At 37.0% G+C, this 922,746-nt stretch carries 813 protein-coding genes, 26 tRNA genes, 6 pseudogenes and 2 riboswitches (2 of these 847 running past the window's edge); of the genes and pseudogenes, 515 read left to right on the top strand and 330 right to left on the bottom strand.

Translation table 11 applies throughout. From position 1 onward, the window contains the following. Positions 1-32: the 5' portion of an SsrA-binding protein SmpB gene (gene smpB, locus H1225_RS10015; protein ID WP_069367807.1), read on the bottom strand. The gene continues 451 nt to the left of window position 1, outside the view; 32 of the gene's 483 nt are visible here — the first part of the coding sequence; its start codon is at positions 30-32; its stop codon lies off the left edge, out of view. 155 nt (positions 33-187) lie between these two features. Between smpB and H1225_RS10010 the strand changes: the two genes are divergently transcribed. Then, positions 188-622, top strand: coding sequence for an SRPBCC family protein (locus H1225_RS10010; protein ID WP_006533588.1), 435 nt, complete (start codon positions 188-190; stop codon positions 620-622). Next, positions 612-908, top strand: a complete 297-nt coding sequence (locus H1225_RS10005) for an RnfH family protein (protein WP_369961909.1) — start codon at positions 612-614, stop codon at positions 906-908. Before H1225_RS10010 ends, H1225_RS10005 begins: the two co-directional genes overlap by 11 nt. 206 nt (positions 909-1,114) lie before the next feature. Here H1225_RS10005 and bamE read toward each other — a convergent pair whose 3' ends face one another. The 3 genes from bamE to nadK form a co-directional block, all read right to left on the bottom strand. Further along, positions 1,115-1,477, bottom strand: a complete 363-nt coding sequence (gene bamE / locus H1225_RS10000) for an outer membrane protein assembly factor BamE (protein ID WP_006533585.1) — start codon at positions 1,475-1,477, stop codon at positions 1,115-1,117. 113 nt (positions 1,478-1,590) lie between these two features. Beyond that, a complete protein-coding gene (recN, locus tag H1225_RS09995; RefSeq protein WP_109399834.1) occupies positions 1,591-3,252 on the bottom strand; it encodes a DNA repair protein RecN in 1,662 nt (553 codons plus the stop codon). An 87-nt stretch (positions 3,253-3,339) separates the two neighbouring features. Next, positions 3,340-4,239 carry an NAD(+) kinase gene (nadK, locus tag H1225_RS09990; protein WP_109847741.1) on the bottom strand — a complete coding sequence of 300 codons (900 nt, stop codon included), beginning with the start codon at positions 4,237-4,239 and terminating at the stop codon, positions 3,340-3,342. 100 nt (positions 4,240-4,339) lie between these two features. Here nadK and grpE point away from each other — a divergent pair, with 100 nt between their 5' ends. Next, entirely contained in the window at positions 4,340-4,951 is a 612-nt protein-coding gene (gene grpE / locus H1225_RS09985) for a nucleotide exchange factor GrpE (protein WP_109399836.1), read from the top strand. Between the two features lie 117 nt (positions 4,952-5,068). Here the strand turns inward: grpE and ung are convergent, their stop codons facing one another. Next, positions 5,069-5,749: a uracil-DNA glycosylase gene (gene ung, locus H1225_RS09980; RefSeq protein WP_006533579.1), complete on the bottom strand. Its 681-nt coding sequence runs from the start codon at positions 5,747-5,749 to the stop codon at positions 5,069-5,071. Positions 5,750-6,084: 335 nt separating this feature from the next. Between ung and grcA the strand changes: the two genes are divergently transcribed. After that, complete coding sequence (gene grcA / locus H1225_RS09975) at positions 6,085-6,468, top strand: autonomous glycyl radical cofactor GrcA (protein WP_023581591.1); 384 nt, start codon at positions 6,085-6,087, stop codon at positions 6,466-6,468. A gap of 144 nt (positions 6,469-6,612) precedes the next feature. Here grcA and srmB read toward each other — a convergent pair whose 3' ends face one another. Next, complete coding sequence (gene srmB, locus H1225_RS09970; protein WP_219515319.1) at positions 6,613-7,977, bottom strand: ATP-dependent RNA helicase SrmB; 1,365 nt, start codon at positions 7,975-7,977, stop codon at positions 6,613-6,615. 263 nt (positions 7,978-8,240) lie between these two features. Between srmB and trmN the strand changes: the two genes are divergently transcribed. The 12 genes from trmN to acpS all read left to right on the top strand — a co-directional run bounded on the left by trmN (position 8,241) and on the right by acpS (position 18,823). Next, on the top strand, positions 8,241-8,996 hold the full coding sequence (trmN, locus tag H1225_RS09965) for a tRNA(1)(Val) (adenine(37)-N(6))-methyltransferase TrmN (RefSeq protein WP_109399838.1): 756 nt from the start codon (positions 8,241-8,243) through the stop codon (positions 8,994-8,996). A gap of 295 nt (positions 8,997-9,291) precedes the next feature. Continuing rightward, a complete protein-coding gene (gene rpoE / locus H1225_RS09960) occupies positions 9,292-9,870 on the top strand; it encodes an RNA polymerase sigma factor RpoE (protein ID WP_006533574.1) in 579 nt (192 codons plus the stop codon). A gap of 38 nt (positions 9,871-9,908) precedes the next feature. Beyond that, positions 9,909-10,535, top strand: a complete 627-nt coding sequence (rseA, locus tag H1225_RS09955; protein ID WP_202608224.1) for an anti-sigma-E factor RseA — start codon at positions 9,909-9,911, stop codon at positions 10,533-10,535. A gap of 47 nt (positions 10,536-10,582) precedes the next feature. Beyond that, positions 10,583-11,551, top strand: coding sequence for a sigma-E factor regulatory protein RseB (gene rseB / locus H1225_RS09950; protein ID WP_072063263.1), 969 nt, complete (start codon positions 10,583-10,585; stop codon positions 11,549-11,551). A gap of 12 nt (positions 11,552-11,563) precedes the next feature. Further along, positions 11,564-12,028 (top strand): SoxR-reducing system protein RseC, encoded by a 465-nt coding sequence (gene rseC, locus H1225_RS09945; RefSeq protein WP_006533571.1) that lies wholly within the window; start codon positions 11,564-11,566, stop codon positions 12,026-12,028. A gap of 301 nt (positions 12,029-12,329) precedes the next feature. Continuing rightward, positions 12,330-14,126 (top strand): translation elongation factor 4, encoded by a 1,797-nt coding sequence (lepA, locus tag H1225_RS09940; RefSeq protein ID WP_072063262.1) that lies wholly within the window; start codon positions 12,330-12,332, stop codon positions 14,124-14,126. A gap of 14 nt (positions 14,127-14,140) precedes the next feature. Then, positions 14,141-15,112 carry a signal peptidase I gene (lepB, locus tag H1225_RS09935; protein WP_006533568.1) on the top strand — a complete coding sequence of 324 codons (972 nt, stop codon included), beginning with the start codon at positions 14,141-14,143 and terminating at the stop codon, positions 15,110-15,112. 194 nt (positions 15,113-15,306) lie between these two features. After that, a complete protein-coding gene (rnc, locus tag H1225_RS09930; protein ID WP_072063260.1) occupies positions 15,307-15,987 on the top strand; it encodes a ribonuclease III in 681 nt (226 codons plus the stop codon). Further along, entirely contained in the window at positions 15,984-16,892 is a 909-nt protein-coding gene (gene era / locus H1225_RS09925) for a GTPase Era (protein ID WP_072063259.1), read from the top strand. Before rnc ends, era begins: the two co-directional genes overlap by 4 nt. A gap of 9 nt (positions 16,893-16,901) precedes the next feature. Then, the gene (gene recO / locus H1225_RS09920) at positions 16,902-17,639 is read left to right on the top strand and encodes a DNA repair protein RecO (protein WP_006533564.1); all 738 of its coding nucleotides are present in this window, start codon (positions 16,902-16,904) and stop codon (positions 17,637-17,639) included. Positions 17,640-17,711: 72 nt separating this feature from the next. Continuing rightward, the gene (gene pdxJ / locus H1225_RS09915; RefSeq protein ID WP_006533563.1) at positions 17,712-18,443 is read left to right on the top strand and encodes a pyridoxine 5'-phosphate synthase; all 732 of its coding nucleotides are present in this window, start codon (positions 17,712-17,714) and stop codon (positions 18,441-18,443) included. Next, on the top strand, positions 18,443-18,823 hold the full coding sequence (gene acpS / locus H1225_RS09910; RefSeq protein WP_072063257.1) for a holo-ACP synthase: 381 nt from the start codon (positions 18,443-18,445) through the stop codon (positions 18,821-18,823). The genes pdxJ and acpS overlap by 1 nt, the downstream gene beginning before the upstream one ends. 40 nt (positions 18,824-18,863) lie before the next feature. Here acpS and H1225_RS09905 read toward each other — a convergent pair whose 3' ends face one another. Next, positions 18,864-19,124, bottom strand: a complete 261-nt coding sequence (locus H1225_RS09905; RefSeq protein ID WP_072063256.1) for a YfhL family 4Fe-4S dicluster ferredoxin — start codon at positions 19,122-19,124, stop codon at positions 18,864-18,866. Between the two features lie 354 nt (positions 19,125-19,478). Between H1225_RS09905 and tadA the strand changes: the two genes are divergently transcribed. Continuing rightward, positions 19,479-20,009 carry a tRNA adenosine(34) deaminase TadA gene (gene tadA, locus H1225_RS09900; RefSeq protein WP_006533484.1) on the top strand — a complete coding sequence of 177 codons (531 nt, stop codon included), beginning with the start codon at positions 19,479-19,481 and terminating at the stop codon, positions 20,007-20,009. An 8-nt stretch (positions 20,010-20,017) separates the two neighbouring features. On the opposite strand, the gene H1225_RS09895 is transcribed toward tadA, so the two are convergent. The 6 genes from H1225_RS09895 to mltF all read right to left on the bottom strand — a co-directional run bounded on the left by H1225_RS09895 (position 20,018) and on the right by mltF (position 27,937). Then, on the bottom strand, positions 20,018-20,566 hold the full coding sequence (locus H1225_RS09895; RefSeq protein ID WP_109847738.1) for a fimbrial protein: 549 nt from the start codon (positions 20,564-20,566) through the stop codon (positions 20,018-20,020). Beyond that, a complete protein-coding gene (locus H1225_RS09890; RefSeq protein WP_006533482.1) occupies positions 20,566-21,639 on the bottom strand; it encodes a fimbrial protein in 1,074 nt (357 codons plus the stop codon). The genes H1225_RS09895 and H1225_RS09890 overlap by 1 nt, the downstream gene beginning before the upstream one ends. A 25-nt stretch (positions 21,640-21,664) precedes the next feature. Continuing rightward, the gene (locus H1225_RS09885; protein WP_161671453.1) at positions 21,665-22,429 is read right to left on the bottom strand and encodes a fimbrial biogenesis chaperone; all 765 of its coding nucleotides are present in this window, start codon (positions 22,427-22,429) and stop codon (positions 21,665-21,667) included. 30 nt (positions 22,430-22,459) lie between these two features. Further along, positions 22,460-24,946: a fimbria/pilus outer membrane usher protein gene (locus H1225_RS09880; RefSeq protein WP_109399844.1), complete on the bottom strand. Its 2,487-nt coding sequence runs from the start codon at positions 24,944-24,946 to the stop codon at positions 22,460-22,462. Between the two features lie 174 nt (positions 24,947-25,120). Next, the gene (locus H1225_RS09875; RefSeq protein WP_006533475.1) at positions 25,121-25,669 is read right to left on the bottom strand and encodes a fimbrial protein; all 549 of its coding nucleotides are present in this window, start codon (positions 25,667-25,669) and stop codon (positions 25,121-25,123) included. An 807-nt stretch (positions 25,670-26,476) separates the two neighbouring features. Then, a complete protein-coding gene (gene mltF / locus H1225_RS09870) occupies positions 26,477-27,937 on the bottom strand; it encodes a membrane-bound lytic murein transglycosylase MltF (RefSeq protein ID WP_006533474.1) in 1,461 nt (486 codons plus the stop codon). 264 nt (positions 27,938-28,201) lie between these two features. Between mltF and purL the strand changes: the two genes are divergently transcribed. From purL to H1225_RS09835, 7 genes are all read left to right on the top strand, one after another. Continuing rightward, entirely contained in the window at positions 28,202-32,092 is a 3,891-nt protein-coding gene (purL, locus tag H1225_RS09865; protein ID WP_239739104.1) for a phosphoribosylformylglycinamidine synthase, read from the top strand. Positions 32,093-32,783: 691 nt separating this feature from the next. Continuing rightward, positions 32,784-34,232: a sensor histidine kinase gene (locus H1225_RS09860; RefSeq protein ID WP_072063251.1), complete on the top strand. Its 1,449-nt coding sequence runs from the start codon at positions 32,784-32,786 to the stop codon at positions 34,230-34,232. Continuing rightward, positions 34,232-35,287, top strand: coding sequence for a two-component system QseEF-associated lipoprotein QseG (gene qseG / locus H1225_RS09855; RefSeq protein ID WP_237611935.1), 1,056 nt, complete (start codon positions 34,232-34,234; stop codon positions 35,285-35,287). The genes H1225_RS09860 and qseG overlap by 1 nt, the downstream gene beginning before the upstream one ends. Before the next feature lie 11 nt (positions 35,288-35,298). Then, complete coding sequence (gene glrR / locus H1225_RS09850; protein ID WP_072063249.1) at positions 35,299-36,636, top strand: two-component system response regulator GlrR; 1,338 nt, start codon at positions 35,299-35,301, stop codon at positions 36,634-36,636. 73 nt (positions 36,637-36,709) lie between these two features. Next, entirely contained in the window at positions 36,710-38,326 is a 1,617-nt protein-coding gene (locus H1225_RS09845; protein ID WP_072063248.1) for an NAD+ synthase, read from the top strand. A 15-nt stretch (positions 38,327-38,341) separates the two neighbouring features. Continuing rightward, a complete protein-coding gene (gene glnB / locus H1225_RS09840; protein ID WP_006533462.1) occupies positions 38,342-38,680 on the top strand; it encodes a nitrogen regulatory protein P-II in 339 nt (112 codons plus the stop codon). 260 nt (positions 38,681-38,940) lie between these two features. Continuing rightward, positions 38,941-39,588 carry a hypothetical protein gene (locus tag H1225_RS09835; RefSeq protein ID WP_006533461.1) on the top strand — a complete coding sequence of 216 codons (648 nt, stop codon included), beginning with the start codon at positions 38,941-38,943 and terminating at the stop codon, positions 39,586-39,588. Positions 39,589-39,680: 92 nt separating this feature from the next. On the opposite strand, the gene hmpA is transcribed toward H1225_RS09835, so the two are convergent. Beyond that, the gene (gene hmpA / locus H1225_RS09830) at positions 39,681-40,880 is read right to left on the bottom strand and encodes an NO-inducible flavohemoprotein (RefSeq protein ID WP_161671457.1); all 1,200 of its coding nucleotides are present in this window, start codon (positions 40,878-40,880) and stop codon (positions 39,681-39,683) included. Positions 40,881-41,246: 366 nt separating this feature from the next. Here hmpA and glyA point away from each other — a divergent pair, with 366 nt between their 5' ends. Continuing rightward, positions 41,247-42,500 (top strand): serine hydroxymethyltransferase, encoded by a 1,254-nt coding sequence (glyA, locus tag H1225_RS09825; protein WP_239739102.1) that lies wholly within the window; start codon positions 41,247-41,249, stop codon positions 42,498-42,500. A 90-nt stretch (positions 42,501-42,590) separates the two neighbouring features. Beyond that, a complete protein-coding gene (locus tag H1225_RS09820) occupies positions 42,591-43,745 on the top strand; it encodes a 3-phenylpropionate MFS transporter (protein WP_167426087.1) in 1,155 nt (384 codons plus the stop codon). 85 nt (positions 43,746-43,830) lie between these two features. Here the strand turns inward: H1225_RS09820 and suhB are convergent, their stop codons facing one another. Continuing rightward, positions 43,831-44,634, bottom strand: a complete 804-nt coding sequence (gene suhB / locus H1225_RS09815) for an inositol-1-monophosphatase (protein WP_006533452.1) — start codon at positions 44,632-44,634, stop codon at positions 43,831-43,833. Between the two features lie 124 nt (positions 44,635-44,758). Here suhB and trmJ point away from each other — a divergent pair, with 124 nt between their 5' ends. The 23 genes from trmJ to H1225_RS09700 all read left to right on the top strand — a co-directional run bounded on the left by trmJ (position 44,759) and on the right by H1225_RS09700 (position 71,190). Next, a complete protein-coding gene (trmJ, locus tag H1225_RS09810) occupies positions 44,759-45,487 on the top strand; it encodes a tRNA (cytosine(32)/uridine(32)-2'-O)-methyltransferase TrmJ (protein ID WP_072063244.1) in 729 nt (242 codons plus the stop codon). Positions 45,488-45,618: 131 nt separating this feature from the next. Next, positions 45,619-46,113 carry a Fe-S cluster assembly transcriptional regulator IscR gene (iscR, locus tag H1225_RS09805; protein WP_006533450.1) on the top strand — a complete coding sequence of 165 codons (495 nt, stop codon included), beginning with the start codon at positions 45,619-45,621 and terminating at the stop codon, positions 46,111-46,113. Positions 46,114-46,181: 68 nt separating this feature from the next. Beyond that, the gene (locus H1225_RS09800; protein ID WP_072063243.1) at positions 46,182-47,396 is read left to right on the top strand and encodes an IscS subfamily cysteine desulfurase; all 1,215 of its coding nucleotides are present in this window, start codon (positions 46,182-46,184) and stop codon (positions 47,394-47,396) included. 24 nt (positions 47,397-47,420) lie between these two features. After that, positions 47,421-47,807 carry a Fe-S cluster assembly scaffold IscU gene (gene iscU / locus H1225_RS09795; RefSeq protein ID WP_006533447.1) on the top strand — a complete coding sequence of 129 codons (387 nt, stop codon included), beginning with the start codon at positions 47,421-47,423 and terminating at the stop codon, positions 47,805-47,807. Positions 47,808-47,896: 89 nt separating this feature from the next. Continuing rightward, positions 47,897-48,220, top strand: a complete 324-nt coding sequence (gene iscA / locus H1225_RS09790) for an iron-sulfur cluster assembly protein IscA (protein WP_006533446.1) — start codon at positions 47,897-47,899, stop codon at positions 48,218-48,220. A gap of 48 nt (positions 48,221-48,268) precedes the next feature. Next, on the top strand, positions 48,269-48,790 hold the full coding sequence (gene hscB, locus H1225_RS09785) for a co-chaperone HscB (RefSeq protein WP_072063242.1): 522 nt from the start codon (positions 48,269-48,271) through the stop codon (positions 48,788-48,790). A gap of 11 nt (positions 48,791-48,801) precedes the next feature. Further along, the gene (gene hscA, locus H1225_RS09780; protein ID WP_006533443.1) at positions 48,802-50,652 is read left to right on the top strand and encodes a Fe-S protein assembly chaperone HscA; all 1,851 of its coding nucleotides are present in this window, start codon (positions 48,802-48,804) and stop codon (positions 50,650-50,652) included. A 2-nt stretch (positions 50,653-50,654) separates the two neighbouring features. After that, positions 50,655-50,990 (top strand): ISC system 2Fe-2S type ferredoxin, encoded by a 336-nt coding sequence (gene fdx / locus H1225_RS09775; RefSeq protein WP_006533442.1) that lies wholly within the window; start codon positions 50,655-50,657, stop codon positions 50,988-50,990. Between the two features lie 15 nt (positions 50,991-51,005). Continuing rightward, positions 51,006-51,200 carry a Fe-S cluster assembly protein IscX gene (gene iscX / locus H1225_RS09770; protein WP_006533441.1) on the top strand — a complete coding sequence of 65 codons (195 nt, stop codon included), beginning with the start codon at positions 51,006-51,008 and terminating at the stop codon, positions 51,198-51,200. A gap of 280 nt (positions 51,201-51,480) precedes the next feature. Further along, positions 51,481-52,776 (top strand): aminopeptidase PepB, encoded by a 1,296-nt coding sequence (pepB, locus tag H1225_RS09765; protein WP_072063240.1) that lies wholly within the window; start codon positions 51,481-51,483, stop codon positions 52,774-52,776. Positions 52,777-52,804: 28 nt separating this feature from the next. Continuing rightward, positions 52,805-53,230 carry an enhanced serine sensitivity protein SseB C-terminal domain-containing protein gene (locus H1225_RS09760; RefSeq protein ID WP_109847729.1) on the top strand — a complete coding sequence of 142 codons (426 nt, stop codon included), beginning with the start codon at positions 52,805-52,807 and terminating at the stop codon, positions 53,228-53,230. A 295-nt stretch (positions 53,231-53,525) separates the two neighbouring features. Further along, the gene (locus tag H1225_RS09755) at positions 53,526-58,613 is read left to right on the top strand and encodes an alpha-2-macroglobulin family protein (RefSeq protein ID WP_462938044.1); all 5,088 of its coding nucleotides are present in this window, start codon (positions 53,526-53,528) and stop codon (positions 58,611-58,613) included. Positions 58,614-58,661: 48 nt separating this feature from the next. After that, the gene (gene pbpC / locus H1225_RS09750) at positions 58,662-60,983 is read left to right on the top strand and encodes a peptidoglycan glycosyltransferase PbpC (protein WP_109847727.1); all 2,322 of its coding nucleotides are present in this window, start codon (positions 58,662-58,664) and stop codon (positions 60,981-60,983) included. 341 nt (positions 60,984-61,324) lie between these two features. Then, a complete protein-coding gene (gene ndk / locus H1225_RS09745) occupies positions 61,325-61,750 on the top strand; it encodes a nucleoside-diphosphate kinase (protein WP_006533433.1) in 426 nt (141 codons plus the stop codon). Between the two features lie 157 nt (positions 61,751-61,907). Beyond that, complete coding sequence (rlmN, locus tag H1225_RS09740; RefSeq protein ID WP_072063235.1) at positions 61,908-63,089, top strand: dual-specificity RNA methyltransferase RlmN; 1,182 nt, start codon at positions 61,908-61,910, stop codon at positions 63,087-63,089. Between the two features lie 88 nt (positions 63,090-63,177). Continuing rightward, the gene (locus H1225_RS09735) at positions 63,178-63,612 is read left to right on the top strand and encodes a hypothetical protein (RefSeq protein ID WP_006533431.1); all 435 of its coding nucleotides are present in this window, start codon (positions 63,178-63,180) and stop codon (positions 63,610-63,612) included. Between the two features lie 74 nt (positions 63,613-63,686). Further along, positions 63,687-64,658, top strand: a complete 972-nt coding sequence (gene rodZ, locus H1225_RS09730; RefSeq protein ID WP_006533430.1) for a cytoskeleton protein RodZ — start codon at positions 63,687-63,689, stop codon at positions 64,656-64,658. Between the two features lie 47 nt (positions 64,659-64,705). After that, complete coding sequence (ispG, locus tag H1225_RS09725; RefSeq protein ID WP_006533429.1) at positions 64,706-65,827, top strand: flavodoxin-dependent (E)-4-hydroxy-3-methylbut-2-enyl-diphosphate synthase; 1,122 nt, start codon at positions 64,706-64,708, stop codon at positions 65,825-65,827. A gap of 122 nt (positions 65,828-65,949) precedes the next feature. After that, positions 65,950-67,233 (top strand): histidine--tRNA ligase, encoded by a 1,284-nt coding sequence (gene hisS / locus H1225_RS09720; RefSeq protein ID WP_006533428.1) that lies wholly within the window; start codon positions 65,950-65,952, stop codon positions 67,231-67,233. A gap of 10 nt (positions 67,234-67,243) precedes the next feature. Continuing rightward, the gene (locus H1225_RS09715; RefSeq protein WP_006533427.1) at positions 67,244-67,864 is read left to right on the top strand and encodes a YfgM family protein; all 621 of its coding nucleotides are present in this window, start codon (positions 67,244-67,246) and stop codon (positions 67,862-67,864) included. Between the two features lie 14 nt (positions 67,865-67,878). Next, positions 67,879-69,051: an outer membrane protein assembly factor BamB gene (gene bamB / locus H1225_RS09710; RefSeq protein WP_006533426.1), complete on the top strand. Its 1,173-nt coding sequence runs from the start codon at positions 67,879-67,881 to the stop codon at positions 69,049-69,051. 119 nt (positions 69,052-69,170) lie between these two features. After that, entirely contained in the window at positions 69,171-70,661 is a 1,491-nt protein-coding gene (gene der / locus H1225_RS09705) for a ribosome biogenesis GTPase Der (RefSeq protein WP_082147322.1), read from the top strand. A gap of 181 nt (positions 70,662-70,842) precedes the next feature. Then, positions 70,843-71,190, top strand: a complete 348-nt coding sequence (locus H1225_RS09700) for a hypothetical protein (RefSeq protein ID WP_229096563.1) — start codon at positions 70,843-70,845, stop codon at positions 71,188-71,190. A gap of 89 nt (positions 71,191-71,279) precedes the next feature. On the opposite strand, the gene hemF is transcribed toward H1225_RS09700, so the two are convergent. After that, a complete protein-coding gene (hemF, locus tag H1225_RS09695) occupies positions 71,280-72,188 on the bottom strand; it encodes an oxygen-dependent coproporphyrinogen oxidase (RefSeq protein ID WP_006533422.1) in 909 nt (302 codons plus the stop codon). A 133-nt stretch (positions 72,189-72,321) separates the two neighbouring features. Here hemF and H1225_RS09690 point away from each other — a divergent pair, with 133 nt between their 5' ends. The 8 genes from H1225_RS09690 (at position 72,322) to cysM (ending at position 79,840) form a co-directional block, all read left to right on the top strand. Further along, positions 72,322-72,759 (top strand): GNAT family acetyltransferase, encoded by a 438-nt coding sequence (locus tag H1225_RS09690; RefSeq protein ID WP_072063231.1) that lies wholly within the window; start codon positions 72,322-72,324, stop codon positions 72,757-72,759. 334 nt (positions 72,760-73,093) lie between these two features. After that, the gene (locus H1225_RS09685; protein WP_232240026.1) at positions 73,094-73,696 is read left to right on the top strand and encodes an RpoE-regulated lipoprotein; all 603 of its coding nucleotides are present in this window, start codon (positions 73,094-73,096) and stop codon (positions 73,694-73,696) included. A 135-nt stretch (positions 73,697-73,831) separates the two neighbouring features. Further along, the gene (locus H1225_RS09680) at positions 73,832-74,728 is read left to right on the top strand and encodes a Dyp-type peroxidase (protein WP_239739101.1); all 897 of its coding nucleotides are present in this window, start codon (positions 73,832-73,834) and stop codon (positions 74,726-74,728) included. Positions 74,729-74,963: 235 nt separating this feature from the next. After that, positions 74,964-75,983: a thiosulfate ABC transporter substrate-binding protein CysP gene (gene cysP, locus H1225_RS09675; protein ID WP_239739100.1), complete on the top strand. Its 1,020-nt coding sequence runs from the start codon at positions 74,964-74,966 to the stop codon at positions 75,981-75,983. After that, positions 75,983-76,816: a sulfate/thiosulfate ABC transporter permease CysT gene (gene cysT / locus H1225_RS09670; RefSeq protein WP_006533414.1), complete on the top strand. Its 834-nt coding sequence runs from the start codon at positions 75,983-75,985 to the stop codon at positions 76,814-76,816. Before cysP ends, cysT begins: the two co-directional genes overlap by 1 nt. Beyond that, entirely contained in the window at positions 76,816-77,658 is an 843-nt protein-coding gene (gene cysW / locus H1225_RS09665; protein ID WP_006533413.1) for a sulfate/thiosulfate ABC transporter permease CysW, read from the top strand. The genes cysT and cysW overlap by 1 nt, the downstream gene beginning before the upstream one ends. Before the next feature lie 31 nt (positions 77,659-77,689). Further along, complete coding sequence (gene cysA / locus H1225_RS09660) at positions 77,690-78,778, top strand: sulfate/thiosulfate ABC transporter ATP-binding protein CysA (RefSeq protein ID WP_006533412.1); 1,089 nt, start codon at positions 77,690-77,692, stop codon at positions 78,776-78,778. Between the two features lie 177 nt (positions 78,779-78,955). Then, a complete protein-coding gene (gene cysM, locus H1225_RS09655; RefSeq protein ID WP_072063227.1) occupies positions 78,956-79,840 on the top strand; it encodes a cysteine synthase CysM in 885 nt (294 codons plus the stop codon). A 222-nt stretch (positions 79,841-80,062) separates the two neighbouring features. Here the strand turns inward: cysM and crr are convergent, their stop codons facing one another. The 4 genes from crr to cysK form a co-directional block, all read right to left on the bottom strand. Continuing rightward, entirely contained in the window at positions 80,063-80,572 is a 510-nt protein-coding gene (gene crr, locus H1225_RS09650) for a PTS glucose transporter subunit IIA (protein ID WP_006533410.1), read from the bottom strand. Between the two features lie 49 nt (positions 80,573-80,621). Next, entirely contained in the window at positions 80,622-82,349 is a 1,728-nt protein-coding gene (ptsI, locus tag H1225_RS09645) for a phosphoenolpyruvate-protein phosphotransferase PtsI (protein ID WP_072063226.1), read from the bottom strand. 137 nt (positions 82,350-82,486) lie between these two features. After that, a complete protein-coding gene (gene ptsH / locus H1225_RS09640; RefSeq protein WP_006533407.1) occupies positions 82,487-82,744 on the bottom strand; it encodes a phosphocarrier protein Hpr in 258 nt (85 codons plus the stop codon). Positions 82,745-83,073: 329 nt separating this feature from the next. Then, positions 83,074-84,027, bottom strand: coding sequence for a cysteine synthase A (gene cysK / locus H1225_RS09635; protein ID WP_161671465.1), 954 nt, complete (start codon positions 84,025-84,027; stop codon positions 83,074-83,076). Positions 84,028-84,263: 236 nt separating this feature from the next. Here cysK and H1225_RS09630 point away from each other — a divergent pair, with 236 nt between their 5' ends. Further along, positions 84,264-84,794: a hypothetical protein gene (locus H1225_RS09630; protein WP_072063224.1), complete on the top strand. Its 531-nt coding sequence runs from the start codon at positions 84,264-84,266 to the stop codon at positions 84,792-84,794. Positions 84,795-84,916: 122 nt separating this feature from the next. Here H1225_RS09630 and cysZ read toward each other — a convergent pair whose 3' ends face one another. Further along, the gene (gene cysZ, locus H1225_RS09625; RefSeq protein WP_109847720.1) at positions 84,917-85,687 is read right to left on the bottom strand and encodes a sulfate transporter CysZ; all 771 of its coding nucleotides are present in this window, start codon (positions 85,685-85,687) and stop codon (positions 84,917-84,919) included. Positions 85,688-85,910: 223 nt separating this feature from the next. Here cysZ and zipA point away from each other — a divergent pair, with 223 nt between their 5' ends. The 4 genes from zipA (at position 85,911) to H1225_RS09605 (ending at position 90,948) form a co-directional block, all read left to right on the top strand. Then, positions 85,911-86,939, top strand: coding sequence for a cell division protein ZipA (gene zipA / locus H1225_RS09620; protein ID WP_239739099.1), 1,029 nt, complete (start codon positions 85,911-85,913; stop codon positions 86,937-86,939). Positions 86,940-87,121: 182 nt separating this feature from the next. Next, positions 87,122-89,149, top strand: coding sequence for an NAD-dependent DNA ligase LigA (gene ligA, locus H1225_RS09615; RefSeq protein ID WP_115065498.1), 2,028 nt, complete (start codon positions 87,122-87,124; stop codon positions 89,147-89,149). Between the two features lie 228 nt (positions 89,150-89,377). Then, positions 89,378-90,562 carry a NupC/NupG family nucleoside CNT transporter gene (locus tag H1225_RS09610; RefSeq protein WP_006533399.1) on the top strand — a complete coding sequence of 395 codons (1,185 nt, stop codon included), beginning with the start codon at positions 89,378-89,380 and terminating at the stop codon, positions 90,560-90,562. Between the two features lie 170 nt (positions 90,563-90,732). Continuing rightward, the gene (locus H1225_RS09605) at positions 90,733-90,948 is read left to right on the top strand and encodes a DUF3820 family protein (RefSeq protein WP_072063220.1); all 216 of its coding nucleotides are present in this window, start codon (positions 90,733-90,735) and stop codon (positions 90,946-90,948) included. A gap of 2 nt (positions 90,949-90,950) precedes the next feature. Here H1225_RS09605 and H1225_RS09600 read toward each other — a convergent pair whose 3' ends face one another. Further along, a complete protein-coding gene (locus H1225_RS09600) occupies positions 90,951-91,391 on the bottom strand; it encodes a MarR family winged helix-turn-helix transcriptional regulator (protein ID WP_072063219.1) in 441 nt (146 codons plus the stop codon). Positions 91,392-91,574: 183 nt separating this feature from the next. On the opposite strand from H1225_RS09600, the gene H1225_RS09595 reads away from it, so the two are divergent. Beyond that, entirely contained in the window at positions 91,575-92,327 is a 753-nt protein-coding gene (locus H1225_RS09595) for an SDR family NAD(P)-dependent oxidoreductase (protein ID WP_072063487.1), read from the top strand. Positions 92,328-92,392: 65 nt separating this feature from the next. On the opposite strand, the gene H1225_RS09590 is transcribed toward H1225_RS09595, so the two are convergent. The 3 genes from H1225_RS09590 to gltX form a co-directional block, all read right to left on the bottom strand. After that, a tRNA-Ala gene (locus H1225_RS09590) sits at positions 92,393-92,468 on the bottom strand. Positions 92,469-92,495: 27 nt separating this feature from the next. Continuing rightward, positions 92,496-92,571 (bottom strand) — tRNA-Ala (locus H1225_RS09585). A gap of 157 nt (positions 92,572-92,728) precedes the next feature. Continuing rightward, positions 92,729-94,147, bottom strand: coding sequence for a glutamate--tRNA ligase (gene gltX, locus H1225_RS09580; protein ID WP_006533395.1), 1,419 nt, complete (start codon positions 94,145-94,147; stop codon positions 92,729-92,731). Positions 94,148-94,466: 319 nt separating this feature from the next. On the opposite strand from gltX, the gene H1225_RS09575 reads away from it, so the two are divergent. The 8 genes from H1225_RS09575 to H1225_RS09540 all read left to right on the top strand — a co-directional run bounded on the left by H1225_RS09575 (position 94,467) and on the right by H1225_RS09540 (position 97,624). Then, positions 94,467-94,542: transfer RNA gene (locus H1225_RS09575), tRNA-Val, on the top strand. A 39-nt stretch (positions 94,543-94,581) separates the two neighbouring features. Then, positions 94,582-94,657 (top strand) — tRNA-Val (locus H1225_RS09570). Positions 94,658-94,700: 43 nt separating this feature from the next. Further along, positions 94,701-94,776: transfer RNA gene (locus H1225_RS09565), tRNA-Val, on the top strand. 41 nt (positions 94,777-94,817) lie between these two features. Then, a tRNA-Lys gene (locus H1225_RS09560) sits at positions 94,818-94,893 on the top strand. 38 nt (positions 94,894-94,931) lie between these two features. Beyond that, positions 94,932-95,007: transfer RNA gene (locus tag H1225_RS09555), tRNA-Lys, on the top strand. 41 nt (positions 95,008-95,048) lie between these two features. Further along, positions 95,049-95,124: transfer RNA gene (locus tag H1225_RS09550), tRNA-Lys, on the top strand. Between the two features lie 14 nt (positions 95,125-95,138). Beyond that, positions 95,139-95,214 (top strand) — tRNA-Val (locus H1225_RS09545). A gap of 2,107 nt (positions 95,215-97,321) precedes the next feature. Then, positions 97,322-97,624 carry a helix-turn-helix domain-containing protein gene (locus H1225_RS09540; RefSeq protein WP_006533394.1) on the top strand — a complete coding sequence of 101 codons (303 nt, stop codon included), beginning with the start codon at positions 97,322-97,324 and terminating at the stop codon, positions 97,622-97,624. A gap of 959 nt (positions 97,625-98,583) precedes the next feature. On the opposite strand, the gene phsC is transcribed toward H1225_RS09540, so the two are convergent. From phsC to H1225_RS09520, 4 genes are all read right to left on the bottom strand, one after another. After that, a complete protein-coding gene (gene phsC, locus H1225_RS09535) occupies positions 98,584-99,363 on the bottom strand; it encodes a thiosulfate reductase cytochrome B subunit (RefSeq protein WP_109847170.1) in 780 nt (259 codons plus the stop codon). Further along, entirely contained in the window at positions 99,360-99,938 is a 579-nt protein-coding gene (locus H1225_RS09530) for a 4Fe-4S dicluster domain-containing protein (protein ID WP_006533391.1), read from the bottom strand. Before H1225_RS09530 ends, phsC begins: the two co-directional genes overlap by 4 nt. Before the next feature lie 14 nt (positions 99,939-99,952). Further along, positions 99,953-102,232 (bottom strand): thiosulfate reductase PhsA, encoded by a 2,280-nt coding sequence (gene phsA / locus H1225_RS09525; RefSeq protein ID WP_109847171.1) that lies wholly within the window; start codon positions 102,230-102,232, stop codon positions 99,953-99,955. Between the two features lie 874 nt (positions 102,233-103,106). Continuing rightward, a complete protein-coding gene (locus H1225_RS09520; RefSeq protein ID WP_161671467.1) occupies positions 103,107-103,910 on the bottom strand; it encodes a sulfite exporter TauE/SafE family protein in 804 nt (267 codons plus the stop codon). A gap of 104 nt (positions 103,911-104,014) precedes the next feature. Here H1225_RS09520 and H1225_RS09515 point away from each other — a divergent pair, with 104 nt between their 5' ends. The 3 genes from H1225_RS09515 to mlaA all read left to right on the top strand — a co-directional run bounded on the left by H1225_RS09515 (position 104,015) and on the right by mlaA (position 106,497). After that, positions 104,015-104,800, top strand: coding sequence for an AraC family transcriptional regulator (locus H1225_RS09515; protein ID WP_239739098.1), 786 nt, complete (start codon positions 104,015-104,017; stop codon positions 104,798-104,800). Positions 104,801-104,977: 177 nt separating this feature from the next. After that, positions 104,978-105,052: transfer RNA gene (locus tag H1225_RS09510), tRNA-Arg, on the top strand. Between the two features lie 707 nt (positions 105,053-105,759). Then, entirely contained in the window at positions 105,760-106,497 is a 738-nt protein-coding gene (mlaA, locus tag H1225_RS09505) for a phospholipid-binding lipoprotein MlaA (protein ID WP_109399872.1), read from the top strand. 85 nt (positions 106,498-106,582) lie between these two features. On the opposite strand, the gene fadL is transcribed toward mlaA, so the two are convergent. After that, complete coding sequence (fadL, locus tag H1225_RS09500) at positions 106,583-107,890, bottom strand: long-chain fatty acid transporter FadL (RefSeq protein ID WP_239739097.1); 1,308 nt, start codon at positions 107,888-107,890, stop codon at positions 106,583-106,585. Positions 107,891-108,235: 345 nt separating this feature from the next. On the opposite strand from fadL, the gene H1225_RS09495 reads away from it, so the two are divergent. The 4 genes from H1225_RS09495 (at position 108,236) to sixA (ending at position 113,088) form a co-directional block, all read left to right on the top strand. Further along, positions 108,236-108,532, top strand: a complete 297-nt coding sequence (locus H1225_RS09495; RefSeq protein WP_006533378.1) for a YfcZ/YiiS family protein — start codon at positions 108,236-108,238, stop codon at positions 108,530-108,532. Between the two features lie 235 nt (positions 108,533-108,767). Next, positions 108,768-110,072, top strand: a complete 1,305-nt coding sequence (gene fadI, locus H1225_RS09490; RefSeq protein ID WP_006533377.1) for an acetyl-CoA C-acyltransferase FadI — start codon at positions 108,768-108,770, stop codon at positions 110,070-110,072. Beyond that, on the top strand, positions 110,072-112,228 hold the full coding sequence (gene fadJ, locus H1225_RS09485; protein WP_239739096.1) for a fatty acid oxidation complex subunit alpha FadJ: 2,157 nt from the start codon (positions 110,072-110,074) through the stop codon (positions 112,226-112,228). The genes fadI and fadJ overlap by 1 nt, the downstream gene beginning before the upstream one ends. A gap of 386 nt (positions 112,229-112,614) precedes the next feature. Next, positions 112,615-113,088 (top strand): phosphohistidine phosphatase SixA, encoded by a 474-nt coding sequence (gene sixA, locus H1225_RS09480; RefSeq protein WP_006533371.1) that lies wholly within the window; start codon positions 112,615-112,617, stop codon positions 113,086-113,088. An 85-nt stretch (positions 113,089-113,173) separates the two neighbouring features. On the opposite strand, the gene smrB is transcribed toward sixA, so the two are convergent. Together smrB and H1225_RS09470 are read right to left on the bottom strand one after the other, a co-directional pair. Continuing rightward, the gene (smrB, locus tag H1225_RS09475; RefSeq protein WP_109399875.1) at positions 113,174-113,716 is read right to left on the bottom strand and encodes an endonuclease SmrB; all 543 of its coding nucleotides are present in this window, start codon (positions 113,714-113,716) and stop codon (positions 113,174-113,176) included. A gap of 151 nt (positions 113,717-113,867) precedes the next feature. After that, on the bottom strand, positions 113,868-114,422 hold the full coding sequence (locus H1225_RS09470; RefSeq protein ID WP_239739095.1) for a Dps family protein: 555 nt from the start codon (positions 114,420-114,422) through the stop codon (positions 113,868-113,870). Between the two features lie 382 nt (positions 114,423-114,804). Here H1225_RS09470 and prmB point away from each other — a divergent pair, with 382 nt between their 5' ends. The 7 genes from prmB to H1225_RS09435 all read left to right on the top strand — a co-directional run bounded on the left by prmB (position 114,805) and on the right by H1225_RS09435 (position 120,760). Further along, the gene (gene prmB / locus H1225_RS09465; protein ID WP_109847233.1) at positions 114,805-115,737 is read left to right on the top strand and encodes a 50S ribosomal protein L3 N(5)-glutamine methyltransferase; all 933 of its coding nucleotides are present in this window, start codon (positions 114,805-114,807) and stop codon (positions 115,735-115,737) included. Between the two features lie 84 nt (positions 115,738-115,821). After that, positions 115,822-116,907: a chorismate synthase gene (aroC, locus tag H1225_RS09460; protein ID WP_072063207.1), complete on the top strand. Its 1,086-nt coding sequence runs from the start codon at positions 115,822-115,824 to the stop codon at positions 116,905-116,907. 172 nt (positions 116,908-117,079) lie between these two features. Continuing rightward, positions 117,080-117,880 carry a sulfite exporter TauE/SafE family protein gene (locus H1225_RS09455; protein ID WP_072063206.1) on the top strand — a complete coding sequence of 267 codons (801 nt, stop codon included), beginning with the start codon at positions 117,080-117,082 and terminating at the stop codon, positions 117,878-117,880. Positions 117,881-117,897: 17 nt separating this feature from the next. Next, a complete protein-coding gene (locus tag H1225_RS09450) occupies positions 117,898-118,452 on the top strand; it encodes an elongation factor P hydroxylase (RefSeq protein WP_239739094.1) in 555 nt (184 codons plus the stop codon). Positions 118,453-118,605: 153 nt separating this feature from the next. Beyond that, positions 118,606-118,878: a YfcL family protein gene (locus tag H1225_RS09445; protein ID WP_006533359.1), complete on the top strand. Its 273-nt coding sequence runs from the start codon at positions 118,606-118,608 to the stop codon at positions 118,876-118,878. A 327-nt stretch (positions 118,879-119,205) separates the two neighbouring features. Next, complete coding sequence (locus tag H1225_RS09440; protein WP_006533358.1) at positions 119,206-120,102, top strand: hypothetical protein; 897 nt, start codon at positions 119,206-119,208, stop codon at positions 120,100-120,102. 109 nt (positions 120,103-120,211) lie between these two features. After that, the gene (locus tag H1225_RS09435) at positions 120,212-120,760 is read left to right on the top strand and encodes a GNAT family N-acetyltransferase (RefSeq protein ID WP_161669936.1); all 549 of its coding nucleotides are present in this window, start codon (positions 120,212-120,214) and stop codon (positions 120,758-120,760) included. Between the two features lie 95 nt (positions 120,761-120,855). On the opposite strand, the gene mnmC is transcribed toward H1225_RS09435, so the two are convergent. Then, entirely contained in the window at positions 120,856-122,904 is a 2,049-nt protein-coding gene (gene mnmC / locus H1225_RS09430; protein ID WP_109399881.1) for a bifunctional tRNA (5-methylaminomethyl-2-thiouridine)(34)-methyltransferase MnmC2/FAD-dependent 5-carboxymethylaminomethyl-2-thiouridine(34) oxidoreductase MnmC1, read from the bottom strand. 205 nt (positions 122,905-123,109) lie between these two features. Between mnmC and fabB the strand changes: the two genes are divergently transcribed. Continuing rightward, positions 123,110-124,321 (top strand): beta-ketoacyl-ACP synthase I, encoded by a 1,212-nt coding sequence (gene fabB / locus H1225_RS09425; protein WP_006533354.1) that lies wholly within the window; start codon positions 123,110-123,112, stop codon positions 124,319-124,321. Between the two features lie 561 nt (positions 124,322-124,882). Here fabB and H1225_RS09420 read toward each other — a convergent pair. Then, the gene (locus H1225_RS09420) at positions 124,883-125,803 is read right to left on the bottom strand and encodes a DMT family transporter (protein ID WP_161724912.1); all 921 of its coding nucleotides are present in this window, start codon (positions 125,801-125,803) and stop codon (positions 124,883-124,885) included. 121 nt (positions 125,804-125,924) lie between these two features. Between H1225_RS09420 and H1225_RS09415 the strand changes: the two genes are divergently transcribed. From H1225_RS09415 to H1225_RS09365, 11 genes are all read left to right on the top strand, one after another. Beyond that, positions 125,925-126,707, top strand: coding sequence for an AraC family transcriptional regulator (locus H1225_RS09415; RefSeq protein ID WP_072063200.1), 783 nt, complete (start codon positions 125,925-125,927; stop codon positions 126,705-126,707). Between the two features lie 149 nt (positions 126,708-126,856). Further along, positions 126,857-127,999 carry a 4-phosphoerythronate dehydrogenase PdxB gene (gene pdxB, locus H1225_RS09410; RefSeq protein ID WP_239739093.1) on the top strand — a complete coding sequence of 381 codons (1,143 nt, stop codon included), beginning with the start codon at positions 126,857-126,859 and terminating at the stop codon, positions 127,997-127,999. Positions 128,000-128,043: 44 nt separating this feature from the next. Continuing rightward, complete coding sequence (locus H1225_RS09405; protein ID WP_239739092.1) at positions 128,044-129,054, top strand: aspartate-semialdehyde dehydrogenase; 1,011 nt, start codon at positions 128,044-128,046, stop codon at positions 129,052-129,054. Further along, positions 129,054-129,938 (top strand): tRNA pseudouridine(38-40) synthase TruA, encoded by an 885-nt coding sequence (truA, locus tag H1225_RS09400; protein ID WP_239739091.1) that lies wholly within the window; start codon positions 129,054-129,056, stop codon positions 129,936-129,938. The genes H1225_RS09405 and truA overlap by 1 nt, the downstream gene beginning before the upstream one ends. Positions 129,939-129,962: 24 nt before the next feature. Then, positions 129,963-130,664 carry a DedA family protein gene (locus tag H1225_RS09395; protein WP_109399883.1) on the top strand — a complete coding sequence of 234 codons (702 nt, stop codon included), beginning with the start codon at positions 129,963-129,965 and terminating at the stop codon, positions 130,662-130,664. A gap of 169 nt (positions 130,665-130,833) precedes the next feature. Further along, positions 130,834-131,796 carry an acetyl-CoA carboxylase, carboxyltransferase subunit beta gene (gene accD / locus H1225_RS09390; RefSeq protein ID WP_072063195.1) on the top strand — a complete coding sequence of 321 codons (963 nt, stop codon included), beginning with the start codon at positions 130,834-130,836 and terminating at the stop codon, positions 131,794-131,796. Continuing rightward, positions 131,789-133,087 (top strand): bifunctional tetrahydrofolate synthase/dihydrofolate synthase, encoded by a 1,299-nt coding sequence (folC, locus tag H1225_RS09385; protein ID WP_239739090.1) that lies wholly within the window; start codon positions 131,789-131,791, stop codon positions 133,085-133,087. Before accD ends, folC begins: the two co-directional genes overlap by 8 nt. Next, positions 133,077-133,727, top strand: a complete 651-nt coding sequence (gene dedD / locus H1225_RS09380) for a cell division protein DedD (protein ID WP_239739089.1) — start codon at positions 133,077-133,079, stop codon at positions 133,725-133,727. The genes folC and dedD overlap by 11 nt, the downstream gene beginning before the upstream one ends. 185 nt (positions 133,728-133,912) lie before the next feature. Further along, positions 133,913-134,404, top strand: coding sequence for a colicin V production protein (gene cvpA, locus H1225_RS09375; protein WP_023581692.1), 492 nt, complete (start codon positions 133,913-133,915; stop codon positions 134,402-134,404). A gap of 30 nt (positions 134,405-134,434) precedes the next feature. Continuing rightward, a complete protein-coding gene (gene purF / locus H1225_RS09370) occupies positions 134,435-135,952 on the top strand; it encodes an amidophosphoribosyltransferase (RefSeq protein ID WP_109847238.1) in 1,518 nt (505 codons plus the stop codon). Between the two features lie 119 nt (positions 135,953-136,071). Next, a complete protein-coding gene (locus H1225_RS09365; RefSeq protein ID WP_239739088.1) occupies positions 136,072-136,653 on the top strand; it encodes a UbiX family flavin prenyltransferase in 582 nt (193 codons plus the stop codon). Between the two features lie 98 nt (positions 136,654-136,751). On the opposite strand, the gene H1225_RS09360 is transcribed toward H1225_RS09365, so the two are convergent. Together H1225_RS09360 and H1225_RS09355 are read right to left on the bottom strand one after the other, a co-directional pair. After that, positions 136,752-137,657, bottom strand: a complete 906-nt coding sequence (locus tag H1225_RS09360) for a TIGR01777 family oxidoreductase (protein ID WP_161707301.1) — start codon at positions 137,655-137,657, stop codon at positions 136,752-136,754. A gap of 66 nt (positions 137,658-137,723) precedes the next feature. Further along, positions 137,724-138,338: a glutathione binding-like protein gene (locus H1225_RS09355; protein ID WP_161769826.1), complete on the bottom strand. Its 615-nt coding sequence runs from the start codon at positions 138,336-138,338 to the stop codon at positions 137,724-137,726. Between the two features lie 197 nt (positions 138,339-138,535). On the opposite strand from H1225_RS09355, the gene yfcD reads away from it, so the two are divergent. Then, the gene (gene yfcD / locus H1225_RS09350) at positions 138,536-139,078 is read left to right on the top strand and encodes an NUDIX hydrolase YfcD (RefSeq protein ID WP_072063189.1); all 543 of its coding nucleotides are present in this window, start codon (positions 138,536-138,538) and stop codon (positions 139,076-139,078) included. On the opposite strand, the gene H1225_RS09345 is transcribed toward yfcD, so the two are convergent. Then, the gene (locus H1225_RS09345; protein WP_006533330.1) at positions 139,075-140,121 is read right to left on the bottom strand and encodes a LacI family DNA-binding transcriptional regulator; all 1,047 of its coding nucleotides are present in this window, start codon (positions 140,119-140,121) and stop codon (positions 139,075-139,077) included. The two genes, yfcD and H1225_RS09345, sit on opposite strands and share 4 nt — an antisense overlap. Positions 140,122-140,348: 227 nt before the next feature. Here H1225_RS09345 and H1225_RS09340 point away from each other — a divergent pair, with 227 nt between their 5' ends. The 4 genes from H1225_RS09340 (at position 140,349) to alr (H1225_RS09325) (ending at position 143,788) form a co-directional block, all read left to right on the top strand. After that, positions 140,349-140,792 (top strand): PTS sugar transporter subunit IIA, encoded by a 444-nt coding sequence (locus H1225_RS09340; RefSeq protein ID WP_006533329.1) that lies wholly within the window; start codon positions 140,349-140,351, stop codon positions 140,790-140,792. Positions 140,793-140,821: 29 nt separating this feature from the next. Next, positions 140,822-141,109 (top strand): PTS sugar transporter subunit IIB, encoded by a 288-nt coding sequence (locus H1225_RS09335; RefSeq protein WP_069367973.1) that lies wholly within the window; start codon positions 140,822-140,824, stop codon positions 141,107-141,109. Positions 141,110-141,119: 10 nt separating this feature from the next. Further along, complete coding sequence (locus tag H1225_RS09330; RefSeq protein ID WP_006533327.1) at positions 141,120-142,376, top strand: PTS ascorbate transporter subunit IIC; 1,257 nt, start codon at positions 141,120-141,122, stop codon at positions 142,374-142,376. Between the two features lie 188 nt (positions 142,377-142,564). Further along, the gene (alr, locus tag H1225_RS09325; protein ID WP_161671476.1) at positions 142,565-143,788 is read left to right on the top strand and encodes an alanine racemase; all 1,224 of its coding nucleotides are present in this window, start codon (positions 142,565-142,567) and stop codon (positions 143,786-143,788) included. Positions 143,789-143,858: 70 nt separating this feature from the next. Here alr (H1225_RS09325) and H1225_RS09320 read toward each other — a convergent pair whose 3' ends face one another. The 3 genes from H1225_RS09320 to ackA all read right to left on the bottom strand — a co-directional run bounded on the left by H1225_RS09320 (position 143,859) and on the right by ackA (position 147,836). Continuing rightward, positions 143,859-144,002 carry a Hok/Gef family protein gene (locus H1225_RS09320; protein WP_072063187.1) on the bottom strand — a complete coding sequence of 48 codons (144 nt, stop codon included), beginning with the start codon at positions 144,000-144,002 and terminating at the stop codon, positions 143,859-143,861. A gap of 409 nt (positions 144,003-144,411) precedes the next feature. Next, positions 144,412-146,556 carry a phosphate acetyltransferase gene (gene pta, locus H1225_RS09315; RefSeq protein ID WP_072063186.1) on the bottom strand — a complete coding sequence of 715 codons (2,145 nt, stop codon included), beginning with the start codon at positions 146,554-146,556 and terminating at the stop codon, positions 144,412-144,414. A 77-nt stretch (positions 146,557-146,633) separates the two neighbouring features. Further along, positions 146,634-147,836 (bottom strand): acetate kinase, encoded by a 1,203-nt coding sequence (gene ackA / locus H1225_RS09310; RefSeq protein ID WP_006533321.1) that lies wholly within the window; start codon positions 147,834-147,836, stop codon positions 146,634-146,636. Positions 147,837-148,228: 392 nt separating this feature from the next. On the opposite strand from ackA, the gene yfbV reads away from it, so the two are divergent. From yfbV to H1225_RS09285, 5 genes are all read left to right on the top strand, one after another. Continuing rightward, positions 148,229-148,684: a terminus macrodomain insulation protein YfbV gene (yfbV, locus tag H1225_RS09305; protein ID WP_069367978.1), complete on the top strand. Its 456-nt coding sequence runs from the start codon at positions 148,229-148,231 to the stop codon at positions 148,682-148,684. A 139-nt stretch (positions 148,685-148,823) separates the two neighbouring features. Continuing rightward, a complete protein-coding gene (locus H1225_RS09300; protein ID WP_109399923.1) occupies positions 148,824-149,318 on the top strand; it encodes a YfbU family protein in 495 nt (164 codons plus the stop codon). A 34-nt stretch (positions 149,319-149,352) separates the two neighbouring features. Further along, positions 149,353-150,015, top strand: a complete 663-nt coding sequence (locus H1225_RS09295) for a sugar phosphatase (protein ID WP_006533318.1) — start codon at positions 149,353-149,355, stop codon at positions 150,013-150,015. A gap of 109 nt (positions 150,016-150,124) precedes the next feature. Continuing rightward, on the top strand, positions 150,125-151,954 hold the full coding sequence (locus H1225_RS09290) for an SLC13 family permease (RefSeq protein WP_161671477.1): 1,830 nt from the start codon (positions 150,125-150,127) through the stop codon (positions 151,952-151,954). 183 nt (positions 151,955-152,137) lie between these two features. Continuing rightward, positions 152,138-153,004: a hypothetical protein gene (locus H1225_RS09285; RefSeq protein WP_161671478.1), complete on the top strand. Its 867-nt coding sequence runs from the start codon at positions 152,138-152,140 to the stop codon at positions 153,002-153,004. Between the two features lie 49 nt (positions 153,005-153,053). Here H1225_RS09285 and yfbR read toward each other — a convergent pair whose 3' ends face one another. Both yfbR and H1225_RS09275 read right to left on the bottom strand, forming a co-directional pair. Continuing rightward, a complete protein-coding gene (gene yfbR, locus H1225_RS09280) occupies positions 153,054-153,635 on the bottom strand; it encodes a 5'-deoxynucleotidase (RefSeq protein WP_109847243.1) in 582 nt (193 codons plus the stop codon). A 137-nt stretch (positions 153,636-153,772) separates the two neighbouring features. Then, positions 153,773-154,987 carry a pyridoxal phosphate-dependent aminotransferase gene (locus tag H1225_RS09275; protein ID WP_072063486.1) on the bottom strand — a complete coding sequence of 405 codons (1,215 nt, stop codon included), beginning with the start codon at positions 154,985-154,987 and terminating at the stop codon, positions 153,773-153,775. 859 nt (positions 154,988-155,846) lie between these two features. On the opposite strand from H1225_RS09275, the gene hexA reads away from it, so the two are divergent. The 14 genes from hexA to nuoN all read left to right on the top strand — a co-directional run bounded on the left by hexA (position 155,847) and on the right by nuoN (position 172,509). Next, positions 155,847-156,764 (top strand): transcriptional regulator HexA, encoded by a 918-nt coding sequence (gene hexA / locus H1225_RS09270; protein WP_006533310.1) that lies wholly within the window; start codon positions 155,847-155,849, stop codon positions 156,762-156,764. 796 nt (positions 156,765-157,560) lie between these two features. Beyond that, positions 157,561-158,013, top strand: coding sequence for an NADH-quinone oxidoreductase subunit A (locus tag H1225_RS09265; protein ID WP_161671479.1), 453 nt, complete (start codon positions 157,561-157,563; stop codon positions 158,011-158,013). A 17-nt stretch (positions 158,014-158,030) separates the two neighbouring features. Continuing rightward, positions 158,031-158,705 (top strand): NuoB/complex I 20 kDa subunit family protein, encoded by a 675-nt coding sequence (locus H1225_RS09260; RefSeq protein ID WP_004243697.1) that lies wholly within the window; start codon positions 158,031-158,033, stop codon positions 158,703-158,705. Positions 158,706-158,781: 76 nt separating this feature from the next. Continuing rightward, positions 158,782-160,578, top strand: a complete 1,797-nt coding sequence (nuoC, locus tag H1225_RS09255) for an NADH-quinone oxidoreductase subunit C/D (protein WP_072063179.1) — start codon at positions 158,782-158,784, stop codon at positions 160,576-160,578. Positions 160,579-160,580: 2 nt separating this feature from the next. After that, positions 160,581-161,126, top strand: a complete 546-nt coding sequence (gene nuoE / locus H1225_RS09250) for an NADH-quinone oxidoreductase subunit NuoE (protein WP_006533305.1) — start codon at positions 160,581-160,583, stop codon at positions 161,124-161,126. Then, complete coding sequence (gene nuoF, locus H1225_RS09245) at positions 161,123-162,487, top strand: NADH-quinone oxidoreductase subunit NuoF (RefSeq protein WP_072063177.1); 1,365 nt, start codon at positions 161,123-161,125, stop codon at positions 162,485-162,487. Before nuoE ends, nuoF begins: the two co-directional genes overlap by 4 nt. Positions 162,488-162,540: 53 nt before the next feature. Further along, positions 162,541-165,273, top strand: a complete 2,733-nt coding sequence (gene nuoG / locus H1225_RS09240; RefSeq protein WP_072063176.1) for an NADH-quinone oxidoreductase subunit NuoG — start codon at positions 162,541-162,543, stop codon at positions 165,271-165,273. After that, entirely contained in the window at positions 165,273-166,250 is a 978-nt protein-coding gene (gene nuoH, locus H1225_RS09235) for an NADH-quinone oxidoreductase subunit NuoH (protein ID WP_006533300.1), read from the top strand. Before nuoG ends, nuoH begins: the two co-directional genes overlap by 1 nt. Before the next feature lie 14 nt (positions 166,251-166,264). Beyond that, a complete protein-coding gene (gene nuoI, locus H1225_RS09230) occupies positions 166,265-166,807 on the top strand; it encodes an NADH-quinone oxidoreductase subunit NuoI (protein WP_006533299.1) in 543 nt (180 codons plus the stop codon). 12 nt (positions 166,808-166,819) lie between these two features. Further along, positions 166,820-167,353 carry an NADH-quinone oxidoreductase subunit J gene (gene nuoJ, locus H1225_RS09225; RefSeq protein ID WP_072063175.1) on the top strand — a complete coding sequence of 178 codons (534 nt, stop codon included), beginning with the start codon at positions 166,820-166,822 and terminating at the stop codon, positions 167,351-167,353. Beyond that, positions 167,350-167,652, top strand: a complete 303-nt coding sequence (nuoK, locus tag H1225_RS09220) for an NADH-quinone oxidoreductase subunit NuoK (protein ID WP_023581731.1) — start codon at positions 167,350-167,352, stop codon at positions 167,650-167,652. Before nuoJ ends, nuoK begins: the two co-directional genes overlap by 4 nt. Beyond that, positions 167,649-169,484: an NADH-quinone oxidoreductase subunit L gene (gene nuoL / locus H1225_RS09215; protein WP_006533297.1), complete on the top strand. Its 1,836-nt coding sequence runs from the start codon at positions 167,649-167,651 to the stop codon at positions 169,482-169,484. The genes nuoK and nuoL overlap by 4 nt, the downstream gene beginning before the upstream one ends. 19 nt (positions 169,485-169,503) lie before the next feature. After that, positions 169,504-171,033, top strand: a complete 1,530-nt coding sequence (gene nuoM, locus H1225_RS09210; protein ID WP_115065486.1) for an NADH-quinone oxidoreductase subunit M — start codon at positions 169,504-169,506, stop codon at positions 171,031-171,033. A 6-nt stretch (positions 171,034-171,039) separates the two neighbouring features. After that, positions 171,040-172,509, top strand: a complete 1,470-nt coding sequence (gene nuoN, locus H1225_RS09205; RefSeq protein WP_161729944.1) for an NADH-quinone oxidoreductase subunit NuoN — start codon at positions 171,040-171,042, stop codon at positions 172,507-172,509. A gap of 74 nt (positions 172,510-172,583) precedes the next feature. Here nuoN and H1225_RS09200 read toward each other — a convergent pair whose 3' ends face one another. Together H1225_RS09200 and H1225_RS09195 are read right to left on the bottom strand one after the other, a co-directional pair. Continuing rightward, the gene (locus H1225_RS09200) at positions 172,584-173,612 is read right to left on the bottom strand and encodes an alpha-xenorhabdolysin family binary toxin subunit B (protein WP_115065485.1); all 1,029 of its coding nucleotides are present in this window, start codon (positions 173,610-173,612) and stop codon (positions 172,584-172,586) included. Between the two features lie 15 nt (positions 173,613-173,627). Continuing rightward, positions 173,628-174,842, bottom strand: coding sequence for an alpha-xenorhabdolysin family binary toxin subunit A (locus H1225_RS09195; RefSeq protein WP_109399899.1), 1,215 nt, complete (start codon positions 174,840-174,842; stop codon positions 173,628-173,630). Positions 174,843-175,053: 211 nt separating this feature from the next. Here H1225_RS09195 and menF point away from each other — a divergent pair, with 211 nt between their 5' ends. From menF to H1225_RS09160, 7 genes are all read left to right on the top strand, one after another. Then, positions 175,054-176,385, top strand: a complete 1,332-nt coding sequence (gene menF / locus H1225_RS09190; protein WP_115065484.1) for an isochorismate synthase MenF — start codon at positions 175,054-175,056, stop codon at positions 176,383-176,385. Positions 176,386-176,729: 344 nt separating this feature from the next. Further along, positions 176,730-178,424, top strand: coding sequence for a 2-succinyl-5-enolpyruvyl-6-hydroxy-3-cyclohexene-1-carboxylic-acid synthase (gene menD, locus H1225_RS09185; protein ID WP_006533288.1), 1,695 nt, complete (start codon positions 176,730-176,732; stop codon positions 178,422-178,424). Then, a complete protein-coding gene (gene menH / locus H1225_RS09180; protein ID WP_161706521.1) occupies positions 178,399-179,166 on the top strand; it encodes a 2-succinyl-6-hydroxy-2,4-cyclohexadiene-1-carboxylate synthase in 768 nt (255 codons plus the stop codon). The genes menD and menH overlap by 26 nt, the downstream gene beginning before the upstream one ends. Before the next feature lie 12 nt (positions 179,167-179,178). Beyond that, complete coding sequence (menB, locus tag H1225_RS09175; protein ID WP_023581739.1) at positions 179,179-180,036, top strand: 1,4-dihydroxy-2-naphthoyl-CoA synthase; 858 nt, start codon at positions 179,179-179,181, stop codon at positions 180,034-180,036. Then, on the top strand, positions 180,036-181,007 hold the full coding sequence (gene menC, locus H1225_RS09170) for an o-succinylbenzoate synthase (protein ID WP_239739087.1): 972 nt from the start codon (positions 180,036-180,038) through the stop codon (positions 181,005-181,007). Before menB ends, menC begins: the two co-directional genes overlap by 1 nt. Continuing rightward, positions 180,995-182,434, top strand: coding sequence for an o-succinylbenzoate--CoA ligase (gene menE / locus H1225_RS09165; protein WP_239739086.1), 1,440 nt, complete (start codon positions 180,995-180,997; stop codon positions 182,432-182,434). The genes menC and menE overlap by 13 nt, the downstream gene beginning before the upstream one ends. 62 nt (positions 182,435-182,496) lie before the next feature. Next, entirely contained in the window at positions 182,497-183,378 is an 882-nt protein-coding gene (locus H1225_RS09160) for an AbaSI family restriction endonuclease (protein ID WP_006533282.1), read from the top strand. Positions 183,379-183,463: 85 nt separating this feature from the next. Here H1225_RS09160 and H1225_RS09155 read toward each other — a convergent pair whose 3' ends face one another. Further along, entirely contained in the window at positions 183,464-184,918 is a 1,455-nt protein-coding gene (locus H1225_RS09155) for a catalase (protein WP_109399905.1), read from the bottom strand. A 284-nt stretch (positions 184,919-185,202) separates the two neighbouring features. On the opposite strand from H1225_RS09155, the gene H1225_RS09150 reads away from it, so the two are divergent. Continuing rightward, the gene (locus tag H1225_RS09150) at positions 185,203-185,745 is read left to right on the top strand and encodes a YfaZ family outer membrane protein (protein ID WP_006533280.1); all 543 of its coding nucleotides are present in this window, start codon (positions 185,203-185,205) and stop codon (positions 185,743-185,745) included. 90 nt (positions 185,746-185,835) lie between these two features. Here H1225_RS09150 and tyrP read toward each other — a convergent pair whose 3' ends face one another. From tyrP to ubiG, 6 genes are all read right to left on the bottom strand, one after another. Beyond that, positions 185,836-187,047, bottom strand: coding sequence for a tyrosine transporter TyrP (gene tyrP, locus H1225_RS09145; RefSeq protein WP_072063162.1), 1,212 nt, complete (start codon positions 187,045-187,047; stop codon positions 185,836-185,838). Between the two features lie 181 nt (positions 187,048-187,228). Then, positions 187,229-187,462 (bottom strand): YgdI/YgdR family lipoprotein, encoded by a 234-nt coding sequence (locus tag H1225_RS09140; RefSeq protein ID WP_006533278.1) that lies wholly within the window; start codon positions 187,460-187,462, stop codon positions 187,229-187,231. 90 nt (positions 187,463-187,552) lie between these two features. Further along, the gene (gene yfaE, locus H1225_RS09135) at positions 187,553-187,831 is read right to left on the bottom strand and encodes a class I ribonucleotide reductase maintenance protein YfaE (RefSeq protein ID WP_072063161.1); all 279 of its coding nucleotides are present in this window, start codon (positions 187,829-187,831) and stop codon (positions 187,553-187,555) included. A gap of 25 nt (positions 187,832-187,856) precedes the next feature. Further along, complete coding sequence (gene nrdB / locus H1225_RS09130; protein WP_006533276.1) at positions 187,857-188,987, bottom strand: class Ia ribonucleoside-diphosphate reductase subunit beta; 1,131 nt, start codon at positions 188,985-188,987, stop codon at positions 187,857-187,859. Between the two features lie 11 nt (positions 188,988-188,998). After that, a complete protein-coding gene (gene nrdA, locus H1225_RS09125; RefSeq protein ID WP_006533275.1) occupies positions 188,999-191,290 on the bottom strand; it encodes a class 1a ribonucleoside-diphosphate reductase subunit alpha in 2,292 nt (763 codons plus the stop codon). A 349-nt stretch (positions 191,291-191,639) separates the two neighbouring features. Then, positions 191,640-192,377, bottom strand: coding sequence for a bifunctional 2-polyprenyl-6-hydroxyphenol methylase/3-demethylubiquinol 3-O-methyltransferase UbiG (gene ubiG, locus H1225_RS09120; protein WP_072063157.1), 738 nt, complete (start codon positions 192,375-192,377; stop codon positions 191,640-191,642). A gap of 172 nt (positions 192,378-192,549) precedes the next feature. On the opposite strand from ubiG, the gene gyrA reads away from it, so the two are divergent. Further along, positions 192,550-195,177 carry a DNA topoisomerase (ATP-hydrolyzing) subunit A gene (gene gyrA, locus H1225_RS09115; RefSeq protein ID WP_161729561.1) on the top strand — a complete coding sequence of 876 codons (2,628 nt, stop codon included), beginning with the start codon at positions 192,550-192,552 and terminating at the stop codon, positions 195,175-195,177. A gap of 192 nt (positions 195,178-195,369) precedes the next feature. Beyond that, the gene (gene rcsC / locus H1225_RS09110; protein ID WP_072063155.1) at positions 195,370-198,204 is read left to right on the top strand and encodes a two-component system sensor histidine kinase RcsC; all 2,835 of its coding nucleotides are present in this window, start codon (positions 195,370-195,372) and stop codon (positions 198,202-198,204) included. A 392-nt stretch (positions 198,205-198,596) separates the two neighbouring features. On the opposite strand, the gene rcsB is transcribed toward rcsC, so the two are convergent. Both rcsB and rcsD read right to left on the bottom strand, forming a co-directional pair. Then, positions 198,597-199,253, bottom strand: a complete 657-nt coding sequence (gene rcsB / locus H1225_RS09105) for a response regulator transcription factor RcsB (protein ID WP_006533269.1) — start codon at positions 199,251-199,253, stop codon at positions 198,597-198,599. A gap of 2 nt (positions 199,254-199,255) precedes the next feature. After that, positions 199,256-201,964 (bottom strand): phosphotransferase RcsD, encoded by a 2,709-nt coding sequence (gene rcsD / locus H1225_RS09100; protein ID WP_161671490.1) that lies wholly within the window; start codon positions 201,962-201,964, stop codon positions 199,256-199,258. Positions 201,965-202,160: 196 nt separating this feature from the next. Between rcsD and H1225_RS09095 the strand changes: the two genes are divergently transcribed. The 4 genes from H1225_RS09095 to H1225_RS09080 all read left to right on the top strand — a co-directional run bounded on the left by H1225_RS09095 (position 202,161) and on the right by H1225_RS09080 (position 202,778). After that, positions 202,161-202,248: transfer RNA gene (locus tag H1225_RS09095), tRNA-Ser, on the top strand. 6 nt (positions 202,249-202,254) lie between these two features. Continuing rightward, positions 202,255-202,330, top strand: a tRNA-Thr gene (locus tag H1225_RS09090). A gap of 278 nt (positions 202,331-202,608) precedes the next feature. Further along, a tRNA-Ser gene (locus tag H1225_RS09085) sits at positions 202,609-202,696 on the top strand. Positions 202,697-202,702: 6 nt separating this feature from the next. After that, a tRNA-Thr gene (locus H1225_RS09080) sits at positions 202,703-202,778 on the top strand. A gap of 127 nt (positions 202,779-202,905) precedes the next feature. Here the strand turns inward: H1225_RS09080 and H1225_RS09075 are convergent. Together H1225_RS09075 and H1225_RS09070 are read right to left on the bottom strand one after the other, a co-directional pair. Beyond that, positions 202,906-203,823: a helix-turn-helix domain-containing protein gene (locus H1225_RS09075; RefSeq protein WP_072063153.1), complete on the bottom strand. Its 918-nt coding sequence runs from the start codon at positions 203,821-203,823 to the stop codon at positions 202,906-202,908. 377 nt (positions 203,824-204,200) lie between these two features. Beyond that, complete coding sequence (locus H1225_RS09070) at positions 204,201-204,380, bottom strand: GhoT/OrtT family toxin (protein ID WP_036912664.1); 180 nt, start codon at positions 204,378-204,380, stop codon at positions 204,201-204,203. A gap of 699 nt (positions 204,381-205,079) precedes the next feature. On the opposite strand from H1225_RS09070, the gene H1225_RS09065 reads away from it, so the two are divergent. Further along, complete coding sequence (locus H1225_RS09065; protein ID WP_109847259.1) at positions 205,080-205,622, top strand: DUF924 family protein; 543 nt, start codon at positions 205,080-205,082, stop codon at positions 205,620-205,622. Between the two features lie 73 nt (positions 205,623-205,695). Here the strand turns inward: H1225_RS09065 and H1225_RS09060 are convergent, their stop codons facing one another. The 4 genes from H1225_RS09060 to H1225_RS09045 all read right to left on the bottom strand — a co-directional run bounded on the left by H1225_RS09060 (position 205,696) and on the right by H1225_RS09045 (position 211,152). Further along, entirely contained in the window at positions 205,696-206,472 is a 777-nt protein-coding gene (locus H1225_RS09060; RefSeq protein WP_239739676.1) for a dimethyl sulfoxide reductase anchor subunit family protein, read from the bottom strand. 3 nt (positions 206,473-206,475) lie between these two features. After that, entirely contained in the window at positions 206,476-207,093 is a 618-nt protein-coding gene (locus tag H1225_RS09055) for a DMSO/selenate family reductase complex B subunit (RefSeq protein ID WP_023581764.1), read from the bottom strand. A gap of 11 nt (positions 207,094-207,104) precedes the next feature. Further along, a complete protein-coding gene (locus H1225_RS09050; RefSeq protein WP_109847260.1) occupies positions 207,105-209,537 on the bottom strand; it encodes a DMSO/selenate family reductase complex A subunit in 2,433 nt (810 codons plus the stop codon). 358 nt (positions 209,538-209,895) lie between these two features. After that, positions 209,896-211,152 carry a mechanosensitive ion channel family protein gene (locus H1225_RS09045; protein ID WP_072063150.1) on the bottom strand — a complete coding sequence of 419 codons (1,257 nt, stop codon included), beginning with the start codon at positions 211,150-211,152 and terminating at the stop codon, positions 209,896-209,898. A gap of 597 nt (positions 211,153-211,749) precedes the next feature. Here H1225_RS09045 and H1225_RS09040 point away from each other — a divergent pair. Beyond that, complete coding sequence (locus H1225_RS09040) at positions 211,750-213,375, top strand: hypothetical protein (protein WP_109847261.1); 1,626 nt, start codon at positions 211,750-211,752, stop codon at positions 213,373-213,375. Between the two features lie 78 nt (positions 213,376-213,453). Here H1225_RS09040 and H1225_RS09035 read toward each other — a convergent pair whose 3' ends face one another. After that, positions 213,454-214,032 carry an HdeD family acid-resistance protein gene (locus H1225_RS09035; RefSeq protein WP_109847262.1) on the bottom strand — a complete coding sequence of 193 codons (579 nt, stop codon included), beginning with the start codon at positions 214,030-214,032 and terminating at the stop codon, positions 213,454-213,456. Positions 214,033-214,227: 195 nt separating this feature from the next. Here H1225_RS09035 and H1225_RS09030 point away from each other — a divergent pair, with 195 nt between their 5' ends. After that, positions 214,228-215,082, top strand: a complete 855-nt coding sequence (locus tag H1225_RS09030; RefSeq protein ID WP_109847263.1) for a D-amino-acid transaminase — start codon at positions 214,228-214,230, stop codon at positions 215,080-215,082. 92 nt (positions 215,083-215,174) lie between these two features. Here H1225_RS09030 and H1225_RS09025 read toward each other — a convergent pair whose 3' ends face one another. Together H1225_RS09025 and H1225_RS09020 are read right to left on the bottom strand one after the other, a co-directional pair. Beyond that, positions 215,175-216,578 carry an ATP-binding protein gene (locus H1225_RS09025; protein WP_115065478.1) on the bottom strand — a complete coding sequence of 468 codons (1,404 nt, stop codon included), beginning with the start codon at positions 216,576-216,578 and terminating at the stop codon, positions 215,175-215,177. After that, positions 216,579-217,244, bottom strand: a complete 666-nt coding sequence (locus tag H1225_RS09020) for a response regulator (protein WP_239739675.1) — start codon at positions 217,242-217,244, stop codon at positions 216,579-216,581. A 1,079-nt stretch (positions 217,245-218,323) separates the two neighbouring features. Between H1225_RS09020 and H1225_RS09015 the strand changes: the two genes are divergently transcribed. The 4 genes from H1225_RS09015 (at position 218,324) to H1225_RS09000 (ending at position 222,758) form a co-directional block, all read left to right on the top strand. Continuing rightward, positions 218,324-219,415: an NADH:flavin oxidoreductase/NADH oxidase gene (locus H1225_RS09015; protein ID WP_006533245.1), complete on the top strand. Its 1,092-nt coding sequence runs from the start codon at positions 218,324-218,326 to the stop codon at positions 219,413-219,415. Between the two features lie 255 nt (positions 219,416-219,670). Beyond that, entirely contained in the window at positions 219,671-220,300 is a 630-nt protein-coding gene (locus H1225_RS09010) for a CatB-related O-acetyltransferase (RefSeq protein ID WP_006533243.1), read from the top strand. A 387-nt stretch (positions 220,301-220,687) separates the two neighbouring features. Next, positions 220,688-222,307 carry a YadA-like family protein gene (locus H1225_RS09005; RefSeq protein WP_109847266.1) on the top strand — a complete coding sequence of 540 codons (1,620 nt, stop codon included), beginning with the start codon at positions 220,688-220,690 and terminating at the stop codon, positions 222,305-222,307. Between the two features lie 133 nt (positions 222,308-222,440). After that, the gene (locus tag H1225_RS09000) at positions 222,441-222,758 is read left to right on the top strand and encodes a hypothetical protein (RefSeq protein WP_109847267.1); all 318 of its coding nucleotides are present in this window, start codon (positions 222,441-222,443) and stop codon (positions 222,756-222,758) included. A gap of 231 nt (positions 222,759-222,989) precedes the next feature. Here the strand turns inward: H1225_RS09000 and H1225_RS08995 are convergent, their stop codons facing one another. The 7 genes from H1225_RS08995 to ttrS form a co-directional block, all read right to left on the bottom strand. Next, positions 222,990-223,400, bottom strand: coding sequence for an acyl-CoA thioesterase (locus H1225_RS08995; RefSeq protein ID WP_161724940.1), 411 nt, complete (start codon positions 223,398-223,400; stop codon positions 222,990-222,992). A gap of 104 nt (positions 223,401-223,504) precedes the next feature. Continuing rightward, on the bottom strand, positions 223,505-224,284 hold the full coding sequence (locus H1225_RS08990) for a PhzF family phenazine biosynthesis protein (protein ID WP_109847268.1): 780 nt from the start codon (positions 224,282-224,284) through the stop codon (positions 223,505-223,507). A 162-nt stretch (positions 224,285-224,446) separates the two neighbouring features. Further along, positions 224,447-225,982 carry a peptide MFS transporter gene (locus H1225_RS08985; protein WP_109847269.1) on the bottom strand — a complete coding sequence of 512 codons (1,536 nt, stop codon included), beginning with the start codon at positions 225,980-225,982 and terminating at the stop codon, positions 224,447-224,449. Between the two features lie 420 nt (positions 225,983-226,402). After that, positions 226,403-227,611, bottom strand: a complete 1,209-nt coding sequence (gene mdtG / locus H1225_RS08980) for a multidrug efflux MFS transporter MdtG (RefSeq protein WP_072063139.1) — start codon at positions 227,609-227,611, stop codon at positions 226,403-226,405. Between the two features lie 272 nt (positions 227,612-227,883). Next, positions 227,884-228,825 carry a Kdo(2)-lipid IV(A) acyltransferase gene (locus tag H1225_RS08975; protein WP_115065476.1) on the bottom strand — a complete coding sequence of 314 codons (942 nt, stop codon included), beginning with the start codon at positions 228,823-228,825 and terminating at the stop codon, positions 227,884-227,886. Positions 228,826-228,899: 74 nt separating this feature from the next. Next, complete coding sequence (gene ttrR / locus H1225_RS08970) at positions 228,900-229,502, bottom strand: tetrathionate respiration response regulator TtrR (RefSeq protein ID WP_109847271.1); 603 nt, start codon at positions 229,500-229,502, stop codon at positions 228,900-228,902. A gap of 10 nt (positions 229,503-229,512) precedes the next feature. Further along, complete coding sequence (gene ttrS, locus H1225_RS08965; RefSeq protein WP_109847272.1) at positions 229,513-231,276, bottom strand: tetrathionate respiration histidine kinase TtrS; 1,764 nt, start codon at positions 231,274-231,276, stop codon at positions 229,513-229,515. 177 nt (positions 231,277-231,453) lie between these two features. On the opposite strand from ttrS, the gene ttrB reads away from it, so the two are divergent. The 3 genes from ttrB to ttrA are packed head-to-tail and all read left to right on the top strand — an operon-like array spanning position 231,454 to position 236,295. Then, entirely contained in the window at positions 231,454-232,197 is a 744-nt protein-coding gene (gene ttrB / locus H1225_RS08960) for a tetrathionate reductase subunit TtrB (RefSeq protein WP_006533227.1), read from the top strand. Beyond that, positions 232,194-233,222, top strand: a complete 1,029-nt coding sequence (ttrC, locus tag H1225_RS08955; RefSeq protein ID WP_109847273.1) for a tetrathionate reductase subunit TtrC — start codon at positions 232,194-232,196, stop codon at positions 233,220-233,222. Before ttrB ends, ttrC begins: the two co-directional genes overlap by 4 nt. After that, a complete protein-coding gene (gene ttrA / locus H1225_RS08950; protein WP_072063133.1) occupies positions 233,215-236,295 on the top strand; it encodes a tetrathionate reductase subunit TtrA in 3,081 nt (1,026 codons plus the stop codon). The genes ttrC and ttrA overlap by 8 nt, the downstream gene beginning before the upstream one ends. A gap of 272 nt (positions 236,296-236,567) precedes the next feature. Here ttrA and H1225_RS08945 read toward each other — a convergent pair whose 3' ends face one another. From H1225_RS08945 to H1225_RS08920, 6 genes are all read right to left on the bottom strand, one after another. Then, positions 236,568-237,170, bottom strand: coding sequence for a response regulator transcription factor (locus H1225_RS08945; RefSeq protein WP_006533220.1), 603 nt, complete (start codon positions 237,168-237,170; stop codon positions 236,568-236,570). A 292-nt stretch (positions 237,171-237,462) separates the two neighbouring features. Continuing rightward, the gene (gene bssS, locus H1225_RS08940; RefSeq protein WP_072063131.1) at positions 237,463-237,717 is read right to left on the bottom strand and encodes a biofilm formation regulator BssS; all 255 of its coding nucleotides are present in this window, start codon (positions 237,715-237,717) and stop codon (positions 237,463-237,465) included. A gap of 212 nt (positions 237,718-237,929) precedes the next feature. Then, positions 237,930-238,982 carry a dihydroorotase gene (gene pyrC / locus H1225_RS08935; protein WP_109400765.1) on the bottom strand — a complete coding sequence of 351 codons (1,053 nt, stop codon included), beginning with the start codon at positions 238,980-238,982 and terminating at the stop codon, positions 237,930-237,932. Positions 238,983-239,181: 199 nt separating this feature from the next. Continuing rightward, positions 239,182-239,257 (bottom strand) — tRNA-Asn (locus tag H1225_RS08930). Between the two features lie 311 nt (positions 239,258-239,568). After that, a tRNA-Asn gene (locus tag H1225_RS08925) sits at positions 239,569-239,644 on the bottom strand. 338 nt (positions 239,645-239,982) lie between these two features. Next, positions 239,983-240,058 (bottom strand) — tRNA-Asn (locus tag H1225_RS08920). Between the two features lie 296 nt (positions 240,059-240,354). On the opposite strand from H1225_RS08920, the gene H1225_RS08915 reads away from it, so the two are divergent. After that, the gene (locus tag H1225_RS08915) at positions 240,355-241,296 is read left to right on the top strand and encodes an AraC family transcriptional regulator (RefSeq protein WP_229096607.1); all 942 of its coding nucleotides are present in this window, start codon (positions 240,355-240,357) and stop codon (positions 241,294-241,296) included. Positions 241,297-241,385: 89 nt separating this feature from the next. Continuing rightward, positions 241,386-241,979 carry an NAD(P)H-dependent oxidoreductase gene (locus H1225_RS08910; RefSeq protein ID WP_072063129.1) on the top strand — a complete coding sequence of 198 codons (594 nt, stop codon included), beginning with the start codon at positions 241,386-241,388 and terminating at the stop codon, positions 241,977-241,979. Between the two features lie 142 nt (positions 241,980-242,121). On the opposite strand, the gene H1225_RS08905 is transcribed toward H1225_RS08910, so the two are convergent. After that, positions 242,122-242,197, bottom strand: a tRNA-Asn gene (locus H1225_RS08905). 156 nt (positions 242,198-242,353) lie between these two features. Beyond that, the gene (locus H1225_RS08900) at positions 242,354-242,860 is read right to left on the bottom strand and encodes a YlaC family protein (RefSeq protein ID WP_072063128.1); all 507 of its coding nucleotides are present in this window, start codon (positions 242,858-242,860) and stop codon (positions 242,354-242,356) included. A gap of 455 nt (positions 242,861-243,315) precedes the next feature. Here H1225_RS08900 and cspE point away from each other — a divergent pair, with 455 nt between their 5' ends. The 20 genes and pseudogenes from cspE to H1225_RS08795 all read left to right on the top strand — a co-directional run bounded on the left by cspE (position 243,316) and on the right by H1225_RS08795 (position 268,641). Beyond that, the gene (cspE, locus tag H1225_RS08895; RefSeq protein ID WP_004243573.1) at positions 243,316-243,528 is read left to right on the top strand and encodes a transcription antiterminator/RNA stability regulator CspE; all 213 of its coding nucleotides are present in this window, start codon (positions 243,316-243,318) and stop codon (positions 243,526-243,528) included. A gap of 107 nt (positions 243,529-243,635) precedes the next feature. Beyond that, a complete protein-coding gene (gene dsrB / locus H1225_RS08890; protein ID WP_006533211.1) occupies positions 243,636-243,830 on the top strand; it encodes a protein DsrB in 195 nt (64 codons plus the stop codon). A 401-nt stretch (positions 243,831-244,231) separates the two neighbouring features. Beyond that, positions 244,232-244,930: an MgtC family protein gene (locus H1225_RS08885; protein ID WP_072063127.1), complete on the top strand. Its 699-nt coding sequence runs from the start codon at positions 244,232-244,234 to the stop codon at positions 244,928-244,930. Positions 244,931-248,642: 3,712 nt separating this feature from the next. Further along, on the top strand, positions 248,643-248,993 hold the full coding sequence (gene flhD / locus H1225_RS08880) for a flagellar transcriptional regulator FlhD (protein ID WP_072063484.1): 351 nt from the start codon (positions 248,643-248,645) through the stop codon (positions 248,991-248,993). A 2-nt stretch (positions 248,994-248,995) separates the two neighbouring features. Next, positions 248,996-249,577 carry a flagellar transcriptional regulator FlhC gene (gene flhC, locus H1225_RS08875; protein WP_006533207.1) on the top strand — a complete coding sequence of 194 codons (582 nt, stop codon included), beginning with the start codon at positions 248,996-248,998 and terminating at the stop codon, positions 249,575-249,577. 134 nt (positions 249,578-249,711) lie between these two features. Continuing rightward, on the top strand, positions 249,712-250,605 hold the full coding sequence (gene motA / locus H1225_RS08870) for a flagellar motor stator protein MotA (protein WP_036935706.1): 894 nt from the start codon (positions 249,712-249,714) through the stop codon (positions 250,603-250,605). A gap of 2 nt (positions 250,606-250,607) precedes the next feature. Next, entirely contained in the window at positions 250,608-251,654 is a 1,047-nt protein-coding gene (gene motB, locus H1225_RS08865; protein WP_072063126.1) for a flagellar motor protein MotB, read from the top strand. 35 nt (positions 251,655-251,689) lie between these two features. After that, a complete protein-coding gene (cheA, locus tag H1225_RS08860) occupies positions 251,690-253,867 on the top strand; it encodes a chemotaxis protein CheA (RefSeq protein ID WP_109400761.1) in 2,178 nt (725 codons plus the stop codon). Between the two features lie 21 nt (positions 253,868-253,888). Beyond that, positions 253,889-254,389: a chemotaxis protein CheW gene (gene cheW, locus H1225_RS08855; RefSeq protein WP_006533200.1), complete on the top strand. Its 501-nt coding sequence runs from the start codon at positions 253,889-253,891 to the stop codon at positions 254,387-254,389. Positions 254,390-254,772: 383 nt separating this feature from the next. Next, positions 254,773-256,479, top strand: coding sequence for a methyl-accepting chemotaxis protein (locus tag H1225_RS08850; RefSeq protein ID WP_239739674.1), 1,707 nt, complete (start codon positions 254,773-254,775; stop codon positions 256,477-256,479). 59 nt (positions 256,480-256,538) lie between these two features. After that, positions 256,539-258,185: pseudogene (locus tag H1225_RS18310) on the top strand (methyl-accepting chemotaxis protein). 6 nt (positions 258,186-258,191) lie between these two features. After that, positions 258,192-259,082, top strand: a complete 891-nt coding sequence (gene cheR / locus H1225_RS08835; protein ID WP_072063121.1) for a protein-glutamate O-methyltransferase CheR — start codon at positions 258,192-258,194, stop codon at positions 259,080-259,082. Beyond that, positions 259,075-260,127 (top strand): protein-glutamate methylesterase/protein-glutamine glutaminase, encoded by a 1,053-nt coding sequence (locus H1225_RS08830; protein WP_109847276.1) that lies wholly within the window; start codon positions 259,075-259,077, stop codon positions 260,125-260,127. The genes cheR and H1225_RS08830 overlap by 8 nt, the downstream gene beginning before the upstream one ends. 59 nt (positions 260,128-260,186) lie before the next feature. Next, positions 260,187-260,576, top strand: coding sequence for a chemotaxis response regulator CheY (cheY, locus tag H1225_RS08825; protein WP_161671115.1), 390 nt, complete (start codon positions 260,187-260,189; stop codon positions 260,574-260,576). A gap of 9 nt (positions 260,577-260,585) precedes the next feature. Further along, positions 260,586-261,242: a protein phosphatase CheZ gene (gene cheZ / locus H1225_RS08820; protein ID WP_023581808.1), complete on the top strand. Its 657-nt coding sequence runs from the start codon at positions 260,586-260,588 to the stop codon at positions 261,240-261,242. 422 nt (positions 261,243-261,664) lie between these two features. Then, positions 261,665-262,813 carry a flagellar biosynthesis protein FlhB gene (gene flhB, locus H1225_RS08815; protein WP_072063119.1) on the top strand — a complete coding sequence of 383 codons (1,149 nt, stop codon included), beginning with the start codon at positions 261,665-261,667 and terminating at the stop codon, positions 262,811-262,813. Then, entirely contained in the window at positions 262,806-264,896 is a 2,091-nt protein-coding gene (flhA, locus tag H1225_RS08810) for a flagellar biosynthesis protein FlhA (protein WP_109847277.1), read from the top strand. The genes flhB and flhA overlap by 8 nt, the downstream gene beginning before the upstream one ends. Before the next feature lie 186 nt (positions 264,897-265,082). Continuing rightward, entirely contained in the window at positions 265,083-265,865 is a 783-nt protein-coding gene (locus tag H1225_RS08805) for a two-partner secretion domain-containing protein (RefSeq protein WP_237584378.1), read from the top strand. A gap of 181 nt (positions 265,866-266,046) precedes the next feature. Next, positions 266,047-267,270 carry a two-partner secretion domain-containing protein gene (locus H1225_RS08800; protein WP_239739673.1) on the top strand — a complete coding sequence of 408 codons (1,224 nt, stop codon included), beginning with the start codon at positions 266,047-266,049 and terminating at the stop codon, positions 267,268-267,270. A 120-nt stretch (positions 267,271-267,390) separates the two neighbouring features. Continuing rightward, positions 267,391-268,641 carry a filamentous hemagglutinin N-terminal domain-containing protein gene (locus tag H1225_RS08795; RefSeq protein WP_161671117.1) on the top strand — a complete coding sequence of 417 codons (1,251 nt, stop codon included), beginning with the start codon at positions 267,391-267,393 and terminating at the stop codon, positions 268,639-268,641. Between the two features lie 188 nt (positions 268,642-268,829). Here the strand turns inward: H1225_RS08795 and H1225_RS08790 are convergent, their stop codons facing one another. From H1225_RS08790 to flgA, 3 genes are all read right to left on the bottom strand, one after another. After that, entirely contained in the window at positions 268,830-269,270 is a 441-nt protein-coding gene (locus H1225_RS08790; protein WP_161671118.1) for a flagella synthesis protein FlgN, read from the bottom strand. A 13-nt stretch (positions 269,271-269,283) separates the two neighbouring features. Then, a complete protein-coding gene (gene flgM, locus H1225_RS08785; protein WP_161671119.1) occupies positions 269,284-269,583 on the bottom strand; it encodes a flagellar biosynthesis anti-sigma factor FlgM in 300 nt (99 codons plus the stop codon). Between the two features lie 393 nt (positions 269,584-269,976). Next, entirely contained in the window at positions 269,977-270,633 is a 657-nt protein-coding gene (flgA, locus tag H1225_RS08780) for a flagellar basal body P-ring formation chaperone FlgA (RefSeq protein WP_006533175.1), read from the bottom strand. 209 nt (positions 270,634-270,842) lie between these two features. Here flgA and flgB point away from each other — a divergent pair, with 209 nt between their 5' ends. From flgB to flgL, 11 genes are all read left to right on the top strand, one after another. Then, positions 270,843-271,253, top strand: coding sequence for a flagellar basal body rod protein FlgB (flgB, locus tag H1225_RS08775; protein WP_006533174.1), 411 nt, complete (start codon positions 270,843-270,845; stop codon positions 271,251-271,253). Positions 271,254-271,263: 10 nt separating this feature from the next. Next, positions 271,264-271,668, top strand: a complete 405-nt coding sequence (flgC, locus tag H1225_RS08770) for a flagellar basal body rod protein FlgC (protein WP_006533173.1) — start codon at positions 271,264-271,266, stop codon at positions 271,666-271,668. Between the two features lie 12 nt (positions 271,669-271,680). After that, positions 271,681-272,511, top strand: a complete 831-nt coding sequence (locus tag H1225_RS08765; protein WP_115065469.1) for a flagellar hook assembly protein FlgD — start codon at positions 271,681-271,683, stop codon at positions 272,509-272,511. A 27-nt stretch (positions 272,512-272,538) separates the two neighbouring features. Beyond that, positions 272,539-273,759 (top strand): flagellar hook protein FlgE, encoded by a 1,221-nt coding sequence (gene flgE / locus H1225_RS08760; RefSeq protein ID WP_006533171.1) that lies wholly within the window; start codon positions 272,539-272,541, stop codon positions 273,757-273,759. A gap of 21 nt (positions 273,760-273,780) precedes the next feature. Next, on the top strand, positions 273,781-274,536 hold the full coding sequence (locus H1225_RS08755; RefSeq protein ID WP_109847283.1) for a flagellar basal body rod protein FlgF: 756 nt from the start codon (positions 273,781-273,783) through the stop codon (positions 274,534-274,536). 19 nt (positions 274,537-274,555) lie between these two features. Further along, entirely contained in the window at positions 274,556-275,338 is a 783-nt protein-coding gene (gene flgG / locus H1225_RS08750) for a flagellar basal-body rod protein FlgG (RefSeq protein WP_036935743.1), read from the top strand. 63 nt (positions 275,339-275,401) lie between these two features. After that, complete coding sequence (locus tag H1225_RS08745) at positions 275,402-276,145, top strand: flagellar basal body L-ring protein FlgH (RefSeq protein ID WP_006533166.1); 744 nt, start codon at positions 275,402-275,404, stop codon at positions 276,143-276,145. 14 nt (positions 276,146-276,159) lie between these two features. Then, positions 276,160-277,266, top strand: a complete 1,107-nt coding sequence (locus tag H1225_RS08740) for a flagellar basal body P-ring protein FlgI (protein ID WP_115065467.1) — start codon at positions 276,160-276,162, stop codon at positions 277,264-277,266. After that, positions 277,266-278,252: a flagellar assembly peptidoglycan hydrolase FlgJ gene (gene flgJ / locus H1225_RS08735; protein WP_109400751.1), complete on the top strand. Its 987-nt coding sequence runs from the start codon at positions 277,266-277,268 to the stop codon at positions 278,250-278,252. The genes H1225_RS08740 and flgJ overlap by 1 nt, the downstream gene beginning before the upstream one ends. Positions 278,253-278,369: 117 nt before the next feature. Then, positions 278,370-280,022: a flagellar hook-associated protein FlgK gene (gene flgK / locus H1225_RS08730; protein ID WP_109400750.1), complete on the top strand. Its 1,653-nt coding sequence runs from the start codon at positions 278,370-278,372 to the stop codon at positions 280,020-280,022. Positions 280,023-280,053: 31 nt separating this feature from the next. After that, positions 280,054-280,998 (top strand): flagellar hook-associated protein FlgL, encoded by a 945-nt coding sequence (gene flgL / locus H1225_RS08725; RefSeq protein ID WP_072063106.1) that lies wholly within the window; start codon positions 280,054-280,056, stop codon positions 280,996-280,998. Between the two features lie 67 nt (positions 280,999-281,065). Here the strand turns inward: flgL and H1225_RS18430 are convergent, their stop codons facing one another. Beyond that, complete coding sequence (locus H1225_RS18430) at positions 281,066-281,188, bottom strand: hypothetical protein (RefSeq protein WP_109847286.1); 123 nt, start codon at positions 281,186-281,188, stop codon at positions 281,066-281,068. 994 nt (positions 281,189-282,182) lie between these two features. Between H1225_RS18430 and H1225_RS08720 the strand changes: the two genes are divergently transcribed. Beyond that, positions 282,183-282,437, top strand: a complete 255-nt coding sequence (locus H1225_RS08720) for a helix-turn-helix domain-containing protein (RefSeq protein ID WP_161671122.1) — start codon at positions 282,183-282,185, stop codon at positions 282,435-282,437. A 237-nt stretch (positions 282,438-282,674) separates the two neighbouring features. Here the strand turns inward: H1225_RS08720 and fliR are convergent, their stop codons facing one another. From fliR to fliF, 13 genes are all read right to left on the bottom strand, one after another. Then, positions 282,675-283,457: a flagellar biosynthetic protein FliR gene (gene fliR, locus H1225_RS08715; RefSeq protein WP_072063103.1), complete on the bottom strand. Its 783-nt coding sequence runs from the start codon at positions 283,455-283,457 to the stop codon at positions 282,675-282,677. A gap of 5 nt (positions 283,458-283,462) precedes the next feature. Next, positions 283,463-283,732: a flagellar biosynthesis protein FliQ gene (gene fliQ / locus H1225_RS08710; RefSeq protein WP_006533156.1), complete on the bottom strand. Its 270-nt coding sequence runs from the start codon at positions 283,730-283,732 to the stop codon at positions 283,463-283,465. Positions 283,733-283,747: 15 nt separating this feature from the next. Further along, positions 283,748-284,518, bottom strand: coding sequence for a flagellar type III secretion system pore protein FliP (gene fliP / locus H1225_RS08705; protein WP_006533155.1), 771 nt, complete (start codon positions 284,516-284,518; stop codon positions 283,748-283,750). Next, positions 284,518-284,964 carry a flagellar biosynthetic protein FliO gene (gene fliO / locus H1225_RS08700; protein ID WP_006533154.1) on the bottom strand — a complete coding sequence of 149 codons (447 nt, stop codon included), beginning with the start codon at positions 284,962-284,964 and terminating at the stop codon, positions 284,518-284,520. Before fliO ends, fliP begins: the two co-directional genes overlap by 1 nt. 3 nt (positions 284,965-284,967) lie before the next feature. Then, positions 284,968-285,378, bottom strand: a complete 411-nt coding sequence (gene fliN, locus H1225_RS08695; RefSeq protein ID WP_006533153.1) for a flagellar motor switch protein FliN — start codon at positions 285,376-285,378, stop codon at positions 284,968-284,970. Further along, a complete protein-coding gene (fliM, locus tag H1225_RS08690; RefSeq protein WP_006533152.1) occupies positions 285,371-286,402 on the bottom strand; it encodes a flagellar motor switch protein FliM in 1,032 nt (343 codons plus the stop codon). The genes fliN and fliM overlap by 8 nt, the downstream gene beginning before the upstream one ends. A gap of 5 nt (positions 286,403-286,407) precedes the next feature. Then, on the bottom strand, positions 286,408-286,890 hold the full coding sequence (gene fliL / locus H1225_RS08685; RefSeq protein ID WP_006533151.1) for a flagellar basal body-associated protein FliL: 483 nt from the start codon (positions 286,888-286,890) through the stop codon (positions 286,408-286,410). Positions 286,891-287,067: 177 nt separating this feature from the next. After that, entirely contained in the window at positions 287,068-288,471 is a 1,404-nt protein-coding gene (locus H1225_RS08680) for a flagellar hook-length control protein FliK (RefSeq protein ID WP_006533150.1), read from the bottom strand. Further along, positions 288,471-288,917, bottom strand: a complete 447-nt coding sequence (gene fliJ, locus H1225_RS08675) for a flagellar export protein FliJ (RefSeq protein ID WP_006533149.1) — start codon at positions 288,915-288,917, stop codon at positions 288,471-288,473. Before fliJ ends, H1225_RS08680 begins: the two co-directional genes overlap by 1 nt. A 36-nt stretch (positions 288,918-288,953) precedes the next feature. Next, entirely contained in the window at positions 288,954-290,321 is a 1,368-nt protein-coding gene (fliI, locus tag H1225_RS08670) for a flagellar protein export ATPase FliI (RefSeq protein WP_006533148.1), read from the bottom strand. Beyond that, positions 290,321-291,040 (bottom strand): flagellar assembly protein FliH, encoded by a 720-nt coding sequence (gene fliH / locus H1225_RS08665; RefSeq protein ID WP_072063099.1) that lies wholly within the window; start codon positions 291,038-291,040, stop codon positions 290,321-290,323. The genes fliI and fliH overlap by 1 nt, the downstream gene beginning before the upstream one ends. After that, positions 291,033-292,031 (bottom strand): flagellar motor switch protein FliG, encoded by a 999-nt coding sequence (fliG, locus tag H1225_RS08660; RefSeq protein WP_006533145.1) that lies wholly within the window; start codon positions 292,029-292,031, stop codon positions 291,033-291,035. Before fliG ends, fliH begins: the two co-directional genes overlap by 8 nt. Then, on the bottom strand, positions 292,028-293,755 hold the full coding sequence (gene fliF / locus H1225_RS08655) for a flagellar basal-body MS-ring/collar protein FliF (protein WP_109847292.1): 1,728 nt from the start codon (positions 293,753-293,755) through the stop codon (positions 292,028-292,030). Before fliF ends, fliG begins: the two co-directional genes overlap by 4 nt. A 276-nt stretch (positions 293,756-294,031) precedes the next feature. On the opposite strand from fliF, the gene fliE reads away from it, so the two are divergent. The 3 genes from fliE (at position 294,032) to H1225_RS08640 (ending at position 296,571) form a co-directional block, all read left to right on the top strand. Further along, entirely contained in the window at positions 294,032-294,343 is a 312-nt protein-coding gene (fliE, locus tag H1225_RS08650) for a flagellar hook-basal body complex protein FliE (protein WP_072063097.1), read from the top strand. Positions 294,344-294,868: 525 nt separating this feature from the next. Continuing rightward, entirely contained in the window at positions 294,869-295,084 is a 216-nt protein-coding gene (locus tag H1225_RS08645) for a hypothetical protein (RefSeq protein WP_006533140.1), read from the top strand. Positions 295,085-295,437: 353 nt separating this feature from the next. After that, the gene (locus tag H1225_RS08640; protein ID WP_239739671.1) at positions 295,438-296,571 is read left to right on the top strand and encodes a hypothetical protein; all 1,134 of its coding nucleotides are present in this window, start codon (positions 295,438-295,440) and stop codon (positions 296,569-296,571) included. A 213-nt stretch (positions 296,572-296,784) separates the two neighbouring features. Here H1225_RS08640 and fliT read toward each other — a convergent pair whose 3' ends face one another. Genes fliT through fliD form a run of 3 tightly spaced genes read right to left on the bottom strand, consistent with a single transcriptional unit; the run spans position 296,785 to position 298,984 of the window. Further along, positions 296,785-297,138 carry a flagellar protein FliT gene (gene fliT, locus H1225_RS08635; protein WP_006533138.1) on the bottom strand — a complete coding sequence of 118 codons (354 nt, stop codon included), beginning with the start codon at positions 297,136-297,138 and terminating at the stop codon, positions 296,785-296,787. Between the two features lie 18 nt (positions 297,139-297,156). Then, positions 297,157-297,555 carry a flagellar export chaperone FliS gene (gene fliS, locus H1225_RS08630; RefSeq protein WP_023581844.1) on the bottom strand — a complete coding sequence of 133 codons (399 nt, stop codon included), beginning with the start codon at positions 297,553-297,555 and terminating at the stop codon, positions 297,157-297,159. Positions 297,556-297,574: 19 nt separating this feature from the next. Continuing rightward, positions 297,575-298,984 (bottom strand): flagellar filament capping protein FliD, encoded by a 1,410-nt coding sequence (gene fliD / locus H1225_RS08625; RefSeq protein ID WP_109847294.1) that lies wholly within the window; start codon positions 298,982-298,984, stop codon positions 297,575-297,577. Positions 298,985-299,371: 387 nt separating this feature from the next. On the opposite strand from fliD, the gene H1225_RS08620 reads away from it, so the two are divergent. The 6 genes from H1225_RS08620 (at position 299,372) to fliZ (ending at position 306,251) form a co-directional block, all read left to right on the top strand. Beyond that, positions 299,372-300,481 (top strand): FliC/FljB family flagellin, encoded by a 1,110-nt coding sequence (locus tag H1225_RS08620; protein ID WP_109847295.1) that lies wholly within the window; start codon positions 299,372-299,374, stop codon positions 300,479-300,481. A 316-nt stretch (positions 300,482-300,797) separates the two neighbouring features. Continuing rightward, positions 300,798-301,913 carry a FliC/FljB family flagellin gene (locus H1225_RS08615; protein ID WP_219515212.1) on the top strand — a complete coding sequence of 372 codons (1,116 nt, stop codon included), beginning with the start codon at positions 300,798-300,800 and terminating at the stop codon, positions 301,911-301,913. A gap of 160 nt (positions 301,914-302,073) precedes the next feature. Further along, on the top strand, positions 302,074-303,231 hold the full coding sequence (locus H1225_RS08610; RefSeq protein WP_219515214.1) for a FliC/FljB family flagellin: 1,158 nt from the start codon (positions 302,074-302,076) through the stop codon (positions 303,229-303,231). A 160-nt stretch (positions 303,232-303,391) separates the two neighbouring features. After that, positions 303,392-304,498, top strand: coding sequence for a FliC/FljB family flagellin (locus H1225_RS08605; RefSeq protein WP_219515216.1), 1,107 nt, complete (start codon positions 303,392-303,394; stop codon positions 304,496-304,498). Between the two features lie 441 nt (positions 304,499-304,939). Further along, positions 304,940-305,662, top strand: a complete 723-nt coding sequence (locus H1225_RS08600) for an RNA polymerase sigma factor FliA (protein ID WP_036912728.1) — start codon at positions 304,940-304,942, stop codon at positions 305,660-305,662. Positions 305,663-305,720: 58 nt separating this feature from the next. Continuing rightward, positions 305,721-306,251, top strand: coding sequence for a flagella biosynthesis regulatory protein FliZ (gene fliZ / locus H1225_RS08595; protein WP_006533125.1), 531 nt, complete (start codon positions 305,721-305,723; stop codon positions 306,249-306,251). Positions 306,252-306,471: 220 nt separating this feature from the next. Here the strand turns inward: fliZ and putA are convergent, their stop codons facing one another. Then, on the bottom strand, positions 306,472-310,434 hold the full coding sequence (gene putA / locus H1225_RS08590) for a trifunctional transcriptional regulator/proline dehydrogenase/L-glutamate gamma-semialdehyde dehydrogenase (RefSeq protein ID WP_239739669.1): 3,963 nt from the start codon (positions 310,432-310,434) through the stop codon (positions 306,472-306,474). A gap of 470 nt (positions 310,435-310,904) precedes the next feature. Between putA and putP the strand changes: the two genes are divergently transcribed. After that, complete coding sequence (gene putP / locus H1225_RS08585; RefSeq protein ID WP_161670771.1) at positions 310,905-312,389, top strand: sodium/proline symporter PutP; 1,485 nt, start codon at positions 310,905-310,907, stop codon at positions 312,387-312,389. A gap of 88 nt (positions 312,390-312,477) precedes the next feature. On the opposite strand, the gene H1225_RS08580 is transcribed toward putP, so the two are convergent. Further along, positions 312,478-313,314 (bottom strand): hypothetical protein, encoded by an 837-nt coding sequence (locus H1225_RS08580; RefSeq protein ID WP_157955966.1) that lies wholly within the window; start codon positions 313,312-313,314, stop codon positions 312,478-312,480. A 258-nt stretch (positions 313,315-313,572) separates the two neighbouring features. Between H1225_RS08580 and H1225_RS08575 the strand changes: the two genes are divergently transcribed. From H1225_RS08575 to H1225_RS08550, 6 genes are all read left to right on the top strand, one after another. After that, positions 313,573-314,019, top strand: a complete 447-nt coding sequence (locus H1225_RS08575) for a DUF6386 family protein (protein ID WP_115065456.1) — start codon at positions 313,573-313,575, stop codon at positions 314,017-314,019. Positions 314,020-314,652: 633 nt separating this feature from the next. Beyond that, positions 314,653-315,183: a fimbrial protein gene (locus H1225_RS08570; protein WP_109847301.1), complete on the top strand. Its 531-nt coding sequence runs from the start codon at positions 314,653-314,655 to the stop codon at positions 315,181-315,183. A gap of 62 nt (positions 315,184-315,245) precedes the next feature. Continuing rightward, on the top strand, positions 315,246-315,971 hold the full coding sequence (locus H1225_RS08565) for a fimbrial biogenesis chaperone (protein WP_161748345.1): 726 nt from the start codon (positions 315,246-315,248) through the stop codon (positions 315,969-315,971). Positions 315,972-315,986: 15 nt separating this feature from the next. Beyond that, positions 315,987-318,515 carry a fimbria/pilus outer membrane usher protein gene (locus tag H1225_RS08560; RefSeq protein ID WP_161671013.1) on the top strand — a complete coding sequence of 843 codons (2,529 nt, stop codon included), beginning with the start codon at positions 315,987-315,989 and terminating at the stop codon, positions 318,513-318,515. Next, positions 318,512-319,939: a fimbrial protein gene (locus H1225_RS08555; protein ID WP_239739667.1), complete on the top strand. Its 1,428-nt coding sequence runs from the start codon at positions 318,512-318,514 to the stop codon at positions 319,937-319,939. Before H1225_RS08560 ends, H1225_RS08555 begins: the two co-directional genes overlap by 4 nt. Before the next feature lie 2 nt (positions 319,940-319,941). Then, the gene (locus tag H1225_RS08550) at positions 319,942-320,631 is read left to right on the top strand and encodes a fimbrial biogenesis chaperone (RefSeq protein WP_161671014.1); all 690 of its coding nucleotides are present in this window, start codon (positions 319,942-319,944) and stop codon (positions 320,629-320,631) included. Between the two features lie 238 nt (positions 320,632-320,869). Here the strand turns inward: H1225_RS08550 and H1225_RS08545 are convergent. Continuing rightward, a tRNA-Lys gene (locus H1225_RS08545) sits at positions 320,870-320,945 on the bottom strand. 260 nt (positions 320,946-321,205) lie between these two features. On the opposite strand from H1225_RS08545, the gene cycA reads away from it, so the two are divergent. The 3 genes from cycA (at position 321,206) to H1225_RS08530 (ending at position 324,351) form a co-directional block, all read left to right on the top strand. Further along, a complete protein-coding gene (cycA, locus tag H1225_RS08540) occupies positions 321,206-322,618 on the top strand; it encodes a D-serine/D-alanine/glycine transporter (protein WP_109847306.1) in 1,413 nt (470 codons plus the stop codon). A 284-nt stretch (positions 322,619-322,902) separates the two neighbouring features. Continuing rightward, positions 322,903-323,337 carry a universal stress protein gene (locus H1225_RS08535; protein WP_072063016.1) on the top strand — a complete coding sequence of 145 codons (435 nt, stop codon included), beginning with the start codon at positions 322,903-322,905 and terminating at the stop codon, positions 323,335-323,337. 195 nt (positions 323,338-323,532) lie between these two features. After that, the gene (locus tag H1225_RS08530; protein WP_006533107.1) at positions 323,533-324,351 is read left to right on the top strand and encodes an MBL fold metallo-hydrolase; all 819 of its coding nucleotides are present in this window, start codon (positions 323,533-323,535) and stop codon (positions 324,349-324,351) included. Between the two features lie 74 nt (positions 324,352-324,425). On the opposite strand, the gene H1225_RS08525 is transcribed toward H1225_RS08530, so the two are convergent. Together H1225_RS08525 and H1225_RS08520 are read right to left on the bottom strand one after the other, a co-directional pair. After that, positions 324,426-325,010 carry a GrpB family protein gene (locus H1225_RS08525; RefSeq protein ID WP_161724464.1) on the bottom strand — a complete coding sequence of 195 codons (585 nt, stop codon included), beginning with the start codon at positions 325,008-325,010 and terminating at the stop codon, positions 324,426-324,428. Between the two features lie 252 nt (positions 325,011-325,262). Next, positions 325,263-325,709, bottom strand: a complete 447-nt coding sequence (locus H1225_RS08520) for a universal stress protein (protein ID WP_006533105.1) — start codon at positions 325,707-325,709, stop codon at positions 325,263-325,265. Between the two features lie 225 nt (positions 325,710-325,934). Between H1225_RS08520 and psiE the strand changes: the two genes are divergently transcribed. Next, positions 325,935-326,348 (top strand): phosphate-starvation-inducible protein PsiE, encoded by a 414-nt coding sequence (psiE, locus tag H1225_RS08515; protein ID WP_109395708.1) that lies wholly within the window; start codon positions 325,935-325,937, stop codon positions 326,346-326,348. Between the two features lie 146 nt (positions 326,349-326,494). Then, a complete protein-coding gene (gene rlmA / locus H1225_RS08510) occupies positions 326,495-327,310 on the top strand; it encodes a 23S rRNA (guanine(745)-N(1))-methyltransferase (protein WP_006533103.1) in 816 nt (271 codons plus the stop codon). Between the two features lie 91 nt (positions 327,311-327,401). Here rlmA and mntP read toward each other — a convergent pair whose 3' ends face one another. The 4 genes from mntP to pabB all read right to left on the bottom strand — a co-directional run bounded on the left by mntP (position 327,402) and on the right by pabB (position 332,160). Further along, the gene (mntP, locus tag H1225_RS08505) at positions 327,402-327,989 is read right to left on the bottom strand and encodes a manganese efflux pump MntP (RefSeq protein WP_006533102.1); all 588 of its coding nucleotides are present in this window, start codon (positions 327,987-327,989) and stop codon (positions 327,402-327,404) included. A gap of 84 nt (positions 327,990-328,073) precedes the next feature. Then, a riboswitch (yybP-ykoY riboswitch) is annotated at positions 328,074-328,187 on the bottom strand. Between the two features lie 491 nt (positions 328,188-328,678). Then, positions 328,679-330,040, bottom strand: coding sequence for an L-serine ammonia-lyase (locus tag H1225_RS08500; RefSeq protein WP_161724461.1), 1,362 nt, complete (start codon positions 330,038-330,040; stop codon positions 328,679-328,681). Positions 330,041-330,224: 184 nt separating this feature from the next. Next, the gene (locus H1225_RS08495) at positions 330,225-330,788 is read right to left on the bottom strand and encodes a CoA pyrophosphatase (RefSeq protein WP_006533100.1); all 564 of its coding nucleotides are present in this window, start codon (positions 330,786-330,788) and stop codon (positions 330,225-330,227) included. Beyond that, positions 330,775-332,160, bottom strand: coding sequence for an aminodeoxychorismate synthase component 1 (gene pabB, locus H1225_RS08490; protein ID WP_161669672.1), 1,386 nt, complete (start codon positions 332,158-332,160; stop codon positions 330,775-330,777). Before pabB ends, H1225_RS08495 begins: the two co-directional genes overlap by 14 nt. Before the next feature lie 121 nt (positions 332,161-332,281). On the opposite strand from pabB, the gene H1225_RS08485 reads away from it, so the two are divergent. Continuing rightward, positions 332,282-332,464, top strand: coding sequence for a YoaH family protein (locus tag H1225_RS08485; protein WP_109847309.1), 183 nt, complete (start codon positions 332,282-332,284; stop codon positions 332,462-332,464). Positions 332,465-332,560: 96 nt separating this feature from the next. After that, positions 332,561-332,950, top strand: a complete 390-nt coding sequence (gene yebF, locus H1225_RS08480; RefSeq protein ID WP_072064224.1) for a protein YebF — start codon at positions 332,561-332,563, stop codon at positions 332,948-332,950. A 100-nt stretch (positions 332,951-333,050) separates the two neighbouring features. On the opposite strand, the gene H1225_RS08475 is transcribed toward yebF, so the two are convergent. Continuing rightward, positions 333,051-333,284 (bottom strand): DNA polymerase III subunit theta, encoded by a 234-nt coding sequence (locus H1225_RS08475; RefSeq protein ID WP_006533094.1) that lies wholly within the window; start codon positions 333,282-333,284, stop codon positions 333,051-333,053. 1,330 nt (positions 333,285-334,614) lie between these two features. Here H1225_RS08475 and H1225_RS08470 point away from each other — a divergent pair. Next, positions 334,615-336,087: an alanine/glycine:cation symporter family protein gene (locus H1225_RS08470; RefSeq protein WP_109847310.1), complete on the top strand. Its 1,473-nt coding sequence runs from the start codon at positions 334,615-334,617 to the stop codon at positions 336,085-336,087. Between the two features lie 105 nt (positions 336,088-336,192). Next, positions 336,193-337,053, top strand: coding sequence for a peptidoglycan recognition protein family protein (locus tag H1225_RS08465; protein ID WP_161727832.1), 861 nt, complete (start codon positions 336,193-336,195; stop codon positions 337,051-337,053). 65 nt (positions 337,054-337,118) lie between these two features. Here H1225_RS08465 and brnQ read toward each other — a convergent pair whose 3' ends face one another. The 3 genes from brnQ to H1225_RS08450 all read right to left on the bottom strand — a co-directional run bounded on the left by brnQ (position 337,119) and on the right by H1225_RS08450 (position 340,094). Continuing rightward, the gene (gene brnQ, locus H1225_RS08460; RefSeq protein ID WP_161730121.1) at positions 337,119-338,471 is read right to left on the bottom strand and encodes a branched-chain amino acid transport system II carrier protein; all 1,353 of its coding nucleotides are present in this window, start codon (positions 338,469-338,471) and stop codon (positions 337,119-337,121) included. Positions 338,472-338,773: 302 nt separating this feature from the next. Further along, entirely contained in the window at positions 338,774-339,580 is an 807-nt protein-coding gene (gene yidA, locus H1225_RS08455) for a sugar-phosphatase (RefSeq protein WP_072064220.1), read from the bottom strand. A 127-nt stretch (positions 339,581-339,707) separates the two neighbouring features. Beyond that, positions 339,708-340,094, bottom strand: a complete 387-nt coding sequence (locus tag H1225_RS08450; protein ID WP_006533085.1) for a helix-turn-helix domain-containing protein — start codon at positions 340,092-340,094, stop codon at positions 339,708-339,710. Between the two features lie 337 nt (positions 340,095-340,431). Here H1225_RS08450 and mgrB point away from each other — a divergent pair, with 337 nt between their 5' ends. The 5 genes from mgrB (at position 340,432) to ptuB (ending at position 345,618) form a co-directional block, all read left to right on the top strand. Continuing rightward, entirely contained in the window at positions 340,432-340,608 is a 177-nt protein-coding gene (gene mgrB, locus H1225_RS08445) for a PhoP/PhoQ regulatory lipoprotein MgrB (RefSeq protein ID WP_237585292.1), read from the top strand. A gap of 153 nt (positions 340,609-340,761) precedes the next feature. Further along, positions 340,762-342,144 (top strand): amino acid permease, encoded by a 1,383-nt coding sequence (locus H1225_RS08440; protein WP_006533083.1) that lies wholly within the window; start codon positions 340,762-340,764, stop codon positions 342,142-342,144. A 255-nt stretch (positions 342,145-342,399) separates the two neighbouring features. Continuing rightward, on the top strand, positions 342,400-343,338 hold the full coding sequence (locus tag H1225_RS08435) for a retron St85 family RNA-directed DNA polymerase (protein WP_072064219.1): 939 nt from the start codon (positions 342,400-342,402) through the stop codon (positions 343,336-343,338). Between the two features lies 1 nt (position 343,339). Next, entirely contained in the window at positions 343,340-344,965 is a 1,626-nt protein-coding gene (ptuA, locus tag H1225_RS08430) for a retron Ec78 anti-phage system effector ATPase PtuA (RefSeq protein ID WP_161748121.1), read from the top strand. Between the two features lie 2 nt (positions 344,966-344,967). Beyond that, entirely contained in the window at positions 344,968-345,618 is a 651-nt protein-coding gene (gene ptuB / locus H1225_RS08425) for a retron Ec78 anti-phage system effector HNH endonuclease PtuB (RefSeq protein ID WP_072064217.1), read from the top strand. Between the two features lie 64 nt (positions 345,619-345,682). Here the strand turns inward: ptuB and pagP are convergent, their stop codons facing one another. After that, positions 345,683-346,318, bottom strand: coding sequence for a lipid IV(A) palmitoyltransferase PagP (gene pagP / locus H1225_RS08420; protein WP_006533082.1), 636 nt, complete (start codon positions 346,316-346,318; stop codon positions 345,683-345,685). A gap of 606 nt (positions 346,319-346,924) precedes the next feature. Continuing rightward, the gene (locus tag H1225_RS08415) at positions 346,925-347,569 is read right to left on the bottom strand and encodes a hypothetical protein (protein ID WP_006533081.1); all 645 of its coding nucleotides are present in this window, start codon (positions 347,567-347,569) and stop codon (positions 346,925-346,927) included. 316 nt (positions 347,570-347,885) lie between these two features. After that, positions 347,886-347,974, top strand: a riboswitch (TPP riboswitch). 51 nt (positions 347,975-348,025) lie between these two features. Here H1225_RS08415 and thiD point away from each other — a divergent pair. After that, positions 348,026-348,823 carry a bifunctional hydroxymethylpyrimidine kinase/phosphomethylpyrimidine kinase gene (gene thiD, locus H1225_RS08410; protein WP_115065451.1) on the top strand — a complete coding sequence of 266 codons (798 nt, stop codon included), beginning with the start codon at positions 348,026-348,028 and terminating at the stop codon, positions 348,821-348,823. Positions 348,824-348,874: 51 nt separating this feature from the next. Here the strand turns inward: thiD and fbaB are convergent, their stop codons facing one another. The 8 genes from fbaB to H1225_RS08370 all read right to left on the bottom strand — a co-directional run bounded on the left by fbaB (position 348,875) and on the right by H1225_RS08370 (position 362,214). Continuing rightward, a complete protein-coding gene (gene fbaB / locus H1225_RS08405; protein ID WP_006533078.1) occupies positions 348,875-349,924 on the bottom strand; it encodes a class I fructose-bisphosphate aldolase in 1,050 nt (349 codons plus the stop codon). A gap of 49 nt (positions 349,925-349,973) precedes the next feature. After that, positions 349,974-350,867 carry a lipid kinase YegS gene (gene yegS / locus H1225_RS08400; protein ID WP_072064215.1) on the bottom strand — a complete coding sequence of 298 codons (894 nt, stop codon included), beginning with the start codon at positions 350,865-350,867 and terminating at the stop codon, positions 349,974-349,976. A 296-nt stretch (positions 350,868-351,163) separates the two neighbouring features. Beyond that, a complete protein-coding gene (gene trhP, locus H1225_RS08395; protein WP_161671021.1) occupies positions 351,164-352,543 on the bottom strand; it encodes a prephenate-dependent tRNA uridine(34) hydroxylase TrhP in 1,380 nt (459 codons plus the stop codon). Between the two features lie 119 nt (positions 352,544-352,662). Next, complete coding sequence (gene baeR, locus H1225_RS08390) at positions 352,663-353,370, bottom strand: envelope stress response regulator BaeR (protein ID WP_006533073.1); 708 nt, start codon at positions 353,368-353,370, stop codon at positions 352,663-352,665. Positions 353,371-353,394: 24 nt separating this feature from the next. Further along, a complete protein-coding gene (gene baeS, locus H1225_RS08385) occupies positions 353,395-354,771 on the bottom strand; it encodes an envelope stress sensor histidine kinase BaeS (RefSeq protein WP_161724456.1) in 1,377 nt (458 codons plus the stop codon). Next, complete coding sequence (gene mdtC, locus H1225_RS08380; protein WP_161730122.1) at positions 354,768-357,851, bottom strand: multidrug efflux RND transporter permease subunit MdtC; 3,084 nt, start codon at positions 357,849-357,851, stop codon at positions 354,768-354,770. The genes baeS and mdtC overlap by 4 nt, the downstream gene beginning before the upstream one ends. Further along, positions 357,848-360,979, bottom strand: a complete 3,132-nt coding sequence (locus H1225_RS08375) for an MdtB/MuxB family multidrug efflux RND transporter permease subunit (RefSeq protein ID WP_161671022.1) — start codon at positions 360,977-360,979, stop codon at positions 357,848-357,850. Before H1225_RS08375 ends, mdtC begins: the two co-directional genes overlap by 4 nt. Further along, the gene (locus tag H1225_RS08370; RefSeq protein ID WP_161724452.1) at positions 360,979-362,214 is read right to left on the bottom strand and encodes an MdtA/MuxA family multidrug efflux RND transporter periplasmic adaptor subunit; all 1,236 of its coding nucleotides are present in this window, start codon (positions 362,212-362,214) and stop codon (positions 360,979-360,981) included. Before H1225_RS08370 ends, H1225_RS08375 begins: the two co-directional genes overlap by 1 nt. A 560-nt stretch (positions 362,215-362,774) precedes the next feature. Here H1225_RS08370 and dtpA point away from each other — a divergent pair. Then, positions 362,775-364,241 carry a dipeptide/tripeptide permease DtpA gene (gene dtpA, locus H1225_RS08365; RefSeq protein WP_006533065.1) on the top strand — a complete coding sequence of 489 codons (1,467 nt, stop codon included), beginning with the start codon at positions 362,775-362,777 and terminating at the stop codon, positions 364,239-364,241. A gap of 134 nt (positions 364,242-364,375) precedes the next feature. Here dtpA and H1225_RS08360 read toward each other — a convergent pair whose 3' ends face one another. After that, positions 364,376-365,749, bottom strand: coding sequence for an MFS transporter (locus H1225_RS08360; protein WP_109847316.1), 1,374 nt, complete (start codon positions 365,747-365,749; stop codon positions 364,376-364,378). 768 nt (positions 365,750-366,517) lie between these two features. Between H1225_RS08360 and H1225_RS08355 the strand changes: the two genes are divergently transcribed. After that, positions 366,518-366,739 (top strand): hypothetical protein, encoded by a 222-nt coding sequence (locus tag H1225_RS08355; protein WP_006533060.1) that lies wholly within the window; start codon positions 366,518-366,520, stop codon positions 366,737-366,739. Positions 366,740-366,814: 75 nt separating this feature from the next. On the opposite strand, the gene mgtE is transcribed toward H1225_RS08355, so the two are convergent. The 6 genes from mgtE to purM form a co-directional block, all read right to left on the bottom strand. Further along, a complete protein-coding gene (gene mgtE / locus H1225_RS08350; protein ID WP_006533059.1) occupies positions 366,815-368,278 on the bottom strand; it encodes a magnesium transporter in 1,464 nt (487 codons plus the stop codon). A gap of 232 nt (positions 368,279-368,510) precedes the next feature. Next, positions 368,511-370,043 (bottom strand): exopolyphosphatase, encoded by a 1,533-nt coding sequence (gene ppx / locus H1225_RS08345; protein WP_072064204.1) that lies wholly within the window; start codon positions 370,041-370,043, stop codon positions 368,511-368,513. A 4-nt stretch (positions 370,044-370,047) separates the two neighbouring features. After that, the gene (gene ppk1, locus H1225_RS08340) at positions 370,048-372,129 is read right to left on the bottom strand and encodes a polyphosphate kinase 1 (protein WP_006533055.1); all 2,082 of its coding nucleotides are present in this window, start codon (positions 372,127-372,129) and stop codon (positions 370,048-370,050) included. Positions 372,130-372,175: 46 nt separating this feature from the next. Continuing rightward, the gene (speG, locus tag H1225_RS08335) at positions 372,176-372,766 is read right to left on the bottom strand and encodes a spermidine N1-acetyltransferase (RefSeq protein ID WP_006533054.1); all 591 of its coding nucleotides are present in this window, start codon (positions 372,764-372,766) and stop codon (positions 372,176-372,178) included. A 106-nt stretch (positions 372,767-372,872) separates the two neighbouring features. Next, a complete protein-coding gene (purN, locus tag H1225_RS08330) occupies positions 372,873-373,502 on the bottom strand; it encodes a phosphoribosylglycinamide formyltransferase (protein ID WP_006533053.1) in 630 nt (209 codons plus the stop codon). Positions 373,503-373,515: 13 nt separating this feature from the next. Continuing rightward, positions 373,516-374,556, bottom strand: coding sequence for a phosphoribosylformylglycinamidine cyclo-ligase (gene purM, locus H1225_RS08325; protein WP_161669419.1), 1,041 nt, complete (start codon positions 374,554-374,556; stop codon positions 373,516-373,518). A gap of 231 nt (positions 374,557-374,787) precedes the next feature. Between purM and upp the strand changes: the two genes are divergently transcribed. The 4 genes from upp to hda all read left to right on the top strand — a co-directional run bounded on the left by upp (position 374,788) and on the right by hda (position 379,329). Continuing rightward, entirely contained in the window at positions 374,788-375,414 is a 627-nt protein-coding gene (gene upp, locus H1225_RS08320; RefSeq protein ID WP_006533051.1) for a uracil phosphoribosyltransferase, read from the top strand. A gap of 192 nt (positions 375,415-375,606) precedes the next feature. Then, on the top strand, positions 375,607-376,908 hold the full coding sequence (uraA, locus tag H1225_RS08315) for a uracil permease (RefSeq protein ID WP_072064200.1): 1,302 nt from the start codon (positions 375,607-375,609) through the stop codon (positions 376,906-376,908). A 285-nt stretch (positions 376,909-377,193) separates the two neighbouring features. Then, on the top strand, positions 377,194-378,399 hold the full coding sequence (locus tag H1225_RS08310; protein ID WP_006533049.1) for a mechanosensitive ion channel family protein: 1,206 nt from the start codon (positions 377,194-377,196) through the stop codon (positions 378,397-378,399). A gap of 222 nt (positions 378,400-378,621) precedes the next feature. After that, a complete protein-coding gene (gene hda / locus H1225_RS08305) occupies positions 378,622-379,329 on the top strand; it encodes a DnaA inactivator Hda (protein ID WP_006533048.1) in 708 nt (235 codons plus the stop codon). Positions 379,330-379,545: 216 nt separating this feature from the next. On the opposite strand, the gene H1225_RS08300 is transcribed toward hda, so the two are convergent. The 3 genes from H1225_RS08300 to bepA form a co-directional block, all read right to left on the bottom strand. Continuing rightward, on the bottom strand, positions 379,546-380,796 hold the full coding sequence (locus H1225_RS08300) for an MFS transporter (RefSeq protein WP_109847318.1): 1,251 nt from the start codon (positions 380,794-380,796) through the stop codon (positions 379,546-379,548). A 688-nt stretch (positions 380,797-381,484) separates the two neighbouring features. After that, positions 381,485-381,841, bottom strand: coding sequence for an arsenate reductase (glutaredoxin) (gene arsC, locus H1225_RS08295; protein ID WP_072064197.1), 357 nt, complete (start codon positions 381,839-381,841; stop codon positions 381,485-381,487). Positions 381,842-381,849: 8 nt separating this feature from the next. Next, positions 381,850-383,322, bottom strand: coding sequence for a beta-barrel assembly-enhancing protease (bepA, locus tag H1225_RS08290; protein WP_072064196.1), 1,473 nt, complete (start codon positions 383,320-383,322; stop codon positions 381,850-381,852). 154 nt (positions 383,323-383,476) lie between these two features. Between bepA and H1225_RS08285 the strand changes: the two genes are divergently transcribed. Continuing rightward, positions 383,477-384,553 (top strand): AI-2E family transporter, encoded by a 1,077-nt coding sequence (locus H1225_RS08285; protein WP_072064195.1) that lies wholly within the window; start codon positions 383,477-383,479, stop codon positions 384,551-384,553. Between the two features lie 74 nt (positions 384,554-384,627). Here H1225_RS08285 and bcp read toward each other — a convergent pair whose 3' ends face one another. After that, positions 384,628-385,098 carry a thioredoxin-dependent thiol peroxidase gene (gene bcp, locus H1225_RS08280; RefSeq protein WP_072064194.1) on the bottom strand — a complete coding sequence of 157 codons (471 nt, stop codon included), beginning with the start codon at positions 385,096-385,098 and terminating at the stop codon, positions 384,628-384,630. A gap of 18 nt (positions 385,099-385,116) precedes the next feature. Beyond that, the gene (locus tag H1225_RS08275) at positions 385,117-385,674 is read right to left on the bottom strand and encodes a glycine cleavage system transcriptional repressor (RefSeq protein ID WP_072064193.1); all 558 of its coding nucleotides are present in this window, start codon (positions 385,672-385,674) and stop codon (positions 385,117-385,119) included. A gap of 215 nt (positions 385,675-385,889) precedes the next feature. On the opposite strand from H1225_RS08275, the gene dapA reads away from it, so the two are divergent. The 4 genes from dapA (at position 385,890) to purC (ending at position 389,940) form a co-directional block, all read left to right on the top strand. Beyond that, positions 385,890-386,789: a 4-hydroxy-tetrahydrodipicolinate synthase gene (dapA, locus tag H1225_RS08270; protein ID WP_023581903.1), complete on the top strand. Its 900-nt coding sequence runs from the start codon at positions 385,890-385,892 to the stop codon at positions 386,787-386,789. A 16-nt stretch (positions 386,790-386,805) separates the two neighbouring features. After that, the gene (gene bamC / locus H1225_RS08265; RefSeq protein WP_109847322.1) at positions 386,806-387,852 is read left to right on the top strand and encodes an outer membrane protein assembly factor BamC; all 1,047 of its coding nucleotides are present in this window, start codon (positions 386,806-386,808) and stop codon (positions 387,850-387,852) included. Positions 387,853-388,140: 288 nt separating this feature from the next. Then, positions 388,141-388,731, top strand: a complete 591-nt coding sequence (locus H1225_RS08260; protein WP_006533036.1) for a phosphatase PAP2 family protein — start codon at positions 388,141-388,143, stop codon at positions 388,729-388,731. Positions 388,732-389,226: 495 nt separating this feature from the next. Beyond that, positions 389,227-389,940, top strand: coding sequence for a phosphoribosylaminoimidazolesuccinocarboxamide synthase (purC, locus tag H1225_RS08255; RefSeq protein ID WP_006533035.1), 714 nt, complete (start codon positions 389,227-389,229; stop codon positions 389,938-389,940). 163 nt (positions 389,941-390,103) lie between these two features. Here purC and H1225_RS08250 read toward each other — a convergent pair whose 3' ends face one another. Both H1225_RS08250 and H1225_RS08245 read right to left on the bottom strand, forming a co-directional pair. Beyond that, complete coding sequence (locus H1225_RS08250) at positions 390,104-390,715, bottom strand: glutathione S-transferase family protein (RefSeq protein ID WP_072064191.1); 612 nt, start codon at positions 390,713-390,715, stop codon at positions 390,104-390,106. Positions 390,716-390,807: 92 nt separating this feature from the next. Further along, positions 390,808-391,506 (bottom strand): helix-turn-helix transcriptional regulator, encoded by a 699-nt coding sequence (locus H1225_RS08245; RefSeq protein ID WP_006533032.1) that lies wholly within the window; start codon positions 391,504-391,506, stop codon positions 390,808-390,810. Positions 391,507-391,771: 265 nt separating this feature from the next. Between H1225_RS08245 and ypfJ the strand changes: the two genes are divergently transcribed. The 3 genes from ypfJ (at position 391,772) to H1225_RS08230 (ending at position 395,221) form a co-directional block, all read left to right on the top strand. Beyond that, positions 391,772-392,656, top strand: a complete 885-nt coding sequence (gene ypfJ, locus H1225_RS08240; RefSeq protein WP_006533031.1) for a KPN_02809 family neutral zinc metallopeptidase — start codon at positions 391,772-391,774, stop codon at positions 392,654-392,656. Between the two features lie 61 nt (positions 392,657-392,717). Then, positions 392,718-393,170 (top strand): DUF441 domain-containing protein, encoded by a 453-nt coding sequence (locus tag H1225_RS08235; RefSeq protein WP_006533030.1) that lies wholly within the window; start codon positions 392,718-392,720, stop codon positions 393,168-393,170. Between the two features lie 2 nt (positions 393,171-393,172). Further along, positions 393,173-395,221 (top strand): tRNA(Met) cytidine acetyltransferase TmcA, encoded by a 2,049-nt coding sequence (locus H1225_RS08230; protein ID WP_239739665.1) that lies wholly within the window; start codon positions 393,173-393,175, stop codon positions 395,219-395,221. On the opposite strand, the gene H1225_RS08225 is transcribed toward H1225_RS08230, so the two are convergent. Then, positions 395,184-395,393, bottom strand: coding sequence for a YpfN family protein (locus tag H1225_RS08225; RefSeq protein ID WP_036936107.1), 210 nt, complete (start codon positions 395,391-395,393; stop codon positions 395,184-395,186). The two genes, H1225_RS08230 and H1225_RS08225, sit on opposite strands and share 38 nt — an antisense overlap. Positions 395,394-395,495: 102 nt before the next feature. Between H1225_RS08225 and H1225_RS08220 the strand changes: the two genes are divergently transcribed. Then, entirely contained in the window at positions 395,496-395,879 is a 384-nt protein-coding gene (locus H1225_RS08220; RefSeq protein WP_006533028.1) for a DUF454 family protein, read from the top strand. A gap of 2 nt (positions 395,880-395,881) precedes the next feature. On the opposite strand, the gene H1225_RS08215 is transcribed toward H1225_RS08220, so the two are convergent. The 3 genes from H1225_RS08215 to H1225_RS08205 are packed head-to-tail and all read right to left on the bottom strand — an operon-like array spanning position 395,882 to position 398,054. Continuing rightward, entirely contained in the window at positions 395,882-396,550 is a 669-nt protein-coding gene (locus H1225_RS08215; protein ID WP_072064186.1) for a M15 family metallopeptidase, read from the bottom strand. Next, complete coding sequence (gene dapE, locus H1225_RS08210; RefSeq protein ID WP_006533026.1) at positions 396,547-397,677, bottom strand: succinyl-diaminopimelate desuccinylase; 1,131 nt, start codon at positions 397,675-397,677, stop codon at positions 396,547-396,549. Before dapE ends, H1225_RS08215 begins: the two co-directional genes overlap by 4 nt. 5 nt (positions 397,678-397,682) lie before the next feature. Beyond that, positions 397,683-398,054 (bottom strand): ArsC family reductase, encoded by a 372-nt coding sequence (locus tag H1225_RS08205; protein WP_072064184.1) that lies wholly within the window; start codon positions 398,052-398,054, stop codon positions 397,683-397,685. Between the two features lie 206 nt (positions 398,055-398,260). Here H1225_RS08205 and H1225_RS08200 point away from each other — a divergent pair, with 206 nt between their 5' ends. Then, on the top strand, positions 398,261-398,821 hold the full coding sequence (locus tag H1225_RS08200; protein ID WP_109847326.1) for a hypothetical protein: 561 nt from the start codon (positions 398,261-398,263) through the stop codon (positions 398,819-398,821). A gap of 79 nt (positions 398,822-398,900) precedes the next feature. On the opposite strand, the gene H1225_RS08195 is transcribed toward H1225_RS08200, so the two are convergent. Further along, on the bottom strand, positions 398,901-399,524 hold the full coding sequence (locus H1225_RS08195) for a response regulator (protein WP_069368881.1): 624 nt from the start codon (positions 399,522-399,524) through the stop codon (positions 398,901-398,903). 555 nt (positions 399,525-400,079) lie between these two features. Here H1225_RS08195 and maeB point away from each other — a divergent pair. The 5 genes from maeB to H1225_RS08170 all read left to right on the top strand — a co-directional run bounded on the left by maeB (position 400,080) and on the right by H1225_RS08170 (position 408,845). Further along, positions 400,080-402,362, top strand: a complete 2,283-nt coding sequence (maeB, locus tag H1225_RS08190) for an NADP-dependent oxaloacetate-decarboxylating malate dehydrogenase (RefSeq protein ID WP_109847327.1) — start codon at positions 400,080-400,082, stop codon at positions 402,360-402,362. A 181-nt stretch (positions 402,363-402,543) separates the two neighbouring features. Further along, on the top strand, positions 402,544-403,413 hold the full coding sequence (locus H1225_RS08185) for a ChaN family lipoprotein (RefSeq protein WP_161669416.1): 870 nt from the start codon (positions 402,544-402,546) through the stop codon (positions 403,411-403,413). A 45-nt stretch (positions 403,414-403,458) separates the two neighbouring features. After that, positions 403,459-404,241, top strand: a complete 783-nt coding sequence (locus H1225_RS08180) for an energy transducer TonB (RefSeq protein ID WP_229096582.1) — start codon at positions 403,459-403,461, stop codon at positions 404,239-404,241. A 27-nt stretch (positions 404,242-404,268) separates the two neighbouring features. Beyond that, the gene (locus H1225_RS08175; protein ID WP_161724448.1) at positions 404,269-406,437 is read left to right on the top strand and encodes a S9 family peptidase; all 2,169 of its coding nucleotides are present in this window, start codon (positions 404,269-404,271) and stop codon (positions 406,435-406,437) included. Positions 406,438-406,601: 164 nt separating this feature from the next. Next, entirely contained in the window at positions 406,602-408,845 is a 2,244-nt protein-coding gene (locus tag H1225_RS08170; protein WP_239739663.1) for a TonB-dependent receptor, read from the top strand. Positions 408,846-408,964: 119 nt separating this feature from the next. Here the strand turns inward: H1225_RS08170 and xseA are convergent, their stop codons facing one another. Continuing rightward, complete coding sequence (gene xseA / locus H1225_RS08165; RefSeq protein ID WP_006533013.1) at positions 408,965-410,347, bottom strand: exodeoxyribonuclease VII large subunit; 1,383 nt, start codon at positions 410,345-410,347, stop codon at positions 408,965-408,967. A 169-nt stretch (positions 410,348-410,516) separates the two neighbouring features. On the opposite strand from xseA, the gene guaB reads away from it, so the two are divergent. The 3 genes from guaB to H1225_RS08150 all read left to right on the top strand — a co-directional run bounded on the left by guaB (position 410,517) and on the right by H1225_RS08150 (position 415,059). Continuing rightward, positions 410,517-411,983 carry an IMP dehydrogenase gene (guaB, locus tag H1225_RS08160; RefSeq protein ID WP_072064176.1) on the top strand — a complete coding sequence of 489 codons (1,467 nt, stop codon included), beginning with the start codon at positions 410,517-410,519 and terminating at the stop codon, positions 411,981-411,983. A gap of 83 nt (positions 411,984-412,066) precedes the next feature. Further along, complete coding sequence (guaA, locus tag H1225_RS08155) at positions 412,067-413,644, top strand: glutamine-hydrolyzing GMP synthase (RefSeq protein ID WP_006533010.1); 1,578 nt, start codon at positions 412,067-412,069, stop codon at positions 413,642-413,644. A 218-nt stretch (positions 413,645-413,862) separates the two neighbouring features. After that, the gene (locus H1225_RS08150; RefSeq protein WP_239739661.1) at positions 413,863-415,059 is read left to right on the top strand and encodes a tyrosine-type recombinase/integrase; all 1,197 of its coding nucleotides are present in this window, start codon (positions 413,863-413,865) and stop codon (positions 415,057-415,059) included. A gap of 192 nt (positions 415,060-415,251) precedes the next feature. On the opposite strand, the gene H1225_RS08145 is transcribed toward H1225_RS08150, so the two are convergent. The 6 genes from H1225_RS08145 to H1225_RS08120 form a co-directional block, all read right to left on the bottom strand. Further along, the gene (locus H1225_RS08145; protein WP_198041310.1) at positions 415,252-416,271 is read right to left on the bottom strand and encodes a hypothetical protein; all 1,020 of its coding nucleotides are present in this window, start codon (positions 416,269-416,271) and stop codon (positions 415,252-415,254) included. Positions 416,272-416,779: 508 nt separating this feature from the next. Continuing rightward, positions 416,780-417,034: a helix-turn-helix transcriptional regulator gene (locus H1225_RS08140; protein ID WP_063073778.1), complete on the bottom strand. Its 255-nt coding sequence runs from the start codon at positions 417,032-417,034 to the stop codon at positions 416,780-416,782. Positions 417,035-417,078: 44 nt separating this feature from the next. Continuing rightward, positions 417,079-418,161 (bottom strand): RecT family recombinase, encoded by a 1,083-nt coding sequence (locus H1225_RS08135; RefSeq protein ID WP_239739660.1) that lies wholly within the window; start codon positions 418,159-418,161, stop codon positions 417,079-417,081. A 45-nt stretch (positions 418,162-418,206) separates the two neighbouring features. Beyond that, entirely contained in the window at positions 418,207-419,931 is a 1,725-nt protein-coding gene (locus H1225_RS08130) for a PD-(D/E)XK nuclease-like domain-containing protein (protein ID WP_239739657.1), read from the bottom strand. After that, a complete protein-coding gene (locus H1225_RS08125) occupies positions 419,918-420,079 on the bottom strand; it encodes a hypothetical protein (protein ID WP_004243375.1) in 162 nt (53 codons plus the stop codon). Before H1225_RS08125 ends, H1225_RS08130 begins: the two co-directional genes overlap by 14 nt. Before the next feature lie 248 nt (positions 420,080-420,327). Continuing rightward, positions 420,328-420,936, bottom strand: a complete 609-nt coding sequence (locus H1225_RS08120; protein ID WP_072068383.1) for a DNA-binding protein — start codon at positions 420,934-420,936, stop codon at positions 420,328-420,330. A gap of 134 nt (positions 420,937-421,070) precedes the next feature. Between H1225_RS08120 and H1225_RS08115 the strand changes: the two genes are divergently transcribed. The 24 genes from H1225_RS08115 (at position 421,071) to H1225_RS08000 (ending at position 443,544) form a co-directional block, all read left to right on the top strand. Next, entirely contained in the window at positions 421,071-421,292 is a 222-nt protein-coding gene (locus tag H1225_RS08115; RefSeq protein ID WP_231135526.1) for a hypothetical protein, read from the top strand. A gap of 141 nt (positions 421,293-421,433) precedes the next feature. Beyond that, complete coding sequence (locus H1225_RS08110) at positions 421,434-421,661, top strand: hypothetical protein (protein WP_064505758.1); 228 nt, start codon at positions 421,434-421,436, stop codon at positions 421,659-421,661. 1 nt (position 421,662) lies between these two features. Further along, positions 421,663-422,598, top strand: coding sequence for a DnaT-like ssDNA-binding domain-containing protein (locus H1225_RS08105; RefSeq protein ID WP_239739656.1), 936 nt, complete (start codon positions 421,663-421,665; stop codon positions 422,596-422,598). Then, a complete protein-coding gene (locus tag H1225_RS08100; protein WP_239739655.1) occupies positions 422,567-423,049 on the top strand; it encodes a replication protein P in 483 nt (160 codons plus the stop codon). The genes H1225_RS08105 and H1225_RS08100 overlap by 32 nt, the downstream gene beginning before the upstream one ends. A 222-nt stretch (positions 423,050-423,271) precedes the next feature. Continuing rightward, positions 423,272-423,685 (top strand): hypothetical protein, encoded by a 414-nt coding sequence (locus H1225_RS08095; RefSeq protein ID WP_239739654.1) that lies wholly within the window; start codon positions 423,272-423,274, stop codon positions 423,683-423,685. After that, positions 423,682-424,077, top strand: a complete 396-nt coding sequence (locus H1225_RS08090; protein WP_049203709.1) for a RusA family crossover junction endodeoxyribonuclease — start codon at positions 423,682-423,684, stop codon at positions 424,075-424,077. The genes H1225_RS08095 and H1225_RS08090 overlap by 4 nt, the downstream gene beginning before the upstream one ends. Positions 424,078-424,448: 371 nt before the next feature. After that, on the top strand, positions 424,449-425,273 hold the full coding sequence (locus H1225_RS08085) for a S1 family peptidase (protein WP_239739653.1): 825 nt from the start codon (positions 424,449-424,451) through the stop codon (positions 425,271-425,273). 53 nt (positions 425,274-425,326) lie between these two features. Beyond that, positions 425,327-425,902 carry a terminase small subunit gene (locus H1225_RS08080; protein ID WP_239739690.1) on the top strand — a complete coding sequence of 192 codons (576 nt, stop codon included), beginning with the start codon at positions 425,327-425,329 and terminating at the stop codon, positions 425,900-425,902. Beyond that, on the top strand, positions 425,902-427,386 hold the full coding sequence (locus H1225_RS08075) for a terminase (protein ID WP_239739652.1): 1,485 nt from the start codon (positions 425,902-425,904) through the stop codon (positions 427,384-427,386). The genes H1225_RS08080 and H1225_RS08075 overlap by 1 nt, the downstream gene beginning before the upstream one ends. A gap of 184 nt (positions 427,387-427,570) precedes the next feature. Then, positions 427,571-427,780: a hypothetical protein gene (locus tag H1225_RS08070; protein WP_020945812.1), complete on the top strand. Its 210-nt coding sequence runs from the start codon at positions 427,571-427,573 to the stop codon at positions 427,778-427,780. A 9-nt stretch (positions 427,781-427,789) separates the two neighbouring features. Continuing rightward, positions 427,790-429,454: a portal protein gene (locus tag H1225_RS08065; protein ID WP_239739649.1), complete on the top strand. Its 1,665-nt coding sequence runs from the start codon at positions 427,790-427,792 to the stop codon at positions 429,452-429,454. Beyond that, positions 429,451-429,765 (top strand): Bbp19 family protein, encoded by a 315-nt coding sequence (locus tag H1225_RS08060; protein ID WP_239739647.1) that lies wholly within the window; start codon positions 429,451-429,453, stop codon positions 429,763-429,765. The genes H1225_RS08065 and H1225_RS08060 overlap by 4 nt, the downstream gene beginning before the upstream one ends. Before the next feature lie 29 nt (positions 429,766-429,794). Then, positions 429,795-430,472 carry a peptidase gene (locus H1225_RS08055; protein WP_239739645.1) on the top strand — a complete coding sequence of 226 codons (678 nt, stop codon included), beginning with the start codon at positions 429,795-429,797 and terminating at the stop codon, positions 430,470-430,472. A gap of 15 nt (positions 430,473-430,487) precedes the next feature. Then, on the top strand, positions 430,488-431,468 hold the full coding sequence (locus tag H1225_RS08050; protein ID WP_135000030.1) for a major capsid protein: 981 nt from the start codon (positions 430,488-430,490) through the stop codon (positions 431,466-431,468). Between the two features lie 58 nt (positions 431,469-431,526). Next, positions 431,527-431,958 (top strand): Bbp16 family capsid cement protein, encoded by a 432-nt coding sequence (locus tag H1225_RS08045; RefSeq protein WP_239739644.1) that lies wholly within the window; start codon positions 431,527-431,529, stop codon positions 431,956-431,958. Between the two features lie 8 nt (positions 431,959-431,966). After that, on the top strand, positions 431,967-432,308 hold the full coding sequence (locus H1225_RS08040) for a hypothetical protein (protein WP_239739642.1): 342 nt from the start codon (positions 431,967-431,969) through the stop codon (positions 432,306-432,308). 64 nt (positions 432,309-432,372) lie between these two features. Next, complete coding sequence (gp10, locus tag H1225_RS08035) at positions 432,373-432,684, top strand: capsid staple protein (protein ID WP_004243343.1); 312 nt, start codon at positions 432,373-432,375, stop codon at positions 432,682-432,684. Further along, entirely contained in the window at positions 432,684-433,289 is a 606-nt protein-coding gene (locus tag H1225_RS08030) for a phage connector family protein (RefSeq protein WP_004243342.1), read from the top strand. The genes gp10 and H1225_RS08030 overlap by 1 nt, the downstream gene beginning before the upstream one ends. Beyond that, positions 433,289-435,751, top strand: coding sequence for a phage tail protein (locus H1225_RS08025; protein WP_239739640.1), 2,463 nt, complete (start codon positions 433,289-433,291; stop codon positions 435,749-435,751). Before H1225_RS08030 ends, H1225_RS08025 begins: the two co-directional genes overlap by 1 nt. 1 nt (position 435,752) lies before the next feature. Next, complete coding sequence (locus H1225_RS08020) at positions 435,753-436,223, top strand: hypothetical protein (protein ID WP_239739638.1); 471 nt, start codon at positions 435,753-435,755, stop codon at positions 436,221-436,223. Next, the gene (locus H1225_RS08015) at positions 436,223-436,771 is read left to right on the top strand and encodes a hypothetical protein (protein ID WP_004243338.1); all 549 of its coding nucleotides are present in this window, start codon (positions 436,223-436,225) and stop codon (positions 436,769-436,771) included. The genes H1225_RS08020 and H1225_RS08015 overlap by 1 nt, the downstream gene beginning before the upstream one ends. A 2-nt stretch (positions 436,772-436,773) precedes the next feature. Next, positions 436,774-439,857 (top strand): hypothetical protein, encoded by a 3,084-nt coding sequence (locus H1225_RS08010; RefSeq protein ID WP_239739636.1) that lies wholly within the window; start codon positions 436,774-436,776, stop codon positions 439,855-439,857. After that, positions 439,857-443,234, top strand: coding sequence for a hypothetical protein (locus tag H1225_RS08005; protein WP_239739634.1), 3,378 nt, complete (start codon positions 439,857-439,859; stop codon positions 443,232-443,234). The genes H1225_RS08010 and H1225_RS08005 overlap by 1 nt, the downstream gene beginning before the upstream one ends. A gap of 10 nt (positions 443,235-443,244) precedes the next feature. Next, on the top strand, positions 443,245-443,544 hold the full coding sequence (locus H1225_RS08000; protein WP_004243333.1) for a hypothetical protein: 300 nt from the start codon (positions 443,245-443,247) through the stop codon (positions 443,542-443,544). A 24-nt stretch (positions 443,545-443,568) separates the two neighbouring features. Here the strand turns inward: H1225_RS08000 and H1225_RS07995 are convergent, their stop codons facing one another. Next, a complete protein-coding gene (locus H1225_RS07995) occupies positions 443,569-443,820 on the bottom strand; it encodes a hypothetical protein (protein ID WP_239739632.1) in 252 nt (83 codons plus the stop codon). Positions 443,821-443,993: 173 nt separating this feature from the next. On the opposite strand from H1225_RS07995, the gene H1225_RS07990 reads away from it, so the two are divergent. Further along, on the top strand, positions 443,994-446,426 hold the full coding sequence (locus H1225_RS07990; RefSeq protein WP_239739630.1) for a tail fiber/spike domain-containing protein: 2,433 nt from the start codon (positions 443,994-443,996) through the stop codon (positions 446,424-446,426). A gap of 53 nt (positions 446,427-446,479) precedes the next feature. On the opposite strand, the gene H1225_RS07985 is transcribed toward H1225_RS07990, so the two are convergent. Beyond that, entirely contained in the window at positions 446,480-447,490 is a 1,011-nt protein-coding gene (locus H1225_RS07985) for an acyltransferase (protein ID WP_239739628.1), read from the bottom strand. A gap of 187 nt (positions 447,491-447,677) precedes the next feature. Between H1225_RS07985 and H1225_RS07980 the strand changes: the two genes are divergently transcribed. From H1225_RS07980 to H1225_RS07955, 6 genes are all read left to right on the top strand, one after another. Beyond that, the gene (locus tag H1225_RS07980) at positions 447,678-448,049 is read left to right on the top strand and encodes a putative holin (RefSeq protein ID WP_135000018.1); all 372 of its coding nucleotides are present in this window, start codon (positions 447,678-447,680) and stop codon (positions 448,047-448,049) included. Beyond that, positions 448,046-448,318 carry a phage holin family protein gene (locus H1225_RS07975; protein WP_064505776.1) on the top strand — a complete coding sequence of 91 codons (273 nt, stop codon included), beginning with the start codon at positions 448,046-448,048 and terminating at the stop codon, positions 448,316-448,318. Before H1225_RS07980 ends, H1225_RS07975 begins: the two co-directional genes overlap by 4 nt. Before the next feature lie 2 nt (positions 448,319-448,320). Further along, complete coding sequence (locus H1225_RS07970) at positions 448,321-448,665, top strand: M15 family metallopeptidase (RefSeq protein WP_196540371.1); 345 nt, start codon at positions 448,321-448,323, stop codon at positions 448,663-448,665. Then, a complete protein-coding gene (locus H1225_RS07965) occupies positions 448,665-449,159 on the top strand; it encodes a hypothetical protein (RefSeq protein ID WP_239739627.1) in 495 nt (164 codons plus the stop codon). The genes H1225_RS07970 and H1225_RS07965 overlap by 1 nt, the downstream gene beginning before the upstream one ends. Before the next feature lie 372 nt (positions 449,160-449,531). After that, complete coding sequence (locus H1225_RS07960; protein WP_161671623.1) at positions 449,532-450,311, top strand: nucleotidyltransferase domain-containing protein; 780 nt, start codon at positions 449,532-449,534, stop codon at positions 450,309-450,311. Continuing rightward, positions 450,295-451,347 carry a DNA polymerase beta superfamily protein gene (locus tag H1225_RS07955; protein WP_115065414.1) on the top strand — a complete coding sequence of 351 codons (1,053 nt, stop codon included), beginning with the start codon at positions 450,295-450,297 and terminating at the stop codon, positions 451,345-451,347. Before H1225_RS07960 ends, H1225_RS07955 begins: the two co-directional genes overlap by 17 nt. Before the next feature lie 128 nt (positions 451,348-451,475). Here H1225_RS07955 and sra read toward each other — a convergent pair whose 3' ends face one another. Further along, entirely contained in the window at positions 451,476-451,709 is a 234-nt protein-coding gene (sra, locus tag H1225_RS07950; protein ID WP_006533006.1) for a stationary-phase-induced ribosome-associated protein, read from the bottom strand. Positions 451,710-452,103: 394 nt separating this feature from the next. After that, complete coding sequence (gene cutA / locus H1225_RS07945; RefSeq protein WP_006533005.1) at positions 452,104-452,412, bottom strand: divalent-cation tolerance protein CutA; 309 nt, start codon at positions 452,410-452,412, stop codon at positions 452,104-452,106. 368 nt (positions 452,413-452,780) lie between these two features. Here cutA and H1225_RS07940 point away from each other — a divergent pair, with 368 nt between their 5' ends. The 4 genes from H1225_RS07940 to H1225_RS07925 all read left to right on the top strand — a co-directional run bounded on the left by H1225_RS07940 (position 452,781) and on the right by H1225_RS07925 (position 456,257). Further along, positions 452,781-453,764, top strand: a complete 984-nt coding sequence (locus tag H1225_RS07940; protein ID WP_072064136.1) for a sugar-binding transcriptional regulator — start codon at positions 452,781-452,783, stop codon at positions 453,762-453,764. A gap of 240 nt (positions 453,765-454,004) precedes the next feature. Continuing rightward, positions 454,005-454,760 carry a molybdate ABC transporter substrate-binding protein gene (modA, locus tag H1225_RS07935; protein WP_109400602.1) on the top strand — a complete coding sequence of 252 codons (756 nt, stop codon included), beginning with the start codon at positions 454,005-454,007 and terminating at the stop codon, positions 454,758-454,760. 100 nt (positions 454,761-454,860) lie between these two features. Further along, positions 454,861-455,637 (top strand): ABC transporter permease, encoded by a 777-nt coding sequence (locus H1225_RS07930; protein WP_072064134.1) that lies wholly within the window; start codon positions 454,861-454,863, stop codon positions 455,635-455,637. Continuing rightward, positions 455,631-456,257 (top strand): ABC transporter ATP-binding protein, encoded by a 627-nt coding sequence (locus tag H1225_RS07925; protein ID WP_239739625.1) that lies wholly within the window; start codon positions 455,631-455,633, stop codon positions 456,255-456,257. The genes H1225_RS07930 and H1225_RS07925 overlap by 7 nt, the downstream gene beginning before the upstream one ends. A gap of 20 nt (positions 456,258-456,277) precedes the next feature. Here the strand turns inward: H1225_RS07925 and H1225_RS07920 are convergent, their stop codons facing one another. The 3 genes from H1225_RS07920 to H1225_RS07910 all read right to left on the bottom strand — a co-directional run bounded on the left by H1225_RS07920 (position 456,278) and on the right by H1225_RS07910 (position 458,726). After that, positions 456,278-456,970, bottom strand: coding sequence for an XRE family transcriptional regulator (locus tag H1225_RS07920; protein WP_072064132.1), 693 nt, complete (start codon positions 456,968-456,970; stop codon positions 456,278-456,280). Between the two features lie 110 nt (positions 456,971-457,080). After that, complete coding sequence (locus H1225_RS07915; protein WP_006532995.1) at positions 457,081-457,338, bottom strand: hypothetical protein; 258 nt, start codon at positions 457,336-457,338, stop codon at positions 457,081-457,083. Positions 457,339-457,937: 599 nt separating this feature from the next. Continuing rightward, entirely contained in the window at positions 457,938-458,726 is a 789-nt protein-coding gene (locus H1225_RS07910) for a glucose 1-dehydrogenase (RefSeq protein WP_161724998.1), read from the bottom strand. 253 nt (positions 458,727-458,979) lie between these two features. Between H1225_RS07910 and H1225_RS07905 the strand changes: the two genes are divergently transcribed. Together H1225_RS07905 and H1225_RS07900 are read left to right on the top strand one after the other, a co-directional pair. Then, on the top strand, positions 458,980-459,684 hold the full coding sequence (locus H1225_RS07905) for an RNA ligase family protein (RefSeq protein ID WP_161724996.1): 705 nt from the start codon (positions 458,980-458,982) through the stop codon (positions 459,682-459,684). Then, complete coding sequence (locus H1225_RS07900) at positions 459,681-460,817, top strand: AAA family ATPase (RefSeq protein ID WP_161671620.1); 1,137 nt, start codon at positions 459,681-459,683, stop codon at positions 460,815-460,817. Before H1225_RS07905 ends, H1225_RS07900 begins: the two co-directional genes overlap by 4 nt. Before the next feature lie 126 nt (positions 460,818-460,943). On the opposite strand, the gene H1225_RS07895 is transcribed toward H1225_RS07900, so the two are convergent. After that, complete coding sequence (locus tag H1225_RS07895; RefSeq protein ID WP_115065412.1) at positions 460,944-461,435, bottom strand: DUF4822 domain-containing protein; 492 nt, start codon at positions 461,433-461,435, stop codon at positions 460,944-460,946. Between the two features lie 959 nt (positions 461,436-462,394). Between H1225_RS07895 and H1225_RS07890 the strand changes: the two genes are divergently transcribed. The 4 genes from H1225_RS07890 to H1225_RS07875 all read left to right on the top strand — a co-directional run bounded on the left by H1225_RS07890 (position 462,395) and on the right by H1225_RS07875 (position 466,507). Further along, positions 462,395-463,615 carry a PfkB family carbohydrate kinase gene (locus H1225_RS07890; RefSeq protein WP_161671619.1) on the top strand — a complete coding sequence of 407 codons (1,221 nt, stop codon included), beginning with the start codon at positions 462,395-462,397 and terminating at the stop codon, positions 463,613-463,615. 27 nt (positions 463,616-463,642) lie between these two features. Beyond that, positions 463,643-464,380: a glutamine amidotransferase gene (locus tag H1225_RS07885; protein WP_006532984.1), complete on the top strand. Its 738-nt coding sequence runs from the start codon at positions 463,643-463,645 to the stop codon at positions 464,378-464,380. Between the two features lie 128 nt (positions 464,381-464,508). Then, on the top strand, positions 464,509-465,465 hold the full coding sequence (locus tag H1225_RS07880) for a DMT family transporter (RefSeq protein WP_109400595.1): 957 nt from the start codon (positions 464,509-464,511) through the stop codon (positions 465,463-465,465). Between the two features lie 10 nt (positions 465,466-465,475). Then, positions 465,476-466,507, top strand: coding sequence for a methylphosphonate esterase (locus tag H1225_RS07875; RefSeq protein WP_006532982.1), 1,032 nt, complete (start codon positions 465,476-465,478; stop codon positions 466,505-466,507). 109 nt (positions 466,508-466,616) lie between these two features. Here the strand turns inward: H1225_RS07875 and glpX are convergent, their stop codons facing one another. Continuing rightward, positions 466,617-467,597 (bottom strand): class II fructose-bisphosphatase, encoded by a 981-nt coding sequence (glpX, locus tag H1225_RS07870; RefSeq protein WP_006532981.1) that lies wholly within the window; start codon positions 467,595-467,597, stop codon positions 466,617-466,619. Between the two features lie 206 nt (positions 467,598-467,803). On the opposite strand from glpX, the gene H1225_RS07865 reads away from it, so the two are divergent. The 10 genes from H1225_RS07865 (at position 467,804) to H1225_RS07820 (ending at position 475,455) form a co-directional block, all read left to right on the top strand. Further along, the gene (locus H1225_RS07865) at positions 467,804-470,854 is read left to right on the top strand and encodes a DUF2339 domain-containing protein (protein WP_239739623.1); all 3,051 of its coding nucleotides are present in this window, start codon (positions 467,804-467,806) and stop codon (positions 470,852-470,854) included. Between the two features lie 96 nt (positions 470,855-470,950). Beyond that, positions 470,951-471,352, top strand: a complete 402-nt coding sequence (locus tag H1225_RS07860; RefSeq protein ID WP_072064125.1) for a GFA family protein — start codon at positions 470,951-470,953, stop codon at positions 471,350-471,352. A 243-nt stretch (positions 471,353-471,595) separates the two neighbouring features. After that, the gene (locus H1225_RS07855) at positions 471,596-472,159 is read left to right on the top strand and encodes a LuxR C-terminal-related transcriptional regulator (RefSeq protein WP_237584733.1); all 564 of its coding nucleotides are present in this window, start codon (positions 471,596-471,598) and stop codon (positions 472,157-472,159) included. Then, positions 472,143-473,975, top strand: a complete 1,833-nt coding sequence (gene uvrC, locus H1225_RS07850; RefSeq protein ID WP_109400589.1) for an excinuclease ABC subunit UvrC — start codon at positions 472,143-472,145, stop codon at positions 473,973-473,975. The genes H1225_RS07855 and uvrC overlap by 17 nt, the downstream gene beginning before the upstream one ends. Positions 473,976-474,030: 55 nt before the next feature. After that, on the top strand, positions 474,031-474,579 hold the full coding sequence (gene pgsA, locus H1225_RS07845) for a CDP-diacylglycerol--glycerol-3-phosphate 3-phosphatidyltransferase (RefSeq protein WP_006532975.1): 549 nt from the start codon (positions 474,031-474,033) through the stop codon (positions 474,577-474,579). A gap of 141 nt (positions 474,580-474,720) precedes the next feature. Continuing rightward, positions 474,721-474,796 (top strand) — tRNA-Gly (locus tag H1225_RS07840). A 25-nt stretch (positions 474,797-474,821) separates the two neighbouring features. Then, positions 474,822-474,895 (top strand) — tRNA-Cys (locus H1225_RS07835). Between the two features lie 5 nt (positions 474,896-474,900). Next, positions 474,901-474,987 (top strand) — tRNA-Leu (locus H1225_RS07830). 125 nt (positions 474,988-475,112) lie between these two features. After that, positions 475,113-475,199 (top strand) — tRNA-Leu (locus H1225_RS07825). 169 nt (positions 475,200-475,368) lie between these two features. Continuing rightward, positions 475,369-475,455: transfer RNA gene (locus H1225_RS07820), tRNA-Leu, on the top strand. A gap of 119 nt (positions 475,456-475,574) precedes the next feature. Here the strand turns inward: H1225_RS07820 and H1225_RS07815 are convergent. Both H1225_RS07815 and H1225_RS07810 read right to left on the bottom strand, forming a co-directional pair. Further along, on the bottom strand, positions 475,575-476,606 hold the full coding sequence (locus H1225_RS07815) for a glycosyltransferase family 9 protein (protein WP_115065409.1): 1,032 nt from the start codon (positions 476,604-476,606) through the stop codon (positions 475,575-475,577). A gap of 274 nt (positions 476,607-476,880) precedes the next feature. Further along, positions 476,881-477,120, bottom strand: a complete 240-nt coding sequence (locus H1225_RS07810; protein ID WP_239739621.1) for a hypothetical protein — start codon at positions 477,118-477,120, stop codon at positions 476,881-476,883. Between the two features lie 375 nt (positions 477,121-477,495). On the opposite strand from H1225_RS07810, the gene H1225_RS07805 reads away from it, so the two are divergent. From H1225_RS07805 to H1225_RS07790, 4 genes are all read left to right on the top strand, one after another. After that, entirely contained in the window at positions 477,496-477,915 is a 420-nt protein-coding gene (locus tag H1225_RS07805; RefSeq protein ID WP_006532973.1) for a hypothetical protein, read from the top strand. 459 nt (positions 477,916-478,374) lie between these two features. After that, positions 478,375-479,604 (top strand): sugar transporter, encoded by a 1,230-nt coding sequence (locus H1225_RS07800; RefSeq protein WP_109847339.1) that lies wholly within the window; start codon positions 478,375-478,377, stop codon positions 479,602-479,604. A gap of 142 nt (positions 479,605-479,746) precedes the next feature. Next, positions 479,747-480,079 carry an SMR family transporter gene (locus H1225_RS07795; RefSeq protein ID WP_006532970.1) on the top strand — a complete coding sequence of 111 codons (333 nt, stop codon included), beginning with the start codon at positions 479,747-479,749 and terminating at the stop codon, positions 480,077-480,079. Positions 480,080-480,148: 69 nt separating this feature from the next. Next, a complete protein-coding gene (locus H1225_RS07790) occupies positions 480,149-480,421 on the top strand; it encodes a putative hemolysin (RefSeq protein ID WP_373273828.1) in 273 nt (90 codons plus the stop codon). Positions 480,422-480,505: 84 nt separating this feature from the next. Here the strand turns inward: H1225_RS07790 and dsbB are convergent, their stop codons facing one another. Continuing rightward, positions 480,506-481,030, bottom strand: a complete 525-nt coding sequence (gene dsbB, locus H1225_RS07785; protein WP_072064118.1) for a disulfide bond formation protein DsbB — start codon at positions 481,028-481,030, stop codon at positions 480,506-480,508. Between the two features lie 178 nt (positions 481,031-481,208). Beyond that, positions 481,209-482,753 (bottom strand): sodium/proton antiporter NhaB, encoded by a 1,545-nt coding sequence (nhaB, locus tag H1225_RS07780; RefSeq protein WP_072064117.1) that lies wholly within the window; start codon positions 482,751-482,753, stop codon positions 481,209-481,211. A 233-nt stretch (positions 482,754-482,986) separates the two neighbouring features. On the opposite strand from nhaB, the gene fadR reads away from it, so the two are divergent. From fadR to H1225_RS07755, 5 genes are all read left to right on the top strand, one after another. Beyond that, on the top strand, positions 482,987-483,706 hold the full coding sequence (gene fadR / locus H1225_RS07775) for a fatty acid metabolism transcriptional regulator FadR (protein ID WP_072064116.1): 720 nt from the start codon (positions 482,987-482,989) through the stop codon (positions 483,704-483,706). 475 nt (positions 483,707-484,181) lie between these two features. Next, positions 484,182-485,486 (top strand): D-amino acid dehydrogenase, encoded by a 1,305-nt coding sequence (locus H1225_RS07770; protein ID WP_072064115.1) that lies wholly within the window; start codon positions 484,182-484,184, stop codon positions 485,484-485,486. Between the two features lie 13 nt (positions 485,487-485,499). After that, entirely contained in the window at positions 485,500-486,612 is a 1,113-nt protein-coding gene (alr, locus tag H1225_RS07765) for an alanine racemase (RefSeq protein WP_161671616.1), read from the top strand. 49 nt (positions 486,613-486,661) lie between these two features. Next, positions 486,662-488,965 (top strand): carbamoyltransferase HypF, encoded by a 2,304-nt coding sequence (hypF, locus tag H1225_RS07760; protein WP_161671615.1) that lies wholly within the window; start codon positions 486,662-486,664, stop codon positions 488,963-488,965. A 94-nt stretch (positions 488,966-489,059) separates the two neighbouring features. Beyond that, on the top strand, positions 489,060-489,812 hold the full coding sequence (locus H1225_RS07755) for a MipA/OmpV family protein (protein WP_109400581.1): 753 nt from the start codon (positions 489,060-489,062) through the stop codon (positions 489,810-489,812). Positions 489,813-489,899: 87 nt separating this feature from the next. On the opposite strand, the gene H1225_RS07750 is transcribed toward H1225_RS07755, so the two are convergent. Both H1225_RS07750 and gapA read right to left on the bottom strand, forming a co-directional pair. Next, positions 489,900-490,784: a D-hexose-6-phosphate mutarotase gene (locus H1225_RS07750; protein ID WP_109847345.1), complete on the bottom strand. Its 885-nt coding sequence runs from the start codon at positions 490,782-490,784 to the stop codon at positions 489,900-489,902. A 113-nt stretch (positions 490,785-490,897) separates the two neighbouring features. Beyond that, entirely contained in the window at positions 490,898-491,893 is a 996-nt protein-coding gene (gene gapA, locus H1225_RS07745) for a glyceraldehyde-3-phosphate dehydrogenase (protein WP_109400579.1), read from the bottom strand. Between the two features lie 343 nt (positions 491,894-492,236). On the opposite strand from gapA, the gene msrB reads away from it, so the two are divergent. Continuing rightward, on the top strand, positions 492,237-492,674 hold the full coding sequence (gene msrB / locus H1225_RS07740; RefSeq protein ID WP_109847346.1) for a peptide-methionine (R)-S-oxide reductase MsrB: 438 nt from the start codon (positions 492,237-492,239) through the stop codon (positions 492,672-492,674). 80 nt (positions 492,675-492,754) lie between these two features. Further along, positions 492,755-493,036 (top strand): YeaC family protein, encoded by a 282-nt coding sequence (locus tag H1225_RS07735; protein WP_072064107.1) that lies wholly within the window; start codon positions 492,755-492,757, stop codon positions 493,034-493,036. A 120-nt stretch (positions 493,037-493,156) separates the two neighbouring features. Here H1225_RS07735 and pncA read toward each other — a convergent pair whose 3' ends face one another. The 3 genes from pncA to sppA form a co-directional block, all read right to left on the bottom strand. After that, a complete protein-coding gene (pncA, locus tag H1225_RS07730; RefSeq protein WP_006536409.1) occupies positions 493,157-493,801 on the bottom strand; it encodes a bifunctional nicotinamidase/pyrazinamidase in 645 nt (214 codons plus the stop codon). A 22-nt stretch (positions 493,802-493,823) separates the two neighbouring features. Then, entirely contained in the window at positions 493,824-494,846 is a 1,023-nt protein-coding gene (gene ansA, locus H1225_RS07725; RefSeq protein ID WP_072064105.1) for an asparaginase, read from the bottom strand. 244 nt (positions 494,847-495,090) lie between these two features. Continuing rightward, a complete protein-coding gene (sppA, locus tag H1225_RS07720) occupies positions 495,091-496,947 on the bottom strand; it encodes a signal peptide peptidase SppA (RefSeq protein ID WP_109847348.1) in 1,857 nt (618 codons plus the stop codon). A gap of 533 nt (positions 496,948-497,480) precedes the next feature. Between sppA and H1225_RS07715 the strand changes: the two genes are divergently transcribed. Genes H1225_RS07715 through H1225_RS07705 form a run of 3 tightly spaced genes read left to right on the top strand, consistent with a single transcriptional unit; the run spans position 497,481 to position 501,058 of the window. After that, positions 497,481-498,032 carry an NAD(P)H nitroreductase gene (locus tag H1225_RS07715; protein ID WP_006536414.1) on the top strand — a complete coding sequence of 184 codons (552 nt, stop codon included), beginning with the start codon at positions 497,481-497,483 and terminating at the stop codon, positions 498,030-498,032. Positions 498,033-498,048: 16 nt separating this feature from the next. Further along, complete coding sequence (gene selD, locus H1225_RS07710) at positions 498,049-499,092, top strand: selenide, water dikinase SelD (protein WP_109847349.1); 1,044 nt, start codon at positions 498,049-498,051, stop codon at positions 499,090-499,092. A gap of 4 nt (positions 499,093-499,096) precedes the next feature. Beyond that, complete coding sequence (locus H1225_RS07705) at positions 499,097-501,058, top strand: DNA topoisomerase III (RefSeq protein ID WP_239739618.1); 1,962 nt, start codon at positions 499,097-499,099, stop codon at positions 501,056-501,058. 66 nt (positions 501,059-501,124) lie between these two features. Here the strand turns inward: H1225_RS07705 and xthA are convergent, their stop codons facing one another. Beyond that, positions 501,125-501,931 (bottom strand): exodeoxyribonuclease III, encoded by an 807-nt coding sequence (gene xthA / locus H1225_RS07700; protein ID WP_109400572.1) that lies wholly within the window; start codon positions 501,929-501,931, stop codon positions 501,125-501,127. 436 nt (positions 501,932-502,367) lie between these two features. On the opposite strand from xthA, the gene H1225_RS07695 reads away from it, so the two are divergent. Continuing rightward, complete coding sequence (locus tag H1225_RS07695; protein WP_072064099.1) at positions 502,368-503,231, top strand: helix-turn-helix domain-containing protein; 864 nt, start codon at positions 502,368-502,370, stop codon at positions 503,229-503,231. A gap of 33 nt (positions 503,232-503,264) precedes the next feature. On the opposite strand, the gene H1225_RS07690 is transcribed toward H1225_RS07695, so the two are convergent. The 3 genes from H1225_RS07690 to H1225_RS07680 all read right to left on the bottom strand — a co-directional run bounded on the left by H1225_RS07690 (position 503,265) and on the right by H1225_RS07680 (position 504,961). Continuing rightward, positions 503,265-503,349, bottom strand: a tRNA-Tyr gene (locus tag H1225_RS07690). A 251-nt stretch (positions 503,350-503,600) separates the two neighbouring features. Next, positions 503,601-504,449 (bottom strand): formyltetrahydrofolate deformylase, encoded by an 849-nt coding sequence (gene purU / locus H1225_RS07685; protein ID WP_072064098.1) that lies wholly within the window; start codon positions 504,447-504,449, stop codon positions 503,601-503,603. Between the two features lie 38 nt (positions 504,450-504,487). After that, on the bottom strand, positions 504,488-504,961 hold the full coding sequence (locus tag H1225_RS07680) for a YchJ family protein (RefSeq protein WP_109400570.1): 474 nt from the start codon (positions 504,959-504,961) through the stop codon (positions 504,488-504,490). Positions 504,962-505,110: 149 nt separating this feature from the next. Between H1225_RS07680 and rssB the strand changes: the two genes are divergently transcribed. The 3 genes from rssB to H1225_RS07665 all read left to right on the top strand — a co-directional run bounded on the left by rssB (position 505,111) and on the right by H1225_RS07665 (position 508,493). Continuing rightward, the gene (rssB, locus tag H1225_RS07675) at positions 505,111-506,130 is read left to right on the top strand and encodes a two-component system response regulator RssB (protein ID WP_115065403.1); all 1,020 of its coding nucleotides are present in this window, start codon (positions 505,111-505,113) and stop codon (positions 506,128-506,130) included. Between the two features lie 180 nt (positions 506,131-506,310). Continuing rightward, positions 506,311-507,219 (top strand): UTP--glucose-1-phosphate uridylyltransferase GalU, encoded by a 909-nt coding sequence (gene galU, locus H1225_RS07670; protein ID WP_006536427.1) that lies wholly within the window; start codon positions 506,311-506,313, stop codon positions 507,217-507,219. Between the two features lie 266 nt (positions 507,220-507,485). Beyond that, positions 507,486-508,493: an NAD-dependent epimerase gene (locus tag H1225_RS07665; RefSeq protein WP_006536428.1), complete on the top strand. Its 1,008-nt coding sequence runs from the start codon at positions 507,486-507,488 to the stop codon at positions 508,491-508,493. A 219-nt stretch (positions 508,494-508,712) separates the two neighbouring features. Here the strand turns inward: H1225_RS07665 and hns are convergent, their stop codons facing one another. Further along, a complete protein-coding gene (gene hns, locus H1225_RS07660) occupies positions 508,713-509,117 on the bottom strand; it encodes a histone-like nucleoid-structuring protein H-NS (RefSeq protein WP_006536429.1) in 405 nt (134 codons plus the stop codon). Positions 509,118-509,625: 508 nt separating this feature from the next. On the opposite strand from hns, the gene H1225_RS07655 reads away from it, so the two are divergent. Beyond that, positions 509,626-510,222 (top strand): thymidine kinase, encoded by a 597-nt coding sequence (locus tag H1225_RS07655; protein WP_006536430.1) that lies wholly within the window; start codon positions 509,626-509,628, stop codon positions 510,220-510,222. Between the two features lie 1,223 nt (positions 510,223-511,445). Here H1225_RS07655 and adhE read toward each other — a convergent pair. Beyond that, a complete protein-coding gene (adhE, locus tag H1225_RS07650; RefSeq protein WP_072064093.1) occupies positions 511,446-514,112 on the bottom strand; it encodes a bifunctional acetaldehyde-CoA/alcohol dehydrogenase in 2,667 nt (888 codons plus the stop codon). Between the two features lie 514 nt (positions 514,113-514,626). On the opposite strand from adhE, the gene H1225_RS07645 reads away from it, so the two are divergent. After that, entirely contained in the window at positions 514,627-515,271 is a 645-nt protein-coding gene (locus H1225_RS07645; protein WP_006536434.1) for a YchE family NAAT transporter, read from the top strand. Between the two features lie 82 nt (positions 515,272-515,353). Here H1225_RS07645 and H1225_RS07640 read toward each other — a convergent pair whose 3' ends face one another. The 5 genes from H1225_RS07640 to H1225_RS07620 form a co-directional block, all read right to left on the bottom strand. After that, a complete protein-coding gene (locus tag H1225_RS07640; protein ID WP_006536435.1) occupies positions 515,354-516,067 on the bottom strand; it encodes an ABC transporter ATP-binding protein in 714 nt (237 codons plus the stop codon). Then, positions 516,057-516,893 carry an ABC transporter ATP-binding protein gene (locus H1225_RS07635; protein ID WP_006536436.1) on the bottom strand — a complete coding sequence of 279 codons (837 nt, stop codon included), beginning with the start codon at positions 516,891-516,893 and terminating at the stop codon, positions 516,057-516,059. Before H1225_RS07635 ends, H1225_RS07640 begins: the two co-directional genes overlap by 11 nt. Beyond that, complete coding sequence (locus H1225_RS07630; protein WP_072064091.1) at positions 516,886-517,716, bottom strand: ABC transporter permease; 831 nt, start codon at positions 517,714-517,716, stop codon at positions 516,886-516,888. Before H1225_RS07630 ends, H1225_RS07635 begins: the two co-directional genes overlap by 8 nt. Then, positions 517,716-518,759, bottom strand: coding sequence for an ABC transporter permease (locus tag H1225_RS07625; protein ID WP_072064090.1), 1,044 nt, complete (start codon positions 518,757-518,759; stop codon positions 517,716-517,718). The genes H1225_RS07630 and H1225_RS07625 overlap by 1 nt, the downstream gene beginning before the upstream one ends. A 77-nt stretch (positions 518,760-518,836) precedes the next feature. Continuing rightward, complete coding sequence (locus H1225_RS07620; RefSeq protein ID WP_161724990.1) at positions 518,837-520,402, bottom strand: ABC transporter substrate-binding protein; 1,566 nt, start codon at positions 520,400-520,402, stop codon at positions 518,837-518,839. Between the two features lie 752 nt (positions 520,403-521,154). On the opposite strand from H1225_RS07620, the gene H1225_RS07615 reads away from it, so the two are divergent. From H1225_RS07615 to H1225_RS07555, 13 genes are all read left to right on the top strand, one after another. After that, a complete protein-coding gene (locus H1225_RS07615) occupies positions 521,155-522,792 on the top strand; it encodes an ABC transporter substrate-binding protein (protein ID WP_239739616.1) in 1,638 nt (545 codons plus the stop codon). Between the two features lie 271 nt (positions 522,793-523,063). Next, the gene (oppA, locus tag H1225_RS07610; RefSeq protein WP_115065398.1) at positions 523,064-524,701 is read left to right on the top strand and encodes an oligopeptide ABC transporter substrate-binding protein OppA; all 1,638 of its coding nucleotides are present in this window, start codon (positions 523,064-523,066) and stop codon (positions 524,699-524,701) included. Positions 524,702-524,779: 78 nt separating this feature from the next. After that, complete coding sequence (oppB, locus tag H1225_RS07605; RefSeq protein WP_023581988.1) at positions 524,780-525,700, top strand: oligopeptide ABC transporter permease OppB; 921 nt, start codon at positions 524,780-524,782, stop codon at positions 525,698-525,700. Positions 525,701-525,718: 18 nt separating this feature from the next. Further along, positions 525,719-526,627 carry an oligopeptide ABC transporter permease OppC gene (oppC, locus tag H1225_RS07600; RefSeq protein ID WP_006536448.1) on the top strand — a complete coding sequence of 303 codons (909 nt, stop codon included), beginning with the start codon at positions 525,719-525,721 and terminating at the stop codon, positions 526,625-526,627. Between the two features lie 10 nt (positions 526,628-526,637). Continuing rightward, positions 526,638-527,624, top strand: coding sequence for an ABC transporter ATP-binding protein (gene oppD, locus H1225_RS07595; protein WP_072064085.1), 987 nt, complete (start codon positions 526,638-526,640; stop codon positions 527,622-527,624). Beyond that, entirely contained in the window at positions 527,621-528,628 is a 1,008-nt protein-coding gene (gene oppF / locus H1225_RS07590; protein WP_072064084.1) for a murein tripeptide/oligopeptide ABC transporter ATP binding protein OppF, read from the top strand. Before oppD ends, oppF begins: the two co-directional genes overlap by 4 nt. A 798-nt stretch (positions 528,629-529,426) precedes the next feature. Then, entirely contained in the window at positions 529,427-529,762 is a 336-nt protein-coding gene (locus H1225_RS07585) for a helix-turn-helix domain-containing protein (protein WP_109847354.1), read from the top strand. 265 nt (positions 529,763-530,027) lie between these two features. Continuing rightward, positions 530,028-530,588 carry a type 1 fimbrial major subunit FimA gene (gene fimA / locus H1225_RS07580; protein ID WP_072064082.1) on the top strand — a complete coding sequence of 187 codons (561 nt, stop codon included), beginning with the start codon at positions 530,028-530,030 and terminating at the stop codon, positions 530,586-530,588. Positions 530,589-530,653: 65 nt separating this feature from the next. Beyond that, positions 530,654-531,196 carry a fimbrial protein gene (locus H1225_RS07575; protein WP_109847355.1) on the top strand — a complete coding sequence of 181 codons (543 nt, stop codon included), beginning with the start codon at positions 530,654-530,656 and terminating at the stop codon, positions 531,194-531,196. Positions 531,197-531,220: 24 nt separating this feature from the next. Then, the gene (locus tag H1225_RS07570; protein WP_006536456.1) at positions 531,221-531,913 is read left to right on the top strand and encodes a fimbria/pilus periplasmic chaperone; all 693 of its coding nucleotides are present in this window, start codon (positions 531,221-531,223) and stop codon (positions 531,911-531,913) included. Positions 531,914-531,946: 33 nt separating this feature from the next. After that, positions 531,947-534,538 (top strand): fimbrial biogenesis usher protein, encoded by a 2,592-nt coding sequence (locus tag H1225_RS07565; RefSeq protein ID WP_161727872.1) that lies wholly within the window; start codon positions 531,947-531,949, stop codon positions 534,536-534,538. A gap of 18 nt (positions 534,539-534,556) precedes the next feature. Next, positions 534,557-535,552 carry a fimbrial protein gene (locus H1225_RS07560; RefSeq protein ID WP_109847357.1) on the top strand — a complete coding sequence of 332 codons (996 nt, stop codon included), beginning with the start codon at positions 534,557-534,559 and terminating at the stop codon, positions 535,550-535,552. Between the two features lie 19 nt (positions 535,553-535,571). Next, complete coding sequence (locus H1225_RS07555) at positions 535,572-536,129, top strand: fimbrial protein (RefSeq protein ID WP_006536465.1); 558 nt, start codon at positions 535,572-535,574, stop codon at positions 536,127-536,129. Between the two features lie 68 nt (positions 536,130-536,197). On the opposite strand, the gene H1225_RS07550 is transcribed toward H1225_RS07555, so the two are convergent. Together H1225_RS07550 and H1225_RS07545 are read right to left on the bottom strand one after the other, a co-directional pair. Then, positions 536,198-537,355 carry a pyridoxal phosphate-dependent aminotransferase gene (locus tag H1225_RS07550; RefSeq protein ID WP_109847358.1) on the bottom strand — a complete coding sequence of 386 codons (1,158 nt, stop codon included), beginning with the start codon at positions 537,353-537,355 and terminating at the stop codon, positions 536,198-536,200. A 222-nt stretch (positions 537,356-537,577) separates the two neighbouring features. Beyond that, the gene (locus H1225_RS07545; RefSeq protein WP_072064075.1) at positions 537,578-539,614 is read right to left on the bottom strand and encodes a choline transporter; all 2,037 of its coding nucleotides are present in this window, start codon (positions 539,612-539,614) and stop codon (positions 537,578-537,580) included. A 210-nt stretch (positions 539,615-539,824) separates the two neighbouring features. Here H1225_RS07545 and betI point away from each other — a divergent pair, with 210 nt between their 5' ends. The 8 genes from betI to H1225_RS07505 all read left to right on the top strand — a co-directional run bounded on the left by betI (position 539,825) and on the right by H1225_RS07505 (position 548,344). Next, positions 539,825-540,427: a transcriptional regulator BetI gene (gene betI / locus H1225_RS07540; RefSeq protein ID WP_006536469.1), complete on the top strand. Its 603-nt coding sequence runs from the start codon at positions 539,825-539,827 to the stop codon at positions 540,425-540,427. Positions 540,428-540,451: 24 nt separating this feature from the next. After that, positions 540,452-541,927 carry a betaine-aldehyde dehydrogenase gene (gene betB, locus H1225_RS07535; RefSeq protein ID WP_109847360.1) on the top strand — a complete coding sequence of 492 codons (1,476 nt, stop codon included), beginning with the start codon at positions 540,452-540,454 and terminating at the stop codon, positions 541,925-541,927. Positions 541,928-541,966: 39 nt separating this feature from the next. Then, positions 541,967-543,637 (top strand): choline dehydrogenase, encoded by a 1,671-nt coding sequence (gene betA, locus H1225_RS07530; RefSeq protein WP_109847361.1) that lies wholly within the window; start codon positions 541,967-541,969, stop codon positions 543,635-543,637. 373 nt (positions 543,638-544,010) lie between these two features. Continuing rightward, on the top strand, positions 544,011-545,261 hold the full coding sequence (gene codB, locus H1225_RS07525; RefSeq protein WP_072064072.1) for a cytosine permease: 1,251 nt from the start codon (positions 544,011-544,013) through the stop codon (positions 545,259-545,261). Then, positions 545,251-546,528 carry a cytosine deaminase gene (locus H1225_RS07520; RefSeq protein ID WP_006536476.1) on the top strand — a complete coding sequence of 426 codons (1,278 nt, stop codon included), beginning with the start codon at positions 545,251-545,253 and terminating at the stop codon, positions 546,526-546,528. The genes codB and H1225_RS07520 overlap by 11 nt, the downstream gene beginning before the upstream one ends. 320 nt (positions 546,529-546,848) lie before the next feature. Next, entirely contained in the window at positions 546,849-547,601 is a 753-nt protein-coding gene (locus tag H1225_RS07515) for a YaaW family protein (RefSeq protein WP_161671610.1), read from the top strand. 177 nt (positions 547,602-547,778) lie between these two features. Continuing rightward, positions 547,779-547,997, top strand: a complete 219-nt coding sequence (locus tag H1225_RS07510; RefSeq protein ID WP_036912865.1) for a hypothetical protein — start codon at positions 547,779-547,781, stop codon at positions 547,995-547,997. A gap of 2 nt (positions 547,998-547,999) precedes the next feature. Further along, a complete protein-coding gene (locus H1225_RS07505; RefSeq protein WP_006536478.1) occupies positions 548,000-548,344 on the top strand; it encodes a low molecular weight protein tyrosine phosphatase family protein in 345 nt (114 codons plus the stop codon). 107 nt (positions 548,345-548,451) lie between these two features. Here H1225_RS07505 and H1225_RS07500 read toward each other — a convergent pair whose 3' ends face one another. The 4 genes from H1225_RS07500 to H1225_RS07485 form a co-directional block, all read right to left on the bottom strand. Further along, on the bottom strand, positions 548,452-548,916 hold the full coding sequence (locus H1225_RS07500; protein ID WP_115065391.1) for an HIT family protein: 465 nt from the start codon (positions 548,914-548,916) through the stop codon (positions 548,452-548,454). Between the two features lie 212 nt (positions 548,917-549,128). Next, positions 549,129-550,106: a porphobilinogen synthase gene (hemB, locus tag H1225_RS07495; protein WP_115065390.1), complete on the bottom strand. Its 978-nt coding sequence runs from the start codon at positions 550,104-550,106 to the stop codon at positions 549,129-549,131. 306 nt (positions 550,107-550,412) lie between these two features. Continuing rightward, complete coding sequence (locus tag H1225_RS07490; RefSeq protein WP_006536483.1) at positions 550,413-550,775, bottom strand: hypothetical protein; 363 nt, start codon at positions 550,773-550,775, stop codon at positions 550,413-550,415. Between the two features lie 530 nt (positions 550,776-551,305). Further along, complete coding sequence (locus tag H1225_RS07485) at positions 551,306-551,527, bottom strand: DUF2594 family protein (protein WP_006536484.1); 222 nt, start codon at positions 551,525-551,527, stop codon at positions 551,306-551,308. Between the two features lie 274 nt (positions 551,528-551,801). Between H1225_RS07485 and H1225_RS07480 the strand changes: the two genes are divergently transcribed. The 6 genes from H1225_RS07480 to H1225_RS07455 all read left to right on the top strand — a co-directional run bounded on the left by H1225_RS07480 (position 551,802) and on the right by H1225_RS07455 (position 555,872). Continuing rightward, the gene (locus H1225_RS07480; protein WP_161724985.1) at positions 551,802-552,686 is read left to right on the top strand and encodes an NAD(P)H-hydrate dehydratase; all 885 of its coding nucleotides are present in this window, start codon (positions 551,802-551,804) and stop codon (positions 552,684-552,686) included. Between the two features lie 142 nt (positions 552,687-552,828). After that, a complete protein-coding gene (locus H1225_RS07475; RefSeq protein ID WP_006536486.1) occupies positions 552,829-553,257 on the top strand; it encodes a universal stress protein in 429 nt (142 codons plus the stop codon). Between the two features lie 118 nt (positions 553,258-553,375). Further along, positions 553,376-553,714, top strand: a complete 339-nt coding sequence (locus H1225_RS07470; protein ID WP_072064066.1) for a hypothetical protein — start codon at positions 553,376-553,378, stop codon at positions 553,712-553,714. A 66-nt stretch (positions 553,715-553,780) separates the two neighbouring features. Then, a complete protein-coding gene (locus H1225_RS07465; RefSeq protein WP_109400550.1) occupies positions 553,781-554,218 on the top strand; it encodes a universal stress protein in 438 nt (145 codons plus the stop codon). Between the two features lie 386 nt (positions 554,219-554,604). Beyond that, positions 554,605-555,408: a threonine/serine exporter family protein gene (locus H1225_RS07460; protein ID WP_161727874.1), complete on the top strand. Its 804-nt coding sequence runs from the start codon at positions 554,605-554,607 to the stop codon at positions 555,406-555,408. Then, positions 555,399-555,872 carry a threonine/serine exporter gene (locus H1225_RS07455; RefSeq protein WP_161669346.1) on the top strand — a complete coding sequence of 158 codons (474 nt, stop codon included), beginning with the start codon at positions 555,399-555,401 and terminating at the stop codon, positions 555,870-555,872. The genes H1225_RS07460 and H1225_RS07455 overlap by 10 nt, the downstream gene beginning before the upstream one ends. Positions 555,873-555,876: 4 nt before the next feature. On the opposite strand, the gene H1225_RS07450 is transcribed toward H1225_RS07455, so the two are convergent. Continuing rightward, a complete protein-coding gene (locus H1225_RS07450; RefSeq protein ID WP_069369016.1) occupies positions 555,877-556,059 on the bottom strand; it encodes a hypothetical protein in 183 nt (60 codons plus the stop codon). Between the two features lie 253 nt (positions 556,060-556,312). Between H1225_RS07450 and H1225_RS07445 the strand changes: the two genes are divergently transcribed. Then, a complete protein-coding gene (locus H1225_RS07445) occupies positions 556,313-557,290 on the top strand; it encodes an endonuclease (RefSeq protein ID WP_161724983.1) in 978 nt (325 codons plus the stop codon). A gap of 5 nt (positions 557,291-557,295) precedes the next feature. Here the strand turns inward: H1225_RS07445 and H1225_RS07440 are convergent, their stop codons facing one another. After that, positions 557,296-557,739: a methyltransferase family protein gene (locus H1225_RS07440; RefSeq protein WP_088495402.1), complete on the bottom strand. Its 444-nt coding sequence runs from the start codon at positions 557,737-557,739 to the stop codon at positions 557,296-557,298. Positions 557,740-558,090: 351 nt separating this feature from the next. On the opposite strand from H1225_RS07440, the gene phoH reads away from it, so the two are divergent. From phoH to H1225_RS07410, 6 genes are all read left to right on the top strand, one after another. Beyond that, positions 558,091-558,876 carry a phosphate starvation-inducible protein PhoH gene (gene phoH / locus H1225_RS07435; protein ID WP_006536497.1) on the top strand — a complete coding sequence of 262 codons (786 nt, stop codon included), beginning with the start codon at positions 558,091-558,093 and terminating at the stop codon, positions 558,874-558,876. A 455-nt stretch (positions 558,877-559,331) separates the two neighbouring features. Next, positions 559,332-559,922 (top strand): fimbrial protein, encoded by a 591-nt coding sequence (locus H1225_RS07430; RefSeq protein ID WP_072064062.1) that lies wholly within the window; start codon positions 559,332-559,334, stop codon positions 559,920-559,922. A 46-nt stretch (positions 559,923-559,968) separates the two neighbouring features. Continuing rightward, complete coding sequence (locus H1225_RS07425) at positions 559,969-560,661, top strand: fimbrial biogenesis chaperone (protein WP_109400546.1); 693 nt, start codon at positions 559,969-559,971, stop codon at positions 560,659-560,661. A 13-nt stretch (positions 560,662-560,674) separates the two neighbouring features. Continuing rightward, positions 560,675-563,188 carry a fimbria/pilus outer membrane usher protein gene (locus H1225_RS07420; protein WP_239739613.1) on the top strand — a complete coding sequence of 838 codons (2,514 nt, stop codon included), beginning with the start codon at positions 560,675-560,677 and terminating at the stop codon, positions 563,186-563,188. An 11-nt stretch (positions 563,189-563,199) separates the two neighbouring features. After that, positions 563,200-564,279, top strand: a complete 1,080-nt coding sequence (locus H1225_RS07415) for a fimbrial protein (RefSeq protein ID WP_109400545.1) — start codon at positions 563,200-563,202, stop codon at positions 564,277-564,279. A gap of 12 nt (positions 564,280-564,291) precedes the next feature. Beyond that, a complete protein-coding gene (locus H1225_RS07410; RefSeq protein ID WP_161724981.1) occupies positions 564,292-564,999 on the top strand; it encodes a fimbrial biogenesis chaperone in 708 nt (235 codons plus the stop codon). 86 nt (positions 565,000-565,085) lie between these two features. Here the strand turns inward: H1225_RS07410 and H1225_RS07405 are convergent, their stop codons facing one another. The 5 genes from H1225_RS07405 to H1225_RS07385 form a co-directional block, all read right to left on the bottom strand. Next, complete coding sequence (locus H1225_RS07405; RefSeq protein WP_219515697.1) at positions 565,086-565,931, bottom strand: siderophore-interacting protein; 846 nt, start codon at positions 565,929-565,931, stop codon at positions 565,086-565,088. A 386-nt stretch (positions 565,932-566,317) separates the two neighbouring features. Beyond that, the gene (locus tag H1225_RS07400) at positions 566,318-566,701 is read right to left on the bottom strand and encodes a DUF805 domain-containing protein (RefSeq protein ID WP_006536506.1); all 384 of its coding nucleotides are present in this window, start codon (positions 566,699-566,701) and stop codon (positions 566,318-566,320) included. 663 nt (positions 566,702-567,364) lie between these two features. Then, positions 567,365-567,526, bottom strand: a complete 162-nt coding sequence (locus H1225_RS07395) for a DUF2474 domain-containing protein (RefSeq protein ID WP_006536508.1) — start codon at positions 567,524-567,526, stop codon at positions 567,365-567,367. Next, positions 567,507-568,514, bottom strand: a complete 1,008-nt coding sequence (cydB, locus tag H1225_RS07390) for a cytochrome d ubiquinol oxidase subunit II (protein ID WP_109400542.1) — start codon at positions 568,512-568,514, stop codon at positions 567,507-567,509. The genes H1225_RS07395 and cydB overlap by 20 nt, the downstream gene beginning before the upstream one ends. Next, entirely contained in the window at positions 568,504-569,838 is a 1,335-nt protein-coding gene (locus H1225_RS07385; protein WP_219515695.1) for a cytochrome ubiquinol oxidase subunit I, read from the bottom strand. Before H1225_RS07385 ends, cydB begins: the two co-directional genes overlap by 11 nt. A 136-nt stretch (positions 569,839-569,974) precedes the next feature. Between H1225_RS07385 and H1225_RS07380 the strand changes: the two genes are divergently transcribed. Together H1225_RS07380 and H1225_RS07375 are read left to right on the top strand one after the other, a co-directional pair. Continuing rightward, positions 569,975-571,390 (top strand): aminotransferase-like domain-containing protein, encoded by a 1,416-nt coding sequence (locus H1225_RS07380; RefSeq protein WP_006536513.1) that lies wholly within the window; start codon positions 569,975-569,977, stop codon positions 571,388-571,390. A 114-nt stretch (positions 571,391-571,504) separates the two neighbouring features. After that, positions 571,505-572,074 carry a HutD/Ves family protein gene (locus tag H1225_RS07375; RefSeq protein ID WP_006536514.1) on the top strand — a complete coding sequence of 190 codons (570 nt, stop codon included), beginning with the start codon at positions 571,505-571,507 and terminating at the stop codon, positions 572,072-572,074. 56 nt (positions 572,075-572,130) lie between these two features. Here H1225_RS07375 and H1225_RS07370 read toward each other — a convergent pair whose 3' ends face one another. Continuing rightward, positions 572,131-572,742: a LysE family translocator gene (locus H1225_RS07370; protein ID WP_072064053.1), complete on the bottom strand. Its 612-nt coding sequence runs from the start codon at positions 572,740-572,742 to the stop codon at positions 572,131-572,133. A 161-nt stretch (positions 572,743-572,903) separates the two neighbouring features. Here H1225_RS07370 and H1225_RS07365 point away from each other — a divergent pair, with 161 nt between their 5' ends. Next, the gene (locus H1225_RS07365) at positions 572,904-573,368 is read left to right on the top strand and encodes an Lrp/AsnC family transcriptional regulator (RefSeq protein ID WP_023582027.1); all 465 of its coding nucleotides are present in this window, start codon (positions 572,904-572,906) and stop codon (positions 573,366-573,368) included. 205 nt (positions 573,369-573,573) lie between these two features. Here H1225_RS07365 and bla read toward each other — a convergent pair whose 3' ends face one another. Then, positions 573,574-574,464 (bottom strand): class A beta-lactamase, encoded by an 891-nt coding sequence (gene bla / locus H1225_RS07360; RefSeq protein WP_109847369.1) that lies wholly within the window; start codon positions 574,462-574,464, stop codon positions 573,574-573,576. A gap of 171 nt (positions 574,465-574,635) precedes the next feature. Here bla and H1225_RS07355 point away from each other — a divergent pair, with 171 nt between their 5' ends. Continuing rightward, on the top strand, positions 574,636-575,514 hold the full coding sequence (locus H1225_RS07355) for a LysR substrate-binding domain-containing protein (RefSeq protein ID WP_109847426.1): 879 nt from the start codon (positions 574,636-574,638) through the stop codon (positions 575,512-575,514). A 63-nt stretch (positions 575,515-575,577) separates the two neighbouring features. Here H1225_RS07355 and lhgO read toward each other — a convergent pair whose 3' ends face one another. From lhgO to H1225_RS07305, 10 genes and pseudogenes are all read right to left on the bottom strand, one after another. After that, entirely contained in the window at positions 575,578-576,780 is a 1,203-nt protein-coding gene (gene lhgO, locus H1225_RS07350) for an L-2-hydroxyglutarate oxidase (protein WP_109400537.1), read from the bottom strand. Positions 576,781-576,795: 15 nt separating this feature from the next. Beyond that, positions 576,796-577,509 carry a FadR/GntR family transcriptional regulator gene (locus H1225_RS07345; RefSeq protein ID WP_109400536.1) on the bottom strand — a complete coding sequence of 238 codons (714 nt, stop codon included), beginning with the start codon at positions 577,507-577,509 and terminating at the stop codon, positions 576,796-576,798. Further along, positions 577,510-579,477, bottom strand: coding sequence for a TRAP transporter permease (locus H1225_RS07340; RefSeq protein WP_072064049.1), 1,968 nt, complete (start codon positions 579,475-579,477; stop codon positions 577,510-577,512). It abuts the gene before it with no gap. Between the two features lie 12 nt (positions 579,478-579,489). Then, positions 579,490-580,524 (bottom strand): TAXI family TRAP transporter solute-binding subunit, encoded by a 1,035-nt coding sequence (locus H1225_RS07335; RefSeq protein WP_109847371.1) that lies wholly within the window; start codon positions 580,522-580,524, stop codon positions 579,490-579,492. Positions 580,525-580,913: 389 nt separating this feature from the next. Continuing rightward, positions 580,914-581,426, bottom strand: a complete 513-nt coding sequence (locus tag H1225_RS07330; RefSeq protein WP_006536526.1) for a DedA family protein — start codon at positions 581,424-581,426, stop codon at positions 580,914-580,916. 248 nt (positions 581,427-581,674) lie between these two features. Beyond that, positions 581,675-582,316: pseudogene (locus H1225_RS07325) on the bottom strand (energy-coupling factor ABC transporter ATP-binding protein); the annotation flags it as partial. Beyond that, positions 582,303-583,145: an energy-coupling factor ABC transporter ATP-binding protein gene (locus H1225_RS07320; protein ID WP_161724973.1), complete on the bottom strand. Its 843-nt coding sequence runs from the start codon at positions 583,143-583,145 to the stop codon at positions 582,303-582,305. The pseudogene H1225_RS07325 and the gene H1225_RS07320, both read right to left, overlap by 14 nt. Continuing rightward, the gene (locus tag H1225_RS07315) at positions 583,136-583,840 is read right to left on the bottom strand and encodes an energy-coupling factor transporter transmembrane component T (protein ID WP_109847374.1); all 705 of its coding nucleotides are present in this window, start codon (positions 583,838-583,840) and stop codon (positions 583,136-583,138) included. The genes H1225_RS07320 and H1225_RS07315 overlap by 10 nt, the downstream gene beginning before the upstream one ends. Before the next feature lie 2 nt (positions 583,841-583,842). Further along, positions 583,843-584,424: an ECF transporter S component gene (locus H1225_RS07310; protein ID WP_239739611.1), complete on the bottom strand. Its 582-nt coding sequence runs from the start codon at positions 584,422-584,424 to the stop codon at positions 583,843-583,845. Between the two features lie 80 nt (positions 584,425-584,504). Then, positions 584,505-584,930, bottom strand: a complete 426-nt coding sequence (locus H1225_RS07305; protein ID WP_006536534.1) for a PPC domain-containing DNA-binding protein — start codon at positions 584,928-584,930, stop codon at positions 584,505-584,507. A gap of 456 nt (positions 584,931-585,386) precedes the next feature. Here H1225_RS07305 and H1225_RS07300 point away from each other — a divergent pair, with 456 nt between their 5' ends. Next, positions 585,387-586,460 carry a hypothetical protein gene (locus tag H1225_RS07300; protein WP_109847376.1) on the top strand — a complete coding sequence of 358 codons (1,074 nt, stop codon included), beginning with the start codon at positions 585,387-585,389 and terminating at the stop codon, positions 586,458-586,460. A gap of 232 nt (positions 586,461-586,692) precedes the next feature. Here H1225_RS07300 and alsS read toward each other — a convergent pair whose 3' ends face one another. Then, complete coding sequence (gene alsS, locus H1225_RS07295) at positions 586,693-588,372, bottom strand: acetolactate synthase AlsS (RefSeq protein WP_006536537.1); 1,680 nt, start codon at positions 588,370-588,372, stop codon at positions 586,693-586,695. Between the two features lie 67 nt (positions 588,373-588,439). Then, entirely contained in the window at positions 588,440-589,267 is an 828-nt protein-coding gene (budA, locus tag H1225_RS07290) for an acetolactate decarboxylase (protein ID WP_115065387.1), read from the bottom strand. 856 nt (positions 589,268-590,123) lie between these two features. Between budA and H1225_RS18425 the strand changes: the two are divergent. From H1225_RS18425 to H1225_RS07280, 3 genes and pseudogenes are all read left to right on the top strand, one after another. Beyond that, positions 590,124-590,318, top strand: a pseudogene (locus H1225_RS18425) (IS3 family transposase); the annotation flags it as partial. Positions 590,319-590,670: 352 nt separating this feature from the next. After that, positions 590,671-592,401 (top strand): hypothetical protein, encoded by a 1,731-nt coding sequence (locus H1225_RS07285; RefSeq protein WP_109847379.1) that lies wholly within the window; start codon positions 590,671-590,673, stop codon positions 592,399-592,401. Continuing rightward, positions 592,385-594,088 carry a hypothetical protein gene (locus H1225_RS07280; protein WP_109847380.1) on the top strand — a complete coding sequence of 568 codons (1,704 nt, stop codon included), beginning with the start codon at positions 592,385-592,387 and terminating at the stop codon, positions 594,086-594,088. The genes H1225_RS07285 and H1225_RS07280 overlap by 17 nt, the downstream gene beginning before the upstream one ends. 90 nt (positions 594,089-594,178) lie before the next feature. On the opposite strand, the gene H1225_RS07275 is transcribed toward H1225_RS07280, so the two are convergent. Continuing rightward, positions 594,179-594,352 (bottom strand): hypothetical protein, encoded by a 174-nt coding sequence (locus tag H1225_RS07275; RefSeq protein WP_006536543.1) that lies wholly within the window; start codon positions 594,350-594,352, stop codon positions 594,179-594,181. A gap of 251 nt (positions 594,353-594,603) precedes the next feature. On the opposite strand from H1225_RS07275, the gene H1225_RS07270 reads away from it, so the two are divergent. The 3 genes from H1225_RS07270 to H1225_RS07260 all read left to right on the top strand — a co-directional run bounded on the left by H1225_RS07270 (position 594,604) and on the right by H1225_RS07260 (position 596,412). Beyond that, positions 594,604-595,122: a hypothetical protein gene (locus H1225_RS07270; RefSeq protein WP_109847381.1), complete on the top strand. Its 519-nt coding sequence runs from the start codon at positions 594,604-594,606 to the stop codon at positions 595,120-595,122. A gap of 366 nt (positions 595,123-595,488) precedes the next feature. Beyond that, entirely contained in the window at positions 595,489-595,980 is a 492-nt protein-coding gene (locus H1225_RS07265) for a hypothetical protein (protein ID WP_109847383.1), read from the top strand. Between the two features lie 267 nt (positions 595,981-596,247). Continuing rightward, positions 596,248-596,412, top strand: a complete 165-nt coding sequence (locus tag H1225_RS07260) for a hypothetical protein (RefSeq protein WP_006536548.1) — start codon at positions 596,248-596,250, stop codon at positions 596,410-596,412. Here the strand turns inward: H1225_RS07260 and H1225_RS07255 are convergent. The 4 genes from H1225_RS07255 to pth all read right to left on the bottom strand — a co-directional run bounded on the left by H1225_RS07255 (position 596,409) and on the right by pth (position 599,299). Beyond that, the gene (locus H1225_RS07255; RefSeq protein ID WP_006536549.1) at positions 596,409-597,026 is read right to left on the bottom strand and encodes a Fic/DOC family protein; all 618 of its coding nucleotides are present in this window, start codon (positions 597,024-597,026) and stop codon (positions 596,409-596,411) included. The two genes, H1225_RS07260 and H1225_RS07255, sit on opposite strands and share 4 nt — an antisense overlap. Before the next feature lie 142 nt (positions 597,027-597,168). Then, entirely contained in the window at positions 597,169-597,375 is a 207-nt protein-coding gene (locus H1225_RS07250) for a hypothetical protein (RefSeq protein ID WP_115065385.1), read from the bottom strand. Positions 597,376-597,439: 64 nt separating this feature from the next. Then, positions 597,440-598,531 (bottom strand): redox-regulated ATPase YchF, encoded by a 1,092-nt coding sequence (gene ychF / locus H1225_RS07245; RefSeq protein ID WP_072064039.1) that lies wholly within the window; start codon positions 598,529-598,531, stop codon positions 597,440-597,442. Positions 598,532-598,714: 183 nt separating this feature from the next. Next, positions 598,715-599,299: an aminoacyl-tRNA hydrolase gene (gene pth / locus H1225_RS07240; protein WP_109847384.1), complete on the bottom strand. Its 585-nt coding sequence runs from the start codon at positions 599,297-599,299 to the stop codon at positions 598,715-598,717. 344 nt (positions 599,300-599,643) lie between these two features. On the opposite strand from pth, the gene ychH reads away from it, so the two are divergent. Further along, entirely contained in the window at positions 599,644-599,922 is a 279-nt protein-coding gene (gene ychH, locus H1225_RS07235; RefSeq protein WP_006536555.1) for a stress-induced protein YchH, read from the top strand. Positions 599,923-600,159: 237 nt separating this feature from the next. On the opposite strand, the gene prs is transcribed toward ychH, so the two are convergent. The 3 genes from prs to lolB form a co-directional block, all read right to left on the bottom strand. Beyond that, a complete protein-coding gene (gene prs / locus H1225_RS07230) occupies positions 600,160-601,107 on the bottom strand; it encodes a ribose-phosphate diphosphokinase (protein WP_036912921.1) in 948 nt (315 codons plus the stop codon). Positions 601,108-601,194: 87 nt separating this feature from the next. Continuing rightward, positions 601,195-602,070, bottom strand: coding sequence for a 4-(cytidine 5'-diphospho)-2-C-methyl-D-erythritol kinase (ispE, locus tag H1225_RS07225; RefSeq protein ID WP_161724971.1), 876 nt, complete (start codon positions 602,068-602,070; stop codon positions 601,195-601,197). Beyond that, on the bottom strand, positions 602,067-602,705 hold the full coding sequence (gene lolB, locus H1225_RS07220; RefSeq protein ID WP_006536558.1) for a lipoprotein insertase outer membrane protein LolB: 639 nt from the start codon (positions 602,703-602,705) through the stop codon (positions 602,067-602,069). Before lolB ends, ispE begins: the two co-directional genes overlap by 4 nt. A gap of 240 nt (positions 602,706-602,945) precedes the next feature. Between lolB and hemA the strand changes: the two genes are divergently transcribed. Genes hemA through mnmL form a run of 6 tightly spaced genes read left to right on the top strand, consistent with a single transcriptional unit; the run spans position 602,946 to position 608,804 of the window. After that, complete coding sequence (gene hemA / locus H1225_RS07215; protein WP_109847385.1) at positions 602,946-604,208, top strand: glutamyl-tRNA reductase; 1,263 nt, start codon at positions 602,946-602,948, stop codon at positions 604,206-604,208. 28 nt (positions 604,209-604,236) lie between these two features. Then, complete coding sequence (prfA, locus tag H1225_RS07210) at positions 604,237-605,319, top strand: peptide chain release factor 1 (protein ID WP_072064034.1); 1,083 nt, start codon at positions 604,237-604,239, stop codon at positions 605,317-605,319. Then, entirely contained in the window at positions 605,319-606,167 is an 849-nt protein-coding gene (gene prmC / locus H1225_RS07205) for a peptide chain release factor N(5)-glutamine methyltransferase (RefSeq protein WP_239739609.1), read from the top strand. Before prfA ends, prmC begins: the two co-directional genes overlap by 1 nt. Then, positions 606,151-606,960, top strand: a complete 810-nt coding sequence (sirB1, locus tag H1225_RS07200) for an invasion regulator SirB1 (protein WP_167426104.1) — start codon at positions 606,151-606,153, stop codon at positions 606,958-606,960. The genes prmC and sirB1 overlap by 17 nt, the downstream gene beginning before the upstream one ends. A 57-nt stretch (positions 606,961-607,017) precedes the next feature. Then, the gene (kdsA, locus tag H1225_RS07195) at positions 607,018-607,872 is read left to right on the top strand and encodes a 3-deoxy-8-phosphooctulonate synthase (protein ID WP_109847386.1); all 855 of its coding nucleotides are present in this window, start codon (positions 607,018-607,020) and stop codon (positions 607,870-607,872) included. 8 nt (positions 607,873-607,880) lie between these two features. Continuing rightward, positions 607,881-608,804, top strand: coding sequence for a tRNA modification radical SAM protein MnmL/YtqA (mnmL, locus tag H1225_RS07190; protein WP_109847387.1), 924 nt, complete (start codon positions 607,881-607,883; stop codon positions 608,802-608,804). Between the two features lie 86 nt (positions 608,805-608,890). On the opposite strand, the gene dauA is transcribed toward mnmL, so the two are convergent. Together dauA and H1225_RS07180 are read right to left on the bottom strand one after the other, a co-directional pair. Continuing rightward, positions 608,891-610,591: a C4-dicarboxylic acid transporter DauA gene (gene dauA, locus H1225_RS07185; protein WP_239739607.1), complete on the bottom strand. Its 1,701-nt coding sequence runs from the start codon at positions 610,589-610,591 to the stop codon at positions 608,891-608,893. 577 nt (positions 610,592-611,168) lie between these two features. Beyond that, positions 611,169-611,256 (bottom strand) — tRNA-Ser (locus tag H1225_RS07180). A 317-nt stretch (positions 611,257-611,573) separates the two neighbouring features. Between H1225_RS07180 and ghrA the strand changes: the two genes are divergently transcribed. The 4 genes from ghrA to H1225_RS07160 all read left to right on the top strand — a co-directional run bounded on the left by ghrA (position 611,574) and on the right by H1225_RS07160 (position 617,338). Beyond that, positions 611,574-612,515, top strand: coding sequence for a glyoxylate/hydroxypyruvate reductase GhrA (ghrA, locus tag H1225_RS07175; RefSeq protein WP_109847389.1), 942 nt, complete (start codon positions 611,574-611,576; stop codon positions 612,513-612,515). A 197-nt stretch (positions 612,516-612,712) separates the two neighbouring features. Further along, a complete protein-coding gene (locus tag H1225_RS07170; protein WP_161724963.1) occupies positions 612,713-615,658 on the top strand; it encodes a hypothetical protein in 2,946 nt (981 codons plus the stop codon). A gap of 237 nt (positions 615,659-615,895) precedes the next feature. Continuing rightward, on the top strand, positions 615,896-616,504 hold the full coding sequence (locus tag H1225_RS07165; RefSeq protein WP_115065382.1) for a 2OG-Fe(II) oxygenase: 609 nt from the start codon (positions 615,896-615,898) through the stop codon (positions 616,502-616,504). Positions 616,505-616,756: 252 nt separating this feature from the next. Further along, a complete protein-coding gene (locus H1225_RS07160; protein ID WP_161671597.1) occupies positions 616,757-617,338 on the top strand; it encodes a TorD/DmsD family molecular chaperone in 582 nt (193 codons plus the stop codon). Positions 617,339-617,447: 109 nt separating this feature from the next. Here the strand turns inward: H1225_RS07160 and H1225_RS07155 are convergent, their stop codons facing one another. Together H1225_RS07155 and mdtH are read right to left on the bottom strand one after the other, a co-directional pair. Further along, positions 617,448-618,002, bottom strand: coding sequence for a lipoprotein (locus H1225_RS07155; protein WP_161671596.1), 555 nt, complete (start codon positions 618,000-618,002; stop codon positions 617,448-617,450). Positions 618,003-618,044: 42 nt separating this feature from the next. Continuing rightward, positions 618,045-619,247 (bottom strand): multidrug efflux MFS transporter MdtH, encoded by a 1,203-nt coding sequence (gene mdtH, locus H1225_RS07150; RefSeq protein ID WP_072064026.1) that lies wholly within the window; start codon positions 619,245-619,247, stop codon positions 618,045-618,047. A 197-nt stretch (positions 619,248-619,444) separates the two neighbouring features. On the opposite strand from mdtH, the gene rimJ reads away from it, so the two are divergent. From rimJ to H1225_RS07135, 3 genes are all read left to right on the top strand, one after another. Next, entirely contained in the window at positions 619,445-620,026 is a 582-nt protein-coding gene (gene rimJ, locus H1225_RS07145) for a ribosomal protein S5-alanine N-acetyltransferase (RefSeq protein WP_072064025.1), read from the top strand. 235 nt (positions 620,027-620,261) lie between these two features. Beyond that, positions 620,262-621,797: a murein biosynthesis integral membrane protein MurJ gene (murJ, locus tag H1225_RS07140; RefSeq protein WP_072064024.1), complete on the top strand. Its 1,536-nt coding sequence runs from the start codon at positions 620,262-620,264 to the stop codon at positions 621,795-621,797. Between the two features lie 1,012 nt (positions 621,798-622,809). Continuing rightward, positions 622,810-623,082 (top strand): hypothetical protein, encoded by a 273-nt coding sequence (locus tag H1225_RS07135; protein ID WP_006536582.1) that lies wholly within the window; start codon positions 622,810-622,812, stop codon positions 623,080-623,082. Between the two features lie 129 nt (positions 623,083-623,211). On the opposite strand, the gene H1225_RS07130 is transcribed toward H1225_RS07135, so the two are convergent. Together H1225_RS07130 and argS are read right to left on the bottom strand one after the other, a co-directional pair. Beyond that, a protein-coding gene (locus H1225_RS07130; protein WP_420910162.1) for an IS3 family transposase occupies positions 623,212-624,554 on the bottom strand; the annotation gives its coding sequence in 2 pieces (ribosomal slippage) (positions 623,212-624,104 and positions 624,104-624,554; 1,344 coding nt in all). A gap of 91 nt (positions 624,555-624,645) precedes the next feature. Then, positions 624,646-626,376, bottom strand: coding sequence for an arginine--tRNA ligase (gene argS / locus H1225_RS07125; RefSeq protein WP_161671503.1), 1,731 nt, complete (start codon positions 626,374-626,376; stop codon positions 624,646-624,648). Between the two features lie 172 nt (positions 626,377-626,548). Between argS and H1225_RS07120 the strand changes: the two genes are divergently transcribed. Then, positions 626,549-627,103, top strand: a complete 555-nt coding sequence (locus H1225_RS07120) for a VOC family protein (RefSeq protein WP_006536584.1) — start codon at positions 626,549-626,551, stop codon at positions 627,101-627,103. A 154-nt stretch (positions 627,104-627,257) separates the two neighbouring features. After that, positions 627,258-628,010, top strand: coding sequence for a copper homeostasis protein CutC (gene cutC / locus H1225_RS07115; RefSeq protein WP_109400513.1), 753 nt, complete (start codon positions 627,258-627,260; stop codon positions 628,008-628,010). Between the two features lie 56 nt (positions 628,011-628,066). Here cutC and H1225_RS07110 read toward each other — a convergent pair whose 3' ends face one another. The 5 genes from H1225_RS07110 to H1225_RS07090 all read right to left on the bottom strand — a co-directional run bounded on the left by H1225_RS07110 (position 628,067) and on the right by H1225_RS07090 (position 633,134). Beyond that, the gene (locus tag H1225_RS07110; protein ID WP_161671504.1) at positions 628,067-629,641 is read right to left on the bottom strand and encodes an ATP-binding cassette domain-containing protein; all 1,575 of its coding nucleotides are present in this window, start codon (positions 629,639-629,641) and stop codon (positions 628,067-628,069) included. Between the two features lie 235 nt (positions 629,642-629,876). Next, on the bottom strand, positions 629,877-630,692 hold the full coding sequence (locus H1225_RS07105; RefSeq protein WP_161727505.1) for a hypothetical protein: 816 nt from the start codon (positions 630,690-630,692) through the stop codon (positions 629,877-629,879). A 129-nt stretch (positions 630,693-630,821) separates the two neighbouring features. Next, positions 630,822-631,796 (bottom strand): tRNA 5-methoxyuridine(34)/uridine 5-oxyacetic acid(34) synthase CmoB, encoded by a 975-nt coding sequence (gene cmoB / locus H1225_RS07100; RefSeq protein ID WP_109847395.1) that lies wholly within the window; start codon positions 631,794-631,796, stop codon positions 630,822-630,824. After that, positions 631,796-632,548: a carboxy-S-adenosyl-L-methionine synthase CmoA gene (cmoA, locus tag H1225_RS07095; RefSeq protein ID WP_072064240.1), complete on the bottom strand. Its 753-nt coding sequence runs from the start codon at positions 632,546-632,548 to the stop codon at positions 631,796-631,798. The genes cmoB and cmoA overlap by 1 nt, the downstream gene beginning before the upstream one ends. 187 nt (positions 632,549-632,735) lie before the next feature. Further along, positions 632,736-633,134 (bottom strand): MAPEG family protein, encoded by a 399-nt coding sequence (locus tag H1225_RS07090; protein ID WP_006536594.1) that lies wholly within the window; start codon positions 633,132-633,134, stop codon positions 632,736-632,738. Between the two features lie 265 nt (positions 633,135-633,399). On the opposite strand from H1225_RS07090, the gene aspS reads away from it, so the two are divergent. The 6 genes from aspS (at position 633,400) to ruvB (ending at position 638,798) form a co-directional block, all read left to right on the top strand. Beyond that, positions 633,400-635,184: an aspartate--tRNA ligase gene (gene aspS / locus H1225_RS07085; RefSeq protein ID WP_072064018.1), complete on the top strand. Its 1,785-nt coding sequence runs from the start codon at positions 633,400-633,402 to the stop codon at positions 635,182-635,184. 3 nt (positions 635,185-635,187) lie between these two features. Next, entirely contained in the window at positions 635,188-635,622 is a 435-nt protein-coding gene (gene nudB / locus H1225_RS07080) for a dihydroneopterin triphosphate diphosphatase (RefSeq protein ID WP_109847396.1), read from the top strand. A 27-nt stretch (positions 635,623-635,649) separates the two neighbouring features. Then, positions 635,650-636,405, top strand: coding sequence for a YebC/PmpR family DNA-binding transcriptional regulator (locus H1225_RS07075; protein WP_006536597.1), 756 nt, complete (start codon positions 635,650-635,652; stop codon positions 636,403-636,405). A 124-nt stretch (positions 636,406-636,529) separates the two neighbouring features. Beyond that, positions 636,530-637,051, top strand: coding sequence for a crossover junction endodeoxyribonuclease RuvC (ruvC, locus tag H1225_RS07070; RefSeq protein ID WP_006536599.1), 522 nt, complete (start codon positions 636,530-636,532; stop codon positions 637,049-637,051). Positions 637,052-637,154: 103 nt separating this feature from the next. After that, on the top strand, positions 637,155-637,775 hold the full coding sequence (ruvA, locus tag H1225_RS07065) for a Holliday junction branch migration protein RuvA (protein ID WP_239739602.1): 621 nt from the start codon (positions 637,155-637,157) through the stop codon (positions 637,773-637,775). A 12-nt stretch (positions 637,776-637,787) separates the two neighbouring features. Beyond that, positions 637,788-638,798, top strand: coding sequence for a Holliday junction branch migration DNA helicase RuvB (gene ruvB / locus H1225_RS07060; protein ID WP_161723926.1), 1,011 nt, complete (start codon positions 637,788-637,790; stop codon positions 638,796-638,798). 231 nt (positions 638,799-639,029) lie between these two features. On the opposite strand, the gene znuB is transcribed toward ruvB, so the two are convergent. Together znuB and znuC are read right to left on the bottom strand one after the other, a co-directional pair. Beyond that, positions 639,030-639,815, bottom strand: coding sequence for a zinc ABC transporter permease subunit ZnuB (znuB, locus tag H1225_RS07055; protein WP_109847398.1), 786 nt, complete (start codon positions 639,813-639,815; stop codon positions 639,030-639,032). Continuing rightward, positions 639,808-640,533 (bottom strand): zinc ABC transporter ATP-binding protein ZnuC, encoded by a 726-nt coding sequence (gene znuC / locus H1225_RS07050; protein ID WP_161669354.1) that lies wholly within the window; start codon positions 640,531-640,533, stop codon positions 639,808-639,810. Before znuC ends, znuB begins: the two co-directional genes overlap by 8 nt. Before the next feature lie 74 nt (positions 640,534-640,607). Between znuC and znuA the strand changes: the two genes are divergently transcribed. From znuA to lpxM, 3 genes are all read left to right on the top strand, one after another. Further along, positions 640,608-641,552 carry a zinc ABC transporter substrate-binding protein ZnuA gene (gene znuA / locus H1225_RS07045; RefSeq protein WP_006536605.1) on the top strand — a complete coding sequence of 315 codons (945 nt, stop codon included), beginning with the start codon at positions 640,608-640,610 and terminating at the stop codon, positions 641,550-641,552. Between the two features lie 12 nt (positions 641,553-641,564). Then, entirely contained in the window at positions 641,565-642,890 is a 1,326-nt protein-coding gene (mepM, locus tag H1225_RS07040) for a murein DD-endopeptidase MepM (RefSeq protein WP_161723924.1), read from the top strand. A 105-nt stretch (positions 642,891-642,995) separates the two neighbouring features. Further along, complete coding sequence (gene lpxM / locus H1225_RS07035; RefSeq protein WP_006536607.1) at positions 642,996-643,970, top strand: lauroyl-Kdo(2)-lipid IV(A) myristoyltransferase; 975 nt, start codon at positions 642,996-642,998, stop codon at positions 643,968-643,970. Positions 643,971-644,044: 74 nt separating this feature from the next. Here the strand turns inward: lpxM and pyk are convergent, their stop codons facing one another. Then, positions 644,045-645,487 carry a pyruvate kinase gene (gene pyk, locus H1225_RS07030; protein ID WP_072064013.1) on the bottom strand — a complete coding sequence of 481 codons (1,443 nt, stop codon included), beginning with the start codon at positions 645,485-645,487 and terminating at the stop codon, positions 644,045-644,047. A gap of 231 nt (positions 645,488-645,718) precedes the next feature. Beyond that, complete coding sequence (locus H1225_RS07025) at positions 645,719-646,561, bottom strand: MurR/RpiR family transcriptional regulator (protein WP_006536609.1); 843 nt, start codon at positions 646,559-646,561, stop codon at positions 645,719-645,721. Positions 646,562-646,913: 352 nt separating this feature from the next. Here H1225_RS07025 and zwf point away from each other — a divergent pair, with 352 nt between their 5' ends. The 4 genes from zwf (at position 646,914) to H1225_RS07005 (ending at position 650,917) form a co-directional block, all read left to right on the top strand. Next, on the top strand, positions 646,914-648,389 hold the full coding sequence (gene zwf / locus H1225_RS07020) for a glucose-6-phosphate dehydrogenase (protein ID WP_109397573.1): 1,476 nt from the start codon (positions 646,914-646,916) through the stop codon (positions 648,387-648,389). 575 nt (positions 648,390-648,964) lie between these two features. Further along, positions 648,965-649,405 (top strand): multidrug/spermidine efflux SMR transporter subunit MdtJ, encoded by a 441-nt coding sequence (mdtJ, locus tag H1225_RS07015; RefSeq protein ID WP_072064011.1) that lies wholly within the window; start codon positions 648,965-648,967, stop codon positions 649,403-649,405. A 2-nt stretch (positions 649,406-649,407) separates the two neighbouring features. Next, complete coding sequence (gene mdtI, locus H1225_RS07010; protein ID WP_006536614.1) at positions 649,408-649,740, top strand: multidrug/spermidine efflux SMR transporter subunit MdtI; 333 nt, start codon at positions 649,408-649,410, stop codon at positions 649,738-649,740. Positions 649,741-650,053: 313 nt separating this feature from the next. After that, positions 650,054-650,917: an SDR family oxidoreductase gene (locus H1225_RS07005; protein ID WP_197939074.1), complete on the top strand. Its 864-nt coding sequence runs from the start codon at positions 650,054-650,056 to the stop codon at positions 650,915-650,917. Between the two features lie 34 nt (positions 650,918-650,951). Here H1225_RS07005 and H1225_RS07000 read toward each other — a convergent pair whose 3' ends face one another. After that, positions 650,952-651,296, bottom strand: a complete 345-nt coding sequence (locus H1225_RS07000; protein WP_006536617.1) for a RidA family protein — start codon at positions 651,294-651,296, stop codon at positions 650,952-650,954. Positions 651,297-651,381: 85 nt separating this feature from the next. Between H1225_RS07000 and H1225_RS06995 the strand changes: the two genes are divergently transcribed. The 5 genes from H1225_RS06995 (at position 651,382) to rnd (ending at position 658,018) form a co-directional block, all read left to right on the top strand. Then, on the top strand, positions 651,382-653,325 hold the full coding sequence (locus H1225_RS06995; RefSeq protein ID WP_161730112.1) for a DNA repair helicase YoaA: 1,944 nt from the start codon (positions 651,382-651,384) through the stop codon (positions 653,323-653,325). Positions 653,326-653,417: 92 nt separating this feature from the next. Then, positions 653,418-654,119: a tRNA (adenosine(37)-N6)-threonylcarbamoyltransferase complex dimerization subunit type 1 TsaB gene (gene tsaB, locus H1225_RS06990; RefSeq protein WP_161723920.1), complete on the top strand. Its 702-nt coding sequence runs from the start codon at positions 653,418-653,420 to the stop codon at positions 654,117-654,119. 92 nt (positions 654,120-654,211) lie between these two features. After that, positions 654,212-654,811, top strand: coding sequence for a Slp family lipoprotein (locus tag H1225_RS06985; protein WP_072064007.1), 600 nt, complete (start codon positions 654,212-654,214; stop codon positions 654,809-654,811). A gap of 301 nt (positions 654,812-655,112) precedes the next feature. Next, positions 655,113-656,801, top strand: coding sequence for a long-chain-fatty-acid--CoA ligase FadD (gene fadD, locus H1225_RS06980; protein WP_072064006.1), 1,689 nt, complete (start codon positions 655,113-655,115; stop codon positions 656,799-656,801). 98 nt (positions 656,802-656,899) lie between these two features. Next, positions 656,900-658,018, top strand: coding sequence for a ribonuclease D (gene rnd, locus H1225_RS06975; protein WP_239739600.1), 1,119 nt, complete (start codon positions 656,900-656,902; stop codon positions 658,016-658,018). Between the two features lie 368 nt (positions 658,019-658,386). Here the strand turns inward: rnd and minE are convergent, their stop codons facing one another. From minE to minC, 3 genes are read right to left on the bottom strand one after another with little or no spacing between them, the layout of a single operon-like run. Next, complete coding sequence (minE, locus tag H1225_RS06970; RefSeq protein WP_006536628.1) at positions 658,387-658,656, bottom strand: cell division topological specificity factor MinE; 270 nt, start codon at positions 658,654-658,656, stop codon at positions 658,387-658,389. A 3-nt stretch (positions 658,657-658,659) separates the two neighbouring features. Further along, positions 658,660-659,472, bottom strand: a complete 813-nt coding sequence (gene minD, locus H1225_RS06965) for a septum site-determining protein MinD (protein ID WP_006536629.1) — start codon at positions 659,470-659,472, stop codon at positions 658,660-658,662. 22 nt (positions 659,473-659,494) lie between these two features. Further along, positions 659,495-660,196 (bottom strand): septum site-determining protein MinC, encoded by a 702-nt coding sequence (minC, locus tag H1225_RS06960; protein WP_072064004.1) that lies wholly within the window; start codon positions 660,194-660,196, stop codon positions 659,495-659,497. A gap of 133 nt (positions 660,197-660,329) precedes the next feature. On the opposite strand from minC, the gene H1225_RS06955 reads away from it, so the two are divergent. Genes H1225_RS06955 through H1225_RS06940 form a run of 4 tightly spaced genes read left to right on the top strand, consistent with a single transcriptional unit; the run spans position 660,330 to position 662,958 of the window. Beyond that, positions 660,330-660,617: a YcgL domain-containing protein gene (locus H1225_RS06955; RefSeq protein WP_161671590.1), complete on the top strand. Its 288-nt coding sequence runs from the start codon at positions 660,330-660,332 to the stop codon at positions 660,615-660,617. A 24-nt stretch (positions 660,618-660,641) separates the two neighbouring features. After that, positions 660,642-661,769, top strand: a complete 1,128-nt coding sequence (locus H1225_RS06950) for a lytic murein transglycosylase (protein ID WP_161671510.1) — start codon at positions 660,642-660,644, stop codon at positions 661,767-661,769. 52 nt (positions 661,770-661,821) lie between these two features. After that, positions 661,822-662,478, top strand: coding sequence for a fumarylacetoacetate hydrolase family protein (locus tag H1225_RS06945; protein ID WP_006536634.1), 657 nt, complete (start codon positions 661,822-661,824; stop codon positions 662,476-662,478). 36 nt (positions 662,479-662,514) lie between these two features. Further along, on the top strand, positions 662,515-662,958 hold the full coding sequence (locus H1225_RS06940; protein WP_239739597.1) for a YcgN family cysteine cluster protein: 444 nt from the start codon (positions 662,515-662,517) through the stop codon (positions 662,956-662,958). 66 nt (positions 662,959-663,024) lie between these two features. Here the strand turns inward: H1225_RS06940 and fetB are convergent, their stop codons facing one another. The 4 genes from fetB to H1225_RS18305 form a co-directional block, all read right to left on the bottom strand. Continuing rightward, positions 663,025-663,798 (bottom strand): iron efflux ABC transporter permease subunit FetB, encoded by a 774-nt coding sequence (gene fetB / locus H1225_RS06935; RefSeq protein WP_072064001.1) that lies wholly within the window; start codon positions 663,796-663,798, stop codon positions 663,025-663,027. A 50-nt stretch (positions 663,799-663,848) separates the two neighbouring features. Continuing rightward, positions 663,849-664,499 (bottom strand): iron efflux ABC transporter ATP-binding subunit FetA, encoded by a 651-nt coding sequence (gene fetA, locus H1225_RS06930; protein WP_006536637.1) that lies wholly within the window; start codon positions 664,497-664,499, stop codon positions 663,849-663,851. Positions 664,500-664,643: 144 nt separating this feature from the next. Beyond that, positions 664,644-665,564: an alpha/beta hydrolase family protein gene (locus H1225_RS06925; RefSeq protein WP_161671511.1), complete on the bottom strand. Its 921-nt coding sequence runs from the start codon at positions 665,562-665,564 to the stop codon at positions 664,644-664,646. Positions 665,565-665,746: 182 nt separating this feature from the next. Next, the gene (locus H1225_RS18305; protein WP_161671512.1) at positions 665,747-666,661 is read right to left on the bottom strand and encodes a helix-turn-helix domain-containing protein; all 915 of its coding nucleotides are present in this window, start codon (positions 666,659-666,661) and stop codon (positions 665,747-665,749) included. A gap of 90 nt (positions 666,662-666,751) precedes the next feature. Here H1225_RS18305 and H1225_RS06910 point away from each other — a divergent pair, with 90 nt between their 5' ends. The 3 genes from H1225_RS06910 to H1225_RS06900 all read left to right on the top strand — a co-directional run bounded on the left by H1225_RS06910 (position 666,752) and on the right by H1225_RS06900 (position 670,035). Next, positions 666,752-667,372: a TetR family transcriptional regulator gene (locus H1225_RS06910; protein ID WP_109847403.1), complete on the top strand. Its 621-nt coding sequence runs from the start codon at positions 666,752-666,754 to the stop codon at positions 667,370-667,372. 66 nt (positions 667,373-667,438) lie between these two features. Beyond that, entirely contained in the window at positions 667,439-667,915 is a 477-nt protein-coding gene (locus tag H1225_RS06905) for an NUDIX hydrolase (protein WP_109400495.1), read from the top strand. A gap of 521 nt (positions 667,916-668,436) precedes the next feature. After that, on the top strand, positions 668,437-670,035 hold the full coding sequence (locus tag H1225_RS06900; protein ID WP_115065378.1) for a methyl-accepting chemotaxis protein: 1,599 nt from the start codon (positions 668,437-668,439) through the stop codon (positions 670,033-670,035). A gap of 87 nt (positions 670,036-670,122) precedes the next feature. Here H1225_RS06900 and H1225_RS06895 read toward each other — a convergent pair whose 3' ends face one another. Then, positions 670,123-671,121 carry a 2-hydroxyacid dehydrogenase gene (locus H1225_RS06895; protein ID WP_109847404.1) on the bottom strand — a complete coding sequence of 333 codons (999 nt, stop codon included), beginning with the start codon at positions 671,119-671,121 and terminating at the stop codon, positions 670,123-670,125. A 149-nt stretch (positions 671,122-671,270) separates the two neighbouring features. Between H1225_RS06895 and H1225_RS06890 the strand changes: the two genes are divergently transcribed. The 3 genes from H1225_RS06890 to H1225_RS06880 are packed head-to-tail and all read left to right on the top strand — an operon-like array spanning position 671,271 to position 674,453. Then, on the top strand, positions 671,271-673,907 hold the full coding sequence (locus tag H1225_RS06890; RefSeq protein ID WP_161669339.1) for a YdbH family protein: 2,637 nt from the start codon (positions 671,271-671,273) through the stop codon (positions 673,905-673,907). Further along, the gene (locus tag H1225_RS06885; RefSeq protein WP_006536650.1) at positions 673,904-674,110 is read left to right on the top strand and encodes a YnbE family lipoprotein; all 207 of its coding nucleotides are present in this window, start codon (positions 673,904-673,906) and stop codon (positions 674,108-674,110) included. Before H1225_RS06890 ends, H1225_RS06885 begins: the two co-directional genes overlap by 4 nt. Before the next feature lie 10 nt (positions 674,111-674,120). After that, positions 674,121-674,453 (top strand): YdbL family probable chaperone protein, encoded by a 333-nt coding sequence (locus H1225_RS06880; protein ID WP_109400491.1) that lies wholly within the window; start codon positions 674,121-674,123, stop codon positions 674,451-674,453. A 78-nt stretch (positions 674,454-674,531) separates the two neighbouring features. On the opposite strand, the gene H1225_RS06875 is transcribed toward H1225_RS06880, so the two are convergent. The 4 genes from H1225_RS06875 to H1225_RS06860 form a co-directional block, all read right to left on the bottom strand. Next, positions 674,532-675,113: a fimbrial protein gene (locus H1225_RS06875; protein ID WP_161671513.1), complete on the bottom strand. Its 582-nt coding sequence runs from the start codon at positions 675,111-675,113 to the stop codon at positions 674,532-674,534. Positions 675,114-675,152: 39 nt separating this feature from the next. Then, on the bottom strand, positions 675,153-677,564 hold the full coding sequence (locus H1225_RS06870) for a fimbria/pilus outer membrane usher protein (protein WP_161723918.1): 2,412 nt from the start codon (positions 677,562-677,564) through the stop codon (positions 675,153-675,155). Then, complete coding sequence (locus H1225_RS06865; RefSeq protein WP_109847407.1) at positions 677,557-678,258, bottom strand: fimbrial biogenesis chaperone; 702 nt, start codon at positions 678,256-678,258, stop codon at positions 677,557-677,559. The genes H1225_RS06870 and H1225_RS06865 overlap by 8 nt, the downstream gene beginning before the upstream one ends. A gap of 109 nt (positions 678,259-678,367) precedes the next feature. Continuing rightward, entirely contained in the window at positions 678,368-678,946 is a 579-nt protein-coding gene (locus H1225_RS06860) for a fimbrial protein (RefSeq protein WP_161706461.1), read from the bottom strand. 658 nt (positions 678,947-679,604) lie between these two features. Here H1225_RS06860 and hrpA point away from each other — a divergent pair. Further along, the gene (gene hrpA / locus H1225_RS06855) at positions 679,605-683,501 is read left to right on the top strand and encodes an ATP-dependent RNA helicase HrpA (RefSeq protein ID WP_239739595.1); all 3,897 of its coding nucleotides are present in this window, start codon (positions 679,605-679,607) and stop codon (positions 683,499-683,501) included. Between the two features lie 249 nt (positions 683,502-683,750). On the opposite strand, the gene H1225_RS06850 is transcribed toward hrpA, so the two are convergent. Further along, entirely contained in the window at positions 683,751-685,145 is a 1,395-nt protein-coding gene (locus tag H1225_RS06850) for a basic amino acid/polyamine antiporter (protein WP_109847410.1), read from the bottom strand. Positions 685,146-685,408: 263 nt separating this feature from the next. After that, positions 685,409-686,362, bottom strand: coding sequence for a DUF1471 family protein YdgH (gene ydgH, locus H1225_RS06845; RefSeq protein ID WP_006536660.1), 954 nt, complete (start codon positions 686,360-686,362; stop codon positions 685,409-685,411). Positions 686,363-686,748: 386 nt separating this feature from the next. On the opposite strand from ydgH, the gene pntA reads away from it, so the two are divergent. Both pntA and pntB read left to right on the top strand, forming a co-directional pair. After that, entirely contained in the window at positions 686,749-688,278 is a 1,530-nt protein-coding gene (gene pntA, locus H1225_RS06840; RefSeq protein ID WP_161730110.1) for a Re/Si-specific NAD(P)(+) transhydrogenase subunit alpha, read from the top strand. Between the two features lie 11 nt (positions 688,279-688,289). Beyond that, the gene (gene pntB, locus H1225_RS06835) at positions 688,290-689,678 is read left to right on the top strand and encodes a Re/Si-specific NAD(P)(+) transhydrogenase subunit beta (protein WP_006536662.1); all 1,389 of its coding nucleotides are present in this window, start codon (positions 688,290-688,292) and stop codon (positions 689,676-689,678) included. A 78-nt stretch (positions 689,679-689,756) separates the two neighbouring features. Here pntB and uspE read toward each other — a convergent pair whose 3' ends face one another. Both uspE and H1225_RS06825 read right to left on the bottom strand, forming a co-directional pair. Beyond that, positions 689,757-690,707 (bottom strand): universal stress protein UspE, encoded by a 951-nt coding sequence (gene uspE, locus H1225_RS06830; protein WP_072063983.1) that lies wholly within the window; start codon positions 690,705-690,707, stop codon positions 689,757-689,759. 141 nt (positions 690,708-690,848) lie between these two features. Beyond that, entirely contained in the window at positions 690,849-691,607 is a 759-nt protein-coding gene (locus H1225_RS06825; protein WP_036936742.1) for an FNR family transcription factor, read from the bottom strand. Between the two features lie 572 nt (positions 691,608-692,179). Here H1225_RS06825 and H1225_RS06820 point away from each other — a divergent pair. The 13 genes from H1225_RS06820 (at position 692,180) to ahpF (ending at position 707,341) form a co-directional block, all read left to right on the top strand. Continuing rightward, positions 692,180-694,570 carry a DMSO/selenate family reductase complex A subunit gene (locus H1225_RS06820; protein ID WP_161671518.1) on the top strand — a complete coding sequence of 797 codons (2,391 nt, stop codon included), beginning with the start codon at positions 692,180-692,182 and terminating at the stop codon, positions 694,568-694,570. Beyond that, entirely contained in the window at positions 694,567-695,196 is a 630-nt protein-coding gene (locus tag H1225_RS06815) for a DMSO/selenate family reductase complex B subunit (protein WP_161748365.1), read from the top strand. Before H1225_RS06820 ends, H1225_RS06815 begins: the two co-directional genes overlap by 4 nt. Further along, complete coding sequence (locus H1225_RS06810) at positions 695,193-696,065, top strand: dimethyl sulfoxide reductase anchor subunit family protein (RefSeq protein WP_239739593.1); 873 nt, start codon at positions 695,193-695,195, stop codon at positions 696,063-696,065. The genes H1225_RS06815 and H1225_RS06810 overlap by 4 nt, the downstream gene beginning before the upstream one ends. A gap of 14 nt (positions 696,066-696,079) precedes the next feature. Further along, the gene (locus H1225_RS06805; protein WP_115065373.1) at positions 696,080-696,964 is read left to right on the top strand and encodes a 4Fe-4S binding protein; all 885 of its coding nucleotides are present in this window, start codon (positions 696,080-696,082) and stop codon (positions 696,962-696,964) included. 128 nt (positions 696,965-697,092) lie between these two features. Continuing rightward, positions 697,093-698,112 carry an NAD(P)H-quinone oxidoreductase gene (locus H1225_RS06800; RefSeq protein WP_420910161.1) on the top strand — a complete coding sequence of 340 codons (1,020 nt, stop codon included), beginning with the start codon at positions 697,093-697,095 and terminating at the stop codon, positions 698,110-698,112. A gap of 515 nt (positions 698,113-698,627) precedes the next feature. Continuing rightward, the gene (locus H1225_RS06795) at positions 698,628-700,463 is read left to right on the top strand and encodes a tyrosine decarboxylase (RefSeq protein WP_109847415.1); all 1,836 of its coding nucleotides are present in this window, start codon (positions 698,628-698,630) and stop codon (positions 700,461-700,463) included. Between the two features lie 421 nt (positions 700,464-700,884). After that, positions 700,885-701,697 (top strand): PadR family transcriptional regulator, encoded by an 813-nt coding sequence (locus H1225_RS06790; protein WP_161730107.1) that lies wholly within the window; start codon positions 700,885-700,887, stop codon positions 701,695-701,697. Continuing rightward, positions 701,690-701,845, top strand: a complete 156-nt coding sequence (locus H1225_RS06785) for a hypothetical protein (protein ID WP_006536676.1) — start codon at positions 701,690-701,692, stop codon at positions 701,843-701,845. Before H1225_RS06790 ends, H1225_RS06785 begins: the two co-directional genes overlap by 8 nt. Positions 701,846-702,452: 607 nt before the next feature. Beyond that, positions 702,453-703,976, top strand: a complete 1,524-nt coding sequence (locus H1225_RS06780; protein WP_161727452.1) for a carbohydrate porin — start codon at positions 702,453-702,455, stop codon at positions 703,974-703,976. A 227-nt stretch (positions 703,977-704,203) separates the two neighbouring features. Continuing rightward, positions 704,204-704,401, top strand: coding sequence for a hypothetical protein (locus H1225_RS06775; protein ID WP_239739588.1), 198 nt, complete (start codon positions 704,204-704,206; stop codon positions 704,399-704,401). A 150-nt stretch (positions 704,402-704,551) separates the two neighbouring features. Next, positions 704,552-704,854: a hypothetical protein gene (locus H1225_RS06770; RefSeq protein ID WP_239739587.1), complete on the top strand. Its 303-nt coding sequence runs from the start codon at positions 704,552-704,554 to the stop codon at positions 704,852-704,854. 284 nt (positions 704,855-705,138) lie between these two features. Further along, positions 705,139-705,702 (top strand): alkyl hydroperoxide reductase subunit C, encoded by a 564-nt coding sequence (gene ahpC, locus H1225_RS06765; RefSeq protein WP_006536680.1) that lies wholly within the window; start codon positions 705,139-705,141, stop codon positions 705,700-705,702. Positions 705,703-705,772: 70 nt separating this feature from the next. Continuing rightward, positions 705,773-707,341, top strand: a complete 1,569-nt coding sequence (gene ahpF, locus H1225_RS06760) for an alkyl hydroperoxide reductase subunit F (RefSeq protein WP_109847417.1) — start codon at positions 705,773-705,775, stop codon at positions 707,339-707,341. 80 nt (positions 707,342-707,421) lie between these two features. On the opposite strand, the gene H1225_RS06755 is transcribed toward ahpF, so the two are convergent. Together H1225_RS06755 and catA are read right to left on the bottom strand one after the other, a co-directional pair. Beyond that, positions 707,422-708,764 (bottom strand): IS3 family transposase gene (locus H1225_RS06755; protein ID WP_239739586.1). Its coding sequence is split into 2 segments (ribosomal slippage): positions 707,422-708,288 and positions 708,291-708,764, totalling 1,341 coding nucleotides; the frame shifts between segments, so codons are not numbered across the junction. 102 nt (positions 708,765-708,866) lie between these two features. Further along, positions 708,867-709,508 carry a type A chloramphenicol O-acetyltransferase gene (catA, locus tag H1225_RS06750; protein ID WP_006536734.1) on the bottom strand — a complete coding sequence of 214 codons (642 nt, stop codon included), beginning with the start codon at positions 709,506-709,508 and terminating at the stop codon, positions 708,867-708,869. A gap of 248 nt (positions 709,509-709,756) precedes the next feature. On the opposite strand from catA, the gene H1225_RS06745 reads away from it, so the two are divergent. From H1225_RS06745 to H1225_RS06725, 5 genes are all read left to right on the top strand, one after another. Continuing rightward, positions 709,757-710,242 carry a hypothetical protein gene (locus tag H1225_RS06745; protein WP_072063973.1) on the top strand — a complete coding sequence of 162 codons (486 nt, stop codon included), beginning with the start codon at positions 709,757-709,759 and terminating at the stop codon, positions 710,240-710,242. Between the two features lie 48 nt (positions 710,243-710,290). Continuing rightward, entirely contained in the window at positions 710,291-710,776 is a 486-nt protein-coding gene (locus tag H1225_RS06740; protein ID WP_109400627.1) for a GNAT family N-acetyltransferase, read from the top strand. 192 nt (positions 710,777-710,968) lie between these two features. Next, entirely contained in the window at positions 710,969-711,877 is a 909-nt protein-coding gene (locus H1225_RS06735; RefSeq protein WP_161669306.1) for an AEC family transporter, read from the top strand. 116 nt (positions 711,878-711,993) lie between these two features. After that, positions 711,994-713,328 (top strand): hypothetical protein, encoded by a 1,335-nt coding sequence (locus H1225_RS06730; RefSeq protein WP_161748257.1) that lies wholly within the window; start codon positions 711,994-711,996, stop codon positions 713,326-713,328. 66 nt (positions 713,329-713,394) lie between these two features. Further along, positions 713,395-714,846 (top strand): AMP nucleosidase, encoded by a 1,452-nt coding sequence (locus tag H1225_RS06725; protein WP_006536740.1) that lies wholly within the window; start codon positions 713,395-713,397, stop codon positions 714,844-714,846. Between the two features lie 110 nt (positions 714,847-714,956). Here H1225_RS06725 and H1225_RS06720 read toward each other — a convergent pair whose 3' ends face one another. Both H1225_RS06720 and H1225_RS06715 read right to left on the bottom strand, forming a co-directional pair. Further along, positions 714,957-715,949 (bottom strand): tyrosine-type recombinase/integrase, encoded by a 993-nt coding sequence (locus H1225_RS06720; protein WP_239739585.1) that lies wholly within the window; start codon positions 715,947-715,949, stop codon positions 714,957-714,959. Positions 715,950-716,293: 344 nt separating this feature from the next. Next, entirely contained in the window at positions 716,294-717,328 is a 1,035-nt protein-coding gene (locus H1225_RS06715; RefSeq protein WP_115065363.1) for an isoaspartyl peptidase/L-asparaginase family protein, read from the bottom strand. An 841-nt stretch (positions 717,329-718,169) separates the two neighbouring features. Here H1225_RS06715 and H1225_RS06710 point away from each other — a divergent pair. The 5 genes from H1225_RS06710 to H1225_RS06690 all read left to right on the top strand — a co-directional run bounded on the left by H1225_RS06710 (position 718,170) and on the right by H1225_RS06690 (position 725,529). Further along, positions 718,170-719,243: an HlyD family secretion protein gene (locus H1225_RS06710; protein ID WP_072063968.1), complete on the top strand. Its 1,074-nt coding sequence runs from the start codon at positions 718,170-718,172 to the stop codon at positions 719,241-719,243. A gap of 8 nt (positions 719,244-719,251) precedes the next feature. Next, positions 719,252-722,008, top strand: a complete 2,757-nt coding sequence (gene rbbA, locus H1225_RS06705) for a ribosome-associated ATPase/putative transporter RbbA (RefSeq protein ID WP_202611966.1) — start codon at positions 719,252-719,254, stop codon at positions 722,006-722,008. Continuing rightward, complete coding sequence (locus tag H1225_RS06700) at positions 722,009-723,136, top strand: ABC transporter permease (RefSeq protein ID WP_072063967.1); 1,128 nt, start codon at positions 722,009-722,011, stop codon at positions 723,134-723,136. A 774-nt stretch (positions 723,137-723,910) separates the two neighbouring features. Then, positions 723,911-725,215: an insecticidal delta-endotoxin Cry8Ea1 family protein gene (locus tag H1225_RS06695; RefSeq protein ID WP_006536751.1), complete on the top strand. Its 1,305-nt coding sequence runs from the start codon at positions 723,911-723,913 to the stop codon at positions 725,213-725,215. A gap of 11 nt (positions 725,216-725,226) precedes the next feature. Then, a complete protein-coding gene (locus H1225_RS06690) occupies positions 725,227-725,529 on the top strand; it encodes a hypothetical protein (protein WP_006536752.1) in 303 nt (100 codons plus the stop codon). Positions 725,530-725,643: 114 nt separating this feature from the next. On the opposite strand, the gene kdpE is transcribed toward H1225_RS06690, so the two are convergent. From kdpE to H1225_RS18420, 6 genes are read right to left on the bottom strand one after another with little or no spacing between them, the layout of a single operon-like run. Continuing rightward, a complete protein-coding gene (kdpE, locus tag H1225_RS06685; protein WP_161669237.1) occupies positions 725,644-726,327 on the bottom strand; it encodes a two-component system response regulator KdpE in 684 nt (227 codons plus the stop codon). Then, positions 726,324-729,026 carry a two-component system sensor histidine kinase KdpD gene (gene kdpD, locus H1225_RS06680; RefSeq protein WP_109848485.1) on the bottom strand — a complete coding sequence of 901 codons (2,703 nt, stop codon included), beginning with the start codon at positions 729,024-729,026 and terminating at the stop codon, positions 726,324-726,326. Before kdpD ends, kdpE begins: the two co-directional genes overlap by 4 nt. Before the next feature lies 1 nt (position 729,027). Further along, on the bottom strand, positions 729,028-729,624 hold the full coding sequence (gene kdpC / locus H1225_RS06675; protein ID WP_115065359.1) for a potassium-transporting ATPase subunit KdpC: 597 nt from the start codon (positions 729,622-729,624) through the stop codon (positions 729,028-729,030). A gap of 10 nt (positions 729,625-729,634) precedes the next feature. Then, positions 729,635-731,692, bottom strand: coding sequence for a potassium-transporting ATPase subunit KdpB (gene kdpB, locus H1225_RS06670; protein WP_072063961.1), 2,058 nt, complete (start codon positions 731,690-731,692; stop codon positions 729,635-729,637). Positions 731,693-731,703: 11 nt separating this feature from the next. Further along, positions 731,704-733,407 (bottom strand): potassium-transporting ATPase subunit KdpA, encoded by a 1,704-nt coding sequence (kdpA, locus tag H1225_RS06665; protein WP_239739582.1) that lies wholly within the window; start codon positions 733,405-733,407, stop codon positions 731,704-731,706. Between the two features lie 2 nt (positions 733,408-733,409). Next, the gene (locus tag H1225_RS18420) at positions 733,410-733,493 is read right to left on the bottom strand and encodes a potassium-transporting ATPase subunit F (RefSeq protein ID WP_100158289.1); all 84 of its coding nucleotides are present in this window, start codon (positions 733,491-733,493) and stop codon (positions 733,410-733,412) included. Positions 733,494-733,720: 227 nt separating this feature from the next. Between H1225_RS18420 and H1225_RS06660 the strand changes: the two genes are divergently transcribed. After that, on the top strand, positions 733,721-734,407 hold the full coding sequence (locus H1225_RS06660; RefSeq protein ID WP_161671529.1) for an ankyrin repeat domain-containing protein: 687 nt from the start codon (positions 733,721-733,723) through the stop codon (positions 734,405-734,407). Further along, positions 734,407-734,868 carry a nucleoside deaminase gene (locus tag H1225_RS06655; protein ID WP_109848481.1) on the top strand — a complete coding sequence of 154 codons (462 nt, stop codon included), beginning with the start codon at positions 734,407-734,409 and terminating at the stop codon, positions 734,866-734,868. Before H1225_RS06660 ends, H1225_RS06655 begins: the two co-directional genes overlap by 1 nt. A gap of 86 nt (positions 734,869-734,954) precedes the next feature. On the opposite strand, the gene dmsD is transcribed toward H1225_RS06655, so the two are convergent. The 4 genes from dmsD to dmsA all read right to left on the bottom strand — a co-directional run bounded on the left by dmsD (position 734,955) and on the right by dmsA (position 739,667). After that, positions 734,955-735,566, bottom strand: a complete 612-nt coding sequence (gene dmsD, locus H1225_RS06650) for a Tat proofreading chaperone DmsD (protein ID WP_161723788.1) — start codon at positions 735,564-735,566, stop codon at positions 734,955-734,957. 174 nt (positions 735,567-735,740) lie between these two features. Further along, positions 735,741-736,598 carry a DmsC/YnfH family molybdoenzyme membrane anchor subunit gene (locus tag H1225_RS06645; RefSeq protein WP_239739580.1) on the bottom strand — a complete coding sequence of 286 codons (858 nt, stop codon included), beginning with the start codon at positions 736,596-736,598 and terminating at the stop codon, positions 735,741-735,743. Position 736,599: 1 nt separating this feature from the next. Continuing rightward, on the bottom strand, positions 736,600-737,217 hold the full coding sequence (locus H1225_RS06640) for a DMSO/selenate family reductase complex B subunit (RefSeq protein WP_023582154.1): 618 nt from the start codon (positions 737,215-737,217) through the stop codon (positions 736,600-736,602). A gap of 11 nt (positions 737,218-737,228) precedes the next feature. Further along, a complete protein-coding gene (gene dmsA, locus H1225_RS06635; RefSeq protein WP_161669239.1) occupies positions 737,229-739,667 on the bottom strand; it encodes a dimethylsulfoxide reductase subunit A in 2,439 nt (812 codons plus the stop codon). A gap of 682 nt (positions 739,668-740,349) precedes the next feature. Between dmsA and H1225_RS06630 the strand changes: the two genes are divergently transcribed. The 12 genes from H1225_RS06630 to H1225_RS06575 all read left to right on the top strand — a co-directional run bounded on the left by H1225_RS06630 (position 740,350) and on the right by H1225_RS06575 (position 752,534). After that, on the top strand, positions 740,350-741,720 hold the full coding sequence (locus H1225_RS06630; RefSeq protein WP_109400457.1) for a sucrose-specific PTS transporter subunit IIBC: 1,371 nt from the start codon (positions 740,350-740,352) through the stop codon (positions 741,718-741,720). After that, a complete protein-coding gene (locus H1225_RS06625) occupies positions 741,721-743,118 on the top strand; it encodes a sucrose-6-phosphate hydrolase (RefSeq protein WP_072063954.1) in 1,398 nt (465 codons plus the stop codon). A gap of 69 nt (positions 743,119-743,187) precedes the next feature. Continuing rightward, positions 743,188-744,201, top strand: a complete 1,014-nt coding sequence (locus H1225_RS06620) for a LacI family DNA-binding transcriptional regulator (RefSeq protein ID WP_109848480.1) — start codon at positions 743,188-743,190, stop codon at positions 744,199-744,201. Positions 744,202-744,357: 156 nt separating this feature from the next. Beyond that, a complete protein-coding gene (locus H1225_RS06615) occupies positions 744,358-745,071 on the top strand; it encodes an AzlC family ABC transporter permease (RefSeq protein WP_239739578.1) in 714 nt (237 codons plus the stop codon). Further along, positions 745,068-745,382: an AzlD domain-containing protein gene (locus tag H1225_RS06610; protein WP_115065355.1), complete on the top strand. Its 315-nt coding sequence runs from the start codon at positions 745,068-745,070 to the stop codon at positions 745,380-745,382. The genes H1225_RS06615 and H1225_RS06610 overlap by 4 nt, the downstream gene beginning before the upstream one ends. Positions 745,383-745,696: 314 nt before the next feature. Further along, on the top strand, positions 745,697-746,941 hold the full coding sequence (locus H1225_RS06605) for a PfkB family carbohydrate kinase (protein ID WP_109848479.1): 1,245 nt from the start codon (positions 745,697-745,699) through the stop codon (positions 746,939-746,941). Then, positions 746,941-747,885: a tripartite tricarboxylate transporter substrate binding protein gene (locus H1225_RS06600; RefSeq protein ID WP_198812949.1), complete on the top strand. Its 945-nt coding sequence runs from the start codon at positions 746,941-746,943 to the stop codon at positions 747,883-747,885. Before H1225_RS06605 ends, H1225_RS06600 begins: the two co-directional genes overlap by 1 nt. A gap of 31 nt (positions 747,886-747,916) precedes the next feature. Continuing rightward, on the top strand, positions 747,917-748,354 hold the full coding sequence (locus H1225_RS06595) for a tripartite tricarboxylate transporter TctB family protein (RefSeq protein ID WP_006536779.1): 438 nt from the start codon (positions 747,917-747,919) through the stop codon (positions 748,352-748,354). Between the two features lie 15 nt (positions 748,355-748,369). Then, complete coding sequence (locus tag H1225_RS06590; protein ID WP_109848477.1) at positions 748,370-749,860, top strand: tripartite tricarboxylate transporter permease; 1,491 nt, start codon at positions 748,370-748,372, stop codon at positions 749,858-749,860. Positions 749,861-750,003: 143 nt separating this feature from the next. Further along, on the top strand, positions 750,004-750,999 hold the full coding sequence (locus tag H1225_RS06585; RefSeq protein ID WP_109848476.1) for a dihydroxyacetone kinase subunit DhaK: 996 nt from the start codon (positions 750,004-750,006) through the stop codon (positions 750,997-750,999). 2 nt (positions 751,000-751,001) lie between these two features. After that, positions 751,002-751,604: a dihydroxyacetone kinase subunit L gene (locus H1225_RS06580; RefSeq protein ID WP_006536785.1), complete on the top strand. Its 603-nt coding sequence runs from the start codon at positions 751,002-751,004 to the stop codon at positions 751,602-751,604. Between the two features lie 18 nt (positions 751,605-751,622). Beyond that, positions 751,623-752,534 carry a dihydrodipicolinate synthase family protein gene (locus tag H1225_RS06575; RefSeq protein WP_109848475.1) on the top strand — a complete coding sequence of 304 codons (912 nt, stop codon included), beginning with the start codon at positions 751,623-751,625 and terminating at the stop codon, positions 752,532-752,534. A gap of 115 nt (positions 752,535-752,649) precedes the next feature. On the opposite strand, the pseudogene H1225_RS06570 reads toward H1225_RS06575, so the two are convergent. The 8 genes and pseudogenes from H1225_RS06570 to H1225_RS06535 all read right to left on the bottom strand — a co-directional run. Beyond that, a pseudogene (locus H1225_RS06570) lies at positions 752,650-752,898 on the bottom strand (pyridoxal-phosphate dependent enzyme); the annotation flags it as partial. Positions 752,899-753,011: 113 nt separating this feature from the next. After that, positions 753,012-753,764, bottom strand: a complete 753-nt coding sequence (locus H1225_RS06565) for a type III secrection system effector, WxxxE family (protein ID WP_109848474.1) — start codon at positions 753,762-753,764, stop codon at positions 753,012-753,014. Positions 753,765-754,001: 237 nt separating this feature from the next. Further along, positions 754,002-756,452, bottom strand: coding sequence for a glycogen/starch/alpha-glucan family phosphorylase (gene glgP, locus H1225_RS06560; RefSeq protein ID WP_109848473.1), 2,451 nt, complete (start codon positions 756,450-756,452; stop codon positions 754,002-754,004). Between the two features lie 44 nt (positions 756,453-756,496). Then, positions 756,497-757,930 (bottom strand): glycogen synthase GlgA, encoded by a 1,434-nt coding sequence (gene glgA / locus H1225_RS06555; protein ID WP_109848472.1) that lies wholly within the window; start codon positions 757,928-757,930, stop codon positions 756,497-756,499. Next, a complete protein-coding gene (glgC, locus tag H1225_RS06550; RefSeq protein ID WP_109848471.1) occupies positions 757,927-759,276 on the bottom strand; it encodes a glucose-1-phosphate adenylyltransferase in 1,350 nt (449 codons plus the stop codon). The genes glgA and glgC overlap by 4 nt, the downstream gene beginning before the upstream one ends. Before the next feature lie 21 nt (positions 759,277-759,297). Next, positions 759,298-761,367 (bottom strand): glycogen debranching protein GlgX, encoded by a 2,070-nt coding sequence (glgX, locus tag H1225_RS06545; protein ID WP_161738104.1) that lies wholly within the window; start codon positions 761,365-761,367, stop codon positions 759,298-759,300. A 1-nt stretch (position 761,368) separates the two neighbouring features. Then, positions 761,369-763,552, bottom strand: coding sequence for a 1,4-alpha-glucan branching protein GlgB (gene glgB / locus H1225_RS06540; RefSeq protein WP_006536798.1), 2,184 nt, complete (start codon positions 763,550-763,552; stop codon positions 761,369-761,371). A 366-nt stretch (positions 763,553-763,918) separates the two neighbouring features. Next, a complete protein-coding gene (locus H1225_RS06535) occupies positions 763,919-764,800 on the bottom strand; it encodes a LysR substrate-binding domain-containing protein (protein WP_082147359.1) in 882 nt (293 codons plus the stop codon). Positions 764,801-764,942: 142 nt separating this feature from the next. Between H1225_RS06535 and H1225_RS06530 the strand changes: the two genes are divergently transcribed. After that, positions 764,943-765,668: a sulfite exporter TauE/SafE family protein gene (locus H1225_RS06530; RefSeq protein WP_167426081.1), complete on the top strand. Its 726-nt coding sequence runs from the start codon at positions 764,943-764,945 to the stop codon at positions 765,666-765,668. A gap of 100 nt (positions 765,669-765,768) precedes the next feature. Here H1225_RS06530 and H1225_RS06525 read toward each other — a convergent pair whose 3' ends face one another. Beyond that, a complete protein-coding gene (locus tag H1225_RS06525) occupies positions 765,769-766,536 on the bottom strand; it encodes a GNAT family N-acetyltransferase (protein ID WP_072063942.1) in 768 nt (255 codons plus the stop codon). A gap of 692 nt (positions 766,537-767,228) precedes the next feature. Here H1225_RS06525 and leuE (H1225_RS06520) point away from each other — a divergent pair. The 9 genes from leuE (H1225_RS06520) to H1225_RS06480 all read left to right on the top strand — a co-directional run bounded on the left by leuE (H1225_RS06520) (position 767,229) and on the right by H1225_RS06480 (position 775,740). Then, positions 767,229-767,876, top strand: a complete 648-nt coding sequence (gene leuE, locus H1225_RS06520) for a leucine efflux protein LeuE (protein ID WP_072063941.1) — start codon at positions 767,229-767,231, stop codon at positions 767,874-767,876. Positions 767,877-768,252: 376 nt separating this feature from the next. Continuing rightward, on the top strand, positions 768,253-768,861 hold the full coding sequence (locus tag H1225_RS06515; RefSeq protein ID WP_161671535.1) for a DNA-3-methyladenine glycosylase family protein: 609 nt from the start codon (positions 768,253-768,255) through the stop codon (positions 768,859-768,861). Positions 768,862-768,939: 78 nt separating this feature from the next. Continuing rightward, positions 768,940-769,788, top strand: a complete 849-nt coding sequence (gene ada / locus H1225_RS06510) for a bifunctional DNA-binding transcriptional regulator/O6-methylguanine-DNA methyltransferase Ada (RefSeq protein WP_161671536.1) — start codon at positions 768,940-768,942, stop codon at positions 769,786-769,788. Between the two features lie 61 nt (positions 769,789-769,849). Beyond that, a complete protein-coding gene (gene yqfB, locus H1225_RS06505; RefSeq protein WP_006536811.1) occupies positions 769,850-770,170 on the top strand; it encodes a N(4)-acetylcytidine aminohydrolase in 321 nt (106 codons plus the stop codon). Positions 770,171-770,483: 313 nt separating this feature from the next. Further along, complete coding sequence (gene ddlA, locus H1225_RS06500; protein WP_006536812.1) at positions 770,484-771,584, top strand: D-alanine--D-alanine ligase; 1,101 nt, start codon at positions 770,484-770,486, stop codon at positions 771,582-771,584. A gap of 571 nt (positions 771,585-772,155) precedes the next feature. Then, positions 772,156-772,533: a lysozyme inhibitor LprI family protein gene (locus H1225_RS06495; protein WP_229096593.1), complete on the top strand. Its 378-nt coding sequence runs from the start codon at positions 772,156-772,158 to the stop codon at positions 772,531-772,533. Positions 772,534-772,737: 204 nt separating this feature from the next. Further along, positions 772,738-773,271 (top strand): carbapenem self-resistance protein CarG family protein, encoded by a 534-nt coding sequence (locus H1225_RS06490; protein WP_109848466.1) that lies wholly within the window; start codon positions 772,738-772,740, stop codon positions 773,269-773,271. A 218-nt stretch (positions 773,272-773,489) separates the two neighbouring features. Further along, on the top strand, positions 773,490-774,290 hold the full coding sequence (locus H1225_RS06485) for a MetQ/NlpA family lipoprotein (protein WP_161671537.1): 801 nt from the start codon (positions 773,490-773,492) through the stop codon (positions 774,288-774,290). 166 nt (positions 774,291-774,456) lie between these two features. After that, a complete protein-coding gene (locus H1225_RS06480) occupies positions 774,457-775,740 on the top strand; it encodes a cystathionine gamma-synthase family protein (protein WP_239739576.1) in 1,284 nt (427 codons plus the stop codon). Between the two features lie 65 nt (positions 775,741-775,805). Here H1225_RS06480 and H1225_RS06475 read toward each other — a convergent pair whose 3' ends face one another. Next, positions 775,806-776,363: a GNAT family N-acetyltransferase gene (locus H1225_RS06475; protein ID WP_161727441.1), complete on the bottom strand. Its 558-nt coding sequence runs from the start codon at positions 776,361-776,363 to the stop codon at positions 775,806-775,808. A gap of 286 nt (positions 776,364-776,649) precedes the next feature. Here H1225_RS06475 and H1225_RS06470 point away from each other — a divergent pair, with 286 nt between their 5' ends. Together H1225_RS06470 and H1225_RS06465 are read left to right on the top strand one after the other, a co-directional pair. After that, positions 776,650-777,429: a helix-turn-helix domain-containing protein gene (locus H1225_RS06470; protein ID WP_239739573.1), complete on the top strand. Its 780-nt coding sequence runs from the start codon at positions 776,650-776,652 to the stop codon at positions 777,427-777,429. A 132-nt stretch (positions 777,430-777,561) separates the two neighbouring features. Beyond that, on the top strand, positions 777,562-778,098 hold the full coding sequence (locus H1225_RS06465; protein WP_072068090.1) for a metallophosphoesterase: 537 nt from the start codon (positions 777,562-777,564) through the stop codon (positions 778,096-778,098). Positions 778,099-778,261: 163 nt separating this feature from the next. On the opposite strand, the gene ydeE is transcribed toward H1225_RS06465, so the two are convergent. Then, positions 778,262-779,449: an efflux MFS transporter YdeE gene (ydeE, locus tag H1225_RS06460; protein WP_161723799.1), complete on the bottom strand. Its 1,188-nt coding sequence runs from the start codon at positions 779,447-779,449 to the stop codon at positions 778,262-778,264. A gap of 302 nt (positions 779,450-779,751) precedes the next feature. Between ydeE and accA the strand changes: the two genes are divergently transcribed. Together accA and H1225_RS06450 are read left to right on the top strand one after the other, a co-directional pair. Continuing rightward, on the top strand, positions 779,752-780,714 hold the full coding sequence (accA, locus tag H1225_RS06455) for an acetyl-CoA carboxylase carboxyl transferase subunit alpha (protein WP_072063930.1): 963 nt from the start codon (positions 779,752-779,754) through the stop codon (positions 780,712-780,714). 78 nt (positions 780,715-780,792) lie between these two features. After that, the gene (locus H1225_RS06450; RefSeq protein ID WP_109400624.1) at positions 780,793-781,680 is read left to right on the top strand and encodes a LysR family transcriptional regulator; all 888 of its coding nucleotides are present in this window, start codon (positions 780,793-780,795) and stop codon (positions 781,678-781,680) included. Positions 781,681-781,683: 3 nt separating this feature from the next. Here the strand turns inward: H1225_RS06450 and H1225_RS06445 are convergent, their stop codons facing one another. Then, complete coding sequence (locus tag H1225_RS06445) at positions 781,684-783,186, bottom strand: MFS transporter (protein WP_161671539.1); 1,503 nt, start codon at positions 783,184-783,186, stop codon at positions 781,684-781,686. A 152-nt stretch (positions 783,187-783,338) separates the two neighbouring features. Here H1225_RS06445 and H1225_RS06440 point away from each other — a divergent pair, with 152 nt between their 5' ends. Continuing rightward, the gene (locus H1225_RS06440) at positions 783,339-783,935 is read left to right on the top strand and encodes a TetR/AcrR family transcriptional regulator (protein ID WP_161671540.1); all 597 of its coding nucleotides are present in this window, start codon (positions 783,339-783,341) and stop codon (positions 783,933-783,935) included. A gap of 169 nt (positions 783,936-784,104) precedes the next feature. Beyond that, entirely contained in the window at positions 784,105-786,159 is a 2,055-nt protein-coding gene (locus H1225_RS06435) for a hypothetical protein (protein WP_161671541.1), read from the top strand. 79 nt (positions 786,160-786,238) lie between these two features. Here the strand turns inward: H1225_RS06435 and H1225_RS06430 are convergent, their stop codons facing one another. Then, positions 786,239-787,837 carry an ABC-F family ATPase gene (locus H1225_RS06430; protein WP_239739571.1) on the bottom strand — a complete coding sequence of 533 codons (1,599 nt, stop codon included), beginning with the start codon at positions 787,835-787,837 and terminating at the stop codon, positions 786,239-786,241. Between the two features lie 447 nt (positions 787,838-788,284). Here H1225_RS06430 and H1225_RS06425 point away from each other — a divergent pair, with 447 nt between their 5' ends. After that, positions 788,285-788,740 carry a YaiI/YqxD family protein gene (locus tag H1225_RS06425; protein WP_006536837.1) on the top strand — a complete coding sequence of 152 codons (456 nt, stop codon included), beginning with the start codon at positions 788,285-788,287 and terminating at the stop codon, positions 788,738-788,740. 103 nt (positions 788,741-788,843) lie between these two features. On the opposite strand, the gene H1225_RS06420 is transcribed toward H1225_RS06425, so the two are convergent. After that, complete coding sequence (locus H1225_RS06420) at positions 788,844-790,085, bottom strand: TerD family protein (protein ID WP_161671542.1); 1,242 nt, start codon at positions 790,083-790,085, stop codon at positions 788,844-788,846. A 171-nt stretch (positions 790,086-790,256) separates the two neighbouring features. Here H1225_RS06420 and H1225_RS06415 point away from each other — a divergent pair, with 171 nt between their 5' ends. Continuing rightward, positions 790,257-791,657: an amidohydrolase gene (locus H1225_RS06415; RefSeq protein WP_109400421.1), complete on the top strand. Its 1,401-nt coding sequence runs from the start codon at positions 790,257-790,259 to the stop codon at positions 791,655-791,657. Between the two features lie 784 nt (positions 791,658-792,441). On the opposite strand, the gene mnmH is transcribed toward H1225_RS06415, so the two are convergent. Then, positions 792,442-793,527, bottom strand: a complete 1,086-nt coding sequence (gene mnmH, locus H1225_RS06410) for a tRNA 2-selenouridine(34) synthase MnmH (RefSeq protein WP_006536850.1) — start codon at positions 793,525-793,527, stop codon at positions 792,442-792,444. 362 nt (positions 793,528-793,889) lie between these two features. On the opposite strand from mnmH, the gene H1225_RS06405 reads away from it, so the two are divergent. The 4 genes from H1225_RS06405 to H1225_RS06390 are packed head-to-tail and all read left to right on the top strand — an operon-like array spanning position 793,890 to position 798,431. Next, positions 793,890-794,075, top strand: a complete 186-nt coding sequence (locus tag H1225_RS06405) for a YtcA family lipoprotein (protein ID WP_337247374.1) — start codon at positions 793,890-793,892, stop codon at positions 794,073-794,075. Positions 794,076-794,078: 3 nt separating this feature from the next. After that, positions 794,079-795,119: a multidrug transporter subunit MdtN gene (mdtN, locus tag H1225_RS06400; RefSeq protein ID WP_161723814.1), complete on the top strand. Its 1,041-nt coding sequence runs from the start codon at positions 794,079-794,081 to the stop codon at positions 795,117-795,119. Next, complete coding sequence (locus H1225_RS06395; protein ID WP_109848454.1) at positions 795,109-796,962, top strand: FUSC family protein; 1,854 nt, start codon at positions 795,109-795,111, stop codon at positions 796,960-796,962. Before mdtN ends, H1225_RS06395 begins: the two co-directional genes overlap by 11 nt. Beyond that, on the top strand, positions 796,962-798,431 hold the full coding sequence (locus H1225_RS06390; protein WP_161671545.1) for a TolC family protein: 1,470 nt from the start codon (positions 796,962-796,964) through the stop codon (positions 798,429-798,431). The genes H1225_RS06395 and H1225_RS06390 overlap by 1 nt, the downstream gene beginning before the upstream one ends. An 80-nt stretch (positions 798,432-798,511) precedes the next feature. Here H1225_RS06390 and H1225_RS06385 read toward each other — a convergent pair whose 3' ends face one another. Next, positions 798,512-799,600, bottom strand: a complete 1,089-nt coding sequence (locus H1225_RS06385) for a linear amide C-N hydrolase (RefSeq protein WP_161669293.1) — start codon at positions 799,598-799,600, stop codon at positions 798,512-798,514. Between the two features lie 105 nt (positions 799,601-799,705). Here H1225_RS06385 and H1225_RS06380 point away from each other — a divergent pair, with 105 nt between their 5' ends. The 4 genes from H1225_RS06380 (at position 799,706) to H1225_RS06365 (ending at position 803,160) form a co-directional block, all read left to right on the top strand. Then, positions 799,706-800,101, top strand: a complete 396-nt coding sequence (locus tag H1225_RS06380; RefSeq protein WP_109848452.1) for a DUF6122 family protein — start codon at positions 799,706-799,708, stop codon at positions 800,099-800,101. Between the two features lie 140 nt (positions 800,102-800,241). Beyond that, positions 800,242-801,594 (top strand): molecular chaperone, encoded by a 1,353-nt coding sequence (gene yegD, locus H1225_RS06375; protein ID WP_161769450.1) that lies wholly within the window; start codon positions 800,242-800,244, stop codon positions 801,592-801,594. Between the two features lie 112 nt (positions 801,595-801,706). After that, positions 801,707-802,732, top strand: a complete 1,026-nt coding sequence (locus H1225_RS06370) for a threonine aldolase family protein (RefSeq protein ID WP_239739569.1) — start codon at positions 801,707-801,709, stop codon at positions 802,730-802,732. A gap of 164 nt (positions 802,733-802,896) precedes the next feature. Further along, entirely contained in the window at positions 802,897-803,160 is a 264-nt protein-coding gene (locus H1225_RS06365; protein WP_072063915.1) for a YjbD family protein, read from the top strand. A gap of 75 nt (positions 803,161-803,235) precedes the next feature. Here H1225_RS06365 and xylB read toward each other — a convergent pair whose 3' ends face one another. From xylB to H1225_RS06345, 4 genes are all read right to left on the bottom strand, one after another. Further along, positions 803,236-804,690: a xylulokinase gene (gene xylB / locus H1225_RS06360; RefSeq protein ID WP_115065341.1), complete on the bottom strand. Its 1,455-nt coding sequence runs from the start codon at positions 804,688-804,690 to the stop codon at positions 803,236-803,238. 73 nt (positions 804,691-804,763) lie between these two features. Further along, positions 804,764-806,080 (bottom strand): xylose isomerase, encoded by a 1,317-nt coding sequence (xylA, locus tag H1225_RS06355; RefSeq protein WP_239739560.1) that lies wholly within the window; start codon positions 806,078-806,080, stop codon positions 804,764-804,766. Between the two features lie 10 nt (positions 806,081-806,090). Continuing rightward, positions 806,091-807,566 carry a Na+/H+ antiporter NhaC gene (nhaC, locus tag H1225_RS06350; RefSeq protein ID WP_006536869.1) on the bottom strand — a complete coding sequence of 492 codons (1,476 nt, stop codon included), beginning with the start codon at positions 807,564-807,566 and terminating at the stop codon, positions 806,091-806,093. Positions 807,567-807,572: 6 nt separating this feature from the next. Continuing rightward, positions 807,573-808,742, bottom strand: a complete 1,170-nt coding sequence (locus tag H1225_RS06345; RefSeq protein WP_161730103.1) for a MalY/PatB family protein — start codon at positions 808,740-808,742, stop codon at positions 807,573-807,575. A 188-nt stretch (positions 808,743-808,930) separates the two neighbouring features. Here H1225_RS06345 and H1225_RS06340 point away from each other — a divergent pair, with 188 nt between their 5' ends. Beyond that, on the top strand, positions 808,931-810,097 hold the full coding sequence (locus H1225_RS06340; protein ID WP_161727434.1) for a XylR family transcriptional regulator: 1,167 nt from the start codon (positions 808,931-808,933) through the stop codon (positions 810,095-810,097). Between the two features lie 40 nt (positions 810,098-810,137). On the opposite strand, the gene H1225_RS06335 is transcribed toward H1225_RS06340, so the two are convergent. The 3 genes from H1225_RS06335 to H1225_RS06325 all read right to left on the bottom strand — a co-directional run bounded on the left by H1225_RS06335 (position 810,138) and on the right by H1225_RS06325 (position 814,130). Then, positions 810,138-810,428 (bottom strand): VF530 family protein, encoded by a 291-nt coding sequence (locus tag H1225_RS06335; protein WP_161671549.1) that lies wholly within the window; start codon positions 810,426-810,428, stop codon positions 810,138-810,140. Between the two features lie 172 nt (positions 810,429-810,600). Then, on the bottom strand, positions 810,601-812,199 hold the full coding sequence (locus tag H1225_RS06330) for an MFS transporter (protein ID WP_109848447.1): 1,599 nt from the start codon (positions 812,197-812,199) through the stop codon (positions 810,601-810,603). Positions 812,200-812,261: 62 nt separating this feature from the next. Next, positions 812,262-814,130, bottom strand: coding sequence for an amidohydrolase (locus H1225_RS06325; RefSeq protein ID WP_161671550.1), 1,869 nt, complete (start codon positions 814,128-814,130; stop codon positions 812,262-812,264). Between the two features lie 701 nt (positions 814,131-814,831). On the opposite strand from H1225_RS06325, the gene H1225_RS06320 reads away from it, so the two are divergent. After that, positions 814,832-815,953: a ribosomal protein uL16 3-hydroxylase gene (locus tag H1225_RS06320; protein ID WP_161671551.1), complete on the top strand. Its 1,122-nt coding sequence runs from the start codon at positions 814,832-814,834 to the stop codon at positions 815,951-815,953. A 162-nt stretch (positions 815,954-816,115) separates the two neighbouring features. Here H1225_RS06320 and arsC (H1225_RS06315) read toward each other — a convergent pair whose 3' ends face one another. From arsC (H1225_RS06315) to H1225_RS06305, 3 genes are all read right to left on the bottom strand, one after another. Further along, positions 816,116-816,541, bottom strand: a complete 426-nt coding sequence (gene arsC / locus H1225_RS06315) for a glutaredoxin-dependent arsenate reductase (protein WP_161671552.1) — start codon at positions 816,539-816,541, stop codon at positions 816,116-816,118. A 10-nt stretch (positions 816,542-816,551) separates the two neighbouring features. Beyond that, a complete protein-coding gene (locus H1225_RS06310; RefSeq protein ID WP_072063905.1) occupies positions 816,552-817,841 on the bottom strand; it encodes an arsenic transporter in 1,290 nt (429 codons plus the stop codon). 73 nt (positions 817,842-817,914) lie between these two features. Beyond that, complete coding sequence (locus tag H1225_RS06305; protein ID WP_006536906.1) at positions 817,915-818,250, bottom strand: metalloregulator ArsR/SmtB family transcription factor; 336 nt, start codon at positions 818,248-818,250, stop codon at positions 817,915-817,917. A gap of 257 nt (positions 818,251-818,507) precedes the next feature. Between H1225_RS06305 and dhaT the strand changes: the two genes are divergently transcribed. The 5 genes from dhaT to H1225_RS06280 all read left to right on the top strand — a co-directional run bounded on the left by dhaT (position 818,508) and on the right by H1225_RS06280 (position 821,793). Next, the gene (gene dhaT / locus H1225_RS06300; RefSeq protein WP_161671553.1) at positions 818,508-819,671 is read left to right on the top strand and encodes a 1,3-propanediol dehydrogenase; all 1,164 of its coding nucleotides are present in this window, start codon (positions 818,508-818,510) and stop codon (positions 819,669-819,671) included. Positions 819,672-819,819: 148 nt separating this feature from the next. Next, positions 819,820-820,041, top strand: coding sequence for an osmotically-inducible lipoprotein OsmB (osmB, locus tag H1225_RS06295; protein WP_006536908.1), 222 nt, complete (start codon positions 819,820-819,822; stop codon positions 820,039-820,041). A 254-nt stretch (positions 820,042-820,295) separates the two neighbouring features. After that, complete coding sequence (gene ydfG / locus H1225_RS06290; protein ID WP_072063902.1) at positions 820,296-821,045, top strand: bifunctional NADP-dependent 3-hydroxy acid dehydrogenase/3-hydroxypropionate dehydrogenase YdfG; 750 nt, start codon at positions 820,296-820,298, stop codon at positions 821,043-821,045. A 139-nt stretch (positions 821,046-821,184) separates the two neighbouring features. After that, the gene (locus tag H1225_RS06285; protein ID WP_229096555.1) at positions 821,185-821,502 is read left to right on the top strand and encodes a DUF1283 family protein; all 318 of its coding nucleotides are present in this window, start codon (positions 821,185-821,187) and stop codon (positions 821,500-821,502) included. Between the two features lie 54 nt (positions 821,503-821,556). Beyond that, entirely contained in the window at positions 821,557-821,793 is a 237-nt protein-coding gene (locus H1225_RS06280) for a DUF1161 domain-containing protein (protein WP_006536912.1), read from the top strand. Between the two features lie 268 nt (positions 821,794-822,061). Here the strand turns inward: H1225_RS06280 and bioD are convergent, their stop codons facing one another. The 3 genes from bioD to H1225_RS06265 form a co-directional block, all read right to left on the bottom strand. After that, positions 822,062-822,733, bottom strand: a complete 672-nt coding sequence (gene bioD / locus H1225_RS06275) for a dethiobiotin synthase (RefSeq protein ID WP_072063901.1) — start codon at positions 822,731-822,733, stop codon at positions 822,062-822,064. 196 nt (positions 822,734-822,929) lie between these two features. After that, positions 822,930-824,141: a sugar metabolism global transcriptional regulator Mlc gene (mlc, locus tag H1225_RS06270; protein ID WP_109400398.1), complete on the bottom strand. Its 1,212-nt coding sequence runs from the start codon at positions 824,139-824,141 to the stop codon at positions 822,930-822,932. Between the two features lie 128 nt (positions 824,142-824,269). Next, on the bottom strand, positions 824,270-825,184 hold the full coding sequence (locus H1225_RS06265) for a LysR family transcriptional regulator (RefSeq protein ID WP_006536916.1): 915 nt from the start codon (positions 825,182-825,184) through the stop codon (positions 824,270-824,272). Between the two features lie 125 nt (positions 825,185-825,309). On the opposite strand from H1225_RS06265, the gene H1225_RS06260 reads away from it, so the two are divergent. From H1225_RS06260 to tus, 3 genes are all read left to right on the top strand, one after another. Further along, the gene (locus H1225_RS06260) at positions 825,310-826,593 is read left to right on the top strand and encodes an MFS transporter (protein WP_109400397.1); all 1,284 of its coding nucleotides are present in this window, start codon (positions 825,310-825,312) and stop codon (positions 826,591-826,593) included. 110 nt (positions 826,594-826,703) lie between these two features. Beyond that, positions 826,704-826,874: a hypothetical protein gene (locus H1225_RS06255; RefSeq protein ID WP_202608158.1), complete on the top strand. Its 171-nt coding sequence runs from the start codon at positions 826,704-826,706 to the stop codon at positions 826,872-826,874. Between the two features lie 176 nt (positions 826,875-827,050). Then, positions 827,051-827,980, top strand: coding sequence for a DNA replication terminus site-binding protein (tus, locus tag H1225_RS06250; RefSeq protein ID WP_161723834.1), 930 nt, complete (start codon positions 827,051-827,053; stop codon positions 827,978-827,980). An 8-nt stretch (positions 827,981-827,988) separates the two neighbouring features. Here tus and H1225_RS06245 read toward each other — a convergent pair whose 3' ends face one another. Both H1225_RS06245 and fumC read right to left on the bottom strand, forming a co-directional pair. Next, positions 827,989-828,342 (bottom strand): hypothetical protein, encoded by a 354-nt coding sequence (locus H1225_RS06245; protein ID WP_115065329.1) that lies wholly within the window; start codon positions 828,340-828,342, stop codon positions 827,989-827,991. A 75-nt stretch (positions 828,343-828,417) separates the two neighbouring features. Then, positions 828,418-829,815 (bottom strand): class II fumarate hydratase, encoded by a 1,398-nt coding sequence (gene fumC / locus H1225_RS06240; protein WP_006536921.1) that lies wholly within the window; start codon positions 829,813-829,815, stop codon positions 828,418-828,420. 580 nt (positions 829,816-830,395) lie between these two features. On the opposite strand from fumC, the gene H1225_RS06235 reads away from it, so the two are divergent. Next, positions 830,396-832,087: a YdgA family protein gene (locus H1225_RS06235; RefSeq protein WP_161748198.1), complete on the top strand. Its 1,692-nt coding sequence runs from the start codon at positions 830,396-830,398 to the stop codon at positions 832,085-832,087. Between the two features lie 92 nt (positions 832,088-832,179). Here the strand turns inward: H1225_RS06235 and H1225_RS06230 are convergent, their stop codons facing one another. Then, positions 832,180-833,148 (bottom strand): vWA domain-containing protein, encoded by a 969-nt coding sequence (locus H1225_RS06230; protein ID WP_420910160.1) that lies wholly within the window; start codon positions 833,146-833,148, stop codon positions 832,180-832,182. Positions 833,149-833,816: 668 nt separating this feature from the next. Between H1225_RS06230 and add the strand changes: the two genes are divergently transcribed. Next, positions 833,817-834,818 (top strand): adenosine deaminase, encoded by a 1,002-nt coding sequence (gene add / locus H1225_RS06225; protein ID WP_109848439.1) that lies wholly within the window; start codon positions 833,817-833,819, stop codon positions 834,816-834,818. Positions 834,819-834,956: 138 nt separating this feature from the next. Here the strand turns inward: add and H1225_RS06220 are convergent, their stop codons facing one another. Beyond that, positions 834,957-835,946 carry a bile acid:sodium symporter family protein gene (locus H1225_RS06220; RefSeq protein ID WP_109400391.1) on the bottom strand — a complete coding sequence of 330 codons (990 nt, stop codon included), beginning with the start codon at positions 835,944-835,946 and terminating at the stop codon, positions 834,957-834,959. A 22-nt stretch (positions 835,947-835,968) separates the two neighbouring features. Next, positions 835,969-837,012 (bottom strand): oxidoreductase, encoded by a 1,044-nt coding sequence (locus H1225_RS06215; RefSeq protein ID WP_109848437.1) that lies wholly within the window; start codon positions 837,010-837,012, stop codon positions 835,969-835,971. A gap of 132 nt (positions 837,013-837,144) precedes the next feature. Between H1225_RS06215 and H1225_RS06210 the strand changes: the two genes are divergently transcribed. The 10 genes from H1225_RS06210 (at position 837,145) to H1225_RS06165 (ending at position 847,080) form a co-directional block, all read left to right on the top strand. After that, positions 837,145-837,612 (top strand): DUF2569 domain-containing protein, encoded by a 468-nt coding sequence (locus tag H1225_RS06210; RefSeq protein WP_109848436.1) that lies wholly within the window; start codon positions 837,145-837,147, stop codon positions 837,610-837,612. Positions 837,613-837,706: 94 nt separating this feature from the next. Beyond that, entirely contained in the window at positions 837,707-838,288 is a 582-nt protein-coding gene (gene rsxA, locus H1225_RS06205; RefSeq protein WP_006536930.1) for an electron transport complex subunit RsxA, read from the top strand. Then, the gene (gene rsxB / locus H1225_RS06200) at positions 838,288-838,914 is read left to right on the top strand and encodes an electron transport complex subunit RsxB (RefSeq protein WP_006536931.1); all 627 of its coding nucleotides are present in this window, start codon (positions 838,288-838,290) and stop codon (positions 838,912-838,914) included. The genes rsxA and rsxB overlap by 1 nt, the downstream gene beginning before the upstream one ends. Next, positions 838,907-841,201 carry an electron transport complex subunit RsxC gene (gene rsxC, locus H1225_RS06195; RefSeq protein ID WP_239739557.1) on the top strand — a complete coding sequence of 765 codons (2,295 nt, stop codon included), beginning with the start codon at positions 838,907-838,909 and terminating at the stop codon, positions 841,199-841,201. The genes rsxB and rsxC overlap by 8 nt, the downstream gene beginning before the upstream one ends. Before the next feature lie 6 nt (positions 841,202-841,207). Beyond that, complete coding sequence (rsxD, locus tag H1225_RS06190; RefSeq protein WP_161671557.1) at positions 841,208-842,284, top strand: electron transport complex subunit RsxD; 1,077 nt, start codon at positions 841,208-841,210, stop codon at positions 842,282-842,284. Between the two features lie 17 nt (positions 842,285-842,301). Then, positions 842,302-842,928: an electron transport complex subunit RsxG gene (gene rsxG, locus H1225_RS06185; protein ID WP_239739556.1), complete on the top strand. Its 627-nt coding sequence runs from the start codon at positions 842,302-842,304 to the stop codon at positions 842,926-842,928. Position 842,929: 1 nt separating this feature from the next. Then, positions 842,930-843,634, top strand: a complete 705-nt coding sequence (locus H1225_RS06180) for an electron transport complex subunit E (protein ID WP_072063886.1) — start codon at positions 842,930-842,932, stop codon at positions 843,632-843,634. Between the two features lie 12 nt (positions 843,635-843,646). After that, positions 843,647-844,285, top strand: a complete 639-nt coding sequence (gene nth, locus H1225_RS06175; protein ID WP_006536938.1) for an endonuclease III — start codon at positions 843,647-843,649, stop codon at positions 844,283-844,285. Positions 844,286-844,399: 114 nt separating this feature from the next. Continuing rightward, entirely contained in the window at positions 844,400-846,346 is a 1,947-nt protein-coding gene (locus H1225_RS06170; RefSeq protein WP_006536939.1) for an exoribonuclease II, read from the top strand. A gap of 185 nt (positions 846,347-846,531) precedes the next feature. Beyond that, a complete protein-coding gene (locus tag H1225_RS06165; RefSeq protein WP_109400385.1) occupies positions 846,532-847,080 on the top strand; it encodes an RNA 2'-phosphotransferase in 549 nt (182 codons plus the stop codon). Between the two features lie 133 nt (positions 847,081-847,213). Here H1225_RS06165 and yciH read toward each other — a convergent pair whose 3' ends face one another. The 5 genes from yciH to pgpB all read right to left on the bottom strand — a co-directional run bounded on the left by yciH (position 847,214) and on the right by pgpB (position 850,684). Beyond that, the gene (gene yciH, locus H1225_RS06160; protein ID WP_006536941.1) at positions 847,214-847,537 is read right to left on the bottom strand and encodes a stress response translation initiation inhibitor YciH; all 324 of its coding nucleotides are present in this window, start codon (positions 847,535-847,537) and stop codon (positions 847,214-847,216) included. Next, on the bottom strand, positions 847,538-848,272 hold the full coding sequence (pyrF, locus tag H1225_RS06155) for an orotidine-5'-phosphate decarboxylase (protein WP_006536942.1): 735 nt from the start codon (positions 848,270-848,272) through the stop codon (positions 847,538-847,540). A 45-nt stretch (positions 848,273-848,317) separates the two neighbouring features. Continuing rightward, on the bottom strand, positions 848,318-849,487 hold the full coding sequence (gene lapB / locus H1225_RS06150) for a lipopolysaccharide assembly protein LapB (protein ID WP_161669294.1): 1,170 nt from the start codon (positions 849,485-849,487) through the stop codon (positions 848,318-848,320). A 12-nt stretch (positions 849,488-849,499) separates the two neighbouring features. After that, complete coding sequence (locus H1225_RS06145) at positions 849,500-849,817, bottom strand: LapA family protein (RefSeq protein ID WP_072063882.1); 318 nt, start codon at positions 849,815-849,817, stop codon at positions 849,500-849,502. Positions 849,818-849,976: 159 nt separating this feature from the next. Continuing rightward, positions 849,977-850,684: a phosphatidylglycerophosphatase B gene (gene pgpB, locus H1225_RS06140; protein ID WP_006536945.1), complete on the bottom strand. Its 708-nt coding sequence runs from the start codon at positions 850,682-850,684 to the stop codon at positions 849,977-849,979. 285 nt (positions 850,685-850,969) lie between these two features. Between pgpB and ribA the strand changes: the two genes are divergently transcribed. Then, the gene (gene ribA, locus H1225_RS06135; protein WP_109400383.1) at positions 850,970-851,569 is read left to right on the top strand and encodes a GTP cyclohydrolase II; all 600 of its coding nucleotides are present in this window, start codon (positions 850,970-850,972) and stop codon (positions 851,567-851,569) included. A 297-nt stretch (positions 851,570-851,866) separates the two neighbouring features. Here ribA and H1225_RS06130 read toward each other — a convergent pair whose 3' ends face one another. Together H1225_RS06130 and acnA are read right to left on the bottom strand one after the other, a co-directional pair. Next, a complete protein-coding gene (locus H1225_RS06130) occupies positions 851,867-853,231 on the bottom strand; it encodes an LbetaH domain-containing protein (RefSeq protein WP_109400382.1) in 1,365 nt (454 codons plus the stop codon). Between the two features lie 215 nt (positions 853,232-853,446). Continuing rightward, a complete protein-coding gene (acnA, locus tag H1225_RS06125; protein WP_161671559.1) occupies positions 853,447-856,119 on the bottom strand; it encodes an aconitate hydratase AcnA in 2,673 nt (890 codons plus the stop codon). A gap of 219 nt (positions 856,120-856,338) precedes the next feature. Between acnA and H1225_RS06120 the strand changes: the two genes are divergently transcribed. Further along, positions 856,339-857,169: a hypothetical protein gene (locus tag H1225_RS06120; RefSeq protein ID WP_109847582.1), complete on the top strand. Its 831-nt coding sequence runs from the start codon at positions 856,339-856,341 to the stop codon at positions 857,167-857,169. 61 nt (positions 857,170-857,230) lie between these two features. On the opposite strand, the gene cysB is transcribed toward H1225_RS06120, so the two are convergent. The 3 genes from cysB to topA all read right to left on the bottom strand — a co-directional run bounded on the left by cysB (position 857,231) and on the right by topA (position 861,723). Then, positions 857,231-858,205: an HTH-type transcriptional regulator CysB gene (gene cysB / locus H1225_RS06115; protein ID WP_006536954.1), complete on the bottom strand. Its 975-nt coding sequence runs from the start codon at positions 858,203-858,205 to the stop codon at positions 857,231-857,233. Between the two features lie 240 nt (positions 858,206-858,445). Then, positions 858,446-858,970: a superoxide dismutase family protein gene (gene sodC, locus H1225_RS06110; RefSeq protein WP_006536955.1), complete on the bottom strand. Its 525-nt coding sequence runs from the start codon at positions 858,968-858,970 to the stop codon at positions 858,446-858,448. A gap of 155 nt (positions 858,971-859,125) precedes the next feature. Then, positions 859,126-861,723 carry a type I DNA topoisomerase gene (topA, locus tag H1225_RS06105; protein WP_072062505.1) on the bottom strand — a complete coding sequence of 866 codons (2,598 nt, stop codon included), beginning with the start codon at positions 861,721-861,723 and terminating at the stop codon, positions 859,126-859,128. 307 nt (positions 861,724-862,030) lie between these two features. On the opposite strand from topA, the gene H1225_RS06100 reads away from it, so the two are divergent. Beyond that, a complete protein-coding gene (locus H1225_RS06100) occupies positions 862,031-862,279 on the top strand; it encodes a YciN family protein (RefSeq protein WP_006536960.1) in 249 nt (82 codons plus the stop codon). 399 nt (positions 862,280-862,678) lie between these two features. On the opposite strand, the gene sohB is transcribed toward H1225_RS06100, so the two are convergent. After that, the gene (gene sohB / locus H1225_RS06095) at positions 862,679-863,725 is read right to left on the bottom strand and encodes a protease SohB (protein WP_239739555.1); all 1,047 of its coding nucleotides are present in this window, start codon (positions 863,723-863,725) and stop codon (positions 862,679-862,681) included. Positions 863,726-863,938: 213 nt separating this feature from the next. On the opposite strand from sohB, the gene H1225_RS06090 reads away from it, so the two are divergent. Then, on the top strand, positions 863,939-864,700 hold the full coding sequence (locus H1225_RS06090; protein ID WP_239739686.1) for a YciK family oxidoreductase: 762 nt from the start codon (positions 863,939-863,941) through the stop codon (positions 864,698-864,700). A 25-nt stretch (positions 864,701-864,725) separates the two neighbouring features. Continuing rightward, complete coding sequence (cobO, locus tag H1225_RS06085; protein WP_006536964.1) at positions 864,726-865,316, top strand: cob(I)yrinic acid a,c-diamide adenosyltransferase; 591 nt, start codon at positions 864,726-864,728, stop codon at positions 865,314-865,316. 23 nt (positions 865,317-865,339) lie between these two features. Here the strand turns inward: cobO and H1225_RS06080 are convergent, their stop codons facing one another. The 4 genes from H1225_RS06080 to rnm form a co-directional block, all read right to left on the bottom strand. Further along, complete coding sequence (locus H1225_RS06080) at positions 865,340-866,290, bottom strand: hypothetical protein (RefSeq protein WP_109847584.1); 951 nt, start codon at positions 866,288-866,290, stop codon at positions 865,340-865,342. A 179-nt stretch (positions 866,291-866,469) separates the two neighbouring features. Next, the gene (rluB, locus tag H1225_RS06075; protein WP_072062509.1) at positions 866,470-867,393 is read right to left on the bottom strand and encodes a 23S rRNA pseudouridine(2605) synthase RluB; all 924 of its coding nucleotides are present in this window, start codon (positions 867,391-867,393) and stop codon (positions 866,470-866,472) included. A gap of 420 nt (positions 867,394-867,813) precedes the next feature. Continuing rightward, positions 867,814-868,434 carry an L-threonylcarbamoyladenylate synthase gene (locus tag H1225_RS06070; protein WP_072062510.1) on the bottom strand — a complete coding sequence of 207 codons (621 nt, stop codon included), beginning with the start codon at positions 868,432-868,434 and terminating at the stop codon, positions 867,814-867,816. Between the two features lie 24 nt (positions 868,435-868,458). Next, positions 868,459-869,319 carry an RNase RNM gene (gene rnm, locus H1225_RS06065; protein WP_161669296.1) on the bottom strand — a complete coding sequence of 287 codons (861 nt, stop codon included), beginning with the start codon at positions 869,317-869,319 and terminating at the stop codon, positions 868,459-868,461. A 308-nt stretch (positions 869,320-869,627) separates the two neighbouring features. Between rnm and H1225_RS06060 the strand changes: the two genes are divergently transcribed. From H1225_RS06060 to H1225_RS06030, 6 genes and pseudogenes are all read left to right on the top strand, one after another. Then, complete coding sequence (locus tag H1225_RS06060) at positions 869,628-871,205, top strand: anthranilate synthase component 1 (protein ID WP_109847586.1); 1,578 nt, start codon at positions 869,628-869,630, stop codon at positions 871,203-871,205. After that, positions 871,205-872,798 (top strand): annotated as a pseudogene (trpD, locus tag H1225_RS18470) (bifunctional anthranilate synthase glutamate amidotransferase component TrpG/anthranilate phosphoribosyltransferase TrpD). Before H1225_RS06060 ends, trpD begins: the two are co-directional and overlap by 1 nt. Before the next feature lie 4 nt (positions 872,799-872,802). Beyond that, entirely contained in the window at positions 872,803-874,149 is a 1,347-nt protein-coding gene (gene trpCF / locus H1225_RS06045; protein ID WP_006536975.1) for a bifunctional indole-3-glycerol-phosphate synthase TrpC/phosphoribosylanthranilate isomerase TrpF, read from the top strand. Between the two features lie 48 nt (positions 874,150-874,197). Continuing rightward, positions 874,198-875,388 (top strand): tryptophan synthase subunit beta, encoded by a 1,191-nt coding sequence (gene trpB, locus H1225_RS06040; protein ID WP_006536976.1) that lies wholly within the window; start codon positions 874,198-874,200, stop codon positions 875,386-875,388. Beyond that, positions 875,388-876,194, top strand: coding sequence for a tryptophan synthase subunit alpha (gene trpA / locus H1225_RS06035; protein WP_006536977.1), 807 nt, complete (start codon positions 875,388-875,390; stop codon positions 876,192-876,194). Before trpB ends, trpA begins: the two co-directional genes overlap by 1 nt. A 276-nt stretch (positions 876,195-876,470) precedes the next feature. Further along, on the top strand, positions 876,471-876,785 hold the full coding sequence (locus tag H1225_RS06030) for a BON domain-containing protein (RefSeq protein ID WP_006536978.1): 315 nt from the start codon (positions 876,471-876,473) through the stop codon (positions 876,783-876,785). 673 nt (positions 876,786-877,458) lie between these two features. Here H1225_RS06030 and ompW read toward each other — a convergent pair. Next, positions 877,459-878,094 carry an outer membrane protein OmpW gene (gene ompW / locus H1225_RS06025; RefSeq protein ID WP_006536979.1) on the bottom strand — a complete coding sequence of 212 codons (636 nt, stop codon included), beginning with the start codon at positions 878,092-878,094 and terminating at the stop codon, positions 877,459-877,461. Between the two features lie 432 nt (positions 878,095-878,526). Between ompW and H1225_RS06020 the strand changes: the two genes are divergently transcribed. After that, positions 878,527-879,300: a YciC family protein gene (locus tag H1225_RS06020; protein ID WP_109400366.1), complete on the top strand. Its 774-nt coding sequence runs from the start codon at positions 878,527-878,529 to the stop codon at positions 879,298-879,300. Positions 879,301-879,419: 119 nt separating this feature from the next. Here the strand turns inward: H1225_RS06020 and H1225_RS06015 are convergent, their stop codons facing one another. Further along, positions 879,420-881,240: a SulP family inorganic anion transporter gene (locus tag H1225_RS06015; protein WP_161748072.1), complete on the bottom strand. Its 1,821-nt coding sequence runs from the start codon at positions 881,238-881,240 to the stop codon at positions 879,420-879,422. Between the two features lie 296 nt (positions 881,241-881,536). On the opposite strand from H1225_RS06015, the pseudogene H1225_RS06010 reads away from it, so the two are divergent. Together H1225_RS06010 and yciA are read left to right on the top strand one after the other, a co-directional pair. Continuing rightward, a pseudogene (locus tag H1225_RS06010) lies at positions 881,537-882,091 on the top strand (septation protein A); the annotation flags it as partial. 292 nt (positions 882,092-882,383) lie between these two features. Further along, a complete protein-coding gene (yciA, locus tag H1225_RS06005) occupies positions 882,384-882,815 on the top strand; it encodes an acyl-CoA thioester hydrolase YciA (RefSeq protein WP_006536988.1) in 432 nt (143 codons plus the stop codon). 130 nt (positions 882,816-882,945) lie between these two features. Here the strand turns inward: yciA and tonB are convergent, their stop codons facing one another. Both tonB and H1225_RS05995 read right to left on the bottom strand, forming a co-directional pair. Further along, positions 882,946-883,665, bottom strand: a complete 720-nt coding sequence (tonB, locus tag H1225_RS06000) for a TonB system transport protein TonB (RefSeq protein WP_109847590.1) — start codon at positions 883,663-883,665, stop codon at positions 882,946-882,948. A 112-nt stretch (positions 883,666-883,777) separates the two neighbouring features. Next, entirely contained in the window at positions 883,778-883,960 is a 183-nt protein-coding gene (locus tag H1225_RS05995; RefSeq protein WP_036913581.1) for a YciY family protein, read from the bottom strand. Between the two features lie 305 nt (positions 883,961-884,265). Between H1225_RS05995 and cls the strand changes: the two genes are divergently transcribed. Next, positions 884,266-885,726 (top strand): cardiolipin synthase, encoded by a 1,461-nt coding sequence (gene cls, locus H1225_RS05990; protein ID WP_072062521.1) that lies wholly within the window; start codon positions 884,266-884,268, stop codon positions 885,724-885,726. A 109-nt stretch (positions 885,727-885,835) separates the two neighbouring features. Continuing rightward, positions 885,836-886,165 carry an HI1450 family dsDNA-mimic protein gene (locus H1225_RS05985; RefSeq protein ID WP_369961051.1) on the top strand — a complete coding sequence of 110 codons (330 nt, stop codon included), beginning with the start codon at positions 885,836-885,838 and terminating at the stop codon, positions 886,163-886,165. A gap of 108 nt (positions 886,166-886,273) precedes the next feature. Here the strand turns inward: H1225_RS05985 and H1225_RS05980 are convergent, their stop codons facing one another. The 4 genes from H1225_RS05980 to H1225_RS05965 all read right to left on the bottom strand — a co-directional run bounded on the left by H1225_RS05980 (position 886,274) and on the right by H1225_RS05965 (position 888,786). After that, a complete protein-coding gene (locus H1225_RS05980) occupies positions 886,274-886,555 on the bottom strand; it encodes a lipoprotein (RefSeq protein WP_109847592.1) in 282 nt (93 codons plus the stop codon). Positions 886,556-886,726: 171 nt separating this feature from the next. Beyond that, on the bottom strand, positions 886,727-887,182 hold the full coding sequence (locus H1225_RS05975; RefSeq protein ID WP_109847593.1) for a GNAT family N-acetyltransferase: 456 nt from the start codon (positions 887,180-887,182) through the stop codon (positions 886,727-886,729). Between the two features lie 193 nt (positions 887,183-887,375). Beyond that, on the bottom strand, positions 887,376-887,915 hold the full coding sequence (locus H1225_RS05970) for an Ail/Lom family outer membrane beta-barrel protein (RefSeq protein WP_006536994.1): 540 nt from the start codon (positions 887,913-887,915) through the stop codon (positions 887,376-887,378). A gap of 334 nt (positions 887,916-888,249) precedes the next feature. Further along, positions 888,250-888,786 (bottom strand): Ail/Lom family outer membrane beta-barrel protein, encoded by a 537-nt coding sequence (locus H1225_RS05965; protein WP_006536995.1) that lies wholly within the window; start codon positions 888,784-888,786, stop codon positions 888,250-888,252. Between the two features lie 984 nt (positions 888,787-889,770). Here H1225_RS05965 and leuE (H1225_RS05960) point away from each other — a divergent pair. Both leuE (H1225_RS05960) and ttcA read left to right on the top strand, forming a co-directional pair. After that, entirely contained in the window at positions 889,771-890,361 is a 591-nt protein-coding gene (gene leuE, locus H1225_RS05960) for a leucine efflux protein LeuE (protein ID WP_229096635.1), read from the top strand. Between the two features lie 552 nt (positions 890,362-890,913). Next, on the top strand, positions 890,914-891,837 hold the full coding sequence (gene ttcA / locus H1225_RS05955; protein WP_006536998.1) for a tRNA 2-thiocytidine(32) synthetase TtcA: 924 nt from the start codon (positions 890,914-890,916) through the stop codon (positions 891,835-891,837). A 307-nt stretch (positions 891,838-892,144) separates the two neighbouring features. Here ttcA and zntB read toward each other — a convergent pair whose 3' ends face one another. Continuing rightward, positions 892,145-893,128 carry a zinc transporter ZntB gene (zntB, locus tag H1225_RS05950; protein WP_239739554.1) on the bottom strand — a complete coding sequence of 328 codons (984 nt, stop codon included), beginning with the start codon at positions 893,126-893,128 and terminating at the stop codon, positions 892,145-892,147. Positions 893,129-893,475: 347 nt separating this feature from the next. Here zntB and H1225_RS05945 point away from each other — a divergent pair, with 347 nt between their 5' ends. Further along, positions 893,476-893,817, top strand: coding sequence for a DUF4377 domain-containing protein (locus H1225_RS05945; protein WP_072062525.1), 342 nt, complete (start codon positions 893,476-893,478; stop codon positions 893,815-893,817). Positions 893,818-894,074: 257 nt separating this feature from the next. Continuing rightward, positions 894,075-894,635 (top strand): Ail/Lom family outer membrane beta-barrel protein, encoded by a 561-nt coding sequence (locus H1225_RS05940; RefSeq protein ID WP_161723851.1) that lies wholly within the window; start codon positions 894,075-894,077, stop codon positions 894,633-894,635. A 613-nt stretch (positions 894,636-895,248) separates the two neighbouring features. On the opposite strand, the gene H1225_RS05935 is transcribed toward H1225_RS05940, so the two are convergent. Beyond that, the gene (locus H1225_RS05935; RefSeq protein WP_373273824.1) at positions 895,249-896,817 is read right to left on the bottom strand and encodes a peptide ABC transporter substrate-binding protein; all 1,569 of its coding nucleotides are present in this window, start codon (positions 896,815-896,817) and stop codon (positions 895,249-895,251) included. 274 nt (positions 896,818-897,091) lie between these two features. Here H1225_RS05935 and tpx point away from each other — a divergent pair, with 274 nt between their 5' ends. Beyond that, complete coding sequence (tpx, locus tag H1225_RS05930; protein WP_006537004.1) at positions 897,092-897,595, top strand: thiol peroxidase; 504 nt, start codon at positions 897,092-897,094, stop codon at positions 897,593-897,595. A 69-nt stretch (positions 897,596-897,664) separates the two neighbouring features. Here the strand turns inward: tpx and tyrR are convergent, their stop codons facing one another. The 8 genes from tyrR to pspA all read right to left on the bottom strand — a co-directional run bounded on the left by tyrR (position 897,665) and on the right by pspA (position 904,408). Beyond that, complete coding sequence (gene tyrR / locus H1225_RS05925; RefSeq protein WP_109847597.1) at positions 897,665-899,230, bottom strand: transcriptional regulator TyrR; 1,566 nt, start codon at positions 899,228-899,230, stop codon at positions 897,665-897,667. 153 nt (positions 899,231-899,383) lie between these two features. Next, the gene (locus tag H1225_RS05920; RefSeq protein ID WP_109847598.1) at positions 899,384-899,803 is read right to left on the bottom strand and encodes a hypothetical protein; all 420 of its coding nucleotides are present in this window, start codon (positions 899,801-899,803) and stop codon (positions 899,384-899,386) included. 524 nt (positions 899,804-900,327) lie between these two features. After that, positions 900,328-901,371, bottom strand: coding sequence for a YcjF family protein (locus H1225_RS05915; protein WP_072062531.1), 1,044 nt, complete (start codon positions 901,369-901,371; stop codon positions 900,328-900,330). Continuing rightward, positions 901,368-902,762 carry a YcjX family GTP-binding protein gene (locus H1225_RS05910; RefSeq protein ID WP_072062532.1) on the bottom strand — a complete coding sequence of 465 codons (1,395 nt, stop codon included), beginning with the start codon at positions 902,760-902,762 and terminating at the stop codon, positions 901,368-901,370. Before H1225_RS05910 ends, H1225_RS05915 begins: the two co-directional genes overlap by 4 nt. Beyond that, positions 902,743-902,997 (bottom strand): peptide permease, encoded by a 255-nt coding sequence (locus H1225_RS05905; protein WP_157955972.1) that lies wholly within the window; start codon positions 902,995-902,997, stop codon positions 902,743-902,745. Before H1225_RS05905 ends, H1225_RS05910 begins: the two co-directional genes overlap by 20 nt. A 119-nt stretch (positions 902,998-903,116) precedes the next feature. Then, entirely contained in the window at positions 903,117-903,473 is a 357-nt protein-coding gene (pspC, locus tag H1225_RS05900) for an envelope stress response membrane protein PspC (protein ID WP_109847599.1), read from the bottom strand. Further along, positions 903,473-903,703 (bottom strand): envelope stress response membrane protein PspB, encoded by a 231-nt coding sequence (gene pspB, locus H1225_RS05895; RefSeq protein ID WP_006537012.1) that lies wholly within the window; start codon positions 903,701-903,703, stop codon positions 903,473-903,475. The genes pspC and pspB overlap by 1 nt, the downstream gene beginning before the upstream one ends. Positions 903,704-903,739: 36 nt before the next feature. After that, positions 903,740-904,408 carry a phage shock protein PspA gene (gene pspA / locus H1225_RS05890; protein WP_072062534.1) on the bottom strand — a complete coding sequence of 223 codons (669 nt, stop codon included), beginning with the start codon at positions 904,406-904,408 and terminating at the stop codon, positions 903,740-903,742. 214 nt (positions 904,409-904,622) lie between these two features. On the opposite strand from pspA, the gene pspF reads away from it, so the two are divergent. The 8 genes from pspF (at position 904,623) to gstA (ending at position 913,475) form a co-directional block, all read left to right on the top strand. Continuing rightward, a complete protein-coding gene (pspF, locus tag H1225_RS05885) occupies positions 904,623-905,618 on the top strand; it encodes a phage shock protein operon transcriptional activator (protein WP_161723855.1) in 996 nt (331 codons plus the stop codon). A gap of 290 nt (positions 905,619-905,908) precedes the next feature. After that, positions 905,909-907,594: an ABC transporter substrate-binding protein SapA gene (gene sapA / locus H1225_RS05880; RefSeq protein WP_161730094.1), complete on the top strand. Its 1,686-nt coding sequence runs from the start codon at positions 905,909-905,911 to the stop codon at positions 907,592-907,594. Between the two features lie 3 nt (positions 907,595-907,597). Then, positions 907,598-908,563: a putrescine export ABC transporter permease SapB gene (gene sapB / locus H1225_RS05875; protein WP_072062537.1), complete on the top strand. Its 966-nt coding sequence runs from the start codon at positions 907,598-907,600 to the stop codon at positions 908,561-908,563. Next, on the top strand, positions 908,550-909,443 hold the full coding sequence (gene sapC / locus H1225_RS05870) for a putrescine export ABC transporter permease SapC (RefSeq protein ID WP_109847602.1): 894 nt from the start codon (positions 908,550-908,552) through the stop codon (positions 909,441-909,443). Before sapB ends, sapC begins: the two co-directional genes overlap by 14 nt. Next, a complete protein-coding gene (gene sapD, locus H1225_RS05865) occupies positions 909,443-910,444 on the top strand; it encodes a putrescine export ABC transporter ATP-binding protein SapD (protein ID WP_072062539.1) in 1,002 nt (333 codons plus the stop codon). The genes sapC and sapD overlap by 1 nt, the downstream gene beginning before the upstream one ends. Further along, the gene (sapF, locus tag H1225_RS05860; RefSeq protein WP_006537025.1) at positions 910,434-911,243 is read left to right on the top strand and encodes a putrescine export ABC transporter ATP-binding protein SapF; all 810 of its coding nucleotides are present in this window, start codon (positions 910,434-910,436) and stop codon (positions 911,241-911,243) included. The genes sapD and sapF overlap by 11 nt, the downstream gene beginning before the upstream one ends. Positions 911,244-911,450: 207 nt before the next feature. After that, positions 911,451-912,239, top strand: a complete 789-nt coding sequence (fabI, locus tag H1225_RS05855; protein ID WP_006537026.1) for an enoyl-ACP reductase FabI — start codon at positions 911,451-911,453, stop codon at positions 912,237-912,239. 624 nt (positions 912,240-912,863) lie between these two features. Next, entirely contained in the window at positions 912,864-913,475 is a 612-nt protein-coding gene (gene gstA, locus H1225_RS05850; protein ID WP_006537028.1) for a glutathione transferase GstA, read from the top strand. 90 nt (positions 913,476-913,565) lie between these two features. Here gstA and pdxY read toward each other — a convergent pair whose 3' ends face one another. From pdxY to anmK, 4 genes are all read right to left on the bottom strand, one after another. Then, positions 913,566-914,435, bottom strand: a complete 870-nt coding sequence (gene pdxY, locus H1225_RS05845) for a pyridoxal kinase PdxY (protein WP_072062540.1) — start codon at positions 914,433-914,435, stop codon at positions 913,566-913,568. 123 nt (positions 914,436-914,558) lie between these two features. Beyond that, complete coding sequence (gene tyrS / locus H1225_RS05840) at positions 914,559-915,833, bottom strand: tyrosine--tRNA ligase (protein ID WP_072062541.1); 1,275 nt, start codon at positions 915,831-915,833, stop codon at positions 914,559-914,561. A gap of 132 nt (positions 915,834-915,965) precedes the next feature. Next, positions 915,966-916,619 carry a pyridoxamine 5'-phosphate oxidase gene (gene pdxH, locus H1225_RS05835; RefSeq protein WP_072062542.1) on the bottom strand — a complete coding sequence of 218 codons (654 nt, stop codon included), beginning with the start codon at positions 916,617-916,619 and terminating at the stop codon, positions 915,966-915,968. Positions 916,620-916,662: 43 nt separating this feature from the next. Then, positions 916,663-917,775, bottom strand: coding sequence for an anhydro-N-acetylmuramic acid kinase (gene anmK, locus H1225_RS05830; protein ID WP_006537033.1), 1,113 nt, complete (start codon positions 917,773-917,775; stop codon positions 916,663-916,665). Positions 917,776-917,997: 222 nt separating this feature from the next. On the opposite strand from anmK, the gene H1225_RS05825 reads away from it, so the two are divergent. Then, positions 917,998-918,465 (top strand): outer membrane lipoprotein, encoded by a 468-nt coding sequence (locus tag H1225_RS05825; protein WP_006537034.1) that lies wholly within the window; start codon positions 917,998-918,000, stop codon positions 918,463-918,465. A gap of 303 nt (positions 918,466-918,768) precedes the next feature. On the opposite strand, the gene slyA is transcribed toward H1225_RS05825, so the two are convergent. Together slyA and H1225_RS05815 are read right to left on the bottom strand one after the other, a co-directional pair. Beyond that, positions 918,769-919,197 carry a transcriptional regulator SlyA gene (slyA, locus tag H1225_RS05820; protein WP_239739553.1) on the bottom strand — a complete coding sequence of 143 codons (429 nt, stop codon included), beginning with the start codon at positions 919,195-919,197 and terminating at the stop codon, positions 918,769-918,771. Between the two features lie 450 nt (positions 919,198-919,647). Beyond that, a complete protein-coding gene (locus H1225_RS05815; protein ID WP_072062543.1) occupies positions 919,648-919,887 on the bottom strand; it encodes a DUF1289 domain-containing protein in 240 nt (79 codons plus the stop codon). Between the two features lie 184 nt (positions 919,888-920,071). Here H1225_RS05815 and gloA point away from each other — a divergent pair, with 184 nt between their 5' ends. Both gloA and rnt read left to right on the top strand, forming a co-directional pair. After that, the gene (gene gloA, locus H1225_RS05810; protein WP_036937247.1) at positions 920,072-920,479 is read left to right on the top strand and encodes a lactoylglutathione lyase; all 408 of its coding nucleotides are present in this window, start codon (positions 920,072-920,074) and stop codon (positions 920,477-920,479) included. Between the two features lie 95 nt (positions 920,480-920,574). After that, a complete protein-coding gene (gene rnt / locus H1225_RS05805; protein WP_006537038.1) occupies positions 920,575-921,213 on the top strand; it encodes a ribonuclease T in 639 nt (212 codons plus the stop codon). Positions 921,214-921,334: 121 nt separating this feature from the next. Here rnt and H1225_RS05800 read toward each other — a convergent pair whose 3' ends face one another. Continuing rightward, a complete protein-coding gene (locus H1225_RS05800) occupies positions 921,335-921,676 on the bottom strand; it encodes a Grx4 family monothiol glutaredoxin (RefSeq protein ID WP_006537039.1) in 342 nt (113 codons plus the stop codon). Positions 921,677-922,078: 402 nt separating this feature from the next. Here H1225_RS05800 and H1225_RS05795 point away from each other — a divergent pair, with 402 nt between their 5' ends. Then, on the top strand, positions 922,079-922,746 hold the 5' portion of the coding sequence (locus tag H1225_RS05795) for a sulfite exporter TauE/SafE family protein (protein WP_161723857.1). It continues 148 nt past the right edge of the window; 668 of the gene's 816 nt are visible here — the first part of the coding sequence; it begins with the start codon at positions 922,079-922,081; its stop codon lies beyond the right edge, outside the window.

Raw genomic sequence — 922,746 nt, 5'->3', positions numbered from 1 at the left:
GAACCAGGTTTGTGTGATTTTTTCTTTGTCATAATTTCCACATTATACTGTATGAGCAATAGAAAGAAATCATTTAACTGACTGTTTTCTTTTCAATTGCATAAAACTTAAGCTATATTCCATTAGATTTTTAATTAGTCACTGTTCAATGATATGATCCACACAGTGTTGTCGTACAGGAATAACTATGCCTCAGATTAGTCGATCTGCTCTCGTCCCTTTTAGTACAGAGCAAATGTTTAAACTGGTTAATGATGTTCTTACTTATCCTGATTTTCTACCAGGATGCGTTGGAAGTAAACTGATCAAAAGCACACCAGAAGAAATGATTGCATCAATAAATGTTTCAAAAGCGGGAATTAGTAAAACATTTACTACCCATAACTTTTTAAAGACTAATGAACGTGTTGATATGCGTCTTGTTGATGGCCCCTTTCGTAAATTGACTGGGGGATGGGTGTTTACCGCACTTGATGATAATGCGTGTAAGATAGAATTTCAGCTAGACTTTGAGTTCACTAATAAATTAATTGAGTTGGCTTTTGGGCGTATTTTTAAGGATTTAACGAACAATATGGTTCAAGCATTTACTCACCGAGCGAAAGAGATTTATCGTGACTAAAATATGGGTAGAAGTAACCTATGCGTTGCCCGACAAACAGTACCTTATCCCTGTTGAACTAACATTAGGGGATACTGTTGAACAAGCTATTATTGCTTCAAATATCTTAACGATTTGTAATGATATTGATTTAACTAAGAATAAAGTGGGTATTTATAGTCGACCAGCAAAGTTAAGCGATAATGTGCGAGACGGTGATAGAGTTGAAATTTATCGACCTTTAATTGCTGATCCTAAAGAAATGCGCCGTAAGCGTGCTGAAAAAGCACGACAAAAAGCGGACTAATATTATGTTTGCCCAATAATAAAAGGGGCGTCACATACTACGTTGATAGGCCATTTGGTTACAGTCAGATACAATAAAAAGACAACACTGTTATAAAGCAATTCCTCTTTATAAAAACACACCCCAACGTCAAATTTAACGTATGGGGTGCAATTCGTTTTTGCCAATCTTATACAAAACTAAGCCTTCTTAGCACAGTAATCGTATTACGATTTTGTTTCAGGTGCTGCGAAGTTAGGCATATTGCCTTGCTTATCAATCTTAGTCAGTATGCCATTGCTATCAAAAGTCAGGGTGAGCGTCTCTTGACGTACTTTCTGATGACCAGGTTCTTCACGGAAAACATAATACCAAGTCTGGCTTCCGAAAGGATCTTTAAGCATTGGCGTACCAAGGGCAAATTGAACTTGCTGCTGTGTCATTCCTTGCTGAACTTTTGCGACTTCGGCTGGTGTTAAATAATTTCCCTGATTGATATCTGGGTGATAAACCAGTCTCTCGAACATAGAGCAACCAGAAGTCATTACGACTAAAGATAAGGCGGCAACTTTTAACAGTTTAAAACGCATGGTTATTACATTCCTTTTAGGGTCATAGTGACGATGATAATCGACAACGCAGCAATTGAAAACCTTTCACGCTCTGCCTATGACCTTAAATATCAATAAAAGTTTGTTAATCGTTATGCAGCCAACAAATCTTTCGCATTTGCTAAGGTATTTTTGGTGACTTCACTTCCTGCTAATAAACGGGCAAGCTCTTGTAATCGTTCTTTTTTCGATAATAGTTTCATTGTGGTTTCTGTCTCTTCACCATTGGTTTCTTTATTAACGAAATAGTGTTGATGACCACAACCTGCAACTTGAGGTAAGTGAGTGACACACATCACTTGAGTTGACTCACCTAATTCACGGAGCAATTTGCCCACAATCGCTGCTGTTGGACCACTGATACCCACATCGACTTCATCAAAAATAAGTGCTGGTGTATCCATTTTTTTTGCTGTGATCACTTGGATTGCGAGCGCAATGCGAGATAACTCACCACCAGAAGCCACTTTAGAAAGCGCTTGATGAGGTTGTCCTGGATTGGTGGTGACATTAAATTCAACTTTTGTGGCACCATCAATTTGCAGTGAACTGTCATCAAAATAGGTATCAACAGTAAAATAACCATGTGGCATTGATAACTGATGCATACTATTAGTAATAAGTTGACTTAACTCATTTGCATATTGTTGGCGAACTTGATGCAGTTTTTTGGCGACATCTAATGCAATTAAATGGTCAGCTTTGACTTGTTCTATTAAGGCATCACAGTCGTCATTTTGACGAAGTAAGGCATTTTTTTCTTCAATTAATTGCTGATGAAGATCATAAAGTTCTTCAGGTGCAACGCGATGTTTGCGTGACAAACTAATGTACTTAGACATACGTTTTTCGACTTCAAATAAGCGATTAGGATCCATCTCTAAGCGATCGCTATAATGACGAAGTTCATCACTCACTTCACTAATCTGAATGGTAGCCTCTTCTAGCATCTCTAATAATGAATTGAATTGACCTTCCATAGAGGTTAGTTCAGTAATTTCATGTTTAGCCACGTTGAGCATACTTAAAATATTTTGCTCTTCGTTGTCGCTTAAAATTTGCAAACTATTTTGACTTAGCGTTAAAAACTGACCGCAGTTAGAAAGACGTTTATATTCTTGATCTAATTCAGGGTATTCGCCTTGTACTGGCTGAAATTCATTGAGTTCTTTTAAGTGGTAATCAACCAGTTGCTGCCTTGCTTCTCGTTCTAAAGAGAGTTGTTGAAATGCGGCTAAATTTTGGCAACTTTGATGCCATGTTTGATAAGCCGACTTCATGTTTTTTAATAAAGTAGGTTCATGGGCATAGATATCTAGTAGTTGTTTTTGATAACGAGGCTCTAGAAGTTGCTGGTGAGCATGTTGCCCATGAATTTGGATAAGTAAGGAACCAAGCTCTCTTAATTGTGAAAGAGGTACGGAAGTACCGTTGATAAAACCACGAGAACGCCCATCAGCAGAGATAGTCCTTCTTAATAGACATTCGTTATGATTATCAAGATGATGTTCTTCAAGCCAATGTTGTGCTGATGGCGTATCAGAGAGTGAGAATCGTGCACATAAATCGGCTCTAGTTGCACCTGGGCGCACCATATTAGCATCACCACGGTTACCTAAGCATAAACCTAGAGCATCAATTGCAATAGACTTACCTGCGCCAGTTTCGCCTGTAATGGTGGTCATGCCACCTGAAAAATCGATTTCAAGTTCACGGACTATGGCAAAATGACTAATGGTTAATTGAGTCAGCATAGTGCCTCTCCTGTGTATAAAAACATATCTGTAATTACATACAGTATAAACTGGTTTTTTATACAGTAAAGTAGTGAGGCACAAAAATTAGAACATTTTTTTTGACCAACCCAATTTTGAGCTGAGTGTATTAAAATAATTATAATCAGTCGGATGAACTAAGTTGAGCTTTTGACGGCTTCTTTTAATAATAACTTCATCACCCTCTTTAATTGGTAACACTAATTGGCTATCACAACTGACTTCATAATCGATATTTGTTTGTGAGAATTTTAAGCGAATTTGGCTATCACTGCTGATAACCAAAGGCCGTGCTGATAAGGTATGTGGAAACATAGGGACAAGTGCAATAGCATCAAGATTTGGAGTTAAAATAGGCCCCCCCGCAGAAAGTGAATAGGCTGTTGATCCTGTTGGTGTTGCAATAATCAAGCCATCAGAACGTTGAGAGAAAGCAAAACGATCATCAATATAAACCTCAAACTCAATCATATGAGCCACTTTACCAGGATGAAGCACGACTTCATTGATTGCTGTACCAATGCGATTTCTTTGACCTTCTGCATAGACGCGTGCTTCAAGTAAAAAACGCTTTTCTTCACGATAGTGCCCAGCCAATACATTGGTTAATTGCTGTAAGGCATTATCAGGATCAAGGTCAGTAAGAAAGCCTAAATTACCCCGGTTAACACCAATCACTTTGATGTTATAACGAGATAAAACACGTGCAGCCCCAAGCATATTGCCATCGCCACCAACAACAATGACCAGATCGGCTGCTTTACCAACTTGAGTTAGATCACCTGTTTGTGCATTTTCTAGCTTTAGTTCTTGAGCAACTTGTGTATCAATAATAACGTCATAGCCTTGAGCCAATAGCCAATGATAGAGCATTTCATGAGTTGAAATTGCTTCGGGGTGGCGTGGATGACCAACAATGCCAATACATTTAAAGTGTTTTTCTTCCGTTACGGTATTATCTGGCATTTTTTTACCCTCGTTTTGCGCCAATTCCTTGAAACCCGTTTATTGATCCCCATAATAAACTAAATATGAAGATGAATACTAAAACTACGCGGAGATGTTCATGAGTAGTAAAGAACAAAATGTACATGAAGAGCAAGTCTCAAAAGAAAAAGAAGGAATGGGATCTGTAATGGATGAGTCTCAAGAGCAAGTAACAACTGAAGAAGCACAAGCGGACTTTAATGCTCAAGCGGAGTTAGTGGAAGCATTAGCGCGTATTGATTCTCTTGAAAAACAACTAGAGCAATCTCAAAAAACAGAGCGTGAAGCCATGGCTCGTGCTTTAGCAGAAGTTGAAAATGTGCGTCGCCGTACTCAACAGGATATTGAGAAAGCACATAAATTTGCACTTGAAAAATTTTCTAATGAGTTATTGCCGGTACTTGATAATTTAGAGCGTGCGTTATCTGCGGCTGATCATGAAAATGAATCATTAAAGCCAATGATTGAAGGGTTAGAGTTAACACTGAAGTCATTCTTAGATGCCGTTCGTAAATTTGGCATTGAAGTGGTTGAAGAAAAAAATGTGGCATTTAACCCAGAAGTTCACCAAGCGATGACTTTAATCGATAGCCCTGAGCATGAATCTAATCATGTTGTCGATGTTATGCAAAAAGGATATACCTTAAACGGTCGTTTATTGCGCCCAGCGATGGTTATCGTTTCTAAATAATATCAATAAAACATTAGTTATCACATGTGCTATTACATGTAGATAAAGTAAACCGCACAACACGAAGATTATTTAATATTCTTGTTATTGTGCGGTTTTATATTTTATAGAGTGATTTTATTCAATAGGATCAAGATGCCAATTGATTGGTGTTCGGCCTTGTTGCTGTAAAATATCATTAGCCTGTTTAAAATGACCACAGCCTAAAAAGCCTCTATGAGCAGAAAGTGGTGATGGATGAGGTGCTTTTAAAATAACGTGTTTATTTGTATCAATAAAACGGCCTTTTTTCTGAGCATGTGCGCCCCAAAGTAGGAAAATAACACCTTCTCTACGTTGATTAATCTGCTCAATAACAGCATCTGTAAATATTTCCCAACCATAATTAGCGTGAGAATGTGCTTGGCCTTTCTCTACGGTCAATACGGTATTAAGCAATAAAACGCCTTGTTTTGCCCAACTTTCTAAATAGCCATGGTTAGGGCGTTTAAAATCAGGGTATTCTTTTTCAAGCTCTTTATACATATTGACTAATGAAGGAGGGGCTGGTACGCCTGGTCGTACTGAGAAAGAGAGCCCATGAGCTTGATTGGGGCCGTGATAAGGATCTTGTCCTAAAATAACGACATTTACATTATCAAAAGGCGTAAAACGAAAAGCATTAAAAATATCTTCTTGAGGAGGATAAATAATTTTACCTGCGGCTCTTTGTTGTGCGACTTGAGACATAATTTGATGAAAGTAAGGCTTTTCTTTTTCAGCGCCTATCACATCATGCCAAGTTAATGGTGCAGTCATAACCTAAAATCCTTGTTGATATCTTATCGTGTCTAAGCTTACCGATTTCATCAGGGGAATGAAAATATTACGGACTAAAAATAAAAAATTAATTGATTCCTCAACTTTTCTTTGAAAATTTACAAAAAAAATTGCAAGTTAGCTTTTAATAATAATTGATTTAAAACAACACTTTGCGCCTTGGTAGGTAAAGTGCTTATGAATTTTATTGATATTTATCAAAGAATGGCACCATTTATACTGGTATATAAGTAGACAGAAACATTGGTTAGACCAAATACCCAAGTTCTGATATGAGATTAGAATTTGATTTTGCGCCCAAATTGGAGGTCGAAATGATTACTGGTATCCAAATTACTAAAGCTGATAACGACGATTTATTACACTCTTTCTGGTTGTTAGATGATGAAAACGGCGAAGCTCGTTGCATCTGTGCTAAAAAAGGCTTTGAAGAAGGCCAAGTGATTAACCGTAAAGAGTTAGGCAATATCGAATACCGTGAAGTACCTGTAGAATCTAAACCGGTTGTTCGTGTAGAAGGTGGTCAACACCTTAACGTTAACGTATTAAGCCGCGAAACACTGGAAGATGCTGTTAACAATCCTGAGAAATATCCGCAATTAACTATTCGTGTTTCTGGTTATGCAGTGCGTTTTAACTCACTGACCCCAGAACAACAACGTGATGTTATTACTCGTACTTTCACAGAAAGCCTGTAATTTTCACTAAAGTAATAAGTTAATAATAAGCTCGATATGAAAATATCGGGCTTTTTTTATATAAAATAAGAAGAAAGATAAAATAACAAAAAACCGTAACTATTATATAGCTACGGTTTTTTATAACATCATAAAGAATACAGATTATTCGTTATCAGTATTCGTTTCTTTTGCTGGTGCAGTAGGAGCAACGTTTTTTTCTGTATGCTTAGCAACTGCTTTGCGACGTTTACCAATATTTTTACGATCGCGAGTCCGCACTTTTTCTTTAACTGCTTTTTTCTCTTCTTCTTTTTTCGCTTTGCGTTTAGCAAGCACTTTTTTAGAAGGTTTGAATGTTGCTTTCAGGCTTGGTGCTTTGGTTTCTGGACGTAGTTCAGCAATAACACGATATTTAATGGGTTCTTGAACATAACGGCCAATTTTACCTAATAATGGGTGATCGTGAGCTTCAACTAATGAAATTGCGATACCTTTACGACCCGCACGTCCTGTACGACCAATACGATGCAAGTAAACATCGGCAGTACGAGGTAAGTCAAAGTTGAAAACGTGTGTGATGTCATCTAGATCAAGGCCACGAGAAGCAACGTCTGTGGCAACAAGCACATTCATTTTGCCTGATTCTAAACGTTTGATCGCATCGTTACGCTGTGTTTGCGCCATTTCACCTTCAAGGTAGCTACATTTAATACCTTGTTTTTCTAATGCAGTGACAAGCTCTCTTACTCGCTCTCTTTTACGAACAAAGACAATCGATTTTTTAACATCGTTTTGCTTCAGTAATGCAGCAAGTAATGCGGTTTTGTGTTCAAGATTATCAGCATGATAATAGAACTGCTGAATTTTTTTACGTTCGCGGCGAGATGGATCGGCATTTAGTTCAACCGGCTCGTTGAGGATACGCTGTGCAAAATCAATAACCGCATTACCTTCTAGTGTTGCTGAGAACAGTAATGTCTGTTTGCGCCAGCGAGTTTCGCCTGCAATAGTTTCGATATCATTAGCAAAACCCATATCTAACATGCGGTCTGCTTCATCTAAAATCAGCATTTCTACCGCACGGCAGTCAAAGTTTTCTTCTTTGATGTACTGTAATAAACGACCTGTAGTTGCAACAACGATATCTTGGTTCTCGCTAAAAACCTCAGCGTGATTCATATAAGCAACACCGCCGGTGATTGTGGCGATATCTAAATGTGTGTGCACACATAATTCTTTTGCCTGCTCGGCAACTTGCATAGCAAGTTCGCGTGTTGGCGTTAGGATAAGAATACGCGGCGGGCCTGATTTTTTACGTGGATAATCAAGCAAGTGTTGAATTGCCGGAAGTAAAAATGCCGCAGTTTTCCCTGTGCCTGTTGGCGCAGAGCCTAAAATATCACGTCCATCCATTGCTGCTGGAATAGCATCTGCTTGAATTGCAGTAGGACGTTGATATCCTTTTTCTTCTAATGCGGTCAATAAACTTTCATCAAGTTCAAGACTGGAAAATGTCGTGGCTGTCATTGTATACCTCTGTTTAGGGCGCGGATTTTGACATTATCCCCCGCTAAAAGCCAGAGGATTTACCGCTATCACATTATATATTACCGATAGACGAAGGTATTCGTTGTTTTTAGGCTTAATCTAAATAAGCGTGCATCGTATACAAATAGTTTAATGTTAAGATAGGGGTTGCAGAAGCGTTATCATACCATATATCTCTTTTTCAATGACATGAATGATAAGTAATAAAAAGAGATAGTAAGGCGAATCAATAGAGTTTATAGATGAATCAAAAGAAAGTGAAAAAAGCGGGATTACGCAAAGGTGGTTTTACATTTAAACAATTTTTTGTTGCTCATGATAAGTGTGAAATGAAAGTGGGTACAGATGGTGTTTTATTAGGGGCTTGGGCGCCTATTAATAATATAAAAAGAGCACTTGATATTGGTACTGGGAGTGGCTTAATTGCATTAATGCTAGCTCAACGAGCGAATAAAGTTGAGTGTATTGATGGCATTGAACTTGATGAAAAGGCGGCATTACAAGCTACGGAAAATGCCCAAGAGTCACAATGGCATTCACTTATTCATATCTATCATAGTGATATTCATCATTATGCAGAGCAAGCACAAAATAAGTATGATCTGATTGTTAGTAATCCTCCTTATTTTGAGCCAGCAATTGCTTGTCGTAATGATGTTCGTGAGCAAGCGCGTTATACCAAAACCTTAACGCATGAGGGATTATTGGATAGTGCGCAATTACTTATCACCGAAGATGGTTTATTCTGTGTTGTATTGCCTTATTCTATTGGCGAGCAATTTATTGAAATTGCAGAAAAAAAAGAGTGGAATGTTGTAAAACGCGTTAATATTAAAGACAGCGCAGATAAACCTTATCATCGAATTTTGTTAGCATTTCAAAGACAAAACCAAGGCTGTGTTGAATGCAGTATAGATGAACTTATTATTCGTCATAATGACGGGCACTATACCGATAAGTTCCAATCTTGGGTGACTGACTTTTATTTATATTATTAAATCTATATTTAATAATATATTATTTAGGATAATATATATTGTTGTAAGTAATTGTATATATTTAAATAATATCATTGTGTTATCGTTTTTTTATTGGCAAATTGCATTTTGGTTGGTGATCACCATGATATTTTTTTTGTGATTCATCTCTTAAAATAATGATTGAATTGAACTTCATACTATTTTTTCGCTCTAAGTCTTGTAGCTCATAAAAACGAGAAGGAATAACGAGAGTAAATATGACGGAGTCATTTAAAAATAGTGCGAAGCTTGACTTCGGGAGAGTCCATCTCTAATGAGCGAGCAGTTAACGGACCAAATGTTGGTTGAAAAGGTACAAAATGGTGACCAGAAAGCGTTTAATTTGCTGGTTATCCGCTATCAACACAAGGTAGCAAGCCTGATTTCCCGTTATGTACCACAGGGTGATGTGCCAGATGTTTCGCAAGAAGCCTTTATTAAAGCTTATCGAGCCATCGGTTCTTTCCGTGGAGATAGTGCTTTTTATACATGGCTTTATCGTATTGCAGTGAATACAGCAAAAAATTATTTGGTTGCACAGGGGCGACGTCCGCCTTCGAATGATTTAGATGCAAGTGATGTGGAAAATTTCGAATCACCAAACGCACTAAAAGAAATTTCGAACCCTGAGAATTTAATGTTGTCTGAAGAGTTACGGAGAGTGGTTTTTCACACCATAGAGTCATTACCTGAAGATTTAAGGGTTGCTATTACACTTCGGGAACTTGACGGACTAAGCTATGAAGAGATAGCAGTCATTATGGATTGCCCTGTCGGAACAGTTCGTTCACGTATTTTTAGGGCGCGAGAAGCTATTGATAATAAGGTTCAACCATTAATACAAGAGTTTTAATTGTGGGTGAACCATCATTGACTGAAGGGTACTTTTACATGCAAAAAGAAAAACTTTCTGCATTTATGGATGGCGAAGTTCTTGATAAAGAATTAATGGGTGCAATTGCTCGTGATGACTCCATGAAGGAGACATGGCAACGCTACCATTTAATTCGTGACACAATGCGTGGTGATGTAGGTGAAGTAGTCCACTTTGATATCGCAAGTCGCGTTGCGCTCGCTTTAGAGAATGAACCTGTTCGCATAAGTCCTGAACAACAACAAGAGCAGCAACCTGCGCCATCACAATGGCGTCAGCACTCTTTCTTACAAACGTTACGTCCTTGGGCAAGTCAGTTAACTCAAATCGGTGTTGCGGCTTGTGTTTCATTAGCTGTTATTGTTGGTGTTCAGCAATATAATGGAAAAAGTGGTTCTGAAGATTTCCAAGTAGATACGCCAGTATTTAATACTCAACCTATTATGGGGGCGGGTTCACCAGTAAGCCTAAATCTTCAAAACGATACTTTAGGTAAAGACCAACAAACACGTTTACAAGAGCGTAATCAACGCCTTGGATTAATGTTGCAACAGTATGAGTTAGATCGTCGTATCTATAATGCACCACAAAATGAAGCACCAGTTAGTGCTCAAGGTGAAACTCAATCTGTAGTAACACAGTAATAATAGATGTGAATGTATAAATAACGTGTGGGAATGAAACTGTCGTAATGAAAAAATCATGGTTATCCACCTTATTATTGGTGGGCAGCCTGTCAATGCCGATACAAGCCTTGGCACAACCGCAAATAGGTAGTGTCAAGGCTTTGTTGCAAAAGATGGGTCATACAAGTCAAACTTCTACCTATGAATTATCTTTTATCAATATCAATTCTCAAGGTATTGTTCCTATTCGCTATCGTCATACTCTTATTGATGGCAAACCCCTTGCACAACTAATGCAAATGGATAGTACTCGCCGTGAAATAGTTCAACGTGGTGATGAAATCAGTTACTTTGAACCAGGCTTAGATGCTTTTAGCTTAAGAAATGATCATATCGTTGATTATATCCCTTCTATCATTTACCAAGATTTCAATGAATTATCAGATTATTATAATTTTATTGATGCAGGTAGAACGCATATTGGTGATATTCCAAGCCGAGTTGTTCGAGTACTATCGAAAAATAATGACCGTTATGATTATGTCTTGTTTATTGATGAAGAGAGATATCTGCCGTTAAGAGTCGATTTATTAGATAAAAATAATGACATCATTGAACAATTTCGAGTAATCACAGTTAATGAAGGGAGTGAAGTCGAAACTGAACTTAATTCGTTACGTACCGTCAATATGCCACCTTTATTACTTGTACCAAAAGCTAAACCTCTGGTTTATAACTGGTCGGTTAGTCAATTGCCTGAGGGTTTTAAAGAGGTAAAACGTAGTCACCATCAGATTTCTGAAACCGAGTTTAGTCAGTCTATTTTATTTAGCGACGGTTTATTTGACTTCTCCATTTATGTTAATAAAAGTGGTCAACAGGTTAATTCGCCCGAACGCGATAAAATGTTGAGGTATGGTCGTAATACAATTTATACCTATGACAAAGAAGGCAATGAAATTACCTTTATTGGTCAATTACCATTTTCTACGGCACAGAAGATAGTCAACAGTGTTGTATTTACGAAAAAGTAAAAGGTATAAGTTATGGTTAAAGAGTGGGCAACAGTTATACATTGGCATGAAGGAAGAGCGTTATTACGCTATGGATCGTCTTCTGGCTGTGGTAGTTGCCAAGCTCGGGCTGCATGTGGCTCTTATTTATTAAATAAAATAGGGCCTGAGACAGTTCATCAACTCGAACTCCCCGTCGCACAACCTTTAGTCGAAGGGCAAAAAGTGGAAGTGGGTATTCCTGAAAATAATCTACTTCTTTCCGCAATGCTAGTGTATTTAACGCCACTTATTGGCTTATTTATTGTTGCAGGCATTGCGGGTCTTTGGTTTTCCAGTGAATTTGCTATTTTTTGCAGTGGACTTATGGGCGGTGTCCTTGGTTTCTTATTTGCTAAAAAAGTGGCGACCTGGTGGAGTAAAGATGAAGGTTTTGAACCTATTGTATTGCAAATAGGGCTTCCACCGAATGAACTTAGCGTTCAATTTCAAAAATAATGGGTTGATTAAACAGATGGGGCATTTGCCCCATTATTTTTGCCATGTTGCTTTTGTAATAATATCTATCTTAAATTAACGCGTTTCTATATCTGGAAATTACCCGCAAAAAATTACAAATAAATGCAAGTCTTAGCATAAATGTTTGTGTTTGATGAACGTTTCTTTGAGTATAATGTCTCTAGTGTGTAGAATGCGTCATCAATAATAACTCCTGCAATATAGAGTTTTCGCTTTGTGTCCATGAATGACTCCAAAGCCAGATTTATAGAGCAAAGCAATAGAGAAAAATAATTTCAGAATGAAAAACATACGTAACTTTTCCATTATCGCACATATTGACCACGGTAAATCGACGTTATCAGATCGAATTATTCAAATTTGTGGTGGCTTATCAGATCGTGAAATGGCTGCGCAGGTTCTTGATTCTATGGATCTTGAGCGTGAACGTGGTATTACAATCAAAGCGCAAAGCGTAACCTTGAATTACACCGCTGATGACGGTGAAGTTTATCAGCTTAACTTTATCGATACCCCAGGACACGTTGACTTCTCTTATGAAGTATCTCGTTCACTTGCTGCGTGTGAAGGCGCCTTATTGGTCGTTGATGCAGGACAAGGGGTTGAAGCGCAAACATTAGCAAACTGTTATACCGCGATGGATATGGATCTTACCGTCGTTCCAGTTTTAAATAAAATAGATTTACCAGCAGCAGAGCCTGAGCGTGTTGCTGAAGAAATTGAAGATATTGTGGGGATTGATGCTACAGATGCGGTGCGTTGTTCCGCAAAAACAGGTATAGGTGTTAAAGAAGTTATCGAACGCCTTGTGAAAGAAATTCCCGCACCTGAGGGTGATCCTGAAGCTCCATTGCAAGCACTGATTATTGACTCTTGGTTTGATAACTACCTTGGGGTTGTTTCACTGATCCGCGTTAAAAACGGTAAAGTCAGCAAGGGCGATAAAATTAAGGTAATGAGTACGGGACAGGTTTATAACATTGACCGTATTGGTATTTTTACGCCAAAACAAATCGACACTACATCATTAAATTGTGGTGAAGTCGGCTGGGTTGTTTGCGGTATTAAAGATATTTTAGGTGCGCCGGTTGGGGATACCTTAACTGCGGCACAAAAACCAGCAGATAAACCCTTACCAGGTTTTAAGAAAGTTAAGCCACAGGTTTATGCGGGGTTATTCCCAATTAGCTCTGATGACTATGAATCATTCCGCGATGCATTAGGTAAATTAAGCTTAAACGATGCGTCATTATTTTATGAGCCAGAAAGCTCATCCGCGTTAGGTTTCGGTTTCCGTTGTGGTTTCTTGGGTCTCCTTCATATGGAGATTATTCAAGAACGTTTAGAACGTGAATATGACCTTGATCTGATTACAACGGCCCCAACCGTAGTTTATGAAGTTGAAATGACTAACGGCGATATTATATCAGTGGATAGCCCATCTAAATTGCCTCCACTAAATAATATTGAAGAAATCAGAGAACCTATTGCTGAATGTCATATGTTATTACCGCAAGAATACTTAGGTAATGTAATTACTTTATGTATCGAAAAACGCGGTGTTCAAACCAATATGGTCTATCATGGTAATCAGGTTTCATTGACTTATGAAATTCCGATGGCTGAAGTGGTATTAGATTTCTTTGACCGCTTAAAATCAACATCACGCGGTTATGCTTCTTTAGACTATAACTTTATTCGTTTCCAAGGCTCTAACATGGTACGTGTAGATGTCTTGATTAATGGTGATCGCGTTGATGCTTTGGCATTGATTACACATAACGATAATGCACCTTATCGTGGGCGTGAGCTGGTGGAAAAGATGAAAGAATTTATTCCACGCCAACAGTTTGATATCGCCATCCAAGCGGCAATTGGCAACCATATTATTGCTCGTTCAACTGTTAAACAGTTACGTAAAAACGTATTAGCCAAATGTTATGGTGGTGACGTTAGCCGTAAGAAGAAACTGTTACAGAAACAGAAAGATGGTAAAAAACGTATGAAGCAGATTGGTAACGTAGAGCTACCACAAGAAGCGTTTTTAGCCATTCTTCATGTTGGTAAAGATAAATAATTTAAGGAGAAAACATGGCTAACACGTTTGCCTTGATCCTAACGCTGGCAACGCTAATAACAGGCGTTTTTTGGGGAATTGAGCGCTTTAAGCTCAAGCCAGCCCGAAAAGCAAAACTAAAGCGTCTTCAAGAGATGACGCAAGGGTCCGAGGATCAGCAAGAGTTAGCAAAATCAATTAATAAACCAAGCTGGGCAGAGACATTAGGCTCCTTATTCCCAGTTTTGATTATTGTTTTGGTTCTGCGTTCATTTGTGTATGAGCCGTTTCAAATACCTTCTCGCTCCATGATGCCAACCTTGTTAGTTGGCGATTTTATCTTGGTTGAAAAGTTTGCTTATGGATTAAAAGATCCAATTACGCAAACCACATTAATTAATACAGGGAAGCCAAAACGAGGTGATATCGCAGTATTTAAGTATCCTCGTGATCCTTCTACTGACTTTATTAAACGTGTTATAGGATTGCCAGGTGATAAAATTGTTTATGATATGATGTCGAAAAAACTTCATATCTATCCAAATTGTGATAAAGCCATTTGTAATGACGAAATATCAGTAACTTATGGTACTGCGTACCCAAGTGAATGGACGCTATTATTACAAAATGTACCAGGTGGCCAGCGTATTAATGGTATGAAATCCATTCCAATTGAGGAGCCTATTTCAACAGCAACTCAATTACGTGAAGAGGAAAGGGTAGAAACTATTGATAAAGTCTCTCACCGTATTATGACAATACCGGGTGATATGACAATGCCCGAGTTTATCCAACCAGGATTACCAGTCGGTACGTGGATTGTTCCTGAAGGTCATTACTTCATGATGGGGGATAATCGAGACGGTAGTTCAGATAGTCGCTTCTGGGGCTTTGTTCCAGAGAAAAACTTAGTCGGTAAAGCAACAACAATCTGGATGAGCTTCGAAAAAGTAGAGAATGAATGGCCAACTGGTGTTCGTCTCAGTCGTATCGGTGGCATTAAGTAACTATTGACAAAATAGCTACAGCATTCCTTTCTATCTCAGTGTAGAATATGCCACTTCTTTAATATGATTGGCTCCTGTTATTCACAGGAGCCAGTGCAAACGCAACAGTTCTGTTATCCAACCCGGTAATATCTCGTTGTCTTAAACAGATTTGTTGCGTGTGCTTCAAATTAAGTTATGGAAATTGATCGCACATGAATACTTTATTAGTAAACCAGTTACAAAAAAAACTGGGCTATACTTTTACGCAAAATGAATTATTACTACAGGCTTTAACGCATCGTAGTGCCAGCAGTAAACATAATGAACGTTTAGAATTTTTAGGTGATTCAATTCTAAGCTATGTGATTGCTAACGCACTCTATCATCGATTCCCTCGTGTTGATGAAGGGGATATGAGTCGAATGAGAGCAACGCTTGTTCGTGGAAACACGCTCGCTGAATTAGCGCGTGAATTTGAACTGGGCGAATGTCTACGTTTAGGCCCTGGGGAATTAAAAAGCGGCGGTTTTCGTCGTGAATCAATTTTAGCGGATACGGTGGAAGCTTTAATTGGTGCAATTTTCCTTGATAGTGATATTCAAAATATCGAAAAAATCATTTTAAACTGGTATGAAAATCGTTTGGCTGAAATCAGTCCAGGCGATAAGCAAAAAGATCCTAAAACTCGTTTGCAAGAATATCTGCAAGGCCGTCACTTACCATTACCTTCTTATAATGTGGTACAGGTTCGTGGTGAAGCCCATGATCAAGAGTTTACGATCCATTGTCAGATAAGCGGTATCGAACAACCTGTCAAAGGGATGGGTACGAGTCGTCGTAAAGCTGAACAGGCCGCTGCTGAACAGGCATTAATACAACTGGAGCTTGAATGAGCGAAGAACAAACCTATTGCGGATTTATTGCGATAGTCGGTCGCCCAAATGTGGGAAAATCAACACTACTGAACCAATTACTGGGGCAGAAAGTTTCTATTACATCACGTAAACCGCAAACTACGCGCCATCGTATTATGGGTATTGATACAGATGGTGCTTACCAAGCAATTTATGTGGATACACCAGGTTTGCATATTGAAGAAAAGCGAGCCATCAACAGACTAATGAACCGCGCAGCAAGCAGCTCGATTGGTGATGTTGAATTAGTTATTTTCGTTGTTGAGGGCACCAACTGGACGCCTGACGACGAAATGGTATTGAACAAATTAAAATCATTACGTTGCCCTGTTTTATTAGCAATTAATAAAGTGGATAACGTGATTGATAAAACCAAGTTACTTCCACACATTGGTTTTTTAAGCCAACAAATGGATTTTCTTGATGTCGTACCAATCAGTGCTGAAAAAGACATGAATGTCGATACGATAGCCAAAATCGTGCGTAATTGTTTACCAGAAGCTACGCATCATTTCCCAGAAGATTATATTACTGATCGCTCTCAGCGCTTTATGGCTTCAGAAATTATTCGTGAGAAATTGATGCGCTTTTTGGGTGAAGAATTACCTTATTCGGTCACTGTTGAAATTGAGCAATTTGTTACCAATGAGCGTGGTGGTTATGATATCCACGGATTAATTCTGGTTGAGCGTGAAGGCCAGAAGAAAATGGTTATTGGTAATAAAGGTGCGAAAATCAAGAAAATTGGCACTGAAGCCCGTATGGATATGGAAGACTTATTTGAAAACAAAGTTCACTTAGAACTTTGGGTGAAAGTCAAAGCTGGCTGGGCTGATGATGAGCGTGCTTTACGTAGTCTCGGCTATGTGGACGATTTAAAGTAGGTAACTAAAGTGGATGGCTGGCAACGTGCATTCGTTATCCATGCTCGACCTTACAGTGAAACAAGTTTATTACTCGATTTTTTCACTGAAAATGAAGGGCGAGTACGCATCTTGTCAAAAGGTGCGCGAGGCCGTCGTTCACCCTTAAAAGGGGCGCTACAACCTTTTACTCCTCTGCTCATTCGTTGGAGTGGGCGAGGAGAAATAAAAACACTTCGTGATGCTGAACCTATCTCTTTAGCATTACCACTGACAGGCTCTGTACTATACAGTGGCTTGTATCTTAATGAGTTATTGTCTCGGGTTTTAGAAAATGGTACGTCTTACAGTGTACTTTTTTTTGAATACCTCTCCTGCTTGCAAATTCTTGCTGCTAGCGAAACCACACCCGAAGCCGCACTAAGACGCTTTGAACTTGCGTTATTAACACAGCTTGGCTATGGCTTAGATTTTCTGCATTGTGCCGGAAGTGGAGAGCCTGTTTCCGATTCAATGACCTATCGTTATCGGGAAGAAAAAGGTTTTATTGCGAGTTTGGTGGTTGATCATAATAGTTTTACTGGATTTGAATTAAAATCCTTAGCTAGTCGAGAATTTCCTACTGTTGAAACATTAAAAGCGGCAAAAAGGTTTACTCGAATGGCATTGAAGCCTTACTTAGGCGGAAAACCATTAAAAAGTAGAGAACTTTTTAGACAATTTGCCATTAAAAAATCCCCAAAGGAAAAAGCATTGAAGGCAGAATAGTAATATTGTCTTTTTCTTCTCAATGGAATGTGTAAACTAAGGTAATGCAACGTTATTTTTCAGGAGAAGAGCATGTCTGATATTCTACTTGGTGTTAATATTGACCATATCGCCACCCTTCGTAATGCCCGAGGCACAACGTATCCCGATCCTGTTCAAGCGGCTTTTATTGCAGAACAAGCTGGTGCTGATGGTATTACTATTCATTTACGTGAAGATAGACGTCATATCACTGATCGCGATTTAATGCTGATAAGCCAAACAGTGCAGACAAGATTAAATCTGGAAATGGCAGTCACTGAAGAGATGATCGAGATAGCTTGTCAAACTCAGCCCGATTTTTGCTGTTTAGTACCTGAAAAACGCCAAGAAGTGACAACAGAAGGTGGTTTAGATGTTGTTGGCAATGAAGCAAAAGTTGCTGATGCCATTAAACGCTTATCTTTAGCAGGTATCAAAGTTTCTCTGTTTATTGATCCTGACCATGAACAAATTAATGCAGCCGACCGTGTTGGCGCGCCTTTTATTGAGATCCACACTGGTGCTTATGCTGACGCTGAAGATGAAATGGCTCAAGAAAAAGAGTTTATGCGTATACGTGATGCAGTGACTTATGCCGCATCTAAAGGCTTAAAAGTGAATGCAGGACATGGCTTGCATTACCACAATGTACAACGTATTGCTGCATTACCTGAACTTTATGAACTGAATATTGGCCATGCAATTATTGGTAGAGCCGTATTTAGTGGATTAGCACCAGCGGTTGAAGAAATGAAACGCTTAATGCGAGAAGCGCGTCGTTAATGGCTATTGTTGGCTTAGGTATGGATATCGTCGAGATATCACGCATTGAAGATATTATAGGGCGTTCTGGTGAACGCCTTGCTCGTCGCATCCTTACTGAAACGGAATGGGAAATCTATCAAACCCATAAACAGCCAATTCGCTTTTTAGCTAAGCGGTTTGCAGTAAAAGAGGCCGCGGCAAAAGCATTAGGAACAGGTATCCGTTTAGGATTGGCTTTTAATCATTTTGAAGTGCGTAATGATGAGTTAGGTAAACCCACATTGCATTTTTTAGCAGTTGCAAAAGAGATGGCAGAGAAAGCGGGGATAAACTCTGTTCACGTAACACTTGCTGATGAACAGCGTTATGCTTGTGCGACAGTTATTTTAGAAAAATAGCTCTCTTAGATTTATCACCCACAAAATCATCGATTAAGATTTAGATCTTATCTGCGTGGTGGATCAACACAAATTTTTCCCATAATTCATCTTGAGATTCAATATGAGTAGGATCAGTGATGATCGTATTGGTAATCGGACAAACCGATTGGCAAGTTGGTTTATCGTAATGTCCTACACATTCAGTGCAAAGATCAGGATTAATTTCATAAATATCATCCCCCATTGAAATAGCATCATTTGGGCACTCTGGTTCACACATATCACAGTTGATGCATTTCTTTGTAATTAGTAAAGCCATATCAGTCACTTAATATATAAATTATTAAATTTCAGTAACTTATATCTTGCACTTATATGTTACCATCTATCAGTTTTGTGTTGCTATATCCAATAAAGTAGTGCTTTATCATTCAAATAGGGATATCGCCTAAATTTTCTTGCTTAGTGAGAGATAAGCAAAGGAAGATAAGATTACCATTTCTAGGGCATTTCCTAAAGTAACATCATTCAAATGACCTATCAGATTATGTGAAGAAGAAACTAAAAGTTAATCTTCACGATATTTGTCATAAACAATTCAAGACAATCTCTTTAGTTATCAATAGAAAACAGGGTACAATATCCCGCTATATGATAATGAAGAGATATCCTTGTGAATAAAGTTAAAGATGATATTTATTGGATGCATAAAGCGATTGAGCAAGCGCACAAAGCACAAGAGATAGGCGAAATTCCGGTGGGTGCGGTATTAGTCGTTGATAATAAAATCATTGCTAAAGGGTGGAATCATTCAATTATCGATAACGATCCTACAGCACATGCAGAGATTATGGCATTACGCAAAGGTGGGAAGCATTTGCAAAATTATCGTCTCCTCGATGCTACTCTCTATATTACTCTCGAACCTTGTGTGATGTGTGCTGGCGCGATTGTACATAGCCGTGTAAAACGCGTGGTTTATGGCGCCTCAGATTTAAAAACAGGTGCAGCGGGCTCATTTATTGATATCTTACAGCATCCCGGCATGAATCATAAAGTTGAGATAACTTCAGGTGTATTAGGTGAAGAGTGTTCACAGCTTTTAAGCCAATTTTTTAAGATGAGAAGGGCTGAAAAGAAACAACTTAAAAAGCAAAATAATAGTCCTGTTTTAGCAAATACAGAGCAAGCAACAAAAGAATAGATATCTGTTTACTGATAATTAAGGGTATAGGTTGCTTGTGCTTGGAAAGGGCCTGTTAACAATGTTTGATTTTTCAGCGCAGAGGGTGATGCTTCAACATATGTCATAAAATTAAACTGAATACGTTTATTATTAAGAAGTTGAGTTGAGCTCGGTTTTTTTAATTGAATTATATTGCGTTGCATATCAGTAAATACAATTCCAATACTTTTAGGATCTTCAGATCCTGTACCAACAACAGCAAGATGATTCGACATAGTCGGATGCTCTTTCCCATCAAGTGTAATTGTGACACTTTTATAAATGTCTTGGCTGCAATTTTCTAAACTAATACTAAAAGCAACGGGTTCACTTTTTTGAAAGGTATAGAGATCTTTGGCGGATATCTGCTTAAAATCGATTACTTTATTTTCATCACCAGCAACTATGGTACAACCATGTGCAACCACAACGCCTTTAAATTCCATATCACCGCCAATCAGCTCTGTAGCAGCAAAGGCAGAAGGTGATAGTAATAATAAAAGAGAAATAGCAGATTTTATTATTGGAGTTCCCATTACATAAACTCCGCAACTAATGTGGCATGTGCTGAAAACTCGCCTTCTGTAATTTTGCTACCTGTTTTTGCAATGGGAGCCGCAGTAACTTCCCAATTACCTTTAAAATTATTCAGCTTCCCGACAGAAAAATATTGATTAGGTGGCACAATCGCTCCTGATTTGTCTCTTAAAACAATCCCCAAATTTGTCCTATCTACAGGTCCTGTGGTACCAAGATAATTAGGATTAAAACTAGCGATACCTGAGCTTCCTGTTTGAATTTTAAACATAATTCGACTGTTAGGATTAGTAAAACTACCACCTTCACATTTTATTGGAATATTGCGTGTGATCTTGTAGTTTTGGCCATTCAAATAGTCAGAAGTATTACCAACATTGCCAAAATCAAAGGTAATTGGGGAACCGTTATTAAAGATACATTTATCTTCAGTTGTGATGATCCCTGATGTAATAATCAGTTTAGATATAGGTTCGTTACCATATTCTGTCGGCTTGTTTCTGTAGCTTACCATGGCATACATTTGTGCAAGAGATTGACCATTTAAGCTTACTCCGTTAATAATCGGTTTTCTTAAACGGAAAGTAAGTTCTCCACTGCTACCTGATGCGATATGAGGTTTGGGAGAATTAGGTCTTGTACAACCTTGCAGATTATTTCTTTTGTTTTCTTTATTTTCAAAAGGGACTGTAGGGAGAGGATCTGGACCCCAAATTTCAAATTTAATACGAACATCTACGTATTCATTTAATTGATAAAAATTGCCACCAACAGGAATTAAGTCGGTTGTTGCTTTAAAGTAAGTTAATGCTCTTTTATCAATATTTGTGCTAGGGCAATGTACCGTACCATCATAGCGATCTGGCAAGGAAAATCTAACCGTCGTTGTTTCACCTGCTCGATTATTAGGGAACGTTGTGTTATCTAATGCAGCATAAAAAATATTAGGTCCGCCATTGGTTGTTACCTCCCCTTGTAGATAAGCCATAGCTGAAATTGGCATTAATGAGAAAATGCCGGTAAAAAATAGCATTACTGATTTGGAATGAATGTTTTTTTTATTTAATTGCATTTTATTCCTACCGGCGTCAAGTTAATTAATATTTTGGTTGTTGGTCTTTCGGTGCTGCTTTACAGCTATTTTGTTGGCAAACAAATTTTAATTCTGGATGCCCACCGTAATCATTTACATACATCATGTAAAATTGATTGACGTTACTCGTTTTAACTGGAATTTCCAGTGATGATTTAGGCGCAACCATTAAACCAGGAAAAGTGGTTAACTTATCGCTATCTTCACCATTCAATTTATTAGAAAGCCCAATAATTGTGATGTAGTAAGGTGTTGGGTTTTCGGCAATAAATTGATTACCTTGTTTTTTAAATACTAATTGGTCTTGCCAAATCATGCCCGGTTTTTCAGGAATAATAGCAGTTGGGCGGTAGAATAATTTAATGCGAGACTGCATTGCCATTTGCAACACATTCGCTTGTTTTGGTGCCGGAGGAATTTCACGAACATTTAAATAAAACAATGATTCTCTATCTTGTGGCAAAAGCCCAATTTCTGCTGTTTTGGTAATTCTGACAACACCTTTTTGGTCACCATCAAGACGCTGTAAGGGCGGTAACGCCACTAAAGGAGATGCGATTTTTTGTCCGTGTTCATTTTCAACCCATGATTGCGCTAAAAAAGGAATATCAGGGCTAGTATTTTTTAAGTTTACGCTTGCTGAGTTTTCGTTGCCCATAAGCACAACGCGAGTTCTATCTAATGACACGCCCGCTTGAGTCGTACCCACTATGCTGAGTGCAATTAATGAGCCACAAAAAAGCGTTTTGAGTGTGTTGAATGAGTTCATACAATTATCTCTAGTAATTCATTTTGTTCATTAAAATCCCTGACATAATAATGATTCACGTTTTAGTGGATCGTTAATTACGGCTGGAATTGTAATCGTACACTGGGTTTTACCACCCCAAATCACGTTTAATGATTCATTAAGGTTAACACCAGCGATATAAACTAAACCATCTTCCATTACCATTCCCATATTTTCACCGTTTTTATTGGTAATTTCGGCACCAAATGGTGGGTATGCTTGATCGACAGTTCGTAAGATAGCCATTAGGCGTTCACCTTGTCGAACAGGAAATTTATAGTAGCCAATCGCACCTTCAGTTAACGTTGCAGAAGTAATGGCTTTATGTGTTTCAATATCTGAATCCATTTTATCAACATCAATACGAGCATCAACATTGTTATAACTGGTTAAGTCAGTTAATACTCCAATACCAAATAGGTTGGTTGTTGTGCTTTGATTATTAAATGGCACACCTGCAACGCCATCTGTATCAACCATCATTCGAGCTGTACTCGATGTCATGCTGCTACTATGTAATGCAGCACCTTGACGAGTAGCTGTAAATCCGCCTTTTACTGTTGCACCTACAGCAACATAGTTATCTTGTTGATAGCTTGCATTGGCATTAATTTCTGCATATTGCGAGCGGTATTGATAATAACCATCAGTATTCGCTTTATTATCTGAGCTTAAACCAGCTCGGATACGCCATAGATTATTATAATTGCTATTATCAGAATAAGAGGCCATTTGGTTCACCTTTCCGTTACTGTCTTGCAAGCTATAACCAAGGCTTTTGCTACTTCCTAATGGAACTGAAATATTGAAAGAAATACTGTCATCAGTATTTCCTTTATGCTGAGTACGGAATGCTGATAAGTTAGTATTAATTTGTTCTATACCCATAATAGAAAAATTGCGACTTACCGTAACACCATATTGTTCTTGTGTATTTTTATCCCAATAGTTTTGGTGTCGATAAGATAGATAAAGTGTTGTCGATTTTTCAATATCATCAGCCCAAAAAGTTTTGTTACCTGTAATGGTATACATCTCTTTTTCATAACCATTGTTATTAATATTGTTATAACGCTCATCTATATATTGAGAGAAAGAGCGGAATGTTTTCTCTGAAAAACGGTAACCAGCAAAAGTAATCGTACTATGGTACTCATCGAATGTTTTAGCGTAGTTCAGTTTGAATGACATCCCGTTGATATTCTCATTATCATAGGTTTTGCTATAAGATTGAGTAATATCACCTGAAAGGGTACCTAAACGTCCCATATCGTGACCTAAGCCTAATGACCACGCATTGTAATCTTTAACTGTTAACAAAACTCCGCCATACAGTGACCATGTGTTGTTCATACCCCATGAAAAATCGCCTTGATAAAAAACAGGCCCCTGCATTTTATGGTTGTTGAGTGATGACTGACCGATTGATGTGTTATAGCGCACTGAACCTGGGCGAGTCATATAAGGTAGATTGGCTGTTTGTACTTGGAATTCGTTTACTTTACCGTTTTGCTCTTCAACTCTGACATTTAATTGACCTTGTACCGTATCTTGTAAATGTTTAATAGCAAAAGGGCCCGCAGGTACGGTGGTTTCATAAATTAAGCGACCATTTTGCGTTACCGTTACTTTAGCATTAGTGTTTGCGATACCATGAATTTCAGGTGCATAACCTTGCAAAGACGGGGGCAACATTCTTTCATCACTTTGTATATTGGCGCCTGTAAAACGAAAACTATCAAAAACTTGGGAGTTTAAATAAGTTTCACCAAGCGTTAATTTTGCTGCTTGGTTAGGTAATGGTTTATATGCGTAAATCTGATTCCAATCAAAACTATTGTTTGATGAGTATTCAGATGAATAATTTCCTTGATATTCAGCACGTAATCGCCATTCACCAAGGTTAATCCCTGCTTGCCCATATCCTGTCAATGAATTGTTATTATTACCTTTATTAGGACGTGTCGATGTCCCTGTTAAGGTATAGTCAACTAATAGCCCAGATACACCCGGATCCCACAATTCAGGTGGCGTCCAATCCGTATCTTCATACTTCATTAGTGAGCGAGGTATAACAATATCGAGAACACCACCATCATTTTTGATAGAGATACCCGGTAATTGACTAATATCGAAACAATCTGGTGAGATTTCTTCGATAAATTTTTGATTTTCTTCGTTAACTGTTAATTTTTTTAGAAGAGTAGGGTCAATACAAGCGATGGAGTAATTGGGTTTCACTTCAACATAATTAATGTTTTGGCGAGGGAAATCACGGCCGTTTATACGGATATCTAAGTAGTAGATACCCGGAATGATGTAATTAGAGGTTGCAAAACGAGATAAATCGACATTATCTCTGTCTTCGGCATCTAGCATATGAATGTTAAATTCCACAGAATCATCTTGCTCGGCTTTAGCGACAAACGTTAAGCACAATAGCAAAATGGCACAAATGTTTTTCCATATTGTGCTGTGAAAAAAAGAAATTAACATGAATAAACGCCTAATTATTAATAAAATAAAAACCAATTAAATAATGAATATTTATTTAATTAATTTTTATTTTATTCTTATTAAATTGAAGTGTTTTATCAAATTTAACGCAGAGGAAATCCCCTGCGTTAATGCAGTAATTTATTATTTAATTAATTAAAATAAATAAAACGATTACTGATAATCAACTTGGAAGTTGATAACGGCTTGGAATTCACCAGGAGTTACAGTAGCGTCAGCTGATTCAGCTTGAACGTAAGCAACGAATGGGATTTTAGAAACGCCATTAACTAATTGTACAGGTGTTGTTGCTGTGTTCCATTTTACTGATTTGCTGCCAGCATCCATTAAACCGATACCTGCGCCAGAAGCTGAGCCAGATACGAAAGAAGCTAAGTCTTTATTTGTTGCATTAACAACGCTTGGTGTATAGCTAACAGTAGCTGTTTTTGCTACGGTAGTATCACAGTCTTGTAATTCGATATCTTTTTTAACGTTACCTGCTTTCTGCATATTTGCTAATGCAGAAGTTGGGATTTCACTGAAGTCAACAATAACAGGGCTTGAAGAAGCGGCTAATCCACAAGCTGAATTAACAATTTCACCTTTTAATTGAATTTCGCCTTTAGTTGCGCCAATTTTTGGTGCAGGAGTTTCAGCAGTTGCAACAGAATTAATACCAAATACTAAAGCAGCAGCTAAAGCAATTTTACTCAGTTTCATTATAAATAATCCCTTGAAGATCGTGCGTATTATTACTTGTAGAAAATAATATTAATGTCGGAATATAAAAATTGATTTGCATTATATTTCGAGTTGTTTCGAATAATGACTGGTTTATATGATATCAATAAAGGTGCTCTGTTTGATATAACGTTTTGTTGATTTCCTCAATTTTCATATTTAATCTCGCCTATTCCATATTAATAGAGTTTTGTATAGGTTTATTATTTTTATTACTCTCTTTATGGGTTAAAAAGTTTATCAGGCAGATAAATTTAATAGACAATATAATTAACATTATTTTAACTTTACAAAAGGTAAGGTTCTTAACATTAGGTTAAGAAAATTAATAAAAACAATTATAGATTATCATAATATATATAATTCAATAAGTTAGATGTTAATAAAGAAGTGGTTGAGTTAATTTTTGACGAAAAAAAAGTTTTTAACAAAACAATAATCATAAAATGAATAATAACTAATGAGATAATTCCTACGTATTTAAGTTAATTTTTTCTTATATTTTACCTATTCTGATACTCTTAAAATGACTAGTTAGGTTATTTTAAATACAATTTACTCATTGGCTGAGTGTTTTTACTAATGAGTGTTACATTTTTTAACACATGAGTTTTCCCTATTTTTTGGAAAAAAAACTTGAAAAAATGTAACAATTCTTAGTATTAAGAAAATATTAATTTAGGGATTACTTTATGACAGGAAAGATTTTTCAATAGAGAAATGAAATAAATAAGCCTCTATAAAAGAGGCTATGCTGTTTAATTGGTTGTTTTTAAGTACAAAAAATTATTGATAAGCCATATCTTGAGTCAACGGTGAGCTTCCTTGTTCTTCATCATCCTCTTGATCTTTAGATAATATTTTATTTTTGCTCTCTTTGGCTTGAAGGTAACCAACAAGGCTGAGTTGATATCGTCGAATGTTTTCAACATAGCGATAAGCCTCATGCCCTCTGGCATAGCCATAAGGGAGATTTTCATAATATTTCTTTTGGCTAAGTAGAGGTAATCTTGATTTTACATCTAGCCAACTGTCAGGATCGGCATTTTGTTGCTCAGTAAGTCTTCTGGCATCAAGCATATGGCCAAATCCTATATTATATGCTGCTAATGCAAACCAAATTCTTTCATCTTCAGGGATAGAATCTGGTAAACGCGAAAGGAGATGCTTAAGATATTGCGCTCCACCTCGAACACTCTCTTCAGGATCAAGCCTATCAGTAACGCCCATACTTGATGCCGTGGGACGAGTTAACATCATTAATCCTCTCACTCCAGTTGGTGATGTAGCATGAGGGTCCCAATGTGATTCTTGCCATGCCATAGCTGCCAATAACCGCCAATCGAAAGTATCTGCATATTTTTCAAAAAGGGGCTGATAGTTTGGTAAAACAGAATCTATCGCCGTAATAAAAGAGATAGTATCGAAGTAATCAAACGAACCCACATGGCCAAAATACTTTTCTTCAAGTCTTGCTAATACATCTTCTTGAGATAATTGATTAAAGTAATCAAGCATCGCCGCATATAAGCTGTTATCTTCACTATCCGGCAAATACCATGTTAATGGTCGGCTTTCCGTGACTTCAAACCCTACGGCAACATTTGGATGAATGCGTTGTTGTACTGCAACACTGATTGAGTCTGCTAACACATAGGTTATTTTGCCTTCAGATAATGCTTCTAGCAGTTGTGAGGTCGTCTGATTATCTGATTCTTCCCATTCAAGCTCGGGATATTGCGTCTCTTTTAATGTTCGCAATAAACTTGCATGAGCAGAGCCAGCCGTGACAACAAGGCGCCCATCTAACGTATCAAAGCTACGTGGCCTTAATGTCCCTTTACGGTAAATGAGCTGTTGAGAAACTGAAAAGTAAGCAGGGCCACTGCGTGTCTTATCTAATCTCTCTTGATTATAAAGTAATCCGGCGGCGATAAAATCAGCTTTATTATTCTCCAGATCATCAAACATTTGGTTGATATTTGTCCGCATATTAACGACAAGTTTCACGCCTAAGTAGTCTGCAAAGCGTTTAACTAATTCATAATCGAAACCTACGGGGTCCTTTTTATCGTTCATCGTTATCAATGGTGAAGGTATCGTACTAATTCTTAACTCACCACGAGATAAAATCTTATTTATCTGCGCTTTTTGCCTATCTGGCCATGTAATATTCAATGCGATAATGGCCGCTGAAAAGAGCGCTATGATAACGATAACGAAATAGTTTATCCTTATATTATTCAATAGGTTGGTTCTCGTTAACGTTGTTTATTGTTGTGTGTAAAATCGTCATTTTAACATGGATAAATTTCCAGTAATCGAGCATTTTGCTTAACATATTGGCAAGACGCAACTTGATTACACCAATTAATCATTAAAACACTCTAAGTTAAATGCCGTTATTTTGTTCACGCAAACGGTTTCGTCTGGACGGTTATTCTATTATACTAGGCGAGTTTCCCCTGAATGATTGATCAGGCTAGCTGCTAAAAGAGAGAACTCAATACTATGGAAATCCTGCGTGGCTCCCCCGCTTTATCCGCGTTTCGTATTAATAAATTACTCACTCTATGTCAGGAAAATGCTCTTCCTGTACAAAGTATATACGCGGAATTTGTCCATTTCGCGAAAGTGGAAGGGCAGTTATCTGAAGATGACCAAATTAAATTACGTCAACTACTGCATTATGGGCCTTCATTAACAGAACATGAGCCTGTTGGGGAAATGCGAGTTGTTACGCCTCGCCCAGGAACAATTTCACCTTGGTCTTCTAAAGCGACAGATATTGCACATAATTGTGGTTTAGCCAAGGTTGTCCGAATTGAACGTGGTATCGCTTACTTTATTGAATGCGGTACGATGACAGACACTCAGTGGCAACAACTTTATGGTTTTATTCATGATCGAATGATGGAAACCATTTTCTTAAATTATCAAGATGTAAATGCACTTTTTGCCGAGCAAACGCCAGCACCACTAAAAACGATTGATGTTCTTGCAAGAGGCAAGGATGCACTGGTAAAAGCGAATATCGAAATGGGATTAGCGCTGGCAGATGATGAAGTTGATTACCTAGTCGATGCATTTAACCGCTTACAACGTAATCCAACTGATGTTGAGCTTTATATGTTTGCACAAGCCAACTCTGAACATTGTCGCCACAAAATATTTAATGCAGATTGGATAATTGATGGTAAAGCTCAAGATAAATCATTATTTAAAATGATTAAAAATACGTTTGAGCAAACGCCTGATTATGTCATGTCTGCTTATAAGGATAATGCTGCTGTAATGGAAGGCTCTGTGGCAGGGCGTTTTTATCCTGATGCTGAGAAAGGGCATTACCATTATCATCAAGAACCCGTACATATCTTGATGAAAGTGGAAACACATAACCACCCAACGGCGATTTCACCTTGGCCAGGGGCTGCAACAGGTTCTGGTGGTGAAATTCGAGATGAAGGTGCAACGGGGCGTGGTGCAAAACCTAAAGCGGGTCTAGTTGGATTTTCGGTTTCTAATTTACGTATTCCTGGATTTGAACAGCCTTGGGAAGAAGATTTTGGCAAACCAGAGCGAATTGTTAATGCATTAGATATTATGACCGAAGGCCCATTAGGTGGTGCAGCATTTAATAATGAGTTTGGTCGTCCGGCATTACTAGGCTATTTCAGAACTTATGAAGAACAAGTTAATAGTCACAATGGCGTTGAAATTCGCGGTTACCATAAACCAATCATGTTAGCAGGGGGAATTGGTAATATTCGTGAAGATCACGTACAAAAAGGTGAAATTACTGTTGGTGCTAAGTTGATTGTACTTGGTGGACCATCTATGAACATTGGCCTTGGTGGTGGTGCAGCTTCTTCTATGACATCAGGCCAATCTGATGCGGACTTAGATTTTGCTTCTGTTCAACGTGATAACCCAGAAATGGAACGTCGTTGTCAAGAAGTTATCGACCGTTGTTGGCAATTAGGTGACGATAACCCAATCTTATTTATTCATGACGTTGGTGCTGGTGGCCTTTCGAATGCAATGCCTGAATTAGTCAATGATGGGGGTCGTGGTGGTCGTTTTGAATTACGCGATGTTCTTAATGATGAACCGGGTATGAGCCCACTTGAGATCTGGTGTAATGAATCTCAAGAGCGTTATGTATTGGCGGTATCACCTGAAAAAATGCCTCTTTTTGATGCGTTATGCCAACGTGAGAGAGCACCTTATGCTGTAATTGGTGAAGCTACGCAAGAGCGTGAATTAGTATTAAACGATACACACTTTGATAATAAACCTATTGATATGCCATTGGACATATTATTAGGTAAAGCACCTAAAATGTTACGTGATGTGAAATCACAAAAAACAGAAGGTGTGTATCTAGATCGTAAAGATATTGATTTAAAAGATGCCATATATCGTGTTCTTCATTTACCTGCTGTTGCTGAAAAAACCTTCTTAATTACCATTGGTGACCGTTCAGTAACGGGTATGGTTGCGCGAGATCAAATGGTTGGTCCTTGGCAAATTCCTGTTGCTAACTGTGCTGTTACCACAGCAACATTAGATAGCTATTATGGTGAAGCAATGTCGATCGGTGAACGCGCGCCAATCGCACTATTAGATTTTGCTGCATCTGCACGTATGGCTGTCGGCGAAGCGTTAACAAATATGGCGGGTTGTGATGTGGAAGCGCTTAATCGTATTAAACTTTCGGCTAACTGGATGTCGGCAGCAGGCCATCCTGGTGAAGATGCGGGTTTATATGATGCAGTGAAAGCCATTGGTGGAGAGTTATGTCCAGAGTTAGGCATTACTATTCCTGTGGGCAAAGATTCAATGTCAATGAAGACGCGTTGGCAAGATAAAGATGGGAAAACCAAAGAGGTTACTTCTCCATTATCTTTAGTTATCACGGCATTTTCTCGTGTTGAAGATGTGCGTAAAACAGTGACACCTGAATTATCAACACAAGCAGGAAATCGCCTATATCTAATTGATTTGGGAAATGGGCATAACGCATTAGGTGCGACGGCACTAGCACAAGTTTATCGTCAACTCGGCCAAAAAGCGGCAGATCTTCGTAATGTTGAGCAGTTAAAACAGTTCTTTAATGTAATGCAACAATTGGTTAATGAGCGCAAATTGTTGGCCTATCACGATCGTTCTGATGGTGGATTATTTGTCACTCTTGCAGAAATGGCATTCACAGGCCATTGTGGCTTACATGTTGATATCAGTGCGTATGATGAAGATATTTTAGCTGGACTCTTTAATGAAGAGCTTGGTGGCGTGATCCAAATTAGTGCTGAACATCAAGAGGCTGTTGAAGCATTATTTGCTGAATATGGCTTATCGGATTGTTTACACTATTTAGGTCAAGCAACAGAAAATGACGCCATTATTATCCAAAGCCGTGAAACTGAAGTTTATAATGAAAAACGCAGTACCTTGCGTCTTTGGTGGGCAGAAACAACATGGCAAATGCAACGTTTACGCGATAACCCTGAGTGTGCAGATGAAGAGCATCAAGCAAAACAAGATCTCAACGATCCGGGGTTAAATGTGAATTTAACCTTTGATCCAAATGAAGATATTGCTGCACCTTATATTGCAACAGGAAGCCGTCCTCGTATTGCGGTATTAAGGGAGCAAGGCGTCAACTCTCATGTTGAAATGGCGGCTGCTTTTGACAGAGCGGGTTTTGATGCTATTGATGTTCATATGAGTGACTTACACTCCTCACGACGTTCACTTAGTGATTTTGATGTGCTGGTGGCGTGTGGTGGATTCTCTTACGGTGACGTATTAGGCGCGGGTGAAGGTTGGGCGAAGTCTATTTTATTTAACTCTCGCTTACGTGATGAATTTGCTCAATTCTTTGAACGCCAAGATACCTTATCCCTTGGGGTCTGTAATGGTTGCCAGATGATGTCAACATTATCAGAACTTATTCCGGGTGCAGATTTGTGGCCTCGTTTTGTGCGCAATCGTTCTGAGCGTTTTGAAGCACGTTTTAGTTTAGTGAAAGTGACAGAAAGTCCATCGTTATTACTGCAAGGTATGGTGGGTTCGCAAATGCCTATCGCAGTTTCTCATGGTGAAGGTTTTGCTGAATTCCGTGATGCAGAGCAATTAGCACAACTAGAAGCTCAAAATTTAGTGGGATTACGTTTTGTCGATCACTATGGTAATCCAACAGAACAATATCCATTAAACCCTAATGGCTCAGTTAAAGGGATCACTGCTGTTACGACAAAAGATGGTCGTTCAACCATTATGATGCCTCACCCAGAACGCGTGTTTAGAACAATTAGTAATTCTTGGCATCCAGATAACTGGGGCGAAGACAGCCCTTGGATGCGATTATTCCGTAATGCAAGAAAGCAATTTGATTAATCAAAAGTCATCTTGTCTTAGTGATAAACAAATAAAGCCTCTACATTGTTAGAGGCTTTATTTCATTGATAATAAAAGAATTATTTATTGTTGTGTAAAAACGACGACATTCACTATTTTATGTGTCTCCTTTTGGCGACATATATATTATTGAAATATAAGTAATTATAAAATTTAGGGTAACTCTGTCTGGATATGGAGACAGCTTGGTTGTTTTATAACTAGATAAAAAAGAGTTATACATAAAATATCAGAGGGTTGTTTTTATTTTTTGTTATTTTTCAATATATTAAACAATTACTTTGAAGGTTGGCACGCCTTGTGCATTATATAAATCAGTTGCTCATTCAACTTTTTATGTCGGTCCACAATAATGGGTGGGAACATACCACATAAGCCAGGAATGACGCCAGAGTAAGGTGCCTACCGTCCAACATCATGATACTCGTCTTCGGACCTTATCAAACACAGGGCGACACGTGGAGTGAGGCACCACCTTCATTCTCTTTTAGAGAAAAAAGAGATGAAATATTGACGAGCGGAATATCTCAATAAGATATTCCGCTCTCCCACTTCTAGAGCCTGTCGCATTTCCTCTATTGTGTTTGTTCTCTTGCCTGATTTTCCTAATGTCGGACTTTTTTCTTGTTATCAAGTCATGTAGCATCGCATTACTCTAATAGGTGTTGAGATGATTTCATTGAAAAAGTGGCGTATTTTTCCTCGTTCTTTAAGACAGCTCGTGATAATGGCATTTTGGATGGTGCTATTACCTTTACTTGTCCTTGCTTATCAAGCTTATCAAAGTCTCGATCAATTAAGTAATCAAGCAGCAATTACTAATAAAAATGCATTGGCCGATACTGAACGCAGTGAAGTTATGCGAAATTTAGCTATTGAGATGGAAGGAAACTATCGTCGTTATTGTGTTTTACGTGATAAGACTGATGATGATATGTACCAACAACGCTATCAGCAATACACCAAACTTTTCTCAACATTACAGCAAACCATAATTCCACTTTCTTCATCTAAAGAAGCCGACGTGCTTAATTCTTCACTTGAAAAGCTAAAGTCTATTCAGTGTGAAAGCAGTGAGCCTACGAAAGAGATGCAACAAGCTCTTGAGCAGTTCTCTTATGCCAATAATCGTATTGTTGTCTTAACCAAAGAGATTATTTTTAGTCGCGGTGAACAACTTCAAATGGCAATTGCTGAGAAAGGACGCTATTTCGGTTGGCAAAGCCTTATCGTTTTTGTTTTCAGCTTGATCCTCATCGCGCTATTTACTCGAATGATTATTGGTCCTGTTAAAGGGATTGAAAAGATGATCAACCGATTAGGTGAAGGTCGAACGCTTAGTAACAATTTGGATTCTTTTCAAGGACCGCGAGAACTGCGATCGTTAGCTCAACGCATTATTTGGTTAAGTGAACGATTAGCATGGCTTGAATCACAACGTCATGAGTTTTTACGTCATATTTCTCATGAGTTAAAAACGCCACTTGCTAGTATGCGGGAAGGTACTGAATTATTAGCCGATGAAGTTGCGGGTCCTTTAACGCTCGATCAAAAAGAAGTGGTTTCTATTCTTGATAATAGTAGTAAACAGTTACAGTTATTAATTGAACAACTACTTGATTATAATCGTAAACTTTCTGAGGTTCCTCAGCAAATTGAAGAGGTCGATTTAACTCATTTAGTGAATGATGTGGTATTAGCACACAGCTTACCTGCCAGAGCAAAAGAGATTAAAACGATAATTTCACTTAATCTGACAAAATGTCGAGCAGAAGCGACATTATTATCACGAGTTATCGACAATCTCTATTCGAATGCGGTGCACTATGGTGCCGAATCAGGTAATATCTGGATCTCTAGTTATCAAGTTGAACAGAAAATAGTTATTGATATAGCCAATAAAGGAACACCGATCCCTGAATCTGAACAAAAAATGATTTTTGAACCCTTTTTCCAAGGTTCTTTGCTACGTAAAGGGGCTGTCAAAGGAAGTGGTTTAGGTTTGAGTATTGCTCATGACTGTATCAAAAGAATGGAAGGTGAATTAAGTGTTGTTCCTTCTGACTATGCTGATGTCTGTTTTCGTATTGAATTACCGCTACTTTCTGAGATTAAATAATGCAAATCAGGTCACAAAAACAAGCATCTCCTCATCATGAATATAAAAAAATAAATAAGAAGATGCTTGGTATTGAATGGTTATTTATGGCCCCTGCATCAACTAGAAAAATCGCATTAAATTGGAAGCAATGTTTCTTGTTTATTATGCTTCCACTGGTTCTTTCAGGGTGTACACCAAAGTCGCTCACTAATACACTAGAGCCTGAGCAAGAAATTCCCGTTGTTAAACAAAAAACGATTGATTATCGTTGGGCTGAATGTAAAACCTTAAGCTCATTTTATGATGAAGGCATTAATAACGCACTTTATTGGTTACGTGTTATTGAATGTACAAACCGCATAATGACGACTGAAGCACAACGCCAAGCAAGCAATGTTATCATCACTGGTTGGGATGATGCATTTTATAAAAGTATTCTATTAGAACGTGCTGGAATGACGATTGCCGAACGTCGAACACAATTAGTGTTATTAGAAAGCTATAAATTACAATTTCCGAGTTCTATGCGGGTTCTATTATCGATATGGATTGAGAACCAAACACTCATTCTCTCTTTAGCTGAAGAAAAGAATCGCTATCGTCGTTTAACTACAGATACAGATAATAGAATTGATGCGCTAAGAAAAGAGAATAATGCGTTACAACATGAACTGAGTGTCACGCTGAAAAAGCTTGAGAGCCTTACCCAAATTGAACGACAGTTATCGAATAGAAAACAGAGTGGTTCTGTTGATTCGTTATCGCAAAATGAAGATTTAGCTGAGAGCGCAACTGCAACATCTGCGGAAACAGAAAAAGTGAATGCAGAGAAAACTACCACTGAAAAAACTGTTGTTGAAAAAACGACTGAAAAACCGGTTTCGACACAATCGATAACAGATAAGCCAAAGGGTGAGGAAAAACAACCTTCTGCCACAGCGGTTAAACCAGAGCCTTCAAAACCAGAGTCTACGAAAGCCGAATCAACGAAATCTGAGGCGGTAAGATCAGAACCAGTCAAAACTGATACTGACACGCAAAGCTCAAAACCGACTGAAGCAGGTTCTAAATAAGGAGAATGTGCATGGCTGGCCATAAATCAGCAAATCTTTTACTTGTCGATGACGATCCTGGGTTATTAAAGTTACTTGGCATGCGATTAACAAGTGAAGGTTTTCATATCTTCACCGCTGAAAGTGGACAAGAAGCACTAAAACTTCTCTTAAAAGAAAAAATAGATCTTGTTATTAGTGATCTCCGAATGGATGAAATGGATGGTATGGCGCTGTTTGCTGAAATACAACGCCAGCAACCAGGTATGCCTGTTATCATTCTTACCGCCCATGGCTCTATTCCTGATGCAGTGGCTGCAACGCAGCAAGGTGTATTTAGTTTTTTAACTAAACCCGTTGATAGAGATGCACTTTATAAAGCGATTGATGAAGCACTTGAGCTTGTGACTATTGTTTCAGATGAAGAGTGGTCAAAAGATATCGTGACACGTAGCCCGCAAATGCTACGTTTATTAGAGCAAGCAAAGTTAGTTGCACAATCTGATGTCAGTGTACTTATTAACGGTCAAAGTGGCACAGGTAAAGAAGTGCTTGCTCAAGCTATTCATCGTGCCAGTCCTAGAGCGAAAAAACCTTTTATTGCCATTAACTGTGGCGCCTTACCTGAGCAACTTCTAGAGTCTGAATTATTTGGCCATGCGAAAGGCGCTTTTACAGGAGCAGTGAGTAGTCGTGAAGGTCTATTTCAGGCAGCTGAAGGCGGCACATTATTTTTAGATGAAATTGGCGATATGCCAATGGCATTGCAAGTTAAGTTATTACGTGTTTTACAAGAGCGAAAAGTTCGTCCATTAGGCAGTAATCGCGATATTGATATTGATGTACGTATTCTTTCTGCAACGCATCGTGATTTACCTAAAGCGATGGAACGTAATGAATTTCGTGAAGATCTATTCTATCGTTTAAATGTGGTTAACTTACGTATACCGACATTAAGTGAGAGAGCCGAAGATATTCCCGTTCTTGCAAATCATCTACTACGTGAATCGGCTAAACGCCATAAGCCTTTTGTTCGAAGTTTTTCAACCGATGCGATGAAATGCTTAATGACAGCAAGTTGGCCGGGTAATGTGCGTCAATTGGTTAACGTTATTGAGCAATGTGTTGCGTTAACAACAGCACCTGTGATTAGTGAAGCGCTTGTCACACAGGCATTACAAGGTGAAAATACGGCACTGCCGACATTTGCAGAAGCTAGAGGACATTTTGAAATGACCTATTTGAGAAAACTTTTGCAAATGACAAAAGGCAATGTGACTCAAGCCGCGCGTATGGCTGGACGCAATCGAACAGAGTTTTATAAATTGTTATCTCGTCATGAGCTAGATGCGAATGATTTTAAGGAATAACCTTTTCAGATAACGAATATATTTTTAAACTAATTTTCCTTTTATGCGGAAGATAGCGGAGAGACTAATTTTTATGAGTCGTAAACTAAAACTCGCCATGGCTCAACTTAATTGGGTTGTTGGCGATATTGAAGGTAACTGCGAACGCATGTTATCTACCATTAAAGCACAAGAAGAGGCTGATTTGGTCATGTTCTCTGAGTTGGCTTTATGTGGTTACTCTCCTGAAGATCTGCTATTTCGTCCTGATTTCCAACAGCGTTGTGAAACACAACTTACGCGTTTAGAACAAGCAAGTAAAAAAACAGCGATTGTGGTTGGACATCCTTGGTGGCAAAACGGCAAAATTTACAACGCACTTTCATTTTTTTATAAAGGTGAATTGCAAGCGCGTTATTTCAAACAACAATTACCTAATTATGGTGTGTTTGATGAGAAGCGTTATTTCCAACAAGGAAATGAGCGCTGTGTGGTACCATTTAAGGGTTACCACTTAGGTTTATTAATATGTGAGGATATTTGGATCAATGAACCTATTGATGCATTAAAACAAGCGGGCGCTGATCTTGTTTTATCTATTAATGCATCACCTTATAACCGTGAAAAACCTCATGTACGTACACAGCTAATCAAAGAACATTGCCAAAGAACACACCTTCCCGTGATTTATCTTAACCAAATTGGTGGTCAAGATGAGTTGGTATTTGATGGTTGTTCAAAAGTATTTGATGAGCGCGGTGCTATTACCCATCGTTTAGCTGCATTTGATGAACAAACCACTATCGTTGAATTCGACGAGTTGAATATTATTCCGATGGTAGATCCTGCTCCGGAACTTTCACCTTTAGCACAAGTTTATCAAGCGTTAGTACTTGCAACGCGTGATTATGTAATTAAAAACGGCTTTAAAGGGGCAATTCTAGGCTTATCTGGTGGTATTGACTCTGGATTAACGGTTGCTATCGCAGCTGATGCCTTAGGCAAAGAGAGTGTTCAGGCCGTTATGATGCCATTCCGTTATACTTCAGAAATGAGTATTCATGACGCGAAAGAACAAGCAGATTTATTAGGTGTTGAGTTTGATACTGTTTCTATTGAACCGATGTTTGATGCTTTTATGGCTCAGCTTGCTCCTATGTTTAAAGATACTGCCGCAGATACCACAGAAGAAAATCTACAAGCACGTTGTCGTGCTGTTATTTTGATGGCAATGTCGAATAAACGCCGTCGTTTAGTGTTAACTACAAGCAATAAAAGTGAATCAGCAGTGGGATATTCTACATTGTATGGTGATATGGCGGGGGGTTTTGATGTACTAAAAGATGTCCCTAAAACGTTAGTTTTTGAGCTTTCTAAATATCGAAACACACTTTCACCCGCTATTCCTCAGCGTGTTATTGATAGACCACCATCAGCAGAACTTGCACCAGGACAAACAGACCAAGATAATTTACCTCCTTATGACATTCTGGATGCTATTCTTGAAGGCTATGTTGAGCAAGATAAATCTGTATCTGACTTAGTTGCAGCAGGATTTGATGAAGCAACCGTCCGTAAAGTGATAAAATTAGTCGATATTAATGAATATAAGCGACGTCAAGCCCCTGTCGGGCCACGTATTACAAGTCGTAATTTTGGTAAAGATCGCAGATACCCAATTACAAGCGGTTTTGGTCGCCACAACTGGTAATAGCAGGATAATACGATGAAAAAAATTGAAGCGATAATTAAGCCGTTTAAATTAGATGATGTAAGAGAAGCACTGGGTGAAGTGGGTATCACGGGAATGACCGTAACAGAAGTAAAAGGCTTTGGTCGCCAAAAAGGGCATACAGAGCTTTACCGCGGTGCCGAATACATGGTCGATTTTTTACCTAAAGTAAAGATTGAAATTGTTGTCTCTGATGAAATTGTTGAAACCTGTGTAGATACAATTATGACAACAGCACAAACAGGTAAAATTGGTGACGGTAAGATTTTTGTTTTTGATGTGAATCGTGTTATTCGTATTCGTACTGGCGAGCAAGACGAAGAGGCTATTTAATTAATTAACTTAAGCCAAATAATTTATTATTCATTTTTATTTAAGTCCGATATTTTTAATCAAGATATCGGGCTTTTTCTTTTTCTTGTACATAATTAATTTTTTAATGTTTTGCCTATAATGCTATTTATATCTTATACAAGTCTATTGATGATATAGAACAATTTATTTTACTATTTTTTGTGAATTTTAAGGCACAAAATGTTATTCAATAACTTTTAAGTAAAGTTATTATCATCAATATTAAAAATTATTAAGGTATGGGCAAAATAGTGTTTAATTATTTATTAAAGCGTCTCGCTTTATTTTTATGTGCAGCAGTATTAATCGCTATCACTACGGGATTTATTTTTCTTGATATTTTGGTTTTTGATAATGGTATTTCTGAAACGTCGGTAACTGAATTAGCCCAAGAAATTATCGTTGCTATTATTTGCTTATTCTTTTTTGTTAAAGTGTGCCAAAAAAGTGAACAACGGGGAGCATTCACGCTTATTATGGGGTTTTTCTTGTGTATTTTAATTCGTGAATTAGATGGTGTATTTGATCAGATTGCACACGGATCTTGGGTTTGGTTTGCTCTAACGGTAGCATTTGTTTCTATTGCCATTGCAATTAGAGAAGGCAAGAAAACATTAAAAGGCTTATTTCATTTTATTACTCATCCAAGCCATGGAATGTTAGTTGCTGGCCTGTTATGTATTTTATTGTTTTCTCGTTTATTTGGCATGGGAATACTTTGGCATAAATTATTAGGTGAAGATTACAACCGTGCCGTTAAAAATATGGTGGAAGAGGGAAGTGAGTTATTTGGTTATACACTCTGTTTAATTAGTGTTATTTGGTACGGTTTTTCTGCTAAAGAGCATGTAATTCCCGCAGCGATTGAAAATAAATATCGATCATAAAAAGGTAGTGAAATAACCTAAAAAAGCGCTGATAATATAATGCTACAGCGCTTTTTTATTTAATTTAAAATTGAATGTTAATGAAGGTGTTTTTACTGCAAATCTTGCGTAATAACGGCATGCGGACCAAAACATTCATAATGAAGTTTTTCGCTATTAATACCCAGTTCAATAAGCTGCTTAGCAACAGATTGCATAAAAGGTAATGGACCACAAAAATAGAATTGCATATCAGGAATAGCTAACCAATCTTCAACTTGTTTTAATATCATTAATCCTTTGAATTGATAATCTTTATTTTGCACGTCTTCAGCACGTGGCGTGCGATACCATATTGCTTGTTGATAGTGTGAAAGCTGATTGCCGACTTGATTAACTTCATCTTTAAAAGCATGAACACCGCCGTGTTCAGCCGCATGTAACCAATTAATATTTGCTTGATGAGTTGAAAGTGTGTGTAACATAGACAGCATTGGTGTTAAACCCACACCTGCTGAAATTAAGGTTACTGGCGTTGTTGGTGACACATCTAAATAGAAATCGCCCCCTGGTGCGGCGACTTGTAAAATATCCCCTTCTTGAATATGGTCATGAAGAAAATTCGATAAAATACCTTTCTCTTCGCGTTTGACTGCGATGCGGTATGTTTTATTATTTGAAGATTGAGTTAATGAATATTGACGTATTTCTTGGTTCTCAAGGCGTTCATCACGGATATAAAGACTTAAATATTGTCCAGCTTGATAAGGTGTAATATCAAGGCCGTCTTCAGGAGCTAATTCAAAGCTGGTAATGACATCACTTTGTTTTACTTTATGTTTAACTTTAAAGTTTCGTAATCCTCTCCAACCTCCATTTGTTTGTTCTTTTTGTTGATAAATTTGCTCTTCGCGTTTGATAAAGACATCTGCCAATACTTGATAAGCCGCTCCCCAAGCATCTAGCACTTCTTGTCCGGGACTAAACATCTCATCAATGGTTGCTAATAAATTTTCACCGACGATGGGATAGTGTTCAGGAAGAATGTTTAAACTAGCGTGTTTTTGTGCAATTTTTTCAACGGCAGGCAAAATGGTAGTTAAGTTTTCAATGTTCGTTGCATAAGCGCATATCGCATTAAATAAGGCTTCACGTTGTGCGCCACTGTTCTGATGACTCATGGTGAAAATATCTTTTAACTCTGGATGACGAGAAAACATTCGATCATAAAAATGGGCGGTTAATGCTGGGCCTGTTTTAGCAATGAGAGGAATTGTTGATTTAATTGACGCGATAGTTTGTGCATCTAACATAATTGCTCCTGAAAATTTTTCAGTTTATTGTGAATATTTATAAATTGTATTTTATATGCAACTTATCTCTTTTTGATTATTTTGTAAATCTCTGTTTTTATTTTTTAACAAAAAATCTCAATTCTTAGAGAATGATGCGGGGTGTTTGCAAAATAAGGCGAGATGTGCCTCAAAAAGAGGAATAAGCACAGGATAAAATGAGGTTGTTAAAAAGTAATAATGTGCTGTTTTAGTTGGATGGCAAACGATTGCGTATTTTTTCATTAGGGGCTATCTCAATGAAGAAAAAGAGTTTACACTGTATGTCATTCTTTCTCCCGTATGGGAGTTTGTCTTTAGTGAAGTTAGCTGAGTCAGGAGATGTGAATGTTAAAACGTGAAATGAATATTGCTGATTACGATCCAGAATTATGGAATGCAATGGAAGGTGAAGTGACTCGTCAAGAAGAGCACATCGAACTAATTGCTTCTGAAAACTATACCAGCCCTCGTGTTATGCAGGCGCAGGGATCTCAGCTGACAAATAAATATGCTGAAGGCTATCCGGGTAAACGTTACTACGGTGGTTGTGAGTATGTGGATGTTGTAGAGCTACTGGCTATCGATCGTGCAAAAGCATTATTTGGTGCAGATTACGCTAACGTACAGCCTCACTCAGGCTCTCAAGCAAATGCCGCTGTTTATATGGCATTATTAAAACCAGGTGATACTGTTTTAGGTATGAACTTAGCGCAAGGCGGTCACTTAACTCATGGTTCACCAGTTAACTTCTCTGGTAAACTATATAATATCGTACCTTATGGTATTGATGAATCGGGAAAAATTGATTACGAAGATATCGCTATTCAAGCTAAAAAACATCAACCAAAAATGATTATTGGTGGCTTCTCTGCCTATTCTGGTTTGGTTGATTGGGCAAAAATGCGTGAAATCGCAGATAGCATTGGTGCCTACCTGTTTGTTGATATGGCGCACGTTGCGGGTATGATTGCTGCGGGTGTTTATCCTAACCCAGTTCCTCATGCACATGTTGTTACAACAACAACGCATAAAACATTAGCAGGCCCACGTGGTGGTCTTATCCTTGCTAAAGGTGGCGATGAAGAGTTTTATAAAAAACTGAATTCTGCTGTATTCCCTGGTTCTCAAGGTGGTCCTTTAATGCATGTTATTGCAGGTAAAGCGGTTGCATTAAAAGAAGCTATGGAGCCAGAATTTAAGGTTTATCAGCAACAAGTTGCCAAAAACGCGAAAGCAATGGTAGACGTTTTCTTAGATCGCGGTTATAAAGTAGTGTCTGGCGGAACTGAAAACCACCTGTTTTTATTAGACTTAGTTGATAAAGACATTACAGGTAAAGATGCAGATGCTGCACTGGGTCGTGCAAATATCACTGTTAACAAAAACAGTGTACCAAATGATCCACGTAGCCCATTTGTAACTTCTGGTATTCGTATCGGTTCTCCAGCAATTACACGTCGTGGTTTTAAAGAAGCGGAAGCTCGTGAATTAGCCGGTTGGATGTGTGATGTCCTTGATAATATCAATGATGAAGCGAACATTGAGAAAGTGAAACAAAAAGTCTTGGATATCTGCGCTAAATTTCCAGTTTACGCATAAGTTTGTAACGATATAATAAACCCGTTGTACAAGCCCGCTTCGAGAACTTGTTCTTGGCGGGTTTTTTGCATCTTAAAAATGGGGGATTGGATGGTTATTCCATCAACATTGTGGCTTGCCTTAGATTATTTCACTTATTTCTTCTCATACGGCATCTTTTTACCTTTTTGGTCCATATGGCTAAAAGGAGAAGGTGTTGATCCTGCAATGATAGGTCTGTTATTAGGTGTAGGTTTAACCGCACGTTTTGTTGGTAGTCTAATTTTAACACCTGCGGTAAAAGATCCGTCAAAACTTATCACTGCATTAAGATTATTTGCTTTTCTCTCATTACTTTTTACTGTTGCATTTATGATGGGTAGCCATTGGGCATGGTTATTCTTTGTGATGACAGGATTTAACGTTTTCTTTTCACCTATGGTGCCTTTAGGCGATTCTCTAGCAGGAACATGGCAAAAACAGTTTCCTTTAGACTATGGAAAAATCCGCGTTTGGGGCTCAATCGCTTTTATTATTAGCTCATCACTGCTAGGTGTTTTAATTGATGTTTTTGGGCATCCCATTATTCTTTATGGGTTGATTGCCAGTACTTTTGCTCTATTCCTGACATCTATGCTTCGTCCTAAAGTTATGCCACAGGGTAAAGTGAAAAAAGCAGAACACAATAACGTCTCCTTTATAAAACTTATTTCAGATGGGCCAGTTTGGCGTTTTCTGCTATGCGTCTCTTTACTGCAAGGTGCACACGCAGCTTATTATGGTTTTAGTGCACTTTATTGGGAAAAAGCAGGTTATGACACCGCAACAATTGGTTATCTTTGGTCATTAGGTGTGGTTTCAGAAGTCATTGTTTTTATGCTGAGCCATCGTTTATTCCGTCGTTGGAGCGCAAGAAATCTACTCTTACTTTCTGCTTTTGCTGGGCTTTTACGTTGGGGATTAATGGGAAGTTTTACTGCATTACCCGCGCTTATTGTCGTTCAAGTCTTACACAGTGGTACGTTTACAGTGTGTCATTTAGCTGCTATGCGCTTTATTAGTGCTCGTCAAGAGCACGAAATTATTCGTCTGCAAGCGGTGTATTCAGCGTTAGCGATGGGAGGGAGTATTGCGATTATGACTATTGTATCTGGTTGGTTGTATGAAAAACTGCCTAACCAAGAATCGTTGATCTTCTGGTTAATGGCTGCATTAACGATCCCTGCCATGTTTATCAGACCTAAAGTACAGCCTCAAAATACCTAATTCCTTTATTTTATAAAATTAAGATCTGCAATATCCTTTGATATTGCAGATCTTTTTCTTTTATATTTTATTCGTATCAACGAAATTAACGTTTTAATGCATCTGTTAATTCGCTACGAATTTCAGCTAATAATGCTCTGACAACACGAGGGTTACCGGCAACAATATTACCTGTTTGTAAGTAGCCATGGTTACCTGTAAAGTCAGAAACGATAGCACCTGCTTCACGAGCGATTAATTCACCACCTAAGAAATCCCAAGGTTTTAAGCCAATCTCAAAGAAACCATCAACACGACCAGCGGCAACATAAGCTAAATCTAATGCTGCTGAACCTGTGCGACGGAAATCAGCACAAGGCACAAATAATTTGCCTAACATGTTTATGTAAGCGGCTGAATGTTGTTTACTTTTGAATGGGAAACCAGTCGCAAGAACTGCACCGTCTAAATCGCGAGCATTAGAGCCGCGTAGACGATAACCATTTAATTGTGCGCCTTGACCACGAACGGCTGAGAATAATTCGTTACGCATAGGATCGTAAACAACCGCAACTTCAGTACGGCCTTTAATGCGTACAGCAATAGAAACAGAAAAGTGTGGAAAACGTTTAATGAAGTTAGTGGTGCCATCAAGTGGATCAATAACCCATTGTATGTCGTGATCTTCACCGAGTAACTCGCCACTTTCTTCCGTAATAATGGTGTGTTTTGGATAAGATTTACGGATAATTTCAATGATTGCTTGTTCTGCGTCACGGTCAACATTAGTGACAAAATCATTAGTACCTTTCTGGTTAGCTTCTACAGATTCAGGATTTTCGTAATTTTTGGCGATTAAATTACCAGCCTTACGTGCGGCACGTATGGCAATATTCAGCATCGGATGCATGGTTATCTTCCACAAGATGTTAAAGAACGGGGATAAAAAACGTGCCAAAGTATAACAGACATTCGTGTTTCTGGCTACAATTGTGATAAAATAGATGGATCACAAAGCAATTAACAAGAAATCAATGTTAGAAAATATTCGCATCATCCTTGTAGAAACTTCTCATACAGGCAATATGGGCTCTACTGCTCGAGCTATGAAAACCATGGGATTAACCAATCTTTATTTTGTTAATCCAAAAGAAAAACCGGATTCACATTCTATTGCCTTATCAGCAGGCGCAAGTGATGTTATTGGCAATGCACATATTGTTAATAGTATCGATGAAGCGATTGAAGGCTGTGGGTTAGTTATAGGAACAAGTGCTCGTAGCCGTACACTTTCTTGGCCAATGCTTGCACCTCGTGAATGCGGTGAGCGCTGTGTTATGGAAGCGAAACATAAGCCTGTTGCTATTATTTTTGGTCGTGAACGTACAGGTTTAACCAATGAAGAATTACAAAAATGTGATTTTCATTTGTATGTTCCGACTAATCCAGAATATGGTTCTTTAAATTTAGCAATGGCTGTCCAGCTTGTTAGTTATGAAATTCGTATGGCAGCACTTGCCCAAGAAGAAAAACAAGAGGAAAATAGCCCATCAGAGATTGATTATCCACCCGCAGATGATATAGAACGTTTTTATGTTCATTTAGAACAGGTGCTTAATGAATCTGGCTTTATTCGTCCTAAACATCCGGGACAAGTGATGAGCCGTTTACGCCGTCTATTTACGCGTGCGCGCCCAGAAACACAAGAACTTCACATCTTGCGTGGTATTCTAACGTCAGTTGAGAAATGGGCTAAGAAATAGAGGGCTAAGTTGATTAACTTAAGTCAACTTTTGACCAAGTATAATACTTGACTAAAACACTCGGATAAATAGTTGACTAAATTACTCAGGAATGACACAATTTGATTATTGTTCACCACGGAGTATTTGTTATGAGACTGACATCAAAAGGGCGTTACGCAGTTACTGCAATGCTTGATGTTGCATTGCATTCACAGCAAGGTCCTGTCCCCCTCGCTGATATTTCAGAGCGCCAAGGGATTTCCCTTTCTTATCTTGAGCAGCTTTTCTCACGTTTGCGCAAAAATGAATTAGTTGCAAGTGTTCGTGGTCCTGGTGGCGGCTATTTATTAGGCCGTGATGCAGGGCAAATTTTTGTTGCTCAAGTTATTTCTGCGGTTGATGAATCTGTCGATGCTACTCGTTGTCAGGGTAATAAAGAAGGTTGTCAAGGTGGTGATCGTTGCCTGACTCATACTTTGTGGCGTGATTTAAGTGATCGTATAACCAGTTTCCTAAGCAGTATCAGCCTTGAAGAGTTAGTAAATAACGAAGAGGTTATGGATGTCGCCGATCGCCAAGACAATGAAAAACGCCATGCTATAAATGGTCGTTTACAAGAAACCATTGTTAATATGCGAGTTTAACGGCGATCTCTAGGTAGGCAAAAACAAAATTATTAAAGAAGATCCGTCGTCTTTGGAGTTAGTGAGCAATGAAATTACCCATTTATCTAGATTATTCAGCAACCACTCCTGTTGATCCACGAGTTGCTGAAAAAATGATGCAATGTCTGACTATTGATGGCATTTTTGGTAACCCAGCCTCTCGTTCACACCGTTTTGGTTGGCAAGCAGAAGAAGCTATCGATATTGCACGCAATCAGATTGCTGATTTAATCGGTGCAGATCCTCGTGAAATTGTGTTCACGTCAGGTGCAACGGAAGCTGATAATCTCGCACTAAAAGGTGTTGCTAACTTTTACCAGAAAAAAGGTAAGCACATCATCACTTCGAAAACCGAACATAAAGCCATTTTAGACACTTGTCGTCAACTTGAGCGTGAAGGTTTTGAAGTTACTTATTTAGCACCAAAAAGTGATGGTCTGATTGACCTGAAAGAGCTTGAAGAAGCGATGCGTGAAGACACTATTTTAGTTTCTATCATGCATGTAAATAACGAAATTGGTGTCGTTCAAGATATTGCTGCTATCGGTGAATTATGCCGTAGCAAAGGGATTATTTACCATGTAGACGCGACACAAAGCGTTGGTAAGTTACCTATTGATCTCTCTAAGTTAAAAGTTGATTTACTTTCTCTTTCTGCGCATAAAGTATACGGCCCTATGGGTATCGGTGCACTTTATGTTCGTCGTAAGCCACGCATTCGTTTAGAAGCACAAATGCATGGTGGTGGTCATGAGCGCGGTATGCGTTCAGGTACATTAGCCGTTCACCAAATTGTAGGTATGGGCGAAGCTTACCGTATTTTGAAAGAAGAAATGGCTGATGAAACTAAACGCTTAAACGAATTACGTTTACGTTTATGGAATGGCATTAAAGATATCGAAGAAGTTTATATCAACGGTTCTTTAGAACATACTGCGCCAAACATTCTTAATGTAAGTTTCAACTATGTTGAAGGCGAATCATTAATGATGGCACTGAAAGATCTTGCTGTATCTTCAGGCTCTGCCTGTACTTCAGCAAGTTTAGAACCTTCTTACGTACTGCGTGCTTTAGGTTTAACTGATGAACTTGCACACAGTTCTATTCGCTTCTCTCTGGGTCGTTTCACAACAGAAGAAGAAATAGATTATGCAATTGAACAAATCCACAGTGCAATTGGTCGCTTACGTGATCTTTCTCCACTTTGGGATATGCATAAACAAGGTGTTGATATCAACAGTATCGAATGGTCTCACCATTAATCAGACGTTTTCAGGAGTTAAATCATGGCTTATAGCGAAAAAGTAATTGATCATTATGAAAACCCTCGTAATGTGGGATCATTTGATAATAATGACCCTACTGTAGGAAGTGGTATGGTTGGCGCACCTGCTTGTGGTGACGTTATGAAACTGCAAATCAAAGTTGATGATAATGGCGTAATTGAAGATGCGCGTTTTAAAACTTATGGTTGTGGTTCAGCGATTGCATCAAGTTCACTGGTTACAGAATGGATGAAAGGCAAAACATTAGATGAAGCCGAATCTATTAAGAACACAGCAATTGCAGAAGAATTAGAATTACCACCAGTGAAAATTCACTGTTCAATTCTTGCAGAAGATGCAATAAAAGCAGCGATTGCAGACTATAAAAGCAAACGCCAAGGCAAATAATTGTCTTTTATAATAAAAAAATAAAATATTGGCGGATGCTGAAACTTTTTTTCAGTATCCGCTTTCGTTCTTTATGAGTGAGGTGTGCCATGTCAATTTCCCTTACAGAATCCGCCGCTAATCGTGTTCGCTCTTTTCTATCTAATCGTGGAAAAGGTGAAGGTTTACGTTTAGGCGTAAGAACATCCGGTTGCTCTGGAATGGCTTATGTTCTTGAATTTGCTGATGTCATCAATGACGAAGATACTGTTTTTGAAGACAAAGGTGTGAAAGTTATCGTTGATGGTAAAAGCATGGTCTATTTAGATGGAACAGAGCTTGATTTCGTCAAAGAAGGATTAAATGAAGGCTTTAAATTTAACAACCCCAATGTATCTAATGAGTGTGGTTGTGGTGAAAGCTTCACCGTGTAATTTGTGTTAAAACACGGTATTAACGTTAATTAATCCAAGAGTAGATGTATGGACTATTTCACACTATTAGGCATGCCTAATCGTTTTGATATTGATAAACAGCAACTTGCTACACGTTATCAAGATATGCAACGTCAGTATCACCCAGATCGCTTTGCTGGTAAATCTGATAAAGAACAGGCTCAGGCAATCTCGCTTGCTTCAACCATCAATCAGGCTTATCAGACCTTAAAAAATCCACTCTCAAGAGCTGAATACATACTCTCATTAAACGGTATCGATATTGCTAATGAGCAACAAACGATGCACGATACTGCTTTTTTAATAGAGCAACTCACATTACGTGAAGAGTTGGATAACATCGAACACAGTGCTGAAGCGGAAAGTTTGTTAGCCGATTTTTCTGCGCGTTTAGAAAAAATGTACGCAATACGCCATGATGAAATGGTCAAAACGCTAGATAACCAAACTTGGGATATTGCTGCAGATAATGTGAGAAAATTGCGTTTTCTTGCAAAATTAAAAGAGCAAGTAGAACAACTTGAAGAACGCTTGTTTGATGGTTTTTAAGGGAAACAGTTATGTCATTATTACAAATTAGTGAACCAGGTCAAACACCTGCACCGCACCAGCGCCGACTTGCAGCGGGTATTGATTTAGGTACGACACACTCATTAGTTGCCACTGTACGTAGTGGGCAAGCCGAAGCGCTTTCTGACAGCGAAGGTCGCTATTTATTGCCATCTGTCGTGCAGTATCAAGTTGATAATATCAACGTTGGTTGGAATGCTAAAAAAGAAGCAGAAAAAGATCCTGCTAACACGATAAGCTCAATTAAAAGAATGGTGGGTCGCTCACTAAGTGATGTGATAAGCCGTTATCCAAATCTTCCTTATCATTTCCATGAAAATGACAACGGTTTACCGTTAATTAAAACAGCGGCGGGTATTGTCGATCCTATTCAAGTCTCTTCTGACATCTTAAAAACATTAGCAGAACGTGCAACGCAATCATTAGGTGGTGAACTTGATGGTGTTGTTGTTACCGTTCCCGCTTATTTTGATGATGCTCAACGCCAAGGTACAAAAGAAGCGGCTCGCCGTGCTGGTTTGCATGTTTTACGTTTATTAAACGAACCAACAGCAGCTGCTATTGCATATGGTTTAGATTCAGGAAAAGAAGGCACTATTGTTGTTTATGACTTAGGCGGTGGTACTTTTGATATTTCTGTTTTACGTTTAACCAAGGGTGTTTTTGAAGTCTTAGCAACTGGCGGTGATACTGCATTAGGCGGTGATGATTTTGATATGATGCTGGCCGACTGGATAAGAGAACGCGCAGGTTTTGGCTATCAAAAAGATGCGATATTACAACGCCAACTGCTGGATGTAGCATCAGAAACTAAAATTGCATTAAGTGAAAATGATGTTGCTGATATCAGTATTAATGGTTGGAAAGGCGAAATTACTCGCACTGAGTTTGAATCATTAATTCAATCATTAGTAAAGCGTACATTATTATCTGTTCGCCGCGCATTAAAAGACGCGGATGTTGAAATAGATGAAGTTCTAGAAGTGGTTATGGTTGGCGGTTCAACACGTGTGCCATTAGTTCGTCAAATGGTTGGTGATTATTTTAAACGTGAGCCTTTAACCTCTATTGATCCAGATAAAGTGGTTGCCATAGGTGCTTCAATCCAAGCTGATATTTTGGTGGGTAATAAACCAGATAGCGAAATGCTATTGCTAGATGTTATTCCACTTTCTCTTGGCCTTGAAACGATGGGCGGACTAGTTGAAAAAGTGATCCCTCGCAATACCACGATCCCAGTTGCCAGAGCGCAAGAATTTACGACATTCAAAGATGGTCAAACGGCAATGAGTGTTCATGTTGTTCAAGGTGAGCGTGAATTGGTGAGCGATTGTCGTTCTCTTGCGCGTTTTACATTACGTGGTATTCCGCCGATGGCTGCAGGTGGTGCTCATATTCGTGTGACATTCCAAGTTGATGCTGATGGTTTACTTAGTGTCAGTGCAATGGAAAAATCAACGGGCGTTGAAGCCTCAGTACAAGTCAAACCCTCTTATGGTCTTAGTGATACTGAAATCGCTAAGATGATCCAATCTTCGATGGAAAATGCCCAAGAAGATTTACAAGCTCGTCGCCTAGCCGAGCAAAAAGTCGAAGCAGCACGCGTGTTAGAAAGTTTAACTGCGGCATTAGAAGAAGATGCTCATCTGCTAAATGAAGATGAGAAAAGCGCTATCGACAAAGTTGTAGATACCTTAATAGAGAGCGTTGAAGGAACAGATCCTGTTGCCATTGAAAACGCGATTAAACTACTGGATAAGCAAACTCAGGATTTTGCAGCGCGTCGAATGGATTCATCTATTCGTCAAGCGTTGGCAGGTCATTCTGTGGATGAGATATAACTATGCCTAAAATTGTATTTTTACCCCATAGCACACTGTGCCCTGAAGGTGCTGTTGTTGACGCAACAGAAGGTGAGTCTATTCTAGATGTTGCATTGCGCAACGGTATTGAGATTGAACATGCTTGTGAAATGTCTTGTGCATGTACAACTTGTCACTGTGTAGTGCGTGAAGGTTTTGATTCACTAGAAGAGAGCTCTGAGCTTGAAGACGACATGTTAGATAAAGCATGGGGTTTAGAGCCTGAAAGTCGCTTAAGTTGCCAAGCTAAAGTGACTGACGAAGATTTAGTCGTTGAAATCCCTAAATATTCGATTAACCATGCAAGAGAGCACTAATTTCAGGAGCCAAGTATGAAATGGAGTGATACACGTGAAATAGGGGAAGCATTATTTGATCTTTACCCAGACACTGACCCTAAAACGGTACGCTTTACTGATATGCATCAGTGGATTTGTGATTTAGAAGATTTTGATGATGATCCGCAGAAATCAAATGAAAAAATTCTTGAGGCTATTTTACTTGTTTGGCTTGATGAATTTGAATAATTGATAACCTCATAAATTTAAAAGACTGGCTTATTGCCGGTCTTTTTGCATTATGACCTTTCATATTTTACTTTATCAGTGTGTTAAAAATAACCATAAATAGGGAAGTCTGGAGATTTTATTGTGCGATCTTCTTTGAGGAATATCATGTAAATACGGAAGATCCCTAGATGATAATGGTGACCTCTGGGTTTTTGCAGTAAATTGATCACGCTAAACGGTAAATATCTGGTAGTCTGAATAGGTTAACTGTCACCAGTAATAATAAGTGAGATAATAAATGAATAAACAAATTATGCCTATCATGCTGTCTAATGAACCTGCAGCAGCATGTTGGGGTGATAAAGCACTAATTAGCACTAGCGAAACAGGCATGACAATCCACTTAACGGAAGAAAACCGTTTAGGCGCTATTCAGCGTGGTGGACGTAAAGTTGATAGCCAAGGTATTCGTAATGTTGCTCTTGTTGGTGAAGGTTGGGATATAGAGCGTAGCTGGGCTTTTTGGTTAGGCTTTAGAGCACCTAAAGGCGCTCGTTCTATCGAATGGCCACAATTAAGCGAAGCGGATAAACACGAATTAGAATCACGTATTCGTATCGTTGATTGGGTTAGAGACACAATTAATACACCGGCTGAAGAATTAGGCCCAGAGCAACTGGCACAGCGCACTGTTGATCTTTTCTGTGGTCTTGGTAAAGAAGATATCAGCTATAAGATCACTAAAGGCGCCGATCTGCGCGATCAAAACTATGCCGGAATTTATACTGTAGGTCGCGGTTCTTCCCGTGATCCTGTCTATTTAGCATTAGATTTTAATCCGACTCAAGATAGCAATGCCCCTGTATTTGCATGTCTAGTAGGTAAAGGTATCACCTTCGATTCAGGCGGTTATAGCATCAAACCTTCATCATCTATGAATTCAATGAAAGCAGACATGGGTGGTGCAGCAACGTTAGCGGGTGCTTTAGCATTGGCTATTACTCGTGGTTTAAATAAACGTGTGAAATTACTGCTGTGTATCGCAGATAATATGGTCAGCGGTAATGCCTTTAAGCTGGGTGATATCATTCGTTACCGTAATGGTAAATCAGTCGAAATCATGAATACAGATGCGGAAGGTCGTTTAGTGCTAGCAGATGGTTTAATTGATGCCAGCAATATTGCACCTGAGCTGATTATCGACGCCGCAACATTAACCGGTGCCGCTAAAGTTGCAGTAGGTAATGATTACCACTCTGTATTGAGCTTTGATGACAAATTAGCTGCAGAGCTACTGGCTAGCGCTGAGCAAGAAAATGAATTGTTCTGGCGTTTACCATTAGCGGATTTTCATCGTAGTCAATTACCTTCTAGTTTCGCTGATTTAAACAATATCGCAGCACCTTCTCATACTGCGGGTGCAAGTACTGCGGCTGCATTCTTATCGCACTTTGTTACTGACTACAAAAAAGGTTGGGTACATATCGATTGTTCAGCAACGTACAGAAAATCTTCTGTAGAACAATGGGCGGCAGGTGCTACGGGTTACGGTGTGCGTTCTATCGCGAATCTGTTATTAGCAAAAGCAAAATAAATAAACGTTATTCGATTTGGAGTTTGTAATGGGTGTATCTGAACAATTTGAGACACAAGAAATTGTTTCTGTTGAAGGTTCTTCTTTGAAATTAAGTGTTCTAGAATCACAACCTGAAAAATTAACAACTGCACTTAGCGAGTTTTTTGGTGAACATAAACCAATCCGCCGTGCCTTTATTGTTAATGCTCAGGAGCAAGATAATGAAGAGGAATTTTATCTTATTGGTTTAGAGATAACTGGCGAAGAAGATGAGATTGCGCAGATACTCCCACAAGCGGCTGAATCGGTTTTTGAATATTTAGAAGAAGGGCAATCCTTAGATTTTTGTTTTGTGAATAAAGATGAAAAAGGTGTAAGTCATTTTATGATCCACCATGTATCACCTTTTTATCAACGCAAGCTTGGCGGATTTTTAAGAAAAGGGATCCCGATAGTTAATCTGGATAGTTAAATCGGCCCGCTAAATTTAGGCGATATCTCATCAGATATCGCTTTTTTTTATCTTATAATAGAAAAATGATTAAATTAGTAAATTGTTTATATTTTCATATAACGCTTTGTTTTATATAGGCTTTGTTTTTAAAGTAAAAATAAAGCGATTTTGTATTGTCATTTATTTCGTTTTACACGGTAAAAAATAGCTTATCGAGTTATTTTTTTACCTTATTAGAATGAAGAAATACATATATTATCTCAGTCTGCAGAAAACATCGCATTATTCAGGGGTTGAATTAAAGGAAATGGATATGAACCAAAACCAATTTAGACAATATACAGAAAAGAGAGGCTATCGTTGGAGCTCTCTTGCTGTTGTATTGGCATCAGCATTGGCGCTTACTGGCTGTGATGATCAAGCAGATGAAAACACATCATCTGCTGATAAAACACAAAATACACAATTGACTGAGCAAAAAGATGCTGCTCAGAACACACCAAAGACAGAAACTCAAATCAGTGAAAAATCGGCAGTTACAACAAAAACAAATAACGAAACTGCATTAAAAAGCAAAGAAGTTCGTGATGAGTTAGCAATGCGCTTTGCTGGAAAAGAAGTCACTGTATTAGATGCATCAGAATTACAGCGTGATGGTGCGAGCACAATGGTTGTGACCTTCTCTGTACCGCTTGATCCTGACCAAAAGTTTGATGATGTTATTCATCTTGTTGATACCAAAAAAGGGAAATTAGAAGGTGCGTGGGAGTTATCTGATAACTTAATGGAACTGCGTTTTCGCCATTTACCACCATCAACAGAATTAAATTTAACAATTGATGAAAAAATAAAAGGTATTAATGAACGTACATTAACGACACCTTTTAGTCAGAAATTAACAACAGAAGAAATTTTTCCATCAGTTGGTTTCACCAGTAAGGGATCGTTACTGCCACTTGAAGCTGCTGAAGGTTTACCGATTATTGCGTTAAATGTGGGTCAAGTTGATGTAAATTTTTTCCGTGTTAAAGATGATCAATTAGCGCAATTCTTAACGCAATGGGAAAACCGTTCTAATATTAACTATTGGGAATCAGATGAATTTTTATCTCAAGCTGATCTGGTTTATACCGGTCGTTTTGAGTTAAACACAGAAAAAAATACCCGTGAAAACGTATTATTACCGTTAAAATCAATAGATGCCCTGAAAAAAGAAGGTGCCTATATTGCTGTAATGCAACAAGCCGGTAAATACTCTTATACGGTGCCGGCTACGGTATTCACTTTTAGTGATATCGGATTGTCGATGCACAGTTACCTTGATTCGCTAGATGTTTTCACCCAATCACTTAAAAATGGTTCTGCATTAGATAAAGTAGAAATTCGTCTGTTAGATGAAAAAGGTGGGTTGATTTCTAAAGCGCAAACAGATAGCCAAGGACATGCCACACTTGAGAAAAGTGATAAAGCGCGTTTATTAATGGCTATTCGTGATGGTCAAACTAGTATGATTGATTTGCGTAAACCTGCGCTTGATCTTTCTGAGTTTGATATCGGTGGCCCTCAAGGTTATAGCAAACAATTTTTTGCTTTCGGTCCTCGCGATCTCTATCGTCCTGGTGAAACATTAATCGTTAATGCCTTGCTACGTGACGGTGATGGTAATCCTATTAAAGAGCAACCTGTTAAAGTCGATCTGCTTAAAACTGACGGGCAAGTGTCACGTAGTTTTGTATGGCAACCTGAAAATGGACTTTACCAATTAAAATTGGTTATTCCTGAGGATGAAAATACGGGTACACGTACCCTACGTTTTGATGTAGGTGATGGTACTCCTCGTTTCTATGAGTTTCAGGTTGAAGATTTTATGCCAGAACGTATGGCATTAGAAATCACTGGTAAGAAAGGAATTATATTAAGCGGTAATGACGCTTATTTTGACATTAAAGGGCGTTATCTTTATGGCGCACCAGCTGCTGATAATCGTTTACAAGGACAAGTTTTCTTAAAAGCTTCACGTGAAGCTGTCAGTAAATTACCAGGCTATGAATTTGGTGCGGTAAAAGATGAAAACTTCAGCCGTTTACTGGATGAGTTTGAACTTAATTTAGACTCTGACGGACAAGGTGAATTAAGTGTTGATAGTGATCGCTATGCTGAACTGAAATCACCTATCAATATTATTTTACAAGCAAGCTTACTTGAAGCGGGTGGACGACCTGTTACGCGTCGTTATCAACAAGCGGTTTGGCCTGCAACTCACCTTGCTGGCATTCGTCCTGTATTCCCTAAAAAAGAAGTTTACGATTACCGTACAGACAAATATAAATCAGGTTATAGCGTTGATGAAAACTCAATGGCTGAATTTGAGATTGTCTATACAGATCAAGATGGTAAGAAACTACCCGCTAATGATCTTAAAGTGAAGTTTATCTATGAACGTCATGATTATTACTGGCGTTGGTCTAGTTCGAATGGCTGGGAATCTGGCTATAACGAAAAAGATCTACAAATGGATGAGCAGACAATCAAGATTGCTAAAGATGGCACTGCAAAAGTGGCATTCCCCGTTGAGTGGGGTTCTTATCGTATTGAGGTTGTCGATCCCAAAACAGAATTAGTCAGTAGCTTACGTTTCTGGGCTGGGTATTCTTGGATGGACAACACGGGGGGAACAGGTGCGGTAAGGCCAGACCAAGTTAAATTGAAACTGGATAAAGATGGTTATTTACCGGGTGAAAAAGTTAAGTTAAACATTGTTGCTCCTCACCCAGGTAAAGGTTATGTATTACTGGAATCAAGTAATGGACCTTTATGGTGGCAGGAAATTGATGTACCTGAAAAAGGGCTTGATGTTGAAGTGCCTATTAATAAAGAGTGGGCAAGACACGATCTCTATCTGACTTCTGTTGTTGTAAGACCGGGAGATACTTCAAAACAAGCGACAGTAAAACGTGCTGTGGGTATTTTACATTTACCATTACAGGATAAAAACCGTCGTATTGATATTTCACTTGATGCACCTGAAAAAATTCGTCCTAACCAAGATTTAAAAATCCGCATAAAAGCGAATCCAGTTGCAGGTCAACCATTACCTGAAAATATTAATGTATTGGTTTCTGCTGTTGATACTGGTGTATTGAATATCACCGAGTATAAAACCCCTGATCCTTACGATGCTTTCTTTGGTCGTAAACGTTACAGCATCGACCAATATGATGTTTACGGGCAATTAATTGAAGGGCAAGGGCGTTTAGCTAACTTGCGTTTTGGTGGGGATGGTGGTGAAGCTACTGCATTATCTCGTGGTGGTAAAAAACCATTAACGGATGTGCAAATCATTGCGCAACAATCAGCTCCTGTAAAATTAAATGCGCAAGGTGAAGGTGAAGTTTCTTTACCTATTCCTGAGTTTAATGGTGAAGTTCGTTTAATGGCGCAAGCTTGGACTGCGGATAAATTTGGTAGCCAAGAGGGTAAAGTTGTTATTGCTGCACCTTTAGTCACTCAGCTTTCATTACCTCGCTTTATGGCGGGTGGTGATAATGCTCTTTTATCGTTAGATTTAACCAATCTAACAGATGATGCGCAATCTATTACCTTAAATTATACCGCCTCAGGTTTGGTCGGATTAGGTGGTGCTGAAAGTAAAACCGTCTCGCTAACGAAAGGTGAACGTACTCAAATTCAAATCCCAGTAAAAGCGAAACATGGCTTTGGTCAAGGTGAATTCTCATTGTCTATTTATGGTATTAAAGTACCGGGTGAAGAGATTAAGCCTTATCACAATACATGGAATATTGGTGTTCGCCCTGCATTCCCAGCAGAAACGATCCATTATGCAAGTACATTGCAAGATGGTGACACTTGGCGCTTACCATCAGAAAGTTTAAGTCGCTTTAATAACTCAACGCTTGAAGGCGAACTATTACTGACAAGCCGTCCTCCGTTACAAGTGGCGCGTTATGTTAGAGAACTATTTGCTTATCCTTATGGTTGCTTAGAACAAACAGTTAGTGGGCTTTATCCTTCACTGTATTCAACAGAAAAAGAGTTGAAACAGTTGGGAATTAAAACGCAAACTGACGCTGATAGAAAAGCAGCTATTGATAAAGGTATTGCGCATCTGCTGACGATGCAAAAATCAGAAGGCGGATTCTCTTTATGGGATCAGGGGGGACGTGAAGAATATTGGTTAACCGCTTATGCGACTGATTTCTTATTCCGTGCGTCACAACAAGGTTATTCAGTTCCTGCTGATTCATTAAAACGTGCGAATGATCGCTTATTACGTTATTTACAAGATAAAAACTTAGTTAATTATGAATATGCGGTTAATCAAGATGCAGCACGTTTCTCAGCTAGGGCTTATGCTGCGTTAGTATTAGCGAATCAGCAAAAAGCACCTTTAGGTGAATTACGTCGTCTTTATCTTGAGCGTAACCAAGCTGGAAATGGCTTAGCCTTAGTTCAGTTAGGCATCGCACTAAAACTGATGGGTGATAGCAACCGCGCTGAAAGTTTAATTGCTGAAGGTGTGACAACAACGCGTAAATATAATTATGGATTAGGCGACTACGGTAGCACTATTCGTGACCAAGCATTAATTATTGCATTGTTAAGTGAAAATAACCTTGAAACACAGTCTCGTGATGCAAGTGTGATGGCACTATCTGATAATTTAACCAGTCGTGAATGGTTCTCAACCCAAGAAAGCAACTCGTTATACCTTGCCGGCCGTTTCTTCATTAATATGGCAGAACAGCCTTGGGAAGTTGCTGTTAATCGTCAAGTCCCTGCAATCAGTAGCGATCGCGCAGTTAATGAGACATTAACATCAACGCAATTACAAGAGGGTTTAGAGCTAAACAATCGTGGTGGAGCCACTATTTATTCTCGTATGAATATCGTGGGCTACCCGAAAGTTGCGCCTGCTCCTTATAGTAATGTATTAAATGTTCATCGTAGTTATTATGATTTAAAAGGAAACCGCGTTCATCCTAATCGCTTACAAAGTGGTGAAATGCTGGTGGTTAAACTGGAAGTTTCTGCTGATAGAGACGTACCTGATGCGTTAGTTGTTGATTTATTACCTGCTGGTCTTGAAATCGAAAACCAAAACTTAGCATCAAGTAGTGCAAGCTTAAGTGATAGTGCTGCAGACTTGCAGGAATTTATCGACGATATGGGACAAGCAAATATCAAACATCTCGAATATCGTGATGATCGCTTTGTTGCCGCTATCTCTGTTGATAAATATCGTCCGACAACATTGCTCTATTTAGCAAGAGCAGTAACACCGGGTAGCTATCAAGTACCACCACCACAAGTTGAATCTATGTATGTGCCTTATTGGCGTGCAATAGGATCAACAGAAACCAAGATTGACGTTGTTCCTTAAATCTTGTAGCCCTTTCTTCGGAAAGGGCTTTTTCCTTTGAGTGATTGAATGAAACTAGGATATAAACGGCTTATTGCTGTTATCATTATTTTTTTGCTAGCAACGTCGATTTTAGTCTGGATCGCAGATAAAATTTGGCCTCTCCCTGATCCCGAACCCCAAATTGCAACTATCGTTACAGCGCAAGATGGTACACCTCTTTGGCGCTTTGCCGATAAAGAGGGGGTATGGCGTTATCATGTCAAACTCGCTGATGTCTCTCCTGAATATTTAGAAGCTTTAATTACTTATGAAGATCGCTGGTTTTATCAACATCCTGGTGTTAATCCAATGTCGATATTACGAGCGGCATGGCAAGATCTAAGTTCCGGAAGAATAGTGTCGGGCGGAAGCACATTATCAATGCAAGTGGCTCGCCTTATTGATCCTCACTCCCGTACTTTAGGGGGAAAAATCAAACAACTTTGGCGTACCTTGCAATTAGAGTGGTATTACTCAAAAGATGAAATTTTGGAGATTTACCTCAATAGAGCACCCTTTGGCGGTACATTAGAAGGTATAGGTGCAGCGAGTTGGGCTTATTTAGGCAAATCACCTGCTGATTTATCCGCAGGAGAGGCGACATTGATGGCGGTATTACCACAAGCGCCAAGCCGTTTACGACCAGATAGATACCCTGAACGTGCTCAAGCAGCTAGAGATAAAGTATTAGATAGGCTGGCAGAATATCAGATATGGTCACAAGAAAAAGTTAATGAAATCAAAGAAGAGCAGGTTTTATTAGCACCAAGACAAACACCACAATTAGCGCCCTTGCTGGCTCGTCGTATGTATAACGAAAAGCGAGAGCCTGTTATTACAACAACGATTGATATTAATATTCAACGGCAACTTGAAGAGATTGCGAATCAATGGAAGTATCAATTAGCAGATAAAACATCCTTAGCCATATTGGTTGTTGATCATACGGATATGAGTGTGAAAGGGTATGTCGGTTCTGCCGATTTTAATGACAATTCGCGCTTTGGTCATGTCGATATGATTAGTGCATGGCGCTCACCAGGTTCAACATTAAAGCCATTTATTTATGCGCTAGCATTAGATGAAGGGCTTATTCATGCAGAATCACTCTTACAAGATGTTCCTCGTCGATTTGATAATTATCGTCCTGGTAATTTTGACTCTGGTTTTAATGGGGCGGTCAGTGCCAGTGAAGCACTAAGTCGCTCTTTAAATTTGCCTGCGGTGCAACTTATCGAAGTGTATGGTGCCAAGAAATTTGCAGCAAAATTGCGTCATAACCATATTGAAATGCGCTTTCCTTATGGTTCAGAGCCTAATTTAGCGCTGATCTTAGGAGGAACTGCGACACGAATGGATGAGCTTGTTTCTGCCTTTAGTGCGTTGGCAAGGCAAGGAAAAACAGCACCGTTACGTTTTAAACCGGAACAAATAATAGAAAACCGGGTGTTGATGTCACAAGGATCAGCATGGATTATTAGGCGAATATTAGCCGGAGAAGCCAGACCTCGTCCAGATAGCGCAATTTCACCTGTTGTTCCTTTGGCTTGGAAAACAGGGACAAGTTATGGTTATCGGGATGCGTGGTCTATAGGTGTAAATGCACGCTATACCATTGGCGTTTGGGTGGGCAGGCCTGATGGAACACCGGTTGCTGGGCAATTTGGCTTTGCGACAGCTGTTCCTATTATGAATCAGGTCAATAACTTATTAACAGGTTATTTCTATCAAAATAAACAAAGACCACCAACAGATTTACGTCCTAATAGTGTAACTGCGGCAACAATCTGTTGGCCAACAGGTAAGGCATTACCAAAAGAAGATAGCAATTGTAGAGTCAGTCGTCGAAGCTGGATCTTAGATAACACTATTCCGCCAACTTTATTAAATGATAGCCAAGAAGGCATTTTGGGGATCAACGAAAAAATTTGGTTAGATGATAAAGGCAAACGCACAGGGCCTAATTGCCCTAATGCAGAGCTAAAAGATATTGCTTTATGGCCGATAGCATTAGAAGCATGGTTACCTGAAAAAGAGCGTAGAGCAAAACGCCTACCACCGATTTCTGAAACTTGTCCACCAATCAAAGAGGACATTATTCCCTTGTTTATTTCGGGTATTCGTGCGGGTGATTTGCTAAGACCATTGCCCGGTGAAACTAATCTTGAAATAACCGTTTCTACGCAAGGTGGAAGTGGTATGCAATGGTGGTTTTTAAATGGTGAACAAATAGGGAAGACTGAAAATGGGGAAACGTTCTCTTATTTACTAGAGAAACGAGGTAAATACCAATTATCGGTGCTTGATTTAAGTGGTCAAACAGATATGGTTAATTTTATATTTCGTTAAACTAAAACGATGAGATAAACGAGAACTGAGTGATTTTTCACTAAAATAAGTTTTAATAAAGACAAAGAGGCTATTTATCGTGTGTCATTTCGGTTCTTTTTTATTGTTATTTTTAAGTTTGAACATGGAAAGCGTCAAAAATGTGATTAGATCGATAATTCATAACTTTTTTGCCACAGTTTTTTAAAAAAAAGGGTGTTCAATCTGTGCAATTCATTTTTATCCTCCTATAATCGAGCACTATTTTTTGCAGGGAATGCGGTTTTTGATTCGTTTTTCCATGATCTGCGATAAAAGAGATAAAAAAAGTTATCATTAATAAAATAATTTAGAGGTAAGACATGGCTATTCAGCGCACATTTTCTATTATCAAACCAAACGCAGTGAAAAAAAATGTTATCGGTGCAATTTATAACCGTTTTGAAAGTGCAGGTTTTAGCATCATTGGTGCTAAAATGTTGCATTTAACGCGTGAACAAGCTGAAGGCTTTTATGAAGAACACAAAGGCCGTCCTTTCTTTGATGGTTTAGTTGAATTTATGACTTCTGGCCCAATTATGGTTCAAGTGTTAGAAGGTGAAAATGTGATTCAGCGTCATCGTGATTTGATGGGGGCAACTAATCCAGACAACGCATTAGCGGGTACATTACGTGCTGACTACGCTGATAGCTTTACTGAAAATGCGGTACATGGTTCAGATTCAGAAGCTTCTGCTGCTCGTGAAATCGCATACTTCTTCACTGAAAACGAAGTTTGCGCGCGCTAATTTATTAGCATCTCTACGCGAAAAACAGTACAATGCGACGCCCTGTTTGATAATTAACGGGGCGTTTTTTATTATTGTTTAAATATACAAATTATATAAGTATCCCGTTAGCATCAATGCTAATGCAGGCCGCATAGTGTAACAACGAGGCAATGTCATGACCCAATCTACCACTCCAGCGCCAAGCGCTTCTGTCGCTGTTTCTAAAGAAAATACTGTGAATCAAAAAACTAAAATTAATCTGTTAGATTTAAATCGTAAACAGATGCGTGAGCTTTTTGTCTCTATGGGCGAAAAACCTTTCCGTGCTGACCAAATTATGAAGTGGATGTACCACTACTGTTATGACGATTTTGATCAAATGACAGATATCAATAAGGTGTTACGCAATAAATTAAAAGAAATTGCTGAAATTAAAGCACCTGAAGTTTCTGAAGAACAACGTTCAACAGATGGCACGATTAAATGGGCAATTAAAGTTGGCGATCAACAAGTAGAAACTGTGTATATCCCAGAAGATGATCGCGCAACATTATGTGTTTCTTCACAAGTTGGTTGTGCTTTAGAGTGTAAATTCTGTTCAACTGCACAGCAAGGTTTTAACCGTAACTTGAAAGTATCGGAAATTATTGGACAAGTTTGGCGTGCCGCTAAAATTATTGGCTCATTAAAAGAGACAGGCCGTCGTCCCATTACTAACGTTGTTATGATGGGAATGGGCGAGCCGTTGCTGAATTTAAATAATGTTATTCCAGCACTTGAAATTATGATGGATGATTTTGGTTTTGGTTTATCAAAACGTCGCGTTACTGTCTCTACATCAGGTGTTGTTCCTGCATTAGATAAATTAGCAGATGCGGTTGATGTGGCTTTAGCTATTTCATTACATGCGCCAACTGATGATATTCGTGATGAAATTGTTCCAATTAATAAGAAATATAATATTGCAATGTTTCTTGAAGGTGTTCGCCGTTATATCGCCAAATCAAATGCGAACCAAGGGCGTGTGACTGTTGAGTACGTTATGCTTGATCATATCAATGACAGCACAGAACAAGCTCACCAATTAGCAGAATGCTTAAAAGATACACCATGTAAAATTAACTTAATTCCATGGAACCCGTTCCCAGGTGCACCATATGGACGTAGTTCCAATAGTCGAATTGACCGTTTTTCTAAAGTATTAATGGAATATGGTTTTACGACGATTGTACGTAAAACGCGAGGTGATGATATTGATGCGGCTTGTGGACAATTAGCCGGCGATGTTATTGACCGTACAAAACGTACACTGAAAAAACGCCAACAAGGTGAACTAATTTCAGTAAAAGCAGTCTGATACGGTTAGGAATCTCTTTCTTTGTGAAGTGTATTACACAATTACAATGTAGAGAGAACATGGATGAATATATTTGAGGAATAAAGCGATGATAAGGATATCATCAGTAGTTATAACTATTGGCGTGATGTTATTGACATTAGGTTGCCAATCATCAGCCAATCAACAACGTGTTGCAGTGTCTACACGTTTACAATTAGGTGATGCATATTTAGCTGAAAAACAATATCAAATAGCACAATATCATTTCCAAAAAGTGTTATCGGTGATACCAAATCACCCTGATGCTAATTTAGGAATGGCATTAACATCTCAGTTATTGGGAAATTCTATTCAAGCGTTAGATTATTACAAATTAGCGATGAAGTCGAAGCCAGTAAATGTTAATGTATTAAGGCTTTATGGTAATTTCCTTTGTGAACAAAAACTATTAAACAATAATAGTGTGTCAATTGAAGATATACCGCCAGATTATTTGGTTTGTCAGCAAAGTGATCATAAAATATCAATAAATTCGCGGTGAGACGTTAAGGTACTTGGTGCTTTTGCGAGTTCATCAATGTTAAACATCCAATAGCCACAGTGCCTAGATTGCTAATGAATACTGAAAACAAAACCGAAGAAGTGAAATTAACAGCAGGTCAACTTTTACGCCAGGCACGAGAAAAAGTGGGGCTAACACAACAAACTGTTGCTGATCGACTTTGTTTGAAGTTATCAACAGTGCGCGACATTGAAACAGATTCTGTTTCTTCTGACATTGCACCAACATTTTTACGCGGATACATGCGTTCTTACGCTAAGTTAGTTGGCGTTCCTGAAAAAGAAATCCTTGGTTTTATCGACCAACAAGCTCCAGTTAAACAAATTAGAATGACAACCACACAAAATTATTCATTAGGAAAACGTCATAAAAAACGTGAAGGTTGGCTAATGAAAATCACATGGGTGATTTTGATTATTATGGTTGCTCTCGTAGGGATTTGGTGGTGGCAAGGTCATCAGGCTGATCAACAAGAATTAGTCTCTATGGCATCTCAAGACATAGGGCAAAGTAGCGCACAAGAAAACACCAACCCGATAGATTCTTCTTTAGTAACCTCAGATAATACGTCAACATCTGAAGGTGATAATTTACAAGTACCTGCTTCGTCATTAGTTGATAATCAAGCGAATAATGTCGCTACAACATCACCAACGACTGAAACTACATCACCAGCACCAACAGAAGTGAGAACGGTTCCATTACCCGTATCACCTTTAACAACATCAACAACTTCTCGGGCAGATTCAGAACAAGAATCTACCTCTTCGGAAGCCCCTGCGATTGCGAACCAATTGGTTCTTATGTTTGATGGTGAATGTTGGTTAGAAGTTCGTAATGCTCAAAATAAAGTCTTATTTAATGGTATTAAGAAAGCGGGTGATCGTTTGGAATTTGATGGTGAGCAACCTTATAAACTAAAAATAGGCGCACCTTCTGTTACTCGCATACAGTTTAATGGTGAATCTGTTGATTTAAGCCGTTTTACTGGAAAAATAGCAAAAATAACAGTACCGAGTGCTTAATCTGACTACATATTTGAGCAAGCATGGAAGCATGGGAGAATTAATCAATGCATAAAGAATCACCTATCATTCGTCGTAAATCGACACGAATTTATGTGGGTAATGTACCTATTGGCGATGGTGCTCCTATCGCAGTACAGTCGATGACGAATACACGAACGACAGACGTAGAAGCGACTGTTCGCCAGATAAAATCTCTGGAGCGTGTAGGGGTGGATATTGTTCGCGTTTCTGTACCTACAATGGATGCTGCAGAAGCATTCAAATTAATTAAGCAGCAAGTTAATGTGCCTTTAGTGGCTGATATCCATTTTGATTATCGTATCGCATTAAAAGTTGCTGAATATGGTGTTGATTGTTTGCGTATCAATCCAGGTAATATTGGTAGTGAAGAGCGTATTCGCCAAGTTGTTGACTGTGCTCGTCATAACAATATTCCGATTCGTATTGGAGTAAACGGTGGTTCACTTGAAAAAGATATTCAAGAGAAATATGGAGAACCAACACCTGAAGCGTTAGTTGAATCAGCAATGCGCCATGTTGATATTCTTGAAAGACTTAATTTTGAACAATTTAAAATTAGTGTAAAAGCTTCTGATGTTTTCCTCGCTGTTGATTCTTACCGTTTATTAGCGAAAAAAATAGATCAACCCCTGCATCTTGGGATCACCGAAGCGGGAGGGGCAAGAGCCGGATCAGTTAAATCTGCGATTGGCCTTGGGATCTTATTATCAGAAGGTATCGGTGATACATTAAGGATCTCATTGGCGGCCGATCCGGTTGAAGAAGTTAAAGTTGGTTTTGATATCTTAAAATCATTACGTATTCGCTCTCGCGGAATTAACTTTATTGCTTGCCCAACGTGTTCCCGTCAAGAATTTGATGTTATTGGAACCGTCAACGAATTAGAGCAACGTTTGGAAGATATCATCACACCTATGGATGTCTCTATTATTGGTTGTGTTGTTAATGGCCCTGGCGAAGCTGAAGTTTCAACATTAGGTGTAACTGGCGCAAAAACACGCAGCGGTTTTTATGAAGATGGTGTGAGACAAAAAGAGCGTCTTGATAACGTTAATATGATTGATCTATTAGAAGCCAAAATTCGTGCTAAAGCATCAATGCTTGATGACAATATGCGTATAAACATAAATCAATTGGACAAATAATACTCAAAAAACTGGCTCATTAATCAATGAGCCAGTTTTACTATTGATTTCACGTTGAATACTGATTGATTTCGCTTCTATAATCAGCCTAACAATCAATTAATAACTATTAGAGAAGAAAAGTGGCCCAAAAAATCCAAGCCATTCGTGGTATGAACGACTATCTACCTGCTGACACTCGTGTATGGCAGAAAATTGAAAATACGCTAAAACAAATTTTAGCAGGTTACGGCTTTAGTGAAATCAGAACACCTATCGTAGAGCATACCCCTCTATTTCAGCGAGCAATTGGTGAAGTGACCGATGTTGTTGAAAAAGAAATGTATACTTTTACCGATCGTGGTGAAGATGCCCAAAGTCTGACATTACGCCCAGAAAATACAGCAGGTTGTGTTCGTGCAGGTATCGAGCATGGTTTGCTTTATAATCAAGAACAGCGTTTATGGTATTTAGGGCCAATGTTTCGTTATGAGCGCCCTCAAAAAGGTCGTTATCGTCAATTCCATCAGTTAGGTGCAGAGGTCTTTGGCCTACAAGGCCCTGATATTGATGCAGAATTAATTATGCTGACTGCGCGTTGGTGGAAAGCGTTAGGTATTGCAGAACATGTAACATTAGAACTTAATTCTATTGGTTCACTAGAAGCGCGTGCTAAATATCGTGAAGCGTTAGTCGCTTTCTTAGAACAACATGTCGATAAGTTAGATGAAGACTGCAAACGTCGTATGTATTCTAACCCATTACGTGTTTTAGACTCAAAAAATCCAGAAATTCAGACTTTATTGAATGATGCGCCTGAACTTTTCGATTATCTTGATGACGAATCAAGAGCGCATTTTGATGGTCTTTGTGCCTTATTGGACGCTGTCGGTATTACATACCGTGTTAATCAGCGTTTAGTCCGTGGGTTAGACTATTATAACCGTACTGTCTTTGAGTGGGTAACTAGTGCATTAGGTTCACAAGGAACAGTGTGTGCCGGTGGCCGTTATGATGGCCTTGTGAAACAACTTGGTGGACATCCGACACCGGCAGTTGGTTTTGCTATGGGGATGGAGCGCATGATCTTATTAGTTCAAGCGGTTAATCCTGAATTTGTTGCAGATACTAATGTCGCTGATGTTTATCTCGCTTCATTTGGTGAAAAGAGCCAAAGTGCAGCATTAATGCTGGCTGAAGAAATTCGTGATCAATTACCAACATTACGTTTAATGACGAATCATGGTAATGGCAACTTTAAAAAGCAGTTAGGACGTGCTGATAAACAAGGCGCTAAAATTGCGCTTATTTTAGGCGAAGATGAAATTAATGCCGGCACTGTTGCAGTGAAAGATTTGCGTTCAGGGGAACAAACAATCGTTGCTCGCAATGACCTCGCTCAGCAATTGACTCTGTTATTAGGTTAAGGAGAGACTTGTGGAAGTTTATAGCACCGAAAACGAACAAGTTGATGCAATTAAACAGTTCTTTAAAAACTACGGTTTAACTATCGTTTTAGCCGCTGTTATTGGTTTTGGTGGTGTATTTGGCTGGAAATATTGGCAATCACACCAAACAAATCGACTGCAAGAAAGTGCAGGTGCTTTTGCAACAATCAGTGAGGCACTTGCTAAGCCTACGCCTGAAAATATTGCATTAGCTGAAAAATTTGTTACTGAAACCAATGATATTTATGGCGCTTTAGCTTCATTAGAATTAGCTCAAATTGCTATCGATGCTAATGATTTAGTCAGTGGTGAACGTCATCTAACTAATGCGGTGGCAAAAGTAAAAAATGACGCATTTGCAGATATGCTTAATCTTCGTTTAGCTCGCGTACAATTAGCATTAGATAAAACAGATGCTGCTTTAGTTTCTTTAGAGCAAGTGAAGGGCAAAGCATGGAATGGAATGAAAAATTATATCCGTGGTGATGTCTTAGCGAAGAAAGGCGATAATGCAGGTGCAGCAGCCGCTTATCGTAGCGCGTTAACTGATGAAAACGCGGGTGCTATTCGCTCACTGGTTGAACTTAAACTCAATAATTTATCCAATTAAAGGGATCTTCAGACATGCAACTGCGTAAAACTCTCCTGGTTGGTCTACTAGCATCTGCTTTGTTGGCAGGGTGTTCTAGTGAACAGGACAATGTGACAATGTCTCCATTGCCTGAGGTGCAAAGCCAATTTACACCTAAAGCTGTTTGGGACAAATCAGTTGGAAATGGTATTGGTAAATACTATTCTCATTTGTCACCAACATGGGATAGCGCAGTTATTTATGTCGCTGATCGCCATGGTTTAGTTAAAGCATTAGATGTAGAAACAGGTAAAGAGCTTTGGTCGCAAGATCTCTCTATTAAAACAGGTTTTCTTTCATCCAATGAGTCTGCATTACTTTCTGGTGGATTAACAGTTTCAGGCACTCGCGTTTTTGTGGGAACGGAAAAAGCGAAAGTATATGCACTGAACACAGAGGATGGCTCCATTGATTGGGAAACAGACGTTGCTGGTGAAGCCATTTCAAAACCTGTTGTTAGTGATGGTCTAGTACTTATTCATACCAGTAATGGCATGTTGCAAGGACTTGACTTATTAAGTGGTGAGATTGCTTGGACTATTAACTTAGACACTCCTTCATTATCTCTTCGTGGCGAGTCTGCACCTGCTGTCGCTTATGGCGCAGCGATTATTGGTGCGGATAATGGTCGCGTCAGTGCGGTTGTCCTTTCTCAAGGACAATTGATTTGGCAACAAAATATTTCACAAATTAAAGGCTCTACTGAAATTAGCCGATTAAATGATGTGGATATCACACCGATTATTGATGAAAATACAGTTTATGCAATGGCGTATAACGGTAATTTAGTTAGCCTTGATATGCGTTCTGGACAAATCCTTTGGAAACGCGAGCTAGGCTCAGTCAATGATATGGTGTTGTTGGGTGATAATCTTTACCTAGTTGACCAAAATGATAGAGTTTTATCTGTGCGTAAATCTGATGGTGTGACATTATGGACACAAGAAGATTTATTGCATCGTAATTTAACTGCTCCGGCTATTTTTGATGGCTATTTAGTTGTTGGTGATGCAGAAGGTTATCTCCATTGGATTGATACCAACACAGGTAAATTTATTGCACAAAACCAAGTGAATAGCTCAGGCTTATTAAGCCGCCCTCAAGCGGTACAAGATAAACTGATGATCCAAGCTCGTGACGGTAAGCTTTATCTTTATAGTCGGTAATTAATTGCTGACAAATCTATTTATTTTACGGCTCCTTTAAAGGAGCCGTTTCGTCTTTTTAGTAATTACATGTAAAATACAATCAGGTTTGTGATTGTATTTTTATGAGGCATCAAAAAATGATACCCGTTATTGCCTTAGTAGGGCGCCCTAACGTGGGTAAATCCACGTTATTTAATCGACTAACACGCACAAGAGACGCATTAGTTGCTGATTTTCCTGGCCTCACCCGTGACCGTAAATATGGTCGAGCAGAGTTAGAAGGCGAAGAATTTATTATTATTGATACCGGTGGTATTGATGGTGCTGAAGAGGGTGTTGAAACTCATATGGCATCACAATCGCTACAGGCTATTCAAGAAGCCGATATCGTACTGTTTTTAGTTGATGCTCGTGCGGGTTTGATGCCAGCAGACCAAGGTATTGCAAAACACCTTCGTGGTGTCGAGAAAAAAACGTATTTAGTTGCGAATAAAACTGACGGTATCGATATTGATACTGCATTAGCCGATTTTTACTCTTTAGGATTAGGTGAAATCTTCCCAATCGCGGCATCCCATGGCCGTGGTGTTGCTCAATTGATTGAACAAGCGTTATTACCAATTACGGGTAAAGTAGTGGAAGAAGAAGTCGAGCTGACTGAAGAAGAAGAAAATGCGGCTTATTGGGCTGCATTAGAAGCAGAACAAGAAGCGCAAGCATTAGAAGAGGAAGAAGATGACTTCGATCCTTCTACATTACCAGTAAAATTAGCGATTGTTGGTCGTCCTAACGTTGGTAAATCAACACTGACAAACCGTATGCTTGGTGAAGATCGTGTGGTTGTTTACGATATGCCGGGTACAACCCGCGACAGTATCTACATTCCTATGGAACGTGATGATAAAGATTATATCATTATCGATACTGCGGGTGTTCGTAAACGCGGTAAAGTAAAAGAAACAGTTGAAAAATTCTCTGTTATCAAAACATTACAAGCCATTGAAGACGCTAACGTTGCATTGCTGGTAATCGATGCCCGTGAAGGTATTTCAGATCAGGATCTTTCATTATTAGGTTATATCCTGAATGCAGGTCGTTCATTAGTCATTGCTGTCAATAAATGGGATGGCATGACACAAGACGATCGCGAACAAGTAAAAGCAATGCTTGATCTTAAACTAGGCTTTGTTGATTTTGCACGTGTTCACTTTATTTCTGCATTACATGGAAGTGGCGTGGGTAATCTTTTTGAATCAATTCAAGAAGCTTATGTCTGTGCAACCCGTCGTGTAGGGACTTCTATGCTCACTCGTATCATGAAGATGGCAGAAGATGATCACCAGCCACCGATTGTTCGTGGACGCCGTGTAAAAATGAAATATGCACACGCCGGTGGTTATAATCCACCTGTTGTGGTTATCCATGGTAATCAGGTAACTGATTTACCAGATAGCTATAAGCGCTATTTGATGAACTATTTCCGTCGTACTTTGCAAGTGATGGGTACGCCAATCCGTATTCAATTTAAAGAGGGTGAAAACCCTTATGCGGATAAGAAAAATAAATTAACCGTTTCTCAAATGCGTAAACGTAAACGTTTAATGTCGCACTTAAAGAAATCTAAATAAGAAATTTTATTATTTAAGTGAAAAGCCACATTTTATGTGGCTTTTTTATATCTATAATTCAATGAGTTATTTGGATGTTACTGTTGTTAGTCGCTTTTTATATTTCATAAAAAATTAATTATTTCTTTAAAAAAACGGCTAAAATGCAATTGATACTTATTCGTCTTAAAGAGCTATTACGTTGAAAAAAAAGATTATTATCACATCAGTTTTTATGCTTTCCGCTTGTGCAACACCTGAAAAATGGGAAGCAAATACCACCATACCATCTCCTTTAGATATCGCTAAAAACATGTGTATGCAAGAAGCCAATGCGCTATATCCCGCGAGATATGTAGCTTCAAGTCAGCCTTCTTTTGCTCCAATGAAAATAAATGGCAAAGATATTTCAAACTCAAGGGCAGGAACATCTTTTCCTTCAGATGTGAATGAATGGCAGCGTAGGGATTATTTTAATACCTGTATGAAAGGAGAAGGTTGGGAAAATAAAAATAAAGTCACAGGGTTACTGGCTTTTTTATTTAATTGATTTTAGACAATATTTGTCATTAAACTTCTAGTTCTACTTTAGTAAAGCCACATTTTTAATGTGGCTTTATCATCAATAAATTAAGTTTTTTACACCCACTCTTTTTGGATCAAAAAATCGCTGTATAACTTTGCTTCAGGGGTATTGGGTTCAGGGGAGTAATCATATTCAAAACGGACTAAAGGTGGCATAGACATTAAAATTGATTCAGTTCTTCCACCACTTTGTAAGCCAAATAATGTCCCTCTATCCCACACTAAATTGAATTCAACATAGCGACCACGGCGATAGAGTTGGAACTGGCGTTCTCGCTCTCCCCAATGCATTGATTTGCGCTTTTCAACAATAGGTAAATAGGCATCAAGATAACCAAGTCCAACGTGTTGGACAAACTCGAAACAGTGGTCAAAATCTGGGGTATTTAAATCATCAAAGAAAAGGCCACCCACACCACGAGGTTCATTGCGGTGTTTAATATAAAAGTAGTCATCACACCATTTTTTATAACGAGGGTAATAATCTTCACTAAAAGGTGTACAAACAGATTTAGCAACTTTATGCCAATGAATAACATCTTCTTCAAATCCATAATAAGGTGTTAAGTCAAAGCCACCACCAAACCACCACACTGGATCTTCACCTTCTTTTTCAGCAATAAAAAAACGCACATTAGCATGAGAAGTCGGAATATAAGGATTAATAGGGTGAATAACTAATGAAACTCCCATTGCTTGGAAGCGACGCCCTGCTAATTCGGGGCGATGTGCAGTGGCTGATTTCGGTAAAGTGTCGCCATAAACATGTGAAAAATTGACGCCAGCTTGTTCAAAAAGAGCGCCATTAGTTAAAACGCGAGTACGACCACCACCACCTTCTTTTCTTTCCCAAGTATCTTGCTGAAAAGTGCCTTTTTGGTCTATATTTTCAAGAGAGTGACAAATTGTATCTTGTAGTGATAAGAAAAATTCTTTAACGCGATGAATATCAGGTAAACTCATAATAACCTACAGTTTTTATCATATTTATTAAAAATAGAACTTCATATTGTCTATGTTCTCATTTTCAAGTTGATTCATAAACTAAACAAGCGATAATAAATTCAGATTTATATGACTAATAATGGGCAAAGCCATGGAAATACGTGTATTTCGCCAAGATGATTTTGAGGCAATTATTACACTTTGGGAGCGTTGCGATTTGATATCGCCCGATAACGATCCTGAAATTGATATTGAAAGAAAGTTAAACCACTCACCCGATTTATTTTTGATAGCAGAAGTGTCAGGTGAGCTTGTAGGCACTGTGATGGGAGGCTACGATGGTCATCGTGGCTCTTTATACTATTTAGCTGTTCATCCTGACTTTCGAGGAAGAGGCATTGCGAATGCATTGATCTCCCGATTAGAGAAAAAACTGATTGCGAAAGGATGCCCACAAATTACATTAGTTGTACCAGAAGAAAATGATGCAACAATTTGTATGTTTGAGAAGTTATTGTATGAAGATCAAAATCAAGAAAGCACAACTTATACTAAGCGATTAATTGTTGATCAGGATTTCGATCTTTAATTGTGTTTAAACCCCTGATATCTTTAGGGGTTGTTTCTCTTCCCTTTATACTTATCTCTTTTTCTTTGTTTCTATTCTTACGTTTATACTTCTTATTTTATACGTAAAATCTGATATTGCCTTTTCTGTGGAACAAAATGTTATGTTGATGGTCGTAACTAGGCTTTCTTTTCATGTGGTTATCTAAGATCAAATCAGTATATATTTTGTTATGCTGACTTATTGTAACTGTTTTAGCCTGATGTTTGAGGCAATACAAAGAGTAAGATAAGGTGTGCTTGATACCCTCAATATCTATTTTAATGTGTGATGAAAAAGTTTAACGGAGAAATAAATGATGCCTAAGTTTTGGTTACCCTTGTGTTTAAGCACGAGTGTTTTGCTATTAAGTGGCTGTTCATCCATGGGAGGAATGTCTTTTTCTGCACTAAATCCGATGAATTGGTTTTCAAATGATACGTTAACCGTTTCTGCTAATGGGTTAGGAAATATCACCCAATCAACAAAAATAACAGAAAGTGAAATAAAAAATGAGTTAGGTGGTAGCTTCAATTACCGTGAAGGTATGGAGATGCAAGGTAGTGATATTATTGTTGTCGTTCAAGCATTAAAAGATAATAAAGTTCAAGTGGCTTTCTATGGCAAAGAAAAAAGTACCGTTGAGAAAATAGAAGTCTTTGATGATAAGGCAATGACAGATTGGGGCACAACGATAGGTACACCATTTAAAGATATTTATAAGAAAGCATTTGGTGCGTGTAGCAAAGGTCCTAAAGATGAAAAGCAGAGAACCATTTTGTGCCAATCTGCAGAAGCTAAATCGGTAAGTTATGTCTTTAGTGGCCAATGGGATGGCCCCGACGGATTAATGCCACCTGATGAAGTTTTATCAAACTGGACATTAACGCAAATTATTTGGCTTAATAAATCGCTTTAACGCTATTCCTTATAAAACAAGGAATAGTTTATAACTAGACTGTCTGATATTTGTTAAAAGGCAAATATTCAGAAAAAAATATTCGATATAATCAACATCATTTTGGGTGTCTTGATTATTGATTAGGAAAGCAATATGTCCCATGCACAAAGTGGCATTTTAGTCTCACATAGTAAATTTGGTCTTTTTATTGAAGCAATGGTCGTGGGTGAATTAGATGCTCTGCGTGAAGGGTGTCAGAAATTCATGCAATCATTATCTGATTTACAAAAGCAATTTCCTGATGCGTCATTAGGCGCAGTTGTTGCATTTGGCTCTGATCTTTGGAAAAAATTATCAGATGAAAACAGTGCTCCTGAGCTAAAACCTTTTCGCCCATTAGGTAAAGGTTTAGCACCAGCGACACAACGTGATCTCCTTATTCACATTCAATCTATGCGCCATGATGTGAATTTCTCACTCGCTCAAGCTGCAATTACTGCTTTTGGTGATGCAATCAAAGTTGAAGAAGAAATTCATGGTTTCCGTTGGATAGAAGAGCGCGATTTAAGTGGTTTTATTGATGGTACAGAAAATCCACAAGATGATGAGCGTTATGGTGTTGCGCTAATTAATGATGGTGTTGATGCGGGTGGTAGTTATGTTTTAGTTCAACGTTATGAGCATAACCTAAAAAAATGGGCTCGTTTTAGTGAATCAGATCAAGAGAAAATGATCGGTCGTACTAAAAAAGACAGTGTTGAACTTGATGAATCAGAACGTAATGTGACATCTCACGTTTCTCGTGTTGTGATTGAAGAAAATGGTGAAGAGTTAGCGATTTTACGTCACAGCCTACCTTACGGCACTGCAAGCGGCAAACATGGTTTATATTTCTTAGCTTACTGTGGTCGTTTATATAACATTGAGCAGCAATTATTGAGCATGTTTGGTGAATTAGATGGTAAACATGACGACCTATTACGTATGAGTAAACCGGTAACAGGGAGTTATTACTTCGCACCTTCTTATGAAGTATTAAAAGCACTTTAATTATTATCTAGTGTTAAATACGTTTTATTAATGAAATGCCTGCTTTAAAGCGGGCATTTTTGTCTGAATTTTTTTCACATTAATAGTAATTGATACAAATTTAATAAATTAGCCTGAGTTTTATTCATTTTTAATAGCTTTCAGTTATATCAAATAACAAAAGCTAACTACACTGTTATAAATAAAGCCGATAAAGTAACCATTAGAATAAAACTTACAATGATGGGTACTTTTGATGAAGAAAAATACAATCAAAACTTTTGCATTACAAGCAACCGCAGTATTGTCTTTGGTTGTTAGTAGTTATGCAGGAGCCGCTCAATTACTTAATAGCTCTTATGACATTGCGCGAGAGTTATTCACACAGCTAAATAGTGATTTTAAAACGCAGTGGGATGCACAGCATCCTGATGACAAAGTGACTATCAAACAATCTCATGCGGGTTCTTCTAAGCAAGCACTTGCGATATTGCAAGGGCTACCTGCGGATGTAGTGACCTATAACCAAGTTACAGATGTGCAAATTCTGCATGATAAAGGCAAGCTTATTCCTGCGGATTGGCAACAACGTTTGCCTAACAATAGCTCACCTTATTATTCCACTATGGCGTATTTAGTTCGCAAAGGTAATCCTAAAAATATTACAACATGGGAGGATTTAACCCGCGAAGATGTCAAAGTGGTTTTCCCTAATCCCAAAACATCAGGTAATGGGCGTTATACCTATTTAGCTGCTTGGGGCGCTTTTGAAAAAGCTTATGGTAATGATGCAAAAACCCAAGAAGCAATGAAAAAGTTCCTTAAAAATGTTGAAGTGTTTGATACGGGAGGTCGTGGTGCTACAACCTCTTTTATTGAACGTGGGCTTGGGGATGTGCTGATCAGTTTTGAATCCGAAGTTAATAATATTCGCCAGCAATATGGTGAAGATGAATATCAAGTTATTGTGCCACCTGTAGATATTCTAGCTGAGTTTCCAGTCGCTTGGATTGATAAAAATGTGCAACGTAATAACACAGAAACATTGGCAAAAACTTACCTCAATTATTTATACAGCCCTAGAGCACAAGAGATCATCACGCAATTTAACTATCGCGTAAATGATAAAGCAGTCATGGCTCAAAAAGCAGCACAGTTTCCAACAACATCTTTATTTACCGTTGAAGAGATATTTGGTGATTGGAATAACGTGATGAAAACGCATTTCACAACTGATGGCATGCTTGACAAGTTATTAGTGCAAGGACGTCAATAATGTTTACCACAACCAGTAAGCGGGTATTACCGGGATTTGGATTAAGCTTAGGCGGAACACTATTTTATACCTGCTTGATCTTACTATTACCAATGAGTGCGCTGGTTGTGCAACTTTCTGATATGAGTTGGTCCCAATATTGGGCGGTGATAACACATCCTCAAATTGTGGCTGCGTATAAAGTCACACTATTAGCGGCTGCGGTTGCCAGTATTTTTAATGCTATTTTCGGTATGTTGCTTGCATGGATCATTACTCGTTACCGTTTTCCGGGTAGACGACTACTTGACGGTTTAATGGATTTACCTTTCGCTTTACCTACGGCTGTTGCTGGCTTGACGCTTGCAACTCTTTTTTCAACACAAGGCTGGTACGGTTTTGTATTGGATAAATTTGATATCAAAGTCATTAATACATGGATTGGCATCGCCGTTGCTATGGCTTTTACCAGTTTACCTTTTGTTGTAAGAACAGTTCAGCCAGTGCTTGAAGAGTTAGGCCCTGAGTATGAAGAAGCGGCTGAAACACTCGGGGCGAGTCGTTGGCAAACTTTTCGTAAGGTTGTATTACCGGAGTTATCGCCGGCGCTAATAGCGGGAACTGCGCTCTCGTTTACGCGCAGTTTAGGTGAGTTTGGCGCTGTGATTTTTATTGCTGGCAATATTGCATGGCAAACAGAAGTCGTTTCTTTGATGATTTTTATTCGATTGCAAGAATTTGATTATCCTGCGGCAAGTGCTGTGGCTTCCGTGATTTTACTTGTTTCTTTAGTCTTACTGTTTTCAATTAATGGATTACAAAGCCGATTTGGTCAACGGTTGAGGGGGCATTGATGTCAGATATTATGCAACAACGCTCTATCTATCGTCGCCAAATAGATTGGGTAAAGTGGGGATTAATTCTTACAGGCGTTGTGTTATCCATTTTATTTTTAGTTGTGCCGATTGCGTGGATCTTTATGACTGCGTTTTCAAAAGGTGTTGAAATATTTACTGAAAACTTATTAGACAGCGATATGTTACATGCTGTCTGGTTAACGGTATTAATCGCGTTAATCACGGTGCCTGTCAATATGTTGTTTGGTGTCAGTATGGCATGGCTGGTTACTCGCTTTCGTTTTCCGGGGCGACAACTATTAATGACACTCATTGATATCCCTTTTGCGGTATCGCCTGTTGTCGCTGGACTGCTTTACTTACTTTTTTACGGCAGTAATGGCTGGGCTGGTCAATGGTTATCTCAGTTTGATATTCAGCTTATGTTCTCATGGCCGGGAATGGTTTTAGTCACCGTATTTGTCACTTGTCCTTTTGTTGTTAGAGAACTGGTGCCGGTGATGATGAGTCAAGGTAGCCAAGAAGATGAAGCCGCGGTGTTATTAGGGGCGAGTGGATGGAAAATGTTTTGGCGTGTGACATTACCAAATATTCGCTGGGCATTGTTATATGGTGTGGTTTTAACCAATGCCAGAGCCATTGGTGAGTTCGGCGCTGTTTCGGTGGTATCTGGTGCTATTCGTGGTGAAACCTATTCATTGCCGTTACAAGTTGAATTGCTGCATCAAGATTACAATACTGTTGGTGCATTTACTGCAGCTGCATTACTCGCGATGATGGCAATTTTTACCTTAATGTTTAAAAGTGCTTTGCAATGGCATTTAGCCCGTCAGCAATGACATCATTATTGACACAAAGTAGAGGCAAAATATGAGTATTGAAATTAATAGTGTCACAAAATATTTTGATCGCACTGAAGTGTTGCATGATGTCACCCTTGATGTCGCTTCAGGTGAAATGGTGGCACTGTTAGGGCCTTCAGGATCAGGAAAAACAACGCTTTTACGTATTATTGCGGGATTAGAACATCAAACCCAAGGGAAAATCTGTTTTGAAGGGCAGGATGTTAGCCAATTGCATGCGAGAGATCGTAAAGTTGGCTTTGTTTTTCAGCACTATGCGCTGTTTCGCCATATGACCGTATTTGAGAATATTGCTTTTGGTTTAACAGTATTACCTCGACGAGAGCGCCCGAACAAAGAAGCTATTCATAAAAAAGTGCAGCAGTTGTTAGAGATGATCCAATTGCCTCATTTAGCGCAACGTTATCCAGCACAATTATCGGGTGGGCAAAAACAGCGGGTGGCTTTAGCTAGGGCTTTGGCTGTAGAGCCTCAAATTTTATTATTAGATGAGCCTTTTGGTGCTTTAGATGCCAAAGTAAGAACAGAATTACGCCGTTGGCTACGTGAATTGCATGAAGAGCTTAAATTTACCAGTGTCTTTGTGACTCATGATCAACAGGAAGCGATGGAAGTCGCTGATCGCATTGTGATTATGGGGAATGGTAAAATAGAGCAAGTAGGGACACCACAAGAAGTATGGCAATCACCACAAAGCCGCTTTGTTTTAGAATTTCTAGGTGATGTGAATCATCTACAAGGTGAAATTAATGGCGCTCAATTACAGATTGGGGGATATCACTTGCCATTATCGGTGACACCGCTTTATCAAGGTTCAGTCGATGTGTTTTTACGCCCTTGGGAAATAGCATTAAGTACACATGAAAATAGTGTTTGTCGATTACCGGTTAAAGTTATTGAGGTTTCACCTAAAGGACATTATTGGCAATTGATTTTACAGCCCATAGGATGGAGTAAAACGCCAATTACGGCAGTATGGAATGAGATGTCTTTAACGCCAACAAAAGGAAACACCTATTATATGGGCGGTGCTCAAGCCCGTTTATATTCGGGCGATACACCCTTAAAAACGGTATCGTTAGCTTATACTGCCTAATTTCATTATTAATCTATCGCTAATTTCACTCTTTTTTACCCATGCTTATTTCTGGCATGGGTGTTTTGGTTTCTATAAAAGCAAAGAGACTTATCGAATTGCATTAATATTATTGCGTTAATAAGTTAAATGTGATTTCTTCATTAATACAGACAAATAAATGAGCAGGGACTTATTGTGGCAGGGTTAGAACAATTTATTGGTAATACACCATTAGTAAAACTACAACGACTTACGCAAGAGGTAGACGCTGAAATCTGGGTTAAACTTGAAGGCAATAATCCTGCAGGTTCAGTTAAAGACAGAGCTGCATTATCGATGATTGAACAAGCGGAATTACGCGGTGAAATAAAACCGGGTGATACGCTGATTGAAGCAACTAGTGGTAATACGGGTATTGCCTTGGCGATGATTGCGGCGGTAAAAGGTTACCGCTTAAAATTGTTAATGCCTGAGAATATGAGTAAAGAGCGTCAAGCTTCTATGCAAGCTTATGGCGCAGAATTGATTTTAGTGAGTCGTGAAGTCGGTATGGAAGGTGCACGAGATCTTGCACAACAAATGGAACAGCAGGGCGAAGGAAAGGTATTAGATCAATTTAATAATCCAGATAACCCAAGAGCCCATTTTTTGTCAACAGGCCCCGAAATTTGGCAACAGACGCAAGGCCGTATTACACATTTTGTGTCAAGTATGGGCACAACAGGCACCATTACAGGTGTAGGTAGTTATTTAAAAACACAATCTGACCAAGTACAAATCATTGGACTTCAGCCAGAAGAAAAAAGCCAAATTCCAGGTATTCGTCGCTGGTCACCTGCTTATTTGCCGGGAATTTTTAAAAAAGAGCTGGTGGATAGTGTGATTGATATGTCTCAAACCGAAGCTGAATCAACAATGCGCCTTTTAGCAAGTCAAGAGGGTATCTTCTGTGGCGTAAGTTCTGGAGGGGCTGTTGCTGGCGCTCTGCGCGTTGCAAAAGAAAATCCAGGGGCAGTGATTGTGGCGATTGTTTGTGATAGAGGGGATCGTTATTTGTCGACGGGTGTTTACTCGTCATAATTCAAACTGCAGCGTTACTCGTCATACTTTAAGGTGTAGCGTTGTTGACTGCGTTCATTCGCACTAGGCACATACTTGTGTATGTTCCTAGCGACTTATTTACTTGTCGCCTAGCTACATCTTGAATTATTTAGAGTATTTTGGGTCTTTGGTCTTGGGGTTTTGAATATAAAAAAACCGCCACATATGGGTGGCGGTTTAAATAGAGAACATTACAGAAGATTATTTTTTAATCTGAATAATAACGGTTTCACCAACAGTAACTGGGCCTGTCATTTTGGTTAAACCTTGAATTTCATCCATATTAGAGATAACAACGGGTGTTAAAACTGATTTTGCTTTTTCTTCTAATACAGCTAAGTCAAATTCTAAAATAGTATCACCGACTTTTACTTGCTGACCTTCTTCAGCGATACGTTTAAACCCTTCACCTTTCAGTTCAACAGTGTCGATACCGAAGTGGACAAATAACTCGATACCGTTGTCAGACTCAATAGAGAAAGCATGGTTAGTCTCGAAAATTTTACCGATAGTACCATCGACTGGCGCAACAATTTTATTACCAGCAGGTTTGATAGCAATACCGTCACCTACGATTTTTTCAGCGAAAACAACATCAGGAACTTCTTCGATATTGACGATTTCACCTGAAAGTGGTGCGACAATATCAATCGTGCCACTGCCTTTCTTTTCCTCTGAAACCAGTGATTTTAATTTATCAAACAGACCCATGAATCTTCTCCTAATTATTGTAGTTGGGACCGGGCTCTGGCTAATGCGATTAGCACAGTGTCTTTTCTTTAGTAAAAGTTTCTACTAAGTCCATCAATTCTTTAGCAGTTGGCTGAGCAAGTGCTTGCTCTGCTAGTGCTTTTGCATCATCGTAATTCGCGTTACGAATCACTTTTTTGATGCGAGGAATTGAAATAGCACTCATACTAAACTCATCTAATCCCATGCCGAGAAGGAGCAATGTTGCTCGTTCATCTCCAGCAAGTTCACCACACATTCCAGTCCATTTACCTTCAGCATGTGATGCATCAATTACCTGTTTTATCAGGTTGAGTACTGCAGGTGACATTGGATTATATAGATGAGATATCAGCTCATTTCCACGGTCTACAGCCAGAGTATATTGTGTTAGATCGTTAGTCCCAATACTAAAAAAGTCAACTTCTTTTGCCATATGACGAGCCATCACTGCTGCGGCAGGGGTTTCTACCATCACACCGACTTCAATAGATTCATCAAAAGCTTTCTTTTCTTCACGAAGCTGGCTTTTTAGTATTTCAAGTTCTGCTTTCAATGCACGGATCTCTTCAACAGAGATAATCATTGGAAACATAATGCGTAGTTTACCAAAAGCAGATGCTCTTAAGATAGCACGTAATTGTGGATGAAGGATCTCTTTACGGTCAAGACAAATACGAATTGCACGCCAGCCTAAGAATGGGTTCTCTTCTTTTGGTAGGTTCATGTAAGGTAAGTCTTTATCACCACCAATATCCATAGTACGAATAATGACCGCAGGACTTCCCACTGCTTCGGCTACTGCTTTATAGGCTTGGAATTGTTCCTCTTCTGTTGGTAAAGAGTCTCTATCCATAAATAAGAATTCAGTACGATACAGACCAACACCTTCAGCACCGTTACGTTCAGCACCCGCAACATCTCGAACTGTACCAATATTAGCGCAAACTTCGACTTGATGCCCATCAAGTGTAATAGCAGGTAGGTCTTTAAGTTTTGCCAATTCTTCTTTTTCGTGCAGGTACTCGTCTTTGATTGCTTTTAATGTTTCGAGTTCCTCATCTGATGGATTAATAATGATTTTGTTATTAATCGCATCAAGAACAAGATAATCGTCTTTTTTAATGGTTTGTGTCGCATTAGATGTTCCCACGATAGCTGGAATTTCTAATGAACGAGCCATAATAGAGGTGTGAGATGTTCTACCGCCTAAATCAGTGATAAAACCTAATACGTTGTCTAAGCTTAATTGAGCAGTTTCAGATGGGGTAAGGTCTGTTGCAACTAAAATAACTTTTTCTGAAATAGCACTTAGATCGATAATTGGCATTTCTAAAATATTGCGCATCAAGCGTTTACCAATATCACGGACGTCAGCCGCACGCTCTTTTAGATATTCGTCATCTAACGCTTCTAATGCAGTTGCTTGATCTTCAATAACTGATTGAACAGCAGCTTCAGCGGTTTTTTTGTCACTTTTGATGAGAGCAACAATTTCTTGTTCTAATTCTTCATCTTCTAGCAACATGATATGACCTTCAAAGATTTCGGCTTTATCCGCACCAAGGTTTTTTTCAGCACGTTCTTTAATAATTTCTAGTTGTTGTGCAGATTTATTACGGCCGTCTTTAAAGCGTTCGATTTGATCCTCAATTTCATCACTTTGGATCTTACGTTGGCTAATAATGATAGGTTCTTCTTTGAGGAGAAGGGTCTGACCAAATGCGATACCGGGTGATGCTAAAATTCCTGAAATCATAATTTATCCTACGACTTGCTGGTGATAATCTTAAAAGAATAGGATTGCAAAATACTGTTGTTTTAAAATCATCATTGAAATTAACTCCCCTGAATAGTTTCAGGGGAATAAATACTGTGTTAATAATTAATCGCGAATTATTCTAATTCCGCCATTAATTTTACCAATGCTTCAACGGCTTGTTTTTCATCTTCGCCTTCTGCAGAGATAGTCACAACAGTACCTTGAGTTAAGCCTAACGTTTGTAATTTGAAAAGGCTCTTCGCGCTGGCAGATTTGCCGCTAGAGATAAGCGTGATATCTGAAGAGAATGTTTTGGCTTCTTTTACAAATTGTGCCGCAGGACGAGTATGTAAGCCGTTTGGTGCTGTAATAGTAACTTCTTGCTGGTACATAGGATATTTTCCTTTTATAACTCAATTGTTCACATTAAGTCAGGACTTAGTAAGTGTAGATGAATTTGTCCTGCTTTGCGTAGCAATATCAGATAATATTAAGTCGTAAAGCGTCATCTGATAAAAATAGTGTTCAGAAAGATAAAAGAGTTCGTTTTGTTATCTCGGTTATTTTCTGATTAATTTCGACCTTCGAAATAATTAATTGATTAAATACTAAACTCGAAGAAATAAATCACCTGTCTGGATGACAAACTTTGATCTCTACCACAAAAAAAGCACCATTGAGGTGCTTTTTTAATAAATATTTTACAATTGAGTGATGCGATTTAGCTGTCAGAAATATCAGCAAAAAGTGGTGTACTTAAATAACGCTCACCTGAAGAAGGCAAGATAACCACAATTTCTTTGTTTGCAAATTCGGGCTCTTTTGCAAGTTTTACGGCTGCCGCAATAGCTGCACCTGAAGAAATACCTGCGAGAATACCTTCTTTCGTCATAAGTTCACGAGCAGTATCAAAGGCTTCTTCGTTAGTGATTTGAATAACGCGATCCAGTAACGATAAATCTAGGTTTTCAGGAATAAAACCTGCTCCGATGCCTTGGATTTTATGAGGGCCTGGTTTAATTTCTTCACCAGCTAGAGCTTGAGTTATAACAGGGGAGTCTGCTGGTTCAACCGCAACCATTGTTACTGCTTTACCTTGTGTCTTTTTCAAATAGCGACCAATACCTGTAATAGTACCGCCAGTGCCGACGCCAGCAATAACAGCAGCTACTTCACCATCAGTGTCATTCCAGATTTCAGGGCCTGTGGTTTTTTCATGAATTTCAGGGTTAGCTGGATTACTAAATTGTTGTAGTAAAAGGTAACGGCCAGGATCGCTATCACGAATTTCATTGGCTTTATCGATAGCCCCTTTCATGCCTTTTGCGCCTTCAGTCAGCACTAAATTAGCCCCTAATGCTTTGAGTAATTTACGGCGCTCTACACTCATGGTATCAGGCATTGTCAGTGTTAATTTGTAGCCACGAGCTGCTGCAACATAAGCCAAAGCAATCCCAGTATTACCACTAGTAGGTTCTACAAGCTCAACACCCTCTTTAAGAATACCTTTCTTCTCTGCATCCCAAATCATGTTGGCACCGATACGGCATTTTACACTGAAGCTTGGGTTACGAGATTCCACTTTAGCCAGAATGTTACCATTTCCGAAATGCTTTAAGCGAATTAAAGGAGTGTGCCCAATAGTTTGCGAGTTGTCTTCGAAAATCTTGCTCATTTTTATCCTCGGTACATGATTTTTTATAAGGTCAGATGAAATTACCATACGCCATCAAGCTAAAGATGGAAATAAGCTTTATGAATATACTTATAACTTTTTTATCTTTTTATTCCAAAAGATTCTAATCAAGAGTCAGTGAGACAATTCACAAATTAATAAATCAAGAGATGTGCAGTATATTGATGGCTGATAATCTATTTTTAACTACATTTCTTGCAAATACAGGGGTCATAATGGAAACCATTGAAGAGTTGATTAACGCACTTGAACTCGCTGTACCAGAATTAGATGCGCAAGCTTTGCGTGAAAATTTACCCGAGTCCGATGCTCAAGAAGATGTACTTAATTGGCTATACGAATCGCTCTCTGCTCAAGGATTAATGGATTATGTGGAATGGACAGAATATTTTGGTGATATTCCTGACTTGAAATCGTTAGAACAGATTTCTTTGTCTGAATCACCTGGCGCACTGATTTTATCTCAAGTTGAAAATATTGATTGGGATGAGGTGAGTATTGATCCTTATATGTTGCCTTATGAACTACCTTATTTGGAATATATTAACTACTTTTTGACAGAAAAAGGGTTACGATTGGTTGATCTCACACCGTTTGAAAATGCTTATATTCTCTGCATTCGAGATGATGAAGAGATTATTGAAAAACTAGATGGTGCATTAAATATCTTTGAAATGGGAATTAATGAGCGTGAGCCGATGGATAGAGAAGAAACCAAAGATTATATTCGTTCATTAATTGAGTAGTCTGGCTAATAACAAAATAAGCCCAACCACGCTATTGAAAAAAGTTTAAAATAAAACCCCGCTTACAATTAAATAAAACGGGGTTTTTTGTATTTATCGAGATGTTGCTAAATTAGTTAGGCTTACCACTGCCCATCTTGCACATGCTGTTTACGATAACGATCGCACCACATTGCCGTTGCTCCACAAATTGCGACGGGCATGATGACTAAATTTAGAATAGGGATCATGGTAAAAATATTAATAACCATACCAAATTGAAGGTTATTCCATTTGTCCTGTTTGAGTGAGGATTTCATCGCTGAAAATGAAATTTTATGGTTATCAAATGGGAAGTCATTATATTGAATTGCCATCATCCAAGCACCAAAAGCAAACCATAAAATAGGGGCAACGGTTTGTCCGATAGCAGGAATAAAATAGAGCAATAACAAGACAATAGCGCGTGGTAAATAATAAGCTATTTTAATTAGCTCACGTTTTAAAATACGTGGAACATCTTTCAATATACCCGCAATACCCGTATCTGGTGGTGCAATGCCAGTTATTTGGCCTTCTAATTTCTCAGCCAATAATCCATTAAACGGAGAAGCGATAATATTGGCTAAGGTACTAAAGAAATAAGTGAACACTAATAAGATAAAAATAACGGATAATGGCCAGATTAAATAACTCAACCACTGTAACCAATCAGGCACTTTTTCCATCATCCAATTGACCATGCCACCAATTTGACCATATAACCACCAAAAGGCGCTTCCGAGAATAATAATATTGGCTAGTAATGGTAAGATAACAAAACGTTTTAGCCCTTTGCGTGTAATTAAACGCCAACCAAGAGCAAAATAATGAAATCCATTTAAATTTTTATTCGTTTCTGTCAAATTTGTCATACTTCCTATTCTCTCCAATGAGGGCAAGCTAGTATCATATAGGGAGATAATCAGCCTTACTAGTCATGAATTGTCTAAAAAATGTGCATAAGAGATTGATGTGTGTATCTTTGTGACAAGAAAATTAAGTATTGGCTTGCACTTATGAGCATTGGCAAATACTCTTAGTAAAAAGTAATATTTGCCAACGTGGCTATTAAACCTCAAGACAACAGAGATAGAAATGATGCAGCAAAATTTGCGTCTGATATTAATCGTTGTTGGTGCGATTTTAATCATAGCTTTGTTATTACACGGCTTATGGATTGGTCGAAAAGAGCGTTCTAAGCTTTTCCGTAATCGCCCAGTAAAACGTCAGAAACAGAATTATCAGTCAGATGAGAACGATGACGAACCACAATATGCTGAGGCTAGTCATCAGACATCAACTTTATCCTCTACTGAAAAGCGGGAGAGTGAGCCACCGATAAAATCGGCGCCTCTACATGAACCTGAAATTTCAGTGGTAGATAGTGATCCATTAATGTCTGAAACCCAAACAAAAGGGAACTCTCACGATACTTCATTACAGCAAGAGCCCAGCCTTGGTGTTTTTGATGTGATTGAAAAAGAGCCAGCACCTATTGTTAGAGATGAGCCAAAACCAGCTCCTGCGGTTAATGTTGCGAGTGAAATAAAATCACACGTTAATACAGAAAGCCCATCTGCAAATTTTGAGCCTTCAATTTCAGAGACAGCGGCTCATGTGACTCCTGTTGAAACTGAGGTTTCGCATCATGTTCCTGCTGAAGAGTCAATGGCAGAATCGGCTTCACAAGCGTCAGAAGCAGAGAAAGAGCTGGTTATTGTTCTAAACGTAAGTGCACATCATGGTCAAATGCTGGATGGTGAAGCGTTAATGCAAAGTATCATTCAAGCTGGATTCCAGTTTGGTGAAATGAATATTTTCCATCGTCATCTTAATCCAACAGCTGATGGGCCTGTATTGTTTAGTTTAGCGAATATGGTGAAACCGGGAACATTTAATATTGATACAATGGCGGAATTGACGACACCAGGTGTATCAATGTTTATGATGGTGCCATCTTATGGTGATGCTAACCAAAACTTTAAATTGATGTTACTTACGGCTCAACGTATAGCATCTGATGTAGGTGGTGTTGTGCTGGATGATGAACGCAAACTCTTAACGCCACAAAAAATCGAGCTTTATAAATCTAGAATTCGCAGGACGTTGGATCTAAATCAATAGCTTTATACTCGTCATACTTCAAGTTGCAGCGTTGTTGACTACGTTCATTCGCACTAGTCACATACTGATGAATGCTCCTAGCGATTCGTTTACTTGTCGCCTAGCTGCACCTCGAATTATTTAGAGTATATATCTGTAAAAATACCCCCGCTTGCGGGGGTTTTTCTTCTTTGGTGATAATCATGAATAAAAACACTCAACAAAAAATTGATAAACTTCGCGTTACTCTACGTCACCATGAATATCTCTATCATGTCATGGACGCACCTGAAATACCTGATGCTGAATACGATCGCTTAATGAATGAGCTAAAAGCATTAGAAGCTGAATATCCCGAATTAATTACCTCTGATTCGCCTACACAGCGAGTTGGTGCCTTACCTCTAACTGCATTTGAGCAAGTGAGACATGAAATTCCGATGCTCTCCTTAGATAATGCTTTTGATGAAACAAGCTATCTGGCGTTTGATAAGCGTTTACGTGATCGTTTAAAGAATAGTGAAGAGATTACTTTCTGCTGTGAATTAAAATTAGATGGATTGGCTGTCAGTTTACTTTATGAAAATGGAGTATTAGTACAAGCTGCAACGCGTGGTGATGGTACAACAGGGGAAAATATCACTGAGAATGTAAGAACGATCAAAGCCATTCCACTGCGTTTATATGGTGAAAATATTCCTACTCGTATTGAGATCCGTGGCGAAGTCTTTATGAATGAAAAAGGGTTTGAATATTTAAATGAGGAAGCTCGTCGCACAGGTGGAAAAGTTTTTGCTAACCCTCGTAATGCTGCAGCCGGCTCATTAAGACAGCTTGATCCCCGTATCACAGCAAAACGTCCATTAACCTTTTTCTGTTATGGGGTCGGGGTACTCGAAGGTGGAGAATTACCAACAAGCCACTATAAGCGCCTACAACAGTTTAAAAAATGGGGATTGCCCGTTAGTGATGCTGTTAAACTTTGCACAGGTAGCAAAGCAGTACTTGATTTTTACCACCATGTAGAAGAAATTCGCCCTAACTTAGGCTTTGATATCGATGGTGTCGTTATTAAGGTGGATGATATTGCTCTGCAAGAAGAGCTGGGTTTTGTCTCAAGAGCACCACGTTGGGCTATTGCTTATAAATTTCAAGCTCAAGAGCAAATGACGATTATCAAAGATGTCGAATTTCAAGTTGGACGTACTGGAGCAATTACCCCTGTTGCTCGTTTAGAGCCGGTACAAGTTGCTGGTGTTGTTGTGAGTAATGCTACATTACACAATGCTGATGAAATTGAACGCTTAGGGATACGCATTGGCGATACGGTGGTTATTCGTCGAGCAGGTGATGTTATTCCTCAGGTTGTTAGTGTGATCGAAGAGAAACGTCCAGCTGATGCACAAGAGATTATTTTTCCAACGCAATGCCCAATTTGCCAATCTGATATAGAGCGTATTGAAGGCGAAGCGGTAGCGCGTTGTACAGGAGGATTAATTTGTGGTGCACAACGTAAAGAAGCACTTAAGCATTTTGTTTCTCGTCGTGCGATGGATGTCGATGGTATGGGCGATAAAATTATCGACCAACTGGTTGAAAAAGAGTATGTCAAAACGCCAGCAGATCTTTTTCGTTTAGATGAAAAAATCCTATCTGGTTTAGAGCGAATGGGTGAAAAATCAGCAAAAAAATTGATCACTGCTTTAGACAAGGCTAAATCAACGACATTTGCGCGTTTTATTTATGCTCTCGGAATTAGAGAAGTCGGTGAAGCAACGGCAAGTGGATTAACCGCCCATTTTTCTACGCTTGAAGCATTACGAAATGCGGATGTTGAAGCGCTAAAATTAGTCCCTGATGTAGGCGATATCGTGGCTAAACATGTCGTTAATTTCTTCCAAGAAGAACACAATAGAACGGTTATTGATCAATTGATCAATGATGCTGGTATTACATGGCAAGCACCTATTATTGTGACTCATGAAGTGGGTGAAAATCCTTTTGCAGGTAAAACTGTCGTGTTAACTGGATCACTTTCACAGTTAACCCGTGATGAAGCAAAAGACAGATTAGTTGCATTAGGTGCAAAAGTGAGTGGAAGTGTTTCTAAAAAAACTGACATGGTGATTGCGGGTGAAGCGGCTGGCTCTAAGTTAGTGAAAGCTAATGAATTAGGGATAACTGTTATCGATGAAGATGAAATGATACGATTACTTGATCAATCGAAATAATCATTCTACTATTTAATAAATGCTACTGGAAAACCTTCCTAGTAGCATTTTTTACTTAAGCTAAATGTACATTTAATGTTCCTTAAGTAACTTTGAAAATGTGATCAACCTATCTTATTTAATAAATAGTGTGTATATGGTTTCATAGTATTGTGACAAAAATCACATCGTAATGTTACGCGTTACATAAAATGCTCTACAAGATTTATTTTTATTTTTGGAGCATGCATGTCTTCTATCATTCACTTCGTTTTAGCACTCGCCGTTATTGGCGCATTAGCATTCATTGCGAGTAACAATCGCAAAGGGATCCGTCTGCGTTATATCGTGCAGTTATTAGTTATTGAAATCGCATTAGCATGGTTTTTCCTCAACTCTGATGTTGGCGAGGGCTTTGTTCGTGGATTCGCTGGATTATTTGATCACTTATTAGGTTATGCCGCACAAGGTACTGAGTTCGTATTCGGTGGCATGATGAAAGGTGGTTTAGCATTCTTCTTCCTGAATGTTTTATGTCCAATTATCTTTATTTCTGCATTAATTGGTATTCTTCAGCATATCAAAGTATTACCTTTCGTGATCCGTATTATCGGTACAGTGCTTTCTAAAGTGAATGGTATGGGGAAACTGGAATCATTCAACGCAGTGAGCTCATTAGTTCTTGGTCAATCAGAGAACTTTATTGCTTATAAAGATGTTTTAGGCAAAATGTCTCAGCGTCGTATGTACACTATGGCTGCAACAGCAATGTCGACAGTATCAATGTCAATTGTTGGAGCATACATGACAATGTTAGATCCAAAATACGTTGTTGCTGCTCTAGTACTGAATATGTTCAGTACCTTTATCGTCCTTTCGGTGATTAACCCATATTCTGTTGAGAATGAAGAAGATATTCAAATGGGTAATCTTCATGAAGGTCAAAGCTTCTTTGAAATGTTAGGTGAATACATTCTAGCTGGTTTCAAAGTTGCGTTAATCGTAGCTGCAATGCTGATTGGGTTTATTGCCTTAATTGCTGCAGTGAATGCAATTTTCAGCATGATTTTTGGTATTAGCTTCCAAGATTGCTTAGGTTACGTTTTTTATCCATTAGCATGGGTTATTGGTGTTCCAGAGCAAGATGCATTACGTGTTGGTAGTGTTATGGCAACTAAACTAGTGTCTAACGAATTCGTTGCAATGGGTAGCTTACAAGATATTGCTGCTGAAATTTCACCGCGTTCTGTTGGTATCTTGTCTGTATTCTTAGTTTCATTTGCTAACTTCTCTTCAATCGGGATTGTGGCAGGTGCGATTAAAGGTTTAAACGAAGTACAAGGAAACGTTGTTTCTCGTTTCGGTTTGAAATTACTGTTTGGTTCTACATTAGTAAGCTTCTTATCCGCAGCTATCGCAGGTCTGTTTGTTTAATCTTGGAAGATAAAATAGATAGGTAGCATGTGAATAAAATAACAATGTAAATTGCATCACTTGTTAATCAAGTAACAGAAAATCAAGCAGTACCTTTGGGTACTGCTTTTTTTATCTTTAAATTACCCTATAATCGGAACTATTTCTTCAAGGGCAATGTGGTAGAGAACATGTTAGAGAAACAGCATCTTATTGATATAGCAAACACACAAATGCCATTTGGTAAGTACAAAGGGCGAATGTTAGTTGATTTACCTGAAGAGTATTTATTATGGTTTGCTAAGAAAGGACAGTTCCCTGAAGGAAAACTAGGGCAACTCATGGAGATGACCCTTGCAATTAAAATTGAAGGCTTAGAAGGACTATTAAAGCCCTTAAAGCGATGATGTTAATTATTATCTATACCGGATTTTTCAGGTGTTAATGCATTAATAATTTTCTGACTTAATTCAATAAATAATGTTTGTTCTCCGAGCGTTAAACATTCACTTATTTTTTCAGCATTTTGTTTTCGACCTAATGCTGCTCTTGCTAAAAAAGCGTGACCTTCATCAGTTAAATGGGTAATAAATTCACGCTTATCTTTTTCAGAACGTTTTTGTGCAATAAATCCTAATGATTTTAATCCTCGCATAAATTTCGACAAATTTTGTCTTGAAATAGCCAAAGAATCACTCAATTGAGAAGGGGTTAAGTCACCTCGTAAGCGTAATAATTCCAAAATATCATATTGACCCCACGTGACTTGCTCTGGGGTATAACGAGTTCGCTGCGCGACTAATGTACATTGTAATAATGACAATGCATTTTCTAATTCACATTTTTCCATAAATACGCCATCTCATGAATTATGTTAACTAAAGTTAATATTATCAGGTCATTCATTTTGAACAAACTTTATATTGATTAACTAAAGTTAATCAAATATTATGGTATATAGTTAACTTTGGTTAATTATTTTATGGTTGCTTGATAGAAACTGATGTTATTGATAAGAGGTAAAGTTGAAATGATGGATTATTTTAAAGGTAGAGTGATTTTAGTCACTGGTGCAAGTACTGGTGTAGGTGAAGGTATTGCACAGTTACTATTTCAACGTGGTGCGACGGTTTTCATTACAGGTAGGCATTTAGATCAAGTAATAAAAACAGCACGTTCTATTGATATAACAGGCGAGAAAGTGATTGCTTTACAGGCTGATATGACCTCATCTTCTCAAGTCGAAAAAATGATTGAGGCTGTTATGTCTCAAGCTGGAGCATTACATGGCTTGGTTAATAATGCAGGGATCACGGGGCCTCATAATACGTCTATTGTGGATTATGAGATTGAAGATTGGAAAGCAGTAATTGATACAGATATCAATGGCGTATTTTATGGCTTGAAATATGGTATACCCGCAATATTAAAAAGTGGGGGAGGGAGTATTGTGAATCTTTCTTCATCTAATGGCATCGTGGGAATTGCGGGTATTTCAGCATATACAGCAGCTAAACACGCCGTATTAGGGATCACACGTTCAGCTGCGCTTGAGTTTGCAGATAAAGGAATAAGGATCAATGCTATTGGGCCTGGGTATGTTGATACGCCAAGAATGCAAATGCTGCCCAACGAAGTTCGTGAATGGATGGCAAATACACACCCAATGAAAAGAATGGCAACTAGAGATGAAGTCGCTAAAACGGTTGCTTTTTTACTTTCAGATGAGAGCAGTTTCTCAACAGGAGCGTTTTATGCCATTGATGGCGGTTACACTGCACAGTAGAAATAAATAAAGGGAGAGTAGAAAACAAAAAATCCCGAAGATTTCTCTTCAGGATCTTAAAATTCTGGTGGAGCTAAACGGGATCGAACCGTTGACCTCTTGCATGCCATGCAAGCGCTCTCCCAACTGAGCTATAACCCCACATATTGGATTGTTCTAGAAGTATATTGGTGGAGCTAAGCGGGATCGAACCGCTGACCTCTTGCATGCCATGCAAGCGCTCTCCCAACTGAGCTATAGCCCCAACATACTGGAACGGGCTTGATAATAGGCAACAAGCACAATACTGTCAATCAGTTAATCTCACATTATTTATTGATTGCTGAAAAAGAGTACAAAAAAAAGATACATTCCCTATTTTAGGAATGTATCTTTCTTGATAAGCAAGATTAACGAGTAAATTAAGCTTGGTTTTCTCTTTCAGTAATAAAGTCTAATGCTTTATTAATACGTGCAATACTCCGTGTTTTACCAATAGCATGAACAGTAACATCTAAGCCTGGAGATTGGCCTGCACCCGTTACAGCAACACGTAATGGCATACCCACTTTACCCATACCGATTTCCAATTCATCAGCGGTATCTTGAATAGCTTGGTGAATATTTTCAGCTGTCCACTCCGTAATTGCTGATAATTTATCGCGAACAACTTCTAATGGTTGACGAGCAACTGGGCGTAAATGTTTTTTCGCAGCTGTTTCTTCAAAGTTCTCGAAATCAACATAGAAGTAATGGCAACTTTCAGCCATCTCTTTTAATGTTTTACAGCGTTCGCCTAATAATTTGATCAGTTCAACTAATGATGGGCCATTACTGGTATCAATATTTTGTTGTTTGATATGCCAATCTAAATGAACAGCGACTTTCTCAGCTGGCAGTGTATTGATGTAGTGATGGTTTAACCAAAGTAGTTTATCAGTATTAAATGCACTGGCTGATTTACTGATAGCTTCTAAAGTGAAGTGTTCAATCATTTCATCAATAGTAAAGATCTCTTGGTCACCATGAGACCAACCTAAACGTACTAAGTAGTTTAATAGTGCTTCTGGTAAATAGCCCTCATCACGATATTGCATTACGCTGACAGCGTTATAACGTTTAGATAATTTTTTACCATCATCACCTAAAATCATTGATACGTGAGCATATTCTGGTACAGGCGCACCTAATGCTTTGAGAATATTGATTTGGCGAGGTGTGTTGTTGATATGATCTTCACCACGAATAACGTGAGTGATTTCCATATCCCAGTCATCAATAACAACACAGAAGTTATAAGTTGGGGATCCATCAGTACGACGAATAATTAGATCGTCAAGCTCTTGGTTACTAAATTCAATTGGGCCACGAATTTTGTCATCAAAAATAACAGAACCTTCTTGAGGATTTAAGAAACGCACAACATGAGGCTCATCAGCGCTGTGATTATGGTTACCACCACGGCAACAACCATCGTAACGCGGTTTTTCACCTTTGGCCATTTGATCTTCGCGTAGCTGTTCTAAACGCTCTTTAGAGCAATAGCAACGGTATGCAGTACCCGCAGATAACATTTGATCAATCACTTGGTTATAGCGATCGAAGCGTTTAGTCTGATAATAAGGACCTTCATCCCAATTCAGATTTAACCAATTCATACCGTCCATGATTGCATCGATGGCTGGCTGAGTAGAACGTTCTAAGTCGGTATCTTCTATACGCAGTACAAATTCGCCCTTATTGTGACGGCTATATAACCAGGAATAAAGTGCGGTACGCGCACCACCAACATGTAGATAGCCAGTAGGACTTGGTGCAAAACGGGTTTTTATTTTACTCATTGGGATTGCCTTTGTACGTCTTACTTATATAGATAAGTAATCGTGATTATCAAAAAAACGAAATGGTTACCTCATTTTATCACTGGATGTTAATTCCTCAATGGCATTAAGCCTTTAACAGAGATAAAATTTTCAAATTGATGATTTTTTGTTTGACGAAGAGTACCCGTAGGATTATTTTGGTTAATTGCTGTATCACTTATGATGCTAAAAAAAGCATCTTGACTAAAAATAAAACGAACGATCATTTTCACAATAAAAAACTGATAAAAATCGTTGACTCATAGCGCAGTATCCCTATAATGCACCCCATCACGACGGGCGGTTAGCTCAGTTGGTAGAGCATCTCCCTTACAAGGAGGAGGTCGTTGGTTCGAGCCCAATACCGCCCACCATTATTTTCGTTGTGATAAGTTGTATGATTTAGTGTGATTGGGCGGTTAGCTCAGTTGGTAGAGCATCTCCCTTACAAGGAGGAGGTCGTTGGTTCGAGCCCAATACCGCCCACCAATTACATTAAAGCGTGGTAGTGAGAATTTAGTCATCATGAAGTGGGCGGTTAGCTCAGTTGGTAGAGCATCTCCCTTACAAGGAGGAGGTCGTTGGTTCGAGCCCAATACCGCCCACCACTTCATTCGGTTATTTCGCGCAATATCACATAATTAGGTATGGGTCGTTAGCTCAGTCGGTAGAGCAGTTGACTTTTAATCAATTGGTCGGGCGTTCGAATCGCCCACGACCCACCATTCCTAAGAATACAACATAAAGTAGTGAACATTGTGACGGGTCGTTAGCTCAGTCGGTAGAGCAGTTGACTTTTAATCAATTGGTCGGGCGTTCGAATCGCCCACGACCCACCATTCACAAAGCTACTTACAGATTTACGCAAAAATTATTAAATGGGTCGTTAGCTCAGTCGGTAGAGCAGTTGACTTTTAATCAATTGGTCGGGCGTTCGAATCGCCCACGACCCACCATTTAATAGTTCAGCGGGCGGTTAGCTCAGTTGGTAGAGCATCTCCCTTACAAGGAGGAGGTCGTTGGTTCGAGCCCAATACCGCCCACCACTTCTTTATTTCTTCGTTATACTTTCTTATTTATTTTCCTCGCATTTTTATAAAATAATCAATAAGAGTCATTTAGTTTTTGATAGCTGTGTGATGAAATCTAGTCATATTTTTTGGACATTAATTGTTGTCTCTGTGTCTGCTGTTCATGACTTTGCTCATCGTCTTATTTATAACTGTGTATCCTTACACGTGTATGCTTTCCTAGTTCCTTGTATTGAGCTCATTTCGTTATATCAAAGCAATAATTAGCTACAGCTCTTGTGCCTTTGGGCAATGCGTTTCTAAGATTTTTTTAACTTATTATTGCATTGCGCTTTCTGTGAAAAGGGGGCATAAGTCGGATTCTTTATTACACTTTTTTACATCCAGCCATGTTTTATCATTTAAATTGAAGTGCTTAAAAATAAGTCGTTCTTTTATTGTTAAGTTAATCATTTTAGAGCAGGGGCCTAACTTAATAGAAGATATGTATTTATTTTTGAACAGAGAACAAGTTTTGTTCTGAAAATATAAAAAATTACTCTAATCAAAAAGGAAGTATCTACTCCTCCTGAGCATAAATATAGGTTTTCCTAGTTTATTCATAAAATTAAACAACCTTAAATACACTGTTATAAATTATTTGAGCATTTTTTATGAGCAATATCTCTCATAAAATGAGCAAGTTAAAACATTTTAAGTCACTATTGAAAAATATTTGGTACTCCCTTTTTAAGGAAAAGTTCAGAAGATTAAAAGATAAAAATTGGGTTTTATAGTTTATCTTCTTTTCTAAAGATACGACAAAATGAGTGAATTTACTTAACGTTTAATTTAAAATAGATTGGATTTAAAATTTGATGTTTATCAATGTTTGCATAATAATGCACTGGATCATAAATGATATAAAGCAAAAATCACTTATTTTATCAGTAATTGATTTGTCCTAGAGTGGTTAATTTCATTTTTTATGAAAAATGGAGAAATTTGTGCATCTAGCAGGAATATAAATTATATAAAAATATTAATGTTTATTTTATCCTATGGATAACTCTTATACAGTGTAAGTGTGATTACTTAGGATATAAAATAATTGATTTTTATTTTTATTAACAAAATTAGATCATGCTAAAGTTGATATTTAACAGTTTATTCTTTTGTGAATTTAACTTAATGTCTATCGATTACTCTATTTTTGCAATGTACTAAATGTGCGTATTTGAGTGAAAAAGAAAGAATAATATTGTGTCGTCATAACAAGACCACTTTTTATGATAATAAGTATGCTCTTTGAATAACTTACTGATAAACAATATATTAATATTCGTTTTTTCTCTATTTTATAAAGAAGATTTTCAATCTAATTGAAACTTAAAATAAGTTATTTATTAATAAAAATTCAAAAAAATGAGTAATTAGGTCTATTCTTTATTTATTCTAGTGTAATAAAGAATTGAGGAGTATGAAATATATTTAGCTGAAAGAGTAAGTGTTTATGCTTATATAAATTAATTAACAAATGTTTAAAATGTGATTTATATCTATATTTTAGTGTAAATCTCGTAACATTATGATATTAAAATATAATATAGACTTTTTTATAAACTCATCAGATTTCATTGATTTTAATTAAGCTAGTTAATAAAAATAAAAAAATCGTTACCTTTATGAGGTTAATTTATTATTTTAAATAAATTAGTCTGACATAACTTGATTTATTTTTACACAATACCAATAATCATACTTTAAATTAATATAATTATAGATAATAATTCTAATTAATGAGTAAAATTTAAGGAAAAAAAAACGTGATTTTATAAGTAAAATATTTCAACTATATGAAAATAAAGGAAATATACCATTATCCTAAGTATTGTTTACTAGTATGAGTAAATCATTGCACCTGCACTATCTTTTTTTGACTGGTTGAAAGTGTTTAAATGCGTAGTATATTATTTACATATGATAAGTCATGTTTTGAATTGTAATATTTCTTATCTACTAAAAATAATATTTTATTAAAACAAAAAGGTGTCATCAATAATATATCTTTTTATATATTATTGCGCAGGAATACGCCATTATAAATTAGATATCAATCAAAGTGAAAAGCGAGAACAATATTATGAGTAGCAAGTATCCAGTCGCTTATGCTGTTGGACAAAAAATTAAGTCATTAAGAAAATCTCAAGGTTATACTGTATTTCAGTTAGCAAAAGAAATTGATATTAGTGAACAACAGTTATTTCGTTATGAGCGTGGTGTAAACCGTATTGATATTGATTGCTTAGTTAAAGTACTTGAAGTACTAGGTGTTAATATTGGTAGCTTCTTTGAAGAAGTAACTGGCGGAATGGCTCAAGAAACTGAGCTAAATGAACAACATATTCCAGCTCATTTCGATAGCAAGGCTCTTTCTATTTTCTAATAATATTTTTAAATTAGAAAATAACTCATTTTTGAATAGCTAAATTGAGTAAGATAATTCTTATATACAAATGTTTCTCTTTAGTTAGTTAATAATAAGAATTATCTTAGCGGATGAAATGAAGTCGCTATATGAAATAAATGCCCTTATTAGGGCATTTTATGTTTATAGAGATAAATATTTTTAATTTTTACAAAAAGAAGAATAATTTTATTGTAAATGAACTAAAATCTTCATGCTTAGAGAAATATATTATCATATTTATTAGTATGAGAAAAAATAGCTAATTGATGCTTGTTTAGAATAAGCTACTCATAAAATTACCTCTTATATTACCTACCACAATTTTACCTCCTGGTAACATTTTTGAAGCTATTAAACGTATAATTTATGTTTTTCACATCAATAAATTAAAAAATCCATTTAATATGATAAATGCAAAATATACGTATTGGTGAAAATAGGTTATCAGATCAAAAGTTAAGTATTATCATTAAATGACTGTTTTTGATAATGATAGTTAATATCATATCAGGATAGATTATTGTTGCCTTTTGATCGAGATGAAAAGGTAGTAACAATAAGTCTTTGAGCAGTTTAAGAATATGATTTAGTTGCTGGTCGGTTGAGTAGATATTAAAAGACCTGTTAGGATTATTTAGAGAGATTAATATGCTTTGCTTGTTCTGGGTATAAAACATTTATTAATCATAAAAATAGTAAGATCTCTCTGCAGTTTGACAACACTACTAACACAAGCCTTTACGATTTGTATAAATTCGGTCTTTATGTATCGCAGTAATAGATTGTCATTTAGGCATATTTTTTAGCGTTGTCATTGTGCATTAGATTGCTTCCTTGTTACAAAAAAGGTTATGAAATTCTGAATTAAGATCAAAAAATGCCCGTTTAAACGGGCATTTTAGGAAATGAAATGTAACAGAAGAAATATTGAGAAATTAATGTTCTGTTTTTTCTGCTATGGATCCATGATCTTCATGTTTCTGATGGCGATGATGACCATCGATCATGCTACGGAATGTTTGAGTAAAAGTATCACCCAGTGTACATAAATAGAAGTGTGCACAAATAAACATTAATGCCACAATACCTAAAACTAAGTGTGCTTTTAACATCCAATAGCCATAGCCAAGTACTTCTGGATATAAACATAATAATCCAGTAACAAGTAACAGTGGCACTAAACCAAACATCACACCTAAGTAAGCGAGTTGTTGAAGTGGGTTAAACTTGTTGGTTTCAGTTGCAGCGAAAGGATGTGGTTCGCCTTTCATTATACCGTAAAGATAAAAGCGAGCTTGTTTGATACAACGACCAATTAATCCGCTAAATTTTACTTTGTAATGTACACCGTTATTAGTTGTTAGATTGATAAAAATAAAACCAATCCAGAACGCGATAAGAACAAAACCACAGATCTTATGTAACAGTACCATTGATGTAACATTGCCGATAGAGAAATGCCCTAAAAAGCCACTTAATAGCAATAGGATAAATAGTAAAGCATTACCCCAGTGCCAAAAACGAATTGCTTTGGAGTATAAATAAACACGTTCTTCTTCATAATGACCAGCGTGTTTTGGTGCAAGGGCATAGCGTAGTAAACCATGAATAACTAATACTGCTATCATAGCAACGATTAATAAACCAGCTGCGATTAACCATACAGGCCAATAATCTGGCGTATAATGGAGTTCTGCTCCCCAGATACTAGTCATGCTTTATCTCCCTGATGGATTTCTTTACGACGGAATAAACTCGGTTTTCCGACATTATCTAATTGGTATTGATAAACGGATTTTTGTTTGATCCAAGCCTGAATTTCAGGTGAGTCAATGCGACCAAAAGCAAGTGCATCTGTTGGGCATACTGATACGCATGCGGGTAATTCTCCCTCAGCTAATCGAGTATCAGAACAGAAGTTACATTTGTCTGCGATATGTGTCACTGGGTTGATATAACGAACATGGTAAGGACAAGCACCAACACAGTAATCACAGCCAATACACAGCTCTTTTTTCACCTGAACGATACCATTTTCATCAATAAAAGAGGCACCAGTAGGGCAAACAGAAACACAAGGCGCATCTTCACAGTGTTGGCAAGAAACACGGAAAAATTGGTAATGTGGATGACCTGCTTCATCGTTATGAGGACCCTGTATTTGGACTTGAAGTCGGCTAAATCCTTCTGGAATGTCATTGATGACTTTACACGCAACAGTACAAGCTTGGCAGCCAATACAACGTTTCTCATCATGTAACATGACAAATTGTTTATCATTATTGTTCATCGTTATTTTTTTCCTTAAGCCCGACTAATTTTGACACCTGATGTATGCACATCAGTACCTGATACAGGGCTAATCTCATGATGTAATAAATTGCCACAGTGAACGCCTGTCGTTGTCGCAGCTGTTTTCGCGCCTGCTTTTGCACCTGATCCCATATAAACAAATACGGTGTCAGGGCGAATGCCTTCAGTAATCAGAGCATGTGCTTTTTCTTTACCGATACTGTTTTCTAGAATGATTTCATCACCATGTTTAATACCATGATTTTTAGCTGTTTCAGGGTGAAGCCAAACAGGGTTTTTCCACATTAATTCAGCTAATAATGGTACATATTGTGTTGCACCATTAGTGTGAACGGCGACTTTGCCTTGAATAAAATAAAGCTCGTCTTTTTCTTTTAATGGGAAGTTGTGGAAGCGTGGAATACCGTAGTTTTCTAAACGGCTTTCTAGTTCCTCAGAGTAGATTTCAATTAAGCCACTCGGTGATTTAAATGACAGTGATTTTTCCATCATATTATTGCCATCAACATGCTTGATAGCATCAGGATATTGCTCAACAAAGGCTTTTACATAAGAAGGCTCACGTAAAAGTAATGGGATACCATAGGACAAGTAGCCTTTTTTATGGATTTCCTTATACAGTGCTTCATCACCATTGACTTGATATAGCTGACGAACACCCATATTTTCCCATGGGAAATATTGAGCTAATCCCAGTTTTTTCCCTAATTCCATCCAAATTAACCAGCTTGGTTTTGTATCACCAATTGGCTCGACAACTTGCTGGCGTAATGCATAAGCTGGATTTAAACCTGAAACATCAGAAATCTCTTCATCACGTTCTAAATAAGTTGTTTCAGGTAATAGATAATCGGCATAAGCGGCACTTTCGCTTAAATAAACATCACAGCTAACAATTAAGTCTAATTTCTGTGCGGTTTTTTCTAGCTCAGGGCGACAACTTACTGTTTGGAATGGGTTATGGCGAGACATAATCCATGCTCTGGTTTGATATGGCACACCGTTTAATGTTGAATCAATAATAGATTGAACGATACCACCACCTTTATTGATATATTTAAATTGAGGTGCAGTAGCATCAATACGTTTTGCTGTAATTTCTGGCATTCCCTTAACGCTTGGTTTAGCGAGTTCAGGCGCAACATTAATACCCGCGAGTTTATTGTATTTTGATGCTGCTTTTTTCTGATACATGCCACCTTCACGTTCAAAGTTACCGAGCAATGCATTGAAGGTGAAGATCATTCTGCGCATATTAATTTCTTCTTTATTAAAGGTTGCGCGGTGACCAGGCATAATCAGTGCATGAGGTGCTTGGGATGCAATCTCACGAGCAATGCGAACAATATCGTTAGCTGGAACATCAGAATGAGATTGAGCCCATTCAGGGGTTGTATCTTGTAGAACTTCTTTTAATTGTGGGAAACCTACCGTAAATTTCTCAATGAAATCTTTATCGTAGAGATCTTCTTTAATTAATATATGACACATTGCCATTAGAACAGGTAAATCCCCGCCTGGGCGGATCGCGTACCACTCATCAGCTTTACTTGAAACAACAGATAAACGAGGATCAAAGCTGACTAATTTCGCACCACGTTCTTGTGCTGTCATTAACTCATGAGTTTCTGCAACTTCAATACCTTCATAAAGGTTATGACCAAAAGAGATAATATATTTTGAATTTGCGAGATCCATTTTAAGATCGCCACCCATCATAACAGATGCTGCAATGGCTTTACCTGCAGGGCATGTTGATGCGTGTGTAAACGTATTGGGGGAGCCAAATGCAGCCGCTAAATGGAAAAGATGAGATGAGAGCGATCCGGATTTTGAGGAGAAAGAGATGCTTTCTGCGCCATAGTTTTGCTTTATGGCATTCATTTTTTCGGCGATTTCGCTATAAGCTTGTTCCCAACTTATCACTTCCCATTCACCCGCGCCTCTTGGACCTTTGCGTTTCATAGGTTTGACAATACGGTTTGGGTCATTAACTAGGCTAACACCACTGCCACCTCTTGCACAAACTCGGCTACTTTGGTGTTCAGCATTTCTATTTCCTTGGATAAAAACAGTCTTGTTGTTAACAACCTGAGCTTCTATTGGACAACGATAAGAACACATTTCACACAGGCTAGGTGTTAATTTTGACTGACCCTTAAGAGAATCTACAGGATTAAATGCAAGTGCACCTGGTGGTAAACTACTTACGGTACAACCCACACATCCTATTCCCATCCCCTTAATGAAAGAACGACGACTAATACTCATATAACCTCCAGTTTCTTCTTATAGCTAAATATTATATACGGACGGTTAAATAAATATTTGAAGGTGTCTCCATTTTATTAATCCATAAGTGATGACTTAGTTGTAAATAATAAATAATAGAGAATAATAAGTTAATAAATATCACTAAATAAATTAACTAAAATAGACAAAATTAAATGATAATTATTTTCTTCTATTAAATGCTATAATAAAGTTTCGGAGAAGGAATAGAGGTTTTTTATAGATATGATAGTTATATATTGTTCTTTTAAATTCACTAACTTATGGTATTAATCTATTTTGTTAAAGTGTATTTTAAATATATTATTAATAATAATTAAGATTTGACAAAAAAACCTATCGATATATAATTTATTATATATCGAGTGTTGGTTATATTGTAATTAACTTGTTATTTAAAAATAACGATAAATAATACTTTTGATACTATTTAAATTTAGTTTTTTCATAAATTATCCTCTTATGAAAAATAGCTAACTTATTATTTTGATAATAGATATAAATAAAATAGAAAAATAAATCAGTGATGCATGGTACGAAAAAATGCTCGGTTAAATGTGATCAGGCTGATATTAAGCACGAGACAATTTATAAATTATTATTCATTATGTTTAAATATTAATTAATGATATTAATCGTTATGGAACTGTGTCGTGATTGTCAAAAAGAGATATATTTTGTTTTAAGTGTCTTAATAACATTAATGCTAAATGGAGACGTGTAGGAAAAAGATGGAGTGAAATGTTAAAGACATGGTGACTTTTTTGAACATTCAAAGCCACCATTTTATATGTAGTCATTATTGTTTTTTCGTTGTTTGTTGCCTTTGGAACTTTTATATAGAAGAAAGGATTTAAAACAGCATGACAATTAAAACAAGACTCAGTAATAGAGGATAAATTCTTGCATGCCATTTGTCGGGAATATGAGATAAAAAACGTTCAGAGATCTTCAAACCAACCCAAGTGCTACAAATCAGAATAAGTGCAGCTTTTAGCCAAATATAACCAATGAAACCAGATTCACCATTTAAAGGTGACGTAAAAGAAAGGGCAACGTAAGTGAATGTTGCTGTGAGTGCTAAAGGTAAGGTTAATACATTTGCCATTGCTGCTGATTGTGCCATTGGTGTTCCTCTACGGCGCAATAAAGGTACTGTCATCACGCTTCCACCAACTCCTAGAAAAGCAGCAATAATACCAATTACGGTACCATTAATACTTTCTTTTGCTTTGGTCACTTTTTTTGCATTGTGAGTAGGAGCCATAAAACCGGGGCGAAAGTAGCAGTCTAAAATAGTGATAAAAAGATAACCAATAAAGATCCATTTGATCCACGTACCTTCAACCGTTAAGGCGAGAAGAGCACCTAAGATCCCACCAAAAGCGATACCAATAAACAGTATGGACATGATATTCCAATCAAGCCTTTTTGCTTTATGGTGCTTAATGGTTGTGACTGTTGCAGAAAACAACATAATTAATGCAGAAGTAGCAACGGCGATTTGCATAGCATGCTCAGCAGGTAAACTGTCTATTCCCCAGAGTGTCAGAATAAGTGTATAGAGTAAGGGAACAGTGACAAAGCCGCCACCAAAGCCAAATAACCATGTTGTAATGCCTGAAATTAGACCAAAAGAAATCAGCCAAAGTGTCATTTCAAATCTCCTGTTGAGTCAGGAGATTAACGATATAGAATAAAGTGATGTCTTACCCACGTGATAATGACAACTTTATACGAATTTAGGACAATTTAAAGATTATGCGTAATCTCGATATCAATTGTGTGGATAATCTTCCTCGCGATATTTTAGCATTAGGCTCTGATTATCCTTATGACACATTTCTTGAATCCCATTATCATCGACGAGCACAATTTTTATATGCCCCTAATGGGGTAATGAAAGTTAAAACAGAAGATGGTCAATGGATTGTATTACCTTACAGTGGCGTGTGGATCCCAGCAGAAAAAGTACATCAAGTGCTAATGTTGGGGAGTAGCACTTATAGTCTCTATATTGAGCCTAATAAAATTCCTCGTCACTCAGAATATTGTGAAGTTTTACAAGTTTCACCTCTGCTTCATCAGCTATTACTTTCAGCTAATGAGCTTCCTTTACTTTATGATTTAGGTGGACGAGATAGTGCATTATTAACTTTGCTTTGTCATGAATTAGCTCAGGCAAAACCGTTACCTTATTTTACGCCATTACCACAACATGCTTTATTAGATGAATTGTGTACTGAATTTATGTCACAACCCAATATTCGCACTAGACCAGAAATGTGGGCTGAAAAATTAAATAAAAGCCCACGTACTTTTACCCGTTTTTTTCATAAAGAAACCGGTCTTTCTTTTCGAGATTGGCGTCAAAAAGCGTGTTTAATGTATGCGTTGACTGCTTTAAAAAAAGGTGATTCGGTTACTAAAGTTGCTTTAGAGCTGGGTTATGAAAATCCTAGCGCCTTTAGTGCGATGTTTAATAAAGAGATGGGGTATTCACCTAAATTATTTTTAAAACAATTGAAAGAGTATAGACATATATAAGCAAAAATATAATCATTGATTCTTATATATATTAGGTGGTTTTTAAGTTAAATTGCATTGTTCAAAAAAGAAACAAAAAAATTCCTTCCAATATCAGTGCGTTAAAACTTGATTAATAGAGAGCGAGGGAGGTAAAATGTAGGCCGTCCATAAGTTACATTTGATTTTTCTACGTACGTTCCCTTAGTTAAATGGATATAACAAGCCCCTCCTAAGGGCTAGTTACAGGTTCGATCCCTGTAGGGAACGCCATCTATTACCCATGCTATAAATCTAGACATTCTTCCTAGAGCTGTTTTTATCAGTTCACGCTATCTATTATCGTCATTATTTCACTCACTTGTTCAATAATCGATAATAAATACAGGTTTTTATATGAATATAAAGTTAATTAATAACATTTGATATTTAAAGTTTTTATTTATTACTTATTTTCTGTTGATGATGTGTAATGTTAGACCAATTGATATCTTTATCCCTCCTGAAAATTTTGATCAAGTTTAAAATCACTCAGGGTGGTATTAATCAATAAAGATGAATGGCTCTCGTGGTTTTACCTAAATCAAATAAAGACAGTGGTTGACTATATTGGAAAAAGTGATTTAGTGAAGAGTGTATTAAGTGAACATATTGCAGTTCTTCTTAACGCTGGAAATACCATTATTATAGATTTTCCTGCTAATACACCGAAGTAGCGACAATGGTTAAAATCATTAGCAGATATTGATGTATTGAAAGTAGAATATAATTACATAACATCGAATATTTTTATATTTGTCCATAATATAGGGTTAATATTTTAAATTAGCTCGATAAGATAATCACAAAAACCGAATAATCTTATAAGATCAAAACCTAATAAAAGTACCACTTATTATGCATTGACAGTATTATGTCTAGAATTTATGAATATGCGAATTATGATGTTGCTCATCATAAGATAATTAGCGGAGAACATTATGAAGTATCGCCTGTGCGGTGTTGCTCTTTCAGTTGCCTTACTTTCAGGATGTGCAAGCACCTCTAATAATGGGGAGGGGCGTTCTGACCCATTAGAAGGGTTTAACCGCCAGATGTTTGATTTTAACTACTATGTATTAGATCCCTATATTTTACGTCCAGTTGCCGTTGTTTGGCGTGATTATGTGCCACCACCAGCAAGAAATGGCTTATCTAACTTTTTAGGTAATTTAGAAGAGCCTGCAAGTATGGTGAACAGCATATTACGTGGTGATTTTGAAAAGGGTGCAAAACATTTTGGTCGATTTTGGATCAACACCGTCTTTGGTATGGGTGGTTTAATTGATGTTGCTGGTATGTCCAAAGAAACGATGGAAAAGGAAGTACCAATGCGATTTGGTAGTACGTTAGGTCATTATGGTATGGATTATGGCCCTTATGTTGTTGTACCAGGCTATGGTAGCTTTACTGTCCGTGAAGAGGGTGGTGATTGGGCTGATTTAACCTACCCTATGTTGAGCTATTTAACGTTTTGGATGTCAGCGGGTAAGTGGGCATTAGAAGGCATTGAAACACGAGCGCAATTGCTCGACTCTGATGCTATTTTACAAAACTCATCTGATCCTTATTTAATGATGCGTGAAGCCTATTTCCAAAGTAATGACTTCCAAGCGGGTACAGTAAAGGAAAACCCTAATGCGAAAGCCATTGAAGATGATTTAGATTCCATTGATTAGTGAATTATCTTTTTAGCTTGGTGAATAAATAAAAAATGGTCTTAAAAAAGACCATTTTTTATATAAAAGCGATATAGCGTAACAGTTAGAAACGGTAGTTAAAGTTCATACCGTATAACCATGCTTTACCTGATGATTCAAATTCGTAAGCAGGTAATGGTAATTCTTCAGATAATTTCTCTTTGATTGTGACTTTTTTACCGTGCATATACGCTAAGCCCACATCAACAGACATATCTTTGTTAAATGCATAAGTTGCCCCTGCACTTAACCAGAAACGATCTTGATCAGGAATGGAAATAGAGCGTTTATCCGCTGGAACTGGACTATCATCGAAAGCGATACCAGTACGGAATGTCCAGTTATCATCGTGATAATAGGTTGTTCCTAAAGCCACTCGCCATGCATCTCGGAAGCCTTCTTCTTTCTTGAAGAGTTGTTGACCATCACTCTTACGTGTGGCTCTCAATTCTTTAAATTCACTCCAGCTTGTGTAAGCAAAATTATAATGAACAGCCCATTTTGGTGCTACACGATGATAAGCAGCAAATTCCCAAATTTCAGGCAAGTTAAGATCAAGTTTGCCTTTAATGGTTCCACCTTCTGTTCCAATAATAGAATTACCGCCAGGAAGAGGGATTGTTTTTAAATCACTTTGGAACTCACCGTCTTTAAATTTCACTTTTACTTTAGAGCGATAAGTAAAACTTACACGATTGTCTTCATCAAACTCATACAGTAAGCCAGCATTCCAGCCAAAGCCCCATGCATCACCTTTAAGTTGGGCTACGCGTGCTGAAGGTGATACTGGAAGACCAATCATTCCTGGTAATTCACCAGCATGACGCGTGATTTCAGCATCAGCATAAAGGGCATTTAAGCCTAAACCGACACTAAATTGGTTATTTACTCGATAACCTGCACTTAAGTTTAAGTTCATGGTTTTTAAATCGGTTTTACCACCAATAAGGCCAGCAGTATAATCCTTTTTAAAATCAGTGGCTAAACCAAAGTTTGTTGTGCCTGATGCACCAATCGCCCATTTATCATTAATTGGTGCTACAAAGTGGATATTAGGGACTAATGCGCTTGGTGCGATATCGCCAGCGTTAGTGCTAGCGCCTGTAAGAGGTGAATTACCTTTAATATCAACACTTGGGTTAATATGGATAGCACCAACAGAGAATTCAGGGCGATCGAACATGGTAAGTGCAGCTGGGTTACGGCTACCTACGCTTGCGTCATCGGCGATAACGCCTTCTCCTGAAAATGCACGCCCTAGTGCTGAAGTAGAATATTCATTTAACTGAAAACCGGCAGCGCCTGCTTGAGAGGAGATAACACCTACCAAGGCAGCTAGTGCTGTGCGAGTAAACAGGTTTTTACGGTTCATGACCTAAACCCTCATAATTTTTTTAAGTTAGTAACTTCTGATTAGAAGCGCTGGATTTTAGGTGCGGTTGTCGTTATGACAAATCAGACCAGTTGATTAAGTATAAAGTTGATTACCGTAAATGTTGCAAGTATGTTTTACAAATATTGCCAATTAGATTCAATAATTGGGATTTGGTTAACATATTTTTCACAAGTTATTCCAATAAAGATGTTTTTGATTGTTAAACAAACAGAATAATCAATTATTTTTGTAAAATTGTAATAAAATTTGAGCTAAAGCAGTTTATTTTATTTTTTTACGATTATGATAGATAATTAACATTTCTTTCGTTGGGAGACTAAAATGGCAGACGCAATTAATCGTTGTAGTGCAGAAGAAACCGCTGCTTGCTGTTGTGTAGATGTGGGTACTATTATTGACAATAAGAATTGCACAGCGTCATATCAGCATGTCTTCGCTGATAAAGTACAAGCGCAAGCAATGTTAGATCAACTCAGTGCAAAAGCACAATCTATCGCTTCAGAGCCTTGCAAAATCAATCAACAATTTGCTGATGTTGATGGTGGTGTCCAACTTACCGCTGATTTTACATTCTCTTGTGAAGCAGAAAACTTAATCTTTCAGTTGGGATTACGCTAATCCACTGAAATAAATAGATTTAAGGCTGTTGAAATTCAACAGCCTTTTTTATATCCCTTCATCACGTTATTATCTTTTTCTATCATTATTGTTAAGTTTCAGACATTTCATCGAAATATTGAGCGCTAACTCCCACTTCTTGTAAAATAACGTTTCTGAAAAGTGAATTTTTTGTTAACACTATTATCAGGTCAGACCTCTTTGGTGCTAGGAAATCATTTTGTCAGGAGCCGTTATGAAGTCATCAACGAACAGTGCTATGAAAGATCGCATCGCTATTGTCAGCGGGCTACGCTTACCTTTTGCTAAACAAGCGACTGCGTATCGAGGAATACCTGCGGTTGAATTAGGGCGTTCAGTGGTTCAAGAATTAGTAACTCGCAATGAAATTCCTCCTGAAATTATTGATCAACTTGTTTTTGGACAAGTGGTTCAAATGCCTGAAGCACCGAATATTGCCAGAGAAATTGTGCTTGGCGCAGGATTAAGTGTAAAAACGGATGCTTATAGTGTAACAAGAGCATGTGCAACAAGCTTTCAGGCAATAGCTAATATTGCTGAAAGTATGATGGCTGGGCACGTATCTGTTGGTATTGCTGGTGGTGCAGATTCGTCTTCAGTGTTGCCTATTGGTGTGAGTAAAAAACTTGCTGATGTTTTATTAAGCCTTAATAAAGCCAAATCATTAGGTCAACGATTAAGTTATTTAAGCCAATTACGATTTCGTGATCTCCTTCCTGTAGCACCAGCCGTTGCTGAATACTCAACTGGATTACGTATGGGAGATACGGCAGAACAAATGGCAAAGACTTATCATATTTCCAGAGTTGCTCAAGATGAATTAGCGCATCGTTCTCATCAATTAGCAACTAAAGCATGGGAAATGGGAAAACTAGATAATGAGGTGATGACCGCTTTTTTCCCGCCTTACAAAGAAGGTTTCCATCAAGATAACAATATTCGTAAAAATTCCGTTCTTGATTCTTACGCCAAGTTAAAACCTGCTTTTGATCGCCGCCATGGTAGTGTCACTGCCGCAAACAGTACGCCATTAACCGATGGTGCAGCCGCTGTATTAATGATGAAAGAATCTGTTGCTAAAAGTCTTGGCTATCAACCTTTAGGTTATTTGCGCAGTTATGCTTTTACAGCGACAGATGTCTGGAAAGATATGCTATTGGGGCCATCATATGCCACACCACTGGCACTTTCTCGCGCAGGTCTTGCATTAAGTGATTTAACGTTAATTGATATGCATGAAGCTTTTGCTGCACAAACACTCAGTAATTTGACACTGTTTGGTAGTGAACGGTTTGCTAAAGAGCAACTAGGATTATCCAAGGCGATTGGAGAAGTGGATATGGATAAGTTTAATGTGCTAGGTGGTTCTATTGCTTATGGACATCCATTTGCTGCAACTGGTGCAAGAATGGTCACACAGACACTCCATGAGCTTAAACGACGAGGTGGAGGGTTTGGGTTGACCACTGCTTGCGCAGCGGGTGGATTGGGTGCAGCGATGATTTTGGAGGTGGAATAATGGAACAACAAACAACACTAGAAAAATCATCTGTTTTTCAATTCTCAGTTCGTAATGACAAAGTAGGTGTTATCACCATTGATGTTGTTGGTGAAAAAGTAAATACACTAAAAGCAGAATTTGTACAGCAGTTCCAAGATGTTTTGAAACAAGCGCAACAACATTCTGGTGTAAAAGGATTAATTATCACATCAGGTAAGGCAGATAATTTTATTGCAGGTGCGGATATCTCCATGATTGCGGGTTGTCAAACTAAAGAAGAGGCGAGTGCACTCGCAAAAGCAGGGCAAGACCTTTTTACCCAACTCGAAAATTATCCATTACCTGTTGTGGCCGCTATCAATGGCGCATGTCTTGGTGGAGGGCTTGAATTGGCCTTATCTTGTCATGGGCGAATTTGTTCTGATAATAACAAAACGCGTTTAGGGCTTCCTGAAGTGCAACTTGGATTACTGCCGGGTTCTGGCGGAACTCAACGTTTACCCCGTCTTATTGGTGTGACATCCGCGTTAGATATGATATTAACGGGTAGACAAGTTAATGCGAAAAGAGCCTTAAAATTAGGCCTTGTAAATGATGTTGTTTCACAAGATATTTTATTAGAAGTTGCTGCTAAATGGATTTTATCGGGTAAAAAAGAGCAGAGAAAGCATTCGATGATGGATCGTTTCTGGGCAAACACAACTTTAGGGAGAAATATACTGTTTGGGCAAGCTAAAAAACGCACATTAGCAAAGACAAAAGGCCACTACCCAGCAGCTGAGCGTATTCTTCATGTTATAGAACGAGGTCTTGAAAAGGATATACAAACAGGGTTTAAAGAAGAGGCTAATGCGTTTGGTGAACTCGCTATGACTCCAGTTTCATCTGCATTAAGGCATCTCTTTTTTGCTTCTACGGCACTTAAAAATGAAACAGGATCATCTGAAAAGCCAGATAATTTACACCATATCGGTATTTTAGGTGGTGGATTAATGGGGGGAGGGATTGCCTTTGTTACAGCGACAAAAGGTAATTTACCAGCAAGAATTAAAGATATCAGCGATAAGGGAATTGCTCAGGCACTCAATTATAGTTGGAAAGCGCTTTCAGCTAAAGTGAGTAAAAAAAGATTATCTGCACGCGAACGTCAGCGCCAAATGGGGCTGCTCTCTGGCTCTTTAGATTACAGTGGTTTTCATCAATCAAACATTGTTGTTGAAGCGGTTTTTGAAGATTTGGCTTTAAAACAAAAGATGGTTGCAGATATTGAAGAAGTAGGTAAAGGTAAAATTATTTTTGCTTCAAATACCTCTTCGCTTCCTATTCATAAAATTGCTGAAACAGCAAAATACCCAGAAAAAGTGATCGGACTTCACTATTTCAGTCCAGTGGAAAAAATGCCTTTGGTTGAAGTTATTCCACATGAAAGTACGGATGAAAAAACCATTGCTACAACAGTCGCTTTTGCTAAAAAACAGGGTAAAGTTGCAATAGTTGTTGGTGATAAACCTGGATTCTATGTTAACCGTATTCTGGCTCCTTATATTAGTGAAGCATTGACATGCTTAGTACAAGGAGAACCTATTGAAAATATTGATAAAGCACTTGTTCAGTTTGGTTTCCCTGTAGGGCCTATTCAGTTATTAGATGAAGTAGGTATTGATATCGGTACAAAAATAACGCCGATATTAGTAAATGCATTTGGTGAAAGATTTGCTTCTCCTCCTGCTGTGGATGCCATTATTGCTGATGATAGAAAAGGCCGTAAAAATGGACGAGGTTTTTATCTTTATGCAAAACATGCATTACCTTTCTCATTAGGTAAAAACAAAAAACAGCCTGATCCAACGATATATCGACTATTACAAATTAAGCCTAAAAAACAACACTCTTTCTCTGAAATTACAGAACGTTGTTTATTATTAATGTTAAATGAAGCAGTTCGTTGTTTAGATGAAAATATTATAAAGCAACCACGAGATGGTGATATAGGGGCTGTGTTTGGTATCGGTTTCCCTCCTTTTTTTGGTGGCCCATTCCGTTATATGGACAGTATGGGAACAACAAAGGTGGCAGAAAAGCTTAATCAACTTGCCGATAAATATGGAGAAAAATTTCGCCCTTGTGAACGTTTAGTTGAAATGGCTAAACGAAATGAACGTTTTTACGATTAATATCATTGCTTACCATTGCTTTTTCCTTTTGTGACATTTGTTTTGATTGAGGCGCTTAGGCGCCTTTTTTCTTGTGGTTTTTGCGTCAGATTAATAATTGATGAATTTTTAATGGAAAAAGAGGTCGAAAGTGTCAATGATAGCCAGATATGGCAAAATGATTATTCGAACATAAATTTAAAAACGAAGCTTTTTAAAATAAGATTCTAAAAATGATGTCAATTTGCAAACCAACAGTATGATCTTAAAAAGATCAATAATGCTATTGCAATTAGGGTATTGAAGATTTTAGATGGGGATATATTGATTTAAATTGATTTAAATTAAGTATCTTAAAAGTGTAAATACCAGTAATTACAAAAATAAAATAGGTTTAATAATTTATTATGCAAATTTTTATTATGCGCCACGGAGAAGCAGCCATTGATGCTGCCAGCGATGCACTAAGACCACTGACTGATCGTGGAAAAAATGAATCAATAAAAATGGCTGAATGGATGACAAAGCAGGGACATACTATCGATTATGTTTTAGTCAGCCCTTATTTACGTGCTCAACAGACATTGGAAGCAGTAAAAGTCGATTTAGCACTACCTAGTAAAATAGAAACTGATGATGGACTTATCCCCGGAGGAAATCCTTCACATATTGCACATTACTTACGTGCCTTGGGGGATACAGGATATAAAAATATTCTTGTTATTTCTCACTTACCTTTGGTTGGCTATGTTGTTGCTGAACTTTGTCCGGCGGTATGTGCTCCTATGTTTTCAACATCAACTATTGCTTGTGTTGATTTTGATTTATCAAAAGGTACAGGGGCGTTGTTATGGCAAGTATCACCTTCGACATTGAAATAAAATTTAAATGAATTAGCTGAGTAAGTAATTAACACCTTATTTCACCCGATAGGTGATTTAAGGGTTAATGCAATAGAGTTTTGGTTTAGCGGCGAGCAAGATCGTCGTTTTCTACTAAAACTAATAATGCAGCATCGCCTCCCCATTCTTTTGGTGCTTGATGAAAAGCAATAACATCAGGGTGTTGCGCTAACCAAAGTGGTGTTTGCTGTTTTAAAATATGTTTGCCATGCCCATGCATAATACAGGCACAATAAACATGTTCTCGTCTACATGCCGCAATCAATGCGCCAATCTCTTGTTTTGCAATTAGCTGTGTTAATCCATGTAAATCTAGAAAAAATTCAGGTGTATAATCGCCACGACGTAGTTTTTTTAATTCATAAGCATTAGCGCCTTCTCTTAAATAGCGCATTGGGCCTTCTGTTGCTAAGTTAGGTTGAAATTCATCTGAAAAATAATAAGAGGCATCAACTTGTTCTTGTTGAAGACGTTCAACAGTGTAGTGTGTCACTTTCTTACGTTTTGGTGAATGAAGTATTTTATCTTGAGGTAATTTCTTAGTGCCTTTTATCATCTCCTGAAATAACTCAATTTCAGAAGGTGGTAATGAAAATTTTTTATTCATTTTTTACGATTCTTCATAGTGTTACTGTTTTTATAAGGCAATAGTACATGAAATAGTGTCAGAGATAAAAAAGTATAGGTTATAAATTTAACATAAAAAAAGCAGGGAATTTACCCTGCCGAAATAGTCACATAGCTAGCAAATAGATGAATTAATGGCCTGAGGTTTCAGCACGTCGGCAGGCTTCAAATAAAAACCATGTACGACGTTCAGTTTCATCAATCCAATTTTCAATTAAACTTGCAGTAGATATATCATTATTTTCATCACACACCACATGCGCATTTCTTAATTCGGCTGCAAGTAATTGGTTATCTTGGCATAATTCAGCAAGCATATCTAAAGGTTCGACAAATTCTGCATTATTATCTTTAATACGTTGCATTTTTGAAATCTGACTAATAGAACGCAATGTCATACCACCAATTTTACGGACACGCTCTGCAATAGGATCAGTCATTGCAAATAATTGGTCACCTTGCTCATCTAACATTAGGTGGTAATCACGGAAATGAGGGCCACTTACGTGCCAGTGGAAATTTTTTGTTTTTAAATACAATGCAAAAACATCAGCTAAAATTGCATTCATTGCAGCACCGACCTCTTTTGTTGCTTTAGGGGTTAGGTCTGTGGGGGTTGTTAGAGAACGAGTTTGGAGTTTATGTGCATCATTAACTTCAGACTGGGTTAATTTTTTATTACTCATTCTTATCTCCTAAAAATCAAAGAAAGATTATTGAGAGAGCAACCTAATCAAGAAAATAACAAGTAGAGAATGAATATTTTTTGATGTAATTTATTTTCTGCTCAATAATTAATTTATAATTTTAAGTATGATCCCTTTTTTCATTATTTCTAGCTAAAGTCAAAAAATTAAACAAATATTCTTTGTTTTTATAGTTTGTTAATTTTTAATTTCGTTTAGTTGTTTTAATTTAGTTTATATGACTTTATTTAGATGTCCTTTTGTAGTATTGGGGGATGAGAGAATTATTTAGTAATGTTTCCTTTTTTTATTTCTTAGCGCTGATTTATCATTATCTTCATGGCAAACTACAGACTTTCTATTTCTTCAGAGGACAACCATTTTGGATATAACACTAAAAGAGGAAGCAGTTGCTGATTTAAGCACGATCCTAGATATGCTACGTTGGGCTATGAGTCAGTTTAATTCATCTGACATTTATTATGGTCATGGCACAGATAACGCATGGGATGAAGCATTGCAGCTTGTATTGCCAACTATTGCACTTCCTTTAGATATTCCAGATGTGCTGTTATCGACTAAATTAACAACTTCTGAAAAAATGGAAATCATTACACTTATTGAAAGCCGAATTGAGCAAAAGATCCCTGTTCCTTATTTAACTCATAGCGCTTGGTTCTGTGGTCACGAATTTTATGTTGATGAACGTGTTCTTATCCCTCGCTCTCCTATTGGTGAACTAATCAATAACCATTTTGATGGTTTAATTCAGCAAGAGCCAACACGTATTCTCGACTTATGCACGGGTAGTGGCTGTATTGCGATTGCTTGTGCTCATGAGTTTGAAGAGGCGGAAGTCGATGCAGTTGATATTTCTGGAGATGCACTGGAAGTAGCTGAATTTAATATCGAAAACCACGGGTTAGTGCATCGTGTTTATCCAATGCAATCAGATTTATTTAACGCTCTTGTCCCAACGCCTTACGATATTATTGTGACAAATCCTCCGTATGTTGATATCGAAGATATGGGTGATTTACCTGATGAATACCAAGTTGAACCTGAATTAGCATTAGCTTCGGGTATTGATGGCCTAGACATTACAAGACAAATTTTACTAAAAGCCCCTGAATATCTGAGTGAAAAAGGTATTTTAGTGTGTGAAGTGGGTAATAGTATGGTTCACCTTATAGAGCAATTCCCCGAGGTTCCATTTACATGGCTTGAGTTTGAAAATGGTGGAATCGGTGTCTTTATGCTGACTCGTGAACAGCTCGTCGAATATTCAGCATGTTTTTCTATTGATAAACGTTGATGTAACAGTAATGAGACGGTAGATTGTTATTTATTGAAAATAACATATTGATAACATCACACAGTAAAAGATAGGAATAAAGGGATGGCAGGAAACAGTATCGGACAATTATTCAGAGTCACAACTTTTGGTGAGTCTCATGGTATTGCATTAGGTTGCATTGTTGATGGTGTACCTCCTGGATTACCTTTAACTGAAGCCGACTTACAAGTTGATTTAGATAGACGTAGACCCGGAACATCACGTTATACCACGCAACGCCGTGAACCTGATCAAGTTCGTATTTTATCAGGTGTATTCAATGGTGTTACAACAGGAACAAGCATTGGTTTACTGATTGAAAACACGGATCAACGTTCTCAAGATTACAGTGAAATCAAAGATGTTTTTCGCCCTGGTCATGCTGATTATACCTACGAACAAAAATATGGTTTACGTGATTATCGTGGTGGTGGACGCTCTTCTGCTCGTGAGACAGCAATGCGTGTTGCCGCTGGCGCAATTGCAAAAAAATATCTAAAAGAGAAATTGGGTATCGAAGTTCGAGGTTACCTATCTCAATTAGGGCCAATTACGTGTGAGCTTGTTGATTGGTCTATTGTCGAAAGTAATCCATTTTTCTGTCCTGATCCTTCGCGTTTAGATGCGCTAGATGAATATATGCGCGCATTGAAAAAAGAGGGCAACTCGATTGGTGCAAAAGTGACTGTGGTGGCAGAAGGGGTGCCAGTAGGATTGGGTGAACCTGTTTTTGACAGACTAGATGCAGATTTAGCGCACGCATTAATGAGTATCAATGCTGTTAAAGGAATTGAAATTGGTGATGGTTTCGGTGTTGTAACATTAAAAGGCACTGAAAATAGAGATGAACTCACTAAGAATGGTTTTACCAGTAATCATGCAGGTGGCATTTTAGGTGGAATTAGCAGTGGTCAGCCAATTGTCGCTCATATTGCTTTAAAACCAACGTCTAGTATTACTATTGCAGGTAAAACGATTAATCGTGATGGTGAAGAAGTTGATATGATAACCAAAGGTCGTCACGATCCTTGTGTGGGAATACGCGCTATCCCTATTGCAGAAGCAATGATGGCAATTGTCTTACTCGATCATGCATTGCGCCAACGTGGGCAATGTGGTGACGTTGTACCTCCGCTAATGCAATGGTAATCATTCTAAGTCAATAACGAAGTCGACAAACTGTTGTAAGTTTGATGTTAGCTTTAAAGGTGTGAGCGCCTAATTTTATTATGCTCAGATCGTGTTGTTGTGGCTTTTTTAAATAAATGAGATAAACACAGCAACACGTCCTTCATTCATTCCTAATAATTCGGATAGATAAATGGATTGGCTCTTTTCAGATGGCATCTACCTTCTTCTCTTTTTGGTGGCTTTAATCGCAGGTTTTATTGATTCAATTGCTGGTGGTGGTGGATTAATCACTATTCCAGCTTTGTTATCCGCTGGGATCTCGCCTGTTCAGGCTCTTGCAACAAATAAACTGCAATCAGTAGGTGGTTCATTTTCGGCTACGCTCTACTTTATACGTCGAAAAGTGATTGATTTAAGAGCGCAGCGATTTGCCATTTTAATGACGTTTATTGGTGCTGTTTCTGGTGCCATGTTGGTACAGTTTATTAATCCAGAAATTCTTAAACAAGCACTTCCTATTCTTACCATCGCTATCGGTTTCTATTTTCTTCTTACTCCATCAATCGGTGCTCAAGACAGTAAACAACGTATTGGCTATTATACTTTTGGTGCAATATTAGGCGGCGGTGTCGGTTTTTATGATGGTATTTTTGGGCCGGGTACAGGTTCTTTTTTCGCTTTAGGTTATGTCATGTTACTTGGATATAATCTTTCAAAAGCAACAGCTCATGCTAAATTACTCAATTTCACCTCTAATTTTGGCTCTTTACTGTTTTTTATTATTGGTGGGCAGGTTATTTGGACTATTGGTTTAGTTATGCTTTGTGGGCAGTTTATTGGTGCTCGCTTAGGTGCAGGTTTAGTCTTAACAAAAGGGCAAAAATTAATAAGACCTATGTTGGTCATTATCTCCTTTTTGATGAGCATCAAACTCATTAATGACAATCATGGTGATACTATTGCACTTTGGTTCTCTGCACTTTTTAATTAGGAATAAATGGTTTTTAAATGTCAGCACATCATTATCAACAGTTAATTGATATCTTTAATCAATGTTTTAGCGAAAGTTTCCAAACCCGTTTAGTTAAAGGGGATGATGAGCCAATTTATTTGCCAGCAAATGAAGAGACACCTTATCATCAAATTATTTTTGCTCATGGTTTTTATGCCAGCGCATTACATGAAATATCGCATTGGTGTATCGCCGGAGAGGCTCGTCGGCAACAAGTTGATTATGGTTACTGGTATTCCCCAGATGGACGAGATGAAACTACTCAAAGACAGTTCGAAGTTGTAGAAATCAAACCTCAAGCATTAGATTGGTTATTCTGCCAAGCTGCTGGTTATCCTTTTAATGTTAGTTGTGACAATTTAGAAGGTAACTTTGAACCTGATCGTTATGAATTTAGAAATAAAGTGAGAGAACAAGTTCTCGCTTATTTACGAGACAAAAACACACCACCTCGTGCACAGCTATTTATTAATGCGTTACATTTGTTTTACAATACCCCAGAGCTAACGGAAGAGATGTTTCCTTATCAGGAAAATCCTTTAGTTAATTAAGGATTGCGAGAATAACTATCGCCTATCCACTGTGAAGGTTTTACCCAATAGGGTGGAGTCTGAAGTAGTAAGGTTGCTGGAACACACGTATTTATGCTTTGCTAATACAAGGTAAATATAAAAGATAGCAACATTATATATTGAGGATAAATAATGCTTTCTGAGTATGAAGCGTACTTATTAGATAAAATTGATAGCCGTGTTGAACATGCCACTGACGATGAGTTATTTGCAGGTGGGTATTTACAAGGTCATATTACACTAGCTATTGCTGAACTAGAGCAAGAAAATAACACACAGTTAGAAGCGTTAAGAGCGCGTGTAGAAGAGAGCATTCAAAAGGCGATAAAAGCAGGTGAACTTTCACCTCCAGATCAAGCGTTAGTTTTATCTACATGGCATGATTTAGTTAACTCAATTAATTAATTTGGCATGTCGATTAAGAGAACAACCGGCATAAATCGGTTGTTTTTTCTTTCTTAAAATCTCATTAAAATAATGACACTTAAGTTATATTTAGGATATTTGCTGTTGAATTAGACTGGTTTTTATACAAAAATTGATCCTCACTATTTATCAATTGTTTTTATTTGATTTTTCAAAGTCGATGTATCTCTCATTGATTAAGCATAATAGTGCTATCTTTTGTAACTCCTTGCCATTTCTGTAAAATTACTTTTAAATGTTTTTTAGGAATGTTTCTCGGGATGCAAATGATTTGCATAGAATATTTATGATAAGGATAACGATACGATGAAAAATTTCTTTAAAATAGGCCTACTGACTAGTGCTGTTTTATTTTTATCTGCTTGTGATCAATTTGATTTAGATAATAAAAAGAATAAGTTTTATTACAGTAATCCAAGCGAGAAAGTCATTAGTTTTAACGTTGATGGTAAAGAATATCAGGTTGAGCCGGGTAAAAATGGTTACATAACGCTGTCTCCAGGTGAACATAATTTAACAGATAGCGCCGGTAATAATGCTCGATTTATGGTTTATGATCATAATAACGGTGGCATATTAAATCCTGATAATTTCATGTATTACACCCTTTCTGAAGTTTATGCCGTAAAGGGAAAAACAAACCAATTTAAACCTGTTGATTACCCCGTTATTATTAATGGCTATGAATTTGAACTTCCAGTGCGTAGCACTAATGCCACATTAATTGACGGTAATGTTTTTCAGTGTACTTATGCTTTAGGTGAGCCATTTCCTAATGAGATCCGTACTCGTAATAAAAATAATGACGGTAGTATAAAAAATAAATGCTTTGATAAACCTGAATTTGTTAAATATATTTCAGCGGAATACAGTAAAGATTTAGCTCCGTTTACTCAAGAAGATGAGTATAACGATTCTGTTAACCTTGATTTAGACTATATGTTACCGACAGCAGAATTTACTGATCCTGATATTCAAGCCGATGCAGAAGAGCTAGTGTCATTATTAAATCAAATTCAAGAAAGTGATGATCCAAAGATCCATAACGCATTAAAAGATAAACTTTATAAGGCGACACTTGCTGTCTCTAGCACGTATGCTAATAGAGTGGTGAAAGACTCGGTAGAAGACAACAAGTATTACAACCATTTTATGGAAGAGAGTGGTAAATTTCAATCTTACGGTATATTACCTAAAAAGTAAGGTATTCAAAGAGTAAAAAGCTATCCAATGCAATTATAAGCCATCCAATCGGGTGGCTTTTTTAACGTATTTAATTCACTAAAGAATAAGAACATCACTGGAAATCTCTATGACAACAACACAAACCAAAATAAAAAATAACGATATTACTCTTCGCCCCACACAAATTGATGATGCAATTAAATTACCTATTATCGAGCAATCAGCAGGGCAATTATTTAGCACCTTAGAAGATTTAAGTTGGATAAGCGAAAGTGGCGTACAAAGCGTTGAAAAACATTTACTCTTTATTAACCATAAAGGGCATTGGGTAGCTGTTAATAGTGAGAATGATCCCGTCGGTTTTATTATGACGAAGCCATTACCAGAAAGTTTATTTATTCATGAACTCTCAGTGAGTCACGACTGGCAAAATAGAGGAATTGGTAAATTACTTATTCAAAAAGTAAAAGATGAAGCCAAACTACATAAGTTTGATGCTGTTACGTTGACAACATTTCGCCATGTTCCTTGGAATGCACCGTATTATCAACGTTTAGGTTTTTCTATTTTACCTGAAAACGAAATTCCTCATTCTTTGCAAGAAATCTTAGATGATGAAGTTGAAAGTGGGGGTTTTGTAAAAGAAATGCGCTGTGCAATGAAGTTTGAGGTTTAGTTTCTCTTTTGATGCGATGATGTCGGATCTCACAATGAGTGGAGTAAAAAGTAAAAATATGCGAGCTAAGCAACCAAGGTCGGCTGCTTATACCTTTATTTCACTTCAATTGATTTTCCTCGCAGTAATGCTCTTACCCAAAAACGATTAGGGTGTAAGGCATTCAACACATTATCTTCAACTGGAAAAGGTTCATCAAAAATTTGGCTTGCAAGAATTTCGGCGGATAAAGGTGCTGAACATAATCCACGAGAGCCTAATGCACTGATAATATAAAGTTGATGATAAGCAGGCGCTAAAGCGGGAGTTTGTCTTCTACGCTTAAATCTATCTAAATGCGTGTATGCTACTCGCAATTTTTCAAAATCAGGCACTTCACCTAATAACGGTAGGTGATCGCGAATAGTACAACGAATACCTATTCGCGCTTTATTTTGGCTAAAATCAACTTCTTTAACCCAAGGTGCTTTGGCTAAACACTGTATAAGATGAGCTTGGTTGTTTTCTTGCTCTTGAGTTGAGATAGCTAAATCTAAGCGATCGCGACGAAAGCTTGCCCCTACACAATGCAAATTATCTTGGTTATCAACCGGTGTAAAATAGCCATCATAACAAAGAACGGTTTTTAGCTTTGATAATGTTTTTGTTGTTGGAATATGACTAACTTGGCCTCTGACTGCGCTAATGGGTAATTTGGCACTTTGAGTAAAGTCTATAATTCTATGGCCATTTGCCAAAATAACGCAATCATGTTGTGATTGAAGATGTATCGTACTCTCTCCATCATGATGAACAACATCTAAGCACCAAGATGTATCCTGTGCACTTATTTGAGTGACTTGATGATTAAAGCGCAACGTTAAGCCTAATTTTTCAGCATATTTTAATGTATTGATTGTGAGCTCAGTCGGGGAAAGCCAGCCGGCTTGTGGATAAAACAATGCATCACAATTAATATCTATTCCGCTGATTTTATTAACTTCATCTTCATTGAGGTAACACGCTATTTGAGCAAAAGGTATGGAATTATCCATAATTCTCTGTGCTTTTTTACGAACTTTCTCGTTATAAATAACCTGAGCAACACCAGACCATTGATGTGAAAAAGGAATGCCTGCTTTACTCAGATTGTCATAAGTGCGATGAGCGAATAGAAATGCGGTTGTAAAAAATTGCTCTAGTTCATCGGATTTGCCATTGAGTAATGGATATAACACGCCTTGTCGATTGCCTGAGGCATTAGTTGCAGGTTGTTTATCTTCACAATATAAGGTGACATTGGCGCCTCTTCTTAAGCAAGAAAGTGCGATAAAGGTGCTAGCAATACCCCCGCCTATAATAGCGATATCTTGTGCTTGTGTTGCATGAGGCCGTGCATAATAAGGTAGATATTCAGGGGTGGGAGAATGAGGGAATACACCTGTCAGCATCTCTCTTTTTTGCCCAAATCCTTTGATTTTAGTTATCTCAAAACCAACACGTTGTAAACCTCGTTTGACAATCCCGGCAGCGGTAAATGTTGCAAATGTGCCGTTTTCTCTCATTGAGTCAGCCATTGATTGGAAGAGCGTTTCACTCCACATCTGTGGGTTTTTCGAAGGAGCAAAACCATCTAAGAACCATGCATCCACTTTGTTATGTAATGCTTGGCGAGTTTGCGGTAACAAGATGTTGATATCACCAAACCATAAATCCAGTGTAATTGTCCCATCAGCAAGGATAATGCGGTGGCAACCCGCAATAGCTAATGGCCATTGAGAACAAAGCGCTTGTGAATATTTTTCGAGTTCAGGCCAATGACCATGCGCAGATTGTAAGTCACTTTTTGTAAGAGGAAATTTCTCAAAACTTACATAATGAAGACGTTTTAAACAAGAGTCAGGCGATGCTTGTCTAAATTGCTCGAAAGCTTGCCATAGTGTTAAAAAATTAAGCCCAGTACCAAAACCTGTTTCTGCGATAATACATTCAGAGCGTACATGTGTACCGAAACGTGATGGAAAATGATTTCCATGTAAGAACACATGTCGAGTTTCTTCTAGACCGTCTTGGTTTGAAAAGTAAATATCGCCAAATTGCTCAGAGATAGGTGTACCAAGTTCATTCCAACTTAAAGACGCGGTATTTATCGGGCTATTATTCACGGAACTGCCTGTATTTCTCGAAAAAATTAACAGATATCTTAGCGCCGTTAGGTAGTCTGTACCAGCCTTAAAGGGAAAAGTGTTTTATCAGCCTATCTCTATTTTTGTAAAAAAGATCCTGATCGGACTTGTTCGGCGTACAACTGTACGCTAAAGTGCTACTCAGAAATCCCGCAGCTACAACTATTATTGTAAAGAGGTATGAATGAAGCGCGCAGTGATCACGGGTCTGGGTATTGTTTCGAGCATTGGTAATAACCAGAAAGAAGTGCTGGATTCTTTAAAAGAAGGTCGTTCCGGGATAACTTTCTCAGAAGAATTTAAAGAGATGGGGCTTCGTAGCCACATTTGGGGCAACGTTAAGCTTGATACTGAAGGTCTTATTGACCGTAAAATCCGCCGTTTTATGAGCGACGCATCGGTTTATGCCTATTTATCTATGCAAGAAGCGATAGCAGATTCAGGTCTGAGTGAAGACCAAGTTTCTAATATTCGTTCAGGTTTAGTCGTAGGGTCTGGTGGTGGTTCTCCACGTAATCAGGTTCAAGGTTCTGATGGCATGAGAGCAAAAGGTCTACGTGGCGTAGGTCCTTATATGGTGACTCGTGCAATGGCATCGGGTGTTTCAGCGTGTTTAGCAACACCTTTTAAAATTAAAGGTGTTAACTATTCAATCAGTTCTGCATGTTCAACATCAGCACACTGTATTGGTCATGCCGTTGAGCTTATCCAATTAGGCAAACAAGACGTTGTGTTTGCAGGTGGTGGCGAAGAGTTAAGTTGGGAAATGACCTGCGAATTTGACGCAATGGGCGCACTTTCAACCAAATATAACGACACACCAAGTAAAGCTTCCCGTACTTACGATAAAAACCGTGATGGTTTTGTTATCGCTGGTGGTGGCGGTATTGTGGTTGTTGAAGAGTTAGAGCACGCATTAGCGCGTGGCGCACATATTTATGCTGAAGTTGTGGGTTATGGTGCAACTTCCGATGGTGCAGATATGGTTGCTCCTTCAGGTGAAGGTGCTGTGCGTTGTATGCAAATGGCAATGCAAGATGTTGAGAAAGTTGATTACATCAATACCCATGGTACTTCAACGCCAGTGGGTGATTTAAAAGAGTTGGAAGCTATCACTGAAGTATTTGGTACACATACACCAGCTATTTCAGCCACTAAAGCGATGACTGGCCACTCATTAGGTGCGGCTGGTGTACATGAAGCAATTTATAGCTTATTGATGTTAGAGCACGGTTTTATTGCACCAAGCATTAATATTGAAGAATTAGACGATAAAGCACAAGGTATGAATATCATTACTCAGCCAACAGAACAGAAGTTGGAGACTGTAATGTCAAATAGCTTTGGTTTTGGTGGTACTAATGCTTCATTAGTCATGAGTAAATATAAAAATTAGTTGGTTATACTTATACTTTCTTATTAAAAAAGCAGGCTTCATTTTAATGGAGTCTGCCTTTTTATTTTAAAATCACAAGTTAAAATAAATTATTATTCTAATAAAGATACTTTTCGCATAAAAAAATATTTAAAAAAGATTATATAAATAATCTTTAAAAAGCCTTTCTAATAGTTACTTATTTTTATTATTCTAAAAAATAGATGGTTTTTTATAACTAATTGTTTTAAATGATTAAATAAAGTCAATTGTGTTTTATTTCAATCGTTTGATTTTATTGTAACTAAAATCACTAAATGTTTTGTTTTATATGAAGTTAGGTTAATAGAAAGGGCTAATAGGACAAAAAGAGCTGTAAAAAATTGATCTGGATTATTTTATTATGAATAAGTAGAAGCTATTTAATATAAAAGTTGGTAATGTTTGCTACGGATACTTGTATTACTTTATATTTTATACTTTGATTTCTTGTGTCAGTTTTATTTATTAAACCGAACATTATGAATGTGACCGGCTAAGAATTTAGCCGGCATTTTTTATTGTTGTCTTTTTGACATTGACTCACATCTCCTGATGACAATCTGCTTTTTTTTGAGCAGACTGACGTCGGAAATTTAGTGGTGTTCTAAGTTGTTGCACTAAGAGCACACCTAGTAACACAATCCCCCCACCCATTAAGTGATAACTATGCATTTCTTCACCAAGAAGTGCGATAGCAATCATTGCAGTAAATAATGGCATTAGGTTCATAAAAATAGAGGTTGTGTTTGCACCTAATTTCATCACACCTAAAATCCACAGATAAGGTGCAAGAATAGAAGCTCCGATACCTGCAAAGATAACCAATCCAATATTATCTTTTGTTAATGCAACACTTTCGGCAAGAAAGAAGTTTGGCAATAATAACAGAACACCAAATCCAATTTGCACATAAAGTGATTGCCAGTTAGGTAGTGTGATTGACCATCGTTTTGTTAATACACCATAAAGAGCGTATGACGCCGAAGCTATAAACATCATCAATTCACCATAACCCAAGCCTTGGGAAAGTAACTGAGAGGGTTCGCCACGGCTAATTAGCCAAACTAAGCCACTAATTGAAAGCACAGTGCCTAAAACAATACCTACCGTAGGTACAACACGTAAAACAAAAATACTAATAATGACGGTTAATAATGGGATAAGAGAATTTAGTATCCCCATAAATGTTGCGCTAACATAATGTGCAGCATAATAAGCCAAACTCTGGTACATCACCATTCCTAATGCACCAAGAATAAATAATTTCCACCAATATTGTTTGACGGTTTTACGATGATGCCAAACTGGCATAATCAAAAAAGGTGTCATAATTAAAAAGGCGAGAAACCAACGATAAAAAGAGATAGCCGCAGGATCGATAACAGACGCAGCTGCTTTATTTACGACGGCATTAATGGACCAGATCAGTACCGCTAAAAGCGGAAATATTGCGTTTTTCATTGTTCTCACATCTATTTTTAAACCAGGTTGCTATTGTAAGCTTGTCTGATTAGATATATATAATGAAAACCAGACAACAGATAGGCCAATAAAGACAACATGACAAGAGAACAACATAACGATGACAATTGAACAACAAAAAATGCAATGGTTATTGTCTGATCCAGATACAGTCCGATTTCGTGATGAGCAACTATTAGCTGAAACTGAGTTTGTTTATCATCAGCATGACTTTGGTCAGTTACTTTATGTGATCTCTGGTGTCATGGATTTAGAAGCCGGAGGACAGCGGTTTTTAGCACCACCAGAATTTAGTGTATGGATCCCAAAAAATATAGGGCACGCTAGTTACAATAAAAAAACACTCTCTTTTAAAGTGCTAGATATCGCGCCAAGCTGGTGTGATGGATTATTAGATAAACCTTGTTTGATCCAATTAAGTGCTATTTTTTCAACCATATTTTCCGACTTCTTTCATCGTGGTGTGTGTAAACCACAAACAGAAGAAGATTTTCGCTTAGCCCAAGTATTGATTGATCAACTTAAAGTTTCGCCAATACATCATACTTACTTACCCTCTTCTAAAGATAAATTACTTGCTCCCATACTTTCTGTATTAGAGCAGGATCCAGCGGATAATACCTCATTAGAAGAATGGGCTAAAAAACGTTATACCTCAGAAAGAACACTCTCTCGCCGTTGCCAACAAGAATTAGGTATGTCATTTAGTGAATGGCGTAAACGTCTACGCTTTTTACATGCAATTTCTTTACTAGAGCAAGGGAAAAGTGTGAATGAAATTGCATTTGATGTTGGATATAGCTCTTCATCTTCTTTTATTGCGATGTTTCAACAATTTGCTGGTACAACACCCGAACGTTTTCGTCGATTACCTAATTGTTAAGCTTTCTTTTCATTTATTTACTTAAAATCTAGGTGGATTTTACTGTCAATAATAGGCTTTGCGGTGAATAAGTGGCAAAATAGACCGCTTAATTTTATTTTTCGATTGATTGTTTACACACATAAATACCAAATCAGTGAGATAACACCGTGAAAATTCTGGTTGATGAAAATATGCCTTATGCGGAACAACTTTTCCGCCAATTAGGTGAGGTAAAAGCTGTTTCTGGGCGCCCATTACCTACTGATGAGCTTAATGATTCTGATGCCTTAATGGTGAGATCAATTACTAAAGTCAATGAATCCTTATTATCAGGCAAGCCAGTGAAATTTGTTGGAACGGCGACTGCGGGTTTCGATCATGTCGATATTTCATGGTTAGAACAGCAACAAATTGGTTTTTCATCAGCCCCAGGCTGTAATGCTATTGCGGTCGTTGAATATGTGTTTTCGGCACTGATGATGCTAGCAGAGCAAGATGGCTTCCAATTAACCGATAAAGTCGTCGGTATTGTGGGGGTGGGAAATGTAGGTGGACGGTTAGCTACACGTTTACGTGCATTGGGTGTCAATGTATTACTTTGCGATCCACCTAGAGCAGATAATGGTGATAATGAAGAATTTCATTCATTGGAAACGCTATTAGAAAAAGCGGACATTCTGACTTTCCATACACCTCTCAATAAATCAGGTCCATACAAAAGTTATCATTTAATTAATGAGAGCAACCTCGAAAAATTACCTGAAGGACGTATTTTAATTAATGCGAGTCGTGGCGAGGTTGTTGATAATCAAGCATTATTGTCTGTACTCGAGAAAGGTAAATCTTTACGTGTGGTATTAGATGTTTGGGAGCCAGAGCCTGATCTTTCTATTGAATTATTAAATAAAGTCGATATAGGTACCCCACATATTGCGGGTTATACCTTAGAAGGCAAAGCACGCGGTACAACACAAGTATTTGAGGCTTACTGTGATTTTATTGGACAGCCTCAACAAGTTGAATTATCAACCTTGTTGCCAGCACCGACTATTTCAATAATTTCAATACAAGGTGAGTTAACACAAACACTTTTAAAACAACTGATCCACCTTGTTTATGATGTGCGTCGTGATGATGCGCCATTACGAAAGGTAGCAGGTATAAAAGGGGAGTTTGATAAATTACGCAAACTTTATCCTGTACGTCGTGAATGGTCTTCACTACATGTAATTTGTGATAACCAAACCACGGCCAATACATTAAGTGCGATTGGTTTTAGTGCTACATACAAAAGTGCGACACGCAAATAAAGCACAACATTATTTTTAAAATTTATGGTATTGGAGGATATCTTATGGGAGAAGGTTGGAATATCGCAGTTGTTGGTGCAACAGGCGCTGTTGGTGAAGCGATTTTAGAACTGCTACAAGAGCGTGAATTTCCCATTGGTGAACTGACGGCAATCGCAAGTGAAGACAGTATTGGAAAATCAGTGCGTGTAAACAGTAAAAGTGTTGCTGTTCAAGGTATTTACAATATCGAATGGGCAGATATTCAATTAGCTTTTTTTGCGGCGCCAACAGAAATCAGTGCGCAATACGCACAACAAGCCGCTGATGCTGGCTGTATTGTTATTGATTGTAGTGGCATCTTTGCAATGGATTGGGATGTGCCATTGGTTGTTCCTGGTGTGAACAGTGCAATGCTAGCGGAATATCGTACGCGTAATATTGTTTCTATTGCTGATAGCATGGTGAGCCAATTATTACGTGCCATTAATCCACTAACAGAGTCTGCGGGTTTAACGCGCCTTAGTGTGACTAACTTAATGTCTGTTTCTCGTTTTGGGAAACAAGCCGTAGATGAACTCGCAGGGCAAAGTGCTCGTTTACTTAACGGTATTCCTCCTGAATTAGGCCGTTTTAATAAGCAATTGGCATTTAATATTTTACCTTTAATGGTTGATGACGAAGGTTCTATACAAGAAGAGCGTCGTATGGTTGATCAAATTCGTAAAATTTTACAAGATGAAGGCTTGCCAATTTCTGTGACTACACTGCAAGCGCCTGTTTTCTATGGTAATGCACAGTCAGTACAATTAGAAACCTCACGCCCAATGGGAAGTGATGAAGCACGTGAAACATTACAAGAAAGTGAAGATCTTAATATCAGTGATGAAAATGATTTTCCAACACAAGTCACTGATGCATCTGGTAATGTGAGTTTGAATTTAGGCTGTTTCCGTAATGATTATGGTATGCAAGAAGCTTTGCAATTTTGGTCAGTAGCAGATAACGTGCGCTTTGGCGGGGCATTAATGGCTGTTGAAGTAGCAGAGCAATTAATGCAGGAGCAGTTTTACTAATGAATGCGCAAGTGAGTGCTGAAGTGGCAGAACAGCCTTTGACTGAGTCAGCGGTTACTTCTGAAAGCACAACAATCAAAATTGCTTTAGGCGTTGAATATGATGGTAGTTGCTATTATGGCTGGCAACGCCAAAATGAAGTGCGCAGTGTACAAGAACGGCTAGAAAAAGCACTTTCACAAGTGGCTAATGAGCCTATATCTGTGTTTTGTGCGGGAAGAACTGATGCTGGCGTACATGCAACGGGACAAGTTGTCCATTTTGAAACAACTGCGCACCGCAAAGATCCCGCATGGACAATGGGAGTTAACACTCATTTACCTGCGGATATCGCTGTACGTTGGGTAAAAACAGTTGCTGATGATTTTCATGCTCGCTTTAGTGCAACGGCAAGACGTTATCGCTATGTTATTTTTAATCATCGCTATCGTCCCGCTATATTATCATCTGGAGTGACGCATTTTCATTACCCTTTAGATGCTGAGCGTATGCACCAAGCTGCGCAATGTTTACTGGGTGAAAACGATTTTACCTCTTTTAGAGCCGTTCAATGTCAATCGCGAACGCCATGGCGTAACGTTATGCATATCAATGTTTCTCGATATGGTGACTATGTTGTTGTGGACATTAAAGCGAATGCGTTTGTTCATCATATGGTGAGAAATATTGTTGGCAGCCTTTTAGAAATAGGGTGTGGCAATCAGGATATTACTTGGATGGCTGAATTATTAGCCTTAAAAGACAGAACTAAAGCCGCTGCAACAGCTAAAGCGAATGGATTGTATTTAGTTTCTGTGGATTATCCTGATCATTTTGAATTACCAAAACCTGCAATGGGCCCACTATTTTTAGCGGATAACCCTATTGAGATATCTCAATCATAAAGACACCCAGTTTTCTGAGGATTTATGGATATATTAACGCAATTTGTTGATCTGATAAAATTTCTAATTGATTTTATTTTACATATTGATGCGCATTTAGCAGAGCTTGTCGCGCAATATGGTACATGGGTCTATGCCATTTTGTTTCTAATTGTTTTTTGTGAAACAGGGCTTGTGGTAACACCTTTCTTACCTGGAGACTCCTTATTATTCGTTGCTGGCGCTTTAGCTTCATTAGAAACCAATGATGTGAATGTCCATATTATGGTTTTACTGCTACTTTGTGCTGCCATTTTAGGTGATGCAGTAAACTATTCTATAGGGCGACTTTTTGGCGAAAAGCTATTTAGTAAGCCTAATTCACGTATTTTCCGTCGTGAATATCTGGATAAGACCCATGCTTTTTATGAAAAACATGGTGGTAAGGCGATTATTTTGGCAAGATTCGTGCCGATTATCCGAACTTTTGCGCCATTCGTTGCAGGAATGGGAAAAATGTCATATCGTCATTTTGCCTTTTATAATGTTACTGGGGCAATTGCATGGGTACTGCTATTTACTTATGCGGGATACTTTTTTGGTGACTTAGATATAGTTCAAAAGAACTTAAAATTGCTAATTGTTGCCATTATTGTTATTTCTATTTTACCGGGCGTCATTGAGATCATACGCCATCGCAGAGCGAGCGCAAAAGCGAAGAAAGAAAGTGATAGCAAAGAGGTTTGAGCAGTTATCATTAGTTTTTGCCGTAGAATAGCCATAATAAAGAGATGCGCTGAAATTCAGTAAGCGGTATCATCATAAACTTTGCTAACCACACAGCCAGTGCATTGTGGTTGATACGCTCACAATAATTTTACTGGCGAAGGTCAGATTCAGACGAAAAGGTCCGTTAATGAGCTGGATTGAAAAAATTCTAAATAAAAGCACTATCACAAGTTCACGTAAAGCCAATATCCCGGAAGGGGTTTGGACTAAATGTGATAGCTGTGGACAGGTACTCTATCGCGCAGAATTAGAGCGTAATTTAGAGGTTTGTCCTAAATGTGATCACCATATGCGCATTTCAGCGCGCCGTCGCCTTGAGACTTTCCTTGATACAGGAAGCACAACAGAATTAGGTAGCGAATTAGAACCTAAAGATATTCTGAAATTCCGCGACTCTAAAAAATATAAAGACAGAATTAGCGCTGCTCAAAAACAAACGCAAGAAAAAGATGCATTAGTTGTTATGAAAGGAACGCTAAAAAAGATGCCAGTTGTTGCTGCATCCTTTGAGTTTGCGTTTATGGGTGGTTCAATGGCTTCTGTTGTAGGGGCGCGTTTTGTTCGTGCTGTTGAACAAGCACTAGAAGATAACTGCCCATTAGTTTGCTTCTCTGCAAGTGGTGGCGCTCGTATGCAAGAAGCGCTGATGTCATTAATGCAAATGGCAAAAACCAGTGCAGCATTAGCAAAAATGCAGGAACGTGGCTTACCTTATATTTCTGTCATGACTGACCCTACAATGGGGGGCGTTTCTGCAAGTCTAGCGATGTTAGGTGATATCAATGTTGCTGAACCTAAAGCACTGATTGGTTTTGCAGGTCCTCGAGTTATTGAGCAAACAGTACGTGAAAAGCTACCTGCTGGTTTCCAACGTAGTGAGTTCCTACTAGAAAAAGGGGCGATTGATATGATTATTCGCCGCCCTGAAATGCGTGATGAACTAGCTGAATTACTGGCTAAGCTGACTCAGTATGATTTAGTCGAAGATGAAGATGAAATCATTAGTGAAGAAATGATTGCTGATGAAATTGAATCTACAGATAACGAGCCAGAAATTAACATCGAAACGAATAAAAAAGAAGATGTCTAATATCATAACTGCTCCTAAAGCCACATCGCCTTTGTCGGTGTGGCTTTCTTATCTTGAACATTTACACTCCAGCGCTATTGATATGGGGTTAGAACGAGTAGGCAAGGTAGGAAAAATATTAAATGTGTTACGTCCTGCACCTAAGGTAATCACTGTCTCAGGTACAAATGGAAAAGGCACAACCTGTCATATGCTCGAATCAATCTTGATGGCATCAGGATTGAAAGTCGGCGTTTATAGTTCCCCTCATCTTGTGCGTTATACAGAACGCGTTCGTATTCAAGGCAAAGAACTTTCCGAAGGTGCTTTTTGCGAAGTTTTTGCAGAAATTGAACAAGCTAGAGGCGATATTTCGCTGACTTTTTTTGAATATGGCACTCTGGCTGCGCTGAAGCTATTTCAACAAGCGCAACTTGATGTGGTTATTCTTGAGGTAGGATTAGGTGGCCGATTAGATGCAACGAATATCGTTGATGCAGATATTGCGGCTATCACTAGTATTGCACTCGATCATACGGATTGGTTAGGTGCAGATAGAGAACATATTGGTCACGAGAAAGCCGGTATTTTCCGTGCTAATCACTACGCTGTTGTGGGTGAACCGGATATGCCTCATTCCATAGCCCAAGTTGCCAATGAAAAACACGCTAAGCTTTTCCGTCGAGGAACGGATTGGTCTTTTGCTATTGAAGGTGAGCACTGGCATTGGCGTTGTGTTGACTGTGAATTTGATGCGTTACCAATCCCTAATATTCCGCTAGCCAATGCGGCGACAGCGATGGGAGTTATTCGTTGCTTGCTCAGATCTGATGACAAAGTCAGCCAAGCAATAACAGAACAAAGTATTGTCGAAGGCATGTCCCGTGCACAATTACCGGGGCGTTTTCAGGTAATTTCGCAACATCCTCTGGTTATCTTTGATGTGGCTCATAATCCTCATGCTGCAGGATATTTAGCGGAAAAATTATCACAATTACCACAAAAATCTGATACTCAGGTGCGTATTGTTGTTGGTATGCTGGGTGATAAAGATATTGCAGGAACATTAGCGTGCTTAACACCATTAGCTGATCATTGGTATGTCGCTCCACTTAATGAGTTTCGTGGTGCTTCTGCTGAGGTGTTAGCTCAGCATCTTGATAAGCCAATGGTATTCGATAGTGTTGAAAATGCATGGCAACAAGCAATCTCTGATGCTGCTCCTAATGATATTGTTGTGGTTTGTGGCTCATTTCATACAGTCGCACATATAATGGAACTTTTGGAAAAGGAGAGTGTGGGTGGCAAGTAAATTTCAAAATCGCTTAGTCGGTGCCGTTGTATTGGTGGCAGTGGGAGTTATTTTTTTACCTGCTCTACTCGACGGCGATAAGAAATATAACGAAGACCAGTTCGCCTCTATTCCTTTAGTACCTAAACCAGGCGATGAGCAAGAAATAGAATCTATCGCCCCGATAGAGCAAACCTCTGTGCCTTCTACTCCATCAGAAGGTGCATCTGAAGGTATGCTTTCTGAAGCAGTGACTGGCGTTGAGCAACCTACCGTTACAACACCTGAATCACCCGCTGTTGTACCTGTTACACCAGTAGAACCACCACAACAACCAACGCCTACACCAGAGCCTCCAACTGTGGTGACTCCACCAGTACAACCACCAACACCGCCAGTGCAAGAAACTAAGCCACCGAAAGGCGAAGCTTGGGTTGTTCAATTAGGTGCGTTGAAAAATGCGGCGAAGGTAGAAGAAATTATTGCGAAAATGCATTTCTCAGGTTATCCAGTATATACCATACCCGCCCGCCCAGTTGCAGGACAAGTGACTCGAATTTACATTGGCCCTAGTGCATCTAAGTCAGAATTACAGGCTATTTTGCCTCATTTAAAAGAGCTTACGGGTTTACAAGGTGAGGTAAGGGCATATAAGCCTTAATTTTTTCTAAACGAGTCATCAGATGAGTAATGTAACAAAGCGTTAACTTATTGCGGCGATTATGATTTTTCATATCGCCGTAAATTATTTTGAAATTAGCGAAAATTAGCATTACGCAAACGTTTTCGTTTTCTGTTAGAATGCTTCCGTATTAATGCGGAGCATCATTATTGGATAAAGAATTTATGGTCTGGATAGATTACGCCATCATTGCCATTATTGGTTTTTCCGCATTAGTCAGCCTGATCCGTGGCTTTGTTCGTGAAGCATTGTCACTCATCACCTGGGGTTGTGGTTTCTTTGTTGCTAGTCAGTTTTATCCTTATCTTGCCGTCTATTTTACCCGGTTTGAAGATGAGCTGGTTCGTAACGGGATTGCAATAGTCACGTTATTTATTGCGACACTGATTGTCGGTGCTGTTGTGAATTATGTGATTAGCTCTCTTGTTCAACGCACAGGGTTATCAGGTACAGATCGTGTATTGGGGGTCTGTTTCGGGGCTTTAAGAGGCGTGCTGATAGTTTCAGCATTACTTTTTGTTTTAGGCGCGTTTACGCCTATGGCAGATAGCGCTGATTGGCAACGTTCTGAGCTTATTCCTCAATTCAACCATATTATTAGGTGGTTCTTTGACTACCTACAAAATGCGTCAAGTTTCGTGTCGGAGAGAATATAACCTCTCCGTCTGGCTGATGAGGATCTATTCATGTGCGGTATTGTCGGTATCGCTGGAGCTAATCCAGTAAACCAATCAATTTATGATGCGTTAACGGTGTTACAACACCGAGGTCAAGATGCAGCAGGCATTGCAACGATAGACGGTAACAATGGTTTCCGTCTTCGCAAAGCAAACGGACTGGTTAAAGATGTGTTCGAAACCCGTCATATGTTGCGTTTAAAAGGTACTATCGGGATAGGGCATGTCCGTTACCCAACAGCGGGTAGTTCTAGTGCATCAGAAGCGCAGCCTTTTTATGTGAATTCCCCTTTTGGTATTACGTTGGCGCATAATGGTAATTTAACCAATGCGCATTTATTACGTCGCCAATTATTTGAAACAGCGCGTCGCCATATCAATACCACCTCTGATTCTGAAATCCTGCTCAATGTATTGGCATATGAATTAGACCGTTTTGACCATTTCCCGCTTGAGCCTGATAATATTTTTGCAGCCGTTGCGGCAATGCATAAAAAACTCCGCGGTGCTTATGCTTGTGTTGCTTTGATTATCGGCCATGGTTTACTGGCTTTTCGTGATCCCTTTGGTATCCGTCCTTTAGTATTGGGTAAACGCACCTTAGAAGATGGTCGCCATGAATATATGGTCGCATCTGAAAGTGTTGCGCTTGATACTTTAGGTTTTGAATTCTTGCGTGATGTTGCACCGGGTGAGGCGATTTATATCACAGAGCAAGGGCAACTCTTTACTCGCCAATGTGCCGAAAATCCGCAATTAATTCCTTGTTTATTTGAGTATGTTTATTTTGCTCGTCCTGATTCGTTTATCGATAAAATTTCAGTTTATAATGCACGTTTACGTATGGGGCAGAAATTAGGCGCTAAAATTGCCAAAGAGTGGGATGATTTACACATTGATGTTGTGATCCCCATTCCTGAAACATCTTGCGATATAGCCTTAGAAATTGCGCATATTCTCAACAAACCTTATCGCCAAGGTTTTGTCAAGAATCGCTATGTTGGTCGTACTTTTATTATGCCAGGTCAGCAAGAGCGTCGTAAGTCAGTGAGACGTAAACTGAATGCAAATCGTGCAGAGTTTCGTGATAAAAATGTTCTGTTGATTGATGATTCCATTGTACGTGGCACCACATCAGAGCAAATCGTCGAACTCGCAAGAGAAGCGGGTGCGAAGAAAGTCTATTTTGCCTCAGCAGCGCCAGAAGTTCGCTTCCCGAATGTGTATGGTATTGATATGCCAAATGCCAATGAGCTTATTGCCCATGGACGTGAAGTGGATGAAATTCGTAAATTAATTGGTGCTGATGGACTTATTTTCCAAGATCTCACTGATTTAATCGCTGCGGTACAAGAAGAGAATCCTGATATCACTCAGTTTGAATGCTCTGTATTTGATGGTGTTTATGTTACGAAAGATATCGACCAAGATTACTTGGATTATTTAGAAAATCTACGTCGTGATGATGAACATAAAATTCGTGATCAGAATGAAATAGAAAATTTGGAAATCTATAACGAAGGCTAATTTTTCGGTAAGATATCTCCCTTATAAAGCGTCGATGTCAGTGTGTTCTGCATCGACGCTTGTTTTTTGAGGGTTAATCATCATAATGATTAACAAAGATATATATTCTGAGGATTATAATGAAAAAGCTGATAGTTGGGCTAACCGGCGCCAGTGGTGCAATTTACGGTATACGTTTATTAGAGATACTAAAATCTGTGCCGTCAGTTGAAACCCATCTAGTGATTAGCCAAGCTGCACGCCGTACTATTTCATTAGAAACCGATTATTCGCTAAAAGATATTCATGCTTTAGCGGATGTGATTTATGACGATCGTGATATTGGTGCATCTATCTCTTCTGGCTCATTTCGTGTCAATGGAATGGTCATATTACCTTGTTCTATCAAAAGTTTGTCAAGTATTGTTCATAGTTATACAGATACCTTAGTCACTCGTGCAGCTGATGTCGTACTTAAAGAAGGGCGTAAACTAGTCTTATGTGTGCGTGAAACACCGCTTCATTTAGGGCATTTACGATTGATGACACAAGCATCTGAACTAGGTGCAGTGATTATGCCACCAGTTCCAGCTTTCTATTTTCAGCCTAAAACTATTGATGATATTGTTAATCAAACAGTTAATCGTGTGCTTGATCAATTTGAGATTGATTTACCTGATGATTTATTTCAACGGTGGGAAGGGGATAAACCTGCTCGCTAAAGATATTCGTCATACTTCAAGATGCAACGTAGTCAACAACGTTGCATCTTGAATTATTTAGAGTATTTATTCCAACTGATTGAGAATAGAAAAAGAGATTATTTTTCTGTGGTAATAATATCTTTTAATGCCTCTTCTAAGTGTGGGTAACGAAATTCAAAGCCAGCACTGAGTAATTTTTCAGGTATAGCTTGTTGCCCGCCTAACACCAATGTAGCGCTTTCTCCCATCACTAGACGTAATACACTTTCAGGAACTGTCATTAAGGCTGGGCGATTAAAAACTTTTCCTAATAGACGAGTAAATTCTTTATTTTGTACTGGGTTAGGTGCTGTTAAGTTAAAAGCGCCTTTAGCATCTTGAGTATTAAGCAAGAAAATAATTGCACTGACCATATCATCAATATGGATCCACGGCATATATTGTTTTCCACTTCCCAATTTGCCACCTAATCCTAATTTAAAGGGTTTACTCATTTTAGGTAGTGCGCCACCGAGAGTTGAAAGTACAATCCCTGTACGCAACAAGCAAACTCGAGTTAATGGTGTTTGAGCTTCAAGTGCAATGCGTTCCCATTTAGCACAAAGCTCATGTGTAAATTCAGGATTTGCAGGCGTCTCTTCTGTGACTCTAGTATCACCTTGATCACCATAAAAACCTACGGCGGAGCCAGAAATAAAAACAGCGGGTGGGGAGTCGCTAGCATTAATCAAATCAACCAATTTCTGGGTTAAATGACAACGACTATTAATCAGTTTCTGTTTTTGAGAGGGTGTCCAACGTTTATCAGCAATAGGCTCTCCAGCAAGATTAATGACGGCATCAAACTCATTAAGATCCTGTTTATCGTTGAGTTGAGTCCAGCAGGTGATTTCATTACAAAAATGCGAATAAACTTTTTGAGGCGAACGAGAAAGCACCGTAATATCATTCTTGGCGAGTGCTAGCTCACAAACTAATGCTTTGCCTATTAATCCTGTACCACCAGTGATAAGTATTTTCATCACAATCCTCCTGATCTGCTTGCTTGATAAAGAATAAATATCATCCTGATATATGAATTGCTTGTATTAACTAAAGATTTTTTTCGTTGCTGGACGCTGATTAATGTTGTTTAGCCATTTAGCAATTACTGGATAATTTGTTAAATCGATATTGTGGTGATCGTGCAAACGAGCCCATGTATATGTAGCGATATCCGCAATGCTGTACTCTTCTCCACCAAGATAAGGTGACTGTGCTAATCGTTTCTCTAATACGCTATATAGACGCTGTGTTTCTTCAGTATAACGCTTAATGGCATAAGGGACTTTTTCTGTGGCATAACGGGTGAAGTGGTGATTTTGTCCCAACATCGGACCAAATCCACCTACTTGCCAAAACAACCATTGTAGTTGCGTTGTTTTTTCTCGTAAATGTTGACTGAGTAGTTTGCCACTTTTTTCAGCTAGATAGATAAGAATAGCACCTGATTCAAAAATAGAGATAGGTTCACCTCCATCAATAGGTGAGTTATCTATAATTGCGGGAATTTTATTATTGGGTGAAATGGCTAAAAATTCAGGTTTAAATTGATCGCCTTTACTAATATCGATGCGATGTAACTGATAAGGTATGCCTGTTTCTTCAAGAAAAAGCGTTATTTTTTGGCCATTTGGGGTATCTGCATAATATAAATCAATCATAAAAGCTCCAAAATAAAGTAGGCACTAAATACACAACATAATCACAGTCTGCCTTTTAACATCATAAAAAGCAAAAAAGTGCAAGATGGATAAAATAAGTCACGTATGATTATTGTAGTGGTGAAAAATAGTGATTTTGGTATATTCAGGATAAAAATTACGATCGTTTAGTATCGGTTAAAAAAGGTTTGTTGAGGATGGAACAAGAAAAGACGGCATTGGTTGAATGGGTTGATATTGTTGATGATAAAAATGAAGTCGTTGCACAAGCAACACGTCAACAAATGCGAGCTGAAAACCTAAGACATAGAGCAACTTATATCGTTGTTCATGATGGAATGGGGAAAATCTTGGCGCAGCGTCGAACTGAAACAAAAGATTTTTACCCTGGTTGGTTAGATGCGACTGCGGGTGGTGTGGTTCAACAAGGTGAGAATTTACTTGAAAGTGCACGTCGTGAAGCAGAAGAAGAGCTAGGTATTGCTGGAGTCCCTTTTGCTGAGCATGGTCAATTTTATTATGATGATGAAAGTTGTCGTGTCTGGGGAAGCTTGTTTAGTTGTGTTTCTCATGGACCTTTCGCACTACAAGCAGAAGAAATAGAGGAAGTGTGTTGGTTAACTCCCTCTGAAATTACTGAGCGCTGTGATGAATTCACGCCTGATTCATTAAAAGCCCTTTCTCTTTGGTTAACACGTAATAACAGTACACGCCTAGAAAGTAGAGAAACCGTAGACTAAGGGGTGCTTTGTCCTAGCTCAAATCGATATGCATAGTTGATAACGGTATCTTCAAATATAGCGTTATCATCTTCGTCTCTTAAACGTTGTAAAAGTGCTATCAGATGTTTTCCTGCCTCTTTTCCCATTTTGTGATAATCAAAACGAATTGTTGTGAGAGAAGGGGAGATCTGATCGCTATTTTCTGAGCCTTCTAAACACGCGATAGCCAGATCTTGTGGGATCTTAATTAATCGACGTTGACACTCAAAAATCATACCTAGTGCAATACTCTCATGACTACAAATAACCGCATCTAGTTCAGGTTGGCGCAATAAAATTTCTGTTAACGCTTGCCGACCGTATGCCATAGACGCGGGATCAGGCGTAGTGACACTTTGCTCAGCATTTAAATAATTTTTGAGTAATGCGCGTGACCAACCTGTTATTTGCTGATGATGCAGGCGCTGGCCTTGTAACGCACCAATATAGCCAATACAACGCTTTCCTTGGGAGACTAAATGGTTTGTTAAATCATATGCGGCTTGCTCATAAGAACAATCAATACTAATAGCCGCTTGTTCGTCTGATTGACTGGCAACACTGACAACGGGCACATTGGCATTACTGATATGTAAAAAATGAGTTGGGCTAAGCTGTGAACCAAAAGCAACTAATGCAGCAGGATTACTTTGCAATAGCATGTTAATCACATCATTGGCTTTATGAGGTTGATGCTCATAGCAACCAACTAAAATTTGATACTGATGGCGATTGAGTATTTGTTGTAAAGACTGCATAAAATCTGCACTTGCTCTATCTGTAAAAGAGGGCAATAGGACAGCAATAATATGACTTTGTGCTGAAGCTAAAGCACCGGCCGAGGCATTAGGAATATAACCAAGTTCTTCTACGGCTAGATTAACTTTTTCTCTTAACTTATCAGAAACGAGTTCAGGGGTTCGTAATGCACGCGAAACGGTCATTGAACCGACTCCAGCGTGTTTAGCGACATCTTGTAATGTGACGCGGCCTGTATTTCGGCGCTTACGTGTTTTGATCATGTGTAATTATGCTTGCTTAACTTATTTGATTAACGGCAGATCCTACCTGAAATCTTCCTATTATGCTGAAACAATACAGTGTCAATAGTTGGCATTTTCTGCAATTAACATTTCATTAAAATGATAGCGCTATCACAATTACGAATGATCTATCTAGATAGCGCTACCATTAATGATTACTATCCTTAATAACGAAGCTCAAAGAGAGTCTGATCGAGGTTATAAATATGCTTAAAACGTTATTAACACCGGATATGGTGCAAGTGGTGCCAAACGTTAGTGATTGGCGAGAGGCTGTAAAAGTGGCGTGTCAGCCATTAATTGATAAAGGCTATATTGAACCTCGTTATATCGATGCAATTTACAAATCACACGAGAAAATAGGGCCATATTATGTATTAGGTCCTGGGATTGCGATGCCTCATGCGCGCCCCGAAGATGGTGTTAATCAACTTTCGCTTGCTTTAACTATTGTTGAGCAAGGGGTTGAGTTTGGTGCAGACGAAAACGATCCGGTGAAATTACTGATTGTTTTGGCTGCAACAGATAACGACAGCCATATTAATGCCATTATGAAATTAGCCGAACTTTTTGATAACGATACAGATATTCAAAAGTTATTTAATGCGAAAAGCAAAGTGGATGTCTTATCTGTTATCAACAACTATTAATAACAATTTAAATTACCAAGGGGAATATCATGAAAATTACTGTTGTGTGTGGAAATGGTTTAGGTAGTAGCTTAATGATGGAAATGAGCATCAAAAGCATTTTAAAAGATCTTTCTGTAAATGCTGAAGTTGATCACGTTGATCTGGGGTCAGCAAAAGGTACACCAAGTGATATCTATGTAGGTACGCGTGATATTGCAGAACAACTTAATTCACAAGCAGTAAATGGGAAAGTTGTTTCACTGGATAACATGATTGATAAAGTAGCGATGAAAGAGAAGCTTTCAGTCGCGTTACGTGAATTAGGCGCGTTATAAGGAGCCTATCATGGACTTTTTCCGCTTTCTAATGAGTGATGTGCTTTCAGAGCCTGCTATTTTAGTTGGTTTGATCGCATTAATTGGTTTAATTGCCCAAAAAAAACCAGTTACAGAATGTATTAAAGGTACCGTAAAAACCATTATGGGGTTTGTGATTTTAGGTGCTGGCGCAGGTCTTGTCATTAACTCACTGGGTGATTTCTCAACGATTTTCCAACATGCATTCGGTATTCAAGGCGTTGTGCCTAATAATGAGGCAATTGTCTCTATTGCACAAAAAAGCTTTGGTAAAGAGATGGCATTAATCATGTTTTTTGCCATGTTGATTAATATCTTAATTGCACGTTTAACACCGTGGAAATTTATTTTCTTAACAGGTCACCATACATTATTTATGTCGATGATGGTGGCGGTTATTTTGGCAACTGCGGGCTTAGAAGGCACAGTGTTAGTTGCGGTAGGTTCATTAGTTGTTGGGATTTCAATGGTATTTTTCCCAGCCATTGCACATCCTTATATGAAAAAAATTACTGGCTCTGATGATGTTGCATTAGGACACTTTTCCACTATTTCTTATGTCGTTGCCGGCTTTATCGGCAGTAAATTTGGTAATAAAGAGCATTCAACTGAAGAGATGAATGTCCCTAAAAGCCTACTATTTTTACGTGATACACCCGTTGCCATTGCTTTCACTATGGGAATTATTTTTATCATTACCTGTTTATTTGCGGGCGATACTTTTGTTCGTGAAGTCAGTGGTGGTAAAAACTGGTTTATGTTCTCATTGATGCAATCGATAACCTTTGCAGCAGGGGTTTATATTATTCTGCAAGGTGTACGTATGGTTATTGCTGAAATTGTTCCTGCATTTAAAGGTATTTCAGATAAATTAGTCCCTAATGCAAAACCAGCGTTAGATTGCCCAGTCGTATTCCCTTATGCACCCAATGCCGTATTAGTCGGTTTTTTAAGTAGCTTTGCGGCGGGTGTTATTGGCATGTTTATTCTGTATGCCTTAGATTGGACAGTGATCATTCCGGGGGTTGTTCCTCATTTCTTTGTGGGCGCCACCGCAGGGGTATTTGGTAATGCAACCGGTGGACGTCGCGGTGCAATTTTAGGTGCTTTTGTTCAAGGTTTATTGATTACATTCTTACCTGTATTCCTATTACCTGTACTTGGAGATATCGGTATTGCTAACACCACATTTAGTGATGCAGACTTTGGTGTTATCGGTATTCTGTTAGGTATTATTGTTCGCTGATTGTTTTAAGAATTAAGATACATCAACGCCTCATTGAGATTAATTCATTGGGGCGTTTTTTATATGAATTTATATGTTTATTTTATGAATAACAATGCTATTATCCTGAGTGAATATTCACATTGTGTATATTTTCGTACCTAATTATAAAAATAGGTTTAACATCACAATCACTAAGGAAAAAGAAGATGTCTTTCGGTATTCGATATCTTGCGTTGTTACCACTTTTTGTTATCACTGCTTGTCAACAACCCGTTAATCACAATCCACCAGTGGCTCAAACTGCTCAAGTTCAGCCTGCAATCGTGAATAACTCATGGATTGAAATCTCACGTAGTGCGCTCGATTTTAATGTGAAAAAAGTTCAATCACTTTTAGGTGATAAATCCTCACTTTGTGCCATTTTAAAAGGCGATGCATATGGTCATGATTTATCATTAGTTGCACCGGTTATGATTGAAAACAATGTGCAATGTATTGGTGTAACGAATAACCAAGAGCTAAAAGAAGTTCGTGATCTAGGATTTCATGGTCGTTTAATGCGAGTACGTAATGCTACAGAGCAGGAAATGGCTCAGGCGACAAGCTATAACGTAGAAGAATTAATTGGTAACTTAGATATGGCTAAGAAATTAGATGCCATTGCTAAACAGCAAAATAAAGTGATCCCTATTCATCTTGCCTTAAATTCAGGTGGAATGTCTCGTAATGGCTTAGAGGTCAATAACAAAGCAGGGCTTGAAGAGGCGAAGCAAATTGCTCAATTAGCTAACCTTAAAGTGGTTGGCATTATGTCTCATTATCCTGAAGAAGATGCTGATAAAGTAAGAGAAGATCTCGCTCGCTTTAAACTGCAATCACAAAAGGTATTGGATGTTACAGGGCTAAATCCTAAAGAGGTTACTCTGCATATGGCAAATACTTTTGCCACAATTACCGTACCTGAATCCTGGTTAGATATGGTACGTGTAGGCGGAATTTTCTATGGCGATACCATTGCAAGTACAGATTACAAACGCGTAATGACGTTTAAATCCAGCATTGCTTCAATCAATTATTATCCTAAAGGCAATACTGTTGGTTATGATCGCACTTACACACTAAAACGTGATTCAGTATTAGCTAATATTCCTGTCGGTTATGCAGATGGTTATCGTCGAGTTTTTAGTAATGCGGGACATGCTTTAATTGGTGGCCAACGTGTGCCTGTTTTAGGTAAAACGTCAATGAATACGGTGATTGTTGATATTACCGATCTTAAAAATATCAAATCAGGGGATGAAGTCGTGTTCTTTGGTAAGCAAGGTAATGCAGAGATCACGGCTGAAGAGATTGAAGATATTAGTGGTGCGCTGTTTACAGAGATGTCGATTTTGTGGGGAGCGACAAATCAGCGTGTATTGGTGGATTAAAGTAGGGTGCTTGTGATCACCAATAGTAACAACTTTTGAGAGAAATTGTGGGGGAAATTCCCCCACAAAACTATTTATCGCAAGATAAAATAGCTTGAACTACGGTGTCGCCACTACTGATATTAAAAGAACATAATCTTTCATGTTTCAGTAAAGCAAAACACAAAACTGTAATACATACAGTAATCAGCCCTAATAGGGCAAGCTTAGTCATTTCTCTTGACACTCCTTTATAAAGGAGACAGAATCAAGTTGTGTGGTTTTGAGACTGCCTCGGATTTTAGTAAATTAAAATTCGGGGCTTTCGTCTTTTTGGCTCCTGCAAATGCTTGAACCAAAATGATCCAAGCACCCGCCTGCATACTAACAGAAATTCATCTCATTCCTATCTTTTTTTGAATAACAAAGACATAAATAAACAATTAAAATCAATGTGTTAATTGTTTTTATATCGAGTGTTTATATGTGTGGTTTTATTTGACACTCCTTTATAAAGGAGACAGAATCAAGTTGTCTGTTTTGAGACTGTCTCGGATTTTCGTTGAATAAAAAATCTGTAGAATAAAAAACGCCAGATGAAATCCATCATCTGGCGTTTTTCTATTTGAAGCGAACCTCAATAATTATGCGTTTTCTTGTTGGCTTGCTTGAATAGCTGTTAACGCAACGGTGTAGACGATATCGTCTACTAATGCACCACGAGAAAGGTCATTCACTGGTTTACGCATACCTTGTAACATTGGTCCGATTGAAACCAAGTCAGCTGAACGTTGTACCGCTTTATAAGTGGTGTTACCGGTGTTCAGATCAGGGAAGATAAACACAGTTGCTTTACCTGCAACTGGTGAGTTTGGTGCTTTAGATTTAGCAACATCAGCCATAACAGCTGCGTCGTATTGTAAAGGACCATCAATCATCAGATCAGGGCGTTTTTCTTGTGCTAAACGTGTCGCTTCACGAACTTTCTCTACATCGCTACCTGCACCAGAGTTACCAGTAGAATAAGAGATCATCGCAACGCGTGGGTCGATACCGAATGCAATTGCAGAGTCCGCAGATTGAATGGCGATTTCAGCCAGTTGTTCTGCTGTTGGATCTGGGTTAATTGCACAGTCACCATAAACATAAACTTGTTCAGGTAACAGCATAAAGAACACAGAAGACACTAATGAGCTACCTGGTGCAGTTTTGATTAACTGTAATGGTGGGCGAATAGTGTTAGCAGTTGTATGAACAGCACCAGAAACTAGGCCGTCTACTTCGCCTTTTTCTAGCATTAATGTGCCTAGAACAACGTTATCTTCTAACTGTTCACGAGCAACAACTTCTGTCATACCTTTATTTTTGCGTAGTTCAACTAAGCGAGGTACATAGATTTCACGTACTTCTTTAGGATTGACTAACTCAATACCTGTGCCTAATTCAACACCTTGTGCAGTTGCTACGCGACGAATTTCTTCAGGATCACCTAACAGTACGCAAGTCGCGATACCACGATCAGCACAAATTGCTGCGGCTTTAACAGTACGTGGCTCATCACCTTCTGGTAAAACGATACGTTTTTTCGCTTTACGTGCTAATTCTGTTAATTGATAACGGAATGCTGGTGGTGATAAACGGTTAGGGCGTTCAGAGTTAGCAGTCAGTGAATCAATCCATTGTGTATTGATATGTTGAGCAACGTAGTTCTGAATTTTTTCAATACGTTCATGGTCATCAGCAGGCACTTCTAAGCTAAAGCTTTGCAGATTTAAAGAGGTCTGCCAAGTGTTCGCATTAACCATAAAGATTGGTAAACCAGTTTCGAATGCACGTTCACAAAGTTGTTTGATAGGCGCATCGATTTGGTAACCACCAGTTAGTAGGATTGCACCAATTTCAACGCCATTCATTGCAGCAAGGCACGCTGAAACTAATACATCTGGGCGATCCGCTGAAGTCACTAAAAGTGAACCTGGACGGAAGTGCTCTAACATGTGTGGAATACTGCGGGCACAGAAAGTGACAGACTTAATACGACGAGTTTCAATATCGCCTTTATTGACGATAGTCGCATTTAAGTGTTTTGCCATATCTGTTGCACGAGTAGCGATTAAATCGAAGTTCCATGGAATGCAACCCAGTAAAGGCAGTGGGCTGTTTTTTTCGATGGTTTTTAAATCGACATTAGAGATAATCGCTTTACTTGAATCATCAAAGATTTCAGATAAGTCAGGGCGAGTACGGCCTTGATCATCAACAGGTGCATTTAGTTTGTTAACAATAACACCAGTGATATTTTGGTTTTTTACACCGCCGAATTCAGCACGCGCAAATTCGATACGCTCTTTTAGCTGTTCAACCGTGTTGTTACCTAGCGCAGTAACAAAAACAATTTCAGCACCTAATGTTTTTGCAATTTCATAGTTTAATGATTGTGCAAAAGGGTGCTTACGCATAGGTACCAGACCTTCGATGAGAACAACTTCTGCATCAGTGGTATTTTCATGGTATCTAGCAACAATTTCTTCCATCAAAACATCTTTTTGGTTTGAGCTGAGCAGAGACTCAACATAATCCATGTTTAAAGGTTCTGATGATTGAATAGTGGAGTGAGAGCGGATAATCGCAGTTGTCTGATCTAAAGCGCCTTTTACACGAGGTTGTGCAATTGGTTTGAACACGCTAAGGCGAACGCCTTTTTGTTCCATAGAACGGATAACACCCAAGCTGACGCTGGTTAAACCTACGCGTGTATCAGTTGGGACTAACATAATTGTACGGGACACGGAAACCTCTTTAAATATCGGTTGCTCGTTATGTAAAACAGTACTGCCAGCATGACACTGGCAGCACATCAAAGAACTTAAGCGGTCAGGCGACTTGCGTCCTGAGCGATAACTAACTCTTCGTTAGTTGGGATAACAACAGCAAGACGGCTGTTATCGGTAGTGATAGTGCCTGATTTGCCGAAACGTGCATCTAAGTTACGTTGATGATCAACTTCAAAACCTAATAGAGCCAGTTTTTTCAGAGATAATTCACGAACCATTGCTGCGTTTTCACCGATACCACCAGTAAAGATAATTGCATCTAAACGACCTTCCATCAGTGCACAGTAAGAACCGATGTATTTCGCTAAACGATGGCAGTAAACGTCCATTGCACGTTTAGCATCTGCTTTAGTGTCGTAGTTATCTTCAACATAACGACAGTCACTAGTGACTTCTGTTAAACCTAACAGACCAGATTCTTTAGTCAGCAGTTTATTGATGTCTTCAACACTCATACCTAAAGTATCGTGTAAATGGAACACGATAGCAGGATCGATATCACCACTACGAGTACCCATTACTAAACCTTCTAATGGAGTCAGACCCATAGAGGTATCAACACATTTACCGTTAACAACAGCAGAAACCGAACCACCATTACCTAAGTGGCAAGTGATTACGTTCAGTTCGTCAACAGGTTTGTTTAACATTTTAGCGGCTTCACGAGAAACATAGAAATGGCTAGTTCCGTGAGCACCGTAACGACGGATGCTGTGATCTTTATATAAGCTGTATGGCAGTGCATACAGATAAGCTTCTTCTGGCATTGTTTGGTGGAATGCAGTGTCAAATACTGCAACCATTTTCTCAATTAAATGAGGGAATGCTTTACGCGCTTCTTCAATACCAATAAGGTGAGCTGGGTTATGTAATGGAGCAAATGGGATAGCAGCTTCAATACCTTTGATAACTTCGTCAGTGATCACGACAGATTTAGTGAATTTCTCACCACCGTGAACAATACGGTGACCAATTGAAGCGATTTGTGCAGACAGTTCTGGTTTTTCAGCCAGAATAGTATTTACGATAAAGTTTAATGCTTCGCTATGAGCAGCACCTGCGCCTAACGCAGCTTCATGTTTTTGGCCATCCATTTTCCACTTCAGGCGGGCTTCAGGAAGGTTGAAGCATTCAGCCAAACCTGACAGGAATTCTTCACCATTTTCTGGGTTGATAATTGCAAATTTAAGAGAAGAACTACCGCAGTTCAGTACCAGCACCAGCTTACTTGACATGGAATTACCTATTTATCTTGTTGTCGTAGTGTCTTTTATATTATAAAGACGGTGGTTAATAAAACGTCAATCATAAAAGCCTATCGCATTACTATGATGACATTAATGACGCGCATCATGCTTAAAGTAAAAAACTTGATGCTAATTATAGTTGCCAATCATTAATTGGACGATTTTTATTCACCCATTAACTTTTCGCGTTAAAATCGGCGAAAAGGGTTGAAAATCACGCCGGCAAACAAAATATAGCGCTTTATTGCCACAAACCTTTAGAATGGGCACAGGATACAGAGTAAAGGCAACAAAGACAAAATATACTTAATTCTACTAAAAGATTTTTATTCTTTATAGATATTTTTTAAAAGTTACAGAAGAAATTGATTGAGGTCATTATGAGCGAACCGACAGTGACTCCCCCAGGCTTTTTTAAGAAGCTTCGATTGGGTAACGAGTATTTAAAAACCTGGCCGGTTGAAAAGCAATTAGCGCCTGTTTTTCCTGAGAATCGTATTGTCAAAGCCACACGTTTTGGTATTCGTTATATGCCACCTATTGCTATTTTTACAATGACATGGCAAATCGCATTAGGCGGTAATTTAGGGCCTGCAATTACAACGGCGTTATTTGCCTGTAGTCTGCCAATGCAAGGGTTATGGTGGTTAGGTAAGCGTGCAGCAACGCCACTTCCAGCTACGTTATTACGCTGGTTTTATGAAATTCGAGAGAAATTTGAAGAGGCAGGCATTGCTTTAGCTCCAGTCGAACAAACGCCGACTTACCTTTCTTTAGCCCATTTATTAAAACGCGCTTTTAAGCAACTTGATCGTTCTTTTCTTGATGATGTGTAGAACATTTGTTCTACCTTCTTCGTTTGTCATGATTGTCATCAGAATTACCCCGTTGAGATCAAAAAACGCGTAGTTAACACTACTCAATACTTTTGATTAATGTCATTCTCTCCTCAATGATTTCTTTGGAGAATTAATGATGGAAATGACACACGCACAACGCTTGATCCTCTCTAATCAATACAAAATGATGACTATGATGGATCCTGATAACGCTGAACGTTATCGTCGCTATCAGACAATCATTGAACGCGGTTACGGATTACAATTACGTGAACTAGACCGTGATTTTGATGAAATGTCTGAGGAGACTTGCCGTACCATTATTAACGTCATGGAAATGTACCATGCACTGCAAGTTTCTCGCGATAACTTAAAAGATCAAGAAATGCCTGATGCTCGTCGTGTTGCATTTATTGGCTTTGATGCGGCGACAGAATCTCGCTATCTTAGTTATGTGCGTTTTATGGTGAATACAGAAGGGCGTTATACACATTTTGATAGTGGCAGTCATGGTTTTAACTCACAAACACCAATGTGGGAAAAATACCAGAGAATGCTGGCTGTTTGGTTAGCGTGCCCTCGTCAATATCACCTTAGCGTCGTTGAAATCCAACAAATTCTTAATGCGTAATAAGTAACGCATCATTCTAAGGTAGGCATAAATTATGGCGATCACATGTAAAGGTTTTCTATTTGATTTAGATGGAACATTAGTCGATTCATTACCTGTTGTTGAACATTGCTGGGCGTTATTTGGTGAACGCGTTGGCGTATCAACACAAGAGATTAATGACTACATCCATGGAAAGCCTGCTATTGAGTCGATTCGCCATTTTATGCCTAATGCTACCGAACAAGAGATAACAGAAACTTTTCGTTGGTTAGAAAAATTAGAATCAACACAAACAGAAGGTTTAGCACCACTTCCGGGGTCTATTGAGTTAATTAATCGCCTTAATGACTTAAATATTCCATGGGCGATTGTCACATCTGGTACTGTTCCTATCGCCTCAACGCGCCAATCTGTCACGGGTATCCCTGAACCTAAGCATTGGGTTACCGCGGAATGTATTAGTAAAGGTAAACCTAATCCTGAGCCTTATCTTTTAGGTGCCAAAAAATTGGGTTTATTGCCACAGGATTGTGTGGTTTTTGAAGATGCTGCAGCGGGTATTTACTCTGGTTTAGATGCAGGATGTCAAGTCGTTGCTGTTCATGCACCTCTTTCTCTCCCTCGCCGCAATGAGATTCATTTAATCATTGATTCTTTAAACAATATTCAAATCGAGAAGCAAGCTGAAAAAGTGATAATAACGCACAAAAGATAGTCTTTTCTTTGATCATATTAGAAGATTTATTGTTGTAAAAATGGTCTACTTATCAATGTAGTGAATTGATGTCTTAACTTGTTTTCACTTATTGCTGATCGAGGCCATTTTGAATAGCGAATTATTATGGGTTTTAAGCCTGCTATTGATAGCTATTGTCCTTTTTACGACCAACAAAATCCGCATGGATGTGGTCGCTTTACTTGTCATTATCGCATTCGTTCTTAGTGGAACTCTCTCATTAAATGAAGCCACGGTAGGATTTAGCGATCCAAACGTATTGCTTATTGCTGCCCTTTTTGTTATTGGCGAAGGGTTAGTGAGAACGGGCGTGGCTTATCAAATGGGGGACTGGCTGGTACGTGTCGCGGGTAATAGTGAAGTTAAAATGCTTGTGCTATTAATGATATGCGTAGCAAGTCTAGGTGCTTTCATGAGTTCAACTGGCGTTGTCGCAATATTTATTCCTGTTGTCTTGAGTGTTGCAGCTCGAATGAAAACATCACCCGGTCGTTTAATGATGCCGTTAGGTTTTGCTGGATTGATTAGTGGATTAATGACCTTAGTGGCAACGCCACCTAATATGGTTGTTAACAGTGAATTAGTTAGAGAGGGGTTACCGAGTTTTCAGTTTTTCTCTATTACGCCTATTGGTATAGCGGTATTATTCGCAGGCATTCTTTATATGTTGGTAGTACGTCGCTGGCTAGGAAATAACGATAATGGTAAGCAAAAAGAAGCTTATCGCCGTACTTTCCGTGATCTTATTCGTGATTATCAGTTAGCGGGGCGTGCTCGCCGTTTAGCTATTCGTAAAGGCTCTCCACTGATAGGTCATTCACTTGATGAATTACACTTACGTTCACGTTATGGTGCAAACGTTGTCGGTATTGAACGCTGGAGGCGTTTTCGGCGTGTGATGGTCAGTGCAACGGGAGGCACTGAATTAAGAGAGCGAGATGTTCTATTAGTTGATATGTCCGCTAGTGATGTCGATTTACGTGAGTTTTGCCGTGAACAAATGTTAGAGCCAATGGTCTTGCGAGGCGAATATTTTTCTGAACAATCTCGTGATGTAGGGCTTGCTGAAGTATCCATGAATCCAGATTCAGAGTTATTAGGCAAATCATTAAGAGAGATTAAATTCCGTACTCGCTACGGATTAAACGTGGTTGCTATTCGCCGTGAAGGAAGTGCCTTACCGGGTAAAATTGTCGATGAGCCATTACGCCTTGGTGATGTGTTATTAGTGATTGGTGATTGGAAACTTATTCGGATTTTATCAACCAAACCACGTAATTTTATCGTGTTAAATTTAGCGGCAGAAATTGAAACTGTGGCGCCTGCTTCATCTCAAGCTCCTCATGCACTATTTTCGTTAGCGTTAATGGTGGCATTGATGGTAACGAATGAAGTCCCTAACTTTATTGCAGCACTTATTGCTTGTTTATTAATGGGTAAATTCCGTTGTATTGATATGGAAAGTGCTTATCGTTCTATTCATTGGCCAAGCATTATTTTAATTGTTGGTATGATGCCTTTTGCTGCAGCACTACAAAAAACAGGCGGCATAGAGCTTATTGTTAATGGCTTAATGGATGTGGCAGGTAGTGCTGGCCCTCAAGTGATGTTGGTGTGTTTATTTATACTTTGTGCATCCATTGGGTTGTTTATTTCCAATACGGCAACCGCGGTATTAATGGCACCAATAGCTATCGCTGCTGCGAATCAAATGAATGTTTCTCCATTACCATTTGCAATGGTGATTGGTGTTGCTGCATCCGCAGCCTTTATGACACCGGTTTCATCACCTGTTAATACGCTTATTCTTGAGCCGGGGGGATATAAGTTTGCCGACTTTATTAAGATTGGAGTGCCATTTACGGTTATTGTGATGTTGATTAGTGCCTTCTTGATCCCGTTATTATTCCCATTCTAAATATCAATACTTTTGTTTTGCTGAAACGCTGTTTGTTAATTAATAAACAGCGTTTTTTATTTATTAGGCGGTGGTTTTTTATTTGATGTATGCGTTATATCTATGAGTGTGTGTTTTTTGACATATCTTACCAAGAAGAGGGAATACTATTTGGAGTATTAATAGTACAGTTGGAGAGTTTAAATGAGCGGAACAAATGGTGTGCAACCTACAAATATGGGTGTGGTATTTCTTGGTCAAATAAAAAATGAATCTAAACAGTATGGAAGTTTATCAAAAGCTGTATCCTTTATTGGTAATACATTTAGAAATTTTCTAGGTTTAAATAAAATTAAAGATATAGTATCAGATAATAGTTCTAATAATACTTATTATACAGCAAATATGTATGGTGAAAATAATAACGTTAGTTCAACGGAAAATAATTTTATATTACCTGACATCAATAATAATTCGAATCCAATATATCCTCATTTATCGGAAAAAATTCAAGTCGTTAAATTATCAACTTTTTCCTATGAAAAAAATGATAATAATTCAGAAAGTAAAACTCAGTTAAAAGAATCTATTAAATATCAAGATAATCAATCTACTGAGAGTAATGTAATAATTAGAGAATACCACAAGGATTCTAGAGTTAGAAAGAAAAAAGAGAACGAACAATCAATGGTTAATAGTGATAAAGTAGAAGATAGACTCTCTGCATATAGAAAGGAATTTATTAATGAAAAAAAATCTGAGAATGCAGTAGATAAAGAATATAATGATATAAAAGAAAGATATAATTTAAAAAATAGCGATTATTCTCTTATAGAGAATAAAATTAAAGATAGAAATGTGTCTAAAGAAGATAAAATTAAGGATATAAAGAAATACTTGGCAGCTCATGATAATTTAATGAAAAATATTTCTTTTTGGGAAAAGACTAAAAATTTATTTGGTAAATCAGAAAAAATAAAAACTTTACAGAAAGAACAAAAAACGCATGCTTTAACGATTTATAGGGAAACAATTAAAACAGATATAAACGTCTTACAAGATAAAAGATAATATTGTTTTTAGAGAAATGAGCACGTTTAATTGTGCTCATTTCGTTTTTTTATTCACTAATTTCATCCAGCGATAAACTAAATCCCGGTACAAATACCTTCATAAAATAGTCCATCTCAGGACTATGCCTTTCAGCAAGTGTTTTCTCTAAGCGATTTTTCGCTAAATTAAATTCGCTATTACCGGCCGCTAACTCTTCAAGGCATTTTAAATAAGCGCACAGACTATCTGCTTGCTTAACAATAAACGTTTCTTCTTCATTATGTAATTGCTCATCAATAAGAGGGCGAAAATCGTCTTGTAATTCTTCGGGTAACATTTCAATTAATTTTTGCTGTGCATATTTTTCTATTTTTTTATATTCATGAGCAATTTGAGGATTGTGATATTTAATAGGCGTGGGCATATCGCCAGTGATCACTTCGCTGGCATCATGATACATCGCTTGTAATGCAATTCGCTCTGCGTTGACATTACCATCAAATTTACGATTTTTTATCACTGCTAAGGCATGGGCGACAAAAGCGACTTGTAAACTGTGCTCAGACACATTTTCTTGGCGAATATTACGCATTAAAGGCCAACGAGTAATGAGTTTTAAGCGAGAAAGGTGGGCAAAAAAGTAACTCATAATATCTCCCAATTGCGTGATTGAAGACATTATTGTGAGTGGATAATAGATAGATGTAAACATTAATAAAAAAGAAAATAAATAAAACGCAATATAACGTATTGTAATATTGCGTTTTATTTTAGGTGTAGACAATTTTATTGATGATAACCCACAATAAAACGACCAAATTTTTGGATTGCCATATCTAAATCATCTTCACGCGGAAGAGTAACGATACGGAAATGGTCAGGGTATGGCCAATTAAAGGCAGTACCTTGCACTAATAAGACTTTTTCTTGCAGTAATAAATCAAGGATCATTTTCTGATCGTTTTTAATACTGTAGCGGTTAAGATCTATTTTAGGGAACATATACAACGCCCCCATAGGTTTAACACAAGAAACCCCCGGGATTTGATTAATGAGTTCCCAAGCTCGATTGCGTTGTTCGTATAAACGACCACCCGGCAGGATAAATTCACTAATACTTTGATAGCCTCCTAATGCCGTTTGAATAGCATGTTGCATTGGTACGTTGGCACATAAACGCATCGATGCCAGCATATCTAAGCCTTCAATATAGCTTTTAGCCTGTTTTTTAGGGCCGTTTAATACCATCCAACCTTGACGGAAACCTGCAACACGGTAAGTTTTTGATAAACCATTAAATGTTACGGTTAATAAATCGGGTGCCATGGCAGCGATAGAATGATGTTGTGCATCGTCATACAGAATTTTATCGTAGATCTCGTCAGCGAAGATAATCAGGTTGTGTTGACGTGCTATTTCAACGATTTCCATCAGAATATCTTTGCTATACACCGCACCTGTTGGGTTATTTGGGTTGATAATAACAATACCACGGGTATTTTTTGTAATTTTACTACGAATATCATCGAGATCAGGGAACCAACCTTGTTGCTCGTCACACATATAATGAACGGCATTTCCCCCAGAAAGGGAAACAGCGGCTGTCCATAATGGGTAATCAGGCGCTGGTACTAGCATTTCATCGCCATTATTCAATAACGCTTGCATCGCTTGTACGATTAACTCAGAAACACCATTACCAATATAGATGTCTTCAACAGTGATATCTCGCATATCACGAGCTTGATAATGCTGCATGATAGCTTTACGCGCAGAAAACAGACCTTTAGAGTCACTATAACCCTGAGAGCTTGGTAGATTGCGGATCACATCTACTAAAATTTCATCAGGTGCTTCAAAGCCGAAAGGTGCTGGGTTACCAATATTGAGTTTTAAAACTTTGTTACCTTCTTCTTCCAGACGTTTTGCCTCTTGCAAAACCGGACCTCTAATGTCGTAACAGACATGTTCGAGTTTGTTTGATTTTTTAATCTGATTCATAGCGCGTTTACCTAATAGGGTCTGACTCGTATCTTTATTGTGATTATGGCGACTTAGCGACATTTATCGCCGGTTGCTATTCATATAGAAAGATACAAATGAAAAGGTTATCCCAGCAAATAACTGTTCTATCACTCTACTCTCACGTTACAAACTTTTGAAGATGCTAGGTAATTTTTGGTGTAAAAGGTCAGTTTATTCTTGGAATGTTATTTTGATGACTGAATATATTACCTACTGCGAGATTATGTTTCAGACTTGATAAATAATCTAGATTGTTATTCTGATGAAAAGGGCCTTTTTAGTGTGTCAATTAGAAATAAGTTGATGTGATAGGTTAGTAAGTGAAATGTTGCATAATCAATTATTGAATAATTTTATCGGATTTGTATTATCTGACTTAATATATTAAATTTTCAAATAATATGGTTAAATCTACTTTATTTTATAGCAATCAATTAGTTTAAGTATAAATTAAATTTAAATCTTAAATTTAGTTTATAGGGGAAAATACTTAAACTTGAATGTATAGTTAAGATAATCTAAATTATTTTCAAAATGTTAAAATTTATGAATGAGAAAACAATATAGCATGATCTAAGTCTAACTTGTGATGACGGTATAGAGTTCTTTCTTGTGAATATATGAAATGATAATAAAATTTAATTTGTTACAAAAAGATGCAATTCCTTTCTATCTAGGAGGTGTAAACGATAAGAAACAAATGTAAAGTATTCAGTATGTCTTTGCTCTCCTTTTCAGAGTAAAGTACAGTCTGAATCGGAAGTCTTTTTAGACTTTTGATATAAAACACCAGGTATATGTAATTTAAAAATCAAAAATAAGTGAAGAATAAACAATGATTAATGCAAATCGTCCGATAATGAATCTCGACCTCGATCTGCTTAGAACGTTTGTAGCTGTAGCAGATTTGAACACTTTTGCAGCCGCCGCGGCTGCTGTATGTCGAACCCAATCTGCTGTGAGTCAGCAGATGCAACGTTTAGAGCAATTGGTGGGTAGAGAGCTTTTCGCCCGTCATGGTCGTAATAAACTTTTAACCGAGCATGGTCTACAACTGTTAGGTTATGCGCGTCAAATTTTGCGTGCAAATGATGATGCAACGGCATCATTAACGTATAGCGATGCAGAAGGGGAGTTACGTATTGGTGCTTCTGATGACTCTGTTGATACTTTATTACCGTTTTTATTAAATCGTATCGCGTCAGTGTATCCTCGTTTAGCTGTTGATGTACGTATTAAGCGTTCTCAATATATTGAGACAATGCTAGATAATCATGAAATTGATTTAGCATTAACAACAGCACGTATTGGTCATCACCCACGTACAGCGCTACGTACTGCACCAGTGTTATGGCATTGTGCGCCAGATTTCCAATTACAAATGAATGAACCTATTCCTTTAGTTGTTATGGATGAAACAAATCCATTCCGTCAATTAGCGATAAACACGTTAGATGACGCTGGAATTCAATGGCGTGTTGCTTATGAAGCCGCTTCTTTATCTGCTGTTCGTGCGGCAGTTAATGCAGAAGTGGGTATTACTGCTCGTCCACTTGAAATGCAAAATGCTGATTTGCGTATTTTAGGTGAAAGCGAAGGTTTACCGCGTTTACCTGAAACACAATATTGGTTATATCGTAACTCTGATGAACAAAATGAAGCGGTGTTAACAGTATTCAATGCGATTGAAAACAAGAAAACACCTTATACTGTCACTGCATCTGAAGATATTAGCTCTACTGAACTTGAATAATCACATTAATAATTGTGTGAATTTTTTAGCGTTAAAACACAAAAATTAAAGATTAAAATAGAGTCAAATAAAACTGGATAGTGATGAATAATAAACGGGAATAGATGCAATGAAGTGCATTTATTTCCGTTTTTTTATTGCTTTCTTTTGAAGTAGTAACATTATGTTAATAATTATGTTGTTTTATGTATTTATCTTTGTGACATTTCATTCCATTACTACCTAAACTATTTGTTAAAAAAATGTTTACCTTCCCTCTTAGTTAATCACTTGTAGGATTTGTTAACAAATAAAAAGTTTGTCTAGGTTTTAAGAGAATAAAAAAGTAAATCTAAGCGGATATTTGACCTTCTCCACAATATTAGAAAGTTAATTTGTTAAAATTTGGATAAATTTTAAACTGATTAGGCGTTTTTTCGACTATTTTGTGAGTTTGATCAAAAAAATAAGGCACATTTGCCTGTGTTGAATAAGGTTTTTCCTGAGATACTGGTGTAGTAAAATCGAATTATCGGTTAGACTAAGCGTGTTAGCATAAAGTTTGTCGGTTGACTGACACGTTTTAGCATTAGCCAGTAATTTAGTGTTAAAAATGAGTGTTTAATTTGTTAAATCGCGATAGAAAACTGAGTGATTTGTCGCAAAGTTTTCTAAAAAAGAAAAAAGGTATAAATAGACTGTTATTATTTCTTTAATTAGCAAGTCTGTTTAATTCGCCTTTTTTTCGTAATTAGAAATGTGGTGTAAACCGCCGGATAAGAGTTGGTTAATTGACACCACCTTTGATGAGTAAGCAATGAGTATGTCTACAACCACCGAAGTTATCGCCCATCATTGGGCATTTGCTGTCTTCCTCATAGGCGCATTGGGGTTATGTTCGCTCATGTTGTTGGGTGCCCGCTATTTAGGTGGACGCGCACAGGCAAGGGCAAAGCATGTTCCTTATGAATCTGGTCTTGATTCTGTTGGCAGCGCTCGTCTGCGCATGTCAGCTAAATTCTATTTAGTTGCCATGTTTTTCGTTATTTTCGATGTTGAAGCACTGTTTCTTTATGCCTGGGCTGTTTCCGTTCGTGAAGTTGGCTGGTTAGGCTTTATTGAAGCATCAGTCTTCATCGCTATTTTATTAGCTGGATTATTCTATTTGGTTCGCATAGGTGCATTAAATTGGACGCCTATTCGCTCTCGCCGTGAAACTGCGAGTAAAAGCCATGTTCGATTAACCAGCGGCAAACATCCGCAGCAGTAATAAGCGAGGCATTAGAAATGGATTATACGCTCACCCGCATAGATCCGAACGGTGAGAATGACCGTTATCCCCTGCAATCACAGGAAATTGTCAGTGACCCATTAGATGCTCACGTTCATCGCAGTGTGTATATGGGAAAACTGGAACATGCGTTGCATGACGTTGTGAACTGGGGACGGAAAAACTCTTTATGGCCATATAACTTTGGTCTTTCTTGTTGTTACGTTGAAATGGTGACGTCATTTACAGCTGTACATGACGTGGCTCGTTTTGGTTCAGAAGTATTACGTGCATCCCCTCGTCAAGCTGACTTTATGGTGGTTGCGGGTACTTGCTTTACGAAAATGGCACCCGTTATTCAGCGTTTATACGATCAGATGTTAGAGCCTAAATGGGTTATCTCTATGGGTGCATGTGCTAACTCTGGTGGTATGTATGACATCTACTCAGTAGTGCAAGGTGTGGATAAGTTCATTCCAGTTGATGTGTATATTCCTGGATGTCCGCCACGCCCTGAAGCTTATATGCAAGCACTGATGTTATTACAAGAGTCCATTGGTAAAGAACGTCGCCCATTATCATGGGTTGTCGGCGACCAAGGCGTTTACCGTGCCAATATGCAATCAGAACGAGAAAGAAAACACGGTGAGCGTATCGCAGTCAAAAATCTGCGTACTCCTGACGAAATTTAAAGGCTTTCGCCTAAGACGTAACCAGAGCAATGTGTTGCGATCATAGTAACCCTGATCAAAGTTGTGGTGAATAGAAATGACCGATCAGATAGCGCAAAAAGGCGCTCGGCCAGCGTGGGAAACGACCGATCATATTGATGATCAGGTAGTTAATGAACTGCGTCAGAAATTTGGGCCAGATGCGTTTACGTTCCAGCCTACTCGTACTGGCATGCCAGTTGTTTGGGTTAAGCGGGAACAACTCATTGAGGTAATGCAATACCTCAAATCTTTACCAAAACCTTATGTCATGCTGTTTGATATGCATGGCTTTGATGAGCGTCTTCGTACGCACCGCCAAGGCTTACCAGCAGCAGACTTTTCCGTTTTCTATCATCTGATATCAATCGATCGTAATAAAGATATTATGTTGAAAGTCGCATTAAGTGAAAATGATCTTAATGTTCCGACAATCACATCTCTCTTTCCTAACTCGAATTGGTATGAGCGTGAAGTCTGGGATATGTTTGGGATTGTCTTTAATGGGCACCCAAATTTACGCCGTATTATGATGCTTCCTGATTGGGAAGGTCATCCACTGCGTAAAGATTATCCTGCTCGTGCGACAGAGTTCGATCCTTATGTGCTGACAAAGCAGAAGCAGGATCTGGAAATGGAATCGCTGACATTTAAACCTGAAGAGTGGGGGATGAAACGCGGTACGGAGAATGAGGACTTTATGTTCTTAAACCTCGGCCCTAACCATCCATCCTCTCACGGTGCATTCCGTATTATTCTTCAGCTTGATGGCGAGGAAATCGTCGACTGTGTACCTGATGTGGGTTATCACCACCGTGGTGCTGAAAAAATGGGTGAGCGCCAATCTTGGCACAGCTATATCCCATATACAGATCGAATCGAATACCTTGGCGGATGCGTTAACGAAATGCCTTATGTACTTGCAGTGGAAAAACTTGCCGGTATCGAAGTGCCTGAACGCGTTAAAGTCATTCGTGTCATGCTGTCTGAGCTATTTCGTATTAATAGCCACTTACTGTATATCAGTACCTTTATCCAAGACGTTGGTGCAATGACACCGGTGTTCTTCGCCTTTACTGACCGTCAAAAAGTTTACAACATTGTTGAAGCGATTACCGGATTCCGTATGCATCCTGCATGGTTCCGTATCGGTGGTGTTGCTCATGATTTACCTCGCGGTTGGGAACGCTTATTACGTGAATTTTTAGATTGGATGCCAAAACGTTTAGATTCTTACGTAAAAGCAGCGTTGCAAAACAGTATTTTGAAAGGTCGTACTATTGGTGTTGCCTCATATAACGCAAAAGAAGCGTTAGAGTGGGGAGTCACAGGTGCGGGTCTTCGTGCAACAGGTGTTGAATTTGACGTGCGTAAATGGCGTCCATATTCAGGTTATGAAAACTTTGAATTTGAAATCCCTGTCGCAAGCAATGGTGACTGTTACGATCGTGTAATGCTGAAAGTAGAAGAGCTACGCCAGAGCTTACGCATTTTGGAACAGTGCTATAAAAATATGCCAGAAGGGCCATTTAAAGCAGATCATCCACTGACAACGCCTCCACCAAAAGAGCGCACATTACAGCATATCGAAACCATGATTAACCACTTCTTACAGGTTTCATGGGGGCCGGTTATGCCTGCTAATGAATCATTCCAGATGGTTGAAGCCACTAAAGGGATCAACAGTTATTACTTAACCAGTGATGGCAGCACAATGAGCTACCGTACACGTATTCGTACGCCTAGTTTTGCTCATTTACAACAAATCCCAGCGGTTATCCGCGGTAGCTTGGTTTCTGACTTGATTGTGTATCTGGGAAGTATTGATTTTGTAATGTCGGATGTGGATCGTTAATCATGCAAAATGAATTAAACCAAAAAGATGATGCAGTGCAGATCGAAATCGTTGATGTAACACATTCAAAGAAAGCAACGTTTGTTTTAACTGAAGAAGAACGTGCTGAAATTGAACAAGAAAAACATCACTACGAAGATCCGCGAGCAGCCTCTATTGAAGCACTGAAAATTGTGCAAAAGAACCGCGGTTGGGTGGAAGACGGCGCGATTTATGCGATTGCGGATGTTCTTGGGATCCCTGCAAGCGATGTTGAAGGCGTTGCTACGTTCTATAGCCAAATTTTCCGTCAACCCGTTGGTCGTCACATTATTCGTTTTTGTGACAGCGTGGTTTGTCATATTACAGGTTATCAAGGCATTCAAGCAGCAATTGAAAAGCATCTTAATATTATCCCTGGTCAAACAACACCAGATGGTCGCTTTACGTTACTGCCAACCTGCTGTTTAGGTAATTGTGATAAAGGTCCTACCATGATGGTAGATGACGATACTCACAGCTTTGTTAAACCTGAAGAGATTGAAACGTTACTGGAGCAGTATCCATGACAGCAATTTCAGGAGCAAAACCGATTATTCGTAGCGCAGAAACGCATCCGCTAACGTGGCGCTTACGCGATGATCGTCAGCCTGTATGGCTGGATGAATACCGTGCTAAAAACGGTTATAAAGCGGCAGAAAAAGCATTAAAAGGTATGTCTCCGACTGAGGTGACTACTGAAGTTAAAGATGCTGGCCTAAAAGGTCGTGGTGGTGCTGGATTCTCAACAGGCTTGAAATGGAGCCTGATGCCAAAAGATGAAAGCATGAATATCCGTTACATCCTTTGTAATGCAGATGAAATGGAGCCGGGAACATATAAAGACCGTCTCTTAATGGAAGAACTTCCACATCTATTAATTGAAGGGATGATTATCGGCGCTCACGCACTAAAAGCTTACCGTGGTTATATTTTCCTTCGTGGCGAATATATTGAAGCGGCTAAGCATTTACGCCATGCCATTGAGGAAGCAAAAGCAGCGGGTTTTCTTGGTAAAAATATCTTCGGTTCAGGAATTGACTTTGAACTGTTTGTTCATACAGGTGCTGGTCGTTACATCTGTGGTGAAGAGACAGCATTAATCAACTCCTTAGAAGGTCGTCGTGCTAACCCGCGCTCTAAACCACCATTTCCTGCAACATCAGGTGCATGGGGTAAACCAACCTGTGTCAATAACGTTGAAACACTGTGTAACGTGCCCGCGATTATTGAACATGGCAAAGATTGGTATATCGGCTTAAGTGAAGGCAAAAGCCCAGACGCGGGTACTAAATTAATGGGATTCTCTGGTCGTGTGAAATTTCCGGGCTTATGGGAATTACCATTTGGTACAACCGCGCGTGAGATCCTTGAAGATTACGCAGGCGGTATGCGTGATGGTCTTAAGCTGAAAGCATGGCAACCGGGTGGTGCAGGTACTGATTTCTTAACAGAAGATCACCTCGATCTCCCAATGGATTTTGGCACGATTGCAAAAGCAGGTAGCCGTTTAGGCACAGCGCTTGCGATGGCAGTAGATAATGAAATTAATATGGTTTCATTAACTCGCAACTTAGAAGAGTTCTTTGCGCGTGAATCTTGTGGCTGGTGTACACCTTGCCGTGATGGCTTGCCATGGAGTGTCGAAATCTTACGTGCGATAGAAAACGGTAAAGGTCGCCCTGGTGATATTGAGACCCTTGAGCATTTATGTCGTTCTTTAAGTCCAGGACACACATTCTGTGCTCACGCACCGGGTGCAGTAGAACCTTTACAAAGCGCCATTAAATATTTCCGTGAAGAATTTGAAGCGGGCATTATTCAAGAAGATTATACAAATGCCAACTTAATCAGAGGTATTCAGCCTAACTTGCTGAAAAGCCGCTGGTAATTTTTCACGACACATTCTAGGTTTAACGCCTGCTGTGCAGGCCTTTGGGAAGCATGCTGACTATGGCTACGATTCATGTAGACGGCAAAGAATATGAAGTTAACGGGGCTGATAACCTGTTAGAAGCCTGTCTTAATTTAGGCTTAGATATTCCTTATTTTTGCTGGCACCCAGCGCTGGGAAGCGTTGGCGCTTGCCGCCAGTGTGCGGTTAAGCAGTATCAAAATGCTGAGGATACCCGCGGTCGTTTAGTGATGTCTTGTATGACACCAGCGACTGATGGCACGTTTATTTCTATTGATGACGAAGAAGCGAAGAAATTCCGCGAAAGCGTTGTTGAATGGTATATGACAAACCATCCTCATGACTGTCCAGTTTGTGAAGAAGGGGGTAACTGCCACCTTCAAGATATGACGGTAATGACAGGTCACACTATGCGTCGCTATCGCTTTACCAAGCGTACACATAGAAATCAAGATCTGGGACCGTTTATTTCTCATGAAATGAACCGTTGTATTGCTTGTTACCGCTGTGTTCGTTACTACAAAGACTATGCCGATGGTACTGATCTTGGTGTCTTTGGTGCGCATAACAACGTTTTCTTTGGACGTGTTGAAGATGGCACATTAGAGAGCGAATTCTCGGGTAACTTAGTCGAAATTTGTCCGACGGGTGTATTTACTGATAAAACTCACTCATCACGTTATAACCGTAAGTGGGATATGCAGTTTGCACCAAGTATTTGCCAAGGTTGTAGCATGGGCTGTAACACAAGCCCGGGTGAACGCTATGGTGAATTACGTCGTATTGAAAACCGTTATAACGGGACTGTAAACCGCTATTTCCTCTGTGACCGTGGTCGTTTTGGCTATGGCTATGTGAACTTAGCAAGCAGACCTCGTCAGCCTAAAAAACGTTTAGGTAGTAACTGGTTAGAAATTAGTGCAGTTCAAGCGACTCAAGCCGCTGCGGATATGCTGAAGAAAAGTCAGCGTATCGTGGGTATTGGTTCGCCTCGTGCAAGCATTGAAAGTAACTTTGCATTACGTGAAGTTGTCGGTGCTGAAAACTTCTATAGTGGTATCTCTGCATCAGAGCAGAAACGTTTGACATTAATGCTAGAGATTTTACAAAAAGGTGGCGTTCATACTCCATCTCTACGTGAAATTGAAGATTACGATGCGGTTTTAGTGTTAGGTGAAGATTTAACGCAAACTGGTGCTCGTATGGCATTGTCTGTACGTCAAGCGGTGAAAGGTAAAGCGCGTGAAATGGCTGCGGCTCAAAAAGTCGCTGACTGGCAAATTGCTGCGATTATGAATATCGGACAACGTGCGAAATATCCGCTGTTTGTGACTCATGTTGATGAAACCCGTCTTGATGATGTTGCTGCATGGAGTTATCGCGCCCCAGTTGTTGATCAAGCACGCTTAGGATTTGCAATTGCCAATAACATTAACGGTGAAGCACCTGCGGTTGATGGTATTGATGACGCGCTGAATAAGCATATCGAGATGGTTGTTCAAGCACTTTCTCAAGCGAAGAAACCATTAATTATCAGTGGTAGTCATGCAGGTAGTGAAGACGTTATTAAAGCTGCTGCCAACATTGCGTTTGCATTAAAAGCAAAAGGCAATGAAGTGGGACTTTCTTTCGTTGCTGATGATGCAAACAGCATGGGGCTAGCCATGATCAACGCTCAGCCACTTGATGATGCTTTAAAAATCATGCGCAGTGGTCAAGCCGACACCGTTGTTGTTATGGAAAACGATTTATATCGCCATTACGATGCCGATGTTATTGATGATGCGATTGCTAAAGTCGATAACGTTATTGTTATCGACCATCAGCAAACAGATATCATGGCAAAAGCACATCTAGTTCTCCCCGCGTCTTCATTCGCTGAAAGCGATGGGACAATGGTGAGCCAAGAGGGCAGAGCACAGCGTTATTTCCAAGTTTTCGAACCTTCTTTCTATAACAAAGAAGTGGTAATGCATGAAAGCTGGCGTTGGTTAAGTGCAGTTGATTCACAATGGCATGAAAGAACGCTGGATTGGACACAGTTAGACAATGTGATTGAGCATTGTGCAACCAGTCTTCCTCAGTTTGCTGGCATTGTTGATGCGGCTCCGAATGCATCATTCCGCATTCGCGGTCAAAAATTGGCGCGTGAACCCCATCGTTACAGTGGTCGTACTTCCATGTTGGCGAATGTGTCTGTTCATGAACAGCGCCAACCAAAAGATATCGACACACCATTTGCGTTCTCAATGGAAGGTAATAACAGCCCAACCGCACCTCGTCAGCAAATTCCATTTGCATGGGCACCGGGTTGGAACTCACCTCAAGCATGGAATAAATTCCAAGCCGAAGTGGGTGGCAGCTTACGCTTTGGCGATCCGGGTGTGCGCTTAATCGAATGTGGTGATAATACACTTGGCTACTTTACTGATATTCCTGCGCCATTTAATGCACAGAAAAATCAATGGACTGTTGCACCTTGCTACCGTTTATTTGGTAGTGAAGAATTATCACAACGTGCAGAAGTTATCCAATCTCGTATGGAAACGGCTTATTTAACATTGAGCGAATCTGATGCACAAGCATTAGCGTTAACTCAGGGGCAGCAAGCCATGTTTACTTACGAAGGTCGTGAATTCACCTTACCTGTGAAAATCAGTGCTCACCTAACTCAAGGTCAAATCGGCTTGCCGTTAGGTATGGCAGGTATTTCTCCATCGCTGGTGGGTGTATCGGTTCGTCAACTGCGGGGTATTGCATAATGAGCTGGTTATCTCCTGAAGTTACAGAGATTTTACTCACTGTTCTAAAAGCCGTGGTGATCTTGCTTGTCGTGGTCACCTGTGGTGCTTTTATGAGTATGGGGGAACGCCGTTTACTGGGGTTATTTCAAAACCGTTATGGGCCTAATCGTGTAGGTTATGCAGGTTCAGCACAGCTAATTGCGGATATGATCAAAATGTTCTTTAAAGAGGACTGGATCCCAAAATTTGCTGACCGCTTTATCTTCACCATAGCACCAGTAATTGCGTTTTCATCTTTATTGCTGTCATTTGCCATTGTACCTGTTAGCTCAACATGGGTTGTTGCTGACTTAAATATCGGTATTTTATTCTTCTTGATGGTTGCGGGTATCGCGGTGTATGCCGTGTTATTTGCGGGTTGGTCAAGTAACAATAAATACTCATTGTTAGGTGCAATGCGTGCATCAGCACAAACCGTAAGTTATGAGGTGTTCTTAGGACTTTCAATCTTAGGGGTTGTTGCTCAAGCAGGCTCTTTTAACTTGACAGATATTGTGAATTCACAAGCGAATATGTGGAATGTCATTCCACAATTCTTCGGCTTTATTACGTTTGCGATTGCTGGCGTTGCTGTTTGTCACCGTCATCCATTTGACCAACCAGAAGCAGAACAAGAGCTTGCTGATGGTTATCACATTGAATATTCCGGTATGAAATTCGGTTTGTTCTTTGTCGGTGAATATATCGGGATCGTTGCAGTATCAGGTCTTATCGTGACGTTATTCTTTGGTGGTTGGCAAGGTCCTTTCTTACCGTCATTCATTTGGTTTGCACTGAAAACAGGATTCTTCATGATGATGTTCATCCTTATTCGTGCTTCGTTACCGCGTCCGCGTTACGACCAAGTGATGTCTTTTGGTTGGAAAATTTGCTTACCGTTAACTCTTATCAATCTGCTGGTAACTGCTGCAGTGATACTTTACAACGCTCAATAAGGGGTGATTGAACCATGACTTTAAAAGAGTTATTGACTGGTTTCGGCACCCAGGTACGAAGCATTTGGATGATTGGCTTACACGCCTTCGCCAAACGTGAAACACAGATGTACCCGGAAGAACCTGTCAACGTTGCACCACGCTACCGTGGACGTATTGTATTGACGCGTGATCCCGATGGTGAAGAACGCTGTGTTGCTTGTAACTTGTGTGCGGCAGTTTGTCCAGTTGGCTGTATTTCATTACAGAAAGCAGAACATGAAGATGGTCGTTGGTATCCGGAATTTTTCCGTATCAACTTTTCTCGCTGTATTTTCTGCGGTTTATGTGAAGAAGCTTGCCCAACAACGGCGTTGCAATTGACGCCTGACTTTGAAATGGGTGAGTTTAAGCGTCAGGATCTGGTTTATGAAAAAGACGATCTGTTGATTTCTGGACCCGGCAAATATCCTGAATATAACTTTTACCGTAAAACAGGTATGGCGATTAACGGCAAAGACAAAGGTGATGCAGATGATGAAGCTAAACCTATCGATGTCAAAAGCCTGTTACCGTAAGGAGCGATATTCATGGAATTTGCATTTTACATCGCGGGGCTGATTGCCATCCTTGCAACATTGAGAGTGATCACTCATACCAATCCAGTACACGCATTGTTGTACTTAGTGATTTCATTGATTGCCCTCTCTGTGGTTTTCTTCTCGCTGGGCGCCTATTTCGCAGGTGCATTAGAAATCATCGTTTACGCTGGCGCCATTATGGTGTTGTTCGTTTTCGTGGTGATGATGCTTAATTTAGGTAAATCCGTCGTTGACCAAGAGAGAAAGTGGCTACAACCGAAGTTTTGGATTGGGCCTGCACTGTTATCTCTAATGCTATTAGTCGTGCTTATTTATGCAATTAGTAGTGTTACTCACGGTGAAATTACTGGAGAAATAATTGGTGCGAAAGAGGTCGGTATTAGCTTATTTGGGCCTTATATTCTGGCTGTTGAGTTAGCATCTGTTCTCTTATTGTCGGGGTTAATAGTTGCTTATCACATTGGTCGTGATCAGAGCCATGACGATCTCGTCGAAAACGAAAACGCAGGGGAGCAAAAATGATACCTCTTCAACATGGTTTGATCTTGGCGGCGGTACTGTTTGTGTTAGGTTTTACCTGCTTAGTACTTCGCCGCAACCTGTTGTTTATGTTGATCGGACTAGAAATTATGATTAATGCGGCTGCACTGGCCTTTGTTGTCGGTGGTAGCTTTTGGGGTCAAACAGATGGTCAGATAATGTATATTCTGGCAATCAGCTTGGCGGCGGCAGAGGCAAGTATTGGTCTGGCATTGTTGTTACAGCTTCATAGACATCGCCAAAACATCAATATTGATACAGTCAGTGAGATGCGCGGATGAATATACTCTATTTAACCATTCTGCTACCACTGCTGGGATTTTTACTGCTCGCTTTCTCACGTGGTCGTTGGTCTGAAAACGTATCAGCATGGATTGGTACAGGTTCGGTTGGTTTATCGGCTTTAGTTGCACTTTGGGTTGGTATGGATTTCTTTGCCAATGGGCAAGAAACTCAAGTTCTGACTTTATGGAACTGGATGTCAGCAGGGAATTTTAATATTCCATTCACACTGGTTCTTGATGGTCTTTCATTAACCATGCTGGGTGTGATTACCGGTGTTGGCTTCCTGATTCATATGTATGCATCGTGGTATATGCGTGGAGAAGAAGGGTATTCTCGCTTCTTCGCTTATACCAACTTATTTATCGCCAGTATGGTTGTCTTAGTACTGGCTGATAACATGATGCTGATGTATATGGGTTGGGAAGGGGTTGGTCTATGTAGCTACCTGTTAATTGGTTTCTATTATAGCAATCCTGCTAATGGCGCAGCGGCGATGAAAGCGTTTATCGTAACGCGTATCGGTGATGTGTTTTTAGCTATCGGTATGTTTATCCTGTTTGACCAATTAGGTACATTGAGCTTCCGTGAAATGGCGGTACTTGCGCCTGAGCAATTAGCAGTAGGTTCAAGTGTTATTAACTGGGCAATGTTAATGGTATTAGGTGGTGCGGTAGGTAAATCAGCACAGCTTCCATTACAAACTTGGTTAGCCGATGCAATGGCAGGCCCAACACCTGTATCTGCATTAATTCACGCAGCAACTATGGTTACAGCGGGTGTGTACTTAGTGGCACGTAGCAACGCGCTATTCTTAATGGCACCAGAAGTACTGGAATTAGTCGGTATTATCGGTGCGGTGACATTAGTGCTAGCGGGTTTTGCTGCCTTAGTACAAACAGATATTAAACGTATTCTTGCTTATTCAACCATGAGCCAAATTGGTTATATGTTCTTGGCTTTAGGCGCTCAAGCATGGGATGCGGCAATTTTCCACTTAATGACCCACGCTTTCTTTAAAGCGTTACTGTTCTTATCCGCAGGCTCTGTGATTATTGCCTGCCACCACGAACAAAATATCTTTAAGATGGGCGGGTTACGTAAGAAGATCCCATTTGTTTATGCTTGTTTCCTGATTGGTGGTGGCGCATTAGCGGCATTACCACTGTTAACAGCAGGGTTCTTCAGTAAAGATGAAATCTTATGGGGTGCGTACTCAAACGGGCATTTTAACTTAATGCTAGCAGGGTTAATTGGTGCGTTATTTACGTCTCTTTATACCTTCCGTTTGATTTTCATCGTATTCCATGGTGAAACCAAAACCGAAGCACACCAAGTTAAAGGGTTTACTCATACTTTCCCATTAGCGGTATTAGCACTGTTATCAACATTTATCGGTGCGTTAATCACTCAACCGTTAGGTGCTGTTTTCCCTGAAGGAAACGCATCGCACGATGGTAAGTATGTATTAGAAATTCTTTCTGGTGTGGTAGCGATTGTAGGCGTTGCCATTGCAGCATGGTTATACCTGAAACAGCGTCAATGTGTTGCTAAGGTTGCCAATACTCGTACCGGTCGTTTCTTCTCAACATGGTGGTTTCATGCTTGGGGATTCGATGCTCTGTATGAAGTGCTGTTTGTCAAACCTTATAAAGGGGCGGCGTGGCTTATCCAAAATGATCCTGTTAACCAATTCTTTAATTTATTCGGTTGCCTGCTTAAAGGTACCAATAAAGGATTAAGTTTCAGTGAGAATGGATTAACTCGTTGGTATGCGGCTTCTCTCGGTTTAGGTGCAGTGCTGGTTATCGCTCTGCTGCTTCTGGTTTAATTAAGGGACACATTGCGCCATGTTATTACCCTGGCTAATACTTATTCCCTTCATCGGTGGCCTGCTAAGTTGGCAGGCTGAACGAATCGGCTCGCAAGTTCCTCGCTGGGTTGCGTTGCTGACGATGGGATTAACACTCGTTATTTCTGTGCAACTTTGGTTGCAAGGCGATTATCAACTACTCAGTGCTGATGGAGCGCCACGCTGGACAGAGTATTTCTTTGTGCCGTGGATCCCTTCGTTAGGGATCAATATCCAGTTTGCACTTGATGGTATGTCATTGCTGATGGCTGTTTTGACCGCAGTTTTAGGTATTTTAGCGGTGCTCTCTTCGTGGAGTGAAAACCAACCATCACAAGGTGCTTTCCATTTTAACCTGCTGTGGATCTTAGCAGGTGTAATGGGGGTATTTTTAGCAACGGACTTGTTCTTATTCTTCTTCTTTTGGGAAATGATGTTGATCCCAATGTATTTCCTGATTTCTTTATGGGGACACAAAGGAAGTAGTGATAAAGCACACGTCAGTGCAGCAACGAAATTCTTTATCTATACACAGGCAAGTGGCCTGTTAATGTTGCTGGCCATTATCGGTTTAGCGGTTGCTTTCTACCGTGAAACAGGTATTTGGACGTTTAGCTATGACACCTTATTACAAGCACACACCGTATTAGGTACTGAGCTACAATTTATCCTGATGCTAGGTTTCTTCGCTGCATTTGCGGTGAAAATGCCAATCGTTCCTGTTCATGGCTGGTTAGCCGATGCGCATGCAGAAGCACCAACCGCGGGTTCTGTTGACTTATCCGGTATTTTGTTAAAAACAGCAGCTTACGGTTTATTGCGTTTTAACTTACCACTGTTCCCAGAAGCGTCAGCGTTATTGGCACCTGTGGCGATGTGGTTAGGTTTAATTACCGTATTTTATGCAGCATTACTGGCATTTCGTCAGACAGATATCAAACGTCTTGCGGCTTACAGTAGTATTTCTCACATGGGCTTTATCGTAATTGCGATTTATGCTGGCTCTGTATTGGCTTATCAAGGTGCGATTATTCAAATGATCACCAATGGTTTGTCAGCAGCAGGTCTGTTTATCATGTGTGGCATGCTGTATGAGCGTTTAGGTACGCGTGATATGAATCAAATGGGCGGATTGTGGAAAAGCATCCGTTTCTTACCTGCGTTTTCACTGTTCTTTGCGGTTGCCTCTTTAGGTATGCCAGGAACAGGTAACTTCGTCGGTGAGTTTATGATCCTATTTGGTACTTATGGCAACTTTAAGCTGATCACGATTATTTCGGTCTTTGGTTTAGTCTTTGCATCTGTTTATGCACTATGGATGATGCAACAGGCTTACTACGGTTCACCGAAAACAGCTGAAAGAACCTATAAAGGGTTGGATCTGAGAGAATTCTTTATCCTGATCACCTTGGTCGTTTTACTGGTTATTCTGGGCTTCTTCCCACAACCTGTATTAGACACCTCGGCATCAGCGATGGAAAATCTCCAGACTTGGTATTCCGCTTCTATTTCAACAGTAAGGCCGTAATTCGCCATGACAATAACTCCTGAACAATTGATCGCAATGCTACCGCTATTAATCGTCGGATTGACGGTGGTGGTTGTGATGCTGTCCATTGCGTGGCGACGCGATCATTTCACTATTGCCACTTTGACAGCAACAGGTTTCATCATTGCGCTGGGATCACTCTATTACGTTAATGCATTAGGTGTAGTGGACGTTACCACGCTTTACCATGTTGATGGATACTCTAGTTTCTTTACTGCACTAGTTATTCTTTCGGGTATTGGTACTATCGCTTTTGCTTATCCTTGGTTAGAAGGCTATCAAGATAACAAAGAAGAGTTTTACATGCTGATTGCGATTGCGGTGATTGGAGGGATTTTACTCTCTTCAGCCCACCACTTCGCATCGATGTTTATTGGTATTGAATTACTGACATTACCGCTGTTTGGTCTTATCGGTTATGCATTCCAACAACGTCCATCACTGGAAGCGGGTATTAAATATATGCTGCTTTCGGCAGCAGCATCTTCTTTCTTACTGTTTGGTATGGCACTGCTCTATGCAGAAGCAGGGGATCTCTCCTTTACTGCGATGGGACAAAGTTTAAGTGATAGCAATATCCATAAACCATTAGTACTTGCAGGTTTAGGGATGATGTTGGTGGGAATTGGATTTAAATTATCTTTATTCCCATTCCAACTGTGGACACCTGATGTTTACCAAGGTGCGCCAGCACCAACGGGGGCATTCTTAGCCACTGCAAGTAAGATTGGTATTTTTGCAGTTGTGATGCGTTTATTCCTTGAAGCACCCGCTGCGGATAGTGAAACCTTACGAATGATCTTAGGTTTCATGGCAATTGCCTCTATCTTGTTTGGTAACATTATGGCGTTAACGCAAAAGAGCGTGAAGCGCTTACTGGGTTATTCCTCAGTATCGCACCTTGGTTATCTGCTAGTGGCATTAATTGTATTGCAATACAGTCCTGTGCTGGCGCAAGAAACGGCTGAAATTTATTTAGCTGGTTACTTGTTTGCAAGCTTAGGGGCATTTGGTGCTATTGCAGTAGCTTCAAGTCCTTATCGTGAAAGCGAAATGGATTCACTAGAAGATTACCGCGGATTATTCTGGCGCCGTCCTGTCGTTGCTGTGGTGATGTCACTCATGATGTTATCGCTGGCAGGTGTACCAATTACATTAGGTTTTATTGGTAAACTTTATGTCATTATTGCAGGTATTAACTCAAGCTTATGGTGGTTAACGGGTATGGTCGTGTTAGGTAGTGCGATAGGTTTATTCTACTACCTACGTGCAGCCGCGATTGTTTTCTTACGTAAACCAGACAATGACAATACACCGGCGGTTGCAACCACATCACAAAATATGGCGACATTTGTTGCATTAATCTGCGTTATTGTTGTGATTGCTTTAGGTGTATGGCCACAACCATTAATTGAACTAACGAATTTCGCGATTATTGCACCAGTAGCAAATTAATCGTAATAGTTAGATATTCAAACTAAGAGCGGCTCTTTTATAGAGCCGTTTTTTTTCGTTATTATTAATGTTTTTTATTTTTCAACCTCTTCATAATATAAAGAAAAACTATCTAAGAATGAAAATATAGGAATAATAATATCTTTATTTAATAAATTATTATTTTTTAGTGTGTGTATTTGCAAAATAATTTCTTTCCAATATTCAGATAAAAACTCTAACTGTTTAATCAAGATATGAAGAAAATAATCAATATCAACGAGTTTGTAATGATGTTTTAAATTTAAAAGTGTATTTTGCTGTTCTTTTTTTAACTGATGAATTTTTTTTATTTGTGCCAAATAAAGTGTAGTAAGCTGATGTCGAGTTTCGACTATTTTGGTATAAGAAAAGCCATAATCTAATGTAGAAAACAAATTGTTTAATATTTTTACTAGGGAAGATAAAATATTTTTTTCTTGCTTTTCAATATTGAGATTATTAATTTCTGATAGTTGAGGTATCGAATTTTTAAAAAGGTCGAAAAAATTTTTTTTATGTAAAATATCTTCGCTATCACGTATAATATCAAGTTCTTTTTTAGTTTCCTCTGATTGATGTTCTAAATTGATAATTTCACTTGTAAGTTTTTTTATATTATTTTCTTTGTCATGAATGAAAGGGGTTATTTTAGTTGTGATAAATTTGTTTTTTAATTCATTAATTTCAAATAAAAGATACTGGTTGTGTTGATTAATAGAATTTATTGTTTCATCTATTTCATCAAAAAATATTTTTAATATTTCATTTTTTTCTTCTTTTAATTTATTCTTTAATTCATTGTTAATTTTTCCGGCCTGTATTTCTCTATCAATTTCGTTAACCGTTTCTAAGATATCATTAAATAAAATTTGTCTTAGTCTATTTTTTATATTGAGAGAAAAGTAAATAATATTTTCAATGCTCTTATTGTTTCTTTCTAAAAGCTGTGTTGTTTCTTCTTCTAGTGTACTATCCATATAGCCTTTACTACTACTTAAATAAAAAATATTTCTGTATGCATGAAATAATTTACTATGTTCAAAGAGGTGATTTAATTTAATGGGATTTTCATGATTGTTCATAACAATATCCTTTTGTTAGCTATTTGATGAATAAAACGTAGAAAGCGCATTATCAAAAGAGAGCAAGATCTCCTTTGAGTAACCAATAACCATGTACCAAGGTGTGATGATTTTCTCAAGATAAATACTAAATTTTATCAACTCTAACGCATTGTTAATTTTATTAAAGTTAGTTATTGAAGCTTCTATCTCTGTTAATATCGCCTGCCATACATACTCAATATGCTCTAAAGCCATATTTGTATCTTCAATAAATTGTTCGATTTCTGATAATTCAATATAAAGTGTATTTAAATGCAAAGACAAACCAGCGTAGACATCGATCTTTATATTGATTGTTTTTACTTTTTCAATGAGCTCATTTTTCTTTTTACGAATGACTTCGGCTTTTGCACCAAATATTCCTCCTGTAATAATGACACCAATAATACCTACGGCGAGTCCCGTAAAAGCAAGGCCAACATAGTGTTTATATTCATCTTTTAATTGTGAAATTTCCTCAATCAATAAATCTCGTTCTTCTATAAGAGAATTGTTATTCTCAGTATAAAACTCATTAATAAATCGTTTTTTATTCAGAATTTCATGATAGATAGAAGGGTGAGCGACATTTTGACTGTCTTTTCCACCTATTATTTTACTTCTAAATGTCGATAAGCTATCTTTTATTTTAATGGTTTTATTTCGTTCATTCTCAATATCTTCTTTCATACTTTCTAAAATATGAATAAGTTGTGTTGCGACTTCTTTATCTTGAGATTTATATTGGATACTTTTTAACTCTTGTTCAGAAAGATCTTCTATAACAGAGGATATTTTTGTTAATAAAGGCATTTGATTGATAAATGCAATGATATTTTCACCTGTAGAAGTGATTTCTCTACCCATTATTTCTAAATCAATTGCTTGTTGCTTAATACTATATTCTATTTTATTCCAATCAAAAGCGTGTTCTCGTATTTTGATAAAAAGAGAGAGAATATTATCAGGTGAGAGTTGTGATTCATCTATTTCACTATAATGAATGAATTTGATGACATCATCTATTTTGTAAGGAAGCGAAAGTGCTTTATTAATATAAGACTTTATTTTTATTAAATCATGAGAAGTAACAATACCAGGTAGTCGTCCATCTTCAATATCTACACCTAATATTAACCCCAAAGCAACCTTAGGAATATCGGACGTCTCAATGATCTTATCGATGTGTTCAAAGGCGGTTGTATCCATATAACCTCACTTATGTATAAAAATTTTTATCTTTACCACTTTATCTAATGACGATTTGTTGGTTATTTCAGAAGTGCGAGTTAATGCTTCTACTTTGTAACATAAAAAATACAAAACTTTGATAAATGACAAAGGTTATAATTAATCAGCCCTTTGATAATTTGTATAGAGACGTATAATCACCTTTTTAATTTTGTTGTGGGTATTGGTAGTGGAAAAGATTAATCCTGTGTTTTCGACACTGTACGAAAAAGTGAAAAATATAAATCTGACAGCACAAGGTAATCTTTTACATTTGAAAGTCACCTTGCCATCAGAGGTCTCATTTTCATTGCTCTCATGGCTTGCTGCTCAGGTATATTATCCACAATTTTACTGGCAGCACCGCGATGAGAGTGAAGAAGTGGCAGCATGTGGGCAATTATGTTGCTTCAATCATATTGAAGATGCTCGCCAATTTTTAGCAACTCATCAGTCTGATATAAATATTGATGATGTGCGTATTTGGGGCTTAAATGCGTGGGATACCATTATTCCTGGTCGCATTGACAAAATAAAAGGCGATGATGCTTACCTTTTTTTACCTCGCATTGAGATCAGACGCCACCAGCAACAACTTTCTGTTCATCTAAATATGTTGGATGAAGATGATAAGCAAAATACATTAGATTTTCTGCAAACATTAAACCAAGCCGAAGAGATTGAACCGCTTTCTGTTTCTGTCACTCATGTTAATCACTCTTTAACGCAAGAGCAGTGGACTCACTATCTCAATATTGCCTTAGATGAGATTAACCAAGGTTTATTTGAAAAAGTTGTCCCTGCTAGAGCAACTTGTTTAACATTGGATAACCCGCTTAAAGCGATCCAGTTTATGAAAGCCAGTCGTGATGTTAATCATCATTGTTATCACTATATGCTGGCATTTTCATCTTCAGATGCATTTATGGGGTCAACACCAGAAAGATTATATAAACGTGATGAGTTGATGCTTTACACTGAGGCGTTGGCGGGGACTGTGGCGAGTTCTGACAACGAACAGCAAGCCACTCAATTTGCAGATTGGCTGATGAATGATAAAAAGAATCAGCATGAAAATCTCGTTGTGGTCGATGATATTTGTCAGCGATTACAAGGCGGTGTAGAAGGTATCGATGTTTCACCCGCAGATGTTATCCGATTGCGTAAAGTGCAGCATCTTCGTCGCTATATACATGGTAAGTTAATTCACTCTGATGATATCGATTGCTTAAAACGATTGCAGCCAACGGCTGCTGTATGTGGATTACCAAGAAGTGTCGCACGTGCTTTTATTCGTCAACATGAACCTTTTGAGCGTCGTTGGTATGCAGGTTCTGCGGGGTATTTATCGCTTCCTCATGCCGAATTTGCAGTAAGTTTACGTTGTGGTGAATTGCATGATGATGCTTTAACTTTATACGCTGGTGCAGGTGTTGTTGCAGGATCTGATCCTCAGCAAGAGTGGACTGAAATAGAAAATAAAGCAGCAGGTCTACGAACATTGTTGGAAAAAGAGAGTTAATTCTTACAGATAATCTCAGTTTAAATAATATTAGTGTAATCATCAAAATTTGATGAGTAGTTTTTTATGTCAGTTATTTAGTACTACTCTTTAAATAACCAGTGCTAATTGTTAATTAATTGATGCTATCCTTTAGAACACTAACGCTATTTATTCCTATTCTTAACGATAAAAAAGAGCTCATTGAAAATAGAGTGGATAATTAGCCTAAATAATGCACTTTTTGAGTGTTTTTTTAACGATTTATTTAACGAAAACTTCTGTTCATTGAACTAGGCTAAGGAAAAGTATTTAGTAACAGATATTATAATAGCAATTGCAGGTTTTCGTTGTTGGGATGATCAATGTCTAATAGTTCGTTTAATCGCCAATGGGCTAAAGTTATACTCGAAACTTTGACTCGTCATGGCTTGCGCCATATCTGTATTGCCCCCGGATCTCGTTCGACCCCTTTAACACTAGCGGCGGCTGCCAATCAAAAATTAGTTTGCCATACACATTTTGATGAACGTGGGCTTGGTCATTTAGCCTTGGGGTTGGCAAAAGCAACCAAAGAACCCGTTGCGGTGATTGTAACTTCGGGGACAGCCGTTGCGAATTTATACCCAGCCTTGATTGAAGCGGGATTAACGGGTGAACGTGTTATCTTTTTAACCGCAGATAGGCCGCCTGAATTAATTGATTGTGGTGCAAACCAAGCGATTCGACAGCAAGGTATTTTTGCAACGCATCCTTCACAAACCCTCTCTTTACCAAGACCAACAGCAGATATTTCCGCGAGTTGGTTAGTTTCTACCCTTGATAATGCCATGAATACGTTGGTACATGGTGCATTACACGTTAATTGTCCTTTTGCAGAACCTTTATATGGTGATGATGTTGAAACATCGACACCATGGACTGATGTTTTAGGAGATTGGTGGCAAAGTGATAAACCGTGGCTACAAGAAACTCGTTTTAACGCAGTTTCAACACATCCGCAATGGAATGAGTTACGCCAGAAAAAAGGTGTTGTGATCGCAGGGCGTATTAGCCCAGAAGAAGGTGTTGCAGTCGCAAAATGGGCATCACAATTAGGTTGGCCTTTATTAGGTGATGTATTATCCCAAACAGGGCAACCACTACCTTGTGCCGATTTATGGTTGAATAACCCTCAAATAACATCAGAATTAAATCAAGCTGAAATCGTTATTCAATTTGGTTCAAGCTTAACAGGTAAACGTTTATTGCAATGGCAAGTGGGATGTTCTCCTAACGCTTATTGGATTGTTGACCCTATTCCGGGACGCTTAGATCCCGGTCATCATCGAGGTGAGAAATTTACATTATCACCTATGCAGTGGTTAATGGCACATCCTGCGGTTGATAATTCACCGTGGACTGATGCATTAGCTCATATAGCCAAACAAACCTATCAAAAAGTCAGTGAAATAACCGATTATTTTGGTGAAGCACTGGTTGCTCACCAATTAGATAAATTACTTCCTAATGATGGGCAATTATTTGTTGGCAATAGTCTGATAGTACGATTAATCGATGCATTTGCTCAGTTACCACAAGGGTATCCTGTGATGAGCAATCGAGGAGCAAGTGGTATTGATGGCTTAATTTCAACATCTGCAGGTGTTCACCGTGCGACAGAAAAGCCAACATTAACAATTTTGGGTGATTTATCGGCACTGTATGACCTAAATAGTTTAGCGTTACATCAACAAGTTTATGCACCTAATGTTATTATCGTAGTGAATAATAACGGTGGGCAAATATTTTCTATGTTACCCACGCCAGAGACAGAGCGAGAACGCTTTTACTGTATGCCTCATTCACTAAATTTCAAACACGCGGCCGCAATGTTTGGTTTGCATTATGTATCACCAACAAGTTGGGATGCACTGTTAACGACTGTTCAGGAATGCTGGACAGGGGCGCCAATAACGACATTAATTGAATTAATTGTTGATGATACTGATGGCGCAAAAACATTAAATCAGTTGGTAAAACAGGTAACATCTCATGACTTTAGCATGTCAGCGATATAATACCCATAATGAAGGGCCTTGGTTAGTTTGGTTGCATGGGCTATTAGGTGAAGGTTGTGAATGGGAGCCTGTCATTCAGGCTTGCCATGAATATCCATCACTTGTGATTGATTTGCCTCGTCATGGAGGTTCTGCATCTATCAGCGCGAAAGATTTTGTTGAAGTGAGTACATTGCTAACAGACACTCTAAAAGAGCAAGGTATTGATCACTATTGGTTAATTGGTTACTCGTTAGGTGGCCGGATCTCGATGTATCATGCATGTTTTGGTGATACTACAGGATTAATGGGATTGATTGTAGAAGGTGGCAACCCAGGTTTAAATGATGCAATAGAAAGACAAAGTCGCATTGCACATGATAAACGTTGGGCTGAGTGTTTTCGTAATGAACCTATTAGTGATGTATTAACACAATGGTATCAACAACCCGTATTTGCTGATTTAAGTGATGAAAAACGTCAATTACTGATTGAGAAGCGTCGCCATAATAGCGGGACGTGCATTGCTGAAAGCCTTGAGACACTTTCTTTGGGCTATCAACCGTGGTTGGTGACTAAATTACAGCAACTCACATTGCCGTTTATTTGGCTTTGTGGTGAAAAAGATAATAAATTTCAATCTATTGCGCAGCAGTATTCGCTGCCATTAACGACTATCCCGCATGCTGGCCATAATGCACATCAGGCACAGCCAGCGGCTTATGCTGCGGTGATAAATCATGTTTTATCCCTCTTTGGTTAAAGGAACCTAATTATGCTTTACCCGAGCGAAGAAAAATTATATGCACCGATTGAATGGCAGGATTGCTCTGAAGGTTTTGAAGATATCCTCTATCATAAATCAGTCGATGGCATTGCAAAAATTACGATTAACCGCCCGCAAGTGCGTAATGCTTTCCGTCCTTTGACAGTGAAAGAGATGATCCAAGCATTAGCTGATGCACGTTACGATGACACCATTGGTACTATCATTCTAACGGGGGCAGGTGAAAAAGCATTCTGCGCTGGTGGTGACCAAAAAATTCGTGGAGACTACGGCGGATATCGTGATGAGAGCGGTACACATCATCTAAACGTGTTGGATTTCCAACGCCAAATCCGTACTTGTCCGAAGCCTGTTGTGGCCATGGTCGCCGGTTATTCTATCGGTGGTGGTCATGTGCTTCATATGATGTGTGACTTAACTATCGCTGCTGAAAACGCTATTTTTGGTCAAACTGGTCCTAAAGTGGGTTCTTTCGATGGTGGTTGGGGGGCATCTTATATGGCGCGTATTGTTGGCCAAAAGAAAGCACGTGAAATCTGGTTCTTATGTCGTCAATATGATGCGAAAGAAGCATTAGAGATGGGCTTGGTTAATACCGTTGTTCCTTATGCAGATCTTGAAAAAGAAACCGTTCGTTGGTGTCGTGAAATGCTGGAAAACAGCCCAATGGCATTACGTTGCTTGAAAGCAGCATTAAATGCGGATTGTGATGGTCAAGCAGGTCTGCAAGAATTAGCGGGTAATGCAACCATGCTGTTCTATATGACTGATGAAGGTCAAGAAGGCCGCAACGCCTTTAATGAAAAACGTCAACCTGATTTCACTCGATTTAAACGTAACCCATAATGAGAAACGCCAAACTCTATTCATTCAGCCTACCTGTAGATGCAGGCGTTGTTCTGCGCTATCAAAGGCTAAAAACGCGTGATGGTTTTCTTGTCTGTTTAGAGCAAAATGGTAAACAAGGATGGGGTGAAATTTCACCTCTTCCTGAGTTTAGCCGTGAAACTTTAGAACAAGCACAAGAAGCTGCACAATCTTGGTTAACAGCTTGGTGTGCGGGTGAAAACCCAGAGCACAGTGAACTGCCAAGCGTGGCTTTTGGTATTAGCTGTGCATTAGCAGAGCTTAATGATACGTTGCCACAAGACGCAAATTATCGTGCTGCACCTTTATGTAATGGCGATCCTGATGATTTGATTTTAAGCCTTAATGATATGGAAGGTGAAAAAGTCGCTAAAATCAAAGTGGGCTTATATGAAGCTGTGCGTGATGGGATCGTCGTTAATCTGTTATTAGAAGCTATTCCTGACTTAAAACTCAGACTCGATGCCAATCGAAGCTGGACACCTGCAAAAGCAGAAGGCTTTGCGAAGTATGTTAATCCGCAATGGCGTGATCGCATCGCATTCTTAGAAGAGCCATGCAAAACACCAGAAGAGTCACTGGTTTTTTCTCAAGCAACAGGAATTAATATTGCTTGGGATGAAACAGTACGAGATGACGGGTTTGAAGTAAAACCACAACCCGGTGTCACTACTATTGTGATAAAACCCACACTGGTGGGAAGCCTTGAACGTTGTCGCTCTTTAGTTGAGCAAGCACATGCTTTAGGGCTTGATGCTATTATTAGTTCAAGCATTGAGAGTAGCTTCGGGCTGACTCAATTAGCAAGAATTGCACAATGGTTAACGCCTAATAGCATTCCAGGACTGGATACCGTTGATCTAATTAAGCAACAGCTTATTCGTCCTTGGCCAGATGTGGATATTCCGCTTATTTCTCTTGAACAGCTAGAGACTGTATGGCAACAGTAGTTCAATTTAAACAATGGCCGTGGCATCACTGGGCACAATTTAGCCCAAATGAAACGGCCATTATTTCAGGCAATTCGCCTATTACATGGCAACAATTAAGCTGTCATATTAATCAGTTAGCTAGCCATTTTATGGAACAAGGTGTTAATACACAAAGCACTGTGCTGTTGCGTGGAAAAAATCACCTCAATCTTATTTTTGCCTTACTGGCTGTTTTTCAATGTGGTGCTAAGGTTTTACCTTTAAATCCACAGCTTCCAAAATCTTTACTTGATGAATTATTGCCTCACTTATGTATTGATTTTTATGCTGATTTGAGTGATTCACCGCTAGATTTGAAGGCAACATTGCTTGATTTTAGTGGTATTGAGCTAAGTAACAGGTCACGTCAATATAAAACTCAAACCGTAAATGATGTTCTATGGGAGCCATCTCGTATGGCAACACTTATTTTGACATCAGGCTCATCAGGTTTACCCAAAGCTGCGGTACATACCTTTGATGCTCATCTTCGCAGTGCAATGGGTGTTTTGTCATTAATGCCTTTGGAAAAAGGTGATAGCTGGTTACTTTCTTTGCCTCTATTTCATGTTTCAGGGCAAGGTATACTTTGGCGCTGGTTATTACGTGGAGCAACGCTGGTGGTACGTGAAATGCACCCATTTGTGGATGCGTTGCAGGGGTGTACTCATGCCTCTTTAGTGCCCACACAACTATGGCGTTTCTTACAAAATAGAGTGCAGCAAGATAATCAACAACCTATTACTTTAAAATCTGTTTTATTAGGGGGAGCCATGATCCCTATTGAGCTAACGCAAGCAGCAGAACATTGGGGAATTCAATGCTGGTGTGGTTATGGCATGACAGAAATGGCATCAACGGTTTGTGCGAAACGTGCAGATGGTAAAGCAGGAGTAGGACTTCCACTACAAGGCAAAGAAGTTAGGTTAGTGGATGATGAACTCCAGATAATGTCTGATAGCGTTGCTTTAGGTTATTGGTTTGATGGTAAATTAAAACCGTTATCACTTACAGCTGATGGATGGTATTCAACACGAGATAAAGGTGGTTTTATCGCCGGTGAATGGTGTGTTTTAGGGCGATTAGATAATCTGTTTTTTAGTGCGGGTGAGGGTATTCAGCCAGAAGATATTGAAAAAATCCTTAATACACACCCTAGTGTAAGCCAATCTTTTGTTGTTCCTATTGATGATGCAGAATTTGGGCAACGTCCAGTCGCAGTTGTCGATAGTGATATTGAAATAATCAATCAGTTACCGCAGTGGTATCATTCGCGTTTAGCTGGATTTCAACGACCCGTTGCTTGTTTACAACTCCCTGAAAACCTTAAAAATGGTGGAATTAAAATTTCCCGTAAACAAGTGCAAGAATGGGTGAAAGGGCAAATGCTTATTAAGGATATATAATTGTTATTATTAAATATTGAACGCTTATTTCACTTTATTATGATAATTGATGTGATGTTCTTATGAGTAAAACAGATTATATTTTACGTTCCCTTTCAAAGATAACTAAAAAACGATGGGAACATTATGTTATCAATCGTATCTTTCATAAATTAGACGACCCCGAAATTGAATTTGTTTGTCAGCAGTGCATTCGAAAAGCAAATTCTCCAGATAAAATATATCTTGCTGATTTATTTTTTCCGCAACTTGCTCTGTATTTGGAAATAGATGAAGAGCATCACGATAGCGATGAGGCTAAAAAAAAGGATGCAAAGAGGCGACTTGATATTATTGAAGCTACTGGTTTTATCGAAAAACGGATCCCTGCTAGCAATGTTACTATAGAGCAGTTAAATACCAGTATAGATGAATTTGTTAAGTTACTTATAGACACTAAAGAAAAGCAAAAGGCACAAAAGAAGTTTATACCTTGGGATTATAGCGCACAATATACAGCCAAACGCCATATAGATGCAGGCTTTATTGAAGTAGGGCCACATGCTATTTTTCGCTACCATCGTGATGCTTTAGAATGCTTTGGTTATATTAATAAAGGACATCATCAGTCTGGTAGTTGGAAATTACCTGAAAATATTGTAAGAGAGATTGGTTTATCTGGTCGTATAATGGTGTGGTTTCCTCGCCTTTATAATGCGGGTGTTTGGAATAATGAGCTTTCTCCTGATGGTGAGTGGATCACGGAGGAGAGTCTCGAAGTTGATAACAATTATATCGAGGATTGGGATTATCGTATTGTTATGGCTCATTCTCGAGATGAACTTAACCGAGTATTATATCGGTTTCTAGGGGTTTTTCAGATAGATAAGAATAAATCCGTAGAAGGAAAAAATATTTTTAAGCGAATCAATACTAAAGTAAAAGTCTTTAATTCATATAATTGACTATTTCTTTAATATAAAAATATGCCCCTAGCTTTTAACTAGGGGCATGAGTGCCGAGTTGCTCACAAGGCTTTTTATTATACCGTTATTTAGCGTCTTTTTTTGCTAACGCTTTTATTGCTTTTTCAACGCCTGCGCCATATTCAGGATGGACTTTCTTAAATAGGGCAATTTGACGTTTTTGTGTATCTTTACTTGCCTGCACTAATTCGCCTGCAATACGAGCAAACATGCGTTGATGCTCTTCATCACTCAGTAATTCATACAGCGCACGAGGTTGACTGAAGTAGTCTTCATCTTCGCGATGGTTCCAGTGATCTGCCGCACCTTCAATTGATAATGGTGGCTCTTTAAAGTTAGGCTGTTCTTGGAACATACCGCCGCTATTTGGCTCGTAAGTAATACCGCTACCACTATTACCATCAACACGCATTGCACCATCACGATGGTAATTATGGAACGGACATTTTGGTGCATTAACTGGGATCTGATGATGGTTAACACCTAAACGATAACGATGTGCGTCACCGTAAGAGAATAGACGACCTTGTAGCATCTTATCTGGGGAGAAACCAATACCCGGAACAATGTTAGCGGGGCTAAATGCCGCTTGCTCTACATCAGAGAAATAGTTTTCAGGGTTACGATTTAACTCGAAATAGCCTACATCGATTAATGGGTAGTCAGCATGAGGCCAAACTTTAGTTAAATCAAAAGGATTATAAGGGACTTTTGACGCTTCTTTTTCTGGCATTACTTGGATTTGTAAATTCCAGCGAGGGAAATCACCACGTTCAATCGCATCAAATAAATCACGTTGTGAGCTTTCTCTATCTTTACCTACCAGTGCTTCAGCTTCATCATCCATCAGATTTTTAATGCCTTGCTGGCAACGGAAGTGAAATTTAACCCAGAAACGCTCATTATCTTTATTAATAAAGCTATAAGTATGGCTACCAAAACCGTGAATAAAACGATAGCTTTGTGGTAAACCACGGTCACTCATATCAATGGTTAATTGGTGTAATGATTCTGGTAAATGAGAAAAGAAATCCCATTTGTATGCCATATTGCGTAGGTTAGTTTTAGGATCACGTTTTACAATGTGGTTTAAGTCTGGAAATTTCAGCGCATCACGAAGGTAGAAAACAGGGGTGTTGTTACCCACCATATCCCAGTTACCTTCTTCAGTATAAAATTTTAACGCAAAACCACGAATATCACGTTCAGCGTCTGCGGCACCTCTTTCACCAGCCACTGTTGAGAAGCGGGCAAACATTTCTGTTTTTTTACCCACTTTAGAGAAAATTTTAGCACGAGTATATTTTGTAATATCGTGAGTGACTTTAAATGTACCAAAAGCACCAGAGCCTTTTGCGTGCATACGTCTTTCTGGGATAACTTCACGATCAAAGTGAGCTAGTTTTTCTAAAAACCAGACATCTTGAAGTAACATCGGACCACGAGGGCCTGCTGTCATCGAGTTATTATTGTCTACGACAGGTGCGCCTGACGCCGTTGTTAGCTTTTTCTTTTCCATCACATATCTCCAGTTTATGAAATAGTAAACGTTCTAAAAAAACAGCACGTGTGAATAAAACGAAGCGATCAGCCTTATACTTATTATGGTTAATATTGACTGTATTTCCACTTTAGCAATATTGAACTCATTAATAAAACCAATTAGACCAATAATATTGATAGACATAACTTATTTACATAGATTGATAATTCTACAGATTATCTTTCAATTTTGACTCAAGTTGTTTAATAAATTTATTGTATAATTATATATTGGGACAATTATTTGCTGGAGTAATAACAATGAAAAAATATTTATTGGTCGGTGCGATAAGTGCGTTGTTTGTGGCTGGAAATGCCAATGCAGTATCAATGAATATTCAAGCAGGGAAACATTATACTGATGTTCGCGCTGGTTTAGGTGATCCTAATGCGGGCCTTTCTTTTAATGGAAACTGGGCGCGTAGTGATCATGATGGTCAATTAGGTAGCTTAGGTGCGAAGTTTGCTTTGCCTTTAGGGCCATTTTCAGCAAGTGTTGGTGGTAAAGCGCTCTATTTATCACCCAAAAATGGTGATGATGGTGCTGCTTTAGCGGGCGGCGTTGGACTTAACTGGAATGTTCTACCTTCTTTAAGCTTATATGGCGAAGCTTATGCATCTCCTGAAGGATTAACCTCCGGTAGCAAATCTTATTATGAAGCTGATGTGGGTGCACAATTAACGGTATTTAAACCACTGCATGTTAATGCTGGTTATCGTGTGATTGAAATCGAAAACTCACATAATAGAAGCAATAATAAATTAGCTGATGGTTTCTATGTGGGTGCAGGCTTAAGTTTCTAATCCAGACGCTAGATCTGAATCAAAAAAAGCAGGTGTCTAAATTAACACCTGCTTTTTATTGTCTATAAGACAGTTATATCAGAAAGGATGTTAGCCAACTTGAGGTAATACATCAAAAGTGATAGCAACTTGAATACCAATAACTACCAGTCCACAAATAAATACAATACCTAGTGCACCGTTTCCACCTTTAACTTTGTATTTATCTACACTATTTTGTTCTTGTCTAACTTTCCATACTAATAAAGCCGGTAGAAGTAACGCTAAGATCGACAGTGCAATAGCGGCATAGGCTAATGCTTGAACAAAGTTAGGGAAATAGAGTGCACAGACTAAAGGTGGAACAAAGGTTAATAAGCTGGATTGCATACGTCCAGTTGCACGATTACTGCGTTTAAATAAATCCGCAAGATAATCAAATAGACCTAATGCAACACCAAGGAATGAGGTAGCCAAAGCTAATGCAGCAAATAGGTTAACAGCAATATTTACGCGAGGAGTAGCAACAACATCACGAATTGCTGTCAGTAAACCATTTAATCCAGATTGTTGCGCCATGATCCCCATAAAAGTATTTGTTGGGATGGCGCCTAATGTGGCCATTTGCCATAAAATATAAGCAATAAGTGGAATAGCACTACCAGTAATAAAGATAATACGTAGCTTTTTAATATCGCCATTCATGTAGCTGACGATACTTGGCACACTGCCGTGAAAACCAAATGAGGTAAAAATAACAGGAATAGCAGAAAGAACAAGCCCATACGCCACAGGCATTGAGGTTAAGTTTACTGACTCAACGTGAGGTAACATCACAATTAGCATAAATATGAGGAAGAAAACTTTTGCGGTAAACAATAGACGGTTAATTATATCAACCGATGTTGTACCAATTCCGACTACAGCTCCGCCAATCACTGTAAAGATTATAATACCTTGAGTGACAGAGAGTTTATGACCAATCCAAGAGGATAGGGTAGATGAAAGCAATTCACCCGCACCACTAATATAAGCAGTGGTTAACGCATACATTAATAACAATAGTGCAAGCCCAGTGATGACTTGACCACCTATACCGAGATAGCGTTTTGCGATAGAACCAAGGCCAGTATGAGGGTCGTTGTATTGATAAACTTCCACCAGAAGTAATGCGGTATAACTCATCAATAACCATAAACCAATAAGCAATAGCATCATCGTGCTAAAGCCAATACCCACAGCAGCCAGTGGCATTGCCAGCATACCTGCCCCAATTGTTGTTCCTGCAACAATAAAAACACTGCCTATAGTGCGATTCTTCACAAGATCCTCTATTCACTAGACTATTTATTTACTTAAAAATGCAGAGTATAAGAATGGTAAATTCCTGTCAAATTTTAATTACGTTTAGTGTAATGATTTATTTACAAAAAAGATGTTGTGAATAAAAAAACGCCAATCATAAAAATGAATTGGCGCTTTAAGAGAAAAGTTTATAAGCGCATTAATCGTCAAGTTCTACCATTCGTCTTATTTGATCTCGATTAATTTGTTTGAGCTGCCCAGTTTCTGCATCTTTGTAGGTAATTAATCCCGTTGCTTCATCTTCTTGGGGTTTATCTGTCGTTAAAATTGTTTCCCCATTTACGGTTTCAATTTTTTGTGGACTGGAACAGCCAGCAACGAGCAAAATTGATGTAGAAATAGCCATGACTGAGAAAATAGACTTTAATTTCATAATGCTTTTCCTTTTTTTACTGTGTTAACTTAACCTTAGTCAAAGTTGAACAAGAATGTTAGAAAAAAGCTTAAATTAAGATAATTCAAATTATTCAGAGTAAATTTCTATTTCAATATCACTGATGGGATGGCAGCTACAAGGTAAGATTTCATCAGGCTGGATAAATGCTAAAGGCTCGTTGCTATAACAGACTTTGCCTTTCACTAAACGTAGACGACAAGAGCCACAATAGCCTTCACGACATTGATATTCGACTTCAACTTTCCCATGTTCTAATGCATCAAGCAAAGAAGGATGGGTGTCAGTATGAAATTCTAAAGGTTTTGAAAGACCCTGCTGATGCAGGGTCACTTTATGAGATGCCATAACGTATCGGTGTTATTTCTCAGTATTACAGTTCAAAGTTACTTAAGTCATCAGTATCAACTTGTGAATCAATTTGACCCACAAGGTAAGAACTGACTTCAACTTCTTGAGGCGCAACTTGAACGTTGTCAGACACTAACCATGCATTGATCCATGGAATAGGGTTAGAGCGTGCTTTAAATGGTAATTTAAGACCCACTGCTTGCATGCGAATATTAGTAATATATTCAACATATTGACAAAGGATATCTTTATTTAAACCAATCATTGAGCCTTCAGAGAATAGGTATTCAGCCCACTCTTTTTCTTGCTCAGCTGCTTCAACGAACAGGTCATAACACTCTTGCTCACATTCCTCTGCAATCTCTGCCATTTCAGGATCATCTTGACCCGAACGCAGTAAATTCAGCATGTGCTGTGTACCTGTTAAGTGTAGCGCTTCGTCACGAGCAATGAGTCTAATGATTTTCGCGTTACCTTCCATCAGTTCACGCTCAGCAAAGGCAAATGAACAGGCAAAGCTAACGTAGAAACGAATTGCTTCGAGTGCGTTAACGCTCATTAAGCACAAATAAAGCTGTTTCTTTAATTTGCGTAACGTGACATGAACCGTTTTGCCTTTAACCTGATGTTCGCCTTCACCATACATGTGATAAAGGTTTGTCAGATTGATTAACTCATCATAATAAGAAGAAATATCACGCGCGCGTTTTAAAATTTCTTCATTTTCAACGATATCATCAAACACAACTGACGGATCGTTAACAATATTACGAATAATATGAGTATAAGAGCGTGAGTGAATGGTTTCAGAAAATGACCATGTTTCAACCCATGTCTCTAACTCAGGGATTGAGATTAAAGGTAAGAATGCCACGTTAGGGCTTCTTCCTTGAATGGAATCCAACAGAGTTTGATATTTTAAATTACTAATAAAAATATGTTTTTCATGATCAGGTAACGCATTGTAGTCAATACGATCACGAGAAACGTCCACTTCTTCTGGACGCCAGAAGAAAGAGAGCTGTTTTTCAATTAGCTTTTCAAAAATAGGGTATTTTTGCTGATCATAACGCGCTACGTTAACAGGTTGCCCAAAAAACATGGGCTCCTGAAGTTGATCATTTTTAACTTGTGAAAAAGTAGTATAAGACATAGCTTCCTCAATTAAATTTTACACGCGCCGCCTTCACAATCTGAATCTTCTGTCTCAACGACTTCTTCCAGATCACCCTGTACATCGTCTGCACCGTCACGGGTATTGTGATAATAAAGTGTTTTTACACCATATTTGTAAGCGAGCAGCAAATCTTTCAGCAGTTGGTTCATTGGAACTTTACCGCTAGGGAAACGAGTAGGATCGTAGTTAGTGTTCGCTGAAATCGCTTGGTCAACGAATTTTTGCATAATACCCACTAACTGCAAATAACCTTCAATACTTGGCATTTGCCACAGTAATTCATAAGCGCCTTTCAAACGCTCATACTCAGGAACCACTTGACGTAAAATACCGTCTTTAGAGGCTTTAATACTGATATAACCACGAGGTGGCTCGATACCATTGGTCGCATTCGAAATCTGTGAAGAGGTTTCTGATGGCATCAGTGCAGACAGAGTTGAGTTACGTAAACCGTGCTCTTTAATGTCTTTGCGTAAGCCTTCCCAGTCGTAATGCAGAGGTTCTTTTGTCAGAACATCTAATGATTTTTTATAGGTATCAATAGGTAAAATACCTTCAGCGTAAGTGGTTTCATTAAACCATGGGCATGCGCCTTGTTCTTTCGCTAATTCATTAGATGCTTTTAATAAATAGTATTGAATTGCTTCAAATGCACGATGGGTTAAGTTATTTGCACTACCATCAGAGTAGCGAACACCGTGTTTTGCTAAATAATAAGCAAAGTTAATAACACCAATACCTAAGGTACGACGACCCATTGCACCTTGTTTTGCCGCTAAGATTGGATAATCTTGGTAGTCTAATAGTGCATCCAGTGAACGAACGGCTAAACGAGCCAGTTCTTCTAAATCATCAAGATTTTCAATTGCGCCTAAGTTAAATGCAGATAATGTACACAGTGCAATTTCACCATTAGGATCTTTAATATCATTTAATGGCTTAGTGGGTAGTGCAATTTCTAAGCATAAGTTTGATTGGCGAATTGGTGCAACAGCCGGATCAAATGGGCTATGTGTATTACAGTGGTCAACATTCTGAATGTAAATACGGCCAGTTGAGGCACGTTCTTGCATCATTAATGAGAATAACTCAACCGCTTTAACTTGTTTTTGGCGGATGCTCTTATCTTTCTCATATTGCACATATAGACGTTCAAATTCATCTTGATCAGCAAAGAATGCATCATATAAACCTGGAACATCAGAAGGGCTGAATAAAGTAATATCCTGACCTTTGATTAAACGTTCATACATTAATTTATTTAACTGAACGCCGTAATCTAAATGACGAACACGGTTATCTTCAACACCACGATTATTTTTCAGTACCAGCAGACTTTCAACTTCTAAATGCCATAATGGATAGAATAAGGTTGCTGCACCACCACGAACACCACCTTGTGAGCAAGATTTTACCGCGGTCTGGAAGTGTTTATAAAACGGAATACAACCAGTGTGGAATGCTTCACCATTACGAATAGCACTACCTAATGCACGAATACGACCTGCATTAATACCAATACCCGCACGTTGAGAAACATATTTTACAATGGCACTTGATGTCGCATTGATAGAATCAAGGCTATCGTCGCACTCAATTAAAACACAAGAGCTAAATTGACGAGTTGGAGTTCTTACTCCAGCCATGATTGGTGTTGGCAATGAGATTTTAAAGGTTGAAATCGCATTATAGAAACGTTCGATATAGTCCATACGTGTTGCTTGTGGATAACGAGAGAACAAGCAAGCCGCGACTAAAACATATAAGAACTGTGCACTTTCGTAAATTTCACCTGTAATACGGTTTTGAACGAAGTATTTGCCTTCTAACTGTTTAACCGCCGCGTAGGAGAAATTCATATCACGTTGATGAACAATAAAGTTATCCATCTGTTCGAACTCTTCTTGTGTGTAATCTTCAAGAAGATGACGATCGTATTTGCCTAAATCGACTAATTTTTTAACGTGATCATACAGTTTAGGTGGCTCAAATTGGCCATACGCTTTTTTACGTAAATTAAATACGGCAAGACGGGCAGCGAGATACTGATAATCAGGTGTATCACCAGAGATTAAGTCTGCAGCAGCTTTTACCAGCGTTTCATGGATATCAGCAGTTTTGATACCATCATAAAACTGAATCTGAGAACGTAATTCAACTTGAGATACTGAGACATTTTCTAGACCTTCAGCGGCCCAGGCGATAACACGGTGAATTTTGTCTAAGTCAATGCGTTCTTTATGACCATCACGTTTTGTGACAAGCAGGCTATGATTCATGAGCGATGCACCTTATCTTGCATGAGTGTTACCTGAAATTTTATACCGCAAAAAAACGCTCCCGATGACAAACTATGTCAAGGAGTCTTGTGGTGTGAAATTTAAGGAAACACAATATATAGGGGTTGGTTCAAATGGTGATAACAAGATAAAGGTAATTGAGAGATTGATCAAGTGTACAAATCGGATTGTTTCTGTGGATAAATAGGGGATAAATTTTTTAACAACTGCCCGTACACTGCATAAATACAGGCAGTAAGAAACACAAATTCAAGTGGCAACGATGTAAAGTCAATTTTAAAAAATGTGATCGTTTGATGTTTTATTAGACCAAATCAAACTTTCGGTTTCATGAATTCGAGTTATGTGTCGATTGTGTGTGCACCATATAATTCACATCGACATTTGGCGCTAATCTGAATTTGTCAGTGATCGGGTTATAATGTAAACCAATCATATTTTTGCAACGTAAATCGGTTTCATCGACCCAACTAAGTAATTCTGACGGGCGAATAAACTTATTAGCATCATGTGTGCCCTTAGGTACCATATTCAGAATATACTCTGCACCTACCACCAGCATTAGCCACGCTTTCTTATTACGATTGATGGTTGAAAAGAAAACATGCCCGCCAGGTTTTACCAGTTTTGCACAGGCTCTAACAACAGAAGATGGGTCTGGAACGTGCTCTAACATCTCCATACAGGTGACAACATCGTAAGTTTGTGGGTTTTCATTTGCATGGTTTTCAACGGTATCTTGAATATAAGTCACAGGAATACCTGACTCTAGTGAGTGCAAGCGTGCAACTTGTAATGGCTCTGTGCCCATATCAAGGCCAGTCACTTCGGCACCGACACACGCCATACTTTCAGATAAGATACCGCCACCACAGCCAACATCGAGGACTTTTTTTCCAAATAAGCCGTCAGCGCGTTCTTGGATATAGTTAAGTCTTAGTGGGTTGATGCGGTGTAATGGCTTAAATTCACCTTCAAGATCCCACCAGCGTGATGCAACGCTTTCAAACTTGTCGATTTCATGCTGATCCACGTTAGCATGTAAAGAGGTTGTTTTATCATTCATCAGAAAGTATTACTCCTATTTTCATATTGTCATGATTCTACCAACGTTAGACGGTGAAATCGAAGAGAATAGCGAAAGGATCATTAATTTAGTTGTTTCCTTTTTCCAAAAATTGGCGATTTGTGGTATAGTTCTAAACCTTTGAATCCGTAGTATGAGGGACAGTGGCTCCATGAGCGACATTGCCAGAGAAATCACACCAGTTAATATCGAAGAAGAGCTGAAAAGCTCATATTTGGATTATGCGATGTCTGTTATTGTAGGACGCGCATTACCCGATGTTCGAGACGGACTGAAGCCAGTACACCGCCGAGTTCTTTTCGCGATGAATGTACTAGGAAACGATTGGAATAAACCTTATAAAAAATCAGCCCGTGTTGTTGGGGATGTTATCGGTAAATATCACCCGCACGGTGACATTGCTGTTTATGAAACGATTGTTCGTTTAGCACAGCCTTTTTCTATGCGTTACATGTTGGTTGACGGGCAGGGTAACTTCGGGTCAGTTGATGGTGACTCGGCGGCTGCAATGCGTTATACCGAAGTTCGTATGGCGAAAATCGCCCATGAACTGCTGGCGGATTTGGAAAAAGAAACGGTTGATTTTGTTCCTAACTATGATGGAACAGAACATATTCCGGCAGTAATGCCAACCCGTATTCCAAACTTGTTAGTCAATGGTTCTTCAGGGATTGCGGTAGGGATGGCAACAAACATTCCTCCACATAACCTAGGCGAAGTTATCGATGGTTGCCTTGCTTACGTTGATAACGAAGACATCACGATTGAAGAGTTGATGGAACATATTACGGGGCCTGATTTCCCGACTGCCGCTATTATTAATGGTCGCAGAGGAATTTTAGATGCATACCGTACTGGTCGCGGAAAAATTTATATCCGCGCTCAGGCTGATATCGAAACTGATGAGAAAACAGGTCGCGAAACTATTATCGTGACAGAAATTCCTTATCAGGTGAATAAAGCTCGCTTAATTGAAAAAATTGCAGAGCTTGTTAAAGATAAACGTATTGAAGGTATTAGCGGATTACGTGACGAGTCTGATAAAGATGGTATGCGTATTGTCGTTGAAATCAAACGTGATGCTGTGGGTGAAGTGGTATTAAATCACTTATTCTCACAAACACAAATGCAGGTTTCTTTTGGTATTAATATGGTTGCGCTTCACCAAGGTCAACCTAAATTATTAAATTTAAAAGAAATTATCTCTGCCTTTATTCGTCACCGTCGTGAAGTTGTTACTCGTCGTACTATTTATGAATTACGTAAAGCGCGTGATCGTGCTCATATCTTAGAAGCACTGGCCGTTGCCTTGGCGAACATTGATCCTGTTATTGAAATGATCCGTCAAGCACCAAATCCAGCAGAAGCAAAAGCGGCATTAATTGCACAGCCTTGGGATTTAGGTAGTGTTTCTACTATGTTAGAGCGTGCTGGTGACAGCAACGTTGCTCGTCCTGAATGGTTAGAACCACAATATGGTGTGCATGACGGTAAGTACTATCTAACAGAGCAACAAGCTCAAGCTATTTTGGATCTGCGTTTGCAGAAACTAACCGGCCTTGAACATGAAAAACTGTTAGATGAATATCGTGACTTATTGCTTCAAATTGCTGAATTACTGCATATCTTAAGAAGCCCTGAGCGTTTGATGGAAGTCATTCGAGAAGAGCTAAATGCGATTAAAGATCAATATAATGATCCACGTCGTACTGAGATCACTGAAAATACGGCTGATATTAATATTGAAGACTTGATCAATGAAGAAAATGTTGTTGTAACACTTTCTCATCAAGGTTACGTTAAATATCAACCGCTTACTGATTATGAAGCACAGCGTCGTGGCGGTAAGGGTAAATCAGCAGCAAGAATTAAAGAAGAAGACTTTATCGATCGTCTATTAGTGGCTAACACCCATGATACGATTTTATGTTTCTCAAGCCGCGGTCGTCTCTACTGGATGAAAGTTTACCAGTTACCAGAAGCAAGTCGCGGTGCTCGTGGTCGCCCAATTATTAATTTGTTACCTCTTGAGCAAAATGAACGTATTACTGCTATTTTGCCTGTAAGAGAGTATGAAGAAGGCAAGTTTGTCTTTATGGCGACGGCAAGCGGAACCGTGAAGAAAACACCTTTGCAAGATTTCAGCCGTCCTCGTAGTGCCGGTATCATTGCTGTTAATTTAAATGAAGGTGATGAGTTAATCGGTGTTGATTTAACCGATAGCACTAATGAAGTTATGCTGTTCTCTGCTGATGGTAAAGTGGTTCGCTTTGCAGAAGATTGTGTTCGCCCAATGGGTCGTACTGCGACAGGTGTTCGTGGTATGAAACTGAGTGATGACGACAAAGTAGTTTCTCTAATCATTCCTCGTGGTGACGGTGATATTTTAACTGTCACTGAAAATGGTTATGGTAAACGAACAGCACAAAGCGAGTACCCAACGAAGAATCGTGCTACACAAGGCGTTATCTCTATTAAAGTGAGTGAGCGTAACGGTAAAGTTGTTGGTGCGATTCAAGTTGAAGAAACTGACCAAATCATGATGATCACCAATGCGGGTACATTAGTTCGTACACGTGTTTCTGAAGTCAGCATTGTTGGACGTAATACACAAGGTGTTACCTTAATTCGTACAACAGAAGGTGAATTAGTTGTTGGTTTGCAACGTGTCGAAGATGAAGATGATGCATTAGATGACGATGAAGTTAATGAAGTTATTGACGAAGAGTTATCAGAAGCACCTGATTCAGATTTAGCTGATGATGCGAACGAAGAATAATATTTATCATTATTGTGATGTATAAATCAAAGAAAGCAGGCATAATTGCCTGCTTTTTTTATGTGGTAGGATCAGTTTATCATCAGAAAAAATTATCCTGATGATAAAGATCATATCATTCAGACATACAGTAACTTCTGCTAGAATAGAATAAGTTTCTTGAGCGGTAGGAATATTGATTAGGGTGGTTGTTTGAGATATCTCTCGTCCTTTAAAACATCGTTAAAAATTTCCCGCTACCTTTTTCGCATATTAGGTATCATGTTGTGGGCAATGGGTGCATTGCTAACGATGTTTTACCTTATCAATATTTTCAATGATACTAAATCTGATATTCGGCAAGAGTATAGTAATAACTACACTAATCTTCTTAGTTTCTTTAGGCAAACCTCCAGCACTATCCGTGATTTACAATACCTTGCTGAACGCCACCAAGAACAAATTAACTTAAACCCGAATATGAAAAATTCATTATTTTATGAAGGGCCATTTTCACTTCATAAGCTTAATGAAACCGCAGATTGTGAATTATTTAAAGGGCAAACAAATAACTATTTCCGCTCATTTAATAGTATCTTATATTATTGGAAAGATAATACTCCAGCCTTACAAGGGATAAACCAAGTCTTTATGGTTGGTTCCCATAGCATGTGTATGATTAACTTTCCTTTGCGCGCATCCCCTGTCGATACTGAAATGTTGAAAAAATTGGTTTACGAAAATACACGTAACTACATTAATCAACGTGCACAAGGTAAAGAAGTTAACCAATATTGGATTGTGCCAGATGCAAAAGGGGATAGTGGCATTTTATATGTTATGTCTCCAGTTTATGCTTCAGGTAAATTTATTGGTCTGATTGGTATTGAAAGAGCTATTCGTCTTGAATATTTCTCACCTACCAAAGATAGAGTGATTTCAATTCATCTTCTTAATAACAGAAATACTACAGTTTTAAGCTATCCTGCAGAAAATACTTATCATTTAGTTAAACAAGTTCCTGATGTCAGCGCACCTTATTTTGGCTTTGATGAAGACTTTAGCGATTTGGTTGCTAAGCGTAAATTATTGCCCTCGTCTTTTAGTGTGGTGTATTCATTACCACTCAAGCAAATTTTAAATGAATTTAAATTCACGATTTTCAATGCGCTGATCTTAAATATTATTTCAGCCATTATGATTTTTATCTTTGTATGGATCTTTGAGAGAAAAATATTCTCCCCAGCAGAAAATAATGCTTCTCGCCTAGAAGAGCACGAGCAATTTAACCATAAGATTGTGGCATCAGCACCAGTTGGGATCAGTATTCTCAGAATACGTGATGGCATGATTATTTTAAGTAACGAGCTAGCACATAACTATTTCCGTTTACTTAGCCATAGTGATAAACAAAATATTCTCTCTATTATTGCCGAGAAAAGTAGCAACATGGTTGATGTCGTTACCAACAATCGTAATCATCTGCAAATAAGCTTTGTTAACTCACGTTATCAAAATGAAGATGTGGCTATTTGTGTTTTAGTGGATATCAGCTCACGGGTTAAAATGGAGCGTTCACTACAAAATATGGCAACAGCAGCGGAGCAAGCTAACCAAGCTAAATCGATGTTCTTGGCAACAGTTAGCCATGAATTACGAACGCCACTTTATGGCATTATTGGTAATTTAGAGCTATTGCAATCTCATACACAAAGCGATGATACCGCTCGATTGCTAAAAACGATGGATAACTCCTCATCATTATTACTAAAAATTATTAGTGATATCCTCGATTTTTCGAAAATTGAATCTAAACAGTTAAAAATTGATATTAAGCCATTTAATTGTCGCCAAGTGTTATCTTTTGTTATCTCAAACTATTTACCTTTGATTGCGAAAAAAGGCTTGGCTATTTACTGTTTTATCGAACCTGATGTACCTAAAATTGTAAATAGTGATCCTGTGCGTGTACAACAAGTTATCTCTAATCTGTTGAATAACAGTATTAAATTTACTACGACCGGGTGTATTACCTTACATCTTTATAAAGATGATTATTATCTCTATTTTGATATTCATGATACAGGACGAGGGATCAGTGACAAAGCATTGCATGAGCTTTTTGAACCATTCTTCCAAGTGTCCCAGAATACAGAAAGCGCATCAGAGGGAACAGGGTTAGGTTTAGCCATTTGTGAAAAGTTGATCAACTTGATGGATGGCGATATTAGCGTTGTTTCTCAAGAAAATATTGGTAGTCGCTTTACGATCCGTATACCTCTTTATGGTGCCTTAGATGGCATAGATCCTAATTCTAAACAGAATATTTATAAAGAAAGTCATGTTCGTTGCTTTATTGATATTAAAAATCTTTATTTAGAAGGATTTATTGGTAGATACCTTCGTTACTTTGGTTTGAGTTGTGAATTGTTTACCGAAGAAGAGGTGATATCTTCAACCGATTTTATTATTACAGATTACGATGCACCAAGAAAAGATAACTGCCAGTTGATTAGGATCAATGAGCATTACTTTGAACCATTGAAAAAAATAGCTGAAAACGTATGGGTATGCAGTACTTATAAGCTAAACGATTTAACAAAAATAATACTGCAATTGCCACAAAGTAAAGTTGAAGCAAATTGTGTGGAGATCGTGAAGCAAGATACGGATTGTCGCTTACAAACCTTAACTATCCTTATTGTCGACGATCATCCAATAAACCGTTTATTGTTGACCGATCAATTGAAAAAAATTGGCTTTAATACAGCAACGGCAGAAGATGGCTGTGATGCATTAACATATTTAGCTAAAAATCATGTTGATATCGTTCTGACGGATGTCAATATGCCAAATATGAATGGTTATCAGTTGGCAACACATATAAGAGAAATGGGTAGTAATATGCCTGTGATAGGGGTGACGGCGAATGCAATAGCAGAAGAAAAGCAACGCTGTATTGATGCAGGAATGAATGATTGTGTATCTAAACCTGTTTCGCTCTCTATTTTAAGAGAAGTATTGGTGAAATATATTTCTAAAGAATAATTCTAAATAGAGAATGATAAAATAAGTAAACAGACAAAGACTAATTTATTAGTCTTTGTCTGTTTTTAAACCTCATAAGGTAAAAATAACGTAATCACAAAGCATTTTGATAGATAAAATGAAACAAAGAGCAGAAATAATACTAGTTGATTAAAAGGAGAGTGAGAGCGTTTCTGCAACAGTCTATAAGCTTAAACCTAGTAACGGTATGAAAAATATAAGTTATGCTATGCAGCTTATAAGGTGCTTCAACGGAAAGTATTTGCAAGGAAAGAGAAATAAGTGCAAAGAGAATGAGTGATAAAGAGTAAAAAAACAAAAAAACAGAGAAGCTCCCGCAAAGGGTTGAGCTTCCTGATTTTATCGACTCGGTTAAGGCAATTACGGTGAAATTAATCTGGGCCGTTAATTTCCTTATCAATAGTCACTGATGACAAGTAATTAAGCAATGCGATATCGTTATCGACACCTAATTTCATCATAGCTGATTTTTTCTGACTACTAATCGTTTTAATACTGCGATTGAGTTTTTTGGCGATTTCGGTCACAAGGAAGCCTTCAGCAAATAATCTTAGTACTTCACTTTCTTTGGGTGATAAACGTTTATCGCCATAACCATTAGCATTTACTTTTTCAAGTAGCTTTGCAACGCTTTCAGGCATAAATTTCTTGCCTTTTTGTAGTGCAGCCAATGCTTTTGGCAGGTCAGTTGGCGCTCCTTGCTTAAGCACAATACCTTCAATTTCAAGATCAAGGACTGCGCTCAAAATAGCAGGGTTGTTATTCATTGTTAGTACAATAATCGACAAATTGGGATAATGTCTTTTAATGTACTTAATGAGTGTAATACCATCACCATACTTATCGCCAGGCATAGATAAGTCAGTAATTAAAGCATCCACATTTAACTTAGGTAAGTTATTGATAAGTGAAGTTGAATCTTCAAACTCACCTACAACATTGACCCATTCAATTTGTTCTAAAGATTTACGAATACCGAATAAAACGATTGGGTGATCATCGGCAATAATAATATTAAGGTTATTCATGTTTAATTGTTACCTTGCTGCAGCAACTGTTGAATCCATTTATCCAGTTGAGTGATACGTTCTTTGATCTCTAATTCATTATGATTTTTTATGTCATGCTCTAAATATTCACAGCTTTCTCTGAGATATTCTAAATCTAACATGGCAAAAACACCTTTTAGACGATGAGTTGTCTGGGCTAGAGAATGAAAGTCTTTATTTGTTGCTTCTAAGTGTAGTTTTTCAACATCAATAGGAACAGTACTGATAAATAGTTCCTTATAATCACTACCATTCAACTTCTTCCTGTAATTATTAAGAATTACTTCGTATTTATCAAGGTTATTATTTTCATCCCAAATACTCTCTTTAGTTGTATCTAGGGAAATTGACTCATTTTCTTCAATTAAATAAGTAATAGCCTCAATTAAAGGGTCACCGAAGTTATAGTTACACTTTATTAAATCTTTTGATATTTTTTCGAAACCAACAACAGAGCTTATTAATAATATTGTTGGAGATTCAGGATTATCATTCGGTGTATCCCTAAGTATGATATCGTATTCAGGATAAAGATTCTCTCTATTTTTATCAAAGTATGTAGCACCATATTTATCAAGCTGTTGGCGAATGATTTTTTCTATTTCAGGGTTTTTTATGGCGAGTTTTGCGTTTATTCCTTCTAATAATACGTTAAAAGTCCGTTCTTCTGTATCTATATGCTGGTATGGGAGTGCAATTCGGAAATGAGAACCAATACTTTCTTGGCTCTTAATAGTTAATTCTCCCTGTATCTTATTACACAGTAAATGGCATAAATAAAAAATGATGCCTGAATTAGAATAATATTTGTCTCCCATTGCTTGGCCTAAGAATGGGTATTTTATATTAGCAATGTCTTGAGGTGTAAGCCCACTTCCACTGTCAATAATATCAATCACTATCTTTTCTTCATCTTCATCTTTAACTAAATTTAGATTAACGGTTATCTTTCCATAATTAGTCGTACTAATGGCATAATTAATCAATGATAAAATAATCTTACTTAATGCGGGACCATCGTTAATTAAAAGTAACCCAGGCTTTATATTATTGTGGAAATAAAGTGTTAAGCCTTTTCTTATCATAAAAGGTGATGCTGTTGTCAGAATAGATTCAACTAATGTTGATAGTTCAAATTCATCCTTATGTATTTTCCATTCTTGATTTTCTAACTTATTAATTAATGTAATGTTTTCTATCCATTCAGAAATGTAATTTGTTTTCTCTAATAATAAACTAAGCAATTGTTGATGAGTATCTTCGGGTAATAAATCTTTGAATTGATAAACCATCTCATTTATATCTTTGATGGGGCGCATTAATTCTAATGACATATTAGATAAAATCTTGCGTCGAGCGATGGTATTTTTCTCATATTCTTGCTGTGCAAGTTGTAATTTTTTATTGATCAGAGCTTCGTTATCTTTATTCAGAAATATGAATAATGATGTATTGTCAATATTGTTATTATTACTTGTTCTTATTTCATAAATTTCGTTGTTGATAGCGGTTTGGATTAAACCATTGTGCTCAACTGCCATTTGGCGGATCTTAGATAAATCGATATGAGGTAATAGTTTTTCTGCATGACTGTTACTAATAATCTTATGATTAGAGGAAAAATTATAGACTAATAATCCTATCGGGAGATTTGAAATGATGTCGTGAGTCATCTCTTCTTTGATCCGTAGATTACGTGTCATAGAGATATAAGGGTAAACGTACTTATTACGGATATAGATATGGCCAAAAACGGAAATAGAAACAAATACCATTAAGCTGATTAATAACCAAATATTTTTGTAGACAATTTCTTTGATCATCGACTTCATTGGGTATTCATAAGAGAGTGAATAGGGGATCCCAATAATTGGTTGAGAAAAAATCAGTGATGAGCCGTCGGTTGATATTTCAATGTCATTTTTGTCATAGACAGATTGCTGACCTGTTGGCAGTAATCTTAAGTAGTGTGGAGATAACTCTGAAGGTAAGAAATTATTGATAGGCAAATCAAACGCTACTACGCTGGTTAACTGACCCGGCACATTAAACATAATACGATAAGTATAGTAATAAATGTTTTCTGTAGACATTTTCCTAATAGGTGAAAGACTCTCTTTTTCATCTAATGCTGTTGATTGCATCAATAACTCAGACCGTTTATTTTCAGCCGTTAATGTTAAATAGCTTTCTTTGTAACGGATCTCTGGCTTAAGCACAGAATGGGTCGTAATTAAGATAAGATCATTTCCTTTACCATTTAAATAATAAAGTGAACTGTAATCATTACGTACACCCCAAAGAATTTCGAGTGAATTTGCGAATCGTTGTGCCAACTGAAAGGTTTGCTCATTGGGTTTACCAAATATAATAGAATCTACGGTTTGGTCTCGACCTTCAAGCCAAAATACATCAGAACGTAATTTTATTGGATTAAGTCGCAATATAGGGAATATTGAGGTATCAGCTATTTTATTTGATAACTGGAAAAGCTGATTAGAGTGATAGCGATAATCTTCAACCTGCCGCGCGAATTTTTGAGTCGTATTGTTTATCGCGTTTTTTTTGCTATCTAGCCAAGTGTTGAAATAGCTGTAAGCGTATAAAAAAAGCGATATGACCATAAAAAGAAGAAACAGGGCATATAGACGAGTTAGTGTATTTGGCTTGAGTTGGTTCAATGTACGCATTCAGTTTGCGAGCCCTTAAGAGACAATGTAATTTAAAAATAGAATAAACAGTCATCATTATTCGGCCATTATATTAACAGGTTATCACTTTAAAAGGGATATTCGGATGAACTTTGAGCAAACAAACTAAAAAATTCAATTTTTTTACAATCGGAGCTAGACAGCGGGGTCAGAGATAGGCATAATTTCGCGCTATGGAAGGATGGCCGAGTGGCTGAAGGCAGCGGTCTTGAAAACCGCCGATGGGAAACCATCCTAGAGTTCGAATCTCTATCCTTCCGCCAGAATTAGCCGGCTTAGCTCAGTTGGTAGAGCAACTGACTTGTAATCAGTAGGTCACCAGTTCGACTCCGGTAGCCGGCACCATATAAGACCCGTTATCTCTCAAGAGATAGCGGGTTTTTCTTATCCATAATTCTCTTTTTTCTATTCCCTCTTATTTTATTTCTTTTGGGTTACTCTATTTATCTCTCGATATCACTATAATTTTTGATCTCTAGTTATCAAAAATTAACCAATATATTAGAGAGTTAGCATTTTTTAAGCATAAAACGTTTGAAGATTGAGCAAACAGATAAAAAAGTCATTTTTTTTACAATCAGGACTAGACAGCGGGGTCAGAGATAGGCATAATTTCGCGCTATGGAAGGATGGCCGAGTGGCTGAAGGCAGCGGTCTTGAAAACCGCCGATGGGAAACCATCCTAGAGTTCGAATCTCTATCCTTCCGCCAGAATTAGCCGGCTTAGCTCAGTTGGTAGAGCAACTGACTTGTAATCAGTAGGTCACCAGTTCGACTCCGGTAGCCGGCACCATATAAGAACCCGTTATCTCGTAAGAGATAGCGGGTTTTTTCTTTATTAGTTACGTTAAATAATGTTAAATCATTTACTAATTTGTATTATTTCCCAGTATCTCGTTGCTTCATTTTGTAAGATAAAATTATTCTTTTATCTTACCTTTTTCATTATTATCCACTTCAATCGGAATATAATAATTAACATCTTTTAATAACGATGCAGGATTAGTAGCGAGAATTGAAGCTGGATAATCATCTTTAAATATATACTCTTCAATATCGGGAGCACCATTCTTTCTTGGGATATTAAGTTTTCTAAGTAAAATACCATAGGTGTTATAGATAATATCTTTATAATCTAATTTTAATAATGCTTCTGGAATACTGAATTTTAAATACTTTGTATTTTTTATATGTGCATGATTTTTAAATTGAGGATGATAAACGTCAGGTTTATTTTCCATCATAGTTGCATATTTTATTGTCAATTCATTATTTTTATTAGATAAAATATTATGTAAAGCATATACCCGCTCATGCTTGGAGTGCGTATGTTGAAAGAATACTTTCCAGTAATCTTCTCGCGCTTTTTCTGTATTAAAATTCCAACCAATCATATTAGCTTTATAGGTATGCTCTATACCGATTAATGGAAGAGAGTCTATTGTGACGATTTCGATATCTAAATTAAAACCACTAAATTTTCTTAACGGTAATGTAAAGCCATAAGCTTGCCAATTCTCTTTTCTACGATAATTATAGGGCGTCATATCAAATAGCTTTTTAAACGCTCTTGAGAATGTCTGCTGAGAATCAAAACGATATTTTAATGCAATATCCAGCAGTGGTGTTTTTTGTAAGCGTAATTCAACAGCAGCACAAGAAAGTCGTCTTGCTCGAATATAAGAGGCTAATGTCAATCCTGTTTGCTCTTTAAACATGCGTTGAAGATGCCATTTGGAATATCCTGATTTTTGTGAAACATTCTCAAGTTTTAGATCTTTCTCTAAATTTTCTTCAATCCAATAGATAATATCTGTAATGACATTTTCACTAAACATATTCTAGCTCTAATTAAAAAATTATTATTGGTAATAGTAAACAATACGCGTATCTAACCAATTTACATAAGATACTGTAATGAAATTAAATTTGATTGTAAATTTATAAAAATATTTACTCTAACATTAGATTTTAAAATGATGCTCTATCTCGATAAACTGAGTATTAATATAACATTCTGATATTACCTGATAGGACTATAATTACTTGAATAAAATAACGAGCAATTAGATATTCTTTTTTAGATAAAATCTAAGCTAAAAGTGTTATTTATACAAAAAAATTAATGTATTTATATAAGAATAAAACGTAAATAGCTATTATTCTAAATTAATAGAATATAACTACTGTTATTAAATTTAAATTAAATAAAAAACTAACTAAAAATAGAAAAGATAAGTGCCATAGGAAAACTAAGCGGCCAAGTTAAGGCGATTAGTAATGCACTTAAAAGGCGCATAGCTAGACTCGGATCTTTGGTTAAAAAGAAAGTAATAATAAACGATATTACAGCTCCAATAAGGTAGCTTATTCCAATAATAGAGATAGCAGACATAACAGATCATTCAGTAAATAGACTGCAACAATTGTACTCTAAAATTGTTAAAGAAACAGAGGAATAGGGCAAACTTTTCAATAAATGTCATTACTAATGTGCAAATTTTAAACATTCATCTCATTTTTGATCTTCGATCTCTTTTGGGAGTAATCACACAAGATAATAACAAGATTAAAGCTGAGGAATCAAAAGAATGAAATATATCGCATTGATTTTATTTGTTATTTATAACAATCTTTATTGTTTTAAAATGATATTCTATAAACAATAGAACAAAACGATATAGATTTTTTTTAGTAGTTTCACTATAAAAATTAAAATTTTTAAATGCTGATTTTTAAGGCAGGATAGTGATGAAGAGATAAATTTGATGTTTGTAAATGCGCAGGTTAATTATATTACATCATGATATCGACAGAATGTAACAAATGGGATGAATGCCATTTTATACATACTTGTAGATAAATTGGCTTATGGATGGCGCGACTTAATGGATTTAAGCGTTAGCTAGGAAGCATTTAAAATCCCCTTTTAAGATTGAAAAGGGGATTTATTTTTATGCCCTTTTCGGATTGGGGTTAATAGCTGTCACTATATTAAAATGGTAACTTACTACAGTAGTAAACCGCCAATGACGTTTATTTTGATGAAAATAAACGCTGTTTTGATTAATAAACAACTAGCGTGGTAGTTTTTATGATCCCTTATCAATCAACTTTGACGTTTTGGTTTGAAGAATGCACACCAGAGCAATGGTTTAAAAAAGATCTTCAGTTTGATAAAGAAATTAGCCGCAGATTTGGTGAATTATGGTTAAGCGCGAGTCGTGGTGAGTTGGCATCATGGAGAGAAACGATAGAAGGACGCTTAGCTGAGATTATTATTCTTGATCAGTTCTCGCGTAATATTTGGCGCGATACACCAAAAGCCTTTGCCCAAGATAATATGGCATTAATCTTAGCGCAAGAAGCTATTCGGTTACCTGAATATCTGACATTAACCCCCGTTAAACGTAAATTTATGATAATGCCATTTATGCATTCAGAGTCAGCTAAAATTCATCAAGATGCGGTTATCTTTTTTTCTCAGCTTAATGATGAAAATACTTATCAATATGAACTAAGACACAAAGAAATTATTGATAAATATGGTCGCTATCCTCATCGTAATGAAATTTTAGGACGAACATCTACACCAGAAGAATTAGATTTTTTACAACAACCTGGTTCTTCATTCTAAAAAAAATGCATACCTAAAAAGGTATGCATTTTTGTTTCTTTTTTATAACTGATTAATCAGCTATAACTTTAGATTACATTGTAATATGCCATAAGTTATAGAAAGCGATACGGCCTGATAACTCGGCAATAATGACCGCAGTAGCACAAGTTACTAGCGTCATTTTTGATGCCTGTGCTTTTAGGGCTGTAAACCCAACGATAACAATACCCAATGCTAATACCGCTAATTGGAATCCCCAAAATAGAGATTGATCAGCGCTGAGTTCTGGGCCAGTAAAGCCAAGGAAGCTAACATAACCAGAGCGAGTAGCAAAAGTAATAATGGCACCGATAATAAAGGATAATGCGGCTAAACGTCTTGCACCTATTGCCATTGCTAATACACCACCGCCAACTAACAGTGTCATCCAGAATTGCAATGTAGTGTAGTCTGTATTCCAGTTAGCAATTGTAGGAATATGATAAACTTGCGGAATTGACCAAACAAATGCTAAACCAAAAACAACGGTAAATAGGTTACAAATTTCACGTAATCCCTTCCATTTTTTCATTATAGTGAGAGCAACAGTTGCGAAAGCAAAACCTGTAAACACACCACTTAAAAACGCTTCGTTACTCATTGGAGAACGACCAACGCCTAAAAGCATATTGAAAAAACGCAGTGGCTGACCAACGTGTAATCCACCAATACCTAAACCAACTAATGTTAAAACCAACGCTAAAATATTCGCATTACGTAGTTGGTTTTCATCAATTTGACCTAATTTTTTACTGATATAAGCAATAAGAAATAGGCCTGCTGCTGATGAACCTAAAACAGTAAAAAAGACTAGAGGAAGTTCATGCATGGTTTATACCTCCGCCGCATTTTGAACTGAACCGGTTTTATCACCAGAAGGTTTAGCTTCTTTGTGTGCTTTGATCACGATATTTGGATTGGTCAAACTAGGATCAGGCATTGGTGCGATACCACACTCAGTACCGTGTTTTGCTCTGATCACTTCAATATCATCAAAATCAAGTGCACGTTGAGGACAAGACTCAACACAAACCGGTTTCATGCCTTGTGCTACACGTTCGTAGCAACCATCACACTTAGACATGAGTTTTTTCTTCTCATCGAATTGTGGTGCACCATAAGGGCAACGTAACTCACAATAACGACAACCAACACAAATATCTTGGTTAACAACCACTAAACCATCTTCTTCACGTTTATGCATAGCGCCAGTTGGGCAACCTGCTACACAAGTAGGATTTGAACAATGGTTACAAGAAATGGATAAATAATAACTGTAGATATTTTGTGTCCAGATCCCGTCTTGTTTTGCCCAGCTACCACCACCGTATTCATAAACACGACGGAATTTAGGCCCTAAATCTAAATCTTTTTCATCCTTGCAACTGACTTGACAGGTTTTACAGCCAGTGCATTTAGTGGAGTCAAAATAAAAACCATATTGCTTCATGAGTTAACTCCTTATGCACGTTTCACTTCAACAAGGTTTGTATGTTGTGGATTTCCTTTAGCAAACGGCGATGGGTGCCAGCTTGTTAATGTATTAATACATCCACCTGTATCTACACCTGTTGTATCAAGTGAACGCCACGCACCTTGCGGTACTGCAATCACACCAGGTAATACACGATCTGTCACTTTAACGCGAATATTTAAACGACCACGATCATTATAAATCTCAGCAATATCGCCAGATTTTAATCCGCGTTCTTGCGCATCAATTGGGTTTAACCAGAATTGATGCGGAATAGCTTCACGTAACATAGCAACGTTATAGTAACTAGAGTGAACGTGGCCTTTGTCGTGGAAACCGGTCATTTGTAGAGGGAATTTCTCTTTAAGCTTAACGTTTTCAACACCTTCTTCATTTTTACAATATTCTGGAATTGCAGGGATACGGTCGCCTTCAGGTAAAACCCAGCCATCGGTATCTTGCATTAGTTTTTCAGAATAAATTTCAATCTTACCTGACGCTGTTTTTAATGGGTTAGCGATAGGATCTTGACGGAATGCTTCAAGTGCAACGTATTGATTACGATTAGGTAATTTACGATCGATAATTCCTACATCGTTAGTTTCTGCAAATGTAGGTAGCGCTGGATTTTTCTCACGCATTTGGTTATAGCAATATTCAATCCACTCTTCGTAAGTACGTCCTTCAGTAAATTGCTCTTTGGTGCCCATCTTTTCTGCTATGTCAGTTAAGACATCATAGCAAGGGCGGTTTTCCCAAAGTGGTTTAATTGCATTTTGTAAACGGACGACATAGTGGTAAGCACCACTTGCATAAGAGTTATTGATAAGATCGTTAGTCTCAACAGTTGTCACATCTGGCAATAAAATATCAGCGTATTTTGCAGATGGTGTCATGTGGTTATCCCACACTAAAATAAACTCACATTTTGATTCATCTTGCAGTAAATCATGTGTTTTATTCAAGTCAGCGTGTTGGTTACCAATCACGTTACTGGAATAACACCACATAAATTTAATACCTGTGTCGAGTTTATCTTTATTTCTAACACCTGCATTTTTGCTGGTCAGTTGATCACCGCGAGCAATTGCTTCAGACCACATAAATGTTGGGATCAAGGTTTTAACTGGGTTAGGCAGAGCAAAACTGGCAACTGGATAAGCAACGTTACCGCCCCAACAACCGGTATTTGTACCTGGACGACCAATATGACCTGACATTAATGGCAGCATCATAATCGCGCGACATGCCTGCTCACCATTTGAAGTACGCTGGATACCCCAACCTTGAGAGATCCACGCAGCTCTTGCACCACCAATTTCACGCGCTAATTGGATAATACGAGAAACAGAAATACCGGTTAATTTACTCGCCCATTCAGGTGTTTTGGCAATGCCATCTGGGCCATTACCTAAAATATAATCTTTATAAGAGCCATTTTCAGGCGCTGATGCTGGTAATGTTTGTTTATCCCAACCGACACAATATTCACGTAAGAAATCTTCATCGGTGATGCCTTCTTGGATCATTACATAACCTAATGCAGCGACTAATGCAGCATCGGTACCTGGATAAATAGGGATCCATTCGGCACCTAATGTTGTCACACTATCGGTACGACGAGGGTCAATGATGATAACTTTACTTTTGCTCTTATCTAACGCATTTAATGTTTCATAGAACTGACCACCACCAGACATACGAGTTTCAGCAAGGTTATGACCAAACATCACGACTAAGTCTGAATTCTCAATTTCTGTTAACAGTGATTCTAACATGTCCCCATAAACATAAGGCACAATACCGGTTAATTGAGAGTATGAATAAGTACCATAGTCACTTAAAAAGCCGCCAACAGTGCTTAATAAACGTTTACATGCGGTTCTACCGTGTAAGTTTGCGCCAGTAGAGCCTGTACCATATTGGTAATAAATGGACTCATTACCGTATTTTTCGATGGTATATTTTAATTTTTCCGCGATGATTGAAGTGGCTTCATCCCAAGAAATGCGTTCAAATTTACCTTCACCACGTTTACCAACTCGCTTCATTGGGTATTTTAAACGATCTGGGTTATACGTTTTCCAGCGTACAGAACGACCACGCAGACACGGGCGAATTTGGTGAAGACCGAATGTTGAATCGTCATACATAGTTTCATTAGAAATACGACGAATAACGCCATCTTTCACATGCACTTTTAATGGACAACGGCTACCACAGTTCACTAAGCATGCACTGTATTTGATAGTTTCTGAAGTCTCATCAGGACGAATACCCTGGGGGATTTGAGCATTAGCAGCGAATGGTAATGAAACCGTTCCTGCAACAGCGGCAGCACCAGAAATAACTGCTGCAGACTGAATGAATCCACGCCGACTCATTTCAGTAATAGAAGTATTATTTTTAATTTTTGACATTGACATTACCCTAACATTTTTCACAACAAGTAAAGTTGTATATATATGTTAAGTTATAACCCTTCTACCTATAATGATTTATATCAATATAAAAAATGTTAATAACGTTATCTAAAAAAATAATTATTAAACAAATGGTTACATTTTTTGATAAATACCACTTTAGTGGTAAACGAAATATAAATTAAATAGGATTTAACAATCAATCGATATGTAAAAAATAACATATCGATTTTCATAAATATCTAGAAAAACAAGATTGTTAACATAATAACAAAATAAGAGATTAAAAATATTTGTTAATTAGAAAAGTAAAAAAGAAGAATAACTCTTCTTTTTTACTTAATACGAAAATGATTTATTGAGGATTATTTTCGACAGGAAATCTGAGTGCTCTTACATCATTTCCGGTTGGAGATTGGTGAACCCTTAAGCCGAATTGAGGCAAAATAGCAAAGATATGATCAAATATATCTGATTGAATTGCCTCGTATTGAACCCAAACAGTGGTGTTCGTAAAGGCGTAAATTTCAATGGGTAGCCCATCCGAAGTTGGTGCTAATTGTCTTACCATAATCGTCATTTGCTTATGAACATTAGGATGGTTTTTTAAATAAGCTTCAACATACGCACGGAAGGTTCCAATATTGGTCATGCCTCGTTGGTTTAATGGTGTTTGACATTCATTGCCCAAGGTTGCATTGAATTGATTAATTTCACTTTCCTTATTTTTTATATAAGGCGCTAACAAGTGGGCCTTTTCCAGATTATCAATTTGTTTTTTATCTAAAAAATGGATGCTGTTAATATCAAGAGCAAGACTTCTTTTAATACGACGTCCTCCTGATTTTGTCATTGCTTGCCAGTTTTTAAAAGAATCTGAAATCAGAGAATAAGTTGGAATAGTCGTAACCGTATTATCCCAATTACGCACTTTGACAGTTGTTAAACTAATATCAATGACAGCGCCATCAGCTCCATATTTAGGCATTTCTAGCCAGTCACCAAGACTTATCATGTTGTTTGCAGATAATTGAATACCGGCGACTAATCCCATAATTGGATCTTTAAACACCAACATTAATACCGCCGTCATGGCGCCTAAACCACTGAGTAAAATAAGGGGTGATTTGCCAATAAGTAGGGAAATAATCATTATCCCAATCAGCACTGAGGCGGCGAGTTTTAAGCTTTGAAAAATACCTTTTAATGGTAATCGGCCAAATGAGGATGAATTTCTCATGATCTGCATACAGAGATCCATAATAGAGAAAAGCATCAACAAGCCAAAAATTAAGCACCATGCTTGAGCACTGGTGGTGAGAATTTCTTGGGTTTTACCCGATCCCATCCACACCAACGCTTGGATATTAACAACAATACCTTGGATTAAAAAAGCAAACCGACTAAATAACTTATTTATTTCTAGAGAAAGTTGCCATTTCTGATCGTACTGACTTATCGCTTTGGAAATTTTAGGTAAAACTAACCTGTGCAAAATAAAATGAAGAATGATTGCGACAAGAAAAATAATGGCTAAAACGAGTAGGAGAGAAGCAACTTGGGCGTACTCTTCATTAAATTGACGTATCCATGTAAGCAGTTGCTGCTGCATAAAATATCCTCATAGTTAATGCGGGTTGTATATTAAGATTATAGAAAAGAGAGCTTAGTTCAATAAGGTGAATTTTTTGTTACGAAAAATGCGAGGGTAAACGAAAGGGTGAATAAGCGTAGTAGAGTGAATAAAAGCCAGAAATAGTCTTTTGTACGATGAGGGTGCTATTTCTGGCTTTATACTATATTTTATTTTAAATCAAATAATTACAGTAAGCGAGTTGATGATAATTTTACAACAACTTGGTGCAGATGAGTAATAAAAGAAGTCATTGATTTCATATTAAGTATCCTATTAATAAAATGTGACTCATATCACAAATATTTTCTAAGATTGATTTTAATCACATTTCCATAACAGTCAATAGCTTTATACAAAAATATTTTAAATTTTAAATTATTTTTTATATTAAAGGTGTTTTTATTGTTTCCATAAATGGGTTCATATTGGAATGCTTTTTATCTTGTTGTTTATTAAACATTTTTTTGTTTCGTCTAACAACAATGCTTAGTTGACTTTTTTCTATTGTGATTTTCGCTCAAATTTTTTGCTTTAAGCTAAAAATGGAATCGGAAAAAGAAAGGAAATCACTCAATGAATATCGAAACAAAAGAAGAACGTTTGCAAAAAATCATACAAGGTGAGAAGGACAAGTTAGCTCTTCAGCCTCCCGTTCATAATATGCAGTCTCAAGTTGTTACTGATGATGATGATGTGAAGATTGAGTTCAATCAAGTCAAATCATTACCAGATGAGACTGATAACGAAGTTAAAATGAACCGAGTTATCAAGTATGAGGTGGTTGTCACGGGGATTAATCTACGTTTGGCAGAATGGCGTACGAGTCCGAAAGGGATTTTAATTCTACCTAATAATAAAGATGTCTACATCACGATAGTGGATGACAACAAAACAGAAATTTCTTTAATGGGTAATCGAAGTGGGGTAGCATCATTACAATTAATCTTAAAAGATGAAGATGATGAAAACATTGTTCATTATGCAACACCGATTCAAATTCGAGTTACGCCTCCAAAGCCTAATCCTAATAATGATTGTATAGCGACTAATTGTGAGAAGTTTGATGACTTGTTAACAATACGTTCAGAATCTATGCAATGGCCAAGTAAGTGGGAAAGTGTTTCTAAAAGTTTTGTGGTACATCTTCAAGATGAAGAAGGTGAGGATAGTCAAAATAAAGAGGTCAAATTAATTTACGATGTGGAGAATAGCACATTAGCTGTTGAGCCAGAAATTTATAATTCCGATGGCGAGCAAAGTAATATTAGCAAAACGAACAAATACGGTATTGCAAATTTTAAAGTGAAATTTAAAAAGAGTGAACCTAAACAAATCGCTATATTCCATGCCGAAACTGAAAATAGCGAAGATCCAACGAAGCCAATTAAATCCAGAGATTACTATGTTGAAATGACAACGGAGAAATTGCCTTCTCCTAGAGTGCCTGCAACATTAAATGGTATTCTCAGCTATCATAGCGAAAATTATTGCGTTAACGCGAATCTTATTTTAGGTCGCGATATTAGTGAAAGCACACAAGTTGGGTTTTATTTTAATGACCAACTTAAGATGTTGCCATGTACTGACAAATCAGCCGTTTCTGTGAAATTAGAAAATCAGTCATTAACAAATGGTATTCATTATATTTCTTTCTTTACTGTTGATATATTCGATAATGTCTGTTTTTCTCGACGTGAACGTATTATTGTTGATAACTCTTTAACGGGGGAGTGCAGTAAACAAATTAGAAATATTGCACCTAAACCTAGTATTAGTGTCATTATTCCACAAATTTGTGACCGCTATTTTAACTCTGTAAATATTAGGCTTGTTCCTTCTTTATGTTTGCAAATTAAAAACCGCGTAGCAAAAATGAATATCCAAAAAATAGTCATCATCTTTAATGGTTATTCTCGGGCAAATAGCAGTGATAGAACTCTAGTGTATCGTTCTACACTTGAAATCTACGCCGATGATCCTCGTTTAGATGATTTCTTACACGATGCAACACTTAATAACGACCCTATTAATATCGTTGAAATTGTTGAGCCTGCATTAGAGAGTATTTTGGCAGATGCATTGCCTAATATTGAAGTCGGGCATCTCGGTATTCAGGTGATGGTATTTGAAAGAACAGGAAACTGTTATCTTTGTGGAGAAAATATGTATACGGTATCTCTGCGTTTACCTTGTGCTTAACATAAGAAGATTTTTTCTACTAAAGAGCCACATGATGTGGCTCTTTACGTTTAAAGCTACTGTTAGCTGAAAAGATGATTAGTGCGTCATTCGTTTTATAGCACCAGTAATGGATAAAATAGTGATTGAGCTTAAAATAAGCTGTATACCAATTAGCGCCATAACTAAAGCGATAGACGTTTCAAGATTAAATGCGAATAAGAAATAAGCGATAACTAAATCTAAAATACCCGCTAGAATATTAAACCAGCCATAATAATTATCTTTAATTTGTTTGAAACCGATAACTAAACGAAATATTCCTGCAAAAATAAATAAAAAACTAATAAAGAAAGCAAGACTTAGCATTCCTTGCAATGGATCAGAAATAAAAATATAGCCGAGCAGAAGATAAATAAAACCCGCTAATAATGTAATCAGTATTGACCAACCTGAAAACACTTGGGTATTAAAGCCACCAAAAATGGTCGAGATACCACAGACTATAAATATAATACCTAACAATACGCTGATAACGATACCAGAAGAGAGCGGATTAATAATACAGATAATACCCGCAATTAAACCTAATACAGCAATAACGTTCATTAAAGTGCATTGTTTTTTAACTAGTTTTTCTGTTAGTTGAGATAAATTATTTTTATTAATATCTAACATAGCAACCCCTTTTTCCTTATGTTTGGTACATAAGCTAAATTATAGCAATTTTTGCTTATATAGCATGATTTCTTTAAAAAAAAATATAATTAAAAAGAGGTATGAAGGTAGATAAATCATTTTTGAAATATAAAATTGAAAGAGTAGAGTGGTAGGTTAAATCAAAAAATAAATCAAATTTATAGCGGAGGTAAAATGTCTGATATAGTGTATTTAGACGGTCACTTTGTACCTAGAGAGCAGGCTAAAGTATCTGTTTTTGACCGTGGTTTTTTATTTGCAGATGCAGTTTATGAAGTTACTGCGGTTATCGATAGTCAACTAATCGACTTTAGCGGGCATTTCCAACGATTACAACGATCATGTAAAGAATTGGGTTTATCGATTCCCATTACTAAAGATCAATTAATTAATATTCATCATCAGCTTATCGAAAAAAATAATCTTCATGAAGGGCTTATTTATTTGCAAATAACTCGAGGTACAGATTCCTCTCGTTTTTTTGATTTTCCACCTTCATCCGTCTCTTCCACAATAGTGGCTTTTGTTCAACATTCAACAGTGGTTAATCACCCTAATGCAAAAGAAGGGATTTCAGTGATCAGTGTTGAAGATATTCGTTGGCAACGTTGTGATATAAAAACCGTTGCCCTATTAGCTGCTTGTTTAGCCAAACATCAAGCACATCAACAAGGTGCTGATGATGCCATTTTAATTAAAGAAGGCTATATAACAGAAGGTAGTTCAAGTAATTTCTTTATTGTTAATCATGATAATGAAATTATTACACGGCCACTGAGTCAGGATATTTTACCAGGTATTACACGCCAAGCGATTATTCAATTAGCGAAAGAAGAAGGGCTTAAAATAATAGAACGCCGATTTACACTTGATGAGGCGAAAAAAGCCAAAGAAGCTTTTATTAGCTCAGCGACTACATTAATTTGGCCAGTTATTTCAATCGATAATCAAGATATTAATCAGGGTGCAGTTGGGCATTTATCCCAACGGTTACGAGAGATTTACCTTGATAAAACACTTAAAAAATAATTGACTAGACAGATATTCTTTATCAAATTTATCGCACTGCTTTCAGATTTTTATTGTTATATAGCAGTGCGGTAAATTTATCATTTATTCTGTTAATCATTATCTGATAATTTCACTTCTAAAGGTAAAACAATAATAAAACCAATCCCTTTATTATTTAATCCTTCAGTAATAATTAGCGATGCTTGAATTTTTTTAGCGAGATTTTGTGCAATAGATAGACCTAATCCGCTGCCTGTTGCGTTAGAGCCAGGAACGCGATAAAAACGTGAAAATAGAGCATTGATATGTTCTTTTGCGACACCAGGGCCATTATCACGCACAATAACATGGATCCCTTCCACGTATCGATTCTCAATAGTTACCTCAACTTGACTACCTTTAGGGCAATATTTTATGGCATTATCAAGCAGATTATTAAATATAGAAAGTAAAGCCTGTTTATCGGTTTTAATCGTCAAAGCGTGGCCTTCATTAAGTGATAACTCAATATTTTTAGTAATCGCATAAGGAACGTGTTGTGCTATTGCATTTCCAATGACGTTATAGATATCAAGAGATTCTATTTTTAATGGGAAGTTGTCACATTCTAGTCGCGCTAAATCAATTAATTGATGAGAAAGAGCAGCTGCTCTATCAAGAGATTGTTTCATATCATCAATAATTTCTTCTCGCTCTTGCTGATCATCGACTAAAGAGAGTAAGTGTAATTGAGCAATAACTGCAGCTATTGGTGTTCTTAATTCATGAGCTGCATCTGCCATAAATTGTTTTTCACGAATATTGGCCTCGTCAATTCTGGCCATTAATTGGTTTAGTTCTTTAAAGATAGGGCGAATTTCTTTAAATTGTTGGCTTACATTAATTGGTGTTAAGTTACGCGGTTTGCGATTGGAGATAAGTTCAGCTGCTTGTCTTAAAGGCCGTAAACTAAAATATGCGGTAATTAAGATTGCAAAAATAACAGTTGCGAGAATAAATAAGAAAGGAATAAAGGTGCCTTCAACGGGGTTACCAATAACATGGCCTCTGTCTTCAACTGATTCACCAATAAAGACTTTTATTTTATGTTTTTCTCCCCAACTAAAAGAAAGTATCCATTTTTCACCAGCGACAGACACTTTTTCTGATGCTAATGAAAGTACTCTTGTAGGGATAGGCAACTCAGGGCGGTTAGTATAAATTAACGTATTATTTTCATCTAAGGCAATAAACCATGGTAGATATTGTAGTTCATCATCTTCACCATTAAGCATGGCATCGATATACATACCTTGTAAATTATGAGCGACTTCTTTGATAACTTCAGGTTGGTCAGCCACAATCTCTAAGGTATTAGCAAAACCCTCAGCAATAATTTCTTGCTGTTTGTTGTAAACTTTTTCGAACTCAGCAAGATAATCAAATTGTATCCAAGCTAACCAAACGCCCCAAAGCATAATTATGGAGATAATCTGAAGGACAATGGTGTAAATAAAGAAGGAGCGGATTTTCATTTAATTAGTTTCTTTTTTTAATAAATAACCTACGCCACGAACCGTGATAATACGTTCTTTACCTATTTTTCTCCGTAAATTATGCATATGCACTTCAAGGGAATTACTTTCAATTTTATCGTCTAAACCAAATAAACGTTGTTCCAACTCTGATTTACGCACCACATTGTCAGTATTACGCATTAATTCATATAATAGTTGATATTCTTTACCTGATAATAAAAGCAATTCGTCATTTAAAGTGACTTGATGGTTTGCTGGATTAAGTTGTAAATCGCCAATAGACCATATTTGTGAAGAAAAACCGGCCATTCTACGACTAACCGCTTTTACGCGAGAAATCAGTTCTGGCATAGCAAAAGGCTTTGGTAAGAAATCATCTGCACCTGAATCTAATGTTTGTACTAAATTATCAATTTGAGTGCGGGCAGTTAAATTGATAATCGGGATTTTCTCGCCATTTTTTCTAAGTGCAATCAGTTCATCCTGCCCCTCACCATCAGGTAGGCCTAAATCTAATAGCATTAAATCAAAAGGACGCTGACTTAATTGAACACGAGCATCTGCAAGCAATCTGACCCAACATGGCTGAAAACCAGCAATTTCAAGCCCGCGACAAAGTGCTTTACCGAGTTGTAAATCGTCTTCAACCAATAAAATATTCATGATAATACCTATCTAAAATTGTCTTAAGAAAGTATAAGAGCCAAATAAAAATTGAGCAATATAATAAAATGCAAAGCAAGGTTTGATTAATGAACTCTTAATGTAAGATAAATTTTTATTTAATATGTATTACTAAAAATAAATGACTGGAATTTTTAGAAATAAATTGAGGTAAGTATGCCACTTATTTCATGTTTATCGCATTAAGGCATTTAATATTAAAGATGTATTTAGATAGAATCCGTGTAATAAACACTAATGTGAATAATAAATATCTCGTCTTATTATGCTAAAGTAACTTAAATACTTTATTTAAACTACTTTAGATTTAAAAGTGAAGTCTATTATAAAATGATATTCAATAAATAAGGTTTCATTTTTAAAATAATATAAATATAAAACATTGATTTCATTGGTTAATATAGCTATCAAATTGATGTCTTATTCTTTTATTAAAAATAAATAGTTGTTTTAATATATCCCTGTTGTACAACATTTTATTAGATTTAAATTATTTACTTGATTCATCTATACTCTTGCAATAAATATTAACTACTTGAAAAGGAATTTAATTTTTAATAAAAGGAATTTATATGAAATTAGATGGTGTTATTTAGTATAAATTAAATCATTCTGTGTCAGAAATGCTCCCAACCCTCTGGGAGCATTTCACATGATGTTATTACTTATAAAGTGAGTTATCCCACAATATTAAGTTAAATGGCAAATTTAATGGTACCACCAATAACATATCATTAGCCCAATGTTGAAATAGCCAATAACTTTTTGGCATTAATGTATATTTTGTGTCGTCAATAATTGTTGTTTTATCTTACTGATAACGAACAGAAATTTGTATTTTTCCATTTTTACTTATTGGTGAAACCTGCCAAATTTAATGATTAATTAGCAAAATGATCAGTAATTGATACTGATCTTTTTGTTTTTCACAATGTGAAGTAAACCATCGCCTAAATGCATAAGATCCGATAGCCTTAAACTTGTATATTTAAATAGTATATACAAGTGTGAAGATATTTTTCTTTGCATAAATTCTTATTGGTAGCAGGAGGCTTTAAATGAGTTTGTTGTTCTCCCCTAAAAAACTAGGCCCCCATCAGTTAGATAACCGTATTATCGTTGCACCTATGTGCCAATATTCAGCACAAGAAGGTTACCCGACAGCATGGCACACTATTCATTATGGGCAACTAGCACTATCTGGTGCGTCGCTAGTGATTGTTGAAGCAACTGCGGTTGAGCCAAGAGGTCGTATTAGTTATAAAGATTTAGGCATTTGGTCTGATCAACATGGCAATGAATTAAAAAAACTTGTTGATAATATTAAGCAATATTCACCTGCAAAAATGGGTATACAGATTGCACATGCAGGACGTAAAGCATCGACCGATTTACCTTGGAATGGCGGAGCATCATTAGCGCCAGGAACTCCTAATGGATGGCAAAAAGTTGCACCTTCAGAAATTCCTTTTGGAAAAAATCATCAGCCTCATGCTCTGGCTATTGATGAAATTGAAGAAATAAAACAAGCTTTTGTTGATGCTGCGAGAAGAGCTGAGTCAGCAGGATTTGATGTTATTGAGATCCACGGTGCTCATGGGTATTTATTGCATGAATTCTTATCTCCATTATCAAATCACAGAACGGATCAATACGGTGGCGATTTCAATAATCGTAGTCGGTTATTGGTGGATATCTTTGTGGCTGTGAAAAATGCAGTTTCTGATAATGTCTGTGTCGGTATCAGAATTTCTGCGACTGATTGGGTGGAAGGTGGTTGGGACTTAGAAAGTACGATTGCGTTAACACAACATCTTGAAGAATTAGGTTGTCATTATATTCATGTTTCTTCTGGTGGATTATCAGAAAAACAAGAAATTAAACTGGGTCCTAATTACCAAGTACCATTTGCCCAAGCAATTTATAATGAAACGCAACTACCTGTTATTACTGTTGGTTTAATTACCGAGCCAGAACAGGCCGAAGCCATTTTGCTTACAGAGCAAGCTGACTTTATCGCTTTGGGTCGAGGTATTCTTTATGATCCTCGCTGGCCTTGGCATGCGGCAGAAAAACTCAAACAAACCATCAAAGTAGCGCCTCAATACTTACGTTGTGCGCCTCATGGTAGCAAAGACTTTTTTAAATAGTGATATTAAGCCACGGGAAATAACAGAGGGTTATTAAGGGTATCCGTGGCTTTTTCTTTAATAACCTTTATGATGGTGCGGATAAACTGCAAGCATAATCGTATTGTGTTGTAAAAATAGGTCGTAAACAAGATGAAAAAGAATCCTTTATTGCTTCAACCAAGGATTGCCTAAGACGATGTGTTTTGAATGCGAACACATCATCAGAGAATTAAGCATTCTTTGATGGCTCATTAATTTATTACGAGTCATATTATGAAAAATAAACATTGGTCACGTGTAGAATATCTGCACGAAACAGTTAAAAATCAAAATATTATCATTAAAGGGCAACACAGTTATTACAGTGATTGTTGGGATGATGGTTTTGAAACTTCTGTTGTTCGTTATCTTTATGGTGATGAAGTTAGCCTGCAATGGGAGCCATTGTGGGAAATTGATAAATTATATGTTGGTGATTATGTCTGTATTGGCGCACAGGCGGTTATATTAATGGGTGGAAATCATACTCACCGTATGGATTGGTTTTCACTCTATCCTTTTATGGATAAGCTTGAGGAAGCCTATATTGGTAAAGGTGATACTCATATTCATGATGGTGTATGGATAGGAATGCGTGCAATGATAATGCCCGGTGTGACGATTGGAGAAGGTGCTATTGTTGCGGCTAATAGTGTTGTTTCCAAAAATGTTGAGCCTTATAGCATTGTGGGAGGGATACCCGCTCGACACCTTAAATATCGTTTTGAGCCAAAGGTTATTGAGCAACTTTTATCTTTAAAGATTTACCAATGGTCGGAAAAGAAATTTGAAACACTTAGACCTCTTTTATGCCAATCATCAATTGATAAATTATTAATCGCAGAAGCACAATTTATTGAATAATGCTAACCCCCTAAACAGAAATAAGTTTAGGGGATTTACTTAGTGTTTCGTTTAATAAATGGCATTATTATTTCTAGATTAGAGATACCCTTTATTTGATCATTATCTCAAAAGTAAAAAATTTTTATTCTTTGTAAATAGCGAATAAATTTATTTGAATTTTATTTCCTTTTTTCATCAATATTCTTTAGTTATTGATTATTATTTAAATATGAATCAAGTAGAGACTTTTTATTTATAATAAAGTTAATTGTATTGTGATGTTATTATCTTTAATTAATAGAGTTTCAATTTATTATTAGTTTATTTTATAATATATATAATGTGTAAAAAATAAAATACATATTACTCTATATATGAGTTAATTAATTATGGAGTGATGTGGATATGATTAAAAATAAATATTTTAAGGTGAAACTATTAGTTATTTCATTATTATCATCACCTTTATCTTATGCAAATAATACGACCTTATTAGGTGTAAATAGTAGAGCCGATGGTAATGAATCTACGGCAGTTGGATACAATACGTGGGCACATTCTGATCAATCAACGGCAATTGGTGCTAATGCAGGAGCCGAAGGCGAAAATGCAACTGCAATAGGTCATAAAAGTACAGCTATTGGTGATAATGCGATGTCATTGGGAAGTGGTGCTATGGCTATTGGAGAAGGTTCTCTTTCTATTGGAACACAAGCTTATAGTGAAAATAAAGATTCAATTAGTATAGGGAGAGGGGCAATAAATAACGCTGAAAATGGTGTTATTTTAGGTAGTGGTAGCCACCTTTCTGATAATGCAGATAATTCAGTTATTATTGGTAGCAAATCTTCCGGATCAGCAAGTAATGCGATTATATTAGGCGATAACAGTAGTAATAATCGTAATAATACATTATCAATCGGCAGTGATAAAAATCAGAGACAAATTATTAATGTTGCCGCAGGAACTGAAGATACCGATGCGGTTAATATTTCTCAATTAAGGAAAGAAAAAAATAATATTCTTATTGAGACAGATGAGCGTATTAATGAAAATAATAAAGTAATAACAGAAAATATTATAAAAGCAAATGAAACAGTCTTAAAAGAAAGTGAATTAAAGGCAAAAGCATTTGCTGAAAGTGCAGAAAAAAAATCAAATCAATATACTGATAATAAAATCAAAGAACACCAAGATAATACAGTTAGTTATATCAATGAAGTTAAAAATGAAATTTATCTTTATAATGAAGACAGGTTATCTGATGTTAGGGTAGATGCTGAAAATTATACTAATAATAAAGTTAATAATATGAAAGAAGGAATCGAAAAAAACATAAATACTAGAGTTGCTGAATCTGAAAATAAGAGTAAAGAATACACTGATTTTAAAGTGAATGAGCATGATAAAAAAATAGTTAAACATGTTGATAATATTAAAGATGAAATGACTTTTTTAACAACTCGAAAGGTTAATGCATCAGAAAAAAATGCTAACAGTTATACAGATATTGAGATCAGTAAAATAGCATCAGGTGTGGAAAGGCTGATTGGAAAAAATAATGCGAAATTAACCAAAGAACATCAAAATTATGTTACCCAAAAAGGAAATGAGTATATTTATGTGACTAACACGATAATTAATGAAAGAGATGAATCGCTGAAGGAATATATCGAAAAATCAAAAAATGATTCTATCTCTATCGCAAATGAATACACCAATAATAAATTTAAAAATATCTTTCTTGATAATGATATTGCACTTAAGAATATGGATAATAAAATTGATAAGGCAGACAAAAGGGCAAGTGCGGGCATTGCTTCTGTCGCAGCGATGGCTAATATTCCTTACGTGACTAATCACACATTTAGTTTAGGTGTGGGAGTGGGTAATTATCGTGATGCGAATGCATTGGCAACCGGTGCCCAGTATCAAATAACAGAAAGTGCCATTATTCGCGTTTCTGCTTCATGGAACACAGAAGATCGCGGTGTTGTCGGCGGCGGTGTTTCTTATGGCTGGTAAAGCACTTTTGTATTGTATTCGATAGAATGAAAATTAGGGATAAGGCTGTTTCTTTTTTATTTATCTACTGGCTTTTATACCTTCGATTTGAATAATAAAGATAACAGCCTTTGTTTTCTATAATGAGTAAATTATGATCTATCTTCATTCTGGTGGTGGTGTTTTTGAAAAACAAGTAAGAGTTAATAAAATAGCAACGGAAAAAGCGCAAGAAATTGCTAAAAATAAGATAAAACAAGTGGCACAACTTAGCACTTTTGCAGATTTTCCTGTTGATATTGAAGATGTCGGGGTGATATTACTGATTGAACCCACTATTGAATTCGCGCTGGAAGTGGGGCGATTGTATTCACAATCAACGGATATTGTTATTGCTGAAAGTGCAATAGTGGGACGGAAACTGACTTTGTGTCAGATTGAATTTGTGGTAACAAAAATCTGTGTTCTGTGATTTTTTAGATTTATTCAGTTATCCACATTAATTGTGGATAACTCTTGTCTTACATGTTAGTAATCTTATTATTTATTGATTTTATTGGTTATTTTGTTTTGATTGAAAAATATCCATCTAAATTAATGTTATTAATACTTTGTTATTATTAAAAATAATAAAAAACTTAATAAAATAGTGTAGTTTTTAATTAAGAAAGATAAAAAGTATGACAAATCTCTCTATAAGATATTATTTATCGAATAATGGAGTTGGTTTTCCGTCATGATCAACCGCAACAAAATTAAACTGACCGTGGATCACTTCTTCACGACCTTCTGCGTACATATCTTCAAGAAAAATAGAAACATTTACCGTCAAACTTGTACGACCAACACGAATAACTTCACCTACTAATTCAATAATCGTCCCGGATGGAATAGGGTGATTAAAATTTATTTTTTCAGTTGAAACTGTCACTAGGCGTTTACGGCTAAAACGAGTGGCGGTAATAAATGAAACTTCATCCATCCAAGCTAATGCTGTGCCACCAAAGAGTGTTGAGTGGTGATTAGTCGTAGTAGGGAATATGACTTTAGATACACGGGTGATTGAATTTTTAATTTTATCTTGTAGTTCAAGAGATAAGTCAGAGATGGACATAACAATAAAGCCTTCTTTTTATACTGTAGGGAGAAATTGCCCACAGTATAAAATAGAGTAAATTGAAAGCAAAGTAGATGAAGGGCTGATTATATCGCTCATAATTAAAAGGTTATTTCACCAGTTAAAAAGAGTACAGCCTCTCCTGTCAGTAAAACACGATTATCTTTTAGCGCACAGTCGATATTTCCACCTCGTTTTGAAACTTGCCTTGCTTTTAATTGTTTTTTATTGAGTTTATTACTCCAAATTGGCGCTAATACACAGTGAGACGTACCAGTAACGGGATCTTCATTTACCCCTTTTACGGGGGCAAAGAAACGAGAAATAAAATCAAAAGGAGAGTGGCCTTTAGCTGTGATAATCACGCCGGGTAAATCTAACTGTGCGATTTGAGAGAAATCAGGTTGATAACTAATCACTGTTTCAGGATCAGATAAAAAGCAAACATAACGATCACGCGCTTGCCAAACTTCATCTATTTGTAATGCTAATTTTTCTTCAATCGCTGATTTTATACCGTTATTCAACGTCGCGGGTATGGCTGGGAAATTAAGTGTAAAGAGAGTGCTTTGACAAGAAACAGTGAGTTCACCCGAAAGAGATTGGAATTTAAAGAGATCATCAGGGGACTGTTTTATCGTTTTTAGTACAAAAGCAGTGGCCAATGTTGCGTGTCCACAAAGGGGAACTTCAATTTTAGGTGTAAACCAACGAATATGGTCGCCAACTAAAAAAGCGGTTTCAGGTAAATTAATCTCACTAGCAAGAGTAATTAAGGTGTTATCAGGCAACCATTCTTCTAATAAAACGACAGCCGCAGGATTTCCTGAAAAAGGTAGAGAGGAAAAAGCATTAACATAATAAATAGGAAGAACAGTCATCGCATTACCTTAGTGATAAACTATCAACAAATAGAAAGTAATGAGATTAAGTGTTTTAAATATTAGGTGCAATACTTAAAAACAGTGTTTAAATTGTAGGATATAACAGTAAAAAGCCATGCCTAACTAATTAGACATGGCTTCAATAACGAGCAAGTGAAATTAAGCTTGTGCTTTCTCTTTGCTATCTGCGCTTTGTAAAATCTTACGAACTGGAATAATCAGTGCAGCAAGAACAACGGCACAAATAACCAGAGCGATAGAAACATGAGAGAAGAAATCAGGCATCACATCCAATTTGTCTGGACGAATATTTCCCCCCATTAAACCAGCAGCTAAATTACCTAATGCGCTTGCACAGAACCATAATCCCATGACCTGACCACGCATTTTAGCTGGAGCTAAAATAGTCATTGTAGCAAGACCAATAGGACTTAAGCACAATTCACCCAATGTTAGTAATAAGATACTGCCAATTAACCAAAGTGGTGAAACGCCTTGTCCTGTTGCAATAACACTTTCAGATGCAAACATCATGACGGTAAAGCCACCCGCTGCAAATAAAATACCAATCACAAATTTAGTCATACTGCTTAAATTCATATTATTACGTGCCATCATTGGCCATAACCAGCTAAATACAGGCGCAAGAATAATAATAAACAGGGCATTAACAGATTGGAACCAAACTGCTGGGATCTCAAAACCCATAAAGTTTAAGTCAGTATAGTCGTTGGCAAATAAATTAAATGATGTCGGTTTTTGTTCGAATGCAGACCAGAAAAGGGCTGCTGAAACCAGTAATAGGAAACAAACAAATAAGCGAGAACGGTCACTACTGCTTAATCCAGCAAATAGGAATAAATAGATAAAATAGGCGATAACACTACCGGAAATCACATAAACCATAAAGTTAGCCACAACAACTGGGTTAAAAGGAATAACACCAGAAATGATAAGACCAACAATTGCCATAAGAACGACAGATAACGCTAAAATCCATTGACCGACATTACGACGAACAACCGTTGGGCGATCCCAACTTGAATCTAAACCCACTTCGCTATCAAAGCGACGCATGGTCGGTACTGCGTAAAAGCGGAAAATCAGTAACGCAACAAGCATACCAATCCCACCGATACCAAAGCCCCAATGCCAGCCATAATCACGCACTAAGAAACCGGTGATGAGTGGTGCAATAAATGAACCCATATTGATACCCATATAAAATAAGGAGAATCCACCATCACGGCGAGTATCATCCTTTTTATATAAGGTTCCTACCATCACAGTTACGCAGGTTTTAAATAGTCCTGTACCCAATACAATCAGTAATAAACCGATAAAGAACAGATTTTGTGACCAAAACGCTGAAAGTGCGATGGATAAGTGCCCTAACGCGATAAAGATAGAGCCATACCATACAGCTAGGCGTTGACCTAACCAGTTATCAGCTAGCCAACCTCCAGGTAACGAGGTTAAATAAACACCGCCTGCGAAAATACCCACAATAGCAGATGCCTGCTCTCTGGGGATTTCCATGCCACCCTCATAAACGGTTGCCGCCATAAATAGAATTAATAATGGGCGAATACCATAGAAAGAAAAGCGTTCCCACATTTCGGTGAAGAAAAGAGAGCTTAATGGATATGGGTGGCCAAAGAAAGTTCGGCTAGATTTTGAGTGAGTAGATTGCATCTTAAATTCCCAAAAAAAACCTCTACAGGTCGTTTGCAAGTAAAAAGAACAAAATATTAGCTAGTGGTTGAACAAAATTATTTCATTCTGTTATCAATATCCACTGCATTTAATTAATATATTTTTAACATACTTTTGTCGTAATTTAGTGACTAAAAGTATATTTAATACTTTATAAACCATTTTTTGGTGCAAAAGTCGATAAAAATCTCATTTTGCAATAGTTAACCTTGCAATTTTTTGAAAAAAGAGGACAAGAAGATTTTAGAGGTCTTAACAAATAGGTATTGAGAATATTCTTAATAAACAACAAATTACAAAAAACAGAATAAAAAAAGTAACAATTAGGCCTTTAAATGTAAAAGTATAATTTTTTGAAGAAAAAAAACTATTAACTGATCTGATTTGTAGATTTTTTGACTACTTTTTTTGTGGCGTTCTAAAGCTTAACCAAGAATAAATGAGATTAAAAAAGACAACGGCTGCGGTGAAATAAAAAACAGCTCTAAATCCATAGCTTGCAGCAACAAAAGCACCCATTAACGGACCTGTAACATTTCCAACATCTCTTAGTGCTTGGTTATAACTAAAAATGCGACCCGCAATAGCTGGGGTAATATTATAGAGAATAAGCGTTTGTACGGCAGGTAACATAGCTGCATTGACCGCACCAAGTAAAAATCGTAATGCACCAAGTTCCCAATAATTACTGACCAATGCCATTGGAATCAGCATAAAAATAGAGAGCCCGAGGGTAAAAATAAGGACTTTATCAGGGCCAATTCGGTCACCTAGCTTACCAAAACGAGGTGCGCTGATCAGAGCCGCAATACCCGGTACGGAGGCGACAACACCACTGATAAAGGCAAGATTGCTGACTGAACCTGTTAATTCACGAATATAAAGTGTCAAAATAGGTGTAACAGAGCCTGTTGCTATTTGAATAATCATTGTGGTGAAAAACAGGCATACAACGAGCCTTTTATTTTTAAGTGATGAAAAGACCTGTTTTGTGGTTAGTGCGTCTTTTTTAGAAACAGGCGTGAAGTTTTCACTCACGAAAAAGAGGGTGACTAAAAAGCAAATAAATAAAACCGCTGAAGTAATAAAGAAGACAGGTCGTAAACCGTAGAGATCGGCAAGCATACCACCAATTAAAGGGCCTATTAATGCGCCACTCACTGCGCCTGTTGAAAGTGTACCTAATGCCCAGCCGCTTTTTTTAACCGGAACTTGGGTTGCAATTAACGCATTTGCATTTGGAACAAAGCCACCTAATATACCAAGCAAGGCTCGCAGTACTAATAATTGCCATATATTTTGAGCAAATCCGATTAATACCATTACAATCGCCATACCAAGGGCAGAACGTAACAGCATTAATTTTCGACCTTTTCTATCCGATAATTTCCCCCAAAAAGGCGCTGCAATGGCAGAAAAAAGGAAGGTAATACTAAATGCAACACCCGTCCAAAGATTAAGCTCTTCATGATCGGTTATACCTAATTCTTCAACATATAAAGGAAGAAAAGGCATAATTAAACTAAAACCTGCGCCAGTTAAAAAACAACCAAACCAGACAATATAAAGATTACGTTTCCAAGAATTATTTCGGGGCTTGAGATCCATGTTACTCCTTTAGCCGAGAACGAGAGAGTAAACCAAGAAAATAGGCTGAACATAACCGTGGTGACGTTGAATATTGTGACAACGCATCGGTCTTCTTATTTATAGTGAATAAGAATATAGCCATGATACAGAATAAGTGCGATAGGTCTTGCTCTTATAATGTGTTTTTGCAGGAGTTTACAGCTTGTGCTGTTGCTGATTTTATTATTGTTGCTTCAGCGTGTTGTCATATTAAAAAGTGGCTGCTTTAGAATAAAACAGCCACGTTGTGATTAGTGTACTTTCTTTATTTCGTTATATAAAGAAGCGTCACCTTCTGGGCGAGTTTTAAAGCGACGATGCAACCACATATATTGGTCAGGAGCGCGTAAGATTTCTTGCTCTATTACTTTATTCATAGCATTCGCGGCATTTTCTTCGCTATCAAGTGGGAAGTTTGCTACTGCCGGTGAAATAATCAACTCATATCCTTTGGCTTCGGGTAATCGCTTAGGAGTAAATGGAATTAAAGCCGGGTTTCCCGTTTTTGCTAGAATATAGGTGCCTGTTGTTGTCGCTGCTTTATCAACAGCAAATAATGGAACAAAAACACTTTTACGTGGGCCATAGTCATGATCTGGGGCATACCAAAGGATCTCACCTGCTTTAAGGTTGCGGATCATTCCTTTTAGATCTTTTCTATCAAGCATAAATTTATTGGAGCGTAATCGACCCCAAGTTTGTAGCCAATCCATAACTGGATTGTCATTTGGACGATAAACACCAATACCGGGATTTAACATACCAAAAATACGAGCGCCTAATTCTAAAGTTAGAAAGTGGATCCCAACAACAATAATGCCTTGACCTGTTTCTTGTACTTTTTGAATATTCTCTCTGCCACTGACTTTAACCCAGCGTTTTACACGCCAATCAGGCCAAAACCAAGCCATACCTGTTTCAAATAATCCCATACCCACAGATTCGAAGTTTTTATTCACTAAGGCTTCGCGTTCACTCTTAGGCATTTGTGGAAAACAGAGTTCGAGATTACGTTCTGCTATTTGGACTCGTTTTTTTAAAAAAACCTTTGAAAGACGTCCTAAACGCGTGCCTAACCAATAAATAACAGGATAAGGGAGCAGAACCAGAATATAAAGTAATCCGATCCCAAACCAAGTCAGCCAATATTTAGGCTGCAAAAATGATTTTTTAAATGGAGGTGACTTTATCATAAGCCTATCTATTTACTCTTTTTCCAATGAATATTTTATATTGTGACATTTTTTAGTGCAGATAAGAAATTTTGTCATAAATTAGGTGAAACTATTTTGATACCTTGTAGCGCTGTAACTAGCTCAGCAATATTTTTAGCTGCCATTTTATCCATCACTTTTGCACGATGTACTTCGACTGTTCTGATGGAAACACAAGCCACTTCCGCAATTTCACGATTCATTAATCCTTGAATGACATAATAGGCAATGTCTTTTTCTCTTGGCGTTAATGAAGCATAACGGCGACGAATATCATGTGCGGTAAAACGGGTATTAGTTTCAATAAATGCGGCATCTAAGGCAGATAACAGTGCATGGCTATCAACGGGTTTTTGTAAAAAATCAATAGCGCCTTTTTTGATCTCCTCAACGGCCATAGGAATATCACCATGTCCGGTTAAAAAAATGACAGAAAGTGTACTGTGTTTATCAATTAAATGCTGGTGGACTTGTCTACCGTCAGGTTTTGGCATCCTCATATCTAATAATACAACGCCTTGTTGATAAAGATTGACGTTGTTAATAAAAAACTCGCTATCATTCCAGACATGGGCAGAGTAACCTAAACTTTCTAATAAAAACTGACACGCATCAGTGACAGCAAGATCATCATCAACAAGATGAATAGTTGGCATTTTTTCTCCATTATTTATTTTTGTTAGGGAAAATAAGGGTGATTTTTAATCCAATTTTATTTTGCTCATTATTTTGATTTTCAATATGAATATCAGCGCCTTGAGAAAGTAATAAACGTTGACAAATGACTAAACCTAGTCCAAGACCTTCCATTTTTGTTGTTTGGAATGGGGCAAAGGGCTGTTCAAGTTGGCTGTCGGTCATTCCACCTGCATCATCTTCAATAACGATAAGCAGCCGATCAGGCGCCTTATGGGTGCTAATTTTTAGTACTTTAGTGCCAGCTTGGAGACTATTAGTGATTAAATTCGATAAAATTTGCTCTAATAATGTTTCAGGTAAATACAAGGTATCATGTTTATCAATATGGGTGACCAGTGAAACCTGTGGGTATTTCCCTTCTACGCGTAAAAGCTTCCAGATATGTTGGATACATTCCGCAATATTTTGATGAGAAAGCGAAATTGTATCGGTATTAGGTGTTTGTTTTCCAACCCATAAACGTAGATTTCTAATGATATCAGCACCGCGTTGTGCTTGTTTATCTATTTGTTGCAATGCAGGTAGCAATGGGTGCGATTCATTCTCTTTTTTAAGGCGAATAACGCTTCCTTGTGCATAGCTTTTTATCGCAGAAAGTGGCTGATTAAGCTCATGAGCAAACCCTGAAGCCATTTCTCCCAATATGTTTAAGCGTTGAGCGTGTTCTAACTCTTCTTTTTGCTGTCTTAATCGATTGTGTGCATGTTCCAATTGGCGACTACGACGTCTCACTAAATAACTGACCCAGACTTGATTTAGTATGAGAAAAAGGATAGCGGCTAATGAAAGACCAATAATAAATTGGTGTTGAATCGCCCAACTTTGTGCATCTTGCCAGAGTTGTCTTTGTCGAGGGTGCTGATTTACTTCTCTTAATAGTGTCTCAACTTGGGTATGTGATGCTGGAGCCCCCCATTTCATCGGCTTACTATCCTCCGTGAGTAAAATTCGTGTGACTTTATCAACTAACTCATCAGGAACGGTATCTAGTGCAGCAAATGACCAATTAGGGTAGAGCGGTGTACTAGTTAAACAAGGTGTGTTGGTTTGGTAGGTGATCACTGGCCGATAATCACTTTTTTTTATTAATCCCTCACTATCCATATTTTCCAACAAACAGACGGGGATAATTGCAGCATTAATATCTTCATCTCGTAAAAGGTAAAGCAAAGCATCAGCAGGAAAACCGGTGAAACGTAATGTGAAATCTTTATCAGGATCAATCCCTTGCTCTTGTAGCGCTTTATAACCTAAAAGGTATCCACCAAACGCATCGGGTGCAATGGCTCCGACACGTTTTCCTATTAGCTCGTTAACAGAAGTAATTGGACTATCGTTACGGACTAAAATTAGGCTACCAATGACATTTCTTGTTGTGTTATCAGGCTCATAGCCGGAGTGTAATGAGAGCAACCAACGTAACGGAAATGCATTATCTAATTGAATAAATTGCGCTGGATTTGTTAGTAAGAAATCAACGTTTTTTTTCGCTACCGCTAATTTCATTTCTTCAAGATTTAAAGGAACTAATACAAAGTTTTCTGTTGGGAGATGTTTATTCAATGTATCAACAAGTGGGTGCCAATGCCTTTGAGTTGATGCATCTCCTCGTAGTGCTAAAACGCCGATCGTCCACTCTTTTGCTGCGGCTTGTAAAGGAAGGATAAAAAAGAGCAGTAATAACCCGATGGTAACTGCATGTTTTTTCCCAATTGTCTGTTTTATCGTCATAAATATCTAATGTTAAATATTGTTTTGGATCAAGTTCGCACAGGGTATGTGGTAAACCACAATAGGTGCCGTCTTCAGTAATTTTTACAATGCTCTTATAACAAAACACATACTTTTTACTTTCTATTTCCTTCACTCATTGTGAGCTTGTGTTATTGAGTGATACTGGAGACAAATATGGATCTTGGAAAACGAAAATTTTTACAACAATTAGGGGTCCTTACTGCGGGTGCTTCAATAGTTCCTTTAGCTGAAGCCGGCATTAAATTATCGCCTGAGCGTCGTGAAGGCTCAGAAGATAAACGTTACGGAATGCTGATTGATTTACGCCGTTGTGTAGGATGCCAGTCCTGTACAGTAAGCTGTAATATTGAAAATCAGACTCCTCAAGGACAATTTAGGACGACAGTAAACCAATATCAGGTTGCTATCAAGGGGCAAGAAGGGATCACGAATGTCTTACTGCCTAGATTGTGTAACCATTGTGATGAACCGCCTTGTGTACCAGTTTGCCCTGTTCAAGCCACTTTCCAACGTAAAGACGGCATTGTCGTCGTTGATAATGAACGTTGTGTTGGTTGTGCTTATTGTGTTCAAGCATGTCCTTATGACGCACGCTTTATTAATCACTCAACACAAACAGCAGATAAATGCACGTTCTGTGCGCATCGCCTCGAAGTTGGATTGCTACCTGCGTGCGTTGAATCTTGTGTCGGTGGTGCTCGTATTATCGGCGATATGAAAGATCCTAATAGCACTATCAGCAAAATGCTGCGTACACATGAAAAAGAGCTGAAAGTATTAAAACCAGAAAGTGGCACATTGCCACAAGTTTTCTATCTCGGCCTCGATGATGCATTTGTACAACCGTTAGAAGGTCAAGGACAACCCGCATTATGGCAGCAGGAGGTTCACTCATGATCCCGCAAGTCTCTCAAATTCAAGAAGTCATTGCGATCCCGCAAGAATATTTTTGGTTGCCTTGGGCTGTGCAGTATTTCTTTTTTATTGGTATTGCTTGCTGTGCAACACTTTACGCCTGTTGGCAGTGTTGGAAAGGCAGTGCAGGTAATCAACGTTTAGAAGCTGTTGCGGTATTTATTGCAGTAACCGCGGGTATTACAGCACCTCTGGCTTTAACAGCAGATTTACACCAAACAGCACGTGTGTGGCATTTCTATGCTTATCCAACACCATGGTCGTGGATGGCATGGGGCTCACTGTTACTACCATTATTTTCAGCATTTAGCATACTTTATTTTGCGGCAATGATCGTTCGCTTAGTATGGAAACGTGAATATAAATTAACTCGTTGGGTGGCATTAGCTTGCTCATTAACTGCGATTGGTTTGTTGTTATATACAGGTCGTGAAGCATCTATCTTAAAAGCAAGACCTGTGTTGTATACCTATTGGTTACCGATCCTACTGTTCTTTAGTGCAATGCAAGTACTACCAACACTACTAGCATTAGGAACACGCCGTGAACCTGTATACCAGCGTGAATTAGCGATGTGGTTTGTGAGTTCTCTGATGTTATTAGCAGTATGTACGGCTTTTTGGGTTGCTGGCGATACAATTTCAGGCCTAGCAATTAGAGAACAATTAGCGATGGGAAGTCTTGGCTGGTGGAGTGCCATAGGTGTTATCGCACTATGGGGGATCTCTGTCGTGATGGGACTTTTGATGGCAAAACAAGCACGTTCGGCTGTGTTTATTACCATCATGGCATTTGTATCAATGGGACTTGCGTGGGTATTACGCTGGTTGATGTTGATGGGGGCTCAATACATTCCCAAATATAACATCATTACAAACCCTTATGAGTTTACGCTAGGTAATGATGGACTGATGTCAATTGTCGGTACATTTGGATTGTGGATAGCGTTAACCATTTTATTTAGAGAAAGTATTCGTTGGGTTGTCAGGAGAGTGCAGCATGGCTAAGTTTACAAGACGTCAATGGCTTAAAGGTGGGTTAGTTATCGGTGGTATTGCCGCATTTGCTGCCAGTTACCGTGATGTTGCTAAACGTGCCGTAGATGGTTTAGTTGATGGCACATCAGGCAAAGTAACACTTGATAGGATCAACGGGAACTCTTTATTACCTGAAGGTAAAATTGTAAAAGACGCGAAATGGCAAGCAAATACAGAGCAATCTGTTTGTATGACCCAATGTTTTGGGTGCTGGACACAATGCGGTGTGCGTGCCCGTGTTGATAGAGCAAATAATAAAATTTTGCGTATTGCTGGTAATCCTTATCACCCACTTTCTCATGATCATCATTTTGGCTATAACATGCCAATTAAAGAAGCATTGGAAAAAATGGGGGGGGAAAGTGGGTTAGAAAACCGCTCGACGGCTTGTGCTCGTGGTGCAACCATGATGGAAAGCCTTGATAGCCCAACACGTATTCTTGAACCAATGAAACGCGTGGGTAAACGTGGTGAAGGTAAATGGAAACGTATCAGTTTTGAGCAGTTGATCCAGGAAGTTGTCGAAGGTGGCGATCTCTTTGGTGAGGGGCATGTTGATGGTTTACGTGCTATTCGTGATTTAGATACTTTAATCGATCCAAAACAACCGGCTTTAGGCCCTAAAGCGAACCAATTATTGATGACAAATGCGGGTGATGATGGACGTGATTCGTTTATTCGTCGTTTTGCTCAAAACTCATTTGGTAGTAAAAACTTTGGTGCTCACGGCTCTTATTGTGGATTAGCGTACCGTGCCGGCTCTGGTGCGTTAATGAACGATTTAAATAAAAACGCTCACGTTAAGCCTGATTGGGATTACGTTGAATTTGCTCTGTTTTTAGGAACATCACCGGCACAATCAGGTAATCCATTTAAACGTCAAGGCCGTCAGTTAGCTAACGCTCGAATTCGTGATTCGTTTAATTATGTGGTTGTTGCACCAGCTTTACCTCTAACAACGACATTAGCGAACGATCATGGTCATTGGGTTCCTGTTCAACCGGGAACGGATGCGGCTTTAGTGATGGGAATGATCCGCTGGATCATTGAAAACAAGCGCTACAATGCAGAATATCTGTCAGTACCAAGTGAAGTTTCAATGAAAAATGTGGGTGAGAAGAGCTGGACAAATGCGACTCACCTTGTGGTCAGTGATGAAAAACATCCACTTTCAGGACAAATGCTCACTACGGCACATTTAAATGATGTTGCAGAAGGGGAAGAGCAAAACTTAGTGTTATCGCTAGATGGTGAATTAGTTCCCGCAACACAAGTCGATAAAGCACAATTATTTGCTACGTATAAAGTCATTTTAAAAACAGGCGCAGAAGTGACTGTAAAATCAAGTTTTCAATTACTTGATGAAGCAGCTAAACGTATGACTCTGGCTGAATATAGCGAGCGCTGTAAAGTACCAGAAACGACCATTGTTGCATTAGGTCGCGAATTTACTGCTTATGGACGAAAAGCCGCAGTTATCTCTCATGGCGGTATGATGGGAGGAAATGGTTTTTATACTGCTTGGAGTGTGATTATGCTCAATGCACTAATAGGTAACTTAAACCTTAAAGGTGGAGTATCTGTTGGTGGCGGTAAATTTAATGGCGCAACAGACGGCCCTTGTTACAAAATGGATAGCTTTAAGGGTAAAGTGAAGCCAAAAGGCATGGTGTTATCACGCAGTAAAGTAGCTTATGAGAAATCTGATGAGTACCGTGAGCGAGTAGAAAAAGGGGAATCTCCATATCCAGCAAAAGCACCTTGGTATCCGTTTGCTGCTGGGCAATTAACTGAACAATTGGGTTCTGCGTTAGCGGGTTATCCTTATTCATTAAAAGCATGGATCACGAATATGACCAACCCTGTTTATGGGATTGCTGGTATTCGTCAAGTAATGGAAGAGCGTCTTAAAGATCCGAAGCATCTGCCTTTAATTATCGGTATTGATGCTTTTATGAATGAAACAACTGCGCTGGCAGATTATATCGTGCCTGATACACACAACTTTGAAAGTTGGGGGTTTAGTGCGCCTTGGTCTGGTGTTCAAACTAAAGCAAGTACTGCACGTTGGCCGATTATTGAACCTCGTGTTGCTAAAACAGCGGAAGGCCAACCAATTTCAATGGAAACATTCTGTATTGCCGTTGCAAAAGCCTTAGACTTACCCGGCTTTGGTGATAAAGCTATTGAAGATATGGATGGAAATTTCTATCCAATCAACAGTGCAGAAGATTACTATTTACGTGTTGCGGCTAATATGGCATTTATGGGTGAGAAACCTGTTGTACCAGCAACCAATGAAGATATTTTATTAAGTGGTGTAGATCGCATTTTACCTGCGATAACTTCAACGTTAAAAAATGAAGAAGTTCTTCAAGTTGCGTATATCTATACGCGAGGTGGCCGTTTTGCACCTTATGAAAAAGCATGGAATGGTGATGAAACAGGGCCGCAGTGGAAACAACCATTGCAGATTTGGAATGAAGAAGTGGCGAAAAACCATCATGCAATAACAGGTGAACGTTATAGTGGTTGCCCGACTTATTATCCGCCACGTTTATCGGATGGTAGCGATATTCATCAGCATTATCCTGAAGAGCAGTGGCCATTGAAATTAATGTCCTTTAAATCTCATGTGGTGAGTAGTTCAACGGGTATGATACAACGTTTACGAATGGTGAAACCGAGTAACTTGGTCGCAATTAATCCTCAAGATGGTAAAAAATGGGGGGTTAACCATGGTGATAAGGTTCGTATTGTAACACCTGGTGGGCAAGTTGAAGCTGAGATTAGCTTGCTCGATGGTGTAATGCCGGGGGTTTTAGCTATTGAACATGGATATGGGCATCAAGAGTTAGGTTCTCGTCAGCATTACTTAGATGAACAACCATTACCAATGGATAAAGGTATTGGTAGCGGTATTAACCTTAATGATTTAGGTTTTGCTGATCCAACTCGTCAAATCACTAATACATGGTTAGATTGGGTATCTGGTGCATCTGTTCGCCAAGGTTTACCCGCTAAGATTGAGCGTATAGCTTAATTCTCAATCTGGTATTGTGAATAATCACTTCACTCTTTATTAGAAGCAGAGTGAAGTGATTGCAAAACAAATCAGTTTTACTTTATTTTTTATAAGATATAACTATATTAGTTTTATTGTTTTAATATCATATATATCCTAAATACATAATAGTATAATAATTTTAAGGTGACCACCACGCATATTAGCCACCTCATTACAGTGAGTAATAATAGGAAATGGACTCCTTTTTTCTTTCTTTTGTTTATTTTTTTGATCGAAATTTAATAGGGTTATTTCTCATATATATATTTTAAAATGTTATATATAAAAAATAACTCAATTCGATTTTTTACATTAATTTTTTCTGTAATATGTCTTTTGTGTGAATATACTGTGCTACTACTAATGGATAGTTTTTTAGCGATTTGATGATTAGGTATTTCACTCATCCAATAATTAATTATTTTTTGTTCTTGTAAACTAAAAATAGAACATAATGAATGTTTATAAGTTGGAAAGAAAACTTGGCACCGAGAAGTGAACATCGATGCCTTTTCAAGCACCCAAGGAAGTATCTTTTTTGGAAGGATAAAACAGTTGTTTGTCAATGAGATAGGTCTTTCTTTATCTGGATAGTTTGCATCTAGATAAAGATAAAGCCGACAGTTCTTTGTTGAAAGAAAAAAAAGCTGCAAATGAGGGCAATATGCTATTTCCCGGCAATATCTTGTGAGATCAATAAATATGATATCTGGCATTGAGTGATTAATATAATTATTGGCTTCCTGTATAGATGGCATATCAATTATTTCATGTCTTACATTTCTCTTCTCAAAATAGTGTTTTATACCATTACGAGTAAAAAAACATTCGTCAATAATTAATACTTTCACAAATAACTTCCTTGTTTGTCGTTGTTTTAATTTATTAAAATAAAGATAACCTTATTTTATGTCAATTCGGCTTATGTGTTCTTTTCTTGAAGATATATCGAATAAAAAGGTTATGATTATTTTTCCATTAAATGGGAGTCGATTTATTAATATAACTAATTATTTTTATACTGTAAGAGCTGGCTTATATAGATATAAACAATATGTGGTAGTGGATTGGTGAGAGATAAAATGAGAACAGGAGTACCAAGTACTCCTGCTTTGCGTTCGCTATCTTTTCTAGATTTTTTTATTAATGCTTGGTGTTGACTGAAACAGAATCTTCAGATGATTCAATTTTATCAATACCTGCTTGAAGAATATGAATCAACTGCTTAGCTATGTCTGTTGTGAGCCAAAGTGTCTTATCTACAACTGCATTTTCTGGATGATGTTCGTTTTCAGGAAGATAATGCAAACGCAACATCATGGCATCGTAGATGTCAACGGTACTGATGTCCCAGCCTACAACAGGGTGTGTCTGAATAACTTCATTTTTTCTACTCATAATACCTCCTAATCATACAACCGGTTTTGACTAAGAGAGAAGCTCCCACGCAATGTGGTTACTTTTCAGTATACGAGATTTATCATGATTAAAAAGATAAATTTTTGTTGTAACAAAAAAATGTGTGCTGGCTCTGATAAAAGAGCAATGCACCATTAACAGTCTAACAAATGTTATATGGTGCATTTTAGAAAAATATCAAGGGGGTGAGATTAATCGACAGTAATATCCCAGTGAATATTTTCATTCGCTAAGAATGGGATAAGTGCTTCATCACCACAAAGGATTTGTGCTGGAGCCTCAACAGTTTTTTCAGTTAATGTGATGGTTCCTTCATTAACCGGTAAACCATAGAAACGAGGGCCATTTAGAGAACAGAAAGCTTCAAAATGTTGTAATGCATTGAGTTCTTTAAATACGGTTGCGTAAGCTGCCAGCGCGGTTGGCGCATTAAATACCCCAGCACAACCACAAGATGATTCTTTGCGATGTTGTAAGTGAGGTGCAGAATCTGTACCTAAGAAGAAGCGAGAATTTCCTGACGCAACAGCTTCTCTTAGTGCTTCTTGGTGAACGTTGCGTTTAAGAATAGGTAAGCAATATAAGTGAGGTTTAACACCACCTACCAACATATGATTGCGGTTAAACATCAAGTGTTGCGGGGTAATAGTGGCACCAAGAAACTCATTTCCTTCTAAGACATACTGAGCTGCTTCTTTAGTTGTAATGTGTTCAAAAACAATTTTTAGCTCAGGAAATTGCTTGCGTACAGGAGACATAACGCTATCAATGAAACGTGCTTCTCTATCAAAAATGTCAATGCTTGAAGCGGTTACTTCGCCGTGGATCAGCAATGGCATGCCGATTTTTTCCATCACACTTAAGATAGGATAAATCTTTGTGATATCAGATACACCATGACTTGAGTTAGTTGTTGCATTTGCAGGATAAAGTTTACAAGCAGTAAAAACACCTTGTAAGAAACCTTGTTCGACTTCTGAAGGTAGTGTGCTATCTGTTAAATAGCAAGTCATTAACGGTTCGAAGTTATCTCCGGCAGGAATAGCCGCTTTGATGCGATCACGGTAAGTGCGAGCAGCTTCAATCGTTGTAACTGGTGGAACAAGGTTTGGCATGACTATAGCTCTGCCAAAATAGCGACTGGTATAAGGAACAACAGTTTTTAGCATGTCATCATCACGAAAGTGAACATGCCAATCATCTGGACGGTGAATAGTGAGGGTGATAGGTTGTGCAGTGGTCATATACCGGCTCCGTGTGTCTTAGGAAAATCGAAAGATCAAGGATTGGATTGGACTAGGTAGTCAAGCCGGAAATGAATGCTAATACGAAAACGATTAAATAGCTACCATTTAATCGCATTTTTTTATTATATTTTTGGGAAGTGTGTAAGGTAAAACAGAGAATAAAATCAAAATGTTACGAGGGTGACACAAAGAGAAATGGCTCCTCCAACTGGACTCGAACCAGTGACATACGGATTAACAGTCCGCCGTTCTACCGACTGAACTATGGAGGAACATCATTAAGTGGCGTGTATCATATAGTGGGTGGTTTGATATGTCAAAGGACAATCGACGATATTTGTTTAAGTGCATAGATAAACGACATATTGTTCGTTTCTAAAACAGATAATCTAATTATGAGATAATAAACATTTTTTAATTGGATGTTTTTTCCACGCCGAATACTGAAAATAAAGAAATAACGTATTTAAGTCAACGCGGAAATCTAAAAAATAAATGAGATAGAAAAAGAAGAAAGGTAATGATAATAGAAAAGATGAAAAGCAAAAAGCCCGCACTGAGATAGTGCGGGCTTTTCTAAATTTGGCTCCTCCAACTGGACTTGAACCAGTGACATACGGATTAACAGTCCGCCGTTCTACCGACTGAACTATGGAGGAAGCGAGTTCTCGTAAGAACGAGATGGATAATAGCGAGGGAGATGAACATTGTAAAGTAAAAAAAGTGAAATAACAGTTTAAGTGGTTAAAAAATAACTAATTTATGGTTTTTAAATCAAATAAGGAGGTTTTGAGTTTAAAAAATAGTCGGTGGAAGAGTGTTGATTGAAATGACCTTATAAAAAGGCATTCTTTTATTAATGATTTTGAGTTAACACGAAATTGAAGATGGACATATAAAAATACAAAAGAAATAAATAAGAAAATAGAGGAATAAAAATAGTCAATGAGTAGAAAGCAAAAAGCCCGCACTGTGATAGCGCGGGCTTTTCTAAATTTGGCTCCTCCAACTGGACTTGAACCAGTGACATACGGATTAACAGTCCGCCGTTCTACCGACTGAACTATGGAGGAAGCGAGTTCTCGTGAGAACGAGGCGAATAATAGCTATCCTTTATCACCTTGTAAAGTAAAAAAATGAAAAAAAATACCGTTTGCTCAAGACTGCATCAAGTTGTTTCTTTTTTGATAAAAATGTATAAAAAATAGATGGTTATCAATAGAAATAATATTCGAAATTTCATTTCTAGTCGCTGAAATGTGTCTTACATTGGAAAGAAAAGATAAAGCGTTTTTTTAAAAGAAAGTTTTTCATACTGTTTAGTTATACAATCTGACGAATTAAAAGACTAATTGAAGATCCCGAGACGATGGATACTACGAATTTATCAGTACCGATGGTATTAGAGTTTGAGCAATTTAAAAAAACACTTCTTCTATATACAAAAGATAAAGAAGGAGGATGGGATACCTCTGTTTCTGGTTTAGCGTTATGTCGGTATACTTCTATTACAGAGTCTGAAGGCTGGATGTATGAACCCAGTTTGGCTATTGCTGCACAAGGTGCAAAGCAAATAACGATAGGGCTAGAGACAAACTGTTATCGTCCTATGAATATGCTTTTAACATCATCAGATATACCTACTTTTGCTAAAGTCTGTGAAGCGTCAAAAGAAACGCCTTTTTTAGCAATGTTGCTAAAACTAGACCTCGCTCTATTACCTGAACTGCTAGCCGAAAATAAGTTTGAATTACTACAAGAAAATAACGAGATCAGCGCTCAACAAATTGTTCAAGCAACCGCGCCAATTTTACAAGCAGTAACAAGACTTATAAAACTAATAGATACACCAGAAGATGCACTTTTTATTGCTCCTTTGATCCAAAAAGAGATCCTTTATTACTTATTAAGATCGAATGATGGTGCGCGTCAGCAACTATTAGCATCACAACATCCTCAGTGTCGGCAAATTAGTGATGCGCTTGATTGGATTAAACAACATTATCACGAAACAATCCGGATTGAAGATCTTACAACGTTAGTGGGTATGAGCACCTCATCATTTCATTTTCACTTTAAAAAACGAACTGGCATGACGCCGTTGCAATATCAAAAGTGGTTACGGCTGAATGAAGCAAGAAGGATCATGCTGATTGAAATGAGTGATGTTTCTAAAGCAGCATTTATCGTCGGTTATGAAAGCCCATCACAATTTAGTCGTGAATATCATCGATTATTTGGTTTATCGCCCTTAAAAGATATTCAACGATTAAAAGAATCAGAAACTGAAACGGTATCTTTGGATTATTAGGCAAGAATAATGGAGAAATGAGTTAAAGCAGTGATGAGTAATTGCGTTATAGTTTGCTTATTAAATATGTGTATACAAGGAGTTTAGAAGTGACTAACGTTTTTATTATTAATGCTGCAAAAGAGTTTGATGGTTCTGAAGGGAAACTCAACGATCATTTAACGCAAGTCGCCACAGATTTGTTGTCTTCGCATCAGATAAATGTGCAATCAACACGCATTGATGATGGTTATGATAATAACGAAGAAGTTGATAAATACTTATGGGCCGATGTCATTATTTATCAAATGCCAGCATGGTGGATGGAAGGTCCTTGGATCTTAAAAAAATATATTGATGATGTATTTAGTGCTGGGTACGGCAAAATGTATATTGATGATGGTCGTACACGAAAAGATCCTTCGAAAAAATATGGTTCGGGTGGATTATTACAAGGCAAAAAGTATCTTCTTTCTGTAACTTGGAATGCGCCTTTTGAATCTTTTGAAGAACAAGAACAGTTCTTTGAAGGAAAAGGGATTGATGCTGTCTATTTTCCATTCCATAAAGCGAATCAATTTTTAGGTATGGAAGGATTAAAAACCTTCGGAATGTTTGATGTGGTGAAACAACCGCAAATTGAGCAAGATGTTGAAGCGTATAAAAAACACCTAAAACACGAAATTGTTGGAATAGCAGGTTAGGTCTTTATCGTACTAGATATAAATTAGCTATTTATTAATTAAGCAAGATAACGATACTGATTGGATTTAGGTAGCTGATTTAGATGATAAGAATGTAGAAAGTAAAAAGCCCGCACTGCAATAGCGCGGGCTTTTCTAAATTTGGCTCCTCCAACTGGACTCGAACCAGTGACATACGGATTAACAGTCCGCCGTTCTACCGACTGAACTATGGAGGAAGCGAGTTCTCGTGAGAACGAGCCGCATAATAACGATGATATATCAGAGTGTCAACGTTAAAAGTGGATTAAATATCTGTTTGGTGGGTTTATCGACAAAGTGACTAAATAATAGAAGTTATTCTCCGTGTTTTTATCTGTAACACGGAGAATCAATTAGGCTTGATGAGATAATTGTGATGCTGAAATTGATTGTTGAACGGGATCAAATGCCATCAAGTACACATCGTAAAAATGAATTTCTTGTTTTTTACTAATAATCTCACGAATGTCTTCTTTTATTTGTTGAGATATCGCAGGGTGCTGGTGGATCTCATTTATGGCTTCATCAGAGAGTTTTTCAAAGGTATACCATTCACCGTTATAGCAGACTCTCAAATCGAGAACGCCAATGTCTTCAAATTTATAGATAGGTTTTATATCAAATAATAAGATACCAGCCATCGCTAAGAACATCATAGTAAAGAGAACCAGCGAGATAACACCAAAGTAAGGTGAATAAATTAATAACGCCGCGAGTAATACATAAGAGAGAACCATGCTGATACATAGCCAGATATGGTTTTTTAAAAATTGACTATTAAAATGTGGTTTCCCGTCTCTTTTTTCTGCTTTATTGATCCGGTCTAAATCACGCTCTAAGATTTCTTTTAATACATTCATTGTAAACACCTTAAGAGATGAATGTTGCAAACTTGTTTCTTGTTACTAGATTATCACGTGGGCAAGATAAGCGGGTAGAACAGTTTTTTTAAATTCTGGCATTAACTGTTATTGTTAGATTATTAAGAATATTCTTATTCGTTGTTAATAATAGAGATAAAATATCAAATAAATTTTATACACAGTGATAAAAATCGAGGAAGAATTGTATTTTTAATGTGCAATTTGCATTTTTTTAATCTTTAGGTGCATAAAACTATTGCTATTAAACTTGTCTCATGCGTTAATGAGTAAGGCCTCAATACAGACCTGATTTATGATTGACATTCTAAGTTAATGAGTTTTAAACAGCATCGCTTTTTGACCGTTTTCTTCATGTGTGCCCATAAGTTATAGGTAGTTCAGGCCAGTAGATGCCGAGAAGGCAACGTTTTATTGATATATAGGAAAGTCACATGTCTGACAAAATGAAAGGTCAAGTTAAGTGGTTCAACGAGTCTAAAGGCTTTGGTTTTATTACTCCAGCAGACGGAAGCAAAGACGTATTCGTTCACTTTTCTGCCATTCAAGGTAACGGTTTCAAAACTCTGGCTGAAGGTCAGAACGTAGAATTCACAATTGAAAACGGTGCAAAAGGTCCAGCAGCTGCTAACGTAACTGCTCTGTAATTAAAGCCTTTTAAAAATTTTCTTCAAGCCTGTCACCTTATGGTGGCAGGCTTTTTCTTTATGGGTAAAATAAAAAAAGAGAATGATAATATTTATCAGGAGAGAAAATGCAGGTTAATGATAATGTTGTTGTAAAAACAGATGGTATTGACGATCGTGAAGGAACTATCCTACTTATCGAAGAATTTAATGAAGGTATAATGTATTTGGTATCACTCCCTGAATATCCAAAAGGAATTTGGTTTTTTAATGAAAAAGAGGGCGGTGAAGGAATATTTGTGAGACCAATACAGCAAAAGTGACTGACGTTTAGGTTTGGTTCATTTACATTTTCAAATCAGCTACTTATACTTTTGCTAAATTATAGTTAGGAGAAAACACCTTGGATACACAAAGTTGTAGGTTAATGACAAACCCATTAATCGAGAATAATTTTATTCAAAATAATAGGTAAGCTGTTTTCTTCACTAAAACTGCTTACCATTTTGGTGGGCAGTGCGTTGTAATATTCCTTTCTTATATTTCAATTATGCACTTACCCAAATAATTTCCCTTATGCAGCTAAAACAAGAAGGGTAATTTCATGTGCTATATTTTTTTCTCTTTATTTCCTCCTCCTAAGGCGATGAATTGATTTCAACACTCTGAATTGTCAGAGCAAAATTTTCATATCGATTTTAATCATCATGTAGAGGAAATAAACATGACGATGACGCCTTATATTTTAAATCTCGTGATTGCAATGTGCCTTGGTGCTTTGATTGGTGCTGAACGTCAATGGCGACAAAGAATGGCAGGTTTAAGAACAAATGCTTTAGTGGCAACGGGTGCTGCTGTTTTTATTTTAAGCTCAATAGAAACTTCGTCAGATAGCCCTGGTCGGATTGCAGCTCAAGTTGTTTCAGGTATTGGATTTCTTGGTGCTGGTGTGATCATGCGCGAAGGAATGAATATACGTGGGCTTAATACAGCAGCAACACTTTGGTGTTCTGCGGGAATTGGTGTGTTGAGTGGATTAGGTTTATATCAATTGGCGACCATAGCAGCACTTCTTATTCTTTGTGCGAATATTTTATTGCGAGAAGCTGCTCAGCGGATAAACGCTCAACCACAACATCAAGCAATAGATATTGAGCAACGCTACTCAATACGAATTATTTGTCATGAAGAAGATGAAGTTTTAGTTAGAACTCTGATTTTACAGGCAATAAATGGATTACATGTTCGATTACAGTCTTTAAGTAGTGCTGATACATTGATGCCTAGTCAATTGGAAGTTTGTGCCGAATTACTTGCAACCCCCGTCGAGCAAAAAGAGATAGAAGCGATTGTTTGCAGAGTAAGTTTAGAAAAGAGTGTCAGTGCAATTAATTGGAAGATAGCAGCAGAGCATCCTATTTAACGGATCTTTTTTAAGACAAGATTATTCTAATCAAGGCTCTCTATATTCAGTATAGGGCGCTTTTTTGTCATATAGATACTAGTTAGAGATCAACTTACAAAGTTATTTCAAAAAGGAATATGAATATTAATAAAAGTTATAAAGAATATAATTTTGTAATTTGTAAGTAATAGAACTGTCATATTTCAAGTTGTTGTATAGTCGATTATGTTTATTCGTACAGACATATTCTTTTGTATGTTCATAGTAAACTATTCACTTTTTCCTACCTAAATCCAAATCACTTAGTGTATTTACATAATATTTAATTCTAAAACTAATTTCTCTAATGAGAAGAATAAGGCGTTAGTTATACATTACGTATTATTACTAACATATAGAAATAAAGTATTTTAATTGTGTAATTATTATTTGCGTAACTATTACTTTATGGAATAAAAAATAGAAAAATATTATCAAAAAAGCTAATTAAAATACGTGATAGAGAGGATACGTTCATTTTCGTTTTAATAAAAACAAACATTTTTGTCTAAATTGATTAATGTACAATTATTTGTATTGTGGTTAACCCGTATATAATGAGTTATGAATGAAAAATATTGAACTACCTTTGTGGGGTGTTTGGTATCATTTCTCATTTTTATTAATCGTTTCTTTTGGTCTGATTTGATTTATCTCTGTTTATTTTGTTTTTAATAAATAGAAAAAACTAAAATCAAGTAAGAGATTGCTACCCATGGTTTACTTATTAAATGAGGCACTTAGGAGTATTATGGGACAAAAAGTCGTTATTAAGGGGCTTAGAGCAGTATTTCATTTGGGATAAAAATTGATGTTTTCCATTGATTATATTAGATTTTTTTAATACCTAAATTATACTCTCAAATTATTTCAATGTATTTGGCTAAAAATTTATCAACATTTACTGCCATATTTAATTTAAGCGTGATTTTTTTGAGTAATGTTTTTAATTTAATTTAATTAGACTCTCAAAATATGAAGAAAAATTTAGGAAAACGGTGGGTTTATACTGCTACAGTAAAGCTGATGAATTGCTATGGTATGTTGTCTGTAATCACTAATCATTGGTGAATGAAAATCTTTTGAAGAATTGTGGTTTTTTTTGTAAAAACCATGTGGAAAAATTGATACCAATAAGTAATCTTATAATAAGAGTAGAAAAATTACACCACTCTTTCTGTTCAGTAAAATAATCATTTCAAAATTATATTGTTTATAACTTTGTCAAGGATGTAAATCTTACTTATTACAGAAAGAGAATTATCTTAGTATGAAATAGATGTGTCGTTAGTATTTTTCTTGAAAATATATATAAAGGATAATTGTGGTACTGACCTTTTTTGATTCACCAAAAAAGATAAAACCAAGTATAAGAGGAACACTAATTTAAAACATTGCTGGTATAAAAGTGTGAACAAAAATTTCATGTTCGCTTACTAAAAAACAATGTAACTCGTTTCAATAGAACTGGAAGCAATACACAAACTATTTACATTCACCTCATGAATGATCTCGATTATTACTATAACAAAATACGGTTACAATATTTTTCAATACCTTCTTTTTCCAAAAAATTAGAACACTTTGGGGTTATAGAATACTAAGTACTGTTATTGGTTTTTAAGACTAATCTAATAAATGAGATATAAGCCTTGATTATTTAGATATATCAATATTTTTATTAGGTTTTGAGCGAGAGAAAAAGTCTTTTTAATGTTGAAATTACTCATAAAAAGGGTAATAAAATGAGTCAAATTAGTAGTTAGAATAGAGGAACATTTAGAGATATATTTTGGCGCTTTAAGTAAAGATGTACCGATATTTAAATCTTTATACTCTCCTAGGTTCGTCAACACCAACTTTTGTTAAGTAATAGTGTTGTTACGAAGTCAGCATTTTTAGTTCCGTAATGCCTTGAGACTTGTGATAGCTAGGTTGAAAAAAAGAGGCTAACTACATGATAAGAGAGAAGGTGAAACAATACTCATCATTTGTAAGAGTAAAACAAATTGTTGTTAGAAACTATTTGGGGCTAAAAGTTAACATTTGATATTTTTTTATTCGTACCAATGCTAATGGAGTAATCAATAAGGTGTTATTTTAATCATATTTGTTTTTCTGGCTTTACATTGAGAAAGTGCATCTATACAGGTGTTAACTTCGGGTTATCATATTTGCCATTACAGCCATTTATTGTGTAGAGGCAATACGGTTAACAGGAAAAACAGAATTTATATTTTACCTTATTATTTTATGAATTAATTACTTTATCTTGGAGATCTTGGGATCTTTTTTTATGAAATTGAAATTTATATTTCAAGAAATGTCTTTTTTTTATAAAAAAAGAGATGTGGTTATATAAGACATGATTTTATAAATCTGCTTTTTTTCTTTATTTTTTTACTGTCTTTTGTGTTTTTTATTAGTTGTAAATTATTGGTGGAATATAACTATACAGTGAAAAATAAGAAATTTTAAATTTCTTATATTAATAATCTTTGACTTTATTTTATAAAAAAATGCGTGTTTTTTTTGATTCAACTTAAGTTAAATACTGTATTATTTTCATATTCAATTCTGAATTAATAATTAAATTGGTAAAAGGTTTTATTTAATTAAATAAAAAAGATTATTTTGTTTTTATATTAATCTAGTAGTAATTTTAAATTTATATTGTTCATAAATTATACTATGACTCATAAAAAAAACTTATTTATATGTGGATATTATTTCTCTGTGATTAATTTAAAGGCAATAAAACTCTTATTAAGGGTTCTGTAATTTAAGTGTTAAATAGTACTTGGTAAGTATTAGCTAAATTAAATTATTACAGTTGAAACTTTAATGATGTAGAAATAAATATTCAATGATTTAAGGGTGAAGATGCATAACTAAGAATTTAATTTTATATGACTTATCGTCCTGTCTAATAAATGCATTAACTTATCATATTGATTTTAAAGTATAATATTTGGTTTGAAATAATAAAAAAATTTAGGATAACTATAAATAATTAGAATGGGTTATTTTTCAAACAAATTGTAAACAAAAAGTGATCATTTATGAAGGTTTGCGTAAATGGTGAAAAAAATAATATCTATAGAAATATTTATTAAATTTAAGAAGCTTGTTTAGATAAAGATGAGGGGGAGATATATCAATATATGTTACTGTGATCAAAAAAATCTCTAATTGTAGATTTGTCAAATTTTTATGCTGTATTTTTAGGTTTATAAGTTTAATAGATCGTATAAAATAAAAAATTATCATTAATATTTTAATTTGGGTAGATTAGCTTATTAATTTACACCAAGTTTTATTACTTTTATCACTTGAATAGTTAATGAACTAATTCCATAATAATGATTATCTTTTTGTGATGTGACTCACATAGTATTTAAATTAGACTACTTTATCCGTTGAATAACTTAATCGTTAAGGAGTAAAGTTGTTGCGTTAGGATTATTCTTAACGAGCTATATTGGCGAGCATTTAAAGTTTACTTTTAATTTAAATGATTTTTTCGCTACTTTTGAAAATGACCGTAACTAAGTAATACAAGGTAGTGTTACTACGTGTCATGTTCATAAAATGGGGCCTGGAATTTAATATTACATTTATATTAATTTCCTCGGGATCTTTCATTAGAAAGATCCTCTTTGTTCAATATAATCGGACGGGATGTAAAGAGATGAGTACGGTTGAATTGCTTAAGCATATTTATGACATAAATTTATCGTATTTGCTTTTGGCGCAAAGGTTAATTAACCAAGAAAAGGCTTCCGCAATGTTTCGGCTTGGGATTAGTGATGCAATGGCGGATGCACTGGCAGAGCTTACATTGCCACAATTGGTTAAGTTGGCTGAAACAAACCAACTAATCTGTAATTTCCGCTTTGAAGACAGCGAAACAATAGAACAACTCACTAAAGAATCTAGAGTGGATGATTTACAACAAATTCATACTGGCATTCTTCTTTCTTCTAACTTGTTTCGTCAGTTATCGGAACAAGACACTACTGCAACAAAGAAACGGGCATAACAATGAGTGAGAAAAGTATCGTCCGAGAAGCGAAAGATATTCGCTTAGCAATGGAATTAATCACCTTGGGTGCCCGCTTACAAATGCTTGAAAGTGAAACTCAATTAAGTCGGGGGCGTTTAATTAAATTATACAAAGAATTAAGAGGGAGCCCCCCTCCAAAAGGAATGCTGCCATTTTCAACGGATTGGTTTATGACATGGGAACAAAATATCCATTCCTCAATGTTTTATAATGCTTATCGCTTTTTATTAAAAAATGGCGGTTGTGTTGGCGTTGAGGCTGTTGTTAAGGCTTATCGTTTATACTTAGAGCAATGTCCTCCTGTTAAAGATCAAGAACCTATTTTAGCACTAACAAGAGCATGGACATTAGTACGTTTTGTTGAAAGTGGTATGTTGCAACTTTCTGTTTGTACCAAATGTAATGGTTCATTTATTACACACGCACACCAGCCAGCTAGTAATTATGTTTGTAGTCTTTGCCAGCCACCTTCTCGCGCAATAAAAAAACGTAAACTTTCCGCCAATCCTGCCGATATTAACTTACAACTGTTGGATGGTCTTGAACAGTTTGCAATGTGATTCGAGATTGAAAGTTAAATATCAGGTTATAGAGCTTAGTTATCTATAACCTGTACCGTTTCCTCTCCCCCTCCTATCTCTTGCTGCTATGTTCGCCATTCTCTCAATAACGAAATTAGCTAAAGGGATATCGCGTGTTAGTACTCTTAGGATATATCGTGGTTATGAGCGCCGTCATCGGGGGATATCTTCTCGTCGGTGGTAGTTTAGGTGCCTTATACCAGCCAGCCGAATTTATAATCATCTTTGGTGCCGGTATCGGTGCTTTTATTGTAGGTAATAATGGTAGAGCAATTGTATCGACAATGAAGATCCTACCGAAATTACTTCGTAGTACAAATTATAATAAAGCGATGTACATGGATTTAATGGCACTCATGTTTCGTTTATTGTCAAAAGCTCGTCAAAACGGGATGTTGGCATTAGAGAGAGATATCGAAAATCCACAACAAAGTGACATTTTTTCCCAATATCCTCGCATTATGAAAGATGTTTATATGCTCAGTTTTATTACTGACTATATGCGTCTGATGGTGACAGGGAATATGAACCCTTATGAAATTGAATCTCTGATGGATGAAGAGATTGCAACTTTTGAGGAAGAGAGCGAAGTTCCTGCAACGGGATTATCTGCCATGGGTGATTCACTGCCCGCATTTGGTATTGTTGCTGCGGTGATGGGGGTCGTTAATGCGTTAGGTGCAGCCGATAGACCTGCTGGTGAAATGGGCGTTCTCATTGGTCATGCAATGGTTGGTACTTTCTTAGGTATTTTATTAGCTTATGGCTTTATTTCACCATTAGCTTCTAGGCTCAGACAGCGCTCTAGTCAGCAAATGAAAATGATGGAGTGCATCAAAACAACATTGTTATCTAGCATGAATGGATATGCACCACAGATAGCTGTTGAATTTGGACGTAAAACCCTCTTTCTGGCAGACAGACCTTCTTTTATTGAATTGGAAGAACATGTACGTCAGGTACGGACACCAATGCAGGCAAATCCTGATGCAATGAAAGAAGAGTAATTATGAAGAGTAATTCACAAATCATCCGAGTTAAAAAGCGAGGGAGAAAGCAACATAACGCTCACGGTGGTGCATGGAAGATAGCTTATGCTGACTTTATGACCGCAATGATGGCTTTCTTTCTGGTGATGTGGTTACTTTCAATCTCTAGTCCACAAGAATTAACTCGTGTAGCCGAATATTTTCGTACGCCATTAAAAGTCGCTATTGAAAAAGGGCGATTTAGTGGGGATGCAACCAATCCTATTCCTGGAGGAGGGCGTGATCCTGTCTATAACGAAGGCGATATTTTGCCAAAAGGCCAAGAAGATAAACAGCTCAATGAAAAGCAACAATTCCGCCGATTAAAAGAGAATTTAGAACAAGTCATTTTAAATGATCCTCGGTTAAAAGATCTGAAGCCTCATTTACTGATCGACATGATGGATGAAGGTTTGCGCATTCAAATTATTGATAAAGCAAATCGACCGATGTTTAGAGTCGGTAGTGCCACCGTTGAACCTTATATGAAAGATATTTTGACGGCAATCGCACCTATTTTAAATGATACGCCATACAAAATCAGTTTATCGGGTCATACCGATGATATCCCTTATGCAAGTGGTGCTTTTAAATATAGTAACTGGGAATTATCAACGGATCGTGCAAATGCTTCTCGTCGAGAATTAATTGGTGCAGGCTTAAATGAATGGAAAGTATTGCGTGTTGTGGGTATGGCATCAACAGTTCATTTAGTTAAAGAGGATGGTTTTGCAGCTGCTAACCGACGGATCAGTATTTTGGTCTTAACGAAGCAAGCAGAACAAAAAATTGTACAAGAAAATGAGCGGGTTGCACCGACAGTAACAGAGGCTTCAGAAATTAAACCTCTACTTTCAGGGCAAGAAACCCCACAAGAAAAAGCAGAAAACACACAGACGGGTTCGTCTGTGTCTTCTGCATCTGAGCTTCCCGAATCAAAAAAGGAAAATGTTGAAACAGGAGTTTCTGGGGAAAGTTTGCCATCACAATCGACAAATATTACTACAAAGCAGGGAACAGCCCCCTAATTTGTTAGTAATCGCGTAAAGGTGAATGAGTAACGATGGATATTACTGAGTTTTATCAAACATTTTTTGATGAAGCAGATGAGTTGTTAGCTGATATGGAACAGCATTTGCTGTTACTTGATCCGGCAAATCCAGATCAAGAACAGTTGAATGCAATTTTCCGTAGTGCACACTCCATAAAAGGAGGAGCTGCAACATTTGGCTTCGTTAAACTTCAACAGACCACTCATGTGCTTGAAAACTTGCTCGATAGTGCAAGGCGTCATGAGATGGCGCTCACCGACGACATTATTAACCTGTTTCTGGAAGCGAAAGATATTATGCAACAGCAATTGGATGCACATAAAAACTCACAAGAACCTGATGAGGAAACATTTAACTATATTTGTGAGAAGTTGCGTCAGCTGGCTCTCGATGTAAAAGAAGAACAATCCGCTCCTCAAGTTGAGGCTGTTGCTGGATCTGAAGCTTCGGACTCACAGGCCACAATGATTGAAACTCCTGTTTTGTCATCTGACGCTGAAAATGTGCAAAGTGAAGCCGTAGAAAACAGAGTTGAAGTCGCATCGACAATGGCAGCTGATGGACATTATTACCATCATATCATTTTGTCTGATCTGAAAGAGACAGATATTGATTTAATGCTCGATGAATTAAAGCATCTTGGTGAAGTTAGCCAAGTTGAAAAACAGCATCATGGCCTTGAAGCAATATTAAAAACTACTGCAACAGAAGAAGATATCAGCGCTGTACTTTGTTTTGTGATTGAACCTGAACAAATCTCGTTTAAAAAAGTGGTTGTTGCAGAAAAAACACCAGAAAAAAATGCAGTTACAGAAGAAAGTACAACATCTGTTGATGATGCTCATGTTGAAAGCCAAGCTGAGCAACCTGCACCTGTACAAAAAACAGTGGTTGAAAAGGTGATGCCATCGGCAGAACCAACTAAAGCACCTGTAGCAGCACCAACGAAAAGGCCAACTGCAGCGGCAACACCAAAAACAGAATCAAGCAGCATTCGTGTTGCAGTTGAAAAAGTTGACCAATTAATCAACTTAGTTGGTGAGCTGGTTATTACACAGTCAATGTTGGCGCAGCACAGCGGTAGTCTTGAGCCTGCAATATATAGTGATTTATTAAGTTGTATTGCTCAGTTGCAGCGTAATTCTCGTGATTTACAAGAATCTGTTATGTCAATACGTATGATGCCGATGGAATATGTTTTCAGTCGCTTCCCTCGAGTTGTTCGTGATGTTGCAGGTAAAATGAATAAGAAAGTTGAGTTAAACATGATTGGTAGCTCAACAGAACTTGATAAAAGCTTAATTGAAAAAATTATCGATCCTTTAACTCACTTAGTTCGTAACAGCCTTGATCACGGTATTGAAATGCCAGCGGAGCGGATTGCACTGGGTAAACCGGAAGCAGGGCAGTTAACGCTGTCTGCGGAACATCAAGGTGGTAATATTTGCATTGAAGTGACTGATGATGGCGCAGGATTAAACCGCGAACGTATTTTGAAAAAAGCGATTTCCTCTGGGCTTGCAGTTTCTGAAAATATGAGCAACGAAGAAGTTGCTATGCTGATTTTTGCACCGGGTTTCTCTACCGCCGAAGTCGTAACAGATGTTTCCGGCCGTGGTGTGGGTATGGATGTTGTGAAACGAAATATCCAAGAGATGGGGGGGCAAATTCAGATCAGTTTTGAGGTTGGTAAAGGAACGCGTATTCGTATTTTACTTCCACTAACATTAGCAATTTTAGATGGTATGTCTGTTAAAGTTCATGACGAAGTCTTTATTTTACCATTAGGAACGGTAGTCAGTTCTTTACAACCGGAAGAAGATGATATTTATCCATTGGCTGGCGATGAGAAATTATTGCAGGTTAGAGGGGAATATTTACCACTGATTGAATTGCATCGTACTTTTAATATTGAAGGCGCTCAAACGGATATTACCCAAGCAATTGCGGTTATTGTTCAAAGTGCCGGACGTCGTTATGCTTTATTAGTAGATCAATTAGTTGGTCAGCATCAAGTTGTTGTTAAAAATATAGAGAGTAATTACCGAAAAGTTCCGGGGATATCTGCAGCAACAATTATGGGTGACGGTAGTGTAGCTTTAATTCTTGATGTACCAGAATTGCAACGTTTAAGTCATACACAAATGACGAATAAGAAAAAGAATACAACTGCAAGTGCAGTCATTTAATAGTGAGGATAAAATAAGATTATGGCTTCGGAACATTTCGAGAAATTATCCGGTGAAACTGTTGGACAAGGATTTCTAATTTTTACGCTGGGTGATGAAGAATATGGAATTGATATTTTAAAGGTTCAAGAAATTCGTGGATATGATCAAGTTACACGTATTGCTAATTCACCTAGCTTTATTAAAGGTGTAACTAATTTACGGGGCGTTATTGTTCCGATAGTTGATCTGCGTATTAAATTTTCACAAGAAAGTGTAACTTATAATGACAATACTGTTGTTATCGTGGTTAACTTATTAAATCGAATTGTAGGAATTGTGGTTGATGGCGTTTCTGATGTTCTTACGCTAAAGCCAGAACAAATCTGCCCTGCGCCAGAGTTTGCAGTCACCATGTCTACTGAGTATTTAACAGGTTTAGGTACTTTAGATGAAAGAATGCTTATTCTTGTTGATATTGAAAAATTACTCAATAGTGAAGAAATGGAATTAGTCGATAGTGCTGCAATTCAAGCTAAATAAGTTTTTATTTTTTAAAAAATAATCTAAATACTGTTCCGGTAATTTTGCCGGAATAGTTATTTTTATCTTTTTTATTTTATTAGTGAGCGTTAACACATTAAATTAACCTTAAGTGAAATTAAAAGATAAAAAAGAACTAATAATTTTAGTTAAGTTCTATTTTATTACTTATTAACTTAATAAGTAGCTATCACTTAGCTGTAATATTTTTCTACTGACGGAAATAACTTTAAAGTTTTTTATACTTATAATTTTAATTAAAAATGGTATTACCACCGCTTTCTAATGGAGCAAAATGTGACTAAGACGAAATGAATCCTATAAAGTTTCTCTTAAGTCTGCCGATAACTTGCTCATTACCGTTTATTATAAAAAGGGAAACTATGTTTAGCCGAATGAAAATAGTGACTGGATTATTATCCATTCTTCTGTTGTTTGGTGTTTTGCAATTTGTCTCAGGGGGCGTTTTTTACTCAAATATCGTTGAGACAAGAAACGACCTTAATAAAACACTGACAATACAAAAGCAACGTGAACGCCTAGATGAAAGCTGGGCTAACTTACTTCAAGCTCGTAATAATATTAACCGCGCTGCGATTAGTTTTTTATTACAAGATAAAAATCTTAATGTAGATAATTCTCTGTCTGTTGATTATTTGGCGGGACTTGCTCGCAAAAATATGTCGCGTGCAGACGAGAAATTTAAAGAATTTGAAAAGAATATTACTGCTTATCAAATTCACTCAGAAGATGATATTCGTAGTCTAAAAGGGCGCTTTATCGAATATTTCTCTGCATTAAACCAATTAGAAATTTTACTTCAAGATAAGAACTTAAAAGATTTTTTTGAGCAACCAACTACGGGTTATCAAGACGCTTTATATAAAGAATATCTTTCATATGTTATGCGTAATGAGAAATTTAACGAAGAGTTAAATATGGCATTAGAAGCCTCTCACCAACGTACTACCATTACTATAGCAGTGTTAGCCATTATCGTTATTGCGGCATTAATTCTCTGTTGGTTTGCATTACGTAATGCCTTAATTAGACCGTTAAACTCACTTCTATTAAGTATTAAAACTTTCTCTGAAGGTGATTTACGTCCAAATATCGAGGTGAATGGCCGCAATGAAATGAGCTTGTTAGCGAGTGGTTTAAAACATATGCAACAAGAGCTAATTCAAACTGTTCGTGGTGTCTATCAAAGTACAGAAAATATTTATAACAGTACAAGTGAAATTGCTGCGGGGAATAATGACTTATCTGCTCGTACAGAAGAGCAAGTCGCTTCGTTAGAAGAAACTGCTGCAAGTATGGAACAATTAACTGCAACTGTAAAACAGAACGCAGATAACGCTCGCCAAGCAAGTAACCTTGCTAATGACGCCTCAGATATTGCCCGCCAAGGTGGAAAAGTTGTTGCTAATGTGGTGCAAACAATGCACGACATAGCCGGAAGTTCTCAGAAAATCACCGATATCACAGCTGTTATCGATGGCATTGCATTCCAGACCAATATTTTGGCACTGAATGCAGCTGTTGAAGCAGCAAGAGCCGGTGAGCATGGTCGCGGATTTGCGGTGGTTGCCGGAGAAGTTCGTAACCTTGCACAGAGAAGTGCAGAAGCTGCTAAAGAAATAAAAACACTGATTGAAGATTCTGTAAGTCGTACTGAAACTGGCTCTGTGCTTGTTGAAAGTGCGGGTGAAACGATGACGCGTATCGTGGATTCAGTAACGCGCGTTACTGATATCATGGGCGAAATTGCTTCAGCATCAGATGAGCAAAGCCGAGGTATTTCACAAGTTGGCCTTGCGGTTTCTGAAATGGATCGTGTTACTCAGCAAAACGCCTCTTTAGTAGAACAATCTGCAGCAGCTGCTGCTGGTCTTGAAGATCAAGCAGTTGCATTAACCCGCTTAGTTTCAATCTTCAAATTACCGGGTCAGGAAGAAAAAATGCTAGAAAAAAAGGAATTGGATGCAACCCCTGTAGTTAAAGCCGCTGCTCCACTTATAAAACCAGGAACCTCAGAAAAGAAAAAGAGCAGCAGTGTTGAAGATCCAGCTAATTGGGAAACTTTCTAACAACAACAAGTGGCTGACAAGCGGTGGCTTTGAACCACCGCTTTAAACGAGGTGAAGGCATGTTTAGGTTTCGCAAATTAAAGATATCCACCAGTCTCTATTTATTACTGATGATGTTTTGCGTTATGCAATTGATTTCTAGTGGTATTTCGCTAGGAATTGTTCATTTGAATAACGAACAGATCACTAAAGTAGATATAGATACATCTAAGTGAGATGAATTAGGATTAAGTTGGGCATCTTTAATACAAACACGTAATGCGATTAATCGTGTAGCTATCGCAGTGAAAACTGAACAGTCAACGGATTATATTCAATCTATTGAATCAATTGCACTTTCACGTTTGGAAACGGCGAATACTCATTTTCAAAATTTCCTTGCTGAAATAAATAAAGAGGCAATCCCAACAGAAGAAAAAGAAATTGTTGATGCAGTGAAAAATGATTACCACGTTTTGTATGGTGCATTAACCGAATTACATAGCATGTTAAAAAACGATAACTTCCAAGGTTTTTTAGATCAACCAACAGAACGTTATCAAACAGCGATGGAAAATTCATTTAATACCTATATGAATTATGTTCAGGATGAAATTACTGAATCTATCGAGCAAGGACATCGTTCTTATACTATTGCTATCTTGATGTTTATCGGTGCAATAGCGATGGTTATTGTTGTATCAATCGCCGCTCATCGCTGGCTAAGTTTTAATATCATTAAACCTTTCGCAAGTTTAAGCCGTTATTTTAATGATGTTGCCACGGGTAAATTAAATCGTGAAATTCTTGTCTTCACCGATGATGAAATAGGAAATGTGTTTAAAAAACTACGAGAGATGCGTGGTGAGCTTGCACGTTCTATTCGTCTCGTTCGTGATAATAGCCATGCTATGTATTCGGGTATTCAAGAAATTTCCAAAGGAAATACGGATTTATCCTCAAGAACTGAACAACAAGCTGCTTCGTTAGAAGAAACTGCGGCAAGCATGGAAGAGTTAACAGCAACGGTAAAACAAAATGCTGATAACGCTCTGCAAGCGAGCAAGCTCGCAGAATCTGCTTCTGAAACAGCTATACGTGGTGGGCAAATCACGCATAGTGTTGTTGAAACCATGGATGCGATTACACAAAGTTCTCAAAAGATAGGGGCTATTATCAGTGTGATTGATGGTATTGCGTTCCAAACCAATATATTAGCACTTAACGCGGCGGTTGAAGCTGCTCGCGCGGGTGAACAAGGGCGTGGATTCTCTGTCGTTGCAGGAGAAGTTCGTAACCTTGCTCAACGTAGTGCTGATGCTGCAAAAGAAATTAAGTTGTTGATTGATGAGTCCGTTTTACGTGTCTCTCAAGGTTCTCAACTCGTTAATAATGCAGGACAGACAATGGAGGAACTCGTCACCTCAGTAAATAAAGTCACTGAATTAATGGCAGAAATCGCCTCAGCTTCTGATGAACAAAGCCGAGGTATTCACCAAGTCGCTGATGCAGTCAGTCAGATGGATCAGGTGACACAGCAAAACGCTGCTTTGGTGGAGCAATCAGCATCTGCTGCCGCAGCATTAGAAGATCAGGCTAATAACCTTGTTGATGCTGTATCGGCATTCGAGTTGCCTGACACGGATGAGAGTAATAATTCTTCATCCTTAGAAGGTAATGGGTTGAAAAAAGCAGATAAAAAATCATTTTTTAAAAAGACCCATTAAAAAACAATGAAACGTAATGTTACTGAAGTCTTATCAGATATCGCTGCTCAACCGTTGGATATTTTTACCCAACGGTTCATGTTGTCCGATGATCAGTTCCAATCTATATGCCAATTGATTTATCAAAAGGCTGGTATTGTGCTGACTAACAACAAAAGGGAGATGGTTTATAACCGTCTCACTAGGAGGTTACGTGAATTACGGATGAATAACTTTGGTGACTATCTTGCGTTTCTTAAAAGTGATGTACGCAACCCTGAATGGCAAGAGTTTGTCAATGCATTAACAACCAATCTCACTGCATTTTTCAGGGAAGCGCATCATTTTCCTATTTTGGCAAAACATGCCAGAAAAAAAGCAGGAGGCGTCTACCGAGTATGGTGTGCAGCAGCATCTACTGGAGAAGAACCTTATTCAATAGCGATGACTTTACGCGATGTTTTTGGAAATAACCCGTATAAAACCAAAATTATTGCCAGCGATATCGATACTAATGTGTTGGATAAAGCACGAAAAGGTGTTTACCGACAGGAAGAGCTTAAAACATTAAATGATGAATATTTGAAAAAATATTTTCTCAAAGGTGTCGGCGAGTTTGAAGGATACGTGAAAATTAGACATCAAATTAGCGAGATGGTCTCTTTTCAGTATTTGAATTTACTCGACAAGCAATGGGATTTAGAAGGTAGTTTTGATGCGATTTTTTGTCGTAATGTCATGATTTATTTCGACAAAGAAACACAACAAACCTTACTTAATCGCTTTACCTCATTACTTAAGCCAGACGGAATGCTGTTTGTTGGACATTCAGAGAATGTAAGCCAGCTTAGCAAGAATTTCTACTTGCATGGGCATACCGTTTACGGGCTGACACCAGCAAGGAGAGGTTATGAATAAAATAACGGTACTCTGTGTCGATGATTCGGCGTTAATGCGTCAAATCATGCGAGAAATCATCAACAGTCATAGCGATATGGAAGTTGTTGATTGTGCACCAGATCCTATAGTGGCTCGTGACTTAATAAAAAAGTACAACCCACAGGTATTAACGTTAGACGTTGAAATGCCACGTATGGATGGTATTGATTTCTTGGAAAAATTGATGCGATTAAGACCAATGCCTGTCGTTATGGTTTCATCATTAACAGCTAAAGGCTCCGAAGTAACGTTAAAAGCGTTAGAGTTGGGTGCGGTTGATTTTGTGACTAAACCACAGCTTGGTTTGCGTGAAGGTATGATGGCTTATAGCGAACTGATTGCCGAGAAAATTCGAGCGGCAGCACTGGCACGAATTAATCGCCGAGAAGTACAAGCACAGCCTTCTAAATCATTGTCATTTACACCGATGATTTCGAGTGAAAAGTTGATCGCTGTCGGCGCATCAACTGGTGGCACAGAGGCTATTCGTAATTTTCTAGAACCATTACCGATTACCAGCCCTGCGATATTAATTACGCAACATATGCCGGCAGGGTTTACACACTCATTTGCAGAACGATTAAATCGATTATGTCAAATTAGTGTAAAAGAAGCAGAAGACGGCGAACGTGTATTACCTGGGCATGCTTATATTGCACCAGGTGATTATCACATGGAGCTTCGTCGTAATGGTGCTAACTACCAGATCCACATTAATAAAGAACCTGCAGTAAACCGTCATCGTCCTTCAGTTGATGTGCTATTTCGTTCAGTTGCAAAATATGCGGGGCGTAATGCTATTGGCGTTATTTTAACTGGGATGGGAAGTGATGGTGCAGTTGGGTTATTAGAAATGCGTCAAGCAGGAAGTTATACCTTTGCACAAGATGAAGCGAGTTGTGTCGTCTTTGGTATGCCTCGTGCTGCGGTTGAAATAGGCGCAGTAGACGAAGTGAAAAGCATAAGCGCAATGAGTAAAGCGGTGCTGATGAAAATCAGTAGCACGCAATCATTGCGTATCTGATTAAGTTCAGTTTAAAAAGCAACACAGTAATTTGCCGATATATTTTGAAGGAGTTTTCAATGGCAAGTAAGGATCTGAAATTTTTAGTGGTTGATGATTTTTCAACAATGCGCCGCATAGTTCGTAATTTGCTAAAGGAATTAGGATTTACGAATGTAGAAGAAGCAGAAGATGGTGCTGACGCGTTAACTAAATTACGCAATTCGGCAGTTGATTTTGTGATTACAGACTGGAACATGCCAAACATGGATGGTCTAGAGCTTCTTAAAAATATTCGTAGTGACGCGGGACTTGCAGCAACACCAGTACTGATGGTAACCGCTGAAGCTAAAAAAGAAAATATCATTGCAGCAGCGCAAGCTGGTGCAAGTGGATATGTTGTTAAACCTTTTACGGCAGCAATTCTTGAAGAAAAACTAAATAAAATTTTTGAAAAACTGGGCATCTAAGGAGTCGCAATGAGTGGGAATCCAATTATGCCGAAAGATAATATTGAAATGACATCTGATATTATCAGCCGGATCGGACAATTGACGCGGATGTTACGCGACAGTTTGCGAGAATTAGGATTGGATAAAGCAATAGCCGAAGCAGCAGAAGCCATCCCTGACGCTAGGGAACGACTGGACTATGTTGCTCAAATGACCGCTCAGGCAGCTGAGCGTACATTGAATTGTGTCGAAGCTGCGCAGCCTAAACAGGATGCGTTAAGTGCCGATGCGACTAAGCTTACTGAACGTTGGGACCAATGGTTCGAACAGCCAGAAGAGCTGAAAGATGTACGCTCTCTTGTAACCGATACCCGCAATTATTTGCGGGATATCCCTGAGAGTACGGCTTTTACTAACAGTCAGTTATTGGAAATCATGATGGCACAGGATTTCCAAGATCTGACCGGTCAGGTGATTAAACGCATGATGAGTGTCGTTCAAGAAATTGAAAAACAACTCGTGATGGTATTAATGGAAAACCTGCCACCAGAGCAACTTGAAAAGTCTAATGTGAAGAAAGAGACTGACTCTTTATTAAATGGTCCTCAGGTTAATAAAAACAACGCTGGTGTGATCAAAAATCAAGATCAAGTTGATGATTTGCTAGAAAGTCTAGGTTTTTAACCTGTGATGAGTTGTAGGGCGATAAGGACGTTGAGATATGCAGGACGCATTCGCTCTATGCTCTGCTCTTTTAGGATGGTGTATTTTATGGATAAAAAATCACGTAATAATGCTTTAATAGCTCACGCTATTGAAGAAACTGTAAGCCGCTTTGTTTAAGCGGCTTTTGAAGTTGTTGAAATAAACATCAAAAGTAAAATAACTCAATTTTACTGTGAATTTTGCTAATTTCCTTATAATCAGCGTCAATATTGGTCATATCTCCATTTTTATCATTAGGTTGTTTTTTTCAGTGCATGCCGTCATAGCCCAAAAAGCCCCGTAAATTTGCGATTGTTCAACCCATCAATTTCCTCTGAATTTGTCATGCTTAGAGTCATTTCATTCATGCTTTTAATCTCATTACCTAAATCGGACAGACTGTGGCTGAAGATAGCGATCTCGAAAAAACAGAGGAACCCACACCCCATAAACGGGAAAAAGCTAAAAAGGATGGGCAAATTGTCCGTTCTAAAGAGCTTTCATCCGTTTTAATGATCTTGGGTGGCGTGAGTTTGCTGTGGATGAGTGGTGGATTTATCACTCGTGAGTTATATGCCATGTTAACAGAAGGGTTTACGTTTAATCATCACCTTATCGGTAATGAGAATTTATTGATCCCTCGATTTGGTAGCTTGATTAAACAAGCTGTTTTTGCGCTATCACCCGTGTTTTTGGGGTTAGTATTTGTAGCAATTGGTGGCTCTGCCTTATTAGGTGGGATTAACTTTAGTAGTAAATCCATTAAGTTTGATCCCAAAAAATGGAATCCTATTTCTGGGTTAAAACGTATTTTTTCTATGAATGCGTTAGCAGAGTTGTTTAAAGCGATACTGAAATCAACCTTTGTGGGGATCGCTGCAACAGTGTTTTTATGGCACAACTGGAACGATATTCTCCATCTGATCACGCTTCCACCGCTTAGTGCGCTAGCCAATGCGATGCAACTGCTAATTTTTGCTGTCTACATTACGGTTTTTATGCTGATCCCGATGGTGGCATTCGACATTATTTTCCAAATCCGTAGTCATCTGAAAAAACTACGTATGACACGCCAAGAAATTAAAGACGAATTTAAACAGCAAGAGGGTGATCCGCAACTTAAAGCGCGTATCCGCCAGCAGCAACATGCGATGTCGCGTCGTCGAATGATGGCAGATGTGCCTAATGCAGATGTAATTGTGACAAACCCAACCCACTATGCTGTCGCACTGCAATATAACGACAAAATGACAGCCCCTAAAGTGTTAGCAAAAGGGGCTGGGGCTATTGCGTTAAAAATTAAAGAAATTGGTGCAGAAAATCGAATTCCGCTTCTAGAAGCGCCGCCGCTTGCTAGGGCGTTATATCGTCACAGTGAAATAGGCCATGCAATACCTTCAACCCTTTATGCTGCGGTTGCAGAAGTACTTGCATGGGTTTATCAACTGAAACGATGGAAAACCGAAGGTGGTTTAAAACCTAAACAACCTATGAACTTGCCAGTGCCTCCCGCACTGGACTTTGCTGGAGAAGATAATCGTCATGGCTAATTTGGCCTCATTACTCCGCTTGCCGGGAAATTGGAAAAGTTCTCAGTGGCAGATACTGGCAGGGCCAGTGCTTATCTTGTTGATACTGTCAATGATGGTATTGCCATTGCCACCTTTTCTATTGGATTTATTATTTACCTTTAATATCGCACTCTCCATTATGGTGCTGTTAGTAGCAATGTTTACAAAGCGTACTTTAGATTTTGCTGCTTTCCCGACTATTTTGCTGTTTACCACGTTGTTACGTTTATCATTAAACGTGGCTTCAACGCGTATCATCTTAATGGAAGGGCATACAGGGCCAGAAGCCGCAGGGCGCGTTGTTGAGGCCTTTGGCCATTTCCTTGTTGGCGGTAACTTTGCTATCGGTATTGTGGTCTTTATCATCCTTATTTTGATTAACTTTATGGTTATTACCAAGGGTGCAGGACGTATTGCTGAAGTGGGTGCACGTTTTGTGTTAGATGGAATGCCGGGTAAACAGATGGCAATCGATGCTGACCTGAATGCGGGCATTATCAACGAAGATGAAGCTAAAAAACGTCGTAAAGAAGTTTCATTAGAATCTGACTTTTACGGCTCAATGGATGGTGCGAGTAAGTTTGTTCGTGGTGATGCTATCGCAGGCTTAATGATCCTAGTGATTAACGTGGTAGGCGGTCTTATCGTCGGTGTCGCTCAACATGGAATGGCATTAAACGATGCTGCAACGACTTATACCCTTTTAACCATTGGTGATGGTCTGGTTGCTCAGATCCCAGCATTGATTATCTCAACAGCAGCAGGTGTTATCGTTACGCGTGTTGCAACAGATGAAGATGTTGGGCAACAAATGGTGACCCAACTATTTGATAATCCTCGTGTACTGATGTTAACAGCTGGGGTATTAGGCTTGTTAGGTTTAGTACCGGGAATGCCTAACTTTGTTTTCCTATTCTTCACCGCAGCATTAGGTGGATTAGGTTGGTATATCTTACGTCGTAATGCTAACCCTGAAGTACAACAACAAAAAGAGATGGAAGAAGTTGAAAAACAAAATCGTGTTGTTGAAGCATCATGGGAAGATGTGCAACTTGAAGATCCATTAGCGATGGAAGTGGGGTATCGGTTAATTCCAATGGTAGATAGCCGCCAAAATGGCGAGTTGTTAGGTCGAATTAGTGGGATTCGTAAAAAGTTTGCTCAAGAGACAGGATATCTCCCTCCCGTTGTTCATATTCGAGACAATATGGAATTAAAACCTTCTTTTTATCGCATTCTAATGAAAGGGGTTGAAATTGGTCATGGAGAAGCGCATCCGGGGCGTTGGTTAGCAATCAATCCGGGTAATGCTGTTGGCTCTTTAGAAGGTGATATTACTCAAGAACCTGCATTTGGTTTACCGGCAGTTTGGATCGATGACAGTTTAAGAGAGCAAGCACAGGTGCAGGGCTATACCGTTGTTGCTGCAAGTACTGTTATTGCAACGCACTTTAATCATGCATTAACGAAATACGCATCAGAATTATTTGGTCGTCAAGAAGCACAAATGTTATTTGATAGGGTCAGTAAAGAGCTCCCTAAAATGACAGAAAATATGATCCCAGATATGCTTTCACTGACGGTATTGCACAAAGTATTGCAAAACCTACTGTCTGAGCAGGTGCCTATTCGTGATATGAGAACTATATTAGAAGCCTTAGCGGAGCATGCACCAGAACAAAAAGATCCAGCTGAATTAACCGCCGTGGTTCGTGTTGCACTTCGTCGAGCGATTACACAACATTGGTTTGGTGATCAAGATGAAATCCAGGTGATTGGTTTAGATGCAAGCTTAGAGCGTATTCTGGTTCAAGCGATGCAAAGTGGCGGTGGATTAGAACCAGGGCTTGCTGAAAATATTGAACAACAAGCGGCAGATGCTGTACGCCATCAAGAGATGTCCGGCGGTGCGCCAGTATTATTAGTGAATCATTCGCTACGTTCATTATTGTCACGTTTTTTACGTCGTAGCCTGCCACAATTAGCCGTATTATCAAATATGGAAATCAGTGAAGGTCGTCGTATTCGTATGACGTCGATGATTGGTGGACAGCCACACTAAACTAATAATTAGACGTCATATAGACCAATAATCTTTATTTTGAACATGTTATTACACGCGACTAATTTGATTAGTTGCGTGTTTTTTTATCTCTATCTTGTTTTAATCCTTACAGATGATGTTTTATTTATAATATCTAAGAAAATTAATTTCATTAATATAATTTTTTTTATAGGAGATTTATTAATGAAAAATAAAAAATTACTTTTCCCATTATTTATTTTATTCAATTCACAAATGGTTTTGGCAGGTGAGAATATTATTGTAAATGATAATTTATCGCCTAAGACAACGCTCACTTTTGATAATGAAAAAAATAAAGATGTCATTAATATAGATACAAACCTTGAAGATGGTATTTCACTTAATTTTTACCATAAATTTAATGTTCCTAAAGAGGGGATCATTCTTAATAATAGAAAAGCCAAAGCAAATATTATTATTAATGAAGCCACTGGAAATGAAATGAGTTTAATTAATGGTAATGTTAGAGTCGAAGGACTAAAGGCTCATGTAATTATTGCTAATCCTAATGGTATTGAATGCAACCAGTGTTCTGCCTCCAGAGTTACTGATTTTACACTAATTAGTGGAAAAACTAATGACAGTGTCAGAGATTTCATTTTATCAGATAAAAATTATGTCTCTATTCATGGTCTAAAACGGATCGCTAGTCAAAAAATTAATCTTATTTCTAATAAAATTTTTATGGAAGGAACATTAAATAAATCTATTGATACATTAAATATACTTAGTGGGTTGAAAACATATCATCTTTTTTCAAAAAATGAATTTAATCACAATGGACAAATTTCTTTTTTTGAAGGGTTTAAATCTAATTTAAATGAAATTAATATTAAGCATGGTTATGGTGAGGTTTATTTTGATAAAGGTTCTTATAATATAACAAAAAGTAAACTAAATATTGATGGTTTGTCTGGGGATAGTGCTCTTTATATATCTAGATAATTAATATATAAAAATAACGTTTTTATTTTAAATATAAAATATATAGGTGTTAATTTAGGTGAGTTATATATTTCGTTAATGTGCTGATATTTGTTTTCTAGAAATAATAAATTTAATAAGAAGTATTATATAAAATGCTTCTTATTATCCCTGCTAATGAATAATATAATTAGGTTTAGTAATGAAAGCAAAAAAAACACTTTATTTTTGTTATCATGGTTTATTTATAATATCACTATTTTTTTCCTCTCAAGCTTCTTCGGATATGTTAATCGTTAAAGATGATGATAAAGCAAAAAAACTTTCTATTAATTATGAAAGTGGAAAAGCTGTAATTAATATTGAGACAAATGATATTCAAGGGGTTTCACATAATTATTATAGTGACTTTAATGTTGATGAAAAAGGTGTAGTGTTTAATAACGCTAAAGAGAAAGATGTAATAACCATTATAAATGAAGTGACATCTAAAAATAAAACAATGCTTAAAGGTGACCTATCTATTAATGGCAACCCTGCAAGTATCGTTATTGCAAATCCTAATGGAATACATTGTCAAGGATGTTCATTTAATGGTATTGAAACAGTCACTTTAATCAATGGCAGAAGTGATAACTTAAAGGTAGGTAAGTATCTAGTTTCTAATAAAGGAAGCATTGAGTTTAGTGCAGGTGAGGAAGCTGAGAAGAATAAATTTATTTTTGATAAAATAAATATTATTTCTAAGTACGTTAAATTTAATGAAAATTTAACGTTGTTTTCTAATGAGCTAAATATTATTAATGGTAAACAGATTTACCATATGTATAATAAATTCCCCTCAAAGTATCATAAAGGAAAGTTGTTATTAGATTTTGGCTCGATTATTAATTCAAAGAAATTTATTTATTCTGCTGGAAATAATGTTCTTATAAATAATGGCATTTTTAATGTGGGAGAGATAGTTATAGATACAAAGGGGAAAATAATCAACTTAGGGGAAATAAATATATTAAATTGGCGTATTGATTCTATTTTGAAAAATCTCTATAAGAAATATAATAACACTGATTTTTCAGAAAAAAATACCATATTTAATGCTAAGGCATACAGTAATGAAAAAAATTCTAGATTAACTATTTATAAAACTAATATTTATTTTAATTTATCTAAAGGTAACTTTTTTAATAAGGGAGCTCTACGTTTAGAGAAGAGTAAAATTTCTGCTAATGTACGTAATTACATTCATTCTTTCGAAAGTAAATCATTTAATATTAACTCTTTAATGGTTATTGATGCTAAAAAAAGAGTAACACTCAATGGGGAAATTTTCTTTATTGATCCCCTTGATAAAATTTTTATTCAAAATAGTACGAATATTAAATTTAATCCGAAAAATAGCGATAATATCCTTATTAAATATTAATTATTTATATATGTTTTTTTATAAAATATTTTATGTGAATGTTTTTATGTGGATGGTTTTTAAAATTAATCGGATTATATATTAATTATAATAATTACTTTAAAACCAAAGGAAATGGCTATGAAAAAAATCCCTTTATTTACTCTTTCATTATTATCTGTATTTGTTTCAGTATCTTGTTATGCTACTCAAGATGTTGTTTTAAATGCTAATTCATTATCTGATGCACAAGTATCAATGAATGATGATATAGGTAAAACACAAGTTAAAATCATAAACACTAATCAAGATAATGTAGCACATATCTATTACGACCGTTTTAATATTAATAATGATGGTTTATCATTAGATAATGATAAAGCAGAATTAATTATTAATGAGGTTGTTTCTCACGAAAGTTCAGAGTTGCATGGTGATCTTGAGTTACAAGGAAAAAAGGCGACAGTAATTATAGCTAACCCTAATGGAATTTCTTGTTATGATTGCTCTTTCTCAGGAATTGATGATATTAAGTTAATTTCTGGTAGCAGTGTAGGGAAATTTTCTAAGGAATTTACTATAACAGATAATCCTGTTGATTTTGCTTTTGTCAATAAATTACCTAGAAATAAGCTTACGCATATCAATCGTCATGATAAAGACGTTTCACCTAAATATATAAATATCATATCTAATGATATAACACTGGATAAAGGTGATTTTAATGCTGAATATATCCGTTTTGATATCGGTTTAGATAAATTTAATCTTAACTATTTAAATAATTATAATAGTAAAGGGAGGTTGATAATAGAACCCGAGGCAACGTTAAATAGTCGGTATTTGATGATAAAAGGGAATAGTGCTACGGTTGATAATTATGGTCATATTGATACTTTATCTTTAAATGCAAATGTCAGATCGTGGTGTAACCATAATGGTTCAATTATAGATTTAAATAGAGATATAAATTTATATAAAACAGCTTATGATGATGTAAAAAAATCAAAGTTAAATATTTCAACGTATTATTTTAGTGCTGATAAATCATCTTTTTATGTTAAAGATAGTGCTTTATTTATTAATGCGGGAGATATGGTGTTACTTAACGATTATATTATCGACAATAGCTATTTAATATCACGTGTTAATTATATAGATATGAATAACATTACGTTGAATAAAAGCTATCTTGATGTTACCTCTCTGCATCGTATAAATATTGATGGTAAAATCCATGGGGAAGGTAGTGTTGTGTTAGAAGGGATGTACGGGAGTTTTGATAAAAAAGATAAAATAGCGTTAACAGGAAAAGATCTAGCAGGATTAAAGGGACAACCGAAATTTCAATTAGGTACATCAACTATTATAGATAAAAAATATCAACCATAAAAATCTTTAATAAACTTTAATTAAAAAGTAATGATAAAAATATCATGTTTATTATTACTATCGATTTAACGTGTAACATTAATTTAATACTTATTTTATAGTTACTATATAAGTAAAAATAATAGGCTGCATAAAATAGTCCTTGTATTATGTTGATATAATGCAAGGACTGTTATTTTCTTTAAATTTTATACTTGGATTTTTCGCCCAGCTAATATTGAACGTTGTGCTTGCCCATCAGAACCATAAAGGGTTGGGCTGTGGTTCTTCTGCAAAAAACGGATAGCATCACTATTACGAGAGATGTGTTGATCAAGTAGTAATCCGTTATGTTGATTCAGATGTCTTAACTCCGCCGTGATGTCTATTATCTGTGTCCATAAATCAGATAAGAATGGCAACCCTGCATAAGGTTTTTCTACACCGGCTTGTAGGCTTAGCGTATGACGCTGTTGGTCTGTATGACCTAAAGCCGACAAGACAAAATTCTTCTGTTCAGTTACTTCGTGTAGGGCATTGATATCAATATTACCAGCGCATAATAACTGTTGTTCAGCACGTAAAATACTCGCAATGGTATTAAGCTGTGATAATTGAAGATCTAAAGTCTGGCGGAGTTCTTCCATCATAATCATTAAAATATTATTGAGTTATGCTTTCAGCAGCTTCACGGAAAAGAGCATCCGCAATTTTACCGCTGTCCATGGTTAATGTTCCGTTGGCAATTGCTTCTTTTAAGCGAGCAACTTTCTCAACGTTAATGTCTTTATTGCCAGGTTGAACAAGTTTTTTCTGCGCTTCACTTAGTTTTACAGACGTGTCACCTGTTGTAGCTTTTTGTTCAGTTGTTCCCGACTTACGTGAGCCCTGAGTGATTTCACTTGGGTTACGTTGTGCAATTGCGTTAATCGGAAGCAGTGGATTTGCGCGTTCAATACTCATAGGAAAATCCTTTGTTAGGCATCAATTAATAGTCAGATGAAGCCATTGTAAAACAACCTATGTGTTTTCGCCTATCATCTTGGTTCTTTATATCGGCTATTGAATCAAAAACTTTAATCTTAGTCGTCATATTCATCATACTCGTCATACTTCAAGCCGTAGCGTTGTTGACCGCATTCACTCACACTAGTCACATACTTATGTATGCTCCTAGCGATTCGTTCATTTGTCGCCTAGCTACAACTTGAATTATTTAGAGTATCTATATTAGATGCTTTAAATTATTTAGAGTAAAAAATGTAGCGCAAAAGAGTTTACATTGGCTTGTCATAACTGAAACGGCTAACAAGCAATTCAATAGGGGCTTATTCTGCTTATCAGCTTTTTTATTTATTAAAGAGGGATGCGAACAGAGCCATTTTCAAGAGCTTCTCCAATGACGATTTGGCCTGATTTCACTCTAACTCGAATCGTTTCATTGGCAACAGCATTGTTGATTGCCTTGCCTTCATAGCGAATTTGAAAATGATCGCCTTGTGCAAAAACAGTAACGGTTTGACCTGCCAAAATAGCCCAAGGGCGACGGATCATGGTCGATGTGATAGGTTTTCCGGCAGAAATTTGGCGCATAGCAATGGCATTTTTAATTAACGTAGGATCACGTAATACGTCATAAGGTTGCTTTTCTAATTCACCTGTTATCATGCTGACTGATGCCGTTTCAATCGCATCATCACGATTGATGTCTTTTTTGGCGACTAAATATTTACCCGTTACACTCACATCAACTTGAATAAAACGACGTTGTTTATCACATTGAATGGGAATCGAAAGCCGCCCCCAATTACGAGAGCCTGCATGGCGTTGGATCGCTTGTGTTTGACACACTGGCCATTTCTCTTCCGGTGTTAAAACTGTGACTGTCACTTTATCGCCTTGTTGATGAAGCGCGACAAAGAAATCTTGTAGTTCTTCAGGAAGTGATTTCGCAATACTCACATTCACCATAAAGAAAAAAGAAAACAGACCGATAAGAGTTTTAACTAACATAGTTTGTATCACCTTACAGAGTTGATGCTAATTGTGCGTTTGTCATTATTTAGCAACAACAGTGTACAGCGACTTTGCATGCCTTAAACGCATAAATAGCAATCCAATTTACGCCTATTCCTCCAATCATCTTTTTTTTGAGCGTTTATTCTGTCAACTGAAATTGTTTTATCAGCTGAGGTAAGTGGCTTAGCCACCAAGGATAGAAGATGCTCGATAAATTAGAAAATACGTTTCATTTTCAACAAGAAGCGCTCTCAATACGCAATAAACGCCAAGAAATTCTCGCTGCGAATATCGCTAACGCAGACACCCCAGGCTTTCAGGCTCGTGATATTGATTTTGCTTCCGAATTGAAGAAAACCATTGAAAACGGACGTACTGGTAGTCATGGCATGCAATTGGCGATGACATCAGAGCGCCATATCCCGATCAAACCCGGTTATCGCTTAGAAGCAGACTTACTCTATCGCGTACCTCATCAAACGGCGATGGATGGTAATACCGTGGATATGGATATGGAACGTAGTAATTTTGCTGACAATAGCCTTAAGTATCAGGCTGATGTGACATTTATTAACTCGCAAGTCAAAAGCATGATGGCTGTATTGCAACAGTAGGGTAAAGAGCATGTCTTTATTTAGTATTTTTGATATTTCAGGTTCAGCACTTTCAGCGCAATCTCAACGTTTAAACGTAAGCGCTAGCAATATGGCAAATGCCGACAGTGTTGCGGGCCCAGATGGTGAACCTTATCGTGCCAAACAGGTTGTTTTTCAGGTCAACGCACCTGCTGGCCAAGAAGTTGGTGGTGTTCGTGTCACTGAAGTGGTGGATGATCCTGCTCCATTTCGTATGGAATATCAGCCGGGACACCCTTTTGCCGATGAAAAAGGGTATGTCCGTATGCCGAATGTTGATGTTGTGGGTGAAATGATTAACACCATTTCTGCATCAAGAAGCTACCAAGCTAACGTCGAAGTGATGAACACAGCCAAATCACTGATGCAAAAAACACTGATGATAGGCCAATAGGGAGAATAAATTGTGGGTATTTCCGCCTCAATGAATGAACCTTATGATAATACCATTATCGGGGATGCACCTTCTTCGTACCATACGAAAAAAAGTGGTAGTGAGGATATCAAAGGGAATTTCCTAACACTACTCATCACTCAGATGAAAAACCAAGACCCAACAAATCCAATGCAAAATAATGAGTTAACCTCCCAGTTAGCTCAAATTTCGACCGTTGAAGGTATCGAAACACTGAATAAAACAGTGAACAACATTGTTGGTCAGATTGATCAAAGTCAGGCATTGCGAGCATCTTCCTTAGTTGGCCATGGTGTCATGGTCTCTGGGAATAAAATTGTTGTCTTTCAGCCAACTGACGGTAAAGGTGAGACTGAAAAACCTGGTAACGGGGATGACACAATTCCAACACCTGATACTCAAAATGAAAAAACGCGCCAGCAAATGGGAACGTATAAATCAGAAGGTACTGACCCAACTACGCCTAGCGATGAACACCTTTTTTCAACACCTTTTGGTTTTGAATTACTCAGTCCAACCGATTCTCTTACGATAAACATCACCAATGCGAGTGGTGTTACCGTTCGTACAATCCAAATGGACAAAAAGATGCTACCGGATGTTTATAACTTCTCTTGGGATTGTACTGATGAAGATGACAATCCTGTTCCAACAGGCAGTTATAAATTTACCGTTAACGCCACGCTTAATGATGCTCAGGTCCCTGTTAAGACACTGAATTATGCGCTGGTGAATAGTGTGTCCATGGTGGATGGTGGTGCCCGCCTTGATGTTGGCTTAGGTAATACCGTTTCATTGGATGAAATTCGTCAGGTTCTTTAACTAACACATATTCAACTTGGAGGGCGCATGTCCTTTTCACAAGCAGTAAGTGGTTTAAACGCAGCAGCCGCTAACTTAGATACTATCGGTAATAATATTTCTAACTCCGCAACCTACGGTTTTAAAGGCGCAAGCGTTTCTTTTGCAGACGTATTCGCTGGTTCAGGTGCAGGTCTGGGGGTTAAAGTGGCGGGTATTAGCCAAAACTTTAAAGACGGTAGTATCACAACCACTAACCGTCCAACAGACGTGGCGATTTCTGGTGGTGGTTTTTTCCGTATTGAAGATCAAAACGGCGGCGTTTTCTATTCACGTAATGGTGAATTTGGTAAAGATAAAAATGGTTTTCTGACTAACATGCAAGGTATGCGTGTAACAGGTTATCCAGTACAAAGCGTTGATGGTAAAAACGTGGTTCAAAAAGGGGCAACGCCAACACCTATCGTTATTCCTACGGATATGATGAATGCAAGTGCAACCGATAAAGTGGATATGACGGTTAACTTGAACTCAGCTGAAGAGCCAATTGACCAAACGACTCATGCGTTTAATCCTAAAGATAATGACTCTTATAACTTCAGTACTAACGTAACAACTTATGATAGCTTAGGTAATGAACATAACTTGAACTTATTCTTTGTGAAAACAAAAGATAATGAATGGGAAGTTCATGCTCAAGACTCTACAACAGGTGAGCCAGCTCAAAATCTAGGCAAGTTAGTTTATAAAAATAATGGTGTACTAGACGAAACGGCAACTAGCATTAAAAATTTCACTACTGTGTCTTATAAAGGTTCAGAAACCATGGATATGGCGATGAACTTTACAGGCAGTACTCAACAAAAAGTAGCCGAATCAAGTGTTTCTAAACTGGCACAAAACGGTTACCAAGCGGGTGAATTCACCAACTTCCGTATTGAGCAAGACGGCTCCATTATGGCGACCTACTCAAACCAACAAAGCCAAGTTGTTGGCCAAATCGCATTAGCTAACTTTGCAAACGCTGGCGGCTTAAGCTCACAAGGCGACAACATGTGGTCTGAAACTAACGGTTCAGGTTCGCCAATCGTCGGTGTTGCTGGCTCTGGTGTATTCGGCAAATTAACCAATAACGCATTAGAAGCGTCTAACGTGGATATGAGCCAAGAGTTAGTCAATATGATCGTTGCTCAACGTAACTATCAATCAAACGCACAAACCATTAAGACTCAGGATCAGATCCTGCAGACTCTGGTTAGCTTGCGCTAATAACGCCGGAAATAATCTGTTATGGATCATGTGATTTATACCGCGATGGGCGGCGCCAGACACTCGATGGAAAATCAAGCTGTCGTGGCGAACAACTTAGCAAACGCATCAACGCCGGGATTCAAAGCGCAGCTTAGTGCAATGCGAGCCGTACCTGTCAATGGCGATACCTTACCAACTCGTACATTAACGGTAGCCTCAACGCCTGGTAGCGATCAGAGTCAAGGAACGATGAACTATACCGGCAGATCAATGGACGTTGCGTTAAGTGATAACGGCTATTTAGCGGTTCAACTTGAAGATGGTACTGAAGCCTATACCCGAAACGGGAATATCCAACGTAACGCTGACGGCATGTTGATGGTACAAGGGCGTTTGTTAATGGGGGATAACGGTGCGATTGAAGTACCTCCTCAAGCAGATGTCAGTATTGCCAATAACGGTATTGTGACTGCGCATGTGCCGACTGATCCGCCAAAAATGTTGGGTCAGATTGGTCGTTTGAAAATGGTAAAACCAGAGCAAAACGATTTAGTTCGTGGCGATGATGGTTTATTCCATTTATCACCGAACGGCGTTGCACGTGCAGGTGCGGAATTACCTGCGGATGATAGCGTGAAGGTGTTAGCTGGTGTGTTAGAAGGCAGTAATGTTAATCCAGCAGAAGCCATGGTCGATATGATAGCAAACGCAAGACGTTTTGAAATGCAAATGAAGGTTATTCATAGCGCTGACGATAATGCGCAACGAGCTAACCAATTGCTATCACTGAGTTAAATAGTGTAAGGGGAAAACCATGATCCGTTCTTTATGGATTGCTAAAACTGGGTTGGATGCACAACAGACAAACATGGATGTGATTTCCAACAACCTCGCGAACGTCAGCACCAATGGCTTTAAACGTCAACGTGCGGTTTTCGAAGATTTACTGTATCAAACAATCCGTCAACCGGGGGCGATGACTTCTGAACAGACGAATGCACCGTCAGGTTTACAAATTGGTACGGGGGTTCGTCCTGTTGCTACTGAGCGTTTACATAGTCAAGGTAACTTGGCTCAAACTAATGGTACTCGTGATGTGGCGATTAAAGGACAGGGTTTCTTCCATGTTCAGTTACCTGATGGCACAGACGCTTATACCCGTGATGGTTCTTTTCAAATGGATCAAAATGGGCAATTAGTGACAACCAGTGGTTTCCAAGTCGTTCCAGCAATTATTCTGCCTGAAACGGCGAAAAAGGTCATGATTGGTCGTGATGGTACTGTTAGTGTTGAAATTGAAGGTTCACCAGCACCACAACAAGTGGGGCAATTGACGCTAACAACCTTTATTAATGACAGCGGATTAGAAAGTGTCGGTGAAAACTTGTACTTAGAAACCGCAAGTTCTGGCGCACCGACTGAAAATGCTCCAGGTATCAACGGCGCAGGCTTGTTGTATCAGGGATATGTTGAAACCTCTAACGTTAATGTAGCTGAAGAGTTGGTCAATATGATCCAGACTCAACGTGCTTATGAAATTAACAGTAAAGCAATTTCAACATCTGATCAGATGTTACAGAAACTAACGCAACTCTAATTTCGTTTGTTCATTAGCCTGACAGGGTTTCCTGTCAGGCATATTACTAAAAGAGTATCGAAGATGGATACAAAGGTCATTACTGACAATTCTGGGGCAAGAAAGCTTAGTGTCAGATGGCGTCGTCATCAACGTTTAGGTACCGCCCTGTTGGTACTGACACTGGCGGGATGCGCACATATACCGAAAAAACCGTTGGTAGAAGGTAACACAACGGCGGTTCCAACGGCACCAACAGCACCTGCACCAAATGGCTCTATTTTTCAGGCAACTCAGCCTGTTTATTTTGGCTATCAACCTTTATTTGAAGATAGACGCCCTCGAAATATAGGTGACACGCTGACGATCACGTTGCAAGAAAATGTCAGTGCAAGCAAAAACTCATCTGCTAATGCAAGCCGTAATGGTAAAGCTGGGTTCCTTGCTTCGATCACCCCAAGATTCTTAGAAGGGTTGTTTGGTAATAATCGCGCTGATATGGGAATGGAAGGAAACAGTGACTTTGGCGGTAAAGGTGGCGCAAATGCGAACAATACCTTTAAAGGCACCATTACTGTTACCGTCGATCAGCTTCTTGCCAATGGTAACCTGCACGTTATTGGTGAAAAGCAAATTGCTATCAATCAAGGTACTGAATTTATCCGTTTTTCAGGTGTGGTGAATCCAAGAACAATTAGTGGTTCCAATACCGTAAATTCAACCCAAGTTGCTGATGCTCGTATTGAATATATCGGAGACGGTTATATCAATGAAGCTCAATCTATGGGATGGCTACAACGCTTCTTCTTAAATGTATCACCTTTTTAATGAGTAGGATCCAGATGAAAAAAATAGCGATGAGCCTTTTCTTTATCGTGATGACATGTGTCGGTTTTTCCGCTCATGCCGAACGGATCAGAGATCTCACCTCTGTTGAAGGGGTAAGAGAAAATGCGCTGATTGGTTATGGTTTGGTCGTGGGATTAGATGGAACGGGTGACCAAACAATGCAAACCCCGTTTACCACACAAAGTCTGAATAACATGCTCTCACAATTGGGGATCACAGTACCACCCGGCACCAATATGCAATTGAAAAACGTTGCTGCGGTGATGGTAACAGCAAAATTACCGCCTTTTGGTCGTACAGGGCAATCAATCGACGTCGTTGTTTCATCCTTAGGTAATGCCAAAAGCTTACGTGGTGGTACGTTGCTGATGACACCATTAAAAGGTGTTGATAATCAGATTTATGCTTTAGCACAAGGCAATATTGTTGTCGGAGGAGCAGGCGCATCTGCGGGGGGTAATAGTGTTAAAGTTAACCAGCTAGCGGGTGGGCGCATTAGTAGTGGCGCTATCATTGAACGTGAGTTGCCTTCGCAATTTGGCCAAACAGGTCTGCTAAATCTACAACTAAATGAAGAAAACTTCACATTGGCACAACATATCTCTGATACCGTTAATAAATTACGTGGTGTGGGAACGGCTATTCCTTTAGATGCTCGTACCGTTCAATTACGTGTTCCTATTGGTAAAAGCGAACAAGTCCGTTTCTTGGCTGAAGTTCAGAACCTTGAAATTAAACGTGTTGTTGCTGATGCGAAAGTGATCATTAATGCCAGAACGGGTTCAGTTGTGATGAATCGTGATGTGACATTAGGAAGTTGTGCGATTGCACAAGGCAACCTTTCCGTTACGGTTAATAGCCAAGTCAATGTAAGCCAACCTAATACTCCATTTGCGGGTGGTAGCACTGTTGTAACACGGAATACTAGCGTGAATATGAGTGAACAAGGTGGCTCATTACAGCAAGTGAATGCAAGCGCAAGCCTAAACGAAGTGGTTCGTACATTAAATGCATTAGGTGCAACACCAACTGATTTAATGTCGATATTGCAGGCAATGGAAAGCGCGGGTTGCTTACGTGCGAGATTGGAGATTATCTGATGAAAGATTTATCTCTGCTTTCTTCAATGCCGAACGTTTCTACTCCGGCATATGACAGCAATGCATTGAATAAACTTAAATATCAGGTTGGACAAAATGCTGATCAGCAAGGGTTGCGCCAAGTGGCGCAACAACTTGAAGGTGTTTTTGTTCAAATGATGTTAAAGAGCATGCGCGATGCAATACCTCAAGAAAGCATGTTTAATTCAGAAAGTACCAAGATGTACACCTCACTTTATGATCAACAAATCGCTCAAGACCTATCACAAAAAGGCTTGGGCTTTGCTGACATGATAGAAAAACAACTTTCTGCCAAAGTCACGATGGATCCAAGTGAAATGGCGGGTAAAACACCAATGCCATTAGATGGCAGTGATATTTTTCAATCCATGCCAACACAAGCTTTGGGGCAAATTTATCGTGCAATGCAGCCTTATCAAAATGCAATTGAAAGTACGATTGGTAAGCTTAAAGGGTTATCTGAAAGCAGTGCTTCTTTTGCATCAAAATTGTTAGGGCCTGCTAAACAAGCGACAGAAGGCACGGGTGTACACCATCTTTTAGTTGTTGCTCAAGCCGCGCTTGAATCAGGCTGGGGAAAACGTGAGATCCTAACGGGTGATGGTAAACCAAGTTATAACCTGTTTGGTATTAAAGCAGGAAGTCGCTGGAAAGGGCCTGTCACAAATATCATGACAACTGAAGTAATTGACGGTAAGTCAATTAAAATGCGGGATAATTTCCGCGTTTATGGCTCTTATGTTGAAGCCATTCAAGATTATCTCCGATTGATTACTGAAAGTCCTCGTTACGCAAAAGTACCTCAAGCTCAAACCCCAGAACAAGCTGCTTATCGCATCCAAGAAGCGGGTTATGCCACCGATCCAGGTTATGCGAAAAAACTGGTTTCAATCATTGGTCAATTAAAAGGAAGCGGTGAGCAAGTTGCTAAAACTTATACTCACGATTTAAGCGATCTATTTTAATGCTTTCCCCTCAAGTTTAGAGGGGAAGTACCGATAATAAAGACCAGAGCATTCATTCCAACTTGCCAGCTATGCTCCGTGCATACGGGTGATGACTAAACGTAAAAGGATAGACAAATGTCCAACAGTTTAATTAATACAGCGATGAGCGGACTTAATGCGGCACAAGCTGCGATGAGCACTGTGAGTAATAACATCGCTAACCAAAATGTAAAATGGTACAACCGTCAAATGACTGTTTTTAATGAAAACAGCGGCACAATGACCGGTAATGGTTATATCGGTAATGGTGTTAATGTTAGCCGTATTCATCGTGAGTATAACGAATTTCTTGCCGGTCAAATGAACCGTGCAATGTCAAAACAAAGCGCACTTAATAGCTATACCAAAAATATCTCACAAATCAATGATTTGTTAGCAGATAAAGGAAATGACGTTTCCAGTGCGATTGACGAATTTTTTACTAGCTTACCAAACGTAACCAATAATGCCGAAGACAACCCTGCGCGTACAACGGTAATTGGTAAAGCGGAAGCCATGGTGAATATGTTTGCTAAAGCAGACCAATCATTGCGTGATTTAGAAAAAGATATTAATAGTCAGGTGACAAATACCTCTAAAAATATCAATGAATATACAAAACAGATCGCAAAACTAAATAACGAAATTAGTCGTTCTAAAGGCTTCAATGGCGCTGATCCTAACGACTTATTAGACCAACGTGATCGTTTAATTCAAGAGTTAAACACACTGGTTGATGTTCAAGTGACTCAACAAGATGGTGGTTTTGTTAACGTCACGTTTGCTAATGGTCTGCCATTAGTATCTGGTACTCGCTCTTATGAAGTTTCTGCTATTCCATCTAATAAAAATAGTGAACGTCTTGTTCTTGGTTATAGTAATGGCATTGATGAAGTTCGCGAAGTGGATGCAAAACGCATTAAAGGTGGCGAACTTGGCGGCGCGTATCGTAGCCGTGAAGAAGTGTTAGATCCAAGCCGTAACCAATTAAATCAATTAGCGTTAGTATTAGGTGATCAATTTAATAAGCAGCATGAGCAAGGTTTTGATTTAGATGGTAAAAACGGTGAGAAGTTCTTCGAACTTGGTGGCGCTCATGTTATGCCTAACGGTAAGAATAAAGGTGACGCTACCTTTGATGTCAAATATACCGATACCAAAGCAGTGAAAGCGGCTGATTATACTGTTAAATATGATGGTAGTAAGTGGGATGTTACGGTAGAGCCGGGCGGTCGTAAAGTTAATGCAAAAGTAAGCGCAACGGGCGAATTAGAATTCGAAGGCATGAGTATCAAAATCAATGGTACAGCACAAAAAGAAGATTCTATTATTGTTCAATCTGTCGGTAATGTCATTGCCGGTATGGAAGTTGCAGTGACTGATCCAAGCAAGATAGCGGCAGCTGGCTCGCTAAACGCGGATGGAACAACGGCACCAAGTGATAACGAAAACATGAAAAAATTGTTTGATTTACCAGACCAAAAAGTGATTGATGGTAAAACAACGATTGCAGGTGGTTATGGCTCACTGATCAGTATGGTGGGTAATAAAGTGAATACCGCGCAAGTTGATTTTGATGCTCAGGTTTCTATCACTAAAAGTATTGTCGAACAACAGCAGTCTGTTTCTGGTGTGAACTTGGATGAAGAGTACGGTGAGATGTATCGCATTCAAGAATACTACATGGCAAATGCGAAAGTTATTCAAACTGCAAACAGTATGTTTGATGCGATTATGCAAGTTTTCTAAGTAACCCTTCATCAGAATAAGGAATAACACGGTGCGTTTAAGTTCAAATCAAATTTTTAGTCAGCGTGTGGATAATATCACTGGCTCGCAAAGCAAATGGATGACTGAAGGAAATAAAATTTCAAGTGGTCGTCGCGTTGAAAAGCCTTCAGATGATCCCATGGCGGCTTCTCAAGCGGTAATGGTGAAACAATCTGAATCACGTAACCAACAGTATGCAACAGCGCGCGGATTTGCAAAAAACAGCATGTCATTGCAAATGAGTTTAGCGAGTCAAATGGTGAATATCACCACCAAAATTCAAGAAACACTGGTTGCTGCGGGTAATGACGCCACGCTTAGTGATGAAGACCGTTCATCTCTTGCTGATCAATTACAAGGTTTAAAAGATCAATTAGTGGGTATTGGTAATACAAAAGATGGTGTGGGGCGTTATATTTTTGCCGGTTTCCAATCAGATAAACCGCCTTTTGTTGCTGATGCAACGGGTAAAATCACCTATCAAGGTGGCGACAAGCAAATTACCCAAAAAGTAGATAGCAATATTGAAATGACGACCAACTTCACTGGAATTGAAACATTACAATCTTCAGGTGGTAAAGGGACAGAGCCTGATATTTTTAATGCACTTGATAATGCTATTACAGCGTTACGTGAACCTTTAACAGGTAAACCACAAGCAGATCGTGATGCAGCATTAGATAAAATTGATGCTGCAAACCGTGTTAACCGTGCAACTTTAAATAACATTTCTAGTGTAGAAGCCAAATTAGGTTTACAACTTCAAGAGCTTGATAATTTAGATGATTTGGGGGCAGATACCTCTTTAAGAAATGCAAAACGTTTAAGCGAGTTGCGTGACTTAGATTGGACACAAGCAATTTCTGATTATTATCAAGAAGAGTCTGTCTTACAGGCTTCTTATAAAGTTTTTAACGACATGAAAGAGATGTCGATGTTCAAGATGTATCGCTAATTTTTATCGTACTTTTTCGCGACATTTTGATATCTCCCCTGATATTGATTTATCAGGGGAGTTTTTTTTATTGTTTATTGAATACAATTGATAAGTTCATTTTTTTAATATTAGAAATAAAGTGTTTTGCTGATGAAACTTCAAAACCATGATAAAGCCGTTTTATATTTTTTATAAAGGTATCAATCATAATTAGCTTGACGCCAATATTTTTGGCAATATGAAATATTGTGAAACTACTTTTCATAATAAATTAGCATCAAGGCCTTTCCCATTGAAATGATATTAACAGTAAGTCTAGATAAAATAGTAATTATTTTATTTATAAACGACAAAATATGAGATGTACCTCGTCATTGTTTTTTAAATTCCTTTGCTTTATCCAGTTATCTAATGTGATTTTACCACATCTAATTTTATATCCTGCCTTTTTGTGTGGATATTCCTTGCAGAATAAACTCGATTTCTTATCATCTTATTTTACGTATGTTATTTGTTTTTTTGTTTTAACATTCCAACTTTGAAAGTAATATCGTTATTAAACTTCAATTGAGATAAATCCTAACAGGAGTCGTTGTGTGTATAAACTATATAAGTTAATTTATCACTCGTCATAATATGATTTTCTTTTTTTAATTTACATTATTGATTTAAAAAGGAAAAAGAATATCTAATAAAGACGTTCTTTTAAGGATGATCAATTATAATTCATTCGGATAAGTCAATGGATATTATTTTTATTTTATTCTTGATATATATTTTATTCATTAATTCGATATAAAATTAGTTATTATTCTTTAAGTTTTGTTTAAAAATAAGTCATTAAAGATTAAGTAAAGCTAATATTTATGAAAAAAGGATAATTTTCTCTTCTGTATTTAATTATCTATTTGATAAATAAGTTTTTTTAACTATTTTTAATAGTGTATAACGATCTATTTTGATAGATTAATAGATGTATCCTATCAAGCGTTGAGTTATTGATTGATAATAGCGTATTTACAGTGAATATTTATAAATTTATATTGTAAAAAATTTATTTTTCTAATAATAAATAATTATAAATATATAAAATTGTATTTTAAGTGAAAATTTAGAAATGTTAGGTTTTCTAAATTAGAATGATTATATTTTTATTTTCTATAAATTTTATTCAATGATATATAAAAGAATAGGTTATTAATATGAGAAAGCATTGTAACGAACCATTACGTAAAATAATCGGGAAGTATATAAAAAAAGCGCGTATAAATAAATCATTGTCAGGTGAGCAATTAGGGCTACTATTGAATGTCAGTCAGCAACAAATATCAAGATATGAAAATGCAGAGACGAGTGTTAATATTGAAACATTATATTTCATATTACAAACGCTAGATAAAAACTGGGAGGATTTTTATTGTCATGTTATACGAGAGTATGAAAATAAAAAAATGTAGAAATAGGTATGGCTTTTATTTTTATTCTTTTTAATTAAATAACTAATAAATAAATTATTTTATAGCGAATTATTATTGTCTATGAAAATTTAATATATGGCTTTATATGAAATAAATATTCTCATTAATTCAAGTATGAATGTGTTGTCAATAATAATGTTAATGTTTAATAAAAGTGCCTTTTGTCAATTTTATTATTGAAAAGGCCCATCGTATGTATTTTTAATCAGTCTTATGTCAAGAAACCAGCTGCTGTAGTATTAAGGTGATGCGATTAAATGTATCGCTAAAGACACGCTCAGTAAAGACAGGAAGAGCGGGCATGATCATTGATAGCGCTAGCATACCAATGGTTAATGTTAGTGGGAAACCGACCACAAAAACAGAAAGCTGTGGTGTCATACGGTTTAAAATACCTAATGAAAGGTTGAGCACTAAAAGTAGAGTGATTAATGGCATGGCTAACATCATACCGTTGATAAATATAGTCCCACCACTTTGAACTAAAGTTAATATGCCTAATGAGTTAAAGGTCTGATTTCCAATAGGAACAACATAGAATGTATCAACTAATATAGATAATAGCCATAAATGACCGTCGAAGACCATAAATAATAGCATTGTTAGCATATTAAAAATACGTGCCAGAATAGGCATGTTAGGGCCACCTGATGGATCGACAAAGGTAGCGAATGAAAGCCCCATCTGTAAACCAATCACTTCACCAGCATGACGAACAGAAGCGAACGCCAACTGCATTGATAACCCGAGAATGGTGCCAATCAAAATTTGTTGTAACAGTACCCAAAAGGCAATAAGCGAGAATAAAGGCACATGACTTTGCGGTAAGCCTGGTGCGACTAATGCAGTAATTAAAAAAGCGAGTGCAATACGAAATTTTTTAGGTGTTTGTTTTTCACTAAATAGCGGTGCGGTGCTAAAAAGGGCGAGTATTCGCACAAATGGCCAGAAAAAATCACTAATGTAGCCGCTAAGCATTTCACTGGTCAGGGTTATCATTGCTATTAACCAATCATCCCTGGAATGCCTGTAAATAGGTTATGCATATAATCGACAAGTAAACTTAACATCCAAGGACCCGCAACTAAAATAGCGACTAATACAGCAAGAATTTTTGGAATAAACGATAATGTCATTTCGTTTATTTGTGTTGCAGCTTGAAGCATACTGATCACAAGACCCGTTACCAGAGCGGACAATAAAAGAGGGCCTGCTAGTGATAAAGCGATTTTCATCGCTTCAGTACCTAGTGCTAAGACGGATTCTGGTGTCATGGGGTTACCTCTGCGCTAATTAAAAAAGCTTTGTGCAAGCGAGCCTAGTATTAATTGCCAGCCATCGACTAAAACAAAAAGCATCAGTTTAAATGGCAATGAAACTGTGGCTGGTGGCACCATCATCATACCTAGCGCCATCAACACACTGGCGACAACTAAGTCGATAATAAGAAAAGGAATAAAAATCATAAAACCGATTTGAAAAGCGGTTTTTAGTTCACTGGTAATATATGCAGGTACCAAAATACGCATAGGTACACTTTCGCGAGTTTCAAATGCAGGTGCATCGGCAAGACGAGCAAACAGAGCCAAGTCAGTTTCACGAGTTTGTTGCATCATAAACTGACGTAGAGGTTTTGAACCATTTTCTAAGGCTTGCTCAAAGGTAATTTGATCTTCAGTAAATGGCATATAGGCATCTTGATAAATTTTATCAAAAACGGGTGCCATAATGAAAAATGTCATAAATAATGCTAAACCAAGAACTACTTGGTTTGGCGGGGCAGAAGGTGTACCTAAAGCATTACGTAATAATCCAAGGACAATAATAATACGGGTAAAACTTGTCATCATCAGCAAAACAGCAGGAATAAAGCCTAATGCTGTAATGAAGATTAAGGTTTGTACTGGCAGTGACCAACTTTGACCTCCACCCGGTAAAGGCTGTGTAATAATACCCGGAAATTGGGCAAACGCACTGGTAGGTAACAAGAGTAAAACCAGCACACTAGCGAAGAGACGCCAACGCTTTAATGCGTTAAAAAAAGTGACACACTGATGCATTATGAGTTGCCTTTATCTCGCTTTAGCGTTTTTTGTAATATTTGAGTAAACAAGGGTGATGTTGGTGATGAGGTCGCTTCCTGCGAGGCTTTATCAGGAACGGGTAATTTATGCAGCAGATTTACCTGCGATGCAGTTACCCCTAATACGAGCCATTCCTGTTCTATTTCAACCACCACCACACGTTCTTTCGCACCTAATGAACAACTTGCTTTGACGCTAAGTTGTGCTGTTGTTCCTTTAAATGAACCTCGGCTAAAGCCAAAACGGCGAAATAACCACATAGCAACAATAATAAGAACGATGATGCCTGCAAGTGCCGTGCTAACTTGAGCAAGGCTTTGACCTACAGGCAACGGTTGTGTAGGTGTTTGAACTGTTTGTGTTGTAGCGGGTGCGGTAGTATTTACCGCACCTTGGCTGGAAAAGGAAGGAAGCTGTTCCATAGATTAACGGCTCAGGCGACGCATACGTTCTGATGGTGTAATGATATCGGTAATGCGAATACCATATTTATCAGAAACAACCACAACTTCACCTTGAGCGATTAAATAGCCATTGATAAGAATATCAAGAGGCTCACCAGCTAAACCATCCAGTGAAACGACAGAACCTTGTGACAGGCTAAGTAATTTTTTAATGGTCATTTTGGTGCGACCTAACTCTACTGTTAATTTGACAGGAATATCCATAATCAAATTAATGTCAGATAGATGGTTCAGTGTGTCGTCTTCAGGTAAAAGATGTTCAAATAGATCGGAACTATTATCCTGGCTTTTACCAGTTTGCTGTTCCATTGCATCAGCCCACATATCCTCAGCCGATTGTGAATTATCAGTTGGGCGATTTGCATCACTCATTGGTTTGTTCCTCATCCAGAGCGTTTAAAACAGGGTTAATTAGGTGTTCAACCCGAAGGGCATATTGCCCATTTACTGTACCGTATTGGCTTGTTAATACGGGCACACCATCAACATGTGCAATCAATCTTTCTGGTTTATCAATCGGGATAACATCCCCTTCTTTAAGTGTTAACACTTTTGATAAGCGCAGTGGGATGTCAGTAAAGTTTGCGACCAGTTCAAGCTCTGAATGCTGAACTTGGTTGACTAAACTATCTAACCAAACCCCATCTTCTTGACGAACATTTTCAATTGGTGGATTGATCAGTCGTTCACGTAATGGCTCAATCATGGCAAATGGAATACAAATACTAAATTCCCCAACCATGGAACCAATTTCTACCTGAAAAGGTGTCGTAACAACAATATCATTCGGTGATGAGGTGATATTGGTAAATTTCACCTGCATTTCAGAACGAACATATTCCACCTGAATTTTAAATATGGAATCCCAAGCATCACGGTAGGCATCAAGTGCCAATTTCAACATTTTGTTGATGATCCGTTGCTCTGTGTTGGTAAATTCACGCCCTTCCACAGGGATTGGAAAACGGCCATCACCACCAAACAGGTTATCTACCGCGATATAAACCAGATTGGGTTCAAAAGTAAATAATGCTGTTCCTCGTAAAGGCTTTAAATGCACCAAGTTAAGGTTCGTTGGCACAGGTAAATTACGAGCAAAGTCGTGATATGGGTGAATTTTAATGCCACCAACAGTAATGTCAGGACTCCGACGAAGCATGTTAAACAGCCCCATACGAAATTGACGCGCAAAGCGTTCGTTAATAATCTCTAACGACTGTAAACGTTCTCGAACCACACGACGTTGCGTGTTGGGGTCATAAGGCTGAATATCCGGTTCATTCGGATCCTTCGCTATCGCAGGTTCCCTGTTCGCGCTTTTTTTGGCGTCGTCACCTGATGTGTCATCATTCAGCAGAGCATCAATCTCTGCCTGTGAAAGGATATTATCGCTCATAATGATTATCGCAGAATAAACGTGGTAAACAGTACATCGGAGAGGATCTGTTCTGATTCTCCCGGTACGAGAGTCGGTCTCAGCGTTTCTTTTACATCCGTCATTAGCTGGAGTTTTCCATTGTCTGTCGCGAGCTTATTAGCCTGTTGACGAGAAAGCAGTAATAACAAGCGGCTACGAACTTCAGGTAAATAATCATGTAGACGCTTACGAGTGTCTTCATTATGTAATCTTAATGTGATCCCTATGTAGAGCACTCTGTCTAAGTGTTCTTCGTCATCAATTAGATTTACCGTAAAGGGTTCTAATGACATAAAAACGGGTGCTGGTATAACTTTTTGCTGACTTGTGCCCGCTGAACCTGATTTAGCATGCTTCAATGCCCACCAACTATATCCACCGAATGCCGCTGCAATAATGGCGATCACCAATAGTACGATGATCAGAATTAAGCTATAGCTTTTACGTTCATTGCTGTAATTAGACATGGACAGTTAAATTCCTGTTTTGTAGTGGATACGTGTTCACTGTTGTGGACTTCCATATCCATCTAAATCAACCTTAATTATCCCGCTATTTCTGTTTTTTAATTGCAGAAACAGATAGGGAAAAAACCATTAACTCTTACGTTTATTGACATAGTGTGTCCTCCCAATACATTTGTATTAGGCGAAAATATCAACACCACCACGAGCAGATGCTAATTCTTGAGGCGTAAGCGTTATCTTTTGTAGTGCCGTTTCAGAGGCTAATTGCAGTGAATTACCCTCGCTTCCTTGATGATTATCGGCACCATCTCCACTAAATTGAGAGGAATCTGACATATTTTGTTGTTGCCAACTGTCATTAGTGTCGCTAGACACCTGACTCTGCGTGAGCTGGATCCCATTTTCAGAGAGCGCTTGACGCAATTGATGCATGGCATTTTCTAATACAGAACGAACTTGGCCGTTTTGTGAAGCTAGGTGTAGCTGTGCTTGCCCATCTTCTATTTTCATGCGGATATGTAATGAACCTAGCTCTTCAGGGTGTAAGCGTAGCTCTGCCTTTTGTAAGCCATTACGGCTAAACATCACAATTTGTTGATTGAGTTGCTGTTGCCACTCTTGTGTTCCCACTTGTGCATTGAGTACCTGTGTTGCCATCGGTGAAAATTGCATTTGTGGTTGTGTTGATGAGTGAGCATGGCCCGTAATGCCTTGTGAAGCCAAAGAAGAAGAGGTAGAAAGTGTACTGTGAAGATCGCTTTCTACAACGCGATTACTTGTTACTATTTGCTGAGCAACATTATCCGCTAATTTTGCATTTGTAACTTGCTTGTCGCTGTTTAGCAATGCATTCACTTTTTCGGCTGTTGGCGTTAAAAGTGTTGCGACGCTATCTCCTTTTTTCGCAGAAGGTTTTTCTGTCTGATTAGCACCGACAAGTGTACTTTCTGTTGCTAATGCTGTTGCTTCTGGTCGTAGCTGGGTTAACAAGGACTTTTCATCTGATTTTGATAGATTGAGCTTGTCGGCAAGGTTGAATTCCGACATATCGCTATCTTTTGAAAGAGTACGCGCTAACGAGGCTAAGCCTTCATCACCTTTAACTGATTGATGCTGTTGTAATGCTTGAGTCAGTTGTTCTGAAGGAAGGGTTAGGCGTTTTAATCCCGGTAATCCTGCTAATTGAACCGGCAGTTCGGCAGCAAGCTCTTCTGCTGACATTAATAAAGAAGGATTTTTATTTTCAACAATAGCCGCAAATTGTTCATTATCTGGCAAAGTAAGAGCCAATTGAGATTTCTCAAGAGATGAATCTTCTATCACACTAGGTTCTGTAGTGGCAGACGCAAGATGACTACCGTCTTCTTTTGTTTTGTCTTCATCAGAGTGTGAATGCGCCTTATTTTCTTTTGTTGAATGATTTGTGATATTGGCTGTTTTTTTATCACTCTGCGCATTTTGAGGTTGAGAGCCCAAAAGCTGAGCAAATGTCGGGGCATTATCACCGGGTTGACTATTTGAAGCAGATGTCGTTCCCGGAGAGGCTGCAGCGACATCCATGGTCAGAAGCGTTATCTCCATCAAGTTGTTCTCCGTAAAGTACTACGCTGTGCGTACTCATCCATTTGTTTCTGTTCAATACGATCAAGATGTCGCTTACGGCTATCTTCAGCGCGTTGCTCCAAAGTCTCAAATGCATTGAGTCGTTGCTGTTTTTCTCTCCATTGTTCAGTTGCAAGATCGAGTTGCGCCTGCCAATGTTGAAGTTGCTGTTTATGTTGTTCGATAGTCAATTCGAGCGTTTTGAGAAATTGTTGGTAGTTTTGCCACGATGCTGACGACATCCCCCCTAAATTTAACGTTTCATTTAGACGTACACGGTATTCATCCTGATACCCAATCAACATATTGAGTTGTTGTTCCATTTGTTGATGACTCTGCCGGACCTGAGCCAGTTGAATAGCGGCTTGTTCAGCCGCTGTCTGTGCCAGTTCTCTCAGTGTCACTAAAGGTGACTGCTCCCGCATTGGAACCCTCTTTACTTTCTCTGATTATGTTCAGAATTAGTTTATTGTGATCAGTTGATTAAGTTGCTCACATGCACTTTGATAACTGCATTGCTCTTGGATATCTTGTTGTAAGAACTTCGCGAGAGATGGATAAAGAGCAATGGCTTTATCAAGCATAGGATCACTACCCGCCGCATAAGCACCTACGTTAATTAAATCGCGGTTACGTTGATAATTAGATAAAAGCTGTTTAAACATTTGTACGCGACGATAATGTGTTTTATCAATCAGTGACGTCATTGCACGGCTAATAGAAGCTTCGATATCGATAGCAGGGTAGTGCCCGGATTCTGCAAGAGAACGCGAAAGCACAATGTGGCCATCTAAAATCGCACGTGCAGAATCTGCAATAGGATCTTGCTGGTCATCACCTTCTGTTAAAACAGTATAGAAAGCCGTGATAGAACCGCCACCATCAACGCCATTTCCTGCACGTTCGACCAGTGCGGGCAATTTAGCAAAGACAGAAGGTGGATAACCTTTGGTTGCAGGTGGCTCACCAACAGCAAGAGCAATTTCACGTTGTGCCATACTGTAACGGGTGAGTGAGTCCATAATTAACAGGACATGTTTACCTCTATCGCGAAAATCTTCAGCAATACGTGTGGCATAAGAAGCCCCTTGCATACGAAGCAGTGGTGATACGTCTGCGGGGGCGGCAACAACAACAGAACGAGCTAAGCCTTCAGTACCAAGGATATTCTCGATAAAGTCTTTAACTTCACGACCACGTTCACCGATTAAGCCAACAACAATGACATCCGCTTGAGTAAAACGTGCCATCATGCCTAATAGCACACTTTTACCTACACCAGAGCCAGCGAACAGCCCCATACGCTGACCACGACCTACGGTCAACAGTGAATTGATTGCACGCACGCCCACATCCAGTACATCAGTAATAGGGGTACGTTGTAGTGGGTTGATCGGTGGCGTAATGAGTGGGGCACGATAACCTGTATCCGGTGGTGGTAAACCATCTAAAGGGTAACCAGAACCATCTAAAACACGTCCTAATAACGCATCACCTAGTGGTAATTGGCGACCTTCATTTTCACCACCGGGTGTGGCTTGTGCATAAACACGAGCACCTGGTGTTAATCCCTCCACTTCTTGTAAAGGCATTAACAACATCTGGCTACCATTAAACCCAACCACTTCGCTTTCGACTTCTTCAACCGTTTTACCGATAGTACGTTCTATTAAACATGTAGAGCCAAGAGGCATAACAAGCCCCTTAGCTTCCATGACTAAACCTGTAGCTCTGGTTAAACGACCATATTGACGTACACGCGGAATTTTATTTAAACGCGCTTCTGCTTCACTGAGTTTTTCTAACCAACGCCCCAATCTTGCTGTCATTACAACGCCTCCGGTGCAGCAAGACGGCAAAGCTCATGCCAACGAGTTGCAATCGTGGCATCAAGATCGCCATCATTTGTTACAACACGGCATCCACCCACATGAATACTGTTATCGGCAACCACTTTCCAACCATGAGCAGAAAGGGAATCACCCAGTTCTTTTTCAATTTGTGGAATATGTTTTGGATTCACTCGTAACTGTGGATTGCTTGAGAACATTTGTTCTTGTTGCAACATTAAGGTTATTTGTGCAAGCAATGCAGAACCATCACAAACCGCAGGCTGACCGAGAACTTCTTTTGCCGCAGTGAGGGCGATTTGCATTAAACGCGAAGCAATAACACTGTCTAACCCATTTAAAGAGTGCCTAAATTCAGCTAACAACCCTTGCCACTCATTAATTAATGGTGATTGTTGAGCAATGCCTTGGCGAATACCTTCTTCAATACCTGATTGTAATCCAGCCTGATAGCCTTCCTGATAACCCTGGTTTTTCCCTGCCTCAAAGCCTTCAGCGTGGCCCAATTTCTGAGCCTTTTCTTTCATGTCATCAAGCATATTAATTTGCTCAAGAACTTTCTGTTGCTGAACGACTTCTTTTTCCTGTTTTTCGACTTCCTTTTCGTCTTCTGCCGTTTCCTCGACAGTTAATGCCCAATCAGTGAGTTCTTTGGGAACCCAAGGCTTCCAGTTAGTATCAGTATGTTTATCAGACATAGGTATCGTCTCCTCCATGAAGAACAACCTCTCCAGTCTCTGCTAATTTGCGTACCACAAGCAGAATTGCTTTCTGCTCTGCTTCCACTTGAGACATACGAACAGGGCCGCGAGAATTCAAATCATCACGCATGATTTCAGCAGCACGTTGCGACATATTGTTGAGGAAGTGATCGCGCAGCTCTTGATCGCATCCTTTCAATGCCACAACCAAGGAGTCGGATTCCACTTCCTGCAGAATGCGCTGGATAGAACGGTTGTCGATATCGATAAGGTTTTCGAACAGGAACATTTCGTCGATAATTTTTTGTGCCAATTCGCCGTCGTAATCGCGAACCGCAGTAATGACATTCTCTTCTTGCTGACTCTTCATCAAGTTGATGATTTCAGCAGCAGTACGAACACCACCCATTTTACTGCGTTTGAGGTTTTGACCATCAAGCAGGTTATTCAGTACTTCAGTTAACTCTGCTAATGCTGACGGTTGAACACCACCAAATGTTGCGATACGTAACATCACGTCATTACGTAATTTCTCATCAAACAGGGCAAGAATATCTGCTGCTTGGCCCCGTTTGAGGTGAACCAAGATGGTTGCGATAATCTGCGGATGTTCGTCGCGGATAATATCGGCAGCCATTTGTGGCTCCATAAAGTTAAGTGTCTCGATACCCGTTGTTGTTTCGCGAGTTTCTGAGATCTCATCTAATAGATTATTTGCACGTTCTTCACCCAAGGCTTTAACAAGAACTGAGCGTAAATAATCGTTCGCATTCACATTCAACGCTGCATATTGAACAGCGTCTTCTTCAAAGCTTGCCATAACATCAATCAATTGCTGATTTGAGATATGGCGCATTGATGACATTGCAATACTCAGCTGTTGAACTTCACGTGTACTTAGATGTTTAAATACTTCCGCCGCCCGGTCTTCACCGAGTGTTAGTAACATAACGGCGCTTTTTTCGGTTCCAGTTAAGTTATTACTCATTGCTCTTTACTCATCCATTCACGAATTACCATTGCAACGACACGAGGATCTTTCTCTGCCATTTCACGGATACGTTGGCTTTGCAATTCGGCACTGACACGTTTACGTGCTTGTTTACGTCTTGCTTCGTCATCTAATTCTGCTTCATCTACATCATCTTTAACTTGTAGCTTGGTTTTCAGCACGGCTTTCTGTGCAGCAGCTTCAGCTTCACGGCGTTTTTCAATCTGTGGTTTCACCAGTTTGCGCCATAAGATCCATGCGATGATGATAAGTAATAACCAGCGACCTAAATCTAATGCTTTCGCAAGAATTTCAGGATTTTCCCATACAGGAACCGTGATCACTTTCTCTTCAATATCGTTGAACTGTGAGTTTACGACACTTAAAGAGTCACCACGTTCTTGGGAATAGCCCATCGCTTCACGAACAAGTCCTTCAATTTGCTGGATTTGCTCATCAGTTAGCGGAACAAGTTTAGTTTCAACAACAGGCTCTTCGCCTTCAGCAGCTTCTTTCTTATTTTCAACTGTTTTGTAGTTCACAATAACAGCAACAGAAAGACGTTCGACATTACCGACAGGGCGTTTGATATGGCGAATTCGGCGATCAACTTCATAGTTGGTTGTTTCATCTAAACGGCTATTGCTGTTTGGATTGCGCGTTAATGAGCGATTAGTACCCGTTGCATTGGTACCCTCTGTTTTTTCACCTTCTTGTACCTTTGGCGTTTCAATCGGCGCTTGTGGTGGAGCAACAGGTTGATTAGATAATGCACCGGGGACACCGCCCGCTAACATGCCACCATTTTGCTCACTTTGGCTCAATTGTTTTGAACGCACGGCGGCTTGATTTGGTGGCTGATTTGGTTTGTACTCTTCCGCTGTTTCTTCTGTATGAGAGAAGTCAACTTGAGCTGTCACCTGTGCATGAACGTTTCCACGACCCACAATTGGACCTAATAACGTTTCAATACGTTGCTGATAACGGCTTTCTAGCTCTTGAACATATTTCAGTTGGATAGAGTTAAGATCACGACCTAATGCATCTGGTTGTGTCAATAATTTGCCACTTTGGTCAACGATAGTCACACTGCTGTCAGGCATACCTGCAACACTGCTCGCAACGATATGCACGATGGCATTAATTTGACCTTCATCCAGCGCTCTACCCTGTAAAAGACCCACCGTAACGGATGCAGAAGGGGATTTCTGTTCACGAACAAAAAGAGATGGTTTTGGCAGTGCTAAATGAACACGAGCATTTTGTACAGGACCTAATGTCTCGATAGTGCGAGCAAGCTCACCTTCAAGTGCACGTTGATAGTTAATCTGTTCACTAAATTGGCTGATCCCGAACTTTTCTTTATCTAACAGTTCAAAACCGGCAGCACCGCCTTTAGGAAGTCCCGCTTGCGCGAGTTTCAGGCGTAATTCATGAACCTGATTGTCAGGCACCATGATCGCTGAGCCATTTTGTGACAAGCGATAAGGTACGTTCATTTGTGTTAACTGTGTGACAATTTCGCCACCGTCTTTATCGCTAAGATTACTATAAAGCACTTTATAATCAGGGCTTTGTAACCATAAAAATGCAGCAACAAAAATGGCAATCGCCGCCGAGCCCGCAATAATGAGCGGAATTTTCGGATCGGCTTTTATCCGGTTAATAATGGCGTTAAAACCCTTTTTCTGGTTCACAACGTCGGTTTTTTCGGCATTCATAGACAATCCTTGCCTTGTAGTTCGGGATGAATACTAAAAGCGTGGCGTAACAAAACAGACTCCCCTTACGCAAATAAATAAACCTACTCTCAGGTGTCTCATTATTGGCCTTTTGCGTTTCATTTAATGGCGTAATTAGCCCTTAACTTTTGCGTTAATTACTCGCTTTGGAATGAAGCCCCTGTGTTAGGGTATAACTCGGTAAGCGTGTTGGTTCACTTCCTTACTATGACATTGATTCAGTAATTGAATTAGATGATTAACGCAGAGGTTTATATGTCAATTCCAGCTATTGAAAGTGTTCTGGATAAAATGCAAATCCAGACTTTGCAAGCATCCAATATTGCAAAACCCCAGCCAGTACAAGCAGGGTTTGCTACTCAGCTTGTTCAAGCTGTGGGTAAAATTAATGAAACCCGAGTGAATGCAACTAACAAAGTGCAAGCGTTTACCTTAGGTACACCTGGAGTCGAGTTAAACGATGTGATGGTAGATATGCAAAAATCCAGTATCTCATTACAAATGGGCATACAAGTGCGTAATAAGCTTGTCGCTGCTTATCAAGAAATCATGAGCATGCAGGTGTAGTGCCTCATCATTTGTTAATGATTGCTTTTCTTTTGTATAGCAATAAAGACGTACCTAATCAAAACAGAATGGGGCATATGGTTCAATATCATTAAATAGATGATATAAGCTTTTGAATGTGATTAAACGTTCGAATATTTATACTATTGTTTGCTATTTATGATGATGAGCGCCCCGATTTGTACAGAGAAAATAGACACATCATTTTATTGATGTGTGCTTTTTCACATCTATATCAAAGCAACTCGCTATTTTATCCCTTCTTATATTTCAAAAAAGATCAAAATCAAATGGTTAAATAAGTTACTTAATTTATTACTCTATGGTAAACCTTGATAATTATTCTGAATAAATTAGATCACTTTGAAAAAACAGTAAAAATAAAAAATGAGTGCAATCAGAAATGAAAGAGTACGCTTAAATTTCTTACGATGAAGTTCATCTTTTTATAAAACGATTTTATTAAACTAAAAATTATTGATTATTATCACATTAAAGCGGGTCATAAACGGCTATGGTAATTACATGATTAATAACGTAAACGGTGATGATATGGAATATTGGTTTATTGCGTATAAAGTGCGTTCCAGAAATGGTGATACCTACGCCGGACATAAAATTGTAGAAACAGAAAGTGGGATCACACCCCATATTGCGTTAGATAAAGCATGTCAGGAAGTTGCTGAAGGAGCACAAGCTGATATTCCTGCGGTGAGAGTTGTGGCTTTTAATCGTTTATAAAAATTCTATCAACCTAATAGAAATCCTACATTCATTTAATGTGGGATTTTTTTATTTTAAATTTAAAACTTGGTTATTTAATGCACTTTTTTATGAACTGATTAACTAATAGAATTAATAAAAAAGTAAGGTATCCACTTATAAAATTTAATTACATTGATCTGATAGAGTTTTTTCATTTCTTTTACCTAAATAAAGTTCCATTATGTGATCTCAGCTTTACTAATTTATTTTTACTCATTGAATAAAAAAATGCTTATGGTTAATGTGCTGGTGGGCTAAGGAATAGCTCAATACAAGGAAATAAAAATCATTATTTTGATTTTTAGTTATTAATAAAAGGAAATTTAATTATGACAGTATTAACCGTTTATTTATGTGGCACTGGCTCAAACTCATTTGATAATAATAATCCGACCTTCTGGCAAGGTGAATTAGTCTCCACTTTAGCGCAAAACAACCAAGGACGAGAATTTGCACAGTGGTTTATTGTTGATGGTCCAGGTAGTGGTAATCTGCAAGAAGATGATTTATGGGTTGAAAGCCCTAATTACTCTGATATTAAAGGCTCGTTATTTGGCAGTGGTTGGGAAGAAAATGTTAATCACGCACTTTGTTTAATGAAAGGTCACTTTGATTGGCAACGTGAAAAATTAACAGAACAGCAGTATAACCAACTGAAAAAAGCGGGCATACCTATTGAAGATGTCAAAGTCACAGGCTCTTTTTTATGGCGTAAATATGACTATGGCGATCGCCATGTCACTCAACAGCAACTCCAACAGCAAATTATTCGTATCTTCCGTAAAGATGGCATTATTCCAACGCAAGTTAACTTAGTGGGGTGGAGTCGTGGAGGAATTACTTGCCATATGCTAGCAAATACGATGTTGGCAGATCCTCAATTAAAAGATATCCCCGTGAATATTTTTGCTATTGATCCCGTTCCAGGTCCACTGAATTTTCAACCTGAAAAAGTGTCACTGGGTAAAAACGTCAAAGAATATGTCGGATTTTATGCAAGAGATGAGCGCTCTAAAGGATTTACTTGCGTGATCCCAACTGTTGTTGCTGATACTAAAATGCATATTTTCCCTATTTCAGGGCGCCATGCCACATTAGTGGGCAATGCGTCTATTGATGGTAGTGAAGGTGAAAATGCATTATATGCACCGGGTATAGTGGTTCGCCATTTTGCCGAAGTCTGTTTAACCCGCTGGGGTTGTGATTTAGCTAATAAATTGGCCTTAACGGATACACAAATTACGGATTATCACACCGATATTGCTAATGATGCAGATAAATATATAGCCATGCGCCGTAAAACCTATTCTATCCATGAAAGCACAGGTAAAGATGAACGTAAGGTTTCACTAGGTAAAGAGGGTAAAGCATTCTCTGAGATCTTTGGCGTACAATATAATCCATCAGCAGGTTTAACTGCAGATTATTTATCTAATCTGCAACTTTATGATGTGATTAAATAAGATTTTATTGATCACACAATAATGTATTAATGTATCGCTCACTGTTTAGTGGGCGATTTTTACTCTAATAAAACATAAAAAAAGGAAAGGGGGTAAGTTGATAAATGAAAAAAAAGAACGTTACCGATAACAAGTTAAGCTGAATAACAAGCGATAGTTTTTCTAAGTAAAGACGCCATTAGCTAATAAAACCGCTTTTGGCGCAGAGGAGAGTTATTTAAGATTGAGATCAGGATAATAACTATGTTCTGTAAACTGACCATAGCTATTCTGTACCCTCTGCTCTTGTTCAGTCTGTCTTATTAATATGCCAAGCTCATCTAGACGAGCCCGTAATAAATTTCGCGTCTCGTTTTCGTTCTCTAAGATTTTCTTTAGCATATCCGTGAGTCGTTGTTGTAGTCTCAGCTCACCGTCAGCAGGTTTTACCATCTTAGTGATTTTTTCTACGCTTTTTAAATAATCCATTTCCATTTCTATCAGCTTGTCCCATTGCTGATCTTTGGCAAGCGTTAACATTTGCTCACTTGATTTTAAAACATGCTCGTAAGCCGCCATAATATCCATATTGTTGTCCACTCTAATTTAATAAGAATTAATCTGTGTGCCAATTTGTTGCCAAGCATCAGAAATTTCAGTTAAGAGCTTGATGACTTCATGAATTTTTTCTGGGTTATTTTTTAAGTTAGCATCGAGTAGCTGATTAACCATATAGTCATAAAGGAGCTCCAGATTTTCTGCAAGCTCACCACCTTTTTCTTTATCCAGACCTTGTTTTAATCCGTTACCAATAATATTAATGGCTTTAGAGATATTTTCGCCTTTACCGGCGATATTTCCTTGTTCCATTAATATTAATGCACGGCGAAGGGCGCTTAGCGCCCCATTAAATAGGATCTGGATCAGCTGGTAAGGCGTGGCATTTAAAATCTCGCTTTCAACGTCGATTTGAGCATACATTTTACTGGCTGATTGTTGATACATATTATCCTACTTTTAAAAATTACATTAATAGACGGCCGATTGAGGCACTGGAGTTAGTCATGGAGTTGACCATTTTATCTAACTGTTGGAACTGGTTTTTATAACGTTCCATCGTCGCCGCAATATTACGTTCGGTGTTTTTAATTTGGCTATCTAATGTTTTTTTGCGTTTTTTCACGCCATCAGTGGCAATGTCTAAAGTACCATCATTAGATTGCAGGGTTTTCTTTAGGTAATTATAGGTTTGAGTACCAAAGCCTGTTTCTTTACCGTCACCCATAAAAAACTCTTTCACGTTGGCAGGTTTCTCTTTTAACGCTTCATCGAGTTTTTTGCTATCAATATCTAAAGAACCATCAACCTTAAATTTAATACCCATTTTATTCAGGGTATCTAACTCTGAAGTGCTTTGCGAGCTTGTAACAAAGCTTTTTAGCTCCGACATAATCATACGGCTGGTGCTATCACCGAGTAATACACCATTATCTTTAGATGCCGCTTCACCTTTTTCTACTTGCGTATATTTAGTGAGTGATTTGTAGGTGCTGTTTAACTCGTTATAAGCGTCTGTCCAAGCCTTAATGGCTTTTTTCATCGGCTCAATATCACGAGCAACATTAATAATTTCAGGCTTATCAATATTATCTTTATTACTGTCAGTCGTTTTCTTTAAATTTAAAACAATCCCTTCAGGGGCATCTTTTATCTCATTGGTTTGGCGTTCAATTTTAATTCCGTTAATCGTTAAATCTGCATTTTTTGCTTCAACGATTTCTTTCATTCCTTTTGCAGAAGAAGTTGTTAAAAACTCATTAAGTTTATTATCACCTTCAACAGTGATTTCCATTTTAGAGTCTGTGCCTTCTTTACGAGAAGTTAGGACTAAATAGTTTTCACCATCTTTAGCCTTAACAATCGTGGCGGAGACGTTACCTTCTTTTTTATTGATTGCATCACGCAGTTCGAGAATAGATGTTTGTTTATCTTCTAATTCAATACGTAATGGCTCTTTTTCACCTTTTTGGGTAATCACTAAGGTGCGTTTATTACCTTCACCCAAGGTTTCACCTAAAGTTTCTTTCACATCAGAGACTTTAGTTGATTGTAATGTTTGAGCTTGTGCTAACTGGGTAACAGAAACAGTGTAGTTACCCACGCTGGCTTTACCATCGGTAGTGACTTTAAAAGCATCAAACTCATCATCGACTTTTGTAGCAACAATTTTATCGAATTTTTTTAAATCTTCAGACGCTTTTTGTAATTTATCAAGCTGTCCGCGTATTTTACCGTAAGCGGTAATTTTCGCCTCGTAGCTTTTCATCTGTTTATCTAGGGGTTCAAGGCGTTTATTTTCCGACGCCTCTAATTGTGCCAATGTTTGGCTAAGAGGCATCCCTGAGCCCACGCCTAGTGAAGCAATACCAGCCATACCGGTCTCCTTTCTGTGTTCGTAAAATAATCCTCAAAAAGCGTTATCGGTAGAATCGGCGAAAAGTTTACGTCTATTTGGTATTTTTGATGACGTAAACAGGCTGCCATATAGAAGCCATTTATTGCCATTGGTGACCAAAGTCGAATTTAGAAGGGTAGAAAAAGGATTGAGACAAAAATTGATAAAAAATAAATAAAAAAATAATAAATTAATTTCTTTGTTTATCATTGACTTGATGTTGATTCTATAAAAAAACACAGAAATATTTGTAGGAAAAGTTAAAGGTTGTATGTGGGGTGCCGATAAACTTGTTGCCGGTGATTAACACCGAAAATGAATAGGCAAACTTTTATTTTATCGACTTGATTTTAAAGGAATCTAGCTATGGCACAAGTCATTAATACCAACTATCTATCTCTGGTAACTCAAAACAACCTGAACAAATCTCAGGGAGCTTTAGGAAGTGCAATCGAGCGTCTGTCTTCTGGTCTGCGTATCAACAGCGCTAAAGACGATGCAGCAGGTCAAGCGATTGCTAACCGTTTCACTTCAAACGTAAATGGTTTAACTCAAGCTTCACGTAATGCGAACGATGGTATCTCTATCGCTCAAACTACTGAAGGTGCACTGAACGAAATTAACAACAACTTACAACGTATCCGTGAGTTAACCGTTCAAGCTAAAAATGGTACTAACTCTAACTCAGACATCACTTCAATCCAGGAAGAAGTTAAAGAGCGTCTTGGTGAAATCAACCGTATTTCTGAACAAACTCAGTTTAACGGCGTTAAAGTACTGAGCGGCGAAAAAGCTGAAATGACTATTCAGGTTGGTACTAACGATAACGAAACTATCAAATTTAACTTAGATAAAGTTGATAACGATACGTTAGGTGTTTCAAGTGACAAACTGTTTACTGAAACTAAAGTTACAAAAGGTGAAATTAAAGCTGGTGGTGCTGTTACAGCCGATACTTTAGCTACTGGCTCTGCTTTTGGCGATGGTACTGGTAACACTGTTAAATCTGCTCTTGCATATAATGTAGATGGTACTGCAGATGCAGATAAAGTTATCATTACTAACGACGCTGACGAGAAATTTGTTGTTAACAAAGCTGATTTAGAAAAAGATGGTGCTGGCAAATTAGCACTGAAAGCTGGTGCTTCGAAAACAGCATTTGTTGAAGCTGATGCTAAAGAAATTAAAACTTTAGACGTTAAAGATGACGCTTTAGCAACTTTAGACAAAGCTATCAACACAATTGATGAAAGCCGTTCTAAATTAGGTGCGATTCAAAACCGTTTCGAATCTACTATCAACAACCTGAACAACACTGTTAACAACTTATCTGCTTCACGTAGCCGTATCTTAGATGCTGACTATGCAACAGAAGTGTCTAACATGAGCCGTGGTCAAATTCTGCAACAAGCGGGTACTTCTGTACTTGCTCAAGCAAACCAAGTACCACAAACTGTTCTGTCTCTGTTACGTTAATTCGTACACTGACACAAAAGATACCTTTCTATATTCAAAAGGTCCTCGTAAGAGGGCCTTTTTTTTGTCGTTTTATTTTATATTTAACCCTACTCTTTTTTAGTTTTATTTTTTCTCTCAATTTCTTTTACTTTTTTCTGCAATTAATTACTTCTTATAAATTAACTGACTGGCTTTTTTTGCTATTTTTACGACGCCAAAAATCGTAAATCCCGTAAATTTGATGACGATAGTGTTTAGGCAACGTTATTACAGCGACGTAATAACAACCCTATTCATTTAAAAGTATTTTAAAATCAAGTCGAAGGAATATTGTATGGCACAAGTCATTAATACCAATTATCTGTCACTGGTCACTCAAAATAATTTGAATCGTTCACAAAGTGCATTAGGTAATGCAATTCAACGTTTATCTTCTGGCTTACGCATTAATAGCGCCAAGGATGACGCAGCGGGTCAAGCGATTGCAAACCGCTTTACGGCTAATGTAAAAGGTTTAACTCAAGCTGCACGTAATGCGAATGATGGTATTTCGATTGCGCAAACTACAGAAGGGGCCTTGAATGAGATTAATAATAACCTGCAACGTATTCGTGAATTAACCGTCCAAGCAAAAAATGGTTCTAATTCAGATTCCGATATTAAATCTATTCAGGAAGAAGTGAATCAACGTACCGCAGAAATTAACCGTATTTCAGCGCAGACTCAATTTAATGGCGTAAAAGTGTTAAGTGAAGACAGTACATTAAATTTACAAGTGGGTGCGCATGATAAAGAACAAATCAGTGTTGATCTGAAAAAAACCGATGCGACTACATTGGGTGTTGATAAATTGGATTTATCAGCAAAAAGCAAGCTCGGTTCTAAAGCGACTGAAGTTGAAGTCACTTTAACTGGTACTTCTCCAACAAAAGAGATGCAAAAACTCGATACAACGGATTTGGATGCAAAAATTACCAGTAATGATTGGAAAAGTTACGATATTTCTTATGGTCTAGATGCTAATGGTAAAGAGGATAAATCTACGCTGGTTGTTCACTCTGTGGATAAAAATGGTAAGGATGACTATTTTAGTCTCGATCCAATCACCAATGCTACAGCTGGTGCAGCAGTCAAAGTGGCCGCAACAGGTACGGCGATGACCCTCGATCCGGCTGTGGAAAATCCATTATCAACACTAGATAAAGCATTATCTCAAGTTGATAGCCTACGCAGTGCCATGGGTGCTGTGCAAAACCGTTTAGATTCTACCATTGCTAACTTAGGCAACACGGTTAATAATCTGACCGCATCACGTAGCCGTATAGAAGACGCTGATTATGCAACAGAAGTGTCTAATATGAGTAAAGGTCAAATACTGCAACAAGCGGGTACTTCTGTATTAGCGCAAGCAAACCAAATGCCTCAAAACGTATTATCACTTTTAAGATAATAACGGCGTTATTCGCTTTTATATTTCGGATTAATTTATTTTTAAATGTAAAGTCAATATTTATTGGGTGACTTGGTATTTAGGAATTTAATTAAAAAGAAATAAAAAGGAAAATATTCAATTAATTAATGTTGCTGAAATGAGCAAACAGGAAAATATTATGGCACAAGTTATTAATACCAATTACTTGTCACTGGTCACTCAAAATAATTTAAATCGTTCACAAAGTGCATTAGGTAATGCCATTCAACGTTTATCTTCTGGTTTACGCATTAATAGCGCCAAGGATGACGCAGCGGGTCAAGCGATTGCAAACCGTTTTACTTCTAATGTTAAAGGCTTAACTCAAGCTGCACGTAATGCGAATGATGGTATTTCGATTGCGCAAACCACAGAAGGGGCCTTGAATGAGATTAATAATAACCTGCAACGTATTCGTGAATTAACCGTCCAAGCAAAAAATGGTTCTAATTCAGATTCTGATATTAAATCTATTCAGGAAGAAGTGAATCAACGTACTGCGGAAATTAACCGTATTTCAGAACAGACTCAATTTAATGGCGTAAAAGTGTTAAGTGAAGACAGTACATTAAATTTACAAGTGGGTGCGCATGATAAAGAACAAATCAGTGTTGATCTGAAAAAAATGGATGCCACTACATTGGGTATTGATAAATTGGATCTTTCTGCAAAGCCGGAACAATTACATGGTAGCTCAACGAGTGTAGTTACGGTATCTAATGGAGATACTCCTCCTAAACTTAAAGATATTGATATCGATACTGCGTCGTTAAAAAAAAGTTTAGCTACAGGTGAGTCTTTAGAAGGCGTCTATTATGCACTAGATGCAAATGGTAAAGAAGATAAAACTAAACTGGCACTAGAAGTGAAAGATGCTTCAGGTAAAATCAAAACGTTTAAAGCAACTTTAGATATATCAAAAGCTGTTGATCCCGCAAAAAAAGTCTTTCTTCCTGGTGGTAAAGTGGATTTAAAGAAAGGTGCAGAAATTACACCTACCACTACAACTACAGCAACAATTAACAATGCACCATTAAAAGGACTAGATGATGCACTTGCTCAGGTCGATAGCTTACGCAGTGCCATGGGTGCTGTGCAAAACCGTTTGGATTCTACCATTGCTAACTTAGGCAACACGGTTAATAATCTGACCGCATCACGTAGCCGTATAGAAGACGCTGATTATGCAACAGAAGTGTCAAATATGAGTAAAGGTCAAATACTGCAACAAGCAGGCACTTCTGTGCTTGCGCAAGCAAACCAAATGCCTCAAAACGTATTATCACTTTTAAGATAATAACGGCGTTATTCGCTTTTATATTTCGGATTAATTTATTTTTAAATGTAAAGTCAATATTTATTGGGTGACTTGGTATTTAGGAATTTAATTAAAAAGAAATAAAAAGAAATATATTCAATTAATTAATTTTGCTGAAATGAGCAAACAGGAAAATATTATGGCACAAGTTATTAATACCAATTACTTATCATTGGTCACTCAAAATAATTTAAATCGTTCACAAAGTGCATTAGGTAATGCCATTCAACGTTTATCTTCTGGTTTACGCATTAATAGCGCCAAGGATGACGCAGCGGGTCAAGCGATTGCAAACCGCTTTACTTCTAATGTTAAAGGTTTAACTCAAGCTGCACGTAATGCGAACGATGGTATTTCGATTGCGCAAACTACAGAAGGGGCCTTGAATGAGATTAATAATAACCTGCAACGTATTCGTGAATTAACCGTCCAAGCAAAAAATGGTTCTAATTCAGATTCTGATATTAAATCTATTCAGGAAGAAGTGAATCAACGTACTGCGGAAATTAACCGTATTTCAGCGCAGACTCAATTTAATGGCGTAAAAGTGTTAAGTGAAGATAGCACATTAAATTTACAAGTGGGGGCGCATGATAAAGAACAAATCAGTGTTGATCTGAAAAAAATGGATGCGACTACATTGGGTATTGATAAATTGGATTTATCAGCAAAAAGCAAACTCGGTTCTAAAGCAATAGAAGCAGAAGTGACTGTTAGTTCTAAACAAGAAATACAACAGTTAGATACTCAAGCGCTAGATGACAAAGTTACAAAAGGCACAATTAAAAGCTATAATATCTATTATGCAAAAGGTGCCGATGGTAAAGACGATAAATCAAAACTTATCGTACAAACTGTTGATGCAAAAGGTGTTGAAGGTTACTTTGATGCAACTGTAACTCCTGGTGCTGCAGGTGCTAAAGCAACAGTGAATGTTACTACAACAGCGGTAGCAGGTTTAGATATCGTTAATGAACAACCATTATCAACACTAGATAAAGCATTATCTCAAGTTGATAGCCTACGCAGTGCCATGGGTGCCGTGCAAAACCGATTAGATTCTACCATTGCTAACTTAGGCAACACGGTTAATAATCTGACCGCATCACGTAGCCGTATAGAAGATGCCGATTATGCGACAGAAGTTTCTAATATGAGTAAAGGTCAAATCCTGCAACAAGCAGGCACCTCTGTGCTTGCGCAAGCAAACCAAATGCCTCAAAACGTATTATCACTGCTTCGTTAATTTCAATCTTAAATAACCCTCAAATGACACCCATTACATTATTTTGTAGTGGGTGTTTTATCATCAAAACAATCGTTTTTTTAATTAATCATTTATGAGTATTTCAACTTGCTAATTAGAAGCTAAAATCTCACAAAATAAAATACTATGATTTATATGTTATTTTTTTATGAACAGAATGCAGATTCAATGCATCGATTTCTTTTAATGAGCTAAATTATCAATTTAATTAACGGTTTTTCTAAGGATTAGTCGCTCCTCTTGTAAGGTAAAGTAGTTCTCGTAATGCAATGACAAATTAATTATCAATGAAAACCCGATTTTTGCTGAAAATTTGGCATAGGTGAAAAAGAGGCGCTTTTGCTTCACTGTTCAGCCGATTGCTAAATTTATTTCGCCAGATAATGGTTTCCGGTCTTTTATCCAAAGGTGTCTTTTGTTGTGAGTGATTTGTATACCGCCGAAGGCGTGATGGACAAAAATAGCCTCTGGGAGCGATATGTCCCGTTGGTTCGCCATGAAGCATTACGATTACAGGTCAAGTTACCTGCGAGTGTTGAATTGGATGATCTTTTGCAAGCGGGTGGGATTGGGTTATTAAACGCCGTTGAGCGTTATGACTCAATGCAAGGTGCTGCCTTTACCACTTATGCTGTTCAACGTATCCGTGGCTCAATGTTAGATGAGCTACGTAGTCGAGATTGGGCGCCACGCAGTGTGCGTCGTAATGCAAGAGAAGTTACTCATTCTATTCATCAATTAGAGCAGGATCTAGGACGACCACCATTAGAACAGGAAGTTGCTGATCATTTGCAGATTGAGTTAGCAGAATACCGGCAGATCCTATTGGATACGAATAACAGCCAATTGTTCTCTTATGACGAATGGCATGAAATTTACGGTGAAAGCTGTGAACCGTCTCAAGACGAAGATCATGATGACAATCCATTACAGATGTTGTTAGAAAGTGATATTCGCCAAAGAGTCATAGACGCGATAGAATTGCTTCCCGAAAGGGAAAAAATGGTTCTTACTCTGTATTATCAGGAAGAACTTAATTTGAAAGAAATAGGCGCAGTGCTTAATGTCGGGGAATCCCGCGTGAGCCAGCTACACAGCCAAGCCATAAAAAGGTTGCGAGCACGCTTAAACCCAGAGAAATAGAAGTTTTGCTTATTTTTGTTTTTGTTTATTAAGACTACAACACAGGGCTTTATCTCTTATGTCTGTTTCAACACAAAAGAAACGGCCGCTAAGCCGTTACATTAAAGACTATAAACACAGCCAGACTCATTGTCTACATTGCCACAAGGCGTTGGATCGGATCTCTCTCGTATTCAATCGCCAAGTTATCAATAAAGAAGCCATTTCTGAAATGACGGATTTAATTGATGATGAAACGTGGGAAACGTTACAAGAGAAATTCTCTGCGCTATGCCGTTTTTGTAGTGAGATTTACTGTAATAGTGAAACTGACTACTTTGACATTATGTCTTTTAAGCAGTATTTGTTTGAACAAACGGAGATGAGCCACAGTACTGTTCGTGAGTATGTGGTTCGTTTACGTCGGCTCGATGAATTACTGACTTCAACTAATTTTCCTCGTCAAGAATTTACGACAGAGAAAATTCAGTCAGACCTGAGTAAAAAGCTCACTCCCTCTGCATTTAGTAACTACAATATTGCGCTACGTAAGTACGAGCAATATCTCGATTGGTGTCAAGAACCACCATCGATGAATAGCAGTCACTAATTGCGCTCAAGAGAGACCTTAAAAGGAGTAGCCTAGCCTACTCCTTTCTTTGTTGTTTATAATCTAATCATACTTTATTTACCTTTCTGTTGTTCTTCCAAAAAAATAACACTTTTGACTATCTCTTTAGAAATAATAGAGTAACAAAAGAAAAAACCACCTCTAAGAAAACAAACTTTAAAGGTGGTCTCAAAGACAAGGAGAGAAAGAGAAGGGGGAATTAACTAATCGTCATTAAGCTTGCATTGCCTCCTGCTGCTGCTGTATTAATACTTAAGGCTCTTTCATGTAATAAACGTTCTAACAAGAGACCCGTCTCACCACGAGAAAACCCTTGAACAGAAATTATTGCCCCTTTACGTTGAGCAATTTTCTGGCAAGTTTCACGTAATTGATCGCCATCACCATGGTAAATCACAGCATTTATTTTCAGTGACTCATCATGCCAGTTTTCCGTCAATGTAATGGCTTTTCTGACAATATCAGGCAATTCACGATATGTTTTTTGTGAGAATAGGCTATTAACGACAACGGCATGACAACCAGAAGCAAGAACAGCTGCAATTTGAGTGAATACATCTTGCTCATTATCGGAAATACACAACACATGACCGCAAGGAACTAATTGATAGGTGTTACGCTCACCAGTAGGACCCGGTAATACACGTAATGTGCCTGCTTGGGATGCAAGGGCATATTTTTCTAAGGCTTCATAGTGTGATTTATCTGTTTTGTTTGATAACCATTCCACATACTTATGGTAAGTTTGTAAATTACGCATAGAAGTATCAAGCGGGAATGTTTCATCTTGACGCGCTAGTGTTTGCGTTGCTGCATTTTCAGGGCGTTTGGATAATAAGCGGTACAGATAAACAGGGCCACCAGCTTTCGGGCCTGTACCGGATAATCCTTCACCACCAAAGGGTTGAACACCGACAACCGCACCGACCATATTACGGTTTACGTATAAATTCCCCACTTTGGCATGTGAGGCAACATAAGCAATTGTTTCATCAATACGCGTATGAACGCCCATTGTTAAGCCATAGCCTGTCGCATTAATCTCTTCTAGCAAAGCAGGTAAATCTTGACTTGCATAACGCACAACATGTAATACAGGGCCAAAGATTTCTTTCTTCAATGAACTGACTTTATCTAACTCAATTAAAGTCGGTTGAACAAAGGTACTGTTATTTTCAATGTGTTTTGGCAGGTTATTGTGTGAAGCTTGATAAATATCGTAGCCTGTTGTGCGCATAGATTGAATATGTTTCTCTATGGCTGATTTTGCTTCTTTATCGATAACAGGACCAATATCGGTGGATAGCAAACTTGGATCACCAATTGTAGCTTGCGCCATCGCACCTTTAAGCATCTCGATAGTATGATCGGCCACTTCTTCTTGAATACATAACAGACGTAAAGCTGAGCAACGTTGCCCCGCGCTATCGTAAGCAGATGCCATAACATCAGTCACCACTTGTTCTGTTAATGCAGATGAATCCACAATCATGGCATTTAAGCCACCCGTTTCTGCAATTAAAGGCACCGGGTGACCTTCGCTATCTAATCGACCCGCTAAGGTTTTTTGTAAAATATGTGCAACATCTGTCGAGCCTGTAAACATCACGCCACGAACACGCTCATTAGCCACTAAACGAGCACCAATGGTTTCACCTTGCCCTGGTAGCAGTTGTAGAGCAAAAGAAGGAACTCCTGCTTGATGGAAAAGCTCAACGGCTTTTGATGCAATTAAAGGTGTCTGCTCTGCGGGTTTTGCAAGAACCGTATTACCAGCGGCTAAAGCTGCGGCAATTTGTCCACTGAATATGGCTAATGGGAAATTCCACGGGCTGATACAAACCACAGGCCCTAAAGGTCGATGTGTATTGTTATCAAAATCCTGAGTCACTTGTGCTGCATAGTAATAAAGAAAATCAATGGCTTCACGAACTTCCGCAATGGCATTGCTGTAAGTTTTACCCGCTTCACGCACTAATATTCCCATAAGTGGCCCCATTTGCTGTTCCATTAATTCCGCTGTACGGATCAAGAACGAGGCTCTTTCTGCTGGGGGTGTTGCAAACCAGATCTCGCCTTTTTCTTGAGCAATGGTTAAAGCAAAATCTGCCTCTGCTTCGGTCGCTTCTCTTACTGTACCTACAATATCCGTATGATTGGCTGGGTTTAATACAGATTGAGGTTCTGGTGTTTTTTCTGAAGAGTTAAACGTATCACCTAATAAAGGTTCGCAATGTATATTTTCAGTTGCTGATGTTAATAAAGCACTAGAAAGCGATGCCAAGCGATGTTCGTTTGACATATCAATACCGGGTGAGTTTTTACGCTCATCACCATACAGTTGATTAGGAAGCGGAATTTTAGGATGTGAAAGTCCAACTTGGCCTTCGACTTGAGCCATTCTATTCACTTCTTTAACTGGATCAGCCACTAATTCATCAAGAGAAATTGTGGTATCTGCAATTCGGTTTACAAAGGAGGTATTGGCACCATTTTCAAGTAGGCGACGGACTAAATAGGCAAGTAATGTTTCATGTGTTCCTACAGGTGCATAAATACGACAAGGACGACCTAATTTATCGTCTGCTATTTTTCCTACAACTTGTGCATAAAGTGGCTCTCCCATACCGTGTAAACACTGGAATTCATATTGTCCGGGGTAATAGTTTTGACCCGCTAAATGATAAATTGCTGATAGTGTGTGCGCATTATGCGTGGCGAATTGTGGGTAAATAAAATTAGGTGATGCGAGTAGTTTTTTTGCACAAGCAAGATAAGAGACATCGGTATACACTTTGCGAGTATAGACAGGATAGTCTTCAAGACCATCAATTTGAGCGCGTTTGACCTCGCTATCCCAATAGGCGCCTTTCACTAAACGGATCATTAAGCGACGACGACTACGGCGTGCCAAATCAATGACATAATCAATAACTAATGGACAACGTTTTTGGTAAGCTTGAATAACAAAACCAATTCCATTCCAGCCAGCTAATTCAGGTTCAAAGCAGAGTTTTTCAAGTAAGTCGAGTGAAATTTCTAGTCTATCCGCTTCTTCTGCATCAATATTAATCCCGATATCGTATTGCTTTGCTTGTAATGTTAATGAGAGTAGGCGAGGGTAAAGCTCTGACATCACTCGCTCATATTGAGCACGGCTATAACGAGGATGTAATGCTGAAAGCTTGATAGATATTCCAGGGCCTTCATAAATACCTCTGCCATTAGATGCTTTACCAATTGCGTGGATGGCTTGCTGATAAGAAACTAAATAATCTTGCGCGTCTTTTTCTGTTAATGCTGCTTCTCCTAACATGTCATAAGAGTAGCTAAAGCCTTTTTCTTCAAGTTTGCGTGCATTTGCAAGTGCTTGAGAAATAGTTTCACCTGTCACAAATTGCTCACCCATTAAACGCATGGCCATATCAACGCCTTTGCGCACTAATGGCTCACCACTTTTGGTCAAGATGCGATTTAAAGAGTTAGAGAGTTTTTCTTCATTATGAGTAGAAACTAATTTACCCGTGAATAATAAGCCCCATGTCGCTGCATTCACAAACATCGATTGACTTTGTCCTAAGTGTGAGCGCCAATTACCATGACTAATTTTGTCACGAATAAGGGCATCACGCGTGGCTTTATCTGGAATACGTAATAAAGCTTCAGCTAAACACATTAGGGCAACACCTTCTTGTGAAGAAAGTGAAAATTCCTGTAATAGACCTTGAACCAACCCGGAGCGTCCAACACCATTTTTCTGGTTACGTAGTTTTTCGGCAATGGAATAGGCTAATTTGTGTGTTGCTTGAGCCTCATTTTCAGGTAATGTCGCTTGCTGCAATAGCATAGGTACAGCTTGTGTTTCAGGTGTGCGATATGCAGAAGTAATTGCTGAGCGTAAAACAGACTGCGGGTGAATATGTTCAGCAAACTCTAAAAAGGGCTGATAATGAGCGGTTGGTATTTCAGTGCTTTCATCAAGATCTTGCTCTGCAAATACGGAGTGACCAATATTAATCTGATCATTTTCAACTTGTTCTAGATAATTGAAAATAGCCTGTTTAATTAACCAATGTGATGTTCTATCTAATTTCTGCGCAGCTTTTTTTAATCTATTGCGGGTTTCTTCGTCAAGTCTAACACCCATTGTTGTGCTACTCATGCAGTGCTCCTCATATTCTATTTCTAATTCACAAGTACAGTTACCCGTTATTTTTATTAATATCATTCATGTTGCAACTTTGTGCAACATTGTTAACAATTTATTTATAAATAATGTGAAAGTAGTCAGGTTTTGTACATAATTAAAAATAGTTTAATTTGTCCATTTCTATATATTTGCATATAAATCAATAAATTATATTTATTTTATTGATGTTTGTATTTATAATGAACCCTCGAATTAAGACAAATAGTGTGAGGTCATAAACAAAATTTAAACATTTAAACGTTAATTTCTTGTTAAATGCAGTTAACCTATTCTAGGATTGATGTGAATGCTTTATCTGTTGCTGTAAGAAATTATTTTAATTAAAAACTGAAAAGATCATTAATGCGCAACGAAGTGCAACGTTCCTGTACAAGTCAAAAGCATACCGATGATCGGAAACAGATTTATGGAGAACTGCAATTATGGCTCTAACTTCGCCAATGCTAATTACATTTACGATCTATATCTTGGGTATGCTTTTTATTGGCTACCTTGCTTATCGTTCAACAAAAAACTTTGATGATTATATTCTTGGCGGTCGGCGATTGGGCAGTGTAGTCACTGCGCTGTCAGCGGGTGCTTCAGATATGAGTGGTTGGTTATTAATGGGATTACCTGGCGTAGTATTTTTCGCTGGTATTTCAGAAAGTTGGATAGCTATTGGCCTCTGTTTAGGAGCATGGCTAAACTGGCGTTTAGTTGCGGGGCGTTTGCGTTTGCAAACTGAAAAAAACAATAATGCATTGACGTTACCCGATTATTTGACATCACGTTTTGATGATAAAAGTAAAATGCTACGTATTATTTCAGCGTTAGTTATTCTTACCTTCTTTACTATCTATTGTGCTTCAGGCGTGGTTGCTGGTGGAATGCTGTTTGAATCTACGTTCCATATCCCTTACCACGAAGCTATGATTTATGGTGCGATTGCAACTATCGCATATACCTTTTTAGGTGGCTTTCTTGCAGTAAGTTGGACAGATACAGTCCAAGCAACGTTAATGATTTTTGCTCTGATCCTGACACCTATTATTGTAATTTTCTCAGTCGGCGGCATTGATACTTCTATTGCCATTATTAAAGCAAAAGATCCGTCTTATCTTGATATGTTCAAAGGTCTTGATTTTATTGCCATTATCTCTTTATTGGCGTGGGGATTAGGTTACTTTGGGCAACCTCATATCTTAGCGCGTTTTATGGCAGCAGATTCAAATCAAACAATTCGTAAAGCACGTCGTATCGGTATGACGTGGATGATCCTCTGTTTGGGCGGCACGGTTGCGGTTGGATTCTTTGGTATTGCTTACTTTGAAATGAATCCAGCACAAGCGGGTGCTGTAACAGCTAAAAATGAACGTATTTTTATGGAGCTGGCTTCGCTGCTCTTTAATCCATGGATTGCTGGTATTCTTTTGTCTGCAATTCTAGCAGCGGTCATGAGTACATTAAGCTGTCAATTATTAGTCTGCGCAAGTGCATTAACTGAAGATTTATACAAACCATTTATTCGTAAAAGAGCGAGCCAAAAAGAGCTAGTTTGGGTAGGGCGTGGCATGGTGTTATTAGTTGCGATCATCGCAATTTTCTTAGCGCGTGACCCAAACAATAAGGTGCTTGATTTAGTGAGTAATGCGTGGGCAGGTTTTGGTGCTGCTTTTGGTCCTGTGATCCTCATTTCTGTAATGTGGAAACGTATGACTCGTAATGGTGCATTTGCCGGAATGTTGATAGGGGCTTTAACTGTGTTAGTGTGGATGCAATATAAATGGTTTGGGTTATATGAAATTATTCCCGGCTTTATCTTTGCTTCTATTGCTATCGTTGTCATTAGTTTAATGGGGAAAGCACCAAGCAAAGAGAATCAACAACGCTTTGAAGAAGCTGAGACTCAATATCGTAATACATAATAAAATTAGATAAATCAAAGGCTACCTTATTTAATGAGGTGGCCTTTATTGTTTATTTAAATTAGATACAAAAGATATAATGTAAACATTATTCGTAATAAATAAACTCGTTATGAAGCATGGCTTTACTGAAATTAATGACTTTATCATTAAATGTAATCGTACTTTCAAGTTCCTCTTTTGAACAGTTAGCAAATTTGTCCCATTCAAGGCAGGTGGTGATAAAGGCTTTATCCTCTCCATTAATGCCTTTGATATAGTTTGATTGAGTAACAACTTTTCCGTCGAGATCATACTGGTATTCTACATTTATTTTGCCGTCCTCTATTACAGATTGTAGTTTTCCTTGAGGGCTATAGATGTACTCTGTTGTGATAGGCTTAGTTGTAGGATCAGACGATTCGCTTGTTTCTTTAATAATGCGTCCATCTTTATAGTCGAATTGGCTAGTGACTGTATCTAATAAAGTGCCATCATTTCCGTAATATTGGATTACTCTTTTGTTAAACCGGTTCTGTTTATCTTGATGATAGGTTTCTTGCATGTAGATAGAGTGTGAGCCATAGGCATTCTTTATCTGAAATTGATATCGGATAACAGAAGGGTTATTAGGCAATGTTCTTATTAAATTAGTTTCTACATTGCCTTCAAAGTACTCTTGCATTGATGTGCTATTTTTCAATAACTTTCCACATTCATCAAAGTGGATTTCACCTTTTAGTGCTTTAAAACGTCCGTCATGGGGTATCGTGCTGGTCATCGTGACGGATTTAACTGGGCCGTTATAAGAGCTGAGCAATATAATGTCACTATTGGCAATATTGGTTTGCTTTTCAGTATTTGTACATTGAGCAGAAGCAGCGATTGCTGGCGATGAGGAAATCGCATAAAGGGAAAGAGGGATAAGGAGTCGTTGTAATTTCATAAGATCGTCCATGTATATATTCGTCATATTTCAAGCCACAGCATTGTCGCCTAGCTATAACTTGGATTATTTAGAGTATTTGTTTGCATATCTTCAAGTTGTTGCAAATTATTTAGAGTATAAGTAGTGCATAAAATATAAGTCTAGTATAAGTAATTGGTTTGCCAAATAGTATAGATAAAATCCTATATAATTATCCAATATATAAGGGAAGGGAAATATTTTGGTACGATCAAAACTGTTTTTTGGAGCATTAATATGTCAAACGCATTTTCTTTTATGACTGATACGGCAACTCTGGCTATTTTTGATTTACAAGCGATCCAACATAGAAAATCAGATACAGCAGATTGGTGGAGCATACCTGATGATGAGTTAGATGAGATGAATAAAGGCAATATTGCATTTATTGGTTTAGGTAATGATGGTTTTTACACTATTAATCTATGCGATAAAATTGAAGATCCAGATGTAAGAATAAATATAAACTGTCCATCAGGTAAAGTTTTTATTGGTGCTGGAGAGGATACAACTGGCGGTGATTTAGAGCCAGATGATCCAAAATATCGCGCAGGAGAAATTATTTTTCTCCCAGTAGGAGATTATGAAATATCATTAAAAAAAGTAAGCAACATACTTTTTATTTCTATTATTTTTAGTAAAGAGAACCTGAATAAGTTTGAGAATGTTTTACGTTTAGATTAAATAAATATATATAGTTATATAAAAATATAATAATTAAGTGAAAGATACTATTATTTAAAATGCTTCCCTTGTTTTTCATTAATAGGTTAATAAATATAAGTTAAACAATCTGTGGTTATATTAATTATAATATAGCGAATGCATTTGTTGTAAATAAACTTTATCAATTAAATAAATGTTAATTTATTAATCTAATTTAAATATTACTGAAAGAAACAGGTGATATAGATAATGCTAAAATAATACGGATGATTTTATTTTAAATTTTAAAAAATAATGAATTTATTGAACTTTTTTTATTAAAAATGATAAATATCAATTTTAAGTAAGTTAATATTTTTTTTAATATTAATCCTAATAAATAGATGTTTTTTTTGTTAAAAATGCGAAATAGTCATATTTAGACTATAAGAATATGCTTAAAATCGAAAAATATATAAATATTACGCTTTATACGTGTTAAATGTAGTTGCGTTTTACGAGTAAATGAGATGATAATTGCAAATACTTAAATATTATTACGTAATAAACATGAAATAATGTTATTGATAACATTTTATTTCGTGTGAGCCTTTTCGTTTATTTAACCCCAAAAACAACTTATTTAAATATATAACAAGAGAGAGCTTTATTATGAATAAAATGCTTCTTACTGCGATGATCGCAGGTATTTTTTCATCTACAGTTTATGCGGCTTCTGATAACACTATCCGTTTTCAAGGCGAAGTTTCTGATGAAACTTGTACTGTAACGGTTAATGGTAATTCAGCACTTCCTGTTGTTTTATTACCAACCGTGCCCGTAACCGCATTAGATACTGCGGGTAAAACAGCAGGTCAGACACCATTTACTATTGCAGTGAGTGGTTGTACTGGTTCTAAACCAACAGATACAAATATTAAAACTATATTTATTGCTAATAATCTGACAACAGAAGGTCGTATTGGTAACACAGCAGCAAATAACAATGTTAGTTTAGAAATTATTGACCCTGCGAAAACCGGTACAAAAATTGATTTAACTGGTGTAGGTAACGAAGGCTTAGTGTTAAAAGCAAACGAAAAATCAGCATCTTATGATTATGCTGTACGTTATTATGCAGATGATGTTGCAACAGCAGGTAAAGTAGAGGGTAGTGTGCAGTACTCTATCTCTTATCAATAATGTTTATATGTCTCCTTTATATAAAGGAGGCATTTTTTATTTATATAAGAGGGAGATAAGTAATGAAAAAAATAATAATGCTAATTATCGTATTTTTCTTAAGTTATAGCACTGCGTCGTATTCTAGTGTCACCATGCTAAAAACACGTATTGTTTATTCATCGGATTCACGTTTTGAAGTTTTAAAGTTTATGAATAACGATGAAATTCCTTACATTATGCAAATCTGGGTAGATAAAAATAATCCTAATTCAACCCCAGATAATGCAGATGCCCCTTTTGTTATTCAACCCCCCGTTTTTCGTATCGATCCTAAAACAGGGAGAGACGCGCGATTAATTTATACTGGCGAAGGTCTACCACAAGATAAAGAATCTATTTTCTTTTTAAATGTGGCACAAATTCCACCTAAAGATTTGAATAAAGATATAAAAGAAGGAAATAGCTTTACGGTTATTGTGCATCATCGATTAAAAATATTTTATCGTCCAACTGAGATTGTCTCACAGCTAAATAATATCGAGAAACAAATATCATTCTCAAAAGAGAATAATGGAACTATAAAAGTTAAAAACGATTCACCTTTTTTTGTGTCATTTTCGCAACTTGAGGCCACGAATACTTCGGGTCAAAAATTTATATTTAAACCAACTATGGTTTCTCCGTTATCAACGGAAGTATTAGTCGCTAAAAATGGCAGAACGATTTCATTTTCACCCGATAAAATGACCTATAAATACATTAATGATCTAGGTGGGCAAAATAGTGCGACAGATTTAATTCATTAAAAAAATGGAATTGAAATGAAATCTATAGAAAAAAACACAGCACAATTAAATAAGAGAATAAAAGTCGTATTCTTAATCGGCTCATTTTCTCTATTTATTCAATCAATGCCTTCTGCATTGGCCGATGATTATGAATTTGATCCTTCTTTATTACTAGGTAGCAAAAGTAATATCAACATTAATCAGCTTCATGATAGTAATTATGTGGAGCCTGGCAATTATGATGTTGATATCTACATTAATAATCGCTTTTTTGAAAGAAAAATAGTGTATTTTCAATTAAATGATAACGGTAAAGTGACGCCTTGTTTTAATCAACAACAGATTGATGATATGGGGATCTTGCTGGATGATGAACTTAGTCAAGATAATAATCAATGTTTAGTATTAAACCAAATTAATAAAAATATTATAGATTCATTTGATGCTTCTAATTTTAGAATCATGATTGCAGTGCCTCAAATCTTATTAAAACGAAGGCCACAAGGTTATGTCAATGAAGATGATTTAGATGCGGGCAATACCATGTTGTTCTCTAATTATTCTGGTAATTACTATAAGAATAAATCGAACGGACAAAGCTCAGACTATGGTTTTGGTAGTGTCAACATGGGCATAAATTTAGGAACCTGGCAATTTCGTCAACAAGCGTCTTACTCTTATAATTCATCAAAGTCGGGAAGTAATAGTGAATTTAATTGGATTAGAACTTATCTACAAAAACCGTTACTGACATTAAAGTCGATGTTAGTTGTCGGTGATATTTATACAACAGGCGCACAATTTTCAAGTCTGGCATTTAAAGGTATTCAATTAATGTCTGATGAAAGAATGTTGCCAGATTCTCAAAAAGGTTATGCACCTGTTATTCGTGGTATTGCGACGACAACCGCCCGTATAGTGATAAAACAAAATGGTACTGAAATTTATCAAACGACTGTGTCACCTGGGCAATTTGAAATAAATGATCTTTATCCAACTAGTTATGAAGGAGATTTGTTTGTCGAAATTTACGAAAGTAATGGCAAAATTTCTTCTTTTACAGTGCCATTTACCGCATTACCTGAATCTGTAAGAGCTGGGCGCCTTAAATATAACTTTACTGCGGGTGAAGTGAATAACTTTGCTGCAGAAAATAGCTATTTTTCAGATATTGCTTTGCAATATGGTGTGAACAATATGGTAACGCTAAATACGGGGGTACGTGTAGGACACCAATATCAAGCCATATTTGTCGGCTCTGTTATTGCTACAAAATTAGGTGCAATCGGTTTTAATTCAGCATTTTCAAACGCTGAAGTGGACGGTAAAAATTATCAAGGTGGACGATTAGGCATTAGTTATAGCCGTACTTTTAGCCCAACAAATACTGTTATTACACTCGCAGGTTATAAATATTCAACAGAGAATTTTCGCGAATATAATGATGTATTGGGGTTGAGAAAAAGTGCAAGTAATGACATGGAATGGAATTCCAGCAGCTATAACCAAGAAAGCCAGTTTACACTTAGTGTTAATCAGTCTCTTGATAAGTGGGGGCAGCTTTATATTTCGGGCTCTATCAGTAACTATTATGGTAATAAAGGACATGATGCCCAGTATCAAATCGGTTATTCAAATACCTATAAAGATATTGCTTATAGCCTTGCTTATAGTCGCCAAAAAACGGGACAAATGACGGCAAATAATACTTTTACACCAATAACAACCGATCCGATATCTGAGGATATGGTTATGTTATCTGTTTCTATGCCATTAGGACGCTCTGATTATTCACCCATGCTATCACTATCTTCTAGTCATTCTAGCGATGATTCGAGTTATCAAACGAATTTATCAGGACTTTTAGGTGAAGATAAAACGCTTTCTTATAGTGTAAATGCGGATTATGACACACAAAATAGAGCGATAGGCAGTGGTTTACATTTAATTAAACAGCTTCCTTTTACCACGCTATCAGGCAGTATCTCTAATGGTAAACATTACACGCAAGGTAGCGTAGGTATTCAAGGTGCGTTAGTTGCACACAGTGGAGGGATAACATTAGGTCCTCGTATTAGTGATTCTTTTGCTTTAGTAGAAGCAAAAGGTGCAAGTGGTGCGAGTGTGAGTAATGGTATGGGCGCCCGCATTGATCCTTTTGGTTATGCTATTGTGCCTTCTCTTGTCCCTTATCAATATAACAATGTTAGCTTGGATGGGAAAAATATTAGAAATAATAATATTGAGCTATTGGAAAGTACGAAGCAAATAGCACCGTATTCAGGTTCAAGCACCAAAATCGTTTTTAAAACCCAAGTCGGATATCCTGTATTGATTTCGATTAAGCCAGAAAGTGAATTGACATTAGGCGAAAATGTTTTCGATAAAGATAAGCACATTGTTGGTATGGTAGGGCAAAGTAACCAGATTTATGTCAGGGTTGAAAATAGGAAAGGGACACTGACTGTCGGTAAAGATGAAGATAGTTGCCAAATTGATTACTCAATACCAGAAGAAAAAGAAGCAGATAAACTCATTTTATTATCAGGTCAATGCTTATGAAATTAAATCACTGTTTATTTTCTCATTACTCCTCTATTTTATTAGCCTTGATGCTATTCCCTTCTTTAGCCTTGATGCTATTCCCTTCTTTAGCCTTGATGCTATTCCCTTCTTTAGCCTTGGCAACATGTTATAAAATAACAACTACGACGACTAATCCTAATAGTGTGTATTATACCGAGCCGGGCAAAGGTTCAGCGAAAAGTTGGCAAGGTGCGAGAGATGATTCGGGATCAATGGGAAGTACCCCTAAAGTTATTAATGTTAATAATGATCAGTTTCAAATTCCGGGTACATTAGTGGCGAGTGGTTTTGTCTCTTTTTTTGAGGCGGGTTATGAGGTTTATGATCCAGAACAGATATTATTTCGTTGCACAGCCGATGAAGAGGGTAAATTAAGAGAGTTTTACTCAACTAATGGTGACTATAATTATGGTGGTAGAAATCTAGTTAATCCAACATTAGGTTTAAATGATACCTATATTAGTCTGGCAAGAGGATTGGGTATTCGCATTAAAAATACCATTACAGGCGAATATTATAGTCGCTATTGGAAATCTCGTGCTTTAGATAATTTAGAAAGAGATAGCCAAGGATGGATCTTAGTAAAAGCAAAAAATTTCTCTAATATGGAAGTGGAGTTATTTAAGATTAACTATGAAAGAACAAGTGATATGCCACCAGCACAATCAAGTAGTGGGTTAATTACTTTTATTAATCAACCGGCAGGTTATATCGCTTTTCAAAGCTCTAATTTCTCTTATTTATTAAAAGATGGTGCAGATCACGCTACAAATTATCATGGTTTTTATGCTTATTGGCCTGCTGCTGTAAATATGTCTCGCCGAATTTATATACGTAATGCGTCTACTTGTTTTGTGCGAAACGTTACGCCTTATGTTTTATTTCCATTGGTTACTATTAATGAGTTAGCAAGTGGCAAAAAAGTCACTTTACCTATTACGATTGATTTTTATTGTCAATCAGCACCGCCCGCTAGCGATGGTTTGAGTAATATTTCCAGTGGGACTGGAGCGGGACAAACCGCAATGGGATTTTTACCTAGACCTGCAAATGTTAACAAAGCAATTGAATTAGGATTAACAGTACCTAATGGTGCCGCAATTACTCATTTAGTGACAGATGGTTATGGTACTGACTCAAGTATGGCAAAAGGGGTTGGTGTAAGAATATATCGTCCATCAGGTGTGCCATTAAACTTATTATCAACATTAGCGAATGAAGGGCAAGGTGATAGTTATGGTTGGTATCCTATTTATGATGATGCTAGTTCAGTCTCATTTAATAATGGTATTACCGATTTAACTAAAACATTATATGCCTCATTAGAAGCGTTACCGAGAGAGAAAATAACTGCTGGTAAATTTAATGCGACATTACAAGTGATTATACAGGTGCAATAAATATGAAAAAGAGCGGTATTTTTATTTTGTTACTGTGTTTTTCGTTTATCGCCAAAGCGAATTTAGCCTTAGAGGGTTCTAGAGTGATCCTTTATCACTCAGATAGAGAAGCATCCTTAAATATAAAAAATGATGGTGAACTTCCTGTGGTGGTTCAAACATGGGTAGATGATGGTAACCCAGAAAATACCCCAGAAACCATAACTGATGTTTCCGCTTTATCATTACCACCAGTATTACAATTAAAACCGAGTGAATCACAACGGGTACGAGTGATTAATAAATTTACTAATACAGATAAAGCGAAAGAGACACTTTACTGGCTTAATTTATATGAAATCATGCCTAAGCCAGCGAACAAAAAATATGATGAAGGTTTAATTAATGTTGTCGTCAGATTACAAGTAAAAGTATTCTATCGCCCTGATGATTTAATAATGGTGATTTCTGATGTTAGTCGAGCTCTTATTTTTACAAAATCAGATAAACAGTTAACAATTGAAAATCCGACACCTTTTTATGTCACCATTAAATCCGCATTTGGCGAAAATAATCCTAATATTCTTATTCCTATGATAGCGCCATTTTCCAAACAGAAAATCAATCTAGAGGATAGTAAAATAAATACCATTAACTATGTTTTAATTGATGATTCTGGTGGGGAATTTGAAGATAAAAAAGAGATAAAATAGACTTTCTAGTGGTTTGTATTAAATTGTTTGATTAAGTTAGAGTAATTCTCTATTTTAATTAATTCCATTAATTATAAGAATGGGATGAAATATAAGTAGATGCTGTTTTTATTAATTGGCGTATTATTTTAAGTTTTCGGCTTAAGATAAATGCGCCATTTTGTCGCCACTTTCTTCCAGATACAAAAAAGCCACTTATTTCTAAGTGGCGTAACTGTCTGATTTATCAGCTTAAAATTGGTGGGTTGTGGGAGGCTCGAACTCCCGACCAATTGATTAAGAGTCAACTGCTCTACCGACTGAGCTAACAACCCGATGCGCTGATTATTCTCCTCTAAAATGTGATGGTCAAGTGCTTATTTCGATTTTTTTTCAAATGGATAAAATATCGCCGATTAAATTAAAGAAAGGATCTTATCTGGTTATCAAAGCATCATTCATTTTACTAAAAGTGATCTTTTCATTACTTATACTGAGATTTGTGTCACAATAATTTCGCAAACATATTACCGCGTCAAAAAATAAAATAGCGGTGAAAACAACATCAAAAATATGAAAACACTTCAGGTATTGTATGGAAGATCAAACAGAAATTTCTCCTCCTGTTAGAGTGAAAAATGCCACTCTACAGCGCGGATTAACAAATCGTCATATTCAATTAATTGCTATTGGTGGAGCTATCGGTACTGGTCTATTTATGGGATCAGGGAAAACCATTTCGTTAGCTGGGCCATCAATTATTTTTGTGTATATGATAATTGGCTTTGTCTTGTTCTTTGTGATGAGAGCTATGGGAGAGCTGTTATTATCAAATTTAGAATATAAGTCATTTAGTGATTTTGCTGGTGATTTATTAGGACCGTGGGCTGGTTTTTTTGTCGGTTGGACTTATTGGTTTTGTTGGGTTATTACAGGTATTGCCGATATTGTTGCCATAACGTCTTATATTAGTTATTGGGCGCCTAATTTTCCTGAATGGGGAACATCCTTTATTTGTGTGCTGACACTGCTTATTTTGAACTTAGCGACAGTAAAACTGTTTGGTGAAATGGAATTTTGGTTCTCCATGATAAAAATAACAGCGATTGTTTCTTTGATCATTGTAGGGATTGTTCTTATCAGTATTGGATTTGAATCTCCCGCGGGACATACCGCGGCATTAGAGAATATTTGGAATGATGGGGGAATGTTTCCTAAAGGGCTAAGTGGTTTTTTTGCGGGCTTCCAAATCGCTATTTTTGCTTTTGTCGGAATAGAATTAGTAGGAACCGCTGCGGCTGAAACACGTAATCCAGAAAAATCATTGCCGAAAGCGATTAATGCTATTCCTATTCGTATTATTACTTTTTACGTATTGGCCTTAGCAATTATTATGTCGGTGACACCATGGCGCTCAATTTTGGCTGATAAAAGCCCATTTGTTGAGCTATTTGTCATGATAGGGATACCCGCAGCGGCAAGTTTAGTAAACTTTGTCGTATTAACGGCTGCAGCCTCTTCTGCTAATAGTGGAATATTTTCCACAAGTCGTATGTTATTCGGTTTATCAAAAGAGGGCGAAGCACCAAAGCAGTTTAGCCAATTATCTAAACGGGCTGTACCTGCCAATGGGCTGTTATTTACTAGTTTATGTCTGTCATGTGGAATTATATTAATCTACTTTATTCCCGATGTTATGCATGTATTTACCTTGGTAACAACAGTGTCGGCGTTATTATTTATGTTTATTTGGAGTATGATTTTATGCTCTTATTTAGCGTATCGTAAAAAACGGCCACAGTTACATGAAAAATCTATTTATAAAATGCCATTAGGTATTCTGATGTCATGGCTATGCCTTGCTTTCTTTGCTTTTATGACAGTGTTATTAGCTTTCGAACATGATACTCGCCAAGCGTTAAGTGTGACACCATTGTGGTTTATTGCACTAGCAATAGGATATCAATATGTTAAAAAGAACAAACAGAAAAATCTCACTCAAAAGTAATATTATAGCAATAGAGTAAAAGTAAAAAGCCTTATTTAATAAGGCTTTTTTATCAAAAATAAAATGCTATTGCTAACAAAATAATTAATAGTTTATTAAAATAAAAAATTATTAAAAATAAATTTTATATTTATTTTCATTTTTTATTGATTTTGTTTTTGCTATTGTTTTGAATGAAAATTAGATATTATTTTTTTGCAATAAAATATTTTTAAAATATGTTAACTACATCCGGTAATTTTTTAAAAATACACTATCCTACAATTAAAATAAAAGGAGGCGGTATGTATAAGAATATTTTGGTTCCCATTGATATTGATGAAGATAACCTGATGAACAAAGCAATTCCGTTAGTGGAAGATATTGCAAAAAATGAAGATCCTTATGTTCATTTTTTGTATGTACTCCCAAAACTTCCACAATCTTCTTATTATCGACTTGTTATGAATGGTGATCAATTAGATCAAGGATGCTTAAAAGCGTCAGCAGAAAAAGAGCTTACAAAAATAATTGAGCGTTTTGATTTGCCGGACGATAGAATGCAAACACATATTTGCATAGGAACACCACGTGATGCCATATTGCAGGTTGCAGATGAAGTAAACGCAGATTTAATCGTAATTGGCTCCCATAATCCAGAAGATGATTCTTATCATATCGGTTCAACCGCTGCTGATATTACACGCTACGCTAAACGCTCTGTTATGGTGGTGAGATAAGACTTAGCTGACTGTATAGTTGCATAAGATTCACTGCAATTTATAACTATACCGCTGTTATATTTGATTTTAATATAACAGCGGTTGTGTAACGAAATAGTGAGGGTCACACAAATTAATGGTTTTTATATTTGGAACACTTCCTTTTTTTAATTACTATAAGCCATCTTCTAATAACGATACTCATCAAAACTCATGTTAACCATCACTGCATTACTAGAAAATAAATCAGTCAATCCAGCGCTTAATCACTATTCTGGCTTATCATTATTGTTAGAAGATGATGAGTGCCAAGCGAAAATTCTCTTTGATACTGGAAAAGACCTTACCTTTATTTCAAATGCAAAAAAAATGGGTATTGATTTAACCACATTGAAAACGATTGTTGTGTCCCATGGACATTATGATCATTTTGGTGGGCTTACACACTTGCAAGCAAATTTTTTTACTCATAAACCGCGTATTATCGCTCATCCTCATTTATTTTCTGTTCGCTATTCAGCCTTTTTTCTAGGTAATAAAAATATTAAATTTAAACGGTTAGCGCCTTTATTTGATCGTGCAAAACTCGAAGCACAGTTTTCTTTTGAATTAACACAAGCACCCTTAGCTATTGAGGAAAATTTTATCTATTCGGGACAAGTGACGCAACGTCAGGTGAATAAACGCTATGGTGTTATTATTCATGGATCAGGAGAAGAAGATGATTTCGTTCTTGATGATAGTTTTCTTGTTTGGCAAGGAAAAAAAGGTCTAGTAATTATTACTGGTTGTAGCCATTCGGGTATTGAATCTATAGTTGAACATGCGAAAAAAATAACAGGAAATCATCAAATTCAAGCAATTGTGGGGGGCCTACATTTGCGTTGTGCAACACCATCAGCATTACAACGTGCTAAAAAAGCTATAGATAAAAATATTGATGTGTATGGATGTCATTGTACGGGGGTATTAGGGCGAAAATATCTTAACGCTAAAGATTTCAATACAGGACAATCGTTATCTTTTGAATAAAAATTAATAGTAAAATTTTTATCCTCATTTTAGAAATAGTATGAGGATACGAAATAAAAAGGAGGATAAGTTACTCAAAGTGAATTAAAAATTCGCTGATAAATGGCTTTTACAATGTGATCTTTTTTCTGATTATATTGATGTACATTTTCAACATCTTCTTTGGCGCTGAGTTTTGCATCTATATATAATTCTCTATCTTCTTTATGGTTAATTAACCAATCTCTAAATAAAATATGTCTAAGGTGTTCTGGGCAATTAGGTGCAAAGACATGTAGATTCACATTAGGTGTTTCTAGTTTTAGCATACGATGTTGATACCACGAAGGCTCTCTTACTGTAAGTTTATAGCCTAACTGATTTAACTCAGGAATATAGCTTGGTTCATCGGCAGGATCAGCAACAATTAAGTCAATATCAATGATCGGTTTTGCACTTAATTCAGGTACTGCTGTTGACCCAATATGCTCAATAGCTAAACATTTACCTTTTAATTTTTGGATAATGTTTTCTTTTTGTTGATTATATAATATTACCCATAATTTATTATATGGCTCAATCTTTATTACACAAGGTGTTGGCTTTCCATTTACCCATGGATTTTCATCAGGAGAGCCTTCTTCAAATGTACAGATTTTCTGTTTTAGATCTTGATTCATAAGTATCTCATTTAAGATATTAGAAGATAGAGAATGAAAAAATTTATTGAAATTAAATTTAGGGTAAAAGCAGAAATTGCGATAAAAAAGAGATGAATTTTTTGTTTTTTGATCTGTATTCTAGCAAGTTAACTATTTAAAACGAAAAAATTAAGGTGCATTTAGTGCTATTTATAACGAAAAGAATAGCAGAATATTTATTGGCAATAAATAACCTAATTTTATTGCCAAAAGGAAAGTCTATTAGTTATTTTACTTACGAATAACCATTACTGAACGTGACGTGTTGTTTACAATATAATCCGCTGTCGAACCCAGTAATATATTGCGTTGGTTACGTGAGCTTGAACCTATAATAATGGTATCCGCATCAATTTTTTCTGCTAATTCTAGAATATTATAATTAGGTGTACCAATAACGGCATGGCATTGGTATTGTTCTTTGGGTAAGTTAAATTGCTGTGTCACACATTGTTCTAATTTTTCTGTTAATAAAACTAAAGCTTGTTGCTTTTTTTCAATAACAGACGGGCTATCACAATTAAGCCCATAAGTTTCTAAAGAGCGCAAGTTGGGCATCACTGTAATGAAATGGAAATAATTTTCTGGTTTTCTAGCTAGGAAGTGAATATCTTCGATCATGCGCTGAATTCTGCTATCTTCTAATAAATCAATTGCAACGAGGTATTTGTTAGCCATAGTGTGCCTTTTTAATATATTAGCCCTGAAGTTAAGTATAGGTAAATCAGCTTACAAGTTGAAATTTTAAAGTAAATATTGCGATTACCGCATCATTATTCTTGGTTTTTTGGCTCTAAAAGATAAAAAAATGGTGTGATGAATGTGTAAATCCATTAAAATTGTCTAATTGACCTTTTATTATTTTTACATATCACGGAATGATCCCACTAGGTTATAGTTTATATGAAAAAATCAAGCGAAGAATTACTGAAATGCATTGCCACTATATTACAGTGGGTGCTTAATATTGGATTACTTATTTTAGCGATTGTATTAGTCAGTTTTCTTATCAAAGAAACGTATGTAATTGCTTCATTATTATTTAATTTAGGCGCAGAAGAGTCGTCTTATCAATTATTAGAAGGTATTTTGATCTACTTTCTTTATTTTGAGTTTATTGCGCTTATTGTTAAGTATTTTTTATCTGGCGGCCATTTCCCCCTTAGATATTTTATTTATATTGGAATAACGGCAATAGTGCGTTTAATTATTGTAGAGCATAAAAATTCGGTTGATACGCTAATACAATCAGGTGCAATATTGTTGTTAGTTATTGCGTTATTTATCGCGAATACTGAAAAACTAAAACGTACTTGAACCGTCTATAAGTTGTAATTATTAAGCTACTTAGTATAAAAAGCATGACTTAAAATTAAAAATAAATAGTCAGGTTTTCCGCAAGATTAGGAGAGGTATGTTATTATCTCTCCCTATTCTACTCTGAGTTATACAAAAATATTACTATGTCTTATCAATGTCCATTATGTTATCAGGCTCTCTCTCTTCAAGCCCACAGTTGGATCTGTGAAAATAATCATCAATTTGATTGTGCTAAAGAAGGGTATGTCAATTTATTGCCAGTGCAATTTAAACGCTCAAAAGAGCCCGGTGATAGTGCTGAAATGATAAACGCACGCCGTACGTTTTTAGATGCAGGTTTTTACCAGCCAATGCGAGATAAAGTGGCTGAATTAATACAAAGATTATTGCCTGAAGATAACAGTGTTATATTGGATATTGGGTGTGGTGAAGGTTATTATACTCATCAGTTTTATCAAAACTTAAAATTACATAACCCACAAGTGTATGGCTTAGATGTTTCAAAGGTTGCGATTAAATATGCAGCTAAACGTTATTCATCAATTCATTTTTGTGTAGCCTCAAGTCAACGTTTACCTTTTTGTGATGCTTCTTTAAATGCGGTTGTGCGTATTTACGCCCCTTGTAATAGTGATGAATTAGCAAGAGTTATTGTGCACAATGGTTATATTATTACTGTTACGCCAGCGCCGCGTCATCTCTATCAGTTAAAATCACTGATTTATTCAGAAGTACATCTTCATCCATTAAAAGAAGAACAATTCGATGGATTTAATAAAGTGTCTGAACATCAAGTTGCTTATATGATGAATTTAAACGGTAAGCAGGCTTTTGATTTATTACAAATGACACCGTTTGCATGGCGTGCAAGTGAAGAAGTAAAACAGGCATTAGCGGAAAGTAAAGACTTTGAATGTGAAACAGACTTTTTAATTCGTGTCTATCAACGTCATGCTTAATAACGTGAAATAAAAGTATTTTGTTAAGTTAATAAAAAAGCTTAGGTCGTGATATTTCAAACCTAAGCTTTTTAATATGATTTATTAGCGATTATTTAGCGTACATAAATAATTCTAAGTGTTCAAATACAATATTAAAGCCGATAGCAATTAATACAATCCCGCCAATAATTTCTGCTTTTTTTCCAAGTACTGGCCCAATATAACGGCCAATTAACATACCCAGAGTTGCCATGATCATGGTCATCATACCAATTGTCATTGCGGTATGAACAATATTGACTTGAAGGAACGCTAAACCGACGCCAATTGCCATTGCATCAAGACTTGTTGCAATACCTGTTGCGATTAAAGATAGTGAGCCGTGACGTTGTGGAGCATCTTCTTCACAAGGACAGTCATCACCACGTTTTAAGCTCTGGTAAATCATCCGGCTGCCTAGAACAAACAGTAATCCAAAGGCAACCCAGTGATCCCATTGAATAATATATTGGCTAGTATATAAACCTAATGCCCAACCAATAACGGGTGTGCTGGCTTCAATAATACCAAATATAAATCCAGTGCGGAGCGCTTCGCGAAAACGGGGTTTGTGTAATGTGGCACCTTTACAGACAGCGACAGCAAATGCGTCCATAGAAAGGGCTAGGGCGAGAATGATAGTAGCGTAGAAACTCATAATAAAGCCTCGGTTGGGGTATTTCCATATACACACAATTGACCCCCAACCAAAGAAGTACAATCATGTGTCTATGGTCTTGCCAACCGTATTACGGCATCTGTACCACGCTAAATAAAAATAAGCGAGTATGTTGATACAGACTTCTTAAAATAATGTTTTTTATTTTAAGACAGGCTACTCCCCAATGACTTGGTGCAGAAGATAACATATTATTTTCGAAAGGCAACAAATTATTTATTATATTTTAAAAATGATATTGATAATAATTATCATTATTAAGTGTGGCGACTTTAAATATATTATAAATAATCATTTAATGTTAAAAAAATGATAAATTTCAATATGATGAATGATTAACCATATAATAAACAATGGGTTTTAATTATTTTTATAATAAGAAATTAATTTTTTATAGAAATGAATACACCTGAAAATTATGCGCTTTATTTTCTACAAAATTAAATGAATATTAAATGAGCCTATATTTAATGTGTATATTTAATACTTACATTTAATATGGAAAAATAAGAAATATTTAAATTATAAAAAGATATATTACTTAATTTTAAATGTGTACTTTATGATTATTATTTTTAGTTATTTAAGGGGGAGACGATGATTAAAAATAAAGTCACTAAAATAAAAAAACCATTCAAAATGAATGGTTTTTCGTGTAAATAGTGTTATTAGTCACACTGCACTTTGATTGCAAGACCACCGCGAGATGTTTCGCGGTATTTAGCATTCATGTCTTTACCTGTTTCATACATGGTTTCAATGACTTTATCGAGAGAAACACGAGGTTCACTGGTACGACGAATTGCCATACGTGCGGCATTAACGGCTTTAACTGAAGCAATAGCATTACGTTCAATACAAGGAACTTGAACTTGGCCTGCAACTGGGTCACAAGTTAAACCAAGGTTATGTTCCATACCGATTTCAGCAGCAATACAGACTTGCTCAGGGCTTCCACCTAATAATTCAGCAAGACCCGCAGCCGCCATTGAACAAGCTACACCAACTTCGCCTTGGCAACCGACTTCAGCGCCTGAAATTGAAGCATTCATTTTGTAAAGAATACCAATTGCGCCTGATGCCAAGAAATAACGTAGGTAGGTTTCTTGTGTAACAGGTTCGATGCAACGATCGTAGTAAGCTAATACAGCAGGAACGATGCCACATGCGCCATTTGTTGGTGCTGTTACAACGCGTCCACCTGCTGCGTTTTCTTCATTAACTGCCAGTGCAAACATATTAATCAGATCAACCACTTTCATTGGATCGTTTGACAGGCTGTTGCTCGATGTTAATAAGCGATTTAATGCAGCTGCACGACGAGGTACACGTAATGGCCCCGGTAATACGCCTTCTGTATTTAAACCGTGCTCAATACATTCTTGCATGGTTTTATAAACATCAGCGAAATAAGCATTAATTTCTGCTTGAGTATGTAGATCCAGCTCATTTTTCATCATTAAGCTGGAAATGGATAAACCCGTTTCTTTACAGTGCCTTAATAACTCTTCTGCGCTAGCATAAGGATATGAGACTGGCTTGCTATTTAATGTTGATTTACCAAAGTTTTCTTCATCAACGATAAAACCACCACCAATAGAGTAGTACGTTTTTCTATAGACTTCTTTGTCGTCAACAAAAGCATGGATTGTCATACCATTTTCATGTAATGACAGATTGTCATTGCTGAAATGCATACTTTCTGCTGGAAAATCAACTACTTTTAAGCCATTTGCTAATGATAGCTTGCCTGTTTCTTCAACTTCACGAATAAAACCGGGAATGCTGTCAATATCGACAGTAGCGGGTGAATTACCTGCTAACCCCATAATAATTGCGATATCAGTATGGTGACCTTTGCCTGTCAAAGACAAGGAGCCGTAAACATCAACAGCTACGCGAGTGACAGACGCAATCAATTCCTGGCTGACTAAATCATCGACAAATTCTTTACCCGCTTTCATTGGCCCTACGGTGTGAGAGCTAGATGGTCCGATGCCCACTTTAAACATGTCGAAAACGCTAATCACGTCAGACTCCTTAATAATAAGAGAGAGGGTTAAAAAGAATAAAATATAGTTATTTATAGTAAAGGGATCGTTTTTACAGTTATATCGTCCCGTTAATGATGTAGTTTACAACATTTTTTTAAAATAGCTAAGTAGAGTTGTGAAGGCGTTGATAAAAAGCACAAGCTGAATATAAAATAGCGAGTTAAGTGATATGTAGAGCGAGTCTATGTAAAATAGCGGCGGTTAATCCCCAAACAAGATGTCCATTATAGGGATAAAAGTAGATGCGATGATTTTCACCAGCACGATGGAAATTTAATTGTTGATAATGTTGAGCATTAAGTACATGGCTTAGTGGCATTTCAAAGATAGAGGCGACTTCAGCTGGATTATTACGTAAAGGTAAACCTGCAGGAATAACACCCACAATAGGAGTGACTAAATATCCGCTAGAACTTTGCAAAGGGGCTAATTGACCAATAACGGATACGGCATTGGGTGGAATAGCCACTTCTTCATGCGCTTCTCTTAGTGCAGTTGCAATAAGGTTGCTATCTTCAGGATCGCGTTTACCGCCAGGTAAGGCAACTTGTCCTGCATGAGAGCGTAATGTTGATGCACGCTCTGTTAATAATAATGTTGGATTAGGTTTATTGATAATCGGCAGCAAAACGGCTGCCGATTTTTGGGTATGAAGAGACTGATTTACCTTATCATCAGGTAATGTAAGTTGAAAACGATTGATAAAAGTATCAATGGGTGTCATCAATAGCAGACTCTCTTAAAACCGTTAATATTTGCCCAAGTTTATCGAATGTTTCTTGGTACTCTTTTTCAGCAACGCTATCAGCAACAATACCACCACCAGCCCAGCAGTAAATTTTATTTTTTTCAGTTAATAAAGTCCGAATGCTGATATTGGTGTCCATTGTGCCACAAAAACTGATATAGCCAATTGCACCACAGTATCCATGGCGACGATGAGGTTCAAGTTCTTCAATGATCTCCATTGCTCTGATTTTTGGGGCTCCAGTGATAGAACCACCAGGAAAAGCTGCTCTTAATAAATCAGTTGCTGTTAAATGAGAAGGTAGTTGTGCTGTAATTGTACTGACTAAATGATGTACTGCTGGGAAACGCTCAACAACAAATAACTCTGGTACTTTTACTGAACCTGTTACTGCAACTTTGCCAATATCATTACGCATTAAGTCTACAATCATTAAGTTTTCTGCGCGATCTTTTCGCGAGTTTGCTAATAATTGTGCTTGTTCATTATCTTCTTCTGGTAATGCCTTACGAGGTAGAGTTCCCTTTATTGGGCGAGTTTCTATTTTATTATCAACTAAATGAATAAAACGCTCAGGTGAAACACTAATTACAAAATTGTTGGGTAAGCACATAAAAGAAGAGAATGGTGCTTTATTAGCTCGATTTAATGTTAAGAATGCATTCCATTCACTACCAGTATAGTTTGCACAAAAACGTTGAGCTAAATTAACTTGATAGCAGTCACCCGAAAGTAAGTATTGATGAATTTTAGCAATTTTTTCGTTATATTCATCATTACTGATGTTTGATTGCCAATCTGTTGTTAAGGTGAATTGCGAATCAAAAGATGTGGAAGTTTGGCTTTCTAACCACTGTAAGCGCTCATCAATATTGTGATAACTAATTAAAGTGGCTTTTTTTAAGTGGTGATCGACAATAAGAGCCCAATCATAAATACCAATTGCCATATCTGCAAAATTAAGTTCATTTTTCGCGATTTCAGGTAAGTTCTCAAGATGACGACCTAAATCATAACTCCAGATACCTAAAGCACCTCCCAAAAAAGGCAATGACTCATTATGTTCTGGGTGAAAATCGAATTGTTCTAACGCAGATTGAATGAGAGTGAAGGGATCTTTTTTAGAACGTTTTACCGTGCCGTTTTTTTCTTTAATCGTTGTCGTTTGTTTGCGAGTTTCTAAAGTCACAGCAGGATCGGAGACAACAATATCAAAACGATTATGAGGATGTTCGGCAAAACCAGAATGAAGTAAACTAGACCAAGGCAATGACGCAATAGGAGAAAATACCCGCAGTGCCAGATCAGGGGTATAAGTTAATTCGCGTTGTTGTAATTGCATATCCATCTTATGACCATGTAAACAAAGTATGTTGTATCATTCGTACAATAAATTGTAATCAAAAAGATTACATTCATGTAAATACAAAATAGACGTTAATGACGTTAATAAAGATAAGAGTAACATTATGTTTCTAGGAATGCCTACATTAACACATGAAGAGCAGCAAAAAGCAGTGGAAAAAATTCAATCTCTAATGGCTGAGGGTATGAGTAGCGGAGAAGCAATTCAGTTGGTTGCTCAAGAATTAAGAGAGAAGCATACAACCCGTGAATCAGTTTCTATCGTATTTGATGAAGAGAATGAATAAAACAATTTTTTAACAAATGTCACAATTGTGTGATTAACCATGTGCTATGCTTAATGAATACACATCCTGTTTTAAGGGATATTTTCGGGGGGTTATATGAAATTAAGCAAGTTTATTGGTCAAACAGGGATACTTGGAGCAGGTTTTTTGCTTGCTATTTCTTTTGGAGCATCTGCAGAAAGTATCGAAAATGTTAATAAAGATATTGTACGTTCTGCTCCTTTTTCGAGTTGCGTTAATTTAGATAATAATCAACTTGTTACAAGAGTAAAAAATGATTATTTACAAAATCGCTTACCTCGTTGGCAAGATGATAAAAAGGCATTAGGGCCAAAACCCGTTGCAAGTATTAATGCTAATGAAATTATCAAGATGAATAATAACTATCAGATGGTATTGAATGTAAGAGGGGCGAGAACAGATCTTCGTTACAATGTTCAAGTCAATTGTGATGATAATACTATTACTTATGTTTCCCCTAAATAATGAATAGGTGATAGTGAGTTGTTATTAATCTATTGAAAAAAGAGATAAACCTTGGTTTATCTCTTTTTTTACCATTATCAAAATAACGAGAAGTATTTGACTATTTTTTTACCGATGGTTCATAAGGTAAACGAGAATAGTGTTGGCTTCTTGCACGATAAAATACCAGCCTCTCTTGAAAGAAGGCTTGAAAAGCTTGAGGTTGTTCTCTTAAAACGGCATCTGCTACAACGGGCATGTTATAGCGTTCTTTAAAAGCGACGCCTGAAGCGGCTAAGCTTACATTTAGCTTATCTTTTTCTTCTTGTGTTAATTCTGAAAGGTTATAACTCATTATCTTTCCCTCTATAACAATATAAGTAAGGTAAAATAGCGTGCTTATTAATGCAAGTAAATAAAGATATTAGTCATTAATGTGTAGTAAAAATGACGTGTTTTATTTGGGGTGATTTTTAATCAAGACAATTAAATATAACAACAAAATTTTATTCCTCATTAATTGTTATACCACTTTATAGTAATTCAAATAAGGCTAATGATAAAATACGCACGTTCACCCCTGATCAAATGGATTTTTAAATAGAGAAAAAGCAGTTTATCTATGAAAAGAGTAAATAATATGAATATTTAATTTGATTTAGATCAATGAAAATGGATGGGAATTTTGCATTGAAAATAAATAAATTAAATAATGTTAATTTATCAATTAGATATTTCATATGTTTTAATTTTGTATTATTTGACAATGAGTTATGATAATACACTGAAATATTGAGATAAAAAAATGCCCTGTTGGGGAAACAGGGCTAAAATTAATACAACACCAGGGAAAAACATAGTATAAATAAAATTAACTAAATGGTTAATAGGTAAATTTACGTGATTCTACATTTTTTTATTAATATGAAATAAAGTATTATTAAATCTTTAATTAATTTTCAAAAAATAGAGCTATATAATGAATAGTAAGTGAATAAAAAAGGGAAGAGAAACAAATCAGCAGTATTCTTAAAAATGAAAGATAACAAACCATTTTAGAATTAATACATTAGAGAAGTATGATAAAATAAGAATGTAAAGTTCATTTTTTATCTTACCTTAATATCTTATTAATATTAAAGTGTTTTATTGATATGGCAATATAAAATATTTATTGTTAATAGTTATGAAAATCTTTAATTCTTAAATGTTAAATCGAATATTAAAAAACATCATTAACTAATGACTTTAATAGTTCATTTAAATCTTACTTTATATAAATAGAAAAGATTATTAACTGATGTTTTTTTAATCTATTTATTCTTTTTCTAAAATGACTGATTAACTTGATGACTAATGTGCCCAATTTACTTTTTGAGTTAATAAAATAAAGAAATGATTGTTTATCTTAATGATATATATTGTTTTTTTATTTTTCAATATTGTTTGTTTTCGTTAATGAGATAATTAAATTAAAATAATGACATGTAAAAAAATAAACAAAAAATATACATATGACACAATATTGTGTTACATTTAGTTCGCTTTTAACACAGTAATTTTTGATATTACTTTAAGACAGATTCGGATCAGTAATTGACTCAATTACACGGTATCTGCTTACTTTTTTATTTCAATAGCGATGTAAGGATAGGTTATATACGTTATTATATAAGGGGATTAATTTGACAGGGCTAATAAACTTTGCGAATAACATTTTATGGGGATATGTTCTTATCTACTTACTTCTCGGAGTAGGTATTTACTTTACTATCCGTACCGGATTTATACAAATCCGACATTTTAGTCATATGTTCTCTATTTTGAAAAATAGCCATAAGTCAGATAAATCAGGGATCTCTTCCTTCCAGGCATTATGCACCAGTTTAGCTGCGCGTGTAGGTACTGGTAACTTGACAGGAGTTGCGATTGCTTTAACAGCGGGGGGGCCTGGCGCTATTTTTTGGATGTGGGTAGTTGCTTTAATTGGTATGGCAACATCATTAATAGAAAGTACATTAGCACAACTTTATAAAACCAAAGATGATGATGGTAATTACCGAGGTGGTCCTGCTTATTATATGACGAAAGGACTGAAAATGCGCTGGATGGGGGTTCTTTTCGCCATTTTCTTGATTATCGCTTTTGGCTTGGTTTTTAATGCTGTCCAAGCGAATTCGATTGCTCAAGCTACAGCTTCTGCTTTTAATTTTGATCCATTTTATGTGGGGCTCTTTTTAGTATTAACGAGCGGATTTATTATTTTTGGTGGCCTGCGTTGGGTTGCTCGTGTTGCTGAGTTAGTTGTTCCTATTATGGCAACAGCTTATTTATTATTAGCATTTTGGGTTGTTGCAGATCATATTGAGCGCTTACCCGAAGTTTTTATTTTAATTTTTAAAAGTGCGTTTGGATTACAAGAAGCGGCTGCAGGTGCAATTGCTTATGGTATTAGTCAAGCGATGACACAAGGTATTCAGCGTGGCCTCTTTTCTAATGAAGCAGGTATGGGATCAGCACCTAATGCTGCGGCTTCAGCAACACCTTATCCACCACATCCTGCATCCCAAGGTTATATTCAAATGTTAGGTGTTTTTATGGATACCTTGGTTATTTGTAGTGCCACTGCGGTGATCATTTTATCATCGGGGGTATTAGATAGTTATCCAGAAGGTATTAACGGTATTCAATTAACGCAATTGGCTTTGTCATCTAGTGTAGGGGGTTGGGGGAGTACCTTTATCGCGATTGCAATTTTCTTCTTCGCTTTTACCTCCATTATTGCTAATTATGCTTATGCTGAGAGTAATATGATTTTCCTTGGACGTAATCACACAACAGGGCTATTTCTGTTACGTTCAGCAGCGTTAGCCATGGTGATGTTTGGCGCTTTAGCGGATATGCCTCTTGTTTGGAAAATGGCCGATCTCTCAATGGGATTAATGGCAATGACTAATTTAATCGCAATCATTTTACTTTCTGGTGTCGCCTTAAAATTAGTTAAAGATTATAACCAGCAACGACAAGCAGGTTTATTGCCTACGTTTGATATTCGACAATATCCAGAGTTACAAGATGATATTGAAGAAGGAATTTGGGATAAGAATATTGTTTCAGATGAACCTTTAATTCGATGTGAAAAAGTGAGTAATAATTAAAGCTAGCAATAATAAAAAAAGAACAAAACTCAAGACCCATATTTTCTAATATGGGTTTTTTGATTACTATTTAGCTAATGATATCAACTTAATTCAGGATGAATAATGATTTTTAGCCGATACAATATAAGTTTATTATTGGGTGTATTTTTACTTTTAGGTTGTTCAACACAGCCCAAATTAATCGATCGAGGAAATTATGTTGCTGAGATTATTGCTAATAATCCAGGACAAGATAATCGTGTCAAATATTTAATTATGCATTATACGGCAGCAAATGATGCTGTTTCATTAAAAACCCTTACAGGCGGAACAGTAAGTAGTCATTACCTAATACCAACAAAGCCTAAATTTATCAATAATAAACCTATTGTTTTATCTTTGGTCAATGAAAATAAAAGAGCATGGCATGCGGGACTAAGCCAATGGGGAAATAGTGCAGGTCTTAACGACGGCTCTATTGGTATTGAAATTACAAATTTGGGTTATAAAGATGAGGGAATATTAAGGTATTGGTTTTCTTATACTCCTGAGCAAGTTTTGACGATCACATTAATGATGAAAGATATTATTCAACGCTATAGCATTGAGCCTCAAAATGTTTTAGGGCATAGTGATATAGCTCCTCAAAGAAAGGTCGATCCCGGACCTCTTTTTCCATGGGCTGAGTTAGCAAAACAGGGAATAGGAGCTTGGCCTGATGAAGAAACAGTTGCTTTTTATTTAGCAGGAAGAGAAATCTCTGAGCCTGTTGATATTGCTAACTTCCAAACACTTTTGGCGAAATATGGCTATCAAACTCCTACGAGTGGAGTATTAGATCCCGAGACACAGAAAGTGGTAAGCGCATTTCAGATGCATTTTAGAGCAAGTGATATTAAAGGTATTCCGGATGCACAATCAGAAGCTATTTTAATGGCATTAATTGATAAATATCGTACGAAATGGATACAGCCAGTTATTTAGGTCACAGAACATTCAATTATTTAATAATTTGCCCCAAAGTGGATATCCGCCTTGGGGCAAGTTATTTATTTTATGGTGTTAGGAGTGGTAATTTCAGGTTCAGTTTCTTTAAAGTTGAGACTGATGATTAATGAAATAACGAATGCAATAATACCGGGTAATACCCAACCTAAGCCATAATCAGACAGCGGGATATAACTAAATAATTGCAGCAAATCAGCATTCAACCATTTCAGTTGCTTCAATGTATCGAAAAGACTCATTAAAACAATGATGGCAATTGTAAAGCGATAGGTGAAGCGAGGCGCTTTTAATTTATTACGAATAAATTGCAGTAATACTAATGTAACTGCAGTTGGATAAATCATTAATAATGCAGGAATAGTTACTCTTAATAATGTATCAAGGCCAAACGTTGATACGATTGTGGTCATTAATGTAAATACCACAACCCAAAAGCGATAGCCTAAACGGTGATGGAATGTCGCAAAGTAGTCAGCAGCAGCACTTGTTACACCAACAAGTGTTGTCATACTCGCTAATAAAACAATCCCGCCCATTAACCAAGTACCGACAGAACCAAATAGCGCATCGACATATCGTGAGAAAATTTGACCACCGTTAGTCGCATTGAGTGCAGGATCAGCAAAAACAGACACAGAGTAGCTTGTTGCACCTAAGTAGAAAAGGCACAGATAAAGTGCGGCTAACAGTAAGACTGAAATCATACCCGCTTTTACGGTAATAAAACCGATCTGGCGTGGTTCAGTAATGCCTTTGGTATATAAAGCACGAGCCACGATACCGCCAAATGCCATGGCTGAAAGGACATCCATGGTTTGGTAGCCATCAATAAAGCCAGAGAAGAAGCCATTTACCGCATAAAGACCTGTCGGTTCACCAATTGGGGAAATCGGTTTAGCCACAACAGCAATACCAACAACAACAAGTAGAATTAAAAGCGCGGGTGTCATAAATTTACCAATGGCGCTTATCATCGTGCCTTGTTTTAACATGAAGAACATACTGGTGATGTTAAACACAAGAGCGAAAGTGAGGTGTGTTGCCGTATTTTTTTCAACGAGCCCTAAAGGTAAGAAACCCATTTCATAAGCTGTATTAGTAACACGAGGCATCGCAAAAGTAGAACCTACGATAAGATACAGTGCTACCCAGAAAATGACGGCAACCCATGAAGGTAAATCAATAGAAAGGCGCTCACCACGTCCACGAATTGCAACGATAACTAAGGTTAGAAATGGGAGTAAGACACCAGTAACTAGGAAACCTAAAGATGTACTAAACCAGAGGTTTCCCGATTGAAAACCCGCCATAGGGGGGAAAATAATATTGCCAGCACCAAGAAAGAGTGCAAAAACCATCATTCCAAGAACGAGCATATCTTTTGTAGAAAGCATAACTTAAACTACCTGTCTGTGAAGAAAATATATAAATGATTTATATTTGTTATTCTACATCTAGCCTAATTAACAGCTTAATATGTTGTGAAAATGCAATTTGAATAACGAAAAGTGAATTGATAGTAACAAATTCTGAAGGATATGTAAGAAGAAAGGCAGATTTAACGCTCATTTAACAGCAATTATAGAATAATAAAAGGCTATGTTTTTGGTCGAAAAGCAGTGTGATCCTCTGCTAAGGATCACAATAGCTATATAATTTTGTAGACATTCGCGATAAAACACAAAAAAAATCGTGTTTAAATAAATTTATTGATAGCGACTGCAACACCGTGCTCTTCATTAGAAAGTGTGACGAATTTGGCGACTTTTTTCACTTCTTCGGGGGCATTTCCCATTGCAACACCTAAGCCTGCATATTTTAGCATTGCCAAATCATTACCTTGATCACCAATACACATGATTTTTTCTGGTGTAATCTTTAAATGTTCAGCGACTTTTTGAACAGCACTTCCTTTATTGACATGGGTATTCAGCACTTCAATAAAATAAGGTGCACTGCGTAATATGCTGTATTGTTCATAAATATTAGCAGGAAGATATTGAATCGCATTATCCAAAACGGCTGGTGCATCAACAATCATAAACTTACTAAAATACATATCAGTTTGCATTTCATTCAGTGGACGATAATAAAGTGGAGTCCAAGATAGAAAGGCTTCTTGGCAGGTGAAATGGCTAATATGACGATTAGTGGTATAAATCTTATTATCGCTGATAACGTGAAAATGGACACCAATCTCGCGAGCGAGGTTTTCAAAATAGAGGTAATCTTCAAAATTGAGCAGATCTTGAATAATAACTTCACCATTATCTGCTTGATGGATTTGGCTACCATTATTGCTGATACAGTAACAGTTAGATGTATCAAGACCGAGTGTTTTTAAATAGGGATAGATGCCATTAAAGGCACGCCCTGAAGCCAATACAATCTTAACTCCCGCTTCTTTTGCTCTCTGAACGGCTTGTTTTACTTCTGGCGTAATTTCGTGTTGTTTGTTAAGCAAGGTTCCATCTAAATCAATAGCGATAAGCTTAATACTCATTAGCATCCCCATGTTAAATAAAAGCAATCATGATAAAGGAAGGACGAAGCGGTCTATCATCACATAGCTTGAGTATTATTTATGTGACATTAAAGGCTATCTGTATAATGTCACATAAATAGAAGGGTTAATCACAACAAGGTGATTGTAAATGTAATGGCTGTTTGGTTTCTAAAACGATCTCTTGATTCTGCCGAAAGTCGAAAGGCGTGATGCCATACTCTTTACGGAACATATAAGTAAAGTGAGATTGCGAACCAAAGCCGAAATCAAGAGCGATATCGAAGATAGAACGTTCACTGGTACGTAATAAATGAATAGCACCAGCTAATCTACGCTGACGGATATATTTTCCTAAAGAGGTGCCTGTGACTTCTTTAAAGATTTTCTGCATGTGCCAAAGAGAATATCCAGAATAAGCCGCCAACTCTTCAAGATGGATAACACGGCCTAAATGCTCCTCAATCCATTTACTTAGCGCGCACACTAATGCGAGATGATTATCTTGTGGCATTACAGTTCCATTCTATCAATGAAGTTAAGGTAAAAATCAAAATTAACTCCCTAATCTTATACAAAAAATGGCAGACAGAGAAATCCATATTAATGGATAGCTATCTCTAATCGTTGGCAAAATGTGTACTTAATAATATAAGGTCATTTTACATACAGTTTAGAGCGAAATAATGCACATTATCTGAAGTCTGTCGAGGAAGCATTTACCTTTCATAATGAAAGTTATGCTAAATTTACTTATAGAGATAATTGATTGCGAATTTTATAACAACAACTCCTTTTCTTGTTATCGTATTTAAGCGAATACTTATAATGTGATAAGTCATACTAACAAAATGTATTTAAAGGATTTTAAATTGAACGCAAAGAAAATAATTATTAGCTTAATTATTGCATTGGTCATTACCTTTGGCCTCTATCTGGTGGCTTTAGATAATTTTTGCGATCGAGGAGAGGATTTCCAACAAGGCCTTTGTCGCTTTACCTCATTATTTCCCTCAAAACATCACTAACTAAAAGATAGCTTTTCTTATTATTTTTCGCCTAGCATAAAATGTATTTGTTATTCAAGTCAGAATAGTGTTTTAATGGTGGCTCGAAATGAATAAAATCGTAAATATTAGTTTACATGTTAAGTTGATAAAATAATAAAGAGAAGAGGATGTATGGCGAGAGAGTCGCAACAGACAGAACTTAAGCGCGGTCTGAAAAATCGACATATCCAGCTAATTGCGCTGGGTGGTGCTGTCGGCGCTGGTCTGTTTCTTGGTATAGCGCAAACTATTAATATGACAGGCCCATCAGTAATATTAGGATATGCTATTGGTGGTTTTATTGCGTTTATGATCATGCGCCAATTAGGCGAAATGGTTGCCGAAGAGCCAGTTGCGGGCTCGTTTAGTCACTTTGCTAATAAATATTGGAGCCCATTTGCTGGCTTTTTATCTGGCTGGAACTATTGGGTGATGTTTATTCTTGTCGGTATGGCAGAATTAACCGCTGCAGGTAAATATATTAACTACTGGTTACCAGATATCCCTGTTTGGGTTTCCGTTGCTATCTTCTTCGTGGCAATTAACTTAATCAATTTGATTAACGTTAAAATGTATGGTGAAACAGAATTCTGGTTTGCCATTATTAAAGTGTTGGCGATCGTTGGTATGATTTTATTTGGGAGCTATTTACTGGTAAGTGGTAATGGTGGTCCCCAAGCTTCAGTTAGCAATTTATGGGAGCTAGGTTTTTTCCCTCATGGTTTTACGGGCTTTATGTCTGCATTAGCCATTGTGATGTTCTCTTTTGGGGGACTTGAGCTGGTGGGGATCACTGCGGCTGAAGCTGAAAATCCAAAAGTCAGCATCCCAAAAGCAACTAACCAAGTTGTTTATCGTATTTTAATTTTCTATATCGGTTCGTTGTTAGTGTTACTTTCACTCTATCCTTGGACGCAAGTTGTGAAAGGTGAAAGCCCATTCGTCCTGATTTTCCATAACTTGGATAATTTCTTAATCGCAAATATTTTAAATGCTGTGGTATTAACGGCTGCACTGTCAGTTTATAACAGTGGTGTTTACTCTAATAGTCGTATGCTTTATGGCTTGGCAAAACAAGGAAATGCCCCACATGCACTTTCTCGCATTAATAAACGTGGTGTACCAGTAGTGTCGTTACTATTGTCAGCTATTGCGACCTCATTAGGTATTTTAGTTAATTACTTATTACCTGATCAAGCGTTAGAATTATTAATGGCATTGGTTGTAACCACATTAGTACTTAATTGGATTATGATCTGTTTAGCGAATTTAAAATTTAGAGCAGCAAAAACGAAAGAGGGTATAGAGCCTTTCTTTAAAGCACTTTGGTATCCTTATGGTAACTACATTTGTCTTGCTTTCTTATGCATGATTTTAGTGATTATCTTATTTATGCCACAAGTGAATATTTCGGTAATTTTAATGCCATTCTGGATCGCATTCTTATGGGTTGGTTTTAAGATTTCCCGTATGAAGAAAACACCGGATAATGCTCAAGCCAGTCAAGATATTTAAAAACTGAGTTGATGGTAAGTTGGTGTGTTGTGGAAATTTATATAGTGCGATAAGCTTAATAAACTCTTTAGCGTAGGACATATTATGTCTTGTCGGGTGATTAGCCAGACACTAATTTATTGCTCACATTTAGGGTTGCGAAAGTATCGCAACCTGATCTCGCGAGCTCCTTCAGGTTGCGATACTTTCGCTTCTTCTAGTAAAGAGTAAAATTCGGGAGTACATCCGTACTCCCGTTTTCTTACAGGTGAAATTATGCAGATGATTAAACAATTAGCTGATTCGTTACAACAAGATGAGTCAGATATAAAAAAATTTTTGCAAAATGGACCCCGTAAATATAAGGTTTATCGCATTCCCAAGCGTACTACGGGATTTAGAATTATCGCTCAACCATCAAAAAAACTTAAAGAATATCAGCGTTATTTTATAGAATTTTATCCTTTACCCACTCATAAGGCCGCTCTTGCTTATAGAAAAGGAAAAAGTATCCGTGACAATGCGCTTGCTCATGTGAATCAATCATATTTATTAAAAATGGATTTTGAGAATTTCTTTAATTCAATCACTCCCGCATTTTTCTGGCACAGCTTAACTTCTTGTACTTCATCTATCCCCCAGTTTACTGATGTAGAGAAAAGTTATGTTGAAAAAATATTGTTCTGGCAACCTATTAAACGTAGTAAAAATACATTAATGCTCAGTGTTGGAGCACCTTCATCACCTGTTATTTCAAATTTTTGTTTATATGAATTTGATAGAAGGTTGAGCCAAATATGTGAAGAATATGGTGTAATATATACTCGGTATGCAGATGATCTGACATTTTCAACAAATATTAAAAATTTATTGCCCAAATTTCCTTCAATTATTCATTCCCTACTTCAAGAGTTATTCAATGGTATACTAAAAATTAACCATGCTAAAACCGTGTATTCATCGAAAGCTCATAATCGACATGTAACGGGTATCACGCTTAATAATGAAGGACAACTTTCATTAGGTAGAGAAAAGAAAAGATTTATAAAGCATATGATTAATCAATACAAATATAATGTACTTGATGATGAAGATAAAAACTATTTGTGTGGATTATTGGCTTTTTCATTGCATATTGAGCCTGAATTTATTGTTAGATTAGAAAAAAAATATACATCAGAGTTGATTAAGAAACTAACAGGGAAAACACTTTAAGATGAGAGATAGAAAGAGAAATGCAAAAAGCGGAAATTTGCTTGCATCTTTTGCCCTTTATTTAGAATGTGTTCAAAGTCCTTCTGATGAAAAAAGAGAACAAGCAGAACGATGGTTTAATGATTGTTGGCATTACTTACAGGACAGTAATGAAAATAAATCAGTAGGATTTACACCTAAAAATAAATTTTATCTTCGATCTATAACACTTGATGATTTTCGCTGTTTTTCATATTTAGATATTCAATTTGAATCGGATTTAACAGTGATTATTGGTAATAATGGCCAAGGTAAAAGTAGTATATTACTAGCCATCGCTAAAACATTAAGTTGGTTTAGTGCAAATATTTTAAAAGAGGATAGTCCTGGTCAGCGTTTTAGTGAAATAACAGATATTAAGAATGATTCGAATAAGAAATATACTGATGTTATTACTCAATTCTATTTTGGTCAGGGCTTGAAAAATATTTCTGCACGACTTTCTCGCTCAGCTTTGGGGAAGGCAGAAAGACGTGAGGGAGAAGTCAAAGCGATAAAAGCAGTTGCTGATATTTGGCGTGTAATTAATGATAAAAAAACAGTAAATTTGCCTAACTTTCAATTTTTCTCCGTTGAACGCTCTCAGCCGCTAGGTCGATTACCAAAGGATAGTTCAGGACAAAGAGAAGCGCGATTTGATGCTTATAATCATGCTTTAGCGGGTGGTGGGCGTATTGATCATTTTATAGAATGGTTTATTACATTACATAAAAAGACAGCTGACCATTCAGCGTCATCGATTGATGAGCTGACCCAACATGTTACGGATTTACGCCTTTCAATTGAAAGTGGGCTTAGTTCACTTCGACCTCTTTTAGAAAAAGCAGAAGAGCAGCTTCAATACCTATTATTACAATCACGGGATGAAATCAAAAAGTTAAATATTACGCAAAAAGAAATGGTGGTGAAAGCCATTTGCAATACCGTACCTAGTATCAGTAATCTCTGGGTTGAAACTCTTTCTGGGAGTGATTTAATAAAGATTACCAATGATAATGAAGATGTTACCATCGAACAACTTTCTGATGGACAACGTATTTTTCTTGTATTGGTTGCTGATATCGCAAGACGAATGGTAATGCTAAATCCTTTGCTAGCAAATCCGCTAGAGGGTCAAGGCATTATTCTTATCGATGAAATCGAACTGCATTTACATCCTAAATGGCAGCAAAGTGTTATACAAAATCTAAGAAGCACATTTCCTAACATACAATTTATTATTACGACTCATAGCCCAGTCGTTCTCTCTACTGTTGATAAACGATGTATTCGAATGTTTTCGGGAAATAAAACGTTAATTAAGCCTGGGTTTCAAACTCAAGGTGTTATTAATTCCGATATTCTTGAACAAATTATGGGCGTATTTGCTACGCCACCTCAAATACCCCAATCTCATTGGGTCAGTGAATTTGATGAGTTAATTGAGAAAAATGGTTTTGAGGATAATAAATTTGCCAAAGATTTATATGAGAAAATCAAGGATCATTTTGGTGAAAATAGTGTTGAATTAAAAAAATGCGATAGTTTAATTCGTATTAGAAAAATGAAACAAAGAGTATTAAATAAAAACCTTGGCAAGGGGAATTAAGGATGAAGTTTTTACGACGGAATGAAACGACACTTGAATGTCTTGAAAACTTTGTTGGAGGCCGAGATAATTGGAATGAAGTGAATAAAGAGACCATCTGGGCATCACTTGATGTAATGCAAAAAGGCTTTTGTGCTTATTGTGAATGTTCTTTAAAGCGAAAGCATATTGAACATTTTAGAACACGTGACTTGCATACAAATCTTACTTTTGTATGGAGTAATCTTTTCGGTTCTTGCGGTGACTCAAGCCAAAAAGGTGGTTGGAATAGGTGTGGAATATATAAAGATAATGGCGCTGGCAGCTATGATGTTGAAAGCTTAATCAAGCCAGATGAAGATAATCCAAATGATTTTTTTCTATTTTTAACAACAGGCAAAGTTCGACCTAAAGATAACCTAAAAGATAAAGATTTAGTTAAAGCAGAAGAATCTATTCGCGTCTTTAATTTAAATGATGACTCGGTTTTGTTTAATAGTCGTAGAAGAAGTATTGAAAGTGAACAAAATGAAATAGATATGATGTATAGCTTATTTGATGAGTTTTCTGAGAGTGAGTGGGAAGAACTACTCACAACAGCATTAGAAAGAGTGAGTCAATTAGAATTTAGTACCGCGTTGACTCACGCATGGCGCTATAACTACCAGTATTAACATAAAGATATACTCAGGATATTATCAAAATATTATTAAGTATATCTTTTGGTATTTTTATAGATCACTGCCAACGTAACCAAGCAAATAACACGTTACCATTGTTATAAGTACCAGGTACATAGGTCGCTTGTAGTGAAAGGTGCCCATAACCGACAGACACTAACGGCAAAGGAAGTGGCATAGGAATATAGTTATATTCATGGCGTGCTGTAATACTCAGTGTAAATCCTGCGCCCATACGGAAACCGTCTTTATCACCGGGATACCACATTTTCTCAAAACCATAGCCTATAATAGGTTGTACGCGGTTATTTGAGTCCATAAATGCCATCGCATAAAGGGAGTGCCAATCACCATCATTGTCATAACGATATTTACCCATGCCAAAGCCCCAAGGTGTTTCGTTATAGCGATCAGTTTTTTCTTTATCGTAAGTAAATCGGTTATGCCAAGTCCATACAGGTAAATAGTAATTATATTGGTCATTATCCCAAGTTTGATTAACATTACGTTTGAATTTTTCCCAGTAGTTCTCTTCATTATTAGATTGAGGAGGGTTGCTGGTGACTTGTTGGTTTTCTGTCATAATAGTCTGATTGGTATCTGTATTATTTTCAGAAGCGAAAGCGGAAGTTGTTAACGCAAGTGAAAACAGCGTTGTAGCTAATACGCTAGGGTGAAAATAGGACGATGACATAATATAACTCCGAGTACGGCATAAACAGTGATTCTGGTGATGACAAATAAACATTACTAATAGTGTTATTTAATCGACAAGTATTTAAGATAAGAGGTATCTGAAACTTTACTTCTTAAATAAAATCTTAAGGGGGTAGAATCGGTTAAGAATAAAACAATAGGCTTATTGTACTTATGAACGTAATTTTGTCTGATATTAAATAATGTTATTTTTTTATGATAAAATATTGTTTCTAATGAAAATTAAATTTTATTAGATTTTAAATAAATAGCTGATAAATAAGCCTTGTAAGATTTAATTTAGGTTTGGTTACTTTCAACAGAAAAAAACACTAAATATTTATTCTTATGACTCAATTAACATATTGAAATAAAATTAATATTAACAACATTAGCTTAGAAAAAGAGATTAATTTCCAGCTGAATAATAAAGTAACAAATAAGAAGAGTTAAATAAAAAAAAGAAAAGTTCTGTGTTGGTTTATAAATTGTTTAAGTTACGTGGGTTTTATTTAGTGAAGTGTCGGTTTTTTGTGCAGATTATCCTAAATTAAAAACGTGTGAATAATGTTTATTCACACGTTTTCAGGAAATAGATTACTTATTATTGAGATAATTTTTCTTTGCTAATTACAAGGAGCCGATGAGTATGAGTATCTCGATCTTTCCCCCAGCAGAAAGCATCCCAGTTTTCATAAAGATCATCCGTATCTTTCACAACGGTTAGAGGGCGGTTTTCTTCTGTTCCATCTGAAATATAAACATTAAGGTGAACAGTAAAAGCCCAATCAATCATTGTTTCCCAAAAACGCTTACCTGCACCTGTTTGTTCTTCATCAGAAACAACAATACTGTATGTTTTAAGTAAATAGCTGAAGAAGTATCTAGGGAGATATCTTGTCGCAATATCATGTTCTTCAGAAACAGTTCGCCACACTTTAACTTGAGTACATGTTGTTTTGCTAAATATAATATCTTTGCGAAAAATAAGCTCTACAAGATAAACTGTTTCAGGTGCATTGGTAGTTGAAATTAAACGATATTGATTTCGTTTTAAAGACTTAACAAAACGATACCCATTGGGGATGCTATATTCTGGTAATACAAAGTCTTCAACACCTTTTTCAAGGAATTCTTTTGTATGATCAATATTTCTAGAGTGAATTTTCAATTTTACATTAAAGTCTGCATCAGGAATAAGATAAGGCATTGATTGTCCATTATTCTGTTGCGATGGTTCATTTTTCATTTAGCCCCTCCGCATTGTGTGATTGTCCAGAAATGCATTATAAATACCTCATTTAGCAGATAATATATCTATTGTCGTTAAAACGAGCAAAATAATTTATTTTATTCTTCTTATTTAAAGATAGCTAAAATATATTCCTTAAATTGATGTTTCGCGCAATATAAGCCATCGGCTTAGTATTTATTATATACAACCTTCACTGATTTATCTTACTGAATAACAAATCTCAAAAATAGAAAGTTAGTCAATAGAGGTCTGTTATCAAGCTAGCATCTTTATCTTGAGCATGCGATACTTCTTATCGCCTGAATTTACAGGCTTTGGCTCGGGGCGCCTTATGGCTGAGATGAACCCGTATAACCTGATCTGGATAATGCCAGCGTAGGGAAGTCAAGGTAACTCTGCTGATTAACAGAGCCCGACTTTTCTGTAACTGGTGAAAGGAGGAGTTAATCAGTGAGATTCAATGCATTGTCTATCGCAGGCACCGATCCTAGTGGTGGTGCAGGTATTCAGGCTGATCTGAAAACATTTTCCGCACTGGGTGTTTATGGTACAACAGTAATGACAGCACTTGTTGCTCAAAATACCTGTGGTGTCCGTAGTGTCTATGATTTATCCCCTGATTTTGTTGCAGCTCAATTAGATGCTGTCTTGTCTGATGTTCGAATTGATAGCGCCAAAATAGGTATGCTCTCTAATGCTTCAATTATTGATGTGGTTTGCGACAAAATTCAGCAATATGCTATTCCTTTTGTTGTTCTTGACACGGTTATGATTGCAAAAAGTGGTGATCCTCTATTACAGCCTGATGCGGTTAATAAAATGGTCAGTCAGCTTTTACCGTTGGTTGATTTGATCACACCTAATTTACCTGAAGCAGCTGCCTTGCTAGGTTGTGAAGTTGCTCAAGATGAAATAACAATGAAGCAACAAGGTTATGCATTACTAAAGCAAGGATGCAAAGCCGTGTTAATGAAAGGAGGACATTTAACTGAAGATGAAAGTCCCGATTGGTTATTTACTCAAGATGGCGAGTGGCGATTTACCTCAAAACGTGTGAATACGAAAAATACTCATGGTACAGGATGCACACTTTCAGCCGCTTTAGCCGCTATTCGTCCCCAAGTTGTTAATTGGCAGATTTGTGTTGAGCAAGCAAAAGCCTATCTACAACAAGCGTTAGAACATGCAGATAGTTTAGAGGTTGGACAAGGTTTCGGTCCTGTACACCATTTTCATCGCTGGTGGTAATACTAAAAAGCCCCTATAAAAGGGGCTTTAACTGATCGTAAAATCAGATAATTAAGCAATAGTGACAGATTTATTTAGATAAACATCTTGTACGGCATTAATTAGAGCCACGCCATCTTTCATTGATTTTTTGAACGCTTTACGCCCTAAGATCAAGCCCATACCACCCGCTCGTTTATTAATAACGGCGGTACGAACAGCATCTTCAAGATCATTATTACCTGAAGCACCACCAGAGTTAATTAATCCCGCACGTCCCATATAGCAGTTTGCTAATTGGTAACGAACTAAATCAATTGGGTTTTCAGTAGTGAGTTTGGTGTAAACACGCTCATCAGTATGACCAAAACCAATTGCTTTAAAGCCACCGTTATTTTCAGCCATTTTTTGTTTAACAATATCAGCACCAATTGTTGCGGCTAAATGGTTTGCTTGACCGGTTAAATCTGCACTTGCATGGTAATCTACGCCATCTTTTTTAAAGGCTGGGTTGCGTAAATAAGCCCATAATACAGTGACCATCCCCAATTCATGTGCACGCTCAAAGGCCATTGAAATTTCTTCTATTTGGCGACGGCTTTCTTGTGAACCAAAGTAGATGGTTGCACCCACTGCAACAGCACCCATTTCAAAGGCTTGTTCTACACTGGCGTACAGTGTTTGGTCATATTGCGCTGGGTAGCTTAGGGTTTCATTGTGGTTTAATTTCACAAGAAAAGGGATTTTGTGTGCATAGCGACGAGAAACAGAAGCAAGAACACCATAAGTAGAGGCAACACAGTTACAACCCGCTTCAATAGCTAACTCAACAATATTTTTCGGATCAAAATAGAGTGGGTTTGCGGCAAAAGAGGCTGCAGCAGAATGTTCAACCCCTTGGTCAACAGGTAGAATGGACAGATAACCCGTTCCCGCTAAACGCCCGTGATTAAACAGGGTTTGCATTGAACGTAACACGCTATTAGGGCGATTGTTATCAATCATAACGCGATCAACAAAGTCAGAACCTGGCAGGTAGAGATTTTCGCTCGGGATGGTTTGGCAACGATGTTCCAATAATGATTTCGCATCAGCACCTAACAAACTTACTATATCAGTCATTACATACTCCAGTTCATGATGAGATGAGAGTGATTGTCATTTATCTACATTAAGATAACAAGTCACATTGAGGCGGTAACCGGCAGTGGATCGCTTCAGGTAACACAATAAATTCAAATTTATTTCCTAAAAGGGGTTCTCCATCTAAATTAAATATCATTTCATGAGAAGCACTAATGTTTACCCAGCGACTTTCACGTTCGATTATCTTGTCATTTTTTTTCCGATCAAACAGGCTATTGAAAAGAGAAGGGAGTAATTCGTGCGCTTCAACAATAGTGATATTAAGCTTATTGTCATTAATTAATGCATCAGGGCAGAGTTGTTGCCCGCCACCGGCTTGGCGACCATTACCAATACCGAGAATGAGGGATTCACCTTTCCAGTGAAAGTTTTCTGCTTCAATAGTACAGTAATCTGCTTTCAAAGAATCAATACTTAAAAGACCATTAATAAAATAAGCTGCCCCTCCTAATGCCGATTTTAAGGCTTCTGGCGTTTCAGTGGTAATTTTGGTACCAAAACCACCAGAAGCCATATTAATAAAATAATGGGTCTTATTTACATTGATAACATCAATGGGCACTGCTCGTCCTTTAACGGCTAAGTTAAGGGCATTCTCCATATCACGAGGGATTTGTGCGCTGGTGGCAAAATCATTTGCTGTACCTAATGGAATAATGCCAAGTGTTGGTAACGATGAGGGGGAGAGATGAATTAGTTCAGATACAACGCTATTAATTGTTCCATCGCCTCCTGCTGCAATCACCGTTTCTGCCTGTATATCTATCGCTTCTTGTACAAAACGACGTATATCACTGGATTCCCAAGTTACTCTTACTTGGAGGTTAAAACCTTCGTTACGTAATTGGTAGACTGCTTTTCTCAATGCACCGTTGTTCGCGCTTTTTCCATTAATGATTAGTAAACTAATTTTACTCATTGATGAGTTCCTTTAATTGAATCACTCTTTTAAAGGTAATGGATATCGAGAAAATTACTATTTTTTTTACAAAGGATAACGAAAAAGGAATGTGTTTTACGAAAAGATAATTGATAACGGGAAGTGAAAAAAGAAAAGGCAAATCCAAGGGAGATTGGATTTGCCAAGGAGGTGGTTCCTAGTCTTACTGTATTCATTCTAGTTCTTTATTTTTCGGAACTGATGATACGGCAAACAAATCATTATTGATGTGATCTGTATTTGAAATTGACCACTTTAAATCAGATTATGACGCTTTACTTCACTTCTACCGCATCAATTTTATGCGGTTGACGTGTTGTTGTACCTTGTAGATTGCGGATCAGCAGTGCGAAATCTAAATCAACATCTTCAGGAACAGACAAATAAACCATGTGACCATTACCCGGAGCAACATCAGTTGGTTGCTGTTTTTTGTTAAACAGTGATTCTAACGTGAACTGAATATTTCCAGTTGGTGTCATTAATTCTAGGCTATCACCTAAAACAAATTTATTTTTAACATCAACTTCCGCTAAACCGTTTACGCGTTTACCAGTGAATTCACCGACAAATTGTTGGGTGTCAGAGACAGAGTAACCATATTCATAAGTTTGGTACGCATCATGGGTATGACGACGTAAGAAACCTTCGGTATAACCGCGGTGTGCTAAGCCTTCTAATGTCGTTAGCAACGTTGGATCAAAGGGTTTGCCTGCAACAGCATCATCAATTGCACGACGATACATTTGCGCTGTACGGGCACAGTAATAGAAGGATTTAGTACGACCTTCAATTTTCAGAGAGTGCACACCCATTTGTGTTAATTGCTCAACGTGTTCAATCGCACGTAAGTCTTTAGAGTTCATGATATAAGTACCGTGTTCATCTTCGAACGCAGTCATATATTCACCAGGGCGTTTTGCTTCTTCAATTAAGTAGACTTTATCTGTTGGCGCGCCAACGCCTAAAGTAGGCTCAATGTTTTTAACTGGGATTGGCGTGTATTTTTCAACGATATTGCCCACATCGTCTTCTTTGCCTTCTTCGACTTTATATTCCCAACGGCAAGCGTTAGTACATGTACCTTGGTTTGGGTCACGCTTATTGATATAACCAGATAGCAGGCAACGGCCTGAGTAAGCCATACATAATGCACCGTGAACAAAAACTTCTAATTCCATATCAGGAACTTGCTTACGAATTTCAGCAATTTCATCAATAGAAAGTTCACGTGAAAGGATCACGCGAGTTAATCCCATTTGGCGCCAGAATTTTACGGTTGCCCAGTTTACGGCATTGGCTTGTACTGAAAGGTGGATATCCATTTCAGGGAAGGCCTCACGTACCATCATGATCAAACCCGGATCAGACATAATCAGCGCATCAGGGCCCATATCAATGACAGGTTTTAAGTCACGGATAAAGGTTTTTAATTTAGCATTATGAGGTGCGATATTAACCACAACATAGAAGCGTTTACCTAATTCATGGGCTTCTTGAATACCTTTGGCTAGGTTTTCGTGGTTAAACTCATTATTACGCACACGTAAGCTATAACGTGGCTGACCTGCATAAACGGCGTCTGCGCCATAAGCAAAGGCATAGCGCATATTTTTTAATGAGCCAGCAGGAGAGAGCAATTCGGGTGTAAACATGGTTAATTTCCTGGTTCTGATTTCAAGTCAGTCCCCCACACATTGGGTAGGGGTATATCATAAAGGAGGGGATTCTAGCGCTTAAGTGTAGCGAGGTTCAATGTATTCCTGAAAAAATATCATCGAAAACGGTAAGCTTGGGTTTCCCAACGATAGCCTTGACCATAAATTGAACGAATAAATTCAATTTGATCGTTAAGTTGCTCTAGTTTACGTCGTAAGTTTTTAATGTGACTATCAATGGTTCTGTCCGTCACAATACGGTAGTCATCATAAAGGTGATCCATAAGTTGGTCACGCGTCAATATTTTTCCGGGTTGAGTGGCTAACGCTTTAAGTAAACGAAATTCAGCAGTCGTTAAATCAAGAATTTTATTGTTGTATTGGATTTGATAAGCCTGCTCATCAATGACAACTAATTTATCGTTTTGAACAATATCTTGTGGTCGATAAAAACGGCGTAATAAAGTTTTGACTCTGGCGACCACTTCTCTTGGGCTATAGGGTTTGCAAATATAGTCATCAGCACCAATCTCAAGCCCGAGTAATCTATCTACTTCCTCTGTTTTCGCTGTGACCATAATGATGGGAATATCGGAAAACTGACGTAACTCTTTACAGACAGTGATGCCATCTTTAACGGGCAACATCAGATCTAATAGTATTAAATCGTAATGTTGCTGTTTTACACAATGGCAAACTTCAGCACCATCTGCTAACCAATAAGTTTGATAACCTGATGATTGAAGATAATCAATAAGCAATTGGGCAAGTTTAGGCTCATCTTCAACAATCAGGATTGAATAGGGGGATTCAGATAGGGTCATTTATTGGCTCAATGGTTATTAGGCTTAAAGATCATCAGAATATGCGGGTAATTCTATAAGAATTTTCATGCCACCTAAAGATGAAGGCATAGCACTTATTTTACCATTATGAGCTTCAACGATATTTTCGCAAATCGCAAGACCTAATCCGGAGCCTCCACTGGCACGATTTCGTGAGCTTTCTGCTCGATAAAAGCGTTGGAAAACGGCTTGATACTGTGATCTATCTAATCCAGGTGCGCTATCTTCCAAAGTTATCAATACGCAGTTGTTCTCTTTTCTTGTCTTGATATGTAATTGCCCACCAGCATAGGTATAGCGCACACTATTTTCTAATAGATTATGAAAAAGCTGAATAAGTCGGTCAGGATCGGCTTGTACAATTAATGGAGAGACATCATCTAATTCAGTGTATAAAGCAATATCTTTAGTTTGATAGGTGTGACGATAAGAAGCCACAGCCAACAAAATCACCTCATTAATATCAATAAAATCTTTACGATAAGTTAAAGAGCCTCTATCTGATAATGAGAGTTGGTGGAGATCATTCACCAGTTTTGTCAGGTTTGTTACTTCGAATAAAAGTGAGTTTAATGTCTCTGCCGTGGGCTTTCTTACGCCATCTTGTAACGCTTCGAGTTCACCTTTTAATATGGCAAGAGGGGTTCGCAATTCATGTGAGATATCTGCCATATAATCGCGACGAATTTGCTCATTTTTTTCTAGTGTGCTGGCGAGTTGGTTAAAGTCTGTGGCGAGTTGGCTGATTTCATCTTTACTTGTGGGCGTTACTCGAACAGAGAAGTCACCTGCTGCTAATTTATGTGTTGCTTCGACCAGTCGTTTAACGGGGCGTATCATATTGCGAGAAAGGATCAGTGTAATAAGTAAAGCTAAAAGAACCGCTAAACCGGCAATGATCCAACTGGTACGCAGTTGTTGTTTATCAAAACTGATATCCGCTTCACTACTGATCTTATCAGCGGCACTGACAATCACCCAACCCACAATTTCATCATGAGCCGTAATTGGTTTTTTGAACGTTTCTTCAGGAAACTGATTGTCATGACCAAATAAGCGCTTCATATTTTTATCAACGATCCAAAACTGTGTGCGCCAGCCTTTGGGTGGAGGGCCTTCACTGCTTTGGCTTATTTGGTCGATACTGCGTAATATTTGATAAAGAGAACGATCATCTCTATTAAGAAAACGCCAGTCGCCGGTTAAAGCATATTGATCTGTTAAGGCTTCAGCTAAAAGAGTTGCACGCTGTTCACTGTTTTTCTTGATATAGCCAATAAATCCTTGTTGAAAGCTACCTCGAATACCAATATGCATGGCAAGAACCACAACCATACAGGTCGCAAAAATGACCAAGAACAGCTTGCTTCTCAGTTTCATGCTTTAGCCTCTTTCTTGCTGAAACGCTGTTGTTGCCAACGTGCACGCAATCCATCAAAAAATAGATAAATAACCGGAGTTGTATAGAGGGTCAGTAGCTGGCTCATTAATAAACCGCCGACAATTGTTATCCCTAAAGGTTGTCTTAACTCTGCGCCATCTCCACTACCTAACATTAGTGGTAATGCACCAAATAATGCGGCGAGTGTTGTCATAAGAATAGGGCGAAAACGTAATAGGCTGGCTTGAATAATCGCCTCTTTAGCTGACAACTTGCCTTCACGCTGTGCTGTAATCGCAAAATCCACCATAATAATGGCGTTTTTCTTCACAATACCAATCAGCAACATAATGCCAATAAGCGCAATTAAGCTAAAAGGTGTATCAAAAAGTTGCAACGCTAATAACGCACCAACACCCGCAGAAGGAAGAGTAGATAAAATGGTCAGCGGATGAATATAACTTTCATATAACACACCTAATACTAAATAGACCGTTACAATCGCCGCTAAGATAAGAATAAGCTGTGATTTGATGGTTTCTTGAAAAATCTGTGCAGTACCTGCAAAGGTGCCCCTTACGGTATTGGGTACGCCCAACTCGGTCATTGTGCGTTCAATAGAATTAATGGCATCGGCTAATGTATAGCCTTCAGGAATATTAAAAGCAATAGTTGAGGCCGCAGATAGCCCTTGGTGATTTACACTTAACGGTGCATTAGCAGGATACCAACTTGCAAATGCCGATAATGGAATACGTTCACCTTGATTATTGACCACATACATTTTATCTAACGCAGAAACATCCTGTGTATACTGTTCAGAGACTTCCATAACCACTTTATACTGATTTAATGGCGCATAAATGGTGGAGATTTGACGCTGACCAAAAGCATTGTTCAGTAGATTATTGGCATCACTAACATTAATACCTAATTGCGACATAGTATCACGATCGTACGTCAGTGCCATTTCGGCGCCTTTATCTTCTTTATCTGAGTTAACGTCCACCAGCTGAGGCAGTTCGCCTAACGCTTTACGAACAATGGGCTCCCATTTACGCAACTCGCTTAAATCATCAGCTAATAATGTGAATTGATAACTGGCATTCGCTTGACGTCCACCCGCTCTAACATCTTGCACAGGCATTAAAAAGAGGTTAGCGCCAGGTTCATCAGCAAGTTTGGCACGTAAACGATTGATCACTTGGTTGGCACTATCAGTGCGTTCTGACAGGGGATTGAGGGAAATAAACATAAATCCACTGTTAATACGCCCCCCTCCAGTAAAACCCGTTACGCTATCAACGTCTTTATCTGCATTAATTTCTTGCATAAAACGGGTCATTTTTTCTTTCATTGATTGGAATGAAATGCTTTGGTCAGCACGGACAAACCCCATTAAACGACCTGTATCTTGATCAGGGAAAAACGTCTTAGGTGCGCTGATGTATAAATAAGCATTTAAGCCCAATGTGGCGAGAAAAATAGCCATAACCCAGCGCCGATGGCGTAACGCTACTTGTAATGTGACACTGTAACCTTGTTGGAGACGGAAAAGTAACTTACCAAAACCCCGTAAATGCGATTGTGCTTTAGGTTTCATCCCTTTGAGTAAATGCGCGCACATCATGGGGGTGAGCGTTAGAGAAACAAACAGCGAAATCGCAATAGCGGTTGTTAAGGTTATAGCAAATTCTTTAAATAATCGTCCAACAAGGCCATCCATCAACAGTAATGGAATAAAAACGGCAACAAGAGAAATACTCATCGAAAGAACTGTAAAACCAACTTCACCGACCCCTTTCAAGGCGGCATCTTTAGGTTTTAAACCATTCTCAATATGACGAGAGATATTTTCAAGCACCACAATGGCATCATCAACCACAAAGCCGGTGGCTACGGTTAATGCCATTAATGAAAGGTTATTTAAACTAAAGCCACAAAGATACATGGCTGAAAAAGTACCAATTAATGAAACGGGTACCGCAACCGCAGGGATCAGTGTGGCACGACCTGAACGTAAAAATAAAAATACGACTAAGATCACTAGCGCCACAGCAATAGCTAAAGCACGTTCAACTTCTGCTAAGGATGCGCGGATAGTGGGCGTTCTATCTTGGGCAACTTTTAAATCAACACTGGCAGGAATAAGTTCACGTAATTCAGGAAGTTCATCACGAATACGGTTAACCGTTTCAATAATATTGGCACCCGCTTCACGGCGAATAACCAGTAAAATAGCCGGTTCACCGCCACTCATCCCTGCTGCGCGTGAGTTTTGTACCGAATCAGTGACTTGCGCAACGTCGCCTAAACGCACAACAGCCTCTTGATTGTAATGCACGATGATTGGGCGATATTCAGCCGCTTTGCTTAGCTCGTCATTGGTTTGAATTTGCCAACGATTTTCATCATTATTGATAAAGCCTTGAGGTCGTCGCACATTCGCTTGGTTAATTGCTTTTCTAACATCATCAAGGCTGACATTTTGGTTAAATAGCGCATCAGGATTGAGAGCAACACGTATTGCAGGCAATGAGCCGCCACCAACCGAAACTTCACTCACACCTTCAATCTGTGAGATTTTCTGTGCTAGCCGTGTTGAAGCGAGATCGTAAAGCTCCCCGGTATTTTGTGTGTCAGAGGTGAGCGTTAAGATCATAATCGGTGCATCAGAAGGATTCGATTTATAATAACGCGGGCGGCTTGGCATTCCTGAAGGTAATAAGCTTTGTGAAGCATTTAATGCCGCTTGTACATCACGAGCTGCTGTATTGATATCTTTATTTAAATCGAACACCAACGTAATACTGGTACTTCCAAGTGAACTGCTTGATGTCATTTCATCAATACCCGCAATTCGCCCTAAAGAGCGCTCAAGCGGTGTTGCCACTGAAGATGCCATGGTTTCAGGTGAAGCCCCTGGTAAGGAGGCGTAAATATTAATAACCGGATAGTCAACTTGGGGTAATGGGGCGACAGGGAGCAACATAAAACCTAATGCACCACATAGCGAAATCGCCAAGCTAAGCAACGTAGTTGCTACAGGTCGTTGAATAAAGAGGGCGAAAAACTTCATGATACAGCCCCGTTATTATTCTCAACGTGTTTATTGCGGTTTACATAGAGTGATAATTTATCAAACAGCAGATAAATTACAGGCGTAGTAAACAGAGTTAATATTTGGCTCATAATTAAGCCACCGACCATACAAACCCCTAATGGTTGGCGTAATTCTGCACCCACACCGGTACTTAACATTAAAGGCAAAGCACCTAAAAGAGCCGCCATTGTGGTCATTAATATTGGACGAAAACGTAATAAACACGCTTGATAAATAGCCTCGTAAGGGGTTAAACCTTGCTCTCGTTCGGCGGCAAGGGCAAAGTCTATCATCATGATCGCGTTTTTCTTTACGATCCCGATAAGTAAGATGATCCCAATAATCGCAATAATATCAAGCTCATTACCGGCGGCCATTAATGCAAGTAACGCACCGACACCTGCGGTAGGTAGCGTAGATAAAATAGTAATAGGGTGAATGAAGCTCTCATATAACACACCGAGTACAATATACATTGCCACAATAGCCGCGATAATCAGCCATAAAGTGCTAGAAAGCGCACTTTCAAATGCCAACGTCGCACCTTGGAATTGGGTGGTGATATCTTTTGGCATAGAAATCTGCTCTTCAGCCAATTTTACTGCTTTCACTGCGTCTTCAAGAGAGGATTGTTCTGCGACATTAAATGAGAATGTTGCTGAAGGAAATTGCTCTTGATGATTAATCGAAAGAGGTGCTAGACGTTGTTCAACAGATGCAATAGATAACAAAGGCACCATAGCACCATCTTTGCCAGTTAAATGTACGGCTGAGAGCGCCTGTAAACCGTCATCATTGCGAATATCTTGTTCCAATACAACGCGGTACTGATTGGCTTGAGTGTAGATAGTTGAAATTAAACGCTGACCAAAAGCATTATAAAGTGCGTTATCTATTTCACTCATCGAAATACCTAAACGGCTTGCTGAGTCTCTATCTACTTTGATATATGCCATCATGCCGTTGTCTTGCCAATCACTGCTGATATCCGTTAATTCAGGACTCTCTTTTAGTGCCTGAGAGAGCTTAGGCACCCAATAAGCCAACTCCTCTAATGATGTTGCTTGTAACGTAAATTGATACTGAGTACGAGAAACTTGCGTATCAATGGTTAAATCTTGAGTCGGTTGCAGATAAAGAGTCATTCCTGCAATAGACGCAATACGCGCTTGTAAACGAGGAATAATCACATCTATCCTATCGTCACGCTGATCAAGGGGTTTTAGCGTGATCTGCAATCGCCCCGTATTGAGTGTTGCGTTACTGCCATCAATGCCGACAAAACTGGCAATATTATCAACAGCGGGATCATCAATGAGTTTATCAACCACTTGTTGTTGTTTTTCTACCATTGCTTGATAAGAAATGGATTGTGAGGTTTCAATGGTTCCTTGCAATAGCCCGTTATCTTGTAATGGGAAAAAACCTTTAGGAATAAACATATACAGCAAAACAGTTAATACCAATGTGCTAAGTGCTACGCCAAGCGTTATCCATTGATGGTTTAAAACACGTTTGAGCCAAACTGCATACACGGCAATCATTTTTTCAAAGAAACGCTCGCACGCTATTTCAAAACGATTGTGTTTGATTTCATTTTCAGGTTTTAGCAACCGAGCACACATCATTGGCGTTAATGTGAGCGAAACCACCGCAGAGATTAGGATCGCGACAGCAAGGGTGATGGCAAACTCTCTAAATAAGCGACCGACAATATCCCCCATAAATAACAGAGGGATCAGGACAGCAATAAGAGAGAAGGTAAGCGAAATAATGGTAAAACCAATTTCACCAGCCCCTTTTAGCGCTGCAGTTAATGGTTTATCACCACGCTCAAGGTAGCGAGAGATATTTTCAATCACAACAATGGCGTCATCGACAACAAAGCCTGTCGCAATCGTTAATGCCATTAAGGTGAGATTATTGACAGAAAAGCCGCAGAAATACATCACTGCGAATGTACCGACTAATGAAAGTGGTACAGCAATGCTTGGAATTAAGGTTGCGACACCATTACGTAAAAAGAGATAAATCACCATCACCACAAGGGCGATAGCTAAACCAAGCTCAAACTGTACATCTTTAACTGACGCGCGGATCGTTGTGGTTCTATCGGTTAAGATCTCAACATTCACGGATTTTGGTAAATTAGAGACTAAATCGGGTAATAAATTACGAATATTATCAGTGGTATCAATAACGTTAACGCCGGGTTGACGTTGCACATTTATAATAATCGCCTGTTCATTATTTGCCCATGCACCTAATTGGTTGTTTTCAGGCGCTTGTTCGATAGTTGCGATATCAGATAAACGAATAGGCGCATCATTTTTATAGGCAACGATGAGTTGGCGATAATCTTCTAATGATTTCATTTGGTCATTAGCCGATAACGTTACAGAGCGAGTAGGGCCATCAAGGCTTCCTTTCGCTGAGTTAACGTTCGCATTATTGATTGCCACACGAATTTTTTCACTATCTAAACCGTAAGATGCTGCGGCTTGTGCATTGAGTTTGACCCTAACAGCAGGACGCTGACCACCCGCTAAAGCCACTAAGCCTACGCCATTAACTTGTGAAATCTTTTGCGAAATACGGGTTTCAACCATATCTTGCAATTGTGTCATCGGTAATGTCGAGCTAGTCACCGCTAAGGTTAAAATAGGCGGATCAGCTGGATTAACTTTGCTGTAAATTGGTGGGTAAGGTAAATCGGATGGTAGCAGATTAGTGGCTGCATTAATCGCTGCTTGTACTTCTTGCTCTGCAACATCTAATGGTAATGTTAATTGGAACATCAGTGTGATCACCGATGCACCACCAGAGCTTTGAGATGACATTTGCTTTAACCCAGACATCTGCCCAAATTGGCGCTCAAGTGGCGCAGTGACAGCTGATGTCATGACATCAGGGCTTGCTCCAGGATAGAGTGTAACGACCTGAATAGTTGGATAATCAACTTCAGGTAACGCAGAGACGGGTAGCATTCGATAGCCGACAATTCCAGCTAAGAGTATAGCGACCATAAAAAGGGTTGTTGCAACAGGGCGCAGAATAAATAAGCGAGAGGGGCCGCCACCTGTACCGTGTGTTTTTTCGGTCATTATGCTTTCTCCGCAACAACACGGTTATTTTCTTTAGTCTTTGGTGCTGTAGGCGTCACGATTTCGACTTTTGCACCTTGTGTTAATCTATCCACTCCATCGGTTACAACGCGCTGATCTGCTGATAGACCAGATGCTATTACGACTTTTTCCGCATTTTGTAAGGCGATCTCTACGCGTAATTTACTCACTTTATTTTCACTATCTACAACCCAAACAAAGTGACCTTCATTACCCATTTGTAGTGCAGCATTCGGAATAACAACCGCTTTTTCTAATGTAGCGACATAAAGACGCACGTTTACAAACTGGTTAGGAAATAATGTTGTCTCTTGTTGTGGAAAACGTGCTTTTAACTTAATGGTGCCAGTTGTAGCATCAATTTGGTTATCAACGCTAAATAATTTACCTTGAGCTAATTCAAATTGGTTATTTCTGTCTAATGCGGTGACAGGCAAATCAGCACTGTTTTTACGTGCTTGAATGACTTTAGCTAAATCTTGTTCTGGCAATGTAAAAAGCACATCAACAGGATCCATTTGATTAATAACTACAATCGGTGTTGATGAACCACCTGAAATATAGTTACCCACATCAACTTGTTTTAATCCCACTTGGCCTGAAATAGGTGCTGTAATTTTACTGTAAGTTAATTGCAGTTGCGCATTACTGATCGTAGCCTCATCAATACGGATACTTGCTTCTGACTGCTTCACTAAAGCTTGCTGATTATCTAGCTCTTGTTGTGAGACTAAATTAGTTTTTGCCAACTTCTGATAACGCGCTAAATCAAGACGTGCGTTAGCTAATGTGGCTTGATCTTTTGCAAGTTGTCCTTTGGCTTGGGCTAATTGTACTTCAAATGGACGGGAGTCAATTTCTGCTAATAAATCACCTTGTTGAACGTGTTGCCCTTCCGTGAAATGTAAAGCCATTAATTGACCTTCAACTCGACTTGTCACTGTGACGCTATTGGTTGCTTTCACTGTACCTAAGGCCGATAAAAATTGAGGTACATCCTCTTGTGTTGATGTTGCAACTTGAACAGGCGGTAAAGGAGGGCGTCGAGATCCAGATGTACTTCGACTTTGTGAGTTAGTTGCTTGAGCCACTTTATTTTCAGGTGACGCTGTTTTTGCTGCATTAAATTGCCAATAGGCGTAACCCCCTGCGATTACGACGATTAAAGCGATAATGAGAGAAACTCTTTTTTTAGCATTTTTGTTTTTATTCATTACTTTTGTGATCCCACTGGCAACTAGCTAATCAGAAATACTGAAATAAAATTTTGGAATAGTGACATTCTACCTGTTTCTACACAGTTAAAAATGGAGGAAATATGGAAATTAAGTCAAGGAATGTGTTTTATTGGCGTTATTTTAATCAATTAAAACAAATTGCTACTGGCATTATTTTATCGTTGTTATTCAATAAGAGATAATTTAGCAAATTAGCGATAATCACTAGCGTAGCTTAATTCTTTATATAGGGATAATTAAGTGGAATATAATTTATTAATAATCAGTACGTTATTTTGATTGGTGGTTTTTTAATCGCATAACTATTTTGTACAAATGCCTGTAACTATGATAAAACGCAATAGTTAGTTATAATTCTTAGATAATTATTCTTTCCAGTGATAGAATGCCAACCTTGTTTTTCTCTGCGTTGAACTCTTTTCAAAGAATAACAATCCAGTATGAAATTCACCGAGCTTTAACTCTGTCTTGAATAACGAAAATTTTGTAAAAATCAGCCTAACTATAAAGGCGTATAGAATAATTAGAGGTTTTTAGTGTCAACTGCAAACACACCTGACGATGGACAAAAACCGAGCCTGAATGCATTTAAACAGCCTCGTGCGTTTTATCTCATCTTCTCAATCGAATTATGGGAACGTTTCGGCTATTACGGTCTGCAAGGGATCATGGCCGTTTATCTGGTTAAAATGCTGGGCATGGGTGAGGCAGAAGCCATCACTGTTTTTGCTGCATTTACCGCATTAGTTTATGGTTTTGTTGCTATCGGTGGATGGCTGGGTGATAAAATCCTTGGTACAAAAAGGGTTATAATCCTCGGTGCTATCGTTCTGGCAATTGGTTATGCGATGGTGGCCTTCTCAGATCACAATAAAGATGTGATTTATTGGGGACTTGCAACCATTGCTGTAGGTAATGGTTTATTTAAAGCAAATCCATCTTCATTACTCGCGACCTGTTATGAGAAAAACGATCCGCAATTAGACGGTGCATTTACGATGTACTATATGTCTATCAACGTAGGTTCGTTCTTATCTATGTTAGCAACACCATGGTTAGCAGCTAATTATGGTTGGGATGTAGCATTTGCATTAAGTGTTGTAGGTATGCTGATCACTTTAGCAAACTTTATGGTTTGTCGGGGATGGATCAAAGATAAAGGCTCTAGACCTGATTTTGAACCGCTTAATTATTCAAAATTGTTATTAACGCTGGTGGGTATCGTTGCTTTAACGGCAGTATCGACTTGGTTGTTACATAATAATGAAGTGGCAAGTTGGTCTTTAGCTGTGATCTCATTAGGTATCATCCTCATTTTTGCGCGTGAAACCTTCATGATGAAAGGTGTGGCGCGTCGCAAGATGATTGTTGCATTCTTACTGATGGTTGAGGCTGTGGTATTCTTTGTTCTTTACGATCAAATGCCAACATCTTTAAACTTCTTCGCAATTCATAACGTAGAACATTCTCTGTTAGGTTTCAGTGTTCAACCAGAACAATTCCAATCACTTAATCCATTCTGGATCATGTTAGCGAGTCCATTACTAGCCGCAGTGTATAACTTTATGGGCGATAAATTACCTATGCCTTATAAGTTCACTGTTGGAATGTTCTTAAGTGCGACCGCATTCTTAGTGCTACCACTGGGTGCAAGCATGGCAAATGAAGCAGGGATTGTGTCTTCATGGTGGTTAGTAGCAAGCTATGGTTTCCAAAGTATTGGCGAGTTAATGATTTCAGGGCTTGGACTTGCCATGGTTGCACAACTTGTACCACAGCGTTTAATGGGCTTTATTATGGGGGCTTGGTTCTTAACTTCTGCCGCTGCTGCAATTATTGCAGGTAAAGTTGCGAGTTTAATGGCAGTACCAGAAGATGTACAAAGTGCTCACGCTTCATTAGAAATTTACAGCAGTGTATTCTTACAAATCGGTATTGTAACAGGTGTTATCGCAATTCTAATGCTGATCACGGCACCTATGCTAAGTAAAATGACACAATAAGTTGTGCCATTAAAAAGACAAAAAATTTAAGAAAAATAAAGGATGCCATAAGGCGTCCTTTTTTGTTGTATATAGAAAAATACAGCCCCTATCAAGGAGCTGTATTGAGCAGAGAACGTTGATAATAAGTCGTTTTAACTAACAACTTTATCAATTTGTAATGCAACGTCTTTTTCACGGGTAGTTGGCTTTACCGCAGTCCAACCTCTATAGGCTAAAGGTAAAAATGCGACAGCAATTGCTAAGAATGAGACTCCAGCGACATAATAGGCACCTGCCATTGCTGTCTTTTCTAACCATGCACCAGTTAACATTGGGGTTAATCCACCAAACACGGCATAAGCCATATTGTAAGCAAAAGACAAGCCTGAAAAACGAATTGATGGTGGAAATGCTCTTGTACTAACAATTGGTGTTGTTGCAATCGCACCAACAAAAAAGCCCATTAATCCATAATTCAATGCTAACTGAAAACCAGACATTGTTGCATCTAAACTGCCATAGAAATGGAATGCTGTAACAATCAAACCACCCCATGATAATGTCATTGAAACTCGTGTTCCCAATTTGTCGCCAATCCAGCCCCAGAAGATACAACCTAAAGTTAAGGTTAATGTTGCAACACAGTTCGCTTCCAATGAGGTGGTTCTATCAATTTTGTAAATCCCTTCAACAATAACACTAGGTGTCATCAATATGGTGACAACAATGGCTGTTGATAAAGACCATGTTAATGCAGCAGTAATTAAGCACGCCTGTTTATGATTTTTAATAACTGAAACCACGGGCATTTCTTGTGCTAACGCTTTTTTCTCTGCCATCTCTTTAAAGATAGGCGTTTCTTGTAAAAAGCGACGTAAGTAAACAGAGATTAAGCCAAAAATCCCCCCTAAGATAAAGGGAATTCGCCATGCAAAATCATTCACTTCTTGAGCACTATAGCTACGCTGAACGATAATCGCCACGATTGAACCTAATAAAATACCGCCTGTAATGCCTGAGGTTAATGTGCCTACACCTAAGCCATAACGTTGTTTTGGCGTATGCTCTGCGATAAACACCCAAGCACCAGGCATTTCACCACCAATAGCAGCACCTTGCATAATGCGCATTAATAACAACAATAATGGCGCTGCAACACCAATGCTGGCATAAGTGGGTAATAAACCAATAACTAATGTTGGTACCGCCATTAAGAAGATACTTAAGGTAAACATGCGTTTACGGCCAATAATATCGCCGTAGTGTGCCATAATAATGCCACCCAAAGGCCGAGCAAGATAGCCAGCTGCAAAAATACCTAAAGTCTGCATTTGTGCGATAAAGGCGTTATCACCAGGAAAGAACAAGTGGCTCAATGTTTTCGTAAAGAACACGAAGATCACGAAATCATAGAACTCCAACGTTCCTCCTAGTGAGGATAAACCCAACGTTTTATAGTCGTTGCGGTTCAATGGTCTTGCCGTAGGTTGACTCAACGGCTGAGTGGAGTGTGATTGTGATGTCATAATAACAACCTATAATAATTATCGTGATAAGAATAATAAGTAATAAGATCACAATGAGATTCTTTTTAAATAAGCGAATAAATTAGAGTGAAAATAAATAACAAAAAAGTTATTTAAAGGCTACTTATGCGAGAAAGAATAATATTGTGATGATGGTTTAAGTTATAACAGGAAGCTCTTTATAATGTAAATAGATGAAATTAAAACAACATTATTGACTATCATTTTAATTTCTTGTGGTTTTATTTACTTGTGATTTTGCATTTTACTGAAGTTAAATATCATTAAATTAAAATTTATCAATAGATAATAAATTTATTATATTGATTAAAAATAAGTAAGAACTCAGTATTTTTAAATAAAAAAGTTTAATGTTGAATATATTTATTCAACCCTAGTTATATATAAGAATAATAAATTAGGGAATAAGTTAATTTATTATTTTCCATAAATAAAGTTATTATTAGATAATTAAGAAAGCTAACAGTATCAATAATGAAAGATATGATCTGATAGAAAATGAATTATTAGAATATTCTGCTGTATGTTAAATTTTGATTTATTGAAATTTAATTTTACTATATTTGTTTTTATTAAAATTTAAATTCAACAAAGATTATGATGGTGATTTTATTTTTGTTTTTTTATGCATAATGTGGTTTTCATGAATTTCTTCTCTAAATTGAAAATAAAAACAAAAAGAGGCATCAAAAAAACTATTTTTGGTTATAATTACATCAGGACGTCAATTGATATATCGGAGGATTTATGGTCTCTATCTCAATGAGTGCTGTTCTCTTAGCCGCAATTGTTCTGTTCGTATCACTCTCTATCGTCGCATTAGGTGGTGGTTTAGCATTAAAAATTATGCTTAATGACACCGACCCAAATGACAGTTATTTATTAAGTACTTCTGTTAAAAAGACTTTTGTTACTTCATTGGTTATCGCTTTGTTGCTTATCTATTATTACCTCTCAACAACGGTCTAATATCTATTTGATTGACATAAAAAACGCCACTGTATTTTATTATCAGTGGCGTTAGCGTTATAAGGCTTGTTTTATTTAGACTAAGAAGATGGTTGCTAAACCTAAGAAGATAAAGAAACCACCTGTATCGGTAATCGCGGTTATCATAACGCTTGAGCCAATGGCGGGATCTTTACCTAATTTAATCATTGTCATTGGGATCAATACCCCCATCATGGCAGCCATTAAGAGGTTTAATACCATCGCCATTGTCATTACTGCACCCATAGCCATATCGCCATAGAGTAGGAAGGTGACAATTCCCATTATGCCTCCCCACACAATACCATTAATAAGGGCGACACCTAATTCTCTTAAAATTAAGAAAGAGAAACTACCCGTTTGTATTTGATGTAGTGCTAAAGCACGTACAATCATTGTAATAGTCTGATTACCTGTATTTCCCCCAATACCCGCAACAATCGGCATTAATGTAGCGAGAGCGACTAATTGGGAAATCGTATGTTCAAACACACCAATCACACGAGAAGCCACAAAGGCGGTACATAAGTTAATAGCAAGCCATGTCCAACGTGTTTTAACCGCTTGCCCGACTGGTGCAAAGACATCTTCTTCTGGACTCAAACCACCCATACGACGAATATTGGTATCGCTCTCTTCGTGCATGTTATCAACGATATCTTCAACCGTTAATCGACCCATTAGAAGGCCATTACTATCAACAACAGCCGCTGAAATTAAGTCATAACGTTCGAACGCACCCGCTGCATCTTCACCTTTTTCTTCAGGCATAAAGCTAACGGTGTCTGTTTTCATTACATCAGAGACAAGCTTATCAGGAGATTGCGTCAAAACAGTCGTTAATGGAAGTTCACCTAACAGATGGTTTTTATTATCAATAACGAAAATTTTATCCGTTGCTTCAGGAATAGAACCTCGTTGGCGTAGATAGCGCTGTACCGTTTTTAACGTGACATTCCCTCGCACAGTGACGAACTCAAAATCCATCATCTGGCCGACACTGTCTTTGGGATATTGCAGAACTTCTCTTATTCTATTACGCAGGCTTGGTTCTAAATAGGTAAGAAGGCGACGCATTGTATCGCGAGGTAAGTGTTCTGCGATGTACGCTTGCTCATCCACATGTAATGTGGCGACCGATCGTAATAATTCACGGTCAGTCATATCTTTAATTAAGCTGTCCCAAACGGCGACAGAAGCTTCGACTAAAACAGCACCACGTTCATTATTATCAACCAAATGCCACAAAGCTAGACGTTCGTCATAGGGAAGGGCTTCAAGAATATCTGCAATATCTGCCGCGTGTAGATCTTGTAGTAATTCTCTAACAGTGGTGATTTTTTCATGAAGTTCATGGTGGCTCAGCCTATCATTTTCACTCGCTTCACCTAAAACGGTTTCAACAAAAGGCTCATCTTCGAGAAAGATGCTCAAAATTTGCTGACGCAGGTGTGCCACTTTTTGTGAATACGGATTGATGGCAGCCGCAGTATCATTGTTGATAGCTGTTTGAGACATGTTATTCCTTTTTAATTCTTACGAGGGAGATAACCACTGATACTAATTATTCCATTTTAGGATGATTATCGGTCTTCTCCGTATAAAATATATGAATCTTGAACAATATTGCGTTGGTGATGTTCATATTATGGTCACAAATCAAACCTATGTTGTTATGTGATAGTCGTTGTATGATAGATGCAACAAAAGACGCATTGACTAGCGTCTTTTTCTGTATAATATCATATTGTTAAGCAGATTCCTCTTTTATATCCAGTTTCCAACCGGGAACTGACTGCCAATGTTCTTGTTCTTTTTCTAAATCCAATTCCATCAATGTGTTATCGGAAAGATATTTTTTAGGAAAATAAAGTGTCCAATGATTTTCATCTGTAACTAAACGCAAAGAGGCAGGTTTTGTTGTTGATTGTCGTTGATTATTCAGTAAAGTCGCCAGCCTTAGTATTTGTACGAGTGGAAAATACTGTTTCTTTTTATAAAGATTAAATTTAGGCAACTCATCTAACTTGATCCCTTTTCGGTGATAGCGAACGAGGGTTGTTAATAACAGCTGTTGCTCTTGATTAAAACCGGGTAAATCAGTATTTGAAAGAATATAGGCAGAATGGCGATGTAATCCACTTAAATTAATGCTTAATCCTACTTCATGTAACATGACAGCCCAAACTAAAATAGCTTCTAAATCAGGGCGAACCAGTTTAGGATTTTGTTGTGCCCACTGAGCGTAAAGCGATTGCATTGTGTCAAGAACACGTTTTGCTTGTTCTCTATCGATATTATAGTGCTCTGCAAGGCTTTTAGCTGTGCGCTGACGAATATCTTGATGGCGAAATCGGCCTTCCATTTCGTAAAGCACACCTTCACGTAATGCACCATCAGATAGGTGTAAGGCTTTTAATCCTAAAGAATCAAAAATGCCGCATAAAATAGCCAAACCTGGTACAAAAACACGTTTACGTTCATCAGATAAACCCGGCAGGGCAATATCTTTAAATTTCTTAAATCGTAAAACTTGTTTAGTGAGCATAAGTAGGCGTTCAGGTGTGATAACACCGTCTTTTTCACCAAACTCAACTAAGATCTCATGGGCTGCTTTAATTGTTCCTGATGCCCCTAAAGCCACATCCCAGCCAGTCATTTTATATTGCCATGCAATTTTTTCCATTTTACGCGCTGCTTTTTCTCGCGCTTTACGAAAAGCGGATTCGCTAATTTTCTGCTCAGGGAAAAATTGACGGCTAAAACTGACGCAACCCATGCGTTGGCTTTCGATTAAAATGGGCTCAAAATTTTCACCAATAACGAGTTCTGTTGAACCACCACCGATATCGATAACGAGTTTCCGACCTTTTTCTGATTGAGTGTGTTCAACACCCATAAAAATAAGTCGTGCTTCTTCATGGCCTGAAATAATTTCAATAGGATAAGGAATAACGTCTTTGGCTCGTTGAAGAAAGACTTTAACATTAGTGGCGACACGCAAAGTATGTGTTCCTACGACGGTGACATTTTCTGCGGGGAAGCCCTGTAACCTTTCAGCGAAAAGAGAAAGAGCAGAAAGCCCACGTAACATAGCTTCTTCGCTTAATTCGTTATTATCATCAAGCCCATCAGCAAGATAAACTCGCTGCTTTAAACGACTTAATACTTGCAATGCACCATTAACAACACGTGCAATTATCATATGAAAACTATTAGAACCGAGGTCAATAGCCGCAATTTCTAAAGGACGTGGTGAAGTGTCATCTTGTGATAAAGGCATAAAATTACGCTCGTGAATCTGGTTGTTCTAACAATTTAATGTACTCATAGACAGCAAGCTGGGAACGGATTTTACGTTTATTTCCACGAGGAACATAGCTATTTGTTAAATCTTTATCGATATAACGTGCTTTTACTGTGTCATTAAATTGAATATCCAGTATATCTAGAACGCGCTGTTTGAGTTGAGGATCAAGCAAAGCCACTGCAACTTCAATACGGTAGTCAAGGTTTCTTGTCATCCAATCTGCAGAAGAGAGAAAGATCTTTTCATCGCCTTTATTAGTGAACACATAAACACGGTCGTGTTCTAAAAAGCGGTCAACAATACTGGTGACCTGAATATTTTCACTAAATCCTGGTTGATTAGGGACTAAAGAACACATTCCACGGACTAATAATCGTATTTTTACGCCGGCTTCTGATGCGTCATAAAGGCGATTAACTAACTCTTCGTCAACTAAATTATTCACTTTTAATGTGATCCCTGCAGGATGTCCGGCTTGAGCACTGTGAATTTCATTTGTGATTAATTGATTTAAAAGAATACGTGAATTTTGTGGTGAAACCATCAAATGTTCAAAAGTCACAGGGCGATAAGGGTTTTCAATAAAGTTAAAGACGCGGCGGACTTCATTGGTAATTTCAGTGTTAGCGGTTAATAGTGAATAGTCAGTATAAAGACGGGCTGTTTTTTCGTTAAAGTTCCCCGTACCAATATGGGCATAGCGAATGATTTCACCATCTTCTAAGCGAGAAATAATAAATAATTTCGCATGAATTTTTAAACCCGGAGCAGAGAAAATAACATGTACACCTGCTTCTGTTAGGCGTTTTGCCCAGTGGATATTCGCTGCTTCATCAAAACGTGCTTGTAACTCAACAACGACCGTGACACGTTTGCCGTTATGCGCAGCGTGGATCATCGAATCAATGATCCGAGAATCTTTAGCAACACGGTAAATATTGATTTTTATTGAGATAACACTTGGGTCAAAAGAAGCTTGGCGCAACAATTCCAGCACATGTTCAAAAGTATGATAAGGATAATAGAGCAAGACATCGCGTTCACGTATGGCATCAAAACCATTACGGAAGTTATCAAACCAAATATGGCGTAAGCGAGGGATCGGCTTATTTAATAGAAATTTACTTCCTTCATTTGGGAAGTTAATAAAATCTTTAAAATTATGATAACGACCACCAGCAATGACGGAGTCATTATTCGATAAACCTAACTTACTGCGCAGCAATGCCACCATTTCATCAGGCATATCACGCTGATAAACAAAACGGACAGGCTCTGCTGTAAGGCGTTGCTTTAATGTCGATGACATCATTTCAAGTAAGCTTGATTCCATTTCTGTCGCAAGATCGTACTCTGCATCTCGTGTCATTTTCATGGAATAAGCACTTAATGACTCATAATCAAAAAAGCCTTTAAACACTTCATCAAGACAGTAGCGTAAAATATTATCCAATAAAATCATGGACTTTTTCTTACTACGCCCTTGGTCTGTTGGCAGAATAACAAAACGAGGGACTTTATCTGATGGAATTTCTAGCAGAGCATAATGAATAGTTTGCCCTTGCACAATTTCAACTGCTAAATAGGTATAGTCATCTTTAAGAAATTCAACCAAATTGGTTTCAGGATTAATTAAAATAGGGGTGATGTGTTTTCTTAAATTTTGACGGAAATATTGGCGTAACCAAATTTGTTGATTAGGTGAGATTTGGCGTTCATTAATTAAAAAGATTTGATTTCGCGCCATTTCAAGTAACAAATCATTGTATAAAGCATCAAACTCTTGGTCAGCTTTAGCCACTTTTGACTGAATTTTTTTGATAAGATGGCGAGCATGGCTTGATGCAGAGCGTGAGCCACGCTCTTCATTAATTAAAATACGGCGTTTAACATCAGCAAAACGGACTTTATAGAACTCATCAAGATTATTTGAATAGATCCCCAGAAACCTGACTCTTTCAATTAACGGGTTTCGTTTATCAGCCGCCTCTTGTAATACACGTTCGTTAAACGCAAGCCAACTGATCTCTTTATCAATATAGAGTCGTTCCTGGGACATCTGAACTCCAACTAGGGTTAAAGTTAAATCTTAATATCTGAATAAATCAGACATGTTGCTTTATAGTCGCACCCGGTTTAACAAAATTTTCGGGTTTTGCCTCTTTGGCTTTTTTTTCAAAATAAGGTGCTTGGAAAGTACACATTCTAATCGCAGAACGGTAGGCACCGTTAACAAAAAACTCATCTATTAAATCACCTTCCTTTTTAAAGCCAAGCTTTTCATAAATATGAATCGCTTTAGCATTCTCTTTATCGACGATTAAATAGAGCTTGTATAAATTAAGTACAGAAAAAGCATAATCCATTGCCAGCTTCGCTGCTCGTGCAGCATATCCATGGCCTTGATGCGCAGGGGCGATGATAATTTGAAACTCAGCACGACGGTGAACATAATCAATTTCAACCAGCTCGACAAGTCCAATTTTAGTGCCGTCATTTTCGGCAATAAAACGGCGTTCACTTTGGTCGTGAATATGTTTTTCATAAAGGTCGCTTAACTCGATAAAAGCCTCATAAGGCTCTTCAAACCAATAGCGCATAACGCTAGCGTTATTATCAAGTTGGTGAACAAAAGAGAGATCTTCTCGTTCGAGAGGACGTAATTTTATAGGTGGAACTTTCTTACCACCGGACATAAGCACCTCGGTGAATGCATTGAATAAAAAGAGAAAAGGATGACACAAAAAAAGTCACGCGGGCTACAGTGTAGCACAATGTGACTTTTTATCTTAAATGAAATAGTTACCCAAGGTTGTCGAAAAGCGCAATGTCATCGAGAAAAGCTTGATTATTCTGCATTTTTAATCGCTCATCAGCTAACCATCCGATCGCCAATGGATAGATACGGTACTCTTCTGCTTGTATTCTTGTTTGTAAGGATTGTTCAGTATCGTCAGCTAAAACAGGAATGCGCGCTTGAATAATCATAGGACCACCATCAAGTTCTTCTGTAACAAAATGGACGGTAACGCCATGAAAAGAGTCTTTATTCGCTAAAACTTGGCGATGGGTATGTAATCCGGGGTATTTAGGAAGCAAAGAAGGATGAATATTTAATAATTTATGCTGATAATGAGTCACAAAATCAGGCGATAAAATGCGCATAAAACCGGCTAAAACCACAATGTCGGGTTGGTAAGCATCGATTTTTTCAATTAATGCTTTATCGTAATCAGCTCTGTCATTATATAGAGTTGGATCAACAAAATAAGCTGGAATATCAGCAAGTTTTGCCCGTTCAAGACCATATGCATCAGCTTTATTACTTAAGACAGCAACCACATTACCTGTGATTTTATTTGCCCTACAGGCGTCAATAATCGCCTGTAGGTTGCTGCCGTTTCCAGAGATAAGGACGACAATATTTTTCATTCACATGTTTTCATTAGTTAATAATAACTTGTGCTTCACCCGCAGCTTGTGGCGCGATTTTGCCAATTAACCATGCGTTTTCACCACACTCAGCAAGATGGGCTAATGTTTTTTCAACATCATTTGGGTTAACGGCAATTAACAATCCAACACCACAGTTAAAGGTGCGATACATTTCATGTGTGCTGACTTGTCCAGCATCTTGTAACCATTTGAAAACCAACGGCCATTCCCAGCTTTTACTGTCAATACGCGCTTGTGTGTTTTCAGGTAATACACGAGGAATATTTTCCCAGAATCCACCGCCAGTGATATGCGCTACCGCGTGAATATCAACATTTTTAATGAGCGACAGTAAGGATTTTACATAGATACGAGTAGGAGCTAGCAAATGGTCAGCCAATGATTTGTCACCTAGTGATGTGCTATCTGCTTGCGTATTGCTGACTTCAAGAATTTTTCTGACTAATGAATAACCATTAGAATGAGGACCACTGGATGCTAAAGCAATGAGTGCATCACCAGCTTTAACTTTACTGCCATCAATAATTTCTGATTTTTCAACCACGCCAACACAAAAGCCTGCGATATCATAATCATTGCCATGATACATACCGGGCATTTCTGCTGTTTCGCCACCTACTAATGCACAACCAGATTGCTTACAACCTTCTGCAATACCTGTTACGACACGAGCTGCGGTATCGACATCCAATTTTCCTGTGGCATAGTAGTCAAGGAAGAAAAGGGGTTCTGCACCTTGAACAATTAAATCGTTGACACACATTGCGACTAAATCAATCCCGATGTCATCATGGCGATTTAAATCCATCGCAAGGCGAAGTTTAGTTCCTACGCCATCTGTGCCTGAAACTAAAATAGGTTCGCGGTATTTAGAAGGAATTGCACAAAGTGCGCCAAAACCACCTAAACCCCCCATAACTTCAGGACGGCGGGTTTCTTTTACTACACCTTTGATACGATCGACTAAAGCATTACCTGCATCAATATCGACACCGGCATCTTTATAGCTGAGAGAGGATTTGTTAGTCACGTAGAGCCCTCACGGCAAGTTGCTGTTAAGAAAAAATGTGTGCGGACGCTATTCTAACAGGCAAAGCAAACGTTTGCGAGGATCTTCTTTATAGGTCACAATTATTCATGTTGGTGTGGTTAAAAGCTGTGCGCTTGATCAATATCAATAGAAAAACGATGGAATGTTGGCAAAAAAGCGGTATAATCTCGCGATTTTTTTGTCAGGCTGCGTCGTACATTAGGAGAAATTATGAAGATCGTTGAGGTAAAACACCCACTCATTCAACATAAATTGGGGCTGATGCGAGATCATGATATAAGCACTAAACGCTTTCGTGAACTGGCTTCAGAAGTTTCCAGTCTACTGACGTATGAAGCTACCGCCGATTTAGAAACAGAGACGGTAACAATAGAAGGTTGGTGTGGTCCGGTAGAGATAGAACAGATTAAAGGAAAAAAAATCACAGTAGTTCCTATCCTCCGTGCAGGTATCGGGATGATGGATGGAGTATTAGAAAATATTCCTAGTGCCCGAATCAGTGTAGTTGGCGTTTACCGCGATGAAGAAACATTAAAACCTGTCCCTTACTTCCAGAAATTAGCATCCAATATTGAAGAACGTATGGCTCTTGTTGTTGATCCTATGTTAGCAACAGGCGGCTCTATGATTGCCACAATTGATTTATTAAAAAATGCGGGCTGTACTTCAATTAAAGTATTAGTACTAGTTGCTGCTCCAGAAGGTATTAAGGCATTAGAAGAAGCTCATCCAGATGTGGAATTATATACTGCATCTATTGATAGCCATCTTAATGAGCACGGGTACATCGTTCCAGGTCTTGGCGATGCTGGTGATAAGATATTTGGTACAAAATAATAATTAAGCCGACTTTGATAGTCGGCTTTTTTTTGGATCACTTATTTATTATTAAACTCTAAATATTTTAAGGTGTTGTTAGATGACTAGTGTGAGAGGGCTTAGTCAGCAACTTGGCGACTTAAAATAAGACGAGTATGAAGTTAAAAATACAAACCAATTTCACATTCATATTAAAGAGAGGTCGTAAGCATGACTCGTCGTGCAATCGGGGTAGAAGAGCGCCCACCATTATTACAAACAATCCCGTTGAGCCTTCAACATCTGTTTGCAATGTTTGGCGCCACCGTACTTGTGCCAATTTTATTTAAAGTTAATCCGGCAACAATCTTATTATTTAACGGGATCGGAACCCTGCTTTATCTCTTTATTTGTAAAGGACGCATTCCTGCTTATTTAGGTTCAAGCTTTGCATTTATCTCACCGGTGCTTTTGCTATTACCATTAGGGTATGAATTAGCACTTGGAGGATTTATCGTCTGTGGCGTGTTATTTTGTCTTGTGGCAGGTATTGTAAAAATAGCAGGGCGAGGTTGGATTAATGTGATGTTCCCGCCTGCAGCAATGGGCGCAATCGTTGCCGTCATCGGGCTTGAATTAGCAGGAACCGCAGCAGGAATGGCAGGATTATTACCCAGTGCGGATGCACCAGTTGATAGTCAAACATTGCTTATCTCTATGGTCACTTTAGGTGTGACTATTTTAGGTTCAGTGATGTTTAGAGGATTTCTTGCTATTATTCCTATTCTTATTGGGGTATTAGCAGGTTATGCTCTTTCTTTCTTCTTGGGCGTTGTTGATATTACGCCAATTAAAGAAGCTAACTGGTTTGCACTACCAACATTCTATTCACCACGTTTTGAATGGAGTGCTATCTTTATTATTCTACCCGCCGCGTTAGTTGTTATTGCTGAGCACGTTGGACACCTTGTTGTTACCGCAAATATTGTGCAACGCGATTTAATGAAAAATCCGGGCTTACATCGTTCTATGTTCGCAAACGGTTTCTCTACCATTATTTCGGGTTTCTTTGGTTCAACACCAAATACGACTTATGGTGAAAATATTGGTGTTATGGCTATCACTAAGGTTTACAGTTCATGGGTTATTGGTGGTGCAGCAATTCTCGCTATCTTATTATCTTGTGTTGGTAAACTGGCTGCGGCTATAGCTGCTGTGCCTGTTCCAGTTATGGGCGGAGTTTCATTACTGCTTTACGGTGTCATTGGTGCATCAGGTATTCGTGTCTTATTAGATTCAAAAGTGGATTATAATAAACCGCAAAACTTGATATTAACGGCTATTATTCTGATTGTCGGTGTGAGTGGTGCTTCCATTCAAATTGGTGCGGCTGAATTAAAAGGCATGGCATTAGCAACCATCGTGGGTATTGTTTTAAGTTTGATTTTTAAACTCGTCAGCATTATTCGTCCCGAAACAGAATTAGCGGATAACACCATTGAGTCGGTTAGTGGTACAGCAAATAAAAAGTAATCGATTAAGAAAATCTAAAGCAATATACTGAAATTAATAAAAAGGTGGATGATCTCCGCCTTTTTTTATTGTGTTTTATTCTTGTGTCATATTAAAAACTAAGATTTTTGATATTTTAAGCGTTTAAGACTTAGAAAAGCATGAATAATTCACTCATGATGTTTATTTAAATAAAATAAATGAGACAATGGTAGTCTGTTCTTATGCGAAATAGGCATCTTATCTGCGATTTAAGTGATATTCGTTTTAAGGTTGAGGTATCTCAATAAAGGTATAACGTAATTTATGAAAAACCTGATTGAAATTTATGATTTCATTACATCAAAGCAGATTTTTACCACAATATTTTTAGTTATTGTGTTGTTAGTGGTATGGTTTCTCGCCAAAATGATTTTCCGCCGAATCGCAAAGCGTTTACTTTTTTTATTTACTGAGCTTTCAGATGAAGAAACCATAGAAGATATCGCTAAAAAGAGTGCATCTATTGTTGCTGTTACACTCGTTCTCTATATTAATCAGCTACTACCGTCTTTTTCAACGGAAATGAATATTATCTTTGAGACGGTTGCTCGTGCCTTTATTATCATCAATATCGCCTCATTACTTAATAACGCCCTTGATATCTTCAATATTAGGCATGCTAAAAAAGCGTGGCATCGGAATAATTCCATCAAAGGCTATATTGAGATTGCCAAAATTGTGGTCTGGATTATCTCTTTTATCTTGATCATTGCGTTATTTACTGAACAGTCACCACTTATTATTATCTCAAGCTTTGGTGCTATTGCTGCGGTGTTAATGTTTGTTTTTCAGCATACACTTATCTCTTTTGTTGCCAATATTCTTATTTCTAATGGAAAAGTATTAAAGCTTTATGATTGGATTGAATTGCCGAGTAGTAATATCAGCGGTGAGGTTATTGATATTGCATTGCATACGATTACTGTACGCAATTGGGATAATACAATTTCCCGTATTCCAACCAAAGACTTTTTGACTGAAAAATATACTAATTGGCAACCGATGTTTTCATCAGGAGGGCGTCGGATTAAACGTAGTTTTTATATTGACCAATCTTCGATTTCATTTGCAACGCAAGAATTAGTATTAGAATTAAAAAATACCGCTCCGCTTCGTAATAGCATAGAAACAATGCTTGAAGGAAAAGAAGAAGAGATTGGTGATATTAATGAGTGGTTAGAAACAAAAGGCGTGACTAACTTACAATTATTTCGCAAGTACATGCTAAATTGGATAAAAATGCGTGGCGATGTTCGACCTGATATGTATTTGGTGATCAGAACAATGCCACCGACCCCAATGGGATTACCAGTAGAGTTATATTGCTTTACTCGTGCAACCACTTGGGTTGAATATGAAGAAACTCAATCTGAAATTTTTGAGTATATAAACGCATCAGCCAAATATTTTAAACTCGACATTTATCAGCAACCTTCCGGTAATGATGTTGCGAAATTAAACTTCAGATAACCAAGTGAAACTTATTAACATGGAATATTTATTGATTTTGCTCTAAATAATTTAAGGGGTCGCTAAGTAACAATTCAATAAGGGGCTTGGAGTATATAAAATAGACTTATTATGGTGATCTTGCTGTTATCTTAACCAGTATCATGTGCTTTTTTAATATTGATTCTGACCTTGTGAGAATTTGTGTTAGAATCACCATGTTTATTACACTATTCAGGTGAGGTGCTTCTGAATACGCCGTCACAGCTATCATTACCACTATCTCTGCCCGATGATGAGACATTCGATAGCTTTTATGCAGGGGAAAACGCGTCGTTAGTCGCGGCAATTCGAACCGCCATTCATCAATCTCATGGCAGTTATATCTATTTCTGGTCTCGTGACGGAGGTGGAAAGAGTCATCTATTACATGCCGCTTGTGCAGAGCTCTCCTTAAAAGGTGATGCAGTGGGGTATGTTCCTCTTGATAAACGCGCCTATTTTGTTCCCGATGTTCTTGAAGGTATGGAACATTTATCCTTAGTTTGTATCGATAATGTTCAATGTATTGCGGGTGATGAAGAGTGGGAACTCGCCTTATTTAATCTTTATAACCGAGTGTTAGAGCATGGGCGAACCTGTTTATTAATTACAGGGGATAGACCGCCTCGCCAAATAGAACTACAACTTCCTGATTTAGCATCTCGCCTTGATTGGGGACAAATCTACCGTTTGCAGCCTTTAAGTGACGAAGAAAAAATTCAAGCGTTGCAATTAAGAGCAAAACTTCGTGGGTTTGAACTACCTGAAGATGTTGGACGTTTTGTATTAAAACGTTTAGATAGAAAAATGCGTACCTTATTTGAAATGCTCGATGAACTTGATCATGCTTCTATTGTTGCTCAGCGTAAACTGACCATCCCATTTGTGAAAGATATACTCAAACTTTAAATGGCCTCACTCATCTTATTAGGTGAGGCGAATAATCTAAATCTAACCCCTCTTTTCGAAATTAAATACCCTTTGAAGATAACAATTTTTTGTTGCTTATTAATGGTGAACATTTCTTTTTATCTTTCCCGATAAAAATACGAGATAAAAAACCGCTTGTCTTTATAAAAGGCAAGCGGTGAGAAAGACAAACAATAAAGGAGGAGGGTTAAATAATTAGTGTGCTTCTACTACTTTAGTTTTCTTCTGTGGTACCAGTAAGAAAATCAGATAAAGTGCAGTAATTGCAACGGTGTAACCAGTGAAGATTAGCCAGAATGATTTCCAGTCAACTGCACCATTGGTAGTATATAAATCAATGACCCAACCACTTAACATCGCACCTAAATAAGTACCAAAACCGTTCACTAAGGTCATAAACATACCTTGTGCTGTTGAACGATATTGCAATGGGATCTCTTTTTCTAAGAACAGTGAACCAGAGATATTAAAGAAGTCGAATGCACAGCCATACACAATCATTGATAATAATAAGACGATTTGTCCTAATGATGTGTAGTCGCCGTAAGCAAAGAAACCGAAACGTAAAATCCAAGCAATCATACTAAATAAAACAATAGTTTCGATTCTTACACGTTTTAGTAGCAGAGGTAGGAATAAAATAAAGACGACTTCTGAAATTTGTGAAATAGATAAGAATACGGAAGGGTAACGTGCAAAGAATGAATCATCTGCATTTGGAGATTGTGCAATATCTTGCAGGAATGGTACACCAAAAGTATTCGTAATTTGCAGTACAGATCCTAACAATGTTGCGAAGAATAAGAAAACAACGACATTTTTCTTTTTAAATACGTGCAAAATATTAGAAAGACTAAATGCTGCTTCTTCTGCTTTAGCTTCATTTTTGTCAATAGCTTTTGTTGCAGGTAAGAACATGGCAAAAATAGCGAGAATAATAGAAGCAATTGCAGCCACAAAGAGCTGGTGGTAGCTATTACCTAAACCTAAGAAGCTAATAACCCACATGGCCGCGATAAAACCGACTGTGCCGTAAACACGGATCTTTGGAAAGTAGTTGTTAGGTTCTAAATGTTTTTGCTCTAACAGTTCGAAAATGATGCTGTTTGCCATTGAGATACTAGGCATAAAGAACAACAAGTGCAACAAAGTCGCAAAGAATAGGGTGGTTACTGTTGTCATTTGCGACATTAACACTAATGCTAATGCGGAAAAAATATGCAGGGTAATAAATACTAATTTGCGGTTATTTATTTTGTCTGCAATAAATCCCATGATGACAGGTGCGATAAGTGAGGCAAGCCCAAGAGCACTAAAAATAAGCCCAACATCACTACCTTTAAAATGCAGTTCTCCAAAGAGGTACGAGGCGAATGTTACCAGCCAAGACCCCCATATAAAGAACTGGAGGAATGAGACAAGTTTTAATCTAAGTACGATATTCATCTGTTTTCCTATTAGCCTAGCAATCACCCGACATCATAATGATGATTGGTTAGTTTTAATTGCCCATAATGTTGGCTATAACGTTGTTTATTTCATATACATCTATAACTTCATTTCACACCGATTAATTGTCATCAAATTAAAAATTAACAACTAAAGAAGAGATAGACTAAATAACAAATTGAAAGTTTATTGCCGTGTTGCAGTATTGTTTTAAATGTGTACTTCTTGTTAGTTTCTTTCTTGGATAATAATGAAAAAATATTTCGACGAGAATTTATTATTTATCAATTCTGCTATCATATTTTCTGATGCCCATGATATGTAGGAATGTATTTGTGTAAAGAGACTTGAGTCACAATATAAATGAAACACATGATTATTTTTTTCTTATAACCGTGACTTCGTAAGGTATGGTGTGATCTTGATAAAAGTTTTTAAAAATAGCAATTTCTTACTCATAAAAAATATGAATTTGAGATGAAAATTTTTGAAAGCATAAAACGATTGATTTTTTTCTATTATGGAAATAAGAAACTCTTTGCTAATTGTAATACTTACAATTTAATAACATTCGATGATTTATTTCTTAATTGAGAAAAGAGAGTAAACGGTTGCGGGATTAATAATGAAGTAAATAGACAGAAGCCCATATAGGTAAGAATATAAATATGGGCTTTAAATCTTGTTAATTAAACAGTTCTTTCACTTGTTCTGGTGGTCTACCTAAACGAGCTTTATTATCGACAACGACAATAGGGCGCTCAATAAGCTTAGGATTTTTATGCATTGCTTGAATTAATGCATCTTGTGACGTTTCGTCAGCAAGTTTGAGTGTTTTATAGATCTCTTCTTTTGTACGCATTAATTTTCTTGCATCATCAAACCCTAGTGCTTTAAGAAGAGTTTTAATTTCTGTTACTGAAGGCGCAGTGTCTAAGTAGAGATTAATCTCAGGGGTTACTTGCATTTCTTCTAGTAAATGTAAGGTTTCACGGCTTTTTGAACAGCGTGGATTATGATAAATCGTCACTTTCTTGGTCATTTTGTCCCTTATTTAAATTGACTGTCTCTTTGCTGAATTTTTCTTAATTGGTCTATACGAGCATCAAAGCGAGCTTGATCATTACTGCCTAATTTGACTTGTCGGCTTGCATCACCTAAATAACGGATCGCCGTTTCAAAGTCACCTCTTAGGGCCAAATCTTCTGCATAAGCCGCTAATTCATGCGCTCTATCACCTTGTTTGGCTGAATTTTCTGCCATTAATTGCCAACCAATAGGATCGTTTGGGTTATCAAAGGTATAACGATAAAGTAGGCGGCTAGCTTCGTTATATTGCTTATTATGCATGTATGAGTTAGCTAAGTTGGCAATAAGGACATTGTTATTGGGCCTTTGTTTCAATGCCAGTTGTAATCTTGCTACCGCATCGCCTGCGCGATTTTGTTCTAAATCGATATCTGTCATGGCATCAATAAGCCAAATATTGTTAGGCTCTTTTTCTAACATAGGAGTGAGCAGTTTTCTTGCATCATCAAATTTGCGATCACGAGAATAGATCAGTATAAGCGCATAATTTGCAGCTGATTTTTCAAGAGCAGTACCTTGCTTAAACTGATCAAGTACCGTTTGTAATGCATTCTCTGATGTTGGATTTTTCGTCAGCATGGTTAATACACGCATTTTAGCAAATAGAAAGTCAGCTGACTGTGGAACCTGTCGAGCAGGATATTGGCTTGCTCGGCTTCTTGCATCGGATAAGCGACTATCGGGCAAGGGGTGCGTTAATAACATTTCCGGTGGTTTAGAGCTATATCGTACCTGATCAGCAAGAATTTGCATAAAATCAGGCATCCCTTTGGGATCAAATCCCGCACGATAGAGCGTCTGTATTCCGATACGGTCTGCTTCCTGCTCGTTCATTTGGGTGAAGGTGATCATATTTTGCTGCATACCCGCCATACTTCCTGTAAATGTTGCAAGGCCTGCATTTGGGTTTGCCATAAATATCAGAATAGAACCTAATACGCCGGCAACAGCAAGAGGTGTTGTTTTAGCCTGATCTTCCAGCATTCGTGCTAAATGACGCTGAGTAACATGCGTGATTTCGTGAGCCATAACAGAGGCTAATTCACTTTCAGTTTGGCTATATCGAAAGAGCGCGGAATGCAAAACAATGTTTCCCCCAAAATAAGCAAAGGCATTAATATTTGGGTTGTTAACTAAATAGAAGTGAAAAGGCGTTTTGACCGAGCTGGCGTTAGAAACGAGCTTTTGTCCTAAATTATTAATATAGTTAGAAAGTAATGGATCAAAAACTAATGGTGCACTATTTCGCAGTTGGCGAGTATAGTAATCACCCATAGCGATTTCTTGATTGATGCTTAATGTTGAACCTGCGGTAGTTCCCATATCAGGTAAAGAATCTTCAATATCAATCGCAGCATGCGCTGGCACTACTGATGTTGATAGCAACGCAGAAACAAGAAGCGCGACTAAAGGGGTTTTAAGTCTGAGTTTCATACAACTGTATCCTGATGGCTATCTTAACGAATAATTAATAATTAATGATGTATGATAGCAAAACCTAACGTAAAATCTGTCAAAAGATTATTGCTTATGTAAATGAATACATATAGCTCTATTGTTCTGATTATTATAAAGGATCTTTATTTTCATGCTGGACTTGCTTGTTCAATGGTACAAACGTCGATTTGCTGATCCACAAGTTATCGCCCTTGTGGTCATCTTGATTGCTGGCTTTTCAATTCTGTATTTTTTCAGTGGCATACTTGCTCCTTTATTAGTGGCAATTGTGCTTGCTTATCTTTTAGAGTGGCCAACGCATTTACTCGAAAAATTAGGATGTGCCCGTATATGGGCAGTATCGATAATTCTGACACTCTTTATCGGTATTAGTGCCATTGTTATTTTAATTTTAGCGCCAACCGTGTGGCAGCAGGGGATGACACTGATTTCAGATATCCCAAATATGATCAATAAGTTCAATGCATTTGCACATGAATTACCCGATCGTTTCCCAGCATTAATGGATGCGGGTATTGTTGATATGATGGCAGAAAACTTACGTAGTAAGTTCTCAACAGTGGCTGAATCTGTATTAAAAGTGTCTTTAGCTTCATTAATCGGAATTATTACACTGTCGATTTATCTTATTCTTGTTCCTTTAATGACGTTTTTCTTACTTAAAGATAAGCAACAGATGCTTAATGCAGTTCGCCGTGTTTTACCCAAAAACAGAATATTGGCAGCGCAAGTTTGGATTGAAGTTAACCAGCAAATTACCAATTATATTCGCGGTAAAGTCACTGAAATGATAATTGTAGGTGTTTTCACTTATTTTGTATTTGCATTCTTTGACTTACGTTACTCTGTATTACTTGCTGTTATCGTCGGTGTTTCTGTTTTAGTTCCTTATGTTGGTGCTGTTTTAGCGACGATCCCAGTTATTGTGATTGCATTATCTCAGTGGGGATTAGGCTCTGATTTTTGGGCGTTATTTATCGCCTATCTTGTTGTTCAAGGATTAGATAGCAATTTATTAGTGCCAATTCTGTATTCTGAAGCTGTAAATATGCATCCTTTAGTTATTATCTTATCCGTGATTATATTTGGTGGCATGTGGGGATTTTGGGGTGTTTTCTTTGCTATTCCATTAGCAACGCTGATAAAAGCTGTATTGCATGCACTACCTGATGAAATTGCGAATGAACAACATATAAAGAAAAGCTAAGTACCGTATTGAATGCATAGATAAAAAAACAGACAGCGTAAACTGTCTGTTTTTTTATCTATTCGAAGTTTTAATTATGGATGTTGAGCGAGATATTCGAGAACGATTTGATGGTGATTACTGGTTTTAAAGTTATCAAACACATGTTCGATAACACCATTTTTATCAATTAAGAATGTTGTACGATGAATACCATCGTAAGTTTTCCCCATAAATTGCTTTTCTCCCCAGATACCAAATTCTTCTGCAACTTTATGATCTTCATCTGAAAGTAATGTAAAATTTAACATCTCTTTTTCAGCGAAACGGGATAGTTTTTCTGATTTATCTGTGCTGATACCTAATACTTCAACTTTGGCCTTTTTTAATGTATCCATTTCATCACGTAAGCCACAAGCTTGTGTCGTACAGCCTGGTGTCATTGCTTTAGGGTAAAAATAAACGAGCACGCGTTGACCAGCGAAATCAGATAAATTAATTATTTCTCCATCTTGGTCGGGCAGACTGAATTGAGGCGCCTTTTCACCGGCTTTTAATGGGTTCATTTGGTCATTCTCCATTTTTTACTGTTTCATCATCAGACTATTTACGATACTTATTGTGCCTTGAGCATTTAGCTCTGTACATAATTGATTAAATTTCTCATTAATAACAATACCATGATCATCTAATGGATTATGCGCCGTAATTTGTATTTCTAAACGGGCAGGTGAGCCATCTTCTGAAGGATGTGTTTTAGATATTAATTCAGCGAGATTAAAATTATGCTGGCTAAATAAATTAGTAAAGCGTTCTACAATACCGGGCGCATCTTCAATATCAACCTTCGCTGCAATGGTAGAAGGATAGGTAATGGGAGCCCCATTTTTGGTTCTTTTCATGACGGTCAATAAATCAAGTTCCGCACTTTTAATCGGCAACAACGCTTCTAACTGTGCGATAGCGTTCCAGCCACCTGAGAGTAGCATGATAAACGTAAACTCTTGACCAAACATCGCAAGTCGGCTGTCCTCGATATTACATCCGCATTGGCTGACTAATTGTGTAATGGTATCAACAATACCAGGGCGATCAGCACCTAATGCAGTAATGACGAGAAAATGTTTATCAGGTATGGGCAAAATGAGGTTCCTTTTGACTTTCAGTTTATTCTTAACAGGTAAACACAAATTTTGATTTCTGCCAAGATCCCTTGCTCACTATCTTCAATTATTATATCTCTTTAATTCATATCAAAGAATATTAGCAAATTTCATTAGAAACCTAGAGTTAAGTAGTTTTCAATAGAGCAATGAATGAGTACCATTGAGTATACGTCTATCTCGGAGCAATGATTATGGTGAATAACGAATTTAATTTTACAGGCAGTATGGTGGCATTGGTTACACCAATGGACGCAAAAGGCAATGTTGACCGGGTTAGTTTACGTAAATTAGTTGACTATCATGTTAATGCAGGCAGTGCTGCCATTGTTTCTGTCGGTACAACAGGCGAATCTGCAACATTAAGTCATGACGAGCATGTTGATGTCGTTTTAATGACATTAGATATGGCTGATGGACGTATTCCTGTAATTGCTGGTACGGGAGCTAATGCAACATCTGAAGCTGTTTGGTTTACGCAACAGTTTGAAAATAAAGGTATCGCAGGTTGTTTAAGTGTAACGCCATATTATAATAAACCGTCACAAGAAGGCTTGTATCAGCACTTTAAAGCGATTTCTGAAAGCACTGCATTACCACAAATCCTGTATAATGTGCCGGGTCGTACTGGATGTGATTTATTGCCAGTAACAGTTGCACGTTTAGCCAAGTTGGATAATATTGTGGCAATTAAAGAGGCGACAGGGAACTTAAGTAGGGTTAGTCAAATCCAAGAGTTGGTTAATGATGATAGTTTTATCTTATTAAGTGGCGATGACGCATCATCATTAGACTTTATGCAACTTGGCGGTCACGGTGTTATTTCGGTTACTGCTAACGTTGCTGCGTCAGAGATGGTAGAATTATGTCGATTAGCAAATGCGGGTGAGTTTGCGAAAGCACGTGAACTTAATCGACGTCTGATGGACTTACATCATCAGTTATTTGTTGAACCTAATCCAATCCCAGCTAAATGGGCGTGTCAACGTATTGGGTTGATTGAAGACGCCACATTGCGCTTACCTATGACTCCGTTGACATCATCAGGTCAGCAAATTGTTGAGAAAGCGCTGTTAACAGCGGGAATACTGTAAAACTTAGGGAATTTTAATGGCAACACTATTGCATAAATCAAAGATTATGAAAGTCGCGGGTCTGTCGCTGGTGGTTTTACTGGCAGCCTGTTCAAGTGATCAGCGCTATAAACGTCAGGTCAGTGGTGATGAGTCTTATTTAGAGACGGCAGGGCTAAAGAATTTAGCGATTCCGGCGGGTATGGTGTTGCCTTTGCAAAATGGGGAATATGACATTCCAACCCCTAAAAAAACTGAACCTGTTGGTTTAGCGCTTGATATTCGTCCACCAACTCAAGCACTGAATCTGTTAAGTGGTTCACGCAGTGAAAACAATGCAGATAACAGCCGTTTGTTATTACCAAATTCACCAGAAAATACAACACTATACGAGCAAGTTAGCTCTATCTTAACAGAGAAAGGTGTTGCGATTGTTAAAAGTGATGCAGAGCAAAAAGAGATCCATACAGATTGGATCACATGGTTACGTGCTGATGAAAACGTACCTTTCCAAACACGTCAGCGTTTAGTGATTGCTCAGTCAGGTAATGTTATTTCGTTAACAGTGACTAACGAAGGTTTACGCCAAGGCGAAACGGAAATGACAGATCCGGATGAAGTGAAGCGTTACAATACTTTAATGCTTAACGAATTGGTTGATGGCTTAAACCGTATGCGTAATTTAAGCGAAAATACGGCAAGTAGTAGCTTACAAGGTATTATTGATGTTCAAAGTGGTAGTGATAATGCTGGCCTTCCAGTCATTATCGTTCGTGCTCCATTCGATGTGGTTTGGGATAGATTACCAATCGCATTAGAAAGTATTGGCATGAAGATGGGCGATCGCACACGTTCTAAAGGTTCAATAGAAGTAACCTATAAAGGAATGAGCAGTGCAAACTGGAGTGCATTAGGTGTTGATAGACCAACTGTTGATGAGGCGGATTATAAATTACAAGTCGGTGATTTAAATAACCGTAGTAGTTTACAATTTATCAGTGATAAAGGTAAACCATTAACACAATCACAAAATGATCAAATGGTTGCTGCACTGAAAGCCGCTTTCAGTAAGCCTGTTAAATAAGTATTATTTTTGAAAAATATGAGAAGCCGCACAATAAAGGTTGTGCGGCTTTTTTTATTATCTTAATTTAATGGTATTAATCTAAATTGAAATGTGTTTACAACAAGACAATTGGAACTATCAGATTAAACATCATTAATTGAATACTCTTTTAATGATAGGATTTAATTTAAAGTTATTAATAATATTAATCTTAATGCAATACGTTTAAATTTATGCAATATTGCCTCAATTCTTATTTTTAAATAAAAATAACAAAGCACTCTCTGACTATATGAAGGAGCATTTATGAGCGCTGGTGATATGATTATTCACTTGATATTAAGTGGGATACTTATTGTAGGTGTTTATCAATTTTATTTTTTTACTCAACGATATACATTGAGAGAAGTGAAAATTATTAATTCACCGATTGATGAAAAAATTCCTTTTTGGCCATGGTGGTCATGGATCTATAGCTTTTTATATTATCCTGCAATTTTATATCTTAATTGGATCATTCAAGACTCAAGACAATTTATTATGATTGTTTTTAGTTATATTGTTTTGTTAGTCATGCAAATGTTTTTCTTTATTGTATTCCCTGTTGCAACCCCAGCACATTGGCGTACCTTAAATCCGGGTAAAACTGCATCAGAGAAATTTCTTAAGTTCGTTCAGTATTTTGATGACTCATCAAACTGTTTTCCAAGTATGCATGTTTCTGTAGCAACACTCACTGCATGTCTTGCTTATGCAAGCTTAGGACCATGGGTTTTCTTATTCCCATTGTTTATTGCATTATCTTGCATGTTTACGAAACAACATTACTTAATTGATTTACCTGCCGGTGCTTTATTAGGTTGGTTTGCTTATGAGATCTACTGTTTTATTATTTAATTCAAGCATTACATTATTAAGAGATAATATGTGTATTTAAATATAAAAATAGATAAGAGATAAATCATCAAAACGTGTTGATACTAATATTGGTAACCAGATTAATTCTCCATAAAAAGAAATTAATCTGGTTTTTTATTATTGATTACGCTAAATAAGTGTAACCTCAAATAGACCTAGTGTTTACTAATAATATAATCTAAAAAATAGAAATAATATGGTGATATAATCTATAATTATTCTTATTCTGACTTTTTATATTTTCTGGCTTTATCAAACTACTTTTTATTAGTGCCATTATTTAATGGAATTAATTGAAATATGATTTCTAATGATGGTGTAGTTTTTAATAAAAAAACGTTGTGGATAGTGGATTATCGATGAGATTTTTTTTAGTGATAGTACTCACGTTTTAAAAGCTTTTTTATCTAATCTAGAGTAGAGTATGGGAAGCAAATTTCTTGTTAAACCTATCACATCTTTGGAGTGTGTCAGATGCAGAAAAAAGCTGAGTTGTATCGTGGAAAAGCAAAAACAGTCTATGCCACTGAATCTTCTGATTTTCTTATCCTTGAATTTAGAAATGATACATCAGCGTTAGATGGCCAACGTATTGAACAGTTTGATCGTAAGGGGATGGTAAATAATAAATTTAACTATTTCATTATGAATAAACTGGAAGAAGCGGGTATCCCAACGCAGATGGAACGTTTGCTTTCTGATAATGAAGTGCTAGTCAAAAAACTCGATATGGTACCTGTTGAATGCGTTATCCGTAATCGTGCAGCGGGATCATTAGTTAAACGTTTAGGTATCGAAGAAGGTACACTTTTAAATCCACCAATCTTTGATTTATTCTTAAAAGATGATGCCCGCCATGATCCTATGGTCAATGAATCTTACTGTGAAACCTTTGATTGGGTATCTAAAGAAAACCTCGCAGAAATGAAACGTTTGAGCTATAAAGCAAACGATGTCCTTAGCAAACTCTTTGATAAAGCTGGACTTATTTTAGTCGATTTTAAACTTGAGTTTGGTTTATTTCATGGCAAAGTTGTATTAGGTGATGAATTTTCTCCTGATGGAAGCCGTTTATGGGATAAAAATACCTTAGATAAAATGGATAAAGACCGCTTCCGTCAAAGTTTAGGCGGATTGATTGAAGCATACGAAGAAGTTGCACGTCGAATCGGTGTTTCTTTAGACTAAATACGCAAACGATTACGTCAAGTTAAACAAGATGTAAATAGAAAAGGTCAGCTTAAAGCTGGCCTTTTGTCTTAAGTAGTGCGTTTAAAATGGAGTGTATTAAACGAACATAACTCAGTAGCTATGTAGATAGCTTGATAAATAACGTTTAATAATAAAAAATTTATCGTAATCCTAAGCTTTCTAATAATTGTTTAATCTCATTATTAAGCGCAAGGCTATCAAGGTATTGATTAATCAGTGGCGTAGGCTGGATAAGCGCATACTTGCATAAAAATATAAGGAAATAGCCCACATACACATCGACAGCAGTCAGATTTTTGCCACAAATATAAGGATTGGCACTAGCTATCCCTGTTTCTAAACAATGAAAGGCTCGTTCAAAAGAACCAAACCCAGATGATTTTTGCTGTTCTTCATTAAGTTCAATACCAACCTCTTTCACTGTAAATGCGGATTCAATAGGACCAGCAGTAAAAAAGAACCAACGATAATAAACTGCACGCTCAGGTGAATTAATGGCAGGCGCAAATCCTTTTTCAATAAACTTATCTGCTAAATAAGCACAAATTGCCGCTGTCTCTGTAACCACGATTTCGCCATCAACTAATGCAGGAACTTTTGCCATAGGATTAATAGCAAGATATTCAGGGGTACGCATTGGTTCGCCATATTCTAATTCGACACGCTGATAAGGCACATCTAACATTTTTAAGAAAAGTTCAACAGTGTTACCGCGAGACATTGTATTAGTATAAAGGATAAGTTCATTCATAATATTTCCTTACTGTGTTGATTAATATGATGTTATTTAAACTGAAATAGCTAAATGAAGAACAGCAAGGAAGATATTACGCAAACATTGTGTCAATTTTTGTCAGGAGCCTCTTTTAAGATCTCTTTTTTCCAGCGTGAGAATAAATAACTTTTAGGGTAAGGCAAATTATCACTTAATACTTCATAAGAGATAATTCTATCAAGCCTAAAATGGCGATAGCTTTGGCGTAATTCACACCATGCAGCAATAACTTGAGAATCTTGAAAGTAGCCCACAGCAATAGGCCAAATAATTCGAGTGCTTAATTGTTTTTGGGCATCTTTATAATTTATTTGGGCTTTCTTTTCTTCGCGTAAACTAAAACGCATATCTTTAGCAATGGCATGATCAACTTCAATAATTTGGTGTGTGGGAACAAACAAGGTATTTTGTTCAAGCAATGTTTGATGTTGTGTTGTTACCACCGCATTGATTTTATTAATTGCCCGTAATGCAGAGTGACTTAATTCTTTATCTGTATTACTTTCTACCCAGCGTAATCCCAGAATAAGTGCTTCAAGTTCATTAATATCAAAGGCTAGTGGTGGTAGGAGTAAACCGGATTTTAGCTGATAACCTATACCTGCTTCACCCGTGATTTCAGCACCTTGATCACGTAAAGATTCAATATCTCGATAAATAGATCTGACACTAATTTGTAATTTATTTGCTAACACTTCTGCCGTTATCGGATAGTGATTCTCTTTTAAAATCTGCAATAAAGTGAGTAAACGTTGAGTTCGGGTCATTTAAGGTATCTATTTATTAGTGAAGAAAAACAGAAGCAAGATATAAGAATTCTATTATGAAATCATTAAGAAAGCCGTTTTAATTCCTTATGATGCTCATTTGTTCGTGGTGCTAACGAGTGCTATTTTACTCTGATAGTCTCTATTATCTTGCTCTTAAAAAATAGAGAATAGTGTTTGTAATTTTTTGTTATTATCTCAAATCAAGTGATAAATTTATTCATTATAAAGCTAAAATCATCTATTTAAACTGTGGGGATAAGTTATGCGTTGGAATGATCGCCGAAGAAGTGACAATGTTGAAGATAGAAGAGGGCAATCTTCCTCCGCATCTGGCGGTGGTAATCTCCCATTAGGATTAATTGCACTTTTACTGCGTACTAAATATGGTTTTGTAATAATTATTGTTTTAGTTATCGCCAGCTTTATGGGATTTGATTTTAACACATTAACGGGGAGCAACAATCAAGCCTCACAACGTAATGAGCAACAAACCGCACTTTATAATGAAGCTGCCGATTTTAGTAGTGTTATTTTAGCCAGTACTGAAGATTTTTGGCGAACAATTTTCGCACAAGCAGGAAAACAATATAGTGATCCTAAACTCGTGCTATATACCAATAGCACGACAACACAATGTGGAACTGGCACAAAAATAATGGGGCCATTTTATTGTCCCGCTGATCGAAAAATCTATCTTGATCTTTCCTTTTATAATGAAATGAAAAATAGCTTAGGTGGTGGTGGAGAATTTGCCCAAGGTTATGTGATTTCTCATGAAGTTGGGCATCATGTTCAGCATTTATTGGGTATCACTAATCAAATGCGTGAACAACAACAAATGGCGCGTTCGAAAGCAGAGGTAAATCGTTTATCCGTAAAATTAGAGTTGCAAGCAGACTGTTTTGCTGGAATGTGGGGACGTTTTATTGCGGGTGAAGGTCGTATTGATGAAAGCGATTTATTAACTGCGATCAAAACGGCGCAAGCGATCGGTGATGACAAGTTACAGAAACAACAGCAAGGTTATGTTGTACCGGATAGTTTTACACACGGCACGGCAGAACAGCGCAAGACTTGGTTTATGAGAGGCTATAACAGTGGTAGCATCAAATCTTGCGATACATTTGCTTCTTCGTCTTTGAACTAATACCATTCGTCGGTAACTATAAGATAATTAACGCTATAAAGCGAAAGGCTTAGGAACAAACATGAGTAACGTTGATCCCTCACTATTAATTTTGCTGGTTCTCGCAGGACTTGGCATTATTAGTCATAATATGACTGTAACGTTAGCTATGCTGGCTTTGCTAGTCATTAAAATCACACCATTAAACCAATATTTTCCTGTTGTTGAAAAATATGGCATGACCATCGGGATCTTAATTCTGACGATTGGGGTAATGACACCTATTGCAACGGGGCGTATTTCAGGACAAGAAGTGCTTAACTCATTCTTAAATTGGAAATCACTATTAGCGATTGCTATTGGTATTGCTGTTTCTTGGTTGGGCGCTAGAGGTGTTTCTTTAATGAATAACCAACCTTCAACGGTTGCCGGCTTATTAGTAGGAACGGTTATTGGAGTAGCGCTTTTTCGGGGTGTACCTGTTGGGCCATTAATTGCAGCTGGTATTCTTTCATTGTTAATCGGTAAATCCTAGCTGTGTCATTTTCCCATTTACATCAATATCAGCAAAAATTAGCTCAATTAGGGCAACGCCAATTACTGTTATTAGCGGGTAAACCTGCATGGCAAACAGAACAAATCCAGCAAATTATCCAATTATGCCAAGGTGATTGGATAACGATTTCCTCCAGTAAGCCTAATGCAATTTTACCTGATCATGCTATTCGCCTATTAGGGCGTGAGTTCTTACATGCTGTTTTTGATGCTAATGAGGGATTTAATACCGATGCTTTAGCGATGTTAACGGGCACATTAAAAGCCGGTAGTTTATTGATCTTGTGCTTACCCGATATTGAGAATTGGGATAGCTACATAGATAACGATAGTCAGCGCTGGAATGATGCTCAAGGTGTACTTTCAACACCAAATTTTATGGAATGGCTAAAAGATATCACGTTAGGTGATAGTCAAGTGATTGTATGGCAACAATCAACGCCATTTAAATTACCCACATTGATTGAAAAAGCTAAACCTTGGGCGCTTCCACAGGGTAAACCGACCACAGAACAGCAAGTTATTTTAGATAAATTGCTCCTATCGACATCGGGTGTTTGGAGTGTTATTGCACCAAGAGGTCGAGGAAAATCAGCGCTTGCTGGTATGTTTATCGAGCAATATCAAGGAAATGTATTGGTATGTGCGCCAGCTAAAAATAGTACAGATGTTTTATCTTCACACACCAACAAAGCTATTTCATTTTATTCCCCTGATAATTTATTAGCGCAGTGTATAAATAACGAAATTCAAAGTGATTGGCTGATTATTGATGAGGCGGCTTCTGTGCCCATTGCACAATTAGAAGCGTTGTGTGGTTACTTTCCTAATGTATTAATGACAACCACAGTACAAGGTTATGAAGGAACTGGCCGCGGTTTTATGCTTAAATTAGGAGACAACATTCCTAATTTGCGTACCTATCAATTACAAATACCTATTCGTTGGGCTAAAGATTGCCCATTAGAAAATTGGCTTAATCAGTTGTTACTGCTTGATGAGCCAGAATACAATTTTGATTGTCAGCAACAAGGTGATGTCGATATCCAACAGCTTCAAGGAAATTGGCATAATAATATTCCACAATTACATGGTTTTTATCAACTTCTTACTAGTGCGCATTATCGAACAACACCACTTGATCTACGACGTTTACTTGATGGTCGAAAACAGCGTTATTGGTCAGCATCAATCAATAAAAAGATCGTAGGTGCTGTGTGGTGTATCGAAGAAGGGGGATTACCTTTCAAACTTGCTCACGATGTTTGGTTAGGTATTCGTCGGCCTAGAGGTAATCTGGTTGCTCAATCATTAGTCACCTATGGTTTAACGCCGGATGCGATGTGTTTAAACTCATTGCGTATCAGTCGTATCGCTGTTTTACCTCAATATCGGCGCCAAAAAATTGCTGCGACTTTGATTGCTAATATTGTAAAAGAGAGTCAAAAACAGGCTGTTGATTATCTTTCAGTGAGCTTTGGTTACACTGAGACATTAGTGCAGTTTTGGATGCAATGTGGTTTTCAAATAGTACGACTGGGGGTACATAAAGAGGCAAGTAGCGGATGTTATACCGCAATGGCGATTTATCCACTAACTGAAAAAGGCGAACAATTATTGTGCTCGTCTTTAAGTGCCTTTGCTTTGCAATATCAGCAGATAGAACGGCAAACAAAGCTCTGCTTAGCAGATAAGTCAATACCAAGTCATAGTGCGACAGCACAAGACAATTGGTTAATGATGGCGGGTTTTGCCTTTGCTCATCGTTCAGTTCTTACTGTTTATGAGAGTGTTGCTAACTTTCTGGTCGGTTATGAGCAACACTATCCGTTATTAGTCGCTTTTTTTGTAGACAATAAATCAGTTGAACAGTGTGTGGCTGAGTTTTCTTTATCAGGAAAAAAGGTCTTAACCAAGCAATTAAGAGAGCAATGTGCGCAATTAATGGCTGAAAAAGATGCTCAATTAACATCGCGTTATCAACAATGGTTATCTACTTATTCTCATCCTTCTTGTTTTGATTTTGTTTAGGCCAATCATCTTCATCATCCCATTTATCATTAAAATCACGATGTGGAGGCAACTTCCGCTTATTTTTAAGAAATTGCTTGGGATCGATTTTGTTCATATCTTTAATAGCATTAATAATAATTCCTACTAAAAGAATTAAAATTACCCACCAATAGTCAGCAAACCAGTGCATAAATAAGCCTTATATTTTAAAATTGTTGTTGAGAATGAGGATCTTTTTTATTTGGTCTATAAAATAACGCAATCAATAAAGCATAGGTTGGAAAAACACAGCATGAAACGGGTATTACTAATTATAGCAGGTTGGTTATGTGTTGGATTAGCCACATTAGGTGTTATTTTGCCTGTGTTACCTACTACACCTTTCTTATTACTTGCGGCATGGTGTTTTTCTCGTTCGTCAAAGCGTTTCCATTATTGGTTACTTTATCGCTCTTGGTTCGGTCCTTATTTACGATATTGGCAAACTTATCGCGCTATGCCTAAAGGGGCAAAACCTAAAGCTATTTTAGTGATCTTAATTACCTTTGCAATTTCACTATGGTTTGTGTCTATGCTTTGGGTCAGGATCTTATTACTGATAATCTTAGGTTGTTTATTGATCTTTATGTGGAGACTTCCTGTTAATGATCAACAAGAAGCTCCATATGAAAAATAACATTATTCAGGCAAAATAATGTAACGAGCAAATATCTCGTCAAGATTAGCTAATAGCCACTGTTTACCATCAATATTCTCTTCTTCTAACACAGATTTTAGAATATCAGGTGTATAAGCAAGAGACGCTTCATGAGATAGAGGCCAATAACTGATATGCCAAGGTTCGTAAGCAATATCGCTCTCTTTATGAGTAAAAGGGCGATAAAAATCATACGCTGACATATTTTCTGTTAACCATTCATTAAGTTCTGCAAAATAGCCACCATCCTCGTATTCCCAAGGTTCTAATTGTAATGACTGGCCTTCAGGTAAACGAAAAGGATCATAAATATCAATCTCAGTACCCCAATGATGACGACTTGCACCAGGTAATGCTGACCACTTTAAAATCGCGATACAGCGTTCACCTTCTGATAATGCATGAATATCTATTGGTTGACTTTGTGCATCTAAAACAGGGCGAGTGCCTTCAAATTTGCCATTCCATATTGCTAATTGGCGATTAAAATCACGGAAAGAGCTGGCTGGCATTAATTTAAAGCCAGCTTTCGTGGCTTGTTGTTGTAATGCTAAAAAAGCCTTAGTGGCATTAAATTGTAAGCGATGCTGACCGGATAAAGTGACTAAATGGTCAGTAGAACGGCCTGTTAGCATTAAAGGCGTTATCATAAAATAAGTTGCTCCATAACCCGCTGATAAATTCGACTAAGTTGTTGTAAATCGGCTGCATTAACGCATTCATTAACTTTATGAATTGTTGCGTTAACTGGGCCTAACTCGACAACTTGCGCTCCCATTTGGGCAATAAATCGACCATCAGAAGTCCCTCCACTGGTGGAGAGTTCTGGTTCTAAATTGGTGTAATGTTTAACGGAGTAACATACAGCTTCAAGTAATTTTCCTTGCCCAGTAATAAAAGGCTGACCAGATAAAGACCATTCCAGCTGATAGCGAAGTTGGTGTTTTTGTAATAACGCCTCTGTACGTTGGCGAATTTCTTCATCTGTAATAGCCGTACTAAAACGGAAATTAAATTGAATAAATAGCTCACCAGGGATCACATTATTACTGCCTGTACCGGCATGGATATTGGCAATTTGCATTGTGGTCGCCGGGAAAAATTCGTTACCTTCATCCCAAACCGTATTAATGAGTTCTTGGATAAAAGGAGAGGCAAGATGGATAGGATTCTCTGCAAGGTGAGGGTAAGCGACATGACCTTGTACACCTTGAATAATTAAATTTGCTGTTATTGAGCCTCGACGACCATTTTTTACCATATCACCTAAATGATGTTGGCTCGAAGGCTCACCCACAAGGCAATAATCGAGGCGTTCGCCACGTGACATTAAAGATTGTACGACTTTCACCGTACCATCTGTGGCTTTAGCTTCTTCATCTGAAGTAATTAAAAAAGCAAGCCGTCCACGGTGATCCGGATAAGAGTGAACAAAACGTTCAGCCGCGACAATCATGGCAGCAAGCGAGCCTTTCATATCTGCTGCTCCGCGCCCATATAACATTCCATCACGAATAGATGGTTCAAAAGGCGGGTTATCCCACAAATTAGGATCACCTGTTGGTACAACATCAGTATGACCAGCAAAAGCCAGTGTTTCACCTTCACCACCACGACAAGCCCAGAAGTTTTCAGTCTCACCGAAAGGCATTCTTTCAATCGTAAAACCAAGAGGAGTTAGCCTATCGATAATCAATTGTTGGCAACCTTGATCGTCAGGGCTTATCGAAGGGCGTGAAATTAATTGTTGTGCAAGTTCAATAACAGGACAGGACATAAATATTAGGCTCCTGTAAAGGTCAAATAGTCATTGGTATTAAAACCGACAATAAAACGGTTATCTGATGAGACAAGAATAGGGCGCTTAATGATGGCGGGTTTATCTAACATCAACGAGATTGCAGAGGTAACATCAGTGATTGCGTTTTTTTCTTCATCGGATAATTGGCGCCAAGTTGTTCCTCTTTTATTCACAAGTGTCTGCCAATCTAAATTTTCTGTAAAGGTGCGTAATAATGCTTCCGTCAAACCCTCTTTGCGGTAATCATGAAACGCGTAAGGAATATGATTATCATCTAACCATTTACGCGCTTTTTTGATGGTATCGCAATTTTTTATGCCGTACATGGTATATGTCAGGTTTGTCGTGGACATGATATTTTCCTTATATGACAATACGTAATATTAGTATTGATGAGAATGAGTGTTATACAATTCCAAAATAACAGCTTTTGGTGTAGTGAAAAATCCTATTTACATTATAAAATATATCGGATATTAAACTGTCACGTTAGTGTAACGAATTGTGTAGCGTAGGGTAATATAAATACGAATAAAGATTTCCGTTGGTAAAAGAAAATATGAAAAGTATTTCACTGAGTCTTATATTGCTTTTACTCTCTTCTTTTAGTTGGGCTGATGAAGAACAAGATGACCCAAAAGTTGATGAGTATAAAATAGCCTTAGAGGCCTTTTTTAACAGTGATTATTTATTGTGTTTGGGCGAAGGGAAATGGCCTGTCTACAGCAATGAAGATGATGCACCATGGGTTTTAGAAAGAATGCATGCATTAGTTGAAGCAGGATTGATTGAACAAACCGAAAATGGAGAAGAATGGGTGTTTAATCTTAGTGATAAAGGACGTAAAGCTTGGCAACCTTATCAAGACTTCTGCTATGGTCACCTTTTTATTAGTCAGATAAAAGAAATTCAGCCAATAGACTCAGGTAAAAGTAAAATTTATTTCTATTATGGTGTAAGAGGTATCCCTTCATGGGCAACCAATGAGGAAATACAATCCGCCTTTAGCGAACTTGATATTGTGATTAATGGAATAAATCGAGAGCTGTATCAGCTTAATATCGAAAAATTACCTGATAACCATTTTAAAGTATTGAGTTATCCAGTACCGATTGAGTAATACATGATTTAACATAAATTTAAATGGAATGTTAAAGCGATATATCTTATTACCCCGACCCAGTGTCGGGGTAATACGTTTAGTACTGATGCTTAATAAGAATAAGACTGGCAGCTAAACGAGACGTGACTTGCAATTTCTTTAAAATATTACGAATGTGAACTTTCACTGTTTCTTCTGAAATAAATAAATTTTCAGCAATTTGCTTATTTTTCATTCCAGCAGACACTTCATGAAGTACATCCAACTCTCTTTTAGTCAATGCTGAAAGTGGATCAGAATAGTTTTGTCTAAGCTGAATATATTGCCACACTCGCTCACTATAAACCGGATGCCCAACAGCCGCTTTGCGTAGGCTAAGTAATAGCATATCTAACTCACACTCTTTTAAGAGATAACCGTTTGCGCCTGCATCCAACGCAGCGTAAACATCATTACGTGAATCAGAAACGGATAAAACAAGAACATAAGATGTTAAACCAGAGCGACGAAGTGTTCGAATAATATCAATACCTGAACGCCCTTGTAGATTTAAATCCATCATAATTAAATCTGGATTTAACTGTTTTGCAGCGGTTACCGCCTCTTGAGCATTGCCACTTTCGCTTACTACGACAAAATCTTTGTCTTTTTCTAGCAATAGCCGTAATCCATATCTCATGATAGGGTGATCATCCACTATCATAATTGAGTAGCTAGGCATAACCCCTCTCCCTAAAAAAAATAATAATGTGCGTAATCTTTCCAAGCGCAGAAAATAAAAAAGTAAATTCCAAATGAGGAATAAAAATTAGAATCAGACATCTTATTAAAACAATAAGAAAATAAAATTGACGGTTGGCAATATTACACCAATTATTGTTACGGGTAAAAAAGAAAATAACCGAAAAGACTAACAAAAAATCTAACTCTATAAAATCTTTATAGTTACAATGAGTTGTAAAGAAGAGAGCCTATATTAAAAATAATCAACAAGTGAAAACAGTTATTGTTTTTTTAAACTATATAAAAAATTTAATTATTTTAAATGTTAATTTAATACCTGGTAAATAATAAACAAATATTGTCTTTTTTCTGTTCGAGTTTATTACAGCGATGAAATTAAATAGTGTTAATAGTATACCTATAACTAGGTATTAATTGTTTCTAATAAATCAAGTTTACTAATTTGAAAAAAGTGTCGTAGCCGTCATGATTTAACGCTCCATTACCATTATACTAACGAAGCCCTTACCCTATTGATACAAAGGATATGAAGATGGAAGACAAATTAAAACAAAGCGCTCTAGATTTTCATGAATTTCCCGTACCTGGCAAAATCACAGTAACACCAACAAAACCACTCATAACCCAACGTGATTTAGCATTAGCTTATTCACCAGGCGTCGCTGTTCCTTGTTTAGAAATTGCAGCAAATCCTCTTGCTGCTTATCGCTATACGGCAAAAGGTAACCTTGTCGCGGTGATTTCAAATGGTACTGCGGTACTCGGACTTGGAAATATCGGCGCTTTAGCAGGTAAGCCTGTAATGGAAGGTAAAGGCGTTTTGTTTAAGAAGTTTTCTGGCGTTGATGTTTTTGACATTGAAGTTAATGAAACAGATCCTGATAAACTTGTTGATATTATTGCGTCATTAGAGCCAACATTTGGTGGTATTAACCTCGAAGATATTAAAGCACCAGAGTGTTTCTATATTGAGAAAAAACTGCGTGAGAGAATGAATATTCCTGTATTCCATGATGATCAGCATGGTACAGCGATTATTTCTACAGCCGCTATTCTCAATGGCTTGCGCATTATTAAAAAAGAGATTAGCAAAGTAAAATTAGTGGTATCAGGAGCGGGTGCCGCGTCAATTGCGTGTATGAATTTATTAGTTGCTTTAGGGTTAGCACGCGAAAACATCACAGTATGTGATTCTAAAGGGGTTATCTATCGTGGCCGTGAAGCTAATATGGCAGAAACCAAAGCTGCTTATGCGATTGAAGATAACGGCACTCGTACATTAGATGATGTTATTAATGATGCTGATATTTTCTTAGGTTGTTCAGGGCCTGGCGTATTAACGCAAGAAATGGTCAAGAAAATGGCTCGCGATCCACTTATTCTCGCGCTTGCAAATCCAGAGCCTGAAATTTTACCACCACTAGCAAAAGCGGTACGTTCTGATGCAATTATCTGTACTGGTCGTTCTGACTATCCAAATCAGGTTAATAACGTATTGTGTTTCCCCTTCATCTTCCGTGGTGCATTAGACGTTGGTGCGACGACAATTAATGAAGAGATGAAACTTGCTTGTGTTCATGCGATAGCCGAATTAGCGTTAGCTGAACAAAACGAAGAAGTCGCTTCAGCGTATGGTGATCAAGAGCTTTCTTTTGGCCCAGAATACATTATTCCAAAACCATTTGATCCACGCTTGATTGTGAAAATTGCGCCAGCCGTTGCAAAAGCAGCAATGGATTCTGGTGTTGCAACACGCCCAATTGAGGATTTCTCTGCTTATATCGAACACCTTAATGAGTTTGTTTATAAAACGAACTTATTTATGAAACCTATTTTCTCTCAAGCGAAAAAAGAGAAAAAACGTATTGTGTTAGCAGAAGGGGAAGAAAACCGCGTACTGCATGCAACTCAAGAATTAGTCACATTAGGATTAGCCTCACCAATCTTAATTGGTCGCCCTAGTGTGATTGAAATGCGTATTCAGAAATTGGGTTTACATATTAAAGCGGGTAAAGACTTTGAAGTGGTGAATAATGAAAATGACCCACGTTTCAAAGAATATTGGCAAGAATATCATCAAATTATGAAACGTCGCGGTGTATCACAAGAGCAAGCTCGCCGTGCAATGATTGGCAATCCAACACTTATTGGCGCCATTATGGTTCGCAGAGGTGAAGCAGATGGTTTGATTTGCGGTACAGTAGGGAGCTATGCAGAACACTTCGAAATCTACAAAAATGTGTTTGGTTTACGTGAAGGTATGGAAACGGCAGGAGCAATGAATGCCCTGTTATTGCCAAGTGGTAATACTTTCATTACAGATACTTATGTTAATGAAGATCCAACAGCCGAACAACTCGCCGATATTACTCTGATGGCAGCGGACACCATTCGCCGCTTTGGTATTGAACCAAAAGCAGCGCTAGTTTCTCGCTCAAGTTTTGGCTCTTTTGATAGCCCATCATCAATTAAACTTAGAAAAGCATTAGAGATAATCAAACAACGTGCACCTGAATTAGAAATTGATGGTGAAATGCATGCCGATGCGGCATTAGTAGAGTCTATTCGCCGTGATGTGATGCCAGACAGCCCATTAAAAGGCTCTGCAAACTTGTTAGTTATGCCAACAATGGAAGCGGCACGTATTAGCTATAATTTACTACGTGTAACGAGTTCTGATGGTGTGACCGTAGGTCCAGTATTAATGGGTGTTGCTAAACCAGCTCATATTTTAACGCCAATTGCGTCAGTACGTCGTATCGTAAATATGGTGGCATTAGCTGTTGTTGAAGCTCAGGCTCAATCTCAAAATTAATTGTAACTAATTAAATAATTTCATCCATAAAGCGCCTTTTATTAGGCGCTTTTTTTATACTCTTGGAATAGATATAAAATATCAAATGCAAATTAATATAAGAATGATATTGATAATTATTAGCAATAATATTAACCTGTTCGTCTAACCAAAGTAGGTATATATAACTAATAGGATGATTATGTTTTTCTCAATATTAAAAAGGATCTTACTACTAGTCTCATTAATAAGCCTTTCAGCATGTCATTCGATAGAAAAACAACCGGTATCAACCCTAGATTTAGAAATTATTCAGTCGGCAAACATCATTGATACTCAGACAGGGCAATCCATCACGGCAGATACATTGTTAACACGATTAGCAAGTCAAGCACGTGTGATTATTGGTGAAAAACATGACAATGCTTATCATCATGACATTGAATATTGGTTAATGACAGAACTGCCTAAAAAACGCCCTCAAGGCGCGGTTTTACTTGAGATGCTAACACCAAGTCAGCAATCATTAGTTGATAACACAAAAAAACGTTATTCAGGCTCAGAATACCTACGGGATGAGCGATTAATGGCGGCATTAAAATGGAATTCAGGTTGGCCTTGGAAATGGTATGGCAATATTGTTAAAGCAGGGCTAAGCGCTGATTATCCTTTATTAGCGGCAAATATTGATCGCAGTGAAATATCTAGTGCGTATAAAAATCCACCTATTATTGATGGTGTACATTCAACTGATACAGCTGTTCGTCAACTTATTCAAAAAACAATCAAGCTTTCTCATGGTGGTGAGCTTGATAAAACACAAGCAGAAAAAATGACAGTTATTCAGCAATTGCGTGATCGTGCAATGGCGAAAAGTTTATTAGATGCGCCGACACCCGCACTTTTAATTGCTGGCTCTTTTCATGCCACAAAAGTAATGGGTGTACCTTTGCACGTTGCTGATTTAGCACCGAATGAAAATGTGACAGTCGTGATAATGATGGAAGAGGGAAGTGATATCACTTCAGCTCATGCCGATTATCTTTGGATAACACCTGTCGCATTACCTTAATTTATTGATAACACGAATATGCTTATTTCCTCTTTTATGGATCAAATGCCGAAATTTCAGCTTTATAGTTCTAAAGCATTTATTTTGGCTATCGGTATACATGCTGTTTTTGTCATGGCTTATTTTTATTTCAATAAAGAGAATACGGTATTTATACAAGAGCCTGAAGTAGCTGTAATGATGAGCTTAAGTGAAAACGTACAAGCAATCAGCGATGAAAAACAGATTGTAGGCGCCGATCAACAACTGGCGGTGGCAAGCCAAAAAAAGGTAGAGCAAGATATTGCTGAAAAGCAGCATGATCTGATTGTGAATGAAAATGCTGATATTTTGATCGAAAAACCTAAAAAAAGGGTCAATGTAGAGCAAACTGCTAAAGTAGCCCCTGTTACTTCTCCTGTAAAGCCAGCACCTACCATTAGTGAAAATGTGTCTAGCCAATCAGCACCTTCAAGTAGCCGCTCTGCGGCAAGACAGCAATCTAGTGATGTTAGTGCAAATTATGACAGTGATTCGGATAGTTCAGAAAGCGCATTAGCATTATGGCAAGCTAAAACAAAAGGACATCTTAATCGCTATAAAGCCTATCCTGAAGAAGCAAAAAGCAAAGGGAGAACGGGGATTTCTAAAGTGCGCTTTATTGTTGATGAACAAGGTTATGTCATATCGAGTGAACTAATTCTCAGTAGTGGTGTGCGTTCTTTAGATAGAGAAGCGCAAAGAGTACTCAAACGTGCTGAACCCTTACCGGTACCGCCTCTTGAGTTATTGTCGAAAGGTAAAATAATGGTTGAAATGCCAATTGAGTTTTCTACACTAACATTCTAACGACAGGTTAAAAAGGAAATAAACGTTATGCTAGTCGCAACCAAAAAACGGATGACGTTGCAATTAACGAGTGCGATCATAGCATTGTTAATTTCAACAACACCTGCATTGGCTCAAAATCAAAAGGACTCCCTAGTGACGCCACCAAAAGCAAATAAAGTACCTCATGTGATGACAGAACATGGAGATACGCGTACTGACAATTATTATTGGCTAAGAGATGATTCACGTAAAGATCCTAAAGTGCTTGATTATCTTAATGCTGAAAACGCCTATACCGAATCCGTAATGAAAGAAGGTAAGGCCTTAGAAGAAACACTCTTTAATGAAATGGTGAGCCGCATGGCTCAAAATGATGAGTCTGTGCCTTACATTTATAATGGTTATACTTATCGTACTATTTACCAAGAAGGTAAAGATTTTCCTATTTATCAGCGTAAACCAGTTAATAGCGAGAGTGAATGGGAAGTTCTCGTTGATGGAAACGAACGTGCTAAAGGGCATGAGTTCTATCAATTAGGTGATTTGACTATCAGTCCAGATAACAAACGTATAGCGATTGCTGAAGATAAAGAAGGGCGCAGAAACTATAATGTTGCCTATAAAGATTTGTCAGATAGCACATGGAAAGAGAATGTGTTAACCAATATCTCAGCAAACTTAGTGTGGGCAAATGATAGCAAAACACTATTTTATGTTGATAAAGATCCGCAAACGCTACTGCCTTATCAAATCTATCGCCATCAATATGGCACTGATCGCAAACAAGACGTCAAAATCTTCGAAGAAAACGACGATCGCTTTTATACATGGATGGGTAAAAGCAAATCTGAAGATTACATTCTGGTCTCTATTGAAAGCTCAACAACCTCAGAGTCTCGTTTAATTGATGCGAATGCACCAGAAAAACCAATGGTTATCTTCTCTGCACGTCAAGAAGGGCGCGAATATGATATCGACCATTTTAATGGTGAATTCTATATTCGTTCGAATCATGAGAGTGAGTTGTTTGGTCTTTATAAAACGGCATCAATCGATAAACCTTGGAAAACCGTCATTGCACCACAAAAAGATGTCGATTTAGAAGGTTTTGATCTGTTTAATCGCTGGTTGGTTGTGGAAGAAAGAAAACAAGGTCTAGTCTCATTGCGTCAGATTGATTGGAAAACAGGTCAATCAACTAATGTCACGTTTGACGATCCTGTTTATATGGCATGGTTAGGATTTAACCCTCAAGCAGATAGTGAAGAGCTTCGTTTTGGTTATACATCCATGACAACACCATCTTCAACTTATCAATGGAATATGCAAACACATCAAAAGAAACTGCTTAAACAGCAAGAAGTGAAAGGTTTTGAACGTGATTTGTATGAAAGTGAGCGCATTTGGGTAAAAGCACAAGATGGTGTTGAAGTTCCCGTATCATTGGTTTATCGCAAAGACTTATTTAAGAAAGGTGAAAATCCTATCTTAATTTATGGTTATGGCTCTTACGGGAGTAGCATTGATCCATCATTTAGTTCTCCTCGCTTAAGTTTGTTAGATAGAGGTTTTGTCTATGCGATTGTTCATGTCCGTGGTGGTGGTGAATTAGGTAAGCGTTGGTACAACCAAGGTAAAATGGAACATAAAGTTAATACGTTTACTGACTTTATTGATGCCACTAAATACCTAATTGCAGAAGGTTACGGAGCACCTAAACACGTTTACGCTATGGGTGGCAGTGCGGGTGGTTTATTAATGGGCGCTGTTGTGAATATGGCACCAGAATTATACCGTGGTGTGGTATCCCAAGTTCCATTTGTTGATGTTGTGACAACCATGCTCGATGCTTCAATTCCTTTAACAACAGGAGAATATGAAGAGTGGGGAAACCCTGCCGATAAAGACGTTTATTTCCGCTTAAAATCATATAGCCCATACGATAATGTCGTTGCTAAGGCTTATCCTCATTTATTAGTCACAACAGGATTACATGATTCACAAGTACAATATTGGGAGCCTGCGAAGTGGGTTGCTAAATTACGTGAATTAAAAACAGATAATAACCTACTATTACTTGATACTAATATGAGTGCAGGGCATGGTGGCAAATCAGGACGTTTTAATCGCTTACGTGATACCGCAAAAGAATATGCCTTTATTCTGATGTTAGAACAGCCTGAAGTCTATTTTAAAACTCAAAATATAAAATAGAATAATCGGTATAATAAATCAGTTTAATAATTTAGCCTGTCTCTCTTTAAGAGAGACAGTGCTATTATTTAAAACGAATATAACAATAATAATATTTTCTAGTTTAATAACTTTATATAAAGCAACGTGAGCCTATTTAAAGAAAAATAAAGAATAGGTTTATTATGAAATTTACAAGGAAAATTCTTAGCACTCTTATTTTATTTTCGAGTGTTAATCATTTTGTCATCGCATCTGAAACAGATAAAGCAGTTCAATTTAGTAGTTTAAAAGTTTCATCAGCACAAAAAGAAACGCCAGAACAAAAAGCATTGGGAAAACCAGGGGCTTATAGCGCTATTGGTGAAATTAATAATCTTGAATCTGTAGAACAAGCATTACGTTCAACGCCAGGAACGTATACTCAAATGGATGTAAGTCAACCGGGCGTTAGTGTCAATATTCGCGGGCTTAGTGGTTTTGGGCGCGTGAATATGATGGTGGATGGTGTCACACAAACGACATATAGCACATCCCCTAGTCAAATTAGTCATGGCGGTCAACCATATAACCAATTTAATAGCATGCTTGACCCAAACTTTATTATTCAAGTGGATATTTCGCGCGGTCAACAAGATGGTGAAAATAGCATTAATGCGTTGGCGGGTAGCGCTAACTTTAAAACCATTGGTGTCGAAGATGTTTTATTTAAAGGGAATTCATGGGGAGTAAGAAGTAAAGCTGCTGGTGGCACGAATGGTCTTGGGTATAACGGTATGATTGCTTTTGCAGGGCAACGTTCTCTATTTAATGATGATGGTTCAGTTGGCGCAATGCTTGCTTTAAGTGGGCATAAAATAGAATCGTCTTATAAGAATGGTGCAGGATTTAATAGTGAAGAGTTTGCCATTAATAAACACTTTAATCAAAAACCACACTCAGAATTGGCGAAAATTAATATTAAACCTAATGATTCTCATGAATTAGAATTAAGTGGTCGGTTTTATAATAATAACTTTAATCGACGTAAAATTGATGCTAAAGATTATTATGCAAAATATCGCTATACGCCATTAAATGACCTTTTTGATAGTGAAATTCGTTTAAGTCACAGCCAAGCCTCTCAAAAATTTGAAGGTGATTCTTTAATGAGCTTGCGTAATGCAAATGCAGAAAATATCTCTGATTCATTAGTGGCTAAAAATACCAGTCGCTTTAATTACGGCGAATTGGATATGGCATTTACATTAGGCTCAAAGTTAATGTTTACAGAATATAAACGTAGCGTTATTGCACCATCAACAGATGCTTGGCAAGCAAACAATATGGTTGAAAATAACGTATTTGCACCTCAAGGGAAAAATAATTTAACCAGCTTCTTTTCACAAATGAAATTTGAATATGATATTTATACGCTAAATTTCAATTTAAATTATGTGGATTACAATATAAAAGGGCATAAACCAGCGTGTGCTAGCCGTGATGCATGTTTCCCTGAAGGTGCAATGGATCTTAATCGCCATGATAGAAATTGGGAGCCGGGAATGCTAATTGCAGCTGAAATTATTCCTGAATTTCAGCCCTTTGCAAGTTATGCTCACACTATGAGAGCGCCAACTTCACAAGAGATCTTCTTTGCCAATGAAGGCGGTGCTTCAATGAACCCATATTTAAAGAGTGAAAAGGCTGATACATTCCAACTTGGATTTAATAGTTATCGTCCTGATTTAATTGTTGAAGGGGATAGCTTACGATTTAAAGGATTGTGGTATCACACCAAGATCAAAAATTATATTTCTAGTGAATCTTTTATAGTGTGTAAAGGAGGGATCCGTTGTAGAGCTGATGATTCATTAACATTGGATGACTACGCCAATATGGAAAATGACGGTAACATTCATCTTCATACTAACAGTATCGATCCTGTGACTTTGCGTGGTTATGAGCTACAAGCTAATTATGATGCAGGGATATTTTACGCTAACCTTTCCTATAGTGATCAACGCACTTCACAACCCACATCAATTGCGAGTTTAGATTTTGGACAAACTCCTGCTTCAGAACTTCCTAAATATTATGCCACTATTGATACTGGTGTTCGCTTCTTTGATGACCAGTCATTAGAATTAGGTACGGTGATCCAAATAACAGGTAAATCGCGTAAATCAGCACCGGAAGGGGTAGACTACGATTTAGGTATAGTACCTATGGTTGAACAAGAAAAAATCCCAACGATAATTGACGTTTACAGTAATTATCAAATTAATAAAAATGTCTCATTGAAATTTGCTGTGCATAATTTAATGAATAAAAATTATTCTAATGCACTTGATAGAAGTAATTCAGCGCCAATTATGCAAGATCCGGGTGCTAACACTCAGACGGCTCGCGGTAGAAGTTACTTGTTTGCAGGAGAGGTGCGTTTTTAGTATTTAATAATAATTATCTGAAGATGTCATCTGAGTAAATAATAAAAAACGGCACCAAATATGATTTTGAGGCCGTCTTTCTTTTATATTTATATAAAGCTTAAATCACTTGATTTGACTTAATCGTTATTTTTAGCAGTTGTTTTGCGTTTTGCTCTTATCTTTTGTGTTTTCACCACTTCACTAGTGATCCAACCATCTTCAACTCGGGTTTTTAGAGGATCACCCACTTTTACTTGTTTAGTATTTTTCAGCACCTCTCCAGACATAGTTTCACTAATACTGTAACCGCGAGAAAGTGTTGCGAGAGGACTCACACTTTCTAAACGAGAACAGCTAATAGCGAACTGTTCACGTTGACGAGATAGCTGTTGTGCAATACTTTCTCGCATACGGTAAATCAACAGCTGTTGTTGGCGAAGTAATGTTTGAATTTGAGAACTAGGCTCTTGGTAATTAAGGCGTTTTTGTAGTTGTGTTTGTTGATGTTGTTTGGCTTGCAATAGTCGCTGAAAACTAGAAACTAAACGCTGTTGTGTGGAAGCTAATACATTTTGCTGACGAGCAAGACGTAAATGAGGATGCTGTTGCTGTAAACGGTGATAAAGCTGTGTTATTGCGCGTAATTTTTTCGCTAAGTAGTAATCCATTGCCATTTCAAGGCGTTGTTGTTGTGATTGCAATTGGCGCAATAGCTCAAGCTTGTTTCGGCTGATTAGTTCTGCTGCTGCAGAAGGTGTTGGCGCCCTAAGGTCAGCAATAAAATCAGCTATGGTTACATCAGTTTCATGACCAACAGCACTTACAATGGGAATTTCACTGGCAAAAATAGCACGGGCAACGCGTTCATCATTAAATGCCCAGAGATCTTCTAATGAACCACCGCCACGGCCAACGATTAAGACATCACACTCTTTACGGCGGTTAGCAAGTTCGATGGCATGAACAATTTGCATAGGCGCCTCAGCACCTTGAACTGCGGTTGGGTAGATAAGCACAGGTAATGAAGGATCACGACGACGAAGAATATTTAAAATATCGTGTAATGCGGCACCCGTTGAAGAAGTGATGACCCCGATTTGTTTTGCTGGTGATGGCAGAGGTTTTTTGTAAATGGCATCAAATAATCCTTCTGCACTGAGTTTTTGTTTTAATAGTTCAAATTGTTGTTGTAAAAGCCCGTCACCAGCAGGTTGCATACTTTCAACAATCAATTGGTAATCACCTCGTGGTTCATACAATGTAATTGTTGCGCGAACTAAGACTTGCTGACCATGCTGAGGGCGAAAAGTCACTTTAGCATTTTGCCCACGAAACATCGCAGCTCTAATTTGGGCATGAGTATCCTTTAACGTAAAATACCAGTGACCAGAAGAAGGCTGAGTAAAATTGGAAATTTCAGCGCTGATCCAAATGCGACCCATTTCCATTTCTAATAACTGACGAACGGTCTTATTTAGACGGCTAACAGTAAAAATATTATTGTTTATTGGTAGTGTCATGTGAGCCAGATCAAATTTTAAAACAAAGACTTAATTGATTGATACTACCTAAGTTAGTGGTAGGGTCAATAAAAATTTTGAAAAAAAGCTAGAAGCAATCGATTTCGGTGTGTATAATGCCGCGGCAATATTTTCTATTTCTTAAAAGCCGCCTTGGTGAGATATTGCTATGTTACGAATTAAAAAAGAAGCACTTACATTTGATGATGTTTTGTTAGTTCCTGCACACTCCACTGTTCTTCCTAATACTGCCGACTTATCTACTCAACTGACTGAAACAATCCGCCTAAATGTTCCTATGCTTTCTGCTGCAATGGATACTGTGACTGAAGCGCCTTTAGCTATCGCATTAGCTCAAGAAGGTGGAATTGGTTTTATCCACAAAAACATGTCTATCGAACGCCAAGCAGAAGAAGTTCGTCGTGTGAAAAAACATGAAAGTGGTGTTGTCACTGATCCTATCACCGTAACACCAGAAACTTCTTTACGTGAAGTTCAAGCAATGACTGAACGCAATGGCTTTGCCGGTTATCCTGTTGTGACGAATGATAACGAATTAGTGGGTATTATTACTGGTCGTGATGTTCGTTTTGTAACTGATTTAGACCAACCTGTTACTGCGGTAATGACACCTAAAGAACGCTTAGTGACAGTACAAGAAGGTGAAGCACGCGATATCGTTATGCAAAAAATGCATGAAAAACGTGTAGAAAAAGCGTTAGTGGTTGATAACCACTTCCACCTGAAAGGTATGATCACTGTAAAAGATTTCAAAAAAGCAGAACGTAAACCTAATGCTTGTAAAGACGAACATGGTCGTTTACGTGTTGGTGCCGCTGTTGGTGCGGGGGCAGGTAATGAAGAGCGCGTGGCTGCATTAGTTGCTGCTGGCGTTGATATTTTGCTTATTGACTCTTCTCACGGTCATTCTGAAGGTGTACTGCAACGTATTCGTGATACTCGTGCTTTATATCCTAACTTACCTATTATTGGTGGTAATGTTGCAACCGCAGAAGGAGCTTTAGCATTAGCTGATGCTGGTGTAAGCGCGGTTAAAGTAGGTATTGGCCCAGGATCAATCTGTACGACACGTATCGTAACAGGCGTTGGTGTACCGCAAATTACCGCTATTGCAGATGCGGTAGAAGCACTAAAAGATCGCAACATTCCTGTTATTGCCGATGGTGGGATTCGTTTCTCTGGTGATATCGCGAAAGCATTAGCAGCGGGCGCAGCTTGCGTTATGGTTGGTTCAATGTTTGCAGGTACTGAAGAATCTCCAGGTGAAATTGAACTGTTCCAAGGTCGCTCTTATAAATCATACCGTGGTATGGGTTCATTAGGTGCAATGTCTAAAGGTTCATCAGACCGTTACTTCCAAACTGATAATGCCGCAGACAAATTAGTACCAGAAGGCATTGAAGGTCGTGTTGCTTATAAAGGATTATTGAAAACCATCGTTCATCAACAAATGGGTGGTTTACGTTCATGCATGGGCTTAACAGGCTGCGCAACCATTAAAGAATTAAATACTAAAGCTGAATTCGTTCGCATCAGTGGTGCGGGTATTCAGGAAAGCCATGTTCATGATGTTACTATCACAAAAGAATCACCTAATTATCGCTTAGGTATGTAATTTATTCCGAGAAAGGCTTGTGGTAATAATACAGCGCAAGCCTTTCAACTTTATGACTTTATCTGTTTTGGAATTCACCACAAATGACAGCAAATATCCATAATCATCGCATTCTTATCCTTGATTTCGGTTCACAGTATACGCAGCTTATTGCTCGTCGTATTCGTGAAATCGGCGTTTATTGTGAACTCTGGGCATGGGATGTTACAGAAGAACAAATTCGTGAATTTAATCCTAATGGTATTATTCTGTCTGGTGGCCCTGAAAGCACTACAGAAGACAATAGTCCTCGTGCGCCAGAATATGTATTTAATGCAGGTGTTCCTGTATTAGGAATTTGTTATGGTATGCAAACGATGTCGATGCAATTAGGTGGCGACGTCGAAGTTTCTGGTGAGCGTGAATTTGGTTATTCACAAGTTGAAATTCGTGAAACTTGTGCACTGTTCAATGATATTCAAGATTCAGTTAGTGAAGATGGTAAACCATTATTAGATGTGTGGATGAGCCACGGTGACAAAGTTACTGCTATTCCATCAGACTTCGTGACAGTAGCAAGCACTGAAACTTGCCCATTTGCTATTATGGCCAATGAAGAAAAACGCTTCTATGGCGTTCAATTCCACCCAGAAGTGACACATACTCACCAAGGTTTAGCGATTTTAAAACGTTTTGTTTTAGATATTTGTGGTTGTGATGCTTTGTGGACATCGGCTGCAATTATTGAAGACACAGTTGCGCGTTTAAAGGAGCAAATTGGTGATGATCACGTTATTTTAGCATTATCAGGTGGTGTTGATTCCTCTGTTACCGCATTACTATTAAACCGTGCAATTGGTAAACGTTTAACCTGTGTATTTGTTGATAATGGTTTATTACGTCTGAATGAAGCAGAACAAGTGATGGAAATGTTTAAAGGTAAATTTGACCTTAATATTATCCATGTTGAAGCCGAAGATCGCTTCTTGACTGCACTGAAAGGCGAAAACGATCCTGAGAAAAAACGCAAAATCATTGGTCATACATTCATTGAAATCTTTGATGAAGAGGCCGTTAAACAGCCACAAGTTAAATGGTTAGCACAAGGTACTATCTATCCTGATGTGATTGAATCAGCAGCATCAGCAACTGGTAAAGCTCATGTGATTAAATCACACCACAATGTGGGTGGTTTACCAGAAGATATGAAGCTGGGCTTAGTTGAGCCATTAAAAGAACTGTTTAAAGATGAAGTGCGTAAAATTGGCCTAGAGTTAGGTTTACCTTACGATATGCTTTATCGTCACCCATTCCCAGGACCTGGTTTAGGGGTTCGTGTATTAGGTGAGATCAAGAAAGAGTACTGTGATTTATTACGCCGTGCTGATGCTATCTTTATTGAAGAACTACATAAAGCTGACTTATATAACAAAGTAAGCCAAGCATTTACTGTGTTCTTACCTGTACGTTCAGTGGGTGTTATGGGCGACGGCCGTAAATATGACTGGGTTGTTTCATTACGCGCAGTTGAAACCGTGGACTTTATGACTGCGCATTGGGCACATTTGCCGTATGACTTCTTAGGTCGTGTTTCTAACCGCATTATCAATGAAGTAAGTGGAATTTCCCGTGTTGTTTATGATATTAGCGGTAAGCCACCAGCAACCATTGAGTGGGAATAAAATACTGTTTATCAGCAATAGTTGATAAAGGTTAGAAAATCAAGAGCCATCAGTATGTTACTGGTGGCTTTTTTGTTTTCTATGGTTGGCAATGGTTGACAAGAACCGAAAAAAATGACGGTATATGTGACGGTATCAAAATATAAATTATAAAATTAAGACACTGATACCGTCATAAATTTGCTGTCATTTGACGGTATTAGCATTGAGGTTATAGCATGCTGACCGATACAAAACTAAGAAGTTTAAAGCCACAAGACAAGCTTTATAAAGTGTCTGACCGAGATGGTTTATACGTTGCAGTGACAAAAAGTGGTGTTATTTCATTTAGATATGATTATCGTTTTAATGGAAGGAGAGAAACGGTTACTTTTGGTCGATACAGTGCTGACGGTATCACGCTTGCAGAAGCAAGAGCCGAATTAATTGAAGCAAAAAGGCTACTAAACGCAGGTATATCGCCAGCTTCAAAGAAACGTGACGGTATTGAAAGTAAAAAAATAGGGACGGTATTCAAAGACTATACCGTCAATTTCCTTCGTGATGCTCAATATGCCGACTCTACAAGGGCCATGAAAGAAGCAATTATTGAAAAAGAAATCTATCCTGTATTCGGTAAACTTCAACTAGAAGAGATCACCACACCACGGCTTAGAGCTTTGTGTGAAAAGATAAAAGATAGGGGAGCAAAAGCGACCGCATTACAAGTGCGTGAGATTGTTGGCTCTGTTTTTACTTATGCCATAGATAGAGGTTATGAAATTAGTAACCCAGCAGATGCAATAAAAGCATCTTCCATAGGGACTTTTCAGGCACGAGAAAGGGCAATGTCACCGAAAGAAATCGGTATCTTATTTCGTGAATTAGAAAACTATAGTTGTTATCCAACCTTAAAATTGGCCGTTAAGTTTGTCTTGCTGACATTAGTCAGAAAGTCTGAGTTTATTCATGCTACATGGGATGAAATAGATTTTAAAAATAGGCAATGGGTGATCCCTAAAGGGCGAATGAAGGGGAGAAAAGAGCATGTTATTTATCTCTCTGACCAAGCAATGGATATCCTAACCGGTATGAAAGTTTGTGCTATGGGAAGCAATTACTTAATGCCTGGTCGATATGATATTAAAAAGCCACTTTCTAATGCTGCATTGAATAACGTGATTGATGGCACCGTAAAACGTATCAATGAAAAAGGTATTGAGTTCGAACCGGTTACTGTTCACGATTTACGACGCACAGCCAGTACGCTATTGCACGAAGCAGGTTATAACTCAGATTGGATAGAGAAGTGTTTAGCACACGTTCAAAATGGCGTTAGAGCCGTTTACAACAAGGCTGAATATGCTGAACAGCGCAGGAAGATGTTACAAGAGTGGGCTGATATGGTGGATGAATGGATAAAAGAGAAAGATTAACGCTCGGTCATTCTTCGCCAAGTGTTTTATAAGCAAGTAGTGACGATAGGTAAAGCACACCGACAACAGGCCAGATTGTGGAGTAAAACAGTCTGGCCATAATATCTTTTATATTGTCGCTTTCGTACTTAGACTCTGAAAACAAGTACCCAGTAAACTATAAATTAAATAAGTATGTTTTTATTGGTGACATTAAATACCAAAAAATACTTTCCTATCGTTATCTTTATGTAAATGATGTGTTGATATATGGTACCGTTTAGGTTCGACTGAATCTGAAAATAACATAAAAGGTAATTCATCGATATTAATCTCAGCAATTACTGCTGAAATATCCTTATTATAACAATCTTGTAATATTTTAAGGTTTGTGGATGGAAAGCTATCTTTAAATTCTTTATTATATTCTGGTGAGAAATATCGAATTAATGCCGCTTCATATAAAGATATTCTTTCAGCCTCTGATGTGTTAAATAATTTATCTAATCCAGCTTTTATTCTGACGCTCTCTGTATCTTTTACTTGAGCATTTGGTGTGAAAGCTGTAATTATACTTGTATTAGGCTTAACTTCTAATAGTAACAAAGATAGTTTATATCCCTCTGGCACTCCTTTAATAGCTATTTTTTGAAGAGTTTCGTGTTTTATTAAACGATCTAAAGCACTTCGTGAGCCATTTCGTCCATATGCTTGGCCTACATATTTAACATTAAACTGAACACATCCTAACTCCTGATGGAGCAGTCTAGTCAATTCAATATCATTCCACCAGAATCTGTTTTTATCTAGATCTTCTAGATAATAATTGTCATTTTCACAAATAAAACTAAGATTAGAAGGAATTGAACTTAAGTAAATTTCTTCTTTTTTATTACAAACTGAAAAAGATAGCTTTAAATCATTACCAATTTTAGTAGCATTTTCCAAATGGATTATTGGTAAATAACCAATTATATAAATATGGCAATTATCAGTAGTATTTTTGTATTCTGAAATTTTTTCTTTTTCATAGAGAATATCAGCTGGTAAAGTAATAAAACTATTAGCATACATATTAAGAGCATGCTCTACACTATATTTATAGTTACAGAGTTCATCTTTGTGTTTTATTAATTTTTTTATAAACATTGGGGGGGTCCGTTTTCTATTTTGAACTTTAGCCATATTCTTACGCTTTACTTTATTTTTCTTCATTATTAATTTTTTATTCATGATATTTACTATAGTCATAAGTTTGTTAGTTATTTTTAATAATAGCCATAAAATATAAACCATATATTCTAATACATATATCTCCACTTTTTATAGGCTACCAGCACCTTTTTCTAGCTATTAATTAATGATTAAATATCGGCTAGAAAATCCAGTAAAACGCCCCTTATCGGATCGTTTTTCAATTATTATTTAGTAAGCTTTTGCGGAAGTTGCATAATTTTCTGCTTGTTTGGTAATACTTCTACCTTTACATGCTTACCTATAACATGGGTAATAGTTGAGACTGATGTGATACAGCATTAACCATTAGCCCATATATTAAATATGGAAACATATTAGCATAATTAATATATTTTTGTTTCATCGATCTCTCATAATGAGATATATCTGAAAAAATATTATATGTAATAACTCAAATATGATTTTCATTCGAGTTTACATTTACTATCAGGATACTCGTAAAATTCATTATAAGATTTAAATTTTTTACACATATTCATGATTGCTACGTTCTAACAAACTGCCCGGCTTCATTGCGCTTACGTTCCGTGTAACACTTAGGTGTCTCTCTTGATTGAGAACGTTTTTTCAACCACTCATCAACTTCTTCAGCTTCCCAAGCAACACAGCGCACAGATAAGTACATACGCTTTGGAAAATCACCTTTCTTCTCTAAGGTGCGAATAGTTGAGCGAGAAAGTCCTGTTAGCTTTAAAACAGCAGGCATACGGATAGGGTTGGTAGGTAATTTAATATTCATATTTAAACTCCTTGCGGAGCTGTATCGCTCCGCTTTAAATAGGATCACTGGTATTCAGGGCGCATATCATTAAGTGTGATAGAGAAAGATTCGTATAACTCATCACCAAGTTTTCTTTTGCTTGATTTAAGTAGCTTGTCTACTTTTTCAAATGCTTCGGTAGCTTCAGGTGAGCCAGATTCAGGAAGTGAGTTAATAGAAGCTTCTAGGGCATTACGTGCATCAATACGGTGGTATGCCTGTACTGCTTTATTTTTTAATTCAGTAAACAGGTTGATCCCCATTTCATTTTTTAAGTTCTCAATTTCTGCACGAATATTTTTAGCTTCTTCGACAGTCTGAACATCATCAATAGCTAATCTAAAGGTTTCAGCATCGAACTTAGGTATAAACTCGCCTTGAGTCTCTTTTACCGATTCAGCATTGATTGGCTGTTGCTGGTTGGTAATTTCATTAATGCTTACACGTTCTTTCGGTGGGGTGATATCTTTAATCGGACGATCTTCAAGTTCTTCTGGCGTATACACACCCAAAATAACTTCCGGACAATAAAGACGGGCCCAATATTTTACAGCAAGATAAGCTAACTGCTGTTTTGGGTTTGTTGACCAGAGAGGGGAATTGCGAGTAACGACACTAGATAGGTAAATTTTCTCTCCCCACGTAATTTCATTTTCACCGCGAAGAATTGCTCCTACACGTATCCATAAACCATGCTCATCTGCATCAGTCCAATCACGAACACGAAATGAATACTCTTTACCGTTTCGTTGTTTTGTGATTTCTTTGCTTTTGGTTAGTTTCTCCCAACCAGTTTCGCTATATTCATAATGGAAGCGCCCTTGAATAGCTGTTGAGCTTGATACTAAGGCGTTTACTAATTGCGCTTCATACCCAAGAACACCATTAACGGTATAGGTTTTTTGAGCTACAACAAACGGGTTCATATCCCATTGCATTGCTTGCATGGTAATTGCTAAGCAATCAGAATCGTTATCGCGCAAATGTTCGGGTACCGTAATTTTCCCTTTAGCCATTATTTTTGAAAACTCAATTAGGCTACTTAACTTATCTGGGTTGAATACTGCTAAGTTGTTACTCTGATCAATAGTGGCTACTTCTGACATAATATTTACTCCAAGCGTGCGCCTGATTAATCAAGCGCAGTTTTATTAAGCGACTTCGTTTTGCAGTTCTTCTAACTTTCTCTGCTCAAAGTCAGTGATACCGATAGTGAGAGTAGTGGTGATAGGCGCTGGCCAATATCCTGTATCCATAGCTTCACGGATATCACGCAGTGTCTTTTTGTACTCAGCGCGACCCAGTTCAAGTAATTCAGGAGAGGCTTCAACGATAGCGACCCAGTGGTAATGTTCGTCTTTGTTAACGAATATCCAGAAGAACTGATCCAGCATTGCCACATCACAATACATAGCTGCACTGATGTGATAATCGCGATTAATGATTTCTCTGCGGATCATGGCTTCAATGGCATCTTGTTTAAATCGACCCAGTGCTACTGATTTGAGGTCAAAACCTAATCGGTTATTTTCTGTTTGAATCTCGATATCAGGACGAACACGAATTTCAAGGCCGGTATCTTCATCAATGCCGTAGTAACTCACTTCTGATACACGGTTAGGGTGATTTAATAAACTGGATGCTTCTTTGTGGTTCATAACAGCGTTACGCATGTTATTTGCCATTTCATAGTCAATGGTTTGAACATGAATTTTTGAATCGTCACTAAGCCACTGGCTAATGATTTCATCTTCAAATACAGCATCAGGTTTTACTTCTTTAATGACCTGCATGAGATCATCTTTCTTGACGGGTTTTCTAAGTGGCTCAGGCTTACTTACTTCTGCTAAATATAATTCAGGATTGATGTGGTGGTATATCTGCTCAAGTAATGCATCTGTATTACCTGAGGTTTTCAATGGTGTTGGCAAAGTATCGTTATAGGCTTTGATACAGGCTTTCATTGCTGCACCAGTAAATTTCCCATCTTCAGGGATGGTTTTAAATTCATCGGGCAACTGCATGTATATCTGACCTAGCTCTTCGGCTTTTCCGCTGGTGGAAAGTTGCGGTGTCAGAGTGGCATTATGTTCTTCAATAATTGCTTTTAACTCATCTTGTGAGAGCTTCTTAGGCAACTTATTGTTGTATTCGTCAATCCATGACTTCATTGTTTCCGTTGTTGTAAAGGCACCTTCTGGAATAATTGGCTTAACACTGAATTCAGCATCAAACTTTTCAGGTTCCATTGTTAACGTGTGGAATGCGCTACCTAAGTCGAAACAACGCTTATTTTCACGCTCAATAACTTTTGTTACATGGCGTAACTCGTAATACATCAAACTAATACGAGCATCTTTTAGCATCGAACTGCTGATACCGTTTGAACTGTGATACACCTCGTTAGGAATATCGGGATAACGACCAGGTTCAAAATAAGCAGGTTGGTCATTTTCTTCCTTTGGAATATCTTCCACCTCCTTGTGTTGACCATTTTGGTTATCTTTAGTGGCGTTAAAAATCACCTCTTCCTGAGGTACTTCCTTTTTTTCTACCTCAACTGAGGTGGTTTTTGGGTTTATTAATGAGTTAAAGTGATTAACTCTATGGCGAACGCTACGCATATCAGGGTTATCAATAAATGACATAATAGCGTTAACGATTTGCTCTTCACTGAGTTCACTACTGATATTAGGAACCAATGAAAGTGCAAGTAGCGTGATATTAATAAAGTGGTCATATTGCTTAAACTCTTCTTTTTCAATATCACCATTGATATGAGCTGTTAGCGCATCTACTTGTTCGCTATCAGTAATATCTTGGTTAAGTAAAAGAGCTTTTGCAATCAACACATTTAAGTGCTTAGTGTCTGACATTTTGTTTACCTACTAATTGTTCTGTTTGTAATGCGAGCTTTCTTACATAAGCCCACTCAATACCGGCTTTAAAATTGTCAAATGACTGTGACTCATTTAAGCCAGATAAGGTAAATACATGCTTACCGTCTTTGATATAAAAGATCATGACTAATCACCAAATTGGTTATGTCTGAGCGCATTAAAAAATCAGTCTCTTTTATCCATATTGTTAAAGAGCAAATTAACCGTATTGGTTAACTTATGTTTTTAATCATAACCATAAATTAACCATTGTCAACCATGAAAAACAAATAAATCACCAATGTGGTTATGTTTGTTTTTATCACTATGAAATTTAATGATTTATTAAGAGTAAAAAGAAGCCAGTATATGACTTCTTTTTAATGGAGAGGGTTAGTCGTGGGAGATAGGCTGGTTTTTATTAATGATAAATTCAATGAAGTTTTCAATAGCAGCTTGTTCGCTGGTGGGAAGTTTTGAATAGGCTCTTCTATCATAGTTAATAGTGCCTTTATCATTTTTAGGGATCAGTAATTCATAGGCTTGGCGACCCATTGCTTTTGCAATGGCATCAATGCTTTCAGCGGTGGCACTGGCTTCACAATTAATAATGCGGTTAACTGTTGATTGTGCAAGCCCTGAATCGACAGAAAGCTTAACTCTTGATTTTATTCCATCGTTTAACATAAATGTTGTGATGTTATCTGAGAGTATCTTGCCAATTTCAGTCGGAATATATTCCTCTTTTTCTGACTCCGCATGACCTTCTTTTAAGTGGTCTACATCCATCCAATATTTGCTAATTCTAGTCACATATTCAATTTTGCGTGACATTGGGTCGGTGAGTTCACGATGACTTTTTAAATCTTTTGGTGATAGGTAACGAGAGATCATACTTGGTGCTACGCCTAACGCATCAGCCAATAGTTTTTGTTTGCCGTTGTAGTAGCGTTCAATAATATAAATCAGGTTATCTTTTCTAATTTCAGCAATGCTTTTCATTTCTCCAAGTCCTTTGGTGTCTATTCTTTATACAAATTTGATTAAGTTATGGTGTATTAAACAAACAAATAACCCTTTTGGTAAAGTACCTAAACGGTTACTATTATTTATTGGTTAATCAAATTGGTGAAATTATGGAAGTTTTCGACTTTAAAAAATTTTGGAATGGCTTAACGATTAAGCAAAGAGAAGCATTCTCTCAAAGAACGGGGTATAGCCAACTGTATCTATCACATCAGCTACGCTATGCAAAACGCAAACCATCACTAAGTAAACTCAATAAGTTATATGATGTCTGTATTGAGTTCGGTGCAGATGCAACCAGAGAGCAATTAATCAATTTCTTTATTCGATAATAATTCAAAGGCTGTTTATTGATAAGGATCACTTCGGTGGTCCTTAATTTTTTATTGATAACCAATAAGTCTTTTTGGGTTGATCTATTTTAAAATAATGGATAATCTTATTGCTAACTAATCATAGAAAAAGAGGTGATGATGAAAATTGTGACTAGAAAGCAAGCCATTGAAAATGGTCTAAGTCGTTTCTATACGGGAAAATTATGTAGACATGGTCATGATTCTGAGCGTTTTACCAGTAATGGTGTTTGTGTTGAATGTTCCGCAATTAATTCATCCAACTACAGAAAAGAAGTCAGCAGGTTATTAAAGATGGCTCGTACTCGTAATAGAAATATTGCTTATGAAGACAATATCAGGGGGTGATATGGCCCGTATCAGGACTATTAAGCCAACATTTTGGACTGATGAGGATATGGCTGAAATATCTGAGTCAGCGTGTTTATTGGCGATAGGGCTATTAAATTACGCTGATGATGAAGGCTATTTCAATGCTAATCCAAAGCTAATAAAAGCGGCTGTTTTTCCAATACGTGAAACCTCCCGTAGTATTCCGGTACTACTACATGAGCTTTCCAACTGTGGCTATATCAGCTTATTTTCTACCCAAAATGGGAAGCACTTTGGATTAATAAATAATTTCACAAAACATCAAGTCGTAAACAAGAAAACGCCAAGTAAAATCAAAGAGATGAACCTACTACCGTATGACTACGGTAGCGATACGGTAGGACTACCTTTAGGAAAGGAAGGGAAAGGAAGTATTAAAACAACTCTCTGTAACACGCGCGAAGGAAATTTGCCTGATGTGGATAATGCTATTTTAAATGACAGAGTTCCTGCTGGTGGTTTTAGCGTTGACGGTAAATTTGTGATGTTTGATGAATGGGAACCTGATAGCGATTTTTTACGTAAATCTGCTTTTTGGGGACATGCACTAACAGAGCCAGTTAAACCAACTGAACTTGCCGAATTTATTACGTACTGGAAAGCCGAGGGGAAAGCTAAACATCACGAACAATGGGAAATGGCATTGGCAAAAAGTATTAAATTCCAACGTGCTAAAGCGAATAATAGCAATACTGGAGTAAATAATAATGGCAAATCAGAATTTAAATTCGATCCAAACAGTGGCAAATCAAGAGCCGTACAACTCGTGGAACATAAGATCAGAGAAAAACATGGGCAAGAGTATCTCGACTCTTTGGCTACAAATGACGGAGTTCTATGGGGAGAAATGGACAAACAAGAACGGGACGGAACCCTCATTGATGTGGAAACGAGCACTCAGCGGATTGAATAGCGATCAATTCGATTTGATATTTAAATTCTGCATTGAGCGTTGTAGCAATGGTAATCCGTGGCCACCAGAGTTATCTGATGTTATTTCAATGCTTTCTGACAAGTTGGTAGACGCTAATACTTTTGGAATTCCATTTGATGAAATGCTGAGAGATTTCAATAAATACCTAGCCAGACGATGTAATTACCATAGTGCTGAGATGTACCCCTTTAGGCATCCGGTGCAGTATTGGATCTTCACTGACCTTAGGCAAAAGGTATATGACCTTAGGCTGACAGAAGCGGAGGTTGAGAAGCGTTTAAATAAAATGATCCGTATGTGGTCTGAGCGAGTGCAACGAGGTGAGGTCATACCTAAGCCTACGTTAAGACTTGAAGATAAAACCAGACCGAGACCTGCATGGATGGATTTATTAGAAAATGTTGATAAACGTAAACATAAATCGGCATAAGGTTTATTGGATATCAAAATCCTTAGCGTAATAAACACTGGTGAGTTTTATTTGTTGTAGGTATGCGATTGAGTGTCTGAGTAGTGAAAACAGCGTATAGACGATTTGAGAGCGTTTTAAGTAGGTATGAGTTTAATTAAAAACTCTGTTTTTTTACACTTGAAAACATAACCAAATTGGATGTATTAACCATAATGATTAATCTCTTAAGGGTTATCGTACATGAAATTTATGCAGGATTTTGTTGTTGATATTTTACGTGACAATAAAAAATCATTGTCAGTTAACGAGATAACGGCAATTGCTTCTGATCTCAAGGGAAAGAAGAACCGTTCAACAACCAATTATGCGCTGATTAAATTGATTGAAAGCGCCGTTGTAGAACGCAAAGCGGTAGTCGGCATTGGTTATGTATACACGCTAACGCCTGATTACATGGAGCGCCTACGTGAATTAGATATCAAAAAAGAAGCCTCTCTAATGACCAAGAAGCCAGCAAAACCTACGGATAAGCATGTTATCTGTCAGAAAGGCTCACTAACCTACGTCAGAAAGAGCTTACCACCGTTACAGCATGGAAAGATTGCTGATATTCATAACCGTATGAACGCAATGCTGGTGGCGGTACGCGCATGAAACAGCAAATTTATTATATCAATCCTGTACCGAAGCCACGTATGACACAACGTGACGCATGGAAGAAAAGACCCGTTGTCGTTAAGTACCACGCTTTTTGTGACGAGATGAGAGCTAACCGTTTTACGTTACCGGAAAGCGGTGCTCACCTAACGTTTGTTATCCCTATGCCTAAATCATGGAGCAAGAAGAAACGTATTGAGATGAATGGCAAACCCCACCAGCAACGTCCTGATGTCGATAATCTGATTAAAGCCGTTATGGACGCCATATTTGATGAAGATTGCAGGGTGTGGAATATCAGCGCGTCAAAGCTTTGGGGTGAGCAGGGAAAGATAGGGGTAACGTTACCTGAAAATACAGAAAATCATGAACTTATTACCATTCGTTAAGTTAGTGACTCAGTTAATTAATTGTTGAATGAGTTTGGGAAGAAATTATGAGCCAATAAATTGATGTTATTAGTCTTATTCAATAACTCAAATAACTGTGACATGTCACGCAAGAGGATTTTTAGATGAATAAATCAGACATAAGGAAGATGGCGTTGTGATTCAAATAAGTAAATGTGAAATTAGAACATAGTATTTTATATGTAACAGGAATTAATTTGTGAATAGTGTGGCATTATTAAATGTTTATTGAGGTTAATATATAAAAATACCATAGATTATTACTATTATAAAATATAATGATGGATGGATTTAAATACCCAAATCATTATTTAATAGAAAATGTTTTTTAGTCTGAAGGATAAATAAATATGAACCCCAAATTTGGTGACAAAATAGAGTACTCAACGACAAGAATAACTGCTGACAATGATAGTGTAGGTACTGGTTTTTTTGTTTTTTTTAAAGGTAACGAAGAGAATCAGGTTATTCCTGTCTTAGTTACAAATAAACATGTAATAGAAAATGCAAATAAAATTAGTTTTTTTATTTCAGTAAAAAATAAAGAGGATAATTCTGTTATAAATAAATATGGTATTGAAATTAATAATGTTAGCCAGTTGTTTGTATTTTACCCAGATGATGATGTTGATTTATGTGTTTGTCCAATAGCAATGATATTGAATGACTTAGAAGAAAAAGGCTTTATAGCGGAAATTTTTCCATTTCATGAAGACATTATTTTTACTAATGAATCTCAAGAGTTAGGAAATATTTCATCAATCCAAGAAATATATATGACAGGATATCCTAGTGGTCTGTGGGATGATGTTAATAACAAACCAATAACTAGAAAAGGACTTACAGCTTCAAATGTTAAACAAGATTGGCAAGGTAAAAAAAGATTCATTGCTGATATCGCATGTTTTCCTGGTTCTAGTGGTTCTCCAGTTTATATCTATGATGATGGTGTATTTATGGATGGAGATAACGCCGTATTAGGTGAAAGGCTAGTATTACTTGGTATTTTATATGCAGGTCCTGTAATTAATGCTGAAGGTGAAATAATATCTGTACAAGTACCTACGGATTATAGACATATGATATCAACAAGATTAATGATGAATTTAGGTTTTATTATTAAAGCAAATGAATTGTTGGTTATAAAAAACATGTTATTAAGACTTAATCAATAAACCCAATATGATTGAATGATTTTCTTTTGATGGTCATAATAACCAAAGAGGTGATGATTATGACTATCAAAAGACCAAGAAAGAAACCTGCACGACAGCCAACGCCTATCAACGACAAGATGGAACGTTTCTGTCAGGAATATATCAAATCCCCCGATAATCAAACTGATGCTGCAATCTCTGCTGGATATGCTTCTGGCAGTGCTTGCAAGCGCGCATCACAGCTAATGGCTGATCCCCGTATTCAAGAGCGTATCGCACAACTTATGCAACAGCGCAATAAGCGTACCAAGATGAGTGCTGACAATGTACTCAAACGCTTGGTAGATATGCTTGATGCAGATATTGCCGATATTCTCAATAAGAAAGGCGATATTAAACCAATATCAGAATGGTCTCCTATTTGGCGAAAAAGTGTTGCTGCATTCGATATCATTGATATTGACGGTGATACACGCATTAAAAAAGTGAAGTTACTGGATAAAATTAAGGTGCTTGAACTGATTGGTAAGCACGTTGATATCAATGCCTTTAGAGACAGAGTACAGGTCGATGTAAACGTATCATTGGCTGATAAGTTGGCATCTGCTCGTAAACGTGCTCATGCTCAGCAAGGGAGTGTTGAGTAATGTCAGAAGCTTTGCAGAAGTCACAAGAAGAACAACTCATTGAAGATATCGCATCATTTACGCATGATCCATTAGGTTATGCGTATTACGCATTTCCGTGGGGTGAAGCTGGTGGAGAGCTTGAAGAATACAATGGTCCTCGTCAGTGGCAAGCCGAAGCATTAAATGAAATCGGTGAACATCTACGCAATCCAAAGACACGCCACCAGCCATTGTTACTTGCTCGTGCTTCTGGTCACGGTATCGGTAAATCGGCATTTATTTCAATGATCATCAAGTGGGGTATGGATACCTGCGAAGATTGTAAGGTAGTCGTTACTGCTAACACTGAAAATCAGCTACGCACTAAAACGTGGCCAGAAATAGCGAAGTGGCAACGTCTATCACTTACCAATAATTGGTTTACTTGCACTAAGACAGCTATCTATTCAAACGATCCTAATCATGCTAATGCTTGGCGTGCTGATGCGGTGCCGTGGTCAGAGAACAACACGGAGGCATTCGCAGGGCTTCACAACAAAGGCAAGCGTATTATCCTCGTGTTTGATGAAGCGTCTAATATTGCCGATCTGGTATGGGAAGTGGCAGAAGGGGCGTTAACGGATGAAGGTACTGAAATCATTTGGATTGCATTTGGTAACCCAACCCGTAACACAGGGCGCTTTCGTGAGTGCTTTCGTAAGTTTAAACATCGTTGGAACACTAAGCAGATTGATAGTCGTACCGTCGAAGGGAGCAACAAAGAGCAGATTAAAAACTGGGAAGAGGACTACGGCGAAGATAGCGACTTCTTTAAAGTCCGTGTTCGTGGTGTGTTCCCGTCAGCATCAGAGTTGCAATTTATTCCAACAGGTTTAACTGATGAAGCCATGAAGCGCATTGTCACACAGGCAGAAGTTGCGCACGCGCCTGTAATTATTGGTGTTGACCCCGCCTATTCTGGTATTGATGATGCGGTGATTTATCTGCGCCAAGGTTTATTTAGTAAATGTTTGTGGACGGGCTTTAAAACAACTGATGATGTTGTTATGGCAAAGCGCATTGCTGACTTTGAAGATCAATACAAGGCTGACGCTGTGCATATCGATTTTGGTTACGGTACCGGTATTCACTCTATTGGAACAAGTTGGGGACGCGTGTGGCGTTTAGTTAAGTTTGGTGGTGCATCAACAGATCCACAGATGCTAAACAAACGTGGTGAAATGTATAACAGCGTTAAGACATGGCTAAAAATTGGTGGGGCTATTGATGATCAGGAAACCGCAGATGATTTGTCATGTGGTGAATACAAGGTTCGTGTTATCGATAGCAAGATTGTACTAGAAGATAAAACAGAAATTAAAAAGCGTCTTGGTCGTTCACCGGGTAAAGGTGATGCGCTCGCACTGACGTTTGCCTATCCAGTCACCAAAATAGATAGAAATTACTCTTCACTTCATTCTGGCGTTAATGTCAGCAATTCAGATTACGATCCATTCGCATAAAAAAAGCCCTCTGGAGTAGAGGGCAAACAGTCCTAAGGTAAAGCACGCTGTCGTGGTAACAATACCGAGAAAAATGCAGTGGCATTGCATGACCAAAATGGTAGTTATAATTTTCAATATTGTCAAATAACATGTATTATTAATTTAATATGCAATACTGGTTAATTTAATCTATGGGTGAATTATGTGCGGATTAGGCTCAACTCCAAAAATTACTACTCCTCCACCAGTTCAGGCAGCACCTCAAGAACAAGATGCGGCAGTAACGGGTAGTCGTGATGATGAAATGCGTCGTCGCCGTGCAGCCGCAGGTCGTAAGTCTACGTTACTAACAGGTGCGCAGGGTGCGACAAGTTCAGCATCCACCAGCGGTAAAACCTTACTTGGTCAATAAGGGGTGACTATGTCAACGCCATTAAAACAACAGCTACTGCAACAACTTAATCAGTTGGAAACAGAGCGTAGCTCATTTGAACCGCATTGGCGTGAATTGTCAGATTTCACTCGTCCTCGTAGTACGCGCTTTACTGCATCTGAGGTTAATCGAGGTGATCGCCGTAATAGTAAGATCATTGACCCTACGGCATCTTTAGCTTCATCGGTGCTTTCCAGTGGCATGATGTCAGGTATTACAAGTCCTGCTCGTCCTTGGTTTCGTTTAGCGACACCTGATCCTGATTTAATGGATTATGGCCCTGTAAAACTTTGGCTAGAAACCACCGAACAACGCATGAACGAAGTGTTCAATCGTTCTAACCTCTATCAGTCATTACCGTTGATGTATGGCGATTTAGGTACCTTTGGCACTGCTGCAATGGCCGTTGTTGAAGATAGCCAGCGTATTATCCGTACCGTTCATTTCCCCCTTGGCAGTTATTACATTGCGAATAGCCCAAGCCTGAGTGTTGATGTTTGCTATCGAAAATTTACGATGACCGTTCGCCAGTTGGTGATGGAGTTCGGGACTGATAGTGTCAGCGATACTGTTAAATCAATGTGGAATTCAAGCCAGTACAGCCAATGGGTTGAAGTGGTTCATGCCGTATATCCAAACCTTGAACGACAAACAGGAAAGTTAGAGGCAAAGCATAAGCCTTTTAAATCCGTTTATCTTGAAGTGGCTGGCGATAGCGAGAAAGTGTTACGTGAATCTGGCTATGATGAATTTCCTATTATGGCGCCACGTTGGGAAGTGAATGGTGAAGATGTTTACGGTTCATCTTGCCCCGGTATGTTGGCGTTAGGTGGTACTAAAGCGCTTCAATTAATGCAGAAACGTAAAGCGCAGATGATTGATAAGCTGACTAATCCACCTTTACAAGTACCTGCATCATTAAAAAACCAACGGGTAAATACCATACCCGGAGGCATTAACTATCTTGATGAGGCAAATCCTACTAATAAAATTCAAACGATTTTTGATGTTCAACCCGTAGCATTGAAAGCACTACTTGAAGATGTTCAAGATACCCGTCAACTAATTGATACCGCTTACTTTGTCGATTTATTCCGTATGATGCAAATGGTGAATACGCGCTCTATGCCGATTGAAGCCGTTGTTGAGATGCGAGAAGAGAAACTATTGCAATTAGGGCCTGTTCTGCAACGTCTTGATTCTGAGTTACTCGACAAGCTGATTAATCGCACTTTCTCAATCTTGGTAAACAAAAACTTACTTCCCGTTGCACCTGATGAAATGCAGGGAATGGATCTAAAGGTTGAGTATATTTCTGTAATGGCTCAGGCACAGAAAGCGATTGGCGTTGGTAGTATCGAACGCTTTGCGGGCTTTGTTGGCAATCTGGCAAGAGTTAAACCAGAAGCCCTTGATAAGTTAAACGCTGATGATGCTATTGATAACTATGCGTCTGCTATTGGTGTCTCTCCAACAATCGTTGCAACCAATGAGCAAGTACAAGCCATACGTCAACAACGACAAGCACAGCAACAACAAATGGCTCAGATGCAAATGGCGCAGTCCGCTATTGATGGTGCTAAAACGCTCAGTGATACCAATCTTGATAATGATAGTGCCTTGTCCGCTATGGCTGGTGGAGGTGCTCAATGACACATCCATTTGATGCGTATGAAGACGAGAGAAATGCTCGTGCTGAATACGATATTCAACAAATAAATAGGCAAGAGAAAGAAGAACAACAGCTAAAAGAGGTTATGTCCACAGAAGTTGGGCGTGCTGTTATTTGGCGTTTGATTTCTGACTCTGGCGTATTTCGTAGCTCTTTTTCTAATGATCCATATGCAATGGCATTTAGAGAGGGCGAGCGTAATTATGGGTTAAAAGTTTTCAATCAATTACACCAAGTTTGCCCTGAGCTTTATGCGCAAATGGCAAATGAAGCAGTTACACCAAGCGTTTAACCAAGATTTAAAGAATGGGAGAAGCAGTCATGAACTTATGGCATAAATTAATCATGCGTCGCTTGTATAACGAGCAACACAGCGAGGGAGGTGAAGGCGGTGGCGGTGCAGCAACGGAACCTACTCAGGAAACATCAGCAACAGATAAAAATGAGCCACCAGCAAACAGTGCTGATCCTACTAAAAGCACTGAAAAAGAGAATGGTGGAGAGCAAGGCAAGCCAGCTGATAAGAAAAATGATGCCAATAAATCAGATGTAGGTGCGCCTGAAAAGTATGAATTTAAAGCACCAGAAGAAGGGCAAGAGCTTGATAAAGGTGCATTGGAAGTCTTTGAGCCGATTGCTCGTGAGCTGAATTTAAACAACGAACAAGCGCAAAAATTGGTTGATGTTTATGGCTCTAAAATCATGCCAGCGATTAATAAGCAACTTGCTGAAGGTTGGCAAAAACAGACAGAGCAATGGGCTGAAACTGTTAAAGCAGATAAAGAGCTTGGTTCCGCTGAATCTATCGGTGCGGCACAAAAAGCAATGGATAAGTTCGGTTCACCTGAACTGAAACAGTATTTAGAAGAGTCAGGACTAGGTAACCATCCTGAGCTTATTCGTATCTTTGCCGGTGTTGGCAAAGCAATGTCAGAGGACGGTCTTGTCACTGGCAACAGTAACGGCAGTAAAAGTGCTGCTGATGTTTTATTTGGATAACAAAGAGGAAATAACATGCCTGCTTTAACTCTCGTTGATTGGGCTAAACGACAAGGCCCTGACAGCAAGCAAGCGAAGATTGTTGAGCTGTTAAGTCAAACTAATGAAATATTAGATGACATGGTTTTTGTTGAAGGCAACTTGCCAACAGGCCACCGTACAACCGTTCGTACTGGTTTACCATCTGCAACATGGCGCTTGCTTAACTATGGTGTTCCGCCTAGTAAATCAACCACAGCACAAGTAACCGATACAACGGGTATGCTGGAAACTTACTCTGAAGTTGATAAAAAACTGGCTGATCTAAATGGTCAGAAAAATGAGTTTTTACTGTCAGAATCTCTTGCATTTATTGAGTCAATGAATCAGGAAATGGCAGAAACTTTAATTTATGGTGATACATCTGTACATCCTCAGCGCTTTACGGGTTTAGCCGCACGCTTTAACGATATGAAAGCGAAGAATGCCGTCAACATTATTGATGCTGGTGGTACTGGTAGTAACTTAACTTCTATTTGGTTAGTGGTATGGGGTGAAAATACGGTTCATGGCATTTTCCCTAAAGGTTCTAAAGCAGGTTTAGAACAAAACCATTTAGGTGAAGTGACGTTACAAGATGATAATGGTGGTAAATATCAGGGGTATCGCACCCATTTTAAATGGGAAAATGGACTAACGGTGCGTGACTGGCGTTATGTCGTCCGTATCGCCAATATTGATTTATCTAAAATTGGTAAAGATCCAGAAAAGGAAGATGCTCTTGACCTTCCTGACTTATTGATTCAAGCAATTGAAAAAATTCCTAATTTATCATTAGGCCGTCCAGCTATTTATTGTAATCACCAAATCCGTAGCTGGATGCGTCGCCAAATTAAAAACAGTAAAAACGTCAATATTTCTATGGCAGAAGTGGCAGGTAAGAAAGTCGTCACATTCGATGAGATCCCTGTTCGCCGAGTTGACACCATTCTAACGACAGAAGATCAGGTGAAATAAGTTATTGCGGTGTCGTTTAACGGCTCCGCTAACTTTCATTTATTTGGAGATAGTCAAAATGATTTTAGATAAAGAAACGCTTTTTTCACTGGATCAGGCTGTTACTGCATCTGCTGTAAGTAAGCAAATTATCGACTTAACGCCAGTGAATGGTGCATTTCGTGATATCGGTATTGGTGAGCCATTAGAGCTGTTTGCACAGGTGACTGAACAGGCTAAAGCAGCAGGTGAAGCGACTGTTCAAATTAAGTTAGAAACCGCGACAGATGATAAATTCTCTGATGCTAAATCTATCTTTGAATCTGTTGCTATACCAATTGCCGATTTGAATGCAGGTAAACGTATTGTGGCGAAAGTACCTCAAGGCGTTCTGAAGTACCTGCGCCTGCAATATGTTGTTGCAGAAGGGCCATTAACGGCGGGTAAGTTCACCGCGGGCATTAACCTAACTGTTGATGCTCATCCTATTTACGATGCTGTAACTCAATAAGGTGTGACATGTCACGATATAAGGTTTTAAAAAAATCATTTATCGCTGGGCGTCTACTTGAAATCGGTGAAGAGGTTGAGTACGACGGTATAGCTGGCGATAACTTAGCGTTAATTGGTGGCGCTGATGCTCGACTTAATACTCATAGTGTGTCTGATGGGGCTAGTGATAATACTGGTGAAGGTATAAGTAATATTGCTGTTAGCGGTTCAGGTGTGGCGATTGACTCAAGCCTTGATGCGCTTCGTGAGCAATATACCCAGCTATTTGGTAAAGCACCTCATCACAATATGGGCGCAGATAAAATGCGCACCGCAATAGATGAAAAGCGGAAAGAACTTGGGGTTTAACCCCCGATGATAAAGGGGGGCGAGAGCCCCTTTTTTATTTTCTACTTGAGCCGAGAGATATCCAATGAAACTAATCAATCTAAAAACCAGCACAGAAACTTATGAAAATGCCAAAGGTGAAAAAGAAACCCGTGAAGAATATCCATACGGGCTACGTATTTCACTTGAAAACGACACAATAGAAAAATTAGGTGTTTCTATTCCTGATGTTGGTGAAAGTATTGAGTTGTCTGCTGTTGCCAAAATACTGTCTAAATCCATTAATGAACGCGAAGGGAAGAAGTCAGTATATGTAGAGTTACAAATAACCGATCTGGCTCTAGGTGCCGGCGACACTAAATCAACGGCAGATGTTCTTTTTGATGGGGGTGAGTAATGGCCTCAGAAATTGAAATCTGCAATATTGCATTAAGTCGCATTGGTAATAGTCGTTCAATTAATAGTATGACTGAAGCCAGCAAAGAAGCTGTTCAATGCAATCTTCATTATGCGCAATGCCGTGATAGTGTGCTGGCCGATTTTCCTTGGAACTTTGCGACTAAAAAGGTGGCATTAGCCAATACAAATAATCCCCCACCTAATTGGGCGTATGCCTATCGCTATCCTAATGATTGTCTAAAAGCCATTGGCATTGTCGAACCTCATCAAAAGTACCGTAGACCAGATACAGCAATCCATTTTCATGTTGGTTCAGATGAAAACGGCACTGGTCGATTAATTTTTACTGATCATCCTAGTGCATGGCTTGAGTATGTTGCGCGTATTACTGACGTCAATATGTTTGATGCGTTATTTAAAGATGCCCTTGCATGGCGTTTAGCGGCTGAATTGGCTCGTCCATTGGCATCAAATGCGGGTATTGGTGGTGAGGCATTACAAATTTATCAAGGTGTTATTAAAAGCGCGGCCGCACATTCATTAAGTGAGTCAGCAGAGCCAACTGATTATATGGATGAATTCACACAAGCGAGGTTGTCATAATGCCATTTAGTCTTATTCAACCTAGTTTTTCAGGCGGTGAAATTGCACCAAGCCTATATGGTCGTGTTGATCTTGCGAAGTATTCAACCGCACTGCGCAAGTGCCATAACTTTATTGTTCGTCAATATGGTGGCGTTGAAAATAGACCAGGCACACGATTTATTGCTGAAACAAAGTATCAAAATAAGAAGTCTCGCCTTATTCCTTTCCAATTCAGTACAGTACAAACCTATGCGTTAGAGTTTGGTGATCGTTATATTCGTGTGTTTAAAGATGGTGGGCAGGTTCTCTATGCTGATGGTGAACATAAAGGCGAAGTGTTTGAATTAGCGACACCTTATAAAGAAGCTGATTTGTTTGATTTGAAGTATACGCAATCAGCCGATGTTATGACGATTGTTCATACTGATTATCCACCAATGGAGTTACAGCGTTACGATCATGATGATTGGAAGTTAGTCTCCGTTGAAACAAAGAATGGCCCCTTTGAAGATATCAATACCGATAAGGCAATGAAAGTTTATGCCAGTGCAAGCACGGGGAAAATTACGTTAACGTCTACGCATGATATTTTTGGTACCGAGCAAATAGGTAAGCAGTTCTATTTAGAGCAACGTGATATTGATGCGGTTCCTGTATGGGAAACAGATAAAACAACAAATCTCAATGATCAACGCCGTGCTGACAGTAACTACTATCGTGCCAACAGTGGCGGTAAAACAGGAACACTAAGGCCGTCTCACACGGAAGGAATAAGTTGGGATGGTTGGGGTGGTGATACTGGTATTCAGTGGGAATATCTTCATAGTGGTTTTGGTATCGTAAAAATTGAAACTGTAAGTGAAGATGGCAAAACAGCCACAGGAAAGGTGATCTCTTATATTCCATCCAATGCCGTTGGTGAAGATAACGCCAGCCATAAATGGGCGCGTGCAGTGTGGAATGATGTTGATGGTTATCCAAGCACCGTTGTTTATTATCAACAACGTTTATTCTTTGCTGGCTCTCGTGCCTATCCACAAACGATATGGGCCAGTCGTAGCGGTGACTATAAAGACTTTGGGCGCAATAATCCTATTCAGGATGATGATCGCATTATCTACACGTATGCAGGTCGTCAAGTTAATGAAATTCGCCATTTGATTGATGTCGGTTCGCTGGTGGCATTGACCTCTGGCGGTGAATATCAAATCACGGGTGATCAGAACAAAGTACTTACACCTTCCAGTTTTTCAATGTCATCACAAGGTGCTAACGGTTCAAGTGATTTACCGCCAATCTCTGTTGCGAACATTGCGCTTTATATACAAGAGAAAGGTAGTGCCGTGCGTGATTTATCGTATTCCTTTGATGTGGATGGGTATCAAGGCACTGACTTAACTATGTTGGCAAATCACCTATTTCAACGCCACCGTATTGTTGATTGGTCATTTACTACGGTTCCATATTCTATTGCATGGTGCATACGTGACGATGGGTTAATGCTGGCTTTAACCTATTTAAGAGAACAGCAAGTTTTTGCATGGGCGCCACAATCGACAGAAGGGAAATTTGAGTCCACGTGCTCGATCAGTGAAGGCAATGAAGATTCAGCCTATTTTATTGTTCAGCGTACAGTAAACGGTAAACAGGTTCGGTATATAGAACGATTGGCTAGCCGTTTATTTACTCGTACAGAAGATGCTTTCTTTGTGGATTCTGGCTTAAGTTATGACGGTAGAAACACAGATGATGTAAAAACAGCAACCCTGACGGGTGGATCGGGTGAGTGGAACTATCAAGAAAACTATCCATTAGTGATTTCAGGCGATCCAGTCTTTAGCGCTTCTGATATCGGTAGTGCCGTCAATATTCCTTATTTTGAAGATAATGAGCACAAAGAGCTTCGCTGTAAGATTGTTCAATATGTATCTGCAAATCAAGTGGTTATTTCTGCTAATCGCAACATTCCACCAGCATTACAAAATACGCCCACTACTGAATGGAGCATTGCCCGCTATCGCTTTTCTGGCTTAAATCATCTTGAAGGTAAGACGGTTAATATTCTTTCTGACGCTAACGTTTCACCACAGGCTATTGTCACCAATGGTGCAGTGGAAATTGATACACCATCAGCCGTAGTACATATCGGACTACCTATTACCAGTGAATTAGAAACGCTTGATATCCATATCAATGGGCAAGAAACATTACTTGATAAGAAGAAGCTTATTAAGGTTGCCAGATTAATTGTAAATAGTAGTCGGGGTATTTGGGCTGGTACTGAAAAAGAACGGTTATATGAGTATCCTCAACGTCAATTCGAGTTTTACGACAATCCTGTTGATGATGCCACAGGTATTGTTGAAATTAATTTAGATGCAGATTGGAGCAAAAACGGACGTGTCTTTATTAGACAGGTTGACCCGTTACCATTAGCGGTGCTCTCTGTTATTCCGCGTATTGATGCTGGTGGTTTCTAATATGAAAAAACATCATGTACAAATTATTCCTGCTACTCATGAACATATTGTTCGTTTATTGCCACATGTAAGACAAGCTGATGTTGATGAGTTCTACGCTATGTCGATGCAAACACCTGAACAGGTATTACGGCATGGCTTATCTGTTTCTACTAAAGCCTATTCCGGCATTATTAATGATGAGGTGGTGACTATTTTTGGTGTTGCTTCTGGCTCATTACTTACTGGTTTAGGTGTTCCTTGGTTGGTGGGAACTGATTTATTAGAGCAACACCAGAAAACCTTTCTACGGCGCTGTAAACCCATCTTAAAACAGATGTTAGGGCAATACACAACACTGATGAATTATGTCGATGAACGTAATCATATTGCTAAGGCTTGGCTCCATTGGTTGGGGTTTCAGATTGAAGAAGCAAAGCCAGCAGGTTTACTTCAGTTACCTTTTCATCGTTTTACATTGAGGGCTAAATAATGTGTGAACCAACAACATTAGCGGCAGCAGTAATTGGTACTTCTGCATTGCAAGCATACGGACAATATACCGATGGTAAATTTCAAGCATCAGTGGCTAATCAAAACGCCAAAATTAATGAAGATGCTGCGCTTGATGCAATTAATAAAGGCAACGCTCAGGCACAAGAACAGCGTAGACGTACTCGCCAATTAGCCGGCACACAGGCGGCAACAATGTCAGCCAGTGGCATTGATTTAAGTACTGCAGGTGCTTTAGATATTTTGGGTGATACAGCAGCTATGGGCGAGCTTGATGCGTTAACTATGGTTAATAACGCTTCTCGTGAAGCGTATGGCTATCGTATGCAAGCTGAGAATGATCGCCTTAATGCAAAAATGGCAAGACGCTCAGGCAATATGGGGGCAATGACAACGTTATTAACAGCACCTATTCAAGCTTATGGTGCGTATCAGCTGGCTGGTGGTACATGGAGTCCATTCGGTGGTGGTGGCTCAGGTGCTGCGAAAGCGGGTAAGACATTTGCTAAAGCACCAAAAGGATTTTAATTATGCCAAAGGTTCCTACATACGATAATAGAACGGTTATGCCTGAGCAGTTACCAAATAATGGGTTTTCTGTTCAATCATCACCAGATGCTTTTGGCGCGGGCTTTGGTCGTGTTGGTGAGCAATATGTTGGTTTATTTGCAGAAGCAAAACAAAGAGCCAATGTTGCACTGGCGCAAGATGCCGCATTACAGCTACGACAGAAAGCCAACGAACTGATGACCGATCCACAAAATGGATTACTTTCTCAACAAGGTAAAAATGCGATTGGTAAAGCGTCTGAGTATGAGCAGTCATTTCGTGATTATGCTGGTGAAATATCATCAACATTACCTGACGATATTGTTCGACAAAGCTTTATGCAACAAGCGCAAGAAATGGGTGTTCAGTTTGCATCACAAGCGAATCGTCATGAGATGGGGCAAATCAAAGCTTATGAACAAGATCAGTTTCAATCAACGCTAACATTAAATGCAGAGTCTGCCGCATCAATGTACGGAGATAATCAGGTTTATATCTCTGCACATAAACAAGTGTTTCAGCAAATAGAAGAGTTTGGATTATCACACGGTTGGGGTGAAGAGCAGATCCTCGCCAAGAAACAAGAATTCAAAGTGGCAACTGCTCGTAAAGCGATTGAAAATCAACTCGGTGCTGATTATATGGGGTTCTTAGAACGAAATGGAGAACCTTCAAGCCTTGGTGGTGCTACCAGAAATAATGCGTTCTATGGTGGTACTGTTAGTAAAGTTAAAGGAATGACCCAGCAGGGCAATATTAACTTACTCAATAGACCAACAGTTAAAAACGAAGACGGCTCAATTAGTACAGTAAGAACGATTTCTATTGGTACTGATGATGGTGAAGTGCTAATACCTACCGTAAGTGACGATGGCAAGCTGTTATCTGATGATGAAGCCATTGCGTTATACGAGCAAACAGGTAAGCACTTAGGAATTTTTGATAACCCAGAAGATGCAACTGCTTACGCTGATAATCTGCATAAACAGCAAGAGAATATGTATACACCTAGTAACGGTGATACAAGAGGTGTTAGAAACAACAACCCTGGTAATATTCGTATATCTAGCAATAAATGGGTAGGGCAAACCGGTGATGATGGTGCATTTGCTAAGTTTGCCACACCTGAGCACGGAATTAGAGCATTAGGTAAAAATCTACTTTCTTATGCTCGACAGGGTTTTGTTACACCAGAGCAGATCATTAATCGTTGGGCGCCACCAGAAGATAATAATGATACTCAGGCATACATTGAGTATGTATCTGATTACCTCGGTGTTGCACCTAATCAGCCATTAGACTTAACGAATTTAGATACCTTAACGCATTTATCGACAGCGATAATGTATAAAGAGAATGGGCGTAACCGTGTTAATTACACTGATGAGCAGATAGCAACAGGCATACAGTCAGCACTTGGTTTTGTTGAATTACAAGCGACATCAGAAGCACCAAAACTATTAACTGGATCTGCCGCTTTCGATGCCTTAGATGAAGCTGACCAAGCAAAATATTTACGACAAGCAGAACAGCTACGTAAGCAAAAGCAAGGTGAGTTACAGCAACAATTTGGTACTCGTGTCGCTGACTCTTACGCAGCATGGGAAAGAGGACTTGAAGCACCTAATGCGCCTACTCATGATGAATTAATCTCTGCGTTTGGTTATGACAAAGGTTCAGCTATGTCTGCTGATATGCAAGAAGCTAAGCGTTATGCTGGTTTTATGTCAGCAGCTAAAGAGATGTCTCCACAAGCACAGCAGGCTTTGTTATCTCAAATCAGACCACAAACGGGCGAAGCAAACTACGAAAGCAAAATTCAACGTTGGGAGAAATTTGGTAAGTTCGTTGAAGGTAATATCAAGGAACAAGATAAGCAGTTTGCTGCTAACCGATTACAACTTTCAATACAAAATAACTTTCCGCTTGATCCTAATAATAAGAATAATCAGCAGGCAGCAGATGATTACTTTGAACAACATATTCAGCAGAGCTTTAATTTACGTGATGATAATAGCTTAAATGCCGTTGCTGAACTTACAGCAAGAACAGGGATTATCCCATCACAAGTTAAGTCTGTATTGAATATGGGGGCAACGTCTAAAGATCCTGAAGTTGTTCTTCCTATCGCGAAAATGTATGGGCAGATATTTGATAACAATCCGGCATCAGCGACTGATATTCCATCAAGCACAATGGCGTATTACTCAAAAGTATATAGTTTAAGTCGAGCTGGTATGCCTGATGAGAAAGCGGTAGAAACTGCATTTAAGACGACATTTGAACAAGATGAACGCACTAAGCAAATGATCGCTTCTCAAATCAGGGATAAAGGATATATCAAGGATAGAGATAAAGCAGCGCAATCTAATATCAATGATTTTTACCCTTGGTATAAACCATTTTCTTCACCAAGCGTTAGTAAGCCTGGTACTCAAAATGGCGCTTACTTACGTGACTATCAAACACTGTATGACGCTAACTTTGCTGAAACAGGCGGTGACGCAGAACTAGCCAAGAAAATGACCAACGCTCAAATTAAAAGAACGTGGGCGGTATCTAATATCAATGGCAGTGAAGAGGTTATGCGTTATGCACCCGAAGCCGTATACGGTATTAATGAATCAGGTGCTGGCAACTGGATCGCTGGACAATGGGAAGAAGAGAAAAAGCAATTAATGTCTAAGTCATTTGGTGGCGCTTCTTCTGGCACTGAAATCGTTATTGTCTCTGATGCAGTGACTCCCAGAGATTACAGCTACGGCATAATGATAAAACAAACCGGTAGTGATGATATCCCTATTTATCGCCCATACACGGGAGATAACGGTTTACCTATTCGCTTTAAACCAGAACAGTCATCATCACCAATGTATAAAGAGGTAATGGAAAAACGCCAGCAAAGCGTTAAGGAAGCTCAGGATAAAAGGGAACGAGAAGAAGCATTGGATAAATCGCGCTCAGAATTTGATGAACGTCGTCAAAGTATCCGTGAGCAATATAAAGAAGCTCACAATGAGCGAGTAAATAAATTCAATAATTATTTTTCTTGGGATAAAAACTGATGCCTATTTACGAACAACAACCTGATGATATTTTATCTGCGGATATTAATGCTGTTCAGCAAACTGAACCTACTTACGGTGATAATGTTTCACCGTCTTGGTATGACCCTATTAATCCGCTTGATGATAGAAGGCAAACTAAAGAATTACGTGATGCGGCGTTTCGTATCGATAACTCAGTGGGTAGCTTGATTGCTACTGCACCTTTTAATCAATTTGAAGATGTAGAAGGCTATAACCCATTTGAAGATGAATTAACGCTTTCAGGCTATGAAGACTATGCCGATGCCTTTATTCATTCAAACTCTCCTCAAGAAACCGCTGTAATAAAACAACGCATTGATCGTGAGAAGAATGATAGACAGCAATTAATGGATTCAGGTGGTGCCGGTATTGTGAGTAGCATAGCTATGGGGGTTATTGATCCAATTAATGTCGCTGCAATGATGATACCAGGTGGTGCAATAGTAAAAGGCGGTAGTGTTGGTGCAACAGCAGGTAAGTTTGCATTGGCAAATACTGCTGGTGGCGTAGCTTCTGAAATGGCATTACATAGTACCCAAGAAACACGAACATTAACTGAGAGTGCGATTAACGTTACGCTGGATGCCATGATAGGCGGAACCTTAGGTTCAGCTGCGCAATTAGTTAGAAATCGAGGTGAGTTAATTAATAAAGTTAGAAATGACATTATTGAACCTCAACCAAGTAATAATCCACCAGCCAATCAATCTGGTGATCGAAGCATTGGTGCTGCGGAAGTTGCTAATACCACACTTGAACAAGAGACACTAAAAGGCCCCTCTTTTGTTAATAGAACAATGATGGTTAGCCCTGTTGGCCGTGTTGCTCAATCACCATCTAAAACAGCGCGCCAAATTAACCAACAACTCACAGAAAACAACTTTACCTTTGCTAAAAATGAAGAAGGTATTGCGACATTTACCGCTGTTGAAACAAAAGTGAGAGGTTATGAAACACTTGTTTATAAGCAAGTAGAATCGACGAAAGACCACTTTAAACAGTATCGTCAATCTGGTGGCCGTGATATGAGCTATTACCAATTTAGTGAAGCTGTTGGTGATGCTATGCGTAACGGTGATACTCATGCGATACCACAAATTGCTGAGGCGGCACGTTCTATTAGACCTATTGTCGAAGCAACCAAAGATAGAATGGTTGAATTAGGGATCTTGCGTGAAGGTGTAAAGGTGACAACGGCACAAAGCTATTTCCCTCGTATTTATAAATTCGACAAAATTTTAAATGATCGTACTGAATTTAAGAAAATCATTGCTGACTGGTTAGAAGAGATTAATCAAACCTCGATAAATAAAGCCAAAGGTAGCCTTGATCGTGCTGAAATCGGTATTGATAAAGCACGTAACGCTTCACCACAAGCTGAACGTTTAGGGCTTGAGATTAAAGAGGCTGAGAGTTGGTCAGGTAAAAAATCTTTGTTGATGGATGATATTAATAAATATCAAAAAATCATTAATGAAAAGAACGCGGTAGAAGTTGAGCTAAATTCACTTTCTAACCTTACTAAGCTAAATAAAACACAAACAAGAAGACAGGCAACATTACAAAGAAAGTTACAACGTATTAATGATGCTGAGAATAAATTACCTGCGTTACAACGTAGTGTTGATATTCTTGATAATCCTCGCAAGTTTAGGAATGAACATCGTCGTTTAACACGAACAGCGAATTCATTAACTCGCCATGACAGAATTAGACAATCAGCATTAAATCGCATGACACCTTTAGAGCGTGAAGAGTTAGATGCGGCAGCAGATGATATCGTTAATAAAATTATCGGTGCCCCGTCTGGCATTGTACCCAGTGAACTGATCCCTGATGGATTAGTTAAGCGTGCTGGTTTTACAAAAGATAGAACGCTAAACATTCCTGATGAACGCATTAAAGACTATCTCGAATCAGATGTTAACTATGTGATGGAAAACTATATTCGCCAAGTTGCGCCTGAAATTGAACTCACGGCTAAATTTGGCCGTGTTGATATGGATAATCAAATCAAAGCGATTACAGAGGAATATAACCAACTTATTGCTGATGCAACCACACCTAAAGAACGCAGTCGATTAGAAGCACGAAGAGAGGCGGATCTACGTGATATTCGCGCGATGCGTGACCGTCTACTAGGAACCTACGGAGCACCTAAAGATCCCTCTACTTTCTTTGTTCGTGCTGGTCGTGTGGCTCGTCACGTTAACTTCTTACGTTTATTAGGTGGCATGACAATATCATCGTTGCCTGATATGGCTCGTCCGATTATGCAACACGGTTTACGTAGTGCGTTAAAACCATTGGGTAAGATGCTAACTGATATCGGCGCTATGCGTATTGCTAAAGCTGATTTGCGTGAAATGGGTATTGGTCTTGAATATGTATTATCCAGTCGTTCTAAGGTGATTGCTGACCTTAATGATCCCTATAGCAGACGTAGCTATTTAGAACGTGGTTTACAATGGTCATCACAGAAATTTGGCAATCTTACGTTGATGAACCAATACACTGACACGATGAAAATGTGGTCTGGTGTTATTACTCAATCTAAGGTGCTGAGAGCAGCAAACACTTTAGATGCTGGTGGTTCGTTAAGTAAACGAGAAATAAAGAAACTGGCTCATATTGGTATTGATGAATCAATGCTAAAGCGTATAGCAGATCAGTTTAAGCGACACGGTGAAGACTTAGACGGCATGTTAACAGGGCATAGCCACTTATGGGATGATCGTGTTGTGCGTGAAACATTTCAGGCAGCAGTATTAAAAGATGTAAGAACTACTGTGATCACACCGGGCATTGGTGATACACCATTAATGATGAGTAGTGAATTAGGTAAGATAGTTATGCAGTTTAAAACCTTTTTCTTTGCTACTCACAATAGAGCGTTGGTCTCAGGCATACAATCGGGTGATGCATCATTTTACTATGGTGCATTGCTTCAGGTTGCACTTGGATCCCTAGTCTATGTTCTCAAAGCCAAAATGGCAGGACGAGATATTAATACCGAACCAGCTAACTTAGTAAAAGAGGGTTTAGACTGGTCAGGAATGATGGGATGGCTAGGTGAGCCTAACAACGTATTGGAAAACCTTAGCGGTGGTACTTATGGTATGAGTGCTATGTTTGGTGGGCCACCAGCATCACGTTATCAAAGCCGTAATGGAATTGGTGCATTATTAGGGCCTACATTTGACCTCGGTGGTGATATTAAAAACATTACATCAGGTGTATTAAATGGTGAGTTTGATGATAGAGAAGTGCGATCTGTACGCAAACTATTACCTTTCCAAAACTTGTTTTATTTGTCACCATTATTGAATCAGGTTGAGGAGCAGATGAAATAGAGTAAACGCCATGTGGAATAAAGATAAGTTATTAAAAATACAGAAAGATTATGATGATGCAATGCTTAGTTATAATACAGCAAAATATATTCTTATTGCCTGTATTTTTGGTGTATTTATGAGCTTTATCTTTCCACGTGGCGGAACTATATTATTTGTTTTTGTGACAATAGGCTTATGTTTGTACTTTTTTCACTGTAAAGACAAGCTCAAAAAAGCAGAGTTGGTAATGGATGATGCTTGTAAAAGTCTTTTTGGTAAGAAATATAAAGAATCAAAAAGTGATTTTATTAACGAAATATATAAATAGCACCGCTTAAGCGGTGCATTGTTCTCATTTCTTTAATTCAGCTAAAATACATTCCACCAACGGTATTATATTTTTATTGCCTCTCATCTTTTGAACTATAAAGTTTCTCATTGCTATCAGTTCTACAAGCGGAGCTGATACATCATGACCATCGCTTTCCATCTTTGTTAAAAGTGCTTCAAGGTTTGATTTTGTAATTAACTTTTCAATCCCTTCATCGGTATTCACTACATCTGGATAGTTAGCTGGTGCAGGGTATTTATACTTCTTTTCCATGGCTAAAGTCCTCACTAATGAAAATAATTACGTAAACTATAATAATGTAAATGCATTAAAATATTCATCTAAATGGTTAATTTAATTTTTTATTTGATAACCATTATTGCAAATATGGATATATTTTGTAGTTAAAAGTATCATATCCTCATTAACACCAGAGGAGATGAGCAATGACGGTATCTACTGAGCTAAGCCATGAAGAGTATGTAGGTAATGGCGTAACAACGGATTTTGATTTCCGCTTCCGTATCTTTGAAAGTAAGCATTTGATCGTGGTGGTTGCTGACAGTGACGGCAATGAAACAACATTAAAGAATGGCACTGATTACACTATTGTTGGTGCTGGTTCTTATCATGGCGGTAAGGTGGTTTTAAATAAACCTTTAGCTCAAGGCTGGAAGATATTATTAGAACGCGATTTACCTGTTGTACAAGAAACTGACTTACGCAATCAGGGGAAATTTTTTGCTGAAGTACATGAAGATGCCTTTGATTATTTAACGATGTTAATTCAAAAAGCATTAGGCACTTTCTCTTTAAGCCTACGCAAACCCACCTATTTATCGAACTACTATGATGCTAAAGGAAATCGTATTGCTAATTTAGCATCGCCTAAAGTAGGTACTGATGCAGCTAATAAAGACTATGTTGATAACAGTATTAAGTATATTGATAGTAAGACATTAAGGGTGAATGATAAGGATATACCAGCATTACCATCAGCTGAGCAACGCAGAAATAAGCAACTTGGATTTGATAATGAAGGCTATCCTCAATTACTTGATCCTGCTGAAACTGGTTCGCTTGGTTATGTACTTGTTGATTCTTTTGAGAAAGGCGCGGAGATAACCACACGGTATCAGGCGTTACATTGGGAAAGTAATGGAGAATATTATCGTTGGGATGGTGATTTACCTAAATATGTTCCATCAAACTCAAACCCTGAAGATTCAGGTGGGATTGGATTAGGTAAATGGGTAAGTATTGGTGATAGCAGTATAAGAAATGATTTGGGTATAATAATAAAGCGGTTTAATACATTTTTGTTAGTTAAAACTGAAAAACATCAAGTCGGAGATATATTTGAAACGCTTGGATATTATAATTTATTTGATAACGGGGCGTGTAGATATGAAGTTGTTGGTTTTTTAAATAAAAATGAAATATCAATACATTTATATGATGATTTATATGCAAAACCAATAATAAAGGACAATTCTGTATATTTAGAGCAGCTTGGTGGTAAAGCTGATAACTTTTTTGATAATTGGTCTATTTATTACAATATCTATAAATACAATCTTAAAATAGAACATCCATTAAAAATAAATTTTAATGGGGATTACTTCTTTTCAAAACCAATTATATTATGTGATTACATGTCATTTGATGGAGGACAAGCAAGATCTACATTATGGTTTGATACTGAAGGTAGACTTCCAAAAGAAGATATTTTTACAAAATCAATAACAGCTTATAAAAATGAAATATTTGATTATACCAAGATTAATGCTCAATTGTTTTTTATAAATAAAAATGAAGGTGAGTATTGTCGTGGTGTTAATTTACTAAATATAAGCACTAGGTATACGGACAATATTCATACTAACGATAACTACGGTGATTATTGTTTATATTCTAAATATCTTACAGGGAGTGAATTAAATAACTGCAAATTTAGCGATGGCAAGATAATACATTTTTCAAATAACATGTATATAAATAAATTTACTAATGTATATTATTATGGGCATTATGAAACAAGGTGGGATATAGGAAGTTGCGGCGTTTATTGCATGGAGCCTGAGGTTGGATTTGGAGGTGGAACAACAAATACTTGGATTAACTGCGGATCTGCTAGGTGTTATACTGGTTTTAAGATAACAGGAATGAATTATAGTAATCTAATATCTTGTTATTCAGAAGGATCAACAAAAATTTGCATTGACTTTAATAGATGCAATATAAATATTCGTTCTTTTGGTGTTGAAAATGTAAATAATGAAAATGGCGGAATGTTTAGATTTAGGGAGTCTAACTCAATAGTTGATCTGATTGATTTCGCTTATAAAAATTCAATATTATCTGATTCATTAATATATTGCATTGATAATAGCAATGTTGTAATCGGTTCTATTGTATCAAAAAGCTTATTAATTGGTGATGAGGTTGGTGTGGCTTGGGTGCAATTAGGCTCATCACTAACAATAAATAATTCAGATAATTTTTTAAATAAATTTAAAAAAATAGGTGATATACTTTCAGGAAATATTTATATCGATAAAACTTTTAATAAAAAAGTTGATGTATTAATAAATGGTGTAAATTCTGGGAAGACCCTTGATGTTTATTATAAATATATGGGAGATAGATTTAATGTTAAATTAAGTGGAATATTAGATATCAGTGGGTCTGGTGAGGTAACATTATCTCCAATAAATATTAATTGGTCTGGAGTTTTATATTCATTCATACAGGGATCATCTATACCCTCATGTGTTAGTTTTTCAAGAAATAGTATCAAATTAATAAATGGATATACAGGAGACCCTTGGGTATATAACGAAAAACAAAAAAGAATTGAGTGCTCTGGATTTATTTAGATTAAAAAAATAAAGCAACATTATTTATACATGTTGCTTTATTTGATTGCAAATCAAGATAATATATTTTTCTTATCAAAAAATCTTACTGTTTTTGTAAGGATAATACTAACTAATAATGTTGTAAAGAACACACAAAAAAACCATAATGGGTTATAGTTATAATATTTTGTTATATCAATTATAAAAGACAATATTACTGCATGAAATCCATAAATACCTAATGAATAGTTAGATATATGACTTACTATTTTTATTTCCTTTGTATTTTTTGATAATGTAAAGAAGAATAAAAAGATAGATATTGATGATAAAAACACTAACGGGGTTGTATATCCATAAAATATAACATTTGTTTTTCCTTCATTATCACTTATAATATTTGTCAAAAATGCAATTAATGATGATGATAAAATAAAAAATAATAAAGATAATGAATTAATTAATTTTTCTTTTTTTATTACAATAAAATTAAATGCCCCTCCTAAAATTGCATACATAAAACACCCAGAAAACATATCTACGAACATGAAGTTATTTTTCACATTTATTCCAAATAATGTGGTCAAATTATTAGATTTAATGTTAAAAAAAATAAACAATATTGGAATTATAAAGAGTATTTTTTTTGCGTTTTCTTGTCTTACTTTTATTATCATCATGAATAGATATATTGGTATTAGCATATAGAAAAACCATAAATGAAAAAATATCGGTTTTTCTAAAAGATTAAATGATGGAAATGAATCTCTCATATTAATTAAATAATATATATAATTAGCAATAAATCCAATTACACTATAAAAAAATAGAGATAAAATTACTTTTATTAAATGTTTATTTTTTGGTTCTCTATCTGATAGGAATAGGAAACCAGAAATCATAAAAAATAATGGAACGCATGCTCTTGAAAATGAATCTAAAATATTACCAAACATCCAGTTATGATAATTGCTATTGTATGTATTGACAACATATGAGCCGGATATATGTAATACAATTACAGATATGCAAGCAAAGAACCTCACAAAGTCTAACCAAATTATCCTATTATAAGAATTCATTCATTCCTACCTTAAATTAATATAATTTTATGTAATTTTATCAGCAAGATGAGACATATTCATTAATTACATGAGAAATGAAATTTTATTGTATAATAATTGCATCAATATAATTCTTTGTGGTTTTTTGGTTATCTTGTCTATTGTGTAGTATCATGATTATTCATTAATCACTGGTACTACACTCATGCAAGAAGATGTCTACACAAAAGCTGGGATCGGCACTACTGCTTTTCTTGGTTACTTCGCAGGGCTTCCAGCAGAAGTTGTTATGGGTTCACTGTTGGGGGCCATCTTCTTTACTACTGCTGCTACTGAATATAGCTTTAAACGTAGATCACTATTGGCTTTTCTGAGTTTCATTTGTGGTCTTATATTCTTTAGCCCCGCAGCAACTATATTTATTTCTGTTACTGGCCTTTTCGGTGTGAAACCGGAGCAATACGAAATCGAACATATCGATGCCGTAGGTGCTTTTGTTTCCGCTTTGCTTGTGGTTAAGTTAAGCGTAAAAGCATACGGAAGGGCTGATATACCGAAACAAGGAGGGCAACAATGAAATGCGAAACATTGCTCACTATTGTTAATGCCATCATCTGTACTGTCATATTTCTACGTGTGTTCTATTTTAAACGTGACGGCAGACAACACTGTAAAAAAGGTGGATGGTTAGCTTTCCTCATTCTTGCTTACTCTTCAAGCGTACCTATTCGCGCTTACTTCGATCCTAATTATCACGCTGATATCTACAACATCTTTGCCAATATCCTGATCTGCACAACGTTGCTGATCAGTAAGGGCAATGTCATCAAGTTTATAAAGGGGTGAATATGTCATTAGTCGATAAACAAAATACGTTTACAGGGATGGTTGCAAAGCTGATCACCTTTGCTCAGCAGAAGGGATATAAGCTGACGTTTGGTGAGGCTTATCGTACCGAAGAACAAGCTAAATTAAATGCAAAGAAAGGATCGGGTATTAGCAACAGTCTACATACTCAACGTTTAGCAGTCGATTTCAACCTATTCGATACTAATGGAAAATACCTTACAGCCACCAGCGACTATAAAGAACTGGGTGAGTATTGGGAATCATTAGGTGGAAGTTGGGGCGGGCGTTTTAAAACTCGTCCTGATGGCAATCATTTTTCATTAGAGCACAATGGGGTTCGTTAATGAATAAAACCGTCATAGCGTTAATTGCTTTGGCTGTTTCCTTTACCGCTGGCTTTGTTGCTGGCGGTATTTATTTTGATAACCGAGCAATGAATAAACAGATTGCAGGTAATCAATTAGATGAAAAGGATGTGGCCACAAATATTGAACTGCGTAAACAAGCAGACAATGAACAGCAGAATAGGCTGGAGATATACCATGACGCACAACAGCATGATACGATACGCACAGATGCTATGCTTGATCGTGTTCTTAATCACTTTGACAGGGTGCAGTTCTCAAACGGTACCACGCAAACAGAAGTTGCAAGTACCGATAACGCCAATACCTGCCGAGTTGAGAAAGCCAAAGCCAGTGAACTTTCTCGACAACTACGAGAAACACTTGAACGATATGGGCGTGAAGCTCAGCGCGCAGATGAAAATACAAGAACACTCAACCTCTGTATTTCAGAGCTGGAAGCAAAGGAAAAACTCCTCAATTCTTACCGATGAAAAAGTAGACAGATTTCATAATGACGGTATCGGTGACGGTGTTAGTGATATCTAATTTAACTATAATTTATATTTATCAGTAAGTTAAGTTACTAGAATATAATTGAGTGGGAATAAAATACCGTTTATCAGCAATAGTTGATAAAGGTTAAAAAACTAAGAGCCATCAGTAAGTTACTGGTGGCTTTTTTGTATGTTTCTATTTATTAGTGATAGGCTTATTTTTATAAATAATAAACTCAATAAAGTTTTGGATTGATATTTACTCACTTAACGGTAATTTAGAATAAGTTTTTCTATCGTAATTAATAGCGCCTTTATTATTCGTGCCAAGAGATCTTGCAAATTAAGAAAATAGGAGATAAGGAAATCATGCATAATGAGATATTAAAAAAGTTGCCGCAAATAGAGCAAGAGTATCAAGTTAAATTACTTTATGTTGCAGAAAGTGGTAGCCGAGCTTGGGGGTTTGCTTCAACAGATAGTGATTATGATGTGAGAGGTATTTTTATACGTCCACGCAATGCTTATCTTTCTATTGATAAACCTAAAGAAACCTTCGAGTGGATAGAAAATAGTTGGTTTGATGTTGGTGCTTGGGATATTACAAAAGCGCTGCACTTATTACGTAAATCGAATTGCATATTATTAGAATGGCTCCAATCGCCAATAATTTATCAACAATATTCTAATGTTCAAAAAGAGTTATTTGAACTGGCAAAACTCTATTATCAACCAAAAGTAATTGTTCATCATTACAGAGGAATTGCTAAAGTTGTGAGTAGATATTCTCCTGAAAATAACTCTAAAAATGAGATTAGTGCAGAGCCAATAAAATTAAAAAAATGGTTCTATATGTTACGTTCTCTTTTATCTGCCTATTGGACGGTGAAAACGGGTGAAATTCCACCTATGGAATTGGATAAACTGATAAAAATTTTAACTGTTGAAGAACAAAAAATCATCAAAGAATTAGTAGAATTTAAATCAGATAAAAATGAATATTTTACTTGGGTTCCAACACATACGATGCAATATCTAGTGACTTTTTTATGGAAAGAGACAAATGTCCAATTAACCAAAAGAATAGTACCTGATAATGATATTTTAAATAATTGGTTTAGGAAAAAATTAGATGAAACTGACTATTGAAGATATAAAACCTTACCTTTTATTTGAAAGTATCGCTGGAAGTCGTTCACATAATCTTGCGACAGAAAAATCAGATACAGATATTAAAGGAGTCTTTTACCTCCCTAAAGATCTTTTTTATGGGTTGGAATACACACCACAAGTAAGTAATGAAAGCAATGATATAGTCTATTATGAGCTTGGGAGATTTATAGAACTATTATGTGCATCTAATCCTAATATTTTAGAGCTACTTAATTCACCTGAACATATGGTTATTTATCGACACCCTTTAATGTCATTAATAAAGCCAGAATGGTTTTTGTCTAAAACTTGTGTTCAAACATTTGTACATTATGCACAAAGGCAGGTTAAGAAGGCTCAAGGGCTAAACAAAAAAATAGTAAATCCAGTTGAAAAAAAATTAAAAACCATTCTCGATTTTTGTTATGTCATTGAAGATGGAAAAACAATATTAATCAATACGTGGCTAAAAAATCGGCATTGGAAACAAGAACATATTGGGTTAACAAAACTTACCCACACACAAGATATTTATGCAATTTATTATGATGATAAAGTGTCTTATCAAGGAATAATAAAAAAAGAAAATGCTAATGATGTATTGCTAAGTAGTATTTCTAAAACAGCAAAACCAGAAGGTTATCTTAGCTTTAATAAAGAAGGTTATAGTGCATATCGCAAGCAATATCATGAATATTGGCAATGGGTTGAGCAACGTAATGATGTTCGTTACCAACAAAACATCGATCATGGAAGAAATTACGATAGTAAGAATATGATGCATACTTTTAGATTACTTTATATCGCACTAGGGATAGCACAAGAAGGGAAAGTGAAGGTTTGGTGTGATAATAGAGATGAATTATTAGCAATTAAAGCAGGACAATTTAGTTATGATGAATTATTAGAGCGTAGTGAAATTCTTATTAAGACCATTAATAATGCATTTCAACTAAGTCTATTGCCTGATGAAATTGAGCCTTCAATTGCAGAAGTTGCTCTTATAAATATAAGAAAAGCGCTCTATAAATAGTAGAAAAATGAACTAGCCTAGAAAACTAATATCCCTTACATAATGTAAGGGATATGCTATTTTTAATATTTTAAGTATACAAACTAAATACGAAAATATTTATTAAATAGCGTTTGCGTATGAAAATATTAATTAGTTGCAAGATACTCAGGATAAGCATCTGTTAACTTCATATAGATACGCTTGTGCGTTGCTTTCTTTCTGAAATCCTGTTTTAAACAGATTTTAGCTGCATTTTTTAACTCAGCAGGTACATTTTCAGCGTTTGTAGAGGCAATAATGGAAAAACGCACTTTCTTTTTAGACCGACTTAAATTATAAGGTAAACCTAAAATTCGTCTTGCGACTCTGTTTGTTTTCACAACTCACTCCTTTTTACATGTAATTTAGAGAAAGCCCTTTTATTATAACAGAAAATAAAAAGAATAAGGTGTTGATAACCTTATTAATTTAGCATTAAAGGCTATTTTTCTATAATTTTTAAAACATATTTAGGTTAATAAAAAATGTTTTTCTAATCGAAATTTAATTAACTAACTAGATTGTCGTTACTTTAAATTAGAATATTTATTCTTATAAAGAGTATTTAAATACTGTTATTATTAAAAAACAATAAATTTAGTTTAATATTAACAATTGGTTACTTGTCTTATAATTTAGATGATAATGATATAAGATGTTTTAAATTACAAATAATTATCATCTTTTTGAAAAAAGATATTAGAAAAGAGATCTCAATAAAAATTTAACGTTATTTTAGCCCAAGGAAGTATGGATCCAATTAAGATAACCTTTAAAACCATTTTCAATCGGTATTATAATCACTTCGGGAGTATCATAGGGATGTATTTCGACAAGAGCATCAATTAAGTTTTGCTGTTTACTTTTTTCAGATTTTATCATCATAAGTATTTCATTATCTTCAATAATTTTATTATCCCAATGATAAATAGATTTAACTTGAGGTATTAAGTTTACACAAGCAGCAAGTTTTGTATTGATGAGGTAATGCGCAATTTCATTAGCGATTTTTTCATTTGGTGCTGTAGAGTATGCAATTATCATTGTTTGTCCTTTTAAAATTAATTTGATTTTTCATAGCAGTAATCAGGCTTGATGATTTTAATTTTATCAAAATAAAACTTTTTAAAACTTAAATCTAATATTTTTATTTTTAGCGAAATAAAACAGTATTTTCAAAAAAAACTTTCTCGATATGAGCTGTTTACGGCATTATTAAGGGCATTTTACGTATTATAAGGTTCTTGTAGTAAAGAAAAATATAAGAGTGCCGATATTATTGGTAGATTAATGAAATGTATCTATTTGTGTTATAGGCTTAATTTGGCTAAAGGCATTTTATTTTCAATAATATCTCTAATATAAAATAAACTAATTAGTCATAAGATTTATAAAAATTTGTGGGGTTTAAAATGGATAATAATTCGCTAAAAAACGCGAGTTTATTTGATAATGATCCCGTTCTCTATGCAGCGTGGCTTTACTATCAGGACGGACTCAGCCAAAGTGAAGTTGCAAATATTATGGGTGTTTCTCGTGTTACTGTCGTGAAATATTTGCATTTAGCTAGAGAAAAAGGATTCGTAAATATTAACTTGGATTCATCAGTATTTTCTACGATTGATTATGCCCTCAGAATAAAAGCAAAATTCGATCTTAATAATGTGCTTATTTTACCTGATGAAGAAAAGAATAAATCACAACATACTTTAAATATGAACAGAGAAAGGTTAGCGAAAGCAGGAGCAATGTATCTTTCTCAGATAATTAATGACGATGATATTTTAGGTGTTGCTTGGGGACGAACAATTTATAAATTGGGTAATTATCTTTCACCCAAGTCATTAAAAAATATCACAGTACTACAAATGATAGGCGCCGTAGCGCCACAGCCTGATTTTAAAACAACAGAAGCAGCCGCGTTAATTGCAAACAAGTTGTCAGGGTGCAGTATTAATTTGCATGTACCTGCGGTAGTTTCTAGTGCGCGCCTAGCAATGGAACTTCAAGCTGAGCCTATTATTAGGCGCAGTTTTTCGGCGCTAAATCAGTGTAATAAAGCCCTTTTTGTTGTGGGTAATACATTTGATGACAATCCTTTGGTAACAACGGGGGTTTTAACGAGTAGTGAGATGGCTCAATATCGTGATTTAGGCGCTGTCGGTGTAATTTGTGGACGTTTTTATGATGCGCAAGGTAATCCTTTAGTTTCTGATATTGACCTTAGGATAATGGGAATAAGTCTTGCTCAGTTAAGACAAATAACACAACGACTTTTTATTGCTGGTGGTGTGGAAAATATTCAAGCAACAATAGGGGCGATAAAAGGAGGTTATGCCACTGATATTGTGATTGATGAAGTCACAGCGTTGGCATTATTAGAGTTAGATAATTAGTAATAAAATCCTCGTGAAAGCGAGGATTTTTTGGCAAATGACTATTTAAGATCTACTTATCTCTGATAATAAGCATTTATTTTGAAAGGCCTTTTCTGTAAATCTTATACATAAAGAAAAAGATAAAAATGATAAGTTGTTAACATTTTTATCTTTTTTTAATATGAGTCTCTTGCCTTAAATGCTTATATCATTCATTATATAAAAAATTATATAACGATGATTGGGATTACCATATTTATGAAACGCCAATTGCTTGCTAGTTTAGGATTAGCATTAGGATTAATTTGTCATAATACATTTGCAGCTGAGCTTCATCTTTATGCAGGGGCTGGATTAAAACAACCCGTAGAGCAGGTTGTGAGTGTGTTTGAAAAAGAGACAGGAAATAAAGTCACTATTGAATATGGTGGTTCAGGCCAAATATTAACACGCTTTAATCTAACTAAGCAGGGAGATTTATTCTTTCCTGGGTCACAAGACTATGTTGAAAAGTTAGATAAAGAAGGGCAAGTGGTTAATCAGTATTCTATTATTCGCCATATTCCAGTTATTGCTGTGCGTAAAGATAAAGTGGGGGATATTAAAACCCTAGAAGATCTTGCGAATAGTTCATTAAAACTAGGTATGGGTGATGCTAAAGCTATCGCATTAGGAAAAAGTGGCGAACAACTTATTGATGCATCAGGACAAGGCGATAAATTACGCGATAAAGTTGTGGTTCGCACTGCAACAATTAAACAATTGCTTATGTATTTATTAAATGGGGAAGTGGATGCTGCCATTATTGGATATGCAGATGCAATGAAAAATCAAGATAAACTTGTTTTACTTCCAGTTCCTGAAGGTAGTCCAGAAGAAGTGGCAACACTTGCTGTTTTAAAAACATCAGCAAATCCAGAAGAAGCACAATTACTTGCTGATTATTTTACTCGCTCTGAAGGGATCAAGGCTTTTACTGATTATGGTTTTCTTCCTGTAATTTCGAAACCATAAATTTTTTCTCACATAAATTGTGTTTTTTTGCCACCAACTCACTGGTGGCTTTTTTCATTATCACAATAAAATAAATATTTATCTTAAAAAAGGAAATAACGTGTTTCGATGGGCATTAATTCCACTCTTTTTATTGTTATTTCTGATCTTAGGATCGCTAATTGCGCTGATATGTCAACTTTCTTATGTTGAATTGAGGCAAGTTATTATTGATCCTGAATTTCATTTTGCTATTGGTATGTCACTCAGTACAGCGCTAACTTCTTTATGTTTAGCAATTATCTTAGGTGTACCCGCCGCATGGGCAATGGCAAGAATTCCTTTTAAAGGGCATCGTTTCATTGATGCGTTATTAGATTTACCTTTGGTGACTCCTCCATTAGTTATCGGTATCGGATTATTATTGTTATTAGGAAATCAGGGGCCTTTAACAGGTATTTTCCCTGAGTTATCTCGCTCTCTTTTTTCACCATTGGGTATTATTATTGCTCAAACTTATGTTGCTAGCGCGATTATTATGAGAAACAGCCTTTCTGCTTTTAAGTCGGTTGATCCTGCTTATATTCAAACAGCACAAAATTTAGGATTAACACCAACAAAAACATTTTTCTTAATTGAAATACCACTTTGCTGGTCAGCTCTAATGAGTGGAAGTATTATCGCATTTTCTAGAGCCTTAGGTGAATTTGGCGCTACGTTAATGTTAGCTGGTGCAACAAGGTTAAAAACCGAAACGTTGCCTATGGCAATTTATCTAAATATCGCCAGTGGAGATTTCACCTTGGCAATAGGTTGTGCGCTCGTTCTTATCGCTATCGCGATTACTTTATTATTTGCGTTGCATCGTTTACAGCGAGAAAGGAAGGCATCATGTTAGAAATTCGTTCATTAACATCGGGCATATTAAAAGATGTCTCGTTAAAGGTAGAGAAAGGAACTTGCTTAGGAATAAGTGGTACATCAGGAAGCGGTAAAACTACACTTTTAAATGCGATTGCTGGATATACTTCGTACTCTGGAGATATCTATCTTGCAAATAAAAATATAAATGAACAGCCAGTGTGGTTGCGTTCTTGCCGATATTTAAATCAACGGCTTTATTTATTTCCGTTTATGACGGTGACACAAAATTTATGGCTAGCACAATATGTTGCAAAACAGAAAAGAAGTAAGGTGAGAGAAAAGGCGATATTAGAGCAAATGGGAATTGCACATCTTGCTGAACGTTATCCTTATCAAATATCAGGAGGTGAGCAACAACGTGTTGCATTGGCAAGAGCTCTTATTAGCCAACCCAAACTTTTACTACTGGATGAACCTTTTTCGAGTTTGGATTGGGAAACACGTTATCAACTTTGGGATTTAATGAGTTCCTTAAAATCTAAGGAGATAACGATGATCATGGTTACTCATGAGCCTCGTGAAATAAAAGCGCTAGCAGATAAAACGGTTTTATTGTCTAAAGGACAAGTTGTTACTGAAAATTCTATACTATGAAGTTATTGATTGCTTATTGATCACCAAGCCATTACTGACCAATGGATAATACGCCCCATAATTTTTACAGAACTTGTTTCCGCTGATTCATCAGGAAATTCGTCTTTATTATAACTACGTATAATTAATTTACCGCCAGGTTGACGATAGAGTAGTTTTATTCTAAACAAAGCATCTTGTTCGATAGCATAAATACCACCATCAACAATACGAGTATTGCCTGTATCGACAGTAACTGTTGAGCCATTTGGAATAACGGGTGACATACTGTCGCCATAAACAGAAAAGCAGATCACGTTCTGAGATGATGCGCCATAACGGCGTAATGTGCTTTTTGAAAATCTCAATTTATATCCATTATGATCTTCGTTAGTACAACAACCGTCACCTGCTGCGAGCTCGATACTTTTAAAATAGGGTATTTCTACTTCATCATCACCTAAAGGAGTATTACTGTCCCATTCACTTACAGGTTGCCATTCATTCTCTGGTGGAATTTCAGAAGTTGCATTGGTTTGTTCTTCACCTCCAAGTAGCCAAGCCAAATCACAATTTAACGCTTTTGCTAATTCAGGTAAAAAACGGGGACGTTTAGTTTTACCGCTTTCTAGTTGTTCTATGGATTGCTGTGTCGTACTTGCTAAAGTGGCAAGTTCTGATTGTGTTAAACCTAACGCAATGCGTTTATCTTTGGTACGTTTCGCAATAGACATTAGTGACTCCTAATACGTGTCCTTACATATTCAAGTACAAAGAGTATATCGTAAAAAGAAAACAAATTAAATTGTATTTTACCTTAAGAATAAAATTAAGAATAGATTAATTACTTAATTTTGAAAACGTCATCTGCACTATCTGGTGGGGTGAGATAAGGATTTTCATCAGTGACTTCAGGATCTCTCAAGACTTCTCCACAGAAAATAATAAGGTCAGGTCTTTTTTGTTTTAAGTAGTTAAGTCGCGTTGTGCATTCATCTTTAGTATAAATTGTTTCTGTAACAGGAACAGCATCACAAGAATCATTTCCACAAGGACTTACCAACAATACATAACCGACCAGCATGAGCTGTGAAGTAAACATAAAATATCCTTTTAACTATTCATGTTTGGTCATCAAAATCAGACCGCTAGATTACCTATTTGTTGATAAAAAAGCAGTTTCTATTTGTCTTAAATAGCATTAATGATGCAAAAAAGTGTATTTGATCACAATTTTTCTAGTGTTTGTTTGTATTTTTTTGTAATGTATTATAGGCGAATAACCTAATCATCAGAGAATAATACGCTATTGATATATTGTGAAAACAAATAGAATTGTTTTTCAGTCTACTTACTTGTTGTAATATTGTTATTTGCATTATCTAAATTAATATCCCCCATAAAATACTAATTTAAATAATGTTTATTAATTATATAAATTCAGTTAAAAAACAGATATCTAGTATTTACTCAAGACTAAGTGTTTATTGGACAGAACACGCCGTTATGGCATGGCTAACAGAGAAGGGGCCTATTCCAAGAGAACTCGAAAATTAGATATACCATTTGTTTCAGATAGAGAGCTTATTATTTTCAAATAACTTGATTAACTCTGAAAATATTGTGCTTTATTTAGAACGAGAGTAATTAATAATACATCCCACTTTCTAGTAATATAGAAAGTGGGAACTTTATTGTCGATTAACCTTTACCAGATTGAAAAGAGGAATAAAGTGTCATCCCTCCGTCAATAAAAATAGTCTGTCCTGTGATATAGGTTGATTGTTCAGATGCTAACCAAGCGGCTACATTAGCAACGACTTCTGGCTCAGCAGCATATCTCATGGGGATCATCTCTTCTAATTCTTCACGAAGCGTATCATCTTGCATTTTTTCTTGGTTGATGGGGGTATTTATTGCTCCAGGGCCAATTGAATTAATTTTAATACCCTGACTTGCATATTCAAGAGCGAGAGATTGAGTTAGCATTCTTACCCCACCTTTACTTGCTGCATAACTTGCAAAAGTGGGCCAAGGGATAATTTCATGAACTGAAGATATATTAATGATATTGCCTTGAATTTTATTTTCTACAAAATATCTTAGCGCAGAGCGGGCGGTAAGAAAGTAACTCGTTAAATTCACATCTATAATTTTACGCCAATCAGCTAAATCAACAGCATGGGAAGGTGTTTGTGTTTCAATACCAGCATTATTAATAAGAAGATCAAGCTTGCCAAAATGATTGATGGCACAATAAATAAAATTATGGGCAACATCTTCGTTGCTAATATCACCCCCAAAAATAATGGCTTTACCTAAATTTAATTTATTTAAATCATCGGCAAGGCATTGAGCCTCTTTTTCGTCAGAATGATAGTTAATCACGACATTCATTCCTTCAGCGACTAATCGTGACACAATAGCAGCACCAATTCCTCTTGATGACCCCGTAACGACAGCGACTTTTCCTTTAAGATCGTTGTACATACTTCCTCCGATATTCGATTTGAAAATTAAGCAAAAAGTAATATAAGAGATAAATAAGATTATTTATCTAGCACTCTACTAAGCTTATGGTTAATATAGCCACTTATTTATTTTTCACTTCTCTTTATTGTAGGTTGTTATTATGTAATACGCATTAAGGCACTGAAAGAATCGTGCAAATACAGAAAAATTAACTTACCAAATTTATTTTAAAAATTTGGTAGAGCTTCTGTTACTTAATGAGTATTAAATAATGAATAATCAATCACAAAAATATGATAGAACCTATCACTATCCTTTTTCACCAGGCACAACAAACGACGATCGTATAAATGCGCAATGGTGGCAGGATATTTGTCAAATAAAACAACTTATCCATACAGAAAAACTAGATGGAGAAAATAATTGCCTAAATAAAATGGGGGTTTTTGCGCGTTCGCATGCAACTCCAACGCAATCAGCGTGGACATCTCAATTGTGTCAACGTTGGCAAATGATGAAAAATGATTTAGGTGAATTAGATATTTTCGGTGAAAATTTATATGCCATTCATTCTATTGAATATGCACACTTAGAAGAATATTTTTATGTGTTTGCGGTTCGTTATAAAGATAAATGGCTAGGTTGGGAAGAAGTGCAGTTTTATGCTTCTTTGTTTGATCTTCCTACTGTGCCAGAAATTAAATTGCCTGAATGTCAGGATAAAACAGAGTTTGAAAATATGATTGTTTCACAAGCCAAACAGGCAAGTTTTTTTCAATCTCAAGATGTTTTAACTCAAAAACCAAGTCCAATGGAAGGTATTGTTACACGAGATGCACAGTCATTTTCTTTAAATGATTTTTCTCATCGTGTTTTTAAATATGTTAGAAAAGACCATGTTAAAACAGATGTTCATTGGAAAAAAAATTGGCGGCGAGCCCCTTTAATCTGGGAAAAAACACAGGAGTCTCAATGATGCTTCATAAAAAACTACACACTGAAATGTCATGGGAACACCTTTGTGAACTGTATGATGAAATAAATGATATGGCTGGTGTTATACAAGATCCTATTCATCATGCAGAAGGCGATGTGGCGATACATACACAAAGAGTAATCAATTCAGTGAAATCATTGCCAGAATATACGAGGCTAACTGAAAGAGAACAGCAAATTTTATGGATCTCAGCACTATTTCATGATGTAGAAAAACGCTCTACAACCCGGGAAGAAGAGGGACGTATTGTTTCACCGGGTCATGCACGTAAAGGTGAGCTAACAACACGTCTTTTTCTATATAAAAAAGTACCTTTAAGCTTTGCTGATAGAGAGCAGATCGCTGCTTTAGTTCGCTTTCACGGTTTACCGTTGTGGGTGATGGATAAACCTGATCCTAAAAAAGCCCTGCTTGCTGCATCACAGAGAGTAGATTGCTATTTATTAGCATTATTAGCTAAAGCTGATGTTTTAGGGCGAGACTGTGAAGATAAACCAGCTCTTTTTGATAAAATTGCGTTATTTACACTTTATTGTGAAGAGTTAAATTGTTGGCGTAGAGCTGCTCCATTTCCTTCAAATGATGCTCGTTTTCACTATTTTTATACAGACAGTAGTATGGATTGTAATTACGAGCCTTATCCTGAAAAAGGAAGTGAAGTGACAATGTTATGTGGATTACCTGGTATGGGAAAAGATACCTTTATTCGCCAACATTGTGCAGATCTTCCGATAGTGAGTTTAGATGATCTCCGTCGCCAACATAATATTAAACCTGATAACAGAGATGCTAATGGTTGGATAGCACAGCAAGCAAAAGAACAAGCTCGTATATATTTACGAGAGCATAAACCTTTTGTTTGGAATGCCACCAATATTACAAGAAAAATGCGAGATCAACTTATCTCTTTGTTTTATCGTTACAATGCAAAAATTACGTTGGTATATATTGAAGTCCCTTATGCGCAATGGCAGAGGCAAAATAATGCAAGGAACGAAGCTGTGCCAGCTAAAGTAATGGAACGTATGTTGAATAAATTGGAAGTACCAACACCAGAAGAGGCACACAAAGTGATTTATTGGATTGAAGGTCAATCTCAGACCATATTTTAATTAATTGATTAATCTCGGTGAAATGTTAAGTCGGTTATAAAATAAATGAGGGTTACTTATAAAAATAAGTAACCCTTTTTTACTTATTGAGTAGGATTAATTCACAAGTAAAACAACGTACTCAATTTACTTTTTAACGTGATGGATAATATCGAAATAGACATTACGATCATCAGCATTTGGATAAATACGATAGGTGTACTCATCATCTTTAACTGTGATATTTTCTACATCACGGGTGAATAGTGTTTTACCTTCAGTATCTTTGGCAACTAAGGTGCGTATTTTGCCATCGTCTGACATTGACCAGTCACCTTGCATTTTTTGTTTACCTTCTGGCGTAAACATAATAAATGTGCCATTAGGGTAGTATTCTGCAAGCCCAAAATAGTTGCTAACTTGAGCATTATCTGGAGTTGTTTTATTTCCTTTTTCATCGATAGCGTCAGTTGTTATCCAAACTTTTTCTATCATGATTTTCTCATAATCGTTAAGTTCTTTTTGAGCCTGAATAACATCTTGAGTTTGAATGTTAGTAGCAGTTGATGAACTTTCTGCAGCAAAAAGAGAAAAACTAGCGCTTAATAATGAGATTGCGATAAGTGATTTTATTTTCATTGATATATCCTTATTTTACGTTGTGCTTTTTGTCAGTAATTTATGTTATGTCTGACGGTATGGATAAATTTTAGTATAAAATGAGTGAAGTGCGAGGAAATAATTATGTCTAAATGTTTCTAAAAAAAGAATTTTTGACAAATCTTACTGGTTAGAAATATTCAATGCACTATATTTATTAGCATTATTATCTCCATTTATTCTTATTATAGATTTAATTGCTATAGGTGGCGTAATTAAAAAAAACAAATCATATTCATAGATAGCACAAAAAATAGATAAAAATCTTTCTTGATTTACAATATGAATTCAAAGATTGACTCATTGGTGAATTAAATAGACAAAGATGATGACGTTTTTATCTAACTAAATGTTACTTAGGTCACAAAAATGAAAGATGAAAACTGAGTGTGTTTTAAGCATTGCTTTTGCATTACTTAAGTAATTTACGTTCTCTGGTGAAAAGATAACATTTTCTTTGGTATTTAATGATTAAAATATCTTTATGGTAAATGTGTTTTAAAAATCAGAGATGATAAAAATAATTAATGCATTGCACGATTCAATTAGATTGTATTTTATTTAAGCATTATTACGGGTAGTTTATAGTGATATAAAATGATTTCTTTTGTAAGATCTTACATATAAAAATAAATTTTATTTTTATATGTAAATCAATAATATTATTTTCCGTATAAAAATAAAAAAGCAATATTAAATTTATTTATATTAATAAGGTAAGACGACATTGTAAATTTACTCATTTTTTTCTAAAAAAAGTATAAGTTAAAAATTCATTTATTAAATTATCTTACTATTGTCATTGTTTATTTCTGTTTCTTTTTGTTTTTTATTTTTGTATTTCTGCTTTTTTTTGCTTTTAATAAATAACATATGATTGTAATCACAATCCCATAACAACTAATAAACTAAAGTTGTTGCCATAGAGGTAACATTAAATGAAAGCAGAACGTCATAAAAAAATAATTAATCTGATTAAAGGTAATGGTGCAGTAAAAGTTTCTGTTTTGGCTAAAGAACTTGATGTTACCAAAGAAACAATACGATCAGATTTAAATACACTCGCAGAAAAAGGAATTATAAAAAGGTGCCATGGTGGTGCTTTTATAGAATTTGAAACTTTAGATAAAGTTGCAAAAAAAGAAATTATACAATTTCTAGAATGTAATGATCAAATTGATAAAAACGATTTAGCAAACAAAACAGCAATAAATAAGGTGTGCGTACTAGGTTCATTTAATGTTGATATGATTAGTTATCTTCCTAGATTGCCAGAAGCCGGGGAATCCTTATTATCGAATAAGTTTATCTTCTCACCAGGAGGTAAAGGTTGTAATCAAGCATTGGCGGCGAGTTATGCTGATGCACAGGTGCATTTTATAACGAAGATAGGTACTGATCAATTTAGTGATTATGCAGTTAATTTTATATCATCATCAAGAATAAAAACATCAACGATATATCAAACTGAAAATTATCAAACAGGAACTGCATCTATTTTTGTTTCTGAAGAGAGTGGGGAAAATATTATCTCTATTTATTCTGGCTCTAATATGGATATTACTGCTGATGAAGTAAAAATACAAAAAGATAAAATTATTGATGCGGATATAATTTTACTTCAATTAGAAACAAATATTGAGGCATTAAAAGAAATTATTGCTATTGGAAACGAAAATAATATACCTATTATTCTTAATCCAGCACCTTATAATAAAATAGTTAATGAATTACTTCCAATGATAGATGTATTAACACCTAATGAAACGGAAGCCAGTTTATTATCTGGAATAGAAGTACTCGATTTAGAATCCGCAAAAAATGCTGCAGTTTCTATTTATCAACAAGGCGTAAATAAAGTGGTTATTACGCTGGGTAGTAAAGGTTCGTTAGCTTATGACGGATATAAGTATATTTATTCGCCGGCATATCTGGCAGTTGTAAAAAATACAGCAGGGGCAGGTGATGCTTTTAATGGAGCGCTCGCTGCCTCGTTGGCAAAAGGAAAGCAGTTTTCTTATGCGTTACGCTATGCATCAGCTTTTTCATCATTAGCTGTTGAGACGAGTAATGCTTCAGAAATGCCTGAAGATATTAATGTCATGCATCGCATCAATCAAACAACATATTCACAGATTGTCACCCAATCCCCTGAATAAATAATCTTTTTTGAAAGAGGAATAAAAATGAAAATCTTATTTATTGGTGAGTCATGGCACATTCATATGATCCACTCTAAAGGCTACGACAGTTTCACTTCCAGCAAATATGAAGAAGGTTCTACGTTCTTATTAAGTTGCTTAAGAGAAAAAGGTGTTGAAGTTGATTATATGCCTGCCCATACCGTTCAGGTTGCATTTCCACAAACGGCTGAAGCATTGGCTAAATACGATGTCATTGTTATTAGTGATATTGGTGCAAATACGTTCCTTCTGCAAAACGATACGTTCTATAACATGAAAGTCATTCCTAACGCATTAGGGTTAATTAAAGAGTTTGTAGTTAATGGCGGTGGCTTATTAATGATTGGTGGTTACCTGTCATTTATGGGTATTGAGGCTAAAGCAAACTACAAAAATACATTACTTGCAGAAGTTCTGCCTGTTGAAATGCTGGATGGCGACGATCGTGTAGAAGCGCCTGAAGGTGTATTTGCAAGTGCTGTAAACGCTGAGCATGCATCAGTAAAAGGCTTTGGTGAATGGCCTATGTTCCTTGGCTATAACAAAGTTTCAGCTAAAGAGAATACAGAAACCGTTTTAAATATTGGCGAAGATCCATTGCTGGTATTTGGTCAGTTCGAAAAAGGAAAAACAGGCTGCTTTATGAGTGATTGTTCTCCTCATTGGGGTAGCAAAGAGTTTTTAGCATGGCCTCATTATGCAGATATGTGGGTTAACATTCTTAAACAAATTGCCCGTTAATTTGAATTAAGAATAACTGTAATAAAAAGTAAAAAAGCGCAGAGTTGCCGCTCTGCGCTAATAAAACCGATTACTTGAAAAATAAAAAAAGAAATCACTCATAGCCAATAATCCAAAAGGAACATCTTATGAGTACAAAAAATTTATCAACACCATTGCTGATGTTAGCAACTGTGTTAGCAGGTATGCTATCACCAATGCAGTCTGCGGTGAATGGGCAGTTAGGGCATGTTTTAAAAGATGGTAACGCCAGTGCAGTTATCTCTTTTGCCAGTGGTTTAGTGGTGATGTTTTTTATCATTATGTCGAAAAAACAGTATCGCCAACAATTTGCTTCAATTCCAAGTTTAATTAAAACGCGTAAAATCCCATTATGGAACTGGTTTGCGGGCCTTTGTGGTGCAATGGTTGTTTTCTCTGAAGGAGCTTCTGCGAGCGCGTTAGGAATTGCAACATTCCAAACAGCATTAATTTCAGCACTCTTATTATCAGGTTTACTATGTGACCGCTTTGGTGTAGGTGTTGATGAGAAAAAATATTTCACACCATATCGTGTATTAGGTGCAATATTAGCTGTTGTTGCAACTTTATTTGTAGTTTCTCCACAATGGCACTCAACCTCATTTATTTATTTAGCAATCTTACCTTTTCTGGCTGGTTTATTAGCTGGTTGGCAACCAGCAGGTAACGCTAAAGTTGCTGAAGCAACAGGTTCTATGATGGTGTCTATCACTTGGAACTTTATAGTTGGCTTCACTGTTTTAACGATTGCTCTCATTGTTCGCATGGCATTAGGTCATATCACTCTTGAATTACCAGGTACTTGGTGGATGTATTTAGGTGGTCCTTTAGGACTTATGTCTATCGCATTAATGGCTATTTTAGTACGTGGTTTAGGCTTACTGATGTTAGGCGTTGCCTCAACAGCGGGTCAGTTGTTAGGTTCTGTATTAATTGACTTATTATTACCGTCATTAGGCAATACCGTTTATTTAGTGACAATCATTGGAACATTATTTGCGTTAGTGGGTGCGATTGTAACTACAATTCCTGAATTCAGAGCGACTAAGTCAGCAAAAGCGTAGGAGTATCGTAATGAAAGGTTATATTCAAACCGTAACTGGCCCCGTGAAAAAAGAAGATATGGGGCTAACATTGCCTCATGAACACCTTTTTAATGATCTCTCAGGTGTTGTTGATGAACCTTTTTATGAATTCTCGCATGTGTTAGTTGATAAGAAGGTGAGTGCAGATATTCAGTGGGGACTTAAATACGATCCATATTGCTGTTGCGATAATATGGATAAAAAGCCTATCGAAGATGTTATTTTTGAATTAAATAACTTCAAAGAGTTAGGAGGCAGAACAATTGTTGATGCAACAGGATCTTCATCAATTGGACGTGATATTAGAAAATTAAGACAAGTTGCAGAAATCACTGGTATTAACGTTGTTGCTTCTTCAGGACTTTATATTGAAAAGTTTGAAGGGAAGCGTTTGGCTGATGATATTGATGCAATGGCAAAAATCATTGATGATGAATTGAATGTAGGTATTGATGGTACTGATATTTGTGCTGGCATGATTGGCGAAATTGGCGTTTCTCCATTCTTTACTGATGGTGAAAAAAATAGCTTACGTGCTGCTGCCATTGCGCAAAATGGTAATCCTCATGTTTCAATGAATATTCATATGCCGGGTTGGCAACGTCGTGGCGATGAAGTTTTAGATATTCTATTAACAGAAATGGGATGTAACCCCGCTAAGATTTCATTGGCACATTCGGACCCATCAGGTAAAGATATTGATTATCAATGCAAAATGTTAGATCGCGGTGTTTGGCTTGAGTTTGATATGATTGGTCTGGATATCTCTTTCCCTAAAGAAGGGGCAGCACCAAGTGTTATGGATACCGTAGAAGCCGTCGCAACCTTAATTGAAAGAGGTTATGGTAGCCAAATTGTATTAAGCCATGATGTGTTCTTAAAACAGATGTGGGCGAAAAATGGAGGAAATGGTTGGGGATTTGTTCCTAATGTATTCCTTTCATTATTGGCTCAACGTGGCATTGATAAATCTATTATTAAAAAATTATGTGTAGATAATCCAGCTAATTTATTGGCTTAAATCTGAAGTGAGTAAATAACAATAAATATACCCCTTGAAGTAAATTTAGCGGCATCTTAATAAAGTGCCGCTTTTTTATGTTTCAAGGAAAAGAAGACAAAATGAAGCATTAACGTAAATGGAAATTTTCAATATAACGCAATGAATGCGTTGAACCATTAATGACTAAAGAGTGTGTTTGTAAGTATTGAGCTTGTTGATTAACACCAGATAAAAAATCACCTTTGGTAATTGCTGTTGCTGCAAACATAACATCTTGGTTACGTACTAATGTGTCTAATGACAATTTAATATTTACATCGGTACCCATTTTGTGGCAACGAGCAATTTCAGAAACGGCATATTCTCTATTTTCCGCACTATTTCCTTTTGCAATATCTCGAGTAATCAAACGTGCTTGCATATCACCGCCTAATGCCTTAGCGATAGCCGCACTAATTACGCCCTCAGGTGCTCCGCCAATACCATACATAACATCAATACTGTTATTAGGCATTGTGGCATATAAAGAAGCTAAAACATCACCATCAGGTAGTGTAATAATATTAATACCTTTCGCGCGCAGATCTTTAATAATATCGTGGTGACGTGGTTTATCTAAAATAGCAAGCGTTAGCTGTTCAATAGGTTTATTTAATGTTTGTGCAATAGCATCAAGGTTATATTCAAGGCAATGGTTAAGATCAATCACACCAGCAGCTTGTTTACCAACAATTAATTTCTCCATATACATGTCAGGAGCTTGTAAAAAACTGCCTTCAAAGCCAGCGGCTAAAATAGCTAGGGAATTATTTTCACCCATAGCGACCATGCGTGTACCGTCAATGGGGTCAACTGCAATTTCTATTTTATCGCCTTTCCCATTTCCTACTTTTTCGCCAATATAGAGCATAGGCGCTTCATCTATTTCACCTTCACCAATGACAATTTCACCATTGATATTTAGATTATTTAAACGTTCACGCATGGCACTGACAGCAGCATCATCTGCTGCATTTTTATTTTGTTTTCCAATCCAAGGCATTGCTGCAATAGCTGCGGCTTCTGTTACAGAAGCGATAGCATTAGTTAATTCGTCATTTAATTTCATATTATGAGTGTGTTTTGCGATATAAATGGAAGATTAAGTTAGGTTGCCGATCATACCTTTTTTTCGAAATTGTGTGCTAGGTTTAAATCAAGAGTTCTCGAAATAGATTATTTAGGAATAAACTAAGATAAATCTGTGAAAATTAAAGTATAACTAAGGGGAAGAGATTAAAACTATGTGATGCTTAACGCAAAAGGATTAGGTTTATGGACGACTTTTTGACGCTCATTGTTACAATATTTGTCGTGGTATCTTTGTATTGGCAATATCACGCTTATATAAATAGCAACTCATTGTTACATCGAATTAAACAGCTTGAAGAAAAGTTTACTGAGCAACAAGAGAAATTATTTAAGTTATTAAATAAAGATAACGCTGTGGATATTCGCACAGAGCTTGATACTCAGAAAAGTGAAGTTAAGGATTTATCTCGCGATATAAAAAAAGAGCCTCAACCAACGGGTTCAACTTATCAACCTAAAACAGTTGAATCTACTGACACAATAGAACAGGTGCAAAATAAGGCGGAGAATAAAAGTACGCCTGTATATCAACATGCACAAGCATCACAAGAAAAGGTATTTAATAAAGCTTTTCCTAATGAAGAAAATCCATCAGTCCAAGCTTCTATGGTTAATGATATTAACCTTGAAAACAAACAACCTAATAAGCCAGAAATATCAACGGCCCCTATACCTAAAGAGCCTGAACCATATCGGCCGAAGGTAGCAACAAGCCGTTTTGCTCATCATTACCAAAAAGAGGTAAAACAAACCTATGTTGGATCAGCAGCAGATCTGCTTGTGGAGAATAGTGCTGGTGTAACAAGTACAAGTCTTGCGGTATCTGAAACGGGTCATTTAGGAAATGTTACACCTCAAGTAAATCGACCAGCATCGCAATATAGACCTAATTTAAATCCTCACCCAAAACGTCAACAGAAATCGATTTTGGGACTTATTTGGAATTGGGTAGTAACAGGAAATCCGCTGGCTAAAATAGGGATGCTATTGCTCTTCTTTGGTCTGTCTTATTTACTTAAATACAGTATTGAGAATGAACTTGTCTCAGCATCAACACGTTTAATGATGGCGGGAACAGGATGTTTGGCCTTATTAGGTATTGGCTGGTGGCTTAGAAAGAAAAACCTGATATATGCATTAATTTTACAAGGTGGCGGCATTGGTGGGGTCTACATCACTATTTTTGCTGCGACTAAAATTTATGATTTTGTTCCTATTGGCATTGCTTTAGCCATTATGGTCTTTATTTGTATTGTCAGTGTTATTTTAGCAGTTCTTCATCGAGCAATTAGTTTAGCTGTATTAGCTTCATTAGGAGGATATTTAGCGCCTGTATTATTGTCCACAGGAAGTGGCAATTATATTGCTTTGTTTAGTTATTATCTTATTCTTTCAATTGGCATTCTTATTATCAGCCATTGGCAAGTTTGGCGTTTATTAAATCTTATTGGTTTTGCTTTTACTTTTGGTATTGGTTTTATATGGGCGATACCAAATTATACTCATGCCGATTATTTACCTTGTCAGTTATTTCTAATTGCGAATTGGTTGATTTTTGGTGTTGCAACGGAACTTTCAACACTAAAAAATAAACTGAAACTTAATATTCCTTTTGATGCCACATTACTGTTTGGCACACCATTAATTGGTTTTATTTTCCAATATCGATTAGCCTCAGAATGGCCATATGGAGTTGCTATTGCTTCATCTCTTTATGGATTAGCTTATTTTATACTAAGTTGGTTTGCACTTAAGCGTTATCGTAAAGAGGGTAAATTGCTGGCAATTGCCTTCTTTATGCTCTTTGCCACCTTTGCCACTTTAGCCGTACCATTTGCATTCTCTGCTGAATGGACATCGATTGTATGGGCAATTGAAGGGATGATGATCCTTGCTTTTTCTGTTTTACAGCAGCAAAAGAAACCCGCTATTGCAGGGACTATTTTAGTTGCAGTTTCTTTTGTTTTATTATTTAACATGCCCGTTATCTCGTTGGGTGATTGGCTAATGCTGGTAACACAAGTAATCGTTGTATTTGCTGTCGCAGTACTGTGGTATCGAGCGCAATTTACTAATATTGATAATCGAGCTATTGGATATGTCACACTGTTTATTTCTGCTGTAAGCTGGGGATATAGTGTTTTACTTTTACAAGAATATGGTGAACATTGGTTCTCTCCAGAAGTAAAATCCATTACTTTTGCTTTTATTCTTATCAGCTGTTGGGGCATGTTCTTTGCTGGGAAGAAATCCCAATTTTTTGAGTTGGCAAGTTGCTCTATTTTATTATGGCCGATGTCAGCACTTATTATGTTGGTATATATCTATCTTGCAGGTTCGTTAATTGATAATTGGTTAAGTGCGATTATCTGGTTCGCAATTTTTGCTAGTGGTTTCTATTTACTTAAAGTAAATACATTATTGCCGAAACAAAGGATAAATAAAGCATTGATCCACAGTATGCATCTTATCTTTATTGGCCTATTCTTATTTACTGAAATTATTTGGTTAATGGATGTTACGTATCTTTATGTGAGCTTACATTTTGCAAGTGTAATTTTTGTTATCAGTTTATTTATTGCAATAAGCTATATATTCGCAATGAAAGTGAATTGGACAAAAGAGTACCAAGATGCTTATTGGATAGTCACTTTACCTATTTTAGGTTTACTAGCACTCTCTTTAATCTTTGCAAACTTTAATGATGGCACTGAAAGTGGAATTAAATTTATTCCATTATTTAATTTGATGGATCTAATGGGTATTATTGGAATATGGATTGGTTATCAATTTATTTCAGTAATAAAACAATCACCTAAATATCAAGCATTATTGAAAAATAGCTTACCTATATTTAATTACATTATTCCGGCTATGATTTTCTGGTGGGCAAATGGTGTTCTATTAAGAGGATTAGTCTTTGCAACAGATGTTGATTGGTCGAGTTATGCAATAATTAATTCCAAAGTGATCCAAACAGTATTAGCAATTATTTGGGCAATTACTGCATTAGTAACTATGGTGATGGCGACACGTAAGAAGTCACGTTCACAATGGTTTATTGGTGGTGTACTGTTGGCGGTGGTTATCGCTAAACTTTTCCTAATTGACACATCATTAAGTAGTGGATTACTCAGAGCATTGGCCTTTATTGGTGTTGCAATACTGATTTTATTAATCGGGTATTTTTCACCGTTACCACCGAAAAGGCAAAGTAACAATACAGGCGTGTAAGCAATATTTATGCTTGCATTGTGTTTATTTTATAAATTAAATCATGCATATAATCTTAAATGATTAATGCATGATTTAATGGAAAGGAGAACTATAATGCATCAAGGTCAATGTTTATGCGGTAAAGTTAAATTATCAACAACACAAGATATCTCTGCGCTCAGCGTTTGTCATTGCAGTATGTGTTTACGTTGGAATGGGGGGCCTGGTTTTTCAATTGATTGCAAATCAGATTTGAAGATTGAAGGTGAAGAATATATAACACGCTATGATTCATCTTCATGGGGTGAGCGAGCATTTTGTAAGCATTGTGGCTCTCATCTTTTTTACCTTCTAAAAGAAACTCATACTTACTATGTGTCAGCAGGATTATTTCCTGATGCGAAAGAAAGCAAACTGACAATGCAAATTTATATAGATAGCAAACCCCACTATTATAATTTTGTAGAAAAAACACCAATGCTAACAGAACAAGATATTATGAATATGTTCAATTAATAATATTTTATTTATTGATTTTTTTATATTTTTTAAAGGCTCTTTTCTATATGAGCCTTTTTTATTATAGTATAATAATCATGTTAAAATTTATGGAAAGTTGATTTAACATTCTTTGTTATATTTTAATTTAAAAGGAAAGAGTTATTGATAAATACATTGATAATAAGTCGAGTTGAAATATTTAGCTTGGGAATAAAAACACTTCTTAGTCAGATTAAAAAAATTAATGTTCGAAAGGTAATGAATGATGAAAGTGATGCATTCCGCTATTGCCGACAATTTTCGGTTAATCTTATTATTTTTTACTCAGCACCTTCACTTTCATTAATTGATTCTATAAAAAGAATAAAGCGTTCATCTTTATCAATTAAAATAATTGTTATTTCACCAAAAACAGACTCTATATTATCAATAACACTTCTTCAATTGGGTATTGAAGGCTTTATTATTGTTGATACTTCTTGTGAAAATATTCTGCAAGCTATTCGACAGGTTTGTATCGGTCAGCGGTATATAAGCCAAGAGTTAGCAATGGAAATCGCGCTAACAAAATTACAGCAAGAATTAAATCCTTTACATCATTTGTCTGAAAGAGAATTGCAGATTATGTCGATGATCATCAGAGGGAAAAAAATCACACAAATCGCAAGTGAGTTGAATATTAATACAAAAACAGTAAATAGCTATCGTTACCGAATGTTTAGTAAACTTAAAATCTCAGGTGATGTAGAATTAACACATATAGCAATACGTTATGGGTTAATTGAGATAGAGAGTCATTTACAAAGTGGAAGACAAATTTGACGCCAAAGCATTCTTAAGCCGAATCACAGATAAACCGGGTGTGTATCGGATGTATGATGCGACAGACACAGTAATCTATGTAGGTAAAGCTAAGGATCTGAAAAAAAGGCTTTCTAGCTATTTTCGCACACAGGTAAATAGCCGTAAGACCGAAGCTTTAGTGAAGTGTATCGCAAATATTGATGTCACGATCACCCATACAGAAACGGAAGCTTTATTGCTTGAGCACAGCTACATCCAACGTTATCAACCTCGCTATAATGTGTTGCTACGAGATGATAAATCTTATCCTTATATCTATTTAAGTGGTGATAAACATCCCAGAATTGCTAGTTATCGAGGAGCCAAACATGCCAAAGGGGAATATTTTGGACCTTTCCCTAACTCTTTTGCAGTAAGAGAAACACTGGCATTAATGCAAAAATTGTTTCCTATTCGTCAATGCGAAGATAGTGTTTATCGCAATCGTTCAAGACCTTGTTTGCAATATCAAATTGGTCGTTGTCTTGCTCCTTGTGTAAAAGGCTATGTTTCTGATGAAGAATATGCCCAACAAGTTAATTATGTGCGACTTTTCCTTTCAGGTGATGATACGCAAGTTATTGACGGATTGGTTAAACGTATGGAAGAAGCAAGCCAAGAATTACGTTTTGAAGAGGCTGCTCGCATCCGAGATCAAATCCAAGCAGTAAGGCAAGTGACTGAAAAACAATTTGTTGCCAATATTGGTGATGATCTTGATGTGATAAGTGTTGCTTTTAATGGTGCGATTGCTTGTGTTTATGTTCTCTTTTTCCGTCAAGGTAAAGTGTTAGGAAGTCGGAGTTATTTTCCTAAAGTTCCTGCGAATACCTCAATTGATGAGGTTGTTCAGACTTTTATTGGTCAATTTTATTTACAAGGCAGTGCAATTCGTACTTTACCCACTGAAATTTTGCTTGATTTTAATTTAGAAGATAAAGTTATTCTTTCTGAATCTATATCTTCAATTGCAGGGCGAAAGATTCAAATTCAAACCAAACCGCGTGGTGATAGGGCACGCTATTTGAAATTAGCTAGAACAAATGCAGCTACGGCATTGGCTTCAAAACAAGTCGAGCAATCAACAATTTCACAACGTTATACCTCTTTGATGTCTCTTCTTGATATGAAAGAGATAAAACGAATGGAATGTTTTGATATTAGTCACACTATGGGAGAGCAAACTGTGGCTTCATGTGTAGTATTTGACATGAATGGCCCATTAAAATCGGAATATAGGCGCTATAATATCAGTGGTATTACTCCTGGTGATGATTATGCGGCAATGAATCAAGTACTCACTCGACGTTATGGTAAACCATTAGAAGACAGTAAGGTTCCAGATATTATCTTTATTGATGGTGGTAAAGGGCAATTAGCACAAGCAATAGAGGTATTTGATTCTCTTAATGTTGATTGGGACAAATCACACCCGAAATTAATTGGTGTTGCAAAAGGGAGTGACCGTAAGGCAGGGCTTGAAACCTTGTTTTTTGTGCCGGAGGGGGAAGGAATGGCGTTGCCTTCCGATTCACCTGCGTTACATTTGATTCAACATATTCGTGATGAATCGCATCGTCATGCGATAACTGGACATCGTCAACGTAGAGCCAAAGTAAAAAATACCAGTTCATTGGAGTCTATTGAAGGTGTCGGACCTAAGCGTCGTCAAATGTTGTTGAAATATATGGGGGGGCTACAAGCTTTACGAGATGCAAGTGTTGAAGAAATTGCGAAAGTTCCGACAATTTCGACTGCATTAGCAGAAAAAATTTTTAATGCGTTGAAACACTAAGTGTATTGATGCACCATATTAATAACTCTCACTTTTCTAGGTCGTGTAGAACGCTATGCAACTAAATATCCCAACTTGGCTAACTCTATTTCGTGTCGCTCTAATTCCATTCTTTGTTTTGGTGTTTTATTTACCATTCAAAGATGCTCCATTAGTCTGCGCTATTATTTTTATGGTAGCAGCTGCAACAGACTGGTTTGATGGCTTTTTAGCACGTAGATGGAAACAAACTACCCGCTTTGGCGCTTTTCTCGATCCAGTAGCGGATAAAGTAATGGTTGCAACAGCACTTGTTTTAATTACTGAATACTATCATGAGTGGTGGATAACTTTACCAGCAGCAACAATGATTGCTCGTGAAATTATTATCTCTTCATTAAGGGAATGGATGGCTGAATTAGGAAAACGTAACAGTGTTGCTGTTTCTTGGATAGGAAAAGTGAAGACGACCGCACAAATGGGATCGTTGGTTGTGTTATTATGGCGTCCTACTATTGAAGCAGAGTGGTTTGGATTCGCTTTATTATATATCGCAACAGTGTTGACTTTCTGGTCAATGTTTCAATATTTGAGCGCTGCGTGGTCAGATTTGCGTGAAGGTTGATCGAAATGACTGAAAATTCACCGAACAGTCAAAAAGATGCAAATATAGTGTTGACTAGATTCAGGAAATCAGTAGAATGCAACGCATCGAAAGGCACAACGGTTTACGGAAATAAATAAGTAAATCAGCAAGTTCGGTAAAGCGGGAATAGCTCAGTTGGTAGAGCACAACCTTGCCAAGGTTGGGGTCGCGAGTTCGAGTCTCGTTTCCCGCTCCAATCTCTTATGAGATTGAGTAGTTGAGGCGCGTTGGCAGAGTGGTCATGCAGCGGATTGCAAATCCGTGTACCTCGGTTCGATTCCGGGACGCGCCTCCATTAATGCCCAGGTGGTGAAATCGGTAGACACAAGGGATTTAAAATCCCTCGGCTGTAAGGCTGTGCGGGTTCAAGTCCCGCCCTGGGCACCATCTCTTTAGATAAAGAGTTTGGTGCAAAAAGAAAGTCCATTATAAATGGCAGTGAAGAATAAATAAGTCGTCCATACCAGTATCTTTCTTAGTAATAAGAATTTACGGGCGCACCACAGAATTTAGCCCAGGTGGTGAAATCGGTAGACACAAGGGATTTAAAATCCCTCGGCTGTAAGGCTGTGCGGGTTCAAGTCCCGCCCTGGGCACCATATAAATAGCGGACCTTAACTTAGGTCCGTTTTTTCTTCCTCTAGCGATAAGTTAGAGAGAAAAATCAAAAAACTGAAGTTAGTTGTTTTAGACATAACGTTTTAAATTTATTTGTTATTTAAATTGTATGATAAGTAAGTATTATGCGTAACAAGTAAATACAATTTAGCCCAGGTGGTGAAATCGGTAGACACAAGGGATTTAAAATCCCTCGGCTGTAAGGCTGTGCGGGTTCAAGTCCCGCCCTGGGCACCATATAAAAAAACGGACCTCATTGAGGTCCTTTTTTTCGATCATAAAAAATAAAAATCACCTTATCAGTTGTAGTAATAAGGTGATTTTCAGTTAATTATTGTTTTTTTAGTAATAGTCGATTAGTTATTTGTATCTAAAATAGTAACTCGATTTCTTAGTGCAATAAAACGAGTCAATACATCGTCTACCGTAAGAAGCCCTACAGTATCTTCAGGTGCTTTCAGTACTTCACTGGTAATATGCCATGGTCCCCAAAAATCAGCATCACTATTACCAAACATTGCTACTGTTGGCACACCAACACCGACTGAAATATGTAATGCACCACCATCGCTGGTTAGCATCTGATCACATAAAGACATACCTGCCATTAATTCTCGAAGATTTTGCGTAGGCACTGGCGTAATAGGGATATCTTTACATTGTTCGAGTATAAATTGTGCTTTTTCATCATCACCAGGATGCTGCTTATTATCATTGCTTCCTGGCGACCAAAAGAGAAGAACATGGCATTTTTCGCGTTGCGTTAATTGGTGTGCTAACGCGATAAATTTTTCTGCTTGCCAACGTTGTTGTGGTTTACGTGAGCTGATTTGTAAGCCGTAAACAGGAACATTTTCAGTTATTTTAATGCGTTGCCGAATTGTAGAGATCTCTTCGTCTTTAACATACAACTTCAAAGGGCCGGCTTTTTTCTCTATTCCAAGAGGACGAGCTAGTTGACAGAATAACTCAGCGATATGACCTTTGTTAGACGGTGTTGGAATGGGATCTGTCACTGCTGATGGCGCGTCATCGCCAATAGCGATAATCCGTTTAGCACCAGATAATTTTGCCCATTGTAATGCTCTTTTGGCCCAATGATCGCGAGCAACAATTGCAATATCATAATGCTGACGACGCATATCAAAAATAATTTTTAAGCGACTTAGAATGAGCTTTAAGGACGATTGTCCTGATTTTTTATGATGTAACTTACTGTAAATATGTACATTTCCGACAGAAGGGTTACCTTCTAAGATTGCTTGATTGTAAGAATTTACGAGAAGATCAATTTTTGTATTGTATTCGTGGGCAAGAGCATCAATTAATGGTGTTGTAAGTATTAAATCACCAATGTTATCTCTTTGTATTATTAATATTTTGGTCATAATTAGATTTATTCATACTCGAATGAAAAAATAACACTGTAAGTAATAACTTAAGCGTTAATCATAATGTATGTTTATGATTATAAGCTATTCGATATGTTTAGGCATTACTATCAAAAAATTAATTACTTTTTTGGATTGGAAATGAGTAATCATTATGCTGACTTGTAGAAAGTAAGGTGATTATCTATAAATAATCACCTTACTTATGATACATTTTGATATGTAACTTGTTTTTAACAACTTACACAATAGTAATTTTTTAAAATCATCGTTAAAAACAAGCGTCTAAAATATTCAGGACATTTTTTGTTGTTAATTTCCTATAGCCTTTATCAATAATTGTTGTGGATTGAGCAATACTTGGTAGCATCTCTCTTGTTGCTCCTAAGGTTTCTAATGATATGATACGGCTATACTTCAACATAACTGTTTCGCCATAATGCGGTAATTCATCATTTAATTTAGCAAGAGAATTCTTTCCAAAATAAATAGTTGTCGATTGTAGTAACAAAAATCGAATTACTGGTTTTGAGTTAATAATATTATTTTTTTAATCTCTTCAGATAGGCTCCATACGGTATAAATTAATTAATATTGTAGTAGTTAAAATATCATAATGTATGAAATAAATTTTTGATAATTAATTTTTTAATAAGAATTTTAGAAAGTAAAAATGAAAAATATGATAGGTAGTATTTAATAAATCACAGTCTTATCGATTTATTATTTGTTGATTTCTCAGAAGTGAAAATAAATAGAACTGTATATCTCCGTAATAAAATGTAAAAAATAAAAAGAATCGTAATTCAGATTGAACCTGGTTTATTTAAACTATATATCTTAAAAAGAAATATTAAAAAAATATGGTTTATATGTGGAGTTTTATATGAAACAGATACTTATTATTACAGGAGGAGTGTTATCGCTGACTATTATGCTAGCTATTCTTGTTGCTATTTTAATAGAGTCTGTGATTAAAGAAAATACAGATGAGTTTTGGAGTGAAAGCCACGAAGTGATTGAGAATTCGTCATCAACATTACGTGAAACTTTTTCTACCGTAGAAGCAAAACACGATACGCTGATGGCTCTTTATCAATCTAAAGATAATAATGGAAGTTGCCAGCAGTTAGCTGAAAAACTAAACGATGTTGAAAAAGCGCTTTCTAATGGAAATTTAGTGCTACCACGACCAGCAAAAGAACAAATTTCGACTATCAAAAATGCTTTTAATGGTTCAACATCACCTACGAAAAACATTGCTTGCGAACAAGCACTTCAAGTTATTAATGAATTAAGTCAGTAATCTCAATATCCTTTCTATTTTTATTTATCTTTTATCCAAAAATAAGATTATTTTCGGTTATTAAATTAATATATCTTAACTTAATTCAATGAATACACGATATATTTTTCTTAAAAAGAGTAAATTTCTACTTTCCAATATAAAGTAATAACCGGTCATTTATATCTACAGTTTTACTATTAGTAGATTATGTTAACGTTAAAAAGAAGTTGCTAAAGGGATTTAAAGTTGCGATGTGAATATGCTAAAATTAATAGCTGATTCGCTTTAGCAATGAAGTTTAGTGATAATTTGGTTTATTTTTTGTTTCTAATAAAATGCATTTTTATCTTTATGCTTTTTTTTATTTTCAATGTAATTAATCCATTTTATCTCAAGTAAGAAAAGAAAATCAGACAAAACTTCTACAAAAAAATATGGTATATATATCAATATAATTTAAGAAAGTATCTATTAACTATGAATATCGCAACATCAAACGTAAATGAAGTTAGTCGTCAAACAGCATGGATCAGAGTAATAATATTATCATTCGCGGCTTTCGTTTTTAATACAACAGAATTTGTTCCTGTTGCTCTGTTAAGTGATATTTCTGAAAGCTTCGGTATGCTCCCTGCTCAAACAGGTTTAATGATCACGATATATGCTTGGGTTGTTGCTTTAATGTCTCTGCCTTTAATGATAATGACAAGTAAAGTTGAGCGACGTAAGTTACTTATTATTTTATTTATACTTTTTATTTTAAGTCATATTTTATCTAGCGTCGCGTGGGATTTTAAATCACTGATAGTAGGGCGTATTGGTGTCGCTTTTTCTCATGCTGTATTTTGGTCTATTACCGCGTCACTGGCCATTAGAGTGGCGCCTGCTGGTAAACGCGCCCAGGCATTAGGCTTATTAGCAACAGGAACAGCACTTGCAACAGTATTAGGTTTACCTATTGGTCGTGTTGTTGGGCAGTGGTTAGGATGGCGTGCAACATTTATGGGTATTGGGATATTAGCCTTAATTACCCTGTTTGCATTAATGCGCTATTTACCTTTATTACCAAGTGAGCATTCAGGGTCACTAAAAAGTGTGCCAATGTTATTAAAGCGTGGCCCGCTTATGGGGATCTTTCTATTAACGGTTATTGCCGTAACAGCGCATTTTACAGCGTATAGTTATATCGAGCCTTTTGTCGTTGATATTGCGGGTCTGGATCAGAATTTTGCTACGTTAGTTTTATTGATTTTTGGTGGAGCCGGTATCATTGGTAGCGTGTTATTTAGTCGTTATAGTGCCAAAATGCCAACATCATTCTTATTTTCAGCCTTAATATTGCTTACTTTTTGTTTAGGCTTATTAATGATCAGTAGCCAGAATCTAACAGCATTTATTGTACTGATTATATTTTGGGGGATTGGATTTATGTGTATTGGGCTAGGAATGCAAGTTAAAGTGATTGATTTAGCCCCTGATGCAACTGATATCGCTATGTCTATCTATTCTGGTATTTTTAATATTGGTATTGGTGCTGGGGCATTGATTGGTAATCAGGTTATTTTACATGCCGGTATGACAAATATTGGTTATGCAGGAACAATATTAAGTATTATTGCAGTGGTTTGGTGTGGTTTTATCTTTAATCGCTATCGTGTTTCTATGGGCGGGGAACCCCGTCAAAAAAATCAACTCCATCAACACTAAATAAGTACTCCCAAACTTCCATAATATAAAGGCACTTATTCAATAGAAAGAGTGCCTTTTTTATTTGTTGTAGATGAATATCCTTAATCTTGCTTGTGATAGAATTCACAAAATTGACTTTGTATAGGATTAAGACGAAAAAATGAATGGATTAACTTACCTAATGTTGGCAATTATATCTGAAGTCATTGCGACAACAATGCTGAAAGCTTCTGATGGTTTTAGCCGATTATATCCGTCTATTGTAGTCGTCATTGGTTACTGTTTTTCTTTTTGGGCACTTTCTCAAGTGGTAAAAGTTATGCCATTAGGCATTGCTTATGCAATATGGAGTGGATTAGGAATAGTTTTAGTTTCTGTTGCAGCGGTGTTTCTCTATCAACAAAAGCTCGATTTACCTGCCATTGTTGGTATGACTTTAATTATTGCTGGTGTTTTAGTTATAAATCTACTTTCAAAAAGTGCTTCACATTAATAGGAATAACTGGAAGAAATTAGGGTCTCTTTAATGCAAAAGAAATTTAAAATAGCTTGTTATCTATCTATGCTAACTAGCTTTGCTTTTATTGCAGGATGCAGTAATTCAGAGCAGACACAACACCCATCTACACAAATAGTGAGTAAGAGTCGGACAATACTGATAACTAGTCCTGATATTCCCTTAGAAGAATCAGCCAAGGCTACCTGTGTCTTTTCAGGTGGTGTGCCGTCTTTAAACTATGAATTGCATGGCGGTCAGACACCCGTGTGTCAGTTCGCTAATGGTAAGCGTTGTAGTGAACAAGCTTTAATAGAAGGGGCTTGTATTCCAGGTTAAAGTTTGTCTTTGGTTGAATATTTAATCGCTATTTTTCTATTATAAAAATAGCCCTTAGTTTATCGCTAAAGGCTATTTTCTTTTTTATTCTTTTGTTTTAAAAGAACTTGTTATTTGGCTCACTAATACTAATAAACCTACAACAAAATAAGCAGAGAAAATAATAAGCATCCATTGTGGCATTTCTAAAGTTAAGAATTGCCATTGGCTGACAGAACAATCACCGGTTGCTTGGAATACAGCAGGGAACCAATCTTGCAAGGCAAACCAAGAAGGTAATGTGACAAAAAAGTCACAGGTTGCAAAAGGTGAGGGATTCAGAATAAGTTGTGTATGCTCCCAAGAGAGTTCAATTCCTCGGTATGCGGAATAAATCCATAAAAAACTACCGGCCATACGCATAAGTGTCATTTTAGGTGCGGATGCCCCAATCAATGCCGCAACTAAGATCCCTAATACCGCGATGCGTTGATAGACGCACATTACACAAGGCATTAATTCCATTCCGTACTGAAAATACAATGCAGCACCTTCAAGACCTATTGCAGTTAATGCAAGCAACAGCCATGAAAAACGGCTTTGGGACCAGTGACGAAGAGATGTCAGCATAATAATATCCATTTAAATATTAAATAAAATAAGTGTCTATTTTGCCCAAAAATCAAGCGCAAAAAAAGTTAAAATCCGTTATTTCACAAATATTTACATTGAAGCTTGTTTTTATGAAGAAAATAGGACTTTTATCGAATAAAAGTCCTATTTATGTGGTGTAACTGTGGAGCAATTGTTATGGAATAGCAACTAAACCAATGTCATAGAACCAATGTGTTGCAGGAACAAGCCAGAATTCAACCGCCAGTAAACCAAATAATGTCATCACAATAGTATATGGCAGTGCCATTATCACCATACGGCCATATGATAAGCGGATGAGTGGTGATAGTGCTGATGTTAATAAGAACAGGAATGCGGCTTGACCATTTGGAGTCGCAACAGAAGGTAAGTTTGTACCTGTATTAATAGCAACACCAATATGCTCATATTGTGATTGGCTAATTAACCCATCTTGCAATGCTGTTAAAGCTTCACTGATATAAACAGTACCCACAAACACGTTATCTGAAATAGCAGATAATAGGCCATTGAAGAGGTAAAAAAGAGACAGTTGTGAGGATTCTGAAGCTTGAAGAACAAACTGAATAATAGGGCCAAATAATTGTTGATCAATAATAACAGCAACAATAGAGAAAAAAACGGTTAATAATGCAGTGAAAGGCAAGGCCTCTTCAAATGCTTTACCAAGCGCATGTTCTTCTGTGATCCCACAAAATGCAGTGGTGAGAATAATAACAGATAAACCGATAATACCGACTTCTGCTAAATGGAGCGCTAAAGCAACAACCAACCAAATACCAATTAATGCTTGGATTATTAGTTGTGCTTTTTCTTGAGAAGTGCGTTTTTCACTGTTTTTCTTGTCGTATTCAGTTAGAACTTTACGAACCAAATCAGGTAATTCAGCGCCATAACCAAAGAGCTTAAAGCGTTCTACAAAGTAGCACACCGCAAGACCAGCAAAGAAGACTGGAATAGTTACAGGTGACATTCTGATAAAGAAGGTCACGAAATCCCATTCTAAATGTTTTGCAATAATCAGGTTTTGTGGTTCACCCACCATGGTCATTACGCCACCTAACGCAGTACCGACACCGGCATGCATCATTAAGCTGCGTAAAAAGGCACGGAATTGTTCTAAAGTTTGTTTTTTTTCTGCGGTATCAATAAACCCATCATTACTTAATTCTGTACCTGATTGATTAGACGCAAAATTATGATAAATAGAGTAGAAACCGAGAGAGACACTGATGACAACCGCGATAACGGTTAAAGCATCTAAAAAGGCAGATAAAAATGCACTTGCAAAACAAAAAGCAATAGATAACAGTCGTTTAGAACGAATAGATAACAGTAGTTTAGTAAAAGCAAACAGTAATAATTGCTTCATAAAATAGATACCAGCAACCATAAAAACAAGAAGCAAAATCACTTCAAGGTTGTTGGCAATTTCATGACCAATCTGTTTTGGGCTAGTCATACCAATGATGACGGCCTCAATAGCAAGTAATCCTCCGGGTTGTAATGGATAACACTTTAGTGCCATAGACAGTGTAAAAATAAATTCTACAACTAATAGCCAGCCGGCAACAAAAGGGTCAACAAAGAAAAAAATCAGTGGGTTGATAATTAAAAAAGTAAGAATAGCAAGCTTATACCAATCTGGGGAGTTCCCCATAAAGTTCTTTAGTAGTGCTTGTCTTATACTCATATCCATTAGGTTTCTCATCCTCCAAAAAGAGATTTTTAGCGCAATATTATGCAATCTAACCATAGTACGCGCTAATCGCTGTGAAATTAAGCTCATTAGTCATAATTAATTAGTAAAACGACATCAAGTTTTATGATGCCATTCACTATTTAATGATGGTTGAGCTATATCAAAATTACGCATTCTGATATTATATTTTCCATTATTAGCAGAAAAGTCGCTTCGGAAGAAATAAAAATATGGTTATTAAGGCTCAAAGCCCCGCAGGTTTTGCGGAAGAGTATATTGTTGAAAGCATTTGGAATAATCGTTTTCCTCCTGGATCTATTCTTCCAGCGGAACGTGAGCTGTCTGAATTAATTGGCGTTACAAGAACTACATTAAGAGAAGTGTTACAACGCCTTGCTCGTGATGGTTGGTTAACTATTCAGCACGGAAAGCCAACGAAGGTAAACAATTTCTGGGAAACATCAGGCCTTAATATCCTTGAAACAGTCGCTCGCCTTGATCATGATCGAGTACCACAATTAATAGATAACTTATTGGCTGTCAGAACCAATATCTCTGCTATTTTTATACGTACAGCATTTAGAAATAGCCCTGAAAAATGTATTGAAGTTTTAAATCATGAACTTACTACTGAAAATAGTGCTGATGAGTTTAGTGAACTGGATTACAACATTTTTCGTGGATTGGCGTTTGCATCAGGTAACCCAATTTATGGTCTTATCTTAAACGGCTTAAAAGGGCTTTATACACGTGTAGGCCGTTATTATTTCTCAAATATTCAAGCCAAAGAACTCGCGTTAGCATTTTATAAAAAACTGGCTGTATTATGTGAGCAAAAAGATGTCGAGCATGTCATGGAATGTGTCCGCCAATATGGTAAAGACAGTGGTATTATCTGGCAAAGTTTACAGTCACCATTACCGAGTGACCTAGAAGAAGTAAAACGCTAATTAAGTTTGTTGTGTTATCACAATAAAAAACCAGTATTTACATAATTTGAGATACTGGTTTTTTTATGCATTTAAAAAAGTCCAACAGGTCATTTTTTTAGGCAATGCTTTAAATAGGTTATTTTTAGTAAAAAGAATAACCAAATCGAGCCAATTTAAGAATTAAAATCTAAAATATTGTTCAATCTTAGATTTTAATAAAACCCTTATTTCCTTTCCCTACACATAAAACTTTCTTCAATTCAAAATAATTTATTAAGCAATATTTTTATAAGTTATAGTAAAAATTATATCTTGTTGATTTTACGTGTTAATTCAATATTTTTTTTTGAAAATTACTTATCGAATAACAATCAAGTGTGACTTAACTCTAAAATCTGTCTTTTTATTGGTCTAGATGATTATTCTATATTGGCTTTTTGTGTATGGAATATTATTCTTATGTTATATCAATGTAAATTATTGGAGTCTTGCCATGAAAGTGATCATCTTAGGTGGCGGCGTTATTGGTGTAACAAGTGCGTGGTATCTTGTGCAACAAGGCCATGAAGTCATTGTTGTTGATAGACAAAATAGTGCAGCAGAAGAGACTAGTGCTGGTAATGCAGGTCAAATATCCCCAGGATATGCAACGCCTTGGGGAGCACCAGGTATCCCATTAAAAGCAGTAAAATGGATGTTCCAAAAACACGCACCATTAGCGATTAAACCTGATGGCTCACTTTTCCAATTGCGTTGGATGTGGCAAATGTTACGTAATTGTGATGCGTCACATTACACCATGAATAAAAGTCGTATGGTGCGTATTGCCGAATATAGTCGTGATTGCATTCGTCAATTACGCCAAGATACAGGCATTGAATACGAAGGTCGTCAAGGTGGTACTCTGCAACTGTTCCGTGATCAAAAGCAATTTGATAATGCAGCAAATGATATTGCTGTATTAAAGCAAGAGGGCGTTGCTTATGAATTGTTAACAGCCGATCAACTAAAATTAGCAGAACCCGCACTCGAGCATGTTAGTCACAAATTGACAGGTGGTTTACGTTTACCCAATGATGAAACGGGTGATTGCCAAATTTTTACGAAAAAACTCGCTAAAATGGCAGAAAATGCTGGTGTTACATTCTTGTTTAACAAAGAAATCAAACATTTGTTATTTGATGGTGATAAAGTAGCGGGCGTTCAATGTCATGATGGATTATTAACTGCTGATCATTATGTTGTGGCTATGGGCTCTTATTCAACAGAGTTTTTGAAAAACAAAGTCGCCATTCCAGTTTATCCCCTTAAAGGTTATTCGCTTACGATGCCGATTATTGATGCTTCACGAGCGCCAACATCCACTATTTTAGATGAAACTTACAAAATTGCGGTAACACGTTTTGATGAGCGAATTCGTGTCGGCGGAATGGCCGAGGTCGTTGGTTTTAATCTGAATATTTTAAAATCACGCTGTGAAACATTAAAAATGGTTGTACAAGATCTTTATCAAGGTGGTGGTGATATTGAGAAAGCTACATTTTGGACAGGTTTAAGGCCTATGACACCTGATGGTACACCTATTGTAGGACCTACGGCTTATCGCAATTTATCATTAAATACAGGGCATGGCACATTAGGTTGGACAATGGCATGTGGCTCCGGGCAATTATTGGCTGATTTAATTTCAGGGAATAAACCTGCTATTGCTGCTGATGATTTATCTGTGTTTCGGTATATCGATGGCTTTAATACTAAATTGCTCTTACCAGGGCAAAAACTTGATGCGGCTTATTAATTGAGGAAAAACCATGTCCAGACCCACAAAAGTAACCATTAACCTCGATGCATTAAGCCATAATCTGTCTGTTATTAAAGAGAGAACTAAAGGCAGCAAAGTGTGGTCTGTTGTGAAAGCAGATGCTTATGGGCATGGCTTATCCTATGTTTGGCCTGCATTAAGTCATACTGATGGTTTTGCATTAATTGAGTTAGACAAAGCTGTCATGTTAAGAGAGCAAGGATGGGTAGGACCTATCCTTTTGCTGGAAGGTTTTTTTAGGCCAGAAGATGTTTATTTATTAGAACGTTATTCTCTGACAACAACAGTACATTCTGATTGGCAATTTGATGCTATAGAAAATGCACAATTAGAAAAACCGATTAACATCTATCTTAAACTAAATAGTGGAATGAATCGGTTGGGTTACCGACCAGACACCTATAAACAAGCAATTGATCGTGCAAAAAGTATTAAAAATATTGGCTCTATCATCCAAATGTCGCATTTTGCTAATGCAGATACTGGCTTGAACATGGATGCACAAAAGACCACCATTAATCAGGCAATGGTAAATGAATTACCTCGATGTTTGGCAAATTCAGCTGCAACGTTATTTGATCCTGAAACTTATCAAGATTGGGTGCGCCCGGGCATTATTTTATATGGTGTTTCGCCTTCCGGTGTTTGGCAAGATATTGCTGATTTCGATTTACAACCCGTAATGACATTTAACAGTGAAATATTAGCTATTCAACAAGTCAAAAAAGGTGAGCAGATAGGTTATGGTAGCCGATATACCGCTGAGCGTGATATGCGGATTGGTGTTGTTGCCTGTGGTTATGCTGATGGTTATCCAAGACATGCACCAGATGGCACACCAGTTATTGTTAATGGACATAAAACACAATTGGTAGGGCGTATTTCTATGGATATGCTAACCATTGATGTTACGGATTTTCCTGATGTCAATTGCGGTAGCCCTGTTGAATTATGGGGGGAAGAACTTCCTGTTGATGATGTTGCAACAGCATGTGGCACTATTGGTTATGAATTACTGTGTGCAATAGCACCAAGAGTAACTGTCGAAGTGATGATAAATTTACCTAATTCCACTTTTTCTGATCTAAATGAAAGTTGTTGATAATCACTAAACTAGAATAAGCTTAAATTTATTTTGATTTGGTGATCCTATGAGTAACGGCATTACATTGCGTGTGAAAGGAAAGGTTCAAGGCGTTGGGTTCCGCCCATTTGTTTGGCAATTAGCCCATCGTTTTGGTTTATTAGGGCAAGTAAGCAATGATAGTTTGGGTGTATTAGTACATTTAACGCTTTCCCCTAAAAATTCACTCTTTATAGAAGCATTAAAAGCAGAGTGCCCACCATTAGCACACATTGAACGTATAGAAGAATCACCCTATCAATGGGAGCAGCTACCTACTGAGTTTATTATTGTAAAAAGCGGTGGTGGCGAAATGGATACACAAGTTGTTCCAGATGCAACGACTTGCCAAGCTTGTATTGATGAATTGTTTGATCCACAAAATCGTCGTTATCATTATCCATTTATTAACTGCACACATTGCGGTCCTCGTTTTACTATCATAAAAAAAATGCCTTATGACAGGCCTTTTACTTCAATGGCTGAATTTCCATTCTGTCCTGAATGTAAACGCGAATATGAAGATCCTGCCGATAGACGGTTTCATGCTCAGCCTAATGCATGTCCTGTATGCGGCCCCCATATCTGGCTTGCAGATAATCAGGGTAAAGAATTAGCGACAAAAGAGCATGCATTAACTCAAGCCTGTGAAGCGTTACTTGCTGGAAAGATTATTGCAGTTAAAGGTATTGGTGGTTTTCATTTAGTGTGTGATGCACGTAATAATGAGAGTGTTGCATTATTGCGTGAACGCAAATACCGACCTGCGAAGCCATTAGCTGTGATGATCACAGGTATTGATCAAATCAAAGCAAATAAGCAAGATCCAGATTTTCTTCCAACAGCTATTCAAACATTACAAAGCACTGCTGCCCCAATTGTATTAGTTCCTAAAACTGTTACCCCTAAACTTGCAGATCTTATTGCGCCAGGATTAACTGAAATAGGGGTAATGTTGCCAGCCAATCCTTTACAACATTTATTAGCGCGTGGTACGAATATTCCTCTTGTTATGACATCAGGAAATGCTTCTGGTCATACACCGGCATTAAGTAACGAAGAGGCCTTAACGCAATTGAAAGACATTGCAGACTTATTCTTAATGCATAACAGAGAAATCATACAAAGGGCTGATGATTCATTAGTTCGCATTGAGGGTAAACAGAGCGTTATGATCAGACGCTCTCGTGGTTATGTTCCTGATGCTATTTCATTACCTGACGATTTTGAACCACAACCCTCAGTGCTTGCCATGGGGGGCGATCTCAAAAATGTATTTTGTTTATTACGCCAACATCAAGCGATTATGGGGCCTCATTTAGGAGATCTTGATGATTTAAGCGTGAGACAACAGTTGGTAAAATCGTTGACTCTTTTCCAACAGATTTATCGGTTTACACCTAAAGCTATTGCAATAGATGCACATCCTAACTACATCAGCCATCAGTTGGGTAAGCAGTTTGCTCAAGAGCAAAATATTCCTGTTATTGAAGTCTCTCATCATCATGCACATATTGTTTCTTGCCTTGCTGAACATGGTCATACCCAGCGACAAGGTGCGGTCATTGGTATTGCTCTTGATGGATTAGGTTTTGGGCAAGATGGTACGTTATGGGGAGGAGAATGTCTGCTGGTGGACTATAAAAGATCAGAGCGGATTGGTGGACTTCCTGCTGTTGCGATGCCCGGAGGTAATCTTGCCTCTATTCAACCTTGGCGAAACTGGTTCGCACATTTAGCTACTTTTTCTAAGAATTGGCAAGGTAGTGTTATCACCCAAATGATGCCTAACCATGATTTACATATATTAAATAAGGCATTAGAACGTGGCTTAAACTCACCTAAAGCTTCTTCTTGTGGCCGTTTTTTTGATGCAGTTTCGGCATCATTAGGATTAGCTCCTAAAGAAATAAGCTGGGAAGGTGAAGCAGCCTGTTATCTACAAACTGCTGCATTAGCATGTCATAAAGAAAAACAGTCAGAAATAATTGAGCGATATGGGCATTTGATGCCTGTAAAAAATAGTGTGCTTGATTTGGGCGTTTTTTGGTCGCAATGGGAAAGTATAAAGCTTAATGTTAGTGAAAAGGCATGGCTATTTCATTATTTATTAGCTGAAAGTTTAGGCAATATCGCATTGCAATATGCCGATGAACATCAGATTGATACTGTTGTACTTACGGGTGGTGTGTTAAATAACACATTACTCAAACATATGTTTAAGAAAAAATTAAACAATAAAAAAGTACTAACCCCTATGATGTTACCCGTTGGAGACGGTGGTATTGCATTAGGGCAAGCACTGATTGCTACACATCTAGTGCAAAACTAAAATAATTATAGGTAAAATAATATCGGTTTTAGTTAATTGTGACTGAAATTGGTTTTTGGTTGCTACTTTATTAATGACAATATGGAAAATCATCGTGAGTAATAAGAAGATTATCATTTCTTTAGCCGTTATTGCAGGACTTAGCGCACCAGCAGCATTTGCTGGAGAATGGTCAATTGGTGGCTCGGTCTTAGCGCAAGTCACGCCTTATAAAGGGGCTAAATCAAAAGATTATTTATTACCCGTGCCACAAGTTAACTACCAATCAGAAAATTTCTATTTTGCGACATTAGCCGCAGGGTATTACTTGTGGAACACCCCTAAAGATCAACTTTCTGTTGATTTACACTATTACCCTCAAGCTTATAAACCAAGCGATAGTGACGACGAGCAAATGAAAAAATTGAATCGTCGTCGTGACACAATGATGGGTGGCTTTACTTATAAACATCATGAATCATGGGGTAGCTTAAGAGCAATTGTATCGGGTGATATGCTAGGTAAAAGTAACGGTATTATTGCTGACGCTGCTTATTTATATCCTTTCAAATTTGGTAACTGGTCTTTACAACCAGGTGCAGGTGTTGTCTGGGAAAACAAAAAGCAAAACCGTTATGCTTATGGAATTAGCCACGCAGAATCACAACGCAGTGGTTTAGCAGAATATACGCCAAATGATAGTTGGAGACCTTATTTTGAAATCTCTGCTAACTATAAATTTGCAGAAAAATGGAATTTCTTTGCGATGGGACGTATTGACCATTTACCAAGTGAAGTGAAAGACAGTCCTATGGTGAATAAATCTGTGACTGCAATTATGTGGACTGGTGTGACTTACACATTCTAACTCACTAAAATTTAGTAAGATTTGCAATGATAAAAAAGCTTCGATTAAACTCGAAGCTTTTTTATTGTGTAATATACCAGTAATAATTTATTTTTCGGCTATATCTTTACGAACACGAACTACTAGAGATAAACGACCAGGATGAACGTTATCTGGTTTTAATGGTTGGTGAATACGAGCAGTTTCTACACAAGCCATTTTACGATAGCCACCTGCACTCATATCTTTCATTGAACTTGCAAGCTCTGCGCCGGGGTTCCAACAAACCACATCACTATGATGATAATGATGAACTTCAATTGTGCGATCCCAACCATCATCATGTATAAGGTTAAAATCCTCAGGCTCGGTATAAAGCCTGTCAGTGCGCCCATTAAAGCGCAATGAGGTTTCATCAGTGTAAACCTCTTTATCTGCCACTGTGTCAATGTAGTGGCTTCCTAGGCCGGTTACAGATACATTATCAATGTCACTCACATTAAAATAAGAGTGAAGGGCAGCTGTCGCTTCATAATCACCATAAGATTCTAATTCAACCTCACAGGTTGCTCCTAATTTAAAACGAGCAATAACAGTAAAGGGATGAGGCCAATATTTTTGTGTCTGCTGGCTCTCTTTTAATGTCATAGTGATGAGAACACCATCATCTTGTTCTGTATGGGCACTAAATTCCCAAGGAATAATTCGCGCAAATCCATGACTTGGTGTACCTGCTGAAGCAAACCAAGGCCAGCAAATAGGAATACCGCCACGAATGGCAACGCCAGGAGTGAAGAGAGAAGCTTCGCTTACCCAAAACACAGGATGTTCTTGTGCGGGTTGCCAAGCAATTAAATGCGCGCCTTGAAGACTGATAGCTGCGCGTACTTTAGGGTGTGAAATAACAAGGATAGAAAGCTCGCCTAATTGCCGACGACTTAAGTAAGGTGATATTTGTTCAATAATCGGCAAAGAAAAAATTTTCTCATTCATTATCTTATGACCTTATGTCACTGACTATTTCAATACAATAAACTGACTGGCTAGAAAATAAAAGAGCCACCGAAAGGTGGCTCTAAAAGAAATCGTGACTTTCTAAACTCTAATTATTTAGAGATGTGAGAAATCAGATCCAGAACTTTGTTTGAATAACCAACTTCGTTATCGTACCAAGCAACTAATTTAACAAAGTTATCGTTCAGAGCGATACCTGCTTTAGCATCAAATACTGAAGTCAGAACTTCACCATTGAAGTCTGTTGAAACAACTGCATCTTCAGTGTAACCCAGAACGCCTTTTAGTTCGCCTTCAGCTGCTGCTTTGATAGCGTCACAGATTTGAGCGTAAGTTGCTGGTTTTTCCAGACGTGCAGTCAGGTCAACAACAGAAACGTTAGGAGTAGGAACACGGAAAGACATACCAGTCAATTTGCCGTTCAGCTCAGGAATAACTTTACCTACAGCTTTAGCTGCACCAGTTGATGATGGGATGATGTTTTGAGAAGCACCACGACCACCACGCCAGTCTTTTGAAGATGGGCCATCAACAGTACGTTGAGTTGCAGTTGTTGCGTGAACAGTAGTCATCAGACCTTCAACGATACCGAAGTTGTCGTTGATAACTTTAGCTAAAGGCGCTAAGCAGTTAGTAGTACAAGATGCGTTAGAAACGATGTCTTGGCCTGCGTATGATTTATGGTTTACGCCCATAACGAACATTGGAGTGCTGTCTTTTGATGGACCAGTCAGAACAACTTTTTTCGCACCAGCTTGGATGTGTTTACGAGCAGTTTCATCAGTTAAGAACAGACCAGTTGCTTCTGCAACAACGTCAGCACCGACTTCGTTCCATTTCAGATTTGCTGGATCTTTTTCTGAAGTTACGCGGATGGTTTTACCATTAACAACGAGGTGGCCATCTTTTACTTCAACAGTACCGTTGAAACGGCCATGAGTTGAATCGTATTTCAGCATGTATGCCATGTAGTCTGCGTCTAACAGATCGTTAATACCTACGATTTCGATATCTGAACGTTCTTGAGCAGCACGGAAAACGATGCGGCCGATACGACCAAAACCATTAATACCTACTTTGATAGTCATATGTATTCCACCAGCTTTAATTTAGTGAATTAAAAAGTTGATTCTAAAGTTACCAAAACCGCGCCAATCGTCAAGCGGAATCGTGTCAATAATTGCAAAAAATCAATTAAAAAAACACTTTTCGCTTAAAGATTGGTCGTTTTAGACAAATGTTACGCTGTGTATTATCGGGATCAATGCCGATAAATGAAGTTACCTTTGCTCTGTTATGTGAAACTCATCACATTTCAAAAACTAAAGATTACTCTTAGTGATTTTAGACTATATTTTTCAGATTTGTTGTTAAATCTTTGTTATTATTCACTGTTGTTTTAAAAAGCATTTTTCTGGGCAAGAGGTCTATATGGCAGATAATGAAAAGAAAGTGAATATTTCAAGTAATAACAATCACCTTGATTTATCAACACTCAACGAAATGCAACGTTATGTGACGCAACAACAAGGTACAGAGCCCCCATTTAGTGGTAAATTATTACACAATCGCGAAACAGGAATTTATCACTGTTTATGTTGTTCTGCTCCCTTGTTTTATTCAGATACCAAATTTGATGCAGGATGTGGTTGGCCTAGCTTTTATCAACCTGTTAGTGATAGTGCAATTCGCTATATTGATGATTTTTCTCATAATATGAAAAGAACGGAGATCCGTTGCCAACAATGTGATGCACATTTAGGTCATGTTTTTAATGATGGTCCTGCCCCAACAGGGGAGCGTTATTGTGTTAATTCAGCATCTCTTTCATTTACGAATAGTGAAACAGGCGAAAAACAAGCTGGTTAATTTAGCGAGTTAACAAAATAACAACAACTGAAAAAACGATTCAGCTATTTCAAGTGATTATTTAGCTTATGGAGCAATCAATGGAAGTTAATGAACTTATTTCGATGGTAACACCCGAAATATATCAGCGTATTTCAACCGCAGTTGAACTAGGTAAATGGCCTGATGGCGTTGCATTGACAGCTGAACAAAAAGAGCATTGTATGCAGATTGTTTTATTATGGCAGGCGAAAAATAACCACACACCTGAGCATATGACAGTAGGCACTAATGGACAAATTACCATGAAGAGCAAACAAGAATTAAAAGCTCAGTTTCAATCTGAACGTTTAGCAACGTTAACGCCAATAGATGATGACTAAAAAATGTGTTAAATGAATAGAACAGAGATAAAAAGGGGATATTTATTAACCAAGTTGGTTAATAGTATCTCCTTTTTCATTTTATGAGATAAAAAATAAAGAAACTACTGAACTACTGAACTACTGATTATTACGATTAAGCCAATGAGCTGAATCAATTAATATTGCACCCTTCACTCGCATCTCTTCCAGTGCTTTTTCGCTATCGTCATTTTGAATATTTACACCGCGACAACCGTCTGTAATGACTGAGACCTGATATCCTAATAACAGCGCATCTAGCACTGTAAATTTGACACAGTAATCCGTAGCAATTCCTAAAATATAAAGATGTTTTATATTGAGCGTCTGTAAAAGTGTGTGTAAGCCGGTTTGATATTCATGGTCGTTATCAAAAAAAGCACTATAACTATCAATAAGGGGATTTTGCCCTTTATAAATAATATGATTAATTAAGGCTTGGTTTAATTCAGGGTGAAATGCAGCACCATAAGAATGTTGTACGCAATGAACTGGCCACCAAACTTGTGGTAATCCATTAAGTGTACCGATTTCTCCCACAACAGTACCTGAATTTTCAGCAAAGCTAAGATGATCGGCTGGATGCCAATCTAAACTTGCAATAATCGGGCTTTTAGTTTGCTTGAAACCATTAATAAGCTGATTGGCTGTTTGAATAACCCTCTCACTCTCGTTAACAGCTAAAGCTCCCCCTGTACAAAAATCGTTTTGTATATCAACCAGTAATAGCGCAGAGTTTTTCACTAAAGTTGCCCTTTTATTAAGCTTAGTCGTTATCGTTTAATGTCATTTCACCGCGAAGGTTTTGTTGCATTAAGCGACAAATTTCAGTGTAATTATATTGTTGGCTAAGGAGATAATGCAGTTTAGTTAATGTCGCCTCAAATGTCATATCATAACCACTAATAACACCGACTTCCGCTAATGCTTGGCCTGTTGCATAACCTTCCATATTCACTCGACCAGAAATACATTGTGTAAGATTAATAACCACAATGCCACGCTCTGTTGCTTCGCGCAGTGTAGAAAGTAAAGCAGGGTGTGATGGTGCATTACCGACACCATAAGAGCGCAATATTAAGGCTTTCACCGGTTGCATCAGAATATTTTTCACTACTACATCTGAAAGGCCTGGATAAATCGTGACAACACCGATAGGCTGGGGCGTAATATTATGTGCAATAAATTCCCCTTTCCCTTTGGGAAAAGAGTTAATTTTAAATTGTTTAATATTAATGCCCGCTTCTAACAATGGTGCGCTATTCGGTGACGCAAAGGCATTAAAGCCATCAGCATGTGCTTTTACTGTGCGGTTTCCTCGATACAACGTGTTATTGAAGAAAAGTGCTACTTCATTAATTGGATGATGTGCAGCGAGATAAAGTGCATTTAATAGGTTTGTTTGTCCATCAGACCGTAAGGCTTCTAAAGGAATTTGAGAGCCAGTAACGATAATAGGCTTGCTAAGATTCTCAAACATAAAAGAGAGTGCTGATGCGGTAAATGCCATGGTATCAGTACCATGAAGAATAACGAACCCATCATAGTTGTGATAATTTTCATTTATATCATCAGCGATAGATTGCCAATCTTCTGGGGTGATATTTGATGAATCAATTAAAGGAAGGTGCTCTTTGATTGTAAAATCGGGCATCTCTTCACGATGGAATTCTGGCATTTTAGCTAATTGGCGTTGTAAATGCCCTGATACAGGAATATAGCCATGTTCAGAATGTTGCATACCAATAGTACCGCCAGTATAAACAACGTAGATTGATTTTTTTTGCATCAGACAAAGCACTCTTATTCAGCTGTGAGAAATATCTGATTATAGGGAGTTTACAGAATAAAAAAAGGAAAGGATGCTAAAAAAATAAAATAGAGATTAATGAATATCCGCTTTAAATCATCGCGTTAAAAATATCATTGATAAGAATGAGTGAAAAATAATCGCCAGCATATTATGCCAAATAAAGTCAGAAATAAAAGAGAAAACACCCACCTTGAAAGGGTGGGTGTTGAGACTGAAAAGATTATTGAATATCCCCACAAGATAAACAATACGCATAGCGATTTAACGGGTCGTTCATATTGCGATAAAACTCTGTCTGGGTTTTAACTTCTTTTAAAACAGGTGCAGGTATATACGCTTGTAATGGATCAGGAAGGAGCGCTTTTGCATTAGACGATAAACTCATTATGATCTGCTCTGACAGGCTTAATTCAGGTTTCATCCAATCAACAACAGGCTGGTCAATTTTTGCCATTTTAGCCGCAGCATCAATAGCATCATCAAAATCACCAAACTCATCAACTAAACCCACATTCTTTGCATCTATTCCTACCCACACTCGACCTTGAGCAATACGGTCAATTTGAGCTGGCGTTTTTTTACGAGATTCTGCGACTAAATGAATAAACGTTTTATAACCACTTTCGATATTTAACTGTAAAAGTTCTGCAAACTCTTCAGGTAGTTTATTTGTGACAGATAATCCGGCTAAGGGTGAAGTTGTGACGCCATCAGTATAAACACCAATAGACTCTAAGCTGTTTTCAAAGGTATTAATAACGCCAAAGATGCCAATTGAGCCTGTTAATGTCGATGGGCTAGCAATAATCTTATTTGCAGGGGTTGAGATCCAATATCCACCTGATGCGGCTAAACCTCCCATTGAAACAACCACATGTTTTTTCTGTTGTTTAAAGGCGGCAACTTCACTACGTATTTGCTCTGATGCAGAAACACTACCTCCAGGGCTATTTACACGTAATACAAGTGCCTTAATATTCGGATCTAAACGTGCTTGGCGAATTTGATTAGCAATAGTTGTCCCTCCTGCAGAACCCGGGATACTTTCACCATCAATAATGGCTCCTTGAACAACGACGACGGCAATATTCCCTTCATCATTTGCAGGTAATGATGAAGTTAATGTATCGGCATAATCATAAATGCTGATATTGTTAAATTGTTGGTTTTCTTTATCCCACTGGAAGGTCTCTGTCATATCTGCTTCAAATTGAGCGTATGAGCTTACAGAATCCACTAATTTACGATTTAGCGCATAAGTTGCGTTATCGCCATCTGCATTGCGTAGCTGTGCAATCATCTCTTTTGCACCAGGGAAAACATCTTCTTTGGTAATGCTACGGTTTTCTGCAACTTGGGTTAAATAAGTAGACCATAGTGAATTAACTAAACGTAATGAAGCTTCCCGTGATTCTGCAGACATGTCATTACGCATTAATGGCTCAACCGCGGATTTATACGTTCCTACGCGGAAAATATGAGTACTAACTTTTAAATTTTCTAACAGTGTTTTGTAATAGAGGTTTTGAAAGCCAAAACCATAAATGCCTACGGCACCTTGAGAAGTGAGGTAAATCTTATCTGCATAAGAAGCGAGATAATACTGTGGTTGACTGTAATAGCCACTTACTGCAAAAATCGGTTTGCCTGTCTTTTTAAATTCATTAAGTGCTTTACCAATATAATTTAGCGAAGGCTGGTCTGCGCCTGCAAATTCATCAAGTTTAAGCACCATACCTTTAATTTTGGGATCTTGAGTTGCTCGACGTAACGTGTCGACAACTTCAAATAATGAATTTTCTTGAAGCTGACTACTAGAAACGCCTAAAAGCTCACGTCCAACTTCTCCTAAGGGATTTTGGGTTGCAGTTTGGTCAACAATGACACCTTTAAGGTCAACAAGAAGGGCGCCTTCATAATCCATTGGTTTTTGTGCTTCCTTACTAATTAAGAAAATACCAATAACCATAAAGAGAAGGAAAAAGAAAATAACGTTTAAGATTAATTTCCTGATAAAGTTAATGGCTTGCCAACTGAATTTTAATATTACGCCGATTAACTCCATAATTTTATTCATATTATCTCCACATCATGTAAAGCTAAAATTTAATCCTAAACAGTCATGCTAGAATTATTGGTAAGCAGGTTACATCCACATAATCTCATACTATTAAAACAAAGAATGTTGTTAGCAATAGAGAGAATAGCAATAACAATGAAGGAATATTCTAATATAGCTCTTATTGAATGTCTGTCATTGATTTTTAGGAAACCTCGAATGATAACTCTTTGCTTAAGATGTTATTAAGTAAAAAGTTATTTTACGTAAAAATAGCTAAATAAATTCACACAAAAAGGCATCAAACTAATATGAGAATCGTCGAATTAAAGATAAAAATAGACTTAAATTAACGGAGTAGGCTGATGTTAATCATTTTATGAACAATAATTTACGATTAAATAACCACATCGCTGACTTTTAGAAAAATTTCCGCCTAAATCTGTGGATGGTGGTAATATAACAGTTTGTTATACTGCGAATTGATAAGAACTGTCCATCCCCATAAGAATGGGATCTTGCTAAAATAAAATGCTGACAGGAGAATAAAAATGGATGCATTAACACTGCTTTTGAACCGCCGTTCAGCTTCCCGCCTGACTACACCAGCCCCTGATAGTGAAGCCCTCAATACTATTTTACAAGCTGGTATGCGCGCGCCTGATCATGGTGCACTTAAGCCTTGGCATTTTGTTGTAATGCAAAAGGAAGGTATTGAGCGTTTTAGCCAATTACTGCATAAAGCCGCGGTTGTGAGTAATTTAGGCCCTGAGGTTGAAGAAAAAGCAAAAAATGCACCTTTTCGTGCCCCATTGATCATCACAGTTATTGCGAAAGTGAAAGATCATCCTAAAGTGCCTGAATGGGAGCAAGTTGTTGCAGCAGGTTGTTGCGTACAAGCAATGCAAATGGCCGCTGTTGCACAAGGATTTGGGGGAATTTGGCGCTCAGGCTCTTGGACTCATGACGCAGTTGTAAGAGAAGGGCTTGGCTGTGGTGAACACGACCAGATTATTGGTTTCCTTTATTTAGGTACACCAGCTTTAAAAGCACCAATGACGGTTTCTCCTGCTGACTTAACTGATTTTGTGACTTATTTTTAAAAAAGGATGGCATGTTATGTCTGAAGCAATTCGTTTAACACAATACAGTCATGGTGCAGGTTGTGGTTGTAAAATCTCGCCAAAAGTTTTAGAAACCATTTTACACAGCGAACAAGCTAAATTTCATGATCCTCATTTACTTGTTGGTAATGAAACTAAAGATGATGCCGCTGTTTATGATTTAGGAAATGGTACAGGTATTATCAGCACCACTGATTTTTTTATGCCAATTGTTGATAACCCTTATGACTTTGGGCGTATCGCTGCAACAAATGCAATCAGCGATATTTTTGCAATGGGTGGAAAACCTATTATGGCGATTGCTATTTTAGGTTGGCCAATTAATAAACTGGCACCGGAAATTGCACGTGAAGTGATTGAAGGTGGTCGAGCTGCTTGTCAAGAAGCAGGAATTTCATTAGCTGGTGGTCACTCAATTGATGCGCCAGAACCTATTTTTGGTCTTGCCGTAACGGGTGTAGTGCCTGTGAGTAAAGTGAAGAAAAACAGTGAAGCTAAAGCAGGATGTCAGCTTTTTTTAACTAAACCTTTGGGTATCGGTGTATTAACAACTGCTGAGAAGAAAGGTTTATTAAAACCAGAACACCAAGGTTTAGCGACAGAAATTATGTGTCGTATGAATAAAGCCGGTTCTGATTTTTCTGATATTGATGGTGTCACTGCAATGACTGATGTTACAGGGTTTGGTTTATTAGGGCACTTAAGTGAAATCTGTGATGGCTCTGGTGTACAAGCGACTATTCACTTCTCACAAGTACCAAGATTGCCAGAAGTCGAGTCTTATATTGAACAAGGCTGTGTTCCGGGTGGTACAAGTCGTAACTTTGAAAGTTATGGTCATTTAATTGGTGAGATCACTGAAATGCAACGCAAATTACTCTGTGATCCACAAACATCAGGTGGCTTATTATTAGCAGTATTACCTGAAGCTGTGGAACAAGTTAAAGACGTCGCGGCTCGTTTTGATATTGAACTAACCTCTATCGGTGAGTTAACTGAGCCAGTGGCAGGAAAAGCGTTGATTGAAGTGATTAACTAACGTAATGAGATTATTTATTGCAGAAAAACCCAGCCTTGCTCGAGCTATTGCTGATGTATTGCCAAAACCTCATAAACGGGGCGATGGCTTTATTCTTTGTGGTGATAACCAGTATGTGACGTGGTGTGTTGGTCACTTACTTGAACAAGCTGAGCCGGATGCATACGACCCGCGGTACGCCCGCTGGTCGTTAGATGATTTGCCCATTATTCCTGAAAAATGGCAACTGAAACCCCGAGCTGATGTTAAGAAACAGCTGGAAACCATTAAAACACTGCTTAAGCAGGCACAAGAAGTGATCCACGCGGGAGACCCCGATCGTGAAGGTCAGCTTTTAGTAGATGAAGTGCTTAACTATTTAAATATCAGTGAAGAGCAAAGAAAACAGGCACGCCGTTGCTTAATTAATGACTTAAATCCCGCGGCTGTGACACGTGCTATTGATAAGCTACGGTATAACCATGAATTTGTACCATTATGTGTATCTGCTTTGGCACGAGCAAGAGCAGACTGGCTTTATGGTATCAACATGACGCGAGCCTATACACTCTTAGGCCAGCGCAATGGTTACCAAGGCGTATTATCTGTAGGGCGTGTACAAACGCCTGTATTAGGCTTAGTCGTTCGTCGTGATGAAGAAATTGAAAACTTCGTTCCTAAGGATTTCTTTGAAGTTAAAGCACATGTTGTAACACCTGCTGATGAACGCTTTACTGCGATTTGGCAGCCAAGTGAACATTGTGAACCTTGGCAAGATGAAGAAGGGCGATTATTAAATCGTAAACTTGCAGAGCATGTTGTTGAGAGAATTAAAAACAAACCTGCGTATGTAACGGATTATCAAGATAAGCAAGAATCTGAAATAGCACCACTTCCTTTTTCACTTTCTGCATTACAAATTGAAGCAGCAAAACGTTTTGGTTTAAGTGCACAGCAAGTTTTAGATACATGCCAACGCCTATATGAAACACATAAGCTGATCACGTATCCGCGTTCTGACAGTCGTTATTTACCTGATGAACATTTTGCTGGTCGCCATGCTGTTATTAATGCGATTAGTACACATGATCCAAGCCTATTACCGCAAGCGACCCTAGATATTGATAAAAAGAATCGTTGCTGGGATGATAAAAAAGTTGATGCTCACCATGCGATTATTCCAACGGCAAAAACGAGTAATATCTCATTAAGTGAAAATGAGAAAAATATTTATTATCTCGTGGCTCGCCAATATCTAATGCAATTTATGCCTGATGCAGTTTATCGTAAATGCGTTATTGAACTTGATATTGAGAATGGCAAGTTTATTGCTAAAGCACGTTTTTTAGCACAATCAGGATGGCGAGTATTACTAGGTGCGAAAGAGCAAGATGCTGAAAATGATGGTTCTGCATTGCCAATAGTGGCTAAAGGTGATGAGTTGCTGTGTGAAAAGGGTGAAATGGTTGAAAAGCAAACGCAGCCCCCAAGGCCTTTTACTGATGCAACATTGCTTTCAGCTATGACCGGAATTGCGCGCTTTGTTCAAGATAAAGAACTTAAGAAAATCCTAAGAGCAACAGATGGCTTAGGTACTGAAGCGACAAGGGCGGGGATTATTGAGCTATTATTTAAACGCGGTTTTTTGCAAAAAAAAGGGCGAGCCATTAATTCAACGCCGGCCGGTAGAGCATTAATTCATGTATTGCCCGATATGGCAACCTTACCGGATATGACCGCACACTGGGAATCGATACTCACGCAAATTAGTGAAAAGCAATTTAAATATCAAGATTTTATGATGCCATTAAATAACACCTTGATAGAGTTGATTACTCAAGCAAAACGTCGTCCGAATATTCAAGCTTTTAGAAATCTTCCTGCACCGGCGCATAACAAAAAGCGCAAGACAGCAACGAAAGGAAGTCATAAAGCAAGCGCCAAAAAAAATAAAGCGCAGAGTAAAGACGCAACGACTGAGAGTTAAGCACAAATAAAAAGCACTTTCTCTATATTTAGCGAAGTGCTTTTATTGAATTAAAATTTTATTTGATTAGATTTTAAATTCAGCCCATACAGGGGCATGATCAGATGGTTTTTCCATTCCACGAATATCGTAATCAATTCCTGTTGAAATACAATTATCCGCTAAACAACGACTGGCTAAGAGTAAATCGATACGTAGTCCACGATTGTCATCAAATCCTTTAGAACGATAATCAAACCACGAGAATTTATCATCTGCTTCAGGATGTTGTTGGCGGAAAGTATCTGTTAATCCCCAGCCCATCAATGTTGCCAGCCATTCCCGCTCTTCTGGTAAGAAAGAACATTTACCTGTTTTTAACCAGCGTTTCATATTATTTTCGCCAATACCAATATCTTTATCTGTTGGGCTAATATTTAAATCACCCATAATAAGTACTGGAGAGGTCGGTTTTAAGCTGGCAGTTAGGTAGTTTTGAAGGTCAGCATAAAATTTTTCTTTTGCTGGAAATTTAGTTTCATGATCACGGCTTTCACCTTGAGGGAAATAACCGTTCATCACTGTCAATAAACCCGCGGGTGTTTCGATATCAGCCATGATCATGCGGCGTTGAGCATCATCGTCATCACTAGGAAAACCTTTACGTACTGCGACGGGTTTTTCCTTTGTGAGTAAGGCAACTCCATAATGCCCTTTTTGACCATGATAGAAAACATGATAACCCAAGGCACCCACTGTATCTAATGGAAACATATCATCATGAACTTTTGTTTCTTGAAGTCCAATAACATCTGGCTGATGTTTTTCTATGATAGCTTCAAGTTGGTGAGGACGAGCGCGTAAACCATTAATATTGAAAGAGACAAATTTCATGTGACTGTAACCATTTATATATTGAATAATAGGATGTCTTATACTAACAGGATCATAAAATGAATGTAAGCAAATCACTGAAATGATGGTACAGCTTATCAAGAGAGAGATAAAATAACGATTATTAAATAGAGTCCGCTAATTTAATAAAAATAATTAATTACATAACAAAAAATATTAATTAAACAAACTAGAAACATAAACTAATCTTTGATAGAAGAATATAAGTATTATTATTCTTTATATGTGAAGAATGATGACATAATAAAAATAATATTGTAGTTATAAATTGTATTCATTAAAAGGAGGTAAAAGAATATTTATATAAAACTGCTTTTATATAAAATTAATTTTTAAATTAATTAATCACTATTTCATTTACATCAAATGAATTAATGAAATTATTTTATTCTACACAGCTAAGGAATGGTGAATTATGTTTTTTTCTCGTAAATTAGAAGCCTTTATGGCCGTAGTCGAAAATGGCTCATTAAGTAAAGCTGCTCGGGTGATGAATCGCACAACGCCTCCCGTCGCTAAATCTATCAAAGACTTTGAAGCCGTATTAGGAAAGCGTTTATTTAAACGAGAGAAGTTTGGTATGAGTTTAACCCAAGAAGGGCTTGAGCTTTATAATGATTTGAAATCGCTCTATCTACAGGAAAAAGAGATAACTAAAAAACATATCTCGGGTATTATAAATAATAGCATTCATGTTTATTATGATTGGGGAAAAAGTCAATATTTAACTCAGCTTTATCAAGCAGCAAATAAAAATTATTCCCATATAAATATAATGCGATTCTCAAGAGAAAGCTTTGAAGAAATACCTGATTATGATGGTAATACATTAATATTAAGTTCTGATAAAATTATTAGTGAAAAATTTAGCCTTCTTCATAAAATAGAAAATAAACACTTAGGTATTTGTTGTCAAAAAACACTTGTAAATAGTGTAAATAATAATCTTGATAGACTTTTAAGTGAAAATATTTGGTTATGTGATCCGGCATTATACAAAACAACTAAGATAAAAAAATTAGAGAGTGAAATGGGGGATAGAGGAAAGACTGTGTGTGTCAGAATAATGGATGATCTTAATTGCTGTTTACGTTTTATTCAAACGCATAATTCTCTTTTATTGACAGATGAAAACCCATTGAAAGATGAGTATGAAGCAGACTTATGCTTTATACCATTAATTCAACCTAAGATACGATATAACTGTTACATCTATAAATCTAAGTATCACTCAAGTGTATTGAATCGATTTTTAGATTTAATTAATAAAATGGAATGAAAAGGATTTTTCTAGACTAAAACGAAGAGGAGATGGTGGTGGGAGAAGGATTCGAACCTTCGAAGTCTGTGACGGCAGATTTACAGTCTGCTCCCTTTGGCCGCTTGGGTATCCCACCAACATTAAATTGTTTTGCTGTCCGTGACAGCGGGCGCAATAATACCAAATACCTGAGATCTGTAAAGCGCTATTTTACTAAAAAGAGTCTGACTGCTGTAAAAATGTGCGTATCGTTCAAGCTTTATGCGCTATCGTGTTGATTTTAATTAATATCATCTCTATTAATAAGAGATAAAAATAAACCGCGATATGCTTGATATCGCGGTTTACATTTAGATAGTCATGCTCGCGTTATTAGTGGCAGAAAACTTATAAAATGATTGTTCTGTTACCGTAAACGAATACACGTTGTGAAAGTACCCAATATAATGCGTGACTAAGAACATTCTTTTCAACATCTCGACCCGCTCGCATCATATCTTCAGCAGAAAACGTATGGTCAACGTTGATCACATTTTGAGTGATGATTGGACCTTCATCTAAATTATCATTTACGTAGTGTGCAGTTGCCCCTATGATTTTAACACCACGCTCATAAGCCTGATGGTAAGGACGTGCACCAATAAAGGCAGGTAAGAAGGAGTGGTGAATATTAATAATTTGGTTTGGGAAGTTTTGTACAAATGCAGGTGTTAATACACGCATATATTTTGCGAGTACAACATAATCAGGTTTGTATTGATTAATTTGTGTAATTAACTTTTCATCATGTTGATCACGGGTTAAGCCTTCATGGCTAACAAGATGGAAAGGAATACCAAACTGTTCTACTAAATGTTTTAACGTGTCATGATTACCAATAACGGCGGCAATTTCAACATCCAAATCACCGAATGCACTTTTCATTAATAAGTCACCCAAGCAGTGTGCTTCTTTTGTCACCATAATGACGATGCGACGACGGCCTGCGGTATTTAATTCACGTTTTGAACCTTGTGGTAAGGCATCATCTAAATCGGCAAGAAAGGTTTCATCATTAAAGATACCTTCAAGCTCGGTACGCATAAAAAAACGACCTGTACGATGATCAACAAACTCACTATTTTGAACAATATTTAATTGATGTTTATAACAAATATTGGTGATTTTAGCGATAAGTCCTTTTGCATCAGGGCAAATAGTACGTAGTATTTTTTTTTGAATATTTTGGTGTTGCATGTATGGATAAATCCTTTCTTTTACTTCTGTGTTTGCAGTTATTTGATGTTATTTTCACAACATTTTTTGTATTTACGTCCTGAACCACAGGGGCAGGGATCGTTTCGTCCCACTTTCGGTTTCACACCGTCAATATAAAACCAACAGTCATCTATTTTTAGAAAACGAGAGCGTTCATGTAAGTACTGTTTATCATCGGCATTTCTTTCAATAAAGCAAGCTGAGAATTCAACATATGCCTCATTTTTATTTGTGCTCGCTTGCGATGAAATAACATTGAGTCCAAGCCATTGTGTATTTGGAAAGCCTGAAACTAATTCATCATGTAAGGATGCAACACGACAAGAGGGGTGCCACGTTTTTATTAAGTAATCAGCATTATGCTTAACGAACGCGCTATAACGCGAACGCATCAATGCCTCTGCTGTTGGGGCGTTTTTTTGACCTAAATGGTAAGGCTCGCAACAATCAGAGTAGAATAATTGGCTATTGCAGGGGCATAAACTCGACAAAATAATGTCCTAACTCACGTTATCAGTATGACGATTTCCCATAGCGCGAAAAAAGTAACGATTGGGAATAGTTAACGTCAATGTTGAACTAAACTAATAATGTAGCGCTAATTTATCAGCATGTGAAACGATAGTTACCGGAGTCACCAATGAACAAAGCCTTAGTGGGTAAAAAAATTTTAATAATTGATGATGAGGTCGTTTTTCGCACAATGTTGACGGAATATTTCTCACATGAAAAAGCATGTGTCTATACAACAGATAACGGTAGCCAAGCATTATCTTTATTAGAAGGGGGATTGCTTCCTGATCTTATTTTATGTGATATCCGTATGCCGATAATGAATGGGCCCACTTTTTTGTATCATCTTGAACAACTTAAATTGGCTATTCCTGTTATTGCCATTTCATGTACAGATAATATGGCTGAAATAGATGATATGTTGCGTTTAGGAGCACAGGAGATTTTCCTTAAACCAATAATACATCTTGATAAATTAAAACAAAAAGTCATTGAAGTATTATGTCCTGGTTTTTTTGAATCAGTATTAATAGAAGGCATACACTTAAAACCACTTTGGAATAGCTTACAAAAAGATACTCATTATATTCAGTCGTTCATAAAACAGATGCAACCTCAGGTTAAGCAGGTTGTTGCGGGATATTGTGTTAATTATCGTCAATTAAATGATATAGCTAAGATGGGGTTATTATTTGATATTGCAGCTTTATCAGAAGATCAAATTATTTTCTATTGTGTTGATATATCGAGAGATGATGAAAATGGACTTTTAGTCGCTTTACTTTTACGGGTTGTTTTTAATGATGTATTAAAATCATCAGAAAAAGTACGATCTTTGCCAAGTATGCATAATATGTTGAATAAATTAAATAAAATGATTAATGAAATTGGGGTGAAAGGACAATTTCCTATTACAATTGGTTATTATCATACTCAGAAAAAAAATATCCTTTTAGCCTCAGCAGGCTTAAAAGCTGAAATAAAAACAGAAAGTAAAAAATTCAAATTAAATAGTGGTGTTCCCTTGGGCACCTTGCAACTTTTATATATTAATCAAATAAAATGTGAGGGAACAATTTGGCAATGTAAAATTTGGGATAACACAAATCAGATTAAATTAATGTTTTCTCCTATCTATAAAAGTTAAGTTTAGATTAAATAAAAATAGAATATCGTGCATATATTAAACATAAATGAAGAACTATCTCAATTAACGGGTAGGAGTCTGTTTATCCTTAGATATTAGCTGGTATACTCTGGCGATTATTTTTAATTGTACCCATTCACAATCTGAAAGTAGAACGGTACGAATTGCAGGAGAAATGTAATGTCATCAGCAGTGCGTAAAGTTAGAAAAGCGGTGATCCCTGTTGCTGGATTAGGAACAAGAATGCTACCTGCAACCAAGGCAATTCCAAAAGAGATGTTGCCAGTGGTTGATAAGCCTCTTATTCAATATGTAGTGAATGAGTGTATTGCAGCAGGTATTAATGAAATTGTACTTGTTACACATTCATCTAAAAATTCAATTGAAAACCATTTTGATACCAGTTTTGAATTAGAAGCAATTTTAGAAAAACGAGTTAAACGCCAGTTATTAGAAGAAGTACAAAGCATTTGTCCAAGCCATGTCACTATTATGCAAACTCGTCAGGGAATAGCAAAAGGATTAGGCCATGCTATTTTATGTGCTAAGCCATTAATTGGTGATGAACCTTTCGCTGTTATCCTGCCTGATGTCATTTTAGATAGATACAGTGCTGATTTAACCAAAGTTAACTTAAAAGAGATGCTTTCTCACTTTGAACATTCCGGCGCAAGCCAAATCCTTGTTGAACCTGTTCCTGAAGATGAAGTTTCTAATTATGGTATTGTTGATTGCATGGGCGAAAGCTTATGCCCAGGTGATAGCAAACCAATTACTCGTGTTGTTGAAAAACCTAAAAAAGAAGAAGCACCTTCGAATTTATCTATCGTAGGGCGTTATGTGTTATCTGAAAGTATTTGGCCACTCTTAGCGAAAACTGCACCAGGTGCTGGAGATGAAATTCAGTTAACTGATGCAATTGCAATGCTGATTGAAAAAGAAGCTGTTGAAGCTTATCACCTACAAGGGAAAAGCCACGATTGTGGTAATAAACTAGGGTATATGAAAGCTTTTGTAGAGTATGGAATACAGCACGAAGAGTTTGGCGAAGATTTTGCCCAATGGATAAAATCATTAAAAATACAATAAAATAAAGCTTATTAACTATCATTTATATAGTTAATTTCACTGTATAATTCCTGTCAATGTATAATGCATAATAAGTGATTATTTTGTGGGAAAAGCTAGATAAAGTGATTGTAGGAGATTAAGGTATGGCTCAATGCATATAGTATTGAGCCATGTTGATTTCTGTTATGTATGATGATGTTAAGCGTTATGATGTTTAATCGAGGTGATATTAAGTATGATAGCGTTGGCATAAAAATAAATTATTGGGCTATTTGAGTGATAATATGAAAATATTGGTAACAGGTGCGGCGGGTTTTATTGGCTATCATATGAGTCAGCGTTTAATCGAAATGGGTTATCATGTTGTTGGAATAGATAACCTGAATGATTATTATGATGTACGCTTAAAAGAAGCTCGATTAGCTAAATTACAACAGCTAGAAAAATTCCATTTTGAAAAACTTGATATTGTTGATTCAGTAAAAGTGGCTCAATTATTTGCATCACACCAATTTGACCGAGTTATTCATTTAGCTGCTCAACCTGGGGTTCGTTATTCAATTGAAAACCCAATGGCATATATTGATGCGAATATTGTAGGTCATATTAATATATTAGAAGGATGTCGCCATAATAAAGTCGGACATCTTATCTACTCCTCATCAAGCTCTGTTTATGGTTTAAATCAGAAGCAGCCTTTCTCAACAGAAGATAGTGTTGATCATCCTGTTTCATTATATGCGGCAACAAAGAAAGCCAATGAATTAATGTCTCATAGCTATTCACATTTATATCAATTACCAACAACGGGATTACGTTTCTTCACGGTATATGGCCCTTGGGGACGTCCTGATATGGCATTATTTAAATTCACCAAAGCAATGTTAGCAGGTGAACCTATTGATGTTTATAACGGTGGAAATATGACGCGTGATTTCACTTATGTTGATGATATCGTGGGATCCGTTGTTCGATTGGTTAATGTTATACCAGAAGCAGATGAAAACTGGACAGTAGAGAAAGGTGAAACATCTTCAAGTTCTGCCCCTTATAAAATCTATAATGTGGGTAATGGGCAACCAACTAAATTGATGGCATTTATTGAAGCGATAGAAAAATCATTAAATATTAAAGCTAAATTGAATTTAATGCCGATGCAAGATGGTGATGTTCTTTCTACTTGTGCCGATTGCCAAGACTTGTCTGAAACAATAGGCTTCTCACCGAATACAGAAGTAGAATATGGCGTAAAACAGTTTGTTGATTGGTATTTAAGTTATTATAAAAATTAATAATATTAGTTTCATTAAATCAAAAAAAAGGGAGCGATAAAGCTCCTTTTTCATTATAAATAACGTAGTTATTACATTTTTTATTTTGTTTATCCTCATCTAATACAAACAACATCAGCACATATTAAAATTAAACGCTTGTTTAATTAAATGGGATAAACAACAAAATACCCTTTTAAGTAATTAAAAGGGTATTTCAAATAGAGTATTGACTGTAAATTACAGCAGGAAATCTTCTAATGATTTGCCTTCTTCATCAATAGCACGTTTGATTACAGCTGGTGTACGACCTTGGCCTGTCCAAGTTTTAGTTTCACCATTATCATCAACGTAAGAATATTTAGCTGGGCGAGCTGCACGTTTAGCACGGCCAGTTTTATTAGTTGCACTTGCTTCAAGTAAGTCTGTTGGATCAATACCGGCTTCTTCTAACATTTCACGGTATTTTTGTAATTTCTGAACACGTTCTTCTTCAGCTGCTTTTTCTAATGAGAATTCTTCACGACGCTCATTAACGACAACTTCGAGTTTCTCCAGCATTTCTTCTAAAGTTTCTAAAGAAGTTTCTCTTGCTTGTGCGCGGAGAGTACGGATGTTATTTAATATTTTTAAAGATTCGCTCATTTTCCTGGTCTCAAATAAATGTTGTTGGCTGATGTAATACTAATAATAGATTGCTATTTAAATTTCTGCAATACCTAAATACAAACCTTACGTAAAATTTCTTTTTTTTAAACTAATATCTCAACGAAAAAAATAATAAAAGTTGAGGTATCTTTAGTCAATAAAGGAAATATTAGTAAGGAAATGCATCTTTTAAGTGATGATAGCGCTAATGCTAAAGAATAGAAAGCTTTGTTCATTTTTTTATAATAACTGACTTTTTTCTAAAAATGGAATCGGACTAACTTTCATACTTTAATAAAGGTATATCAAGGTGTGTTTTAATATGTTAAGTACTTATTAAAGCTATTTATTTTTTAAACAAAATTAGCATTAACAACAAACTTTATCTTTGGATGGTATATCTAGAATAGAAATAAAGGCAATAAATACTTGTTATAGATAACTTGTAGATTGTTTATGTTAGACTGTCGTTCGTGAAAATAAACACTATTTAAGGAGAGAGCTGATGGCTCAGCTTTACTTTTATTATTCAGCCATGAATGCTGGAAAATCAACATCTTTATTGCAATCCTCTTATAACTATAATGAACGAGGAATGCGCACATTGATTTTCACAGCGGCTATTGATACACGCTTTGCAAAGGGAAAGGTTAGCTCAAGAATAGGATTAAGTGCTGATGCATTACTCTTTAGTGATGATATGAATATTCGTGATGTTATTGTTGCTGAACATAACAAACAACCTATTCACTGTGTATTGATTGATGAATGCCAATTCTTAAGTAAGGCGCATGTTGAACAACTTTGCGAAATAACGGATACCTATGATATTCCTGTTCTCACTTATGGATTAAGAACGGACTTTAGAGGTGAGTTATTTACCGGCAGTGCTTATTTATTAGCATGGGCTGATAAGCTTGTAGAACTTAAAACAGTATGTTACTGCGGTAGAAAGGCAAATAAAGTACTACGCCTAGATGATAAAGGAAATGTTCTGAGTGATGGTGCTCAAGTTGAAATAGGTGGAAATGAAAAATATGTTTCAGTCTGTCGTAAGCATTATACGCAGGCAACCTTAAAAGGGTGTATTGAACAAGAGTAACTTTTTCAATTTCCCTCTTTTACTAATTTGTTAGGGTAAAAGAGGGGGATGAAATAAGAATTCAAATAAAGCGTTATATTATGTAATACCAAAAAATGTTTATACATTTTTAATTTTTAGCCAATTTGTTGGCTTTTTTTATATCAAAATGCGGTGAGTTTGATTTTCTTTTGTGAAGATATGTTATTTTTTGACAGGAAAATTTATTTATTTCATCGATTTCATTATCATTAATCAAAAAAGACATAATCAAATATACGTAAGGTGTTTATTTTGTGATGTCGATATTGTTTTTTACAAATGATAAGAGAGAGGGACATTTGATTCATTTATATTGTTCATAGTTTAATAAAGTTGAATAAAGATAGGCGGAAAACACTAAAAGATATTTCGTTTATCTATGGTTAGTATAATGAAACGTTTATATCAGGTTTTATAGATGCTGATTATAGACTGTTTAAGTTATCATTGAATAAATAAAACACTTCATTTTGTAGCTGTTAATACGGATAAACAGGCTCTTCTCATACTCCTAAAGGAGTAAGTTTCTAAGCGTAATGTACAAATAGCGACCTTTATTACGTTATTATTTCGGTAATAAGTTAATCAGCTTCATTCTGATAATACTTTATTGAAATTATATTTTTTATAAATCCAACGCGGTTAGAGATATAAAATATTTATATCTCCATATTTTAAACACAAATTAATAATCCAAATAATGAAGTCTATTTGTTTTATCGGATAAGAATTCAATTGTAAGAAAGCGTAAAGTAATCACGATGATTTCAAATAACATTTTGTTATCGTCATTATGTGAAGGATATAAGATAAGAGTGAGATGATTAAACTAACTAAATCAAAGAGGGGAGAGTTTGACGCGCTCTATAATCCCCTACAAAGCATTTTTTATCATGTGGTAATACGTTGGTATGGCTTGATCGATGAGTTGCTCAGCGTCTTTTATAGAGCCAATTATGAATGCATAAAGAAAGACGTTATTTTTATACTAAAAATCAAATTTACAAACTAAGTATAACTACTTATATTTTATGGCTAAATAGTGACCTATCACGCCTTATTCCTCAATATTAGAAAACAGTCGCAAATTATAGATAAGCAAATGAGAAGCCATAAAAAAACCCAGCCATGGTAGGACTGGGTTTCTATTTAAGAATAAATAACCGAAATATTGAGGATCACACTAGTACAGTGTATTTCAATTATTTTTTACTGCTTTTTTTAGCTGGTTTTGTCTCTTCTTTTACTTCAACAACTGGATGTTCATTAAATTCACGACCATAGTAAGAATCTAATAACAGTTGTTTTAGTTCAGATATCAGTGGGTAACGTGGGTTAGCACCAGTACACTGATCGTCAAACGCATCTTCAGATAATTTATCAACCCTTGCTAAGAAATCACTTTCTTGGACACCAGCTTCACGAATAGAAGATGGAATTCCTAATGAAGATTTCATTTCCTCTAACCAAGCTAATAACTTCTCAATTTTAGCAGCAGTACGGTCACCCGGTGCTGAAAGTTCTAAGTGGTCAGCGATTTCTGCATAGCGACGGCGTGCTTGAGGGCGGTCGTATTGGCTAAATGCAGTTTGTTTTGTTGGGTTGTCATTAGCGTTATAACGAATAACGTTTGAAATTAATAACGCATTAGCTAAACCATGAGGAATATGGAACTCAGAGCCTAATTTATGCGCCATTGAGTGACAAACACCCAAGAATGCGTTAGCAAAAGCAATACCCGCAATAGTTGCCGCATTATGAACACGTTCACGAGCAACTGGGTTTTTAGCCCCTTCATGATAACTTGCTGGCAGATATTCTTTCAGTAACTTCAATGCTTGCAGTGCTTGTCCGTCAGAATATTCGTTAGCTAATACAGAAACATAAGCTTCTAATGCGTGAGTTACTGCGTCTAAACCACCAAATGCACACAATGATTTAGGCATATTCATAACAAGGTTTGCATCAACAATAGCCATATCTGGTGTTAATGCATAGTCTGCTAATGGGTATTTTTGACCGGTTTCATCATCAGTTACAACTGCAAATGGTGTTACTTCAGAGCCTGTACCTGATGTTGTTGTGATAGCAACCATTTGTGCTTTCACACCCATTTTCGGGAACTTATAAATACGTTTACGGATATCCATAAAACGTAATGCTAATTCTTCGAAGTGAGTTTCTGGGTGCTCATACATAACCCACATGATTTTTGCCGCATCCATCGGGGAACCACCACCTAATGCGATGATCACGTCAGGTTTAAAGCTGTTCATTTGTTCTGCGCCTTTGCGCACAACACTTAATGTTGGGTCTGCTTCAACTTCAAAGAAGACTTCTGTTTCAACACCAAATTTTTTCAGTACACGAGTTACTTCATCAACATAACCATTGTTGAATAAGAAACCATCGGTCACGATAAAAGCACGTTTTTTACCATCTGTCGCAATCTCTTCCAGTGCGATAGGTAAACAACCACGGCGGAAGTAAATAGATTTAGGGAGTTTATGCCACAACATATTTTCTGCTCTTTTCGCCACGGTTTTAGTGTTGATAAGGTGTTTTGGCCCTACGTTTTCTGAAATGGAGTTACCACCCCATGAACCACAACCTAAAGTTAGAGAAGGAGCAAGTTTAAAGTTGTATAAATCACCAATACCACCTTGAGATGCTGGAGTATTGATTAAGATACGAGATGTTTTCATTTTATCGCCGAAATAGGCAACATGTTCAGGACAATTATCTTGGTCTGTATATAAGCAAGATGTATGACCGATACCACCCATTTCAACTAATTTTTCTGCTTTATGTACCGCATCTTCAAACGATTGAGCGTGGTACATTGCTAGTAGTGGAGATAATTTTTCGTGAGCAAATGGTTCTGCTTCTGTAGTTTCTTTTACTTCACCAATTAAAATTTTGGTATTTACAGGTACTTCAATGCCAGCCATTTCAGCAATTTTTGTTGCTGGTTGACCTACAATAGCTGCGTTTAAGTTACCGTCTTTTAAGATGATATCTTGAACCGCTTTTAATTCTTTACCTGTTAGCATATAACCGCCGTGAGTTGAGAAACGCTCACGAACTTGTTTATAGATGCTATCAACAACGATAACAGATTGTTCTGACGCACAAATTACGCCGTTATCGAAAGTTTTAGACATTAAGATTGATGCTACAGCACGTTTAATATCTGCTGAGTCATCAATAACGACTGGCGTATTACCCGCACCAACACCGATAGCAGGTTTACCTGAACTATATGCTGCTTTAACCATGCCTGGACCACCTGTTGCTAAGATCAGGTTGATATCTTCATGGTGCATTAATGCGTTAGAGAGGGCGACTGATGGTTCATCAATCCAACCAATAATGTCTTTTGGCGCACCCGCGGCGATAGCTGCATTTAAAACGATTTCAGCAGCACGGTTTGTCGCTTCTTTTGCTCGAGGGTGTGGAGAGAAAATAATACCATTACGTGTTTTTAAGCTAATTAATGCTTTAAAAATCGCAGTAGAAGTTGGGTTAGTGGTCGGTACGATACCACAGATGATCCCAATAGGTTCAGCAATGGTTATTGTGCCGTAAGTGAGATCTTCAGATAAAATCCCGCAGGTTTTTTCGTCTTTATACGCATTGTAGATATACTCAGAAGCAAAGTGGTTTTTTATCACTTTATCTTCAACGATACCCATACCAGACTCTTTGACGGCCAATTTTGCAAGAGGAATACGAGCATCAGCGGCAGCTAATGCAGCAGCACGGAAAATAGCATCAACTTGTTCTTGAGAGAAATTAGCAAATTCACGTTGGGCTTTTTTTACACGAGCAACCAAATCATTGAGTTCAGTAACGTTAGTTACAGACATAAAGAGACTCCTGATAAAATGTTAAATTTTTTAAGCAAATTAGCCGTTTTCATCATAATTAATAAGAATAGCTTAGAAAGATGATAATGTGCTCAATTCGATAATAATTATTAGAGAGCATAATTTGCTTAAAAAACTTAAAAAAAACAATAATCAAGGAAAATATATTTTTGAAGTAACCCTCTTTCTTTGAATGATAACAGCTTACCATCTTTCTAATTAATTAACGTGATATATATCACAAAATTGGCAAGCTGACACCTTTCAGCATGGCTTTTTATGAGAATGATTCTTATATGTAATAAATCTTCAACGATTTTTTTGTCGTAGACTTGATTTCGATATAAAATTAAACCACTAGGTTTTAATCAGTTTACAATAGAATATTTTAGGTAAAAACTTGTTAACTAATAGAATTAACTGGTTTATTGATTTAAAGTAACGCGCATTTTTTGGAGTTAATCTATCTTTTTATAGATAATTCGCATGTTTATTAGCCAATAAGGGGCTTTTCATGGGGTCATTACTGGATTTATCCGGTTATATTAAATTTTTTGTCGGTCTTTTTGCGATTGTAAATCCAATTGGTATTTTGCCAGTCTTTATCAGTATGACGAGTTATCAAACTGATGCAGGGCGCAACAAAACAAACTTAATTGCGAATGGCTCTGTTGCAATTATTTTAGTCTCTTCTCTGTTAATCGGTGATTCTATACTGAATGTTTTCGGTATTTCTATCGACTCGTTTCGTATAGCTGGTGGGATACTGATTGTTACCATTGCCATGACGATGATTAATGGGCGTTTAGGGGAAGATAAACAAAACAACCAAGAACGAAACGAATCCGCAGTACGCAATAGTGTTGCGGTTGTACCTTTAGCATTACCATTAATGGCGGGACCCGGGGCAATCAGTTCCTGTATTGTGTGGAGCTCTCGCTGGGAAGGGTTTACTAATTTTATAGGACTAGCCGCAACCAGTATCTTTTTTGCCTTTTGCTGTTGGTTGCTGTTTCGCAGTGCAACACTATTAGTAAAATATTTAGGGCAAACTGGCATTAATGTGGTTACTCGTATAATGGGTTTATTATTAATGTCGTTAGGTATTGAATTTATTGTGACCGGATTGCGTTCTATTTTCCCCGGCTTATTAGTTTAAACACAGCGCAGAACAATTAAAAAGAGCAGTATTAATAATGCAATACTGCTCGGTTCCTTTCTTTTATTTATTCTCTTTTATCTCAATCGAGACGATGTATCCCTTTTGATAACGCCTCCCGATCATAATGTTGTGTTAGTTCACCATTTTCCATTAATGCGGCTCTATCTGACATATGTGCAATAACATCAGCATCATGGCTGACTAATAAATATGTCATATTATGCTCTTTTTTCAGGGTGTTAAGCAGATTTAAGATCTCGGCTTGTACTGACATATCTAGCGCTGAGGTTGGCTCGTCTAAAAGCAATAATTGAGGTTGTAATAAAAGGGCTCTGGCAATGGCGACGCGTTGACGCTGTCCACCCGAAAGTTGATGAGGATAACGACTTGTCACATCTGCAGGCAAACCAACTTGGGCCAATGCTTGCTTAATCGTATCTTTATCGAAAGGAATTTGATGGATTTTTAAAGGCTCGGAAAACGCACGCTCAATACGGTGTTGAGGGTGTAAAGAGGCGTAGGGATCTTGAAATACCATTTGTATATTACGACGTAATGCGCCTTGAAAACGTTGTTGTGGTTTAATGGTTTGCCCTAAAAGTGACATGTTACCTTGCCAATGAGTTAATAATCCGGCAATCACTCGTAAAATAGTCGATTTTCCGCAACCAGAACGACCTATTAAGCTAAAAGTTTCACCTTGTTGAACATGTAAGTTGATCCCTTTTACAACGTGCTTTGCTTGTTTGCCTTGCTCAAATTGAACATGTAAATCATGAATGTCAATTAACATGATGTAGCCCCTTGAAATTAAGCGTCCTATCTAATACCGGCAATTGCGTGCCATAAGTGCTTGCATTAGGTCTGCATGTCCAAAGTGTACGAGTATAAGGGTGCGTAGCTGTCGGTAGCGCTTTCGCATTGAGTTCATCCACTTGTTCGCCTTGGTACATCACCATTACACGTTCGCAATATTCGGCAACAAGAGGCAAATCATGGCTAATTAACAATAGGCCCATGTTGCGTTGTTCACATTGCATGGTGATCAGTTCAAGAATTTGATGACGCAACTGAGCATCAAGTGCTGATGTCGGCTCATCGGCAATTAAAATAGTAGGGTTGTTGATTAGCGCAATAGCTATCATTGCTCGTTGCCCCATACCACCTGATAATTCACCGGGATAGCGATAAATATTCTGTTCAGGTAAACCAACAGACAGTAGTGTATCGATGATAAGTTGACGTCTATCTTGGCGAGAAAGTTTTTGATGCTGTTTGACGGTTTCTTCTACTTGCTGATAAATGGTTTTTACCGGATTTAAGGCATAACGAGGATCTTGTAATACCATTGAAATCGTATTACCTCGGATGTTATTCCATTGGCGCGATGAGAAATCCAATAAATTATTTCCCTGCAAATTGAGTTTATCTGCACTGACTTTTCCCGGCTGACGAACTAATCCCATTAATGCACGAGCGGTCATTGATTTGCCTGAGCCTGATTCGCCAACAACCGCTAAACGCTCTTGACCTAAAGAGAAAGAAACATTATTGACAACTCTTGCTTTTGGGAAATCGATACAGAGGTTATTGACCTCAATTAATGGTGTTTTATTCATGGGTATCTCCCAATACGTCGCGTAATCCATCACCCAATAAATTAAATGCCAGACTACTGATTAAAATCGCTGTACCCGGAATAGCAGCTATCCACCATTGGTCAAAAATAACAGGCATACCTTCTGCGATCATTGCTCCCCATTCAGCCATAGGAGGGCGAGCACCTAATCCAAGAAAACCCAGACCTGCGGCAGCAAGAATAATCACCGCCAAATTAAGGGCTAAACGTACAATGGCTGACGGTAAGCATAGAGGTAAAATATGTCCCCATAAAAGTCGAATACCTTTAATTCCCATCATTTCGGCTGCAGCAAGATAATCACTATTACGCAAATGTTGAATTTCACTGCGAGATTGACGCGCATAAGCAGGCCATGCAGTTAAAGCCAGTGCTAATGCACCATTTAGCAGGCCAGGACCTAACATTGCGACAAAGGCAAAGGCGAGAATAAGAGAAGGCATCGACATTACAATATCGGTGATGCGCATTAAAATTCGTTCAGTCCAACCGCCGTAATATCCAGATAAAATCCCGATCAACAATCCTAATGGTAAGGTGATAATAGCCACCAATCCCACCAAACCTAGCATTGGGCGAGTACCATAGATAAGGCGAGAAAGAATATCGCGTCCATAATTGTCTGTGCCTAGCCAATGTTCAGCATTGGGTGCTAACAAACGTTGGGCTGCATGTTGCCAATTGGGATCATAAGGGGCTAACCAAGGTGCAAAAATAGCAATAATTAACAGTAAAATAAGCAACGATAAACCGATAAATGCGGAAGGCGAACGCGCTATTTTTCTTAAAAATGAAGGTGACATTAGCGGAGCCTCGGATCAGTCAAACGAATAACGATATCGGTAATATTATTAATAAAGACAAAGCATAAACCGATAATTAAAGTACCACCCATAATAGCGGTGGTATCACCCGCAAAAAGTGCGGTTGTAAGATATCGACCGATTCCCGGCCAAGAAAAGACCGTTTCTGTTAATACCGCCCCTTCTAACATACCGGTATAAGATAGGGCGATAATAGTCATTAAAACACCACGAATATTGGGTAATACGTGATAAAAAAGAATACGTAACTCACCAATGCCTTTTGCTCTCGCTAGTGTGACATACTCTTTATTCATTTCGTTTAAACAGGCCGAACGAGTTAAACGAGTAATAGAAGCAAGGGCAAAATAGGCTAACAGAGAAACGGGCAAAATAAGGTGTGATAACGCGTTAAAAAAGGCATCTTTATCACCCGCTAATAAGGTATCGATTAATGCAAAGCCTGTTACGGGTTCAATCGTAAATTGATAGATATCGTCTAATCGTCCGGGGCCAGCAGTCCATTGTAATGTGGCATAGAAGATCAATAGCAAAATCAAACCTAACCAGAAAATAGGAACAGAGCTACCCAATAGCGTCAAAATGCGCAAAATAAAATCGAGAGGCGTTCCCACAAATCGCGCACATAAAACACCGAATAAAATACCGAGACTGGCACCAATCAGTAATGCAATCGTCGCTAATTCTAATGTCGCGGGGAACGTTGCTAACAAATCATCAAGCACTGGCTGGCCTGTTGATGTTGCTGTACCTAAATGCCCTTGTAGCAGTGCTTCCACATAGTGAAAAAACTGCATATAGAGAGGTAAATCCAGCCCTAATTCATGTTTGACTTGGTTATAGGTTTCGAGGCTTGCATGATCACCAACAATTTGCAGAACAGGATCAACAGGGGAAAGTGCAGAAAGCGTGAAAGTAATTACAAGAAGCCCAAAAAGTGTAAGTACTAATGTCAATATTCCTTGAGCAAAAGTAATTAACTGACTTTTTAGACGAATAGGTAACGTCATAGCAGTATTCATACAGCAATAGCCTAGTGAAATGGCAAAAAATAGACCATCCACAATAACATGACTGTGGATGGTTTCAGGAGAAAATATTACTTAGTTACTTTGTCATAATAAACCATATCTGCATTTAGACCTTGGGCATAACCTTTAACATTATCGCGCATGACGATTTGGTTTTTACCTTGATCGATAAAGACATAAGGTGAACTACGTTGTAACTCTTTTTGCATTTCAGTATAGAGCGATTGACGTTTTGTTTTGTCTGCTTCATTAAGTGCAGCCAATGTTTGCTGGCTTAGTTCAGGAATTTTCCAACCATTTAACCAAGCAACAGTATTGGATTGTCCATCGTTATAAGCAAAGGCACTCGCATTTGAATGCGCATCAAAATAGTCTGGGATCCAAAAACGAATCGCGGCTTGGTGTTGTTTAGCGCGTACGCGACTATACACTTGGCTACCTGCCGCTGGCAATAAATCTACTTGTACACCTGCTTGAGCAAAACTTGCCTGAATGGATTGTGCCACCGTAATATAAGGTACTTTGTTCTCAACATCTAATGTAAAGCGAGCATTGGTAATGCCTGCTTTGGCTAAAATTTCTTTGGCCTTCTTTGGATCAAAAGTGAATGGGTTATCTTTTAGTGCACCCGGTAAACCTACGGGTAAAAAACTTTGGTGAATAAAATACTGACCGCGCATTAGATCTTCAGTAATGCCTTTGTAGTCAACTAAATAACGAGACGCTTCCCAAAATGCAGGGTTACTCAGTGCAGGGTTTCCACTGGCAGTATTAAACGCCATATACACTTGTTCTGCAGAAGGGATATCTAAAATTTTGATCCCTGCTTTGCCTGCTAATGCGGCAGTTTGGTCAGTGCCCAGTTCACGTGCAATATCTGCATCACCTTTTTCAATCAATAAGCGACGTGATGCCGGATCGGGCACGTTTTTAATAATAATATTTGCCATTTTAGGCGCACCAGTTGGTGAGAGAGGGTTTGCTTCTAACACTATGGCTTGACGTGGTTGATAAGCACGCATTTTGTATGCGCCACTTCCGGCTGAGTTCATTTTCAGCCAGCTATTCCCAAAGTCATTATTTTTAATGTGAGCAGAAACTAGCTTTTCATCAACGATAGAAGCAATTGGGGTTGAGAGGATATTTAGCACAACATCAGGGCTGACATCCGCAGTCCAACGCACTTCTAATTCATTATCACTGACTTTTTTCAATAATGAAGTAATGTTTTCTGTTTTCCAACCTAAGACATTTAGAATAAAGGCTGGTGATTTATTCATGGTGATCGCACGCTGATAAGAGAAGATAATATCTTCAGGGCGAACGGTGTTACCAGATGCAAATTTTGCATCAGGTTTAATTTTGAATACGATAGATTTTTGTTCAGGATTTGCTTGCCAGCTTTCAACTAAAATTGGCTCATTAATCTCAGGATTATCACGATTAGGTTGAACAATACGCTGATATAAACTAGGCACAGTTTGAATACTAGACAGTTCATTACTTTCAGCTGGATCAAGGCTAACAATATCATCAAGCCCTTGTACCACAATTAATGTATTCGCAGGTGTTGCTGCAAATGCCGGTACGGAAAGGGCACCCACAACGAGTAATGATAATAATTTTGCTTTCATGAGACGCTCCCTGAAATGGTGTAGCTAAAGTCGTTATGTCAATAACTTATTACTTATTACTTTGTGAACTTAACTTAGGCAAAACGTGACCAATGCGCAAAGTTTTAATTACGCTTACATATAACCCTTCGTTATAAGTAGCCAAAATTAATTATGGTAGAAGAATAGTTAACCGCAAGAATAGGGTGATGAAATATGTCTTTAGACGATCACTTTCCATTCAAATTAAACATTTAGATTAAATTTTAAAAACAAATAATAAAAGTGAATATTTAATAATCTATAAATATTTTTATATTAGAATTGTTATTCAGTTTAAAGATGAATTTATTGTTATTTTAAATTAATTTCAAAGAGAAATTTTTTACAAATAAAGCATCATAAAGTTCTGTGAGTTAAGTAAAACCCATCCTAATTATATTAAATTTGTGAGCTGAGTAGGTTTTCTATCTATAAAACTTGCATGATGTTAATTTAATGTTTATTTGTTGTTTTGTTCCTCTCGATATATATATTTTATTTTCTCAGGATAGAACTCTAGAGGGCTCAATAAAGTTAAGTGATAAGAATACCGCATTAATTGACAAAATTTACGATAAGTGTAAAAAAGAAGAGTGTTGGTATCATTTTTATCTCATAAATATCTTTAAAATCTTTAAGAGCCACAAATATTATAATCAAAATTTAACAACGATACATATCGTTAATTGAGCGACCCCGCTATAAATTATTGTTTATTAGGAGAGGTACCCATGAAAAATAAAGCCACGTTAAAAACAGTGTTCCCACTCAGTATTATGTCACTTGTATTAACCTCCTTTTTTTCTCATGCCATTACTCTTCCTGAAGGCACTACTCTGTCCAAACAACAGAATATTGTGATTAATAACGGTACTGAAGTTTCATCTCTTGACCCGCATAAAGTAGAAGGCGCACCAGAAACTAATATTATTTTAAATTTATTAGAAGGTTTGACTTATGTGGGGCCTAATGGCGAGAGTATGCCGGGCGTTGCACAACGCTGGGAAACGGATGATAACAAGGTGTGGACATTCTATTTGCGAGAAGATGCAAAGTGGAGTGATGGTACACCAGTGACCGCTGAAGACTTTGTTTATAGCTGGCGTCGAGTGGTCGATCCTAAAACAGGTTCACCTTATGCCAGTTATCTTGAATATGCTTATGTTGAAAATGTTGCAGATATTCTTAGTGGAAAAAAAACGCCTGAAGCACTAGGTGTGAAAGCGATAGATTCTCATACTTTGCAAATTAATTTAACCAAGCCAATTCCCTATTTAGTCGATATGGTCAGCCACACGCCATTAAAACCAGTTAAAAAAGAGGTTGTTGAAAAATATGGCGTGAATTGGACTCGTCCTGAAAATTTTGTCGGTAATGGTGCTTATGTTATTGAAAATTGGGTTGTGAATGAAAAGGTGACTTTAAAACGTAATCCACTTTATTGGGATAATAAAAACACCATTATTGAGCAAGCTACATTTTTACCAATTAGCTCAGAAACCAGCGATATTAATCGCTATCGTAGCGGTGAAATAGATATCACTAATAGCGCTATTCCTCCTGTTCTGTATAGAAAAATGAGGCAAGAACAGCCAGAGAATTTACATGTCACACCGTATTTATGTACTTTCTATTATGAATTAAATAATAAAAAAGCGCCTTTTGATGATCCTCGTGTTCGTGAAGCGGTGAAACTGACACTTGATAGAGAAGTTATTGCTGAAAAAATAATGGGACAAGGGCAAATACCCGCTTATTCTTTTACTCCCTCTTTTATTGGTAACGGTAATTTTAAAGCGCCTAAATGGGCTTATTGGACACAACAGCAACGTAATGAGAGGGCGCGTGAATTATTAAAAGAAGCGGGATTTGATGCTCAAAATCCTCTAACTTTTACTTTGCTCTACAATACGTCTGATCAAAATAAACAGCAGGCCATAGCTGCTGCATCAATGTGGAAAAAAAGTATTGGTGCAAATGTGACGTTGCAAAACCAAGAGTGGAAAACCGCATTAGAAAATCGTAATCAAGGAAATTATCAAGTTGCGAGAGTAACGTGGTGTGCAGATTACAATGAACCAACCTCGTTTTTAAATTCATTTCTTTCCACAAGTAGTCTTAATACAGTCTTTTATGAAAATAATGATTACGATGACGCATTAAATAATGCTTCAATTGCGGTTGATAAAGAGGCTCGACATCAACTCTATCAGCGCGCTGAAGCCTTGTTAGACAAGGACTCGGCGATAGTACCTGTTTATTATCGTGTCAGTGTTAGATTAGTTAGTCCAAAAGTAGGCGGATTTACAGGTAAAGACCCCTTTGATTATACGGACTTAAAGCGCTATTTTATAAAGGCAGATAACTAAAACTGGTAAATTATCGACATTCTATAGTTATGTGCGATTTAATTATTAAAAGTTATTTAAAAAGTAGTGAAACAATAAAAAACTACACAAAAAAGATAGCGGCATTAAAAAAATTATAATGCTATCAGGCAATTAAGAACTGATAGCAAATAAACAAAATTGATTTATTTTTTGTAAAAACAATAAGTTGTGTAAACCGTTCTAAAACACAACTGAACATCACAGAATGGTTGTCTAACAACCAGCTCACTAACTGGGAGTATTTTATAAGATGAGTAATTTAACTAAAAAGAGTGCGTTGGCGATTGCAATAAGCGCAATCTTTGGATTGTCAGCGCTAACAGCTAACGCTGCTGTTGTTCCTGACGGGGTGAAATTGGCTGAAAAACAAGTGCTGGTGCGTAATAATGGCTCTGAACCACAATCACTTGATCCTCATAAAATCGAAGGTGTACCTGAGTCTGCATTAGCGCGTGATCTTTTCGAAGGCATTACTATTGTTGGACCAGATGGTGAAATTTTACCAGGCTCCGCAACGAGTTGGGAAAATAAAGATTTTACTGTTTGGACATTTAAAATTCGTGAAGGTGCTAAATGGTCGAATGGTGAACCTGTTACAGCGCAAGATTTCGTTTATAGCTGGCAACGTTTAGCGGATCCTAACACTGCATCTCCTTATGAAAGTTATCTGCAATATGCGCATATCGTGAATATCGACGATATTATTGCAGGTAAGAAAAAAGCCACAGAATTAGGTGTTAAGGCATTAGATAACAACACATTAGAAATCACTTTATCTGAAGCTGTGCCTTATTTACCAAAATTATTAGCTCACTCCTCCATGTCGCCAGTTAACCAAAAAGTGATTGAAAAATTTGGTGAGAAATGGACGCAACCTGCTAACTTCGTCGGTAACGGCGCTTATAATTTAAAAGACTGGACAGTCAATGAACGTATTGTGTTAGAGCGTAGTCCAACTTATTGGGATAACAAAAATACTGTTATTGATCAAGTGACGTTCTTACCTATTTCATCAGAAGTCACTGATGTAAACCGCTATCGTGCGGGTGAAATCGACATGACATATAGCAATTTACCAATCGAATTTTTCCAAAAATTGAAAAAAGAGATCCCTGATGAATTGCGTATAAGCCCCTATTTATGTACTTATTATTATGAAATTAATAATGAGAAGGCTCCGTTTAACGATCCTCGAGTTCGTGAAGCACTGAAACTGTCAATGGATAGAGATATCATTACTTATAAAGTGAAAAACCAAGGTGATATCCCAGCTTATGGCTTTACCCCCCCATTTACAGATGGAATTAAAGAGAGCAAACCTGAGTGGTTTGCGAGTTGGACTCAAGAACAACGTAATGAAAAAGCACGCCAATTATTAGAAGAGGCGGGCTATAACAAAGCAAATCCACTGAAATTTAAGCTTCTGTACAATACATCCGACTTACATAAAAAAGTCGCGATCGCCGCTTCTTCAATTTGGAAGAAAAACTTAGGTGCTGATGTTTCTCTTGAAAACCAAGAGTGGAAAACGTTCTTAGATACTCGTCACCAAGGAACTTATGATGTTGCTCGTGCCGGTTGGTGTGCAGATTATAATGAACCTTCTTCATTCCTGAACATGATGCTGTCTTACAGCAGTAACAACACTGTTCACTATAAAAACACAGAATTTGACGCATTGCTCAAAGAGTCGTTACGTGTGAAATCGGATGATGAACGTGCCGCTATTTATCAAAAAGCTGAAGGTGTATTAGATAAAGATTCGGCCATTGTTCCACTTTACTATTATGTAAACACCCGTTTAGTTAAACCTTATGTGGGTGGTTATTCAGGTAAAGATCCATTAGATAATTTACATACTAAAGACTTGTATATTATTGCTAAATAATCGGGCGAGACCTTGTCTTATTAAGACGAGGTCTTTTTATCGTCACGCCTGAATAGGTTTGTATTATAGGAACGGGCAATGCTCAAATTTATTTTTCGTCGCTTTTTAGAAGCGATACCGACTCTATTTATTCTAATAACGATTTCGTTCTTTATGATGCGTTTAGCCCCGGGTAGTCCTTTTACGGGTGAAAGAAAACTCCCGCCTGAGGTTATGGCAAATATTGAAGCGAAATATCACTTAAATGATCCCATTTATAAGCAATACTTCGATTATTTAATTCAATTGTCGAAAGGGGATTTAGGGCCTTCTTTTAAATATAAAGACTACAGTGTAAACACCTTAGTCGGTAAAGCATTCCCTGTTTCAGCTAAATTAGGGCTGTCGGCATTTATTTTTGCTGTCATTTTAGGTGTGGGGGCAGGCGTGATAGCCGCACTGAATCAAAACACCAAATGGGATTATACCGTCATGACTTTTGCCATGACGGGGGTTGTAATACCGAGTTTTGTTGTCGCACCACTATTAGTGCTTATTTTTGCGATTACCTTAAGGTGGTTGCCGGCAGGGGGCTGGAATGGCGGAGCTGTGCAATATATGTTGTTGCCAATGATCGCACTATCGCTTTCTTACATTGCTAGTATCTCGCGCATTACCCGTAGTTCAATGATTGAAGTATTACACTCAAACTTTATTAGAACGGCAAAAGCGAAAGGCTTGCCGATGAAAAGAATTGTACTGCGTCATGCTTTAAAACCCGCGTTGCTACCTGTTATCTCTTATATGGGGCCTGCATTTGTCGGTATTATTACGGGCTCAATGGTTATTGAAACCATCTTTGGATTGCCGGGTATCGGACAATTATTCGTTAATGGTGCTTTAAACCGAGATTATTCATTGGTATTAAGCTTAACCATTATCGTAGGTGCATTAACGATCTTCTTTAATGCCATTGTCGATATCTTATATGCCGTTATTGATCCGAAAATTCGTTATTAATAGACACTGGAGCACGTTATGTTATCACTGAAGGAAAACAGCGAAGCTCTGGGGAATTTCTCGGAGCAGCTAGATATTGAAGGTCGTAGTTTATGGCAAGATGCTCGTCGTCGTTTTATGCACAATAAAGCTGCGATCACGAGTCTTGTGTTACTTTTCTTTATTTTATTATTTGTTATTTTTGCCCCAATGTTATCGCCCTTTGTTTATGACGATACTGATTGGGAAATGATGTCGATGGCACCTGACTTTGCCTCTTCTCACTATTTTGGCACTGACTCATCAGGTCGTGACTTATTAGTACGGGTTGCGATTGGTGGTCGTATCTCATTAATGGTCGGTATCGCCGCCGCCTTTGTTGCTGTTATTGTTGGTACGCTGTATGGCGCAATGGCGGGTTATATTGGTGGGCGTGTTGATTCAATTATGATGCGTTTACTGGAAATATTAAACTCATTCCCATTTATGTTCTTTGTTATCTTACTGGTGACATTTTTCGGTCAAAATATCCTACTGATTTTCGTTGCGATTGGGATGGTATCTTGGCTCGATATGGCGCGTATTGTAAGAGGACAAACCTTAAGTCTAAAACGTAAAGAGTTTATTGAAGCTGCATTAGTTTGTGGTGTGTCATCACGCAATATCGTGTTAAGACATATCGTACCTAACGTACTCGGTGTGGTGGTGGTTTATGCCTCTTTATTAGTGCCTAGCATGATTTTATTTGAATCCTTCTTAAGCTTCTTAGGTTTAGGAACACAAGAGCCATTAAGTAGTTGGGGAGCACTATTAAGTGATGGTGCAAACTCAATGGAAGTTTCTCCTTGGTTGTTACTTTTCCCGGCTTCGTTCTTAGTTGTCACACTGTTTTGCTTTAACTTTATCGGTGATGGCTTACGTGACGCATTAGATCCGAAAGATCGTTAAGGAGAACAAAATGACAAATACAGCAAATAAGTCGTTATTAAGCGTTAAAGATCTCAGTGTCACTTTTGGTACCGCAGATGGTGATGTCACCGCAGTTAATAAACTCAATTTTGAATTAGCCGCAGGTGAAACTCTAGGCATTGTTGGTGAGTCGGGTTCAGGTAAATCGCAAACAGCTTTCGCATTGATGGGATTATTAGCAAAAAATGGTCGCACAGCGGGTAGCGCAAACTTTAATGGTCGTGAGATCTTAAATCTTCGCCAAAGTGAATTAAATAAAATGCGTGCTGAAGAAATATCCATGATATTTCAAGATCCAATGACCTCATTAAATCCCTATATGAAAGTGGGCTCACAGCTTATTGAAGTCTTAATGCTTCATAAAGGTATGAGTAAAAATGATGCATATGCAGAATCTGTGCGTATGTTAGATGCCGTAAAAATGCCTGAAGCGCATAAACGAATGAGTATGTACCCTCATGAATTTTCAGGTGGGATGCGTCAACGTGTCATGATTGCAATGGCATTGCTGTGTAAGCCTAAACTATTAATTGCTGATGAGCCGACAACAGCGCTTGATGTGACGGTTCAAGCACAAATCATGACACTGTTAAATGAGCTTAAGAATGATTTAAACACCGCAATTATTATGATCACCCATGACTTAGGGGTTGTTGCAGGAATTTGCGATAAAGTATTGGTAATGTATGCAGGGCGCACGATGGAATATGGAAATGCACGTGATATTTTTTATCAACCATCACACCCTTATTCTATTGGGTTGCTACAAGCCGTTCCGCGTTTAGACGGTGAAGATGAGCGACTAGCGACCATTCCGGGTAATCCGCCTAACTTATTGCGTTTACCAAAAGGCTGTCCATTCCAACCTCGTTGCCAGTATGCAACAGAGCAATGCTTAACGAGTGAACCTCAATTAGAGCAATTTGCACAAGGGCGATTACGTGCCTGTTTTAAAGCGGTGGAGGAATTGGTATGACTCAAGCCATGTTACAAGATAGAAAAGTTATTCTCGAAGTGAATGACTTAAAAGTTTATTTCGATGTTCAAGATAATAAACAGTGGTTCTGGCAACCTAAAAAAAGCCTCAAAGCCGTTGATGGTGTCACGCTGCGTTTATATGAAGGTGAAACATTAGGGGTTGTTGGTGAATCTGGTTGTGGTAAATCGACATTTGCGCGGGCCATTATCGGGTTAGTCAAAGCCTCTGGTGGAACAGTCACTTGGTTAGGTAATGATTTACTGGGAATGGGGAATAAGCAATGGCGCGATATTCGCCAAGATATCCAGATGATATTCCAAGATCCGCTGGCTTCTCTAAATCCAAGAATGACGATTGGCGATATCATTGCTGAACCATTAAAAACTTATCACCCTAAAATGAAACAGGCTGAAGTTGTTGAAAAAGTCAAAGCAATGATGATGCGAGTCGGATTATTGCCAAACTTAATCAACCGTTATCCTCATGAATTCTCTGGTGGGCAATGTCAGCGTATCGGTATTGCTCGCGCGTTAATTCTAGAGCCTAAATTAGTGATTTGTGATGAACCCGTTTCAGCATTAGATGTATCAATTCAGGCTCAAGTGGTTAACTTGCTGAAAGATATTCAAAAAGAGATGGGATTATCTTTAATCTTTATTGCGCATGATTTGGCAGTGGTAAAGCATATTTCAGATCGTGTTTTGGTGATGTATTTAGGGCATGCGGTAGAATTAGGAACCTATGATGAAGTTTATCATCACCCACTACATCCTTATACTAAAGCGTTGATGTCAGCAGTACCTATTCCTGATCCCGATAAAGAGCGTAATAAGCACATTGATTTATTAGAGGGGGAGTTGCCTTCTCCGATTAATCCACCATCAGGTTGTATTTTCCGTACACGTTGTCCTATGGCGGATGAAGAATGTGCAAAAACACGACCTTTATTAGAAGGAAGCTTCCGCCATGCCGTCTCTTGTTTAAAAGTCGATCCACTTTAATTTTTAATAAAATTATACTAATGGATAAAAAAGTCTGAATTTATTCAGACTTTTTTTATCATAAAATATGAACGTCAATTCTATGTTGTTTAATAAGCAAAAAATATTTTATTAATACACCTTGTTTTAGTGCTTATCATTATTTTTTCAAAAAGCTTAAGAAGCCTAGTTTTATAATTAATATTCTAATTATAAACCAATTAAGTTGCTTATTTTTAATATTAACCATATCTATTGTGTTTAGATATCTTAATATATTGAAAAAAATATTATTTTTTAATGAGTTAGGTGTGGTTTAAGTGAGACTTATACTTTCACTATTGTAATGAAATATTAATTAACACAAAGTTTGATTTTCATCAACAAAACTCAGCAGGAATTAGTTATATTTTACAATTAATAAGATTAGTTAATGCCTTCATCTCTTTAACTTAATTCAAAAGGATGAAAAAGACTGTTTTTTAGCTTTGTCTTTGTTTTTACTTTTAATTAAATATTAATCCCTCCAAAATTATTCCTTTATCACACAATGATAAGTGTTTACCTTTCCTATAAATGCAGAATATTATCTTTTATTTTGTCAAATAATCATTGTTTTTTAGATTTTATCACCTTACAAAAAAGATGATATAAATAAAATAAATTATTAACCTCCTGATATAAGGTGATTGAGTATATTTACTTACACTTATTTGGTGTTTTATTATGTGCATCTTAATTGGTTAGAAAATTTTGAATGTTTGATTTTATTAATCTTATATCGTAAATTAAATACAAATACATTTGGGGAAGATAATTTTGGAAATAAATGATTTCTCATTGAATTTTAAATATATCTCAGAAAGAAAGATATTTTGTCATTCGATAGGATATGAACTCTCTCTCTTACGACAACGTAATTTTATGACGGGGGCTGAACTAGGAAAAATATTAAATATTTCTCAACAACAGATATCTCGTTATGAACGAGGTATAAATAAAATACCTGTAGATATATTATGTTATATACTAAATATATTTGATATTTCAATTAGTGATTTTTTTGATCGAGTAAGAAATAGAGTAATTACACTAAAGTATAAAATAAAATATGATACTGATAATAACATTCCTTTTTTTAAAAATGTTATTTAATATATTTTTGATTTTTTAATTTATATAGATATACCAATATTACACTTTTAATAAGGATTTAAATTAAATCCTATTTATGTAATATCGACATGTCTATTGAGTTATTGTTACTTGATACTTTATTTTAATATCCATATCTTAATTTTATATTTAGATATGGAAATCCATTATTAATATTTCTCTTTAATATGAGTTTTATTGCCTTGAGTATATTTTGAAGTGAAGATGTTGTTTATATTTACCTGTAATATAAAAGGAAAAGTCAATGCTTAAAAGAAAAATGCTAGTTAAAACCGTATTAGCTGTATCAGTTTTATCACTGAGTAGTATTGCTTCGGCGGCTACTATTGTTAATGGTGGTAAAATTAATTTTACGGGGCAAATAGTAAATGCTGCATGTGCTGTTAGTGCAAAGTCAATGAATCAAACTATCAATATTGGTCAATATCGAACAGCCCAATTTGATAGTGTTGGTAAAACTGTTGGAAACACTGATTTTTCGATTGATTTAGAAGCGTGTGATACTACAGTTGCAAAAAATGCCTCAGCATCATTTTCAGGTGTTAGTGATTCAAATGACAAAACAGTATTAGCTGTCAGTAATATTACAACTGGTGGCGCAGGCGCAGCCACAGGTGTTGGTATTGAGATTACAGACCATACGGGTAAAATTTTATCACCAGATGGTTCTGTGTTCTCTACCGCTAAACAGTTAATTGACGGAGCTAATACTTTGAATTTTGTTGCCCGCTATAAATCAACATTAGATACAGTAACACCGGGTCAGGCTGATGCCAATGTGACTTTTAGAATGCAATATGAATAAGTCTAATTAGTTTATTGAGAAGTATGGCCTAATAATAAAGGCCATACTTTTATATCGAGGCAAATATGAAATATAGTTTAATATATTCTATTGCACTGTTTTTTTCTATTTCATTTACAACATATTCTATAGAAAGGAATAAAACATTTTTAGATGATGGTATTGTTTATTTTAGGGGAGGTATTGTTGAACCAGCATGTACAGTATCTCCAGAAAGTAAAAATCAGATTGTTGATTTAGGTATTATTAGTAGTAATCAATTTAATGGTGTAGGAAGTCATTCAATAAAGCTCCCTTTTTTTATTAAATTAATGAATTGTAATAAAAATATGGCTGATAAAGTCAGTTTATATATTTTAGGTGATGTCAATAGTATAGATAAACGATTATTTAATATTACAGAAAAACAAAATTCAGCTTCAGGTGTTGGTGTTGCACTATTTAATTCTGAAGATGAGATGATAATTCCAAATAATATTAATAAATATAAGTTTATTAAAGAAAATGAGTTAAAAATAGAATTTAAAGCAAGCTATTTAGCAACAAAAGAAACGGTTATTGGCGGTAAGGCCGATAGTGTTGTGTGGTTTGTTTTTAGTTATCACTAATTAAACCTGTTACTCGAGGCTCATATGTATTTAATATATAGAAACTATATTATTTTATTTTTTCTCTTTTGTTTTTCTTCATTCTCTTATGCTGGAGGTGTAGCATTGGCTGCAACTCGAATTATATATCCAATGGATGCTAAACAGACATCAATTACTATTAATAATACAGATAAAAAATTACGTTTTTTAATTCAGTCGTGGATTGATGATAACGATGATAAAAAAACAAATGAATTTATTGTGACTCCACCTCTTTTTGTAAGTAAGCCTGAAAGTGAAAATAAATTAAGAATTATATATGCAGGAAAAATTTTACCTACTGATAGAGAAAGTTTATTTTGGCTAAATATGAAAGCAATACCTGAAATTGAAAGAGAAGAAATTAAAGATAAAAATATATTGCAATTGGCCGTGTTATCTAGAATAAAAATATTTGTTAGGCCACAAGGCTTGGTATTTAGAACTGAAGATGTTCCTAGTAGTATTGAATTTATACCTTCAGGGAAAAATTTAACAATAAAAAATCCAACACCATATTATGCAACCTTAATTAATATAAAAGTCGGAGAAGAAAAGTTGAATAGTACTATGGTGCCGCCTAAAGGATCTATAGAAATAAAAGTCAATAATCCTAGCTATAATCAAATATCTTATCAAACTATTAATGATTATGGTGCCAGTACGCCAATAATAATAAAAAAGGTTAGTAAATAATACTACAAGATTAATTAATGATAAGGTTTTATTATGTTAAAATCTAAGACTATAATTTTTAATCTCTATTTCGTTTTAGGATCTTTTTATTCTAGCATTAGTTATGCAGATAGCTTTTTTAATCCTAATTTGATATCGAGCATTGATAGTGAAGTTGCAGATTTATCACGCTTTGATAAAGGTGAAGGCCAGCCAGAAGGAATCTATTCAGTCGAAATTTATGTCAATAATGAATATATTGAAACTAAAAGTATTCCCTTTTATGAAAATAATAAATCATCTGATGGAACAGGGTTGCTACCTTGTTTAAACAATAAAGAATTAAAAAATATAGGTGTGAGTTTAAATGAGGATAGTAAAAAGATTAATAGTAAAGAGTGTATTGATATATTAGATGAGATTGAAAAGTCAAATATTAGATTTGATTTTGAAAGTCAAAAGTTATTTTTAAGTATTCCACAAGTAATGTTTAAAAATAATGTTCGTGGCTATATTCCTCCAGAAAAATGGGATAATGGTATTAATGCCTTTTTGTTAAATTATAATTTTACAGGAAGAAATAGTAAAAATTTCAAAGATAATATTAATAATAATAATTACTTTTTAAATCTAAACTCTGGTATTAATGTAGGATCATGGCGACTACGTAATGAAAGCACATGGATGTACGCTAGTGGTGAAAATAACCAGAATAAATGGCGTAATATAAGAACATATGTACAAAAACCGATAATTCCATTAAAAGCAGAGCTGACAGTGGGTGATTCATTTTCTAGCGGTATCATTTTTGATAGCCTTGGTTTTAGAGGTGCTAAACTAGAATCTGATGATAATATGCTACCTGATAGTATGAGAGGATTCGCTCCTACAATTAAAGGGATTGCAAATAGCAATGCGATTGTTACTGTTAAACAAAATGGCTTTGTTATCTACCAAATTTCTGTTCCTCCTGGTGCATTCGAAATAAAAGATCTTTATGCAACATCAAGCAGTGGTAATTTAGATGTGGTAATTAAAGAGAATAATGGAGAAATTACTCAATTTGTTGTGCCTTATTCAAATGTTCCTATTTTGCAACGTGAAGGACGCCTTAAATATGAGTTTATTGGAGGGGAATTTAGAAGTGGGTCTGATTTTCAGGATAAACCTAATTTTGGGCAATTAAATTTAATTTATGGTTTGCCTTATAACTTAACCCTCTATGGGGGAAGTCAATTTTCGAATAACTATCAAGCTTATGCTATTGGTCTAGGTGGAAATTTAGGAAATTTAGGTGCGATATCAGCAGATGTTATTCAAGCAAATAGTATTTTACCAAATGATGAACATAAAAAAGGACAATCATTTCGTCTACTTTATGCGAAGTCAATTAATAGCACAGGGACAAACTTTCAAATTATGGGGTATCGATATTCGACTCAAGGATATTATACGTTAAATGAAGTGAGTTACAATAAAATGGAAGGACGTGAAATTATCACTTCTGATGGAATAATAAGGGATAATGAAAGTTTATCTAACTATTATAATTTAAATTATTCTAAAAAAGGACGTTTTCAAGTTAATATAAATCAGCAAGTGACGGATAACAGTTCTTTATATTTATTGGGTTCTTATCAAAATTATTGGCGAACAACAGAAACAGAACAATTATGGCAAATTGGTTATAATGGAAATATAAAGCAAATTAATTATAGCTTGAATTTTTCTAAATCTAAATCGCCAGGTATGAGTGGAGATAATAAAAATATTGCATTTAATATTTCTATTCCTATTAATGATCTTTTTAATCAAAATAGAGTTAATGATTTAAACGCTAGTCGAAATAGTATGTATGCCGTTTATTCTATGAATAGAAGTAATGACAATGTATGGGTTCAACAAGCTGGATTAACAGGAACATTACTTGAGGATAATAATTTAAATTATAATATCCAACAAGGGTATGCTCATAACGGTGGTGGTTACTCTGGAATGGTTTATGCTAACTATAAAGGAAAGTATGCTAATCTGGGGAGCGGATATAATTATAATAACGATTGGCATGAATTAAATTATAATTTAAATGGTGGTGTTGTTGCACATTCTGGTGGAATTACTTTAAGCCAGCCTTTAGGTGATACAAATATTCTTATTAAAGCAAATGATGCTAATAACATTAGAGTTGAGAATGCTAATGGTATATTAACTAATAATAAAGGATATGCCGTTCTACCTTATGCATCTATTTATAAGAATAATCGTGTTTCTTTGGATATAAATTCATTAGGTGAAAATATTGAATTAGAAAATGCAATTATGAATGTTATTCCTACTAAAGGAGCATTAGTGCAGGCTAATTTTAAAACCAATATCGGTTATCGAGCAATAGTAAATTTAAAGAAAAAAAATGGTGCGATTATCCCATTTGGTGCAATGGTTATTGACGAATCGCGTTCTGTAAGTGGTATTGTTGGTGATAACGGGAATGTCTTTATTTCTGGATTAGCACCTATAGGGAAATTAAAAGCTAAGTGGGGAAGAATGGAAGACCAACAATGTACATTTGATTATGAAATTAACGATAAATCATCTAAAGAAAAAGGGATTTATTTTATCTCTTCTACTTGTCAATCTGATAAATAGCAACTGAATGGGTTTTTTATGATGAGAATATTATTATTTACGATAATAGCCATTGCTTCAAATAGTGCTATTGCTGTTAACTGCATCAGTGGTTGTAATGCTAATGAAATTTCAACACTCAGCGGACAGTTAACAAAGAATGAAAATAAAGTAGGGGTCACTAAAGATGCTTCTGATATTAATTTAACAAATCGAACAACATTAAGGTGGAATGCCGGTCAAGGACAAACTTGGGCAACATATTCTAATGGTAATATTCCTACAGCTAACACCAGTAATAATGATTGGGTATACTCAAGAATAGATGACTATATATCTGTGGCTTTAAGGATGACAAATAATTGTAGAACAATTTATGTTCCTTATAATGTACCAACTTTAAGTTCTACTTGTGGTCCTCGTTCTTATACAGAAGGTGAAGAAGGGGTTGTTTCTACACGAAAATATCAGACACGAATAAAAATAGATAAAGCGATTATTTCAGGTACTTATGTAAATAATATTTTTGTCGGTGAATTTGGATTCTGCCAACCACAAAATTGCGCAACAAAACAAGCGGTGATCACTAAGTTATTTTTAAATCTTTCGATATCTGTACCACAATCTTGTGTGATTAATTCGGGTCAAGTGTTAAATATTGATTTTGATAATATTCCTGCATCAAGTTTTAAAGAAGCGGGGAAAAAAGCGGAAGGAGTAAATACAATTTCGCGTAATTTAAATATTCAATGTGACAATATAGAGGCCAGTGCAGATTTGACAATGCGTTTACAAGCCGATTCTGTATACGGTAATGCAATTGTTTCTAATAATAAAAGTGTTGGATTTATTATTGCGAACGCTAACGGTACGGAGTTAACCCCTAACGATTTATCCAGTTTTATTCCTTTTAAACTAAATGGAAATTCTGACTCTAATGTTACTATTAATGTGTATCCTGTCAGTATTGATGGAAAAACACCAGCAGAAGGTTCCGTGACATCTAGTGGTTTCTTAAGAGTCGATTTCCCTTAAATTTATATAGGCTCACATCATGAATGAGTTATTTTATAGTAACAAAATAATGCGCTCTTTATTATGGATACTATTTTTATTGATAGGGTGTTCAATATTTCTAGTTCAAGACGCAAAAGCTGAATTGGCAAATACCAATATTGTTATAAAAGCAAATATTGTTGCAAATACATGTAGAGTAAGTCCTGAATCAATGAATAAATTCGTAGATTTAGGTGTGTGGGGAACGAAAGACTTTCAGCAAAACAAAACAACAGAACCGATAAAGTTTACGCTTAACTTAACGGATTGTAGTGTATTTACGACGGGAGTGAAAGTGACCTTTAAAGGGGATACTGATAATCAAGATAATACACTATTTAAATTGTCAGAAAATGACTCTGCAAAAAATGTTGGGATCGCAATTTTAGATAAAAATAAAGATAAGGTATTACCAGGTGAAAGTAGTGTTATTTATCCAGTAGGAACAATCAATAATATTGCTCTTGATTTTTATGCGCAATATGTATCAACAGGGTCGTCTGTTGTCAGTGGTAGTGCAAATGGCGAAGTTTTGTTTTCTTTAGAATATCTTTAAATTATAAAGGGAACGTTTTAGTTCCCTTTATATATAAACTATTATGAGTGAATTTGAATAAAATAAAATCAAATCCAGCCTTTAGTTCGAAACTCTTTTAAGGTTGCGACGAAATAGCTCATCTCTTCGGGTGTGCCTAAAGTTAAACGGCTCCAACCCAAAGCAGGTGGAAATTCACGACCCACCATAATATTCGCGTCTTTCATTCTATTTTGATAGGTTTTTACATCGCCTTTAACTTTATGAAATATAAAGTTTGCATGAGAAGGTGCGTATTCAATATTCAGCTCTTTTAAGGCATCAACGACTATCTGACGTGAAACATCAATCGATTTACGACTATATTCCACATAAGCTTTATCTTTTAGTGAGGCTAATGCGGCAACTGCACCTGCAGTATTAGTATTATCAATAGAAACAAAGGAATCAATTTGTGAGATTACTTCTGGGACAGCAACGCCATAACCTACACGTAACCCAGCTAAGGCATAAATTTTTGAGAAAGTACGGGCGACAATCAGATTTTTATATCCTGCAGCAACTAACGAAATTGCACTGATAAATTCAGGTGTTGAAACAAACTCAGCGTAAGCTTCATCAATAATAAAAAAGACATTCTCTTTTGCTGATTTTACCCAGTTCGATAATTCTGCACTAGGGGTTAACATTGCTGTTGGATTATTCGGATTGCATAAATAGACCATACTGATACCGTCAAATTCTTGCGCTTTTTTCTGCATGGTTGTTAAATCGAAAGCTAGAGTATTATCAACGGGTACTTTAACGATTTTTACACCTAAAGGTTCAGCATAAAGCTCGGCATAGTTAAATGTCGGGTCAGGAACAATAAGTTGAACTGCTTTACCTTCTTTTTGTGCTTTGTTTGCCACAAATTGTACGGCTGCTTGAATTGTCTCAGATGAGCCATTTCCTAAGGTAATATGTTTATCTGAAAGTTTAAATTCTTTCCCTAATTCGCTAATTAATGCGCTACGTGCATCATCTGGATATCTGAAAGCATTGGGTAAAGCATCGATAATAGCCTGTTTCGCTTTTTGCGACATGCCAAGTGAATTTTCATTAAAATTGAGTAGTAACGGATTTTCTGCATTAAATACCAATTTATTTTTCAATGGTTCATTGGCATAAGCAGAGCTAACAAAGGAACTTAACGAAAGCCCCCCAATCACTAGGCTGGATGATGTTAAGAATGAACGACGATTCATGTGATGTTTTCCCAAGTAAATTATTCTATGTTTTATTAGTTCACATAGATTACTAAAAAGAAAACCAAAGTAAATAGTTATGTAATAAAAATAATTAAATATTCACTTTTTTCTTGCGTGGTTCTTTGGAAAACATTGTCTAACACGGTTCAATATCAATATAATAAAAAAGGGAAATCGTTTATCAGATTCCCCTTAGATATTAATGGCTATTTATAGCTTTTATTCAGGAAAAGTTAGTGTCGATCCGGGTGCTTCACGACTAAGATGAATAAAGTTCAGGTGTTTTTCATATTGGTCTAAAATATCTGTAATAATTTGCTCTTTGGTGTAATCCATTAAGTCATTACCTTGTGTACCTTCCCATAAATAGGTCTCTAAACGGTAATAGTCTGATTTACCTCGACGAGCACGATAAGTAAATGCAGGTACTGAGTATTTCTGTGGCCAAATTTGATAAATAAAATTTTGCTCTTGGCCAAGATCGACCACAAGTTCTAAATGATGTAAGCGTTCATTATCTTCGATTGGGTAATAATTGAATTCAACTTTCGCTCCACGTAATAAAAGTTCTTTAGCCACATCTTGCATTGCTGGCATACAGGTTAAATCTAACATGCGTTGTGTATAGGTGGTTCCTGGGAAATTCATAACCCGCCCTAAACGCTGTTTCCAATTCATCGTCGTATTACCATAAAGTGGTGCCGGCGCATTGGTATTTAGCGAACTAACTCGTCTGAAATCTTCAACTTTTAATGACTTATAAAGTCCGGCCATAATAAAGAAAATAACAAAGCTAAAGGGCAATCCCATTATTATTGTCGTGTTTTGTAAGGCAGAAATACCATCTGCCATTAACATACCTAACGTTAATAAACCAATAGCAATAGACCAGAAAATGCGAAGCCAATTGGGTGCATCGTTATTAACATGGCTTAATTGAGAGGTGAAATTGCCTAATACTAATGAACCAGAGTCGGCAGAAGTGACATAAAATAATAATCCCGTAATTGTGGCGACAGAAGCCGTTAAACCAAAACCGGGATAGAGTTCTAATAAAGAATAGAATCCTTTTTCGGGGGCTTCTAATACGGTTTGTGCGAGTGCTTTATTGCCATGGATCACTTCATATAAAGCGCTATTACCAAAAATGGATAACCATAACAGTGTAAAAACAAAGGGAATAATTAAAGTACCTATGACGAATTGTCGAATTGTTCGTCCTCTTGAAATACGTGCTAAAAAGAGTCCAACAAAAGGTGACCATGCAACCCACCAAGCCCAGAAAAACAGTGTCCAGCTATTCATCCAATCTGTTGGTCTATCAAATGCAAAACTATTTAATGTCATGCTTAAAAAACGATTAGTGTAATCACCGACATTTAATACCAGTGCATTTAATAAAAACTCAGTATCCCCCGCAAATAAGATAAATAAAATAAGCCCCAATGCGAGTAATACGTTCAGTTCAGATAAAATCCTGATCCCTTTATTAACGCCCGATGTTGCCGAAATAACGGCCATAATAACGGACAATAGAATTAATCCGCCTTGGACGCCTAATCCTTGGGGCAAATCAAAAAGAACTTTTAAGCCATAATTAAGTTGTACAACACCAATACCTAACGTTGTTGCGATACCAAAAATGGTGCCTAACACCGCAGCAATATCAACTGTATGACCAATTGGGCCATAAATACGATTTCCAAAGATAGGATAAAGTGCAGAGCGTATGGTTAATGGCAAATTGTAACGATAGCTAAAATAACCTAGTGCGATACCAATAAGTGCATACATAGACCAGCCCGTCAGGCCATAGTGGAATAAAGTCCACACCATCGACTGACGGGCTGCTTCTATTGTTTCACCTTCGCCGGTTGGCGGTAACATATATTGTGTAATCGGCTCTGCTACAGAGAAAAACATCAAATCAATCCCAATACCGGCTGCAAATAACATCGCAGACCAACTTAAAACACTAAATTCAGGTTTCGATTGTTCAGGTCCTAATTTGATATTTCCAAAACGAGATGTGGCAACAAAAATAACAAAAACAATGTATAACGTGGCTGCCAATAGATAGTACCAACCAAAGGTTTTTGATACCCATCCCAGTGTTGCCACAATCCATGTATTTGCTGTTTCTGTCATCAAAATAGTGAAGAAAGAAAACGCTAAAATCAGCGTTGCTGAAGCGAAAAAAACGACAGAATTTAGCTTGTCTTTCTGTGGTTTTTTTGTGCTGTTAAGAGTTGTCATCAGAAATTCCAAAAAATTTATTTATCTAAAAGTCAAAAGTTGCATTCTTTGTTAACTAATTGAATTAGTTGCAAAGATTCAAATTTTCACAATATCCTCCCATATAGAAATGTAAATTAATTGTGATAAACAATAGTTAATATTGATTGAATGTTCAATTAAAAAAACGTTTAATGACTATGTTCAATGTATTTTTTAGGTCTTTAAAACATGCCGAAGATAGGAATGCAGTCGATACGTAAACAGCAATTAATCCAAGCGACGTTAGCAGTTATTAATGAGGTTGGAATGCAAGAGGCGAGCATCGCATTGATAGCTCGAAAAGCCGGTGTTTCTAACGGCATTATTAGCCACTACTTTCGTGATAAAAATGGATTGTTGGAAGCTGCTATGCGCCATATCCAGTATCAATTGGGTTTTGCGGTGGCGATACGTTTAAGAATGTTAAGCGATGCAACACCTAAGCGACGTATCCAAGCCATTGTTGAAGGTAACTTTGATACTACGCAAACCAGTGAAGCTGCCATGAAAACATGGCTAGCGTTTTGGGCGAGTAGTATGCATCAGCCTAATTTGAATCGTCTACAAAAGGTCAATGATAGAAGACTTTATTCCAATTTAAGTTACGAGTTTGGGCGTGTTCTTACTAAAGATCAAGCACGTTTGGCTGCGAAAGGTTTAGCCGCATTAATAGATGGTTTATGGCTACGAAGTGCATTAAGTAATGCACCATTTTCTCTTGAAGAGGCCAAAACCATTACTAATGAATATATCGATATGCAACTTACAAATCGGAGTCAAATAAAGACTTAAAAAACTAATAATAAAGGAGAAACTATGCCAAACCCACCGTTACATAAACTTTATATTCATGGTGGATATGTCGATTGTGCAGAGCCAGAGTGTGAACAATTTGATGCGATTAATCCTGCTAATGGCGAAGTGATTGCACATTTACAATCTGCAAGTGAAGAAGATATCAATTGGGCCGTCGAGAGTGCGAAGCAAGGGCAAAAAATTTGGCGTGCAATGACCGCGATGGAACGCTCTCGAATTTTACGACGGGCTGTTGATATTTTACGTGAACGTAATGATGAATTGGCTTATTTAGAAACCCTAGATACAGGCAAACCCCTATCTGAAACACGTTATGTCGATATTGTGACGGGCGCTGATGTTTTAGAGTATTACGCAGGTCTTATTCCTGCACTTGAAGGAGAGCAAATTCCACTAAGAGAAACGGCTTTTGCTTATACTCGCCGTGAACCATTGGGAATTGTTGCTGGTATCGGTGCTTGGAATTATCCGATTCAAATAGCGTTGTGGAAGTCTGCACCTGCACTTGCCGCAGGTAATGCCATGATCTTTAAACCAAGTGAGATGACTTCATTAACAGCATTAAAACTTGCCGAAATATACACTGAGGCAGGATTGCCAAAGGGCGTTTTTAATGTTGTTACAGGAAAAGCTAATGTGGGACAGTGGTTAACACAGCATCCTGATATCGCGAAAGTTTCTTTCACTGGTGGAATTGAAACGGGTAAAAAGGTAATGGCAAATGCTTCTGCTTCAAGTTTAAAAGAAGTAACCATGGAGCTTGGTGGAAAATCGCCTTTAATTATTTTTGATGATGCAGATTTAGATACCGCCGCTGATATTGCGATGATGGCGAATTTTTATAGTTCGGGGCAGGTGTGTACCAATGGCACTCGTGTTTTTGTTCCCGAAAGATTAAAGGCTGCATTTGAAGCGAAAATTATAGAGCGCGTATCACGTATTAGGATCGGCTCTCCTCTTGAGATGGACACCAATTTTGGTCCACTGGTCAGTTTTCCTCATCTTGAAAAAGTCTTGAATTATATTGAGTTAGGCAAAGCTCAAGGGGCAAGATTACTTTGTGGTGGTCACCGTTTGTTAGAAAGCAATTTTGCGCAAGGTGCTTATGTTGCACCGACGGTTTTCACTGATTGCACTGATGATATGAAAATTACGCAAGACGAAATATTTGGCCCAGTGATGAGTATTTTGAGTTATCAAACTGAAGATGAAGTGATTTCACGCGCAAATAATAGCGTTTATGGTTTAGCCGCAGGTCTTGTCACTAAAGATTTCACAACAGCTCATCGTGTTATTCACCAATTGGAAGCTGGAATTTGTTGGATTAATACATGGGGCGAGTCTCCAGCAGAAATGCCAGTTGGTGGCTATAAACATTCTGGGGTGGGGCGCGAAAATGGCCTAGTTACATTACAAAATTACACGCAAATAAAATCTATTCAAGTTGAACTTGGGGAGTTTTCATCCGTTTTTTAATCCATTCTTTTTTTAATGACTGAAACAGAGGAGATAACAATGGTCTATGACTACATTATTATCGGTGCTGGTTCAGCCGGTAACGTTCTTGCTACCCGCTTGACAGAAGATCCTGAAGTTACTGTGCTGCTCCTTGAAGCTGGAGGTCCGGACTACAGGTTCGATTTTCGTACACAAATGCCAGCGGCATTAGCTTATCCGTTACAAGGTAGGCGATATAATTGGGCTTATGAAACAGAGCCTGAACCTTATATGAATAACCGACGCATGGAATGTGGTCGTGGGAAAGGGCTTGGTGGATCATCATTAATTAATGGTATGTGTTATATCCGTGGTAATGCGATGGACTTTGATGGTTGGGCAAAACTCCCCGGCCTTGAAGAGTGGGATTACTTAAGTTGTTTACCTTATTTTCGTAAGGCAGAAAGTCGCGATATTGGTGCCAATGATTATCATGGTGATAAAGGCCCTGTAAGTGTGACTACGCCGAAAAAAGGCAATAATATCTTATTTCAAGCAATGATTGAGGCGGGTGTACAAGCAGGATACCCAAGAACGATTGATCTTAACGGCTATCAGCAAGAGGGTTTTGGCCCGATGGATAGAACCGTCACACCTAAAGGCCGTCGAGCAAGCACAGCAAGAGGCTATCTTGATCAAGCGAAAGCACGCAAAAACTTAACGATCGAGACACATGCAACGACCGATATTATTGAGTTTGAAGGCAAAAAAGCCGTAGGCGTTCGCTATTTTTTAGGGAGAAATACCACTCCTCACCATGTAAAAGTTCGCCGAGAAGTATTGCTTTGCGCTGGTGCAATTGCTTCGCCCCAAATTTTGCAACGTTCTGGTGTTGGGCCTGAAAAAGTACTAAATGAATTTAATATTCAACCAGTACATGTATTACCTGGAGTTGGGGAAAATCTGCAAGATCACTTAGAAATGTATTTGCAGTATGAATGTAAAAGGCCTGTTTCACTTTATCCTGCTTTAAAATGGTATAACCAGCCTAAGATTGGTGCGCAATGGCTATTTCAAGGAACAGGGATTGGGGCAAGCAATCAATTTGAAGCGGGAGGGTTTATTCGCTCTAGCGAAAAGTTTGCCTGGCCTAATATTCAATTCCATTTTTTACCTGTTGCCATTAATTATAATGGCACCAATGCGGTAGAAGTACATGGTTTCCAAGCGCATGTGGGCTCTATGCGTTCACCCAGTCGAGGGCGAGTAAAATTAGCATCTATAGATCCTCATCAACATCCCAATATTTTATTTAATTACATGTCCACAGAACAAGATTGGGAAGAGTTTCGTTCAGCTATCCGTATCACGCGAGAAATAATGGCACAACCGGCATTAGATGCTTATCGTGGTGAAGAAATTAGTCCAGGCAAACATATCCAAAGTGATGAAGAGCTTGATGCTTTTGTTAGAGAACGTGCTGAAACAGCATTTCATCCTTGTGGCACGTGTAAAATGGGAACAGATGAAATGGCTGTTGTTGATGGTGAAGGTCGAGTACACGGCATGGAAAACTTAAGAGTTATTGATGCATCTATCATGCCACTAATAATCACTGGGAATTTGAATGCGACTACAATTATGATTGCAGAAAAGTTAGCTGATAAGGTGAGAGGGATTAAACCTTTACCTAAAAGTCAGGCAAAATACTATGTTGCAGATAATACTCCGGTGAGAAGACGAAATTAAGCAAGTTATTTACAATATGCAAAAGGGGGATAAAAGTTCCTCTTTTGTGCGTTTATCAATAATTTCTTTTTATTGCTTTCAATTTAAATAAGAAATATTTATGTAATTTGAGGTTTTCGAGAGAGGGAATGTGATTAATCTTTATCATAAATATTCCTAAATAAAATTACTTGATAAGTCGTATTCGAAATAACGAGATAAATTCAAGTAAAACAACGATTGTTCTGCCATTTCTGTGACGAATATCAACTCTCCATAAGTGAAGCATTCCATTAATTATAATAAACAGACGACGAAAACGTTTGCATAATATTTTTATGTAGATAGAATTCGTCAGATTTTTTTGGCCTGGTGAAATTAATAGGGGGTTAAAGTGTCTCAGGACAACAATTATAGTCAGGGCCCAGTGCCCATATCCGCAAGAAAGGGTGGATTAGCGTTAACCTTTGTGATGTTGGGATTAACGTTTTTTTCAGCCAGTATGTGGACTGGCGGCGCTCTTGGTACTGGTCTTTCCTTTAATGATTTCTTCCTCGCAGTTCTAATTGGTAATCTTCTTCTTGGTATCTACACCGCATTTCTTGGTTTTATTGGTTCAAAAACAGGTCTTACTACTCATCTTCTCGCGCGTTACTCTTTCGGTATTAAAGGTTCTTGGCTTCCCTCATTTTTACTCGGTGGTACTCAAGTTGGTTGGTTCGGTGTGGGGGTGGCAATGTTTGCCATCCCAGTAGGAAAAGCCACTGGTATTGATATCAATCTCCTCATCGCCGTTTCCGGCATTTTAATGACCATCACTGTATTTTTCGGCATTTCCGCTCTCACCGTTCTCTCTATCATTGCTGTTCCCGCTATTGCTATCCTTGGAAGTTACTCTGTTTATCTTGCCATACATGATATGGGCGGGCTTTCTACGTTAATGGCTGTTAAACCTACTCAGCCATTAGATTTTAATTTAGCGCTGGCGATGGTTGTCGGATCGTTTATTAGTGCGGGTACACTGACGGCTGATTTTGTCCGCTTTGGACGAAACCCTAAAGTCGCAGTGGTTGTTGCAATTGTCGCCTTCTTCTTAGGCAATACATTGATGTTTGTCTTTGGCGCAGCAGGCGCCGCTTCACTGGGAATGGCAGATATTTCTGATGTGATGATTGCGCAAGGATTATTGCTGCCGGCTATCGTGGTGCTAGGTTTAAATATCTGGACAACCAATGATAATGCGTTATATGCATCAGGATTGGGCTTTGCCAATATCACTGGTTTATCAAGTAAAAAACTTTCTGTAATAAACGGTATCATTGGTACGCTGTGTGCATTATGGCTTTATAATAACTTTGTTGGTTGGCTTACCTTTTTATCTGCAGCAATTCCACCAGTAGGAGGTGTTATTATTGCAGATTATCTGATGAATAAAGCACGCTATAACAGCTTTAATGTTGCTACAATGCAATCGGTTAACTGGGTTGCATTACTCGCTGTTGCAATTGGTATTATCGCAGGGCACTGGTTACCGGGTATTGTGCCTGTTAATGCCGTGTTGGGGGGAGCAATAAGTTATGCTGTGTTAAATCCCATATTAAATCGTCGTACAGCTCGACAAGCGGAGATAAATCATGCTGGGTAAAAATATCGAACAAATTAACCATGCTCGTCTAGTTGGAAAAGAAGGTTTGTGGCGCATTACGCTAAAAAATAACAAAATTGAAGCGATAGAGCCTCAGCCTGAAAATAATTTTCATCTTGAGTCATTAGATGCGCAAGGTGGTTTAGTTCACGCTCCTTTTGTTGAACCTCATATTCATTTAGATACTACACAAACTGCAGGGCAACCGAATTGGAATCAATCAGGTACGTTATTTGAAGGTATCGAGCGCTGGGCAGAGCGAAAAGCATTGTTAACTCATGATGATGTTAAACAACGTGCATGGCAAACGCTTCAATGGCAAATTGCTAATGGTATTCAACATGTTAGAACTCATGTGGATGTTTCGGATGCATCGCTCACCGCATTAAAAGCAATGCTGGAAGTGAAAGAAGAAATTAAACCTTGGGTTGATTTACAAATCGTTGCTTTTCCACAAGAAGGTATTTTGTCTTACCCTAATGGTGAAGCTTTATTAGAAGAAGCATTAAAATTAGGTGCTGATGTTGTAGGTGCTATTCCACACTTTGAATTTACGCGTGAATATGGTGTTGAATCATTGCATAAAACCTTCGCATTAGCACAAAAATATGATCGTTTAATTGATGTTCATTGTGATGAAATTGATGATGAGCAATCTCGCTTCGTTGAAACCGTTGCCGCTTTAGCACATAAAGAAAATATGGGCTCAAGAGTTACTGCAAGTCATACAACCGCAATGCACTCTTATAATGGGGCCTATACTTCGCGCTTATTCCGTTTATTAAGAATGTCAGGTATTAACTTTGTGGCGAATCCTTTAGTGAATATTCACTTGCAGGGGCGTTTTGATACTTATCCAAAACGTCGTGGTATTACTCGCGTAAAAGAGATGCTAGAAAGTAATATTAACGTCTGCTTTGGTCATGATGATGTTTTTGATCCGTGGTATCCATTAGGTACAGCAAATATGCTTCAAGTTTTACATATGGGGCTGCATGTTTGCCAATTAATGGGTTATGGTCAAATTGATAACGGATTACAGTTAATTAGCCACAACAGTGCAAAAACACTCGCTTTAACAGATTATGGTGTTGAAGTAGGAAATAGTGCAAACTTTATCATTCTACCCGCTGATAATGGATTTGATGCTTTACGTCGCCAAGTACCAGTGCGTTATTCCGTTCGTCAAGGTAAAGTGATCGCACAAACAGAGCCAGCAAAAACAGAAATTATGTTAGATAAGCCGACACTAGTTAATTATAAATAATAACCCAATAATTGTAGTAAAAGTCATCTTTATTTAGGATGACTTTTTTATATAAGTAAATTAATAAATTGAATAATAAATAGACATGTGATGCTTAATTATTTTATGTTTTTTTTATTTGTATTATTTAACTTAAAAATCAATATTTACCTTATGGTTGTGAAATGCAATTCCTAAACGCAAATAAATATATTTAAATTATTATTATCTCATGTTTGGTGTTGTATATAAAACAAGAAGATATTTAATCTATTTAGTTTGCTATAAAATCTATTTAAATAATCTTATTGATAAAACATAATAAAAGGAGATAGATGTTTATGGCATATCGTTATGATGAAGATCTGGTTTTTCTCTCAGAATGTTCAAATGAAGAATTGAATGATCTTGTTTATTTATTAACACATGATAAAGATGGCGAAAAGCGTTGGACAGAAGAGTTAACAAATAATTCTAATTATAAAGCATTTTATCCTAATCATAGTTTATATTGGGAAGAAATCGCTGCTGAAATACAATGTTTTGGCGGTAATACTTTTGCTACCATGTTTAGAGGGGGAAAAGGTGTTTTATATCGAGAAGTATTAACTGATGTCTGTAATAAATTAAAAGTTAACTATAATAAAAACTCTACTATTGAGATTATTGAAAATAATCTTTTGATGAAAATAGTAACAGATGCACTTAGCTCGATGACACCAGAACAAATTAAGCAATTAGGTGGAGAATTAGGTGTAAAAAATACATCTGGCCTAACAGCACAAACACTAACAGCTGGTTTTCAGGCAATATTTAGAGCTGGTGGATTTAAGTCGTATCAATTAACGGCGATCATTGTAAACCAAATAATGAAAGCTTTAATTGGTAGAGGATTAAGTTTTGCTGCGAATGGCACATTAATGAGAACAATGTCAATCTTAGCGGGGCCTGTTGGTTGGGCTATTACAGGAATATGGACAGCAATTGATATTGGTAGTGCTGCTTATCGCGTAACAATTCCTGCCGTAATTCAAGTCGCATTTTTAAGAACACAATCTTCTGCTAAATTAGCGAATGAGATCAGTTTTGATTAAGAAATAATGAGTTTTTCAGTTAGAACAATAAATCTATAATACTCTTTGTTTTCTTATTTCAATATTTATTGAATGAAAATGAATCATTGCAGATTTACCTAATTCAATTAAAATAAGACGCTGTTAGATCCTCTCCGTATTACTGCGGCTGCTATCCCTTTAATCTGAGAGGTTTTTATGTCTACACAAAGAGATCGTGGTTGGCGCCAATGTGTTAACCGAAAAAATAAACATCAAGAAATGGGTTGTTCACGAGTGATGTTTAAACCAGAAAAAAAATGGTCTAATTTATATACTCGATCACTTAAAATGACCAGAGCTGCACAACTAGGAATTGAATACCCAAGAATTTCTCGTAGTCAGCGTCGATTAAATGCGTTATCTGATAGTGAGTAATAATGAATATCTTATTTATTTGCAGTAAAAACCAATGGCGAAGCCCGACTGCTGAACTATTGTTTGCAGATAGAGAAGGGATTAATACACTTTCAGCGGGTACGCGCAAAGATGCGCAATGTGTTGTTGATAACGAATTGCTAAAATGGGCTGATTTAGTCCTTACTATGGAATCTAAACATTTAAATCGCTTATCTGCACATTTTCCTGCAACCATGCGCTATAAAAAAGCCCATGCATTGGGAATACCTGATAATTATCGCTTTAATGATCCGGCATTAATTGAACGCCTTGAACAGAAAGTTCAGCCTTATTTATCGATGGAAGCAAAGCTTTCAACTAAATAATTTATTTATCTTGATCAAAAACGCTCAGTTCAAAATATAAGACTGAGCGTTTTTTTATATTTGAAAGCCTTGGGTATAAAAAATAAGTTAAATTTTATTTGTTGTATTTATTGATTATTTTTTCTGATCAAGGCGGCTAATTGTGCAAGTTCTTCATCACTCGCTCGTTCAAAATCGTGAGATGAAAGATAACCTGGATATTTATCAAAGAAAATCTTCTGCTTATTTTCAATGGGTGCCCATTTAGTCATATCACCAGTGCCATGCATTGGACTAAGTTTACTGTGAACATGATCAACACCAAATCCTTCAAAAAACATGCCTGTACGGGAAACATCAGGGAATGTTTTATCTAAGATTTTTGCCACTTTTTTTGTGGCAATCACTAATAAAGCTAAGGCTTCATCACTAAGATCAAAAGCGTAACTTGGATAGTGTTTTTTAGGAATAACAACAGTAAAGCCTTTGGTGTTTGGAAATATAGACAGAAATGCAAGGTGGTGTTCGTCTTCCCAAATTTTATGGCAAGGTGCCTTTCCAGCAACGATTTGACAGAAAATACAATTATCCATAGTAACCTCATAGCCAAAAATGAGCTGATATCTCAGCAAAATTAATGTTGAAAAGATAGCCCTATGTGTAATTTATTTCAAAATCAAACTAAATAATGACAAGAAAATCAAAATGATAAGAATAAAGGCAATAGGCAAAAGAAAGAGGATATTACAAAGGAAAACCCTTAGCGAGTCATTTAACTTACTAAGGGTTTGTCATACTTGGCGAATTACAGTAGGTTTCTTTCAGCTAAATCAAGTGCAAAGTAAGACAGAATTAAATCTGCTCCTGCACGTTTAATTGAACCTAAAGTTTCCATTACCACACGATCTTCATCGATTGCACCCGCTAATGCCGCAAATTTAATTTGCGCATATTCACCGCTGATTTGATAAGCGGCTAAAGGTAACAAAGTACGTTCACGCACATCGCGAATAATATCTAAATAAGCACCCGCTGGTTTTACCATCAGCATATCAGCGCCTTCTTGCTCATCAATTAATGATTCACGGATCGCTTCACGGCGGTTCATTGGATTCATTTGGTAAGTTTTACGATCACCTATTAAGCGGGAGCCTGCTGCATCACGGAAAGGGCCATATAATGCGGAGGCAAATTTGGTCGAATAAGAGACAATGCCTGTGTCGCTAAATCCTGCTTTATCAAGCGCTGCGCGAATGGCTGCGACTTGGCCATCCATTGCCGCAGATGGCGCGATAAAATCGGCACCAGCTTGTGCTGCTGCAACAGCTTGAAGACCTAAATTATAGATAGTTTCATCATTATCAACATGTTCACCATGTAAAACGCCACAGTGACCATGTGAAGTGTATTCACAAAAACAGGTATCAGACATGACAATCATTTCTGGTACTGCATCTTTACAAATACGAGACATGCGAGAAACTAAGCCATCACTTTTCCAAGCATCACTCCCAGTTTCATCAAGATGATGGGATACCCCAAAAGTCATGACAGTTTTAATGCCAGCTTTGGCAATGCGTTCAATTTCATAAGCAAGACGCTTTTCAGGAATACGAACCACTCCCGGCATACTTTTAATAGGCTGATAATCATCAAGCCCTTCTTCAACAAAAATAGGCAAAGCGAGATCATTTTTTGTTAAGGCTGTTTCTTGAAAGAGAGCGCGCAGGTTTTCTGACTGGCGTAGTCTTCTTAAACGCTGGATGGATTGTTCGTTGCTCACAATATCTCCTTTTTATGGCCAGTACTAACAAGTATTTACCGAGGTATTATAAACCTTAATATTGATAGATAGATACTGCATAATTGATAATCGTTATACTTCAAGTTGTAGTGTTATGATTATTCTTATTCACTTGCCGCCTAGCTATACCTTGAATTATCTAGAATATGGAAAGTTAGTTATAGAGAAAAAAGAGAAAGGAAAAATAAAAGGGAAGAAAAATAAGTGATGGAGAAGGCGAAATAAAAAAGAGCAGGATAATTTCTACTCTTTAAATTGATTTCTACCGATTCTTTATTGAGAAGATTATTTTTTTTGCTCTTCTAATGCAGAGATCATTTGAATTTTACAAGCGGCAACAATTTGAGTTAGGCCTTCTTGGAATTCTGCTCGAGAGCCAATTTCAGCTTTTGCGTCACGTAAAGAGTTAACAACTTCGATAGTGCCTTCAGTAAATTGAGCTTCAGTTGCTTCTAATTTTGCGAAATCAAATTTCTTTGCATTTAAAGAGGCTACTGCATCTTTGGCAATTTTCTCTGCTGGTTCTTTTGTATCATAAGCTTTAATTGAGATATCTTTAAAGGTATCGCAGTAATCATCAGCCATTTTGGTTGGGTTAGCAAAAGCAACTGCGGGCAATAATAGCAGAGATAAGAGAAGTGGTTTCATTTTAGCCTCATGTTTATTTTTTGGTACGTACTCATTGAGTGTAACATATAAATAGGAGTGACGATAAATCAGAATAAGTGTAAAAATATGAATAATTAATATTTTTAATCCTATTGATTTTAGCTATTTTGGTTATAATTGTGTTTAGGGACAATAAGCTAGCAATTTTTACTTAATAAAATTTAATTATTTACAATAAATAAATTAACTCAAAATATAATAATATTAGGATTTATCTTTATTTACATCTCACACAGCTATTTTTTATTTATGTTAAAAATAAAAAATCTGCGCTTTAAATACAAAAATCAGAATAAAAAAGAGTTAAGTGAACATCAGCTATTGAAGGAATAAAAGAGAAAAAATCCCCTCTACAAGGATAGAGGGGTAGCTAAATGAATAAAGAATGGTTTATTTCGAGATTGAGTATATAGGAAGTTTTAAACCAACTTTTGTTTATTTGTGCAGCACAAAAAGTTTAGAAAATGGAATAAAAATATGTGCGAGTACTCTATTTGAAAATAAACATATTATTGACGATAGGCTGTTTTAATTTGGCTAATCGTATTACGGAAAGTCTCTGCTTGTTTTTCGTCATCAACTTCAGCAATAGCACGTTCAATATTTAAAATAACACGCCCAGCATCTGCTTGACCTAATGCTTTTAACATATAGGTGACTAGTGTTTTTAAGCAAGCCACTTCTTCTGCTAATGTTTCCACATCTGCTTGTGTTTTAAACTTCTCGTTCATTATTTACGTTCCTTTGTTTTCAATTTATAAATCATATCAAGCGAGATCATTAGAATAGCAAAGTCTCAGCAAGGTATGAATAGTGATAATGAAAGCATTTTATCATATTGAAATGACTAGCATGATAAAGAGATAAAATAGCCAGTGGCCCCATTTATTTGTTGAAATCACGCTATACTTTGAACGCTATGTTTTGAACGTTAATACAAACAGAATGTGGTAAAGCAATCATTGCAAGAAATCAGAAGAAATGCAGAAAAACAGGGAGAATAATATGAATGAAGAACAACTATTACAGGCGATCACTCATTATCCCGCACTTTATCAGCGTAAATCAGGAAATACACATAAAGGGACATTTGGCACATTAGGCATTGTAGGTAGTGCGGAAGGAATGAGCGGTGCTATTGTGTTAGCAGGTAAAAGTGCATTAAAAGCAGGATGTGGAAAAGTATTTCTCGGTTTTGCTCAGCCACAACTTCCTCTCCCTTTTATTGATAGTGCACCAGAACTTATGCTTAAAACAGCACAAGAATTAATAAATCGGCAAGATATTTCTGCTTGGGCGATTGGCTGTGGATTGGGATTATCTGCAAATTCTGAAAAGATCTTATCAATAGCTTTAGCACAGCGTAATGAAGATAGACCTTATGTTTTTGATGCGGATGCATTAGTGTTAATGGCTAAATTTAAATCAGCACTCTCACTTAATCAGCACTGTGTTTTAACGCCACATCCTAAAGAAGCGTCTATTTTGCTTAATTGCACACTCAATGATATTCAAAATAATAGAGAAGAAGCGGCAAAAGAAATTGCGAAAACTTATCATTGTTGGGCCATTATTAAAGGTCAAAATACAGTTATTACTTCTCCTACAGGGGAGATAATAATTAATAGAACAGGTAACAGTGGATTATCAACAGCAGGGAGTGGTGATGTGCTAACAGGCGTAATGGGAAGTTTTTTAGCACAAGGGATGACAATGTCTGATGCGGTAAGAAGTGCAGTTTGGATACATGGAATGTCGGCGGATATCTTAGTTAAAAAAGGTATTGGTCCAATAGGATTAACTGCATCAGAATTGATTGATTCGATCCGCAATATTCGCAATCAAATATGGACGTTAACACAGCAACATAATGCAAATTATTTTGAATAATCACTTTTATTTTTTAGCTTAACATATTAATAATTAAAGTAGGTTTATATTAAGATTAGGTTGTTTTTAGTTAATTCACTCACAGTAATCTTTGGGTTATTGCGATAGGATTAAGGTAAATGGAGAGTTGAGAGGAGTTATTATGTATAAAACGATTTTAGTGCCTATTGATATTGTGGAAGAAGAGTTAACCAGTAAAGCGGTACGACATGCTGTGTATTTAGCAAAAGAAACAGGAGCTAACTTACATTTAATTCATGTTCTTCCTATCTCTTCAGCAATCATTAATGCTTATTCATTGGGTTATCCAGAAATTAAAGATAAAGCAACAGTAAAAGCAGAAAATGATATGCAAATATTGGTAGATTCGGTGGATTTGCCTGCTGAAAAGGTCGCTTATACGGTTACTTTTGGCTCGCCTCGTGATGAAATTTTAGTCACAGCAAAAGATATTCAAGCAGACTTAATTGTGATTGGCTCACGTAGACCTAATATTAGCACTCATTTATTAGGCTCTACAGCTGCGGGAGTTGTTCGCTATGCTGAAATTTCAGTTTTAGTTGTTCGTTAATATATTACTAATATGCTATGAGCATCCCTCATAGCATATTTTTTAGTTTTTTTGCGTAGCTTATCTTATTTATTTCATCAGCAGTTTATTGAATAAACAGTCTAGAAAGTGGATAAGAATGGAAAAATTTACCGAAGAACTTTTAAGGCTCGATCATTTTATTCTACGCATCTTACGCTATTATGTAATAGGCTCTATTTTCTTTTTTTTAGGATTATTACCAGGCGTATTAGGATTTTATTTAATTGAAGGGCATACCTTTATGGAATCTTCATTAAATGCAATCTCTATGTTAAGTGGTCAACCCGTAGAGCCAGCACCTGCAACCCCAACAGGACGCTTTTTTATTGCAATCTATGGTTTATTTCTTCAGTGTGTTTTTATTTTATCAATTGGGCTTGTAGTGACACCTTTTATTCATCGACAATTGCATAAATGGCATCTTGAAGAAGATTAAATAAGCAAGCTGAGGGGTTAACGCTACAATAATAAACAGACAATAATCTGATAATGAGGAGTTGCTATGTACAAGACAATTCTAGTACCTGTTGATATTTCAGAAGATGAGTTAACGACTAAAGCCTTACAACATGCTGTTTATATTGCCAAATTAGAAGGTGCGAAACTGCATCTTTTCCATGCTATTCCTGATATTTCACGTTTCTCTATTAGTTATAGTTACCATTATGACATGCTCAGTTCTTTTGCAAATAAAGCACTTGAGCGAGTACAAGAACAACTGCAGGAATTAGCTAATAGTATTGATTTACCAAATGAACAAGTTGAATTTTCAGCTGTATTTGGTTCTGCAAGAGATAAGGTTTTAGAACTCGCTGAAAAAATTCATGCTGATTTGATTGTAATAGGCTCTCGTCGGCCAAGTATTTCAACACACCTATTGGGATCGAATGCATCAGGTATTGTCGCTTATGCTAAACAATCCGTGTTAGTTGTTCGCTAATATTTTTATAAAATTAGAAATTAGTACGCAACCCCTAAATCCCTATTTAGGGGTTTTTATTTTTGCATACAAGCATGGTTAATTTTAGATTGATTTGTGAATGTAATTGCTTAAGTTAGTTTATAAAGCACTTTGTATGAGTGTTTTTTATTAAACCAGTAATAGCTATTTGATTGAGCAAGTTAAAAATAAGAGAAGGTATTTTATCATTACACCGTACTTCTTATGTCAATATTTATAACCATCCATCTATAAAATTGATCTGCTTACTGCCTAAAATATTTTATTTGTTCATAATAGTAGTGAAAGATGATAGAGCGAGGAGCGGACTATGCGATAAAGTTTATAGTCGTAATAGCTCGTTTTGATTAAAACTAAGGCATAGTATGGATAATGAGATAATGGCGGAGTGCACTGCCATTTCACAAGATAAACAGCGTGAAATTACTAAGTTATGTATTCAAACTGCGCTGTTGCTATTGCAACATGGTGCAGAAAGTATGTTGGTTGAACAGCTTTCAACTCGTCTAGGTTTAGCTTTAGGTGTACATCAAGTCGAAAGTGCAATTTCTGCTAATGCGGTTGTATTAACCACTATTGTTAACGGGCATTGCCAAACTTCAACACGAAAGATAGTCGACCGTGGCATTAATATGCATGTTGTGACAGAAGTTCAGCATATTGTTATTTTGGTCGAACATCACCTAGCAGATATTTATGAAGCAAGAAAACGATTTGAGCATATAAAACCATTACGTTATCCACGTTGGGCGATTATTTTTATGATTGCCTTATCATGTGGTTGTTTCTCTAAACTAAATGGTGGAAATTGGGATGGCTTTTTAGTTTCTGCTATTGGCGGTGGCCTTGGTATGTTTGTCCGCCAAGTATTAACACATCGTCAAATGAATCCATTAATTAATTTCTGTATTACGGCATTTGTAGCGACTTCAGTCTCAGGTCTATTATTAAAACTCTCTTATTTTCAAACTACGGCGACTATTTCAATGGCTGCCAGCGTCTTATTATTAGTTCCCGGATTTCCTTTAATTAATGCTGTTGCTGATATGTTTAAAGGGCACGTTAATACTGGCTTAGCGCGTTGGGCAATGGCAACAATGTTAACATTGGCAACCTGTTTAGGGGTTATTTTAGCTATGGCAGTATGGGGGTTAAGAGATTGGGCATAATAACGATAATCCTTACCTTGATTGAAGATATGATTTTAGCTGCTATTCCTGCTGTGGGTTTTGCGATGGTATTTAATGTGCCTATAAGAGCATTAAAATATTGTGCACTATTAGGAGCAATAGGCCATGGCTCTCGTACTGTATTAGTAATGAGTGGTATGAATATTGAATGGGCAAGTTTTTGTGCTGCTATTTTAGTGGGGTGCATTGGTATTCAGTGGTCACGCTGGTGGCTTGCACATCCAAAAGTCTTTACTGTTGCTGCTGTTATTCCGATGTTTCCCGGAATAAATGCATATATAGCGATGATCTCAGTGGTGAAGTTAACGCAAATTGGTTATAGCGCAGAAATTTTTGAAGCTTTAGTTACTAATTTCCTTAAAGCTTCATTTATTGTCGGTGCGCTTTCTATCGGGCTATCTTTGCCGGGATTATGGTTATATCGCAAGCGTCCGAGTGTATAATGACTTATATTGCGTGTTGCAGAGAGTTTAATGTAATATCCAATTCATTTTTATCGGAAATAATAATTTGAATTCGTAATTTATTTTCAGATTCTAAACTGGCATGTGCTTTAACATCTTCGTTATTCGCATGCTTTTTTGTTATTTCGACTAATTCATCCATCAAATTCAGCATATTCTCATTCATTTTTAAGTTTCTCCAAATCATTGATGGATTAAACCATAGCAAATCCCCTTTACGTTAATGTCGAGAATAACGGCTTTTTCTATCACCATTCACGCTTATTGTTTTATTTTTTATATAAAAAATAGCAAGAAAGATTGCCAAAAATAAATAAAAAAAAGGTAAGATTAGGCGAAATAAAAATAAGATTATCAGTTGGTTATTAAAGATAATTCTTATTGGGTTTAATAAAACAAAGAGTAAGGCAGATACCACTTTGAGAAAAATATTACACTATACCGCGATTGTGTTGGGTTTGTTTTTTATTACGCTAAATATTCAAGCACAGGCACCTGAAAATTTTACAAAAGCGAAAGAGATAGCAAAAGAACGTATTTATTATGATCAAAATCAAAAGTCACAAGGTACTATTTATTGTGGTTGTGATTGGAAATGGGTAGGTAAATCTGGAGGGCGTGTTGATTTAGCCAGTTGTGGCTATAAAGTCAGAACCCAGCAAACAAGAGCGGAACGTATAGAGTGGGAGCACATTGTACCTGCATGGGTTTTTGGTCATCAACGTCAATGTTGGCAAAATGGAGGCCGAACTAATTGTGTGAAAAACGATCCTATATTTGGCAGAATTGAAGCAGATTTACACAATTTGGCGCCATCTATAGGTGAAGTTAATGGTGATCGTAGCAATTTTAGTTTTGGGCAATTACCTGTACAAGCGCCTTACCATTATGGTCAATGCCGTAGTCGCGTTGATTTTGCTTCACGAACCTTTGAACCTCGTAATGAAGTTAAAGGCCAAGTAGCAAGGGTTTATTTCTACTTACATGATCGCTATAACCTTTCTATGTCACGTCAGCAACAACAGTTATTAATGGCTTGGGATAAAGCTTATCCACCAACAGCATGGGAAAAAGAGCGTGATAATCGTATTGCTCGTATTGTTGGATATCACAATCCCTTTGTGACAGGTGAAATGAAATGGCAATTAGGGCATAAAAATAGTGGTATCGGATTAGTTGCAACAAATAGTACGCAGACCACTAAAATTGAAACATCTAAACAAGTAAATGCATCACAATCTGAAGGTATTAAAGGTAATATAAATAGCAAGATCTACCATTTTGCACATTGCTCCGGTTATAAAACAATGTCAGATAAAAATGCGGTTTTGTTTAAAACGGAGAGTGAAGCAATTAAGGCTGGTTACCGTTTAGCTAATAACTGTAAACAACCCTAATCGTATTACATCCAACGACGAACGTGGCGACAATATTGTTGCCACGCTTGCGGAAATAACTCACTTAAGATTTTCTCTTCACGTACTATCGTATAGCGATCAGTAATAAAGTAAAACGCAATTGCTGCACCCAAAAATCCCCAATTACCAAAAATAAAAAACAACCCAATACTAATGTCTAAAAAGCCGAGATACATAGGATTGCGACTTATTTTATAAGGACCACTTGTGACTAATTGTCGAGGTGTGTGATTGGGATTAGGAGACGTTTTTTGTTTAATAAAAAATGAAAGGCAATAAAAAAGCCAGATCCCAGAAGTCGTAATGGTGAGTAAACCGAGGTAAAAAAAGAAGCCCATTTTGAGAGAACCAGAGTGAAGTTCAAAACCAATAAATGGAATTAGGTTAAGTAGTAACCAATAAATAAAAGGTAATCGCAAGAAATTCATTTACTCCCCCCAAAAATAACACTTATTGTTATTTTTATGTTAAGTCCATCTCGTTATAAATCATCTTAGTATTGAAAATATTTTTCTTTTGTCATTATACTGTCATAAAGCTTCGTTAATTTTCACTCTAACTCCATGATGGGGAATATGAATGACAGAAGCAATGGAAATATCTCGTTACTCACAGAAAACCGGCAACAACCGTTCATTGATGTTTAATGTTCAGGATTGTGACCGGTTTTTTTGTTTTCTGCGACTAGACAGAGTCTGAAGGGGACTCATCGGTAAGTGAATGGAATACAAACAGAGATGTCGATGACTTTTTGAAGACTAACAAGGGTAAATACCACTATGAGTAGACAAAAAGCAGCAACACGTTTACGCCGAGAAAATAAACGCACTTCACGTAAAGAACAACGTAATGGGGCATACCGAGATAATGTTATGGTTTTACCGGGATTTGGGGATATTGATACTATTGGCATGGCGAGAGAAAAACGTGATGAACGAGTGTTATCTCCTCGCAATGAAGTGCAACGCCAATATATGAATGCAATAAAGCATCAGAATCTTATTTTTGCTACAGGGGAAGCCGGCTGTGGTAAAACGTTCCTCAGTGCTGCAATGGCTGCCGATGCTTTAATTCATAAAGAAATAGAACGTATCATTGTTACTCGACCTGTGTTGCAGGCTGATGAAGATCTCGGTTTCTTGCCTGGTGATATTGCTGAAAAGTTTGCACCCTATTTTCGTCCTGTCTACGACGTATTAGTGAAACGTTTAGGTGCTTCATTCTTACAATATTGTTTACGTCCTGAAATTGGAAAAGTTGAAATTGCACCTTTTGCTTATATGCGAGGCCGTACTTTTGAAAATGCATTTGTTATTTTAGATGAAGCACAGAATGTTACTGTTAATCAAATGAAGCTATTCTTAACTAGAATGGGTGAAAATGTCACTGTTGTGGTCAATGGAGATATTACACAGTGTGATTTACCTTCTGGTGTATCGTCTGGATTAGCGGATGCTCTTATTCGATTTGAGGCTAATAGTCGAGTAGGTGTGATTAAATTTATGCAAGAAGATTGTGTACGTTCTACATTATGCCAGCATGTATTAGCTGCTTATAATAATTAAATAGAACAGAAGAATTTTATATTGAGTGAAAAAGGCCACATTAATATGTGGTCTTTTTTATTGATTTTTTAGATTTTATTTTTATCTATTTTTTTATTAATCAAGGAATAATTAATTCAAATAAATAATTCCAATGATGTTTTTTAGTATTTTTTTAGATTTGTTATTAATAAATTAACTGTTATTGTTTTTATATTTATTGTTTTTTGTGTTTATTATCTATGAATTTTGTAATGAAATTAAATTTTAATGTTCTATATGTTGGTAAAGAGTGGTTGCTAATTATATTTGACTTAAATCACAATTTTTAAAAAATAAAAAATTTTATTTGTTGAGTTTTTAAAGTATGGCTAATATCAAATTGACTAGGGTATCCTTTCACACCTTTAGTTAATGATGGCAATAATAGAATCTTATTTTTGCTAATTAAATATTTATCTATTCTGGAGTTATATATGTTTAAAAATAAACTCCCACTGTCATTATTATCAGTGGCTATATTGTCGTCGTCGGCATTTGCTGCAACAAATAGCGCAGGAGGAATAATTTCTTTCTCTGGTGCTATTAGTGATACCACTTGTACTATTAATGGAGGAAATAGTGCGGACTTTTCTATTCTATTAGATCCTATTACCGTAACGGATGCAGGAACAACAGCAAATACTGTTATTGCCAAAAATCAAAAAGAGTTTGCTTTGACATTCTCTGATTGTGCTCCAGCATCTACACCAAGTGGCAGTAATTTAAAGATACATTTCTCATCTGCAAATACTATTTCAACAAGTGGATTATATTTAGTCAATGATACTGCGAATGAAAATGATCCATTAGTTGCAAAGAATGTTGGTTTTAGTTTATCAACACCTGCTGCGCCAACAGTTGCTATACCTCTAAATGCAACTTTTGATACAGGTATTAAAGGCGATAAAACAGCGCCAGATTCAGATACTCTACGCTTAATTGCCAGTTACTATAAAACAAATGCAACAGCAGCTAAAACAGGACCCGTACACTCTAACGTTATTTATACAGTATCTTATTTATAATATAAAAAGCCAGACTCAATGGGTCTGGCTTTTTTGGGTGCTTATAATGAAAAAATTAATATTACTTTTAATTATCTTGATATTACCTTCAGCCGTATTAGCAAACATTATTATTAATGGTACCCGCGTTCTTTACTATGAAGGTGTTGATAGTGTTAATATCGAATTGACAAATAATGGTAATTTAGCTTCTTTGGTACAAAGTTGGATTGATGATGGAGATATAAACTCAACGCCTGAAGATGCGAACTCTCCTTTTTATTTATATCCACCTATTGTAAAAATTGCAGGAATGCAAGGGCAAACATTAAGAATAAAAAATTCCGATAAGATACCATCGGAAAATCTTGAAAAAGTATATTATTTAAATGTATTAGATATTCCAGAAAATGTGGAAGCATTAAAAGGAAAGAGTTATCTTCAATTAGCAATGAAAACAAGAATTAAAGTTTTTTATCGCCCCAAAGGACTTACTGATAACCCAGAGACTGTTAATGAAAAAATTACTTACCAATTAAATGGCAATAAAGTTCTAGTAAAAAATAACTCACAGTATCATTTCACAATAGCATCTATTTCTACACAAGAGACACCTCGTATTACGCTTGTTGATTCTGAAATGATCCCTCCGTTATCTTCTCGTGAGTTGCCATTAATTAATACATTAAAAAGTAATTCCGTTGTTGTTATTTATGTTGATGATTTTGGTGTTTATAAATCACAAAATATTAAACTCTAATCGAGATAACATCGTGAATAATCCAAGATATCTCTCAATCCTTATTTTTTTAGGAATACAACATTACACTCAAAATCTGTACGCAGAGGGATTTGACACATCTTTGCTTGTTGGGAATTCAAAGAATGGAGATATTTCACGATTTTATATCGACGATAAAATCCCTGAAGGAAAACAACTTGTTGATGTTTATGTTAATCAAGAATGGAAAGGGCAATTTGAAATAAATGTAACGGGTGAACATGCAGAGGTTAGTTTTGAGCCAGTAGATGTAAATAAACTGGGCTTAAATTTATCTTTATCCGCAAAACAAAAACTTGTGCAACAAAAAACAATATTATCAAATGAATTGGCAAAAGGTGTGACATCGGTATTAGATATAAATAAATTAAGGCTTGATATTAATGCTCCCCAAATTTCGGTGAAAAAATCAGAAGTTGGGTATGTTGATCCGAGTTATTGGCAACAAGGTATTTCTGCACTGATTTTGTCTTATAATTTGAATTACTATAACTATAAAGAAAAAAAAGGAAGTAAAAGCAATAACGAAAATTTTTTTGCCAATATTCATTCAGGTATTAATTTAGGTGCGTGGCAGTTTAGAGATGAATCTAACTACTCTTATTATTCTCATGGTAACAGCCAATGGAAAAACAATACACGCTATGTTTATAAGGCGTTTAGTCAGATAACTTCGGGATTAACAATTGGTGATTTTTATACACCAGCAACACTTTTTACCAGCATTGCATTTAGAGGAGCATCGTTGGCAACAGAAATGGGAATGCTACCTAACTCAAGTCAAGGTTTTGCTCCTATTATTCGAGGTGTTGCACAAACAAACGCATTAGTTAGTGTTTATCAAAATGAAAATTTAGTTTTTCAAGAAAATGTACCTCCTGGGGAGTTTTCTTTTCGAGATATTCAACCCACAGCTGGTGGTGGTGATCTATTAGTGGTTGTTCAAGAAGCTGATGGTAGAAGAGAGTCATTTACGGTGCCATTTTCAGCCGTGCCCGACATGCTAAAAGAAGGTGTATATCGCTATAACGTGATACTGGGGGAATCACGGATTAATAATACTGATTACCGACCTAAATTTGCACAAGGTGAGTTTCATTATGGCTTAAGTAACCTTGTTACACTTTATGCTGGAGGCATTGCCAGTGAAGATTATTACTCTGCATTGATAGGTAGTGGCTGGAATTTTAGATTTGGGGCAATTTCAGCAGATATAACACATGCAAGTGCAGATTTACAGACGGGTAAAAAAACCGGACAAAGCTTTCGTCTCGCTTATAGTAAATATATGGATGCAACATTAACCAATTTAACATTGGCTGCTTATCGTTATTCTACTCGTGATTATTATAGCTTTGTAGATTCAATTTATGCCCATGACAACTATAAAGCTTGGAAAGATTATCAAAATGATATTGCTCAACAACAAAATAATAATAATGCAATATCTGATCTTGATTTATCAACGTTTGATGCACTACGAGGTTCTAGAGCAAAAAATACGTTTACTATAAATCTTAATCAATATTTGGGTGGACAACGTGGTGTTATTTTTCTTTCAGGGACACATCGAAACTATTGGAATACAGATGAGAGTAATCGCGAGTATCAGTTAGGCTATTCAAATAATTATAAGGATATTGCGTATAATCTTTCTGTCTCAAAGTTAAGAAATTACGATAATAAAGACGAGACTCGTTATTATTTTAATATTAGTGTGCCGATTTCATTTTTTGATAAAAGAGCCAATATTAATACTTCAATTTATGCGGCTGATTCACGTTACCAGCAATCTACAATTAGTATGAGTGGAACAGCAGGTAAAGATGATCTAGTTAATTATACTTTAACAGGTTCAAATCAAACGGGTGGAAATAATTTAGTCGGTGCAAATGTCAGTTATCGTCATCCATATAGCACATTATCTGCATCTTATACGGAAGCAAATAATTATCGCCAGGGGGGATTAGGTGCTCGAGGAACAGTTGTTGCCGTACCTAATCATATTGTTTTTTCAGGTAATACAGGGAATACCTATACTCTTATCGAAGCACCTATGGCCAATAATATGATGGTTAATGGAAATAAAGCCACATTAACCAATAATCAAGGAATAGTATTAGTGCCTAATAGTATCCCTTATCGTACAAATAATTATACTTTGACAAATACCGAAATGCCTTCAAATGCCGAGCTTATTGGAAATACAACTCAGGTAGCTCCGTATTTAGGCGCAGTTAATTACCTCACATTAACAACGGATAAACGTAAGACATTTATTATTAAAGCATCTTTAGAAAATAATGAAAGTTTACCTTTCGGTACGGAAGTTTTAAATAGTAAAAAAGAGAGTATTGGTTATGTCGGACAATCAAGTGTGCTTTATTTAAAAAGTGATGAGTTACCTTCTTCACTCTTTATAAAATTAAATAAAGCTGAAAAGATGGAATGTGTTGTGGAGCATTTAATAAATACGATGGATAAAAATAGTAATATTTGTCGATAAAGGAAAGCGCTATGAAATCACCAGCTTTTATATTTATAATTTTATTAGGTGCGATAAGCCAACAGGCAATTGCTAATTGTAAACCTGAGGAAACTATTACGGCACCCAATATTAACTTTGATTTATCTGCAGATTTAAATGCAGCTTCAACAACTGTAACAAAAACGAGTAGAACAACATTTCCGGGTACCTTTAAATGTAATGCAAGAGGAGTATTATTTCCTAATACTGTGGGTATTGCCTCACCTTTTAATGATGGTCGAACGGGAACAATTGGTTTTAATGGTGGGAAGCAGTTTGTCTCTATTACATTAACGGCATTAGAAAAAGATAATGTAACGAATATTTCAGCGGGAACACACCCTGCATCAGATTTAGATACTAATTTCACCTTAAAATTTACGTTATTGAGTAGTAAACCCTCGACCAATTATAAAGAGGTGAGTGGAAATACAGCGGTTGTTAATCCTGTTATTTTAGCGTCAGATGCATCGAGTGTTGGGTTAGTTCAGTGGTTACTTAATATTGTTATTAAACTTGTGCAATTCTTATTAACGTGGCAATGGCCAGTTGATCAAAATGATATTTTCTTACAACCAATGCTAATTACTTATAATCCTGTCATGACAACCTGTAATTTTTCTAATGCGGGTTTAGTTGTTTCATTGCCATTAATCAGTGTAAAAGATGCAAAAACGGTAGATAAAGCAGGATACACGCCTTTTACATTAAATTTTACGTGCCAAGACTTTTTAAGTGGTTCAAAAGCGTCTAGAAATATTAAGATGTTTTTATCGAGCCAAAATTTATTGGCGACAGACAAAACTATATTAACTAATACAACAGCGCAAGGTGCGGGGGGGATCGGATTCCGTGTAGTAAAAAGTGATAATATCAATAGCCCCGTTATTTTTTCTGACAATATTAATTCTCAAGGCAGTGCGACCAGTATTTTCAGTGTTAATCAAGGTGGCAACTTATCCTCTGCATTTTCGATAAATATGGGGGCTTATTATTATCCTTATAGTGTTAATTCAGTTACTCAAGGGAAAATAACAAGCACTGCGACATTAGTGATGTCTTATGACTAAAGAGTGTATCTAATGAAAAAAATAATAAATGTTAGTTTTATTTTATTATTTACGCTTATAACATCCATAGCAAAGGCAAGTGTGGTACTTGAGCGTACACGTTTAATTTTCCCCATGGACAAATCAACACTATCATTGCAAATTTTTAATCGCAGTGAACAGCCAACATTAGTTCAATCTTGGATAGATGATGGTGATATTGCATCAACGCCTGAGACGACAACAGCGCCTTTCATTGTAATTCCTCCTATAATGAAAGTCTCTGCTAATGGGGGAGCACAATTAAAAATACAACAATTAGAAAATAAATTGCCTCAAGATAGAGAATCTATTTTTTATCTTAATGTGCTTGATATTCCACCTAGACCTAACAGCAGCGAAAATGCCAATACGTTACAATTAGCATTACAAACTCGCATCAAGCTTTTCTATCGTCCTAAACAACTTGAATTAACCAGTAGCACTATTTTTAAACAGATTGGAATTATAAAGAAACAGCAGAATTTAGAGATTAATAATCCTTCAGCATATTTTTTTACGATTTCAAAAATGTATACACAAGAGAATATAGAGCAATCTTTAATTGAGCCCACCATGATAGCGCCTTTCTCAAAACAGGAAGTCGAATATAAAGGACGAATTAATACTAACCAAGTTATTACAGTCATCTATATAGATGATGATGGAAATTATCAGCAAGATAAGAAGAATATACATTAGTTATATTTTATAATAAAAAAGACTGCATATTACTGAAGAAGTTAATATGCAGTCCGTACAGCCAACGCTTAGTCTTTAATTATCGCTTAGCTTACGTCTTCGTTATCCATAACATGGTGACGTTCAGCGTGATAGCCTTCTTCGTCATAACCAAAACGCCAATAAGGAATAGCATAAATTAAGCTGCGATCGAAACCGTTATCACGGCGAATATGATGTCTTAATGCACGAATAATTTTGTCTTCACCAGCAATCCAAAATGCCACATCTTCAGTTGGTAATTTCCACGACGTAAATTCATTAATCAAGTTTTGAGTTTGTTCTTCAACAGAACCGATTAACCAGATTATCTCTAAGCCTTTAGGACGTTTAATTTCTTGGCGATGCGCTTCGTCCTCTACTCGTATAATGACTTTCCCTTGAACATTAGGTTGCATGGTTTCTATCAAAGCCATTAAAGCAGGTAATGAACTTGGATCAGCTGCCATATAGTAATGCGACGCTGGTGCTAATAAAGGAGCAGGTCCACCCGGATTAGTGATCCCAATATAGTCTCCTTGCTTAGCATTTAGTGCAAAATGAATAGCAGGGCCAGCATCGTCATGTATTGCAAATTCAATATCTAACTCTTTTTGTTCGGGGCGAATAGCACGAACACTGTAAGTACGTACAATCGATTTTGGTTCGCCTTCAGGCCATGTAGGGCCTTTCTCAGAAAAGCCTGGTACTGTTGGTTTAACTTGGCCTTCTAAAGGTAAGAATATTTTTAAATGTGCCCCCGCAGTATCTGCTGGGTAAGTATCTAAATCATCACTCGTAAAGGTGATACAGCGCATTCCTGGTGTAACATCAGTAATATGTTTTACTTGAACTAGGCGAGGAGGAGCGGGTTTATAAATGTTTTTTTCTTGAGATATTTTTGGGTTACTCACTTTTTTTTACCTGACTCATTTAATTTTTTATTGATGTAGATATTATCATTTTCAATTAATAATGATAGTCATTATCAATATTAATATTGATTTAGTAAAGGAATGCGTATTTTTTATTTATATAGTGTGATTAGGTTCAAATTAAAAATAAGAAGATAATAATCAATGTGATAAGTATGATTTGATAACGTTGAGGCATTAGCTAAAGAAGTTAAAGGTAAATAAAAATACGAAGCGCAATGTGGGATAAGATGAGTTGGTGTTATTTTCTTTAAAGAAAAGATGTTTTCAGATGGTCGTAATAAAGGCAGGAGAATAAATGAATACAGTGAGTAAACTTATTAGTAGGCACACTCACTGTATTGTTATATTAATTTAGTAATAGATTAAGCTTTAGGATCTGGGCCGAATCGGTTGTCACCTTTAGTACCTTCAAGGCACATAAAGACAAAAACAATTAATCCACCAACAGCAGGAATAAATGCAAGTAAGAACATCCAACCTGATTTATCTTGGTCGTGGAAACGACGAATAGTTACGGCAAGGCTAGGGATGATAATAGCTAAAGAGTAAATACCTAAAATGATACCAACAATTGAACCTAACCCACTCATTTCACCCGTATTCATGTCTATTGATGAAATCACAATAGCATATAGGATGGTAATAATAATGGTATTTACTAGAGTAAACATCCAATATTCTTTTCTACGAGCACGTCCTGAAAAGTTAGCATAATTATTTTTAATGACTTCCAAATACCAATTCATGATTTCATCCTTAATTTAGTAGCAACAATGAGTAAGCCTAGTGTAAGTGATCTTTCTTAGCAATTAAGATAAATCTAAATTATCAAAATATGTATTTTGAACAGAGATCATCTATTATCCACCCTTTTTAATAGGGAGTGGATTTAATTTTTGAATTAGTCATAAGGTATATCTAAATGACACATTTTTTGTGCCTTTATAGAATAATACAGATATGAACCTGCTAGGCGGCGATATCATAATTACTTTGAAAACTTAATTCAACATTCATTCCCGCTTATTTTTAGAAAAGATAGTTTTTACAGGATTTTCTATATTTTTATTTATCGAAAATGAATACATAAAAAAGATTTTATCTCTTATTATTAATCAAAAATGATGTAATTAAAGTGATTTTATCAAATAATTTGATTTAAATTTAGTTAATTATGGATAAATGAAAATATTTACTTTTGTGCCTTATTTTTATAACAAAAAACTTTATATAAAATAAGTTATTAAAAGATATTTAATAAGAATAGGTTAAGTTTTAATGACATGAAAGAGCAATCCACTATCTTAAATAAAGATAAAAGGGCCGAAGATAATTTCAGCCCTTTCTTTAATTTTATTTTATAGTTTACCGTATTCGGTGTTAATTATATGGCTGTATATACTTTACTTTTATTTGACTTTCATTCCGGCTAACGTCATTAAAAAGCGAAAGAGGGAAGAAACCGTGAATAAGGCTAAAACACTACAAAACCAAATAGTAATTAACCATCCCCATTTTTTTAATAATGAGGGTTTACTTTGTATTTGTGGATCAGTGATAACCTTCTTCATAATTTGTTTTTCCTCTGAAAACGTAATAACTCCAGAATGTGTAAACGAGAATAATAGGGATGATAAACAGCGCGCCAACTAACATAAATCCTTGGCTTTCTGGTGGAGCCGATGCATCTACAAAACTAATTGCAGGTGGAATAATGTTAGGCCAAATGCTTATCCCTAACCCAGCAAAACCCAAGAAAATTAAAGCGAGCGCGCCAAAAAAAGGAAGGTAATGCCCTTGTCTTTTCACTGAGCGCAAAATTAACCAAGTACTGTACAACACTAAAAGAGGAACGGGTAAAAAGAAGAAAAGGTTAGGCAATGTGAACCAACGTTCAGCAATTGCAGGTTGCGCTAATGGTGTCCATACACTGACGACCACAATAATGGCAAGCATAATGAGAGCAAGAGGTTTAGCAACCTTATATAGATTTTGTTGTAAATGATCTTCGGTTTTCATAATCAACCAGCCACATCCTAATAAGGAGTAGGCGACAACTAAACCAAAACCACAGAAAAGTGCAAAAGGCGACAGCCAATCAAAATAGCTACCTGCAAAGGCGCGATTAACAACCGGTAGACCTTGAACAACGCTACCAACGACAACACCTTGCATAAAGGTGGCTAAGATAGAGCCAAAGATAAATGATTTATCCCAAAAACCTTTGTGATTATTATCGGCTTTAAAACGAAATTCAAAGGCAACACCACGGAAAATTAGTGCGACAAGCATTAATGTTAAAGGCATTGCCAAAGCATCAAGAATAACCGCATAAGCTAATGGGAAGGCGCCAAATAATGCAGCTCCTCCTAGAACTAACCATGTTTCGTTACCATCCCATACAGGGGCAACAGTATTCATCATTACGTCACGATCTTGGTCACTTTTAATCAATGGATAAAGCATACCGATACCAAGATCGAAACCATCCATCACGATATACATTAGCGTACTAAATACGATAATGATGAACCAAATAACTGGTAAATCAATTCCCATGATGAACCTCCGGTGTACCTTTGCGGATCAGTTTTAACATATAGGCATATCCAACACCGAATACAGAGCTATAAACGACTAAGAAGATCAGCAGGCTTATACTCATATGCATTTCACCATGTGCAGATACAGCATCTCGTGTTCGCTGTATGCCATAAACAACCCAAGGTTGACGACCTACTTCCGTTGTAAACCAACCAGCAAGAATAGCGATAAGTCCCGAAGGCGCCATTAAAAACGTTAAGCGTAAGAAGGTCTTAGATTCATAAAGTTTCTTTTTATATCGCAGCCAAGTTCCCCAAACACCGACGAAAATCATTAATATGCCAAGGCCAACCATAATGCGAAAAGACCAGAAAACGATAAGTGAGTTAGGTCGATCTTCTTTAGGAAACTCTTTTAATGCTGGAACTTGTTTCTCTAAGCTATGAGTTAAGATCATGCTACCAAGATAAGGAATTTCTATTTTATATTTCGTTTCTTCGGCATCCATATCAGGTACACCAAAGAGAATTAACGGTGTCGCTTCTCCCGGTTCATTCTTCCAATGACCTTCAATAGCGGCAATTTTAGCAGGCTGATGTTGTAAGGTGTTTAAACCATGAACATCACCAATGAGTGCTTGAATTGGTGCTAAAATTAAAATCATCCATAAAGACATTGAAAGCATCTTTTTCATGGCTGATGTTTTATGGCCTTTGAGTAGATGCCATGAGGCAGATGCCGCAATAAAGAAGGCAGAGGCAAGGAAAGCGGCAACACCCATATGAGCAAGACGATAAGGGAACGATGGATTGAAAATAACGGCGATCCAATCTACTGGAACGACTTGGTTATTTATAATTTCAAACCCTTGCGGTGTTTGCATCCAGCTATTTGAAGCCAAGATCCAAAACGTAGACATTAATGTGCCTAATGCCACCATACAGGTTGCGAAAAAGTGAAGTTTTTCACCTACTTTATTCCAACCAAACAGCATCACGCCTAAGAAACCTGCTTCTAAGAAGAAAGCGGTAAGTACTTCATAAGTAAGTAGAGGGCCTGTAATTGAGCCCGCAAAATCAGAGAAAAAACTCCAGTTGGTTCCAAATTGATAGGCCATGACCAAACCAGAGACAACGCCCATCGCAAAGTTAACAGCGAATATTTTTGACCAAAAATGAAATAGCGCTAAATAATCCTTATTGCGCGTTTTTAACCATAAACCTTCCAGTACGGCTAAAAAACTAGCCAGTCCGATAGTAATTGCGGGGAAGATAATATGAAAAGAAACTGTGAACGCAAACTGGATACGCGCCAAATCAAAGGCACTTAACCCAAGCATAAAAACCTCGTTTTATTGATATAAAAATGTAAATCGCAGGTAAATCGTGTGGATTAGTAGACCATATGACAGTAAGCTATAATAGTGACAATAAGTTTAAAAATAACTATAACAGTTTTGAGGTAAACAGTTTTATATGACTCGATATGAACAGCTTGCAGCGCAAATACGTCAACAAATTGAAGATAATATCTGGCAATCTGGCGACCGTTTACCTTCATTACGGGATACGGTGAAACAATCTGGTTTAAGTTTAATGACGGTTTTACAATCGTATCAGTTATTAGAAAGTCAAGGATGGATAGCAGCGCGACCACAATCAGGTTATTACGTTGCACATCGTAATAACCGTTTCGGTCAAGTGACAGCCAGCAAAGGGTTACACATGAGTGAAAATGTTGAAATAAGCACCTCTATTTTCAATGTACTTCAAGCGTGTAAAGATCCTGACATTATTCCTTTTGGTTCCGCTTTCCCCGATCCCAGTTTATTTATTCAGCCTAAATTAAGTAGGGCGTTAGCTTCTGCTGCAAGACATTTAGCGCCGCAAAGTTCAGTGATCAATCTACCTCCGGGAAATGAAAAGTTACGCCGTAACATTGCACAACGTTATGCATTACAAGGAATTCATGTCTCTCCAGATGAAATTGTGATTACTGCCGGCGCAATGGAATCACTAAGTTTTAGTTTGCAAGCCGTTACTGAACCGGGTGATTGGGTTGTGATTGAATCACCTGCATTTTATGGTGCATTACAAGCAATAGAGCGTTTGCGATTAAAAGCGATTGCCATTAGAACAGATCCAGTAACAGGAATTTGTTTAGATGAACTCGAAAAAGTGGTTGAGCAATACGATATTAAAGCTTGTTGGTTGATGAGTCATTGTCAAAATCCATTAGGTGGAACAATGCCTGATGAAAATAAAATAAGGCTGGTGGGCATATTAGCGAAGAAACAGATAACGCTAATCGAAGATGATGTTTATGGTGAACTCTATAACAGCCAGAAAGCACCTATGCCAGTAAAAGGGTTTGATAAAACAAATAGCGTTTTACATTGTGCTTCTTTTTCTAAATGTCTTGCGCCAGGATTTCGTGTAGGTTGGGTTGCCGCTGGAAAACACGCAACAAAAATACAGCAGTTGCAAATGATGAGTACAGTATCTGCGAGTATGCCAACACAACAAGCTATTGCCGATTATTTGTCACAAGGTGGTTATGATACGCATCTTCGTCGATTAAGATTAGTATTAGAACAAAGACGTTATCGTATGTTACAGGCGATACAAACGTATTTACCAGAAGATGTAAAAGTAAATATTCCATCAGGAGGATATTTTCTTTGGTTAGAGTTTGAATCAACATTTGATGCGAATAAACTCTATCATTTTGCACTAGAAAGAGGTGTCAGTATTGCGCCTGGTTCAATGTTTTCCACTAGCTCCCAATTTGATCATGCATTTCGTTTAAATTCTTCTTTTCAATGGAATAGTCGTACTGAAAAAGGAATGGAAATAATAGGTGCAGGGTGCAAGAACTTACGACGTAAATAGCTGACGTCAGTGCACACTTTTAAAAGTTACCTATTGATTTATTGGCGGTAATCTCCAATGATTAATCCTTAACCTCATTATCAGACTGATAGCCAGATATTGCAGGAGGATACAATGAAGCTACGTTGTTTTGATCAACAAGAATTACCGTTTATATCATGGAATAATCAAAAAGGCACAACGCAAGAAATTGTGTGCTGGCCAGTTAATAATGATTTTTCATGGCGAGCGTGTTTAACCTCCATCGAAGAAAATAGCTCATTAGGTCAGTTTCCTGATATTGAACGGCAAATAGTGTTATTAGAAGGTAATGGTATCAATTTAATTAGTCCAGATTTTCTTAGTCATTCCGTTACAGACGCTTATCAGTCTTTTAATTTTTCAGGTGATACCTATGTTAAATCTGAACTTATTAAAGGCAGCGTAAAGTGCCTAAATATTATGGTGCGAAGAACATGCTGGAAAGCAGAGACGACTTTAGTAACACAACCGCTTATTTTGCCTAGCTCTCATGCGGGGTTAATTTATGTCACTCAAGGTGAATGGACTTTACTAGGCGCGACTTGCCAAAGTTTATCAAAAGGACAGGGGGCTTGGTGGCTACCTGATATTCGAGAAGGTGAAATAAGACCGTTAACCGCAAATTGCCAATTATTATGGTCAGATATTCGACCACTTAAATAGAGGCATTCTTGTGGTCAAATACTGACTAGAATAATAAATAGTGCTTAGGATTAAGGTTAATTTAAAGCCAAATTAATTGCCGCAAAAGTGAGTAATCCACCTGCAATACCATCGTTATAGCGACGACGTTTTTCACTTAAACCGCCTTTTAAGCCAATATAAGCAAAAAAGGTGCCGAGTAGACCATAAATAATTAAACAAGTCGTGATAAATATCCCAGATAACAGCAATGATTGTGTTGCTATATCATTATGATGATCAATAAAGTTTGGTAAAATAGCGAGATAAACTAATAGCCCTTTAGGATTAAGAAAACTAGTTAAAAAACCTTTACGAAATAAGTGTGAGGTTTTTGAGGCATCGAGAGCTAATTGGCCTTTTTTGCAGGCGGATATCAACATTTTGACTGCAAGATAACTGATATAAAACACACCAACCCATTTAAGTAAATGAAATAAAATGGGGGATGCTGATACTAAGGCGGCAAGCCCTAATGCACTCAATAATGCATGAGTTAAATAGCCTGATATAACGCCAGTGTTGGCAATCCATGCTGATTTCATACCTCCGGATAGTCCTTGGGATGAGATAAAAAGAATATCGGGCCCAGGTGTACATATCAGCGGTAGAACAGTCAGTGCAAATAATAATAAAGTGTTAAATTCCATCTTTTCACCTGACAGAGATAGTTTAAGAGAAAGATCGTTTTTGCTGTGAAATTTAGCGGAAAGATTATATGATGTTTTCGAAAAAATCGGGTTGCTTTGTTGCTAACAAAAAGAATTAATTGGCAATAAAATTCCACAAATAGAATTAAGGTTAATCTTTGATGTCAATAAAATTAGATAAAATAGATAAACATATTTTGCAGGTGCTTCAGCGTGATGGCAAAATCCAGAACATTGAGCTAGCAAAAGAGGTTGGACTCTCACCTTCTCCTTGTCTTCGTCGTGTGCGTTTACTTGAAGAATCGGGTGTGATCACTCGTTATGTTGCTGTATTAGATGGTAGTAAGGTTGATGCGGGATTATCTTTATTTGCAAGAATTTGGTTTAGAGCACAAGATGCTGAAACTATTGAAGAATTTGTAAAGGCGATCAAAGTATTACCTGAAGTGGTTGAGTGCCATTTAATGGCGGGTGAATGCGATGCTCTTATTCGAATAGTGACGAAAGATTTAGCAACATATCGTCGCTTTCATGCCGATTATTTAACGCAAATTCCAAGCATCCAAAGTATAAAAACAGAAGTACCAATGGAAACGGTAAAAGTGAGTTTTGCTTTACCACTTTAATTTTCTAATCATCTAGATTTAGTTGATTTTTAATCATCACATAATATGTGAGTAGAGAAAGCCTCTAGTTCAAAATTGAACTGAGGCTTTTTTATAACTACTTTTTGTAACTATAAGTTAAATAATCCCGCTTTAATAATGGAGCTAATAAATAGCTTTATTATATTTAATTTCTTGTTTAGATTATCAATAAAGAAATTTATTTTTATTGAGATGAATTGGCAAACTCTTTTGTGACAATTTCAGTAGCTTTAGCAATAATATCTTTACGGTATTTTGCATCTTTTTCTTGTTGTGTAAAATAAACGACTAAAATTAATGGTGCATGGTTTTCTGGCCAAATAACGGCAATATCGTTAGTTGTACCATAATCACCACTACCGGTTTTATCGCCAACAATCCAGTGTTTTGGTAAACCCGCTTTAATACTGTGATCACCTGTTGTATTACCTTTTAACCAAGTAACAAGTTGTTGGCGTTGAGATTGACCTAATGCGTCACCTAATGTTAATGCTTGAAGGCTTTTAGCCATCGCAATTGGAGAGGTGGTATCACGAGGATCACCATGAATGGCTGTATTTAATTCAGGCTCTTTGCGATCTAGGCGATAAGTTACATCATTAATTGAACGTGCAAATTGAGTAACGCTGGAAGGTCCTCCTAAATAATCTAGAATTTTATTCATTGCCGTATTATCACTATATTGCAAGGTGGCTGCACTTAATTGAGCTAAAGACATTCCTGTTACTAAATGCTTTTCTGTAATAGGACTGTAAGCAACCAAGTCAGATTTTTTAATCGCAATGTTCTTATCTAATAATCCCGCTTGTTTTTCACTCTCTTTTAAAACAGCCGCAACAGCCATAACTTTACTTGTACTTGCCATCGCAAAACGTTCTTCACCACGGTATGTTATTTGTGAGTTATCTTCCGTGTTGATTAAAGCCACTCCTAAACGACCTTGATTGTATTTTTCAAGCTCACTTAATTGCGCTTCAATTGTATTATTGGTGTTAGCCCATAGAGTGGCGGATGCCAATAGAGATATTAATGAAACTGCGATCGCAGCAGTTTGGCGAAATGTTTTTTTAAACATAGTTATTGTTGCTCATATTAATTTAATGAAGAAAATATCAATATAAATAGACAGTTATTGCGTAGATATAGAGCCGTTTATTTATACGGTGCAATATCCTATTTAATTGATTTATTGACAATCGATAATAAATCACCTTAGCTTATAGAAAATCTAATGGCTAAACGTACTATGCGAACTCATCTCCCCCTAAATGCATTACGTGCATTTGAAGCTTCAGCAAGACATCTTAATTTTACCAAAGCGGCATTAGAACTGTATGTCACTCAAGGGGCTGTTAGCCAACAAGTGAGGATGTTAGAAGATCGACTTGGTGTTACTCTTTTTAAGCGACTACCTCGAGGCTTAGAAATGACGGATGACGCGCAGATCTTATTTTCAGTATTAACAACAGCTTTTAGTGATATTGAGCGTGTATTTAAACAATTTGAATGTGGTGAATATCGAGATGTGGTTTCCATTGCGGCTGTCGGCACATTCGCTGTGGGATGGTTATTACCCAGATTGGCTGAATTCAGGCAACTCTATCCAAGAATAGAAGTAAATTTGAGAACCAATAATAATGTGGTTAATTTAGCTACCGAAGGATTGGATTTTGCTATTCGATTTGGTGAAGGGTTATGGCCTTTAACTCATAATAAAGCCTTATTCTCTGCACCATTAACGGTCTTGTGCTCACCAACAACAGCAAAACGACTACATTATCCAACTGACTTAATAAATGAAAATTTATATCGCTCATATCGAGAAGATGAGTGGTTAAAATGGTTTGAAAAAGCAGAAATATCACCGATAAAAATAACGGGTTCTATTTTTGACTCCTCACGTTTAATGATTGAAAGTGCAATTTATGAAGGGGGAGTTGCATTAGCTCCAGCAAAAATGTTTTCAAGAGAAATTAAGAATGGACAGTTAGTACAGCCCTTTAAAATAGAAGTTGAAATGGGTAAGTATTGGTTAACGTATTTAAAGTCAAAACCAATGACCGCCTCAATGGAAATATTTCAGCAGTGGCTAATAAATGAAGCACTAAAAGAGTGTTGTGAGTGATATAAAAAGCACTGATGAGTTTCAGTGCTATTTATTATTTTTACTCGCAGTATCGTCTTTCAATTACAAAGAAAAATGCTCTTTTACTATTTCTCGTCCTATCTCAATAGACGCTGTTGCAGCAGGTGATGGGGCATTACACACATGTAATGAACGTTTACCTTTCACAAAATGGAAATCATCTACTAATTTCCCTTCGCGAGTTAATGCTTGAGCTCGAACTCCCGCAGGACCAGGATGAATATCTGCTTCACGTAAATCAGGAATGAGTTTTTGTGCATTTGCCGTAAATAGTTTTCGTGAATATGAGCGGCGAAGCTCCGCCATTCCTTCACCTAAATAATTTCCAGCAATTTTCCAAAATCCTTTATAAGTGAGCACTTCAGCAAGATCTTTTAAGTTAATATCGCTTTTTTTATAGCCTTCACGTTTAAATGCCAATACTGCATTAGGCCCAACATCGCGATGTCCGTTATACATGCGCGTAAAATGTACACCTAAGAAGGGAAAATCAGGGTTAGGAACGGGATAGATAAGATGGTTTACTAAGTAGTTTTTATTAGTATTAAGCATAAAATATTCACCACGGAATGGGACTATTTTCATACCTGTGTCATAGCCGGCCATTTTAGCAATACGATCGCTAAATAAACCGGCGCAATTAATCAACCATTTGCTTGTAAATTGATTATTGGATGTTGTGATGGTGACAGTATCATCGTTTTCATTAATGGCTGTAACCGCTTGTCCAAACGCAAATTTCCCACCTCGTGATTGAATAATTTCAACATGTTTCGCCGCAATTTCAGGGTAATTCACAATACCTGCATCCGGAACTAATAGAGCTGCAATACCATTGACATAAGGCTCTCTGACTTTAAGCTCAGCTTCCGTCATTTTGATCACTTCAAGCCCGTTTTCGATACCACGTTGATAGATATTTTCTAATGCTTTTAACTCTGCTTCATTGGTAGCAACAATAACTTTGCCACAACGGTCATAATAGAGATTATGTTGTTGGCAAAACGCATATGTCGTAATATTGCCTTGTTTTGCTAACCTTGCTTTAAGGCTTCCTGGTGTGTAATAAATACCTGAATGAACAACATTACTGTTATGCCCACTTTGGTGAACAGCAGGGCCTGATTCTTTATCAATCACCAGTAATTTAAGTTCAGGTTGGCTTTCTTGTAATGCACTGGCAACGCCTAATCCGACTAATCCTGCACCGATGATAATAACGTCATAAGTCATAATATTATCCATTTTACAAAGAGTGAATTAACTGATTTTTTGTTGTAAACGCTTTAATTTGCCACGTACGTTGGTTAAATGAAGACGCATTCTATGGCTTGTTTCATCGTGATCTTGTTGGCGTATAGATTCAACAATTGCTTCATGTTCTGCAATAACACGTTCTGTTTCCATTTCTCGACCTTTATTTTGGCTTAATGAATACATTAATACCCCAAGATAAAGCTCATGCATGTTATCTAAAATCCGAACAAAAAAAGGATTATGGGAAGCGACCATAATAGATCGATGAAATTGATAATCTTCTTCATGACCAATGTTTTTATTTTGCTTAGTTGCCAAAATAAAGGCTTGATGCGCGTTTTCAATAGTAAGTAATTCTTCAGGTGTCCGACGTAAAGCGGCAATAGCTGCCGCTTCATGTTCAATGACCTCACGCATTTCAAGCAAAGAATCTATCTCTTGAGGACGTGCAATTTCCATTACAATAGGTTCATATTTACTCAAGATAGAATGGTCTATAACACGTCGTCCTCCACCTTGACGAGAGGTAATAATTCCACTCGCTTCTAAGACACCTAATGCTTCTCTGATAGGGACTCGACTGACGCCAAAGGCGTCAGCAAGTACATTTTCAGAAGGTAACTTTTCACCAATAGGGTAAGTTCCGTTGCTAATATTTTGCTTTATCTGCTCAAGAATTTGATGCGACGCTTTTTGGCGTGAGATCTTTTGTATCATCTAGTTTTCTCCAGATACATGCCCCATATTGGTTAACTGTTTTTTAGACCGTAATAAATGGAATGTACCGGTTAATAGGATCAAGGCGACACCTAAAAGGTCGGTATATAAGCCTGGTTTAATCATTAGAATTGCCGCTGCTGCAAATGCAATACGCTCAAACCACGTTGTTTTAATCATCCAAAAGTTTGCTGTTGCGATACTGAGTGCATAAATTCCGACTAATGCAGTAATAATCATTAATCCAATGGAAAGTACACCTAAATTATCACCTTGCATCAGTAAAGCTGGGTTATAGACTAAAATAAACGGAATAATAAAACCGGGAAGTGCTAAGCGAACCGCATCCCATGATGTTTGCATTGGATCAGCTCTTGCAATACTCGCTGCGGTATAACTTGCTAATGCTACTGGTGGGGTAATATTGGATAAAGCACCAAACCAGAAAACAAAGAAGTGAGCCGCTAAAGGCATTACACCCGCTTTAATTAAAATAGGTGACACTGTAACTGCTACGACAATATATAACGCTGTTGAAGGCAAGCCCATACTTAATACGATACACACCAGCATAACGACTAACAAGATCATCCATAAGGTGTTATCCGTCATTGAAACAATATTAAAGGCGAGTGTTGCACCAATACCTGTCATCGTAACAACACAGATAATGACGCCAATGGCCGCACAAGCAACAGTCACTTGAACAGAACCACGAGCTGCTTCAGCTAAGGCGTCAGCCACTTTAGTTAATGTCATACGGACTGATTTATCAGGCGTTATCCAACTTGCAACAATAATGGTTAGAATACCTAAGAAACCGGCATAAATAGGTGTTTTCCCCACTAATAAGGTGCCAATAACAATAATTAAAGGTAGTAATAATAAACCTCGCGCTTTCAATACGGCTTTAACTTGTGGAATATTCTCTTTACTTAAACCTTTTAATCCTTGTTTTTTAGCTTCAATATCAATGGCCATAATTAAGGCTGCGTAATACAACAAGGCTGGAATAATTGCTGCAATAACAATGGTGGTATAAGAAATACCTAAAAATCCCGCCATAATAAATGCAGCAGCCCCCATAATAGGTGGCATTATCATACCGCCTGTTGATGCTGTCGCTTCTACGGCACCGGCAAAACGAGGCGTTAATCCAATGTTTTTCATTAAAGGAATGGTAAAAGTACCCGTTGTTGCGACGTTGGCGACAGCACTACCACTTAATGAACCGGTTAATGCGGATGAAATAACGGCAACTTGGGCAGGCCCTCCACGACGACGACCAGCCATAGCCAATGCTAAATCATTAAATAAAGCAGTAGCACCACTGACACTCAAGAATGAACCAAAGAGAATAAAGACCACAATAGCGGTGGAGGCCGTTGAAAGTGTAATACCAAAAATCCCTTCACTGGTCATAAATAAACGGTATAACAATCTTTCTACAGAAAATCCTGCATGACCGAAAATACCCATAAAATACTGACCAAATAAAGCATAGATAATGGCAAAAGTTGCAAGTCCTGGAATGAAATACCCAGTAGTTCTTCTTGCTGCTTCAAACAGTACAATAATTCCTAATATAGCCATGACATAATCGGTAGTATTTGGAATGCTTTTTCTCACAACGTGAAGATCAACGTAATTAAAGAAAAAGTAGCCATAACTGATTAATGTTAAAGCAATAAAAAGATAATCCCATCCATTAAATTTAGGCGTTGAAAAACGCTTGGAAAATGGAAACAAAATAAAGCCTAAAATTAAAATACCGCTAAGAAAAATCGTATTACGGTAAAATTCTTGAGTATTTGATAATGCGTTGGAATAAATAGCGTAAAGCGAAATTAATATTGCAAGAGTCGTGGTAATTTTCAGGTAAATACCTGCAAGTTGGCGATTGCCGGAGCTTGCTTCTTTATCTAATGCAGGTGGCTCTACCGGAGTTAGGTGGTCATTGTTAGTCATAACTCACTCCTGTTATTTATTATTAGTCTGCGTTTGAGCTTCTGGTGGAATAAGGTAATCAGGGATCTCTAACCCGATTTCTTTGTAGTAGCGGTAAGCCCCTAGATGTAATGGTACAGAAACACCTTTTAATGCATTTTCTGTGGTGATGTACTTAGCTGCACTATGAACTTGGTGAACCTCAGGAAGGTTCTCAAACATGGTTTTTGTCAACTCATAAACCAGTTCGTCATCAATACTGGTTGTGGTCATTAAGATATTAGGTTGAGCAATCGTATTAACCATTTCAGTTTGACGAGGGTAGGTATTGGCGGGGATTTCAAAACGGAACCATGAATTCGCCACATGATTGATATCATCAAGTTGCTTATCTGTGACTTCGAGTAATTTTGCACTGACACCACTTGCGTACATATCAGTTACCGCAGAAGCGGGCACTCCAGCAGGTAATGCACCTCCATCAAGGCGACCATCTCGCATGGCAGAAACGGTATCGCCATATCCCAGATATTCAGGGGTAATATCTTTTTTAGTTAAATTAACGCCTTGAAGAATAATAATCGTGGATTGTTCAGTACCACTAGCTTGAGGGCCTACAGAAAAGCTAGTCGCGCGAATATCGTCTAACGTGCCAGTTTTTACTTTGTTATCCATTAAAACAAAGTGTTCAACATTAGGCCATAGCATAGAAATTGAGCGCAGATCTTTTTCTGGTTTGCCTTCAAAATTACGCACGCCTTCATAAGCTTCTACGGCTAAAAGGCTTTGTAGTATTGAAAGTTGAGCTTCATTTTTCTGCATTAAATAGATATTTTCTATTGAGCCTGCAGAAGATTGTCCTGTGACTTGAACACCTCTATCCTTAAGATGTGTACTCCATACGTTTGCTAAACCCACTCCCATCGGATAATACGTTCCTCCTGTTGAAGCGGTTGCTACAGAGAGAAATTGTTTATTCGCATTCTCTTTTTTGCCGATTACTGCTAATGAGACAACAGCAATAACAGCAACAATACCGATGGCAAGCTTTGTTTTTCTTATTCTCATGATGTTGTTCCTGTACATAAAAACGCAGGTGAATGTTTCACACCAACTTGTATACAACATGACAACTTTTATAGAAATAAGGAACGTTAAGAAATTGTGAGGTAGGTTAATTAAATTGAAACAAAAAAATAACACTTTGTGATCAATATAGTAATTATGCAATTTTTAATCATAATTATGGTGATAATCATAAAACACAAAAGAAAATATTAATAACTTGCTAGCGAAACGATAAAATTAGCTAAAAAATAGCCTATTAATCGATAATAAAAAATAAAATGAAAAAATAGACGGATCAGAAAATCGTTAAATCATCTGATAAAGAAAGGAGAAAAATAGGCTATTTTAGTGTTAAGAAAATAAGTAAAGTTTAGTAATAATTACAGACCTTATAGCGCAATGGAAAGTACACCTGTCGCAATCAGCACAAACATCGCTGACCAAATTAATGCAGAAATAGCACTGGTAATGTAAATACCGTATGTAGGTAGTTTTAGCAAACCGGCACTGAAAGGGGTTAAATAACGAAATACTGCAAGGAATCGAGAAATAAATAAAATGTAGTGAGTTTTATTTTTCAGTAGTTGCTGAACACGATTAATTTTTGCCTGATAACGCTTAACCCATGCTTTAAGTCGAGGAAATCGATAAATAGAACGACCTAATTCATAACTAATAATTGAGCCTAAAAGTGCGCCACAACTGGTTGCTAACCAAAGAAAAACGGGTGAATAAAAAGGTAAGCAGGCACTGAAAATAAAGATTAACATTAAAGATGCAGGAGGCAAGAATGAAGAAATACCAATAGTCGATTTTCCTGCTGTGATTAATATAATGGAAAGAAAAAGTGTAATAGGAGATAAATGACCCAATGAATTTAATAGAGAGTGAATAAGTTCCATTTTATTGTCTCCAACAAGAAAATAAACAACAACGAAGACTAATAATAGATAAATAAACCTTAAGAGTATTATGCGTTAATTTGACGATTTTTATTCATTTCAACTAGCATTGTAGCCCATTCAATGGGAGAATTTTTAATCGGTAATTTTAACTTTTGGCTTAATGAGTATAGCGTAGGTGCAGGTATATCTGAAAGGGATTGCAGTGTTGAACTCATTAATACGCTTTCAGGGGTGCCATCAGCAATTAGTTTTCCTGAAGATAAATGGATAATCCGCTGAAAATGACGCGCCGTAAAATCAAGATCATGGCTTATAGCAAGAACAGATGTGCCTAATGTTTTTTGTACCTGAAGCCAGTTCTCAAAGCATGTTAGCCAATATGCATCGAAATCGCGAGTCGGTTCATCAAGCAGTAATATTTGAGGAGATAAAATACTCAAACTAGCGACAGCAACCATTCTGCGTTGACCTGCGTGTAAATCTAAAGGATGAACATCAGCAACATCACTTAAACCGCAAAGCATCAATGTTTCATCTAAACGTTTTTTAATCTCTTCTTTAGAAAACTTGCGTTGCTTTAGGCCAAAAGAGACTTCTTTTTCTACTGTATTATGAAATATTTGTCGTTCAGGTTCTTGGAATAATACACCAATATATTGAGCACGTTGCTCAGCTTTCATTTGAGATAATGACTGATGGTTGAGTGTTACTTCACCTTCATTTGGCGTTAACAATCCTGCAATTAAACGTAATAAGGTTGATTTACCCGCACCATTATCACCAACGAGTGTTATCCATTCACCTTGATTTAACGTTAAAGATAATTGAGAAATACAAGGTGGAACATCTTCACTCCAACGATAAGTTACTCTATCAAGCTGTAACATAAAATTCCTTAAAAGCCTTAAGTAAAGCTTTATCGTTATTTACAATATTTTTATTCCAATGATGATTTTCAATTAACCAATTTAAAGCTAGCCAAGCATCAGGTGCATTAATTGTTGTAAATAAAAAAGGAAAAATATCTTCTAAGGCGCCTGCAACTTTTGTTTTTCCGGCTTCTAATAATAAAAATTGTTCACTTAGTGTTATTGCTGGCAATAAGTTACGTTCAAAAATAATCACACTACATTTGTGCTCTTGTGCATACTGTTTAATGCGTTGTTGCAATTGTTGTGTTGCATTAGGTGTTAAACGACTAAATGCTTCATCAAGTAATAATAATTTGGGGTGCATAGCAAGAGCGCTTGCAATCACAACACGCTGTGCCTCTCCACCAGAAAGAGTAGAAGGCGGGCGAAAACGAAGGTTGTCACATTGTGTTAACTTCATTGCTTCTTTTACACGAAATCGAACTTCATTATCACTTAGCCCTAAATTTTCAGGGCCAAAAGCAATCTCTTGCTCTACTGTAAAAGCACAACCTGAAAGTTGTAATTGAGGGGATTGTTGAACAAGTTGTCTTCCTGGGGCGAGTGATACTAACCGACCCTTATCTAGAGCAATGTTTTGTACAATACCCAAGCCTTGTACAGAGCCTGTTAATAAATCGGGATACCAACCTGCTAATAGCTGGGCAAGAAGACTTTTTCCACTGCCATTTCCTCCCAAAACAACAAGCCATTCCCCTTGTTTTAGTTGCAGATCAATAGGGCCAAGAATAGGTTTTTCGTCGCCTTTGGGGGTAAAACTAAATTGCTGAAGATTTAATACCATAGCCAAATAACTCCTTCAACAAAGATAAGCAGTAAAATAAAATAGCGTAACATCTCTTGTAGTGGTGTATCGACAGGAGGAGAAAGCGTGGTACGTTTTGCAATAATACGAAATCCTCGCATATCTAATGCAGCACTACGAATAGTCAAATCACTTAATACATGACTAATCAGTGGTAGGATAATGGCAGGTAATGTTATTAGGCGTTGCCAAAATGAACCATCAAGAGGTACACCTCGTGCTAATTGTGCTTCTCTTATATTGTGTAATTGTTGGCGTAGCTGTTCTACAAGTAACAAAGGACCTGCAAATAAATAGGAAAGGCTTATAGGTAGGCGGCTAGCAAATAAGGCTCTAATAAATTGTTCAGTTGTAGTGTACTGCAACCACAATTGAGCACCACTTATTATTGCTAATAATCTTAGCCATAGCGTTATTGCCATGGTTTGTTTACTGGTATCTAAAATGCCACCTGTTAACCAATAAGCAAGCCAACCGCTATGAACTAACCATAAACCTATCGCCATGGGGATCATCAGCCATGCAATAAGACGCCAACGCCAGCGAGAGGCTTTCCAAAGTAATAAGCCAATAAAAGTACCACTGCTGATAATCAACAGTGGTAAGCTTAATGATAAGAAAAGCACACTAGCACTTAGCCAAAGCCATAATGCCAGTGAGGTAAAGGGATGCATTATTAGCGAACCTTAGCCATTGCAGGAAAATTACGTTGTGTTCTTTGAGGTAATTGACGTACTAATAACCAAGCAATAATCGCTGATAATATTTTATCGGCGAGATTGGCACCTAATACAGTGATTGCAACGGATTCAATCAGCCCTTCACCAACCGCATGGAAATAAGCGACAAAGAAATCTGCACCACTGCCTGTGGCACCACCAAATAAATAAGTACGAATTGGAACGGCAACGATCATTAACGCTAAAGTAATAATAGTGTCTGAGCCAATAACTCGAATTAATGAACGAAAACCGCCTGCACGCGCTAATAAACCTGCACTTAATCCTATCATCATGGCAACGGGTGCAAATGCAGCCGCTATTGGACCACTAATTAATCCCCATAATAAGTTGGTTAATAATCCAGTAAATAATGCAACCCATGGGCCACCTAATAAGGCACAAATAAGTGTACCGATAGAGTCTAAAAAGATAGGAAGTTTGACCATTGAGGTGATTTGACCACCGATCATATTTATTGCAATAGAAACGACAATGAGCACAAGAGTGCGGCTCGAAATTTGAGGAGTTGTAGACATAGTTTAAAAAGCCTTTACAAAGGATAGTTATTATTGGTTTTATTATTTTGCGTCAATAAGGTTCTCTGCAAAAAAGACGATTAACGCGGTGTGATGACCAACTCCTCATAACCAGAGTATTCACAAGGCTGACGGCTAAAAGTCACTTGCTCTAACTCACCAATAACGAGCTCTAGCGTCGTGCGCACTGTACAACCTGGCATCATATGTCCACCACACATAATTCCATTTTCATCTGATACGGCTAAATGAAGGTGCTCGCCGGTGGCATCTAATGTGCCAATCAGTGAGACAACTTCGAATTTACCAGTAAGATAGCGATTTTCTTCGCGTCCTGCAAAACGCAATGCAACATCGGTTAGGCTACCTACACAACCTGCAATGTAAGACGATTGCAGTTGATTATCGGCGATTATCTGTCGTAATGCCACAATCACATCTTCACCTGGAATAAGGCGAACCGCAATAAAGCGGACATGAGAAGAGGGACACTGTGTTTGAGACATGATGATTTACCTTATGATTAATTACACCGCATTAGTGAAGTTAGCTAATTCTAAAGGTTGTTATTATTAGGCGAGATAAGAGTAAATACAATTTATTCTGTTTATAAGATAGAAAAGGGCATATAACCTAATTTATCTTTAAACTCGATTTTGCAGTATTACTCTTTATAATCGTTACCAGTATTACTGACTAAAGCTGTAGCATTCCAACATTTCATATTTACTATTGTATTGTACGGAATTTTGGCAAAGTGGATTTGCTACCTGTTCTGTTGATAAGCAGATGGTTAGTGTGGTAACTATAAACGACAATGATTTTATAATATTTTTAAATCTTAATGTTGTTCCTTTTATTATAGCGTATTTGATTAATGATTTTTATAGTGTTTATGACATGAATATAAAACAGATTAAAACTATTTAATCTATTTCGATATAATTACATAGGGGAGCATCATGATTAACGTATTGCAAAATTTAAAATCATATTTATCTAATAGAGCATTATCTGCGCCTGATTTGACACATAACAATCTATCTTTAAATAATACTTCTCTCCCAGGTAACTTACTAAGTTGTGAAATAAAAAATAAGGACATCACATTGAGTAATAGAAATAAAGATTTTGAAAATGAAAAGTTTAAAGATATTAAATTTGATTTTTTAGCTTCTAATCTAAGTAATGTTAATTTTACAAATGAAAATCTCGATGGTGTCGAACTTAATTCTAAAACGAAATCTTTTAATAAAACTGAAAGTGCTTATCTCTTAAACGGAAAGTTAAGTGGTAATACATTAAATAAATTAAACACAATAAATACAATAGATGATAAATACAAAGAAATAAAAATAAAACTTGTAAAACAGATTATAGAATCAATAAATAATAGTGGTGAGGTGAAGTTGGAATCATTTCCTATTGATTCAATAATTGATAATATAACGTCTAAGAAATATTATTTAGAAGATGGTGTTATTAAAGATTTTGCTGAAAATTTATTAAATACTAAGTATTTAAAAGAGAAGGTTAACATGTATTCTGATAAGCTCTCTTCTGGTATTTTATCCTTTAATTTAGATCTAATCAGTGAGCTTGATAATGAAAAAGTCAAAGAATACATGATGAAAAAAAATGGATGTTTTATTAAATTGATGGCATTGACTGTTTATCATGATGACTTAGCTATTCAGGAAAAAGGAAGGTCTTTATACAATAGTTATCTTGAAATAGAAGAAATAAAAGACTTTGCTAAAGAAGAAAATCTTTGGAATAATAAAACAGTTGACTGGAGCGATAAGAAAAATAAAAATTATATTATTGTAAGTGGTGATAAAACGATAGTTGTTAGCCATGAAGACCTAGTAAATATGTTATTTCCTGATGAGATAGGGATGAATGCAAGTTGGAGTAAGTTTTCTCTTTATATCAAAGGTAAAAGAAAACTTATTGAACAAACTAATTATTATGACTTATTTAATAAAGACTTTGAGATGTTTAAAGATAGTTATAATGCACTCCACAAAAAGTAAAGTTAGATAAGTTATTACGGTTATTAAACTTAGAAGTAGATATAATGTTTAATCGACATATAACAATATATTGGACACGATTTAAATAAAAAATATTTTTAAATTGAGAATATGGCTTGGAAGCCCAATATGAGACGTTTTCGTTTAAAAAACACAAAGCTCATTTGTAGTGGGCTTTGTGTTTTGATTTAATTCTTCTTGGTAGCTTCTTTGTGATTAGTTCTGTATCATGCTAAATAATCAAATTATAATTTATATGTTCCATTAATTTAGCGTTATCACAGTAATCGACGGGAATAGCAAGAACAGCAGGGCCATTAACAGTCATTGCTTCATGCAAGACGGTACGTAATTGAGAAGCACATTCAACAGAAAATCCTTTAGCTCCGAAGGATTCAGCATAACGTTTAAAATCAATTGCACCAAATTTTACGCCAGAATAACGACCATATTTTTCTTGCTCTTGCATTTCTACCATATTATAAGCGTTATCTACCCAGATAATATGCAAGATATTTGTATTTAAACGAACCGCAGTTTCTAATTCCATGGACGATTGCATAAAGCCACCATCACCAGAAACAGAAATAATTTTATCAGAAGGTCGAACAAAAGAAGCACCAATTCCCCAAGGTAATGCAACTCCCATAGTTTGTTGTCCATTAGAAATTAACATTTGTCTTGCTCTAAAGCTATAAAGATAACGTGCAAGCCATATATGAAAACTTCCCATATCAATACAGAGTGTTACATCGTTATCAATAATATTTTGCATCTCATGGATGATGGTTAAAGGGTGAATAGGGGAACCATGTCGAAAATAACTATTTTGTTGTAAAATTTCTCTTTGGTGACGAATTTTCTCTAAAATCTGACGAGTATTATTTGAGAGTGTAATTTGAGATGTAGATTGTTTAGCAAAATACTGAGTTAAATTATTAATTGTTAATTTGATATTACCTGTTAATTCTAAATCAGGACAGTAAGCTAAATCAATTTCAGCAGGGATCTCGTCTATATGAATAATATTGGCATTATTGTGATTCCATAATGACGGTTCATATTCTATAGGACTATAACCCAAAGTAATCACTAAATCGGCATGAGATAATAACTCATCACCCGGTTGATTATTAAATAAGCCAATACGGCCAGCAAACAAAGGAAAATGGCGTTGAGCGATCGCACCTGCTGATTGATAAGTGCCTACAATCGGGAGCGGGCAAATATCGAGTAGTGATTGTAATGCTAATGCATTTTCAGGGTAACTAACTTGTAGTCCTAATAAAATAACGGGGCTTTTAGCATTCAGCAGTAATTTAACGGCTTCTTGGATAGCATCATTATTAGCGCCCCCCATATTAGATTTTGATTTTGGTACTAATATTGGGCTATCAACTTCATTATTTAAAATATCCATTGGAAAAGTTAAAAAAGCCGAACCTGGTCTTCCTGATTCTGCATGGCGAAAGGCATTAGCCATGGTTTCAGAAATAGATTTTGAAGAATCAATTTCTGCACAGAATTTAGTGATAGGATTAAACATGGTAACGGTATCCATGCTTTGATGAACTAGTTTTAATCTATCTGAGGACTTTACTGCTCCTCCCAATGCAACTAATGGATCGCCTTCTGATGTGGCTGTGGCGATGCCTGTCGCAAGATTAGAGCATCCAGGTCCCGATGTTGCGATAGCGACTCCCGCTTTGCCTGTTAAACGTCCAACTGCGGCTGCCATAAAGGCAGCGTTAGCTTCATGACGGACCACCACTGTTTCAATAGTTGAATCAACAAGAGAATCAAATACACGATCTATTTTTGCACCCGGAATACCAAATACTTGTTTAATGCCATGTTGTTCTAATTGTTTGACAACTAAATCTGCACCACATTTCCAATGAGGAGTATTCATATAGCCTTCTTTAATTTTGCAAGTGAATAAAAAATTAGATTGAGAATAAAATGAAGCGGCTTTTAAATTAATTTTCGGCTTGCTCTATTGCCTGGTGAAGATTATCTGGCATTAAGTTCGCTTGGAGGAAAGTTGAATGACAGGGTAAGTCAATAGTAAGGCGGGAAATAACACCGATTTGTAAGGTACCTTGTTTTAAATAATAATCAAGGACGTGACCACCGCCTTGGCGTTGTTGATTAATATAATGTTCATGAAACCCTGCAACATTTATTCCTTGAGTAAATTGTGGTGAGCGAAATCCAGCAATAATTCCGGTCTCATTGTGAAATGTAAAAATAGGTTGATTTTCGATAGCCTCTAACATCGGAAGATAGGGTGGTGTTTGACGGGGGACGGTACGTGTTTTGACTAATTCAAATTCGCCTTCAATTTTGATCGCACAAAATAGATTGTCAGAAGGAACATACTGATTAATGATATTGTGTATCTCTTTTTGTGATGCACCATAAGAAAAGTGATGTTCAATATCACAATTAAAAAATGTCATTACAGCAAAAGGAGATTTTTGAGAATGCAAAGCTTCACGAGCACTACCATCAGAGCGTAATTGAAAAACATTATTGTCGAATGCAACGAGTTCGCCATCAAGTTGTTCAAATGTGCCTAAACCAAAATCACCATGCTTTAATAATTCAGCAATTGTGATATCACTATCATAAACACCTGCAATCAAACTGCTCATTAATGAGTTTTGATAAACAGTACACTCAGGATGTTTATTAATATAATTATTTAAGTTTGTAATTATTTCTCGTCCACATTGACAATAATTATTTTTATTATTTTCTATATCACTATTATCTCGCACATTAGATTGAAAATTATTATTCATGGTAAAGTCATTCCTTTATTTAAGAAACAATAATCATTAACTGATTATGAATTAAGTATTAGCCTTGTTCATAAATATTTCAAATGTTTTTTATTGTAATTAAATAAGAGGTGATAGTTATGATTGTGTAAATTAAATATAACTTAATTTTTATAATTAATTATTTTTTAAAAGAAATTAATCAGTGGGATTTTATTAATAAGATAGAGTTATAATATATGATAAGTGAAAGAGCTAGCTAAAAAGAGTTAGATTAATAGTTTTATAGGTGAGTTACTAGAAAGATAAGATAAATTATCTTTTGATATCTAAAATATTCGCTTTGGGTGACGAAAGTGTATGCGAATAGGTTCAGGAAAAGACGTGAATGTAATAGTGAGTATTGTAGTTTCTATTTGTAATTATTAGTTAACGGAAGGAAATTTTTTAATGATAAGATTTAAATTAAAATGAAATATCGATAAAAAACCCACGAATCATTCGTGGGTTTAGATATGATGTTTAATATAAATAGCTATTGCACATTAAACCTAAATTTATTGTGTATCATTTTGATTTATAATGATTTAATTTTAAGTTGTTTATTTTGCACTCAGCGGTGTACTCATTTAGAACAAGGTGTCTGCTAAAATAGTACTTATAAGATTATCAAAGTAAAATTACATCAGTATAAAACACTAATCTATTGCATAGAGTATAACATAATCTGACAGGCCGCTTGGTGCTAGAAGCGGACGTTGAAAGCTACACCATGTGTTAAGTAATGGAAATACAGAATAGGGATCGATAATGTTTATGGCAGCTATCAAGGCTGTAACCATTCAACAATTGCCGTAAGGCTAATTTAGAAACAAAATTTCGGCATGTTCAACTGTCAGATGGTCGCTCAGTCCGCTTACTGAATATTATCAATGACTTTAATCGTCAAGCCTAGTACTAAAAGCTGATTTGCCTCTATCCGCTATTTGTGTCGTTAGGATTTAGTGGGATATCGATTCGCTATGACAATATTCCAGAATATGTAGGTAATACTCTAATAGCATGGGCTAAGTAATAGCATGGGCTAAGCAACAAGGTATCAGAATAAACTTTATCCTATAGGGTAGATCCTAGCAAAATGCTTGTATTAAACGTTATAATGAGCAGCTTGCTATGGCTGACTTAGTCAGAATCTCTAGCTCAATAAACGAGAGGCTGGGATATTCTACAAAGTAGCAATGATTTTATAATCATGAGCAACCGAATATGGCGTAGAATAGCTTTATACCAATGCAACATACACATCACATAAACTGATTCTACTTATTACCATTTAAAAATGGGGAGAGATTACCATTTACCCTACCTCTCCTTATATTAAAAACATTCACTGCTTGAGTGGCGGTATAGCGAGGCACAGGGAAATGTCATTAGAAGAAATAAAAACCTGCTTACTGGCTGCAAATAAAACGGCGGAGAGTCTGCTTGCTCAAGTTAGCGATTTTTACGCCCAGGAACGACGTTTTGAAGAGAACATTTTGACAGAAGCACTATCTGAGTTGCACAACTCAGGGGAGATTGACTTCGTCAAAATAGTAAAAGGAGTTGATAAAAGTTCCTGCAAAAACGATTTTTTTAGGATTTTGAATTCCTTTGAAAACACACTACCTTTACTAAACTCAAAAGTTGAAGATGTCCTACATTGTCTGGCTCATCTTAAGCAACAGGCCGATAGTGGTGGAATCTATGGGGCCTTTCAGCATTTCTGTAATGTGGATGCACAACGTTCCAAAGATAGTGTTGAATTTATCCTGAAACAAAGTGAGCTTAGTTCGTATGCCACTTTTCTTTCCAGTTCAATCCTCGCATATGACTCAAATCGTATGGTTGAGGCTATCCAAACGACAGAAAATCTGATTACTAACAGTAATCAGACTGTCAGAAACCAAGCCTATTTTATTTTGGGGAGGCTCAATGTCGATGAAACTCAGGCAAGTATCATCTGGGGGCTACTTAGCGCTAGTGCCGTGAGTGAGGATGACAGCGATTGTCGTGCTTCGATACTGAGGGCAATACTTCACTTCGGGGAAAAATTTCCAACTTACTGGTCGCAAATAGAAGAGCTTCTAATTCCGTTTGTTGGTGTAGCTCCTCCTGAGATACTCTATGCAATATCGAATATTATGGCATTTCAAAGTGGCGATCTTCCAGAGAGTGTTCTGCGTCTTCTGGTAAAACAGTTAACCAATATCTCCCCAGAGCACACAGGTACCGTAGATAACATTGATCATTTACTAGTCAAGTTGGTTGAAGGTAATTCATGCTCTCTTGCTGTCGAATTATTGGAATCGATTTTGGCTGTGGGTGTGGAATTTACATCACTAGACTATTTCTCCAACGAGCTATTGGATAAGCATCAAGAATTACGCAATCATATCACCACAAAGTGGTTTTTATCTGGAGAATCATCACTTTGTCATGCGATCTCAGATCTGCTTCATGATGTAACGGGTAAGGACATAGAGCTAAAGGCAGATATGGCATTGCTAGGGGATGATAAGTGGCAAGCATTTGTTAGCCACAAGGCGATCGGTTGGCTGTTTACACGACCTATCGCGGCAGCAAGTTTCATACTGTCTATTTGCGAAACAGCTTCAACAACTACACTTCACAACCTTGAACAGGTTTTGTACGATCCTTTGCTCCTAAGTTACCCGGGAGAGCTTGAACGATTCTTCCTATCATGCATTGATAAAGATGTTCAAGGACAACTGTGTGAGCGCTTGCTTGGAAAACTTCAGACCTATCACGCTGATATTGAGAAAGTGTCTGAATTGAATGAGTTAATGGCTCCCAGTGAAAATGTAAGAGCCTATTGGAAAGACTTTGATAAAAGTATGCAAGAAGCCCACGAAAACGCATCAAAATCTTCTATTCTTCAGATAATTGCGACGAAGCAGAGATTATTGTACGGCAACAGTTCGATTTATTATATACATCAAGGAGATGGGGACCCTGTACGACAGGAGACGCAAATGCACTCTTTTTCCCATTCGACTGAAATGCCAAGATTGAACGTTTTAGATCCTGAGTCGCTAGATTACGTTTTGCGCATGTATCGCTACGGGAGAATGAAAAATGAAGCTAATTCTTAAACAATATTTGGCTTCACTAAAAGAACGAGCAGAATTAGATGCTGTACTGCCAGACTTGTTGAGTAGTATGGGTCTGAATGTGTTTATCTCACCGACGCGTGGGGTTAAAGAGTATGGTGTTGATATAGCAGCCGTAGGGCGAGTCAATGGTGAGGAAGAAAAAGTTTATTTGTTCTCAGTTAAATCTGGGAACCTTACTCGTGAGACTTGGAATGGGGCAACAGCCCAAGCTCTTATGCCTTCGTTAGATGAAATTCAAAACTCATTTATTCCTAGCCGTATACCATCTGAACATAGAAATAAGAAAATAGTTATTTGCTTATGTTTTGGTGGAGATGTTAATTCAGGAATTAGGCAAGATGTATCTGGTTACGAGCAACGAAATACACGAGACAATATCTCTTTTGAAGAGTGGAATGGCGATAAATTATCAGAGTTTATTCAACGATATTTGTTGAAAGAAGAGTTGCTACCTAGCTCAAGTCAGGCTTTGTTAAGAAAATCCTTAGCCTTACTCGAAGAGCCGGAGAGTTCAAGCAAATACTTTTCTCTATTGATCGATAAGGTGCTGTCAAACGCCACCGATACTGATTCTGTTGCATCGTCCATAACACGGATAAACGTCTGCTTATGGGTTCTATTTTCATGGTGCCGTGATGGTGGAAATTTAGAAGCCGCCTATCTTTCATCTGAGCGAGCATTACTATTGGCTTGGGATAAAGTTAAAGGCCACTATACAGGAAGGAACAAATTCTCAAAATCATTTGATAGTATTTTAGATACTTACCAACAAGTTACTGATTGTTATGTGGATCGATGTTTAATTCCGTATGTTGAATTTAGATATGCGCTTTCGCATGCTGTTCACTCACCTTGTTCTATTGATGTAAATATTAGGCTCTTTGATGTGTTAGGGCGCTTATCAGTCAAAGGTCACTGGATTTTAGATTTACTATCAAATAGTTACGTTGAGAATCCACCAGTGCGCGGAGATAGTGAAGAACAAGAAAAATTATGTCTGCGCCTTAGAGAAATAACAAAGTCAATTAGCCTGTTGGTTGTTAATAACCCAATACTATTGTCACCATACAAAGATTCGCAAGCCATTGATATTGGTTTGGCTCTAACGCTGCTTTCAAATAATTCAGAACTCGACGAATTTGTGCGGAGCTGGCTCTCAGAAATGGTCAATAGGTGCATATTCTCTTTTGAGAGTAATGGCATGTATCCAGTTGTGCATGAGTCTTACGAAAATCTGCTTGAACATAGGAAAAAAGACAGGGCTGACAATAGTTATAAGAATAAAGTTACGGAAGCCAGTATTTTATACCCGTTGCTAGCAGTATTTTGTTCTCTGTATAAATTAGATTCAATAAGCCAAAAACTAGAAAAATTTGCCGCAGATAAACTAAAACATTGTACGTTACAATACTGGTATCCAAATCAAGACAGCGAACAAAGTATGTACTCGAACTCAGATATACATGGTTCAGCATCAACTCACTTTCCAATGAATGGAAAATTAGCAATAGGGCATATAGTTCAAGAGTGCGGCAATTCCGATTCGTTCAAAAGATTGTCAGCCGTTACTGAAGGGAAGGCTCCATTGGTACTGACAGCCTGTCGCTGTTACCGATATCCAGTGCCTTTCCATTATATTGAAGATTGGCTGCTAGATCCCCTATAGTAAACAACGTCCGCTTCTCGCTCAAACCAGATTGTCAGATTTAATTGTGCTAACAGTTAACCTGTTAGCACAATTCTGAATAATGTGAGGCTAAATTTGGCTTTTCCAATAAATCAAATATCGCAAATAATCCCCTCCATCCTCTTGCAGACCATGCACCAACGGTTTCATGCTTTTATTGGGGAAGTCAGGCCACTCACCAATTCCTCTTGTTTGATGAATGTTTTCCTCACCGAGGCTTTCCCAGCCAGCCTCATTCGGCACCCATAAACCTTGCCACTCTTCCTGTGCTATACGTTATCTATATATGGCTATAGTATGGGGATATTGGGATTTGCTATTTTCGCCTAGACCGCGAGTTGTTGCTCTTAACTGATCGCTTTGAGTAGCTGGCACGGGTGTTTGACGCTTTCTTGGTTTTTCTAATTACCTACTAAAAAATGGGGTTAGCGGTAACTCCACTAAAAAAGGTATTTGCGTAATTCAATTTACTATTAACAACATGGTAAATTGAAATGACAGCATATATCACCAAAGATAACATTCTTGTTACAGAAGCTACAGTAGAAGCCTATAAAGCAATTGTTCTGAGCGTTCCCTTTGATAATACCGTCGATCAACGTCATAAACCTCAATATTACAGTGAAATTGGCTTGTTCTTACAGCATATTATCTGTAGTGCGACGGTTAGCAAAAATACGAAGAAAAAATCGAGGTTTAAAGGAGATAAAGAGTGGACGTATTCAGTACCATTTTCCGCTGAACTGGGAAAAGAGAAATTTCCTATGATTTTTAAGCAAAGTCGCGATTTAGGCTTAGAACGCGGTTTAGAGTTTTTGGAACAAGCTAAAATCATTAAAATTATCCAACATAGCTATGGAACCCATAAGTGCCGAGAATTTGCTTTATCTAAAAGTGTCCTTAAAGCTTTATTTCCCGGTAAACGAAAGGATTATCTTAAACGTACAGATCGCTATACCTATTTGACGAATATTTTGATAAGCGTAAGAAACCCGAAACACTGTATGAATTGATGTTAAAAAGCTCTATTCCAACGATTATGTATCAGAAATACTGGAACATTGGAAATTAGAGACAACAGAGCTACGCGAAAGCATAAATCAACTCATTGACGAGTATCTAAAAATAGGAAAGAAAAATAGGCATGGGCTTTCTGTCGTGAATGAGGTTGAGCAACCATTTAATACGACAAAGCGAAAAACAAAAAATGGGGAATGGAAAAAGTGGCATCGTGATGTGATGCGACGTAAGTTACTTGCTCACATGATTCAAGGGTTAGCAGTAACACGATATCAGGTGATATTGATACTCCCCAAGTTAAAATTAGAGATCAAGGTATTGCTTTTTCTAATAGTGCTATTTTACTGACCGAGCAATTAATGGGCCAAGTAGTAACTGCATATAAAGCTAAAGAGAGAAAATCTAGATACTCACCGTTGACAGCCAAAAGGCTATTAACAACGTTAAAAGATAAAATTCCGGATATTTATAAAGGTTATATTCCAGACAATCCATATTTAGAAGTTAAACAAGATTTGTCCGCATATATTCCGATGAGAAAAAATGGATTGAGTGATGTTGCGACAGTAATATCTGCAGATTATTTAGATGTTGAGCGAAGGTCCACTCGTTTTTATGAAGCAATGAGAGATCTTTCTTTAGTAAATATGGCCTCCAAGGGAAAAACTAATTCAAAAAGTGCTTTTGTGTTAAAACCCCAAGGGATGACCCGTTTATCAAACTCGCTCAGGAAGAGTATTGACGGTGAAATAGAGATGTTTAAGTACCAAGCCAAAGATAGAAGTTTTGAAGTGGTCATATGCGATGATTCGGATGATTTTGTCACTAAAGCATTATCTTGGTGCGCTTAGTTAATTGAATATAGATGTTTTTTATGAGCTGCGTTAAGGTTACATTTGCCCAAATCATATAACCTCCTTGATGTCGGTTTTTGATTTGGAACTAACGTAGCTCTCACATAAGATGTAAGAGTAACTTCTAACTTCCTCAGTTCGCTCAAAGCAGATGGAAATGAAGTGACATTGTGCTGTAAAATTTTTAACTAGAAAAGTGATCTATATTGCCATATAAAACAAAGCTGATAAAATGCACTATCTTCAGTTTGAAGTGAGACTACCATGAAAAAGAATGAATTAATTCAAGCAACAAGACCAACTCGTACTCAACTTATTCGTTCGGTAGCAACCTCTACGGCGATTGAAACAGGGCAGGAGTCTCGTCGTCTTGAAGAAGAGATGAAAGCGAAGCGTGAGAAGTTTGGGCACTTGAAACTCGCGATTTAGTTCGTTTTCAAGGCTTCGTTAACCCAATATTTCATGGGTTCATAGTTAAGGTTTAACCCTGCGTGGATTGCTGCAATATACTGCTCGGGGTGTTGAGTCCAACGTTCATAGTCTAACGGCTGGTAGCCTGCTTGTACTGCCATCACATCAGCAAGTAAGCGCGATAAACGCCCATTCCCCTCCCTAAACGGATGTATCAGAATTAACTCCACATGCACTGTGGCTATAGCTTCTATGACTTGTTCTCGGCTCATATTGGTGCAGGGTGTGTACTTCGCTAGAAACTCTTTTTCAAATTGAGCAAGTAACTTTGCAACTCGACTCGCAGGGGCAAACATAAAGCCACCCTTGCTAATATTCACCGTACGTAACTGACCAGCCCACTCGTAAACATTCCCTAACCATTGGCGGTGCCAACGCTGAATAAGTGATACGGTAATTTGCTCAGTGGAAAATTGTTCTTCAAAAATGACTTGATACAGTTTTTCTAACAGGACAAGCTCAGCATCATTGATATCATCAACGTTTGAAAGCCCTAGCTTATTAGCTAGCACTTCTTCATCAGAACCATCAGCAAATTTTCCTTCGCTGTTAAACACATCGTATTTATTCATATAAGCGTGTTCTTGTGGTGTGGGTATGAATTTTGTACGTTATAATGCTAAAAACATCAGATAAATAATAACTACCTATAAATCAACGGATTAATTAAGTGTAGGTTGAATTGTAGGTTTTGCTGAAAAATAATAAATATCGTTATATTTCAACGCCAACACGCCCATGCATCATGATTTTGCGCTCTTCAAGATAAGTTGCATGATTATATGAACGTCTAACGCTATTTGAGTCCATATGGGCTAATTGTGCTTCGATAGCATCAGGTCGATATCCTAACTCATTTAATCGCGAGCTTTTATGAAACTTAATGAGACATAAAAAAGCATAAAACCCAGTTAATATCATGAATTTTATGCTATTTTATTATTAAGTGATACTTTTTGAAACAGTGTGAGACTTAAGTGTAGGCTTACACATTAAATAAGAAGTTCATTACATCGCCGTCTTGAACGATATACTCTTTACCTTCTGCTCGCATTTTACCAGCTTCTTTTGCGCCTTGTTCACCACCGTAAGTGATAAAATCGTTATAAGCTATAGTTTGAGCACGGATAAAACCTTTTTCAAAGTCAGTGTGGATTTTACCTGCGGCTTGTGGCGCTGTTGCACCTACAGGGATTGTCCATGCACGTACTTCTTTAACGCCAGCAGTGAAGTAAGTTTGTAAGTTCAGTAATGAGTAACCCGCGCGAATAACACGGTTTAAACCAGGCTCTTCAATGCCTAAATCTTGCATAAATTCTTCGCGTTCTGCATCTTCTAACTCAGCTATGTCTGCTTCGATAGCGGCACAAACAGGAACAACCACAGAGCCTTCTGCTTCTGCGATTTTGCGAACAGTTTCAAGATATGGGTTATTTTCAAAACCATCTTCATTAACGTTTGCAATATACATTGTTGGTTTTAACGTTAAGAAGCTTAAATAACGAATCGTTGCTTTTTCTTCTTCCGTTAAATCTAAAGCACGTAACATGCCAGCGTTTTCTAAATGCGGTAAGCATTTTTCTAACACTTCCATTTCTGCTTTAGCAATTTTATCGCCACCTTTTGCTTTTTTCTGATTACGGTGCATTGCACGTTCACAGGTATCTAAGTCAGAAAGCGCTAATTCAGTATTGATAGTCTCGATATCTTCAGCAGGATCAACTTTACCCGCAACGTGAATGATATTGTCATTTTCAAAACAACGAACGACATGACCAATCGCTTCAGTTTCACGGATGTTCGTTAGGAATTGGTTACCTAAACCTTCACCTTTAGATGCGCCTTTTACTAAGCCAGCAATATCAACAAATTCCATTGTTGTAGGTAAAATACGTTGTGGCTTAACAATTTCAGCGAGTTTATCTAAGCGAGGATCAGGCATTGGAACAACACCTGTGTTTGGCTCGATAGTACAGAATGGGAAGTTGGCTGCCTCAATACCTGCCTTAGTTAAGGCATTAAACAGTGTAGATTTCCCTACGTTAGGCAGACCGACGATACCACATTTAAATCCCATAAACGTTCACCTTGTCACATAAAAACAACAGAAGGGAGTATTCCTGTTGTGTGCTGTTAAAAAAATTTGGCGCTATTATAGAGCAAATCCCTGTTTGATTAAATCATCAGGAATTAATCGCACAAAAGAAGAGGGCATTTTACCCTCTGAATATTGAAATTGCTTAATTTATCAATGCAATGATTATGCTTTAAAGCTATGTAAGCGGTTTATTGCTTTCTCATAACCATCACGCATTAAAATATCTGTGCACGAAAGTGCTTCATTGATAGCGTCATCAATTAATTTTTGTTCACTCATTGGTGGCTTGCCTAATACAAAGCCAACAACTTTATTTTTATCACCAGGGTGACCAATACCAATGCGCAAACGATAGAAATTTGGATTATTGCTAAACTTACTTTGAATATCTTTTAATCCGTTATGGCCGCCATTACCACCACCTAATTTCATTTTGACAACACCGGGCGGTAAATCGAGTTCATCATGTGCAACTAAAATTTCATCAAGTTCAATACGATAAAAATTCGCCATTGCTTGTACTGCTTTACCACTCAAATTCATAAAAGTGGTCGGAACCAATAAACGAACATCATTACCATTTAAATTAATGCGTGCGGTGTAACCAAAAAATTTGCTCTCTTCTTTTAGAGATTGCTGATGACGTTGAGCCAATAAATCTACATACCAAGCTCCCGCATTATGGCGAGTCTGGGCATAATCTGCACCGGGGTTTGCTAACCCGACGATAAGTTTAATTTTACTCACAATAGCCTTTCACTGTTATCGTCTTAAAAGAAAGCCCATAGTTTACCCGTCTAAGCACAGAAGCACAAAATAGATTGCATAGAATGTTTTTTGAAATGATAGTCAGAGGAAATATCACTTCTTTGACTTAACAAAAAAAGCGAAAGTGACAAATTTGGCGCTATTTTCTTCTTTTGAAAGATAAAAACACATTTTTTGTTAAGAATTATCAATAAATTTCGGAGCGATGTGATCCCTTCGACAATAACTTCTTAGCATTTATGGCTATAATAACTACAAAGAATAAAAGGTTATTCGATGTATTTTGTTGTTGAATCGTCTGACGACGCGCTTGGAGGTGCAACATGAAATATAAACATGCATTCGCAGTTGGTAATTTATGTATGGCTACGGGGATGATAGTAATGCTCGGTAGTCTTGGTTATACGCTTCTTAGTCATATTTTCCCATTAGGATTGCCTGAATTTTTAGCCGATATCTCTTTAATGGGGATCTTTATTGGTGCTCTGGTTTGGCTAGCAGGTGCCCGTATCGGGGGTAGAGAAACAATAGCAGAAAGATATTGGTGGTTACGTAATCATGATGAACGTTATCGTCGCCATGATAATCACCGTTATCCATAATGTTGTTATCACAAATAAATATCAGGACAGATAAAAAAACAAATAAGCTAAAACTGATATTAGGTGAATGAAAGTTGTCATTATGTGTTGTAATACACATCTATAGACCCGTTTAATAATAACGGGTTTTTTGTTGCCTAAAATTTTTAATCTAGAAAAAACAACAAAAAAACCCACTATAACAAACGCTATAGCGGGTTTTTAGTTATCTCAAATTGCAATGAATGTTATAACAAATTAATGTTCAAACATCGCAGAGATTGACTCTTCATTGCTAATACGGCGAATTGCTTCAGCCAGCATACCAGAAAGAGTCAATGAACGGACTTTATTTAATGCTTTGATTTCTGCTGATAACGGAATTGTATCGCAGACAACCACTTCATCAATAACAGAGCTTTTGATGTTCTCAACAGCATTACCAGAAAAGATTGGGTGAGTCGCGTAAGCAAATACGCGTTTCGCACCACGTTCTTTCAGCGCTTCAGCTGCTTTACACAATGTACCGCCTGTGTCGATCATATCGTCAACAAGGATACAGTCGCGGTTAGCAACATCACCAATAATATGCATAACTTGAGAAACGTTAGCACGAGGGCGACGTTTATCAATAATAGCCATATCAGTGTCGTTTAGCAGTTTAGCGATAGCACGAGCGCGAACAACACCGCCAATATCTGGAGAAACAACAATAGGGTTGTCCAAATCTTTTTGAAGCATATCTTCTAAAAGAATTGGGCTGCCGAAGACATTGTCAACCGGTACATCAAAGAACCCTTGGATTTGTTCTGCGTGTAAGTCACAGGTTAAAACACGGTCTACGCCTACACTAGATAAGAAATCCGCAACAACTTTTGCCGTAATAGGAACACGGGCTGAACGAACACGGCGATCCTGACGGGCATAACCAAAGTAAGGAATAACAGCAGTGATACGACCAGCGGAAGCTCGACGTAATGCGTCAACCATGACCACTAATTCCATTAAGTTATCATTAGTAGGTGCACAGGTTGATTGAATGATAAATACATCACCACCACGTACGTTTTCGTTGATTTGCACACTGACTTCACCGTCGCTAAAACGACCTACAGCCGCGTCTCCTAGGCTAGTGTAGAGTCGGTTGGCAACACGTTGAGCCAGTTCCGGGGTTGCGTTACCAGCAAAAAGCTTCATATCGGGCACGAGAAAAACCTCAGGCTTGCGTCCAGAGAGAGATATTGTTGACCTGTAAAGAACGTGTTTATGAACATAGGGTTTGTAAACATCATCTTACGGGTGCAATAACACAGGTATCCTTGAGCGGAATAAATGCAGAGGAGAAATGTTGACGCCTTGCGCTACAAACCCATGCACCCACTCAGGGGCGTTAATTAACACTTCACTAGCGGCAACTTGTGATCCGAACTCACCGAACACACAGGCACCTGTCCCAGTTAAGCGTGACGGTGCATATTCTAACAGCCACGAAAGCAGATATTCAACCTCACGAAAACGTTTTCTTGCGATCATTTCACAGTCATTCTCGAACGGAGCCTTTAATAATGCGCCAAGAGAGCGAATAGGCGAATTACGTTTTAATTCTGGATCTGTGAAGATTGTCGGGGTTGGAATGGAAATTCCAGGGTGTGCAACCAAATACCATTGTTCTTTTGGTTCTGCTGGGGTCAAAATTTCACCAACACCTTCAGCGAACGCAGCATGACCTTTTACAAAAACAGGGACATCAGCCCCTAAACTTACCCCTAATTCGGCTAAGGTTTCATCACTTAAACCCGCTTGCCAGTGGTAATTAAGTGCAATTAATGTGGTTGCGGCGTTAGAAGAGCCTCCGCCTAAGCCACCACCCATTGGTAGCTTTTTATCAACACTAATATCTGCGCCTTGATACTTCAAAGGAATATGATGTTGTTGGCAATAATCACGCAGTAATTTAGCTGCTTTAATAATTAAATTATCTTTATCTTCTACGCCTTCAATCGGCGTTAAGATAGTTAACTGAGTATCATCACGAGGAGTAATCGTTAATGTGTCACCATAATCTAAAAATTGGAATAATGTTTGTAGATTATGATAGCCATCCGAGCGTTTCCCTGTGATATAGAGAAAAAGATTTAATTTGGCAGGCGAAGGCCAACTTAGAGTCATTGCTGTATATCCCAGTTATCCATTTTTAATTTGATGATGCGTTCGCCTTGTTTTAACTCAAGACGCTGTGGCAGGTTGGGGGTGGTACTTGAATCATAAGCTTGGTAAGTCACGATCCAATCACCTTCAGGTGCTGGTAATGTGACAGATTTTAATAAGTGATTAGCATCTAACTCAAAATGAGTTGCATCACCCGGTAAACCAACAAGCCAAGCACGTAGATTTTTGAGTGGAATAACCATGCCAGTAAGTTGGTAGATCATCTCTGCTGGGTTATCGCTATAATACTTTTTACCTTTATTGTCAGTGACTTCAATGACACCTGGCATAACATTTAAATCAAGCTCAGTGGTACCTAGCGGATTCGTCAATAATAAACGATAACGCTCATCTGCTTTGTCTTGCCAATAGAATCGGGCATAGGTTTTGTTTGTATCTTCGATATAAGCAAAAGCGCCTCGAGTTTCATATTGTGAAATTTTCTTTAATGCTTGTTGGCGAGCTTGCCATTGCATATCGTTATCAGATGCTGAACCTTGTGTCTTTATCTGATTTAGATTACAGGCACTCAGCAACAACGCCGTTAGCGGGATAAGGCGCAGGAGTTGTTTGGTTGAAAAAAAGCGTGAACGCATAGCTGAGACATTCCTTTAATTCGTTATTAGTTGAAAAAAAGAGTATCATAAACCTCATGATATAACGATATTTCGTTAAATTGTGTATAGAAATCTCTTATCACTCAAGTAAGCTCTTTTATTGAATCTGTTCATCAAGTAGAATGGCGGGAATGAAGAGTCCATACTAAATGCGCTGTTTTAGGTTTACACTAAGTCAAGTCGCGAGGCGGTATTTATTCATAACTCGATATAGTTGATATGACGTTATTAGCATTAGGTATTAATCATAAAACAGCCCCCGTTGCTTTACGTGAGAAAGTCTCTTTTTCTCCTGATACCATGGGTGATGCCTTAAATAACCTTTTACAGCAACCTGCTGTCAGAGGTGGTGTTGTGCTGTCTACTTGTAACCGTACTGAGCTTTATCTTAGTATGGAAGACAAAGAAAATAGTCATGAACAGCTTATTCGCTGGTTATGTCAATATCACCAAATAGAGCCAAATGAGCTGAAAAACAGTGTTTATTGGCATCAAGATAATCAAGCTGTCAGCCATTTAATGCGAGTGGCAAGTGGTTTAGATTCTCTCGTATTAGGTGAACCTCAAATTTTAGGGCAAGTTAAAAAAGCCTTTGCCGATTCCCAAAATTATGACTCGCTCTCTTCAGAGCTGGAACGTTTGTTTCAGAAGTCTTTTTCAGTTGCGAAAAGAGTGAGAACAGAGACACAGATCGGTGCTAATGCCGTTTCTGTTGCTTTTGCTGCTTGTACATTAGCGCGTCAAATCTTCGAATCGTTATCCTCTTTGACTATTTTATTAGTGGGCGCAGGCGAGACGATAGAATTAGTTGCTCGTCATCTTCGTGAACATCAAGTTAAAAAAATCATTATTGCTAACCGAACTAAAGAGCGTGCTCAGCGTTTAGCTAATGAAGTCGATGCGGATGTTATTACATTATCAGAGATTGATGAATGTTTATCGCAAGCTGATATTGTTATTAGTTCTACCGCAAGTCCTTTGCCTATTATTGGCAAAGGGATGGTTGAAAGGGCGCTTAAAAAGCGTCGCAATCAACCTATGTTGCTGGTGGATATTGCGGTTCCGCGAGATATTGAACAAGATGTTGAAAAACTCAATAATGTCTACCTTTATAGTGTCGATGATTTAGAAGCGATTATTCAACATAACCGCGAACAACGCCAAGCGGCTGCTATTCAAGCCGAACATATTGTTCAACAAGAAAGTGGACAATTTATGGATTGGCTACGAGCGCAAGGTGCTGTGGGTGCGATTAGAGAATATCGGGACAGTGCTGAAATGCTACGTGCAGAAATGACAGAAAAAGCCATCACATTGATACAAAATGGCGCAGATGCAGAAAAAGTTATTCAGCAACTCTCACATCAATTGATGAATCGTCTAATTCACACACCTACGAAATCTCTTCAACAGGCTGCCAGTGATGGTGATATTGAACGCCTGAATTTATTACGCGAAAGTTTGGGTATTACCCATAATTAACTTTGTCTAACAGGATCTTAATCTACGAATGAAGCCTTCTATTGTCGCTAAGTTGGAAGCTCTACAAGAGCGTTATGAAGAAATTCAGGCTCTTCTGTCAGAAGCCGATGTGATTGCCTCTCAGGAGCGTTTTCGTGCGCTTTCAAAAGAATACTCTCAATTAACCGACGTCACGGCTTGTTTTAGTCAATGGCGAAAAGTGCAAGACGACATCGAAGCAGCAGAAATGATGCTTGATGATCCTGAAATGAAAGAGATGGCGCAAGAAGAGCTGAAAGAAGCGCAAGCACTAAACGATGATTTAGAGCAACAATTACAAGTGCTGTTATTGCCTAAAGATCCTGATGATGAATTTAACTGTTTCCTTGAAATTCGGGCAGGAACAGGTGGGGATGAAGCTGCATTATTTGCTGGTGATTTATTCCGTATGTATAGCCGCTATGCAGAATCACGTCGCTGGCGTATTGAAGTCATGAATGCTAACGAAGGTGAGCATGGTGGCTATAAAGAAGTCATTGCAAAAGTAGTGGGTGATGGCGCTTATGGGGTATTGAAATTTGAATCAGGCGGTCACCGTGTTCAACGTGTACCAGAAACAGAATCTCAAGGTCGTATTCATACCTCGGCTTGTACGGTTGCAGTATTAGCTGAAGTGCCAGAAGCTGAATTACCTGATATTAGTCCAAGCGATTTACGTATTGATACATTCCGTTCGTCAGGTGCGGGTGGTCAGCACGTTAATACCACCGACTCTGCTATCCGTATTACGCATATTCCAACGGGGATTGTAGTGGAATGTCAGGATGAGCGTTCACAGCACAAAAACAAAGCCAAAGCGATGTCTGTATTAGGCGCACGTATTCGTGCTGCTGAAATGCAAAAACGTCAAGAAGCCGAAGCGTCTGAACGTCGTAACTTATTAGGTTCTGGTGATCGTTCTGATCGTATTAGAACGTATAACTTCCCACAAGGGCGAGTGACAGATCATCGTATCAACCTCACATTTTATCGTTTAGATGAAGTGATGGAAGGGAAATTAGATCCTCTAATTCAGCCTATTGTCACTGAATATCAAGCGGACCAGCTTTCTGCACTTTCTGAGTTAAATTAATGAATTATGAACAATGGCTGCGTCAAGCAGCCTTGCAATTAATTGAAAGTGACAGCCCTAAACGTGATGCTGAAATTTTACTTGGGCACGTAACACAGCGTGCTCGAACGTACTTAGTGGCTTTTAATGAAACGTTGCTTTCACAAGACGAATTAACACAATTATCGCAACTACTTACTCGACGCATTAAAGGTGAACCTATCGCTTATCTAGTGGGTGAAAGAGAATTTTGGTCACTGCCTTTAAAAGTCTCACCTGCAACATTAATTCCTCGACCTGATACTGAATGTCTTGTTGAACAAGCGTTAGAAAAACTACCAACAGAGCCAATAACTATTCTTGATTTAGGAACGGGAACTGGGGCTATTGCGCTTGCTATGGCATCAGAGCGCCCTGACTGCCATATTATTGGTGTGGATTTTCAAGCCGAAGCCGTAGCGTTAGCGCAAGAGAATGCGACCCGCTTAGCATTAAACAACACAGAATTTATGGAAAGTTGCTGGTTTAGTTCACTCTCTGGGTATCAATTTGGTATGATAATTAGTAATCCTCCTTACATAGATGAAAATGATGAGCATATTCATCAGGGGGATGTTCGTTTTGAACCTTTAACCGCATTAGTTGCTGGTAATAACGGTTTTGCTGATATCGAGATTATCATTGAAACCGCCCGTCAGTTTTTAACTGATAAAGGCTGGGTATTACTGGAGCACGGTTGGCAGCAAGGTGAAGGTGTTCGCAAAATTTTTACTGATAAGGGTTACTGCTGTGTGGAAACTTTCCGTGATTATGGCGGTAATGAGCGAGTGACAGTAGGTCGTTGGAATTATGATAGAAACCATAGCTGATTACGAATTTAATAAAGCCCCTTTAGTTAAGGGCATGATCCTTATCTCTCAGGCTATTCGACCTGATTTTCCGACTACTTCTGTTGGTTATCAACTAGCACAACTTGTTGAACAAGCAGAAGCTGAAATTCCTAAGCAAGGAAACATCAAAGAGCAAATAGAAGCATTACTAAAACTGTTTTATAAGCAGTGGCACTTTAGTGGTGCAAGTGGTAAATATTGTCTTTCTGATACTTTATGGTTAGATAAAGTATTAGCGACTCATGTAGGTTCTCCTGTTTCTCTGGGTTCGATTCTTATTTATATCGCACAATTGTTAAATTTACCGTTAGCGCCTGTTATTTTTCCTACACAACTTATTATCAGAATAGATATTCCTAACGAACAACCGTTATTTTTAAATCCAATAAATGGCGAATATCTATCACAACATACCCTAGAAGTTTGGTTAAAAGGGAATGTAGGAAATAATTCGGTACTATTAGAGGCAGATTTAGAAGAGTCAGAATACAGTTCCATTATTCGTAAACTTTTGGATACATTAAAAGTTTCTTTAATGGAAGAAAAGAATATGGAGCAAGCATTAAAAGCGAGTGAAACGGTATTAATGTTTGATCCTGAAGATCCTTACGAGATACGTGATCGCGGACTTATTTTTGCTCAGTTAGAGTGTAACCATGTGGCGATTTCTGACTTAAACTATTTTGTTGAGCAATGTCCTGAAGATCCTATTTCAGAGATGATCAAAATCCAAATTCATTCGATAGAACAAAATCCTATTGTTCTACATTAAAAATTTAAGAAACGTACTTGATTAATACAGTACATGACAAACAGTATAGGGATAAATATGCAACATAAAGTGGTGAATATTGGTGATATCAAGGTAGCAAACAACCTGCCATTTGTGCTTTTTGGTGGCATGAATGTATTAGAATCGCGCGATTTAGCCATGCGTATTTGTGAGCATTACGTCACTGTAACTCAAAAACTGAATATTCCTTATGTATTCAAAGCTTCTTTTGATAAAGCAAACCGTTCTTCTATCCACTCTTATCGTGGTCCAGGCTTAGAAGAAGGGCTGAAAATTTTCCAAGAGTTAAAAGAAACTTTTGGCGTTAAAATTATTACTGACGTTCATGAAGCTGCACAAGCTCAACCTGTATCAGAAGTTGTGGATGTTATCCAATTACCGGCATTTTTAGCACGTCAAACTGATCTTGTTGAAGCGATGGCAAAAACAGGTGCAGTGATCAACGTGAAAAAACCGCAGTTTGTCAGCCCTGGGCAAATGGGGAATATCGTTGATAAATTTAAAGAAGGCGGTAACGACCAAGTTATTCTGTGTGATCGCGGCAGTAATTTTGGCTACGATAACTTAGTTGTTGATATGTTAGGTTTTCATGTCATGATGCAAGCGTCTCAAGGCGCACCAGTTATTTTTGACGTGACACATTCACTACAATGTCGTGACCCATTTGGTGCTGCATCGGGTGGACGTCGTGCACAAGTTGCAGAGTTAGCACGTGCAGGTATGGCTGTTGGTCTTGCTGGACTATTTCTTGAAGCTCATCCAGATCCGGATAATGCGCTTTGTGATGGCCCATCAGCATTACCGCTTGCAAAATTAGAGCCTTTCTTAGCTCAAATTAAAGCGATTGATGAAGTGGTAAAAAATTTCCCAGAGTTAGATACCAGCAAATAAAATGTGTTATGCAACTACACACGGTTGTTAATATGTTCGGCGCTGATCTTCAGCGCCGTTATCACGAAAAAATTCATAAAATCACCCTTCATGGCGGTTTCAACTGTCCTAATCGAGATGGTACATTGGGGCGGGGAGGTTGCACTTTCTGTAATGTCTCTTCTTTTGCTGATGAGCAAACACAATATCACTCAATTGAAGAACAAATTGCATTACAAGCTAAAAATATTAACCGCGCACATCGTTATCTTGCTTATTTTCAAGCCTATACCAGCACTTATGCCGAAGTAGAATACTTACGTACTTTATATGAAACCGCGCTATTACAAGCCGATATGGTAGGGTTATGTGTAGGAACCCGGCCAGATTGTGTGCCAATTAGTGTGTTAGATTTATTGCAAGGTTATCGTGATCAAGGTTATGAAGTGTGGTTAGAACTCGGTTTACAAACAGCTCATGATAAAACATTGAAGTACATTAATCGTGGGCATGATTTTCAATGTTACCAAGCGACGACTCGTGAAGCTCGCCAGCGTGGTTTAAAAGTGTGTACGCACCTTATTGTCGGGTTACCACGAGAAGATCATCTGCTTAATATGCAGACATTAGAACGAGTGGTTGAAACGGGTACTGATGGGCTTAAATTGCACCCTTTGCATATTGTTGAAGGCAGTACGATAGCTAAGGCATGGAAAGCAGGGCGTATTAATGCATTGACGCAAGAACAATATGTTTATACAGCGGGTGAGATGATCCGCCATACTCCTCCTGAAATTATTTATCATCGTGTTTGCGCTAGTGCTAGAAAACCTACTTTATTAGCTCCTGAGTGGTGTGAAAATCACTGGTTAGGAATGAACGCACTTTATCAAGATTTATTAAAAAAAGGTGTGCAAGGAAGTGGGATTGGCAAAGCATTTATTCCTTATTAAGTGAATTACTCATAATTAAAAACGCCTTTAATCTTTATTTTATATTGATTAAAGGCGTTAATTTTTTATCTTAAAAATCTAAATAACTACTGAATTAATTCCAGATCATCCAGTGCTTTTTGTAATGAAGGATAAAAATTAAGTTCTCCTGCAATAGGCGTGACTCTTGCTCTTGCCAACGTTTTTAATGGCTGGAAAGGAATATCACACACAATCACATGGGTATCATGTTTTACATCAGTAACGAAATGTTGGAACGCATGTAAGCCCCCTGCATCTAATACAGGAACCGCATCCCATTGCATAATAATGGTTTTATAACCTTTACTGCGTTCGCGTAACTCATTAAAAATACGTTCAGCAGCTGCAAAGAATAATGGACCATTAACACGCACAACTAATAACTGCTTATCATCATCAGTATAAGGGGATTCAGTTATTTTGGTCATATTGGCAATACGACGCATAAATAACAGTGAAGCTAATACAATACCGATAGTAATGGCAATGACCATATCAAAGAGAACGGTGAGTGATAAACATAACACTAAGACAATAATATCATCTTTAGGGGCGTGACGAATAAGATCAATAACTTTACGCGCTTCACTCATATTCCATGCAACAATTAGCAGTAGTGCTGACATTGCGGCTAAAGGTAAATATGAAAGAAATGGGGCTAATACCAGCAAAGTTAGTAATACCAACAATGAGTGAACAATGGCAGAAACTGGTGATGTTGCACCCGCACGCACGTTAGCAGCTGAACGTGCAATCGCTGCAGTTGCTGTTATACCACCAAAGAAAGGTGCGACAATATTACCAACCCCTTGTCCTAGTAATTCACCATTAGAGTGATGTTTTTTGCCTGTCATGCCATCAAGTACAACGGCACACAGTAACGATTCGATAGCGCCTAGCATTGCCATTGAAAAAGCTGCGGGTAATAAAGCAGAAACTGTGCTCCAATTTAATTCAAGAGATGCTCCAGTACTTGGTAAATTCCAAGGTAAAACAAACTGAGGCAAAATAGGTGGAATACCTTGCCCAGTTGATCCATCTGGAAGTAGATAACTAAACTGTGAGCCAATCGTTGCAACTTCATGGCCAAACATATTCACAATACCCATTACTGCAGTACCCGCGATTAAAGCGGGTAAATGCCCTGGTAGGCGTAAATTTAATTTTGGCCAGTAGATTAAAACAAACAGTGTTGTTAAGCCGATAAGCGTATCACCAAGGTGAATGGTTGGTAATGCAGAACCTAAGGCAATAATTTTATCGATATAAGTTTCTGGTACATGCGCCATCTCAAGACCAAAAAAGTCTTTTATTTGCATGGTCGCAATGGTGATTGCAATCCCTGAGGTAAATCCAAGTGTTACAGAAACAGGAATATACTCAATGAGTTTACCAAAGCGGGCTAATCCCATAACAACTAAAATAACGCCAGACATTAATGTGGCAATCAATAAGCCACTTAAACCGAATTGCTGAGATACAGGATAAAGTATCACAACGAAAGCCGCTGTGGGGCCTGAAACACTGTAGCGAGAGCCACCAGAAACAGCAATGACTATACCGGCAATAGCTGCGGTATAAAGACCGTATTGCGGAGGAACACCGCTACCAATTGCCAGTGCCATGGCTAAAGGTATCGCGATAATTCCGACGGTGATCCCTGCAATAATATCTTTTAATAAACGCGCAAAAGAGTAAGGCTCTTTTACACATGCATCAATAAATGCACTAAAGGGGCGAACCCGGTTAACTTTATGAGTTTTCATTTAGGATTAAACCAAAATAAGAAGTCAGATGCCGAATAACGGCGATAAGGAAAAGAGAGAATATCGCTTTTATTCGCTGATAATAATGTGATACATCAAATTATTAATGCATATCTTAAAGCTTAGTAGAAATAAAATCAATTAAACTAATAAGTTAACCTAAATAGATAATGTAATGTATCTTATTGTGTTTATTCTGTTGCTTGCATGAGAATAAAGTTTAAATTTATATTAAAATTATAAAAAGTGTTTTGTTTTAGAATAAATGTCGTTTATAAATAGGATAATAAAATCTTTTTATGCCATAAAAATAGGATAGATATAAATAACAACTACATAAGTTTTTTCAACTCATTAAAATTAATTATCAGAGATTGTTAAGTGATAACAGATTATTAAATAAAATAATTAAGCAAAAATAAAATAAAAAATGTGTTGTATGCTAACAATAATACCATCAAAAAATGAAGAATAGTGGATATAAATAACTTAGTGAAGAGAAACGAGACTAGAAGTGTATATTTTTAATACCAAAAAATAGAGCCTAGCTAAAAAAGCTAGGCTCTATTTTAGAATATGGCGGTGAGAGAGGGATTCGAACCCTCGATACGTTGCCGTATACACACTTTCCAGGCGTGCTCCTTCAGCCTCTCGGACATCTCACCGTGTTGTTGTTGGATATGTACTTAACATCTCTCAACGGGGCGCTACTATATGGAAAAGGTTCATAGGCGTCAACAGCTAAATGCATTTTTCCTTTAACTTTTGTATCAAGCAGTCAAATAAAAAACAATATGCACAAATGCTAGACAAATTATGCAGTAAACCAATTCATGCAATAGGTTAGCGTATTGAAAAAAGAATTGAGAATTTCGTTAACTGGTTAACATTCTCAACATTTTTATTAACAACTTATTCAAAGAGACTTGAAATCAGAACGTAACCCTCGCACCCTATGATAAAAATGCTGGAGGAAGGCAAAATGAATATTATTTTTTATCATCCTTTTTTTGACGCAGAAACATGGATCAATGGCATGAAGGCGCGTTTGCCAAATGCCAATATACGTATTTGGGAACCTGGTGATAATCAACCTGCTGATTATGCTATGGTTTGGCTTCCTCCTTATGAAATGCTTGCCAGTCGTAATCAGCTTAAAGGTATTTTTGCATTAGGGGCAGGCGTTGATGCTATTTTAAAGCAAGAACAACAAAAGCCTGGCACATTACCTACAGGTGTTCCGGTTATGCGTTTGGAAGACACAGGAATGGGGCTTCAAATGCAAGAATATGCGATTGCGAAAGTGATGTATTATTTTCGTCGTATGGATGATTATAAACGCCAACAATCACAACGTTTATGGAAACAGCTTCCTGCGCATTCTTATGATAATTTTGTGATCGGCGTTTTAGGCGCAGGAGCTTTAGGTGGGTGTGTTGCGACTAAACTTGCCGAACTTGGTTTTAAAGTTCGCTGTTGGAGTCGCAGTGAAAAACAAATTAAAAATGTTGAAAGCTTTTATGGTAAAGATCAACTCAGTGATTTCCTCAAAGAGTGTAATCTACTGATCAATTTATTACCTTATACGTCTGAAACTCACGGTATTTTAAATTTTTCTCTATTTGAACAACTCAAGCCTTCTTCTTATTTAATTAATCTTGCCCGTGGTGCGCATTTAGTTGATCAAGATTTACTCGAAGCGATAGATCAAGGATATATTTCTGACGCGACTCTTGATGTTTTCTCTCAAGAACCTTTAGCAGGAATGCATCCATTTTGGACGCATCCTCGCATTTCTATTACGCCACATATTGCTGCTTTTACCATTCCTAATATTGCAATGGATACGATTGTTGAAAATATTCATCGAATTGAAAAAGGCGATGTACCTTTGGGTGTGGTTGATATGAAGAGTGGGTACTAAGTCTATTTTATTTATTTTTAATTTTAGATAATAGACGGTAAAATTTAGTTTACTGTCTATTTTTTTATGTCAGCTTTCAAAAAAAATACTTTTCTTAAATTCCATATAATGTCATAAAAATCTGGTTGTAAAAAGATATCCTTTGCAAATTATCTTGTTGATTATTTCCTCATTATTTCGAAATGATGAGGTATATTATGGTTAATGGAATAAAAAAGATAGACAGTAAATTAACACCTATGGGCACTTTTCATGGACGTAAAGAAGGAGACTTGGTAAGAGATATAAAGAATAGCGATAGTATCTATGTTAAAACGTGTGATAAGCAAAAAGAAGAAAAACAATTTAGCTTAAATAACATTAATAACTATGTATATTTAGGCTCAACCAATGCACCTTTACTTAATAATATGGGGATCACGCTTGCAGATGATGGTTCTTTGATCTTAATTAAAGGAAAAACATATGATTTATTTACAGGAATATATCAAAAACATTTTAATGGAGGATTTAAATATAATGTTTTTAATATAGAGTCTCAAAAAGGTGATAACATGAAGTTTAAAGAACTTTATGTTGATTGTAATGGTTTTTTAATTGGAAGTAAGAGAAGTGAAAATAAATCTAATAGTATAGAAGAAAACAAGAATGAGTTATATAAAATCAAGTTTAATAAAATTGAAAAAGAATATGATTTAAATGATTTTTCATCAAATAATATTGATGGTAACTTTATTGTTGAGTATGAAGAATATATAGTTGATGATAATCAAAAACAAGATTTATCAAATATTAATAATGTTGTTGAATTAGAAGAAAATAATATAATAAAAATAAATAGAGAAGGTCTAAATATTACAGTTGAAGTTAAAGATAACCAGCTTTTTACAACTGGATTACCTGCAATATTAGAGTCAGAATATGATCAAGTTGACTATGCTAAAACTGATGGTAATATTGAACTTGAAAAGCATAGAATAAAACTTCCATTGAAGAAAACTGATAAAATATTAGCTATTAAACCAATATTAAATCAGATTCAAATTATTGTTGATAAAGGTAATAAAATAAAAATATATTATCTAGATCCTTTCAATATTTTTGCGATTAAAGATTATCAGTATGAGGTTACTCGTTTAAAACAGGAGCCTCCTTTATCTTTTTACTCAATGGTTGGTGAAAATAATTATAAAAATTATCATTCAGGACAACCATTTTCGACTCAGACAATCGGAAATTTTAGTAGCCGAAATATCCCTTTTTTATCATCTCTTATTGATAATATTAGAGTAAATGTTAGTAAGGCTAAAGAACAATATGCATTAAAAAAATACCGATCAATGTTGATAAATATTGCTAAAGCTATTGATCCTGGATTTATAGGAACCGTTTGTAATATAAAACGACTTATTAATTCTTCGAACACTATATATAGAAGTAAGCCAATGGCATTATATGGTATTAAAGAAAATATAAGGAAAGGCTATGATGTGTTAAATCGTATTGTGAAAGGTGTAAAAAATGGTTTAACACAAGGTGAGGTAATTCATTTATTGGTTAATGATCTAAAAAATAAAGAAAGTATTACAATCGGACACCATAATGAGCTTTTAGCTTTCTTTGGTTTTAATGCATTTAGTTTACCCTATAATATAGGAGTTAACGCTTTTATATTAGCTTCTTATGCAAAATCGCACTCAATCACATTATCAAAAAGTGAAGATAATAAAATCACTTTTTCTTTTATTAATAATAAGACGAGACTTTTATCTACGGGGTTGTCCGCGGGTATTGGTGGATATGAAAAAAGATGGGGTACAAAAAGTGTAAATTATGGTTTTGTTACTCCTGTCATGGCAAGCGCTATATTAAATGCCACTTATGCTAAAAAATCTAATTTCTCATTTAGTATTGATATTAGCGAGGTCAAAAATTTTATTAATCAAGGGCTTAATTTAAATGAAAATGAATTAATCACTAATACTACCCTTGAAATGGATAAAAATATGAGTGTTTCTGTGGGAACTGAACTAAGAAATGAAGTGAGTTTTGATGTTGATGTAGTTGCTAATCCCGATATGGAATTAACCATACCAAGAAATGCTATTGGTGTAAATTTTATTCTCAATTTATTAAAACTAAATTTAAATATTAATGAATTAATTGATATTGGTGAAACAGATGTCACAAAAAAAACAAAAAGGCTTGATCTCAGTTTAATCGAGCTTGGTTTTGATTTTTATCGTGATTTGAGAATTATGCCTTCTACAACGACTTCTGATTATTCTGTTCAATGGTATCCATTAATATCCGTAAAAGATTTCGAATTAATGGTGAAAAAAAGAATAAATAGCTTATTGAATTTTACACTTTTTAAAAGTGAAAAATTAATAGAAGCAGAAACTCTGGAGAAAGATAATAAAAATATAAAAGGAATTTATAAAAGAGTATTAAAGTTAAATAAGTTATTAGAAAGTTATCCAGAAAAATATCAACTTTCTAATAATATTAATAAATTAAATAAAGTCTATTTAAATTTATCATCAGATAAAAATCCGATTAATGAATTAAAAGATAATGTTGATGAAAATGTTATTACTGATGAAAATATTATTACTGTCCCACCTCAAAGTAAAGAAGATAATTTTCAGAATCAAATAACAAAGGAAAATAGACAATATAATATTCGCCTTTTTTTAGCCTCATTAAAGGAAAGAAAAGAGACTTTGTCTTCTCAGAAAAAAAATAACATGAATGAAAAATTTAAGCCTTATTTTATATCTAATTATCAGTTGAATAAACAAGGGTGCTCAATTCGTTATGATTTAAAAAAAGAAATAAATCATCTAATTGAAGAGTGTAGAAGTAATAAAAAAATTGATTTAAATATAATCAAAACAAAGCTGGATGATTTATATACTGAATATAAACAGCAGTTTACTAATGTTAAATATCAAATTGAATCTACAGATATTATGTCTATTAGTGAATATTCATACAAAAAGAAAACATTACCAACAATATTTATACGACCAAACAGTGAAAAAGCGATTACGCATACTCAAGTTAAAGGGAATATTAATTATATTTTTAATGGGGATGAAGAGACAATCGAAAAAATATCAACTAGTTATTATTTCTAATGGAATCATTTGTTTTGCTTATAGTTAATGTAATGTAACTTATAAAATCATTTTTAGGTGAATAAGGATTTCAAAAAGATGAGCAGTGTTAAGTTTTGTTTAATCTATTATTTTTAATTCTTATGATATTTATCGCTAATTAATTGATGTAATCGAAAAGATAAGTTTATTAAATTGTAATTTTGTTTAACTTGGTGATATAAAGTAGTTTCCCATGTTTATCAGGCAATATACCTAATGAATATAGCAAAACTTCTTGAGCAAATAGCAGAGAAAGGATGGTGTGTATGGGATAATTTCCTCACACCAGAAGCTGTTCAACAATTACGCACTTGTTTTAATGGCGAGGCACAACAAGCTCGTATTGGGCGTCATGAAAATCGACAGGCAGAGATAGCGATACGGAGTGATAAAATTCGTTGGCTAGAACCCGAAATGGGAACACCCGTTCAGCATTATTTAATGCAAATGGAGTCTATTCAACGTGCTGTGAATCGTGAATTTTTTCTTGGACTTTTTGAATATGAAGCGCATTTTGCTTGCTATGAAAAAGGCGCTTTTTATAAAAAACATCTGGATGCATTTAAACAGAATGTTACTCGACGTTTAACGACAGTATTGTATCTTAATGAGGATTGGAAAAAAGAAGATGGAGGTGAGTTAGTTATTTATGATTTGGAAGATAATGAACTTGCAACAGTCGCTCCTAAAGGTGGACGTTTGGTCGTTTTCCTTTCAGAACAATTCCCTCATGAAGTACTCCCTACTTATAAAGAGAGAATCAGTATTGCAGGGTGGTTTCGTGTAAATGGTGTAAGAGATAACTTTCTCGATATAGCCAGTTAAAAAGTATTAGAATGCTGTTGTCATAAAGTTGTTTTAATATTTTTATAAAACTGCTTTAGAAGATAAGTAGCATGGGATTAGGCGCGTTTCTTATATTAAGTAAAAGACTTAATAATAAGAGCGCGCTTTTTCTGTTTTAAGCGATTAAAGAGAGTAAGCTTAATATTGACAATAAAAGAGATATGACGAAAAAAGTTGATTTTCTTACCATTAAAAGCACAATAACGCGAAACTTTTTAGGATAAAAATACAATGAATGAATTTTCAATAGTTTGCCGACTTTTAGGCACATTATTTCAGCGTGATCCCAAAGATCCTATTTTATCACCAATTATTAAAATGATTGCTGAAGGGAAACTTAGTCAGTTATGGCCATTAGAGCAAGATGAGCTATTTAATACATTAAAAAGTAGCGTCAAAGATTTGGCTATCGTTGAAGCTGATTATCAATCTCTTTTTGCTGGTGAAGCGCCAGCTGTGTCAGTTTACGCCCATGATTATGAAGAAATCAAAGAAGATGATATCCGCCAATTCTTAGTCACAAGAGGGATGCCTATTACTAATAATGCAACAGACAGTTTTGGTGCTTTATTACTTGCTGCTTCATGGCTTGAAGATAATTCTGCGGAAGATGAAATATTAGCACAAATACAATTATTTGATGAATATTTGCTACCTTGGGCTGGAACATTTTTAGGAAAAGTTGAAGCTCATGCAACAAGTGGCTTCTATCGTACACTAGCAGGTATTGCACGTGGTGCATTATCAGCATTACGCGAAGAACTCTCTGATGATGAAGAGAGTGATAAGGCAGAAGATCCAGAAGTAGAGTAATATAACTATTTCTTTGTAAAAGTATTTTATTATTCATAAAAAAGGCAAACCATTAGGTTTGCCTTTCTCATTAATGACGATAAATATTTTTAATCAACTCGCGTAACGATTAGAGTTGGATCACGAATTTACCCGGTTTAACTTCAATTCCTTTAGCCAGTTTAAATGCGGCAGCTTCAGCACTGTTTTTTTCTGGATTAAGAACATATACAGGATGATTATCAAAGTAAGTCGTGATTGTGGTATCTAAATAAGGTTTTAGTGCGATAACCACGGCATCCATTTTTTCTGGAAAGACTTTGTAGCTATCAATAACCATTGATTTTATGTATATCGCTCCTTTATCAGCTTGATAAGAAGGTTGGCCTGATAACGTAAGCTCAACTTTAGCGCTTGTCTTACCAAAAAATGAATTAATCATCAGGTCGGTTGTACCGGAAAGACTAATTTTACCCGGCTCAGTGCGGCCAATTTGAATGGAAAGATTGCTTAATTTAATATCTGCGGATACAACTTCATCTTCACCAATATGTTTTTGGAGATTTATTTTTTGACGGATGTAGTCATTAATAAGGTTTTCACTCACATCAAATTGCTTGAGCTGATCACACCCTGTGACTAAGCTTGTTAATACGAATATAGCGGTTAGAAAAATTGCTTTCATAAACACTCCTTGATCATTGATAACTAAAAGTTTACCCGATCTTTAAGGAGTAAGCATGGCTGTTTCTATTTTTTTACGATTAAATTGGCGATGTAATGCATAAAGTGTTATTAAACCTACGGTTCCTAGTAAGAACCAAGGTAATTCAGGCATATCAAATTGATTGCCTAAGTCATACATCCATCCACCACCTGTATATCCAATTGCACCACCAAACGCTAAGCCTAACCGGCTAAATCCCATATAACTACCACGAGCTCGAGGATCGGCAAGTGAGGCACTTAATGTTTCGCGTGCAGGCTCTGCTGTAATAGTACCAAGATAAAATAGGCCAATAATCAAGAAAATACTTTGTAATGAATGGATCATACCAACAGGGAACATGCTGATGCTCATTAAAAATAAGCCGGCCATTAAACGCTGTTCTAATCGGAAACGTTTCTCACTCCAGCGAGCAATCGGATAAAGTAATGTTAAAGAAAGCAGGGCTTCAATGGCATACATCCATTTTACTGCCGTTGGTGTACCCGCAATATCGTTGACGATGATAGGAAACATCAACATGACTTGAACAGATAATACAAAATAGCCTGTCAGCGTTAAGACATAACTGACAAAACGCTTATCAAGAAATACTCGTTTTAACCCTTCTTTAATTGGTGTTCGGGTTGTGGATATACGATAAGCGGGTAATAACCAAGCATTAAATAAGGCTGCGATAACAAAAACACCAGCACCAACCCAGCAAACTAAATGAAAATCATATTGTAATAACCAGCTACCGATGAGTGCACCAATCACGGCGCCAGCGCTATCTTGCATCAATAATAAAGAGTAAAAACGACCGCGCTCATAAGGACGGGTTAATTTGATAACTAGTGCTGTCCGAGGCGGATCAAATAACGTTCCACCTAATGCAGATAAAATGCAAGATAACCAAAGTATCCAAGGTTGATCTGCGATTGCCATTAAAGCAAAACCTAAAGCTCGTAATAACATGCCTGTTATTATCATTGGTTTTGCACCAAAACGGTCTGCAATAGCACCACCAAAAATGCCGAGGCCTTGTTGTACTAATTGTCTAAGCCCTAATGCAAAGCCGACAATAACACCAGCCCATCCTAATTGTTCGACGAAACGAATAGAAATCAGTGGAAAAACGACGAAAAAACCTAAGACAACTAACATATTGTCAATTAGGAGAAAGTATTTACCCAAAGTACGGGCTTGTGTTACCAGCGCCATTACTCACCATCAATAAGCAAATAATTTAAATAAAATAAGGGAGGAATGAAATAATTTATTTCTTCGACTATTCTGTCTCTAAATGTGCATAATTCCTAGTAAATTAAAGATGATATTTTTTTATTAAGGTTAGTGGCAGAATAAGAAGAGTTGCTTCAGAATTAGACTTATTTATATCAAAGGATAATGAGATTGTAATGTTTGGTTATCGTGGCGGAATTCCTAAAATTCGTTTTGAAACACAAAGAATGGTCATTCGTTTAGCATACGAGCGAGATGCTGAAAGATTGGCCAATTATTATACATTAAACCGTCGTTTTTTAATTCCATGGGAACCCGTAAGAGATAAAACACATTATTTACCTTCTGGTTGGGAACACCGTTTACAATTTATGAATGAATTACACCGACAAGAAAGTGCTTTTCATTTTCTGCTATTAACACAAAAAGAGGATGAAATTATTGGCGTTGCTAATTATAGCAATGTTATGCGTGGCGCTTTTAATGCCTGTTTTTTGGGATATTCAGTCGGTGAAAAATGGCAAGGTCATGGCTATATGTCGGAAGCGTTAACGGAAACACTTCGCTATATGCAAAGACAACAAGGGATGCATCGTATTATGGCGAATTATATGCCTCATAATTTACGCAGTGGAAACCTATTAGCTAAACATGGTTTTGAGCGTGAAGGATACGCCAAAAATTATCTACAAATTAATCAAGAGTGGCGAGATCACGTACTGACGGCATTAACAACGCGAGCTTATTTTAAACGTTAATCATTACTTTCCGAATAAAAACTCGATTATTGAAGGTGAGATACACGCTATGGTGGAAGTAATGTTGAGAAAAATACTCACGAAACCATAAATAACTATTTTTTAATCGCTTTGATTAGTCCAAGATAGGCTGGATCAGCATATTCTTAGCCAATTGAAGATTGATTTTTCGATGTTAGAGACGGAGTATAGTCCCTTTCTTTTTATTCTATTTAACAAAAACCTGAATGACTTTATGAATTTACTTAAATCACTTGCTGCAGTGAGTTCTATGACCTTATTTTCACGGGTGCTAGGATTTATTCGTGATGCAATTATTGCGCGTATTTTTGGCGCAGGTATGGCAACCGATGCCTTTTTTGTTGCGTTTAAACTGCCAAACTTATTACGTCGTATTTTTGCGGAAGGCGCATTTTCTCAAGCATTTGTTCCGATCTTGGCAGAATATAAAAGTCAGCAAGGCGAGGAAGCAACGCGTACCTTTATTGCTTATGTTTCGGGTATGCTGACACTTATTCTCGCTGTGGTTACCGTAATTGGTATTATTGCCGCGCCTTGGGTGATTTATGTTACAGCACCAGGTTTTAGTAGTTCACCCGATAAGTTTCAATTAACGACAGATTTATTACGGATCACCTTTCCTTATATTTTCCTTATTTCATTAGCTTCATTGACAGGCTCTATTTTAAATACTTGGAATCGTTTTTCAGTACCCGCTTTTGCTCCAACACTACTCAATGTCAGTATGATCTTTTTCGCTTTAGTGGTCGCCCCTTATTGTAATCCTCCTGTTATGGCATTGGCGTGGGCGGTTGTTGCTGGGGGAATATTACAGCTAGGTTATCAATTACCACATTTGAAAAAAATCGGTATGCTTGTTTTACCGCGTGTATCATTTAAAAATAGCGGTGTTTGGCGTGTAATGAGACTGATGGGACCGGCTATTTTGGGGGTGTCGGTTAGCCAAATATCGTTAATTATCAATACTATTTTTGCTTCTTTTTTAGTGTCTGGATCAGTTTCTTGGATGTATTATGCAGACCGTTTAATGGAATTACCGACAGGGGTATTGGGTGTTGCATTAGGTACAATCTTACTTCCTTCATTATCTAAAAGTTTTGCCAGTGGTAATACTGAAGAATATAGAAAATTGATGGATTGGGGATTAAGACTGTGTTTCTTACTAGCACTGCCTTGTACTATTGGTTTAGCGATATTATCTGGGCCTTTAACTGCGTCCTTATTCCAGTATGGTAATTTTAATGCCCATGATGCACTAATGACACAACAGGCATTAATTGCTTACTGTGTTGGGTTAATGGGGCTGATCATCATAAAAATATTAGCGCCAGGTTTTTATTCACGTCAGGATATTAAAACACCAGTAAAAATTGCAATTGCTACATTGATACTCACACAATTAATGAATCTTGCGTTTATTGGTAGTTTAAAACATGTAGGTCTTGCGCTCTCAATCGGTATTGCTGCTTGTTTTAATGCCTCTATGTTGTTTTGGCAGATCCGTAAAAAAGATATTTATCAGCCTTTAGCTGGTTGGCCTGTATTCTTATTAAAACTTATTATCGCGCTTGCCGTAATGGCGGCTGTATTAGTTGGAATGTTGTGGATCATGCCAAGTTGGGATGTCGGCAACATGCTAATGCGTATCTTGCGCTTGCTACTAGTTGTAGTAGTCGGAGCAGGAAGCTATTTTGTTGCGTTATATGCGTTAGGATTTAGACCTCGCCATTTCTCACTACGTGCGTTATAACTGATAACACTGAACCCTCGCTTTTGTATAAAAGCGAGGAGTTGCAAAATTAACAATCTTTCAAACAATGCAACTCTCCTTATTTAGAACCTTTCTCTATTTTTAGACTATTTTTAATGCCACATTGATCACACTTCTAACATTTAGTTATGTAGATTTGCTCCATCCTTTAAAAAAAGAAAAAGTAAGGAAAATGCAAAAATCTTTTTTCTCTCTATTTTTTTATTAAATTTTTTTTCCAATTTCTAAATGATTTATACAGTTTTTCGGTGTTGGAATGTGTTTTTTAATCAATATTGATAAATTTATCTAAACATTAATCATATCGAATATCTTTAGACAATTTGTTTACTAGCCGTGATATTCTACATAAAGTAAAAAAATAGACGCTATATTCTAGGTACTTACGGTTTGACGAATTATCTTTTTTTAGATAAACTCTCTTGTGCTGTGTAGGTTTAAAAATTGACACATCTGTTAAATATTTCTTACTTAATGATGAGATATTACGAATATTTCAAAATATTGCAGTATATTTTAAAACATTTGATTTTTTTGATTTAAGACATATTATTATTTCTTTATTCAGGTAGATTAACCGTGACTGTAAAGTTATTTGCTTGTTATCGTTCAGTACTACTGAAAGTGATCATATCTATTTTGTCTGCGCTTCAAATAGGTAACACGATTGCTGGGGATAAGCAGTAAACAATAAGTCGTGTGAATAATGAAATTAATGCTAAATCTATTGTTAATAGATAATTAGATTACTGAAAATTCAGTATGGTACACTAATTACTGCTTTCATTTGTCCGCCATTGTTTTCTGTTTTTCCCTCTCTTTTCTATCCCTTCTCAATATTTCTTATTCATAGCTCAATAACTCAAATATTTCTCCATTTATTCGTTATACTCAAAACAGTTATAATCATCAGGTATTTTTAGTTTAAGACTACTAAATAATCACTTAGTGATTTTGGTAAAAATAACAATAAGAGAGTCAAGGAGCTACTATGAAAAAAGCAATTATCATTTCTGTATCATTAGCTACATTATTTCTTGCTGGCTGTACTGCTGACGGAAAAATTAAAACATCAAGATTGACGCCAGTGAATTGTGTCGGCGTTTTTGATAAAACGAATGAGAGAGTAAGCTTTACAGCGAAAGACGTTGACCAGCGCTTATATAGTCCCGATAAACCTATTGATAGTGTTGATGGTTGGATTGAAAGTAAAGATATCTCAGGATTATTGTGCCAAGATGTTATTACAGCTAACGAAGATTAATAATTAAGGCGTATTGGAAATTTGTTTGAGCCATTGTTTGACGTATTTTTTAGCTATCTTGAATTAAAATTTAACGCATAAAAAACCGATGGTATTATGAACTGACCCCAATTTATTGGACAGTTTAAATTAGTTAGGTAAAGACTGAGTTCGGTATTGAACTGGGCTCAGTCCTTTTAATTTTATCTTGATCCGTTCAGTATTGTAATACTTGATATATTCATGAAGCTCTTCTTCTAGTTCATCCAAATCTCTAAATTGCTTTGTATAAAAACATTCTGTTTTTAATATGCCAAAAAAATTCTCGATTACTGCATTATCTAAACAATTTCCTTTTCGTGACATACTTTGAATAATCCCTTGTTTCTTAAGGCTATTTTGATAATGGCTCATTTGGTATTGCCATCCTTGATCTGAATGCAGTATCAGCTCACCTCTCTGAGTCAATTTTGAAAAGGCTTGGGTAAGCATCTGCTCAATCATGTTGTAATGAGGACGTCTAGCTATCTGATAGGAAACAATTTCTTGATTAAATAAGTCAAGAATAGGCGAAAGATAAAGCTTTTCACCTTTTACCTTAAATTCGGTGACATCAGTAACCCATTTTTCGTTAGGCTTGCTGGCATTAAAATTTCTTTCGAGATGATTATCAGCAATTCGACCTAATTGGCCTTTATAAGAGCGATATTTTTTAGGTCTTACAATAGATTTTAGTCCCTGAACCTGCATTAACCGCTGTACTTTTTTATGGTTAATAACAACTTCATTTCGCAGTACAGCAGTGATCCTTCGATAACCATATCGACCTTTATGTTGATGATAAATCTCCTTTATTTTATCTTTTAATAATTTGTCTTTTGAATTATGACTATTTTTTTGGTGATAATAAAACGTACTTTTTGATAAAGAAAACGCACGTAATAAAACCAAAACCGGATAAATCATTTTTAATTGATTAACGACAGCAACACGTTGTTTTACCGTCGTTTTGTTTCCTGCAATTCTTGTAACTTTTTTAAGCAAGCATTCTCAGCACGCAAATACTCAAGTTCCTTTAAAAGTTCTTTAACCGATTTATCTTTGTCATCCTTAGGTAATTCTTTTTTCTTTTTAGTCAATGTAGATCTTCCTTTTTTCTTGGGGACTAGTGCTTTAATACCATGAATATCCATAATATTTTTCCATTCCAATATAGTGGTAAAGGCTGGAATATTAAAAAGAGCAGCTGTTTCTCTGGCAGAAAGCGAATGTTTTGCCATGTGAGACAATATATGCATTTTTAGCTCAAGAGAATAGATTACTTTGGATTTTCGAGGCTTAATTCCCTCAATACCATGCAATTGATAAGCGGAGCACCAGCAACGAACCTGAGAATCATTAATAGAAAAATGCTTAGCCGTCGATAGACGACTATTGCCTTTGAGATAAAAATTAATCACATTTAGTTTAAAATCAAGAGAATATTTAGCCATAGAAAAACACCCCAAAGTTGGTGTCCAACTTTTGGGGTGCAGTTCAATTAACCACCGGTTTTTTTATCACTATTATTAAAAACAGTGATGATTACATTCTATCTACTGTTTCAATACCTAAAGTATCTAAACCTTGTTTTAAGGTTTTCGCGGTTAAACGAGCTAGTTTTAGACGGCTTTGGCGAGTGTTTTCATCTTCAGCTGATAAGATAGGGCAGTTTTCATAAAAGCCAGAGAAAGCTTGTGCCAAATCGTAAAGATAAGCACACATAACGTGAGGTGTTCCTTCACGAGAAACTTGCATAATCGTCTCATCAAATTGGACTAAACGCAATGCAAGCTGTCTTTCATGAGATTGTGTTAGTACGATAGGTTGCATTAGTGCATTTTCATCAATGTCTGCACGTTTGAAAATTGAAGCAACACGAGTATAAGCATATTGCATATAAGGTGCTGTGTTACCCTCGAAACTTAACATCAGATCCCAATCAAAGATGTAATCTGTTGTACGATTTTTAGATAAATCCGCATATTTAACTGCGCCGATACCCACAACACGAGCAACGTTATTTAATTCGTCTTTATCCATATCTGGATTTTTTTCAGCGATTAATGCGCGAGCTCTTTCTTGGGCTTCATCGAGTAAGTCGGTTAAACGAATAGTGCCACCGGAACGAGTTTTAAACGGACGACCATCTTTACCTAACATCATACCGAACATATGGTGTTCAAGTGACATTGAATCAGGAATGTAGCCTGCTTTACGAACAATCGTCCAAGCTTGCATTAAATGCTGGTGCTGACGAGAGTCGATGTAATAAAGTACGCGATCAGCATGTAATGTTTCATGACGGTATTTTGCACAAGCAATATCTGTCGTTGTATATAGATAGCCACCATCTTTTTTCTGGACGATAACACCCATAGGTTCGCCTTCCTTATTTTTATATTCATCAAGGAAAACAACCGTTGCACCTTCACTTTCTACAGCAAGACCTTTTGCTTTTAGGTCAGCAACAATACCAGGTAACATTGGGTTATAAAGACTTTCACCCATAATGTCATCTTCGGTTAACGTGACGTTAAGACGCTGATAAGTTGCTTGGTTTTGTTGCATTGTGATATCAACAAGTTTGCGCCACATTGTACGGCAGTATTCATCACCACTTTGCAATTTCACAACATAATTACGGGCACGTTCTGCGAATACTTCATCTTCATCATAGTGTTTTTTCGCTTCACGATAGAACTCTTCGAGATCAGATAACGCCATATCAGCGGCATTTTCATTCTGCTTTTTCTCTAAATACGCAATCAACATACCAAATTGCGTACCCCAATCACCAAGGTGATTAGCACGAACAACATTATGACCCAAGAAAGATAAAGTACGTGCACTTGCATCACCAATAATGGTCGAGCGTAAGTGACCAACGTGCATCTGTTTCGCAACATTTGGGGATGAATAGTCGATAACAATAGTTTGAGGTTCAACGGGGGTTACGTTTAGATGTTCATCTACCAAGGCGTCTTCAGCTTGCTTTGCAACCCATTGTGGAGATAAAAAGATATTGATAAAACCCGGGCCTGCGATTTCAACTTTATCTGCAATATCCGTAATATCAAGCTTTTCTAAGATCTTTTCTGCGAGTTGTCGGGGTGGGATCCCCATTTTTTTTGCAGCTCCCATGACACCATTTGCCTGATAGTCACCAAATTGTACTTTGGCTGACTGACGGACAAGAGGTTCGCTATCAGCGGGTGCGCCAGCAGCACACATTGCCACACTGATTTTTTCTGAAAGAAAAGCCTGAATATTCACCGGGTTACCTTAAATTATTGAGAAAATAAAACCTGACGACAAGAGTCTGACAGGTTTCTTATAAAGAATTAGGATTAACCTTGAATTTATAACATATTCCGGCTAGAACATGCTACCATCTCGACCTTATCTTTAAGGTTTTTTCTCTGTTTTTTCATTAAGGTTATTCAAAATGGCGTTATTTTCTTCAATTTCTCAATTAAATGATTTAACTCGTGAGCTTTCTTTGTTTGAAGAAAATATGACACTATTGGCCGATAGTTTAGGTATGGATTTAGCTATTTATCCCACTGATCATGTGTCGTTACGTTGTCACGAATTGGCATTGGCAGAGCAGTGGCGAATAGGATTAAGTCAGTGTGGAAAGTGTATTTCTGATAATGTGATTAATGGGCGCCCAATATATCTATTTCAATTAGAGACGCCATTAACGATTTTAAATCAATCAGTTTCAATTGTTGAACTGCCTTTTCCCACAAATAAAAAATATGAATATCAAGGTTGGGAGCATATTGAGCAAGTGATCTCCGTCGAACCAAGCGAGTTAGTAAGTAGAGTCATGTCTTTTTTACCCCAAATGTTACCGGAGAATGTGAGCTTAAAAATCAGTGAACCTAAAGGTGAGAAAGAGCGTTTACCTAATCCAACGGTGGCTATTTCTAATGGAAAAGTCACTGTGAAGTATCATCCTTATTCGTTACTTGAAATCGTAGAAAGTGAGTGTTGAACGACACTTTCAGAAAATAGTTTGCTTGTGTCAGCACAAAATTCTGATAGTGGAATTGAATGAATCACGATATTCGACAACTATTGTTAGTAATCGCTGAGAAATGATATTTATTTTCTGATTACTTTCTTTATTAAGGATGGAGAGGGATGATATGGCTACATTGGAGATTTGTTGTTTTGGCGCTGAATGTGCGTTGGTAGCAGAACGAGCTGGTGCAGACAGAATAGAGCTGTGCACGAGTCCGGCAGAAGGAGGTATTACGCCAAGCTTTGGAATGCTAAGACAAGTCAGAGATCTGGTTCGTATTCCCGTTCATCCTATTATTCGCCCTCGAGGGGGAGATTTTTGTTACACACAGGCTGATTTTTCAGCAATGAAAAATGATATTAGTCTGATCCGTGATATGGGATTTTCAGGGGCAGTTGTTGGTCTTTTAAATGAAGAAGGGCATATTGATTTGCCTAAAATGGAAATTTTAATGGAACTTGCAGGTCCATTGGCCATTACTTTTCATCGGGCTTTTGATATGTGTATTAATCCATTATTAGCGTTAGAACAACTGACTCAGCTGGGGGTTTCTCGTATTTTAACGTCAGGACAGCAACCGAATGCAGAACTCGGTCTGCCATTATTACGAACGTTAAATGAAAAAACACAAGGCCCTATAATTATGGCGGGTGCTGGTGTAAGGCTTAGCAATATCCAAAAATTCCTAGATACAGGATTAAAGGAAATACATAGCTCAGCAGGAAAAGTGGCACCTTCAACCATGATTTATCGTAAAGCCGGTGTCACAATGAGCTCAGACAGTGAAGTTGATGAGTTTACCCATTATTGTGTGGATGAAGATACCGTTGAAGCGATGAAAGATATTATGAGTATTTATGCGCCATTAGCCTCTTAGTTTTAATTAACTTTAGTGGCCGATTTTAAAACTGCGCCTTTTATTGCGCAGTTTTTTTATGCAGTTTCATCTAATACTAAAGTATGTGTTATACCACAATGTTCAACAAAGGTTTCATCATGGGAAACCAGTAATAATGTGCCTTGATATTCAACGAGTAGATTTTCCAATAGTTGTTTAGATTCGATATCAAGGTGATTATCTGGCTCATCAAATAATAATACTGCAGGTGGCTTGGGGCTATGTGTTAAAGCCAATAATGTTGCTTTTAATTGTTCGCCACCACTTAGTTTTTCTAGAGGGAGTAATGATTTATCACCTCTGATCCTTAACATACCCAGCCGTGTTCTCCATTGCTCGATAGAAATAGCGGGTTGATATTGGTGTAGTGCTTGTGCAACGGGTAATGTTTTATCAAGTAAAGCAAGATGTTGATCAAGATAACAAAAATCTTTGTTGAGACGAAATTCACCAGCAAGTGGTGCGCACTGCTCGATCAAACATTTTAATAACGTTGATTTGCCACATCCATTTTTACCTTTAATATGCCAATGTTCGTTTCCATAAGCTGAAAATGAAATAGGGTGTTGATAACCATACGGAAGCTGAAGATTATCCACAAATATATTTAAGCGATGTCCATCGCTTTGATAATTCAAGACTATTTTCTGCTGATGAACATGCATTTTTTCTTCATCGACACCTTGTTTTTTAGATTGCATATCTTCTATTACACGCAGATGCCGTTTTGCTACGGCTGATTGGCGTTGTTCTGCTCGATTTTTTTGCATATCTAATAAAAGTAAGCACTGAGAGCCACTTTTCCTAATTGACTCGCCTTGTCGTTTTCGTTGCGTTGTTTTTTGCAAGGTGGCTTGTTGTTGGCGTTTTTCATTTTTAATTTGGCTATTTAGTCGATCACTTGCTGCTTCCAACGATGCTATTTCTGCACGTTTTTGTGTCTCATATAAAGTATAATTTCCACCATATTCAAATAAACCTTTCTCACTTAATTCAAGAATGGTATCAGCATATGAAAGCAAGTTTCGATTGTGACTAACAATAAGAGAGCCAGCTTTGTGCTGAGCCAACTGTTTTACTAGCCATTGTTGACCTTGATAATCAAGGTGATTATCTGGCTCATCCAAAAGAAGAAAACTCTCTGTTTGTAAAAATACACGGCAAAGTGCTAAACGTGTTTGTTCTCCGCCACTTAAATGCGCAATAGGGGTATCTAATGCGACAGGAAGTTGTGCTGAATCTAATAAATTCTCCCACGTAACAGGAAGTTGCCATTTGCCATCAAGCAACTCTATATCTTCTAATGTAGCAATGCCTGCATCAACGCGTTGGAATGCTTGATAAATTTCATGAATATCTAACGCTTGAGCAAGTGTATTACCTTGTAATCGTGTTAATTGATCAACGTGAACAAAAGGCATATTCCAATTAACTTGCCCTGCTGAAGGCGTTATTTTTTGTGCTAATAATCTTAGTAGTATGGATTTCCCTTTACCGTTATGGCCGATTAATGCATTTTGCTGACAAGCCAATGAGCGAGTTAATGGCGGAAAAAGACGTGCTTGATTAAACTCGATAGTAAGTTGTGAGAAGTGACAGGCTATTGTCATAGTAATACCTCCTAAGCGAAATAGGTGGCAGACAGCCGAGATCTTTTTCTAGATGCGACGAAATAAATTATTGTCTGCCAGTAACAGAAAATGAATACCCAAAAAGGTATATGAAAAATTTTCTGGCAGAATTTAGTTCATCGTAGGGAAGTGCCTTCTTAAAAAGAGAAATAATTGAAGAGATTACGCATGCATTTAAGCATGAATAAAGATGAACAACAAGCTCAGAATAAGGTTATCTATGTGTGGCTCTTATTTTACGAGCTTTTATTCTGAATATTATGCGTTTATATATCGATGACATATTAATATAGGTAATGCAAGCTAAAGGAATACCGTAGAATAATGTGCCGTAAGCCATACCAACATGTGGAATATTAAAATAATCGCTATGCTGTGGAATTAAATAAAGATAGTTAATTTCATTTAAATATTGGGGCGTTAACCCACCATAAGGGACTAAGAACTTAAAAATCATGACAGAAAAAAGGCATAGCATAAAATTTAAAACTAATAGTGCAGAATAGAATAAATTCTTTCCCATTTCTTCTTTAGTTTTTACTTGATAACCACTGATAATTCGATTAGCAACAATTACAGCATAAAGCCAAATAATCAGGTTTTCATCACCCATAATCATACTATTTATGATAAGAGCAAATATTCCATAAAAGGGAATAAGAGCAAAAACAAGTTTAGTACGAGCAAATGCAGCCATAAAAACACCAGAATGCACGAGAATAAACTCAAATAAAAATAGAACGGTTAGATTATAAATTGTTTGAACTGAGAAATGTTCAGGAAACCACCAAACGGTAATAATAAACACGATATATAAAAGTTGTGTGGCATAGTCAAATAATGAAAAAAAGAGTTGAACACCTCGTTGTAATGGCGTTAATGGAAGGCGTTTTACTGATGTGGTTTCGACAAAGGACGAAAAGATAGGATCATTATATTTCTGACGCTTATTCTTTTGTAAAAGAGCGTGTTGTTTTTTTTGTGTTATTTCTTTTTGAGTAGCAACTTTGCTCTTTGGTGTCTTTGCCATAGATTTCTTTAATCGTTCATCTGCAAAATAAGAGGGCGTATAAGGTGTCTTTAATAAAAAAACAAGATGAATATTATGAAAGAAAGGGATATTGAATAACTTGATATCCCTTTAGATCTCAATAAAAAATTAAGGCTTAGTGGCAATTAATATCGCACGTTTAGGGGCGGGATAACCTTCAACTGTTTTTGTTTTATCATCAGCATCTAAGAATGCCTCTAATGAATCCGTTACCATCCAATCTGTTTTACGTTGTTCATCCAGAGAAGTTGTGTTTTCATCGACAATACGCACATCTTTAAAGCCACATTTCTCTAGCCAAACTTTTAGCATTTTTGCCGATGGAATAAAATACACATTACGCATTTGCGCATAACGTTCACCAGGGATCAGGCATTGGAATTCATCACCATCCACAACGAGGCTTTCTAATATTAACTCACCGCCCGAAACTAATTGATTTTTTAATTGCCATAAATGATCAAGTGGTGAACGACGATGATAAAGTACACCCATTGAAAATACGGTATCAAAGGCTTTTAATTCCGGCATTTGTTCAATACCAACAGGAATTAAATGTGCACGTTGATCATTCCCTAATAATTTTCTGACGGCTTCAAATTGGCATAAAAAAAGTTGAGTAGGATCGATTCCCACAACAAACTGAGCACCTTCACCTAGCATTCGCCACATGTGATAGCCACTGCCACAACCGACATCTAATACTAAACGGCCTTCAAGAGGAGAAAGGTGAGGTAAAACACGATCCCATTTCCAATCTGAACGCCACTCTGTATCAATATCGACCCCATAAAGAGAGAATGGGCCTTTTCGCCATGGCATTAAGGATTTCAGAATATTATTTAAACCCAGTTGTTCGCCAGCACTTAATGAAGGTGTTTTATTGGCAATCACTCCATTTTTTAAATCAAGTTCTGTAGGGGTTATTTCGGGCAAACCATCGAGCATTCTTTCCCATGAAGAAAAGTGACCGTGTAACGCATTTGAGCGCCATTCTGATAATTGAGCAGGTAAAGTATCTAACCAATGAAATAAGCGCTCATCTTGCGCAATAAGTTGATAGAACGAGCCAAAATTAATCATTAGTTATTGCCTTTAATCGCTAAAAGAGAGCCGAAATTAAAACATTGGAACCAAACTTCTGCATGAGGGAAGCCAGCATTATGCAAGCGAGTTTTATGGGTTTCAACAGAGTCTGTCAGCATAACATTTTCTAACATGCTACGTTTTTGGCTAATTTCTAATTCGCTGTAACCGTTAGCACGTTTGAAATCATGGTGCATATTAAACAACAATTCACCAATTTCTTTATCTTCAAAACTGAATTTTTCAGAAAGTACTAACACACCACCAGGGTTAAGGCCTTGGTAAATGCGGTTTAATAATATTTGGCGATCACTTGGTGCTAAGAATTGTAAGGTAAAGTTAAGCACGACCATTGAAGCATTATTGATCTCAATGTCAAGAATATCCCCCTCAATAATATCGACGGGGGTATCTGCTTTATAGGCATCAATATGGCGTTGACAACGTTCTATCATAGCCGGTGAATTATCAACACCAATAATTTTGCAGCCTGTTACATCAATATTACGACGCATAGAAAGGGTTGCTGCACCTAAAGAACAGCCTAAATCATAGACTTGACTATTGGGCGTAACAAAGCGGCCGGCAAGCATACCAATCATGGAGATGATATTTGAGTAACCGGGTACTGAGCGTTTTATCATATCCGGAAACACTTCGGCGACTTTTTCATCAAAGCGCCAGTCACCAAGGTTAGCAATAGGTGTCGCAAATAAGCTGTCTTGTTGTGATGATTTTGAATTCGACATAACTGAAATAGGTTTAAAGAATAAAAGAAGCACGCATTCTACCAGAAGCGACGGTGCTCACAAAGTTGCATTATTTAGAAAGAAATTGGGAAAAATAAATAAACCTTTTTGATACCTTGCCGTTATTAGACACAACAGCAAGGATGTCAGTTTTGATCATGGATGATCATGTTATTTCCACGAGGACTTAGTAATAAAAGGAAAAGATTTGTATCCAAGGAAGGAAATAAATATTAGCAATGATCATCAATATCATTGATAAGTAAGTGGCTGCCATTCCTGAACGACGCCAGCTAAGTTCACGATGTTTTAATCCATAAGAGTGTAAAAAGCGACCTACGATTAAAATTGAGCCACAGATGTGTACCATCCAAACAAAAGCACCATTCATTTCCATCACCAGCAATAAGATCATGGAAATGGGGATATATTCTACTGCATTGCCGTGAACACGGATGGCTGTTTGTAATTCATAAAAGCCACCATCGCCATAAGCAACCCGATATTGTGTTCTGAGTTTTACGACATTGAGGGACAATTTAATCAATAACAGTGCGCCCAGTATGATATAAAGCGAGCTAACCATCTTTTCTCCATTGCCAAAGCCAAAAAACGGCGAATTAATGATAAACCTCAAAGCGACTTCTGTCGCTATAAATAATTATTATTAATTAATTGTTTGGGGATTAGCAAATCCTTGAAAAGATGTATCATATAAACTAGGTCTATACTCTTATCTCCGGAAAGAATTTTCGTTATAATGTCTGCCTTTTTTTTGACACTACTCGAAAAAGACTATTGCCAAAATTTCCGCAGCAGAAAGCACAACAAGCTGAGTAAAAGGATATTGTATGCGTACTAATTATTGTGGGCAGTTGAATAGCGCCCATGTGGGCCAAAAAGTGACTCTTTGTGGTTGGGTTAACCGTCGCCGTGATTTAGGTGGGCTTATCTTTATTGATATGCGAGATCGCGAAGGTATTGTTCAAGTCTTCTTTGACCCAGAGCAGAAAGAGGCATTTTCTCAGGCTTCAGAACTGCGTAATGAATTTTGTATTCAAGTCACAGGAACAGTACGCGCTCGCCCTGATAGCCAAGTTAATAAAAATATGGCAACAGGTGAAATTGAGTTAGCGGCAGAATCTCTGTCTATTTTTAACCGTTCAGAGCCATTACCGTTAGATAGCAATCAAACAAATACTGAAGAGCGTCGTTTAACTTATCGTTATTTAGACCTGCGTCGCCCAGAAATGTCAGATCGCTTAAAAACCCGAGCTAAAATCACAAGCTTTGTTCGCCGTTTTATGGATGGTGAAGGTTTCCTTGATGTTGAAACCCCTATGCTGACAAAAGCGACACCAGAAGGTGCGCGTGACTATTTAGTACCAAGTCGTGTACACAAAGGTAAATTCTACGCATTACCACAATCACCACAGCTTTTTAAACAGCTGTTAATGATGTCTGGCTTTGATCGTTACTATCAAATCGTAAAATGCTTCCGCGATGAAGACTTACGTGCCGACCGTCAGCCTGAATTTACACAAATCGATGTTGAAACCTCTTTCATGAGTGCAGATCAAGTGCGCGAAGTGATGGAGCGTATGATCCACGCATTATGGTTGGATATTCTTAATGTCGATTTAGGTGCGTTCCCTGTCATGACCTTTGCTGAAGCAATGCGTCGTTATGGTTCAGACAAACCTGATTTACGTAACCCAATGGAACTCAAAGATATTGCTGATTTAGTCAAAGATGTTGAGTTCAGTGTGTTTGCACAAGCAGCCAACGATGAAAAATGCCGTGTTATTGCATTGCGTGTACCAGGTGGTGCATCATTAACCCGTAAAAATATCGATGAATATACCCAATTTGTTAGCATTTACGGCGCTAAAGGCCTTGCGTGGATGAAAGTCAACGAAAGTGCTAAAGGCATTGAAGGGGTACAAAGCCCAATTGCCAAATTCCTGACTAATGATGTTGTTAACGCTATTTTAGAAACAACGGGTGCAACGGATGGCGATTTAATCTTCTTTGGTGCGGGACGTAAAGGCACTATGAGTGATGCAATGGGGGCTCTGCGTTTGAAAGTGGGTCGTGATCTTGAACTGACTGACTTAAATGCATGGAAACCATTATGGGTTATCGATTTCCCAATGTTTGAAGAAGATGAAGAAACCGGTAGTTTAAGTGCAATGCACCATCCATTTACTTCACCAAAAGACTTATCACCAGCTGAATTGACTGCACACCCAGTCGGTGCTGTGGCAAATGCGTATGATATGGTTATTAATGGTTATGAGGTAGGTGGCGGTTCAGTACGTATTCACCGTAATGAAATGCAACAAGCGGTATTTGGTATTTTAGGTATTGCACCGAATGAGCAACAAGAGAAATTTGGTTTCTTATTAGAAGCTCTTAAATTTGGTACGCCACCACATGCAGGTTTAGCCTTTGGTTTAGACCGTTTAGTGATGTTGTTAACGGGTACTGATAACATTCGTGATGTTATTGCATTCCCTAAAACAACAGCTGCCGCGTGTTTAATGACTAATGCACCAAGCTTTGCTAATGAAGATGCTTTAAAAGAGTTAGCGATTGCAGTAACTCAAAAAGAAGTTAGCGAAGATAAAGAGTAAATGATGAAATATAAGCGCCCGATATCCGTTTTAGTTGTTATTTATGCAAAAGAGAGTAAACGGGTGCTTATGCTAAAGCGTCGAGATGATCCTGATTTCTGGCAATCTGTGACTGGCAGTTTAGAAGAGGGCGAAACCCCTTTTCAAACGGCGTTGCGTGAAGTGCAAGAAGAAGTTGGAATTGATATCATAAAAGAAAATCTTGAGTTGGTGGATTGCCATCGCTCAATTATTTTTGAAATTTTTGCACATTTTCGGCATCGTTATGCACCCGATGTTACTCATTGTCAGGAGCATTGGTTTACGTTAGCACTGCCCGCAGAGCGAGATATTGTGCTAACTGAGCATTCTCAATACCAATGGCTAGACGCGCCACTGGCGGCAAAACTAACAAAATCCGCCAGTAATCAGCAAGCGATTGAAGAATTTGTTATTTAATGATTAGACCACGTTTGGAGATATTTCATGGCAGGTCATAGTAAATGGGCCAATACAAAACACCGTAAAGCAGCGCAAGATGCGAAACGCGGTAAAATTTTCACTAAAATCATCCGTGAATTAGTTACAGCAGCACGTTTAGGTGGTGGTGATCCTGCAACTAACCCGCGTTTACGTGCGGCAGTTGATAAAGCATTATCAAACAACATGACTCGTGACACCTTAAACCGTGCGATTGCACGCGGTGTGGGTAATGATGAAAATGATAATATGGAAACTATCATCTATGAAGGCTATGGCCCTGCGGGTACTGCTGTGATGGTTGAATGCTTAAGTGATAATCGTAACCGTACTGTTTCCGATGTTCGCCATGCATTTACCAAAACAGGTGGTAACTTAGGAACGGATGGTTCAGTTTCTTATCTTTTCACCAAAAAAGGTGTTATTTCTTACGCACCGGGTGTTGATGAAGATGCTGTTATGGAAGCGGCGTTAGAAGCAGGTGCGGATGACGTTGAAACTTATGATGATGGCGCTATTGATGTATACACCACACCAGAATCTTTTGGTGAAGTAAAAGATGCGATGGATGCAGCAGGTTTTGTTGCTGAGTCAGCCGAAGTTTCAATGATCCCATCGACTAAAGCAGAATTAGATATTGAAACTGCACCAAAATTAATGCGTCTTATTGATATGTTAGAAGACAGTGATGATGTACAAGAAGTGTATCACAACGGTGATATCTCAGATGAAGTTGCAAAACAACTGGAAGATATCCTGTAATCGTTCTAACGATTATCGAAAATAACGGTGTTTAACGCTGTTATTAAAAGTGCGAAGAGAAGAGCAGAGCAGACTTTTTTGCTCTTTTCTCTCGCCATCGACCATATCGGCAACAGGAATTGATATGGCTATCATTCTAGGTATAGACCCCGGTTCACGTGTTACAGGCTATGGCGTAATTCGACAGCAAGGGCGACAACTTATCTATTTGGGAAGTGGTTGTATTCGCACACAAGTTCCCGACCTTCCTAATCGACTTAAACGTATTTATGCTGGTGTCAGCGAAATCATTACTCAATTTTCGCCAGATGTGTTTGCGGTTGAACAAGTATTTATGGCTAAAAATGCCGATTCTGCACTTAAACTTGGGCAAGCGCGTGGTGTAGCAATACTTGCTGCCGTTAATAACGATCTTCCTGTTTTTGAATATGCCGCTCGTCAAGTCAAACAGACCGTTGTGGGTACGGGTGCAGCCGAAAAAAGCCAAGTACAGCATATGGTGCGTTCAATATTAAAATTATCTGCCGCACCACAATCAGATGCTGCCGATGCGTTGGCGATTGCAATTACACATTGTCACTTTAACCAAAATTTATTACGTGTGGGTGATCCGCGTCTGGTTTTAACGCGAGGTCGGTTAAGATAAGTTGTTATCTTGGTAAATGTCTTTGGTTTTTCACAAGCTGGATATACGTCCAGCTTTTTTTATGTTATAAACTTGACGTAATTATTTTTGCGGAGGCGTTAGGGTGATAGGTCGTATCAGAGGAATTATTCTTGAAAAACAGCCACCAGTGGTGCTAATCGAGGCAGGTAATGGTGTGGGTTATGAAATCAATATGCCAATGACCTGTTTTTATGAACTGCCTGATATTGGCCAAGAAGCCATTATCTATACGCAATTTATCGTACGTGAAGATGCTCAATTACTTTATGGCTTTAACCAAAAACAAGAGCGTGCACTCTTTCGTGAATTAATTAAAGTCAATGGCGTCGGCCCAAAACTGGCACTCGCTATTTTATCGGGTATGTCGGCTCGTCAATTTGTGAGCGCGATTGAAAATGAATCTATCTCTTCATTAGTAAAATTACCGGGTGTCGGTAAGAAAACAGCCGAGCGTTTAGTGGTTGAAATGAAAGATCGTTTTAAAGGCCTTAATGGTGATTTATTCGAAAATAGTGATATCGAGTTACCAGAAAGCACTCCATCTAAAGCACCAAAAGCGGCTGATATTGAAGCCGAAGCCTCTGCTGCATTAATCGCGTTAGGCTATAAACCACAAGAAGCTGCAAAAATGATCAGCAAAGTGGCAAAACTGGGTACAGATAGTGAGACGCTTATCAGAGAAGCGTTACGCGCGGCTATTTAGGAGTAACACATTGTGATTGAAGCAGATCGCCTGATTTCAGCAGAAATTCAACAACCTGAAGAAGAAATTATTGATAGGGCTATTCGCCCTAAATTTCTTGCCGAATATGTTGGGCAACCGCAAGTTCGAGAACAAATGGAGATTTTTATTCAGGCGGCTAAATTGCGTCATGATGCACTCGATCATTTGCTAATCTTCGGACCTCCCGGATTAGGTAAAACCACATTGGCGAATATTATTGCTAATGAAATGGGGGTTAATTTACGTACGACATCAGGCCCTGTACTTGAAAAAGCGGGTGATCTCGCGGCTATGCTAACTAACCTTGAGCCTCACGACGTATTATTTATTGATGAAATTCATCGTCTTTCACCTGTTGTCGAAGAAATTCTTTACCCAGCAATGGAAGATTATCAACTTGATATCATGATTGGTGAGGGGCCTGCGGCTCGTTCAATTAAAATTGACTTACCTCCATTTACCTTAGTAGGCGCAACTACAAGAGCGGGCTCTTTAACATCGCCATTGCGTGACCGTTTTGGTATTGTTCAACGTCTCGAGTTTTATCATGTTGACGATCTTCAACACATTGTTTCTCGTAGTGCTAGTTTTATGGGACTAGAGATGACAGATGAGGGGGCTCGTCAAATTGCTATGCGTTCACGAGGCACTCCGCGCATTACTAACCGATTGTTACGCCGTGTGAGAGACTTTGCCCAAGTAAAAGGCAATGGTGCTATTGATGAAGAGATTGCTTCTAAAGCGCTTGATATGTTGAATGTGGATGCGGCAGGTTTTGATTATTTAGATCGTAAACTCCTTTTCGCCATTATTGATAAATTTATGGGTGGCCCAGTAGGATTAGATAACCTTGCGGCTGCTATTGGTGAAGAGCGTGAAACCATAGAAGACGTATTAGAGCCTTATTTAATTCAGCAAGGTTTTATTCAGCGCACACCACGAGGCCGAGTTGCTACTAATCACGCCTATCGCCATTTTAATCGTATTGTAGAAGAGCCTTAATATTTATATCTGTATGAGGTTGAAGGTGATTTAAATGATAGAACTGACTCGAGGCAATCTTTTAATGGAACCCTTAACGGATGTTAGTGTGCTAATTTATGCTCCTATAGATGAAACAGAATTAAGTAAAAAATAGAAATATTAGTTTTCAGATAATTAATGAAAAAAGATAAAAATAAACCCCAATAACATAGCGTTGTTGGGGTTTATTTATCTAACAGGCTGGAAATATTACTGTTTAGTTGGTGCAAATAAACTTAAGATAAATAGACAACTCGCCGCTAAAACCACAGAAGGGCCTGCTGGAGTGTCATAGAAAGCAGAGAAGGTTAAACCGCCAGTAATTGCCAGCATACCAACAGCGATTGCAATCAGAGCCATTTGTTCTGGTGAGCGCGCAAAACGACGTGCCGTTGCGGCAGGAATAATGAGCAGTGAGGTGATAATTAATGCTCCAACAAATTTCATGGCTAAACCAATGGTTAGTGCAGTGATCATCATTAGTTTTAAGCGTTCTCGCTGAATATTTACACCATCAACAAATGCCATATCTTGATTAATTGTCATGGAAAGCAATGGACGCCATGAACGGATAATCACACATAAAACAATTACAACGCCAATAAAAATACTAATGACATCTTGATAGTTAACTGAGAGCAAATCACCAAATAGGTATGCCATTAAATCAACGCGCACATTGGACATTAAACTCACAACCACAAGCCCTAAAGAAAGCGCACTGTGTGCCATGATCCCTAAAAGAGTATCAACAGAAAGTTGAGGTTTTAATTCTAACCACACTAATAAAATAGCAAGAAGAAGTGTGACGGCAATAACAGCATAAAAAGGCTCGATATTAAACAGCAAACCAAAAGCAACACCAAGTAGTGAGGCGTGTGCTAGTGTATCACCAAAATAAGACATACGGCGCCAAACGACAAAAGAGCCCAAAGGGCCTGCCGCCATTGCTAAGAGCATACCGGCAATCCAACCCGGTAACAGCAACTCAATCATGACGACACTCCTTACTATGCTGATGATGATGACGATAAATACCAAGTTGCTCAGCACCACGACTTCCAAACATGGCAATAAATTCAGGGTGTGAAGAAACAACGTCAGGTGTGCCCGAACAGCAAATATGACCATTTAAACAGAGCACTTCGTCTGTTTTTGCCATCACAAGATGAAGATCATGAGAAACCATCAAGATGGCACAACCTAATTCATGGCGGAGCTGATTAATTAAATCATAAAGTGCTAATTGACCATTAACATCAACACCTTGGGTGGGTTCATCTAAAACTAAAAGTTGAGGTTGATTAAGTAATGCTCTTGCTAACAATACACGTTGAGACTCACCACCAGAAAGTTTCTGCATAGGTTGATCAATTAATTTAGCCGCATTAACTCGTTCTAAAGCGGGGAGAATATCTTTATTATGGACACCCGGTTTTAGTGTCATAAAACGTTTAACGGTGAGTGGCATGGTTGGCTCAAGATAAAGTTTTTGTGGCACATAACCTACTCGTAGCGCGTTTTGACGCTCAACTTTTCCTGAGGTTGGATTTAATAAACCAAGAACTAAACGGATAACTGTAGATTTACCGGCACCATTAGGGCCAAGTAAAGTAAGAATACGGCCTGCTTTTAGATTAAAAGAGATATCTTTTAAAATTTCTCTTTCACCAAAAGAAACACAAACCGATTTTAAACAAATCAAGTCAGACATAAAATTAGCACTTGCAGAATCATTGAAACGTTATAATATAACATTCCCAATGATGATTCACGAGAATTCTTCCTATGTTACATAAAAACAACAAATTTGCGCATCGTTTTTTATTGAAATCATTTTTAACGACAGCGATGATAAGCTCATTCAGTGCTTCAGTGCAGGCTGATGTCGTCGTTTCCATTAGGCCATTAGGATTTATTGCGGCAGCTATCGCTGATGGGGTAACACCAACAGAAGTTTTATTGCCAGATGGGGCATCTCCACACGATTATGCATTAAAACCTTCTGATTTGAAAAAAATCACCTCCGCAGACCTGATGGTATGGGTGGGGCCTGATATGGAAGTGTTTTTAGATAAGCCATTAAATAGGCTTACTGACAATCATAAGTTGGCTTTAACGGAAACTAAAGAAATAAAGTCGCTTTTATTGAAAGATGAAGGTGACAATGTGCATAAACATGAGGAAAATCACGAACATCATTCTCACGGTGATTATAATATGCACATCTGGTTATCACCAGAAATTGCGTTGTCGTCTGCAAAACAGATCCACGAAAGGTTAATTACACTCTATCCAGATAAAAAAGAACTTCTGGACGTAAACCTAGGTAAATTCAGCGAACAACTCAAGCAAACTGATAAGAATCTTGTTAATATTCTGTCGCCTGTGAGAAATAAGGGTTATTTTGTCTTTCATGATGCTTATGGCTACTTCGAAAAACATTATAATTTAAAGCCGTTAGGTCATTTTACTATCAACCCTGAAATACAGCCGGGTGCACAGAAATTACATCAAATACGAACACAGTTGGTTGAGCAAAAAGCAACCTGCATTTTTGCTGAGCCACAATTTAGGCCGACGGTAATAGAAACAGTGGCGAAAGGCACTGGGGTTAAAATGGGTGTATTAGATCCCCTAGGAAGTGGGATTGCTCTGACTCAAGAGAGCTATATAAAATTCCTTACCCAACTAGCTAACCAATATGCGAGCTGCCTGAATGAAACACAATAAGGAATTAATAACGTGCAGCAGAAGAAATCCATTGCACAGGTATATTTAAGTTTACCACTCCCACATAAAATCATGCTTGGTTCATTAACTGCAGCAACACTGGCCGTCGCAATTTGGCGACCAGTGGTTCTTCAAAATGAGCAAAACCGAGAAGTTCCTGTCAGTATTCAAATGCCTTCCGCAGTACAAAGTGAAAATACAGATGACATTATCACTGACAGTAGTGATCAACTTACTGATGAAGGGTTGGTTGGTGCGGAAGATGGTACAGATACAAGCACTGCAGTTGCACAAGTCCCTCATACTTATATTGTCTCTAGTGGTGATTCACTAAGTTCAATATTGACTCAGTTTGGTATTGATTCTTCTGATATCGCAGCTATTTCTAATCAAAATAAAGATCTCAGAAATCTCAAGATTGGACAATCAATTAGCTGGGAACTTGATGATAATGGGTTGCTTCAAGAATTAAACTGGGGTGTTTCTCGTCGTGAAACTCGCGTTTATACCCGAACAGAAACGGGTTTTAAAGAAACCAAAGAGTTCCAAAAAGGGGAATGGAAAAACAGCGTTACCAGCGGTGTTATTCGTGGTAGTTTCTCTGTTAGCGCAACAAATGCAGGTTTAACTAATTCAGAAGCTCGTGCAGTGACTAAAGCATTGCAATGGCAAGTAGACTTTAAAAAACTACAAAGTGGCGATCAATTTGCTGCACTTTTTTCTCGTGAAGTGCTTGATGGTCGTACAGAGCAAAGTGAACTTATTGGTGTGCGTTTACGTAGTGCCGGTAAAGATTATTATGCATTCCTTGCTGAAGATGGTCGTTTTTACGATAGCCAAGCTGGTGGATTAGAGCGTGGATTTATGCGCTTCCCAACAGTGAAGCAGTTTAGAGTTTCCTCTCAATTTAATCCTCGTCGTATTAATCCTGTTACGGGACGTTTAGCTGCTCATAAAGGTGTCGATTTTGCTATGCCAGTAGGAACCCCCGTATTAGCAACAGGGGATGGTGAAGTTATTGTTGCGAAATACAGTGGTGCTGCGGGTAACTTTATCGCTATTCGTCATGGCAGCCAATACACGACACGTTATATGCATTTACGTCAATTATTAGTAAAACCTGGGCAACGTGTTAAACGTGGCGATAGAATTGCCTTATCAGGGAATACCGGTCGTTCTACTGGGCCTCATTTGCACTATGAGCTGTGGATCAACCAACAAGCAGTCAATCCACTAACGGCAACGTTGCCTCGAGCTGATGGTTTAACGGGTAAAGATAAACAAGAATATCTTGCTAAAGTAAAAGAGATTAAACCTCAATTAGTGCTAGCTGATTGACAATAAACATGATTTTAAAGACATAAAAGCGGATGATTGATATCATCCGTTTTTGTTTTAATGTTTTTTACGCCTATTTAGGGTATCAATTCAGAGAGTTATCTGATGAATAAAGAAAAAGATACAGATAGCAAAGCGGGTTATGTACCCACTTTTCACTGTGCTTATTTGCATCCTCGTCATTGGGGAACATGGTTAGGTGCAGGTGTATTAAGTGTTTTAGCTTATATGCCAGTAAAGTGGCGTGATCCATTTCTTGCTGCTATTGGTCGTTTTGTTGGACGTAAAGCGAAAAGCGCAAGACGTCGTGCAGATATCAACTTGAGATACTGTTTTCCAACATGGAATAAAACGCAGCGTGAAAATGTACTCGACAGCATGTTTGAAACTGCACCTCAATCCTTTGTGATGTTGGCAGAGCTTTGTTTAAGAGGGCCTGAGCACATATTAAAACGAACAAGCTGGCAGGGCTTAGAGATCATCGAACGTTTTAAAGAGCAAGGCCGTAATGTTATTTTTATGGTGCCTCATGGCTGGGCAGTAGATATTCCTGCCATGTTATTAGCCGCTAAAGGCCAGCAAATGGCGGCGATGTTTCACCACCAAAAAGATCCCGTGGCTGATTATTTATGGAATAAAGCCCGTCATCATTTTGACGGTCGATTACATTCTCGCGAAGCAGGTATTAAGCCTTTTATTTCTTCTGTGCGACAAGGTTACTGGGGCTATTATTTGCCAGATCAAGATCATGGCGCAGAGCATAGTCAATTTGTGGATTTTTTCGGCACCTATAAAGCGACATTACCTGCGATTGGGCGGTTAATGAAAGTATGCCGAGCAGCTATTGTACCGTTGTTTCCAGTGTATTGTCATAAAACACATCAGCTTCACATTATTATTCGTGAACCAATGGATGATATTGAAGATAAAGATGATACGTACATTGCACGCAGAATGAATGAAGAGTTAGAAGCACTCGTGACACCGACACCAGAGCAATATACGTGGATCTTAAAATTACTGAAGACACGTAAAGAGGGCGAAATAGAGCCTTACGCTCGTGAAAATATATTGGATTAGTCAGCTAATAAGTCAATATAAAAACGGGCACTTAATTAAGTGCCCGTTTTGCTATTAAGATTGACAACTCGGTATTATTCAACAGTCAAAATACGGCATGTATTAGTGCTGCCGATTGTACCCATTTGGTCACCTTGAGTGACTAACACTAAATCACCTGAGACTAAGAAACCCTTATCACGTAAACGACCTATTGCTTCATTAGCCGCAGCAATACCATCAGTATGCGTACTACAATAAACAGGGGTCACGCCACGATAAAGTGCCGTTTGGTTTAATGTTTTCTCATGGCGAGACATTGAGAAAATAGGTAAACCAGTACTGATACGAGACATCATGCGTGCAGTACGACCTGATTCTGTCATCGCAATAATAGCATTAACGCCTTTCATATGGTTAGCAGCATACATGGTAGACATCGCAATGGCTTCTTCCACGGTATCAAACACCATATCTAAGCGATGCTTAGAAACATTAGCCGCTGGCATTTTTTCAGCACCTAAGCAGACCTGTGCCATTGAAGCGACTGTTTCTGCTGGATATTGTCCTGCTGCAGTTTCTGCCGAAAGCATAACGGCATCAGTACCATCTAATACGGCGTTAGCAACATCCATTACTTCGGCACGGGTTGGCATTGGATTTGTTATCATTGACTCCATCATTTGAGTGGCAGTGATAACGACCCGATTAAGCTGACGAGCACGACGAATTAATTTTTTCTGTACGCCAACTAACTCAGGATCACCTATTTCAACGCCTAAATCGCCACGCGCAACCATAACTACATCCGAAGCAAGGATGATTTCATCAATGATTTCATCATTAGCAACTGCTTCAGCGCGCTCTACTTTTGAAACTATTTGGCATTCACAGCCTGCATCACGAGCTAAACGGCGAGCAAGGTTAAGATCTTCGCCCGTTCTTGGGAATGAAACAGCAAGGTAATCAACACCGATTTTTGCAGCGGTGATAATATCTTGCTTATCTTTTTCTGTTAATGCATCAGCAGAGAGGCCTCCACCGAGCTTATTAATGCCTTTATTGTTAGATAATGGGCCTCCGACAGTCACTTCAGTAAAGACTTTTAAACCATCTACTTTGAGGACTTTTAACTGAACTCGACCATCATCGAGAAGTAAAATATCACCTGGAACTACATCGGCTGGTAAGCCTTTATAATCAATACCCACTTGATTTTGATTACCTTCGCCTTTTTCGAGCGCTGCATCAAGTAAGAATTTATCACCGACATTCAGGAAAACTTTTCCATCTTTAAAGGTAGATACACGGATTTTAGGGCCTTGTAAATCCCCAAGAATAGCAACATGGCGACCTAATCTTGCAGCAATTTCACGCGTACGATTTGCGCGAGCAAGATGATCTTCCGCAGAACCATGAGAGAAATTTAATCGAACAACATTCGCACCAGCAATAATAATTTTTTCTAGGTTATTATCACGATCTGTTGCTGGGCCTAAGGTGGTAACAATTTTTGTTCTTCTGAGCCGTCTGGACATGTATTACTCCGTTGACCTTGAACGAAAGGTGTTGGCAATTGGATAAAACAGAAATCAGACTGTGTTTTGCCCAATATGTTAAGTGAAACGCTTCAAGCTAATTGCAACATACACTACTGTTTTCAGTATATGCGAGAGTTAGCTCGCAGATATGCTACCATTTTTCAAAAAGTTATCTAGTCAGGGGCACAATCGTAAGTGTGACAATACTAACAGAATAATTAAAAACGGTTACTTATCAAACCGTGAATCACGTAAAGCTTCTTTGACGCGCTTCAAGTTATCTCTGAATTTTGGTCCTCGGCGTAAAATAAATCCTGTTGCGAGAACATCAATAATAGTGAGTTGTGCAAGGCGAGAGATCATTGGCATGTAGATATCAGTATCTTCAGGCACATCAAGTAAAATAGGGAGGGTGGCTTCAGAGGCTAAAAGTGAGCCAGGTGTCGTAATAGCAATTACTGCGGCATCGTTTTCACGCGCAATTTTAGCTATTTCAATGAGATTTTTAGTGCGTCCTGTATGGGAAATAACAACGACCACATCACCATCAGTGCTATTTATGCAACTCATACGTTGCATAACAACGTCATCAAAGTAAGTGACAGGAATATTAAAACGAGAAAACTTATTCATGGCATCGTGAGCTACCGCCGCTGATGCGCCTAAGCCAAAAAAAGAGATTTTCTTAGCTTGCGTCAAAATATCAACTGCACGATTGATTGCGGCGATATCAATATTATTTTTAACGTCCTCAAGTCCCGCCATTGCAGATTCAAAAATTTTATTGGTATAAGAAGAGACCGTATCGGAATCATCAATATTACGATTTACATAAGGCGTGCCGTTAGCAATGCTTTGTGCTAATTGTAATTTGAAATCAGGAAATCCTTTTGTTGCCATGCGTCGGCAAAATCGATTAACAGTCGGTTCACTGACATCAGCCGTTTTAGCCATTAAGGCAATACTTGAATGGATAACTGTTTGTGGCGCAGTTAAAACAGCCTCGGCGACTTTTTTTTCTGATTTACTCAAGATGTCCAGATTAGACTGAACCCTTTCCAATATATTCATTAAATATACAGATCCTTGGCTTTGCCAATTTCAATAAAAGGAGAAATCTATAACGGTTTTATGAAAATATACTACGCAAAGAACAAGGCTTGCAGTGTAAACCATCGGTAAACAGGGCTTTTTTCGTTAAAGTATGACGTGTGTCTAACTTTCAATACTGAAAACAAGAAACAAAACTGTAGTAAAGTTACAAGAAAATATAAAAACATGGGTCATAAAATGAAGCATTACAATATGTGTGGTAAGTTAGAGACTAAAATGTGCAAGTGTATTTACTGAATACATCCAAAAGAGTACATTAATACAAAATTCTGTAACAAAATTACAAAATCTCATCATGAGGAGACGTTCTATGGCAGCGATATCGACTGCTCAGGCTTGTGATCTGGTTATCTTCGGTACGAAAGGGGATCTAGCACGCCGTAAGCTCATTCCATCATTATATCAATTGGAAAAAGCAGGATATATTCACCCTGACTCTCGTATTATTGGTGTCGGCCGTGCTGATTGGGATGTTGAGGCATATAAAAATGTCGCTCATGAAGCGTTAAAAACCTTTTTAAAAGAAGAAATTAATCCTGAAATTTGGCAACGTTTAAGTGATCGTCTCGATTTTTGTAATCTTGATGTCAATGAAACAGACCATTTTATTGAATTATCAAAACACCTAAAACAAGATAAGTTACCTGCTATCTACTATTTTGCGATGCCACCTAGTACCTTTAGTGCAATGTGTCAGGGATTAGGTCATGCAAAATTAAATAAAGAGCCAAACCGCGTCGTAATGGAAAAACCATTAGGGACAGATTTAGCCTCTTCAGTTTCTATTAATGATAGTGTGGCAAAATACTTTAAAGAGAGCCAAATTTATCGTATTGACCACTATTTAGGTAAAGAAACGGTATTAAACCTTCTAGCTCTTCGTTTTGCCAATTCCCTTTTTGTTAACAACTGGGACAATAAAACGATTGATCATGTCCAAATTACAGTTGCAGAAGAAGTGGGTATTGAAGGGCGTTGGGGATATTTTGATCAAGCAGGTCAAATGCGTGATATGGTGCAAAATCACCTATTACAAATCCTAACTATGATTGCGATGTCTCCACCAGCTGATTTAACTGCTGACAGTATTCGTCAAGAAAAAGTGAAAGTTTTACGTTCATTACGCCGTATTGATAACACAAATATTCGCGAAAAAACGGTTCGTGGACAATATACTGGCGGCTTTGTACAGGGTAAAAAAGTACCCGGTTATCTTGATGAAGAAGGTGCCAATAAAACCAGCAATACAGAAACATTTGTGGCAATTCGTGCTGATATCGATAATTGGCGTTGGGCTGGTGTTCCGTTCTATTTAAGAACAGGTAAGCGTCTACCAAGTAAATGTTCAGAAGTTGTGGTTTATTTTAAAAAGCCTGCGCTGAATATTTTCAGTGAAACTTATCAAGAGTTACCACAAAATAAGCTGACTATACGTTTACAGCCAGATGAAGGGATCGATATCGAAGTGCTAAATAAAGCGCCAGGACTCGATCATAAACACCGTTTACAAACAACTAAGCTTGACTTGAGTTTCTCGGAAACATTCAATCAAACGCATTTAGCAGATGCTTACGAGCGTTTATTGTTAGAAGCCATGCGTGGCATTCAAGCGTTGTTCGTGCGTCGTGATGAAGTAGAAGAAGCATGGAAATGGGTTGATTCAATTATCAATGCATGGGAATGCGATAATGAGCTACCTAAGCCTTACCAAGCGGGTACATGGGGACCTGTTGCATCTGTAGCAATGATCACTCGTGATGGTCGTTCATGGAATGAAATTGAATAATTGGTTTTGATTGTCCATTCTCAAGAGAAAACACCCAGTTATGCTGGGTGTTTTTGTATCAGCTAAACACCTTTAAGCATAATTCCAGCAATTTAGATGAATAAAACTACTGAAGGAGCGTAAAACTGTTGACTAACTATGCAATCTGATTTTGGCTAGAAACTAAAACTTAAATAAAACCAATCAATTAACAAAAATATTTTGCGAAAAGGCATTGCTTTAAATAATTCGGCATGATAGAAATATGATGTAACATTTAACCATCTTATATGAGGGTTCGGAGTATATCGTGCGGATGGTCTGTGCGATGAAAGAATAAATAATCATGACTAGCGCCAAAAGCGTCAAAGTTAAACGTTCTACCTATAAGTTATTCCTTTCTGCTATTTTATCCAGCGAACACTACTGGTGTGGCGCATTATAGAAATCTCTCATCTTAATTCCTGACGCAATCAGGAAATGACGTTGCCTTAACGTTCGGCTTTTATTGCCGCCAGAAAGACTATCTACATATTCTCTATCTTCCTGCGCAAGAAACGTTTCGGCGTATTTCAAATGTGTATGAGAGATGAAAAATGATTTATTGGATATTTTTAGCATTAGCTATCGTTTGTGAAGTTATCGGTACTTTATCAATGAAGTACGCCAGTGTAAGCGGTGGTTACACCGGTATGATAGTGATGTGGTTAATGATTGCCACTTCCTATATCTTTTTAGCCATAGCCGTTAAGAAAGTGGCATTAGGTGTAGCATATGCACTATGGGAAGGTATTGGAATTGTCATTATTACGACATTCAGCGTTCTGTGGTTTGGTGAATCGCTGTCACCATTAAAATTAGGTGGTCTAGCGATGTTAATTGCAGGGATCACGCTTATCAAGTCAGGTACTAAAAAATCGACTGTTGCTAAGAAAACAACTGATTCGGTAAAAAGTATCGCCGGTAAAGCTAAGCACGTTGCCAGTGCTGTAAAAGGAGCAAATAAGCCAATTCCAGCTAATATCAAGGAGGCTTAATTATGTTAGCTCAATTTGAATGGTGGCATGGTGCATTCCTAATACTTGCCGTAGTGCTTGAGATTGTTGCGAATATATTCTTAAAAATGTCTAACGGCTTTAGCCGAATGGGATTAGGAATATTATCACTGGTTTGTGTGTTAGGTGCCTTTAGTGCGCTGGCAATGGCTGTTAAAGGGATAGAGCTTTCAGTTGCTTATGCACTTTGGGGGGCATTCGGAATTATTGCAACTATCGCCGCCGGTTGGATTTTATTTAATCAACGACTCAATTATAAAGGATGGGGTGGAATTATATTATTACTGGTTGGGATGGTAATGATTAAATTTGCCTAAATCTAACTAACTTAATGAGTGAGATATTGATAAAATAAAAAATCTAATTATCACAGCAAAATAAGTGACATTAAAAAGCTGAGTTCTTATGAATTCAGCTTTTTGGGTTCCACTTTTTAAAATAATTAAAACTGATAGTTAAAATATTTGTTATTTCTCAGCCATAATAAATATTGAATTTTTAAAATAAAATAGTTTTTCTATCTTAAATAATAATAAATGAGCAGAAAATTTTTCATGGAAAAACTCTATTGCTATTATTTTATTATTGGTGTTATTTTTTACTGATAAAATTAAAAAGATAGGAATAGAGATGAAACGGATATTAGTTGCAGGTGCAACGGGTTATTTAGGGCGATTTCTTGTACAAGCATTAAAAACTCAAGGTTATTGGGTGCGTATTCTAGTCAGAAATCACTCTCAAACAACGCTGTTTACTGATGTTGATGATATTTTTATTGGTGAGATAACAAAGCCTGAACAATTAAAAAATAGTACAAAAGATATTGATTGTGTTATTTCAACAGTAGGGATCACTCGACAAAAAGAGGGGTTAACCTATATGGATGTGGATTATCAAGCCAATGTAAATCTGTTAGATGAAGCAATAAAATCACAAGTTAAACAGTTTATTTATATTTCAGCGATCGATGGTGATAAATATCGGCAGTTAAAGATTTTTGAAGCTAAAGAACGGTTTGTTGATAAATTAAAACAATCTACATTATCTTATTGTGTTATTCGACCTAATGGCTATTTTAGTGATATGGGTGACTTTTTACATATGGCGACTTCAAATCGAGTTTATTTATTTGGCTCTGGTGAACAGCAAATTAATCCTATTTCTGGAAAAGATTTAGCACAATTTATCATTAAAATGATTGGACATAATACAAAAGAAATTTCCGTCGGTGGACCTGATATTTTATCATTAAATCAAATTGCTGAACTGGCAGGTGTAGCATTAAATAAAAAAATAAAGATCATCCATTTGCCTGATGCATTAAGAAAGATGACTATTTTTATATTGCGCCATGTTACTTCTCAAAAATTTTATGGGCCTTTTGAGTTTTTCTTAACATTTATGGGTACGAGCCATATTGGTGAAGTGTATGGTGATGATCATTTATCAGACTACTATCTTGATTTAGCCAATAAGTTTAATTCAAAAAAATAAGCACCCATAAAATTGGGTGCTAAGTATAGTGTGGTTATAGTGCTGCAATAATTTTAATTTCGACTTTATACTCAGGGTGCATTAATTGTGCTTGCACAGTACAACGTACAGGCGCACTACCTTTAGCAACCCAAGCATCCCATGCTTGATTCATACCTTCAAAATCGGCTTTATCAGCTAAAAAGATTGTCGCATCAAGAATTTTAGTTTTATCAGAACCTACACGCTGTAACAAAACGTCAATTGCCGCTAATGTGTCTGCTGTTTGTTCAATTATATCGTCTGATAAATTTTCTGGCACTGCAGTGTAATAAATTGTGTCGTTATGAATTACCGCTTCGGACCAGCGATCTTCAGGGTCGATACGCTTAATTGTCATTATGATTTCTCCTTTGTATTAACGGCGTAGGTGGTACTTTAGGCTATCCACTGGCATAATTTACGTCTTATTTTATAAAAAGAGTATGCCTGTGTCAGACGATTTTGCAGAAAACGGGATTTTAACCCGCACTATTCCTGGATTTCATCCCCGTGAAGCTCAACGACAAATGGCGAAATCAATAACGGAAGTTATTGATAAGCAAGGTGTACTTATCGTTGAAGCGGGTACAGGTACAGGAAAAACATATGCTTATCTTGTGCCTGCGTTGCGTTCGGGTAAAAAAACCATTATCTCAACAGGTTCTAAAGCCTTACAAGATCAATTATATAGTCGAGATTTACCCACAATCATTGACGCGATTAATTATGATGGTAACACCGCGTTATTAAAAGGGCGCTCTAACTATCTCTGTTTAGAACGACTTGATCAGCAAATGCTTAGTGGTGGTGATCTTGAAGCCGAAGTTTTGTCTGATGTCATGTATGTACGACAATGGTCAACACAGACCGAAGATGGTGATGTTAGCCGTTGCCATAGTGTTGCGGAAGATAGCCGAGTTTGGCCCTTAGTCACGAGCACTAACGATAACTGTTTAGGAAGTGATTGTCCTCGCTATAAAGAGTGCTATGTTCTGAGCGCACGTAAAAAAGCAATGGATGCAGATATTGTCGTCGTCAATCACCATTTATTTATGGCGGATACGGTCGTTAAAGATACCGGTTTTGGTGAGCTAATTCCGGAAGCTGAAATTATGATTTTTGATGAAGCTCATCAAATTCCAGATATTGCTAGCCACTATTTTGGACAACAGCTTACCAGTAGACAGCTTCTTGATCTCGCCAGAGATATGACCGTGGCTTACCGTACAGAAGTCCGTGATCAAGCTCAGTTGCAAAAAAGTGCCGATCGATTAACTCAAATGGTAATGGATTTTCGTTTAGTATTAGGTGAAACAGGTTATCGAGGGAATTTACGTGAACTGCTACAAGGTGGTGAAACAAAACGTTTTCTTACGTTACTGGATGATGCTTTAGAACTGAGTTATGACGTAATGAAACTTTCGTTAGGGCGAAGCCAATTACTCGATAGTGCTTTTGAACGCGCCACCGTTTATCGCAATCGCTTAAAACGTCTGATTGATACCTCAATTCCGGGTTATAGCTACTGGTTTGAAAGTTACGGTCGCCATTTCTTACTGGCTATTACGCCACTTTCTGTCGCTGATAAATTTCGTGAATTAATTAAATCACATAAAAGCAGTTGGGTATTTACCTCGGCAACACTCTCTGTGAATGAGCAAATGTCTTATTACACAGATAGATTGGGCTTAGAAAATGCGACAACACTAATTTTAAACAGCCCGTTTGATTATCAACATCAAACATTACTCTGTGTACCACGTTATTTGCCACCATTAAATCAACCGTATACGGCGAAACGTTTAGCGACTATGCTAACGCCTGTTATTTTAAAAAACCAAGGTCGCTGTTTTTTTCTCTGTACTTCGCATGTCATGATGCGTGGACTTGCTGAAGAGTTTAAAGCCAGTTTGCCATTACCCGTATTGATGCAAGGTGAGATGAGCAAAACACAATTACTGCAAAAATTTGTCTCATCAGGAAATGCGCTTTTAGTTGCGACCCAAAGTTTTTGGGAAGGTGTTGATGTACGTGGCGATACACTGTCTTGTGTGATTATTGATAAATTACCCTTTACTGCACCTGATGATCCTTTATTAAGGGCTCGAATTGAAGATTGTGAGTTGCGGGGCGGAGATGCTTTTAGAGATGTCCAAATTCCTGATGCAGTCATTAGTTTAAAACAAGGTGTTGGACGATTAATTCGTGATGTGCACGATTATGGCGCAATTATAGTATGTGATGATAGATTGGTTTCTCGTGCATATGGCGAGGTTTTTTTAAGCAGTTTGCCTTCATCACCACGCACACGCTCACTCGAAAAAACAATGAAATTTTTGAGCCAACGCGCACAGCAGAATAAAATACAAGAAATATCGGATTCATAATAGCGATCGCACAGAATGTGTGTTTATTCTGTTGAACACTATTATGATATTATTCTTCCTCTTTTAATTATCGAATTTGCCGGAGTTATGGCGTGTCACTGCGAATTTTAGCAATTGATACTGCGACAGAATCTTGTTCAGTTGCAGTTTGGAATGAAGGCGTTGTTGCTTCACGTTTTGAGATTTCTCCTCGTGAACATACACAAAAGATTTTACCTATGGTGAAAAGCGCCTTAGAAGAAGCAAACATCACATTACAATCATTAGATGCACTTGCTTTTGGTCGAGGTCCAGGAAGTTTTACTGGCGTTCGTATTGGGGTGGGGGTTGCACAAGGTATTGCGTTAGGTGCTGAATTGCCAATGATTGGCATTTCATCACTTGCCACAATGGCTGAAGGTGTCTTTAGAACAACGGGTATTAAACAAGTTCTCGTAGCAATAGATGCGCGTATGGGTGAAATTTATTGCGCTCGATATCAGCGTAATGATGCAGGTGTTTGGGTGGGAGAAGACACTGAAGCGGTGATGAAACCTGAACAGTTTATTGAAACATTACAATCAACGATGGGAACATGGGCAATGGCAGGTACAGGCTGGCAAGCTTACCCTGATTTAAAAGAGACGCTGCCTTTTACTGTTGTTGAAACTGAAATTATGCTTCCTGCTGCACAAGATATGTTACCCCTTGCTGTAAACGCTTGGCATAAAGGTAAAGCAACGAAAGTTGAAGACGCTGAACCTGTTTATTTACGTAATGAAGTGACGTGGAAAAAACTGCCTGGCCGTGAATAAATTTATGAGTATCTATTAGACGCCTAAAAGTAAAGCTAAGCTATAATATTATTATAGAGTAACGTTAATATTGACTTGCAATGAGGTGGTTTATGAACAGACAATTAAACTACCGTTTGGTAAGCAAAGCGCTATTTCTATCTGGTGCTTTGTTTCTGGCGGGATGCGTCTCTATACCTGAATCAATAAAAGGTACATCAGCAACGCCTGTTACTGATTTAAATAGAGTTTTTGTTGCACCTGAGCTTTATATTGGTCAAGAAGGGCGTTTTGGCGGACGTGTGATTGATGTTAAAAATCTTCAATCATCAACACAGCTAGAGATTGCTGTTATGCCTCTTTCTCAATATGATGCTGCCCCCGAATTGCGACAGCCTTCTATTGGGCGCCTCTATGCTAATGTTATGCATTTCTTAGATCCTACCGATTATAAAAATCAGTATGTAACAGTTGTTGGTACTATCAAAGGTGTTGAATCAGGTAAAGTAGGTGAGGCCACTTATCCATTTTTACGTATAGATGTGACGGGTATGAAACGTTGGACACTGACACAGCAAGTCATTATGCCAGCACCTGTTATGACATGGGGATATTATGGAGATGGTCCATATTGGTGGGGTTATCACAATGGATATGGCGGTTATGGTGGATATCCATATGGAGCTGGTCAGGTTGTGCCCGTTTTAGAATAAAAATAGGGTATCAGGTTATATGACGATATAATATTTTATCTCTATTCGCGTGAAACGGTGTATAATCAACATCTATAATATATTAGGTAACTATCTAATAGCGTTATTAAAGTTGAATAAAAATAAAAGAGAGGGCGGTTTTGACCGCCTTCTTTTTTTGTTAATCTAAAAATAAAATATTTAGTGACACACTTCGCATCTTCACAACAGAAAATTGTTTGTGCTGGTAGGATGAGTTAATACTTTGTTAAAAAGAAACATAATATTAACCCAAGAAGTGCGATTAATCAGGAGTACTACTTTGGAAAAAGTCTGGCTTAAACGTTATCCGGCAGATGTTCCGGCTGAAATTGACCCGGACCGTTTTGCATCCCTTGCTGAGATGCTTGAAAACGCTGTCGCAAATTACGCAGATCAACCCGCCTTTATCAATATGGGCGAGGTCATGACTTATCGCAAACTTGAAGAGCGTAGCCGTGCATTTGCAGCATATCTGCAAAACGGCTTAGGATTAAAAAAAGGTGATCGTGTTGCCTTAATGATGCCTAATTTATTGCAATATCCTATCGCACTTTTCGGTATTCTTCGTGCAGGCATGGTTGTCGTAAACGTAAATCCACTTTACACGCCAAGAGAACTTGAACATCAGTTAAATGACAGCGGTGCAAGTGCTATTGTAATCGTTTCTAACTTTGCACATACGCTCGAAAAAATCGTATTTAATACCAATATTAAACACGTTATTTTGACCCGAATGGGTGATCAATTATCTCGCCCGAAAGCAACACTCGTTGATTTTGTTGTTAAGTACATCAAACGATTAGTACCTAAATATAATTTGCCTGATGCCATTTCATTTCGTAGAGCAATGCATTTTGGCTATCGTATGCAATATATTAAACCTGAAATTACAGGAGAAGATTTAGCCTTCTTACAATACACAGGTGGAACAACGGGAATAGCTAAAGGTGCGATGTTAACGCATCGCAATATGTTGGCAAACCTTGAGCAAGCAAAAGCGGCTTATGTCCCAGCACTAAATATAGGAAAAGAGCTGGTGGTTACAGCGTTACCGCTGTATCACGTTTTTGCTTTAACCGTAAACTGCCTACTCTTTATTGAAATTGGTGGTAAAAATTTACTTATTACCAATCCGCGTGATGTGAAAGGTACTGTTAAAGAACTAGGGCGTTACCCTGTCACGGCAATTACGGGTGTAAATACTTTATTTAATGCTTGGTTACACAACCCAGAATTCCGTCAGCTTGATTTCTCCAAACTAAACCTCTCTGTTGGCGGTGGTATGCCTGTACAAAGTAATGTTGCCAAAGAGTGGGAAGAGTTAACAGGTAAACATTTGTTAGAAGGTTATGGTTTGACTGAATGCTCTCCGTTAGTCACTGGTAACCCTTATAATCTGAAAAAATATAGTGGTAGCATTGGATTACCGGTACCTTCAACAGACGTTAAGTTTATTGATGATGAAGGTAACGAAGTTGACCGCACCGTAGGCGGTGAAATGTGGGTTCGTGGTCCTCAGGTCATGAAAGGTTATTGGAACCGTCCTGATGCAACTGATGAAGTTTTACATGATGGGTGGGTTGCGACTGGTGATATCGCTACAATGGATGATGAAGGCTTTATCCGCATCATTGATCGTAAAAAAGATATGATCTTAGTTTCCGGTTTTAATGTATATCCTAATGAAGTGGAAGAGGTTGTCTCTGCCCATCCTAAGGTTTTAGAATCGGCTGCGATTGGTGTACCAAGTAAAAACTCGGGTGAAACAGTTAAAGTTTTCATTGTGAAAAAAGATCCATCATTAACAGAAGATGAGATAAAAACACATTGTCGTCGTTACCTAACAGGTTACAAAGTACCTAAAATTATTGAGTTTCGTGATGAATTACCTAAATCAAATGTTGGTAAAATTTTACGCAGAGAGTTAAGAAATGAAGAAAAAGAGTTGAAAACCTCAACTGAATCTTGATACAACACTCAATAACCTTTTTCAATTTCGCCGGTTTATACCGGCGTTTTTGCGATTAAATAAAAAGTCATTAGACATAAAAATAAGAGAAACCTGTTTTGAATTATCAATTGATTACGACAGACACAGCACTAGATACCGCCTGTAAAGCCGCTTCAGAGGCTTCACAAATTGCTTTAGATACAGAGTTTGTCCGCATACGTACCTATTACCCACATCTTGGTTTGATCCAGATGTATGACGGTAAACAGATCTCTCTTATTGATCCATTAGCAATTAAGGATTGGACTCCTTTCGTTGAGCTATTAACAAACCAGGGTATTATGAAGTTTCTCCATGCTGGAAGTGAAGATCTTGAAGTCTTTTCTCACCAGTTTGGCTGTGTTCCAACACCGATGATAGACACTCAAGTGGTTGCTGCATTTTTAGGTCATCCCATTTCTTGTGGTTTTGCGACATTAGTTGAGAAATATGAAAGTGTTGCACTAGATAAAAGTGAATCCCGCACAGATTGGTTAGCGCGCCCTTTAACTGAAAAACAGTGTCAATATGCCAGTGGTGATGTTTTCTATTTGCTACCTTTAGCTGAAAAATTAATTAAAGAAGCTGAAGAAGCAGGCTATATGGATGCTATTGCAGATGAATGCGAAATGATTGCAGAACGTCGACAAGAAACTGTAGTACCTGAACTAGCCTACCGTGATATAAGCAATGCATGGCAATTAAAAGGTCAACAGCTAGCATGTTTACAAATGCTTGCCCAGTGGCGTTTAAATCAAGCTAAATCTCGTGATATGGCATTAAACTTCGTTGTAAGAGAAGAGCATTTATGGTCTGTTGCTCGTTATCTTCCTTCATCATTAGCAGAGCTAGATGCATTGTCGCTTTCAGGCCAAGAGATCCGTTGCCATGGTCGTCGTTTATTAGATTTTGTTGTTAAAGCTAAAGAAATTAAAGATGAAGATTGTCCAGAGCCTATTGGCAATTTAATCGAACAACCAAACTACAAAAAAGCGTTTAAAGCGATTAAAGCAGTTATTCAAGAAATTAGTGAAGATAAACGTTACAACCCTGAGCTGTTAGCGTCAAGAAGACAGATTAACCAATTATTGAGCATTCACTGGAAAATAAAAGAAGGGCAACCTGAGTTGATCTCACGCTGGCGTAAAGCCTTATTAGAAGAGAAAGTGACAGAAATTCTCGCGCAATATCCATAGTCTTACTCATTGTTTATTTTCTAATCCCTAATATCCTAAATAATATAGGGTTGCTAGTTCAATAAATAAACAATAATAAATAGGAGTCTCTTTTGAGGCTCTTATTTTTTGTACACGAAAAAACACCTAGAAAAAGTGAAGGCACTAAACAGGTTAAATAAATTATGCGTAAATAGAAGAGATGTTATTGCGAGATAACTTGCCTCCTTTGACTTATCACCAATGATGAAAATAGTAGCGAGATATAGCGCTATTTTCGCGTTCAGGTGAATTCAAATTGTATATAATTAAACACAGAGCCAATCAAATTAATTATAGTTCATGGTTGGCTCTGTGAATAATGACTTATATAAAGCGTAAAATATGATTTACTTTGTAGGTTCTTCACTCTCAGGTAAAGTCACATTGAGCTCTAATACAGAGATATCATCGCCTTTTTGTTCAAATTGAACTGAAAGCATATCTGGATCTATCTGTACATATTTACAGATGACACCTAATAAATCTCTTTTCATATCAGGTAAATAAGCTGGCTCGCTATCACCACGGCGACGTTCTGCTACGATAATTTGTAGACGCTCCTTGGCAATATTAGCTGTCGACTTTTTACGCGACAGGAAAAAATCTAGTAAAGCCATCTTTTACCCCCCAAAAAGGCGTTTCAGAAAGCCTTTTTTCTCTTCTTCAATAAAACGGAATGGATGTTCTTCCCCTAACAAACGATTTACTGTATCTGAATAGGCTTTACCTGCATCAGATTCGCCATCTAAAATAACAGGTTCACCTTGGTTAGATGAACGCAAAACAGATTGATCTTCTGGAATAACACCCAATAGTGGAATGCATAGAATTTCAAGGACATCTTCCATACTTAACATATCACCGCGGCTAACACGACCAGGATTATAACGAGTTAATAGCAGATGTTCTTTAATTGGATCTTCACCTCGTTCAGCACGACGTGATTTAGAGGCAAGAATGCCTAAAATACGGTCGGAGTCACGTACAGATGATACTTCTGGGTTTGTTGTGATAATCGCTTCATCTGCGAAGTAAAGGGCCATTAATGCACCACTTTCAATGCCCGCAGGAGAATCACAAATAATAAAATCAAAACCCATCTCATCGAGTTCATCTAATACTTGTTCGACACCATCACGGGTGAGAGCGTCTTTATCTCTTGTTTGTGAAGCAGGGAGAATAAACAGATTTTCTGTACGCTTATCTTTAATCAAAGCTTGATTTAAAGATGCATCACCCTGAATAACATTAACAAAATCATAAACAACTCTACGTTCACAACCCATGATAAGGTCTAAATTACGTAACCCAATATCAAAGTCGATAACAACCGTCTTATGACCTTTTTGAGCGAGGCCGGTAGAAATGGCCGCGCTGGAAGTTGTTTTACCAACCCCACCTTTACCTGACGTAACAACAATAATGCGTGCCATGGAGTGATTCCTTGTCGATGCTCTAAATTAAGTTCTCGATTGTTAATTCATTCTCTTGCAGACTCAGTTGTACTGATTTACCAACAAAGTCTGTAGGAATTTGGTCGCTTAGCCAATATTGACCAGCAATAGAAACAAGTTCAGCAGACAGATGTGTACAAAAAATATGGCTCTCATTATCACCCGATGCGCCTGCAAGGACACGTCCACGCAATACGCCGTAGACATGAACATTACCATCAGCAATTAATTCAGCGCCTGCACTCACATTACTAATAACGACTAAATCGCTATTTTGAGCATAAATACGCTGACCTGAACGAACAGGAGTATGGATGATTTTTGTTTTTTGACGAACAGCTGTCGGTGCTTCATTCGTTTTATCGTTATTTGCCTGAGTGCTTGGCTTAACTATTTTACCTTCATTTAAGATAGGTAACTGTGCGGCAATTATCGCTTCTTTCTGTTGGGCGTCTGAACTACCACTAATTCCCACGACTCGTAAGCCAGCATCTTCTACAATTCGCCTCAGTTTTTTAAAATCAATATTTTCATCTGCTAAAGCAGAAACATTGATAACTACAGGTGCGTTTTTCAGAAATTGAGGCGCTTGTGCAATTTTTTCTGAAATAGCCTGACGAATAACTTTCGGTGTTCCATCGTTTAAATGGAGTACTGAAAGGGTAAAATTACTGCCTTTTAACTCAATGGGCGTGTTTGACATCTATCTGACTCAGTAAATTTTTTATAATCTGGCACAAAAAACCAGAGACGATATTACGAAAGTATATAAGCATGTTATATTTACTAAAATATTCAGGCAAGTCGCTTATTTTAATAATTAGAGTTTAATGAAAATGATTTGTGCAATTTACCGTAGTACCAAACGTGATCAAACTTATTTATACATCGAAAAAAAGGATGATTTCTCTCGAATTCCGGGCGAATTATTACAAAGTTTTGGCGAGCCGCAGTTTTCAATGTTGCTTAATCTCGCGGATAGACAGCGTTTAGCGCATGCTGACATTGAAAAGGTCAAAAAGGCATTAGTTGAGCAGGGTTTTTACTTACAAGTTCCACCACCTGTCGAAAGTATGTTAAATGCTTATTTAGATGAATTAAAAAAATCAGAAAAAACTGAATAAATCATCGAGATAAAAGGAGCATAAATGTTCAAATATTCATTCATCGCTGTGATTGTTTCCGGTTTAATGTTATCTGCGTGTACAAATAGCCAACAAAAGTTGGCTGAAAGACAAATTATCTCACCAGAGGCAACGGCAGTTGAAGCACAAAAAACACCTCGATGGAAACAAGTGGATGTTGCATCGTTAGAACAAGCGTTTCCTAAAGAAACTCGTACTTCTGCACAATTTCCTGCTTATGTTGACGCGTTAAAATTGAAAGCAGCTCAGTTGGGATATAAACCAGAAACAATAGATTTTGCTTTTTCAGAAGCACATTTTATTGAACGAGTGATTAAATCAGATCGTAATCAACCGGAAAAGAAAATTACACTCGATGTTTATTTACCACGTATTGTCACCAATGGACGTTTAAGCCAAGGGGCTAAGCTTTATCAAGAGCATCAAGATACCTTAGAGCAAATCAGTAAAAAATATGGTGTGCCTGCTAACTATATTGTTGCGTTATGGGGGCTTGAGAGTGGTTTCGGTAAAGTGCAAGGTAAAGAGGATGTTGTTTCTGCACTTGCAACGCTGGCATTTGAAGGCCGTCGAGAAGCGCTGTTTACTCGTCAATTGATGGCTGCATTAGAGATTATTGAAGAAGGACATATCCCTCAAGGACAACGTCTCAAAGGCTCATGGGCAGGAGCAATGGGACAAACTCAGTTTATGCCATCATCCTTCCTAACTTATGCCGCAGATGGCAATGGTGATGGAAAAATCGATATTTGGAATACTCAAGAAGATGCATTTGCTTCGGCTGCTAATTATTTAGCGACTGAAGGTTGGGAAAGTGGACTCCCTTGGGGAGAACAGGTTACTTTATCGGTAGGTTTCAACCAACAGCTTGAAGGCATTAAGACTGAACAGAAAAAAACGGTCGCACAATGGAAAGCATTGGGTGTTCAATTACCTGTAAATAGCCAATTAAACGATGCTATGTCTGTATGGTTAATTATTCCTGATGATGATTTACATAGAAGCTATTTAGTGACACAGAACTTTCGTACGATAATGCATTGGAATAGCTCTTACTTTTTTGCCCTTAGCATTGTCACAATGGCTGATGGCGTTGCTAATAAAATAAATTCATTGCCTCACGCGAGTTAATTGCGTTTTGCCGTGAAATAAAACACAGCAATTTACCTAAAAGGAACACAATATGTATCAACATCGTGATTGGGAAGGTGCGTTACTTGATTTTCCTGTTAATAAAGTAATTTGCGTTGGCAGTAATTATGCAAATCACATTAAAGAGATGGGTTCGGTTCGTTCAGAAGAGCCTGTGATTTTTATCAAACCAGAAACAGCTATGTGTGATATTCGCCAACCTATTGCTATCCCAAGAGATATGGGAGCGGTTCATCACGAAATTGAATTAGCAGTACTTATTGGTCAGCCACTTAAGCAAGCTAATGAAGATAGAGTTGATCGTGCAATTGCGGGTTTCGGTATTGGTCTTGACCTGACATTACGTGATTTACAAGGTAAATTGAAAAAAGCAGGGCAACCGTGGGAAAAAAGTAAAGCGTTTGATGGCTCAGCACCTTTATCTGGTTTTATCCCTGTCAATTCATTTGGCGATCCGCAAAATGCAGACTTAATGTTACGTGTTAATGGCGAGATTCGTCAGCAGGGTAATAGTCGTGATATGCTAACGCCTGTTTTACCCCTTATCAGCTATATGTCGCGCTTTTTCACCTTACGTCCTGGTGATGTGATTTTAACGGGGACACCAGAAGGTGTGGGTCCTCTTGAATCAGGTGATATGTTGGTATTAAGCGTTAATGAACATCAGCTGACAACACGGGTTATTTAATTCGTATTAGATAAGCAATAAGGTAATAACGTAGAGATGACACAGGCTTTTTGGCAGACTAAAACATTAGATGAAATGAGTGATGATGAGTGGGAATCGCTCTGTGACGGGTGTGGACAATGCTGTTTACACAAGTTAATGGATGATGATACTGACGAGATATACTTTACCAATGTCGCTTGTAATCAGCTAAATATTAAAACCTGCCAATGTAGTAATTACGAAGATCGTTTCCGTTATGAGCCAGATTGTATCAAGCTTACGCGGTATAATTTACCAACATTTGAGTGGTTACCAATGACTTGTGCGTATCGTCTGTTAGCTGAGGGCAAAGCGTTACAAAGTTGGCATCCTTTAATTGCTGGTAATAAAGCAAGAATGCACCAAGACAACATTTCAGTAAGATATATTGCGGTGCCAGAAACGGAAGTCGAAGATTGGGAAAATCATATTCTGAATCGCCCGAAAGGACGTGGTTAGTTTCTTATTTTTATGAAAAAGGTCACTCAATGGGGTGACCTTTTTCAATATAGTTAATAACTATAGTTAGCGGCTCTCAAAGTTAATAAGCTGGTGGCGCTGATTAAAAAACTTCTTATAGGTTAAATAGCAAGCAATAATGGTTGAAATACTGGCTGTTGCCATCAACATAAAAGTCACCATAATTTGATATTTAACGGCTTGTAATGGATCAACACCAGCAAAAATAAGTCCTGACATCATGCCTGGTAAACTTACAATACCCACAGTTTTCGCCGCATCAACGGTCGGAATTAATGAAGATTTAATGCTATCTCGAATAATACTCATTGAGGCTAGTTTAGGTGTAGCACCAAGGCTTAACATTTCTTGCAATTGCTGTTGTTGATTTTGAAAACGTTGACCCAAATTATTATAACAGAGCCCTGTTGCTATCATGGCATTACCGGCAATCATCCCTGTAATAGGAATAATTTGAATTGGCGTAAAAGCAATTGAACTGGTGAGTAATAAAATCGCTAAAGTTAATAATGCCCCAGTTGTAATAGCAGTAAAAGAGATCAGAAAAATATCTTTAACGTATTTACTTCGCTTTTTGGCATTATAAGCTGCGTTATAGCAGATAAATAACACCATTAAGAAGGTGAGTATAAAATGGTCGACATGGAAAATATAGGTCAAGACATAGCCAACAATTAAGAGTTGAATAATGGCTCTTGCTGTACTCCAAATAATGTCTTTTTCTAAAGCTAGTTTTTCTTTGCGACTAATAAAAATAGCCACGAGAACTAATAAAAGCGAGAAAATCAGAGATTCATTGCTTATCGTATGTTCGTTCATAATATTATGTTCGCTCATAACAAAAGGGTGGCTGATAAAGAAATAAAAAATCAGGCATCATTGTGAGAAGATAATGAGATCACATCATCAGCATGTTTTATTTCATTTTGATCGTGCGTGACCCATAACACGGCGAGATTTTGATCTTTAACGTAGTGGTGAATAATATTATTCACTTTTGTTTTATTGTTTTCATCTAATGCACTTGTGATCTCATCAAGTAATAAGATTTTTGGCATAAATTGTAGATTTCTTATCAGTGAAATACGTTGTTTTTCACCCCCTGAAAGTTCATTAATTCCTTTTTTCATAATCGATTCAGGTAAACAAAAATAATCCAAATCATGTGCCAATTTCTTATCATCCACTGGGAGTTTTCGTAAGAAATAAGGAAATTTAAGGTTATCGTAAACAGTCTCACCAAATAACATGGGGGTTTGGGTACAATAAGAAACCTGTTGGCGATATTCTTCGGGGGACAACGTTAAATAGTCTTTATTTTCAAAGAAAATTGAACCACTTGTGGGTGATAGTAGTGAAGCGACAATCTTGAGTAAGGTACTTTTACCACAACCTGAGGGGCCTGTGATAAGTTTAAATTCAGAAGGTTGAAGTTCAAAATTGATATTGTCGAGGATAGTTTTGTTATCAATTCGATAACTTACTTTATCAAGACGTAAAAGTGAAGTCGTACTTTCCATTCTTATCCCAAACTTAAAAAAGAAAATAATTATCATTATATAGAATTAACGATATAAAGATCCTGCTTTAAATCAGTTAGTAAGCAGTTCTATTACTCTTTCAGTATAGGAGAATGGGAATGTAAGCCAACATAAAAGATAAATTTATTTCGTGTATTGCGTATACCATTGTTGTATATCATTGATTATTTTATTCGTTAAACGCTCACCTTGTTCATTATAAAACCCATGATCTAATTTCTCATATTTAATAAACTTCACATTAGGCTGGTTAATATCTCGGCTTAGTTGATAAAATGCATTAACATTTACATTAGTGTCATTAAGCGTCTGAATAATTAATACTGGGGTGTGCTGATTACTTTTAATGACTTTAAGTAAATCGATAGTAAAAAATTGTTGCCACCATATTTTACTGTGCTCGCTTATAAATTGTTCATCATCTATTTGATTGTTTTTTATTGCGTCAGCAAATTGCTGGAAGCCATTTATAGCATCTTCAACATGCTCTTTGGGTGTGGTATGACGGATATTATAAAGAACATCATCAAGAAAAAAACGTCCTCCGCCATTTAGCGCGATAGCGGCTTTAATATCATTGCGTTTAGTTACCATCAAATGCACTATCGTCGCGCCTTCACTTCCACCAAGTAAAATAATATTTGGATACTGTGAAGATAATTTATCTAACACTGCCTCATAATCTTCGGTTCGTTGCTTAGGATTATCATGGCGTTGATAGCTTTTAGGGCAATCAATACGCTCACCATCATATTGCGAATAAGGTAATTGAGCGGTAATACCGTATTTTTCCACCATTAAAACATCACTATTTGGTAACCAGTGACCAAAGGTTTCTTGGATAAACACATTATTTTTAATGCTGTTACAATCAGAGCCTTGCATTAATACTAATAGAGTTTGATTTTTTTCAGCTCTTTTATCCATGTAATAGCTAATTTTACTGCCATCTTTCCGTGGGAGTAAATGTGTTGATATTTCTGCATAACTTGCAAAAGAAGGAAGTAAAAAAGCAGAGAGTAAAAATAGAAGCGAAGTGCGCATGATCACCTTATTTGTTTTTGTAGGGATGTAATAAGAAATTTTTCAATAATTAGTAAACAGCTGACTTAGTGAATTATTTATTGTACAGAGAAAAGCGATAAAACAGTTATCGCACAGTAGCCTTTATAAAATGAATCTACTCTTAATAAAATAGCCTGAAAATTCAGGCTATTTAAAGATCATTAATGAATAGGAACAAAATAATCAATTTCTAAGGTTTTGGGTAATTCCATTAAATCAATATTAGTTTCTATACTGACGTATCTTTCAATATCAGCGCCTAAGCGACGACATAAACCTAATGCGGGCAGGGTATAAAAATAAATTTTCATCACAAATTGTTTATATTCTTCCAGTGTTCCTTTAAATTGGAATCTGACATAACGTCCTGCCTCAATCACTCTTTTTCTAAAACCGCTGGTTTTTGTAAAATGATCTAAGCTATTTAAGCCAATTTCATAATCAATCTGGATTTTATTTTTACGTAATGTGTTTGGTTGGTATGAGATAAGCACAGTACTCTCTATAAAATTTTTGTCCGTATACAGTAAAAAATCATTCCAAAATTGGTGACGTATATCTTCGTGCAATTTACCTATATCTTCGATAGAACAAAAATATTGATATTGCATCCCATAAACATAACTTTCAGGTAACTCCATAATTTTAGGAATAGGTAAATCAACAACATCAAAATTGATTGGTGGCTGAAAATTATTGCCACAAAGATTATCAAGTTTACGGTATTCTGTGGGTGTGACACCAAATGTGGCTTTAAAACGACGTGTAAATGATTGCTGAGAATCAAACTGATAACGTAATGCTACAGTCAGAATAGGCAATTTGGTTAAACGTAATTCTGTCGCTGCTTTTGTTAAGCGTCTTCCTCGAATATACGAAGCAAGTGTTAATCCTGTTGCTTGCTTAAATACGCGTTGTAAGTGCCATTTGGTATAACCAGAACGGATCGCAACATCATCAAGTAGCAATGGTTTTTCCAAATTCACCTCAATCCAGAGAAGAAGTTCTTTGATAATTTCTATATTAAAAGAGGATAAGGTATTTGAGGGGATAAGCCCATTGTACTGAGATGACATGATAATTTCCTGAAAATATTTTGTTCAGTTTACACGAAACTGATACCCATATATTATTACATACTTATGGTATGTATTTAGGGTTTTATCATGGAAATAAAATCACGGCAACAAGAGAATTCAGAACAAACGCGTTCTGCATTACGTGAAGCCGCACAAGAACTATTTATAAATCAGAACTATTGTGATGTTTCCGTTAATGAAATATCACGTCACGCAAGAGTAACTAAAGGGGCTTTCTATCACCACTTTAGTAATAAAAAAGCGCTATTAAAAGAGTGCTACCTTTTTCAGGTTGATAAAGTCGTCGAAAAACTCGTTCAAATTCCTACCTATGATGATCAGTGGCAAGAGTTAGAAGTTATTTTTAGTGTTTGTGTTGATCATATTTATCAACATAAAGATAAGCTTATTCCTTTACAAGAAATAATTTCGGTTCTAGGTTGGAAGGAATGGGATGCGATTGATTCACAAATTCTTATTCCTCGAATTAAAAAATGTGTAGATGTTCTCTATGAACAACAAGAAATTTGCACTTATTCTTCTGATATTGTTGTGAATTTGATTTATGGATTTATCACGCATATCACGATTAATTTAAAGAATGAAGCTACATTACCTGAAAATGCTTGTAAGGACTTTAAAACGATATTTTCTGATTTTTTGATGGGGATAAAACAATCTTCGATAAATGCGAAAAACCATCAATAGCACAAACATAATGATAGATGCGATGTAAATTGGATAAAAATAAATAGAGCAAAGGATCAGAGTATTATGACAATAGAAGTACCTAAGAGTCATTTCACAGCAACGGGCGTTGTATTCGATGGGCAGGGCAAATTCCTTCTTCATTTACATTCTAAAATAGGCTGTTGGTTACCACCTGGTGGTCATATAGAAGAAAATGAAGAGCCACAAGATGCAGTATTAAGAGAAATAGAAGAAGAAACAGGTTTATTGTGTGAGTGTCTTTGTTATCAACCTGAATTTAGCCTTAACCTAAATAACGATGATGTTATTGAACTTGTAAAACCTCTCGCCATTTTAAAAGAACCCATTCACGATAAAAAACAAGGGTTTCATTATCACATCGATATGATTTATCTTTGCAAACCGTTAAAAAATAGCCAATTAACAAATAAATCTTTCCAATGGCTTTCTTTAGAAGAGGTTAAAAAAAGAAAAACGCCATTAAATGTGATAAGACTTATTGAACTAACTGAAAAACTATTAATAAAAAAAATCATTTAAGTTTCTTAATAAAACTAAATGGCTCATAATAAATAAACAATTAAAGCGGTTTTTAGAAACTGCTTTATTATTATTGGAAATAAAAAATTTTAAAACTCACTATAAATTAATATTAGAATTAAATAAATTAATGTTAATAAGTAGATATACCTATTAAAGCTTAAGATAAAAATATACAAATAAAATTATAAAAACTAAAAAATAATTAATAAATTATCTTTTTCTGAGTGAAATCACCTTCATCGCAGGATATTATGTGAGTAATTTGTCTGTGGATGGATAAAGTAATTGTTTATTTCATAAATGAAAAATGGTTTTCACTGTACTCTAAAGTTTTCCCTCATTATTACCGACATTATAAACGAAGGCAGATCCTACGAGCCTTTATATTCTAATGAATAAATTTTAGCCTTATTTTATTTACACTAGGGAATATGCTCTTTGTCAGAGAAAAAGAGTGCATTCTGATATCTTACAAATGTACAGATAAAAAATTCTGTATATTTTGATGGAATATGACCATGTTTAAAAATATCAGTATAGAAAAGACCGTTAAGGTCATGCTGGCCATTTTATTTGCGTTGATTATGAGCATTATTTATTTTAGTTATGATGCTTCCACTCGATCTTATAATAATTTCGTTTCATCAAATAGCCTAAGTCAGCAAATGTTACTTATGGGCAAAGCGCGATATCAAATGGCCGTGATCAGGGCAAATATTAATGGTTTAGATGGGCAATTAAGGGTTAATGAAAAACCATCCGCAAAATATTTTCATCAAACAGCCGAGTATATTGCAATTACCCGCGAAGAGATCCATCGTTGGGCAGATACGGAAAAACTCACTTTAGAGGGGCGAGAATTAGCTGATGATATGACGAAGCGTTTTGATGAACTGCTTGATATTTTCACCGGTGCATTGGATAGACTACGTAAAGGTGAGCTAACAACACACTCGGCCAGCGCTAAAATGGACGAGTTAAATGATATTACTATGAAATATTATGCGGTTGCTAATGGTATTGAAAATAGTTATATCGATATTGCAAAAACATCTCAAGAACGCTTGATGATGGTGTCAATTTCTACTGGTACTATCGTTATTCTCTTATTTATCTTTATATTGCGTTGGTTTTCCCATACATTTATTAGCAATATTAGAGTGTTAATCAATATCTTTAGTAAAATGAGCCAAGGCGATTTAAGTATGCGTGTAGAGAATCACGGTACTAATGAATTTGGTCTGTTATTCAATGAAATGAATAAGATGAAGAATTCATTAAGCCATATGATTTCTTCCGTAAAGAATGCCGTTAATACCATTAGTATTAGTGCAAGCGAAATCGCGACAGGAAATACCGATTTATCTTCCCGTACTGAAGAGCAGGCGAGTGCATTACAAGAAACGGTTGCGAGCATGGAGCAAATTAAAACAACTGTTGAAAAAAATGCGGATAATTCACGAGAAGCAAGCAAATTAGCACTAACAGCAACGGCATCTGCTCAAAATGGTGAAAATGTGATGGACAGTGTGGTTGAGACTATGCATTCAATCTCTGAAAGTGCGAAGAAAATTGCAGATATCAATGACATTATTAACAGCATTGCTAATCAAACGAATATTTTGTCATTGAATGCGGCAGTTGAAGCGGCAAGAGCGGGTGAGCAAGGTCGTGGATTTACCGTTGTCGCATCTGAAGTGCGCAATTTAGCCAGTCGTAGTGCGGAAGCTGCGAAAGAGATCAATGAGTTGATTACTCACTCTGTTAATAAAGTGAATGTTGGTTCGCAGCAAGTTGCGCAAGCTGGACGTTCAATGTCAGAGATTGTTACAACAATTAATCAGGTGAATGACTTTATGCAACAGATTGCTCTTGCTTCTAATGAACAGAGTATGGGCATAAATCAAATTGCGTTAGCTGTCAGTGAAATGGATACGGTTACTCAGCAAAATGCAGCATTAGTTGAAGAATCAGCGGCTATCACAGCGAATATGGATGATGAAGCTCATCAATTAGCTAAATTGGTTTCACAATTTAAAGTAGATGAAGAGAAAAAAGTCCTTTCACGTTCTGATTCAATACAATCAACAGAAGCTATCGATATTCAAGAAAAATAAGTGTCGTATCGATAATAAATAAAATAAGCCCCTTGGCTAAATAATGCGAAAGGGGCTTTTTATGATTTTTATTCTTAATACTTAGAACTAAGCTTTGATCTGATTAACGCACTCATTGCCTGAAGCAACTTCTTTAATGTTGTGCAGTGTCGTTTCACTAATACTAATTAAGGCTTCTTCTGTTAAGAAGGCCTGATGTCCCGTAAACAACACGTTATGACAAGAAGAAAGACGACGAAAAATATCATCTTGGATCACGTCATTTGATTTATCTTCAAAGAAAAGATCGCGTTCATTTTCATAAACATCCATTCCCAATGCACCAATTTTGCCTTGTTTCAATGCATTAATTGCAGCTGCAGAGTCAATTAATGCACCACGACTAGTGTTAATAATCATCACACCATCTTTCATTTGTGCAAAAGCTGTTTCATTTAATAGATGATGATTATCTGCGGTTAATGGACAATGTAATGAAATGACATGAGAATTTCTGAAAATTGTCGCTAAATCGACATATTCGGCACCTAAATCCAGTACTGCTTGATTTGGATAAGGATCATAAGCTAGTAATTTCATGCCGAAGCCTTTTAATATGCGTAATGTCGCTAATCCTATTTTACCTGTACCAATAATACCGGCAGTGCGATTATGCATATTAAAGCCAGTTAAGCCTTCTAATGAGAAGTTAGCATCACGAGTACGTTGATAGGCTCTGTGTATACGACGATTAAGTGATAGCATCATGCCAACAGCATGTTCTGCAATAGCTTCTGGCGAGTAAGCAGGGACACGGACAACAGTTATGCCTAATTCAGTGGCAGCTTCTAAGTCAACGTTATTGAATCCTGCACAGCGTAATGCGAGGATACGTATATTAAGGCTAGCAAGTTCTTGTAAAACCGCACGATTCGCATCGTCATTGACGAAAATACAGACAGCATCAGCGCCAACGGCATTTTTTGCGGTTTGTTCTGTTAAATTAAAATCGAAATATTCAATATCATAATGATATCCATTATGTTGATTGACCCATTCCATGTGCTTACGATCATAATGTTTAGTACTATAGGAAACGATTTTCATTCAGTCTTCTCTACTCTCGATTAAATTTTTATTCAGAGACTGGAAAAACAAGAATTATCCAGCCCCAATATGAAAGAAATTAATACTATCATTATAAACAATTTAACGAGGTAATTGGATGATTCAGGTTTGTTTAAAAGGAATATGATGTGTTGTTAAGAAAAACAATCAAATGGACAGGGATGATACTACTAGGCACAGGCCTAATAGGCACTGCTTTATGGGTATCTATTCCTCGTTGGTTGCCAGTTGTTGCCGATTATTACTTACCTGAAGGTGTAACACTTTCTTTATCACAGCCCAAGTTACAGCGTATGGGTGTTTCAGTTGACAATATCGCATTAAAGACAGAAAGCTGCACTTTAGCTAATATTGATAACTTCGCGTTCTCTTATCAAAAAGAGCAGATTGATAAACTTCAATTTAATAGCCAGCAACTTGCCATTGATGAAAAATGTTTTTCAATGATCCCTACAAGTAAGCAAGAAGAAACGGCAACTATTCCTCTTGAAATAAATTCACTACTAACCTCAATACCTCATTTATCTGTCAATATCGACAATGTGCTTTTAAAAGAAAATAGCCGTTACCAAGGTGAGTTACAGCTAAAAACCCAAAATAATGGGCGTTTAATTTCTTACCAAGGGAAAAATGCTCAACTTGCTATTTTTATTAGAGATAATAAGTGGCTTGATATTAAACAACTTAAAGTGAATTTACCTGATGACAATAATATTGAACTTGCTGCTGAAATAGCGCTTCCTCTGGATATTGCGTCATTACCTGAAAAAGGAACCATTAATGCCACGCTATTAGCTTCTCAATATGCTCATCCTTTAGTTTTTATTCTTGAATGGATAGGACAATCGGGCACTATTTCCGTTGCAGAACAAGGCGGTGGTCACGCATTGGCTTTATTACCATGGACAGTCACATCTGAAACTATTGTTATTGAGCAAGGCCGTTGGGAATGGTTTGGATTAGACCAACCTTTGCGAGGCGGTGTAAATATTAATATTGCTCAATGGCAAAAAGGATTGACGGATTTAAGATTAACTGCACGATTAAACGTGATGACAGAAGGTAAAGCGGGGAAAGGAAACTTAGTGATATCGATCCCTGAAACGGCTGTTAATTGGTTAGATGCTAAAATCCCTATTCAAATCACAGGTATTATTAATAAAGAGTTAATGCAAGCTAGTGCACAATTGCCAGTTAAAGTTACTGGTATGTTGACTAATCCTACTATTGAATTTCAATCTGGTTCTTTATTTCGTTTTAAAGGACCCGTCACTGAAACGCTCACTGTCACAGATGCTCGTTTACCTTTAGCTGGAACCACTCTTTCATCAAAAGGTTTTAATGGGCGTTTAAATGCGATAGTTGTTGCCCAAGATAGTATTTGGGGGGATTATCGCATTCATTTTCAAGGTAAAGCCAGTGACTTTTTACCTGATAATGGAACTTGGCAATGGCGCTATTGGGGGGATGGGAATTTACTACCATTAAAAGCGCGTTGGGATATTGCAGGGACAGGTTATTGGGCTGATAAATTAGTGAGTTTTGAAAAACTCAACACAGGTTTTGATGTTTTAAAATATCAACATACCGTAATGACGGCACCACGATTATCTTTGCTGAGCCCATTTCATTGGAACAGAGATGATAAAACCTCGACATTTAATGGAAAGCTAAAGTTAACGAGTCAGCGCATTGATTTTCCTGCTGGTGGTTTTTTAGATAAGACAGATTTTATTGCTACGGTTAATGGTGAATCACCTTTTAATTTTAATGTAAAAGGTGAGCTAAGTGCTAAGCCCAACATAGGACCAATTGCAATTAATACACGTTGGGATGGTGCAAGATTAAGAGGTCAAATGCGTTGGCCGTTACAGCCAATTAATGTTTTTCAATCACTTATCCCCACAGATTTAGGAATTACTCTTGATGAAGGTGAACTCTACACTCAAGCAGATTTTTCTATTGCACCAGAACAAGGACTTGTTGCTGGTGGACATCTTGTTGTTAAACAAGGTGGAATGTGGCTTAAAGATGGAGTTTTAGAAGGGTTAGAATTTATTTTACCTTGGCGTTTAAACGGTGATGAATGGCAACTTGGTGTAAAAGAGCCTGTTCAGTTACGAATAAAGCATGTTAATAATCTTTTTGAAATGACCGATATTACAGCCGATCTTCAAGGTTTTTATCCAGCAACTGAAAGTAAGCCATTAGTCTTATCTAACGTTAATGTAGCAATGTTGGATGGAACACTATCTTTAGCAAAATTAGTAATACCACAACATGATGCAGCGATTATTTCTATTGATAACATTCAATTAAGTCATCTGTTTACTTTATTAAAAGTGACTCAGTTTGCTGCATCAGGTAAAGTTAGTGGTGAATTTCCATTTTTTATTAACAATAATCAATGGATTATTAAAGATGGTTGGCTGGCTAATTCATCTTATTTAACATTAAGACTTGATAAAGATTTTGTTGATTCAATCGATGATAATAACATGTCAGCTGGTGTTGCTATGGCATGGTTGCGTTATCTAGAAATCAGTCGTTCTTGGACTCGAGTGAATTTAAGTAATTTAGGTGAGTTAGTGCTAGAGGCTGAGATTCAAGGAACAAATCCCCTTGAAGATAAGCGTCGTCAGGTTAATTTCAATTATCGGCATGAAGAAAATGTCTTTCAATTATGGCGAAGTTTACGATTTGGTTCACAATTGGAAGAGTGGTTAGAAAAAAGCTTATCAGATTTAGGGAGTGAGTCAGAGTGAAACCATTATTCTTAAAAAATCTATTTTTATTCACGATCATGGCAATGGGAATATCAATTTTAACCGGATGTATTCGACTAGAAGTCGCAACACCTGATAAACCGATAAATATTAATATGAATGTAAAAATCGAACATGAAATTAATGTAAAAATAGATAGACAAGTAGAAGATCTCTTAAAAAATAACAGCGCCATTTTTTAAAGGATAAATGATGAATTATAAAAAATATCTCTTAAGCTTTGGTTTAATGATAGCTTTAACGAGTGTTAATGCCATAGCATTGACGCTTGATGAAGCGAGAGCACAAGGGTTAGTAGGAGAGACCTTTAGTGGCTATATTGAGCTTGTGCAGACAAACAACAAACAAGCTCAACAACTTGTTGATGAGATAAATCAAGCTAGAAAAGCAAAATATGCTGAAATTGCCAAAACCAATCAAATAACACCCGATTCTGTTGCTCGTCTTGCAGGTGAAAAATTAGTCGCAAGAGCTAATGAAGGTGAGTTTGTAAAAGGAATTAATGGGCAGTGGATTAAGAAATAATATCCACTACCCAAGTAGTGCTGTAATAAAAAAATAGACTAAATTATTATCTTATAATTAATATACGTATAATATTTTTTAGTCTTCTTGATAACCTATGTCTATTATTTTATCTGATTCAATAATCTGATCGTTCGCTTCCATATTAAACATGATATGAGTAGTTATACTTCCTGGCATTGGAGGAAGATCATCTTTCTTGACATAATTTAATAAAAAATGAAAATGTACTTCATTATGCTCATCAATAGTTTTGGTGAATTTATTTTTCTGGTTTAAATTGATAGGATTATTTTCATCATCAATCAATTGAAATGTAATATTGTTACTTGCCGTAGGGCCAGTTGCGTGATTTATAAAGTAGCCATTATTAAAGTCAATACTTTTATTATCAATACTTACTGTTATTTCAGTATTATTTTTCGAACAATTTTCAAATGATAGCAGAATAACTTCACTATAGTCTTCATTAGCTAATGTTCCTGCATGAGGTGTTGTAAAATCATCAGAAGTTATATTGCTAAATACAGTAGTATAAGGTATGTAAATATCACAGCTTACTGGAGGTGGTAAACTTCCTCTTCTATTTTCAGATAAAGCAATAAAAGGGAAGTATAGTAATAATAGAGGGGTTAAAACCATTATTTTTATTGATTTCATATAAAACTCTTCAATAAATATGTAAGAATAAATTATTAATTATTGACAGCTAATTTCTTTTTTAATAATTGAGTTATTTTTTATTTCATTTTTTATGTCATAACGGAAGATACATTGTTGTTCTTCTGTATCCCCCCATTTTACTTGTACCCATCCAGTTTCTTTTATTCCCGAGAGGAAAATTCTATTATGATCATAGACAAAATCAGTAGAACTGAGATTATTATTGTTATCAAATACCATTACATTTGCAGCAAACGGAATAGGTGTATTTGAGGTAAACAAAACATTATAGCCCATATTTATAGGGAAATTGACTTTTGATACTGCACCTAATGTAGGAACGATAATTTTACTTTGAGTTTTAGTACTACTAAACTCGGGTAACGAATGTATATTTAATCCAATAATATTTTTACGATATGGAGTGATGTTTGATAATATTAAATTACCATTGTTGTCAGTAGTGGTTTGTGACGAGTTATTAGTTTTAATTCCGGCTATGCCATTAGTATTTACAATAGCAAAAGTGTTGCCTAAATTAGGTGCTAAGGTTATTCCACTTTGATGTATAACTATCGCGCCATTAACTCCTAATCTTAAAAAGGTGTTATTAGGTGAGTTAGTTGTATTAATAGAATAAGATTGGTATTTTCCTCTATATTGAGCATTTACTGAGGTATGATGGTTAACATTTGGGTTGCTAAAATCCCGTTGGTAATTAATAGAGTATCCTAAACGATGATGTTCTAGTAAACTCCCACCTATAGTTGTACTATTTACATAACTTTTATTATTTGAGTGATAATTAAATTGATTGTTTATCCAATGATAAGAATGAGATTTACTTATTAATGGGATATTAAAATTTAAAGAAAAATGATTGTCATTATAACGCCCTTTATTTTCATATTGATATTTTATACTATAATTTACTTTTTTTATAGAAGATGATAGAGAAGTATTTATCATAAAATTATTTTTTCTTTTTGTGAAAGAACTTTGATGGTAACCAAGGGAAAATGTACCAAAATATTTAATGGGTTGAAAAAGAGAAATTGAATATCTGTTTTTTATTTTATCTTTTTGACTTTTTTTATTGCTATTATCATCATCTTTTACTGATTGGTAATGGCTAGAGGATATATTTAAAGAAGTACCAGTATTGCTCCAGCGTTTATGATAGCGTAATTGATATTTTAATAGGTTATTATAGTTAAAATAACTAATGTCGCTCGCTAATCCTCCCCAAGGACCTAAATCCAATGATAATCCTGAAAAGAAGGTATTGTGATTAAGCATTTTTCTGATTGCACCATAAGCTGTTATTTTTTGATTAATGCCATAAGAGAATTCACTCAGTAAAAAAATAGGCTTTTCATTTGAATTGTTATGCTGATTGTATCTATCATAAGAATATCCAGAAATAAAATTATATTGATAACGACCTTTTTTTAATTGATTTGGCATTGTAGTAAAGTAATGCGTACTTTTTCTTGTACGCCCATCAGCCTCTTTTATTTCTAATACTAATTCATTGCTACCTATAACAGGTAAATCATTTAAAACAAAAGGACCTGGAGGAACAATAGTTTCATAAATTGTTTTTCCTTGCTGTTTCACTTTAATTTCAGCATGAGATTCTGCTATTTCTTCTATGATAGGGCTGTTCATATAAAGGTCATTGCCAGAGAGCAAATTACTTGATATGAGTTGGAATCCAATCAATTTATCTGTCGATAACATTCTACTTGTTGGCCGAAACTCACCCATATTCAGAGTTGCTAACATCGTATTTAATTGGCGATAAGCATATAGTGAGTATAATTTGAACTGCTGTTGTTTATCAGTGTAATGATAATAACTTTGACTGCGTACCCGCCAAGCACCTAAATTAACACCTGAATTAAAATTGATTTTGTGATCTGTTTTATTTTGGTTGTTATATTTACCAAAATAGGAATATGAGCTAAATAAAGCAGGGACACCATCATCCCACAAAACTTGATCTGATATTCTATTTTTTTTACTTCCTAATGCTTTTTGTGGAATAGTTAAATATAATGATTGTGTTGAAAAGTTATATTTAAAATCAATATTATAATCGCTTAATAAGAAATCAGAATTTAAATCTAAAGGAATTTTATAAAAAGATGGTTCGATATTCAAACGAATTAAATTATCAACATTAATCCTTGGTGTTAATATTTTATCTTTATTTTCATAATATAAAAGAATAGTTTCTTTTTTCTGGTTGTTGATATAGAAATTCGTTGAGTAATAGCCCTCAGGATGCTCATTAATTAATAAGCTATCGATGATTTTATTGTCAATGTTGGATAACACTTTTTTGTATAAAGGGTGAATATTACTGTGAGCAACAGAAAAAAAAGGGTATACATTTAATACTAATAGTAAAGATGTTTTTAGTTTAAAGTTTATCTTACTCATAAGTAAGTTCCTTTGGTGTACCAGTAATGGTCTCGCCATACTTATTTGTTTTTTTCCAATACACTTTTTTATCTTTTATATTTTTAGTTATATTTTTATTTTTTATTTTATAATATTTAAATGGCGATATGGTTATTATTTTATCCAATATATTAATATTGTTTATGGTTGTTTCTTTTATTGTAATAAAGTAGGGAGTAGGGTTGTTTATTCTAATAGAATCATCATCATTAATAAAAAATTCAATATCTTTGTTATTATCTTTATTTATAATATTTTTCGGTGTGTAGAAAAGATTATATATTGAATTTAAAGAGATAAGAAGAATGTTTTTATCAATCATTTCATTATCTATAACTGGAACTAATTTTATATTTACTCTATACACAGACTCTTGATTAATTTCTTTTATATCACCCATTTTTATGATTTTTAATGTGAATTTTTCATTTGGTGCTAATTTTATTAAACTAGGGGAGATGATAAATGGTGTCTCAGCACTATTTTCTTTTTTATAGTGTGATACCCAGCTATGAACAATATATGTATTTTGTTCATTTTTGTTTTTTATATCAAATAGAATTTCTTTATCTTGTTCTTTATAAAAAAATTCATCCTGACTTATTTGAATAGAAGCATAAGATGAGAATGTAAGAAAAAATGATATTATATATATGATATGTTTTTTTAGCATAAGGTTTTAATCAACTTTCAGATAAAATAATTAATTACATTAATCTAAGAATAAAAAGCCGGCATTCCGGCTTTTTATTTAGTTAAAGTTCAAAGAGAAATAATGCTTATTACAAGTCGCCATTATCTATGACTTCTTCAATTTCTTCAGCGATATTATCATTGATGTAAGCATCAAAAGTTAAACTAGAGGTGAACAAACCGGCTTTAATTTCCCCGTCATCTGGTGCCTTATAATTTGCTTTTAATATAAATTCAGCATCACCACCAATAATATCCTTTTTTAAAGTAAGATTATCGTCTTGATTTAATAAAATTTGACGATTATCTTCATCAAACAACTGAATGGAGACATTGGTTTTATCTTCCCCTTGATGGGTATTTTTTAATATAGGATCGTCTTGTCGTTGAAGTTTAATAGAGATTTCTTTAGATCCATTAGGAACATCGCAACTAGAAAAATTTATCTTAAATTCTTTTGCCTCAGAGTGCTCAATTTCATCAGCGTAAATATTATTTAATACAACTGGCTCTATATTATCTAGGGTGCAAGTTGGAGCCTTTTTAATTACATTACCTCGGATAGATATCTCATTATTAGCATGAATAAGATAACTATCTTCTGCAATAGCTTGATTTGACAAAGAAAGAGTAGACAGAATTAACAGTGAAAATAATGATTTTTTCATTTTAAAGTCCATTTAAATATTAAAATTAGTTACAAGTTTGCTCATAATTAAGAGCGAGATAATAATATTTATTTACGTGAAGTTTGGCAAGTTATATGTAATTATAATTTATATTGTTTTATTAAATAATTAGTAAGGAATACTTTCTATGATAGGTAAATTAGATTTAAATTTCGAAGCATGGGTAAGGCGTGAAGGATTTATCTGTTGAGTTTTTTTTAAAAAAAAAGTAGAGGTGTTTTTTTTATAATTATATTTATAAATAAATAGCACTTCGATTAAAAAATACTAATAAATATAGTCTTATTTTATCATTGTTTATTTATTAATTATTAAATGAATTTATCTTTATTCTTAATTATGTGACGGTTGTGTATATTTTCGCCGATAACAGTACCTTCGATTAAAATAAATTGTACATTATTAATATCAATAAATGATAAAAATAGAGTTAGGAAAGGAACAATCAGATCAGAAGGTTGTTCTTTATAAAAACTGCCATGGTTGGTTAATCGTTCAAATATGCTATTCAAGTTTATTGATTATATACATTTATGTAATATGAAAATTCATCAACTCTTTATGTGCAAATTGGCTGTTGTGATATCATAACTACAATATTATTTGGTTAAATAAACCTCAAAAAGGATAGCAAAAGGTGGCATTATCATCTGCGGTGCTCTACAAAGAAATAGAGCAACTTTCGTTGCGGGATCAGCAACGATTAAAAAAACGTCTACGTGGCGTCGCTAAAATTAATAATGAAGAGTCTAAACAAGCGGTATTAAGTGCAATTAAAGACGATATTACTACAGCACAACAGATGATAATTCACCGTCGTGCTAATTGTCCTGAAATTACTTACCCAGAAAATCTTCCTGTTAGTCAAAAGAAAGGCGCTATTTATAATGCAATAAGAGATAACCAAGTCGTTATTATTGCAGGGGAAACAGGCTCAGGTAAAACAACACAAATCCCTAAAATTTGTCTTGAGTTAGGACGAGGGATCAAGGGTTTTATTGGACATACTCAGCCTCGTCGTTTAGCTGCACGTTCAGTGGCTGAACGTATTGCTCATGAATTAAAAAGCACGCTAGGAGGAGCTGTCGGTTATAAGGTTCGTTTTAGTGATCATGTCGGTGATAATACCCTCGTTAAGCTTATGACAGATGGTATTTTATTAGCTGAATTGCAACAAGATAAACTATTACTACAATATGACACTATCATTATTGATGAAGCCCATGAGCGTAGTTTAAATATTGACTTTATTCTTGGCTATTTAAAACAGCTATTACCTAAACGTCCTGATTTAAAAGTCATTATTACGTCAGCAACCATTGATCCTGAGCGCTTTTCTAAACACTTTAGTCAAGCTCCAATTATTGAAGTTTCTGGTAGAACTTATCCTGTTGAAGTGAGATATCGCCCAATTGGTGGCGATGAACTGGATAGCGATAAGGATATGACAGATGGGATTATTGATGCTATTGATGAATTAAGCAGAGAAAGTGCGGGTGATATTCTTATTTTTATGAGCGGTGAGCGAGAAATTCGCGATACTGCTGATGCTCTGAATAAACTACAACTTCGTCATACTGAAATATTGCCTTTATTTGCTCGTTTATCTAATAGTGAACAAAATCGAATTTTTCATCCTCATAGTGGTAGGCGTATTATTTTAGCAACTAATGTTGCTGAAACTTCATTAACTGTACCGGGTATTAAATACGTTATTGATACCGGTTTTGCACGTATTAGTCGCTATAGTTATCGTACTAAAGTACAACGACTGCCAATAGAGCCTATTTCACAAGCGTCAGCAAATCAAAGAAAAGGGCGTTGTGGACGTGTTTCTGATGGTATTTGTATTCGCCTTTATTCAGAAGATGATTTTATTTCTCGTTCTGAATTTACTGATCCTGAAATATTAAGAACCAACCTTGCATCTGTTATTTTGCAAATGACGTCGATAGGGTTAGGAGATATTAGTGCTTTTCCATTTGTACAGCCACCTGATAAACGTAATATTCAAGATGGTGTTCGTTTATTAGAAGAGCTAGGTGCATTACAAGAGGGAACAGATAATAAAGGTGCTTATCGTTTAACCCCTATGGGAAAACAACTTGCACAACTTCCTATTGATCCTCGTTTAGCAAGAATGGTACTTGAAGCGCGTAAATATGGTGCTGTTAAAGAATTGATGGTCATTACTTCCGCACTTTCAATTCAAGATCCTCGTGAAAGACCGATGGATAAACAACAAGCTTCTGATGAGAAACATCGGCGATTCCAGGATAAAGATTCTGATTTCTTGTCTTTTTTAAACATGTGGGATTATTTAAAAATTCAACAAAAAGAGTTGAGTCATTCTCAGTTTAGAAAACTGTGTCGCCAAGAGTTTTTAAATTTTATGCGTGTTCGAGAGTGGCAAGACGTTTATACGCAATTACGACAAGTTGTGAAAGAATTAGGTTTTCCTGTCAATAGTGAGCCAGCTGATTTTAGAAGTGTTCATGTTGCACTCCTAAGCGGTTTATTATCGCATATTGGACAAAAAGATGCGGATAAACAAGAGTTCACGGGTGCAAGAAATGCGCGTTTTTCGATTTATCCAGGCTCAGGTCTATTCAAAAAACCACCTAAATGGACAATGGTGGCGGAGCTCGTTGAAACATCTCGTTTATGGGGGAGAATTGCAGCTCGGATTGAACCTGAGTGGATTGAACCTATTGCTGAACATTTGGTGAAACATCAGTATAGCGAACCTCATTGGTCAAAAGCGCAAGGCGCTGTAATGGCAAACGAAAAAGTGACCTTGTATGGTTTACCAATTGTTGCTTCTCGACTTATCAATTACAGCCAAATTGATCCGCTCTTATGTCGTGAGCTCTTTATCCGACATGCGTTAGTGGAGGGAGATTGGCAGACTCGTCATGCATTTTTCCGTGACAATTTAAAATTACGAACAGAAGTTGAAGAGTTAGAGCATAAATCTCGTCGTCGAGATATTCTTGTTGATGATGAAACAATGTTTACTTTTTACGATCAACGAATACCTCAGGATGTTGTTTCGTCTCGACATTTTGATAAATGGTGGAAAGAGGCTCAAAGAGCATCACCTGATCTGCTTAACTTTGAAAAAAGTATGCTTATTAAAGATGATGCTAAACGTGTTAGCGCATTAGATTATCCAAATTATTGGCATCAAGATAATCTAAAATTACGTTTAACCTATCAATTTGAGCCGGGTACTGCGGCTGATGGTGTCACTGTTCATATACCATTACCTATTTTAAATCAGGTAAAAGACGAAGGCTTTGATTGGCAAATTCCAGGTATTCGTCATGAATTGATTGTGGCCTTGATTAAGTCATTACCAAAACCTATCCGTCGTAATTTTGTACCAGCACCTAACTATGCTTCTGCTTTTTTAGAACGAGTACCCCAAGTTGAAGGTAATTTACTCGATAGACTTGAAAAAGAATTACGTCGTATGACGGGAGTGTCGGTTGATAGAGAGAGTTGGCAACTTGACCAAGTTGCTGATCACTTAAAAATGACATTCCGTGTTGTTGGTGATAAAAATAAAACGCTGGCAGAAAGTAAAGATCTCAATAAATTAAAAGAGAATTTAAAGGAAAAAGTGCAAGAAACATTATCAGCAGTAGCTGATGATGGTATTGAACAACATGATTTACATATTTGGAGTTTTGGTGATTTACCTCAGCGTTATGAGCAGAAACGAGGTGGTTATTCAGTGAAGGCTTATCCTGCACTGGTTGATGAAAAAAACAGTGTAAGCATTAAGCTTTTTGAAACAGAATCTGAACAACAATTTTCGATGTGGGAAGGGGTAAGGCGATTACTATTATTAAATATTCCATCACCGATAAAATATCTACATGAGAAATTACCGAATAAAGCAAAACTTGGTCTTTACTTTAACCCTTATGGCAAAGTATTAGAGCTAATTGATGATTGTATTGCTTGTGGCGTTGATAAATTAATGGCGTCTTATGGTGGTTTAATTTGGCAAGAAGGTGAATATCAAAAACTGCAAGAATATGTCAGATCTGAATTAAATGATGCGGTGGTTGAAATAGCAAAACAAGTTGAAGCGATTTTAACTCAAGTGTTTGCTATCAATAAACGTTTAAAAGGGCGGGTGGATATTAGCGTTGCTTTTGCATTATCTGATATTAAAGCTCAACTTGGTCAATTAGTTTTTCCTGGTTTTGTTACCTCGCATGGATGGAAACGTCTGGCGGATATTCCTCGTTATTTGAGTGCAATTGAAAAACGAATGGAAAAATTGGCCATTGATCCTAACCGTGATCGCGCTCAAATGAGTCGAGTTGAAAATGTTATTCAACAATGGCAACAGTGGTTAGGTAAGTTATCAGAGAAACAAAAACAGCAAGAAGAAGTGCAAAATATTCGTTGGATGATAGAGGAACTTAGAGTAAGTCTGTTTGCTCAGCAGATAGGTACACCATATCCAATATCAGATAAACGTATATTGCAGGCAATGGAACAAATGAGTTTTAACTAATTTAATAGTGAGATGTTTTTAGGCCCACGGGAACTTATACTTCCTGTGGGTTTTTTATTATCTAGCTTATTAATAATTACCTACTAATTAGTTACAACATACTATATATTCCATACTTTTTAAGTACCTAACCAACTGTATTAAAAATAACAGCTTAGCAGAAAAAATTTGATTTAGGTGGGATCTTGGGAAGTAAAGAATGATAAGAGTAGGAGAGGTACTGTTTCTCTAGTACCTCTCAGATTGTTTTTAGTAAATAATTAAGTAACCTAATGCCGGAATTGCGCCAAATAAGACAAGAGCTAACAGGATCTTTTCACTCAATAATAGCGGATTTTTGTCTTTATATTGTTTTCGTGTGTATAGAAATATCAGAATACCTGGTGCATACAAAACGACAGAGAGCAATAAATTAATAACACCTGATGCATAAAGTAGCCATAAACCATATAAACTTGCAGGTATAGCTATTAATAATAAAGCACGACTGCTGCGTGCGATTGCGACTTTAAATAAAAATGCACCGACAAGAAAGTAAGGGACAAGGATCATCTCTGATGCAATAGTCAGTAATGTATTGTAGTTACTTCCTGTCAACCAAATTAAAACTAAAGAGAATTGGACAGCACAATTGGTAAACCATAATGAAGATGAAGGAGCATCATTTTTATTCTGTTTTCCTAATTGTTTAGGGAATGAGTGATGCAAAGCAGCAATATATGGCACTTCTGCCGCCATGATAGTCCAGCTTAAATAAGCACCACATACAGAGAGAATAAGACCTGCTGCGATAATTATCTCGCCTATGCTACCAATAAGCTGAACCAGTAACGGCGCCATTGATGGGTTTTTCATCGTTGCTAATTCTGCTTGGCTAACTAAACCTTGCGATAATAAAGTGACAAGAATATAGATAATTAATGCGATAACAACGGCAAGTACTGTTGCTAAGCCAACATCACGACGATTTTTGGCTCTTGCGGAGACTACGACTGCACCTTCAATACCAATAAATACCCACAGTGTAATCAGCATGGTATTTTTGACTTGGTCCCAAACGGGGACACCCATATTTACACCTTTAAAATCAAGAGTAAATATATCCATATTGAAAGCCAATAGAGCAACAATAATAAATAATCCTAAAGGAAGGAGTTTTGCCATTGTCGCCATTAAATTAATGCTGGCTGCAGTTTGAACACCACGTAAAACAAGAAAATGGACAACCCAAAGTAAAATTGATTCTCCAATTAATGCCTGCCATGTATTCCCATCACCAAAAATAACGTTCTCTGGTGTATCTGTAAAAAAACTAAAGGCAGCAAAGACAATAACAAGATAAGAAACATTAGCGACAACTGCACAGACCCAATAACCCCATGCAGAACAAAAACCAATAAACTCACCAAATCCTTCTTTAGCGTAAGTGAAAATACCACCATCAAGATCGGGTCTAAGGCGAGAGAGAAGCAATAAAGACGTGGCAAGAAAGAGGATCCCAACACCCGTTATTACCCAGCCAATAATCAATGCAGCAGGGCTAGCAACTTCAGCCATATTTTGAGGCAAACTGAATACACCTGCACCAACCATTGAGCTTAATACTAACGCGGTGAGTGATATTAAGCCAAGTTTCTTATTCAAGGATAATTACCTACGTGATTAAAATTGTAAATAAATAGCGTATTTTCTTGTTTTTCGGTCAATAAATAGAATAAATATGAATATCTCAAATTTAAATAAAGATAAAAACACTAAAAAACAGCGAGATTTTACGGAGAGTTAACTTGGTTGTCTATGCATTAAATCATAAAAATTATGCACTTTTACAAAATGTAGTTTGTTTGATTATATTTTGAGTAAAAAAAACCTTGCATAAGCAAGGTTTTTTTAATTAGGGCATTTTATTACTTAAATAGGTCAGCAGTAATAGTGACTGTACCACCATCACTTTGCCATTCATTTGTAATATGGTAATACTTGGCACCTTTTGCGGCAGCACGTTTAGCAACCTGATAAGAAATTTCTGGTGAGTTTACAAAGTATCCGCTAAAGGTAATGGTATCAAAAGGATCCATTAACGCAGCGGCAGCTTTATTGACTTCTTGGATTTCAGTGCCATCAGGTAATGTTACAGTGTAACGACCACTTGCACCCGAAGTTTGTGTCTCAGCAAATGTACCTACGCTTCTATCAAAATCAGTGTTTGATGCAAGACCTGGCTTCTCAACTTTATTGGCAGCAGCTCCGCCTTCTGCAATAAGAGCGCGACCAGCATCAGAATCATAGGGAACAACCGCTTCTGGTGCTTGAATAGCGCGTTTAGGTGCATCTTTTTTGTAGATATAAGCGGTAACTTCTTGGTTGCCACCATCATTTGTCGATACATTACGTACAATAAAGAATGATGCAGCACCTTTTTTAGCAGCCGCTTTTGCAATTGCATCGTTAATATCAGGTGTTGTTGGGAAATAACCACGGATAGAAACAGTATCAAAGGGTTGTAACAGAATTGCTTCAGGTTTTGGTAATTCAGTTACGCCATGAAAAACACGATAGCTTTCTTCTTCTGCTTTTGGTGCATCTTTATGGTATAGATCAGCAGTAACACTCATGTTGCCACTATCACTGATATCATCTAGACCTTGAATATAGAAACCATCAGCACCGACTTTATCCGCACGACGAGAGACCGCGTCAGCGGCTTCATAAATAGCGTTAAAACGACCGATAACTGTAATTCTCTCAAATGGTTTTAGTTCTGCAGCTTGTTCGGGTGTTAATTCCTGAGCAGCCTGCGCAACAGTGATATTAGTTAAAGACAACATCGCTGCTGCGATGACTGAGGTTTTCAGCTTCATACAAAATCCTTCCGCCTTGCGCAATTAATATTGGTCATGTGCTGAACGTAGTGGTTTATCACATAGAGATTAATTATTACATGTAATAATAGCATTTGTCGCATTATTTTATTTAGTGAATCACCAAAGAGTCAAATGACCAGTATATGTTACCAGATATTTACCTGAATATAGTGAATAATTCATAAATATGCCTTTTCGACTAAAATGATCCAATTAAGTTCAATTTTAGCTTTACACAGATATAGATTATTGGTTTTATTTTCAGTAGGTTATTAGAGCTCCGATTAATGGCATGCATATTATTATTTTTAACATTTTTTTTGCATGAATGTGAAGTTAATGGAGAAATTTTAACAGATCTCTATGGATAAGAAGGGAAAATTATGCGAATTGGTATACCCAAAGAGCGACTTTCTAATGAAACAAGGGTTGCGGCAACACCTGCCACAGTAACTCAACTCATAAAATTAGGATTTACAGTCGCAATTGAAAATGGTGCTGGTATTGCTTCAAGTTTTGAAAATAACGCTTATCAGGAAGCTGGCGCTGAGATCCTCGACCTTCAAAATGTTTGGCAATCAGACATTATTTTAAAGGTAAATGCACCACTGGATAATGAAATTGAGTTACTACAAGATGGCGCGACATTGGTGAGCTTTATTTGGCCAGCTCAAAATGCGACATTGCTTGAAAAGTTGGCTAAAAAGAATATTAACGTTATGGCAATGGATAGTGTGCCACGTATTTCTCGTGCACAATCTCTCGATGCGTTAAGTTCTATGGCAAACATTGCAGGTTACCGTGCTGTTGTAGAAGCTGCACATGAATTCGGAAGATTCTTTACCGGACAAATTACTGCTGCTGGTAAAGTACCACCAGCTAAAGTGATGGTCATTGGTGCGGGTGTTGCTGGTCTTGCTGCTATCGGTGCCGCAGGTAGTCTTGGTGCTATTGTTCGTGCTTTTGATACTCGCCCTGAAGTTAAAGAGCAAGTTCAAAGTATGGGTGCTGAATTCCTTGAACTTGATTTTAAAGAAGAAGCGGGCAGTGGTGATGGTTATGCTAAAGTAATGTCAAAAGCATTTATTGATGCTGAAATGGCATTATTTGCAGAACAAGCAAAAGATGTTGATATCATCATTACAACCGCATTAATTCCAGGAAAACCCGCCCCTCGTTTAATTACGAAAGAGATGGTTGATTCAATGAAGCCGGGAAGTGTTGTCGTCGACCTTGCGGCTCAAAATGGTGGTAACTGTGAATATACCGTTCCTAATGAAATCTTTACGACAGAACACGGCGTAAAAATCATTGGTTACACTGACTTAGCCGCTCGTTTGCCTGCACAGTCATCTCAACTCTATGGCACTAACTTAGTTAACCTATTGAAATTATTGTGTAAAGAAAAAGACGGCAATATCAATATTGACTTTGATGATGTTGTTATTAGAGGTGTGACTGTTATTCGTGCTGGTGAAGTAACATGGCCAGCGCCACCTATTCAAGTTTCTGCACAACCTAAAGCCACTCCTGCTACAAAACCACAAGAGAAACCCGTTGCTAAACCTGTTTCATCTTGGAAAAAATACAGTTTATTAGCGGTAGCCTTCTTATTATTTGCATGGCTTGCAAATGTTGCACCGAAAGAGTTTTTATCTCACTTTACTGTATTCGCACTTTCTTGTGTTGTAGGTTATTACGTTGTTTGGAATGTAAGTCATTCATTGCATACGCCATTAATGTCAGTGACAAACGCAATCTCAGGCATTATCGTTGTTGGGGCTTTGCTCCAAATTGGTAGTGGTGGCTGGGTTAGCCTATTTTCGTTTATTGCAATATTGATTGCGAGTATTAATATTTTTGGTGGATTTACTGTTACTCAACGTATGTTGAAAATGTTCCGTAAAGGATAAGGGAGACAATTATGTCCAGCGGCGTTGTTACAGCGGCATATATTGTCGCCGCGATATTATTTATTTTCAGCCTTGCCGGCTTATCAAAACATGAAACCTCTAAACAAGGTAACTATTTTGGTATCGCAGGGATGGCAATTGCATTGTTCGCAACCATTTTCGGTCCTTATGCTGGTAATGTGGGTTGGATCATTATTGCAATGGTAATCGGTGCCGTTATTGGTATTCGTTTAGCTAAAAAAGTCGAAATGACTCAAATGCCAGAATTGGTCGCAATCTTACATAGCTTTGTAGGTTTAGCGGCGGTTTTAGTGGGTTTTAACAGTTATCTTGACCACAATACGGCAATGGATCCTGTCATGGTGAATATTCACCTAACAGAAGTTTTTTTAGGGATCTTCATTGGTGCGGTTACATTTACTGGTTCAATTGTCGCTTATGGTAAATTAAGCGGGAAAATGTCATCTAAACCGATGATGTTACCTAATCGTCATAAATTAAACCTTGCAGCTTTGGTTGTTTCTTTTTTATTGATGATTTGGTTTGTTAAAACTGACAGTGTTGGCTTACAAGTTTTCTTAATCATCATAATGACTGTGATTGCCTTGGCTTTTGGTTGGCATTTAGTTGCATCGATTGGTGGTGCAGATATGCCAGTGGTTGTCTCGATGCTGAACTCTTATTCAGGATGGGCAGCAGCGGCAGCAGGCTTTATGTTGAGCAATGACTTGTTAATTGTAACAGGTGCATTAGTGGGTTCTTCAGGTGCTATCCTTTCTTATATTATGTGTAAGGCGATGAATCGTTCTTTTATTAGCGTAATAGCAGGTGGATTTGGTACTGATGGCTCAGCTTCAACAGAAGACGGTGAAATGGGTGAGTATCGCGAAACAACCGCTGAAGAAGTGGCTGATATGCTGAAAAATTCAACCTCAGTTATTATTACCCCAGGTTATGGAATGGCGGTTGCTCAAGCACAATATCCTGTGCATGATATTACGGAGAAATTACGTCAACGTGGTGTGAAAGTGCGTTTTGGTATTCACCCAGTAGCAGGGCGTTTACCAGGTCATATGAATGTGTTGTTAGCAGAAGCTAAAGTGCCTTATGATGTTGTATTAGAAATGGATGAAATCAATGATGATTTCTCCGACACTGATACGGTTTTGGTGATTGGCGCTAATGATACAGTAAACCCAGCAGCACAAGATGATCCAAATAGCCCAATTGCAGGTATGCCAGTATTAGAAGTGTGGAAAGCGCAGAATGTTATTGTGTTTAAACGCTCAATGAATACAGGTTATGCAGGTGTTCAAAATCCACTATTCTTTAAAGAGAATACACAAATGTTGTTTGGCGATGCTAAAGCCAGCGTGGATGCAATTTTAAAAGCGCTGTAGCTGTAATAGATACAGATAGCGAATAGCAAAAAGCCAGTCAAAATTTGACTGGCTTTTTTAGTATACAGAGTAATAAGTTTAATCGTGATCACTATCAACAGTAATAGGGCAGGTAAAACCATCAGGTTTAATGGCCAATAAATCACATTTGATATGGTCTATTAGTTGTTCTGCGGTATTCCCTAAGAAGGCTGCTGAAAGTCCCGTTCTTCCTAAAATACCTAAAACAACAATACCCGCATTTAACTCTTCACAAACTTGAGGAATAACTTGTTCTGGTAATCCTTCTTTTACATGTGTCTTTTCTTCAGGGATGCCGAATTTCTGACGAAGTTCTTTCATCGCAATAAGATGCTGACCACGAAGTGCATTGTTATAAAGATTAGGATCAAAATCAGGTAACTCAATCGCTATATTGATAGGTGCAACAGGGTAAGCGCTGAGTAGATGAACATCAGGATCTTTTTGTATGCGATGAGACAAATCAGTTGTCAATTCAATCAGTTTTAAGTTAAGTGCATCATGATACGATTCTTCATTTGATAAATTGGCTGCCACGACAATTGTGCCATATTCAGGCCACTCTTTATCTTTGACCATCCAAACAGGGCAAGGGCATTTTCTAAGCAGTTGCCAGTCAAGGGGGGTAAAAATAAGCGAGCCTAATTTGTCATGTTGGTGAGCCATTTTAATTAGCAAGTCATGTTGATGTGCAACGACTTCTTCAATAATTGCCTCATAAGGGCGATTATGCCAAATGACTTTTATATCAATCTCTATACCAGCTTCAAGGTAATAGCGTGCTTGTTGTTTGATCCAAGCTGCCTTTTGGCTGATAACACCTTTACGCATTGCATTACGTTCATCGGGAGATAAAAGGGTTGTCATGTCATAAGAGAGATCATAAACAGGTAGAAAAGCTTTTATCCGCCCACCATTACGCTGAACGATATAGACAGCACGGCGAAGTGCTGGTTGGTCATCTTGGTTAGGATCAATGACAACGAGAAGGTTTTGATATTTTTCCATTGTAATATCCTCTTTAGGGCTGGATTTATCCATCTACAATTTAAAGATAACCCAAGAAGATAAAATGCAATAGCACAAAATAGAAAACGGGGCACAAATTTGTGTGCCCCGTTATAAAATTAGCGAGTGAAATGTAACAGATTAAACTTCAGCTGACGAAGGAAGTTTACCAGCTAGTTCACTTAATAACGTACTATCTTCAATAGTAATGTATTTGCCTTTAACGCTTAACATGCCACTTTTCTGGAAGCGACCAAGTAAGCGACTAATCGTTTCTACGGTTAAACCTAAGTAATTACCGATATCACCACGAGTCATGGTTAAGCGGAATTCACGAGGCGAAAAACCACGCTGTGCGAAACGACGAGAGAGGTTATAAATAAAAGCAGCCAGACGTTCTTCTGCATTCTTTTTCGATAACAGTAAGATCATTTCTTGGTCGCCTTTGATTTCACCACTCATTAGGCGCATCATTTGTTGACGTAAGTTAGGCATTTTGCCTGACAGGTCATCCAACGTTTCGAAAGGAATTTCACAAACCATAGAGGTTTCTAAAGCTTGTGCGAAACTTGGGTGTTCAGTATTAATAATGGCGTCAAAACCAACCAAATCACCAGCAAGATGAAATCCTGTTATTTGCTCGTCGCCTTCTTCCGTAATGGTATAACTTTTAATTGTACCGGAACGTATGGCATAAAGTGATTTCAGCTCATCACCTGCTTTAAACAAGGTTTGACCTTTTTGGATGGGCTTTTTACGCTCGATAATATTATCGAGTTGATCAAGCTCATGCTCGTTTAAAGTAAACGGGATGCAGAGCTGGCTAATACTGCAATCCTGACAATGGATTGCACAACCGCCAGATTGGATTCGGCGAACGACGCGTTTTTCTGGGATCATAAGCTTGCTCATTACAAATAAAAATATTGATATGCGTCAATTTTAACACATATTGAAGTAATTAGTAAGGGAAATAACGGTACGTGTGGAAATAATTCTGAATGTAACAAAACATGTATCTTGATAAAAACAATGTTTTGCTTAAAGGTTTATTTAGAACAATTTGCGCTAACCCTATACTCAATTGGTATATTATTCGATTTTCTGACGAAGTCATAGTGCTATTACTAAATTATCCGTGTCAAAAGCCAAAAATGAAGGGGTGCTTCAATATTTTCTATCTTTATATTGACATTTTATTTACGGCTTTATCTTATCTTTGTATTTTTTATGTATAACTCGTTATTTTTATAACAAAAAATTAGGAAAAGCTAACTTAATGTATTTTTGATGCAACTTAATGCTACCTTGAGTTAGCTTTTCCTTATAAAAGATGGGGAAACTGCAAAGAAGTGCGGAAAATTGAAACATTCTATTACCTCTTTAGTGGTATTGATGTGCATCAATGATGGTTTACCACTATACCCTATCATTTTTACTAATGAGAGTTGTTATGTGAGAATGATAAGCTAATGAAAAAAATAGAAAAAAATAAGGAAAACAAAGGGATGATGTCGTTAAGTCGTCGCCACTTTGTTCAATCAAGTGCTGCATTAGTGACAGTGCCATTTTTCGCACGAAATGCACAAGCTAATGTAGATGAAAGTTTACCCATTGCAAAAATAAATGGAGAATCTTCTACTGTTGTTGCTACATGCAGTACTTTTGACTGTGGTGGTAAGTGTGATATTCGTGCACATATAAAGGAAGGTATTGTTACTCGTATTACTACGAGACCAGATAATGAATTAGATGAAGCCATGCCTGTTATGAGGGCATGTGTACGTGGACGAGGTTATCGCAAGTTTTCTTATCATGCTGATAGATTGAAATACCCAATGAAAAGGGTCGGCAAACGTGGTGAAGGTAAATTTGAACGTATTTCATGGGATGAGGCAACAACGCTTATTGCGGAAAATGTGACACGTTTAACGGAGAAACATGGTGCTGCAAGTCGTTTTTTAACAGTGAGCACAGCAGTAACAGGGGGGATCTTCTCTGGTGATACCATGATGAAGAAACTCTTTAATTTAACAGGAGGCTATCTTCCTTATTACCATTCAGTTAGCTTGGGTAACACCTTAAAAGTAACGCCTTATACTTATGGTATTGCAAAAACAGGTAGCTCTTTAGACACCCTTGAAGACACACCACTAGTGATCTTATGGGGTCATAACCCTAATGAAACCATTTTTGGGCATACTAACCATTATTTTCAAAAGATGAAAAACAATGGTACTAAATTTATTGTGGTCGATCCTCGTTATTCTGATACCGCCCAATCTCTTGCTGACCAATGGATACCGCTTTTACCAACAACCGATAATGCTTTAATGGATGCAATGATGTATGTCATTGTCACCGAAAATCTTCATGACAAATCTTTTATTGATAAATATGTTATTGGCTTTGATGAAGAGCATATGCCAGAAGGTGTTCCTGCTAATGAGTCTTTGGTCGCTTATTTGACAGGTAAAAAAGACGGAATAGAAAAAACACCTGAATGGGCAGAAAAAATTACTCGAGTACCTGCAAATACTATTCGCCAACTTGCACGTGAATATGCCATGACAAAACCTGCCGCCTTAATTCAAGGTTGGGGGCCTCAACGTCATATTTGTGGTGAGCGTAGTGCCAGAGGCTCATCATTACTCGCCGCCATTACAGGAAATGTTGGTAAGAAAGGAGCGTGGGCAGCTGGATATGGTGGTATTGGTAACCGTCAATCTATTCGTGGTCCTAATATTGGCGAAAATCCAGTAAAAGCTAAAATCTCTATTATGAACTGGATGCAGGCTGTTGAAGATGCAAGTAAAGTTCGTGTTGAAGATGGTCTTTTAGGTGTTGATAAACTCGATACCAATATCAAAATGATCTTCTCATTAGCGGGTAATTATTTAGTTAACCAAAATCCTGATGTGAATGCAGCTGCAAAATTATTAGCAGATGATTCAAAAGTAGAATTTATTGTTGTTAGTGATCTCTATTTGTCACCTTCTGCAAAATATGCCGATCTTGTTTTACCTGAAACCAGTTTTCTAGAACGTTGGAACATTGGTAATACATGGGGGACGGGTAACTATTTTCTTCTGTCTGAAAAAGTTATTGAACCCGCTTTTGAACGCCGTTCTGATTATGAGTGGATTACGGAAGTTGCTGAAAAAATGGGTGTAAAAGAAGCGTTCACTGAAGGCCGTAGTGAGAAAGAGTGGATTGCTCATCTTGTTGATACCAACAAAACACGTTTTGATGATAGACCTGATTTTCCTAATTTTGACGAGTTACAAAAAACACGCCGTTATCTTTTTAAAGATAAACCTTTCGTTGCCTTTGAAAAAAACATCAGTGACTTTGAGAATAATCCATTCCCAACACCTTCAGGTAAAATTGAGATTTTTTCTAAACGTCTTTATGACATGAATAATCCGGATATTCCGGCGTTGTCTCATTATGTGCCAGCAATTGAAGGCCCAGAAGATAAGTTAACAGAAAAATATCCATTACAAATGTTGACTTGGAAAGGAAAAAATCGAGCTAACTCAACACAGTATGCTAATCCTTGGTTACAAGAAGCTCAACGTCAAGAGGCGTGGATAAATCCAATTGATGCTGAAAATAGAGGTATCAAAAATGGTGATATGGTGCGTATTTATAACGACCGCGGGATCACTGAGATCCCTGCATTAGTAACACAACGCATTATTCCTGGTGTTGTTGGTTTACAAGCTGGTGCTTGGTGGGCTCCCGATGAAAACGGCGTTGATCATGGGGGATGCCCTAACGTTTTAACATCGACACGAATGACACCATTAGCACATGGTAATTCACATTTAACTGTTTTAGTTGAGGTAACCAAAGCATGAGTGACTTTAAAGAATATGCGCCGGTAAGTGATGAACAGCTCGGTTTCTTTATTGATTCCTCTCGTTGTTCTGGTTGCAAAGCTTGCCAAGTAGCATGTAAAGATAAAAATAATTTAGAAGTTGGTCGCCGTTTTCGTCGTATTTATGAAGTAAAAGGAGGCGGTTTTACACCAACAGGGCAAGGAGGTCTGGTTAATAATGTGTTTGCATATACATTAACGATTTCTTGTAACCACTGCGAATCGCCCGTTTGTGTGAAAAACTGCCCAACAACAGCAATGCACAAACGTGAAGGTGATGGCATTGTTCGTGTTGATACCTCTAAATGTGTAGGTTGTGGCTATTGCGCATGGTCATGCCCTTATGGCGCACCACAAATGAATGAAGAGACTGGACAAATGTCAAAATGTGATTTTTGTATTGATTTACTATCAGAAGGAAAAAATCCAATTTGTGTTGATACATGCCCGCTAAATGCGATTAAGTTTGGAAAAATTAAAGATCTAAGAGCGAAATATGGGCATTTAAGCCAAGTTCAAGGATTGCCTGACTTTACGATGACAAATCCAAATTTAGTTATCAAACCTCATACTGGTGCGACGAAAAAGGGAGGAGTTCAAGCATGAATGAATGGCCATTAGTGACCTTTACTTTATTCGTCCAGAGTTCTGTTGGCGTAACACTTTTTTCAGCTCTTTATTTTTGTTGGTTAGAAAAAGAGATTGGTAATCAAAGAGCTACGGTTGCTATGCGACCCGTGTTATTAACTGCCGCTATTTTAGGATGTTTAGGATTATTAGCATCAACACTACATATGGGATATCCATGGAATGCTTTTCATGCATTACGCCATATTTCTTCATCATGGTTGAGTCGTGAAATCATATTTGCTGCCGTTTATCTTGGTGCGTTATGCCTTTATACCTTAGTGGTTTTGATTAAAGGGCACATGAACAAAACTTTATTAGCGGTTATTGGTTTGCTTGGCATCATCGACATAATTTGTATGGCATCATTGTATTACAATACTTCGATGCTGACATGGATGCACATTAATACTTACTTTATGTTTATAGGCGCACTATTTTCAACAGGGGCGGCTATAGCGCTATTAATTACTGCACTTCGCGTTAAAGCCTTTATAAATAGTGAACTAGCAAAAAGAATTGTCATTAGTGCATTAGTCGTTATTTTTCTTGCAGTGACATTACGTATGGCGGAACAACCCTTTTATTTAGAATGGATGTCATCAGTCATTTCAACAAATGATGCAATAACGTTCCCTCATACGCCTATCATTGCGTATAATGAAACATTCGGATTAAGAATATCTGCATGGATTTTGTCAATTCTTGGTATGTTAATGATGGGATACAGCGTATGGAAATATCGTAATGCTGTATTTACTTCAGGATTGCGTATGGTGTTAGCAAGTAGCGCAACAATACTGGTTGCAGAAATTCTCAATCGTTTTGCATTCTTTATTGTAAAGTAGTGGAGTAGTGAAGTATGAGGCGTTTTATTAAGGTGGATCTTCCTCCTGAACCAATTATTAATGATAAATGTGTGAGAAAACGCCTCAAACAAAGCCTATGTGATAGTTGCTCTAAAGTTTGTCCTGTGGGCGCTATCACTTTTGCTCTTTTAGATGTAAAAATAGACAATGAACGCTGTTTTCAATGTGGCAATTGTCTATTTACTTGTCCCGTTGATGCGATAGAAAATATCGCGCCTCATGAAAGAACATATCAAAATAATTACCTTATTGTTAATCATGATGAACCATTAGCAAGCACAGAAGAATTGTTAGTGTGGCACCGCCAATATCAAATTAGAGGAATGAAGATAGCACAGCCTTTAGTGGATAAATGGCTTCCTGTTTTAGCCAACTTAAATCTTCAATTAAAAACATTACAAGAGCCTATTTGGCAATTAATTATCACAGAACCTACTGATATTGATAGTGGGCGCCGCTTTATGCTTTTTCGTCAAAAACTAGATGAAAAACCACTTAATAAAGATCAAGTAAGAACAGGATTAAATGCAAGAAAACAACTTTATCCAGAAGACAGTTGGTTTCAAATTCAGTTAGATACCGAAACGTGTATTCTTTGTTCCGCATGTGCAAAGGTCTGTGATGAAGGTGCGATTGAACTTGAAAATAATATATTCACGCTTGATGAAAAACGTTGCACTGGTTGTATGAGTTGTGAAGTGGTTTGTTTTCCTAAATCTATTCATGTTAAAGAACATGTCGCTAAAAATAATGAACCCATTCTTTATCACTATTATGAAGCCCACTGTGAAAAATGTCGGTTAGCTTTCTTATCATGGAAATCTGACGCAACATTATGCCCGATTTGCATACAACATCAGAAGCAAGGTTGGTTATAATCTCTCAAATACACTTAGATTATTTATTGCTGGATAATCGACTATCCTGATTAAAATGAGAAACAGCGTGTTGATTTTGTTTATTTATCATTAAATACGAGAGTGATTAAATAAAATGGGAGCCTATGATGAATACTGTTTTACCTGCGGATATGTTAGAGATTGCCATTACAGAGCCTGGCGGTATAGATAAATTAAAACCCCAACGATCACCAATACCTACACTTCCTCCTCATTATCTTTTAATTAAAGTTGCCGCCTCAGGTGTTAATCGACCTGATATCTTTCAAAGGCAGGGAAGCTATCCGCCACCAGCAGATGCTTCACCTATTCCAGGCCTTGAAGTTGCTGGAGAAGTTGTCGCATTAGGGGACGGTTGCACTAAATGGCAATTAGGAGATAGAGTTTGTGCATTAGTTGCTGGAGGTGGTTACGCTCAATATTGTATTGCACATGAAGACATTGCATTACCGTCAATGAATTTAACGGATATTGAAGCCGCTGCATTACCTGAAAATGTTTTTACTGTTTGGGCTAATTTATTTCAGTTAGGGAAGCTAAAACAGGGGGAATCTGTTCTGATTCATGGTGGAACGTCAGGAATTGGATCAACGGCTATAATGCTTGCTCACACAATAGGTGCAACAGTCTATACAACGGTAGGCTCTGAAGAAAAAACTGCCGTAGCACGTGATCTCGGCGCTGATTATGTCATCAATTATAAACAAGCCGATTTTGCTAAGGAAATTCCTATCTTAACTGAAGGGAAAGGTGTTGATGTTATTCTTGATATTATTGGTGGGGATTACGTAGAAAAGAATTATCAAGTTGCCAGTAAATTTGGGCGCGTTATACAAGTGGGTATGATGAAAGGAATGCCTAAAAATTTAAATATGATGCCAATGATGATTAAGCGTTTAATTCATACTGGTTCAACGATGCGATCTCGCTCAATAGAAGAGAAAGCACAAATAGCTCAAGAACTAAAACAGCAAGTGTGGCCACTTATAGCTGAAGGAAAAATCAAACCCATGATTAATGCTATTTTTCCATTAAAAGAAGTGGGGAAAGCACATAAATTAATGGAGTCTGGTGATTTGATTGGTAAAGTGATGCTTGAAACTTTGTCTTATAACGAAAAAGAGTAAAATTAAGGGTGTTTGAAACTTATTTGATATAAGAGCCAGAACTTATTTTACTTTCTAAAAAACGAATATTCCGAAAAACACATGTCCATATTTCATGTGTTTTTTTATATATTGAAGAAAAAATAAATAACATTTAAATAAACAAATTCTTATTTTAGATAAGTAATTCAATATCTGTTCTTTTTAATAGCAGTTAAGCGATAGAAATATTCATTAATTCTTATTAAGGTAGATTTAAGTATCGACCTTAGCAAAAATAATATCACATTTATAGTAATATAACTTAAATCAAAATTGATAATAAATTAAAGAAACTAACAAATAAAGCTAAATCATTTATCATCAAAACATCATTTAATTAAATCAAATTAGAAAAATATTAACTGATATCAATAAAATAAAGAAGATTCTTACTCATCATGTAGTATATCATTTGAATAAAGATTAATTATTGACGATTAATAAACACAATTCTCATTAAAACAGATAATAAAAATTTATATATAGGTGCGATGATGGCAAATTACAAACAAACCTGTCTGAGTGCTACAGAACGTGTATACCATACCCGAACCATTGATACTCTCACATGTTATTACCGAGAGATGATAAATATACTAATGGATAGTGAGTATTCTTTTCCTAAAGCAAATAAAATGAAAAGAAATAATAGCGAGAGTTTAGACGCTAAAATAAAAAGTAACACTATTGAAAAAAAAGCAGTAGATAATGCTTATGAAAGTATTTTAGAGCCTTTAAGGCAGCAAAATAATTATAATCAATCTGATATTGAACCTTATTTTTCCCATCATCATTCTCAAGTGATGCAATTGGCGAAATTCGGTTATCTTTCCGCATTAGCATACAATTCAGATAATGTTTTTAATAACCACTCCCCCTTATTAAAAGAACAAGAAAAGAAAATTACAGATGATCTCTGTAGATTAATCGGTTTCTCATCAGAAGAAGCATTTGGCCATATCACAACAAGCCACACTCTTGCTTGCTATGAAATATTATGGGCGCTCAGAAATTTAAAGACATTACCTATGGCAATTGCTCGTCACCCAAAATCACGCGATTTAGTTGCAGATAAAAAAGCCTTTGAGTTATTCAATATGTCTGTTACGGATATTTTAGCAATCAGCGAACAACTCAATGAGCGTGGGATTTTTGATGATGTTAGCCATTTAACATGCCGAGGAACGGGCATGACAAAAACAATGCATTTAGGAAAATTGCTTGTTCCAGTTTCCCGTTTTGAATTTTGGAAAAAAGCAATGGATATACTTGGTTTAGGGTATGACAACCTTATCGCATTGCCTATTGATGAAACATTTAAAACTGATATTGAAAAAACACGTAGTATTGTTTTTCGTTTGATTGAACAAGGTGAGCCCATTCTAGGCGTTATAGGAATATTAGGTGCACCGTCTTATGGCTGTGTTGATAAGTTAAAACCACTTTTTGAATTAAGAAAAGAGTGCGAGGAAAAATACAATAATTCATTTTACATTCATATTGATGCTTCGCAATTTGGTTATATGAAAAGCTTATTTCTTGATGATAATTATGATCTTATCCCTTATCAGACTTTATGTAAGAAATTAAAGAAAGAAGCCCCATTACTCGAGTTGACACCTGAAATATATGAAAGCATTACACAACTTTCTCTTGCCGATTCAGTTTCTTTTGAACCATTTCAAGCTGGATTTTCACCATATCCTACTGGTGTAGTCTGTATTAAAGATGCACGTATTAGTCGTTTTTTAAGCAATCCCCCTAAATTATGTCCAGAACAAGACGATGATGTTCCTGAAATTGATGGTATTCAATCCGCACCAGCGGTAGCGTCAATGTGGAGTGTGCATCAACTTTATCCTTTTACTTCATCTGGATATGGAAGATATGCACAAATTCAATGGGAAACACGCATCAAACTTGAGCAGTTTTTTAATCAAGCAGCTGCTTTCGAAAAAGAAGGTGAGCACTATTATATTCGTGTTTTATCTGCATCTGACTTTAATAAACTAAATTTTGCTATTGTAAAGAAAGGAAATAAGGATCTAGAAGCACAAAATAATCTTAATAAAACAATCTATGAAAACTTGGTGATAAAAAGCCATCATAAACAAGATTTAAGTTTATTAACGCTTTGTGCTCGCAATAGCGATGATGCGCCCGTGCAGTTTTGTTCTGAGTGTGGTTTTGATAACAATGAGTGGGAAACTATCAAACACTTAAACTTGCTGCAGCTTACTATAAAAAATACTGAAATCTGTGATGAACAACAAATTGAGGCAGGATATCAATATATTAAGAAAGTCGTTTTGTCCGCATTAGACAAGTAACAATATTTCGCTTTTGTTATATTTTCTCAAATTGAAATAAATTTTGTTAAAAAGCGAAGTAGTGGGTTATTACTCATTATCTTCGCTTTTTAACAGATAAAGGTGACATTGTCACTTATCGTATTCTAAATATCTTTTATTATTCTGTTTGGATTTTAAGCTAAAAGTGCCTATTTTTTATTCCTCTTTATTAATAATCTTCTTTTATTTTCATCGATAGCACATAAGAGCAAATTAGAGAATGATAATCATTCATAATTAAGCTCGTGCCTGAATAATATAATCATAGATAAATCATATTGTTAATAAGATAATCGATTTAAATGCGTATTTAGATATATCTAAAACTTGATCATTTAGATATATCGGATTATATTGCACGGTATAAATTCGATATATCTAAAACAATGAGGGAATATTTATGATGATTCGAGCATTAAACTCACTATATCAACAACGTGCTGAAAATGGTGAATATGGTCATGGTCACGGAAAAGGGCGTTGCGGTGGTAAAGGTAAACATAACCGACACCAAGAAAATCATGGTGAGCATTGTTGTCATGGTGAGTATAGTCATGCACACGAAGGTCGCAGTGAGTGTTGTCATGGTGGACATGATCATGGACACGAAGGTCGTGGTGAATGTTGTCATGGTGAACATCGTTCTGATGGACATGGAAAGCAACGTGGCCGTGGATGCGCTGGTAGGGGGAAAGGGCAAGGTCGCCAGTTAAAACGTATGTTTGATCATGGTGATTTACGCGTTCTGCTACTTAGTATGATCTCGAAAAAGCCAAGTCATGGTTATGAAATTATTAGAGAAATAGATGAGGCTTCTTCAGGATTATATGTACCTAGCCCTGGTGTGATTTATCCAACGTTAACACTACTTGAAGAGCAAGATTTATTAGTTGCTACGATTGCTGAAAAAGGTCGTAAAAACTACAGCATTACATCTGAAGGTGCTGCATTTTTAGCAGAACATCAAGATATAGATGCCAATATCCAAAGAAAACTGGCTTATGCGAGAGATTTGTCTCAAAACGCGGGTGGTGTTTCTGAGGAAATTGAATCTGCTGTTGGTAAATTAAAAGCAGTTTTACGCCATAAATTAGTGTTAAAAGAGCTCTCTGTGGAAAGAGCTGGACGTATTGCTTCTATTCTTAATGAAGCAGTTGAGAAAATTGAAGCTATCAATGAGGCATTGATCTCAGAGGAAAGGGAAGATGAATAAAGCAGATACTCGGTTACAAAATTCAAGAAGAAATAATGAAATAGATAAAGAAGATTTGGAAAACAACCCAGCAGTAAAAGAACAAATTTGCCCGAAAATGCCAGTTTCTTACTTTCGTAGAGCATTACGTAAACCAGGCAGAATATAATAATAATGGACAGAGGTTACAATGATATAATCTCTGTCACTTTCCCCTCTATTATGCAATTTCTCTCCATTTATCACCTTATAAAATATATTCTAAATATCAAAACGTCTCATTCCTGATAAAACATTTCTTATCTCTATTTACCTGTAATACATCATTTTTTGATGGGTGGTTACATTGATTTTCTCTGGTTATTGTACTGACCTCAAAAAAATCACAAATGATTGTGGAAATGTTCCACATTAGCGATTATTTTATTTAGATTAGTGAACCCATTATAAAATTTGAAAACGAAAACCAGAGATATGTTTGAAATAATAAATTAAATACCGAATAAAAATAATAAACGTTTGTAAGTACTTAAACGAGAATAAGTACCTTTGCTCAAACGTAGCCTTACTTATGATGTTGGAAGATAATCAACATATCGGTTTATTTATTATTAAGAATATAAATAATGATGCGAATAACTGATTGATATTTATAAAAATATTATCTAATCACTATAACAATACGCTCATCAGATAGAGCAATCGAACAACTAAATTGATTGCTATGCATTTGCCGTACCTGTTAAGCCAACATTTGCTAACTTAGGAATATTCGAATGAAAGTTAAAGCATTATCTGCTGTGATAAGTTTAATCCTTACCGCGCCATTATGTGCAAACGCACAAACCGATATAAGTGCAATTGAAGCAAGGTTAAATGTACTTGAACAACGAGCAACCGCCGCTGAAGCTAGAGCCGCAGCAGCAGAACAAAAAGCGGCTCGCCTTGAGCAATTAATTAATTCCAACAGCTTATCTCAAGAAAAGAAAGCATCAAATAATGTTACAAACGTCAACATGGAGCAACGCGTTGCTCTATTAGAAAAGCAATCTGATGAGGCTCAAGCCAAAGTAGATATAACACAAACTCAACTTAATGAAATCCAGCAAAAACAATCAGCTCAGCTTGCTAGTACGAAAAGTAAAGACGGCACAGGTTTTTTCTCTACCAATACAAATTGGGGTGATCTCAAATTATATGGTGACGTTGAATATAATATTGATGCAGCTAGTAAGAAAGGGCAACTAACATCGATGAGAATGATGCCCGGTAATCAAAAAGATTTTGATGATAATGAAAAATGGTCACTTAATGGGCGTATTTTAATTGGTGTGGATGGTGAACGAGAATTAAAAAACGGTAATTATGCTGGTTTCCGGGTTCAGCCTATGGCTGACATGACAGGTAAAATGAATCTCGATGATGCTGTTTTCTACTTTGGGCAACGTGATAAATGGCAATATAAAATTGGTCGCTATGAAGCTTATGACATGTTCCCTCTAAACCAAGATACATTTGTTGAGTATTCAGGTAATACAGCAAATGATTTATATGGTGATGGCTTTGGCTATATCTATATGATGAAAGAAGGACGCGGTCGTAGTAGTGATGGTGGTAGTATGATGGTTAATACATACTATAACGACTGGTATTTTGAGCTAAATGCTTTAGTTGAAGATGGAACTTCTGTTTTTAAAGATGGTGAGTATCATGGGCGTAAACTTGATAATCGTAAAAATGTTATTTATATGCGGCCTGTTGTTGCATGGCAAAAAGATAACTTCACGATTGCGGGAGCAATAGATGCGAATGTGATAAGCAAAGCTTATGGCTATGATGATGAAAATGGAAAATTCCAAGATCAGTCACGACGTACAGGTTATGGCTTAACTGTAAAATGGGACACTTTAGCTGATGATCCTATTAACGGTATTGTTGCAAATTTAAGTGCTGCTTATCTCAACGCTAAAGATGAAAATGATTTTTCTATTGGTAGTAATGTGTTGTGGCGCAAATTTCAACTTGGTTATATTTATGCTCATAATGATATTAAAGCTTACTATCAAAAAAGTGGAAACGGCAGTGGTCAAAATGACACCTATTTAACACTTAATCCTGGAAAGTACAATATCAACACAGTATTTGCTTCTTATGAATTACCTAATATTTTAGATATGGATAATTTCAAGACTTATTTAGGTGCTTATTATTCACATATAGATGGCAAAGATGATATTAATGTACATAGTAGTGATAAAGATCGTTATGGGGCTCGTGTCCGCTTTAAGTATCTATTTTAACTCTATTTTTAATACTTATAGTTAGAGATTGATTTATATAAAGACTTCAAGATACTGAGTATTGTTGGTTAATTGAAGTCTTTATATTTTTATATAGTTTGCATCGTTGTTGGAGCTAGATAGCTGATTTTTCTCGTGCTATTGTTTTATTTCCTGCGGTAATCAGTTTAACGTTTATAGACGTTTAACTAGCGTATTATGGGTGATATTTATCAGGAAACAATTCAATGCCTTTCTATATACAAAGCAGTAATTTAAATATCGACAAGACCTATAAGAAAAATAGAATAAAAACACTATTAATAGGCTTATCCTTAATTCCTTCATTTGGGTTTGCTCATGATCTTTCTCAATTACCACAAAAGGAACGCGTAGCTTACTTTACGCAAGCTCAGCAAGCAGGGATCACCGGTGTGGCAATTTAAACCAAACCTGTTCTAGCAAGACCCGCGAAAGAAGGTGAGATCATCATAACTATAATTAAAGGTGAAGGGATTGAAACAATTTCAGAACCCGCAAAAGTAGGAGATTGGGTAGTACAAAATATTTGTCCAGAAACAGGTAATGAGGAGATCTTGGTAAGAAAAACCAAGTTCGCTCAACGTTATAATATCGCAGAGAAAAGTGAAATTAATTTAGCGTCTTATCCTAGTAATTATCGGCCTTTTACTCCAAAGGGGATCGAAATGAATTACTTTATTATACCGGATTCTACACCTCCATTTGCAATGAAGGCTCCTTGGGGAGAATTGCAACGTTTTCAATCGGGCGATGCTGTTGTGCAATCCACAATAGATAGTCAAGATATTTACCGTATTCAAAAGGCAGCATTTGAGTGTACTTATACTATCCTTAAACCTGCTAAATTAGCACAATAATATTAAACTAATCTGTGGTAGATTGAATTATTATTTTTATAATTCATAATGTTATAATCATATCGCCATTTAAGGCAAAGATGTTAAATAGAGAGAGTAGTTGATAGTAAGTAAGGCATATTGCATGGTTGTTTAATTGCATTAATAGCTACATTTAGTTAACCTATCTCTATCAATTTCTTCAACTCATTAGGTAAAACCTATTGAACTGATAGTAGGAATGTATTAGCTATTCTCAAGTGGAATAGGTACATTAGTTCCCATACCAAACAGGAGGAAATACAATGTCTTTAATTAATACCCCAATCAAACCATTCAAAAACATGGCATTTAAAGACGGTCAATTCGTAGAAGTGACTGAAAAGGACGTCGAAGGAAAATGGAGCGTTTTCTTCTTTTACCCTGCAGACTTCACTTTTGTGTGCCCAACCGAATTAGGTGACTTAGCTGATCATTATGCTGAGTTCCAAAAAATGGGCGTAGAAATTTATTCAGTTTCTACCGATACACATTTTACCCATAAAGCATGGCACAGCAGTTCAGAAACTATCGGTAAAATCAAATATGGCATGATTGGCGATCCAACTGGTGCATTAACTCGTAACTTTGAAAATATGCGTGAGAACGAAGGTCTTGCAGACCGCGGTACTTTCGTTGTTGACCCACAAGGTATTATCCAAGCAATTGAAATTACTGCTGAAGGTATTGGCCGTGATGCATCAGACCTGCTGCGTAAAGTTAAAGCGGCTCAGTATGTAGCTAGCCACCCAGGCGAAGTTTGCCCAGCAAAATGGAAAGAAGGTGATGCAACTTTAGCTCCATCACTGGATTTAGTTGGCAAAATCTAAATAAGAATTAAGCCACTAAAAAAGTTATTTATCGGGTGTTTCGGCACCCGATTTTATTGAGGGTGCAAAAATGTTAGATAATAATTTAAAAGCTCAATTGAAAGCTTATTTAGAACGATTAACTCAGCCAGTTGAGTTAGTAGCAACATTAGACGACAGTAAACATTCAGCTGATATTCAAGCGCTATTAAAAGAAATCGAACCATTATCCGATAAAGTCACTTATCGTGAAGATAATAACGCTGATGTGCGTAAACCATCTTTTCTTATTACTAACCCAGGAAAAGAAACGGGTGTTCGCTTTGCTGGTTCGCCATTAGGCCATGAATTTACTTCATTAGTTTTAGCATTACTACAAACTGGCGGTCACCCATCAAAAGAAGCGCAAGAATTACTTGAACAAATTCGTCAGTTAGACGGTGAGTTTCATTTCGAAACCTATTATTCGCTCTCTTGTCATAACTGCCCAGATGTTGTTCAGGCATTAAACTTAATGGCGATTTTAAATCCGAAGATCACACATACAGCGATTGACGGAGGCATGTTCCAAAATGAAATTCAGGAACGTAATATCATGGGCGTTCCTGCTGTATTCTTAAATGGCAACGAGTTTGGTCAGGGTCGTATGACCTTAGCTGAAATCGTTAACAAAGTAGACAGCAATGCAGAAAAACGTACTGCAGAATTGTTAAACCAAAAAGATGCATTTGATGTATTAATTGTGGGAAGTGGCCCTGCGGGTGCGTCGGCAGCTGTTTATTCAGCTCGTAAAGGTTTGAATACTGGCCTTATTGGTGAACGTTTTGGTGGTCAAGTTCTTGATACTGTTGATATTGAAAACTATATCTCAGTACCAAAAACTGAAGGTGCAAAACTTGCAGGTGCTTTAAAAGCCCATATTGATGATTACCAAGTGGATGTGATTGATAGCCAAACAGTCAGTCGTTTAATTCCTGGCGCATCAGAAGGGGAATTACACCAAATTGAAACAGCATCAGGTGCGCTTTTAAAAACCCGTAGCTTAATTATTGCCACAGGTGCTCGCTGGAGAAATATGAATGTTCCCGGTGAAAATGAGTACCGTACTCGCGGTGTAACTTATTGTCCACACTGTGATGGTCCACTATTTAAAGGTAAAAGAGTTGCTGTTATTGGTGGTGGTAACTCAGGTGTTGAAGCGGCAATTGACTTAGCTGGCTTGGTTGAACACGTAACAGTATTAGAATTCGCTCCAGAAATGAGAGCCGATGCGGTATTACAGAAAAAACTGCGTAGCTTAAGCAATGTAGAGGTTATCTTAAATGCCCAAACTACAGAAGTGTATGGCGATGGTACTAAATTAACCGGTCTCAAATATAAAGATCGCACCAATGATTCTATGCACGATATTGCGCTAGCCGGTATTTTCGTGCAAATCGGCTTATTACCTAATACACAGTGGTTAGAAGGTACCGTTGAGCGTAATAAGATGGGCGAAATTATTGTTGATGCTCGCGGTGAAACCAATATTAAAGGTGTATTTGCTGCGGGTGACTGTACAACAGTACCTTATAAGCAAATCATCATTGCTGCAGGTGAAGGTGCAAAAGCCTCACTTAGCGCCTTTGATTACTTGATTCGCACGAGTGCAAAGAATTAAAAATTAGTTATTAGTATTGCTAGCATTGTATGTAAAAAGCATCTCATATGAACTGACCCCAATTTATTGGACAGTTTAAATTAGTTAGGTAAAGACTGAGTTCGGTATTGAACTGGGCTCAGTCCTTTTAATTTTATCTTGATCCGTTCAGTATTGTAATACTTGATATATTCATGAAGCTCTTCTTCTAGTTCATCCAAATCTCTAAATTGCTTTGTATAAAAACATTCTGTTTTTAATATGCCAAAAAAATTCTCGATTACTGCATTATCTAAACAATTTCCTTTTCGTGACATACTTTGAATAATTCCTTGTTTCTTAAGGCTATTTTGATAATGGCTCATTTGGTATTGCCATCCTTGATCTGAATGCAGTATCAGCTCACCTCTCTGAGTCAATTTTGAAAAGGCTTGGGTAAGCATCTGCTCAATCATGTTGTAATGAGGACGTCTAGCTATCTGATAGGAAACAATTTCTTGATTAAATAAGTCAAGAATAGGCGAAAGATAAAGCTTTTCACCTTTTACCTTAAATTCGGTGACATCAGTAACCCATTTTTCGTTAGGCTTGCTGGCATTAAAATTTCTTTCGAGATGATTATCAGCAATTCGACCTAATTGGCCTTTATAAGAGCGATATTTTTTAGGTCTTACAATAGATTTTAGTCCCTGAACCTGCATTAACCGCTGTACTTTTTTATGGTTAATAACAACTTCATTTCGCAGTACAGCAGTGATCCTTCGATAACCATATCGACCTTTATGTTGATGATAAATCTCCTTTATTTTATCTTTTAATAATTTGTCTTTTGAATTATGACTATTTTTTTGGTGATAATAAAACGTACTTTTTGATAAAGAAAGCGCACGTAATAAAACCAAAACCGGATAAATCATTTTTAATTGATTAACGACAGCAACATGTTGTTTTACCGTCGTTTTGTTTCCTGCAATTCTTGTAACTTTTTTAAGCAAGCATTCTCAGCACGCAAATACTCAAGTTCCTTTAAAAGTTCTTTAACCGATTTATCTTTGTCATCCTTAGGTAATTCTTTTTTCTTTTTAGTCAATGTAGGTCTTCCTTTTTTCTTGGGGACTAGTGCTTTAATACCATGAATATCCATAATATTTTTCCATTCCAATATAGTGGTAAAGGCTGGAATATTAAAAAGAGCAGCTGTTTCTCTGGCAGAAAGCGAATGTTTTGCCATGTGAGACAATATATGCATTTTTAGCTCAAGAGAATAGATTACTTTGGATTTTCGAGGCTTAATTCCCTCAATACCATGCAATTGATAAGCGGAGCACCAGCAACGAACCTGAGAATCATTAATAGAAAAATGCTTAGCCGTCGATAGACGACTATTGCCTTTGAGATAAAAATTAATCACATTTAGTTTAAAATCAAGAGAATATTTAGCCATAGAAAAACACCCCAAAGTTGGTGTCCAACTTTTGGGGTGCAGTTCAATATTGAGATGCTTTTTCTATATTCACACTTTTTACTTATTGAAAATTTCCTTTCGTCAGCCTGAAAAATTATCACATAACTCTTGGAGTTTGTTGATCATTCTAGCTATGTGGAAACCATCACATGTAGCATGGTGCACTTGAATGGATATCGGTAATAAAAACTTGCCACTTTGAAGGGTGTATTTTCCCATAGTGAAAATAGGAGGAAAATAATCTTTTACATTAGCTATATTTAAATTAAATCCATCAAAGCTTACCCATGGGATCATCGAAATGCAGAAATGATTTTCGGGAAAATTAGCTTTTGCGGATAGACTCAGATTATCTTTATATTTTTGATAATCTTGATTATATCCTTGTGAAAAAGAATGCCAATCTTCAAAGTACTCACTCCATAACTCAGAGAAAGTCTCCGTTTTAGGATGAAAAATAGTGTATGCCGGATTGATATAATCCCAAATAACTAATTCATTATCCTTGATCGCCATTCTAGACTCAGGGTAGCTATTAACTGTTTTTGCAATCAAATAGATCATTACCGGATAAAGCTTAAGATTATTTTTATCTAATACTATTTTTAAGACAGTAATATCTATTTTGGTGGTTAAGCTAAAGCCACACTGCACGTTGTGTCGATAATGTAAGAAATGCTCTTTTCTATTCCATTGTTCTAAATCGACTTTTTTATAATTCATATTTAAAGCCCTTCTTGTTAAGTAATAAATTTGTTTTTAACGAAGAAGGGCAAAACGGGTTGTCTGAATAGATAGCATCGTAACTCCTTATGTATTTTATATTTTAGTTAAATAAAGGAAAGTATTGAGAGAAGATTATCACATTAAATATCAAAATTTGAAGGTATTTTTGTGCTTTCATTAGATGATGACATAAGTGTATCATGATAAAAACTATAAAATTACTATTTAAAATGAAGGGATTTATTATGCAAGCTAAACTTGCTTATCAATGGAAACAACAAAGGCGTGGGAGACTTTCTTTTTTAGGACTGGAAATTGCGTGGACAATTTTATTTTCTATTGCAGAGAACTTAGCATATCGATGGTATATATCACTTTATCCTGATAAAGTAGAGTTAATCACTGAAAGAGATTTTTACTACTTATTCTCTTTTACACCATATGGCTTAATAGAAATAATATTTTTAATAACACAAGTCTACATATTTACACTTATTTTATCTCAACGAATAAGAGATATAGGTATAAGCTACCCCGTTATCATTTCTCTTATTTTAACAGTTAGTCCTATTTTATTAACCCCATATTTATTATTTAATGCACCATCTATGTTAATGGTATTACTTTCTATTTTATTAATAACAGGGCTGATCGCTTTACTTGCACCATCAGCCTACAAAGTTGACATCAATAAAGACTCAAAAGAAAATAATAATGAAGTAAATGGTTAAACAGTATTTACTAATTTGAGACTCTTGAACAGAATGAATAAGATGGAAATGAGTATGATTCAACTTAGACTCGCTGAACCACAAGAAGCTAAACGATTGTGGTATTTACGCAATCAAGCACTGCGATTTGGTTGTAAGAATGTTTATCCATCTGAGATTTTAGCTGCTTGGACACCTGATGAAATGCCTGAAGGATATCGGCAGGCCATTATTGGTAATCCATTTTATGTGATTGATTATCAAGAATACAATATTCCTGTTGCTTCGGGTTTTTTAGATGTTAAAACTGGTTTTGCTGAAGCTATTTTCACATTACCCGAATACATGAGAAAGGGATTTGCAGGACTCATTTTAAAACAATTGAAACATGAAGCAATTAAGAGAGGGCAATCCAAGTTATTTTTAGATGCAACCCCTAATGCAGTATCATTTTATTTAAAGCAAGGCTTTAAAGTATTAGAAGGACGTGATTATTATTCTGATTTAGCGAAAGCAAATTTACATTGTTACCGCATGTGTATTGATTTAGAGTAGTTGTTTTTATTTTAATCATCTCAAAAGGATGATTTTTATAATAGACTAAGAATAAAAAAAGCTATTCTTAAAATGCGATATAAATTTATTGTTATCATTTTTTGAATTAGCTTTTATATTAATAACATAAAATAGCAATCCGCATGATGTTGCGATATTGTAAACTATCACAATATCTCTAGGATAAAGACTATGCAAAATGTGTTATTAACGTTATGGCCGTTATTTGCGTTAATTGGGCTCGGTGCAATTTTAAGAAAAAATAAAACGTTTGAACCAGCATTTTGGGTAGGAGCTGAAAAGCTTAACTATTTTTTACTTTTTCCTGCCTTATTAATCAATAGTTTAGCAAATGCACCTTTATCTGATCCTCAATTACCTCATCTTGCTGGGGCTATTTTTTCTGTAGTCATTATTGTCACTATCTTGTGTATTATTTTGAAAAAAATAACAAGCTGGTCTGCTGGCCGCTTTGGTGCGATCGTTCAAGGCAATATTCGATTTAACACTTATTTAGGTTTAGCTATTGTTGCTGATTTATTTGGTGTTGAAGGATTAGGAATAGCCGCCTTGATATTAGCAACACTGGTTCCTCTATCAAATGTCACTTCAGTACTTTGTTTAACCGCAGGGCAAAATGTGACATTGCGTCAACTAATAGTACCTATCATAAAAAACCCTTTAATCATCTCTTGTATTATGGGGATCATAATAAATCTGTCAGGCGTTGGGCTTCCTTTTGGTAGCGATCAGTTTTTGAAGTTATTAGCCGCAACCAGTTTACCTTTGGGGCTTATTTGTATAGGTGCTGCATTACATCTTTCGACGCTAAAAGCTGAAAGTAAAATGATTGGAGTAAATACAGTTACTCGTTTGCTTATTGTGCCGATAGTAGCATATAGCGTTGCTTATTTTTTAGCTTTATCTCCATTAGTCATGATGCTTTTGGTTATATTTTTTTCGATACCAACGGCACCTACTTCTTATATTCTAACTAGACAATTAGGCGGGGATTCTGAACTTATGGCGGGAATCATTACTTCTCAAACGATATTTGCTTCGATTACATTACCTATTATTTTAAGTTTTTTATTACCATAGAAAAATTCTCGTTATTAAAAAAGTACCTTTTAAAATCAAATGGTATTTTTTTTATATCATAAATTTTATTTCTTGATATTTTAAATTTGATAAATTTAGACTTAGGTATAAAAATTATGGAAATCAATGGTGTCTCAATTCCCCGTTGCAGAATAGAGAAGATAAAAAATGCAGATGATCCATTAATGGCACGAACGTTATGGGAAAAAATAAAAAACTGGTTTGGTATTGGACAAGAAGTGACTGTTATTTTATTAATTAAAGATACTTTTTTTAATCTTGAAACAACTGCATTGGATAAAATAAAAGGATTTTGTCAATTAATGAATTTTTCATCTGATTTGTATAAAGAGAGATTTTTCATTGAAAAAAAAGAGGATAGGGTAACTTTTTCTATTCTTTTGAATGAAACTCACAATGATGAAAAAATAGAGTTTTCATATAATATTAATGAGGATGGATTTCAAGGGATAAAATTAATCGCGGACATAATCATAGCATTGAAAAAGAATGGGTTTAATGATTTACTTATTGATGCTATAAATAAATTTTTAAAAATCGATGTGAAAGATAACGAAAATGATAAAATTAAAAAAGAAATTATCATTGGATTAATAAAAGATAATATTGATAGATTCAAGGATGAGAGTAATTTCAATAGAGATTATATATTAAAAAATAAATTGTATAAAGAATCCAAATTTGATTGTGATCTATTTCCATATAAATTAAAAAATCTGATTGAAAATGAAAAAAAAGAAATAGACAAATCAATACATAATAATCTGTTGGAAAAAATAGAACTTGAATTATTTAAAGATCTATCAAGGATGAACTTGAGTATTAATACTATTCCAATTGCTGACCTAGAAAATAAACCACAAGATTTAGATGAGATAAAATTCAAGGAGTTAGAATTCGAGAAATTAAAAAATGAATTTAAAAATTTGGATGGGAATGATAAAGAAATAATTTATTCCTTATTATATCAAAAAGGACTTCTTGAATTTAAATTATTTTTGATAGAGCAAGATCCATTTTCTGGATTAATTAATGTTCCTTATTCAGGAAAAACAACAATAAATGTTATCAAAGAGGATAGTAAAAATAAAATAAGAATTGAAATAGAAAATAAAAAATCATTACAGGATAAAAGTACTAATGATATAGAAAATATAAATAATTTAATAAATACAGAGTTAGCGTATGTTAATGAACAACACTATAATTTAGTCAATCTCGTTAGTGAGGAGCTTGTAGAAAAGCCTTTTTCATTGGATAAATATTCGAAGGTTACTGAATCTGACGATAGTCTTCCAGAGTTATTATCAGTCGGAGATAAAAGTACGTTAGAAGATCATACAAAATTAATTTTCGAATATGATTTTGAAAATAAAACACTTATTCTTGATAATAAAAGCAAATATGAATATGCGATCTTGAAATATTGACTATTGGGCTAAACAGAGCTTCTTGCTATCATGTAGATAAACCAATAATAAGCAAGAGGCTCTTTTATGTCACAACCTCATGATCCAGAAATTCAAAAAATTATTAATCAATTAAAACAACAATATCAAAATGCTGTTGATGCTTTACGCAATGCAATTATTGATTATGCCCAAGATGGAAAATTACCAGATATAAAACAAAGAGCTGAAGGTATATTTGCTTATCCTCAATTAACTGTACATTGGTATGGTGAAGTTAAAATAGAAGATAAAACACGCGCTTATGGTCGATTATCAAAATCAGGTCATTATTCTACCACGATTACTAATCCTGCCTTATTTGAGAATTACTTATCAGAACAACTTCAACTTATTGCTGATGCTTATCATGCTACTTTTGAAGTAACCGCTTCAAAACAAGAAATTCCTTATCCTTTTGTGATCGATGGAACAGGTATTGGTTTTGATAGAAAGATGAGTGCCTCTTTAGCAAAATATTTTCCAACAACTGATTTATCTAAAATCGGTGATGAAATTACTGATGGTTTAATTTGTGATAGGGAAATGTTGCCACTTTCTCATTTTGATGCGTTACGTACTGATTTCTCATTAGCGCGTTTAAAACATTATACAGGTACATTACCTGAAGACGTTCAACCCTATATTTTATATACGAATTATAATCGTTATGTTGATGAATTTGTTCGTTGGGCTTGCGATCAAGTTGCGGATGAAAATAGTCCATATTGTGCACTTTCCTGTGCTGGGTTTCAGCGAATTACAGCAGAAACTGTTGATCCTGAAAAGTTAATATCTGATTTAACTTGGAAGAAATATCAAATGCCAGCCTATCATTTAATAGCTAAAGAAGGTCCCGGAATAACATTAGTTAATATTGGTGTTGGCCCTTCAAATGCTAAGACAATTTGTGATCACCTAGCTGTTTTACGTCCTCATGTTTGGTTAATGATTGGTCATTGTGGTGGATTACGTGAAAGCCAACAACTTGGTGATTATGTTTTGGCTCATGCTTATTTACGCGATGATCATATTTTAGATGACATTTTACCTCCTGATATTCCTATCCCTAATATTGCTGAAGTACAACGTGCACTTTATGATGCGACGAAAATGATCAGTGGTAAGCCGGGGCATGAAATAAAACAAAGATTAAGAACAGGAACTGTTGTTACAACGGATGATCGCAACTGGGAATTACGTTTTTCGGTTTCAGCAAGAAGATTTAACTTAAGTCGCGCTGTCGCTGTTGATATGGAAAGTGCCACAATTGCTGCACAAGGTTATCGTTTTCGGGTTCCTTATGGCACTTTATTGTGTGTATCAGATAAACCATTGCATGGTGAAATAAAATTACCAGGTCAGGCTAATCATTTTTATGAAGGGGCTGTATCCGAACACCTGCAAATTGGTATTCAAGCTATTGAATTACTTAAACAAGAAGAGAGTAATTTACACTCTCGTAAATTAAGAACATTTAATGAGCCACCGTTCAGATAAAGAGTAAGCAATAAAAATCCCTAATTATGAACGGAAACCGATAATTGGGGATTCTTAAGAAGTATTATCAAAATAGCTATTTTTGATAATACGATATTTGGAAATAAAATTTAAAAACGTAAATGTCTCGCCGCTTTTCTTAAACGATCATCTCCACGCCTATCATAACGTTGAGTCGTCATAATACTAGCATGTCCCATGGCATCTTTTACTGTGACAATATCTTCACCGTTATCAAGCATTGCAGAGGCAAATGTTCTTCTTAGATCATGAGGAGCAAATTTATCAATACAACTTTCTTGTTGTCGATTTTCCAAAATATAGTAAATGGCCTGATCGGTGATCCGTTCATCAGTGACATCATCGAATCGACGTATGCGAGTGAAAAGAGGGCCATCTTGCGTGCCTCTTATTTCATTAATCCATAATTGAAGGCGATCCCAAGTATCATCAGGCATATAAGACATTCGTTCTTTATTACCTTTACCTCTAACAAGAAAAGCTTGATCGCGAAATTGAATATGCTCGTAATTAAGTGCCACTATTTCTGAACGACGTAATCCACAACCTAATAACACACTTAATATTGCGGCATCTCTTAAGCCTTTCGATGAATTGTCTTTTTCACAACTTCTAAATAAAGCACGAATTTCATTGCTAGTGAGTGCTCGGCCTTTAGGTAATCGACTTCCTCTTACAGATTTAACTTGGCGGATATGCTGATAACTTTCAGTATCCATTTGTTTCATTGCCCAAGCTTCTAAAGCAACACCTTTTAATGCTGCAAGATAAGTATTGATAGTGGCAGGGGCTTTATTGGCATCAGATAACATATCAATAATAGCTTGAATATGATGGCGACGAAGAGCTCCCCATTGGCAATTTTTAAGAGAAGAAAAACCGATCATCTTAGCAACAATAGTGAGAAATGATCCCATTGTTTGACGACTACGTTTTGAACCTAAACTCATTAAATAAGCCATTGCTGGATTAGTATGAGCGGGCGAGGTGAATGTTGCATTCAAATCCAATAATGCTTGTTTTTTAGGCAAGACTAGCGATGTTTCAGGTGTTAAGTCCTGATCGTCGTGGTGAAATTCCACTGCTATTTCCTTATTAAATCAAAATCAACATAACCATGATGAATATTCTAACAGATCCAAAAAAGAAAAAAGCTACTTTTTCAAAGGATCATTTTAATAAGTAGAGACGATCTTGTTTGTTTTATCGTCAGTAAGGTTGTTGTATGAGCTTTTTTAGTGCGAATAACAGTCAAATTAGATTAATGAAAAAATAGGGTAAATAGTGTTAAGAAAAAGAATAGGGAATAAGAAGGGATAAAAGGCGTTTAGATCGTTTTCGCACCCAAGATTTTCACCTTTTATCAACTTAAAAATAATGAAGATAACAGTAAAAATGGGTGCGAAATAATCAATGGTTAGTTAAATTAATCTTTATAAATTGCGACAACAGGTTTTCCATCATTACCAATTGTGCCACGATACATACCTTCAGAATTAAAACTCATTGTGTAGTTACCTGTTTTATCTAATACGATAACACCACCGCTACCATTGATCGCTTTAACTTCATCAAGTGCATTTTGAGCAGCTTCTTCTAAAGGTAAATTTTTATATTTAACTTGGGCTGCGATATTGAAGGCAGTTAATGTTCTGATAAACATTTCACCAGATCCTGTTGCAGATACAGCAACAGTTTCATTATCAGCATAATTACCTGCCCCAATAATTGGGGAATCACCAACTCGGCCATAACGCTTGTTTGTCATTCCTCCCGTAGAAGTTCCCGCAGCTAAGTTGCCATGTTGGTCAAGAGCAACTGCACCAACGGTGCCATATTTATAATCGTACATCATAGGATCAACAAAAAGAGCAGCCGTTTTACCATCATGGTCTAAAACGACTTGTTCTTTTTCTATTGCTTTTTGAAGCTGTAGCCAACGATGTTCAGTTCTAAAATAGGACGGATCAACAATAGTAAGCCCTTGTTCTTTAGCAAAAAGATCAGCACCAGTAGAAACCATCATAACATGTGGGCTTTTTTCCATCACAGCTATGGCGGCATTAATTGGATTTTTAACCGTAGTTACACCTGCAACAGCGCCAGCTTTACGGGTTTTACCATCCATAATAGAAGCATCAAGTTCATTACGACCATCATGGGTAAAAACGGCGCCTTTCCCCGCATTAAATAATGGTGAATCTTCCATGATATTAATCGATTTTTGAACCGCTTCTATACTGGTTCCTCCACTATTTAGAACAGCATATCCAGCATTTAGTGCTTCAGTTAGTTTTTCTTTATATTCTTTTTCTTGTTCTGGCGTGATGGTGTCTTTAGTGATTGTCCCAGCACCACCATGAATGACAAGGCGAATAGGAGGAGCGTTATTTGAAAAAACAGAGGTAGTAAATAGGGTGCAAAGTGTCATTGTGGCGAGTTTATATTTAATATTATTCATATATAACCCTTCTTTTTTAATTAAAATTAACGCGGTATTATCATATGGATTTTACGATCTTGATCTTAAACTCTAATTAATTACATCTATGTACTTTGATAACTAACTGCAATAATCACTATATAAAAAGTTTAAGACATAAGTGGTCTGAACACTTAATTTTCTTTTTAATTTATCGTGTGTTATAGCCTGCTTTTTTATCATTTTAAAATGATAATCAATACGTTGTGTTCTTTTTGTGTTTCTTGGTTTAATGAAGGGAATAAATATAAAATGTAGTTAATAATATTTTTTTAAAAAACAAAATAATATTGTTGTTTTTATTTTTTGTTTTTATTTTATATGATTAAATTTAAAAAAATAAAATTTACTCAATTGTACAATAAATAAATTTTTAATAATGTTAAATAGGGAAATAAATCTATTTTGTATTGAAATGTTTATCAAAAAGCTAAGTAATCTTTAATATTGATTTATCTTTGATAACGTTTTGTTATTGTTTCATCTGTATTTTAATGTAACTAAATTTGGTTTTCTATATACAATTTGTGTGTTTCCTCGAATAATCAAAAAGGGATAATGGATTCTGTGATAAAAGTACTACATTAATTTGAGTTAAAGCTCTATTATAATAACATAACATTTATAATTCATAAGGTTAGCATTTAATATTTTATTTTTTTATAGTGAGTTCGTTAGCTTTATCAACACAAATGAACTATTTTTAAATAGATATAAAATAAAAATTAATACGTCTCATTATTTAACTATTTTCTTACATACAGTGGATAAACATATTTTTGGTGTTCTTTTATGACTAAAGGAAGGTTAAATAATTTATATGAAAAATCAAAACAAGAGTCGTTTTTTTGTTTATAGCATTATTATTGTCGTGGTTGTTGCCGCGGGAATTTTTTGGTGGAAATCTCAAACACCAACACTCCCTTCAGGATTTGCTCAAAGTAATGGGAGAATAGAAGCAACAGAAATTGATATTTCAACGAAAAGTCCAGGAAGAATAGACTCTATTTTAGTTCAAGAAGGAGATTTTGTTAAAGCGGGGGACGTGTTGGCAAACATGGATACTCGAACACTAAAAGAACAACTTCATGAAGTTCAAGCCCAATTAAACCAAGCGAAAAGTAGTGTGGTCACTGCACAATCTGCATTATCACAGCGTAAAAGTGAACAACTTGCAGCCCAAGCCGTTGTTCGTCAACGTATTGCTGAGCTTGATGCTGCACAAAAAAGACTTAATCGTTCTCGTGCATTAGTAAAAACTAATGCTATTTCTATTCAACAATTAGATGATGATATAGCAAGAACAGAAGGAGCAAGGGCTGCCGTTGAAGCAGCTAAAGCTCAAGAAACCGCCACTATTGCAGCAATAGAATCGGCTAAAGCGGGGATCATTCAAGCTAACACAAAAGTAGATGCAGCAACGGCAACCGAAAGACGCATTTTGGCAGAGTTGGATGACAGTATTTTAAAAGCACCGCGTAATGGTCGAGTTCAATACCGTGTCGCAGAGCCTGGTGAAGTTTTAGGTGCTGGCGGCCGTGTATTAAATATGGTTGATTTAAGTGATGTTTATATGACTTTCTTTTTACCAACAGAAGCTGCCGGTAAAGCGGCATTAGGAAGTGACGTTCACATTATTTTAGATGCAGCCCCTCATATTGTTATTCCTGCAAAAACAACCTACGTTGCTAGTGTCGCTCAATTTACACCGAAAACCGTTGAAACTGATAATGAACGATTAAAACTTATGTTCCGTGTAAGAGCGCGTATTTCACCTGAATTACTTGAAAAACACCTTGAATATGTAAAAACAGGTTTACCCGGTCGTGCTTATATTCGCTTAGATAACAACCAATCTTGGCCAACTGATTTAGAGGTGAAATTACCACAATGAGTCAAACAATGAGAACGAAAAGTCATTCTCATATCATTGAATTGACTCATGTATCCCAACATTATGGCGATACCAAAGCGCTTGATGATGTGACATTGGCTATTCCTGCTGGGAAAATGGTTGGGTTAATTGGCCCAGATGGCGTAGGGAAATCGAGCTTGATCTCGCTTATTTCTGGTGCGAGAGAAATCCAAACTGGGCAAGTAATTGTGTTAAACGGTGATATGAATAATGTTGAACACCGAAGAGCTGTCTGTCCTCGTATTGCCTATATGCCTCAAGGGTTAGGTAAAAACCTTTATCACACGCTTTCTGTTTTTGAAAATGTTGATTTTTTTGGCCGTTTATTTGGTCAATCAAAACAAGAGCGGGCAGAACGCATAAATGATTTACTTGAAAGTACTGGCTTAGCCCCATTCCGTGATAGACCGGCGGGTAAACTTTCTGGGGGAATGAAACAAAAATTGGGTTTATGTTGTGCACTTATTCATGATCCAGAATTACTTATTCTTGATGAACCGACTACTGGCGTTGACCCATTATCGCGAGCACAATTTTGGGAATTAATTAACCGTATACGTAAGCGTCAAAAAAATATGAGCGTGTTAGTTGCGACCGCTTATATGGAAGAAGCTGAGCGTTTTGACTGGTTGGTTGCGATGGATGCAGGAAAAATATTAGCAACAGGCCATGCTGATGAATTAAAAGCCCAAACACATACTGATGAACTAGAAGCTGCCTTTATCGAATTATTGCCAGAAGAGAAAAAGAAAGATCACCAAAAAGTGATTATCCCACCAAGAGATAAAAGTGATGATGATACCATCGCTATTGAAGCGCAAGATTTAACTATGCGTTTTGGGCAATTTGTTGCAGTAGACCACGTAAGCTTCCGTATCCCTAAAGGAGAAATTTTTGGGTTTTTAGGATCGAATGGTTGTGGTAAATCAACCACAATGAAAATGCTGACAGGTTTACTTGAAGCGAGCGAAGGGCGAGCTTGGTTATTTGGTCAAGAAGTTGATCCTAAAGATATTGAAACTCGTCGCCGTGTTGGCTATATGTCTCAAGCATTTTCACTTTATAGTGAATTGACTGTACGACAGAATCTTGAATTACACGCCAAGCTTTTTCATATTCCAGAAGAAGAAATTCCTCAACGTGTTAAGGAAATGAGTGAGCGTTTTAATTTAACTGATGTTGAAGAAATGATGCCCGATGGGTTGCCATTAGGTATTCGTCAGCGTTTGTCACTCGCAGTTGCTGTTATCCATAAACCTGAAATGCTGATATTGGATGAACCGACTTCAGGGGTTGACCCCATTGCGCGAGATATGTTTTGGAACTTGATGGTTGACCTATCTAGACGTGACGGTGTCACTATTTTTATCTCAACTCACTTTATGAATGAAGCGGCACGTTGTGACAGAATGTCACTAATGCATGCTGGTAAAGTATTAGTCACAGATACACCGGCAAATTTAGTTAAAAATAGCCAATTTGATACACTTGAAGAAGTCTTTATTGATTACCTTAAAAAGGCATCGGGTGAACAAGAAGCTTCTGAACTTAATGAAAAAAGCCTACAACTTCCTGCATCTAGTGATGAAAGTGCAGAAAAAGCGTTAAAACAGCGCTTTAGCCTACGACGTCTATTTAGTTATAGTATTCGTGAAGGTATGGAGTTACGCCGAGATCCTGTGCGTCTTACTTTAGCACTATTAGGTACGGTGATCCTGATGTTTATTATGGGTTACGGTATTAGTTTGGATGTTGAAAATTTACGCTTTGGTATTATGGATCGAGATCAAACAGGGTTAAGTCAGGCATATAGCCAAAACCTTTCTGGCTCTCGTTACTTTATTGAAAAAGCACCAATTACAGATTATGACCAACTTGAACGGAGACTCCGTAGTGGAGATATTACGGTTGCGATTGAAATTCCGCCTAACTTTGCTCGGGATATTGCCAAAGGTCATACTGTAAAAATAGGTGTTTGGATTGATGGCGCAATGCCTAATCGGGCTGAAACAGTTCGCGGTTATATTCAGGCAATGCATTTAACATGGATGCTTGATATGGCTATGCGCCAACCAACTAATGTGGTTGATAAATTATCACCCATTAATATAGAAACCCGCTATCGCTATAATCCTGATGTAAAAAGTTTACCTGCAATTGTACCTGCTGTTATTCCTCTTTTATTAATGATGATCCCCGCAATGTTAAGTGCGTTGAGCGTGGTTCGTGAAAAAGAGCTTGGTTCTATTATCAATCTTTATGTTACACCTGTCACTAAAGCAGAGTTTTTGTTAGGCAAGCAATTTCCTTATATCTTATTGGGTATGTTTAACTTCTTTATGCTCTGCGCGCTTTCTGTCTTTGTGTTTGGGGTGAGTTTTAAAGGAAGTATGTTAACGCTTTCTTTAGGTGCATTACTCTATATCACTATTGCTACAGGAATGGGATTACTTATTTCTTGCTTTATGAAAAGTCAGATTGCCGCTATTTTTGGTACTTCAATTATTACCTTAATTCCAGCAACACAATTTTCAGGAATGATTGACCCTGTTTCATCATTGGAAGGTATAGGTAAATGGATAGGGCATATTTATCCTACATCTCACTTTTTAACTATCACAAGAGGGACATTCTCTAAGGGATTAAACCTTTTTGATTTACCTTGGTCTTTTATTCCTATGCTTATCACTATTCCAATTGTTATTGGGTTGAGTATCTTTTTCTTGAAAAAGCAGGAGGCTTAAATGTGGCGCACAATTCAAAATGTGTTTAATTTAGGTGTAAAAGAACTGCGCAGTCTCTCTCGTGATAAAGCGATGCTGGCATTAATTGTATTTGCTTTTACTGTGTCAATTTACTCATCTGCGACTGTTACACCCGGTTCGTTACATCATGCGCCGATTGCCGTTGCTGATCAGGACAAATCTCAGCTATCCGCACGTATTGTAAATAGTTTTTATATGCCTTATTTCTTACCTCCAGCCGATATTACGCCTGAGCAAATTGATGGTTTGTTAGATAGAGGTACTTATACCTTTGCTCTTGATATCCCGCCTAATTTTCAGCGTGATCTTTTAGCGGGTCGAAAACCGGAAATACAAGTTAATATTGATGCAACGAGAATGAGCCAAGCTTTCTTAGGTAATAGCTATATTCAAAACATTGTAATGGGGGAAGCAAAAACCTTTTTAGCGAAAAATAGAACCAATGATCCACTGCCAGTTGATTTGGAAGTTAGGATGAGTTTTAACCCGAATCTGACACAATCTTGGTTTGGTTCTGTTATGGCAATTATCAATAATATCACCATGTTATCGATAGTATTAACAGGAGCTGCATTAATAAGAGAACGAGAGCATGGCACTATTGAGCACTTACTGGTTATGCCAGTTACTCCCTTTGAAATAATGCTCTCTAAGATATGGTCAATGGGATTGGTTGTATTATTGGCATCAGCTATGTCACTGGTATTAGTCGTGAAATCTTTACTTCATGTTCCTATTGAAGGCTCTGTTCTACTGTTTATGTGTGGTGTTGCTTTAAGCTTATTTGCAACAACCTCGATAGGTATTTTTTTAGGAACAATGGCTCGATCAATGCCTCAATTTGGATTATTGATGATTATGGTATTATTGCCATTAAATATGTTATCAGGAGGGATGACATCGCGGGAAAGTATGCCTCAGTTTGTTCAGGATGTTATGCAAACAATGCCAACTACACACTTTGTTAGCTTAGCTCAGGCTATTTTATATCGTGGTGCTGACTTCTCAATTGTGTGGCCTCAATTCATTATCTTAATTGTTATTGGCTCGGTGTTTTTTTTATTAGCTTTATTACGTTTTAGAAAAACCATTTCGGCTATGGCCTAATAAATTTAAATATTAATCGATAAATTAACCTATTTTCTTCTATTATTAAATAGAGAAGGGAATAGGTTTTTTATTAATTTAATTATCTAAGGTTGGTATTTTTTTACTTAACGATGATATTTCAATAAATAATATTCACGAAGGTAAATAATCTATTTAAGGTAAGGCGTTAATTAGAATTAATTAATAAAGGATTTTATCCATTACTTGAATGACATGGTTTATATATTTTTATTGATTGAGTTAAATTTATTTTTAATAAGGCTAATTTTATGAGAATAATGAAAATATTAAAAAAAGTAATAAGAGAAAGGAAATTTAATAAGGAAGAAAAAATTGGCATAGATATAATGGATGTGAAACCCATTAGAGATAAATTATAATTTGTTATTTGGGCATCAACGTTTTTTAGATAATAATACTGGTTTAACAATAGGTAGAAGTAAATCGCATTTTATTTTTAATCCTGATGGTGTTTTATCAAATAATAGATATACAGTCGGATATATATGCTAAGAGACTGCCTGAACAAAGCATAGACTATTTTTAGGAAAAGTCACTGAAACATAAGGAAATAATTGCGAAACCTTGCCTTGCGTTAGATTTATTACATTTCCCTTTGAAAAGTCATATACATCCGCACTATAAAAGATAAGATTTTCTTATTGGTTTTTGATTTATTAGTTTCTGGCAAGGGCGGAAACTAATCGAGAGAAAACACATTAAGTCACTCATTCTGTTTTTTTATCATTGCTATAATTTAAGAGGCTAAATATGTCATCTACACTTAAGCTTAATGATGGTTTATCTGATATCGGTTCGATAATACATTATGGTATCAGTCAGATCCCAGTGATTGGAGGTGTACTAAGCACCATTTTTGGCCTTTTATGGCCAACAGATAAGGAAGATATATGGAGTACAATTAAACAGGAAGTGCAAAGCCTTATTAATGAAGATATTCAAGAGGACGACTGGAATCGCCTTGTGGCTGCAGTAAGCGAGCTTCAGGATAAAGTATCATTTATCAATGACCAGTTAATTAATGCCCAGTATGATACTGCGGGCCCTGAACTGATGACAGTGGTTGTAGATATAATTGGAATTGAAGAAAACTTCAAAATAGAAGGGACTAATTTCAAATATGCATTTGCTCCACTTTTTGTCGCCGCTGTGAATTTAAAAATTGCCTTATATCTTGAAGGGATTAAATACTCTAATGATTTAGGGTTAAGTCAAGATCAAGTTAATCAATTAAAGTCATTGCTTCAAAAAGATGTTCAAAGCTCCAAGAGTTATTTATCTCCGATAAATTCGGCAATAGGCAATACTTATCTTAACAACATACAGACCTACTTTAGTGTTAAGTTATATTATGAAACAAGCGTGTCTTTATTTAATGAACTATGGTCAGGGGATTATGAAGACTATAATGCTCCTGCACCGCTGGAAAATTACTACGTTCCAGTCATGGCAGCTGGATCTTTCTATAAGCTTATAAGCCTAGACGGGCAAAATTTCTCAGTGCCTATGGCATTTGCTGAAGTAGCTGATAACTCAATGATGCCTTCTACAAACATCCTGGGATCTTTATATCAGGAGCCAACATCTTATCCAGATGGCTATATTAATTTTATCGATGTTTATACAGACCTGTCAGTGTCACATCGAACTACTGGGTTAATGTTTACCTGTAGTGGATCTGATGAACAATATGAAATGGGTATGACGCCAAATAACAATGACTCATTCAATGTTGGACAAAACACTATGAGTATTAATGTTGAGGGTGGTGAGTTCATTAATCAGGTGTCTGTGAGAGCGGACTCTTTTGTTTCACAAATTGAGTTCACCACTAATCTTAATAATACAATGGTAGCAGGTCAGCATCCTGATGATGACCCTATACAAGAAGTCACTTTAGTCAGCCCATTTTCAATTAACTCCATGTATGTGGTCTCTGATGTTGCAGGATATATACAATCATCTGGCCATCAAATGTGTGGGATAGCGATTTCAGCAATATATAATAATGAACTTGCGATGCAATATGTCAGCAGTCTATATAAAAACAGTTAAGGAGGTGCGTTATGTCGACTAATTATGTTATTCAACCTTTGGAAACAGTTACAGTATGGGACGATGCTGAGCCTATCATTCCAACAGTTACTAAAAGTGTCATTGTGACTAATAATGGTGAAACGAAATTAGAAGTTGTGAATTACTGGGCACCACCGTCACATGTTTTTTATCCCGATACCACATATTGGGTTGAACCCAATGACACGATTATCGTTCAAGCACCCGAACGATCATTTTACTACTACAGAGTTAATGTAACTAACTCGGATGATACCAAGGTGGGTGCGGCTATCGTTGAAATTGTAGATTAGCATTTACTTGATGATCAGGAGATTCAATTACCTTTTTTGAATCTCCTGCCATGAGTAGTGGCAAGAGTTGATAAGTGTACTCAAATGTCACTTGTGGTGGGATTTTGAGTTTAGTTAAGGCATAAATCGATAGCCAATCCCCGTTTCTGTCATTAAATGCACCGGACATGCGGGATCGGTTTCTAGTTTTTGGCGTAAATGTCCCATATAAATGCGCAAATAGTGACTATGTTCAACGAAATTAGGCCCCCAAACATGTTGCATTAAATGCCGTTGAGTAAGTACTTTACCACTGTTATTAACTAATTCACTTAGTAAACGAAATTCTGTCGGCGTTAAATGAACGGGTTCATTTTGACGAGTAACAATACGATTAACCCAATCAATCGTAATATCACCAAAAGTAAATTGTGTACTTTGTGTTTCTTGTTTAACAAAACGGCGTAGTGATGCTCTGATTCTGGCGAGTAGTTCACTAATACCAAAAGGTTTCGTCAGATAATCATCCGCTCCTGCATCAAGTGCTTTCACTTTATCTTGCTCTGAATCTCGTGCTGAAAGTACGATAATGGGGGTACTACTCCATTGGCGAAAATCTTGAATAAAACAGAGACCATCTTTGTCTGGCAAACCAAGATCAAGAATAACTAAATCAGGTTTTCTTGATGCGGCTTCAATTAATCCTCGTTGGCATTCATTGGCTTCATAAACACGAAATCCTTCGCTCTCTAAAGCTAGCCGAACAAAGCGTAGAATCTCTTTCTCATCTTCAATAATTAAAATGTTATATGGAGTCACTGTTTTATTTCAATCTCATCAATATCAGGGAGTGATTTTAAAGGTAAAACAAAGTGGAAGCTTGCTCCACCTTTTTTATTGTTTTCAGCCCAAATTTCACCTTCATGTAAGTGAATAATGGCGCTACATATGGCTAAACCTAATCCAACACCAGGAATTGCGGATTCTTTTACTGCACGTGAAAATTTATTAAAAATAAGTTGTAGTTGGTCGGTTGGGATCCCATGACCCTCATCCCATACTTCAACATGAATTTTAGCGACATCAATATAGGCTTTTACTCCGATTTTTGTGTTTGATGTCGTATATTTCACTGCATTTTCAAGTAAGTTCGTGATAACTCGTTCAATTAAATTACCATCGCAATAAAGCAATAAATCAGCAGAAATATCAATTTGTAATGGATGTTTATCAAGTAAATAAGAGAGAGAACGAATGGCACTTCCCGTTATTTCTTGTAGCGAATTCCATTGTAAATTCACTTGAATGCCACCGGATTGAATACGTGCCATATCCAGTAAATTATTGACTAACCGTGAGGTTGTCAGGATCTGCTGTCGAATTTGGTTAACTTGCTCTGTATGGGATGAACCTTCAGCACTTAAATCGAGAAGCAAAATCTCTGATTGACCAAAAAGCACAGTAAGCGGTGTTTTTAAATCATGAGAAAGTGCGGCTAATAATGCATTTCTTAATTGCTCTCTTTCGATATTAATTCGAGATTGTTCTGCAATTTCAGCCTGTTGTAATCGCTCAAGGGCATTAGCAATTAAACCATTAAAAGTTTGCAATAGCTGCTGTTGCTCCGGGATAAGCAGTTGACGAAGATTATTCGGTTCAATCGCTAAAATAGCTAAAACTTGTTGAGAGGCGGTAATCGGATGTAATTGGTAAGGCACACTTGGTAGAGTATCTGTGCCTGCACCAGCAATTTGATCTTTATCACAACACCAGCGTGCAATGGCATTATCAATAGGTAAAAGCCCCATGCCTTGTGCATGAAAAGGTGTTAATTCACCTTGTTTGTTGGGCAGTAATAAACACACTTTGGCATCAAAGGCACTTGATAAAAAATGATAACTAGTGCGAACAATTTCTTGTAACGTTACCGCTCGACCCAGTTCTCTCGTCATTTCAAATAAGTGGCGAGTGCGCTGTTCTCGATAACGGGCGACGCGGGTTTGATAACGCATACCCGCAGTTAAATTACCAACCACTAATCCGACAATAAGCATCACTGTAAAAGTGACCAAATACTGCATATCGAGTACAGCGAGCGAAAAGTGAGGCTGTACAAAAAACAGGTCAAAACTAATAACATTAATTAATGCCGCAAAAATAGAAGGGCGACGACCAAAAAAGAGTGCAATTAATACAACACCCAATAAATAGAGTGTGACTAAATTGGCTTTATCAAGTGCTAATAGAAATGTGCGAGAGAATAAGGTGATCGCTAAACATAATCCAATCGCTGTAAAATAACCTTTTATCTCTTGTCGCCATTTATCATTTTGTAGTGGTGCTGTTTTGGTTTTATAACGTATGTCCTCATCATTGAGGGCGACACTGATAACATGGAGATCAGGTGCATAACGCGCTAATTTTTCTGCAAAACGCATCCGTATCCAGCGTTTTAACCATTGCCATTTTTGGTAAGCGCGTTGACCAATAACCACTTTTCCAAGATTATGCTCTCTGGCGTAACGGATCACGGCCTTTTCAGCTTGGTTATCAGAAAGGATCGCCGTTCTCGCTCCTAGATGTTGTGCTAATTTTAGAGAGTGTAAGATAGCTCGGCGTTTATGCTCGCCAATTTGATGAAGCTTAGGCGTTTCAACATAAATAGCATGCCATTGGCAACCAAAGGCGGCAGCATAACGCGCTGCCGTGCGAACTAATTTGTCGTTACCGCCATGAGCGCCGAGACAAACCATCAGACTATCTGTGGTGTGCCAAACAGGAGCCGTTCCTTGGCTATCTCGAAACTCTTTAACTTGTGTATCAACTCTATCTGCCATACGGCGTAAGGCTAATTCTCGTAGTGCGATTAAATTACCTTTACGAAAAAAGTGTTCAATCGCACGTTCTGCTTGTCCAGCTAGATAGACTTTGCCTTCATGTAAACGTTGTTGTAGATCATCAGGTGGTAAATCCACCATAACCACTTCATCAGCACTATCGAAAATATAGTCAGGGATCGTTTCTTGGACTCGAATTCCTGTAATACTCCCGACGATATCATTAAGACTTTCAATGTGTTGTACATTTATTGTGGCAAGGACATCAATACCTGCATCCAATAGTTCTTCCACATCTTGCCAGCGCTTAGGATGTCGGCATTTATGAGGATTACTAAATGCCAGTTCATCCATTAAGATCACCGCCGGATGCCTAGCTAATGCGGCATCTAAATCAAACGCGACAAGCTTTCTACCGTGATGGTGAATACGTTGTAGTGGCAATAAAGGTAATCCGTGCAGTAATGCAGCCGTTTCTTGCCTTTGGTGCGTTTCAACAACACCAGCAAGGACATCAATACCTTGCTGGTGGAGGCGTTGAGCTTCTTGTAACATGGCGTAAGTTTTCCCTACACCTGCACAGGCACCAAAAAATATTTTTAAACGCCCACGAGTTGTTGTTCGCGTTGAAGCGAGTAAATCATCAGGAGAAGGGCGTTGCCATTGCTGATCGAGTTCCATTTTATTGAGTACTCACTTTTTGCTGCTTTTCTGCACTTAATTTATCAAGTGCTTGATTTAGCATAAATACATTCACAACAGGGTCACCCATAAATGACATCAGCGGTGATGTAGTATTGTCTTTTATTAACTGCTTAATTTCATTTTTAGTGAGTTGGCGAGAATAAGCAATATTTTCAATTTGATAATAAGCTGCTTGTAATGAAATATGAGGATCAAGTCCACTTCCTGATGCTGTGACTAAATCAACAGGAACAACATGTTGATTATGCGTTGCTTTCTTCCATATTTGAATACGTTGAGTTATCTCATTAAGTAATAATGGATTTGATGTTGCTAGTTGGCTGGCACCTGATGCCATGCTGTTATAGGGCATTTCGGACGTCATTGATGGGCGACTTTTAAAATAATCATCCCGCGTAAATTGTTGCCCAATCAACTCAGAACCAATAAGTTTATTATCTTGATAAATCAGTGAGCCGTTCGCTTGCCATGGAAAAATAAGGTTGGCTAATCCTGTAACAAACAAAGGATAAGCGAGTCCGGTTATTAGTGTGAGTAATAATAACATCACTAATGATGAACGAAATAGATGCATATAGAACTCCTTAAAACCCAATGAACGCTAAGATCATATCGATGATTTTAATGCCAATAAAAGGGACTAATAATCCACTGATCCCGTATAAAGAGAGGTTACGACGTAATAATGAGTGCGCAGAGACAGGACGATAATGAACACCTTTAAGAGCAAGGGGGATCAAAAAGATAATAATTAAGGCGTTAAAAATAACCGCAGATAGCATTGCAGATGCGGGTGAATGTAAGTTCATGATATTAAGCATGTTGAGCTGTGGATAGGTGACAGCAAAAGCAGCTGGAATAATAGCGAAGTATTTAGCAATATCGTTGGAAATACTAAATGTTGTTAAAGCGCCTCGTGTCATTAGCATTTGTTTACCGATATGTACAACTTCGATTAATTTTGTTGGATTAGAGTCTAAATCAACCATATTGCCTGCTTCTTTGGCGGCTTGAGTACCTGAGTTCATCGCAACAGCAACATCGGCTTGTGCTAATGCAGGGGCATCATTAGTACCATCACCTGTCATTGCAACTAATCGACCTTCTGATTGATATTGACGAATTAATGCTAATTTTGCCTCAGGTGTTGCTTCAGCCAGAAAATCATCTACACCAGACTCTGCTGCGATAGCTGCCGCCGTAAGATGATTATCACCCGTGATCATGACGGTTTTTATCCCCATTTGGCGAAGTTGAGCAAAGCGCTCTTTAATTCCACCTTTCACAATATCTTTAAGTTCAACAACACCTAAGATTTTCTGATTTTCAACTACCACCAGCGGTGTCCCACCCGTTCTGGCGACTTGTTCGACTATCGCGGTGACTTCATCAGGAAAATGGCCGTGACTGACTTCAATATGACGACGAATAGCATCAACGGAGCCTTTGCGGATCAAGCGTTCTCCTAAATTAACGCCGCTCATTCTTGTCATTGCAGAAAAGGGAATAAAAGACGCTCCAATTGACGCTAAATCACGTTCGCGCAAATTAAAACGCTGTTTAGCGAGGATCACAATGCTTCTGCCTTCAGGCGTTTCATCTGCAAGTGAGCTTAGCTGTGCCGCATCGGCGAGCTGTTTTTCACTAATACCTGAAAGAGGGATAAAACGAGAAGCTTGGCGATTACCCAGTGTAATTGTGCCTGTTTTATCAAGTAGTAAGACATCAACATCACCTGCGGCCTCAACCGCTCGCCCACTGGTTGCAATCACATTGGCATCAAGCATTCGGCTCATGCCTGCCACACCAATTGATGAAAGTAAACCGCCAATCGTAGTGGGAATAAGACACACTAATAAAGCGATTAAAGTGACAACGGAAATAATATCGCCATGTCCTTGAAACTCGACAGCAAACACACTGAATGGATAAAGAGTAACACACGCCAATAAGAAAATAAGTGTCAGGGCTGTTAATAAGATAGTTAAAGCAACTTCATTCGGCGTTTTTCTACGCTTCGCACCTTCTACCATTCCAATCATACGGTCGAGAAATGAATTACCTGCCTCAGCAGTACAGCGAATAATTAGCCAATCGGACAATACTCGAGTACCGCCAGTCACAGAAGAAAAATCACCACCTGACTCACGGATCACGGGTGCTGATTCGCCCGTAATCGCACTTTCATCAACAGAGGCACCACCTTCTATGACTTCACCATCACAAGGAATAACTTCACCCGAGTTAACTAAAACAATATCACCTTTATGTAATGAGAAAGAATCAACGGTTTCTTTCGGTGCATTGATGTCAGCGTGATGTAAACGTACTGCTTTAGATTGTCGTTTAGCGCCACGTAAGCTAGCAGCTTGTGCTTTGCTTCGACTTTCTGCTAATGACTCAGCAAAATTGGCAAATAACAATGTTACCCATAACCAAAACATTACTTGTAAAGTAAAGTGATTATCATCAGGGAAATAACCTAATAATGAAGCAATCCAAATACTGGTCGTTAAAAGCGCACCAACATAAACAATAAACATCACCGGGTTACGCCATTGCGCTTGAGGTGTACATTTTTTTATCGCATCAAAGAAGGCCGATATCACGGTTTTTTTATCAAATAGTTGAGTTGTTTTCATGATACGTTTCCTTATTTCGCCCAAAACAGCTGTAAGTGTTCTGCAATAGGGCCAAGGGCTAATGCCGGAACAAAAGTCAAAGCGCCAATCATTAATACCGTGAGGATCAATAACAAAATAAATAGCGGTGAAGTGGTAGAGAGTGTGGCCAAGCTTTCTGGCTGACGCTTTTTCACGGCTAAACTACCTGCGATAGCTAAAACAGGTAACATGACACCAAAGCGACCAATGAACATTGCGATACCTAATAACAGATTATAAAAAGGTGAATTAACATTGAGCCCTGCAAAAGCACTACCGTTATTGTTCGCAGCAGAAGTAAAAGCATATAACACTTCGCTAAAGCCATGAGGACCTGGGTTTAAAATGGCTTCACGACCAACATCAGTAAATAAAGCGAGAGTTGTACCTAATAAAACAACGGCTGGAGAAATTAAAATGGCAACAGCTACCCATTTCATTTCAGCAACACCAATCTTTTTACCGAGATATTCCGGCGCACGACCAACCATTAATCCAGCGATAAATACAGCTAATAACACATAGAGGATCATGCCGTAAAATCCTGATCCTACACCGCCAAATACTACTTCGCCTGTTTGCATTAACCACATTGGTACCATGCCACCTAATGCTGTTAGTGAGTCATGCATCGCATTAACAGCACCACAAGATGCCGCTGTTGTGACGGCAACAAAAATAGCGCTACCTATAATGCCAAAGCGTGTTTCTTTACCTTCCATATTCAACGAACTATCTGTACCCGCAAAGATAAATTCTGGATTTCCTTGCCATTCAGCCCAAGTGATCACACTAACAGCAACAATGAAAATTAACGTCATAGCCCAAAGCAAGGTATGGCCTTGCCGTTGTGTTCCACTTAAACGACCAAAGGCAAAACATAAGGCAGTAGGAATAAGAAAAATAGCGAGTATTTGTAAGAAGTTACTTAATGAAGTTGGATTTTCATAAGGATGTGCAGAGTTTGCCGCAAAATAACCACCGCCATTTGTGCCTAATAACTTAATTGCTTCTTGAGACGCAACAGGCCCCATTGGTAACCATTGTTGTTGCCCATCAAGGCCTTGACTTAATAGTGCTGGGTGAAAGTTTTGTATCACACCTTGGCTGACAAATAACAGTGACCAAATAATAGATAAAGGGAGTAGGACATATAATGTAATGCGTCCAATATCAACCCAAGCATTGCCTAATGAAGTACAAGATGACTGTGTTAGCGCTCTAATTAAAACAAAAGCGACAGCTATACCTGTTGTTGCAGATAAGAAGTTTTGCACTGCAAGCCCCGTCATTTGGCTTAAATAGCTGACAGCCGTTTCACCGCTATACGCTTGCCAATTAGTATTTGTGACAAAGCTAATTGTGGTATTGAACGCTAAATCCCAATTCATATTAGGGGCAAATTGAGGATTTAAAGGTAAATAGCCTTGGTTAAGCAGTGTGACAAATAATAGAATTGCGCCCATTAAATTAAAAATAAGTAGGGCGAGCATATAGTGATACCAGTTCATCGGTTGGATTGCTTTGCCTGCGGGCTTGAAACCACAGCAACGCCAAATAACATGTTCAGTTTGAGTAATCCAATGAGGTAAATCACCTTCGATAAGGCGAGCTAAATAATGCCCAAGCATTTTTCCTATCACAAATAATGTAATTAGAAAAACAGCAAGATATATCAACATTGTTGTTGCCATTTTTAAAATGCCTCTGCGTTAAATAACACATAGATAAGATAAGCAGTGAGCAAAACAACTAACGTCACAGCACCAAATATCAACATTAGAACTATCCTTCATCTATTTAGATTCAGTAAGCGTAATTAAAGGTCTGTAAAGATGTTGATAAAAGAGATAGGGGAAGTGTAAAAAAAGTATAAAAATGACTTGATAGGCAGTTATTACCCATTGATTTGTTGAAATAATGTCATCGCTTTGTTAGATATAATTATGAGTTCAAATAGTATGCTAATTAAGTAAGTCAAAATTAGCATTTTCTAGGAGATATTGAATGAATACTCTCTATTTAAAGAGCAAATGGTTTTTATACTTCTTAAGCCTATTAATAATTTCATCTATCTTTATGGTTAAAGTGATGGCTAATTCTGATAAAGCATATCTGGTTACATTGGCACAAGAGGGAAATTTATCTGAATTGAAACGTCAGATAGAACAAGGTGCTAATATAGAACAACGAGATCTAAAATTGCGCACTCCTTTAATGGCTGCCACACATGCTAACCAAATTGAGGTTGCAAAATATCTGATTGAACAAGGTGCCGATGTTAATGCTCGTGATGCTATTCAAGATTCACCTTATCTTTATTCGGGAGCGAGAGGGTTGCAGGAGATCTTAGAATTAACGTTATCACATGGTGCTTCTCTTAAAAGTGTTAATCGTTATGGTGGAACAGCATTAATTCCAGCTTCTGAGCGAGGACATGTAAAAACGGTAAAAACATTAATTGATGCGGGTGTGGATGTTGATCATATTAATCGTTTAGGTTGGACGGCTTTAATCGAAGCTATTATTTTAGGTGATGGTAGCCAAAAATATGAAGAGATTGTGACTTTACTTATTGAAGGTGGAGCTAACGTTAACCTCGCCGATGGCTCTGGCCATACACCATTAACCTTAGCTAAAGATAAAGGTTATACAAACATCGCTAATATACTTGAAAAAGCGGGGGCAAAATAATGTCAGATAATCAATTTATACAACAAGCCATATCGCTGGCAATGGATAATGTGAAAGTGGGGGGAAGGCCATTTGGCGCGGTCATTGTGAATAATGGTCAAGTAATTGCAAGTGCAGTCAATCAAATAGTAACGACAAATGATCCCACTGCCCATGCTGAATTATTAGCATTACGGGAAGCCGGTAAAGTATTAGGGCGAACAAAGTTAGATGATTGTATTGTTTATGCCAGTGGACAACCTTGTCCAATGTGTCTTGCCGCTATGCGCATGGCGGGGATTTCTAAGATTTTTTATGCCTATTCTAATGAGGATGCCGAGCCTTACGGACTATCAACAGCCAGCATTGCTAAAGCATTAAGAAAGGCACCAGAACAACAAGAAGGCCTTCAATTTACACAGATAAAAACCGAAGATGAAACACAACCTAGGCTTTATCAGTTTTGGTCGAAACAATCTTAAGAACGTTAACTATTTATATATCAAAGCCCTAAAAGCGAGAGTTTTTTTCGTCTTTAGGGCTTCACATTTTTATGGTCTATTGTAAATCAACAAAATAACTGTTTTTCAGCAGGGGTCACATTTAACTGCGATTGCCAACTTTTGAGCGTTAATGTCGCCAACATGGCTAAACCTTCGTAATAAGGGAATGCCCCTTGTAAAGATAACTTTTCTAAATAACGATAAGCCCACGGCAGAAGGTGTTCGGCTAATAGCTCATTGAGCTTTTCAGGACGAGTTTCTGCAATCCAAGCTACCATCATCACCATTAAACCAAAGTGATCTTCCGGCTCATTTTGAGTTAACGCAATATCAATGCCATTCTCTAGCATCCATTCGCGTAAATCTAATGTTGAGTTACCGAATAATACATTTTCATGATCAAGGTAAACCGAGCCCCAAGGTGGCGCAGGTAGTGCGTAAGGGCCGATAAATAAACGTTGATATGCTTGTGCTAAAGTTTCTTCTGTCAATGTGGTTTGTGAAAGAAGGCTAGCAATGCGCTGCTTCTCTTCCTCATTGCCATATGGCCATTCTTCAACCCACTTTTGACTCGACAGCAGCTCGACAATGTCACTTTTCTCAGTAGGCGTATAATAAAACGCAGCACCTAAAATACGGGCAGTGAGAGAAATATCAGTAATAAGTTGTTGTTCCATAATATTTTTATAATCCGCTTAGATTTATTGTCTTTACTATATGCGATTTTCTATCTAAACATAATGACGAAGATTAAAAAAGAGTGATACCGCAATATAAAAGGAAAACCGCCATAACAGATAAAAAGTGCGGGCTTTTTAACTATTACAGCGGTTTAAAGGCAGCGTTTTTAATTAACCAACCACCGCCATACCGACAGTCATATGTAAACCATAGAATACACCGCGTCCGATAAACTCACCGGCAAACATTAAAATAAAGCCCAATGCTAATAAAGCAACAGAAGGGTTATTTTTACGCAGAAGTGGTGCAATCCAGCAACTTAAGCCTAAGACTAAAGCCACTAATTTAATTCCCATTAGCGCACCATAGTTAGGGACTAAATCTACTGCTTTTTGCACAGAGGTTTGAATAGCGCCTAATTCAAAGCCTTGTGATGTTGCCACAATCGCACTCACAACAATTGCGATAACACTTAATAATGGCAATGCACTAACGCAGTTTAAGTTAAAGCCTGCAATGCGCATTAAGAGCGCTGCTAAAATAGGACCACTGATAAAGGCTGTCAGCACAAAATTAAATGTGGTATAGCTGTTGTACCACGTTGGCACGGTATCAATTTGGTATACACGAGAGATCGCGATAATAAATAATGCGGCTAATACCATAACCAGTGCGACCCATAATTTGCCTAATGCAGCAGGCATTTTATTAAGTACAGCCAGTAACCAGTAAATCCCCCCTAGGGCAAAGAAAATTGAACCGCTGGCTATTTCATTACTTAATGATGAGTGACCAAGACGAAGTAATGAGTTAAATGCGCGTAATGGGGTTCCCATATGCATCATAGATAATAGGAAGCCAATTCCCATTAATGCCCAGAGTCCAAACATGCTGTAATGTACTTTTCGGTTCATTTCTGCGGAGAGTTTACCCGAAAGAATAGCGCATCCCATGATAATAAAAGCGCCAGCAATACTTTGACCGATAACTGTAAAGAACATCAGTGGCCATTCATGCAATCCCACCATCTTACACCTCCTCTGGGTTTGCCAGATGACCGGTGGTATCACCCACAGGACGGCTATTGGCATTTAATTTAAGGACAATATTTGGCTTGGTGTATTTTGCTGAAGGAAGTGGGGCAATTTCAGCTAAATCACCGTATTTAGCGCGTAATTCTTCAATTGGTGCCATATCTAATGCGCGTAGTGGACAAGACTCAACACAAATCGGTTTTTTGCCTTCAGCTACACGTTCATAGCAACCGTCACATTTGGTCATATGACCTTTAACTTCATCAAATTGTGGTGCGCCATAAGGGCATGCCATGTGACAATAACGACAACCGATACAAATATCTTCATTAACGACAACAAAACCATCTTCACGTTTATGCATTGCACCACTTGGGCAAACTTTTGCACAAGCAGGATCGTCACAATGGTTACATGAAATAGATAAGTAATAAGCAAAAACGTTCTGTGTATAAACACCATCTTGCTCTGTCCAATCACCACCGGCATATTCATAGATACGGCGGAAATTGACTTCAGGGGATAAATTTTTAAAATCCTTGCACGCCAGTTCACAGGTTTTGCAGCCGGTGCAACGACTTGAATCAATGTAAAAACCATATTGCGTTGACATAACCAGACTCCTTACGCCTTGACGACTTCAACAAGATTACTGTGAGAAGGATTACCCTTGGCTAGTGGCGAAGGGCGTTGTGTCGTTAACACGTTAATGCTACCTGCGTGATCAATGCGGTTACTATCTGGGTTATACCAAGCACCTTCACTTAAACCGACTACACCGGGTAAAATACGAGGTGTCACTTTTGCGTTGATCCTAACTTCACCACGATCGTTATAAATACGCACTAAATCACCGTGTTTAATACCTCGTTTTGATGCATCAACAGGGTTTATCCATATTTCTTGTGGACATGCCGCTTTTAAAACATCTACGTTGCCATAAGTTGAGTGAGTACGTGATTTATAGTGGAAACCCGTCATTTGTAATGGATATTTTTCCATTGCCGGATCACCATAGCTTTCAAAACCAGCAGAATAAATCGGCAGTGGATCAATGACATCGTCAGATGCAAGTTCCCATGTCGCTTTAATGTCAGCAAGTTGAGAAGAATAAATCTCAATTTTGCCTGATGGTGTCGTTAATGGGTTATTTTCAGGATCTTCACGGAATTTGCGATAAGCAACATGGTGACCTTCTGGGTCGCGTTTTTTGAAGATCCCTTGAGTACGGAATTCTTCAAAAGTTGGAAGTTCTGGTAAGTTTTGACGAGATTGTTCGTAAAGATGACGTAACCATTCTTCTTGAGTACGATTTTCAGTGAATTTTTCACCTACACCCATGCGTTTTGCAATTTCGCTGGTCATTTCATAGATATTACGGCTTTCAAAGCGAGGTTTAATAGCTTGATCTGCAAAAATGACATACGCCATATTACCCGCCGATGCATCCATACAGAAATCCATCTGTTCTGATGCAGTGCAATCAGGAAGTAGAATATCGGCATATTTAGCAGATGCTGTCATATGGTTATCGATCACCACAATCATTTCGCATTTTTTATCGTCTTGCAAAATGTCGTGAGTACGATTGATTTCAGAATGTTGGTTTACTAAACAGTTACCTGCGTAGTTCCATACCATTTTAATAGGCACATCAAGTTTGTCTTTACCACGAACACCATCACGAGTTGCTGTCATTTCTGGACCACGTAAGATTGCATCCGTCCACATAAACATGGAAATGCTGGTGGTGACAGGGTTAGTGAGCGTAGGCATACGAACAAAAGGAATGCTGTAAGAGCCTTCGCGAGCACCAGTGTTACCGCCATTGATGCCCACATTCCCTGTTAAAATAGAGAGCATCGCAATAGCACGAGAAGCAAGTTCACCGTTAGAACGGCGTTGAGGCCCCCAGCCTTGTGTAATATAAGCAGGTTTCGCTGTTGCAATTTCACGGGCTAATTTAACAATGCGTGAAGCAGGAATACCGGTAATTTGCGCTGCCCATTCTGGCGTTTTGGGCTGGCCATCTGCGCCATCACCTAAAATATAGGCTTTATAGTGGCCATTTTTTGGCGCACCTTCCGGCATCGTCGTTTCATCGTAACCAACACAATATTTATCTAGGAAAGGCTTATCAACTAAGTCTTCTTTGATCATGACATACGCTAAGGCATTGACTAATGCGGCATCAGTTCCTGGACGAATAGGGATCCACTCATCTTCACGCCCTGCACCCGTATCGGTATAACGCGGATCGATGATAATCATTCGTGCATCAGATTTCTCACGAGCTTGTTCAACGTAATAGGTAACACCACCACCACTCATACGTGTTTCACCTGGATTATTACCGAACATCACGACAAGTTTGGTGTTTTCAATATCTGAAGGGCTATTACCATCTGCCCAACCACCATAGGTATAATTTAAACCTGCTGCGATTTGTGCCGTACTGTAATCACCGTAGTGATTAAGATAACCGCCACAACAATTCATTAAACGTGCAATTAGCGTTGCACCTGGTGGCCAAGATTTTGTCATGGTGCCACCTAAAGTTCCTGTACCGTAGTTTAGGTAAATAGATTCATTACCATAATCTTTGATTAAGCGTTTCATGGTATCTGAAATAGTATCAAATGCTTCATCCCATGAAATACGTTCAAATTTACCTTCGCCACGTTTACCCACACGTTTCATTGGGTAGCGTAAACGGTCAGGATTGTAAACACGACGACGCATTGAGCGGCCACGTAAACAGGCACGAACTTGGTGTAATTCTTCGTAGACATCATTGCCTGTATTGTCAGTTTCTACATATTTAATTTCGCCATCAACCACATGCATACGTAATGGGCAGCGGCTACCACAGTTTACTGTACAGGCACTCCATACTACTTTTTCGCTGTTTATTGTTGATTGTGTTTCTGAGGCAACAGCTTGATGAAAGGGAAGGGATAATCCACCCGCAGTTATTGCTAAACCACCCGCTGCACCTGTTTTTACAAAACGACGGCGAGATAAGGGAGTGGAAAGTAACGCCATCTCTTTGATGTTTTTCATACATTACTCACTTGATTATTCACATTTTAAGAAGAAACAGAAGCCAACAAGCTTATAAAGAAATAATTATTGTTATTGTTGTTAAAAAATAACCACTTTAACGTAGGTAATAAAACCCAACTGTTAATGTGGATACTACGTATTTCCTAAAAGTTGTAGTTGCTTTACATCAAAGAAAAGTGATTTATAACAAGAGTTACCAGTTTTTAAAGGTTACCTTAAGTTTATGTATTAGCTATATTTAATCATTTGATTAACATCTTTGTATAAATAAATACATACCGATTGGTTAAGTGTTCTGATGTTATCAGTAACATTTTTAAAGACTGCTTATTCATTTCTATCTATATGATTTTGTTAGTTCAATAGTCATTTTTGTCTAATACTCAAAAGTCATTTTTAGAAGCTATAATTATCTAACAACCGATTAACCTGTTTAGCTAAACAAAAAATTAAAATTTGTTTAGCTAAACGTTATTTTTAACTATTTTTAAAAGTCAAAATATGATTAATAAATGTACTTTTTTGTAACTTGGATCACAATTAAAAGCCCTTTAACTGAGTTTTCATTGCTATCTTGAATTGATTTTTATTTAATCTAATTGTTAGCTAAACCGATTTAGTTTTTTTTGATTAAACTAAATACTCGCTACATAAATAAAAAAGAATCACAGAGGCTATGATGAATATTGAAAAAGTGGCTCACCAGCTTGTACCTTTATTAGGTGGTGCTGAAAACATCGCAAGTGCAGCACATTGCGCTACGCGCCTAAGGCTTGTTCTTGTTGATGACTCAAAAGCAGATAAAGAAGCAATAAACAAATTAGAGGGGGTGAAAGGGTGTTTTAGTAATGCTGGGCAGATCCAAATTATCTTTGGTACTGGCTTAGTCAATAAAGTACATGCTGCCTTTATTGCTGCGGCGGGCATTGGTGAATCAAGCAAATCCGAAGCAGCTAATATTGCGGCTAAAAAGCTCAATCCATTTCAACGAATAGCAAGACTGCTCTCTAATATCTTTGTGCCCATTATTCCTGCCATTGTGGCGTCAGGTTTATTAATGGGGCTACTTGGGTTAATGAAAACTAACCAGTGGGTGAGTCCTGATAATGCACTCTATATCATGCTTGATATGTGCAGCTCTGCGGCATTTATTATTTTGCCTATTTTGATTGGTTTTACTGCGGCAAAAGAGTTTGGCGGAAACCCTTATCTTGGTGCAACACTCGGTGGTATTTTAACGCATCCTGCATTAACTAATGCATGGGGTGTTGCCGCTGGCTTTAACACCATGAATTTCTTTGGGTTAGAAGTTGCCATGATTGGTTACCAAGGTACTGTTTTCCCTGTATTACTTGCCGTTTGGTTTATGAGTGTATTGGAAAAACAATTACGTAAAGTTGTTCCTAATGCTCTTGATTTAATTATCACACCATTTTTAACTGTTATTATTTCGGGCTTTGTGGCGTTATTAGTCATAGGGCCTGTTGGTCGCCTTTTAGGTGATGGTATCTCATTACTATTAAGCACCTTAATTACACAAGCGGGTTGGATAGCAGGGCTAATTTTTGGTGGCCTTTATTCTGTGATTGTTATTACGGGTATTCACCACAGTTTTCATGCTGTCGAGGCGGGTTTATTAGGTAACCCTAATATTGGCGTTAACTTTTTATTGCCGATTTGGGCAATGGCGAATATTGCTCAAGGTGGTGCTTGTATTGCTGTTTGGTTTAAAACTAAAGATGCAAAAATTAAAGCAATCACAATCCCATCAGGTTTTTCCGCGATGTTAGGTATCACTGAAGCGGCAATTTTCGGGATTAATTTGCGTTATGGAAAACCTTTTATTGCTGCGTTAATTGGTGGTGCAGCTGGGGGCGCTTGGGTTGTAGGCTCACATGTTTATATGACAGCTGTAGGATTGACTGCTATTCCGGGTATTGCAATCGTGCAAGCTGGTTCAATTATGAATTATATTATTGGCCTTGTGATTGCCTTTGTGACTGCGTTTGTTATCTCTCTTTTGCTTAAATACAAAGTGGAGTCTGCATAAATGAACACAAACGAAGAGTTATCTGCGATTTTACAATCGGTCATGCGTAATAGCGCTAACGCCATAAAAGATAAATATTATCCACATTGGCATTTAGCGCCAGTAACTGGATTATTAAATGATCCCAATGGGTTTTGTTTTGATGGTGAATATTATCATCTGTTTTATCAATGGAACCCTTTGTCTTGTGAACATAAACATAAATGTTGGGGTCATTGGCGTTCAAAGGATTTGATTACTTGGCAGCATCAACCTATTGCTTTACTGCCTGATGAAATTTATGACAAAGATGGCTGTTATTCCGGTAGTGCTGTGATCCACCAAGGGCAATTAACTCTTTGTTATACCGGTAATGTCAAATTTGAGGATGGCTCTCGTACGGCATGGCAATGTTTAGCCGTTGAAAATCAGCAGGGAGGTTTTGATAAGTTAGGGCCTGTATTAGGGCTTCCTGATGGCTATAGTGGTCATGTCCGTGATCCGAAGGTTTGGCAATATAATGATATCTGGTACATGGTATTAGGCGCACAAAACTTAGATAAACAGGGTAAGGTTTTGCTCTATCGTGCATCTCATTTATATCAATGGCAATTAGTCGGTGAGTTAGCTGGAAGTTATGTAGGGGGCTTAAAGGATGCGGGTTATATGTGGGAATGCCCAGATCTCTTTGAGCTTAATGGACATTTTATTTTATTAACTTGTCCCCAAGGTATAAAAAGAGAGCAACATCGATTTTTAAATTCGCATCCCAGTGCTTATTTAATAGGAAGCTTTGATTATTCAACATTACAATTTCAGCATGGTGAACTAATCGAACTAGATGCAGGTTTTGAGTTTTACGCACCTCAAACAACATTAGCGAATGGCAGACGTCTATTATTTGGTTGGATGGGAGTTCCTGATGGTGAAGAGATGTATCAACCAACCATTGCTAATGGTTGGATACATCAAATGACTTGCCCTCGTGAATTACATATAAAAGAAAATAAGCTTTATCAACAACCTGTAAAAGAGTTACAGCAACTCAGACAAAATCCAGCATATTGGCAGGGTATTGCTGATGATGCACCAGACATTAACGGATTTTTGTTTGAACTTGAAGTAGCGTTATTCGGCTCTCTGACTATTCATTTTTCTGATACTCTTGCTTTAATTATTGAAAATAACCAAGCCGTGTTAAAACGTCGTAGTGTTAAAAATGGAGAATGGCAATCACGTTTCTGGTCTGGTGATATAAAACATCTTCAAATATTATGTGATAACTCTAGTGTGGAAATTTTCTTTAATGGTGGTGCCGGTGTGATGAGCAGCCGTTTTTTCCCTTCAGAAGAGCAGACAATCTGTTTCTTGGGAAAAGACACAATAAACCTCACAACTTGGCAATTAAAGAATGCATGACTTAATTAAATACAATTATATAAACGATAAAATAGTCTACGCTCAGCGAATGTAACATTAAGTTGAATAATAGTGAAAAAACAAAAACGTATCACGATCACCAATATTGCAAAATTAGCAGGCGTTTCAAAAACAACGGCAAGTTTAGTATTAAATGGCCGAGGTAAAGAAATGCGCGTTTCTGATGATACTATTGCGCGTATTACGGCTATTGCTGAACAATATCAGTATCAGCCTAATATTCATGCTCGCTCTTTACGTGATAATCGTAGTTATGCATTAGGATTGGTTATTCCTGATATTACTAACTATGGTTTTGCTTCTGTGGCGTATGAACTAGAAATATTATGTAGAGAAGCGGGTATTCAATTACTTATTTCTTGTACTGATGAAAATGCGGCTCAAGAAACGCTGGCGATAGAACATCTCTTATCACGTCAAATCGATGGTTTGATTGTTGCCTCATGTTTACAAAGTGATGTTGAGTATCAGCGTTTGAGTCAACAAATTCCAGTTGTGTTATTTGACCGTTATTTTGAAGGAACAACGCTGCCTTTTGTTGTCACCGATTCAATAACTACGACACAACAACTTATTGCTGAGATTGCTTCAACAAAAGGTATTGATGAATTTTTTTTCCTAGGTGGGCAATCAACGCTTTCACCAACTAAAGATCGCCTTTTAGGTTTTACGCAAGGACTTTCACAAGCACAAATCAATCTAAAATCCGAGTGGATCATTCATGGACATTACCACCCAAGTTCCGGTTATGAAATGTTTGGCTCTTTGTGTGCCTCTTTAGGGCGCGCGCCTAAGTTTGTTTTTACGTCTGCTTGTGGCTTATTGGATGGCGTGTTGCGTTATCTAAGTCAAAATAAAATTATGCAAAATGAAGTCTATTTAGCGGGTTTTGATGATCACTATTTGTATGATTCATTATCAATTCCAATAGATACTGTTGCACAAAATAATCCTGAATTAGCATCACACTGTTTCCGACTGGTTATGGGATTAATTAACCAGACAAACTTAGAAGTTCATCAAATTTTTGTTCCAGCAAAAATACACCAACGACATGGGTAAGGTTAAGCAATTTTATGTAAGCTGAATATTTACATCACACTTTTTTACATCACACACACGAAAGCTTTTAATAGCAATTTTATACAATCCCATTTATCTTTACTGACTGATAATCATTCTCCATAGAATTAATGTATTAGACGTGAAGACAGGTAAATGGAAAAAATCAAAAATAACACTGAAGATAAGCAAACCATGCGTGCCTTTGGTTTAGGCGCTTTGCATGTTTTGCCTTTATGCCTTGCGGTGATCCCTTGGGGAATACTCGCAGGTTCAATGGCGGTTGATGCAGGATTAACTTTTGCACAAAGTATCGGAATGTCTGCCATTATTTTTGCAGGTGCGGCGCAATTAGTAACATTAGGGTTAGTTGTTTCTGGTGCAGGGATGCTGACCATTATTGTTTCTGTCTTTTTTATTACCGCCCAACATCTTTTATATGGTTTAACCTTACGCCCCCATGTTGCTCATTTAAAATGGTATCAACGTATTACGATAGGTTTCTTATTAACGGATGAGCTTTTTGCGGTTTCAGCACAACCTAAAGTGAAACTAACACCTGCTTATATGATCGGTGCAGGATTATGTTTTTATTTAGCATGGGTGGCGGTCAGTATTGTTGGCATTATTATGGCAAACCAAGTTGCTGATTTATCGCGTTATCATCTTGATTTTTCTATTGTTGCCACGTTATTGGCAATTGTGATCCCGTTAATAAAAACATTTAGTACATTAGTGGGTGTTATTGTCTCTTTTTGTCTCTCGATTATTTTCAGTTGGTTGAATATAGAAGGTGGCGTCGTTATTGGTGGGTTAACAGGCATGTTTGTTGCTGTTTGTGTTGCTAGAGTCAGAGGGGAACAAAAATGACATGGTCGTTATTATTAATTTTGGCACTCGTCATTTTCCTGTTGCGTTATTTCTTTCTTGAACCGGCGATCCCCGTCAAATTGCCGTCAGTGATCAGGCAAGCATTAGGCTATTCTGCACCTTGTTTATTAACCGCCATTTGTGCACCCATTGTACTGTTAGAAAAAGGTGAATTTAAAGGTATTTTAGATAATCCTTATCTTTGGGGAACCTTATTATGTGTAGGATTAGCGCTTAAAATACGCAATACATTAATGGTGGTTTTACTGACCTTAGTGGGCTTTTATCTGCTTAATGTCCTGTTAAACTAATTACCAATGTAATTCTATTTAACATGATACTTACATTTAAAAACTATCATTTATTGTAATAATATAAGTCGTTATTTTATCAGCCGTCTTTGAACGGCTGATCTTACCTCTCTTTTCTTAATCACTATTCTTTATTCGACTCGTTTCACCTCTCATTTTTAACGTATACCAATTGATGTTATGTTAAAAAAATGTGATCTAAATTGCGTCGATTTGGTTTTGCTTCTGTTTTTGGTTTTTTGTTTTGAATACCATCGCAGAATCACAGACCTGATCTCCTTATTCTCGTTAGCAATGATACGGAGGCACTTTATATGTTTTCAGAAGAACGGCGACAGGAAATTTACACCATCATCAGGGAACAAAAGAAAGTTAAAGTGGCTCAACTTGCGGAAAAATTCAGTGTCACATTGGAAACTATTCGCAGTGATTTGAAATACCTTGAAGGAGAAGGGTTGATCAAACGTTGTCATGGTGGCGCCATACTAGGGAAACAAGAAATTAAAAAAATAAGTAAATTTAGTGATAGTTTTGATATTTCATGTTTATTGCACGATTTATTAATCGTAAGAGAACGAAAAGATAGAAAGCCTGAAGGCAAAGTCTGTGTGCTTGGGTCGTTTGTAGTAGATATTATTGCTAATGTCGAATCTTTTCCAAAAGTCGGTGAATTAATTAATTCAAAAAGCAATTCGATAGGCCCTGGTGGTAAAGGAACAAATCAGGCGATGGCAGCCAGCTTTTCTGATGCCAAAGTCCATTTAATAACGAAAGTCGGTGAAGATCATTTTAGTAAATATGCTTATAAATATTTACAAGAAAGCGGCATTGATTCTTTCACTATTTTTCAAACAGAAATAGAGCCGACAGGCAGTTCTATTAGCTATTTAGCAGATAAAACACAAAACAATATTACAGCAACTTATTTAGGGGCGAATAATACATTCTCAGATCAAGAGATTGATATTTCATTGCCTTATGTAAGTGAAGCGGATGTGTTATTGCTTCAAGGCGAAATTAATATAGATGCCAATATTAAAGCCGCCTTATTTGCTAAGTCGGTTAACAAGATCATCATATTGAATGTTGCGCCTTATAACGAAAACTTAAAACAACTTTATTCACATCTTGATTTTATTACCTTAAATGCGAATCAAGCATCACATTGGGCTGATATTGAAATAAATGATATTAATGACGCTAAACAGGCTATTGGTGTTATCTCAGGTGATGAAAACAAGAAAGTCATTATTTATATGGATGAGCTTGGTGTGGTTTATTTTGATGGTCGAGCCACATTCCATATTCCACCTATGCCATCGTTACGTGTGGATACGATGGCAGCAACAGATGCGTTTAATGGCGCATTTGCATCAAAGATAGCAGCAGGAGGCACAATGCATGAGGGTGTATTATTTGCCAGTGCTTTCCTCTCTGCATTTATAGAACAAAAAGGCGTAACAGCAATGCCGGTTCTTTCCCAAGTTCAGGCTCGCCTTAAATCAAGGCTTGAAGATATTCGGCCACAAATAATCTGCAATGAGAAAAGGTGCATATAATGAAAAAAACACTTCTGGCATTTACCCTATGCAGTTCCATTTTTACACTTCCGGCTTTCGCTCAATATCCTGAAAAACCGATTACTATTGTTGTTCCTTGGGCTGCGGGCGGTAATACCGATACGGTTGCACGTTTAGCAGCAAAAGGGCTACAAGAAGAGTTGGGCGTCACTGTTAATGTGGTTAATAAAACAGGTGGCAGTGGTGTTGTAGGTCATGATGCCATTAAAAATGCAAAACCTGATGGCTACACATTAGGAATTGCAACGGTTGAAATTACCATGATGCATCATCAAGGGATGACTAATTTAACGTATCAAGATTACACACCGATTACGCGTCTTGCTGTTATTTATGGTGGATTACAAGTTGGGAAATCTTCGCCATTTAAAAATGCACAGGAAATTATTGATTACGCGAAAGCCAATCCGGGTAAATTAAAAGCTTCCGGTAGTGGTTTAAATTCAATCTGGCATTTGAATACTATTGGTATGTTGCGTGCAGCTGGATTACCCGATAATGCTATTCGCTTTATTCCTTCTCAAGGTGCGAGTGCGGCATTACAAGAATTAGCATCAGGGGGTGTTGATATAGTGACATCTTCATTAGGTGAAGCCGACAGTATGGTAAAAGCGGGATTAGTAAAACATATGGCCATTATGTCCGATGAGAAATCCGCTTTTTATCCTGATGTCCCATTATTTAAAGAAGCCACACCTTATAATTGGGATTTACAAGCATGGAATATGTTAGTTGCACCTAAAGGGTTAGATAAAGAAGTACAAGACAAACTTACTACTGCAATGAAAAAAGTGTATGCCTCTGGTGAATTAGCCGAGTTTGCAAATAAACAAGGATTTGAAGTTATTGAACTATATGGCGATGATGCCACTCAATTTATGGCCAATGAAGATAAAAAGTTTGGCGAAATTATAAAGAAATAACTGAGGAAACGGCTGAACAACAGCCGTTTTTATGCCTATGCTAAATCGTCATATTCTATCGCTCATATTTTGTTGCTTTGGTTTATTTCTTATTGTTTATAGTGCGTATTCATTAGGTGATTTTAGTGAATATGGTGCCGCATTTATGCCTTCTATTATTGGCGGTGGCATGATTATATTTTCATTAATAGATATATTTTCACGCAATCAAGAAAGTGATATTCCATTAGTGACGTGGCATGAAATAAAGTTTGTGTTATTAGTTATTGGCATTATTCTTTTTTATGTGCTTGCATCTGATTATTTAGGATTTATTTTAACTGGGTTAATTATTACAGCACCACTAATGATGAAATATGCAACAACAAAACCTATATATAGTTTTATTATTTCAGCCAGTGTGGTGTTAGGAGTGTATTACTTATTTACCGCTGTACTGTTAGTACCGCTACCTCAGCTATTTTCATAAATAGAGAACAACAGTATGGATATATTAATTAGCGCACTTGCTTATATTGATTACACAACAATATTTGTCGTTATTGGTGCTTGTTTATTTGGTTTATTTGTTGGTGCAATTCCCGGGTTAACATCAACAATGGCTATCGCATTAATGGTGCCATTTACTTTTTTTCTTGATCCCATTCCTGCATTAGCTTTAATGATTTCTGTCGGAGCGTCTTCTATATTTGCGGGGGATATTCCAGGAGCCTTATTAAATATTCCGGGTACGCCTGCATCGGCAGCTTATACCAATGATGCACATACCTTAGTTAAAGAGGGTAAAACAAACCGTGTATTAGGTATGTCGTTAACAAGCTCTGTGATTGGTGGTGTTATTGGCACGATTATATTAGCCTCAACAGCACCCATTTTAGCTGAGTTTGCTTTAAAATTTAGCTCTTACGAATATATGTGGTTGTCTTTAATCGGTTTAAGTTGTGCAACTATTGTTTCAGGTTCACATATTCGAAAAAGCTTATTAGCACTGTTTTTTGGTATTGCATTAGCCACCATTGGTTATGATGAGTTTACAGGTCAAGCCCGCTTTACTTTCGGTGAAGTTTCTTTAATGCAAGGAGTCAGCTTTATTCCGGCAATGATAGGGTTATTTGCTATTTCTGGTGCTATCAAATATTACGTTGAACGTTGGAAAGAAAAACAAATTACATTAACAGAAATGCATGTGGAAAATAACTCTTACAATATCTTTAAAGGTGTGGGAAGTGTTGTTCGTCAACGTAAGGGCGGTATTTTCCGTAGCGGAATAATAGGAACATTAATTGGTGCTTTACCCGGCGCGGGAGCCGATATTGCAGCATGGATCTCTTATGCCGTTTCAAAGAAACTCTCTAAAAAACCAGAGAAATATGGTCATGGCTCTGAGGAAGGTATTGTTGATGCTTCAGCGAGTAATAATGCAAGCTTAGCCGGAAGTTGGATCCCATCTCTAGTCTTCGGTATTCCCGGTGATTCTGCGGCTGCAATTATTATCGGTGTACTGTATATGAAAGATATGCAACCAGGGCCAACACTATTCTTATTTAATCCCGATAAATTGTATGCTGTTTTTATTATCTTTTTTATTGCTAATATTGTTTTACTGCCGATTGCTTTTATTGTTGTCAATTTATTGAAGAAGATTGTTGCTATTGATAATGCGATTATTTACCCAGCAATCATTCTATTTAGTATCGTTGGTTCATATGCAATCACAAATACGATGTCTTCTATTATTGTTATGTTAGTAATGGGTGTTATCGGTTATTTCCTTCAAGAACGTAAATTCCCCATATCACCTATTATTTTGGGCATGATCTTAGGACCAATGTTAGAAAAAAATTTACTCTCATCATTAATGAAAGCTGATGGTGACTTAATTAACTTTGTTAATAGACCTATTTCGATGGTATTAGCCAGTGTGTTTTTATTTATTGTTATTATGCAAATTAGAGGTGCATTTAAAGCTAAATAAATAACCTATTTAATATTAACTATTTAATAATAAGCATTTATTTATAGAGAGATACTTTTTAAGTATCAGGGAAAACTCATCTTAAATAAAATTAATTTAGGATGTCAGAAATCAGTAGATAACTAAAAATATCGGGTGATCATATGAAGAAAATATTAAATAAACCAGAAAATTATGTCGATGAAACATTAGCAGGTTTATGCCTTGCTCATAGTGATATTTATCGTCAACCACAGCCAAGATTGATTACTCGTTCAAAAAAAACAGATAAGCCGAAAGTGGGTATTGTAACAGGCGGAGGTTCTGGTCATTTGCCAGTATTCACCGGATATGTCGGTAAAGGCTTATTAGATGCAGCTGCTGTGGGAGATGTTTTTGCTTCACCTTCCGCCGATTTAATGGCAGATGCTATTCGTGAAGCCAATAGTGGCTTAGGTGTATTGCTACTTTATGGCAATTATGGTGGCGATATTATGAATTTTGATATGGCAACTGAAACGGTTGATTTTGAAGATGACATTCGTTGTACAACTGTTTTAGCTACTGACGATGTCGCTTCTGCAAAGCCAGAAGAAGCGCACAAACGCCGTGGTGTTGCTGGGATGATTTATGGTTTTAAAATGGCGGGCGCCAAAGCTGAAGAAGGGGCAACACTTGATGAAGTCACGCGTATTGCTCAAAAAGCCATGGAAAACACCCGAACTATTGGTTGTGCGTTGACATCTTGCACCTTACCCGCAGTAGGGCATCCTACTTTTGAAATTGGTGAAGATGAAATGGAAATGGGTATGGGTATTCATGGCGAACCGGGAATTTGGCGTGATAAATTACGCAGTGCAGATGATATTGCACAAGAGATGTTTGAGCGCTTACAAACAGAATTATCATTAAAAACTGGTGATAAAGTCTCTGTATTAGTTAACTCTTTAGGCGCTACACCATTAGAAGAACTTTATATTTTGTACAACAAAATTGCACAGCTGATTGATCAAGCGGGTGCAACAATTGTGCATCCATTAGTTGGCCGTTATGCCACTTCTATGGAAATGACGGGAGCAAGCTTAACGTTGTGCAAATTAGATGATGAGCTAGAAATTTTGATGAATGCACCAGCTCATTGTGCATTTTGGAGGGTATAGCGATGACTATTACGCTTGAAATGCTCAAACAAGCGGTGAACCGAATCGCTATCGCTTGCGAAAAATTTCAACCAATGTTGTGTGAAGCCGATAGTCGCCTAGGTGATGGAGATTTGGGGATCACCATGCAAAAAGGCTGGCGACAAATTGCAGACGATTCACAAGATTGGCCTGATGATCTAAGCAAAGCACTTTTTCAATGCAGTAAATCATTACAAAAAGCTTGTGCATCTTCTTTTGGCACATTGCAAGCAACCGCTTTTATGGCAATGGCAAAATACTGCAAAGAAAACCAAATTAAAGAAATATCGTCTTCCGACATTTCACCACTATTAACCGTTGCATATCAAAGTATGATGGCGAGAGGAAAAGGGGAATTAGGACAAAAATCCGTACTCGATATTCTTTACCATTTATCTGAAGCACTGAAACCATTAGCTATCGATGATCTAAAAGTAGCGGCCTTACAAAGCGTCGAAAGTACACTTACTGAATTTCGTCAAAAACCTAATTTATTAGGTCGAGCGCGTATGTTTCCAGAAAAATCTATTGGTTTAGATGATCCTGGCATGTTGGCAATTAAAGTTATTGTTGAAGCAATCTGATTTAATAAAGGTCTTAATATGAAAAAATTATTTGGCGTTACAGTGGCAATGGTTACTCCGTTTGATTCAAATGATCAAGTCGATATTAAAGCATTATCTGCATTAACTGACATGCTAGTCACCAAAGGCGTTGATTGCCTTTATCCTTGTGGTACAACAGGGGAAATGTTGCGTTTATCTGCATTAGAACGTAAAAATGTTGCGAAAACCGTTGTTGAAACAGTGAATAAGCGTTTACCGGTCTTTATTCATGTTGGCGCAATGACATTAATCGAAACCATTGAATTAGCGAAACATGCCGTTGAAATTGGTGCCGATGGTATTGGTGTGGTGACGCCACAATTTTTTGGTGCGACAGATAGAGAATTAGAAAACTATTTTGTGACAGTGGCAAATAGCGTACCAGATGATTTTCCTGTTTATTTGTATAATATTCCACAATGTGCCGCAAATAATATCAAGCCAGAATTAGCGGCAAAAGTACAACAACAGTGTAAAAATGTAATTGGTATTAAATACAGTTTTGCTGATAACAATACAACATTAAGTTATCTTGCGATTGCAGACGGTTTTTCAGTCCTTCATGGCTACGATAAATTATTCTTAGGTTTATTAGATGCAGGCTGTGACGGTACGGTTTCAGGTTGTGCATGTGTATTCCCTGAGCCATTTGTGAATATGTATAAAGCCTATATTGCAGGTGATCATCAAAAATCAAAACACTGGCAACAATTTTGTGTGAAATTTAGTGATGCACTTAAGTCTGGCGCGAATATGGCAATATTTAAATCAGCATTAACTATGCGTGGTTTAGATGGCGGTCATATGCGTTTGCCACAGCTCGATTTATTGCCTGAAGAAAATCAAAAATTAAAAGAGAATTTAACGCAATTGTGTAAAGACGCGGGGATCACTTTTTCACTTAATTAAAAAAGACTAAGCAAAAAACACCTTCGTTATCTTAATTGAATGGCAATATATTTATGATTTTAAGCAGTATGAAAAACAATCCATACTGCTTTTTTTAATTGTTAATAATATCTTTTTATTGTGCTAAAAAACGACCATATTGCGCAATATCGACATTACCACCACTAATAATAATGCCTATTTTCTTTCCTTTTAATTTATCACCAAATTGACGAGCTGCCGCCAAACTTAAACACCCCGTTGGCTCTACAATCATTTTCATTCGCTAGGCATAGAACTGCATAGCCGAAATTAATTCTTCATCTGTCACGGTTAAAATATCGTTCACATTGTTACGAATGATCTCAAAAGTATAATTGCCTAGCAAGGGTTTCAATATTTTGTAGTGTAAGATGTGGGGCCATTGTGCTTTTAAAGTAGATAAAACGTACATCCAATTATACATAATATCTAGTATTAGATTAATAGTTTGTTTTTTCACAAAAAAGCAAGAGTATGTTTATAATAAGGAGAAGGTTGAGTTAATTCATCTTTAGGAGTAACCAATGTTCGTTCAGCTATTTCTTTAACTGCTTCTTTTATTTTAGAAAAATCAACTTTATTTTCTGATAAGAAATTATAAATATATTCAGTTATTAAACAATAATTTTCATATTTTAAATATGAATTCTCAGAGCTCCCCAATTCATCTATTGCTTTTACGACTTCAGGGATATCTTGTAAATGTTGGATCATTGTACTTTGCGCAGCATTCTCATCTAAATTTAGATTAAATTTTTTAGAGATTAAAAAAAATAAAATTTGTTTAGTCTCTTTGTTTATAATAACTTTATCTCTTTTATATAAATTATCAATAGTCCGATTAATTATAGAAGAAGGAAGAATTTTTTTTTCATCTTTCCACCAGCCTGATATATCTTTATCTATTTTTTCATAAGCTTTATTTAATAGTTTTATTGATTTTTCTTTGTTTTCTTTACTAACTCTGTAAGAAGATATTTCTGTAGGTGTATAAGTTTTTAGTATTTTTGATAGTAAGGCGCGACTAATTTCTGTAATATTTACACTAACTTTCTTTCCATTACAACCACTAGGAATGTCTATTAAAGGGGTGTTTTTAATATCTTTAATATTATTTAAAAGTTTTACATAACCTTTTAAATTATCGTTATTAAAAACATTTTCTGCATTTTGTCTTTTAATTGCAAAGATATTTGAAATACTTTTCATAAAAACTCCTTTTTTTATTAAAAGAAATTTTGACAGAAAAAATAATAAAATATTTCATAAATAAAACAAATTTTCTTAATAAAAAAGAAGTGAAGATATAATATCTCTTTTTGAATCTATTTTAGAAACTGTAAGACGTTGCGCTTACCGTATAAAAATGTGTTTTGAATGTTCCAAAATAGTAACCGAGCAATAAAGTGCAGTTACTGTTCTACCCTTAGAAATTTAGCTTAGTTTTTACAATGTAATCGCAGAAGCTTTCCAAATTCGTTGCATATATTCTGTTACCGCACGATCCGCAGAAAAATAGCCCATCTGACAGATAGTTAACGCCGATTTTTTCAACCAAGCCTCTTCATCTTGATAGAGAAGATCAACACTATCTTGAGTATCAACATAGCTACGATAATCGGCTAATACCTGATAATGATCGCCAAATTCAATTAAGCTATCGAAAATTGATTTGTACTTATCAGGATAAGTTGGATTAAAGAAACCATTAGCTATTTGATTAAGCGCAGTATGTAACTCAATATCTTCATCGTAATAGCGACGAGGGGAATAACGCTGTCTTAACTCTGCCACTTCTTGTGCATTGTGGCCAAAGATAAACATATTATCAAAACCAATATGTTCACCAATTTCAATATTAGCACCATCAAGTGTGCCGATGGTTAATGCACCATTTAGGGCTAGCTTCATATTTCCTGTACCAGAAGCTTCTGTTCCTGCTAATGATATTTGTTCAGATAAATCTGCCGCTGGGATAATATGTTGCGCTAAACTTACGCCGTAATTAGGAATAAAGATCACTTTTAGTTTGTTTTTAATACGCTCGTCATTATTAATCTTGCTTGCAATATCGTTGATAAGATTGATAATTTTCTTCGCGTTATAATAAGCTGATGCAGCTTTACCGCCAAAAATAAATACGCGAGGCACCCAGTTTTTATCTGGATTTTCTAAAATGCGATTATAACGAGTGATAATGCCTAACACATTGAGAAGTTGACGCTTATATTCATGAATACGTTTTATTTGCACATCAAATAGTGCATTAGGATTAATATCAATATTTAACTCATCCTTAATGAGCAGAGCAAAACTTTGTTTATTGATACTTTTTGAATCTTTTAATTGGTGCAAGAAATTTTTATCTTTTATCAATGGCATTAATTCACCCAATTGCTCTAAATTTGTTCGCCAATTTGTACCAATATGGCTATCAATTGTTTTAGAGAGAGAAGGGTTTGCTAATGCCAACCAACGACGTGGTGTGATCCCATTAGTTATATTGCAAAATTTCTTAGGATAGATCGTCGCAAAATCAGCAAATAAAGATTGCACCATTAATTGGCTATGAAGTTCAGAAACCCCATTAACCTGATGACTAATAATAACCGCTAACCATGCCATACGGACATTACGACCATTTTCTTCATCAATAATAGAAACACGACGTAATAAGTCGTTATCATTAGGATATTGTTCTCTAACTTGCTTTAAGAATTTATCATTAATTTGGAAAATAATTTGTAAATGACGAGGAAGCGAACGACCTAGCATCTCAACAGGCCAAGTCTCTAATGCTTCACCCATTAATGTATGGTTGGTATATGAAAATATCTGAATAGTTTGCTTCCATGCCTCATCCCAGCTAAATTCATGCTTATCCATCAATTGACGCATTAACTCAGGAATAGCCAGCACTGGATGAGTATCATTCAGATGAATTGCAATAAAATCTTTTAGATTATCAAAGCGTTGATGCAGATGGTAATGACGTTGCAAAATATCTTGAACAGAAGCACTCACTAAAAAATATTCTTGTTGTAAACGCAACATTTTACCTGACATTGTTGAATCATCAGGGTAGAGAATACGAGAGATATTTTCAGAGCGATCTTTTGCTTCGGTTGCCTCTAGATATTCACCTTTATTAAATTTACCTAAGTTAAATGCAACATTTGATTTGGCTGACCACAAACGAATAGTATCTGTCGCTTGTGTGTTATAACCCGGAACAATAGAATCATAAGGTTGTGCTATAACATTGAAGGTATCAACCCAATAACTTTTCTCACCTTCTTGTTGTAAACGCCCACCAAAATCGACTTCAAATTGCAGATCATAACGAGGGAATTCCCAAGGATTACCTTTTTCAAGCCAGTTATCCGCAACTTCATGTTGTTCGCCATCTTTAATTTGCTGGCGGAACATGCCGTATTCATAACGAATACCATAACCTGTAACGGGATAACCTAGTGTGGCACAAGAATCAAGAAAGCAAGCAGCTAAACGACCTAAACCACCATTTCCTAAACCTGGATCTGGCTCAAGTTCGATTTGCTTTTCAAGATCAAGTCCTAATTCTTTTAATGCTTCTTTGACTTCGTGATAAACACCTAAAGAGAGCATGGCGTTTGTTAAAAAGCGCCCCATAAGAAACTCCATCGAAATGTAATAAACCTGTTTTACTTTCGGTGAAAGTTCCGCTTTGGTCGATTTTAACCAACGTTCAACTAAACGGTCTCTGATAGCATAAGAAGTTGCATTTAACCAATCTGTTGGTGTTGCATATTTGGGCGATGTACCAACGATAAACATTAGTTTGTAAACAATAGAACGCTTTAATGATTCAATATCTTTATCCGGGGATAGATAATCAAACTCACATAAATTTTTCATTATAAATCTCTTTTATGATCCACTGGTTCAAATAGACTTCATGTCTATAAATGTTGATACAGTGTTGCATACGTTTTCGCAGCGGTTTCCCAACTAAAAATAGTTTGATTCATGCCATCAGTTTGAGTTTGTTTCCACTGCTTTGGCATACTCCATAAGGTAAAGGCACGATTTATAGCCTGACGTAGAGAATCAGGTGTCGCATCATAGAAAACAAAACCCGTAGCTTGGTGATGCGCTAAATTTTCTAATGAACAATCATTAACCGTATCGGCTAATCCACCGGTGTGTCTCACTAAAGGTAAAGCGCCATATTTCAAGCCATATAACTGAGTTAACCCACAAGGTTCAAAACGACTAGGCACCATAATTACATCAGCGCCCGCGACAATTTGGTGTGAAAAGCTTTCATCATAGCCAATATGAACTGCTACATTTTGCGGATATTGTTGTTGTGCGTGTAAAAATGTTGCTTCAAGATGACTATCGCCAGTACCTAATAAAACAAATTGACCACCTTGTTTAGCGATATCTGGGAGCGTTTCAATCACTAAATCGAGCCCTTTTTGCGAAGTTAAGCGACTTACAGCCGCAAAAAGAGGGGCATTGTTGTTGACAGGTAAACCACATTTTTTCTGTAATACGGCTTTGTTATCTAAACGCATATTCAGGTTTTGAACATCATAACGACGCGTAATTAACCTATCTATTGAGGGATCCCAAACCTCCTCATCAATACCATTTAAAATGCCACTTAATCGCTGTTCATAAGCACGTTGACGCAATAACCCCTCTAAGCCGTAACCACATTCGTGAGTGGTTATCTCCTTGGCATAAGTTGGGCTGACAGTCGTAATATGGTTAGCATAAAAGAGGCCTGCTTTTAGGAATGAAATTTGTCCGTAATATTCCAATCCATTAATTGAAAAACAGTAATTAGGTAATTCAAGTTGATGCAGATGATAAGGTGAAAACTCACCTTTATAAGCCAGGTTATGAACAGTAAAAACAGATTTTGCAGAGTAATGTTTAATCGCTAAATAAGCACAAGCTAGTCCTGCATGCCAATCATGGGCGTGAACAATATCCACTCGCCATAAAGGATCCAACCCCGCTGATAGTTCACTGGCAACCCAACCTAATAGGGCAAAACGAAAAACATTATCATCATAAGCATGTTGATGTTGATCGTGATAAGGACTACCTGTACGTTGATAAAGATGAGGTGCATCAATAAGATAAATATCAACGCCTCGGTATTGTCCGTAAAGCAGAGAAATATTACCTGCAAATGTATCGATATTAGTTACTAATTTGAGTTCGGGAATATTATCTTTGATAGCAGGATATGCTGGAATAACAACCCGTGCATCTAAACCGATCCTTTTCTGCGCTAAAGGCAAAGAGCCCATAACATCGGCTAATCCCCCTGTTTTTAGCAGAGGGAATAATTCAGAACAACAGTGAAGGACATTCACGAAAATGCCTCCTCATTTTGAAGTTTTTGTTCTGCACTTTTTTCTATTGGATTTTCTTTTTCTTTACGTGCTAATTGCTCCAGCATTTCTCTTGTTACAAGCACGATACCTTCTTCAGTGCGGTGGAAACGTGCAGAATCTTCTTCAGCATTCATCCCAATAACTGTACCTTCTGGAATTGTACAGCTACGTTCAATAATGCAGCGTTTTAAATAGCAATGATGGTTCACTGTCACATCAGGTAAAATGACAGAATCTTCAATGTGGCAGAAAGATTCAACGCGAACTAATGGAAATAGAACAGATGAATAGAGCGTTGAACCATTGATAATACAACCGTCAGCAATCAGCGAGTTCATCATTTGTCCATGTTCATCATGATTATCTTGAACAAACTTGGCTGGCGGTAAAGAGGTTATAAAGGTGCGGATTGGCCAATCTTTTGCGTACATATCAAGCTCTGGTGTTACAGAAACTAAATCGAGGTTAGCAGACCAATATGCTTCAATGGTTCCTACATCGCGCCAGTAGGGAGGAACTGAAGGGTCTGAGTTGACACAAGAGAGTTCAAAAGGGTGCGCAAGAACATCACCACGTTTCGTGATTTTAGGAATAATATCTTGGCCAAAGTCATGGTGTGAATTTGGATCACGGCTATCTTCTTCTAATAAATCAAAAAGGTAATCTCTATCAACCACATAAATGCCCATACTTGCTAATGAGTGTTCAGGATCATTCGGAATACAAGGCGGGTTTGATGGTTTTTCTAAGAAATTAAGCACTCTACGATTTCCATCGATATCCATAATACCAAATTGGAATGCATTTTTTTTAGGAACACGAATACAAGCTACAGTGAATTTTGATTTGTGTTCAACATGATCAAGCAATAAACGCGCATAGTTCATTTTATAAATATGGTCGCCAGCTAAAATCACGACATATTTTGCTTGGTAGTTACGAAGAATATCGAGATTTTGATAGATAGCATCAGCTGTACCCATATACCAATGTTCAGTATTACGGCGTTGCTGGGCGGGTAATAAATCAACGAACTCATTCATATCTTCATTGAAGAATGACCAACCACGCTGAATATGTTGAACCAGCGAGTGCGATTGATATTGGGTGATTACACCAATACGACGGATCCCAGAGTTAAGACAATTTGATAACGTAAAATCGATAATTCGAAATTTTCCACCAAAGAAAACCGCCGGTTTTGCACGTTTTGAAGTCAATGCTTTTAAACGCGTACCACGACCTCCCGCTAAAACGAGTGCAATTGCCTCTTTAGGGAGTTGTTGTGCCAACATTAATTTTTGGCCTTGTTCTGTAGTCATCATAGTTATAGCACTCCAATCAAATCACTTAATCTGGGAGGAAATAATGGGTAATTTTTTAGTAGAAGACTGAGTATAAAAAACACGCTTTCGCCAAAGAGTGATACTGTTAGGTTGTACTTCACAATGTTCAAATTGAGCCGGATGACAATCAGGCCAGCTAGTCGTATCAAGCAAGCAAGACCAATACCCTTCAGGTAAAGAAAAAACTATGCTGTTTCTTAATGGGTTAAACATTAAGATCCATTGTTCAGCGAAAAGAAGTTGTAATGGTGATGGGGGAAGTTGTTGCCAATCTTCATGGCTCATAGGTTGAGCATTCTGATTTAACCAAATAATATTTTGGCTATCTTCCTCCCACCATTTAAGCGAACTTAAAGGTGTAATTTGGTGACGTAATTTAATGAGATGGTGAATGTAATCAGTTAAGTTGTAAGGCCGTTTAAACCATTTGATCCAACTGACTTTATTATCCTGACAATAAGCATTGTTATTACCATATTGCGTATTACCCACTTCATCACCAGCGAGTAAATGAGGTGTTCCTCTAGAAAACAGTAAAGTTGCCAGCATATTCCTTGTTGCAAGCAATCTGTGTTGATTTGTTTTTTCGTTAACTATCAAACCTTCTTCACCAAAATTCACACTATAATTGGTGTTATGCCCATCTAAGTTTGATTCACCATTCTCCTCGTTATGTTTATTCTGATAACTCACTAAATCTCGCAGTGTAAAGCCATCATGGCTCGTTATCATATTGATACTAGAATAGGGAGGCCGACCGTTTTTATGGTATAACTTTGCAGAGCCCGTAATATTGTCTGCAAATGTCGCAATAGAGACGTCACGCCACAACCAAAAACGACGAATAACATCGCGATAGCTATCATTCCATTCTGTAAATGGAACAGGAAAATTACCAACTTGATAACCATCAGAGCCTAAATCCCAAGGCTCCGCAATAAGTTTAATACGAGATAACAGCGGATCTTGCCGTATCGCTGTTAGTAGTGGTGATTGAGTATCAAAATAAGGGACTCGACCAAGACTTGTCGCTAAATCAAAACGAAAACCATCAATATGAAATTCTGTCACCCAATAGCGTAGGCAATCCATCACCCATTGCACCGTTTCAGGGCGGTTTAAATTGAGTGTATTACCACAACCCGTCCAATTTTGAGCTTTGTTTTCGTCGTTTAGCCAATAATAGCTTTGGTTATCAATACCACGTTGCGAAACAATATAACCTTCAAATTGATCACTTAATTCCGCAGTATGGTTAAATACCACATCTAAAATCACCTCAATATTGGCTTTATGTAAGCATCTTACGGCTTCCCGAAATTCATCAATAATATTCTGACCTAAATTAGAATAATATTGAGTCGATAAAGCGAAAGGCGCTAATACGTTATAGCCCCAATAGTTTTTTAAACCAATTTTATGAAGATGTGGCTCTGTTAAATGATATTGAATAGGCAGCAATTCTAATGCCGTAATACCTAGTTTTTTCAGATGTGAAATAAAAGCAGGATGCCCTAATGCTGCATAAGTACCCTGTAAATTTTCGGGTATTTCAGGATGCAGTTTTGTCAGTCCTTTTACATGTCCTTCGTAAATAATAGTTTCTGACCATGGCGTATTTAATCGCTGATAAGTGCCTTTTTCTTTATAAAAATGGCAAAAGCAACCGCTATCATCCGTAATAACTGCTTTAGGTGTAATCGCACTATCATCATGCTCTAATGCATTAAAAACAGGAGAGGTGTAAGGTAATGTATTGTCAACAATACCTGTCACTTGTTTTGCATAAGGATCTAATAATAGCTGCTGAGGTTGATAGAACAATCCTTGATCAGGGTTCCATTCGCCTTCTACACGATAACCATAATGTAACCCAGGTCCAGCACCGGGCAAATATCCATGCCAAATTGCGCCTGTTTTACCCGGTAATGGGTAGCGGATCTCTTTGCCTGCTTTATCAAACAGACAAAGAATGACTTTAGTGGCGTTTTCACTAAAGAGTGTGAAATTTACGCCATAGCCATCATAATGACTCCCCATAGGAAAAGGACGCCCATAATCTAAAGACATATTAATCCTTCAATCTTAAATACAGTGTCGCAAGCGGAGGCAGCGACAATGACAATGAATAAGGTTTGCCATTAAATTCACTTGCGGTTGTTTCTATTTCACCTAAGTTTCCTACGTTACTGCCGTTATAAAACTCAGAATCACTGTTGAGAATTTCCCGATATGTACCTGCTTTATTTACACCAACAACGTAATTGTGATGCACAACAGGCGTGAAATTACTGATGACAATGACTTCATTGTCTTGTGTATCTTTACGACAAAAAGCAAAAACAGAGTTATCGCGATCATCAACGGTAAGCCACTCAAAGCCTTCGCGCTCAAAATCACATTCATAAAGCGGAGCATTAGCTCGGTAGGAAAGATTCAAATCTCGCACAAAATGTTGAATACCTTGATGCGGACTATTTGGCTCTTCAAGAAGATGCCAATCTAAGCTACTGTCATGGTTCCATTCATGCCATTGTGCAAACTCACACCCCATAAAGAGTAATTTTTTGCCAGGATAAGCCCACATAAAGCCGAGATAGGCACGTAAATTGGCAAATTTTTGCCAATCATCGCCAACCATGCGACCAATCAATGAGCCTTTGCCATACACAAATTCGTCGTGAGAAAGAGGCAAAATAAAGTTTTCGTTATAGGCATAGAGCATGCCAAAGGTCATTTGATTATGGTGGTATTTACGATAAATAGGATCACGTTGCATATAAGCTAACGTGTCATGCATCCAACCCATATTCCATTTGTAATTAAAACCTAAGCCACCAGCATCAGGCGGTAAGGTAACACCTGGGAAATCAGTTGATTCTTCTGCAATTGTGATCGTACCCGGACAAGTTGCACCTAATAACTTGTTGGTATGACGAATAAAATCAATGGCTTCTAAGTTTTCCCGTCCACCGTGTTTATTTGGGATCCATTCACCTTCTTTTCGGCTATAGTCACGATAAAGCATTGAGGCAACAGCATCGAAACGAAAGCCATCTAGCGCAAAGTGTTCATGCCAATACAATAAATTGCCTGAAAGGTAATTCAGTACTTCATTGCGTCCATAGTTATAAATCAACGTATTCCAATCGGGATGAAAACCTTCACGTCTATCTGCATATTCATAGAGTGATGTGCCATCAAAATTACGTAAACCATAATCATCTTCGGGAAAATGACCAGGAACCCAATCTAAAATGACATTAATTTCAGCCTGATGAGCTGCTTCGATAAAATCACGAAAATCCATAGGTGAACCAAAGCGACGAGTTGGTGAATATAACCCTAACGGTTGATATCCCCATGAGCCATCGAAGGGGTGCTCATTAATGGGCAATAGTTCGATATGGGTAAAGCCCATTTCTTTAACGTAGGGAATTAACTGTTCGGCTAGTTCACGATAACTTAACCAACTTTGATCGTCAGTGTGTCGGCGCCATGACCCTAGATGAACTTCATAAATAGAGATAGGTGCATTACGTTGATTCGCCTGCTGACGCGATAATGGCATTGGTTTGATGGGGGGTAATGTATTGATAATTGAGGCAGTTTCAGGGCGTATTTGTGTTTCAAAAGCATAAGGATCTGCTTTTAAACGACGTTCACCATTCGCATCAAGGATAGAATATTTATAGCAATCCCCAAGATGCGCTTGGGGAAGGAAAAGCTCCCACATTCCACTTTCACGACGTAGTCGCATTGGAAAACGTCGTTCATCCCAGAATGAAAAATCGCCTACAACGCTTACGCTTTTTGCGTTGGGTGCCCATACAGCAAAAGTAATACCATCAATATCACCCAATTTGGCAGGGTGAGCGCCTAAACATTGATAAGGGCGGGAGTGATGGCCTTGAGCTAAAAACCAAATATCCATTTCTTGCAATAAAATGCCAAATTGATAGGGATCATCAACAACACCTTGTGCATTTTCCCACGTTATATCTAAACAGTAACTAAAACGACGTTTACGTCGAGGGATCGCGCCACAAAAAAAACCACTGGGGTGTATACGCTCTAGTGTTGCGACTTTTCGTCCATTCTTTCTATCAATAACACTAACTGCAACTGCATCTGGTAAAAAAGCACGAACCTCTAAGCCAACTGATGTTTCATGCATACCAAGAAGTGCAAAAGGATCAGGCTCATATCCATTAATTAGTTTTTCTACTGATTTTTTGGTCACAGCTACAGACATCTTATCGTCCTTCGTTGTCAGCAAATAAATTAATAAAACTTATATTTATATATCAGCATAGAACGTTAATTTAAGTTAAACAATAAGTGTCTATAACCGATTATTTAAAATTAAAATAATTTATATAGGTTAATTTTCTTATTTATTGAATTTACTTAATTGAATTAAAACAATTTTAATGTATTTGGTAGAGAGGGGGTATGAATTATAAAAATAGCACAATTAGCTTTTTCAGATATTCATAAAAAAGAAGTTATCATTAGGTATTTTTAATAAATTGGCTGGTGGATAGTTCTAAAAAGTGTCATTAATAGGATTTAAATCGCCATTTTTATGAAAAAAAATCAATTATTTCATTAATAATGATTAACTTTTTTGTTGGGTGAGCCATTGTTCAAAATCAAGATGTGTTTTGTTTTTTTGTACTCCTAATGGTGTTAAAGCGTAGTAACTTATTGGTGCAATTTGGATATCAGGAAATAATACTTTTAAAGTACCGTTATTTATTTCATTCGATAAAATAGAAACAGGACCAATGCCTAGACCTAATCCTTCAATAATGGCTTGAAGAGAAATATGAAAGTGATCAAAGCGATAGTGACGTAAGAATGAGCGTTGTGTATTAAGGTGGGTCGCCATTAACCATTGCTGCCAATGACCAGGACGAGTAAGCGTATCGATAACAGGACAGTCAAAAACATCTTCAAATTTAGTGACACTGTAACGTCTTAAGAGTTTTTCAGAAGCAATTAAACAATGCTTATCCTCTAAAAAAACAACAGATGAATACTCTTGTTGCTGAGGTTGAGGGCGAATAATCAGATCATCATGACTAATTAAATGAAATCGTTCACTATTTGCAGAGGCAATTTGGATATTTGCATTAGGGTATTGAAGATAAAAATCCTCCATTCGCGGAATAAGCCATTTTAAACAAAGTGTTGTAGGAACACTGATATTTAAAATATCGTTTTTTCCACCATTACCATAACGAAAACCAATATCATTTAATTTATCAAAAACGTCACTTAACTCTTGCGCCAGTGTCAATGCATAAGGAGTGGGGACTCGACGTAAACCTTGTTTATTGAATAAAGTGACACCAAACCATTTTTCTATAACTTGGATATGGCGACTGATCGCTCCATGAGTGACACATAATGTTTGTGCGGCTTCAGTATAACTTTGGCTATGACAAGCGACTAAGAAAGCACGCAATGAAGGCAGTGGAGGAAGATTTCTCATCATAATTTCTCATTATGGTTTATTTATCATAAATAAAGCGACTATCTGATTAAAACTCACAATACCGTGACATTTTATCACAGGTAAAAATAAAGAAGATAGGTATGATACAGCGTCTTTAACTTATTGAACTTTAAGGATGATAATGAGTTTTATCGCAGTTATTTTATTGGCAATCTTGTCTGGCTTAATCAGTGGCGTTGTGGGAACGGGATCTTCTATTTTATTAATACCTGCTTTGACTTATGTATTTGGTGCCAAGGAAGCCGTACCTATCATGGCATTAGCTTCAGTAATGGGAAATTTGTCTCGCATTTACTTATGGCGTCATAGTATCCGTTTTAAGCCACTTTTTTATTATTTATTACTTGGTATTCCTGCGGTTATTTTAGGTGCCAATACATTATGGGTTATGTCTGAAAAATGGCTCAATATCGGGATGGGGCTGTTCTTCATTTTGATGATCCCCGTGCTCCACTTACTACGCAAATATCAAATCCAAATGAAAACCTACCAAGTTATTATGGCTGGTGCTGTTATCGGCTATTTAACGGGAGTGGTGTTTTCCACAGGACCATTAACGATCCCTATATTCTCGGCATATGGTCTAACATTAGGACCATTACTTGCGACTGAAGCTGCTGCCTCATTTGTTATCTATCTCACCAAAGCCCTGACATTTAGCCAACTTGGTGCAGTTAATAGCTTTATCTTAATTAGCGGGGTATTAGTAGGTTGTGGCTTAACAGTAGGAAATTATCTTGGCAAGAAACTGGTATTAAAACTAACACCAAGACTTTTTCAATGGTTATTGGATGCCATGTTGATCTTTGCAGGTAGTTCACTGTTTATTAATGGAATTATCAATTAGTTAAATTTTTATATTGTTAAGTAAGATGTGTAGTATTTTATAAGTAAATTTGTGCATTAAAAAAGAAGGCTCAATAGAGTGATTGAACCTTCTTATGAAATTATTTGTTAATAAAGCTTAAATAGTTAAAGAGTGGTTTAAAACCAAATTTACGATAGAGTGCCAAACCATCTGCTGATGCATCTAAAAAGCAGCGTTCTACACCTTGCTCACGACAAAACTCTAACACATGCTTAATCAAATGAGTTGCATAACCATTGCCTTGATAAGCAATATCGGTTCCAATATCGTCAAATCGCGCTAATTTATCATGTAATGTTAGCGTTAATGACGATACAGGTTGACCTTCAACTAATAAAGCATAATGGAAAATAGTGGCACCATTATCTAATGCTTTCTGGTGATAGCGAATATATTCATTAACAATCGTATCATCACTATCATCTCCCACTGGAAACGCTGTTTTTAATGGGCGCGCCCACTGCTCAAGATTGTGATTGGTTAAAATAATATCGCAAGGATTATTACTATAAGACGGGAATATTGCTTCCGATAATGTTAAATACATTGCTGTTGTCATACCATCACCAGTATAACCTGCATTTTTTATTATTCCTTCAAATTCAGGTAATAATGCCTCTGGTAATACCAAAATATGGTCTTTTTTCTGTGAAGTAAAAAGGATGCTGGCTTGCTGAAATGAGCTTTCTGTTGCGCCTTGGCGTAGATAAATAAAGTTAAAAATGGCAGCATCCATAGGTGTCATAAAGCAATGAGTATGATCACCAATACGAATATTATTTTCACAAATTTCTGACCAAAAAGCTTTTTCTACTATTTTAAATTCTTTATACAGTTGTGCATCCATAATGGTTCTCTAGCTGAGTCGTGATACGCGATATGGCGTTAATAAAGGTTCCGCTTTTTGTAAATGCGTGTTGTTCAACGCATTTGTAAAATAAAGGTGACAATGTCACGATAGCGTGCATAGTAACAATATATCCCCTCAGATAAGGAGATATTTCTCCAATAATTATTAGCATTTGATCTTTAGGCATAGACCTTTCACTAACTGTTTTATTGTTAGTTTACCTGTTTGCATAAAATTATCATAAAAAATCGTTTATACATGGCATACAATACGTTCAGGGTGATGTTTATCACTATTATCAATGTAATAGGTGAGATTGTTTGGGTTTTAAAAGTAGTAAATAGGTTCAAGATCACAAAAAGAATAATAAACTATAACAAAAAACAAACAATAGAATATTACATCCAAAGATAACCAAAAATACAGATTATAATTCTATGTATTAGTTTTTAGGTGATTATTAAATCTGTATAAAATTTAATTTCAGTATCATACTATAACGCATGTTTAAACTGGTTTTTAACTCTAAAAAATAAAATAAAGAAAGAGGTATAAACTGCTTTTTATATCAAAATGTGGAGTAATTAACTTATCTTTATTAATTATGAAGATTATTGTTTTACAAAAATATTATTATGGATATGATGGCTCACATATTCAGCATGTTATTTTTTTGAAAAAGGCGTCGTATGTTAGAAAGTATCGGTATTTCAAATATTTGGACATACCTTTTAGGCGTTATTTTTATTACCTTAGTACCAGGTCCAAACTCGATTTTCGTTCTTACTTCCAGTGCGAAGCATGGCGTAAAAGGGGGGTATAAAGCCGCTCTTGGTGTTTTTACGGGTGATGCATTATTAATCTTTTTGGCATTTTTGGGGGTTGCTTCATTAGTCAAGACTTCACCCGTTTTCTTTATTATTATTAAGTATGCAGGTGCTCTTTACTTAACCTATTTAGGATTAAAAACGTTATATACAACGTTTCAAAAGAAAAATGAGACACCAGAGCAAGTTACTGAAGTTACAGTAAAAGCAAAAGATGGTCTTTATGTTAAGGCGTTATTTTTGAGCATGCTTAACCCAAAAATGATCATTTTTTATGTTTCTTTCTTTATTCAGTTTATCGATCCTAAGTATGAAAATGCAGGTATACCATTCTTTGTATTAGGTGTTATTTTAGAAATATGCAGTATGCTTTATTTATCAGTCCTTATTTTTGGCGGTGTTGCAATTACCAATAAAGTAAAACATAACAAACGGTTAGCTTCATTATCAAATAGTTGTATTGGTGCTGTGTTCTTGCTTTTTGGTGCAAAACTGGCATTAACTGCATAATTTTATTAAACAAAAAAGCCACTTTAAAAAGTGGTTTTTTTTAGCTAAAAATAAATGTTCATTTCAATAAATTATTTAATACAACTTCTAATATTGAGTTGTATGTTTCTGTTTTAATCACTTTATTTGCTGGAGCAGGAGAATAACGAGAAGCTTCCGATTCATAAAATATACTTTCAGATGCTAACATTCTTAATATTCTATTTAGAACATAAGGAATTGAATTCGTTTTTTTGCAAGTTCATTTATATCTTTAGGCCCTTCTTTTAATAAATCACCCATTAATAACTGAAAATAAAAAAGCAAGAAATGGAGTGCATAATACCTTATTTCTCAAGTTATACTGTCATCTAGTATATTTTAATATGAGATAGCTATGTATTTTCAATATGGCGAGAAAGAGATAAATACTTTAAAAAATCGTGATAAGCGTTTAGCCGCGCTTATTGAAAGAATAGGGGATATTAAACGGCCTCTTACTCCTGATTTATTTACAGCATTAGTTAAAAACATTATTGAACAACAAATTTCAGTTTCTGCTGCCGAAACCGTTAATTTACGATTACTCAAATTATGTGAGGGGATTTACACACCAGAACGTATTGCAAAATTATCAGAACAAGAGATACAGCAGTGTGGAATGACTATGCGCAAAGCCGGTTATATTATCGGTATTGCGGACGCAGTTATTTCAGAAAAACTAAATCTAAATAAAATTCCTGATATGACAGATAAAGAAGTTATCGATACTTTAATTCAATTAAAAGGTATTGGGGTTTGGACTGCAGAAATGCTATTAATCTCTTCGCTTAATCGGCCAGATATTTTAAGTTGGGGAGATTTAGCTATTCAACGTGGAATTATGCGTCTTTATCGTCATAAAACATTAGATAAAATACGCTTTGCTCGTTATCGAAAACGCTATTCACCCTATGGTTCTACGGCATCGCTTTATCTATGGGCACTATCTAAAGAACCAGAGTAATTGAGCAATAAACGGAGTTCTTTATTCATTATATTTTGTTACTAATAGCTATAATTCTGCATTTAAAGGACTACCATAATGGAAAATAAACATAACCAACTTATTGAGCAAGCCTGCCGTTTTATTGAAAAAAATAACGGTGACGTGTCGCTAAGCAGTATTGCAGAGCATGTGATGGCAAGCCCATATCATTTCCATCGCTTATTTAAATCAACGATGGGGATCACTCCAAAAGATTATGCTAATGCTTATCGTCAAAAATTAATAAAAAAGGCGTTAGTTCAAGATGGCAGTATTACAGATGCGATTTATCAAGCTGGCTTCAATGCTAATAGTCGTTTCTATGAAAATGCAAAAGCAATATTAGGTATGACGCCAACGAATTGGCGTACAGGGGGCAAGAATATTGCTATCTTTTTTGCTATCGCGCAGTGTTCTTTAGGAAGTATTCTTGTGGCGCAAAGTGAAAAGGGGATTTGTGCCATTATGTTAGGTGATGATGCGGCGTTGCTATTAGACGATTTACAAAAACAATTCCCTCTGGCTGAATTAATTGGTGCGAATGAAGAATTTGAGCAAGTCATTGCACAAGTTATCGGCTTTATTGAGTTACCCAAACAACCCTTATCTTTACCTCTTGATATCCAAGGTACTGTATTTCAACAGAAAGTTTGGCGGGCATTATTAGATATTCCTTTTGGAAGCACGATGACTTACCAGGAAATTGCCGATAAAATTGGGGCGCCTAAGGCATATCGTGCTGTCGCTAATGCCTGTGCGGCTAATAAGTTAGCAGTTGCTATTCCGTGTCATCGTGTTATTCGACAAAATGGTGAATTATCAGGTTATCGTTGGGGAATTGAGCGCAAAGCTAAGTTGCTTCAGACAGAGGCGTTGAATAACCCTAATTTTGGCAAAAAAGAATAATAAGTCATTATTGCATGATAAGATAATCAGCAGATTATCAATAATTTTATGAGTCAATATTATGTCGGCAATACCAACAGAAATTACTTTTTTCGAGCGTTTAATTCCTTCTATTCTTGAAGAAAAAAAAGTGATTACTATCCGAGATGAGAGTGAAAGTAATTACAAGCCAGGAAGCATTGTTGAATTATTTGCTAATGAACATCGTACTTATTATGGAAAATTGAAAATCATAACGGTATCACCTTTACGTTATGACGAAATCAATGAGTATCACGCGCAACAGGAAGGCATGACACTCCCAGTATTGAAAGCGCTTATTAAAGATATTTATCCGACGACACAATCTTTATATCTTATTGAATATCAGCTAATAAAATAAGAAAAAAGAAAGGATCGCATCGTGATCCTTTTTGCTTAAGCAAAATCTTCTTAAATTATCTTAAGTGTGAATAATCAATAATTTTCATTTCGGTTGGTTTACATCAGCCATGGTGTTTACCTTACACCAATAGAATTGATCTTGTTATTGCATCACTATATCTTGAAATAGTGACGTTTTAACACTCTAAATCATAGAATTTCATCATTTTATCGTAATTTTTCTCAGATAAGAACTATCTACCTACATTGGGGGTTTTTATCATGATATATTGCTACCTATTCGCTATAGCTGTCCTATAAAAGGTTAGAAAATGAGTAAATTAAGAGTCGCTATTATTTTTGGTGGTAAATCCACAGAACATCAAGTTTCATTACAGTCAGCAAAAAATATTATTAATGAATTAGATCGAACGAAATTCGACCTTTGCTTAATCGGTATTAATGAACAAGGTCAGTGGCATGAATATTCAGAAACTGATTATTTACTAAATAGCGATAATCCTAAAACTATTTCATTAAGTAAACCTTTAAGGGCAGTTGCTATTATTCCAGGTAGTGTAAAAAAACAATTTATTTCACTTGAAGATGGTCAGGCATTACCTCAAATCGACGTGGTATTCCCAATTGTCCATGGTGCATACGGTGAAGATGGGACACTCCAAGGCTTATTACACATGATTGATATGCCTTATGTGGGGCCTAATATCATGAGTTCAGCAGCTTGTATGGATAAAGATATTACTAAACGTCTACTTGATGGTGCAGGATTAGCGGTTGCACCATTTATTACCATTATGGCACATCAAATTAATGATATTCATTACAATGAAATGGTGCGTCAATTAGGACTTCCTTTATTTATTAAACCTGCGAACCTAGGCTCTTCAGTAGGAATTAGCAAAGTTAATAATGAAGAAGAATTCAACGCTGCATTAGAAATGGCTTTTGAATACGATCTTAAAGTAATTGTTGAAAGTGCTATTGTAGGTCGTGAAATAGAGTGTGCTGTTTTGGGTAATGAAGATCCAGAAGTTAGTCCTTGTGGTGAAATCGTATTAAACGATGCTTTCTATGCTTATAACACAAAATATATTGATGAAGATGGTGCTAAAGTTGTTGTTCCTGCAGTAATGGATGAAAACACAAGTTTGCATATTCGCCAAGTTGCCTTAAAAGCATACCGTGTTCTTAATTGCTTAGGTATGGCTCGTGTAGATGTGTTCTTAACACAAGATAATCGTGTTGTGATTAATGAAATAAACACGCTGCCTGGTTTTACTAATATCAGCATGTATCCTAAATTATGGCAGAGTGCAGGTTTAGGCTATCAATCATTAATTACTAAATTAATTGAGTTAGCACTAGACCACCATAGAAAAACGGCTGTTTTAAAAACGAAGTGTGAACTTTAATTGATGTATAAAAAGTGGGTGCTTGATAAAAATTACATATCTCAATCAATTTAGTATTAACTGTTGCTGGTATTCAGATAACCTGTAATTTTTATCATCGCATATTAGCAGGCTTTAACGTTATTACGTTTAAAGAAGTACGCAAAGCACTCACTTTTGGCTCTCAAAAAATAAATATTCATCAAGTAGGGATAGAGCATAAAGGGAATAACTATCTCGTCCTTGATAGTTCTGATTAGATAAAATCAATGTTCCAGATAATGTGTCTATTTTAGAAGAAAAGCTAATTGGTGTTATTGTTGATGTATTCAATTCAAAATCAGAATGCTGACTACGAATCATGATAATCAAACATTTTGCTTAATTTTTTTTGCAAACGATATTTATTTCTAAAAAACATAAATATTTAAAAGTATTAACATGGTTATTCAGCGTTAATACTTATTATCCAATAATAGAGTTATTTTTCCTTGTCTTTACTTAATTGCCATATAAAAACTTTGTTAAAATGATAAAGAACTTATTTTTTATCTTCTAAAACTATGTTTTTAATCAAAAAATGGACGGTGCGATGAAAAAACTTATCCTATTCGGTACAATATCTGGCGGTATACTATTTTGGTCTATACATTTACAAGCAGATAATTTTGATTGTCGAAATGCTGCGACTCAAACTGAAATTAACCAATGTGTATATCAAGATTTTCAGCAGAAAGATGAAGAGCTTAACCATATTTATCAGCAATATTATGCTAAGTTAGAAGGTGTTCGAAAAGATCAACTTAAACAAGCTCAGTTGGTTTGGATTAATTTTAGAGATCTCTCTTGCCAATATGAAGCTGATTATTATCAAGGTGGTAGTTTAGCACCAATGGTGTATAGCAGTTGTTTAAAAGATAAAACAACAGAAAGAATTAGTGATCTTAAAAATTACATTGCTCTATATTAACTGGAAACATTAAACCTAAAAAAATATATATTAAAAATATCTTCTTTTTATAATGGTTAAATAAATATAGTGATCGTCATAAAAATATTTTATAAATGGTGAAAATGTAAATTCTGTATTATTTTGAAACATAAAAAATCTTGACTAATCATTATCACAAAGTAGTCTGATGCGCAAGTAACAAGCAAAAAAGAACAGAATATAATGAATAAGATATTAAAACTTGGGCTAGGATTACTTTTTTTATCGCTACCATTTGCTTCAGTATCATCAGATATTAAACTCGAATATGGCGTAAATCTTATCGATTTTAATGGTGATGGTATTCCTGATGTTGTTGTTAAATCTAGACGATCATTTGATGATTCAACATCTGTTGATATGACAACTGTTTATATCAAAGGAAGTGATCAAAAGGTTTATATTGTTCCGTCTATCTATGCTAACGCTTTGAGTCTTTTTAACAATAAGATTAAAGGTACAAATATCACCATCTCTGATTTCAAATTTATTGAGAAAAAAACACACATTATATTGTTAAGTGCTGAAAAGATAGGAAACAATCTACAAAAACCCACTCCAGTTCGCTTTTCAAGCCATTCTATTTCAGAAAATAAAAAAAGTGATGAAACTCAGTTTAAATGGCAATTTAATACTTATTGTGTAACTGAATCAGCCTATCTCAGCGTAGAAGATGCATATTCTGATAATTGTATAAACAAAATCATTAATGAATAAATTTACAAATTAAATTGCAAACACATCATATTATGATGTGTTATTTTTTTATTTTATAAAACAATGTATTGTAAAAATATAAGCAATATTCTTTTCTTTATATGCATTTGGGACTTGTATCATTTCTTATTCCTTGTTATTAATCTATTGTTAGGATGATTCTTAATCAAAATAATTTTTATGGCACTGTTTTATCAAAGTTTGTTTTAGAGGGAGATATGAAGGAAATTATTACAGGTTTACTTCTAGCCTCAATATCATTATTTACTGTATCTTGTACACAAGAAGATACGCATAAAGTAAAAGTGGCAATTAATACAGGGCCTGATCAAGTGATTTGGGATGAGGTTATTCGTTTAGCGAAATTAACGGAAGGGTTAGACGTTGAAGTTGTCGCTTTTAATGACTATGTACTTCCTAATAAGGCATTAAATAATAAAGAAGTTGATGCGAATGCATTCCAATCCATTCCTTACCTTCAAACACAAATGAAAGAAAATGGTTATAAATTTCATATCGCGGGTAAAACCTATATTTTTCCTTTAGCTGCATACTCTAAAAAAATTAGCGATATAAATGAGTTACAATTAGGATCTCTTGTTGCTATCTCAAATGAAGCTAGTATGAGAGGCCGAGCACTTCTATTATTAGCAGAAAACCATCTTATTACTCTCAATGAGGGCGTAGGTTTCACCCCAACAGTAGACGACATTATCTATAACCCCAAAGAAATTAAGTTTATTGAAGTTGATACGCCACAGCTCACTGAAGCACTAAATGATCCAGCAATCACAATAGCCATTATTAATAATAATTTTTCGTCTCAAATTGGGTTAATTGCAACTCGAGATGGATTAATTCTAGAAAATAAAAACTCACCTTATGCCAATGTTATCGTGACCCGTGAAGATAACAAAGATGATGAAAATATAAAGAAGTTGATTTCAGTGCTTCACTCACGACAAATCGAGTTGAAGTTTAAAGAAATGTATAAAGGTGATGCACTAAGAGCATGGTAACGTCTTAACTTAAAGATAGAGAGAATTCTTTTTATCTTTAAGTTTTTATTCCTAATTTCGCTATTTTTATATAACTGCTAGTTTTTATACTTTATAAAACATTCTAACAACATGAATTTTTTTCAGTATGATAACTCATCCTCCATTCCACAGAAGAAATAAAAAAATGGCTGACTCTCAACTAAAAAAACAATATATCGGTGAACATAAACTATCACCTGAAACACTTATGATGAGTTATGGCTATGATCCATTACTTTCTGAAGGTTCAGTAAAACCACCTGTGTTTTTAACATCGACCTTTATTTTTAAAAGTGCAGAAGAAGGCAAAGCTTTCTTTGATACAGTGAGCGGAAGAAAACCTTTACCAGAAGGTGAAAAAGCAGGTTTAGTTTATTCTCGTTTTAATCAACCTAATAGTGAAATTGTTGAAGACAGATTGGCTGTTTATGAAAATACGCAATCTTGTGTATTATTTTCATCAGGAATGTCTGCAATTACCACAACATTAATGGCATTAACGCAACCTGGTGATGTTATTTTACACTCACAGCCACTTTATGGCGGAACTGAGACATTAATTGCCAAAACACTGGCTAAATTTGGTATTCAAGCAACGGCATTTACTGACGGATTAAATCTTTCACTTATTCAAAAACAAGCAGAGAAAGCCAGTCAAAAAGGGCGTGTATCTGTTATTTTTGCAGAAACGCCTGCAAACCCAACTAACTCATTAGTAGATATTGAAGCATTAAAAAACGTTGCTGATCAATTAGAAAAAACGCAAGGTTATCGTCCTATTATTGTTTGTGATAACACACTACTTGGTCCTCTATATCAGCATCCGATAGAACAAGGTGCTGATATCTCAGTCTATTCTTTAACTAAATATGTCGGTGGGCACTCAGATTTAGTTGCAGGTGCTGCAATGGGCTCTCGTGAGACTATTAATCAAATCAGATTATTAAGAGGAGCCATCGGGACTCAACTGGATCCGCATTCTTGCTGGATGTTAGGTCGTTCATTAGAAACGTTACAAATTAGAATGGAAAAGGCCAATCAGAATGCATTATTAGTTGCAGAGTTTCTGCGTGATCATGAAAAAGTAAAAGCTATTCACTATTTGCCTTTTGCAGATAAAAACTCGGTTGAAGGTCACGTATTTGCAAAACAATGTACAGGTGCGGGTTCAACATTCTCATTTGATATTGTGGGTGGAAAGAGTGAAGCTTTCCGTTTTCTTAATGCTATGAAAATTTTTAAACTTGCAGTTAGTCTGGGAGGAACAGAGTCTTTAGCCTGCCATCCTGGCTCAACAACTCATTCTGGCGTACCGATAGCATTACGTCATAATATTGGTATTCAAGACACTACCATTCGTTTATCTATTGGTATTGAAAATCCTCAAGATTTAATTGCTGATTTATCCCAAGCATTAGCAAGTGCTTAATTAAATTGCCGTATTAATATTAAAAAACACCAGATAATATGAATTTCACAATCTGGTGTTTTGTTTTAATCGGTCTGTTCTTGGATTTCAATCCATTCATCTTTAGTTAAGCGACAAATATTTTCAACTTTCACTTCATCTAAAAACTCCATGTACTGTTCTTCAATAACGTGATGGAATTTAAATCCACATTTTTCTTGTGTTTTTTGTGATTTCTCATTATCAGCAAAATAGCCACACCATAAATTATCTAATTCCAATGTTTCAAAACTATGCCAACTGATTTCTTTTACGGCTTCTGGTATTAAACCTTTGCCCCAAAAAGGAACACCAATCCAATAAGAAACTTCAGCATCATTATCCCCAATCAGGAAATTACTCTCATTTGCAAAAGATAGTCCAACCAAGCCAATGGCAAGATCGTCATCAATTAACGTAACAGCATAAACTTCATCACGCATAAATATAGTGCGAATAATTTCGGCACTTTCTTCAACACTTTTATGTATTGGCCAACCTGCAATTGGCCCAACTCGTTCATCTTTTGCATATTGATACAAACTTGACGCATCAGAAAGTTTCCATGGGCGTAATGTAAGTCTTTCCGTTTTTAATGTTTTCATTTAATAAGCTCTCTTAATTTTTAAATATTTTGCAGTTTATCTTGCGTCTTTAAGATGTGTTTATTCTAAAGAAAACGACTAAAAAACGAATGTCATAAAAAAGGTAAAATCGGTACTTTTGACAACTAAATAGAAGGAAATACTTGTTATTAAGTTCAATATCATCAAATATAAAAATAGCAAATGAGCTAGGTAAGAATTAAAAGAGGTTAATTGATTTATGTTGAGTCAAGTTTTGTCACAACTTAATGCATCATCGCAACATGTCATAATGGGTGAAAGTAATATGACGAATGAAATAAGTTGTCCTCTACCACTATCTTATATTGTGGTCATGATTTGTTTAGAAGGAAGGGCTATAATCAATATTGGTTTTCAAGAACAGGCGATCAAAGCGAATGACATTCTTATTTTAGGTAATGACATGATGGCGGTTTTGCGTCAAAAATCAGCAAACTTCCGCTTATTTTACTGTTTTCTGGATAAATCTTTTGCCTCAGAAATTGCTTACTCTCTTTCTAATACTTTATTTGCTTTTCTCCATGAAAATCCCATTTGCTCCCCCCAAAAAGAACAAAAAGAAGCCTTAAATAGATGGGTAGAACAACTAAAATATATAGATAATCATTATTCTGAACATCGAAAGTTGATGTTAAAAAACCATCTACAAAATCTCTTTTTTGCAATCACAGAATCAATACCAACATATTTCTCTATCGCTAAAAAAGAATTTAGTCGCAAAGAAAAACTTTGTTGGCAATTTTGGGAATTAATTGGAAAACATTGTTTAAAGCATAGAGAAGTTGCTTTTTATGCAAATTGTCTTAATATTACGCCGTTTTATTTATCACAAATAACAAAACAATTTTTTAATGATTCACCTAAGACGTTGATTAATCGTCAAGTTATTCTTGAAATAAAAGCATTATTAATGCACACTTCACTTTCAGTAAATGAGATATCAATAAAACTTCATTTTGATGATCCTTCTTATTTATGCCGATATTTCAAAAGAGAGACGGGGCATTCTTTATCTGGTTACCGTAAACAACATCAACGACAATAAAACAGATGATATTGTACTTATTGTTCTATTTCTAGCGAAAGGAGGTAATTATGTTGAAAAAATATCACTATACAGACCGATGGAAAATACTTTCTTAAGGTTAAGATTTTTATTGATTATTAAGAACTTACTATGATTTACTTTACTTCTGATACACATTTTTGCCATTCAAATATCCTCAATCTTTGTGATCGTCCTTTCAATAGTGTAAGCCATATGAATGATACATTAATCCATAATTGGAACGCTTATGTATCTGATCATGACGAAATCTATATTTTAGGTGATTTTCTCTATCGAGGAACAGGGCAAGATGCCAACCGAATTTTACGTCGGTTAAATGGTAAAAAGTACCTTATCCGTGGAAATCATGACAAATTTCTCGATGATCCGGAATTTGACGCATCAGTATTCGAATGGGTGAAAGACTACTTTGAATTGGATTATAAAAAACGAAAAATTGTGATGTTTCATTATCCTATATTAGAATGGGGTGGTTTTTTCCGTGATGCTATTCATTTATATGGTCATGTGCACAATTCACAAAAAGATCCAACTCAACGTAAACGTTTAGATGTTTTAGGAAAAAATGCAATTAATGTCGGTGTTGATGTGAATGACTTTTTCCCTATTAGCATTGAAACTATTCTAAAAAGAACATCAAAATAATTTGAGTATGTTGTGTTTTTATTTAATTAAGGTAATAGCATTAACTCACCGTATAACTCAACTTTGAAAAGAAAAAATAGAGACTAATAACTCATCAAATTTCTATCTAAAACCCATAAAAAAGACACCAAGGTGTCTTTTTAGTACGCTAAATTGATTAAAACTAAAGAGCAATTGTTCTTTCTTTATGGACATTCATACCTTGGATCATACAAAACCAAGCTAATGCAGATACTACCATTAAAATAGCGAATAAAGAGGCTGGCGGAAATGCAGTTAAAATAAAGCCACTAGCAAGCGGATTAAGTGCTGCACCTAACCAACCGAGTGATTGTGCAGAAAAATAACTAGCTTTCATCCCTAATGGTGCAATGTTATCAATCATCATATACTCACCAGGTGCATAAATTAATTCACCGAAGGTAAATACAGCGATAGCTAACGCCCAAAAGATTAAATTGTTGCCTGCAAACATAAACCCAAGTAAACCCATCATAAAAAATAGCGTACCAAGCGTCATTAATTTACGAAGTCTTTCGGCTGTAACATGCTTACCTACAATATATTGTAGCGAGACAACAATGGCAGCGTTTACTGGTAATACAACCGCAATGACAGATTCTGCTAATTTTGCATCGTAAACCACTAAAATATATTGCGAAATACACGAAGCAAAAGAGCCAAATGTTAATGTACCGAAAAAAGTAGAGAGCACAAACCAACTTAATGCTCTGTCTTTTAGCATTATTTTTGGATCCCATTTCACACTATTTTCTTCACCAACATTTATTGTTTTAGAACGTTGAACAAATAACTGGATCATAAAAAGTGGAACACTGGCAGAAATAGCTGCAAGCCAAAACGGTAATTGTGTTCCATACATTAATAATAAAGTGCCAATAGGTGGGCCAACCGTCCACCCCATATTAATAAAGGTATAGTTTAGAGAAAATATTTTAGGTTTTGCTGAAACTGACAACGTTTCAGAAAAATAGGCCTTTAACACGGTTGAGAATACTAAATAAGAGCAGTTAATCACCGAGAAAAAAATAACGACTAAAACAGTACTATGAACAATAGGTATTGCCGCAAATCCAAAGATAAACGTTATAATAGAGAGGAGCATATAACGTTTTTTCTCAAATTTATCAGCAAGCATCCCAAAGCCAAGGCTGAAAAAAATACCAGTTGTTAATGCAATAGACATAGCAATACCAATATCATCAACAGGTAATTGATACTCCCGCGATAAATAGATTGCCATAAATGGTAATGTCGCACCTCTTCCTATTGTAAGAAGAAGTGATGAAAATAACAGTGCAGTTGTTGATCGTGTTTTTTTTGAGAACATATTATCTTTATTCTAATTATTTGTATTTTATGGGATGTTTTATAAATTTTGCGATTTTTTACGGGTGAAAAATGAATAAATTCGCACTGTATATTAATACATGACTTAATAATTTCTGTATAGCCTAAAGTTAGAGAAAAAGCTCTTTTTGATCTTGTCTTTTTTCTTGCTAATCTTGTAGTAAGGTTTAATTATCCCATTTTTGATAATAGTGTTTATCAAATTCCTCTCTATCAACACACTGATCTTTTTTCTAAACTGCCAATTATTGTTTTATTTACCGCATTAAATCCGAGGTAGTTATGTCTTTTATTCATCTTGAATTTGAAAAACCCATTGTTGAATTAGACGAAAAAATAGATGCATTGCTCACTTTTAAGCAATCTCAAGATGAACCAACAGGTATTAATTTAGATGAAGAAATCGCACGTTTAAGGCAAAAAAGCCTTTCGCTGACCAAATCTATTTTTACTGATTTAGGTGCTTGGGAAATTGTGCAACTCGCTCGTCATCCCATGCGCCCATACACACTTGACTATATTAAAGCGATTTTTACTGATTTTCAGGAATTAGCGGGTGATAGGGCTTATGCCGATGATAAAGCGATTGTTGCGGGTTTAGCGCGTTTGGACAAAAAGGCAGTTATGGTGATTGGACAACAAAAAGGGCGTGATACAAAAGAAAAAATTCTTCGCAATTTTGGTATGCCATCACCAGAAGGTTATAGGAAAGCACTTCGTTTAATGAAAATGGCTGAACGTTTTCATCTACCCGTTATTATTTTTATTGATTCTGCGGGAGCTTATCCTGGTGTTGGTGCTGAAGAACGAGGGCAAGCAGAAGCTATCGCTCGTAATATTCTTGAAATGTCACGATTAAAAACACCTATTATTTGCACTATTACTGGTGAAGGATTCTCTGGCGGCGCGCTAGCCATTGGTGTTGGTGATAAAGTTAATATGTTGCAATACAGCACTTATGCAGCAATCTCACCAGAAGGCTGTGCTTCTATTTTATGGAAAAGTTCTGATAAAGCGCCAATAGCGGCAGAAACCATGGGAATGACGGCACCTAAATTACAATCATTAGGCATTATCGACGCTGTTATTCCTGAGCCATTAGGTGGAGCTCATCGTGATCATCAACAAGCTGCTGAATTTCTTAAACAACAATTATTAACCGACTTAGCCTTATTAAAAAGCTATTCAACCGAGGAACTTTTAGATAAACGTTATCAAAAACTCATGTCTCATGGCTACTGTTAATTATTAACGAGATAAAAGAAAATGAATGATACACTGCCTATATTAAGCAATAGAAAGACAGTAGGCAGTGAATTATTTATGCAAATCGATCTTAATTTATTACGTATTTTTTCTGCCGTAGCAGAGCAAGGACAATTTGCCGCGGCTGCTCGATTATTATCTATGCCTACCTCAAATATCAGTCGCGCAATTAAACAGCTTGAACAGCAACTCAATTGTAAACTTATTGATAGAACAACGCGAAAGATGCGTCTTACTGAACAAGGTAAATTACTCTATCAGCAAGGAAAGAAAACCTTAACTGAATTAGACAATGTTGTTAGCAATATTACCAGTGATGGACCATTAACGGGCACTTTCCGTTTAACTATTCCAAGTGAATATGGTAGTGAACTACTGGCTGATATTTTGGCTGATTTTGCTGCACTTCATCCTAATTTACTTATTCAATGTGATACCCAATTAATGCCAAGAAATATCATCGATGATGATATGGATTTACTATTAACTTTTCATCGCGGAAATCTAGCAGATAGCAGTTACCATTCGCGGTTAATTAAATCGTGGCGCAGTATTGTTGTTGCATCTAATGAGTTATTAGAAAAAACAGGCGTTCCAACTCATATTGAACAATTAAGTCAAATGCCTTGTATTTCTAGTTTAAGCGCACTAGAAGGGCAGCCTTGGATATTTATTGATGAACATAAAAAACCAATAAAAGTTACTATTAATAGCCATTATCGAGTAAATAGCGCCATATTGGCAAGAGCTGCGGTATTAAAAGGATTAGGGTTTGCTATTTTAGCTGAGCATTGTTGCTTTGATGCAATTAAAGCAGGGGATTTGCGAGCTATTGAATTTCCTCAACAGCCCGCCAGTATCAATTTAATCGCAATATATGCAAGTCGTAGTGCGCTTTCTCGTAATATTGGATCTTTTCTTGAGTTTCTCACTCAACGTTTATAAATGTTAATCTGTGTTTTGTTGAGTAAGTGCCTTATGTTTTGCTTTAACCGGAAAGAGCACAATAAATAAAGTCACAAAACATGAGATCCCCGCGGTTGCAATTGCATAAGCAAACCCAGAATTAAATGCCTCTGGTAGTAAAGTGGTGAATCCTTTGTCTAAATTGCTCGTAGCATTTTCAGTTACCAGGCTGACAATATCGATATAGTTTACAGATATTCCCAATGTCTGACTTTGCATAACCATATAATGGATTGCTTGTTGCACCATTAATGTACCGAGTAAAGCAATCCCCATTGTCATTCCTGTTTGTCTTAATGCATTCATGGTTGCAGACGCCATACCAGAGCGAGATGGTGAAACACTTTTCATCACTAAAGCACCAATTGCAGGTGTTGACAAGCCCATTCCAGCACCTAATACAAATAGGTAACTTCCAGTTATTCCATAGTGGCTATTTGTTGCCAATGTTGCTAATAAGCAAGAAGAAATAGCAATAAACAAGAAACCACAGATCATGAGTTTTCTGACTGAAAAATATGCAGATAAACGTCCAAAAGACATAGAAAACAGTGCCATCGCAATAAATTCAGGTGCCATTCTCCAGCCAGTTTCTAATGCACTCCAGCCTTGTGCTTTTTGCAGAAAAAAGGCAATAAAAAAGACATTACTATAAGTGGCAAAGCCCAAAGTGAAAGAAGAAAGGTTATATTGAAAAAATGCACGATCTTTAAATAAAGTAAGTGGTAATAAAGGGCGTTTAACGCGTTTTTCTATCATTAAAAAAAGGACAAGGAATATAATGCCCACAATCAATGTCGATAAAGTTCGATAATGCGACCAACCAACCGATCCGGCTTCAATTAAACCATAAGTTATCAAGCCTAATCCTAACATACTGGTTAATTGACCAAAGGGATCGAGTGCAACATTTTCAGGATCGGCGCTTTCACTTAATCCATACCAACCCAGTAATACAGTAATTATGCCTATAGGAATATTAATAAGGAATATACTTGCCCAACCATTAGTATGAACTAAAACACCACCTAAAATAGGACCAATGATGAGTGATAATGCACTAACAGAAGACCATATTCCTATGATGCGAACCCGTTCAATATCAATAGGAAAAGCATGAGTGATTAAAGACAGTGCACCCGGAATAAGTGCAGCCGCAGCAATACCTTGAATAATACGTCCAAGAATTAATATTTCATGTTGCTGTGCAATTGCACAAATTACTGAACCTAATGTGAAGATAATTACACCCCATAGCCACACTTTTTTTCGTCCAAAGCGGTCACTTAAAGGGCCTGATGACAAAATACAGGCAGATAAACAGAGCGCATAAGCATCGACAATCCACTGTAAGGTTGCCATATCAGCATGGATATCATTTTGAATAGTGGGTAATGCTACATTCACAATACTAATATCAAGTGTTGCCATAAAAGTACCTAAACAAATGGCACAGATAAGTGACAGTCGTTTCAAATAAGTCATAAGATTTATTGCCTTAATGATGAATAATAATGGCATAATAATACTCGACTGACCGTCGGTCAACGCCTGTTGATAATGAGTTTCATTTGTTATCATTGTGAATCACTTTAATATAAAGTACTCTTTACAAGCGGCTTTGAGGGAGATAAGCAATGTTATTAGAAGAACAAACCACAGATAAACCAAGAACAAAACCCGCAGAGGTTCGTTTAGAAGAGTTAATGAATGCGGCAGAAACATTGTTTTTAGATAAAGGCTTCGATGCAACAACTGTGAGCGATATCGTAAAAAAGGCAGGGGTAGCCAAAGGAACATACTATCACTATTTTTCTGCTAAAACAGACGTTCTTGATGCTTTAAGAACTCGTTATATGGATTGGTATTTAAATAAAATAGATAACGCAATGGACGCCTGCTCACAACAAGATCATCGTGAAAAATTAAAACAATGGTGTGAAATTAGTGTAATTGCTTATGTTGAGAAACAAGCATTACACGATATGCTTTTTCATCAAGTATTTCATCAAAGCAGTAATATTCATGAAAATAGGGCATTGCAACAAATACAAACATTGTTAATTGCGGGAACTGAGAATAAAACGTGGCACGTCACACAGCCTGAATTAACCAGTACATTAATTTATCATGGTATGCATGCAGCTGTTGATAATTTAGACCATAGCAAAGAATATACCGCAAAAACATTAGGTAATATGTTATATCAGCAATTTACTCAGCTACTAAAATAAATGTTATCGTGACAGTGTCATTTTGTTAGATTTCTAAAAATGCAATGTCATGTGCTATAGCTTAAACACAAAGTCCCTATTACTGCTATTTATAGGACTTGATTTTTATAGAATTAAAAGTTTAACAAATTTATTTTATCTTTTTATAGCACTTCAAGTGAGAAAAGATATGAAAAGCATAGAAATAAATGGAACATTTATAAATAGAAGTAAAATAGATTTACTTTCTAATCATCGTACACCCGATGATATTATATCGTTAAAGGGTAAAATAAAAGATTTTTTTAGTAAAAATAAAGAAAAAGAAGCTTTAACTTTAATACATAATATTTATTATAATAACAGTATATCAATTACAGAAAAAATAGCTTATTTTGAGAAATTAGACAGTATTATTGGAGATAATTATAAAGGTTTTTTTAGTCTGAAATATAAAGATAATAAAATTATATTTGAGATTGATAATGAACCAAAAACTACATTTAGTTCAAAAGAATTTGTCCATGATATTATTATTAATGGGAAATCTAATACAAAAGAAAATATAAATTTCAATACCAATACCAACATAAATTTATTAAGCGATAATACTTTTATCGATGAAGAAGTGAATAGTATAGTACAAAAAATGATATTTATTCCTGATGACGATTCAATATTATCTATTGTCGAAAAAATTAAAACTGAATTCCTCCTGTCGTTAACAGAAAAGCTAAATAAACAGGGAAATATAGAAATAATAAAACCAGAGTATTTTAAATTTGTTTTTAATGAAAATAGTAATATTGATATTTTAAAGGCAATAAAAAACATATTATCACCAGATAACTCAATAAAAGAAAAAATAAAAGCATTTAAATTATTAAACACCATGATAAAAAGAAATTATGAAATTTATTTATCATTAAAAATTGAAAATGATAAAATAAAAATAAGGTTTGCTAATTTTAATCAACAGTTTGATTTATCTGATCTTATCAAAGAAATGCTTCCTACCTTAAAAGAAAAACATACAGAATTTGATAATAAAGAAAAGTCAATAGAAGATATAAAAAAATCGATAATAAATTATTTTAATGAAAATAAGAATAATGAACCCACTATTTTTAAATTAAGTATTTTAGAATTAACAAAAAATAAAATAAAGGAAGCATCATTTATTGATAAAATTAAAAAAAATAGTGAAGTATTTAATCCTGATAAAGCGAAAGAATATATTAAGAATTATAAAATAGAAGACAAAATATCTCAGCTTTATATTTCAGATAAAATAACGGATTTTGAAAAAATAAAAATAATCAATGAGTTATATAATTATCTCACTGAAAAAATAGAAAAAAAAACATTTATAGAAATTAACAACTCTTCCATAACATTATCTGTTATGGAAAAAAATAATGAACATATTAAATTGGAAATTATTAAAACAAACAAAGATTATTCTTTTTTAAATGATATACACCCCGAAGTTAATAATGGTAAAAAACTACCAATTATCTTAGAGTTAGAGAAAGATACTGGCTTCACTACTGAACTACCATTAGATGATAAACTTATAAATACTTATCTTTCTAAAGCGTATAATAATAAAACAATATATTATTTCTATTACGACTTATTGATGAATAATATTAAATATATATTTAATAATGATTATTCTAACTTTATTAGAAATCAAAATGAATTTGGAATATCTATTAACCAAGCTAATTATAACTTTATTGCAAAAGAAATAGATGAAATCAATAAAAAACACCAGGTTGAATCAGAAAATAAAAAAATATTAAGATACTTTTATTCTATTATTAACAACAAAGAACATCCTTATCATACAAAATTAACAGAAATAGGTAGCGTATATTTTGAGTATATAAAAAACTCACAATTACTAGATAATGACATGAGAGCAAATAAATATATGACACTCTTTTTTAATAAAAAAGAGGCTTCGTTAAAAGATAAATTTAATTCTTTTTTCTATTTAAAGAGTTATTTAAATAGAAAGTCCATTTTAGATTTTAATCTAACTCAGGATTCGATTGAACTTTTTCAGAGAAGTGAAAATGGAGAAATAAAACAATCCACCAGTAATCCTCTCGATAAAAATATCATAAATCAAATTTTACCTTTTGATAAAAAAGCACAACTTTATATATTGTACTATCATTTAGTGGAAGAGATGCCTTTAAACGAATCTATTAATGAAGCAAGAAATAAGTCTTAATGATTTCTTATTTTGATAAAAAAGACTTGATAAATAAAAATATCAAGCCTTTACTTTTTAAAAAAGAAGAAAACAATGACTAACTATCAATTCCTTTTTTCGCAAGGAACTCATCATAAGTACCTTGGAAATTAGTCACTTTTTCAGGTGTAATTTCAATAATACGATTTGCCAATGAGCTCACGAATTCACGGTCATGAGAAACAAAAATCAGAGTACCTTGATAAAGCTCTAATGCCATATTCAGTGATTCGATAGATTCCATATCCAAGTGGTTGGTTGGTTCATCCATAATCAGAATGTTTGGTTTTTGCATCATCAGCTTACCAAATAACATTCTGCCTTTTTCACCACCAGATAACACTTGAACTGATTTTTTCAAGTCATCTTGAGAGAACAGTAAACGACCTAACACGCTGCGTACAGATTGCTCGTCATCTTCTGGTTTCATCCATAAGCTCATCCAATCAAACACTGTCATATCTACTTCAAAATCAGTAGCGTGATCTTGTGCATAATAACCAATATTTGAGTTTTCAGACCATTTTAAACGGCCTGTATCTGGTGTTAATTCACCGACTAATGTTTTGATCATCGTCGATTTACCTACACCGTTATTACCTAAAATAGCCACTTTTTCACCCACTTCAAGCATCATATTGACGTTTTTAAACAGTGGGGCATTATCATCATAACTTTTAGAGATATTTTCTACTTCAAGCGCATTACGGAATAATTTTTTCTCTTGCTCAAAGCGAATGAATGGGTTTTGACGACTAGATGCTTTAACTTCAGCTAATTGAATTTTCTCAATTTGTTTTGCACGAGAGGTCGCTTGGCGTGATTTAGAGGCATTAGCACTAAAGCGACTTACGAAAGATTGTAATTCACTAATTTGTGCTTTTTTCTTCGCATTGTCCGCTAATAAGCGTTCACGCGCTTGGGTTGCAGCAAACATATATTCATCATAGTTACCCGGATGAACAGCAAGTGCACCATAGTCTAAGTCAGCCATGTGCGTACATACCATATTTAGAAAATGACGGTCATGGGAAATAATGATCATGGTACTGCTACGTTCATTTAGCGTTTGCTCAAGCCAACGAATAGTATCAATATCCAAGTTATTCGTCGGTTCATCCAGTAACAAAATATCAGGATCAGCAAACAAGGCTTGTGCAAGTAACACCCGCAATTTCCAACCTGGAGCCACTTCACTCATAGGACCATTATGTTGTTCTAATGGAATACCTACGTTTAGCAATAATTCGCCAGCACGAGATTCAACGGTATAACCATCCATTTCACCAAATTTGACTTCAAGATCGGCAACACGTAAACCGTCTTCTTCACTCATTTCAGGTAAGTTATAGATGCGTTCACGCTCTTGTTTAACTTCCCAAAGTTCAGTGTGACCCATAATTACCGTATCAAGGACAGTAAATTCTTCATAAGCAAACTGGTCTTGTTTTAGTTTACCAAGACGTTCATTAGGATCGAGGAATACGTTGCCACTAGTTGGCACTAAATCGCCACCTAAAATTTTCATAAAGGTTGATTTACCGCTACCATTGGCACCGATTAAACCATAGCGATTTCCGCCACCGAATTTGACAGAAATGTTTTCAAACAGTGGCTTTGAGCCAAACTGCATAGTGATATTATTGCTGATTAACAAGACGAATACTCATTATTAGTGAATGACAAAAGGTAATGGGGCGGCATTATGCCACAAGTTCCCCCTATTAAGACAGTAAAGTGACGAATGTCTGTTAAGAAATTATTGCCATAAGAGAAAAACTCATCATATTGTGAATTATTACTCATAACTAAAAATAAGAAAAAGAGATAACGCAAATACGCTAGCTTTTAATGGTTGGCTTAACTTGAAGTGTAATATATTTACCAAGTGGTATCTATTTAGCTGCTACTTGGAAGGTACTAAACCCAGTTTAACAACTGCATAAACTTGGTCAAGTAGTGACAACCAATGTTTCTTCTTTAAGTGAAATATTAGAAAAACGAGAAAGATTAAAGTTTCAATCAATTAGTCACAATTAATATGTTATTTTAAACGCCATAAATACAGACTATTTTAATACTAAATAACAAAGAGAGTGTTGTTATGCCTATATGGGTTGATGCTGATGCATGTCCAAAAGTAATCAAAGAAGTGTTATATCGAGCAGCAGACAGAGAAAAAGTGATTATTACTTTTGTTGCTAATCAACGATTAACCGTACCCGCATCGCCTTTCTTACGTACATTACAAGTTTCTGCGGGGTTTGATGTAGCTGATAACGAAATTGTCCGCCGTACTAATAAAGATGATTTGGTTATTACCGCTGATATTCCATTAGCGGCCGAAGTCATAGAAAAGGGCGCAGTAGCTTTGAATCCTAGAGGTGAACGTTATACTGAAGCAACTATTCGAGAACGTTTAAATATACGTGATTTTATGGATACAATGAGAGCAAGTGGTATCCAAACTGGCGGGCCTGCAAGTTTAAGTCAACGTGATCGCCAACTTTTTGCGAATGAATTAGATAAATGGCTTTTGCAACAAAAGAAACACGCTTAATTACTCAGAACTAAACGCGTTAAATAAACGACAAACGGGCATAGTCATTATTGCCCGTTCTTCCTTAAGATAAACTTTATCTTATTTCTTTTTTAGAATGAGCTCAGACATAACGCTTTGTACCTAAAATACTCGGTTTCTTCCCTTTAAAAACATGAGGGCCATCCATCGTTAATTTAAGCTCATCACCAATACGAGTTAACCAAGGAGTGGCTTCACTGCCTGCTCTTGATGTCACCCCTGAAGGTTTTAACGTAATACTGTCTTGATCGATTTCAATAATACCAATGACATAGGTGTAAATCATATTATTGAAAAAGCCTTTTTTGTATTCACAAGAGCACTCAACGATTTGATTACCATACTCCATGCGCATTGTTGGTTTTAATGAAGCAACAGAAACACAACCATTACTAATAGCAGAGTAAACACTACAAACTAATGCCACTTTTCCGCCCATTAATTGAGAAATAGCAGGGTTTATTTCAACTGTTTCACAGCCGGGCTGATCTTGACTAACACTGACCACATCACCAGTATGGAAAACAAAAGGATCTGAATTAAAAGCACCACTTTTATCTGGAGCTTGAATAATAGACATTTGACCATTGGGGCGCAAAATACCCACACGAAGATCTAAATCATCGTTATCCTTACCATCACCATTATCTATCCACGTTGCACTGACTAAAATGCGCTTAGGTGCATCACTCCCTTTTAGTAAAGAAACACGGTGGCTACTATCTGGTTTTGTCAGTTTCACCACACTTTTTTGTATATTAACAGGTGGTGTTGACACAGGTGCAATAACAGGGGCAGGCTCTTCAACTTCAACACCATAAAGGTTACATAAACCAGCAAGCCCAGAAGCAAAACCTTGCCAAACAGAACGAACTTTATTTTGACCATTTCTAACATAAAGCTCTAAAACGATAATACCTGTCTCTTGTGAAAACTGGCTTGGGGCTAACTCAATAACTTCATTATTTAGCAACACGTGTGCTTTTAACTGCTGAACAACAGCAAAACCGCCAGCACTGCCATCTTGCGTTAATGTGATGGCTATTTTAGTAATATTTGCAGGTAAACGAGAAAAATCAAAATCAATACTATGAATAACTGTTGAGCCTTGGGTTATCGGTGAAATAAATGAAGCAGCACCAGAGGCATGATGAGGCGCATTGAAGAAAACCATATCCTCGTCATTAACGACTTTTCCTGATCCTGTTACTAAAAATGCAGTCAGATTAATATCAAGATTATCGCCTACAGCATGAGAAACTTTAACTTGTCCTTTATTTTCGTTAAGTGATGTATTTTCACCAGGTTGCAACGTTTTACTCATAATACCGCTCCTTGATTGATAAGACTAACTGCAAGAAATTTAAGCCACAATGTAATAATAATCTTAATTAATTATTTATTCGGTGATCACATTCACTTTCAATTGATATCAAAAGCCAATGAATTTATTTATAATCTTAAGGAAATTTTCCCATCAAGACGAGAGGTAATGATGTCATTTTCTAAATCTATGCTTGCTTTGGCTGTAATGGCGATCTCATTTTCTAGTTACGCGACAAAACAAGCTGATTTGATGATAGTTGACGGCACAGTTCTGACTATGGATCAGCAAAATAAAATCATTGAACAGGGTACTGTTGTCGTAAAAGAAAATAAAATTATTGCCGTTGGTGGCCCTGAGCTTTCCAAAGAATATCAAGCTAATAAAGTATTAGATGTAGATGGTGATATTGTAATGCCAGGTTTAATTAACACCCATACTCACGGATCAATGACTGTATTTCGTTCATTAGCCGATGATGTGCCAGATCGACTTCATCGTTATATTTTCCCACTTGAAAGCAAAATGGTTTCTCGTGAAATGGTCAGAGTGGGTGCTGATCTAGCAAATATCGAAATGGTAAAAGGTGGCGTAACAACTTACGTTGATATGTATTATTTTGAAGATGAAGTCGCCAAAACGGTTGATAAAATGGGGAATCGAGCGGTATTAGGCGAATCTGTGATTAATTTCCCTGTTGCCGATGCAAAAACACCTGAAGAGGGTATCCAATATGCAGTAAACTTTATTAAAGAATATAAAGATCACCCTCGTATTACCCCTGCATTTGCTCCACATGCTCCTTATACAAACACCACAGAAAACCTTCAGAAAATTGCTAAATTATCAATAGAACTTGATGTTCCTGTTATGATCCATTTAGCTGAAACTGATCGTGAAAAAGAAGAAATCGCCAAACGTACAGGAGGTAAAAGCCCTGTTCAATATATGGCAGATATCGGAGCGTTAAATAATAAAGTTATCGCGGCTCATGCAATTATGGTGGATGATAAAGATATTGATTTACTGAAAAAATATGATGTTGGTGTTGCTCATAATATCAGTGCAAATACTAAATCAGCGAAAGGTGTAGCGCCTGTCGTCGCGATGCTAGAGAAAGGTGTCCGTGTCGGTTTAGGGACTGATGGCCCAATGTCGAGTAATACGCTAACAACCATGAACGAACTCAATCTTGTAGGTAAAATCCATAAATTAGAGAATAAAGATCGTGCTGCTATGCCACCATTAACTGTTGTAGAATTGGCGACAATGGGTTCGGCGAAAGTCTTGCATATGGAAGATAAATTGGGCTCATTAGAATCAGGCAAACTAGCAGATATTATCGTTGTTGATACTAAATCACCTAATATGGTGCCTATGTATAGCCCTTATGCGGCATTAGTGTATGGTGCAAATGGCAGTAATGTTCGCCACACCATTGTAGATGGAAAAATCTTAATGGAAGATCGCCAACTATTAACAGTTGATGAGAAAGCGATTATTAAAGAGGCACAAGATTTCTCTGATAAAGTACGTAAAACTGTTATCGACAGCGGTGAAGTTGTTAAATAAAAATTGATAACAAACATCTTGATCCTAGGCAGTTTGCTTTTAAACTGCCTTTTTATTATGGCAAAAATGAATTTGTTACTTAGCTGAGCTTTTCGTGTATTTTATTACATTAAACGATACTATAAATGAAGAGATTAAAAATAAAATACTACTATTAGAAAAAGTAGAAAATTTCAAAAAGCAATATTTTGAAAATATAAATAATTTAAAATACACATCTATATACGAAAAAAATATTAACCTTATTCATGTGACTAAAAATGAAATAAAAGAGAGGATAGTCTTGATTATTTATAATGATTATTCTGCCTAATACAGTAACACTCTTTTTTTTACCTACTAATTAAGCAAAATTTTTCCGATCCAATTGCAAGTAAATCAACATCATAATTTCACGATTAAAGCGCATTTTATAAATCCATCAGAACATAGTGATATCAGATAGAACTTAACTCATCTGCTGATATACTCATGCTTATTTTGTTATTCACTTTGTTATGTAGAGATATTTCTATGCCGTGGACTTTTTCACATCCTTCCATATTGTCCCGATAAAACAGTCCCGAATAGGTAAATACCTTAATTTACCTGCATTAATTGTAGGAAGCACTTCACCTGATTTACTCTATTTAGCTGTACCTTTTTTCTTTAGCTTAATGATAATTTTAGGGATATGGTTATATCGAACTAAAACTTAACCAAGTAAACTAAAAAGCCCCGTAATATAAATTTACAGAGCTTTTCTTCGGTATATGCATTTAATACAAGAAATCTTAGCTATCTACTAATTTTTAAACCACTGCATGACTTCTTCGTAACTGCCTTGGTAAATAATTTTATCTTCCTTTTTGCTTAATTGATAACGATACATCGGATCGTAATACTCTTTAAGTAAAGGGATTAACCAAGAAAAATGTGCCTCTGTGTCGGACACTTTTTTCTGTATTTCTAAGGCATTATCTAGCAACTTGGTCAATTCCATTGCTCTTTGAGATCCCAATCGGCGACGGATAGCAAATAAACCATGGTGCAAATAATCACTGTATGCTTGCCAACCTTTTTCTTCGCCATACGCTTCCAGATAATCATGTGTCATGCGATCAAAGTATTCTGCCTTCAAACGTTCTATACGTCGTTCGAAGGGATCATCAACAACAACTATTGAAGCCTCAAGCATTTTTACTCGTAAACATTCAGGTAATCCATTAGCACCAATAGCGCGACCTTCATCCTCAAGTACCCATCGTGTATATTTTGGTGCTTTCTGTAACATTTCAACACCAAGGTGGTTTTCAAATGTAGCTTGAGGAAATTGATCTTCTACTATGCGGCCAAAAGATGAGCCTCGATGGTGCGCAATACCCTCAAGATCAATACCTTCAGGAAGCGAATGCACTAAAGTCGTTTTTCCATTACCTGTACATCCACCAATTAAGATAATAGGCCGTTGAACTAATTCATTTGTCATTTCAATGATAGTCTGTCTTATTACCTTATATCCACCTTCAATTAATGGGTAATCTATACCTATTTCTTTAAGCCATTGCTGAACGATATGAGAACGCATTCCTCCTCGAGCACAGCAAATATAACCATTGGGAAATTGCTCACAAGCTTCACGCCACGCTGCAATGCGCTTATCACGAATTTCACCACTAACCAACTGATGGCCTAAATCAACCGCTTTTTGTGAGCCTTGTTGTTTATAACAAGTCCCCACAGCAGCACGCTCTTGATCATTCATTAAAGGCAAATTGATCGCATTAGGGATAGAGCCTTGATTAAATTCAATGGGCGCACGCACATCAATAATAGGTGTGTTATTAGCAAGAATATGTCGAATATTTTGAGCAGAAAACGCTGATTCCATAATAAAAATTGTAATATCTAGTCAGGCTGAAAGATTAGCTACTATACTCTTAAAATCATATAACGCCCATGATTACAGTCATATTGAAAACGACACTCCACTTTCAATAAGAAAAATTTAAGATAATGTATGGATTGATGAATGAAAAACATCTAACATCTATTCGATATGATGTTTTTGATTAAGTCATTAAACAACTGTAAGTAAAAACACTATAGTGTTTAAACGAATAATAAAATTTATCTAAAAATGACAGGTACATTACCTTGGAAATAATAAGAAAATATTATCATATTACTAGCTTGAGTATAATTGCATTACTATTGTCTGGTTGTTCTCAAGGTCATTCTCCTTTTATTTCTATGTTAGGCGCTTATTTTCCATATTGGATGCTATGTACCTTTATCGGCATATTAGGAGCCTTGATCGTACGTGTATTACTTATCTATTGGGGTATTGATGATAAATTACCGCTCCCTTTAATTTTTTATTTTGCGATATTGTTATCAATTTCTTTAACTATCTCTCTATTTTATTTTTCTTATTAAATTATGGATAAAAAAATCAAAAAAAAATTGGCGCTTATAATCACTGTGATTGTTTTTACGATTACATTCATCTTATTGTGGAAGAATATTCAGTTATCAGCGCTAAATCCACTCAGCGAAGATGCAATAATTGATGCTAACAAAATTAATATATCGTCAACTGTACCCGGACGAATTAGCGCTATTTATGTTAAAGAAAATAGTAAAGTCAATAAAGGGGACTTATTGTTTACTATCGATCCCACCATGTATGCATTAAGGGTTCAGCAAGCGAAAGAACAACTCATGATTGCTGAAGCAACATTAAGTAATAAACAACGCATTATTATTGCAGAAACATCAAATTCAGAAGTTGCAGAAGCGCAAATAAAACGAGCTCAAGTCAATTTATTATTAGCAACTCAATCTCTTAATAGATTAGAGCCGTTATTGGCAAAGGGATTTGTGACGGCACAACAAGTTGATGATGCAAGAACATTAAAACACGATGCAGAAGTCACATTAAAACAGGCACAAAAACAAAATATCGCCTCAGAAGCCTTAATTAATAACACTGATTCAGAAGTAGCATTAGTGAAATCGTTAAAAACCTCTCTGGCAATGGCTGAATGGGAATTAAGTAATACAGAAGTAAAAGCACCAAGTAATGGCTATGTTGCTGGATTAGTATTGTCACCTGGTGAATTTATTCTTTCTGGGCAATCTGTCTTTACCTTAATTAACTCAGACAGTTGGTATGCTTCAGCTTATTTTAAAGAGACAGATTTAAATAATATAAAAATAGGTGACTGCGTGGTTGTCTATTCAATGATTGATAGTAAACATCCTATTAAAGGCAAAGTAGAGGGAGTTAGCTGGGGGATCATGTCAACTGATCTTATTAATATTCCAAGGGACTTACCTTATGTACCTAAATCACTGAATTGGGTTAGAGTTCAACAACGATTTCCTGTTAAAGTTACTATCACCAATCCACCAGAATATCTTATGCGGGTTGGCGCTACAGCAACTGTTAATATAATAGCCAATGACGATGATTGTTAAACCCTCACTAATAGTGAAACAAGTCAAAAAAGACTTGTTACCCTTTGACTTTCGTTTAGCGACGACTTGGCGCATAGCATTGCTTTGCGCCTTAATGGCTGCTATTGCGATGGTATATGAAATTCCCGAATCTGCTATAAGTTGCTATTTGATTATTTATTTAATCAAAGCTGATGCAGTACAAAATATATTATTATCTATTGGTGTTATTATTTTATGTTCCATTGTAGTGTGTGTTATTTTTTTACTTTTTAATCTCACGATACAAAACATTATTTTACGATTCTTTTTTATGGCTTTGTTTTCAGCCATTTTTATGTATTTAGCCTCTGCAAGTAGCCTTGGTGATATTGGTAATTTAGTTGCTTTAGTTATCGCCTTTTTAATGACTTTAATTGATGATATTCCTGTTGGAGATGTGGCAACAAGAGCACTGCTTTATGCGTTACTTATGGCAGTTTCTCCAATGTTATTGGTCATTTTATTTAATTACTTTTTTGGAATTAGTCCTAGAAAATTGCTGTTAAACAAAATCGCCACACGCTTTTCTACTGCAAGTGATTTCTTTTTAGGAAGAAAGGAAAGTCAACTCGATATCAGTGAATTATTAAGTACACAAACAGAGTGTAAACGCTATTTAATGTTTATTAAGATATTTTATTTACGAGGAAGAGAAGATATTCACTGGTTGGAGAATATGGTTGACAACTCTTATCAAATATTGATTATGTCATTAACTTTTGATAAAAAAACGCCAGCTTCTATACGTTTTCTTCTTTCTAAAAAATGTTTATATCTTTTAGACTGTTTCAAGCATCATCAAATAGAAAAAATAAAAGATAAAATACAAACTAAAAATAAAATAAGTAAACTACACTTATTAAATACTTTTGATAAAATTCTATTTACTGAAAGAGAATCTAAACCTGTACAGAAAAAAACACCTTTCTTTGTTAGTGATGCGTTTACAAATCCTAACCATAAGTACTTTGCCATTAAAACCACGATAGCCGCCATTCTATGTTATATTTTTTATGATTATTTTAAATGGCAGGGTATTCATACTGCAATGATCACTTGTTATGTTGTGGCATTAACATCTGTTGGCGAAACGGTTCATAAATTAACATTACGGATCACGGGTTGTCTAATTGGAGCGCTAATTGGCATAATTTCACTGCTCTATATTATTCCTAATTTATCTGATATTTTTGAATTGATGGTATTGATCTTTTTCTGCCTATTGCCCGCAGCTTGGGTTGCTGTAGGTAATGAGCGTATCTCTTATGCTGGTGTACAAGTCGGGTTAGCATTTTTATTGACAACATTACATGGATTTAAACCTAGCTTTGATATGAATGTAGTGTCTGATCGTATTCTAGGAATTTTGTTAGGTAATATTGTCATGTACATCATTTTTACAAAAGTGTGGCCAACAAGTATTATTAATACAATATATAAACAAATTAGTTCTATTCTAGATAATTATACTGAATTAAGCTATTCAACAAATAAAAATGACATGTTGGATTTAGTTTCATCCGTGAATGAAGCTATTACACAATCAAAAGACAACATAGACTTACTTATCTTCGAAAAAGAAGATAGAGAAAGAAATAAGAATATAATGTTTTTTTTCAAGGAATCATTAAATAAAATTTCTTATATTAGCTATCACAATTATGCTCATAAATTTATTTTTGAAGATAAGCTCTCTTATTCAGATATCAATAAAGAGCCAAAAGATGTATTTAAAAAAAACATTCTTAACAATGAAATAAAAACATTACCAACAAATGAAAGAGAGCTTGTATTTAAACATTTAATAAGAGAAAAATCATAATGGTAAATTTAATCATTAATAATAAGAAAAACATTCTGCCATCTCTGTTAAGCCTATTACTTGTTGGTTGTATTGACACAAGCAGTTCATTTAAACAATATTCTCAACAACCTATTAATTATGATAATACCAAATATATTGCCTCACCCTCTGAGCAATATTTATCGTCAACTCAAGAGAAAACGATTAAATCTAGTTATTCGTTAGCCGATCTTATCGATTTAGGACAACAAAATAATCCAGATACACGTATTGCATGGGAGTTAGCAAAAAAATCAGCGACTGATATTGGTATGGTAGAGAGTACATATTTGCCAATTATCACAGCAACAGCACTCGCAGGGTATCAACACGGGAAAATTGATTTACCTAAAAATCCTATTGTTGATGATATAAAAACATCTAGTAGCGCTTTTATTCCAGCACTCACATTTAGATGGCTTATTTTTGATTTTGGTAAAAGAGGGGCATTAGTTGATGCTGCCAAGCATGCTTCTTTAGCGACAAACCTTAATTTTAATCTGATGCATCAGAAAATTATTCATGATGTCTCTGTTGCATATTTTAGTTATGGTGCGGCACGAAAAAAGGTGAATATCACCCAAAAAGCCCTTCAGAGAAGTAAAGACATTTTATATGCTGTTGAACAAAAACGAATCAAGGGATTAGCAACAGTATTAGATGTAGCATTGGCTAAACAACAAGTGGCACAAGTTGAATTACAAAACGTGTTAGCCAAAGGTCATGAAAAAGATCAATATCAAATCTTATTGTCAGCTATTGGCGTTTCACCTTTTGAAAAAATAACCATTAATTATGCCGATGATAATTTTCTTCCAGATGATATTTCACCATTAACTCATGATGTGATAAAAAAAGCACTTGCACAACGTCCGGATGTTTTAGCGCAATATGAATTACAACAAGCCGCAATCAAGGCTGCTAATTCCGTCGAATCTGACTATTTTCCTAAAGTATATCTTGCTGGTGCACTTGCTGGAGGAACAGGTAGCTTTGATGTTCAGGGGCTTCCTGATATTAGCCAAAGAACATCATCTTCTAATATTCTGATTGGGGTAAGTATTCCATTATATGAAGGCGGAATGCGTCAATCAAGAATGGTAAATGCACAGTCAGAAATTAGGCTAGCACAAGAAAATTTACGCAAAAGCCAAGATATGGCGATAAAAGAGATTTCAATTAGTGAAAATGCTCTGAAATCAGCGCTTGAGGCAAATAAAGCATCTAAAAACTTAGTAGAGACAACACAGTTAACCTATACCGCTAGTGTGGAATTTTATCATAATGGGTTAGGAACAGTAACCGATATTAATACCGCAGAGATTGCATTATTAAATGCACAAATGTCTCAGATTGATTCCTATACAGGCTCACAGATCGCGGCTGTTGATTTAGCATTTGCATTAGGCGAAATAGATAAAGCATTGCCTAATTCGACATTACATTAAACTATTTGTTTTATATATTGATATTTTAGTAGAGGCGGCGTTAATAATAAGCCGCCAGCCTCTAACGCAACGATGAAAGATTATTTATTCAAGTTAATCTGTTCAAAAACAGGTTTATTCATATCTTTAAACTGTGAAAGAGAATATTCGGTATAGTTCATATCGTTATAGCCTCTTATTTTCATTACACCATTCGTTAAATCAGATAACGTTGTCCAAACAGTGTATTCCGTTTGCAGTTGATTACTGGTGCTTTGACTTTCTCCCATGATATCAGCCGTGATATTTTTTGTTCTATCAAAGCGATTCATAATGTGCGCTAGGGTATTCATCGCTTCAGGTGTCGATTCGGCTGTTGGTGCGTAGGTTGAAAAATAAACCGCGCGAATAAAACGGCCAACAGACGTATCTGATGAAGGTAATTGAGATGTTGCAATGCCGCTATCAGGCTGTACAACATTGATATTTGCTAATTTTCCTGAAGATTTATCGATATTAGTTAATTGACTATAGTTGTTAAGGTTTGTTAAATGCCAAGGAAAATCTGGACCATTTGTCATTACACGGGTTGGGTTTTGATAAACGTGTAATTTACCGTTTGTGGCTTCAACGACAATACTGCCACCTTTTTTATCATAGAAAGCATAGTGAAAAGGCGATTTTAGATTACCAAAGTTTTTTAACACGGGAGCCCAAAAATAACCTGACTCAACCGCTTTTTGTACTTCTTCAACCGTAGAGAAATTAGCTAATGCCCATTCACCTAACGAAGTAACGGGAATGGCTTTATCATAATCATTTTTATCAAGTGGTGATAATTCAGCTTCTGTTATCATGTTCGCGCTAAATGATAACCCCGCACTATTTAAACCTTGTAATAAGTTATGATCATCACCATCAAAAAAAATATCTGTTGTAACGGCTAATATGTCATATTTATTGCTATAACTTAGGCCATTTTCACCATTAGGCGTTTTTTTTGTAAATTGTGTATTTTTAGGATAATAAGTGATCCATGAAGGTAAATCAGCCGTTAGTTCAAGAGTTCTACCTTGATAAACGTTATTATTTTTATCAAGTATAGCCAAACTAGAGCAGGCTTCACTAGCCATAGAAATAGAGAGTAATGAGGATAATAGAGCAACCAATATTTTATTGCGTTTCATTATGAATTCCTAAATTAAAAAAACTCCTTTAAATTTAGTTCAAATAAAAAAGACAACAACTATTTGGTATATTAAGTGACAAGTATTTTTAGAAATATCGGAGATTTTGTGATATTTGAAATCAGCAGAACAATTTTACATTACGGGTTACATTTTTTAGTGCCTATTTTATTGGGGTATCTTTTCTGGCGTAAAAATTGGAAGTTTGCCTCACTGCTTATGATAGGAACAATGGCGATTGATATTGACCATTTGTTAGCAACACCTATTTTTGATCCCAATCGTTGTAGCATTGGCTTTCATCCATTACACACTGTTTGGGCCGCTTTGGTTTATTTGGGTGTATGGTTTTTACCCTCATGGAAATTAAAAGCCATTGCTGTAGGGTGTTTATTTCATTTATTTACCGACTCGGTTGACTGCTATTTAGGTGGGTTAAAACCCAACCTAACAATAATGAGTTGTGATAAAAATTACTTTTTATCTGATCTAAATGATAAATAGGGATTACTAACGCACATTGAACGAAAATTATTACAACACTTATTTTCTCTCTTTTAAGCCCCATAATCTGATGGTAATTGCAAAAAGCTTGATGTAGAGTGCTCAGTCTTTTTTTAATGAAAGTCTATTGGGGAGGCTAAATGTTTATTGGCTTTGACTACGGAACATCAAATTGTTCTGTTGCAATTATGAAAGAGGGAAAACCCACTCTTTTGCCTTTAGAAGGTAATGATGTCTATATTCCATCGACCCTTTGTGCGCCAACCCGTGAATCTGTTTCTGAGCACTTATTTCGCCATTTAAATATTAAACCTTCCAGTGAAATTGGCGAACAATTACTAAGAAAGTCGATTGCGTTTAATCAAGAAGAAGATATTGAATTAGTACCCGAAGATATTCTTTTCGGACAATCCGCACTAAGTTTATATCTACGTGATCCGCGCGATGTCTATTACGTTAAATCGCCTAAATCCTTTTTAGGTGCTTCAGGCCTACACGATATACAAATTAGCTTCTTTGAAGATTTAGTTTGTGCCATGATGGCAAATATTAAGTACCAAGCAGAAAAAAGTACACAAGAAGCGATCACAGACACTGTTATTGGCAAACCAATTAACTTTAATGGGTTAGGTGGTGAATCTTCAAATAAACAAGCAGAAAGTATTCTTATCCGCGCAGCTAAAAGAGCTGGGTTTAAGAATATTATGTTTGAATTTGAACCTGTTGCTGCTGGGCTTGAATATGAATCGACGTTGACTAAAGACCAAACTGTATTAGTCGTTGATATTGGTGGTGGTACAACTGATTGCTCATTAATTCAAATGGGGCCGAGTTATCAAGGAAAAACTGACCGTTCAAATACCTTACTTGCCCATAGTGGACAGCGTGTTGGTGGTAATGATCTTGATATTTATCTTGCTTTTAAACAGCTTATGCCTTTATTCGGTATGACAGGATTAACTTCTTCTGGCATTAAATTACCGCTGAAACAGTTCTGGGATCCTATTGCGATTAATAATGTCGAAGCGCAAAAAGATTTTTATTCTCGTCAAAATTTGGCTGCATTAAATCAACTTAGACGAGATGCAAAAGAACCAGAGAAAATAGCTCGTCTAATCGAAGTGTATAATGAAACACTGGGTTACAGCATTGTTCGACGTGCTGAAGAGGCTAAAATTGCCTTATCAGATTCTCCTGAATATATTGCTAATATCGCCTTATTAAATGAAACATTAGAATGTACCATTGAGCGTGAACAAATGGTGGAATCGATTGAATCCCCTAAAAGTAAAATGATTGAATTAGTTAATGACGCTGTTCGACAAGGGGGAATAAAACCTGACGCTATCTTTATGACTGGTGGCTCAGCGCGTTCACCGATTTTATGCCAAGCAATAGAACAACAATTACCTAATATTCCTATTGTGAAAGGAAATGACTTCGGTTCGGTTACCGCAGGTTTAGCGCGTTGGGGCGAGGTCTGCTTTAAATAACTTACTTTTTCAAGATATTAAAGCGCTTTACATTTAATCGATGTATTGATTAGATGTAGAGCGTTTTTCTTTATAAAACACGATAAAAACACAACATTCGACAGGAGAACACATGTACCGCTTCCAAAATGATTATAATGAAATTGCACATCCTGCGGTCATGAAGGCAATCACGGATACAGTGGGGCAACGCTATGATGGATATGGCATGGATACGCTTTGTCATCAAGCTGCTCAATTAATAAAACAGCGTATTCAACAGCCTGATGCGGATATTCACTTTTTTAATGGTGGTACCATCACTAATTTAACCGCGATTTCTCATTTTTTACGTCCACACCAAGCAGTTATTTCTGTGAGTACAGGACATATTGCTACACATGAAACCGGCGCTATTGAAGCTACAGGGCATAAAGTTATCACCACATTTTCTGCTGATGGCAAATTAACTCCCGCATTGTTAAAACCTATTCTGGCTGAGCATAATGATGAACATTGGGTGCAACCTAAGCTTGTTTATATAACCAATGCCACAGAAATTGGTACGGTTTATCGCAAAGCGGAGTTACAAGCGCTACGTAACTTCTGTAACGAGCATAATTTATGGCTATATCTTGATGGTGCGCGTTTAGCCGCAGGATTAATGTCCGCACAAAGTGATCTGACTATTGAAGATATCGCCAGTTTAACCGATGCTTTTTATATTGGTGGTACAAAAATTGGTGCAATGTCAGCTGAAACCTTAGTGATTTGTCATCCTGCATTGAAAACTGATTTCCGTTTTAGCTTGAAACAAAAGGGTGGATTACAAGCAAAAGGCTGGTTATTAGGCGCGCAATTTGAAGCTTTATTTAAAGATGATCTCTATTTTAAATTAGGTAAACACCTTAATGAAATGGCATCACAATTAACTGAATTCTTTACTGCACAAGGTTTTGAATTTTTAGCACCGCCAGAATCTAACCAAGTTTTTGTTATTTTGCCAAATACACTTGCGGAAAAATTAACTCAACAATTTGTTTTCCACCGTATTTTACTTGATGATCCTAATTTAAGTTGTTTACGTCTTTGTACTTCGTGGGCAACAACACAGCAAGACATTGATGGATTTAAAGCCGCATTTCTTCAATTAGTTTAATTTATTATTTAAAGTTATTGTTTATGCATTACGCACATATTCAGGCGTAATGCATCTTTAATGTAATAAGAAATTAATTACCCAAATTTAAAATATAATGATGGAGAGGTGTCTTAATAATGCTATATTAATAGCTCCTCACTCAACATAAGTAGGGTAATAGAATGAAGAAACTGACACTCCAAGAAATGACAGATGCCCAACAAATGCGAGTAAGAACCCGAATAGGTCAAGAGAAAAAGAAATTAGGCCGTGAGTTAACTAACGCCGAAATGAATAAAGTCAAAGACTCCATTATTACCGAAATCTCCCTCGAAGTTGAAAAAGCCACCAAAAAAGCACAAGCCCTCAAGAAGAAGCAAAAACTAGCCCCTAGTGATGAAACCTACAGTTGGTCAGCTAAAAACCATACTCGGGGATATCGTTAATTATTGATAAAATGGCGCTAACTTTATAAATAAAAATTAGCGCTATTAATTTACCCTGATATTGACGCAATATTGTTATATTTCCATCGTCTCTATTAATGAATATAACTTTTTAAAAGCATGATATTTTTTTTCGTATGTTTTATGTTTTTCTAAATTTGGCGTATGGCGTTGTTCAAGCTTAGGTTGAGAAAGAATAACGTGTGATGAATAAGCTGGATTTACGGCTAATTGTGCGAGTCTTGCAGCACCAAGAGCGGGACCAACATCACCACCTTGACGATAATCGAGATTTTTTCCAGTAATATCTGCAAGAAGTTGTCGCCAATATTCACTTCGGGCACCACCGCCAATTAACGTAATATTATCAGCTAATTGTCCAGCATTATCAGCAACTTCAATCCCTTGTCGTAATGCAAAACTCACACCTTCAAGAACAGCTTGGCATAAGTCAGCTCTTTGATGTTCATGGGTTAATCCCCAAAAGATACCTTTCGCATTAGGGTTATTATAAGGTGTCCGTTCACCAGAAAGATAAGGTAAAAACAGCAGGGGATTCTGAGCAAAAGTAGCGTGTTTAATTTCTTCAAACATCGCACTCACACTCTCAATTCCTGTCAATTGACACACCCAATCAAGACATGATGCTGCACTTAACATCACTGACATTAAATGCCAAGTATTGGGTAATGCGTGACAAAAACTGTGTACTGCGTTATCACTATTTTGGAGAAATTTTTCGCTAACAACAAAATAAACGCCTGAAGTACCCAAAGAGAGCATTGCCTGACCAGGTTGATAAACACCAACACCAATTGCCCCCGCCGCATTATCTCCAGCACCAGCAATAATAGGTACTTGCTTCATTTGCCATTTTTCAGCAATATCAGCCAATAGATAGCCCGTTATTTGATTACCTTCAAACAATGTTGGCATCTGCCGACGTGTTAATCCTGTCGCATTTAAAAGTTCATCACTCCAATCTCGCTTTTGCATATCTAACCAAAGCGTACCGGCTGAATCTGACATATCACTAGCAAAATTACCGCTCATCTTCCAACGTAAAAAATCTTTAGGTAATAAAACATGTGCAATACGTTGAAAGATTTCAGGTTCATGTTCAGCAACCCATTGTAGTTTTGGGGCTGTAAAGCCGGGCATAACTAAGTTACCAGTGATTTTTTTAAACTGAGGATATTGCGCCTCAAGCGTCTGACACTGTTTAAAACTACGCCCATCGTTCCATAGGATGGCGGGACGTAGCACCGCTTGTTGTGCATCAAGTAAAACGGCGCCATGCATTTGTCCGCTTAATCCAATCGCTTCGATTTTATCCATCGGATAACTGCGCCCAAGCTGAAGAATGGCTTCTTCCGTTGCTTGCCACCATTGCAGTGGATCTTGTTCTGACCATTGAGGGTGAGGGCGTGATATTGCTAAAGAAACAGAATGACTGGCAACAACTTTGCCTTGCTCATTCATGATGATCGCTTTAACGCTTGAAGTGCCTAGATCTAGCCCTAAATACATGAAATTACCTCATGACCTGTATCTAATTAATAAACACAGCGGAAAAACCCGCTGTGTTATTACGTTTATACCATTAACCAAAAATATAGCGATTCACTAAACTTTCTAGCATTTCTTGGCGCCCACTTTGTAACTGTGGCGCTAATGTATTGCTTTGTGCGTATTTCGCCACATCTTCAAGGCTTAATTTGCCTTGTAAGATATTTTGACCAAACTCCGCACTCCAACCTGAATAACGTTGTGCCGTAAATTTATCAAGGCCGCCATCTTGGATCATTTTTGCCGCAATGCGTAATGCCATTGCCATTGTGTCCATTCCTGAAATATGCCCGTAGAATAGGTCATATTTATCATTGCTTTGGCGACGAACTTTAGCATCAAAGTTTAATCCACCTGTAGTAAAGCCACCTGATTTAAGAATTTCATACATGACTAGTGCATTTTCTTCTACGCTATTTGGGAATTGGTCTGTATCCCAACCTAATTGAGGATCACCACGGTTAGCATCAACAGAGCCTAAAATGCCTAACGCAATCGCAGTTGCAATCTCATGGTGGAAACTATGTCCTGCTAATGTCGCGTGGTTTGCTTCAATGTTTACTTTCACTTCTTTTTCAAGGCCAAACTGCTTTAAGAAGCCATAAACGGTTGCAGTATCATAATCATACTGATGTTTTGTTGGCTCTTGAGGTTTGGGTTCAATCAATAATGTGCCTTGGAAACCAATTTTATGCTTGTGCTCGACCACCATCTGCATAAAGCGGCCAATTTGCTCCCTTTCTTGGCGTAAATCAGTATTTAGTAGGGTTTCATAACCTTCACGCCCGCCCCATAATACATAGTTTTCACCCCCCAGTGCTTTTGTCGCTTTCATCGCTTCACACACTTGTGTTGCGGCCCATGCAAAAACATCAGGATCAGGATTTGTTGCCGCGCCCGCGCCATAACGAGGATTAGTGAAGCAATTTGCCGTTCCCCATAATAGCTTAACGTTAGTCTCTTCTTGTTTTTCCGCTAATACGTCGGTGATCGCCGCCATGTTAGAAATATATTCATTGATGCTATTCTCTTCGGAAATCACATCCACATCATGAAAACAATAGAAAGGAACATTTAGCTTATGAAAGAATTCAAAGGCCACATCAGCTTTACGCTTAGCTTGCTCTAAAGCTTCACCTGGTGTTTGCCAAGGTCTATCAAAAGTACCGATACCGAACATATCAGAACCATTCCAGCAGAAGTTATGCCAATAACAAGCTGCGAATCTTAAGTGATCTTCCATTCGTTTACCCAAAATAATCTCATCAGGGTTATAGTAACGAAACGCTAATGGATTATCGCTTGTTGTGCCTTCATATTGAATTTTTTCAATTTTATCAAAGTAAGACATGGAACCGTCCTTATTTAGTATCAAGTTGTAATTCTGAATGTGATCCAAGTTCAGCAGTCATTTCTTCCTGCTCTTCTGGTGTTAATTTGGCAATGCCAAAGCCCGTAAAACCCCACAGCATGGCAAAGAAGATGCCACTCCAGCACAATACAGCCCAAGGTAAGTAACTTAAGGTTGCAACACCTAATGTACCCGCCATATAAGCGCCGGCAGCGGTCCACGGTAAAATAGGTTCAAAGATAGTGGCGGAGTCTTCTACAGTACGTGCCAGATTTTTAGGATGTAAGCCTCGTTCAATATAGGCACCACGTAACATTTCTATAGGAATAAGGATTGAGATTTGTCCATTACAGGTCACGCCAATCATAGTTAGTCCACAAACAATTGTGGCTAAGATCATCGAACCTGTTGAGTGCACCATTTTTAACAATGCATGAACAATCACTTCTAATGCGCCACTTAACGATAAAGTACCAGCAAAAGAGAGGGCGCAGAAACAGATAAGCAGAGTGCTCATCATGGAATTCATGCCACCACGATTTAGTAAATTACCTAACAATTCAGGAACTTCTTTACCTTGGATCATCGAGACATTGAAACCATCAACCGCACTTTTTACTATGTCATGTAAACCAAAGCCTTGAATAAGATAAGCGTTAAACATCGCAATTGCGGCAGAGGCTAGCATCACAGGGATAGTGGGCTTTTTCGTTACTGAACCATATAGAATTACCAATACAGGAATAAGAAGAATAAGATTGAAGTTATAAACATTCTCAAGACCATTGGTAATTAATGTCACTTTTTCTGGCACACCTTGACCCGCTAAATCGCCATTCATGCCATAAACAGTCATCACAATCGCCGTTAAAATTAGCGAAGGCAATGTGGTATAAAGTAAATGCCAAATATGTTGATAAAGGTCGATCCTTGCTGCCATTGCGGCAAGGTTGGTATCACCTGATAATGGTGAGAGCTTGTCACCAAAATAAGCCCCTGCAACCACAGCACCGGCTGTTGCCGCAAGGTTTGCTTCCATGCCCACTGCAACGCCCATAAATGCAACACCAATGGTTCCAGCAGAACCCCATGATGTTCCCGTACAGACCGATACCAATGACGTGACCAATAATGCTGTGACATATAGCATTTCAGGGCTAATCATTTTCAAGCCGTAATAGATCATCAGTGGAATGGTGCCACCAATCATCCATGTGCCTATTAACAAGCCCACACTGATTAAAATCAGCAATGCAGGCATAGTTTTAGCAATCTTTTGTGAGATAGCGGTTAAGATCTCGTCATAGCGATATCCCAACCGTTTTACTAACAGTGCAGCCACAACAGTCGAAAGCACCATTAATGGTTCTGGTGGTAAATCAAAAGCGGCGTAGCCTCCTCCTAATAACACCACCATAGTGAGAATAGGAAAGAGTGATTCAAGAAGCGTAGGCGTTCTTGGGCTGTTTATCGTTTGCGTTTTCATTATAATTTATTCCAAACTGGCGTGAGGTAAGGTACGAATAAGCCGAGTGAAAACGGTTTCTAATATTGAACGAGGTGTCGCGATATTAATGCGGAAAAAACCATCCCCAACCGCACCAAAACCACGCCCCCAACTCATTTCCACTTCGGCTAATGAAACAAACCAATGTTTTAGTTGTTTTTCGGTTAACTGCATTTTTTGGTAATTAACCCATAGCATGTAGGTGCCATGACTTTGTGTGACAACCCAATCGGGAAAATAACGTTCACATTGTTCTTTTACCCAACGTCGGTTATCAGCAAGGTACGTTTTTAATTCACCAACCCATTGTTGGCCTTGTAAAGTGTAAGCTTGTAAAAAAGCGGGAACTGAAAAATAACCAGGATTATGAATACCTGCAGCAATTAAGCATTGCTTGAATTTTTCACGATATTCAGGGTTAGCAATCACAATATTCGCTATCTCAAGTCCTGCTAAATTGAAAGTTTTAGCTGGAGATGTACAAATAAAAGAGTGCTGTTCTACATAGGTGTTTAAGGATGAAATAGGGTGATAGAGAGCATCATCAAAAACAAAATCTGCGTGTACATCATCAGAAATAATAAAAACGTGATATTTTTGTGCAAGCTTCGCTATTTTTATTAAATCAGTTTGTTGCCATACCGTACCTGTTGGATTGTGTGGTGAGAGCAACATAAAACAGACCGATTGTTTAAACTTATTTTCTAGATCGTCAAAATCAATTTCATAGTAACCGTCACGATAAATTAACGGGCTTTCTAATAACTCGCGGTTATTTACACAAACAGCATTACTAATAGGATGATAAGCTGGAGATAGCGTTGTGATTTTATCGCCTATTTGTGTGAAATTCTGGATATAAAGTGAAACCGCTTGTATAACACGAGGACAAAATACAATCGTCTCAGGAGCAACTATCCATTGATATTGGCTTTTAAACCAATTAGCAGCAACGTTATTCCAATCATGGCTAAGATCGGTATAACCATAAATTCCCTTGTGATTAAATTCAGCAAGTTTGTTTGTAATAAAATCAGGCGCAGCAATTTCCATATCCGCAACAGATAATGGAATAACATTAGCGTTACTATTACACCATTTTGCACTATAGGTATTTTGCCTAGAAATTAATTTATTAAAGTTATTCTGATACATGAAAAATCTCCTCGGCAATCGTGTTTAAAAACAAAATACTCGTTGTTCTTAACATTGGTTATTCCTATTTTTTACTTTGCTATTACGAAATTTGGCTTGTGTGATAGTAATCACATAGCGATGAAAGCAAGTTCTAGCAAAATTAAAGCTGTGGTTTAATGCGTAGCTGGATAATCAGGTAGAGTAAAATGAAAAAAGATAAATACTTTCGTATTGTGCTGTTATTCAACGCTAATAAAGTCTATGACCGACAAGTAGTTGAGGGTGTTGGAGAATATCTTCAGGCATCGCAGTGCCATTGGGATGTATTTATTGAAGAAGATTTTCGTACTCGAGTGGATAATATTAATCACTGGGTTTGTGACGGTATTATTGCAGATTTTGATGATCCGATTATTGCGAAACATTTAAGCCAATCATCGTTAGCGGTAATTGGTGTAGGTGGCTCTTATCATCAAGAAAAAAGTTACCCGCCTGTACCTTATATCGCCACTGATAATTATGAATTAGTTCAACAAGCCTTTTTACATTTAAAACAGAAAGGGCTGAAACACTTTGCTTTTTATGGCCTACCAGCAAAAGATCATCCTCATTGGTCTAATGAACGTGAGTACGCTTTTCGCCAATTAGTCACCAGTGAAAAATATCCAGGCATTGTTTATAACGGCATGGATATAACGCAAAAAAATTGGCAACACGCGCAAAATCGTTTATCTGATTGGATACAAACGTTACCGCCACAAACTGGCATTATTGCGGTAACAGATGCACGAGCGCGTCATTTACTGCAAGTCTGCGATAATTTAAATATAAATGTACCTGAAGAGATCAGTATTATTGGTATTGATGATGAAGATATGACCCGTTATTTATCTCGTATTGCATTATCTTCTGTTGTGCAAGGTTCACGACAAATGGGATATTTAGCTGCAAAGCTATTACATCAAACCCTAGAAGGGCATGTAACAGATAAACAGCAAAGAGTATTAGTTCCTCCCGTTAAAATTGTTGAACGGCGCTCAACTGACTTTCACTCATTTAACGATCCCACTGTTGTTCAAGCTATGCATTATATTTATTACAATGCCTGTAAAGGGATAAAAACAGAACAAGTTTTAGATGCAGTTAATATGTCGCGTTCTAATTTAGAGCAACGGTTTAAAAAAGAAATTGGCAAGACAATTCATACTGTTATTTATGAAGAGAAACTCAAACGCGCTCAAAATTTATTAGCCACAACAACACTCGCAATCCAAGAAATTTCAGTGATGTGTGGCTATCCGTCATTACAATACTTTTATTCTATCTTTAAAAAAGAATTTGGCATGACGCCGAAGGAGTTTAGAGATGAGTGAGAGTAATATTTTCGGTACTATTTTATCGATGCTAGATATTTTACTTTCGACGGCTATTCGCCCACGGATCACAATCTGGATGATCGAAAACTTCAATCACATCATCAATATCAGCTTCAAGAGAATCAAGATAAAGCGCTTCTACTTCAGCCCGTGCCCACGGAGTTCTACGCAAAAATTTTAAGCTCGATTTCACGCTAGGATCACTTCTAAAGCAGTTAATTTTGATAAGCTGTCCTAATTTAGCCCAACCATATTTTGCCACTAGCGCATTTACTTGCATTTCAAGAGTAACGCCGTGTAGCGGATCTTTAGAACGATGTCCTGTCATGATTTTCTCAAATACGTTTTAATTGTTTCAAAGGTAAGAAGCGGTGCAGAGTACAAGAAAGCCATAGTAGTATCAATAAAAGGTATCGAATAAAATAAATATGGCATGTATTCTAAAGCCAAGCCATTAAATTAATCTATTTAATAAGCTTTAATGACTTGGTTACTACTTATTACTTCTTACGCGAAAAAGCAGAAAAAGAGTGAGTCACTTTTTTAGTACTGATTATTTTATCTAATTGTTGTTGCAGCTGTTTATCATCGATTGTCGCGCGATCATGTTGACGAAGATGCTCAGCCCAAGAAGCCACCATAAAAGTTTCCATATACGTTCGAACGTTATTTTCTGTAATCGCATCAGATAAAACAAATAGTCCCCATGAATAACCGCCATCTCTTAAACGAACCGTTTTTAATCGATTCATTAAACTTAGGAATTGCTCATGGTGATTGACTCCAATTTGATAATTCACGGTAATTAACACAGGGCCTTTATCTGTTGTAATATCAATCAGTCCATCATCCAAAATAAAGTGTTCTGAGTGCTGTAAGTTGATGTTATCATGTTCCAATTTGACGCGAAAAACACATAACCAAACTAAAATAATCCCAACGGTTGCACACAGCAAAGCCACCGTCACTGACGTATGTGAAGCAACTTGTCCCCAGATAAGGGAACCTAACGCCATTGAGCCAGAAAATACGGTTAAATAGAGCGCAAGACCTCTCGCACGAACCCAATTAGGCAATGCTGTTTGTGCTGAGACCATTAATGTGGAAAGGGTGATTATCCAGCTAAATCCAGCAAGCATACTAGCAAAAATAGCTAAATATTTTGAAGTCGCACTGGCGAAAATAAATAACACTAATGCAGTCACCACAGTGCCAACAGCGATTAGTGTGCTGGTACTCCATTTTTCACGCAATGTTGATAAGCTAAATGCACCAGCCACTGCACCAATACCAATGCTGGTGGTAAGTAACCCATATAATGTTGCATCACCATGTAGTGAGACCCGAGCGACTAGCGGTAACATTGCCCAATAAGCGCTTGCAAAAATAAAAAAGCTGGCTGCTCTTATAATCGTTTTTATTAATGCAGGGCTATAACGTGCATAGCGTAAACCGGAGATCATTGCAGCCACAACAGATTCAGCAGGGAGTTTTTCCTCTTCTTTTTTCTCACCATCCCACCACCAGACAGCCAGAATAATGGCGATAAAGCTTAAAGCATTAAGTAAAAATGGAAGATAAAGACCGACTTGGGAAATCAAAATACCTGCAAGTGCTGGGCCTATTGCGCGACTGATATTAATACCCATACTGTTTAAGGCAATACCTGATTTTAATTCATTGGGTTCGATAATACTTGGTACTATCGCTTGCCATGCAGGACCTAAAAATGCTGCGCCAGAGCCCAGAACAAAAGTAATTAATAATAACCAGCCAATGCTGATAACATCGAAATACACTAAAACAGCCAATAATGAAGCCGCACAGAGCATTAACATATTCACAAAAATAAGCAGCTTTCGTTTATCGAAAATATCAGCAATAGCTCCTGCTGGAAGTGCCAATAAGAAAACAGGTAATGTTGTCATGGCTTGAATAGCGGCAATCATTACGGGATCAGGGCTTAGGTTTGTCATCAACCAACCGGCACCCACATCATTCATCCAAGTACCAATATTAGAAAATAGCGTTGCCATCCATAATACGAAAAAAATACGATTACGTAAGGGCGACCATGCAGAGGTGCGTTGCGTTGTCATCGTCTTATCTCTTTTGTTTGAGATGGTTGGCAAGCAATGACCAACCATCGTTATCATAAAAATTAGAATGCAAAGCAAGAACAGCCTAAAGCACCCCAAAATGCATTATCATCTGAAACAGGAATGGATGATTGGCGAGCAATATCATGTTGATGCCCATGAACATGGCAGGCACCACAGCATTGATGTAGCTGATTTAATACCGCTGTTTTTGTCTCTTGTCGCAAATAAGAATAGTGACCAGGTACTTTGATCACCGGTGACCAATCAGGTAATACAGGAATAGAAGGCGGTGTTAATGATGAAAAATCACCATTTGCATACACTATCTTGCCATCTACGACGGTTAAAAGTGATTCAATCGCTTTGATTTCATTTTCCGGTACTCGAAAATAATCAGCAGAAAGGGCGATAAAGTCGGCAAATTGACCTACTTTAATTTGACCTTTTTTACCTTGTTCATTGGAGAACCATGAACTTCCCATCGTCCATAACATAAGCGCTGTATCTCTGTCTAAACGATTATCGCCGTCATACATTTGCATCCCCCCTACAGTACGCCCTGACACTAACCAATAAAGCGCTGTCCACGGATTGTAACTAGCAACACGAGTTGCATCTGTACCTAATCCAACAGGAACTTGTGCATTTAACATTTTGGCGACAGGGGGTGTTTGTTTCAGTGCTTTTGTACCATAACGTTGTGCAAAATATTCACCTTGGAATGCCATACGATGTTGAATTGCTAATCCACCGCCAAGCGCTTTAACGCGTTCAATATTTTTCTCACTGATGGTTTCAGCATGATCGAAAAACCAATGCAAGCCATCGAAAGGAATGTCTTTATTTACTTTTTCAAAAACATCTAACATGCGACTAATGGATTCGTTATAAGTGGCATGTAAACGAAATGGCCAGCGATGTTCGACTAAATGACGAATCACTTTCTCTAATTCTGCTTCCATGTTTTCAGGAAGATCAGGCCTTGGCTGTAAGAAGTCTTCAAAATCTGCCGCAGAAAAAACCAACATTTCACCAGCACCGTTATGACGATAAAAATCACTGCCATCACCGGGTGATACCATTGATGTCCATTGTTGGAAATCTTCAAACTCTTGCTTTGGTCTTTGAGTAAATAAATTATATGCAATACGAATCGTTAATTGATTATTCTTAGCAAGCTCATCAACAACTTGATAATCTTCAGGGTAATTTTGAAAACCACCCCCCGCATCAATAGCGCTCGTTACACCAAGACGATTCAATTCTCTCATAAATTGACGGGTTGAATTCACTTGATATTCAAGAGGTAATTTAGGGCCTTTTGCTAATGCAGAATAGAGCAACATCGCGTTAGGTTTTGCTATCAATAATCCGGTAGCATTGCCATGTTCATCACGCTGAATTTCACCACCTGGTGGATTGGGTGTCTCTTTGGTATAACCAATCGCACGCAATGCTGCTTTGTTTAGCAATGCGCTATCATAGAGGTGTAATACAAAAACAGGCGTATCAGGAGAAACCGCATTAATTTCGTCTAGCGTTGGCATGCGACGCTCTGCGAATTGAAACTCGCTCCAACCACCAACAACACGTACCCATTGCGGTGACGGTGTCACTTGGGCTTGAGCCTTTAACATATCAAGGGCAATAGAAAGAGAAGGGACGCCTTCCCACCGTAATTCTAGGTTGTAGTTTAATCCACCGCGGATCAAATGAAGATGAGAGTCATTAAGCCCAGGAATAATAACGTGTTTTTTTAGATCGATGATTTTTGTTTCTGCATTTTGAAATTGCATCACTTCATCATTTGAGCCAATAAAAAGAAATTTACCTTGATAGACAGCGATCGCTTGAGCGAGAGGATTTTCTCTATCAAGAGTATGGACCTCGCCATTGATAAATATTTCGGTCGCGAAAGTTTTATTCATGATTATTGATTTCCTATTTAAAAGGAATTAACCCTTTATTAAGTAAAAGGTGTGATCGTACCGAGCTGTATTAGCAATACAGCTAACTATTTATTTTTAAAAATAAATTAAAGATAAGAAGGCAGTTTTTTATATTTATTCCAGCAGGTTTATTAAATTGTAGCTTAAGTTTATTTCATTACCATTTAAAACATTTGCTTTAAGAGAACAAAAAAAATGAACAAGATAAAAATGAGCTAATCTATTGATATTTAATTGAATAATAAGTTTTTCACCTGAGCATGGTTTTAGCACAGTATCGAAGATAAGAAGTGACTATCAATAAGTAAGAAAGAATATAAAGCCGTTGGTTCAATACTTTAATATAAAAAATAATCAGTATTAATAGGGCTTAATTAATAGGGCTCAAAGATGATGATACACAGACCTAGAATAAAGTTACATGCTTCATTTAACATAATATACATTATGCGAACCTTGGTATCTAAATACGGATAGGCATTGAAATCTCTATTTTTGGCTAATTGATTATGTTGGTTCTTTTTAAACATAACTTTTGATATCGTCACTTTCTATATCAAATTCCCATCGTTGATACTATTCCTATTAGTGTTATTAACTGCCATTTGATGCCAAACAAAAATATCACTTTGTATTACTTCTATAATGACCAGCCTATTCATTGATACAGACGTGATCACATGGTTAACAAACTGAATCTTAATTGGCCTGAATTTTTAGAGAAATACTGGCAAAAGAAACCTGTTGTACTGAAAAATGCATTTCCTAATTTTGTCGATCCAATCACTCCAGATGAACTGGCAGGTCTGGCAATGGAACCGGAAATCGACAGCCGCCTTGTCAGTTTCACTGGCAACAAATGGCAGGCAAGTCACGGTCCGTTTGAAGACTTCAGCGAATTAGGCGAAGAAGGCTGGTCACTACTGGTACAAGCAGTTAACCATTGGCATATGCCAGCAGCTGAACTAGTAAAACCATTTCGAGTGCTACCTGAATGGCGTCTTGATGATCTGATGATTTCCTATTCAGTGCCCGGAGGTGGTGTCGGACCTCATATTGATAACTATGATGTTTTTATCATTCAAGGAATGGGACGCCGTCGTTGGCGCGTAGGTGACGCCCTGCCAATGCGTCAGTTCTGCCCGCATCCTGCATTACTGCATGTTGATCCATTTGAGCCAATTATTGATGTAGAAATGGCACCGGGAGATATTCTGTATATTCCACCAGGATTCCCTCACGATGGCTTTACTTTCGAAGATACCATGAACTATTCTGTCGGCTTTCGTGGACCCAATGGTCGTGATTTGCTAAGTAGCTTTGCAGATTATGCACTGGAACAGGATCTGGGCGGAATAAATTATGGCGATCCTGATCTGACAGTACGCGATAACGCAGGAAGAATGGAGTCTTATGAAGTTGAACGCCTGCGCGCTATGATGATTGAAATGATCAACAAGCCTGATGATTTTGAACAGTGGTTAGGCCGTTTTACAACCACACCACGCCACGAACTCGATATTGCCCCTGCAGAACCACCATATCAGCCAGACGAAGTACTAAGTGCGTTAAATGCGGGTGAAAAACTGAACCGACTAAGCGGACTGCGCGTCCTACGTATCGAGAATGATTTCTTTGTGAATACAGAAGCTTGGGCTACCAAGGAAATGAAAGGAGCAGATGCATTATGCCAGTTTACGGAAGTTGGCACAGATGAACTCGGTGAAGCATTGAAAAATCCGGCCTTTGTTGCGGAATTAACCGAATTTATCAATCAAGGATATTGGTACTTCGAAGAATAAATAATAATTGCTGGATATGATAAAGCACCTGCTTACGGGTGCTTTATTTTTTCGTTTCCGCCCTTTCTTTCTCAAGCCCTGTGGTGTTGGCTGATTAATTACAACAAGAAAACCCCGCCTTAACGAGGCTTCTATTATCCTAAAAATAGTTAATAAACTCTTTTATAGCAGCCTATTCCCTTTTTCATCGATAACATTTTGTCCATCTTCTTTTGAAAAGGCACCTTTCTGTGCTTTTGGAAGAATATCTAAGACGACTTCTGAAGGCCTGCATAACTGAGTTCCTAAAGGTGTCACAACAATAGGTCTATTGATTAATATTGGATATTTCAACATATAATCAATAAGTTGCTCATCAGTAACATTAACATGATCAAGTTCTAATTTATCATAAGGTTCAACATTCTTTCGTAATAGTGCTTTCACCGAAATTCCCATATCAGCAATCAATTCCTCTAAAACATACTTAGAGGGTGGCGTCTCAAGATAATGGATAATTTCAGGCTCTATACCACTGTTTCGTATCATTTCAAGCGTGTTTCGTGATGTGCCACAATTAGGATTGTGATAAATTACAATGCGATTCATTTTTTCACCACTAATTCATTAATGTAAGTCTAAGTGCTAATGCAATCAGAGTTACTGTAAGCACAGGGATGGTCATAATAATGCCCGTTTTAAAATAATATCCCCATGTAATGGTCATGTTTTTTTGCGACAAAACATGTAACCACAATAATGTCGCTAAACTTCCTATTGGTGTAATTTTAGGACCTAAATCTGCACCTATGACATTGGCATAAATCATTGCATCTTTAATTAAACCGGAGGCATTACTGCCTTCAATTGATAAGGCTCCAACAAGCACTGTCGGCATATTGTTCATTATTGATGATAAAAATGCGGTGATATATCCCGTTCCTAGTGTTGCAATCCATACGCCTTTACTTGATAGAAAATCGAGAATTTCTGATAGATATTGAGTCAAGCCTGCATTACGTAATCCATAAACAACAAGGTACATGCCAAGGGAGAAAACCACAATTTGCCAAGGTGCTCCTCGTAAAACTTTTCGAGTATTAATCGTCTTTCCTTGTGCCGCAATAAACCACAAAATTACAGCACCAATAGCAGCAATAGCACTAATTGGAATACCCAAAGGTTCCAGTATGAAAAATCCAAGTAATAAAAGAAGCAATACCAACCAACCTGCTTTAAATGTTTTCACATCTTTAATCACTGTCGCTGGTATCGCTAATTTAGATGTGTCATATTGCTGAGGAATATCTTTGCGGAAAAACCAATGCAACATAATTAATGTCGCGATTATCGCCGCAATATCAACGGGAACCATCACGGAGGCATATTCCGTAAATCCAATATCAAAAAAATCAGCAGAAACAATATTGACTAAATTTGAAACAATTAAAGGCAAGCTTGCTGTATCTGCAATAAATCCTGCCGCCATAACAAAAGCTAATGTTGTTCCTTTACTAAACCCGAGTGCTAATAACATTGCAATCACAATGGGCGTTAAAATCAGTGCAGCGCCATCATTGGCAAAAAGTGCCGCAACAGATGCGCCTAATAAGATAATATAGCTAAATAAAAGACGACCTTTACCACCGCCCCATTTTGCAACATGAAGTGCAGCCCATTCAAAGAAACCACTTTCATCAAGGATCAGGCTAATGATAATAACAGCAACAAATGTGGCGGTTGCGTTCCAGACAATATTCCAAACCACTGGAATATCTTGGAGATTAATGACACCGAGTAATAATGCGATTAACGCACCAATTGTTGCACTCCAACCAATCCCCAATCCTTTGGGCTGCCAAATAACAAAAGTAATTGTTAGAACAAATATTAATACTGCAATAAGCATAAAAACCTCTTTCAGAAGACTCTTCCTCTAACTTTTCACATCTGCTTTTTCATATATATTAAGTTAAAAAATTTTATTCAGGGCAACAACTCACAGCCCCCTTCTTTTCAATAGATTGAAGTAAATCTGCTATTTTATTTTTCTCAGTCTCATAGGTGACTTCAATGATATTTTTCACCCACGGCAACAATGTAGGAGACAAACGATAATGAACCCATTTCCCGTGTTTAGAATCAAGTAATAGTCCACTTTCTCGCAACATAGCTAGATGGCGAGAAGTTTTCGGTTGGGATAAATTTAGCGCTGTATAAATGTCACAAACACACAATTCGCCAGATGCTTTAAGTAGCAACACAATATCTAGCCTTGTTTGATCACTTAATACCTTAAATAATTGCAACGGTTCCATATTTGCTCCTTTCTTTAAGAAATTCTAACGTACTCCCAGAATATAAATCTGTCAAACCATATATATTAGAATGGTTATTTTCTTAACCTCACATCATCAAATAAGCATATCCCGTTGACTTATATCAAATGAACCAACGTTAAATGAATCGATTCATCTCATTGGTGAGCGACTTCCTTGACTTAATAATCAACGAGGTGAGAATGCACTAATACTTTAATTTATTTTAATAATAATCTGATATTGGAAGGTTTATCATGAGCTATCGTATATTTGATTACTTGGTACCGAATGTTAACTTTTTTGGTCCTGGTGCTATCTCTGTTGTTGGCGAACGTTGCAAATTATTAGGCGGTAAAAAAGCCCTATTGGTGACAGATAAAGGCCTACGAGCGATAAAAGATGGTGCCGTAGATAAAACTATCAGTTATCTAAAAGAAGCGGGTATTGATGTTGCCGTATTTGATGGTACTGAACCTAATCCCAAAGACACGAATGTGCTTGAAGGCCTTGCAATGTTCCGCAAAGAACAATGCGACATGATAATTACAGTGGGAGGTGGCAGTCCACACGACTGTGGTAAAGGTATCGGTATTGCAGCCACTCATGAAGGTGACCTTTATAATTATGCCGGTATTGAAACACTAACAAACCCACTTCCACCGATTATTGCAGTGAATACAACTGCTGGTACAGCAAGTGAAGTCACTCGCCACTGTGTTCTGACCAATACAAAAACTAAAGTTAAATTTGTTATTGTGAGTTGGCGTAACCTCCCTTCTGTTTCTATTAACGATCCATTGCTGATGATTGGCAAACCCGCCGGACTGACTGCAGCAACAGGTATGGATGCGCTAACTCATGCGGTTGAAGCTTATATTTCTAAAGATGCTAACCCTGTCACTGATGCTTCAGCTATTCAAGCTATCCGTTTGATTTCTCGGAATTTACGCCAAGCCGTAGCCTTGGGGACAAACCTAAAAGCTCGTGAAAATATGGCTTATGCTTCTCTTTTAGCAGGAATGGCATTTAATAACGCTAACCTTGGTTACGTGCATGCAATGGCTCACCAATTAGGTGGCTTATATGATATGCCTCATGGTGTGGCCAATGCCGTATTACTCCCACATGTATTACGTTATAACCTGATCGCGAATCCAGAAAAATTTGCTGATATTGCTGAATTTATGGGGGAAAATGTCGCAGGTTTATCCGTCATGGATGCAGCTGAACGTGCTATTGCGGCTATCGCTCGCCTCTCTGCGGATATCGGTATTCCGCAACATTTAGGTGAGTTGGGTGTGAAAGAATCTGATTTCCCATATATGGCGGAAATGGCACTTAAAGACGGTAATGCATTCTCTAATCCTCGTAAAGGTAATGAAAAAGAGATCATTGAAATTTTCCGTCAAGCATTCTAATTTTTTAAAAGAAACACCAATAAACATTAACCCACTATAATGTGGGTTAATTTAAGAATTTTCTCTCCGTTGTTCCCGAATATTCCGATCCTAGTATAAATACGATAGGTTTATTTTTATATTGTCCTTTATATCGGAGTTTATAAAAATGAATATCACGTTAAAAAAGATTGGAACACTGTGTGTCGCTTCTGTTCTGCTTTTTTCACTTGCGGGCTGTTCTAGCATGACAAAACGCGACCGTAATACAGCAATTGGCGCTGGCGCAGGTGCTATCGGTGGTGCTATTTTAACAGATGGTAGCGCATTAGGTACCATTGGCGGTGGTGTCTTAGGTGGCGTTATTGGCCATCAAGTCGGTAAAAAATAACTGACATTGCCTTATTCAACTAGGCTGGGTTTTTCTCAATAAACCCAGTCTCCGAGTCGTTAATTGCCCTATCTTCCCCTTCTTATATTGCAGTTTAAAACAAAAATCTTATTTATTATTAAAGATAAAAATCTTTCATATAAGAAAACGAGCTGATTTTTAGCCTGATTTATCTCAAAGCCGCGTTTTAAACTTGACTCTTTCTAGTGATAGCCTTTTACTTTCAATTATTATAACTATTGAGGGGAAATTAAATGATTATTTTTATCACGGGTGCTTCTGCTGGCTTTGGTGAAGCCATTGCTCGTCATTTTATCAGCCATGGACATAAAGTTATTGGTACTGCTCGTCGTTTGGATAAACTTAATAGCTTACATAAAGAGCTAGGTGAACAATTTTATCCATTGCAGTTAGATGTTACTGATAAAAAAGCCGTTAGTGAGATTTTCAAGCAATTACCTGAAAAATGGCATGAAATTGATGTATTAGTCAATAATGCTGGCTTAGCCTTAGGTTTAAATACCGCTGATAAAGCAAGCCTTGATGACTGGGATACAATGATCGAGACAAACAATAAAGGTTTAGTTCATGTCACTCGTGCTATTCTTCCTTTTATGGTCGAAAGAAACAAAGGTCATGTTATTAATATCAGCTCAACAGCAGCGTCTTGGCCTTATCTAGGTGGTAATGTTTATGGCGCCACTAAAGCCTTTGTTAAGCAATTTAGTTTAGGATTACGTGCTGATCTCCAAGGTAAAAAAGTCCGCGTGACCGATATTGAGCCGGGACTGGTCGGTGGTACAGAATTTTCATTAATTCGTTTTAAAGGTGATAATGATAAAGTTGAACAGACTTATGCTAATGCAAATGCGTTAACACCTGAAGATGTGGCTGAAGCGGTATATTGGACAGCAACATTACCTGCTCATGTGAATATCAATACGCTAGAAATGATGCCAGTGAGTCAGTCATTTGCAGGGTTAAGTGTCCATCGTCAAAATTAAACACACTGAAAACACATTTTTTATTAAGGTATCAGCTATAATTATTAAGATATAATCGTCATTGAGAGTAATAGCTACATAACTTTAGAGGATAGCAACCATGATAAACACACTAACTAAGAAACAAGCCATCAGAACCATGATGTTCTCTTTATTTCTTGGTTTATCAGTGTCTTCTTTTTCTTCTGTTGCCGCTTCGACTAATGTAACCATTAATGGCGATGGCTATGACAATGTTTTAGATAAAGAACAAGCTCGACAAATGAAAGAAGATTGGGATCAAAAGCGTGAACTTCGTACCCAAATCAATCAGCGGGAAAAAATCGAATTTAATAAAGTAGATAAAGCCATTGATGAGCGAGATGCTTGTCTGAAAAGCACAAATATCTATGCATATTGGGAATCAGAAACGCGTCGTTGTTTAGACAGTAATACTGGTCGCCCTGTTAACCCGTAAGTAAATAGTGTAAAACAGTGATGTTTTTGCCCGCTAAAACAAGGAGAGAATAATATGAAAAAATATGTATTTGCTGTAATGACCGCACTGGTTGCGTTTGTACCTTTAGCTGCGAATGCAGGTTGTGATGAAGTCGTTGAGTCTATTCAACAAAAAATCATTAATAATGGTGTGCCAGCCGCTAACTTTACTTTAACTGTCGTTGAAAACGACCAAGTAGCACAAACAGAAGGTAAAGTTGTCGGAACTTGTGAAAATGATAGCAAGAAAATCATCTATACCCGTCATTAATCTATAGTTAATAAAATCTTGTGATTAAAAAAGGGCGCAATATTAGCGCCCTTTCTCTTTGTCACTATTTATCAACATGTTATCTAATTCATTCTATATTATTTAGCCTTAACTTTATGTGTCATTTTTATCATTAGCTATATTTGAGACTAAATCAGAAAAAACAAAAACACCCAATGAATTTACTCATCAGGCGCTTAAAAGTAACAAGTTTGGTATCGTTTAAAAACTGATAGCAATCCACTTGATTACTTATTTATCTTCTCTCTTAAGCAGGTACCGCGATTTCTAACTGACTTAAATCGAGGTAACAAGAGAGATCACGTTCTTCAGGACGTAACAAATACGGGATTTCACCAATCAACGGTGCAGGAATATGCTGAGACAGCCTTTCCACAATTTTCGCGTAATAAGGTAATCCTGGATTTATTCTGTTCGCAACCCAACCTACTAATTTTACACCATCATTAATAATAGATTGCGCAGTTAATATTGAGTGATTGACACAGCCTGGTTGAATACCAACAACCAAAACGACTGGGATTTGTTCTTTCACCACCCAATCAGAATAAAAGGTATTATCATCAAGTAAATAACGCCAACCACCATTACCCTCGATAACAACACACTCTGCTTTTTTACTTAAATTGTCGAGTTCATTTGAAATTTTATTAAAATCAATTTCATTTTCACTAATATAACAATTATCAAGCAAAATAGGATTAATTTCGTCGTAGCGAACTTCAACTGGCGATGAATTATGAATAATCATAGCATCACGATTACGTTCACCTTCAGCCGTTTCATGCAATTCTGTTGCAATAGGCTTATAACCCACTGCCGTTGACCCGCCACGATTTATTGACTGAAGAAGTGCTCGGGTTACAACAGTTTTACCCACGTTGGTATCTGTCCCCGTAACAAAAAAGCGTGTTAACATATAATTTACTTCCGTTATGACAGATAAATCAGGTTCATAAAAAATGACAGAGATTAGAGTTTAGGGTAACACTGTTTCTGGTGGCTTGAGATAGCTCAATTTTTTAGTTAATTGGTCGAAAATAGAGAATTCGTTAATGATCAATTGGGGTATTTACGCTTGCAAAACACTTCTGTTACGATTTTTTACACTTCATTTAGCCTTGCATCAATTCAATTAACAAAGAACCATTGTACAGGGCCTCTTTCACTAATGAGGCCGCTGGTAAAGTACCTTTGTTTCTTAATTCTGTTTCTTCAATAGTTAAAGACTGAGCATAACGTGGCATGACATGCTGTTGAATTTGGTTCAAGATCAAAGGAAAAAGAATAGATTTAGCGCGACAAAGCGGTGAACCTATTAATATTTTTTGTGGATTAAAGATATTAATCATCACAGCCAAAATAAAACCTAATCGCTGAGCGACTAAATTAACAATTTCTAGCGCTGATTTATCGCCAACTAATATTGCATCACACAATGTCTCAACAGTAATAGGATATTTGTTTAGCAACGAAGTGGGATCTTCTTGTGCTAATAATTGAGCTTTCTTAATTAATTGAGGTATAGCAATTTCGGTTTCTAAACATCCCTTCGCCCCACAATAGCAACTATTTTCAGAGTCGATGACTTTAGTGTGTCCAATTTCAACCGCACTGTGACTGTGAGAATGTAATGTTTTTCCATTGCTTATCACGCCAGCACCAACAATATCATCGATAACAATTTGTAGAACGTCTAAATTGTTTTTTGCCGCACCATATAAATATTCGGCCATTGTCCATGCGGTTACGCTGTGCTGTAAAAATACAGAGACACCTGTTTTTTCATGGATTTTATCAGCAAGTGGTATGTCTTTAATATCATAATAAGGCGAGCTATAAATAACACCACTAATGGGATCAACAATGGCATTCATTGTAATGCTAATGGCCGTCAGTCTTTCAACATGAGATTGATAACGTTCAAAGAATTTATCAATTGCAACTAAAAAGTGATTAAGAAAATCATCGCTATATTCTTTGGGAAAATCAAACGTATCTTCAGTAACCAGTTTGCTGTCTAATTCTCTTAAACTAAAAAGCAAATTACCTTTATTGACGCGGATACAGAGAAATTGCCAGCCCTGACTTTCTAATTTTAATCCAACTGCAGGTCTGCCACGAAATCCTACATCTGGAAACTCCGTTTCATGAATAAGATGCGCTTCAACTAATTCTCGCGTGATCTTAGTAATACTTGCTGGTGCAAGCTCTGCCTTTTTCGACAATGAAATACGCGAAATGGGACCATGTTCATCAATCAAACGAAAGACTGTGCCAAGATTAAATTGTTTTACGTGATCGATGTGGCTAGGTTGGTTCCCCATTGAATGCTTCCTTAATTAAAGAGCCATAATTAATTCGAGGCTCCAAATAATTCATTACCGATTATGTCGTCAATTTGTGATAATTGTACAATACTTACATAAAAATCGTGATCAAAAACACAGATAAATCAAGATTTTTGGTGATCTAGGATATTTTTTAGCAGTAATTGCGTTAATCGATTCGCCGCTGCGGGTATAGCACGTTTATTATGTGAAACTAACCAAACTTCAGAGAACGCTTGAGAATTGGCAAAATGTAGATAATGCACCCCATCAACTTTCATTCGCGTAAATGATTTTGTCACAATGGAAATACCAAGCCCAGCGGCAACTAATCCTAAAATCGTCATGGCTTCACCCGCTTCTTGTGCAATAGTTGGCGTAATTCCTGACAGACTAAGTAGTTGAATGATCTCATCATAAAGTGCTGTACCGACATCTCTTTCAAAGAAAACAAAAGGATATTGTCCAATATCGTGAATATTGACTCCCGTTTCTTTGTAAGCAAGCAGAGGATGCCCTTCATAAACCGCCAAAATAAAAGGCTCACGAAATAATAGCTGGTGGTGCAAATTTTCGGGTAATGTCGTGTTTCGCATGATCCCAAGATCAATACGCCCAGTCAGTAACGGTGATATCTGTTGTTTTGTATTCATTTGATGCATATGAATACCGACCTCTGGGTAATTTTCTCTAAACTGCCGCAAACTTAAGGTGACTAAATGCATAAAAGGCGTTGTTGAAGTAAAACCAATTGAAATCTCACCTAACTCACCCTTTTCCATTCTAGCGGCGCGCGTTGTGGCTGCGTTAACCTGCGCCATTATTTGATATGACTCTTTTAAAAACATTTGTCCTGCGGGTGTTAACGAAACAGAACGGTTAGTTCGTTCTAAGAGTCTAGCGCCGATTTCACTTTCAAGTGCTTGTATTTGTTGGCTCAGCGGTGGTTGCGAAATATTTAATCTTTCGGCTGCTTTGCCAAAGTGAAGCTCTTCTGCAACAGCAATAAAATAACGTAAATGCCTAAGTTCAATATTCATATTTTTCTCATATTATTATTGATACTTTAAAAGTCTTATTTCTAATAATTAATATATTAGACAAAAAAATCAAATATTTTTAACATTGACATAAATCAAATTTAAGTAATGGAAGTTTAATCAATATGGACACTCACGAAATAGACAGTAAAAGTATGAGCTTAGGCACTGATATTTCAGACAATACATCAAGTATAGAAAAGCCTGCTCATCGCCAATCTAATCCTAAACACTATATTCAGCGTGATGATGCACTGTACATAAAAGTGACAGTGTCATTTTTTATGGTCGGTTTAGCGACATTCGCTTTACTCTATTTTGTGCAACCCATATTGCCAGTGCTATCTAACGAATTTTCTATTAGTCCAGCAACCAGTAGTCTAGCGCTCTCACTTTCAACCGCTTTAATGGCATGTGGTTTATTAATCACCGGACCACTTTCAGACGCTTTTGGGCGTAAAAATGTTATGGTTATCGCACTGTTTTGTGCCGCATTTTTTACATTATTAAGTGCAACCATGAATAGCTGGACAGGTATTTTAATTACGCGAGCTTTAGTTGGACTGTCATTAAGTGGTGTTGCTGCGGTGGCAATGACTTATTTAAGCGAAGAGATCCATCCGGCCTACTTAGCTCTATCAATGGGGTTATATATTAGTGGCAACTCTATTGGTGGGATGAGTGGTCGTGTCATTACTGGGGTATTAAGTGATTATTATTCTTGGCGTCTATCTGTCGTTATTCTCGGTATTTTTGCCCTTTTTGCTGCGATTACTTTCTGGAAGATATTACCTGCTTCACAGCACTTTAGACCGACAGCATTAAAGCCTCGTAATCTTCTTATTACCACTAAATTGCATTTTAGAGATAAAGGGCTGCCTTTGTTATTTATTGAAGGTGGTTTATTAATGGGCGGTTTTGTTACTTTATTTAACTATATTGGCTATCGTTTATTAGATGCACCTTATTCATTAAGTCAAACCACAGTAGGGCTGATTTCTATCGTCTATTTAAGTGGTACTTATAGCGCATCTAAGGCGGGTTTATTAACCACTAAATACGGTTTAGGCAAGGTCTTTATTGCAGGCATTTCAATGATGTTAATTGGCATATTGATTACCTTAATTGAATCACTGCCCGTTATTTTTATTGGGATGCTTATCTTAACAACAGGTTTCTTTGCGGCACATGCTGTCGCAAGTAGTTGGGTTGGTCGTCGTGCAAAACGAGGACGAGCCCAAGCCTCTTCCCTTTATCTTTTTACTTACTACGCAGGCTCTAGTCTTGCAGGTACCGTAGGTGGATTATTCTGGGTGAGTTTCGGTTGGCTTGGTGTAGGATTATTTATCGCCATTTTAATGTTAACAGCCTTATTAATAGCATTACACTTAAACAAAGTTGCCCAATAAATTTATTGATAATGAATAAAGTGCAAAAGCAGATTAATACGGTTTAATGTTGTCGATTTTGCACTCCTTTCTTAAGGTATAAACTTATTCTTTAAGAAGGAACAATGATTATGTCTATTATAAAACTATCCTTTACTCTGTCATTTCTTTTTTTTACCTCTCTTACGAGTACGTTTGCAGAACACTGTCCACCAACAAAACCAGATTGTGATGTTACTCATGATCCATTAGCACGACAGAGTGAAAAACAGACCGTTTTTGATTTAAAAACCATCAAATAATCTCTTTTTAGGAAAAACACCATCCTAATATGCCCTTTTTACGGTATACTGTATAAATAAACAGTATACCGTATTTTTGGCATTTATCTCTATTAAGCAATGTATTTTCTTCTGAAGCTGATGTATTGTTTTAAATAAAGACTAATTGTATGTTGTAACTAAATAAGGATATGAAAGTGAACAAATATGATTTAATCGAGCAATTTAACCGTTGCTTTAAATTGTTAGAAACAGAGATTGAGGCTTTGTCGACTTCGCTTAGAAAGCTGACTTTATTACCTTCTGCTGTATTTGAATTACCCGATGTGAGTAAAGAAGAAGAACATGATGAAATTGCTTATGTTACAGTGTCACCAAGCTACAACGAAGATGCATTGAATCTTACCTTAAAACTTATTGCCAACCTGTTTATTTATGATAATGCCCCACATATCAGTAGTAAACGCGCTATTCGTTTACCTGGTGTGCTTTGCTTTAGTACCAATAACCAAACATTTAAATCTGTAAAAAAACAAGTTGAGCAAATTAATTTATTAAAAAAACAGCTTTCTGATATTGTTACTAAAGAGTCAGGTATATCGAAAGAAGAACGCTTTGATTTCGTCCATAATCAATTAAAAGGCTTAATTACGCTCAATGCTTATCGTACCCTCACCCTGCTATCTGATCCAGATACTGTTCGTTTTGGTTGGGCGAATAAGAATATTATTAAAAATTTAACGCGTAATGAGGTATTAGCTCAATTAGAAAAAAGCCGTGAGGCTAATCGTGCCGTTCCACCTTATACCAGTGAACAATGGGCTGAACGTCTGGACAAAGAGATCATCACCCTTTCCCAATTACCTGAAAATGCAAAATTAAAGATAAAGCGCCCCGTAAAAGTACAACCTATTGCGCGCGTTTGGTATTCAGAACTTCAAAAACAAGTGCAATATGCATGCCCCTTGCCTTTATTAGCTTTCTATATTGATAAAGAGAACGATTTTAAACCGATTATTGGCGAACTACCTGATTATGATGCCGATAACATTCAAATTCGCCATCGCCCTAAAGCTAAAAAGCTACAATTAATTATTCCAAGAATGCATTTGTATCTTGAAAAGTAGAGGATGTCTTATTTTTCAATAAGTTTAATTGAGCTTCCTTGAAGAATTTGCTGAAGATAATCATTAAGCTGAATAAAGTGATTGTCTTCAATATCTAAATAGATTGTTATTACCACATTGTTTTTTAATGTAAGGGTAATATTTTTTCGATCAAGAGTAATTTTTACGAGCGTATTAATGGCTTCAATATCAGATAAATGAGTCATTAAACCAATTGAATTATCTATATCTTCTTCATCAAATCTTGAAAGGATAATGAAATGATCAGGAGAAACTACATCATCCCCTATTCCAATAATGGTGACATCATCTTCGACATAGCAATTCACTTCTGTCGCTGTAAACCTAATTTCTTCAATCATTATTTTTCCTATAAGATCTAAAAATCCCGCCATGATAGCGGGATTTAATATCGGTTAAATAAGTGTGTTTAACACTTATTTTTTCATGCTACCAACCATATCTTCTGGACGTACCCAGCTATCGAATTCTTCCGATGTCAGGTAATTCAGTTTCAATGCAGATTCTTTTAGCGTTAAGCCTTCTTTATGCGCTTTCTTCGCAATTTCAGCGGCTTTATCGTAACCAATATGAGTATTTAACGCAGTAACTAACATTAATGATTCGTGCAGTAGTTTATTGATACGTTCACGGTTTGGCTCAATGCCAATTGCACAGTGCTCATTGAAACTACGCATACCATCAGCCAGTAAACGCACTGATTGTAAGAAATTATCAATGATCATTGGACGATAAACGTTCAGTTCAAAGTTACCCGATGCACCACCAATATTAATTGCAACATCATTACCCATTACTTGAGCACATAACATTGTTAATGCTTCACATTGTGTTGGGTTAACTTTGCCTGGCATGATTGAACTACCGGGTTCGTTTTCTGGGATCGAGATTTCACCAATACCACAACGAGGGCCAGAAGCTAACCAACGTACGTCATTAGCAATCTTCATTAATGATGCCGCTAAACCTTTTAATGCACCATGAGCATGAACTAATGCATCACAAGTTGCTAATGCTTCAAATTTATTAGGTGCTGTTACAAAAGGCTGACCTGATAATTCAGCGATGCGCTTAGCAACACGCACAGCATATTCTGGATGGGTATTTAATCCCGTACCTACTGCTGTACCACCTAGCGCTAATTCACAAACATGAGGAACTGAGTCATCGATATGTTTGATGCTATGTTCAAGCATAGCAGCCCAACCAGAGATCTCTTGGCCTAATGTCAGGGGTGTCGCATCTTGCAGGTGAGTACGACCAATTTTAACGATGTCATGGAAAGCTTCTGCTTTCTCTTTGAATACTTTCAGCAGTGATTTTAATTCTGGCAATAAATCCTGACGTAATGCAATAACAGCAGCGACATGCATGGCAGTTGGAAACACATCATTTGAACTTTGACTTTTATTAACATCATCATTCGGATGGATTTTGCGCTCCATGCCACGGATACCACCAAGTATCTCACTACCACGGTTAGCTAACACTTCATTCATATTCATGTTTGATTGAGTGCCAGAACCGGTCTGCCAGATTGCTAATGGGAATTCAGTTGGGTGTTTACCTGCAAGCACTTCGTCTGCAGCTGCGATAATTGCATCAGCACGCTCTTTGGGTAATAAACCTAAATCCATGTTAACACCTGCGGCTGCTTTCTTCGTGAGAGCAAGCGCATGGATAAGTGCAACAGGCATTTTTTCAACTGAAATACGGAAGTGTTCAAGAGAACGCTGCGTTTGAGCTCCCCATAACTGGTCAGCTGGTACTTCGATTTGTCCCATTGAGTCTTTTTCAATGCGAGTGGCTGCCATTTCAATCTCCTTAAGTACACAGAATAATTGATTAATTCCGAATCACTTTCTAGTAAATAACTCGGATACCAGTATCATGCCATAAACAGAATAATAAATATGAGAGCTAAAGCGAGCTTATGAAATTTATAACAGAATGAAATCTGTTGATTTTTTGGGAAAAGTACGATTAGCAATCTTATTTTATTGTCAATGTTATTATTTAAGCTTTCATATTTATATCCATACTTATTATGAGCCTTTATTATTCATCATAAATAGAATTACATCACAATTAAATATTGTCCAAATCGAAAAATGAGTAAAAAAAGAGAGTTTTAATGATTATTTGAATTATCTTATAAATCATATCCATTTTGCTTTAAACTCATTATGTTAGCGAGTAACTAAGTAAGTTCTGATTGCGATTTTATTCCACTAAATCTATATTTACAGTTAATATAGGTGGCGATGTATATATGTGGATTATCTATATTTAAATTTAGTAAAATTTATCACCAATTTATCGGGTTGTTTAAGGGTTACAAAACAGCCTTTATAACGTACATCGCCAGATGTACACAGAGGATGGACTAGAATTATGAAGAAATCGCTTGTCGCTGTTGGTGTTATCGTCGCACTAGGTGTTGTTTGGACTGGTGCGTCGTGGTACATGGGCAGCAAAATTGAAAGTCGCTTACAGGAAGAAACGAAACTAGCAAATGTCCAACTAGCGCAACTTGCTAAAAATGCACAATTTGGCGCTGATATTAAACTTGAAATTCGTGACTATAAAAAAGGGGTATTCACCTCTAATGCAGACTTTGCTGTCGTGATTTCAAAAGATGCTAGTGAAATTGTTGAAGACCAGGATAAAAAAGTAGAAGAGATTATCTTCACTACTGATATTGATCACGGTCCATTCCCTCTTTCTGATTTGGCTAGATTTAATTTAGTACCAAAATTAGCGGCCATGAATAATACGTTGGTCAACAATGATACAACTAAAGAATTATTCAAGCTGACTAAAGATAAATCTCTTTTTAATATCCATACATCTTTAGCTTTTGATGGTGCAGTATCAGGTGAAGCTAAACTAAATCCTATCGATTTCGCTGAAAACGGTGGCACAGTTAAAACAACACCATTAACAATTGAATTCTCATCAGATAAAACTGCAACCAACTTCACTACCGCCGTAAAAGGTGATCAAGTTGTTGTCACTAAAGATGGTGAAGAAACTTTCACAATTAAAAATATTGCAGGTTCTGTTGCTGGAACTAAAGTTAACAACGATCAATATTTATTTAATGAGCAGTTATTAAGTTTTGCTGAAATTACACATACCAGCAAAGAAAAAGCATCGGATTTCTCACTGAAAGATTTTTCTCTGACAACCAAAAGTGATATCAAAGATAAGCTTTTTAACATTTCTCAAACTTATTACTTTAAGTCACTGAATGTTGCAGGACTAGAATTTGGTGCTGGTAAATTTGGCTATTCAATTGATAAAGCTGATCCAGATGCAATGTTGTTATTAACCAAAGTTTATAACAACTCATTATTGCCATGGAATAAAAATCATTTCGACAATTCTGAAATGGTTGAACAAGCCGTTCGTGATGTTCTAGAAAAAGGCTTAGTTTTCCGTATTGATGAAGCTTCTTTAACCAATAAAAGTGGTGCAAGTAAGTTAACCTTTAACTTAGACTTAAATGCTTTTAACGTTAAAACATTAGAAAACCAAGAGAAATCACCAGCAGAGTTATTTAACTATCTGTTTAAAAACATCGATTTCAATATTGATTTATCTCTTCCAATGTTAGCTGAATTCCGTAACACCACTCAATATCTTGATGCTGCTCGTTACCAAGAAACCGCATTGACAGATGAAGAGAAAAAAGAGATCGAAGCAGCAACAGCAACAGATATTGAACAATTAAAAACTGAATTACAGCAAAATATCAACCAAATTTCTCAAGATGAGAAAGATGCATTACCTCTGATGCTACTTGCACAAGATGGTAAAGCATTAAGCATGAAACTGAACTATGCGGCAGATAAATTTACCATGAATGGTAAAACTTATACTTTTGATGAGTTTATGGAAGTAACCCAAGCTCCACAAATGTTAGGTTTAGCAGCTATGTTATTCGGTATGGGCGCATCATCTTATGATTACGATGATTCTGATTATTCAGAAGAAGGTTATCAAGAAGAAATGACAGAAGATCCAGCCATTATCGAAGAACAAGATATTTTAATTCCTGAGCAACCTGAACAAGCTCAATAATTAACTTTTTGTTAGAACGGTCAGTCGTTAAAACAATAAATACCCCATTTGTGAATAACATAATGGGGTATTTTTTTAACATCGTGTTTTAATTAACAATCGCGATCTTTAGCTGGAATATGGTGATTACTCCATTCCTCTTTACAACAAGAATCAATAGTTTTATTAATTATTCCCGCAAGAGTATTTACGGTTGAAATAATAGAAGTGAGTTGTGCGCAGATCTGACTACAGTTAGATGTTTTTTCATCCGGCTTAGGAATATTCAGTAACGTCAAGCTATCGCAGAGTATTTCTTGTAATACTAATGAGAACTGTGCAATGCCTGTAGTATAGATATATGAACGTCCTCCTGTCTGTTTTGCTAAGCGCTCATATTCTTTTGTAATACTATCTCTATCAGCAATACTTGGGAAACGATCTAAATTCGTTATCTTATCGTCAGGTGTTCCTTGATAGGTATAGACTTTAACTTTTTCGTTCTGAGCTACAGAGATAGCTTCATCATTCTTTCTAACTGCATCATTTGTAAGAACACCACCTCCTCCTTCCATCCCTTCATCACCCAACACAAAAATAGCGCGACGAGCACCGTCACGCCAATCAAAATACTTACTTAAATCAATCACTGCACGACACAAATCCTCTTTATTGCCCGCATGATCACGCCCATCAGCCTCTTTAAAGGGTTTTCTTGCCTGTAAACGATTTTCAGGAACCCCTAGTGCTTTTAAATAGTCACTAGCTGATTGATCAAATTTAGTATCATCCCATGTACCTTCTATACCTAAAAAGGTCACTCTCAGTTTTGATGGACATTTTTCAAGTGCAGCTTGTATTGCATCATCCACTTCTTTACTTAAATCTGACGATTCATCAGACATTGAACCGCTGGTATCAATCACGACAACTAAATCTAACGCAATCATACCATCACCAGTAACGACTTGTGATCCATAAGTAAGATTATTTGAGGATGAAGGTGGAAGTATTTGGGACATTAATTGGTCTTTTATTTTATTATTTTTATTTTCAAAACTAAAATCAGAATTCTCATTCATATTTATTTTCCTTAACTTTAAATAAATAGAGATCTATTAAAAAATCATTGTGTAAACAATTATATTCAGCTAAATACATCTAGTTCACAGCAACCTATTATGGCAATAATCACCTATCATTTAATCCTTATTTAATAAAAGAGATGTTCTATTTTTTAGTTCCATTTTATTTTCTATAAATAAACTCAAATATAAATTAACTTTATTATTTTTATAGAAATAATTTTTTATTCTTTGTCTAAAAATCATCTCAAACCAATATAAACAGCAATTTATCAAATAAAATCATGATCAAATAATATTTCAGCCGTTTTTACACCGCTTTCACTTAACACTATCAATATAGCTGATAAGAGATTTCAATTATAATGATAAATCTTTTCCAAATTAATATTTAATGTATCAATTTACCTGATAATACACGTCAATTAGATTGAATATTGTAGCTAATAAATAAACACCTCTTTTTTCTATTTTTTATTTTTTAACTTAAAATTAAGAAAAAACTGTATTTTTAGTTTTAAAAATAACCAATTTAAGTTTATTTATTAGTGAATAAAATAAAAATCAGTCATAATAATCTGCAACTCATTTATATTTACCCAATTATAAGAAAATCACTATAAACGATAGATTTTCATTATTTCTATTAAAAAGGAAAATAACACGTGATTGACACACAGTTGCCTTTAACCGATTTACATCGTCATTTAGATGGTAATATCCGTCCACAAACTATTTTAGATTTAGCAAAACAACACAATATTGCACTCCCTGCTTATGAGTTAGAAGCTTTGCGTCCTCATGTGCAAATTACAAAAAATGAGCCAAGTCTTGTGAGCTTCTTACAAAAATTAGATTGGGGAGTGGCGGTTTTAGCAGACTTAGATGCGTGTCATCGTGTTGCTTATGAAAACGTGGTGGATGTGGTTAATGCGGGTATTGATTACGCTGAACTGCGATTCTCTCCTTATTATATGGCAATGAAACACCAGTTGCCTGTTGAAGGTGTCGTGGAAGCCATTGTTGATGGTGTGCAAAGCGCACTGCAATCACATGATGTAGATATTCGTTTAATCGGTATTTTAAGCCGTACTTTTGGTGAAGATGCTTGCCAACAAGAATTAAATGGATTGTTGAAACATCAAGATAAAATTACTGCGCTTGATTTAGCGGGTGATGAATTAGGTTTTCCGGGTCACTTATTCCAATCTCATTTTAATCGTGCTCGTGACACAGGCTGGAATATTACTGTTCATGCCGGTGAAGCGGCGGGTGCTGAAAGTATCTGGCACGCAATTAAAGAATTAGGCGCAAGTCGTATCGGTCATGGTGTTAAGGCTATTGAAGATCCTCGTCTAATGGATTATCTCGCAGAGCATCAAATTGGTATTGAATCTTGCTTAACCTCAAATATTCAAACCAGTACGATCAATTCATTAGCAGAACATCCTCTAAAAACCTTCTTAGAGCATGGCATTATTGCATCGCTTAATACCGATGATCCTGCTGTTGAAGGCATTGAATTAAAGCACGAATATAACGTTGCAGCACCGGCTGCTGGATTAACACCAGAGCAAATTCGCCAAACTCAAATTAATGGTTTAAAAATGGCGTTTATTAGCCAAGCAGAACGTGAAGCATTAATTAAAAAAGCCAGTCAACGTTAATATAAAATAGTTTAATAGAAAAGCATCTGTCTTAAACTGCCCCCTGTTTATTGAACAGTTTAAATTAGAGAGATGCTTTTTCAATTAACTACCGTTTATTTTCATATTATCTTTAAATTTACTACCATCAGCATAAATTTATTTTTTTTCTGTCACTTTATTTTGATTAGCGTAGCGCTGTGCTAATACCGCACAAACCATTAATTGGATCTGATGGAATATCATTAGTGGTAATAACATTACTCCAACAGTCGCAGCAGGAAATAATACATTCGCCATGGGTACACCATTTGCTAAGCTCTTTTTAGAGCCACAAAAAACAATGGTAATTTCATCTTCTTTATTAAAACCAAGCAACCTTGCACTGTACACATTCACAAAAATCACAATCGCTAACAAAATACAACTTACTACTGCAATCGTTAATAGCGACCAACCATCAATTTTATGCCAGATCCCTTCAACAACTGCCTCACTAAATGCCACATAAACCACCAGCAAAATAGACGAGCGATCCGTTCTATTAACTAATTTTTTATGATTATCAACCCAACGACCAATCAAAGGGCGAGATAAATGGCCAATAATAAAAGGCACCATTAATTGCAGTAAAATAGATTGAATAGCACCGACAGTATCAAAGTCACTCGCAGAGCCTTGCGTTTGCATTAAAAAACCGACTAATACCGGTGAAAGAAAAACACCAAGAATACTGGATGCAGATGCACTACAAATAGCCGCAGCGACATTTCCCCCAGCCACAGAAGTAAAGGCAATCGCAGATTGCACTGTCGCAGGTAACGCACAAAGATATAAAAAACCCATATAGACAGTTGGTGACATCCATTCAGGCACAATCACTTGTAATCCAAGACCCAAAATAGGGAAAAGAATAAAAGTACTGGCAAATACAGTAAGATGTAAACGCCAATGCCCAAGCCCTGCCAATATCGCTTCTCGAGAAAGCTTTGCGCCATGCAAAAAGAACAGCAGTGCTATCGCGCCGGTCGTAAGATATTGGAATAGGACTTTAATATCGCCTTGTGCGGGTAGTAGCGTTGCTAGTGTCACCACACAAATCATTATCATGAGAAAAGGATCGAGTTTTAATTTTTGCCACCAAGACATTAGATTTAGCGCTCCCTTTAGCTTATAGCGTAATAGTTTGTTTTAAACGATTTGAAATTTCGCCAGCTTCAATCAAACGCATAATGGCTGTTGCTTGTATTGGCGTAACGGGATTGTCTTCACCCAATGTAATTGCACGATAAATTTGTTGATAGTAAGCGGGATAATCACCAGAAAGTGTAGTTAGTGTCGTTGTCTCTAATTCACCAGACTCTGATAGTATTGTTAATTCACCATCACTATGATCCATTCCCCAATTATAAGTTTGATTAGGAAGATAACCGGCTTTTAAGGCATCTTCTTGGGTATCTAAACCATATTTAACATAACTTCCTTTTGTTCCATGAATGGCAAAAATAGGTGTTGGAGATGCGACGAGCATAGAAGCGTGAAGAACAACTCTAAGATTGTCATATTCTAATAATGCATGAAAATAATCGGCATTTTTTGCATTAGGACGTAATTGAGCAATATCTGCAGTAATTGCTTTAGGCTCACCAAATAGGCAAACAGCTTGATCAAGAACATGGGGCGCTAAATCATACCAAAGCCCGCCCCCCATTCCGGCATCTTCTCGCCAACGTTGACGCACGGTTGGGCGAAACCGATCAAAATGCGCTTCATAGGCACTAATCTCACCGAGTGTTTTATCTGCTAAAAGTTTTTTAACTGTTAAGAAACCGGAGTCCCAACGGCGATTATGAAAGACAGACAGAAGTTTACCAGCATCGGTTGCTTGCTGAGTCAATTTTTCAGCTTCTTCCAGTGTCAGTGTAAACGGTTTATCCACAATGACATGTTTACCTTTTTTCAGGGCCTGTGAAGCCAGTGAATAGTGAGTATTATTCGGTGTAGGGATAATGATTAAATCTATTGAGGGATCATTAATAAGTGCTTGAGGATCTGCATAAACCGTAATCTGAGGAAAATCTTGTCTGACTTTATTTTCATCAGAACTTGAAATTGCACTAAGATTTAAGCCATCGGTTGTTGTTATTAGCGGTGCATGAAAAGTTTTACTTGCATAGCCATACCCGATAATTCCAACATTGAGTTTAATTGCCATAACCCTATCCTATTTTTATATGCTTTTTTTATTAACAAAAATCACTTTCACTTTTGTAGTTAAATAAATAATAACAAAGTTTGTGATAATATCCCGTTTAGTTCTATACATACGAGTAGGAATAATTAATTAATGAAATTTGATCTCAAAGCAAACACGCAGAATAACCTTTCAGGAAAAGCGCCTATTACCGGGTGGTTGCTTGCGCCATTGGCTTATATGATCTTGTCAGTTATTGGTTCTGGGTTGATGTCTGTTCTCTATATTATTAAATATTTTTCAGATTTTTCGATCCTCCACCAGCTTCCTTTTCATTTGATATCAAGCTGGTATCTTTCCGCGTTAACAACATGGGTAATGTTTAGCTTTACACTTTATCTACTAAGACAATTTTTTTATCGTGCTAAAAACTTTCCGCGCCTATTTGTTTTTTGGTTGCTTATCAACTTACTATTAGCAATTAAGAGCTTTGGCTTTGCGCCCGTAGATGACCAAACAGCATTACAATCCCTTCTATGGTCTGTTTTCTCGACTGTCTGCTTTGTGCCCTATATCAAGTACTCTAAACGTGTGCGTGAAACTTTCACACAAGTTCGATAACTTCGCGTCTTTACCCTTGATATTATATACACTTATTTAGCCTCTTTATTTCAGGAGGCTTTTTGTTTCTCTGTTTAACAATTTTGGCATAACAATGACTGATTACTTGCTTCTATTCGTCGGCACCGTATTGGTGAATAACTTTGTACTCGTCAAATTCCTAGGTTTATGCCCATTTATGGGTGTATCAAAAAAATTAGAAACCGCGATTGGAATGGGATTTGCGACGACCTTTGTTATGACTCTCGCCTCGATTAGCTCTTGGCTGATGGATAATTTTATTTTAGTTCCTTTGGACTTACTTTATTTACGCACACTGAGCTTTATTTTAGTTATTGCAGTAGTTGTACAATTCACTGAAATGGTCGTAAGAAAAACAAGCCCGACACTCTATCGTTTGTTGGGGATCTTCTTACCTTTAATTACCACAAACTGTGCTGTCTTAGGCGTTGCGTTATTAAATATCAATCAAGCACACACGTTTATGCAGTCGGCTGTTTATGGTTTTGGTGCAGCAGTAGGTTTTTCTCTTGTGATGGTATTATTTGCCGCTATTAGAGAAAGATTAGCAGTGGCAAATGTCCCTGCGCCATTTAAAGGTGCTTCAATTGGTTTAATTACCGCAGGTTTAATGTCTCTCGCCTTTATGGGTTTTAGTGGTTTGGTGAAACTGTAATGAATTCTTTATGGATAGCAATTGGCGTACTCGGTGCGCTAGGTCTTATCTTTGGGCTAATTTTGGGATATTCCGCTCGCCGTTTCAAAGTGGAAGAAGATCCTATTGTTGAAAAAATTGACGCGATATTACCGCAAAGCCAATGCGGACAATGTGGTCATCCGGGGTGTCGCCCTTATGCCGACGCGGTTGCAAACAATGGTGAAATGATTAACCGTTGTGCACCGGGCGGCGAACAGGTGATGTTAAAAATCGCAGAATTGATGGGTGTTGATCCTCAACCGCTTGATGGTGACGAAGAAGCGTTAAATCCAATTAGAAAAGTCGCCTTAATTGATGAAGATAATTGCATAGGATGCACTAAGTGTATTCAAGCGTGCCCTGTTGATGCCATTGTCGGTGCAACGCGCGCAATGCATACGGTTATTGAAGACTTATGTACTGGATGTGACTTATGCGTTCCTCCTTGCCCTACTGACTGTATTACCTTAGTGCCCGTCAAAGTAACAACCTCAAATTGGAAATGGGATTTAAATACCATCCCAGTAAAAAACATTCCAGCAGAGCCGGAAGAAACACCTGAAGATGAACCGTCATTAAAGACGGAGGATAACGCTCATGTTTAATCTCTTTTCGTTATTTAAAAAAGATAAAATCTGGGATTTTAAAGGTGGTATTCATCCTCCTGAAATGAAATTGCAGTCAAGTCGTACACCAATGCGTATAGCGCAATTACCTGATGAAGTCATTATTCCTATTCATCAGCACTTAGGTGTACCGGGTCAACTTTGTGTCAATGTAGGCGAACATGTATTAAAAGGTCAACCGTTAACAAGAGGGGTTGGCAGGACATTACCGGTACATGCCTCTATCTCTGGTATAGTTACAGCAATAGAACCTTTTCCAAGTACTCACCCTTCTGGGTTACCTGAAATTGCAGTAAGAATTCAATCTGACGGTAAAGATGAGTGGCGTGAACAATTCCCTCTTGTGGATTATCAATCACAAAGTAAAGAGGTTTTACTCACTCGTATTCATGAAGCGGGTATAGCGGGATTAGGTGGAGCTGGATTTCCAACAGCCACAAAATTAAAAGGTGGTGGCGATCTCATTAAAACACTTATCATCAATGCAGCAGAATGTGAGCCATATATTACTGCCGACGATCGCTTAATGCAGGAGCATGCTGATGAAGTGATTGCAGGGTGTCAGATCTTAATTCACCTTCTCTCTCCCGATGAAGTGTTAATTGGTATTGAAGATAACAAGCCTGAAGCCATCGAGTCATTAAAACATGCCTTAAGTGCAGTACCTGATGAAAAACGTATTTTCATTCGTGTTATCCCAACAAAATACCCATCAGGTGGTGCGAAACAACTCACCAAAATCTTAACAGGCAAAGAAGTGCCATCAGGTGGTCGTTCATCTGATATTGGTGTTTTGATGCAAAACGTCGGTACTGTTGTTGCCATCAAACGTGCCATTATTGATGATGAGCCTTTAATTGAGCGTGTTGTCACGGTCACTGGTAATGGTGCTAAAACACCAGGTAACTTTTGGGCGCGTTTAGGTACCCCTATTTATTCATTGCTAAAACAAGCGGGATTTGTTGCTGGCTCTGAACAAATGGTGATTATGGGGGGGCCATTAATGGGCTTTACCTTACCCGACTTAAATGCCCCTGTAGTTAAGATAACCAACTGTCTACTTATCCCTTCAGTTGAAGAGATGGATACAGATAACCTTGAAGAAGCCTGTATCCGTTGTGGTCATTGTGTTGATGCTTGCCCTAGTGGCTTATTACCGCAACAACTTTACTGGTTTAGTAAAGGTAAAGAGCATGAGAAGGCACAACAACATAATTTATTTGATTGTATTGAATGTGGTGCTTGTGCATTTGTTTGCCCAAGTAATATTCCGTTAGTTCAATACTATCGCCAAGAAAAGGCTGAAATTCGTGAAATTGATGCGGAAGCCAAACGAGCAGCTGAAGCTAAAGCGCGTTTTGAAGCCAAAAAATTACGTATGGAGCGTGAAAAACTTGAGCGTGAAGCAAGGCATCAACGTGCGGCAGTTAAACTTGATGATAAAGAACACAGTGAAGTTCAATCAGCACTTTCTCGTGTAAAAACGAAACAAAGTATCGGGAAAATTATTTCTGTTAAAGCGGGAGAAGAGCCGGATAACGCAGCCGCTATTGCCGCACGTAAAAAACGTAAAGAAGAAGTTAGAGCAAAACAAGCGGCTAAAATAGCACAGCAAAAGGCACTAGAAACCTCAAGTGAGAGTATAACGAGTAAGAGTGAAGATGCTGATCCACGTAAAGCTGCCGTTGCCGCTGCATTGGCTCGTGTGAAAGCAAAGAAAGCACAGCAAGTTTCCCAAACAACGCCAGCCGTTGAAGCGCCTGTTGAAAGCGCTAAAGCCGAAGATGTCGATCCACGTAAAGCTGCTGTTGCCGCCGCTATTGCCAGAGTAAAAGCGAAAAAAGAAGCCGAACAAGCCTCTCAAGCAATGCCAGCCGTTGAAGCGCCTGTTGAAAGCGCTAAAGCCGAAGATGTCGATCCACGTAAAGCTGCCGTTGCCGCTGCTATTGCTAGAGTAAAAGCGAAAAAAGAAGCCGAACAAGCCTCTCAAGCAACGCCAGCCGTTGAAGCGCCTGTTGAAAACGCTGAAGCCGAAGATGTCGATCCACGTAAAGCTGCCGTTGCCGCTGCTATTGCCAGAGTAAAAGCGAAAAAAGAAGCCGAACAAGCCTCTCAAGCAACGCCAGCCGTTGAAGCGCCTGTTGAAAGCGCTAAAGCCGAAGATGTCGATCCACGTAAAGCTGCCGTTGCCGCCGCTATTGCCAGAGTAAAAGCAAAAAAAGAAGCCGAACAACGTCGAGCTAAAGAAGAAGTTACCTTGGATTAATCACAGATGAAATTTAGACCGATACAAAATAACAACAGTAAATTAAAAATTTCGAGTTCCCCTTTTACGCATAATCAGCAATCCACCAGCCAAGTTATGCTATGGGTAACATTAGCAGCACTGCCGGGGATCTTAAGCCAGATCTATTTCTTTGGCTTAGGCACTATTTACCAAATTGTGTTAGCTATTATTGTGGCGCTTGTCACTGAAACACTCTGCGTAAAGCTTAAAAAAGAAGATCCTTTACTTTATCTGAAAGACAATTCAGCACTACTGACAGGCGTATTACTCGCCATTAGCATTCCACCTTTAGCGCCTTGGTGGATCATTGTTTTAGGCACTTTTGTTGCGATTGTTATCGCAAAACATATTTATGGCGGTTTAGGGCAAAATCCATTTAACCCTGCAATGGTAGGGTATGTAGTTTTACTGATCTCATTCCCAGTACAAATGACATCGTGGATGCCTCCTGTTGAATTACAAGCAGTTTCTTACAATGTCATGGACAGCTTAAGTATCTTCTTTACAGGTCATACCTCATCAGGTTTAACGCTTGAAGATTTGAGACGCTCTGTTGATGGCATTACACAAGCAACACCTCTAGATAGTTTTAAAACAGGCTTACTCACACATTCTATTGATGAAGTCTTAGCGACACCTATTTTACAAGGTGAATTTGCCGGCATTGGGTGGCAATGGGTGAATGTCGCTTATTTAATTGGTGGATTAGTTCTACTTTATAAACGCATTATTAGCTGGCATATCCCTGTTGCGATGATTTCTGTATTAGCGCTTTGTTCGGTTATTAGCTGGGGTATCGACCCTACTCGTTACTCACAACCGTTATTACAGATTTTCTCTGGAGCGACAATGTTAGGTGCATTTTTTATTGCTACTGATCCTGTTAGCGCCTCAACAACACCTAAAGGTCGTTTAATTTATGCGGGAATGATTGGTTTATTAGTTTGGGTTATACGTGTTTATGGCGGATACCCAGATGCCGTTGCCTTCTCTGTATTACTAGCCAATATTGCTGTACCTCTTATTGATAGCTATACACGCCCTCGTGTTTATGGCCATTAATTGCTAAGGAGAAAATGATGATCGAAATCTTAAAACGCCATGGACTCACATTAGCTATCTTTGCAGCTTGTACTACGGGTTTAACCGCTGTGGTATACCACTTAACCGCAAACACCATTGCAGAACAAATGGCTATAGAAAAACAGAAATTATTGGATCAGGTGATCCCTCAAGCAATGTATGACAATGAGCTTTCTAAAGATTGTTATCTACTTACGGCCCCTGAATTGGGAAATTCAAAACCTCATAAACTTTATGTTGCGCGTTTAGAAGGTAAACCTGTTGCAGCAGCCTTAGAATCTACCGCCCCAGATGGTTATTCAGGTGCAATTGAGCTTCTTGTTGGCGCTGACTTTAAAGGCAACGTGCTAGGGGTTCGTGTAACCGCACATAACGAAACGCCTGGTCTGGGTGATAAAATTGAGACACGCATTTCCGATTGGATCACAACGCTAAGTAATAAATTCATTTCCAGTGAAAACGATCCACACTGGGCAGTAAAAAAAGATGGCGGAGATTTTGATCAATTTACAGGTGCGACAATCACCCCCCGCGCTGTCGTTAACTCATCAAAACGCACAGCATGGCTAATACAATCATTACCAGAGAAACTCGATACACTCTCTGTCTGTGAGGCGAATTAATATGAACTCCATCAAAACGCTCTTTGCCCAAGGGTTATGGACAAACAACTCAGCCTTAGTGCAATTACTTGGTCTATGCCCTTTGCTGGCGGTTTCCTCCACAGCAACAAACGCCTTAGGCTTAGGTATTGCGACAACATTAGTGCTATTTTGCACCAATGTGGCTGTTTCTAGCTTACGTCGTTGGGTTCCCTCTGAAATTCGTATCCCAATTTATGTTATGATAATTGCGTCTGTCGTCAGTGCTGTGCAATTACTGATCAACGCATACGCCTACGGTTTATACCAATCGTTGGGGATCTTTATTCCATTAATAGTCACCAACTGTATTGTTATTGGCCGTGCTGAAGCCTTCGCTGCTAAAAATGAAGTCTTTCCTTCTGCCATTGATGGTTTAGCAATGGGATTAGGGGCAACAGCCGCACTCTTTGTGTTAGGCGCGATCCGTGAAATTTTAGGTAACGGAACATTATTTGACGGTGCAGATTTATTGTTAGGCGAATGGGCTCAAGTATTAAGAGTTGAGATAATACATTTAGACTCACCCTTCTTACTCGCCATTTTGCCACCAGGTGCTTTTATCGGCTTAGGCTTTATGTTGGCAGCAAAATACCTTATCGATGAAAGACAGAAAAAGCGCAGCGCTTTGACAACGAAAACTTACGAAAAAGAGCAAGGCTGTGGTAGTCATATCGTTAAAAATTAATTTGTGAGCATAATGAATCAAGCAAAACGTATTGAAATTCTAACTCGGTTGCGTGATAACAATCCGCAACCTACGACAGAGCTAAAATTTGACTCTCCGTTTGAACTATTGATCTCCGTGTTACTCTCTGCACAAGCGACCGATGTGAGTGTCAATAAGGCAACTGCTAAACTTTATCCAGTTGCCAATACACCACAAGCGATACTCAATTTAGGGGTGGATGGTCTTAAAGAATATATTAAAACCATTGGCCTCTATAATACTAAAGCTGAAAATGTGATTAAGACCTGTCAAATCTTAGTCGATAAACATAACAGTGAAGTTCCTGAAAACAGAGAAGCCCTAGAAGCCTTACCTGGTGTTGGTCGTAAAACAGCAAATGTCGTTTTAAACACAGCATTTGGTTGGCCAACCATTGCTGTCGATACACATATCTTTAGAGTAAGTAATCGCACAGGTTTCGCCCCCGGTAAAAATGTCAATGAAGTAGAACAAAAACTGTTAAAGGTTGTTCCGGCAGAATTTAAAGTTGATTGTCACCATTGGCTTATTCTTCATGGTCGTTATACCTGTATTGCACGAAAACCACGGTGTGGCTCTTGTATTATTGAAGATCTGTGTGAATTTAAAGAAAAAACAGATCCTGAATAATTTTTTACCGATTTGTCTGTTTTTCTGATGCAATATTACTTGCGTCACTACATACAATCGAATAAAACTATTGCCCACTTTTTATTATTAAAACTGCCGACTTTCCGGAAAAATATGTTTCAAGACAATCCGCTGCTTGCACAGCTAAAACAGCAACTCCATGCCCAGACACCGCGCGTGGAAGGCCTTGTAAAGGGAACAGATAAAGGCTTTGGCTTCCTTGAAGTTGATGGTCAGAAAAGCTATTTTATTCCCCCTCCGCAAATGAAAAAAGTGATGCACGGCGACCGAGTTATTGCTGCCGTTCATACAAACGGTGATAAAGAATCGGTTGAACCCGAAGAATTAGTCGAACCTTTCTTAACACGTTTTGTCGGCCGTATTCAGAAAAAAGAAGGTGATAACCGTCTGTGGATAATCCCAGACCATCCTCTTTTAAAAGATGTGATCCCTTGCCGTCCAGCTCAAGGTTTAACGCATAGCTTTGTGGATCAAGATTGGGCAGTTGCCGTAATGCGTCGCCACCCACTGAATAAAGGTGATAAAGGTTTTCAAGCAGAAATAACTGACTATATTACGGATAAAGATGATCACTTCGCGCCTTGGTGGGTGACCTTAATGCGTCATCAACTTGAACGTGATGCCCCTGAAATGGGTGACGAAGCGCTAACATTACATGACGCATTACCTCGCGAAGATCTGACTTCTCTCTCCTTTGTCACTATTGATAGTGCCTCAACAGAAGATATGGATGACGCGCTCTTTATTCGTAAAGAAGATAACGGCCAATTAACACTATTTATCGCAATCGCCGATCCTACGGCTTATATTCTGCCAAATAGCGAATTAGATAAAATTGCGGCACAACGCGCGCTGACTAATTATCTGCCTGGCTTTAATATCCCAATGTTACCTCGTGAGCTATCTGATAACATTTGCTCATTACGTCCTAATGAAAAGCGCCCAGCATTAGTCTGCCAAGTCAGCATTGCACAAGATGGTGCATTACATGAAGACATTCACTTCTATTCTGCATGGGTAGAATCAAAAGCTAAACTGGTTTATGACAACATTTCAGATTGGCTTGAAGGTGAAAACTCACAATGGCAACCTGAAAATGAAATGGTTCATGAGCAAGTGATGTTATTAAAAGAGATGTGTGAAAAACGTCATGAATGGCGTGAAAAACATGCTCTAGTCTTTAAAGAACGTCCTGATTACCGTTTTATTCTTGATGAAGGCGGTAATGTTTTAGATATCGTTGCAGAAAAACGTCGTATCGCAAACCGCATTGTCGAAGAAGCAATGATCACAGCCAATATCTGTGCAGCTAAAGTGCTGGCGAAAAACTTAGGCTTTGGTGTTTATAACGTTCATACTGGTTTTGATCCACTCTATATCGATCAAGTTGTACAGACCTTAAAAGATAACGGTATTGAAACAACATCTGAACGTTTATTAACGCTTGAAGGCTTCTGCCAATTACGTCGTGAACTTGATAACCAACCGAATCAATTCCTTGATAGTCGTATTCGTCGTTACCAAAACTTTGCTGAAATCAAATCAGAGCCAGGCCCACACTTTGGTTTAGGTTTAGAAGCTTATGCAACATGGACTTCACCAATTCGTAAATACAGTGATATTTTAAATCACCGTTTACTCAAAGCGATTATCAGCAAAGAACCCGCTGAAAAGCCACAAGAAGAAGATGGTATTCGTATTGCAGAACGCCGTCGTGCTAATCGTATGGCTGAGCGTGATGTGGGTGATTGGTTATATGCACGTTTCTTAAAACCTTTTGCTGGTACTGAAACATCATTTAATGCAGAAATTATTGATATTACGCGTGGTGGTGTTCGTGTCCGTTTAGTTGAAAATGGTGCGGTCGCCTTTATTCCGGCTCCTTTCTTACATGCTGTGCGTGATGAAATTCAATGTAGTCAAGAAACGGGGACAGTGATTGTGAAAGGCGAAAGTGCTTATAAACTCAATGATATCATTCCTGTTCGTATCGAAGATGTAAAACTGGAAACACGTAATATCGTTGCTCGCCCTATCTAATTAGTCTGTGGTCGGTATACAATAAAACTGATGGTTCATTTTAAGCCATCAGTTTTTTTATGCCTCTTATTTTTGCTAGACACAACACTAGAAATTTAAAGGGAATAAAAAAGGGATCTTTTATGGTATTAAGAAAATAGAACACTCAGACCATAAATTTAGTAAATAACGAATGGATTGAATTAATGAAAGACAAAGTACAAATTAGTCGTTTTTTAAGTTATATATTACGTCATGCCCCTGAAAGTATTGGTTTAACATTAGATGATCAAGGTTGGGGAGAAATATCAACATTAATTTCATTAGCACAGAAAAATGGAACACCACTAACCCTTAAGTTAATTAAAGACGTTGTAGAAACCAATGATAAAAAGCGTTTTGCTATCTCAGAAGATGGACTTTTTATTCGTGCCGTTCAAGGACACTCTCTTAAGACTACGGTTGATTACCAAGCTATTACTCCTCCTAAAATACTTTATCACGGCACGGCTACTCGCTTTATCACCAGCATTTTTGATCAAGGCTTAATACCAAATGGTCGTCAATACGTTCACCTTTCACAAGATTATAAAACAGCCGTGAATGTCGGCAATCGTCATGGAAAAGCCGTTGTTTTAACGGTGGATAGTGAAAAAATGTTTAGTGAAGGTTTTGAATTTTATCAAGCAGATAATGGTGTTTGGCTAACACTTTCAGTACCAGCTAAATATCTAAAAATCGATGAGAATGAATAGAATGAAATGCAAAAAAATAGGTGACAATGTCACCTATGATATTATTGATGAACTCGCTGTTTTACTAATAATTAATCAGAATAACCTGTGATCGTAATTTTAGAGCCTTTCTTATCTTCTTCCATACTATAAATCAGCCACCAGCAAGTTTAACTTTCATTCCTTTGGCTTCTAATAGCGATTTAATTAAATCACGCTTATCGCCTTGGATCTCAATTAAACCGTCTTTGACACTACCACCACAGCCACATTTTTTCTTCAATTCAGCCGCTAGTTTGGCTAACTCTGCATCATCCAGATCGATACCTGAAACAACACAAACCCCTTTGCCTTTACGTCCACTAGTTTGACGTTGAATACGCACAATACCATCACCAGCAGGGCGTACTGGCTTTTGTTCTTCTTCTTTTATGCGACCTGTATCTGTGGAATAAACCAAACGAGAGTTATTATCCATTTACATACCTTGTATAGAACGATTAATTTGTTGCAATGTTTCAAGAGGATTATCACTACGTGTAATAGGACGTCCAATCACCATATAATCAACCCCTGCTACAATGGCTTGTTCTGGTGTCATGACGCGACGCTGATCGCCAACATCACTTCCTGCAGGGCGAATACCTGGTGTCACTAATAAGAAATCATCACCACAAACTTGTTTAAAACGCGTTGCCTCATGAGCAGAACAGACAACACCATCAAGACCACAAGATTTTGTCAGTAATGCCAAGCGCTCTGCTTGTTCTGCAGGCGTCAATGTTATTCCCAATTCAATCAAATCAGATTGATCCATACTGGTAAGTACAGTCACTGCTGTTAAAAGTGGCGCATCTTTACCAAAGGCTGCTAGACTCTCTTTAGCCGCACGCATCATACGACTTCCACCACTCGCGTGTACATTGACCATCCATACACCTAAATCAGCCGCCGCTGCAACTGCTCTTGCAACGGTATTGGGAATATCATGAAATTTTAAATCTAAGAAAATATCAAACCCTTCTTTTTGTAATTGAGTCACAAATTGAGGTCCAAAACGGGTAAACATCTCTTTACCAATTTTTAAACGACAAGATGAGGGATCAATACGCTGTGCAAAATCTAATGCACTTTTTTGGTCTTCATAGTCTAGTGCCACAATAACGGGCGCGCAGGTAAGCTCGGGCGATTTTTTATCACAATGAAATGACATTTTAGGGCCTTTATTTATAAAGAGACTATTAAAAAAGTGACATTATCACTGACCATCTAAACCGCGAATAGGTTTAACGGTATCCCATGAACGACAGGATGGACAATGCCAATATAATGCATGAGAGGTAAAACCACATTTATGACATCGATAATCTGGTTTTGTGCGAATTTGTTCACCCACCATATAGCGCAATAAGATAAGGCTCTCTTTGGCACGTCCTTCTTCCGCTTCAGCTAAATGGTAACGCATTAAACGATAGAATAGACGCATGGTTGGATGACGTTCTAATTGACGATTAATGTATAACTGAGCCGCTTCAATACCTTCTTTAGCTTCAATAATGTCTGCAAGGTAAAGCTCCGCAATTGCACCACAATTACTATCTACACATTGACGTAAATAAGCTTCCCAACGAGAAGTATCACCTTGAGCTTGGAAACATTCAAAAAGCATAGGTAAGGTTTCACTGACCATCTCTTTATCTTGCTCAATAACTTTCATTAAAACATCAATAGCTTTTTGTTTATCATCACGAGCAATATAAATACGACCATACATAATTGAAACACGGGCACAAAAAGGATCCATTTGCCCTGCTTTTTGCAACAAATTAATCGCGCTATCAAGATTATCACTGCTCATTTCTTGAAGTGCCAATTCACAATAAAAATGTGAAATTTGTTCTTTTAATTCATGCTGACCTAATTTAACTAATTTTTCAGCCGTCTCTATCGCTTTTCCCCAATCACTGGTTAACTGATAAATAGCCAACAAGGATTGTAGAGCACTTTGGCGAAATTCTTGTTCATCAATAAGTTGCTGAAACATATTTTCAGCTCGATCGTAAACACCCGCCGCCACATAGTCACGCCCTAACTGTTGAACAGCAAGTAGACGTTGATCAAAGGAAAGCGCAGCACTCTCCATTAACGATTGGTGGATACGAATAGCTCGTTCGACTTCGCCACGAGAGCGAAAAAGATTACCTAAAGTAAGATGAGCTTCAAAAGCCGAACTATCTTCTTTAAGCATTTCGAGGAAAAGATCAACGGCTTTATCTTGTTGATCAGAGAGTAAAAAGTTAACACCTGCCACATACTCACGTGACAGGCGATCGGCATTCTGCTGTTTGTCCTGTTGAGCGCCGCGACGCCCCATATACCAGCCGTAAGCCGCCGCGACAGGTAATAACAGAAACAGCAATTCTAGCATCAGCTATCGTCCTTATTTCGTAGCGGAAGCAACCGTTGGGCGACTTTCTTGGCTTTCTTGTTTTGTTTGGGCGCTTTCAAGACGTTTAATTTTACGCTTTGCTCGGCCTAGTGATAAGCGTACACGTAGATAAAAAACACCACTTACAATCCAACCAAGTACAAAGCCCACACCAAACAGGATCGCTAACAAGGTAGAAATACGATATTCACCTTGAGCAATAAGGTAATTAAATGTGACTACCTGATCGTTATTTGAGCCTAAAGTCATGGCAATCACCACGATGGCAAGAACAAGAATAACCAAAATAAAAAGTAGGACTTTTTTCACATTATTTCCTTTTTTATTCTCTTTTCTTTAGTAGACAGATAAAGGTAGCATTTTCACTGCGCACAAAGAAAGTCATTTCTTAGAATCATCTGATTTTCGTATATTTTTTCACATAAATATCGAAAAAGACATTCTGTATCTCAAAAATAAGGGCTATCGTCAGGATTTGAGCAATAAACGTCGCTCAATCACCTTAAATGCACACCAAACCAGCACTGTGCTAATAAGAATACCGACAATCACATCAGATGCCCAGTGCATTCCTAATACAATACGCCCTACCGTGACATCTATCCCCCATAATAACCCGAGTGACGCTAAAAAATAATGACGACGCAACATAAAAAGGACAAAAACAAATAATGCGAGTGTGGCTGAAAATAAACTATGACCAGACGGAAAAGCATAACCCGTCTCAGCTTTCCAATATTGAAGTTGCCATTCAGGGATCACCGATGAATTAACTAATCCATTTTGGAGTAATTGTTCTCGCTCAGGTCTTGATACTTGATAAAAAGCCTCTGGTGTAATGTGTAAATTTTCACTGACCCAAACAACATAAGGACGAGGTTCTTTTACTGTATTTTTAACCGCAACCTTAATTAATTGGCCAATAGATAATGTAATAATAATTATCACTGCCAATTGAATAAAATGGTTACGTTTTAATTTCAAAGCGATAAAGAGCAACGCTAAAAAAATAATAACCGTCACAGCTCCCCAAGGTTTCGCAGCACTATCTGCTATCCATAATGTACTTATGCCACCGAAAGGGTGATCAGTAGGTTGCCATTTCCAACCCAATATCAACACGGCACTTGGTATGATTAAGAGCAACATACTACCTAATAGAATCAACTTTGCCATTTGCTTACTCAATATATTGTCCCTTCTCAAATACAAATGTTATCTTCCACTTACAGCTAAAGATTATCAGTATAAACGATGCAAGTTTAGCAATAAATCATTATGCAAGAAGGTGCAAAATCTGATAATTTGTATTGGTGTGAATTTATAAGTGTGTGTTATCCAATTTCCTTGCCTATCAGACATGGAAGTATTTCAGTGTTTTATTTCTCTTTGTTCTCGTTATAAAGTGTATAATCTTGAACTTGAACGAGAGTTTCACCTGAAATTATGAGTCAAAAAATAATGAAATTAAGACGTATCGCAGAAGCAAAACTACCTACTCCTTTTGGTGAGTTTTTAATGGTTGGTTTTGAAGAAATCGCAACAGGTAAAGATCATGTCGCCCTTGTTTATGGCGATATTTCAGGCTCAGAGCCTGTATTATCTCGTATTCATTCAGAATGTTTAACGGGTGATGCTTTATTTAGCCTACGTTGTGATTGTGGTTTCCAACTTGAAGCCGCACTTTCACAAATAAGCAAAACAGGTCGGGGCGTATTACTTTATCATCGCCAAGAAGGGCGAAATATTGGATTACTAAATAAAATACGTGCTTATGCGTTACAAGATAAAGGATTAGATACCGTTGAAGCAAACCTCGAGTTAGGTTTTAAAGCTGATGAACGTGATTTTACCCTTTGTGCTGATATGTATAACCTATTAGGTGTTCATGAAGTTCGATTATTAACCAATAATCCGAAGAAAATTGAAATAATGAAAGCGGCAGGGATTAATGTTATTGAAAGAGTTCCTTTGATCGTCGGACGTAATCCAAGTAATGCACATTATCTTGATACTAAAGCCGATAAAATGGGCCATCTTTTATTTAAGAAAGTGCAATAATACAGCAACAACACAGCATTAATTCTTTTCAAATCCGAGTCTAAGCGCTCGGATTTTTTATTTATTCCTTTTATTCTATTAATTAGTAAACTTATATTTCATAAAATGTCCTTTTTATTAATTAAAGCTTTTATTATTACTAATAAAAAATTTAATAGTTAAATTTTAGTATGTATTCTATTTAAAACAGAAAGATGGTATTTTTTATTGAGAGTGAAACTCGCCTTACACCTATATTACTTATAGAAAGTGTATAAAATTAATAACTAGTGATTAAATTTAATCTCAATATAAAAATTAATAGGCTAATTTCACTTTATTATCTAACATGAAAATTAATTTATTATTTTCATCTGCTTTAACTGAAACATTAGCACCATTCCCATATTGATCTCGAATAATACAATCCATTTTGTCTTCTTTCTTACTTGAAGAAAATGGTAGACCATAGTTTATACTATAAGTCCAGAAACATAATCCTACTCTTTCTTTATTAATTGATGTTATTTGAATTGAGGACATTTTATCAAAATGGAAATTCTTTGTATAATAACCAGAAGGATCGAATAAAACCGATTGATCCGTTGATGTACCTATTAATTGATAATTATTTTTATGATAATAATAAAAATCTTTATTTTCCTCACACTCTGCACTTGTTGTTATTGCACCGCCATTACCATTAAATGCAAGGTAATACTTAGACAGCGTTCCACCGGGCATTAACACATTTTTTTCTACTTCTGGGTATATTAGCGGATCAATATCCATATCCTCTTTTGTAAAAACGCGGGGCGGTATCACATTTAATGTTACAACACTCTGCCGATATATAGGACTATTAGGTCTAAAAGCGGTTGTATATTTTGTACCATTGGCAGTAAATTGTGCACATAGTTTTAAAGTATCCATGATTTTATCAACAGATACATACCATATACATGCTGAATAATTTATTTGCTCATAATAATTATCACTGTGAGGATAAATATAACCCTTTGCTTCTTTAGAAATATGTATATCTGAATTTAACGCTTCATTTTTATCATCAACAATAAAAATATTTTTATGCATTTCTTCTTCTGACACTTTAAAATGTCTTTTTTCTTTATCTAGTACAATTAAACCAACACCGATAGGAACTTGATGTTTACCATTTACACAAATATTTGATTCTTGATCCAGGTGATTAATATAAAAAGTAAATTGTATTACACTTTCAATATCTTCCCAATTACCTATATAATATTCAATTTTTTCATTACCTGATATGACGGAATTCCCTTCAACAATAGCATCATTAAAAACAACCGCATTACCTTCAATTTTTGCATTTCCTCTAACACTAGCTCTATTTTTAATGCTCGCGTTTTGTGTGACTACAGCAGAATCATATATTTCTGCATTATCAGATACTGATGCATTACCTGAAATTATCGCATTATCATAAACTTTAGCATTTTTAGATATTATTGCATTTTCTATCACTTTCGCATTACCAAATACCATTGCATCATCATAAATAAAACAACCACCTTCTCGACTTAAATTACTTTCATTTTCAATCCATCCCCCTGGACTACCAGTATATACTCTTTTAATTTTAAACAGGGTAACACCATTATATTCTTTTGATTCATTTGTAATAATATATTTTTTCATTATACGCCTCGCGTCTATTTAATATAATCTTATTAAAATAGAAACTCCTCCAAAACAAGAACCATTGGAATAATATAAAGAAAAAAATAATTAGGTAACATTAAATAAAAAAATAGACCTATTAATTTAAAATAGAAAGACAGTATTTAAAATTTTAAATACTGTCTTTTATGATAATAACTTAATATTTTTTATCTATGTTATTAGAATATTATTTATAACATATTTCTAATCACATAATGCAATATACCACCATGTTGGAAATAAGCTAATTCGGTTTGAGTATCAATACGACAACGCGCCATAATAGTTTCAGTACGATTATCTGCAAAAGTAATATTAACCGCGATATCTTGGCTCGGTATTAATGCATTAAGCCCTGTGATCTCAATTTTCTCATCCCCTTTTAAGCCTAATGTTTGACGAGATACCCCTTTAGGAAACTCTAAAGGTAACACCCCCATACCGATTAAGTTAGAACGGTGAATACGCTCAAAAGAGCCTGCAATGACAGCTCGTACTCCTAATAAACGCGTTCCCTTCGCAGCCCAATCTCGGCTAGAACCAGAACCATATTCACTACCGGCAATAATCACCAGTGGCGTATCTTCTTGTTGATAACGCATGGCTGCATCATAAATAGCCAGTGTTTCGCCGGTTGGAATATGCTTGGTAAAACCACCTTCAACGCCTGGTACCATCTCGTTACGAATACGAATATTGGCAAATGTGCCTCGCATCATTACTTCATGATTGCCGCGTCTTGATCCATAAGAGTTAAAATCTTTCGGCTCGACACCATGTTCACGTAAATAACGCCCTGCAGGACTATCCTCCTTAATATTACCTGCGGGTGAAATATGATCCGTTGTCACCGAATCACCTAAAATAGCCAAAATACTGGCTTGATGAATATCTTTAATCGGAGCTGGCACTTTTGACATTCCTTCAAAGAAAGGAGGATGTCGAATATAGGTAGAATCTGGTTGCCAATCATAAACAGGAGTATCTTGTATTTGCAGTGATTTCCATGTCTCATCACCTTCAAACACGGCAGAGTACTCTTTATGGAACATCTCTGTTTTCACTTTTTCGACAGCATCAGCAATCGCCTTGCTGTCTGGCCAAATATCTTTTAAATAAACAGGAGCACCCTGTTTATCTTTACCTAATGGCTCTTTAGTAAGATCGATATTCATATTTCCTGATAAGGCATAAGCGACCACTAAAGGCGGTGATGCTAACCAGTTGGTTTTCACTAAGGGATGAATTCGACCTTCAAAGTTACGGTTACCAGATAATACAGCCGCAATAGTTAAGTCATTATCCTTAATCGCACTTTCAATCGGTGCTAATAAAGGTCCTGAGTTACCAATACATGTTGTGCAACCATACCCCACAAGATTAAACCCTAATTTATCAAGATAAGGTGTTAGTCCTGCTAAATTAAGATAATCCGTCACCACTTTCGAGCCTGGAGCCAAAGAAGATTTAACCCAAGGTTTACGCTGTAATCCTTTTTCTACCGCATTTTTAGCCAGTAATCCGGCTGCCATTAAGACATTAGGGTTTGATGTATTGGTACATGATGTGATTGCCGCAATAACGACAGCACCATCGGTTAACTCAAAAGCAGGATAATCATCAATTTTTACTTGAGGAAATTGCACCAGTGGTTTCTTATTGGTTTCAAGATCGACTGCGGCTTTAAATGCCTTAGGTACACTCGGTAAATTAACTCTATCTTGAGGACGTTTAGGCCCTGCAAGGCTTGCCTCAACGGTTCCCATATCTAGCGATAATGTTGACGTAAAGATAGGTTCATCGCCTGTGTGTCTCCATAGACCTTGCTCTTTGCTATACGCTTCAACAAGTGCAATCTCTTGCTCTTCACGTCCTGTTAAACGCAAATAATCAAGAGTGATATCATCTATTGGAAAGAATCCGCAGGTCGCGCCATATTCTGGCGACATATTCGCTATTGTTGCACGATCGGCTAAAGGTAATGATGCTAAACCATCGCCATAAAACTCCACAAATTTACCTACAACACCATGCGCACGCAACATCTGTGTGACGGTTAATACCAGATCAGTTGCCGTGATCCCTTCACGTAATTTTCCTGTCAGTTTAAAACCAACAACATCTGGAATTAGCATAGAGATAGGTTGACCTAACATTGCAGCTTCTGCTTCAATGCCTCCTACCCCCCAACCTAACACGCCAAGGCCATTGATCATGGTGGTATGAGAATCCGTACCGACTAATGTATCAGGATAAGCTACATGATGCCCATTTTGCATTTCAGACCAAATAGCTTTGCCTAAATACTCAAGATTTACCTGATGACAAATTCCTGTCCCTGGCGGCACGACACGGAAGCGTTCAAAGGATTGTTGTCCCCAACGCAAGAAAAGGTAGCGTTCATAGTTACGCTCCATTTCAATTTCCACGTTTTCAGCAAACGCATTTTTACTGGCATATTCATCAACCATAACAGAGTGGTCAATAACTAGATCAACGGGTGATAATGGATTAACTTTATCCACTTGCCCACCTAAAGATTTCACAGCTTCACGCATAGCCGCTAAATCAACAACCGCAGGCACACCTGTAAAATCTTGCATCAGCACCCTTGCAGGTCGATACGCAATTTCACGTGATGCATGAGCTGTTTTTTGCCACTCAACTAGCGCCTTAATATCCTCGTCAACGACTGTATCACCATCGAGATGACGCACTAAGTTTTCTAGTAACACCTTCAGTGATTTAGGAAGACGGGTAATATCACCTAACTGGCGAGCAACTTCTGAAAGACGGTAGTACTCATATTTTTGAGATCCGACTAAGAGCGTGGAATGGCTCTCTTTCTTCAAACGTAACGACATAGCTCCTCCTTCTTATTTTTATACTGACAGCATGTTCAAACTATCAAAATAGGTAAGGTTATTTATTAAACATACCATATAACATTGAATTTCGCTTAAAGACCACACAATTTGTAAACACAATGTTATGGCTGTCATATTGTTAATAAATTTTGGTCTCTAAATTTTCACTTAATTAAGTTTTAATGAAGGAGGTATAACTACGTAAGGATAATATTTATGACTAATAAACAATCTGATTTACTCAAAAACATTATGAATGCTGATCACTATTTTGCGGAACCTGTTACTCCTCCTTTTCCACAAACCTTATCGATGAATGCATTACATTCTCAAAATATAAAAGATTCAGAAGGTTTGGTGCAATTTATCATTGCGTCGCCAAAACCTTTTGAGCCTTCTGAAATAGAAAAAATGTCACAACTTAAAAATATCCAAATTGGGCTTATTTCTATTATGGCAAACCATCTTGCCGCATTAAAAAAAGAGGATAATGAAGCCTATTATCGTCCCGAACATTGGTTAGACACGCTCAACCATTTACCACTTCTAGGGCACAATAAAGTTGAGACAAAGAAACTTCATAAACAAACCTTTGATTTTTCTGTTGCTCAAGCGTTTATTCAATTATTACTAGGAGCTGCAATCAATGCCACCTCTCCTGCACTTGGAGAATTTATTGATTTTTTACGAACTCAAGGACAAAAAATAGAAGTTGGCTTACGAAAATCATTAGACAGCTATCAAACGATAACTATTGCGGGGATCACGGAGATCCTCAATCATAATAATCATCTTATTTTTGTTCCAAAGCTGAAAATTTTGAGCCTACGTTTTTCTTATCAATCAGCGAAAATGCTACTCGCTAGCTGTATAGGTAGTAAATTTACCCTCTCTTTAGAGTACACCACCATTACCTCTATTTTTGATACTAGTGCTCTTGATGATCCACTGATTAATCAGCAGTTTTATGATTTTTTGAATAAGTATCGTCAGCTAAGTATTGCAAAATCAGACGCTTTTTTTAGTGGGGATTTTTATTTGAAATGAGTAATCACAACAATTAGGTTTATGAACACGCTTGAAGGCGGGAATAACCCGCCTTTCAGTATTACACTAATGGTAATTCAATATCTTTAAATAACTCTTCAATCTCTTCATTTGTTCGTAACGCAACAGCTTGCTCAATCAAATTACGCGTAAGATGAGGGGCAAAACGCCACATAAAATCATACATATAACCACGTAAGAAACCACTGCGTCGAAATGCAATTTTAGTAGTGCTATAACTAAATTTATCACGCATATCAATAGCAACTAAATCACTATCAAGTACGGGATCAAATGCCATACTGGCAATTACACCAATACCTAAATGCAGTCTCACATAAGTTTTAATGACATCCGCATCAGTTGCAGTGAAAACTATTTTAGGTTTTAACCCTACTTTACCGAATGCATCATCAAGATCTGAACGTCCTGTAAAACCTTGGGTATAAGTAACGATATCGTAATCTGCAAGCTCTTTTAACGTTACTTCTCGTTTTTGTGCCAGAGGATGATCTTTTGACACCACTACAATACGGTTCCAACGATAACAAGGTAGCATCACTAAATCGTTATAAAGATGCAGCGATTCTGTCGCTATCGCAAAATCACTTTTACCTCTGCATACATCTTCAGCAATTTGCGTTGGCGAACCTTGGTTCATATGCAGTGAAACATCTGGATAGCGCTCAATAAATCCTTTTATTACAGGAGGTAATACATAACGAGCTTGCGTATGCGTTGTTGCAATCGATAGTGAACCTCTATCTGGATAAGTGTGTTCGCCCGCAGCTGAACGAATAGCTTCTGTTTTTGATAAAATCTCTCGAGATAGCCTTACAATTTCTTCACCCGCTGGTGTCACATGCGTTAAATGCTTCCCACTACGAGAAAATATTTGTATACCGAGCTCATCCTCTAACATACGAATTTGTTTACTTATTCCCGGTTGAGATGTATACAAACGCTCTGCCGTGGTCGAAACATTTAAATCGTTATTCACCACTTCAACGATATAACGCAACTGTTGTAATTTCATGGAGAGGCTATCCCTTCAACAAAAGACTTATTATTCCGTTATTCTATTTATATTCATATAACTAAAAAGAATAATAAAGATGTAATATATAACCACTATATCATTTATTTCATTTCGGTCTAACGTAATTAATAGTGTTATTTAGATTTTGTTATATCGAATAGTTATAAGCTATAAAGAAGCATAAAAAAAGCCGACCTTATTTGTCAGCTTTTACCCCATAATAATAGTGGCACTAAATTATTTAATCACACCACATGCCATTCTTGCGCCACCACCGCCAAGAGCCTCAGGATCATCAGAATAATTGTCCCCTCCCACATGCACCATAATTGCTTTATCTTTTACTTGCTCAAGCTTAGTGAGTTTTGGTGCTAATACTGCGTAATCAGCAACACCTTTATCATTGACAACTAATCCTGGTAAATCGCCTAAATGCCCATCTTTATTATAAGGCCCCAAGTGAACACCGACTTTTTCAGGATCTAAATGCCCTCCCGCTTTTAAAGCAGGTACAGGTTTGCCATCTTTCATATCTGGCTCACAAGAACCATTAGCATGAATATGAAAACCATGAATACCCGGTGTTAATCCGGAAAGTTTTGGCGTAAATAACAGCCCATAATCAGTTTCAGTGATAGTGACAACACCAATATCGTTACCAGCACCCGTTGGTAACGCTTCTTTTAACGTGACATCTAACGTTGCAGCACTTGCCACTGAAGTGAAGAGTAAGCTAGATAGTAACAAAGGTATCAGTTTCATAGTATCTCCGTCTTATTATTAGCAAGGTAAAGCATCAGACAAATAGAAATTAACCATTAATACTGTTTTGGTATATTTAATTAGCATACCTTCTTAATACAAAAAAGCGACTAACTCTCATTAGTCGCTTTTTTATTTACCACGTAATGTCAATGTTATTTGGTTTTTTCAACCCACTTGCCATCGACATAAAATGCAGACCAACCTGTTGCTTTACCCTCTTTCTCTGAAGAAACATATTGCTGTTTTGTTTTACGACTAAAACGCACAATAGTTGGGTTTCCTTCAGGATCAGCCACTGGAGCTTCTGCTAAATAACGCATTTTCTCTGCTAAACGGTCTTTAAAGCGCACCAGTTCTTCTACTTTTGGTGCTCGCGTTTCTCTTGATTTAGGGAAGGTATTTGCGGCTAAGAATACACCCGCGGCACCATCACGTAAGACAAAATACGCATCCGATTTTTCACACGGCAACTCAGGAAGCGGTACAGGATCTTCCTTTGGTGGCGCAATCTCACCACTTTTTAAGATTTTACGGGTATTTTTACATTCATCATTGGTGCAACCCATGTATTTACCAAAACGCCCCATTTTCAGGTGCATTTCAGCGCCACATTTATCACACTCTATGACTGGCCCTTCGTAACCTTTTAAGCGGAATTCACCCTCTTCGACTTCATAACCATCACATGCAGGGTTATTACCACAAACATGTAATTTACGATGCGTGTCAATCAGGTAACTGTCCATTGCAGTACCACATTTCGGGCAACGACGACGAGCTCGTAATGCGTTAGTTTCTGCATCTTCCCCTTCCAGAATATTCAATAATTCATCTTCAGGAATAAGGTTAATAGTCTGTTTACAACGCTCTTTAGGCGGTAAAGCATACCCAGAACATCCTAAGAATACGCCTGTTGTCGCCGTTCTAATTCCCATATGACGAGAACAAGTTGGGCATTCAATCGACGTGATTACCATTGGATTTGGCCGCATTCCACCTTCTTCAGGATCTTTTTCAGCGACCTCTAGTTGCTGACTAAAATCGCTGAAGAACGCATCTAATACTTCTTTCCAGTTCTCTTCATTATTGGCAACATGGTCAAGGTGATCTTCCATTTGCGCAGTAAAATCGTAATTCATTAAATCGCTAAAATTCTCTTCTAAGCGATCGGTTACAATTTCACCCATTTTTTCTGCATAAAAGCGACGGTTTTCAACTTTCACATAACCACGATCTTGAATGGTAGAGATGATAGATGCATACGTTGAAGGACGGCCAATTCCACGTTTTTCTAATTCTTTAACTAACGTTGCTTCGCTAAAACGTGCTGGTGGCTTGGTAAAGTGCTGAGTTGGCTCTAACTCAGCTAAAGCCAGTGTTGCCCCTACATCAACCGCAGGTAAAGTTTTATCTTCATCTTTATTCCGCATCGCTGGCATGACTTTCGTCCAACCTGCAAAACGCAAAGTACGACCTTTAGCCCGGAGTTTATAATCACCTGCTTCGACGGTTAATGTCGTTGAATCGTATTTTGCTGGTGTCATTTGACAAGCAACAAATTGATTCCAAATCAGTTGGTATAAACGTTTGGCATCGTTATCCATATCTTTTAAAGATTCAGCGATAACATTAATATCAGAAGGTCGGATAGCTTCATGCGCTTCTTGAGAATTTTCTTTGCTCGAATAAACATTTGGCTCTTTCGGCAAATATTTAGCACCAAAATTCTCATTGATATAATCGCGCGCCATTTGAATGGCATCCTGACTTAAGTTAGTTGAGTCAGTACGCATATAAGTTATATAACCAGCTTCATAAAGGCGCTGAGCAAGCATCATCGTCTTTTTCACACCAAAGCTTAAACGCGTACTTGCCGCTTGCTGTAAGGTTGATGTGATAAGCGGTGCACTTGGTTTACTTGATGTTGGTCTATCTTCACGATCTTTTACCGTGAAGGCCGCATTTTGTAATGCCTTAACCGCTACCTGAGTTTCATCAGATGAAACAGGGTTGAAGGCTTTATCATTATAATGCGTGACTTCCATACGCAAAGGCTGTTCATCAGGCGTTAATAATGATGCATGTAATTGCCAATATTCTTCAGGAACAAAGGCTTTAATTTCACGCTCACGTTCAACTAAAAGACGCACAGCAACTGATTGAACTCGACCCGCAGATAATCCACGAGCAACTTTTTTCCAAAGTAAAGGTGAAACCATATAGCCCACAACACGATCCATAAAGCGACGTGCTTGTTGCGCGTTAACGCGATCTATATTTAACTCACCTGGAGTTTGGAAAGCTTGTGTAATAGCATTTTTAGTGATTTCGTTAAAAACCACTCTACTAAATCGTTCATCATCACCGCCGATAACTTCGCGTAAATGCCACGCGATAGCTTCTCCTTCGCGGTCAAGGTCCGTTGCGAGATAGACATGATCAGCTTTCTCAGCCAATGCTTTTAGTTCAGCCACGACTTTTTCTTTGCCGGGTAGAATTTGATAATTCGCATTCCATCCATTATAGGGATCAACGCCCATACGACTGACTAAGGCTGACTTCTCATCCTTTTTAACTTTTTTCACGCCTTTCGTGGCGGATGAGTTTTCGCTCTTCTGGCTGCCAGAACCACTCTTTGGCAAATCACGAATGTGACCCACGCTAGATTTAACTACGTAGTCATTGCCAAGATATTTATTGATCGTTTTGGCTTTAGCCGGGGACTCCACGATAACAAGAGCTTTACCCATAATTACCTTTACCTAATTAAACTTTGTTATGACGGTATTGTTTAATACCCTCAACTAAAAAAATGTTTAAAATCTCTTTTTTATATTGCGTTAGTTTTGCAATATATCAACCTGTTTTTATTCAAAGCTTTTGTTTGAGCTCAAAACTCATGCCCTTTTTTGAGGTATTTTAATTACCTCACAGCCTTGATCAGGAACAGGCAAATCATTGTTTGCTACATATAGAGTAGCTAAGCTTTTAAAAATGCCACACTCTACCTGATAAAAAGTGAGGCGCAACAAATTATTTTTCTAAGGAGCACAGATTATGTCAAAACAAACTACACCGATCACAACAGAGATGCTACTTGAAAAAGCGAATAAAATCATATGTGAACATGAAGATTATTTACAAGGTATGCGTGCTGATTCAGTTGAACAGAAAGGTAATGTCCTCGTATTTAAAGGCGAATTTTTTTTAGATAAACAAGGTTTGCCTACAGCAAAAAGCACCGCAGCATTCAATATGTTTAAGCACTTAGCTCATGTGTTATCTGATAAATACCATTTAGAATAAGTCATCTTTGTGATTATTTTTATTTATTTCCTAAAGTAAATTCATTTACTCTTTATCGATAGCAAAAAAGAGAATTTACTTGCCAGTTATTGCCTTAATCTAGATGCCAATAACTGGCATAATTAAACAAAATAAAAGAATAAAAACTCACTTTTATCCTAAGGTGAAATTATCTGTCACATTTTAATTCACGATTATACTTGCCTATCAATACAATCAGTAATATCAATTATTTCTTTGATTGTCAGTGATATTTTCACTGGTTTTTTTTGCTTTATCGGAATGAAAATTAGAATATTTATTCGGTAAGTTTAAGGATCATGTTTAGTAAGGAAGAAGGAAGGATGATATCAGCGATAACTTGTATCACTGATATCATGTATTACATCTTTATTTGGCTTATAGAAGTGGTTTTTTACTTCTTTGTACCCAACGCATCATCAATTTATCGATGCTTTCCATTGCACCACTTGTAACGCGCTCAACCATTTTCTTCTTGGTAACATATTGGACAGAGAGAACTTCAAAGTCATTAATATGATTGATCAACCAATCATCACTCACTCCAACCTCATCAATTAAGCCTCTATTTAACGCTTCAGAGCCGTACCAATATTCTCCAGTTGCAACACTATCGATATCAAGTTGTGGGCGGTATTTATGCACAAATGATTTAAACAATAAATGTGTTTCATTTAAATCTTGCTTAAATTTCTCACGGCCTTCTTCGGTATTTTCGCCTAACAAGGTCAATGTACGCTTATATTCGCCAGTAGTATGTAACTCAACATCAATATCATTTTTCTTAAGTAAGCGGTGAATGTTAGGGATCTGAGCGACAACACCAATCGAACCAATAATCGCAAATGGCGCAGCAACAATTTTATCTGCCACACATGCCATCATATATCCCCCACTAGCCGCCACTTTATCGACAACGGCGGTCAGTTTAATCCCTTTTTCTTTTAGGCGAGTTAATTGAGCTGCGGCTAATCCATATCCGTGAACCATGCCACCAGGACTTTCTAAACGCAGTAACACTTCATCATTTGCTTGTGCAACAGAAAGAATGGCACTAATTTCTTCGCGTAATGCACCCACTTCGTGTGCATCCATACTACCGTTAAAATCAAGCACATATAAACAAGGTTTTACAACGCCTTTTTTCCCTTCTTTTGCATTGTTTTTACTCTGTTTATTCTCTTTTTTCTGCTGCTTTTTAAACGCTTTATACCAGACTTTTAATTCAGCATCGTCCATTTTTGCTTGTTGCATAACACGCTGTTTTTCTTCGTAAGCTTCAGCAAGATCTGTCACTCTTAACGTCCCTTTACGATTTTGTTTTTTATTTCCAATCACAACGAAAAACAACACGATAGCGATAATCGCCACAACAACAGTGGCAATCTCTGCTAAAAACAGTCCATATTGTAAAATATACTCCACAAAGACCTCTTTTTAAGGTTAATAACACTGACTAAAACCAATATGCCTAGTTTAACGAAATTCTGCTTTAGCGCCAGCAACAAAGGCATGATTATGTTTAATACCATAAAGAAAACAGCCATAAATTGTAAACAAAAAATCTGGCAAAACTGGTCGGTAGACAAATAAGACGTTACACTTTATTTACTTTTTACTAGACAGGATATCAATATGTTGCAATATCAACCCGATCATAGCGTGCTAAAAGATAAAATTATTCTAGTAACAGGTGCTGGTGATGGTATAGGAAAAGAAGCCGCACTAACTTATGCGCAATATGGCGCAACACTTATCTTATTAGGACGTACTCTATCAAAACTTGAAGATGTTCAAGAAGATATCATCACATCAGGTGGTCAACAACCCATGTTATATCCACTTGATCTACTTACAGCAACAGAGAACGACTTTCAACAGTTTGCTGACACACTCGTTAAACGTTTTCCCCATCTTGATGGTGTATTACAAAATGCGGGCTTATTAGGCGTTATCGAGCCTATTATTAATCAACCAAGTAACCTTTGGCATGACGTGATGCAAGTCAACGTCAATGCAACTTTTATGCTCACGAAAACACTATTACCATTGATGCTCAAGGCACCTCATGCAAGCCTCATTCTCACTACATCCAGCGTTGGTCGCCAAGGACGCTATGGCTGGGGGGCTTATTCTGTTTCTAAATTCGCTACAGAAGGCTTTATGCAGGTACTTAATGAAGAATATAACGAAAGTACCTTGCGTATTAACTGCATTAATCCTGGTGGTACTCGTACTGCAATGCGAGCAAATGCCTTCCCTGATGAGAACCCACAAAAACTAAAAACACCTAAAGATTTGATGCCGTTATATCTCTATTTAATGAGTGATGACAGTATTGATGTGAAAGGACAATCTTTAGATGCACAACCTGGTCGTAAAGCCGGTCCCGCTGAATAACGTAATTTAAGTTTGAGGTAGCAAAATGAATAATGCACAACACCAAAAGCGCCAACAACGTTTAAAAGAGAAAGTCGATACTAGAATTGAGCAAGCTCAACGAGAACAAGGTATCTTGATGATCTTTACAGGTAATGGTAAAGGCAAAACGACGGCAGCGATGGGTACAGCGACACGCGCAGTGGGTCATCAAAAAAAGGTCGGTGTTGTGCAATTTATTAAAGGAACATGGGAAAACGGTGAACGTAATTTATTAGAACAGTTTGGTGTACCTTTCTATGTGATGGAAACAGGATTTACTTGGGAAACTCAAGATAAAAGTACAGATACAGTAGCTTGTTTAAATACTTGGCAATATGCACTCAAACTACTTAATGACCCAGAATACGATCTAGTTATTCTCGATGAAATTACCTATATGATTACCTTTAACTATTTGCCATTAGATGAAGTTATTTCAGCGATTAGCTCTCGCCCTGCCCATCAAAATGTCATTATTACTGGAAGAGGCTGCCATAGAAAATTAATCGAGTTAGCAGATACAGTGACAGAAATGCGTCCTATTAAACACGCTTTTGATAGTGGGATAAAAGCACAAAAAGGCATAGATTGGTAACCACTATGTAAAGAACTCGAATATTAAATAAGAATGGGCTCCCCTAAAATACCAGCACCAAATATACGCCCATTTCTTTTAATAAAATCTAAATACATCTCTCTATCAACAAAAATATGACTTCTTATTTGTTGATCATAAAGTATTGCCATCTTCATGATATGCTTATGATACTCACTATAAAATAATTTTCTTTCTGCAGGATCTCTTGAAGTTAAATATTTTTTAACTACTTCATGAATGCTTATCGCTTCTTTCATCAACTTTTCATCATTGAAGCTAAAGTTATCATCTAACGGAGATAAACTATCTGTTCGTGTATTATTTTTATCGATCCAATTAAAATTATCTTCTGTTATATATTGAGTTAATAAATCATGCTCAGAATAAAATTTAATTCCATAGGGAAATTTAATGATATATTGATAAAAATCATCTTTTGTAAAACATTTGGTTAATGCACTTACTTTTTCATTACCTTCCCAATCAGATAAATAAGTAGGTAGTGGTTCATCGATTGGAATATCACAACTAAAAATATTATTATCAATAAAGAGAGAGTCAGAACTATTAATCGCTCCTCTTAAAAGAATACCATTAACCCATACAGTACGTTCATCTATACGGATTTCCTCAGATGGAGGATATTCTTGTTTAAATAACGTGGTGAAACTATAATAGATATCTCTATTGGGATTAATTATTCCTCCTCGGTTTCCAGGATAAACCATAAATATACTTTGTTTACCTTGACTATCAATAAGTATATGTTCGCCATTATTAAGTTTAATTTTTTTTACTTCGCCTTTCCCCATCACAAATTTAGTATTATCAATTTTAAACTCTAAAGGTTCCAATTGATTATTGTTGATGTAGAAAACACCATTTTGTTTTTCTCTTATAGCAGGATAATCACACCCCGTGACTAAAGAGGCTATATATAACACAGCAATTAAATGAAAATAACGATACATATTATTTTGAATACCTTATCGTTAAATATAAAGTTATTAATAAATACGCCCTAATAGTGTCATCATAAATAGATTTATAAAAAAAAGAAAGTAGTCAAAAAAATAATCGCCCTATTAAAATAGAGCGATTATTTTCAAAATGATATTTTAATTTAAAATAATAAATAATTATTCGCTAATTACTTTTTATTTCCTGCTGATTGACGACGACTTGATGCTCTTTTAGCAGGCGATGTTGAAGTGCGTGTTGAAATTTTAGTATGACGCTTAACTGCACGACGGATCTGATTTGCTTTGATGCGACGCTGATCTTTTTCCACTGCAACTTTTGTTACTGTTTCGTCGTTTAACTCAACTAACTGACGTAAATAGTTGATTTGAGCTAACCCTAATTCAACCCAGCCACCGCGCGGTAAACCTTTTGGTAAATCAATATCACCATAACGAACACGAATAAGACGGCTAACTTGTACACCAACAGCTTCCCACATACGACGCACTTCACGGTTACGCCCTTCAGTCAGTGAAACATTGTACCATTGGTTAATCCCTTCACCACCACGGTAAGAAACAGAACGGAATGAAGCAGGACCATCTTCTAATTGTACACCTCGCGTTAATTGACGAATTTTCGCATCATCGATTTCACCAAAAACACGAACTGCGTATTCACGCTCAACTTCGCGGCTAGGATGCATTAAACGGTTAGCCAATTCACCATCTGTGGTAAATAACAGTAATCCACTGGTGTTTACATCAAGACGACCAACAGCAATCCAGCGAGCACTGTTAAGACGAGGAAGACGTTGGAAAACAGTTGGACGACCTTGCGGATCACTGCGAGTACACAGCTCCCCCTCAGGTTTATAATAAGCAAGCACACGACAGACATCTTTTTGTGCTTCACGAATATTTAGAATACGACCATCTAAGCGGATTTTTGCTGTAGAGGTGACATCAATACGATCACCTAATTTTGCTTTTGTACCATCAATGCTGATACGTCCTTCTTGAAGATAACCTTCAATCTCACGACGAGAGCCGTGACCAGAACGAGCAAGGATTTTTTGTAACTTTTCAGTACGTTGCGATTTATCGCTCATGAAACAACCTCATTTGTCGCCTTCACAGGCGTCATACAATAGAATTAATTTTTAAAAATCAATTAAGTAAAAAATAACCCATGTTTATTAACATAAGAAATAAACACAGGTTTATTGATTCAATAGTGAACAATATTGACGATTTTTCACATCAATATTGTGATAAATAGTGTCGATAAAACGATGTTGGTAAAAATCTTAACGACAATTAGTCGTTTGTCTGCAGATCGAGTTATTGTATTTTGCGTTTAAAATACGCGTTGATATAACCGATTTCAAAAATAAGCACCATGATTTTTATCGCAATGTATAAATTTAACACAAGCGATACATCCCTTCACCTTTTATCTCTTTATCTTGTGATAAATTTCTTCACTATCGAGTCATTTGCTTCTAATCTCGTTTAATCAACTCAATAATTTACTGAAATGGCGTAATATCACCCGTACCTTCACGCACGATGACAGGGGTGTCTTCTGTTAAATCAATTACCGTTGTCGGTTTTTGCCCTAAATAACCACCATGGATAACCAAATCAACTTGTTTGCTTAATAAATCTTCGATTTCTTCCGGATCAGATTCAGCAAAATCATTGCCTGGTAAAATCAGGCTAGTTGACATTAATGGCTCACCAATATTTTCTAACAATGCCAATGCAATAGGGTTAGAAGGAACACGCAAGCCTATAGTTTTACGCTTATCATTCATCAAACGCTTTGGTACATCTTTAGTCGCTTTTAAGATAAAAGTGTAATTACCTGGCGTGTTATTTTTTATTAAACGAAATACCACATTATCAACATAAGCGTAATTGGCGATTTCTGATAAATCACGGCACATCAGTGTAAAATTGTGTTTTTTATCTAATTGGCGAATACGACAAATTCGCGTCATTGCATCTTTATTTTCTAAACAACAGCCAATAGCATAACCAGAGTCTGTTGGATAAATCACCACTCCACCTTTGCGTAAAATATCAGCACTTTGTTCAATTAAACGAGCCTGCGGATTATCAGGGTGAATATAAAAAAGTTGGCTCATACATCCCTCAACGAATTTCTGATGTTACTCCTGCCATAGCGACCAAACTGGTTCAACGCCACTGGGTAACCATAAATTACGCCCCAACTCTATCCACGAGCAAGGACGATGAAAATCAGAACCTAACGAAGCTTTTAGCTCATAAGATTGAGCTAATGCCGCGTGTTGTTCTCGTTCTTGTGGTGGTTGTTGGCATTGTGCCACTTCGATTGCATCACCACCTTGTTGTTTAAAATAAAGTGTTAATCGTTTTAACCATTTAGAAGATAGACCATATCGACCCGGATGTGCTAATACTGCAACACCACCAGCAGCATGAATTGCTGTGACCGCGTCACCTATTGAGCACCATTGCGGAGGTACATAGCCTGTTTTTCCTTTCGCTAAATAACGTTTAAATACTTTATTAACTGAAGCAACATGTCCGTCATTCACTAAAAATCGGGCAAAGTGTCCTCTTGTTACTTGCCCACCATGCGCTAGCGCTTTAGCGCCTTCAAAAGCATTGGCAATACCTGCTTTTTCTAATCGCTCACCTATCATTATCGCACGTGTTTCACGACATTGGCTTTGTGATGAAAGGAGCGATTTCATCGCGTTATGGTCAATATCAATATTTAATCCAACAATATGGATTTCTATATTCTCCCACAAAGTCGATATTTCGACACCTGATATCAGAGTAAGAGGCAGATTTTTTTCTGCAATATAATGCTTAGCCGGTGCAATTGCCGCTGTTGTATCGTGATCCGTAATCGCTAAAACATTAATTTGACGCTCTATCGCTCTATCAACCAATTCTTCTGGTGAAAGCTCGCCATCTGACGCGGTAGTGTGGCTGTGTAAATCATAAATCACTCTCAAATCAGATAGCCCTTCAGTCATCACGTCTCCCTTTTCACCTTAACTAGATAATAAATTTTAAAGAGTATGCCATAAAGTACTTGACGAACCTAACACAATCCAGTTTACTAGTACGTAACACGAGCTAGTTCACTTTTCATTTATTCGTCGTTAGCTGTAAGGAGATCTTATGAATATCAATCAACATGTTATCGTTCTTTGGTGGCGCAACACTCTTTTATGGGCGGTTTGATCTCCGGCTTAACGTCAGTGATATCTAAAACCCGCCTACGCGGGTTTTTTTATGCTTTAAAAACAGCAAATAAAGAAAATAATATAGAGCGATAACAATGAATACATCACTTGCATTCTCATTTAATACCAAGGCAACGCCACTGCCTTATCACAGAGAACCCGCTTTGCTTTTCAATACATTATGTGAAAATCAACATTACACATTATTGTTAGAATCCGCACAAATCGACACTAAAGCGAACTTAAAAAGCTTATTAATTGTTGATAGTGCATTACGCATCAGTGCAGTAAAAAATCAAGTCACTATTGATGCATTAAGCGTTAATGGACAAGCGTTATTGCCTGCATTAAAAATCGCACTAAAAGAAAAAGCTAATTTGACGTCAGAAAACGACAAACAGTGTGTCTTTACTTTTGCAACGCCTTCACAAGAGACCGATGAAGAAAGCAAATTAAAATCTGCTAGCGTATTTGATGCGTTACGCTTCTTTCTTGTTAATAAAGATACTAAAGATGCAAACTTTATCTTTGTTGGTGGCTTATTTGCGTATGACTTAGTCTGCGGATTTGAATCTATTCCTGAATTAGAAAGTGATTTTTCTTGCCCTGATTATTGCTTTTATTTAGCCGAACAATTAATCGTGATCGACCATCAAAATGAAGATAGTCAATTGGTTTCCATTGCATTTACCGATGATAAAACAGAATGCCAACGTCTCACTTTACGACAAACTGAGTTAATTTCGCTGGCTAAACAACCGTTAAAACACCCTATTCGCCACGCTTTAACAGCAGAAGGATCAACAATACACACCAATATGGATGATAAAGGCTATGGTGATATCGTTGAGGCAATGAAAACCTATATTCGTCGTGGTGATATTTTCCAAGTCGTGCCATCTCGTCGCTTTCAAGTAGCTTGCCCTTCACCACTTGCTGCATATCAAGTGTTGAAACAGAAAAACCCAAGCCCGTATCTGTTTTATATGCAAGATGCGCTATTCACTGTTTTTGGTGCATCACCAGAAAGCGCACTGAAATATCAAACCAGTGATCGACAAATTGAAATTTACCCTATTGCGGGAACTCGTCCTAGAGGGCGCAATGCCGATGGTTCAATTAATGCAGATTTAGACAGCCGTATTGAGCTAGAAATGCGTACTGACACCAAAGAACTTTCAGAGCATTTAATGTTAGTTGATTTGGCGCGTAATGACTTAGCACGCATTTGCCAAGCAGGTAGCCGTTATGTCGCGGAGTTAACAAAAGTTGACCGTTATGCTTTTGTGATGCACTTAGTCTCTAGAGTAGTTGGAAAATTACGTGATGACTTAGACATTTTTCATGCTTATCAAGCTTGTATGAATATGGGAACGTTATCGGGAGCGCCTAAAGTCAGTGCTATGCAATTAATTGCTCGCTATGAAAAAACGAAACGTGGTAGCTATGGTGGAGCCATTGGTTATTTTACTGGTGCCGGTGATTTTGATACTTGCATAGTTATTCGCTCTGCTTATGTTGAAAATAATATTGCCACAATTCAAGTCGGAGCCGGAATTGTGCTCGACTCAGATCCCAAAATGGAAGCGGAAGAAACCCGCAATAAATCACAAGCTGTAATCAACGCTATTTTACAAGCGCATACGGATACACAACAGCAGGAGGCTTGTTAATGGCGACTATCTTACTGCTCGATAACATTGACTCATTTACTTATAACCTTGTTGATCAAATACGTAGCCTTGGTAATAACGTGGTGATTTATCGCAATAGCGTCACAGCTGATTTTATTGAACAGAAGTTGCGCGAACTCGATAACCCTATTTTACTGTTATCTCCGGGGCCTGGCGCACCTTCACAAGCGGGCTGTATGCCTGAACTGTTAAAACGCGTATTAGGTACATTACCTGTTGTTGGTATCTGTTTAGGCCATCAAGCCATCATTGAAGCTTACGGTGGCAAAGTTTCTTCATGTGGAGAGATCTTACACGGTAAAGCGACATTAGCTGAACACGATAACAGTGAAATGTTTGTAGATCTACCTAACCCTTTACCCGTTGCTCGTTATCATTCACTTTCAGGAGAACAAGTTCCAGCACAACTTATTATTAATGCTTGGTGCGATAACACTGTTATGGCGGTGCGTCACCGTCAACATAAAACATGTGGTTTCCAGTTTCACCCAGAATCAATTTTAACCACCAAAGGCGCACAACTTTTAGAACAAACAATCGCATGGGCATTAACTCCTAAAGGAGACGCATAAAATGGAAACTATCTTCAACAAATTATTTAGCGCTCAACAGTTAACATTAGAAGAAAGCCAAACCCTGTTTAGCGCGATTATCCGTGGTGAATTAACAGAATCACAATTAGCCGCTGTATTAATTAGCATGAAAATGCGTGGTGAACATCCACAAGAAATCGCCGGTGCTGTACGAGCATTACTTGAAAATGCACTGCCATTTCCTCGTCCTGATTACACTTTTTGCGATATTGTTGGCACAGGTGGCGACGGCGCGAACAGCATCAATATCTCAACTGCTAGCGCATTCGTAGCGGCAGAAGTCGGCATTAAAGTTGCCAAACACGGTAACCGTAGCGTATCTAGTCGCTCAGGCTCATCAGACTTACTCGCTGCTTTTGGTATTCCATTAGATAGAAGTGCAGATGATGCACGTCAATTATTAGATGAAGTGGGACTTTGCTTTTTATTCGCACCGCAGTATCACAGTGGTTTTCGTTTTGCTGCTCCTGTGCGCCAACAACTAAAAACACGCACCTTATTTAACGTATTAGGTCCTTTGATTAATCCAGCACGCCCACCATTAGCATTAATTGGTGTTTATAGCCCTGAGTTATTAATGCCTATTGCAGACACACTAAAAGTATTGGGTTATGAACGCGCCGCCGTGGTACACAGTGGCGGTATGGATGAAGTGTCGTTACATGCACCGACTCAAGTCGCTGAATTACGTAATGGTGAAATTACGCGTTATGAACTCACACCAAGTGATTTTGGTCTTCGTCCTTGTTCAATGGCCGATTTAGAAGGTGGTACACCTGAAGTTAACCGTCAATTATTGGCGAATTTACTGCAAGGCGAAGGAAAAAGAGCACATACCGAATCTGTCGCAGCAAATGTCGCTTTATTAATGCGTTTACATGGGCAAGAAGATTTAAAAATAAATACTGAAGTTGCTATGCACACCATTTATAGCGGTAAAGCAATAAATCGTGTTACCGCATTAGCCGCGAGAGGATAAAAACATGACTGTATTAAACGCCATTGTAAAAGATAAAGCAGAATATTTGATCGCACGTAAAGCAAGCCAACCGTTATCAGAATTTGTGCAGCAAATAGTGCCTTCAACGCGCTCGTTTTATCAGGCATTAACTCAACCTAATACGGTTTTTATTTTAGAATGTAAAAAAGCATCGCCCTCAAAAGGATTAATTCGTGCTGATTTTGATCCCGCTACAATTGCAAAAATTTATCAGCCTTATGCTGCAGCAATTTCGGTATTAACCGATGAAAAATATTTTCAAGGAAGCTTTGATTATTTACGTCAAGTCAGCCAAGCCGTACATCAGCCCGTTTTGTGCAAAGATTTTATTATTGATGAATACCAAATCTATTTAGCACGTTTTTATCAAGCAGATGCCATTTTATTAATGCTTTCTGTCTTAGATGATGAACAATATCGCGCGCTATCAACAGTTGCTCATCAATTAAATATGGGTGTGTTAACCGAAGTCAGCACCGAAGAAGAGCGTCAACGAGCAATTAAGCTTAATGCCAAAGTTATTGGTATTAATAATCGCGATTTGCGAGATCTCTCTATTGATTTAGTTCGTACCCAACAGTTAAGCCAAGGATTACCTAAAGATGCAATCGTGATCAGTGAATCAGGTATTCATACCCACCAGCAAGTTCAAGAGTTAAGCCAATATGCTAATGGTTTTTTAGTGGGTAGTGCCTTAATGTCACAAGAAAATATTGACCAAGCAGTAAGAGCACTCGTTTTGGGAAAGCATAAAGTGTGCGGGTTAACTCGTACACAAGATGTAAAAGCGGTTTATCAAGCCGGTGCTTACTATGCAGGATTAATTTTCGCAGAAAAATCTCCACGTAAAGTGACATTGTCACAAGCTCAAGAGCTGATAACACAAGCCCCCTTAGCGTTTGTCGGTGTTTTTCAAAACCAACCTATTGAACTTATTTGTGACTATGCAGAAAAACTTAATTTATCTGCCATTCAATTACATGGACAAGAAGATGCTCAGTTTATTGAGCAACTTAGACAAAAAATTCAACCTAGCTGTGAGATTTGGCAAGCCATAAATATGGCAATTCACAGTGATATTCTCCCCGTTTCACACGTTAATAAATATGTACTTGATAACGGCACAGGCGGTACAGGAACAACATTTAATTGGCAAAAAATTCCAAACACAATACGTGAAAAAGCATTACTTGCAGGTGGTCTTAACAGTGAAAACTGTTTAGATGCAGTTAAAACAGGCTGTATCGGGCTTGATTTTAACTCTGGAGTAGAATCGGCTCCGGGCATAAAAGATGCGCAACGTCTGAACCAAGTCTTTGCACAATTATAGCAAAACTAAATTTCACAAAGATAAAATTTTAAACAGGATGACATCACAATGAGAAAACTTAACCCCTACTTTGGCGAATTTGGTGGCCAATATGTACCTGAAATCTTAATTCCTGCGTTGGATCAACTCGAACAAGCTTTTATTGATGCACAAAACGATCCCTCTTTTCAGCAAGAATTCCAAGATTTATTAAAAAATTATGCAGGTAGACCAACAGCATTAACTCTTTGCCGTAATTTAACAGAAGGCACGCGGACTCGTTTATATCTAAAACGTGAGGATTTACTGCATGGCGGCGCTCATAAAACTAACCAAGTATTAGGCCAAGCCTTATTAGCAAAACGTATGGGTAAAACCGAAATTATTGCAGAAACGGGGGCAGGTCAACATGGTGTTGCAACGGCTTTGGCCTGTGCACTGCTTAATATGAAGTGTCGTATTTATATGGGTGCAAAAGACGTCGAACGTCAATCACCTAACGTCTTTCGTATGCGTTTAATGGGTGCTGAAGTTATTCCCGTTCATAGTGGTTCATCTACCTTAAAAGATGCCTGTAATGAGGCGTTGCGCGACTGGTCTGGCTGTTACGATCGCGCGCATTACTTATTAGGAACAGCAGCAGGCCCTCATCCCTATCCAACTATTGTCCGTGAGTTTCAACGTATGATTGGTGATGAAGCCAAAGCACAAATCTTAGAGCGTGAAGGTCGTCTACCTGATGCTGTTATTGCTTGTATTGGTGGTGGTTCTAACGCTATCGGTTTATTTGCTTCCTTTATTCCAGAAACACCTGTGCAACTCATTGGCGTTGAACCTGCGGGTAAAGGCATTGAAACAGGTGAACATGGCGCACCTCTGAAACATGGAAAATTAGGGATCTATTTTGGGATGAAATCCCCAATTATGCAGACTGATGAAGGACAAATTGAAGAGTCATATTCAATTTCAGCGGGTCTTGATTTCCCATCAGTTGGACCACAACACGCACATTTAAACAGCATTGGTCGTGCTGATTATGTTTCTGTTACCGATGACGAAGCCATAGAAGCATTTAAAGCACTTTCTCGCCGAGAAGGAATTATTCCAGCTTTAGAATCTTCTCATGCATTGGCTTATGCACTGAAATTAATTGCACAAAATCCTGACAAAGAACAGTTATTAATTGTGAACTTATCAGGCCGTGGTGATAAAGATATTTTTACTGTAAACGATATTTTAGCAGCAAGAGGAGAAATCTAATGAGCCGTTATCAAGTATGCTTTGAGGCATTAGCACAACAACAGCAAGGCGCATTCGTTCCTTTTGTCACATTAGGTGATCCTTCTCCTGAGCTGTCATTACAAATTATTGATACATTAATTGAAGGTGGCGCAGATGCTTTAGAGATTGGTATTCCATTTTCCGATCCTCTTGCAGATGGCCCTACTATTCAAGGTGCTAATTTACGTGCCCTCAATGTTGGCGTAACTCCCACTGATTGCTTTGCACTTTTAGCTAATGTACGTAAAAAGCATCCTAATATTCCTATTGGCCTATTAGTTTATGCCAATCTTGTTTTTAGTAATGGGATTGATAATTTTTATGGTAAATGCCAACAAGCTGGTGTCGATTCTGTCTTAATTGGTGATGTGCCCTTACGTGAATCAAAAGCGTTCCGAGAGGCAGCAAAGCGAGCGAATATCGCTCCAATCTTTATTTGCCCGCCTAATGCTGATGATGAGCTTTTACAAGAGTTAGCAGCGTCAGGTAAAGGTTATACCTATTTACTATCAAGAGCAGGTGTAACTGGCACAGATAAACGCGCAGAACAATCACTAACACATCTTACTGACAAGCTAAAAACCTATAATGCGCCCCCAGCATTACAAGGATTTGGCATTTCAGAGCCAAAACAAGTGAAAGAGGCGATTGCAAATGGTGCAGCGGGTGCTATTTCAGGATCAGCCGTTGTACAAATTATTGAGAAAAATCTTCATCAACCTGAAGTGATGCTTAAAGCGCTTACTCAATTTGTCCAAGAAATGAAAGCAGCTACACTCTCTTAACTATCATAATCAATCCGCTTTAGGAGAATAGTTTGCTATTTTTCTAAGCGGATTACTCTTAATTCATTATTAATTGACTCACGCTTTTGAAGGCCCGTTTTGGTGCTTAGTCCGCATGAAATGGCGCAATCCCTCTTTTTTCTCCATTTAAAGTAACATAATCAATACCTATAAAAATTTGGCAAAATTTTATTTTTTGCACATACTTTATAAAGCGCTTTATATTTTCTTTTCAAAGATACTCAATTAATTACGCAATGTATAAGGAGTTTGATAATGAAACTATGGGCAAAAATCTCCGCTGTTATGGCGGCATTACTGATGGCATTTACGTTGTCTGCATGTTCTCCAACTGCAACATCAGAAGGTACTGGGGGTTATTTTGATGACTCCGTGATCACTACCAAAGTTAAAACAGCACTAATTGGTGAAAAAAATCTTAACTCAACACAAATTAGCGTTGAGACTTTTAAAGGTAAAGTTCAATTAAGTGGTTTTGTCTCTTCTCAAGCGGATGCTAATCGTGCCATTGAAACAACCCGTAAAGTAACTGGCGTAAAAGGTGTTATCAACTCAATGGTGATTCGCTGATCCTTTCTTTATTCTAGTCTTCCTTTAGCCTTACTTTTCAGACCACCTTTTCGGTGGTCTTTTTTTGTCAAGTACACCATTATCAGTATTAGCTTTTATCATAAAGCAGATCAATTTTTATAAAAAACGCAAATAGATTAAAAAAGGGTGTTTTCACTTCGACTTGAAAAAATGTTCGTAAAGAGAACAATTAAAAAGAATAATTAATCATTTAATGATTAAAAACCAACCTTCTTATTTTTATGAATATTGCTTCTCTTAACCCTCTTTTATTCTTTTTTTATTTCTTTCTATCTCTTGATACACAAAGCACTTCCACTAAAATAAAATAAAGTTGCATTTAAAATGAATCTATATATTACCCTATTTTATTTATAAAAAGACCATTGGTTTTTAATAAATAAAAATACACTGTTTTATCTTATTAAGAAGGTAAAAATAAAAGATATATATAAGATGCATTTTTATTAATGTTTAAATATTAAATATTATATTTAAAATGCATCTTTTGTTTTATCTCTATTTTTAATTACTCATAAATGATGTATTCAACAATAAAAGAGAGAATTTATATAATCTAAAAGTGAAAGGCTTGGTTCAAATTTAAAAGATAAAAAAAGCGAAGATAAACTTCGCTTTTTCATTATAAGATATTCTTTTAAAGAAAGAATAATTAGAAACGGTAGCCCACACCAAACATAAAGACAAATGGGTCTAAACGTGTGCTGATTGATTGTCTATCTTCACCTGCTTTAAATTTAACATCCGTTTCGATATTCATCCACCAAACAGACGCATTCAGCATCCAGTTTTTATCGAGGTTATAATCTAAACCCGCTTGTGCAGCAAAGCCCCATGAATCTTTAAGATCTAAGTCAGATAAACCAGCACCTTTACCCGCTGAATTGAATTTTTCATCAAAGAAAGTGGTAAAGTTAAGACCTGCACCTAGATAAGGACGTAATTTATCTTCACCATTACCAAAGTAATATTGTGCCATTAATGTTGGTGGTAAATGTTTAACTGTCGCAATTTCACCAAAGTTTGTTAATGATACTTTGTGCTCAAAAGGAGTAGCTGCTAATAGCTCAACACCAATATTATCAGTGATCATATACCCAAAGGTTAAACCTAATTGGGTATTATTATTAGCTTCAAAATGCCCAATACCTAATACATTATCAGAACCTGCATTAGGGCGAACAGTTGCAGTACCTGCACGGAATAAGAAATCACCTGCTTGGTGAGCAAAAGAAATAGAAGGCGCAAGAGTTGCAGCCGCTAAAATAAGCGCAGAAAGTTTTTTCATTATTTAACCCATTCCTGTAATAAGTAAAATCTCCGCTAAAAATATAACCATTTATTGATAATTATGATCTAATACCGATCACAACTTTGGAATTATTTTTGCAGAAAGTGTTATTTCTCTTATTATTATTTATCAATGCGATTATTTATAATTGATCTGCATCAAATTACCGATTAATACAATTTTTTCTTATAATTAAATTTATTTTTATTAATAATTTTTGAATAAAAATATCCTGATAAATGTAATTAAAAATAAGGTTATTTTTATGTTAAAATAATGTTTTATTTATTTTAAATAATAAGTATATTCTAATTACTGATAACAAGAAAAAAACCAAATAAGAGAAGTAAGAGAAAATATCCCATTTTGTTGTTGTAGAAGGTACAATAGCGCGCATTGACACAGTCTATTTTTTATAGGAGCAGTTTCATGCCTACCACGGCACGCACAATCTACCGAGACAGTCTGAATTTTTATAAGAATGAACGACGTAGTATTGTTACACTTTCCGCTATCCTTGCTGTTATTTTAGCGATAATTCATGTCTTAATTGGCCCTAATCCTCAAGAATACCAAGTGATGATTGAATTTGTGGCTAATTTTAAAAATACACAGCTTTCCTCTGCTTCTCCTGCGGAGTTAGAAGCAATGTCAAACAGTGTCGTGGGTATTGCCAAAAAAGTGTTATCACTGTATGCATTTGAAACATTACAACAAAGCATCTTGGTTCTCACCTTATTGATGTTCGCTATGGCAATCTCTGCTGGTCACAATGTTACTCTTGGGCAAACATTTAACGCGTGCTTACCTCGCTTACCAAAAATGTTTTTATTAATTGTTCTGTGCTCTATTTTAATTAGCGCAGGTTTTATGGTGATGATTATTCCTGGCATCATTTTACTTATTGGTTTTGCATTAGCCCCCGTTGTTTTAGTGCGCCAACAAAATATGGGTAGTGCAATTCGTTTAGGCTGGAAAATTGGCTTTAGTGAATCTGGCTCACTTATTCCTGCTTTAGGTATTTGGATCTTATTGCAGTTTGGCATTGGTTTTGTGAGTAATCTAACTATTCAACTACCTGATCTTATCCATAATTTCTTATTCTATCTTCTGAAAAATATGGCTTCAGCATGGATGATTATTTACCTATTTCGTTTATTTATGTTGGTTGAAAACAAATACACAACGCAACAAATGCGCTAATTTATTCAAAACATAACTCCCCATAAAACTTATCGATAAAAAATCCCGTGTATAAGCTAACGACTTATCACGGGATTTTACTGTTTATTTATTACCACTCATAAACTTAGCTGGAATGCTTAAGGTGTTGAAGTCTGACTCTCTCTTGATACTTCTGATATCGATGTTTTATTACTCTCTGCTTCTTGGCTTTCAGCTTCTTGCTTTAACGCTTCTTTTCTTGCTTCTTTCTGTTTTTCTTTGATCTGTTGTCGGCTTTGATAAAGTCTGATCACAAAATAGAGATCAGGAGCAATAATCAAGTCATCTTCATTGAGCGAAATTTTGTTACGTTCAATCCAGCGATTTAACTCTGTTCTCCGTCCTGCCAAAACCAATTTAACGCCTTTTATTCGCAACTCTCGTATTAGTTCATCAATAGCGGCAAATACACTGACATCATCATAGGTAAAGCTTACAGCTGCATCTACCGCTAACCAAGCTGGACGTTGAGGTGCACTATCAACAAGTTGAAGTACCCGTTTTTTAAAATAACCCACATTAAAATAAGTCAGTGGTGAATTAAAACGGTACATCATTAAGCCATCGATAGGTTCAATACCATTATCCTTATTCATTGAGTGAACCATTCCTTGCTCATCGATACCCAATAGCTGATCGCTTGGTCGAAAAACAATACGTAAAAATTGTAATAAGCCTAATAAGACCGCAAAGCCTATACCATTAATCACCCCTGCTAATAACACTGCTAACAAGGTGAATGATGCCAATGTAAATGCTTGTTTATTACGTTTACGATAAGACCAAATATGACGAATACTCAGCAGTGACCATGAAGAGACGATCAACACAATTCCAAGTGAAGATAATGGAATATAGGCGAGGAAATCTGTCATAAATAATAGCACCAGTAGAATAACCAGTGCTGCGATAATAGAAACTAATTGCGTTTTACCACCGACAGAATCATTGACTGCGGTACGACTACTTGCTGCACTTACAGCAAATCCTTGTGAAAGTGCTGCCGCAATATTGGCAATACCTAATGCTTTTAATTCTTGATCTGCATCGACATCATAACCATTTTTACTGGCAAAACTGCGAGCTGTCATCATAAAACTCACAAAGCTAATGACAGCCAAGTTTATAGATGGAACCAATAACTCTCGTAATACACTAGGATGAAATCCATTCATCGACACGACTGGCAGGAATAGATCAACATTTCCTGCTTCTTTATTCACAATAGCAATACCATAACTTGCTAAATCAAATTGCCAGCTAAGATAAGTCATTACAACCATAGCAATTAGTGGTGCTGGCCATCGGCTACGAAAATACCGAATACCTAATAATAAGGCGAGTGTTACCACTGACATCAATACCGTAGGTAAATGCGCATCCATTAATCGAAATGGAACTTCAATAAGTTTTTCAATTAGGTGTTCTGGAGAAGTGTCAAAACCAAATACTTTACTAATTTGCCCGACCATAATGGTGATAGCCACACCATTTAATAACCCTTGAAGAATAGGACGAGACAAAAAGTCAGTGAATGCCCCCAATCGGAAATGGCTAGCTAAAATACACCAAAACCCCGTCATTGCAGTCATAATAATGGCAAGTTGCCATCGTGTATTTTCATCACCAGCAGATAATGGAATAACGACTGCCGCAATAACGGCACACGTTGCTGCATCTGGTCCCGTAATTAATTGGCGAGAAGTACCAAATAATGCATAAATAATCATGGGGAAAATACAGGCATACAATCCAACAATAGCATTAATGCCTAATAATTCAGTATAAGCAATAGCAACAGGTAGCGCGACGGCAGCAACCGAAAGCCCTGCTTTTAAGTCATAGCCAAAATATTCACGCTTATAGTTAAATAATAAGCCTAATCCTGGCATCCATTTTATTATTCTTTTTCCGTTCATTGATTTCCTCTTATCAGAATATACATTCATCAAAAAGTGGCGGATGATAATGATGAGTAACTAAATCATATACTAGAGTTATATTTAAATCCTCTTTCATAACTCAAGCTTGAGTTTTAATTTTACATAAACACAATTACGTTGATTTTTCATTGGGTTATTTCAGATAAAAATAGCGTTTTTTGTATAAATTAACTCTCTGTCGTTAAAGATATGCAATTGTTTACCCATTTTCTGTCGCTTTGCATTAGAATAGCGAAGTTTATGAATTTAATAACCATAGGTTCCTATCTGTTATGAAAAATGGCTGGCTTAAGCAATTACTTGATTTTGCTCCACTATTAGTGTTTTTTATCTTTTATAAATGGCAAGATATTTTCTATGCTTCAGGTGCATTAATTATCGCGACGTGGATCTCAGTCGGTTTGACATGGCTTATTTTCCATAAAGTTGAGAAAGCGCCGCTCATTACTGCCATCGTGGTGACTATTTTTGGCTCATTAACGATCTTCTTCCATTCTGCTGATTTTATTAAATGGAAAGTAACCGCGATTTATGCCATTTTTGCCATCGTTTTAATTGGTATGCAGTTATTTACGCCAAAAACGTTAATGGAAAGAATGTTAGGCAAAGAACTTGCTATGCCACCCGCAAATTGGAAGAAACTCAATATTGCATGGGTGATTTTCTTTTTTGCTTGTGCTCTTGGTAATATTTATGTGGCATTTTCTTTAGCGGAAGAGACTTGGGTTAATTTTAAAGTCTTTGGCTTAACTATTTTAACCTTTATCTTTACAATCGCTAGTGTGGTTTATATCTGGAATAACCGTTTACCAGAAGAACAAACTAAAGACGAAACTGCAGAAAATAGTGAACACAAATTATCAGATGATATGGTAAAACAAGCATCTAAACCGACATCACATGATGCTCATTCAAAATCTGAATAATCATTTTTATTTTATTGGAGGATATGTACTCTAAATAATTCGAGGTGTAGTTAGGCGACAAGTGAATGAAACACTAGGAGCATACATCAGTATGTGACTAATGCGAATGAACGAAGTCAACAACGCTACAGCTTGAAGTATGACGAGTAAATATCTCCTTGTTTTCAACATTATTTACAGATACTTTATTTTCATGACTGAACAACAATCTTTGCCTAATGGTGAGCTCGTTTTACGTACCCTTGCCATGCCTGCTGATACTAACGCCAATGGTGATATTTTCGGTGGATGGTTAATGTCTCAAATGGACATCGGTGGTGCAATTTTAGCAAAAGAAATTGCGTTAGGTCGTGTCGTTACTGTAAGCGTAACAGGCATTACCTTTCTTAAACCTGTTGCTGTTGGCGATGTCGTTTGTTGCTATGCACGTTGCTTAAAAACAGGTAATTCTTCAATTACGGTTAATATTGAAGTCTGGGTTAAGAAAGTTGCCACAGAACCTGTCGGCCAACGCTATCGCGCAACAGAAGCAGTGTTTACCTACGTTGCCGTTGATGAGAACAATTCAGCTCGCCGTTTACCTGAAGGTAAAGCTCACTTTACGTTAACAAGCACAATGGAATAAAACGCCATTACCCAAAATAACGAAAAGTATTAAAATTGAGATACTAAAAAAGGCACTTATTAAAAGTGCCTTTTATTTATCTGGTATTAAATAATAATATCGCTTTGTTTAACCGCTAACTTTATAAAAATTAGCTTGCTGATATCCCTGTCATTTTAAACTCAATAAGAACCACTTTTCCTTTATAAGGGATTTTTTCATAACGCCATTGGCGCATGGCTCTTTTTACTTCACGTTCAAACACGTTTTTTGGATCAGCAGAAAGTATTTCTACATTGTCCACTCGCCCATCAGCATCAACATCAAAACGAACTTTTATAGCCCCTTCAATACCCACAGCTCTTGCTCGCGAAGGATATTCAGGTAAACCTTGGCGTACTGCATTTGGTACTCTGCCTTCACCACTGCTTGCCACTGCAACTGGTTTTTCATCGCCTTTATCGCTTGGCTTTGCCGTTGGGTTAAGATTTTTGAGATCATTACCTTTATTAACAACTAAAGGTTGTGGTCGCTCAACAGGCGGTTTGGGTTTGTCCACAGGTTTTGGTTTCGGCTTTGGTTTCGGTTCAGGTTTTTTCTCTATTGGTTTTTCGATAACAGGTTTTACATCAGGAATAGGTTCTGGCTCAGGTTCTGGTTCTGGTTCAACAACCGGCTCAGGTTCTGGCGGGGTAACTTCTTCAACCACAGGCTCTGGTTCGCCTGCAGGCTCATCTGCTGCAAATGCCAACATCTGTATAGAGATAGGCTCAGGTGTAACTAGCTTATCTTCTACAACATATAACATCGCAGCCGCAACAAGTGAGGCATGTAGACAAAGTGATATGAGTACCCAAAGCTTCCAACGCATAACTGATCTTATTTCACCTAAAGAAAAAATATGCCCCTAGTTTAAATGCAAATAGCAATCATATTCAATAAGGTTTAGCAAAATGATTGATATTAACTGTTAAAAAGTGAAATTATGAGTTCCATTCTATGTGTTGTACAAATAAAAGTGCTCTATGTTTTCTAGAAGTATCAAGTTTACGCAGCTTATAAATTCGGAAATTACGGCGAGATTGCCCTTCTAGCCATCGGCGTCGTTTACGTATAGCTTGTCTCATCATTCGCCAACGAGCTACTTCAGTCCTACTGTGTCTCATACTATCAGCACCTATTTTTTCGAATAAGTGGACTATTATAAGACGTTCATTTTGTGATCCAAGGGGGGATTTATGTTTTGCTTAAATTTCATCCAGCATTTAAGCATTTCTCACAAAGAAAAAATGAATAAAGAGTTGTATCTTATTACTTATTTAATACTTATCTCTTAAGAAAGAGATTTGACAGAGATAATAATCCTGATTTAATAACAACATTCGGCAAATAACAAAAATAATGAACTATTTTTAGTAAATTGCCTTTAGCATATCCATGCAATTCATTTTCAACGGAAAATAGCTCTACTATGACAACATTTTATACTGTATTGAGTTGGCTAACCTTTTTCTTCTATTGGCTATTAATTGCAGGGGTCACATTTCGTGTCCTAATGCACCGACGACCGGTTACATCAACAATGACATGGTTATTAATCATCTATATTCTGCCATTAGTCGGAGTTATTGCGTATTTTGCTTTTGGTGAATTACACCTAGGAAAACGACGCGTTGAACATGCTAAACAGATGTGGCCTTCTGTTGTTGCGTGGCTTGAAGACTTGAGAAAATGTAAACATATCTTTGCTACAAGTACGAGCGATATTGCAACCCCTCTTTTCCAATTAACCGCTAAACGCCAGGGTATTAGAGGCGTTAAAGGTAACAAAATTGAACTGTTAACTACCTGTGAAGATTCGCTAAATTCAATTACACGCGATATTAATAACGCTCGTGATAACATTGAAATGGTCTTCTATATTTGGCAATCAGGTGGTTTAGTCGATGAAGTCACCGATGCCTTAATCAGAGCCGCTAAACGCGGTGTAAAATGCAGAGTCATGGTTGACTCCGCAGGTAGTTGGAATTTCTTCCGTACTAATGGCCCAGATGTAATGAGAGCCGCAGGTATTGAATTCGTTGAATCACTGCATGTTAATTTATTCCGTTTCTTCTTACGCCGCATGGATTTGCGTCAACATCGAAAAATCGTATTGATCGACAATTACATTTCCTATACAGGAAGTATGAATATGGTTGACCCTCGTTATTTCAAGCAAGATTCCGGAGTCGGTCAATGGATTGATATTATGGTAAGAATGGAAGGCCCTGTTTCTACAACATTAGGTATGATTTATGCTTTTGACTGGGAAATGGAAACGGGTGAGCGCCATTTACCTCCTCCTCCTGATGACAATATTATGCCTTGTGAACAAGAAAGTGGTCATACAACACAAATCATCGCCTCAGGCCCAGGATTTCCTGATGAGCTAATTCAGCAATCACTTATTACAGCGATTTACTCTGCAAGAAAAGAACTGGTACTCACAACACCTTATTTTGTACCTAGCGATGATCTGGCTCATGCAATCTCAACCGCTGCGATGCGAGGAGTTAATGTCAGTATTATTATTCCTCGTAGTAATGACTCTTTCCTTGTGCGTTGGGCAAGTCGTTCTTTCTTTACAGAAATGCTAGAAGCAGGTGTAAAAATATTTCAATTTGAAGATGGTTTATTACATACCAAAAGTGTGATGGTTGATGGACAACTCAGCATGGTAGGTTCAGTTAATCTTGATATGCGTAGCCTATGGTTAAACTTTGAAATTACCGTTGTCATTGATGATGAAGGTTTTGGAAGTGATTTAAGCATTGTGCAATATGATTATATTGCCCGCTCAACAGAATTAACCATGGATGAATGGGAAAAACGTCCCTTCTTAAATCGTGTATTAGAGCGCATCTGCTATTTCTTTAGTCCTCTGTTATAACAGAAATGTTATAATCAATAGACTACTAAGAACTGATAAGATATAACGGTGCTAAATTAGTAAAAATGCGATACAACTAACGCGATAATGATTGAAATAATAGACAGGCATTACCATGAATGAACCAACTTTAATAAGTGAAGACGACGCTTTAGAACAAGCTTATGATCTATTTTTAGCCCAAGCAGCTGATAATTTAGATGTTGCAGACCAATTATTGTTTAACCTGCAATTTGAAGAAAGAGGTGCTGCTGAAGTAGTTCCATTAGGTAATGATTGGCAATTTATTGTTGGCCTACCTGTCACATCAGCCCGTTTTAGCGAAGTGATTATTGGTCTCGCTCCAGACGATGATTCTGATATTGATGATATTTTTGGTCGTGTTCTAATTAGTCGTGATCCACTACAACCTATGTTCCATATTATTTGGAAATCATGATCTCTTTTCTCTTCACCTGCTTATATTTTAGCAAAATCCGCCGTAAACCCTCGCCTAATGTGGGCGAGGAACAGCCACATTGTTGTTAGGTATTACACATAATATCTGTTACTCGAAGCATTTAGATGAATGTGCGATAGTTAAAAACATGGTGCCTTCTCTTGTCAGTGTACTTTCTTGTTTTATTGGCGGTGATTTGACCATTCTATCTATTTCAGTTGAAGAAAATTTATTACTTGCTTCATTATAAAAACACAAACATTGATCTTTGCTCACATTACTATAAATATTTAATGTATCCATACAATATTCAATAACTTTATTTTCTTGTGATTCAGAGCAAGAGGATAATAAAAATAAAGAAAAAATAATAATTAAGGTTTTTTTCATAACTATTCCACTATCGTGTTAGATTTATTTAATTATGAAAAAATTATTTCATTAAAGTAGATAAGTTATCACGATATAAATCAAGTTTAAGTGGATAATTATTACTTGCATAAGATAAATAAAGAGAGTTTTTACTTTTCTCCCTATTTTATATCTTTAACATCTCTTTGTTTAGTATTTATACTTATTTTTATTTAATCTTAAATGTAGCAATGGAAAAGGATTGCCTTGCCCATCTAATTCTGAACGCCCTACTTGCTCAAATCCTATATAAAGATAAAAGCCAATCGCTTGAAGATTTTGCTCATTGACATCTAGCTCATCAATATGCAGTGTATTTATCGCGAAAGTTGTAAGCAATTTTCCACAACCATGCCCTCTAGAATTTGCATCAACAAATAGCATTTCTAACTTATTTTCTGCTGTGCCTAAAATCCCGTGAATAATATTATTATTGTCTATCGCAACATATGTATTAAGCATTGGAAAATAGTGTTCTACAATATCTTTTTTAAGCGATAAGATGATATCTTCAGATAAAAATGTATGTGTAGCCCTAACTGACGATTCCCAAACCGCAATCATTTCATCATAGTGCGAAGGTTCTGCTTTTATTACAGTTAACATATTTTCCTCTATATAAAATATGGCATCATAAAGATCCTTTATCAACAGTCAAGCAATCTGAATAAAAAAAACACATTTAGTGTATATTAAATGCATTTTGATAAGTTACATCTAAAATATAGCGATAAACATTTATATTAATAAAAAGGCCACATTACGTGACCTATTAAAAATATTATTTATTAACTTAAAATTAGAAACGATAACCAACACCTAACACCCAAGTACCAAATTTCATATCATCTAATTTTGAGTATTCATAAGATGCATCGATGGCTACATTTGGAATTGGGTTGATTTGTAAACCTAATCCATAACTTATAGATACTTTGTTTTCATGCTGTTCTTCAGAGGGAGCTTTATAATTAGCATTAAAAACACTGGTACCGATTAAACCATACGCATTAATATATTCATTAAAACGATAACTTGGTCCAGCCGAAAATAAATAATAATCTACATCAATATGCCCTACATTTTTATCATTATCATCATAGCAATTATATTTTTTATTATTATAAACAAATGAACCTATAAGACCAAAATCATTATTTATCTTGCGATCATACTTAATATTAAATCCTTTAGGATCTTCATCTACCTTCTCGCCATCTACTTTTATCTGACTTTGTGCATAGCCTATAGACAATGTGTTTTTCAATGTAGCAGATGCATTAAATGCCGTTATTGATAAAAAAATTGCTGTAATTGGTAATAATAATTTATTTTTCATTATATATCTCAATATTATCTTTAGTTAATAAAATAAGAAACAGCAATAAAAATAGTTTAAATTTCAATTAATTCAACACTATAAATCGCTGCTTCCACTCAAAATAATAAATCAAAGTAAAACTTATATAAATAATTTAATTTTAATGGAAAAATAATAAAGAGAACCATCCAAATAAAGGTAAATAAATAAAATATTTATTTGAAAAATGAAGGCGAATAGATTTTAAAATTAAATAAAATGATTTATTTTAATATTATTTAATTTATATTTTATAAAAAATAAAAAGGCCACGTTACGTGACCTTTTAACAATATTATTTATTAACTTGAAATTAGAAACGATAACCAACACCTAATACCCAAGTACCAAATTTTGCATCATCAAATTTTGAATACTCATAAGATGCATCTATTGCTACGCTTGGAATTGGATTAATTTGTAAACCTAATCCATAAGCCACGGATGTTTTGCTGTATGTATCATTAGCATAATAATATTTATCTTCTTGACTAGCGTGACCAAGACCAATTAAACCATATGCACTAAAATAGTCATTAAAACGATAACTAGGGCCAGCCGTTAATGAAACATAGTCAATTTCACTTGAACCAATTTTTCCCCAACGACTATAATAATTATAGGTTAATTTTGTATACGTCAGTGATCCAATAATTCCCAAATCATTATCAAACTCATGATTATACTTAAAGTTAATCCCTTTAGGATTATCATCTATTTTATCATCATTCAATTTAATTGAGCTTTGAGCATAACCCACTGATAAAGTATTATCTAACGCGGCTTGTACATTAAAAGAAAGTGTAGAAATAGCTAACAACGAAGTAGACAGAAATAAATTACGTTTCATTTTTATTCTCTATATAAAAGCAAAAGATAGAAAAAGGAACTAAAATAGAATTTAGCTTTCTTATCAAATTGAGTTTAATACTCAATAAGTTTTATTTATAAATAATACGTTATTAATTAATTTTTATAAAGAAATTCTTATGATTAAATTGATAATTAAAAGACCATCCGCTCTAACAATAAACTTACCTTATTTTTCACTATTACTAAGCAAATATTAAGATCATAACGTTATTAAAAAAGAAGTAATTTCAATTTATCATTAGTTTCAGCCGCAATTTAAATATGATTAAAGCTTCGATTGAAATTCTATTGGTTACTAATCAGTAAAATAAAAGACACTTACTAAGTAAAATTAATTTGTCTTAACCTATATGATATTGATTAATATTTAAGTGTATTTTTAATCTGGTATCTAAGATAGATAACCTTATTAATATTAATGTGTATAAAAAAACCACTCTATAAGTGGCTTTTCCTTTCATATATTATTAGCAAGTTGCATTTTTAACCAAAAACTTAGCTGGCATAAATTAAAAAATTCTTTTCTACAAGGAGAAATCAGTTTGTTATTCGACTCTACAATTTCCCTAGTAATGCTTCTGTTTTAATAAAATCTTCAGCAATGACTTTTAACATTACATTTCCCTTATCATCATTGTTCGACATAAACACTGTATAAAAAACAGTTAAATATAATTTAGTTAACTTAAGAGACCTACTCTCTTTACAGAAGAAAAGTAGATCTTTTTAAATGCTCATAACAGGGTGTAATCCATTGAAGTATTAACAGGGTGCTGTTTCAAACAGAAAGCAGTAAGCATCAAACATTTATCTTCTATCTGAGTGAAAATAGGCGTTTAAATAATGCGGATTCTCTTTATATAATAGCAATTCATTAAGTAATACAGAGAAAGTAGGATTGGGGGTTAACGTGTGGCTTGAACAATTTGGTGTACTCAATATCTGGACATACCTTGCAGGCATGTTTTTTATTATCCTCGTTCCTGGCCCTAATACACTCTATGTGCTAAAAACAAGCGCATCAGGCGGTGTTCGTGACGGGTATCGTGCTGCATTTGGTGTGTTTTTAGGTGATGCAATTTTGATTTTTCTCGCTTTTATCGGTGTCGCATCCGTTATAAAAGCCTCTCCTATACTCTTTACTATTGTTCGTTTTTTAGGTGCTTTTTACCTCCTTTATTTAGGAATAAAAATTATCCATGCCACTTTTTTCTCCAAAAAAGTACATTCAGAACAAACAACAACAGTACAGAAACACGTTTTTAGAAAAGCACTTACATTAAGTATGACTAATCCTAAAGCGATTCTATTCTATATTTCATTTTTTGTTCAATTTATCGATTTTAATTATGCACATACTGGATTATCTTATTTAATCCTCGCTTCCATGCTTGAAGCATTTAGTTTTATCTATCTCTCTTTTCTAATATTTGGTGGTGTAGCTCTTGCCCGTTTCTTTGGCTCACGTAAAAATATCGCTAAATTAGGTAATGGTGTTATCGGGCTTTTCTTTATGGGGTTCGCAACTAAATTAGCAACATTATCATCATAATTTTTGGTAACAGATATCCATTAAAGAGACGGTAATCGAAATAATTTAGAGCTTGGTCAGAAATTTCAAATTGATATCATTAAATGTGATTTATGTAATCATAGAGAACAAGGCTCTGCTTATGTTGAGTGTTGCCCTCAAAATGTCTTAATTTTTTCTCTGATGATGAATTGTCACAATTGACCGCTGAACGTAGAAAAATGCTATTTTACGTGAACGACTAACGACGCCTTATTAAGGTTTATATCTATCAATAATCGTCGCGTGATACAAAAAGTAATAGCCTTATTTCGTGTATAAGGTTATTACTTTTTACCGCCTTGAAATCGCTTAACTGTAGTTATCTATATCGAAACTACCCTACCATCTGGTATCATTGGCGACTTATCCATATTCTTGCCATAAATAACTTTGTTTTTCACACAACTTATTATTTGAATCTATAAAATATTTTATTGATTTATCATATTGTTAAGGTATCCAAGATACCGAAGAACAAAGCCTTGGTTAGCAAGTTACAGAATAATCAGCAACGATATAGAACCGTAAAAAATGAGCATCCCAAAAGAGCAGTATAATTTCAACAAACTACAAAAACGCTTACGCCGTGATGTTGGGCAAGCTATCGCTGACTTTAATATGATTGAAGATGGCGACAAAATCATGGTCTGCCTTTCTGGTGGTAAAGATAGCTACACGCTACTTTCTATCCTAATGAATCTGCAAAAAAGTGCGCCAATTAATTTTTCACTTATTGCAGTCAATTTAGACCAAAAACAACCCGGATTCCCTGAGCATATTTTACCTGAGTATTTAAATGAACTTGGTGTGGAATATAAAATTGTTGAAGAGAATACCTATGGAATTGTTAAAGATATTATTCCAGAAGGTAAAACAACCTGCTCTTTATGCTCACGTTTACGTCGTGGTATTTTATATCGCACAGCAACAGAACTTGGTGCGACTAAAATTGCTTTAGGCCACCATCGTGATGATATTTTAGAAACATTATTTTTAAATATGTTCTATGGTGGCAAGCTTAAAGGTATGCCACCTAAATTAATGAGCGACGATGGCAAACAAATCGTTATTCGTCCTCTTGCTTATGCTCGTGAAAAAGATATTGAGCGTTTCGCACAAGCTAAACAATTTCCAATTATTCCATGTAATCTTTGTGGCTCACAACCTAACCTTCAGCGTCAAGTTATTAAAGAGATGCTAAGAGATTGGGATAAACGTTACCCTGGTCGTATCGAAACCATGTTTAGAGCAACACAAAACATTGTTCCATCACACTTATGTGATACTCAATTATTTGATTTTGTGAATATCAAACATGGTGATGAAGTCATTAATGGTGGCGACTTAGCTTTTGATAAAGACGATATTCCAACCGTTCCAGTGATGTTCCAAGACGAAGATGATGAACGTCCTGACTTTAGTCAAAACAAACTCGATATTGTTGAAGTGAAATAATCGACTATCTCCTAAGCCTTGTATTCAAGGCTTAGGATTTTTATGACCAAATAATCGCCAATAATAAGTTTAAGCAAAAAAAAACCGATGTTAATAAACATCGGTGTAATAATGGTCAATTATTCTGTATTAAGAACTCAATATGAGAAAAACTACAATTATGGAGCACAACGTTCATCGCTCAACGTTGTATTCACCTGCGAGAGTTATAATGCCAGATGTTCTATTTTAAAAAATTGATATATCTCAAACAGGGTTAGAGAATTCTTTTTTAAATCCATTTAGTTACGATTAATTTTCTGAAAATTTACAACCACCTGCTACGTTTTAACCACCAAGTAACAATCACAATCAAAACAAAGAGAGATAAACAAAAAATGGCAAAACCATAAGGAAGTTCATTTCCAGGGATCCCGCCTAAATTGACACCAAATAGCCCTGTTAGAAAAGTTGTTGGTAAAAATAACATCGCCATTAGTGACATAGTATAAGTACGTCGATTCATTGCATCAGCCATCATTGATGTTATTTCATCAGCAATCACTGCCGTACGAGAAATACTACTGTCCAAATCCTCTAAACGTCGAGAAAGTCTTTCTGAGATTTCTAACATCGTAACCCGATCGCTATCACTCATCCAGGGTAATTTTTCAATGGAGAGTCTTGAGAATACATCTCGTTGCGGGGCCATATAACGCCGTAAAACAATCAATTGTTTTCTTAATAATGCAAGTTCACCTCTTGCTGGTATTTGTTGGTCGAGGATCATATCTTCGAGTTCAATTAATTGATCATGTAAAGTTTCAACAAATTCACCTATTTCATCAGTAACAGCATCTGCCATAGTTATAAGCCAGTCACCGCTACTTTCCGGTCCACTGCCTAACTCTAAGGTATGAATAACAGAATCCACCGAGTTAACTCGACGATGACGACTCGAAACAATTGTTTGGCTGTTAATATAAATTCTGAATGCGACTAGTTCATCAGGCCTATCATTAGGATTATTATTAATTGTTTGCAAATTGATGACGACCCCTTCACCAATGCGTTGTGCTTTTGGTCTAACATTCTCTGCAAGTAATATATCTTTCGCAATAGGAGGAAGTAATTCTGTTTCTTCTATCCATTTCGCACTTTGTGGCTTACGATAGTCCAAATGTATCCAATAAGGATTATCGTTTGTAGCAATTGTATCTGCTGTTATTTCTATTACCCCACCATGACCATCAAGTTGTGTGGTATAAATTGCATCTGAATCTTGCAAAATAGAGTCATTAATTGTTTTCACTTAGTTTCCTCCATACTCTTGCTTTAGTCGCTATAGATTAATTAATCGTCTCTTTATCTAATTATTTTTCAATATGTTATTTTATACTTTTTTCTAATTCACTGTATATCAACACTATTTTTGTATAATTAATCTAAAACTTCTATTTATATTTCCCACTTTAGGATTATTACACTAAATCCAATTCGGAGAATTACATTAGTATATTAATACTAGAAATATCTATAGGTAACTTACTTTATTTATAAGAAAAATTTTATCTACTGTAATTTATAATAATTAGATCCCTAGTGTATACTAAATATTATCTTATACATTTATTGCAACCTAAAAATAAGGTCATCAATATGAAAAAATTTCTCGCTATTCCTTTATTTTTGCTTTTAGCCGGATGCAATGATGCAACATCGACTGAAAGTGCTAATTCTGCCTCTACTTCTGATACAACAAAAACACTTCTGGTCGATTCACAACTTTATGATTGTGTCGGTGTTGCACCAATGAAATGCATGAAGGTGAAAGAACTCCCTTCAGGCGAATGGTCCCTTTTCTATCAAAACATTGAAGGTTTTGAATATAAAGCGGGTAATGAATACACATTAAAAGTAAATGTTACAGATATTCCTAATCCACCAGCTGATGCACCTAGTGTAAAATATACACTGGTAGAAATTGTCGATAAAAAGTAATTTTTTACTTAACTCAAACTCACAATAGGCCATATTCGCTATTGTGAGTAATTCATCTATTGATATTATTCTTCTAATAGTTGCTTATTTACAAATTAATAAACTTATTAATGAGCTATTTATGTAATCTCATTTTTATTATGTATTAAAGATAAGTCTGCTAATTTTTTTTAAGAGTAATTTCAATCAATTAACATTGAAATCGTGCTTAAACTTACTAAAAATAGAGTTCTTTACATCAACATAGAACCTCTATAATGAATAAATTAATAATTATTTTAATTATCTTAGTTTTACCTTACTCTTCTACATTATATGCCTACAATGAATCACATACTGTCTATAGTGGCCATATTTATGGAAAACTAAAAGGAGATACCGCCAAAGGCCCTATAATCAATTATCGTTATGAAACAGGAAATGCTTGGGGTTTATTAATTTCTCTACTCTATTTAAATTCAAACCATAAAGAATCCTTTAAAGATCCTCGTTTTATCACTCCATCAATAAAACAATATAAAACTAAAACTACCGCTCTATTAATCGGCCCTACTTATAGAATAACACCTAAGTTTTCTATTTATGCCCAAATGGGACCCAATAAATTAAAACACCAAGAAGATAAATTTCACCCTGAAATAAATACCACAGACACGCATAGAGTGGATACAACAAGTGTTATTGGCCAAATAGGCATCGATTATAACCCCATAAAAGAGGTTGCAATTAACTTTGGCTATCTTTATTCCGATACCACTGCAAACAAACGCCATATTGAATTAAATAGTATACAATTATCTTTAGGTTATCGCTTTTAAAGTGCCCTTATAAACTATAATTTAATTTAACAATGCATCGAAGCCAAGAGGTAGCTTTATCTATAAATGGCTTAAATATAATAATAAATTTATCATTTTTTATCATCTTTAAGGGATTATACCTATAAATAATATGAAATATAATATTTAACATCGAACACATTGCACAATTAGTCAAAACAAAGTGGCAAAAATGTATTAACATCTTTTCTGCAATGTTTATTCCTTTTGAGTCTCCTTCTGTTTTTATAACAGAGGGATTTTTTTGTTATAAATATTTTATTAACCACTGTAACAGTTAGACACAATAAAAAACGTGCAAATAGAGCATAAAGAATATAATTTATACCCAGACAATAAATCATCCTGCTTTATTTTGCTACGCCCCTTTTTAAAGGGGTTCTTTTTTATACTTTTTTATTTTCTTAGCTTATCGACTAACAATATATCAATTTATAAATTAAAATATTTTCATTTTTACTATTGATAATAGAATAAAAAAACACCTCAAAATAAATTTTAATCTTGAGGTATTATTTATACTCAATGACTTTATTACTAAATTAAAATGTTTATATTAGCTTAATTTTAAGCTTCTAATTTAGTCTTTAAATTAATGTTTAAGAATATAAAACGTATGACTATAAGCAACATCTTCTGGGTTCTCAATGGGATACCCTTTTAACCATGGTTTTATTAAGCGTCCATTCGTATATTGATAAATAGGCGCGATTGGCGCATCTTCAGCAATCATTTGCTCTGCTCGGTTATACAAATTATTTCTTTCATTTGAATCGATAGTCATACTTGCGAATAGTAATATTTCATCATATTGTTCATTTTGATATTTCGAAATATTACCTGCATGTTTAGAGTTCAATAGACTTAAAAAAGTAGAAGGTTCATTATAATCACCAACCCAAGATGCTCTTATAACATCAAAATCACCCGAATTTCGGCTATCAATATATGTTTTCCATTCTTGGTTACGTAATTGGACTTTTACCCCTAACTTTTTCTTCCACATAGAAGCAACAGCAATAGCAATTTTCTGATGATTCTCTGAATTATTGTATAGCAATGAGAGTGTTAATGGATTATGAGGGCCATATCCAGCAGCCGCTAACAAGATCTTAGCTTGGCTATCTAATTCATCTTGAGTGTATTCATCATAAATTGTGGGTTCTGGGGTGAAGCCCGCCGTGACATCAGGTGTAAAACGGTTTGCTGATTTTTCCCCTGTACCTAATACCTTATCAGTGATAATTTTTCTATCTATTGCCATCGCTAACGCTTTACGTACACGAATATCTTTTGTTGGCCCCGATTGGGTATTAAAAGCATAATAATATGTTCCTAATTGATCTGGGATATAAACCTCATTAGGAATATCTTTCATTAACTTATGATATAAATTTTTAGGGAATGATTCCGTTATATCAATATCACCTGCTAAATAACGTTTTGTCGCATGTGATTCATGATTAATAGGAACAAAAGTCACTTTAGTTAATACTGTATTTTTATGATCCCAATAATAAGGATTTGGTGCTAATACAATCTTTTCATTAATCACTCTGTCTTTTAATACAAAGGCGCCATTACCCACTAAATTACCAACTTTAATCCATTCTGAACCATATTTTTCAATACTATGACGAGGCACTGGATATAGTGAAAAATTAGTCGTCAAACTTGGAAAATAGGAAACAGGTCTCTCTAATGTCACTTTTAGTGTTTTTTCATCTATCGCTTCTACACCTAATGATGTTGGTTTTAATTTTCCATCAATAATCTTTTGTGCATTTTCAATAGATGCAAGTGATGCATACCATGCAAAAGGTGAAAGATTCTTAGGGTCAACTAACCTTTGCCAACTATAAACAAAATCTGTTGCTGTTACTTTTTCGCCATTAGACCATTTTGCATTATCACGTAAAGTGAAGATCCATACACGATTATCTTCTGTACGCCAACTTTGAGCAACACCCGGAATGGGACGTCCATGCTCATCTTCTATCGTCAACCCTTCAAATAAATCACGTTGCACTTGAGCTTCTGTTAATCCTACTGCATTAATAGGATCAAGTGATGCAGGCTCATCTTTTAAATGTCGAACAACTTCTTGCTTTTTATCGAGTATCGTTCCTGCGGGGACTACTGCCGCATTTACCTGCGACATGATTGATCCTTGAACGACAAGTGCACATGAGATGACGAATATTTTGCGCATGTCTGTTTCGTCCTGTAATCTGTATGAGAATAAACAGCACAATTATAAGAGCCTGATAAAAAGGCACAATCACTGATTACAAATATTTTATAAATTTTTATGTTTTTAGTGGTGACTATGCCAATAGTGGCAAATTTTAATTATGGTTAAGCATTAACGAAAATTATCGTTAATAATGAGTATTAATAACAGTTAGTCTGACAACTAATAAAGGAGAACAACAATGGCACATCAAGTTACTTTACAAGGAAATGCAGTGACACTAGCGGGTAATTTCCCAGCAGTAGGTCAAAAAGCTGCAGATTTCTCTCTTGTTGGTAAAGATCTTAATGATGTTTCTTTAGCGAATTTTGCAGGTAAACGTAAAGTTTTAAACATTTTCCCAAGTGTAGATACGGGGGTTTGTGCTGCGAGTGTTCGCCAATTTAATAAAGTTGCGAATGAATTAAATAACACTGTTGTTTTATGTATTTCAGCTGATTTACCTTTTGCTCAAGCACGTTTTTGCGGTGCTGAAGGCTTAGCTAATGTAGTAACATTATCTACAATGCGAGGCACTGAATTCAAAGAAAACTACGGTGTTGCAATTACATCAGGTCCATTAGCTGGCTTAACAAGCCGAGCAGTGATTGTTTTAGATGAAAATAACACTGTTATCTACACCCAACTGGTTGATGAAATTACAACTGAACCGAATTATGATGATGCGTTAAAAGCACTGAAATAATACTGATAAAAAAATAGACGAGTATTATGCTCGTCTATTTTTTATTATGCACAAAATCTTATTACTCCATTAGTCTTCAGGCTTATCACTCTTTTTATTCGTAAGATTATATTCTCTGAGTTTATTCGCAATAGCAGTATGAGAAATACCTAAGCGTTTCGCTAACTTACGTGTACTTGGATAATCATGGTATAAACGTGCTAAAATAGAAGCTTCAAAACGTTTTGTCATCTCATCCAACGAACCTTCTAATAGGTTCTCATCAAATAATGTTTCATCCGTATGCTCTGGTAACGTAATATCTTGAGCACGCAATGTATTTCCAGCTAACTGTGCCATTGCTTGATAAACAGTATTACGCAATTGGCGAATATTACCAGGCCAAGAATATTGTATTAAATAATTGGAGAAATCAGCAGAAATAGATGGTACACCTATTTTTTGTTCTTGGCAGTACTGATTAATAAAATGAGTTGCCAAAGGAATTATATCGTCCTTTCTTTCCCTTAATGGCGGTAATATTAATGTTAATACATTCAATCGATAATAGAGATCTTCTCTAAACAACCCCTTTTGCACTAATTCCCACAAATTTTTCTGAGTAGCACAAATAATACGCACATTTACATTAACTTCGTCTTCTTCACCCACTCTACGGAACGTTCCATCATTTAAAAAACGTAGAAGTTTGATCTGCATTTGTGGCGACATTTCACCAATTTCATCTAGTAAAACAGTACCACCATTGGCTTGCTCAAAAAAGCCCTTTTTCCCTTCAATGGCATTAGGATAAGCACCCGGAGCATAGCCAAATAACTCACTTTCAACAACATCATCAGGCATTGAAGCACAATTTAAGCCAAGAAATGGATACCTTAAACGGTTACTTAATAAATGGCAGGCTTTTGCCAATAAATCCTTTCCTGTACCAGTTTCCCCCACTAATAACAATGGAGCATCCATTATTGCCATTTTCTTTGCGCGAGAAATAAGCTGCTTCATTTTAGGTGTTACAGCAATAATTTGGTCAAAACCACTTTGATCATTAGCCATTAATTTAGGGTGATCATAAATAATAGAATGGTATTTCAACAAAACAAAAGCGCCAACACAATGATTATATTGATTATCATCCGTGAGTTTTATTGGGACAATTTCCATTTCAAAATCTTGTTTTTTCAGCGTGATAGGCACCATCTGAATAAAATGCTCTTTTTGCTCTAAAAAACGATGGATATTAAAATTTGGGATCAATTGGTTAAAGGTTTTCTCAGAATTATCATCTGGAGATAAACCAAACAGTAGTCTCGTTGCGGGATTTAGTAATTTAACCTTACCTTTTGTATCTATAGAAAAAACAGGTACTGGTACAGATTCTAATAATGTCCAAATTGCACGATGTTCTTGCTCAGAAGGCATAAATGCAACCGTACGTACATCAATAACACCGTCTATTCTACGGATTTCAGCCATTAACGGCTGAAAAATATCAAAATCAATCTGTGAAAAATTCAGGTAAATCAGACCTATTGGGAATATTTCAATTCCACGTAAATCTATATTTTTTAATACCAGCAGATCTAATAATTCACGGGTTAACCCGATGCGATCTTTACAAGTGACCTCTAAACGCATTATGAACCTTCTTAATACTGAGTGACCCTGAACTAATTCTAGATATTATACATAAATATCAACGAAATAAAGAGGCTTGTCAGCAAAGGTTGACACTACTAGCATTTATTTTTACACAATTAAATTAATTTTTTGATTTTTAACCCTGATTATTTATGTCTTAAAAAAATCAAATAACGAAAAAGAAGGGGTTCTTATTATTTTTTTCAATTCAAAATCGATAAGATATTCGACATCTTTCACCAAAGGACTTAATTCTTGACTAATCACTTTTTTGATGATTCTACATCCATTATCAAAACAAAAAAGTAAAAACTCTAATGCATTTATTGCCCTTTCTTTCTTATCTGACTCAGCTAAATATTCAAAAAATTGGGATGCCTTTTTTATTCGAAATGGCTTAGATTGCTTTTGATATTGTCTCTTTTTAATCTCATTAATCGTCTCACTAAGAATAGGGATTAAAATGCTGAGTTGGTTATCAATATTTGAGATATTAAATGCCGAACTCAGATAAAGTTTACGTCTTGGTTTAGAGAGTTTCTTTATTACTGATATTTGTATTTCTTTCATTTTTTAACCTTGTTATAAATATTATTTAGTCACTTCTTATATTTTTTACAAATGAAATCCATCACTATTTTTTGATTAGTAAATTAATCAAAAAATAAGCATATTAAAAGATATCAAAAAAACTATAAAAATTACCTTGGGGTGATATTTAACGCTATTTATTACACTAAAATCAATACTATTTTCTATCAAAAAAAGAAATACTGTGATTAAAAGCATAAATATGTCGCTAAAGAAACAGATATTAATCTTTATATACAAATAGTTATAACAGTCTTATTCCTTTAAAGAATCGACTATTTTAAAAATTTCTTATCACGATAGTTTCATTTTAAAATAATAACATCTTTGGTAATAAGGAATTAAAATTACTTTATAGCATTCAGTTTATTATTTTAATAACAATATTTCTTTATCGTTAGGGTTATTTTATATAAACAACACGTTGTTAATATTTATATAAAAAAACCGCAGAATAACTTCTACGGTTTTTATTTAAAAGAATAGAAAGGTTAAATAATGATTTACTCTTTCTTTTTATTACCAATGGTATTTTTTAATTTCCCAATTAACTCTTTTCTAAAATCGCCTAGTTTAGGTTTATTATCATCAATCCATGGTAAAGGACGGCATAACTCCATTGCCTTTATTCCTAATCGTGCAGTTAATAACCCAGCACCAATACCTTGAGCAGCTCTTGTTGATAACCGTGCTGCAAGATCTTGTGAAAGCCAGTCCATTCCGACTTCTCTAACCAGCTCCGTTGCACCAGCAAATGCAATATTGACCAAAACAAGACGAAATAGTTTTAAACGACTATAGTAACCTAACTCGATACCGTAAATTTCGGCAATACGATTAATTAAACGAATATTGCGCCAACCAATAAAGGCCATATCAACCATTGCCAGTGGACTGACAGCGATCATTAAAGTTGACTCCGCAGCAGAACGACTAATTTCAGCTCTTGCTTGTTTATCCAAAATTGGTTGAACAAGTTGACTATAAAGTTCTAATACTTCTTTGTCATTATGTGTGTCATGTAATGCACTTTGCCAACGAATTAATGCCGGATGTTGTGAGCTAATACCTGCTTGTTTAGCGAGTTTTTCACAAAATGGCCTGCCATTTCCCATTGCATGGCTATAAAGTAATTCTTTTGCTTTATCTCTTTCATCAGCGCGTTGGCGTAAACGATAAATACGGCGCCACTCTGTGATAAGTGATCCAATGCCAGCAGCAACAATTAATCCACCTGCACTTGCCGCACCCAACGCAATCCAGTCAGAATTTATCCATGAGTTGAAAATCCATTGTCCAGTTTGGGCAATAACACTAATTCCTAAAATGGTACTCGCGATCGTTAATAAACGTTTCCAGACACTTTTTTTCGGTTTTAAAATTGATTGAACATCGCCTTCTAATTGCCCTTCATTCTCCTCATCCAATTGTGGATCAATAGGCAAAAATTGCTCATTTTCATTAAAGCCAACACCTTTTTTTAAGGTGACTTCTTCTTGAAGTATGGGCTCTTTAAAATCAATTCGCGATTTTAATGGCTCATTCATTTTAATTTATCCCCTAACAAGAATTCCATTGCACTATCCATGCGAATATGAGGAATCGCACTATCTCTTGATATTTGCTGAGGTCTAAAAGATTCGAAACTAAACCCCTGCTTTTCCCAAAATGCTTTTTCAGGTAATCGCTTAGGAACCTCACCAGGGAAATACACCAATGGTGTGTTATCACTTAAGCGAAAACCTTTTAAGGCTGGTATTTTTTCGCCATGATGATCAACTATTCCGCTTTCAGTTGCCGCAATAGAAGCGAGTCCCATACAATCAATGCTGATCCCTTCAAAAATAGCATTTTGTTTAGCATCTTGAATAAGCTGTTGAAGCAATGACACTAAATTTTCATGTTGGTCAACCGTGATATGGTCGGCTTTTGTGGCTGCAAATAGAAGTTTATCGATACAAGGTGAAAATAAGCGTCTAAGTAAGGTTCTTTTTCCATAATGAAAACTGCGCATTAATTGTGTTAATGCTTGGCGCATATCATTAAAAACATCTGCACCTTGATTTAAAGGTTGTAAACAATCAACTAAAACAATTTGTCTATCAAATCCTTGAAAATGATCACGATAAAAACCTTTTACAACATGCTGTCCATAATATTCATAGCGCTGTTTTAGCATACCAATATTAGTACGTTTATCTGCGTTCTTTAATTTAGCAATATCGTATTTTTGTAAATCAGCCCATGGGAAAAACTGCAAAACAGGTGCTCCAGCTAATTCACCGGGTAATACAAAACGCCCTGGCTGAATAAAATGAAGCCCCTCTTCTTTACATGCTAATAAATAGTCAGTGTAAGCGGAGGCAATATCAGCTAATAATGTTTCATCCGCTGGCGCAAAAGGATCACATTTTTTAAGGAGTAATTGCCAATGTTGTTCTGGTGACGTTCTTTGTCGATTGATCTTATTCATTTGCTCTGACCATTCAAAATAGTCTTGCTCAAGCATAGGTAAATCTAATAGCCATTCACCAGGGTAATCAACAATTTCTAAATAAAGAGAAGAGGTTTCTTTTATAAAACGAGTTAACGATTCATTAGAGCGGTAACGTAGTTGTAAACGAATTTCACTAACCCCTTTTGTAGGAACTGGCCAACTTGGAGGGGTATGATAAAGAGATTCCATTCCCTCATCATAAGTAAAACGTGGAATATTAAAATTGTGTTGAGGAATACGTTTTACACCTAGTAGCTGTTTATTTCGTGCAGCCGAAAACAGCGGTAAACGCGCGCCTGTATGTACATTAATAAGTTGATTAACTAAAGAGGTAATAAATGCTGTTTTACCACTTCGACTTAATCCGGTTACGGCCAAACGAAGATGTCTATCAACACCACGATTAATAAAAGCTGTAAGTTCATTTTGTAGGCGTTTCATGTTTCTCCCAAGACACTTGACGCGATAGCTTATTAAAACCTGCTTTGATAATAGGTTCAGCTATCAATAGAACCAACCAACGTAACGGTTTACTACTTACTCGTTTTAATATTCCGCCTGTGATTGCTGCTGGTCCAAATAAAGTGAATAACATTAATCCAAATGTTAACCCTTTTTTGGCTAATTGGGCGAGTTTATTTGTTTTTAAAGAAACGAATACTTGATTGAAATTCACAATACACTCCTCAATCAGAAATTTTACTCTCTCACAATACAAGCGTTGAAAAAGATAAATAGGCTGAAAGAAAGACGCTCCTAAAATGGAGCGTCTTATCAGATTAAATGGCAAAAATATTACAAATCTCGAAAGCGTTTATTTAACTGATAAGTGGAAGAGGTAATATAGCGTTCCATTTGTTGCAGACGTTTTTCGCCTTGCATCAATTGGTTATCTACTCCACTTAAAATTTCTTTTAAGCTCTCTTGCTGATCTTCGCCTCGCTGATAATTAGCAGGGGCTGGCTCCATAAAGAAACTTAAGACAAGATAAGCAATAATAGTTAAACCGAAAAAACCAGCAAACAGCGCAATCACCGCAATAACCCTGACAAGTAAAACAGGAATATTAAAATAATGGGCTAGGCCTGCGCATACGCCACGGATCACGCCCTCTTGTGGCAAGCGATACAATTGTTTGCTCTGCATCGTCATTATGATTGCCTCCAGTTAGGATGTTCTGCATCAAGTATTTGTTCTAACGTCTTAATGCGCTCCTGCATTTGCTGAGCCTTATCCACCAGCGCGTTCAGTCGCTGCATTTCTTGTTGGGTTAGCTGAACATTACCTCCGCCTTTCTGGCTGTTGTAATGTAACCACAGCCAGATAGGGAGAATAAACAAAATAAAAATGGTCAGTGGTATTCCCAGAAATATATAGCCCATTACATATCCTTTATAAGATGGTTATTACGTTTGCTGTTACTCTTTGTTGATATTGATTTTAGCTTTTAATGCCGCTAATTGCGCGCTAATTTCATCATCAGCTTTTAATTCAGCAAACTGTTGGTCTAATGATTTTTCTTTACCTAGCCCGTAACTTTGAGCCTCACCTTCCATATGATCAATACGGCGTTCAAACTGTTCAAAACGTGCCATTGCTGCATCCATTTTACCACTGTCTAATTGACGACGAACTTGGCGAGATGAGTTTGCAGCTTGATGACGCACAACTAAAGACTGCTGTTTTGCACGAGTTTCAGTTAGCTTATTTTCTAACTCGCTAATTTCACCTTTTAAGCGAGTTAGCGTTTCATCAATGATAATCAGTTCATGTTTCAATGTATCATTAACTGATGCTACACGTTGTTTTTCGATTAATGCTGCACGAGCTAAATCTTCTTTTTCCTTAATAAGAGCTAATTCTGCTTTATCCTGCCAATCTTTCATCTGTTTTTCAGCTTGTTCGATACGGCGCTCTAATCCTTTCTTTTCAGCTAAAGTACGTGCTGAAGTTGTACGGATCTCAACTAACATATCTTCCATCTCTTGGATCATTAGGCGGATCATTTTTTCAGGATCTTCCGCTTTATCTAATAAAGAAGCGATATTGGCATTAATTATGTCAGCAAAACGTGAAAATATACCCATGATGTTATCCTTAATAGCTATGCTAATTAGTGACGTTAAATTATTTCAATAATGGCGTACTATCGTAACGCCCGCATACTTTAGTTAATACAATTTGCGTGCCAACTTTTAAAAATTACTTAAGCTATTAATAATAGGTGACTTATATTATTCGCCTATTTTTCGAACACCTGATAAACTGGCAAAAAATACCTCAATATGGTGAATTTAACCAATGAATGAGAATTTAGAGACAATAATCGGCGTTGATAGTCAATTTATTGATGTATTAGAACAAACTTCAGCACTTGCTCAATTAAAAAAGCCTGTATTAATTATTGGTGAACGAGGTACAGGTAAAGAGTTGATTGCCCATCGATTACACTACCTTGCACCTTGGTGGCAAGGGCCTTTCATTTCAATCAACTGTTCTGCACTCAATGATAATTTACTCGATTCTGAGCTGTTTGGTCATGAAGCAGGCGCTTTTACTGGCGCTAAAAATCGTCATCAAGGGCGTTTTGAGCGTGCGGATGGAGGTTCTCTTTTTCTTGATGAACTGGCGACTGCTCCCATGCTTGTACAAGAAAAGCTTTTACGTGTCATTGAGTATGGTCATTTAGAGCGCGTTGGAGGTAGTCAATCTCTGCATGTTGATGTTAGGTTGATTTGCGCGACAAATGCTGATTTACCAGCAATGGCGGAAGAGGGTAAATTTCGTGCTGATTTACTGGATAGATTAGCGTTTGATGTAATTAGACTCCCTCCATTAAGAGAGCGACGCGCAGATATTATGTTACTTGCTGAAAATTTCGCTATCTCAATGTGCCAAGAGTTAAGTTTACCTTTTTTTCCTGGTTTCAGTGATAGTGCACGCCAAGTACTTTTAGATTATTCATGGCCAGGTAATATTCGTGAGCTTAAAAATGTTGTTGAACGCTCAGTTTATCGTCATGGAACTAGTGATAGCGTACTCAACAATATCATTATTGATCCCTTTGCTGGTATTCAAACGTCAAAAAAATCCGAATTAAAGAAATCGTCTCAAGAAAATTTTTCACTCCCTACATTACCGTTGGATTTACGCCAATGGCAAAATGAGGCGGAAAAAAAATTAGTTAATAATGCATTAAAAGAGAGCTTATATAACCAGAAAGAGGCGGCTGAAAAGTTATCATTAAGCTACGATCAATTTAGAGGGCTAATTAAAAAACATCAAATAACAACTTAATCTATTGATATAGATGTTTTTAATTGCAAGAAAACTCTATAAACAATAGGCAAAAAAAAAGCCAGCACCCGAGCTGGCTAGTAAAAAAATACTGGAAGCAATGTGAGCAATGTCGTTCCCTCTGCGGAAAACCTCTTACCGCCGAAGGACAATACGGATGATAATCTTTATCATTAGCATTTGTAAAGCATTTTATTGAGAATTTTTCTCACTTTGTTTTTTTGACTATTTTGGGATAGAAAGTTTTTTAAGTTACAATAGCAAAATCGTTTCTCTAAAAGACATTATTTATGCGCCCTATTTTATTTATTGGTACTTTGCTATTTACCTTTACAAGCGCAACTTGTATCGCGGATGTAGCACCAAAAACACAAGCACCATCTATAACGCTTGAGCCAACTCCAATTAATCAAAATGGTTTTGTTTATTGTGTTGATGGCAGTGTAAATACCTTTAATCCACAGTTATCAAGTAGTGGATTAATTATTGATCCTCTGGCTGCCCAGCTCTATGACCGTCTTTTAGATGTTGACCCTTACACTTATCGCCTGATCCCTGAAATCGCAGCTCGATGGGAAACATTAGATAACGGCGCAACATACCGCTTTTATTTACGTAAAAATATCTCTTTTCAACAAACATCTTGGTTTACACCAACAGGTAAACTCACCGCTGATGATGTTATTTTTAGTTTTGAAAGGATGATTAATCCCAAAAATCCTTTCAATCAAGTTAATGGTGGAAAATATCCCTATTTTGATAGCTTAAGTTTTGCCGACAATATCCAATCAATTAAAAAATTGGGTCAATACACAGTCGAATTTAGCCTAAAAGAGCCTGACGCCTCTTTTCTGTGGCATTTAGCAACACATTACGCCCCTATTCTTTCCACTGAATATGCACAAAGCTTAGAAAAATCGGGCAACCAGACACAACTTGATTGGAAACCAGTAGGTACGGGTCCTTTCTTTCTTGATGAATATCAACCAGGCCAATTTGTTCGTTTATTCAGAAATGAAAACTATTGGAAAGGCCAGCCTAAAATGCAACAAGTTGTTATTGATATGGGGGCTGGAGGTACAGGTCGCATATCTAAACTATTAACAGGTGAGTGTGATGTTTTAGCCTATCCTGCGGCTAGCCAATTAAAAGTATTGCGTGACGATCCGCGACTAAGATTAACGTTGCGTTCTGGTATGAATATCGCTTATTTAGCCTTTAACACCAGTAAGCCACCACTAAATGATCTTAAAGTTCGTCAAGCTATTGCTTATGCCATTAATAACGAACGTTTAATGGAATCTATTTATTATGGTACAGCGGAAACGGCAGCATCAGTGCTTCCTCGTGCATCTTGGGCTTATGATAACAGAGCCAAAATTACAGAATACAATCCTGAAAAATCGAAACAAATTCTTAAAGAGCTAGGCCTTGATGAGCTGAAATTAAATCTTTGGGTACCTAGCGCCTCACAATCTTATAACCCAAGCCCATTAAAAATGGCGGAACTTATTCAAGCAGACTTAGCGCAAGTGGGTATTCAAATGAATATTCGTCCTATTGAAGGACGATATCAAGAAACGAGTATGATGGATCGCACCCATGATATGACCTTATCTGGTTGGTCAACTGACAGTAACGATCCTGATAGTTTTTTCCGCCCTCTCTTTAGTTGTGCAGCAATTGGCTCACAAACTAACTTAAGTCATTGGTGTTTACCTAACTTTGATGAAATTTTGAAAAAAGCACTTTATAGTCAGCAACTTGCATCAAGAATGGATTATTATCATCAAGCTCAAGATATACTTGCTCAAGAGTTACCTGTGTTGCCTTTAGCAAACTCTTTACGTATGCAAGCATATCGTTATGATATTAAAGGGTTGGTATTGAGTACTTTTGGCAATGCGTCTTTTGCTGGTGTTTATCGAGAGGCAGAAGTAGATGAACAAAATCACAAGAAAGAGGCTGTAAAATAATCCATGATTATTTATTCAATACGTCGATTACTTTTATTACTTGTGACACTGTTCTTTTTGTCGCTAGTGAGCTTTAGCCTAAGTTATTACACACCAAATGCCCCACTAAGTGGTGCATCACTCACTGATGCCTACTTTTTTTACGCCCATAATATGATCCATTTTGATTTTGGTATTTCCTCTATCAATGGTGAACCTATCAAATTGCAATTGATAGAAGCACTTCCAGCGACCATGGAGCTTTGTACCTTAGCCTTTCTTTTCGCTCTGATTATAGGTATTCCAGCTGGCATTATTGCGGGGGTTTGGCGTAATAAATCCGCCGATATTATTATCAGTAATTTCGCGCTCTTAGGTTTCTCTGTGCCTGTATTTGGGCTTGCACTGCTGTTAACTCTTTTCTTCTCACTAAAATTAGGCTGGCTACCTGTTTCAGGCCGTATTGATTTGCTTTATAACTTGCAACCTATTACAGGCATTGCATTAGTTGATGCGTGGTTATCTGATTCACCTTATCGCCAACAAATGATCATTAACGTATTACAGCATTTGATTTTACCCGTAATAACTCTGGCTATTGCACCAACAACTGAAGTTATTCGATTAATGCGAAACAGTACTGAAGAAATCATGTCAGAGAACTACGTGAAAGCAGCCGCAACTCGAGGTCTCTCACGTTTTACAATTATTCGTCGCCATATTCTTCATAATGCTTTACCCCCTATCATTCCTAAATTAGGCTTACAGTTCTCCACCATGCTGACACTAACTATGGTGACGGAAATAGTGTTTAACTGGCCTGGACTTGGTCGTTGGTTAGTTACAGCAATCCGCCAACAAGATTACTCAGCTATTTCAGCTGGTGTAATGTTGGTGGGTTCAATGGTCATTATTGTTAACGTTTTATCAGATATTGTGGGCGCAATGAGTAACCCAATGAAACACAAGGTGGGATATGCCTTTAGATAGCCAATTTTATAAAGAGAAAAAAACACCTTCACCCGCCGCGGTGATTTGGCAATGTTTTTCTAAAGACGTTATTTCAATGATAGGGTTTTATGGCGTTCTTTTTCTCTTAGTACTCAGTATCATAGGGCCTCATATTGCGCCTTATGCACTCGACCAACAATTTTTTGGCCATCAACTAACTCCCCCATCTTGGTATCAAAACGGGAATGTCTCCTATTTCTTTGGTACCGATGATTTAGGGCGTGATGTATTTAGCCGAATTTTAATTGGTACAAGCATGACCTTTGGTGGTGCATTTATTGTCACTTTTGCAGCGACATTAATGGGATTAATTATTGGCTGTTTTGCAGGTATGACCCACGGCTTAAAATCCGCCGTTCTCAATCATATATTAGACACACTGTTATCAATTCCATCCTTACTACTTGCTATTATTGTTGTGGCTTTTGTAGGAACAAGTCTTGGTCACGCGATGATAGCAATTTGGCTGGCACTATTACCTCGTTTAGTCAGAATGATTTACTCTGCTGTTAATGATGAATTAAACAAAGAGTATGTTATTGCTTCTCGTCTTGATGGCGCATCGAATATTTCTATTTTATGGTACACCGTACTGCCTAATATTACGCCTGTACTAGTTTCTGAATTAACACGCGCCTTCTCAATTGCTATTCTTGATATTACAGCATTAGGTTTTCTCAATTTAGGAGCCCAACTCCCGTCACCTGAATGGGGAGCAATGCTAGGTGATTCTTTAGAGTTAATTTATGTTGCTCCTTGGACAGTCTTAATTCCGGGCGCCACTATTATGATAAGCGTTTTACTGGTAAACCTTTTAGGTGATGGTTTACAGCGTGCTATAAATGAGGGAGTGGAATAATGCCTTTATTAGATATACGCAATTTAACCATTGAATTTATGACACCAGATGGCCCAGTAAAAGCGGTAGATCGTGTTTCTATAACCTTAAATGAAAGCGAAGTAAGAGGCCTTGTTGGTGAATCGGGATCTGGTAAAAGCTTAATTGCAAAAGCGATTTGTGGCGTAACAAAAGATAATATCAGTGTGACAGCCGATCGTTTTCGTTTTGATGATATCGACTTACTTAAATTATCACCAAAAGCGCGACGCCGTGTCATTGGTCATAATATCTCAATGATTTTCCAAGAGCCACAATCTTGTCTTGATCCTGCTACAAAAATTGAGCAACAACTTATACAGGCAATTCCTCGCTGGACTTTTAAAGGCCATTGGTGGCAACGCTTTCATTGGCGGAAACGTCGCGCAATTGAGCTATTACACCGTGTCGGTATTAAAGATCATAAAGACATTATGCGCAGTTACCCATATGAATTGACTGAAGGTGAATGCCAAAAAGTGATGATTGCTATTGCTATTGCAAATCAGCCTCGATTACTGATTGCGGATGAACCTACTAACGCTATGGAGCCAGCAACACAAACCCAAATCTTTCGTTTGCTGACTCGACTCAATCAAAACAACAATATGACCATTTTGTTGATTAGTCATGATTTGCAATGGATGAGTAAATTAGCGAATAAAATTACGGTTATGTATTGTGGCCAAACTGTCGAAACAGCATCTCCTGATGAGTTATTAGTCACACCTTATCATCCTTATACTCAAGCTTTGATCCGCTCTATTCCCGATTTTACCAACTCATTAGCCCATAAAAGCCGTTTAAATACATTACCGGGCGCAATTCCCTCTCTTGAGCATTTACCTGTAGGTTGTCGGCTAGGGCCTCGTTGCCCTTATGCGCAGCGACAATGTATTGAAGCACCTCGGTTACGTTTATTTAAAAACCATGCCGTGGCTTGTCATTTTCCGTTAAATGTGGAGCCAACTGATGTTCGATAAACTGCTTGAGGTAAAAAATTTATCAAAAACTTTTCGCTATCGTACTGGATTATTTCGGCGTCAGCAGTTAGAAGCCGTAAAACCGGTAAGTTTTACGCTAGAACCCAAGCAAACTTTAGCTATTATTGGCGCTAATGGTTCAGGGAAATCTACACTAGCGAGAATGTTATCAGGAGTAACTGAGCCTACAGGTGGCGATATTTTTATTAATGGGCATCAACTGACTTTTGGTGATTATCCTTATCGTAGCCAGCGGATTAGAATGATATTTCAAGATCCCACTAACTCATTAAACCCGCGCCAACGTATCGGTCAAACATTAGAGATACCTTTACGCCTAAATACGGAATTAAGCGCTATTGAGCGTGAGAAACGAATTTATCAAACATTACGTCAAGTGGGTCTTTTACCTGAACATGCAAATTATTATCCTCATATGTTTGCATCAGGTCAGCGCCAACGAATTGCACTTGCACGAGCATTGATATTACAACCTCAAGTCATTATTGCCGATGAGGCAATAGCTTCGCTAGATATGTCTTTACGTTCACAAATTATAAATTTGATGTTAGAACTGCAAGAAACTCATGATATTGCCTACATCTATGTGACACAAAACTTAGGCATGACAAAACATATTAGCGATAAAGTCATTGTGATGGATAATGGCGAAGTTGTTGAACGTGGTAATACAGCAGAAGTCCTTGCATCACCATTACATGAAGTCACTCGAAGGTTGGTAGCAAGTCACTTTGGTGAAGCCTTAACAGCAGAAGCTTGGCGCCAAGATTTGACTTAAGTATAAACAATATAAGCATAATGTTGATTGCACATTATTTCACCCTTTTCCCTTAACTCCTCGGAGGTGCTAGGGAAATTAAACAAATTTACAAATGTCGTGGTAGAATCAGCCACGTTTATTAACAATAAGCGTGATAACCTAACAGATAAATAAAACTGTGAATGATGTTATTATCGCGATTTACGAAAAAACAAGGATACAGCTATGGGCTTTATGACCGGCAAACGCATTCTTATTACTGGTGTTGCTAGTAAATTATCAATTGCTTATGGTATTGCCAAAGCTATGCGTGACCAAGGTGCAGAACTTGCATTTACTTACCAAAATGAAAAACTGAAACCACGCGTTGAAGAGTTTGCAGCATCATTAGACTCAAATATCGTATTAGAGTGTGATGTGTCAAAAGATGAAAGCATCGATACTATGTACGCAGAACTTGCAAAAGTTTGGCCAAAGTATGATGGCTTTGTTCACTCTATCGGTTTTGCTCCCGCTGACCAATTAGATGGCGACTACGTTAATGCAGTAACTCGTGAAGGCTTTAAAATTGCTCACGACATCAGTGCATACAGCTTCGTTGCTATGGCGAAAGCAAGCCGTGAAATGCTAAATCCGAATTCAGCTCTATTAACTCTAACTTATTTAGGCGCTGAACGTGCAATCCCTAACTATAATGTTATGGGTTTAGCAAAAGCTTCTTTAGAAGCTAACGTTCGTTATATGGCAAATGCTATGGGTCCTGAAGGTATTCGTGTTAACGGTATTTCTGCTGGTCCAATCCGTACATTAGCGGCATCTGGTATCAAAGATTTCCGTAAGATGTTAAGCCATTGCGAGTCAGTAACGCCTCTGCGTCGTACTGTAACAACCGAAGATGTTGGTAATACAGCAGCATTCCTATGCTCAGACTTATCTGGTGGTATTACAGGTGAAATCGTTCATGTAGATGGTGGTTTCAGCATCGCCGCAATGAATGAATTAGAACTAAAATAATTCTGTTATATAAATAATAGAAGCCAGCCTTACTGTTAAGGCTGGTTTTTATATTGTCTCTACTGTTTTAACGCTTAATTCTATTAGCTATCAAATTTTTATCTGATACCTGACTTTTTTCTTTTATTTTAAATATCATAGCTCGTTAGATAAATTTCACTTTTTTAGTTTATTCCTATAATCCTTTCTTTATATTAGCGATAAAATAATCACATATTAATAAAAGAATTTAATGTATGAAGAAATTTAGATTTCTGTTTTATATTTTTTCCCTTATTGGTGTGATTATTTTTATTGTGGTTTTATTTTTTATTAAGTCTGAATTAAGTTTAGTAAGAAACGGTGTTGACAAAAAAAACGAAAATTTATTACCTTGATATTTCATTTTTATCTTCTTTTGAAGGATCATAATAAAATACGCCTTATATGTTATAAATATAAGGCACATTTACTTTCGAGTGTTTTCATCAATTAATCGTTTTGTTCACAAATTTACAAAAGCCTTTTTTATTCGCACCATTTGAGTTTGCTAATTTCTTAGAACCACTTATCATCTTATCTTAGTGAAGATATTCTAATATCTGTAAGTTAATTCACCACCTCATTGATAGGGAGCTATTCAATATGAAATTGTACTACACGCCTGGTAGTTGCTCGCTTTCCCCTCATATCGTTTTACGTGAAACTGGTTTAGATTTCTCAATAGAACGAATCGACTTACGTGCTAAAAAAACAGAATCGGGGAAAGATTTTCTAACCATCAATCCCAAAGGCCAAGTTCCTGTTCTTCAATTAGATAATGGTGATATTTTGACTGAAGGTGTTGCAATTGTTCAATACCTTGCTGACTTAAAACCTGATAGAAATTTAATTGCATCGCCAAAATCACTAGAACGCTATCATCAAATTGAATGGTTAAACTTTCTTGCTAGTGAAGTGCATAAAGGCTATGGCCCTCTATTTTCACCAGATACGCCTGAAAGCTATGTACCTATTGTTAAAACTAAATTAAAAAGCAAATTCGCCTATATTAATGATGTATTGAGCAAACAAAAATGTGCATGTGGTGAGCATTTTACGGTTATTGATGCCTATTTATTTACATTAAGCCAATGGGCACCGCATGTTGGTTTAGATTTAACTGATTTAACACACCTACAAAATTACCTAAAACGCATTGCACAACGACCTAATGTACATAGTGCACTAGTCACTGAAGGGTTAATTAAAGAGTAAATTAAAACTCAATAAAAAATAATCTAAACACAATTAAAAAGCGGATATCACATTAATATCCGCTTTTTCTTCTGTTAAAAGTTGATTGATTTAATCTAGCTGTGTTGCGCAGAATCGGTGTGTTGGATGCACCATTTGATCTTGAGCTGCAACGAGTTGTAGTTCGTATTCATTCATCTCTTTTGTTTTTAGCATCACTTCATAAACTGCTGAGGCAACGTGCTCTAATGCGGTTTGTAATTCAATACCTTTGAGTAAATCCACCAGCATTAAACCACTAGTTAAATCACCGACACCTACTGGTTGACGCTCACCAAAATCAACTAATGGGCGACTAACATGCCAACTATGTTCTGCGGTTACTAACAGCATTTCAAAACGATCATGACGATATCCAGCACGTGATAAGTGTTTTACTAATACAATTTTAGGGCCTTGTTTACACAATTCACGAGCAGCATTTAGGCATTCATCAACGTTGTGAAGTGCTTTACCACCACTTAATGTTTCAAGCTCTAATAAATTAGGTGCAATGATATCGCTAATAGGTAATGCATCTTCACACAGCACGCCTGAAACAGCAGGAGGAACAATACAGCCTTTCTCAGGATGCCCCATCACGGGATCACAGAAATACCATGCGTTAGGATTGGCTTGTTTTACTTTTTTAACGATATCAACAATGCGCAAACCTTGTTCGGCCGATCCCAGATAACCACTTAGTACAGCATCACATTGTGAGAGCTTGCCGATTGCGGCAATACCATCAACGATCTCAGTAATGTGTTCTGCTGACATAACACAACCAGTCCATTTTTCTGGATATTGAGTGTGATTTGAAAATTGCACTGTGTTTAAAGGCCAAACGTTTACACCCATGCGACGCATTGGAAACTCAGAAGCACTGTTACCCGCGTGACCGAAAACAACATGAGACTGAATAGAGAGTATATTTTTCATGACATAAACCGATTATTGTGAATACACACAACACCCAAGCTTTATTATCATAGGCGAGGTATATACATTTATTTATTGTTATTAAGAAAAAGGGCAACTCACCGGCTGCCCTTTACTTGTCAATTATTTCCAGATAACAAGGCAGTAGTGTTTTTTACCGCGACGTAAAATAGAATAATGACCAAATAAGAAATCTTTTTCTTCAAAGATGTATTCAGGATTGTCTTGTTTTTCGCCATTAATTGAAACTGCGTTAGAGCCAATCATTGTACGAGCCTGACCGCGAGAAGGAACTAATTCTGCGTTAACCAGCGCTTGTTGCAAATCACTGCCTTTTTCTAACTCAATTGTTGGCATACCATCTTGTGCTAATTGTTCAAGATCAGCTTGTGTTAAGTCTGCAATTGCACCAGAGAATAAGCTTTCTGTAATACGTTTAGCGGCGATTAAACCGTCTTCACCATGAACTAAACCTGTAACAAGTTCTGCTAATACACGTTGAGCACGAGGCGCTTGACCACTATTTTTATCTTCTTCTTCAAGTGCATTAATTTCTTCAATGCTCATAAAGGTAAAGAATTTTAAGAAGCGATAAACATCAGCATCTGCTGTATTGATCCAGAACTGATAGAATTTGTATGGGCTTGTTTTCTTAGGATCTAACCAAACCGCACCGCCTTCTGTCTTACCGAATTTAGTTCCGTCAGATTTAGTAATTAATGGTACAGTCATACCAAATACTTGTTTCTGATTGAAACGACGGGTTAAATCGATACCTGAAGTGATATTACCCCACTGATCAGAGCCACCGATTTGTAATTCAACACCTAAATGCGTATTTAATGACGCGAAGTCATAAGCTTGTAATAGGTTATAGGCGAATTCAGTAAAAGAGATACCCACATCGTCACGGTTTAAACGCTGTTTAACCGCTTCTTTGTTGATCATTTGGTTCACAGAGAAGTGTTTACCGATATCACGCAGGAATGTCAGCACATCCATTTGACCAAACCAGTCATAGTTGTTTGCTAATTCCGCACTGTTTTCACCACTGTCGAAATCTAAGAAAGGTGACACTTGTTTACGAATTTTTTCTACCCATTCGTGAACAGTATCTTGGGTATTCAGTTTGCGCTCGGTGGCTTTAAAACTAGGATCACCAATCAGACCCGTTGCACCACCCACCAACGCCACAGGCTTATGCCCGGCTAGTTGGAATCGTTTTAAACACAGCAAAGGAACCAAATGCCCCAAATGCAGGCTATCAGCGGTAGGATCGAAGCCACAATAGAGAGCGATAGGACCTTGCTCCAAACGCTCGACTAAAGCTGCCTCATCCGTAACCTGAGCAATTAGCCCACGCTCCTGCAATTGTGTGATTAGGTTCTTGCTAGACATCAATGACTCCATCGGTTTATTGTTTTTTGTCTATTTAAAATATAAGTGAAACACGAGTGGTATAGCATAAAGCGCCACTACATTAAGTACCAGTAGAAAAAGACTTTTTGAGGCAAATTTATTAACACTCTATTAAGGTGCTAATCGCTCAATGTCCCATCCTTGTGGTGATTTCTGATAGATAAAGCGATCGTGCAGCCGATTTTCTCTTCCTTGCCAAAATTCAACAGAATCAAATGTCACACGATATCCCCCCCAGAAACTCGGTAATGGCACTTCCCCATTTTGAAATTTCTGCTTTAATTCTAGAAACTTACTTTCTAACACGCCTCTTGCGGAAATGCGAGAAGACTGTCGAGAAGCCCACGCTGCAATTTGACTATCTTTAGGGCGACTATGGAAATATTTAATAACTTCAATAGGAGACAGTTTTTCGGCTTTCCCTAAAAAACAAACTTGTCTTTCTAATGGATACCAAGGGAATAATAAACTAACGCGTTGATTGTGCTCTAAATGGCTCGCTTTGCGACTGCCCAAGTTGGTGTAAAAAACTAAGCCATGTTCGTCAAAGTGCTTTAATAACACGATACGCTGGTAAGGTTGTCCATTTTCATCAACAGTTGCAACACACATAGCCGTAGGATCGCTTAAACGCGCTTCACAAGCTTGTTTTAGCCATTTCTCAAACAATACCAATGGCTGTTCAGTTAACTCATGACGTCGTAATCCACCTTTCATATATTCACGGCGTAAATCAGCAACATCAATAAAATCAAGATCTGTCATTTTTCACTCTCTCTTTTGAGAAACTGCATTCAGCATATCACGCTTAACGAGGATTTGTAGGGTAAATCGCCCCTAAAACAGTTTCTCTCGATGCCCCTGTTACAGAAGGTAAATTCCCTGATTCATTTGCAATAGTGCGCGCGGCTAACCAAGCAAATGCCAGTGCTTCCATATCATCACCACTTAAACCATATTTATCCGTTGTTGCGACTTCTGTACCGGGTAATAGTGAAGCTAATCGATGCATAATTTGCCCATTTCGCGCCCCACCACCACAAACGAGTAAACGTTCACATCCACCATTTAATTGTATCTGTTGCGCAATACTTATCGCGGTTAATTCAACTAGCGTTGCTTGTACATCTTCAGGAAAAACATTAGGTACTCTTGCTAAATGGTAATTTAACCATTGTGTATTGAAATATTCTCGCCCTGTACTTTTAGGTGCTGAACGCGAAAAATAAGGATCCGAAAGCATATCTTTCAATAAAGTTGGGTTTACAGTACCAGTCGCAGCCCATTTGCCATTATCATCATAGGGTGTTTGGTTATGGATCCAATTCCAGCTATCTAATAGCATATTTCCTGGTCCTGTATCGTAGCCTTTAACGGCAATACCGGGTAATAACAATGAGATATTGGCGATGCCACCAATGTTTAAAATAATACGCTTTTCAACAGGATGTCCTAATACGGCAAGATGAAAAGCAGGCACTAAAGGCGCCCCTTGTCCACCGTAAGCAATATCTCTGCGGCGAAAATCACCGACCGTCGTAATTCCTGTTAGTGTAGCAACACGGTTGTTGTCACCAATTTGCATAGTAAATGGCATATCACTTTCTGGCTCATGCCAAACAGTTTGTCCATGACACCCTATCGCCGTAATATCACTCGCGCTAAGCTTTGCTTTTGAGAGTAATTCTATGATTGCTTGCGCATAAAGTTCACCTAACTGAGCATCTAATAGACCGATTTCATGCAAGGTAGTCGGTTGCCCTTGGCAAACAGCTAAAATTCGTTGGCGTAGATTCTGAGGATAAGGCAGAAAGTGATTTTCTTGTTGTGCAACGAACTTATTATTGATTGCAGCTAATACAACATCAACACCATCTAAGCTTGTGCCAGACATCACACCAATGTACCGCCCTGCTATCATGTTCTTTTCCTTATAATCAAGATGATGCAAATTTTTAACATATAATGTTATATTCTCTTTTTTTCAGAAATCTCTTCTGTTTTTACTATCGGCTTTTACTATATAGTAAGCTATATATTATTAAAATCAGTCTCGACATACGCAAAAAACAAGCTATAACTGATAATAGACAACATTGGTATAATCTGAGCAATTTACCTCAGGTTTTCTTTAGGAGTGACTATGTTTAAGCATTTACTTATTGGCCTTTTCACAATGACTGTACTTACTGGTTGTGTGAATACAAGTTCACTATCAGGTGACACTTATACTGCAAGTCAAGCCAAACAAGCTCAAAATATTACTTATGGTACAGTGGTTTCTGTACGTTCAGTCAATATTCAAGCGGGTAGCGATGAAAATATTTTAGGCGCTATCGGTGGTGCCGTTCTCGGCGGTATGTTAGGTAACACTGTTGGCGGAGGAACAGGTCGTAACCTTGCAACAGCCGCTGGTGCAATTGCAGGTGGTATGGCAGGACAACAAGCACAAGGTGCTTTAAATACGACTAAGGGTGTTCAAATTGAAGTTCGTTTAGATAGTGGTAGAACTGTCGCTATCGTTCAAAAAGCAGATAATACTGTGTATAGTAAAGGTCAACGTGTTGCAGTTATCGGTAATGGAAATAACTTAACTGTTTCTCCTCGCTAATTAGTAACAAAAAACAGGCAACATTAAAGTTGCCTGTTTTATTTTATGACCCAATAATAATTAATCTAAAGAGAGAGCAAAATATATAATCTAGTTATTACAATTATGAATATATAATGATTTTTTTATATACTCGTCAATTTTCAGTGTTATTGATATCGTTTACTCGCACCAATTGCATATTTTATATGTCCCTAGTGACTCATTCACTTGTGTTCTAGCTGAACATTGGATTATTGAGAGTATTGTTATCATCATATAATTAATATTATTTAATTAGAATATATATTAAATTTGAAATTATTAGTCATTTAACCTATTTATATTTTTTTCTAGTTTTTGGATTGTACTTATTAGTCTTTCTATTTCCTCTCGTTGAATACCACCTAATATTTCTCGTCTCGTTTTTTCTATAACAGCATAAACCTCATTAATAAAAGGTTCAGATTCTTTTGTTAATTTTATACGTTTTGCTCTACGATCATTTGCACATGTATGGCGACATATCAGTTTTTTCTCTTCCAGTTGATCTAAGGTTCTCACTAAAGACGGCTGTTCGATTCCTATCGCTTTTGCCAATTGGATTTGTGACTGCTCTGGAGGTAATTGGCTGATATTATACAAAGTAATCCAATGGGTTTGAGTTAATTTTAATGGTTTGAGACGATGATCAATTAAAGCACGCCATAATCGAACTAAACGCGCTAAATCAGCTCCTAATGTTGATTCCACTTATCTCTCCTTAATTAGCATTTTCAGTCAACTTATTACAAAGTTTAGATATTCATTTTTAATACGATATTTACCTATTCTTTTTAATTAAAACATTACCTTTAATAACTAATATAGTTATAATCCCATTTATTAGATAAGTAATTATTTTCCAGACATAATTAAACCATTTCTTTCTAGCCATGAAAGTTCATAAAGAATAACCTTGTTATAAAAACTAATCTATATTTTTTTACATAATAATAATTATTATTTTACAGACAATAGCAGAAGCAAAAAAAACACATTTACAATCAATCAATTAAAAATAATACAGCATGGTAACAATTTAAAATATCAACCTTAGATTAATAAAGAAAAAATAATAAACATCATAACTACAATAAATAAAAATAATGAATTAAAAAGATAGTTAATTATTATTTTAATATTAAAAAATAAATAGAATATTTAAAATAAATTGAGTTGTTTATTTTCTTTTTCAATTGTAGAACCCAATTTCTTTAATGACCTTAAATAACGTTGCTGACAAAGCCGTAATATATTTCTTTTCTCTTGTTGATTCATTGTTGACCAATTAAACCGCTCTTGACGGCTGCGATAGCAGCCAACACAATATCCTTGCATATTCATTTCACAACGCCCAATACAAGGACTAGGAATATCAAAAAATTCTAATTGTTCCTGCATTTGATTTTCCCTCCCTATTGTTTGTTACAATAGAGTATAGTTAATAGAGATATTATCTGCACAACATGATTTATTGAACTGTTAAAAGCGTAGTAAAATTGAACTTTAGGGCTTTAACGCGTTATAGTACCCCGCCATCAGTTTATCTGTAGGGTTTAATCATTAAAAAACACAAGAGGTTTATATGCGAGTACTTCATACCATGATCCGTGTGGGCGACTTACAACGTTCTATCGACTTTTATACCAAGGTTTTAGGTATGCAACTTCTACGCACTAGCGAGAATGAGGAATATAAATACTCGTTAGCTTTTGTTGGTTATGGTGATGAAAGCACTGGTGCAGTTATCGAATTAACCTATAACTGGGGTGTAAATAGCTACGAAATGGGAACTGCTTTTGGGCATGTAGCATTAGGTGTTGATGATGTTGCCGCGACCTGTGAAGCCATTCGCCAAGCTGGCGGTAATGTTACCCGTGATGCTGGCCCAGTAAAAGGTGGATCAACAATTATTGCTTTTGTTGAAGATCCTGATGGATATAAAATCGAGCTCATCGAAAATAAAAGTGCAAGTCACGCTCTAGGTAACTAATTTTTATAAAAACCAGAAAGATACATATGTTATCTTTCTGGCCTTACTGATTATCAATTTCCGATATTTTATTTTTATCGGATAAGTACAACTTAATGCCTGATATAAATAATCCCAATAAGCTTTGTAACCGTTTTCGAGGTTACTACCCTGTAGTTATTGATGTTGAAACAGGTGGATTTAATGCGAAAACAGACGGTTTACTTGAAATCGCCGCTATTACATTAAAAATGGATGAACAAGGTTGGCTAAAACCTGATAACACATTACATTTTCATGTTGAACCTTTTGAAGGGGCTAACTTAGAACCTGCTGCCTTAGAATTTACAGGCATTGATCCAACAAATCCACTTCGTGGCGCAGTCAGTGAATATGAAGCTTTGCATGCTATTTTTAAAATGGTACGTAAAGGAATGAAGGATGCAGATTGTAATCGCGCCATTATTGTGGCCCATAATGCAAATTTTGATCACAGCTTTGTCATGGCTGCGGCTGAACGTGCTGGATTAAAACGTAATCCTTTTCACCCTTTTGCCACCTTTGATACTGCGGCTTTAAGTGGGTTGGTATTAGGACAGACAATTTTAGCTAAAGCCTGCATCACCGCTGGCATTCCTTTTGATAGCAAATTAGCGCATGGTGCATTATATGATACTAATCGCACATCATTACTTTTTTGTGAATTAGTTAACCGCTGGAAAAAACTGGGTGGATGGCCATTACCTACACCTTGAAGCCATAATTTCGCTGATACATTTATGAATAATAGAAAAAGCCAGTTTATTAATGAACTGGCTTTTTCTTGAAGAACTCATTATTTTTATGCGTTTCAATAGCGAAACGATAAAAATTTAATTACTGTGCTTCTTCTTCACCACGATATTTATCAGCAGTCTCTTTTAATAACTTCTGTAATTCACCGCGCTGATACATTTCTAAAATAATATCACATCCACCGACTAATTCACCATCTACCCATAATTGTGGGAAGGTTGGCCAATGCGCATATTTTGGTAATTCTGCACGAATATCTGGGTTTTGCAGGATATCAACATACGCAAAACGCTCACCACAAGCAGAGATAGCTTGAACTGCCTGAGCAGAAAAACCACAACTTGGTAATTTTGGTGAACCTTTCATGTATAAAATAATTGGGTTTTCGTTGATCTGGCGTTCAATTTTTTCAATAGTCGTCATTTATTAAGTCCTTACAGCCTTTTATATTCGATATGCTTTATAGGGGAAAACATGAAAGAAGAATACCACTTTATATTAGAAACCTCTATATAAGTTTAGTTATCGATATAAAACAATGAGTTGGTATTAAACCATGGGATTACTGATAAAAAACACACCATGAAATATAAAAAATAAGTCAATACATTACAGATGGTTATGACTGTGCTTCATTTTACTCTTTTCCTCTTACTACTGACACAATCACTAACTATCCTTTATATTGAAGAAGAAAAAAGCAACTTTTACATTAAAACCAACACATTAAATTTCATAATCAATACATTAAGATAAAACGCTACCTTCTTAAAAGGATATAATGTATATAAATAGGTTTGTTATAAAACCTGATGAGTATTAACTATGGACATGATTTTGCTGTTTCTTGTAGTAGGATGTATTACTGGCTTTTTTGCTGGGCTACTTGGCATAGGAGGCGGTGCAATCATTGTTCCGGTAGTTATGTATGTAGTGAGTCAACAAGCTATTCCAATAGATATGGTGATGAAAATTGCCTTATCTACCTCATTCTCTGTGATTATATTTTCTACAGCATCTTCAGCGTATTCCCATAACAAACATAAAGCCATTTTATGGCAGCAATTTCCTCTATTATCTATCGGCACTATCATCGGTATGCTTGTTGGGACATTTCTGGTACAAAAAATGTCAAACACGATATTACAAATCGTGTTCTGTATTTTCATGGTATATACCATCTATGGATTATTAACTAAAAAGAAAGAAGCTGAACGTATTGAAAACGTGAAAGATCCTATTGTTTCAAAACCTGCGTTAACAAGTGGTGGCTCTTTAATTGGCTTTATATCCAGTTTTATCGGTATTGCTGGTGGTACTATCACTATTCCTCTTTTAAGTCATTGGGGATTTAATACACGTAAATGTATTGCAACCTCTTCAATGATTGGTGTCATCATCGCTGCCATAGGCACCATCATGGGTATTATCTATGGCTGGAATCAAACAAATATTGATGACTATTACCTCGGTTTTATCTACTTACCTGCCTT

The organism is Proteus penneri (assembly GCF_022369495.1).
GTDB classification, from domain to species: Bacteria; Pseudomonadota; Gammaproteobacteria; order Enterobacterales; family Enterobacteriaceae; genus Proteus; species Proteus penneri.
This window is presented reverse-complemented; position numbering and strand designations above follow the sequence as displayed.

What these genes read in the sequence shown, in the direction of transcription:
- H1225_RS10010 (WP_006533588.1), top strand. Translation starts at nt 188, where the DNA reads ATGCCTCAGATTAGTCGATCTGCTCTCGTCCCTTTTAGTACAGAGCAA.
- bamE (WP_006533585.1), bottom strand. Translation starts at nt 1,477, where the DNA reads ATGCGTTTTAAACTGTTAAAAGTTGCCGCCTTATCTTTAGTCGTAATG.
- recN (WP_109399834.1), bottom strand. Translation starts at nt 3,252, where the DNA reads ATGCTGACTCAATTAACCATTAGTCATTTTGCCATAGTCCGTGAACTT.
- nadK (WP_109847741.1), bottom strand. Translation starts at nt 4,239, where the DNA reads ATGCCAGATAATACCGTAACGGAAGAAAAACACTTTAAATGTATTGGC.
- grpE (WP_109399836.1), top strand. Translation starts at nt 4,340, where the DNA reads ATGAGTAGTAAAGAACAAAATGTACATGAAGAGCAAGTCTCAAAAGAA.
- ung (WP_006533579.1), bottom strand. Translation starts at nt 5,749, where the DNA reads ATGACTGCACCATTAACTTGGCATGATGTGATAGGCGCTGAAAAAGAA.
- grcA (WP_023581591.1), top strand. Translation starts at nt 6,085, where the DNA reads ATGATTACTGGTATCCAAATTACTAAAGCTGATAACGACGATTTATTA.
- srmB (WP_219515319.1), bottom strand. Translation starts at nt 7,977, where the DNA reads ATGACAGCCACGACATTTTCCAGTCTTGAACTTGATGAAAGTTTATTG.
- trmN (WP_109399838.1), top strand. Translation starts at nt 8,241, where the DNA reads ATGAATCAAAAGAAAGTGAAAAAAGCGGGATTACGCAAAGGTGGTTTT.
- rpoE (WP_006533574.1), top strand. Translation starts at nt 9,292, where the DNA reads ATGAGCGAGCAGTTAACGGACCAAATGTTGGTTGAAAAGGTACAAAAT.
- rseA (WP_202608224.1), top strand. Translation starts at nt 9,909, where the DNA reads ATGCAAAAAGAAAAACTTTCTGCATTTATGGATGGCGAAGTTCTTGAT.
- rseB (WP_072063263.1), top strand. Translation starts at nt 10,583, where the DNA reads ATGAAAAAATCATGGTTATCCACCTTATTATTGGTGGGCAGCCTGTCA.
- rseC (WP_006533571.1), top strand. Translation starts at nt 11,564, where the DNA reads ATGGTTAAAGAGTGGGCAACAGTTATACATTGGCATGAAGGAAGAGCG.
- lepA (WP_072063262.1), top strand. Translation starts at nt 12,330, where the DNA reads ATGAAAAACATACGTAACTTTTCCATTATCGCACATATTGACCACGGT.
- lepB (WP_006533568.1), top strand. Translation starts at nt 14,141, where the DNA reads ATGGCTAACACGTTTGCCTTGATCCTAACGCTGGCAACGCTAATAACA.
- rnc (WP_072063260.1), top strand. Translation starts at nt 15,307, where the DNA reads ATGAATACTTTATTAGTAAACCAGTTACAAAAAAAACTGGGCTATACT.
- era (WP_072063259.1), top strand. Translation starts at nt 15,984, where the DNA reads ATGAGCGAAGAACAAACCTATTGCGGATTTATTGCGATAGTCGGTCGC.
- pdxJ (WP_006533563.1), top strand. Translation starts at nt 17,712, where the DNA reads ATGTCTGATATTCTACTTGGTGTTAATATTGACCATATCGCCACCCTT.
- acpS (WP_072063257.1), top strand. Translation starts at nt 18,443, where the DNA reads ATGGCTATTGTTGGCTTAGGTATGGATATCGTCGAGATATCACGCATT.
- H1225_RS09905 (WP_072063256.1), bottom strand. Translation starts at nt 19,124, where the DNA reads ATGGCTTTACTAATTACAAAGAAATGCATCAACTGTGATATGTGTGAA.
- H1225_RS09895 (WP_109847738.1), bottom strand. Translation starts at nt 20,566, where the DNA reads ATGGGAACTCCAATAATAAAATCTGCTATTTCTCTTTTATTATTACTA.
- H1225_RS09890 (WP_006533482.1), bottom strand. Translation starts at nt 21,639, where the DNA reads ATGCAATTAAATAAAAAAAACATTCATTCCAAATCAGTAATGCTATTT.
- H1225_RS09885 (WP_161671453.1), bottom strand. Translation starts at nt 22,429, where the DNA reads ATGAACTCATTCAACACACTCAAAACGCTTTTTTGTGGCTCATTAATT.
- H1225_RS09880 (WP_109399844.1), bottom strand. Translation starts at nt 24,946, where the DNA reads ATGTTAATTTCTTTTTTTCACAGCACAATATGGAAAAACATTTGTGCC.
- H1225_RS09875 (WP_006533475.1), bottom strand. Translation starts at nt 25,669, where the DNA reads ATGAAACTGAGTAAAATTGCTTTAGCTGCTGCTTTAGTATTTGGTATT.
- purL (WP_239739104.1), top strand. Translation starts at nt 28,202, where the DNA reads ATGGAAATCCTGCGTGGCTCCCCCGCTTTATCCGCGTTTCGTATTAAT.
- H1225_RS09860 (WP_072063251.1), top strand. Translation starts at nt 32,784, where the DNA reads ATGATTTCATTGAAAAAGTGGCGTATTTTTCCTCGTTCTTTAAGACAG.
- qseG (WP_237611935.1), top strand. Translation starts at nt 34,232, where the DNA reads ATGCAAATCAGGTCACAAAAACAAGCATCTCCTCATCATGAATATAAA.
- glrR (WP_072063249.1), top strand. Translation starts at nt 35,299, where the DNA reads ATGGCTGGCCATAAATCAGCAAATCTTTTACTTGTCGATGACGATCCT.
- H1225_RS09845 (WP_072063248.1), top strand. Translation starts at nt 36,710, where the DNA reads ATGAGTCGTAAACTAAAACTCGCCATGGCTCAACTTAATTGGGTTGTT.
- glnB (WP_006533462.1), top strand. Translation starts at nt 38,342, where the DNA reads ATGAAAAAAATTGAAGCGATAATTAAGCCGTTTAAATTAGATGATGTA.
- H1225_RS09835 (WP_006533461.1), top strand. Translation starts at nt 38,941, where the DNA reads ATGGGCAAAATAGTGTTTAATTATTTATTAAAGCGTCTCGCTTTATTT.
- hmpA (WP_161671457.1), bottom strand. Translation starts at nt 40,880, where the DNA reads ATGTTAGATGCACAAACTATCGCGTCAATTAAATCAACAATTCCTCTC.
- glyA (WP_239739102.1), top strand. Translation starts at nt 41,247, where the DNA reads ATGTTAAAACGTGAAATGAATATTGCTGATTACGATCCAGAATTATGG.
- H1225_RS09820 (WP_167426087.1), top strand. Translation starts at nt 42,591, where the DNA reads ATGGTTATTCCATCAACATTGTGGCTTGCCTTAGATTATTTCACTTAT.
- suhB (WP_006533452.1), bottom strand. Translation starts at nt 44,634, where the DNA reads ATGCATCCGATGCTGAATATTGCCATACGTGCCGCACGTAAGGCTGGT.
- trmJ (WP_072063244.1), top strand. Translation starts at nt 44,759, where the DNA reads ATGTTAGAAAATATTCGCATCATCCTTGTAGAAACTTCTCATACAGGC.
- iscR (WP_006533450.1), top strand. Translation starts at nt 45,619, where the DNA reads ATGAGACTGACATCAAAAGGGCGTTACGCAGTTACTGCAATGCTTGAT.
- H1225_RS09800 (WP_072063243.1), top strand. Translation starts at nt 46,182, where the DNA reads ATGAAATTACCCATTTATCTAGATTATTCAGCAACCACTCCTGTTGAT.
- iscU (WP_006533447.1), top strand. Translation starts at nt 47,421, where the DNA reads ATGGCTTATAGCGAAAAAGTAATTGATCATTATGAAAACCCTCGTAAT.
- iscA (WP_006533446.1), top strand. Translation starts at nt 47,897, where the DNA reads ATGTCAATTTCCCTTACAGAATCCGCCGCTAATCGTGTTCGCTCTTTT.
- hscB (WP_072063242.1), top strand. Translation starts at nt 48,269, where the DNA reads ATGGACTATTTCACACTATTAGGCATGCCTAATCGTTTTGATATTGAT.
- hscA (WP_006533443.1), top strand. Translation starts at nt 48,802, where the DNA reads ATGTCATTATTACAAATTAGTGAACCAGGTCAAACACCTGCACCGCAC.
- fdx (WP_006533442.1), top strand. Translation starts at nt 50,655, where the DNA reads ATGCCTAAAATTGTATTTTTACCCCATAGCACACTGTGCCCTGAAGGT.
- iscX (WP_006533441.1), top strand. Translation starts at nt 51,006, where the DNA reads ATGAAATGGAGTGATACACGTGAAATAGGGGAAGCATTATTTGATCTT.
- pepB (WP_072063240.1), top strand. Translation starts at nt 51,481, where the DNA reads ATGAATAAACAAATTATGCCTATCATGCTGTCTAATGAACCTGCAGCA.
- H1225_RS09760 (WP_109847729.1), top strand. Translation starts at nt 52,805, where the DNA reads ATGGGTGTATCTGAACAATTTGAGACACAAGAAATTGTTTCTGTTGAA.
- H1225_RS09755 (WP_462938044.1), top strand. Translation starts at nt 53,526, where the DNA reads ATGAACCAAAACCAATTTAGACAATATACAGAAAAGAGAGGCTATCGT.
- pbpC (WP_109847727.1), top strand. Translation starts at nt 58,662, where the DNA reads ATGAAACTAGGATATAAACGGCTTATTGCTGTTATCATTATTTTTTTG.
- ndk (WP_006533433.1), top strand. Translation starts at nt 61,325, where the DNA reads ATGGCTATTCAGCGCACATTTTCTATTATCAAACCAAACGCAGTGAAA.
- rlmN (WP_072063235.1), top strand. Translation starts at nt 61,908, where the DNA reads ATGACCCAATCTACCACTCCAGCGCCAAGCGCTTCTGTCGCTGTTTCT.
- H1225_RS09735 (WP_006533431.1), top strand. Translation starts at nt 63,178, where the DNA reads ATGATAAGGATATCATCAGTAGTTATAACTATTGGCGTGATGTTATTG.
- rodZ (WP_006533430.1), top strand. Translation starts at nt 63,687, where the DNA reads ATGAATACTGAAAACAAAACCGAAGAAGTGAAATTAACAGCAGGTCAA.
- ispG (WP_006533429.1), top strand. Translation starts at nt 64,706, where the DNA reads ATGCATAAAGAATCACCTATCATTCGTCGTAAATCGACACGAATTTAT.
- bamB (WP_006533426.1), top strand. Translation starts at nt 67,879, where the DNA reads ATGCAACTGCGTAAAACTCTCCTGGTTGGTCTACTAGCATCTGCTTTG.
- der (WP_082147322.1), top strand. Translation starts at nt 69,171, where the DNA reads ATGATACCCGTTATTGCCTTAGTAGGGCGCCCTAACGTGGGTAAATCC.
- hemF (WP_006533422.1), bottom strand. Translation starts at nt 72,188, where the DNA reads ATGAGTTTACCTGATATTCATCGCGTTAAAGAATTTTTCTTATCACTA.
- H1225_RS09690 (WP_072063231.1), top strand. Translation starts at nt 72,322, where the DNA reads ATGGAAATACGTGTATTTCGCCAAGATGATTTTGAGGCAATTATTACA.
- H1225_RS09685 (WP_232240026.1), top strand. Translation starts at nt 73,094, where the DNA reads ATGATGCCTAAGTTTTGGTTACCCTTGTGTTTAAGCACGAGTGTTTTG.
- H1225_RS09680 (WP_239739101.1), top strand. Translation starts at nt 73,832, where the DNA reads ATGTCCCATGCACAAAGTGGCATTTTAGTCTCACATAGTAAATTTGGT.
- cysP (WP_239739100.1), top strand. Translation starts at nt 74,964, where the DNA reads ATGAAGAAAAATACAATCAAAACTTTTGCATTACAAGCAACCGCAGTA.
- cysT (WP_006533414.1), top strand. Translation starts at nt 75,983, where the DNA reads ATGTTTACCACAACCAGTAAGCGGGTATTACCGGGATTTGGATTAAGC.
- cysW (WP_006533413.1), top strand. Translation starts at nt 76,816, where the DNA reads ATGTCAGATATTATGCAACAACGCTCTATCTATCGTCGCCAAATAGAT.
- cysA (WP_006533412.1), top strand. Translation starts at nt 77,690, where the DNA reads ATGAGTATTGAAATTAATAGTGTCACAAAATATTTTGATCGCACTGAA.
- crr (WP_006533410.1), bottom strand. Translation starts at nt 80,572, where the DNA reads ATGGGTCTGTTTGATAAATTAAAATCACTGGTTTCAGAGGAAAAGAAA.
- ptsI (WP_072063226.1), bottom strand. Translation starts at nt 82,349, where the DNA reads ATGATTTCAGGAATTTTAGCATCACCCGGTATCGCATTTGGTCAGACC.
- ptsH (WP_006533407.1), bottom strand. Translation starts at nt 82,744, where the DNA reads ATGTACCAGCAAGAAGTTACTATTACAGCACCAAACGGCTTACATACT.
- cysK (WP_161671465.1), bottom strand. Translation starts at nt 84,027, where the DNA reads ATGAGCAAGATTTTCGAAGACAACTCGCAAACTATTGGGCACACTCCT.
- H1225_RS09630 (WP_072063224.1), top strand. Translation starts at nt 84,264, where the DNA reads ATGGAAACCATTGAAGAGTTGATTAACGCACTTGAACTCGCTGTACCA.
- cysZ (WP_109847720.1), bottom strand. Translation starts at nt 85,687, where the DNA reads ATGACAAATTTGACAGAAACGAATAAAAATTTAAATGGATTTCATTAT.
- zipA (WP_239739099.1), top strand. Translation starts at nt 85,911, where the DNA reads ATGATGCAGCAAAATTTGCGTCTGATATTAATCGTTGTTGGTGCGATT.
- ligA (WP_115065498.1), top strand. Translation starts at nt 87,122, where the DNA reads ATGAATAAAAACACTCAACAAAAAATTGATAAACTTCGCGTTACTCTA.
- H1225_RS09610 (WP_006533399.1), top strand. Translation starts at nt 89,378, where the DNA reads ATGTCTTCTATCATTCACTTCGTTTTAGCACTCGCCGTTATTGGCGCA.
- H1225_RS09605 (WP_072063220.1), top strand. Translation starts at nt 90,733, where the DNA reads ATGTTAGAGAAACAGCATCTTATTGATATAGCAAACACACAAATGCCA.
- H1225_RS09600 (WP_072063219.1), bottom strand. Translation starts at nt 91,391, where the DNA reads ATGGAAAAATGTGAATTAGAAAATGCATTGTCATTATTACAATGTACA.
- H1225_RS09595 (WP_072063487.1), top strand. Translation starts at nt 91,575, where the DNA reads ATGGATTATTTTAAAGGTAGAGTGATTTTAGTCACTGGTGCAAGTACT.
- gltX (WP_006533395.1), bottom strand. Translation starts at nt 94,147, where the DNA reads ATGAGTAAAATAAAAACCCGTTTTGCACCAAGTCCTACTGGCTATCTA.
- H1225_RS09540 (WP_006533394.1), top strand. Translation starts at nt 97,322, where the DNA reads ATGAGTAGCAAGTATCCAGTCGCTTATGCTGTTGGACAAAAAATTAAG.
- phsC (WP_109847170.1), bottom strand. Translation starts at nt 99,363, where the DNA reads ATGACTAGTATCTGGGGAGCAGAACTCCATTATACGCCAGATTATTGG.
- H1225_RS09530 (WP_006533391.1), bottom strand. Translation starts at nt 99,938, where the DNA reads ATGAACAATAATGATAAACAATTTGTCATGTTACATGATGAGAAACGT.
- phsA (WP_109847171.1), bottom strand. Translation starts at nt 102,232, where the DNA reads ATGAGTATTAGTCGTCGTTCTTTCATTAAGGGGATGGGAATAGGATGT.
- H1225_RS09520 (WP_161671467.1), bottom strand. Translation starts at nt 103,910, where the DNA reads ATGACACTTTGGCTGATTTCTTTTGGTCTAATTTCAGGCATTACAACA.
- H1225_RS09515 (WP_239739098.1), top strand. Translation starts at nt 104,015, where the DNA reads ATGCGTAATCTCGATATCAATTGTGTGGATAATCTTCCTCGCGATATT.
- mlaA (WP_109399872.1), top strand. Translation starts at nt 105,760, where the DNA reads ATGAAGTATCGCCTGTGCGGTGTTGCTCTTTCAGTTGCCTTACTTTCA.
- fadL (WP_239739097.1), bottom strand. Translation starts at nt 107,890, where the DNA reads ATGAACCGTAAAAACCTGTTTACTCGCACAGCACTAGCTGCCTTGGTA.
- H1225_RS09495 (WP_006533378.1), top strand. Translation starts at nt 108,236, where the DNA reads ATGGCAGACGCAATTAATCGTTGTAGTGCAGAAGAAACCGCTGCTTGC.
- fadI (WP_006533377.1), top strand. Translation starts at nt 108,768, where the DNA reads ATGAAGTCATCAACGAACAGTGCTATGAAAGATCGCATCGCTATTGTC.
- fadJ (WP_239739096.1), top strand. Translation starts at nt 110,072, where the DNA reads ATGGAACAACAAACAACACTAGAAAAATCATCTGTTTTTCAATTCTCA.
- sixA (WP_006533371.1), top strand. Translation starts at nt 112,615, where the DNA reads ATGCAAATTTTTATTATGCGCCACGGAGAAGCAGCCATTGATGCTGCC.
- smrB (WP_109399875.1), bottom strand. Translation starts at nt 113,716, where the DNA reads ATGAATAAAAAATTTTCATTACCACCTTCTGAAATTGAGTTATTTCAG.
- H1225_RS09470 (WP_239739095.1), bottom strand. Translation starts at nt 114,422, where the DNA reads ATGAGTAATAAAAAATTAACCCAGTCTGAAGTTAATGATGCACATAAA.
- aroC (WP_072063207.1), top strand. Translation starts at nt 115,822, where the DNA reads ATGGCAGGAAACAGTATCGGACAATTATTCAGAGTCACAACTTTTGGT.
- H1225_RS09455 (WP_072063206.1), top strand. Translation starts at nt 117,080, where the DNA reads ATGGATTGGCTCTTTTCAGATGGCATCTACCTTCTTCTCTTTTTGGTG.
- H1225_RS09450 (WP_239739094.1), top strand. Translation starts at nt 117,898, where the DNA reads ATGTCAGCACATCATTATCAACAGTTAATTGATATCTTTAATCAATGT.
- H1225_RS09445 (WP_006533359.1), top strand. Translation starts at nt 118,606, where the DNA reads ATGCTTTCTGAGTATGAAGCGTACTTATTAGATAAAATTGATAGCCGT.
- H1225_RS09440 (WP_006533358.1), top strand. Translation starts at nt 119,206, where the DNA reads ATGAAAAATTTCTTTAAAATAGGCCTACTGACTAGTGCTGTTTTATTT.
- H1225_RS09435 (WP_161669936.1), top strand. Translation starts at nt 120,212, where the DNA reads ATGACAACAACACAAACCAAAATAAAAAATAACGATATTACTCTTCGC.
- fabB (WP_006533354.1), top strand. Translation starts at nt 123,110, where the DNA reads ATGAAGCGCGCAGTGATCACGGGTCTGGGTATTGTTTCGAGCATTGGT.
- H1225_RS09420 (WP_161724912.1), bottom strand. Translation starts at nt 125,803, where the DNA reads ATGAAAAACGCAATATTTCCGCTTTTAGCGGTACTGATCTGGTCCATT.
- H1225_RS09415 (WP_072063200.1), top strand. Translation starts at nt 125,925, where the DNA reads ATGACAATTGAACAACAAAAAATGCAATGGTTATTGTCTGATCCAGAT.
- H1225_RS09405 (WP_239739092.1), top strand. Translation starts at nt 128,044, where the DNA reads ATGGGAGAAGGTTGGAATATCGCAGTTGTTGGTGCAACAGGCGCTGTT.
- truA (WP_239739091.1), top strand. Translation starts at nt 129,054, where the DNA reads ATGAATGCGCAAGTGAGTGCTGAAGTGGCAGAACAGCCTTTGACTGAG.
- H1225_RS09395 (WP_109399883.1), top strand. Translation starts at nt 129,963, where the DNA reads ATGGATATATTAACGCAATTTGTTGATCTGATAAAATTTCTAATTGAT.
- accD (WP_072063195.1), top strand. Translation starts at nt 130,834, where the DNA reads ATGAGCTGGATTGAAAAAATTCTAAATAAAAGCACTATCACAAGTTCA.
- folC (WP_239739090.1), top strand. Translation starts at nt 131,789, where the DNA reads ATGTCTAATATCATAACTGCTCCTAAAGCCACATCGCCTTTGTCGGTG.
- cvpA (WP_023581692.1), top strand. Translation starts at nt 133,913, where the DNA reads ATGGTCTGGATAGATTACGCCATCATTGCCATTATTGGTTTTTCCGCA.
- purF (WP_109847238.1), top strand. Translation starts at nt 134,435, where the DNA reads ATGTGCGGTATTGTCGGTATCGCTGGAGCTAATCCAGTAAACCAATCA.
- H1225_RS09365 (WP_239739088.1), top strand. Translation starts at nt 136,072, where the DNA reads ATGAAAAAGCTGATAGTTGGGCTAACCGGCGCCAGTGGTGCAATTTAC.
- H1225_RS09360 (WP_161707301.1), bottom strand. Translation starts at nt 137,657, where the DNA reads ATGAAAATACTTATCACTGGTGGTACAGGATTAATAGGCAAAGCATTA.
- H1225_RS09355 (WP_161769826.1), bottom strand. Translation starts at nt 138,338, where the DNA reads ATGATTGATTTATATTATGCAGATACCCCAAATGGCCAAAAAATAACG.
- yfcD (WP_072063189.1), top strand. Translation starts at nt 138,536, where the DNA reads ATGGAACAAGAAAAGACGGCATTGGTTGAATGGGTTGATATTGTTGAT.
- H1225_RS09345 (WP_006533330.1), bottom strand. Translation starts at nt 140,121, where the DNA reads ATGATCAAAACACGTAAGCGCCGAAATACAGGCCGCGTCACATTACAA.
- H1225_RS09340 (WP_006533329.1), top strand. Translation starts at nt 140,349, where the DNA reads ATGCTTAAAACGTTATTAACACCGGATATGGTGCAAGTGGTGCCAAAC.
- H1225_RS09335 (WP_069367973.1), top strand. Translation starts at nt 140,822, where the DNA reads ATGAAAATTACTGTTGTGTGTGGAAATGGTTTAGGTAGTAGCTTAATG.
- H1225_RS09330 (WP_006533327.1), top strand. Translation starts at nt 141,120, where the DNA reads ATGGACTTTTTCCGCTTTCTAATGAGTGATGTGCTTTCAGAGCCTGCT.
- alr (WP_161671476.1), top strand. Translation starts at nt 142,565, where the DNA reads ATGTCTTTCGGTATTCGATATCTTGCGTTGTTACCACTTTTTGTTATC.
- H1225_RS09320 (WP_072063187.1), bottom strand. Translation starts at nt 144,002, where the DNA reads ATGACTAAGCTTGCCCTATTAGGGCTGATTACTGTATGTATTACAGTT.
- ackA (WP_006533321.1), bottom strand. Translation starts at nt 147,836, where the DNA reads ATGTCAAGTAAGCTGGTGCTGGTACTGAACTGCGGTAGTTCTTCTCTT.
- yfbV (WP_069367978.1), top strand. Translation starts at nt 148,229, where the DNA reads ATGAGCGAACCGACAGTGACTCCCCCAGGCTTTTTTAAGAAGCTTCGA.
- H1225_RS09300 (WP_109399923.1), top strand. Translation starts at nt 148,824, where the DNA reads ATGGAAATGACACACGCACAACGCTTGATCCTCTCTAATCAATACAAA.
- H1225_RS09295 (WP_006533318.1), top strand. Translation starts at nt 149,353, where the DNA reads ATGGCGATCACATGTAAAGGTTTTCTATTTGATTTAGATGGAACATTA.
- H1225_RS09285 (WP_161671478.1), top strand. Translation starts at nt 152,138, where the DNA reads ATGAGCGGAACAAATGGTGTGCAACCTACAAATATGGGTGTGGTATTT.
- yfbR (WP_109847243.1), bottom strand. Translation starts at nt 153,635, where the DNA reads ATGAGTTACTTTTTTGCCCACCTTTCTCGCTTAAAACTCATTACTCGT.
- H1225_RS09275 (WP_072063486.1), bottom strand. Translation starts at nt 154,987, where the DNA reads ATGAATCAGATTAAAAAATCAAACAAACTCGAACATGTCTGTTACGAC.
- hexA (WP_006533310.1), top strand. Translation starts at nt 155,847, where the DNA reads ATGATTAATGCAAATCGTCCGATAATGAATCTCGACCTCGATCTGCTT.
- H1225_RS09265 (WP_161671479.1), top strand. Translation starts at nt 157,561, where the DNA reads ATGAGTATGTCTACAACCACCGAAGTTATCGCCCATCATTGGGCATTT.
- H1225_RS09260 (WP_004243697.1), top strand. Translation starts at nt 158,031, where the DNA reads ATGGATTATACGCTCACCCGCATAGATCCGAACGGTGAGAATGACCGT.
- nuoC (WP_072063179.1), top strand. Translation starts at nt 158,782, where the DNA reads ATGACCGATCAGATAGCGCAAAAAGGCGCTCGGCCAGCGTGGGAAACG.
- nuoE (WP_006533305.1), top strand. Translation starts at nt 160,581, where the DNA reads ATGCAAAATGAATTAAACCAAAAAGATGATGCAGTGCAGATCGAAATC.
- nuoF (WP_072063177.1), top strand. Translation starts at nt 161,123, where the DNA reads ATGACAGCAATTTCAGGAGCAAAACCGATTATTCGTAGCGCAGAAACG.
- nuoG (WP_072063176.1), top strand. Translation starts at nt 162,541, where the DNA reads ATGCTGACTATGGCTACGATTCATGTAGACGGCAAAGAATATGAAGTT.
- nuoH (WP_006533300.1), top strand. Translation starts at nt 165,273, where the DNA reads ATGAGCTGGTTATCTCCTGAAGTTACAGAGATTTTACTCACTGTTCTA.
- nuoI (WP_006533299.1), top strand. Translation starts at nt 166,265, where the DNA reads ATGACTTTAAAAGAGTTATTGACTGGTTTCGGCACCCAGGTACGAAGC.
- nuoJ (WP_072063175.1), top strand. Translation starts at nt 166,820, where the DNA reads ATGGAATTTGCATTTTACATCGCGGGGCTGATTGCCATCCTTGCAACA.
- nuoK (WP_023581731.1), top strand. Translation starts at nt 167,350, where the DNA reads ATGATACCTCTTCAACATGGTTTGATCTTGGCGGCGGTACTGTTTGTG.
- nuoL (WP_006533297.1), top strand. Translation starts at nt 167,649, where the DNA reads ATGAATATACTCTATTTAACCATTCTGCTACCACTGCTGGGATTTTTA.
- nuoM (WP_115065486.1), top strand. Translation starts at nt 169,504, where the DNA reads ATGTTATTACCCTGGCTAATACTTATTCCCTTCATCGGTGGCCTGCTA.
- nuoN (WP_161729944.1), top strand. Translation starts at nt 171,040, where the DNA reads ATGACAATAACTCCTGAACAATTGATCGCAATGCTACCGCTATTAATC.
- H1225_RS09200 (WP_115065485.1), bottom strand. Translation starts at nt 173,612, where the DNA reads ATGAACAATCATGAAAATCCCATTAAATTAAATCACCTCTTTGAACAT.
- H1225_RS09195 (WP_109399899.1), bottom strand. Translation starts at nt 174,842, where the DNA reads ATGGATACAACCGCCTTTGAACACATCGATAAGATCATTGAGACGTCC.
- menD (WP_006533288.1), top strand. Translation starts at nt 176,730, where the DNA reads ATGTCTAATAGTTCGTTTAATCGCCAATGGGCTAAAGTTATACTCGAA.
- menH (WP_161706521.1), top strand. Translation starts at nt 178,399, where the DNA reads ATGACTTTAGCATGTCAGCGATATAATACCCATAATGAAGGGCCTTGG.
- menB (WP_023581739.1), top strand. Translation starts at nt 179,179, where the DNA reads ATGCTTTACCCGAGCGAAGAAAAATTATATGCACCGATTGAATGGCAG.
- menC (WP_239739087.1), top strand. Translation starts at nt 180,036, where the DNA reads ATGAGAAACGCCAAACTCTATTCATTCAGCCTACCTGTAGATGCAGGC.
- menE (WP_239739086.1), top strand. Translation starts at nt 180,995, where the DNA reads ATGGCAACAGTAGTTCAATTTAAACAATGGCCGTGGCATCACTGGGCA.
- H1225_RS09160 (WP_006533282.1), top strand. Translation starts at nt 182,497, where the DNA reads ATGAGTAAAACAGATTATATTTTACGTTCCCTTTCAAAGATAACTAAA.
- H1225_RS09155 (WP_109399905.1), bottom strand. Translation starts at nt 184,918, where the DNA reads ATGGAAAAGAAAAAGCTAACAACGGCGTCAGGCGCACCTGTCGTAGAC.
- H1225_RS09150 (WP_006533280.1), top strand. Translation starts at nt 185,203, where the DNA reads ATGAAAAAATATTTATTGGTCGGTGCGATAAGTGCGTTGTTTGTGGCT.
- H1225_RS09140 (WP_006533278.1), bottom strand. Translation starts at nt 187,462, where the DNA reads ATGAAATTAAAGTCTATTTTCTCAGTCATGGCTATTTCTACATCAATT.
- yfaE (WP_072063161.1), bottom strand. Translation starts at nt 187,831, where the DNA reads ATGGCATCTCATAAAGTGACCCTGCATCAGCAGGGTCTTTCAAAACCT.
- nrdB (WP_006533276.1), bottom strand. Translation starts at nt 188,987, where the DNA reads ATGTCTTATACTACTTTTTCACAAGTTAAAAATGATCAACTTCAGGAG.
- nrdA (WP_006533275.1), bottom strand. Translation starts at nt 191,290, where the DNA reads ATGAATCATAGCCTGCTTGTCACAAAACGTGATGGTCATAAAGAACGC.
- ubiG (WP_072063157.1), bottom strand. Translation starts at nt 192,377, where the DNA reads ATGAATGATAAAACAACCTCTTTACATGCTAACGTGGATCAGCATGAA.
- gyrA (WP_161729561.1), top strand. Translation starts at nt 192,550, where the DNA reads ATGAGCGACATTGCCAGAGAAATCACACCAGTTAATATCGAAGAAGAG.
- rcsB (WP_006533269.1), bottom strand. Translation starts at nt 199,253, where the DNA reads ATGAATAACCTTAATATTATTATTGCCGATGATCACCCAATCGTTTTA.
- rcsD (WP_161671490.1), bottom strand. Translation starts at nt 201,964, where the DNA reads ATGCGTACATTGAACCAACTCAAGCCAAATACACTAACTCGTCTATAT.
- H1225_RS09075 (WP_072063153.1), bottom strand. Translation starts at nt 203,823, where the DNA reads ATGTTTAGTGAAAATGTCATTACAGATATTATCTATTGGATTGAAGAA.
- H1225_RS09070 (WP_036912664.1), bottom strand. Translation starts at nt 204,380, where the DNA reads ATGTCTGCTATCTCTATTATTGGAATAAGCTACCTTATTGGAGCTGTA.
- H1225_RS09065 (WP_109847259.1), top strand. Translation starts at nt 205,080, where the DNA reads ATGATCCCTTATCAATCAACTTTGACGTTTTGGTTTGAAGAATGCACA.
- H1225_RS09060 (WP_239739676.1), bottom strand. Translation starts at nt 206,472, where the DNA reads ATGCATGAACTTCCTCTAGTCTTTTTTACTGTTTTAGGTTCATCAGCA.
- H1225_RS09055 (WP_023581764.1), bottom strand. Translation starts at nt 207,093, where the DNA reads ATGAAGCAATATGGTTTTTATTTTGACTCCACTAAATGCACTGGCTGT.
- H1225_RS09050 (WP_109847260.1), bottom strand. Translation starts at nt 209,537, where the DNA reads ATGTCAAAAATTAAAAATAATACTTCTATTACTGAAATGAGTCGGCGT.
- H1225_RS09045 (WP_072063150.1), bottom strand. Translation starts at nt 211,152, where the DNA reads ATGCAGCAGCAACTGCTTACATGGATACGTCAATTTAATGAAGAGTAC.
- H1225_RS09040 (WP_109847261.1), top strand. Translation starts at nt 211,750, where the DNA reads ATGAATATCGAAACAAAAGAAGAACGTTTGCAAAAAATCATACAAGGT.
- H1225_RS09035 (WP_109847262.1), bottom strand. Translation starts at nt 214,032, where the DNA reads ATGTTAGATATTAATAAAAATAATTTATCTCAACTAACAGAAAAACTA.
- H1225_RS09030 (WP_109847263.1), top strand. Translation starts at nt 214,228, where the DNA reads ATGTCTGATATAGTGTATTTAGACGGTCACTTTGTACCTAGAGAGCAG.
- H1225_RS09025 (WP_115065478.1), bottom strand. Translation starts at nt 216,578, where the DNA reads ATGAAAATCCGCTCCTTCTTTATTTACACCATTGTCCTTCAGATTATC.
- H1225_RS09020 (WP_239739675.1), bottom strand. Translation starts at nt 217,244, where the DNA reads ATGAATATTTTATTGGTTGAAGACGATTTACAACTCGGTAAAGCACTT.
- H1225_RS09015 (WP_006533245.1), top strand. Translation starts at nt 218,324, where the DNA reads ATGAGTTTGTTGTTCTCCCCTAAAAAACTAGGCCCCCATCAGTTAGAT.
- H1225_RS09010 (WP_006533243.1), top strand. Translation starts at nt 219,671, where the DNA reads ATGAAAAATAAACATTGGTCACGTGTAGAATATCTGCACGAAACAGTT.
- H1225_RS09005 (WP_109847266.1), top strand. Translation starts at nt 220,688, where the DNA reads ATGATTAAAAATAAATATTTTAAGGTGAAACTATTAGTTATTTCATTA.
- H1225_RS09000 (WP_109847267.1), top strand. Translation starts at nt 222,441, where the DNA reads ATGATCTATCTTCATTCTGGTGGTGGTGTTTTTGAAAAACAAGTAAGA.
- H1225_RS08995 (WP_161724940.1), bottom strand. Translation starts at nt 223,400, where the DNA reads ATGTCCATCTCTGACTTATCTCTTGAACTACAAGATAAAATTAAAAAT.
- H1225_RS08990 (WP_109847268.1), bottom strand. Translation starts at nt 224,284, where the DNA reads ATGACTGTTCTTCCTATTTATTATGTTAATGCTTTTTCCTCTCTACCT.
- H1225_RS08985 (WP_109847269.1), bottom strand. Translation starts at nt 225,982, where the DNA reads ATGCAATCTACTCACTCAAAATCTAGCCGAACTTTCTTTGGCCACCCA.
- mdtG (WP_072063139.1), bottom strand. Translation starts at nt 227,611, where the DNA reads ATGGATCTCAAGCCCCGAAATAATTCTTGGAAACGTAATCTTTATATT.
- H1225_RS08975 (WP_115065476.1), bottom strand. Translation starts at nt 228,825, where the DNA reads ATGATAAAGTCACCTCCATTTAAAAAATCATTTTTGCAGCCTAAATAT.
- ttrR (WP_109847271.1), bottom strand. Translation starts at nt 229,502, where the DNA reads ATGCCAACTATTCATCTTGTTGATGATGATCTTGCTGTCACTGATGCG.
- ttrS (WP_109847272.1), bottom strand. Translation starts at nt 231,276, where the DNA reads ATGACGATAAAACAGACAATTGGGAAAAAACATGCAGTTACCATCGGG.
- ttrB (WP_006533227.1), top strand. Translation starts at nt 231,454, where the DNA reads ATGGATCTTGGAAAACGAAAATTTTTACAACAATTAGGGGTCCTTACT.
- ttrC (WP_109847273.1), top strand. Translation starts at nt 232,194, where the DNA reads ATGATCCCGCAAGTCTCTCAAATTCAAGAAGTCATTGCGATCCCGCAA.
- ttrA (WP_072063133.1), top strand. Translation starts at nt 233,215, where the DNA reads ATGGCTAAGTTTACAAGACGTCAATGGCTTAAAGGTGGGTTAGTTATC.
- bssS (WP_072063131.1), bottom strand. Translation starts at nt 237,717, where the DNA reads ATGAGTAGAAAAAATGAAGTTATTCAGACACACCCTGTTGTAGGCTGG.
- pyrC (WP_109400765.1), bottom strand. Translation starts at nt 238,982, where the DNA reads ATGACCACTGCACAACCTATCACCCTCACTATTCACCGTCCAGATGAT.
- H1225_RS08915 (WP_229096607.1), top strand. Translation starts at nt 240,355, where the DNA reads ATGGATACTACGAATTTATCAGTACCGATGGTATTAGAGTTTGAGCAA.
- H1225_RS08900 (WP_072063128.1), bottom strand. Translation starts at nt 242,860, where the DNA reads ATGAATGTATTAAAAGAAATCTTAGAGCGTGATTTAGACCGGATCAAT.
- cspE (WP_004243573.1), top strand. Translation starts at nt 243,316, where the DNA reads ATGTCTGACAAAATGAAAGGTCAAGTTAAGTGGTTCAACGAGTCTAAA.
- dsrB (WP_006533211.1), top strand. Translation starts at nt 243,636, where the DNA reads ATGCAGGTTAATGATAATGTTGTTGTAAAAACAGATGGTATTGACGAT.
- H1225_RS08885 (WP_072063127.1), top strand. Translation starts at nt 244,232, where the DNA reads ATGACGATGACGCCTTATATTTTAAATCTCGTGATTGCAATGTGCCTT.
- flhD (WP_072063484.1), top strand. Translation starts at nt 248,643, where the DNA reads ATGAGTACGGTTGAATTGCTTAAGCATATTTATGACATAAATTTATCG.
- flhC (WP_006533207.1), top strand. Translation starts at nt 248,996, where the DNA reads ATGAGTGAGAAAAGTATCGTCCGAGAAGCGAAAGATATTCGCTTAGCA.
- motB (WP_072063126.1), top strand. Translation starts at nt 250,608, where the DNA reads ATGAAGAGTAATTCACAAATCATCCGAGTTAAAAAGCGAGGGAGAAAG.
- cheA (WP_109400761.1), top strand. Translation starts at nt 251,690, where the DNA reads ATGGATATTACTGAGTTTTATCAAACATTTTTTGATGAAGCAGATGAG.
- cheW (WP_006533200.1), top strand. Translation starts at nt 253,889, where the DNA reads ATGGCTTCGGAACATTTCGAGAAATTATCCGGTGAAACTGTTGGACAA.
- H1225_RS08850 (WP_239739674.1), top strand. Translation starts at nt 254,773, where the DNA reads ATGTTTAGCCGAATGAAAATAGTGACTGGATTATTATCCATTCTTCTG.
- cheR (WP_072063121.1), top strand. Translation starts at nt 258,192, where the DNA reads ATGAAACGTAATGTTACTGAAGTCTTATCAGATATCGCTGCTCAACCG.
- H1225_RS08830 (WP_109847276.1), top strand. Translation starts at nt 259,075, where the DNA reads ATGAATAAAATAACGGTACTCTGTGTCGATGATTCGGCGTTAATGCGT.
- cheY (WP_161671115.1), top strand. Translation starts at nt 260,187, where the DNA reads ATGGCAAGTAAGGATCTGAAATTTTTAGTGGTTGATGATTTTTCAACA.
- cheZ (WP_023581808.1), top strand. Translation starts at nt 260,586, where the DNA reads ATGAGTGGGAATCCAATTATGCCGAAAGATAATATTGAAATGACATCT.
- flhA (WP_109847277.1), top strand. Translation starts at nt 262,806, where the DNA reads ATGGCTAATTTGGCCTCATTACTCCGCTTGCCGGGAAATTGGAAAAGT.
- H1225_RS08805 (WP_237584378.1), top strand. Translation starts at nt 265,083, where the DNA reads ATGAAAAATAAAAAATTACTTTTCCCATTATTTATTTTATTCAATTCA.
- H1225_RS08800 (WP_239739673.1), top strand. Translation starts at nt 266,047, where the DNA reads ATGAAAGCAAAAAAAACACTTTATTTTTGTTATCATGGTTTATTTATA.
- H1225_RS08795 (WP_161671117.1), top strand. Translation starts at nt 267,391, where the DNA reads ATGAAAAAAATCCCTTTATTTACTCTTTCATTATTATCTGTATTTGTT.
- H1225_RS08790 (WP_161671118.1), bottom strand. Translation starts at nt 269,270, where the DNA reads ATGATGGAAGAACTCCGCCAGACTTTAGATCTTCAATTATCACAGCTT.
- flgM (WP_161671119.1), bottom strand. Translation starts at nt 269,583, where the DNA reads ATGAGTATTGAACGCGCAAATCCACTGCTTCCGATTAACGCAATTGCA.
- flgA (WP_006533175.1), bottom strand. Translation starts at nt 270,633, where the DNA reads ATGTTAGTTAAAACTCTTATCGGTCTGTTTTCTTTTTTCTTTATGGTG.
- flgB (WP_006533174.1), top strand. Translation starts at nt 270,843, where the DNA reads ATGCTCGATAAATTAGAAAATACGTTTCATTTTCAACAAGAAGCGCTC.
- flgC (WP_006533173.1), top strand. Translation starts at nt 271,264, where the DNA reads ATGTCTTTATTTAGTATTTTTGATATTTCAGGTTCAGCACTTTCAGCG.
- flgE (WP_006533171.1), top strand. Translation starts at nt 272,539, where the DNA reads ATGTCCTTTTCACAAGCAGTAAGTGGTTTAAACGCAGCAGCCGCTAAC.
- H1225_RS08755 (WP_109847283.1), top strand. Translation starts at nt 273,781, where the DNA reads ATGGATCATGTGATTTATACCGCGATGGGCGGCGCCAGACACTCGATG.
- flgG (WP_036935743.1), top strand. Translation starts at nt 274,556, where the DNA reads ATGATCCGTTCTTTATGGATTGCTAAAACTGGGTTGGATGCACAACAG.
- H1225_RS08745 (WP_006533166.1), top strand. Translation starts at nt 275,402, where the DNA reads ATGGATACAAAGGTCATTACTGACAATTCTGGGGCAAGAAAGCTTAGT.
- H1225_RS08740 (WP_115065467.1), top strand. Translation starts at nt 276,160, where the DNA reads ATGAAAAAAATAGCGATGAGCCTTTTCTTTATCGTGATGACATGTGTC.
- flgJ (WP_109400751.1), top strand. Translation starts at nt 277,266, where the DNA reads ATGAAAGATTTATCTCTGCTTTCTTCAATGCCGAACGTTTCTACTCCG.
- flgK (WP_109400750.1), top strand. Translation starts at nt 278,370, where the DNA reads ATGTCCAACAGTTTAATTAATACAGCGATGAGCGGACTTAATGCGGCA.
- H1225_RS18430 (WP_109847286.1), bottom strand. Translation starts at nt 281,188, where the DNA reads ATGATTGATACCTTTATAAAAAATATAAAACGGCTTTATCATGGTTTT.
- H1225_RS08720 (WP_161671122.1), top strand. Translation starts at nt 282,183, where the DNA reads ATGAGAAAGCATTGTAACGAACCATTACGTAAAATAATCGGGAAGTAT.
- fliR (WP_072063103.1), bottom strand. Translation starts at nt 283,457, where the DNA reads ATGATAACCCTGACCAGTGAAATGCTTAGCGGCTACATTAGTGATTTT.
- fliQ (WP_006533156.1), bottom strand. Translation starts at nt 283,732, where the DNA reads ATGACACCAGAATCCGTCTTAGCACTAGGTACTGAAGCGATGAAAATC.
- fliP (WP_006533155.1), bottom strand. Translation starts at nt 284,518, where the DNA reads ATGCATCAGTGTGTCACTTTTTTTAACGCATTAAAGCGTTGGCGTCTC.
- fliO (WP_006533154.1), bottom strand. Translation starts at nt 284,964, where the DNA reads ATGGAACAGCTTCCTTCCTTTTCCAGCCAAGGTGCGGTAAATACTACC.
- fliN (WP_006533153.1), bottom strand. Translation starts at nt 285,378, where the DNA reads ATGAGTGATGCAAATCGCCCAACTGATAATTCACAATCGGCTGAGGAT.
- fliM (WP_006533152.1), bottom strand. Translation starts at nt 286,402, where the DNA reads ATGAGCGATAATATCCTTTCACAGGCAGAGATTGATGCTCTGCTGAAT.
- fliL (WP_006533151.1), bottom strand. Translation starts at nt 286,890, where the DNA reads ATGTCTAATTACAGCAATGAACGTAAAAGCTATAGCTTAATTCTGATC.
- H1225_RS08680 (WP_006533150.1), bottom strand. Translation starts at nt 288,471, where the DNA reads ATGGAGATAACGCTTCTGACCATGGATGTCGCTGCAGCCTCTCCGGGA.
- fliJ (WP_006533149.1), bottom strand. Translation starts at nt 288,917, where the DNA reads ATGCGGGAGCAGTCACCTTTAGTGACACTGAGAGAACTGGCACAGACA.
- fliI (WP_006533148.1), bottom strand. Translation starts at nt 290,321, where the DNA reads ATGACAGCAAGATTGGGGCGTTGGTTAGAAAAACTCAGTGAAGCAGAA.
- fliH (WP_072063099.1), bottom strand. Translation starts at nt 291,040, where the DNA reads ATGTCTGATAAACATACTGATACTAACTGGAAGCCTTGGGTTCCCAAA.
- fliG (WP_006533145.1), bottom strand. Translation starts at nt 292,031, where the DNA reads ATGAGTAATAACTTAACTGGAACCGAAAAAAGCGCCGTTATGTTACTA.
- fliF (WP_109847292.1), bottom strand. Translation starts at nt 293,755, where the DNA reads ATGAATGCCGAAAAAACCGACGTTGTGAACCAGAAAAAGGGTTTTAAC.
- fliE (WP_072063097.1), top strand. Translation starts at nt 294,032, where the DNA reads ATGTCAATTCCAGCTATTGAAAGTGTTCTGGATAAAATGCAAATCCAG.
- H1225_RS08645 (WP_006533140.1), top strand. Translation starts at nt 294,869, where the DNA reads ATGATTAATAACGTAAACGGTGATGATATGGAATATTGGTTTATTGCG.
- H1225_RS08640 (WP_239739671.1), top strand. Translation starts at nt 295,438, where the DNA reads ATGACAGTATTAACCGTTTATTTATGTGGCACTGGCTCAAACTCATTT.
- fliT (WP_006533138.1), bottom strand. Translation starts at nt 297,138, where the DNA reads ATGGATATTATGGCGGCTTACGAGCATGTTTTAAAATCAAGTGAGCAA.
- fliS (WP_023581844.1), bottom strand. Translation starts at nt 297,555, where the DNA reads ATGTATCAACAATCAGCCAGTAAAATGTATGCTCAAATCGACGTTGAA.
- fliD (WP_109847294.1), bottom strand. Translation starts at nt 298,984, where the DNA reads ATGGCTGGTATTGCTTCACTAGGCGTGGGCTCAGGGATGCCTCTTAGC.
- H1225_RS08620 (WP_109847295.1), top strand. Translation starts at nt 299,372, where the DNA reads ATGGCACAAGTCATTAATACCAACTATCTATCTCTGGTAACTCAAAAC.
- H1225_RS08615 (WP_219515212.1), top strand. Translation starts at nt 300,798, where the DNA reads ATGGCACAAGTCATTAATACCAATTATCTGTCACTGGTCACTCAAAAT.
- H1225_RS08610 (WP_219515214.1), top strand. Translation starts at nt 302,074, where the DNA reads ATGGCACAAGTTATTAATACCAATTACTTGTCACTGGTCACTCAAAAT.
- H1225_RS08605 (WP_219515216.1), top strand. Translation starts at nt 303,392, where the DNA reads ATGGCACAAGTTATTAATACCAATTACTTATCATTGGTCACTCAAAAT.
- fliZ (WP_006533125.1), top strand. Translation starts at nt 305,721, where the DNA reads ATGTCTGTTTCAACACAAAAGAAACGGCCGCTAAGCCGTTACATTAAA.
- putA (WP_239739669.1), bottom strand. Translation starts at nt 310,434, where the DNA reads ATGAGTAGCACAACAATGGGTGTTAGACTTGACGAAGAAACCCGCAAT.
- putP (WP_161670771.1), top strand. Translation starts at nt 310,905, where the DNA reads ATGGCTCTAACTTCGCCAATGCTAATTACATTTACGATCTATATCTTG.
- H1225_RS08580 (WP_157955966.1), bottom strand. Translation starts at nt 313,314, where the DNA reads ATGAAATTACAACGACTCCTTATCCCTCTTTCCCTTTATGCGATTTCC.
- H1225_RS08575 (WP_115065456.1), top strand. Translation starts at nt 313,573, where the DNA reads ATGTCAAACGCATTTTCTTTTATGACTGATACGGCAACTCTGGCTATT.
- H1225_RS08570 (WP_109847301.1), top strand. Translation starts at nt 314,653, where the DNA reads ATGAATAAAATGCTTCTTACTGCGATGATCGCAGGTATTTTTTCATCT.
- H1225_RS08565 (WP_161748345.1), top strand. Translation starts at nt 315,246, where the DNA reads ATGAAAAAAATAATAATGCTAATTATCGTATTTTTCTTAAGTTATAGC.
- H1225_RS08560 (WP_161671013.1), top strand. Translation starts at nt 315,987, where the DNA reads ATGAAATCTATAGAAAAAAACACAGCACAATTAAATAAGAGAATAAAA.
- H1225_RS08555 (WP_239739667.1), top strand. Translation starts at nt 318,512, where the DNA reads ATGAAATTAAATCACTGTTTATTTTCTCATTACTCCTCTATTTTATTA.
- H1225_RS08550 (WP_161671014.1), top strand. Translation starts at nt 319,942, where the DNA reads ATGAAAAAGAGCGGTATTTTTATTTTGTTACTGTGTTTTTCGTTTATC.
- cycA (WP_109847306.1), top strand. Translation starts at nt 321,206, where the DNA reads ATGGAAGATCAAACAGAAATTTCTCCTCCTGTTAGAGTGAAAAATGCC.
- H1225_RS08535 (WP_072063016.1), top strand. Translation starts at nt 322,903, where the DNA reads ATGTATAAGAATATTTTGGTTCCCATTGATATTGATGAAGATAACCTG.
- H1225_RS08530 (WP_006533107.1), top strand. Translation starts at nt 323,533, where the DNA reads ATGTTAACCATCACTGCATTACTAGAAAATAAATCAGTCAATCCAGCG.
- H1225_RS08525 (WP_161724464.1), bottom strand. Translation starts at nt 325,010, where the DNA reads ATGAATCAAGATCTAAAACAGAAAATCTGTACATTTGAAGAAGGCTCT.
- H1225_RS08520 (WP_006533105.1), bottom strand. Translation starts at nt 325,709, where the DNA reads ATGGCTAACAAATACCTCGTTGCAATTGATTTATTAGAAGATAGCAGA.
- psiE (WP_109395708.1), top strand. Translation starts at nt 325,935, where the DNA reads ATGAAAAAATCAAGCGAAGAATTACTGAAATGCATTGCCACTATATTA.
- rlmA (WP_006533103.1), top strand. Translation starts at nt 326,495, where the DNA reads ATGTCTTATCAATGTCCATTATGTTATCAGGCTCTCTCTCTTCAAGCC.
- mntP (WP_006533102.1), bottom strand. Translation starts at nt 327,989, where the DNA reads ATGAGTTTCTACGCTACTATCATTCTCGCCCTAGCCCTTTCTATGGAC.
- H1225_RS08495 (WP_006533100.1), bottom strand. Translation starts at nt 330,788, where the DNA reads ATGACACCCATTGATACTTTTATCAATCGTTTTCAACTTACATTACCT.
- pabB (WP_161669672.1), bottom strand. Translation starts at nt 332,160, where the DNA reads ATGGATATGCAATTACAACAACGCGAATTAACTTATACCCCTGATCTG.
- H1225_RS08485 (WP_109847309.1), top strand. Translation starts at nt 332,282, where the DNA reads ATGTTTCTAGGAATGCCTACATTAACACATGAAGAGCAGCAAAAAGCA.
- yebF (WP_072064224.1), top strand. Translation starts at nt 332,561, where the DNA reads ATGAAATTAAGCAAGTTTATTGGTCAAACAGGGATACTTGGAGCAGGT.
- H1225_RS08475 (WP_006533094.1), bottom strand. Translation starts at nt 333,284, where the DNA reads ATGAGTTATAACCTTTCAGAATTAACACAAGAAGAAAAAGATAAGCTA.
- H1225_RS08465 (WP_161727832.1), top strand. Translation starts at nt 336,193, where the DNA reads ATGATTTTTAGCCGATACAATATAAGTTTATTATTGGGTGTATTTTTA.
- brnQ (WP_161730121.1), bottom strand. Translation starts at nt 338,471, where the DNA reads ATGCTTTCTACAAAAGATATGCTCGTTCTTGGAATGATGGTTTTTGCA.
- yidA (WP_072064220.1), bottom strand. Translation starts at nt 339,580, where the DNA reads ATGAGTATTAAGCTTATCGCTATTGATTTAGATGGAACCTTGCTTAAC.
- H1225_RS08450 (WP_006533085.1), bottom strand. Translation starts at nt 340,094, where the DNA reads ATGCCACAAGATAATCATCTCGCATTAGTGTGCGCGCTAAGTAAATGG.
- mgrB (WP_237585292.1), top strand. Translation starts at nt 340,432, where the DNA reads ATGTATTTAAAGGATTTTAAATTGAACGCAAAGAAAATAATTATTAGC.
- H1225_RS08440 (WP_006533083.1), top strand. Translation starts at nt 340,762, where the DNA reads ATGGCGAGAGAGTCGCAACAGACAGAACTTAAGCGCGGTCTGAAAAAT.
- H1225_RS08435 (WP_072064219.1), top strand. Translation starts at nt 342,400, where the DNA reads ATGCAGATGATTAAACAATTAGCTGATTCGTTACAACAAGATGAGTCA.
- ptuA (WP_161748121.1), top strand. Translation starts at nt 343,340, where the DNA reads ATGAGAGATAGAAAGAGAAATGCAAAAAGCGGAAATTTGCTTGCATCT.
- ptuB (WP_072064217.1), top strand. Translation starts at nt 344,968, where the DNA reads ATGAAGTTTTTACGACGGAATGAAACGACACTTGAATGTCTTGAAAAC.
- pagP (WP_006533082.1), bottom strand. Translation starts at nt 346,318, where the DNA reads ATGTCATCGTCCTATTTTCACCCTAGCGTATTAGCTACAACGCTGTTT.
- H1225_RS08415 (WP_006533081.1), bottom strand. Translation starts at nt 347,569, where the DNA reads ATGAAAAATGAACCATCGCAACAGAATAATGGACAATCAATGCCTTAT.
- fbaB (WP_006533078.1), bottom strand. Translation starts at nt 349,924, where the DNA reads ATGACTGATATAGTAAGTTTGTTAGGTGCTGATGCGAAATCATTATTG.
- yegS (WP_072064215.1), bottom strand. Translation starts at nt 350,867, where the DNA reads ATGAGTAAAATTAGTTTACTAATCATTAATGGAAAAAGCGCGAACAAC.
- trhP (WP_161671021.1), bottom strand. Translation starts at nt 352,543, where the DNA reads ATGTTTACACCCGAATTGCTCTCTCCTGCTGGCTCATTAAAAAATATG.
- baeR (WP_006533073.1), bottom strand. Translation starts at nt 353,370, where the DNA reads ATGACCCTATCTGAATCCCCCTATTCAATCCTGATTGTTGAAGATGAG.
- baeS (WP_161724456.1), bottom strand. Translation starts at nt 354,771, where the DNA reads ATGAAACTGAGAAGCAAGCTGTTCTTGGTCATTTTTGCGACCTGTATG.
- mdtC (WP_161730122.1), bottom strand. Translation starts at nt 357,851, where the DNA reads ATGAAGTTTTTCGCCCTCTTTATTCAACGACCTGTAGCAACTACGTTG.
- H1225_RS08375 (WP_161671022.1), bottom strand. Translation starts at nt 360,979, where the DNA reads ATGACCGAAAAAACACACGGTACAGGTGGCGGCCCCTCTCGCTTATTT.
- H1225_RS08370 (WP_161724452.1), bottom strand. Translation starts at nt 362,214, where the DNA reads ATGAATAAAAACAAAAATGCTAAAAAAAGAGTTTCTCTCATTATCGCT.
- H1225_RS08360 (WP_109847316.1), bottom strand. Translation starts at nt 365,749, where the DNA reads ATGACATCACAATCACACTCCACTCAGCCGTTGAGTCAACCTACGGCA.
- H1225_RS08355 (WP_006533060.1), top strand. Translation starts at nt 366,518, where the DNA reads ATGGTCTCTATCTCAATGAGTGCTGTTCTCTTAGCCGCAATTGTTCTG.
- mgtE (WP_006533059.1), bottom strand. Translation starts at nt 368,278, where the DNA reads ATGTCTCAAACAGCTATCAACAATGATACTGCGGCTGCCATCAATCCG.
- ppx (WP_072064204.1), bottom strand. Translation starts at nt 370,043, where the DNA reads ATGCCTTTATCACAAGATGACACTTCACCACGTCCTTTAGAAATTGCG.
- ppk1 (WP_006533055.1), bottom strand. Translation starts at nt 372,129, where the DNA reads ATGTCCCAGGAACGACTCTATATTGATAAAGAGATCAGTTGGCTTGCG.
- speG (WP_006533054.1), bottom strand. Translation starts at nt 372,766, where the DNA reads ATGTCCGGTGGTAAGAAAGTTCCACCTATAAAATTACGTCCTCTCGAA.
- purN (WP_006533053.1), bottom strand. Translation starts at nt 373,502, where the DNA reads ATGAAAAATATTGTCGTCCTTATCTCTGGAAACGGCAGCAACCTACAG.
- upp (WP_006533051.1), top strand. Translation starts at nt 374,788, where the DNA reads ATGAAGATCGTTGAGGTAAAACACCCACTCATTCAACATAAATTGGGG.
- uraA (WP_072064200.1), top strand. Translation starts at nt 375,607, where the DNA reads ATGACTCGTCGTGCAATCGGGGTAGAAGAGCGCCCACCATTATTACAA.
- H1225_RS08310 (WP_006533049.1), top strand. Translation starts at nt 377,194, where the DNA reads ATGAAAAACCTGATTGAAATTTATGATTTCATTACATCAAAGCAGATT.
- H1225_RS08300 (WP_109847318.1), bottom strand. Translation starts at nt 380,796, where the DNA reads ATGAATATCGTACTTAGATTAAAACTTGTCTCATTCCTCCAGTTCTTT.
- arsC (WP_072064197.1), bottom strand. Translation starts at nt 381,841, where the DNA reads ATGACCAAGAAAGTGACGATTTATCATAATCCACGCTGTTCAAAAAGC.
- bepA (WP_072064196.1), bottom strand. Translation starts at nt 383,322, where the DNA reads ATGAAACTCAGACTTAAAACCCCTTTAGTCGCGCTTCTTGTTTCTGCG.
- H1225_RS08285 (WP_072064195.1), top strand. Translation starts at nt 383,477, where the DNA reads ATGCTGGACTTGCTTGTTCAATGGTACAAACGTCGATTTGCTGATCCA.
- bcp (WP_072064194.1), bottom strand. Translation starts at nt 385,098, where the DNA reads ATGAACCCATTAAAAGCCGGTGAAAAGGCGCCTCAATTCAGTCTGCCC.
- dapA (WP_023581903.1), top strand. Translation starts at nt 385,890, where the DNA reads ATGGTGAATAACGAATTTAATTTTACAGGCAGTATGGTGGCATTGGTT.
- bamC (WP_109847322.1), top strand. Translation starts at nt 386,806, where the DNA reads ATGGCAACACTATTGCATAAATCAAAGATTATGAAAGTCGCGGGTCTG.
- H1225_RS08260 (WP_006533036.1), top strand. Translation starts at nt 388,141, where the DNA reads ATGAGCGCTGGTGATATGATTATTCACTTGATATTAAGTGGGATACTT.
- purC (WP_006533035.1), top strand. Translation starts at nt 389,227, where the DNA reads ATGCAGAAAAAAGCTGAGTTGTATCGTGGAAAAGCAAAAACAGTCTAT.
- H1225_RS08250 (WP_072064191.1), bottom strand. Translation starts at nt 390,715, where the DNA reads ATGAATGAACTTATCCTTTATACTAATACAATGTCTCGCGGTAACACT.
- H1225_RS08245 (WP_006533032.1), bottom strand. Translation starts at nt 391,506, where the DNA reads ATGACCCGAACTCAACGTTTACTCACTTTATTGCAGATTTTAAAAGAG.
- ypfJ (WP_006533031.1), top strand. Translation starts at nt 391,772, where the DNA reads ATGCGTTGGAATGATCGCCGAAGAAGTGACAATGTTGAAGATAGAAGA.
- H1225_RS08235 (WP_006533030.1), top strand. Translation starts at nt 392,718, where the DNA reads ATGAGTAACGTTGATCCCTCACTATTAATTTTGCTGGTTCTCGCAGGA.
- H1225_RS08225 (WP_036936107.1), bottom strand. Translation starts at nt 395,393, where the DNA reads ATGCACTGGTTTGCTGACTATTGGTGGGTAATTTTAATTCTTTTAGTA.
- H1225_RS08220 (WP_006533028.1), top strand. Translation starts at nt 395,496, where the DNA reads ATGAAACGGGTATTACTAATTATAGCAGGTTGGTTATGTGTTGGATTA.
- H1225_RS08215 (WP_072064186.1), bottom strand. Translation starts at nt 396,550, where the DNA reads ATGATAACGCCTTTAATGCTAACAGGCCGTTCTACTGACCATTTAGTC.
- dapE (WP_006533026.1), bottom strand. Translation starts at nt 397,677, where the DNA reads ATGTCCTGTCCTGTTATTGAACTTGCACAACAATTAATTTCACGCCCT.
- H1225_RS08205 (WP_072064184.1), bottom strand. Translation starts at nt 398,054, where the DNA reads ATGTCCACGACAAACCTGACATATACCATGTACGGCATAAAAAATTGC.
- H1225_RS08200 (WP_109847326.1), top strand. Translation starts at nt 398,261, where the DNA reads ATGAAAAGTATTTCACTGAGTCTTATATTGCTTTTACTCTCTTCTTTT.
- H1225_RS08195 (WP_069368881.1), bottom strand. Translation starts at nt 399,524, where the DNA reads ATGCCTAGCTACTCAATTATGATAGTGGATGATCACCCTATCATGAGA.
- maeB (WP_109847327.1), top strand. Translation starts at nt 400,080, where the DNA reads ATGGAAGACAAATTAAAACAAAGCGCTCTAGATTTTCATGAATTTCCC.
- H1225_RS08185 (WP_161669416.1), top strand. Translation starts at nt 402,544, where the DNA reads ATGTTTTTCTCAATATTAAAAAGGATCTTACTACTAGTCTCATTAATA.
- H1225_RS08180 (WP_229096582.1), top strand. Translation starts at nt 403,459, where the DNA reads ATGCCGAAATTTCAGCTTTATAGTTCTAAAGCATTTATTTTGGCTATC.
- H1225_RS08175 (WP_161724448.1), top strand. Translation starts at nt 404,269, where the DNA reads ATGCTAGTCGCAACCAAAAAACGGATGACGTTGCAATTAACGAGTGCG.
- H1225_RS08170 (WP_239739663.1), top strand. Translation starts at nt 406,602, where the DNA reads ATGAAATTTACAAGGAAAATTCTTAGCACTCTTATTTTATTTTCGAGT.
- xseA (WP_006533013.1), bottom strand. Translation starts at nt 410,347, where the DNA reads ATGACACTACCAATAAACAATAATATTTTTACTGTTAGCCGTCTAAAT.
- guaB (WP_072064176.1), top strand. Translation starts at nt 410,517, where the DNA reads ATGTTACGAATTAAAAAAGAAGCACTTACATTTGATGATGTTTTGTTA.
- guaA (WP_006533010.1), top strand. Translation starts at nt 412,067, where the DNA reads ATGACAGCAAATATCCATAATCATCGCATTCTTATCCTTGATTTCGGT.
- H1225_RS08150 (WP_239739661.1), top strand. Translation starts at nt 413,863, where the DNA reads ATGCTGACCGATACAAAACTAAGAAGTTTAAAGCCACAAGACAAGCTT.
- H1225_RS08145 (WP_198041310.1), bottom strand. Translation starts at nt 416,271, where the DNA reads ATGAATAAAAAATTAATAATGAAGAAAAATAAAGTAAAGCGTAAGAAT.
- H1225_RS08140 (WP_063073778.1), bottom strand. Translation starts at nt 417,034, where the DNA reads ATGAATATTAAATTACCTACCAACCCTATCCGTATGCCTGCTGTTTTA.
- H1225_RS08135 (WP_239739660.1), bottom strand. Translation starts at nt 418,161, where the DNA reads ATGTCAGAAGTAGCCACTATTGATCAGAGTAACAACTTAGCAGTATTC.
- H1225_RS08130 (WP_239739657.1), bottom strand. Translation starts at nt 419,931, where the DNA reads ATGTCAGACACTAAGCACTTAAATGTGTTGATTGCAAAAGCTCTTTTA.
- H1225_RS08125 (WP_004243375.1), bottom strand. Translation starts at nt 420,079, where the DNA reads ATGATCTTTTATATCAAAGACGGTAAGCATGTATTTACCTTATCTGGC.
- H1225_RS08120 (WP_072068383.1), bottom strand. Translation starts at nt 420,936, where the DNA reads ATGAAAAGCATTGCTGAAATTAGAAAAGATAACCTGATTTATATTATT.
- H1225_RS08115 (WP_231135526.1), top strand. Translation starts at nt 421,071, where the DNA reads ATGGAAGTTTTCGACTTTAAAAAATTTTGGAATGGCTTAACGATTAAG.
- H1225_RS08110 (WP_064505758.1), top strand. Translation starts at nt 421,434, where the DNA reads ATGAAAATTGTGACTAGAAAGCAAGCCATTGAAAATGGTCTAAGTCGT.
- H1225_RS08105 (WP_239739656.1), top strand. Translation starts at nt 421,663, where the DNA reads ATGGCCCGTATCAGGACTATTAAGCCAACATTTTGGACTGATGAGGAT.
- H1225_RS08100 (WP_239739655.1), top strand. Translation starts at nt 422,567, where the DNA reads ATGTGGAAACGAGCACTCAGCGGATTGAATAGCGATCAATTCGATTTG.
- H1225_RS08095 (WP_239739654.1), top strand. Translation starts at nt 423,272, where the DNA reads ATGAAATTTATGCAGGATTTTGTTGTTGATATTTTACGTGACAATAAA.
- H1225_RS08090 (WP_049203709.1), top strand. Translation starts at nt 423,682, where the DNA reads ATGAAACAGCAAATTTATTATATCAATCCTGTACCGAAGCCACGTATG.
- H1225_RS08085 (WP_239739653.1), top strand. Translation starts at nt 424,449, where the DNA reads ATGAACCCCAAATTTGGTGACAAAATAGAGTACTCAACGACAAGAATA.
- H1225_RS08080 (WP_239739690.1), top strand. Translation starts at nt 425,327, where the DNA reads ATGATTATGACTATCAAAAGACCAAGAAAGAAACCTGCACGACAGCCA.
- H1225_RS08075 (WP_239739652.1), top strand. Translation starts at nt 425,902, where the DNA reads ATGTCAGAAGCTTTGCAGAAGTCACAAGAAGAACAACTCATTGAAGAT.
- H1225_RS08070 (WP_020945812.1), top strand. Translation starts at nt 427,571, where the DNA reads ATGTGCGGATTAGGCTCAACTCCAAAAATTACTACTCCTCCACCAGTT.
- H1225_RS08065 (WP_239739649.1), top strand. Translation starts at nt 427,790, where the DNA reads ATGTCAACGCCATTAAAACAACAGCTACTGCAACAACTTAATCAGTTG.
- H1225_RS08060 (WP_239739647.1), top strand. Translation starts at nt 429,451, where the DNA reads ATGACACATCCATTTGATGCGTATGAAGACGAGAGAAATGCTCGTGCT.
- H1225_RS08055 (WP_239739645.1), top strand. Translation starts at nt 429,795, where the DNA reads ATGAACTTATGGCATAAATTAATCATGCGTCGCTTGTATAACGAGCAA.
- H1225_RS08050 (WP_135000030.1), top strand. Translation starts at nt 430,488, where the DNA reads ATGCCTGCTTTAACTCTCGTTGATTGGGCTAAACGACAAGGCCCTGAC.
- H1225_RS08045 (WP_239739644.1), top strand. Translation starts at nt 431,527, where the DNA reads ATGATTTTAGATAAAGAAACGCTTTTTTCACTGGATCAGGCTGTTACT.
- H1225_RS08040 (WP_239739642.1), top strand. Translation starts at nt 431,967, where the DNA reads ATGTCACGATATAAGGTTTTAAAAAAATCATTTATCGCTGGGCGTCTA.
- gp10 (WP_004243343.1), top strand. Translation starts at nt 432,373, where the DNA reads ATGAAACTAATCAATCTAAAAACCAGCACAGAAACTTATGAAAATGCC.
- H1225_RS08030 (WP_004243342.1), top strand. Translation starts at nt 432,684, where the DNA reads ATGGCCTCAGAAATTGAAATCTGCAATATTGCATTAAGTCGCATTGGT.
- H1225_RS08025 (WP_239739640.1), top strand. Translation starts at nt 433,289, where the DNA reads ATGCCATTTAGTCTTATTCAACCTAGTTTTTCAGGCGGTGAAATTGCA.
- H1225_RS08020 (WP_239739638.1), top strand. Translation starts at nt 435,753, where the DNA reads ATGAAAAAACATCATGTACAAATTATTCCTGCTACTCATGAACATATT.
- H1225_RS08015 (WP_004243338.1), top strand. Translation starts at nt 436,223, where the DNA reads ATGTGTGAACCAACAACATTAGCGGCAGCAGTAATTGGTACTTCTGCA.
- H1225_RS08010 (WP_239739636.1), top strand. Translation starts at nt 436,774, where the DNA reads ATGCCAAAGGTTCCTACATACGATAATAGAACGGTTATGCCTGAGCAG.
- H1225_RS08005 (WP_239739634.1), top strand. Translation starts at nt 439,857, where the DNA reads ATGCCTATTTACGAACAACAACCTGATGATATTTTATCTGCGGATATT.
- H1225_RS08000 (WP_004243333.1), top strand. Translation starts at nt 443,245, where the DNA reads ATGTGGAATAAAGATAAGTTATTAAAAATACAGAAAGATTATGATGAT.
- H1225_RS07995 (WP_239739632.1), bottom strand. Translation starts at nt 443,820, where the DNA reads ATGGAAAAGAAGTATAAATACCCTGCACCAGCTAACTATCCAGATGTA.
- H1225_RS07990 (WP_239739630.1), top strand. Translation starts at nt 443,994, where the DNA reads ATGACGGTATCTACTGAGCTAAGCCATGAAGAGTATGTAGGTAATGGC.
- H1225_RS07985 (WP_239739628.1), bottom strand. Translation starts at nt 447,490, where the DNA reads ATGAATTCTTATAATAGGATAATTTGGTTAGACTTTGTGAGGTTCTTT.
- H1225_RS07980 (WP_135000018.1), top strand. Translation starts at nt 447,678, where the DNA reads ATGCAAGAAGATGTCTACACAAAAGCTGGGATCGGCACTACTGCTTTT.
- H1225_RS07975 (WP_064505776.1), top strand. Translation starts at nt 448,046, where the DNA reads ATGAAATGCGAAACATTGCTCACTATTGTTAATGCCATCATCTGTACT.
- H1225_RS07970 (WP_196540371.1), top strand. Translation starts at nt 448,321, where the DNA reads ATGTCATTAGTCGATAAACAAAATACGTTTACAGGGATGGTTGCAAAG.
- H1225_RS07965 (WP_239739627.1), top strand. Translation starts at nt 448,665, where the DNA reads ATGAATAAAACCGTCATAGCGTTAATTGCTTTGGCTGTTTCCTTTACC.
- H1225_RS07960 (WP_161671623.1), top strand. Translation starts at nt 449,532, where the DNA reads ATGCATAATGAGATATTAAAAAAGTTGCCGCAAATAGAGCAAGAGTAT.
- H1225_RS07955 (WP_115065414.1), top strand. Translation starts at nt 450,295, where the DNA reads ATGAAACTGACTATTGAAGATATAAAACCTTACCTTTTATTTGAAAGT.
- cutA (WP_006533005.1), bottom strand. Translation starts at nt 452,412, where the DNA reads ATGATAATTGCATACTCTACAGCACCAAATGAAAAAATCGCTAATGAA.
- H1225_RS07940 (WP_072064136.1), top strand. Translation starts at nt 452,781, where the DNA reads ATGGATAATAATTCGCTAAAAAACGCGAGTTTATTTGATAATGATCCC.
- modA (WP_109400602.1), top strand. Translation starts at nt 454,005, where the DNA reads ATGAAACGCCAATTGCTTGCTAGTTTAGGATTAGCATTAGGATTAATT.
- H1225_RS07925 (WP_239739625.1), top strand. Translation starts at nt 455,631, where the DNA reads ATGTTAGAAATTCGTTCATTAACATCGGGCATATTAAAAGATGTCTCG.
- H1225_RS07920 (WP_072064132.1), bottom strand. Translation starts at nt 456,970, where the DNA reads ATGTCTATTGCGAAACGTACCAAAGATAAACGCATTGCGTTAGGTTTA.
- H1225_RS07915 (WP_006532995.1), bottom strand. Translation starts at nt 457,338, where the DNA reads ATGTTTACTTCACAGCTCATGCTGGTCGGTTATGTATTGTTGGTAAGT.
- H1225_RS07910 (WP_161724998.1), bottom strand. Translation starts at nt 458,726, where the DNA reads ATGTACAACGATCTTAAAGGAAAAGTCGCTGTCGTTACGGGGTCATCA.
- H1225_RS07905 (WP_161724996.1), top strand. Translation starts at nt 458,980, where the DNA reads ATGAATAATCAATCACAAAAATATGATAGAACCTATCACTATCCTTTT.
- H1225_RS07900 (WP_161671620.1), top strand. Translation starts at nt 459,681, where the DNA reads ATGATGCTTCATAAAAAACTACACACTGAAATGTCATGGGAACACCTT.
- H1225_RS07895 (WP_115065412.1), bottom strand. Translation starts at nt 461,435, where the DNA reads ATGAAAATAAAATCACTTATCGCAATCTCATTATTAAGCGCTAGTTTT.
- H1225_RS07890 (WP_161671619.1), top strand. Translation starts at nt 462,395, where the DNA reads ATGAAAGCAGAACGTCATAAAAAAATAATTAATCTGATTAAAGGTAAT.
- H1225_RS07885 (WP_006532984.1), top strand. Translation starts at nt 463,643, where the DNA reads ATGAAAATCTTATTTATTGGTGAGTCATGGCACATTCATATGATCCAC.
- H1225_RS07880 (WP_109400595.1), top strand. Translation starts at nt 464,509, where the DNA reads ATGAGTACAAAAAATTTATCAACACCATTGCTGATGTTAGCAACTGTG.
- H1225_RS07875 (WP_006532982.1), top strand. Translation starts at nt 465,476, where the DNA reads ATGAAAGGTTATATTCAAACCGTAACTGGCCCCGTGAAAAAAGAAGAT.
- glpX (WP_006532981.1), bottom strand. Translation starts at nt 467,597, where the DNA reads ATGAAATTAAATGACGAATTAACTAATGCTATCGCTTCTGTAACAGAA.
- H1225_RS07865 (WP_239739623.1), top strand. Translation starts at nt 467,804, where the DNA reads ATGGACGACTTTTTGACGCTCATTGTTACAATATTTGTCGTGGTATCT.
- H1225_RS07860 (WP_072064125.1), top strand. Translation starts at nt 470,951, where the DNA reads ATGCATCAAGGTCAATGTTTATGCGGTAAAGTTAAATTATCAACAACA.
- H1225_RS07855 (WP_237584733.1), top strand. Translation starts at nt 471,596, where the DNA reads ATGAATGATGAAAGTGATGCATTCCGCTATTGCCGACAATTTTCGGTT.
- pgsA (WP_006532975.1), top strand. Translation starts at nt 474,031, where the DNA reads ATGCAACTAAATATCCCAACTTGGCTAACTCTATTTCGTGTCGCTCTA.
- H1225_RS07815 (WP_115065409.1), bottom strand. Translation starts at nt 476,606, where the DNA reads ATGACCAAAATATTAATAATACAAAGAGATAACATTGGTGATTTAATA.
- H1225_RS07805 (WP_006532973.1), top strand. Translation starts at nt 477,496, where the DNA reads ATGAAACAGATACTTATTATTACAGGAGGAGTGTTATCGCTGACTATT.
- H1225_RS07800 (WP_109847339.1), top strand. Translation starts at nt 478,375, where the DNA reads ATGAATATCGCAACATCAAACGTAAATGAAGTTAGTCGTCAAACAGCA.
- H1225_RS07795 (WP_006532970.1), top strand. Translation starts at nt 479,747, where the DNA reads ATGAATGGATTAACTTACCTAATGTTGGCAATTATATCTGAAGTCATT.
- H1225_RS07790 (WP_373273828.1), top strand. Translation starts at nt 480,149, where the DNA reads ATGCTAACTAGCTTTGCTTTTATTGCAGGATGCAGTAATTCAGAGCAG.
- dsbB (WP_072064118.1), bottom strand. Translation starts at nt 481,030, where the DNA reads ATGCTGACATCTCTTCGTCACTGGTCCCAAAGCCGTTTTTCATGGCTG.
- nhaB (WP_072064117.1), bottom strand. Translation starts at nt 482,753, where the DNA reads ATGGATATGAGTATAAGACAAGCACTACTAAAGAACTTTATGGGGAAC.
- fadR (WP_072064116.1), top strand. Translation starts at nt 482,987, where the DNA reads ATGGTTATTAAGGCTCAAAGCCCCGCAGGTTTTGCGGAAGAGTATATT.
- H1225_RS07770 (WP_072064115.1), top strand. Translation starts at nt 484,182, where the DNA reads ATGAAAGTGATCATCTTAGGTGGCGGCGTTATTGGTGTAACAAGTGCG.
- alr (WP_161671616.1), top strand. Translation starts at nt 485,500, where the DNA reads ATGTCCAGACCCACAAAAGTAACCATTAACCTCGATGCATTAAGCCAT.
- hypF (WP_161671615.1), top strand. Translation starts at nt 486,662, where the DNA reads ATGAGTAACGGCATTACATTGCGTGTGAAAGGAAAGGTTCAAGGCGTT.
- H1225_RS07750 (WP_109847345.1), bottom strand. Translation starts at nt 490,784, where the DNA reads ATGAATGAGAAAATTTTTTCTTTGCCGATTATTGAACAAATATCACCT.
- gapA (WP_109400579.1), bottom strand. Translation starts at nt 491,893, where the DNA reads ATGACTATCAAAGTAGGTATTAATGGTTTTGGTCGTATCGGCCGCATC.
- msrB (WP_109847346.1), top strand. Translation starts at nt 492,237, where the DNA reads ATGGCAGATAATGAAAAGAAAGTGAATATTTCAAGTAATAACAATCAC.
- H1225_RS07735 (WP_072064107.1), top strand. Translation starts at nt 492,755, where the DNA reads ATGGAAGTTAATGAACTTATTTCGATGGTAACACCCGAAATATATCAG.
- ansA (WP_072064105.1), bottom strand. Translation starts at nt 494,846, where the DNA reads ATGCAAAAAAAATCAATCTACGTTGTTTATACTGGCGGTACTATTGGT.
- sppA (WP_109847348.1), bottom strand. Translation starts at nt 496,947, where the DNA reads ATGAATAAAATTATGGAGTTAATCGGCGTAATATTAAAATTCAGTTGG.
- H1225_RS07715 (WP_006536414.1), top strand. Translation starts at nt 497,481, where the DNA reads ATGGATGCATTAACACTGCTTTTGAACCGCCGTTCAGCTTCCCGCCTG.
- selD (WP_109847349.1), top strand. Translation starts at nt 498,049, where the DNA reads ATGTCTGAAGCAATTCGTTTAACACAATACAGTCATGGTGCAGGTTGT.
- H1225_RS07705 (WP_239739618.1), top strand. Translation starts at nt 499,097, where the DNA reads ATGAGATTATTTATTGCAGAAAAACCCAGCCTTGCTCGAGCTATTGCT.
- xthA (WP_109400572.1), bottom strand. Translation starts at nt 501,931, where the DNA reads ATGAAATTTGTCTCTTTCAATATTAATGGTTTACGCGCTCGTCCTCAC.
- H1225_RS07695 (WP_072064099.1), top strand. Translation starts at nt 502,368, where the DNA reads ATGTTTTTTTCTCGTAAATTAGAAGCCTTTATGGCCGTAGTCGAAAAT.
- purU (WP_072064098.1), bottom strand. Translation starts at nt 504,449, where the DNA reads ATGCAACACCAAAATATTCAAAAAAAAATACTACGTACTATTTGCCCT.
- rssB (WP_115065403.1), top strand. Translation starts at nt 505,111, where the DNA reads ATGAACAAAGCCTTAGTGGGTAAAAAAATTTTAATAATTGATGATGAG.
- galU (WP_006536427.1), top strand. Translation starts at nt 506,311, where the DNA reads ATGTCATCAGCAGTGCGTAAAGTTAGAAAAGCGGTGATCCCTGTTGCT.
- H1225_RS07665 (WP_006536428.1), top strand. Translation starts at nt 507,486, where the DNA reads ATGAAAATATTGGTAACAGGTGCGGCGGGTTTTATTGGCTATCATATG.
- hns (WP_006536429.1), bottom strand. Translation starts at nt 509,117, where the DNA reads ATGAGCGAATCTTTAAAAATATTAAATAACATCCGTACTCTCCGCGCA.
- H1225_RS07655 (WP_006536430.1), top strand. Translation starts at nt 509,626, where the DNA reads ATGGCTCAGCTTTACTTTTATTATTCAGCCATGAATGCTGGAAAATCA.
- adhE (WP_072064093.1), bottom strand. Translation starts at nt 514,112, where the DNA reads ATGTCTGTAACTAACGTTACTGAACTCAATGATTTGGTTGCTCGTGTA.
- H1225_RS07645 (WP_006536434.1), top strand. Translation starts at nt 514,627, where the DNA reads ATGGGGTCATTACTGGATTTATCCGGTTATATTAAATTTTTTGTCGGT.
- H1225_RS07640 (WP_006536435.1), bottom strand. Translation starts at nt 516,067, where the DNA reads ATGTTAATTGACATTCATGATTTACATGTTCAATTTGAGCAAGGCAAA.
- H1225_RS07635 (WP_006536436.1), bottom strand. Translation starts at nt 516,893, where the DNA reads ATGAATAAAACACCATTAATTGAGGTCAATAACCTCTGTATCGATTTC.
- H1225_RS07630 (WP_072064091.1), bottom strand. Translation starts at nt 517,716, where the DNA reads ATGTCACCTTCATTTTTAAGAAAAATAGCGCGTTCGCCTTCCGCATTT.
- H1225_RS07625 (WP_072064090.1), bottom strand. Translation starts at nt 518,759, where the DNA reads ATGAATACTGCTATGACGTTACCTATTCGTCTAAAAAGTCAGTTAATT.
- H1225_RS07620 (WP_161724990.1), bottom strand. Translation starts at nt 520,402, where the DNA reads ATGAAAGCAAAATTATTATCATTACTCGTTGTGGGTGCCCTTTCCGTA.
- H1225_RS07615 (WP_239739616.1), top strand. Translation starts at nt 521,155, where the DNA reads ATGAAAAATAAAGCCACGTTAAAAACAGTGTTCCCACTCAGTATTATG.
- oppA (WP_115065398.1), top strand. Translation starts at nt 523,064, where the DNA reads ATGAGTAATTTAACTAAAAAGAGTGCGTTGGCGATTGCAATAAGCGCA.
- oppB (WP_023581988.1), top strand. Translation starts at nt 524,780, where the DNA reads ATGCTCAAATTTATTTTTCGTCGCTTTTTAGAAGCGATACCGACTCTA.
- oppC (WP_006536448.1), top strand. Translation starts at nt 525,719, where the DNA reads ATGTTATCACTGAAGGAAAACAGCGAAGCTCTGGGGAATTTCTCGGAG.
- oppD (WP_072064085.1), top strand. Translation starts at nt 526,638, where the DNA reads ATGACAAATACAGCAAATAAGTCGTTATTAAGCGTTAAAGATCTCAGT.
- oppF (WP_072064084.1), top strand. Translation starts at nt 527,621, where the DNA reads ATGACTCAAGCCATGTTACAAGATAGAAAAGTTATTCTCGAAGTGAAT.
- fimA (WP_072064082.1), top strand. Translation starts at nt 530,028, where the DNA reads ATGCTTAAAAGAAAAATGCTAGTTAAAACCGTATTAGCTGTATCAGTT.
- H1225_RS07575 (WP_109847355.1), top strand. Translation starts at nt 530,654, where the DNA reads ATGAAATATAGTTTAATATATTCTATTGCACTGTTTTTTTCTATTTCA.
- H1225_RS07570 (WP_006536456.1), top strand. Translation starts at nt 531,221, where the DNA reads ATGTATTTAATATATAGAAACTATATTATTTTATTTTTTCTCTTTTGT.
- H1225_RS07565 (WP_161727872.1), top strand. Translation starts at nt 531,947, where the DNA reads ATGTTAAAATCTAAGACTATAATTTTTAATCTCTATTTCGTTTTAGGA.
- H1225_RS07560 (WP_109847357.1), top strand. Translation starts at nt 534,557, where the DNA reads ATGATGAGAATATTATTATTTACGATAATAGCCATTGCTTCAAATAGT.
- H1225_RS07555 (WP_006536465.1), top strand. Translation starts at nt 535,572, where the DNA reads ATGAATGAGTTATTTTATAGTAACAAAATAATGCGCTCTTTATTATGG.
- H1225_RS07550 (WP_109847358.1), bottom strand. Translation starts at nt 537,355, where the DNA reads ATGAATCGTCGTTCATTCTTAACATCATCCAGCCTAGTGATTGGGGGG.
- H1225_RS07545 (WP_072064075.1), bottom strand. Translation starts at nt 539,614, where the DNA reads ATGACAACTCTTAACAGCACAAAAAAACCACAGAAAGACAAGCTAAAT.
- betI (WP_006536469.1), top strand. Translation starts at nt 539,825, where the DNA reads ATGCCGAAGATAGGAATGCAGTCGATACGTAAACAGCAATTAATCCAA.
- betB (WP_109847360.1), top strand. Translation starts at nt 540,452, where the DNA reads ATGCCAAACCCACCGTTACATAAACTTTATATTCATGGTGGATATGTC.
- betA (WP_109847361.1), top strand. Translation starts at nt 541,967, where the DNA reads ATGGTCTATGACTACATTATTATCGGTGCTGGTTCAGCCGGTAACGTT.
- H1225_RS07520 (WP_006536476.1), top strand. Translation starts at nt 545,251, where the DNA reads ATGCTGGGTAAAAATATCGAACAAATTAACCATGCTCGTCTAGTTGGA.
- H1225_RS07515 (WP_161671610.1), top strand. Translation starts at nt 546,849, where the DNA reads ATGGCATATCGTTATGATGAAGATCTGGTTTTTCTCTCAGAATGTTCA.
- H1225_RS07510 (WP_036912865.1), top strand. Translation starts at nt 547,779, where the DNA reads ATGTCTACACAAAGAGATCGTGGTTGGCGCCAATGTGTTAACCGAAAA.
- H1225_RS07505 (WP_006536478.1), top strand. Translation starts at nt 548,000, where the DNA reads ATGAATATCTTATTTATTTGCAGTAAAAACCAATGGCGAAGCCCGACT.
- H1225_RS07500 (WP_115065391.1), bottom strand. Translation starts at nt 548,916, where the DNA reads ATGGATAATTGTATTTTCTGTCAAATCGTTGCTGGAAAGGCACCTTGC.
- H1225_RS07490 (WP_006536483.1), bottom strand. Translation starts at nt 550,775, where the DNA reads ATGAAACCACTTCTCTTATCTCTGCTATTATTGCCCGCAGTTGCTTTT.
- H1225_RS07485 (WP_006536484.1), bottom strand. Translation starts at nt 551,527, where the DNA reads ATGAACGAGAAGTTTAAAACACAAGCAGATGTGGAAACATTAGCAGAA.
- H1225_RS07480 (WP_161724985.1), top strand. Translation starts at nt 551,802, where the DNA reads ATGAATGAAGAACAACTATTACAGGCGATCACTCATTATCCCGCACTT.
- H1225_RS07475 (WP_006536486.1), top strand. Translation starts at nt 552,829, where the DNA reads ATGTATAAAACGATTTTAGTGCCTATTGATATTGTGGAAGAAGAGTTA.
- H1225_RS07470 (WP_072064066.1), top strand. Translation starts at nt 553,376, where the DNA reads ATGGAAAAATTTACCGAAGAACTTTTAAGGCTCGATCATTTTATTCTA.
- H1225_RS07465 (WP_109400550.1), top strand. Translation starts at nt 553,781, where the DNA reads ATGTACAAGACAATTCTAGTACCTGTTGATATTTCAGAAGATGAGTTA.
- H1225_RS07460 (WP_161727874.1), top strand. Translation starts at nt 554,605, where the DNA reads ATGGATAATGAGATAATGGCGGAGTGCACTGCCATTTCACAAGATAAA.
- H1225_RS07450 (WP_069369016.1), bottom strand. Translation starts at nt 556,059, where the DNA reads ATGAATGAGAATATGCTGAATTTGATGGATGAATTAGTCGAAATAACA.
- H1225_RS07440 (WP_088495402.1), bottom strand. Translation starts at nt 557,739, where the DNA reads ATGAATTTCTTGCGATTACCTTTTATTTATTGGTTACTACTTAACCTA.
- phoH (WP_006536497.1), top strand. Translation starts at nt 558,091, where the DNA reads ATGAGTAGACAAAAAGCAGCAACACGTTTACGCCGAGAAAATAAACGC.
- H1225_RS07430 (WP_072064062.1), top strand. Translation starts at nt 559,332, where the DNA reads ATGTTTAAAAATAAACTCCCACTGTCATTATTATCAGTGGCTATATTG.
- H1225_RS07425 (WP_109400546.1), top strand. Translation starts at nt 559,969, where the DNA reads ATGAAAAAATTAATATTACTTTTAATTATCTTGATATTACCTTCAGCC.
- H1225_RS07415 (WP_109400545.1), top strand. Translation starts at nt 563,200, where the DNA reads ATGAAATCACCAGCTTTTATATTTATAATTTTATTAGGTGCGATAAGC.
- H1225_RS07410 (WP_161724981.1), top strand. Translation starts at nt 564,292, where the DNA reads ATGAAAAAAATAATAAATGTTAGTTTTATTTTATTATTTACGCTTATA.
- H1225_RS07400 (WP_006536506.1), bottom strand. Translation starts at nt 566,701, where the DNA reads ATGAATTGGTATTTGGAAGTCATTAAAAATAATTATGCTAACTTTTCA.
- H1225_RS07395 (WP_006536508.1), bottom strand. Translation starts at nt 567,526, where the DNA reads ATGAAGAAGGTTATCACTGATCCACAAATACAAAGTAAACCCTCATTA.
- cydB (WP_109400542.1), bottom strand. Translation starts at nt 568,514, where the DNA reads ATGGGAATTGATTTACCAGTTATTTGGTTCATCATTATCGTATTTAGT.
- H1225_RS07385 (WP_219515695.1), bottom strand. Translation starts at nt 569,838, where the DNA reads ATGCTTGGGTTAAGTGCCTTTGATTTGGCGCGTATCCAGTTTGCGTTC.
- H1225_RS07380 (WP_006536513.1), top strand. Translation starts at nt 569,975, where the DNA reads ATGACTCGATATGAACAGCTTGCAGCGCAAATACGTCAACAAATTGAA.
- H1225_RS07375 (WP_006536514.1), top strand. Translation starts at nt 571,505, where the DNA reads ATGAAGCTACGTTGTTTTGATCAACAAGAATTACCGTTTATATCATGG.
- H1225_RS07370 (WP_072064053.1), bottom strand. Translation starts at nt 572,742, where the DNA reads ATGGAATTTAACACTTTATTATTATTTGCACTGACTGTTCTACCGCTG.
- H1225_RS07365 (WP_023582027.1), top strand. Translation starts at nt 572,904, where the DNA reads ATGTCAATAAAATTAGATAAAATAGATAAACATATTTTGCAGGTGCTT.
- bla (WP_109847369.1), bottom strand. Translation starts at nt 574,464, where the DNA reads ATGTTTAAAAAAACATTTCGCCAAACTGCTGCGATCGCAGTTTCATTA.
- H1225_RS07355 (WP_109847426.1), top strand. Translation starts at nt 574,636, where the DNA reads ATGCGAACTCATCTCCCCCTAAATGCATTACGTGCATTTGAAGCTTCA.
- lhgO (WP_109400537.1), bottom strand. Translation starts at nt 576,780, where the DNA reads ATGGATAATATTATGACTTATGACGTTATTATCATCGGTGCAGGATTA.
- H1225_RS07345 (WP_109400536.1), bottom strand. Translation starts at nt 577,509, where the DNA reads ATGATACAAAAGATCTCACGCCAAAAAGCGTCGCATCAAATTCTTGAG.
- H1225_RS07340 (WP_072064049.1), bottom strand. Translation starts at nt 579,477, where the DNA reads ATGACTAACAATGACCACCTAACTCCGGTAGAGCCACCTGCATTAGAT.
- H1225_RS07335 (WP_109847371.1), bottom strand. Translation starts at nt 580,524, where the DNA reads ATGAGAATAAGAAAAACAAAGCTTGCCATCGGTATTGTTGCTGTTATT.
- H1225_RS07330 (WP_006536526.1), bottom strand. Translation starts at nt 581,426, where the DNA reads ATGGAACTTATTCACTCTCTATTAAATTCATTGGGTCATTTATCTCCT.
- H1225_RS07320 (WP_161724973.1), bottom strand. Translation starts at nt 583,145, where the DNA reads ATGGTATTAAATCTTCAGCAATTTAGTTTTACCCCCAAAGGCGACGAA.
- H1225_RS07315 (WP_109847374.1), bottom strand. Translation starts at nt 583,840, where the DNA reads ATGCATCCCTTTACCTCACTGGCATTATGGCTTTGGCTAAGTGCTAGT.
- H1225_RS07310 (WP_239739611.1), bottom strand. Translation starts at nt 584,424, where the DNA reads ATGTCTACAACTCCTCAAATTTCGAGCCGCACTCTTGTGCTCATTGTC.
- H1225_RS07305 (WP_006536534.1), bottom strand. Translation starts at nt 584,930, where the DNA reads ATGTCTCAAACACAGTGTCCCTCTTCTCATGTCCGCTTTATTGCGGTT.
- H1225_RS07300 (WP_109847376.1), top strand. Translation starts at nt 585,387, where the DNA reads ATGATTAACGTATTGCAAAATTTAAAATCATATTTATCTAATAGAGCA.
- alsS (WP_006536537.1), bottom strand. Translation starts at nt 588,372, where the DNA reads ATGAATACTCCTCATTGGAAATGTGGTGCAGATTTAGTTGTCAAACAA.
- budA (WP_115065387.1), bottom strand. Translation starts at nt 589,267, where the DNA reads ATGAATAATAATTTTCAATCTAATGTGCGAGATAATAGTGATATAGAA.
- H1225_RS07285 (WP_109847379.1), top strand. Translation starts at nt 590,671, where the DNA reads ATGTCATTAGAAGAAATAAAAACCTGCTTACTGGCTGCAAATAAAACG.
- H1225_RS07280 (WP_109847380.1), top strand. Translation starts at nt 592,385, where the DNA reads ATGAAGCTAATTCTTAAACAATATTTGGCTTCACTAAAAGAACGAGCA.
- H1225_RS07270 (WP_109847381.1), top strand. Translation starts at nt 594,604, where the DNA reads ATGACAGCATATATCACCAAAGATAACATTCTTGTTACAGAAGCTACA.
- H1225_RS07265 (WP_109847383.1), top strand. Translation starts at nt 595,489, where the DNA reads ATGGGCCAAGTAGTAACTGCATATAAAGCTAAAGAGAGAAAATCTAGA.
- H1225_RS07260 (WP_006536548.1), top strand. Translation starts at nt 596,248, where the DNA reads ATGAAAAAGAATGAATTAATTCAAGCAACAAGACCAACTCGTACTCAA.
- H1225_RS07255 (WP_006536549.1), bottom strand. Translation starts at nt 597,026, where the DNA reads ATGAATAAATACGATGTGTTTAACAGCGAAGGAAAATTTGCTGATGGT.
- H1225_RS07250 (WP_115065385.1), bottom strand. Translation starts at nt 597,375, where the DNA reads ATGATATTAACTGGGTTTTATGCTTTTTTATGTCTCATTAAGTTTCAT.
- ychF (WP_072064039.1), bottom strand. Translation starts at nt 598,531, where the DNA reads ATGGGATTTAAATGTGGTATCGTCGGTCTGCCTAACGTAGGGAAATCT.
- ychH (WP_006536555.1), top strand. Translation starts at nt 599,644, where the DNA reads ATGAAATATAAACATGCATTCGCAGTTGGTAATTTATGTATGGCTACG.
- ispE (WP_161724971.1), bottom strand. Translation starts at nt 602,070, where the DNA reads ATGACTCTAAGTTGGCCTTCGCCTGCCAAATTAAATCTTTTTCTCTAT.
- lolB (WP_006536558.1), bottom strand. Translation starts at nt 602,705, where the DNA reads ATGCGTTCACGCTTTTTTTCAACCAAACAACTCCTGCGCCTTATCCCG.
- hemA (WP_109847385.1), top strand. Translation starts at nt 602,946, where the DNA reads ATGACGTTATTAGCATTAGGTATTAATCATAAAACAGCCCCCGTTGCT.
- prfA (WP_072064034.1), top strand. Translation starts at nt 604,237, where the DNA reads ATGAAGCCTTCTATTGTCGCTAAGTTGGAAGCTCTACAAGAGCGTTAT.
- prmC (WP_239739609.1), top strand. Translation starts at nt 605,319, where the DNA reads ATGAATTATGAACAATGGCTGCGTCAAGCAGCCTTGCAATTAATTGAA.
- kdsA (WP_109847386.1), top strand. Translation starts at nt 607,018, where the DNA reads ATGCAACATAAAGTGGTGAATATTGGTGATATCAAGGTAGCAAACAAC.
- mnmL (WP_109847387.1), top strand. Translation starts at nt 607,881, where the DNA reads ATGCAACTACACACGGTTGTTAATATGTTCGGCGCTGATCTTCAGCGC.
- dauA (WP_239739607.1), bottom strand. Translation starts at nt 610,591, where the DNA reads ATGAAAACTCATAAAGTTAACCGGGTTCGCCCCTTTAGTGCATTTATT.
- ghrA (WP_109847389.1), top strand. Translation starts at nt 611,574, where the DNA reads ATGAATATTATTTTTTATCATCCTTTTTTTGACGCAGAAACATGGATC.
- H1225_RS07170 (WP_161724963.1), top strand. Translation starts at nt 612,713, where the DNA reads ATGGTTAATGGAATAAAAAAGATAGACAGTAAATTAACACCTATGGGC.
- H1225_RS07165 (WP_115065382.1), top strand. Translation starts at nt 615,896, where the DNA reads ATGAATATAGCAAAACTTCTTGAGCAAATAGCAGAGAAAGGATGGTGT.
- H1225_RS07160 (WP_161671597.1), top strand. Translation starts at nt 616,757, where the DNA reads ATGAATGAATTTTCAATAGTTTGCCGACTTTTAGGCACATTATTTCAG.
- H1225_RS07155 (WP_161671596.1), bottom strand. Translation starts at nt 618,002, where the DNA reads ATGAAAGCAATTTTTCTAACCGCTATATTCGTATTAACAAGCTTAGTC.
- mdtH (WP_072064026.1), bottom strand. Translation starts at nt 619,247, where the DNA reads ATGGCGCTGGTAACACAAGCCCGTACTTTGGGTAAATACTTTCTCCTA.
- rimJ (WP_072064025.1), top strand. Translation starts at nt 619,445, where the DNA reads ATGTTTGGTTATCGTGGCGGAATTCCTAAAATTCGTTTTGAAACACAA.
- murJ (WP_072064024.1), top strand. Translation starts at nt 620,262, where the DNA reads ATGAATTTACTTAAATCACTTGCTGCAGTGAGTTCTATGACCTTATTT.
- H1225_RS07135 (WP_006536582.1), top strand. Translation starts at nt 622,810, where the DNA reads ATGAAAAAAGCAATTATCATTTCTGTATCATTAGCTACATTATTTCTT.
- H1225_RS07120 (WP_006536584.1), top strand. Translation starts at nt 626,549, where the DNA reads ATGGCGTTATTTTCTTCAATTTCTCAATTAAATGATTTAACTCGTGAG.
- cutC (WP_109400513.1), top strand. Translation starts at nt 627,258, where the DNA reads ATGGCTACATTGGAGATTTGTTGTTTTGGCGCTGAATGTGCGTTGGTA.
- H1225_RS07110 (WP_161671504.1), bottom strand. Translation starts at nt 629,641, where the DNA reads ATGACAATAGCCTGTCACTTCTCACAACTTACTATCGAGTTTAATCAA.
- H1225_RS07105 (WP_161727505.1), bottom strand. Translation starts at nt 630,692, where the DNA reads ATGGCAAAGACACCAAAGAGCAAAGTTGCTACTCAAAAAGAAATAACA.
- cmoB (WP_109847395.1), bottom strand. Translation starts at nt 631,796, where the DNA reads ATGATTAATTTTGGCTCGTTCTATCAACTTATTGCGCAAGATGAGCGC.
- cmoA (WP_072064240.1), bottom strand. Translation starts at nt 632,548, where the DNA reads ATGTCGAATTCAAAATCATCACAACAAGACAGCTTATTTGCGACACCT.
- H1225_RS07090 (WP_006536594.1), bottom strand. Translation starts at nt 633,134, where the DNA reads ATGGTTAGCTCGCTTTATATCATACTGGGCGCACTGTTATTGATTAAA.
- aspS (WP_072064018.1), top strand. Translation starts at nt 633,400, where the DNA reads ATGCGTACTAATTATTGTGGGCAGTTGAATAGCGCCCATGTGGGCCAA.
- nudB (WP_109847396.1), top strand. Translation starts at nt 635,188, where the DNA reads ATGAAATATAAGCGCCCGATATCCGTTTTAGTTGTTATTTATGCAAAA.
- H1225_RS07075 (WP_006536597.1), top strand. Translation starts at nt 635,650, where the DNA reads ATGGCAGGTCATAGTAAATGGGCCAATACAAAACACCGTAAAGCAGCG.
- ruvC (WP_006536599.1), top strand. Translation starts at nt 636,530, where the DNA reads ATGGCTATCATTCTAGGTATAGACCCCGGTTCACGTGTTACAGGCTAT.
- znuB (WP_109847398.1), bottom strand. Translation starts at nt 639,815, where the DNA reads ATGATTGAGTTGCTGTTACCGGGTTGGATTGCCGGTATGCTCTTAGCA.
- znuC (WP_161669354.1), bottom strand. Translation starts at nt 640,533, where the DNA reads ATGTCTGACTTGATTTGTTTAAAATCGGTTTGTGTTTCTTTTGGTGAA.
- znuA (WP_006536605.1), top strand. Translation starts at nt 640,608, where the DNA reads ATGTTACATAAAAACAACAAATTTGCGCATCGTTTTTTATTGAAATCA.
- lpxM (WP_006536607.1), top strand. Translation starts at nt 642,996, where the DNA reads ATGAATAAAGAAAAAGATACAGATAGCAAAGCGGGTTATGTACCCACT.
- pyk (WP_072064013.1), bottom strand. Translation starts at nt 645,487, where the DNA reads ATGTCCAGACGGCTCAGAAGAACAAAAATTGTTACCACCTTAGGCCCA.
- H1225_RS07025 (WP_006536609.1), bottom strand. Translation starts at nt 646,561, where the DNA reads ATGAATATATTGGAAAGGGTTCAGTCTAATCTGGACATCTTGAGTAAA.
- zwf (WP_109397573.1), top strand. Translation starts at nt 646,914, where the DNA reads ATGGCAGCGATATCGACTGCTCAGGCTTGTGATCTGGTTATCTTCGGT.
- mdtJ (WP_072064011.1), top strand. Translation starts at nt 648,965, where the DNA reads ATGATTTATTGGATATTTTTAGCATTAGCTATCGTTTGTGAAGTTATC.
- mdtI (WP_006536614.1), top strand. Translation starts at nt 649,408, where the DNA reads ATGTTAGCTCAATTTGAATGGTGGCATGGTGCATTCCTAATACTTGCC.
- H1225_RS07005 (WP_197939074.1), top strand. Translation starts at nt 650,054, where the DNA reads ATGAAACGGATATTAGTTGCAGGTGCAACGGGTTATTTAGGGCGATTT.
- H1225_RS07000 (WP_006536617.1), bottom strand. Translation starts at nt 651,296, where the DNA reads ATGACAATTAAGCGTATCGACCCTGAAGATCGCTGGTCCGAAGCGGTA.
- H1225_RS06995 (WP_161730112.1), top strand. Translation starts at nt 651,382, where the DNA reads ATGCCTGTGTCAGACGATTTTGCAGAAAACGGGATTTTAACCCGCACT.
- H1225_RS06985 (WP_072064007.1), top strand. Translation starts at nt 654,212, where the DNA reads ATGAACAGACAATTAAACTACCGTTTGGTAAGCAAAGCGCTATTTCTA.
- minE (WP_006536628.1), bottom strand. Translation starts at nt 658,656, where the DNA reads ATGGCTTTACTAGATTTTTTCCTGTCGCGTAAAAAGTCGACAGCTAAT.
- minD (WP_006536629.1), bottom strand. Translation starts at nt 659,472, where the DNA reads ATGGCACGCATTATTGTTGTTACGTCAGGTAAAGGTGGGGTTGGTAAA.
- minC (WP_072064004.1), bottom strand. Translation starts at nt 660,196, where the DNA reads ATGTCAAACACGCCCATTGAGTTAAAAGGCAGTAATTTTACCCTTTCA.
- H1225_RS06955 (WP_161671590.1), top strand. Translation starts at nt 660,330, where the DNA reads ATGATTTGTGCAATTTACCGTAGTACCAAACGTGATCAAACTTATTTA.
- H1225_RS06950 (WP_161671510.1), top strand. Translation starts at nt 660,642, where the DNA reads ATGTTCAAATATTCATTCATCGCTGTGATTGTTTCCGGTTTAATGTTA.
- H1225_RS06945 (WP_006536634.1), top strand. Translation starts at nt 661,822, where the DNA reads ATGTATCAACATCGTGATTGGGAAGGTGCGTTACTTGATTTTCCTGTT.
- H1225_RS06940 (WP_239739597.1), top strand. Translation starts at nt 662,515, where the DNA reads ATGACACAGGCTTTTTGGCAGACTAAAACATTAGATGAAATGAGTGAT.
- fetB (WP_072064001.1), bottom strand. Translation starts at nt 663,798, where the DNA reads ATGAACGAACATACGATAAGCAATGAATCTCTGATTTTCTCGCTTTTA.
- fetA (WP_006536637.1), bottom strand. Translation starts at nt 664,499, where the DNA reads ATGGAAAGTACGACTTCACTTTTACGTCTTGATAAAGTAAGTTATCGA.
- H1225_RS06925 (WP_161671511.1), bottom strand. Translation starts at nt 665,564, where the DNA reads ATGCGCACTTCGCTTCTATTTTTACTCTCTGCTTTTTTACTTCCTTCT.
- H1225_RS18305 (WP_161671512.1), bottom strand. Translation starts at nt 666,661, where the DNA reads ATGTCATCTCAGTACAATGGGCTTATCCCCTCAAATACCTTATCCTCT.
- H1225_RS06910 (WP_109847403.1), top strand. Translation starts at nt 666,752, where the DNA reads ATGGAAATAAAATCACGGCAACAAGAGAATTCAGAACAAACGCGTTCT.
- H1225_RS06905 (WP_109400495.1), top strand. Translation starts at nt 667,439, where the DNA reads ATGACAATAGAAGTACCTAAGAGTCATTTCACAGCAACGGGCGTTGTA.
- H1225_RS06900 (WP_115065378.1), top strand. Translation starts at nt 668,437, where the DNA reads ATGTTTAAAAATATCAGTATAGAAAAGACCGTTAAGGTCATGCTGGCC.
- H1225_RS06895 (WP_109847404.1), bottom strand. Translation starts at nt 671,121, where the DNA reads ATGAAAATCGTTTCCTATAGTACTAAACATTATGATCGTAAGCACATG.
- H1225_RS06880 (WP_109400491.1), top strand. Translation starts at nt 674,121, where the DNA reads ATGAATTATAAAAAATATCTCTTAAGCTTTGGTTTAATGATAGCTTTA.
- H1225_RS06875 (WP_161671513.1), bottom strand. Translation starts at nt 675,113, where the DNA reads ATGAAATCAATAAAAATAATGGTTTTAACCCCTCTATTATTACTATAC.
- H1225_RS06870 (WP_161723918.1), bottom strand. Translation starts at nt 677,564, where the DNA reads ATGAGTAAGATAAACTTTAAACTAAAAACATCTTTACTATTAGTATTA.
- H1225_RS06865 (WP_109847407.1), bottom strand. Translation starts at nt 678,258, where the DNA reads ATGCTAAAAAAACATATCATATATATAATATCATTTTTTCTTACATTC.
- H1225_RS06860 (WP_161706461.1), bottom strand. Translation starts at nt 678,946, where the DNA reads ATGAAAAAATCATTATTTTCACTGTTAATTCTGTCTACTCTTTCTTTG.
- ydgH (WP_006536660.1), bottom strand. Translation starts at nt 686,362, where the DNA reads ATGAAGCTGAAAACCTCAGTCATCGCAGCAGCGATGTTGTCTTTAACT.
- pntA (WP_161730110.1), top strand. Translation starts at nt 686,749, where the DNA reads ATGCGAATTGGTATACCCAAAGAGCGACTTTCTAATGAAACAAGGGTT.
- pntB (WP_006536662.1), top strand. Translation starts at nt 688,290, where the DNA reads ATGTCCAGCGGCGTTGTTACAGCGGCATATATTGTCGCCGCGATATTA.
- uspE (WP_072063983.1), bottom strand. Translation starts at nt 690,707, where the DNA reads ATGGAAAAATATCAAAACCTTCTCGTTGTCATTGATCCTAACCAAGAT.
- H1225_RS06825 (WP_036936742.1), bottom strand. Translation starts at nt 691,607, where the DNA reads ATGATCCCAGAAAAACGCGTCGTTCGCCGAATCCAATCTGGCGGTTGT.
- H1225_RS06820 (WP_161671518.1), top strand. Translation starts at nt 692,180, where the DNA reads ATGAAAAAAATAGAAAAAAATAAGGAAAACAAAGGGATGATGTCGTTA.
- H1225_RS06815 (WP_161748365.1), top strand. Translation starts at nt 694,567, where the DNA reads ATGAGTGACTTTAAAGAATATGCGCCGGTAAGTGATGAACAGCTCGGT.
- H1225_RS06810 (WP_239739593.1), top strand. Translation starts at nt 695,193, where the DNA reads ATGAATGAATGGCCATTAGTGACCTTTACTTTATTCGTCCAGAGTTCT.
- H1225_RS06805 (WP_115065373.1), top strand. Translation starts at nt 696,080, where the DNA reads ATGAGGCGTTTTATTAAGGTGGATCTTCCTCCTGAACCAATTATTAAT.
- H1225_RS06800 (WP_420910161.1), top strand. Translation starts at nt 697,093, where the DNA reads ATGAATACTGTTTTACCTGCGGATATGTTAGAGATTGCCATTACAGAG.
- H1225_RS06795 (WP_109847415.1), top strand. Translation starts at nt 698,628, where the DNA reads ATGGCAAATTACAAACAAACCTGTCTGAGTGCTACAGAACGTGTATAC.
- H1225_RS06790 (WP_161730107.1), top strand. Translation starts at nt 700,885, where the DNA reads ATGATGATTCGAGCATTAAACTCACTATATCAACAACGTGCTGAAAAT.
- H1225_RS06785 (WP_006536676.1), top strand. Translation starts at nt 701,690, where the DNA reads ATGAATAAAGCAGATACTCGGTTACAAAATTCAAGAAGAAATAATGAA.
- H1225_RS06780 (WP_161727452.1), top strand. Translation starts at nt 702,453, where the DNA reads ATGAAAGTTAAAGCATTATCTGCTGTGATAAGTTTAATCCTTACCGCG.
- H1225_RS06775 (WP_239739588.1), top strand. Translation starts at nt 704,204, where the DNA reads ATGCCTTTCTATATACAAAGCAGTAATTTAAATATCGACAAGACCTAT.
- ahpC (WP_006536680.1), top strand. Translation starts at nt 705,139, where the DNA reads ATGTCTTTAATTAATACCCCAATCAAACCATTCAAAAACATGGCATTT.
- ahpF (WP_109847417.1), top strand. Translation starts at nt 705,773, where the DNA reads ATGTTAGATAATAATTTAAAAGCTCAATTGAAAGCTTATTTAGAACGA.
- catA (WP_006536734.1), bottom strand. Translation starts at nt 709,508, where the DNA reads ATGAATTATAAAAAAGTCGATTTAGAACAATGGAATAGAAAAGAGCAT.
- H1225_RS06745 (WP_072063973.1), top strand. Translation starts at nt 709,757, where the DNA reads ATGCAAGCTAAACTTGCTTATCAATGGAAACAACAAAGGCGTGGGAGA.
- H1225_RS06740 (WP_109400627.1), top strand. Translation starts at nt 710,291, where the DNA reads ATGAGTATGATTCAACTTAGACTCGCTGAACCACAAGAAGCTAAACGA.
- H1225_RS06735 (WP_161669306.1), top strand. Translation starts at nt 710,969, where the DNA reads ATGCAAAATGTGTTATTAACGTTATGGCCGTTATTTGCGTTAATTGGG.
- H1225_RS06730 (WP_161748257.1), top strand. Translation starts at nt 711,994, where the DNA reads ATGGAAATCAATGGTGTCTCAATTCCCCGTTGCAGAATAGAGAAGATA.
- H1225_RS06725 (WP_006536740.1), top strand. Translation starts at nt 713,395, where the DNA reads ATGTCACAACCTCATGATCCAGAAATTCAAAAAATTATTAATCAATTA.
- H1225_RS06715 (WP_115065363.1), bottom strand. Translation starts at nt 717,328, where the DNA reads ATGAATAATATTAAATATAAACTCGCCACAATGACACTTTGCACCCTA.
- H1225_RS06710 (WP_072063968.1), top strand. Translation starts at nt 718,170, where the DNA reads ATGAAAAATCAAAACAAGAGTCGTTTTTTTGTTTATAGCATTATTATT.
- rbbA (WP_202611966.1), top strand. Translation starts at nt 719,252, where the DNA reads ATGAGAACGAAAAGTCATTCTCATATCATTGAATTGACTCATGTATCC.
- H1225_RS06700 (WP_072063967.1), top strand. Translation starts at nt 722,009, where the DNA reads ATGTGGCGCACAATTCAAAATGTGTTTAATTTAGGTGTAAAAGAACTG.
- H1225_RS06695 (WP_006536751.1), top strand. Translation starts at nt 723,911, where the DNA reads ATGTCATCTACACTTAAGCTTAATGATGGTTTATCTGATATCGGTTCG.
- H1225_RS06690 (WP_006536752.1), top strand. Translation starts at nt 725,227, where the DNA reads ATGTCGACTAATTATGTTATTCAACCTTTGGAAACAGTTACAGTATGG.
- kdpD (WP_109848485.1), bottom strand. Translation starts at nt 729,026, where the DNA reads ATGGAACTCGATCAGCAATGGCAACGCCCTTCTCCTGATGATTTACTC.
- kdpC (WP_115065359.1), bottom strand. Translation starts at nt 729,624, where the DNA reads ATGCATCTATTTCGTTCATCATTAGTGATGTTATTATTACTCACACTA.
- kdpB (WP_072063961.1), bottom strand. Translation starts at nt 731,692, where the DNA reads ATGAAAACAACTCAACTATTTGATAAAAAAACCGTGATATCGGCCTTC.
- kdpA (WP_239739582.1), bottom strand. Translation starts at nt 733,407, where the DNA reads ATGGCAACAACAATGTTGATATATCTTGCTGTTTTTCTAATTACATTA.
- H1225_RS18420 (WP_100158289.1), bottom strand. Translation starts at nt 733,493, where the DNA reads ATGTTGATATTTGGTGCTGTGACGTTAGTTGTTTTGCTCACTGCTTAT.
- H1225_RS06660 (WP_161671529.1), top strand. Translation starts at nt 733,721, where the DNA reads ATGAATACTCTCTATTTAAAGAGCAAATGGTTTTTATACTTCTTAAGC.
- H1225_RS06655 (WP_109848481.1), top strand. Translation starts at nt 734,407, where the DNA reads ATGTCAGATAATCAATTTATACAACAAGCCATATCGCTGGCAATGGAT.
- dmsD (WP_161723788.1), bottom strand. Translation starts at nt 735,566, where the DNA reads ATGGAACAACAACTTATTACTGATATTTCTCTCACTGCCCGTATTTTA.
- H1225_RS06645 (WP_239739580.1), bottom strand. Translation starts at nt 736,598, where the DNA reads ATGGTGGGATTGCATGAATGGCCACTGATGTTCTTTACAGTTATCGGT.
- H1225_RS06640 (WP_023582154.1), bottom strand. Translation starts at nt 737,217, where the DNA reads ATGTCAACGCAATATGGTTTTTACATTGATTCAAGTCGTTGCACCGGC.
- dmsA (WP_161669239.1), bottom strand. Translation starts at nt 739,667, where the DNA reads ATGAAAAACATCAAAGAGATGGCGTTACTTTCCACTCCCTTATCTCGC.
- H1225_RS06630 (WP_109400457.1), top strand. Translation starts at nt 740,350, where the DNA reads ATGAATATTGAAAAAGTGGCTCACCAGCTTGTACCTTTATTAGGTGGT.
- H1225_RS06625 (WP_072063954.1), top strand. Translation starts at nt 741,721, where the DNA reads ATGAACACAAACGAAGAGTTATCTGCGATTTTACAATCGGTCATGCGT.
- H1225_RS06615 (WP_239739578.1), top strand. Translation starts at nt 744,358, where the DNA reads ATGGAAAAAATCAAAAATAACACTGAAGATAAGCAAACCATGCGTGCC.
- H1225_RS06610 (WP_115065355.1), top strand. Translation starts at nt 745,068, where the DNA reads ATGACATGGTCGTTATTATTAATTTTGGCACTCGTCATTTTCCTGTTG.
- H1225_RS06605 (WP_109848479.1), top strand. Translation starts at nt 745,697, where the DNA reads ATGTTTTCAGAAGAACGGCGACAGGAAATTTACACCATCATCAGGGAA.
- H1225_RS06600 (WP_198812949.1), top strand. Translation starts at nt 746,941, where the DNA reads ATGAAAAAAACACTTCTGGCATTTACCCTATGCAGTTCCATTTTTACA.
- H1225_RS06595 (WP_006536779.1), top strand. Translation starts at nt 747,917, where the DNA reads ATGCCTATGCTAAATCGTCATATTCTATCGCTCATATTTTGTTGCTTT.
- H1225_RS06590 (WP_109848477.1), top strand. Translation starts at nt 748,370, where the DNA reads ATGGATATATTAATTAGCGCACTTGCTTATATTGATTACACAACAATA.
- H1225_RS06585 (WP_109848476.1), top strand. Translation starts at nt 750,004, where the DNA reads ATGAAGAAAATATTAAATAAACCAGAAAATTATGTCGATGAAACATTA.
- H1225_RS06580 (WP_006536785.1), top strand. Translation starts at nt 751,002, where the DNA reads ATGACTATTACGCTTGAAATGCTCAAACAAGCGGTGAACCGAATCGCT.
- H1225_RS06575 (WP_109848475.1), top strand. Translation starts at nt 751,623, where the DNA reads ATGAAAAAATTATTTGGCGTTACAGTGGCAATGGTTACTCCGTTTGAT.
- H1225_RS06565 (WP_109848474.1), bottom strand. Translation starts at nt 753,764, where the DNA reads ATGAAAAGTATTTCAAATATCTTTGCAATTAAAAGACAAAATGCAGAA.
- glgP (WP_109848473.1), bottom strand. Translation starts at nt 756,452, where the DNA reads ATGAAAAATTTATGTGAGTTTGATTATCTATCCCCGGATAAAGATATT.
- glgC (WP_109848471.1), bottom strand. Translation starts at nt 759,276, where the DNA reads ATGATGACTACAGAACAAGGCCAAAAATTAATGTTGGCACAACAACTC.
- glgX (WP_161738104.1), bottom strand. Translation starts at nt 761,367, where the DNA reads ATGTCTTTAGATTATGGGCGTCCTTTTCCTATGGGGAGTCATTATGAT.
- glgB (WP_006536798.1), bottom strand. Translation starts at nt 763,552, where the DNA reads ATGTCTGTAGCTGTGACCAAAAAATCAGTAGAAAAACTAATTAATGGA.
- H1225_RS06535 (WP_082147359.1), bottom strand. Translation starts at nt 764,800, where the DNA reads ATGATGAGAAATCTTCCTCCACTGCCTTCATTGCGTGCTTTCTTAGTC.
- H1225_RS06530 (WP_167426081.1), top strand. Translation starts at nt 764,943, where the DNA reads ATGAGTTTTATCGCAGTTATTTTATTGGCAATCTTGTCTGGCTTAATC.
- H1225_RS06525 (WP_072063942.1), bottom strand. Translation starts at nt 766,536, where the DNA reads ATGGATGCACAACTGTATAAAGAATTTAAAATAGTAGAAAAAGCTTTT.
- leuE (WP_072063941.1), top strand. Translation starts at nt 767,229, where the DNA reads ATGTTAGAAAGTATCGGTATTTCAAATATTTGGACATACCTTTTAGGC.
- H1225_RS06515 (WP_161671535.1), top strand. Translation starts at nt 768,253, where the DNA reads ATGTATTTTCAATATGGCGAGAAAGAGATAAATACTTTAAAAAATCGT.
- ada (WP_161671536.1), top strand. Translation starts at nt 768,940, where the DNA reads ATGGAAAATAAACATAACCAACTTATTGAGCAAGCCTGCCGTTTTATT.
- yqfB (WP_006536811.1), top strand. Translation starts at nt 769,850, where the DNA reads ATGTCGGCAATACCAACAGAAATTACTTTTTTCGAGCGTTTAATTCCT.
- ddlA (WP_006536812.1), top strand. Translation starts at nt 770,484, where the DNA reads ATGAGTAAATTAAGAGTCGCTATTATTTTTGGTGGTAAATCCACAGAA.
- H1225_RS06495 (WP_229096593.1), top strand. Translation starts at nt 772,156, where the DNA reads ATGAAAAAACTTATCCTATTCGGTACAATATCTGGCGGTATACTATTT.
- H1225_RS06490 (WP_109848466.1), top strand. Translation starts at nt 772,738, where the DNA reads ATGAATAAGATATTAAAACTTGGGCTAGGATTACTTTTTTTATCGCTA.
- H1225_RS06485 (WP_161671537.1), top strand. Translation starts at nt 773,490, where the DNA reads ATGAAGGAAATTATTACAGGTTTACTTCTAGCCTCAATATCATTATTT.
- H1225_RS06480 (WP_239739576.1), top strand. Translation starts at nt 774,457, where the DNA reads ATGGCTGACTCTCAACTAAAAAAACAATATATCGGTGAACATAAACTA.
- H1225_RS06475 (WP_161727441.1), bottom strand. Translation starts at nt 776,363, where the DNA reads ATGAAAACATTAAAAACGGAAAGACTTACATTACGCCCATGGAAACTT.
- H1225_RS06470 (WP_239739573.1), top strand. Translation starts at nt 776,650, where the DNA reads ATGACGAATGAAATAAGTTGTCCTCTACCACTATCTTATATTGTGGTC.
- H1225_RS06465 (WP_072068090.1), top strand. Translation starts at nt 777,562, where the DNA reads ATGATTTACTTTACTTCTGATACACATTTTTGCCATTCAAATATCCTC.
- ydeE (WP_161723799.1), bottom strand. Translation starts at nt 779,449, where the DNA reads ATGTTCTCAAAAAAAACACGATCAACAACTGCACTGTTATTTTCATCA.
- accA (WP_072063930.1), top strand. Translation starts at nt 779,752, where the DNA reads ATGTCTTTTATTCATCTTGAATTTGAAAAACCCATTGTTGAATTAGAC.
- H1225_RS06450 (WP_109400624.1), top strand. Translation starts at nt 780,793, where the DNA reads ATGCAAATCGATCTTAATTTATTACGTATTTTTTCTGCCGTAGCAGAG.
- H1225_RS06445 (WP_161671539.1), bottom strand. Translation starts at nt 783,186, where the DNA reads ATGACTTATTTGAAACGACTGTCACTTATCTGTGCCATTTGTTTAGGT.
- H1225_RS06440 (WP_161671540.1), top strand. Translation starts at nt 783,339, where the DNA reads ATGTTATTAGAAGAACAAACCACAGATAAACCAAGAACAAAACCCGCA.
- H1225_RS06435 (WP_161671541.1), top strand. Translation starts at nt 784,105, where the DNA reads ATGAAAAGCATAGAAATAAATGGAACATTTATAAATAGAAGTAAAATA.
- H1225_RS06425 (WP_006536837.1), top strand. Translation starts at nt 788,285, where the DNA reads ATGCCTATATGGGTTGATGCTGATGCATGTCCAAAAGTAATCAAAGAA.
- H1225_RS06420 (WP_161671542.1), bottom strand. Translation starts at nt 790,085, where the DNA reads ATGAGTAAAACGTTGCAACCTGGTGAAAATACATCACTTAACGAAAAT.
- H1225_RS06415 (WP_109400421.1), top strand. Translation starts at nt 790,257, where the DNA reads ATGTCATTTTCTAAATCTATGCTTGCTTTGGCTGTAATGGCGATCTCA.
- mnmH (WP_006536850.1), bottom strand. Translation starts at nt 793,527, where the DNA reads ATGGAATCAGCGTTTTCTGCTCAAAATATTCGACATATTCTTGCTAAT.
- H1225_RS06405 (WP_337247374.1), top strand. Translation starts at nt 793,890, where the DNA reads ATGTTAGGCGCTTATTTTCCATATTGGATGCTATGTACCTTTATCGGC.
- mdtN (WP_161723814.1), top strand. Translation starts at nt 794,079, where the DNA reads ATGGATAAAAAAATCAAAAAAAAATTGGCGCTTATAATCACTGTGATT.
- H1225_RS06395 (WP_109848454.1), top strand. Translation starts at nt 795,109, where the DNA reads ATGATTGTTAAACCCTCACTAATAGTGAAACAAGTCAAAAAAGACTTG.
- H1225_RS06390 (WP_161671545.1), top strand. Translation starts at nt 796,962, where the DNA reads ATGGTAAATTTAATCATTAATAATAAGAAAAACATTCTGCCATCTCTG.
- yegD (WP_161769450.1), top strand. Translation starts at nt 800,242, where the DNA reads ATGTTTATTGGCTTTGACTACGGAACATCAAATTGTTCTGTTGCAATT.
- H1225_RS06370 (WP_239739569.1), top strand. Translation starts at nt 801,707, where the DNA reads ATGTACCGCTTCCAAAATGATTATAATGAAATTGCACATCCTGCGGTC.
- H1225_RS06365 (WP_072063915.1), top strand. Translation starts at nt 802,897, where the DNA reads ATGAAGAAACTGACACTCCAAGAAATGACAGATGCCCAACAAATGCGA.
- xylB (WP_115065341.1), bottom strand. Translation starts at nt 804,690, where the DNA reads ATGTATTTAGGGCTAGATCTAGGCACTTCAAGCGTTAAAGCGATCATC.
- xylA (WP_239739560.1), bottom strand. Translation starts at nt 806,080, where the DNA reads ATGTCTTACTTTGATAAAATTGAAAAAATTCAATATGAAGGCACAACA.
- nhaC (WP_006536869.1), bottom strand. Translation starts at nt 807,566, where the DNA reads ATGAAAACGCAAACGATAAACAGCCCAAGAACGCCTACGCTTCTTGAA.
- H1225_RS06345 (WP_161730103.1), bottom strand. Translation starts at nt 808,742, where the DNA reads ATGTATCAGAATAACTTTAATAAATTAATTTCTAGGCAAAATACCTAT.
- H1225_RS06340 (WP_161727434.1), top strand. Translation starts at nt 808,931, where the DNA reads ATGAAAAAAGATAAATACTTTCGTATTGTGCTGTTATTCAACGCTAAT.
- H1225_RS06335 (WP_161671549.1), bottom strand. Translation starts at nt 810,428, where the DNA reads ATGACAGGACATCGTTCTAAAGATCCGCTACACGGCGTTACTCTTGAA.
- H1225_RS06330 (WP_109848447.1), bottom strand. Translation starts at nt 812,199, where the DNA reads ATGACAACGCAACGCACCTCTGCATGGTCGCCCTTACGTAATCGTATT.
- H1225_RS06325 (WP_161671550.1), bottom strand. Translation starts at nt 814,130, where the DNA reads ATGAATAAAACTTTCGCGACCGAAATATTTATCAATGGCGAGGTCCAT.
- H1225_RS06320 (WP_161671551.1), top strand. Translation starts at nt 814,832, where the DNA reads ATGGTTAACAAACTGAATCTTAATTGGCCTGAATTTTTAGAGAAATAC.
- arsC (WP_161671552.1), bottom strand. Translation starts at nt 816,541, where the DNA reads ATGAATCGCATTGTAATTTATCACAATCCTAATTGTGGCACATCACGA.
- H1225_RS06310 (WP_072063905.1), bottom strand. Translation starts at nt 817,841, where the DNA reads ATGCTTATTGCAGTATTAATATTTGTTCTAACAATTACTTTTGTTATT.
- H1225_RS06305 (WP_006536906.1), bottom strand. Translation starts at nt 818,250, where the DNA reads ATGGAACCGTTGCAATTATTTAAGGTATTAAGTGATCAAACAAGGCTA.
- dhaT (WP_161671553.1), top strand. Translation starts at nt 818,508, where the DNA reads ATGAGCTATCGTATATTTGATTACTTGGTACCGAATGTTAACTTTTTT.
- osmB (WP_006536908.1), top strand. Translation starts at nt 819,820, where the DNA reads ATGAATATCACGTTAAAAAAGATTGGAACACTGTGTGTCGCTTCTGTT.
- ydfG (WP_072063902.1), top strand. Translation starts at nt 820,296, where the DNA reads ATGATTATTTTTATCACGGGTGCTTCTGCTGGCTTTGGTGAAGCCATT.
- H1225_RS06285 (WP_229096555.1), top strand. Translation starts at nt 821,185, where the DNA reads ATGATGTTCTCTTTATTTCTTGGTTTATCAGTGTCTTCTTTTTCTTCT.
- H1225_RS06280 (WP_006536912.1), top strand. Translation starts at nt 821,557, where the DNA reads ATGAAAAAATATGTATTTGCTGTAATGACCGCACTGGTTGCGTTTGTA.
- bioD (WP_072063901.1), bottom strand. Translation starts at nt 822,733, where the DNA reads ATGTTAACACGCTTTTTTGTTACGGGGACAGATACCAACGTGGGTAAA.
- mlc (WP_109400398.1), bottom strand. Translation starts at nt 824,141, where the DNA reads ATGGGGAACCAACCTAGCCACATCGATCACGTAAAACAATTTAATCTT.
- H1225_RS06265 (WP_006536916.1), bottom strand. Translation starts at nt 825,184, where the DNA reads ATGAATATTGAACTTAGGCATTTACGTTATTTTATTGCTGTTGCAGAA.
- H1225_RS06260 (WP_109400397.1), top strand. Translation starts at nt 825,310, where the DNA reads ATGGACACTCACGAAATAGACAGTAAAAGTATGAGCTTAGGCACTGAT.
- H1225_RS06255 (WP_202608158.1), top strand. Translation starts at nt 826,704, where the DNA reads ATGTCTATTATAAAACTATCCTTTACTCTGTCATTTCTTTTTTTTACC.
- H1225_RS06245 (WP_115065329.1), bottom strand. Translation starts at nt 828,342, where the DNA reads ATGATTGAAGAAATTAGGTTTACAGCGACAGAAGTGAATTGCTATGTC.
- fumC (WP_006536921.1), bottom strand. Translation starts at nt 829,815, where the DNA reads ATGGCAGCCACTCGCATTGAAAAAGACTCAATGGGACAAATCGAAGTA.
- H1225_RS06235 (WP_161748198.1), top strand. Translation starts at nt 830,396, where the DNA reads ATGAAGAAATCGCTTGTCGCTGTTGGTGTTATCGTCGCACTAGGTGTT.
- H1225_RS06230 (WP_420910160.1), bottom strand. Translation starts at nt 833,148, where the DNA reads ATGAATGAGAATTCTGATTTTAGTTTTGAAAATAAAAATAATAAAATA.
- H1225_RS06220 (WP_109400391.1), bottom strand. Translation starts at nt 835,946, where the DNA reads ATGTCTTGGTGGCAAAAATTAAAACTCGATCCTTTTCTCATGATAATG.
- H1225_RS06215 (WP_109848437.1), bottom strand. Translation starts at nt 837,012, where the DNA reads ATGGCAATTAAACTCAATGTTGGAATTATCGGGTATGGCTATGCAAGT.
- H1225_RS06210 (WP_109848436.1), top strand. Translation starts at nt 837,145, where the DNA reads ATGAAATTTGATCTCAAAGCAAACACGCAGAATAACCTTTCAGGAAAA.
- rsxA (WP_006536930.1), top strand. Translation starts at nt 837,707, where the DNA reads ATGACTGATTACTTGCTTCTATTCGTCGGCACCGTATTGGTGAATAAC.
- rsxB (WP_006536931.1), top strand. Translation starts at nt 838,288, where the DNA reads ATGAATTCTTTATGGATAGCAATTGGCGTACTCGGTGCGCTAGGTCTT.
- rsxC (WP_239739557.1), top strand. Translation starts at nt 838,907, where the DNA reads ATGTTTAATCTCTTTTCGTTATTTAAAAAAGATAAAATCTGGGATTTT.
- rsxD (WP_161671557.1), top strand. Translation starts at nt 841,208, where the DNA reads ATGAAATTTAGACCGATACAAAATAACAACAGTAAATTAAAAATTTCG.
- rsxG (WP_239739556.1), top strand. Translation starts at nt 842,302, where the DNA reads ATGATCGAAATCTTAAAACGCCATGGACTCACATTAGCTATCTTTGCA.
- H1225_RS06180 (WP_072063886.1), top strand. Translation starts at nt 842,930, where the DNA reads ATGAACTCCATCAAAACGCTCTTTGCCCAAGGGTTATGGACAAACAAC.
- nth (WP_006536938.1), top strand. Translation starts at nt 843,647, where the DNA reads ATGAATCAAGCAAAACGTATTGAAATTCTAACTCGGTTGCGTGATAAC.
- H1225_RS06170 (WP_006536939.1), top strand. Translation starts at nt 844,400, where the DNA reads ATGTTTCAAGACAATCCGCTGCTTGCACAGCTAAAACAGCAACTCCAT.
- H1225_RS06165 (WP_109400385.1), top strand. Translation starts at nt 846,532, where the DNA reads ATGAAAGACAAAGTACAAATTAGTCGTTTTTTAAGTTATATATTACGT.
- yciH (WP_006536941.1), bottom strand. Translation starts at nt 847,537, where the DNA reads ATGGATAATAACTCTCGTTTGGTTTATTCCACAGATACAGGTCGCATA.
- pyrF (WP_006536942.1), bottom strand. Translation starts at nt 848,272, where the DNA reads ATGTCATTTCATTGTGATAAAAAATCGCCCGAGCTTACCTGCGCGCCC.
- lapB (WP_161669294.1), bottom strand. Translation starts at nt 849,487, where the DNA reads ATGCTAGAATTGCTGTTTCTGTTATTACCTGTCGCGGCGGCTTACGGC.
- pgpB (WP_006536945.1), bottom strand. Translation starts at nt 850,684, where the DNA reads ATGGCAAAGTTGATTCTATTAGGTAGTATGTTGCTCTTAATCATACCA.
- ribA (WP_109400383.1), top strand. Translation starts at nt 850,970, where the DNA reads ATGAAATTAAGACGTATCGCAGAAGCAAAACTACCTACTCCTTTTGGT.
- H1225_RS06130 (WP_109400382.1), bottom strand. Translation starts at nt 853,231, where the DNA reads ATGAAAAAATATATTATTACAAATGAATCAAAAGAATATAATGGTGTT.
- acnA (WP_161671559.1), bottom strand. Translation starts at nt 856,119, where the DNA reads ATGTCGTTACGTTTGAAGAAAGAGAGCCATTCCACGCTCTTAGTCGGA.
- H1225_RS06120 (WP_109847582.1), top strand. Translation starts at nt 856,339, where the DNA reads ATGACTAATAAACAATCTGATTTACTCAAAAACATTATGAATGCTGAT.
- cysB (WP_006536954.1), bottom strand. Translation starts at nt 858,205, where the DNA reads ATGAAATTACAACAGTTGCGTTATATCGTTGAAGTGGTGAATAACGAT.
- sodC (WP_006536955.1), bottom strand. Translation starts at nt 858,970, where the DNA reads ATGAAACTGATACCTTTGTTACTATCTAGCTTACTCTTCACTTCAGTG.
- topA (WP_072062505.1), bottom strand. Translation starts at nt 861,723, where the DNA reads ATGGGTAAAGCTCTTGTTATCGTGGAGTCCCCGGCTAAAGCCAAAACG.
- H1225_RS06100 (WP_006536960.1), top strand. Translation starts at nt 862,031, where the DNA reads ATGTCAAAACAAACTACACCGATCACAACAGAGATGCTACTTGAAAAA.
- cobO (WP_006536964.1), top strand. Translation starts at nt 864,726, where the DNA reads ATGAATAATGCACAACACCAAAAGCGCCAACAACGTTTAAAAGAGAAA.
- H1225_RS06080 (WP_109847584.1), bottom strand. Translation starts at nt 866,290, where the DNA reads ATGTATCGTTATTTTCATTTAATTGCTGTGTTATATATAGCCTCTTTA.
- rluB (WP_072062509.1), bottom strand. Translation starts at nt 867,393, where the DNA reads ATGAGCGATAAATCGCAACGTACTGAAAAGTTACAAAAAATCCTTGCT.
- H1225_RS06070 (WP_072062510.1), bottom strand. Translation starts at nt 868,434, where the DNA reads ATGAGCCAACTTTTTTATATTCACCCTGATAATCCGCAGGCTCGTTTA.
- rnm (WP_161669296.1), bottom strand. Translation starts at nt 869,319, where the DNA reads ATGACTGAAGGGCTATCTGATTTGAGAGTGATTTATGATTTACACAGC.
- H1225_RS06060 (WP_109847586.1), top strand. Translation starts at nt 869,628, where the DNA reads ATGAATACATCACTTGCATTCTCATTTAATACCAAGGCAACGCCACTG.
- trpCF (WP_006536975.1), top strand. Translation starts at nt 872,803, where the DNA reads ATGACTGTATTAAACGCCATTGTAAAAGATAAAGCAGAATATTTGATC.
- trpB (WP_006536976.1), top strand. Translation starts at nt 874,198, where the DNA reads ATGAGAAAACTTAACCCCTACTTTGGCGAATTTGGTGGCCAATATGTA.
- trpA (WP_006536977.1), top strand. Translation starts at nt 875,388, where the DNA reads ATGAGCCGTTATCAAGTATGCTTTGAGGCATTAGCACAACAACAGCAA.
- H1225_RS06030 (WP_006536978.1), top strand. Translation starts at nt 876,471, where the DNA reads ATGAAACTATGGGCAAAAATCTCCGCTGTTATGGCGGCATTACTGATG.
- ompW (WP_006536979.1), bottom strand. Translation starts at nt 878,094, where the DNA reads ATGAAAAAACTTTCTGCGCTTATTTTAGCGGCTGCAACTCTTGCGCCT.
- H1225_RS06020 (WP_109400366.1), top strand. Translation starts at nt 878,527, where the DNA reads ATGCCTACCACGGCACGCACAATCTACCGAGACAGTCTGAATTTTTAT.
- H1225_RS06015 (WP_161748072.1), bottom strand. Translation starts at nt 881,240, where the DNA reads ATGAACGGAAAAAGAATAATAAAATGGATGCCAGGATTAGGCTTATTA.
- yciA (WP_006536988.1), top strand. Translation starts at nt 882,384, where the DNA reads ATGACTGAACAACAATCTTTGCCTAATGGTGAGCTCGTTTTACGTACC.
- tonB (WP_109847590.1), bottom strand. Translation starts at nt 883,665, where the DNA reads ATGCGTTGGAAGCTTTGGGTACTCATATCACTTTGTCTACATGCCTCA.
- H1225_RS05995 (WP_036913581.1), bottom strand. Translation starts at nt 883,960, where the DNA reads ATGAGACACAGTAGGACTGAAGTAGCTCGTTGGCGAATGATGAGACAA.
- cls (WP_072062521.1), top strand. Translation starts at nt 884,266, where the DNA reads ATGACAACATTTTATACTGTATTGAGTTGGCTAACCTTTTTCTTCTAT.
- H1225_RS05980 (WP_109847592.1), bottom strand. Translation starts at nt 886,555, where the DNA reads ATGAAAAAAACCTTAATTATTATTTTTTCTTTATTTTTATTATCCTCT.
- H1225_RS05975 (WP_109847593.1), bottom strand. Translation starts at nt 887,182, where the DNA reads ATGTTAACTGTAATAAAAGCAGAACCTTCGCACTATGATGAAATGATT.
- H1225_RS05970 (WP_006536994.1), bottom strand. Translation starts at nt 887,915, where the DNA reads ATGAAAAATAAATTATTATTACCAATTACAGCAATTTTTTTATCAATA.
- H1225_RS05965 (WP_006536995.1), bottom strand. Translation starts at nt 888,786, where the DNA reads ATGAAACGTAATTTATTTCTGTCTACTTCGTTGTTAGCTATTTCTACA.
- leuE (WP_229096635.1), top strand. Translation starts at nt 889,771, where the DNA reads ATGTTTTTTATTATCCTCGTTCCTGGCCCTAATACACTCTATGTGCTA.
- ttcA (WP_006536998.1), top strand. Translation starts at nt 890,914, where the DNA reads ATGAGCATCCCAAAAGAGCAGTATAATTTCAACAAACTACAAAAACGC.
- H1225_RS05945 (WP_072062525.1), top strand. Translation starts at nt 893,476, where the DNA reads ATGAAAAAATTTCTCGCTATTCCTTTATTTTTGCTTTTAGCCGGATGC.
- H1225_RS05940 (WP_161723851.1), top strand. Translation starts at nt 894,075, where the DNA reads ATGAATAAATTAATAATTATTTTAATTATCTTAGTTTTACCTTACTCT.
- H1225_RS05935 (WP_373273824.1), bottom strand. Translation starts at nt 896,817, where the DNA reads ATGTCGCAGGTAAATGCGGCAGTAGTCCCCGCAGGAACGATACTCGAT.
- tpx (WP_006537004.1), top strand. Translation starts at nt 897,092, where the DNA reads ATGGCACATCAAGTTACTTTACAAGGAAATGCAGTGACACTAGCGGGT.
- tyrR (WP_109847597.1), bottom strand. Translation starts at nt 899,230, where the DNA reads ATGCGTTTAGAGGTCACTTGTAAAGATCGCATCGGGTTAACCCGTGAA.
- H1225_RS05920 (WP_109847598.1), bottom strand. Translation starts at nt 899,803, where the DNA reads ATGAAAGAAATACAAATATCAGTAATAAAGAAACTCTCTAAACCAAGA.
- H1225_RS05915 (WP_072062531.1), bottom strand. Translation starts at nt 901,371, where the DNA reads ATGAATGAGCCATTAAAATCGCGAATTGATTTTAAAGAGCCCATACTT.
- H1225_RS05910 (WP_072062532.1), bottom strand. Translation starts at nt 902,762, where the DNA reads ATGAAACGCCTACAAAATGAACTTACAGCTTTTATTAATCGTGGTGTT.
- pspC (WP_109847599.1), bottom strand. Translation starts at nt 903,473, where the DNA reads ATGACGATGCAGAGCAAACAATTGTATCGCTTGCCACAAGAGGGCGTG.
- pspB (WP_006537012.1), bottom strand. Translation starts at nt 903,703, where the DNA reads ATGGGCTATATATTTCTGGGAATACCACTGACCATTTTTATTTTGTTT.
- pspA (WP_072062534.1), bottom strand. Translation starts at nt 904,408, where the DNA reads ATGGGTATATTTTCACGTTTTGCTGACATAATTAATGCCAATATCGCT.
- pspF (WP_161723855.1), top strand. Translation starts at nt 904,623, where the DNA reads ATGAATGAGAATTTAGAGACAATAATCGGCGTTGATAGTCAATTTATT.
- sapA (WP_161730094.1), top strand. Translation starts at nt 905,909, where the DNA reads ATGCGCCCTATTTTATTTATTGGTACTTTGCTATTTACCTTTACAAGC.
- sapB (WP_072062537.1), top strand. Translation starts at nt 907,598, where the DNA reads ATGATTATTTATTCAATACGTCGATTACTTTTATTACTTGTGACACTG.
- sapC (WP_109847602.1), top strand. Translation starts at nt 908,550, where the DNA reads ATGCCTTTAGATAGCCAATTTTATAAAGAGAAAAAAACACCTTCACCC.
- sapD (WP_072062539.1), top strand. Translation starts at nt 909,443, where the DNA reads ATGCCTTTATTAGATATACGCAATTTAACCATTGAATTTATGACACCA.
- sapF (WP_006537025.1), top strand. Translation starts at nt 910,434, where the DNA reads ATGTTCGATAAACTGCTTGAGGTAAAAAATTTATCAAAAACTTTTCGC.
- fabI (WP_006537026.1), top strand. Translation starts at nt 911,451, where the DNA reads ATGGGCTTTATGACCGGCAAACGCATTCTTATTACTGGTGTTGCTAGT.
- gstA (WP_006537028.1), top strand. Translation starts at nt 912,864, where the DNA reads ATGAAATTGTACTACACGCCTGGTAGTTGCTCGCTTTCCCCTCATATC.
- pdxY (WP_072062540.1), bottom strand. Translation starts at nt 914,435, where the DNA reads ATGAAAAATATACTCTCTATTCAGTCTCATGTTGTTTTCGGTCACGCG.
- tyrS (WP_072062541.1), bottom strand. Translation starts at nt 915,833, where the DNA reads ATGTCTAGCAAGAACCTAATCACACAATTGCAGGAGCGTGGGCTAATT.
- pdxH (WP_072062542.1), bottom strand. Translation starts at nt 916,619, where the DNA reads ATGACAGATCTTGATTTTATTGATGTTGCTGATTTACGCCGTGAATAT.
- anmK (WP_006537033.1), bottom strand. Translation starts at nt 917,775, where the DNA reads ATGATAGCAGGGCGGTACATTGGTGTGATGTCTGGCACAAGCTTAGAT.
- H1225_RS05825 (WP_006537034.1), top strand. Translation starts at nt 917,998, where the DNA reads ATGTTTAAGCATTTACTTATTGGCCTTTTCACAATGACTGTACTTACT.
- H1225_RS05815 (WP_072062543.1), bottom strand. Translation starts at nt 919,887, where the DNA reads ATGCAGGAACAATTAGAATTTTTTGATATTCCTAGTCCTTGTATTGGG.
- gloA (WP_036937247.1), top strand. Translation starts at nt 920,072, where the DNA reads ATGCGAGTACTTCATACCATGATCCGTGTGGGCGACTTACAACGTTCT.
- rnt (WP_006537038.1), top strand. Translation starts at nt 920,575, where the DNA reads ATGCCTGATATAAATAATCCCAATAAGCTTTGTAACCGTTTTCGAGGT.
- H1225_RS05800 (WP_006537039.1), bottom strand. Translation starts at nt 921,676, where the DNA reads ATGACGACTATTGAAAAAATTGAACGCCAGATCAACGAAAACCCAATT.